This window comes from Erysipelothrix sp. HDW6A, from assembly GCF_011400295.1.
Classification (GTDB): Bacteria; Bacillota_I; Bacilli_A; order Erysipelotrichales; family Erysipelotrichaceae; genus Erysipelothrix.
In genome coordinates this window covers 288,357-1,211,102 of the sequence record NZ_CP049859.1, presented here as the reverse complement: position 1 = coordinate 1,211,102, position 922,746 = coordinate 288,357, and the positions used below count along the sequence as shown (strand labels likewise).

At 35.3% G+C, this 922,746-nt stretch carries 910 protein-coding genes, 20 tRNA genes, 1 other RNA gene, 21 pseudogenes, 3 riboswitches and 4 other annotated features (2 of these 959 running past the window's edge); of the genes and pseudogenes, 187 read left to right on the top strand and 765 right to left on the bottom strand.

Annotated features, from left to right (window positions below; translation table 11 throughout):
* The 6 genes from G7059_RS06205 to G7059_RS06185 form a co-directional block, all read right to left on the bottom strand.
* On the bottom strand, window positions 1-332 hold the beginning of the coding sequence (locus G7059_RS06205; RefSeq protein WP_166081217.1) for a GTPase. It extends 691 nt beyond the left edge of the window; only the first 332 of its 1,023 coding nucleotides appear in the window; the start codon lies at window positions 330-332; its stop codon lies off the left edge, out of view.
* A gap of 97 nt (window positions 333-429) precedes the next feature.
* The gene (locus G7059_RS10530) at window positions 430-651 is read right to left on the bottom strand and encodes a hypothetical protein (RefSeq protein ID WP_240920450.1); all 222 of its coding nucleotides are present in this window, start codon (window positions 649-651) and stop codon (window positions 430-432) included.
* Window positions 645-2,897, bottom strand: coding sequence for a DNA topoisomerase IV subunit A (parC, locus tag G7059_RS06200; protein ID WP_240920449.1), 2,253 nt, complete (start codon window positions 2,895-2,897; stop codon window positions 645-647). The genes G7059_RS10530 and parC overlap by 7 nt, the downstream gene beginning before the upstream one ends.
* Window positions 2,887-4,797, bottom strand: a complete 1,911-nt coding sequence (gene parE, locus G7059_RS06195; RefSeq protein WP_166081216.1) for a DNA topoisomerase IV subunit B — start codon at window positions 4,795-4,797, stop codon at window positions 2,887-2,889. Before parE ends, parC begins: the two co-directional genes overlap by 11 nt.
* Window positions 4,798-4,893: 96 nt before the next feature.
* A complete protein-coding gene (locus G7059_RS06190; protein WP_166081215.1) occupies window positions 4,894-5,592 on the bottom strand; it encodes a hypothetical protein in 699 nt (232 codons plus the stop codon).
* Window positions 5,589-6,407, bottom strand: a complete 819-nt coding sequence (locus G7059_RS06185) for an endonuclease/exonuclease/phosphatase family protein (protein WP_166081214.1) — start codon at window positions 6,405-6,407, stop codon at window positions 5,589-5,591. Before G7059_RS06185 ends, G7059_RS06190 begins: the two co-directional genes overlap by 4 nt.
* Before the next feature lie 129 nt (window positions 6,408-6,536).
* On the opposite strand from G7059_RS06185, the gene plsY reads away from it, so the two are divergent.
* The 4 genes from plsY (at window position 6,537) to G7059_RS06165 (ending at window position 10,495) form a co-directional block, all read left to right on the top strand.
* Entirely contained in the window at window positions 6,537-7,139 is a 603-nt protein-coding gene (gene plsY / locus G7059_RS06180; protein WP_166081213.1) for a glycerol-3-phosphate 1-O-acyltransferase PlsY, read from the top strand.
* Window positions 7,140-7,228: 89 nt separating this feature from the next.
* Window positions 7,229-7,945 carry an ABC transporter ATP-binding protein gene (locus tag G7059_RS06175; protein WP_166081212.1) on the top strand — a complete coding sequence of 239 codons (717 nt, stop codon included), beginning with the start codon at window positions 7,229-7,231 and terminating at the stop codon, window positions 7,943-7,945.
* Complete coding sequence (locus G7059_RS06170) at window positions 7,942-9,618, top strand: hypothetical protein (RefSeq protein ID WP_166081211.1); 1,677 nt, start codon at window positions 7,942-7,944, stop codon at window positions 9,616-9,618. The genes G7059_RS06175 and G7059_RS06170 overlap by 4 nt, the downstream gene beginning before the upstream one ends.
* An 85-nt stretch (window positions 9,619-9,703) precedes the next feature.
* Complete coding sequence (locus G7059_RS06165; RefSeq protein WP_166081210.1) at window positions 9,704-10,495, top strand: HAD-IIB family hydrolase; 792 nt, start codon at window positions 9,704-9,706, stop codon at window positions 10,493-10,495.
* A 29-nt stretch (window positions 10,496-10,524) separates the two neighbouring features.
* On the opposite strand, the gene deoC is transcribed toward G7059_RS06165, so the two are convergent.
* The 13 genes from deoC to G7059_RS06100 form a co-directional block, all read right to left on the bottom strand.
* Window positions 10,525-11,187 carry a deoxyribose-phosphate aldolase gene (gene deoC / locus G7059_RS06160; RefSeq protein WP_166081209.1) on the bottom strand — a complete coding sequence of 221 codons (663 nt, stop codon included), beginning with the start codon at window positions 11,185-11,187 and terminating at the stop codon, window positions 10,525-10,527.
* A gap of 1 nt (window position 11,188) precedes the next feature.
* On the bottom strand, window positions 11,189-12,637 hold the full coding sequence (locus tag G7059_RS06155) for a UDP-N-acetylmuramoyl-L-alanyl-D-glutamate--2,6-diaminopimelate ligase (protein ID WP_166081208.1): 1,449 nt from the start codon (window positions 12,635-12,637) through the stop codon (window positions 11,189-11,191).
* 1 nt (window position 12,638) lies between these two features.
* Window positions 12,639-13,373: a hypothetical protein gene (locus tag G7059_RS06150; protein ID WP_166081206.1), complete on the bottom strand. Its 735-nt coding sequence runs from the start codon at window positions 13,371-13,373 to the stop codon at window positions 12,639-12,641.
* Entirely contained in the window at window positions 13,370-14,071 is a 702-nt protein-coding gene (locus tag G7059_RS06145; protein WP_166081205.1) for a 16S rRNA (uracil(1498)-N(3))-methyltransferase, read from the bottom strand. The genes G7059_RS06150 and G7059_RS06145 overlap by 4 nt, the downstream gene beginning before the upstream one ends.
* Window positions 14,071-14,814: a pseudouridine synthase gene (locus G7059_RS06140; protein ID WP_166081204.1), complete on the bottom strand. Its 744-nt coding sequence runs from the start codon at window positions 14,812-14,814 to the stop codon at window positions 14,071-14,073. The genes G7059_RS06145 and G7059_RS06140 overlap by 1 nt, the downstream gene beginning before the upstream one ends.
* Window positions 14,789-15,334: an SMC-Scp complex subunit ScpB gene (gene scpB / locus G7059_RS06135; protein ID WP_166081203.1), complete on the bottom strand. Its 546-nt coding sequence runs from the start codon at window positions 15,332-15,334 to the stop codon at window positions 14,789-14,791. The genes G7059_RS06140 and scpB overlap by 26 nt, the downstream gene beginning before the upstream one ends.
* Before the next feature lies 1 nt (window position 15,335).
* Window positions 15,336-16,064 (bottom strand): ScpA family protein, encoded by a 729-nt coding sequence (locus G7059_RS06130; protein WP_166081202.1) that lies wholly within the window; start codon window positions 16,062-16,064, stop codon window positions 15,336-15,338.
* 18 nt (window positions 16,065-16,082) lie between these two features.
* Entirely contained in the window at window positions 16,083-17,381 is a 1,299-nt protein-coding gene (locus G7059_RS06125) for a pyrimidine-nucleoside phosphorylase (protein WP_166081201.1), read from the bottom strand.
* A gap of 5 nt (window positions 17,382-17,386) precedes the next feature.
* Window positions 17,387-17,836, bottom strand: a complete 450-nt coding sequence (locus tag G7059_RS06120; RefSeq protein WP_166081200.1) for a dihydrofolate reductase — start codon at window positions 17,834-17,836, stop codon at window positions 17,387-17,389.
* The gene (thyA, locus tag G7059_RS06115; protein ID WP_166081199.1) at window positions 17,836-18,705 is read right to left on the bottom strand and encodes a thymidylate synthase; all 870 of its coding nucleotides are present in this window, start codon (window positions 18,703-18,705) and stop codon (window positions 17,836-17,838) included. The genes G7059_RS06120 and thyA overlap by 1 nt, the downstream gene beginning before the upstream one ends.
* Window positions 18,706-18,763: 58 nt before the next feature.
* The gene (locus G7059_RS06110) at window positions 18,764-19,063 is read right to left on the bottom strand and encodes a single-stranded DNA-binding protein (RefSeq protein ID WP_166081198.1); all 300 of its coding nucleotides are present in this window, start codon (window positions 19,061-19,063) and stop codon (window positions 18,764-18,766) included.
* 66 nt (window positions 19,064-19,129) lie between these two features.
* Entirely contained in the window at window positions 19,130-20,383 is a 1,254-nt protein-coding gene (gene yfmH, locus G7059_RS06105; RefSeq protein ID WP_166081196.1) for an EF-P 5-aminopentanol modification-associated protein YfmH, read from the bottom strand.
* Window positions 20,376-21,596 (bottom strand): pitrilysin family protein, encoded by a 1,221-nt coding sequence (locus G7059_RS06100; protein WP_166081195.1) that lies wholly within the window; start codon window positions 21,594-21,596, stop codon window positions 20,376-20,378. Before G7059_RS06100 ends, yfmH begins: the two co-directional genes overlap by 8 nt.
* A gap of 76 nt (window positions 21,597-21,672) precedes the next feature.
* On the opposite strand from G7059_RS06100, the gene G7059_RS06095 reads away from it, so the two are divergent.
* Window positions 21,673-23,118 carry a nicotinate phosphoribosyltransferase gene (locus tag G7059_RS06095; protein WP_166081194.1) on the top strand — a complete coding sequence of 482 codons (1,446 nt, stop codon included), beginning with the start codon at window positions 21,673-21,675 and terminating at the stop codon, window positions 23,116-23,118.
* Between the two features lie 24 nt (window positions 23,119-23,142).
* Here the strand turns inward: G7059_RS06095 and G7059_RS06090 are convergent, their stop codons facing one another.
* Entirely contained in the window at window positions 23,143-24,045 is a 903-nt protein-coding gene (locus G7059_RS06090) for a LysR family transcriptional regulator (protein ID WP_166081193.1), read from the bottom strand.
* Between the two features lie 103 nt (window positions 24,046-24,148).
* On the opposite strand from G7059_RS06090, the gene G7059_RS06085 reads away from it, so the two are divergent.
* Window positions 24,149-25,177, top strand: a complete 1,029-nt coding sequence (locus G7059_RS06085) for a YeiH family protein (protein WP_240920448.1) — start codon at window positions 24,149-24,151, stop codon at window positions 25,175-25,177.
* Between the two features lie 36 nt (window positions 25,178-25,213).
* Here the strand turns inward: G7059_RS06085 and G7059_RS06080 are convergent, their stop codons facing one another.
* From G7059_RS06080 to radC, 29 genes are all read right to left on the bottom strand, one after another.
* Window positions 25,214-26,173: an ABC transporter permease gene (locus G7059_RS06080; RefSeq protein WP_166081192.1), complete on the bottom strand. Its 960-nt coding sequence runs from the start codon at window positions 26,171-26,173 to the stop codon at window positions 25,214-25,216.
* A gap of 1 nt (window position 26,174) precedes the next feature.
* Window positions 26,175-27,269 carry an ABC transporter permease gene (locus tag G7059_RS06075; RefSeq protein WP_166081191.1) on the bottom strand — a complete coding sequence of 365 codons (1,095 nt, stop codon included), beginning with the start codon at window positions 27,267-27,269 and terminating at the stop codon, window positions 26,175-26,177.
* Window positions 27,259-28,794, bottom strand: coding sequence for an ABC transporter ATP-binding protein (locus tag G7059_RS06070; RefSeq protein WP_166081190.1), 1,536 nt, complete (start codon window positions 28,792-28,794; stop codon window positions 27,259-27,261). The genes G7059_RS06075 and G7059_RS06070 overlap by 11 nt, the downstream gene beginning before the upstream one ends.
* 122 nt (window positions 28,795-28,916) lie before the next feature.
* Window positions 28,917-30,023 (bottom strand): BMP family protein, encoded by a 1,107-nt coding sequence (locus G7059_RS06065; RefSeq protein ID WP_166081189.1) that lies wholly within the window; start codon window positions 30,021-30,023, stop codon window positions 28,917-28,919.
* Between the two features lie 195 nt (window positions 30,024-30,218).
* Window positions 30,219-31,496 carry an adenylosuccinate synthase gene (locus tag G7059_RS06060; RefSeq protein ID WP_166081188.1) on the bottom strand — a complete coding sequence of 426 codons (1,278 nt, stop codon included), beginning with the start codon at window positions 31,494-31,496 and terminating at the stop codon, window positions 30,219-30,221.
* Window positions 31,497-31,507: 11 nt separating this feature from the next.
* Window positions 31,508-32,932, bottom strand: a complete 1,425-nt coding sequence (gene purB, locus G7059_RS06055; protein ID WP_166081186.1) for an adenylosuccinate lyase — start codon at window positions 32,930-32,932, stop codon at window positions 31,508-31,510.
* Between the two features lie 191 nt (window positions 32,933-33,123).
* Entirely contained in the window at window positions 33,124-34,875 is a 1,752-nt protein-coding gene (gene thrS, locus G7059_RS06050; protein WP_166081185.1) for a threonine--tRNA ligase, read from the bottom strand.
* Between the two features lie 277 nt (window positions 34,876-35,152).
* A complete protein-coding gene (locus G7059_RS06045) occupies window positions 35,153-35,638 on the bottom strand; it encodes a GNAT family N-acetyltransferase (RefSeq protein WP_166081184.1) in 486 nt (161 codons plus the stop codon).
* Between the two features lie 20 nt (window positions 35,639-35,658).
* Window positions 35,659-36,459 (bottom strand): MetQ/NlpA family ABC transporter substrate-binding protein, encoded by an 801-nt coding sequence (locus tag G7059_RS06040; RefSeq protein ID WP_166081183.1) that lies wholly within the window; start codon window positions 36,457-36,459, stop codon window positions 35,659-35,661.
* An 11-nt stretch (window positions 36,460-36,470) separates the two neighbouring features.
* The gene (locus G7059_RS06035; RefSeq protein ID WP_166081182.1) at window positions 36,471-37,151 is read right to left on the bottom strand and encodes a methionine ABC transporter permease; all 681 of its coding nucleotides are present in this window, start codon (window positions 37,149-37,151) and stop codon (window positions 36,471-36,473) included.
* Window positions 37,132-38,172 (bottom strand): methionine ABC transporter ATP-binding protein, encoded by a 1,041-nt coding sequence (locus G7059_RS06030; protein WP_166081181.1) that lies wholly within the window; start codon window positions 38,170-38,172, stop codon window positions 37,132-37,134. The genes G7059_RS06035 and G7059_RS06030 overlap by 20 nt, the downstream gene beginning before the upstream one ends.
* Before the next feature lie 21 nt (window positions 38,173-38,193).
* Window positions 38,194-39,375, bottom strand: a complete 1,182-nt coding sequence (locus G7059_RS06025) for a M20 family metallopeptidase (RefSeq protein WP_166081180.1) — start codon at window positions 39,373-39,375, stop codon at window positions 38,194-38,196.
* Window positions 39,376-39,421: 46 nt separating this feature from the next.
* Window positions 39,422-39,660, bottom strand: a binding site (T-box leader).
* A gap of 78 nt (window positions 39,661-39,738) precedes the next feature.
* A complete protein-coding gene (locus tag G7059_RS06020) occupies window positions 39,739-40,284 on the bottom strand; it encodes a DUF1697 domain-containing protein (protein WP_166081179.1) in 546 nt (181 codons plus the stop codon).
* A gap of 19 nt (window positions 40,285-40,303) precedes the next feature.
* Window positions 40,304-40,609, bottom strand: coding sequence for a hypothetical protein (locus G7059_RS06015; RefSeq protein ID WP_166081178.1), 306 nt, complete (start codon window positions 40,607-40,609; stop codon window positions 40,304-40,306).
* A 76-nt stretch (window positions 40,610-40,685) separates the two neighbouring features.
* Window positions 40,686-41,912 (bottom strand): aminopeptidase, encoded by a 1,227-nt coding sequence (locus G7059_RS06010; RefSeq protein WP_166081177.1) that lies wholly within the window; start codon window positions 41,910-41,912, stop codon window positions 40,686-40,688.
* Between the two features lie 42 nt (window positions 41,913-41,954).
* On the bottom strand, window positions 41,955-43,181 hold the full coding sequence (locus G7059_RS06005; RefSeq protein WP_166081176.1) for an aminopeptidase: 1,227 nt from the start codon (window positions 43,179-43,181) through the stop codon (window positions 41,955-41,957).
* Window positions 43,181-44,089, bottom strand: a complete 909-nt coding sequence (locus G7059_RS06000) for an ROK family protein (protein WP_166081175.1) — start codon at window positions 44,087-44,089, stop codon at window positions 43,181-43,183. The genes G7059_RS06005 and G7059_RS06000 overlap by 1 nt, the downstream gene beginning before the upstream one ends.
* Window positions 44,090-44,112: 23 nt before the next feature.
* Window positions 44,113-45,540, bottom strand: a complete 1,428-nt coding sequence (gene pyk, locus G7059_RS05995; protein WP_166081174.1) for a pyruvate kinase — start codon at window positions 45,538-45,540, stop codon at window positions 44,113-44,115.
* A gap of 22 nt (window positions 45,541-45,562) precedes the next feature.
* The gene (gene pfkA, locus G7059_RS05990) at window positions 45,563-46,522 is read right to left on the bottom strand and encodes a 6-phosphofructokinase (RefSeq protein ID WP_166081173.1); all 960 of its coding nucleotides are present in this window, start codon (window positions 46,520-46,522) and stop codon (window positions 45,563-45,565) included.
* A 55-nt stretch (window positions 46,523-46,577) separates the two neighbouring features.
* Window positions 46,578-47,513: an ATP-binding protein gene (locus G7059_RS05985; protein WP_166081172.1), complete on the bottom strand. Its 936-nt coding sequence runs from the start codon at window positions 47,511-47,513 to the stop codon at window positions 46,578-46,580.
* Complete coding sequence (locus tag G7059_RS05980; protein WP_166081171.1) at window positions 47,510-48,697, bottom strand: DnaD domain protein; 1,188 nt, start codon at window positions 48,695-48,697, stop codon at window positions 47,510-47,512. The genes G7059_RS05985 and G7059_RS05980 overlap by 4 nt, the downstream gene beginning before the upstream one ends.
* Window positions 48,694-49,278 carry a dephospho-CoA kinase gene (gene coaE, locus G7059_RS05975; protein WP_166081170.1) on the bottom strand — a complete coding sequence of 195 codons (585 nt, stop codon included), beginning with the start codon at window positions 49,276-49,278 and terminating at the stop codon, window positions 48,694-48,696. The genes G7059_RS05980 and coaE overlap by 4 nt, the downstream gene beginning before the upstream one ends.
* Window positions 49,275-50,096, bottom strand: a complete 822-nt coding sequence (mutM, locus tag G7059_RS05970) for a bifunctional DNA-formamidopyrimidine glycosylase/DNA-(apurinic or apyrimidinic site) lyase (protein WP_166081169.1) — start codon at window positions 50,094-50,096, stop codon at window positions 49,275-49,277. Before mutM ends, coaE begins: the two co-directional genes overlap by 4 nt.
* 2 nt (window positions 50,097-50,098) lie before the next feature.
* Window positions 50,099-52,612 (bottom strand): DNA polymerase I, encoded by a 2,514-nt coding sequence (polA, locus tag G7059_RS05965; RefSeq protein WP_166081168.1) that lies wholly within the window; start codon window positions 52,610-52,612, stop codon window positions 50,099-50,101.
* Between the two features lie 37 nt (window positions 52,613-52,649).
* On the bottom strand, window positions 52,650-53,615 hold the full coding sequence (locus tag G7059_RS05960; protein ID WP_166081167.1) for a metal ABC transporter solute-binding protein, Zn/Mn family: 966 nt from the start codon (window positions 53,613-53,615) through the stop codon (window positions 52,650-52,652).
* A gap of 15 nt (window positions 53,616-53,630) precedes the next feature.
* On the bottom strand, window positions 53,631-54,758 hold the full coding sequence (locus tag G7059_RS05955) for an AI-2E family transporter (protein ID WP_166081166.1): 1,128 nt from the start codon (window positions 54,756-54,758) through the stop codon (window positions 53,631-53,633).
* A gap of 10 nt (window positions 54,759-54,768) precedes the next feature.
* Window positions 54,769-55,299 carry a hypothetical protein gene (locus G7059_RS05950; protein WP_166081165.1) on the bottom strand — a complete coding sequence of 177 codons (531 nt, stop codon included), beginning with the start codon at window positions 55,297-55,299 and terminating at the stop codon, window positions 54,769-54,771.
* Window positions 55,296-56,135: a rod shape-determining protein MreC gene (mreC, locus tag G7059_RS05945; protein WP_166081164.1), complete on the bottom strand. Its 840-nt coding sequence runs from the start codon at window positions 56,133-56,135 to the stop codon at window positions 55,296-55,298. The genes G7059_RS05950 and mreC overlap by 4 nt, the downstream gene beginning before the upstream one ends.
* A 66-nt stretch (window positions 56,136-56,201) precedes the next feature.
* The gene (gene radC / locus G7059_RS05940) at window positions 56,202-56,888 is read right to left on the bottom strand and encodes a DNA repair protein RadC (RefSeq protein ID WP_166081163.1); all 687 of its coding nucleotides are present in this window, start codon (window positions 56,886-56,888) and stop codon (window positions 56,202-56,204) included.
* Between the two features lie 97 nt (window positions 56,889-56,985).
* Here radC and G7059_RS05935 point away from each other — a divergent pair, with 97 nt between their 5' ends.
* Window positions 56,986-58,002, top strand: coding sequence for an NADH:flavin oxidoreductase/NADH oxidase (locus G7059_RS05935; protein WP_166081162.1), 1,017 nt, complete (start codon window positions 56,986-56,988; stop codon window positions 58,000-58,002).
* A gap of 94 nt (window positions 58,003-58,096) precedes the next feature.
* Here G7059_RS05935 and ftsZ read toward each other — a convergent pair whose 3' ends face one another.
* Window positions 58,097-59,146 (bottom strand): cell division protein FtsZ, encoded by a 1,050-nt coding sequence (gene ftsZ / locus G7059_RS05930; RefSeq protein WP_166081161.1) that lies wholly within the window; start codon window positions 59,144-59,146, stop codon window positions 58,097-58,099.
* Window positions 59,147-59,172: 26 nt separating this feature from the next.
* Entirely contained in the window at window positions 59,173-60,408 is a 1,236-nt protein-coding gene (locus tag G7059_RS05925) for a cell division protein FtsA (RefSeq protein ID WP_166081160.1), read from the bottom strand.
* 291 nt (window positions 60,409-60,699) lie between these two features.
* Between G7059_RS05925 and rpmB the strand changes: the two genes are divergently transcribed.
* A complete protein-coding gene (gene rpmB, locus G7059_RS05920; RefSeq protein ID WP_166081159.1) occupies window positions 60,700-60,891 on the top strand; it encodes a 50S ribosomal protein L28 in 192 nt (63 codons plus the stop codon).
* Between the two features lie 31 nt (window positions 60,892-60,922).
* Here the strand turns inward: rpmB and G7059_RS05915 are convergent, their stop codons facing one another.
* From G7059_RS05915 to gmk, 8 genes are read right to left on the bottom strand one after another with little or no spacing between them, the layout of a single operon-like run.
* Window positions 60,923-61,513, bottom strand: coding sequence for a thiamine diphosphokinase (locus tag G7059_RS05915; protein WP_166081158.1), 591 nt, complete (start codon window positions 61,511-61,513; stop codon window positions 60,923-60,925).
* Complete coding sequence (rpe, locus tag G7059_RS05910; protein WP_166081157.1) at window positions 61,510-62,160, bottom strand: ribulose-phosphate 3-epimerase; 651 nt, start codon at window positions 62,158-62,160, stop codon at window positions 61,510-61,512. Before rpe ends, G7059_RS05915 begins: the two co-directional genes overlap by 4 nt.
* The gene (rsgA, locus tag G7059_RS05905; protein WP_166081155.1) at window positions 62,157-63,011 is read right to left on the bottom strand and encodes a ribosome small subunit-dependent GTPase A; all 855 of its coding nucleotides are present in this window, start codon (window positions 63,009-63,011) and stop codon (window positions 62,157-62,159) included. The genes rpe and rsgA overlap by 4 nt, the downstream gene beginning before the upstream one ends.
* On the bottom strand, window positions 63,008-64,804 hold the full coding sequence (gene pknB, locus G7059_RS05900) for a Stk1 family PASTA domain-containing Ser/Thr kinase (protein WP_166081154.1): 1,797 nt from the start codon (window positions 64,802-64,804) through the stop codon (window positions 63,008-63,010). Before pknB ends, rsgA begins: the two co-directional genes overlap by 4 nt.
* Window positions 64,788-65,528 carry a PP2C family serine/threonine-protein phosphatase gene (locus tag G7059_RS05895; RefSeq protein WP_166081153.1) on the bottom strand — a complete coding sequence of 247 codons (741 nt, stop codon included), beginning with the start codon at window positions 65,526-65,528 and terminating at the stop codon, window positions 64,788-64,790. The genes pknB and G7059_RS05895 overlap by 17 nt, the downstream gene beginning before the upstream one ends.
* 28 nt (window positions 65,529-65,556) lie before the next feature.
* On the bottom strand, window positions 65,557-66,768 hold the full coding sequence (locus G7059_RS05890) for a transcription antitermination factor NusB (protein WP_166081152.1): 1,212 nt from the start codon (window positions 66,766-66,768) through the stop codon (window positions 65,557-65,559).
* Window positions 66,765-68,885 (bottom strand): primosomal protein N', encoded by a 2,121-nt coding sequence (gene priA / locus G7059_RS05885; RefSeq protein ID WP_240920446.1) that lies wholly within the window; start codon window positions 68,883-68,885, stop codon window positions 66,765-66,767. The genes G7059_RS05890 and priA overlap by 4 nt, the downstream gene beginning before the upstream one ends.
* 30 nt (window positions 68,886-68,915) lie before the next feature.
* Entirely contained in the window at window positions 68,916-69,488 is a 573-nt protein-coding gene (gene gmk, locus G7059_RS05880; RefSeq protein ID WP_166081151.1) for a guanylate kinase, read from the bottom strand.
* 94 nt (window positions 69,489-69,582) lie between these two features.
* Between gmk and G7059_RS05875 the strand changes: the two genes are divergently transcribed.
* Complete coding sequence (locus G7059_RS05875; RefSeq protein ID WP_240920445.1) at window positions 69,583-71,250, top strand: NFACT family protein; 1,668 nt, start codon at window positions 69,583-69,585, stop codon at window positions 71,248-71,250.
* 4 nt (window positions 71,251-71,254) lie between these two features.
* Here the strand turns inward: G7059_RS05875 and G7059_RS05870 are convergent, their stop codons facing one another.
* Window positions 71,255-71,890, bottom strand: a complete 636-nt coding sequence (locus tag G7059_RS05870) for a M48 family metallopeptidase (protein WP_166081150.1) — start codon at window positions 71,888-71,890, stop codon at window positions 71,255-71,257.
* 42 nt (window positions 71,891-71,932) lie between these two features.
* Between G7059_RS05870 and G7059_RS05865 the strand changes: the two genes are divergently transcribed.
* On the top strand, window positions 71,933-72,718 hold the full coding sequence (locus tag G7059_RS05865; protein ID WP_166081149.1) for an HAD-IIB family hydrolase: 786 nt from the start codon (window positions 71,933-71,935) through the stop codon (window positions 72,716-72,718).
* Complete coding sequence (locus G7059_RS05860; RefSeq protein ID WP_166081148.1) at window positions 72,715-73,263, top strand: hypothetical protein; 549 nt, start codon at window positions 72,715-72,717, stop codon at window positions 73,261-73,263. The genes G7059_RS05865 and G7059_RS05860 overlap by 4 nt, the downstream gene beginning before the upstream one ends.
* A 47-nt stretch (window positions 73,264-73,310) precedes the next feature.
* Here G7059_RS05860 and G7059_RS05855 read toward each other — a convergent pair whose 3' ends face one another.
* From G7059_RS05855 to G7059_RS05800, 12 genes and pseudogenes are all read right to left on the bottom strand, one after another.
* The gene (locus tag G7059_RS05855) at window positions 73,311-74,132 is read right to left on the bottom strand and encodes a PRD domain-containing protein (RefSeq protein ID WP_166081147.1); all 822 of its coding nucleotides are present in this window, start codon (window positions 74,130-74,132) and stop codon (window positions 73,311-73,313) included.
* Window positions 74,133-74,241: 109 nt separating this feature from the next.
* The gene (locus tag G7059_RS05850) at window positions 74,242-76,797 is read right to left on the bottom strand and encodes an ATP-dependent Clp protease ATP-binding subunit (RefSeq protein ID WP_166081146.1); all 2,556 of its coding nucleotides are present in this window, start codon (window positions 76,795-76,797) and stop codon (window positions 74,242-74,244) included.
* Between the two features lie 68 nt (window positions 76,798-76,865).
* A pseudogene (gene dnaJ / locus G7059_RS05845) lies at window positions 76,866-77,965 on the bottom strand (molecular chaperone DnaJ).
* A gap of 27 nt (window positions 77,966-77,992) precedes the next feature.
* On the bottom strand, window positions 77,993-79,795 hold the full coding sequence (gene dnaK, locus G7059_RS05840; RefSeq protein WP_166081145.1) for a molecular chaperone DnaK: 1,803 nt from the start codon (window positions 79,793-79,795) through the stop codon (window positions 77,993-77,995).
* A 15-nt stretch (window positions 79,796-79,810) separates the two neighbouring features.
* Window positions 79,811-80,368 carry a nucleotide exchange factor GrpE gene (gene grpE, locus G7059_RS05835; protein WP_166081144.1) on the bottom strand — a complete coding sequence of 186 codons (558 nt, stop codon included), beginning with the start codon at window positions 80,366-80,368 and terminating at the stop codon, window positions 79,811-79,813.
* Window positions 80,346-81,383: a heat-inducible transcriptional repressor HrcA gene (hrcA, locus tag G7059_RS05830; protein WP_166081143.1), complete on the bottom strand. Its 1,038-nt coding sequence runs from the start codon at window positions 81,381-81,383 to the stop codon at window positions 80,346-80,348. Before hrcA ends, grpE begins: the two co-directional genes overlap by 23 nt.
* A 211-nt stretch (window positions 81,384-81,594) precedes the next feature.
* Entirely contained in the window at window positions 81,595-82,275 is a 681-nt protein-coding gene (locus G7059_RS05825) for a 5'-methylthioadenosine/adenosylhomocysteine nucleosidase (protein WP_166081142.1), read from the bottom strand.
* A gap of 61 nt (window positions 82,276-82,336) precedes the next feature.
* The gene (locus tag G7059_RS05820; protein WP_166081141.1) at window positions 82,337-82,600 is read right to left on the bottom strand and encodes a hypothetical protein; all 264 of its coding nucleotides are present in this window, start codon (window positions 82,598-82,600) and stop codon (window positions 82,337-82,339) included.
* A gap of 69 nt (window positions 82,601-82,669) precedes the next feature.
* Complete coding sequence (locus tag G7059_RS05815; RefSeq protein ID WP_166081139.1) at window positions 82,670-85,003, bottom strand: HAD-IC family P-type ATPase; 2,334 nt, start codon at window positions 85,001-85,003, stop codon at window positions 82,670-82,672.
* Between the two features lie 8 nt (window positions 85,004-85,011).
* Complete coding sequence (locus G7059_RS05810) at window positions 85,012-85,812, bottom strand: phosphorylcholine transferase LicD (protein WP_166081138.1); 801 nt, start codon at window positions 85,810-85,812, stop codon at window positions 85,012-85,014.
* Between the two features lie 99 nt (window positions 85,813-85,911).
* Entirely contained in the window at window positions 85,912-86,451 is a 540-nt protein-coding gene (gene rsmD / locus G7059_RS05805; protein ID WP_166081137.1) for a 16S rRNA (guanine(966)-N(2))-methyltransferase RsmD, read from the bottom strand.
* Window positions 86,448-87,671, bottom strand: coding sequence for an FtsW/RodA/SpoVE family cell cycle protein (locus G7059_RS05800; RefSeq protein WP_166081136.1), 1,224 nt, complete (start codon window positions 87,669-87,671; stop codon window positions 86,448-86,450). The genes rsmD and G7059_RS05800 overlap by 4 nt, the downstream gene beginning before the upstream one ends.
* A gap of 129 nt (window positions 87,672-87,800) precedes the next feature.
* Between G7059_RS05800 and def the strand changes: the two genes are divergently transcribed.
* From def to G7059_RS05780, 4 genes and pseudogenes are all read left to right on the top strand, one after another.
* Entirely contained in the window at window positions 87,801-88,373 is a 573-nt protein-coding gene (gene def / locus G7059_RS05795; protein ID WP_166081135.1) for a peptide deformylase, read from the top strand.
* A 10-nt stretch (window positions 88,374-88,383) separates the two neighbouring features.
* Window positions 88,384-90,110 (top strand): annotated as a pseudogene (gene rnjA / locus G7059_RS05790) (ribonuclease J1).
* On the top strand, window positions 90,097-90,885 hold the full coding sequence (locus G7059_RS05785; protein WP_166081134.1) for a hypothetical protein: 789 nt from the start codon (window positions 90,097-90,099) through the stop codon (window positions 90,883-90,885). Before rnjA ends, G7059_RS05785 begins: the two are co-directional and overlap by 14 nt.
* Before the next feature lie 30 nt (window positions 90,886-90,915).
* Window positions 90,916-91,443, top strand: coding sequence for a class I SAM-dependent methyltransferase (locus G7059_RS05780; protein WP_166081133.1), 528 nt, complete (start codon window positions 90,916-90,918; stop codon window positions 91,441-91,443).
* Here G7059_RS05780 and G7059_RS05775 read toward each other — a convergent pair.
* From G7059_RS05775 to trmB, 9 genes are all read right to left on the bottom strand, one after another.
* Window positions 91,406-91,912 carry an NUDIX hydrolase gene (locus G7059_RS05775; RefSeq protein ID WP_166081132.1) on the bottom strand — a complete coding sequence of 169 codons (507 nt, stop codon included), beginning with the start codon at window positions 91,910-91,912 and terminating at the stop codon, window positions 91,406-91,408. The genes G7059_RS05780 and G7059_RS05775 overlap by 38 nt on opposite strands.
* Window positions 91,913-91,993: 81 nt before the next feature.
* Window positions 91,994-92,989, bottom strand: coding sequence for a LacI family DNA-binding transcriptional regulator (locus G7059_RS05770; RefSeq protein WP_166081131.1), 996 nt, complete (start codon window positions 92,987-92,989; stop codon window positions 91,994-91,996).
* Entirely contained in the window at window positions 92,986-93,783 is a 798-nt protein-coding gene (locus G7059_RS05765; protein WP_166081130.1) for a hypothetical protein, read from the bottom strand. The genes G7059_RS05770 and G7059_RS05765 overlap by 4 nt, the downstream gene beginning before the upstream one ends.
* Window positions 93,776-94,150, bottom strand: a complete 375-nt coding sequence (locus tag G7059_RS05760; protein WP_166081129.1) for a hypothetical protein — start codon at window positions 94,148-94,150, stop codon at window positions 93,776-93,778. The genes G7059_RS05765 and G7059_RS05760 overlap by 8 nt, the downstream gene beginning before the upstream one ends.
* 45 nt (window positions 94,151-94,195) lie before the next feature.
* Window positions 94,196-95,512 (bottom strand): UDP-N-acetylmuramate--L-alanine ligase, encoded by a 1,317-nt coding sequence (gene murC / locus G7059_RS05755; RefSeq protein ID WP_240920444.1) that lies wholly within the window; start codon window positions 95,510-95,512, stop codon window positions 94,196-94,198.
* On the bottom strand, window positions 95,505-96,086 hold the full coding sequence (locus G7059_RS05750; RefSeq protein WP_166081127.1) for a hypothetical protein: 582 nt from the start codon (window positions 96,084-96,086) through the stop codon (window positions 95,505-95,507). The genes murC and G7059_RS05750 overlap by 8 nt, the downstream gene beginning before the upstream one ends.
* Entirely contained in the window at window positions 96,086-96,820 is a 735-nt protein-coding gene (locus G7059_RS05745; protein WP_166081126.1) for a hypothetical protein, read from the bottom strand. The genes G7059_RS05750 and G7059_RS05745 overlap by 1 nt, the downstream gene beginning before the upstream one ends.
* Window positions 96,805-97,881, bottom strand: coding sequence for a M42 family metallopeptidase (locus tag G7059_RS05740; RefSeq protein WP_166081125.1), 1,077 nt, complete (start codon window positions 97,879-97,881; stop codon window positions 96,805-96,807). The genes G7059_RS05745 and G7059_RS05740 overlap by 16 nt, the downstream gene beginning before the upstream one ends.
* The gene (gene trmB / locus G7059_RS05735; RefSeq protein WP_166081124.1) at window positions 97,868-98,512 is read right to left on the bottom strand and encodes a tRNA (guanosine(46)-N7)-methyltransferase TrmB; all 645 of its coding nucleotides are present in this window, start codon (window positions 98,510-98,512) and stop codon (window positions 97,868-97,870) included. The genes G7059_RS05740 and trmB overlap by 14 nt, the downstream gene beginning before the upstream one ends.
* A gap of 96 nt (window positions 98,513-98,608) precedes the next feature.
* Between trmB and G7059_RS05730 the strand changes: the two genes are divergently transcribed.
* Window positions 98,609-99,664: a nucleotidyltransferase family protein gene (locus tag G7059_RS05730; RefSeq protein WP_166081123.1), complete on the top strand. Its 1,056-nt coding sequence runs from the start codon at window positions 98,609-98,611 to the stop codon at window positions 99,662-99,664.
* Here G7059_RS05730 and metK read toward each other — a convergent pair.
* Window positions 99,654-100,751, bottom strand: coding sequence for a methionine adenosyltransferase (metK, locus tag G7059_RS05725; RefSeq protein ID WP_166081122.1), 1,098 nt, complete (start codon window positions 100,749-100,751; stop codon window positions 99,654-99,656). The two genes, G7059_RS05730 and metK, sit on opposite strands and share 11 nt — an antisense overlap.
* 221 nt (window positions 100,752-100,972) lie before the next feature.
* Between metK and G7059_RS05720 the strand changes: the two genes are divergently transcribed.
* A complete protein-coding gene (locus tag G7059_RS05720) occupies window positions 100,973-101,581 on the top strand; it encodes an enhanced serine sensitivity protein SseB C-terminal domain-containing protein (RefSeq protein WP_166081121.1) in 609 nt (202 codons plus the stop codon).
* Between the two features lie 15 nt (window positions 101,582-101,596).
* On the opposite strand, the gene G7059_RS05715 is transcribed toward G7059_RS05720, so the two are convergent.
* The 7 genes from G7059_RS05715 to rdgB are packed head-to-tail and all read right to left on the bottom strand — an operon-like array spanning window position 101,597 to window position 105,374.
* A complete protein-coding gene (locus G7059_RS05715; protein WP_166081120.1) occupies window positions 101,597-102,457 on the bottom strand; it encodes a YitT family protein in 861 nt (286 codons plus the stop codon).
* Window positions 102,458-102,485: 28 nt separating this feature from the next.
* Window positions 102,486-102,920 (bottom strand): Rid family detoxifying hydrolase, encoded by a 435-nt coding sequence (locus tag G7059_RS05710; protein WP_166081119.1) that lies wholly within the window; start codon window positions 102,918-102,920, stop codon window positions 102,486-102,488.
* Between the two features lie 9 nt (window positions 102,921-102,929).
* On the bottom strand, window positions 102,930-103,070 hold the full coding sequence (locus G7059_RS05705) for a hypothetical protein (protein WP_166081118.1): 141 nt from the start codon (window positions 103,068-103,070) through the stop codon (window positions 102,930-102,932).
* 47 nt (window positions 103,071-103,117) lie between these two features.
* Window positions 103,118-103,609, bottom strand: a complete 492-nt coding sequence (locus tag G7059_RS05700) for a hypothetical protein (protein WP_166081117.1) — start codon at window positions 103,607-103,609, stop codon at window positions 103,118-103,120.
* Window positions 103,609-104,118: a tRNA (uridine(34)/cytosine(34)/5-carboxymethylaminomethyluridine(34)-2'-O)-methyltransferase TrmL gene (gene trmL / locus G7059_RS05695; protein ID WP_166081116.1), complete on the bottom strand. Its 510-nt coding sequence runs from the start codon at window positions 104,116-104,118 to the stop codon at window positions 103,609-103,611. Before trmL ends, G7059_RS05700 begins: the two co-directional genes overlap by 1 nt.
* Complete coding sequence (locus G7059_RS05690) at window positions 104,096-104,791, bottom strand: TIGR01906 family membrane protein (protein WP_166081115.1); 696 nt, start codon at window positions 104,789-104,791, stop codon at window positions 104,096-104,098. Before G7059_RS05690 ends, trmL begins: the two co-directional genes overlap by 23 nt.
* Complete coding sequence (gene rdgB / locus G7059_RS05685) at window positions 104,784-105,374, bottom strand: RdgB/HAM1 family non-canonical purine NTP pyrophosphatase (protein ID WP_166081114.1); 591 nt, start codon at window positions 105,372-105,374, stop codon at window positions 104,784-104,786. The genes G7059_RS05690 and rdgB overlap by 8 nt, the downstream gene beginning before the upstream one ends.
* A gap of 52 nt (window positions 105,375-105,426) precedes the next feature.
* On the opposite strand from rdgB, the gene G7059_RS05680 reads away from it, so the two are divergent.
* Window positions 105,427-106,230: a choline/ethanolamine kinase family protein gene (locus G7059_RS05680; protein ID WP_166081113.1), complete on the top strand. Its 804-nt coding sequence runs from the start codon at window positions 105,427-105,429 to the stop codon at window positions 106,228-106,230.
* Between the two features lie 103 nt (window positions 106,231-106,333).
* Here the strand turns inward: G7059_RS05680 and G7059_RS05675 are convergent, their stop codons facing one another.
* The 19 genes from G7059_RS05675 to accB all read right to left on the bottom strand — a co-directional run bounded on the left by G7059_RS05675 (window position 106,334) and on the right by accB (window position 118,722).
* Window positions 106,334-106,774, bottom strand: a complete 441-nt coding sequence (locus G7059_RS05675; RefSeq protein ID WP_166081112.1) for a MarR family winged helix-turn-helix transcriptional regulator — start codon at window positions 106,772-106,774, stop codon at window positions 106,334-106,336.
* 7 nt (window positions 106,775-106,781) lie between these two features.
* Window positions 106,782-107,141, bottom strand: a complete 360-nt coding sequence (gene rplT, locus G7059_RS05670) for a 50S ribosomal protein L20 (RefSeq protein ID WP_166081111.1) — start codon at window positions 107,139-107,141, stop codon at window positions 106,782-106,784.
* Between the two features lie 13 nt (window positions 107,142-107,154).
* Window positions 107,155-107,352 (bottom strand): 50S ribosomal protein L35, encoded by a 198-nt coding sequence (rpmI, locus tag G7059_RS05665; RefSeq protein ID WP_166081109.1) that lies wholly within the window; start codon window positions 107,350-107,352, stop codon window positions 107,155-107,157.
* Window positions 107,353-107,373: 21 nt separating this feature from the next.
* Window positions 107,374-107,904: a translation initiation factor IF-3 gene (gene infC, locus G7059_RS05660; protein ID WP_205700262.1), complete on the bottom strand. Its 531-nt coding sequence runs from the start codon at window positions 107,902-107,904 to the stop codon at window positions 107,374-107,376.
* 32 nt (window positions 107,905-107,936) lie between these two features.
* Window positions 107,937-108,055: a sequence feature (ribosomal protein L20 leader region), on the bottom strand.
* Window positions 108,056-108,222: 167 nt separating this feature from the next.
* Complete coding sequence (locus G7059_RS05655) at window positions 108,223-108,675, bottom strand: 8-oxo-dGTP diphosphatase (protein ID WP_166081106.1); 453 nt, start codon at window positions 108,673-108,675, stop codon at window positions 108,223-108,225.
* A 33-nt stretch (window positions 108,676-108,708) separates the two neighbouring features.
* On the bottom strand, window positions 108,709-109,056 hold the full coding sequence (locus G7059_RS05650) for a hypothetical protein (RefSeq protein ID WP_205700186.1): 348 nt from the start codon (window positions 109,054-109,056) through the stop codon (window positions 108,709-108,711).
* 34 nt (window positions 109,057-109,090) lie between these two features.
* Window positions 109,091-109,615, bottom strand: coding sequence for a hypothetical protein (locus G7059_RS05645; RefSeq protein ID WP_166081104.1), 525 nt, complete (start codon window positions 109,613-109,615; stop codon window positions 109,091-109,093).
* 75 nt (window positions 109,616-109,690) lie between these two features.
* Window positions 109,691-110,368, bottom strand: a complete 678-nt coding sequence (locus tag G7059_RS05640) for a lysophospholipid acyltransferase family protein (protein ID WP_166081103.1) — start codon at window positions 110,366-110,368, stop codon at window positions 109,691-109,693.
* Window positions 110,361-110,714 (bottom strand): holo-ACP synthase, encoded by a 354-nt coding sequence (gene acpS, locus G7059_RS05635; RefSeq protein ID WP_205700185.1) that lies wholly within the window; start codon window positions 110,712-110,714, stop codon window positions 110,361-110,363. The genes G7059_RS05640 and acpS overlap by 8 nt, the downstream gene beginning before the upstream one ends.
* On the bottom strand, window positions 110,683-111,108 hold the full coding sequence (gene fabZ, locus G7059_RS05630; RefSeq protein ID WP_166082077.1) for a 3-hydroxyacyl-ACP dehydratase FabZ: 426 nt from the start codon (window positions 111,106-111,108) through the stop codon (window positions 110,683-110,685). The genes acpS and fabZ overlap by 32 nt, the downstream gene beginning before the upstream one ends.
* 129 nt (window positions 111,109-111,237) lie before the next feature.
* A complete protein-coding gene (fabF, locus tag G7059_RS05625) occupies window positions 111,238-112,341 on the bottom strand; it encodes a beta-ketoacyl-ACP synthase II (RefSeq protein ID WP_370519176.1) in 1,104 nt (367 codons plus the stop codon).
* A gap of 8 nt (window positions 112,342-112,349) precedes the next feature.
* Window positions 112,350-113,075 carry a 3-oxoacyl-[acyl-carrier-protein] reductase gene (gene fabG, locus G7059_RS05620; protein WP_166081102.1) on the bottom strand — a complete coding sequence of 242 codons (726 nt, stop codon included), beginning with the start codon at window positions 113,073-113,075 and terminating at the stop codon, window positions 112,350-112,352.
* Entirely contained in the window at window positions 113,068-113,961 is an 894-nt protein-coding gene (locus G7059_RS05615) for an ACP S-malonyltransferase (RefSeq protein WP_166081101.1), read from the bottom strand. Before G7059_RS05615 ends, fabG begins: the two co-directional genes overlap by 8 nt.
* 3 nt (window positions 113,962-113,964) lie before the next feature.
* Window positions 113,965-114,189, bottom strand: a complete 225-nt coding sequence (locus G7059_RS05610) for an acyl carrier protein (protein WP_166081100.1) — start codon at window positions 114,187-114,189, stop codon at window positions 113,965-113,967.
* Between the two features lie 63 nt (window positions 114,190-114,252).
* The gene (locus G7059_RS05605) at window positions 114,253-115,218 is read right to left on the bottom strand and encodes a beta-ketoacyl-ACP synthase III (protein ID WP_166081099.1); all 966 of its coding nucleotides are present in this window, start codon (window positions 115,216-115,218) and stop codon (window positions 114,253-114,255) included.
* Entirely contained in the window at window positions 115,208-116,110 is a 903-nt protein-coding gene (locus G7059_RS05600; protein WP_166081098.1) for an acetyl-CoA carboxylase carboxyltransferase subunit alpha, read from the bottom strand. The genes G7059_RS05605 and G7059_RS05600 overlap by 11 nt, the downstream gene beginning before the upstream one ends.
* Window positions 116,110-116,961 (bottom strand): acetyl-CoA carboxylase, carboxyltransferase subunit beta, encoded by an 852-nt coding sequence (gene accD / locus G7059_RS05595; RefSeq protein ID WP_166081096.1) that lies wholly within the window; start codon window positions 116,959-116,961, stop codon window positions 116,110-116,112. The genes G7059_RS05600 and accD overlap by 1 nt, the downstream gene beginning before the upstream one ends.
* Window position 116,962: 1 nt before the next feature.
* Window positions 116,963-118,309 carry an acetyl-CoA carboxylase biotin carboxylase subunit gene (accC, locus tag G7059_RS05590; RefSeq protein WP_166082075.1) on the bottom strand — a complete coding sequence of 449 codons (1,347 nt, stop codon included), beginning with the start codon at window positions 118,307-118,309 and terminating at the stop codon, window positions 116,963-116,965.
* Entirely contained in the window at window positions 118,309-118,722 is a 414-nt protein-coding gene (gene accB / locus G7059_RS05585) for an acetyl-CoA carboxylase biotin carboxyl carrier protein (RefSeq protein ID WP_166081095.1), read from the bottom strand. Before accB ends, accC begins: the two co-directional genes overlap by 1 nt.
* A gap of 80 nt (window positions 118,723-118,802) precedes the next feature.
* Here accB and fabV point away from each other — a divergent pair, with 80 nt between their 5' ends.
* Window positions 118,803-119,939, top strand: coding sequence for an enoyl-ACP reductase FabV (fabV, locus tag G7059_RS05580; RefSeq protein ID WP_166081094.1), 1,137 nt, complete (start codon window positions 118,803-118,805; stop codon window positions 119,937-119,939).
* 87 nt (window positions 119,940-120,026) lie between these two features.
* On the opposite strand, the gene aspS is transcribed toward fabV, so the two are convergent.
* The 39 genes from aspS to G7059_RS05390 all read right to left on the bottom strand — a co-directional run bounded on the left by aspS (window position 120,027) and on the right by G7059_RS05390 (window position 163,810).
* Window positions 120,027-121,763 (bottom strand): aspartate--tRNA ligase, encoded by a 1,737-nt coding sequence (gene aspS / locus G7059_RS05575; RefSeq protein WP_166081093.1) that lies wholly within the window; start codon window positions 121,761-121,763, stop codon window positions 120,027-120,029.
* A 2-nt stretch (window positions 121,764-121,765) separates the two neighbouring features.
* Complete coding sequence (gene hisS, locus G7059_RS05570) at window positions 121,766-123,055, bottom strand: histidine--tRNA ligase (protein ID WP_166081092.1); 1,290 nt, start codon at window positions 123,053-123,055, stop codon at window positions 121,766-121,768.
* A gap of 358 nt (window positions 123,056-123,413) precedes the next feature.
* On the bottom strand, window positions 123,414-123,998 hold the full coding sequence (locus G7059_RS05565) for a LemA family protein (RefSeq protein WP_166081091.1): 585 nt from the start codon (window positions 123,996-123,998) through the stop codon (window positions 123,414-123,416).
* Between the two features lie 223 nt (window positions 123,999-124,221).
* Window positions 124,222-125,595 (bottom strand): MATE family efflux transporter, encoded by a 1,374-nt coding sequence (locus G7059_RS05560; protein ID WP_240920443.1) that lies wholly within the window; start codon window positions 125,593-125,595, stop codon window positions 124,222-124,224.
* A gap of 160 nt (window positions 125,596-125,755) precedes the next feature.
* Window positions 125,756-126,379, bottom strand: a complete 624-nt coding sequence (locus G7059_RS05555) for a Type 1 glutamine amidotransferase-like domain-containing protein (RefSeq protein WP_166081090.1) — start codon at window positions 126,377-126,379, stop codon at window positions 125,756-125,758.
* 117 nt (window positions 126,380-126,496) lie between these two features.
* On the bottom strand, window positions 126,497-128,692 hold the full coding sequence (locus tag G7059_RS05550) for a bifunctional (p)ppGpp synthetase/guanosine-3',5'-bis(diphosphate) 3'-pyrophosphohydrolase (protein WP_166081089.1): 2,196 nt from the start codon (window positions 128,690-128,692) through the stop codon (window positions 126,497-126,499).
* A gap of 48 nt (window positions 128,693-128,740) precedes the next feature.
* The gene (locus G7059_RS05545; RefSeq protein ID WP_166081088.1) at window positions 128,741-129,253 is read right to left on the bottom strand and encodes an adenine phosphoribosyltransferase; all 513 of its coding nucleotides are present in this window, start codon (window positions 129,251-129,253) and stop codon (window positions 128,741-128,743) included.
* A gap of 28 nt (window positions 129,254-129,281) precedes the next feature.
* Window positions 129,282-130,877: an Ig-like domain-containing protein gene (locus tag G7059_RS05540; protein WP_166081087.1), complete on the bottom strand. Its 1,596-nt coding sequence runs from the start codon at window positions 130,875-130,877 to the stop codon at window positions 129,282-129,284.
* 14 nt (window positions 130,878-130,891) lie between these two features.
* Window positions 130,892-132,433 (bottom strand): DHH family phosphoesterase, encoded by a 1,542-nt coding sequence (locus G7059_RS05535; RefSeq protein ID WP_240920442.1) that lies wholly within the window; start codon window positions 132,431-132,433, stop codon window positions 130,892-130,894.
* Window positions 132,405-134,120: a hypothetical protein gene (locus G7059_RS05530; protein ID WP_166081086.1), complete on the bottom strand. Its 1,716-nt coding sequence runs from the start codon at window positions 134,118-134,120 to the stop codon at window positions 132,405-132,407. The genes G7059_RS05535 and G7059_RS05530 overlap by 29 nt, the downstream gene beginning before the upstream one ends.
* Window positions 134,120-134,416, bottom strand: a complete 297-nt coding sequence (locus G7059_RS05525) for a post-transcriptional regulator (protein ID WP_240920441.1) — start codon at window positions 134,414-134,416, stop codon at window positions 134,120-134,122. Before G7059_RS05525 ends, G7059_RS05530 begins: the two co-directional genes overlap by 1 nt.
* Window positions 134,417-134,487: 71 nt before the next feature.
* Window positions 134,488-134,769, bottom strand: coding sequence for a hypothetical protein (locus G7059_RS10520; RefSeq protein ID WP_240920440.1), 282 nt, complete (start codon window positions 134,767-134,769; stop codon window positions 134,488-134,490).
* A gap of 32 nt (window positions 134,770-134,801) precedes the next feature.
* Entirely contained in the window at window positions 134,802-135,764 is a 963-nt protein-coding gene (gene murD, locus G7059_RS05520; RefSeq protein ID WP_240920439.1) for a UDP-N-acetylmuramoyl-L-alanine--D-glutamate ligase, read from the bottom strand.
* Window positions 135,761-136,723, bottom strand: coding sequence for a phospho-N-acetylmuramoyl-pentapeptide-transferase (mraY, locus tag G7059_RS05515; RefSeq protein WP_166081085.1), 963 nt, complete (start codon window positions 136,721-136,723; stop codon window positions 135,761-135,763). Before mraY ends, murD begins: the two co-directional genes overlap by 4 nt.
* Window positions 136,724-136,761: 38 nt before the next feature.
* Window positions 136,762-138,930, bottom strand: coding sequence for a penicillin-binding protein (locus tag G7059_RS05510; protein ID WP_166081084.1), 2,169 nt, complete (start codon window positions 138,928-138,930; stop codon window positions 136,762-136,764).
* A 2-nt stretch (window positions 138,931-138,932) separates the two neighbouring features.
* Window positions 138,933-139,232, bottom strand: a complete 300-nt coding sequence (gene ftsL, locus G7059_RS05505) for a cell division protein FtsL (RefSeq protein ID WP_166081083.1) — start codon at window positions 139,230-139,232, stop codon at window positions 138,933-138,935.
* A gap of 4 nt (window positions 139,233-139,236) precedes the next feature.
* Window positions 139,237-140,148, bottom strand: a complete 912-nt coding sequence (gene rsmH, locus G7059_RS05500; protein WP_166081082.1) for a 16S rRNA (cytosine(1402)-N(4))-methyltransferase RsmH — start codon at window positions 140,146-140,148, stop codon at window positions 139,237-139,239.
* Complete coding sequence (gene mraZ / locus G7059_RS05495) at window positions 140,145-140,576, bottom strand: division/cell wall cluster transcriptional repressor MraZ (protein ID WP_166082071.1); 432 nt, start codon at window positions 140,574-140,576, stop codon at window positions 140,145-140,147. Before mraZ ends, rsmH begins: the two co-directional genes overlap by 4 nt.
* A 185-nt stretch (window positions 140,577-140,761) precedes the next feature.
* A complete protein-coding gene (murJ, locus tag G7059_RS05490) occupies window positions 140,762-142,291 on the bottom strand; it encodes a murein biosynthesis integral membrane protein MurJ (protein WP_166081080.1) in 1,530 nt (509 codons plus the stop codon).
* A gap of 8 nt (window positions 142,292-142,299) precedes the next feature.
* A complete protein-coding gene (gene murB / locus G7059_RS05485) occupies window positions 142,300-143,184 on the bottom strand; it encodes a UDP-N-acetylmuramate dehydrogenase (RefSeq protein WP_166081079.1) in 885 nt (294 codons plus the stop codon).
* A gap of 57 nt (window positions 143,185-143,241) precedes the next feature.
* Window positions 143,242-143,949, bottom strand: a complete 708-nt coding sequence (locus G7059_RS05480) for a CBS domain-containing protein (protein ID WP_166081078.1) — start codon at window positions 143,947-143,949, stop codon at window positions 143,242-143,244.
* Window positions 143,942-145,345, bottom strand: coding sequence for an LCP family protein (locus tag G7059_RS05475; protein WP_166081077.1), 1,404 nt, complete (start codon window positions 145,343-145,345; stop codon window positions 143,942-143,944). The genes G7059_RS05480 and G7059_RS05475 overlap by 8 nt, the downstream gene beginning before the upstream one ends.
* 55 nt (window positions 145,346-145,400) lie before the next feature.
* Complete coding sequence (rpmF, locus tag G7059_RS05470; protein ID WP_166081076.1) at window positions 145,401-145,547, bottom strand: 50S ribosomal protein L32; 147 nt, start codon at window positions 145,545-145,547, stop codon at window positions 145,401-145,403.
* A 14-nt stretch (window positions 145,548-145,561) separates the two neighbouring features.
* Window positions 145,562-146,077 (bottom strand): DUF177 domain-containing protein, encoded by a 516-nt coding sequence (locus tag G7059_RS05465; protein WP_166081075.1) that lies wholly within the window; start codon window positions 146,075-146,077, stop codon window positions 145,562-145,564.
* 659 nt (window positions 146,078-146,736) lie between these two features.
* The gene (xerA, locus tag G7059_RS05460; protein WP_240920437.1) at window positions 146,737-147,618 is read right to left on the bottom strand and encodes a site-specific tyrosine recombinase/integron integrase; all 882 of its coding nucleotides are present in this window, start codon (window positions 147,616-147,618) and stop codon (window positions 146,737-146,739) included.
* Window positions 147,602-148,897: a methylenetetrahydrofolate--tRNA-(uracil(54)-C(5))-methyltransferase (FADH(2)-oxidizing) TrmFO gene (gene trmFO / locus G7059_RS05455; RefSeq protein ID WP_370519175.1), complete on the bottom strand. Its 1,296-nt coding sequence runs from the start codon at window positions 148,895-148,897 to the stop codon at window positions 147,602-147,604. The genes xerA and trmFO overlap by 17 nt, the downstream gene beginning before the upstream one ends.
* A complete protein-coding gene (gene topA / locus G7059_RS05450; protein WP_166081072.1) occupies window positions 148,875-150,911 on the bottom strand; it encodes a type I DNA topoisomerase in 2,037 nt (678 codons plus the stop codon). The genes trmFO and topA overlap by 23 nt, the downstream gene beginning before the upstream one ends.
* 17 nt (window positions 150,912-150,928) lie before the next feature.
* Complete coding sequence (gene dprA / locus G7059_RS05445) at window positions 150,929-151,657, bottom strand: DNA-processing protein DprA (RefSeq protein WP_166081071.1); 729 nt, start codon at window positions 151,655-151,657, stop codon at window positions 150,929-150,931.
* 43 nt (window positions 151,658-151,700) lie between these two features.
* Complete coding sequence (locus tag G7059_RS05440) at window positions 151,701-152,315, bottom strand: ribonuclease HII (protein ID WP_166081070.1); 615 nt, start codon at window positions 152,313-152,315, stop codon at window positions 151,701-151,703.
* Complete coding sequence (ylqF, locus tag G7059_RS05435) at window positions 152,300-153,133, bottom strand: ribosome biogenesis GTPase YlqF (protein ID WP_166081069.1); 834 nt, start codon at window positions 153,131-153,133, stop codon at window positions 152,300-152,302. The genes G7059_RS05440 and ylqF overlap by 16 nt, the downstream gene beginning before the upstream one ends.
* Before the next feature lies 1 nt (window position 153,134).
* On the bottom strand, window positions 153,135-153,704 hold the full coding sequence (gene lepB / locus G7059_RS05430; protein ID WP_166081068.1) for a signal peptidase I: 570 nt from the start codon (window positions 153,702-153,704) through the stop codon (window positions 153,135-153,137).
* 53 nt (window positions 153,705-153,757) lie between these two features.
* On the bottom strand, window positions 153,758-154,105 hold the full coding sequence (gene rplS, locus G7059_RS05425) for a 50S ribosomal protein L19 (RefSeq protein ID WP_166081067.1): 348 nt from the start codon (window positions 154,103-154,105) through the stop codon (window positions 153,758-153,760).
* A gap of 148 nt (window positions 154,106-154,253) precedes the next feature.
* Complete coding sequence (locus tag G7059_RS05420) at window positions 154,254-156,422, bottom strand: transglutaminase family protein (protein WP_166081066.1); 2,169 nt, start codon at window positions 156,420-156,422, stop codon at window positions 154,254-154,256.
* Window positions 156,419-157,435: a DUF58 domain-containing protein gene (locus G7059_RS05415; protein WP_166081065.1), complete on the bottom strand. Its 1,017-nt coding sequence runs from the start codon at window positions 157,433-157,435 to the stop codon at window positions 156,419-156,421. Before G7059_RS05415 ends, G7059_RS05420 begins: the two co-directional genes overlap by 4 nt.
* Window position 157,436: 1 nt before the next feature.
* Window positions 157,437-158,363, bottom strand: coding sequence for a MoxR family ATPase (locus tag G7059_RS05410; protein WP_166081064.1), 927 nt, complete (start codon window positions 158,361-158,363; stop codon window positions 157,437-157,439).
* Window positions 158,364-158,450: 87 nt separating this feature from the next.
* Window positions 158,451-159,746, bottom strand: coding sequence for a signal recognition particle protein (gene ffh, locus G7059_RS05405; RefSeq protein ID WP_166081063.1), 1,296 nt, complete (start codon window positions 159,744-159,746; stop codon window positions 158,451-158,453).
* 9 nt (window positions 159,747-159,755) lie between these two features.
* Window positions 159,756-160,955, bottom strand: coding sequence for a tRNA uracil 4-sulfurtransferase ThiI (thiI, locus tag G7059_RS05400; RefSeq protein ID WP_305038670.1), 1,200 nt, complete (start codon window positions 160,953-160,955; stop codon window positions 159,756-159,758).
* A complete protein-coding gene (locus tag G7059_RS05395; protein WP_166081062.1) occupies window positions 160,936-162,090 on the bottom strand; it encodes a cysteine desulfurase family protein in 1,155 nt (384 codons plus the stop codon). The genes thiI and G7059_RS05395 overlap by 20 nt, the downstream gene beginning before the upstream one ends.
* Window positions 162,071-163,810: a septation ring formation regulator EzrA gene (locus G7059_RS05390; protein WP_166081061.1), complete on the bottom strand. Its 1,740-nt coding sequence runs from the start codon at window positions 163,808-163,810 to the stop codon at window positions 162,071-162,073. Before G7059_RS05390 ends, G7059_RS05395 begins: the two co-directional genes overlap by 20 nt.
* Window positions 163,811-164,050: 240 nt before the next feature.
* On the opposite strand from G7059_RS05390, the gene rpsD reads away from it, so the two are divergent.
* Together rpsD and G7059_RS05380 are read left to right on the top strand one after the other, a co-directional pair.
* Entirely contained in the window at window positions 164,051-164,653 is a 603-nt protein-coding gene (gene rpsD, locus G7059_RS05385; RefSeq protein ID WP_166081059.1) for a 30S ribosomal protein S4, read from the top strand.
* A 122-nt stretch (window positions 164,654-164,775) separates the two neighbouring features.
* Window positions 164,776-165,231, top strand: coding sequence for a hypothetical protein (locus G7059_RS05380; RefSeq protein ID WP_166081058.1), 456 nt, complete (start codon window positions 164,776-164,778; stop codon window positions 165,229-165,231).
* 30 nt (window positions 165,232-165,261) lie between these two features.
* On the opposite strand, the gene G7059_RS05375 is transcribed toward G7059_RS05380, so the two are convergent.
* The 10 genes and pseudogenes from G7059_RS05375 to sufC all read right to left on the bottom strand — a co-directional run bounded on the left by G7059_RS05375 (window position 165,262) and on the right by sufC (window position 174,839).
* A complete protein-coding gene (locus G7059_RS05375; RefSeq protein ID WP_166081057.1) occupies window positions 165,262-165,825 on the bottom strand; it encodes a lipoprotein in 564 nt (187 codons plus the stop codon).
* Complete coding sequence (gene tyrS / locus G7059_RS05370; RefSeq protein ID WP_166081056.1) at window positions 165,822-167,078, bottom strand: tyrosine--tRNA ligase; 1,257 nt, start codon at window positions 167,076-167,078, stop codon at window positions 165,822-165,824. The genes G7059_RS05375 and tyrS overlap by 4 nt, the downstream gene beginning before the upstream one ends.
* A gap of 10 nt (window positions 167,079-167,088) precedes the next feature.
* Entirely contained in the window at window positions 167,089-168,336 is a 1,248-nt protein-coding gene (locus G7059_RS05365; protein WP_166081055.1) for a citrate lyase holo-[acyl-carrier protein] synthase, read from the bottom strand.
* Between the two features lie 79 nt (window positions 168,337-168,415).
* The gene (locus G7059_RS05360) at window positions 168,416-169,567 is read right to left on the bottom strand and encodes an MFS transporter (RefSeq protein ID WP_166081054.1); all 1,152 of its coding nucleotides are present in this window, start codon (window positions 169,565-169,567) and stop codon (window positions 168,416-168,418) included.
* Entirely contained in the window at window positions 169,551-170,105 is a 555-nt protein-coding gene (locus tag G7059_RS05355; protein ID WP_166081053.1) for a 5-formyltetrahydrofolate cyclo-ligase, read from the bottom strand. Before G7059_RS05355 ends, G7059_RS05360 begins: the two co-directional genes overlap by 17 nt.
* Before the next feature lie 47 nt (window positions 170,106-170,152).
* Complete coding sequence (gene sufB / locus G7059_RS05350) at window positions 170,153-171,568, bottom strand: Fe-S cluster assembly protein SufB (protein WP_166081052.1); 1,416 nt, start codon at window positions 171,566-171,568, stop codon at window positions 170,153-170,155.
* A pseudogene (gene sufU, locus G7059_RS05345) lies at window positions 171,561-172,000 on the bottom strand (Fe-S cluster assembly sulfur transfer protein SufU). Before sufU ends, sufB begins: the two are co-directional and overlap by 8 nt.
* A 9-nt stretch (window positions 172,001-172,009) precedes the next feature.
* Window positions 172,010-173,218, bottom strand: a complete 1,209-nt coding sequence (locus tag G7059_RS05340; protein ID WP_166081051.1) for an aminotransferase class V-fold PLP-dependent enzyme — start codon at window positions 173,216-173,218, stop codon at window positions 172,010-172,012.
* On the bottom strand, window positions 173,209-174,021 hold the full coding sequence (locus G7059_RS05335; protein WP_166081050.1) for a SufD family Fe-S cluster assembly protein: 813 nt from the start codon (window positions 174,019-174,021) through the stop codon (window positions 173,209-173,211). Before G7059_RS05335 ends, G7059_RS05340 begins: the two co-directional genes overlap by 10 nt.
* Entirely contained in the window at window positions 174,021-174,839 is an 819-nt protein-coding gene (sufC, locus tag G7059_RS05330; protein WP_166081049.1) for a Fe-S cluster assembly ATPase SufC, read from the bottom strand. Before sufC ends, G7059_RS05335 begins: the two co-directional genes overlap by 1 nt.
* Window positions 174,840-175,090: 251 nt before the next feature.
* On the opposite strand from sufC, the gene G7059_RS05325 reads away from it, so the two are divergent.
* From G7059_RS05325 to G7059_RS05305, 5 genes and pseudogenes are all read left to right on the top strand, one after another.
* Window positions 175,091-176,074 carry a peptidylprolyl isomerase gene (locus tag G7059_RS05325; RefSeq protein WP_166081048.1) on the top strand — a complete coding sequence of 328 codons (984 nt, stop codon included), beginning with the start codon at window positions 175,091-175,093 and terminating at the stop codon, window positions 176,072-176,074.
* 2 nt (window positions 176,075-176,076) lie between these two features.
* Window positions 176,077-176,946, top strand: coding sequence for a hypothetical protein (locus tag G7059_RS05320; protein WP_166081047.1), 870 nt, complete (start codon window positions 176,077-176,079; stop codon window positions 176,944-176,946).
* Between the two features lie 52 nt (window positions 176,947-176,998).
* Window positions 176,999-177,085 (top strand): annotated as a pseudogene (locus G7059_RS10675) (HIT family protein); the annotation flags it as partial.
* Window positions 177,086-177,191: 106 nt separating this feature from the next.
* Window positions 177,192-177,476 carry a hypothetical protein gene (locus G7059_RS05310; protein WP_166081045.1) on the top strand — a complete coding sequence of 95 codons (285 nt, stop codon included), beginning with the start codon at window positions 177,192-177,194 and terminating at the stop codon, window positions 177,474-177,476.
* Between the two features lie 87 nt (window positions 177,477-177,563).
* The gene (locus tag G7059_RS05305; protein ID WP_166081044.1) at window positions 177,564-177,959 is read left to right on the top strand and encodes an HIT family protein; all 396 of its coding nucleotides are present in this window, start codon (window positions 177,564-177,566) and stop codon (window positions 177,957-177,959) included.
* 42 nt (window positions 177,960-178,001) lie between these two features.
* On the opposite strand, the gene pnp is transcribed toward G7059_RS05305, so the two are convergent.
* The 4 genes from pnp to G7059_RS05285 all read right to left on the bottom strand — a co-directional run bounded on the left by pnp (window position 178,002) and on the right by G7059_RS05285 (window position 181,504).
* Window positions 178,002-180,161: a polyribonucleotide nucleotidyltransferase gene (pnp, locus tag G7059_RS05300; RefSeq protein WP_166081043.1), complete on the bottom strand. Its 2,160-nt coding sequence runs from the start codon at window positions 180,159-180,161 to the stop codon at window positions 178,002-178,004.
* 180 nt (window positions 180,162-180,341) lie between these two features.
* Complete coding sequence (rpsO, locus tag G7059_RS05295; protein WP_166081042.1) at window positions 180,342-180,608, bottom strand: 30S ribosomal protein S15; 267 nt, start codon at window positions 180,606-180,608, stop codon at window positions 180,342-180,344.
* A gap of 154 nt (window positions 180,609-180,762) precedes the next feature.
* Complete coding sequence (locus tag G7059_RS05290; protein ID WP_166081041.1) at window positions 180,763-181,170, bottom strand: hypothetical protein; 408 nt, start codon at window positions 181,168-181,170, stop codon at window positions 180,763-180,765.
* A 67-nt stretch (window positions 181,171-181,237) separates the two neighbouring features.
* Window positions 181,238-181,504 carry a DUF2007 domain-containing protein gene (locus tag G7059_RS05285; RefSeq protein WP_166081040.1) on the bottom strand — a complete coding sequence of 89 codons (267 nt, stop codon included), beginning with the start codon at window positions 181,502-181,504 and terminating at the stop codon, window positions 181,238-181,240.
* 175 nt (window positions 181,505-181,679) lie between these two features.
* Here G7059_RS05285 and G7059_RS05280 point away from each other — a divergent pair, with 175 nt between their 5' ends.
* Window positions 181,680-182,534, top strand: coding sequence for an NAD(P)-dependent oxidoreductase (locus tag G7059_RS05280; protein WP_166081039.1), 855 nt, complete (start codon window positions 181,680-181,682; stop codon window positions 182,532-182,534).
* A 19-nt stretch (window positions 182,535-182,553) separates the two neighbouring features.
* On the opposite strand, the gene yihA is transcribed toward G7059_RS05280, so the two are convergent.
* The 11 genes from yihA to G7059_RS05225 form a co-directional block, all read right to left on the bottom strand.
* Window positions 182,554-183,132, bottom strand: a complete 579-nt coding sequence (yihA, locus tag G7059_RS05275; protein WP_166081038.1) for a ribosome biogenesis GTP-binding protein YihA/YsxC — start codon at window positions 183,130-183,132, stop codon at window positions 182,554-182,556.
* A complete protein-coding gene (gene lon, locus G7059_RS05270; RefSeq protein WP_166081037.1) occupies window positions 183,129-185,444 on the bottom strand; it encodes an endopeptidase La in 2,316 nt (771 codons plus the stop codon). Before lon ends, yihA begins: the two co-directional genes overlap by 4 nt.
* 47 nt (window positions 185,445-185,491) lie before the next feature.
* Window positions 185,492-186,766: a trigger factor gene (tig, locus tag G7059_RS05265; RefSeq protein WP_166081036.1), complete on the bottom strand. Its 1,275-nt coding sequence runs from the start codon at window positions 186,764-186,766 to the stop codon at window positions 185,492-185,494.
* 60 nt (window positions 186,767-186,826) lie between these two features.
* On the bottom strand, window positions 186,827-187,501 hold the full coding sequence (locus tag G7059_RS05260; protein ID WP_370519174.1) for a DUF3196 family protein: 675 nt from the start codon (window positions 187,499-187,501) through the stop codon (window positions 186,827-186,829).
* A 587-nt stretch (window positions 187,502-188,088) separates the two neighbouring features.
* On the bottom strand, window positions 188,089-188,565 hold the full coding sequence (locus tag G7059_RS05255; RefSeq protein WP_166081035.1) for a hypothetical protein: 477 nt from the start codon (window positions 188,563-188,565) through the stop codon (window positions 188,089-188,091).
* Between the two features lie 167 nt (window positions 188,566-188,732).
* Window positions 188,733-188,808 (bottom strand) — tRNA-Arg (locus tag G7059_RS05250).
* 48 nt (window positions 188,809-188,856) lie between these two features.
* The gene (locus tag G7059_RS05245; protein ID WP_166081034.1) at window positions 188,857-189,321 is read right to left on the bottom strand and encodes a YfcE family phosphodiesterase; all 465 of its coding nucleotides are present in this window, start codon (window positions 189,319-189,321) and stop codon (window positions 188,857-188,859) included.
* The gene (locus G7059_RS05240) at window positions 189,312-190,061 is read right to left on the bottom strand and encodes a glutamate racemase (RefSeq protein ID WP_166081033.1); all 750 of its coding nucleotides are present in this window, start codon (window positions 190,059-190,061) and stop codon (window positions 189,312-189,314) included. Before G7059_RS05240 ends, G7059_RS05245 begins: the two co-directional genes overlap by 10 nt.
* Window positions 190,051-191,820, bottom strand: coding sequence for an excinuclease ABC subunit UvrC (gene uvrC / locus G7059_RS05235; RefSeq protein ID WP_166081032.1), 1,770 nt, complete (start codon window positions 191,818-191,820; stop codon window positions 190,051-190,053). The genes G7059_RS05240 and uvrC overlap by 11 nt, the downstream gene beginning before the upstream one ends.
* A complete protein-coding gene (locus tag G7059_RS05230) occupies window positions 191,821-194,106 on the bottom strand; it encodes an endonuclease MutS2 (RefSeq protein WP_166081031.1) in 2,286 nt (761 codons plus the stop codon).
* Window positions 194,099-194,764, bottom strand: coding sequence for a CvpA family protein (locus G7059_RS05225; protein ID WP_166081030.1), 666 nt, complete (start codon window positions 194,762-194,764; stop codon window positions 194,099-194,101). The genes G7059_RS05230 and G7059_RS05225 overlap by 8 nt, the downstream gene beginning before the upstream one ends.
* A gap of 74 nt (window positions 194,765-194,838) precedes the next feature.
* On the opposite strand from G7059_RS05225, the gene rnhC reads away from it, so the two are divergent.
* Window positions 194,839-195,744: a ribonuclease HIII gene (gene rnhC / locus G7059_RS05220; protein ID WP_166081029.1), complete on the top strand. Its 906-nt coding sequence runs from the start codon at window positions 194,839-194,841 to the stop codon at window positions 195,742-195,744.
* On the opposite strand, the gene G7059_RS05215 is transcribed toward rnhC, so the two are convergent.
* The 5 genes from G7059_RS05215 to G7059_RS05195 form a co-directional block, all read right to left on the bottom strand.
* Complete coding sequence (locus tag G7059_RS05215; protein ID WP_166081028.1) at window positions 195,722-196,201, bottom strand: dCMP deaminase family protein; 480 nt, start codon at window positions 196,199-196,201, stop codon at window positions 195,722-195,724. The genes rnhC and G7059_RS05215 overlap by 23 nt on opposite strands.
* Before the next feature lie 12 nt (window positions 196,202-196,213).
* Window positions 196,214-197,407 carry a rhomboid family intramembrane serine protease gene (locus G7059_RS05210; RefSeq protein WP_166081027.1) on the bottom strand — a complete coding sequence of 398 codons (1,194 nt, stop codon included), beginning with the start codon at window positions 197,405-197,407 and terminating at the stop codon, window positions 196,214-196,216.
* Window positions 197,407-198,315, bottom strand: a complete 909-nt coding sequence (locus G7059_RS05205; protein ID WP_166081026.1) for an RluA family pseudouridine synthase — start codon at window positions 198,313-198,315, stop codon at window positions 197,407-197,409. Before G7059_RS05205 ends, G7059_RS05210 begins: the two co-directional genes overlap by 1 nt.
* On the bottom strand, window positions 198,296-198,769 hold the full coding sequence (gene lspA / locus G7059_RS05200; protein WP_166081025.1) for a signal peptidase II: 474 nt from the start codon (window positions 198,767-198,769) through the stop codon (window positions 198,296-198,298). Before lspA ends, G7059_RS05205 begins: the two co-directional genes overlap by 20 nt.
* A 65-nt stretch (window positions 198,770-198,834) precedes the next feature.
* Window positions 198,835-199,356 (bottom strand): cysteine hydrolase family protein, encoded by a 522-nt coding sequence (locus G7059_RS05195; RefSeq protein WP_166081024.1) that lies wholly within the window; start codon window positions 199,354-199,356, stop codon window positions 198,835-198,837.
* A 199-nt stretch (window positions 199,357-199,555) separates the two neighbouring features.
* Between G7059_RS05195 and G7059_RS05190 the strand changes: the two genes are divergently transcribed.
* A tRNA-OTHER gene (locus tag G7059_RS05190) sits at window positions 199,556-199,639 on the top strand.
* Window positions 199,640-199,764: 125 nt separating this feature from the next.
* A complete protein-coding gene (locus G7059_RS05185; RefSeq protein WP_166081023.1) occupies window positions 199,765-200,151 on the top strand; it encodes a VOC family protein in 387 nt (128 codons plus the stop codon).
* Window positions 200,152-200,158: 7 nt separating this feature from the next.
* Here the strand turns inward: G7059_RS05185 and G7059_RS05180 are convergent, their stop codons facing one another.
* Window positions 200,159-201,064: an AraC family transcriptional regulator gene (locus G7059_RS05180; RefSeq protein ID WP_166081022.1), complete on the bottom strand. Its 906-nt coding sequence runs from the start codon at window positions 201,062-201,064 to the stop codon at window positions 200,159-200,161.
* A 73-nt stretch (window positions 201,065-201,137) separates the two neighbouring features.
* Here G7059_RS05180 and G7059_RS05175 point away from each other — a divergent pair, with 73 nt between their 5' ends.
* The gene (locus G7059_RS05175) at window positions 201,138-201,923 is read left to right on the top strand and encodes an HAD hydrolase-like protein (protein WP_166081021.1); all 786 of its coding nucleotides are present in this window, start codon (window positions 201,138-201,140) and stop codon (window positions 201,921-201,923) included.
* A 68-nt stretch (window positions 201,924-201,991) separates the two neighbouring features.
* Here the strand turns inward: G7059_RS05175 and G7059_RS05170 are convergent, their stop codons facing one another.
* The 17 genes from G7059_RS05170 to G7059_RS05090 all read right to left on the bottom strand — a co-directional run bounded on the left by G7059_RS05170 (window position 201,992) and on the right by G7059_RS05090 (window position 214,068).
* The gene (locus G7059_RS05170) at window positions 201,992-202,171 is read right to left on the bottom strand and encodes a hypothetical protein (RefSeq protein WP_166081020.1); all 180 of its coding nucleotides are present in this window, start codon (window positions 202,169-202,171) and stop codon (window positions 201,992-201,994) included.
* Window positions 202,172-202,651: 480 nt separating this feature from the next.
* The gene (locus G7059_RS05165; protein ID WP_166081018.1) at window positions 202,652-203,257 is read right to left on the bottom strand and encodes a hypothetical protein; all 606 of its coding nucleotides are present in this window, start codon (window positions 203,255-203,257) and stop codon (window positions 202,652-202,654) included.
* Complete coding sequence (locus G7059_RS05160) at window positions 203,226-204,551, bottom strand: McrC family protein (RefSeq protein WP_166081017.1); 1,326 nt, start codon at window positions 204,549-204,551, stop codon at window positions 203,226-203,228. The genes G7059_RS05165 and G7059_RS05160 overlap by 32 nt, the downstream gene beginning before the upstream one ends.
* On the bottom strand, window positions 204,535-206,331 hold the full coding sequence (locus G7059_RS05155; protein WP_166081016.1) for an McrB family protein: 1,797 nt from the start codon (window positions 206,329-206,331) through the stop codon (window positions 204,535-204,537). The genes G7059_RS05160 and G7059_RS05155 overlap by 17 nt, the downstream gene beginning before the upstream one ends.
* A gap of 287 nt (window positions 206,332-206,618) precedes the next feature.
* A tRNA-Arg gene (locus G7059_RS05150) sits at window positions 206,619-206,693 on the bottom strand.
* Window positions 206,694-206,725: 32 nt separating this feature from the next.
* Window positions 206,726-207,220 (bottom strand): pantetheine-phosphate adenylyltransferase, encoded by a 495-nt coding sequence (gene coaD / locus G7059_RS05145; RefSeq protein ID WP_166081015.1) that lies wholly within the window; start codon window positions 207,218-207,220, stop codon window positions 206,726-206,728.
* A 271-nt stretch (window positions 207,221-207,491) separates the two neighbouring features.
* Window positions 207,492-207,911 (bottom strand): flavodoxin domain-containing protein, encoded by a 420-nt coding sequence (locus tag G7059_RS05140; RefSeq protein ID WP_166081014.1) that lies wholly within the window; start codon window positions 207,909-207,911, stop codon window positions 207,492-207,494.
* Between the two features lie 48 nt (window positions 207,912-207,959).
* Window positions 207,960-208,265, bottom strand: coding sequence for a PTS sugar transporter subunit IIB (locus G7059_RS05135; RefSeq protein WP_166081013.1), 306 nt, complete (start codon window positions 208,263-208,265; stop codon window positions 207,960-207,962).
* A 75-nt stretch (window positions 208,266-208,340) separates the two neighbouring features.
* Window positions 208,341-208,802 carry a hypothetical protein gene (locus G7059_RS05130; protein WP_166081012.1) on the bottom strand — a complete coding sequence of 154 codons (462 nt, stop codon included), beginning with the start codon at window positions 208,800-208,802 and terminating at the stop codon, window positions 208,341-208,343.
* Window positions 208,803-208,843: 41 nt separating this feature from the next.
* Entirely contained in the window at window positions 208,844-209,152 is a 309-nt protein-coding gene (locus G7059_RS05125; protein WP_166081011.1) for a PTS lactose/cellobiose transporter subunit IIA, read from the bottom strand.
* A gap of 69 nt (window positions 209,153-209,221) precedes the next feature.
* A complete protein-coding gene (locus G7059_RS05120) occupies window positions 209,222-209,680 on the bottom strand; it encodes an NUDIX domain-containing protein (RefSeq protein ID WP_166081010.1) in 459 nt (152 codons plus the stop codon).
* A gap of 9 nt (window positions 209,681-209,689) precedes the next feature.
* Window positions 209,690-210,856 (bottom strand): MFS transporter, encoded by a 1,167-nt coding sequence (locus tag G7059_RS05115; RefSeq protein WP_166081009.1) that lies wholly within the window; start codon window positions 210,854-210,856, stop codon window positions 209,690-209,692.
* Between the two features lie 17 nt (window positions 210,857-210,873).
* Window positions 210,874-211,068, bottom strand: coding sequence for a helix-turn-helix transcriptional regulator (locus tag G7059_RS05110; protein WP_166081008.1), 195 nt, complete (start codon window positions 211,066-211,068; stop codon window positions 210,874-210,876).
* A 193-nt stretch (window positions 211,069-211,261) separates the two neighbouring features.
* Window positions 211,262-211,337: transfer RNA gene (locus G7059_RS05105), tRNA-Thr, on the bottom strand.
* 60 nt (window positions 211,338-211,397) lie between these two features.
* A complete protein-coding gene (locus tag G7059_RS05100; RefSeq protein ID WP_166081007.1) occupies window positions 211,398-211,799 on the bottom strand; it encodes a PPC domain-containing DNA-binding protein in 402 nt (133 codons plus the stop codon).
* Window positions 211,800-211,807: 8 nt separating this feature from the next.
* On the bottom strand, window positions 211,808-212,281 hold the full coding sequence (locus tag G7059_RS05095; protein WP_166081006.1) for a nucleoside 2-deoxyribosyltransferase: 474 nt from the start codon (window positions 212,279-212,281) through the stop codon (window positions 211,808-211,810).
* Window positions 212,282-212,379: 98 nt separating this feature from the next.
* The gene (locus G7059_RS05090) at window positions 212,380-214,068 is read right to left on the bottom strand and encodes a Na/Pi cotransporter family protein (RefSeq protein ID WP_166081005.1); all 1,689 of its coding nucleotides are present in this window, start codon (window positions 214,066-214,068) and stop codon (window positions 212,380-212,382) included.
* Window positions 214,069-214,376: 308 nt separating this feature from the next.
* On the opposite strand from G7059_RS05090, the gene G7059_RS05085 reads away from it, so the two are divergent.
* Window positions 214,377-215,201: a hypothetical protein gene (locus G7059_RS05085; protein WP_166081004.1), complete on the top strand. Its 825-nt coding sequence runs from the start codon at window positions 214,377-214,379 to the stop codon at window positions 215,199-215,201.
* Window positions 215,202-215,247: 46 nt separating this feature from the next.
* Here the strand turns inward: G7059_RS05085 and G7059_RS05080 are convergent, their stop codons facing one another.
* From G7059_RS05080 to G7059_RS05035, 10 genes are all read right to left on the bottom strand, one after another.
* A complete protein-coding gene (locus tag G7059_RS05080; protein ID WP_166081001.1) occupies window positions 215,248-216,252 on the bottom strand; it encodes a sugar-transfer associated ATP-grasp domain-containing protein in 1,005 nt (334 codons plus the stop codon).
* Between the two features lie 10 nt (window positions 216,253-216,262).
* Window positions 216,263-216,970 (bottom strand): glutamine amidotransferase, encoded by a 708-nt coding sequence (locus tag G7059_RS05075; protein WP_166081000.1) that lies wholly within the window; start codon window positions 216,968-216,970, stop codon window positions 216,263-216,265.
* Window positions 216,970-218,346 carry a MurT ligase domain-containing protein gene (locus tag G7059_RS05070; RefSeq protein WP_166080999.1) on the bottom strand — a complete coding sequence of 459 codons (1,377 nt, stop codon included), beginning with the start codon at window positions 218,344-218,346 and terminating at the stop codon, window positions 216,970-216,972. The genes G7059_RS05075 and G7059_RS05070 overlap by 1 nt, the downstream gene beginning before the upstream one ends.
* A gap of 163 nt (window positions 218,347-218,509) precedes the next feature.
* Window positions 218,510-219,034, bottom strand: coding sequence for a VanZ family protein (locus G7059_RS05065; protein ID WP_166080998.1), 525 nt, complete (start codon window positions 219,032-219,034; stop codon window positions 218,510-218,512).
* Between the two features lie 153 nt (window positions 219,035-219,187).
* Window positions 219,188-220,183: a MerR family transcriptional regulator gene (locus G7059_RS05060; protein WP_166080996.1), complete on the bottom strand. Its 996-nt coding sequence runs from the start codon at window positions 220,181-220,183 to the stop codon at window positions 219,188-219,190.
* A gap of 219 nt (window positions 220,184-220,402) precedes the next feature.
* A complete protein-coding gene (locus G7059_RS05055) occupies window positions 220,403-221,293 on the bottom strand; it encodes an ROK family protein (protein ID WP_166080995.1) in 891 nt (296 codons plus the stop codon).
* Window positions 221,290-222,684: a glycoside hydrolase family 1 protein gene (locus G7059_RS05050; RefSeq protein WP_166080994.1), complete on the bottom strand. Its 1,395-nt coding sequence runs from the start codon at window positions 222,682-222,684 to the stop codon at window positions 221,290-221,292. Before G7059_RS05050 ends, G7059_RS05055 begins: the two co-directional genes overlap by 4 nt.
* Window positions 222,677-223,495 carry an alpha/beta hydrolase gene (locus tag G7059_RS05045; protein ID WP_166080993.1) on the bottom strand — a complete coding sequence of 273 codons (819 nt, stop codon included), beginning with the start codon at window positions 223,493-223,495 and terminating at the stop codon, window positions 222,677-222,679. Before G7059_RS05045 ends, G7059_RS05050 begins: the two co-directional genes overlap by 8 nt.
* A gap of 162 nt (window positions 223,496-223,657) precedes the next feature.
* Window positions 223,658-225,358: a DUF4091 domain-containing protein gene (locus G7059_RS05040; protein ID WP_166080992.1), complete on the bottom strand. Its 1,701-nt coding sequence runs from the start codon at window positions 225,356-225,358 to the stop codon at window positions 223,658-223,660.
* Window positions 225,359-225,366: 8 nt separating this feature from the next.
* Complete coding sequence (locus G7059_RS05035) at window positions 225,367-226,701, bottom strand: PTS sugar transporter subunit IIC (RefSeq protein ID WP_166080991.1); 1,335 nt, start codon at window positions 226,699-226,701, stop codon at window positions 225,367-225,369.
* 128 nt (window positions 226,702-226,829) lie between these two features.
* Between G7059_RS05035 and G7059_RS05030 the strand changes: the two genes are divergently transcribed.
* Entirely contained in the window at window positions 226,830-227,840 is a 1,011-nt protein-coding gene (locus G7059_RS05030) for a hypothetical protein (protein WP_166080990.1), read from the top strand.
* The gene (locus G7059_RS10670) at window positions 227,834-228,019 is read left to right on the top strand and encodes a helix-turn-helix domain-containing protein (protein ID WP_370519186.1); all 186 of its coding nucleotides are present in this window, start codon (window positions 227,834-227,836) and stop codon (window positions 228,017-228,019) included. The genes G7059_RS05030 and G7059_RS10670 overlap by 7 nt, the downstream gene beginning before the upstream one ends.
* 517 nt (window positions 228,020-228,536) lie before the next feature.
* Here the strand turns inward: G7059_RS10670 and G7059_RS05020 are convergent.
* The 19 genes and pseudogenes from G7059_RS05020 to G7059_RS04930 form a co-directional block, all read right to left on the bottom strand.
* A complete protein-coding gene (locus G7059_RS05020; RefSeq protein ID WP_166080989.1) occupies window positions 228,537-228,857 on the bottom strand; it encodes a tRNA-binding protein in 321 nt (106 codons plus the stop codon).
* 15 nt (window positions 228,858-228,872) lie between these two features.
* Entirely contained in the window at window positions 228,873-229,589 is a 717-nt protein-coding gene (locus G7059_RS05015) for a FadR/GntR family transcriptional regulator (RefSeq protein WP_166080988.1), read from the bottom strand.
* A gap of 75 nt (window positions 229,590-229,664) precedes the next feature.
* Window positions 229,665-230,585 (bottom strand): annotated as a pseudogene (locus G7059_RS05010) (proline racemase family protein); the annotation flags it as partial.
* An 85-nt stretch (window positions 230,586-230,670) separates the two neighbouring features.
* Window positions 230,671-231,474, bottom strand: a complete 804-nt coding sequence (proC, locus tag G7059_RS05005) for a pyrroline-5-carboxylate reductase (protein WP_166080987.1) — start codon at window positions 231,472-231,474, stop codon at window positions 230,671-230,673.
* Window positions 231,475-231,484: 10 nt separating this feature from the next.
* On the bottom strand, window positions 231,485-232,384 hold the full coding sequence (locus tag G7059_RS05000) for a sulfite exporter TauE/SafE family protein (protein WP_240920546.1): 900 nt from the start codon (window positions 232,382-232,384) through the stop codon (window positions 231,485-231,487).
* Between the two features lie 306 nt (window positions 232,385-232,690).
* Complete coding sequence (locus G7059_RS04995; protein ID WP_166080986.1) at window positions 232,691-233,005, bottom strand: hypothetical protein; 315 nt, start codon at window positions 233,003-233,005, stop codon at window positions 232,691-232,693.
* 173 nt (window positions 233,006-233,178) lie between these two features.
* A tRNA-Ala gene (locus G7059_RS04990) sits at window positions 233,179-233,254 on the bottom strand.
* Between the two features lie 23 nt (window positions 233,255-233,277).
* Window positions 233,278-233,354, bottom strand: a tRNA-Ile gene (locus G7059_RS04985).
* A 75-nt stretch (window positions 233,355-233,429) separates the two neighbouring features.
* A complete protein-coding gene (locus G7059_RS04980) occupies window positions 233,430-234,050 on the bottom strand; it encodes a V-type ATP synthase subunit D (protein ID WP_166080985.1) in 621 nt (206 codons plus the stop codon).
* A complete protein-coding gene (locus G7059_RS04975) occupies window positions 234,038-235,423 on the bottom strand; it encodes a V-type ATP synthase subunit B (protein WP_166080984.1) in 1,386 nt (461 codons plus the stop codon). Before G7059_RS04975 ends, G7059_RS04980 begins: the two co-directional genes overlap by 13 nt.
* Window positions 235,423-237,186 (bottom strand): V-type ATP synthase subunit A, encoded by a 1,764-nt coding sequence (locus tag G7059_RS04970; protein ID WP_166080983.1) that lies wholly within the window; start codon window positions 237,184-237,186, stop codon window positions 235,423-235,425. Before G7059_RS04970 ends, G7059_RS04975 begins: the two co-directional genes overlap by 1 nt.
* A gap of 10 nt (window positions 237,187-237,196) precedes the next feature.
* A complete protein-coding gene (locus G7059_RS04965) occupies window positions 237,197-237,499 on the bottom strand; it encodes a hypothetical protein (RefSeq protein WP_166080982.1) in 303 nt (100 codons plus the stop codon).
* Complete coding sequence (locus G7059_RS04960; RefSeq protein ID WP_166080981.1) at window positions 237,492-238,121, bottom strand: hypothetical protein; 630 nt, start codon at window positions 238,119-238,121, stop codon at window positions 237,492-237,494. Before G7059_RS04960 ends, G7059_RS04965 begins: the two co-directional genes overlap by 8 nt.
* Window positions 238,118-238,690 carry a hypothetical protein gene (locus G7059_RS04955; protein WP_166080980.1) on the bottom strand — a complete coding sequence of 191 codons (573 nt, stop codon included), beginning with the start codon at window positions 238,688-238,690 and terminating at the stop codon, window positions 238,118-238,120. The genes G7059_RS04960 and G7059_RS04955 overlap by 4 nt, the downstream gene beginning before the upstream one ends.
* Entirely contained in the window at window positions 238,690-239,169 is a 480-nt protein-coding gene (locus G7059_RS04950; RefSeq protein WP_166080979.1) for a V-type ATP synthase subunit K, read from the bottom strand. Before G7059_RS04950 ends, G7059_RS04955 begins: the two co-directional genes overlap by 1 nt.
* A 3-nt stretch (window positions 239,170-239,172) precedes the next feature.
* Window positions 239,173-241,101, bottom strand: coding sequence for a V-type ATP synthase subunit I (locus tag G7059_RS04945; RefSeq protein ID WP_166080978.1), 1,929 nt, complete (start codon window positions 241,099-241,101; stop codon window positions 239,173-239,175).
* Window positions 241,088-241,408 (bottom strand): hypothetical protein, encoded by a 321-nt coding sequence (locus G7059_RS04940; protein WP_166080977.1) that lies wholly within the window; start codon window positions 241,406-241,408, stop codon window positions 241,088-241,090. The genes G7059_RS04945 and G7059_RS04940 overlap by 14 nt, the downstream gene beginning before the upstream one ends.
* A 13-nt stretch (window positions 241,409-241,421) precedes the next feature.
* Window positions 241,422-242,030 (bottom strand): TetR/AcrR family transcriptional regulator, encoded by a 609-nt coding sequence (locus G7059_RS04935; RefSeq protein WP_166080976.1) that lies wholly within the window; start codon window positions 242,028-242,030, stop codon window positions 241,422-241,424.
* 97 nt (window positions 242,031-242,127) lie between these two features.
* Window positions 242,128-243,015 (bottom strand): LysR family transcriptional regulator, encoded by an 888-nt coding sequence (locus G7059_RS04930; RefSeq protein ID WP_166080975.1) that lies wholly within the window; start codon window positions 243,013-243,015, stop codon window positions 242,128-242,130.
* Window positions 243,016-243,098: 83 nt separating this feature from the next.
* Here G7059_RS04930 and G7059_RS04925 point away from each other — a divergent pair, with 83 nt between their 5' ends.
* Both G7059_RS04925 and G7059_RS04920 read left to right on the top strand, forming a co-directional pair.
* Window positions 243,099-243,647, top strand: a complete 549-nt coding sequence (locus G7059_RS04925) for a chromate transporter (RefSeq protein ID WP_166080974.1) — start codon at window positions 243,099-243,101, stop codon at window positions 243,645-243,647.
* Window positions 243,640-244,176, top strand: a complete 537-nt coding sequence (locus G7059_RS04920) for a chromate transporter (protein WP_166080973.1) — start codon at window positions 243,640-243,642, stop codon at window positions 244,174-244,176. The genes G7059_RS04925 and G7059_RS04920 overlap by 8 nt, the downstream gene beginning before the upstream one ends.
* Before the next feature lie 31 nt (window positions 244,177-244,207).
* On the opposite strand, the gene G7059_RS04915 is transcribed toward G7059_RS04920, so the two are convergent.
* From G7059_RS04915 to G7059_RS04870, 10 genes are all read right to left on the bottom strand, one after another.
* Window positions 244,208-245,194 (bottom strand): ornithine cyclodeaminase family protein, encoded by a 987-nt coding sequence (locus G7059_RS04915; RefSeq protein ID WP_240920545.1) that lies wholly within the window; start codon window positions 245,192-245,194, stop codon window positions 244,208-244,210.
* Between the two features lies 1 nt (window position 245,195).
* Window positions 245,196-246,068, bottom strand: coding sequence for a sulfite exporter TauE/SafE family protein (locus tag G7059_RS04910; RefSeq protein WP_166080972.1), 873 nt, complete (start codon window positions 246,066-246,068; stop codon window positions 245,196-245,198).
* A gap of 9 nt (window positions 246,069-246,077) precedes the next feature.
* On the bottom strand, window positions 246,078-246,884 hold the full coding sequence (locus G7059_RS04905) for a TrmB family transcriptional regulator (protein ID WP_166080971.1): 807 nt from the start codon (window positions 246,882-246,884) through the stop codon (window positions 246,078-246,080).
* A gap of 244 nt (window positions 246,885-247,128) precedes the next feature.
* Complete coding sequence (locus G7059_RS04900) at window positions 247,129-247,587, bottom strand: PTS glucose transporter subunit IIA (RefSeq protein ID WP_240920543.1); 459 nt, start codon at window positions 247,585-247,587, stop codon at window positions 247,129-247,131.
* A 2-nt stretch (window positions 247,588-247,589) separates the two neighbouring features.
* Complete coding sequence (locus tag G7059_RS04895) at window positions 247,590-249,227, bottom strand: alpha,alpha-phosphotrehalase (RefSeq protein WP_240920541.1); 1,638 nt, start codon at window positions 249,225-249,227, stop codon at window positions 247,590-247,592.
* The gene (gene treP, locus G7059_RS04890; protein WP_240920539.1) at window positions 249,199-250,572 is read right to left on the bottom strand and encodes a PTS system trehalose-specific EIIBC component; all 1,374 of its coding nucleotides are present in this window, start codon (window positions 250,570-250,572) and stop codon (window positions 249,199-249,201) included. The genes G7059_RS04895 and treP overlap by 29 nt, the downstream gene beginning before the upstream one ends.
* Window positions 250,573-250,778: 206 nt before the next feature.
* Window positions 250,779-251,627, bottom strand: a complete 849-nt coding sequence (locus tag G7059_RS04885; RefSeq protein WP_166080969.1) for a PRD domain-containing protein — start codon at window positions 251,625-251,627, stop codon at window positions 250,779-250,781.
* A 121-nt stretch (window positions 251,628-251,748) separates the two neighbouring features.
* Window positions 251,749-252,420 (bottom strand): hypothetical protein, encoded by a 672-nt coding sequence (locus G7059_RS04880; protein ID WP_166080968.1) that lies wholly within the window; start codon window positions 252,418-252,420, stop codon window positions 251,749-251,751.
* 180 nt (window positions 252,421-252,600) lie between these two features.
* On the bottom strand, window positions 252,601-253,863 hold the full coding sequence (locus tag G7059_RS04875; protein ID WP_166080967.1) for a DUF2812 domain-containing protein: 1,263 nt from the start codon (window positions 253,861-253,863) through the stop codon (window positions 252,601-252,603).
* Window positions 253,856-254,179 (bottom strand): PadR family transcriptional regulator, encoded by a 324-nt coding sequence (locus G7059_RS04870; protein WP_240920537.1) that lies wholly within the window; start codon window positions 254,177-254,179, stop codon window positions 253,856-253,858. The genes G7059_RS04875 and G7059_RS04870 overlap by 8 nt, the downstream gene beginning before the upstream one ends.
* Before the next feature lie 167 nt (window positions 254,180-254,346).
* Between G7059_RS04870 and G7059_RS04865 the strand changes: the two genes are divergently transcribed.
* Together G7059_RS04865 and G7059_RS04860 are read left to right on the top strand one after the other, a co-directional pair.
* Window positions 254,347-256,089 (top strand): thiamine pyrophosphate-binding protein, encoded by a 1,743-nt coding sequence (locus tag G7059_RS04865; RefSeq protein ID WP_166080966.1) that lies wholly within the window; start codon window positions 254,347-254,349, stop codon window positions 256,087-256,089.
* Window positions 256,090-256,110: 21 nt separating this feature from the next.
* Window positions 256,111-257,079: a VOC family protein gene (locus tag G7059_RS04860; protein ID WP_166080965.1), complete on the top strand. Its 969-nt coding sequence runs from the start codon at window positions 256,111-256,113 to the stop codon at window positions 257,077-257,079.
* A 116-nt stretch (window positions 257,080-257,195) separates the two neighbouring features.
* Here G7059_RS04860 and G7059_RS04855 read toward each other — a convergent pair whose 3' ends face one another.
* The 24 genes from G7059_RS04855 to G7059_RS04745 form a co-directional block, all read right to left on the bottom strand.
* Window positions 257,196-258,812: a MucBP domain-containing protein gene (locus G7059_RS04855; protein WP_166080964.1), complete on the bottom strand. Its 1,617-nt coding sequence runs from the start codon at window positions 258,810-258,812 to the stop codon at window positions 257,196-257,198.
* Between the two features lie 799 nt (window positions 258,813-259,611).
* A tRNA-Ala gene (locus tag G7059_RS04850) sits at window positions 259,612-259,687 on the bottom strand.
* 26 nt (window positions 259,688-259,713) lie between these two features.
* Window positions 259,714-259,790 (bottom strand) — tRNA-Ile (locus tag G7059_RS04845).
* Between the two features lie 159 nt (window positions 259,791-259,949).
* A complete protein-coding gene (locus tag G7059_RS04840; RefSeq protein ID WP_166080963.1) occupies window positions 259,950-260,486 on the bottom strand; it encodes a chromate transporter in 537 nt (178 codons plus the stop codon).
* The gene (locus tag G7059_RS04835; protein WP_166080962.1) at window positions 260,483-261,028 is read right to left on the bottom strand and encodes a chromate transporter; all 546 of its coding nucleotides are present in this window, start codon (window positions 261,026-261,028) and stop codon (window positions 260,483-260,485) included. The genes G7059_RS04840 and G7059_RS04835 overlap by 4 nt, the downstream gene beginning before the upstream one ends.
* A gap of 128 nt (window positions 261,029-261,156) precedes the next feature.
* Window positions 261,157-262,311: a helix-turn-helix domain-containing protein gene (locus tag G7059_RS04830; RefSeq protein ID WP_166080961.1), complete on the bottom strand. Its 1,155-nt coding sequence runs from the start codon at window positions 262,309-262,311 to the stop codon at window positions 261,157-261,159.
* Window positions 262,312-262,873: 562 nt separating this feature from the next.
* Window positions 262,874-263,614, bottom strand: a complete 741-nt coding sequence (gene rhuM, locus G7059_RS04825; RefSeq protein ID WP_255489653.1) for a RhuM family protein — start codon at window positions 263,612-263,614, stop codon at window positions 262,874-262,876.
* 33 nt (window positions 263,615-263,647) lie between these two features.
* A complete protein-coding gene (locus G7059_RS10405; protein ID WP_205700242.1) occupies window positions 263,648-263,818 on the bottom strand; it encodes a hypothetical protein in 171 nt (56 codons plus the stop codon).
* Window positions 263,819-263,944: 126 nt separating this feature from the next.
* Complete coding sequence (rpsI, locus tag G7059_RS04820) at window positions 263,945-264,346, bottom strand: 30S ribosomal protein S9 (protein WP_166080960.1); 402 nt, start codon at window positions 264,344-264,346, stop codon at window positions 263,945-263,947.
* Between the two features lie 9 nt (window positions 264,347-264,355).
* Window positions 264,356-264,793 carry a 50S ribosomal protein L13 gene (rplM, locus tag G7059_RS04815; protein WP_166080959.1) on the bottom strand — a complete coding sequence of 146 codons (438 nt, stop codon included), beginning with the start codon at window positions 264,791-264,793 and terminating at the stop codon, window positions 264,356-264,358.
* An 89-nt stretch (window positions 264,794-264,882) separates the two neighbouring features.
* Window positions 264,883-265,620 (bottom strand): tRNA pseudouridine(38-40) synthase TruA, encoded by a 738-nt coding sequence (gene truA, locus G7059_RS04810; protein ID WP_166080958.1) that lies wholly within the window; start codon window positions 265,618-265,620, stop codon window positions 264,883-264,885.
* Complete coding sequence (locus G7059_RS04805; RefSeq protein ID WP_166080956.1) at window positions 265,617-266,417, bottom strand: energy-coupling factor transporter transmembrane protein EcfT; 801 nt, start codon at window positions 266,415-266,417, stop codon at window positions 265,617-265,619. The genes truA and G7059_RS04805 overlap by 4 nt, the downstream gene beginning before the upstream one ends.
* Complete coding sequence (locus G7059_RS04800) at window positions 266,410-267,261, bottom strand: energy-coupling factor transporter ATPase (RefSeq protein WP_166080955.1); 852 nt, start codon at window positions 267,259-267,261, stop codon at window positions 266,410-266,412. Before G7059_RS04800 ends, G7059_RS04805 begins: the two co-directional genes overlap by 8 nt.
* A complete protein-coding gene (locus G7059_RS04795; protein WP_166080954.1) occupies window positions 267,252-268,064 on the bottom strand; it encodes an energy-coupling factor transporter ATPase in 813 nt (270 codons plus the stop codon). The genes G7059_RS04800 and G7059_RS04795 overlap by 10 nt, the downstream gene beginning before the upstream one ends.
* Window positions 268,065-268,069: 5 nt before the next feature.
* Window positions 268,070-269,305 (bottom strand): peptidase T, encoded by a 1,236-nt coding sequence (gene pepT, locus G7059_RS04790; RefSeq protein ID WP_166080953.1) that lies wholly within the window; start codon window positions 269,303-269,305, stop codon window positions 268,070-268,072.
* A 101-nt stretch (window positions 269,306-269,406) separates the two neighbouring features.
* Window positions 269,407-269,598, bottom strand: a complete 192-nt coding sequence (locus G7059_RS04785) for a hypothetical protein (RefSeq protein WP_166080952.1) — start codon at window positions 269,596-269,598, stop codon at window positions 269,407-269,409.
* 63 nt (window positions 269,599-269,661) lie between these two features.
* On the bottom strand, window positions 269,662-270,477 hold the full coding sequence (locus tag G7059_RS04780; protein ID WP_166080951.1) for a Cof-type HAD-IIB family hydrolase: 816 nt from the start codon (window positions 270,475-270,477) through the stop codon (window positions 269,662-269,664).
* 45 nt (window positions 270,478-270,522) lie between these two features.
* Entirely contained in the window at window positions 270,523-271,389 is an 867-nt protein-coding gene (locus tag G7059_RS04775; RefSeq protein WP_166080950.1) for an N-acetylglucosamine kinase, read from the bottom strand.
* Window positions 271,386-272,474 (bottom strand): DUF871 domain-containing protein, encoded by a 1,089-nt coding sequence (locus G7059_RS04770; RefSeq protein WP_166080949.1) that lies wholly within the window; start codon window positions 272,472-272,474, stop codon window positions 271,386-271,388. The genes G7059_RS04775 and G7059_RS04770 overlap by 4 nt, the downstream gene beginning before the upstream one ends.
* A gap of 21 nt (window positions 272,475-272,495) precedes the next feature.
* On the bottom strand, window positions 272,496-272,807 hold the full coding sequence (locus G7059_RS04765; RefSeq protein WP_166080948.1) for a hypothetical protein: 312 nt from the start codon (window positions 272,805-272,807) through the stop codon (window positions 272,496-272,498).
* 72 nt (window positions 272,808-272,879) lie between these two features.
* Entirely contained in the window at window positions 272,880-274,205 is a 1,326-nt protein-coding gene (locus G7059_RS04760) for a PTS sugar transporter subunit IIC (RefSeq protein WP_166080947.1), read from the bottom strand.
* A gap of 177 nt (window positions 274,206-274,382) precedes the next feature.
* A complete protein-coding gene (gene chbG, locus G7059_RS04755) occupies window positions 274,383-275,078 on the bottom strand; it encodes a chitin disaccharide deacetylase (protein ID WP_166080946.1) in 696 nt (231 codons plus the stop codon).
* Window positions 275,079-275,089: 11 nt separating this feature from the next.
* Window positions 275,090-276,403, bottom strand: a complete 1,314-nt coding sequence (locus G7059_RS04750) for a 6-phospho-beta-glucosidase (RefSeq protein ID WP_166080945.1) — start codon at window positions 276,401-276,403, stop codon at window positions 275,090-275,092.
* Between the two features lie 18 nt (window positions 276,404-276,421).
* A complete protein-coding gene (locus G7059_RS04745) occupies window positions 276,422-277,747 on the bottom strand; it encodes a PTS sugar transporter subunit IIC (RefSeq protein ID WP_166080944.1) in 1,326 nt (441 codons plus the stop codon).
* Window positions 277,748-277,881: 134 nt separating this feature from the next.
* On the opposite strand from G7059_RS04745, the gene G7059_RS04740 reads away from it, so the two are divergent.
* Complete coding sequence (locus G7059_RS04740; protein WP_166080943.1) at window positions 277,882-279,243, top strand: PLP-dependent aminotransferase family protein; 1,362 nt, start codon at window positions 277,882-277,884, stop codon at window positions 279,241-279,243.
* A gap of 45 nt (window positions 279,244-279,288) precedes the next feature.
* On the opposite strand, the gene rplQ is transcribed toward G7059_RS04740, so the two are convergent.
* The 39 genes from rplQ to ytvI all read right to left on the bottom strand — a co-directional run bounded on the left by rplQ (window position 279,289) and on the right by ytvI (window position 304,852).
* Complete coding sequence (gene rplQ / locus G7059_RS04735; protein WP_166080942.1) at window positions 279,289-279,651, bottom strand: 50S ribosomal protein L17; 363 nt, start codon at window positions 279,649-279,651, stop codon at window positions 279,289-279,291.
* An 11-nt stretch (window positions 279,652-279,662) separates the two neighbouring features.
* Complete coding sequence (locus tag G7059_RS04730; RefSeq protein ID WP_166080941.1) at window positions 279,663-280,622, bottom strand: DNA-directed RNA polymerase subunit alpha; 960 nt, start codon at window positions 280,620-280,622, stop codon at window positions 279,663-279,665.
* Between the two features lie 36 nt (window positions 280,623-280,658).
* On the bottom strand, window positions 280,659-281,048 hold the full coding sequence (gene rpsK / locus G7059_RS04725; protein WP_166080940.1) for a 30S ribosomal protein S11: 390 nt from the start codon (window positions 281,046-281,048) through the stop codon (window positions 280,659-280,661).
* A gap of 19 nt (window positions 281,049-281,067) precedes the next feature.
* Entirely contained in the window at window positions 281,068-281,433 is a 366-nt protein-coding gene (rpsM, locus tag G7059_RS04720; protein ID WP_166080939.1) for a 30S ribosomal protein S13, read from the bottom strand.
* Between the two features lie 14 nt (window positions 281,434-281,447).
* The gene (gene rpmJ, locus G7059_RS04715; RefSeq protein WP_016357297.1) at window positions 281,448-281,561 is read right to left on the bottom strand and encodes a 50S ribosomal protein L36; all 114 of its coding nucleotides are present in this window, start codon (window positions 281,559-281,561) and stop codon (window positions 281,448-281,450) included.
* Between the two features lie 20 nt (window positions 281,562-281,581).
* Window positions 281,582-281,800, bottom strand: coding sequence for a translation initiation factor IF-1 (gene infA / locus G7059_RS04710; RefSeq protein WP_003775226.1), 219 nt, complete (start codon window positions 281,798-281,800; stop codon window positions 281,582-281,584).
* Complete coding sequence (gene map / locus G7059_RS04705; protein WP_166080938.1) at window positions 281,797-282,567, bottom strand: type I methionyl aminopeptidase; 771 nt, start codon at window positions 282,565-282,567, stop codon at window positions 281,797-281,799. The genes infA and map overlap by 4 nt, the downstream gene beginning before the upstream one ends.
* A complete protein-coding gene (locus tag G7059_RS04700; protein ID WP_166080937.1) occupies window positions 282,564-283,214 on the bottom strand; it encodes an adenylate kinase in 651 nt (216 codons plus the stop codon). Before G7059_RS04700 ends, map begins: the two co-directional genes overlap by 4 nt.
* Before the next feature lie 10 nt (window positions 283,215-283,224).
* Window positions 283,225-284,517 (bottom strand): preprotein translocase subunit SecY, encoded by a 1,293-nt coding sequence (gene secY / locus G7059_RS04695; protein WP_166080936.1) that lies wholly within the window; start codon window positions 284,515-284,517, stop codon window positions 283,225-283,227.
* On the bottom strand, window positions 284,517-284,957 hold the full coding sequence (rplO, locus tag G7059_RS04690; RefSeq protein ID WP_166080935.1) for a 50S ribosomal protein L15: 441 nt from the start codon (window positions 284,955-284,957) through the stop codon (window positions 284,517-284,519). The genes secY and rplO overlap by 1 nt, the downstream gene beginning before the upstream one ends.
* 11 nt (window positions 284,958-284,968) lie before the next feature.
* Window positions 284,969-285,475, bottom strand: a complete 507-nt coding sequence (rpsE, locus tag G7059_RS04685) for a 30S ribosomal protein S5 (protein ID WP_166080934.1) — start codon at window positions 285,473-285,475, stop codon at window positions 284,969-284,971.
* Window positions 285,476-285,490: 15 nt separating this feature from the next.
* Window positions 285,491-285,847, bottom strand: coding sequence for a 50S ribosomal protein L18 (gene rplR / locus G7059_RS04680; RefSeq protein WP_166080933.1), 357 nt, complete (start codon window positions 285,845-285,847; stop codon window positions 285,491-285,493).
* A gap of 21 nt (window positions 285,848-285,868) precedes the next feature.
* A complete protein-coding gene (rplF, locus tag G7059_RS04675; RefSeq protein WP_166080932.1) occupies window positions 285,869-286,414 on the bottom strand; it encodes a 50S ribosomal protein L6 in 546 nt (181 codons plus the stop codon).
* Window positions 286,415-286,430: 16 nt separating this feature from the next.
* Window positions 286,431-286,829: a 30S ribosomal protein S8 gene (gene rpsH, locus G7059_RS04670; RefSeq protein WP_166080931.1), complete on the bottom strand. Its 399-nt coding sequence runs from the start codon at window positions 286,827-286,829 to the stop codon at window positions 286,431-286,433.
* Between the two features lie 19 nt (window positions 286,830-286,848).
* Window positions 286,849-287,118: a 30S ribosomal protein S14 gene (gene rpsN, locus G7059_RS04665; protein ID WP_166080930.1), complete on the bottom strand. Its 270-nt coding sequence runs from the start codon at window positions 287,116-287,118 to the stop codon at window positions 286,849-286,851.
* Window positions 287,118-287,663: a 50S ribosomal protein L5 gene (rplE, locus tag G7059_RS04660; protein WP_166080929.1), complete on the bottom strand. Its 546-nt coding sequence runs from the start codon at window positions 287,661-287,663 to the stop codon at window positions 287,118-287,120. The genes rpsN and rplE overlap by 1 nt, the downstream gene beginning before the upstream one ends.
* A 14-nt stretch (window positions 287,664-287,677) precedes the next feature.
* Window positions 287,678-287,986: a 50S ribosomal protein L24 gene (gene rplX / locus G7059_RS04655; protein ID WP_166080928.1), complete on the bottom strand. Its 309-nt coding sequence runs from the start codon at window positions 287,984-287,986 to the stop codon at window positions 287,678-287,680.
* Between the two features lie 9 nt (window positions 287,987-287,995).
* Entirely contained in the window at window positions 287,996-288,364 is a 369-nt protein-coding gene (gene rplN, locus G7059_RS04650; protein ID WP_166080927.1) for a 50S ribosomal protein L14, read from the bottom strand.
* 12 nt (window positions 288,365-288,376) lie between these two features.
* On the bottom strand, window positions 288,377-288,637 hold the full coding sequence (gene rpsQ / locus G7059_RS04645) for a 30S ribosomal protein S17 (RefSeq protein WP_166080926.1): 261 nt from the start codon (window positions 288,635-288,637) through the stop codon (window positions 288,377-288,379).
* Window positions 288,638-288,651: 14 nt separating this feature from the next.
* Window positions 288,652-288,855: a 50S ribosomal protein L29 gene (gene rpmC / locus G7059_RS04640; protein ID WP_166080925.1), complete on the bottom strand. Its 204-nt coding sequence runs from the start codon at window positions 288,853-288,855 to the stop codon at window positions 288,652-288,654.
* Entirely contained in the window at window positions 288,852-289,274 is a 423-nt protein-coding gene (gene rplP / locus G7059_RS04635) for a 50S ribosomal protein L16 (protein ID WP_166080923.1), read from the bottom strand. Before rplP ends, rpmC begins: the two co-directional genes overlap by 4 nt.
* 2 nt (window positions 289,275-289,276) lie before the next feature.
* Window positions 289,277-290,056, bottom strand: a complete 780-nt coding sequence (gene rpsC / locus G7059_RS04630) for a 30S ribosomal protein S3 (RefSeq protein WP_166080922.1) — start codon at window positions 290,054-290,056, stop codon at window positions 289,277-289,279.
* A gap of 13 nt (window positions 290,057-290,069) precedes the next feature.
* Window positions 290,070-290,405, bottom strand: coding sequence for a 50S ribosomal protein L22 (gene rplV / locus G7059_RS04625; RefSeq protein WP_166080921.1), 336 nt, complete (start codon window positions 290,403-290,405; stop codon window positions 290,070-290,072).
* On the bottom strand, window positions 290,405-290,683 hold the full coding sequence (gene rpsS / locus G7059_RS04620; RefSeq protein ID WP_166080920.1) for a 30S ribosomal protein S19: 279 nt from the start codon (window positions 290,681-290,683) through the stop codon (window positions 290,405-290,407). The genes rplV and rpsS overlap by 1 nt, the downstream gene beginning before the upstream one ends.
* Window positions 290,684-290,703: 20 nt before the next feature.
* Complete coding sequence (rplB, locus tag G7059_RS04615; protein WP_166080919.1) at window positions 290,704-291,540, bottom strand: 50S ribosomal protein L2; 837 nt, start codon at window positions 291,538-291,540, stop codon at window positions 290,704-290,706.
* 65 nt (window positions 291,541-291,605) lie between these two features.
* Window positions 291,606-291,890: a 50S ribosomal protein L23 gene (rplW, locus tag G7059_RS04610; RefSeq protein WP_166080918.1), complete on the bottom strand. Its 285-nt coding sequence runs from the start codon at window positions 291,888-291,890 to the stop codon at window positions 291,606-291,608.
* Window positions 291,890-292,519, bottom strand: a complete 630-nt coding sequence (rplD, locus tag G7059_RS04605; RefSeq protein WP_166080917.1) for a 50S ribosomal protein L4 — start codon at window positions 292,517-292,519, stop codon at window positions 291,890-291,892. Before rplD ends, rplW begins: the two co-directional genes overlap by 1 nt.
* Window positions 292,512-293,198, bottom strand: a complete 687-nt coding sequence (gene rplC, locus G7059_RS04600) for a 50S ribosomal protein L3 (RefSeq protein WP_166080916.1) — start codon at window positions 293,196-293,198, stop codon at window positions 292,512-292,514. Before rplC ends, rplD begins: the two co-directional genes overlap by 8 nt.
* A gap of 15 nt (window positions 293,199-293,213) precedes the next feature.
* The gene (rpsJ, locus tag G7059_RS04595; RefSeq protein WP_166064929.1) at window positions 293,214-293,525 is read right to left on the bottom strand and encodes a 30S ribosomal protein S10; all 312 of its coding nucleotides are present in this window, start codon (window positions 293,523-293,525) and stop codon (window positions 293,214-293,216) included.
* Window positions 293,526-293,808: 283 nt separating this feature from the next.
* Entirely contained in the window at window positions 293,809-294,702 is an 894-nt protein-coding gene (locus tag G7059_RS04590) for a sugar phosphate nucleotidyltransferase (protein ID WP_166080915.1), read from the bottom strand.
* The gene (locus tag G7059_RS04585; RefSeq protein ID WP_166080914.1) at window positions 294,703-296,289 is read right to left on the bottom strand and encodes an ABC transporter permease subunit; all 1,587 of its coding nucleotides are present in this window, start codon (window positions 296,287-296,289) and stop codon (window positions 294,703-294,705) included.
* The gene (locus G7059_RS04580) at window positions 296,282-297,064 is read right to left on the bottom strand and encodes an ABC transporter ATP-binding protein (RefSeq protein ID WP_166080913.1); all 783 of its coding nucleotides are present in this window, start codon (window positions 297,062-297,064) and stop codon (window positions 296,282-296,284) included. The genes G7059_RS04585 and G7059_RS04580 overlap by 8 nt, the downstream gene beginning before the upstream one ends.
* Window positions 297,052-298,032: an extracellular solute-binding protein gene (locus tag G7059_RS04575; protein WP_166080912.1), complete on the bottom strand. Its 981-nt coding sequence runs from the start codon at window positions 298,030-298,032 to the stop codon at window positions 297,052-297,054. Before G7059_RS04575 ends, G7059_RS04580 begins: the two co-directional genes overlap by 13 nt.
* Window positions 298,033-298,054: 22 nt before the next feature.
* Window positions 298,055-299,035: an extracellular solute-binding protein gene (locus G7059_RS04570; RefSeq protein WP_166080911.1), complete on the bottom strand. Its 981-nt coding sequence runs from the start codon at window positions 299,033-299,035 to the stop codon at window positions 298,055-298,057.
* 152 nt (window positions 299,036-299,187) lie between these two features.
* Window positions 299,188-300,372 carry an elongation factor Tu gene (gene tuf / locus G7059_RS04565; protein WP_166080910.1) on the bottom strand — a complete coding sequence of 395 codons (1,185 nt, stop codon included), beginning with the start codon at window positions 300,370-300,372 and terminating at the stop codon, window positions 299,188-299,190.
* A gap of 94 nt (window positions 300,373-300,466) precedes the next feature.
* On the bottom strand, window positions 300,467-302,536 hold the full coding sequence (fusA, locus tag G7059_RS04560; RefSeq protein ID WP_166080909.1) for an elongation factor G: 2,070 nt from the start codon (window positions 302,534-302,536) through the stop codon (window positions 300,467-300,469).
* Window positions 302,537-302,569: 33 nt separating this feature from the next.
* Window positions 302,570-303,040, bottom strand: coding sequence for a 30S ribosomal protein S7 (gene rpsG / locus G7059_RS04555; RefSeq protein ID WP_166080907.1), 471 nt, complete (start codon window positions 303,038-303,040; stop codon window positions 302,570-302,572).
* A gap of 29 nt (window positions 303,041-303,069) precedes the next feature.
* Window positions 303,070-303,486 (bottom strand): 30S ribosomal protein S12, encoded by a 417-nt coding sequence (gene rpsL, locus G7059_RS04550; protein ID WP_166080906.1) that lies wholly within the window; start codon window positions 303,484-303,486, stop codon window positions 303,070-303,072.
* A 265-nt stretch (window positions 303,487-303,751) separates the two neighbouring features.
* On the bottom strand, window positions 303,752-304,852 hold the full coding sequence (gene ytvI, locus G7059_RS04545; RefSeq protein WP_166080905.1) for a sporulation integral membrane protein YtvI: 1,101 nt from the start codon (window positions 304,850-304,852) through the stop codon (window positions 303,752-303,754).
* 273 nt (window positions 304,853-305,125) lie between these two features.
* On the opposite strand from ytvI, the gene G7059_RS04540 reads away from it, so the two are divergent.
* The 3 genes from G7059_RS04540 to G7059_RS04530 all read left to right on the top strand — a co-directional run bounded on the left by G7059_RS04540 (window position 305,126) and on the right by G7059_RS04530 (window position 305,378).
* A tRNA-Ser gene (locus tag G7059_RS04540) sits at window positions 305,126-305,216 on the top strand.
* Between the two features lie 6 nt (window positions 305,217-305,222).
* Window positions 305,223-305,298, top strand: a tRNA-Asp gene (locus G7059_RS04535).
* A gap of 6 nt (window positions 305,299-305,304) precedes the next feature.
* Window positions 305,305-305,378: transfer RNA gene (locus tag G7059_RS04530), tRNA-Gly, on the top strand.
* 40 nt (window positions 305,379-305,418) lie between these two features.
* Here the strand turns inward: G7059_RS04530 and G7059_RS04525 are convergent.
* Window positions 305,419-306,051, bottom strand: coding sequence for an HAD family hydrolase (locus G7059_RS04525; RefSeq protein ID WP_166080904.1), 633 nt, complete (start codon window positions 306,049-306,051; stop codon window positions 305,419-305,421).
* A gap of 495 nt (window positions 306,052-306,546) precedes the next feature.
* A complete protein-coding gene (locus tag G7059_RS04520; RefSeq protein WP_166080903.1) occupies window positions 306,547-307,008 on the bottom strand; it encodes a DUF1307 domain-containing protein in 462 nt (153 codons plus the stop codon).
* Between the two features lie 366 nt (window positions 307,009-307,374).
* Between G7059_RS04520 and G7059_RS04515 the strand changes: the two genes are divergently transcribed.
* The 3 genes from G7059_RS04515 to G7059_RS04505 all read left to right on the top strand — a co-directional run bounded on the left by G7059_RS04515 (window position 307,375) and on the right by G7059_RS04505 (window position 308,287).
* Window positions 307,375-307,450 (top strand) — tRNA-Asp (locus G7059_RS04515).
* A 6-nt stretch (window positions 307,451-307,456) separates the two neighbouring features.
* Window positions 307,457-307,530: transfer RNA gene (locus tag G7059_RS04510), tRNA-Gly, on the top strand.
* A gap of 73 nt (window positions 307,531-307,603) precedes the next feature.
* Window positions 307,604-308,287 carry a hypothetical protein gene (locus tag G7059_RS04505; RefSeq protein ID WP_166080902.1) on the top strand — a complete coding sequence of 228 codons (684 nt, stop codon included), beginning with the start codon at window positions 307,604-307,606 and terminating at the stop codon, window positions 308,285-308,287.
* A 14-nt stretch (window positions 308,288-308,301) separates the two neighbouring features.
* Here G7059_RS04505 and G7059_RS04500 read toward each other — a convergent pair whose 3' ends face one another.
* From G7059_RS04500 to G7059_RS04480, 5 genes are all read right to left on the bottom strand, one after another.
* The gene (locus G7059_RS04500; protein WP_166080901.1) at window positions 308,302-310,275 is read right to left on the bottom strand and encodes an ABC transporter permease; all 1,974 of its coding nucleotides are present in this window, start codon (window positions 310,273-310,275) and stop codon (window positions 308,302-308,304) included.
* Window positions 310,265-311,032: an ABC transporter ATP-binding protein gene (locus G7059_RS04495; RefSeq protein WP_166080899.1), complete on the bottom strand. Its 768-nt coding sequence runs from the start codon at window positions 311,030-311,032 to the stop codon at window positions 310,265-310,267. The genes G7059_RS04500 and G7059_RS04495 overlap by 11 nt, the downstream gene beginning before the upstream one ends.
* Window positions 311,033-311,125: 93 nt before the next feature.
* Window positions 311,126-312,127 (bottom strand): HAMP domain-containing sensor histidine kinase, encoded by a 1,002-nt coding sequence (locus G7059_RS04490; RefSeq protein ID WP_166080898.1) that lies wholly within the window; start codon window positions 312,125-312,127, stop codon window positions 311,126-311,128.
* On the bottom strand, window positions 312,117-312,791 hold the full coding sequence (locus G7059_RS04485) for a response regulator transcription factor (protein WP_166080897.1): 675 nt from the start codon (window positions 312,789-312,791) through the stop codon (window positions 312,117-312,119). Before G7059_RS04485 ends, G7059_RS04490 begins: the two co-directional genes overlap by 11 nt.
* An 11-nt stretch (window positions 312,792-312,802) precedes the next feature.
* The gene (locus G7059_RS04480; protein WP_166080896.1) at window positions 312,803-313,390 is read right to left on the bottom strand and encodes a LexA family transcriptional regulator; all 588 of its coding nucleotides are present in this window, start codon (window positions 313,388-313,390) and stop codon (window positions 312,803-312,805) included.
* A gap of 118 nt (window positions 313,391-313,508) precedes the next feature.
* On the opposite strand from G7059_RS04480, the gene G7059_RS04475 reads away from it, so the two are divergent.
* Window positions 313,509-313,751, top strand: a complete 243-nt coding sequence (locus G7059_RS04475) for a hypothetical protein (RefSeq protein WP_166080895.1) — start codon at window positions 313,509-313,511, stop codon at window positions 313,749-313,751.
* On the opposite strand, the gene G7059_RS04470 is transcribed toward G7059_RS04475, so the two are convergent.
* The 4 genes from G7059_RS04470 to nagA (G7059_RS04455) form a co-directional block, all read right to left on the bottom strand.
* Window positions 313,729-315,069 (bottom strand): sensor histidine kinase, encoded by a 1,341-nt coding sequence (locus G7059_RS04470; protein ID WP_166080894.1) that lies wholly within the window; start codon window positions 315,067-315,069, stop codon window positions 313,729-313,731. The two genes, G7059_RS04475 and G7059_RS04470, sit on opposite strands and share 23 nt — an antisense overlap.
* A complete protein-coding gene (locus G7059_RS04465; RefSeq protein ID WP_166080892.1) occupies window positions 315,038-315,769 on the bottom strand; it encodes a LytTR family DNA-binding domain-containing protein in 732 nt (243 codons plus the stop codon). The genes G7059_RS04470 and G7059_RS04465 overlap by 32 nt, the downstream gene beginning before the upstream one ends.
* Before the next feature lie 109 nt (window positions 315,770-315,878).
* Entirely contained in the window at window positions 315,879-316,916 is a 1,038-nt protein-coding gene (locus G7059_RS04460; protein WP_166080891.1) for an FAD-binding oxidoreductase, read from the bottom strand.
* Between the two features lie 40 nt (window positions 316,917-316,956).
* Entirely contained in the window at window positions 316,957-318,108 is a 1,152-nt protein-coding gene (gene nagA, locus G7059_RS04455; protein WP_166080890.1) for an N-acetylglucosamine-6-phosphate deacetylase, read from the bottom strand.
* A 112-nt stretch (window positions 318,109-318,220) separates the two neighbouring features.
* On the opposite strand from nagA (G7059_RS04455), the gene G7059_RS04450 reads away from it, so the two are divergent.
* On the top strand, window positions 318,221-318,931 hold the full coding sequence (locus G7059_RS04450) for a glucosamine-6-phosphate deaminase (protein WP_166080889.1): 711 nt from the start codon (window positions 318,221-318,223) through the stop codon (window positions 318,929-318,931).
* A 55-nt stretch (window positions 318,932-318,986) separates the two neighbouring features.
* Here the strand turns inward: G7059_RS04450 and G7059_RS04445 are convergent, their stop codons facing one another.
* The gene (locus G7059_RS04445; RefSeq protein ID WP_166080888.1) at window positions 318,987-319,307 is read right to left on the bottom strand and encodes a zinc ribbon domain-containing protein YjdM; all 321 of its coding nucleotides are present in this window, start codon (window positions 319,305-319,307) and stop codon (window positions 318,987-318,989) included.
* Between the two features lie 94 nt (window positions 319,308-319,401).
* Here G7059_RS04445 and G7059_RS04440 point away from each other — a divergent pair, with 94 nt between their 5' ends.
* Entirely contained in the window at window positions 319,402-319,971 is a 570-nt protein-coding gene (locus tag G7059_RS04440) for a TetR/AcrR family transcriptional regulator (RefSeq protein ID WP_166080887.1), read from the top strand.
* A gap of 14 nt (window positions 319,972-319,985) precedes the next feature.
* On the opposite strand, the gene G7059_RS04435 is transcribed toward G7059_RS04440, so the two are convergent.
* The 8 genes and pseudogenes from G7059_RS04435 to G7059_RS04400 form a co-directional block, all read right to left on the bottom strand.
* Entirely contained in the window at window positions 319,986-321,746 is a 1,761-nt protein-coding gene (locus G7059_RS04435) for a DUF885 domain-containing protein (protein WP_166080886.1), read from the bottom strand.
* Window positions 321,743-322,306, bottom strand: coding sequence for a VanZ family protein (locus tag G7059_RS04430; RefSeq protein ID WP_166080885.1), 564 nt, complete (start codon window positions 322,304-322,306; stop codon window positions 321,743-321,745). Before G7059_RS04430 ends, G7059_RS04435 begins: the two co-directional genes overlap by 4 nt.
* Window positions 322,306-323,487: pseudogene (locus G7059_RS04425) on the bottom strand (aminoacetone oxidase family FAD-binding enzyme). The gene G7059_RS04430 and the pseudogene G7059_RS04425 overlap by 1 nt, the downstream one beginning before the upstream one ends.
* 61 nt (window positions 323,488-323,548) lie before the next feature.
* On the bottom strand, window positions 323,549-324,778 hold the full coding sequence (locus G7059_RS04420) for a DUF349 domain-containing protein (protein WP_166080884.1): 1,230 nt from the start codon (window positions 324,776-324,778) through the stop codon (window positions 323,549-323,551).
* A 148-nt stretch (window positions 324,779-324,926) separates the two neighbouring features.
* Entirely contained in the window at window positions 324,927-325,238 is a 312-nt protein-coding gene (trxA, locus tag G7059_RS04415; protein WP_166080883.1) for a thioredoxin, read from the bottom strand.
* A 70-nt stretch (window positions 325,239-325,308) separates the two neighbouring features.
* On the bottom strand, window positions 325,309-327,468 hold the full coding sequence (locus tag G7059_RS04410) for a Tex family protein (RefSeq protein WP_166080882.1): 2,160 nt from the start codon (window positions 327,466-327,468) through the stop codon (window positions 325,309-325,311).
* 79 nt (window positions 327,469-327,547) lie between these two features.
* The gene (locus tag G7059_RS04405; protein WP_166080881.1) at window positions 327,548-329,134 is read right to left on the bottom strand and encodes a formate--tetrahydrofolate ligase; all 1,587 of its coding nucleotides are present in this window, start codon (window positions 329,132-329,134) and stop codon (window positions 327,548-327,550) included.
* Complete coding sequence (locus G7059_RS04400) at window positions 329,131-329,637, bottom strand: folate family ECF transporter S component (protein WP_166080880.1); 507 nt, start codon at window positions 329,635-329,637, stop codon at window positions 329,131-329,133. Before G7059_RS04400 ends, G7059_RS04405 begins: the two co-directional genes overlap by 4 nt.
* 46 nt (window positions 329,638-329,683) lie before the next feature.
* Window positions 329,684-329,774, bottom strand: a riboswitch (THF riboswitch).
* An 80-nt stretch (window positions 329,775-329,854) separates the two neighbouring features.
* Here G7059_RS04400 and ybaK point away from each other — a divergent pair.
* On the top strand, window positions 329,855-330,328 hold the full coding sequence (gene ybaK, locus G7059_RS04395; RefSeq protein ID WP_166080879.1) for a Cys-tRNA(Pro) deacylase: 474 nt from the start codon (window positions 329,855-329,857) through the stop codon (window positions 330,326-330,328).
* Here ybaK and G7059_RS04390 read toward each other — a convergent pair.
* The 5 genes from G7059_RS04390 to G7059_RS04370 form a co-directional block, all read right to left on the bottom strand.
* Window positions 330,325-331,107, bottom strand: a complete 783-nt coding sequence (locus G7059_RS04390; RefSeq protein ID WP_166080878.1) for a YihY/virulence factor BrkB family protein — start codon at window positions 331,105-331,107, stop codon at window positions 330,325-330,327. The two genes, ybaK and G7059_RS04390, sit on opposite strands and share 4 nt — an antisense overlap.
* Before the next feature lie 104 nt (window positions 331,108-331,211).
* Window positions 331,212-331,466, bottom strand: coding sequence for a glutaredoxin (locus G7059_RS04385; protein ID WP_166080877.1), 255 nt, complete (start codon window positions 331,464-331,466; stop codon window positions 331,212-331,214).
* The gene (gene nrdF / locus G7059_RS04380; protein ID WP_166080876.1) at window positions 331,463-332,536 is read right to left on the bottom strand and encodes a class 1b ribonucleoside-diphosphate reductase subunit beta; all 1,074 of its coding nucleotides are present in this window, start codon (window positions 332,534-332,536) and stop codon (window positions 331,463-331,465) included. Before nrdF ends, G7059_RS04385 begins: the two co-directional genes overlap by 4 nt.
* A 12-nt stretch (window positions 332,537-332,548) precedes the next feature.
* On the bottom strand, window positions 332,549-334,657 hold the full coding sequence (gene nrdE / locus G7059_RS04375) for a class 1b ribonucleoside-diphosphate reductase subunit alpha (protein ID WP_166080875.1): 2,109 nt from the start codon (window positions 334,655-334,657) through the stop codon (window positions 332,549-332,551).
* Window positions 334,654-335,019, bottom strand: coding sequence for a class Ib ribonucleoside-diphosphate reductase assembly flavoprotein NrdI (locus G7059_RS04370; protein ID WP_166080874.1), 366 nt, complete (start codon window positions 335,017-335,019; stop codon window positions 334,654-334,656). The genes nrdE and G7059_RS04370 overlap by 4 nt, the downstream gene beginning before the upstream one ends.
* Window positions 335,020-335,264: 245 nt before the next feature.
* Between G7059_RS04370 and G7059_RS04365 the strand changes: the two genes are divergently transcribed.
* Both G7059_RS04365 and G7059_RS04360 read left to right on the top strand, forming a co-directional pair.
* Window positions 335,265-336,233 carry a VOC family protein gene (locus tag G7059_RS04365; protein ID WP_166080873.1) on the top strand — a complete coding sequence of 323 codons (969 nt, stop codon included), beginning with the start codon at window positions 335,265-335,267 and terminating at the stop codon, window positions 336,231-336,233.
* A gap of 55 nt (window positions 336,234-336,288) precedes the next feature.
* Complete coding sequence (locus G7059_RS04360; RefSeq protein ID WP_166080872.1) at window positions 336,289-336,678, top strand: CoA-binding protein; 390 nt, start codon at window positions 336,289-336,291, stop codon at window positions 336,676-336,678.
* 30 nt (window positions 336,679-336,708) lie between these two features.
* On the opposite strand, the pseudogene G7059_RS10510 reads toward G7059_RS04360, so the two are convergent.
* From G7059_RS10510 to G7059_RS04340, 3 genes and pseudogenes are all read right to left on the bottom strand, one after another.
* Window positions 336,709-337,554 (bottom strand): annotated as a pseudogene (locus tag G7059_RS10510) (formylglycine-generating enzyme family protein).
* Window positions 337,555-337,747: 193 nt separating this feature from the next.
* Window positions 337,748-339,547: an oligoendopeptidase F gene (gene pepF / locus G7059_RS04345; protein WP_166080869.1), complete on the bottom strand. Its 1,800-nt coding sequence runs from the start codon at window positions 339,545-339,547 to the stop codon at window positions 337,748-337,750.
* A gap of 202 nt (window positions 339,548-339,749) precedes the next feature.
* Window positions 339,750-339,825, bottom strand: a tRNA-Glu gene (locus G7059_RS04340).
* A gap of 135 nt (window positions 339,826-339,960) precedes the next feature.
* Between G7059_RS04340 and G7059_RS04335 the strand changes: the two genes are divergently transcribed.
* The gene (locus G7059_RS04335; protein ID WP_166080868.1) at window positions 339,961-340,305 is read left to right on the top strand and encodes a DUF6054 family protein; all 345 of its coding nucleotides are present in this window, start codon (window positions 339,961-339,963) and stop codon (window positions 340,303-340,305) included.
* A gap of 84 nt (window positions 340,306-340,389) precedes the next feature.
* Here the strand turns inward: G7059_RS04335 and G7059_RS04330 are convergent.
* From G7059_RS04330 to G7059_RS04310, 5 genes are all read right to left on the bottom strand, one after another.
* A tRNA-Asn gene (locus G7059_RS04330) sits at window positions 340,390-340,465 on the bottom strand.
* A gap of 79 nt (window positions 340,466-340,544) precedes the next feature.
* The gene (locus G7059_RS04325; RefSeq protein ID WP_166080867.1) at window positions 340,545-341,216 is read right to left on the bottom strand and encodes an alpha/beta fold hydrolase; all 672 of its coding nucleotides are present in this window, start codon (window positions 341,214-341,216) and stop codon (window positions 340,545-340,547) included.
* 75 nt (window positions 341,217-341,291) lie between these two features.
* A tRNA-Glu gene (locus G7059_RS04320) sits at window positions 341,292-341,367 on the bottom strand.
* A 7-nt stretch (window positions 341,368-341,374) separates the two neighbouring features.
* Window positions 341,375-341,450, bottom strand: a tRNA-Asn gene (locus tag G7059_RS04315).
* Window positions 341,451-341,604: 154 nt separating this feature from the next.
* Entirely contained in the window at window positions 341,605-342,000 is a 396-nt protein-coding gene (locus G7059_RS04310) for a MerR family transcriptional regulator (protein WP_166080866.1), read from the bottom strand.
* An 89-nt stretch (window positions 342,001-342,089) separates the two neighbouring features.
* On the opposite strand from G7059_RS04310, the gene G7059_RS04305 reads away from it, so the two are divergent.
* Together G7059_RS04305 and G7059_RS04300 are read left to right on the top strand one after the other, a co-directional pair.
* Complete coding sequence (locus G7059_RS04305; RefSeq protein ID WP_166080865.1) at window positions 342,090-342,941, top strand: aldo/keto reductase; 852 nt, start codon at window positions 342,090-342,092, stop codon at window positions 342,939-342,941.
* Window positions 342,942-342,953: 12 nt separating this feature from the next.
* Window positions 342,954-343,532 carry a histidine phosphatase family protein gene (locus G7059_RS04300; protein WP_166080864.1) on the top strand — a complete coding sequence of 193 codons (579 nt, stop codon included), beginning with the start codon at window positions 342,954-342,956 and terminating at the stop codon, window positions 343,530-343,532.
* Between the two features lie 79 nt (window positions 343,533-343,611).
* Here G7059_RS04300 and G7059_RS04295 read toward each other — a convergent pair whose 3' ends face one another.
* Genes G7059_RS04295 through G7059_RS04260 form a run of 8 tightly spaced genes read right to left on the bottom strand, consistent with a single transcriptional unit; the run spans window position 343,612 to window position 353,838 of the window.
* Window positions 343,612-344,778, bottom strand: a complete 1,167-nt coding sequence (locus G7059_RS04295) for an O-antigen ligase (protein WP_166080862.1) — start codon at window positions 344,776-344,778, stop codon at window positions 343,612-343,614.
* 52 nt (window positions 344,779-344,830) lie between these two features.
* Complete coding sequence (locus G7059_RS04290) at window positions 344,831-345,496, bottom strand: hypothetical protein (RefSeq protein ID WP_166080861.1); 666 nt, start codon at window positions 345,494-345,496, stop codon at window positions 344,831-344,833.
* A 40-nt stretch (window positions 345,497-345,536) separates the two neighbouring features.
* Window positions 345,537-346,955, bottom strand: coding sequence for an Asp-tRNA(Asn)/Glu-tRNA(Gln) amidotransferase subunit GatB (gatB, locus tag G7059_RS04285; protein ID WP_166082062.1), 1,419 nt, complete (start codon window positions 346,953-346,955; stop codon window positions 345,537-345,539).
* Complete coding sequence (locus G7059_RS04280; protein ID WP_166080860.1) at window positions 346,955-348,292, bottom strand: amidase family protein; 1,338 nt, start codon at window positions 348,290-348,292, stop codon at window positions 346,955-346,957. The genes gatB and G7059_RS04280 overlap by 1 nt, the downstream gene beginning before the upstream one ends.
* Window positions 348,292-348,588: an Asp-tRNA(Asn)/Glu-tRNA(Gln) amidotransferase subunit GatC gene (gene gatC, locus G7059_RS04275; RefSeq protein WP_166080859.1), complete on the bottom strand. Its 297-nt coding sequence runs from the start codon at window positions 348,586-348,588 to the stop codon at window positions 348,292-348,294. The genes G7059_RS04280 and gatC overlap by 1 nt, the downstream gene beginning before the upstream one ends.
* An 8-nt stretch (window positions 348,589-348,596) precedes the next feature.
* Window positions 348,597-349,724: a CamS family sex pheromone protein gene (locus G7059_RS04270; RefSeq protein ID WP_166080858.1), complete on the bottom strand. Its 1,128-nt coding sequence runs from the start codon at window positions 349,722-349,724 to the stop codon at window positions 348,597-348,599.
* Window positions 349,721-351,703, bottom strand: coding sequence for an NAD-dependent DNA ligase LigA (gene ligA, locus G7059_RS04265; protein ID WP_166080857.1), 1,983 nt, complete (start codon window positions 351,701-351,703; stop codon window positions 349,721-349,723). The genes G7059_RS04270 and ligA overlap by 4 nt, the downstream gene beginning before the upstream one ends.
* Entirely contained in the window at window positions 351,700-353,838 is a 2,139-nt protein-coding gene (locus G7059_RS04260) for an ATP-dependent helicase (RefSeq protein WP_166080856.1), read from the bottom strand. The genes ligA and G7059_RS04260 overlap by 4 nt, the downstream gene beginning before the upstream one ends.
* Window positions 353,839-353,974: 136 nt before the next feature.
* Between G7059_RS04260 and G7059_RS04255 the strand changes: the two genes are divergently transcribed.
* Window positions 353,975-354,835 carry a class I SAM-dependent methyltransferase gene (locus tag G7059_RS04255; RefSeq protein WP_166080855.1) on the top strand — a complete coding sequence of 287 codons (861 nt, stop codon included), beginning with the start codon at window positions 353,975-353,977 and terminating at the stop codon, window positions 354,833-354,835.
* Window positions 354,819-355,475: an RluA family pseudouridine synthase gene (locus G7059_RS04250; protein WP_166080854.1), complete on the top strand. Its 657-nt coding sequence runs from the start codon at window positions 354,819-354,821 to the stop codon at window positions 355,473-355,475. Before G7059_RS04255 ends, G7059_RS04250 begins: the two co-directional genes overlap by 17 nt.
* On the opposite strand, the gene G7059_RS04245 is transcribed toward G7059_RS04250, so the two are convergent.
* The 5 genes from G7059_RS04245 to G7059_RS04225 form a co-directional block, all read right to left on the bottom strand.
* Window positions 355,457-356,317, bottom strand: a complete 861-nt coding sequence (locus tag G7059_RS04245) for a patatin family protein (RefSeq protein WP_166080853.1) — start codon at window positions 356,315-356,317, stop codon at window positions 355,457-355,459. The two genes, G7059_RS04250 and G7059_RS04245, sit on opposite strands and share 19 nt — an antisense overlap.
* A gap of 10 nt (window positions 356,318-356,327) precedes the next feature.
* The gene (gene cls / locus G7059_RS04240; protein WP_166080852.1) at window positions 356,328-357,857 is read right to left on the bottom strand and encodes a cardiolipin synthase; all 1,530 of its coding nucleotides are present in this window, start codon (window positions 357,855-357,857) and stop codon (window positions 356,328-356,330) included.
* Between the two features lie 179 nt (window positions 357,858-358,036).
* Entirely contained in the window at window positions 358,037-358,459 is a 423-nt protein-coding gene (locus G7059_RS04235) for a GNAT family N-acetyltransferase (RefSeq protein WP_166080851.1), read from the bottom strand.
* Window positions 358,456-359,199 (bottom strand): hypothetical protein, encoded by a 744-nt coding sequence (locus tag G7059_RS04230; protein WP_166080850.1) that lies wholly within the window; start codon window positions 359,197-359,199, stop codon window positions 358,456-358,458. Before G7059_RS04230 ends, G7059_RS04235 begins: the two co-directional genes overlap by 4 nt.
* A gap of 96 nt (window positions 359,200-359,295) precedes the next feature.
* Window positions 359,296-359,496: a cold-shock protein gene (locus G7059_RS04225; protein WP_166080849.1), complete on the bottom strand. Its 201-nt coding sequence runs from the start codon at window positions 359,494-359,496 to the stop codon at window positions 359,296-359,298.
* A gap of 268 nt (window positions 359,497-359,764) precedes the next feature.
* On the opposite strand from G7059_RS04225, the gene G7059_RS04220 reads away from it, so the two are divergent.
* Both G7059_RS04220 and G7059_RS04215 read left to right on the top strand, forming a co-directional pair.
* The gene (locus tag G7059_RS04220) at window positions 359,765-360,640 is read left to right on the top strand and encodes an RluA family pseudouridine synthase (protein ID WP_166080848.1); all 876 of its coding nucleotides are present in this window, start codon (window positions 359,765-359,767) and stop codon (window positions 360,638-360,640) included.
* A gap of 11 nt (window positions 360,641-360,651) precedes the next feature.
* A complete protein-coding gene (locus G7059_RS04215) occupies window positions 360,652-361,467 on the top strand; it encodes a purine-nucleoside phosphorylase (protein ID WP_166080847.1) in 816 nt (271 codons plus the stop codon).
* A gap of 46 nt (window positions 361,468-361,513) precedes the next feature.
* On the opposite strand, the gene G7059_RS04210 is transcribed toward G7059_RS04215, so the two are convergent.
* Window positions 361,514-361,951: a Dps family protein gene (locus G7059_RS04210; RefSeq protein WP_166080846.1), complete on the bottom strand. Its 438-nt coding sequence runs from the start codon at window positions 361,949-361,951 to the stop codon at window positions 361,514-361,516.
* A gap of 100 nt (window positions 361,952-362,051) precedes the next feature.
* Between G7059_RS04210 and G7059_RS04205 the strand changes: the two genes are divergently transcribed.
* From G7059_RS04205 to G7059_RS04195, 3 genes are all read left to right on the top strand, one after another.
* Complete coding sequence (locus G7059_RS04205; protein ID WP_166080845.1) at window positions 362,052-362,522, top strand: methylated-DNA--[protein]-cysteine S-methyltransferase; 471 nt, start codon at window positions 362,052-362,054, stop codon at window positions 362,520-362,522.
* A gap of 21 nt (window positions 362,523-362,543) precedes the next feature.
* On the top strand, window positions 362,544-363,566 hold the full coding sequence (locus G7059_RS04200) for a M42 family metallopeptidase (protein ID WP_166080844.1): 1,023 nt from the start codon (window positions 362,544-362,546) through the stop codon (window positions 363,564-363,566).
* Window positions 363,567-363,896: 330 nt separating this feature from the next.
* Window positions 363,897-364,448, top strand: coding sequence for a TetR/AcrR family transcriptional regulator (locus tag G7059_RS04195; protein ID WP_166080843.1), 552 nt, complete (start codon window positions 363,897-363,899; stop codon window positions 364,446-364,448).
* A 4-nt stretch (window positions 364,449-364,452) separates the two neighbouring features.
* Here G7059_RS04195 and G7059_RS04190 read toward each other — a convergent pair whose 3' ends face one another.
* The 9 genes from G7059_RS04190 to G7059_RS04150 form a co-directional block, all read right to left on the bottom strand.
* Window positions 364,453-365,394, bottom strand: coding sequence for a ketopantoate reductase family protein (locus G7059_RS04190; RefSeq protein WP_166080842.1), 942 nt, complete (start codon window positions 365,392-365,394; stop codon window positions 364,453-364,455).
* A 196-nt stretch (window positions 365,395-365,590) separates the two neighbouring features.
* The gene (locus G7059_RS04185) at window positions 365,591-369,976 is read right to left on the bottom strand and encodes a Cna B-type domain-containing protein (RefSeq protein ID WP_166080841.1); all 4,386 of its coding nucleotides are present in this window, start codon (window positions 369,974-369,976) and stop codon (window positions 365,591-365,593) included.
* Between the two features lie 359 nt (window positions 369,977-370,335).
* Window positions 370,336-370,411 (bottom strand) — tRNA-Arg (locus G7059_RS04180).
* 99 nt (window positions 370,412-370,510) lie between these two features.
* A complete protein-coding gene (locus tag G7059_RS04175) occupies window positions 370,511-371,104 on the bottom strand; it encodes an alpha/beta hydrolase (RefSeq protein ID WP_166080840.1) in 594 nt (197 codons plus the stop codon).
* Window positions 371,101-372,207: a VOC family protein gene (locus tag G7059_RS04170; RefSeq protein WP_166080839.1), complete on the bottom strand. Its 1,107-nt coding sequence runs from the start codon at window positions 372,205-372,207 to the stop codon at window positions 371,101-371,103. The genes G7059_RS04175 and G7059_RS04170 overlap by 4 nt, the downstream gene beginning before the upstream one ends.
* Before the next feature lie 61 nt (window positions 372,208-372,268).
* Window positions 372,269-373,651, bottom strand: coding sequence for a cell wall metabolism sensor histidine kinase WalK (locus G7059_RS04165; protein WP_166080838.1), 1,383 nt, complete (start codon window positions 373,649-373,651; stop codon window positions 372,269-372,271).
* Window positions 373,641-374,309, bottom strand: coding sequence for a response regulator transcription factor (locus G7059_RS04160; RefSeq protein WP_166080837.1), 669 nt, complete (start codon window positions 374,307-374,309; stop codon window positions 373,641-373,643). Before G7059_RS04160 ends, G7059_RS04165 begins: the two co-directional genes overlap by 11 nt.
* A gap of 83 nt (window positions 374,310-374,392) precedes the next feature.
* Window positions 374,393-375,244, bottom strand: coding sequence for a DegV family protein (locus tag G7059_RS04155; RefSeq protein WP_166080836.1), 852 nt, complete (start codon window positions 375,242-375,244; stop codon window positions 374,393-374,395).
* Window positions 375,241-375,783, bottom strand: coding sequence for a DUF1836 domain-containing protein (locus G7059_RS04150; RefSeq protein ID WP_166080835.1), 543 nt, complete (start codon window positions 375,781-375,783; stop codon window positions 375,241-375,243). The genes G7059_RS04155 and G7059_RS04150 overlap by 4 nt, the downstream gene beginning before the upstream one ends.
* A 169-nt stretch (window positions 375,784-375,952) precedes the next feature.
* Here G7059_RS04150 and G7059_RS04145 point away from each other — a divergent pair, with 169 nt between their 5' ends.
* The 4 genes from G7059_RS04145 (at window position 375,953) to G7059_RS04130 (ending at window position 379,694) form a co-directional block, all read left to right on the top strand.
* Window positions 375,953-376,498 (top strand): NADPH-dependent FMN reductase, encoded by a 546-nt coding sequence (locus G7059_RS04145; RefSeq protein WP_166080834.1) that lies wholly within the window; start codon window positions 375,953-375,955, stop codon window positions 376,496-376,498.
* A gap of 27 nt (window positions 376,499-376,525) precedes the next feature.
* Window positions 376,526-376,945, top strand: coding sequence for a MarR family winged helix-turn-helix transcriptional regulator (locus tag G7059_RS04140; RefSeq protein WP_166080832.1), 420 nt, complete (start codon window positions 376,526-376,528; stop codon window positions 376,943-376,945).
* A gap of 111 nt (window positions 376,946-377,056) precedes the next feature.
* A complete protein-coding gene (locus G7059_RS04135; RefSeq protein ID WP_166080831.1) occupies window positions 377,057-378,565 on the top strand; it encodes a peptidoglycan DD-metalloendopeptidase family protein in 1,509 nt (502 codons plus the stop codon).
* A 268-nt stretch (window positions 378,566-378,833) separates the two neighbouring features.
* Window positions 378,834-379,694: a DegV family protein gene (locus G7059_RS04130; protein WP_166080830.1), complete on the top strand. Its 861-nt coding sequence runs from the start codon at window positions 378,834-378,836 to the stop codon at window positions 379,692-379,694.
* A gap of 71 nt (window positions 379,695-379,765) precedes the next feature.
* Here G7059_RS04130 and G7059_RS04125 read toward each other — a convergent pair whose 3' ends face one another.
* From G7059_RS04125 to chbG (G7059_RS04110), 4 genes are all read right to left on the bottom strand, one after another.
* A complete protein-coding gene (locus G7059_RS04125) occupies window positions 379,766-382,414 on the bottom strand; it encodes a calcium-translocating P-type ATPase, PMCA-type (protein ID WP_166080829.1) in 2,649 nt (882 codons plus the stop codon).
* Between the two features lie 545 nt (window positions 382,415-382,959).
* Window positions 382,960-383,952, bottom strand: a complete 993-nt coding sequence (locus G7059_RS04120) for a 2-keto-3-deoxygluconate permease (protein ID WP_166080828.1) — start codon at window positions 383,950-383,952, stop codon at window positions 382,960-382,962.
* Window positions 383,942-385,183: a PTS sugar transporter subunit IIC gene (locus G7059_RS04115; protein ID WP_166080827.1), complete on the bottom strand. Its 1,242-nt coding sequence runs from the start codon at window positions 385,181-385,183 to the stop codon at window positions 383,942-383,944. The genes G7059_RS04120 and G7059_RS04115 overlap by 11 nt, the downstream gene beginning before the upstream one ends.
* Window positions 385,184-385,195: 12 nt before the next feature.
* Window positions 385,196-385,969, bottom strand: a complete 774-nt coding sequence (gene chbG / locus G7059_RS04110) for a chitin disaccharide deacetylase (RefSeq protein ID WP_166080825.1) — start codon at window positions 385,967-385,969, stop codon at window positions 385,196-385,198.
* 206 nt (window positions 385,970-386,175) lie between these two features.
* Between chbG (G7059_RS04110) and G7059_RS04105 the strand changes: the two genes are divergently transcribed.
* Both G7059_RS04105 and G7059_RS04100 read left to right on the top strand, forming a co-directional pair.
* Entirely contained in the window at window positions 386,176-386,919 is a 744-nt protein-coding gene (locus tag G7059_RS04105) for a MurR/RpiR family transcriptional regulator (RefSeq protein WP_166080824.1), read from the top strand.
* Window positions 386,920-387,103: 184 nt separating this feature from the next.
* On the top strand, window positions 387,104-388,330 hold the full coding sequence (locus G7059_RS04100) for a hypothetical protein (RefSeq protein WP_166080823.1): 1,227 nt from the start codon (window positions 387,104-387,106) through the stop codon (window positions 388,328-388,330).
* Here the strand turns inward: G7059_RS04100 and G7059_RS04095 are convergent.
* The 10 genes from G7059_RS04095 to G7059_RS04050 form a co-directional block, all read right to left on the bottom strand.
* Window positions 388,306-389,079: an AAA family ATPase gene (locus tag G7059_RS04095; RefSeq protein WP_166080822.1), complete on the bottom strand. Its 774-nt coding sequence runs from the start codon at window positions 389,077-389,079 to the stop codon at window positions 388,306-388,308. The genes G7059_RS04100 and G7059_RS04095 overlap by 25 nt on opposite strands.
* A gap of 98 nt (window positions 389,080-389,177) precedes the next feature.
* Entirely contained in the window at window positions 389,178-390,509 is a 1,332-nt protein-coding gene (gene nox / locus G7059_RS04090) for a H2O-forming NADH oxidase (RefSeq protein WP_166080821.1), read from the bottom strand.
* 160 nt (window positions 390,510-390,669) lie between these two features.
* Window positions 390,670-392,616, bottom strand: coding sequence for a M28 family peptidase (locus G7059_RS04085; RefSeq protein ID WP_166080820.1), 1,947 nt, complete (start codon window positions 392,614-392,616; stop codon window positions 390,670-390,672).
* Window positions 392,609-393,667 carry an ABC transporter substrate-binding protein gene (locus G7059_RS04080; protein ID WP_166080819.1) on the bottom strand — a complete coding sequence of 353 codons (1,059 nt, stop codon included), beginning with the start codon at window positions 393,665-393,667 and terminating at the stop codon, window positions 392,609-392,611. The genes G7059_RS04085 and G7059_RS04080 overlap by 8 nt, the downstream gene beginning before the upstream one ends.
* Window positions 393,668-393,927: 260 nt before the next feature.
* The gene (locus G7059_RS04075; protein ID WP_166080818.1) at window positions 393,928-394,452 is read right to left on the bottom strand and encodes an NADPH-dependent FMN reductase; all 525 of its coding nucleotides are present in this window, start codon (window positions 394,450-394,452) and stop codon (window positions 393,928-393,930) included.
* Between the two features lie 107 nt (window positions 394,453-394,559).
* On the bottom strand, window positions 394,560-395,378 hold the full coding sequence (locus tag G7059_RS04070) for an SIR2 family protein (RefSeq protein ID WP_166080817.1): 819 nt from the start codon (window positions 395,376-395,378) through the stop codon (window positions 394,560-394,562).
* Between the two features lie 147 nt (window positions 395,379-395,525).
* Window positions 395,526-396,689, bottom strand: a complete 1,164-nt coding sequence (gene nagA / locus G7059_RS04065) for an N-acetylglucosamine-6-phosphate deacetylase (protein WP_166080816.1) — start codon at window positions 396,687-396,689, stop codon at window positions 395,526-395,528.
* 83 nt (window positions 396,690-396,772) lie between these two features.
* Entirely contained in the window at window positions 396,773-397,606 is an 834-nt protein-coding gene (locus tag G7059_RS04060; protein WP_166080815.1) for a Cof-type HAD-IIB family hydrolase, read from the bottom strand.
* Window positions 397,607-397,889: 283 nt separating this feature from the next.
* On the bottom strand, window positions 397,890-399,998 hold the full coding sequence (locus G7059_RS04055) for a Cna B-type domain-containing protein (protein ID WP_166080814.1): 2,109 nt from the start codon (window positions 399,996-399,998) through the stop codon (window positions 397,890-397,892).
* A gap of 736 nt (window positions 399,999-400,734) precedes the next feature.
* Window positions 400,735-401,883, bottom strand: a complete 1,149-nt coding sequence (locus G7059_RS04050; protein ID WP_166080813.1) for a hypothetical protein — start codon at window positions 401,881-401,883, stop codon at window positions 400,735-400,737.
* Window positions 401,884-402,096: 213 nt separating this feature from the next.
* Between G7059_RS04050 and G7059_RS04045 the strand changes: the two genes are divergently transcribed.
* From G7059_RS04045 to G7059_RS04035, 3 genes are read left to right on the top strand one after another with little or no spacing between them, the layout of a single operon-like run.
* Window positions 402,097-402,417 carry a PadR family transcriptional regulator gene (locus G7059_RS04045; RefSeq protein ID WP_166080812.1) on the top strand — a complete coding sequence of 107 codons (321 nt, stop codon included), beginning with the start codon at window positions 402,097-402,099 and terminating at the stop codon, window positions 402,415-402,417.
* The gene (locus G7059_RS04040) at window positions 402,414-403,001 is read left to right on the top strand and encodes a DUF1700 domain-containing protein (RefSeq protein WP_166080811.1); all 588 of its coding nucleotides are present in this window, start codon (window positions 402,414-402,416) and stop codon (window positions 402,999-403,001) included. Before G7059_RS04045 ends, G7059_RS04040 begins: the two co-directional genes overlap by 4 nt.
* Window positions 402,998-403,870, top strand: coding sequence for a hypothetical protein (locus tag G7059_RS04035; RefSeq protein ID WP_166080810.1), 873 nt, complete (start codon window positions 402,998-403,000; stop codon window positions 403,868-403,870). The genes G7059_RS04040 and G7059_RS04035 overlap by 4 nt, the downstream gene beginning before the upstream one ends.
* A gap of 742 nt (window positions 403,871-404,612) precedes the next feature.
* Here G7059_RS04035 and G7059_RS04025 read toward each other — a convergent pair.
* The 6 genes from G7059_RS04025 to G7059_RS04000 all read right to left on the bottom strand — a co-directional run bounded on the left by G7059_RS04025 (window position 404,613) and on the right by G7059_RS04000 (window position 411,404).
* Complete coding sequence (locus G7059_RS04025) at window positions 404,613-405,386, bottom strand: ChbG/HpnK family deacetylase (protein ID WP_166080809.1); 774 nt, start codon at window positions 405,384-405,386, stop codon at window positions 404,613-404,615.
* Complete coding sequence (locus tag G7059_RS04020) at window positions 405,370-406,797, bottom strand: phosphoglucomutase/phosphomannomutase family protein (RefSeq protein ID WP_166080808.1); 1,428 nt, start codon at window positions 406,795-406,797, stop codon at window positions 405,370-405,372. The genes G7059_RS04025 and G7059_RS04020 overlap by 17 nt, the downstream gene beginning before the upstream one ends.
* Window positions 406,790-408,157: a 6-phospho-beta-glucosidase gene (locus G7059_RS04015; protein ID WP_166080807.1), complete on the bottom strand. Its 1,368-nt coding sequence runs from the start codon at window positions 408,155-408,157 to the stop codon at window positions 406,790-406,792. The genes G7059_RS04020 and G7059_RS04015 overlap by 8 nt, the downstream gene beginning before the upstream one ends.
* Window positions 408,117-409,013 carry a MurR/RpiR family transcriptional regulator gene (locus G7059_RS04010; protein WP_166080806.1) on the bottom strand — a complete coding sequence of 299 codons (897 nt, stop codon included), beginning with the start codon at window positions 409,011-409,013 and terminating at the stop codon, window positions 408,117-408,119. Before G7059_RS04010 ends, G7059_RS04015 begins: the two co-directional genes overlap by 41 nt.
* Window positions 409,014-409,050: 37 nt before the next feature.
* Complete coding sequence (locus G7059_RS04005) at window positions 409,051-410,361, bottom strand: PTS sugar transporter subunit IIC (RefSeq protein ID WP_166080804.1); 1,311 nt, start codon at window positions 410,359-410,361, stop codon at window positions 409,051-409,053.
* Between the two features lie 359 nt (window positions 410,362-410,720).
* Window positions 410,721-411,404, bottom strand: coding sequence for a pseudouridine synthase (locus G7059_RS04000; protein ID WP_166080803.1), 684 nt, complete (start codon window positions 411,402-411,404; stop codon window positions 410,721-410,723).
* A gap of 199 nt (window positions 411,405-411,603) precedes the next feature.
* On the opposite strand from G7059_RS04000, the gene G7059_RS03995 reads away from it, so the two are divergent.
* Window positions 411,604-412,233 (top strand): NAD(P)-dependent oxidoreductase, encoded by a 630-nt coding sequence (locus G7059_RS03995; protein WP_166080802.1) that lies wholly within the window; start codon window positions 411,604-411,606, stop codon window positions 412,231-412,233.
* A gap of 138 nt (window positions 412,234-412,371) precedes the next feature.
* Here G7059_RS03995 and G7059_RS03990 read toward each other — a convergent pair whose 3' ends face one another.
* From G7059_RS03990 to G7059_RS03960, 7 genes are all read right to left on the bottom strand, one after another.
* Window positions 412,372-415,293, bottom strand: coding sequence for an InlB B-repeat-containing protein (locus G7059_RS03990; RefSeq protein WP_166080801.1), 2,922 nt, complete (start codon window positions 415,291-415,293; stop codon window positions 412,372-412,374).
* An 811-nt stretch (window positions 415,294-416,104) separates the two neighbouring features.
* Window positions 416,105-416,722 carry a hypothetical protein gene (locus G7059_RS03985; protein ID WP_205700239.1) on the bottom strand — a complete coding sequence of 206 codons (618 nt, stop codon included), beginning with the start codon at window positions 416,720-416,722 and terminating at the stop codon, window positions 416,105-416,107.
* 49 nt (window positions 416,723-416,771) lie between these two features.
* A complete protein-coding gene (locus tag G7059_RS03980) occupies window positions 416,772-418,136 on the bottom strand; it encodes a sensor histidine kinase KdpD (protein ID WP_166080799.1) in 1,365 nt (454 codons plus the stop codon).
* Window positions 418,126-418,809: a response regulator transcription factor gene (locus G7059_RS03975; RefSeq protein ID WP_166080798.1), complete on the bottom strand. Its 684-nt coding sequence runs from the start codon at window positions 418,807-418,809 to the stop codon at window positions 418,126-418,128. Before G7059_RS03975 ends, G7059_RS03980 begins: the two co-directional genes overlap by 11 nt.
* A gap of 69 nt (window positions 418,810-418,878) precedes the next feature.
* Window positions 418,879-423,201, bottom strand: coding sequence for an InlB B-repeat-containing protein (locus tag G7059_RS03970; protein WP_166080797.1), 4,323 nt, complete (start codon window positions 423,199-423,201; stop codon window positions 418,879-418,881).
* Between the two features lie 491 nt (window positions 423,202-423,692).
* Window positions 423,693-424,625, bottom strand: coding sequence for a hypothetical protein (locus tag G7059_RS03965; RefSeq protein WP_166080796.1), 933 nt, complete (start codon window positions 424,623-424,625; stop codon window positions 423,693-423,695).
* A gap of 605 nt (window positions 424,626-425,230) precedes the next feature.
* A complete protein-coding gene (locus G7059_RS03960) occupies window positions 425,231-428,272 on the bottom strand; it encodes an InlB B-repeat-containing protein (RefSeq protein WP_166080795.1) in 3,042 nt (1,013 codons plus the stop codon).
* Window positions 428,273-428,817: 545 nt separating this feature from the next.
* Here G7059_RS03960 and G7059_RS03955 point away from each other — a divergent pair.
* Window positions 428,818-430,218: a UPF0236 family transposase-like protein gene (locus G7059_RS03955; RefSeq protein ID WP_166080794.1), complete on the top strand. Its 1,401-nt coding sequence runs from the start codon at window positions 428,818-428,820 to the stop codon at window positions 430,216-430,218.
* A 79-nt stretch (window positions 430,219-430,297) separates the two neighbouring features.
* Here G7059_RS03955 and G7059_RS03950 read toward each other — a convergent pair whose 3' ends face one another.
* From G7059_RS03950 to G7059_RS03940, 3 genes are all read right to left on the bottom strand, one after another.
* Entirely contained in the window at window positions 430,298-431,017 is a 720-nt protein-coding gene (locus tag G7059_RS03950; RefSeq protein ID WP_166080793.1) for an ABC transporter permease, read from the bottom strand.
* On the bottom strand, window positions 431,004-431,858 hold the full coding sequence (locus G7059_RS03945) for an ABC transporter ATP-binding protein (protein ID WP_166080792.1): 855 nt from the start codon (window positions 431,856-431,858) through the stop codon (window positions 431,004-431,006). Before G7059_RS03945 ends, G7059_RS03950 begins: the two co-directional genes overlap by 14 nt.
* 130 nt (window positions 431,859-431,988) lie before the next feature.
* Window positions 431,989-432,909 (bottom strand): LytTR family transcriptional regulator DNA-binding domain-containing protein, encoded by a 921-nt coding sequence (locus tag G7059_RS03940; protein ID WP_166080791.1) that lies wholly within the window; start codon window positions 432,907-432,909, stop codon window positions 431,989-431,991.
* 258 nt (window positions 432,910-433,167) lie between these two features.
* Between G7059_RS03940 and G7059_RS03935 the strand changes: the two genes are divergently transcribed.
* Both G7059_RS03935 and G7059_RS03930 read left to right on the top strand, forming a co-directional pair.
* Window positions 433,168-433,890, top strand: a complete 723-nt coding sequence (locus tag G7059_RS03935) for a helix-turn-helix domain-containing protein (RefSeq protein ID WP_166080790.1) — start codon at window positions 433,168-433,170, stop codon at window positions 433,888-433,890.
* Window positions 433,854-434,852, top strand: coding sequence for an IS3 family transposase (locus G7059_RS03930; RefSeq protein ID WP_166082061.1), 999 nt, complete (start codon window positions 433,854-433,856; stop codon window positions 434,850-434,852). Before G7059_RS03935 ends, G7059_RS03930 begins: the two co-directional genes overlap by 37 nt.
* A gap of 211 nt (window positions 434,853-435,063) precedes the next feature.
* Here G7059_RS03930 and gshAB read toward each other — a convergent pair whose 3' ends face one another.
* The 6 genes from gshAB to G7059_RS03900 all read right to left on the bottom strand — a co-directional run bounded on the left by gshAB (window position 435,064) and on the right by G7059_RS03900 (window position 441,369).
* Window positions 435,064-437,325, bottom strand: a complete 2,262-nt coding sequence (gene gshAB / locus G7059_RS03925; RefSeq protein ID WP_166080789.1) for a bifunctional glutamate--cysteine ligase GshA/glutathione synthetase GshB — start codon at window positions 437,323-437,325, stop codon at window positions 435,064-435,066.
* The gene (locus tag G7059_RS03920; protein ID WP_166080787.1) at window positions 437,318-438,655 is read right to left on the bottom strand and encodes an MATE family efflux transporter; all 1,338 of its coding nucleotides are present in this window, start codon (window positions 438,653-438,655) and stop codon (window positions 437,318-437,320) included. Before G7059_RS03920 ends, gshAB begins: the two co-directional genes overlap by 8 nt.
* Before the next feature lie 23 nt (window positions 438,656-438,678).
* A complete protein-coding gene (locus G7059_RS03915; RefSeq protein WP_166080786.1) occupies window positions 438,679-439,089 on the bottom strand; it encodes an arsenate reductase ArsC in 411 nt (136 codons plus the stop codon).
* Entirely contained in the window at window positions 439,089-440,168 is a 1,080-nt protein-coding gene (gene arsB, locus G7059_RS03910; RefSeq protein ID WP_166080785.1) for an ACR3 family arsenite efflux transporter, read from the bottom strand. Before arsB ends, G7059_RS03915 begins: the two co-directional genes overlap by 1 nt.
* A 28-nt stretch (window positions 440,169-440,196) precedes the next feature.
* Entirely contained in the window at window positions 440,197-440,505 is a 309-nt protein-coding gene (locus tag G7059_RS03905) for a helix-turn-helix transcriptional regulator (RefSeq protein WP_166080784.1), read from the bottom strand.
* 162 nt (window positions 440,506-440,667) lie between these two features.
* The gene (locus G7059_RS03900) at window positions 440,668-441,369 is read right to left on the bottom strand and encodes a transposase (protein ID WP_255489652.1); all 702 of its coding nucleotides are present in this window, start codon (window positions 441,367-441,369) and stop codon (window positions 440,668-440,670) included.
* Between the two features lie 1,354 nt (window positions 441,370-442,723).
* Between G7059_RS03900 and G7059_RS03895 the strand changes: the two are divergent.
* The 9 genes and pseudogenes from G7059_RS03895 (at window position 442,724) to G7059_RS10650 (ending at window position 447,798) form a co-directional block, all read left to right on the top strand.
* Window positions 442,724-443,840: pseudogene (locus G7059_RS03895) on the top strand (IS256 family transposase).
* Window positions 443,841-444,147: 307 nt separating this feature from the next.
* Window positions 444,148-444,390: a hypothetical protein gene (locus G7059_RS03890; protein ID WP_166080782.1), complete on the top strand. Its 243-nt coding sequence runs from the start codon at window positions 444,148-444,150 to the stop codon at window positions 444,388-444,390.
* An 87-nt stretch (window positions 444,391-444,477) separates the two neighbouring features.
* Window positions 444,478-444,762, top strand: coding sequence for a transposase (locus G7059_RS03885; RefSeq protein WP_166080781.1), 285 nt, complete (start codon window positions 444,478-444,480; stop codon window positions 444,760-444,762).
* A 258-nt stretch (window positions 444,763-445,020) separates the two neighbouring features.
* Window positions 445,021-445,380 carry a DDE-type integrase/transposase/recombinase gene (locus G7059_RS03880; RefSeq protein WP_166080780.1) on the top strand — a complete coding sequence of 120 codons (360 nt, stop codon included), beginning with the start codon at window positions 445,021-445,023 and terminating at the stop codon, window positions 445,378-445,380.
* Window positions 445,381-445,623 (top strand): integrase core domain-containing protein, encoded by a 243-nt coding sequence (locus G7059_RS10665; RefSeq protein ID WP_166082060.1) that lies wholly within the window; start codon window positions 445,381-445,383, stop codon window positions 445,621-445,623. It begins immediately after the preceding gene.
* A 29-nt stretch (window positions 445,624-445,652) separates the two neighbouring features.
* Complete coding sequence (locus G7059_RS03870; RefSeq protein WP_166080779.1) at window positions 445,653-446,375, top strand: ISL3 family transposase; 723 nt, start codon at window positions 445,653-445,655, stop codon at window positions 446,373-446,375.
* A 142-nt stretch (window positions 446,376-446,517) separates the two neighbouring features.
* A complete protein-coding gene (locus G7059_RS10660) occupies window positions 446,518-447,315 on the top strand; it encodes a transposase (RefSeq protein ID WP_370519185.1) in 798 nt (265 codons plus the stop codon).
* A 3-nt stretch (window positions 447,316-447,318) separates the two neighbouring features.
* The gene (locus G7059_RS10655) at window positions 447,319-447,546 is read left to right on the top strand and encodes a transposase (protein WP_166080777.1); all 228 of its coding nucleotides are present in this window, start codon (window positions 447,319-447,321) and stop codon (window positions 447,544-447,546) included.
* 3 nt (window positions 447,547-447,549) lie between these two features.
* Window positions 447,550-447,798 carry a transposase gene (locus G7059_RS10650; protein WP_370519184.1) on the top strand — a complete coding sequence of 83 codons (249 nt, stop codon included), beginning with the start codon at window positions 447,550-447,552 and terminating at the stop codon, window positions 447,796-447,798.
* 141 nt (window positions 447,799-447,939) lie between these two features.
* Here the strand turns inward: G7059_RS10650 and G7059_RS03850 are convergent, their stop codons facing one another.
* The gene (locus tag G7059_RS03850; RefSeq protein WP_166080775.1) at window positions 447,940-449,502 is read right to left on the bottom strand and encodes an InlB B-repeat-containing protein; all 1,563 of its coding nucleotides are present in this window, start codon (window positions 449,500-449,502) and stop codon (window positions 447,940-447,942) included.
* Window positions 449,503-449,791: 289 nt separating this feature from the next.
* Here G7059_RS03850 and G7059_RS03845 point away from each other — a divergent pair, with 289 nt between their 5' ends.
* Window positions 449,792-450,943: an IS110 family transposase gene (locus G7059_RS03845; RefSeq protein ID WP_166080774.1), complete on the top strand. Its 1,152-nt coding sequence runs from the start codon at window positions 449,792-449,794 to the stop codon at window positions 450,941-450,943.
* A 599-nt stretch (window positions 450,944-451,542) separates the two neighbouring features.
* On the opposite strand, the gene G7059_RS03840 is transcribed toward G7059_RS03845, so the two are convergent.
* From G7059_RS03840 to G7059_RS03830, 3 genes are all read right to left on the bottom strand, one after another.
* Window positions 451,543-451,905 (bottom strand): type I restriction-modification system subunit M N-terminal domain-containing protein, encoded by a 363-nt coding sequence (locus tag G7059_RS03840; protein WP_166080773.1) that lies wholly within the window; start codon window positions 451,903-451,905, stop codon window positions 451,543-451,545.
* A 520-nt stretch (window positions 451,906-452,425) separates the two neighbouring features.
* Window positions 452,426-455,914, bottom strand: a complete 3,489-nt coding sequence (locus tag G7059_RS03835; RefSeq protein ID WP_166080772.1) for an InlB B-repeat-containing protein — start codon at window positions 455,912-455,914, stop codon at window positions 452,426-452,428.
* 273 nt (window positions 455,915-456,187) lie between these two features.
* Window positions 456,188-456,823 carry a UPF0236 family transposase-like protein gene (locus G7059_RS03830; RefSeq protein ID WP_166080771.1) on the bottom strand — a complete coding sequence of 212 codons (636 nt, stop codon included), beginning with the start codon at window positions 456,821-456,823 and terminating at the stop codon, window positions 456,188-456,190.
* A gap of 345 nt (window positions 456,824-457,168) precedes the next feature.
* On the opposite strand from G7059_RS03830, the gene G7059_RS03825 reads away from it, so the two are divergent.
* Both G7059_RS03825 and G7059_RS03820 read left to right on the top strand, forming a co-directional pair.
* A complete protein-coding gene (locus tag G7059_RS03825) occupies window positions 457,169-457,744 on the top strand; it encodes a hypothetical protein (RefSeq protein WP_166080770.1) in 576 nt (191 codons plus the stop codon).
* Window positions 457,745-458,124: 380 nt separating this feature from the next.
* A pseudogene (locus tag G7059_RS03820) lies at window positions 458,125-459,241 on the top strand (IS3 family transposase).
* 127 nt (window positions 459,242-459,368) lie between these two features.
* Here the strand turns inward: G7059_RS03820 and G7059_RS10500 are convergent.
* The 6 genes from G7059_RS10500 to G7059_RS03790 all read right to left on the bottom strand — a co-directional run bounded on the left by G7059_RS10500 (window position 459,369) and on the right by G7059_RS03790 (window position 466,034).
* Window positions 459,369-460,994, bottom strand: a complete 1,626-nt coding sequence (locus G7059_RS10500) for an InlB B-repeat-containing protein (protein ID WP_166080769.1) — start codon at window positions 460,992-460,994, stop codon at window positions 459,369-459,371.
* Window positions 460,995-461,111: 117 nt separating this feature from the next.
* Entirely contained in the window at window positions 461,112-462,161 is a 1,050-nt protein-coding gene (locus tag G7059_RS03810) for an AbiH family protein (protein WP_166080768.1), read from the bottom strand.
* A gap of 129 nt (window positions 462,162-462,290) precedes the next feature.
* Window positions 462,291-462,869, bottom strand: coding sequence for an IS3 family transposase (locus tag G7059_RS03805; RefSeq protein WP_166082059.1), 579 nt, complete (start codon window positions 462,867-462,869; stop codon window positions 462,291-462,293).
* A gap of 284 nt (window positions 462,870-463,153) precedes the next feature.
* The gene (locus tag G7059_RS03800; protein WP_166080029.1) at window positions 463,154-463,342 is read right to left on the bottom strand and encodes a hypothetical protein; all 189 of its coding nucleotides are present in this window, start codon (window positions 463,340-463,342) and stop codon (window positions 463,154-463,156) included.
* A 67-nt stretch (window positions 463,343-463,409) separates the two neighbouring features.
* Entirely contained in the window at window positions 463,410-463,892 is a 483-nt protein-coding gene (locus tag G7059_RS03795) for a UPF0236 family transposase-like protein (protein WP_166080767.1), read from the bottom strand.
* A gap of 285 nt (window positions 463,893-464,177) precedes the next feature.
* The gene (locus G7059_RS03790; protein WP_166080766.1) at window positions 464,178-466,034 is read right to left on the bottom strand and encodes an InlB B-repeat-containing protein; all 1,857 of its coding nucleotides are present in this window, start codon (window positions 466,032-466,034) and stop codon (window positions 464,178-464,180) included.
* A 187-nt stretch (window positions 466,035-466,221) separates the two neighbouring features.
* On the opposite strand from G7059_RS03790, the gene G7059_RS03785 reads away from it, so the two are divergent.
* Both G7059_RS03785 and G7059_RS03780 read left to right on the top strand, forming a co-directional pair.
* Window positions 466,222-467,481 (top strand): UPF0236 family transposase-like protein, encoded by a 1,260-nt coding sequence (locus tag G7059_RS03785; RefSeq protein WP_166080765.1) that lies wholly within the window; start codon window positions 466,222-466,224, stop codon window positions 467,479-467,481.
* Window positions 467,482-467,661: 180 nt separating this feature from the next.
* A protein-coding gene (locus G7059_RS03780) for an IS3 family transposase (protein ID WP_166080675.1) occupies window positions 467,662-468,815 on the top strand; the annotation gives its coding sequence in 2 pieces (ribosomal slippage) (window positions 467,662-467,935 and window positions 467,935-468,815; 1,155 coding nt in all).
* Window positions 468,816-468,905: 90 nt separating this feature from the next.
* Here the strand turns inward: G7059_RS03780 and G7059_RS03775 are convergent.
* The 41 genes and pseudogenes from G7059_RS03775 to G7059_RS03575 all read right to left on the bottom strand — a co-directional run bounded on the left by G7059_RS03775 (window position 468,906) and on the right by G7059_RS03575 (window position 508,947).
* Window positions 468,906-469,343 carry a hypothetical protein gene (locus tag G7059_RS03775; protein WP_166080764.1) on the bottom strand — a complete coding sequence of 146 codons (438 nt, stop codon included), beginning with the start codon at window positions 469,341-469,343 and terminating at the stop codon, window positions 468,906-468,908.
* The gene (locus G7059_RS03770) at window positions 469,340-469,555 is read right to left on the bottom strand and encodes a helix-turn-helix transcriptional regulator (RefSeq protein ID WP_370519183.1); all 216 of its coding nucleotides are present in this window, start codon (window positions 469,553-469,555) and stop codon (window positions 469,340-469,342) included. The genes G7059_RS03775 and G7059_RS03770 overlap by 4 nt, the downstream gene beginning before the upstream one ends.
* A 239-nt stretch (window positions 469,556-469,794) precedes the next feature.
* Window positions 469,795-471,153, bottom strand: coding sequence for a recombinase family protein (locus G7059_RS03765; protein WP_166080763.1), 1,359 nt, complete (start codon window positions 471,151-471,153; stop codon window positions 469,795-469,797).
* A gap of 70 nt (window positions 471,154-471,223) precedes the next feature.
* Window positions 471,224-472,558 carry a DNA polymerase IV gene (locus tag G7059_RS03760; RefSeq protein ID WP_240920535.1) on the bottom strand — a complete coding sequence of 445 codons (1,335 nt, stop codon included), beginning with the start codon at window positions 472,556-472,558 and terminating at the stop codon, window positions 471,224-471,226.
* Between the two features lie 226 nt (window positions 472,559-472,784).
* Complete coding sequence (locus G7059_RS03755) at window positions 472,785-473,276, bottom strand: hypothetical protein (RefSeq protein ID WP_166080762.1); 492 nt, start codon at window positions 473,274-473,276, stop codon at window positions 472,785-472,787.
* Between the two features lie 61 nt (window positions 473,277-473,337).
* A complete protein-coding gene (locus G7059_RS03750) occupies window positions 473,338-473,751 on the bottom strand; it encodes a hypothetical protein (RefSeq protein ID WP_166080761.1) in 414 nt (137 codons plus the stop codon).
* Window position 473,752: 1 nt separating this feature from the next.
* Entirely contained in the window at window positions 473,753-473,908 is a 156-nt protein-coding gene (locus G7059_RS03745; RefSeq protein WP_166080760.1) for a hypothetical protein, read from the bottom strand.
* A 353-nt stretch (window positions 473,909-474,261) separates the two neighbouring features.
* Window positions 474,262-474,849: a helix-turn-helix transcriptional regulator gene (locus G7059_RS03740; RefSeq protein WP_166080759.1), complete on the bottom strand. Its 588-nt coding sequence runs from the start codon at window positions 474,847-474,849 to the stop codon at window positions 474,262-474,264.
* A gap of 364 nt (window positions 474,850-475,213) precedes the next feature.
* Complete coding sequence (locus tag G7059_RS03735) at window positions 475,214-475,903, bottom strand: type III toxin-antitoxin system ToxN/AbiQ family toxin (protein WP_166080758.1); 690 nt, start codon at window positions 475,901-475,903, stop codon at window positions 475,214-475,216.
* A 185-nt stretch (window positions 475,904-476,088) separates the two neighbouring features.
* Entirely contained in the window at window positions 476,089-476,208 is a 120-nt protein-coding gene (locus G7059_RS03730; RefSeq protein ID WP_166080756.1) for a M23 family metallopeptidase, read from the bottom strand.
* Window positions 476,205-476,975, bottom strand: coding sequence for a M23 family metallopeptidase (locus G7059_RS03725; protein WP_166080755.1), 771 nt, complete (start codon window positions 476,973-476,975; stop codon window positions 476,205-476,207). Before G7059_RS03725 ends, G7059_RS03730 begins: the two co-directional genes overlap by 4 nt.
* Entirely contained in the window at window positions 476,972-477,436 is a 465-nt protein-coding gene (locus G7059_RS03720) for a hypothetical protein (protein ID WP_166080754.1), read from the bottom strand. Before G7059_RS03720 ends, G7059_RS03725 begins: the two co-directional genes overlap by 4 nt.
* 17 nt (window positions 477,437-477,453) lie before the next feature.
* Entirely contained in the window at window positions 477,454-479,088 is a 1,635-nt protein-coding gene (locus G7059_RS03715) for a type IV secretory system conjugative DNA transfer family protein (protein ID WP_166080753.1), read from the bottom strand.
* Entirely contained in the window at window positions 479,088-479,426 is a 339-nt protein-coding gene (locus G7059_RS03710) for a hypothetical protein (protein WP_166080752.1), read from the bottom strand. The genes G7059_RS03715 and G7059_RS03710 overlap by 1 nt, the downstream gene beginning before the upstream one ends.
* Entirely contained in the window at window positions 479,407-480,573 is a 1,167-nt protein-coding gene (gene mobL, locus G7059_RS03705; protein ID WP_166080751.1) for a relaxase MobL, read from the bottom strand. Before mobL ends, G7059_RS03710 begins: the two co-directional genes overlap by 20 nt.
* 56 nt (window positions 480,574-480,629) lie before the next feature.
* A complete protein-coding gene (locus tag G7059_RS03700) occupies window positions 480,630-483,053 on the bottom strand; it encodes a VirB4 family type IV secretion system protein (RefSeq protein ID WP_166080750.1) in 2,424 nt (807 codons plus the stop codon).
* Between the two features lie 3 nt (window positions 483,054-483,056).
* Window positions 483,057-484,865 (bottom strand): hypothetical protein, encoded by a 1,809-nt coding sequence (locus G7059_RS03695; RefSeq protein WP_166080749.1) that lies wholly within the window; start codon window positions 484,863-484,865, stop codon window positions 483,057-483,059.
* 31 nt (window positions 484,866-484,896) lie between these two features.
* The gene (locus tag G7059_RS03690) at window positions 484,897-485,133 is read right to left on the bottom strand and encodes a hypothetical protein (RefSeq protein ID WP_166080748.1); all 237 of its coding nucleotides are present in this window, start codon (window positions 485,131-485,133) and stop codon (window positions 484,897-484,899) included.
* Window positions 485,133-485,423: a hypothetical protein gene (locus tag G7059_RS03685; RefSeq protein ID WP_166080747.1), complete on the bottom strand. Its 291-nt coding sequence runs from the start codon at window positions 485,421-485,423 to the stop codon at window positions 485,133-485,135. The genes G7059_RS03690 and G7059_RS03685 overlap by 1 nt, the downstream gene beginning before the upstream one ends.
* A 43-nt stretch (window positions 485,424-485,466) precedes the next feature.
* The gene (locus G7059_RS03680; RefSeq protein WP_166080746.1) at window positions 485,467-485,748 is read right to left on the bottom strand and encodes a hypothetical protein; all 282 of its coding nucleotides are present in this window, start codon (window positions 485,746-485,748) and stop codon (window positions 485,467-485,469) included.
* A gap of 38 nt (window positions 485,749-485,786) precedes the next feature.
* Window positions 485,787-486,092, bottom strand: a complete 306-nt coding sequence (locus G7059_RS03675) for a hypothetical protein (RefSeq protein WP_166080745.1) — start codon at window positions 486,090-486,092, stop codon at window positions 485,787-485,789.
* A gap of 52 nt (window positions 486,093-486,144) precedes the next feature.
* Window positions 486,145-489,420, bottom strand: coding sequence for a zincin-like metallopeptidase domain-containing protein (locus G7059_RS03670; protein ID WP_166080744.1), 3,276 nt, complete (start codon window positions 489,418-489,420; stop codon window positions 486,145-486,147).
* A gap of 185 nt (window positions 489,421-489,605) precedes the next feature.
* Complete coding sequence (locus tag G7059_RS03665) at window positions 489,606-490,109, bottom strand: hypothetical protein (RefSeq protein ID WP_166080743.1); 504 nt, start codon at window positions 490,107-490,109, stop codon at window positions 489,606-489,608.
* A gap of 44 nt (window positions 490,110-490,153) precedes the next feature.
* Window positions 490,154-490,945, bottom strand: coding sequence for a hypothetical protein (locus G7059_RS03660; RefSeq protein WP_166080742.1), 792 nt, complete (start codon window positions 490,943-490,945; stop codon window positions 490,154-490,156).
* A gap of 49 nt (window positions 490,946-490,994) precedes the next feature.
* A complete protein-coding gene (locus tag G7059_RS03655) occupies window positions 490,995-491,891 on the bottom strand; it encodes a hypothetical protein (RefSeq protein ID WP_166080740.1) in 897 nt (298 codons plus the stop codon).
* Between the two features lie 86 nt (window positions 491,892-491,977).
* The gene (locus G7059_RS03650; protein ID WP_166080739.1) at window positions 491,978-497,440 is read right to left on the bottom strand and encodes a SpaA isopeptide-forming pilin-related protein; all 5,463 of its coding nucleotides are present in this window, start codon (window positions 497,438-497,440) and stop codon (window positions 491,978-491,980) included.
* Between the two features lie 140 nt (window positions 497,441-497,580).
* Window positions 497,581-498,678, bottom strand: coding sequence for a DUF5011 domain-containing protein (locus G7059_RS03645; RefSeq protein ID WP_166080738.1), 1,098 nt, complete (start codon window positions 498,676-498,678; stop codon window positions 497,581-497,583).
* A gap of 71 nt (window positions 498,679-498,749) precedes the next feature.
* Window positions 498,750-499,103, bottom strand: a complete 354-nt coding sequence (locus G7059_RS03640) for a hypothetical protein (RefSeq protein ID WP_166080737.1) — start codon at window positions 499,101-499,103, stop codon at window positions 498,750-498,752.
* 156 nt (window positions 499,104-499,259) lie between these two features.
* Entirely contained in the window at window positions 499,260-499,820 is a 561-nt protein-coding gene (locus G7059_RS03635) for a hypothetical protein (RefSeq protein WP_166080736.1), read from the bottom strand.
* Between the two features lie 12 nt (window positions 499,821-499,832).
* On the bottom strand, window positions 499,833-500,108 hold the full coding sequence (locus G7059_RS03630; protein WP_166080735.1) for a hypothetical protein: 276 nt from the start codon (window positions 500,106-500,108) through the stop codon (window positions 499,833-499,835).
* A complete protein-coding gene (locus tag G7059_RS03625) occupies window positions 500,109-500,369 on the bottom strand; it encodes a hypothetical protein (protein ID WP_166080734.1) in 261 nt (86 codons plus the stop codon).
* Between the two features lie 47 nt (window positions 500,370-500,416).
* Window positions 500,417-501,187 (bottom strand): ParB N-terminal domain-containing protein, encoded by a 771-nt coding sequence (locus tag G7059_RS03620; protein WP_166080733.1) that lies wholly within the window; start codon window positions 501,185-501,187, stop codon window positions 500,417-500,419.
* Complete coding sequence (locus tag G7059_RS03615; RefSeq protein ID WP_166080732.1) at window positions 501,174-502,040, bottom strand: ParA family protein; 867 nt, start codon at window positions 502,038-502,040, stop codon at window positions 501,174-501,176. Before G7059_RS03615 ends, G7059_RS03620 begins: the two co-directional genes overlap by 14 nt.
* A complete protein-coding gene (locus G7059_RS03610; RefSeq protein ID WP_166080731.1) occupies window positions 502,037-502,192 on the bottom strand; it encodes a hypothetical protein in 156 nt (51 codons plus the stop codon). The genes G7059_RS03615 and G7059_RS03610 overlap by 4 nt, the downstream gene beginning before the upstream one ends.
* A gap of 2 nt (window positions 502,193-502,194) precedes the next feature.
* On the bottom strand, window positions 502,195-502,557 hold the full coding sequence (locus G7059_RS03605) for a hypothetical protein (protein WP_166080730.1): 363 nt from the start codon (window positions 502,555-502,557) through the stop codon (window positions 502,195-502,197).
* A gap of 50 nt (window positions 502,558-502,607) precedes the next feature.
* Window positions 502,608-503,810 (bottom strand): hypothetical protein, encoded by a 1,203-nt coding sequence (locus G7059_RS03600; RefSeq protein WP_166080729.1) that lies wholly within the window; start codon window positions 503,808-503,810, stop codon window positions 502,608-502,610.
* Between the two features lie 492 nt (window positions 503,811-504,302).
* A complete protein-coding gene (locus G7059_RS03595; RefSeq protein ID WP_166080728.1) occupies window positions 504,303-504,608 on the bottom strand; it encodes a helix-turn-helix domain-containing protein in 306 nt (101 codons plus the stop codon).
* A gap of 133 nt (window positions 504,609-504,741) precedes the next feature.
* Window positions 504,742-504,817: transfer RNA gene (locus tag G7059_RS03590), tRNA-Val, on the bottom strand.
* A 103-nt stretch (window positions 504,818-504,920) separates the two neighbouring features.
* Window positions 504,921-505,397: a GNAT family N-acetyltransferase gene (locus tag G7059_RS03585; protein ID WP_166080727.1), complete on the bottom strand. Its 477-nt coding sequence runs from the start codon at window positions 505,395-505,397 to the stop codon at window positions 504,921-504,923.
* 65 nt (window positions 505,398-505,462) lie between these two features.
* The gene (locus G7059_RS03580) at window positions 505,463-507,217 is read right to left on the bottom strand and encodes an ABC transporter ATP-binding protein (RefSeq protein ID WP_166080726.1); all 1,755 of its coding nucleotides are present in this window, start codon (window positions 507,215-507,217) and stop codon (window positions 505,463-505,465) included.
* Window positions 507,210-508,947: pseudogene (locus tag G7059_RS03575) on the bottom strand (ABC transporter ATP-binding protein). Before G7059_RS03575 ends, G7059_RS03580 begins: the two are co-directional and overlap by 8 nt.
* A gap of 95 nt (window positions 508,948-509,042) precedes the next feature.
* Here G7059_RS03575 and G7059_RS03570 point away from each other — a divergent pair.
* From G7059_RS03570 to G7059_RS03560, 3 genes are read left to right on the top strand one after another with little or no spacing between them, the layout of a single operon-like run.
* Window positions 509,043-509,837, top strand: coding sequence for a MerR family transcriptional regulator (locus tag G7059_RS03570; protein ID WP_166080725.1), 795 nt, complete (start codon window positions 509,043-509,045; stop codon window positions 509,835-509,837).
* A 25-nt stretch (window positions 509,838-509,862) separates the two neighbouring features.
* A complete protein-coding gene (locus G7059_RS03565) occupies window positions 509,863-510,270 on the top strand; it encodes a hypothetical protein (protein ID WP_166080724.1) in 408 nt (135 codons plus the stop codon).
* 15 nt (window positions 510,271-510,285) lie between these two features.
* A complete protein-coding gene (locus tag G7059_RS03560; RefSeq protein WP_166080723.1) occupies window positions 510,286-510,756 on the top strand; it encodes a DnaJ domain-containing protein in 471 nt (156 codons plus the stop codon).
* A gap of 147 nt (window positions 510,757-510,903) precedes the next feature.
* On the opposite strand, the gene G7059_RS03555 is transcribed toward G7059_RS03560, so the two are convergent.
* Together G7059_RS03555 and G7059_RS03550 are read right to left on the bottom strand one after the other, a co-directional pair.
* Window positions 510,904-511,863 carry an ornithine cyclodeaminase family protein gene (locus tag G7059_RS03555; RefSeq protein WP_166080722.1) on the bottom strand — a complete coding sequence of 320 codons (960 nt, stop codon included), beginning with the start codon at window positions 511,861-511,863 and terminating at the stop codon, window positions 510,904-510,906.
* Window positions 511,863-513,437 (bottom strand): BCCT family transporter, encoded by a 1,575-nt coding sequence (locus G7059_RS03550; RefSeq protein ID WP_166080721.1) that lies wholly within the window; start codon window positions 513,435-513,437, stop codon window positions 511,863-511,865. The genes G7059_RS03555 and G7059_RS03550 overlap by 1 nt, the downstream gene beginning before the upstream one ends.
* Window positions 513,438-513,661: 224 nt before the next feature.
* On the opposite strand from G7059_RS03550, the gene G7059_RS03545 reads away from it, so the two are divergent.
* The gene (locus G7059_RS03545; protein WP_166080720.1) at window positions 513,662-514,366 is read left to right on the top strand and encodes a TetR/AcrR family transcriptional regulator; all 705 of its coding nucleotides are present in this window, start codon (window positions 513,662-513,664) and stop codon (window positions 514,364-514,366) included.
* A gap of 154 nt (window positions 514,367-514,520) precedes the next feature.
* Window positions 514,521-514,922, top strand: coding sequence for a TM2 domain-containing protein (locus G7059_RS03540; RefSeq protein WP_166080719.1), 402 nt, complete (start codon window positions 514,521-514,523; stop codon window positions 514,920-514,922).
* Window positions 514,923-514,974: 52 nt separating this feature from the next.
* Here the strand turns inward: G7059_RS03540 and G7059_RS03535 are convergent, their stop codons facing one another.
* The 3 genes from G7059_RS03535 to G7059_RS03525 all read right to left on the bottom strand — a co-directional run bounded on the left by G7059_RS03535 (window position 514,975) and on the right by G7059_RS03525 (window position 517,616).
* The gene (locus G7059_RS03535; RefSeq protein ID WP_166080718.1) at window positions 514,975-515,484 is read right to left on the bottom strand and encodes a GNAT family N-acetyltransferase; all 510 of its coding nucleotides are present in this window, start codon (window positions 515,482-515,484) and stop codon (window positions 514,975-514,977) included.
* Between the two features lie 5 nt (window positions 515,485-515,489).
* Entirely contained in the window at window positions 515,490-516,071 is a 582-nt protein-coding gene (locus tag G7059_RS03530; RefSeq protein WP_166080717.1) for a DNA-3-methyladenine glycosylase I, read from the bottom strand.
* A gap of 147 nt (window positions 516,072-516,218) precedes the next feature.
* Complete coding sequence (locus G7059_RS03525; RefSeq protein ID WP_240920533.1) at window positions 516,219-517,616, bottom strand: ATP-binding cassette domain-containing protein; 1,398 nt, start codon at window positions 517,614-517,616, stop codon at window positions 516,219-516,221.
* A gap of 372 nt (window positions 517,617-517,988) precedes the next feature.
* Here G7059_RS03525 and G7059_RS03520 point away from each other — a divergent pair, with 372 nt between their 5' ends.
* Window positions 517,989-519,986, top strand: a complete 1,998-nt coding sequence (locus tag G7059_RS03520; RefSeq protein WP_166080715.1) for an InlB B-repeat-containing protein — start codon at window positions 517,989-517,991, stop codon at window positions 519,984-519,986.
* 90 nt (window positions 519,987-520,076) lie between these two features.
* On the opposite strand, the gene G7059_RS03515 is transcribed toward G7059_RS03520, so the two are convergent.
* From G7059_RS03515 to G7059_RS03465, 11 genes and pseudogenes are all read right to left on the bottom strand, one after another.
* A complete protein-coding gene (locus G7059_RS03515; RefSeq protein WP_166080714.1) occupies window positions 520,077-521,288 on the bottom strand; it encodes a M15 family metallopeptidase in 1,212 nt (403 codons plus the stop codon).
* A 21-nt stretch (window positions 521,289-521,309) separates the two neighbouring features.
* Complete coding sequence (locus G7059_RS03510) at window positions 521,310-522,629, bottom strand: GHKL domain-containing protein (protein WP_166080713.1); 1,320 nt, start codon at window positions 522,627-522,629, stop codon at window positions 521,310-521,312.
* Between the two features lie 72 nt (window positions 522,630-522,701).
* Window positions 522,702-524,045, bottom strand: a complete 1,344-nt coding sequence (locus tag G7059_RS03505; protein WP_166080712.1) for a sugar transferase — start codon at window positions 524,043-524,045, stop codon at window positions 522,702-522,704.
* A 191-nt stretch (window positions 524,046-524,236) separates the two neighbouring features.
* Complete coding sequence (locus G7059_RS03500; RefSeq protein ID WP_205700238.1) at window positions 524,237-524,971, bottom strand: WecB/TagA/CpsF family glycosyltransferase; 735 nt, start codon at window positions 524,969-524,971, stop codon at window positions 524,237-524,239.
* Window positions 524,952-526,070, bottom strand: coding sequence for a hypothetical protein (locus G7059_RS03495; protein ID WP_166080711.1), 1,119 nt, complete (start codon window positions 526,068-526,070; stop codon window positions 524,952-524,954). The genes G7059_RS03500 and G7059_RS03495 overlap by 20 nt, the downstream gene beginning before the upstream one ends.
* Before the next feature lie 2 nt (window positions 526,071-526,072).
* Window positions 526,073-527,167, bottom strand: coding sequence for a glycosyltransferase family 4 protein (locus G7059_RS03490; RefSeq protein ID WP_166080710.1), 1,095 nt, complete (start codon window positions 527,165-527,167; stop codon window positions 526,073-526,075).
* Between the two features lies 1 nt (window position 527,168).
* Window positions 527,169-528,368 (bottom strand): nucleotide sugar dehydrogenase, encoded by a 1,200-nt coding sequence (locus tag G7059_RS03485; protein ID WP_166080709.1) that lies wholly within the window; start codon window positions 528,366-528,368, stop codon window positions 527,169-527,171.
* Window positions 528,358-529,473 carry a non-hydrolyzing UDP-N-acetylglucosamine 2-epimerase gene (wecB, locus tag G7059_RS03480; protein WP_166080708.1) on the bottom strand — a complete coding sequence of 372 codons (1,116 nt, stop codon included), beginning with the start codon at window positions 529,471-529,473 and terminating at the stop codon, window positions 528,358-528,360. Before wecB ends, G7059_RS03485 begins: the two co-directional genes overlap by 11 nt.
* A gap of 12 nt (window positions 529,474-529,485) precedes the next feature.
* A complete protein-coding gene (locus tag G7059_RS03475; RefSeq protein ID WP_166080707.1) occupies window positions 529,486-530,898 on the bottom strand; it encodes a sugar transferase in 1,413 nt (470 codons plus the stop codon).
* A 244-nt stretch (window positions 530,899-531,142) separates the two neighbouring features.
* Window positions 531,143-532,331 (bottom strand): annotated as a pseudogene (locus G7059_RS03470) (IS256 family transposase).
* Between the two features lie 186 nt (window positions 532,332-532,517).
* Window positions 532,518-533,090: pseudogene (locus G7059_RS03465) on the bottom strand (heparin lyase I family protein); the annotation flags it as partial.
* A 717-nt stretch (window positions 533,091-533,807) separates the two neighbouring features.
* Between G7059_RS03465 and G7059_RS03460 the strand changes: the two are divergent.
* Together G7059_RS03460 and G7059_RS10645 are read left to right on the top strand one after the other, a co-directional pair.
* Window positions 533,808-534,038 (top strand): hypothetical protein, encoded by a 231-nt coding sequence (locus G7059_RS03460; protein ID WP_166080706.1) that lies wholly within the window; start codon window positions 533,808-533,810, stop codon window positions 534,036-534,038.
* Entirely contained in the window at window positions 534,023-534,322 is a 300-nt protein-coding gene (locus G7059_RS10645) for an IS3 family transposase (protein WP_166080705.1), read from the top strand. Before G7059_RS03460 ends, G7059_RS10645 begins: the two co-directional genes overlap by 16 nt.
* A 739-nt stretch (window positions 534,323-535,061) precedes the next feature.
* Here G7059_RS10645 and G7059_RS03450 read toward each other — a convergent pair.
* The 14 genes from G7059_RS03450 to G7059_RS10495 form a co-directional block, all read right to left on the bottom strand.
* Window positions 535,062-536,525, bottom strand: coding sequence for an LCP family protein (locus G7059_RS03450; RefSeq protein WP_166080704.1), 1,464 nt, complete (start codon window positions 536,523-536,525; stop codon window positions 535,062-535,064).
* Between the two features lie 69 nt (window positions 536,526-536,594).
* Window positions 536,595-537,791 (bottom strand): VanZ family protein, encoded by a 1,197-nt coding sequence (locus G7059_RS03445; protein ID WP_166080703.1) that lies wholly within the window; start codon window positions 537,789-537,791, stop codon window positions 536,595-536,597.
* A gap of 123 nt (window positions 537,792-537,914) precedes the next feature.
* Window positions 537,915-538,676, bottom strand: coding sequence for an ABC transporter permease (locus G7059_RS03440; protein ID WP_166080702.1), 762 nt, complete (start codon window positions 538,674-538,676; stop codon window positions 537,915-537,917).
* 1 nt (window position 538,677) lies between these two features.
* A complete protein-coding gene (locus tag G7059_RS03435) occupies window positions 538,678-539,457 on the bottom strand; it encodes an ABC-2 family transporter protein (RefSeq protein WP_166080701.1) in 780 nt (259 codons plus the stop codon).
* Complete coding sequence (locus G7059_RS03430; protein ID WP_166080700.1) at window positions 539,454-540,416, bottom strand: ATP-binding cassette domain-containing protein; 963 nt, start codon at window positions 540,414-540,416, stop codon at window positions 539,454-539,456. Before G7059_RS03430 ends, G7059_RS03435 begins: the two co-directional genes overlap by 4 nt.
* A gap of 108 nt (window positions 540,417-540,524) precedes the next feature.
* Window positions 540,525-541,643 (bottom strand): VanZ family protein, encoded by a 1,119-nt coding sequence (locus tag G7059_RS03425; RefSeq protein WP_166080699.1) that lies wholly within the window; start codon window positions 541,641-541,643, stop codon window positions 540,525-540,527.
* Window positions 541,644-541,740: 97 nt separating this feature from the next.
* Window positions 541,741-542,070: a hypothetical protein gene (locus tag G7059_RS03420; RefSeq protein ID WP_166080698.1), complete on the bottom strand. Its 330-nt coding sequence runs from the start codon at window positions 542,068-542,070 to the stop codon at window positions 541,741-541,743.
* A gap of 13 nt (window positions 542,071-542,083) precedes the next feature.
* Window positions 542,084-542,401 carry a hypothetical protein gene (locus G7059_RS03415; RefSeq protein ID WP_166080697.1) on the bottom strand — a complete coding sequence of 106 codons (318 nt, stop codon included), beginning with the start codon at window positions 542,399-542,401 and terminating at the stop codon, window positions 542,084-542,086.
* Between the two features lies 1 nt (window position 542,402).
* Window positions 542,403-542,726 carry a PadR family transcriptional regulator gene (locus G7059_RS03410; protein WP_166080696.1) on the bottom strand — a complete coding sequence of 108 codons (324 nt, stop codon included), beginning with the start codon at window positions 542,724-542,726 and terminating at the stop codon, window positions 542,403-542,405.
* 93 nt (window positions 542,727-542,819) lie between these two features.
* A complete protein-coding gene (glpK, locus tag G7059_RS03405) occupies window positions 542,820-544,307 on the bottom strand; it encodes a glycerol kinase GlpK (RefSeq protein ID WP_166080695.1) in 1,488 nt (495 codons plus the stop codon).
* A 51-nt stretch (window positions 544,308-544,358) separates the two neighbouring features.
* Window positions 544,359-545,522, bottom strand: a complete 1,164-nt coding sequence (locus G7059_RS03400; RefSeq protein WP_166080694.1) for a PTS transporter subunit EIIC — start codon at window positions 545,520-545,522, stop codon at window positions 544,359-544,361.
* A 46-nt stretch (window positions 545,523-545,568) separates the two neighbouring features.
* On the bottom strand, window positions 545,569-546,606 hold the full coding sequence (locus tag G7059_RS03395; protein WP_166080693.1) for a MupG family TIM beta-alpha barrel fold protein: 1,038 nt from the start codon (window positions 546,604-546,606) through the stop codon (window positions 545,569-545,571).
* An 11-nt stretch (window positions 546,607-546,617) separates the two neighbouring features.
* Window positions 546,618-547,694, bottom strand: a complete 1,077-nt coding sequence (locus G7059_RS03390) for a PTS sugar transporter subunit IIC (protein WP_240920561.1) — start codon at window positions 547,692-547,694, stop codon at window positions 546,618-546,620.
* Window positions 547,655-547,924: a hypothetical protein gene (locus G7059_RS10495; protein WP_240920532.1), complete on the bottom strand. Its 270-nt coding sequence runs from the start codon at window positions 547,922-547,924 to the stop codon at window positions 547,655-547,657. Before G7059_RS10495 ends, G7059_RS03390 begins: the two co-directional genes overlap by 40 nt.
* Window positions 547,925-548,086: 162 nt before the next feature.
* Between G7059_RS10495 and G7059_RS03385 the strand changes: the two genes are divergently transcribed.
* Complete coding sequence (locus G7059_RS03385; RefSeq protein WP_240920531.1) at window positions 548,087-548,311, top strand: hypothetical protein; 225 nt, start codon at window positions 548,087-548,089, stop codon at window positions 548,309-548,311.
* A 61-nt stretch (window positions 548,312-548,372) separates the two neighbouring features.
* On the opposite strand, the gene G7059_RS03380 is transcribed toward G7059_RS03385, so the two are convergent.
* The 6 genes from G7059_RS03380 to G7059_RS03355 form a co-directional block, all read right to left on the bottom strand.
* Window positions 548,373-549,713, bottom strand: coding sequence for a uracil-xanthine permease family protein (locus tag G7059_RS03380; protein ID WP_166080692.1), 1,341 nt, complete (start codon window positions 549,711-549,713; stop codon window positions 548,373-548,375).
* 172 nt (window positions 549,714-549,885) lie between these two features.
* Window positions 549,886-550,224 (bottom strand): hypothetical protein, encoded by a 339-nt coding sequence (locus G7059_RS03375; RefSeq protein WP_166080691.1) that lies wholly within the window; start codon window positions 550,222-550,224, stop codon window positions 549,886-549,888.
* 179 nt (window positions 550,225-550,403) lie between these two features.
* The gene (locus G7059_RS03370) at window positions 550,404-551,063 is read right to left on the bottom strand and encodes a DNA alkylation repair protein (RefSeq protein ID WP_166080690.1); all 660 of its coding nucleotides are present in this window, start codon (window positions 551,061-551,063) and stop codon (window positions 550,404-550,406) included.
* Between the two features lie 57 nt (window positions 551,064-551,120).
* Window positions 551,121-552,914 carry a carbohydrate-binding domain-containing protein gene (locus G7059_RS03365; RefSeq protein WP_166080689.1) on the bottom strand — a complete coding sequence of 598 codons (1,794 nt, stop codon included), beginning with the start codon at window positions 552,912-552,914 and terminating at the stop codon, window positions 551,121-551,123.
* Between the two features lie 10 nt (window positions 552,915-552,924).
* Window positions 552,925-553,593: a DUF4956 domain-containing protein gene (locus tag G7059_RS03360; RefSeq protein WP_166080688.1), complete on the bottom strand. Its 669-nt coding sequence runs from the start codon at window positions 553,591-553,593 to the stop codon at window positions 552,925-552,927.
* Window positions 553,590-554,288 carry a polyphosphate polymerase domain-containing protein gene (locus G7059_RS03355; protein ID WP_166080687.1) on the bottom strand — a complete coding sequence of 233 codons (699 nt, stop codon included), beginning with the start codon at window positions 554,286-554,288 and terminating at the stop codon, window positions 553,590-553,592. Before G7059_RS03355 ends, G7059_RS03360 begins: the two co-directional genes overlap by 4 nt.
* Window positions 554,289-554,478: 190 nt before the next feature.
* On the opposite strand from G7059_RS03355, the gene G7059_RS03350 reads away from it, so the two are divergent.
* The 3 genes from G7059_RS03350 to G7059_RS03340 all read left to right on the top strand — a co-directional run bounded on the left by G7059_RS03350 (window position 554,479) and on the right by G7059_RS03340 (window position 557,436).
* Window positions 554,479-555,153, top strand: coding sequence for a response regulator transcription factor (locus G7059_RS03350; RefSeq protein ID WP_166080686.1), 675 nt, complete (start codon window positions 554,479-554,481; stop codon window positions 555,151-555,153).
* Window positions 555,150-556,469 carry a HAMP domain-containing sensor histidine kinase gene (locus tag G7059_RS03345; protein ID WP_166080685.1) on the top strand — a complete coding sequence of 440 codons (1,320 nt, stop codon included), beginning with the start codon at window positions 555,150-555,152 and terminating at the stop codon, window positions 556,467-556,469. Before G7059_RS03350 ends, G7059_RS03345 begins: the two co-directional genes overlap by 4 nt.
* A 70-nt stretch (window positions 556,470-556,539) precedes the next feature.
* A complete protein-coding gene (locus G7059_RS03340) occupies window positions 556,540-557,436 on the top strand; it encodes a PepSY domain-containing protein (protein WP_166080684.1) in 897 nt (298 codons plus the stop codon).
* 227 nt (window positions 557,437-557,663) lie between these two features.
* Here G7059_RS03340 and G7059_RS03335 read toward each other — a convergent pair whose 3' ends face one another.
* Window positions 557,664-558,383: an epoxyqueuosine reductase QueH gene (locus tag G7059_RS03335; protein ID WP_166080683.1), complete on the bottom strand. Its 720-nt coding sequence runs from the start codon at window positions 558,381-558,383 to the stop codon at window positions 557,664-557,666.
* A 198-nt stretch (window positions 558,384-558,581) separates the two neighbouring features.
* On the opposite strand from G7059_RS03335, the gene G7059_RS03330 reads away from it, so the two are divergent.
* Both G7059_RS03330 and G7059_RS03325 read left to right on the top strand, forming a co-directional pair.
* Window positions 558,582-559,223, top strand: coding sequence for a YitT family protein (locus G7059_RS03330; protein WP_166080682.1), 642 nt, complete (start codon window positions 558,582-558,584; stop codon window positions 559,221-559,223).
* An 87-nt stretch (window positions 559,224-559,310) separates the two neighbouring features.
* Complete coding sequence (locus tag G7059_RS03325) at window positions 559,311-559,856, top strand: NADPH-dependent FMN reductase (RefSeq protein WP_166080681.1); 546 nt, start codon at window positions 559,311-559,313, stop codon at window positions 559,854-559,856.
* A gap of 95 nt (window positions 559,857-559,951) precedes the next feature.
* Here G7059_RS03325 and pyrE read toward each other — a convergent pair whose 3' ends face one another.
* The 6 genes from pyrE to G7059_RS10400 form a co-directional block, all read right to left on the bottom strand.
* On the bottom strand, window positions 559,952-560,572 hold the full coding sequence (pyrE, locus tag G7059_RS03320) for an orotate phosphoribosyltransferase (protein WP_166080680.1): 621 nt from the start codon (window positions 560,570-560,572) through the stop codon (window positions 559,952-559,954).
* Window positions 560,565-561,254 carry an orotidine-5'-phosphate decarboxylase gene (pyrF, locus tag G7059_RS03315; RefSeq protein WP_166080679.1) on the bottom strand — a complete coding sequence of 230 codons (690 nt, stop codon included), beginning with the start codon at window positions 561,252-561,254 and terminating at the stop codon, window positions 560,565-560,567. Before pyrF ends, pyrE begins: the two co-directional genes overlap by 8 nt.
* A gap of 240 nt (window positions 561,255-561,494) precedes the next feature.
* The gene (locus G7059_RS03310) at window positions 561,495-562,469 is read right to left on the bottom strand and encodes a DUF3137 domain-containing protein (RefSeq protein ID WP_166080678.1); all 975 of its coding nucleotides are present in this window, start codon (window positions 562,467-562,469) and stop codon (window positions 561,495-561,497) included.
* 90 nt (window positions 562,470-562,559) lie between these two features.
* A complete protein-coding gene (locus G7059_RS03305; RefSeq protein ID WP_166080677.1) occupies window positions 562,560-563,918 on the bottom strand; it encodes a PFL family protein in 1,359 nt (452 codons plus the stop codon).
* A gap of 9 nt (window positions 563,919-563,927) precedes the next feature.
* Window positions 563,928-564,197, bottom strand: coding sequence for an ACT domain-containing protein (locus G7059_RS03300; RefSeq protein ID WP_166080676.1), 270 nt, complete (start codon window positions 564,195-564,197; stop codon window positions 563,928-563,930).
* Between the two features lie 122 nt (window positions 564,198-564,319).
* Window positions 564,320-565,957 (bottom strand): InlB B-repeat-containing protein, encoded by a 1,638-nt coding sequence (locus G7059_RS10400; protein WP_205700237.1) that lies wholly within the window; start codon window positions 565,955-565,957, stop codon window positions 564,320-564,322.
* Between the two features lie 284 nt (window positions 565,958-566,241).
* Between G7059_RS10400 and G7059_RS03290 the strand changes: the two genes are divergently transcribed.
* A protein-coding gene (locus tag G7059_RS03290; RefSeq protein WP_166080675.1) for an IS3 family transposase occupies window positions 566,242-567,395 on the top strand; the annotation gives its coding sequence in 2 pieces (ribosomal slippage) (window positions 566,242-566,515 and window positions 566,515-567,395; 1,155 coding nt in all).
* Window positions 567,396-567,446: 51 nt separating this feature from the next.
* On the opposite strand, the gene G7059_RS10395 is transcribed toward G7059_RS03290, so the two are convergent.
* From G7059_RS10395 to G7059_RS03235, 11 genes are all read right to left on the bottom strand, one after another.
* Window positions 567,447-571,010: a hypothetical protein gene (locus G7059_RS10395; RefSeq protein WP_205700236.1), complete on the bottom strand. Its 3,564-nt coding sequence runs from the start codon at window positions 571,008-571,010 to the stop codon at window positions 567,447-567,449.
* Window positions 571,011-571,495: 485 nt separating this feature from the next.
* Window positions 571,496-572,884 carry an oxaloacetate decarboxylase subunit alpha gene (locus tag G7059_RS03280; RefSeq protein WP_166080674.1) on the bottom strand — a complete coding sequence of 463 codons (1,389 nt, stop codon included), beginning with the start codon at window positions 572,882-572,884 and terminating at the stop codon, window positions 571,496-571,498.
* The gene (gene citX / locus G7059_RS03275; RefSeq protein ID WP_166080673.1) at window positions 572,884-573,453 is read right to left on the bottom strand and encodes a citrate lyase holo-[acyl-carrier protein] synthase; all 570 of its coding nucleotides are present in this window, start codon (window positions 573,451-573,453) and stop codon (window positions 572,884-572,886) included. Before citX ends, G7059_RS03280 begins: the two co-directional genes overlap by 1 nt.
* Window positions 573,443-574,990, bottom strand: coding sequence for a citrate lyase subunit alpha (gene citF, locus G7059_RS03270; protein ID WP_166080672.1), 1,548 nt, complete (start codon window positions 574,988-574,990; stop codon window positions 573,443-573,445). Before citF ends, citX begins: the two co-directional genes overlap by 11 nt.
* A 1-nt stretch (window position 574,991) precedes the next feature.
* Window positions 574,992-575,888 (bottom strand): citrate (pro-3S)-lyase subunit beta, encoded by an 897-nt coding sequence (citE, locus tag G7059_RS03265; protein WP_166080671.1) that lies wholly within the window; start codon window positions 575,886-575,888, stop codon window positions 574,992-574,994.
* On the bottom strand, window positions 575,876-576,196 hold the full coding sequence (citD, locus tag G7059_RS03260; protein WP_166080670.1) for a citrate lyase acyl carrier protein: 321 nt from the start codon (window positions 576,194-576,196) through the stop codon (window positions 575,876-575,878). Before citD ends, citE begins: the two co-directional genes overlap by 13 nt.
* A 1-nt stretch (window position 576,197) precedes the next feature.
* Window positions 576,198-577,226 (bottom strand): [citrate (pro-3S)-lyase] ligase, encoded by a 1,029-nt coding sequence (citC, locus tag G7059_RS03255; RefSeq protein WP_166080669.1) that lies wholly within the window; start codon window positions 577,224-577,226, stop codon window positions 576,198-576,200.
* Window positions 577,227-577,232: 6 nt separating this feature from the next.
* The gene (locus G7059_RS03250; RefSeq protein ID WP_205700235.1) at window positions 577,233-577,373 is read right to left on the bottom strand and encodes an OadG-related small transporter subunit; all 141 of its coding nucleotides are present in this window, start codon (window positions 577,371-577,373) and stop codon (window positions 577,233-577,235) included.
* Between the two features lie 7 nt (window positions 577,374-577,380).
* The gene (locus tag G7059_RS03245) at window positions 577,381-578,493 is read right to left on the bottom strand and encodes a sodium ion-translocating decarboxylase subunit beta (RefSeq protein ID WP_166080667.1); all 1,113 of its coding nucleotides are present in this window, start codon (window positions 578,491-578,493) and stop codon (window positions 577,381-577,383) included.
* A 15-nt stretch (window positions 578,494-578,508) separates the two neighbouring features.
* Entirely contained in the window at window positions 578,509-578,904 is a 396-nt protein-coding gene (locus G7059_RS03240; protein ID WP_166080666.1) for a biotin/lipoyl-containing protein, read from the bottom strand.
* Between the two features lie 4 nt (window positions 578,905-578,908).
* Window positions 578,909-579,214, bottom strand: a complete 306-nt coding sequence (locus tag G7059_RS03235) for a hypothetical protein (protein ID WP_166080665.1) — start codon at window positions 579,212-579,214, stop codon at window positions 578,909-578,911.
* Between the two features lie 158 nt (window positions 579,215-579,372).
* Here G7059_RS03235 and G7059_RS03230 point away from each other — a divergent pair, with 158 nt between their 5' ends.
* Both G7059_RS03230 and G7059_RS03225 read left to right on the top strand, forming a co-directional pair.
* On the top strand, window positions 579,373-580,338 hold the full coding sequence (locus G7059_RS03230) for a biotin--[acetyl-CoA-carboxylase] ligase (protein WP_166080664.1): 966 nt from the start codon (window positions 579,373-579,375) through the stop codon (window positions 580,336-580,338).
* 2 nt (window positions 580,339-580,340) lie between these two features.
* Window positions 580,341-580,871 carry a biotin transporter BioY gene (locus tag G7059_RS03225; protein ID WP_166080663.1) on the top strand — a complete coding sequence of 177 codons (531 nt, stop codon included), beginning with the start codon at window positions 580,341-580,343 and terminating at the stop codon, window positions 580,869-580,871.
* 45 nt (window positions 580,872-580,916) lie between these two features.
* On the opposite strand, the gene G7059_RS03220 is transcribed toward G7059_RS03225, so the two are convergent.
* Together G7059_RS03220 and G7059_RS03215 are read right to left on the bottom strand one after the other, a co-directional pair.
* Complete coding sequence (locus G7059_RS03220; protein WP_166080662.1) at window positions 580,917-582,308, bottom strand: CitMHS family transporter; 1,392 nt, start codon at window positions 582,306-582,308, stop codon at window positions 580,917-580,919.
* Window positions 582,309-582,690: 382 nt separating this feature from the next.
* Window positions 582,691-584,226 carry a phosphoenolpyruvate carboxykinase (ATP) gene (locus G7059_RS03215; RefSeq protein WP_166080661.1) on the bottom strand — a complete coding sequence of 512 codons (1,536 nt, stop codon included), beginning with the start codon at window positions 584,224-584,226 and terminating at the stop codon, window positions 582,691-582,693.
* A gap of 146 nt (window positions 584,227-584,372) precedes the next feature.
* Here G7059_RS03215 and G7059_RS03210 point away from each other — a divergent pair, with 146 nt between their 5' ends.
* The 3 genes from G7059_RS03210 to citG all read left to right on the top strand — a co-directional run bounded on the left by G7059_RS03210 (window position 584,373) and on the right by citG (window position 586,720).
* Window positions 584,373-585,077: a hypothetical protein gene (locus tag G7059_RS03210; protein WP_166080660.1), complete on the top strand. Its 705-nt coding sequence runs from the start codon at window positions 584,373-584,375 to the stop codon at window positions 585,075-585,077.
* Window positions 585,078-585,228: 151 nt separating this feature from the next.
* Window positions 585,229-585,930, top strand: coding sequence for a GntR family transcriptional regulator (locus tag G7059_RS03205; RefSeq protein WP_166080659.1), 702 nt, complete (start codon window positions 585,229-585,231; stop codon window positions 585,928-585,930).
* Window positions 585,911-586,720 (top strand): triphosphoribosyl-dephospho-CoA synthase CitG, encoded by an 810-nt coding sequence (gene citG / locus G7059_RS03200; RefSeq protein WP_166080658.1) that lies wholly within the window; start codon window positions 585,911-585,913, stop codon window positions 586,718-586,720. The genes G7059_RS03205 and citG overlap by 20 nt, the downstream gene beginning before the upstream one ends.
* 73 nt (window positions 586,721-586,793) lie before the next feature.
* On the opposite strand, the gene G7059_RS03195 is transcribed toward citG, so the two are convergent.
* The 12 genes from G7059_RS03195 to G7059_RS03140 all read right to left on the bottom strand — a co-directional run bounded on the left by G7059_RS03195 (window position 586,794) and on the right by G7059_RS03140 (window position 598,174).
* A complete protein-coding gene (locus tag G7059_RS03195) occupies window positions 586,794-587,576 on the bottom strand; it encodes a response regulator (protein WP_205700234.1) in 783 nt (260 codons plus the stop codon).
* Window positions 587,569-589,230, bottom strand: a complete 1,662-nt coding sequence (locus G7059_RS03190) for a sensor histidine kinase (protein ID WP_166080656.1) — start codon at window positions 589,228-589,230, stop codon at window positions 587,569-587,571. Before G7059_RS03190 ends, G7059_RS03195 begins: the two co-directional genes overlap by 8 nt.
* Window positions 589,231-589,290: 60 nt before the next feature.
* On the bottom strand, window positions 589,291-590,949 hold the full coding sequence (locus tag G7059_RS03185) for an iron ABC transporter permease (protein ID WP_240920530.1): 1,659 nt from the start codon (window positions 590,947-590,949) through the stop codon (window positions 589,291-589,293).
* Entirely contained in the window at window positions 590,933-592,048 is a 1,116-nt protein-coding gene (locus G7059_RS03180) for an ABC transporter ATP-binding protein (RefSeq protein ID WP_166080655.1), read from the bottom strand. Before G7059_RS03180 ends, G7059_RS03185 begins: the two co-directional genes overlap by 17 nt.
* A 33-nt stretch (window positions 592,049-592,081) precedes the next feature.
* Window positions 592,082-593,098 carry an ABC transporter substrate-binding protein gene (locus G7059_RS03175; RefSeq protein WP_166080654.1) on the bottom strand — a complete coding sequence of 339 codons (1,017 nt, stop codon included), beginning with the start codon at window positions 593,096-593,098 and terminating at the stop codon, window positions 592,082-592,084.
* A gap of 308 nt (window positions 593,099-593,406) precedes the next feature.
* On the bottom strand, window positions 593,407-593,643 hold the full coding sequence (locus G7059_RS03170) for a hypothetical protein (RefSeq protein ID WP_166080653.1): 237 nt from the start codon (window positions 593,641-593,643) through the stop codon (window positions 593,407-593,409).
* Window positions 593,604-594,752: a PTS galactitol transporter subunit IIC gene (locus tag G7059_RS03165; protein ID WP_166080652.1), complete on the bottom strand. Its 1,149-nt coding sequence runs from the start codon at window positions 594,750-594,752 to the stop codon at window positions 593,604-593,606. Before G7059_RS03165 ends, G7059_RS03170 begins: the two co-directional genes overlap by 40 nt.
* Window position 594,753: 1 nt before the next feature.
* Window positions 594,754-595,047 (bottom strand): PTS sugar transporter subunit IIB, encoded by a 294-nt coding sequence (locus tag G7059_RS03160; protein WP_166080651.1) that lies wholly within the window; start codon window positions 595,045-595,047, stop codon window positions 594,754-594,756.
* A 2-nt stretch (window positions 595,048-595,049) separates the two neighbouring features.
* Window positions 595,050-596,108, bottom strand: coding sequence for an alcohol dehydrogenase catalytic domain-containing protein (locus G7059_RS03155; RefSeq protein ID WP_166080650.1), 1,059 nt, complete (start codon window positions 596,106-596,108; stop codon window positions 595,050-595,052).
* Window positions 596,105-596,749 (bottom strand): bifunctional 4-hydroxy-2-oxoglutarate aldolase/2-dehydro-3-deoxy-phosphogluconate aldolase, encoded by a 645-nt coding sequence (locus tag G7059_RS03150; protein WP_166080649.1) that lies wholly within the window; start codon window positions 596,747-596,749, stop codon window positions 596,105-596,107. Before G7059_RS03150 ends, G7059_RS03155 begins: the two co-directional genes overlap by 4 nt.
* An 11-nt stretch (window positions 596,750-596,760) precedes the next feature.
* Window positions 596,761-597,705: a phosphoglycerate dehydrogenase gene (locus tag G7059_RS03145; RefSeq protein ID WP_166080648.1), complete on the bottom strand. Its 945-nt coding sequence runs from the start codon at window positions 597,703-597,705 to the stop codon at window positions 596,761-596,763.
* Window positions 597,698-598,174, bottom strand: coding sequence for a PTS sugar transporter subunit IIA (locus G7059_RS03140; RefSeq protein ID WP_166080647.1), 477 nt, complete (start codon window positions 598,172-598,174; stop codon window positions 597,698-597,700). The genes G7059_RS03145 and G7059_RS03140 overlap by 8 nt, the downstream gene beginning before the upstream one ends.
* A 156-nt stretch (window positions 598,175-598,330) precedes the next feature.
* Here G7059_RS03140 and G7059_RS03135 point away from each other — a divergent pair, with 156 nt between their 5' ends.
* Window positions 598,331-600,415 (top strand): BglG family transcription antiterminator, encoded by a 2,085-nt coding sequence (locus G7059_RS03135; RefSeq protein WP_166080646.1) that lies wholly within the window; start codon window positions 598,331-598,333, stop codon window positions 600,413-600,415.
* 52 nt (window positions 600,416-600,467) lie between these two features.
* On the opposite strand, the gene G7059_RS03130 is transcribed toward G7059_RS03135, so the two are convergent.
* From G7059_RS03130 to G7059_RS03115, 4 genes are all read right to left on the bottom strand, one after another.
* Window positions 600,468-601,706: an ABC transporter permease gene (locus tag G7059_RS03130; protein WP_166080645.1), complete on the bottom strand. Its 1,239-nt coding sequence runs from the start codon at window positions 601,704-601,706 to the stop codon at window positions 600,468-600,470.
* Window positions 601,703-602,608 (bottom strand): ABC transporter ATP-binding protein, encoded by a 906-nt coding sequence (locus G7059_RS03125; protein ID WP_166080644.1) that lies wholly within the window; start codon window positions 602,606-602,608, stop codon window positions 601,703-601,705. Before G7059_RS03125 ends, G7059_RS03130 begins: the two co-directional genes overlap by 4 nt.
* Before the next feature lie 285 nt (window positions 602,609-602,893).
* On the bottom strand, window positions 602,894-603,355 hold the full coding sequence (locus G7059_RS03120; RefSeq protein ID WP_166080643.1) for a GAF domain-containing protein: 462 nt from the start codon (window positions 603,353-603,355) through the stop codon (window positions 602,894-602,896).
* Between the two features lie 167 nt (window positions 603,356-603,522).
* Window positions 603,523-604,533 carry a pirin family protein gene (locus G7059_RS03115; RefSeq protein ID WP_166080642.1) on the bottom strand — a complete coding sequence of 337 codons (1,011 nt, stop codon included), beginning with the start codon at window positions 604,531-604,533 and terminating at the stop codon, window positions 603,523-603,525.
* A 197-nt stretch (window positions 604,534-604,730) separates the two neighbouring features.
* On the opposite strand from G7059_RS03115, the gene G7059_RS03110 reads away from it, so the two are divergent.
* Complete coding sequence (locus tag G7059_RS03110) at window positions 604,731-605,354, top strand: GyrI-like domain-containing protein (RefSeq protein ID WP_166080641.1); 624 nt, start codon at window positions 604,731-604,733, stop codon at window positions 605,352-605,354.
* A gap of 77 nt (window positions 605,355-605,431) precedes the next feature.
* On the opposite strand, the gene G7059_RS03105 is transcribed toward G7059_RS03110, so the two are convergent.
* The 11 genes and pseudogenes from G7059_RS03105 to G7059_RS10390 form a co-directional block, all read right to left on the bottom strand.
* Window positions 605,432-605,983 (bottom strand): hypothetical protein, encoded by a 552-nt coding sequence (locus G7059_RS03105; protein WP_166080640.1) that lies wholly within the window; start codon window positions 605,981-605,983, stop codon window positions 605,432-605,434.
* Window positions 605,984-606,160: 177 nt separating this feature from the next.
* Complete coding sequence (locus tag G7059_RS03100; RefSeq protein WP_166080639.1) at window positions 606,161-606,859, bottom strand: winged helix-turn-helix domain-containing protein; 699 nt, start codon at window positions 606,857-606,859, stop codon at window positions 606,161-606,163.
* Window positions 606,844-608,640 (bottom strand): Cna B-type domain-containing protein, encoded by a 1,797-nt coding sequence (locus G7059_RS03095; protein ID WP_370519188.1) that lies wholly within the window; start codon window positions 608,638-608,640, stop codon window positions 606,844-606,846. Before G7059_RS03095 ends, G7059_RS03100 begins: the two co-directional genes overlap by 16 nt.
* Window positions 608,641-609,285: 645 nt before the next feature.
* Window positions 609,286-609,345 (bottom strand): annotated as a pseudogene (locus G7059_RS10640) (hypothetical protein); the annotation flags it as partial.
* 38 nt (window positions 609,346-609,383) lie between these two features.
* Window positions 609,384-609,617, bottom strand: coding sequence for a hypothetical protein (locus G7059_RS03090; protein WP_166080637.1), 234 nt, complete (start codon window positions 609,615-609,617; stop codon window positions 609,384-609,386).
* A gap of 11 nt (window positions 609,618-609,628) precedes the next feature.
* Window positions 609,629-610,237: a signal peptidase I gene (locus G7059_RS03085; protein WP_166080636.1), complete on the bottom strand. Its 609-nt coding sequence runs from the start codon at window positions 610,235-610,237 to the stop codon at window positions 609,629-609,631.
* A 32-nt stretch (window positions 610,238-610,269) separates the two neighbouring features.
* Window positions 610,270-612,381, bottom strand: a complete 2,112-nt coding sequence (locus tag G7059_RS03080; RefSeq protein ID WP_166080635.1) for a hypothetical protein — start codon at window positions 612,379-612,381, stop codon at window positions 610,270-610,272.
* A 38-nt stretch (window positions 612,382-612,419) separates the two neighbouring features.
* Window positions 612,420-613,673, bottom strand: a complete 1,254-nt coding sequence (locus G7059_RS03075) for a hypothetical protein (RefSeq protein WP_166080634.1) — start codon at window positions 613,671-613,673, stop codon at window positions 612,420-612,422.
* A gap of 291 nt (window positions 613,674-613,964) precedes the next feature.
* Window positions 613,965-614,591, bottom strand: coding sequence for a hypothetical protein (locus G7059_RS03070; protein WP_166080633.1), 627 nt, complete (start codon window positions 614,589-614,591; stop codon window positions 613,965-613,967).
* 193 nt (window positions 614,592-614,784) lie between these two features.
* A complete protein-coding gene (locus tag G7059_RS03065) occupies window positions 614,785-614,964 on the bottom strand; it encodes a hypothetical protein (protein WP_166080632.1) in 180 nt (59 codons plus the stop codon).
* 98 nt (window positions 614,965-615,062) lie between these two features.
* The gene (locus G7059_RS10390) at window positions 615,063-615,299 is read right to left on the bottom strand and encodes a hypothetical protein (RefSeq protein ID WP_205700233.1); all 237 of its coding nucleotides are present in this window, start codon (window positions 615,297-615,299) and stop codon (window positions 615,063-615,065) included.
* A gap of 490 nt (window positions 615,300-615,789) precedes the next feature.
* Between G7059_RS10390 and G7059_RS03060 the strand changes: the two genes are divergently transcribed.
* Together G7059_RS03060 and G7059_RS03055 are read left to right on the top strand one after the other, a co-directional pair.
* A complete protein-coding gene (locus G7059_RS03060; RefSeq protein ID WP_166080631.1) occupies window positions 615,790-616,725 on the top strand; it encodes an NAD(P)/FAD-dependent oxidoreductase in 936 nt (311 codons plus the stop codon).
* 21 nt (window positions 616,726-616,746) lie between these two features.
* Complete coding sequence (locus tag G7059_RS03055) at window positions 616,747-617,703, top strand: TDT family transporter (RefSeq protein WP_166080630.1); 957 nt, start codon at window positions 616,747-616,749, stop codon at window positions 617,701-617,703.
* A gap of 213 nt (window positions 617,704-617,916) precedes the next feature.
* Here G7059_RS03055 and G7059_RS03050 read toward each other — a convergent pair whose 3' ends face one another.
* From G7059_RS03050 to G7059_RS03005, 10 genes and pseudogenes are all read right to left on the bottom strand, one after another.
* Window positions 617,917-619,671, bottom strand: a complete 1,755-nt coding sequence (locus G7059_RS03050) for a MucBP domain-containing protein (RefSeq protein WP_166080628.1) — start codon at window positions 619,669-619,671, stop codon at window positions 617,917-617,919.
* A 340-nt stretch (window positions 619,672-620,011) separates the two neighbouring features.
* Window positions 620,012-622,462: a Cna B-type domain-containing protein gene (locus G7059_RS03045; RefSeq protein WP_166080627.1), complete on the bottom strand. Its 2,451-nt coding sequence runs from the start codon at window positions 622,460-622,462 to the stop codon at window positions 620,012-620,014.
* 251 nt (window positions 622,463-622,713) lie between these two features.
* Window positions 622,714-624,225: a PRD domain-containing protein gene (locus G7059_RS03040; RefSeq protein WP_166080626.1), complete on the bottom strand. Its 1,512-nt coding sequence runs from the start codon at window positions 624,223-624,225 to the stop codon at window positions 622,714-622,716.
* A gap of 14 nt (window positions 624,226-624,239) precedes the next feature.
* The gene (locus tag G7059_RS03035) at window positions 624,240-625,274 is read right to left on the bottom strand and encodes a transaldolase family protein (protein WP_166080624.1); all 1,035 of its coding nucleotides are present in this window, start codon (window positions 625,272-625,274) and stop codon (window positions 624,240-624,242) included.
* On the bottom strand, window positions 625,267-625,929 hold the full coding sequence (locus G7059_RS03030) for an Asp/Glu/hydantoin racemase (RefSeq protein WP_166080623.1): 663 nt from the start codon (window positions 625,927-625,929) through the stop codon (window positions 625,267-625,269). Before G7059_RS03030 ends, G7059_RS03035 begins: the two co-directional genes overlap by 8 nt.
* A gap of 13 nt (window positions 625,930-625,942) precedes the next feature.
* A pseudogene (locus tag G7059_RS03025) lies at window positions 625,943-626,793 on the bottom strand (ketose-bisphosphate aldolase).
* Window positions 626,794-626,823: 30 nt separating this feature from the next.
* Window positions 626,824-627,915 carry a PTS fructose transporter subunit IIC gene (locus G7059_RS03020; RefSeq protein ID WP_166080622.1) on the bottom strand — a complete coding sequence of 364 codons (1,092 nt, stop codon included), beginning with the start codon at window positions 627,913-627,915 and terminating at the stop codon, window positions 626,824-626,826.
* Window positions 627,915-628,166, bottom strand: a complete 252-nt coding sequence (locus tag G7059_RS03015; RefSeq protein ID WP_255489642.1) for a PTS fructose transporter subunit IIB — start codon at window positions 628,164-628,166, stop codon at window positions 627,915-627,917. The genes G7059_RS03020 and G7059_RS03015 overlap by 1 nt, the downstream gene beginning before the upstream one ends.
* Window positions 628,167-628,239: 73 nt before the next feature.
* Window positions 628,240-628,707 carry a PTS sugar transporter subunit IIA gene (locus tag G7059_RS03010; RefSeq protein WP_166080621.1) on the bottom strand — a complete coding sequence of 156 codons (468 nt, stop codon included), beginning with the start codon at window positions 628,705-628,707 and terminating at the stop codon, window positions 628,240-628,242.
* 106 nt (window positions 628,708-628,813) lie between these two features.
* Entirely contained in the window at window positions 628,814-629,575 is a 762-nt protein-coding gene (locus tag G7059_RS03005; RefSeq protein WP_205700232.1) for a GNAT family N-acetyltransferase, read from the bottom strand.
* Window positions 629,576-629,985: 410 nt separating this feature from the next.
* Between G7059_RS03005 and G7059_RS03000 the strand changes: the two genes are divergently transcribed.
* A complete protein-coding gene (locus G7059_RS03000; RefSeq protein WP_166080619.1) occupies window positions 629,986-630,372 on the top strand; it encodes a MerR family transcriptional regulator in 387 nt (128 codons plus the stop codon).
* 52 nt (window positions 630,373-630,424) lie between these two features.
* Here the strand turns inward: G7059_RS03000 and G7059_RS02995 are convergent, their stop codons facing one another.
* The 6 genes from G7059_RS02995 to G7059_RS02970 all read right to left on the bottom strand — a co-directional run bounded on the left by G7059_RS02995 (window position 630,425) and on the right by G7059_RS02970 (window position 635,508).
* Window positions 630,425-632,347 (bottom strand): ABC transporter substrate-binding protein, encoded by a 1,923-nt coding sequence (locus tag G7059_RS02995; protein ID WP_166080618.1) that lies wholly within the window; start codon window positions 632,345-632,347, stop codon window positions 630,425-630,427.
* 284 nt (window positions 632,348-632,631) lie between these two features.
* Entirely contained in the window at window positions 632,632-633,492 is an 861-nt protein-coding gene (locus G7059_RS02990) for a GyrI-like domain-containing protein (RefSeq protein ID WP_166080617.1), read from the bottom strand.
* 86 nt (window positions 633,493-633,578) lie between these two features.
* Window positions 633,579-633,950, bottom strand: coding sequence for an MmcQ/YjbR family DNA-binding protein (locus G7059_RS02985; protein ID WP_166080616.1), 372 nt, complete (start codon window positions 633,948-633,950; stop codon window positions 633,579-633,581).
* Window positions 633,951-634,058: 108 nt separating this feature from the next.
* The gene (locus G7059_RS02980) at window positions 634,059-634,469 is read right to left on the bottom strand and encodes a DUF1801 domain-containing protein (RefSeq protein WP_166080615.1); all 411 of its coding nucleotides are present in this window, start codon (window positions 634,467-634,469) and stop codon (window positions 634,059-634,061) included.
* Window positions 634,466-635,158 (bottom strand): DNA alkylation repair protein, encoded by a 693-nt coding sequence (locus G7059_RS02975; RefSeq protein WP_166080614.1) that lies wholly within the window; start codon window positions 635,156-635,158, stop codon window positions 634,466-634,468. The genes G7059_RS02980 and G7059_RS02975 overlap by 4 nt, the downstream gene beginning before the upstream one ends.
* On the bottom strand, window positions 635,155-635,508 hold the full coding sequence (locus tag G7059_RS02970; RefSeq protein WP_166080613.1) for an iron chaperone: 354 nt from the start codon (window positions 635,506-635,508) through the stop codon (window positions 635,155-635,157). The genes G7059_RS02975 and G7059_RS02970 overlap by 4 nt, the downstream gene beginning before the upstream one ends.
* A gap of 162 nt (window positions 635,509-635,670) precedes the next feature.
* On the opposite strand from G7059_RS02970, the gene G7059_RS02965 reads away from it, so the two are divergent.
* From G7059_RS02965 to G7059_RS02955, 3 genes are all read left to right on the top strand, one after another.
* Window positions 635,671-636,219, top strand: coding sequence for a helix-turn-helix transcriptional regulator (locus G7059_RS02965; protein ID WP_166080612.1), 549 nt, complete (start codon window positions 635,671-635,673; stop codon window positions 636,217-636,219).
* Between the two features lie 143 nt (window positions 636,220-636,362).
* Window positions 636,363-637,883, top strand: a complete 1,521-nt coding sequence (locus G7059_RS02960) for a peptidoglycan DD-metalloendopeptidase family protein (protein WP_166080611.1) — start codon at window positions 636,363-636,365, stop codon at window positions 637,881-637,883.
* Between the two features lie 174 nt (window positions 637,884-638,057).
* Complete coding sequence (locus tag G7059_RS02955; RefSeq protein ID WP_166080610.1) at window positions 638,058-639,827, top strand: glycoside hydrolase family 2 protein; 1,770 nt, start codon at window positions 638,058-638,060, stop codon at window positions 639,825-639,827.
* Between the two features lie 60 nt (window positions 639,828-639,887).
* Here G7059_RS02955 and G7059_RS02950 read toward each other — a convergent pair whose 3' ends face one another.
* The gene (locus tag G7059_RS02950) at window positions 639,888-642,407 is read right to left on the bottom strand and encodes an InlB B-repeat-containing protein (RefSeq protein ID WP_166080609.1); all 2,520 of its coding nucleotides are present in this window, start codon (window positions 642,405-642,407) and stop codon (window positions 639,888-639,890) included.
* Entirely contained in the window at window positions 642,404-643,645 is a 1,242-nt protein-coding gene (locus G7059_RS02945) for a hypothetical protein (protein WP_166080607.1), read from the bottom strand. Before G7059_RS02945 ends, G7059_RS02950 begins: the two co-directional genes overlap by 4 nt.
* Before the next feature lie 648 nt (window positions 643,646-644,293).
* On the opposite strand from G7059_RS02945, the gene G7059_RS02940 reads away from it, so the two are divergent.
* The 4 genes from G7059_RS02940 (at window position 644,294) to G7059_RS02925 (ending at window position 648,832) form a co-directional block, all read left to right on the top strand.
* Entirely contained in the window at window positions 644,294-645,580 is a 1,287-nt protein-coding gene (locus G7059_RS02940) for an amidoligase family protein (protein ID WP_166080606.1), read from the top strand.
* A gap of 271 nt (window positions 645,581-645,851) precedes the next feature.
* Complete coding sequence (locus G7059_RS02935) at window positions 645,852-646,895, top strand: AEC family transporter (protein ID WP_166080605.1); 1,044 nt, start codon at window positions 645,852-645,854, stop codon at window positions 646,893-646,895.
* A gap of 16 nt (window positions 646,896-646,911) precedes the next feature.
* The gene (locus G7059_RS02930; RefSeq protein ID WP_166080604.1) at window positions 646,912-647,904 is read left to right on the top strand and encodes a 2-hydroxyacid dehydrogenase; all 993 of its coding nucleotides are present in this window, start codon (window positions 646,912-646,914) and stop codon (window positions 647,902-647,904) included.
* A 94-nt stretch (window positions 647,905-647,998) separates the two neighbouring features.
* A complete protein-coding gene (locus tag G7059_RS02925) occupies window positions 647,999-648,832 on the top strand; it encodes a glycosyltransferase family 8 protein (RefSeq protein ID WP_166080603.1) in 834 nt (277 codons plus the stop codon).
* 24 nt (window positions 648,833-648,856) lie between these two features.
* On the opposite strand, the gene G7059_RS02920 is transcribed toward G7059_RS02925, so the two are convergent.
* Window positions 648,857-649,654, bottom strand: a complete 798-nt coding sequence (locus G7059_RS02920; protein WP_166080602.1) for an alpha/beta fold hydrolase — start codon at window positions 649,652-649,654, stop codon at window positions 648,857-648,859.
* On the bottom strand, window positions 649,644-650,477 hold the full coding sequence (locus tag G7059_RS02915; RefSeq protein ID WP_166080601.1) for an ATP-binding protein: 834 nt from the start codon (window positions 650,475-650,477) through the stop codon (window positions 649,644-649,646). Before G7059_RS02915 ends, G7059_RS02920 begins: the two co-directional genes overlap by 11 nt.
* A 149-nt stretch (window positions 650,478-650,626) precedes the next feature.
* Between G7059_RS02915 and G7059_RS02910 the strand changes: the two genes are divergently transcribed.
* The 3 genes from G7059_RS02910 to G7059_RS02900 all read left to right on the top strand — a co-directional run bounded on the left by G7059_RS02910 (window position 650,627) and on the right by G7059_RS02900 (window position 652,369).
* Window positions 650,627-650,974, top strand: a complete 348-nt coding sequence (locus G7059_RS02910; protein ID WP_166080599.1) for a CidA/LrgA family protein — start codon at window positions 650,627-650,629, stop codon at window positions 650,972-650,974.
* Entirely contained in the window at window positions 650,974-651,675 is a 702-nt protein-coding gene (locus G7059_RS02905; RefSeq protein ID WP_166080598.1) for an LrgB family protein, read from the top strand. Before G7059_RS02910 ends, G7059_RS02905 begins: the two co-directional genes overlap by 1 nt.
* A 106-nt stretch (window positions 651,676-651,781) precedes the next feature.
* Window positions 651,782-652,369, top strand: a complete 588-nt coding sequence (locus G7059_RS02900) for a histidine phosphatase family protein (protein ID WP_166080597.1) — start codon at window positions 651,782-651,784, stop codon at window positions 652,367-652,369.
* A 55-nt stretch (window positions 652,370-652,424) separates the two neighbouring features.
* On the opposite strand, the gene G7059_RS02895 is transcribed toward G7059_RS02900, so the two are convergent.
* Together G7059_RS02895 and G7059_RS02890 are read right to left on the bottom strand one after the other, a co-directional pair.
* Complete coding sequence (locus tag G7059_RS02895; RefSeq protein WP_166080596.1) at window positions 652,425-654,671, bottom strand: 5'-nucleotidase C-terminal domain-containing protein; 2,247 nt, start codon at window positions 654,669-654,671, stop codon at window positions 652,425-652,427.
* A gap of 422 nt (window positions 654,672-655,093) precedes the next feature.
* The gene (locus tag G7059_RS02890) at window positions 655,094-655,657 is read right to left on the bottom strand and encodes an SGNH/GDSL hydrolase family protein (RefSeq protein WP_166080594.1); all 564 of its coding nucleotides are present in this window, start codon (window positions 655,655-655,657) and stop codon (window positions 655,094-655,096) included.
* An 84-nt stretch (window positions 655,658-655,741) separates the two neighbouring features.
* On the opposite strand from G7059_RS02890, the gene G7059_RS02885 reads away from it, so the two are divergent.
* Complete coding sequence (locus G7059_RS02885) at window positions 655,742-655,894, top strand: hypothetical protein (RefSeq protein WP_166080593.1); 153 nt, start codon at window positions 655,742-655,744, stop codon at window positions 655,892-655,894.
* A 213-nt stretch (window positions 655,895-656,107) separates the two neighbouring features.
* Here the strand turns inward: G7059_RS02885 and G7059_RS02880 are convergent, their stop codons facing one another.
* Genes G7059_RS02880 through G7059_RS02870 form a run of 3 tightly spaced genes read right to left on the bottom strand, consistent with a single transcriptional unit; the run spans window position 656,108 to window position 658,223 of the window.
* Window positions 656,108-656,893: a metallophosphoesterase gene (locus G7059_RS02880; RefSeq protein ID WP_166080592.1), complete on the bottom strand. Its 786-nt coding sequence runs from the start codon at window positions 656,891-656,893 to the stop codon at window positions 656,108-656,110.
* Window positions 656,890-657,483, bottom strand: a complete 594-nt coding sequence (locus G7059_RS02875) for an ECF transporter S component (protein ID WP_166080591.1) — start codon at window positions 657,481-657,483, stop codon at window positions 656,890-656,892. The genes G7059_RS02880 and G7059_RS02875 overlap by 4 nt, the downstream gene beginning before the upstream one ends.
* Window positions 657,480-658,223 (bottom strand): type III pantothenate kinase, encoded by a 744-nt coding sequence (locus G7059_RS02870; protein WP_166080590.1) that lies wholly within the window; start codon window positions 658,221-658,223, stop codon window positions 657,480-657,482. Before G7059_RS02870 ends, G7059_RS02875 begins: the two co-directional genes overlap by 4 nt.
* 284 nt (window positions 658,224-658,507) lie before the next feature.
* On the opposite strand from G7059_RS02870, the gene G7059_RS02865 reads away from it, so the two are divergent.
* Window positions 658,508-659,626 (top strand): FAD:protein FMN transferase, encoded by a 1,119-nt coding sequence (locus G7059_RS02865; RefSeq protein ID WP_166080589.1) that lies wholly within the window; start codon window positions 658,508-658,510, stop codon window positions 659,624-659,626.
* A 21-nt stretch (window positions 659,627-659,647) separates the two neighbouring features.
* Here G7059_RS02865 and G7059_RS02860 read toward each other — a convergent pair whose 3' ends face one another.
* The 8 genes from G7059_RS02860 to G7059_RS02825 form a co-directional block, all read right to left on the bottom strand.
* A complete protein-coding gene (locus tag G7059_RS02860) occupies window positions 659,648-661,030 on the bottom strand; it encodes an aldehyde dehydrogenase (RefSeq protein WP_166080588.1) in 1,383 nt (460 codons plus the stop codon).
* An 81-nt stretch (window positions 661,031-661,111) separates the two neighbouring features.
* Complete coding sequence (locus G7059_RS02855) at window positions 661,112-662,008, bottom strand: UbiA family prenyltransferase (RefSeq protein WP_166080587.1); 897 nt, start codon at window positions 662,006-662,008, stop codon at window positions 661,112-661,114.
* 12 nt (window positions 662,009-662,020) lie between these two features.
* Window positions 662,021-662,956 (bottom strand): polyprenyl synthetase family protein, encoded by a 936-nt coding sequence (locus tag G7059_RS02850; RefSeq protein WP_166080586.1) that lies wholly within the window; start codon window positions 662,954-662,956, stop codon window positions 662,021-662,023.
* A gap of 9 nt (window positions 662,957-662,965) precedes the next feature.
* A complete protein-coding gene (locus G7059_RS02845; protein WP_166080585.1) occupies window positions 662,966-664,936 on the bottom strand; it encodes an NAD(P)/FAD-dependent oxidoreductase in 1,971 nt (656 codons plus the stop codon).
* A 163-nt stretch (window positions 664,937-665,099) separates the two neighbouring features.
* Window positions 665,100-667,502 carry a leucine--tRNA ligase gene (gene leuS, locus G7059_RS02840; RefSeq protein ID WP_166080584.1) on the bottom strand — a complete coding sequence of 801 codons (2,403 nt, stop codon included), beginning with the start codon at window positions 667,500-667,502 and terminating at the stop codon, window positions 665,100-665,102.
* A 36-nt stretch (window positions 667,503-667,538) separates the two neighbouring features.
* Window positions 667,539-667,745 (bottom strand) — a binding site (T-box leader).
* 56 nt (window positions 667,746-667,801) lie between these two features.
* A complete protein-coding gene (locus tag G7059_RS02835; RefSeq protein WP_166080583.1) occupies window positions 667,802-668,593 on the bottom strand; it encodes a putative RNA methyltransferase in 792 nt (263 codons plus the stop codon).
* A gap of 39 nt (window positions 668,594-668,632) precedes the next feature.
* A complete protein-coding gene (locus G7059_RS02830; RefSeq protein WP_166080582.1) occupies window positions 668,633-669,040 on the bottom strand; it encodes a GNAT family N-acetyltransferase in 408 nt (135 codons plus the stop codon).
* Between the two features lie 118 nt (window positions 669,041-669,158).
* A complete protein-coding gene (locus G7059_RS02825; protein ID WP_166080581.1) occupies window positions 669,159-669,812 on the bottom strand; it encodes an HAD family phosphatase in 654 nt (217 codons plus the stop codon).
* A gap of 285 nt (window positions 669,813-670,097) precedes the next feature.
* On the opposite strand from G7059_RS02825, the gene G7059_RS02820 reads away from it, so the two are divergent.
* The gene (locus tag G7059_RS02820) at window positions 670,098-670,769 is read left to right on the top strand and encodes a MerR family transcriptional regulator (protein WP_166080579.1); all 672 of its coding nucleotides are present in this window, start codon (window positions 670,098-670,100) and stop codon (window positions 670,767-670,769) included.
* A gap of 91 nt (window positions 670,770-670,860) precedes the next feature.
* On the opposite strand, the pseudogene G7059_RS10635 reads toward G7059_RS02820, so the two are convergent.
* The 5 genes and pseudogenes from G7059_RS10635 to G7059_RS02795 all read right to left on the bottom strand — a co-directional run.
* Window positions 670,861-671,106, bottom strand: a pseudogene (locus G7059_RS10635) (type II toxin-antitoxin system RelE/ParE family toxin); the annotation flags it as partial.
* Between the two features lie 17 nt (window positions 671,107-671,123).
* Entirely contained in the window at window positions 671,124-671,306 is a 183-nt protein-coding gene (relB, locus tag G7059_RS02810; RefSeq protein ID WP_166080578.1) for a type II toxin-antitoxin system RelB family antitoxin, read from the bottom strand.
* 120 nt (window positions 671,307-671,426) lie between these two features.
* Window positions 671,427-671,762, bottom strand: coding sequence for a type II toxin-antitoxin system PemK/MazF family toxin (locus G7059_RS02805; protein ID WP_166080577.1), 336 nt, complete (start codon window positions 671,760-671,762; stop codon window positions 671,427-671,429).
* Window positions 671,753-671,998, bottom strand: coding sequence for an AbrB/MazE/SpoVT family DNA-binding domain-containing protein (locus tag G7059_RS02800; RefSeq protein ID WP_166080576.1), 246 nt, complete (start codon window positions 671,996-671,998; stop codon window positions 671,753-671,755). The genes G7059_RS02805 and G7059_RS02800 overlap by 10 nt, the downstream gene beginning before the upstream one ends.
* A 205-nt stretch (window positions 671,999-672,203) precedes the next feature.
* Complete coding sequence (locus tag G7059_RS02795; protein ID WP_166080575.1) at window positions 672,204-672,803, bottom strand: LytTR family DNA-binding domain-containing protein; 600 nt, start codon at window positions 672,801-672,803, stop codon at window positions 672,204-672,206.
* A gap of 195 nt (window positions 672,804-672,998) precedes the next feature.
* Between G7059_RS02795 and G7059_RS02790 the strand changes: the two genes are divergently transcribed.
* Together G7059_RS02790 and G7059_RS02785 are read left to right on the top strand one after the other, a co-directional pair.
* Window positions 672,999-673,454, top strand: coding sequence for a CopY/TcrY family copper transport repressor (locus G7059_RS02790; RefSeq protein WP_166080574.1), 456 nt, complete (start codon window positions 672,999-673,001; stop codon window positions 673,452-673,454).
* Entirely contained in the window at window positions 673,442-674,326 is an 885-nt protein-coding gene (locus G7059_RS02785; RefSeq protein WP_166080573.1) for an RluA family pseudouridine synthase, read from the top strand. Before G7059_RS02790 ends, G7059_RS02785 begins: the two co-directional genes overlap by 13 nt.
* Here the strand turns inward: G7059_RS02785 and G7059_RS02780 are convergent.
* Both G7059_RS02780 and G7059_RS02775 read right to left on the bottom strand, forming a co-directional pair.
* On the bottom strand, window positions 674,312-675,166 hold the full coding sequence (locus G7059_RS02780; protein ID WP_166080572.1) for a Cof-type HAD-IIB family hydrolase: 855 nt from the start codon (window positions 675,164-675,166) through the stop codon (window positions 674,312-674,314). The genes G7059_RS02785 and G7059_RS02780 overlap by 15 nt on opposite strands.
* Window positions 675,167-675,184: 18 nt before the next feature.
* Window positions 675,185-675,565, bottom strand: a complete 381-nt coding sequence (locus tag G7059_RS02775) for an HAD family hydrolase (protein WP_166080571.1) — start codon at window positions 675,563-675,565, stop codon at window positions 675,185-675,187.
* Window positions 675,566-675,787: 222 nt separating this feature from the next.
* Between G7059_RS02775 and G7059_RS02770 the strand changes: the two genes are divergently transcribed.
* Window positions 675,788-677,722, top strand: a complete 1,935-nt coding sequence (locus tag G7059_RS02770; RefSeq protein ID WP_166080570.1) for a heavy metal translocating P-type ATPase — start codon at window positions 675,788-675,790, stop codon at window positions 677,720-677,722.
* Window positions 677,723-677,824: 102 nt separating this feature from the next.
* A complete protein-coding gene (locus G7059_RS02765) occupies window positions 677,825-678,640 on the top strand; it encodes an HAD family hydrolase (protein WP_166080569.1) in 816 nt (271 codons plus the stop codon).
* A 36-nt stretch (window positions 678,641-678,676) separates the two neighbouring features.
* On the opposite strand, the gene G7059_RS02760 is transcribed toward G7059_RS02765, so the two are convergent.
* The 6 genes from G7059_RS02760 to G7059_RS02735 form a co-directional block, all read right to left on the bottom strand.
* Window positions 678,677-680,083, bottom strand: a complete 1,407-nt coding sequence (locus G7059_RS02760; RefSeq protein ID WP_166080568.1) for a DEAD/DEAH box helicase — start codon at window positions 680,081-680,083, stop codon at window positions 678,677-678,679.
* A 134-nt stretch (window positions 680,084-680,217) separates the two neighbouring features.
* Window positions 680,218-680,607, bottom strand: a complete 390-nt coding sequence (locus tag G7059_RS02755) for an OsmC family protein (protein ID WP_205700231.1) — start codon at window positions 680,605-680,607, stop codon at window positions 680,218-680,220.
* A gap of 97 nt (window positions 680,608-680,704) precedes the next feature.
* Window positions 680,705-681,802: a metal ABC transporter permease gene (locus G7059_RS02750; RefSeq protein ID WP_166080567.1), complete on the bottom strand. Its 1,098-nt coding sequence runs from the start codon at window positions 681,800-681,802 to the stop codon at window positions 680,705-680,707.
* Window positions 681,799-682,932 carry a metal ABC transporter permease gene (locus G7059_RS02745; RefSeq protein ID WP_166080566.1) on the bottom strand — a complete coding sequence of 378 codons (1,134 nt, stop codon included), beginning with the start codon at window positions 682,930-682,932 and terminating at the stop codon, window positions 681,799-681,801. Before G7059_RS02745 ends, G7059_RS02750 begins: the two co-directional genes overlap by 4 nt.
* A 2-nt stretch (window positions 682,933-682,934) precedes the next feature.
* A complete protein-coding gene (locus G7059_RS02740; RefSeq protein WP_166080565.1) occupies window positions 682,935-683,651 on the bottom strand; it encodes a metal ABC transporter ATP-binding protein in 717 nt (238 codons plus the stop codon).
* Window positions 683,652-683,659: 8 nt separating this feature from the next.
* The gene (locus G7059_RS02735) at window positions 683,660-684,304 is read right to left on the bottom strand and encodes a metal-dependent transcriptional regulator (RefSeq protein WP_166080564.1); all 645 of its coding nucleotides are present in this window, start codon (window positions 684,302-684,304) and stop codon (window positions 683,660-683,662) included.
* A gap of 141 nt (window positions 684,305-684,445) precedes the next feature.
* Here G7059_RS02735 and G7059_RS02730 point away from each other — a divergent pair, with 141 nt between their 5' ends.
* On the top strand, window positions 684,446-685,330 hold the full coding sequence (locus tag G7059_RS02730) for a metal ABC transporter solute-binding protein, Zn/Mn family (protein WP_166080563.1): 885 nt from the start codon (window positions 684,446-684,448) through the stop codon (window positions 685,328-685,330).
* Window positions 685,331-685,430: 100 nt separating this feature from the next.
* Here the strand turns inward: G7059_RS02730 and G7059_RS02725 are convergent, their stop codons facing one another.
* From G7059_RS02725 to G7059_RS02665, 13 genes are all read right to left on the bottom strand, one after another.
* Entirely contained in the window at window positions 685,431-686,534 is a 1,104-nt protein-coding gene (locus G7059_RS02725; RefSeq protein ID WP_166080561.1) for an ABC transporter ATP-binding protein, read from the bottom strand.
* Window position 686,535: 1 nt separating this feature from the next.
* On the bottom strand, window positions 686,536-687,984 hold the full coding sequence (gene malQ / locus G7059_RS02720; protein WP_166080560.1) for a 4-alpha-glucanotransferase: 1,449 nt from the start codon (window positions 687,982-687,984) through the stop codon (window positions 686,536-686,538).
* A 3-nt stretch (window positions 687,985-687,987) separates the two neighbouring features.
* Window positions 687,988-690,228, bottom strand: a complete 2,241-nt coding sequence (gene glgP, locus G7059_RS02715) for a glycogen/starch/alpha-glucan phosphorylase (protein WP_166080558.1) — start codon at window positions 690,226-690,228, stop codon at window positions 687,988-687,990.
* 28 nt (window positions 690,229-690,256) lie between these two features.
* Window positions 690,257-691,252: a LacI family DNA-binding transcriptional regulator gene (locus G7059_RS02710; RefSeq protein ID WP_166080557.1), complete on the bottom strand. Its 996-nt coding sequence runs from the start codon at window positions 691,250-691,252 to the stop codon at window positions 690,257-690,259.
* 14 nt (window positions 691,253-691,266) lie between these two features.
* The gene (locus G7059_RS02705) at window positions 691,267-692,745 is read right to left on the bottom strand and encodes an alpha-amylase family glycosyl hydrolase (RefSeq protein WP_166080556.1); all 1,479 of its coding nucleotides are present in this window, start codon (window positions 692,743-692,745) and stop codon (window positions 691,267-691,269) included.
* Window positions 692,742-693,584: a sugar ABC transporter permease gene (locus tag G7059_RS02700; RefSeq protein ID WP_166080555.1), complete on the bottom strand. Its 843-nt coding sequence runs from the start codon at window positions 693,582-693,584 to the stop codon at window positions 692,742-692,744. The genes G7059_RS02705 and G7059_RS02700 overlap by 4 nt, the downstream gene beginning before the upstream one ends.
* A 1-nt stretch (window position 693,585) precedes the next feature.
* Entirely contained in the window at window positions 693,586-694,947 is a 1,362-nt protein-coding gene (locus G7059_RS02695; RefSeq protein WP_166080554.1) for a carbohydrate ABC transporter permease, read from the bottom strand.
* A 52-nt stretch (window positions 694,948-694,999) separates the two neighbouring features.
* Window positions 695,000-696,196 carry an extracellular solute-binding protein gene (locus G7059_RS02690; protein WP_166080553.1) on the bottom strand — a complete coding sequence of 399 codons (1,197 nt, stop codon included), beginning with the start codon at window positions 696,194-696,196 and terminating at the stop codon, window positions 695,000-695,002.
* 198 nt (window positions 696,197-696,394) lie between these two features.
* Window positions 696,395-698,161 (bottom strand): hypothetical protein, encoded by a 1,767-nt coding sequence (locus G7059_RS02685; protein WP_166080552.1) that lies wholly within the window; start codon window positions 698,159-698,161, stop codon window positions 696,395-696,397.
* The gene (locus tag G7059_RS02680) at window positions 698,142-699,554 is read right to left on the bottom strand and encodes an alpha-amylase (RefSeq protein ID WP_166080551.1); all 1,413 of its coding nucleotides are present in this window, start codon (window positions 699,552-699,554) and stop codon (window positions 698,142-698,144) included. The genes G7059_RS02685 and G7059_RS02680 overlap by 20 nt, the downstream gene beginning before the upstream one ends.
* Window positions 699,555-699,640: 86 nt before the next feature.
* Window positions 699,641-699,829 carry a hypothetical protein gene (locus tag G7059_RS02675; protein WP_166080550.1) on the bottom strand — a complete coding sequence of 63 codons (189 nt, stop codon included), beginning with the start codon at window positions 699,827-699,829 and terminating at the stop codon, window positions 699,641-699,643.
* A gap of 67 nt (window positions 699,830-699,896) precedes the next feature.
* Window positions 699,897-700,973 (bottom strand): S66 peptidase family protein, encoded by a 1,077-nt coding sequence (locus G7059_RS02670; protein ID WP_166080549.1) that lies wholly within the window; start codon window positions 700,971-700,973, stop codon window positions 699,897-699,899.
* A gap of 116 nt (window positions 700,974-701,089) precedes the next feature.
* The gene (locus tag G7059_RS02665) at window positions 701,090-702,061 is read right to left on the bottom strand and encodes a tRNA-dihydrouridine synthase (protein ID WP_166080548.1); all 972 of its coding nucleotides are present in this window, start codon (window positions 702,059-702,061) and stop codon (window positions 701,090-701,092) included.
* A 234-nt stretch (window positions 702,062-702,295) separates the two neighbouring features.
* Here G7059_RS02665 and G7059_RS02660 point away from each other — a divergent pair, with 234 nt between their 5' ends.
* Window positions 702,296-702,817 (top strand): HdeD family acid-resistance protein, encoded by a 522-nt coding sequence (locus tag G7059_RS02660; RefSeq protein ID WP_166080547.1) that lies wholly within the window; start codon window positions 702,296-702,298, stop codon window positions 702,815-702,817.
* Between the two features lie 65 nt (window positions 702,818-702,882).
* Here G7059_RS02660 and G7059_RS02655 read toward each other — a convergent pair whose 3' ends face one another.
* The 17 genes and pseudogenes from G7059_RS02655 to G7059_RS02585 all read right to left on the bottom strand — a co-directional run bounded on the left by G7059_RS02655 (window position 702,883) and on the right by G7059_RS02585 (window position 721,954).
* Window positions 702,883-703,995, bottom strand: coding sequence for a hypothetical protein (locus tag G7059_RS02655; RefSeq protein WP_166080028.1), 1,113 nt, complete (start codon window positions 703,993-703,995; stop codon window positions 702,883-702,885).
* Window positions 703,996-704,692: 697 nt separating this feature from the next.
* Complete coding sequence (locus G7059_RS02650; protein ID WP_166080546.1) at window positions 704,693-705,613, bottom strand: carbohydrate kinase; 921 nt, start codon at window positions 705,611-705,613, stop codon at window positions 704,693-704,695.
* 11 nt (window positions 705,614-705,624) lie between these two features.
* Window positions 705,625-706,461, bottom strand: coding sequence for a hypothetical protein (locus tag G7059_RS02645; protein WP_166080545.1), 837 nt, complete (start codon window positions 706,459-706,461; stop codon window positions 705,625-705,627).
* Between the two features lie 66 nt (window positions 706,462-706,527).
* On the bottom strand, window positions 706,528-707,139 hold the full coding sequence (locus G7059_RS02640) for a hypothetical protein (protein ID WP_166080544.1): 612 nt from the start codon (window positions 707,137-707,139) through the stop codon (window positions 706,528-706,530).
* A gap of 201 nt (window positions 707,140-707,340) precedes the next feature.
* Window positions 707,341-707,964, bottom strand: coding sequence for a hypothetical protein (locus G7059_RS02635; RefSeq protein WP_166080543.1), 624 nt, complete (start codon window positions 707,962-707,964; stop codon window positions 707,341-707,343).
* Between the two features lie 123 nt (window positions 707,965-708,087).
* A complete protein-coding gene (locus tag G7059_RS02630; protein ID WP_166080542.1) occupies window positions 708,088-708,285 on the bottom strand; it encodes a YwbE family protein in 198 nt (65 codons plus the stop codon).
* Window positions 708,263-708,916, bottom strand: coding sequence for a C-terminal helicase domain-containing protein (locus tag G7059_RS10490; protein ID WP_240920559.1), 654 nt, complete (start codon window positions 708,914-708,916; stop codon window positions 708,263-708,265). Before G7059_RS10490 ends, G7059_RS02630 begins: the two co-directional genes overlap by 23 nt.
* A 192-nt stretch (window positions 708,917-709,108) precedes the next feature.
* A pseudogene (locus tag G7059_RS10485) lies at window positions 709,109-709,635 on the bottom strand (DEAD/DEAH box helicase); the annotation flags it as partial.
* Between the two features lie 345 nt (window positions 709,636-709,980).
* Window positions 709,981-712,398 carry an AAA family ATPase gene (locus G7059_RS02620; RefSeq protein ID WP_166080541.1) on the bottom strand — a complete coding sequence of 806 codons (2,418 nt, stop codon included), beginning with the start codon at window positions 712,396-712,398 and terminating at the stop codon, window positions 709,981-709,983.
* Window positions 712,399-712,793: 395 nt separating this feature from the next.
* Window positions 712,794-715,312: pseudogene (locus G7059_RS10630) on the bottom strand (type I restriction endonuclease subunit R).
* Entirely contained in the window at window positions 715,288-716,031 is a 744-nt protein-coding gene (locus tag G7059_RS10380) for a type I restriction endonuclease (RefSeq protein ID WP_205700228.1), read from the bottom strand. The pseudogene G7059_RS10630 and the gene G7059_RS10380 overlap by 25 nt, the downstream one beginning before the upstream one ends.
* 332 nt (window positions 716,032-716,363) lie before the next feature.
* Entirely contained in the window at window positions 716,364-717,443 is a 1,080-nt protein-coding gene (locus tag G7059_RS02605; protein WP_255489648.1) for a restriction endonuclease subunit S, read from the bottom strand.
* Entirely contained in the window at window positions 717,440-717,643 is a 204-nt protein-coding gene (locus G7059_RS10375; RefSeq protein ID WP_205700226.1) for a hypothetical protein, read from the bottom strand. Before G7059_RS10375 ends, G7059_RS02605 begins: the two co-directional genes overlap by 4 nt.
* Complete coding sequence (locus G7059_RS02600) at window positions 717,633-719,156, bottom strand: class I SAM-dependent DNA methyltransferase (RefSeq protein WP_166080539.1); 1,524 nt, start codon at window positions 719,154-719,156, stop codon at window positions 717,633-717,635. The genes G7059_RS10375 and G7059_RS02600 overlap by 11 nt, the downstream gene beginning before the upstream one ends.
* 18 nt (window positions 719,157-719,174) lie before the next feature.
* Window positions 719,175-719,768: a helix-turn-helix domain-containing protein gene (locus G7059_RS02595; protein ID WP_166080537.1), complete on the bottom strand. Its 594-nt coding sequence runs from the start codon at window positions 719,766-719,768 to the stop codon at window positions 719,175-719,177.
* Window positions 719,769-720,068: 300 nt separating this feature from the next.
* A complete protein-coding gene (gene rlmD, locus G7059_RS02590; protein WP_166080536.1) occupies window positions 720,069-721,439 on the bottom strand; it encodes a 23S rRNA (uracil(1939)-C(5))-methyltransferase RlmD in 1,371 nt (456 codons plus the stop codon).
* Window positions 721,436-721,954 carry an HNH endonuclease gene (locus G7059_RS02585; protein ID WP_166080535.1) on the bottom strand — a complete coding sequence of 173 codons (519 nt, stop codon included), beginning with the start codon at window positions 721,952-721,954 and terminating at the stop codon, window positions 721,436-721,438. Before G7059_RS02585 ends, rlmD begins: the two co-directional genes overlap by 4 nt.
* A 97-nt stretch (window positions 721,955-722,051) precedes the next feature.
* Here G7059_RS02585 and tpx point away from each other — a divergent pair, with 97 nt between their 5' ends.
* A complete protein-coding gene (gene tpx, locus G7059_RS02580; RefSeq protein WP_166080534.1) occupies window positions 722,052-722,534 on the top strand; it encodes a thiol peroxidase in 483 nt (160 codons plus the stop codon).
* Window positions 722,535-722,594: 60 nt separating this feature from the next.
* On the opposite strand, the gene G7059_RS02575 is transcribed toward tpx, so the two are convergent.
* From G7059_RS02575 to G7059_RS02555, 5 genes are all read right to left on the bottom strand, one after another.
* Complete coding sequence (locus G7059_RS02575) at window positions 722,595-725,528, bottom strand: InlB B-repeat-containing protein (RefSeq protein ID WP_166080533.1); 2,934 nt, start codon at window positions 725,526-725,528, stop codon at window positions 722,595-722,597.
* Window positions 725,529-725,685: 157 nt separating this feature from the next.
* Window positions 725,686-726,786, bottom strand: coding sequence for a S1C family serine protease (locus G7059_RS02570; RefSeq protein ID WP_166080532.1), 1,101 nt, complete (start codon window positions 726,784-726,786; stop codon window positions 725,686-725,688).
* 97 nt (window positions 726,787-726,883) lie between these two features.
* The gene (locus G7059_RS02565; RefSeq protein WP_166080531.1) at window positions 726,884-728,506 is read right to left on the bottom strand and encodes a hypothetical protein; all 1,623 of its coding nucleotides are present in this window, start codon (window positions 728,504-728,506) and stop codon (window positions 726,884-726,886) included.
* Between the two features lie 52 nt (window positions 728,507-728,558).
* Window positions 728,559-729,458, bottom strand: coding sequence for an NAD(P)-dependent oxidoreductase (locus G7059_RS02560; protein ID WP_166080530.1), 900 nt, complete (start codon window positions 729,456-729,458; stop codon window positions 728,559-728,561).
* Window positions 729,459-729,535: 77 nt separating this feature from the next.
* Window positions 729,536-730,216: a DsbA family oxidoreductase gene (locus G7059_RS02555; protein ID WP_166080529.1), complete on the bottom strand. Its 681-nt coding sequence runs from the start codon at window positions 730,214-730,216 to the stop codon at window positions 729,536-729,538.
* A gap of 111 nt (window positions 730,217-730,327) precedes the next feature.
* Between G7059_RS02555 and G7059_RS02550 the strand changes: the two genes are divergently transcribed.
* Window positions 730,328-730,615 carry a hypothetical protein gene (locus G7059_RS02550; RefSeq protein WP_166080528.1) on the top strand — a complete coding sequence of 96 codons (288 nt, stop codon included), beginning with the start codon at window positions 730,328-730,330 and terminating at the stop codon, window positions 730,613-730,615.
* Window positions 730,616-730,625: 10 nt separating this feature from the next.
* Here G7059_RS02550 and G7059_RS02545 read toward each other — a convergent pair whose 3' ends face one another.
* The 12 genes and pseudogenes from G7059_RS02545 to G7059_RS02490 form a co-directional block, all read right to left on the bottom strand.
* Window positions 730,626-731,441: an alpha/beta hydrolase gene (locus G7059_RS02545; RefSeq protein WP_166080527.1), complete on the bottom strand. Its 816-nt coding sequence runs from the start codon at window positions 731,439-731,441 to the stop codon at window positions 730,626-730,628.
* Between the two features lie 14 nt (window positions 731,442-731,455).
* Window positions 731,456-732,211 carry an inositol monophosphatase family protein gene (locus tag G7059_RS02540; protein ID WP_166080526.1) on the bottom strand — a complete coding sequence of 252 codons (756 nt, stop codon included), beginning with the start codon at window positions 732,209-732,211 and terminating at the stop codon, window positions 731,456-731,458.
* A 115-nt stretch (window positions 732,212-732,326) separates the two neighbouring features.
* Window positions 732,327-736,106, bottom strand: coding sequence for a DNA-directed RNA polymerase subunit beta' (rpoC, locus tag G7059_RS02535; RefSeq protein WP_205700225.1), 3,780 nt, complete (start codon window positions 736,104-736,106; stop codon window positions 732,327-732,329).
* Between the two features lie 15 nt (window positions 736,107-736,121).
* Window positions 736,122-740,200: pseudogene (locus G7059_RS02530) on the bottom strand (DNA-directed RNA polymerase subunit beta).
* A gap of 97 nt (window positions 740,201-740,297) precedes the next feature.
* Window positions 740,298-740,801 carry a class I SAM-dependent methyltransferase gene (locus tag G7059_RS02525; protein ID WP_240920529.1) on the bottom strand — a complete coding sequence of 168 codons (504 nt, stop codon included), beginning with the start codon at window positions 740,799-740,801 and terminating at the stop codon, window positions 740,298-740,300.
* A 107-nt stretch (window positions 740,802-740,908) separates the two neighbouring features.
* A complete protein-coding gene (gene rplL, locus G7059_RS02520) occupies window positions 740,909-741,280 on the bottom strand; it encodes a 50S ribosomal protein L7/L12 (protein ID WP_166080524.1) in 372 nt (123 codons plus the stop codon).
* A gap of 20 nt (window positions 741,281-741,300) precedes the next feature.
* A complete protein-coding gene (gene rplJ / locus G7059_RS02515) occupies window positions 741,301-741,915 on the bottom strand; it encodes a 50S ribosomal protein L10 (protein WP_166080523.1) in 615 nt (204 codons plus the stop codon).
* A gap of 40 nt (window positions 741,916-741,955) precedes the next feature.
* Window positions 741,956-742,070 (bottom strand) — a sequence feature (ribosomal protein L10 leader region).
* Window positions 742,071-742,152: 82 nt separating this feature from the next.
* Complete coding sequence (locus G7059_RS02510; RefSeq protein WP_166080522.1) at window positions 742,153-742,614, bottom strand: GNAT family N-acetyltransferase; 462 nt, start codon at window positions 742,612-742,614, stop codon at window positions 742,153-742,155.
* Between the two features lie 193 nt (window positions 742,615-742,807).
* Complete coding sequence (locus G7059_RS02505; protein ID WP_166080521.1) at window positions 742,808-743,035, bottom strand: hypothetical protein; 228 nt, start codon at window positions 743,033-743,035, stop codon at window positions 742,808-742,810.
* A 71-nt stretch (window positions 743,036-743,106) separates the two neighbouring features.
* Window positions 743,107-744,534, bottom strand: a complete 1,428-nt coding sequence (locus G7059_RS02500; protein WP_166080520.1) for a PTS sugar transporter subunit IIC — start codon at window positions 744,532-744,534, stop codon at window positions 743,107-743,109.
* 247 nt (window positions 744,535-744,781) lie between these two features.
* Window positions 744,782-744,958 (bottom strand): hypothetical protein, encoded by a 177-nt coding sequence (locus G7059_RS02495; protein ID WP_166080519.1) that lies wholly within the window; start codon window positions 744,956-744,958, stop codon window positions 744,782-744,784.
* A gap of 13 nt (window positions 744,959-744,971) precedes the next feature.
* Entirely contained in the window at window positions 744,972-745,631 is a 660-nt protein-coding gene (locus G7059_RS02490; protein ID WP_166080518.1) for a GntR family transcriptional regulator, read from the bottom strand.
* A gap of 179 nt (window positions 745,632-745,810) precedes the next feature.
* On the opposite strand from G7059_RS02490, the gene G7059_RS02485 reads away from it, so the two are divergent.
* Complete coding sequence (locus tag G7059_RS02485) at window positions 745,811-746,956, top strand: TraB/GumN family protein (protein ID WP_166080517.1); 1,146 nt, start codon at window positions 745,811-745,813, stop codon at window positions 746,954-746,956.
* A gap of 58 nt (window positions 746,957-747,014) precedes the next feature.
* Window positions 747,015-747,860, top strand: coding sequence for an aldo/keto reductase (locus tag G7059_RS02480; protein WP_166080516.1), 846 nt, complete (start codon window positions 747,015-747,017; stop codon window positions 747,858-747,860).
* A gap of 34 nt (window positions 747,861-747,894) precedes the next feature.
* On the opposite strand, the gene G7059_RS02475 is transcribed toward G7059_RS02480, so the two are convergent.
* Entirely contained in the window at window positions 747,895-748,794 is a 900-nt protein-coding gene (locus G7059_RS02475) for a sugar phosphate nucleotidyltransferase (RefSeq protein WP_166080515.1), read from the bottom strand.
* Window positions 748,795-748,949: 155 nt separating this feature from the next.
* Between G7059_RS02475 and G7059_RS02470 the strand changes: the two genes are divergently transcribed.
* The 9 genes from G7059_RS02470 to G7059_RS02430 all read left to right on the top strand — a co-directional run bounded on the left by G7059_RS02470 (window position 748,950) and on the right by G7059_RS02430 (window position 755,606).
* Window positions 748,950-749,363: a LytTR family DNA-binding domain-containing protein gene (locus G7059_RS02470; protein ID WP_166080513.1), complete on the top strand. Its 414-nt coding sequence runs from the start codon at window positions 748,950-748,952 to the stop codon at window positions 749,361-749,363.
* A 9-nt stretch (window positions 749,364-749,372) separates the two neighbouring features.
* Complete coding sequence (locus G7059_RS02465; protein WP_166080512.1) at window positions 749,373-750,152, top strand: hypothetical protein; 780 nt, start codon at window positions 749,373-749,375, stop codon at window positions 750,150-750,152.
* Window positions 750,152-750,625 carry a hypothetical protein gene (locus tag G7059_RS02460; protein WP_166080511.1) on the top strand — a complete coding sequence of 158 codons (474 nt, stop codon included), beginning with the start codon at window positions 750,152-750,154 and terminating at the stop codon, window positions 750,623-750,625. Before G7059_RS02465 ends, G7059_RS02460 begins: the two co-directional genes overlap by 1 nt.
* A gap of 91 nt (window positions 750,626-750,716) precedes the next feature.
* Window positions 750,717-750,790 (top strand) — tRNA-Thr (locus tag G7059_RS02455).
* 295 nt (window positions 750,791-751,085) lie between these two features.
* Entirely contained in the window at window positions 751,086-751,313 is a 228-nt protein-coding gene (gene relB, locus G7059_RS02450; RefSeq protein ID WP_166080510.1) for a type II toxin-antitoxin system RelB family antitoxin, read from the top strand.
* Entirely contained in the window at window positions 751,306-751,581 is a 276-nt protein-coding gene (locus G7059_RS02445) for a type II toxin-antitoxin system RelE/ParE family toxin (protein ID WP_205700224.1), read from the top strand. The genes relB (G7059_RS02450) and G7059_RS02445 overlap by 8 nt, the downstream gene beginning before the upstream one ends.
* Window positions 751,582-751,910: 329 nt before the next feature.
* Entirely contained in the window at window positions 751,911-753,272 is a 1,362-nt protein-coding gene (locus G7059_RS02440) for a bifunctional UDP-sugar hydrolase/5'-nucleotidase (RefSeq protein ID WP_166080509.1), read from the top strand.
* Between the two features lie 236 nt (window positions 753,273-753,508).
* Entirely contained in the window at window positions 753,509-754,813 is a 1,305-nt protein-coding gene (locus tag G7059_RS02435; protein ID WP_166080508.1) for a PTS sugar transporter subunit IIC, read from the top strand.
* Window positions 754,814-754,826: 13 nt separating this feature from the next.
* Window positions 754,827-755,606 carry a MurR/RpiR family transcriptional regulator gene (locus G7059_RS02430; RefSeq protein WP_166080507.1) on the top strand — a complete coding sequence of 260 codons (780 nt, stop codon included), beginning with the start codon at window positions 754,827-754,829 and terminating at the stop codon, window positions 755,604-755,606.
* Between the two features lie 57 nt (window positions 755,607-755,663).
* On the opposite strand, the gene G7059_RS10470 is transcribed toward G7059_RS02430, so the two are convergent.
* The 6 genes from G7059_RS10470 to G7059_RS02405 form a co-directional block, all read right to left on the bottom strand.
* Window positions 755,664-755,837, bottom strand: coding sequence for a hypothetical protein (locus G7059_RS10470; RefSeq protein ID WP_240920528.1), 174 nt, complete (start codon window positions 755,835-755,837; stop codon window positions 755,664-755,666).
* Entirely contained in the window at window positions 755,798-756,367 is a 570-nt protein-coding gene (locus G7059_RS02425; protein ID WP_240920527.1) for a sugar isomerase domain-containing protein, read from the bottom strand. Before G7059_RS02425 ends, G7059_RS10470 begins: the two co-directional genes overlap by 40 nt.
* Window positions 756,368-756,506: 139 nt before the next feature.
* Window positions 756,507-756,734: a hypothetical protein gene (locus tag G7059_RS02420; RefSeq protein WP_166080506.1), complete on the bottom strand. Its 228-nt coding sequence runs from the start codon at window positions 756,732-756,734 to the stop codon at window positions 756,507-756,509.
* Between the two features lie 58 nt (window positions 756,735-756,792).
* The gene (locus tag G7059_RS02415; protein WP_166080505.1) at window positions 756,793-757,371 is read right to left on the bottom strand and encodes a histidine phosphatase family protein; all 579 of its coding nucleotides are present in this window, start codon (window positions 757,369-757,371) and stop codon (window positions 756,793-756,795) included.
* 135 nt (window positions 757,372-757,506) lie between these two features.
* Window positions 757,507-758,889, bottom strand: coding sequence for a 6-phospho-beta-glucosidase (locus tag G7059_RS02410; protein WP_166080504.1), 1,383 nt, complete (start codon window positions 758,887-758,889; stop codon window positions 757,507-757,509).
* Between the two features lie 133 nt (window positions 758,890-759,022).
* Window positions 759,023-759,619: a histidine phosphatase family protein gene (locus G7059_RS02405; RefSeq protein WP_166080503.1), complete on the bottom strand. Its 597-nt coding sequence runs from the start codon at window positions 759,617-759,619 to the stop codon at window positions 759,023-759,025.
* Window positions 759,620-759,776: 157 nt separating this feature from the next.
* On the opposite strand from G7059_RS02405, the gene G7059_RS02400 reads away from it, so the two are divergent.
* From G7059_RS02400 to G7059_RS02390, 3 genes are all read left to right on the top strand, one after another.
* Window positions 759,777-760,634 (top strand): MurR/RpiR family transcriptional regulator, encoded by an 858-nt coding sequence (locus G7059_RS02400; RefSeq protein ID WP_166080502.1) that lies wholly within the window; start codon window positions 759,777-759,779, stop codon window positions 760,632-760,634.
* Between the two features lie 159 nt (window positions 760,635-760,793).
* The gene (locus tag G7059_RS02395; RefSeq protein WP_166080501.1) at window positions 760,794-762,125 is read left to right on the top strand and encodes a Sapep family Mn(2+)-dependent dipeptidase; all 1,332 of its coding nucleotides are present in this window, start codon (window positions 760,794-760,796) and stop codon (window positions 762,123-762,125) included.
* A gap of 22 nt (window positions 762,126-762,147) precedes the next feature.
* Window positions 762,148-763,686 (top strand): YfcC family protein, encoded by a 1,539-nt coding sequence (locus G7059_RS02390; protein ID WP_166080500.1) that lies wholly within the window; start codon window positions 762,148-762,150, stop codon window positions 763,684-763,686.
* A gap of 45 nt (window positions 763,687-763,731) precedes the next feature.
* On the opposite strand, the gene G7059_RS02385 is transcribed toward G7059_RS02390, so the two are convergent.
* On the bottom strand, window positions 763,732-764,184 hold the full coding sequence (locus G7059_RS02385) for a hypothetical protein (protein WP_166080498.1): 453 nt from the start codon (window positions 764,182-764,184) through the stop codon (window positions 763,732-763,734).
* A 122-nt stretch (window positions 764,185-764,306) separates the two neighbouring features.
* Here G7059_RS02385 and G7059_RS02380 point away from each other — a divergent pair, with 122 nt between their 5' ends.
* The 4 genes from G7059_RS02380 (at window position 764,307) to G7059_RS02365 (ending at window position 767,603) form a co-directional block, all read left to right on the top strand.
* Window positions 764,307-764,657, top strand: coding sequence for a MazG nucleotide pyrophosphohydrolase domain-containing protein (locus tag G7059_RS02380; protein ID WP_166080497.1), 351 nt, complete (start codon window positions 764,307-764,309; stop codon window positions 764,655-764,657).
* Window positions 764,658-764,706: 49 nt separating this feature from the next.
* Window positions 764,707-764,913, top strand: a complete 207-nt coding sequence (locus tag G7059_RS02375) for a PspC domain-containing protein (RefSeq protein WP_166080496.1) — start codon at window positions 764,707-764,709, stop codon at window positions 764,911-764,913.
* Window positions 764,914-765,038: 125 nt separating this feature from the next.
* Complete coding sequence (locus G7059_RS02370; protein WP_166080495.1) at window positions 765,039-766,418, top strand: flotillin family protein; 1,380 nt, start codon at window positions 765,039-765,041, stop codon at window positions 766,416-766,418.
* 123 nt (window positions 766,419-766,541) lie between these two features.
* Complete coding sequence (locus G7059_RS02365; protein WP_166080494.1) at window positions 766,542-767,603, top strand: DUF6709 family protein; 1,062 nt, start codon at window positions 766,542-766,544, stop codon at window positions 767,601-767,603.
* Window positions 767,604-767,637: 34 nt separating this feature from the next.
* Here the strand turns inward: G7059_RS02365 and G7059_RS02360 are convergent, their stop codons facing one another.
* From G7059_RS02360 to G7059_RS02285, 17 genes and pseudogenes are all read right to left on the bottom strand, one after another.
* Window positions 767,638-768,198: a nucleoside triphosphate pyrophosphatase gene (locus G7059_RS02360; protein WP_166080493.1), complete on the bottom strand. Its 561-nt coding sequence runs from the start codon at window positions 768,196-768,198 to the stop codon at window positions 767,638-767,640.
* Window positions 768,199-768,235: 37 nt separating this feature from the next.
* Complete coding sequence (locus G7059_RS02355) at window positions 768,236-768,964, bottom strand: NYN domain-containing protein (RefSeq protein WP_166080492.1); 729 nt, start codon at window positions 768,962-768,964, stop codon at window positions 768,236-768,238.
* Window positions 768,945-770,288 carry a cell wall metabolism sensor histidine kinase WalK gene (locus G7059_RS02350; RefSeq protein ID WP_240920525.1) on the bottom strand — a complete coding sequence of 448 codons (1,344 nt, stop codon included), beginning with the start codon at window positions 770,286-770,288 and terminating at the stop codon, window positions 768,945-768,947. The genes G7059_RS02355 and G7059_RS02350 overlap by 20 nt, the downstream gene beginning before the upstream one ends.
* Window positions 770,288-770,944 carry a response regulator transcription factor gene (locus G7059_RS02345; protein ID WP_166080491.1) on the bottom strand — a complete coding sequence of 219 codons (657 nt, stop codon included), beginning with the start codon at window positions 770,942-770,944 and terminating at the stop codon, window positions 770,288-770,290. The genes G7059_RS02350 and G7059_RS02345 overlap by 1 nt, the downstream gene beginning before the upstream one ends.
* 12 nt (window positions 770,945-770,956) lie before the next feature.
* Window positions 770,957-772,276 carry a phosphoglucosamine mutase gene (gene glmM / locus G7059_RS02340; protein ID WP_166080490.1) on the bottom strand — a complete coding sequence of 440 codons (1,320 nt, stop codon included), beginning with the start codon at window positions 772,274-772,276 and terminating at the stop codon, window positions 770,957-770,959.
* An 11-nt stretch (window positions 772,277-772,287) separates the two neighbouring features.
* The gene (locus G7059_RS02335; RefSeq protein ID WP_166080489.1) at window positions 772,288-773,685 is read right to left on the bottom strand and encodes a YbbR-like domain-containing protein; all 1,398 of its coding nucleotides are present in this window, start codon (window positions 773,683-773,685) and stop codon (window positions 772,288-772,290) included.
* Window positions 773,666-774,994, bottom strand: a complete 1,329-nt coding sequence (cdaA, locus tag G7059_RS02330; RefSeq protein ID WP_166080488.1) for a diadenylate cyclase CdaA — start codon at window positions 774,992-774,994, stop codon at window positions 773,666-773,668. Before cdaA ends, G7059_RS02335 begins: the two co-directional genes overlap by 20 nt.
* 108 nt (window positions 774,995-775,102) lie before the next feature.
* Window positions 775,103-775,849: an ABC transporter ATP-binding protein gene (locus G7059_RS10465; RefSeq protein WP_240920554.1), complete on the bottom strand. Its 747-nt coding sequence runs from the start codon at window positions 775,847-775,849 to the stop codon at window positions 775,103-775,105.
* 156 nt (window positions 775,850-776,005) lie between these two features.
* A pseudogene (locus G7059_RS10460) lies at window positions 776,006-776,787 on the bottom strand (ABC transporter ATP-binding protein); the annotation flags it as partial.
* The gene (locus tag G7059_RS02320; protein ID WP_166080487.1) at window positions 776,777-778,471 is read right to left on the bottom strand and encodes an ABC transporter ATP-binding protein; all 1,695 of its coding nucleotides are present in this window, start codon (window positions 778,469-778,471) and stop codon (window positions 776,777-776,779) included. The pseudogene G7059_RS10460 and the gene G7059_RS02320, both read right to left, overlap by 11 nt.
* An 89-nt stretch (window positions 778,472-778,560) precedes the next feature.
* Window positions 778,561-780,447, bottom strand: coding sequence for a DUF2207 domain-containing protein (locus G7059_RS02315; protein ID WP_166080486.1), 1,887 nt, complete (start codon window positions 780,445-780,447; stop codon window positions 778,561-778,563).
* Window positions 780,448-780,493: 46 nt separating this feature from the next.
* A complete protein-coding gene (locus G7059_RS02310) occupies window positions 780,494-781,048 on the bottom strand; it encodes a LemA family protein (RefSeq protein ID WP_166080485.1) in 555 nt (184 codons plus the stop codon).
* A gap of 239 nt (window positions 781,049-781,287) precedes the next feature.
* On the bottom strand, window positions 781,288-785,478 hold the full coding sequence (locus tag G7059_RS02305; RefSeq protein ID WP_166080484.1) for an Ig-like domain-containing protein: 4,191 nt from the start codon (window positions 785,476-785,478) through the stop codon (window positions 781,288-781,290).
* 290 nt (window positions 785,479-785,768) lie between these two features.
* Complete coding sequence (gene smpB / locus G7059_RS02300; protein ID WP_166080483.1) at window positions 785,769-786,215, bottom strand: SsrA-binding protein SmpB; 447 nt, start codon at window positions 786,213-786,215, stop codon at window positions 785,769-785,771.
* Entirely contained in the window at window positions 786,190-788,289 is a 2,100-nt protein-coding gene (gene rnr / locus G7059_RS02295; protein ID WP_166080482.1) for a ribonuclease R, read from the bottom strand. Before rnr ends, smpB begins: the two co-directional genes overlap by 26 nt.
* A gap of 44 nt (window positions 788,290-788,333) precedes the next feature.
* Window positions 788,334-788,558 (bottom strand): preprotein translocase subunit SecG, encoded by a 225-nt coding sequence (gene secG / locus G7059_RS02290; protein WP_166080481.1) that lies wholly within the window; start codon window positions 788,556-788,558, stop codon window positions 788,334-788,336.
* A 146-nt stretch (window positions 788,559-788,704) separates the two neighbouring features.
* A complete protein-coding gene (locus G7059_RS02285) occupies window positions 788,705-789,460 on the bottom strand; it encodes a DUF1266 domain-containing protein (protein ID WP_166080480.1) in 756 nt (251 codons plus the stop codon).
* Between the two features lie 502 nt (window positions 789,461-789,962).
* On the opposite strand from G7059_RS02285, the gene G7059_RS02280 reads away from it, so the two are divergent.
* Window positions 789,963-791,117: a MalY/PatB family protein gene (locus tag G7059_RS02280; RefSeq protein WP_166080479.1), complete on the top strand. Its 1,155-nt coding sequence runs from the start codon at window positions 789,963-789,965 to the stop codon at window positions 791,115-791,117.
* On the opposite strand, the gene G7059_RS02275 is transcribed toward G7059_RS02280, so the two are convergent.
* On the bottom strand, window positions 791,094-791,300 hold the full coding sequence (locus G7059_RS02275; protein ID WP_205700223.1) for a helix-turn-helix transcriptional regulator: 207 nt from the start codon (window positions 791,298-791,300) through the stop codon (window positions 791,094-791,096). The two genes, G7059_RS02280 and G7059_RS02275, sit on opposite strands and share 24 nt — an antisense overlap.
* Before the next feature lie 171 nt (window positions 791,301-791,471).
* On the opposite strand from G7059_RS02275, the gene G7059_RS02270 reads away from it, so the two are divergent.
* The 4 genes from G7059_RS02270 to msrA all read left to right on the top strand — a co-directional run bounded on the left by G7059_RS02270 (window position 791,472) and on the right by msrA (window position 794,971).
* A complete protein-coding gene (locus G7059_RS02270) occupies window positions 791,472-793,802 on the top strand; it encodes an anaerobic ribonucleoside triphosphate reductase (RefSeq protein WP_166080478.1) in 2,331 nt (776 codons plus the stop codon).
* 76 nt (window positions 793,803-793,878) lie between these two features.
* Window positions 793,879-794,343, top strand: a complete 465-nt coding sequence (locus G7059_RS02265; protein ID WP_240920524.1) for a 4Fe-4S single cluster domain-containing protein — start codon at window positions 793,879-793,881, stop codon at window positions 794,341-794,343.
* Between the two features lie 11 nt (window positions 794,344-794,354).
* Window positions 794,355-794,501, top strand: coding sequence for a hypothetical protein (locus G7059_RS02260; protein ID WP_166080477.1), 147 nt, complete (start codon window positions 794,355-794,357; stop codon window positions 794,499-794,501).
* Window positions 794,502-794,527: 26 nt separating this feature from the next.
* Window positions 794,528-794,971 carry a peptide-methionine (S)-S-oxide reductase MsrA gene (gene msrA, locus G7059_RS02255; protein ID WP_240920553.1) on the top strand — a complete coding sequence of 148 codons (444 nt, stop codon included), beginning with the start codon at window positions 794,528-794,530 and terminating at the stop codon, window positions 794,969-794,971.
* A gap of 365 nt (window positions 794,972-795,336) precedes the next feature.
* On the opposite strand, the gene G7059_RS02250 is transcribed toward msrA, so the two are convergent.
* Complete coding sequence (locus G7059_RS02250) at window positions 795,337-796,608, bottom strand: glucose-6-phosphate isomerase (RefSeq protein ID WP_240920552.1); 1,272 nt, start codon at window positions 796,606-796,608, stop codon at window positions 795,337-795,339.
* A gap of 144 nt (window positions 796,609-796,752) precedes the next feature.
* A pseudogene (locus G7059_RS10455) lies at window positions 796,753-796,971 on the bottom strand (S1 RNA-binding domain-containing protein); the annotation flags it as partial.
* Window positions 796,972-797,041: 70 nt separating this feature from the next.
* Between G7059_RS10455 and G7059_RS02245 the strand changes: the two are divergent.
* A complete protein-coding gene (locus G7059_RS02245; RefSeq protein ID WP_166080475.1) occupies window positions 797,042-797,503 on the top strand; it encodes a divergent PAP2 family protein in 462 nt (153 codons plus the stop codon).
* A 4-nt stretch (window positions 797,504-797,507) separates the two neighbouring features.
* Window positions 797,508-797,747, top strand: a complete 240-nt coding sequence (locus G7059_RS02240; RefSeq protein WP_166080474.1) for a NifU family protein — start codon at window positions 797,508-797,510, stop codon at window positions 797,745-797,747.
* Window positions 797,748-797,781: 34 nt separating this feature from the next.
* Here G7059_RS02240 and G7059_RS02235 read toward each other — a convergent pair whose 3' ends face one another.
* From G7059_RS02235 to G7059_RS02175, 13 genes are all read right to left on the bottom strand, one after another.
* On the bottom strand, window positions 797,782-799,434 hold the full coding sequence (locus tag G7059_RS02235) for a hypothetical protein (RefSeq protein ID WP_166080473.1): 1,653 nt from the start codon (window positions 799,432-799,434) through the stop codon (window positions 797,782-797,784).
* A gap of 7 nt (window positions 799,435-799,441) precedes the next feature.
* Window positions 799,442-800,128, bottom strand: coding sequence for a YjjG family noncanonical pyrimidine nucleotidase (locus G7059_RS02230; RefSeq protein WP_166080472.1), 687 nt, complete (start codon window positions 800,126-800,128; stop codon window positions 799,442-799,444).
* A gap of 92 nt (window positions 800,129-800,220) precedes the next feature.
* The gene (locus G7059_RS02225) at window positions 800,221-802,032 is read right to left on the bottom strand and encodes an ABC transporter ATP-binding protein (RefSeq protein WP_166080471.1); all 1,812 of its coding nucleotides are present in this window, start codon (window positions 802,030-802,032) and stop codon (window positions 800,221-800,223) included.
* Window positions 802,022-804,181 carry an ABC transporter ATP-binding protein gene (locus G7059_RS02220; protein WP_166080470.1) on the bottom strand — a complete coding sequence of 720 codons (2,160 nt, stop codon included), beginning with the start codon at window positions 804,179-804,181 and terminating at the stop codon, window positions 802,022-802,024. The genes G7059_RS02225 and G7059_RS02220 overlap by 11 nt, the downstream gene beginning before the upstream one ends.
* 165 nt (window positions 804,182-804,346) lie before the next feature.
* A complete protein-coding gene (gene nadE, locus G7059_RS02215; RefSeq protein ID WP_166080469.1) occupies window positions 804,347-806,086 on the bottom strand; it encodes an NAD(+) synthase in 1,740 nt (579 codons plus the stop codon).
* A 1-nt stretch (window position 806,087) separates the two neighbouring features.
* A complete protein-coding gene (locus G7059_RS02210) occupies window positions 806,088-806,798 on the bottom strand; it encodes an RNA methyltransferase (RefSeq protein ID WP_166080468.1) in 711 nt (236 codons plus the stop codon).
* Window positions 806,795-807,397: a hypothetical protein gene (locus G7059_RS02205; RefSeq protein ID WP_166080467.1), complete on the bottom strand. Its 603-nt coding sequence runs from the start codon at window positions 807,395-807,397 to the stop codon at window positions 806,795-806,797. The genes G7059_RS02210 and G7059_RS02205 overlap by 4 nt, the downstream gene beginning before the upstream one ends.
* Before the next feature lie 56 nt (window positions 807,398-807,453).
* The gene (locus G7059_RS02200; protein WP_166080466.1) at window positions 807,454-807,792 is read right to left on the bottom strand and encodes a hypothetical protein; all 339 of its coding nucleotides are present in this window, start codon (window positions 807,790-807,792) and stop codon (window positions 807,454-807,456) included.
* Entirely contained in the window at window positions 807,789-808,292 is a 504-nt protein-coding gene (locus tag G7059_RS02195; protein WP_166080465.1) for a hypothetical protein, read from the bottom strand. The genes G7059_RS02200 and G7059_RS02195 overlap by 4 nt, the downstream gene beginning before the upstream one ends.
* Window positions 808,289-809,323, bottom strand: a complete 1,035-nt coding sequence (gene queA, locus G7059_RS02190; protein WP_166080464.1) for a tRNA preQ1(34) S-adenosylmethionine ribosyltransferase-isomerase QueA — start codon at window positions 809,321-809,323, stop codon at window positions 808,289-808,291. Before queA ends, G7059_RS02195 begins: the two co-directional genes overlap by 4 nt.
* A gap of 83 nt (window positions 809,324-809,406) precedes the next feature.
* Entirely contained in the window at window positions 809,407-809,676 is a 270-nt protein-coding gene (locus G7059_RS02185) for a hypothetical protein (protein WP_166080463.1), read from the bottom strand.
* Complete coding sequence (locus tag G7059_RS02180) at window positions 809,628-809,846, bottom strand: hypothetical protein (RefSeq protein WP_166080461.1); 219 nt, start codon at window positions 809,844-809,846, stop codon at window positions 809,628-809,630. The genes G7059_RS02185 and G7059_RS02180 overlap by 49 nt, the downstream gene beginning before the upstream one ends.
* A 62-nt stretch (window positions 809,847-809,908) precedes the next feature.
* Window positions 809,909-810,589, bottom strand: a complete 681-nt coding sequence (locus G7059_RS02175) for a YitT family protein (protein ID WP_240920523.1) — start codon at window positions 810,587-810,589, stop codon at window positions 809,909-809,911.
* 72 nt (window positions 810,590-810,661) lie between these two features.
* Between G7059_RS02175 and G7059_RS02170 the strand changes: the two genes are divergently transcribed.
* A complete protein-coding gene (locus tag G7059_RS02170) occupies window positions 810,662-811,462 on the top strand; it encodes a MerR family transcriptional regulator (RefSeq protein ID WP_166080459.1) in 801 nt (266 codons plus the stop codon).
* Between the two features lie 23 nt (window positions 811,463-811,485).
* Here the strand turns inward: G7059_RS02170 and G7059_RS02165 are convergent, their stop codons facing one another.
* The 5 genes from G7059_RS02165 to G7059_RS02145 all read right to left on the bottom strand — a co-directional run bounded on the left by G7059_RS02165 (window position 811,486) and on the right by G7059_RS02145 (window position 817,698).
* Window positions 811,486-812,601: a Sapep family Mn(2+)-dependent dipeptidase gene (locus G7059_RS02165; RefSeq protein WP_166080458.1), complete on the bottom strand. Its 1,116-nt coding sequence runs from the start codon at window positions 812,599-812,601 to the stop codon at window positions 811,486-811,488.
* Window positions 812,601-813,557 (bottom strand): N(4)-(beta-N-acetylglucosaminyl)-L-asparaginase, encoded by a 957-nt coding sequence (locus tag G7059_RS02160; RefSeq protein ID WP_166080457.1) that lies wholly within the window; start codon window positions 813,555-813,557, stop codon window positions 812,601-812,603. The genes G7059_RS02165 and G7059_RS02160 overlap by 1 nt, the downstream gene beginning before the upstream one ends.
* A gap of 105 nt (window positions 813,558-813,662) precedes the next feature.
* The gene (gene tgt / locus G7059_RS02155; protein ID WP_166080456.1) at window positions 813,663-814,811 is read right to left on the bottom strand and encodes a tRNA guanosine(34) transglycosylase Tgt; all 1,149 of its coding nucleotides are present in this window, start codon (window positions 814,809-814,811) and stop codon (window positions 813,663-813,665) included.
* Between the two features lie 11 nt (window positions 814,812-814,822).
* Window positions 814,823-816,637 (bottom strand): translational GTPase TypA, encoded by a 1,815-nt coding sequence (gene typA, locus G7059_RS02150; RefSeq protein WP_166080455.1) that lies wholly within the window; start codon window positions 816,635-816,637, stop codon window positions 814,823-814,825.
* Between the two features lie 119 nt (window positions 816,638-816,756).
* Entirely contained in the window at window positions 816,757-817,698 is a 942-nt protein-coding gene (locus G7059_RS02145) for an L-lactate dehydrogenase (RefSeq protein WP_166080454.1), read from the bottom strand.
* A gap of 107 nt (window positions 817,699-817,805) precedes the next feature.
* Here G7059_RS02145 and G7059_RS02140 point away from each other — a divergent pair, with 107 nt between their 5' ends.
* Window positions 817,806-819,038: a hydroxymethylglutaryl-CoA reductase, degradative gene (locus G7059_RS02140; RefSeq protein WP_166080453.1), complete on the top strand. Its 1,233-nt coding sequence runs from the start codon at window positions 817,806-817,808 to the stop codon at window positions 819,036-819,038.
* 30 nt (window positions 819,039-819,068) lie between these two features.
* On the opposite strand, the gene G7059_RS02135 is transcribed toward G7059_RS02140, so the two are convergent.
* From G7059_RS02135 to G7059_RS02115, 5 genes are all read right to left on the bottom strand, one after another.
* Window positions 819,069-819,623: a hypothetical protein gene (locus G7059_RS02135; protein WP_166080451.1), complete on the bottom strand. Its 555-nt coding sequence runs from the start codon at window positions 819,621-819,623 to the stop codon at window positions 819,069-819,071.
* A gap of 1 nt (window position 819,624) precedes the next feature.
* Window positions 819,625-819,990 (bottom strand): hypothetical protein, encoded by a 366-nt coding sequence (locus tag G7059_RS02130; protein WP_166080450.1) that lies wholly within the window; start codon window positions 819,988-819,990, stop codon window positions 819,625-819,627.
* Window positions 819,983-821,113: an SPFH domain-containing protein gene (locus G7059_RS02125; protein ID WP_166080449.1), complete on the bottom strand. Its 1,131-nt coding sequence runs from the start codon at window positions 821,111-821,113 to the stop codon at window positions 819,983-819,985. The genes G7059_RS02130 and G7059_RS02125 overlap by 8 nt, the downstream gene beginning before the upstream one ends.
* 11 nt (window positions 821,114-821,124) lie before the next feature.
* The gene (locus G7059_RS02120) at window positions 821,125-822,387 is read right to left on the bottom strand and encodes a hypothetical protein (RefSeq protein WP_166080448.1); all 1,263 of its coding nucleotides are present in this window, start codon (window positions 822,385-822,387) and stop codon (window positions 821,125-821,127) included.
* Window positions 822,388-822,539: 152 nt separating this feature from the next.
* Window positions 822,540-823,796: a hypothetical protein gene (locus G7059_RS02115; RefSeq protein ID WP_166080447.1), complete on the bottom strand. Its 1,257-nt coding sequence runs from the start codon at window positions 823,794-823,796 to the stop codon at window positions 822,540-822,542.
* Between the two features lie 350 nt (window positions 823,797-824,146).
* Between G7059_RS02115 and mutY the strand changes: the two genes are divergently transcribed.
* On the top strand, window positions 824,147-825,133 hold the full coding sequence (mutY, locus tag G7059_RS02110; RefSeq protein WP_166080446.1) for an A/G-specific adenine glycosylase: 987 nt from the start codon (window positions 824,147-824,149) through the stop codon (window positions 825,131-825,133).
* 19 nt (window positions 825,134-825,152) lie between these two features.
* On the opposite strand, the gene G7059_RS02105 is transcribed toward mutY, so the two are convergent.
* From G7059_RS02105 to G7059_RS02040, 14 genes are all read right to left on the bottom strand, one after another.
* Window positions 825,153-826,109, bottom strand: a complete 957-nt coding sequence (locus tag G7059_RS02105; protein ID WP_166080445.1) for an aldose epimerase — start codon at window positions 826,107-826,109, stop codon at window positions 825,153-825,155.
* The gene (locus tag G7059_RS02100) at window positions 826,093-827,262 is read right to left on the bottom strand and encodes a galactokinase (RefSeq protein ID WP_166080444.1); all 1,170 of its coding nucleotides are present in this window, start codon (window positions 827,260-827,262) and stop codon (window positions 826,093-826,095) included. The genes G7059_RS02105 and G7059_RS02100 overlap by 17 nt, the downstream gene beginning before the upstream one ends.
* A 2-nt stretch (window positions 827,263-827,264) precedes the next feature.
* Window positions 827,265-828,272 carry a beta-methylgalactoside transporter gene (locus G7059_RS02095; protein ID WP_166080443.1) on the bottom strand — a complete coding sequence of 336 codons (1,008 nt, stop codon included), beginning with the start codon at window positions 828,270-828,272 and terminating at the stop codon, window positions 827,265-827,267.
* Window positions 828,269-829,783, bottom strand: a complete 1,515-nt coding sequence (locus G7059_RS02090; protein WP_166080442.1) for a sugar ABC transporter ATP-binding protein — start codon at window positions 829,781-829,783, stop codon at window positions 828,269-828,271. The genes G7059_RS02095 and G7059_RS02090 overlap by 4 nt, the downstream gene beginning before the upstream one ends.
* A 66-nt stretch (window positions 829,784-829,849) precedes the next feature.
* Complete coding sequence (locus tag G7059_RS02085) at window positions 829,850-830,926, bottom strand: galactose ABC transporter substrate-binding protein (protein WP_166080441.1); 1,077 nt, start codon at window positions 830,924-830,926, stop codon at window positions 829,850-829,852.
* Window positions 830,927-831,003: 77 nt separating this feature from the next.
* The gene (locus tag G7059_RS02080) at window positions 831,004-832,002 is read right to left on the bottom strand and encodes a LacI family DNA-binding transcriptional regulator (RefSeq protein WP_166080440.1); all 999 of its coding nucleotides are present in this window, start codon (window positions 832,000-832,002) and stop codon (window positions 831,004-831,006) included.
* Window positions 832,003-832,056: 54 nt separating this feature from the next.
* Window positions 832,057-832,563: a hypothetical protein gene (locus G7059_RS02075; RefSeq protein WP_166080439.1), complete on the bottom strand. Its 507-nt coding sequence runs from the start codon at window positions 832,561-832,563 to the stop codon at window positions 832,057-832,059.
* Between the two features lie 82 nt (window positions 832,564-832,645).
* On the bottom strand, window positions 832,646-833,629 hold the full coding sequence (locus G7059_RS02070) for a sugar kinase (RefSeq protein ID WP_166080438.1): 984 nt from the start codon (window positions 833,627-833,629) through the stop codon (window positions 832,646-832,648).
* A 2-nt stretch (window positions 833,630-833,631) separates the two neighbouring features.
* Entirely contained in the window at window positions 833,632-834,372 is a 741-nt protein-coding gene (locus G7059_RS02065; RefSeq protein ID WP_166080437.1) for a KDGP aldolase family protein, read from the bottom strand.
* 1 nt (window position 834,373) lies between these two features.
* Window positions 834,374-835,471 carry a DgaE family pyridoxal phosphate-dependent ammonia lyase gene (locus G7059_RS02060; protein ID WP_166080436.1) on the bottom strand — a complete coding sequence of 366 codons (1,098 nt, stop codon included), beginning with the start codon at window positions 835,469-835,471 and terminating at the stop codon, window positions 834,374-834,376.
* 2 nt (window positions 835,472-835,473) lie between these two features.
* The gene (locus G7059_RS02055; protein WP_166080435.1) at window positions 835,474-836,586 is read right to left on the bottom strand and encodes an amidohydrolase/deacetylase family metallohydrolase; all 1,113 of its coding nucleotides are present in this window, start codon (window positions 836,584-836,586) and stop codon (window positions 835,474-835,476) included.
* Window positions 836,583-837,698 (bottom strand): DUF871 domain-containing protein, encoded by a 1,116-nt coding sequence (locus tag G7059_RS02050; RefSeq protein ID WP_240920522.1) that lies wholly within the window; start codon window positions 837,696-837,698, stop codon window positions 836,583-836,585. Before G7059_RS02050 ends, G7059_RS02055 begins: the two co-directional genes overlap by 4 nt.
* Window positions 837,699-837,730: 32 nt before the next feature.
* Window positions 837,731-838,426 (bottom strand): GntR family transcriptional regulator, encoded by a 696-nt coding sequence (locus G7059_RS02045; protein WP_166080433.1) that lies wholly within the window; start codon window positions 838,424-838,426, stop codon window positions 837,731-837,733.
* A gap of 96 nt (window positions 838,427-838,522) precedes the next feature.
* Window positions 838,523-839,884: an NCS2 family permease gene (locus G7059_RS02040; RefSeq protein WP_166080432.1), complete on the bottom strand. Its 1,362-nt coding sequence runs from the start codon at window positions 839,882-839,884 to the stop codon at window positions 838,523-838,525.
* Between the two features lie 58 nt (window positions 839,885-839,942).
* A riboswitch (purine riboswitch) is annotated at window positions 839,943-840,044 on the bottom strand.
* Between the two features lie 202 nt (window positions 840,045-840,246).
* On the opposite strand from G7059_RS02040, the gene pduL reads away from it, so the two are divergent.
* Both pduL and G7059_RS02030 read left to right on the top strand, forming a co-directional pair.
* Window positions 840,247-840,870, top strand: coding sequence for a phosphate propanoyltransferase (gene pduL, locus G7059_RS02035; protein WP_166080431.1), 624 nt, complete (start codon window positions 840,247-840,249; stop codon window positions 840,868-840,870).
* Window positions 840,854-841,228, top strand: coding sequence for a hypothetical protein (locus G7059_RS02030; protein ID WP_166080429.1), 375 nt, complete (start codon window positions 840,854-840,856; stop codon window positions 841,226-841,228). Before pduL ends, G7059_RS02030 begins: the two co-directional genes overlap by 17 nt.
* A 101-nt stretch (window positions 841,229-841,329) precedes the next feature.
* On the opposite strand, the gene G7059_RS02025 is transcribed toward G7059_RS02030, so the two are convergent.
* Window positions 841,330-843,174: a heavy metal translocating P-type ATPase gene (locus G7059_RS02025; protein ID WP_166080428.1), complete on the bottom strand. Its 1,845-nt coding sequence runs from the start codon at window positions 843,172-843,174 to the stop codon at window positions 841,330-841,332.
* Between the two features lie 201 nt (window positions 843,175-843,375).
* Between G7059_RS02025 and G7059_RS02020 the strand changes: the two genes are divergently transcribed.
* Genes G7059_RS02020 through G7059_RS02010 form a run of 3 tightly spaced genes read left to right on the top strand, consistent with a single transcriptional unit; the run spans window position 843,376 to window position 845,275 of the window.
* Window positions 843,376-843,954: a hypothetical protein gene (locus G7059_RS02020; RefSeq protein ID WP_166080427.1), complete on the top strand. Its 579-nt coding sequence runs from the start codon at window positions 843,376-843,378 to the stop codon at window positions 843,952-843,954.
* Window positions 843,954-844,751 carry a hypothetical protein gene (locus G7059_RS02015; RefSeq protein WP_166080426.1) on the top strand — a complete coding sequence of 266 codons (798 nt, stop codon included), beginning with the start codon at window positions 843,954-843,956 and terminating at the stop codon, window positions 844,749-844,751. Before G7059_RS02020 ends, G7059_RS02015 begins: the two co-directional genes overlap by 1 nt.
* Window positions 844,748-845,275: a signal peptidase I gene (locus tag G7059_RS02010; RefSeq protein ID WP_166080424.1), complete on the top strand. Its 528-nt coding sequence runs from the start codon at window positions 844,748-844,750 to the stop codon at window positions 845,273-845,275. The genes G7059_RS02015 and G7059_RS02010 overlap by 4 nt, the downstream gene beginning before the upstream one ends.
* 38 nt (window positions 845,276-845,313) lie before the next feature.
* Here the strand turns inward: G7059_RS02010 and G7059_RS02005 are convergent, their stop codons facing one another.
* Window positions 845,314-846,207: a patatin-like phospholipase family protein gene (locus G7059_RS02005; protein WP_166080423.1), complete on the bottom strand. Its 894-nt coding sequence runs from the start codon at window positions 846,205-846,207 to the stop codon at window positions 845,314-845,316.
* A gap of 35 nt (window positions 846,208-846,242) precedes the next feature.
* Between G7059_RS02005 and G7059_RS02000 the strand changes: the two genes are divergently transcribed.
* Complete coding sequence (locus G7059_RS02000; RefSeq protein ID WP_240920521.1) at window positions 846,243-847,475, top strand: DNA recombination protein RmuC; 1,233 nt, start codon at window positions 846,243-846,245, stop codon at window positions 847,473-847,475.
* A gap of 18 nt (window positions 847,476-847,493) precedes the next feature.
* Here G7059_RS02000 and alr read toward each other — a convergent pair whose 3' ends face one another.
* Both alr and G7059_RS01990 read right to left on the bottom strand, forming a co-directional pair.
* A complete protein-coding gene (gene alr / locus G7059_RS01995; protein ID WP_240920520.1) occupies window positions 847,494-848,525 on the bottom strand; it encodes an alanine racemase in 1,032 nt (343 codons plus the stop codon).
* Window positions 848,525-848,932: a hypothetical protein gene (locus G7059_RS01990; protein ID WP_166080422.1), complete on the bottom strand. Its 408-nt coding sequence runs from the start codon at window positions 848,930-848,932 to the stop codon at window positions 848,525-848,527. Before G7059_RS01990 ends, alr begins: the two co-directional genes overlap by 1 nt.
* Window positions 848,933-849,142: 210 nt before the next feature.
* On the opposite strand from G7059_RS01990, the gene G7059_RS01985 reads away from it, so the two are divergent.
* The 3 genes from G7059_RS01985 (at window position 849,143) to G7059_RS01975 (ending at window position 851,099) form a co-directional block, all read left to right on the top strand.
* Window positions 849,143-849,997, top strand: a complete 855-nt coding sequence (locus G7059_RS01985) for a YitT family protein (RefSeq protein ID WP_166080421.1) — start codon at window positions 849,143-849,145, stop codon at window positions 849,995-849,997.
* 69 nt (window positions 849,998-850,066) lie between these two features.
* On the top strand, window positions 850,067-850,351 hold the full coding sequence (locus tag G7059_RS01980; protein WP_166080420.1) for a HesB/YadR/YfhF family protein: 285 nt from the start codon (window positions 850,067-850,069) through the stop codon (window positions 850,349-850,351).
* A 61-nt stretch (window positions 850,352-850,412) separates the two neighbouring features.
* Complete coding sequence (locus tag G7059_RS01975; RefSeq protein ID WP_166080419.1) at window positions 850,413-851,099, top strand: GTP pyrophosphokinase family protein; 687 nt, start codon at window positions 850,413-850,415, stop codon at window positions 851,097-851,099.
* Between the two features lie 23 nt (window positions 851,100-851,122).
* On the opposite strand, the gene G7059_RS01970 is transcribed toward G7059_RS01975, so the two are convergent.
* From G7059_RS01970 to G7059_RS01915, 12 genes and pseudogenes are all read right to left on the bottom strand, one after another.
* Complete coding sequence (locus G7059_RS01970; RefSeq protein WP_166080418.1) at window positions 851,123-852,883, bottom strand: glycerophosphoryl diester phosphodiesterase membrane domain-containing protein; 1,761 nt, start codon at window positions 852,881-852,883, stop codon at window positions 851,123-851,125.
* Window positions 852,884-852,922: 39 nt separating this feature from the next.
* Complete coding sequence (locus G7059_RS01965) at window positions 852,923-854,134, bottom strand: sodium:proton antiporter (RefSeq protein ID WP_166080417.1); 1,212 nt, start codon at window positions 854,132-854,134, stop codon at window positions 852,923-852,925.
* A 44-nt stretch (window positions 854,135-854,178) separates the two neighbouring features.
* Window positions 854,179-854,260, bottom strand: a riboswitch (Fluoride riboswitch).
* Window positions 854,261-854,289: 29 nt separating this feature from the next.
* The gene (locus G7059_RS01960; RefSeq protein ID WP_166080416.1) at window positions 854,290-854,847 is read right to left on the bottom strand and encodes a sugar O-acetyltransferase; all 558 of its coding nucleotides are present in this window, start codon (window positions 854,845-854,847) and stop codon (window positions 854,290-854,292) included.
* 63 nt (window positions 854,848-854,910) lie between these two features.
* A complete protein-coding gene (locus G7059_RS01955; protein WP_166080415.1) occupies window positions 854,911-855,285 on the bottom strand; it encodes a DUF2513 domain-containing protein in 375 nt (124 codons plus the stop codon).
* A gap of 72 nt (window positions 855,286-855,357) precedes the next feature.
* Window positions 855,358-856,292: pseudogene (locus tag G7059_RS01950) on the bottom strand (dihydroorotate dehydrogenase).
* Window positions 856,289-857,041: a dihydroorotate dehydrogenase electron transfer subunit gene (locus G7059_RS01945; RefSeq protein ID WP_166080414.1), complete on the bottom strand. Its 753-nt coding sequence runs from the start codon at window positions 857,039-857,041 to the stop codon at window positions 856,289-856,291. The pseudogene G7059_RS01950 and the gene G7059_RS01945 overlap by 4 nt, the downstream one beginning before the upstream one ends.
* Window positions 857,029-860,127 (bottom strand): carbamoyl-phosphate synthase large subunit, encoded by a 3,099-nt coding sequence (carB, locus tag G7059_RS01940; protein WP_166080413.1) that lies wholly within the window; start codon window positions 860,125-860,127, stop codon window positions 857,029-857,031. The genes G7059_RS01945 and carB overlap by 13 nt, the downstream gene beginning before the upstream one ends.
* On the bottom strand, window positions 860,124-860,519 hold the full coding sequence (locus G7059_RS01935; protein ID WP_166080412.1) for a carbamoyl-phosphate synthase domain-containing protein: 396 nt from the start codon (window positions 860,517-860,519) through the stop codon (window positions 860,124-860,126). The genes carB and G7059_RS01935 overlap by 4 nt, the downstream gene beginning before the upstream one ends.
* Window positions 860,504-861,763: a dihydroorotase gene (locus G7059_RS01930; RefSeq protein ID WP_166080411.1), complete on the bottom strand. Its 1,260-nt coding sequence runs from the start codon at window positions 861,761-861,763 to the stop codon at window positions 860,504-860,506. The genes G7059_RS01935 and G7059_RS01930 overlap by 16 nt, the downstream gene beginning before the upstream one ends.
* 1 nt (window position 861,764) lies before the next feature.
* Window positions 861,765-862,640, bottom strand: a complete 876-nt coding sequence (locus tag G7059_RS01925; RefSeq protein WP_166080410.1) for an aspartate carbamoyltransferase catalytic subunit — start codon at window positions 862,638-862,640, stop codon at window positions 861,765-861,767.
* Window positions 862,641-862,863: 223 nt separating this feature from the next.
* The gene (locus tag G7059_RS01920; protein ID WP_166080409.1) at window positions 862,864-863,844 is read right to left on the bottom strand and encodes a Gfo/Idh/MocA family protein; all 981 of its coding nucleotides are present in this window, start codon (window positions 863,842-863,844) and stop codon (window positions 862,864-862,866) included.
* A complete protein-coding gene (locus G7059_RS01915; protein WP_166080408.1) occupies window positions 863,844-864,866 on the bottom strand; it encodes a zinc-binding alcohol dehydrogenase in 1,023 nt (340 codons plus the stop codon). The genes G7059_RS01920 and G7059_RS01915 overlap by 1 nt, the downstream gene beginning before the upstream one ends.
* 470 nt (window positions 864,867-865,336) lie before the next feature.
* Here G7059_RS01915 and G7059_RS01910 point away from each other — a divergent pair, with 470 nt between their 5' ends.
* Together G7059_RS01910 and G7059_RS01905 are read left to right on the top strand one after the other, a co-directional pair.
* A complete protein-coding gene (locus G7059_RS01910; RefSeq protein ID WP_166080407.1) occupies window positions 865,337-866,479 on the top strand; it encodes a hypothetical protein in 1,143 nt (380 codons plus the stop codon).
* A gap of 195 nt (window positions 866,480-866,674) precedes the next feature.
* On the top strand, window positions 866,675-867,121 hold the full coding sequence (locus tag G7059_RS01905) for a hypothetical protein (RefSeq protein WP_166080406.1): 447 nt from the start codon (window positions 866,675-866,677) through the stop codon (window positions 867,119-867,121).
* A 262-nt stretch (window positions 867,122-867,383) separates the two neighbouring features.
* Here G7059_RS01905 and G7059_RS01900 read toward each other — a convergent pair whose 3' ends face one another.
* From G7059_RS01900 to G7059_RS01890, 3 genes are all read right to left on the bottom strand, one after another.
* The gene (locus G7059_RS01900; protein WP_255489647.1) at window positions 867,384-868,508 is read right to left on the bottom strand and encodes a CynX/NimT family MFS transporter; all 1,125 of its coding nucleotides are present in this window, start codon (window positions 868,506-868,508) and stop codon (window positions 867,384-867,386) included.
* A gap of 80 nt (window positions 868,509-868,588) precedes the next feature.
* Window positions 868,589-868,867 carry a hypothetical protein gene (locus tag G7059_RS01895; protein ID WP_166080404.1) on the bottom strand — a complete coding sequence of 93 codons (279 nt, stop codon included), beginning with the start codon at window positions 868,865-868,867 and terminating at the stop codon, window positions 868,589-868,591.
* Window position 868,868: 1 nt separating this feature from the next.
* Complete coding sequence (locus tag G7059_RS01890) at window positions 868,869-869,807, bottom strand: nitrilase-related carbon-nitrogen hydrolase (RefSeq protein ID WP_166080403.1); 939 nt, start codon at window positions 869,805-869,807, stop codon at window positions 868,869-868,871.
* A 101-nt stretch (window positions 869,808-869,908) separates the two neighbouring features.
* Between G7059_RS01890 and G7059_RS01885 the strand changes: the two genes are divergently transcribed.
* From G7059_RS01885 to G7059_RS01870, 4 genes are all read left to right on the top strand, one after another.
* Window positions 869,909-870,643 (top strand): MerR family transcriptional regulator, encoded by a 735-nt coding sequence (locus tag G7059_RS01885; protein WP_166080402.1) that lies wholly within the window; start codon window positions 869,909-869,911, stop codon window positions 870,641-870,643.
* A gap of 710 nt (window positions 870,644-871,353) precedes the next feature.
* Window positions 871,354-872,070: a hypothetical protein gene (locus G7059_RS01880; protein WP_166080401.1), complete on the top strand. Its 717-nt coding sequence runs from the start codon at window positions 871,354-871,356 to the stop codon at window positions 872,068-872,070.
* 37 nt (window positions 872,071-872,107) lie between these two features.
* Window positions 872,108-872,773, top strand: a complete 666-nt coding sequence (locus G7059_RS01875; RefSeq protein WP_166080400.1) for a hypothetical protein — start codon at window positions 872,108-872,110, stop codon at window positions 872,771-872,773.
* Window positions 872,774-873,640: 867 nt separating this feature from the next.
* Window positions 873,641-873,844, top strand: coding sequence for a cold-shock protein (locus G7059_RS01870; protein WP_166080399.1), 204 nt, complete (start codon window positions 873,641-873,643; stop codon window positions 873,842-873,844).
* Between the two features lie 632 nt (window positions 873,845-874,476).
* On the opposite strand, the gene G7059_RS01865 is transcribed toward G7059_RS01870, so the two are convergent.
* The 22 genes from G7059_RS01865 to G7059_RS01760 form a co-directional block, all read right to left on the bottom strand.
* A complete protein-coding gene (locus G7059_RS01865) occupies window positions 874,477-875,259 on the bottom strand; it encodes a DUF3825 domain-containing protein (protein ID WP_166080397.1) in 783 nt (260 codons plus the stop codon).
* Window positions 875,260-875,405: 146 nt separating this feature from the next.
* Window positions 875,406-875,657, bottom strand: a complete 252-nt coding sequence (locus tag G7059_RS01860) for a hypothetical protein (RefSeq protein WP_166080396.1) — start codon at window positions 875,655-875,657, stop codon at window positions 875,406-875,408.
* Between the two features lie 3 nt (window positions 875,658-875,660).
* Window positions 875,661-876,608 (bottom strand): peptidoglycan DD-metalloendopeptidase family protein, encoded by a 948-nt coding sequence (locus tag G7059_RS01855; protein WP_166080395.1) that lies wholly within the window; start codon window positions 876,606-876,608, stop codon window positions 875,661-875,663.
* On the bottom strand, window positions 876,609-876,881 hold the full coding sequence (locus G7059_RS01850) for a phage holin family protein (protein ID WP_166080394.1): 273 nt from the start codon (window positions 876,879-876,881) through the stop codon (window positions 876,609-876,611).
* 13 nt (window positions 876,882-876,894) lie between these two features.
* Window positions 876,895-877,332, bottom strand: a complete 438-nt coding sequence (locus G7059_RS01845; RefSeq protein ID WP_166080393.1) for a hypothetical protein — start codon at window positions 877,330-877,332, stop codon at window positions 876,895-876,897.
* Window positions 877,325-880,084 (bottom strand): tail fiber domain-containing protein, encoded by a 2,760-nt coding sequence (locus G7059_RS01840; RefSeq protein WP_166080392.1) that lies wholly within the window; start codon window positions 880,082-880,084, stop codon window positions 877,325-877,327. Before G7059_RS01840 ends, G7059_RS01845 begins: the two co-directional genes overlap by 8 nt.
* Before the next feature lies 1 nt (window position 880,085).
* A complete protein-coding gene (locus G7059_RS01835; protein ID WP_166080391.1) occupies window positions 880,086-880,463 on the bottom strand; it encodes a hypothetical protein in 378 nt (125 codons plus the stop codon).
* Window positions 880,453-882,411 (bottom strand): hypothetical protein, encoded by a 1,959-nt coding sequence (locus G7059_RS01830; RefSeq protein WP_166080390.1) that lies wholly within the window; start codon window positions 882,409-882,411, stop codon window positions 880,453-880,455. The genes G7059_RS01835 and G7059_RS01830 overlap by 11 nt, the downstream gene beginning before the upstream one ends.
* Complete coding sequence (locus tag G7059_RS01825) at window positions 882,404-882,952, bottom strand: Gp15 family bacteriophage protein (protein ID WP_166080389.1); 549 nt, start codon at window positions 882,950-882,952, stop codon at window positions 882,404-882,406. The genes G7059_RS01830 and G7059_RS01825 overlap by 8 nt, the downstream gene beginning before the upstream one ends.
* Window positions 882,952-883,371, bottom strand: a complete 420-nt coding sequence (locus tag G7059_RS01820) for a hypothetical protein (protein WP_166080388.1) — start codon at window positions 883,369-883,371, stop codon at window positions 882,952-882,954. Before G7059_RS01820 ends, G7059_RS01825 begins: the two co-directional genes overlap by 1 nt.
* 33 nt (window positions 883,372-883,404) lie before the next feature.
* Window positions 883,405-883,920 carry a phage tail tube protein gene (locus G7059_RS01815; protein ID WP_166080387.1) on the bottom strand — a complete coding sequence of 172 codons (516 nt, stop codon included), beginning with the start codon at window positions 883,918-883,920 and terminating at the stop codon, window positions 883,405-883,407.
* A 1-nt stretch (window position 883,921) separates the two neighbouring features.
* Complete coding sequence (locus G7059_RS01810) at window positions 883,922-884,356, bottom strand: hypothetical protein (protein WP_166080386.1); 435 nt, start codon at window positions 884,354-884,356, stop codon at window positions 883,922-883,924.
* Window positions 884,356-884,664: a minor capsid protein gene (locus G7059_RS01805; protein WP_205700222.1), complete on the bottom strand. Its 309-nt coding sequence runs from the start codon at window positions 884,662-884,664 to the stop codon at window positions 884,356-884,358. The genes G7059_RS01810 and G7059_RS01805 overlap by 1 nt, the downstream gene beginning before the upstream one ends.
* A gap of 79 nt (window positions 884,665-884,743) precedes the next feature.
* Window positions 884,744-885,136 carry a DUF6751 family protein gene (locus G7059_RS01800; RefSeq protein ID WP_166080384.1) on the bottom strand — a complete coding sequence of 131 codons (393 nt, stop codon included), beginning with the start codon at window positions 885,134-885,136 and terminating at the stop codon, window positions 884,744-884,746.
* Entirely contained in the window at window positions 885,133-885,534 is a 402-nt protein-coding gene (locus tag G7059_RS01795; RefSeq protein ID WP_166080383.1) for a hypothetical protein, read from the bottom strand. The genes G7059_RS01800 and G7059_RS01795 overlap by 4 nt, the downstream gene beginning before the upstream one ends.
* Window position 885,535: 1 nt before the next feature.
* On the bottom strand, window positions 885,536-885,637 hold the full coding sequence (locus G7059_RS10625) for a Rho termination factor N-terminal domain-containing protein (protein WP_166080382.1): 102 nt from the start codon (window positions 885,635-885,637) through the stop codon (window positions 885,536-885,538).
* 41 nt (window positions 885,638-885,678) lie between these two features.
* The gene (locus G7059_RS01785; protein ID WP_166080381.1) at window positions 885,679-886,578 is read right to left on the bottom strand and encodes a hypothetical protein; all 900 of its coding nucleotides are present in this window, start codon (window positions 886,576-886,578) and stop codon (window positions 885,679-885,681) included.
* A gap of 3 nt (window positions 886,579-886,581) precedes the next feature.
* Window positions 886,582-887,166 (bottom strand): phage scaffolding protein, encoded by a 585-nt coding sequence (locus tag G7059_RS01780; protein WP_166080380.1) that lies wholly within the window; start codon window positions 887,164-887,166, stop codon window positions 886,582-886,584.
* A 127-nt stretch (window positions 887,167-887,293) separates the two neighbouring features.
* Window positions 887,294-888,406, bottom strand: a complete 1,113-nt coding sequence (locus G7059_RS01775) for a phage minor capsid protein (RefSeq protein ID WP_166080379.1) — start codon at window positions 888,404-888,406, stop codon at window positions 887,294-887,296.
* 150 nt (window positions 888,407-888,556) lie between these two features.
* Entirely contained in the window at window positions 888,557-889,918 is a 1,362-nt protein-coding gene (locus tag G7059_RS01770) for a hypothetical protein (protein ID WP_166080378.1), read from the bottom strand.
* A gap of 3 nt (window positions 889,919-889,921) precedes the next feature.
* The gene (locus G7059_RS01765) at window positions 889,922-891,199 is read right to left on the bottom strand and encodes a PBSX family phage terminase large subunit (protein WP_166080376.1); all 1,278 of its coding nucleotides are present in this window, start codon (window positions 891,197-891,199) and stop codon (window positions 889,922-889,924) included.
* Entirely contained in the window at window positions 891,183-891,704 is a 522-nt protein-coding gene (locus G7059_RS01760; protein ID WP_255489646.1) for a terminase small subunit, read from the bottom strand. The genes G7059_RS01765 and G7059_RS01760 overlap by 17 nt, the downstream gene beginning before the upstream one ends.
* Window positions 891,705-891,790: 86 nt before the next feature.
* On the opposite strand from G7059_RS01760, the gene G7059_RS01755 reads away from it, so the two are divergent.
* Window positions 891,791-891,955 (top strand): hypothetical protein, encoded by a 165-nt coding sequence (locus G7059_RS01755; RefSeq protein WP_166080375.1) that lies wholly within the window; start codon window positions 891,791-891,793, stop codon window positions 891,953-891,955.
* A gap of 18 nt (window positions 891,956-891,973) precedes the next feature.
* Here G7059_RS01755 and G7059_RS01750 read toward each other — a convergent pair whose 3' ends face one another.
* The 27 genes from G7059_RS01750 to G7059_RS01620 form a co-directional block, all read right to left on the bottom strand.
* Window positions 891,974-892,198, bottom strand: a complete 225-nt coding sequence (locus tag G7059_RS01750; protein ID WP_166080374.1) for a hypothetical protein — start codon at window positions 892,196-892,198, stop codon at window positions 891,974-891,976.
* A gap of 191 nt (window positions 892,199-892,389) precedes the next feature.
* On the bottom strand, window positions 892,390-892,572 hold the full coding sequence (locus tag G7059_RS01745) for a hypothetical protein (RefSeq protein WP_166080373.1): 183 nt from the start codon (window positions 892,570-892,572) through the stop codon (window positions 892,390-892,392).
* Complete coding sequence (locus G7059_RS01740) at window positions 892,536-893,693, bottom strand: hypothetical protein (RefSeq protein ID WP_166080372.1); 1,158 nt, start codon at window positions 893,691-893,693, stop codon at window positions 892,536-892,538. Before G7059_RS01740 ends, G7059_RS01745 begins: the two co-directional genes overlap by 37 nt.
* A gap of 224 nt (window positions 893,694-893,917) precedes the next feature.
* Window positions 893,918-894,100, bottom strand: a complete 183-nt coding sequence (locus G7059_RS01735) for a hypothetical protein (RefSeq protein WP_166080371.1) — start codon at window positions 894,098-894,100, stop codon at window positions 893,918-893,920.
* Window positions 894,101-894,177: 77 nt separating this feature from the next.
* A complete protein-coding gene (locus tag G7059_RS01730) occupies window positions 894,178-894,408 on the bottom strand; it encodes a hypothetical protein (RefSeq protein WP_166080370.1) in 231 nt (76 codons plus the stop codon).
* Window positions 894,401-894,811 (bottom strand): hypothetical protein, encoded by a 411-nt coding sequence (locus G7059_RS01725; RefSeq protein ID WP_166080369.1) that lies wholly within the window; start codon window positions 894,809-894,811, stop codon window positions 894,401-894,403. Before G7059_RS01725 ends, G7059_RS01730 begins: the two co-directional genes overlap by 8 nt.
* 159 nt (window positions 894,812-894,970) lie before the next feature.
* On the bottom strand, window positions 894,971-895,408 hold the full coding sequence (gene ssb, locus G7059_RS01720) for a single-stranded DNA-binding protein (RefSeq protein ID WP_166080368.1): 438 nt from the start codon (window positions 895,406-895,408) through the stop codon (window positions 894,971-894,973).
* Window positions 895,401-895,925, bottom strand: a complete 525-nt coding sequence (locus G7059_RS01715; protein ID WP_166080367.1) for a hypothetical protein — start codon at window positions 895,923-895,925, stop codon at window positions 895,401-895,403. The genes ssb and G7059_RS01715 overlap by 8 nt, the downstream gene beginning before the upstream one ends.
* Window positions 895,918-896,277, bottom strand: a complete 360-nt coding sequence (locus tag G7059_RS01710; protein ID WP_166080366.1) for a hypothetical protein — start codon at window positions 896,275-896,277, stop codon at window positions 895,918-895,920. The genes G7059_RS01715 and G7059_RS01710 overlap by 8 nt, the downstream gene beginning before the upstream one ends.
* 1 nt (window position 896,278) lies before the next feature.
* A complete protein-coding gene (locus G7059_RS01705; protein ID WP_166080365.1) occupies window positions 896,279-896,689 on the bottom strand; it encodes a hypothetical protein in 411 nt (136 codons plus the stop codon).
* Between the two features lie 193 nt (window positions 896,690-896,882).
* Window positions 896,883-897,155 carry a hypothetical protein gene (locus G7059_RS01700; protein ID WP_205700221.1) on the bottom strand — a complete coding sequence of 91 codons (273 nt, stop codon included), beginning with the start codon at window positions 897,153-897,155 and terminating at the stop codon, window positions 896,883-896,885.
* On the bottom strand, window positions 897,152-898,033 hold the full coding sequence (locus G7059_RS01695) for a hypothetical protein (RefSeq protein WP_166080363.1): 882 nt from the start codon (window positions 898,031-898,033) through the stop codon (window positions 897,152-897,154). Before G7059_RS01695 ends, G7059_RS01700 begins: the two co-directional genes overlap by 4 nt.
* An 8-nt stretch (window positions 898,034-898,041) precedes the next feature.
* Window positions 898,042-898,227 carry a hypothetical protein gene (locus tag G7059_RS01690; RefSeq protein ID WP_166080362.1) on the bottom strand — a complete coding sequence of 62 codons (186 nt, stop codon included), beginning with the start codon at window positions 898,225-898,227 and terminating at the stop codon, window positions 898,042-898,044.
* Between the two features lie 2 nt (window positions 898,228-898,229).
* Complete coding sequence (locus G7059_RS01685) at window positions 898,230-899,039, bottom strand: hypothetical protein (protein WP_166080361.1); 810 nt, start codon at window positions 899,037-899,039, stop codon at window positions 898,230-898,232.
* 2 nt (window positions 899,040-899,041) lie between these two features.
* Window positions 899,042-899,578 (bottom strand): hypothetical protein, encoded by a 537-nt coding sequence (locus G7059_RS01680; RefSeq protein WP_166080360.1) that lies wholly within the window; start codon window positions 899,576-899,578, stop codon window positions 899,042-899,044.
* Window positions 899,579-899,773, bottom strand: a complete 195-nt coding sequence (locus G7059_RS01675; RefSeq protein WP_166080359.1) for a hypothetical protein — start codon at window positions 899,771-899,773, stop codon at window positions 899,579-899,581.
* 119 nt (window positions 899,774-899,892) lie between these two features.
* Window positions 899,893-900,654 carry a site-specific DNA-methyltransferase gene (locus tag G7059_RS01670; protein WP_205700220.1) on the bottom strand — a complete coding sequence of 254 codons (762 nt, stop codon included), beginning with the start codon at window positions 900,652-900,654 and terminating at the stop codon, window positions 899,893-899,895.
* Complete coding sequence (locus G7059_RS01665; protein ID WP_166080358.1) at window positions 900,644-900,997, bottom strand: RusA family crossover junction endodeoxyribonuclease; 354 nt, start codon at window positions 900,995-900,997, stop codon at window positions 900,644-900,646. Before G7059_RS01665 ends, G7059_RS01670 begins: the two co-directional genes overlap by 11 nt.
* Window positions 900,990-901,634 carry an MBL fold metallo-hydrolase gene (locus G7059_RS01660; RefSeq protein WP_166080357.1) on the bottom strand — a complete coding sequence of 215 codons (645 nt, stop codon included), beginning with the start codon at window positions 901,632-901,634 and terminating at the stop codon, window positions 900,990-900,992. The genes G7059_RS01665 and G7059_RS01660 overlap by 8 nt, the downstream gene beginning before the upstream one ends.
* Window positions 901,631-902,296, bottom strand: a complete 666-nt coding sequence (locus G7059_RS01655; protein ID WP_166080356.1) for an ERF family protein — start codon at window positions 902,294-902,296, stop codon at window positions 901,631-901,633. Before G7059_RS01655 ends, G7059_RS01660 begins: the two co-directional genes overlap by 4 nt.
* A 2-nt stretch (window positions 902,297-902,298) precedes the next feature.
* Entirely contained in the window at window positions 902,299-902,727 is a 429-nt protein-coding gene (locus tag G7059_RS01650; protein ID WP_166080355.1) for a hypothetical protein, read from the bottom strand.
* Window positions 902,728-902,785: 58 nt separating this feature from the next.
* Window positions 902,786-903,517 carry a DUF1351 domain-containing protein gene (locus tag G7059_RS01645; protein WP_166080354.1) on the bottom strand — a complete coding sequence of 244 codons (732 nt, stop codon included), beginning with the start codon at window positions 903,515-903,517 and terminating at the stop codon, window positions 902,786-902,788.
* The gene (locus G7059_RS01640) at window positions 903,507-903,659 is read right to left on the bottom strand and encodes a hypothetical protein (protein WP_166080353.1); all 153 of its coding nucleotides are present in this window, start codon (window positions 903,657-903,659) and stop codon (window positions 903,507-903,509) included. The genes G7059_RS01645 and G7059_RS01640 overlap by 11 nt, the downstream gene beginning before the upstream one ends.
* A gap of 182 nt (window positions 903,660-903,841) precedes the next feature.
* On the bottom strand, window positions 903,842-904,435 hold the full coding sequence (locus G7059_RS01635; RefSeq protein ID WP_166080352.1) for a DUF1642 domain-containing protein: 594 nt from the start codon (window positions 904,433-904,435) through the stop codon (window positions 903,842-903,844).
* A gap of 171 nt (window positions 904,436-904,606) precedes the next feature.
* Entirely contained in the window at window positions 904,607-904,930 is a 324-nt protein-coding gene (locus G7059_RS01630) for a dockerin type I repeat-containing protein (protein ID WP_166080351.1), read from the bottom strand.
* Window positions 904,908-905,060, bottom strand: a complete 153-nt coding sequence (locus G7059_RS10450; protein ID WP_240920517.1) for a hypothetical protein — start codon at window positions 905,058-905,060, stop codon at window positions 904,908-904,910. The genes G7059_RS01630 and G7059_RS10450 overlap by 23 nt, the downstream gene beginning before the upstream one ends.
* 171 nt (window positions 905,061-905,231) lie before the next feature.
* A complete protein-coding gene (locus G7059_RS01620) occupies window positions 905,232-905,456 on the bottom strand; it encodes a hypothetical protein (protein ID WP_166080350.1) in 225 nt (74 codons plus the stop codon).
* 391 nt (window positions 905,457-905,847) lie between these two features.
* On the opposite strand from G7059_RS01620, the gene G7059_RS01615 reads away from it, so the two are divergent.
* Window positions 905,848-906,168, top strand: a complete 321-nt coding sequence (locus G7059_RS01615; RefSeq protein WP_166080349.1) for a hypothetical protein — start codon at window positions 905,848-905,850, stop codon at window positions 906,166-906,168.
* On the opposite strand, the gene G7059_RS01610 is transcribed toward G7059_RS01615, so the two are convergent.
* The 4 genes from G7059_RS01610 to G7059_RS01595 are packed head-to-tail and all read right to left on the bottom strand — an operon-like array spanning window position 906,127 to window position 907,212.
* Window positions 906,127-906,543 (bottom strand): hypothetical protein, encoded by a 417-nt coding sequence (locus G7059_RS01610; RefSeq protein ID WP_166080348.1) that lies wholly within the window; start codon window positions 906,541-906,543, stop codon window positions 906,127-906,129. The genes G7059_RS01615 and G7059_RS01610 overlap by 42 nt on opposite strands.
* Window positions 906,540-906,692 (bottom strand): hypothetical protein, encoded by a 153-nt coding sequence (locus tag G7059_RS01605; RefSeq protein ID WP_166080347.1) that lies wholly within the window; start codon window positions 906,690-906,692, stop codon window positions 906,540-906,542. Before G7059_RS01605 ends, G7059_RS01610 begins: the two co-directional genes overlap by 4 nt.
* Complete coding sequence (locus tag G7059_RS01600; RefSeq protein ID WP_166080346.1) at window positions 906,689-906,970, bottom strand: hypothetical protein; 282 nt, start codon at window positions 906,968-906,970, stop codon at window positions 906,689-906,691. Before G7059_RS01600 ends, G7059_RS01605 begins: the two co-directional genes overlap by 4 nt.
* Before the next feature lie 47 nt (window positions 906,971-907,017).
* A complete protein-coding gene (locus tag G7059_RS01595) occupies window positions 907,018-907,212 on the bottom strand; it encodes a helix-turn-helix transcriptional regulator (RefSeq protein WP_166080345.1) in 195 nt (64 codons plus the stop codon).
* 148 nt (window positions 907,213-907,360) lie between these two features.
* Between G7059_RS01595 and G7059_RS01590 the strand changes: the two genes are divergently transcribed.
* The 3 genes from G7059_RS01590 (at window position 907,361) to G7059_RS01580 (ending at window position 909,678) form a co-directional block, all read left to right on the top strand.
* Window positions 907,361-907,597: a helix-turn-helix domain-containing protein gene (locus G7059_RS01590; protein ID WP_166080344.1), complete on the top strand. Its 237-nt coding sequence runs from the start codon at window positions 907,361-907,363 to the stop codon at window positions 907,595-907,597.
* 71 nt (window positions 907,598-907,668) lie between these two features.
* Window positions 907,669-908,322, top strand: coding sequence for a glycerol-3-phosphate acyltransferase (locus G7059_RS01585; RefSeq protein ID WP_166080343.1), 654 nt, complete (start codon window positions 907,669-907,671; stop codon window positions 908,320-908,322).
* Window positions 908,323-908,511: 189 nt separating this feature from the next.
* The gene (locus tag G7059_RS01580; RefSeq protein ID WP_166080341.1) at window positions 908,512-909,678 is read left to right on the top strand and encodes a site-specific integrase; all 1,167 of its coding nucleotides are present in this window, start codon (window positions 908,512-908,514) and stop codon (window positions 909,676-909,678) included.
* Window positions 909,679-909,716: 38 nt separating this feature from the next.
* Here G7059_RS01580 and ssrA read toward each other — a convergent pair.
* Window positions 909,717-910,072, bottom strand: a transfer-messenger RNA (tmRNA) gene (ssrA, locus tag G7059_RS01575).
* A 215-nt stretch (window positions 910,073-910,287) separates the two neighbouring features.
* Here ssrA and G7059_RS01570 point away from each other — a divergent pair.
* Window positions 910,288-911,244, top strand: coding sequence for a serine hydrolase (locus G7059_RS01570; protein ID WP_166080340.1), 957 nt, complete (start codon window positions 910,288-910,290; stop codon window positions 911,242-911,244).
* Window positions 911,245-911,256: 12 nt separating this feature from the next.
* Here G7059_RS01570 and G7059_RS01565 read toward each other — a convergent pair whose 3' ends face one another.
* On the bottom strand, window positions 911,257-911,781 hold the full coding sequence (locus G7059_RS01565) for a phosphatase PAP2 family protein (protein ID WP_166080338.1): 525 nt from the start codon (window positions 911,779-911,781) through the stop codon (window positions 911,257-911,259).
* A 92-nt stretch (window positions 911,782-911,873) separates the two neighbouring features.
* On the opposite strand from G7059_RS01565, the gene G7059_RS01560 reads away from it, so the two are divergent.
* Complete coding sequence (locus G7059_RS01560) at window positions 911,874-912,533, top strand: metal-dependent hydrolase (protein WP_166080337.1); 660 nt, start codon at window positions 911,874-911,876, stop codon at window positions 912,531-912,533.
* Window positions 912,523-912,987: a hypothetical protein gene (locus G7059_RS01555; RefSeq protein ID WP_166080336.1), complete on the top strand. Its 465-nt coding sequence runs from the start codon at window positions 912,523-912,525 to the stop codon at window positions 912,985-912,987. Before G7059_RS01560 ends, G7059_RS01555 begins: the two co-directional genes overlap by 11 nt.
* Here G7059_RS01555 and G7059_RS01550 read toward each other — a convergent pair.
* The 7 genes from G7059_RS01550 to G7059_RS01520 all read right to left on the bottom strand — a co-directional run bounded on the left by G7059_RS01550 (window position 912,968) and on the right by G7059_RS01520 (window position 917,774).
* Window positions 912,968-913,513 carry a hypothetical protein gene (locus tag G7059_RS01550; RefSeq protein ID WP_166080335.1) on the bottom strand — a complete coding sequence of 182 codons (546 nt, stop codon included), beginning with the start codon at window positions 913,511-913,513 and terminating at the stop codon, window positions 912,968-912,970. The two genes, G7059_RS01555 and G7059_RS01550, sit on opposite strands and share 20 nt — an antisense overlap.
* 9 nt (window positions 913,514-913,522) lie before the next feature.
* The gene (locus G7059_RS01545) at window positions 913,523-913,864 is read right to left on the bottom strand and encodes a hypothetical protein (RefSeq protein ID WP_166080334.1); all 342 of its coding nucleotides are present in this window, start codon (window positions 913,862-913,864) and stop codon (window positions 913,523-913,525) included.
* A gap of 214 nt (window positions 913,865-914,078) precedes the next feature.
* Window positions 914,079-915,188, bottom strand: coding sequence for a cation diffusion facilitator family transporter (locus G7059_RS01540; protein ID WP_166080333.1), 1,110 nt, complete (start codon window positions 915,186-915,188; stop codon window positions 914,079-914,081).
* A 133-nt stretch (window positions 915,189-915,321) separates the two neighbouring features.
* Window positions 915,322-915,741: a M4 family metallopeptidase gene (locus G7059_RS01535; RefSeq protein WP_305038673.1), complete on the bottom strand. Its 420-nt coding sequence runs from the start codon at window positions 915,739-915,741 to the stop codon at window positions 915,322-915,324.
* Window positions 915,742-915,814: 73 nt separating this feature from the next.
* Window positions 915,815-916,642: a VOC family protein gene (locus G7059_RS01530; RefSeq protein WP_166080331.1), complete on the bottom strand. Its 828-nt coding sequence runs from the start codon at window positions 916,640-916,642 to the stop codon at window positions 915,815-915,817.
* Window positions 916,643-916,713: 71 nt separating this feature from the next.
* Window positions 916,714-917,157 carry a Fur family transcriptional regulator gene (locus G7059_RS01525; protein ID WP_166080330.1) on the bottom strand — a complete coding sequence of 148 codons (444 nt, stop codon included), beginning with the start codon at window positions 917,155-917,157 and terminating at the stop codon, window positions 916,714-916,716.
* A 2-nt stretch (window positions 917,158-917,159) separates the two neighbouring features.
* Entirely contained in the window at window positions 917,160-917,774 is a 615-nt protein-coding gene (locus tag G7059_RS01520; protein ID WP_166080329.1) for a YigZ family protein, read from the bottom strand.
* 119 nt (window positions 917,775-917,893) lie between these two features.
* On the opposite strand from G7059_RS01520, the gene G7059_RS01515 reads away from it, so the two are divergent.
* Together G7059_RS01515 and G7059_RS01510 are read left to right on the top strand one after the other, a co-directional pair.
* Window positions 917,894-918,748: a DegV family protein gene (locus tag G7059_RS01515; protein ID WP_166080328.1), complete on the top strand. Its 855-nt coding sequence runs from the start codon at window positions 917,894-917,896 to the stop codon at window positions 918,746-918,748.
* 48 nt (window positions 918,749-918,796) lie between these two features.
* Entirely contained in the window at window positions 918,797-919,654 is an 858-nt protein-coding gene (locus G7059_RS01510) for a DegV family protein (protein WP_166080327.1), read from the top strand.
* A gap of 21 nt (window positions 919,655-919,675) precedes the next feature.
* On the opposite strand, the gene miaA is transcribed toward G7059_RS01510, so the two are convergent.
* The 3 genes in view from miaA to mutS are tightly spaced (each overlapping or abutting the next) and all read right to left on the bottom strand, a layout consistent with a single transcriptional unit that may run on beyond the window.
* Entirely contained in the window at window positions 919,676-920,542 is an 867-nt protein-coding gene (gene miaA, locus G7059_RS01505) for a tRNA (adenosine(37)-N6)-dimethylallyltransferase MiaA (RefSeq protein WP_166080326.1), read from the bottom strand.
* Window positions 920,539-922,374 (bottom strand): DNA mismatch repair endonuclease MutL, encoded by a 1,836-nt coding sequence (mutL, locus tag G7059_RS01500; RefSeq protein WP_166080324.1) that lies wholly within the window; start codon window positions 922,372-922,374, stop codon window positions 920,539-920,541. The genes miaA and mutL overlap by 4 nt, the downstream gene beginning before the upstream one ends.
* Window positions 922,367-922,746 carry the end of a DNA mismatch repair protein MutS gene (gene mutS, locus G7059_RS01495; protein ID WP_166080323.1) on the bottom strand. Its footprint extends 2,131 nt past the window's final position, so 380 of the gene's 2,511 nt are visible here — the last part of the coding sequence; its start codon lies beyond the right edge, outside the window; its stop codon occupies window positions 922,367-922,369. Before mutS ends, mutL begins: the two co-directional genes overlap by 8 nt.

Below are 922,746 nucleotides of genomic sequence, written 5' to 3'. Positions count from 1 at the left end.
TTGTTATCAGATACAGACTGAGGTAACAAGTCTCGTTTATTTACTAATAAAACAACACGTTTGTTTCGTAACGATCGCAGTAATCCTGGGTGTAAACTTTGGTTCAAATGCATGATATCCAAAACCCAGAAAATTGTGCCATTAAATGCTTCAATAAATTCTAATGTTGATCCATCATCAACACGTGCTTTAACACGCTTAAAATCTCGATAATGTTTCAATCTAAAGCAAGACTGACAGTAATCATTATCCATTGATTTAGCATATCCTCTTGCCTCTGGATCTGTAGTTTGGAGTGGACTTCCACATCCTAAACATTGTTTAATACTCATATATTATCCTCTTCATCTCTTTCAAATTAAAAGTTTGGTGATAACCACCAAACTTTTTGGTATTTGATAGTGAACATCACGTATCAATTATACATTTTTATATATCAAACTTCAAAGGTTCATCACTATGAATTTGAGGTTCTTGTGTACTTTCTACATATGGAACAACACGTGCTTTATGAATAATGTCAAAATCAGCATCATTTATTACATTTGAGAATGTTGCATCTGCAGCCATTAGAGGTATGTTTTTTACCATCACAATTGCAAGTGTATCATGATATATGTAGATATCATCTTGAAGATTGGCAATTACCATATCTTGTATTGTATGGGATTGCTCTTAACAGTCTTCGCTATTGACAATCCTTGGGTTGCTCGATTATTCATCGGAACATCTTCCTGCTTAAATCGCTTGAAGTGTCCTCTATTGGATACAAAGACTATTTCCGACTCATCATGTACAGGCGCACTTGCCACTACTCGGTCATCGTTCTTAGTTTTCATACCAATGATACCTTTACCTTTAACCCCTATTGGATTAACTTCACTTAAATCTAATCGTATAGCATAGCCATTCAAGGTTACCATGATTAGATCATCTGTGTCGTAGGCAATGTGAGTTCCAATTAGTGTATCTCCCTTACCAAGTTTCATAATATCGTAAAGTCTATTCGTTCGTTTCACCTCTAAATCAGAGAAGACTGTTTTCTTAATCATACCTTTAGAAGTTGTGGTTACGATATTAATACTCGAAGTGAAATCAGGAGCAGTAAATGCACTTATGATTCGTTCATCTGGATCCATCTTCATATATTGATTTAAGTGGGAACCAACATCACGCCAACGTGCTTCTTCAATATCATACACTCGAATAATTCCATATCGACCTTTTGAAGTCGTAAAGATTAAGTTTTCAACTGTATTTACTTCCGATACAAATACAGGCTTATCATCATCTATTGAAGCAATCACTTCTTTCTGACTCGAGCCATATGAACGAAGTGAAACACGTTTTAAATACCCTTTCTTAGTTACGGTAACCATAACTTGTTCATTAGGTATTAAGCTTAACTCATCTACTTCTAAATCAGATATTTCAGCTTCAATAACGGAACGTCTTGGAGTCTGCATTTCATCTTTCAATGCTTTGAATTCTTGAATCACTAGATTGTTGAGCATATCAATATTATTGATAACAGCTTCTAAGTAATCCATTTCATTAGCTAACTTCGCGAATTCATCTCTTAAGGCAACAATATCAGTTGAAGATAATCGATAGAGTTGTAAATCAACGATTGCGCTAGCTTGTTCATGCGTAAAACCAAAAGCTTCCATGATATTATCGCGTGATGAAGCACGGTTTGATGAACCACGGATAACTTCAATAATTTCATCTAAAATTGAAGTAGCACGCATTAATCCTTCAAGAATATGAATGCGTTTTTCTTTTTGCGCGAAACGGTGTTTACTTCGATTTAAAACAACTTCTTGCCTGAATTCTAGATATGCATCAAGTATTTCTAAGACACCGCAAACCTTTGGTCTTTGATTTACAATCGCTACCATATTGGCATTGTAGTAAACTTGGAGTTCTGTTTGCTTATAAAGTAGATTTAAGATACTTTGTGCATCTGCATCACGTTTACAATCAATAACAATACGTAATCCATTACGGTCAGATTCATCACGGACGTCCATAACATCCCCAAAGCCTTCGCCAGCTTTCGTAAATCTTAATTCATCTATTTTACGTACTAAGTTTGTTTTTATGACTTCGTATGGTAATTCAGTTACAACAATTTGCTTCATTGTTTTAGATTCAACAATTTCAGCCTTTGCTTTGACAACTACACGACCTCGTCCTTTAGTCAGAATGTCTTTAATTCCATCCTTACCTTGAACGATTGCTCCTGTTGGGAAATCAGGACCTTGAATATAAGTCATGATATCTTCAACATCACTTGTAGGATTAATAAGGCGATAGATTGCTGCATCCATTACCTCTGTGAGGTTAAATGGTGGAATATTTGTAGCATATCCTGCTGCAATCCCTGTAGCCCCATTAATCAGCAAGTTAGGATAACGTGCTGGAAGCACCGATGGTTCATACTCAGTATCATCAAAGTTTAATACAAATGGAACCACATCTTCATCGATATTCTCGAGTAGCGAATGAGAAATCTTAGCAAGTCGAGCTTCAGTATAACGCATTGCTGCAGCTGGGTCATCATCAATACTACCGTTGTTTCCTTGCATATCAATGAGCGGAACATTGTATTTCCATGGCTGTGACATACGTACCATGGCATCATACACTGACGAGTCACCATGAGGGTGATAGTTACCAATAACTAAACCAACAGTCTTCGCAGACTTACGGTATGCCTTGTCATAATAGTTTTTATCATGATGCATGGCATAAAGAATACGACGTTGTACAGGTTTTAATCCATCTCGTACATCAGGCAATGCTCTTTCTTGAATAATATATTTCGAATAACGTCCAAAACGTTCCCCTACAATATCCTCGAGGGGAATTTGGATTATTTCATCATGAGACATGGTCTTCCTCCTCTAAGGTAAAGGCAACGTTGGTTTCAATCCATTCTCGACGCGGATCTACTTTGTCCCCCATCAACACGGAGACACGTTTATCAGCAGCAAGATAATCATCAATACGTACTTGGATAAGCGAACGTGAGCTTGGATCCATTGTGGTTTCCCAAAGTTGATCAGCATTCATTTCCCCTAATCCTTTGTATCGTTGTATTTCAACTTTTCCATACTTTTGACGATACTCATCGAGCTCTTCATCGCTATAACAATAATGTTGGTTCTTTCCAGACTTCACGAGATAAAGTGGTGGTTGTGCAATGTAAACATATCCTGCTTCAATTAACGGACGCATATGTCTAAAGAAGAATGTGAGTAATAGCACCTGAATATGAGCACCATCAGTATCAGCATCGGTCATGATTATTACTTTTTTATAATTACTATCTTCAATATTAAAATCTTTTCCAACACCTGCTCCAACACAGTGAATAATTGTATTGAGCTCTTCATTCTTAATAATGTCTTCAAACTTTGTTTTCTGAGTGTTTAGAACCTTACCACGTAATGGTAGAATCGCTTGGAATTTACTATCTCTTCCTTGTTTAGCACTACCTCCAGCAGAATCACCCTCAACTAAGAACAATTCGTTTTTATTCTTATTACGAGTTTGAGCATTCGCGAGTTTACCTGATAAGAGACGTTCAATTTTAGTTTTCTTACCATTTCTAGCTTGATCCCGTGCTTTACGAGCCGCTTGACGAACACTTGCAGCTTTTTGGATCTTCATAATAATTTCTTGTGCTTCTTCGTGATGAGAGTCTAAATAATATGGTAATTGTTCTACAATTACAGTTTCAACAACACTTCGTGCTTGAGGAGTTCCAAGTTTACCTTTAGTTTGTCCTTCAAATTGTAAGAGATTTTCAGGAATATTCACAGAAATAATTACGGATAATCCTTCTCTGATATCTGCACCTTCAAAATTCTTATCTTTTTCTTTTAATATATTATGTTTTCTTGCATACTCGTTAATTACTTTCGTGAAACCACTTCTAAATCCTACAACGTGAGTTCCACCATCATGAGTACGTACTAAGTTTACGTATGAATATGTATCTTCGTTATAGCCTTCGTTATATTGTAGAGCGATGTTTACTTCAATATCATCTTCTTTTCCTTCAAGAAGAATGACTTTACTTAATACTTGAGTATCTTCATGAATATAGTTCATAAAGGCATTAAGACCTTCTTCATAAACAAACTCACGTGTTACATCTATACGTGCATCGGTAATGATAAATTTAATACCTTGAAGTAAGAATGCACTTTCTTGTGCACGTTCACTGATTGTATCAAAATTAAACTTACTGTTTTTAAAGATTGTTTGATCTGCTTTAAAACGAACAAAACTACCTGTTGTTCCTTTTTCATTAATTGTATTAAGTGGACTGATTTGTGACCCACCATTTGAAAAATGCATGTGGTAGGTCTGGTTTTTTTGATATACTTTAACATCAACAAACTCACTCAGTGCATTAACGACAGATGCCCCAACACCATGAAGCCCTCCACTTGTCTTATATCCACCTTCAGCTGAGAACTTTCCTCCAGCATGAAGCACAGTAAAAATGACCTGGAGCGCACTTACACCACTTTCGTGCATTGCAGTAGGCATTCCACGTCCTTCATCGCGAACGGATAATGTTAAATCATCTTCAATTACAACGTGTATGGTATTACCATAACCATTCAACGCTTCATCAATCGCATTGTCCATAATTTCCCAGACTAAATGATGAAGACCACGTTGATCCGTAGAACCTATATACATACCTGGACGCTTACGGACAGCCTCCAAGCCCTCTAAAATCTGAATACTTGATGCAGAATACTCTTTCTTACTCAAGGGTTTCAACTCCTTTTCATGCGTTATTATAGCATTTTTTTGCTACTAAGTCGAAATAATCAATGATTCCTAAATGCACTCATCCTGTACCTTTGATTATTTACTCTTACTTAATTCTTTACTCTTTTGTAAAGCAGTATTTACTGTGCTAGATAAATTTATCATAAATCCTATGAAAATGCCAAACAATAATGTTAAACGTTTTAAAAGTCTTGGTATTGAAGAAGACATAAAATCATTTTTAAAGAAAATACCAGTACTTAGATCGATAAAACGTAAAGAATCAAAGATCATAATTCCTATTAATAGTATCGAAATAATATAGCTCAATTTTATGATGAATTGCTTTTTTGAATGCTCCTTTGAATTCAATAGTCTCAAACCATCAATCATATTTTTTGTAAATAACAAAAACAAGACAAAATATAAAAACAACACTTGGATCACTTGCAAGATACCGAAACGACTATATGTATCGAATACACCTCGAAGGCTTGGTTCCAAGGTAACATATCGGATGATTAGTACTGATACAATGCAATTGAAAGCCCAAAGTATCACTAAATAATTACTTTTCATGAAGACTCTCCAAAGAGAGTTGTTATACTTAATTTTTGTTTTAAAAGTGAACACTATAGAGATAATCAAACTTTGTAAATAAAGAAATATCATTAGGAAATCACTCAAACGAACTACTGGCTGTCGAGTAAGTGCAATAACCAATGCAAATCCTTGTACAGCAAGTAAAGATAGAATTACTCTGTATTTTTTAAGTAAGTTTAAAAAGGTCATCATTCACTCGCCTCCTTTAGAGACACTATTCCCCAAAGCATGTGATGATCAGAGAATGATGTTTTTTGCACTTCAATATGTTCGGTAGATAGGTTGCTTGATACATAGACATTGTCATTAAACATTGATGTTCTAAAGGTAGAGTATTGTACTTCCGTATTATTCCAAGAGTACATACCTTTAATACCGAAAAGATCATTAATACTAAAATTATTCATATCACCCATCAATATTGTGTTCTTTGAATTATTAAGGTGCTCTTGAATAAATTTAGTTTGTTGCTCTCTTACATCACGATTTAAGTATGACATATGTGTATTATATATTTGAAAGTCTTGTTCATTTATTTCTACTGTTGCTTTTGACAAAACCCTTGGCTCAGCAAAAACTGTATTTGGTAGCTCAAGAGACTCAATTTCTTTAATTGGATACTTACTAAGTATCCCAAGACCGTATGAACCCTCTCCTAACCACATGCTTTCATAGAATTGAAAATATGGAAAATTTGCGGACTCAGCCATATTCTTCAACATTTCCATTTTTTGTGATCTACCTGATTCCTGATCTACTTCTTGTACTGCGAGAATATCTAAATTAAGATGTTTTACATCTTCTACAAAAGCATCAAGGGATTTTCCAAAATTTAGTGTCTTCACATTATAACTTCCAATTCTTAATTGATCAGTATTAGCTAGTTTTTCATTAATATCGAAAGTTCTTATATAATCAAACCCTCTGAATCTCCATAACGAAAAACCAAAAAATATAGTTAGTGATAGAAGTATATAGATAATAATGAATTTTCGATTTGTTTTCATAATAGCCTCACATATACTATTCTATTACAATTCTTCATCCATTAATATAATAAAGTAGTCACTCAGACTTATTTCTTTTGCAGTAAACCTTACGCTATTGTATAATATTCATGAATTGAGGAGAAAATTATGAATATATTTATCGCAAGTGTATTGGGTTATTTATTCGGTTCAATACCTTCAGCATTAATTATCGGAAAAGTATTTTACAAAGTTGATATTCGCGAGCATGGCTCAGGTAACTTAGGTGGAACAAACGCAGGTCGTACTCTAGGTTCTAAAGCAGGTGTTATTGTTATTGCAATGGATGCTCTTAAAGGTACCATAGCAATGTTAATTGCAAGCTTATTTGATCCAAGTACAGTCATCTATGCCGGTTTCTTTGCGACAATTGGTCACTGTTTTCCAATCTTCGCGAAATTTAAAGGTGGAAAGGCAGTTGCAACTGCAGTAGGTTATCTTTTAGGAACATCACTGCTTGTTACCAAACAACCGTTGCTACACCTAGTCTTACCCGTTGCAATCTTTCTAGTGTTACTTTATTTTACAAAGATGGTATCATTAGCTTCCATCATTGCAATACCTTCTGCAGCTGTAATCATGTTGTTTACACAGTCAGATATGAAAGTTACAATAGCAACAGCAATCATCGCAGCAATCGTTGTCGTAAGACACAGAAAGAATATCGAGAGAATTCTTAATAAAACAGAAAGAAAAATTACCTGGATGTAAAAAATAGCTCATGTCTTAGACATGAGCTTTGTATTGTATGAGTAATACAACAATGCTATAATAATGACATATTAATTAAGGAGAGGATTATGATTACAATTGATAAGGTTTCTAAAATTTATAACGGCACTTTTAAAGCAGTTGACGATTTAAGCATTGAAATTGGTTCTGGGGAAATTGTTGGATTTATAGGTCCTAACGGAGCTGGTAAAACAACAACCATTAAAATGCTCACAGGAATTCTTGCACCAACAGAAGGAACAGTCGAATTAAATGGATTTAATATCCAAACGGACGCTCTTGAAGCAAAGAGACAATTTGGCTATGTTTCTGATGACCCAAATGCTTTCTTAAAGCTCAAAGGAATTGAATATTTGAACTTTGTAGCAGATATCTACGGAATAGATACACAAACACGACAAGCACGTATCCGTGATTTGTCAGAGCTTCTAAAAATGGATACAGCATTAAATGATAAAATTAATTCTTATTCACATGGTATGCGACAAAAAATAATGGTTATGGGAGTTCTCATCCACGACCCTTATCTTTTAATCCTAGATGAACCTTTAACAGGTCTTGACCCACAATCTGCATTTATCCTCAAAAAACTAATGAGAGAACGTGCTGATGCTGGTAAGAGTGTTTTCTTTTCTACTCACGTCCTTGAAGTCGCTGAGAAGTTATGTGATCGAATCATCATTATTAATCATGGAAAATCAATTTATGAAGGTACGCTTGATAATCTGAAGAGTCAGTACAATGAGTTATCACTAGAAGAAATTTTCTTGGAGATAACACAATGAAACGAATTATTAGTTTAACTAAAGTTATGATGAAATCATCAGTAGATGAACTCATCAATGTTAACGTAAAGAAAGGAAAGAAAAAGACTGGTTACTATGTGCTCTTTGGCTTTCTATTCTTATACCTAGCAGCAATCGTTGGTTTCTTCTCATACTTTTTGATTGATCTATTATATCAATTCGGACAAGAAGGCTTTGCCTTACAAATTTTATTCTCAGGTTTGTCATTATATATAGTTTTTACCACCATTTTTGTAACACCAACAGTATTTTACTTTGCAAAAGATATCGAACATTACCTTGTAATGCCTATAAAGCCATCTGAAATACTTATAGCTAAGATACTTACTAGCCTTGTATCGGTGTATGCAGCTGTACTGATGATTACAATACCATTTGGAGTTTGTTATTTCATCATTACGAATGCATCTGTTCTATTCATTCTATACTACATTCTTGCGAATATCTTTTTACCTTTATTCCCTGCTGTGTTTGCGATGTTATTGATTATTGTTATTTTTACGTTTATTCCCTTTTTCAGAAACAAAGATCTCTTCACATACATATCCATGTTCTTTGCCATTGCATTTGGACTTTCAATAGGTATCCTCTCAAGCTCATTTGAGTCAGTGGATACATCAAATGTGTTAGATTTCTTAAAAAATTTACAAAATGGAAATAACAGTATTATTAGCACAGTAAACCTTGTCTTCCCTACTGGAAACTTATTAGCACGTGGAATCGTTAATTATGATTTTGTAAGCTTAACACTTGGAGCAGCACTATCCATTGCTTCAGTTGCATTTACAGTATTTATTACACAGTTTATATATTTTAAAGGCGTTATTGGTATTGGAGAGACTGGTGCTTCTAAACGTAAGATGTCACATTCAGAGACTTACAGCCGAAGCACAAAGAAATCCCAACTATCGGCTCTAATAGAATATGACTTGCGAAATATCCTTAGAACCCCATTATTTATGATGAATTACTTCTTCTCTGCTCTAATATTACCAGTATTCTTTATTGCACCAATGTTCTTCACAGGAGGATTTAGCTCCTTATCTCTCATCATACCTGAGGTAAAAGAATTACTCGGCTATTTTACAACCAAAGAGATGCTTGTCGGCTCCGCTTCGATCGGATTCTTTATTGGTATTGGATTTGCAACATTGAGCACTGTAACTTCCACTGCAATATCTCGTGAAGGACGTACGATGCTAAGTTATAAGACAATGCCATTTGAGATGAAGACATTAATTCAAGCAAAAATAGCTTTAGCAACGATTGTACTCGCGACAATTCCTACAATCATTATTGCAGTACTAGGAATTACACTACGATTCAATATTCTATATATTCTCATAGCAATACTATTCATCTGGATTGCTACATTAGCAGAATCATCAATGTCTATAGTAAGTGATGTATTTGCTCCGAAACTTGACTGGGTTAGCGAACAGCAAGCGGTTAAGAATAACTTTATGTCTGTCGTACCAATGTTTGTTATGTTTGCAATTATTGGTATTTCAGTAGCTCTTGTAATGAGACTAGGATTAATGATTGCAGCTCCACTATTAATGATTGTAATTATTGCACTAGGTATCGGCTCATATTTAGTAGCAATTCGATTATCAAAAGATCATCTATCTCATAAAATTGAAGCAATTTAAAACTACATTTCAAATGTAGTTTTTTTTTCACTTCTTTAATATATGTTTGGAAGTGGTATAATACCTTTATCACTGAGGGGGCATTATGAGACAAAAGATTGCTTTTTTTGATATAGATGGAACACTAATTGATGTAAAAAATGGACTTTTGGAACCAACAAAAGAGACTGTCGAAGCGCTTCATGACTTCCAAAACAAAGGAAATTATATCGTTGCTGCAAGTGCTCGTGGCACATTACCAGACAGCTTAAATCAAATCAATTTCGATGGATTGATATTATCTGATGGTCATTATATCGAGTTTAACAATGAACCAATAATAGATAATGTATTCTCTCTTGATGAACTAACTTTCTTAGAACATACTATACAAAAGTATACTGATAGTTATATTTTTGGTGGATTTCATGGTACTTGGTTCAGCACACATGATTCTGATTTAATTTACAAGCAAGAGCTTGAATATGGTGATGTCTCTACAATTAGTCAGAAACCCCTAGCTCAAAATATTACACGTATTAGAGCCAACAGTATGACTCCATTATTTCAGTCTCTTGAGCTCTTGAATGCGTGTTATAAGGAACTGCCTGATATGTGGTCTATAAATAAATATGATACTGGATTATTGCGAATGGACATCCATCGTCAAGGCTATGAAAAAGGAACTGCTTGCCAATACCTTGCTGAACTTCTGAATATTCATGAGGAAGACCGCTACGCAATGGGAGATGGTTATAATGACATTGAAATGTTATCACTTATCCAAAATAGTGTAGCTATGGGAAATGCCGTAGATGAATCTAAATCCATTGCTAAACACACTACACTATCAGTACTTGAAAACGGTGTAGCCATCTTTCTTAAATCAATAAAATAGCGACTCCATAGAGTCGCTTTATTTGTGAACTAATATCCACCTTCTGATTTTTCACCTTGCATTAATTTAACACCTGCAGATGTACCAATACGTGTTGCTCCTGCAGCAATCATTTCTTTAAGGTCATCTGTATTACGAACACCACCAGCAGCTTTAACTTGAGCTTTATCTCCAACTGTTTGTTTCATTAAAGCAACATGTTCAACTGTAGCACCAGCTGTACTAAATCCAGTAGATGTTTTTACGAAATCTGCTCCAGCATTTACCACTAACTGTGAAGCGATAACAATTTCATCCTTTGTTAATAGCGCTGTTTCAATAATAACCTTAAGAATCTTGTCTCCAACAGCTTCTTTGATTGCACGAATTTCGTCTTCAACAAATTGAGTACGTCCTTCTTTTAATGCACCAATGTTAATGACCATATCAACTTCACTTGCACCTAAACGTAATGCCTCTTGAGCTTCAAATACTTTCACGGAAGTTAATGTAGCACCGAGTGGGAATCCAACTACTGTACACACTACAACATCTGATCCTTCAAGTAATTTCTTACATAATTCAATCTGTGATGGATTAACGCATACACTCATGAAATCATATTCTCTTGCTTCATTACATAATACTTCTATTTGAGCCTGTGTCGCTTCTGGCTTTAATAAAGTATGATCAATATATTTATTGTATAACATCTTATTTCCCTCCATAATGTTTTTCCAATATTTCTCTAGCAGCTACTTCATCACCCATCCAGACTTCTTTTCCATAATCTCGATAGATAAATTTCTCTTCACCTTTACCAATGAGCACGACTGAATCTCCAGCTTGAGCCATCATCAGAGCCTTTTCAATAGCTTCATAACGTATCGGCACAAACTCATAATTATTGTTAGGCATGCCCTCAATAATATCTTTGGTAATATCAACAACATTTTCATTGCGATTATCATGTTCCGTTAGGATGACATGATCGGCCATTGTTGAACTCACATAACCCATCTTTGGGCGTTTGAGATGATCACGTGCTCCAGCTGCACCAAACACAGTAATAATCTTATTTCCAACAGGAGTTACTTCCCGCACAAATTCATAAACATTCTTCATACTATCAGGAGCATGTCCAAAGTCTACAAACACTTTAAATGGCTGTCCAATGTCAACGATTGTTTGGCGACCATCTACGTGTTCAATGTCTTTCAGTTCTGGAATAATTCGTTCCAGTTCATAACCTCTTTTATGAAGAATAGCAATAACACCTAACATATTGTAGACGTTAAATACAGCTACAAAGCTTGTAACAACATGGTATTCTTTACCCTTATGCACAAGTGTAAAGGTCGTACTATTTTCGTGGAGCTGAATATCTTTGGCCATGTAGTCCGCTTCTTTTTGAATACCATAAGTTACCGATTGTTGGGAGTATCCTTCAGAAATTAACCTTTGACTGTATTCGTCATCTGCATTGAACACCATAAACCCTTCTGGTTTCAAACGATCAAAAAGTATTTTCTTTGCTTCAAAATAGTTTTCCATTGTCTTGTGGTAATCAAGATGGTCATGGGTAAGGTTTGTGAAACTAGCATTATCAAAGTCTATAGAATCAACACGATGAAGCGCTAATCCTTGACTCGATACTTCTAAACACACTTCCTCAATTCCTTCGTCAACCATGTCTTTTAGGTATCCTTGAAGTTCTACGATATCAGGAGTTGTAAGACTTGGTGCGAAGACGTGATCATTATATTCTACTGAGATAGTACCAATATATCCTGCTTTAACACCAAAGCGTAATAAAATATTTCTTACTGTTTTCATGGTTGTGCTTTTACCATTAGTTCCTGTTATCCCATAGACATAGAGTTTTTGAGATGGGTAATCAAAGAATTTAGAAGTAATATCATGAAGAGCATCCATGACGTTTTCTACACGTATATAAGCTACACCTTCAAGCTTTACTAGTTCTTTGCTATGTACAATTGCTACACAACCATTATCGATTGCTTGATCCACGAAACCATGACCATCGACAGTTAACCCTTCCAAACAAAAGAATAAGCCATCTTTAGTTTTATCTCGTGAATCAAGGATTAAAGCACTGATATCGCGATCATCATTTATTGATGTTAGTTGCGAAAGTTTCATGCTATTCAAGCCCCTTTCCTTTTTCACGAAGTTTATTTATTTTTTTAACACATTTTGGATTCAACATTTCATATTCAATAAGTGAATCAATGAATTGATCATCACTTATTAGTAAACTCTTGCTACACTTTAATAATGTCTCTGCAGAATAGTCTTTTGACTCTAGAATTGGATATCGTGTGCATTCTTTGAGATTCATCTTATAGAAACAAGAAATTTCTTCATCATATAAGACCAAATACTCTTCATTATGAACAATACACTTTGCACGACTCATATTTGCAATATAGGGTTTTAAACCATAAGAATCGATTGAAATAATCTTATCCTTAAAATCTTTATACAGTTTAAAGAATTGCGGTAATTCTAGAATTGCTGTTTCATCATCATAAAGTTTATTTAACAGTTTGTCGAAGAAAGGTATATAGATATTTTCACCATCATTCTTAAAATGTTTTTGTTTAATTTTTAGTGAAGCAATATCGCACTTTATGATGAAGTTGCGTTCATTAAACGATATGATATCCCACATGTCAATGTTTTGATTACGAATTTCTTCAAACTTATTTTCGAAGAATTTTTTATTTAACAAGGCTGTTTCAAATACAGAGAGCTTAAGTGCGTCTAAAGTGTTCTTCGATTTAAGTTTCAAACCGTATTCATCTGACATTTCTTGATAGTGTTTTAGCACTTTACGGTCAATATTTTGTTTATGATACTTATGCAATATTTTCATCGAATCACCTCACACACAGAAACCATATTACACAGATAAATAGAAGCTGTTTCTGCACGTAATACGTTATTACCCAAACTCACTTCAATAAATCCCATATCAAAGAGTTGTTGTCGTTCTGAAGTAGAAATTCCACCCTCAGGACCTACAAATGCAGTAATCGTTGTTGTATCTTCATTTACACACTCAACAAAGTGTGGAGCTTCACCAATATCAGCAAAGACGTTCAAGTCAGACATATATGACTTTATTTCATTAAGTTCTATCGGTTTAATTACTGGGACTTGAATATTTCGATACGACTGTTCACACGCCTCTTTAGCAATTAAATTTAAGCGTTCAAGCTTACGATCTTCACGAGATCCAAAGTCACGAACTACTCCATGTTGGGCACTGTATAAAACTATTTCATCAACACCACATTCACATGCTTTTTGAATCATCCATTCAAGGCGCTCATTTCGAATCATTGAAGCAATAATTCTAAGTTTACGTTTCTTATCAGGCCATGTAATTGGTTCAACAATCTCCATGGTCTCTAAATCGTCTTGAGTAAACTCTGCAATGACACCATTTCCTTTTGAATCTACAAGTCGCACTCTGTCTCCTTTACGCATTCTTAAGACTTTGAGACATTGTTGTCGCTGTTTCTTATCAAGCCAAGGAGCTTTTAGTTCCTCAACAAAGAATTGTTGCATTACTTATCACCCTTTGCTTCTTGTTTTAATGTTTTAATCTCAAATGGTTTTAATTCTCGATAATAACCGATTCTCATGTCATCAATTTCTAAGGTTCCGATTGCAAATCGGTGCAGTTTTAGAACTGGTAGTCCAAAATGTGAGAACATTTTACGAATTTGACGGTTCTTACCTTCATGGAGTGTTACTGAAAATTGAGTGCGATTCTTTTTACTATCGTATGTTACGTTCTCAAACTCAATTCCTTGATAATCGACCCCTTCAATCACAACACCTTTTTCAAGTTGAGTCGATATTTTATACGTTAACTTACCTGAAACACTAACACGGTATTTCTTTGTAAGATCATATTTTGGATGTGTCAACATGTAAGCAAAATCACCATCATTAGTCAGGATTAATGCCCCTGTTGTTTCACGGTCAAGTCGCCCTACTGGAAACACACGAAAATCTGATGGTACATAGTTTGTAACGACATCACGATCTTTATCATCACTTGAGCTTGATACAACTCCCTTTGGTTTATTCAAAAGATAGTAAACTAATGGCTGTTCTGTTGATATCAATTGTCCATTAACAACGACTTCATCCCCAGGATTAACCATAAATCCCATTTCTTTTACTTGTTTACCATTAACTTTTACTTGCCCTTTTGCGATTAATTCTTCTGCCTTACGACGTGAAGCAATTCCAGCTTGAGCGATATATTTTTGCAATCTAATTGCTTGATTTAAAGAGTTCATTTGTATCATCCAACGTTTCTAATTTTATTTCAGGTAATTCTTTAAGAGATGTAAGTTTAAATACATCCATAAATGATTCAGTAATTTCATACAGTATTGGTCGTCCAGGTGTTTCTGCACGTCCTGATTCTTTCACGAGATCGAGAGCTTCCAAACGGCGCATCATCATATCAGAATTGACACCACGAATCTCTTCGATTTCTACACGTGTTATGGGTTGTTTATAAGCAACAATCGCAAGCGTTTCAAGTGCTGCTTGGGATAGTTGACGTGTTTTATTAAATTCAAGCATTAAAGCAATCGTATCGTGTAGTTCTGGTTTCGTTACTAGTTTATAGGACTCACCAAAACGCACAAGCTCCAGTCCACGTTCATCATGTGCTAGTAATTGTTTATACTCTTCTAAAATTGCGTCTATTTCTTCATTTGGTTTATTAAAGGCAATTTGAAGTTGTTCATGATCAACACCTTCATCACCAAATGCAAATAGAATTCCTTCTAACAATGCTAATTCATTCATTTTACAAGAAAGCCCCTTTCAAATATACTGCTTCGCCTTGATAATTAACTTTTAATTCACCCATTCTGAGCATATCAAGGACAGCAAGAAATGACATCAAAAGGTGTTGTAAGCTTGGTGATTGTTCTAACACAAACTCAAGACTTAAGACTTCGTCACCGACAAATATTTTACGTATGTCGTCTATAACGTCGTCAATCGACAACTCTACACGTTCAATCGAAACATCCATAGGATTTGCAATTCGGAAGCGATCCATAACTTTTTGCATCGCATTCATTAAATCATAAGGTGTTTGATCATATGTAATCGACTCACTGAGTTCTTTCTTAATTTGTTTAAAAAGTCCTGTTGAGAGTGGTTTGTCATGTTGTCTTGATCTTTCTTCAAAACGCTGTGCAAGTTCTATACTTACCTCTTTATAACGTTGATATTCAATCAGACGACGTACAAGGTTTTGTTCTTCATCCTCAACGTCACTAGCATCAAGCTCACTTTTATCTCTTGGTAAAAGACGTTTACTTTTATATTCAATAAGACCTGCTAACTCACTTAAGTACTCACTCGCAATTTCTAATTTTTGTTCGCGGATACCGTCTAGAAAGGCTATATACTGATCTGCAAGATCCACAATATTTAAGTCAAAAAGATCAAGTTTTTTATCCTTGATCAAATAAAGCATTAAATCTAGTGGTCCACTAAATTGCTCAAGTGTTACTTCAAAGTTCATTAAGATCACCTTGGTAAATTATAACACATCTGCAATAAGTTTTGGTTTATCAATTGGACTTGATTCAATCACAAAACAATCATGAGTATCTTGATCGTATTCTTTTGCGATTGGATTGCTACTATATAGAGTTGCTAAGACATCGCCAACTTCAATTTTATCGCCAACTTCTTTGTTTAATATGATTCCTGCCTTCATATCAATGCTATCTTCTGCAGTCTTACGGCCTGCTCCCAAGTGCATAGATACGATACCTAATTCTAGCGCATGGAGATCATGTAGATATCCTGATACTTGTGATTTAACTTCGTGTGCATAGTCAGCATGTGTAAAGCTTTCTAGGTCATCAAATACAGAGATATCGCCACCCTGTGCTTGAATCCATTCCAAGAATTTTTCGTAAGCCTTACCGCTTCTAAGTGTTTCTAAGGCTAATTCATACCCAGCTTCCACACTTTCTGCAAGCTCACCATGATAAAGCATATAAGCTGAAGCAATTAAGCAAAGTTCCTCTAAGTCTTTAGGACCTTTATTTTGTAATGTTAAGATAGCTTCATTAACCTCTAAAGCATTACCAATTGCATGACCTAAAGGTTGGTTCATATTTGTAATCATCGCATTAACACGGCGTCCTAAGGACTCACCAATATGAATCATAGTTTTCGCAAGTTCTGATGCGTCCTCTACAGTTTTCATGAAGGCACCTTCACCATACTTAACATCTAAAAGAACACAATCTGCTCCACCAGCTAATTTCTTTGACATGACCGACGCAGCAATAAGTGGCTTCGAGTCAACTGTTGCAGTAACGTCACGAAGTCCATAAATAACTTTATCAGCATAAACAAGGTTTCCTGTTTGCCCTACAACCGCAATATTAATGTCATTGACTTGATCAATGAATTCTTGGGATGTAAGTTCAATATTATAACCAGGAATTGATTCTAGTTTGTCTAAAGTACCGCCTGTGTGACCAAGACCACGTCCGCTCATTTTCGCAACTTTTCCTCCAGCTGCAGCAACAATAGGACTTAGTATAATTGTGGTTTTGTCTCCTACTCCACCTGTTGAGTGCTTATCAACTTTCTTACCTTCAATTGCTGATAAATCAATTTGATCACCACTGTATAAATAGTTTTCAGTTAAATATGTCGTTTCCTCAAATGACATATCTTTAAAAACAATTGCCATCAACAATGCAGTTGTTTGATAATCAGGAATTGATTTATTCTTTAATCCATCAATCCAAAATGTAATTTCTTCCTTACTTAATTCTTTACCATCGCGTTTCTTCGCAATAATATCTACCATTCTCATATGTGTTACATCCTCTCATAAGTATTTAATCTAAATGTGTCAAAAATATCTGTAGAAACTAATTTAAATTTGCTCTCATCTATTTCTGGAAAAAAAGTGTCCCCTAAAGTGTCATCATCAATGATTGACAACAAAATTTTATCAGCATATTTCATGCTTTCACGATAGATTTCTCCACCTCCTGCAACATAAATGCTGTCGCTAGCATCAACATTCTCAAGGTATTCTTGAAGGTTATGAATCGTATTTGGTAAGTCTAGATTTCGACTTACTACATAAATGTCACGTTTATCAAGTTTCTTTGGCAAGCCTTCATAGGTTTTTCTTCCCATAATAAGCTTGTTGTTTAATGTTGTTTTACGAAAATGCTTTAAGTCTTCCGGATTATGCCAAGGCATTGATCCATCAAGTCCTATCGTACGTTTATTATTCATTGCCGCAATCAAGATAATCATTATACAGACACCTTTGCCTTTAACAATGGATACGGATCATAATCTATAATTTCAAAATCTTCATACTTGAAATCTTCTATAGTTTTTTGATCTCCATGAATAACTAGTTTCGGTAATGCACGTGGCTCACGCTCTAATTGTGTTTCAACAACCTCAAAATGGTCGATATAAATATGAGCATCACCGAGTGTATGAACAAACTCGCCGACTTCTAAGTCACAAACTTTCGCAATCATGTGAACCATTAACGCATACGATGCTATATTAAACGGTACACCCAAGAATATATCTGCACTTCTTTGGTACAGTTGTAACGAAAGCTTACCATCATTAGAAACATAGAATTGCAAGAACGCATGACATGGTGGAAGTGCCATATCATCTACTTCTGCTGGATTCCATGCAGTCATAATAATACGTCGTGATGTAGGATTGGTTTTAATTGTGTCAATGACCTTCATTAGTTGGTCTACTCCGTTAAAATCACGCCACTGTTTACCATAAACTGGACCCAAGTCACCATGTGCTTTTGCGAAATCTTCATCATTAGCAATTTTCTCGACAAATTCCTTTAAAGTCTCACCTTGATATGCTTCTGATTTTACATAATCTGCATATGGCCATTCGTTCCATATTCTAACTTTATTATCCACTAACCATTTAATGTTTGTATCACCACTGATAAACCAAAGTAATTCTTTTGCTACTGAAGCAAAATGAACTTTCTTGGTTGTAAGGAGCGGAAAGCCTTCACTAAGGTCAAAACGCATCTGATATCCAAATACACCTTTAGTGCCAGTTCCTGTACGATCTTCTCTAAGCTCACCATTTTCATAGACATGGCGCATTAAATCTAAATAAGTTTTCATAGTCTCTCCTCTAAACCCCCATATCATCACCTCATTACATTATACAAAAAAAAACGCCTTAAGGGTACTCCCTAAAGCGTAATCGTTCAAATTGTTCAGCAATAACCAACATTCCTAATTCATCAAAATCCAAACGACCCTTGATAGCGATAGTATCGTTTATTTTTACATTATGAATAATAGAGCTGTGAGCACCATGCCATATCCTTACTGGTAGAATTACTTTAGCATAACTCCCATCAGCCTGGCGAAAGTTTGAACATACTTCAATATTGAATCGAGCGAATTTTTCTGCCGATCCATTTGTTTCTCTGACAGGGATTTCAAGAATATATCCAACGATTTGTACAAAGTTCATATGTACCTCCTAAGGTTAAAATAACCATAGAAACGTTTATCCCACTCGAATGTCAACGCAATAATATCATGATAGTTTTTGCATTACAATATAACTTTGATAATTTAAGTCAATTTTATTAAATAAGTTTTGAAGTTCTTCAAACTGTATGTTTTTTACCATCTCTAAGTAGTCAAAATAGTTCATACCATCAAAGTAAGAACGCATCATTGTGACCGCTAAATCTTCTGGTCGTTCTAAAGAACTTATCATTTGACCATAGTAACGTTTTGTAAGTTGATCAAAGCTTTCGCGATCAAGCTTTACATTATCCAATTGATCATTAATTAGATTCTTAAAGGCATCTTGTTTTTCACCTTCATTGATGAAACTAAGCATGATGAAGTCATCGCGAACATCAATACCATAACTAAATGAATTACTTAAAATCTCTTCATCAATCCATAATTGATAATCATCATTTAATTCAGAAAACACCATATCCATGATAATCGATAAGATGAATTCATCTTTTTGTTTTTCATGTGATTGGTAAGGAATCTTATAGCTTAAACTCATTTTGGGAGTTTCAACAGCATCAAAAAGTTCTACATAACTTTCCTTTACATCAACAGGTTCATCAGGGAAAACATCTTCAACGACTACCCCACTATTTTTATGTGATTGAGTACAACTCTCAATAAATTCTTGAAGTGTTTCAGGGTCTTCTGGACTCACTACAACAAGTCTCATTCGTGTATCATCGTAATTTGCATTATACGCAAGGTAGAGATCGTCTTTTGTTGTTGCATTGACACTCTCTTCTGTACCAGCAATATCATAGATAAATGGATAGTTATGGAAAATAGCTTTATAGGTTTCATTAATTAAGCGGAAGTAAGGCTTCTGAGCATACATATTAATCTCTTCTACAATAATTCCTTTTTCTTTATCCACACTAGCCTCTGAGACGCTAAGTGAGCTCACAAAGTCTAATAAAAGCTTTAGTGGTTCTTTAACATCACCATTACGTGTGAAGTAATACATTGTTTGGTCATAGGATGTAAATGCATTACCATTAGCCCCCATTTCTGAGAACTGTGATAACACATCCTGTTTATCATCTTCAAAGAGTTTATGTTCAAGAAAATGTGCAACACCAGACTTATGATTTACTGTTTTCCCATCAACTATCTGAGTAAGATTTAAAGCCCCAAAAGGAGTTGCATAAACTGCTACTGATTGTTTAAATCCAGGACGGTGCAGTAAGGTCACTCTTAAGCCGCTTTCAGTCGTAAACTCAAAGACATCTTGATTAAAATTATTCTTAACTCTATTCATGTTTATCACCTCGGTATGCAAAGATAAATGGTTCACTGATATGATTCAGGACTTCTTTTACTTGATCTACCGTAACCTTTTGAATTTTTTCAATAACACCTTCGATTGTGGTAGTGTCTTGAAGCACCTCATTACGGTAGCAGAAATCACCAATACTCTTTAGATTTTCTGATGTGCTTTGTAGATTGGATGATAGAAATTCAATTGCTCCAAGTATTTCAATGTCTTCATTCGCAATTTTGTCGAATTGTTCTTTAATTAATGTCTGTGTGAGTTCAAGATTTTTATCGCTTATACTTGTGCCAATATACATTACTCCATCAAATACTTGTCGTGATGCAAAAATACGATATGCTAAAGACTGTTCTTCACGAATGTAACGGAATAAATATGACGAAGGTAATTGACCAAGTATAGCTACAAAGACAAGAAATGCTTCATACAACTCATGATGGGGATCAATATCAGTACTGTATACCTGAATAAGTTCTGTTTGATTTCCTGCATGTGTCTGTTCCATATATCCTGGATTTACTACTGTCTCATTTAATGATTTACTTAATAAATCGCCATGTCCTTTAGAAAACATCGAGAAATCATCCAAACTCTTTTGATGTCCGACAATATAAATATCTTTCGCAAAGCTATTCACAATAAGTTGATGGAAGTCTTTAAGTTCTTCGAGACTTACTTTTAATACATCCTCTGCTTCACCAATTGAGTTTATTTCAAAGATTTGTCCTTTAGCTGCGTGTTTAAAAGCTTGAATTTGAGCATAGCTTGCAGTGTTTTCTTTTATTCGTGAATGATACATTAATAAATCACGTTTCGCTTCATTCAGTAAACTCTCATTGAACAAAGGATTATATAAAAATTCTGCTAACAATTCACATTGTAGCTCAAGCAAGTCTTCTTTAACAAACTCACTATTAATCGCCTTTACTGACATATCAATAATTTGATTCTCGCCTAGTGCATAAGAATTAATTCGAACGGATGCGCCATACATCGTATCCAATCTTTCTTGCATAAGTTTCTTCGTTGGATAAGTTGCAGTACGATCTCCCAACATACGAATTAAGAGTTGTGTCATCGTGTTTTGATACGGTTTTAAAGGAAAACTAATCTTTAAATTAACTAATACTTCATTGAATTTTGATTCATAAATTTGATGAATCCGAATACCATTGTGTAAATTCATAGTTTCTGTCATGTCATTACCTCCAATTAGTGATACAATAATGGTAATATTGTACATCAGATACAATGAAATAGAAAGCGGTGACTTTATGATCCAAGCAAAAGATTCAGTATTCCTAACCGACCTGTATGAGTTCTCAATGGCTTATACTTATTTTAAAGAAAACAGACACGAAGAGATTGTATACTTCGATATGTTTACTCGTAAAATTCCTAACAGCGGAGGTTATTTAATCTTCAATGGTTTATCTCGTCTTATTGAATCAATTAACAATTTTAAATTTGAAGAAGAACATATCGAATACCTTAGAACCCAAGGGTTTGATGATGATGATTTCCTTAACTATCTATTAAACATGGATTTAAATCTCGATGTATGGGCTGTAGAAGATGGGACGGTCGTATTTAAAAACGAGCCACTCGTAACTGTTCGTGGAACAGTTATAGCAGCTCAATTAATTGAAACGATATTACTCTTATCAATTAACTACTCAACACTTGTAACAACAAAAGCGAGTCGTATTGTAAACGCAGCTCGTGGGCGCGCAGTCCTAGAATTTGGAGCGCGTCGTGCTCATGGCTTTGATGCTTCCCTTGAAGGTGCACGTGGCGCTGTGATTGCTGGTTGTGTTGGAACATCCCATACCTTAGCAGGTCATAAGTATAATGCCTTTGTATCAGGTACAATGGCTCACTCATTTATTCAATTACATGACAATGAACTTGAAGCATTTATGACATATGCACGTGTGAACCCAGATAACACAATATTATTAGTAGATACATTTGACACTTTAAAATCAGGTGTTCCTAACGCAATTAAAGTAGCTAAAGAATACCTCATACCAAAGGGTTATCGATTAAAAGCAATCCGTCTTGACTCTGGTGACTTAGCATATCTTTCTAAAGAAGCACGAAGAATGCTTGATGAAGCTGGTTTACACGATTGTAAGATTATGGCTTCAAACTCACTTGATGAATATATTATTGATGACCTAATCTATCAAGGAGCACAAATTGACCAGTTCGGAGTTGGCGAGAACCTCGTTACTTCCAAATCAGAACCAGTACTTGGTGGTGTCTACAAACTAGTAGCACAAGAACAAGAAGGAAAGATTATTCCTAAGATTAAGGTTAGTGAGAATATTGAAAAGATCACAAACCCAGGATATAAACGCTTATACCGATTCTATGATAATGTAACAAATAAAGCTCTAGCAGATTATATTGCATTAGCAGATGAAGTTATTCCAACAGATGAAATTACCATCTTTGATCCTATTGCACCTTGGAAACGTAAGACACTCACAAACTACTCAATCAGAGAGTTACAAGTTCCTATTTTTGTAAAAGGAAAATGTGTCTACGAAGAACCTAGCGTCGAGGATATCACAACCTATTCCGCAAAAGAAATGGAAACAATTTGGGATGAAGTGAAACGTCTTCACTACCCTCACCAATACTATGTTGACTTATCACAAGAACTGTATGATATGAAACTTCAATTATTACATGATGTAGGAACAGACGAATAAAACTAAAAAGAAGCAGCGAAGAGTTTACACAATTTGCTGCTTTTTATATGTTTCAATCAGTAAATCAAAGAATTTAGAATAACTCTCAAGGTAATAGGTATTCTTAAGGCAAACAAAGTTTATATCATGTGAATGCGTGTAATCTTTGATATTAATTTTTTTTAATATTCCCTGTTCAAACTCACGTTTTACAACTGCTTCATAAACAAAACTTATTCCCACATCACGTCTTACCAATTCTTTAATTGTTTTAAAATTCCCCATCTCTATTATTTTAGAGAAACTATTGAATGAATAGTTGTTTTCATTCAAAATTCTTTCAAGGATTTCACGTGTCCCTGATCCATCCTCTCTTAAAATTAGCGTACTTGCACTTAAGTCTGACCAGTCAAAGTCACCACTGGCAAACCTAGAATTACTTGAACAAACTCCGATATAGTTTTCGTTACTAAATTTACGATGTGAAAAATCATCTTTCACAAAATAACCTTCTACCAAGATAAAGTCTAATAACCCCTCTTTCAATTTTGTGAAAAGATCTGAGGTATTGCTTACAATCATACTAATTTTATACATCGGATAATTTTGTATGATGTCAGAAATTGTCTTAGGTAAAAGATAATCACCAACAGATAAGGTTGTTCCAAAAGAAATTTCTATTCTTTGGTCTTCTTCTTGCTTCATATACTTTTGTAAGTTCATACTATCAGCTTGAAGCGTAATTAAGAAGTCACGCAACAGTTCACCTTCACGTGTAATTGAAAGTTGTTTACTTGAGTACTCAATTAATTTACAGTCATATTCAATTTCTAAATACTTTACATGTTGACTTACCGCAGGTTGAGTTATGTGCAAAGCTTTGGCGGTTTCTGTATAACTTTTTAACTCACACAGTGCTAGAAAAGTCTGGTGACGCGGATCTATCATAAAAGCCCTCCATAAGCAGTATTTATAATGAAATAAATATCTATAATTATACTTTATCAATTAGCCATGATAAAATCAATCATAGAGTGAAGGAGGACTTCATGTGAGTACAAAGAAGACGATATACTACGGAGTTGGATTAAGTTTCTTCGTAGCTGCAACATCTTATTTATTTAATCAACTCATACCAAACGATGTACTGGGATTATCTTTAACTTCTCTAATTATTGGGATGTTACTGAATCCGTTTGTAGAAAAGAGAACTCTATTTGAATCTGGTATTAATTGGACTTCAAAAAGAATTTTAAAACTCGGAATTATCTTATCAGGGATTACCTTAAGTTTTTCTCAAATTATTGAAACAGGACAACATGCACTTATCTTAATGGTCTTTACCCTTTCCACTGCCTTTGGAGTTGGGATTCTTTGTCGAAAGTTCTTTAAGATTAATTGGAAACTATCGAGCTTGCTTTCTGTCAGTACCGCAATTTGTGGGGGAACCGCTGTTGCAACTCTAGGTCCTACAATCAAAGCAAAAGATAGCGACATCGCGTATGCTATATCTGCTACCTTCGTATTTGATTTGATTACTGTACTACTATTCCCTTGGATTGGTCATTTACTTGGCCTTACAGACACGGGGTATGGACTTTGGATTGGTACTGCGGTAAACGATACAAGCTCTGTAGTGGCTGCAGGATACGCCTTCTCAGACGTAGCAGGTTCATTAGCAACTATCGTAAAACTTACTCGGACATTATTTATCATTCCTATTGTGATTATCTTTTCATTCATCTACGCAAAACGTGAAGCAAGCGAAGTATCTGAAGGACAAAGTATAGATAGACCAAAAATAAACTTCTTCAAAATATTCCCATGGTTTATTCTTGGCTTTGTAGCCGTCGTAGGAATACGAAGCACAGGACTCATACCTCTAGAAGCAGTTTCTTCAATTTCTTTCGTCTCTAAATTCTGTTTAGCAATGGCTCTTGCATCCATAGGAATGAAAACAAGCCTTAAAGAAGTTAAGAACATGGGTTATAAACCAATGCTCGCAGGTGTGATAATAGATACCTCTGTAGTGATTGTTTCATTAATCGCTCAGTACTATATTGTTAGTCTACTCGTATAGTAAAAAACAAGTCTCAATGTGAGACTTGTTTTCATTTTATCGTTTACCTTTATCGAACGGTTCACCTAAAGCCTTAGGTCCTTCCGATTTCTTCGAAGTAAATACCAATGCAAGCATTGTAGCAAGATATGGGACTACTTGATAAACAATTTGTGGAATATTTAAATTATATAGGAATGGAATACCTGTGTAAGCTGCTGAGACTGTCTTGAGTAAACCAAAGAATAATGCAGCAAAGAAAATATTACGAGGACGCCATTGACCAAATATAAGAACTGCAATTGCCAAGAATCCGTATCCAGCTACATCCCCATTAAAGTTAACTGTAATTGGTAAGATGTAGATTAGACCTCCAAGTCCTGCTAAAGCTCCAGAAATTAGAACGCCTGAATAACGAATCTTTTGAACACTAATACCTGCAGCATCCGTTGCTTGAGGGTTTTCACCAGCAGAACGGAGTCTTAAACCAAATCGAGTTTTAAATAGTACGAAACTTGAGACTAATAGGATTAAGAAACCAAGGTATGTCGTTAAGTAAGCTTTTTGGAAGAATAACTCACCAATAACTGGAATATCACCCAACAATGGAATTTTTTCAATTCTAAATGGGTAACTAAAGTTAATTTGTTGAATACCAATAATTGAACGAGCTGTAAACACTGCGAATGCAGGTGCAAATAGATTCAATGCTGTACCAGAAATTGTTTGATCCGCCGACATATTGATTGATGCATAAGCATGGAATAGTGAGAAGATCATACCTGATATAGCAGCAATTAGCAATGCAATGATTAGCATTGGATAACCTAATAGAGCTTCACTTTTTTGCATAAAGTGAATAAATAAAGTACCAGTAAATGCACCAATAATCATAATACCTTCTAAGGCAATATTCACAACACCACTACGTTCAGAGAACATACCTGCAAGTGCAACGACAAGCAAAGGAATTGCAAATAACATTGTTTGTTGGACTAAGAATGCTACTACTTCCATATTATTCTTCCTCCTGTGCTATTTGTGGTTTCTTTTTCTTACGATACTTATTCAATAAGATTGCAAATAAACTAGATAGTGCTGATATGTATAAGATAACAGCAATCATCATGTCGATAATCTCAGGAACATAGCCAATTGTTTGCATTGACTGACCACCTAAGGACATGTAAGAAATAAAGAATGATGAAAAAATTACACCAATAGGATTATTAGCAGCGAGTAAGGCTACAGCAATTCCGCTATATCCTTCCGGTGCAAGCACTTGAACAAGCTTGATACTTTTACCTGTCTTCGCAAGATAAGCTACACCACCTGCTAAACCTGCAAGAGCCCCAGCAATAACCATCGAAAGAATGATATTTCTCTTTTGATTAATTCCTGCATACTCTGATGCATCTTTATTTAATCCTACTGCTTTTAATTCAAACCCGAATGTTGTTTTCTCTAAGATAAAGTAGATTAATATTGCCCCAGCGATACCAATAAGAATACCAACATCAGCAAACGATCCTTTAAAAATAATATCTAAACCTGCTTTAGGTAAATTAGTTTTAACAGGCATTGTTTCGTTTTTAAGACTGTTATAGATGCCCATAGCTTTAATCAGAAACAGTACAACATACATACCGATATAGTTCATCATTATTGAGGTAATAACCTCATTAACATTACGCCATGCTTTAAGGATACCGACTACAGAAGCCCATAGAGCTCCAGCGAGTGCTGCTCCGATTAAAGATACTATCCACAATACACTTGGCGGAATGAAGGTCCATTTAACAGCAATATAGATAGCTGTAAATGATCCAACCATAAATTGACCAGATGCTCCAATATTGAATAGACCAGTCTTAAACGCAAAAGCAACAGAAAGTCCTGTAAGGAGTATTGGTGTTGCAAAGTACAACATATTCCCTAAACCACGTTGTAAACCAAAGTTGAACGGACCTTTCAACATTCTAACCAATCCATCAAGAGCATTATTTGGATTGGTAAACAATAAGATGATGACAGCGATAACCATTCCAATAGCAATAGAAATAAGTGATGGAAGTGCTGGTTTAATTAAGGTTATAAATTTATTATTTTTCATAGCTTACTTCCTCACGTTTCGCACCTGCCATATATAATCCAAACTCTTGTTCAGTTACAGTTTTTGGATCTAACTCAGCAACAATTTCACCTTTATACATAACTAATATACGATCAGACAGACCAAGAACCTCACTAAGCTCTAAGGAAACCATAAGAACAGCTTTTCCTTCACTTCGCTCTTTAAGGATTTGCTTATGAATGTATTCAATAGCACCAACATCAAGTCCTCGAGTTGGCTGAACTGCAACTAATACATTATGATCACGATTCATTTCACGAGCAACAATAGCTTTTTGTTGGTTACCACCTGACATGCTTCGCACACGTGTTTTTACACCTTCTCCACTACGAATATCGAAGCGTTCTATTAGCGAATCAGCATAAACTTTACGTTTAGAAAAATTAATAAGACCATTCTTCTGTAAACTCTTGTCTAAGTATTCTTTTAGAGCTAAATTTTCTTCTAATGAATAATCAAGAATGAGTCCGTGTTTTTGACGGTCTTCAGGAATATGAGAAATGCCGGAAGTGTTTCTAACTCTAACATTAGAATTAGAGATATCTTTATTATTAAGTACGATAGAACCGGTATATCCTGGTAATAAACCAGTTAGTGCATAGACTAACTCTGTCTGTCCATTACCTTCAATACCTGCAATACCTAATATTTCACCTTCACGTAAATCAAAACTTACATTATGGAGTGATTTAGAAGAATGAGTCGGAGGATTATAATTCAAATCACGTACTTTTAATACAGTATTACCAATAGTTGGTTCAGGAATATCAAATGTTAAATTGACTTTACGCCCAACCATCAGCTCTGACATTTCCTCTACTGAAGTAGTCTTTACATCTACAGTTCCTACGCTCTTCCCCTTGCGAAGAACTGTAACTCTATCCGCTACTCGTTTAATCTCTACAAGTTTATGAGTAATGAAAATAATGGATTTTCCTTCTTTAATAAGACTATCCATAATGTCCATTAATTCATCAATTTCTTGTGGAGTTAAAACAGCAGTAGGCTCATCAAAAATTAATATATCATTATTACGATATAACATTTTGATAATTTCAACACGTTGTTGCATCCCTACAGAAATATCTTCTATTTTCGCATCAGGATCAATATTAAAACTATATTGTTCTGATAATTCAACGACACGTTTACGTGCTTCCTTTAGTGAGAGAACACCTTTTGAAGTAGGTTCTATTCCCAACACAATATTTTCTAAAACAGTAAAATTTTGGACCAATTTAAAATGCTGGTGAACCATCCCAATGCCGTAACGTGTAGCATCGTTTGGATTGGAGATATTTACTTTTTCTCCGTTCACAAAGATTTCTCCATTTTCTGGCTCATACAAACCAAAAAGAACGGACATTAGTGTAGACTTACCAGCTCCATTTTCACCAAGTAAAGCGAGAATTTCTCCTTTACGAAGTTCTAAAGAAACATCATCGTTGGCCACAATACCGGGAAAAACTTTTGTAATGTTTTTCATTTCTATAACAGTATTCATGATGAACTCCTTTTACTAACCACATTATATTATACAACAATTCATTATGTAATATTAATTATTCATTGAAATAAAAAAGCTCTCATAGGTTTTTTATATGAGAGCTTCGTTTAATTCAGATTTTAGCGTAATTCTACTGTTGTGTTTGAGAATTCTAAATCTGTAATTTTTTCTGCTGATTCAACGCCAGGAATATTTTTCTTGACTCCATCAACGTCATCTTTTAACTTTTTAACAATTGCATCATAGTCAGCTTTTGTAAAGTTTTTGAAACGTGAGAGGTCATCAGAGATTTGAACCATGTCTTGGTCAATTGATAGACGTGTTGTTTTACCACCAACAAATTTACCTTCTCCAACTGATTTAACTGCTTCATATACAGAACCTTTTAAGTTCTTCATTGAAGATGTTAATACTTTTTCAGATTCTGCTTTTTGATCAACGTCAACTCCGATAACCCATTTGTTGTCTGCTTTTGCTGCAGAAGCCATTACTGAGTTACCTGCTCCACCTGCTGCTGAGAAAATTACTTCGATACCATCAACGTACCAAGCACTAGCTTGTGCTTCCCATTGTGGATCTGGGTTGAATGAGTTTAAGTATGTATAACGAACAGAGATTTGCTTGTCCATTTCTTTAGCTGCATAGTTTGCTCCATCAACGTAACCGTATCCGAAACGAACAACTGCAGGAACAGCATATCCACCCATGTAACCTAATTTAGTAAATCCTTCTTTAACTGCTGCATAACCAGCTAAGAAACCAGCTTGTTCTTCTTGGTAAAGAATTCCCACTGTATTTTCTTGATACTCAGCTTCTGCATCTTGGTTAGCACGTGGCTCACCATCAACTAAGATGAATTTTACTTCTGGATAAAGTGTTTGTGCTTCATGAACAGCTTTTTCAAACATAAATCCAGGTGTTACCACAACTTTAGCACCTGCTTCAACAGCTGTTGAGATTTGTGCTAAGTATTCTTGGTCTGATTCTTCTTTTGGTTGAAGATAAACTGGTTTAACACCAATTTCGTCAGCATATTGTTTTAAACCTTCCCATGACCCTTGGTTAAATGAACGGTCATCGATGGTTCCAACGTCAGTGATTAAGTATAAACTGTTTTCACCGAGTTTGTCGTTTGCTGGCTTATCTGTTCCTTTGTCCCCACTAGAACATGCAACCAAAGTTAATACTAATAAAGCTAATATAGTACTTTTGAAGAGTTTTTTCATAGTATCCTCCCTATTCTCTTACGATTAAAGTTTACCTTATAAGCAACATTAAATCAATCATATGAACTCTTCTTTCACATGAAATCGTGTGAAAGTGCTGTCATGACAGATGTTTTCATGCGAAACAAAGTAAACGCTTACAATGTTTATGATGGAAACAGAGCATTCCAATACATATGAAGTGCTCTGAATATATTATTTTTTAATTATATCTTCTCGTGCTGGTCCATTAGATATCAATGTAATAGGCACTCCAATTTGTTTTTCAGCAAATTCAATATATTTTTTTGCATTGTCAGGAAGTTTACTATAATCAGTAATTCCACGAATATCCTCTTTCCAACCTGGTAATATTTCAAAGATTGGTTTACAATGTTTTAATTTAGATGTTGCAGGGAATGAATCGATACGAACTCCATCGAGTTCATAGGCAACACAGACTGGTATTTCATCAAGATAACTTAAGGCATCAAGCACGGTAAAGGCAATCGATGTTGCTCCTTGAAGACGACAGCCATAGCGTGAAGCAACAATATCGAGCCACCCCATTCTTCGTGGGCGTCCTGTAGTTGCACCGTACTCACCACCATCTCCACCATTTTTACGTAGTAAATCAGCTTCTTCTCCGAAAATCTCACTGATAAACTCTCCAGCTCCAACAGCACTAGAATAAGCCTTCACAACAGTTATTACTTCAGTAATTTCATAGGGTGCAATACCTGCGCCAATTGTACCAAAACCAGCTAAAGTAGATGATGATGTAACCATAGGATAAATTCCGTGATCCGTATCTTTTAATGATCCCAATTGACCTTCAAGAAGAATACTTTTGTTTTGTTGAATCGCTTCATAAAGGAGTTCAAATGTATCAGCTACATAGGGAGTCAATTGTTCTTTATATGTCATTAACACTTCAAATACCTCTTCAGCAATCAAAGGTTTTTGATTGTATAAAGAAGTAAACATCGTATTTTTAACTTCCAATACGTGATGTATTTTTTTCATTAGCGAATCTTTGTCATCGAATAATTCACTGACTTGAAAACCTAACTTCGCATACTTATCAGAATAAAATGGTGCAATTCCAGACTTTGTTGATCCAAAAGCACGATCTGATAATCGCTCTTCTTCTAATCTATCTAAGTCTTTGTGATATGGCATAACAATTTGGCAACGATCAGAAACAACGATCTTAGGCATTGGAACTCCTCGACTCACGATTTCTTCAATTTCACTTACCAAGTTTTCGACACTTAATGCAACTCCATTACCAATAACGTTAATAATATTCTCATGGAAAACTCCTGAAGGAAGTTGATGTAAGGCGAATTTTCCATACTTATTTATTATTGTATGACCTGCATTTGCCCCTCCTTGAAATCTCACGACAATATCTGATGTATCGGCAAGCATATCTGTAATCTTACCCTTACCTTCATCGCCCCAACAGGCACCTACTATTGCTTTTACCATATGTTTTCCCCCTATATTATGATGTCTTCTTGTTTGTTTTTTAGTGTCGATATTCTTGGAAAAACTTCTCTTTCCAAGAAATCACGAGTTTGTTGTGGAGCACAGCCCACAAAGTTTTCTGGTTTCATTATTTCTTCTAATTCTTCTTCATTGATTTCGAAAATAGGATCATTAAGAATTCTTGATAATAGGTCGTTCTTCAATCCCTCTTGTTTAACCAATCGCCCTGCTTCCATTGAGTGAACACGGATTCTTTCATGTAGTTCTTGACGATCTCCACCTTTCTTTACAGCATCCATAATAATATTCTCGGTTGCCATAAAAGGTAACTCGTTTTCTAAATTCTTTTGAATTACTTTTGGGTAAACTACTAATCCACTGGCAACATTTGCATACAATCGTAAAATACCATCAACTGCTAAAAATGCTTCAGGTATACTAATACGCTTGTTTGCTGAATCATCTAAAGTTCTTTCAAACCATTGTGTTGCTGCTGTAATAGAAGGATTAAGACTATCTGCTATTACATAACGAGCTAAGCCAGCAATTCGTTCACTTCGCATTGGGTTGCGCTTGTATGCCATTGCAGAAGAGCCAATTTGATTTTTCTCAAAAGGTTCTTCGATTTCTTTCAAATGTTGTAGGAGTCTAATATCATTAGAGAATTTTGCAGCACTCTGCGCAATACCACTCAAGACATTTAAGACCTGACTGTCTATTTTTCGAGTATACGTCTGCCCTGATACGGAAATTACATTGTCATATCCCATCTTCTTAGCAATGAGAACATCACACTCTTTTACTTTTTCATAATCACCTTCAAATAACTCCATAAAACTAGCTTGGGTTCCGGTTGTTCCTTTTGAACCTAATAGTTTTGTTTTTGAAAGTTGATATTCTACATCATCTAAGTCAAAAAGCAAATCCTGTATCCATAGTGTTGCTCTTTTTCCTACCGTCGTTGGTTGAGCCGCTTGGAAGTGCGTAAATCCAAGACAAGGTAGCTCTGAATATTTTTCTGCAAATATAGCAAGTTCCTGAATTGTCGCTAGAATTCCTTCCTTTACTAAGACTAATGCTTCATGCATTAATATGAGATCAGTATTATCCCCTACATAACAAGATGTAGCACCCAAATGAATGATAGGAGCCGCTTTAGGACACTGTACACCATAAGCATAAACATGACTCATTACATCGTGTCTTACCTCACGCTCACGAGCTTCAGCTACCTCATAGTTAATGTCGTCTTGATACGCTTTGAGTTCATCAATTTGTTCTTGCGTAATAGGCAAACCTAATGATTTCTCAGCTTCTGCTAATGCTATCCACAAACGACGCCATGTCTTAAACTTTTTATCTTCCGAGAAGATATACTTCATTTCGCTACCTGCATACCGTTTTGACAACGGTGAATCGTATATATTTCGTGACATCAATTCCTCCTTAAGAATAGAAAAAGGGGTAAACATGTTACCCCTTTGCTTAAAACCTGAATGGTTTCTTCAGCTTTTCAACCAGAAAAAGCACTTTATTATTTTATTTTATCTGCTTTTTCATGTCAATATTTTTTTAATAAAATTATCGAGTTCACAAACTCTTCATAAAAAAAGACTCCAAGTGGAGTCTATTCTTTAATTTCATGAATTTCTTTGTTTTCAATTTCTTTTGCTAATAGTTCAAGATATGCATCTAAAGCAAATGGATTTTGTGCACGCTCGCCATAACGACGTAAGTTAATGCCACGACTTTCGATTTCCTTATCACCGATAATGATTTGGTGAGGAATCTTATTTGTCTGTGCTTCTCTTAAACGATATCCAAGTTTTTCATTACGAGCATCAACGTGAGCTCTAACGCCCATATCTTTTAAGAGTCCTTCAACTTCGTATGCATAATCTAAATGGAACTCTGTATTAACTGGAATAATCTCAACTTGTTGTGGTGCCATCCATACTGGGAAGCCCCCTGCAAAGTGTTCAATAAGAATACCAATAAAACGTTCAATCGAACCAAAGATTGCACGGTGTAACATAATTGGACGTTGTTTTTGACCTTGCGCATCAACATATGAGATGTCGAAACGTTCTGGTAAGTTCATATCTAATTGTACAGTTCCACATTGCCATACACGGTTTAATGAGTCACGAACTTTAAAGTCAAGTTTTGGTCCATAGAATGCACCATCTCCCTCATTAATCTTGTAATCACGACCAGCTGCTTTCATTGCATTTTCAAGTGCAAGTTCTGAACGATCCCACACTTCAATTTCTCCAATGTATTTATCTTCAGGACGTGTTGATAATTCGATTGTGTAACTTAATCCAAATACTGAATAAATTTCATCAATGAAATCAAGGATTTCAATAATTTCGCTTTGCAATTGATCTTCTGTTAAGAAAATATGAGCATCATCTTGTGTAAACGCACGAACTCTAAAGAGTCCATTTAATGCTCCACTTGCTTCGTGACGGTGAACATGTCCCATCTCTGCTAATCGAATTGGTAGATCACGGTATGAGTGTAAACCGTTCTTATACGCTAAGATTCCACCAGGACAGTTCATTGGTTTAATTGCAAAGTCACGATCATCAATGATTGAAGTATACATGTTGTCATTGTAATTACCCCAGTGTCCAGAAATTTCCCACAACTCTTTATTCAACATAATTGGTGTTTGTAGGAAATCATAGCCACGACGAATGTGGACTTCATGATACCATGATTCAAGTGCTTGTCTTAACTTCATTCCATTAGGTAACCAGAATGGGAAACCAGGACCGTACTCACTCATCATGAATAGTCCCATTTCTCGACCAATCTTTTTATGATCTCTAAGTTTAGCTGCTTCTAGCCATTCTAAATATTGATCCAACTCTTCTTTTGTTTCAAAAGTAATACCATAAACACGTTGAAGCATTTTGTTCTTAGCATCGCCTTTCCAGTAAGCACCAGAAACTTTGAGCAATTTAAAATGTTTCATTTTCTTTGTGGACTCAACGTGAGGACCACGACATAAGTCTACAAATTCTGCTTGTTGGTATGCTGAAATTACATCTTCTTCAGGAAGATTGTTGATGATGTCGAGCTTGTATTCATCATCTTTGAACATATCAAGTGCTTCAGCTTTTGAAAGTTCAATTCTTGAAATTCGTTTATCTTCCTTAGAGATCTTACGCATCATTGATTCAATTTTTGGTAAGTCTTCTTCTGTAAGTTTTACATCCCCTAAATCCATATCATAATAGAACCCATCTTCAATTACAGGACCTACCCAGAATTTTGCTTGAGGGTAAAGACGTTTAACTGCTTGAGCTAATAAGTGAGCTGAAGAGTGATTCAATACATTTAATTGTGGGTCTTCTTTAATATTAATCATGTCAATCCTTCTTTCTAATATAAAAATACCGCAAAAGCTAATCCAAAGGACGAGCTATCGCGGTACCACCTTTATTCACATAAGTGCACTTCATTTCTGTTAACGCCAGCTACGGAATTTTTTCGAAAATTCAACTCCAAGGTGGTAAGCATTAATTCCTACGAGAAGCTTTCACCAAGCGCTTCACTCTCTAGTTCGGATATCTAATACTCATGTCCTTATCAATGTTTATGATACTATTATATCTTTTTATGCTAAATAATCAAGCAATTTAATTCTACCTTAAAATTTCCATACGAACATAATTCTGTGAATCTAAGCTTCTGATTTTATTTTTATACTCAAACCCTAGTTTGAGATAAAACTTTTCTGCATAGAGTGACGAAGGAACTTCAATACGTCGTGCTCTTAGATAATATGAATCATTTTTTATCGCATTAAACAACAACCTACCAATACCTTTTCGATGGTATCTCACATCCACAAAGAATGATAAGAGAATCGATTCTGTCTTTGATTCGAAGAATGGTGCAATTGTTACGCAAGCAATGACTTCATTCGTATCATCATCAACACCCACATACATATTACCTAGCAAAGATTGCCTTAGTATTTTCTGTGGTGTGAAGCTTACGGCAAGCTCGTTCATGCTTTCAATACCATAATCATGTTGATTGATCTGTGTTAGGTTTTCTCTAATAACCTGAACAAGTGTTTCTTCATCTCCCTGACTGAATCTTCTAACTGAGAACTGATTTTCCAAGTAAAACTTGATATTGCTTATTACCAGACCGGTAAATAAGCACCTTTACTATCTTCAATAACCAATTCTTTTACTTTGTCAGTATGGAAGATTTCTAAAATCTTCTTAATTGCTGGATCATTTTTGTAATCATTATGTACAGCTATTAAGTTTACGTATGGGTTATCTGCTGAAACATCTACTTGCTCAATTGCGATAGCATCTGAAGATGGGTTTAATCCTGAATCTACTGCAATACCTGAGTTAATTGCAGCAACAGCTACATCTGGAAGAGCCCCTGGAATGATTGCTGCAGCTAATTCAATGATTTCAAATTTACGAGGATTCTCAACAATATCATTTAATGTAGGGAATTTCGCATCATTTAATTTAATAAGTCCGTTTGCTTGTAATAATTGTAGTGCACGACCACCATTGGTAACATCGTTAGGAATCGCAATTTTGTCACCATCGTTAAGGTCTTTTAAACTTGTAAGTTTCTTTGAATAGATTCCTAAAGGAGCAATATAAGTTTTTCCAATTTCTGAAATATTGTATCCAAAACTTTCAATTTCATTCTCTAAATACACTTGGTGTTGGAAAGCATTTAATTGTAATTCTTTTGAGTGTAGTGCAGCATTTGGCATTTTATAGTCACTAAATGCAACAACTTCAACTGTGATACCTTCTTTTGCAGCTTCTTCTTTAACGTAATTCCATACAACTGAATCAGTACCTACAATACCTACTTTAACAGTCGTTAATTCTTTTTCAGTACTTGATTTACTTGAACAACCTACTAAAACTAATAGACTTAATGCAACTAATAATATTTTTTTCATGTTCTTTCTCCTTAATGTTGAACTTTCTTAATAACTAAATTTCCAATTCCTTGAATAAGCGTTACTATTACTAAAATTGTAATAACAGATACATAAATGATGTCGTTAAAGTTTCGAGCATGTCCTACGTTTACCGCAAAGTCACCCAATCCTCCGCCTCCAACTGTTCCTGCCATCGCTGTAAGTCCTAATAGACTTACCAGTGTAATCGTTACTGAACGTACAAGCGCTGGAATACTTTCTTTAATATAAACGCGTGTAATAATTTTGAACGGAGACAATCCCATTGATTCTGCCGCTTCGATAAGACCAGGATCAATATCTGATAATGCCATATCTACCTGTCTCATGAAGAATGGCACGCAACCTAGAGTCAATGGGAAGATTGTTGCTTTTGCACCAATTCCGACTCCTATTAAGATTCGAGTTAATGGTAGAATACCTGTAATTAAGATAATAAATGGTACTGATCTGAACACATTACTTATCTTATCAAGTGAGTGATAGATATACTTATTTTCTAAGATTCCACCTTCACGTGTAACAACCAATACAACTCCTAGAACTAAGCCAATTGATAATGAGAAAATGCTACTATAAAGCATCATATAAGCTGTCTGCTGAATTGCTTTAAAATACATGTCTTGCATCTTAATGACATTTGGCAAATATTTAGTTAATAGATCTGACATTTTCAATCACCTCAACATTCGTTCCTTGTGCTTCTAAGTATTGTATCGCTTCTACTTTTCTATCTCCTGTAAGAATAACTACTAATGTTCCAATAATTTCATCTTGTATTATTTCAACGTTTGCGAAGATTATACTTGCACTAACATCAAACTTGGAACTAATTTCAGATATTTGCGCTTCTTTGGTATTACTGCCATGGAAGCTAAGTTTAATTAATTGCTGATCCTCTTGAATCTGTAATATTTCTGGTTTCTTTTCTACAATTTCATTTAATGATTCTAAATTCGTTGTGTTATTAACGAAATCTTTAGTGATAGAAGCCTCTGGATTCGAGAAAATATTAACGACTGTATTTAACTCTTTAACATAACCATCTTCCATAACCGCGACACGGTCACAAATTTCTTTAATTACTGCCATTTCATGGGTAATGATTACGATTGTAACTCCTAAGCGTACATTAACTTCTTTTAAAAGCTTTAGGATTGTTTTGGTAGTTTGCGGATCAAGTGCCGATGTTGCTTCGTCACATAGTAGAATATCAGGATCATTTGCTAAAGCCCTTGCGATTGCTACACGCTGTTTTTGACCACCTGATAACTGTGATGGATAGGCATCTGCTTTATCACTGATACCAACGAGTTCCAGCAACCCTCCTACTTTTTCCTTCAATTTATTCTTCGGTAATTTCTCATCTTTTAAAGGAAATGCAACATTATCAAATATTGTACGTGATTCAAGAAGATTAAATCCTTGGAAAATCATTCCTATCTTTTTGCGTTGATTTCGAAGTTCTTTTGGACTTAATTCATTAATGACGACATCTTTAATGAGTACATCACCACTTGTTGGACGTTCTAACATATTGATGCAACGTACAAGTGTACTTTTTCCTGCTCCACTAAATCCAATGACTCCAAATATTTCTTTATCTTGAATTGTAAATGAAACATCACGGACTGCATGCACAGTATTTGACTCTGTCACGAATGTTTTCGAAACATTTCTAAACTCAATCATACTTCTACCTCTCTCATTTCTTTATGCTTGTTTTTCTAAGTTAAGTTTGTGTTCTTGTTTAATTCTTTCCAGTAATTCTGAATTCTGGATCAGTTCTAAGGCTGTATTAGCTAAGACTTTAGCTCCAAGTGATATAGAATCTAAACCTAATTCACTCTTTGCTGCTTCTCTAAATTCAACTGTATGAACTGAAGTTGGCTCGTTAATAATATTGATATGAGGCTGAATAGTTGGTACTACTTGACTAATATTTCCAACATCAGTCGATCCTCCACCTCTAACATCTCGGTTACCTATGACTTCACCATATTGATTGAGTACCTTTTCGTATACTTCATCAAACAATGGGGTTAATACTGTATTATCTACTGAGTTCTGGAATAAACCAAATTTATAAGTACAACCTGTTGCAAGTGCTGCTGCTTTAACAATGTTTTCAAATTTAGCGTACACATCGTTAAGTGTTGGTCTAGCCTCTGCTCGTAAGTAGAATCTTGCTGATGCATATTCTGGAACTACATTGGGAGCATCCCCACCATGAGTAATGATTCCATGAATTCTTACATCACTTGATAGATGTTCTCGTAAGGCATTAATTGAGTTAAATACCTGAATTACTGCATCTAGTGCATTGATTCCTTTTTCTGGTGATGCAGCTGCATGACTTGGTTTTCCAAAGAACTCGACATCCACTGGATCATTTGCTAATGATGTGGTTGTTAAACCATGGAGATGACCGGGATGAACGCATAATGCAAAGTCAACATCATCGAGAAATCCTTCTCGAACAAAGCTTCCTTTTGCAGAGCCGTTTTCTCCACCTTCTTCTCCTGGTGTTCCATATACTCTAATTTCACCACCAACTTCATCAATTACTTGTTTTAATGCTGCTCCAGCAAGCGATGAGGTTGCTCCGAATAGATTATGACCACAAGCATGGCCAATACCAACAAGCGCATCATATTCAGCAAGAAACGCAACAACAGGACCTGGTTTTTGTGACTTGTATCGAGCATCAAAGCCTGTTCTATGACCTGCAACATCAAGCATGACTTCGAATCCCTCGTTTCGTAACTGTTCTGACAACGTCTCACTAGCGAAAAACTCATAATTACTTACTTCCGGTTTTTCATGAATCTTTAAAGCTATATCTTTATATGTCTCATGTTGTGTATCGACATATTCATCAATTCTATGTGCCATAATCTATCCTCCTTTATCTATTTTATGACATTAAAAAGCGCCCATCCCCAAGGATGAGCGCTGCCCATGTTACCACCTTAATTTATCTGTATCTCACGATTACAGACCTCTTCGAGAACAATCATTCTCTATTGCTATAACGGGCAAACCCGAATTAACCTAAACTACTGTCTCAGCTAATTTGCTCCAAGGCCATTTTTCACTAATCTTCCGTTTATCTACTCCCACCAACGTAGACTCTCTTGTAAACTTTCAAAAAGTTACTTTCCTTTTCATCGCTTTTACATATTATGATTGAATAATTATCATTTGTCAACACCAACATTAAAATAGACACAGTTTTATTCTAACTTTTCAATATTTCTATAGTTCATTCGCAAGTAATACTAATTTATTTACAGTGTTTGAATTCCTAATTGTTACACCACTATTAACCGATGAACTAGATATCTTATACCACTTTGTCTTTGCATAGTTATTCCTGCCTGCTGTCCAATAGATTACTCTTTCATGATTAGCTACAAGTTCATATTCGACATTGGGTGCACCTATGGCTTCAAATACATCAGAAACAGTAAGTTTAGGAAGTACAAAGATTGCATAATTCAAAGTGTTATTCTCTTGATTCCACCAGCTTGGAGCATGGGAAGTTACTGCCTCCAATTGACCTTTAGAATAGACTACTATCGGTATATTTAAGCCAAATAATTCAATGATCATAGTTTCTATATCACGTTGAATATCATCAATACTTCTGATTGACGACTTAAATAGTACATTACCACTATTAATATATGTTTTCACACTATCGAAACCTCGATCCTCAAAACCTACTTTTAGTTCAGCCATTTTGATTAAGTTTTTACCACCTACATTAATCCCTCTAAGTAAAGCAATATATGTTTCCATGAGCTAAGCCACCCTTTAATTAGTCAAATCTATAATATTGTGTTTTAGGTTTAATTACTACACCATTAACAGCATTGTCTCTGTAAGTAACATACGATTTATAATTGACAATAGAAACTAAATACACACAATATATAATAAGAGGAATTGAAAGGAATAACATTCCAACCCTATTAGAAATAAAAACAAGCAGGATACTAATGAGTCCAAATACAATTCCTAGTATTGTTCTAATTATTCCAATTACTATATATTTCTTTCTTGAACCATACTCAGTTATGTCTGTTACTAGTGGTAAAGATAACTCTGCAATCAACTCTAACATAACTAGTCACTCCTCTTACTCATCATTAATTTTACTAAAAAAATAGGACACTTTGTATAAGTGTCCCTATAATTTATCAAAGAATAATATTTCCATCGCGAATTATCGCAACATTTTTACCATCTTTAGTAATGCCATCTGCATGCATATCACTGCTACCAAACATAAAGTCAACATGAATTAGTGACTGGTTTACATTACGTTCTAGTAGTTCTTCTTTTGTCATCTTACCACCATTTGGAATTAATGGATAGCCACGTCCAAGTGCCATATGGCATGAAGCATTCTCATCAAATAAAGTATTGTAGAAGAGTGTATTTAAGTTTGAAATTGGAGAATCATCAGAGATAAGAGCAATTTCTCCAATTCTCTTACTGTTTTCATCGGTATTTAGCAGTTCACTTAATGCTTCTTTACCTACTTCAGCATCAAATTCAACGACTTCACCATCTTTAAACTTCAACCAGAATTTATCAATTAAACGTCCATTATTATTTAATGGTAAAGTATTGTATACAATTCCATTTACATTCATTCGATCAGGTGTTGTGAATGTTTCTTCTGTTGGAATATTCGCGTTGAATTTAACACCGTTTTCTCCAGGTTCATTTCCACCAGACCAAATGTGTCCTTCTACAAGTCCAACAGTAATATCAGTCCCTTTAGAGTTTTTGAAATGAACTGCTTTGAAGTCATAGTCATTCAGAGCTTTATTTTGTTTTGCTAATTGAATGTTATGAGCTTCCCAAAGTGCTTCTGGATCATTGTCTTCACTTACACGACAAGCATAAAGAATGTATTCATATAATTTATCATATGCTTCTTGTTCACCGAGTTCAGGAAAGACTTTCTTTGCCCATGCGATTGTTGGATAAGCAGCAACTAGCCATTGACCAAGACTGTTCATTGAGTATTGTGAATAACGTTCCAATGCTTTTCCTCTTGCTTGAGTTGCAGCTGTGATTTTTTTAGAGTCAACATCATCCATGACACCTGGATTAGGACTTCTTAGAGCTAGTTTACAGAGATCTTTTGTAAGATAATCATCATACTTATCAATTGTCCATTGAGGGACGTTTGTAAGGTCTTCAATGTCTTTGTAGAGATAATGGAGTCTTGCAAGTGACTCACTAGCATATTCTACGATAACTTCTTTTGCACCTGTCTTGTAAGCTTCTTCTACTAAGATATTTACAAACTCATGGTGGATTGGATCCGCATTAATAACTAAAGTTTGTCCTTTTTGAACATTAACTCCTGTTGTAATTAAGAGTTTTGCATATTTATTGTCTATTTGTTTCATAGTTCCTCCCTTTTATTTATAGAAAAGCGTGGATATCCACGCTTAGATTACAAAGTTTCCTTTATCGAAGACAACAACTTCTTTGTCATCTTGAGTTAAACCGATAATTGACATATCTTCACTACCAAACATAAAGTCTTCATGATTTAATGAATCATTTGAGTTGTGAGCTAATAACTCTTCTTGAGTCATTTCTAGTCCACCTTTAATGTTCATAGGATACGCACGTCCTAAAGCCATATGGCATGAAGCATTTTCATCAAATAGTGTATTTAAGAATAAGATATTCAAATCAGAGATTGGTGATTTATGAGAAATTAGTGCGATTTCACCAATTCTACGGCTTCCTTCATCTGTATCAAGAAGTGCTTGAAGTGTTTCTTTTTCTTTCTTTGCATCAAAGTCGATTACAACACCATCTTTAAATTCTAACCAGAATTCATCGATAAGTTTACCTTGATAGTTTAATGGTTTTGTACTATAAACACGTCCGTTTACGTTTGTACGATCTGGCATTGTAAAGGATTCTTCAGTTGGCATATTTGGGTTGAATACAACACCATTTTCTGCAACTTCAGCTCCACCCGACCAAATATGATCATTAACGAGACCAACAACAATATCAGTACCTAAAGAGTTCTTAAAGTGTAATGATTTAAAGTTATAGTCATTTAATACCTTGTTTTGGTGGTGTAATGTAGCATTGTGTTCTTTCCATGCTTCAACAGGATCTTTTTCTTCTGTTACGCGAGTTGCATAGAGAATTGCATCAAATAGTTTCTCATAAGCTTCATCTTCTGGAAGTTCTGGGAATACTGTTTTTGCCCATGCTTTAGTTGGTAAAGATACTAAGCTCCATTGTCCTCTATTAGCCATCATATAATCTGAGTAAGCTTTTAAAGCCTCAGATTGGTTTTTAGATGCTGTAGCAAGTTTCTCACCATCAACATCAGCAAACAAGCCTGGTGAAGGTGCATATACGCTTAAATTACATAAATCTTCTTCAAGTAATGAATTGATTTTGACTTTAAGCCACTCCGGAACTTCTACATATGTATCGAAATCTTGATGTACAGCATGTTCTTTTCCGATAATGTCATCATTGAATTCAACGATAACTTTCTTTGCACCACATGCATATGCTTCTTTTACAAGAAGACGTGCAAATTCATAATGTTCTGCTTTAACATTAATTCTTAATGTTTGACCAGCTTGTACGTTAACACCTGTACGTATTGCTAATTCTGCATATTTTTCTAAAAGATTCATTATACCTCCTGTGAGTAACATAGCATTGCTGCTCCAATTACTCCTGGTTCGTCTAACTGTGCTTCAACAAACTTTGTATCACGCATTTGTGGGTGAACTAAAGATTGGTAAGCTTCGATCATCTTGTCCCAATATAAATTCTTGGAACTTGTAACTCCCCCACCGATTACAAAAACATGTGGGTCAACTACGTGTGCAATTGTTGCCATTGCCATTCCGAAGTCATAACTCATTTCATCAATAATTTTAATTGCACGAGGATCATTTTGCTCATACCTCTTAAAGATTTCGTATGCTGAAGTAATATCAGGACTAATAGTTGCTTGAGCTTTACGAACCATTGCTGATCCACTTGCTTCATTCTCAACAGCACCTGCATTGAGTGTGTTGATATCACTATAACGTGGACGGTTTCTATCGATAACGATATTTCCAATCTCACCTGCATATCCCTTATTACCTGATACGACACGACCATTAACAATCATTGCCCCACCAATACCGGTAGAATGAGTGACATAGTAAACGATACGATTTCCTCTTCCTGCACCTACAAGAGCTTCTGCAAGTCCAGCAACGTTTGCATCATTATCCATATAAATTGGTAAATCAATATATTTTTTCAAATAGTCAATAACTGGGAAACCAGTAAAGCCTTTAATGTTTGTTGATAAAGAAACACAACCTTTTTCTGTATCAACAGGTCCTGGAATTCCAATTCCAATTCCTGAACATTCGGAAAACAATTCAAGAGACTTAATCATCTCAATCATGTTATTAAGAACAACCTCAGGTCCACTTTGGGCCTGAGATGGTTTCTTAATTTCTTCTAAAAGTTCTCCTAATTCTGTAACTACTGCTACGCGGATATTAGTTCCACCTAAATCCACACCAATATACTTTTTCATAGGGGCTCCTTTAATGTTAAAAATTATTTAACTTCAATGATTTTCATTAAGTTAGTGTTACCTGTACCTGTTGGGTAACCAGCAGCAATAATAACTTTTTCGCCTTCTTTAATACCGTATGATTTTGCGAATGCTGATGCAATTTCATCGTCATTTGTCATATCGTTACGGATATCTGAAACAACAGGAATTACTCCCCATGTTGCTTGAAGACTTAATTGAACTTCTCTACTAAATGTAACAGCAATTACTGGAACATTTGGACGGTATTTTGAAATACGACGAGCTGTTGATCCTGATGATGTAAAGGCAACGATTGCTGCAACGTCATCAAGGTTTAGAGCTGTTTCAGCTACTGACATACCTACGGAGTCTTGAATTGTACGTTTTGATGTACGGATAGCACGTTCAAGATTTTCACGGTATGGTAAGATTTCTTCCATTGCTAATGAAATTTCATGCATTACACGAACAGCTTCGATTGGATATGCTCCAACTGCTGATTCACCTGAAAGCATGATTGCATCAGTTCCATCTAATACAGCGTTAGCAACATCACTTGCTTCAGCACGTGTAGGACGTGGATTTTGTTGCATTGATTCAAGCATATGTGTAGCTGTAACAACTGCTTTACCCATACGGTTAGCAACTTTGATAATACGTTTTTGGTAGATTGGAACTAAGTGTGTACTTACTTCAACACCTAAGTCACCACGAGCAACCATAACTCCGTCAGCGATTTCTAAAATGCTTTCGATGTTATCGAAACCTTCTTGGTTTTCAATTTTAACGATGATTTGTGTTTGTGGACGTCCAGCTTCATTTAGTACTTCACGGATTTCTAAAACGTCTTGTGCACGACGAACAAATGATGCAGCAATAAAGTCTACATTGTTTTTTGCGCCAAATGTAATATCGCTACGGTCTTTTTCTGACATAAATGGCATACTTAGAACAACGTTAGGAATATTAACACCTTTACGTGTTTTGATTAATCCTGGGTTTTCGATACGGCAGATTAAGTCTTTTTCATCTTTATCTACAACAGTAAGTTTCATCTTACCGTCATCAATTAATAAGTAGTTACCAATTTGAACATCTTCGTGTACTTCAGGAACTAATAATGTGAAACGTTCTTTGTTTCCGATATAATCTTCATCAAATCCAACACGAACGATATCGCCTTCTTTAAATTCGATAGCGCCATTTTCCATGTCGCCACAACGAATTTCAGGTCCTTTTGTATCTAAAAGAATTGCAAGTGGAATTCCAATACGATCGCTAACTTCACGTACTGTAGTCATACGACGTAAGTGGTTTTCTTGAACGTCATGTGAGAAATTAAAACGCACAATGTTCATTCCTTGTTTTGCTAATGCCTCAATCATTTCTGGGGACTCAGATGCTGGTCCGATTGTACAAATAATTTTTGTTTTCTTTAGTTGTTTCATGAATATATATATTTCCTCTCTCTTAAACTAAACGATCATGTAATTCAAATAATGGTTTTCTTGATTTCTTCGTTAACTGTAATGCTTCGGTAATATCGATTGTAATAATTTCCTCATTAACAATACCGACACAACGCCCACCTTCTCCATTTAGTAAGGCTCTTACAGCTTTATCTCCGAATTGTGTTGCAAGAATTCGATCTCTTGCAGTAGGAGAACCACCACGTTGAATATGACCTAATATTGTTGCTCTACCAGAAAATCCAGTATGCAACGAAATCTTACGTGCTAATAAGTGTACGTCTGTAATTTTTTCACTGACTAATACAATAGAATGACGTTTTTGTTTCTTTTCCTCAAAGTAACGTAAACGGTCTAGCACTTCTTCTTCATCATAACCAGTTTCTTTGGTAATGATTATTTCAGCACCGGTTGTAATTCCCGCATAGATTGCTAAATCACCACAACGGTTACCCATTACTTCAATTACAGAACAACGATGATGTGAACTAGAGGTATCACGCAATTTGTCAACGTTTTCGATAATTGTATTTAATGCGGTATCAAATCCAATAGTGTAATCTGTTGAATCGATATCGTTATCAATAGTGCCAGGAATACCAATACAGTTGATTCCCATTTCTGTTAATGCCAATGCACCACGATATGATCCATCACCACCGATTACTACTAATCCTTCAATGCCATGACGAGCCAAGTTTTCGACAGCTTTTTCTCTAACTTCTACTAGCTTAAATTCTTCAAGACGAGCACTGCCTAAAATCGTTCCTCCCTTGATGATGATATCACTAACATCACCTTTATTAAGAAGTCGGATTTTATCATTGACGAGACCTTCGTAGCCATCAAATATGCCAAAAACTTCGAGGCCTGCACTAATACCGGACCGCACAACTGCACGGATTACGGCATTCATGCCTGGTGCGTCACCACCAGATGTCAAAACACCAATTTTCTTCATAATCCACCTCTTGTACTATCATAACATTTTTTACATCGATATGCGCGTATATTATCTACCTTTTTTGCTGGATTCTGCGATTCTTGCCTGAAATTTCACAAGGTAGAGTCAATGCTGTAATTCTATCTACTAAACGACGTGCTCTAATAGTATCAGAGACTCCACGTGAATCTACTTTATAGAGGTCTACAAGTAGCTCTGGGGGGTAATTACTTGTGATAATCGTCTTACGTTTATTCTCAAGTCTATCGTTTAATATTGTAAGTAATATCTCATCTCTACTCCATGGAGTAATCGGTTCTGCACCTAAATCATCGAGGACTAAAACTTCGGTATATCGGACTGTTCTAAGAATTGATTCTACGGATCCGTTGTTGAATTGGTCCTTCAATAAATTAATAAATGAAGGTACGTGAAGCAAGGCGACAGACTTCCCTTTCTTGGCAAATTCATTGGTTACACACGCTCCTAAAAACGTTTTCCCTACGCCGATATCACCAAATAAATAGTACCCAAGAACATCATTTTCCCGACTAAATGCAAACAGTTTCTTTACAAGCTCTTGATATTTTTTTGACTCTTTATCGAGATTTACTTGTAAGTTTTCAAATGTTGCTTGCTCAAGATTTTCTGAAATAGGTACAATTCGATATTGGTTTAGATATTGTTTTCTTCTTTGGATTTCATCAAACAATGGTAATCTCTTAACAACTTCCGACAAAATATTTGAATCGCTGTCATATACTAAATCAATATATTGACCTAACATTTCATCTTTTTCAATATCTTGTTCACTAATCTTTTTAATTTTCTCAAGTTCTTGAACCCATCGTTTAAAGCGAGACGCATTTTCTACAATAACTTCATCGGGACAGGAATATGTCTTTTGAAACTTCCGAATAACCTCCATCTCTAAAAGTTTCTTTCCCAATTCATTTCTTGCACTGAGTTGCTCTTCATTGAGTTCAAAAACTAGTTTCCTAAAGCTCATGATGGGTCCTCCCTATTTTGTGCTTCATACCACTTCTCTAAATCAAATGGTTCTTCTGAAGAAAGTTTCGCTCCACTTTCATTTGAATCATCTTCGTTATTGTAACTCGGTTGAATTGCTTCAGCTTTCGGACGATTTGATTTCTGATATGTTGGTTTAGTTGTCTTTTCTTTAAATTGAGTCATTGCTTTTGCTTTTTCTACAGTATCTACACCAGAACGTTGCCACGTAGCTGCAATCGCCTCAACATAATTTCGAGTTAGATTTTGATTGTTTGTATTGAGTACATATTCAATAAGTACGTTAATGATTTGACCGCTGAAGTTAAAGTTTTGTTGGAGTGAACGAATCAGCTTCTTATTAGCGTCAACAATATAGTCATTAGATTGCTTGTATGCTAAGAAACTGAGAGGATCAAGTTCGTATGGATTGTTTACTGATTCAATCGACTGACGTCCTAGTTCACGTTCTATGAGTGTAATAAACTTTGTTCTATTAAATGTTCTTGTAGAGATATTACTTGCTTCTAGAATCTTCGCCTTCATTTCTGGATACGATAGGTTATAGATTGTACCTACTTCAGAAATAATCTGTTTCACTTCGTTGGTCCTCATATCACTTGGGAACATTGCATTACTCCATGAGTTAAAGAATTGTTCTGCATCAAATGCATTCTTTGTTTCACTGGGTTTATAGTTACTATAGATTTCTTCGTGTTCTTCTGACCACATTTCAAGACGTGATAAATCAAATGATTTACTAATCTCATTGGATCTATCTATATTCATCTGGGCATTGTAATAACGGTTTGATGCATTTACAAAAGCATCATTGCCATGAACAATTGCATATAGCCTTCCAAAAGTTACATGTTCTAAAAACTTAGCTGGACTTAAGGGTTCAAGAAGTTCGCAACATAAGTTCTGTCCGTTCTCAAATGTTCTCAATAAGGAAAAGCGTTCGAGTTCCTCACGGTATAAGCTTAATTCGTCGATGTGAACATGCAGCTTATGAATCAACTCTCTTGAGCTAATTGAAGGTTCATATTTTGCCTGTGTATAAAGAGTCAAATAAAGACTAGCCGCTGGGTGATTAAACAAAGGTTGATACAATTGCATCAATGAATCAATTTTATCGTCAGATAAAGTAAAATCTAAAGATAAATAAATTAGTTTTGAACTCATAGCGCCTCTCTTTCTAACTTCTCTAATACAGCGTCAATATTTTGATATAAATCTTCTAATGAACCATTATTATAGATTATGTAGTCTGACTTCTCAAGTTTACGCTTTTCGTCCAAATGACGTTTCGAACGTTTTTGTACTTCTTCTTCACTCATGCCACGTTTTTCTAATCGTTTTAAACGGATAATTTCATCTGCAGTTACCATAATAACTGCATCAAATGACGTTTCCAGTCCTGATTCAAAGAGTAATGGCACCTCAAAAAAGACGATTCCTTGTTTATCATTATAAAGCTCTTCCATATGATTCTTTACAACTGGAAATACCATCTGTTCCAAATCAGTCAGAGCTTGTTCATTATTAAAGACAATCTCTGCAAGTTTCTTCCGATCAATACTATTCTCATCGTTAAATACTTGATTACCGAAGTGTCTACGAACAGCGTCTTCTAAACGCCCACCCTGTTCATAATAAGTATGCACAAGTTTATCGCTATCAAAAACCGGATAGCCTTTCTCTAATAAGTATTTACTTGCTTGAGATTTTCCTCCACCTATTGTTCCTGTAATTGCAACTTTCATATTTTCACCTTCTGACATTTTGGACAAAAGACACTTGTCCTTCCTGAGACTTTCACATGTTGTAAAGTTGAACCACAACGGTAACATGGTTTACCACTTCTACCATATGCATTCAGATTGATTTGAAATAGACCTGTAACATTTAACTGCGATGTATAGGAACGGATAGTTGTTCCTCCTGCCTTAATAGCATTCTCAAGGATGTGTCTGATAATTGGGATAATTTTTTGACACTGATATTTACTCAGGTTCTTAGCTGGTGTTAAGGGATGCACTTTCATTTCATACAAAATCTCATCTGCATAGATGTTACCAATACCAGCAACAATACTTTGATCTAATAACACCGATTTAATTGGTCGCGTAGTTTTTGAGTAAGCATTGTATAAATAAGATGATGTAAGTTTCGGATCCCATGGTTCTAAACCAAGTTTCTTCGTTAGAAGATACGCTTCCGGATCTTTTACAATCGCAAAGCGTGAGAACTTACGAGTATCAAGATAATGAATCTCATGATTCATTGTTCTTATTAGCATGTGCGTATGTTTACTTGGTAGCATCGGTTCGGAATAAAGATGAAACTTCCCTTCCATTCTGAGATGAATAAATAAATGAAGATCATTGCTAAATCCAAACCACAAGTACTTCCCTCTTCGTTGAAATGAGACGAATCGAGCTCCAATTAAATCATTTAATGTATATTCAGATTGTGTTTCTAGTAGGCTCTCATAATATAATTCTGCTCCAACTATAGTTTCTCCTAATAGAGATTTCTCTAAAGTGCGAACAATTGTCTCAACCTCTGGTAATTCTGGCATCTCTATTCCATCCAGTTATCGCCAATTGAGGTCGATACATCAAGTGGTACTGGCCAATCAACAATGTTCTTCATAATGTCTTCCACAAGTTTAACAAGATTTTCGAGTTCATCTTCATATACATCAAATACGAGCTCATCATGAACTTGTAGTATCATCGATGATTTAAAATTATTTTCAGTTAATGCTTTATCAACTGCTATCATGGCAAGTTTAATAATATCAGCTGCCGTCCCTTGAATTGGCGCATTCATCGCTGCACGCTTCCCAAACTCTTTAACAGCACGGTTTTTATCATTCAGTTCAGGTATGTAACGTCTTCTTCCAAAATAGGTTGTCACATAGCCATTCTCAAGTGCATCATCCACAATATGTTTCATATATTTTAAGATATTAGGATAGACATCATTGTAACGATCAATAAAGTGAGAAGCTTCATCAATTCCTACATCAATTTGATTGGCTAAGCCAAAAGCAGATATTCCATAGACAATACCAAAGTTTACAGATTTAGCTTGTCGTCTCATATTACTGTTAATGGCATCAACACCAAAAATCTGTTTTGCGGTTGATGTATGGATATCTTCATTATGTTTGAATGCATCAATCATCTTTTCTTCGTTTGCAAGGAACGATAGGACTCTAAGTTCAATTTGAGAGTAATCAATACTTACAAGTTTACGTCCAGCACTTGCAACAAATGCTGCTCTTACTTCTCGAGTTTCCTCATCTCTTACAGAGATATTTTGCATATTTGGATCACTTGATGATAAACGCCCAGTTTGTGTTGCGTGTTGATTGAAGTTGGTATGTATTTTCCCGTCTTCTTTAATATGCTTTGTAAGTCCTACTGCATAGGTACTGTATAATTTTTGATATTTTCTATATGACAAAATCGGTTCAATAATTGGATGTTTATCGATTAAACCTTCCAACACAGATACAGCTGTGGAACGTTTTTTTCCAGTTTTCAGTCCTAAATCATCAAACAACACTTCTGACAATTGCTTCGGAGAATTGATATTAAATTCCTTATTAGCAAATCCATAAATTTGATTACTTAATGCTTCAAGCTTCTTATGAGTTTTTTCAGCAATAGTATCAAGAACACTTCTATCTACTGTAACCCCAAGATATTCACATTTCGCTAACACTGGTACTAATGGTTTCTCAATCGTTTCATAAACAGAGTATACATTATCTTTCTCTGCTTGTTTGATAAGATTTGGATACAACTTACCAAGACCTTTTAGAACTGCACAACCGTTTTCTAGTCCTTCATACTCTGGATACCACAATTGGTAAGTATCACGCAATATATCACTTGTATTGATTGATGGATCAACGATAAAAGCCAATAGTAAAATATCATCGATTGTATGTTTAATATTAATATTGTTTTCTAATGCAAAACGGTATATTCCCTTTGAAGATAAGAACACATGGGGTTTATCACGTTCTAAACAAAGCTTAAACAATGGATTCAGGGTCATTTCAGGATAGGTAAGGTAAGCATACGCTTCTGAGTCTGTTAAGTACACACCCTGAATATTACCTTTCTTATCATAGTCTAGCATCATCATCGTAGTTTTATGAACCCATGATGAACCAAACTCCTCAAGTTCAAAAGTATGTTTCTTTTCTACTACCTCATTATCTTCAATACCTACATTAACAATCAATGAATTCATATCATACTTACGGTAAAACGCATTTAACGTAAGTGTTGGATCTTGGTAAACAATATCAGATAAATCAATATTATTAGGAACTTCTCGATGGATTAAGGCAAGGTCGTAAGACATTTTTGCTTGATCCTCGAAATTTCTTAAGTTCTCACCCATCTTACCTTTAATATCTTCTTTATGTTCATAAAGATTTTCAAATGTTCCGTACTCTTTAATAAGCTTAATCGCTGTTTTTTCACCGATTGAAGGAACTCCTGGTATGTTGTCACTTGTATCACCTTGTAATGCTTTAACATCCACTATTTGTGAAGGAGTAAGTCCAGTATCTTCTTGTAGTGCTGCCACATCCATATGCTTAATGTCTGTTAGACCCTTACGCATAAGTAAAACATCCACATTCTTATCAATTAACTGCAGCATATCACGGTCACTTGTTAGTATGTATGTCTTTGTATCTTCAAATTTATGAGCGATTGTTCCGATAATATCATCTGCTTCAAAACCATCAATCTCATAACGTTTAATTGGATAAGAATCTAGAAATTCTCGAACTAGAGCAAATTGAGAAACCAATTCTGGATCTACTTCTTTACGAGTCCCTTTATAATTATCAAACATGTCATGTCTAAATGTTTTTACACCTGTATCAAATGCTACAAGAATATGGTCAGGTTTGTATTTTTCAATAGCTTTAGTAAGCATTGTTGAAAAGCCATAAACAGCGTTTGTAACAACACCTTCTGACGATTTCATTGTACCTCGCGATAAGGTTCCATAATACGCTCGAAATAACATCGAGTTTCCATCTATTAGTAATAAGTCTTTCATATTTTTCCGTCCCTTCTAACTCAAGAAAAACCCTTGTTTATCGATTCATCGATTCAAGGGCTTCAAGGTTATTGTACATTTCAGTAATATAATCCATATTTTTTGAAATATCCTCACTTGTTAAATCAAATAAACTATTAAGATTAATTTCTGTTAGTTGTAATTCTGTTTTTATTTGATTAAAAATAATCAGTTCTTCTTCAGTTAATCCTTTTTCCATTGCGATATATCTAACGTCGTCAGCTTGAATTCGCTCACGTATTGCTTCAAATTGCTTATCAGTAGGTAGTGAACCATACTTCGAAAGGATGAGTGGATACACCGACACACCAAAACTACGTTGCCAGTTTCCAAAGCTAGGATGTACTGTCACAACTTTGTAAGAACCTTGATTTGTTCTTAGTTTTTGATAATCAGCTTGAAGATTTATTAATTGAACTTCTAATTCATTAAAACGTTCTTCAAACAAATTGCTTTCATCAGGATAATTACTGGTTAACCAATCTTTTATTGTACGTGCCATTGAAGTCATTGCAAGAGGATCCATCCATAAAAATGGATCTTTATCATATGTATCAATGGGTTCAAATACTGAAGATTCATAATACTCTGAATCTACAATGTGTTGCTTACCGTCTACATTGATGGTAGAGAAACGTTTGAAGTTGTAAAGTGTAGATCTATCCGCTAAGTTTATTTTCTCAATCTTTGTATTTTGTGCTAATACATCTGTATAGATTTCCCAATAAGGTTGAAGTTCATCAATATAGAAGACTGTGTCAGCTTTCTTAATTAATTCTTCATAGTCTGAACGAATCACAGCTGTTTGCGCAGTTGAACCTGAATAAAGTCTTTCTACATTAACGCGATTACCACCCAATACCTTAAAGAGATATTCCATTGGATAACTTGTAACTAAGACAGTTTTATCTTTTGGAACACATCCTGCAAGAGTAAAAAGACTTAATACTATAATTAATAATTTCGTAATTTTCCGTTTCATAAGTACCTCTTTCAATTATTCTTTTGATTCAATGACTTCAGTTTTATCATCATCTAAACCTTCAAGTTCCCAATCATTTTCATATAATTTAAATAAAGCACGAATTGAGAAGTAAATTGGCATTGACAGCAAGATTCCTAAGAAACCAAAGATTGTACTTGCCGTAAAAAATACGAAGAGTGATGATACTGGATCAATTTTATCACGTTTTGAATAGACTAAAGGAGTAATTAGGTAATTATCTACATTTGATAAAACAACAAGACCGATTGCTAAAATAATTGGTCTTGGGAACGGTAGTGTGAGTCCTGTTAAGAAAGCTAAGACTTGAACCGATACGGCTCCAATATAAGGTATTAGTATACCAAAAGCAGCCATTACTCCAAGAATTAATGCATAATCATGACCAATCAAAGAATAGAATAATGCATACTCAATCATTGAAACTGTCATTAATACAACTAAACTTTTCAAATAACTAACAACCGCACGGTTAACAACAATCAGAGAATTGCTAAGTTTTGGTGAAACACGATTCGCAACCTTTAATACCTGTGATGTTACATTTTCATAATCAAAGATTAAGTATAAACTGATAACTAATGAAAAGATTCCTGTTGTTAAAAACGAGATGAAGCTAGAAATGAATTGAGAAGCAAGAACCGGAATGTTCGACAATTGATTAACTAGTGATTTAAGTACTCCGGTAAGCTCCGCTACCATATCATTAACCCAAGGACTAGGTACCGAGTCACTTACTTCAGTATAATAAGATACAAGTTTTTGTATTCCTTCAGCCCCTGACCCAATAAAAGTTACTAAATCTGAGATGAGATTTGGAATAATTGAAGAGAATAAGAAAATCATTACAAATACAAATAACAACATCGTAATAGGTACAGATATTTGTCGTTTGATGTTGAACCTTTCAAAAAATATTGTGATTGGGCGTAAGACAAAAGCAATCGCAAATCCAATAATAAAAGGCATAAGTATTGCTCGACCTTTGGCATAAACACTAAGCCATACATTGTCCGTTAACATAATTAGATAAACAATGCCTAAAGTCATTAAAACCATCACCAGTCGTTTAATACTGATGTAACGGTTTAGGTATTCACTAATTCTTGATTTGATTCCCATACTCTGCCTCCTAGCGGATATACATATTTTTTGCGCGCTTAACGATTTGCATGTGAGCAATATCGTATGTTTTTCTTACAATTGGAATAAACACGAGATTTCCTAACACTACCCAAAACATTCTATTTGATACATAGTTTTCAAATCTAATTGAATATCCTTGAGTAAACACGAGTCCAATATACAGTAATATTTCTTTGAAAAATAAAGAAATAATAATCATCACGATGAACTCACCTAAATTATACCCTAAATAGCTACTCCAAGTCCTTACAAACAATACAGTTAAGACATAGACTGTAATGTACATTGGAAATGAATTAATATGGTTCATATCCATCCAAAGCCCCAAACCAGCAGCTCTTAGCACTGAATCTTCAATGTTATCATTTCGAGTTAGAAGGATTAAACCCATAAAAGCTAAATTACTAATAAATATTGAGTTAGCTATAGGAACCTGTTTAAAAAGTGCAGTTAGTACTAAATCTAAGACTGCTAGTGAAATAATATAGAGTGTTTGAATTATTCGGATCGTTCTCATGGTAATTTCACCACAGACACATAACGAATATCAGAATAATTCACATAGCTTTTTACATAAACTACCATTCCCATCCCATCAGCAATATTCTCAACTCGATCTACAAATCCAACTGGCAAACCAGCAGAATAAACTCCACCGATTCCAGATGTAGTTACTGGAACTTCTGAGACAATTTGTGATGATTGTTCTAATAGATTAACAGTAAATACATTTGTATTGGAGTCGTAATGGTCTAATATACCTTGAACGAAGTTTCCCGAAGAAATTTCCATACGTACTGCAACCTTTGAATTATCATTATTAGCAGAAATTAAATTAACAGAAGAAGTATTATCTGTCACTTCAATTACCCTACCTACAATGCCATACTCTGAAATAACACCATCACCTACATTTACACCATCATTACTACCGATATTTAATGTTACAGCATTATCCCATTGTTCAATTGAACGCGTCACAACACTACCATTTATTAAGCTGTGTTCAGTAAAAGATTTATTCAGATCTAAAAGCGCTTTAAGCCGATCAATTTCTTCTTTTTGAGCATTTGAGATACCTTCTAAACGGTATAAATCCCCTAGTTTTTCTCTTAAAGAATCGTTTTCATAACGCACATCCCACATCGTTGCAATATCATTGGCTACATTCCCTACTGTTTGAATAGGATATTCAATTAATCCATAGCGAAGCATTGAGAAAAAACCAAAGAAGTTACGATCTAAGGTTTCATAGAAAGCTGTATGTTTAATAAAATTCATGCTCATTAGTAAGACAATAAGCGTGATAAATGTATTACGAATTGTTTGTCTAAATTTTGATTTTGGTTTCATTTTATCACCTATTTTATTATACTTAAGAACGCATCATAATACAAATAAAAGCGATGGTTTCATCGCTTATTCACTAAACAAATATGAATGGTGAACTTTCAGTGAATAATATCGACTGTTCGCAATAATTAAATGATCACAGACCTCAATACCCATCATTTTCGCAGCTTCAACGATCTTTTCCGTAACATAAATATCTGCTTCACTCGCCCTTAATGAACCTCCAGGATGATTGTGTACTAATATCATCCTACAAGCATGTTTAAATAATGCTTCTCTTATGATATCACGGGGATGAACAACACTTCTGTCAATAGTCCCTTTAAATAGTACCTTGTATCCAAGAATTACATTTTGATTGCTTAGAAACACTACTAGAAAGTGCTCTTGCATTTCATATCCAATCTCAAATGTTAGCCATTCAATTAGTTCATCATTTGAACTTACTCTACTTTCAACATCATAGTGAGGTCTTAATATTCTTCTTGCAACCTCGCAAATTGCTGTTAGCTCGATTGCCTTTGCATCACCGATTCCTTTAATACTTCTAAAGTCATGATAAGTAAGTGAAGCAAATTTTTGAAAGGTAGTACAACTATTTAGGATGTTTTCCGCAATCTCCAGTGCAGATACTCCGCTTACTCCTGTCCTAATAAACAAAGCAAGTAGTTCTTCATCACTTAAACTCTCAATTCCACGTGCTTGCGCCTTCTCGCGTGGTCGTAGCGATTTAGCCATTTCTTGTATTTTCATAGTCATCCCTCACTACTAATAAGTTAAAACCAATCAACACAAATCCTAAGGCTTTGTTTTCAAATAAACATGATATAATGTTTTTAGGTGATAGAAAATGAAATTATTAGAAAAGTTTAGCATTAAAGATATGACTCTTAAGAATAGAGTTGTAATGGAGCCAATGTGTATGTACTCTGCTACTAAACATGATGGCATCGCAACACATTTTCACTTTGCTCATTATGTAGCACGTGCAATTGGTCAAGTTGGTCTTATTATTATTGAAGCTACCGGAGTGGTTCCTGAAGGACGAATTACAGATGATTGCTTGGGACTATATGATGATAGCCAAATTGAGCCACTGAAGAAAATTGTTGAAGCAGTACATCTTGAAGGCAGTAAAATTGCTATTCAACTTAATCATGCCGGAAGAAAATGTAAAGCAGTAGATGGTGTCGATACGATATATGGTCCAAGTGCCATTGCTTACTCTGATACGTATCGCACTCCAAAAGAAATGACTCAGGAAGATATCCAATCAGTAATTAAGGCATTCCAAGATGCTGCTATCCGTGCAAAACAAATTGGTTTTGATGCAATTGAAATTCATGGTGCACATGGATACTTAATCTCTGAGTTTATGAGCCCAATTACAAATAAACGAAGCGATAAATATAAAGATGGTGCTGTGTTCATTCGTGAAGTTGCAGAAGCAATTCGAGATGTATGGCCTATGGAGAAACCTTTACTTATTCGAGTTAGTGCTACTGACTATGAAGATGGCGGACAAAGTGTCGATGATGCAATTAGAATGCTTGAACCAAGTCTTGATCTCATTGATATTGTTAATGTATCCTCGGGTGGAATTACAATAAACCCTCCACAATCAATTTACCCTGGATATCAAGTGGATTTTGCTACACGTATTAGAGAGAAACTTGATGTACCAGTCATAGCTTGCGGTCTATTGGGCAGTTTAGATTTAGTTTCATTTATCCTGGAATCAGGTAAAGCTGATTTAATTGGTTTAGCACGACCATTGTTAAGCAATCCAAACTGGTTATTACAAAGTGCTCAATCACGCCGTAAGATGGATGTCATACCATATCAGTACGAACGTGGATTTAAATAAAAAAATAGTAATAGATATATTAACAAAGCTTGCTAATTCGGCAAGTTTTGTGTATGAAAAAGCACATCTTTCGATGTGCTTGTTTTATTATTAATTAACGAGTTTTAAAGAATGTTGGAATATCGTTATTATCATCGTTTGATTCTGTTTTACGAGGAGCCTCTTGTTGACGTTCATATGCTGCAGTTGGTTGTTCAATTTGACGTTCATCAAATCCTGTAGCAATAACAGTAACTATAATTGCATCTCCGATATTTTCATTGATTGCAACTCCGAAGATAATATCAATATCACTTCCAGCTGCTTCACGAATGTATTCTACAGCCTCACTTGCATCATGAATAGAAATTGAATCTCCACCAGTAACGTTAACAATCGCATTACGTGCACCAGCAATTTGTGCTTCTAATAATGGTGATGTAATTGCTTTTTGAGCAGCTTCTATTGATTTGTTCTCACCTTGTGACATACCAATACCAATTAACGCACTACCTTGTCCTTGCATAACTGAACGAACATCAGCAAAGTCCAAGTTAATCATTGCAGGTACTGCAATAAGATCAGTGATTGTTTGAACACCTTGACGTAATACGTTATCAGCTTCTTTAAATGCCTCTTGGAATGGTATTCTACCAATTACTTCAAGCAATTGATTATTACTTACAATGATTAATGAATCAACATAAGCTTTTAATTCCTCTAGACCTTCACTAGCTTGTCTTCCACGACGTGGACCTTCAAATGTAAATGGTTTTGTAACAATACCAACAACAAGTGCGCCTTCTTCTTGAGCAATTTTAGCTACAAGAGGTGATGCTCCTGTACCAGTACCGCCTCCAAGACCTGCTGTAACGAATACCATGTCAGCACCTTTAACAGCTTCACGAATCTCTGATTCGCTTTCTACGGCTGCTTTACGGCCCACTTCAGGATTAGCTCCAGCTCCTAAGCCTTTTGTAATCTCTTTTCCTAGTTCAATTCTGTTAACAACTGGAGAAGTTTTTAAGACTTGTAAGTCTGTGTTGGCAACATAAAACTCAACACCCTTCATCCCTTCATCAACCATGCGGTTAACAGCATTATTACCTGCTCCACCCACACCTATTACTTTAATTTTAGCAACTGAATTTTGTATAGTACTCATACTAACCCTCCACTTTTTTATTTAGTTTATCGTTCAAAAAACATGTTTTTGAGTTTTTGTGTAATTGAATCATCTTTATTATGTTCTTGTTTAGATTGTAACACAACCGATTCAAATTCCGAAAGATTCACACTTGAATAAGTTTGCTCACGATAGATTTCTTGATCTTTGTAATAATAGAACGAACCTACAATAGATGTTAGGCTTGGATCTTTTACCCCAAAGGTAGTCGAGCGATAACGTGTTACATCAACATTAAATTTGTCAACTAGCCATGAATCGAGACCTTCCATGACACTTGCTTCTCCAGTAAGGATAAAACGTGGTGTTCCGAGTTGGAAGATTGGTTCACTACTTTCAATAAGTCCACTCATGAATTCTTTTAATTCACCTTCAACTACTTCAAACAATTCATGTTGAGTCATTGTATGTGTTTGTGACTTCGTTGACCACATAAAGATTGGGTCATTATGAGCTTCTTTATTTAAATCGATATTATTATACAACAAGCGTTTCACAACATCCTGTGGTACATTAAATGTTTCTTTTATTACTTCGTGTATTTCTTCAAATCCTCTATCTAAATAATCGTTTGACAACATCGTTCCATGATGGAATAATGCAAGACGCGTCATGTCATTATTTAAAGTTATAGCAACAATTGGTTTATCAATGGAAGCCTCAAATAAAGACGCCTCTTTTGCATAACCAATATCATCAACTACTAGATCAATGATTCTTAATCCTGACTTCTCAACTAAACCAACGTAAGGATAAACTATTGATTCCTTTCCATAATAGCATTCTGCTTCAATGGTTAAGGAGTCACACTTTTCGTTCATTGGTACTTTACGTGTTGAACTTCCATTTATAAAAAACTTTGTAACTAGAGTGTTAACTAATACAAATCCCTCAGGACTTGGTGCTGCGTTTATATCATTGTAAATACGTCGAATATCAATTGACGATACACGACCTGTTATTGGTATCCTTCTTTGTCGTTGAATGCGTTTTAAATGAACACCCGGCAAAATAAATAAAACGCTTTCGATTAGAACCCCAAGGTTTCGAGAAGCATTTTCTACAGCTTTTTTAATTGCGTCAACAACGTGAGTTTCACTTGCTATAGTGTACCCAACAACTCCTTGATGAGCGACACGTTCTACTTTCAGTATATTTAAACGTCCATTAAAAAATTGTCCAATAAGTAAACGCACTTCATGATCCGCGATTTCCAATGCAGCAATGATTTGTTTGTCCATTGGCGAACCTCCTTGTGCTATTAACATAATACCACATGCAAACTGATTATTAAAGCATAAGTGAGCCCCAATAGCAATAAAATAAGACGATTTTCACTTACTTTCAAAAAAAATATATTGATTCCACAATTCTAAATTATTTTTGTTTAATTTATTAATAATATGAGTTATAGTAATAAAAATGAATTTGAAATTACCGTGTAATTTTTTCATTAAAAGTATTGATAAATCAGAAATGCTATGGTATAGTATCTAAGCGTTGAATCTTTACAAAAGAAAGGGGGTTACGGTATGCCTAGAGTATGTTCAGTAACTGGAAAGAAAACCATGTCTGGAAACAAACGCTCACATTCACTTCGTGCAACACGTCGTAAATGGAATGTTAACCTGCAAAAAGCGACAATTATGGTGGATGGAAAGCCAACTAAGGTCCGTATTTCCGCCCGTGCATTAAAAACATTGAAAGCTCAACAAGCTCGATAAGAAAAAACAACGGTGAAATTCACCGTTTTTTTTATGGATTCGTTTGTAACAACAACACCTTTCCAGAGTGAATAGTAAGTGTTGCCTCTTCTTCAAGTATCTCATTTGAAGTAAGGTAGGTATCCCCTACTTTAACTTCCTGATTGTTTAATGGATACTTCACTCCTTCAAAACTTAGATTACCTTTTTCAAGAATATGCATAGATACGTATTGGTACGTATCTTTTTTAATTACATGCTTACCGACTCCAAGCGAGTAGATTTTATTTTGCTTATCATAGAGATAGAGCCTTGGATCACTACATGCCGTTAACACATGCATGTATTCATGGTCACGACGACCACCCAATCCGCCAAAAACATTAATTCTGTCATAATCAACACATAAGGAATATGCATAAGTAAAATCCGTTTCATCCTTTTCAGGTTTCAAACGGATTATTTTCTCTGCATGTTTTTCGATACACTTGAATTCATCTCTAGTAACACTGTCGAAATCTCCACAGGCAATCATCATTGGTATTCCTCTACTGGCACAAACATATGCACCGTAGTCAACACCAATAACATCACCCTCTAGTGATTCATCGAATTCATGGAGTACTAAACTAACAGTTTTCATAGAAGAGATTGGACTGCTTTTTCAATTTCATCACCAAACACATAACTACCGGCAACAAGTATATCTGCACCAGCTTGTCGTGCTTTGGGTCCAGTCTCACCATTGATTCCCCCATCAACTGAGATAAGGTAATGATATCCATTACTTTGTCGTATTGAATTAATTTCTTTAATACGCTCAAGCATTTCAGGAATAAATGATTGTCCTCCAAATCCAGGTTCTACACTCATCACTAATACAATATCTACATGTTTAAGATACGGAATAATTTGAGATAACTCTGTTCCAGGTTTTAAAGTAATTCCTGCTTTGACTCCAAGTTTTTTTAATTCTTTAACTGCAGCAAGCCCTTCTGTCGCATCTTTAAAACATTCGACATGGAATGTAATTGCCTCAGCACCATTCTTTACAAACACATCAAAATACTTCTCAGGGCGTTCAATCATTAAATGAACGTCCATAAACAAGTCAGAAACACGTTTTACTTGATTCATTATTGAAGGTCCAAAGCTAATGTTTGGGACAAAAACTCCATCCATAACATCATAATGAAGCCATGTAGCCCCTGCTACTTCAACCTTCTTCAATTCTTTCTTCATATCTGTAAAATCTAGTGACAGAACTGAAGGTGCAACTATTTTAGTCATCGCGATCCCTCCCTAATTAAAGATACACAATCAACATAGTGCTGATAGCGTTTCAATGATATCGCTTTCTCTTCAACTTTCTGTTTAATTGTACAACCTGGTTCATGAATATGCAAGCAATCACGATACTTACATTGTCCTTCATAAGGAACAAAATCAGGAATTCGTTGAGAAAAATCAATGAGATCTAAATTAGCAAAACTTAATGAAGAGAACCCTGGTGTATCAGCAATCCAGCCATCAGCGATGCGATATAGTTGGTTATGTCTTGTAGTATGTTTACCTCTACCTAGCGCCTTAGATATCTCTTGTGTGTTAAGTTCTAAGTTAGCATCAATACGGTTGAGTAAACTCGACTTACCTACACCACTCTGCCCTGATAGAACAGATACTTTATCCTTCAGAATTGATTCTAATCCTGAAGTTGGAAGAGTTATGCCGGTCTTAACTACTCGATAACCTGACTTCTCATACTCATCAACAATTTCTTGCAACGCCTCATCACTGACTAAGTCTGCTTTTGATATGACAATAACCGGTTCAATACTTTCATAAGAAATGAGGAATATTAAGCGATCAACTAGAGTATAGGAAAACTCTGGTTCCATTGCTGACATTACAATTAAAGCCTGATCGATATTTGCGATTAAAGGTCTGATCAATTGATTTTTTCTCTCAAGTACTTCCTGAATTACCAATCTATTTTCTAAAGTTTCTACCATTACATAATCGCCAACAATAGGTTTTTGACCAAGTCTTAATTTACCCATGGCGGTAGCAACTTCAAACTCTCCTTCAATAAACACAGTATATCGATTGGATACAACTCTTGTAATTAAAGCTTTTTTCATAAATTATCTCTAGTTTCTCTGTTAGATGTTTCCCCAGTTTGAGGTTTAACGCTTGTATTTACATTGTCCTGCGGCTTTTCATCTGGTTTTTGGCCATTATTCTCATCTGGTTTCGTTGGTTTTTCTTCCTCGACTACCGGAATCTTTTTATAGTAATAAAGTGTAATGTAATTGGAGTTCTCTTGTATATAGTAACTACCAACTGATGGACTAACTCTATCAACTACATCATACTTTAATGCTGCAATTTGACTATCAGACATACCAATTTGACTTAGTTCTTCAGTACGAACTTGCATGCCCATATCAATGAATTTTTGTTGTGCTTCAGCAACACTCATATTAATCACATTTGGAATAACTCCACTAATTTCCATTGGAGCACTCACAGTTAGAGTCAGTGTATCTTTTGACTCAGGTGTTACTTTATCACCTTTATTGAGCCCTTCTTGTTTCAAGATGATACCTGGCGCTTTATCTGCTGTTTGTTCGTTTACAACTTTAATATCAAGTTTTAATCCTTTGAGAGACTCGCGAACATCTTCAATCTTCTTACCTACGTAATCTTGAATTTCGAAAGTCTTCCCTTGTGAGACAACTAGTTTAATTTTATCACCTTTATGAAGGATCGCTCCTTCAGCTGGTACCGTTACAATCACAAGATCTTCTTCATAATCATCTGAATATTCATAATTTACTGTAGGGTCTACATTTAAACCTAATTCCGTTAACTCAGTTCTTGCTACTTCAACTTTCTTTTCAACCATGCTTGGAACAATAATTTGCTTATTTTCTGGTTTAAAAACAAACATCATGACAATAGCAACAGCAATCACAAGAACCACACTAGCAATAGCAATTATCTTTTTCTTATTGTCTTTTTTCTTAACAGGTTCATCTTCACGTACACGATCCATAACAATTGTGAGATCTTGACTTTGATTGACTGCTGGTTTCCATAGAGGTTCGTTGATGATATCTTCATCAAAACAATGATTTAAATCTTCCATTAGCTCATCAATAGTTTGATAACGATAGTCTAAGTTCTTTTCTGTAGATTTAGAAATTATATTAGCAATCGAGTTTGGTATGGAACCATTAAACTTTTGAATACGTGGAAATGGATCACGTAAGTGTTTCATGGCAACTTCAACCGGAGAATCTCCTTTATAAGGAACTGTACCCGATAGTAGTTCGTAGAACACCACACCAAGCGCATAAATGTCCGATTGATAACTTGCGCCTTCACCACGTGATAATTCAGGTGCCATGTAGTGAACAGAACCTAGGACAGAATCATGCTTCGTTAGTTGAATAGCATCCCCTGCAAGAGCGATACCAAAGTCTGTAATCTTTGCAGTTCCATCATCTTTCATTAGAATGTTCTGAGGCTTAATATCACGGTGAATCACATGTTCATGATGTGCTAATTCCATAGCAGATGTAAGCTGCTTCATAATCGATACTGCTTCAACTGGATCTACTGCTTCACGTCGATAGATCAATTCTTTAAGTGTTGTTCCTCTTACCATTTCCATGACAATATAATGAACACCATCATCTTCTCCAACATCGTATACTTCAACAATATTTGGATGACTTAATCCACTTACTGCACTGGCTTCACGCTGAAAACGCAATAAGGCTACAGGATCATGAGATAAATCTCCTCGTAGTAGTTTTATTGCTACTTCTCTATTTAATACTGTATCCATTGCTAGGTAGACATCTGACATCCCGCCGCTGCCTATCTTTTTTACCAATAAGTATCGGTTACTAATTGTTTTTGTCATAATCATCACCCTCAATCAAAATTACTGATACATTATCATAACCACCAGCTTTATAAGCCAATGATATTAATGCTTTTCTTTTGTTTAATATATCTTCAATCTCTAATGCTTTTAATATGAGTTCATCACTTACATATCCATGAAGTCCATCTGAAGACATTAATATATAGTCCCATTTTTCGGGAATATGTATAGTATCGTAGGATATATGTTCATCAATTCCTACTGCGTTCATTAGTACATGACGTTTTGGATGTGTTTGAATTTCCTCAAGTTCGATCTCATTTCTTAAATACATTTCATAAGCGTATGTTTGATCTTCTGTTAATAGATTCAGTTTGCTGTCAGTATAGGTGTAAAGTCTACTATCTCCTATATTAAATGCAATTGCATCATCTGCAAGAATGACACAAGCAACTAAAGTAGTTCCCATACCACGATACTCTGGAACTACTAAGGATTCGTGATATAGGGTTCGATTGATTTCTGCGATTGTACCAGAAAACCAAGCAATAGCAGATTCTTTATCACTGATGCTTGATACTTGTATAAATGATTCTTTTAAAAGTGTTACAACCATCTTACTAGCAATAGAACCAGCATTGCCGCCACCTATTCCATCACAGAGTATGGCAAGAAGTGCTGTTTCAGTTTCTACAACACTGATGCTATCTTGGTTTTCATCCCTATATAAGCCTATTTCACTAATTCCAGTATATTTCACAAGACACCTCATCTTTTCCAATCATATTTTAGCATGTTCGTCGACATTGTGCGATATAGAAACCATCACCTAAGGTTTCCATCGGGTTGCACAATTCAGACTCGAGCAGCTCGTAGTTTGAATTGCGAGCTAAAAACGCTTCGACTTGTTTTTCATTTTCTTTACGATTTAATGTACAGGTCGCATAAACGAGAATTCCATCCACCTCAAGCAATGTCGCAACATGATCAAGCATATCTGCTTGAAGCAGTACTAAAGCATCAAGATCTTCAGGTTTAATATGATAACGTAAATCATGTTTATGAGATAACACACCCAAACCAGAACATGGTGCATCAAGAAGAATACGATCATATTTCTTATCAGTTTGATATTCAAGGACATCCGATGTAATGATTGTAGCATTTGTAGCTCCAACTCGTTCCATTAGCTCACTTGTTTTATCTGCACGAGATTGATGGAGTTCAACTCCATCAATCTGACCTGTATTATTCATTAGGGCGGCAATGTGGCTTGTTTTTGTACCAGGACCACAACAACAATCTAACACTTCTAAATTATCTTCTAAGTTCATAAAAGGAACAACTTTTTGAGAATTAATGTCTTGAATTAATACCACACCATTTTCTAGGTAATCACTTCTAAATAACTCTGATTTCGCAATGAGAGCATTATTGTATTCGTCAAAATATGACATATCTAATGGATAATCTTTTAAAGTATTAATTCTTACATAACTCGGTTTAATTTCTTGGCAGTAAATCGCATAGTCAATTGCGAACTTCTCATCATATTGTTTACTTAGTAAGTTAAGTATCCAAAGGGGCATACTATACTCAATCGATGCTCGTTTTAATCCTGTTTCTTCAATTGGTCGTAGACCTCGCTTAATAACCTTTTTTAGAACTGCATTCACAACTCCAGAGTAACGTTTCTTTCCAATTGTTTTAGTTAACTCAACATATTCGTTTACAAGCGCATAGTCTGGTACATCGTCCATTTTAAAGTATTGAGCACACGCCATTTTAATAACAAGTGCTACCTCTTTAGGCAATTTTGCATCTACTAAATCTTGAAATTGGTAATCCAAAAATAAACTATGTTGTAATACTGTATACACTAAGGCACTTACAAATGCTTGTGACTTAGGATCCATTTCTTTTTCTTTGAGTACTAAATGGGCATGTCGGTCGCGAAACTCAACATCACTAAGTACATTATAGGCTTCTAATCGTCTCATGATTCTAATGTTAGTGGATTGACATCCACATTGACTCCTGTTCTATTTGTTTTCTTAAAAAGATCAATGGCTTGATGACACAACTGAATCATACCATCAAGATCTTTACCTTTTATAATAATTCTACTTCGATATTTTCTTACAAGTTTTCTTAACATAACGGGTCCTATCAATTGATAGCTTGCTCCATTAAGTATTTTCATAAACTCTAATGACGCCGCAAATGTTTCTTCCTCAGTATCACCATTAAATACGATACTAATAAGATAACTATACGGTGGATACTCGGCTATCTTACGATACTGCATTTCATAACTTACGAACTTCTTATACTGTTGATGAAGTGCACATTGAATAGCATAATGGTCTGGATTCGCTGTTTGAAGCATAACTTCACCCGTTAATCCACCTCTACCTGATCGTCCTGCTGCTTGAAGTAACATCGCAAAGGTAGTCTCTACCGCACGATAATCACTATGAGCTAATGCAGTATCGGCATTAATAATCCCAACTAAGGTAACATTGGGTATATCAAGACCCTTGGCAATCATTTGTGTCCCTATTAATATATCACATTCGTGGTCGATAAAGCTCTTAAGGATACGTTGATGGGCGTTCTTTTTCGAGGTAGTGTCTGCATCCATTCTCGCAATCCGAGCATTTGGAAAAAGTGCTTGGACATTTTCTTCCAAGCGTTGTGTCCCTACACCACTTCCAACTAATTTCATATTATTCTTTAGCCCTGTTTGATATCCACAAACATGACATCTTAAACTTCGATCAGTCTTATGGTAGCTTAAGGATAAATCACAGTTTGGACATTGTAGAACTTCATCCTCAGAGTTCTTAATAAGAGTCATATAACCACGTCTGTTTAGGAGCAACACAATCTGTTCTTTACGCTCAAGTCGAGCGTGTATTGCCTCTAACAGTTCATCCGTTAGGTATGCCGACTGACGACTCAATAATGCTTTGCGTGTATCGATAATGCTTACTTTAGGAAATTGATGATTAATACGCTCATTTAACTCAAGTAATGTATAGACTCCCTTTAAACTTCGTGCATATGTTTCTAGTGAAGGTGATGCACTTCCTAAGAGAAGTGGACAGTTATGGTATTCAGAACGCCATATAGCAACATCACGAGTATGATAGTAAGGAGTATTTTCTTGCTTGTAACTTGTGTCATGTTCTTCATCCATAACAATTAAACCAAGCTCCTTAAACGGCATAAAAACAGCAGATCGTGTACCTACTAAGATGTTGACTTCGTGATTACGAACGCGTTGATACTGTTCGTACTTTTCTTGATCATTGAGTCCACTGTGATAAATTGCGACATCTTGACCAAAACGAGTAGAAACCCGTTCTATCATTTGAGGTGTCAGTGATATTTCAGGAACTAAAATTAACACCTGCTTATTTTCTTTAATAACAGATTCTGCTAGCTGTAAATAAACTTCTGTTTTACCACTCCCTGTTACTCCATGAAGTAAGTATGTATGCGCATGCGTCATACTAACTTTTTTAATTACTTCAGCTTGCTTATCTGTTAATTGATAACTTGCTTTAACACTTTCAATCATTTGCTCACTATAAACAACTTCACGATCTTCCAAATCGAAAAGTCCTTTATCAATCAGTGTTCTAAACCCACTATACAACTTCACAGCTTCTTTTACTGTCATACTATCACCTTGTTTAAAGTGATCTAAGAAACGTTCTTGATGAGCAGTAGGATGGTGAAGGGTTAAATCAGTTCTCACAATGATACGTTCTTTTTTAGCTTTCTTACTTGAAGTTTGAGGCTTAAGTTTATTAGGTAATATTGTTTGTAGGCATCGTATTATTGGAGATACTGTTCGATATGCTAGCCAATCAGCACACAACCATAATTCCTCATTTAAGATAGGTGTATCATCAAGAACTGAAAGAATTGGCATAGCTTCGAAGTCTTCTGGTTTATTATTATGAACACTCGCTACAAACCCAATGATTTCTCTATTCCGCAAAGAAACACTTACACGCATGCCCCGAGCTACAGAAAAACCACCAACGTCATAAGTTAGTGTCTTATTCCCTAGAAAACTATTCTCTATATATACTTCACAATACACTGAGGATCCCTTCCAATCTTAAAACAACTCCTAGAGAGTTGTTTCAATATTACGTTTTATAATTAAGGCACAGGTATCTGCTGCTAACTGAGGATTTTCATTACAAATTACATAACGGTAATGATTCATCAGTTCCATTTCTTTTGCAGCTTTATCCAATCGCTCTTGGATAATTTCCTGTGATTCAGTTTGACGTCCTTCTATTCGTCTTCTAAGTTCTTCCATACTTGGTGGAACTAAGAATATACTGAGTGAATCGGGAACACGTTCAATAACTTGAAGCGCTCCTTGTACTTCAATTTCAAGTAAAACGTTCTTTCCTTCATCACGTAAACGTTCAACTTCAGCCATTGGTGTTCCATAGTAATTTCCTACAAATTCTGCATATTCTAACATCTCATCGTTATCAATAGCATCAAGGAATCGTTCTTTACTTACAAACTTATAATCAACACCATCTACTTCACCATTTCTTGGTCCACGTGTTGTCATAGAAATTGAAAATGCTAAGTTTAGTTCTTCACGATCAAAAAACAAACGACGCACTGTTCCTTTACCTACACCACTAGGTCCAGAAAATATGATTAATAATCCTCTTTTCATTCGCTCCCACCTCTAATAATTTTTATAATTATACCATAGGAAAGAAATTAATGCTTGTATACTATAATATTTCTTGAAATTTAGTATAATAGTTATGTTTGTGAAAGGATTTGGTACTATGGCAATCGATGGCGTATTTATGCACCGTCTTGTAAATATCTTACAAGAATCAACACCACTTAAAATAAATAGGATAACTCAACCTTCAAATCATGAGTTTATTTTCCAATGTTTTGCAGGAAAGAAAATGAATCTGTACATATCTACTCACCCTGTATTTAGTAGAATACAATGGACTCACAGTAAACCATCCAGCAATTTGGATCAAACTCACTTATTAACGTTGATGAGAAAACACCTTGAAGGTGGTATCATTACTCAAATTACACAGTATGGTTTTGACAGGGTTGTTGAAATACATATTGAACACCGTGACGAAATGGGAGTTATTAGGCCCTATCGTTGTATCGTTGAGTTGTTAGGTAAGTATGCTAACGTTATTATCGTTAATGAAGATAATACCATTGTAGATGCCTTAAAAAGAATCTCACCTTTCGAGAATACAGAACGAGCAATTGTTGCAGGGAGTAATTATGACTACCCACCACAATTTGATAAACGCTCATTCTTTGAACTTGCATCATTCAATCCTGCTGAATCCTTAAGAAGTCAATTTAATGGGATATCTCCCCTTCTTGAAAAAGAAATTTTATTCCGTTTGAAAACTCAAGATGCTCAATCTATTATTGATGAATTGCTTGATTCAAACTCAATTTACATTTATGAAACGGATTACCACATCATTCCTTTAACACATCTAAATAAAGAGCCAAAAGTTTACCCAATAATGGAAGGCTTAGATCATTTCTTTCACGATATTCAAGAACAAGACCGCATTAAGTCACATACTGGTGATCTCTTAAAACTAATTCGTCGTGAACTTAAGCGACTTAATCAAAAATTACCGAAACTCTATAATGATTTAGAAAAAGCTCAAGATAGTGAAGAGCTTCGCAATTACGGTGACCTACTCTTTGCATTTGCTCATGATTTATCCAATGGTCACAAAGAAATAACAGTGACTGATTTTGAAGGCAATGAAGTAAGCATTCCTCTTGATGAACGATTCAATGGGAAAGACAATGCCCGACGTTATTTCAAACGTTATCAAAAAGCAAAGACTTCGCTGTCTTATTTAGAAGAACAAATTACTAAAACTGAAGAACGGATTCAATATTTTTCTTCTCTACAAACTCAAACAGAGCAAGCAAATGTTGATGATGCTCAGGAAATCTACGAAGAGTTGATTTCTCAAAACATCATTCATCCGAACCGTCTTAAGAAAGCAAAAACAAACAAGAAGAAAAAACTTCCAAATATCTTAAAATTAAACTATGATGAGGAAACCACCATTTTTGTAGGTAAAAACAACTTGCAGAATGACCGAATTACATTCAAAATCGCGCGCAAACATGATACATGGTTCCATGTTGCTCATGACTTTGGGTCGCATGTCTTAATTCAGACTCCGAGTTTGGATGAGGCTAAAATTCGATTGTGTGCTAATCTTGCAGCGTATTTCTCAAAAAGTCGTTATGGAAGTTCTGTAGAAGTCCATTATACAGAGGCACGAAACATAAAGAAAATTCCTGGAGGTCATTTAGGCTTGGTAAGTGTCGCAACTCACAAAAGCATTTATATTGATCCCGATGAAAATCAAATTCTTGATTTCATTCAAGAACACACAAGTAAAAACCAGTAGACACTTATCTACTGGTTTTCTGCATTTTAATACGTTGTTTGTAATCAGGCATAATCTTCTCGATATGTGCATAGAACTTTTTACTGTGATTAAATTCTAGTAAGTGAGCACATTCATGAAGAATGACATAATCAATAAAGCGCTTATCTTCATGATACAAGTACAAATTAAATGCCAATTCTCCTTTAGAACTGCATCGACCATGAATTCTTTTATACCGTCTTACTTTAAACTTCGGAACTGGAATATTGAGAAGCTCACAGTAATATGGTAATCGATCTTCAATGTAGCGACTTAATGAATCTTTAAACGAATCATCAACCTTTTGTTCTATCCAAGCTACTTCTTTGTTTTTTGGAACCGTGATTCTAAGCAATCCATTATGCAGATTCTTTTTGAACGAAGAACCTTCGATTAGTTCCGTATCGAAACGCTCGCCATAAATTAGTATCGCTTGCTCAAGTCGATACCCCATTGGTGTATACCCTTCTAGTCTTTTTTGTATCCAAGCTTCATTTTTCTTAATAAATGCTTCAACCACACTATCATGAACTTGATATGGTACTTTTACTACTATTTCTCCACCAAGAATTTGAATGGAAAGTGTTTTTCTATTTGAACGAATAATTTTTGACTTCATGGTGTTATCATACCACACTCATGATATAATGTTGCTGGTGATATGATGAAAAACTCAGATATATTCTATTTTGATGTTGATGGTACTTTGTTGGATACAAAAAGTCATACCTTTTTAGATTCAACAATATATTCATTAAAAAAGTTAAAAGAAAAAGGATATCGTGTTGCATTATGTACAGGTCGTACACTTGATGCTATACAATCAATAGGCATTCCTGACTTTATTGAGTGGGATGGTTTTGTGCTTGCCAATGGGGCATTAGTTCTTGATCGAAATCTTGACGTCATCTTTAGAAAAGCTCTAAGTCCCGAATGGGTAAGTAAACTCATCAGTTTGCATAAAGGAACATTATTATTAGAGGGCGATGAGATTATGATGGTTAACAAACCTAATGAGACATTCCTTCTTTCAATGAAACATTTCAATATCGACCCAAACTTTCCTGAGACAAATTATACCAATCAAGTCGTCTATAAAGTATTGTCCTACGGATTCAATGATCTAAGGCAAGAGGATGTAGATTGGATACTAGAAGATGCAGATTTTGTTTATGACATTATTAAGAATAGAGAAATCTCTCCTAAAAACATCAATAAATTTTTAGGGGTACAAGCATTAAACAATCATCTAAACACAAATATTTCAACTGGTTTTGGAGATGGTGATAATGATGTTGAATTCTTAGAAGGCGTGACTTTTGGAGTTGCTATGGGTAATGGCACTGAAGGTGTTAAGAAAGTTAGTGATTATGAGACAGATCCATCATGGGATGATGGAATCTATAAAGCTTTAGTTAAATTTGGAGTCATTGAGGAGGAACTATGAAATATACTGAAGAACAATTATTAGGCTATGGAGTTATTAAGGATCGTCGTAGACGTTACTTACTTGTAATTCCGGGAACTAATGAAGGATATAATATACAAGAACGCAATATGAAATATGTGGCTATTGAAAGCACAAAGATAATTTGGATTACCTTGTCATTTGTTGTTGGATTAGGTATCTTTAAACTACCAATTTGGTTATGTAGCATATTAACTGCCCTGACTTTTGTAGGATTCATTATATTCAAGAAGTATTTTATGTTACGTGATGTTAAAAAGATTAAAGTTATCGATGAAGACCTTGCGAAATTTAGTAGTGTAGAAGGACTTAAAATCAAGCGTTCCGATGAGTTTATGAATACTTTATTCCCTTTACTTGTTATGAGTATGCTTGTTGCTCGATCATCTGATATTGGAGGCTATACAGGCATTGATATTCAACTCTACTACTTCTATCTAGCAGTAGCTGCTGTTGCAGTAATCTACTTTGCTTACCGTTCAATAAAAATTACAATGAAGATTCGTAAACTTCAAGGAAAATAAAAACAAACTTCTTAAAAGTTTGTTTTTTTAATTCTATAATTGTTATTCTATAATTTATCTTCCGATAATAAATATGTCAGCATTGCCACATCTTTTTTATCAAGCTTAATATCATATAATCCTTCAAGAATACTTCTAATCTTTAACACTGCTTCCTCAGATCGATAATCCATTCTAAGCATGTTGACATAGAAGTCTTCCAATTTGTTACCTTGAAATAATCTTAATATTAATACATCCAAATGACTAATAAATCTTTTGTTCTTATCAATACTTAGCGATATCCCTGAATCTTCTAATATCTTATGAATGACATGTCTGTCAGTATGTGTAAGATATTCGGGAAGCATCCTACGAACAGATAACAGCGTTTCAAATTCTTCTTTTATATTTACCAGTAAGTTTCTCTTATCATATTCTGATCCATCGATAATTACTGCATCATCGTTGAATTCTAGTTTTAGTTCACAATCTTCAAGGTATTTTCTTGCATGGGATAAATCTTCTACTAATTCAGCAATAGTAGTTCCAATAATGTCTGAAAACACATCTAAAGGTATAGCAACCGCAATTTCATTTAAAAGAATTATTATTTCGAAAAGCACACGACTCTGTTGCGTTAGTACAAATGAACTAAATTCTGTTGTGATAATAAAGTTTGAATATTGATCAAAGTCGGTAACAATCAGAGTATACCCGCGATTCTTAACGACATCAATTCTGAATCCATGTCCCTTACCTACTTCATTCAAACGTTGCATTACACTTTGTGTGCGTCGTTTAGAGAGGTTAATCTCGCTCATTATTTTTGTTAATGAAATGATTTCATTTTTCAAAAACAACTGTAATAGTTTTGCAAGTGTTGTCATGTAGATCCATCCTCTCGCTACTTCAACAAAATGCCTACCAATTCACAATGCTATTGCACTGTCAATATACCTCTTATTCTAACAAAAAAAGAACACCTTTCAAAGTGTTCTAATTCATCTTCTCAACAGCATCTATTATTTCTAAAGTAAATTGTCCATTTATGGCATCAACGTGAATGATAGCATTTTCATGTACATCTTGTTCAATGAGAAGATAAGCAATACGTGTTTCGAGTTCTTTTTGAATATAACGTTTCATAGGACGTGCACCATAGGTTACATCACTACCTTGAGCAACAATCAATTGTAATGCAGCATCGGTTACTTCTAGTTTTAATTGACGTTTTGCAACTCTTATAGCTAACTCATCAACAAACTTACGAGCAATGTCAATTAACACACTATCACTTAATGCATTAAAGACAACAATCTCATCAATACGGTTAATAAACTCTGGTTTAAAGTGAGCTTGAACCGCTTGAAGATAACGATCATTTCGAATTGATTGATCTCTTTCAAAGGCAAATTGACTACCTAAGTTTGAGGTCATGATAATAATTGTATTCTTGAAGTCAACAGTTACTCCTTTACTATCAGTGATACGACCATCATCTAATATTTGTAGTAAAACATTGAAGACATCTGGATGGGCTTTTTCAATTTCATCTAGTAACACAATTGAGTATGGGTGTCGTCTTACTTGTTCTGTAAGTTGACCTCCTTGTTCATAACCAACATATCCTGGAGGCGCTCCTATTAATCTCGATACAGAGTGTTTCTCCATGTACTCACTCATATCAATTCGAACGATTTGATTTCTATCATCGAATAGTTGTTCTGCAAGGACACGTGCTACCTCTGTCTTACCTACCCCAGTTGGACCTAGGAACATAAAGGAACCAAGAGGTCGATTCTCATCTTGAATTTGTGCTTTCGAACGTAGAATAGCGTCTGTAACGACTTGTAATGCCTCATCTTGGCCTTTTACTGAACGTTGTAGTTCTGCTTTGAGTGAAAGGAGTTTTTCTCTCTCAGATTCTACTAATTTAGTAATTTTAATTCCAGTCCACTTCGATATAATCTCAGCAACTAAATCTTCGGTTACAACTTCTTGAATCATACCACCTTGTTTTTCCATATCATTAGCTTCTTTAATTCTCGCTTCCAAGGATGGAATTGTTTCATATTGTAATCTTGCAGCTTCTTCATATCGAGCTTCATTTTGAGCACGTTCAAATGCAAGTCTTGCTTTTTCTAACTCTTCTTTAGCATCTTTTACACCATCAAGCGCTTCTTTTTCATGTTGCCAACGTGCATACATTGTGTCATAACGTTCTTTCAAATTAGAAAGTTCTTCTAAGATTTCGTCAAGTCGTTCAAGTGTACGTTCATCAGTTTCTTTCTTCAATGCAGTCTCTTCGATTTCAAGTTGACGGATACGACGATTCAGTTCGTCAAGTTCAGCTGGCATTGATTCCATTTCTACACGAATAGAAGCACAAGACTCATCAATTAAGTCAATAGCTTTATCCGGCAAGAATCTGTCCGTGATATAACGATTGGATAACTTCGCTGCCGCTACAATAGCTTCATCAAGGATCTTAACACCATGATGGGATTCAAAACGATCTTTCAAACCTCTTAAAATAGAAATTGTATCATCTACAGTTGGTTCGCTTACCGTTACTCTTTGGAAACGTCTCTCTAATGCAGCGTCTTTTTCAATATATTGTCGGTATTCATTGTATGTCGTTGCACCGATTAAGTGAAGTTCACCACGTGCTAACATTGGTTTTAACAGGTTAGCAGCATCCATGGATCCTTCAGTTTTCCCTGCACCTACTAGGTTGTGAAGCTCGTCAATAAAGAGAATTATATTTCCTTCAGATTGTTCTACTTCTTCAAGTACTGCTTTTAAACGTTCTTCGAACTCACCTCTATATTTGGCACCTGCAATTAAAGAGCCCATATCAAGTTCAATAAGTTGCTTATTCTTTAAGCTAAAAGGAACATCACCGCGCATAATACGCCATGCTAATCCTTCAGCAATCGCAGTTTTACCAACACCAGGTTCACCGATGAGAACAGGATTATTTTTTGTTTTACGGCTTAGTATTTGGATGACACGACGGATTTCATCATCACGTCCTATAATAGGATCAATTTTCCCATCACGTACATCTTTTACTAAATCACGACCATATTTTAATAGGGCATCAATATTATTCTCAGCAGTTGGAGAGTCCATAACTCGTCCATTTCGATGGTTTAAAATACTTTTTTCTGTATCTTTGTAGTTAATAAGTGTTTCTAAACTTTTTGTTGTTTTAATTGCTGAAAGGAACAATGCATAAACAGATACATAGGTATCTCCGTTTTTTTCAGACCATTGGTTTGCTTCATTCATCATTTGCCCAAATTCATTTGAAGCACCAAGTTGTGCTCCTTGTACCTTAGGCAGACGATTTAATTCACCATCCACTAAGTTATTGATAACTTGTTTGGAAACAGAAACATCGCTTAAAACTATGTCTAGGTCAGTAGTTGCCATCAGCGCTTTCAAAACGTGATATGGTGTCACTTGACTATGAGACATTGCTGTCGCATAGTTTACAGCTTCCATAATAATATTTTGAGCTTTTTCTGTCATTCTCTCGTTATTCATTCTATCACCTCCGTTAGCAGTTAATGAACAAGAGTGCTAATTGATTTTGGAAAGAAAAGTGACTCTCATCACTTAAACGCATTTTTAAAACGTTCAAAGACTCCTTCACCTTTCTTATCGCGTAATTTTTCAAATAATTCACGTTCTTCACGCGATATTTTCTTAGGTACTTCAAGTTTAATCTCGACATATTGGTCACCCATTCGTCCCGTTCTTAAATCTTTAACACCTTTTTCACGCATTCTAAATTTTGTATTCGGTTGTGTTCCAGATGGAATGTTCAGAAGAACATCTCCATGAACCGTTGGAACTTCTATATCCGCTCCAAGTGTAGCATCAACAATCGACAATGGTACTTGTATATGAATGTTGTTGCCATCACGTGTAAAGTATTTATGAGGTGTCACGTTTATCTCAACATAGAGATCTCCGTTTGAACCACCATTACTTCCACGTTCTCCTTTACCACTTACACGTAGTTGTTGTCCTGATGAAATACCAGCAGGTATTTTCAAGTCAACATTTACACGTTTTGTAGTATATCCTTTACCATGACATTCTTCACAGTGACGACTAATTGTCTTACCTGTACCTTTACAATCTGGACATGTAGTTGCAGATTGGAAAGTACCAAATGGAGTGCGTTGTTCAGTAACAGTTTGACCTGTACCATTACAACGTGAACATGTATGAATATCACTGGAGCTATAAGCACCTGTTCCATGACACACATGACATACTTCATCGACATTTAAAGTAACTGTTTTCTCAGCACCAAAGACAGCTTCCATGAAATCAATCTTCATGGACATAAAACGATCTTGTCCTTGACGTGGAGCGTTAGGATTTGCTCTACGGGTTTGTCCCCAAAGCCACCACCAAAGAAAGAACTAAAGATATCTCCAAAATCATCAAATCCACCAGCACCGCCAAATCCTGCATTTTGATCAAAGGCAGCATGACCATATTGGTCATAATTTGAACGTTTCTGTTTGTCAGATAAGATATCGTAAGCTTCTTGTACTTCCTTAAACTTCGCATCAGAACCCGGATCTTTATTAACATCCGGGTGATATTTCTTTGCGAGTTGGCGATATGCTTTTTTTATTTCTTGGTCAGTTGCGTTTTTGCTAACTCCAAGAACTTCATAAAAATCTTTTTTTGCCATATCTACCTCCACACTGATGAACTAAAATTATTCTTTTTCTTCAAATTCTGCGTCAACCACTGTATCATCATCTGACATAGGTTCAGGGTTCACACCACCATCAGCGCCTTGGTACATGGATTGTGACATTGCTTGAGCAGCTTGTTCGAGTGCATCAAGTTTTTCACGAAGTGAGTCCATGTCACCACTATCTAATGCAGCTTGTAACTCATCACGAAGTTTCTTAACTTCTTCTTTTTGAGCTTCTTCAATATTTGCATCTTGATTGTTTAATGTTTCATCAATTTGATTAATGAATTGTTCTGCTCTGTTCTTAAGTTCTGCTTCTTCACGTAATTTTGAATCGGCTTCAGCATTTTCTTCAGCTTCACGAACCATACGATCGATTTCTTCATCACTTAATCCTGAGCTATTTGTAATTGTAATTGATTGTTTTTTATTTGTTCCTTTGTCGAGTGCTGATACGTTTACAATACCGTTAACGTCAATATCGAATGTAACTTCGATTTGAGGAACACCACGACGTGCTGGTGCAATACCGTCTAATTTGAAGATACCAAGTGACTTGTTATCGTTTGCCATTGGACGTTCACCTTGTAACACATTAATGTCAACTGCAGGTTGGTTATCTGCGTATGTTGAGAACACTTGTGATTTCGATGTAGGGATTGTTGTGTTACGTTCAATCATAACTGTCATAACACCACCAGCTGTTTCAATACCTAGTGACAATGGAGTAACGTCTAAGAGTAATACGTCTTTAACATCTCCTGAAATAACACCACCTTGAATTGCAGCTCCCATTGCGACAACTTCATCAGGGTTAACTGATTTGTTAGGTTCTTTACCTAATTCTTTTTTAACTGCATCAACAACTGCAGGAATACGTGTTGATCCACCAACTAATAATACTTGGTGAATATCATTACGAGTTAATCCAGCATCTTTTAATGCTTGACGAACTGGAATCATTGTACGTTCAACAAGTTGTTTTGTCATTTCATCAAACTTAGCACGTGATAGTGTTGTTTCTAAGTGTAATGGACCAGCTTCTCCAGCTGAAATAAATGGCAATGAAATTTGAGCATTAACTGTTGCTGATAAGTCTTTCTTAGCTTTTTCTGCAGCTTCTTTTAAACGTTGCATTGCCATCTTATCTTTTGTTAAGTCAACACCATTTTCTTTTTTAAACATGTCTACTAAGTAGTCAACAACAATGTGGTCAAAGTCATCTCCACCTAATTTGTTATCACCTGCTGTTGATAATACTTCGAATGTACCATCTGCTAATTCAAGAATGGAAACATCAAATGTACCACCACCAAGGTCAAACACAAGAACTTTTTGTTCAATATCTGTTTTATCAATACCGAATGCTAATGCAGCTGCAGTAGGTTCGTTAATAATACGTTCAACTTCTAAACCTGCAATACGTCCTGCGTCTTTTGTTGCTTGACGTTGTGCATCATTAAAGTATGCTGGAACAGTAATAACTGCTTTTGTAACTTTTTCACCTAAGTATTCTTCTGCATATGATTTGATATATGAAAGAATCATTGCTGATACTTCTTCAGGTGTGTAATCTTTACCTTCTAAATGTACTTTTTCGCTAGTACCAATTAAACGTTTTACTGATGTAGCTGTATTTGGGTTTGTAACTACTTGACGCTTAGCAGCATCCCCAACAATACGCTCTCCGTTTTTAAAACTTACAACTGATGGTGTTGTACGATTGCCTTCAGGGTTAGTAATAACCTTTGCTTCGCCACCATCCATAACAGCAACTGCTGAGTTTGTTGTACCTAAGTCAATACCTATAACTTTACTCATAATCTATCTCTCCTTTTATTCACTTACTTTTACTAAGCTTGCTCGTAATATACGATCTTTTAACATATAACCTTTTTGATACTCTTCGATTACTGTATTGGGTTCAACACCTTCTACAGATTCCATCATCATCGCTTGATGGATATTTGGATCAAAAGGTTTATTTAATGCTTCAATTGCTTCAACACCTTCTGCTTTTAGCGAGGCCATCAATTGATCATAAATCATTACAACACCTTCACGATATGCTTCATCATCTGTTTTTTGTTGAAGTGCTCGCTCTAAGTTGTCGATTGTTGGCAAAATATTTAACGCAAAACTTTGAATGCGATATTTTGTACTTTGCTCATGTTCACGTTGCAGACGTTTCTTTAAATTTTCGGTGTCTGCGAACACCTTAATGTATTCGTTTTTTAATTTTTCTACTTCTGCTTTTAATGCAGTAACTTCATCTTCTTGAGTTGGTTCTACCACTTTTTCAGATGATTCTTGATCACTTGAGACATTTTCAGTATCTTCTACTACTTCTTCAAGGATCTCTTCAACATTTTCATTCTTCTTCGTTTCGCTCATCCTGACCACCTTTCCCATACACTTTTTCAACCATCGTAGCAACGTAGTTGATAAGGGATACAACACGACCGTATTCCATACGATTCGGACCTACAACCATAAGTTGATGTTCTGAATCATCTTCTAGACGTAATGTACTAGAAACTACTGCCATATCGTCAATCCACATTAATTCACTATTTGCTGATTTTTGTAGGCGTAAGTTATCATGACGTTTCGATAACTCTTGCCACATTTGACTATCTTCAAGCATCTCTGTTAGTTGTCGAAGTTTGTCGATGTTTGCAAACTCTGGTTGGTAGAGCATATTACGTTCACCACTTAAGTAAACTTCACTTTGGGCAAATCTAATAAATGCACCTACAAAAGCTTCAAACAACACTTCATATTGATGGAGTTTAACAGACAAGATTGGTCTTAAGCTTTCCATTTTTTCTACAATGTCTTTTAACTGCGTTCCTTTTAATCTTTCGTTTAGGATTGTAGTACATTGCTCGATATCTTCTACTGAAATTTTCTCTTCAAAATTAAAGATTCTATTCTCAGCATGTCCACCTTCAGTAACGAAGACAGCCATAGCAGATAACTCATTTAATGGAATAAGCTGGACACTCCGTAACACTTGATCACCTGCACTAGGTCCAAGTACTACTGTCGTTAAATTCGTCATGTGAGAAATAATATCACTACTTTGACGAATTGCTTCATCAATATCCAGTCGACGATCAGAGAACACTTGTGTAATTGCATTTTCAACAGCACGGTTATCTTCTGTTTCCATGAGATGTTCCACATAGAAGTGATACCCTTTGGTAGAAGGAACACGTCCTGAAGATGTATGTGTCTTCTCAATCAGTCCAAGTTTTTCTAAATCTGACATTTCATTTCGGATTGTTGCTGAAGAGTATGGCAAATTGAATTTTTCAATCAGAGTGTTAGAACCAACAGGTTCCGCTGATTCAATAAATTCAGTGACAATTGCTTTAAATATTTCAATTTTACGCGGTGTCAACATAAGCTTTTCCTCCCAACAAATAGACCCTCTTTAATGTCCTGAGTATATTATAAAACAACCTTTTAGCACTGTCAAGGTCAAAGTGCTAAAAGGTTGTCATTTAGTTGTTAATCTATAGATATTTCATTCCAACTTAATCATTATATCATATTCTAAGCACTTATTCCGCTAGTTTTCGACTATTGTTGAAACGAACTAACAAAACTACGGATTATTTTTGTGCTAAGGATTTTATGTAATTAAGTAAGACAGCAACAGCTCTTTCTGAAGCAGTGATTAAGTTATCGTTAAACACCCTATTCCCACTCTTAAATGGAGTATCACTTATTGTACGAATTGCTGCAAAAGGAACATCATTTACATAACATACATGAGCAACTGCGGCAGTTTCCATATCAACTGCTAAAGGATGATATGTTGCTACGATTTGATCTCTACCTTCATGATCAATAAACTGCTCACCTGTTACTATTAATCCTTTATAAAGAGGATATTTGCTCTCACTCGCTTCATAAATTTCTTGGCTTAGTTCTTCATTTACATTAAAAAAATGAGTTTCCATCCACGGATGATATTCAGTAAGTATTGTTTTATCGACATCATGGTATGATAATTGGCTCGCTAATACTGTATCGAGTATATCTAATGATTCTGAGATAGCCCCTGCAACGCCTACAACAATGACTGACGTTGGTTTAAACTCGTCGAGCATCAATTGACACGCAAGAGCTGCATTCACCTTACACACGCCGCTAAACACACAAACAAGCTCACTATCGTTCACTTCCCCTCGATAAAACGTCAGCATTGATTTATTTCTTGTTTCTTGCACTTCCATTACATCAAGTAATGGCTGTAGTTCTTTCTCACTTGCAGCTAATATTCCTAACATTGTTCCCCTACTTTCTTATTAAATAGAACAATAGGCTAATCCTCTCGAATTAGCCTATCACTTATTGCATTTCATACTTTACGATATCTTTAGCAATATCTGTTTTAGTGATTGTGTCATTTTCATCTACTAAGACAATACGTTTTCCGACTAAAACATCATCTCCATATTTTTCGCGTAAAAATGCTTCCGCTTCACGCTCACGACGTCGATTCGTAATTGCTTCAGAATTCATTATTTTCTTAACTACAACTACAGTAGCTATTGCAGCTCCGACGCCAATTAATGTAGTAATACCTAAAGAAATCTTTTTATTATTTGTCATTATGGCACCTACTTTCTAAAACCATAATACCATAGCTCAACTTATTTTAACAAAACATAAACATCAATTTCATTGTTTTTTCTTTTTTCTTCTCATTCTTCTGTTAAAGAACACTGTAACTGCATAAGCATAGAACTTCTTAAGCAAGAGAAGAACTCCTGTACTAATTACAATTAATACAACCGTGATCTGAATCTCACGTGGATTTAACAAGACCAAATATAGTTGCTCATAGAAGATAAAACACACAGTCACAAAACTACTTGCAGCTGCAAGAAGTACGCCAATACGTTTCCAATTCATGGGTTTAAATGCAAAGTAAACAAGTGCAAATGATAGATAGGTCGTTACAAAGTACATCATGGTGTAACTTGTTTTTAAATCCATTTTTAAACTCAATATCCCAACAAACATAATTGCCATTGCTGTAGCATTTGGAAGAATATTGCGAAGTATATTCGGCAATACATCATCCTTAGGTTTTGAATAATCGTTTTCAAAAGTTACAAATGATGAAGGCATACCTTCGGCAAACATACTCATCACGGATACTTGTAACGGTGCAAAGGGATACGGTGTATTTAAGATTATAGAAACGATCGATAACATAAAGGTTAATAATGTTCCTAGATAGTACATCGATGCTGATCGTGAAATGTTGTTGGTAACTAAGCGACCTTCCATAACAACATCAACCATTGTTTTAAACTCATTATCCAATAAAATAATCTGTGCTGCCTGGCGTGCTGCTCCTGAACCTGCTCCCATAGCAATCGAGCAATCAGCAGAACGTAAGGCTAAAACATCATTAACCCCATCTCCAACCATGGCAACTCTTTCTCCATTTTTCTGAAGTAGTTTTACCATACGTTGTTTTTGATGTGGTGATGCTCGACCAATAACATTGTAGTTTAACACTGCGTACTCAAGATCTTCATCACTTGTCATTTCACTAATATCAATTGCTTTATCACCATTAACAACTCCAGTTTGACTGGCAACAGCTCTTAAAGTATTAATATTATCTCCTGAAATAACTTTGACATTAACTTCGTTATTTTTAAAGAAATTTAAAGTTGGAATAACATCCAGACGTATCGTATCTGAAATCACAATAATCGCTAATGCACGAATTGTATTGGGTACAATCGGTTCAAATACCGCATCATCAGTTTTCGCAACCAAGAGTAAACGTGCACCTTCATCTTGGTAGTGACGAGCTTGTCTTGGCAACTCATAGCCTTGAATTAAGAACTCAGGAGCACCAATATAAATGGTTCCTAAACCTTCAAAACTCATTGATCCCCATTTTCTTACAGATGAGAATGGCACAATGTTCTGAGGTGTTTTAATCGTATCAATATCAAAATAAGCTTTCATCGCAAGGGATGTAGAATCTACATCTTTAGAATTACCTAAATAAGCTGCAATATCTTTTTTTGCATTTTTCTCTTCATCAAGATAGATAACATCTTTAACTTTCATCTCACCTTGGGTTAAAGTGCCGGTCTTATCAATACACATGACATCAACTTTCGAAAGCACTTCGATACTATATATTTCTTGAACCAATGTACGTTTCTTAGCTAAACGATATACCGAAACTCCAAATGATAAACTCGTGAGTAATACAAGTCCTTTTGGAAGTAACGATAAAAGAACTGTTGATGTTTTTAAGACAGTTTCATGGAATGTATTTCCTCTAAGTCCCATGGATTGATAGACAAGAATAATTCCAATAGGTAAAACAACAGTGGTACATATTCTCGTTATTTTTAAGAAGATATTCATGAGTTCTGATTCTACAGGTTCGTAGTTACGTGCCTCATCAGTTATTTTTTGAGCAAAACTTTGTGTTCCTACTCTTTCTGTTCGAGCGAGACAAGAACCACTTGTTACAAAACTTCCTGATAATAAAGAATCTCCTGGATATTTGATCACAGGTTCTGACTCTCCGGTTAAGTTTGATTCATTGACTTCAATAACATCTGTCAATACAAGTGAATCGGCTGAAATCTGATCGCCAGTTTGATATAAAACAACATCACCCAGAACAATATCTTCACTTGCGATAGTTGTGAACTCACCATTTCTTAATACCTTTGTATCCTGAGATATTAATATCGTTAGATTCTCAACAGTCTTCTTAGCTCTAATTTCTTGGAAAGATCGGATACCAATATTCATCACAATGACGTTTAGGAAGAAGATACTAAGATATTCTTTTACGTATATTAAAAAGAATGCAATGATGACATTGTATAAGTTAAATAAATTAAATGTATGTCCTAGTATAATTTGAAGACTACTCTTACTCTTTGGTTTAGGAACATAGTTCGTATTACCAATCTGAACTTGTTCTTGAACTTGAGCTGTTGTTAGTCCTTTAACATCAGTTTTCATAGCCTCTCCTAAATTTCTATATCTTTAATATGCTTTGGTTCCCTCTTATGCTCAGGCGGTGCTTGCATGTAGCTTGGACCATAAATAGAAATTAAATAATCTTTATAATTTGCTGGAATAGGTAATTGATGACCTTCGAAATCCATCAATACAGTAGGAAATAATACTTCATTTGGTACTCTACTATCTTTTAATGGCTCAAATACCCATGTCATATTCACTGCACTGTATTTTGAATTTTTATGTTTACGTGCATAACGACGTGCAAAGTTAGAAAAAGCTTTCTTTAAACCAAACGCAGTAAAACCTAAGTTATCAATGATTACTAAGAATGGCATCATCGAAAGTGTAAAAATTCGCGTTGAAAAATAGTTGAATTTACTTTCCGATACTCTGTCAAAGACAAATACGTCAATAAAAAGACCATTCCCCTCACATTTATTACGAAGGAGGTAATTTTGTTCCTCAACAAAAGTATTTTTCATTCTGAACTTCATGTTTGGAATCAATATATTATATTTTTTACAATTTTCTATACAATGATAATAATAGTCTTCTGACATTTCTTGATCTAGAATTGATAGTAACTTATCATAATTATCGTAATCCATCATGACATCAACATCATCATCCCATGGAATAAAACCACTATGACGAACTGCTCCTAAAGCTGTTCCATATGATAAAGCATACTCAATGTCATGTTTTTTACAAATACGGTCAAACTCTAATAATATCTCTAATGTTTTTAGTTGAACATCGCGAAGTGTGATTTCACTTCCGTCGTCCCTTGTTTTTAACACTGTCATTTTACACCTCTGTAAACAATTTACTTAATTACAACAATTCAATTCTATCATAAAGCACAGGGTAAATTAAAGGGTTGTATTAGATAAATAGTACAACCCCTACATTTTAAAATAATATACACACGTTGTTTTGTAATCTTTCACATCATAGCAAGACCATTCACATATTGTGTCAGGTATTTCTTGTTTCCCATCAGTCTCAATGATTATGATACCATCGTCTTTAACTGATTTTGTTACGACAATCTTTTCTACAACGTCTATTAGTTTTTCATAACCATATGGTGGATCTAAAAATACAATATCAAATGATCCGCTAAGTCTATCAATCAGTTGAAATGCATCACCTCTTAAGAGTGTTACATTTTCTTCTTCTTTTAGCTGTTGAATGTTTTCTCGGATAACTTGAAAGGCTTTTGGATTTTTCTCAAATACTGTAACTGATTTTGCGCCACGACTTAAAGCTTCCAAAGCCATTGCTCCACTTCCACCAAATACATCGAGAAAAGTCTCATCTTCGAAATACGGTCCTATTTTACTAAAAATACCACCTCGTATTTTATCTGACGTAGGTCTAGTAATTGTACCGCTTAAAGTTTTTAAGGAACGAGATCCGTGTTTTCCCGCTACAATCCTCATGTGGATTGTACCGCCTTTTGACGCTGACTACTGTTTGTCCTACTAATAATATTCTGTGCAAGTCCAATCATAATCATCGCAGCCATTCTACTAGATCCCCCTGCTGAAACTAAAATCAGAGGAACCCCAGTCAGTGGAATTAAACCTGTAGCACCACCAATGTTTAAGATAAAGTGAATTGCAAAATATGAAGCAGCACCAATTAGCACTATTTTCTCAGCTTCAAATCGAGCTAGAATTGCATATTTATAGAGATTGAAAAGAATCACGCCATAACTTATTACAACAATTAATATTCCTAAGATACCCAGTTCTTCGACAATGATTGCAATGATAAAGTCAGTTTGAGCTTCTGGTAAGTAACCAAATTTATTATCACTATTTGTAAAGCCTTTACCAAATGGACCAGCTTGTAAGCCCTGTACCATTGCAGCAAGACCCATGAACAGTTGATACCCTTCGTTATAACGATCAAGGAAAGGATTCGCTGCTGATTCAAATCGTTTAAACATATACTCAGGAATTCCTAACTTGGAAAAAATTGTTTCTGCAATTTTAAGCCCAGTTGGTGTATCTAAGAATATTAATGTAAATACCCCTACCACCAATAGTATTAAGACCCACTTTTGCAACTTACTTAGTTTCCGTTGTGATGGAATTAAAAAGCAAAGTAAAGAAATCGCAAGGATTACTGCAGCAGAACCAAGGTCACGCTGTAAAACCGTAACAATTAAAATTATTGTTAACAAGACTAGTACAGGACGCTTCACTAAATCTATACCACTGGCAACACGAACTTTGTGTTTGTCTCCTAAAGATACGGCTATTAATAAGACCATGTACACTTTCGCAAACTCTGAAGGTTGAATCGTCACTTGACCAAAACGAATCCAGGCTGATGCCCCACCAGCGCTACTAAAAAACATTGTCAATAACAATGAGCCAATAACAGCAAGTGTGATAACTACTAAATATTTTTTAAAATAATTAAATGAAAACCTACGCGCAAAGAAAACCATCATGAAGTATCCAACACATACAAAAAACAATTCTTTCCCACCTGCGAACAGTGTTTTTCCTACTGAAACCTTACCCATTGTTGCAGATGTAACCATGAGTACACCAAAAAGACTCAAGACAATTACGGTACCATGAATGAGTTTACTATAGCCTGCAGGCATTCTTAACGATATTATATTCTTTAATTTATTCTTTTTCATGTAGTTATAATATCATAAATATAGTGCAAAGACTTTCAAAAACACAATAAATATTGTAATATGTATCTAAAGAGTTTTCTATCAAATGAAAAGATTACATTTTTAATATTAATTAGAAGAGGTTTAACTATGGTTAAAATTAATATGGATACGATCATTCTTGATCCAAATCCTGTTTTACGTGCGCAGTGCGAAAGTGTCAAATTACCCTTAAGTGATGAGGACAAAAGCACTCTTTTAGATATGTTGCAATATGTGCGAGATTCTCGTGATGAGGAACTAGCAGAGAAATATAATTTACAACCCGCAAATGGTATTGCTGCTCCACAAATTGGTGTTGCAAAGCAAATGACAGCAATCGTTGTTGATTTAGTAAATAAAGATGGACAAGATATTACCGTTGAGTTTGCACTTGTTAATCCAAAAATAGTATCTCATACAGTTAAGCAAGCAGCTTTAGGCTATGGTGAAGGCTGTTTATCTGTACGTGAAGTACATGAAGGTCTTGTACCAAGAGCTCAACGTATCAAAGTACAAGCTTACGATTTAATTCAAGATAAAGAAGTTACAATTATTGCTAAAGACTTACTAGCAATTGTTTTACAGCATGAGATTGATCATTTACATGGCATCCTTTTCTACGATCATATTAATAAAGTAGATCCTTGGGGACATGATAACTCACTAAAAATAATAGAATAGGAGTCATAGTATGACAGCTAAAAATAAGAAATTAAAAAATACTGATACACTCATCTATGCATTAGGCGGACTGGGTGAAGTCGGTAAAAACATGTATGTCGTCGAACATGAAGACGAAATAATCATTATCGATGCAGGGGTTCTTTTCCCTGAAGAAGATTTATTAGGAGTCGATTACGTTATTCCTGATTTTACACATCTCATAAAAAATCAAAAGAAAATTAAAGCACTTGTAATTACCCATGGTCATGAAGACCATATTGGTGGTATTCCATTCTTACTACAACGTGTTAATATTCCAATGATTTATGCTCCTCGCTTTGCGAAGGCACAAATTGAACGAAAATTAGAAGAACGAAAAATTCGTACAAAACATCCGATTGTTGAGATAAATTCTCAATCAACAGTAAAAACAAAACACTTTGTAATTGGATTCTTTAATGTTGTTCACTCAATTCCAGACGCAATGGGAGTTCTAATCAATACACCAAACGGTCGTGTTGTTACAACAGGTGACTTTAAGTTTGACTTAACTCCTGTAGGAACCAATCCTGATTACCAAATCATGGCTTATATGGGACAAATTGGAGTTGACTTACTTTTAAGTGATTCAACCAATGCCCAAGTTAGTGGATTCTCAATAAGTGAGAGAGACGTTGCTAAAGAAATCGGTAGAATCTTTAAGAAAGCAGATGGGCGTATTATTATCGCTACCTTTGCTTCAAACGTCTACCGTGTCCAACAAATTATAGAAGCTGCAATTTCACAAGGTAGAAAAATTGCTGTCTTTGGTCGTTCAATGGAAAATGTCATTACCATTGCACGTAAATTAGGACATATTAAAGCAGCAGACAAACATTTCGTTAATGCAAATCAATTAAATAAGCTCCCAGCAAATAAAGCTCTTATCTTATGTACTGGGTCTCAAGGTGAACCCCTTGCAGCTTTAAGCCGTATCGCCAACGGAACTCACCGTCAAATTAGTATTATTCCTGGTGACACTGTTGTCTTCTCCTCCAGCCCAATTCCTGGAAACGCCCAAGTGTTTCACATGTAGTGAATCAATTGACACGTTCTGGAGCTACAGTGCTTACAAACTCACCATTAAACTCACTTCATACTACAGGACATGCTTCTAAAGAAGAACAAACACTGATGTTACAGTTATTACGTCCTAAGTACTTTATGCCAGTTCACGGTGAATATAAGATGCTTAAAACCCATAAAGATACTGCTATCCAAACTGGGATTCCTGCAGAAAACGTCTTTATATGTTCCAATGGAGATGTAGTTGGACTTCGTGACGGGGTAGCATTTGCTTCAAATGTTCGTTTCCAAGCTGATGATATTTATGTTGATGGAAATGATTCCAGTGGATTATCCACTGCAGTTATTAAAGACCGTAAGATTCTTTCTGATAGTGGTCTTGTAAGTGTCGTTGTTACAATCGATTCAAGAAACAATAAAATCTTAACAAAACCAAGTATTGTTAGTCGTGGATTTGTCCTTATTAAAGAGAATCAATCCCTGCTAAAAGAAGCTGAACAAGTAGTTTATGAAGCATTAAAGAAACGTATGAAATCTAAAGTAACATTTGGAGAGATTAAGAACACAATCCGTGGCTCTTTAGAACCTTTCCTTTACAAACATACCCAACGAAACCCGCTGGTTATTCCAGTAATCTTAAATTTACGAAATACACAACAACAGCAAGCAAAGAGCAATGAGAAAGTATAAACGTAGAATACTAAGCCTTGTTGTTGTCTTAGCACTTGTTGGGTATATCTATTTTGAAATGACACAACTTGCGACAAAGCGTCTTAAACTACACTTTGAAACAGTAATATCTGAAAAGATTCCAAACTCCTTCAACAATCAAACTATGGCTTTCATGTCAGATGTTGATGGTGATGTTAATAATCTAAGAAAAGCGGTAAAAGAAATCAAAACATTTAATCCCGATACAGTAGTGTTTCTGGGCTCACTTCTAAAAGTAGATGAGTTCAGCGAAGATACTAATAACTTAATGATTGAGCTCTTATCAGACATTAAAACAAACAGTGGTAAGATTGCCGTCTTAAGTGAGAAGGATAACGAAACTTCTAGACAAATACTTGAAGCTTCTGGATTTCTAATTCTAGAAAACCAAGACTTACTCTTCTATAATCCAGAACATGAAGCTATCAAGATTATTGGTTTAGGTGCTGCAAGTGGCGAAGTAATTGTTGAAGACAATAATTACTTTACACTGGCATTAAGTTACAATCCTGATCAAATAGATGCAAATACTGACAAGAATTTTGATCTCATGGTTGCTGGTAAGTCTATGTTAGGAAAGATCCGTCTCCCCTTCATTGGACCACTTGCAAAAGAGACAAAATATGCAGAACGACGTCAAACTGTGAGTAATACTGAATTAATCTTAACATCGGGTGTTTCAACTACAGATCCTGATATTCGCTTATTCACAAATCCTGATGTCTTAATACTTACATTAAAGAATGCACAGTAGCATTCTTTCTTTTATAAATGGAGGTTAACAATGAATCATAAAGAACTTGCACATCAATTTATGAAGCAATACTTAGATAAGAATCGTTCCATTGTTCTTGATATGACATGCGGAAATGGATACGACACATACTTTCTTGCCGAACACACAAAGCACGTATATGCCATAGACATTCAAAAACAAGCAATCCTTAGCACTTATGACAAAACTTCAATGTATTCAAATATCACCTACTATCTTAGTGATCATAGTCTTCTAGATTATAAAAAAATTGCTCCTTTTACTGGAGCAATCTATAATTTAGGTTACTTACCTCGTAGTGATAAGCACGTCATCACTGAAGTATCATCGACCATACAGTCTTTAGACGCCATTTGGGAGCATTTAAGCGACTTTGTAGTCATTGCATGTTATCTTAAACATGATGGCGGGTACGAGGAGTATGAGGCTGTCAAAGCCTATCTTGAATCTAAAGACGTAAAGTATCAGACTTTGAAGTATGAAACAGAGCTAAGTCCTGTTACTTTCCTTGTTGATCTAAGTAATACTGAATCATAAATAGCTCACGCTCGTGAACAAGTTTATTAACTTTCGTAACTTCTTCAGTAAATACATCAATCCATTCTTCAGGAGTTTTCCAAACAACTCCTTCAAAGAAGAATTTCTCTTCATCAGTCCAATTGGCTGATTTTTTTTTATCGAGATGACAAACAAAGAAATGATGAGCTGTAATAACACCAATGAGATTATAACGATTAATAACTAAACCAAGATACTCATCGATAATACAGGTATACCCCAATTCTTCTTCTATTTCACGATGTAGTGCAAGCATACGATCTTCATGATGTTCAATACCACCGCCAGGAGTTTCAAAGTGATCACGTTCACCAAAGATATCAGTGGCCTTTACATGCATCATTCCGAGCTCACCTTTATCATTAAACACTAAAGCTCTAACTGTTTTTCTTGATTTATAAAATCCAGTGTTAGGATATAAATCATCATAAAATTCATGTAGTAACATAGTTTACCTCAATTCTTACTGGTATTATTTTATATCAATCTAAAAAAAACTTCAAAGTTTCCTTCGAAGTTTATAAGAAATTTAGTTACGAGTTGATTGACGTGGAGTATAAAGATAACTTAATTCAATTTCTTTATCATCTACTTCATCTTCATTCAACATCTTTGTAAGAACACGCATCGATACAGCTCCTAAGTCATAAGCTGGAATTGCAAAGCTTGAAAGACGTGGTCGAACCATTGAGTTGTATTTAGAATCAATTAAGCATACCAATTCTAAGTCCTTAGGAATTTCCAAGCCTACTTCATGAGCAGCATTCATAGCGGAAATTGCTTGTGAATCACGGTTAGCAATCATGAAATCGTATGGAATCTCTTTAATATGATCTAAGAAATAATCATAAGAACGACGATATTCAGAAGGAATTTCGATATAACCATCTTTATCAATTCCCATTTCCTCATAAGCACGACGTACACCATTAATCATTTGTTTTGTAGTGAAGTCGTTCTTACGGTCTTGAATTACACCAATACTACGAGTTTTATCTTCATGGAGTTTTGAAAGTGTTAATTCATAAACTGCTTTTTCAATATCAACATACACAGATGAAATTTGTGTATCTGACATTTTATTTCCTATAATGACGATTGGGAAATGATACTTGCTTAACTCTGCTAGTTCATCTTCCATAAGTTTATCGTTATAAATAATGACACCATCAACGCGAGACTTAATAACGTCATCGATAACGTCTTTAATATCTACAATACCTTCTGTCATAGTATGAAGCATAATGTTATATTTATAAATTTTCGCAACATCAATAAGTCCGTTAATAATTTGGCCAGTATAAGCAAAACTTGCTTCTGGTACTAGTAACGCAATAGTCGTTGTCTTTTGTAGTGCCAATCCTTGTGCAATAGCGTTTGGTTTGTACCCTAGTTTATCAATAGCTGTTTCAACTTTAACACGTGTTTCTTCACGTACAATTTCAAGCCCATTAATAACACGGGAAACTGTTGCTAAGGATACGCCTGCCTCTTTGGCAACATCATATATTGTTACTCGTTTCATATTTCTGTTTCACTCTTCTCTTCCTGTACAAAATCATCAACTATTTCATTAGTTTCTTCAACAGCTTCTTCTACTGAGTCTTTAACAGCCTCGTAGCTATCACCCACTGTTTCTTTAACATCTTTAGTGGTATTTTCAGCAACATCTTTTACATCAGATGCAGCTTCTTTAACGTCTTCATAAATATCAATGATTTCACTATCTTCATTTTTGGGTGATTTCTTTTCGATATAGTCAGCAACTTTCTTTGTGCCTTCTTTTACGATTTTATTACCATAATCAAACACTTCTTTTGATTTTTCTTTAACAATCTCTGTTCCACGAATAAAACGAGGATCTTTACTTATTTCCTCAAGACCTTCTTTTGCTTTATCAATACCAACATTTGCTTTTTCAATAGCTTTGTCGATAACTCCCGACTCGTCAATTTTACGTTTTACATCTTTAGCAGATGCATAAACACCGCTTGCGATTGTTTGAATATCTTCAAGAATTTCACTTTTATCTGCTGAGGAATTGATTACTTCAAGAGCAGATTGAATTAATTCTTCATTTTTTGTAATTAAATGTTCTGCACGTTCACGAATTAATGTGTCGGAACGAAACTCGGAGATTTTCTCTAGTGAGCGAACATTCATCTCATTGATTGTATTTAAAGTCTTATCACGAAATGTTAAGAGTCTTTCTTGATCTTTTTTATTTGCAATCAATTCATTACTCTTACTGTAAAAGTCATAAACCAAATCATCAATTTGGTACACTAACTCATTAAGAATTTCATCATATTTACTCATAAACACCAAAATCCTCCTCATCTGTTTCGTAAATTTCTTCTTTATTCGCTTTCTTTTCTGCATAGTTTTTAAACATATCAACTGCAAAATTCATTGATTTGTTTACTGCAGACACAGCTGAATCATTCACTTTATCTACTGTTTTTGACACATTGCCAAGGGTGTTGAGCGGTGCATCAAGTAGATCTACGGATTTCTTTGTTGAATCAATGACATCATCAACCTTGTGTATTGTTGCTGGTAAATCTTTCACTACCTTATAGACTCTATACAGAATCATGATTAATAACACTAAACATATTGCTCCTAATGTAGGAATTAACATTAACGCAACATCATGTAAGCTTACTAAAACTGCATCCACCATAAAATCACCTCTTTATTGTCATTATACTCTTAATTGAAAATGTTTTCAATCATTGTAACGCGTTTTCAATGCGTCTTTTAAATCATAAATATCTTTACTACTCATAAACACAAATACTGCAGGACCTTCTTGTTCTAGCTTATCAATATCACTATCCATATTATCGATAATATCGCTGTTAGGAATTCGATCTTGAAGATAAGTGATATCAATATCTATACCCTCTTCTTGATCATCGATACTTGTAAATGGACACAAGAACACTTTGTCAGCAATGGATAAAGCACTTGCAAATTCATCAACAAAATAATAAACTCTACCAACACGATGTGGTTTAAAAATCGCAACAATCTTCTTGTCGGGATAACGTACACGTGTTGCTTCTAACGTTACTTTAATTTCTGTTGGATGGTGAGCGTAGTCATCAATATAAACATTTTCTTGTCCTTCTTCGATGACATAACGACGTTTCGCACCTTTAAAGTTTTGTAGACCACTTTCAATTGAATCCAAAGCGATTCCCTCGTAGATACCTACAGCAATGACCGCAAGTGCATCTAGAATCATGTGATCACCAACTAAAGGTAAATTAAATCTCTTGATAAACTTACCATCAACATTCACATCAAAAATACTGTGAGTTTTGGTGCGTTCAATGTTCATAGCTTGAACTTTGTTACGATCACTTAATCCATAAGTCCAAACTGGTTTGGTAAACTTAAGATCACCATAGTGAGGATCATCTCCCCAAACAATAAGTAGCTCTTCAACATTATTCGCAAATTCTTCATATGCTGATAAATAATCTTCAACGGACTTGAAATAATCGACGTGATCAATTTCAAAGTTTGTCATGATTGCTACTTTAGGATAATATGCTAAAAAGTGACGACGGAATTCACAGGCTTCAACTGCAAAATATGAGTCATTTGTATGAAGCTCTCCACGACCATCACCAATGAGATAACCTGTATTATGACTTGCTTCTAGCATATCGCGTAGAAGTGTTGTTGTTGTTGTTTTACCATGAGAACCACTAACACTTATAGAACGATAATCTTTCATAATATGTCCTAAAAACTCATGATATCGATAAACTTTAACACTAGGATTTTGACGTGCTGCAACGACTTCTTCATGATCGTCACCAAAAGCATTACCAACAATCACAGTCATATTATCTTTTATGTTATGAGCATCGAATGGTAATATAGGCACTTGTAATTCTCTCAATGAGTCTTCTGTAAAGAAATGACGAGGAATATCCGATCCTTGAACGCTATAGCCAAGATTCAACATTATCTTAGCTAGTGAAGCCATTCCAGTTCCTTTAATCCCAATAAAATGTAGGGATTTACTCATCTTTAAAGTCCTCCAAAAAGTCATAAAGTGAAACTTGTACATCTTCTTCAACTCGATCTGGACTTAACATATCAGTAATGTCTAAATCCATATCCACGATTGCTTCTTCTTTAGGTTCATCATACGCAGAGATAGCACCAAACATTGGACTAATAACCGTAGTTTTAGCTGTTCGTTTCTTAGCATCACTTGCTTGTTTAACTTCTGTTCGTGCAGCAGTCGCTTTATTTGAACCACCAAACATCGGGCTAATGATTTCCTTTGGTTGATACTGAGCAGCCTGCACTCGTGCAGTCACTTCTTTCTTCAACTTGATTTCTTTCACTTCTTCTAAAGGAGCATCCGCGTCAATACGTACTGTTTTGCGACGTGTTTCTTCAACGACTACTTCTTGATTTCGAGGTGTTTCAACCACTGGCTCTTCAATTATCTCTTCTCTAATAACTGTTCTCTTAGGAGCAGTCATTGGTTTTAATTCTGGGATATCAAGGTCATCATGTTCTTGACTTCCTAAATCTTGTTCAAAAACAACTTCCTCTTCTTTAAATAATAGTGACGTAAGTTTTCTAAACATTATTCCACTCCTTCTTCCGACTCCATCGGTTGTTCTTCTGTTTCATTTAAGTCTTCATATGGCTGTTCGCCTGTTTCCTCTTTTTTCTCATTAGGATGCATTTGGTAATACAAATCTTCTAATGATCCAGATTCTGGGTTATTAGGTCTGAAGAACTCCTCTGTGATTGCTTGTGTATCAATTTCTTCTTTGTTTGAATAGCTTGCAACAACAAGTTTCTCATCTACATCAACACTTCTCATAGTAACCATCATTGCATCAAAAACATATTCAAGTGAAGCAGGTCGCGCAACTCCTATTAGAGTTACCAATCCATTTTCAATCATAATTGCTTTCTTATCACCAATTGTTTTAATTGATACTACATAGGTTCGTTTAACATCACTTGCATCAACGTAAATTCCTTTTTCTTGGAAATCAACATTAGCTTCAGCAATTTGTGTGCGAACTTCTTTTTGATCGTAGTATTCTTTTGAAATGATATCTGATACGTTCAGAGTTAATAGAACTTTACTTGAACCAATTTCTAGCAATGTAGAAAGCTCTGTTGTTTCTTTTACTCCAACATCAGGTAACACATAGTATTTAAATAATTTCTTGTTTCTGTTTGTTGAACTTACTAAGGGTCTTGTTAATGATTTTGAGACCATTTGTTTATAATCAGTGTTTTTCGCACCACATCCGGTTAAAATCAGCAATGCAAGTATCAGACTAAGTACTAGTCGTTTACGCACAAGACATCACCCCAAGTTTTTATATCAATAAAGTGGATTAGCGCTTCTTTAGCTGCTAAATAGTCTTCAATATCGAGAATACTACTTGCTGTATGAATGTTACGAGCACATAAGCAACATGTTAAGGTTTTTATCCCTTCATTGGATTTATGAACAACACCTGCATCTGTTCCTCCTGGTGAGAAATAGAATTGATGTTTGATATCATTCTCTTCGCAAAGATCAACAAACTTATAGATTAAATCTTTAGTAGCAATCATATTTCCGTCCATCATACGAACGAGAACTCCACCACCAAGCTGTCCTATTGCTTTAGGATCAAGTGCATCATTTGCTGGTGAACAGTCAAGGACTACTGCTAAATCAGGTTTAATGAGCTGTGTGATTGTCTGAGCGCCACGTAAACCTACTTCTTCTTGTACTGAGGCACCTACGTATAAGTCAAAATCAAGTTTCTCATCTTTTAAGGCATCAAGAATATCTAAGCCCATGACACATCCATAACGGTTATCAAAAGCTTTCGCCAAAAGACGCTTGCCATTGTTAAGAGTTTCAAATGGACCATCAACCACAATCATGTCACCTGCTTGAATTCCCATTGCTTCTACTTCTTCTTTATTTCGAGCACCAACATCGACCAACATATTTGGAATATCGATTGGTTTCATACGATCTTCTGCAGAAAGCATATGTGGTGGGATACTTCCAATAGTACCGTTATAGACATCACCCTTACGAGTCGTTACACGAACACGTTGAGAGAGTAAGTTTTGATTAAACCAACCACCGACTGGATGCATTTTCAAGACACCTGTTTCAGTAACTTGTTTTACAAGGAATCCAATTTCATCCATGTGTGCTAATAACATTACTTTCTTAGCATCTTTTTTTCCACTATAGCGAACTGCCATAATGCTACCAAGATTGTCACGAACAATATCATCAACACCAAGCTTTTTGTACTCTTTTTCTAAGTATGATGCTACCGCGAATTCATGACCACTAACGCCATCAATTTGTGTTAAGTCTTTAAACCATGTTAATTGTTTATTTGATATCATGTTTTTTCCTCCAAATTGCTCTAAATATCGGTTGTCCTTTTTCATGAAACTTGCGCTCATATTCAGTAAATGGATCTTCATGTTCATGTGATCTGAAATCCACATCCACTTCTACAAGTTCAAATTTATGATTGCTAACACTTACTAAGGAGTAGTTAAAGAGTCCAACATTATCTGTCTTCATCCAAATCTCACCTTGATCGCTTAATACTTTATAATAATCATCCAATTTTGTTTTATAAGTTAATCGTCGTTTTTCATGACGGTTTTTCTTCCATGGATCACTAAAGTTTAAATGAATCACATCTACTTCTCCATCCGCAAACATTTCTTGTAATGCCTCTGCATCACCATAAATCATTCGTTTACGAGAACCAGGTTGTTCATCAAGTTTTTTTAATGCAATAGATGTAGCTGTGAAGTCACGTTCCATTGCCACTATTCCACGTTCTGGATAGAGTTCAGCAAGCTGATGCCAATAGTCACCCTTACCTGCTCCAATTTCAACGTGAAGCAATTCCGTATCTAATTCCTGTTTCCAAGAACCCTTAATTTTTTCAAAATCATTAACTAAACTATCAGCATGTTGTTCAAATATATCTGAACTCCATGTTTTTTTTCTTAATCGCATATTTTTACCTCATATTCATAGTCTATTGTACCACGGTTACAGTCTATATAGGCTTTTTTTTACATTATTTTCATAATAATGTGATAAACTATATTCATGAAAAATAAACTTATCGCTAGCGGCATCGTTGTCGAATATAATCCGTTTCATAACGGTCATCACTATCACATTCAAAAAGCTCGTGAATTTAGCCAATGTGATGTTTTAATTGCAGTCATGTCACCTCATTTTGTACAACGTGGCGAACCTGCATTTGTAAACAAATGGGAACGTACTGAAGCTGCTCTCAATCATGGAGTAGATTTGGTAGTAGAACTTCCTACATGTTTTGCATTACAAAGTGCAGACTACTTCGCAAAAGCGGCAATAGAAATATTAGCGCTCTTAGATGTCGATACTGTGGTATTCGGTTCAGAAACTAATGACCTTGATGTAATTATGAATCAGTTTAATTTCGAAGCCGACAATACGAAGAGTTATGCCAAACAAATGGGTAATTCTAAAAATGCCAACGATATCTTAGCATATCACTATATATTAAATGCAAAGCGTTTCAATATAAAACCAATTAGTATTCAACGAACTAATAACTATCACAGCAGTGATTTAGAAACCATTTCAAGTGCAAGTTCAATACGAATACATTTTGGCTCTAAAGATGTTTCTCTTAGTACTCCCATGGATTTAGAGAAACAAGTAACCCATAGATTATCGGAATATGAAGAGCTCATCCGCCTTACACTCATCAATCCTTCGACCAATTGGGAATCAATTCTTCTTGTAAACGAAGGTATTGAGAATTTGCTTATCAAGAACCGTCGCTTACCACTGAAGAGTCTAATTAGCGAAAGCACATCTTCGCGATACACAAGCAGTCGTATCCAACGAACTCTAATGACAATGCTACTAAACATTAAGAAAGATGATGTTATACAGCCAACACAAGTCCGTGTTCTGGGAATGAATGCAAAGGGACAACAATATCTAAAACAAATAAAAAACAGTGCTACATACCCTGTAACACCGTTTAAGAACTATATGTATAAAGATTTAGAAATAAGAGCTACTGAAATTTATGCTCTCGTAAAAGATCAGTCATACCAAGATATGCTCAATCAGAAAGAAATCCAAGAACTCATTATTAAAAAGTGAGTTCTTTTACTTTTTCCCAAGAGAATCCGTCACGACCAAAATGTCCGAAGTTTGCTGTATTACGGTAAATTGGTTGTAATAAATCTAATTCTTGAATAATGCTTCCTACACGGAAATCAAAGTTATTCTTAATAATTTCTAAGATTTCACTTTCTGGACGTTTATTCGTTCCAAATGTATCAATATGAATTGATAATGGATCTGTTAATCCAATAGCATAGCTTAATTGAATTTCTACACGATCTGCTAAGTCAGCTGCAACAACTGCTTTCGCAACATAACGGCAGAAATAAGCTGCAGAACGGTCAACTTTTGAAGGGTCTTTAGAACTAAAGCAACCTCCACCAATACGACCTACTCCTCCGTATGTATCAACAACGATTTTACGTCCTGTTGTGCCTGAGTCACTGAATGATCCAGCAATACTGAACTCACCACTTGGATTGATAATAATACGTGTATCTTCACGCATCCATTTTTCATCAATCACTGGTTTAATGACATTGTTCATTACTACTTTTTCAATTTCTTCATGTGTGATTCCTGCAAGATGAGATGCACTTACTAAAATAGTATGAACATAAACAGGTTGGTGATTTTCATCATATGCTACTGTTACTTGAGTTTTACCATCAGGTAATAGCCATGTAATATCTTTCTTAATATCGCTTAATTGTTTTGCAAGTTTGTGTGCTAAATCAATGGAAAGTGGCATGTAGTTTTCAGTTTCATTGGTTGCATAACCAAACATAATTCCTTGGTCTCCTGCTCCCATATTTTCTGTATCAACAACAGCCTTATTGATTTGTGATGATTGCTTATTAACACGAACAAGCACTTCATAATCTTCAGTGTAACCAATGTCTTTTAAAACACCTTTAGCTACAGCCGCATAATCTATTACTGCCTTTGTATTTGCTTCACCATAAACTAAGATAAAATCATCTTTAATGGTAGCTTCTACTGCCATTTTTGATTGTTTATCAACACGCATCGCTTCATCTAAAATTGCATCAGCAATTTGGTCACAAATTTTATCTGGGTGTCCGTCTGTTACACTCTCAGATGTAAATAATATATAAGTCATATTTTCCTCTTTCTACTCCATCTCACAAAAAAAGTCTTTGCACAAACAACGGCTAAGACTTATCAATTTATATTATTGAGCTTATCGTTGTTAGCTGAACCACCTTTCACTGTAGGTTGGCGTGAGGTCTACGAGCTAACTCTCTACCTCAACTCTTGATAATGTGGATATATCATAAAACAAATGATAACGAAATGCAAGATTCATGATACAATTAATTTATGAAAAATATATTAGAGCTAATTACTGACTTAAATGCACAGTATACACAAGAAAATGAAGCACAGTTTGAACAAGCTGCTTTGAATTATGAGTTTTTTTATTTAAACTCTATTGTTTATGATGTTGAAGATACATCTTTTATTCCTGTCTTTTTAGACGAAATAGATGCTAAGAAATATGAAACTTCTAAGAACAAAATTTATGCAAAGAAACTGGAAGATATTCCCAATCCTAAGCATTTAGACTTTATACTTAATCCAGAAAGTTTAGACTTTGTGATTAACTATGATTTGCTTGATGATGGTAGTTTTGAGATTGTAGGTGCTGACACTAGGTCTCTTGGAACGATGATGAAGCTTAGAGACTACTTTGAAACAAATCCAGTTGATAAAGCATATCTAGCAATTATTAAGACTAAAACATCTGAAAAGACTGTTCTAGTTATTGAAGGACTTGGAAAAGATAGTAGTGAGATAGAAGAATGGATCCATCAATTACTCGGTACAAATCCTGATCTAGATCTTTACGATATCTTTACTAATAACGAAAAATTCGGTAAACAGATTATTCAAAGTGTTGCTCCATTTTACAGTAAAAAATCACGCTAATAACGTGATTTTCTTTTACTCTAGTGGTTTTTGGCGATAGTTACCTTCAATTCTTTCAACTGAGGATATCTCAATAAATGCTTTCGGATCTGCTTCTTTGATTGCCCCAATAATTTGACCGACTTCAAATTCATTAACAACCATATAAAGAAACGCTTTATATTTATTTTTAAAGACTCCAATACCATCAAGTTTGGTAATTCCATGACGCGTTATTTGAAGCACTTTTTCTGTTACCGCATCTGGATGTGATGTAATAATACTTAAGCTTGAGAGCTTATATCTATTATGGTATGTTTCAATGATCTTTGTTGAAGCCATTTGGTACATAATTGAATAGAGTGCTAGACTCCAATCATATCGCCATCCAGAGTACATTAGAACGGCAATATTAAACATCATGATTTTATCCCACATTGGCTTGTTTTTAACCATTGAATAGTAAATTGCAATAAAGTCAGTACCACCTGCCGAACCATTCATTCTTAGTGCAAGGGATGATCCAATACCGTTCACAACACCACCAAAAATTGCTAGTAGAATTTTATCGTTTGTCATTTGAAAACCAGGAAGAATTTCTACTAATAAACTGGTTAATGCAACATGTAAAAAAGACAAGGTAATAAACTTCTTGCCTAATTTTTTATATACGAGCAGTAAAATTGCAGCATTAATTAATAGATAGACAACCCCATAACTCAGGGTTAAATTAAAGATTCTTGCCGATTCTTTAATAAGGAGTATCGATACCCCTCCTGCTCCCGCAGGCACTAAATCAGCAGGCCTTACAAAGAATCGTATCGCCATCGCTGAAAATAAAGCACCTAAGCTTACGCCTAGGATTTGCTTAATTGTAATCTCTCTAAGAACTTTCATAGTATCTGTATTTCCTTCTTAAAATACTTTATTCATCGCACCCTGATCCACCACAGTCATCGTGTTCTTCACGGTCATCACTATCATATTCCATAGCAATGGCTTCAATTTCTACACGACTTCCCTTAGGTAGCTTACTTACCTCAACACAAACACGTGCTGGATATGGATGCATAAAATACAATGCATACATTTGATTCATTTTATCAAAATCATTAAAATCGGATAAAAAGACTGTCGTTTTAACGACATTTTCTAAACCTAATCCCGCTGCTTCTAATGTTAATTCAAGATTTTCAATAACTTGACGCGTTTGGATACCAATTTCATCATTTACAAGGCTTCCGTCTTGTTTAACAGGTAATTGACCTGAAACAAACACCATCGACCCTACTTTTACAGCACTAGAATATGGACCAATTGCTTTAGGACCATTCTCAACGATAATTTGCTCTCTTTTCATATTTTCCTCCTATAGTAAATCTCTATAGTATTCGTCCATTTCTTCACGTCTACGTGTGCGAGAATTGAATCGAATAAAACCAATTGAAGAACTAAGAATAATAAGTATTAGTACACCAATACTCACAAGGTCGTTGTAACTTTCTATCATAACATCACCTCTTTAACTATTATAAAGAATAAAAAACAGAGTTTCAATCACTTAGCCACTTCACTCAGCAAGTAATAAACACCAAGGATGGAAGCAATTCCATCGATAATAAGACAGATCCAACTTATTCCATGAACGATTCCAAATCCTGTATCAACCATTTGCATTTGGAAAACATAAGCCGTTCCTACTAGAAGTAAGAGATTAACTACAATCCAGAATAAGAGAAATAACCATATTTTTTTGAAGTATTCTGATTTATAGGTGGCAATATTGATGACTATCACTAGAAATATTGACGATACGGAGACCGTTGATAGTAGTCCAAGGAATATTGTTTTAAAGCTGAATGTACTTCCCATAAACAATCTAAACACATGAACAATCCACACATCTTGGTCGTGAAGAATATTTATCGCACTACTAATGTCATGAGTATTCACTAGTACAAGATGAAACTGAAAGAGTTCAATAAAACTGAACACCATGAAAACTACAAAAGTGGCAAAGATAAGTTTTCTTATACGGTTCTCGTTCATTATAAGTCCTTTAAGTAATGTTTTCCTTTTTGTACTTCATACCGTGATAAGCCTTCGTAGTTTTTCTGTCTTAAGACTTCAAAGACAACAATCGCTACAGTATTGGCTAAATTCATGCTTCGTGCATTTTCAGACATTGGGATTCGGAAAGCATGGTCAAAGTGTTCTTTTAATATTTCTTTTGGTATACCGGTGCTTTCTTTACCAAATACTAGATAGATATCTTCATCAATACTTTGGTAATCAAAATCAGAATGTACCGACTCTCCATAACGAGTTAAAAAGAACATAGGACCTTTCACAGTCTTAAGGAAGCTTTCCCAGTCGATATGACGCTCTAAAGTCATATATTGGTCATAATCCATGACACTACGCTTAACCCGCTTATCGTCCCAGATAAACCCTAGTGGCTCAATTAAATGTAATGTTGCTCCACTAGCAGCACATGTTCTCATAATATTTCCTGTATTTTCAGGAATTTCTGGTTCATACAGTACGATGTGAATCATAACGTTTAACTCTCCGATCTAACCAATAATAAATAGAAATACAAACAGTAAGAATACCACCAAGTGATAATATAATACGATGGACCAATCCCTTAAAGAATGGCTCTGGTACCATCATGATTAATCGGTCACGACTTGGATCTAATAACCATAAGTCATTGGTGAAAACAAGCTCATGAAATTGAATCCAAAATCCATTGAAATCAATTAAAGCATAGAAACCAAGCACCACAACTAATACAGCTATCATTGATAGTGCATTTTTAAGACATTCTCGATTAAGCTTAAGATTTAGATAATCCCCTACACCTAAACTTACCAAGAGCATCGTACTAATAAGTATCAGACATACTCGTTGAAACACTAACACATTTTGATATAAGTTTTTCACATCAACCATGTGGTCTTTTTCTCTTTGATTAAACATCTCAACAGTTCTTCCGTTAACCACAACAGTCATATCGAGAGTATCTCTTTCACCCTTAATATAATCCAAAAGAACATCTGTCGCTTGATGTAACTCATCTGATGTTATTCCTATAGTTTGTGCAGTATCAAGACGATGATACATATGTGCATAGTATGGTCGTCTAAATGATAACCCTAGTATGGATGAAATCATCAAATTGACAATGAAAAGCATAACGCTAATAGAATATAAGAATTTACGCATTAGCTACCTCTCTAAGATAATGAATGAGTTTTTCTAAAGCTCTAAATCTGTGTGATATGGTGTTTTTAATTTCTGGTCCAAGTTCACCAAACGTTTCTTCATACCCATCAGGTAAGAAGATCGGATCGTATCCAAATCCACCAACTCCACGAATCTCATCAGTAATCGTACCATCAATACGTCCCACAAACGTTTTTTCTTCCGTTGGACCTACTAGGGCTATCGCACTTGTAAAGTATGCACTTCTATCTTCTTTGTCTTTCAGTAAATCAATGACTGCATGATTCTTAACTGTATAATCAGTGTCAGATCCCATAAAACGAGCTGAGTACACTCCCAAGATATCAGGAAGTGCAGGAATCGTAAGACCGGAATCATCTGAGATACTCGCTAAACCTGTCTTTTCAAAAAGATACCGTGCTTTTAAGAGCGCATTTCCTTCAAATGTAGACTCAGTTTCTTCAACATCATCAATATTAATATCAAAGTCGCCCGCACTTAAAACAGTGTAGCCAAGTGGTTCTAATATTTCTTTAAATTCTTTAATTTTATTTTTATTATGACTCGCGATAAGTAATTTCATAAAATTCACTCCTAATCATTAGAAATTATATCACTTATGGTATAATTTCACTATGAAAAGAAAAGAAAGACTCCAACAAATTTTAAATAAAGAGATAATTTGCTATCGAAAAATAGAAACTGGTCTCACGAATGATAACTATTACGTAGAAACTGCAGATGGTGAATGCGTAGTTCGTTGTCCTAAACCTGAAAACCAGGTCTTTTTCGACTACAAGCACGAGGCTAAAGTTATTCAACTACTAGAACCCTACAAACTTGACGTTCCTGTTTATTTCTATAATGAAAATACGGGACTTAAAGTAACACAGTACATTCATGATGTTCATACATTTGAACTGCCTTATATTGAAGATGCTGCAGATCTCATCAAACGATTACATCACGCTACTATTCAATCTGGGAAGCGTTATAATATCAAAGAACAATACGAACAGTATCATGAACATATCACTAAGTTCATCCATGACCTATCACCTTATGAACACTATATCGATGATGTAGTATCTGTAAGTAGCAATTGGTGTTTATGTCACAACGATTTAGTGGAAGGTAATTTCCTCTTCGGTAGTGAAGGCAACTATCTCATTGATTATGAATATGCATGCGATAACGACCCTTGCTTTGACGTTATGTCGTTTTTAACAGAAAACAACATCATGGATACCCCTAATCGAAATCGCTTCTATAAGAGTTATTACGGCTTTATACCAGAAGGTAAGCTTCTAAAGAAACTCGATATCTTTGAAAATGGTCTTAATGTGCTATGGTGTGCCTGGGCACAAATGATGTATAGTAAGTACGAAGAGAGCATCTACAAAGAAATAGCTGACATCAAATATTCATATCTGAAATAGCACAAAACCATCTACGGATGGTTTTCTTTTACGTATGTTGCACACAATAATAATCTTCTCAATATACAATAAAACCCACTATAGAGTGGGTTTTAGAATTATTTTATATATCATACAAATCTTTAAAGAATGTATTGATTTGACTTACAGCTTGTAACAAATCACTACTATCATCGATATGTAATAACAATCGATCAACCATTTCTTCATGAAATTGGTTGTGAATAGTCATGACTGCTTCTCCTTTTTCCGTGAGCCCCAGTCTAAAGATACGACGATCTATTAGATCTTTTTCACGAAAAACATACCCCTTGTGTGTCAATCTATTAATGGTTGTTGTAAGCGTACCTTGCGTAATACTTAATCGAGCCGCAACATCACTCATCATCTTAGATTCACTCTTTTGAATGGCTTCAAGTGTGTGAACTTCGGTCATTGAAAGTTTAATTCCATGAACTCGATGGTAGCGTTCTTCGATAATCAAAATACGATTAAAAATATCCACTAACAGTTCATTTAAAACTTGACGCGCATCCACTGTCATAAGCTAATTACTTTTCTAAAGCTTTTTGTGCTTTTGTGACTAATGTTGCGAATCCTTTTGGATCATGAATTGCAATTTCTGATAACATCTTACGGTTGATTTCAATGTTTGCAAGACGTAATCCGTACATTAATTGGCTGTAGCTAATGTCATTAAGACGTGCTGCAGCATTAATACGTGTAATCCATAATTTACGCATTTCACGTTTAAGTTGTTTACGGTCACGGTATGCATAACGTTGTGAACGCATAACTTGTTCGTTAGCTGTACGGTATAGTGTATGTTTTGAGCCATAATAGCCCTTTGCGAGTTTTAATACTCGTTTGCGACGTGCACGTGACGCCACTGCTGTTGTTGATCTTGGCATAGTTTACTCCTCCTTAGAAACCTTGTAACAAGTGTTTTACGCGTTTGTAATCACTCTTCGAAACAAGAACCGCTTTACGTAATTGACGGTTTTGTTTTGTAGTCTTACGACGTTTCATGTGAGATACGTATGCTTGTTGTCTTTTTAAATTTCCTGTGCCGGTACGTTTAACGCGTTTTGCGAACGTACGTTTTGTTTTCATTTTAGGCATGATGCGCCCTCCTTCAATTAACTAATTTTTGTTTGGTGAAATAACAACGGACATTGTGTTACCCTCAAGTTTCGGTGCTTTTTCTACCGAACCGAGATCGCTACATTCTTCAATAAAACGATTCATTGTTTTACGACCAACATCAATACGAGTCATCATTCGACCGCGGAAGCGCATATCGACTTTAACTTTTGTACCTTCTTCAAGCCACTTACGTGCATGACGAAGTTTAGTTTCAAAATCGTGTTGATCAATAACTGGAGATAAACGCAATGGTTTAACTTGAGTTACATGTTGGTTACGTTTTGCTTCTTTGGCTTTCTTTTGTTGCTCATAACGATAACGTCCATAATCTAGGATTTTTGCAACTGGTGGATTCCCCTTCGCAGCAACGACTACTAAGTCTAAATTTGCTTGACTTGCTTTTTCTAAAGCATCTCTACGTGTAAGGATTCCAAGTTGTTCTCCTTCAGGACCGATAACAAGTAATTCTTTAAATCGAATTGCCTCGTTTACCAAATCCTCGTTTTGTTTTCGATTATCTGGACCCATTCTTCGACTAATATTCTTCACCTCCCATGTGAATTACAATAAAAAAGTGTGTACAATTACGTTGAACACACTCAAAGGCTTAATAAAGTTATCTAAGCGTTTACCTATAATCATTAATTATCAGGTGAGAAGAGTGCTTCTACTTTCTTATTGCTTGGTTATTATAGCATAGCAAGTCTCCCTATGTCAAAGGTTAGAACTACTATTTATTAATAATTACCGCTTCTAGATTATATCATAATTTTCAAGACGATTCTAATCACTAAATTCGATAATTATTAATATCATTTCGAAGTATTGCTCGCTACATATGAATCGTTACTTAATCTTATATTTCCACTCTTGATCTTCTAAATAGTAATAGAACTCTGATTTTTCCCCTAGGAATATACTAACCATTTCTTCAAAATCAACAGATAATTTATAATTAGTAAGCTCATCTTTATTGATCCAAAAGACTTCGCCTTCTCTAGAAGATTTGAGGGTTCCTGAGAACGTACTTGTCTTAAAAAAGAACACAATATAGCGACCTTCCTCTGTGGGAAAATGCTTAACACCACACAAAACAACATCATCAATATCTAAACCAGTTTCTTCTTTAACTTCTCTAATGGCTGAATCAATCAATGATTCTTCTCTTTCAATATGACCGCCAGGAAACGTGAGTCCAACATACTCAGGATTGTTTTCGCTTGTTTTATTTAGCACGAGCATTTTATCACCATCTTCTACCATGCACATGTTAGTAAGTGTCACAACTTCAGTTCTCATAGATAAACTCTCCTCGTTTCTATATATTAGATATTACCTGTTCTCACCTAAATAGTCTTGCAATGCTTGTTTTGAGGCTGATATCGCCATAATCATTGGTATTAATCGCTTATACGTTCTACTACCCTCTTCATGCTTCTCAATAGCTTTAGTAGTCTTGTGAAGAATAGAATCCAGTGGAACAAGAGCAGATTGGATGTCTTGAGTAGTGTAGTCAGAAATTAATGAATCTTTTGTGACTACATACTTTGATATCAATAGTGCTTTAATACGATTTTTTAATAACGAGTGCTGTGATGTGCCACTATCAAATTTCACAATCATCTTCTCGCAATTATTTATTGTTGATTCTAAAATAATAATAGTTTCTGTATCTGACATATGCCTCATAATTTTATCCATTTCTTTCCGTATATTAACTTGGCCTTACAGCAATAACGACGTATTCAACGTCAATATCTACTTCATAACTTGGCGTTATCATTGTAATAATCCCCTTTTTTGGAATTATTGGAGCAACATTTTTATCAGCGTTACCATGTATTAGTTCCTGGAAGTTTTCTCCTGTGGTTGCAGTGTAGTAAAACGAAGGAATTGCATCAAATTTTTCTTCCCAACCCAAGTCTTTTGCACGCCCATGATATTGAAAAGAAAAATCATTTGTATCTAAACTTTTGAATCTAAATACTGCCGTGCTAGGGATTGACGACTTTTCTTCATCGACCACTCTCTGCAAGACACTTCTCGTTTCATTTTCACCACTGTAATCTACTTTGTGTTCAAAATATATGCTGTCACTTAATACGATATTATGTGTTTGCTTTTTTGCTACTGGTTCGTCATGAAATGTTGGTTCAAGACTATTCAGACTGTATACGATAAGTCCGATAACCCCAACTACACAAAGAGCTACAAGCATTGTTATTGATTTTTTCATCATACACGCACCTCAAATTTCTAAATCAATTGTAACAAATCTCACTCCAATAAAAAAGAACTCAAGATTTATGAGTTCTTAGTTAGAATAAGCTTGTAGCTTTAGTGCTTCCATTTTATCACGCACAAATGCACTTAACTCTGTACCTTTCATTGATTTATAAATCGATTGAGGTATGGGTTCACCAAAATATACTTCATAGCACATTTGTTTTGAATCATAGCTATCTTTAATATACATTGGCACCAAGGGTACATTTGCTTTTCTTAGGATTGAAAACATTCCATCTTTAAAATCAAGCATATCCTTTTGATGTGACCGTGTTCCTTCAGGAAATGCGAGGAGTGAATGTCCATTCTCTGTATCTTTAATCGCTTCTTTAAAAAGCAACAATGATTGTCTAGGATCATCTCTATCTAAAGGATAAGACTTTGACATCTTCATAAAGGCACCAGTAATTGGATTCGTGAAGAGTTCTTTCTTCGCAATGAATCTAAAGGGTTTAGAAATAGCATCAATCACAATAAAGATATCATTCATTGATTGATGATTGGATAAATAGATACATGTATCTAGTGTCTGACTAGTATCTCCGATTCCTTTTACTTTTTTACCACGGATTCCAAAGAAGTGACGCGGATACATTTTCAATTCATTGTAAATTCTTGAATCACGATGAAAGATTCTGATTAATTGCGCACGAATCCAATAATACGGTAATACCATATAGGTTATCGCCATCATTAACCTATTCATACACAAGCACCATTGCAATCGCATAATCACCATCATGGCTGATTGATACCTCAGCCTTATCACATGTAGGAGCACCTAAGCTGTTTCTTAATATCTCTACGTCATGAAATGTGATTTCACCGATTCCTGTTCCACGTGCTTTAGAATATGCCTCTTTCGCTGCATAGCGACCACAGACAAATTCCAAACGTTTTTGAGGATGAGTAATATTTGATAGAATTTCCATTTCATTTGACGTGAGAATTTTCTCGATAAACGTATCGTTATTCACTAACTCCACATAGCGTTTCATAAAAACAATATCAGTTCCTATTTTAATCGCCAATTGCGAATTTAATCGTCCCAAGGGCACATACCTCCCCATTTACACTGGCTTTAGCTTCTGCTATACCCATAAACCCTTTAAACTTTACAAGCTCCACTTCAAGAATGATTTGATCTCCTGGAATTACTTGACGTTTAAATTTAAAATTATCGATACCTACAAAATAAACCAACTTACCTTTAAAGGCTTCTTTAGAAAGAAGTACAATAGCACCAGCTTGTGCTAAGGCTTCCGTTATCAATACCCCTGGCATCACATGTTTTTGCGGGAAATGACCTTGAAACTGTGCTTCATTCGCTGATACATTTTTAACTGCTTGAATGTATGTATCATTCATCTCTAGAACTGCATCAACCAATAGAAACGGATAACGGTGAGGTATTATCTCTTGAATTTGATTCGAGTTTAATAACATCTTATTCACCATACTTTCTAAAAATAATAACTGCATTATGTCCACCAAAACCTAATGAGTTTGACATAACGATATCAACGTCTCGTTTCTTAGCAACATTGGGTGTGTAATCGAGGTCACATTCTTCATCTACAGTTTCATAATTAATCGTTGGCGGGATTGTATTGGTTTCAATTGCTTTAATAGAAAGTACTGCTTCAATACCACCTGTCCCCCAAGAGCATGACCGTGCATTGATTTTGTGGATGAGATGGATACATCTTTTGCGTACTCTTTAAATACTTCTTTAATTGCTTGTGTTTCAAATTTATCATTCAGAGGAGTACTGGTTCCATGAGCATTAATATACGAAACCTGACTTGCTTCAATTTGGGCATCTTCTAGGGCATTGTTCATGGCATCCACAGCACCATCTCCACTAGGAGCAGTGATATGGTACGCATCACATGTTGAACCATAGCCAATTATTTCCGCATGAATACGAGCACCACGAGCTAAAGCGTGATCTAAGTCTTCCAACACAAGAGAGCCTGAACCTTCACCAAGCACAAAGCCATCACGATTTTTATCAAAGGGACGAGATGCACTTTTCGGATCATTACTTGTACTTAAAGCTGTCAGTGCGTTGAAACCCGCTAAGGTGTATTCTGATACACCCGCTTCTGTACCACCGGCAATCATAATGTCAGCATATCCATCACGAATCATACGGAACGCATCACCTATTGCATGTGTTGCGGCAGCACACGCTGTGGTAACACACGACACATGAGCTTTTGCTTGCAGTGCGATTGCGACATTTCCAGCTGCCATATTTGGAATAATCATTGGAATAAACATGGGTGGAATTTTTCCATACCCACCTACAAAGGCCTTATTCAAGTCTTGCGCAAAGGTTTGCATACCACCCATTCCTGTACCCATTAGTACACCAAATCGCTTAGCGTCATGATTATCTTCTGTAAGTCCTGCATCATGGTATGCTTCACTTGCAGAATAGACTGCGTACTGACTGAATAAATCTTGTCGTCTTGCATCTCTTTTCGATAGATATTTTAGTGAATCGAAGTCTTTGACTTGAGCAGCAACTTTGACTTTTAAATCACTCGTATCAAAACTTGTGATGGTATCAATGCCACTAACTCCATTAATTGCATTTGTAAATGCAGTATCTACATCATTTCCTAAAGGACTGACAATCCCCATTCCAGTAATAACTACTCTTTTTTTCATAAGTCCTCCTAAATTACCAGGCCACCACAAACATTCAAAGTCTGACCAGTAATATATTTCGCTTTATCACTTACCAAAAAACTTACGGCATTAGCAACATCTTGAGCTTCACCAAACGTTTGTAAAGCGACATTTTTAAGAATTTCTTTTTGCAGTGACTCTTCAAGATTTGCTGTCATATCTGTCGCAATAAATCCAGGAGCAACACAATTCACTCTGATATTACGAGAAGCAAATTCCTTAGCAATACTCTTAGAAAATCCAATGAGTCCTGCTTTAGACGCTGCATAATTAGCTTGACCCACGTTTCCTATTTCTCCAATCACTGAAGTTATGTTCACTATTGATCCTGCCTTCTTACGTAGCATCGCTTTTGCGAATACTTTCGTCATATTAAAGACACCCGTTAAGTTCACATCGATGACCTGTTTAAAATCATCATGAGACATTCTTAACATGAGATTATCCCTTACTACTCCAGCGTTGTTTACAAGCACTTGCAGTGCTCCGTAGTCTTCATTTACTTTCTTTGCGAAAGCTTCACAAGCTTCAAAGTCGCTTGCATCAACTCGAAAGAGTTTCATTGAATCTGTTTCTAATTCTTTAATATGTTCATTTGAATACTCACGTACATACGTACCAATCACAAAATATCCATCCGCTTCCAATTGCTTCGCAATTCGATATCCAAGTCCTTTTGTAGCTCCTGTTACGAGTGCTAAATTCTTACTCATACAAATCTCCTAACGATACTGCATCATAGATATTCAATGTTGCCGTATCTTTTCCACATATTTCTTTAACGAACTTACTCAATTGTCCTTTAGGTCCAATTTCAATAAATAGTTCAACACCGTCTTCGTTCATTCGTTTAATCGTATCTGCCATTCTTGTGGGATTGGATATATGTTGACTTAAGGTATCGACAAATCCATCCTTTTGATAGCTTGCTTGGATATTGTTGATAAAAGGAACTTCAGGAGCCTTGAAGTTTACACCCTTTAGTTCTTGTCTTAGAAGTTCACTAGCAGGCTCTAAAAGACTCATATGTGATACGGTTGACATTTTTAATGGTATTACCATTTTCACTCCACCTTCTTTTAAGAGAGGAATAGCTTTATCTAAGTTCGCTTTACTTCCTCCAATCACAATTTGTGAGGGAGTATTGATGTTGCATACTTCAACACCCGTGTCTTTTAGAAGATTGCTTACAGTATGAACATCAGTCTTTAAACATGCTGCCATACCACTTGTATAAGGTTCTAAGGCATTATTCATAATATGTGCCCTCTTGTTTATTAGCGCTAAGCCATCTTCGAAACTTAATGAAGAAGCACTTGTAAGAGCATTGTATTCACCCAGTGATAATCCAGCTACGATACTTGGCTTATACCCTTGTTTCTTTAAGAGTGTATCAATCACATGTCCCAATACATAGAGTGCTGGTTGCGTATAGGAAGTCATGGACAATTCTTCTTCAGTCAAATTTAAAATATTGTAACCTAATATTTTCTCTGCAGTCTGATATATCTTCTTCGCATCATCATGTTCCGCAAGATCATGTCCCATACGGACAAATTGCTGGCCTTGGCCAGCAAATAAGTATCCTATTTTCTTCATAACTTAATTCTTTGACTCAATGTAGGCAACAATGTCATTCACTGTCTTAAGGCTTACAATGTCTTCAGTAGGAACTTCAAAGTCATACTCTCCTTCAAGCTCCATGACGATTTCCATAACTGCAATTGAATCAGCGCCTAAATCATCTAAGATTAATGCATCTTCCTTAATATCTGCTGCTTCAATATCTAAAATTTCTGCTACTATTTCTTTAATTTTTTCGTTCATATTTTTATCCTCCAAATTACTTTGATATTCAAACTATATATATTTCTATTTCTAATGTCAAGTTTAAATCCATTCTAATAACACAGCACCGTAGGTTAAACCTCCACCAAAAGCAACAAGAATTACTTTCATTCCTGATTGTAATAATCCTTTTTTATTGGCTTCGTCCAGTAAAATTGGAACACTTGCTGACGATGTATTTCCATACTTACTGACATTTGATAACATCCTTTTAGTATCTATTTTCAAAGATCGTGCTCCACTATCAAGGATTCTCTGATTCGCTTGATGTGATATTACATAATCTATATCATTGGTTTCTAAATTATTCTTCACTAACAAATCTTTTATTGTTTTATCCATGATTCGAACAGCATATTTGAAGACATCCGAGCCTTTCATTTCAAAGTAAGACTCTTTCTTTGTATCTCGTTCTACAAATGGATTGGAATAGTCGGTGCTATTTTTCATTGTAATGGATTCATTGATATCATCTTCACCACCAATAATGGTATCTATGGTTCCTTTATCTGAGGTTTCTAAGACAAGTGCTCCAGCACCATCTCCAAAGAGTATGGAAGTGGATCGGTCTTCAAAATTCATATAACGTGAATTAAAATCAACTCCGATGACTAATACTTTTTTATAGATGCCAGAGACAATATAGGCATGTGCGACTTGATATGCATAAATAAACCCTGAACATGCAGCATTAAGGTCAAAGGATGGGATAGGTCGTGTAATACCTAGATTAGCTTTTACTTGATTAGCAACCGTAGGAATAAAACTATCAGGTGTATACGTCGCTACTACGATACAATCAAGTGTTTCGACATCAACTGTACTACAGGCATCTTTGGCTGCTTCTGTAGCCATTCTAGCTGTTGAGATATCTTCATAACGACGACTCTCAATACCTGTTCGCTTGCGTATCCATTCGTCATTTGTATCCATAATTGATTCTAAATCAGCATTACTAACTTTCACCTCAGGGATATAACTTCCCGTGCTTACGATTCTAGTGCTCATGAATAACATCACCCATTTCTCGAAACTTCATGTATCGTTGTTTTAAGTACTGCTTCGTTTTCATTTTCTTAAAAATTTGAATCTCGCGGACAAGTCTTTCTTTCAAGTAGAATGCAATTTCTTGTCCATCCTCTTTTTCCTGAATCACTTCATCGATGACTCCAAGCGCATAGAGTTGATCACTTGTGATTTTCATACTGTCTACGATTTCCGATGCTTTTGAAGCATCCTTATAGAGAATTGATGCAAAGCCCTCAGGAGATAAAATACTGTAGATAGAATGTTCTAACATCCACACACGATCGGCAACAGCAAGAGCAAGAGCTCCCCCACTTCCCGCTTCTCCTAAAATAATCGCGAATGTAGGAACCTTTAGTTCCATCATCGCTAGTATATTCTGAGCTATCGCTTCACCTTGTCCCCGTTCTTCGGCACCGATTCCAGGATAAGCACCCGGAGTATCAATCAATGTAATGACAGGTCGATTGAACTTCTCTGCTTGTTTCATAAGTCGTAAAGCCTTACGGTAACCTTCAGGATGAACCATACCAAAATTCGTCTTAATACTATCTTCCGTATTCTGACCTTTAATAACTCCAATGACAGTTACAGGGATACCTCCAAGCATTCCAATTCCACCCATGATGGCTCCATCATCACCATAATAACGATCACCATGAAACTCAATAAAATCATCAACCATTTCTTGAATATAGAACTTGGCACCCAATCTGTTCTTATCACGAGCTACCTGAACTTTATCCCAAGCTGTTAACTTACTTTGATATTCATCTTTCAACATTTTCAATGATAATTCTAAATGTTCTGTATTAAAATCCTGTTTCTTGAGTTCTAAAATCTCATGTTCTAATCTTTTTATTCTTTCATTCATTACTTCACCTCGTGAATCCTGAGTATTTGCGATAGTGTGTTCTTTAAATTCTTACGTTCTACTATCGCATCCACAAATCCTTTTTCAAGAAGAAACTCTGCTCTTTGGAATCCTTCAGGTAATGCTTTCTTCATTGTTTGTTCTATCACTCGCGGGCCTGCAAAACCAATTAAAGCACCTGGTTCCGCTAAGATAATGTCTCCTAGCATGGCAAAGCTTGCAGTGACACCTCCTGTAGTAGGATCAGTTAAGACATTGATAAATAAACCACCATGTTCATGAAACTTACCAACAGCACCACTTGTTTTCGCCATCTGCATAAGACTAACAAGCCCTTCTTGCATACGAGCTCCACCAGAAGCACTAAAAATAATCAAAGGTTTCTTTTGTTTCATCGCTCTCTCGAAGGATCGTGTTACTTTTTCTCCGACCACACTTCCCATTGATCCCATCATAAAGTTTGGATCCATAACAACGGCAATAATTGAGTGTTCTCCTATTTTTGCTTCACCACAAACAACAGCATCATAAACTCCTAAGGACTCACTTAAGCTGTCTAATTTTTCTTGGTATCCTGGAAAAGCTAGTGGGTCTTTTGACTTAACAATATGGTTAAAAACCTTAAACTCATCAAAAGTGGCAATGATTCGTTCTACTACATGCATACGGTAATGATAACCACAGGCATCACATACCCATAGATTTTTCGCTAAGTCGATGCGGTCATGAATCTTATCACAATTTAAACATTTACTATAAGCACCTTCAGCAATCTCTGGTTTGGATAAAACAGAGTCGATGCCTTTAATCTGATTTACTTTTTTCTTTTTTGATTCTAGTTTTCTAAACATACTAACCTACTTTCAAAATCTTCGAAACTAAGGATGTATCGTATTTATTATCCTGAAATGATTCATTCAAGAGAATATCCAGTTGGAACTCTACATTGGTAGTAATTCCATCCACATCAATTTCTTCAAGACAGCGAATCGCTTTTTCCATCGCTTCATCACGGTTTCGTGCATGAACAATAACTTTAGCGATCATTGAGTCATAGTAAGGTTGAATTTGATAACCCTGATAGAGAAATGAATCAATACGTACACCATTGCCACCAGGAAAATGAAGACTGTTAACTTTTCCAACCATTGGCTTGAAGTTATCATACGGATCTTCTGCATTGATTCTAATTTCAATTGCGTGTCCATTGCTTTCTAAGTCCTTGGAATTAAACGAAAGCTTTTTACCTTCCGCAATACGAATCTGTTCTTTCACAATATCAATACCTGTAATCATTTCAGATATTGGATGTTCCACTTGAACTCGGGTATTCATTTCAATAAAATAAAAGTTTTCTTTATTGTCCATGATGAACTCTAGAGTTCCTGCCGATACATAGCTAACTTTTTTTGCTGCTTGTAAGGCAACCTTGTATAATCTTTCTTTAGTTTTCTTACTTAAGTTTTGTACCGGTGCTTCTTCAATCATTTTTTGGTTATTTCTCTGTACCGAACACTCTCTTTCGAATAAATGAGCAACATTTCCAAAAGTGTCTCCTAAAATTTGAACTTCGATGTGGCGCGGATTCTCTACAAATTTTTCCATGTAGACATCCCCATTATCAAAGGCATTTTTAGCTTCTTGTTGGGCTTGATTCAAGGCGTCTGCAAGATTATCCTCGTGATAACATACTCGCATTCCTTTACCTCCGCCACCGGCAGTAGCTTTAATCAACACAGGATATGTAATTTCTTGTGCTATTTTTTTTGCTTCTTCTAACGATGAGATTAAGCCTTTAGAGCCAGGGACAACAGGAACCCCTGCTGCTTGCATAGTTTCTCTAGCACTCTGCTTATCTCCCATCATCTGCATTGTTTCAGCTTTAGGACCAATGAAAACAATCCCAGAGCGTTCACACGCAAGTGCGAACTGTACATTCTCACTTAGAAATCCATATCCAGGATGAATAGCTTGAGCCTGTGTATTAATAGCTGCTTGTAAGATTGCTTGTTGGTTCAAATACGAGTTCTCGAGTTGATGATTCCCAATACAAACTGCCTCATCAGCAAGTGCAACATGCAATGAATCCTTATCTACAGTTGCATACACTGCAACCGTTTGAATGTTGAGCTCACGACATGCCCGTATAATTCGTACTGCAATCTCACCACGATTAGCGATAAGAATTTTCTGAATCATCATGATGCAATCACAAATAACTGTTGATCAAAATCAACAATATCTCCATCTTGTAATAGTACTTCTTGAATCACACCTGATTGATTTGCTTTAATTTCATTCATAACTTTCATTGCTTCAATAACACAAAGTACATCACCTTTCTCAACACGTTTCCCTACTTCCACATATGGGTCAGCGCTTGGATCTGGCTTAGAGTAGAACACCCCAACTAATGGCGACTTAATACTGTTACCCTTTGATTCTGTTGGTACTGCTGCTTGTATTTCCGCTGGTGTACTTAGTAATTCAACAGCTCTATTAGCACTCGCTTTCTTGAGGTGAATCTCAAAATCTTTTGTTTTATAACCCAGTTCTTCTAAATTTGATGTTTCTAATATCGTAATTAATTGCTTAATATCTTTCGTATTCATGACTACCTCCTAAAAATAGTTTGATATTCAAACTAAATAATAATATAATGAATTTGGTAAGTCAACTAGGAGGAACACAGATGACAATTAAACCGTTAATACGAAACAATATTGCTCTTAATGCAAATCCAGAAGGATGCCGTCAAAACATACTTAATCAAATTGAAGAGTTAAAAGACCTTGAACTAATTACTGAAACACCACTAACAGTACTTATTATTGGAGGTAGTTCAGGCTATGGGTTAGCTTCTAGAATTGCTCTAACTACAAAGGCCAATGCATTTACTTATAACGTAAGCTATGAGCGTGAACCTAAGGGAAAGAGCAGTGGTAGTGCTGGTTACTACAACAATCTTTATTTTCAAGAGATTGCGAAATCTATGGGTAACGAAGCAATCGATTTAAATGCCGATGCTTTTTCTCACGAAACAAAAGACAAGGTGATTAATGATTTTAAAACACACAACAAAAAAATAGACCTTGTAGTTTATTCAGTAGCTAGTGGAATTCGAATTGATCCCGATACACAAGAAAAATACCAATCAGCACTTAAGCCAATTGGTAACGAATTTAGTGGTTATCTTGTAGATATCGCAAAAGAGAAACTTGAATTATCGACACTAGAACCTGCAACAGATGAAGAAATCGCAAATACTGTTAAGGTTATGGGTGGCGAAGATTATTTACTCTGGGCAAAAGCTCTGCAAGAGGCTGATGTTCTTAATCAAGACTGTAAATTTGTAACTTACACATATATTGGATCAGAGCTGACGTATCCGATTTATAAAGATGGAACAATTGGCCACGCAAAGCGAGATTTGGAAAAAACAAATAAAGAAATAAATAAAATTCTGAGCCCCCTTAATGGAACTGCTATTATCAGTGCCTCAAAAGCAGTCGTTACAAAAGCTTCTGTTTTTATTCCAACAATGGGATTGTATGCAAGTGCTCTTTTCAAAGTTATGAAGGAAAAAGGAACTCATGAAAGCATTGTACAGCATAAGTACCGCTTGTTTAAAGACATGATCTATGGAAATAAAGCAATCATTGACGAGGATGGAATCTATCGTTTGGATCATTTAGAAATGGATTGCGATACGCAAGAGAAGACGAAAGAGCTACTTGCTCATCTCGACGTCGAGAACTTTCAAGATAGCGTTGATTTCGACACATTTAAGATCGACTTTCTTACATTAAATGGATTTATCGATAACTAAAGTAATGTATCTCATTGCTTAAAAAATACATTATTCTAGTATGCAAAAAAAAGCTATAACGACGGTACTGTCATTATAGCTTTTACTTTATTCTTTAACTATTTTTAAGTGCAGTTCATCCAATTGTTTTTCAACAGCAGGACTTGGTGCATTTGTAAGTGGGCATCGTGCGGATGCAATCTTAGGAAAGGCAATAACATCACGGATTGTTCCTGAGTGTGTCAGTGCCATTGCATAGCGATCAAGACCAAATGCAATTCCACCATGTGGAGGTGTACCATATTTAAAGGCATCCACAAAGAATCCAAAACGTTTTTCAATTTCTGCTGGAGTAAATCCAATCATTTCAAAGAGTTTTTGTTGGAGTTCTTGTTTATAGATACGCATGGAACCACCAGCTACTTCAAATCCATTAAGTACTAAGTCATATGCTTGTGCAATGACACTTAGTGGATCAGTATCAAGTAATGGGATATCTAACTCTTTAGGAGCTGTAAATGGGTGGTGACGAGCTACTAGTACTCCCTCTTCCATTGCAAACATTGGGAAATCAACAACCCAGCAGTATGCAAATTGTGTTTCATCAATCAATTCATAGTCTTTACCAAGTGCTGAACGTAGTGCACCGATTGCAGTACAACATGTTTCCCATTCACCACTACCGATGAATACGACATCACCAACAGTTAAGTTAAACTTAGCTTTCATAGCAGCAAATTCTTCTTCACTGATAAATTTAGCAGCAGAACCACTTAGTCCTTCTTCTTCAACTTTTAAGACAACTAAGCCTTTAAGTCCGTATTTTTTTACTAGATCTGTGTATTTGTCAGTAACTTTACGAGTAACTGTTCCAGCCTGCCCTTTTAAGATTAAACCTTTTAAAGAATCTCCTTGTGCTAAACTATCACTAAAGACTTTAAATTCAGACTTCGCAAAAATATCTTCAAATGATTCTAAGAATAATTCAAAACGTAAATCTGGTTTATCACTACCATACTTATTCATAGCATCCATAAACTTAATTTTTGGAATTGCTGGTTTCTCATGACCCAATACATTTACCATAACATTGTTTACAACACCTTCGATAATGTCTTGGAACTCTTCTTCACTTAAGAATGATGCCTCAATATCAACTTGTGTAAAGTCTAATTGACGGTCTGCACGAAGGTCTTCGTCTCTAAAGCAACGTGCTACTTGGTAATAACGCTCCATACCAGCAATCATTAATAATTGTTTAAAAATTTGTGGTGATTGTGCAAGTGCATAGAATTCACCAACGTGGACACGTGAAGGCACAAGATACTCACGAGCTCCTTCTGGTGTGGACTTTGTAAGCATTGGTGTTTCAACATCAATAAAGCCTTGTTCTTCTAAAGTATGACGCATTTCTTTAACGATTTGCGCACGAGTAATAAGACGGTTTTGCATTACTGGACGACGTAAGTCCAAATAGCGATACTTTAAGCGTGTTTCTTCTAGAGCATCTGTTTCATCTGCAATAATAAGTGGAGTTTGAGCTGCTTCGTTGATGATTGTTACTTCATGTAAATCAATCTCAATATCACCTGTTGCTAGTTTAGGGTTCTTGTCTTGGCGTTCTCTTACAAGTCCCTTAACTGAAATTACATATTCACTTTTTAAACTTTCAACGATTGGATATTCATCGTGATTGACTACGAGTTGTACAATACCACTACGGTCACGAAGATCAATAAAGTTAATCGATCCAAAGTTACGACGTTTCGCAACCCACCCTACTAACTCAACTGTTTGTCCTACATGTTCAATTCTTAATTCTCCATTATGATGACTTCTCTTCATATTTATTCTCCTATCCATTTCTGTATCAATGCTTTCGCTTCATTTACTGCCACTTTTTCTTGTTCTTGAGTTGCTATGTTTTTAACTGTGATTAATCCTGCTTCACGTTCATCATCACCACAAATCAGTGCTATTTTTGCATGGTAACGATCAACCATCTTAAACTGAGCTTTCATCGACTTGTTTTCAATATCCATATCGCAAACAATTCCTGCATCACGCAATTCTTGAATCAATTTAAAGACGTAATTATTACATTCGCGATTCATTGGCATTCCAAATACATCAATTCTATCTTCTACATCAAATTGCACATTAGAAGCCTCAGCTAATATTAGAAGTCTCTCAACTCCCATACCAAATCCAACAGCTCCTGTTTCAGGACCTCCGAAATAATCAATCAAGTGATTGTATCGTCCACCTGCAAAGATTGTCGATTGAGCTCCTGCACCTTTGTCAGTTGAAACTACTTCAAAGACTGTGTGGTGATAGTAATCCAAACCACGAACTAAACGATCATCAAGTTCATATTCAATACCTTGAGTATCTAATATCGATAATAGATCGCTAAAGTATTCTTTTGAAGCTTCATTTAAGTAATCTTTGTTTGATGGTGCTGATTTCATTGCTTCATGATTATGATCCACTTTACAATCCAAGATACGTAAAGGGTTTTGTTCATATCGACGGTTACAATCACCACACATCGTTGGTAAATAAGGTTTAAAGTGGTTCTTTAAAGCAAGTTTATAAGCTTGTTGGCTTTCTTCATCACCTAAAGTATTAATGAGTACTTTGTATTTAGTAATGTTTAACTCTTTTAGGATTGTAAGTCCTACTAAAAGTGATTCAACATCAGCATATGGATTTGATGGTCCAATAAATTCTGTTGCAATCTGAGTATGGATACGCATACGACCTTTTTGTGGACGTTCATATCTAAAGTTAGGTGCAATATAGAAGTATTTTTGGTAACTTCCACCTGTTGCATATAATTTGTTTTGAACAAAGGCACGAGCCACACCAGCTGTACCTTCTGGACGTAGTGTTAATGAAGGACTTTCACCATCACGATTTTTAATGACAAATGTATACATTTCTTTATTAACAACATCACTTGCATCATTTTTTCTACTAAACACTTCTGTATGTTCATACATTGGTGTTCTTATTTCTTGTGCGTGGAAACGATGACAAACTTCTCTCGCTAGTTTTTCAATGTATTGCCATTTCTTTACTTCTTCACCAAAGATGTCTTGTGTACCTCGAGGTGCAATGTATTTTTCGCTCATAGGGCTCTCTCCTTCTCTTAAAATATATAAAAAGGCGCTACCAAGGACGCATTAGCGTGGTACCACCTTTGTTTTTCACTTAAATCTTTAACGCAGATATACGATAAACCTTTTCAGTTTATTTCTCACATGTGTCCCATTAATTCAATAGTAACACTTTTCACCAACCAGTGCTTCTCTAAACTATCTCTTTAACTTATTCATGATCAACGAATATAGTCGAATTCTATCATACTTTGGACCACTTATCAACTTATATTAGAAATACGATTGTCCCAAATAAGCGCTAATACTCAATTTTTATGAATTAAGCACACTTACTAAATTAGCAATGACTAGCATGTTTTAGTAAATAGCATTAAATATATTCTTTCTCTTGTATTTTTTTTAGAAACATTGAATTAGGAAACTTACGAATTAATACATTAAATTCCTTGATGTTACTATTGATGAATGTCTTTTGATCTCTCAAATCAGCAATTCTCTGCGTTATCTCTTCACTTGCTTTAACTATCGACTTATCCGACTTAAGCTCAGGAAAATTTGAAAGAGCATGACTAACATATACTAAATTATCAGTTGGATAATTCATTTTACTACTGAACGATAGATTTTCCTGTTTAATTAGGGAATCAATCTTTTCATTTATAGTTAGTATCATTTCAGCATTTGTCTCTTCGAAAATCGTATAATTACTGATAGATTCATTAATCGAGTTATCTAAGACAACAACTCCGTTTTTAACTTTGATAATATACTTCGAAATATTATAGATAGCTAAAACAATTACAGGTATCAAAATAATTAACGAAGTTACTAAATCAGATGTTTCATCATCAGGTATGAACTCAGTACCAAACAACCCATCTATCATTGTGAATACAAAAATCATAATAAATACCATTGCAAGGTAAATTATTATATTCTGAATCAATTTTTTCACTAGGTCCCCAACTTTCTCACCCAAATGCATTTACATTTGAGTCTTCAAACATTTAAGTTTAATCAACTACAATTTAATCACGGAACAATTTAATAATCAAGTGATTTTGATTCTCTAGTCTAGTATACCTTTACAATCTAGGAAACCAAAGTGTAGTTAGGAACTTGATAATCAGTCCAAAGCTTCTACACAACATAGTTCAAAACTCTATAATGTAATAATCCTATTCTGCACTTAGTTTTAAACTCACTTCTTGCTTTTTATTCTTAGAAACAATCCAGAAATAACAAAGACCATGGACTGATGCTGTTAATAACCAAGATATTGGATAAGAAATATATAATGACTCAAGAGTTCCTTGGGCTTTGAATACCGTAAGAATCCAAATGATTCTAAATGCACAGGCTCCTGTTAATGAAACAATCATAGGTGTGATTGAATAACCCAGTCCACGAATACTTCCTACTAGAACATCCATGATGCCACAGAGGAAATAATAGAAGCATACAATACCTAAACGAATCATCCCATAAGAAATAACTTCTTGATTCGAGGAATAGATCCCTAATAAGGATTCACCGAAAGCATAGGCACTCATTCCCATGACACATCCAACTATAACGACACAACTTAGTGATATGCGAAGTATTTTACCCACTCGATCATATCTTTTGGCTCCAACATTCTGACTTGTGAAGCTGAGTGACGTGTGGTAGAAAGCAATCATTCCGTTGTAAACAAAACTCTCGATGTTATTGGCAGTAGTGTTACCAGCTACTACGGTAGAACCAAAGCTATTGACTGAGGATTGAATTAAAACGTTAGAAATATTAAATACAGAGCTTTGAATACCTGCAGGTAATCCATAACGCAACATTTCATAGAATTTATCCTTATAGAATTTCATATTTCTAACATCACAATGAAGTATTGAATCTGTTTTCTTCATACTTAGAAGAATAAAAGTAGCCGCTACATACTGAGATATCGCAGTAGCTAGACCTACTCCTAAAACATCTAAGTGAAATACTGTAACGAAAATAACGTTCAGTGTCGCATTAACTACACCAGAAACAGTTAAAAAATATAATGGTCGCTTCGTATCTCCTGTTGCTCTAAATAAAGCAGCACCATAGTTATAGATCATTAAGCCTGGCACTCCTAAGAAGTACGCTCTCATATATTGTGTTGCAAGACCAATTACATCAGCAGGTACTCCTGTTAACAGTAAAAGAGGTTCGGCAAAAAGAAGTCCGAACACAACGATAATAATTCCTCCAAAACAAGAAACAAACATTGCTGAATTCACTGTTTCTGAAGCACTTTTCTTATCATTAGCCCCCAAGTAGCGACCAAAGACAACACTGGTTCCTACCGAGATACCAATAAATAGATTGACAATAAGATTAATCAAGGAGTTTGTGGATCCAACAGCCGCAAGTGCCTGCTCACCACTAAACTGACCAACAACTATAATATTCACAGTACTAAACATCAACTGCAACATTCCAGATAACATGATCGGAATGGAAAAACGAATGATACCCGACAGTAACGGACCATTAACCATGTCCACTTTCGTTCTATTCTTAAACATTAAGCTACCTTTTCTCTCTCTTATAACTTACTTTTATTTTAGCATTGATTTGTAAGTATCGATGAAGAGAGTTTGAATATTTGGTATGTAATTATGACATTAATGAGTAATAACTATGACTTTGTGAAATATTTCAAGATACGCACAAATTGTATATACATCATTGAGTGTTCTTAAACAGATGTATTACTCCTTCTTCATCAACGAGAAGTGCTTCGCCATCTTTTAAAGGAATAATTTCGGAATTGGTTTTACGACTGTACTCAGAACTTAGGTCATCAACATTAGGAAACCTATCATGGAGCTTATTAAAGTGAGGAAGTATTTCTACATCAGTAAGATCCATTGCACTTAAATCTTTTAGACCAACTGTATTTATATTCGAAGAGAACATATTAACCAAATTAATCGATTTTTGCATAACAAAACTTCCTGCACTCGTCCCTATGATAATATTGTTCTTTGAGAAATCTTGCAGAAACTCTTTAACTCCAGCCTTATTTAGACGGTCCAATAAATAAAATGGATTTCCTCCATTAAATTCAATGACATCCACCGTTTCAAGCATATCAATTGAATCAGTATCAAAATCAAATAAGACAACCTCTAGCCCTAAACTCTCAAGTTCACTTTTTAGTTTAGGAACATTCCAGTTATTTTCTTTATAGACGTCATCTGCAGTCACTACAAGTGCAGCTTTTTTGAATCCTTGTTTCTTAATATATTGATGAATTGTATAATGCAAATCATTATTTGATATCCCATTCGATGTAAGTACTAACATGATTTCACCTCTTTAGACTATGATAACCCAACTGTAGATCAATAATAACAAAACAAGTGAAAAAAGCACTCTTATACGACATTGGTATTCAAGAGTGCTTTCTAATCAAATAGTAACTTATAGAATAATACGGTCTACACGAATAACAGAATCAACTTTTCTTAAGTTCGCAATTAAGTTTCGTAAATGATCTGCATCCTTTACAATAACTCTCATTGTAGTTGTTACATGAATCTTATCGTCATTCACTGCTGAGTTAACTGCATTAAGCGTTACTTTGTGCTGCGAAACGATAGTGACAATGTCAGTAAGCAAGAAGCTACGATCTGTTGATAGGAGCGATAGAACAGCTTCATAGGTCCCTCCATCTGATTGCTCATCCCATTCAACATCTATAAGACGTGAAGTTTCTTTAGCAATATTGGGACAATCCTTACGGTGAACTTTGACTCCACTACCTTTTGTAACATAGCCAACAATTTCATCCCCATAAACAGGGTTACAACACTGACTAAGATGAATCATCATTGAGTCAATACCTGGAACTCGAACACCTGTACTGGAAGTAGTACGAGTTTGGGATTGAAGTGGATTCCTTGATACAACACGATCTAATTTCGTATTCTCCGACTGTCCCTTTATATCAAGCTTTTCAAACAAGGCAGCCATTGATAGTGATTTCGATGCAATCGCAAAGAATAAGTCATCCAGTGAGTTAACAGATAGTTCTTTATATGCAGCTTCAAGCTTCTTAGAGTTTCGAATTTCTTTATCATCAACACCACGACGACGACATTCATCTCTAAATAAAGTCTCACCTTTAGAGATTGATTCTTCTCTGTTTTCACTTTCTTTCTTCAATAAGAAGTTTCTAATTTTATTACGTGCATGTGTTGTTTTAACAACCTTCAACCAGTCTTCACTAGGTGTAGATTGCTTATTAGTACGTACTTGAACGACATCCCCTGTTTTTAAAGGAGTGTTAAGTGGCACAAGTGTACCATTCACAATAGCTCCAACAGTTTGGTGTCCAACCTCTGTATGAATACGGTAAGCAAAGTCTATCGGAGTAGCTCCGTTAGGCAAATCAATAACTCTTCCCTTAGGTGTCATAACGTAAACGTTCGCTTCAAAGATATCTTTTTGTAGAAGATTCATATAATCTTCAGCGTTTTGGTCAACACCTTCGGTAATCATATTGAAATCACGGAACCAGGATAAACGGTCCTCAATCTCTTTTTGATTAGCCGCTGCATCTGTACGTCCTTCTTTATACTTCCAGTGAGCAGCAACCCCTCGTTCAGCAACTTCATCCATTCGCTTCGTACGGATTTGCACTTCAAATATGTTTCCTTCCTCACCGACGATGGTCGTATGTAAAGACTGATACATGTTCATTTTTGGCATTGCAATATAATCTTTCAATCTTCCTGGGATTGGACGATAATTCGCATGGATATGTCCTAGTATTTCATAACAGTTTAACTCTGTTTCTGTAATAATACGAATCGCAAGAAGGTCAAGTATTTCATCAAAGCGTTTATGCTTTGTAGTCATTTTTTTGTAGATACTATAAAGGTGCTTAGAGCGACCAAATATATTGAATTGAATATTGTTTTCTAATAAGAGATTTGCGATATCTGTAATCATACGTGTCACAGAAGCATCACGCTCTGCTTTACGTGAATCAACAAGACGTGCAATCTCATAGTATTTATCTCGATGGAGGTAACTAAAACTTAAATCTTCAAGTTCATTCTTAATTTCTCCAAGCCCGAGTCTGTGAGCAATCGGTGCATAAACATCTAATGTTTCAGCAGCAATTTTTTGTTGTTTCTCAGGACTTTGGTATTGAAGCGTTCTCATGTTATGAAGACGGTCAACCAATTTAATAAAAATTACACGAACATCTTTCGCCATCGCAATAAAAATCTTACGGTGGTTTGCAGCTAAATATTCTTTTTCATCTTTAAATTCAATGTTACCAATCTTAGTAACACTTTCAACTAAGGTAGCAATTTCCTCAGTAAATTCTTCCGCTAACTCTTCTTTGGATACTCCTGTATCTTCAATCGTATCATGAAGGATACCAGCAGCAATTGTCGTTGGAGACATTCCTAAATCAGCAAGTATGTATCCAACATGTAAAAGATGTATTAGATATGGCTCACCACTTTTTCTATATTGTCCCTCATGATGTTCTTTCGCATAGGAATAAGCATGTTCAATTAACGCAACGTTTTCTTCTTGCGTTATGTATTTCTTTACTTCTTCCATTAGCTTATCATAGCTAATATCACGAAATTGTGCCATATAAATCACCCCTTTTATTTGTTAAAAAACGAAGTCTAAACTTCGTTATTAATACTTCATCAATGCTAAGATTTCAATGTCCTTAAGTTTGTCTCGACCGTTTAGGTCTTCAAGTTCAATTAAGAAACCACAACCAGCTACGACGCCTCCGAGTTCTCTTACTAATGAGACAGTCGCTTCAATTGTACCACCTGTTGCGAGCAAGTCATCGATAATAAGAACACGTTGTCCTTCTTTAATGCCATCTTTATGAATATGTAATTCATTTGATCCATACTCTAAGTCATATGCATAACTTACAGTTTCTCTTGGCAGCTTCCCTGGCTTACGAACAGGTACAAAACCAATTTCTAAAGCATAGGATACAGGACACCCGAAGATAAATCCTCTTGATTCTGGCCCGACAATAACGTCAGCATTAACTTGTTTAGCAAACTCTACAAATCGGTCAGTTGCCTCTTTGTATGCAGCTCCATCAGCCATCAATGGTGTAATATCACGAAAGAGTATTCCTTCTTTTGGAAAGTCTTTAATTGTTGCAATGTAATCTTTTAAATTCATAATTCCCTCCGAGTACCTTCCCATTATATCACACTTGTTTTATTTTCATACGTTTAATATAAACAACTCCTGCTCCCAGAAGAACAACTCCCAACACACCCGCTAAAACTATGATTGCAGTATTGTCATTTGAGTTTGATAACGCCTTAGAAGCAATAAGATATTGATTACCTGTTACATCAAATTCTAAGTGATCATTTACAACTGTAACTGATTGCGGATTTGCATCAACCACGTTGTTATTAATTGAATAAATAAATTGAATCTGTGTATTCTGCATATCCAATTCTTTGGTTGGTATGGATACCTTTGTATTCTCTGGCATACTATCAGCATTAAGAACCAACTCATATGTTAATCCATCTACTTGATTATAGAACTTTGACTTGCTATTTGCTTTATTCATTGTCAAAGCAATGTCGATGTTCTTATCAAGGCTCTCTGAGAACACATAGGTGTAGGACATATTTATATTATCACTCATTACCTTAATAGTTTTAAATTGAACAGATTCTTGACCTAATTCTTCAATAGGTACAATAATTTCTTGAATTCTTCTCATATCTGACGATAGGTTCGGAATTTTTATAACTATATCTAGGTTTTCAGAAATCGCCTTTTTTAAGTCATCAACCGATAACTCAACAGCATACTTTGAAGCACTACCTGAAAGTAGGTTCTTCAATGAGAAAACCATTGAATTGTTGTCTTTAACTCCATTAACACTTGCAATCTGAGCACCATTTGCATCCGTATGCGCTTCGACATTTACTTTTAAAGTCGTTGTGATTTTATCTATTGTTGCTGTGACAGTCGCAACCCCTGTTTTCAATCCGACAACTTTATTGCCTTCTATCTTAATAATATCTGTGTTCTCTGTCGTATAGACCGGTTCTTCAATACCAGTACTATCAAAAGGTACATAGATTAAACTTGGAATTTCCACTGATGAATCAACCGTTACAGAGACTTCGATGGGATTAAATTTAATCTCAACAAGAGGAGCAATAACATTCACCTCTATTGATGATGTATTCTTTCCAACAGTTGCATTAATAATTGTCTTACCTAATGTTAATCCTTTGACAACACCATTCTCAACTGTTGCTACTTTTGGATTCGAAGACGCCCAAATAATATCACTATTTGAAATCTTATCATTAGTGAGTGTGTATTCCAATTTGTATGAAGAATCACGATTTAAACGTATCGCATTGAATTGAAACTCAACTTTTCCTTCATACGTAAAAACACGAACATTTAAGTTCTTTTGATGAGTAACACCATCGATTTCAATTGAAACTGTGATAACTGTATTCCCTGTAGATAGAGTATTTACATAACCCTTAGCAGTTACAGTTGCAACACTTGGATCACTTGAAGTAAATGTCACAGCTGCTTCTGTTTCAACATTCAACGAATAGTTAATCTGTAATGACTCACTTAAAAGTATCTCATAATTAGTTTGACTAATAACTATAGGATTTTCTATCTTCTCTCCAGTAACTACATCTGTAGGTGTGTTTGCTACTAATCCATCGTCGGGATTTTCTTTTGTTTCCTCTGCATAAATTGGGTTAGCTGTTAAAATAACAAGTAATAAAACAAGTAATATTTTTTTCATAGTTACCTCCTGATTTATTGCATTGATTCGATGTTAAATGAAATTTTTGAAGTATTAGAAATATCAAATCTTCCAATCATTTTCGTGAAATTTCGATAATCATTACGACTATACACTGTATTAAAGAATACAGCTTCATCGATCGGAAAATCTTGGAAAACCAATTTATAACCATAACCTCTTAAATCAACCATATTATAACCTTGAGGAAGCAATACTTCAACAAGCGGCAATGTAAATCCTTCACCATATGGCTCAAATGAGGCTAACTCTTGAAGTGCGTTTTTGGTAATTAAGTCAGAAGGAACTTTTAAGACATTATCTGTTTTTGAAACATGATCTAATGCATCAACTACCTTATTTATATCCGAAATAAAATCTTGATAGTATTCTTTTTTTATGGTCATACCAAAAGCAAAGTCATGTCCTCCCATTGCCTCAAAATACTTTCTATCAACTTGTGAGAAAATATTTTGTAGCGAATGCGTATTACTTCGTGCGCTTCCTTTATAAGTATTTTCATATTCTCTTAGAATAATTGTAGGTTTCTGAGTAGTATCGGATATCTTATTAGCTACAATACCTACAAGTCCTTCATGAAAATCTGTATCAGTAATTATTTGAATCGAATCGTCTGTTATTTTCTTCTCAGCAATGACTTGCATTTCTTTTCCTTTATCTTTGCGGAAACTGTTGAGTTTCTCAACCTGGGATGCATACGAACGAATAGCTTTCGTATCTTGGGTTGTAAAGTAGCTAACTGCTGTATTTACATTCACAACATCAGCCATTCTACCAATACTATTAATTTTAGGAATCATTTTGAAAGCAAGTGTTTTTGCAGAGTAACTTGTATACTTATTAGGTTTCACTATCACGTCAAATTGAAGGAATGAATTGCGTTTGATTGCTTCAATTCCCTCCCTAACAATCTCGCGATTCTTGCCCCACAGTGGCATGACATCCGCAATGGTACCTAAACAAGCTAAAGCTAGAAGATAGTCATCATGAAGCCCCATCGTCTCAGCTACACAGTAAATTAGTCCACTAGCACACATTGAATCAGCATATTCATCACAAACATCAGGATGTAAAAAGGAATCTACTTCTATTGGTGCTTCTATAATATGGTGATCCACAATAGCAACACGCATTCCTAGGTTCTTTGCATGCTCAACAACGTCATGAGACTTTACTCCGTTATCAATAATTAAAACGTCAGTATACCCTTTACTATGAGCTCTATCGATTGTAGGTATCGACACACCATATCCTTCTGTAAATCGATTAGGGATGTAGTAGCCTACCTCTATTCCACACTTTTTCGCAAGCATTACCGCGATACTTGTCGAAGCTATACCGTCACAGTCATAATCACCGCAAATAATTAATCGTTCTGCTCGTTGATAGAAATCAATAATCGAATCGACTGCATCATTTTCAACTCTCTGATGTGGTGGGTTAATAAGTTCATAAGCATGCTCATCACTTAAGTGGATAGCCTCAAAGAGCAGTTGTACTAGTGGCTCAAATGTTTTCAGATATGTCATCATCATAATCTTCAATACCCCTTCTTCTACTTACCCTACTACATACATATGTAAAGAGTACAAAACCAAGTCCAATCGCTACAAAGTAGTAGAAAGTGATTTTGGACAGTGTAATACCCATATTAATCGGAACAATAATAAGTATAACAGCTAAGAACGCTCCTACAATTACAAAATTCGTAATAAACTCATCAATGAAATCAGCATAAAACACTTTTGGATTTTTTAAATACGCTTTGGAGTTTTCTTCTGCCAACAAATGATACAACACGGTCGGCACCATAATTATCAGTAAGATCATCTCTTCAGTAAATTTTAAATCATAAATTATTGATAATAGAGTAAATATTACTGGTATTAGTATCGATAGTGTAATAAAAGAACCAATGCTTCGCTTGCTGTACGTTATTTTTAGAAGTATCGCCGCAATTACTGTAAGTCCTATATATCTAAAGTAGAAATCAAACGATTGAAGCGGAAAGTCCTTAGCTTTTGATATATAGTAAGAACTCGTAAGATTCATCTTCGATTGAATAACATTCTTAGAAAGCATTAAATCGTTTTGCGTCACATTGTTATCAAAGTATATCCATAAATACGCTTGATCACTAACTGAATAACTCGTTTGATTCTCATAAAGTCCCAAGGAATTTAGAATTGCTTGAATTTCAAGATATGCATCCGACTCTCTACCTGGAATTAATAAAACAGATTCTTTTGTATAACTTTGACCTAAAGGTAATTCATAGGAAGTTTTAGGAACAAACACTCCTAACACGATTAATAAACTAACACCTATAAGCACAAGGTTTCCAAGAGCTCGCTTTGGATTAGCAAAACGTCCAATAGGATTAGATGTTTCGATTCTAAACCAATGATGACGATCTTCATGAATAAAAGCTTTAATTTGGTTTAATACAACCATAAAAACAGCATTAAAAATTAATATAAAACTCGAGAAGACAATAATTAGTAAACCTTCAGCTGGACTACTAAACATATCACTAAAAACAATAAAAAAAGCAATCAATGTATGTAAGACTAATAGAGAAGCACTCTTACTTAAGTACTCTTTTGAGTCAAATGCATCAAATACCAAGTGCCCTAGTTTACTGTTTAAACCTCGATGGACATTAACACATGAAATAATTAATAGCAGATTTAGAATATACCACATTGATTCTGAAAATGGATAACCAAAAACATTCATCATGAACAAACTAAAAACAAAACTAATGGATATCTTATAGGCTGGAATAATTCCAACAAGTTTAAAACGCATAATAAAATAAATAAAAATAACTGCAACTATACCAAGTACATATAGAGAAATAAAACTTTGGTTATTTGCTAGTTTGGTTGCAGATCCAAAAGTACCAATATGATCAATTGTAAGATCATCAATGGTACTCTTCATGGTTTTATCAATAACTTCAACTGTATCTGCTGAAGATATCGTAATAACATGTTTATTATCATTAACTGAGCGAATTTTTGTCTCAAAATGCTTTGTATTAATTTCATCTAAAAAAGAAACAAGTTGTTCCTTATTTTCCGTAGTAACAACAAGTTTCAAGTCTCGTCCAAATCCTATCCCCGTTTTGATAGAATTCGATACATTCAGTGTAAAAAGAACTCCAATAATCAAAGCTATGAAACTAATGATTAACAGTTGTAGTTCCTTACGTCTCATTATAATTCCTCTTTTTCAATCAAATGTCTATAATCGTCTAGAGAACTTGAATAACCCTTCACTCTAGAATCTACGGCTAACCATCTTACAATCTCATCTTCATTTAAATGCAGAATGTCATCCGCAATCTCGCTAAGACGTGTTGGTTGTCGTCTTTTCCATTTATGATTTATTAATATATGATGTAAATCATCATACGATATACCGGTAAACCCATTACTATGGAGTTGACGCACTTTTAAAGTAAGCAATAATTGATATTGTTGATCATTTCCAATGTTATACACAACGTTCACTCCATTCACATGTAATATAATACACTAAAACTGACAAAGAAAAAACTCTATTTAGAGTTTTAACATAAGATTTATAAATTCATGACTGCTTGTTTGAACAGCTCGCCACGTTCTTCAAAATTATTAAATTGATCATAACTGGCACAGGCTGGTGATAGAAGTATGACTTCGCCTGCTTGTGCGATACGATGAGCATCATTTAAAGCTTCAAACATTGTTTCTACGACAATTGCTTGAGGAAATGATTCTTTAAGTTGCTCTGCGCTATCCCCATAGACATACAATCGTTCAACACGGTCCATATAAGGTTTGAGTATATCAAATGATATATGTTTATCATAACCTCCAAGCATCAGGTATACACCTTTCTCAAATGATTTGAGTGCTACCTCCGTTGATTCAGGATTGGTTGCTTTCGAGTCGTTGTAATAACGTACCCTTGAATCTCGCGTACAAACTCGATACGATGTTCAACACCTTTAAAGTTATGGATTGTTGTCTGAATGTCTTCTAGCTCAACACCAGCAAGGAATGCCATTACTGCAGCAATACTTGCATTTAATATATTATGTTCCCCAACAAGCTTAAATTCAGCAAGTGAGAACAATTTCACTATATTAAAATACACTGCTTCATCTTTAATAAAAACATCTTTTGATACATCATGAAGTGATACATCAATGACTTTTCCTGTATAGTTCTGAGTCAATGCATGAATGTTTTTATCTTCAATATTTCTTACAAATATTTTTACACGATTTAATATTTCTAATTTTGCTGCATAGTAATCTTGCTCAGAATCATAACGATCCAAGTGATCCGGACTTAAATTTATCAAACCATAGACATCTGGCGAAAATGTAGGAGACCCTTCCATTTGGAACGCCGATATTTCTAAAGAAACATCACGTGCAATATTACCATCTTTATATACTGCTTCACTTAATGCATAACCAACATTTCCTGCTAATAACGCATTCTCATTTTTCTTTTGTAACATCTCCCACAAAAGTGTTGCGGTTGTGGTTTTTCCATTAGTTCCTGATATTGCATAATAGTTGTAGTTGCTTGAGAATAAAGAAGCTACTTCAATTTCATTAACCACGTTGTTAAATTGAGAAACTAGCGGATGGTCGTTAGGAATTCCAGGATTCTTAACCACAAAGTCATAAGTATCTACAAGTCCCATATCTTTATCATTTAACGAAACTTTAACACCAAGATTCTCAAGTTCATGACGCTCTATAAAGTCTTGATTCGTAGTAAGAGTTACTTGATATCCTTTTGAGTTCAAGAGTCGTGCTACGCCTATTCCAGAACGCGCACCACCGATTACTAGAGCCTTCATGATAAAGCAATCAAGACAAAGCCTAACACCATACAAATAAGTCCGATTGCATAAAAGAGGTTTACTACATCAGCTTCTTTCCAACCACTTAAAGTAAAACTATAGTGAATTGGAGTATATTTAAATACACGTTTATGTCGTGTTTTCCACGATATTTTTTGAATAATAACACACAGTGTTTCAAATACAAAAACACCACCAATAACTACAAGCAACATTTCTGCATCAAGTAAAACGGATATTCCTGCTAATGCAGCTCCTAAAGCTAAGGACCCTACATCACCCATAAAGATTTGTGCAGGTTTCTTGTTGAACATTAAGAATGCAAGAAGTCCACCAATGAGTGCAAGAATAAAAAGTAAGACGCCTGACTCATTTTGATCATAAGCTAAGTAAGCAAATGGAATTAAGGCAATCACCATTGTTCCACCTGCTAAGCCATCCATACCATCTGTTAAGTTTACCGCATTGGATGCTCCTGAAAATAGGAACATAATAAATGGAATGTAAAGGTATCCTAAATCGATTGCTTGAGTAATAAATGGGATTTTAAGCGTGTTTGTTCCACCTGTTGAAATATAGATTCCATAGAATACTAATGAAAAAAGTAATTGGAACCCCATTTTTGTTTTAGGTGTTAATCCATCATTCTTACCTTCAGTAACAATTTTATAATCATCAATAAAACCAATGAGTGCATAAATACAAAATACAAACACAAGTAAAAAGAGAGAACGATCTATTTTAAATCCATTTAAAAGAATCATTACAAGTGAAGGAACTACTACAAACAATAAACCACCAAATGTAGGAGTCTTCTTCTTATTTTTAAATGCCTCCAAAGCATACTCACTTACTTGTTGTTGTGTATCACGTGACTCCAAGTATCTAATAAACTTTGGATAAGTTATAAATGTAAGTGTAAAAGCACCTACTAGACCCAGTATTTCTATTACCATAATATTCTCTCCTCAATTCGAAAAACATTATATCAAATCTATTCTAAAGTTACACTTATTTCTGTATCTTTATTAATTGCAGTTCCTGCTTCAATAGATTGTGATACAACATAACCACTACCATTCAGTGCAATACTAATACCACTTTGATTCCAATAGGTAACCACTTCTTTTTGTGACCACCCTTTCATATTAGGCATCGTGATATTTGGTCCATTTGTAGTAATATAGACCCGTTCATGACTAATTATTTTACTATCTGCTTGTGGATACTGATTTACTACAATATCTCCATCTCCAATAATAATTGGATCATATCCTTTACTTAGGATATCTTGTTTTGCTTTTTCAACATTCATATTTTTGTAATCTTTTAATGTATCAGCTTTAATCTCAGTAACCACTTCTCCTGTGAATTTACTGATGTTCATTACAGATACAGTTGTTCTTACAACATCATTTACATGAGCTGCTGATGCATTAAGATTGTGTCCGTAATTAGCTTGATACGCTGTATAAACAATAATCTCAGGATCATCGTAAGGGAAACCAAGAGCACTCGAGAAGATGTATTTAGTAGGACTATACCCACCACCTTCAATCGCTAACTGAGCCGTACCTGTTTTACCAATGACTTCAACCTCATCAATATTAAATCGACGTCCACTACCTACTCTACCAGCTACAACATCACGCATTAAATCACGTGCATGAGCAGCAGTAGATGGAGAAAAAACTTGATGTACTACTGTAGTCTTCCCTTGATACGTTACTTCACCTGTATCAGGATCACTAATTGAATCTACAATATAAGGCTTAATAAGGTTACCATCTGTCATAATTGCAGTATACGCTTGAGCCATCTCAAGTACAGAAACAGTAGCACCTTGCCCAAATCCAGGGTTTAGGTATCGTAACGCTGAGGTATCGTAAGTTGTTGAAGGGTAACCAGCGATTGATTTTATACCTTCATCCACTTCTACACCCGCATAAAACCCGAGTTTCTGCATATACTTATCAAATGTTTCATACGTCATATACTTTGTTAATAACTCAGAAATCATAACGTTAGATGATACTGCATAACCATCTCTGAAATTTTGAATACCATAATCAATATTATTAGCGTTCGTAATTGTATGGATTGAACCTGAAGGCGATGAAAGTCTCACTGGTATTCCATTTTTATTTCCTACATAGAATTCTCCAGAATCATAGGTTGCATTATCGTCCCAGACTCCCTCTTCTATTGCAGCAGCAACTGTAAAGGTCTTCATTGTCGATCCTGGTTCATAACTATAATTCAATGTTTTACTTACATAATCAACATCTTCACTATTAGGATCAAAGCCTGGATATTCTCCCAATCCTAAAATCCTTCCAGTTTTAGCTTCCATTACAATTCCCCATGCTGAATCAGCATTAACCCCTGGATCCTTTGTAATACCCTCTAGTGATAGTTCCAGTTGATTTTGAATTGTAGAATCTAATGTTAGTTTAATGTTTTTTCCGTTCACTGCTGGCTCTTCATAAAGTTCAGCATGTTGGAGTTTATTACCAGCTTTATCTTCTTGATACTTCTCTACACCATTAACACCTAAGAGTAAATCATTATACGATTTCTCAATACCCATTGATCCTTGCAGCACTTGATTCTCATCAAGACGTGCAAAGCCAATTACATGAGAGTATTGCCCATCATGTCTTGGTGAAATACGATTACGCACCTGAATAAAGCCAAGTCCTTTAATATCACTTGCCTCAAGTTCAGCTTTTTGATTTGCCGTAAGATATTTTCCTTCATATCCAAATTCGACTTGTTTAGCACTCGAATTCAGGATACTTAGTACTGAATCATAGTCTTTACCAATAACTCTTGAAATCGTAAGAGCTGCGTCTTCTTTATCCACAACGTGTGCTGGTTCTTTCTTCGCTGTATAACGTTCTGGGTCAATGTTTGCAGTAAGCGTATACGCGATAACGTCCTCTGCTAATACATTTCCACCTCGATCAAGAATCGACCCTCTTTTCGCTTGGATCACGCGATTCACTTGTTGAATACCATCAACCTGCTTAACGATGTCTGTTCCTGAGTTTAAATGCAGACCAAATACTGACACAATAAAAATATTGGCACTCACTATCAATAGAATGAGTGCCATTGTGCCAGACATAATCAACACTTTAATGTTCGTTTTTAACTTCAAAATTATTCACCCTTAATAACTACAGTATTGTTACGACTTTCTAATCCAGCTTGTTCAGCTATAGTCACAATACGATTACGATTACGAAGTTCATTCACATCTGATTTTAACACATCATTCTGGGATTTCAAAGTTGCAGTCTCACGTTTAACTTTTTCAATCTCATTCGCAATACTTTGGTTTGTAGTTTTGAAAGTAATTTGTGACACAAATGCAAACACAACTGCTAGGGTAAATAACGTACCTAGTGCTCCTGACCAACGAATTTTTCTTCTTCTTTTAACAATTACATGCTTTGCCATTCTTCTACCCTATCCTTTCAATTCCTCTTAGTATTGCACTATGAGCTCTATTATTATCTTCTAGTTCTTTTTTAGAAGGCTTCATTCCTTTATTTAATAACTTGTAATTCAATGTTTCTTCAATAACTACTGGAATTCTTGGATTAACCTTTGCAGGTTTGCCGTATTTATTGAATATCTCTTTTACATAACGATCTTCTAATGAGTGAAATGTAATGACTACAACTCTTCCACCAACATGTATTGAATCAATAGCTTGTTCAATTGCTTCTCGAGCTTCTTTGAATTCATCATTTACTTCGATTCTAAGAGCTTGAAATGTTTTCTTAGCTGGATGACCCTTTTTAAGTTCTTGTGCTGGATACGCGCTTCGTATACACTCAACAAGTTCAAATGTTGTAGTTACTGGACGATTAGCAATGATCTTTTTAACAATCCCTTTCGCATATCGTTCTTCACCATGTTCTTTAAGAATTCTAATTAAATCTTCTTCACTGTATTCGTTAACAACTTCATATGCACTCAATGCTTGGCTTTGATCCATTCTCATATCTAAGCGAGCATCGAAGCGATAACTGAATCCTCTTGTTGGATCATCAAACTGTGGAGATGATACTCCTAAGTCGAAGAGTACGCCATCAACTGAATCAATGTTTAATGCTTGAAGTGTTTCTGCTATCTGTGTGTAGCTTCCATGAACCAAGGTTATTTTATCTTGGTATGCTTCAAGTCTTTTACTTGTTCTCTCAATTGCATCTGCATCTTTATCAAATCCAATGAGTCGACCTGTTTTTAATTTTTTTAGTATTTCGAGACTATGTCCACCTGCTCCTAAAGTTGCATCAACGTAAATGCCATCAGGCTTTACATTTAGAAGTTCAATGGTTTCGTCTAACATGACTGATATATGTTTCATTCAAAGAACTCCGTTAATGTTTCTGCAATCTCTTCAAAGTTTTCACTTGCAAGAGCATAGTATTCTTCCCAACGATCTCGATCCCAAATCTCAACATGATCGCTAACTCCGACAAGCACACAATGCTTTTCAAGTTTTGCAGCCTTTGTAAGATGTTGAGGTATACGAATACGTCCCTGTGCATCAGTTTCACATTCTGCAGCTTTCGACATAATCATGTGTGTATACATACGAGCTTCTCTTTTAGTGGAAGGTAGTTTCTTAAGGTTTTCATATACCTTTTGCCATTGGTCAAGTGTGTATATTGCCAAACATCCATCTAACCATCGAGTTACAATCATTTTTTCGCCTAATTCATCACGAAATTGTGCAGGAACTACTACACGTCCTTTTGTATCGATAGTATGTTGATGTTCACCGATAAACACTAACTTCACCCACTTTCTACCACTTTGTTCCACTTTCTACCACTATCTTACCATAATCATATTGATATTGGTACTCATTTTATGCTTTTCTAAGCATTTATTTGCATATTTTTGAGAACACAAAAAAAAGAGCAGATTTATATCAAATCCGCTCTATATATTCTTAATTTATGACTTATTTATTCTTATTTTTTAAAGATTATTGGGTATATTAATTGCAAGACAAAGTTTGTTTTCAAACCAATAATGGCAACAAGGTAAACTAAGCCTCCAATAACGATTGAAACAATGGTTCCTAATGTCCCACCTACAAGTCCTACTAGTGGAGTTTTAACGAGTAAGAGAACAACACCCATTGCAGCTGCAGAGATAATAATCTTAGATAGGTCTTTTACGACAGGTCTTAGATTTAATTTCCCTACTAATCGTTTAACACTTAGGTAGTTAGGGTAACAACCAATAATTGCAGCTATAGAGTATGCAAAGGCAATTCCTGCTAGTGGATGTCCAAATCTTCCAAAGAGTGCTGGGAAGATCAGTAAACCAATAATAAAGAGCCCAGTAACCAATACAGAGATCTTTACAGGCGATTTCATATCATGGTAAGCATAATGGATTCTAAAGAATAATTCCCTTACAGATAAAGCAATGAGCACTAAAGCATCAAAGATAAAGATTGGTACAATGACATCAATATCCGCAGGAGTCACAAGACCTCTTAGATATACAATTTCTACAATCCCACGAGCCAAGGCAATAAAGCCTACTAGTGCAGGAACTACAAACACCGAAATCATTAAGATTGATTCGTTAATTGATTTATTGATTTTCTTGATATTTCCTTCAACTACATTTTCAGCAATTGTTGGATAGGTAACATTAAGTATGGCAGTGATAAAGATTCCTGATACAAACGAAGTAAGTCGTGTTGCAAGGTTCATATAAGTAAATGCACCATCACCATCATAAATTACAGTTGCGACATTCTTCATGATAATATCGTTTGCTTGCCCAAGAACCGCTGAAATTAACAGTGGCAATGCTAGGCGAATCATGACTCTTAAGTCTTTGTCATTGAAGTCTATAACTGCTTTGTACTTAAAGCCAGCACGATACATAAAGACGATAACGACAACGGTCTGGATAACCATTGCTAAGAGCTGACCATATGCTAAAAGCATTGGTTGATTAATCGACGAAGCAAAAATAATTGTGATAATAATTGTCAGGTTTGAAACAATAGTAATGGAAGCAGGAACAATAAAACTACGTTTAACGTTTAAATATCCTGAACCTAATTGTACAAACGCAACTGAGAAGATACCAAACGAGATAACTCTCAAAAACGATACAGCATATACTAATGCTTCTTGATTCAGATTCGCTGCAAAGACTGAAATAACAAGTTCTGGTATTGCAAGGATCACAAGCATTAAGGCTGCGCAAAATAGTAAGAAAATATTTAATACATTACTTGTAAAATAATTAACCCGATCTTCCCCATCAGAACTGATGCGAGTAATCATCGGAATAATACCCGTTACAAGCGCTGCCGCTACAATTGATAAGACACTACTTGGAATAGTACTTGCAACGTTAAAGGCATCGGTAATTGCACCCACACCAAAAAACGATGCTAAGATTGTCTCACGTAAAAAACCAAAGACCTTTGCAATGACAGTAATAAATATTACAACAATGGTCATCTTTTTCATAGATTCACCTACTTAATAACACGCCATTCTAATTCTAAATCCACATCATACTCATTCTTAACGCGAGAAATACACTCTTGAATGATTTCAATCATATCTTTAACAGTCGCATTCCCTGTATTAACAATAAAGCCAGGATGCTTCTCTGATACCATCGCACCACCATGACGGTAACCTCGAAGGTTTACTCCATCAAAGAGTTTCCAAACAAATAATGAGTTACCCTCTTTATCTTTTGGACGTTTAAAGACACTTCCAGCATTCGCATAATTACGTGGTTGTTTTACATAACGTTCATGACGATAGTAAAGCATTTTTTCAAGTGCATCATTATAGTTTCCAGGTTCTGCTTTTAATCCTGCTCTTAAGATGAACACAGGCATTTCATTAATTCGTGAATAACGATAGGCAAAGAAATCTTCATCAGGAACAATTCTATCAATTGTATCTGTCTCATAGTTATAAACTTCAATCCAGTTTACATACTGGCTGATTGAATATTGCCATTGTCCAGCATTCATAATCAAAGCACCACCAATAGTTCCAGGAATATCTTCACAGAACTCATAGCCGCCAATTGATTGTTCACAACTAAACCATGCAAGACGATTTAATCGCGCTCCTGCTTCAGCTACGATTTCACCATCAATAACTTCCATATCACCAATCAATGAAGTTACAATGAAAACAGTATCTGAACCATAATGTTCTTTTGTAAATAACATGTTTGAACCATTACCAATCACTACAATTTTACGATCAGCATAGTTGCGTAGTGCTTCAACCATACCCTTAATTGAATAAGCAATCACGATGTCTTCAGCTGTAACGTCAAGACGAAGTGTGTTATAGCGTTTTAAAGACGCGTTTTTCATAACAAAATAGTTAGTCATAAGAACTCCTTTATAAATTAATAATTAACCACTGTAAGTTTACACTTTTACAGTCTATTATTCAAGCTCACGAATAATACGTGGTAAGTCAGCCATCGTAATGATTCCAACAGGCACATCATTTAAATGACCACTGCGTGAAACAACAATAGCAATGACTGTTCGCCCTTTTTCGCTCAATTGCATGATGCGATCAACAATAATATCAAGCTCAGTGTTTTCAGAAAAGAACATGACTCGGTCATCTTTTTCATAAAACTCTAACACATCCTCCACTAACATTTCATCAAGTTTAAGATTTTTATAAGCATAACGTTCCAACAACCGTTGATATAAACGATAGTGCAACATTCCTACATACTGTTGACCATCATAAATAGGAACAACGGAGTAGTTGTGTTTTTGTTGGTGTAATAGAACTGTCGCTAAATTGTCATGAGGCGCTGCATAGTATACTGGTTTGTCTTTGCAAAAATGTCGCACTCTTTTAGGCTCGGTAACTTGGTCCACAATACGATCCATTAATTCAACAACACGATCATGCGGCTCTGCAATTGCTTCATCTTCACCAATACGATTATGCACAATTGCATTACGCAGTTGTGCAAATTCAATCAAATCATTTGAATGGCGCTTAATTGTTGCCTGTGTCTTTGCTGCCATATGAACCATTTGTACAAATCCAACCTTAGGATTATTTAAATACTTTTTTAAATACATTTCTAGTTTAACAAAATCATCCAAAAACCGTTTTGAATTACTCATCGCTAACCTCTTCTTGCATAACGGCATTAATGCTATCTTTTATAGTATTAATACTATCATTATTTGCGATATAAACATAGTATTTATACTTATCTGAGAGGCTATGAACAACTTTCATATCACCAGATCCATCGAGGTTTAACTCTTCAAATTTCCATGAACTTGCATTAGAAATTTCTGTTGAAATATAGCTCATAATGTCATCACTAGGAATATTGGTATCTACTGCATTTTGAAGGTATGTTGATATCTGAGGTAAACGATTCATATTCTCGGAAGTAAATAATTCAGTCATTATTGCTTTTACAAGTTCTTGATGATGCCTTCCTCGAGAGACATCCCCATAATCGATATTAACACGCTCACGAGCAAAAGCTAATGCAGCAGCACCATCAACATGATTAATTCCTTTTACAAAGGAGTGGTTGGTCTCTGTCTTAAATTCGTACAGTGAGTTTACATCAACGCCACCTAACTCATCAACAATATCGACAAATCCGGTAAAATTTAATCGGATATAGTAATTTATATCAATATTAAAAAAGTTCTCTAGTGTCTTTACTGAACACTCAACACCATATATTCCTGTATGAGTTAATTTATCATACGCATCCCCTTCACAGGCTAGCGGAACATAGGTGTCTCTTGGAATGGACACAAGTAATATCTTTTCAGTTTTAGGATTCACAACAGCTAATACGTTCATATCTGAACGAGAACGCATAACATCATCGCCATACGCATCCATACCACTCAAGTAAACAATAAACGAATCTTTTGATACATCAACTGGTTTCGTAATTACTTGACGTGGTTCTTTCATTGTAAAGGTATTAATTGTTTTTGTTTTCATTGAGAAATTATCATCGAAAAACTCAACATCAGATAAGACACTTGATTGAACAAGAATAGCATCTAAACTTTGGTCATATAAAGAGTTTAGTATTTGTTCAGGATCATCAATGTGTTCTATGTTTTTCTCTGATAATTCTGGGTAATAAAGGGATAGTGCTTTTTTAGTATCATTAAACTTTACTCCGTAAAATCCAACATCCTTAATAAGATTGTTTTCTGAATTGGAGTTTGTAATTAAAACATATTCAACGATTTCATAGTCTTTAGTCTCTACTACACGGTTAATCATCTTCTGTGACATCACTAGCCCTGCTGATATAATAAAGATTGAAGCAGCTAACGTTGCTCGCCATAAAGCTTTTTGTGTTAATAACATCACGAGCATCGTAACTGATACTGCAATCAAAAATAGTATCAAACGAAACTTCAAAGGAATAAAGGTCAGAACAAAAAGAGCATAACATAACACTAAGAACGATATTATGAGTGATGCTGAACTGATATAGTAATTTTTACTAAGTTTCTTATTCGTTATTTTCACAATTTACTCCCACAAAATTCACATAAAAAAATCTTGGATATCCAAGACATTTTTATTATTTAGCTTCTGATCGGTCAACACGATGTGGAACTTTCCACTCACCTGTTTCTTTGTCTTTAACTATAGTTACACGTGGTAATTTATAGTGTGTACGACGGCTATTTTTACGTGCTTTCGATGTTCGTCTCTTTGGTACTGCCATGCTTTCACCTCCGTTTATTCAAATTTGAAATCTTTCAATTTAGCAAGCCTTGGATCAATTTCTTGACTCTTTTCCTTGATATAGTCTTCTTCAGTTAAAACTTCCCAACCTTCTCCTTTAGGATAGCTTGTGAGTTCTGGATCAATTGCTTTTAAGGGAACCGCTGCATTAACAACCTCTTCAAGATAAGGTGTTAAATCAAGTGTTTCACCATCAATAAGTTCAACTGTATCCGCTAGTTCATCTTCAACTTCATCAAAACTAAACATTTCTCCAAGTTTAGCACTGAATTCAATATCAAAAGGATTCAATGTAATCGCACAAGGCACTGTCATTATTCCTTCAATTCTCAAATCAGTAATAAGATGAGATGTATACTTGTCATAGTAAATATGACCAACAACGAAGACATCACGCAAAGCAATGAGTCGATTGCGATTTACTAATTTTGTAACTTCGATATCAATTGGCTCATCTATATCAATGCGGGATGAAGTCAATTTATCCAAATCATTTCTTAGAAATTGCATTCTTTTCACCTACTTTTTAACGCTACTTAATTATAGAGAAATCTAACTCTATTGTCAATCATTAAGGCTATTATTCGCAAACTGATTTATTAGAATGAAAACAAAATAAAAACCGCATGATGCGGTTTCTATTTTTTACTAATAGGGGAAAGAATTTGCATAATAATTTTTAAGAGTTCTTAACGAACTTAGGAGAAGATATGTTTATTATGCTGTAAGTTCAACTTACATACTTAGTATAATCATTCAATATGTTCATAATTTAATAATCAAATGGGATTTTGTGTGATGTGCAATTAAGACAAAAAAGAAGTGCAGGATATTATAAGCACTTCTTTTTCTATTCGGGGAAAGAATATGGATTTGATAATTGAAAAATTCATTTGGGGATTATGAATAGGAGAAGCAATTATCAAGCGTAAGACTTATTTATCTTACACTGCTATTCTAACCTTTAGTTATCGTAGAATTACGCACTAAGAATGTTAGATTGTGTGATTCCACTTTTTCCAATAAAAAACCATCGAATGATGGCTTTTTACAATAGGGAAAATAATGAAGAAGATCGTTAAAATATAACGACTTGTAAGATGTATTATTTATCTTACATTGTTATTCTATACTTTTAATGTGACAAGAATATGACCGATTCTTGAACTCTATGTGAGTGGTATCTTTTCAATGGCATAATCATACGATTCTTTCAAACGTTGCAGCGAAACATGTGTATATACCTGAGTAGTACTTAGCGACTCATGCCCCAAGAGCATCTGAACAACACGCAAACTGGCACCGTTATCAAGCAAGTGGGTAGCAAAGCTATGACGCAGCATGTGAGGATGGAGTTTCATTCTAAGTTCTGCTTTTTTACCTATCTTCTCGAAAATGAATTGTACACCACGAGGCGTTAAAGCCTTACCCCTACTATTTAAGAAAACAATATCTGTTTCTTCTTTAATAAAGTTGGGACGAGTATCTTTTAGGTATCGCTCAAATTTTGGAAGCAAGCTTTCATAGAAGAAAAGATACCGTTGCTTATTCCCTTTCCCAATGATTGTAAGGGAGCGTTCTTCAAAATTGATATCTGACAATCGCAATGCAACTAATTCACTAACACGTAGACCACAGGCATACATCAGTTCAATCATTAATGCATCTCTGATACCTAGGTCATCTGTATCGCAACTTAGTATTATTTTTTCAATTTCTTCGTACATTAAAAATTTTGGAAGTTTTCTTGACTGACGTTTTATTTTAATACTTACAAATGGATTAGTAGCCGCCCCATAATTCATCTGCATGAACTTCATAAAAGATCTTAGTGAGGATATCTTTCGAGCTACTGATGCCCCACTGAGTCCATTCTCATATAAAACATTCAAATAATTATAAGCGTCCTCTTGTTTCAGTGACAAGATGTTCTGTGAACCGATGGTATCTAAAAATTGAGACACATCACGACGGTAAGCATCTTCAGTATGTTCTGAAGCTGTACTTGTAGTCGCAATATGTCTCAAAAATTCATCAAGATATTGATTCAAGAAGATTTTTAATGTGTTCCAAACTGCGATTTGCCATTAATTCACGATCTTTGTCTCGGTTCATAACTAGACCAAAATTAGCGTTCATCGGTTGGAAGTGTGCAGGATTAGCTGTAGCAATGTAATTTGCCATAGATCCCATTACTGTTTCTGCTGATAAATCAAGCAATGGTTTATTCTCAAGATATTGAATCATATTCAATGCTGCATATAATCCACTTGCAGCAGACTCAACATACCCTTCGACACCACTTATCTGTCCAGCAAAAAATAATGATGGACGTTGTTTGCTTTGGAAATGTTTGTTTATTACTAAAGGTGACTTCAAAAATGTATTTCGGTGCATGACACCATAACGAACAATTTCAACATTCTCTAAACCAGGAATCATTTGAATAATTCGTTTTTGGTCACCCCATTTAAGGCGCGTTTGAAAACCTACAAGATTATACAGTGAACCTGCAGCATTATCTTGGCGTAATTGAACTACTGCATAAGGACGACTGCCATCAGGTTTCTCTAAACCTACTGGCTTTAATGGTCCAAATAACATGGTTTTTACACCACGACGTGCCATTTCTTCAACAGGCATACAGCCTTCAAAAACTTTAACATCTTCGAATTCTCGCATTGGTGCTTCTTCCGCAGCAACAATTGCTTGATAAAAGGCAGTAAACTCATCCTTGGTCATTGGACAGTTAATATAGTCTTGCCCATCACCTTTGTCGTAGCGTGACTTACGATACGCAATATCAAAGTTAATTCCTTCTACAGATACAATAGGTGCAATCGCATCATAGAAATACAACTCAGATTGACCTAAGAACTCACCAAGATACGATGAAAACGCATCTGAAGTTAGAGGACCTGTAGCTATAATTGTAGGTAAATCATCTTCTAATGTTTCAATTTCTTTATTTATAATAGTAATAGAATCCATGCTTTGAAGTTTAGCAGTGACTGCTTGGCTAAATGCCACGCGATCTACTGCTAGTGCACTTCCTGCTGGTAATCGATTTAAGTCACCTTCTTGTAGTATTAAACTATCAAGAAGACGCATTTCTTCTTTTAATAGACCGACGGCATTGGTAATGGCATCGGATCGAAAAGAGTTAGAACAAACAAGCTCTGCAAAATTCTCACTGACATGTGCAGGAGTCATTTTTACAGGGCGCATTTCCACTAATTCTACTTGGTAACCACGTTTTGCCAGTTGGTAAGCAGCCTCACTACCAGCTAAACCAGCACCTATTACTCTAACTTGCGCTTGTTTCTTCACTTTCTTCTTCCTTCGTTTCTTTCTTTTTCTTCTTTGAATTTTCATTAGGTTGAATGTAACGGCATTTAGGGAATGCTGAGCATCCTACAAACCATGTTCCATAACGACTCTTACGTTTCACTAAGTCGTTACCACATTCTGGACATTTTTCACCTGTCTTCTCAGGTTCTGGACGTTTCTCTGTATCTAATGCGCGATTATATCGGCATTCTGGGAAGTTAGAACAGGCAATAAATTTACCAAAGCGACCGTAACGATACACAAGTTCGCCACCATCTTCTGGACAAATCTCTCCTACTTTCTCAACTTCAACAACTTCCATCTTTTCATTTGCTTCTTCTAATAATGGATAGAACTTATCAACGAAGCGTTGTAATGCTTCCACATTATTTTCGTCTCCAGAAGCAATTCTATCAAGTTCATCTTCCATATTAGCAGTATAGTTAACGTTAATGATGCTTGAGAAATGATCTTGTAAACGATCGTTGGTAAGAATTCCTTGATCTGTTGGTTTGAATACTTTGGTACGGGATGTTTCCGATACCGCTCCAAATGTTGCATAAGCACGATACACAATTGTATCAAGAATCATTGAGTATGTACTTGGACGACCAATACCTAATTCTTCTAAGTCTTTAATTAAACGTGCTTCTGTATAGCGTGCTGGTGGTTGTGTAAAGTGTTGGTTCTTTTCAACATTAACAGCTTTATACGCTTTATTAAGTTCAAGTTCTCCAAGAATCTTATCAGCATTCTTTTCATAATCATAAACTTTTAAGTAACCATCAAAGATAAGTGTTGAACCACTACCATTGAAGTCATAATCATTTTGAGTAAAGCTAACACTTACTGCATCATACTTAGCAGCACTCATTAGTGAAGCAAGGGCTCTAAAGTAAATGAATCGATACAGTTTATATTCATCAGGTGTTAAGTATTTCTTAATTGAATCTGGAGTTCTCTCAATACTTGTTGGACGAATAGCCTCGTGAGCATCTTGAGTATTATCAGTAACTTTACCTGGACGATACTTACCTAGGTATTCTTTACCATAAGTATCTGTAATGTATTTCTTAGTATCAGCAACAAAGACATCACTTAAACGTGTCGAGTCGGTACGCATATAAGTAATAAGACCTTCCGCCTCTTTACCCATTTCAATACCTTCATAAAGTTTTTGCGCTACTCGCATTGTTTTCTTAGCTGCGAATCCTAAACGTGTTGACGCTTCTTGTTGTAGCGTCGATGTAATGAAAGGTAGTTTTGAATCTTTCTTACGAGCTTTTTTATCAAGCTTTGTGATAATGAAGTCGCCTTGTACAGCATCATATACTGTTTGAGCTTCTTCTTCATTCTTCATTTCTAGCTTTTTACCTTTAAACTTTTCTGCTTGAGTTTCAATAACATTACCATCGTTATAGAAATTCGCTTTAACACTCCAGTATTCTTCTGGAATAAACGCATCAATTTCTCGTTCACGATCTACAATTAATTTTAAAGCAACAGATTGAACACGACCTGCACTTTTACTCTTAATCTTCGATTGAAGAAGCTTGGATAGTTTAAATCCAATAATTCTATCTAAGATACGACGTGTTTCTTGTGACTTTACCAAGTCCATATCAATTTTACGTGGACTGTTGAATGCATTTAAAACAGCATCTTTTGTGATTTCGTTGAAAACAACTCGGTTATCCTTATCAATATCGAGATCCAATTCATCAGCAAGATGCCATGAAATTGCTTCCCCTTCACGGTCAGGGTCAGTTGCAAGATAAACTTCATCTGCTTTTTTAGCTTTTTGTTTTAATTCTTTAACAACATCTTTTTTATCTTTACTAATTTTATAGGTAGGTGCAAACTCGTTTTCAAAATCTACCCCTAAACCATCCTTACCACGAGTAGCAAGGTCTCGTATATGTCCTTTCGAGGAGACTACTTCAAAATCTTCACCAAGATATTTCTCAATTGTTTTTGATTTTGAAGGAGACTCAACAATGACTAATTTTTTCATGTGTTTCACTCCTTAATTTATATATTGTCTAAATCTTGTAAATTTGTCAACAACGACGCGCCTTGTTCAATTAACAAATTGCATCCATACCCAGTTATATCATTAATTGGGTGTGGAAGACAAATAACTTCGCGATTTAATCGTAACGCTTCATTCACAGTACACATTGTACCACTGCGTTCTGTAGCACTCATAACATACACCTTCTCCCCCAAACAAGCAATCAAGCGATTCCGAAATGGAAAGTGGTGACGTTGTGGTTTAACGCCAAAAGGATACTCACTTATTACTAAATGATGTTTCATAAGATACTTCTGAATGTTTTCATGTTCTTTTGGATAATAACAATCTAAGCCACAAGCAATAACTGCAATTGTAGCAGAATTAATAGCCTCTAGATGGGCACAAACATCAATACCATAAGCAAGTCCTGAAATAATACTATAACGTGCTTTAATTATTTCTACAAGTTTTTGCGTTATTTCTAGACTGTATGAACTTGGTTTACGATTCCCCACAACAGCTATCACAGGACCAGCTAGTAGTTCAATCTTGCCTTCGTAAAATATCACATAAGGAGGTTCTTCCAATTGATAGAACACGTGTGGGTATTGCTTATCTCCATATGAAATGTATTTACCACTGTAAGCATAATCGGCGACATCTGCCTTCTTATTTATATGCTCACGCATTTTAGCATAATCCCCTGCGTAATGAATTGCAACATTTTTGTAATAAGTTCTCATACTATCACCACCATTATTAAATCAGCGAAAAAAAAGATAAGCCCTAAATATCCAATGATATTTGTTCCTCATCTTTAAATTTAAATGATTTACGGTGAGCTTTAGTTCTACCATATTTAAGTATGGCTTCCTTATGTGCTTTCGTTCCATATCCTTTATGCTTTGCGAATCCATATTCTGGATACACTGCGTCAAGCTCTATCATCAATTCATCACGCAGAGTCTTGGCTAGAATACTAGCAGCCGCGATGGATTGTGATCGAGCATCTCCTTTTACTATTGATTCGTACTCAATCAATGAAGAAGGTAAAGGCATCGCATCGGTAAGTGCAACATCTGCAGGAGCACTATTCACAATATCTTGCATAGCATCCTGAGTTGCTTTGTAGATATTATCGCGATCAATGGTCTCAACATCAACAATCTTATAACTGTACCAAACAGCAACTTCCTCAATAAGATGTCTTAACTCGTTACGTTTCTTTAGACTAAGCGCTTTGGAATCGTTGATGTCATCATTAACGTAATACTTTGGTAAAATGACTCCGCATACTACACACGGTCCTGCCATTGGACCACGTCCGGCTTCATCAACTCCAACAACCACTTTATCTAATGACCAATATTTTTCTTCAAACTCTTTTACAAGTGATCCCATGTAATCCGTCCTAAACGACCATTTTGAATATCTTTTAAGAAAGTTTGACGCACTTTCTCAACATCAACATGACCACCTTCGAGTAATATTCCACGTTGTAGGCCAATTGCTTCATAAAGATTATCACAGGTTTGAATCGCATAAAAATCTTTGAGTGTTTCTGGTCGTTCACCAACTAAAAGGTCCCGAGCATAATCTGTAACGTATTCTAAAGAATATCCGGTTTCTTTAACAGAACCAATAAGAGCACAATGTAGTCCCATTTCTTCAGTCTCAAACTTTGGCCAAAGAACTCCTGGTGTATCTACAAGTTCTAATTCATCAGTTACTTTAATTAATTTCAAGGCTTGCGTGACACCCGGTCTATTTTCTACACCAGCTGCTTTACGCGAAGCAATTTTATTAATAATACTTGATTTACCTACGTTTGGTACTCCAACAATCAGTGCTCGTGCTGGACGCGGACGAATACCACGACGCTTGTCACGTTCACGTTTGTCTTTTAATACAATATCTGTTTTTTCAATCATTAACTTCTTAATCGCATCATGAATAACATCAACCACTAATACAACATGGCCTTCAGACTCTAACTCGCTTACCCATTTTTCTGTTTCTTTTGGATCAGCTAAGTCTTTTTTAGTCAGTACAATCAAACGACGTTTTTCTCCAATGTAATAGGATAAAGCAGGATTACGTGTTGAAAAAGGTGCACGGGCATCGCGACACTCAATAACAAAATCAACAATCTTTATTTGTTCCTCAATCAGTCTTAAGGCTTTCGCCATATGTCCTGGGAACCAATGCACTTGTGCCATACTAATTCGACACCCTTCTAATCACATTAAATGGATATAATACGTAAACATCCATACTTTTTATATTTTTACCGTTCATTGAACCATGACGTCTTGAATCGGTAGAGTTTTGGCGATTATCTCCCACTACAAAGTATTCACCCTCTGGTACAGTCGTTGGACCATAATCTGAGGTGAAATGACGTCCGTTGTTTTCACTCTTCCATTGCTTAACGTAGTCATTATCTAAATAAGGTTCATCAACTGCTTCACCATTAATATATAGAATATCATCACGGAAAAGCACTGTATCTCCTGGCATTCCAATAACACGTTTTACAATGTTCTTATCGAGCCCTTCCATATATACAACTACAATATCAAAACGCTCTACTTTCGCAGTACGAGCTTTAAAGATATTAGAAAAACCAATCTCTTGATTGTTGAGTGTTGGATACATGGATAAGCCATCAACTCGTACAGGACGTACAAAGAATTGGGTAATTACAATAACCACCACGAGACTTATCGCTAAGCTCTTTATGAAATCTTTTAAAACTATTAAAAACTTGTCGTCTTTTTTATTGTACATCTCATACACCTCGATTTCACGATAAGAAAAAAGCCGTATTTATACGGCTCAAATTAACGAATTTCTTTAATACGTGCTGATTTACCTGAGCGATCACGTAGGTAGTAGAGTTTGCTACGACGTACTTTACCGCGACGTAATACTGTAACACTTTCAATGATTGGTGAGTGTACAGGGAATGTACGTTCAACACCAACACCTGAAGAAATTTTACGAACCGTAAACATTTCAGCAATGCCACTTCCTGTACGTTTGATTACAACGCCTTCGAAAGCTTGGATACGTGTTTTTCCACCTTCTTGGATACGCACATTAACGCGAACTGTTGTTCCTGAACGGAATGCAGGAATATCATCACGCATTTGAGATTTTGTAATTTCATTTACTAAATTTAATCCCATATCGATTCTCCTTATCTATATTAAATTGGTTCATGATCTCCTTACCAGCGGAACCAAAGTGCCATAAGCTTTAATATTTTAACATATTCACACTAAAAAGCAAGCAATTTAGTAAAGAACACTTAATAATTCTTAAAGCTTCGCATATCTATTCTACCACAGACATTTCATTACTTAAAGACTTATTACGCCATGGTATTGTCGATAGTACTTTAAGCATGTTTTCTTTATCTATTTGTTCCATTGTAAGACCCTCATCCTCACCGTATATTACCCTTTGATACTTATCGACAAGGTGTTTCATTTCATCGCTTCTCAGTAAGTAGTGAGAGTTGATATACTCAGATAATGTTTCACTCTTTTCCTTTGGAATAATTGAAGTAAGAATACGCATCATTAAATTGAAGTTCTTCATATAAGAGTCTCCAAGTAAGCCTGTCTTTATCACAAATGTGAGGATATAGCGGTATAGTGTGTTTCTCAATATCGCAAGTACTAACACAAGCAAAACCCCAAAGTATACAAACCAGTTCATACGACGACTTGCTTCCTCTTCTTCTTTCTGAAGTTGTGGAATTGTTGGTTTTGGTAGTTCGTTTTGAGCATCACTTTCATTCGGAGTTGTTTGTGGCGTCTCTTGATTAGGAGTCTCTGTATTTGATGTTTGATGTGTTTCAGATTGTATTTCAGCAATTGAGAATGATGGTGTTGGTTCAAAAGGAACCCAACCATAGCCTTCAAAATATACCTCAGGCCATGTATGTGCATCAGCATTGGTGATTTCTTGAACATTTGCACTCAGTCTCGAACCACTCGAATACCCTTTCGCCCAACGTGATGGGATTTCTAGGGATCGTAACATAAGAACCATAGCACTCGAAAATTGTTCACAGTAGCCTAGTTTTGATTCAAATAAGAAGTGTTCAACATAATCTTGATTATCTGGAGTATACGGAACATTCATAAGCTCATAACTTAATCCCGCTTCTTCTTTAAGATACTTCTCTATACGTTTAACTTTATCATACATGTTAGTTTCATCACGTGTTAATTCATCTGCCAAGATACGGAGTTTTCCACTTATTTTCGTAGTGTCAAAAACTCGGTTATCACGAAATATGGTATTCTTATTGGTAACCTTACGAAGTTCCTCTGCATCCGTGATCGTTGGATACGTCTGATACTCAACTCCTTTTAAGAGATCCTCTTCTCTATCATAAAATACAATTGTTTCAATACCATCTCTACCCATAGAAATTAATCGCGATGAATTTACATCTACTGGGTAAGAAATTCCTGACACTGATGAGGAACCAAATGGAATTGGTAAGTAATTTATACTCTCAGAAGAACTAAGAATCGTATAGTTTGTCTTGTTTGGACTGTATTTGGCATTGTGGTCTTTGATGTCCGGAACAGAACTAAGAAGTTCTGTCATCCCAGGTAAAGAGTTTGTCCACCCTTTTCCATTGTATGTATAACGGTTATCAAGTCTCCAATATGTAGGAACAGTTTGTTCAACAGTGAATACCTGGTCATAGTTAAGGTATAAAGGTCCTCCTAGTGTAGAATCGTCGGTACTAAAACCCGAACGACCAGCGATACCAAATGCTTTTCTAGGATTGAATGTTTCATAGAAACCTTTAGAACTTAAATTACTACGTAAGCCATAGGTCGATGTAACAAGTTTTAAGTAAATAGGTTGGTAGAAACTACGATAATTCAAGGTGCTCACAGAAATTAAGAGCAGGCATAAAACACCAACACTAACGGTCTTCCAGTAGATTTGAATTGTATCCTCATAAGTATTCCATAAGCCTATAAGGAGTGCTCCTAAGAGTAATTGAACCATCGGTTGGAGAATCATATCTTTATTAAACGTTGCGAGTAAAATAAAGAAACTAAAAATAGCGAATGCCGACAACTTCCAGCCATTTTTCTTACGTACGGTAATATTCACAAACGGTATAACCACAAAACCAAGAAGGGTAAATCCAAGATCTTGATGAATATAACTTGTACTGTTTGAGAAGATTGCTTGAACAGTGGTGATAAGAAATTCTTTATAACTTTCAAACCAAAGTTGAAGCGATAATTGGTCTGGATTTGAGTATGTTTGAATTAGATAGAGGTAAATAAAGATTTGCACAACAACACTTAGAATAAGATTATCGATAAAACTTGCAATCGCTACAATAAGCACTATCGCAAAAACAAAATTTGTTGAAGAAGGATAGGTTGTTGAGTGAATAAATGGGTTTGTAACACTCAAAAACATGAGACTAATGATTAAGAATTTTATAAATCTTTTAATCATTGTACCACCTCATCTTCCCAATTATGCAAGACATCGACACGATCTTTATGTTTGATTACTAAGTGATTATCAATAGTTGAGACAGTGCTATTCTTTGTCTCACCACGTACGTCAGAAATCGGACTCATGATCACATCACTCTCCTCAAAATCATAGTGAAGTGATGCCACAGACTTAAGTTTCGCCATTGTACGTGCTGAAGGCAATTCATAGATGTCAGAGGCTACTATCTTTGTATCAAATGCATTGTTCTGATTAAATTCAGTTTCAAAAGTATAAAAGACCGAAAGTAAATATTCAAAAGTTTCATGTTCTTGCGCCAATAATACCAATCGAGGTGGAAATGGCATTTCTAAATCATAGACACGATATTGTAAGTTCTGTTTCTTTGAAGATAATTTCCAATCAATACGATTTGGTAAATCACCAGGAACATAATCACGAATATGGTTTAAATTAAAGGTCTCGTTGGGTGCAAACTGATGATCTCCTAAGAAATAATACATAAGGTTTTGGTGAAGTGATTCGGCTTCAAACATCCTTTTTTCTGGATAAATTACAAGTTCAATATCAACAGGATAGCTCATTTCGCGACTCAATATACTAAATGGATCACTCAAGATCACCTGTATCTCAGTGATCGCATAAACACCTCTTGTCATGTTTTGTGTATCGTACTCAAAATCTGATTGTTCACTGAAAAAGATACTTGTTGGTTTCGATCGTAGTTGGATATCTTTTCCAACTAATTTTGTAGTTATAAACGGATACCATCGCCATTTAGATTTTGTATTAAATGTAAGAGAAAACGCTTCGCCTTGATTAATATTTATATCTTTTGCTTGGAGGGTGAAAATATAAGGAACACTAACCATAAAGAAGCATACAATGCTCAAAGGAACAACAAAAAAGAATGCTGTCCACCCAACAACATTATTAAAAACTAGTGCATATACAGCGATAAACACTACAAATAAAAGTGCTAAACTATTGGATACATAACGCTTAATCATCTCATTCTACAGGTACAGACACTGTATCTAAGATATCTTGTAGTGCTGTACTCGCTTGATATTGAGAAGATTTCATACGAACACGATGTGAAAAGACAGGAATCATGAGTTTCTTAAAGTCATCCGGCAAGCAATAATTTCGATTTTCTGTCACCGCATATGCCTTGGCTGCTTTAATAAAGTTAATGGATCCTCGTGGACTTATCCCCAATTGAATGGATGGATGATTTCGAGTTGCACTAACAAGTTCTAATGCATAATTATATAAAGAATCAGAAATATGAACGTGTTGAATTTTAGTTCGTAATTCACTGATAACTTCAGGGGTCATAATTGGACGAATGTCTTTCAATTTATTATGAGGTTCAATACCACTGATCAACTGAAGCTCTTCTTCAAAACTCGGATATCCCATTGAAAGACGCAGTAAAAAACGGTCTAATTGTGCTTCTGGCAGCGTGTAAGTCCCTTCAAACTGTAAGGGGTTTTGAGTAGCCAAAACGAAGAAGTTTTCTCCGAGCGGCATTGTTTGACCATCCACTGTAACTTGTCTCTCTGACATCGCTTCAAGTAGCGCTGCTTGTGTACGTGGAGTAGTACGATTGATTTCATCCGCTAAAAGTAAATCAGTGAAAATCGGTCCTTTTTTGAAGATAAAATCATGATCTTTTTGACTGTAAATAGATATCCCAATAACGTCACTTGGAAGTAAATCTGGAGTAAACTGAACACGTCGAAACTCTTGGTTCAATACTCGTGAAAATGACCTAACTAACATTGTCTTACCAATACCTGGAACATCCTCAAATAAAACATGTCCTTGTGCTAAGAAAGCTGCAATTGTTAATTGAATTTGATCCTGTTTACCGACGATAACTTTACCTATTTCATTGATTATTTCTTGGACTACATTGTGATCCGTCATCATAACTCATCCTCTCATTATTGTTTATTAAATACATTATCAAGCCTTACACAATAAAATGCAACCTAAAAAAAGAACTCCGAAGAGTTCTTAACGTCCTAACATGCGAGTAAACATACGCATTTGTTTTTTCATTTTTTCATATTGATTTAAGAGACGGTTTACTTCAGTTGTTGAAACACCAGCTCCTTTAGCAATACGGTTTTTTCGGGAAGCTCGGATAATGTTTGGATTATCACGTTCTTCTTTGGTCATACTTTGTATAATTGCTTCTGTTTTACTCATTCCTGTTTTAGCATCGGCATCATCAATTTGCCCTGCTAATTGGTTAGCACCAGGCATCATCTTTAATAACCCTGAAATAGGACCCATCTTAGAAACCTGTTGAAGCTGCACTAACATGTCATCAAGTGTAAATTCTCCACGCATCATACGTTCAGCAGCTTTTTCACTTGCTTCAATATCCATCTTCTCTTGTGCTTTTTCAACAAGTGAGACGATATCTCCCATTCCTAAAATACGGGAAGCAGTACGGTCTGGATAGAAACGTTCAATTTCTTCAATACCTTCACCAACCCCAACATATTTCACAGGAACTTGAGTCATGTAACGAACTGATAAGATAGCCCCACCACGTGAATCACCATCAAACTTAGTTGCTACAAGACCAGTAAGCGGCAAGAGCTCTTTAAAGCCACGTGCAACATGAATTACATCTTGCCCCGACATCGCATCAACACTAAGTAAAATCTCTTCTGCGTGAGCTATATTGTTGATTTCCACGAGTTCTTGCATTAATGCTTCATCAATTTGTAAACGACCAGCAGTATCGATTAAGATAACATCGAAATCTTTACCATAATCTAAAGCATGACGTACTACATCGGTAGGTTTTGTATTGAGTTCAGCAAACACTTCAACATCAATACGATCCCCTAGAATTTTTAATTGTTCTACAGCAGCGGGACGTGCAAGGTCTGCTGCAACAAGTAATACTTTTTTATCTTCTTTTACTTTAAGTTCACGAGCAATTTTAGCGATCGTTGTTGTCTTACCAGAACCTTGAAGACCAACCATCATTAATACACCAGGTTTCTTCGAGAATTCTAAACTCGATTCCTCACCTAATATCTCAATTAACTTGTCATTAACAACTTTAACAAACATCTGGGAAGGGTCGATTTCACGTACAACTTTCATTCCCATTGCTTCTTTACGGATATGATCCAGTAAATCATTTATAACTTCTAAACTAACATCCGCTTCCAGTAAAGCAACACGAATTTCTGCAAGAGCATCACTGATGTTCTTTTCGCTTAACTTCCCTTTTCCTGTCATATTGCGGAATGTATCTTGTAGTCGATTGGTTAAATTATCAAATGCCATATGGTCCTCCTATAAGAATGATAGATCTTCTTTTACTTCTTCAGCACGAATCTCAAATGTTTCAATATTTTCGATTGCTTTAGCAACTAAATCGTCAATATCCAGTTTATCTTCATAGAATGCGATTTTCTTTGGATTTGGTTTTGTAGTTGGTTTTGTAGGTGTAAAGATTGTACAACAATCTTCAAAAGGTAAAATTGAAATATCATATGTATCAATTTTTCGAGCTAGGTCGATTATCTCGATTTTATCATAGGTTAATAAAGGTCTCAAGATTGGCATCGTTGAGATTGTTGTAATTTCTTTCATACTATGAAGTGTTTGTGATGCTACTTGACCCAAACTTTCACCGTTAGCAATAGCTAAACAGTGACGTTGTTCAGCAAACTCTTGACCAATACGAAGCATAAAACGACGCATTAATGTAATTGCATAGCTTTCTGATGCTTTCTTATAAATTTCTAATTGAATATCTGTAAATGGCACAACATGAACACGAATCGTAGCTTGGAATGGCGTTAACTTACGTGCTAAATCCATAACTTTCTTCTGAGCTTGATCGGATGTATAAGGTGGTGATGCGAAGTGAATTGCTTCTAATGTAACACCACGTTTCATCATTAAGTATCCAGCTACTGGTGAATCAATTCCACCAGATAACATAAGCATGACACGTCCTTGAATCCCAACAGGGTAGCCTCCTGCTCCAGGAATCTTTTTCATCATGATGTAAGCAGCATCGCTACGTATTTCAACGATAATTCCTAAGTCAGGTTGTTTTACATTAACTTTCCAATCTGTCTCTTGAAGAATCTTAGTCGCTACGTGACGGTTAATCACATCTGAGATGTGCTCAAAGGTCTTGTCATGACGACGTGCTAGGACTTTAAATGTTTCCCCTTCTTCATCTTGAATCAACTCATAAACAGTATTTGCAATAACATCCAAATCTCTTTCAACTTTTACTGCAAGAGAAAAGGAACTTAAACCAAAGACGTTTTTAAGTTTATCACTAATAGCTTCTGGATCTTCACCATTCAATGTAATGTAAAGACGATCATAAGTCGCTTGGTATGTAAGTTCTGGGTAAGGTTTTAACTGTTCTTTTATATTTCTAATTAATTGTGCTGTAAAGTTACGACGGTTTTTCCCTTTAGTGGACAACTCACCGTATCGACACACAATGTACTCATAGTGCATGATTGACATATTCTTTTATCTCCATTATTTCCTGTATCGCTTGATCGATATCGTGTTCTTCTGTTTCGTAAGACATACTAATGCGAATTGTACTTAAACTTTCAGCATCACTGCGTCCCATTGCCTTTAATACATGAGAAGGCTCAAGGGAATTAGAATTACAAGTGCTTTGCGCGCTTACTGAGATTCCTTTTCGATTGAGTCCATTCATCATAATTTCTGACCCCACACTTGGAATTGATATGTTGAAGATGTAAGGTGATCCTTCACGGGAAGAGTTCACTAGTACACCATCCATTGTCTCAAATGTTGTGTAAAGTTTATAAGATAATTTTTTTATTTTGCTTTCATTAGCTTTGTATTTCTCTCTTGCAAGTCTTAAGGTCTTTGCCCAAAGAATTGCACTGACGTTATCAATTGTTCCACCACGAAGTCCAAATTGTTGTTGTCCACCATTTATTAGTGAATCACATTCAAGATGAGCTTTCTTAATCCATAAGCCACTCCCTTTGAGTCCGTGAATCTTATGAGCAGAGAACGATACCGAATCGATCTGTTGCAAAGAGAACTCATGGTGTGCTAAAGCTTGAACTCCATCAATATGGATTGATGCCGTAGAATTCTTTTTAACAATCTTGGAAATCTCACTGACATTGTTTATTGCTCCAACTTCATTGTTAATAGCAATTAAAGCAACAAGGATTGTGTCTTTTCTCAAGAGTTCTTTAAGTGACTCAAGATTGATTGTACCGTCAGAATTGATTTTTACATAGTCTATTTTAAAGCCAAAACGGTCTCTTAACCATTCTAATGCTCCATTGACAGAGCTGTGTTCTATTGGACTGCTGATAATATGTTTTCCCTTTGACATATTCGCAATCGCAATCCCTTTAATGGCAGCACTGTTTGATTCACTCGCACCTGATGTAAAGATTACCTCTTGAGGAAGTACTCCCAACATCTTTGCAAGGGCATTTCGCGACTGAGTCACAAGCTCAGAAACACGCTGACCCCCAGAATGTAATGAGTCAGCGTTTTGATAATATTCATTCATAATACGATTTGCATCACTTAGAATTTCTGAATCAGTTGGTGTTGTACTTGCGTAATCGAGGTAGATTGACTTATCGTGCACTTTTGGCATTATTACGAATCATCTCCTCGTAGGAACTATCGGGACGATAGCGATCTACTGCATTAATTACGGTTGCTAGTGCTTGTGTATACTCACCACTTTGGAAAGCTAGTTCAGCACGTGTTAGTTCAGTATCAATATCAGGTACAAAAGCTCTAAATTTATTTGCGTAGACGATTGCATTTTCACACATATCAACAGCACCAACAAGGTTGTTGACATTGTTATGAAGTTTGTAAGTGAAGTCAATGGCTTCATCAACAGTCGCATTAAGAATTGCGACATCAACTGCATCATCTTCAAGCATTGTCGCGATACGATGAGTATATTCTACTGCTGTAAGTACATCATCGTGATATTTCTCAGAAATAATTGGTAAGAAACGACGATGAATACGAACTTGAACATCATTGATAATTAAGTAGAGCTTCATCAATTGATTGTTTGCACGAATCTCATCGGCATTCGCCTGGTCCATTTTTTCAACAAATTCTGTGAATTCTTGTTTTAGAATTTGAACATCTTGTCCTAATTCTTGAAGCGATAAGATTACAGTTGATGCCGGAATCTTTTCTTCATGAATCATACGAGATATTTTTTGAGCTACTTCATCAAAATCAGCAATTGATGTTTCAAATGACTGAGCTTGATCCACAAAACCTTCAAAACCATAACGACGCTCAACACGTGGTGCTTGCTCCACTACTTTGACACAAGCTTCTTTCAACTCACTAATTGATGCAAAGACAGTTTCTGAAAGACTCGTAACTTCACGATGTGAAGCATTTTCTTTTTGAATTTGTGTTGCGATTGTTTCTAAGCGTTTATGAATTTCTAGTAAACTACTTTTAGCTTTCTCGACATCACCTTGTGCCAAGACAATTAAATCATCACGAAGAACATCAGACAATACACCAATATTCTTAGGAACTTCAAGATGTTCTACATAGACTCCATCTTGAATAACTCCTTGATATAAACGTGATACTTCATCTAGTAAAGAAGGAATGTGACCTTTTGCAATTTCATAAAGTTTAGGAATTTCATCAAGTCTTAATTTAAGAAGACTGAGTTCACCCTTCACTTCTTCAGTAACCTCACGAGCTTTCATGAAGTCAGAAGCATACATCCATTCTTCAAAAACTGAGAAGAGATGTTCAACACTATGAATTTGTTCATCCAAGGCATCGTATGCATCACGAAGTAAAGAAGCCTTACTATTGGTTTCTTGTTTTAACTCTCTAAATGTTTCTTTAAGTTCTGTGATTTCTAGACGTTGATTTGTTTCTTGTTCTAGAAGAACCTCAAGACGCTTATTTAATGTATGAGTATTTGATAAAGACTTATTTACAAGCTCATCCAACTCCACTAAATATCCACGTGAGTCTTTTACTTTGTTATAAGCTATCGCATCTTCAAGATCAGCCATTACTTGCGTAATCGTTTCTTGATTCTTATTAATCTCATCAAAAAGAGCCTTGCATTCCATGACTTCAGTTTCTTCATCAGGATTAATCTTTGCTAGACTTGTCGCTTTATTAATCTTGAATAGAATTGGAATACTGACAAGCTCATTATATTTCACTTCTAAAGCATCAAATTGATTTCTTAATCGGCGTTTTTGAGCCGAGCGAATATATAAAAATATTAGTACAATTAAGACTATAGCTACTCCCGCAACTATATAGATATTTTCTTTTAAAATGTTAAGGATAGATTCAAATGTCATAAAGTCACCTCATTGCATTCATTGTAACATAAATAGGATAATGTTTGGTATGTCTTTCATTGACTTTTCATGCTTAATTAGGTATATTAAATAAGTCATTAAACTCAGCACACAAAGTTAAGGGATTTGCGTTCATCCCGCGGCAGGAGCTAAAGTACCAAAGCTGAAAATGGGAAACGGCTATAGATGAACACAGCTTTTGATAATTTGTGGTTGACTCGACATATAGGAGGTCAGCAAATGGCAACAGTAAATGGTCCAGTATGGAAAAAAGCTCGTCGTTTAAGTTTCTCAATCCTTGAAACAGGTAAAGAGTTACAACGTCGTGATTATGCACCAGGACAACACGGAAAAGCACGTCGTGCTAAATTATCAAACTACGGTTTACAACAACGTGAGAAACAACGTATTCGTTTCACATACGGTGTAACAGAGAAGCAATTCTTCAACACATTCCAAAAAGCTGTTAAGCAAGAAGGTGTTGCAGGTCATAACTTCTTATTCATGTTAGAATCACGTTTAGATAACGTTGTATACCGCATGAATCTTGCACGTACACGTCGTGGCGCACGTCAACTCGTTAACCACGGTCATATCCTTGTTGATGGAAAGAAAATTGATATTCCTTCATTCCAAGTTAAACCAGGACAAACAATTGAAGTTAAAGAATCATCACGCTCAATGGAATCAATTAAAGATGCTATGGGAGCATCAGTAGGAACAGTAGCATACGTTACTTTCGATGCTGACAAGATGAAAGGTGAATATGTTCGTTTACCAGAACGTAGCGAATTAAACCAAGAAATCAACGAAGCATTAGTTGTTGAGTTCTACAACCGTTAATCTTCATTAAAGAAAATTGCTCAATTACTGGGCAATTTTTTTATTCCCCTTAAATACCCCCACGGGTATATTCCTTGAGTTTGGTGTAAAGTATTGATATATTTTTACCATGAGGTGAATTTATGATTCAAACATACATAACTAACAATAAGAAAAAAGCTGTATTATATTTTATGATGTTTTTAGCTTTAAACATTATTGTCGATAACTTAAACATTACATACTCTATGCTTGCTGATCGTTATTATATATTGATACCTGTGGCTAGTATCACGATGAGTGTTATTATGGCTACCCTATCCGCTTATTTAATTATGGTTAGCAGCATGCAATACGATTTAATCGGTAAAGAAACTAAAGGTGGAAACTTAAGCTTTATTTCAATAGTCTTTGGAATCCTTACTTATGGTTGTACCCCTTGTGTAATCTCGTTTTTCGCAGCGATTGGAGTCTCTTTCTCAGTCTATGCTTTACCATTTGATGGTCTACCTTATAAATTCTTATCCATTGCACTCTTATTACTAGGTATATGGTTTACCCATCGAGAAATTAATAAAACATGTGCCATAAAAGCATAAAACCAGATTCTTGCGAGTCTGGTTCTTTTTTTATTCCGTAGCTTCTTCTGTTGGTGTTTCTTCAACATTTTCACTGTTTTCTGATTCTTCAACAACAGGTTCTGTATATTCTAAATTGTATTCAAAGAATTCTTTATGTTCCTTCGATGCATTATCACTTTTCCAAGAAACAACAAGTTTTAGGTTAATCGTAGGTTCTAAAGAATCCCCTGCAACACTAACACCTTTCACAAATCCTTGGCTCGGACGCTCTTGATTTGGTATTAATGTAAATGGGCCATCGAACACACCGATAGCAGGCATAATCTTTTCAGAATTCGCAGCACTATTATTCTCTACGGCGATTACTTCTAAGTTATACAAAGCATAGTTAGGCTTATCGATATTTACTGTATATTTATAAGCTTCATCTTTTTTCTCAATTGTTGCTTCAATATTGAATGAATTTGATTTCGTCTCAAATTTATCATTATCAAGCGTTGTTTGAATTAACGAAGTATAACGTTTCATATTGTCATCTTTGGTCTTGCGATTATCAAATGAACAAGCAGTTAATAATACTAGCATAACCAATACTACTAAGATACGTTTCATAATTTACTCCCGTGATTGATTAGATGATAATGTTTCTTACCTCTACGAATCACTGTTAGTTCTTGATCGAGTGCATCTTTTTTAGCAACTACAAACTCAAGATCTTTAACAACTTCTCCATTGACACGAATTGCGCCGTCTTGAATCATTTGGCGTGCTTCACGTTTACTTGGAAGTATTTTAGTATCGACTAAGAGGTCTACAAGTGTTTTATCTTCATTAACATCATGAGTAAATGAGTTTGCAAAGACGCTTCTAATTTCGGATACGCTTAACGCTTGAATATCACCTGAGAACAATGCATCAGTCATGCGTTGTGCTGCTTCAAGTCCTTCTTTACCATGAACAAGTTCTGTTAACTCAGCAGCTAGTGCTTTTTGAGCTAAACGTTCATGAGGTCTTTCAACAAATGCTTTTTCAAGTTCTTTAATTTCTTCAACTGGTTTCATCGAGAGTCGTTTTAAGAAATCAACGATATCTTCATCACTCGTATTAATCCAGAATTGGTAGAATGTATAAGCATCTGTCATTTCAGGATCTAACCAAATATTAGCTCCTTCACTCTTACCAAACTTAGTGCCATCGGATTTCATAATTAAGTGTGATGTAACGCCGTATACTTCAACTTCATGACCTAGTGTTTTACGGATTAACTCAGTACCACTGACTAAATTACCCCACTGATCAGATCCACCAATTTGGAGTTGAACATTTTCATTTTTATGAAGTGTTAAAAAGTCAATTGCTTGAAGAATTGTATATGAGAATTCTGTATATGAAATCCCTGTTTGTAATCTACTTGCAATAGTATCTTTAGCAATCATATTTGCAACACTAAAGTGTTTTCCATAATCACGTAAGAAATCAAACACTGATAAACCTTGTAGCCAATCAGCGTTATTAACAAGTTTGACAGGATTATTGTCTGCAAAAAGAATACGTTTAATTTGTGCACTAATACCGTCAATGTTTTTTTGTAAATCTTCATCTGTAAGTAATGAACGTTCTGTAGTAGGACGAGGATCCCCTATCATCCCTGTAGCACCTCCAATAAGCGCTAAAGGATGGTGACCTTGACCTTGGTAACGTTTAAGTAAAATTAATTGTTGTAGATGTCCTACATGAAGAGATGTAGCAGTTGGATCAAATCCACAGTAAAGAACAATTGGTTCCTCCAAACGTTTTGTTAAACCCTCACGATTGGTAACGTCCTTTACTAATCCACGCCAATCTAACTCATCTAAGAAATTCATAAAAGCCTCCCTATTTATCCTGTGTATCAAATAACATTTTTATCTTTAAATAATAACGTTGCATAATATCCAACATACATGTCACAACCAAGAGTGTTGTATCATCATGTGGGTAGATGTAGCCTGAACTACAGAAACGATCCAATTCTATCCATTTATCTGGTTTATGAATAAGATTCTTCGATAAGAATTGTACTTTCTGTAAGGCTTGCTCACCATTATGAACAAGAATTGCATTGTCATCATAACGACTCATGATGTATAACAAGGTCGAAATAACTGATTTGTTTTTTTGTAAGAATGGCACGAAATGCGTAAAGACTTCACGCATACCATTATCAAGAATTGCATAACGAGCTTTCTCATCATCAAAGTAATTATTGTTGTTAAGAAGTTCACTCAACGCTTTTACTTGTTTGGTTATATCGGCATAACCTCTCGAATTAATAAACGAGAATAATACAATACTTGTCATCGATACTGTATATCGATATGACTGTTGGTTAAGAACAGAACGACGGATTTTTGCCTCAACATCATTTTGATACTTAATAATGTCATGAGCACTTCTGCTGTTTACAGAGAAAACACGTCCAACTTCTGATTTGTAGGCACGTACAAGGTGAATAAACTTCTCAAAGTTCATTTGCTCATTGCTTCCCTTATAGTTAGGACCATACATACCAAAACCTAATTCTTTAGTAAATCCACTTACATATCCATATACTAAGATATTTGATAGTATTGTTTGTTTTGAACCTTTGACAATGTACCCTTCTACACGCTTTACGTAGTTATCAAGATACTTAGGATCCTCAACAATATCATTCATTAATTCCGAAAGTGATGTTTTGTAATACGAATCAAGACGAATCGGCATACCTAAAGATTCTCGAGTCCATTTTTGTTTGGCATCAAATACATCGCATTCAATCGCAAACCCTAAAGGATGATTATCTTCATAATGTGTAATAATATCTTTTACAGACTTCGCATCGTCTTCCAAGCGAATGTAAAAGATGAGTCCTTCTTGATCAAAAGTATATGACCATGAACTCATATTAAAACGTTCCCAAAGCTCAAAGAAAATTGTAAAAACAGCATAAGAAACGATATTTCTTTGGCGGTCTTCGCCTGCATACGAACCACCTAATACTAAGAGTGAACCTGATTGACCATCAATCATGTTTTTAACGATACTCTTTCGTTTAGCACGCAGCTCTTGGATCGATTCGGATGACAATTGTACAATATTCATACCAATACCTCTTTCAACATTCATATTCTAACATATTTAAGCTCAATCTAGTTAAATATGCGTAAAAAACCTAAGAAAATCACAAAGTTTTGCTTGGTTTATACGTTAGCATCAGTGCTACAGGGATCAACATCGTTAGTCCTAATACAATTAATGTTGTATTAATTGATGTCCATTCTACCAAATATGCTGCCACAGTTGGTGTAATGATTGCACTTAATCCTGATGTTAAGGAAACACTTAACAGTTGCCCACTGGAACGTAAATGCGTTGGAACTTCACGATTCACCAAATCTTTCTGCGACATTAAAATAAATGGGAAAGATAACATTTGAATCGTTGAAATAAAATAGATTGCAGTTACATTTGGTGCAAATGCAAACAATATAAATTTAACCCCAATCATAAGTGAGCCTATAATCATTAATTTCTTAGAACCATAACGAATTACCAAAGTAGTTACAATAAACAACATTGGCATTTCAGACAAGGCATGGATAAAGCCTCTGTTCCCTACTGATTGGGCATTCCCTCCCAAAGTATAAATTAAATCAACAATAGTAATACTCTCTGCACTATAGACAAAGTACGCAATCGCATATATCACAATGAGCAAAACATAATTTTTATTTTTAAATAAAGTACCCATTTCACGAATAGAAATGTTTGTTTCAGTTTGTTTGTTGGCATCTTCTAAGACAAAGGTAAGAAATATCGTTACCAAACATAAGATTGCGTTCACATAACCCAGTGACTTAAAACCAAATTGTGTTACTAAGATTCCACTTAGTAGCGAAGCAACTGCCCATCCTAAAGAGCCAAATGTACGGATATTACCAAATTTACTAAAGAGTCCATCTACCTCTAAGACCCATGTTTCAAATAGATTATTAATAACTCGAGTTAATCCACCCACAAAACCAATAAGTGTTAAGTGAAACACAAAGTTCTTTGAATCAAGACTAAATGCAAATATCCCTGAAATACCATATACGATCACAACATAGATAAAGAATCTCTTGATTGTACCAGCTTTATCGCTAAAGTATCCTGCTGCAATCTGCCCTACTATCGAAATCAAAGCAAGTAACGACATAATATATCCACGTTCGGTAACACTGTATCCTATTTCCGTTAGATACGGAATAAACTGATTAAATAAAAGTGAAGCTGCCGCAAAGCTTGTAAAGATTGCTACTGAAAAATAAATTACTTTATTTCGTATTGTCATAAATAACCTCTTTATCTGTTATGACGACATCAACGGGAATGTCATGACTCTCCTGAAACTGTTCCTCAGTTTCCTGAAATGCATACGCAACACCAATCTTTAAAAACTCAGTATCTTTCGTATATCGGTCGTAATAACCACCACCATAACCGACACGATAACACTGACGATTGAACGCTACCATAGGCACTATCATGACATCAATTGTTTTAGGGTCAATAACAGATGTCCCTCTAGGTTCTAATATACCATAAGAACTCTTCTTTAAATCATTAAAACTTTTGATTTCATAAAAATTCATTGTCTTATTTTCAATTCTCGGGAGAACAATGCGATGACCCTTGGACCAAAACAGTGTTTCCATAATTCCATAGGTGTCAACTTCATGATTAAAAGCAGCATAAAGTGCAATTATTTTCTGAGAATCAACACGATCTATTACTGCATCATGGATAGCTTTATCCCATGAAGCTCTTTGAATCACCGAATAGTCTAATCTTTTAGTTATCATTTCATTTTTGATATCTGTTTTCTTCATCCATTTCTCCTATAAAAAACCTTGGTGTTTGGCACCAAGGTAACATTTTATCCTACTGAACCTTCCATCTCCATTTTCATGAGTTGGTTAAGTTCTACCGCATATTCCATAGGTAGTTCTCGAGTAAAGGGTTCTAAGAATCCTAAGATAATAGTTTCTGATGCTTGTTCTTCTGATAAACCACGACTCATTAAGTAGAAGAGTTCATCTTCTGATATTTTCGAAACACGTGCTTCGTGTTCAATGATTGATGCATTGGTTTCAACAACGTTTACTGGCATTGTATCACTCATTGAAAATTCATCCAATATTAAAGTATCACATTCAATCTTAGTCTTCGCATTGATTGAGTTTTTATCATGATGGACAATTCCTCGATAGTTTACGGTACCTCCATTACGAGATACTGACTTCGAGATAATCGTACTTTGTGTTTGTGGTGCTTTATGTATCATCTTAGCTCCAGCGTCCTGCCATTGTCCTTTACCAGCTACAGCAATTGATATGGTCATACCTTTTGCAGCTGTTCCGTTTAATATACAGGTTGGATACTTCATTGTCTTATAAGCACCAATGTTTCCATCAATCCATTCCATCATACCATGGGCGTCAACTGTCGCACGTTTAGTGACTAGGTTATAGACGTTATTGGACCAGTTTTGAATGGTTGTATAACGACATTTCGCATTCTCATGGATGAATATTTCTACAACAGCAGCATGCATTGAATCTTGCATATAAATTGGAGCCGTACATCCTTCAACATAATGAACATCAGCACCCTCATCAACAATAATTAAAGTTCTCTCAAATTGTCCCATAGATTCTGCATTGATTCTAAAGTAGGACTGAAGTGGCTTATCCAGTTTGACACCCTTTGGTACGTAGATAAACGAGCCACCCGACCACACTGCCGTATTTAGAGCAGCAAACTTATTGTCATTGTAAGGAACTAAAGTATTAAAGTACTTCTTAACGATTTCTGGATAGTCTCTAAGACCTGTATCCATATCAAAGAAGAGTACACCCTTCTCCTCAACTTCTTGAAGCATGGATGCGTATACTACTTCTGAGTCATATTGAGTAGCAACTCCTGATAAAAACTTAGCTTCTGCTTCTGGGATTCCTAATCGGTCAAATGTGTTACGGATTGCTTCAGGTACATCGTCCCATGATTGTTCTACACGATCGCTTGCACGTAAATAGTAGATATACTCATCAAAGTTAACTTCTGATAAGTCAGCACCCCATGTAGGCATGGGAGCATTCACAAAATGATTGTATGCTTTCAATCGTAAATCAAGCATCCACTCAGGTTCATTCTTAATTCGAGAGATTTCACGAACCTTAGCTTCGCTTAGTCCTTTGTCAAATTGAACGACTGAAGTAACCTCATCATGAAAACCATATTGATACTCTTCGCTAGGTAATCGCTCGCGATCGCTAATTTTTTCTTCACTCATTCATCTCACCACTTTCTTCAATTAAAACTTCGATTCCACGCCATCCTAAGGTGGCACAATGAACTCGATTAGCTTGTCTTCCAACATTTTTAAAGGCAACTGCCCCTCTAGAAGGCTTTCATCATAGTCCTTTAAATGAATCATTTTATTGTATTCTGTAATAATTGCTTGTGCTTCAGTCACTGTCTTGCCGATTAGTAAATCAGTCATCATTGATGTGGAAGCAGTCGCAATTGTACATGCTGTTCCTATAAAAGCAACATCCTCAACAACACCATCTTTAATGCGTGCCTGAATTGTGAGGTCATCAATACAAGAATCTGTGCTTACCTGTTTGTGGGGATAGTCAGGTTCTTCTCTTTTGTTATGGGGATGTTCGTAATGATCCATGATTAATTGTCTTAAAAAGAGTGGATCGTCGAAATAATTCATAATGACCTCCTAAATGTATAAATCAATTGTTTTTTCTAAACTGATATCGGACATTACATTTAAGAAATGTTCGACTTCTTCCATCGTATTATAGATATAGAGTGATAAACGCACACTCTTTTCTGCATGCAAGACACCATTAAGCATCTTGGCACAGTGTTCACCAGAACGTACAGCAATGTTATGACGATCAAGGTAAGCAGCGACATCTTGCGCAAAAATACCTTCTACTGAAAAAGCAATAATCGCATTATCAGCTTCTGGATTGTATACAGTAACATGGCTCATTGCCATTAACCCTTCAACTGCTCGTTTATGAAGAGGTTGAAGATAGGTATGAATGTTTTCCATGCCATAATCATTTAAGTAATCAATTGCTGCACCAAAGCCTATAACCCCTTCAATATTAGGAGTTCCTGACTCAAATTTCGCAGGTGCTTTCTTTAAGGTAACACTACCACATGCGTTGTAACGAACATTGTTACCACCACCTGTGTTTAGAGGTTTCATCATTTCTAAAATTTCTTCTTTTGCAAATAAAACTCCAACACCACTTGGTCCTAGCATTTTATGAGCAGAAAAGGCATAGAAATCAACATCACTTTCCACAACATTCACAGGAATATGTCCGATAGCTTGAGCACCATCAACACAGAACAAAGCATCATTAGCATGAACAAGTTTCGCCATTTCCTGAATGTCATTAACATAAGCTAAGATATTCGAGATATGTGCAAGAGATACTAGTTTAACATGTTCATGGAGTGATTCTTTAAGTGCTTCCATGGTGATATGACCTGTTGCGTCTAAAGGTATAAATTCAACCTTGATTCCTAGTTCTTCCACTAAGTTAAACCATGGCAAAGTATTGGATGCATGTTCAGCAGCACTTAAGAGTACCACATCATCTTTTTTAAGAAAGTGACGACCATAACCATGAGCTACTAAATTCAAACTCTCACTAGCACCCGAAGTAAAGACAATATTCTTAGCTTCAGTACCAATAAACTTCGCAATCTTATCACGAGTTGCATCGTATTTCATTTCTGTTTCTCGTGATGTTTCGTAATCACCACGATGAATATTAGAACTTAATCTTTCGTAGTAATCGGTAACTGCATCAATAACTGGTTGTGGTTTTAGAGTTGTCGCTGCATTATCAAAATATGCTAAATCCGGATGATGTTTGAAAAACGGAAAATCATCTCTTAGTCCCATTGTTGGTTCACCTTCTCCATAATTTCTTGTCGTAATTGTTCTTTAATAGTTTCATCATCAATACCTTCGACAATTGGCATGAGATATCCAGTAATAATCAATTTTAAGCTCTCTAGACGTGTTAATCCACGTGATTGCAGATAGAATATATGTTCTTCATTAGGTTGCCCTACAGAAGCTGCATGAGACGCTGCAACATCATTCTCATCAATTAATAACATAGGATAAACAACACCATGAACATTCTCACCAAGATTTAAGATACGACTCATTTGATGGGTCTCTGATCCACCAAAACCTTTATCAATCTTACCAATAACTTCTAAATGTAATCGAGCATTATCCAAGACTATCGCATTACATGTAACCATGGCATACGTTTTCTTTGCAAGATGGTGTGCTTTGATCGTCCACTTAAGATTGTTGAAGCTTATGATAGCACCTCTAAAATCTACACGACTTCCTTCACCAACATATTTTACAACAGTATTCTTAACATGGTGACCTTGAGTCATTTCTCCATAGTTTGCGATTAACTCTGCATTCTTTTCAAGAACTAAGGTTTCTTCTACATGGAGTTTATCATTGCTTTGATTAATCCATAAGTATTTGTAATGGGAGTTCTCATTTGTTTGAACAGTAAGGTTTAAGTCACCAGTTCCTTCAACAGTAACATAGAGACTTCCTGTAACATTACTTTTTAGTTCAAGTGTTACTTCTAAGGATTCAACAACCTCAATATGAACATGACTAAATCCTTCAGGAATAGCGATCACTCCATCAGTTTTAACATGAACAGTCATTACTTTTTACCGCCTAATTCTTTAATAACACAACTTTCAAGAACAATACGTTTACGGTGTTCATCTTGAGTTTCTCTAGGTTTAATATCCAACCAGTCATAACCCTCACGGTCAATCTTCGTAACAAGTGTTTCATCTGATGTAAGAACAATCTGTCCATCAATCATTATATGTGTATGTGTTGGTTTAATCAGTTCAAAGAAGCGTTCATAGTGACTGACAATAATAAGTCCCATTTGACGTTTTTCTTGTTCTTCCTTTAATACTTCAGCAACTAAGCCTAAAGCATCAATATCAAGCCCAGAATCAATTTCATCTAACATTGTAAAGGTAGGTTTCAACATCATCATTTGAAGTATCTCATTACGTTTCTTTTCACCACCAGAAAAACCTTCGTTTAAGAAGCGATGCGCTAAATCTTCCTTCATACGAAGTTTTTCAATATTGGATTCCATTGACTTAACAAACTCAAACAATCCAATAGGTGTCTCACGGCGAGCATTGATTGCTGACTTTAAGAAATCTGAGTTAGTAACTCCAGGAACTTCTTGAGGATATTGCATCCCTAAGAAAAGACCTAGTTTACTTCTCTCATCTACTTCAAGTTCCAAAACATCTTTACCATCAAATGTTATGGATCCTTTAGTTACTTCATAACGAGGATGACCCATAATCGCAGATAATAATGTTGATTTCCCATTACCGTTAGGACCCATAATTGCATGGATTTCTCCCTCATTTACGGTTAGGCTAACACCTTTTAATATTTCTTTATCGTCTATTGATACATGTAAGTTATCGATTACTAATTGTGACATACAGTTCTCCTCTTTCTAAATCTTAGATTATTATAACATAGCTTTCTTCTTTAATACGGTTAAACTGCATTTCATTAGTGAAAGATTAACTATTGAATCACATTTGAATTACTAGAATTAATACATTATTACTTTTGTATTATTTTGTCACATACTTGTCACTTTTATATGGGATACTGTTCAAGCTTTGTAAATATTGCATTGAGTAATCAAATAACCTATAATTGGTAGGTAAATGAAGGAGGAATATAATGATTGACAATTTAAAAAAATATTGGTTTGTCGTCGTTATCTGTTTAATATTTGTCGTCTTCATCGGTGTCTTTGCGAAAAAAGAGATGGATTCTGTATTACGTGGGAAAACTGCTGATGGCCAAGATGTCGTTTCACAAATTAATGATACGAACTATTTAGTTAATGATTATTATGAAGATTTGAAAGAAACATATGGTAAGGTTGACCTTTACACACTATTCGAACGCAGTGTTCTATCTGCAATTGAAACAAGTGAGGAAATAGCTACACAAGCTAAAAAGGATGCAGAAACGTTTAAACAAAACGTTGCAGCTCAAGAAGGTCAAAGTGGTTTGGATAAATATGACAAAGCTCTTGTAGGATTAGGATATAAAGGTATCGATGAGTTAAACGTCCTCTATGAGGATTCTGCAAAACGCGATATTATTATTCGCGACTACGCAAATGATAACAAAGAAAAATATGTTGATACATACTTTGCAGATGCAAAACCTCGAATCGTTAGTCACATCTTAGTAAAAATGGATGATCCAGAAAATCCAACAGCAACACAACAAGAAAAAATTGATGAAATCAATAAACGTCTAGCAGATGGTGTTTCATTCACTGATGTAGCAAAAGCATTATCAGATGATACAGCTTCAGCAAAACAAGACGGTCTTGTAGGTTTCATGGACAAGAACGCACAAATGTACGCACAATTTGTGGAAGCAGCATTAAAATTAGAACAAGGTGAAGTATCCGAATGGATTAACACTAAAGAAGCAGGTCGTCACTTAATTAAAGTTGATAGCATTGACCTAGAAACATTCACAAGTGATCAATACCTTGCAAACTATATTGCTGGAATTACTGCTCATCATAAAGATTTAGCATCCCATGCAATTTGGAATAAAGCTAAAGATTTGAAGATTGAATTCAAAGATGATGATGTTAAGAATCAAATTCTTGAAGTTATGAACATTAAGGAGGGTGAATAATTATGAAGAAACTATTTACTACTCTTCTTGTAGCACTAGTACTTGTAGGATGTACAAATGCAACAGCAGCACCTAAAGAGAACTCAGTACTCTTTACAGTTAATGGTGTTTCTGTTGATGAAAGACAACACTACGAGATGATGAAACAACGCGATGCAGGTAAACTTACTATTATCGAAGCACAGCGTGTACTTACAAGCGCAGTTGAAAACGAAGAAGTTGACAACGAAGCTAAAGAACAATTGGAAAAAGCTAAAGAATACCTTACAGAAATGGGTCAAGACTTTGGTGAGTATTTAAAATCAATTGGTTTTGATTCAGAAGAAGATTACTTGAACGAAATTATTTATCCAGAATATCGCATGACTTATCTTATTAAAGAAGAAATTACAAAAGACTTCGATAAGCTTGCAACAACTTATGCACCAAAACAAATGAGAATCTTACAATTTGATACAGCAGACAATGCAACAGCAGGTCTTGAACGTATTAAAAACGGTGAATCATTCGCTGATGTTGCAAAAGATTTGAAAGCTAAAGATACAACTTATGTTGGTGACTTAAAGATTTACAATGTTAAAGATACTGAGTTCCCAACAGAAATCTCAGGCTTCATTACTAACCAAGCTGGTCCTGGATTAAGTGAAGTATTAAAGAATGAATCAACAGGTGTTGCTTATGTAATCGAAATGGTTGAAACACAAGCTGATCGCCTTAAAGATGAAATCTTAGAATTATGGAGTTCAGATCAAGCACTTACAAAACAATATCGAGCAAACCTTTATAAGAATGCTGGATTTAAAGTTTATGATATTGATATCCTAAACAACCTAAAAGCAGATACAACAACTGCTGAATACATATCACAATAAACACTCTTTGGAGTGTTTTTATTATGGTATACTATTTTATATTAAGGAGGACATTATGACCCTATTTCAAAAAATAATCGACCGAGAAATTCCTGCTAGGATCGTCTATGAAGATGATGATGTGCTAGCTTTCTGTGATACAATGAAAAAAACAGAGTAGGTAAAAAAATGAAAAAAAAATATATATAAATTTATTCCTTAGATTATTATTTATGTTTTTACTTGTATATTCATATACAATGATTATGAACTCTACTAGTGATTTAGCAATTATTTTAATGCTATGTTTGCCATATGGGGTTCTTCTTGTATTTGTAGGGTTCTATATTATAGATTATTTTTCACTTAAAAAAATAGATGCTTCGCTTCGTTTTGCATTGCTAACATCATTTGTTAGTTCATTAGTTTGTTTCTTTATGATTTTTAGCGATTCATCAGATTTATTAGGAAGATTTTTAGTTGCGATTGGATATACTTTTTTACCATCTCTTTTTTCTTATTTTCTTCAACGTTTGGTTTCAACCTTATAATAGTTTTATTTATAACTGCTTTGAATTAAGAAACACTCTTCGGAGTGTTTTTATTATGGTATACTATTTTATATTAAGGAGGACATTATGACCCTATTTCAAAAAATAATCGACCGAGAAATCCCTGCTAAGATCGTCTATGAAGATGATGATGTGCTAGCTTTCTTAGATATCTCTCAACAAACACCTGGACATACTTTGGTTATTCCAAAGAAAGCTACAGCATCTGTTTTAACAGCCCCTGAAGAGACAATTGCAGTTGTAAACATACAAGCAGCAAAAATCGCTAAAAGTTTAATAGACGCGCTAGGAGCAAGTGGTGCCAACCTGTTGTCCAATGCTGGTGAAGTAGCTGGACAAACAGTCTTTCACTACCACGTTCATATTATCCCTCGATACGAAGAAGATGAACTAAAACTTGATATCAAAGAACACTCAAGTACAATAGATGAAGTCTACGAAACAATCAAAGAAGTATTCTAAACCAAAGAAAAAGACCTCGTAAATTTAATTACGAGGTCTTTCTTATGCTTCTTTTGATGCTTCTTTTACTTCTTCTTTCACTTCTTCTTTTTTAGCTTCTGGTTTTGGTAATAAAGCTTTGCGTGAAACATTCACACGTCCTTTATCATCAACTTCAGTAACCTTAACTTTAACGATATCGCCAAGTTTTAAGACGTCTGATACGTTTTCTACACGTTCATGAGCAATCTTTGAAACATGAAGGAGTCCGTCTGTACCTTCGAATAAATTAACGAATGCACCAAACTTCTCAATACGAACAACTTTAGCGTCGTAGATTTCGCCTACTTTAGCTTCTTTAACAATATTTTCAATGATTTGTTTTGCTTTGTTGATTGCTGCTAAATCATTGTGATAGATAACGACACGACCATCATCTTCAATGTCAATCTTAACATTGTCAGCATCTTCGATGATTTGGTTAATAATTTTTCCACCAGCACCGATAACTGCACGAATCTTATCTGGATCGATTTGCATTTTAGCAATCTTAGGAGCATATGTTCCTACTGTTGGACGTGGTTCTGAGATTACAGCATCCATAGCTGTCATCATTTCTTCACGACCTTTTTTAGCTTGTTCTAAAGCTTCTTTAAGGATTTCACGGCTTAGACCTTTAACTTTGATATCCATTTGTAAAGCTGTGATTCCTTTCTTAGTACCAGCAACCTTAAAGTCCATATCTCCAAAGTGGTCTTCCATACCTTGAATATCTGTAAGGATTGTATAGTTGTCATCTAATTGAACAAGACCCATTGCGATACCACTAACTGCAGCCTTGATTGGAACACCAGCAGCCATTAATGCAACTGACCCTGCACAAATACTTGCTTGTGATGATGAACCGTTTGATTCAAGAACCTCAGCAACTAAACGAATTGCATATGGGAATTCTTCTTCTGAAGGAATTACATAAGACAATGCACGTTCACCTAAAGCACCGTGACCAATTTCACGACGTCCAGGAGCACCCATTCTTCCTGTTTCCCCTACTGAGTAAGGTGGGAAGTTATAGTGATGCATGAAGCGTTTTGTTTCAACATCGGATAAGTCATCAATAATTTGGGTATCACCCATTGCACCTAAAGTACATACTGATAATACTTGAGTTTCACCACGTGTAAATAAACCACTTCCGTGTACACGAGGTAAGATATCCATTTGTACGTCTAAAGGACGAACTTCATCAATAGCACGACCATCAGGACGGATTTTTTCAACTGAGATTAAACGACGAACTTCTCCCGCTACAATACTGTGAGTATACTCTTTAACGTATTTAACGATTTTATTCTTTGTTTTTTCATCTTCATATTCTTTGTTTTCAAAATGTTCAGCAGCTTTATCTTCTTGCTCATCAATTGCGTTGTAACGTTCTAGTTTACCCTCAATTGATACTGCTTTACGTAATGGTTCTCCAACAAGTGCTTCCACTTCATCAATGATTTCTTGTGGAATTTCATAGAGATCAATTTCCATTTTATCTTTGCCAACTTCTTTAGCAATTTCAATTTGGAAATCACAAAGTTTCTTAATCCACTCATGACCAAACATCATAGCTTCTAAGAACTCTTCTTCACTAACTTCTTCTGCACCAGCTTCAACCATGTTGATAGCATCTTTAGTACCAGCAACAGCTAAATGCATGCGTGATTTTTCTTGTTGTTCAATTGTAGGGTTAACTATAAATTCTCCATCAACAAGTCCCACAATAACACCAGCAATTGGTCCTTCAAAAGGAATATCTGATACACATAATGATAATGAAGCACCAAACATTGCTGCAACATCTGGAGCAAAATCTTGCTCTACAGATAACACTGTATTAACGACTTGAACTTCGTTTCTAAAACCTTCAGCAAATAAAGGACGAATTGTTCTATCAATTAAACGTGATGTAAGTGTAGCATGTTCACTTGGTCTTCCTTCACGACGTAAGAATCCTCCAGGTATTTTACCCACGGAGTATAATTTTTCTTCAAATGTAACTGTAAGTGGAAAGAAATCAATATCTTTCGCTTTCTTACTTGCGGTAGCTGCAGATAAAACTACAGTATCACCATAACGTACAAGCACGGACCCTCCGGCTTGTTTAGCTAGTTCTCCTGTCTCAACAATAAGACTTTTTCCATCAAAATCTAGCTCAAACACTCTCTTATTCATATGTTCACCTCATATAGTCTGTTACAATTTTAACACATTTCAATATATTTTCATATCATTAATAAGCAGTATTGACAGTAGATGTTACCAATAGTTGGTATTATCTTTCAAAAAGCCATCAATATAGCATCAAACATAAGAAAAACCAGACAATGTCTGGTTTCTGATACTCTTATAAAATTATTTACGTAGTCCTAGACGTGTAATTAATTCACGGTAACGGTTGATGTCTTCGTTACGTAAGTATGTTAATAAGTTACGACGACGCCCAACTTTTTTAAGAAGTCCACGGTTTGAGTGGAAATCTTTCTTATGTGTTTTCATATGGTCTGTTAACACATTAATTTCTTCTGTTAATACAGCAACTTGTACTTCTACTGATCCTGTATCTTTTTCATCACGAGCAAATGCTTTGATGATTTCTTGTTTCTTGTCTTTTGATAACATGTCTTTTCCTCCTTGTATCAAAGTCCCTTATAACCGAGATTATCGTCGAGGAAGACGCATATCCCAGTAATAAAGCTTATATATAATACCATAGCCATTAACGATATACAATACTTTACCCCTGTATATTACTCACTATTTATGATAGATAGACTTAATTTGAATATTCCGGCTTATAGCTGTTTTCGTAGATATCAAGGAAGCTTCCGATATAGTATGCATCTTCACAGTAGTCACCTGATATACAGGTGTTGCTATACGATGAATACAGTAAATAAGGCTCATAGTGCTTCTCTGAAATTTCCATCAAGTCAAACTCATATTTCATATGTTCCAGTTCATCACTATAGAACTCTTTAAACGTTGTAAATGCCTTCTCAGGATCCTTGAAAACTGCCCAACCGTCTTTTGTTGCTCCTATATCAAAGTATTCGCTTCTATGAAGATGGCGTTCTACATTAACTTGCCTTTTAATGTTTCTCTGACCCGCAATATACTCCTGAGTATAAGGATTCAGTATTTCTGGCTTCTTTGAACAAGAAACCAGCACAAATAAACACATCGTTGTAAAAACAAGAAGTCTTAATCGTTTTATATAAACTCCTACTTTCGTATTGTATTATCGAAAATCATCTCTGAAATCTATGAACAATTTCTAATGCACGTTCATAATCTTTCTTCTTTACATAGATATAGTAGAATTTTTGGTAGTTCTTATTTTCGAAGGCTAGACCTCTTGAAGAGCGTCTACTTGCTCCAAGAATGCTCCAAAAACCAGAATTAGGATTTGATGAATCTGTAATTTTGCTTGTTGTTTCGATTCCGTTTGCAACGAGTAAATTCTTTAATCGCTGATATGCTTGCATATCTTGAGTAAGGTAGATTTCCTTTCTCATAGTAGCTTCCCCACTTTCATAGTTACACGGTATTATTTGAGACATACATAGACTATTACACATTACCTTTACACTAATAAAATATCATAAATCTGTCTTAAAAGGCAAAGTTTCTTGGTATATCACTGTAATCAGATATTTACTCATGTATAATAAAAGAAATGGAGGGTAACAAATGAAAAAAATTGCGTGGATTGGAACAGGTGTTATGGGTTCACCAATGGCAACTCACTTAGCAGATGCAGGATATGATGTATCAGCATACAATCGTACTCATGCTAAAGCGAAAGCACTTGAGCCAAAAGTTAAAGCATATGAAACAATTCGAGAAGTTGTTGAAGGAGCCGATATTATCTTCACCATCGTCGGATATCCTAAAGATGTTGAAGAAGTAAGCTTGGAAATCATGGAACATGCTAAGAAGGGTGCAATAATTGTTGATATGACAACGTCATCACCTTCTCTAGCAGCAAAACTATATACTATTGGTTCTGATAAAGGGTATCGAGTCATGGATGCTCCTGTTACTGGTGGAGACCTTGGAGCAATTAATGCAACATTATCAATTATGGTTGGTGGTGACAAAGAAGTCTACGAAGAAGTCTTACCACTTTTTGAGAAAATGGGTAAAACCATTAATTACATGGGTAAAGCAGGTAATGGTCAACATGCAAAGCTTGCTAACCAAACTGCAATCGCAGGTGCTATTGCAGGTGCAGCTGAAAGCTTAGCGTATGCTGATAAGCATGGGCTTGATTTAGAAACTATGTTAGCAGTAATTTCTGGAGGCTCAGCTTCATCATGGCAAGCAGTCAATAATGGACCGAAAATGATCAATAAAGACTATGCACCAGGATTCTTTATCAAACACTTCTTAAAAGATTTAAACTTAGTGATTGAAGAGAAACACGAACTCTATCTACCAATCGTTGAAAAAGTCGCTTCTATCTACGATATTCTTGTGAAGAACGGCTATGAAGATTATGGTACTCAAGCAGTCATTGACTACTATACAAAGAAATTAGACTAAAAAAATAAGACAATCTGCACTAGATTGTCTTTTGTATATATTCAATAATCGGTTCACGAGTATCGTGATTGAGACTTGAGAATTGAAGAATATCTATTGTTGGATATTCTTTTTTTAGTTTCATCTTTTCATTGGATACTTTGTTCTTTGATAATTTATCTGTTTTCGTTAAGACGACAGCGTATTGAATACCATAATGGAGTGCAAACTCAATCATAATTAAATCATCTTTACTAATTCCACGTCTAACATCAATCAAAATAAGCATTAAATCAGGATGTCTAAACTTAAAGTAATCATCCATTAGTTTCCCATATTGAATTTGCTCCTGTTTAGAACGGTTTGCAAATCCATAACCAGGTACGTCGGTTAATATTACTTCATCATTAATATGGAAGTAATTAATCAGACGTGTCTTACCAGGTCTTTGACCTACATAAGCAAGTTTTTTACGATTGGTAATTGCATTGATAAGCGATGACTTACCTACGTTTGATTTACCTACCATAACAATTTCTTTTTGTCCTGGTGTTTCTGGGAATTGTTTTGCAGATGCACACGAAATAATTAGGTGTGCATCTTGTGTTATCCAATTCATTGTACTAATGCTTCTTTCAATACTTGATCGATTGTCTCAACCGGAATAAAGTTTACGCTCTCACGAACTACTTCTGGTACATCAACCAAGTCTTTTTCATTCATCTTAGGAATAACGATACGTTTAATACCTACTCGGTGAGCAGCAAGAGATTTCTCTTTCAATCCACCAATTGGTAATACATTACCACGAAGTGTGATTTCACCAGTCATCGCAATATCAGCTGCAACCTTACGGTTTGTAAGTGCTGAAATTAGAGCTGTAGTGAACGTAACCCCTGCTGAAGGTCCATCTTTAGGAACTGCTCCTTCAGGAACGTGAACTTGAACATCATGTTTTTCAAAGAAATCAGGAGTAATCTTGAATTCTTTTGCATGACTCTTCACATAACCAAATGCAATCTCTGCCGATTCCTTCATTACATCACCAAGTTGTCCAGTAACGATTAAACGTCCTTTACCTTCAAAAGTTGTAACTTCGATAGGGAGAACATCGCCACCAAATTGTGTAAAGGCTAGACCTGTTACAACACCAACTTGATCACGTTTTTCTTTTTGACCATATTCAAAGATAACTTGTCCTAACCATTCAGTAATAATTTCTTTATTAATTGTGACAGATTCTTTACCATCTTTAAGAACAGCAAGAACTGTTTTACGTGCTAATGAAGAGATTGTACGTTCTAATTGACGAACTCCTGCTTCACGAGTATAGTGACGGATTAAGTATCTTAAATTTGCATCACTAATCTTAAACTGACTCTTCTTAAGACCATTAGCTTTAATTTGCTTTGGAATTAAGTGACGTTTTGCGATGTTTAGCTTTTCTTCTTCAGTATATGAACTCAAGTTAATAATTTCTAAACGGTCACGTAAAGCTTCTGGGATATCACCTAGATAGTTACCAGTCGCCACAAACATTACTTGTGATAAATCATAAGGTTCTTCGAGATAGTTATCTGAGAAGAGTTTGTTTTGTTCTGGATCCAGTACTTCTAACATTGCACTGGTTGGATCTCCTTTGTAATCGGATGCCATTTTATCAATTTCATCAAGTAAGAACACTGGGTTAACAACACCAGCTTTCTTCATGCCTTGGATGATACGACCTGGCATAGATCCTAAGTATGTACGACGGTGACCACGGATTTCCGCTTCATCACGTACACCACCCAAAGAAGCCTTCACAAATTTACGATTAAGTGCACTAGCAATAGAAGTAGCTAAAGAAGTCTTACCAACTCCTGGAGGACCTACAAGAGCCAAGATAGGCGCATCTAAGTTTCCAGTCATTTGTTTAACTGCTAAGTACTCCATAATACGGTCTTTAACTTTATCAAGTCCAAAGTGATCTTCATCAAGTTTTTGACGAACAGCATTGAGATCTTCGATATCTTCTGTTTGTTGGTACCAAGGAGTTTTTAATAACCAATCAAGATAGGTACGAACAACTCCAGATTCTCCTGATGCTTGAGGAAGCATTTCATAACGACGAAGTTCTTCTTCTGCTTTCTCACGTACATGATCAGGATAAGGGTTTTCACTTAAGAGTTTTCTAAACTCATCAGTATCTTCACCGATGTCTTGTACATCACCAAGTTCTTCACGAATTGCACGCATCTTTTCACGTAAGTAATACTCACGTTGGTTTTCTTCAACACGGTCTTTAACTTTTTCATTGATTGTATTTTCAATCATTGCAAGAGTTTGTTCACGTTGAATCTCTTCGATAATCATTAGAAGACGTTCATTAACATTTAACTCTTCTAAGAGTGATTGTTTTCGTTCTAATTGAAGTGGGAAGTACTGAGCAAATTGATCACTCAATTGTGGCGCAGAAATACCTTGTGTCAGTTGATTAATGATTTCTTGAGGAATTGCGATATTCGTTGACGCAATCTTTTCAAATTCTGAAGAAATACGACGAATTAGTGCAAGTTCTTCATCTTCTGTACCAATTACATCTTCAAGAAGTGTAATAGTACCAAAGAGCATTTTTCCATCATCAACAAGTTGTTCAATACGCACACGTTGTAAACCTGAGAATGTAACGCGTAAGAAACCTTGTTTACGTTTCACAGATTTAATGTGAACAAGTGTACCAACAGTGTAGAGTTCATCCTTGTGTGGATCATCGATTAAGATGTCTTTTTGGCTTACCAAAACTACATGTCCATTGAAGTATTGTTCTGCTTCATCAATAGCATGGATACTTTTTCCACGACCTACTTCGATCATGATTTCTTGTTCGGGGAATACAATAACTCCTCGAGTTGCCACTACTGGCACATTCATATTTAAATTTTCGCTCATTACGGGTCCCTCCTTCTAGGATAAAAAAGACGCGCAGCGTCTTTTATCTAAGCACGAGTATTTTGTACTAACTCGATAGCTTTGCGAAGTAATACATCATAGCCTACAGCATCGATGGATACAAGTTGTTTAACTTGGTCTAATTCAATACCGTAAATTTCTGAGATATTTGCAAATTCTTTTTCAATTTCTTCTTCTTCGACTTTTAAGCCTTCAACTTCTGCAATTTTTTCTAATGTTAGGCGTGTACGAACACGTTTAACAGCGTCTTCTTGCATTTGTTCTTTAACATTTTCTTCTGTTTGACCTAAAATTTGTGAGTACATTTCAAAGTTCATACCTTGTTGTGCTAAACGTTGTGTGAATTCATTGAACATTTGGTTTAGCTCTTCTTGGATCATAACTTCTGGTACATCAATTTTAGCATTGTCAGAAACTGTTGTGATCAAGATATCTGTTACACGATCTTCTTCTTGGTGTTCGCGTTTGTGCTCTAAATTGTGTTTGATTGAATCTTTCAATTCATCAAGTGTTGTGATTTTTTCGTCATCTAATAGTTCAACAAAGTCATCATTTAATTCAGGTAATACACGTTCTTTAACTTCGTGTAATTTAACTTTAAATACAACTGGTTGACCTTTTAATTCTTCAACATGGTAGTTTTCTGGGAATGTGATGTCTAAGTCTTTTTCTTCTCCAGATTTCATACCAACTACTGCTTCTTCAAATCCTGGGATGAATGAGTTTGAACCAAGTTCTAATGTATAGTTCTCACCTTTTCCACCTTCGAATGCAACATCATCTTTAAAGCCTTCAAAGTCGATAACTACTGTATCGCCATTAACTGCTTCGCCTTCTTCTTTAACAACAAGCTCTGCTTGTTCTTCTTGAAGTTTAGCAAGTTCTTCGTTGATGTCATCATCTGTAACAGTGATGTCTTCAGGTTCTACTGTAAGACCTTTGTATTCGCCTAATTCAACTTCTGGTTTGATTGTTACATTAAATAGTAATGTAAGTGCATCTGTTGTCATTTCTTTAATATCTAATTCTGGTGTTGCAACTGGTTCAATTTTTGTTTCAACAATACCTGCTGCAAATGCTTCGTTAGCAATAGCATTCATTGCTTCCATGAGAATTTTGCTATCGCCTAATTGTTTACGAGCTAATTCTTTAGGAGCTTGTCCCTTACGGAACCCTTGGATTTCCACGTCAGCAACTAATTTGTCAACTGCTTTATCTTGTGCTTTTTTCCAAGCTTTTTCATCAACTTCTACGGTTAATACACCTGTTGATTTTTCATTTAATACCCATGTAGATTTCATTTTGTCCTCCTAGTATGAATCTATTATAACATAAGATTTAGCACTGTCAATATATGAGTGCTAAATTGTGTTTAGATACCCATTAACGGTATCAATGATGTCTTGAGCATCGAGAGTCGTAAGACTTAATGGAAATGAATCCATAACTCTTTGATCCAGTTCAGCCACACACAGAATAAGCAAACTTGGATTCCAAGACTCAAGAGCATCTCTTAATTCTAGAATACATTTTTGATATGCTTGGCTTTCGATAGGATTTTCTAATGTAGCTATATTAATAGTATGCTTTGATCCATTGACATAGACCTCAACCGATTGATTAATATTCTGTCCCATTAGAAAGAATAAGATTTGTTTCTTTATCCAATCAGGTAATTTTTCATCCAATAGTATTTCTTTTAAATCATCAAGTTCAGCTCGTAAATTCATACGCTCTAATGACATTAATGATTTTTGTTGGAGTAAATCATTACCACGCAATCCCTCAACAATTTCATCCATTGATTCAAAGTACTTTTGATGTGGTTTCTTATCAATCCTTAATGAATCTCGCAACGACTCAAATTGGTTCAAGTAGTCTTGAGGAACATACGGCATTGATAATTCTTCATCGATCATTTGTAGTGCTTCACTACGATTTCCATCGCTAATCAACGACTGAATTGTCTTCAGACATGTTTCATAATAATTATTCATACGTATCCTTTCATACCGTAATATTTTAACATATTTCATCTTGAATTAAAGCTTTATCACCCATAAAGTGGCAATCCTGCAAAAATACTCATAATAAATTCATAGAAACACAATCTAAGTGTGTACTTAGGGGCTTGAATCCCTCCATAGACGCCATGATTTCAATATAGTTACTCTATTACTAGTAATCAACACCGTAATAACTAACCAGCGCAAATAAAAAATCAGCTCTTAACTGATTCTCGTTAATTATTAATGAATAACATTGATAGTCTGTTTAATAAAATAACCAAGGTCTCCTACACACAGGTATCTACATAATATGAGAGTATCATGAATCTGTATGCAGGACTTGGTATCATAAAAAGGAGAAACCACTAACGTTTTGAGGGTATAGTTAGTGGTTCATTTTTAAAGTGATACTTAACCATTAATATTCATACTAATAGAGCGACAATTGTACCACCGGGCTTATTGTACTATAACAACAGTACAACAATCAACACCTTTCCATTATTTGGTAATTTTTTCATCGCATTGTTTATTCCGGAAATATTCCATATTATTTTCAGTGATTTTAATATGTTGAATTTCTAGTTAAATCAGACATATGTTTATCTCTAAAATTAAGCTAAATCAAAGTCTCTCCATCTCATAATAATTAATAGCAATAGACCAAATGGGAAAATAAATGGAGATATCGCCCATAACAATAGAGTATAAAATATCCAATAAAGAATTTTTATTATTAACAAGAAAATCGAAACCATGATAAATGTATCACCATATCCAGATACAGAAATACCTGCTGGTATTATTCTTCCAATTGTTTGTCTCCATACTAGTGCGGCAAAGGGATAGCAAAATGTCATTATGTAAGGCATCACCTTATATAATTCTCCTTGACCAATAGCTTCTGCGAACTTTTGGTTACTTTCGCCCCTACCACCATAATTCAATAAGTAGTTTGCTACAAACATAATTCCAATTCCTAACAAGAAATGAATTACAAAGTGAACTCCTATATCTCCTGAAAAAACAAAAGAAAATATCTTCTTAATAGCCTCATAAATTTTTATAGAAATATCTTTAACAATTTCCACAGTAATAGCTCCACTAATTAAACAGTATGTTTATTATACAGTAATCACACAAAAATTACACATAGAGATTTGCTTATTAGTCGATTTGCTTTGTATCACTTAGTTTATCTTCTAGATTTATTTCAGTGCAAAAGAAAACCCACTCGAGAGTGGGTTAATATTTATCATGGCGTCCACGGAGGGATTCGAACCCCCGACCACACGCTTAGAAGGCGCGTGCTCTATCCCCTGAGCTACGTAGACGTGACGACTATTATATTAACAAATAGCCGGTTCAAATACAATCGTTTTCTACAAATCTTCTGCAAATTTACGTTTTACTGTAATAATTCCATCAACTTCACGTAAGATTGCATAACTTGGTTTACTTCCATCACGGTTATAGAATAGCGATCCTGGATTAACTACCTGGATTCCTTCATAGATTTGGTCATCATAACGATGCGTATGTCCATAACAGGCAATGTCACAGGATTCCTTTTTCGCAAGTTTCACGAGATTCTTTACAGTATTGCCATATGGCAATGTATGACTGTGGATAACAAGAACTCTTTTATCCCCAACTCCCACAACACGATATTCTGGGAAGTAGTTCCAATCGTTATTTCCCATGACACTTAAGTATGGTTTTAAATCATACTCATCCATTTCACTATCACCACAGTGTACATAAGCATCTGCATTGGAATAAGCATGCCGTATTTTCTCAAGAATTTCTTTACGTCCGTGGTTATCACTAACAATTACTATTTCCATTGTGCTTTCCCCACTTTCACATCGTCTCCTACAAGACTCTTAATCTGTATCTCCATTAATTCAGGATCTCCTGTTGTATAAACTTCAGATTCACCTGTACACTCAAGATGATTATGACTTGCGACATAGTCTCTAATAGGCTTACGAGAATCAAGTATTTGATGATCATAATTCTTTTTAAAGTCATCATAAACCAATGGGAAGTGAGTACATCCGAGAATTAAGTAATCCGCAAACTTCACTTCTTCCAGTTCATCGTGAAGATATTCATCGTAAGGTTCAAGATTCTCAATGTAGTCTACGAGTTTCTTTAATGGTTTTGCGGTATAACGGAAACCATAACGGTCCATTGAGTCATGGTAAGCATGTGATAAATAGGTAGCCATTGTTGATACTACAGCAATTTCTCCCTTAGGATACTCTTTCAACTGGTCAACAGTCATATCAATGATACCTACGATATTCATGTGAGGGAATGCCTCACGGCAAGCCTCTAGAGCAATCGCAGTTGCTGTATTACAAGCAATGATTACTGTGTCGATATCACGACTCTCAAACCATTTAAAAGCGCTAAGACTTGTGTCAATAATTTCTTGGTTCGTTTTATTTCCGTATGGCGCATTCTTTTGATCTGCTAATAATACAAAACCTGTTTCAGGAAAGTTTTGTCTTAAATCTCTATAGATACTATAGCCTCCTAGACCTGAATCAAAGAGACCTATTTGTTTTTTATTTTTCATCGTCTTCATTCCAATCTATGTGTATTATATCATAGAGTTCTTGCGCTACGTCTTCAGGAAGCATCGATTTTAATGATTCCAAACTAGCACCACGTATCCCTCTTAATGATCCATATTCTTTATATAATAATTTCTGACGTTTTGGCCCTAAACCACTAACTTCATCAAGAATAGATTTTGTCATTGCTTTTTTGCGTAATAACTTATGATAGGTGATGACATAGCGGTGAACTTCATCTTGCATATGAGTAATAAATGCAAACAAAGGTGAACGAACATCAATTTGTGCTTCTTCACCATTACTTAATAACAGTGCATGGGTTCGATGTCGATCATCTTTCACCATACCCCCTACCGCAATCTTTAAATCTAAAGATTCAAGGATTTCTATCGCTGCATTTAATTGCCCTTTACCACCATCAACTAAGATTAAGTCTGGGAAAATACCTTCTTCTTTTAATATTCTAAAGTAACGACGATAAAGTACTTCCTTCATTGATGCAACATCATCATTACCTTGATGGAGTCGGTATCGACGATACTGAGACTTATTAGGTTCCCCATCATCAAAGACAACACAGGCTGATACTGCATAGTCTCCTGATATATGAGAGTTATCAAAGACTTCAATACGATGTAAAGGTGTTTTAAGATTAAAGAGTGTTTCAAGTTCACTTAAAGCATCATCTTTGAATGTCTGACGTTTTCTCAGCAACTGGAACTGATCATCCAGTTGTTGCTGAGCATTCTTTTGGGCAATCTCAAGTAAAGCACGTTTCTTACCTCTTAATGCATGATTAACAGGAGCATTGATAACTTCTGATACTGCATCTTTATCAATATTATCAGGAACATAAATATGCTTAGGTTTGGGTTGGTTTTGGTAATACTGAGCTATAAAGGATACTAGAGCATCATGTGGTTCTTCAAGGCTTGCTTCGACTGCCATGCTACGCTCTAATAAACGACCGCTTCTTACAAATAAACCGACAATCGCAATATAACCTTGGTAGTGAGCATAGTGAAACATGTCAAATTGTTCACTTCGATTGAACTGAACTTGTTGACGGTCACTAATGTATTCAATACCATCAAGTTTTTCTTTATATAACTGAGCTAACTCAAAGTTCAAGGCTGAACTTGCCTCAATCATTTTTGATTCCAGTGCTGCATAAAAATCACCAGATTGGCCATTTAATATCGATACTACCTGAGTTCGCCACTGGGAATACTCTTCCTCGGAATAACGCTTTGCGGTGCGATTAAAGGCACCGTAAATGGCTTGTGTGTTAGGTAAGAGCACTCCTTCATCATTTGGAACAGAATCGTTCAAAACACTCGCTACCGACCTAGCAGCAGTTGCATCAGGATACGGGCCGAAATAACTATAGTTAGGATTCGGTTTACGGTCACGGGATACAATTACTTCTGGTTTCCCCTTTTTAGCCACTTTCAAATATGGATACGACTTGTCATCCATAAATAAAATATTAAATCGAGGTCGATGTTCTTTTATTAAGTTGATTTCTAGGATTAAGGATTCCTTTTCTGTTGAAGTAATAATTGTATCAAAATCATCAATATGACTAATCATTTTAGTCGTCTTATAGTCATGGGCACCATGAAAATAAGAACTAACTCTGTTCTTCAACTTCTTTGCCTTACCAACATAAATGATGGTACCGTTCTTGTCTTTCATCAAATAACAACCCGGTTCCGCTGGTAAGAGCTCTAGTTTTTCCTCAATCGTCTTTTTCATTTATTGTTTGAGTTTAACGATGGTTACACCCATTCCACCTTCACCCATGCCTCCAAGTTCAAAGCTTGCTACATTCTTGTTTTTACGTAAGCGATCGTGAACAGCGTTGCGTAATTGACCGGTTCCATGTCCATGTACCACTCTAAACTGATACACCTTATTGATGATTGCATCATCAACAAACTTATCAAGTAGCGGCATCGCTTCAGCAACACGTTTACCAATAAGGTTAAGTTCTGTACTAAAAGTAGAACGAGATGCTACAGAGTGCGTTCTTATCACTCGTTTCTTTTGTTTAGGTGCTTTCCCTGCAACCTTAGTTAGTTTGTTCAGTGGAACACTCATACTTAATGTACCAATACTTACATAAGCATTTTGCTTTTCAATACTCTCAACGACACCCACTTGATTGGTTGATTTAAGTTGTACTCTGTCCCCTACTTCAATGACTTCAATAGGTTCTTTTTTCTTCAGTTTTTCAATATTTTTTACTGCTTGCTTACGGAAATCAGGACGACTTTCAGTATTAATTCGTTCTAATTCTTCTTGAGCAAGTTCAAGCATTTCTTCAAGTTTTTGTTCATTTTCTTCATGAAGTTTGATACGTTCTTTTTCAAAGTCTGCTTGTCGCCTTTGTTCTTCATCTTCAATGCTTTGTTTTAACGCTTCTAAATTATCGTGTTCTTTTTTCAATTCTTTTTGAAGTTCTTCTTGTTCAACAATTTTCGCTTCCAGAATTTCTAAAAGATGGTCTGTCTCATATTGACTCTCTTCCTTATAAGATTGGGCACGATCAATGATATCCGTATCTAACCCTAAACGTTTCGCAATCGCAAAGGCATTCGACTCTCCCATGATGTTTTCACGATAATGGTAAGTTGGCTTAAGCTCTTGCAGATCAAACTCAACACTAGCAATAAGTATATCATCATGTTGGGTTCCGTATTGTTTTAAGCGTGAGAAGTGAGTTGTTGCGATAACCCAGCACCCAACTTCTCTAAAATGGTCAAGAATTGCCATCGAGAGACTTTCACCTTCAAGAGGATCTGTTTGCGATCCCAACTCATCCAGTAAAACGATTGATTTCGAAGTAGCCTCACGACTTACTGTCGTCATCGTTTCCATATGTGCTGAGAATGATGACAGTGATTTCTCAATGGATTGTTGGTCTCCAATATCTACGAAGATCTTATCGACAAGCATAACTTCTGCCGCTTCTGCAAGGACAGGACAGCCTGATAGAGTTAGCATAATTGCTAGTCCCATTGTTTTAAGAGATACGGATTTACCACCGGTATTAGGACCACTAATAAGAATTGTCTTGTAAGGTGGTAATAATTGATAGGTATTAGCGACAACAGATTTCTTATCGATGAGTGGATGTCTTGCTTGAACTAAACGAAGTCTATCTTCTGTCAAGCTAGCAACGACACCATCGTTTTTGGCACCCCATGTTGCTCTTGCGAAGATTGCATCTAAATCAGCAACAGTATCCAAATCAGCACGTATTTGTGAGCTTTCAGACCCTATTAATTGCGAGGTCTCACGGCAGATACGTTCAATTTCATCAGCTTCTTGACTCTTTAAGCCTTGAAGTTCGTTTTGCATTCTCGTTAAAAATTCAGGTTCAAAATAAACTGATTGACCTGAAGCAGATTCTCCATAGATTGTTCCTGGAAGCTTATTTTTGTCTCCAGGTTTAATTAGAAATGTTTTACGGCCATGTTGTAAAGAAACAACCGCTTCACTCAACATCGCACGATTCTTATTCATAAAGCTTTGAATTTGTTTATCAATTCCAGATTCTATGGAATTAATTGATTGTCTCAGTGCTGCAAGATGAGTACTTGCACGGTCAAGAACTTCTCCTTGTTCGCTAAAGGCATGATCAATATGTCGAATTAATGCTTCATTAACGACCAAGCTTTCAAACAAGTCTTCCAAAGCAGGATAGGATCCTTCTAGCTTTTGAAATTCGAGTTGAAGTCTTTGAGTACCGTGTAAGAAACGCCCAATATCAACGATATCATCAATATGAAGCACTCCACCTTTACCTGCAAACTCTACTGCTTTCTCAACATCCACAATACCACCAAATGATAAACCACCATGGCTTACCACCAGTCGTAAGGCATCACTCGCACGTGCTAAATCACGTCTCACGATTAAAGCAGAAAAAGAAGGTTCTGTTTCTAGTACCCTCTTCTTACCTAATGAAAAAGCTGCATAAAATGCAATGTTAGAAAGAACCTTATCAAATTCAAGACGTGTTCCTACATTATTCATAATTCTTTAAAAACTCCCTAATTTCACCTTCAGTAAAACCATTCTCTTTAAACCAGTCTGTCATGGCTTTAATTTGGTCTTCTGGTAGGCGTTGTTTATTAATAATGGATTGAATTCCACTGTTGCGATCTACTAGCTCATCAGCAAACTTCATAACTGGTTCGCTCGCCTTCGCTACATATTTAAACCATGTATTTTCAATAACTTCATTACCATTTGTAACAAATGGAGTTGTTAAGAGGAATAACACAATAATTAACTTAACACCAAAGAATACAATTGAAAATACTCCTCCAACAGCAGAGTTTACTTGCTTAATTAAAGGCATTTTGGAAATAAATGATGCTAGTGGTGTTACAACTAATAATAAGATACGAATTACCACAAATAAGATTACAAACCAGATTAACTGATTGATTTGTTTTGACATAAATTGATTGATTAATAAGACTCCGTTACCGCTTGTTTTAAAGAATGTAAACAAGTTCATAAATACCGGCGCAAGGAGCCAAGCAGTTAGTAACGATACAAAGGTACCTACTAAATCGACTACTTGAAGAATCAATCCTCTTTTATAACCACGGTATAAATCAAAGAGAATCCAAATGATTAATAAACCGTTAATATATACCATCCAATCAACAGGGATTGAAAACATAATAACCACTCCTTTTTCAATATCATAATGCAAAAAGCATTGTTATTCAATAATAAATAGCTTATCATAAGGCTATGAAAACACTATCCATTAAACTCACAAAAAGTGAGATGCAAACACTTAAACAAAAGTATTCACACTTTCCCATTCGTTATGATATTCAATATACTGAATTTCAAATTAAAGGGACTGATGTAACGATTACAGCTTATACCAGTGGTAAAGTTGTTTTTCAAGGCGAAGGTGCTGAATTCCATGCGAAACCTTATCTTAATGATACAGCAACAGTTGCAACACATCGAGATAAACCTTCTACCTCTAAGCCACAACAAGTATTTCCAATGGCTGGGTCGGATGAAGTAGGCACAGGTGACTACTTTGGACCTGTTGTTGTTTGTGCAACGATTGTAAGTGAGGAAGATCTTAAGAATATTCCCGTTGAGCGCATTGTCGACTCCAAACAACTTCAAGATGATGTCGTCCGAGAACTTGCTCCTATTTTAAGAAATACGCTTAAATATAGCCTACTAATCTTGGATAATCCAAAATACAATCGCGTTCATCGCCAAAAGAATATGAATGAAATTAAAGCAATGTTACACAATCAAGCATATGTTAACTTGAAGAAACAAGGTGAATTACCAAAGACAATCATCATTGACCAATTTGTTAGTGAGAAACGCTACTATCAAATTCTAAAGGATGAACCTCAAGTAATCCAAAACATACACTTTGAGACAAAAGCAGAGAACAAATTTCTTGCAGTTGCATGTGGTGCAATCATTGCACGTGATGCTTTCCTCGACTACTTTGATAAGCTATCAGCCAAATATGAAATGGTATTTCCAAAAGGTGCTGGAACTCATGTCGATATTTTTGGTGCAGAATTTGTTCAAAGATTTGGTGAAGAGGAACTTTACAAAGTAGCTAAAGTTCACTTTGCGAATACTACTAAGATTACTGGCCGTGAGTTAGAGTAATCTTAACAGGTTGTTCAAGACAGCGTAATGTAACACCTGCTTCTCTTAACATACGTTTCGATGCTATGACAGATTCACTGTCAGCATATTTATCACTTTCATAAACAATCTCACGAATACCACTTTGAATGATTGCTTTCGCACATTCATTACAAGGAAATAACGATACATAAATGATGCAATTATCCAAACGGGTAGTTGCATTTAGTATTGCATTGAGTTCTGCATGGACAACATATGGGTACTTAGTTTCAAGAAACTCCCCTTCACGATCCCATGAGAAATCATCATCACTAACCCCTATTGGAAATCCGTTATAACCGATTCCTACGATTTTATGATTTCTGTCAATAATTGCTGCCCCTACTTGTGTTGATGGATCTTTTGATCTCATTGCTGACAAGTGAGCTAATCCCATAAAATAGTCATCCCAAGAAATTGCATCCAAACGTTTCATCTTACGTTCCTCCTAGTTTAAAATATTTTTTAAATGTTCAAGATATGGAATAAATCCAATCTCTTCCCATGAAGATATAAGTGCTTCATTAACTATTGGTGTTTCTATAGGTTCACGTTTCATAAGGCCAATACCTATCAACCCAACACTAAATATAATTGCCAATACTTGTGCACCTTTTCTTAGTTCTACCCAATCACGACGATGGGAGAAGATAAACCCAAATAAGATTCCTAACATAAAGGATGCGACAACAGCCATAAAACTAACATTCGGTAAGAACATTAGAAGTACACAACTTAATGTTAATGAGAAGGTTTGACTCATCATTCGTGAGTTCTTGTAGAGCTTAGTCTCAGCCATATTCACGACGAGGTAACCTAAGAATACAGATAGTGCTGGAGCTACTCCAATAGATACAGTAACATCTTCCGCAATAAATGCTCCAAGGTTTCCCATTAATAAGCCACTTACAAACATTAATAGATAACGTTTGCTTCCTAAGTATCGTTCAAAGAATTGTCCAAATTGGTTTAAGACCATAATACTTAACATCAACTGGAATATATTCAAGTTCACAAAAGCAGATGTAATGAATCTAAAGAACTCAAAACCATGAGTTATCAACGGTTTATACATACCACCCATGATAATTGCCATTGCATCAAAACTGGTTAGATTAACTAAAACAAACATTGAGATGAAATATACCATAATAGAAATCATGACTAATGCCGTTGTGACACGTACTGCTTTAGGTCGAATCCCTTGATTAGACTTCACTAATGTTTTACGTAAATCTCCAACAGCCTTCGTAAACGAATATTCTGCATTATTTGATTCACTTAACACTTTTTCTATATCAGTAAATTGACTCATATAAAATGATTCTGTCATTTTTTGTGGTGTCATAATGATGGTATTATCATCATGCTTAAGACTATTTGGATTAACGGATATACTAATTCCTTTTGCTTGAATATTAAATGCAAGAGAAATCATTTCTCGATGTTGTCCAATAGCTTCTTCCTTAAAATCTTGAGAAGGCTCTATAGATACCATAATGATTGGTGTCTCCTTGTTCTTAGGATTCACCAACCATGTTTCAGTATTCGATTTAGTCATGGATACGATTTGATACTTATATTGTTTAATAAAGTAATTTGATAATTGCAGCATCCATGCACTCATCATTTTCAAATCCATTAAATCATCCCCCTCACTTCTTCTATCGCATCAAGCATTACTTGCGGCATGTCACAATGGAATTCCATTGCTTCATGAGTAATAGGATGGATGAGTTTCAATTTAAAGGCATGTAAACATTGTCCTTGAGTACTCAAGGTGTTTTTATAACTGTAAGTTTGATCACCAACAATTGGATGATCTATATAACTACAATGAACACGAATTTGGTGTGTTCTACCTGTTTCTAATTCACATCGTAACAAGCTATGATCTTTGAAGTTCTCAATTAGATAGAGATGTGTACGAGCTTCTTTACTGTTTTGATCGGTAACAGTCATACGTTGACGATTACGTGGATCGCGTCCAATAGGTGCATCAACCAATGCACTTTGGTGTTTAAATTGGTGATGTACTAATGCATAGTACTCACGTGATATCTTACGCTCTTTTAAGTCTTGAACTAAGATCTCATGAGCCTCGTTTGTTTTCGCAACAACAAGAAGTCCTGATGTATCTTTATCAATACGGTGAACAATACCTGGACGTAGGTCACCATTACAATCACTCAAGTTAGTAGTATGAGCTAATAAACCATGAACAAGTGTGGGTTGATTCAATGTTGAAGGTGATGGGTGAACAATCAAGCCTTTAGGTTTGTTGACAACCAAAATCGCATCATCTTCATAGACGATATCTAAATCCATCGGAATCGGTGTTAAGTGAATATCTGCTTCAGTTATTGAATACTCAACAAGATCCTCTTCTTTTAATCGGTAATTCTGTTTTACTTTTTTACCATTCACCAAAATCTTCTCATCAGCAATCCATCCTTGAATGACACTGCGAGAATACTCTGGAAGTAACGAAGCCATGTATTGGTCAATACGTGTTCCGCCATCATTTTCATCAATTATTTGTCTGTTCATGATACAACCCCATTTCTTCTAAAATAACTAATACAATTAAAATACCTACACCAATACTTACAGCACTATCCGCAATATTGAATACTGGGAAATTGTAGCCAAAGATATTAAATGCAAACATATCTCTTACATAACCAAATACTACGCGATCATAATAATTACCTAATGCCCCTGCTAATATCAATGATATTGCGGTCAATTGGTAAACATCTTGTTTTTTAATAAAGTAATAAATTAAACCAGCACATACAATCGGTGTAAGGACTAAAAACAAGACACGAGCTCCTGATAGCATACTCCAGGCTGCTCCTGTATTTCTAACATTCATTAAATCAAAAAAATCTGGAATCATCGTTATTGATTTCCCAAGTGGTATCATGTTTTCAATGAATGATTTAAACCATAAATCCAGCGCTACAACGAGTGCTGTAATAAGCAATAATATTTTCTTCATAAAAATCCTCACTCTGATTATTATAACATGCTCAAAGCCTATTTGTCTTGAGGGCTAAAGGGCTTTTAAATAATTTCTATTTGGAAGCCTGCCATAACATCCATTGATTTTGCATCAAGCGTTTCATCAAATGAGGATGTGAGTGCGCGACGCACTTCAATACGCGCCTCAGGTAAAGCCGACTTCGCAATTACTGCATTAGAAATGACACAAATATTCGAAACAAGTCCCATTATCTCTATCGTATCAAAGTCCTTATCTTGAAGATAAACACCAAGTTCTAAAGAACCAAACGTTGGTTTATCAAAAATAGGAGTATCTTCTTGAATAAACTCTTGAAGTTTAGGCACGATTTGCCATCCTTCTGTGTCCTTTACACAATGGATGATTGGTAATTTTTTACCCTCTTGGGTATCAAGGTAATTACTAAAGTGAGTATCTCTTGTGAATATAATAGAATCTTGTTCTTTTAGATTCTCTCTTAAGTACGTATGTATGTTATCAACAACTGTTGACGCTTTATCAAAACCTAAAGCACCATCAACAAAATCATTTTGCATATCAACTACTAAATATAATGTTTTCATAATCCACCTCTTGCAATAAGTTTAACATAGCTAGCACTAAAACTATATATTTTACGCATTCTTTATCACGTTTTCGACAAGAACACATATTATTATTTATTGAACTTAATACCTAAATTGAGTGTTTTGTATTTAGGATTAAAAATATCATTTCGATATTGTCATTAATACATGACAATGTTATAATACTAAGGCAGTCGCACCAGTGGCGGAATCGGTAGACGCGCACGCTTGAGGGCGTGTGTCGCAAGACGTGTAAGTTCAAATCTTATCTGGTGCACCATATTGCTTTAATCCTGTAACGTAGCTTACAGGTTTTTTATTGCTTTCTTAACAAATTAACTTGCATATTTCTTGTGTGTTTTCTCGAGATATACTATAAAGGTATTACATAAGGGAGGACTTACGATGCTAACAAAACAAACCAGTATTATGATTTACGTGGATGAACCAAGAACGGTTGCTGATTTTTGGATTAAACATTTTGGAATGACTGAAGTTAAAGAAGACTTCAACGAAGAACGCAGCCTCTCTGTCGAACTTTCTGTTACAGTTGATGCAACAACCCATCTTGTGCTTTTTGATAAGAAGGTCGTCTCTGAAATGTCTCCTGAGCTTAATTTAGGAACACCATCGATATTATTCTCAAGTCATAACCTTATACGATTGAGAGACCGGCTTATGAAAGAAGGTATTGTCGTTGGTGATTTATTAGAAACTGATGATATAAAAACATTCAATTTCAGCGATCCTGAAGGCAACTACTTTGCTGTTCAGGAGATTGAAGAATATTAAAGGCTTGTTATCCAAGCCTTTTTTCATGAAATTGTTGACGATACATTTTAGGTGTTTCTCCGATTATTTCTTTAAACCTCTTAGTAAAATAACTTGAGGATTCAAAGCCACAAGTAATACATATTTCACTAATTGTATTATCTGTGTTCTCTAGTAGATAAACTGCCGCTGAGATTCGACGACGCGTAATGTATTGAATTGGCGTAAGATGAACTAAGTTTGAGAATATCTTTTGACTTTCTCTAACACTAATCCCTGCACTATCTGCCACATCTTGAATAGTAACAGGATGTGGATAATTCTCATCAATCCAAGACAACATAGTTTTCATACGTTGTTGCTGTATGGTTGACACATTTGAAATCTCTTCATGACTATGAACATTTAACGTAAGTATCATTTGTGTAAGTGCCTCTCTCATTACGAACTCATAGTTTAGAATCTTATTTCGATCTGCTTCGAAAAATGTTGTGAATTGTTTAAATACGAGATCACGAAGCGGATCACCGAGATTGAAAATGTAGTATGGAAGTCCCCTCTTCATAAACGGCTTAATATACATTACATCATAGACACTTCCAGGTGCACCTGATACCACATTAGAATTAAAAACTGTTGATTGATATAAGCACCCTTGAACATCAGGACTTGTTATCGCATGCATAACATCAGCATTCACAAAATAACCTTCACCCTCTTTGAGTTCAAAGGTCTTATCAATAATTGAAACTATAGCAGTTCCTTCCACTACAAAGAAAAACTCCAATTCATGATGCCAATGAGCTGGAATGATGCCAGCTATAAAGTCATTCGTATTCCTTTGGTAAACCGCACAGGGAAAAATCGGTGTCCCTCTTTCCATTAACTCTTCGCGATTTTTACCAAGTGGTGTTACTATTAAGTTCTTGTGCATATTCCCTCCGCTCAATCATTTATTCGCATTTATTATAGTATTATGCGTTATAGTAACAGTTTATCACAAAAATGTGCGTTATAATTATATTGTAGATGGAATTCACTTGAAAGTCGTTTTAGAAAGGGTGAGTGACTTGGAAGCTATACTAATTCAAAATCTATTAAATCAGATTAGTAATCTTCTTTTACTGGCCCAAGAGTCAAATATTCCATCTGACCGTAAACAATATATACAAATTGCGCAATCTTTTTATCAAGAGAGACTGAAGCAGAGTTGTAAAGATATTCATACATTTATTTTTGATATTGATGCATTATTTATGAACATTGATGAAATTGTAATTGAGACATGGAGAATATATTTGACTCAGTTGGGAATTACACCTAGTTATTCAGAATTAAAATATATTTCTAGTTTAAACTTTGATGAGATTGGTACTCTATATGAGTTCAACATAACTTCACAAATGCGTTCTGAGTGGTCTCTTATATTCTTATCCTTTACTAATCAACTCGAGATTGTTCCAGGAATAACTAAGGTAATAAGAACACTCAGTGATTCTGCTTACCAAGTGTATTATTCCAGCAAATCTATCGAGTATAGTAACGATCAGAAATTAAGCAACTTTGTTACATCATGTTTTGAAAGTATAATTCTTCCAGTATATCACTTACCGAAGGATAGAATTTCTAAAGGAAGCATGTATATTACAAGTACAATAAACAATTCGATAAACCGTATAGTAGATGCAGAGCAAATCGCTTTAGCTCTGTGGACTCAATTCAAAAGTAACTTGTTAGATGTAAATATTGCCTTTTACGAACCATTAGAATTGATACAAACATATTGCAACTAATCACAAACATTCCTAAAGCCGAGCATTTTCTCCTAAGATACGCTCGGCTTCGTTGTGTTTATGTTTTTTTATTTTTTGCTAAATGGTAAGCCAGCAAAAGTAAAAACGAAAGAAATTACACCTAAGATGGGAATACCGGTAACGATTCCAACAACAGCACCTACTGCAACTCCTTTGAAATAGATAGCAATATCATCTTCTAGAGAAGTAAAAATACGTCTTTCTTTTTTCTTCTTATCATCATTCATATCAACGACCATCTTATAAATATAATATCAAATAAACATATGCAGCCATAGTGGAAACTTGTACTTGCAGTGTTTATTTCATTTCAATTTTCAACATTTATTTGAAAAAAACAGGAAACTTAGTGACGATTAAATATCGCCAAAAATCCCTATTTTTTTCAAACCACCTTAGTTATTACTATTCACTAAATGAGAATTCGATATCTAAATCTGTAATTTCTTCAATAATTTCCTTATCTACTGGTTCTTTTGGTTTAAGTACAGAAAAACTACCGCAGTAAAAAACGCACCAATAAATAGATCAGCCACAAATAGCAACTGTTTATTTACCAATGGTATTGAGAAAATACCACCGTGTAGGACAGGAACCTTTACAAAGCAGTTTACTATTAATCTATACAATTACATTGATAAATAATTCATCGAGCTATCGCTTTGTTGCTTTAGTATTTTTTTCAAATTGTGTAAGAAGTTAACCAATCACGTTTGAAACAGAATAGTTAAAGACTCATAAATTATAGGTACAAGCCTTTGCTTGAAAGAATTATCTATCTCGCTATTTTCTAAGAATACTCCTGCATAAAACGGCTTGTCACTTTCTCTCCCTTTGGGAATCCTTTTTATCTCGAAGTGTTTCATCAATTGTACTGAAACACTCTTTATTATACTTCTATAAGATTTTGGTTTATACTCCGAGTAACTAGTTTTACTTCTCTCAACTATTTCCTCATCGGTAACAAACTCTGGATATATCTCCATCATTCTTTTTAAAAGTGTTATCTGTTTCTCGTTAAAATCTATTTTTCTCAAGCCCTCAACTATCTTCTCACGAGATAATCCAGCTGCGCCATAATCGATAGAATGAATTTGACCATATTCTTCATCTTCGTATTCATATACAGGTAATGAAAAATAATCTAAATAACGATTCTCTAACATTAAAACATCATCAACGTTTTTATTTAGAACTCTAAAATGAGTGGTTAAATCAAGGTACTCAATTTCTTTTTCAATAATCCAATTAAACGCATCAATTTCGTCCATATTTAGTTTATCAGCCAACTGTTCTATCGTAAGATAACTCATTATTCATTCTCCTCTCAATATATTTGTATAGGTTTGTAATACTATCCACAATTTCTGAAACATCAACAAAATAGATATGAACAGAAATTACCTTTTTATCAACCGTCGTTTCATATTGTATTGATTCCTTATTAATTTCTTTAGTCTTGGGATACAAAAGGAAAACATCTGACGAGTTAAATATATTTGCATATGCAAACATTTGATACATATCTGCCTGAGATACTCCAAAATTTGAACTAGAAACGTTATTAAGTGCTTTCCATTTTGTATCCATAATAATTATACGATTATTTTTTTGAATGAGTATGTCAGGCCTCAGCTGAAATCTTCTTGGAAACTCAAATAGAAAATTCCCTCTCACTTGTTGTTTTACTAAATAACCTTTTGGAGAAAAAATATGTTTTACTTGTTTTGCAACATAAGACTCAAACAGCATCTCCATCGGGAACATCATCGCTCTTGTTGATACTTCTCCACTAAAACTTGAAAAACTTTTGTTTTTTAAAATTATTACTGACCATTCCAAAACAGATCTATAGTGTTCAATGTTTCGATCCAACGAAATTTTCTTCAAATCATTATCAACATTTACAGAAATATTCACTTCATCAAAATGTATCAGTAATTGTTTTATTTTCTTCTGGTTTTCATTGTTTTTTGATATTCTTGAAAGCTTTATTAAAGCTGTTTTTATTATCTTATTTTCAGCTCTATCTATATTAAACTCACTATAGTGAACATAAAACTGGTTCTTTCTAAATTGATTCACTTTTATGTTCCTAGCTAAGTCAAGTTTTCCTTTCAAGTACATTAAGTTTCCTTCTTCTTTAATATAGGAAGACCTTAGTCCTCTTCTTACTAATTCAGAAAGTTCTTCCAGATAATAAAAAATGTATATTTCATAGATATTCATTCTATGCGATTGAAGGTTTGTTATATTGGAAACTCTTCCAGTATTTGACATTAGACTTCTTATCATTTTCATAAAAATCTGTTTCGTTAGTTTATTTGATTCTTCTTCGAAATCAAGAGGTAGCTTAGGAAGAATCTGAAGCTTTAAACCGTTTGATAATTCAATCATACCTACATAGTTCTTTGCCTGAATAACTTTACCAACGTACCTTTTTGAGACTAATTGAAAGAATAATGAAAAGTCACTCTCTTCCGCCGAAATTAGTAATTCTTCCAATTGTTTAAAAGAAGACGAATCAACAACATAGTAACCTGGCTCATTGCATAAATCATTATCCGTTAAATATTCATATTCGAGAAGCTCAATAGTTTTGTTCATAATTACCTTTCGAAATTTTTATATAGGAGTCAATATTACCAAAAGCTTGATCATTGATTAAATAGCGAATATTCGGTATATCTAAATCTATATATTGATTAAATACTCTTGAAACATCAACCACATCTTCGACAATAAACTGTAAATTCTTATCGTTCACACTATGATCTCCTAATATATACCTTATTTTACTGTAATCGTCATAAAAATACTCTTGAAGAAGTGGAATAATTGACTGTTTAAATATGTTACTCAAATCATCAATTGCATGTTGTTGCCTTACTTTAGTAAAAAACGAATGACCAATTGTATGCTCCCGATCAAATAGCAATTCTATTCTTTGATTTATTGATTTTAACATCTCATCAAGCTTCAGAATTTTCTCGTCAACCTCAATAATATTAATCCCCAATTCAGCAAATATTTTTTCATCAGGTAGCATTTCAATAAAGTCAAACCTCCTACGGAGAGCGGTATCGAGTAAAGCAATAGATCTATCTGCAGTATTCATGGTCCCTATTATGTAAACATTTGATGGTACACCAAAACTCTCTTTTGTGTATGGTAGAATAACTTCCATTTCTTCTTTTTGCCCAAGTCGTTTGGTAGACTCTACAAGAGTAATCAACTCACCAAATATCTTTGAAATATTACCACGGTTAATTTCATCAATGATAAACACAAATGGTTTATCACTTTCTTTTGCCTTATTACAGAAGGATTTGAATATTCCATCTTCATATATGTAAGAAATATTATTTCCAGTTTCATCTACTACAGCTCTAATACCTTCAATAAACTCTTCATAGCCATATGACTGATGAAAAGTAATAAATTGTATTTGCTCACTAATCTTATATTGTTCATACCTGAATTTAACTTCAGCATAAGGTTCCAATTTAAGCTTCGATATTTCCACATTTTCGATAACTGATACAGCATATAGAATTGAGCTATATGTTTTTCCAGTTCCTGGAGGCCCATATAAAATGGTACTATTGTTTAACATTTTTTCTCCTTTGATGAGTTCCCCTTCATCTTCTTTAGACCTCATAATAAAATCTTCATATTCATTATCAACAAATTCAATCAATTCTTTAACAAGGAAAAACTCACGATTGTAAGAAACTATCTTGTATAGATCTAATCCATAAGGTTTCGTTTTATCTACGAATTCACCAACACTCGAAAGTCGATAAGTTACTTTAGTTCCACTGCGTCTTGCACGCAATATATTATGATTGGATTTAGAATGATCACCATTGAGCCATTGTCCAATCCTTGGTGGATGAACTTCGTTTTCAGTATATTCTTGTGAAAGATTTATTATCTCTGAACTATTTAGGAAAAAGTCATTATATATGGGGTTTATCTTGGAATAGAAAATATTGTACGCATGTAATGCGCCAGCAATCCACACTGCTTGAACTACACTAAACGACTTATTTGCTTGAAAAGACTTCCTTCTAATGATTTGGCATTGAACAGGATTCAGTTTAGTATACTGAGTTTCGCCTTTTATTCCTAGTAAATCATTAATGTTTTCACTTAATTCAACCGTTTCAAGCAGACGATAAATAGCTTTATTGTCTTCTAAAGATTCCACAACAAATCGACCTATTTCTTGATTGACTGACGGCACTAGCGAGTACACAATGTCCCCAATTTTTGATCCAGGTATTATCTTTCCAAAAATTGTCGAAGTATTTACATCATAATCTTTATTATTATCAATAACATTTAAATCAAGTAAACTATCCTTGCTTATCCACTCTATCATTTTATCAGCTCCTGTTTCTATTATATCAACTTAGAAAGACATTGCTATACCAGATATTTTAGTTTAATAAAAGACATTGATAGAATATCTTAGTTTAACTGGTAACAAACTTCTATGAAAACAAATAACTTAACCAAGGAATGTGAATAGTACTTTTTTACTATTTGGTATATAGGCTTTTAAATTCATTAGTAAAGGATGTTATTAGATATTATTTAACTTTTTTACAAAATAAATGTTGGAGGACAAAAGAAAAACCCACACAAAAGGTGGGCAATATTATGCTCTGGCGTCCCCTACAGGGATCGAACCTGTGACTAAACCTTAGGAGGGTCTTGTAATATCCACTTTACTAAGGGGACAAAGTAAAGAGTATGAAAATCATACTCTCATATTATACACTTTTTTCTTTGTCTTTTTGATAGTATTTATAAAGTTTTTCTGCAACAAAGCTAGGTACAAAACCTTCTAAGCTACCACCATACTTCGCAATCTCACGTGCTACGGATGACGATACATGAGAATACTTAGGATCTGCTACAAGGAACAATGTTTCTAAGTCAGTGTTTAAGATTCGATTAGCTGTTGCTTGTTGGAGTTCGTATTCATAGTCCATGACAGCACGGATACCACGCACTAACACATTACTATCAATCTCTTTAGCATACATCGCTGTTAGACCTGAACCAATATTTACACTTACATTTGGTAGATGCTTGATTGATTCTTCAATCATTACTTTTCGTTCTTCTTTTGTAAATGTTCCACTTTTACTTTCATTAACCATGATTGCTACCACAACTTCATCAAAAGTTGAGGAGCAACGTTCGATAAGATCTATATGTCCGTTAGTTATTGGATCAAAGGACCCAGGATACATTACTTTCATTGTTTTCCCTCACTTACATTCAATTAACATATCTATTATACGTTAGAAAAAGAAAAAACACACGAGGAAGTGTGTTTTTAAGGAGAATGAATTTGTAACTCTGGAGGAAATATATATTAGTAAGGAGTGAGTTACAAATCATAATGAGGACAAGTATTATATATAGATGTTCGATCTATACTTATATTATACGCAGCAAAAGAAACAAGTCAATACTTTTTCAGAAATTCTGCAATTATTTTCATAAATTAATATATTTTCTGAAAACTTTTCATGAAAGTTGTTTTAATACTTCTGATTTCACTGTTTCTAGTTGTTCGTCACTAGGTTCCCATTGGATTTGAAACTTCCCTACTACATTCGCTCCAGCTTCAGTCATTTCCTTTGTCCAGTTATCCATCCATTCTCCATCTCCCCAGTCATACGACCCAAAGAGCACTACTTTTTTATCTACAAGTGATGGTTTTAGATCATCTAAAAATGGTCTGAATTCATATTCTTCGACATCTTCACCTGACATTGCAGGGCAACCTAAATAGAAAAAGTCAGCATCCTTTACATCATCGGCTGTAATATCACTTACATAGTGATTTTCAGCTTGATATCCAAGAGATTCTACTGCCTCTAAGATTGCATCTGCTATCATTTGAGTATTTCCTGATCCTGTCCAATATACGATTGTTGGTTTCATAATGTTCTCCTTTGAAATAAAAAATGTTAGTTTCCTAACATTTGTTTATTATTCGTCACCTAATACTTTTTTAACTTCAGCAATAACTGCTTCACCATTCATTGTACCGTATGCACGCATATCGATAACTTCGATTGGTTTGTTAGGAAGTTGTTTTTGTACAGTTCCTAAGTTAAAACGAACTTGTGGTCCTAATAATACGATGTCAGCATCTGCTGCCACACGTGAAGCTTCACTTACTGAGTGAGCTGAAATTTCTACTTCGTAGTTTTGAGCAGCAGCTGCATCTTTCATCTTGTTAACAAGAATACTTGTTGACATACCTGCTGAACATAATAAAATAATTTTTCTCATAATACCCTCCTAGATACATGAATATTATAACACAAAAGATTTCAGTGTCTAGAAGAAAGCGTTAACATTTAGACACTAATTCTTGATTTTGCGTTTACCTGAAACACGTTCTTCAAGATAGTCCATATCTATTAGTGGAAAACGCAGGTGAAATGGTACATTCTTGATAAGAAATGTCATTTTACCTTTTTCATATTTGACTCTACTTATATCACGAATATGAAATGAAGCTTCCATAATAAAGATAACTTTCTTCCCAATAGCGATGTAGCGACGTGTATGCATATAAGTCAAAGTTAATCCAACTATACCAGCAATCAATAAGATTGGTTCTGACGATGCAGTGACTGGATATGCAATGAAGAATAAGTCCAAGCCGACTACGATTATGATTTCTACCCATGAACGTAGGTTAAAATGAAACTTAATCGTATTATCTAACTTCTTAGCACGATTATATTTCAATCCCATGAACATAAACAAAGCGATGATTGCAAAACGTGCTATCCAAATTATTGCAGCATTAAAACTTTGCATAAACATTTATCCTTTCTATGATAAAAAAAGAGCTGTAGCTCTTATTGAATTCGTTTGTGAATATCAATAAGCTCTGCAGCAATGATTTTTAAGACTTCAGCACTCATCATTTGGTCTTCAGCATGAATTAACAATAAGTTAACAGCTGTACCGCCTGTTTGAGCTTCTTCTTGGATCAATTGAGCATGAACTTTATGTCCCTCTACAAATTGTTCCTCTCCCTCTTTCATCAATTCTTCTGCGCGTTCGAAGTCTCCTTCTTTAGCAGCAGTAATTGCTTCTACGAAGCATGAACGTGCTGATCCGTTAAACGAAATCATTTGAAAACTTAATAGTTCTAGACCTTCCATGTTAATCTCCTTTTAATTTCTAGTATATTATATCAAAGAAAATTGTATAATCAAAGCTAAAAACCAATTTCACTTAAATCCGTCTTCACTATAATACGATTTATTTAGAACTTGTTCTAAGACACGCCTTCTACTTGGAATCATTGTATCCGGTAGTGAGTCAAGATTGAACCACTCTAAATCACTACATTTATGTGGTTCCATAATTTGTGGCACTCCTTGATATTCATTAACAATGAAATAACAATTTATATAATTTATATCTATTTCTGTTTCTGTAAGATGGGTTAGATGACAAAACCCAAGCTTATCTTCTTTAACACCAATACCAATCTCTTCCTTTATTTCTCGTGTCATCGCTTGTGTTAAGGACTCACCTTCTTCAAGATGACCTGATGATGCAAAATCCCAGTACCCATCCCTAAATCCTGTGTTCTGTCTTTTTTGTAAAAGAATCTCTTTACTATCTAATTCTTCTCTAAATACCATAGCCATTACAGCTGCTTTTAGTTTAAAATGTTCTGACATCACTTACTCCTAATCTAATTGCTTATCATTCATCGTTAACTTCATAACATACGTCATAACAATCGTAAAGATTGCAAGAACTACTGCCAGATAGAGCGGTGCATCATAACTAAACTGCGTTACTAAGCCACCTACAATCAATGGCGTTAACGTACCCGATACTCCTGTAAAGATTGCTGTCATAAACAATTGTCCAGATGCCTTTAAGTTATCCGGAGAAATCTCAAACATTAGGTTTCTCATGGATACGATATAAAACGGCACACTTGCTATTTGAAGCGAAGCAAAGATTATCATCTGTGTTGGCGTCTTGGCAATGATAAACAATACATACATACTTATGTATCCTATTGATGCGATTGTAAGCATTTTAAAGGGACCTAAGCGACTATACAACTTATTACAGATTACATATCCAAACCCTTCCAATCCAACGGCAATAATAACTCTATAAGCAATATGACGCTCATTACCGCCAAGAAACAGAATCTTCTCAGCTATTGATATTGCATGTATCTGAGTAATTGTATAATACGAAATAAACAACACGATTGCGATGAGATATTGTTTCGACTTTAGTAGTTGCGTGATATCTCTAACAGTTAAAGTAGTGGTACTTGTAGATTGTACTTTATCTGGAATCCGCGATGCTAAATAGAATATCACAATACCAAGTACTAAAATAACACTCGCAAAGGATCGATAACCAAAGGAACTAATTATCGCAGAACCAACAAGAGCACCAAAAGCATAACCAAAGGATTGAAAGCCTTTAATAAAACTAAAGTTCTCTTTAACAACATCCTCGCTTTGCATCGCCCAACTATCATTCAAATCACTAATCACCGTCTGCATTGACCCAGAAAGCACTACAAAGATAAAATGATATATAAATATCTTGTCATCAACGCTAAACACAAAAAATGATAAGACTGCAAAACTAGTAAGTGCAAATAAGATGTATCGTTTTATCTTACGATGTTTATCACTAATATATCCAAAAGTTATTTGCCCAACAATGCTAAGTAAAGCAAGTGATGACAACATAATTGCCCGCTCATTAGGATCATAACCAAGACTGCTTAGATATGGTATACGCTGTACCAACGCAATCGCAAACATAAACTGACTCAAAAAATAATACAAAGTAAATTTCTTAACCGCTCTATCCCTCATATGACGTCTCCTAAAATTTAATCTTCGAATTCAAACACTGTTTCGATACAAACTCCCAAAGCTCTTGAAATGTTATGTGCTAAGCGTAAGGATGGATTGTACTTACCTGCTTCTAATTTACAGATTGTTTCTCTACACACACCCACTGTGTCAGCTAATGTTTTTTGGCTCAGGTTCAACTCCTCTCTTAACTTTTTAATATTATTATTCATAAACACACCTCTCACATGTGATAAATATGTCACATCACAAATATTACCATATGTATATACAATAGTAAAGAAAACATTCACAAAGTCTTACTGCTATTTTAGTTGTCTAAGCAAATTAATCTTCAAGGTTCTAATTATTACACTCCATTACATAATAAAAAACCTCACACATGGTGAGGTCTGATTTTACATATGGTGCCGGTTATAGGAGTCGAACCTACGGCTTACTCATTACGAATGAGTTACTCTACCAACTGAGTTAAACCGGCAAGACACAGGTATATTGTATTATACCTGTACTTTGGAATCAAGATAATTTTGACAGCTTTTTAGTTGCCGATTTCTGAAATAATAAGTTCCTTAAAATCAGTAAATTCTCCTTTAGTACGAGACAGCTGATGATTCTCTAATTCAATGATTACGACTTCTAATGTCGATTGAACAGTACATCCTTTTAAGACATGACCACCGTGGACTTTAAACTCATTATCACTCACTGAAAGATGAATATGCATTCCATTTCGAGAAAGCGTTCCAACACATGATACTACTTCAAAAGGCCCATCCATAACAGAGAGAACTTGATTGTATCCTTTTCTAAAACTTACTTTCTGCAAACTACCAACAACAGTGCCGATATAAGCAGCTTCAATTTCATACTTTTTACAGTAATGATCAAGTTGAAGAATGAAATCATCTCCAGGCATTAACTTAAGAACATGTTCTTTCATAGTACACCCTATTTATAATCAACAATGCGATTAATCAAGTCTTCTTCAGAATTCGTGAGGTAACCATTTAGTTTAATCAACCCAACAGTATAAAGGTTCACATATGAAAATTGAGACTCAGCTAATTCACTTAGTGCTTCAATTTTCTCTTTATTATCATAACCTTCTTGACGTGAGTCAGTATATAAACCTAGCACAGGAATACCTGCTTGATAAGCGACTCCAATCTCAGAAGCTACACCAGCATCAACAGTAATACCATCAAGTACTGCAATCAGTAAGTCTGAAGATAATAATTCCTGCGTATCAAGCTTTGCAATCATTACTGAATCTGCATAAGATGATTTGTCATTAATATCTCCCTGTTCCTGAGGTAAGTACACCTCGATATCTGGGTATTGATTACGAATGCGTGATACGACATCAGCATTATAAATTCGTTCCATATTTGAGAAAAGCGGACTTGCAAAATATATTTTCATAATAAACCTCCTAGTATCTATATTAGCTAATTTACGGTAAAAAGTCACGAATAAAAAAGAGTCACTCCTTCTTTATCAGAAGCGAGAGACTCGATGTTTTAACTTTCTTTTACTTGGGTACCAACGCGTAGCAAACCCCCGTGTGCATAATCAGCGATGTTTGCAGCATGATCTCCTATACGTTCTAAAATACTTAATAAGTCAACATAGAGTGAACTTGCATACTTAGTATCACAGATACCGTCTGCCATTCTACGGAAGTGTTTCTCACGGTATTTATGATCAATTAGATCTAGATATTCTTCGTCTTGAGCTAATTTCTCATATCCTGATACATCTTCTTTAACAAACATATAAATTGAACGTTCTAACATATCAATAACAAGTGCATACATTGTATCCAAATCATCAAGAGCTTCTTGAGAGAATGATTCTCTATTATCGAAGATAGTTTGGAAGTACTCAGCTGTATTTGTAGTAAGGTCAGCAATACGTTCCAAGTTCTTTACTGTTTCAAGTCCAATTGAGAAATCTTCTGCAAGACTCATGGAATTGTTGTTGGAATTAGCAATCGCAAGTAAATACTTAGTAGTTTGGAAATCAATGTCATTTATCATTTCTTCCAATTGCATTATCACATCATAATCTTCTTCATCACGTGATTGCAGGTAGTTTCTTGAGGTTTGTAATGATTCAAGAACTAAGTCTGACATATTGTCGATTGCACGTTTAGCAAGCGCCAATGCCCCTTCTGGATAGCTTTCAATAAGATTGTAATCAAGAGGTTCAATTTTCTCACGCTCTTTAATACGATCTTCACCAGGAATGATAATTTTAAGAATACGAATACATAATGGAATGAATGGAATAATTCCTACAACCCATACAAAGTTAAATACAAAGTGGTTAATACCAACTGCCATCTCTGGCGTTCCTTGGAATATATCATTCAACCAAATAATAAAGTTTGAGTATTGAGTTATGAATGGCATCATAACTACAGCACCTAAGACGTTATATAAAGCATGGAACCAACCAGCACGACGTGTTGATACAGATCCACCCACAGAAGCAAGAACCGCTGTAAGTGTTGTACCTACGTTTGATCCAAAGACGAATGCAGAAGCAGCAATCATTGACATACCACCTGCACCATAAATCGTTTGTACCAGAACAATAACGGCCATTGACGAGTTGATGACTGCCGTGGCAAGTGTACCAGCCAAGAGTGCTAACCAAGGGTTTTGTGACATATACACCATGAATTGTTCAAATTCAGGTAAATCAGATAAGAGAATTAATTGATCACTCATGAGCTGTAGACCCACAAAGACAATACCAAAACCAAAGACTATCTTACCAATATCTTGCCAGATACTTCGTTTTGCGAACATGAGCAACATTGCTCCAGCGAAAGCAAAATAGAAACCTAGCTCTTCAATATCAAGTCCTGTCATTAAAGCAGTAACTGTAGTACCTAAGTTAGCACCTACAGAAATACCAATAGCTTGTTCAAGCTTCATAAGACCAGCACGAACTAAACTAATAGAAATAACAGTAGCTGCAGTACTAGATTGCATTAACGCAGTGATAATTGTCCCCACAATAATAGCTGAGAAGATGTTTCCAGTATATTTTTCGATATAATCCCTAATTTTCGGACCAGCTGCATCCTTGAATCCGTCACCCAAGAACTTAATACCTAATAAGAACATACCGAATCCACCGAGAATAACATTGAATCGGATATCTCCTAAGGTTACTTGAGCCGTAGCAATATTCACCATATTTTTCCTCCATTACAGTAAAATACTAGTTACATTCTAACACTAAATATTATTAGTAATGTGAAATAAAATTAACACAGAAATTACACAATTGAAACAATGTGAAATATTCGCTTTCTTGATTTAAATCCTACTATCTTTACCAAATTAATCGTCACCTTTTCCACATTTGTTAAGAATCTTCTTTTTTTAATAATATTCTAACCGTTTAGATTATATAAATTGAATATTGTCTTTAATATCGATACAATAACCTTACTTATAATATGAAGTAAGTTAGGGATGGCTTACTTCATCAGGGGGGCCATATGAAGAAGTTAATTGTGCTAATCATCGCATTTAGCGCAATGATTGGTTTTGATGTACGCAATTTCATTAATTCGAATGAAATCTCTCAAGATTTCACTCACACAACTGAGTATAAAAACACTGTTAATCACTTTTTTGAAGATGATCGTATCGCTATAGAACAGGATCGAATCGAGGAGGACAAAGCCGTTAAAGAAAATCAATTAAACGACTCTACAACTGAAAAGAATGCTCCTAGCGAAGAGAAGCCAAAAGAAGTGATAAAACCTGTTCAAGAAGAGAAACCAGTACAAGAAGAAGCTCCAAAAGAGTTTGTGAAGCAAGAGCCAAGTGTTAAACCAAAACCACAAACTGCTCCTGAACAAAAACCTGTTGTAAATAACGAACCGGTAGAAACACCAAAAGCTGAAGTTCCAAAACCACAACAAGCATTAATTCTCCACGGAAGAGAATATCACTTCAAGCAGTTAGAGTTAAAAACACAGCTTGCCCAGTCATATATTGACCATAATCCAAACTCTCTTGGATTATGGAGAAATGTTGTTTATGCAGGACATCGAATGGATATTTACTTTGGTCATGATTATGGTGCTGGTAAAATAGTATACGATGCTCAGGTCGGTGATATTATTACGTACCAATTAGCAGATGGAAGCACGAAGAAGTATCTTGTAAAATCAAAAACAATAGCAAGTGTTAATGATTATTATACAACGAACACACCGTTATGGAATGCCGTTGGAGATGACTTTGATACAATGATCAAAACCTGTTACAAAAGAGATGTTACAGATCTAATCCTCGCTTTGAAGACAATTGAATGAACTAAAGTTAAAGCCTAAGTTTCAATTATGAACTTAGGCTTCTTTTTTAGAATTTAATATATTTTTTGTACTTTGGAAGTAATCCTTCTTGATTTTCAGTCATACTTGGTGGAGCTTGGAATACCCCTGTATGAGGATTTGCTTCAATAATAGCTGGTCCATTTTGACCAATCGCCACATCCCATCCAATGTATCGCACTTCAGGAACAACATGAGCCGCTTTACGAAGCATCTCTTTAACTTCTTCAAATAATGGTATCTTGAAGCCAATGAGTTCTTGTTTTGTGAGTGGATGAACTGTAAATCGGTTACGGAACTTATCCATGAACGGATACAAGACCACTCCATCATCAGATAACACACTATACATACCGCCTTGATCAAAGTTATCCATGGTACCACCATTACCGAGCTTTAAGACAAATGCTAAGAAATGAACATCACCATCATCACCAAGGAAGGTAATCACTCGCATAGTATTAACAGAAGTTGGTGATAAAGCTGATAAATCTTCATGTTGAATAAAATAGGACTCAACAAGGCTTTGATTCTTATCTTTACAAGCTTGATAGATTTCTGATAGAGAACGTGTTTCTTGATCCATGTCGATCATTTCTACACCTCTACCCGCTTCTGAGTTCACAACTTTCGCCATAACCTTGCGATGTTTATTCATAAACGCTTCGAAATCCTCAAAACTTGAAGCATCCAAATAGAGGACATCACGACCTATGAAATCTTTGAAATTCTTTGTAAACTCACCTTTATCTTCAACTTTATAAAGTAAGTCTTGATCATTGTAAGTTTTTGATATCAAGATAGAGTTGGAAATATTAAGAAATGTTTGACGCTTCTCTTTACCAATAGAATAGAATTCAAATTCATTATATTCTGTATATCCAATAGAATATTGAAAAGAACACATCATCATATCAATCATCAATAGGATTGTGTTTTTTCCACTGGCACGATGAGCTTCTTGTGCTGCACTGTAATATTTCTTAAACTTCATTCGCTTAAGTCGTTGTACATAATATTGAAATTTAGTCATTTGTCCACCTCTAATAAATTGCTGTTTTCATTTGTAACATGTCTACTACCCTTTTATCTTGTGCATGCTTCATGACATCAAAATAAGGAACTGTTACATTTTCATCAATTTCTTTAAAATAATTCAATGTGAAATCCGGATTCAAGACTAATAATGGTCCTGTAATATTTGTCGCAATCAAATTATTCTTCTTAAAACCTTCAAGATTTGATTCTCTATTTAATCCAATTCCTTTTTCTACTTTCATAAAGTAGTTATTACTATTATCACCATATGACATAGTGAACTGTGTCTTAAATCCTGTAATTCTGGCACCTTCATACTCTCCAAGCATGAGGCAATTAAATCTCGTTTTCTTATTAATAATGGTTGTAAAATCAAAGATACCAAAGGCATCAAAGACCTGACCATGTTCATCAGTAATGGTCTTACCTAAAACATCCATTGCATTTCCAGTAAAGATAATATGAGTTCCAGCTTCAATAAGTTCAATAAATCGTTCTTTATGACTTAATAGAATCTTGATAACATCTAATTGTATTTTTTCAGACATTGCACCCATGTAGATATAATCTACATTTTCACTAACCCAACGAGGAGTATCGATTATTTTAGTTTCATAGATTGTTGCTTCTTTAAACATTTGTTTAACTAGAGTGATATTGCCGTAATCTCCATATAAAGCACATACCTCAGGAAACATGAATTCTATTTTCATTAGACACTCTCCTCCATCAATTTACTTGCCAGCTCGTTGCTTATCTTAGCAGTTGAATCAATATTCTTTGTACCATGGAGTAAGACATACGTTTCAGAATCATAATTCACATGTGATAATAGATCATCTACTTTTGTAAGACATACAATCTTATCATCAGGGAAGCCCGCGAGAAGCAGTCTTGCTCTAAAGTCCTCATTTCGATAACCTACAATGATTATTTGGTTAATAAAGTCCTGATTTAAATATTCAAAGTTCGCATCATACAACCATGCAACATTTTCAACGACATCTGGCATCCCCGAATAATCAGATACTTCAGTCATCATAACTACAGAAACTGAATTCCATGACTTTTGTTTTCTAATAAAATCAAAGACTCGTGAGTTAGCTACTGGGTTTTGGTCCTTGGATAGAATTGTAAGCAGGCGATGATTGCCAACCATTCTCTCATGGAAACGCGAACCTACAATATGCATTTCATTAAATCCTGAACGAATTGTATCTTGTGAATAGCCCATTTCACGCAATGCAGTAATCGCTGCAACCATGTTGTAGGTATCGGTAATATTGGCACCCACAGCACTATAATCATAGGATTCACCGTTTTCTTCAATTCTAACGATATCTCCCGTAGAAGTAACAACACAATCAGCCTCTGCATTCTTATATCCACAATTCTCACAATGGGCAAAACCAATGTGATGGTAGCGTTTAAAATCAAAGGTTAATTCATGATTACATCGTGGACAATACACAACATCTTGAATAATACTATCGAGAACTTGTTCTTCCCCTTCTTGTGGAGCTACTGAGAACAGTTTTCGATTGTTTTCTGTACGAAGGTTTTGAACTAGCAAGTCGTCTGCATTAAGAATTAATGTAGACTCTTTTGGAATACTTGTTTCAAGAATATCTACAATAAACCCAACATGAGCATTTCGACGGTATGAATCACGGAATAAATTAGTAACAACAACAATATCTGGTTTAAGGTAAGGCAAGATTAAATTAGACGCTCTCTCATCAACCTCAAACACACCTAAATCTTTTCTATTTTTTCCAAAGAAAGAAGTTGATGTTAGTAGTGAACTAATAATCCCACCAAGAATATTACTACCTAATTGATTGGTAACTACTTCTTGGTTTTGTTCTTTCAAGAAAGAAAGGATCATGTTTACAGTTGTTGTTTTACCATTTGTACCTGTAACAACAACAACACGATTTGGCATCTCTAAATAAGATAAGTAATTTGGTAATATACGAACTGCTAAAACACCTGGTAGATGAGAAGCATTTCGCCCTAAAGTTCTGAGTGCAATACGTGATAATCGAGCGACACACGTTGCGATATAAAACTTAATTGGTTTTTTCATATAAAGCCTTCTTTTCTAATAATTTGATTACGCATTTTCTTTAATAATAGTACCATAATACCGTAGAGTTTTCTATTGTGTGTCACTATTTTGAAGTCTAATAATTCTTAAGTAGTAGTATGTACTAGATTTTCTAACACAGGCAAAGCTATAAAAATAGAACTCATGATTTAATGTCATAAATTGATTTACCTTTAAAGATAAATCTAAATCCTTTTACAACAAGGATTCTAAAGATCAATATTCCAACAAGCCCTCCAAGTGTGTTCATAATCAAATCATAAATATCAAAAGTTCTTACACTGAAGTTTAAGAACATTGCTAAGGAAAGCTGAACAGTCTCTATAAGTAGTGATATGTAAAACACCTTAAGCAAGACTTGCTTTAGATTCAGTTTGTTGTTATAAAAACCAGCAATCATTCCCATAGGTACAAACAATAAAATATTTAGGAAGTGCAAACGAAAAATTGAACTCGCAAAAGGGTCGCCAATCTCCAAAATAAAAGGGATTAGATTGATGTTCGTACTCAAATCAAACGAAAATATTCTTTGATACTCATGAAGCGACTGTGAGTTTAGCGGTAATGGAAGAATAGTATAATCAATTACTTTAGCTATATATATATATATTGTTATGAGTGTTAGCAGTAATTTGTATAGAATCTCTTGCTTCCTGTTTTTCACCATCAGATACAACCACAATAAAAAACGCAAACGGAAGTACAGATATCAAGTCTAATCCGTATTCGTTAGTATACAAAGAACTAACTATTTCTATGATATCTTCCATATTATCCCACACACTTTCTCTTAATTACTATTATAGTTCATAACATTTATTTAATTCTTGCCCTTCTCTATAAAATCATCTAGATTCACAAGGTTCTCAACTTTTTCTTTTAGTAAAGCAACTAGCCACTCCAAATCATTATTTAGGATCATCGGAGCATAAAGGTAAAAACTCGTTCCATCTTTAAACGTAAACAAAAAATCAGGAACTTTAACTTGCATTGCAGGGATATACGAACGATATGCGTAAGGGCGATAATAACGAGTGACTGTATTTATCTTAACTGATTGTATATCGCTGAACTGTTTACTAGTAACTTTATCCATTCCCCTTATTACAGAGATGATGTACTCTAAATTACTTTTAAACCCTTTCCCTTGATAGTAGTTAACTCCTGTTTCAGTAAACTCAACAAACCTTAGACGATACGAACCAACAGGTGTTCCTAGTGGTATGACATCCATAATTAAAGCTATGTATAAACAGACAATAACCGTTATTGTGATTAATACAAATTGAGTTCCGGTTAAGCTGTAATTCGCTACCCTTGCTAAGCCTATTGAGGCTGACACTGTAAGTGTAATAGAAATGAAAAAGAAGCTAATCATCCATCTAAAAATGATTCCTCGTGTTACTCTTCGTCCAATAGTCGCAGTATCTGTTGTTTTCCAATAACTAAATGGATAGCGTTTGGTGTCTGATTCTAAGTTTTGAATGTTTGTGAGATAAGGAGACTGCTTTTCTCGTAATGTTTCAACATCACTTAAAAGACTTTTACTTTTTTCAATATTATCTTCAATTTCATCTGTCTTTATGCTTAAGATATCTTGAAATGATATATCTCCATTAAGAATGAGTCCTACGTCATCGATTGCAATATCAAGGTTTCTTAGATACTTAATGCTTTGGAGTACAGATATATTTGTGTCTGAATAGTTGCGGTATCCATTTACATCTCTTGGCACTTCAAGTAAACCTTCTTTTTCATAGTAAAATAATGTTTGTTTTGAAATACCCAATAATTTTTCTACTTCATTTGTCTTCATAATTTCACCACCTAAACCCATTCAACACTATATAGTGACTATAAGGTCAAGCTTTATTCAATATTATTATACTACATTTCAAAAAAAGCTTTGCAATGAGATGAACACTTAGGCATAACACTTAAAATGAAGAAGACTCCTTAAAGTCAATCATGTGAGATAAAAAAACTCACTGCGATCAGACATTAAAGAGTCAATCATTATATATACAACAAAGGTTTATTCTTTACTTTGTCTTATCTCGTAGTTGTAGTATGCCCCCCATAAATTTGAGTCATTATGAAATTTACATGATTTCATGTCTACTCGAATCATATCTACAGGTAAGTTATCATAAAAAGATGTGAGTGCATTACTAATCCCATTCATGAATACAGGATTTTCGCTAACTCCACCACCAATACACACTCTTTGTGGATCTAACATAATTTGCATATTAAATATTTGTTCAGCAAATACTTTGCAATAGTCAGAAAATAATTGATTCGCAATTATATCACCTTCTTGAATCCATTCAAAAACTTTGCGTCCTTCTGCAATCTCAACTCCTTTAGATTTACAAATTGAATTGATTAGATGCCCAATACCTAGCTTGTTACCTAAAAAAGCTTCTCGCCCCTTTTCTTCTAAACTATCACAGATTAGGACAGATACCTCACCTGAAAATAGATGGGACCCTCTATATATTTCTTTGTTAATAATAAAGCAACCACCAACACCCGTACCAAACGTTAACACAATTCCATTTTCGATATCTCTCATATTTCCAGCTGTCATTTCAGCCAACGCAGCACACCGTGCATCATTTTCCACAAAAATTGGTGTGTTAAACCTTGATTCATACCACGCTCTCATTTCAAAATTATTATGATATTGCAATGATCCTCCCTGAACTACATAACCAGTTACTGGATTTATTGTTCCAGGTAAAGAAATACTAATCCCTTCTTTTGGACCTACTTCAGCATCCCAAATTTGTCGTATACACTCATAGAAAGCTTCTTTAGATTTGTAGGGTGTTTCAATTTTATTTTGGTCTACTATTATTTTATTCTCGAACCAAGCATATTTGATAAAGGTACCTCCAGCATCGATACATAAACGTTTCATAAACATTCACCATTGCTTGCAATTACCTCTTTGTACCATTGAAATGACTTTTTGCGAATCCTTTTTAATGTCCCTTTACCTTCATTATTCAAATCTACATAAATGAATCCATAACGTTTATCCATCTCGCCTGTTCCCGCTGAAACGATATCTATAGGTCCCCAAGCTGTATAACCAATTACTTCTATGTTCTCCGTGTTCATTACACTTAGCATAGCTTTAATATGCTTCGACAAATAATCAATTCTATAATCATCTACTATACTGCCATCTTTTTCAACGACATCGTTATGACCAAATCCGTTTTCTACAATAAAAAGCGGTTTGTTATATCTTTCGTATAGTTCTCTCATTAAGTAGATAAGACCATCCGGATCAATTTGCCAACCCCAAGGACTTGCATCTAAATATGGATTTTTCAGACCTGTGGTCATATTCCCTTGTATTTGATCACCTTCTCCATTGTATGATACAACTTGTGAAGCATAATATGAAAATCCCACATAGTCTGTGACTCCTCTTTTTAGCAGTTCAAGGTCACCTTCTAGTACTTCTAAATCTACACCGTATGATTTAAAGTAATTTGGATATTCACCTCTCATTTGAACATCGCAGTAAAATAATGTACCATCTCTTAAATATTCTTGACTTGCTAAAACATCAAGAGGGTGACTCGTTTTAGGGTAACCAACCGTCGTCATAACCATACAACCTATTTTGTTCTCTGGATCTATATCGTGTCCTATAATTACTGCCTTAGCACTCGCTACAAATTGGTGATGTAGTGCCTGATATGATATTTTTTTTACATCATCATCATTTCCTACTATAATACCAGCTATTGCAGGAACCATGATTGTGCTATTTATTTCATTAAATGTCATCCAATACTTTACTATTCCTTTATATCTTCTAAATACCACTTCAGCAAACCTTGCATATAAATCAATTAATTTTCGATTTCTCCAACCACCATACTTCTTTACAAGTGCTAAAGGCATTTCAAAATGAGATATTGTAACAATAGGTTCCATACCTTTTTCTTTTAATGTTTTAAACAAATTATCGTAGTATACAAGTCCTTGTTCATTTGGTTCTTCATCATCTCCATTCGGGAAAATTCGACTCCATGCTATTGATGTTCTAAAACATTGAAAACCCATTTCCCTAAACAAATCAGTATCAGTTTCATAATTATTGTAAAAATCTATACCTAAATGATTTGGATAGTAACTATTTTTTTCAAATTCTAAGGTAAACCTACGTGGTGTATCTTTATTCCCACTTGTTACTGTATCCATTATTGAGAGACCTTTTCCGTCAACATTGTAAGCACCTTCTGCTTGATTTGCTGCTATAGCTCCCCCCCACAAAAATTTATCATTAATCATCTTTATTACCTCCTAAAAATGTTACTACGTCATTAAAAACTTGAATTGCTTCTTCCGGATATTTCTCGTAATCAAATTGAAATTCATGAGGTAAATACTCATAAAACCTCCCTTGAACTTCAATACCCTTTTTTTCTAATACCTCTACTAGTCGTTTTCCTTGCCAAAGAAATGAAGCAATTTTACCATCACACACGTAAGTCTTGGGAAATCTATCATTAATATTGATAAGTGGCGAAGCATCACGATGCTTGTCATACTTTTTCCACTTTCTTTTTCCAAAATATGACCATCCTATATATTTCATAAAGGTATTATATTTCTTAAAATCGTCTTTTTTTATATTTTCGGTAAAATCAAAAGGACCACAAAATAATAGACATGCCTCTATCTGTTGGTTATCGTTACTAAAAAGATTGTACTTTTTTGATAGTTTTTCGTTGCTTGTGATAGTAATATAATTTGCTGCAATATTAGCACCTGCAGAATCACCACCCAGTATTATTGGTTTATTATTAAATCTATTATCATTCGATATATAGTTCAACATTTCTCCCACTTGATGAAGTTGAGTAGGAAAACTATATTCAGGTGAGTATGCATAATTCATAGCCAGAAAGATGTAGCCTTGACTTGCAATCATTGGTCCAAAGTTTCTTGTTCCCTCACTACTTCCCCCTATAAAAGATCCACCATGAATCCATAAGATTACTCCTTTAATTTCACCATTTAAAGGAGTTGCAATGTCGTAGTTATTATTGTTATACTTCGATGGAAATTCAACTGCATACTCTCTTGAAACTTTTTCCAAATATTCTGATATGTTGTTAGGCGATTTAGACCTACCACTTCCGATCTGTCGTCTCAAAAAGCAAACAAACGGATATGGTGTCATAAAAATTAGATATATACATAAAGCTAAGATTGATAAAATTATTATCACCGAAAGTCTCCTTTCTTTAAAAAGACAGTGTTAAACTGTCTTAAGAAGTTCATTTAATAGATATGTTCTCATCGACTCGTAATCTGCAATATCTTTACTAAATAGATTGTCATGTGTAATTTTTTTCTTATTCATAAATTCTTTAGGATTTGTGTTTAGCTTAATAATTTGATTAGCTTTTCTAATTACATCAAGCTTCCCTTTTTGTTTAAGTACATTCATTATCTCAAAATCTTCAATCCCGCGCTGTAAAGCTTTGTATCGCAACGATAGAGCAATTTCCCCGTTTTTTTCAGGATATACTAAACAAATATCACCTACTGGAAGACCTTGAGTTGCATAACGTATATCTTCTCTCGGGTTTTTCGTCCAGCATGTATATGCCCATCTTAAAAAACCGTCATATCCAAATACTGAGTTTAGAATTCCAATCACACGTGATTCGAAAAGAGGAGACTTTAAGAACGTATTAGGTTTGTCTGGAATATTACAGACATACCATAACCTATGTTTACTTGAATCTAATTTATCATAATATCGAGTAGTACAGGGAAAGGAAGTTGAAATGTCACTTATTATGTCTTCATATTTATCTATCACAGAATCCTTATCAACAGCCAATTTAAATTGAATCTCACTATCAATCTCGCGTAATATTGTTATTGTAGAATCATAATTTTTTATTGATTTTTCATCGTTTTTTGGTTCATCTGCCGCAATTCTAACACGACTAAACTGTCCAGTTTTTTTAAAATAATCTATTATCAATCTTAGATACTCTTTTATTTCCTCACTTTGATTAAGATATTTATATGAACCATCTCTTTCATCATAATAGCGAACCATAATAGTCTCTGGGTAGTTTTCAGTAGTTCTTGAAGGAAATAATGGTAGATTCCAAACACCTAGGAGTCCATAGACAGAAATATCTCCATTAATACCATACCTATTACACAAGTCAATATAACGTTGCATGTAAGAAAAATCAGCGTAAAGCTTGCCATCCTTTGATTTTTTTAACGAGATAATAGAGTGCTCATATAATACACTTCCATCTTTAGAAAAGATATGAGTCCCCCACCCATTCCAAGGGCACTCACTTGCAATAATCATTACAGATTTCTGTCCAATATCTGATAATGTTTGAACAACTTTTTCAAGGATTTCAAAATGACTGTCACCCCACAAAGGTACTTCGTAGTAGCGAGCTATATTAGAATTATGTTGCCATAAATCAACATAGATTGAATAATCTTTCGGACATGGAATTTCAACATTCAAAACTTCAACGTTGATAGTATCTGAATAAACTAGATTTTCATCATTTGTTGAAACTGTATGATATACATTTACAACAACATCGGAACTTTCTTTTTTATTTATTTTGAGATCAACCCAAACGGAGCATGGCATGTTTCCTTTATGTTCCACAAAAGGTTGATGTGTGAGAATATCGCAATATTCAATACCATTTTCATCTTCTAGAGTTAAGACATTATATAAGTCAGCATCATATTCAGAGATAACTTCAATACGATAACGTGATGCACCAATTTTATCTGTTAGTGCAGGATTATCCGATACATTAACGATACTGAATGTTTTGGGTTCAAGTACTATTTGAAATGAAGCAATTTGATTCTTAGATACTGTCATTTTATTTAATGATGAAATTGAATCTAATCGGGTAAAACTATCTATTTTTACTAATTCATTACATATTTTTATCATAATGGCTCCTATATATTAAGTTCTTCTTCAAATGCTTTCTTATCAGCTACTTTAACAAACGGATACCAAATTACTGCAGTTATTGCAGTAACTATTATCCACATTATTAACCCCTTTAATCCGGCGGATAAAAATCCCGAAATTGGTTTAGGAATTACAAACGGCAATAATGACATTGCAGGATTGAATGTATACTGACCAAGGAAAGTAGCCCAAGAAACCCACGCTACAATACCCGCAAAGAGTGGAGCAAATACTTGTGGAAAGAAAAAGATTGGATTCATTACTATAGGTAGTCCAAACATTAAAGGTTCTGTAATATTAAACACAGCAGGAACTATTGATAGTCTAGTAATCGACTTATACCTTTGCGATTTAGCAAAGAGTAATATAAGAATTAATCCTGTTTGAGCACCAGAATTTAATACAGCTCCTGATACAATAGCAGTTGCTACATATGGCATCGGTTGCCCTTGCATGGCAGCTTGAATATTTGATAAAACAAGTGTTATAGATAGAATTGAAAGTGGTCCTTGTAATACTGCATTGTGAATTCCAAAGAACCATAAGAAGTTAATTAAGGTTAATACAACAATCATAGCTATCGGACTTCCAATCATTCCTGTAACCGGCTTGCTTAATACCTTGTCAACAAAATCAAATACATTACCGAATGCTGAAGAAGCAAAACCAATTCTGATTAATAAGACAATAATAAATATAATTCCAGTTGTAATCATTGGTTCTAAAGATTCCTGAATCATAGTAGGAACACTGTCTGGCAATTTAATTTGCAACTTCGAATTAGAAAAAAGCTTAACTAGTTGAGGAATGAATAACGCTACAAGAATCGCTACTAACATCCCTTTAGCTCCCAAGTAATTTAGGTTAATTGAGTAAGAAGTTTCAGGCATTCCGGTAATAGCGCTAACACTATCATGCGCATCAAAAGGAATTAATATAAAGAATGAAGCAACTGAAACCAGTGCGGCATTCATCTGAAGAGTATTAATTCTTTTAGCGTAAGCTGTAGCAATACTATAGACTGCATATATTGCGAGCATTGCAGAGGCAGCATTACCAAGTGCAGTAAAATGAGGTTCAAGACCAAAACGTTGAGTAATTGAAATTTTTGAAGCTAGATCGCTTCCTTCTATGAATAAAGGATTTGCAATCTCAATCATCCCCATAAAAGAAGTTATTATTGACAATAAAGCATAGCCTAAAGTTACAGGTGAAGTTCTAATGAACCCTTCCATAAGAGCTCCTAGAACATTTATTTCTTGTAATTTTGACGCTAGCGGTTCAACTCGATCACTTAAAAACCGCTCTAAGTTTTTCATATTAGTATATTTTCTCCTTTTTATTAGAAAATTAAGCGCTTTCTTTTTCTATGAATACATTGTATAGTATGATTAATTATAGTTTTATAATAAAATACAGAATTATATAAGAATATAAAGGTGGACTTATGAAATTAAGCACGTTAGAAGAATTTTCTGATCAGTTTTATGCATATACACACATTCCGATATTGGTAGCCTCAGGCACAACTTTGATTTTTCCAAAATTGGATTTTAGTCCTGATAAAGTTAATGAACTAATCAATCAGTTTCCAATAATAGAACATGTAATAAATTCCACAGAATCATTTTGTTCACTATCCGATGGATATTTTATGTTTGCACAGTTTAGATGTAAACTTGAAAACAAAGACTATAAGATAATAATCGGGCCAACAGTTATAAGTGGTACAACCTCGCCTTTTATAGCTAATCATCCTTTTAGTAATTTTAGTTTCGAACTTCAAAAAGAGTCAGAAACAGGTTTTTTAAATCATGTCAAATTTATTTATTTCGCATTAAAACACGAAACGATTGAGAATAAAAAACTAAAAATATCATATATTGATGTACAAGACAATCGAATATCTACAAAGAAGCGGTTTACAAATATTCTAGATAACAGAAGATCTGAAGGATTCACTAAGGATTCATATCAAATGGAGTTGCGATTAATTCACTATATTAGAACACAAAAAATAGACAAAATTGAGTGGATAATACGATCATTATCTTCTCATTCGAGCAATCTATTATCATCAGATGCATTACAAAGTATACGTTTAAAATTTGTAGGGTTTGTTACAATAATAACTCGAACAGCAATTCAAGATGGAATTCCCTTAGAAACTGCATTTAGCCTTTCAGATAGTCTCATAGAAGCAATGGATTCTATGACAACAACTCGCCAGATAATTGAATATTTTTCATATACATCGATTCAGTTCATGAATCTTTACAGCAACCATCGTTTCAAAAATGTTTCATCAGATACTAAAAAAGTATACAACTATATAGATATGCATCTAACAGAAAAAATATCTCTAGATGAAATTGGTAAATTTATAGGAAAGTCACAACTTATATATCGAACAAATTTAAAATTGAAGTTGGAGAGACAATATCTGATTATTTGTTAACAAGAAGAATTGATGAAGCAAAAGAGATGCTACTATTTACCAATTTTTCATCTCAAGAGATTGCAGAACGTCTAAATTTTATTAGTCAAAGCTATTTTATAAAATGCTTTAGAAAAATTGTAGGGAAAACGCCTAAACATTATCGCGAAACCAATTGGTTTTACAATATTTGGGATTAACAAATAATTTAAAAATATTCCAACATAATAACAATACTTATATATTATCACTATAATTGATTTGTCATTTTTGGTTAGAAAGTCAATTTCATTGACACTATGGAATCAAGGACTTAACTCTAAAAAAGTTACATATAACAAATCACGTAGCATTGCTAATTTAAATTTTAGAAATAGTAATGTCAGAATTTTTTCTTCTCCTACAATAACTTTTTATTAAAAAAATACGTTTCTTTTACTTATATTTTTTTAAAAAAGGCTATATAAAGTTCTAATAGATCAAATCTTGTAATAGAAGAGGTACCTATCCAAAGTTTTTCAGACATAATTTTAAGAAATTTATCTATTCATTATGAAAAAGCAGACTAGCATTGAAGTAAACTCATAATTTGGCATTGCAAATATATGGAAATATACTTCTAACAACATTGTCTGCTTTTCTTTAATTTTAAATAATTCCAAAAGATATTACTAAATTCATAAATTTATATTTAGTTATAACAGTTTTACACTATATCTAATATATACGACTTCCGTTTACTACGGATTCATGTGGAGTAATAAGAACTGCTCCTGTCTCAGTCTCAACACCCAAGAGTTTAACTTCACTCTTTACATCACCAATATACATAACACCTACATTCATCACAGCGATTACCTGCATTCCTATAATAGATTCAGGTGTGTAAGTATCAACGATAGGAGAAGATGTCATTTTTATTCCTATATCATCTCCGAAATCAATACTTATACCGTATGATGGTTTACGAGCTCGTTTATTGATGCTTACTTCCACTACTGTTCCAACACGTAAATCATAATTTTCAAAACCTTGCATTCTTACCTCTTATCTCTATGAACTAAAACGAACATCTGCACGCAGGTGAAGTTCAGATATTTCTTGTGCACGTGAGGCATCCTTCTCTAAAATGGCATCAAATAATTCTTGATGTTCTACGATACATTGATTAAGGAAATCAATAGATTCCTTATCTTCCTTGTATACAGGTTTCACAATAAACTCTTCAAAGGCGCCGAAACTAGCTGCAATAGCACTTACTAATACTTTGTTGTGTGATGCATGACGAATCTTTTCATGAAATAATCGATTAGCCTTCTCTAAGACTTTGATATCTCCATTATAATTCGCACATTCATCCAAGTATTTTTTAATTTCTACAAGTTCTTCATCGGTAGCTCTTAAGGCAGCATAGTAAGCTGCTTTAGGTTCTAATAGAAGAATGAACTCAACTAACTCTTCCAGATCAGTAAGCTTTAAAGACGTTTGAAATGACCCCTTGATTGCCAATGAGTGTACATCATTAATATTGGTACCTGTTTTAGTTCTAGTGATATATCCCATCGTATCAAGAACCTTATAAGCTTCACGTATTGTACTTCTACCCACAGATAGTAATTTACACATTTCATTTTCATTAGGAAGCATTGAATTAGCTTCTAGCTTTCCTTCTAATATTAATTTTGCTAATTTATCAGCAAGCATATTTGCATAGCCAATCGAAGATGCACTCGCAATTTCTGCAATATAATCCAATTGATTTTTTGTCATGATACCATTCCTTTCAAAGGATAGTTACTGTAATAATAATATCACTGACATGAAATACAATCAATCACAGTTAAACTAAAGAATAAAACCATGCTTTAACTCATCATCTTGTGTTGCTATTAAATGGTTAAAACCTGTAATATTCGCATGTCCAGTAATTTCTGGAATTATTCCAGTAAACTCACCGATTTGAACATTTCTTACAGCCTTGGCTTTAAACTGAGTCTTCAATATACTTTCGTATACAAACGTTTCACCCAAAGATAATTCTCCACGAGCGACCAAGCTCGCTACTTTAGCACAGGTTCCTGTACCACATGGGGATCGATCTACCTCACCATGACCAAGAATTACTACATTCTGTGCATCTACCCCTACTGTTTGAGAGGGTCCGTAAATTTCAATTAGTTCAACTTTATTAATATTCAGTGTAGGATGTTGAATCGGAATTTGCTCGTTGATAGCTTTCATAAGCAACAAGGCTTTACTTATAATTGATGAAATATTCTTTGGGTTAATTTCATCAATATCCAGTTGATCCTTATGCACAATACCAAAGAAGCTACCTCCAAAAGCAATATCTAAGACTATCTCATCGAATCCATCGACACTAACTTTCACATCTTTCTTATAGAGAAAAGAAGGAACATTTTGGAAGGAAACTTCGAGTGCCCTACCTGATTCTACTTTTACATTAACTTCTATTAGTCCTGCAGGCATTTCTAGCACAAGATGGGTATAAGGTTCTTTTACCTCTACCATTCCTTGCTCCACTAGAACAGTCGCAACACCAATTGTTCCATGACCACACATATTTAATGATCCCTGACCATCTAAAAATAATACGCCATAATCCGCTGTTGGTAATGTTGGCTCCGTTAAAATTGCACCAAACATATCTGCGTGACCACGTGGTTCATGCATTAAGAACCTACGAATATTATCATAATGCCTCATGAAATATTCTTTCTTCTCCATCATGGTATCGCCACGTAGTAAAGGTAACCCCCGATTACAATCCTTGTGTTCTGACCTACTGTATGTGTATCTATTACGTGAATAGAATGCTCATAAGTCATATTTAAAAACTCTTAGCTTTCTTCACAGCTGTTTCCACACAACGCATAACACTACCTGTAAACCCATCTTCATTTAAAGACTTCAAGCCTTCAATTGTTACTCCTGCAGGAGAGGTCATCGTATCTACTATTTGATATGGATGAGAACCAGTAATACTTAGCATTTGTGATGTTCCAAGCAAGTTTGCGAGTACTATACTTCTTGAATCTTCGCGCGAAAATCCTGATTGAACTCCAGCGTCGATAAGTGCGTTTGCGAAATAGAGAACATACGCAGGACCAGCACAACTAAATGCAGTAAATTCATCAAAGAGTGTTTCGGGGATAAACATCGTTTGACCTAAAGCTTTGAGAATGTACTCGATAACTTTTTTATCTTCCTTCGTAACATTCGCATTTACACAAACACCACTGTAGCCGTTTTGAGCTTCAATGAGAACATTTGGCATAATTCGTGCAATACGATAATCATCAGATAGATGAGTATTCATTGTATCCAATGTAATACCAGCACAGATTGATAAGATAAGTGCTTGCTTGTTGTTTGCTTTAGAGATTTCATCAAGAACACCAATAGCGTCTTGTGGACGTACTGCAATAAACACGATATCTGCATTCTTAACCCCTTCAGAAATAGTGCCAACACTAGATACACCATAAGTATCGACCATATATTTTGCACGAGACTCCAGTATTTCATAAATAGAAATATGAGATGATTCGAAAGCACCAGTATTTAATTGACCTCTAATGATACCTTCGGCCATATTACCAGCACCGATAAAAACTATTTTGTTATTTTTCATAATTTACTCCTTAAATTGATACTTTTTCACTTTTTAATGATTTAATCTCATTTGATATTAGACTGTATGACGCAAAGAGTATAACTCCTAGAACAATCCATTTTAAGATATAAACATCTAAGTCCTTAATTAGATATGCAGCACAGAACACTCCTAGTGAACCAAAGATAGCAAACCAGAATGTAGGTTTTCTTGCATAATTTTTTAAACGTACAAATTCAGCGGATCCAAGTGCAATTGAGAATGTACATGCACCCATCATAATTGGAAATGCTACAAGTGGACTCATTCCAAGTGCATAAATTGTAGCCATTGTTGGAGCATAGGATCCAATACCAATATTGTTGATTGCCCCAAACACAAACATAGCAACAGCAGCAATAACAAGTTTCATACCTGTAAGTCCGGTAAGTGTACCGTCTGTTGAGATAAAATTAATTTGGCCTAAAAAAACAAGGATGCCTGCAATAAGTAAACCAATACCCATTGACCAACGAATTGTCTTAGCTGGTAATTTAGCTACAATTCTTGGACTTAATATTGATCCAATAGTTTGAGCTACAATTAGTACCAAGAGCGTTGTAATATCGCATTCAATGGAATTTATGTAAATCAGTGCCATAAACATTAATGGAATGGTACATTCCGTATTTAATGTTGGTGGTATTAAGCGATCCTCAACATATTTAGTCTTCGTGTAAACTACTGTATTAATTGCATAATCGGATACACCAAAGGTTGCACATATCATGGTTAAAAAACCTAATACACTATAAAATACATTACTTCCCTTCTCCTGGAAAGTTTCTTCACGATGTTGCCAAAAGTCTAAAGCAAACCTTACAATAAACACCATGTTCACTAAAACAATTGCAACTAACATCATCAATAAAATCGTACTGTCATTCATATTCTTTCCTCCTTGTCTGACAACATACATCATAATTAAATGCTATACCTGTCGCAAAAGTATGTCAATGAATTCACAGATTAATATATTTATATGTTATTGTTTTAACGAGGGATTCAATAATTATCAACTTTGCTTGTGAACATATTGATAAAATGTACAGATTTTACAGAAAAAGATACATATAAATAGAAAAAACGCATCTCATTAGAAATGCGTTTGCAGATAAAATATTTTTCAATTCATAACTACTCATAATATACTATAGTGTTCCTAAGATAAATAAAACTAAAAGTTCTATCTAAGTTAAGTTAGGTTACCTAGAGTAATCACTTTCAATCTATTTACATAAGGATTTCCGAGCTCCACATCTTTCTCATCTGCCCACATAAACGTTACTCCATAATAGCTACTCTTTTGGTAGTATACTCTATATCCAAAACCTATGTATTCCTTAACTCCACCTTTTTCTGAGACGAGGAATGCGAATTTAGGAGCCTTATCATTTTTCAAACTATTAGCATCGCTAATTACAGTGAACAAAAAAGTAGACAACAACAATACCACTACGGTTAAGATTGTCTTACCAATATTTTTCTTGCGTTTAATTTTTTTCTCCATCTCGATCACCTCTCTATATATGAAGAATCTTTGTTTTTGAATACAGTGTATGTATTCATTTTCATAATATCATTCCACCTATATATTGCAAGCGTTTTCAATCGTGTTCTTTAATATGTATCAATGATAAAAGAAAAACGCATCTCACTAAGAAATACGTTTGAATTTAAATTTGGTGGAGCTTATCGGGATCGAACCGATGACCTCCTGCGTGCAAGGCAGGCGCTCTCCCAGCTGAGCTAAAACCCCAAATTTTGTGCAGACTGATAAAATGGTGGGCCTGAATGGATTCGAACCAGCGACCTCACCCTTATCAGGGGTGCGCTCTAACCAACTGAGCTACAGGCCCGTCTCTCGACTGCTTTAATAATATACCATTTACTTATTACTGTGTCAACGCAAAAAACAAAAAAGAAGTGATTTTTTACTCACTTCTTTCAGTTACCTTCATAACACGTGCTTGTTGGCTACGAACTTGGTCATCAATTCGTAATTTTATGTATGTAATGGTCTCTTCTAACTGTGGAATTGTCTTATACTCTAAGGCATTTACGCGCCTACGTGTTGATTTAATTTCCTTAGCCAATATAAAACATGTTTTCTCAAGTTGAGCAAGCTCAATCAAGTGTTGTTTCATCTCAGGATGTGTCTTCTTAATATCATCAATTCGATAATGTGACCAGTACAAAGATTCGCTAGACTCTTCAATTTGTTCTTCTCGAATCGTATAGTGAGGTACACTCATACCGAAGACATTCTCTTGTTTACGTTCAACATGCATCTTAGTTTGTGTCTGTTGAAGACTTTCATCAAGAATACTTTCATCCATCTCTAAACTTGCGTATTGATAGTTTCGATTCATCAGTGCAAAATCAGTATCAATTTGTTTTCTTAATACTTGTGCTTGTTCAAAGTACACCATGAACTGACGAATTAAAGAATCTTGCTTTTCTTTCAAAAGCTTATGACCTTGAGAAGCAATACCCAATCGTTTCTGTAAATCATTTAACACCATACGCGTTGGATTTACATTTAAGCGTGCCATGATGGATCCTCTTGATAATATTTATCAATATAAACATCGCGAACACGTTTTAGTTCAGTCTTAGGTAACATTGATAATAATTTCCACCCTAAATCTAAAGATGTTTCAATATCACGATTAGTATAGAATCCTTGACGTATAAACTCTTGTTCAAATGCTTCTGAAAACTTAACGTACTGACGATCAAGCTTTGATAAAGAACTCTCTCCTAAGATACTTGCCATTTCTGTCGTTTTCTTTCCATGTGCATACGATGCAAACAATTGGTTCATTAAGTCTGCATGATCTTCTCGTGTTTTTCCTTCACCAATCCCTTTGTCTTTCAATCGACTTAAACTTGGTAATACATCGACAGGTGGTACTATTTCCGAACGGTTTAAATCTCTATCTAAGATAATTTGTCCTTCCGTAATATATCCTGTTAAATCAGGGATAGGATGCGTTTTATCATCCTCTGGCATCGATAAGATAGGAAGCATGGTAAGTGAACCTGGTTTCCCTTTTAATCGTCCAGCGCGCTCATAAAGCGTTGCGAGGTCAGTATACATATATCCAGGATATCCACGACGTCCTGGGATTTCTTTACGTGATGCTGAGATTTCTCGTAAGGATTCTGCATAGTAGCTCATATCACTCATAATCAAGATAACATGCATGTCTTTCTCAAACGCAAGATACTCGGCGGCTGTAATTGCCATTCGTGGTGCAATAATACGTTCTATAGCTGGGTCATTCGCTAAGTTCATAAACATTACAGTACGATCAATTGCTCCTGTTCGATTAAACTCATCTTCAAAGAATCGTGCTTCCTCAAAAGATATACCCATTGCACAGAATACTACCGCAAACTCAATATCATCATTTAGAACTTTTGCTTGTCGGGCAATCTGAGCAGCTAGCTCATTATGAGGTAATCCTGAACCTGAGAAGATCGGTAACTTTTGACCTACTACAAGTGTATTTAATACATCAATTGAAGAGATACCTGTTTGTATAAACTGATCAGGGTAATTTCTCAGCATTGGGTTCATAACAGCTCCGTTAATATCTCTTTCTTCAAAAGATATGAGTGTGGAACCACCATCAATAAGCTGTCCCTTACCATCAAATACTCTACCAATCATTCCTTCAGAAACTTGCAAGCTCATCGGTTTACCCATAAAACGTACACGAGTTTCATCCGGTCTAATTCCCATACTTGATTCAAACAGTTGGATAATAGCAGATGTTCCATCAACTTCTAAGACACGACCAATGCGACGGTCATCATTCTCAATATATATTTCCACGAGCTCATCAAAAGCAACGTTTTCAACATTCTCAACTACTAAGAGTGGACCAACTACTTCTTTGATACTTTTATAACTACGCATTAGTCTTCACCACCTTCTACTAGCGATTCAAATTCTTCTTTAAATTGAGGAATCATTCCTTCTAATTCTTCTATTTTATCATCCGCTACATATTTCATTCTCGAGATAAGGTATACAGATTTCATATTCATAATGTCTGCAATATAGATATGATCATGGGTTAAGTAACGCTTCGCATCACTATAAAACTCCATAATATTGTTTAACATTACTGATTGTTTCTTATAAGAAGTATAAGTGTCTTCATCTTGGAAAGCATTTTGCTGTAAGAAATCTTCACGAATCATACGTGCAATCTCTAACTTCAAGATATCGTGATCCGATAAGGTATCCTTACCTACAAGTTGCACAATCTCTTCCAAACGACTTTCTTCTTTTAAGACAAGCATTGCTTGTTGACGGTTTCTAGAGAGGTTTCGTCCCCCTTGCTTCTTGGTATAACGTTCAAGTGAGTTTTGGTATAGAGAGTAACTTTCTAACCAGTGAATTGCTGGGAAATGTCGTGCATACGCTAATTGCGCATCCAGTGCCCAGAATACTTTAACAATTCTTAAAGTAGCTTGGGTAACAGGTTCTGATAAATCCCCACCTGCTGGTGATACAGCACCAATCATGGTTACTGAACCACGAGGACGCTCTTCCCCTAATGGTGTCACAACACCTGCACGTTCATACACTTCAGCAAGTCTTGAACTAAGGTATGCAGGATAACCCTCATCTCCAGGCATCTCTTGTAAACGACCACTCATCTCACGTAACGCTTCGGCCCAGCGTGACGTAGAATCAGCCATCATTGCACTCTGATAGCCCATATCTCTAAAATACTCAGCAATTGTAATTCCTGTGTAGATTGATGCTTCACGTGCAGCTACAGGCATGTTTGATGTATTCGCAATTAATACTGTTTTATTCATAAGTGGCGCATTGTTACGGGGATCATGAATTTCTGGGAACTCATTCAACACATCCGTTATCTCGTTACCCCGTTCTCCACAACCTACATAAATCACAATATCAGCATCTGACCATTTCGCAATCTGATGTTGAACTACAGTCTTACCCGATCCAAATGGGCCCGGTACACAGGCTGTACCACCTTTGGCGACAGGGAAAAAGGTATCAATAACACGTTGTCCTGTAATTAATGGTTCATCAGGTAGATGTTTCTTTAAGTATGGACGTGACTTACGAATTGGCCAGCGTGTCATCATACTTACTTCATGAGTACCATCTTTTGTTTGGATACTTGCTACTGTATCAAGAACGGTATGCTCCCCACTCACAATACTCTCTACAACACCTTCAATTCCATTCGGAACCATGATGTAGTGTTTTAAGTGGTGTTCATTTACATAACCTAAAAAGTCACCAGGGCTGACGCTATCCCCTGTCTTTTTAAGTGGGAAAAACTCCCAGAGTACTTCTGTATCCAGTGATTCAAAATGGAAACCATGGTGTAAGTAATCACCAGAAGCTTCTGCATATTGACTTAAATCACGACCAACACCATCAATAATTTTCGACAGAATTCCAGGTCCTAACATGATACTAAGTGGACGATATAAGGATTCTACTTGTTCTCCAACTTTGATACCAGATGTTTCTTCATACACCTGAATTGATGATTTATTACCACGTATTTCAATGATTTCTCCCAGTAGTTTCTTATCAGAGACATACACAGTGTCATACAATCTCGCAGAAGGGATATTCTCTGCAACTACTAAGGGTCCAGATATTTTTGTAATTATTCCTTGATTCATAACATTCCTCCTAACGTGATTGAATTCCAATTGATGAAGCCAATAGGTCCTTCATCCTTTTTTTAGCTGTATTATTTGTACTTTCTTTTCCATCAAATAAAATAAATGCAATATTTCCCGAGTAAGTATCAAGATAATCTGAGTGTTTACGATAAACTTCATAACTCAAATAAGCAATCTCAACATGTCTTTCTTCCAATGATTTAATGTATGATTCAAAGTTTTTCTTCTTATCAATCGTTTCAACTGTCATACCAAAACTTGCCATCATTGGATGACGTGTTTCATAGGTAATAAAAATCACATTAGACATGGAAATTCCTCACAATCTCTGGGGACTGAATCCCAAACTTCTTCGACTTAACGTCAACCCTTGTACTATCTAGTAGTAAGTTATAGAGAATAACTTTTGAAACAACTCCATCAACACCAATCCCTTGATACGCTCGTGGTTTAAACGTACGATACATTATCTCATCCATTTTCTTACGATAATTTTTATGTTGAATCGGACTGAGTTCACGAAAATAGTTTGACTTATAGATAAGATTCTCTAGATCCTTTGCACTATCAATATCTTTTTTTTGTATCGTTCCATAGTTTACTAAATGTGGTTTTTCGTGACGGCGAAGCATGTATTCTATACAATAAAAATCAATATTCATTGCATTATAGATATGCATTGCTTCAATATCTTGGTCACTTGAAAAGAGTGCTAAGATGTCCTCATCTTGATACCCTTTTTCTATCATACTTTCTTGATGAAATAAACTCTCCAAGATATCTGTAGATATGCCTTCAGAGCTCAGTGTAGCACGCAGTTCTTGACGTTTCGTTCGTACCCAGGCATCAATACCTTTCTCAGGTACATCGTCAGCTAAACGATCGATTTGCTTCATTAAACGAACATTGAGATCAAGATAGTCTTGTGTCATAATGATTCCTCAAATAAATGAAGTAAAGCAAGCTTTGTAAAGGATTCTTTATTATATTGAAATAGGTGCGAAAACTCATAATCTATATCATAATCTTTAAAGTTTAGAATAAACCCTGATGACATTTCTTCATCTTGAATGACTTGATATTCTGTTCCTAGTGCAGCCAAAGCAGCTTCATAACGCGATTTATCCACAATAATTCGTGGTTTCTGTGATCCATTTTCTCGTTTCAAAACATTCTTCAAAAGCTCCACAAACATTGCATCATCCATTGTTTGAAGATTATTTAAAGCTTCACTTAAGACTTCACTCACAAAGCTATGTTTCAAATCATCAATACTTTTCTGTGCTTCGTTTTGGTATCGTTTCACATTTCGTTGATACACATGTCGGCATTCTTCTTTTTGATTCTTCTCAATATTCTTAATTCTATTTTGTGTTTCTGCAATCATTTCATGATAACGCTCTTCACCTTTTTGGTGTGCAGTTTCAATTTGAGCATTAAATTCGGTTTGAGCATCATGTTGAAGTGATGAAATGATTGACTCAATACCTTTTGGGGTCATTAGAAGCTCACCGTACTTAGTAAGATAATTGACGATACAAAGGCAAGTAAGGCATAGGTTTCAACCATAACTGCATAAATTATATTCTTCGTCATTTCATTTTCATTGCGGGCTAAGAGTTGCACACCACTTACCGCAACACGAGCTTGAGCTAAAGCAGTAGGTCCACCAACAATTGCCATTGGCAAACATGATACAAAGATATATAAACCTTCTTGTAAAGGCATGTTTGGTGTTAAACGGCTTAATGTCATAATCGCAATAACGAAACCATATAAACCTTGGGAAGCAGGCATCATCTGTAGAAGTAAACTCTTACCAAATTTCTCAGGTTCATCCATCATCAATCCTGTAGTTGCTTCACCAACCATCCCAACACCTTTACCACTACTCATACCAGGAATAATAACCACCAGTGCCATTCCGAACACAGCCATTACTAATCCACCATTTTGATATATAAATTCAAAAAATCCCATGTCTTATTCCTCCTCCAATTCAATATATGTTGGTTGTTCTATAAATTCTTTAAAAGCTTTTCCTCCACCAATGAAGAATTTTCCAAAGAATTCAACATAGGTTAGACGTGCGGAGTGAACATAGGAGCTCAATCCACTAATCAATAAGTTAAAGGTATGTCCAAATATGAAGATACCTGCACCAAAGATAACACCAAGGATACCTGCACCAGAGACCATTTCTACCATCATGTTGAATGCAACACCGATGGACGCTCCCGCAAGCCCTAGAGCCATTAAACGAGAGTAGGAAACAACATCTCCAATATAGTTAGTAATTCCATATAGACTGTATAGACCCGATGCAAGCTTTCCAAAGGGAGTCTTTGCATCACGACCATTGGTCAGAACAATTCCAACCATTCCCAGTACCATTACAATCGTTGCAACTTGACTGTAAGGTGCAAGGAAATCTGTAAACATCATGCTCACAAGGACAATTAAGCCAATTAAGGTCATATACCAAAAGACTACATCGTATAAAATATATCGTTTCTTATAGTCACGATAATAAATATATCCTTTTACTCCAATACCCATAAAAAGATGAATAATACCAAAACTAAGAGCCATCACTAAGACCATATTAAATTGACTGTTGATATCGATGATGGCAGGTATAGGTATCATCCCTCCAAAGAAAGATCCGTAGATAATACCCCAGAACATTGTTGGGACACTTACATACATAAGTAAACGAATCATATCTTTTGTGCCTTGCTTTAAATTCAAGAGTTTTAATGCTAGGAACATAACAGTTCCCATTACAAGCCCATAACCCACATCAGCAAGCATCATTCCAAAGAAGAATGCATAGAACGGCGCAAAGATTGGGGTTGGATCGATCTCATCATAACGCGGTTGAGAATACATATTTGTAATCGGTTCAAATGCTTTCGCAAACTTATTATTTTTTAGTTTGATAGGTACATCTGGTGAATGAAGTGGTGCTGCTTTAATTTCCAAGTCATATACCTCTGAAGTGGCCATCGCGACACACTTTTCAAATGCCTCTTCTTCACCTGTATAAATCCATCCTTTGATTAAAGTTACATGGTTAGATGCAATGAAGTTTAAAGCCATCTTCTCACGTAAAGCTTCATTTCGTAAGGCTTCATAATGAGCTTGTAGGATTTCTTGATACAAACCAATTCGAGAAAGACGGTCATCAATATTTAATCGTTTATCAATCATCTGACTCACAAAGAACTTCATCGTATTAACTTGTTCTTCGATATGTAAAGATACAGCGGAACGAGCCTGCATTTCATATTTCTCCGCAAGGACTTTGACTTTATCGCGATAAAGTGGTTCTGGCATAATCACTATGACTGAATCATGAAGCTCATTCTTCGCTTGATACATGTAGTAGATGTCCTCAACAAGTGCGAGTTCACTACAGAAACCATCAATATTATCTTCGCTTACGGTTCCAATAATAGGTTTCACATTCTCAAGTTTCATAAGTTTCTCACTAGAATAATTCTTGTCATCCCAAGGAGTGTGAATAGTATAGGACTCAATGGAGTGACTTGCACTTTCATAGTACTCAGCATACATATCAAGAATACTATCAAGATCTGTATCTGTTACAATCTGTTGAAGGGCATCAAAACTCATGGTTTTCAAGTTAAGACTGTCAAAGACTTGTCCCTTCTTTTTACTTTCTTTTTTCTTAATCAAAGCCAGTTTCTTTAGTATTGATTGAATGTGATCTTGCTTCTCCTGATTATCTTTAAAATTAAAATTACGATTTAAGGGATTAAAACCATCAACCTGTTCAAGTTTATCCGCAAACATCACATTTTTATAGCGTTGAAGACCAAAAAGAAGTGATTCCACATGATCGTTACGCACAAGTAAATCAAACTCACTCATTTTAACGATTGCCATGTTTCATCACCTCTTCCATTATTATGTCTATTGCACTAGTTTTATTGTTCGTGTAGTCTTTTTTTACGCTTTCTAAAGTCTTATCTCGACTCTTATATATTTCATTGCCTTTTTCTTCTGCACGGTGTCGTGCTTGTTTCAAATTCTCTTCATGTTGCTCTTCATTCTCCCGCATCATTTTAGCGATACGATGATGAGCTTTTGTCCGATAATCTCCTACTACAGACTCAAGAGTAGCAGGCATTGATTCTTCTTCTTGCCGTAGTTCTTGTTCGAACTCTACAATTCTTAATAACTTGTCGCTCAAATACTTCCCCTCCTTAATCTTTAAAATGCTGTAACAATATCGTTCCTTTTTCCTTAAGTGATTGCTCTGGTAAGTTTAGAGATTGCTCAATCATTTCAACTACTGCTGTTCGACTTACATCACCATAGCGTGTTAATCCGAATATTCCTTCAAGTGTCATAATGATCATGCCTTTAGGGTGTTTCAATTCAAAGTACCCTTGTGCTTGACCTTCTGCTACAATTTCTTCCAAAATACCATCAATTCTTTTTAAATAGATATTGTGGAATAGTTCAGCAAATACAGAATTATGACTCCATGATAAGGTTGCTGGTGATTCAGTATAGGGATGGATTTCATAATATGCATCCATAAATAGCAGCATTCTATCTAAAAAATCGTAATCAGCCGTGTCCATTTTTATTTCCAATCGTTCAACATGTCGATCACATAAGTACTCAACAACATGTTCTAAAATTTCATCTTTCGATTCGAAATAATAATAGACAAGACCTTTGGCAACACCTATCTTTTTAGCAATCTGAGATACCGATGTTTGTTCATACCCCTGATCTACAAATAGACGTAAAGCGCCATCTACGATTTCTTGTTTTCTTAATGCAGAATCTTTGTGTTTTACCATAATCATCTCCTAATACTTTGTCAGTATATCGCAAAACTGACCAGCAGTCAATATATTTTTGACCGATAGTCAGTTTTATTGTATGCAAAATAAAAGCCTACTCATTGAGTAAGCTATGGCTACTGTTTAGTGAATTAAAATACTTTTGACCGTAAGCGACAAAGTCTTTGATATCAGGATTATCTGCCTTAGCACGTTTGAGTAAAAGCCCATACGGTTCACTCAAGGTTTGATTGTATATATTTAAGACTACGAGCTCACCACTTTCGATTTCCTCATCGACTGCTTCTCGTGATAATAATGCTATTCCTTGATTATTCATTACCGCCTGTTTAATAACTCCATTACTCGTACTTTCCCACTTAACATTGGGAACCATGTTCAGTTCATCACAAACCGTTTCAAACATTGTTCGGTACGTACTTCCTGTTTCACGAATAATAAAATCATCAACAAAGCCTTCTTTGCTTCTACGTTCTGTGTACTCAGGACTTGCAACAAAGAGTAACTGGAACTCTCCTAAAGGATAGTATGCATATTCTTGGGTATTGATAACTCCTTGAATAAAGGCAATATCTATTTCATTACTATCAATCATCTCTTTGATAGCTTGCATATTACAACAAGAAACGTTTAGATAACTGCCTGTATTTTCTTCGTAAGACTGTACAAATTCCGACAACAAGTACGATGCAATGGTGAGAGAACTTCCTATTTTTAAATGCGCCTGTTTTTCTGTAAAGTCACGGAATGCTCCGTCGTACGCTTTAACAATTTGTCGTGCATGAATTAGAAACTTATGACCATCAGCCGTAAGTTCGAGTTTTCGTCCTTCGCGATTAAACAGTTTGCAATTCAGACATTCCTCAAGTGCTTGTATCCCTTGAGAAATGGCAGGTTGGGTAACATGTAAAAACTTGGCGGCATTGGATACAGATCCTTCTGTATAGACCGCTAGAAACATTTTAATTTTCTCTATTGTCATATAAGTACCTCTTATCAACATTATAACATTTTATAATTTTTAATTAAATGATATTTTGCTTATAATAACAGCGGAGGAATACTATGAATCGAAACAATCAATTATTTAAAACTTTTGCGTTAACGAGTACTGTAACGTTCTCAGGTGGTCTTGCTTCTGTACCCATGCTTCACGAAACATTTGTAATAAAACATCAGTATCTATCAACAGAAGACTTCTATCATTATGTAAGTCTTGGACAATCTATTCCAGGAGTTACTGCTGTCACCACGGCAAGCTTACTTGGCTATAAAATCAACAACAGGAAAGGTCAATTTTTCGCATGTTTTGGTGCCATATTGCCAGTACTAGTTATTATGAGTCTTCTTACCATGCTGTACACACTTATCCCACAAACCGGTGTAATCTCTTATATCATGGCAGCAGTACGCGCAACAGCAGGAGTGTTTATCTTTGAAGCAGTATTGGATATGGCTCCTGTAATTATAAGGAACGACCATATTAAACTGCTCATTACAGTAGTACTTACACTCTTTTTATATTTACTACCTGGATCAACTGTTTACGTTATCATGCTGTGTCTTGTTTATTCAGTCTATGGATTTCTAGCACATGGAGGTCACCATGATTAATCTTATTACTACATTTCTAAAAATAAGTTTCTTAGGTTTTGGTGGAGGCTATGCAATGCTTTCCTTAATTTTCGAGGAATCTGCTAAGTTAGGGATCACTTCCCAACAGTTCTACGACCTTAATGCCCTTGATTTACTGGCACCAGGACCCATTGCAGTTAATTCAGCTACTTATGTTGGATACATTACTTTTGGACTAATGGGAGCTATTCTAGCAACCATAGCTGTATGTTCTTCTTCCCTTGTCTTCTCAAGTCTCTTACTTAAATTTGAAAAGACATTTCAAGAAAACAAAATCATTTCAAAATTTCTCTCTTATATTAAAGTAGCTGCCATCGCAATGATATCTGCAGTTGCACTGAGTTTAGTGGTAAATACTCTTAAGGACGACACTTCCTTACTAACATCTATCCTAGCGATTTTAGTAACCGTACTCTTACGTTTTAAATATAAAACTAATACTGTTCTTGTGCTTCTCATCGTCGCTTCTTTAGGATCTGGAGTCTATTTCTTAGAATTGTTGCAATAAAAAAGTGTGACTTAACATCACACTTCATTACTTATAAGGAAATTTCTGGACCTTCGCCTAAAGACACTGCTTTATCATAAATTCTACGAGCGTTCACAACATCTAACACAGCAGATCCTGTTGATTTAAAGACGGTAATTTGATCGTCACTAAATCTTCCTGGAGCTGTTTTATTTATGACTTCTCCAAGTTCTCCGGTAATGATATTTTCATCAAAAATACCCTTTTCAATTGGAATAATAAAGTCTCCAGCTTCATTAAGAACACCATCACGTGTATCTACATAGACACCATCAGCATTCTTAATGGTTTCAGAATTAATCTCTTGCATCTCAGGAGTGTACGAACCAATACCGTTGATATGGGTTCCTGCTTTTACATCTTCTGGATTAAAGAGTGGTCGGCGTGTCGTTGTAACACAGGTAATGATATCGGACTCTCTAACAGCCTTAGCACTGTCTTCTGCAACGATAAATGGTATACCGTGTTTCTTACTCATACTGTCTGCAAACTCTTGTGATCTTACTTTATCTAGGTCACAAACATACACTTTCTCAATATCTCTTACATCCAATACTGCAGCAACTTGACCTTCTGCTTGACCACCAGCACCAAAGATTGTAAATACTTTGGAATCTTTACGAGCTAGTACATCAGTAGCAGCCCCTGCAACTGCACCAGTACGTACTTGTGTTAAGTATGTACCATCAAGTAGTGCAATAACTTGACCTGTCTCATCATCAATAAGAACCATTGTTGACGGAACACTTGGGATTCCTTTATTAATGTTATCTGGATAAACAGAAACAATCTTTACACCTAATGCATGAGCATCTTTTGCGTAACCTGGCATGTACAAGCTTTGACCATTGTATTCTTTTACATCAATGTTGGTACGTAATGGGATATCTGAAGCTCCCTTTGAATAAATTGCGAATGCATCCTTATTTGCTTGGATTGCGTCAGAAATTGTGTAAACTTTATCAATACTTTCTTTATCTAATACTTTAATTTTCATATTATGCCTCTTTCTTTGATGATGAAGCAATCATTTGAGCTGCACTAAACAATACAACAGCAACAACAACCCATTGTAATAATGCTACATCAAGACTCTTAACTACAAAGACAGCAACAAGAACACCTAATGAACCAAAAATAGCTGCAAAGAGTGTAATCTTGCGTGAATAACTGTCTAATTTAATAAATTGCATTGAACCTACTGGAACTGAGAATGTACATGCACCCATCATAATAGGGAATGCTACTAAAGGACTAAGACCTAAAGCATAAACAGTTGCAGAGGTTAAGGCATATGAGCCAATACCAATGTTATTAACAGCACCATATACAAATGATAAGACACCAAGTAAGACAAGTTTAAATCCTGTTAAACCTGTTGCAGTACCACCTGTTGGATAAATTCCAACTTTACCAGCAACAATTAATCCAGCAGCAATTATAAGACCTGTTGCTACAAAACGTTTAATAATTCGTACAGGTAGTTTTACAACATAACGTGGTGAAATATATGCACCAACAACTTGAGCAATAATAGCCACTAATAATGTTGTGAGGTCTACATCAATGGAAGAAATATAGGATAAAGCCATTACCGCTACCGGAATAACACATTGCGTGTTAAGTGTCCCCGGTAATTTTTCATCAGTAGTCCATTTTAACTTTGGATAAACTGCTGCCCCAATAGCAAAATCCGAAATTCCAAATGTTGATAAAAGAAAGATAAAGAACTCCACAAAAGCCATCATAATTGGATTTCCAGGTTCTTTCATTACCTCCCCTTTGTTTTTCAGTAAATCTTTAACAAATCTAATTGCAAAGACACCATTCACTAATACGATTAACACTAAAATTATCGTTAAGATATTCATCTTACCCTCCTATTGAAGTGTGAAAATATCTCTAAGACTACGCATATCGTCCCCGTATTGTTGTCGTGTTTCTTCTGGGAAATCTCTTAACATTTTTAAACAGAATGCATCATGTCTGACGTATTCTTGAGAGAACCAAACCATGCTTTTATTCTTTGTATGAATTGCGCTTGTCTGTTGAGTATTAGGAATCGTTGCATATATTACTTCTTTTGAATCTATCACAACGGTCAACCAACGTGCTTCATTTTCTTCAAGTAAGCGTTTCTCAAATCCATGAGTAAACACATTTTGTAGAGAATGTTCGTAATGTTGAGATTCATCATAAAGAATTACTGCTACTTTTGCAGTCGTTTCTTTATCACGGATTCGTGACTCTATTGCTTTAATTAATTCAGGTTTCCATATTTGAATAAGTATTTCTTCTTGTGCTTCTTCGATCATTTCTGCAACTCGTAGAAGCACCTTGTCATAACCTGATAAATGCCAAATCTGATCGTCGTCCCCGATTTCATTTATTTTGCTTGACTCACTTCGTAACACATCCAGAGATTTTTGCAGTTCAAAAACAGCCATTTTTTCAATCCTTGAAACTGGTTCTGCTTTATAAATTACGTTTCTTCCGTTGTGTGAATTTGAAAGTACACCCTTATTTACAAGTCGTTCTAAAAGCACATACACCTTACTACGTGGTACACCACTTGACTTACTTACTTCATAGCCATTCTGTGGACCAGTTTGTAGTAAAGCAATATAGACTTTAGCTTCGTTTTCTGTGAAACCAAGGGAATTCAAGACTGTAATCAGATTCTCCATGCAAAACTCCTTTCAGTAACAAATGATATTCGTCACCTTCTGTAACTACTATATACAATTTGAATCAAATGTTTCTAGCACGATTCGTTAAAAGTTTGAGATATTATTAACAAATCAATTCATTTAGTTACTATGAGTGACTACATTGTAAATATATGAGTATAGTTTCACAAAGTATGTGAGATAGGATACTTTTTCAACAAAAAAAAAGATTACCAACTTCTGGCAATCCCTTCTCAATATTTTATTTATTAACCTCAAATAAGATATCACTATCATCCTTTATAACAATACTTTCACCGGAAGTCACAATACTCATACTTACTGTTTCTCTCTCTTTTGAAGCAATGAGATCCCAATCTGCAGTACCTAGTAGATCGCCACGCTTCACAGTATCTCCTTGAGAAACTTTTGTTTCAAATCCTTCTCCATTTAACTCTACTGTATTAATCCCTAAATGAATAAGAATTTCTACTCCATCATCGCGTGTTATTCCATAAGCATGTCCTGTAGGAAACACAACACTGACAGTTCCAGAACATGGTGCATAGATATTTGCATCTTCTGGTTGAATAGCAATGCCATCCCCCATCGTCTTTTGAGCAAACACTTGATCACTCACTGATTCTAAAGGAACACGTTCGCCTTTTACAAAACGGTAAATATTATTATCAACACTCTTTGACTTCTTCTTAAAAAACATTGTTATACCCTCCTCAAACATAGTATTTCAAATGGACTTAATGAATCCTTTTCATCTATATATTTTACGTCATAATTACTTAAAATAACAGATGCTTCTTTGAATTCTTTTAAATCTAGTGATACTTCTCTCCCGTAAAAATTACAGAATACACTAATCTGTTCACCATTGTATTCACGATGGTAAGCAATAATTTCAGGGTGTTCATGAAGAATAAATTCAACAGAACCCTTATCAATTGTTTCGCTTTCTTTACGAAGTTTAATGAGTGCTTTATAGAACTTAAGCACAGTTTTCTCATTGTTAAGATTATCCTCAACAGTTTGTAAGTTTGGATATTTTGAGAATCCAATCCAAGGAGTTCCTTCAGTAAATCCATAATTCACGTCATGATTCCAAGGTATTGGTGTTCGTGAGTTATCACGTGAGCGATCCATAACGATTTCTATCGCTTCTTCATGACTCTTTGTTTCTCTTAAAATATCATAGTAATTCAACGATTCAACATCACGATAATCTTTCATATCATTGAAATAGGCATTAGGTAAGCCAATTTCTTCACCTTGATATATATAAGGCATTCCACGCATCAGTTGCATCATTCCCGCTAACATTGTTGCGGATTCATAAGGATAATTTTTATCATCTGCAAATCGTGATACAGCGCGTGGTTGATCGTGATTGTTTAAGAATAGTGACATATGTGCATCATGCTCTTGCATTGAGTCTTGCCACTCTTTCATGAGATCTTTAAACATTTGGAAATCAACATCTTGTACTTCCCATTTCTTATTGTTTTTGTAATCTACTTTAAGATGGTGGAAGTTAAAAATAGTCGATAATTCTTCTGAAGATTTCATGGCATAACGAACACCTTGCTCGACACTGGTCGATGACATCTCACCTACAGTAACAATACCTTCACGACGACCATAGGTAGCTCTATTGAGCTTTCTTAAGTATTCATGAACACGAGGACCATCCGTATAAAAACGACGTCCATCACCTTCATAATCATCTTCATAGACATCCGGTTTCGAGATTAAGTTAATGACATCGAAACGTAAACCAGTAATCCCTTTATCAAGCCAGAAGTTAACGATACCTGCTATTTCTTCAAAAACTTCTTCGTTTTCCCAATTAAGATCAGCCTGTGTCTTATCAAAAAGGTGTAAGTAGTATGCATCCAAGTCTTCTACATACTCCCATGCATTCCCACCAAATTTAGAAACCCAGTTTGTTGGTTTATCTTTAAAGATATAGTAATCACGATACTTTTGATCAGTTAGAGCTTTCTTAAACCATTCATGTTCCGTAGAACTGTGATTTAATACCATATCAAACATAATACCAATACCACGTTCTTTGGCTTCTTGAATTAAACTCTCAACATCTTCCATCGTTCCAAAGAGTGGATCGATGTTACGGTAATCCGCAACATCGTATCCATTATCTTTTTGTGGTGAGATAAAGATTGGTGTTAACCAAATCATATCAATTCCTAAATCTTTTAAGTAATCAAGTTTACTACGAATTCCATTAACATCACCGATACCGTCACCATTTGAATCCATGAATGAACGTGGATAGATTTGATATACGATTGGTAATCTATTCATTCCCTTCAACTCGTTTTCCATACATATATGTTAGTGTTGCAGGAACTACCATTGCAATTAATGCTATCAATCCAAAGAGTAGCCAACGATCTGCATTGAATGATAAGAATCCTGGTAATCCACCAACACCAATTGAGTTAGCCATGAGTCCTAATCCAACAGATACAACTGCAGCAATGGATGAACCAATCATAGCAGCAATAAATGGGTAACGATACTTCATGTTAATACCAAACATTGCAGGTTCTGTAACACCTAAGTATGCTGAGATGATAGCAGGAATGGATACTTGTTCTTCTTTCTTATCGCCTCTATGTAAGAGATAGATACCAAGTACTGCACTACCTTGAGCAATATTACTAAATGCAATCATTGGCCAGAGTAATGTTCCGCCAAAGTCTGCTGTAAGTTGTAAATCAATTGCATTGGTCATGTGGTGTAAACCTGTAATAACAAGTGGTGAGTAGAAGAATCCAAAGATAGCTGCAAAGAGAACTCTTAATTGAGATGTAAGTCCTGCATAGACAACATCCGAGATCCATGCACCAATTGTCCAACCAATAGGTCCTAAGATTACATGAGCTACAAGAACTGCAGGAATAATTGATAGAAGTGGTACAAAGACCATTGATACGGCATTTGGAATAACCTTCTTAAAGAATCGCTCTAAATATACAAGAACAAACCCAGCCATCATTGCAGGAAGGACTTGAGCTTGATATCCAATCATTTGTACTTCAGCAAAGCCAAAGTTCCAAGTATTAATGGATTCAGCACCAGCTACTCCATAAGCATTCATAAGTTGTGGTGATACTAAGGTAATCCCTAAGACAATACCAAGAATTTGGGTTGTACCCATTTTACGAGTAATTGACCATGTAATACCAACTGGTAAGAAGTGGAAAATAGCTTCACCAATGAGCCATAAGAAATGGTTAACACCACTCCAGAATTGACTAACATCAACAATCGTATTGTAGATAGGAGCACCGTTTTGTGTAAATGCAAGTGCACCGTCAACTATCTTTTGTCCTAACATTTGGATTTGAACACCTTCTAAGATGTTTCTAAATCCTAGGATAAGTCCTCCGGTAATAAGCGCAGGAATAAGTGGTGAGAATATTTCTGCTAAATTACTCATAAGTCGTTGTAAAGCATTTTGATTCGATTTAGCGAGATCTTTTACAGTCTCTTTACTTGTGCCTTCTATCCCCGACACATCCGCAAAATCATTGTAAAACAAGTCAACGTCGTTACCAATAATCACTTGGAACTGTCCTGCTTGTGTAAATGTCCCCTTAACACTATCCAGTGATTCAATCTTTTCAACATCTGCTTGCTCTGGATGTTTCAATACAAAACGCATACGGGTAACGCAGTGTGTAACACCACCAACGTTATCTTTACCCCAAGATGCTCTAACAGTTGTTTCGCATCGTTAGTATATTTTCCCATGATTTACCTCCTCTTTTTTGTAATCTGGGAATCGAAGAATACCAATAAAAAAGACCTCCCAAGCGTCATTTAAAATGACTGCTCGAGAGGTCCTTGCCCAATTCAGGTTACAAAGCCTCACTTGTCCAGGTATAACATCTCTAATCGATTCAAGTGAATCGTTAGGTAGACAAGCTCTTGCGGATTAATATTTGTATTCATTCGATATTCAATGTATTCTCGAATTTTCAAGGCACAATTGTATGCACTTTCAAATTCTTCAATTACATTATAGAGCACCTTTTCTTTAAAGTCAATTTGTTTATCAATCATAATTCGTTGAACAAGCATCTTGATATGCACCATGATACGCTGTGTTGCAGGATCATCAAGCTTCAAAGAAATTAAATAATTATCACGAATAATGTTTAAACAACTTAATACTATATCGGTTAAAACTGATGACTGATTGTTGATATCTGAGTTCATTCCATTTACGATATGCATGGTGAGAAAGCCTGCTTCATCGATTGGCATTTTAAGATTATAGAATTCATTAACTTCATTCAGTAGCGATTCAGAAATCCTAAACTCCTGATCATACATAATCCTTAAATCAAAAACCATGAAGTTATTGATATCTTGTCCAGATAAATAACGTTCAATTGCAAAATGAACGTGATCGATAATAGTTACATACGAATGTGCATCTAGATTTACATTGTATAGCTGCGTTACTTTTTCAATCATTCGATAGACTTCAAAGAACATATGTTCAGGAATTTCTTGGACAAGTTGCGATGTTTTATAAAAGTCCTCACGCTTCAATTCAAAAACTTTTTCTATCTTACGGTTATCCACTTTATCGTTGACACGCACATTGAATCCAATACCCATCCCCACGATAATCACTTCTTGGAAACCATAAACTGCCCCAACGACGTTATTATTTAAGATTTTTTTAATGCGATACGTTTTATTTTCCATAATAACCTCCTTGGCAGTACCATTGTATGGTTCAAAGATAATGATGTCAAGATATTAACAAGTTTAACAATAAAAAGAATACAGAATCAATGCCTGTTCTGTATTCTAGTATTTTCCGGTTTTATTGTCCTTCCATTATAATATTTAGTTCACTATCACCAGGAACAATCATCATAAGGGAATCAATCAAATCAAGGATTCTTCCTGGATTGGTGCAGGAATTTTTAATCGATTGCGCCCCCAAAGTCTTCTCAATCTCTAATGATGAACAATTCTTTTTCTGAATACTATTAATCTTCGATGCTTTCTTTATTATTTCGTCGTTGGTATCGTTATTTGAATATATCCCAAAAAATTTCCAAAAGTCATCTAAAAACTTATCAACGCGTTCACCATTTAATTTCAGATTAAGATACCCTTCATCTTCTGGAATCGTTTGACTAAAAACCCCGCCATACCAGTCGCTCATAAAAGAAATCATAGCATAGTTGTACTCTTTATGATTTGAAGGATTCAAGGCATTCTTACTATATTGTTTCTCTATAAAATCAAAAAAATCAGGATACTCTTGATATATCTTATCAAGCTCTTTATCAGGATCTTTAAACGTCTTTCGAAGCTTTGCTTCAAGTCCTACCACTTCTACATAACTATACTCTTCACCCTGATCGTCTGTGCCGTATTTTACTGTATTTCTCTGTTCTTCACTAATTTCATTTGCATTGACGATTTGATCTTGATACACCCATATTAAACTACCTATTATTAGTATCGCAACTAAAAATCTTTTCATATGTCGCTCCTTTATTATGTAAGAGAAAAAGATAGTCAGACTAGATCAGCAAAGTAATAGAACGATTCAATTCTTCTAATCTCAATATATCATAGATATGATTGAAAATACTGTTCAAATTGACGATTTCACCAAAAGTTTAAGTATATAGAAAAAGCCACATCGAGTGGCTCTTCGGTTCTAATCTTCTAAGCTTGTTAGATAAGAAACTAAGGATTCAGATATTTCATTATCACTGTCGGTTTCAATAATGTATTCCCTTGTGATAAGTACCCTATAATTGCTTGTATAACCATAATTTTCCCTATCATATGTAAATACTTTATTATACTCAAAAGTATTAATTCCTAAATCATTGATTAATCGTTCCCTTAATGCATCCTTAGCGATCGGAGACTTAATCTGATAGATAGTATAATTCCTAGAATCTTCCGTACTTCTGCAATATATATCAGTTTCTTGAAGGAAAAACGAATGAAATGAATGTCTCCCTGAAACATTTTCACAGAGTAAGCTTTCAACTTTAGTGGTTGATGGTATTGTATTATCATTTAAAGTAGAAAATCCACTTGTTAGTGACAACAATATGTTAATCATAAAAAACCAAAACAAAATTATTACTGTCACACTCTTTAGAACAAGTCTAATATTTCTACCCATTTTTCTCCTGTCGATCAATCGCCAAATGACGACAACTACGGCAATTAACATGATATAAGGCACTATTATCTTAAATACTAAATTGTTCGAAAACATCAATTGCATCATAGAATTTAATAATACAATAATAAATAGAAAAACAGCAATATATCCTAGTGAAGTCAGATTTATGTTACTTAAACCATCCCATTTTGTTTTTTTCTTGGGATTCTCACCCTTAATGAACTTCTGACTTCGAATAACCAACCTTATTGTAGCAACTACATACACCAATGTATTAAGTGAGATAAATAGATTAATAGTTCTTAGATAATTCACGATAGGAACTACGTTAGAGTTAATGTTAATAACAGAGATCACTAATAATGATAGGCAAATCAATACATACTGTTTCATCTGTTTGTTTGTAACGCGTATTTTAATATCTACACCTTGTTCCACTTCATTAAAAACAGATATATTATTTTCACTGTATAAGATATCAAACAAACCATAGGTCATAACTGTTTCTACATCAAAATCAGATAACATATCTTTGAATTCCTGATCACTCTGTAGATTTGATAAGGTATCTCGTCGTGAATATTGAACTTGGGTTTGGTATTGATTGTAGACAACTGAATACTCTCCTTTTAACTCAGGTTTATATTCAAATTTTAATATGCGTATATAGCGAGTGAAACTTTTTACGGGATGCCATCCTTCAGCAGCCATTTTATTAAGAAACTCTTCAAAATAATCTATTTCCGTGTGTTCTACTGACAATATCTTGTATCTATTCATCTTTGGTTCCTCCAATGATTGATTCCGCTTCTCTTACCATTGACTTCAGTCTTTCAAGTTCTGATTCGAAAAGCAATCTTCCTTTATTTGTAATTGAATACGTTCGTTTTCGTCCTTCAACAGATATTTCTACTATTAACTCTTCATTTACAAATTTAGAAATAATTGTATAGAGTGTCCCTGGCCCGAGTTGTATCCTTCCCCCAGTTATATTCAGTGCAAACTCAGCGATTTCGGTGCCAAAAGTATCATGATTATAAAGTGCCATCAATGTATAAAACATTGATTCCGTAAGTGGTTGTAGAGTTGATATCAAGCAGCACACCTCCTCATTATCGCCTAGCGATATCGTATATCAATATTGTGACGCGATAATAGAATATTGTCAATAATATATATAATTTATTAATAAACTTTTTATAGTATAAATTTAACATGTTTAATATGATATAGTTAAATTATGAAAGAGAGGTTTATAGATTTATGAAAATGACTGCTGGAAATGCACTGGTTGAAGTTTTGAAATCATGGGATGTAAAACATATTTATGGCATTGTCGGAAGTTCTGTAAATGGATTAATGGCTGCTCTATATCAAGAAAAAGATAGCATTAGCTATATCCAAGTTAGACATGAATCTGCTGGAGCTATGGCTGCTTCTGGACATGCAAAAACCACTGGACAAATTGGAGTTTGTTTTGGATCAGCGGCACCGGGCGGAACCAACCTCTTTAATGGTTTATACGATGCAAAGATGGATCGTGTACCTATGTTGGCACTTATTGGTCAATCTGCTACTGAAAATCTCAATACTAATTACTTCCAAGAGATGGATGAAATTCCAATCTATACGGATGTAAGTGTCTTTAATAAGATGGTCACTACACCAGACCAAATACCTCATGTTGTTGATGAGGCAATTCGAACTGCTTATGCTCGAAGTGGCGTCGCGGTTGTTATATTACCGAATAACCTAGTTGAAAAAACAATAGACTTCGTGATCGGTAAAGAGGTCAAAACTCCACCTGCAAAACCTCAATTTGATATAAATATCGATGAGGTTGATGCTGTTCTCGATTTAATTAAGCAAGCTAAGAAACCCGTTTTCTACGGTGGTCTTGGACTAAAAGGCGCTCGTGATGTTGTTGAAGCATTTGCAACACAATTCTCTATGCCTATAGTAAGTAGTGCCATTTCAATAGGAGTTGCTGCTTCACGTGACCATCCTAATTATATGGGTCCATTTGGACGTTTAGGTACAAAACCAGCATATGATGTCTTGCAAGATGCAGACTTAGTACTATTTGTTGGAAGTAACCACCCATTTGTAAGAGTTTGGCCAACAGATGCCAAGATAATTCAAATTAATAATAGAATTGAAGATATCGCAAAACAAGCTCCTGTTGAAATGGGAATTCTAGCCGATGGTGAAACATTCTTGCGAGCTCTTATGGAAAAAATAAACCCTCAAGAAGAAACAGATTTCCTAAAAGCTGCGAGAATATCAAAAGCCAATTGGAAACGATATTTAGAAGAAGTTGCTGAAGACGAATCTCATGGTCTTTCAGCAGAAGCAGTAATTAAGGCTGTTGGAAAGTATTCAACACCTGATGCTTATTATGGTTTAGATGTAGGAAATAACACAATGTATTCAGTTCGTATGTTACCACTAAATCAAGGTAGACAATATTCAGTTAGTGGAATCTTCGCTACTCTTGGAGTTGCTTTACCATACAGTATTGCCGCTCAACTGACACAACCTGAACGTCAAGTTTGGAGCATCTCTGGAGATGGTGGTGTTGCAATGAATATCCAAGAAATAATTACACAAGTTCGTTATCAATTACCAATTATTAATATTATCTTAAGTAATCAATCGTATGGCTTTATTCAACATGCACAAATTAATAGTGAGTTCTTATATGGTGTTGATATTACCGATGTGGACTGGGCAATGACCACACGGGGTATGGGAGCAATTTCTTATACAATTAGAACTCTTAAGGAACTCGAGGATTGTATGGAAGAAATTATGGCATTACAAAAAGAAGGTAATAAAAAACCTATTGTTATTGATGCTCGTACCTATTATTCCGATCCACTCGACACAAGTATCGTTGCTCTTGATCCAAATCACTTTACACAAGAAGACATTGAAGCATATCAAAAACGATATAATTTCTACAATCAACCTTCATTATCAGAAATTCTTGATTCACTAAACTAAACGAAAAGGAGCTTTACCCATATGAAAAAAATCACAGGTTGGCATCACATTACTTCAATCGCAAGTGATGCGCAAAAGAATTACGAATTTATGACTCAAGTTTTAGGTCTTCGCCTCTTAAAGAAGACAGTGAATCAAGATGATGTTACTGCATATCATACGTTTTTCGGAGATGAGAACGCATCAGCTGGTAACGACCTAACATACTTCGATTTCCCAGGTATTCCTAAAGCAGTTCGTGGTACAAACGCTATTACTTCAATTGGACTTCGTGTTCCAAGTGATGCAGCGTTAGATTACTGGTTCAAACGTTTGGAAGAATTCAAAGTCAAACATCATGGCATTGATGAACTCTTTGGTGTTAAAGGCTTACGTTTTGAAGACCACGATGGTTTACGTTATCGTTTAGTATCTGATGAAAACGGTGCTGGTGGTACAGCTCCTGGAACTCCTAACCAGTGGAGTGATGTTCCTGATGAGTTTGCGATTATTGGTATCGGTACCATTGAAATCACTGTCCGCCATTTAGAAGGTCAAGAATCATGGTTAATTGATACATTAGGCTTTAGACGTATTGGTGAAGAAGAAGGTGCTATTCGCTACGAAACAGGCGATGGTGGAAACAGCTCAAGTATTCATGTACGCGTTGATCAAAAATCACAAAATGAATACCAAGGTTATGGTTCAGTTCACCATATTGCTCTAAGAATTCCAGATCATGCAGAACTTATGAAACGTATTGAACATGTGAACAGTCTATACTATCCTAACTCAGGATTTGTAACACGATTCTATTTTGAATCACTCTATACACGTGTTGATAGCATTCTTTATGAATTTGCAACTGATGTACCAGGATTTACTGTTGATGAGCCTCTAGCAACACTTGGTGAAAGCTTAAGTTTACCACCATTCTTAGAAGGCAATCGTGAAGAAATTGAAAGAACAATCCGTCCTTTCGATACAACACGTATTAACTACAGAAAATAAAGTAAAAAAAGAATACACTAAAAGGTGCCGCTGAGACTAGTTCTCAACAGCACCTTTTTGCATTAATCATAAAATGAAAATTGACACATTAATTCATACTACTTAAAGCACTTATCTTATAATCGTTTCTTATTATTCATTAGTCGCACTACCATACCTGATATAATCAAGGCAGCCGCATATATAATTAGATTGTCTGTAAGCCCTGTGTTAGGTAGAGTATTTGCACCGGTATTTGGTAAGGTATTTGAATTGCTCCCTAAATCAGAATTTGGTTTATTCTCTGGTTCAGGATTCGGCTTACTCTCAGGTTCAAGATTCGGCTTATCCTCTGGTTCAGGGTTTGGCTTATTCTCTGGTTCAGTGGACTCTTCTGACCCTGCAACAATCACTGTATCATTCGTTGATTTCGTCGAATTAGTTCCAAATTTCGGATCAACAGTTACAGCCGTTACAATGTCTTCTCTGTTAATAATTATATATTCAGGAACATCTACTTCCCATTTCCCTTGTTCATCAATATCAGCTACAATAATCTCACCATTAGGTAATGTCACTTCTACTTGCATACCAGGAGTTCCAGAACCAGTAATGACTTTATCCTTTTCAATAACGTTATCAATAATTGGTGGTATCAAGCTGTAGACATACACTACTTCTGCAGGCTCCTCACTGTGTACTCCATTATTATTTACAGGAATTGTTTTAATTTCATATCCTGGAATTTGCTGCGGATTCGTTGTATAAGGATCTCCCTCATACCCTTCTAACACTTCTTTAGTTGATAGGATATTACCATTATCATCTACATGATGAACCGTTATAGTTGTACTGCTTTTAGGAATTTCATTCTTAATATAATAATATACTACATCTGTTTGTCCCTCAGTGTAAACACCAGATGTATTTCCTGAATCTTTGACAAGAGTATAGCCTGGAATATCTTTTGGAACTGTTACATATTCCTTCCCTGTTCTCTCTGTTAAAAGTGGGTCTATAATACTTAAACCATCCTCTACAATATTATCTTCCGTATCAATTTCAATGTACGAAACAGATAATGAACCTTCAATAATACTAAATTCAGCCTCTACCGTGTTGAAAACTGTACCATCACCGTATTCTGCAATTACATTTTCATGGATAGTATTACTGATTGTATAGTTACCAGCTGGTAAAGAATCTATTTGATCTTGAGTAGGTGGAACATTATATTGACCACTTAACAATACATTATTATTGTCGTCTCTTATCTCCCATTTACTCAGTTCGATATTCACTTCTCCGAACGTATCATTGATGTCTCTTCCCACTAAGAAATCAGATGAACCAGGATTAACCGGTTTATTGACTGAAACAACTGGATTTGACCTAATTGTTAATGTGTAAAAAAAACCATTATCCCATGCTGGAAATTTATGATGTTGAGCTTCAATAAATTGAACATACTCTCCTTCAGGAAGATCTCGCAAATCCATAATAGTTGAGTATTCAACTTCCCCTGTTATCGGATGTGTCCATCTGTGATTTCTTCCGTAATCACTACCTGAATACTCAAATTCAAAATAGTCTGCTACATAATAATCCCTACCAATTTCACCATTGATAATAAACTTTGTTAATTCACGTGTACGCGCGCTTACTGAATCGATATTACCAATAAACGGTGAGATTGCTATCAACCCAACTATCATTATTCTCATAATTCTCGATAAGATTTTACTTTTTTTCATAATTATCCCTCCACAATATTTTTAACTATATGAAATGAAAAGGTATCTACTCATTGAAAATGTCTTAACATCCCAATATATTATGGAAATTGCAACAATATTAACATTACTCAAATTTATTAATATACCAAACAATACACATTTATATAATATAGCTTTAGAATAATAACATAAGCTTAATAATTTGTAAAGTGGAATTTAGCCTGCAGCGACTAATCATATCCTCTCACTTATTAAATAAATTTTGACTCCTCACCATATCTTTATTCAAAAACAAAAAATTATATAAATAGGTTAGAGAAAGTTGGGAATTCCCAATATCTTTATCAAATTTAGAACACTAATTCTTTAATTTACGTCCATATTATTTATGATCTGAATATATTATCTTCAATTTATAGTTTATCTTATTATTTCTTGTGCATACTTTTTCTTCTTTTTATCACTACATCTTTAAAATCATTTCAAATTTTAAGATACTTTATCAATCAAAAGTGACAAAGTATTACTTTGTTGATTGAGTGGATAAAAACTAATTAACATACATTAAAAAGATCCGCAGACTTATCACATATTACATAACATATATGAAACACTACTAACAGACCCAATCCACAAAGTACTAAGTAAATTACTGTCTTGTTTTATGATTGTTTCATTAATTTATGATTTAAGTCATTTATCTTTCAATAAAAGAATTTTTCATACTAATCTTTAAAAAGTTACTTAAACATAACTTGTTTAAGTAACCACAAACAGAAATAAAAAAAGCCACCGAAGTGACTTATTAATTAAAATTTGGTGGAGCTTATCGGGATCGAACCGATGACCTCCTGCGTGCAAGGCAGGCGCTCTCCCAGCTGAGCTAAAACCCCAAATTGTAAATGCAGAATAATACTAATGGTGGGCCTGAATGGATTCGAACCAGCGACCTCACCCTTATCAGGGGTGCGCTCTAACCAACTGAGCTACAGGCCCATCTTAACTGCCTTAATAATATAACATTTGCAGTACTAACTGTCAATGATATTTCACCTTTTTAAGCTAAAAAACTTACTATTTTTTTTACTGCAATTTTTAGACAATAGAAAAGTTGAACACAGATCAAATATATCCATATTCAACTTCAATATATTATTAAATCATTATCGAAACAACACCAATGCATCCAGTAATAATCATCACAACAATTGGATCAATCTTCGTTCGATTAAGAACAATTAGAGCTCCAAAGAATAGGACAATGTTAAAGATATTAGTATCTGGAGTAAAGAAAGCATTTGACACAAGGGATACCCCTGCAATAAGGATTAATGATACTACAGCAGGTCTCAGACTGTTTAGTACGTTTTGAATCATCTTTAGACTGCTGAATTTAAAGTAAACATACGCTAAAGTACCAACGATAATCATTGATGGTAGAATATTACCAATCGTTGCAACAATCGCTCCTGGTAACCCCGCAATCTGTAATCCTACGAATGTTGCTGAGTTAAGTGCAATAGGTCCTGGAGTCATCTGTGAGATTGTAATTAGGTCAGCAAACTGTTCCGGTGTAATCCAGGAATTTTGTGTAACGACCTGATTGAATATAGGAGTCATTGATGCATAACCACCACCAAAGCTCACTAAACCCACTTGAAAGAAAGCCCATAGTAATTGTAAATAAATCATTTCCTTCTCTCCTTCAGCGTTATAAAGACCCCATACGCAATAACTGTAAGGATAATAAGAATAATATTAATATTCAAGAAATAGCCTGCGATAAATACAAGAACCATAATAATCAATGAATCATTTCTTTTATCTTGCATGACATTTTTATACATTTTTATTACGACATCAATAACAACAGCCGCTACACCTGCAGCCATAGCACCTAAGGCAGCATTAATATAAATATTTTGTTTGAAAGCAACATAAAAATACGAAATAATAGACAATAAAATAAGAGGTGGAAGCACAGTACCTAATGTGGTAATTAAAGCGCCTCTAACTCCATCAATTTTGTATCCTATTAGAATTGTTGCATTAACCGCTAAAGATCCTGGTGATGACTGTGCAATCGCCACCAAATCCATCATCTCGTTTTCCTCAATCCAATTCAAATCTTCTACGAATTTCTTACGTAGTAATGGAACAATGACATATCCCCCACCGAATGTAAAAGTACTCAAATAGAACGAAGAAGAAAATAAAGTCCATAATTTCTTCATAATACACTCCTATCTCTCACTACATTATACGCCACATCCTAGGATTTATCACATTAGAATTGTTTATACTATCTATAAGCAATAATTAAGAGAACACCATTTATCAATAGCATTCTCTTATCTAACTCTTAATTATCTATGTGAATAGGTTTTGAATCAGCATGTCGGTAATCAATATACCAGTGATCAGCATATTCAGCAACATACTTAAACTCACCTTCAATATAGGAGTATTTCCTACCCAAGCTATCCTCAATTCTCACTTTAACTTTAAAGTATGCATTCTTTTTCATTAAGCTTCTAACATCATCAATAACTAGTTGCTTATTATAGAAAGAAATATGACCGTTGTTTTCGGATAAGAAATCAATGCTAGTCAAGATATTATCATCCTCATCAATGATTTGAACAAATATTTTATTAATTTGATACTCGTCATCAATATTTATTGTTTTTGTAATATTATCCGAACCGACTGATCTAGCTTCTCCTTTAAAATTTATCGGAGGATTAATATCTACTCTTAGGATAAGAGAATCTTTTGGCATTTCGACATAGTTTACATTTACACTAAAGAGTCGGTTATAAATAACATTATCCTCAGTGAACATCGGAATAGTCTCAATAGTTTCGTTACCCTTTATTATGATCCCCGCATTAACTTTATCGACAATTGGGATAACTTGACGCAGTTCATAGACTTGCTCAGAATTCTTTTCAACATCAAAAGTGCTATCGTTAACATAAAACACTATTTTCGAGTCTTTCGTTTCAATTTTTGGTGCGACTCTAAGTAACATTGTCATTTCTTTCTTTAATAAATCTATATCTTCTATTGTCAATGAACTTTCATTGAATTTAGACTCATCAAATTGTGGTTGTTTCTGATACCCTTGAATACTATCAATTCTTCTGCTCAAATTGGCAATCTCGAAGTTAAGATTACTAATATTATTCTTCATATCATTCAGCGACCAAACAAGACCAACTATTACTAAACATAAAACAAGAATCAATGCTCGATTTGGCTTTGCTTGTTTGCCTTTCTGTTGATCGTGGTTATCATGAGAAGAAGTTATTGTGACATCTTCATTTCCAATCAATTCATTAATGCTTACAGAAAATATCTTACTAAGCTCAATAAGATTATTAGTATCTGGAAGGCTAATATCTGATTCCCATTTATATACTGCTTGTCTAGAAACATTTAGTTTTTCTCCCAATGCTTCCTGTGATAAACCTAATTTCTTTCGATTCTGCGATATTCTTTGTCCTAATGTCATAATTGGTTCACCTCTATATTAAACTTACCCAAGTTTATCAATTTTAACAACAATCTTTGGCTATCTTTCTGTAAACTTTGAGTTTACACTACAATTATATGCTACTTTTTATAACTTTTCATAACTTTTTTGAAATCACTATGGCTTGGCTCTCCTTAACGTAAAATTATTATGTAATGTGGTAAATATCATTAACTGCTTGAATGAAATAGGACAATAAATATTCCTCAAATATGGAAACACTCGAACTGTCTTAATTCAGACGAAACAAAAACCAATCAAAAGTGAAGTGAATATATATGTAAAATGACAATCACATTGATTAGAGTGTTAAATGCTTTCAAGTATTCAACAAATCACTTTATTGAATTTTCATCCATAGTTATAGTCATCTCTAAAAAAGAGCACTCAGATATTCTCTGAGAGCCCATTGAAAAAAGAAAATCTTGATACTAACATTTCGTTAATACCTAAGTATGATAAACAGAGACTTTTAAGAAAGGTTTGCTACTTTGTATTACCTTATAGAGTATAAGTTTATTACTACTTAATTGTAAGTTAGCTACGCATTTAATAAATTCATAATAAGGTTTATGAGCAATTCTTTTTCGTTTGGATTGGATTCTGCAAGCATAATCGTTAATGCAACAAGTGTTTTATTATTTATCACTTGCACTCCATCTGCAATTAGCGAATCATTTCTATCTAAGAAGTATACAAATAATGCTGCCGCAATTCGCTTATTGCCATCAATAAACCCATGGTTCTTTACAAGAAAATATAGAAGGTGTGCTGCTTTTTCTTCTAAAGTCGTATACACTTCATTACCAGCAAACGTTTGATAGATTGCGCCAATGCTTGATTTAAATGCTCCTTCTCGTTCAATTCCAAAAACATCGGAATCGTGACCTCTTCTCATTTCATCAATAAGTATCATACATTCATCATAAGTTAAACGATACGTTGACTCGCTCCCTTTAGGCTTATTTATTCTCTGATGATCGTAGTCATCAAGAAGTTGAAGGGCTAGGGTATAGTTTTCTAACACAGCCAAAATCTCTGACGATTCTAATTGATTTGTTGTTCTTTCGAGTAGTTTAATCAATTTCAGTTGTGTATTATAGTCAATCTTATTTTTATTAATCGCGTATCCTTTGATCGCATAATCTTTTAAGACAGATGTTGCCCACTTTCTAAATTGGATTCCACGTTTTGATTTAACACGATAACCAACTGATATTATTACATCAAGGTTATAATACATTGGTGGTCGTGATGCTTTTCTTTTACTTCTGTCGAAAATTTCGACAGAAGTATCTTTATTTAATTCTCCTTCTTAAAAAATATTTGATATATGATAAGAAACAGAGGATCTCGCAGTTTCAAAAAGATCAGAAATTTGATCCTGTGTTAGCCATACAGTATCAGAATCAGGTGTTATATTAACTTCTAAAGATAGATTATCATCATTAAAAATAACCACTTCGCTTGTAAAATTTTGTTCCATAGCTTATCTCCTATTTCCAATTTTAGTTAGTATATCATAAAATTCGTATATTTCTATTGAATTCGTCTTAAGAACAAAAAAACTCCCACAAAAGTGAGAGTTTCCAAATATGATAACCAAATTTGATTAACGTTTTGAGAATTGTGGTGCACGACGTGCAGCTTTCAATCCTGGTTTCTTACGTTCTTTAGCACGTGAGTCACGTGTTAAGAATCCTGCAGCTTTAAGTGATGCACGGTAGTCTACTGATGCTTCTAATAAAGCACGTGAGATTCCATGACGAATCGCTCCAGCTTGTCCTGTTAATCCACCACCATTAACGTTTACATTAACGTCGAATTGATCAACTGTTCCTGTAATTTCAAATGGTGAACGAACTGTCATTTGTAATAATTCTGAAGGCAAGTGCACTTCAATTGGTTTGTGGTTAATTGTAATAACACCTGTTCCTGGAGTCAAATAGACACGAGCAACGGATGTCTTACGACGACCTGTACCTAAGTAAGTTACTTTATTTTTTGTTGTCATACTCTTCTCCTATCCCTTTATTACCATTTCCACTGGTTTTTGTGCAGCATGTGGATGATTCTCACCTTTGTATACAAACAAGTGTGTACGTTGTTTGTCACCAAGTTTTGTGTGAGGTAGCATACCATGAATTGCACGTTCTACCCATTCCACTGTGAAAGATTCGCGCATTGTACGTGTTGAACGTTTACGCATTCCACCTGGATGGTTTGAGTGATTGTAATAGAATTTCTTGAATTCTTGATCACCTGTTACTTCAATCTTATCAGCATTAATAACGATTACAAAATCGCCACCATCTACGTTAGGTGTGTATGTAGGTTTGTGTTTCCCACGTAATACTGTTGCAACTTCGCTAGCAAGACGACCTAATGTCATCCCAGCTCCATCAACAACATACCATTGACGTACAACGTCTGCTGGTTTCGTCATAGTTGTTTGACGCATAAAAATTTCCTCCTAGACCAATAGTAGTTTCCGGGGCTACAATTGGCATAAAGTGCCGATATAAATTATATGATACCTTGTCCATTAAGTCAAGAATTATAGCTCACATTTATGAGATATAATCCACAAGGATCAGCATTATATTTTGAGATTGTTTTACTTTTGGCTTCAAGATGGCTTTTAACCTGTTCTGGAGTCAGTTTTCCTTCTCCGACAGCGATTAAACTTCCAACCATCATTCGTACCATATAGCGTAAAAATCCACTACCATTCACAATAAATTGATACTCTGAACCTGTATCAATGAGTTCAAAACGATGTATTGTTCGAACTTGATCAACAATTTCATCATTGGCTCTACTGTTGTATGTCGTAAAGTCATGTGTTCCAATAAATACTTCAAGTGTTTTACGAATTTGTTCCACATCCAGTGGCTTACAATACTGCAACACTTGATTTCTCATAAACGGATCATACTCTTTGTAATTAATCCGATAAAGATACGTTTTACTCGTTGCACTAAATCTCGAGTGAAAACTATCATCAACAATCTCAACAGATAGAATACGGACTGCTTTATCACATTGATTGTTGAGGGCATGCATCCAGTCTTCAGGTAATATCTTTAATTCAGAATCAAAATGAAACACTTGAGCGAGTGCATGCACACCAGCATCGGTTCTACCTGATCCATAAATTGTGATTTTCCTTTTATGCATCCGACTTAATATTGCTTCAATATCTTCTTGGACGGTTTTATGTTTTGGCTGTATTTGCCAACCATGAAACGCTGATCCATCATACATTAAAGTTACTTTGTATCTCATAAGACTCTTCCGATTATAATGACTCCCACTAATACTGCACATGATAATCCAAACAAGAACCAGTCACTAAAACGAATAACAAGTTGTTTGTATCGTGTCCGTGTCTTCCCTGGAAAGTAACCACGAGCTTCCATTGCATACGCTAAATCTTCAGCACGGTGGTAACTTGAAACAAAGAGAGGAACAATCATTGATACAACACCACTAATTTTTTCTTTTAATGACCCTTCTTCTAAATCAACACCACGACTTGCTTGGGCATTCATAATACGTTGTGTATCTTCAATTAAAGTCGGAATAAAACGTAAGGCGATTGAAATCATCATTGCAATCTCATGAGCTGGAACTCCAATCTTTCGAAAGGGACTGAGTAAATCTTCAATTCCTAAGGTTAAATCTAAAGGAGCTGTTGTTGCTGTAAGTAATGTCGTTACCATAATCATCAGAACTAAACGACTTACAATGAATAGTGTTTGTGTTAAGGCACCGCTATAGATTTTAAATCCAAAGACATTCAGTACTACATACCCTTCACGAATCGCAAAGAGGTTTAAGATAAATAAGAAAATTAACATAAACATCATTGGCTTCATGGATTTTAGAATAAATTTAAAGGTTAGTTTTGCAGCTAATATCGAAATAATTAATACCGCAAACATAAATAGATTGCCATACAACCCTTTAATCATAAAGACACTGACCATTAAGAATATCGTAGCCATAATCTTCATACGAGGATCCATCTTATGAATCGGTGAGTTAAGTGGGATATAACGTCCTAATGCTATATTATTCATGACGTCCCTCCTTTATAACCGATGCAATGGCATCAAGGTCATATAAGGAATCTGTTTCAATCCCTTTAGCTTTCAACATATCTTTTAATAGAATAATCTTTGGTGCTACAAATCCAAGTTCTTTAAGAAGCTCAGAGTGATTAAAGAAGTCTTCGGATGTACCATCATATTTCACATTACCTTGTTCTAACACAAGAACATTCTCAGCATAATGAAGCACATGATCCATATCATGAGTAACCATGATAATTGTTTTTCCGTGTTCTTTATTAAGTTTCACAAAGAGTTCCATCATATCTTTACTACCTTGAGGGTCTAAACCTGCAGTAGGCTCATCTAAGACCAATACATCAGGATTGGTTGCTAGAACACCTGCTATCGCAACACGGCGTTTTTGACCGCCAGATAAGTTTAATGGAGAACGTTCCCAAATAGATTCATCAATACCTACTAATCGTAAGGATTGTTCTACATTGGATTTAACCTCTTCTTCACTAAAGCCAAAGTTCTTAGGTCCAAAGCTTACATCTTTATAAATAGTCTCTTCAAACAACTGCATTTCAGGAAACTGGAATACAAGCCCTACACGAGCTCTAAGTTGTTTTAGGTGTTTACTCTTCTTATTAGGTTCAATGACCGTATCTAGGACCAGTACACGCCCTTCTGTAGGTTGTAAGAGCCCATTCAGGTGTTGTACTAAAGTAGATTTACCACTTCCTGTTGCACCGATAATTGCAGTCATAGAATTCGGTTCAATAGCTGCAGTGATTGATTTTAATGCATGATGAGCAAAAGGTGAATTGGGTGCATACTCATAGGCAACATTTTCAAATTTTATTGACACAATTCATCAACCATCCTTTCAAGTTCAAACTTCGAACTAACATGGATTCCTTGTTTTCTTAAAGCTTCATAGAATTTTACAGAGAAAGGAATATCCAGTTGTAAATCAACAAGGATGTCTGATTTCTCAAGTACTTCTTGAGGCGTTCCTTCCATTACAACTTTTCCATCGCTCATTACAAAAACATAATCACTCATTGTTACTTCTTCAATATCATGGGTAATTGAGATAATTGTCATATCATTTTTATGATGAAGTTCATGTACTAAGTTATTAACCTCATCACGACCTTTAGGGTCAAGCATACTTGTAGCCTCATCAAGCACTAGTATTTCTGGATGAAGTGCTAATGCTCCCGCAATCGCTACACGTTGTTTTTGACCACCAGAAAGCTTTGTAGGCTCATGTTCGAGATAATCAAGCATTCCTACACGTCCTGCATATTTTTCAATAATTGCATTCATATCTTCAGGATTAACCATCGCATTTTCAAGACCAAAAGCGATATCATCCCTTACTGTTGAACCAATAAATTGGTTATCAGGATTTTGGAATACAATCGCAATTTTTTCTCTTATTTCATAAACGTTTTCTGGTGTTAATCGTTCACCATCAACGATTATCTCTCCTTGTTGAGCTTCCATTAGACCGATAATCAATTTCGCAACAGTAGATTTACCACTTCCGTTGTGACCAATTATCGTAACGTATTTACCACGCTTCACTTCAATATTAACGTCTTCGACAGCAAATACTTTATTGTCATAGGAAAAGCTTAAGTTTTTTATACTCAGTTGATTCAATGTCATCACCTCGTTGTGTTCTTTGTATTTAATTCTGCAATTGCGACAATGACTTCGACTGATTTTTCCATTGTCTCAACAACCGCAAACTCATGTTTACCATGGAAGTTCTCTCCCCCTGTAAACAAGTTGGGTGTTGGTAATCCCATATACGATAATCGTGATCCATCAGTACCACCACGTACTGGTGAAATATGAGCTTCAACATTCACAGATTTCATAGCATCTTCTGCAAGAGTTACAATACTCATATCTTTCTCGATCACTGAACGCATATTATAATATGTATCGTCTGTTTTTACACTCACAACGCCTTGTCCGTATTTTTCGTTAAGGTAGTTTCCAATTGAGGAAACCAGCTCTTTACGAGATTCGAATTTTTCTTTACTGTGATCGCGAATAATCATTGTGAAGGATGCATCTTCAATGTTTCCATGGAAGTCATCTACCATAAAGAAACCTTCATAGCCACTTGTATGTTCAGGACGTTCTGCTTGTGGAAGCATTTGAACAAACTCACTAGCAACAGTCACAGCATTAATCATAGTATCCTTAGCACTTCCTGGGTGAACACTAACTCCTTTAACAGTGACAAGGGATTCTGCTGCATTAAAGGTCTCATATTCCATTTCTCCAAGAGCTCCACCATCAATCGTGTAAGCAAAGTCAGCACCAAATCCTTCAACATCAAAGGATCCTGCACCTGTCCCTATTTCTTCATCAATAGTGAAAGCAATACGCACTTTCCCATGTTCGATTTCTGGATGATTCAATAAGTACTCCATTGCTGTCATAATCTCTGCAATACCAGCTTTATTGTCAGCTCCTAATAAAGTAGTGCCATCAGTAACGATTAGAGTCTGTCCTTGATACTTTTCAAGATTTGGGAACATCTCTACAGTCGATAAAATATTCAATGTTTCATTAAGAACAATGTCTTTACCATCATAGTTCTCAATAATACGAGGATTTACATTTTCTGAATTAAAATCAGCTGTATCCATATGAGCAATAAATCCAATAGTACGACAGTCTTTATCTGTGTTACTTGGAAGTGTTGCAGTTACGATCCCATAAGAATCCATGGAGACATCACTTAATCCAATTTCTTTACATTCTTCTACAAGAATGTTCGCTAAATCGAATTGGATTTGTGTCGATGGGATTGTTGTTGAGGAAGCATCCGATCGCGTATTAATCTTTGTATAACGTACTAAACGTTCAATAAGTTTTTGTTTCATAATTATCCTTCTTTTATCTGTAATCATTCTACCATATTTATGATTGAAAAAGAAAACACATCGTGTTAAAGACACAAAAAGAAAACTTGCTTTTCAGCAAGTTATGATTCGTGGTGATCACTATCTTCTGCTACTTCGCTTGCGAATTCAGCAACAGTTTCTTCAGCAGTACGACTAATTTCATCAAGAGCATCGATAGTCTTTGCGATATGCTTCTTATTATTAGCATTGAAGTAATAGCTTGCTGCTCCAATAGCGGCACCAATAATTGCAACAGGTATCAATTTTTTCATACGTTCACCATCCTTATTTCCATTTTATCATAAATTAAGTGAAAACAGTGAAAAATCTACGTCTTATTTAGTATTTTGGAGCAGGAGTTTGCTTAATATTTTCGCAAAACCATTCTGTGAGTTTTTTGGAGCAATATAATTTGCATGTTTCTTAACATCATACTGAGCATTGCCCATCGCTATGGATGTCCCACTGACCTTTAGCATTGACACATCATTCATGTCATCACCGATTGTGATCGTATTCTCAACATCAATCTCAAGGCGATCAAGAAGCCACTTCAAAGCCGTACCTTTATCAGCATTAGCAGCAGTGATTTCATAGTAGTTTTTTGAAGACATTGGGATATTGATACAATCAATCTTCGAGAGTGACTGGGTCATACGATTCAGTTTTCCTTGTGAGAAGGAAAAAATTTGAATCTTCTCTACATCGAAATGTTCTTCTTCAATAAACTTGTAGAGGTCTCGTACAACAGGATTTCTCTTAAAGTCGTCGAGAAATAGAATTCTTCGAGCTAAGTATTGCGTCCAATGGTTGTCATAACTAGTTCTATTAACATGAAGTGATACAAAGGTTTTAAAATGTTTCTCAAGATTTAAGACTTCAATTGCTTTATCATCTGGAATTAATTCTGTATAGATATCCTCGTTTGTCTTCAGATTGGTGATACGCGAACCATTCGATGTAATAGCATACTCACAAACACCAAGATCTAAAATACGACGGGGAATCCCATCAAGACATCGTCCGGTGGTAGGCACTAAGATGTATCCTTCTTCATGAAGTTTAAGAAGTGTTTCTTGAGTTTTTTTTGTGACATAACGAAAAGGATTAATACTTGTTCCATCAATATCAAATGCTAACAGCTTCTTCATCAAATCACCCCCACGATGATAGAGAAATAACTTGTCTAGGACAAGTTATTCAAAGGTAACAACAGCTGCATACTCTGCAGGTTTGTTGTTATTAACAATATTATAATGTTTATTTAAATTTTGTACAAGTGTGTTTCGAACAAGTTCATTCTTCAATAACACACTACCGCCAAAGGCGATATTTGTCGCTCCATTAAGTTCAAAACTATTTGCAAGTTCAGCAAGTTCAAGACCTGCTTCACGGTAGACATTTTGGACATGTTCTGCATCACATTGTGCACAAAGTCCACTTAACTCTGCTACCCAGTTACGGTAGCGACTATTATTTTCATTAACAACTGCAATAATATCATAGGCCGTCTTTAGATTAAAACGTTCCATTATCGTTGTATATAACGATGTTTTAGGAAGACGTCCATCTGCTTCTTTAGTAAATAAAGCTAGAAGTTTGCGTCCTATCCAGAATGCACTTCCCTCATCACCAACAAGGTAGCCAAAGCCACCACGTCGATCTTCAGCACATCCTAAACGACGAAACGCTATTGAACCTGTTCCTGCAATCACAAAGACGCCATCTTCTTTTCCAAGAGCAGCAGTCATTGCGAGCATGGCATCATTCATAAGTATTGCGTGTGGAAATACAGCATAGATTTGATTTTCAATGTTCTTACGAACTTCAGCATTTGCGCCATAGCCTGCAAGACCAAAAACAACCCCCATATCATCAATACTGTAATCCCGAGTTTCAAGAACATCCCTTACTTCTTGAAGCTCAAGTAACATCTTTTCATAACTAACATTCATAAAGTGAATGCTTTGTCTTTCTAAACTCTCAATTTGGTTTCCTTCAGTATCAAAAATAGTATAACGAGTGTGCGTCCCTCCCGCATCAACTCCTAAATAATATTTCATAAAGTAAACTCAAACTTTTGCCATGGCTTGATGTGGTCTAACAAGAAGACTTCTTGTTCTACGACACGACCCACAACATTTGATTTTCCTGTGTTTTTCATATCTTTCTTAGCGATGTTTAATTCGCCTGCATAATGACCAAACTGATCACTTTCAATAACGATATCACCACGACGAATCATTTCTGGTGCATTGATAACTGGGAATGCTTCCCCTTTATATTTCACACGTGACATTGTCGAACGTAGTAAGTAGTCATTAATATCACCACGGTTAAAGTGTGGTTCTTCTAAAACAATTTTCTTAAAGAGCTCTGGTAATCCTTCAACAAGTTCAACTTCTAAGTTTACTTTAGTTAGATTAATTTTCTTAACTTCAGCAAGTTCTTCATCGCTTGGTACAAAGTTTGAAATAATAATATCATCAATAACATTACGAGCTACATAATCTTTAATTTGTACATGAAGTGGTAAATCACGGTGTGATTCTAAAGTTACCAATCCATAATCAACTGGCCATGGTCCATATGCTTCTGGGTTCTTACTTGCCACAAATGCAGCTGAGCGTAATCCATACTTTGTAAAACGACGTGTACAGTTTAGGAAATGCTCTTCATTAAGTCCAGAATATGGATGTGGATAGAAGTTATGACATGCAATAAGATTGTATTGATTTGGTTGGAAATCCATAATCGTATCAATATAATTTGTATCGTTACTCATATTGATTTCTATCTTTAAATCATACTCATTGAATGTGAGCATTGCTTCTGTTTGTCCACCAAAACCTGCATCAAGACGAATTCCATCAGCACCAATTTCATGGAAAAACGATAAGTCGTCGTATCCAATCTCTAATTCACCAAACACCTTAGGACTTACGTCAACAATGATTTCAAATCCATGTTCATGTGCAAAGGTATTAATTTCTGTGAATTCTTGTTTAATAATTTCTTTTGGCTTATCAACAGACAATAAGCAAGAAAAGATCCTTGAGAATCCTGCATCATGTGCTTTCACAATATATGCTTTCATTTCTTCAACTGATGATTTGTCTGGATAAATTGATATACCTAATTTTCTCATACGATCTCCTTTTTAATGTTATTAAATAAATAAACTTTGATAAATCCAAAAATAAGCGATGATTCCCGCTAAGATTGAAATAAATCCTGCAGTAATCCAAAACTTGCGTGTTGCTCCTCGTTTGGAATCAATGAAGAACAAAGTAAAGGCAGTAGCTAATCCACTCGTTAACGCAATTACAACAACTCTCAGAGTGTACAACTTCAATCCTAAAGAATCTAAAATTACTGGGAACACTAAAGTGGCAAGTAACATTGCAGTCAACAAGAATAAAGAGCCCTTGAACGTAAAGCGTGGAAGACCACTTCGTTTTTCTGCTTGCATTTTCATCATAATAAGTTTCCTTTCCCTTATAAAACAAAATGAAGGTCTTGTCTATGACAAGACCTTACTTTAATAATAAGCTTAATTTTCTTGTTCTTCAATATATAACTTATTGTCATAGATTTTGAAGAATGGGAAGTAGATTAAGAATGAAACAATAATCAATACAATGTTTAAGATTACTGCTCCAATGTCTCCACCTGTTGCGATATATGCACCAATTGGTCCAGGAAGTGTCCAAGGAGCAACGGTATACACGCGAGCAACGAATCCTAAGCTAGTTGCAAACCATGCAATGATTGCAAGTACAACTGGTGTAAGGATAAATGGAATCATAAGAATTGGGTTTAACACGATTGGAGCACCAAAGATAACTGGCTCGTTAATGTTAAATACTGCAGGTACGAATGCTGTTTTACCTAGTGATTTTGCATATGCTGATTTAGCAAAGAATGCCATAGCGATTGCAAGACCGATTGTAGCACCTGAACCACCGATCCAAATAAACCATTGGAAGAAAGGTTCTGGTGAGATGTGTGGTAATGCTTTACCTGCATCTAATGCTGCTTGGTTAGCGTCTAGTAATTGTAACCAGATTGGACGAGCAACACTACCTACAATTGAAACACCATGGATACCAAATGACCAGAATACAGTAACAAGTAATACTTGGATAATTACTGATGGTAATGAGTCTGTTGCACTTAGTAATGGTTTTACAAGAGTAGCGATGAAGCCGTGCCAGTCAAATCCTAACCAGTATGTGATTCCACCGATTAAAGTAACAACGATAGCTGTTGGTACTAATACTTCAAATGAACGTGATACTGATGCAGGAACTTGTGGTGGCATTGAAATCTTGAAACCTGAACGGTCTGTAAAACGGAAGATTTCAATTGCGATAATTGCTGTAACGATACCAACAAACATTCCCCCACCACCAAGGTTAGCAATTGGCAATACAAAGCCTGCTACCGGTAATGTTAAGTTTGCTGCTGCTTCAGCTGTTAATACACCATCTTTAACTAATGCTGCAACTGCTGGAACGTTCACAGGTGTGAATGTTAATAAGAAGGCTGCTGTTGCTAAGATCCCACCTGATAATCCATCAAGGTCATAAGATTCAGCTAAGCTATAACCAATACCGAATGTAGCATATAATGTCATAATTGCCATTGTCATACGGAATGGTAATACAATCTTAGGTGCGTTTTCTACTAAGAATTTGTATACGCCCCAATCTTTTGGTAATGGTGGGTTACCTAAGATTAAGAAGAATGAGCCGACAATGATAAGTGGTAATGTTGCAACAATACCATCACGAACTGCACGTAAGTGACGTTGGTTCGCTAGCTTATTCATTGGACCAGCTAATTTTTCGTCCATAATTCGAACTAATGTGTCCATAAATAAATTTCCCCTCCTAGACGAAAGTCGTCTGTATATATAATGTAAGCTATTTCACATCCATTGTCAATTTAATTTCACATTTTATAACATATTGTTGAAATATTATTTCTCTAAGTTCGTTACGCAATTCACAATGAAATAAAAGAGAAAAGAACTCCGTTGGAGTTCTCAGCATTATTCTTCAAATGTAACCAGCTTATGCCCAAGTTTTTCTAAGTGACGTTTAAGTTTATTACTTTTTAATACTTCTGTCTCACGAATTCTTGGCATACTATAACTGCTGGTTTGAAAGAGTGTGTTATCCACATATGCAGGATGCGTCATGATTTCTACTATATCGTCAAATTTATTTAAGGATTCAATAAAGTATGACTCTGTAACCTTATCATCATAGAAATCGAGTTCTACTGGTACATCCACACCCCTTACAGATACGCCAATACTTTCAGCAATCTTCGTTACAACTTCCTTTACGACTGGAAACATATGTACGTGATGATGTGAGTCAATATGATCTGGAAAGAAACCAAAGAGTTCTACAAATTTCTCCAGTTGACATTGAAACTCTTCATAGATGATTGAAGCATCAAGTGTAGAGTTTATAGCATCCAGTTCCTGATACTTTAAGAAGTTTCCTTCTTTATCAACATAAGGAAAATTTCTTGATACAGGTTTTCTGAATGTTAGTGTGAAGTGAATCCCAATACCTAATCCTGTGTTCTCGTGTGCTAACTTTACTGCATGACCTATTGCATAACCATTCACTAGAGCAGTGGTTGACGTTAAGATACCGTACTTATATGTGTCGATAATGCCATAATTGACACCTTCGCTTAAACCGAAATCATCGGCGTTCACTATAATTTTCATACGTTCTCCTACTAATTAAACTGTGGAAGGTATTCTTTATGTGCTTCCAACATTTCATCAACTACTAATTCTGCTACTCGTGCACTTGAACATAGTGGATTAATGCTTAATGCATAAATTGCAAGTTCACGATTACCTGTCATTGCAGCTTCACACACCATTTGTTCAAATGACTTAATAGTTTGAATTGTTCCATTAATACGTGGGTCAAGTTCACCAACAGTAATTGGTTTTGGACCATCATTGGTAATAACACAAGCAATTTCAACAGCACTGTTATCTGAGATATTACGGATTGCTCCATTATTTCTTACATTAACGTATTGAATGTCTTGTTTATTATTGTGGATTGAATCGATAAGATCACACGCAGCATCTGAATAATAAGCACCACCACGTTTTTCTAATTGTTTAGGTTTAACTTTCAACTCCACATCTTTATAGAGTTCAAAGAGTTCATCTTCTAACTTTTTAACTACCTCACCACGAACACGTCCTTCTTTGTACTCTTCGAGTTCAGAATCAAGTTGTTCTTGAGTGAAGTAATAATAGTTATGGTATGGACATGGTAGATATCCTAAACCTTTGATAAAGTGTGGAGAATATGTTTCAGCACTAAAGTTATTCATTTGAAGAGCTTCTTCACTTTTTTCCATCTGATGTTCAATCACTCGTTCAAGGACTGATTCACCTTTTACAAAAGCGTCAGTTACGAAGATATGGTGGTTAACACCACTAATCTCTAAACTTACATCATTGATTGGAACGTCTAATGCATGGGCAATACTGTTCTTTAACCCATAAGGGACATTACATAAGCCAATAACACGTTTAAAGTCTGTATAACGTAAGACAGCCTCTGTAACCATTCCTGCTGGGTTGGTAAAGTTAATCAACCATGCTTTAGGACAAAGCTCTTGAATATCTTTAACGATATCAAGGATAACTGGAATTGTACGAAATGCTTTAAACATTCCTCCAGCTCCATTTGTCTCTTGACCAATGATTCCATGTTTAATTGGAATACGTTCGTCTTTAATACGAGCATCCAATTGACCTACTCGCATTTGAGTTGTAACGTAGTCAGCATCTACTAAAGCTTCACGACGATCGGTAGTTAGTACTACTTTAATTGGTAGTTTAGCTTCTTCAACCATACGCTTGGCAAGAGCACCTACTATTTCTAACTTCTCGCGTCCTTCTTCAATATCAACTAACCATAATTCAGATAGGGGGAAGGATTCATAACGCTTAATGAATCCTTCAACTAATTCAGGTGTATAACTACTTCCCCCACCAATTGTAACTACTTTAATACTTTTCATACTATCCCTCACTAATATCTATTCGAATGCTTCTGGTGCCTTATTCGCTAAGATTACAAATGGTATGTAAAGAAGCACCGATAAGAGTAATGTAACGATTGATAAGATTGTTGCTGGTATGTTTCCACCTGTTGCTAAGAATGCGTTAATAACTGGTGGCATTACCCATGGAGGACCTAAATAGATACGACCTGCAAATGGAATAATTTCTGTAAAGAACCATGCAAAGGTAATCATCAATGGTGGAATTAAGATAAATGGAATTGCCATGATTGGATTTAATACAATTGGTAATCCATAAATAATTGGTTCATTGATTTGGAACACTCCTGGAGCTAGTGCCATCTTCGCAAGACTTCTGTGTTGAACAAGTTTCGATACAAGAAGTATTGCAATGATCAGTGCCAGTGTTGACCCTGAACCACCATGCATTCCATACATATCTGCAAAGTTACGTGTAATTGAGTTTGGTGCTTGTAATCCATGAACTAAGATAGCTTCTGAGTTTTGTGATGTTGCTGAAGCATACATAGTATCAAGCACAGGACCAATAATTAAGCTACCGTGTAATCCAAAGAACCAAAGAATTTGTGCAAAGAAAATCAAGAAGATATAGGTAAATGGTGATTGACCTAAGTTTGATAGTGGTTCTTGCAACATAATGTTAATCCAGTCTTTGAATGGCATACCGATAACATTCAAGAAGAAAACGGATGTGATTCCCATAAGAATCATGACAACACCTGATGGAATAATTGCACTAAATGCTCGTGATACAGCACTTGGTACTTGTTCAGGCATTTTAATTACCCAACCTTTACGTGTAATAAACATAAAGAGTTCAGTTGATACCATCGCAATGATTAATCCAGCGAAGATTGCTGTTGAGTTAAATGATGTCCATGATACCATTCCCCACATATCGTTTGCTGACTGTGGTAAGAAGATAAAGTATGATACAACTGCTAAGATACCAGCTGCAAGTGCATCGCCTTCATATTGCTCTGCAAGCTTGTAAGCTACTGATAAAACAGTAAAGATAATACCTAAAGCTAAAGTTCCCCACCAGATTTGGTTTGAGACAGGGAGAACCATATCTGTAAAGAATGGTTGAATTGTGTTTTGGTAGAAACCAAATTTATTCATCGCTTCCCCAACAATGGATGTTTCTACTAATACTACTTCCTTGATCATGACGTTGATTGCACCAAACATACTGATTGGCATAGTTGCAATAAAACCATCACGTAATGCTAAGAGATGTCTTTGGTTACTCAGTTTTGATGCAAATGGTAACATATGCTTCTCGAGTGCGCCAGTGACTTTACTCATTAAATTGCCCATTAAAACTCCTCCTATATAGGGGTGGTACCCCTTACACATCCATAATAACAAACATCTTTTAAAGCACAATAAAAGCAAGTCGCAACTGTACTAATACAGTTTATCTGTGCTATACTATCCTAGCGAGGTAAAACATGGTTAAATATCTTAAAATATCCAACTTTATCCAAAAGAAAATCTACCAACACCACTATCCTGCTGGTAGTAAACTTCCATCAATTGCAAGTCTTTCCAAGCAGTTTAACTGTAGTAAAGGAACAATCATTAAAGCTTATGATGTCTTAGTATCTAAGCATATTATCTACTCTAAACCCCAAAGTGGTTACTATGTCGGAGATGACTTTTTGCGGCATGAAATTACCACACGAACCTATGATTTAAGTACCGGTAACTTACAAGTTGATGCCTTCCCAATCATTGATATTAAGCATTCAATGAACATTGCAATTGAGATGTATGGTCAGTATTCACTCAGTCTTGAATTAAGAGGAACCCCTACTTTATCTCTTGAACTTATCAAATATTTAGAGACACAAGGACTCTATACACGACGAAAAAATGTCTTCCTGTCCCAAGGTGTAACACAAGTATTATCAATTTTACTCAGCATTCCTTTTCCCAACGACAAGTCTATTGTACTTATTGAGGAACCCAGTTTTAGTTTTACTGTGGATCAACTGAAAGCTTTTCATACTCCAGTAATGACAATAAAACGTGATAAAGATGGTATCGATATGGATGAATTAGAACATATTTTCAAAACATATCCCATTAAGTTCTTCTATACTATTCCACGAAATCATAATCCTTTAGGAACCTATTTAAGTCATGAACAACGGAAAAGAATTGTTGAATTAGCTCATAAGTATGATGTCTATATTGTTGAAAACGACTATTTAAGTGAATCTTTCGTTATACCTAAATATACCACTCTCTATTATCTTTCTGAGTTTAAAAACTGTATCTATTTAAAAAGCTATACAAAGCTCTTCCCTTATATTCGTATAGGATTCGCATTAATACCCGATGAGCTCACAGAGGCCTATTACAAGGGCATGGAGAGTGCCTACTACACTTCATACTATATGCCTGATCTCGTCTCACAGGCGACCTTAGAATCGTCTTTACGGACAAATATCATCTCCAGCATTGCCGACAGCTTTGGAGAAGACTTAAAGCAGAAAGCTTCCGTCTATCATCGTGTTACATCCCATTGGAATCGCGAGCTCGTCGATGCCCAAGAGATTCAATCCGGAATTTATGGAACAATAATTCTGAATAAAAGTATAGACATGAGTCAGTATATAAAGAAACTCAATGATAATGGCGTCTACGTGAAGTCTAATGAGTCAAGTTACTACAACACGGATAACTATAATAATTCTTTTAGAATCAGCTTATCACGTGTAACACCCAATGAACTTAAGCTCGCTTTGGAGATTATCAATCGCGTTGCACGAGAGTTCCTAAACACAGTAAAGCCATCACAAACGTGATGGCTTCTTTATAAAAAAAGTGACCGAAGTCACTTAGATTAATGATTAAACAAATTCAATGATTGCCATTGGAGCTGCATCTCCACGACGCATTTCAGTTTTGATAACACGTGTGTAACCACCATTGCGGTCTGCATATTTTGGTCCAATTTCGTCAAATAATTTTTGTAAAGCTGTTTGTCCTGTTTTCTCATCAGCAACAACATTGAAGACAATACGTGCTGCTTGACGACGTGCGTGTAAATCACCACGTTTTGCAAGTGTAACGAGTTTATCTGCAACAGAACGTAATTCTTTAGCTTTCATTTCTGTAGTTTCGATTTGTCCGTGAACAATCAAGCTTGTTGAAAGGTTACGTAGTAACGCTTTACGGTGAGCTGCATCACGACCTAATTTACGGTTTCTCATGGTTTATCCTCCTATTCAAATGACTTGAAGCCTAATCCAAGATCAAAGAGCTTGTCTTTAACTTCTTTAAGTGATTTCTTACCTAAATTACGAATACGCATCATTTCATCTTCTGATTTTAAGGTTAGTTCTTCAACTGTTTGAATGCCTGCGCGTTTCAAGCAGTTATATGAACGTACTGAAAGATCTAAGTCTTCAATCATCATTGTCGACATTGGATTTTCAACACCTGATACATCAGGACGAATTACTGATTCGCTTTCGTATACTGAGTCTTTAATTGCTACAATTTGCTCTAAATGATCCATTAAGATTTTTGATCCTAATGATAGAGAAACTTGAGGTTGGATTGCTCCATTTGTCCAAATTTCCATAATTAAGCGATCATATTTTGAGTCTTGACCAACACGAGTTGGCTCAACGAGGTATTTCACTCGTTCAATTGGAGTATAAATAGAGTCTGTAAAAATCGTGCCAATACCTTGTGATGCATTTTGATAGATCAGTTTATTTTCATCTGAACTAACATATCCACGACCATTACGAGCTTTAAGTTCCATTTCTAAAACAGCACCCTCTGCAAGTGTAGCTATAATGTGATCTTTGTTTAAAATTTCAACATTAGCTGGACACTCAATATCTGCAGCAGTTACTACTTTAGGACCTTTTTGTAAGATTCGTAAGGTGTAGATTTCATCATCAGCAATATTGATAACAAGATCTTTAACATTTAGGACGATACCAGTTACATCTTCACCAACTCCAGCGATTGATGTAAACTCGTGGTAAACACCTTCGATTTTAATGGAGTATACTGCCGCACCTGGTAGTGATGACAGTAATACTCGTCTTAAGGCATTACCAATAGTATTCCCAAATCCTCTTTCAAGGGGTTCAATTACAAACTTTCCGTAATTTGCTGTTTCATCAAACTCTTTAACTTCAAATTTAGCACGTTCAAACTTGTTCATCTATGAATACCTCCTGGTTTGTTTAGATTTAAGATATTATCCACGTGGACGTTTTGGTGGACGGCATCCATTATGAGGAACTGGAGTTACGTCGTTAATTACGCTAATATCTAGTCCTGCAACTTGTAATGCACGCACTGCTGATTCTCGTCCAGGACCAGGTCCTTTTACGCTTACTTCTACTGATTTCATTCCGTGATCAACAGCTGCTTTAGCTGCTGCTTCAGAAGCCATTTGAGCTGCATAAGGTGTTGACTTACGTGAACCCTTAAAGCCTAATGCTCCAGCACTTGACCAAGCGAGAACGTTTCCTTGCTCGTCTGAGATTGTCACAATCGTATTATTGAATGTTGAGTGAATGTGCGCAATTCCACGAGCTATATTTTTCTTAACACGACGTTTACGTGCTACTTTTTGCTTTGCCATTACGTTTTCCTCCTACTTACTATTTCTTCTTGTTCGCAACTGTACGACGTGGTCCTTTACGTGTACGTGCGTTAGTCTTTGTACGTTGACCACGAACAGGTAAGCCACGGCGGTGACGAATACCTCGGTAGCTACCGATTTCCATTAAACGTTTAATGTTTAAGTTCACTTCACGACGAAGATCCCCTTCAACTTTAACTTTTTCGATTTCTCGACGAATTGCGTTAACTTGATCTTCAGTAAGATCTTTAACACGAATGTTTTCATCGATACCTGTTGTTGCCAATACTTGTTGTGATGTTGGCAATCCGATACCGTAAATATATGTTAATGAAATAACTACACGTTTGTTACGTGGAATGTCAATTCCTGCTATACGAGCCATAAAATGACGTCCTCCTATCCTTGTCTTTGTTTGTGTTTTGGATTTTCACAAATAATCATTACTCTACCATTGCGTCGAATAACTCTACATTTTTCACACATTGGTTTTACAGATGGTCTAACTTTCATAGTATTTCCTCCTAAACCTTCTATTTATGTCTAAATGTAATGCGCCCACGTGATAAATCATAAGGTGAGATTTCTACAGTCACGCGGTCTCCCGGTAAAATGCGAATGTAATGCATACGGATTTTACCAGATACGTGAGCTAATATTTCGTGACCATTACTTAGTTCTACCTTAAACATTGCACCAGGCAATGTATCAAGCACTACGCCATCAACTTCGATAACATTTTCTTTACTCATGAGTGTCTAATTGCCTCCTTACTTCGAGTTAATATTTCATATCCGTTTTCGTTAACAACAACTGTATGTTCGAAATGAGCTGTCAGTGATCCATCTTTTGATGTAACACTCCAATCATCATCAAGAACTTTAGTTTTGTTTGTACCAATTTGAACCATTGGTTCAATTGCAATAACCATGTTTTTTCTTAATAAAACACCTTTACCTGGTACTCCAACATTAGGAACATAGGGTGCTTCATGCATTGATGTACCCAAACCATGTCCTGTATATTCTACAGGTAAACCATAGCCATGTGGTAATACCACTTGCATAATAGCATGACCAATATCGCCAACGCGATTACCAGCAACAGCTGCTTCAATTCCAGCAAAGAGTGATTCTTCTGAAACTTCTAAGAGTTTCTTAGCTTCATCACTTATTTCTCCAACTGGATAAGTCCATGCATGGTCACTGTAGTAGCCTTTATAAATTGCTCCTACGTCGATTGTGATAATATCACCCGATTTCAGGATTTCATCAGAACTTGGAATCCCATGGACTAATACTTCGTTAACCGAAGCACATATGGAACCGCTAAAATCATTATAACCAAGAAACGCTGGTGTTGCACCTTGACTTAGAATATAACGGTGAGCCAAGTCGTCGAGGTGTTTTGTAGAGACACCTGGCTTGATTGCTTCTTTCACTACTTCTTGAGCTTCAAAAGCAATACGACCTGCTTCACGCATTAAATCTAATTCTCGTTCAGACTTGGTTGAAATCATTTAACCGCCTCCAAAATTTTTCGAATCTGCTCCATAACTTCTTCTGCAGGTCTGTCTGCATTGACGTTATGTACTAAGCCTTTTTCATTGAAATATTCAATTGAAGCTTGTGTTTGTTCGATGTATTCGTTGTAACGTACTGCGAGTTTCTCTTCAGTGTCATCACTACGTTGGTACAATTCTCCACCATCTAAATCACAGACACCTTCTGTTTTTGAAGGGTTTGAATAAATGTTATAGATTGCACCGCATGTTTTACAGAGACGACGTCCTGTAATACGTTTTACCAATGCTTCATATGGAATCTCTAAGTTAATAACAACTTCAACAGGTTTCCCTATTTCTTTTGCCATACTTTCAATTGCATGAGCTTGGCTTAAATTTCTTGGATAACCATCTAGTAGATAGCCATCTTTTGTATCATCTTGCGAGATACGCTCTTTGACCATTCGGTCTGTAACTTCATCAGGTACAAGTTTACCAGCATCCATGTATGATTTTGCTTCTAAGCCAACAGGTGTTCCGTTTGAAATAGCTGCACGGAACATATCTCCTGTTGAAATATGAGCAACACCAAACTCTTTAACGATCTGTGTCGACATTGTGCCTTTTCCGCTACCTGCAGGTCCCATAATTAATATATTCATATGATACCTCCTAGCGATTAAAGAGTCCCTTGTAGGAACGTTGAGCTAAACGTCCTTCAAGTTCTTTCACAGTTTCTAAAGCAACCCCAACAACGATGATAATACCTGTCCCACCAAGTGCTGTGGATGATGGAATCAATCCGTTAGTAACAAGTGGTAAGATGTGTGGTATTACAGCGATAAATGTTAAGAACGCTGCACCAAGAACTGTGATTCTGTTCAGAATTGTACTAATGTACTTTTGAGTATCCTTACCAGGACGAACACCTGGAATATAGGAATTGTTTTTACTAAAGTCTTCAGCAATCTTCTCTGGATCAACTTGTAAGTTGGTATAGAAGAAAGTAAAGAGAATTACGAGTACTGCATAGATTAATAATCCAACAGGATGACTGGTTACAAAATATGTACTTAAGAATTTGTAAACAGTACCTTGGTTTAACCAGCTTAAGACGATGATTGGTGCTTGCATAATTGCTCCAGCAAAAATAACTGGGACAACTGATGCTGAGTTAATCATCAATGGTAAGTGGTTCATTCCCTTACCACGCATTGATCCACCTGTACTTGATGTATATTGGATTGAGATCTTACGAACAGCTTTGCTCATAAATACGACAAGGATAATGATTGCAAAGTATGCAACAACATATAATCCAAACCATAACCAACCTAATGTACTTTCTGGTGTAACAATACTGTTAAATGCGCTTGTAAATGTACGAGGCATTTGGGACACAATTCCGGAGAAAATAAGTAATGAAATACCATTTCCAACACCTTTAGCAGTGATTTGATCACCTAACCAAAGACAGAACATTGTACCTGCTGTAATTACTGTACCCATGAATAGATAATCCGTAGGTGCTGTTCCTAGCAATATACCGTACTGTGTGTTAAACACAGCAATAATAACAATAGATTGTACATAACCAAGAACAACTGCAAGATAACGTGTAATACGATCTATTTGTTGTTTACCTTTTTGGCCTGACTTTGTTAGTTCCGTTAAATATGGAATAACATCCATTGATAATAATTGAATAATAATGGAAGCGGTGATATATGGACCTACGCCTAATGAGAATACAGATAGCGATTGTAAGAAACCACCACCAAGAATATTCATCATTCCGACTAGTGAGTCGGACTCAAGTGAAGTCATCATCGCAGATAACTTCGTGCTATCCACGTTAGGAACAGGTACAACTGTTCCTAAGCGATATAACAATAGCATAGCGAGTGTAAAAATGATTCTTATTCTGATTTCCTTATTTTTAAATAAATCAGTAAATAGTTTCATTAGATAACCTCAGCTTTTCCACCTAATTTTTCAATACTTTCAATTGCTGATTTAGAGAATGCGTTAGCTTTAACAGTTAATTTTTTCTCTAATTCACCTTGACCTAAGATTTTAACTCCGTCAAGTGTTTTATTAATGATGCGTTTTTCAAGTAACATTTCGATTGTTACTTCTGCACCATCTTCAAATGCATTTAATGAAGATAGGTTTACAACTGCGTATTCTACACGGTTAACATTTTGGAAACCACGTTTTGGAATACGTTTGTAAAGAGGTGTTTGTCCCCCTTCAAATCCTAGTGCAACTCCACCGCCACTACGAGCATTTTGCCCTTTGTGACCTTTACCTGAAGTTTTACCAGTACCTGATCCTTGACCACGTCCGATACGTTTACGATCTTGGCGTGCACCTTCATTATATTTTAGTTCATGTAATTTCATAAAGGTTCCTCCTATCGAACTTGTTCAACTTTAATTTCACGTAAAGCTGCTACTTCATTAACTGTATTCATTGATTGTAATGCATCAAATGTTGCACGTACCATATTAATTGGTGTGCGTGATCCGATACATTTTGTTAATACGTCTGTAACACCAGCTAATTCCATAACGTCACGGATAGCTCCACCAGCGATAACTCCTGTACCTTCGATTGCTGGACGTACGAATACTTCTCCTGCACCAAATGTACCTGTTGCTGTATGTGGTAAACTACCATTTACTAATTTAACGTTAATAAGATTTTTCTTAGCTGCTTCTACACCTTTGCGAATTGCATCTGGAACTTCGTTTGCTTTACCTGTTCCAAATCCAACACGACCTTTTTTGTCACCTACGACTACGAGAGCTGCAAAGCGGAAACGACGACCACCTTTAACAACCTTTGTAACACGATTGATGACAACAACACGTTCTTCGAATTCTTGTTCGCGTGCTTCTCTTCTAGGTTTACGATTCATCATGCGCCTCCTTTATTAGAACTCGAGCCCAGCTTCACGAGCTGCCTCAGCGAGTGCTTTTACACGGCCATGGTAGATGTATCCACCACGGTCAAATACAACAGTATCAATACCTTTATCTTTTGCAAGTTTTGCGATTTCAGCACCAACTTTAGTTGCTGCCTCCACGTTCCCACCGTTTTCCAGTTTTAACGCTACTGAGCCAGTTGCAACAAGTGTAACTTGTGCTACATCGTCAATAATTTGTGCTGCAATGTTTCCATTGGAGCGATATACGCTAAGACGTGGGCGTTCTTGCGTTCCACTGACTTTACGACGAACGCGAGCGTGTCTACGCATACGTTCTTGATTTCTAGATAGTTTTTTTGCCATAATTCAATTTCTCCTTTCCCACTATTTCTTAGCTGCGGTTTTTCCTTCTTTACGACGGATAACTTCATTTTTGTATTTAATACCTTTACCAAGGTATGGTTCTGGTTTACGAGTTGCACGCACGTTTGCTGCAAATTCTCCAACCATTTGTTTGTCGATACCTGTAACTACGATTGATGTAGCTGATGGTACTTCGACTTCAAGACCTTCATTAATTTCGAATTCGATTGGATGTGAGTATCCAACATTCAAGACCAATGTGTTACCTGACTTAGATGCACGATACCCGATCCCAACTAGGTCTAGTTCTTTCTTGAATCCTTCATTAACACCTTCAATCATGTTATTGATTAATGAACGTGTTGTTCCATGAATTTGTTTTACTAATTTTGTATCATTAGGGCGTGTAACTGTAATAATGCCCTCATTGATATCGATTGTATATAGACTATTGAACTGACGTGTTAATGTTCCCTTAGGACCTTTAACTGTCACCTCATTACCAGCCTTTACATCGACTTCAACGCCTGCCGGAATGGTAATCGTTTTATTTCCGATACGTGACATAGTGTCTCTCCTTCTCTTACCAAACGTAAGCTAAGACTTCACCGCCGACATGTTTTTGTCGAGCTTGTTTGTCTGTTAGCAAACCTTCGGATGTTGTCATGATGGCAATACCAAGTCCGTTAAGAACGCGTGGTACTTCATCAACTTTTGCATAAACACGTTTTCCTGGTTTTGAGATACGTTTTAGACCGCTGATTACTCGTTCGCCGTTTGGACCGTATTTAAGAACAACAGTAATGCTCTTCTTATAGCCTTCACCGCTAACCATGTAGTCACGGATGAAACCTTCTTCTTTCAAGATTCGTGTAATTTCGATTTTTTCTTTACTTGCAGGAACCTCAACAACATCGTGTTTTGCTTGAATAGCATTACGAACGCGTGTTAATAAATCTGCAATTGGATCTGTTACATACATATTGAAATGTTCCTCCTAACTACCAGCTTGCCTTACGTACGCCTGGAATTTGCCCTTTATGAGCTAATTCACGGAAGCGAATACGTGACATACCATATTTACGTAAATAACCACGAGGACGACCATCAACTTTATCACGGTTGTGTAAACGTACAGGGGATGCATCGCGTGGTAATTTTTGTAACCCGATGTAATCACCTTCAGCTTTTAACTTCGCACGTTTTTCAGCGTAACGTTCAACTACTGCTTGACGTTGTAATTCACGAGCAATTTTTGATTTCTTAGCCATTAGTTACCCTCCTTTTTGAAAGGCATGCCTAATTCTTGTAATAAAGCATATCCTTCTTCATCAGTTTGCGCTGTAGTAACAATTGTAATGTCCATACCGCGAACTTTATTGATTTTATCATAATCGATTTCTGGGAAGATTAATTGTTCTTTAACTCCCATTGTGAAGTTTCCACGACCATCGAATGATCCACCGTTAATACCACGGAAGTCACGTACACGTGGAAGTGCAACTTTAATTAACTTTTCGAGGAAGTCATACATTTTTTCGCCACGAAGAGTTACCTTTGTACCGATTGGCATGCCATCACGAAGTTTGAAGTTAGCGATTGATTTCTTAGCTTTTGTAATTACTGGTTTTTGACCTGTAATGATTGTTAAGTCTTCAACTGCATCTTCTAAGATTTTTGTATTGTTGATTGCTTCCCCAACACCCATGTTAACTACAATTTTTTCAAGTCTTGGAGCTTGCATTACTGAAGTATAGTTAAATTTCTTTACTAAACTTTCAACAACTTCTGTTTTATATTGTTCTTTAAGGTTCATTTAGCTATACCTCCTTATTTAACGACGTTTCCGGATTTTTTATAGAAACGTACTTTTTGACCTTTTTCTTCTTTGAATCCTACACGACTTGGAGCTTTTGCTTTTGAATCGTATAGCATTACGTTTGAAACATGAATCCATGCTTCTTGTTCAAAGATTCCACCATCTGGGTTGATTTGTGAAGGTTTCATGTGTTTCTTAACTAAGTTAACACCTTCAACCTTTACTTTATCTTCTTTAGGATTGACTTCGATGACTTCACCAATTGTGCCTTTATATGACCCAGTGATTACTTGAACTTTATCGTTACGTTTGATTTTCATAAAAGCCTCCTATAACACTTCTGGAGCTAATGAGACGATCTTCATGAAGTTTTTCTCACGAAGCTCACGAGCTACTGGTCCAAAGATACGTGTTCCACGTGGTGTCATATCATCTTTTAGGATAACAACTGCGTTGTCATCGAATTTAATGTATGAACCATTTCCACGACGTACACCGTATTTTGAGCGGACAACTACCGCTTTAACAACATCACCTTTTTTAACTGTTCCACCAGGAATAGCAACTTTAACTGTTCCAACAACGATATCACCGATGTTAGATGTTTTACGTACGCTACCGCCTAATGAACGGATAACTAAGATTTCTTTTGCGCCTGTGTTGTCGGCGACTTTACATCTCGATTCGTTTTGTATCATCTCGACAACCTCCTACAATACAACAGCTTTTTCGATTAAACGAATTACACGGAAGTGTTTTGTAGCTGATAATGGACGTGTTTCCATAATTTCTACTAAATCACCTGTGCTGAATTCATTGTTTTCGTCATGAGCTTTAAATTTCTTTGAATAGTTTACACGTTTTCCATAGAGTGGATGACGTTTTGATGTTTTTACTTCAACTACCACTGTTTTATCCATTGCATCTGACACAACAGTACCACGGTAGACTTTGCGTTTATTTCTTTCCATCGCCTAATGACCTCCTACTTCTCGTCACTAAGCTCACGCTCAGTGATAACTGTTTTGATGCGAGCAATCGTTTTACGGATTTCTCTTAGACGAGCAGGATTTTCAAGTTGACCTATTGCTTGTTGGAAACGAAGATCAAAGAGTTCTTCTTTTAATGTGTCAATTTCAACAAGTAAATCTGCATTGCTTATTTCACGAATTTCTTTGATTGTTGTCATACTTGTTCCTCCTCTCCTTTACGAACAAATCGGGTTTTAACTGCAAGTTTGTGTGATGCAAGACGGAATGCTTCACGAGCTACATCTTCAGGAACACCTGCAATTTCAAACATAACACGTCCTGGTTTTACAACTGCTACCCAACCTTCAGGTGCACCTTTACCAGATCCCATACGAACTTCAAGAGGTTTTCTTGTAATTGCTAAGTGTGGGAAGATTTTGATCCAAACTTTACCACCACGTTTCATATAACGAGTCATAGCGATACGTGCTGCTTCAATTTGGCGGTTACTTACGTAGTTACCTGATTCAGCAACTAAACCATATTCACCAAATGCAACTGTACGACCAGCTTTGGAACGACCTTCGTATGAAAGACGATGTGGTTTTCTATATTTTGTACGTTTTGGCATTAACATAATTAGTTACCTCCTTGCTCATCCTGTGCAGCAGCAACTGGTTTAGCATTTTGTTGTGGACGGTTACCTTGTCCTTGACGACGGTCATTACGACGACGACGTGGACGATCGAACTTGCCACCTTTAGGAGCTTCTGGTTCTTGAACTAATTGTCCTGGTAATACTTCTCCACGACAGATCCAAACTTTAACACCTAAGATACCAAACTGTGTATTTGCTTCATAGTGAGCATAATCAATATCTGAACGAAGTGTATGGAGAGGAACAACTCCTTCTGCATAACCTTCTGTACGAGCCATATCAGCACCGCCTAAACGACCTGAAACAGCTGTTTTAATTCCTTTAGCACCTGAACGCATAGTTCTTTGAATTGTACGTTTTTGAGCTGTACGGAATGATGCACGTTGTTCTAATTGCTCAGCAATGTTACGTGCTACTAGATGTGCATCCAAATCTGGGTTTGCAACTTCTAATACTTTAATGTTTACAGTTTTGCCATCAGCAATTTTTGCGATAGCTGCTTTTGTTTTTTCAATGTTTGCTCCGTTAACTCCAATTACAACACCTGGGCGAGCTGTACGGATAATAACGTCAACACGATTTTTTGATCGTTCAATTTCTACGCGTGAAACGTATGCATCTTTCAAGTTTTTGAAGATGTAATCACGGATTAATGCGTCTTCGTGAAGAAGGTCAGCAAAGTCATTCTCTGCATACCAACGTGATTCCCAATCACGAATAACACCAACGCGCATACCGATCGGATTTACTTTTTGTCCCATTGTTTTTCCTCCCTTACACGCGTTCCGAAACCACAACAGTGATGTGGCTTGTACGCTTCATGATAGGCGCTGCAGAACCTTTAGCACGAGGTCTGAAACGCTTCATTGTGATACTTTCATCAGCATAGCATGCTGAGATGAATAATTTTTCTTCTTCTAATTGATGATTGTTTGTTGCGTTAGCTACTGCTGACTTCAACACTTTTTCAATAATCTTAGAAGCATTGTTAGGTGAATATTTAAGAATTGCTGCTGCGTGATCTACATCAAGACCACGGATTTCATCAAGAACAAGTCTTGCTTTACGTGATGTTACACGTACTGTTTTAGCTACTGCTCTAACTTCCATTACTTACGTCCTGCCTTCTTATCAGCTGCATGTCCTGAATATTTACGTGTAGGAACAAATTCACCTAATTTGTGTCCAACCATATCTTCAGTAACAAATACTGGAACGTGTTCTTTACCATTGTGCACCGCAAACGTATGTTCTACGAATTGAGGGAAAATAGTTGAACGACGTGACCAAGTTTTGATAACTTCTTTTTTGCCTGATTCATTAAGTTTGTCAACTTTATTCATCAAGTGCAAGTCACAAAATGGACCCTTTTTTAAACTACGACTCATGTTGTTTTCCTTCCTTTCGCTTATTTCTCGTTACGACGGCGAACAATTAATTTAGCCGAAGATTTCTTAGTACGACGAGTTTTAACACCCATAGCTTTTTTGCCCCATGGAGTCATTGGTGATTTACGTCCAATAGGTGTACGTCCTTCACCACCACCGTGAGGGTGATCAACTGGGTTCATTACAGAACCACGAACTGTTGGACGGATACCCATGTTACGGCTACGTCCAGCTTTACCAATATTTACAAGTGAGTGTTCTGAGTTTCCAACTTCTCCGATTGTTGCACGGCATGTTGCTAGAATCTTACGAACTTCACCTGATGCTAATTGCACTGTTACATATTTTTCTTCAATACCAAGAACTTGTGCTGATGTACCTGCTGAACGCACTAATTGTGCACCACGGCCTGGTTTCAACTCAATGTTATGGACGATTGTACCTTCTGGCATAAGTCCAAGTTCTTTAGCATTTCCAACTTTAATATCTGCTTCTTTACCACTAACAACTGTATCTCCAACTACTAAACCTTTAGGAGCTAAGATATAACGTTTTTCACCATCAACATAATTTAATAAAGCAATGTTTGCTGAACGGTTTGGATCGTATTCAATTGTTGCAACTTTTGCAGGAATATCATCTTTATTTCGTTTGAAGTCAATAATACGATATTGACGTTTGTGCCCACCACCAATGTGACGTGTTGTAATGCGACCGTTATTGTTACGACCACCTGTCTTATTGAGTGGAGCTACTAATGAACGTTCTGGTTTTGCGCCTTTAGTTAATGTTTCATTAGCTAAAGTTGTCATCCCGCGACGTCCAGGAGTAGTTGGCTTATACTTTTTAATTGCCATTACTTAATTTTCCTCCTACGCGAATTATCCGGAAATAGCGTACTTCTTCCGATAGATGTTATTGACTAGATAATGTCAATGTTTGAACCTTCAGCAAGTTTCACAATAGCTTTGCGAACTGACTTTGTGGTTCCTTCGTATTTACCAACGCGTTTCTTGCGTGGTTTTACGTTAACCATGTTAACACTTACTACTTTTACATTGAAGATTTCTTCAATTGCTTGACGAACTTCAATTTTATTAGCACCTTTAGCAACTTCAAATGTAACTCGGTTATCATTTTGTTGCATCATTACTGTTTTTTCAGTAATGATTGGGCGACCGATAATGTCTCTAGGGTTACGTTTCATTATGCGAACACCTCCCCAGCTTCAACAGCTGCTTTTTCTGTAAATACAAGAACATCAGCATTTACAATGTCGTATGTATTTAAGTCTTGAACTGTAAATAACATTGTATTGTTTAAGTTTCTCATTGATAAGTAAGCATTGTTTACTTCATCTTCATTTGAAACTACAAATAATGTTTTACGTTCTAAACCTAATGCATTCATAACGTTTGCAAATTCTTTAGTTTTTACGTTTGCCATCTCAAGGTTTTGAACAACTTTTAATGTTGAATCAAGAACGTGTTGTGATAATGCTGAACGTAAAGCTAAACGACGAACCTTACGGTTTAATTTGTATTTGTAATCACGTGGTTTAGGTCCGAATACAATTCCACCACCACGCCATTGTGGTGAACGGATTGATCCTGTACGTGCACGACCTGTACCTTTTTGACGCCATGGTTTTTTACCACCACCGCGAACTTCAGTACGAGTTTTTGTTGAATGTGTTCCTTGACGTAATGATGCACGTTGCATAATTACTGCTTCGAACACAGTTTGTGTATTTGGCTCAATACCAAACACTGCCTCGTTAAGGTCAAGTGAACCAACACTTTTTCCTTCTAAGTTAAGAACATCTAGCTTAGGCATTGTTTGATTCCTCCTTAGCGTAGTCTACTAATTCAACTGGATCTTTTGATTTAACACGTTTAACTGTTGATTTGATTGTTACAAATCCACGACGTGGTCCAGGAATATTACCTTTAATTAATAAATAGTTGTTTTCTTCGTCAACTTTAACAATTTCAAGATTTTGATTTGTTGTAGTGAATCCACCATGTTGACCTGGCATGACGCCACCTTTTTTGATTGTTGGAATAATACCAGCTGAAGCTAATGATCCAATACCACGGTGGTATCCTGAACCGTGAGCTTTAGGTCCTAGTTTTTGGTTACCACGTACGATTGCACCTTGGTATCCTTTACCACGTGATGTACCTGATACATCAACAAATTCACCAGCTGCGAATAAACCAGCTTTAATTTCATCACCAATTTCGTAACTTAACATTTCTGAACCAGCAATTTCACGAACAAATTTCTTTGCCGCAGAATTTGCTTTAGCAGCGTGAGCAATCTCAGATTTGTTTGCACGTTGTGCTTTAACATCGACAACACCTAATTGAACTGCTTCGTAGTTATCTGATTCCATTGTTTTCTTTTGTAAGACAACGTTTGGTAATACTTCAACTACTGATACAGGAATTAAAGTTCCGTCAGCTGTAAAGACTTGAGTCATTCCTAATTTACGTCCTAATAATCCTTTCATGATTTCTCCCTTCTACTAAAGTTTGATCTCGATATCGACACCACTTGGTAGATCTAATCGGCTTAATGCATCGATTGTCTCCGCTGTAGGTCCTACAATTTCAATCAAACGTTTGTGTGTTCTTGATTCAAATTGTTCACGAGAATCCTTATTAACGTGTACCGATCGTAATACTGTTACGATTTGTTTTTCAGTTGGCAATGGTACTGGGCCAACAACTTTCTTAGCTCCGTGATCGTTAGCTGCTTGAACAATCTTTTGAGCTGCACTGTCAATTGTGCGGTGTTCATATGCTTTTAAACGAATACGAATAAAATTCTTTGCCATGGAAATCCTCCTTCTTCCGCCCATTTATGGGCCTGCTCTGTGCAAATTCCCCGACTTCTCACCGACCATGACAACGCTCTTCGGTGTGCCGGCAACCTCGCACTTCTACGCAGTTGCTTGATTATTATACACTAAATAGTATTGATTTCAAGGGTTTTTGCTCAGTTTTTTTCATTTTATCCAAAAAAGCTTATTTCGCACTTAATACAAGGCTTTTTGAATGTTTTTAGGTTGTTTTTATCCTCTATTATTCTAAAAACATGAAAAACTGCCCTTAGGCAGTTTACACATTATATGTTTCATCTATTTGTTTTAATTCATTGAAAGTATCAATCTCTATAATATCGCCCTCTTGGCATGGTCGGATTGCTATTTTATAGTCTTTCTTAAAGTTTGTAAGTGCAACTTCATCCCAGAACTTTTCTTTCCCTCCTGGGCTTTCAAAGACTTCTAATGAATGCTTCTCAAATTTATCAGCATCTTCTTTCGACCAATATGAGATTCCATACATTTGATGTACATCACGTCCGCCAATAAGAACTTCAGTAATATAACCACTCTTCGTTTTGAAGCACCAGTCATCTGTAACGTCAACTTTCTTCGATAGATAGTTTGTTTCGTATTCATACTTACGGATAATCTTTGGATTGTAAACTAATAAATCAGACTCCGCTACATATGCATTCGCAATCTTATCACGTACAAGAACTGCAGAAGAGATATTGTTTGCTTCATTATAGATATCATTATCAATGAACTTAATCATTGGATATTTATTAAGTAGAACATCAAACTCTTCTTTTAGATAACCACGTACTAATGTAATGTCATCGATACCAACTGCAAGCAATGCATCGAGAAGTCCATCTATAATACGTTTACCTTTTACGCGTACTAAAGGTTTTGGTGTATTAAGTGTAACTGGAACTAATCGCGATCCAAATCCAGCTGCAAGAATAACTGCTTTCTTAACACGGTATGGTTCAAGTGCTGCATAGCCTTCTTCACTAACAACATACTTATTATCAATAAGTCCAAGTTCTTCCAATTCCGCTAATGTTTTATTAACTGTACCTACGGACAACTCTAAGAGTTCTCCCAGGCGACGTTGTGTAACTGGAGAATCTTTCTCTTGATCAAGTGTTACTAATACTTCAAATTGATTTTTTGTAATCATCTAAGCTACCTCTCTTTTCACAAAATATCGTTTTGTTAAATAAACAAGTCCTTTTACTACAATATTACTTACTAATATTAATACCGAAATAAAGGCTGTTGCTTCAATCAATGATTGAGAATCAAACTGAGGTATTAATAAAGATATTGGCATGTTTCGTAAGTTAGCGAGGAAGGATACAGCGGAAATTGTAACCATCGCATTAACAAACATATACGAGAACATCTCAATAATAGTATCTTGTGTACATGGAATGTAGACATCCTTTAACATATGCCATCCACTAATTCCAAGTGTCATCGATACATCTTCTAATGATTCATTGAATTGTGTCAATGAGTTATAAGCTAGGAGATATGGTGATGCAAAGAAGTGAACAATGTTTACAAGTACCAAGATTGTGATTGTACCGTAGATCGCTGTACCGTTGAAGAATAGTACATAACCAAGACCAAGTACGATACCTGGGATTGCTAGTGATAGCATTGCGATTAAGTGCAGTGCTAAGTTTGAGAATGTCTTTTTACTTCTAGCTGTAAGGAAGGCTGTAAAGAAACTAACTGCTATTCCTACAAGAGCTGTTAGTAAGGCTATTGTGATTGAGTTAAGTAAATATGAACCAACACCTAAGCCAAATGCATTTTGAACATTCACCAATGAGAATGACATATCAATTGGATACTTCTTCACAAAGGATAAGATAATAAATGCAATGAGTGGTAAGATAGTCAGCACTAATGTAACAATACAGAATACATAAGCGATGATATCTCGTTTTTTATTTACTTTGATATCGAATGGCTTGGCAACTGTTGACTCACTATGCTCGCCTTCATTCTTTAAATCTATAATAAATGCAATAACTGCTGGGATTAAAAGAATAGCCCCTATAATTGCTCCTTTAGAAAAGTTAAGTAAACCAATAACTTCACGGTACATGTATACCGATAGAGTCATTGTTTTCCCACCTACACTAAGAGGAACCCCGTAGTCTGTGAAGATCATGGTAAATACTGCAAAGAGTGAAGAGATTAATGGCATCTTCATGTTAGGTAGTGTGATAACCCAAAATTGCTTTAATTTTGAAACACCTAATACCTCTGCCGATTCATAAGTTGTGTAATCTTCATAACGGAAGATATCTGTAAGCATTAGGAATGCAACTGGGAAAGAGTATAATATGGATCCAATGATGATACCTGTTGGTCCATAGAGTCCAATATTGATTCCCAACATATTTGTAATCAGTCCATTATCACCAAATAATAATACAAGTCCCATCCCGTGTGAGATAGAAGGTATTAACATTGGTAATGTAAATAAAACTGAGAATAATGATTTATAACGAATTTTTGTACGATTTATTAGCCATGCTAAGGTGAACGCCAACCCAACCGATAGTAGTGTTGCTGCTATTGTAGTTGTAAGTGAGTTCCATAAATATGTTCTAAATTGATCGGTTCTAAATATTTCAGCGATATCTGCACCGTTGATATTTAAGAAAACAGTAATCAACGGAAAGATTACAGAAACTAAGAGGAATACCCCAACAAGAACCTTAGCGGCTTTTATTGAGCGATTATTCATGGTTTCTACCTGTACTCTTTACTAATGACTCATATTTTTGATCTAGATGGTCAATAACGAATTCTTTAATATAATCACTTGCTGGGTTTTGATAAATATTTTGTGGTGTATCAAGTTGTTCGATTTTACCATTACTCATAACCATAATACGATCTGATAGATAGAACGCTTCTTCTTGTTCGTGAGTAATGAATATCATCGTAGCATTAAATTTCTTTTGAATAGACTTCAACTCACGCTTCATAATTTCACGGTTTGTAACATCAAGTGCAGAAATAGGCTCATCCAAGAGAATCACGTTAGGATTGAGCGCAAGTGTACGAGCAATCGCAACACGTTGTTGTTGTCCACCTGATAGCTGACTTGGTTTCTTATTGAGTTGATCAGTCATACCAATGAGATCTAATGTTCTACGTGCAATCTCATCTGCTTGACCCTTCATATCTGGACGAATCTTTAAAGCATAGGTAACGTTCTCCAATACCGTCATATTAGGGAACAATGCATAGTTTTGAAATACAATACCCATCCCACGATCATGAGGCGCTAGATTACTAATATCTTTGTCTTCCATCACAATTGTTCCAGAGTTTTGGCTTTCAAGGCCAATTAAGATTCTCAGTAAGGTTGTTTTACCACAACCTGATGGTCCTAGGACACTAAGGAATTCTCCCTCTTTTACGTCAAAAGAAATATGATCCAAGACTGTCTTTCCGTCATACTCTTTAAATAATCCATCTACAATTAATTTTGATTTTTGATTTAGAACTTCCATAAACTTAGCAACCTCTCTTTTTCTGCCATGTCTTCGATACCCGTCATATCCGCGTATTCAACATCAGTTGGATAATTATCCATTGTTATTATTTGGTTTTTCATTATCATTTCTGGTGAGAAATGTTCTTTGTCATAATTAATAAAATCATTCACTAAGAAGTCAAATACACGTCTTACATCTTTTTTGTGTTCAGATTTCTTAACAATCCCTGTACCTGACATCGAGTAAGGTGACCCTTCTTGAGGAAAGTATATCTCTAAAGGCATTCCTTTATTGATTTCCCCAACCGACTGAAATGTCATCGCCAGTCCAACTGCAACTTCACCCTGGTTCAGTAGTTTAACCGGACCCGAACCTGACTCTGTAAACTGTTTGATATTTACAGACAGTTTATCGAAGTATTCTAGGGCTGCCTGTTCTCCCATAACGTTTACTAGGTTCTTATAATAGAAGAAGCCGGTACCACTAGATTTAGGATCAGGCATTGCAATTAAGTTCTTATACATAGGATCAAGTAAATCTTCATAAGAAGTAGGAACAGGAAGATTGTGTTTATCCAAAATATCGCGGTTCACTGTAAACGAACCCGCATAACGTTCCCAAATTACAAAATTGTTGTCAAAGTTTTTTGGATTAAACTCTTTTAAGTAATCGATTCTTGTAAGCTCGGAAACATCACCTAATAAATGTTTTAGGTTATTGATATACCCAATTTCTAGTGCATGAATGATATCAGCATCAGTATTCTCGCCCTCTATCATTACTTTAGCAGCAGCTTTAGCAGTCGGCGTATACATGACTCTCACTTTTAAATCTGGAAATTTCTTGTTGACTTGCAATTGGAGTTCATCATTTCTAAACTGTTCAGCACTAGAATATATAATAATAGTATCACTCTCTTGTTTATTAACTACAAATAACAAAAGAATCGCAATTGCGGTTAATGCTATATATAATTTTTTCATAATACCCTCAATAATACTTAGATTAGAACTTCCACATACTTAGTAGTCGTTCCTTTTCTTGAATGCTATCAATACCTGTCATATCAGCATAATCAAAATCAGTAGGATAATTATCAATAAGATTCTTCTGATTTTTCATAATTCTTTCTGGAGAAAAATTTTCTTTATCGTAATAAATAAAATCATTCACTAAGAAATCGTAGACACGGATAACATCTGGGTTAGACTCATGGCCACTCACAATACCTGTACCTGTTAATGAGTAAGGTGAGCCCCACTCTGAGAATATAACTTCAAGATGCATTCCTTTATTAATTTCTTTAACTGTTTGAAATGTTAAAGCAATCCCTACTGCTACTTCACCTTGGTTAAGAAGCTTCACTGGACCTGATCCAGATTCTGTAAATTGTTTAACGTTCTTCGCTAGTTTATCAAAATATTCTAAAGCTGCTTCATCACCGAGCATATTTACTACATTCTTATAGAACATATATCCTGTACCACTAGATTTAGGATCAGGCATTGCTACCAAGTTTTTATACATTGGATCAAGTAAATCCTCATAACTAGTTGGAGCGGGTAAATTATACTTAGCTAGCACATCAGGATTAATTGCAATCGATGCTGCTTGACGTTCCCATGTAACAAATTTATTGTTATGTGTTTCTGGTCCGAAACCAGGGAGATAATCAGCTTTACTATATCCTTCAATATCTGCAAGTGAATCTATAATTTTGTTCATATAACTTGTCTCTAATGCTAATACGATATCAGCATCAGAATCTTTCCCTTCAACATAGAGCTTTGCAGCTGCTTTAGCTGTAGGTGTATACATTACACGAACATTTAACTCTGGGAATTTTTTATTTAATTGACTTTGTAACTCATCGTTACGAAACTGCTCCGCACTTGAGTATATAATAATTGTGTCACTTTCTTGTTGTCTAAGCACAAAGACTAGCGCTATAGCTATAACAACTAAAACCATATACAATTTTTTCATAAGCGCCTCCACTCAGTGAAGTATATCATATATATGTGCAATTGTATCTATTTTTTGTTCACTTAGAAGTCATAAAAATCAAAATTGAACGAAATTATAAAAAAAGAAGAAACATTGAGTTTCTTCTTTAATTTTATCTAGTTTAACAAAAATTATTTAATAATTTCTGTAACGTTTCCAGCACCAACTGTACGGCCACCCTCACGGATTGAGAATGTTGTACCTTGTTCAACAGCGATTGGAGCGATTAATTCAACTTCCATTTCGATGTTGTCACCAGGCATAACCATATCTGTACCTTCTGGTAATAAGATTGTACCTGTTACGTCTGTTGTACGGAAATAGAATTGTGGACGGTATTTGTTAACGAATGGTGTATGACGTCCACCTTCTTCTTTACTCAAGATATATACTTGAGCTTTAAATTTCATGTGTGGGTGTACTGTTCCTGGTTTTGCAAGAACTTGTCCACGTTCGATTTCTTCACGGTTAACACCACGTAGAAGTGCTCCAACGTTATCACCAGCCATAGCTGAGTCTAACATTTTGTGGAACATTTCGATACCTGTAACAACAGTTTTTGATGTAGGGCGGATACCAACGATTTCAACTTCTTCGTTTAATTTGATAACTCCACGTTCTACACGTCCTGTAGCAACTGTACCACGACCTGAGATTGTGAATACGTCTTCTACTGACATTAAGAATGGTTTGTCTGTATCACGAACTGGTTCTGGAACGAATTCGTCAACAGCATTCATTAATTCAACAATTTTTTCTTCCCATTCTGGTTGTCCTTCAAGAGCTTTAAGAGCGGAACCACGGATAACTGGTGCGTTATCTCCATCGTAACCTTGCTCTGATAATGCTTCACGAACTTCCATTTCAACTAAGTCGATTAACTCTTCGTCATCAACCATGTCGCATTTGTTTAAGAATACTACGAAGTAAGGAACACCTAATTGTTTAGCTAAAAGGATGTGCTCACGTGTTTGTGGCATTGGTCCGTCTGTTGCTGAAACAACTAAGATAGCACCGTCCATTTGTGCAGCACCTGTGATCATGTTTTTAACATAGTCAGCATGGCCTGGGCAGTCAACGTGTGCGTAGTGACGTGCTTCTGTTTCGTACTCAACGTGTGATGTTGAGATTGTAATTCCACGTTCTTTTTCTTCTGGTGCTTTATCGATTTGGTCGTAAGCAAATGCTTCACTACCATTCTTCTTAGCTAATACTGTAGTAATAGCAGCAGTAAGTGTTGTTTTACCGTGGTCAACGTGTCCTAATGTACCAACGTTTACGTGTGGTTTAGAACGATCAAATTTTTGTTTTGACATTGCAATTTCCTCCTATATTTTAAATTCATTGCCTATCAACTATATATTAAGATAAACGACTGATAAAATCAATACGTATTAAGAATATATATAACTAGTTATTTTTCTTCTTTGCAACTGTTTCAGCAATGCTCTTAGGTACTTGATCATAGTGATCAAATTGCATTGATGAACTACCACGTCCTTGTGTAAAGGAACGAAGGTCAGTTGTATAACCTGTCATTTCTGACAATGGGATGAACGCTTTAACAGTAACTGCATTGTTACGTTCTTCTTGGTCACGGATTTGTCCACGACGTGAAGAGATATCACCCATTACTGCACCTAAGTATTCTGCAGGAGCTGTAATTTCTACATCCATGATTGGTTCTAGAAGTACAGGATCACATTTCTTAGCAGCTTCACGAAGTGCTAAACTTGCAGCAATCTTATATGCCATTTCTGAGGAGTCAACATCGTGACTTGATCCATCAAATAATGTAGCTTTAATATCAATTGCAGGATATCCAGCGATTAAACCACCTTCAAGTGCTGATACTAAACCTTCTTGTGCTGGTTTGATATATTCACGAGGAACTGTACCACCAACAACTGCATCAACCCATTCGAAACCTTTTCCTGGGTTTGGTTCGAACTTAATCCATACGTGACCGTATTGTCCACGACCACCAGATTGACGTACGAATTTACCTTCACACTCTGCTGCTTTACGGATTGTTTCACGATAAGCAACTTGTGGAGCACCAACATTAGCTTCAACTTTGAATTCACGTTTCATACGGTCAACGATGATGTCAAGGTGAAGCTCACCCATACCAGCGATGATTGTTTGTCCTGTTTCTTCATCAGTATATGTTTTAAATGTTGGATCTTCTTCAGCAAGTTTTGCAAGAGCTAGACCCATCTTATCTTGGTCAGCTTTTGTTTTTGGTTCAACAGCGACGTTGATAACTGGTTCTGGGAAGATCATTGATTCAAGGATAATTTCGTGTTTTTCATCACAAAGTGTATCCCCTGTACCTGTAACTTTTAAACCGATTGCAGCTGCAATTTCACCAGCGTAAACATTTTGAATTTCTTCACGGTGGTTAGCATGCATTTGCATAATACGGCCGAAACGTTCTCTTTTTTGTTTTGATGAGTTGTAAACTGCTGAACCTGATTCTGCAACTCCTGAGTAAGCACGGAAGTATGTCAATCGACCTACGAATGGGTCAGTTGCAACTTTAAATGCTAAAGCTGAGAATGGTGCATCATCACTTGATTCACGAACTGCTTCTTCACCGTTTGGTAATGTACCTTTAACTGGTGGAATATCAATTGGTGAAGGTAAGTAATCGATAACTGCATCAAGCATTGCGATAACACCTTTATTCTTATAAGCAGCACCACAAAGTACTGGGAAGAATTCACCACTGATAACAGCTTTACGAATTGCTTCCTTGATTTGAGGAACTGTTGGTTCTTCACCTTCAAGGATCATCATCATAAACTCTTCATCAAAATCTGAAATTTGTTCGAATAATGCTTCACGAGCTTCAGCGACTTGTGCTTTGAATTCCTCAGGAATCTCAACAATGTCATCTTCTTTTTGTGAAACATCAGCAAACATATGTGCTTCTTGTTGAACAATATCAATTAATCCAACAAAGTTGTCTTCAACTCCGATTGGTAGTTGAATTGGTGCTGATTTAGCACCTAATCGATTAACGATTGTACCAGCAGCCATGTAGAAATCGGCTCCAGTAGCATCCATCTTATTAACAAACACGATACGTGGAACGTTGTATTTTGTAGCTTGGCGCCAAACTGTTTCAGTTTGTGGCTCAACTCCTGATTTAGCATCAAGAACTGTTACTGCTCCGTCAAGTACTCGTAATGAACGTTCTACCTCAACTGTAAAGTCAACGTGACCTGGAGTATCGATGATGTTAATACGATGACCTTTCCATGCAGCTGTTGTAGCCGCGGAAGTAATGGTAATACCACGTTCTTGTTCTTGTGCCATCCAGTCCATTGTAGCAGCACCGTCATGAGTTTCCCCAATCTTGTGTGTACGGCCTGTATAGTAAAGGATACGTTCTGTGGTTGTTGTTTTACCAGCGTCAATATGGGCCATAATCCCGATATTACGCATATTGTCTAATGTAAACTCACGTGCCATAAGGCTATTAATTCTCCTTTCCCGTTAACTAAATTAAAAACGATAATGTGCAAATGCTCGGTTAGCTTCTGCCATTTTGTGAATGTCATCACGTTTCTTAACTGAAGCACCTGTGCCGTTTGAAGCATCAATGATTTCAGCTGCTAAGCGTTGTTCCATTGTCTTCTCGCCACGTGTGCGTGAATATTGAACGATCCAACGTAGTCCAAGTGTTAATCGACGTTCTTGAGTAACTTCGATTGGAACTTGAATATTTGAACCCCCAACACGACGAGCTTTCAGTTCAAGAACTGGTAACACGTTGTCTAGAGCTTGTTCAAAGACTTCCATTGGTTGGCGTCCTGTTTTTTCTTCGATAATTGCAAATGCATTGTACAGAATTGATTGTGCTAAACCTTTTTTACCATCAACCATGATTCTGTTAATTAAACGCGTTACTAATTTTGAATTGTATATTGGGTCAGCAACGACGTCTCGTTTTGGGACTTGTCCTTTTCTAGGCATTTAATTCACTCCTCTCACTATTGATGTAATTATTCTGCTTTAGGTTTTTTTGTACCGTATAATGAACGGCCTTGGCGACGGTCATTAACTCCAGCGCAGTCCAGTGTACCACGAACGATGTGATAACGAACCCCTGGTAAGTCTTTAACACGACCACCACGAATTAACACGACACTGTGTTCCTGTAGGTTATGTCCAATTCCAGGAATGTAAGCCGTAACTTCCATACCATTACTCAAACGAACACGCGCATATTTACGTAAAGCTGAGTTAGGTTTCTTAGGTGTCATTGTACCAACACGTGTACATACTCCACGTTTTTGTGGGCTATTAACTTGAGTTGTTTGACGTTTAATCGTATTCAAACTACGACCTAGTGCCGGTGATTTTGATTTATAAACACGACGGGTACGACCATGTGTAATCAATTGATTAATTGTAGGCATTAATTGTCTCCTTCCTTCTATATGCACACAGTTCCAAGTGTGCCGAGCTCTTTACATTATTGAGGTCTCCACACAGGAAACCCAGTATTAATGTATAAGCTTAACCATCTTATCATACTAAGACTAAATGTCAACATTTTTTCACTCAGAAATGATAAAAAAAGCATGTAAATTTAAATAGTGCACACGCACTTGCTTTACAAGGACTATTTTAGCATACTGCTCTATAGATAAATAGCTAAACGATAAAAAAAGAATCAGTGTCTTATGACATTGATTCTTCTTCTGCTTTTAATCGTTTAAAGAATAAGATTTTTCCTTGATCATGAAGCGACTTAATAATTGTCACTGCAATTGGTAAGCCAAACATCCCTGCAAATCCAGCTAGTCTTAATCCTACAAAGATACAAACTAGTGTAACTAAAGGATGAAGTCCAATTTGATCACCCACTAGTTTAGGTTCAAGAATATTACGAATGACTGTAATTATTATATAGATTACAAAGAGTGCGATACCTAAACTAATATTACCCCTGATAAACTCGATAATAAACCAAGGTATCATAACTGTACCCGTTCCAAGAACAGGTAGTATATCTATTACCGCAATCATTGCCGCTAAGGGAATAGCATTGTCGATACCTACTATAAGGAAGCCGATTGATAATTCGATAAATGTTAGCGTAATTAGTTTTCCATAAGCAATAAGATATTTTCCAATTGTGTTTTTAAAACTAGATTTCACATCAAACACGAGTTCTGCCCAATGTTTTGGTAACATGGATAAGACTTTATTTACGATTGGTTGATAATCTAAAGTAAAGAAGAATGATGAGATGATTGAAATTAAGATACTAATTAACATACTTGGAACTGATCCAACAAATCCAGTTAACCAATCAAGGCCAGTTTTAGAGAAATTACCAATCCAACCCTTGAGACTTGCGATAATTGAATCGAATACAGATTCCAATTCAACAAGCATTTCTGGGCTTAGAGAATTCAAGAGATCTTCAGTATAATCAATAAGGTTATTAAGTAGAGGCATAACGGATTCGTTAAATACTCTTGGTAATGTGCTTGATACTCTTTCAACAACAGTAACAACACCAAAGAATATTCCGAAAATTGCTAGTCCTACTATTATATAGAAAATCAATATGACTGCAATGCGAACAAAACTATTCTCGCCAAACATTTTAATTAAACGATTAACGATTGGTTTCAATGCAAAAGCAATGAAAAATCCGAAAATAAATGGCATTAGATACTTCACAGAGAATCTAAAGACAAAAAACGCTAACCCAAACGTTATGGCGTAATATACAAAATTAATTATAAACTCTCTTTTTTTCTCTATTGGCATTAGATTCCTCCATAAATAGTTATTTCTTAAATTATACATGACAAGCTCTTTAATAAAAAGGGAAATAGTAGAAAGTTTTCTTTTCCTTTAATATATTCATTCGCTTAAGGCTAAGCTACCATAAATATTACTAAATATTATCTATATATTAATCAGATATCACTCTTAGATAAAATAGATATGAAAATTATAGTTTTTTAATAGATTAGTATTGCCATGAACTTTTTCTTATGATAGTATGTATAAGCATTCAGCAAAGAATTAAGCACATGTGGAGATGTACTCAAGAGGCTGAAGAGGTGCCCCTGCTAAGGGTATAGGTCGGGTAACCGGCGCGAGAGTTCAAATCTCTCCATCTCCGCCATTCAATGGTCCAGTGGTGTAGTGGTTAACATGCCTGCCTGTCACGCAGGAGATCGCGGGTTCGAGTCCCGTCTGGACCGCCATTCTTTGCAGGTGTAGTTCAATGGTAGAACACGACCTTGCCAAGGTTGAGGCGGGGGTTCAATTCCCCTCACCTGCTCCAAAGACGAAATTACAACTAACAACTCCTATGAGTTGTTTTTTTATGCTTCAGTAAGCAATTTCAAGATATCAATAGGTTTTTCAAATACATAATCAGGATTTACAATTCCTTCTGAAGAAGTACTACCCCATCGAGCATATCCAAAATCAATACCTGCACTACTTGCAGCTTCATAATCACTCACAGCATCACCAATATAGATAACCTCATGAGCTTGCATATCTAACAGTTCCAGACATCTATATAATGATTCTGGGCTTGGTTTAGCTTGATTAATATCATCCGCAAGTACTTCTACCTTCATATATCGATTGTATCCTTTTGATTCCATATCAATAGCATATTGAGTTCTTGTCTTTGCCGATACTACCGCTTGGGTGATGCCACGCTTCTCGAAGGCATCAAATACTTCTAGAAACCCACCATAAAGACTCGCTCCACCTTCAAACTCATTGACGTATTGTACCCATCGTTGATAGGTAAGCTCTGGATTTTCCACACCCAATTCTTCAATTACTTTAAGGCCAGGATAACTAGCATACTTTAACACACGTTCAAAAGACCACTCTTCCCCAGTTTCTTCTTTTATTATTTGTATTAAGGGAATCATATTCATATTTAAAGTGTTGAGAATTGTTCCGTCGATATCATAGATTACCGCTTTGTATTTCATATTGAATCCTCACTTTATACTATATAGTAATATTGTAACACAGCTTAACTATTTGATAGTTTCCCAAAGAACTTAATGTATGCTTTATTAGTGATTGATACCAAAATACTTCAGTTCATCATTTATTAAAACCTTAGTTTCAATGGATATTCGCGGTATTCTATCAAAAGGAATCTATATTTGAAATTTATCGTAACTAATTAGCATAAAGATTATATTCTATCTTATTTATCACCACTAAAAAAGATAAATGCACATTCTAAATAAACAATCGATGCCTTTTTCCAAACCTGACTGAATGAAATCATAGTTCGTAATTAACCAATCTGCCACGTATCCTAAAAAAACTTAGCCCAATCATAGTTAAACTCCAAAATAGTTCTTTGTTAAATAAGTCTCAATATAATTAATTTGTAGAGTATAGAGTTTCTATTATTCGTATATGCATTAAAAAAGACGCTTTGTGCGTCCAAATATAATCAAGCTAATAAAAGTCTATTCAGCTTTACAAGTAAACCCATTAGATGTAAGAAGGTTGGTTGTTTGTTCTACAGAAATTACTTTAACTTTAGAATCTGTTGTTGTTTGCATTAAACCAATTTGACTCAATGTGTCAATGCTTGTTTTTTCTAAATCATATTCTGCAATATCTTTAATAGTCACTTCATCTATACGTTCATATTTTGCTGTAACTCCGTCCAAAGAATTAATGGATTTAAGTCCTGCATCAAATAACGGGATTGCTTCATCTAATTCTTCTTTGCTGGGAGCAACGATAATGCCTTCAAAGCTAACTTTTTTTGCAATATCTCCCTCAGAAATGATTGTTTGTTTAGCAGATGTATATGCTATGTATGGTTTATCAATTGTACATACAGTTGTTGTAGTCTTCTGCTTATCGGATCCACAGCCCACTAAAAGCAACGCTGCAAATACTAAAAGTAATAGTTTCTTCATATTTTTCCTCCATAAACTATGTTAATAGTATACATTATCATTTTGCTTTAGTCTTCCCTTTTGTGAATTTTATATGAAAAGGTTCGATTCAAACTACAAAATATATGCGAAACGCAAAATAATATAGGCTGTGTTTTCTAACAATAGAACTAATGCATTCTAAAAATCCTGTTAATTGCCTTATGATAGGAAAATTCATTACTCAATCTAGTTTGATGCAAAAGAATATTGTAATTTATGAAATATCCTTTGTATTCTATCAAAAGGAATTTTTATTTGAAATTTATCGTCACTTTTTGCTGTTTTGGTATTGCACTATCTTAAGTCGTATGGTATTCTTAATAGGCGTTGGAAAATGCATGAAATGGTCCAGTGGTGTAGTGGTTAACATGCCTGCCTGTCACGCAGGAGATCGCGGGTTCGAGTCCCGTCTGGACCGCCATTTTATGCAGGTGTAGTTCAATGGTAGAACACGACCTTGCCAAGGTTGAGGCGGGGGTTCAATTCCCCTCACCTGCTCCAATATTAAATAAGCTCACGAAAGTGAGTTTTTTATTTCTTTCAATGATGTATACTAGATAAGAGAGGTGACATTATGTCAATATGGGAAGAACTTAAAAATCAACCAGCAGTAGTTGCTGCAATTATCAGTTTATTCGGTGTATTAATGAGTTCACTTTTCGGATACATTAGTTCATATATAGGAAACCAACAATCACAGAAAAACGAACTCCGTAAGATACGAGAAAATCAGAAGAAACAAATAGAACAGCAAAATAAACTTGAAAAGGATAAAGCTCTAAGAGCAGTATTGCAAAAGTTAACCTATGCATTCTATAATCTTGATTACGATGAACAACAATATTCGACCTATTTTAATACACCTGACGGTCATGAAATTTTTAACGATGTTATGTCTTTCGTAACAGCTTATGGACACGAGTCATCGGTACAATGTGTAATCTATCTACAAAAAGCAATTTTTGAGAGCAACTTATTAAAAGAACATCATTCATCACTACAAGGATCAATCGACCTTGATGTTGATTGGCTAAAATACGAAGTGAATGCACTCGCGGCATTATTAATCGCTCAATTACGCTATGATATCAGTAAGGAAATTATCAATCCTAAAGAATTACTGTCCGTAAAATACAATAACAACATCAAAGAACTCAACGAATTCTTTGGTAAGGGAGTCGATATTTTTATCGATATCTTACACCTAGAACACTTTAATCAATTTAAAGAAATCAATACAGAGAAAGAGCTGAATTAAATTTCAGCTCTTTTTTAGTCTTCTAGAATAATTGCTAGGCTCCCTTTGTAAGTAATCCAAAAATAGACCATGTATATTCCTAATACAAACACTAAGATTGTAACAGTAGGAGCAAACGAGATGATTGATTCCTTATATGCTGCAGTAAAGCTTCCTGCAACTGCCTTAACTCCGACGTAAGAATGAAGGAGCCCAATACTTAGCGGAATTAAGAAATACACGCTAATTTGTTTTAATACCGATGACTTGATAAGTTTTGAGTCAACTCCAAGGTCCGATAATACTTTGTATCGTTTCTTATTGTCAGTAGCCTCTGAGAGTTGTTGTAAGGCAAGAATGACAGCACAGGTTATTAGAAATACAGGACCTAAGTAAATCGAAATATAAGCAAGTGTTAATTCAACACCAGACATTTGATCCAACATTTCCTGTGCAGAAAGTACTAAGTCTGAGTTCTCATCCAAATTGTTATCATGTACCAACTTATCTTTGAATGCATAAGAATCTACATCTTTATTTAGTTCAAAACTATGACGTGTCATAACGGAACTTACTTGAATACTTTGGTTATTTAGAAGAGTCTTTAACTCTGAATCGTTCACAATCAAATATACATTTCTTAAATCATTGTTGATGGTAATTAAACTGCTTACTTCACCAATTTTTTTATATTTAAGCTTTGCATTTGATACCTTTAATTCACTACCATCCGAAATCATTTCAGGTAAGAATTTTGTAGTGCGATTCATATTGTATGGAATTGTGGAAAGTGAGAATTCACCTTCTTTTAAGTCTATCCCTTTCTCTCCATGTTCCTTTAAGTGTTTATTAAAATCACTCACACTCATATATTGTAGAGTTGCGACTTTCACAACCTCAGAGCCTCCTGACAGCGTTTCTAATTGTGATACAATTTCAGGATTTGATTCAATATATGTAGTTGTAATAATCTCTTCTTTCACACTGGATGGGTCATACTTAAATTTTCTAGAATCATCCTTTAATACTACATTGAGGTCAGAAGCAATACTTTGATTAATTTGTGAAGCTAATACATTATTAATATTAAATCCTGTTACCAACGTACCCACTCCAAACAGTATAAGAATGCTTATTGTGGCCATCGTTTTATAGGTAACGTTGATTTTTGAACTTAGTTGTCTGAAAACGAATGTATTAAGACCATGATAGTAAACACTCTTGTTACTTTGAATAAACTTCAACATGAAGCCAGCCAGCCCTTTGAAAACAAGAACTGTACCGATGATGCCTAATGCAATAATCGGAAAGAGTGAAAAGACTATTTCTCCAGGAATAAGAACCCATTTATATGCAATTCCTAAGAGCACTGCTCCTAATATAAAGACAAAGACAGAGAGTTTCGTTTGCTTAACAACAGTTTCATCATTCTTACGATCTGCTTGAAGTAAGTCAATAAGCTTATATTTATTAAGGACACGACTGTTAAAGATCATAACTACACCAAATAATAGTGCGAAGATACCTACTGTCTTAATGAGTGCAGTGATCGAAAAGATAAATCCATAATTAACAGTGACACTTAATATTTTGGCCGTTAATAGCACAAATATATGGGATAAGCCTGTACCTAAGGCAACACCAACAATCAAGGATACAAAAGCAATGACCGATGACTCGTATATCAATATTTTTGAAATTGTTGATTTCTTCATACCAAGTAGAGTATAAGTCGCTAGTTCTTTCTTACGACGTCTAATCAAGAAGTTATTTGCATAAATAATTAAATATGCAAAGACAAGCGCAACGATTACAGAGATGACATCCATAATGATAGACAGCGATTCAAACATAAATCCTTGAACTTCATTTAATTGTAAAATAACTCGTTGTTGTTCGAACGAATTAAACACATAGAAGAAAGCAACCGCAAAGGTTAAGGTAATAAAGTATACAGAAAAGTCTCGATAACTTTTCTTTACGTTCTTTAATGCAAGTTTAAAGTACATTAGAAACGTCACCTCCAAGAAGTGTTACTACATCGATAATCTCATCGAAGAACTCCTTACGTGACTTATTACCACGAACCAATTCATTAAACACTTTACCATCTTTAATAAACAGAATTCTTTTCGCATAACTTGCACTGAATGCATCGTGCGTTACCATCATAATAGTAGCATTTGTATCTGTATTTAAATCTTGCAGCTTTTCTAGAAGCATACGGCTCGATTTTGAATCTAAAGCTCCAGTAGGCTCATCAGCCAGAATTAGACTTGGATTCGTGATTATTGCTCGAGCACTCGCAACACGTTGTTGTTGCCCACCAGAAAGCTGATAAGGAAACTTTTGAAGATGTTCTTCAATATCCAATAGCTTTGCAACTTCTTTAATCCTTTTATCAATATCTGCGTGACGACTTCCTTGAATGGATAAAGCTAAGGAAATGTTTTCGTAGGCAGTCAGTGTATCTAGAAGATTAAAGTCTTGGAATATAAATCCTAGTTCATCCCTTCTAAATTCTTGCAGTTGGTCACTCTTTAATTTTGTAGTATCCTTACCATCTACAAAAATACTACCACTTGTTACTGTATCGATTGTCGCAATACAGTTTAACAATGTCGTCTTACCAGAACCACTCGGTCCCATAACCCCCACAAACTCACCTTCATCAATTCTGAACGAGACTCCGTTAAGAGCGTGCGTTACGTTACCGCGTTTCCCATAAATTTTCTCAATGTTTCTTACATCTAAAATTGTTTTCATGTGATACCCTCCAATACCGTAAGTATAATAATTCACAACTATACCTACCATCGAATTTAATGCCATTTAACTTACATTATTGTAATATCAGATTCACCTGAAATTCATATCTGATTTAGGAAACACAAGACTTACAGTCGTACCTTTATCAGAAACAATTGATAGTCCGATACCAAGACGCTCACTAAGGGTCTTAACCAAGTATAGACCAAATCCTGTTGCCTGGCGTGAGTTACGTCCAATCTGACCCGTGAATCCACGATCAAAGACACGTTTAATATCAGACTCAGAAATCCCAATTCCCTCATCTATAATATCAACCTGTACACTTTGATTATGAATTGCTGAACGAATTATAATGGTCTTTCCATCATCGCTATATTTTAGAGCGTTTTCAAGAATCTGTTTAAAGATATACTCTAACCACTTTGGATCCGAGTAGACGATGGTATTTTCAAGATCTAAATTCAAGATAATATTCTTACTAATAAATTGTGTCGATAGATCTTTAACACTGGTTCTGACGACTTTTTCTAGGTCAATACTTTGTATAATATAATCCTTTTCAAGAGAAGACGAACGAGCATGAAAGAGAATCTGTTCTAATTGCTTTTCAACCTTTTTTACCTCTTCTTTAACTCGGACCATCTCAACACTTTTATTATTTGAAGTAATTAATGAAATTGCTGCCAAAGGCGTCTTAACTTCATGGATCCACATTTCCACAAAGTCTAAGTATTCTTTGTGTGCGTTATTGATATTGGATACTTCATTAGCAATCGATTTCGAGAGTTCATTCATTATTTCTAGAAGAATATCACCATCTAGAAAACCACTCTTCGGTAACATCTCATGAATGAAATACTTCTTTTCTAGATTATCAAGCGCTAAGTCTATTTCTTTATAAAATAAGTAGCGACGTTTCCACTCAACAATTAATACGGAGCCTGCTACTACAAGAACGCATAAAATAGTTGTAACACTTACCGCAAGTGTGGTATCTGTCACTCCAAATAAAAGCATTAAGAAAACAATCACTAATCCAGTAATTGAAATAAAATATAACTTATCTTTTAAATACTTTTTAATTGTCATTGATACTGTACCCAATCCCACGTTTTGTTTCGATAAAATCAACGACTCCGATTTCTTCCAGTTTTTTTCTTAATCTATTAATATTAACAGTTAAAGTATTATCATCAACATACCAATCAGTATTCCAAAGATATTCCATCAAATCAGAACGAGATACAATTGAATTCTTATTCTGAATTAGATACGAAATTATTCCCATCTCATTTTTAGTAAGTTCTTGAGTCTCTCCTTCAAACTTAACGATACCCCTTGGTAAATCAACGGAAACCCCTCGAACCGTTATTTCTTTAGTGTCATTCTTTTCATAGGTTCTTCGTAATATTGATTGAAGTCGAGCAAGTAGGACATGAAGGTTATATGGTTTTGTTACAAAGTCATCTGCTCCATAGTTCATTGACATCAACTCATCGAGAGTATTATCACGGCTTGTAACTACAATAATAGGCACATCACTTATCTTGCGTATCTCTTTCGCAATGAAATAGCCATCAATATTTGGTAAACTCAAATCTAGGAAAACACAATGAACCGTTGATTTCTCCAGTTCACCAACAACATTTTGAAAGTCAGTTAAAGCAATAACGCCATACCCATTATTTTCTAAGAAGAGAGTAAGCTCTTCACGAATCGTTGTGTCATCTTCTACAATCATTATTGTGTACATACTCTATCCTCCTAAAAATCTACTTTTACTTTGAGTACTTTACCAAGAATTTGGATTTTATGGTTTAATACATCTTCTTCATTATAGTAACGTGTCTCATATTCTGGATTACTTGCTTCTAAAATCATTAACTTATCTTTATAGATAACACGTTTAATGGTTACTTCGTCCTCTTCAATAAGAATCACGGCAATACTACCACTATCTACAGCACTAACTTTTTGAATATAGACAATGTCGCCATCATAAATACGGGATCCTGTCATGGAATCACCTACAACTTTTAGGAAATAATCACCACGATCATAATCAGACTTACTGACTTCTTCATAGCCAATGACATGTTCATCGGCTAACAAATTGTACCCAGCTCTAACGGTTCCTAAAACAGGCTTAAAAAAGCGATGTTGTAGATAATCATCAATATCGATATTAAAAAGCTTGGATAGTTTGAGCTTGTTGTCTTCAGATATCTTCTTAATGATTCCATTTTCCCAACGTGAAACTGTCGATTTACTAACAGCAACAGCATCACTGATATCTTCTAGCGACAAACCCAATCGTTCCCTATAAATTGTAATTATTTCTTGTAATGTCATAGAGCACCTCTCTTTAATATTACAGAATACGTAACACAAGTGCAACTTTCTATTATTAGTTGCGTAAATATATTGATTTACGCAACTTATTTGATATAATTTACTCGAAGGTGATCCTATGCAGAAATATTATAAGAAATATATAGATGTGGTTGTCCATGTCAATCAATTTGGAGATATGATGCCACTATTTATCGTATTTGATAATGTAAAGTATCCAATCGACAAAGTATTACAAATAAGAAACGCCGCTTCTCAAGTAGGCGGCGCTGGTATCTTATATGAATGTCGAATTCAAAATCAGGTTAGAAAGTTATTCTTTGAAAGAACACGGTGGTTTATTGAAAGTTATCATCCATAGAATCTATTTTAGGGAAATGTAAGGCAATGACAGAATGACGTTGGTGAATACGATAGTCCATTAATCCTCCGAAGCTTTCCATCATGTTCATAAGTACATCCAGTGTTTCTTCTTCCTCTAGATCAATAATAGGAAATTTAATAATTACCTCAAGCCAATGCTTATGAGGATTCGAGCGCATAAATATGAGGCGCTTTTCTTTTGCTTGACTTTCAACTTTATCAATAACCATGTCAAAGATATCGGTAAACACACGAACTATCTTTAAATCATCAATATAAATACCTTTTTCCCAATAGACTAAAACATCAAAGTCTATGTCTTTTTCATGACATATATTCGAGAACGATAAAAGTACAGCATCTAAGAAAGGAAAGTTTGTGTAGTTACGTTTAACAACACTGTTATCTCCCATTTGAACTGCAATATCATCTAATAAACGAATAGCTTGTTCACCTTCCTGGCGACGTATCATACCAATTATCGCAGGAAAATTTGTGTTCAATTCTTTTCTAAATGTTTGAAACTGCTGAGTAAATAATTCATAAGACTTATAATTTGATACTTGGGTTTCATATAATTTTTGTAAGATGAGATTTTCTTGTTCATGTTGAAGAAGGGTAACGAAACGTATTCCATTTGATACAACGACAACATCAAACACAACTACCATCAACACCCCTACAATATTGATTAGAGCTGCGACAACCAAATTATCAATTCTTATACTCATTTGAAATGCAAAGAGAATAAAGGCACTAAGAAGAAACTTTATCCCCGTTACAAACCAAAGTTGACTTGGATGACTTACAAGCCTTACAAAGCCTCTATTTTTTACTACGGTCATATATAAGAGTTGAATGCAAATGGCTGCAACCAATATTGATACTACTAAAATCCAACGTGAATAACCGAGTTCATACAGTTCTAAGATTGAATACCCACTTACAAGGGATATCAAAGACTGCGTAAGAACTTTACTCGTAAATAAGTACAACACGTATCGTGAAGCACCAAACACCGCTAAAAGTGACTGTGATCGATAATATAAGCGATAAAAGATGTACATAATCACAAAAACAATAAATTCATAGAAAATGGTTCCTGCCATAACGCGTTGCTCATTAACTACAAAAATAAATGTTAATATACAAATTCCCACAACAAAAGTGACATTTTTATTCTTGCGGTATTTAGCTAAATCACGCAAAGAATATAATGACACAAAGGTATATAAAGATAAAACACTAATAACTGAAACGAGATACCCCAATAGCTCAACACTCCTATTCGCTCCAGTCGTTTGAAACAAATTCATTAAAGCTCTCTTTAACTTGTACCTGATATGCTTTTCCTAATGGCAGTTCTACACCACTACTCAAACGTATCAACTGGTTCTTAAAAAGAACGATGTGACGCAAATTTACTAAGAAAGAACGGTGTACACGTACAAACGCTTTTTCTTCTAATTGTTCAGCTAAATTATCCATTGTTTCGTAAAAATCAAAATACTCGTCATTATTATAATGTACGCGCATAACTCTTCGATAAATTTCAAAGTGTGTAATATTCTTAAAGGGTATCCTTCGGGATTCTGATCCGAATGAGCAATCAAAAAAATCTGGTGCATGTTTCTCAACTTGGTTGATAACATTGCCTAAAACTTCTCTAAAACGGGCTTCATCTGTATCTTGTTTAACAAGATAGTTAAAAGAACGAACATCAAACGCCTCAAAAACGAAATCAGAAGTAGTCGTTAGAAAAATAATAAAAGCATTAATTCCTAACTCACGAATTCGTTTTGATGTTTCGATTCCATTTAATTCGTCCATAAAAATATCCATAAAGATTATATCAGGTGTACTGACATGATCTTCAAGATGAAACAACAATTCCTCCCCCCGCTCAAAGGTCTCAATATTTATATCAAGAGAACGCGATAGTGCATATCTCTTAATCAAATATTTGTACTTTGAAACAACCTGAGGTTCATCATCGCAAAGATAAATATTTATCATGGATTTTCTCCTATCTAAATAAATTATACACTAATAATATATGAATACAAAGAAAACAATCTAGACAAAGTTTATATTTCGTTAATATTAACAATTGAATCACAGCTTACTATTCGCCTTTGTACAAATGTGGACTATATTGTGAAAAATCAATATCTTTGCCATTAATGCTTTGCGCTATTAAATAAGCAATATAAGGACCCACAGTCAATCCCGAAGAACCAAGACCACTTACTACATATTGCGTCATATTATGATCTGTTGGTCCAAAGAATGCTTGATGGTTCCTACTTACCGAACGAAAGCCTACTCTGTAATCTATTTCTTTCATATCATAGATATTTGGAATAATAGCTTCGACATTGTGTTTCAAGTACATAGCTTCTTCAGATCGATACGCTTTTTCCGTATCCAAATCAATATGAGTAGCACCTATAATGATTCGATTCTCTTGAAACAATATATCAGCTTCTCCTTGAGGCATAATTACTGGATATGAATCAATCACCTCAGGTGCTTCCAAAGCAATCAACTGTCCTCTTTGTATCTTAATGTCATATTCATTTGACTGTGCCTCATTAAGCCACGGACCCGCAGCAACAATAACAGTATCAAACATCTCACCATCTATCGTCATATCCTCTAAGTAAACTCTTTTTGGAATTACTTTTATTTGTGAATCCTTCAAAAGAATATCAATTAGCAATGCTCCATCTACTTGAGCTCCACCAGCAACGAAAATTGCTTCATCAAGCTCGAACCCTTCAGGAATTTTTTCTTGTACTTCTTCCTTTGTAAGTAAATAAACCTCACCCATCATTGGGGCATTTTCTTTATTTTTAAGGGCAATATTATACTGTTTATCTAATTTCGTATCATGGGTAATTAAGGTCCCGTTTTGTTTAAAGAAGCGGTCATCGCTTACGTCCTTAATAAGAGACAAATAATGATGTGCTCCTCGATTCGCTAAATCATACCAAGACTTATTACGTCTTTGGCTAACCCATGGACAAATAATCCCAACAGCCGCTCTTGTCCCTTGAGCATAACCAGCGTCATAAATCTTTACCTCATACCCCATTCTAGTAAGATAAAATGCTGCACTAGCCCCTACGATTCCTGCTCCAATAATTCCAACTTTTTTCATAGTATCTCCTCATAAAAAAAGCACCCGAAGGTGCTTAAATCTAAATTTGGTAAGCTACAACTCCACGACAGATTGTGGTTTGTACATCAATATTATCTGTAACAATAACGATATCAGCATCTTTACCTACAGCAATACTTCCTTTTCTACCGAATACGTTAAGATGTTTTGCAACGTTTTCTGATGATACTTTAACAAGATCTTCCATTGGTGCTCCTGTGAAATCTTTGAAGTTTCTAACAACAAAGTCCATTTCAGCAACTGATCCAGCTAATGCACCATTAGAGATACGGCATTCTTTACCAATTTTTTCTACTTCTTGACCACCTAAGTCATATTTTCCATCAGGTAATCCTTTAGCACGCATAGCATCTGTAATCACAATAACATTATCAACACCTTTAATTTGATATGTTGCTTTGACTACTGCTGGGTGTAGATGGATACCATCAACAATTAATTCAGCTTTAAGTTGTGGATATAAGAAACCTGCAGTTACTGCACCTGGTTCACGGTGATGGTGAGGTTTCATAGCATTATGGAAGTGAGTTAAGTTACTCAATCCATGAGCGATTTCATCAACAATTTGTTGGTAACCTGCATCCGTATGACCAGCTGAAGGAATAACACCTTTTGTTCTTAAATAATCTGTAAAGCCTTCTTCTGCTTCTTCAGGAGCATAAGTGATTAACTTAATTGTATGTTTTGATTTTTCCCAGAAAATATCAAAATCATGTTTTGTAGGTTTCAATACAAATTCTGGGTTTTGTGCTCCTACGTGTTTTGCGGAAATAAATGGTCCTTCTAAGTGAACACCTAACATTTCAGCTTGTCCAGGTCCATTGGATGTTTCTTTATATTTTACGATTTCTTCCAAAGCTTCGCTAACTGCTGGAATTGATTGTGTCATTGTAGTTGGTAAGTATGAAGTAGTACCTTCTTTAGGAATGAATGTTGCGATGTCTCGAAGAGCTTCTTGAGTAGCATCCATATGGTCAGCACCATTAGCTCCATGAATATGTTGGTCAATAAAACCAGGTAATACGTTCTGTCCTTTAGCATCAATGATTTCACTATCTTCAGGTGCATTTTCCATCATTCCTACACCTTCAATAATTCCATCTTTCAAAGATACGAAACCATTTTCAATAATTCTGTCTTCTAAATATATTCGACCATTTATAATTAACATTATATTTCCTCCTTAATAATGTATATACATTGTATCACTAATTAAATGAACATTCCATTGATTTTACCTAAGAATTGACTATAATAGTAAGAGAAGGAAGATGAGGGATAGTATGAAAATACATATAGTAAAAGATAATATTGAAGGAGCAGAATTAGGCTATTCAATTATTAAAGAAGCTTTAGAAAATAAATCATTGAATGTTTTTGGTCTAGCAACTGGTAGTACACCAATTTCATTTTATGACCGTTTAACAGCAAGTGACTTAGATTTCACTGATGTAGTATCTGTTAACCTTGATGAATATATTGGTATTGGTGCCGATCATGATCAAAGTTACCATTATTTTATGAACGAACATCTCTTTGCAAAGAAACCATTTAAAGTAAACCACTTACCAAATGGTTTAGAAACAGATGCACAAAAAGAATGCGATCGTTACGATGCAATTATCGCTTCAAATCCTATTGATATTCAAATCTTAGGAATTGGAGAAAATGGACATATCGGTTTTAACGAACCTGGTGCAAGCTTTGATTCAACAACTGAGAAAGTATCATTAACTGAAAGCACAATCCAAGCAAACTCACGTAATTTCGATTCAATCGATGACGTACCTCGTTTCGCTTACTCAATGGGTATTAAATCCATTATGTCAGCTAAGAAAATTATTCTTTTTGCATACGGCGAAAAGAAAGCCGATGCAATTAAAGGCATGATTGAAGATACACCTACAACTGACTTACCTGCAAGTGCTCTTCAAAATCATCAAGACGTTATCGTAATCGTAGACGAAGCCGCTGCTTCAAAACTTACAAAATAAAAACTGGGAAATGAAGTGAACCCAATAATTGGTTTCACTTCAAAACCCAGTTTTTTTATGCTTTCTTAACAAATTCAGATTTCAGACTCATAGCACCAAAGCCATCGATCTTACAATCAATATTATGATCGCCTTCTACCAAACGAATATTCTTTACTTTGGTACCTTGTTTTAATGCTTGTGATGCACCTTTTACTTTTAAATCTTTAATTACGATAATGTCATCACCATCTTGTAAAACGACACCATTCGCATCACGAACTTGTTCGTTTTCTATTGTTGTTTCATTCCACTCATAGTTACACATTGGGCAAACATACATTGCTCCATCTTCATATGTGTACTCTGAATTACATTGTGGACATGCTGGAAGCATACTATCACCTCTTTCTTATTAAGTATACCCTATGTAAACTATTTGACAAGGGGAGAAAGCTTGACTATAATGAACGGTGTTCAGAGGTGATACTATGAAGAAGCAAGCTATAAGCAAAGATTACCTAATTACCATCATCCAACAAATTGTTATGAAAGATGGTTTGGATGCGATAAGTATCCGAAGACTTGCAGAAGAAGCTAATGTTTCGGTGGGATCTGTATACAATTATTTTGAATCAAAAGAAGCAATGATTATGGCTTTTGTACATTTCACGTGGTTAGAGTACTTTCAGAAACCTCTTCTTGAATATAAAGATTCTGACAACTATACACAATTGATTCATGATGTCTTTGAGTTAGTCAAAACAAACGCTAATGAATATCATGCAATCTTTGCGAGCTACTATCGATCTTTCACACCGCAAGTGAAAGAACAAGCACGTGCTCATAAACGACGCGACTTTAAAGTTCTTTCAGAAATTTTCTTAGATGCTCTTAAGCATGATCCCCATGTTGATAACTCAATATGGACTGAGAAACTTACACCAGAAGCGTTCAACCAGTTTGTAATTCATTCACTCCTTGATTCAATTCGATTCGAGAACCAGAATGTAGAAACACTGATTGAATTAGTAAATATCACATTATATCCAAAAAAATGACACTCGTAAGAATGTCATTTTTTACTGTTAATATATTTTTCAATTTCTTTCTCAATCACATTGAATGAAGCGGAACCCGACGATAAGAATGCTTCATGGAATTCCACATCAGAATACTTCTCATCAAGTTCTTTTTGAGCTTTTTCTTTTAAGTTTTTGATATAAATAGTGCTGAGATAATATGTAGGATAAGTAGCTGGATTATGGACAATCATTGTATAAATACTTTGTGCTGTCTCTTCATCAATACCAACAAAATAAGTATCAAGAAGCTCTCTAAACTCCGTTAGATTCCATCCATAGTAGTGAATCCCAATATCTGCTTTGATATGGAACAACTCTGTGAACGTCTCCATCATGTCATAGAAATCAGCATACGCTTGATCTGACACATATTTTACCGCTAGTCTTTCGGTATAGTTTGCCCAGCCTTCAGCATTGCTTGTATGTGAGACAAGGGATCGGATTGGGTGCATGTCTTTCAGTGTCATAAAGTAGCTAAACTGGTACATATGTCCTGGCAATCCTTCGTGAGCATATGTGGTATACAATGAATTATCAAAGTCACCATTAATATAGATAATTTGTGGTTCAGAACCATTATAGTCTATCGCAGGTGTGTAATAGAATGCAGGACTTGAGGCTGCCGCTATTGATTCATCAACTTTGCGAAGTTCATAATATGGTTCATCAATCTTTGGAAACTCTTCAGTATAGGAATTTTGAATTGCACTTAGAAGTTCCTTTCCTGATGTAAAGTTTCCAAAACTACGCTCTTGGTAACGTGAGTACATGTTCTCATAATCTTTTTCTGATAAGAACATCATATATTTTCTAACTTTTGCTTCTTCTTCGTTTAATACTTTTTCTATATCTTTAATGGAAGCTTTTAGACCTGTTTCTTGTTGTAAGAGCAGTTCATAGTATTTCTTACCATCAGGTTTATTAGCAAGACCTGTACTAGTAGAAGCATCGACTTGAGATAGTGTGTCTACAACATTTTGATAAGCACCTGCAAGATTTTCTGAGATTAAAGTTTTATGCTTAGCGATTGCAGCATTCTTTTCTTCACTTGTTAGAAAATCGAGTTTCGATATAGCATCATTGAAGTGCGCTATTAAGAAGTAATCACTGTTCTTCGCTTGTTGCGCTGTGTCAGTATTTACTTTTATAATTTCAACAATCTCTTCTTTTCCAAAGCCTGTTCCATTCTTCTGACGGACTAACTCTAAATCAAGATATTTTTGTACTGCATCAGGGAATGTTTCTAATAAATTCAGATAGGCATCAACGTCAAATTTCGTTCTAAATTGATACGACTCCAAGGTAGACGTAAAGTTAGACATTGTATTTCTCTGGTATCCTATCATTGATGATCCGTATTCATAATCGTAGTACGGTTCCATTTCAATTAAATCTTCCAGATATTCTATGACGACATCACGATCCAGAAGTTGTTGGTTTGATAATGATGATTCACTGAATTTCTTTAATTCTTTTATCATTTCCTTGGCTTCACTAACAGACTCCTTGAGATCTTCTTCTGTTGTAAAACCTATTTCGTAAAGCTCCGGTTCAAATTTGTAGTCTTCTGGTTTATTAAGAATAAAGTTTATCCCAAAATCAGTAGGACTTACAAAGTCAACCAACAAAGTGTCAAGATATTCTGAAAACTCAGAACTAACTTCAACATCTTCTCTTGGTACCTCTTGCTTGGTTGAACAAGCAGTAAGGAGTAAAAGTGTCACTAAAAGGACACTCAAAATTTTCTTCATCGATTAAATTCCTTTCTCACCCTCAATATTAGTTTCACTACTATGTACCCTAATACACCTCCTAAGGTGTTAAGAAAAATATCGTTGATATCAAATATTCTTACATTAAGAGAATAGTAAAGTGTTACTAATTGGATTAATTCGACACAGACACTCAATAACAATGAATAAGAAAAAACTTTTAGAAACGCATACTTACCTTTATAACTTAAGAGTGTAACACTTATTCCAAATGGAATAAACATCAAAACATTTACAAGTATCTCCGCAATACTTAAGCGATAGCCACCTTTAAATGCAATGATTATTGCATCAAATGCTTCAAGATTATACTTGAAATTATGAGCGGTACGTATGTGTTCCCAAGCAGTATTATTAATCGCCATTGGAAACTGTGTTATTTCTATTATACACCATATACTGAGTAAAAGACCCGTCTTCAGCATTCTTTGCTTTCTACTCATGTTTTTAAGATAGAGAAAGTATGCAACAAGGAAAATTATTATTAATAATGGAATCCCTGTTTGAAGCCATCCAATTCCTCGATGTCTTGCAAACATTAATCAACATTTCCTTCAAAGCAGTATTTTCCTGCAGTATAACCTGTAGAAAATGCAGAGGTAATATTAAATCCACCTGTAAATGCATTGGTATCCAAAAGTTCTCCACAGAATGATATCGATGGTTCTATCTTTGACTTCATAGTTTTGGGATCAATTTCTTTGAGACTAACGCCACCATTGGTAACAAATGCATGACTAAATCCTCGTGTCTCATACACAGTCATTTTAAAGTTCTTTACATGTTCAATTACTTCTTGTTTATTCTTACTTATGGAATCTAAGTAGTTAATCAATCGCTTTGGAAGTCCTAAATTCTGTAGTGTTTCATGGATATCCTCTGACTTCTGTAAGACTTCATATGAATGTGCTGGTAAGAAATCTATTGATAAATTTACTGGTCTTTCTTTTTCAAATACCTGTTGAACGTAGAAACTTGCTCTTAATGCACTCGGTCCCGATATACCAAAATGAGCAAACAGTAAATCGTGAGTAATTGTTTGTTTTTTCTTACCCTTTTGGTAGACTGTTACACTAACATCTTGAAAAGATAATCCTTGCAAGACTTTCTCTTGGATAAAAGCATCATTACTTACGAGTGGCACTTCAGCAGGAAGTAAATTCGTAATAGAATGTCCTCCCGATTTCGCTAATTCATATCCATTTCCATCCGAGCCACTCCCAGGAAGAGTTCTACTACCTGTGGCTAGGATAAGATGATCATAGGAATACACTTTACCATTAATACGTATCATTTTATCTTGAGCATCCAAACCTTCAACATAGGACTCATACATAATTTGCACACCACTATTTTTAAGTTCTTGATGAAGCGCATCGATGATTGATTGTGATTTATTACTAGCTGGAAACATACGTCCATGATCTTCTTCTTTTAATGGACAGTTTGCATCATGAAAAAAACTTTGTATTTCTTGAGGTCCAAAGCTGCTTAAACTACTATATAAAAACTTCCCATTTTTAGGGATACTTCTTACGACGGTATCAATATCAACATTAGCAGTTACATTACAACGTCCACCACCTGTTAAACGTAATTTAGTCCCTAAACGTTTATTTCTTTAAACTAAGATTACGGCATCATTGGGATAATGTCTTTTAGCTGATATTGCTGCCATCATTCCTGAAGGTCCTGCACCTACTACGATTATTTTTCTCATGAATTCACTCTCCGATTCTGCATCATTATAACAAAAAAAGTACCCTTTCGGGTACCTTTAATTATTTATATCGATCAGCTTGTGAAGACAATTTATTATAGGTTTCATTGTATTCATCAATTTTTTTACGATTATCATCTAAAGTAACTTTAAGAGATTCATACTCTTCTTGGAGTTCTTCAGATTCATTTGTTTGGAGTTGTCCTTCTAAACTTGAAAGTTTAGCTTCAATTTTATCATTCAAACCTTCTAATGTATCGATACGAACTTCAAGTGTTTCAAGTTCACTTTCAATATCAACGATTTGGTCTTCACGAATTGATGCATCACGTGTTTTTAATGCCGAATAGAAGTCATCTTGAATTGCACGGAATTCATTCCATAGTTTTTCTTCAAAATCACGTCCACTATGTCCTAATTGTTTCCATGTTTCAAAGAGTGTTTCCATCTCTTCACGTTTAGTTTCAAGATTAAATCCTTTGACAACTTCTTCTGCTTTAACAATAATTTCTTCTTTACCGATACGTGCTTTATTTTGTTCTTCACGCATTGCATCAAAGAACTCACGTTGTTTTTGATAGAAGTATTGACGTGCAGCATTGAATTTTTCCCAAAGGTCATCTTCAAACTCACGACCAGCAAAACCAGCTTGTTTCCACTCAGTCATGAGATCACGCATTGCTACAGAAGTTTTTTTCCATTCTTCTGATTCTTTAATTGCATTGGCACGTTCAATGAGTTCTTCTTTCACTTTACGTGTGTCTTCACGTTCATCAGCTAAATTAGCATAATGTTCGCTACGACGATCAAAGAATACATCATTAACAGCACGGAATTTTTCCCACAAGTCTTGATCAATATCTTGACCTGCAAATCCTGCTTCTTTCCAATCTTGTTGTAGTTTCTGTAAGTAAGTAGCAGTCTTATTCCAATCTGTAGATTGTTTTACTGCTTCTGCTTCTTGGATCAAACGCTTTTTCGTTGTTTGAGCTTCAGTTAAACGTTCTTGACGTGTTTCGTAACGATGCACTGCTTGATTAAATCGTTCTTCCAACGCTTCGTCAATTCCTTCTTCTGATAAAGATTGCCACTCTTTCTTGATAAACTCAAGTTTATCGTCATCCCCAGTATTCATAATGCTGTAGATTTCAGAAATAAGTTGATTCTGTCTTGACTCTTCAACAGAAGCAAAACTTTCCCAACCAAAATCGTGTCGTGAGTATTCTTGACGTGATGATTTCTCATCGTTTTCTTCTTGAATAATATCTTCTTTTAACTCTTCATTCATCATAAGCACCTCTTTCTCACCATTCCATTATATTCTAGCACAATTAAACTATTAAATGAAAACTTATTGTAATGAACGTCAAATTCATGTTATGAACGCATAAAAAAAAGTAACCACTTAGAACATTATCTGGGTTACTCTCTTTTATTATTTAAATTTTGCTACTTAAATATTCGTGTAGCGCTTGTTTAGGATGGAATCCTTGTACTTTTTCTACAGGTTTTCCATTTTCAAATAAGATCATTGTTGGAATAGACATAATGCCATATTTTTGTGCTGTGATTTGATTTTCATCAACATTCAATTTAGCAATTTTTATCTTACCTTCAAATTCTGTTGATAACTCGTCAATAACAGGTCCTAACATTTTACATGGACCGCACCATGGTGCCCAAAAATCAACAAATGTAAGTCCTTCAGCAATTTGTGTATCAAAATCTGTATCTGTTATATGTTTTACCATTTTATGCTACCTCCTCTTACACTGTTATTATATCTACTTCCACCACTTGAGCAATGAATATGCCCAAACGCTAGTTCATAGGAATCATTGATAGTTGAATTCTTTCCTTTTGAACATCAACATCAACAACCCATACTTTAACAATATCTCCTACCGACACTACATCTGTTGGATGCTTTACGAAGTTTTTACTTAGTTTTGAAATGTGTACAAGCCCATCTTGCTTAACTCCAATATCTACAAAGGCACCGAAATCAACAACGTTACGAACTGTACCTTGAAGTTCTAAACCAACTTTAAGATCTTCTAGACTTAATACATCTTGACGTAATAAAGGTCCCGACATACTGTCACGCATATCTCGTCCTGGTTGTTTTAGTGCGCTTACGATATCGTAAAATGTTTCTTTACCGACTCCATATTCATCACTGTACAGATTTCCAGCATTTAAAGCTTCAATAGCTTTTTCGCTGCCTAAATCCGTTTCTTTAAGTCCTAGATTTTTTAGTAATTGGCGTACCACAGCATAACTTTCTGGGTGAATACCCGTGTTATCAAGAATATTTTTACCTTGAGGAATTCTTAAGAAACCAATAGCTTGTTCATAGGATTTAGGTCCTAGGCGTGGCACAGATTTGATTTCTGTACGGCTTGAATAAGCTCCGTTTTCAATTCGATAATTCACCAGGTTTTGAGCTGTTGTTTTGGTTAGCCCTGAGATATGAACTAAGAGTTCAGGCGATGCTGTATTAACATCAACTCCAACTCTGTTAACCGTTGTCTCAACAACGAAATCCAAAGCAGAAGTTAATTCTTTTTGTGATACATCATGTTGATATTGTCCAACCCCAACAGACTTCGGATCAATCTTGACAAGTTCAGCAAGTGGATCTTGTATACGACGAGCAATACTAATAGCTGAACGTTCTTCTACTTGTAAATCAGGAAATTCTTTACGAGCTCCTTCAGATGCGGAGTAGACTGAAGCTCCTGCTTCATTTACAATAACATAACTTACTTTATCTTCTTGATTCTTCAATTGTGTTGATACAAATTGTTCCGATTCACGACTTGCAGTACCATTACCAATCGCAACAGTATCAACGTTATATTTCTTAACAAGTTCTAAGAATCGTGGTCCTGCTTGGCGTTGTTTAGCTTCAGGTGCTGGTTTGTGTGGATAGATTACATCTACAGCTAATACTTTCCCTGTCTCATCAACTATTCCTAGTTTACATCCTGTACGGTATGCTGGGTCAAATCCCATGACAATATGTCCTTTAAGTGGCGCTTGCATTAAGAGATTTCGTAAGTTCTCACCAAAGATATGGATTGCTTGAGCATCTGCCATTTCTGTAAGTTGGTTACGGATTTCTCTTTCAATTGCTGGTGCAATAAAACGTTTATAACTGTCAACAATTGCTGCATCAACATAGTCATGAGCTGTCGAACTTTGTTTATTACCGATTTGAAAACGGCGCATATAGTTTAACGCTGTTTCTTCTTCAACATTCAAGCTAACTTTGAGCACATCTTCTTTCTCTGCACGATTAATCGCAAGAACACGATGAGATGCAATCTTAGAGATAGCTTGGCTAAACTCATAATACATTTCGTAAACTTTACGCTCATCATTATCAGCATTTTTCAGACTGGTCGCAACAATTCCAGTATTAAAGGTCATATCACGGATCCAAGCGCGATAACGTGCTTCATCCCCAATGCTCTCTGCAAGAATCTCATGGACCCCTGCAATAACGTCTTCTACAGTTAAGAGTTCATTCTCTTCACTAATATATGCTTCAAATTCTTTAACATTAAAATCCATTGGTAACGATAGAACACGCAATGCAATCGGTTCGAGTCCTCGTTCTTTAGCGATGGTTGCCTTCGTTCTACGTTTTTGTTTGTATGGTCGATAGATATCTTCCAATTGTTGAAGCTTATCAGCCTTCTCAATTGCAACAGTTAGTTCATCTGTAAGTTTCCCTTGTTCATCAATTAAGCGTAGTACTTCTTCTTTACGCTTCTCTAAGTTACTTAAGTATTCGAAACGATCAATTATTTCTCGAATTTGAACTTCATCGAGACTTCCTGTCATTTCCTTACGATAACGAGCAATAAAAGGTACCGTATTCCCATCTTCAACAAGTTTTAATACTGCATCGATTTGCTGTCCTTTATAAGCTGTTAGCGATTGTTTTAATAAATCGTGTACATTTCTTTCCATAGTGTCACTCCTTGCCCAATCATTTTAACACAGTTCAACTTATTAAAGTGTATAAAAAAAGAACATCGAAGTGATGTTCTTACATTCCTATAACTTGACCGTCATAATCCAAATGGTTTGCGTTAGGAACTTTTGGTAATCCCGGCATTCTCATAACATTTCCTAGTAATGCTACTACAAATCCAGCACCAGCAGCTAATTTTAGTTGACGAACTGTTACTTCAAAGTCACGAGGTGCATTGAGTTTCTTAGCATCATCACTAAATGAGTATTGTGTTTTCGCAATACATACTGGAAGACCTTCAGGGAAACGAGCTTCAAGCTCTTTTAATTGTTCTTTTGCTTCATCTGAGTAAACTACATTGTCTGCTCGATAAATTTCTGTAGCAACAGTTTTAATTGCTGCTTCAATTGTTGTATCTTGATATAAGTATTCAAGTTTGCTTGGTGTATTACAGATTTCAACAACCTTGTGTGCAAGTTCAATGGCACCTTGACCACCCTTAGCAAATACCTCACAAGGAATAACATCAACTCCAAGTATTTCACTAAGACTTTCTAAGTATGCAATTTCAGCATCAGTATCTGTATCAAAGCGATTAATCGCCACTACTACAGGAACCTTGAATTTCTTCATGTTTTCCACGTGTTGCACAAGGTTTTGTGAACCAAGTTTTAATGCTTCTAAGTTTTCATTAGCAATCTCTTTAACACCAACACCACCGTTATATTTTAACGCACGAACTGTCGCTACAATAACTGTAGCTGATGGATTAATTTCTCCAAGACGACACTTGATATCAAAGAATTTTTCTGCACCTAAATCAGCACCGAATCCAGCTTCAGTTACGACATAGTCACTTAACTTAGCTGCCATTTTAGTTGCGATAATAGAATTACAACCATGTGCAATATTCGCAAATGGACCACCATGTAAGATAGCTGGTGTTGCTTCTAAAGTTGATACAAGATTTGGTTTGATGGCATCTTTAAGCACCAACATCATTGAACCTACTGCATTTAAATCTTTCGCACTTACTTCTTTACCATCTACGGTATATGCTACTAAGATATTACTGAGTCGATTTCTTAAATCTTCCAAATCATTGGCAAGACATAGAATCGCCATAATTTCAGATGCAGCTGTAATATCAAATGATGATTTATGACCCGCTACTTCAATACGACGTAGGGAGCGATCATTAACATCAAGTACACGATTCCATAGAATACGATCTGGATCAATACCAAGTTCGTTTCCATGATAGATATGATTTTCTAATAATGCAGTTAATAAGTTATGACATGCTGTAATTGCATGCATATCTCCTGTAAAGTGTAAATCAATGTCAGCTTTAGGAATAACTTGCGCTTTCCCTCCACCTGTTGCTCCACCTTTCATACCAAATACAGGACCCATTGAAGGTTCACGTAAGGCACTAATTGCAGAGTATTCTAGAGCGTTTAAAGCCATCGACAAACCAATGTTCATCGTTGTTTTTCCTTCACCAAAAGGTGTTGGATTGATTGCTGTCATAAGAATAACTTTTCCTTTATCCTCACGGTTAAGGACTTCTAAGCTAATCTTTGCTTTGTCATGACCATACATCATGACCTCTGTATCTTCTAAGTTTAATGCATCTAATAAGTGTTTTAATGAGTTCATACTAGGAGCCTTTCTTCTTTAATACGATTGTATAACGGAATAACAACAGATCGAATCACAGTGAAACGGATAACTATTAATACAGCTTCTTTGACAATACGTGGACCAATAAACAGTATCCATGCTTTATCATACATAATATGAAGCCAATATGTATTAAGTATTAAGCTAACACCAATTGTTTCAAACAATAGTATTGCTATTAAACGTTTATCTATAGAACCATCACTCTTCAAGAATCCAAAACTAGCACCTTGTAGAAATGCAGAAATTGTAAATCCCACAAAGTAAACGCCACCTTTTGGCCAAAGAACGATACCAATAATATCAGCTGCAGCAGCCATTAGACCACCGCGTAATGGACCATAGAACAGTCCTGCAAGCGCATATGCAATGAAAGTAAATCCGATTCTAAGCGTTGCAAATTCAAGGCTTAGAAAACGAGTACTAATAACTTCCAATACAATAAATAGTGCCATAAACACCAAATCTTTTGTTCTCATATATAGAACCCTCTTTTCCTTATCAAGCATCATAAAGAAGAGGTTTTGCAACCGAAGGCAATAACACACTGCACTTTCGTTTCGTCTAGTAGCACCTTCGCGTCCACTAGCACTTAACACATGTTATTTACTTTGCTTGACAGAATAAGGATAACAATCTGGTCTTAACAATGCAAGCTAAAAGGACAAATGTGGTAAACTAATATTGGTGATAAAAATGAAATTTAAAAAAACTAACGCAATGCGAAAATTAGAACAGCTTAAAATCGATTATGAATCCATAAATTATGACCCTGAGGAGGAATTTGATGCAAACAAGGCATACCAATACCTCGACGATAAAACCATTCCAATCTTTAAGACTATCGTTCTTGAACAAGGGACTGATCATTTTGTGGTTGTCATTCCATTAGATGCTCACATTTCGATGAAGAAAGCAGCACAAGCCTTTGGTGTGAAAAAAGTTGCCCTGCTTCATTTAAAAGAACTTTTAAACTTAACTGGATATGTACGAGGTGGATGTTCTCCAATCGGAATGAAGAAACTATTCCCTACCATCCTCGATACGTCAGCTTTAAATTATGAAAAAATCCTCGTGTCTGGTGGACGTCGAGGATGTCATATTATCGTTAATCCACAAGATTTAGCAAACAGTGTTAATGCGTCATTCCATGATGTATTAGAAGTTTAGTCTTTTTTTGGTGCACGGAAACGTATCCCATACATTGTTGCTTCACTCTCAGTAGGATACAATACAAAATTAACGGTGTATCCAAGGAATACAATCCAGGAAATAATCCAACATGAAATCATAAGAATCATAACCGATGCTAAAGGTCCATAAATATTTTGGTAATTACTAAATTGATTTACATAATTAAAGAAAACCATACCAAGGACATTAAGTAATCCACTTGCAATGACAGCTCCAGGAAGAACCCTTAAAAAAGAGCGAACTCGCAAGGATGTCATCAAATAGAAAATGCAAAAGAATACAATCATTGTTGGTAAGATCCATAATCGTAGCGCAATGCCCGATAAGGTAGCAATAAAACCTACACCCATGATTGTGATAATAAGCAGAATAAAGTAGAACAAGGATAAAATTCTAAGAATAATATGACTAACTTTTACATCATCATATTCACTACTTAGAAGAATAAACGAGTAAATTGACTTAGAACCTACCCACAAACTCACAGATAAAATTGATATGAATAAGTACAGTTGTCCTTCGATATCAAAATTACTAATATAACCAATAAAAGGGTTGATTAAATCAGCAGGTACATAACGAGATAAGAAGTCTATCAACACGTCAACATTGGTGAAACGACTTCCTAAGAATACTACCGCAATAATTAAGAATGGTGCGATCCCAACAATTAAAGAATATGCAAAGGCATAGATGAATAGCGTAGCATCCCCTGCTGTCATCATTTTGTAAATCTGTATTAGTTTTTCTTTCAAAGTCATCACGCCCATTCAATATGTATTCCTATCATACCATATTCTTGTTTCACACCGATATTTTTCCCACCAAAAAAGACATCACTCTTGTGATGTCTTTGCTTTTAGATGTGTTCTTTTAAGAACTCAGCAACTTTAGATGGACTTGTATCAGCTAATACTGCATCTCCAGCAATTAGTACTGGTGTTGCCATAATCTTGTGTTTTTGAACTAAATCCATGAATGCATCTGCTTGTTCTTCTCGTTTTACAACTTCAATATCATCTTGATATTTATTACGTAATCCAAGTTCTAAGAAACTTTTTAATGCAATACATTTTGGACAGTTATCTTGTGTCAACATTTTAATTTTTGTCATCGTGTAATCTTTGGTGCATCAAATATGAAGTCATCATCTGACAATGATTCAGATTTCATCTTTTGATACCCATTTCCTTTCATTGAGAAGTTATCCATTGTTTTTGTCTCAGTGTTTAATCCATTTAATACAACAGGGTTTACTTCCTCATATTCATAGTAAGCTTCAAATCCTAAGTTCATCATTGCTTTGTTAGCATTATAACGTACAAATATCTTAACGTCATGGGATAAATCTACAGGATCGTAAATTGATTCAATGAGTTCTACTTCTTCTTGATAGATTTCATCAAGATATGTTACCAACCAATTGTATAACTCTTCTTGAAGGTCTTTACTGAATGATTGGTAGATTTCCATTGCTAAGTTTCCTACATACAATCCGTGAATACTTTCATCACGAAGAATCAAGTTAATGATTTCCCCTGCTTGCATGAGTTTTCCTTGTCCATAGAAATATAATGGGTAGTAGAAACCACTGTAGAATAAACAGGATTCTAAGAAGACTGAAGCAACCATTGCTTTCCATTGAGCTACTTTAAACTCTAACTCATCAACAGGTTCTCCTAGACCATCATAACGTTTACGGTATGTCATACGGTCTAAGTCTTCGTAATAGCCCACAATGAGCGCAAGGATACGTTGCATGTTCTTATTTGTTTCAGTCCAAGCAAACATCTCATCAATCTCATCATTTTGAAGATAAGTCATAAAGATATTTGAATAAGACTTCGCATGAACAGCATTCTCCATAGCAGCCATAAAGTTTAATACCGCTTTACGTTGGTGGAAGCCATCATCTAGTGATCGTGATACAACAGGCATTCCGATATCCCCTTGATACGTATCAAGGAAAGTAAGTACGGCTAAGTTTTGCGAATAAGCTGTACGAATCTCTGGTGAAAGTGTTGCCCATAAATTCAAGTCTGGTTGCAAACTAATATCTTCTGGACGCCAGAATTGACTTAAGTTTTGTTCATAAAAAGTTTGTGTAAAGTTATCTTCATGTTCATTCCAGTTAGCACCATCATAAGCACGAGTTGCACTTTTGTTCATTATTTCTTTTAACATGCTAGCCTCCTCTTAAACTGCACAGCTAACGCATTCATCAATACGCAGCTTTTGTGTACGAGTATAGTACAGTGTTTTAATTCCTTGGTAATGAGCATAGAGATAATATTTTTGTAGACTTCGTGTTGTTTCATCTGACGTTATACAGAGTTCAAATGAAATCCCTTGGTCAACGTGTTTCTGTGCTGTCGCAATGACGTCAATAACACGGTATTTATCCATGGAATAGGCTGACTCATACATAAATCCAGCAACGTCTGCAGCAGGCATAGGGAAGTATGTTTTTGAGTTACCATAAGTACGTTCTTCAACAAGTTGTTTGATTGGTGTTAGGGATGGTGTTGCACTCATGACATAAGCAATTGAACCGTTAGGTGCAACAGCTAATCTATTGGAGTTGTATAAACCAAAGGTCATAACATCATCTTTTAACTGTGTCCATTCTTCTTCTGTAGGAATCACGACATCTTTAAGAATATCTTTAACGACATCATATTTTGGATGAACAGGTCCGCGATCATTAAAGTATGATCCATCAGCATAATCTGAACGCTCAAAGCCATAGAAACGTAATCCTGTATCGCGAGCTTTTTGCATGGAGAATTTTAGACTATAGAAGTTAATTAAACTAAAGAATACATCAATTAAATCAATATCTTCTGGACTTCCATAAGCAATATAGTTCTCTGCGATAAAACCATGGTGACCCATAATTCCAAATCCAACGGAACGCATGAGATTATTAGCACGTGCAACTGCCGGAACATGAGCAATGTTTGTTTTTTCTGATACAGAGTTCATGATTTCCATCGCTGCAATAACAGTTTCTTCAATTGTATTATTTTTAATCATATTACCCATGTGACCACTTGCAAGGTTACATGAGATATCAAGACCAATCTTGTCATCCTCTCTATTTTGATAGTCTGCATAGGATGATACTACAGAAGGTTGTAGGATCTCTGTACAGAGGTTAGAGAATTTAATTGGATCTGCGAGTGGGTTCTCTTTATTAACATTATCGGCATACATGATGTAAGGATACCCTGACTCACCTTGTAATTGCGCAATCATATCAAAGAGTTTACGTGGATTAATTTTACGTTTACGAACATTTGGGTTTTCTACTAACGCGTCATACCATTTCTCCATATCAATTGCGATATCTGAGAATGGGATACCATATTCTTTAAATACTGTATGAGGATAGAAGACATACATATCTTTATCTTCACGTGCAAGTTCAATCATCTTATCTGGCATTACTACACCCATTGATAAAGTTTTTACACGGACATCATCATCAGCGTTTAATTTCTTAGTTGATAGAAAATCTTCGATGTCACTGTGGAATACGTTGAGGTAAACCGCTCCAGCACCTTGACGTTGACCCATTTGGTCCGCATAACGGAAGGCATTATCAAGAAGCTTAGCAACCCCTACAACCCCTTTAGCAACCCCAGGAATGTCTTTAATCGACTCTCCTTTAGCACGTAAGTTTGTTAGGTTGATGGATACACCACCACCTAGTTTTGAAAGTTGCATTGCGAACTCTTGAACACGAGCAATATCATTTAGTGAGTCATCTACTTCAAGTAAGAAACAAGATACGAATTCTCCACGTTTTTTCTTACCAGTATTAAGTAAGGTCGGTGTAGCTGGTGTAAAATCTTGTGCAATTAATGACTTAATTAAACGTTTCGCTAATTCAAAATCACCATCAGCATGATATAAAGCAATCACTGATAAACGATCTTCATATCGTTCTAAGAATACACGACGTTCATCATTTGACTTCATTGCATAATCATTGTAGAACTTGAAAGCACCCATGTATGTTGGGAATCTAAATTTCGCATCATAAGCAATATCATAAATTGCTTGAATTTGTTCAAATGAATACTTATCTAAGAATTCTTTCTCATAGTATTCATTCTCTACCATATAATCTAATTTTTCTTTTAATGAATGAAAAAACTGCGTATGTTTATTTACATAGTTTAGGAAATAAGAACGTACCGCTTCTTTATCTTTATTTAAATCTTTAACATTACCATCAGCATCTAAGATCTGATTGTTTAATATGACCCACTCAGGGATTTGATTTACTTTAACACTCATGCTGCATCCTCCTTATATGATTCAATCCATTCTTTAACAATAGTGACATCATTGGAAAATCCTGAACCTTCAAACTTTAATACCAATTCAATTCCAAATTGAGCATTAATCTTATCACCTGCTGCACCGAAATTAGTTCCCCAGTTTCGATTGCCACCTACTGCTAAACCTACGACTTTTGGGGCATAGGTATCTAAAAATTCAAATGTTTCATCTGTAACTTTACCAAAATCCCATGATCGAGTAATTAAAAAGAGTTCTGAATCATCGCCATCATAATCTAGAATACTCTCTGCGTCTTCGGACACTTTAAGAGCAAATCTCTCACACTGTCCTGTTAAACTGTCATATACGATTTTCATTTTTACTACCTCCCCTTAAAGCTAAATATATTAAAGCATAGACATGTGTTCAATGTTGAAGAAAAGCACCGGAAAACACTGAAATTCAAAAATGTAAATCTGAAACATTAACTTTTTATCGTTTATCGTTATGGTAAAGGTCGTGAAGAGAATAACAGGCTTGTGAATAACAGTCCATTAGTCAACAATCTTGCAGTAGAGAATAAAATCAAATAGGATAGAAGTAGAAAAGGAGTATTACCCATATGAAAAAAATTACAGGTTGGCATCACATTACTTCAATCGCAAGTGATGCACAAAAGAATTATGAATTTATGACTCAAGTTTTAGGTCTTCGTCTCTTAAAGAAGACAGTTAATCAAGATGACGTTACTGCCTATCATACGTTCTTCGGAGATGAGAATGCATCAGCAGGTAACGACTTAACATACTTCGACTTCCCGGGTATTCCTAAAGCGGTTCGTGGTACAAACGCTATCACTTCAATTGGACTTCGTGTTCCAAGTGATGCAGCGTTAGATTACTGGTTCAAACGTTTGGAAGAATTCAAAGTCAAACATCATGACATTGATGAACTTTTCGGGGTTAAAGGTTTACGTTTCGAAGACCATGATGGTCTACGTTATCGTTTAGTATCTGATGAAAACGGTGCTGGGGGTACAGCTCCAGGAACTCCAAACCAGTGGAGTGATGTTCCTGATGAGTTCGCGATTATTGGTATCGGTACCATTGAAATCACTGTACGTCATTTAGAAGGCCAAGAATCATGGTTAATTGATACATTAGGCTTTAGACGTATTGGTGAAGAAGAAGGTGCTATCCGCTACGAAACAGGTGATGGCGGAAACAGCTCAAGTATTCATGTACGCGTTGATCAAAAATCACAAAACGAATACCAAGGGTATGGTTCAGTTCACCATATTGCTTTACGAATTCCAGACCATGCAGAACTTATGAAACGTATTGAACATGTGAACAGTCTATACTATCCTAACTCAGGATTTGTAACACGATTCTATTTTGAATCACTCTATACACGTGTTGATAGCATTCTTTATGAATTTGCGACTGATGTACCAGGATTTACAGTTGATGAGCCTCTCGCAACACTTGGTGAAAGCTTAAGCTTACCACCATTCTTAGAAGGCAATCGTGAAGAAATTGAAAGAACAATCCGTCCTTTCGATACAACACGAATTAACTACAGAAAATAATCATCAAATCAACACAATTATATGATAAAGTATCCTTACGAAAGGAGATTCTCCTATGAATCCTTATGAAGTACTTTTAAGTAACAAAGCCTTTGCGATTATTGGTGCCAGTAATGACGAGACACGTATGTCGAATTATGCCTACAAACTCTTAAAATCAAAAGGTAAACATGTATATCCAGTTCATCCAACACTTGAAACATTGGACAATGACCCTGTTTATAAAAAGGTTAGCGACATTCCACAAAATGTTGATGTAGCTGTGTTCTTTGTGAATGCATCTATTGGAATTAATGCATTGGATGATGTTGTTGAAAAAGGAATACAAACGATTTGGTTACAGCCAGGAACTCTTAGCGAAGAACTTGTTAAGAAAGCTGAGTCACTCAATCTAAATATTATTAAAGATTGTGTCATCGCAACCTACAATCGAAACGAAAACTAAAAAAGTTTGGCCAATTGCCAAACTTTTCTTTTACTCTTGTACACAACGGAAACCGATATTACTTGCAGAAGTAAGACGGTCTACCCCGTTTCTGGCTTTTAATCGGTATCGATTACAATACGATTCATGGCAAAGAAATGATCCACCCTTAGCCGCGTAGTAATCAATAGACCCTTGTTGATAAATTTCAATCTGCTCATCAATCGATTCTACTTGTATCTCTTCTCTATCAATTCGGGCTTTATTGGAACATAATTCCCATACATTCCCAATCATCTTTTGAATCCCGTAATCATTGGTATAAAAAGCATCGACAGGAGCAGTTTCATGGTATCCATCTTCCAGTGTATTCTCACTTGGAAAGTCCCCATGCAAGACATTGCATCGATGAATACCATCAAGCTCAAGCTCATTACCCCATGGATACAATGAACCAGACTTCCCGCCTCTTGCCGCAGCTTCTCATTCGATTTCATGAGGCAGCCGTTTTCCTGCCCATTTACAGCAGGAAAGAGCATCACGAGCACTTACATGAACCACTGGATGATTAAGAAGTTGCTCATATGAGCGTTTATCTCCAAAAGGATATTTCCAGTTAGCTCCTTCAACATCTTTCCACCAGTCTAAACCTGGGACGTCTCGATACTTTTCATTTTCCAATAATGACTTAAAGACAAACGATGAACCAACAAGCTCAGCATCTGTAATGTATCCAGTCTCTTCTACAAATTTTCTAAATTGTAAATTTGTAACACTTGTAATATCAATCTTGAATGAATCGAGATGGACGTCTTGTTGAAGAAACTCATGGTCCGTATCAAAACCGATATCAGAGTTGTCACCAATACTGTAGCTTCCTTGCGGAATCTGAACCATTAATACATCAGTTTTTGAAAATTCTCTCAATATGTTCGCAACATTTTCATTAGAATTCATTACATTATCTCTGTTAATTGAACAACACTTCATACCTACACCCTCTTTTTCTTATTGTACAATCAAAGAGTATTCAATGCATGGTATGTAATAAAAAAAACTCAGGAAGCTTTGTACTTCCTGAGTCATTTAACTATTTAACAATTAATGTACGTAATTCTTTTAGGCATTCATCAAACTTATTCAATGTAGTATCAATTGCGAGGGTATCATGCATATCTACACCTGCTTTTTTCAAGACATTAATTGGGTAATCTTTACTTCCTGATTTCAAGAATTCAAGATAAGGAGTTGCATCTCCACCGTTATAGATTGTCTCCGAGAAGAGTGTTGCTGCACTGAATCCAGTTGCATATTGGTAAACATAATAGTTGTAGTAGAAGTGTGGAATACGTGCCCATTCGTATCCTATTTCTTTTGTTGATACTTTCTCGCCATAGTAGTATTGATTTAGAGCATAGTATGAATCAATGAGGTAGTCTGCAGTTAATGCTGTACCTTCTTGATCAGCAACATGGATATTATGTTCAAACTCTGCAAATTGAGTTTGACGGAATACAGTTCCTTTAACTGTATCAAGATAATGGTTAAGTAAGTATGCACGAATTTTTGGATCTTCATACTGATCTAACAAGTAGTTAAGTAATAGGTTCTCGTTTGTAGTTGAAGCAACTTCTGCTACAAAGATTGAATAATCTCCATAAATATAAGGTTGATACTTACGAGTAAAGTATGAGTGAACAGAGTGTCCTAACTCATGAGCTAAGGTGAACATGTTATCAATTGTATCACGCCAGTTCATAAGGATGTATGGAGCTGTACCATAAACACCTGAGGAATAAGCACCTGAACGTTTACCTTTATTCTCTTTAACGTCAATCCAACGTTCGTTAAACGCACGTTTTAGGACTGCTGAGTATTCTTCACCCATAACGCTTAATGCTTCGAGAATGATTGCTTTTGCTTCTTCATAAGTAAAGCTTAAGTCTACATCATCAACCATTGGAGTATACAGGTCATACATTTGAATGTCTTCTAAACCAAGTGCATCTTGACGTAATGCTACATAATCATGAAGTAAATGAATATTCTTGTGAATTCCATCGATTAAGTTTTGGTGAACGGCTTCATCAATATCATTTCCAAATAAAGCTTGATGACGTGCCGACTCATAGTGACGGATTCTAGCACTGTAGTTATGAATCTTCACATTTCCGGACAATGTACTTGCTAAGGTGTTTTTTAGGTCACCATAAGTGTTTTGCATTGCTTTAAATGCGCGTTCACGTAAATCACGATTAGGATTTTCCATCATTAATGAATAAATACCATGCGATAACTGAACATCAACGCCATTTTCATCTTTGATTGTTGGGAACTTAATATCGGCATTGTTGATCATACCGAAAGTTGTTGAAGGAATGCTAAAGATTTCTCCTGCTGATGCTAAGAGTTTTTCTTCTTTATCACTTAAAATGTGAGCACGTGATTTAAAGAGTCGATCAAATTCATGAGTATATAATCCTAATGCTTCATTTGACTCAAGAAATCCTCGAATTTGTTTCTCATCGCCTGCTAATAATTCAGTGCTATAAAATGCAAAACTTGCACCAAAATCAGCAACAAGTGACTGAATCTTTGCATTCATTGCTTGATACTTACTGTCAGTTGTATCGACATCAAACATTAGATGTGCATAAACATATAGCATTTCAAGGCGATAGCTCATATCATCACGATATTTTAAACCTGATAGTAATGCATCTGCAGAATCTGTAAGTTTTCCGATAAACCCACTTACATCACCAAGATCTTTACTAAGTTTTTCAAACTCTTGATACCAAGCTTCATCACTTGCGAAGATTGGTGTCAAATCCCAAGTATCTTGTATTGCTACTTCTGAACGTTGTGGTAATTCATATTTATTTGACATTGCATATCCTCTTACTTTCATTAGGGTAAAACCCATTTAAACTATTCTATCATATTCACTCAATAATTTTTGAAAAGTTTTATGAAGTTATCATGACAGCTCGCTAAAAATATCCAATTATGTATTATCGGTTATATGATACTAAGTAAAATAATTTGATATAAAAAAACTCTTACTAAATGTAAGAGTTTTGATTTCGATATGGTGACCCGTACGGGATTCGAACCCGTGAATGCATGCGTGAAAGGCATGTGAGTTAACCGTTTCTCCAACGGGCCATTTATTAATGCCTTTGTATTATAGCAATATATATTCATCGTGTAAAGAGAAAATACATATAAATTAACTTTTTTAAGAAAAGTTTGTTTAAAACACTCTATAATGGGTATAATGTACTTATAAGGAGGACAATCATGGCAAAATATATATACAAAACTACAGGTGATTATCAATCATTCCTCAATGTTTTAGATAATAGCATTCGTTCAATGAGTATTTCAATGAGTTTTGAAGATAGCTATAATTATCATGATGGTACAGTCAATGTGTCTACACGTGTTTATGAACGTTATAGTTATTTTGGAAAGAACCGATTATCCTTAACTGTCACAATCGTTGGAAACGGTGAAGACATAGAAGTTGCAGCAATTACTGCTGGTGGTAGTGAGGCAGTATTCTTCAAGATAAATACTGTCGGAGAAAACAATCTTCTCTATAAATTTAAATCTACTCTAGAAAGTCTTACAAAGACTTGGTAATAATAAGCATCTAAGTAAATTTAGATGCTTTTTTCTTGGCGTAAATAAAAACTCTTACTGGATAGTAAGAGTTAAATATCTTTATGGCGCTTGTTGTAGGACTCGAACCTACGACCCACTGGTTAACAGCCAGTTGCTCTACCTACTGAGCTAAACAAGCATTTTGAACGCCTATAAAATATATCATATAACCAAAGTATTGGCAATATGAAAAGCGCATTTTCCATAAATTATTGTGCTTATTCTCTAGTATCTTCAGTCATATATTTTTTTATGATTGTTGATAGCATTAAAGAATCCGATACGTACGATCCATGATCCTGATTTTCTACTTCTATGTATTCTGAATTAGGGATGGATTGAGCAATCCACTGTGTATGGTCTCTCGTAATGACATCATGTTCTCCTCGAACAACATAGACTTTATTATTAATTCTAGATAAATCATCAGAGCTCAAATTAGGCTCGTCTAGCATCATCTTAAGATATTTATTAGGTTTGTACTTATATTCTTCTTTCATAGCTCTCAAAGCTGTTCCTAGGCCTTCTGGTGTAGCATTAGCTCCCGCAATCATTATGTCAGCTAAAAGATCAGTTTGAGCAATCGCTGCAATCAAAGCTACATTACCTCCATCTGAATAACCAAAGACATGTGGTTTCTTGAGATTTAAAGACTTAATAAAGGATATTAGATCCTCAGCAATATCACCATAGGTAATCTTTTCAAGATTGCTACTTTGACCATGACCACGGCTATCAACTAAATAAAGCGTATAGCTATCACCTAAATACTTTTCAATACCTGTAAATGTGTTATGGTCTTCGCCATTTCCGTGAAGAAAAATAAATGGTTTCGGTCCATTACCTAGAACTTCATAATAGAGTGTTACGCCATTAACTTGTATTTCCATTGAAATCACCTCTAGATTTATCCTAACACAAAACAATAAAAAACTCTTACATAAAGTAAGAGTTGATTTACACATTGGTGACCCGTACGGGATTCGAACCCGTGAATGCATGCGTGAAAGGCATGTGAGTTAACCGTTTCTCCAACGGGCCAAATTAATGGCGCTTGTTGTAGGACTCGAACCTACGACCCACTGGTTAACAGCCAGTTGCTCTACCTACTGAGCTAAACAAGCATGGCCAAGTGCTTATAAAATATACCATACAACAAACGCTTAAGCAAGTACTTTTTAACATTTATTGTAGGGTATTAATTGAAACAGTAACTTCCACTTCTAATATCAAAGCAGAAGTTACCTCAAGACCTTACTTTCAGTGGGTTTTTTAGTATTAATCAAGGTTACTCGAATATTCTATTTCTCCATCTACAATAGATTGATAGTACGAAAATTTGTTTTCAATATATTTTTTGGCTTCTATTATTCTTTGTAATTCTTTATTCAGTTGAGTTTCAGTTTCTTCTAACATTTTCTTCCGATTGTCTATTGTTTCAATTCCACCCATACATAAATTCATATAGTCTTTCATTGACTTTATACTCATCCCACAATTCCTTAAACAAATCAAACCTTTTATCCAGTTTACATCTTTGTCATCAAACACTCGATGATTACTTTGATTTCTTTTATGATTTGGAACCAGTCCTTCAATACAATAATATTTCAAAGTATCATAAGTTAGTCCAGTAATTCCACAAACTTGTTTCATTGTATATATCTCACTCATTATTTACCTGCTTTCTCTTGACCGATAGTAACTCCCGTACTGTATAGTTGTATTATAGATGCTTAGTAACTAATCATCAAGGAGGAAGAATGAAAAATATTGTGTTAAATAACGGTATAGAAATGCCTTCAGTTGGATTTGGTGTATTTCAGATTACTGACTATGACCAATGTGTAAATGCTGTGATCGATGCACTAGGCGTTGGGTATCGACTCATTGATACTGCACAATCCTATGGAAACGAAAAAGCAGTAGGTGACGCAATTGCTAAATCAGGGATACCAAGAGAAGACCTTTTTATTACAACAAAAGTGTGGATTAGTAATTCAGGGTATGAAAAAGCTAAAGAATCAATCCTAAAATCTTTAGAACTAATGAGTTTAGATTATCTTGATCTTGTATTAATTCATCAGCCTATTGGTGACTACTACGGAACTTATAGAGCCATGTCAGATTGTCAAAAAGAAGGATTAATCAAAGCAATTGGCGTTAGCAACTTTTATCCTGATAGACTCGTAGATTTGAGTTTAAACCAAGAAATTATTCCCTCAGTGAATCAAATTGAAGTAAATCCATTTCATCAACAGATAGCAGCAGTTCCTTTTAACAATAAGTATAACGTACAAGTTCAAGCATGGGCCCCTTTTGCAGAAGGACAACATGATATATTCAATAACCAAGTATTGAAAAAGATCGGCAGCAAATATGATAAGACTGTTGCACAAGTAATACTAAGATGGTTACACCAAAGAAACATTGTGCCATTATCAAAAACAATTAACAAAGAAAGAATGAAAGAAAACATTAATATCTTTGACTTTGAACTTTCTGACAGCGACATGGAACTGATTCAATCTCTAGATACAGAGACAAGTTCATTTTTCAATCATCAGACACCGGAAGCAGTTGAACGCCTAGTTTCACTCGTTAGAAATGTGTAAGGGAAATAATTAATGAAAACACTATACTTAATTAGACATGGACAAACATTATTTAATCAACAGAAAAAGATTCAGGGTTTTTGTGACTCCCCTCTTACAGAACTTGGGAAAAAACAAGCACTAATAGCTAAAGATAATATTTCAAGTCTGAACATCACATTTAATGAAGCATATTGTTCAACTTCTGAACGAGCAGTAGACACTTTAGAATTGATAACTGATATTCCATATACGAGAGAAAAAAATCTAAGAGAGTGGAATTTTGGGAGTTTAGAAGCGGAAGGCGAACATTTAAACCCTCCATTACCCTATCGTGATTTTTTTGTTCAATTTGGGGGAGAAGATGAATTTGATTTTCGCACGAGAATTAGCGAAGCAATACTTAAGATAATGAACACCTCAAAAGGCGACAATATATTGATAGTTTCTCATGGTGCTGCAATTGCACAATTCTATAGAGTTTGGGAAAACAACAGCGAAGTAAAAAGAAACGGTCGAATACAAAATTGTTCAATTTTGAAATATTCATTTTCTAACAATAACTTTGTACTCCAAGAAATAATTAACCATGATTTCAGTACTATTGAATAATATATAAAAAGGTAGAATGTTGATATTCTACCTTTTTATATATTTTATATTACTTGATATTTTAGCGAGATAGATACCACTAATCTCGCTTTGGCAAACAGAATATCGCACTAAACAATAAAATAGTTTGTGGATAATAGAGTGGAAAATCAAAAATTCCATAAATCAAAAAAGCTACAAGAAGTGATAAGGCTAAAGGATAATCAAGATAGTGAGCGTGTTTATAAATAGTCCATAATAATTGACTCATGAATCCTACAATAATCAGAGCCCCTACGATTCCCAAACTTAATAAGATTTCAATATAAAGGTTATGCGCATGAGTGTTATCAAATAAGAAAGCATACGTCATGAGACCTTTACCAAACCAAGGTTCTAGTTTTACAGCTTGTAAGGCAATATCCCACATACTTGTACGAATTGATGTATGGTCTGCAATCTGCATAAAGCGCGGGAATAAGGCTGGATGATTTAAAACAAAAATACCAGCAATGGCCCCAAGGAAAATTGATAATTTCAACTGGGTCCACTTTCTTTGAACAAAAAGAATGAGGAACAATCCAATTACTACCCCTGCCCAAATAGAACGTGTCCCTGTTAAGAATAGCGCATAGCCATTAATAACAAACGCACCTAGGTAAAAGGAGAGTAGGCGATAATTCTTAAATGTTAGTTGAAATTGAATTTGGTTAAAACAGACTAGGATAACGATCATTAAGATAAAAGCATAAAAGTTAGGGTTGTCAAAAGTAGAGTAAGCCCTAAAGTAACCTACACCATATTCTGGTAGTTTCCATGCTGGTAAATGTGAGACATTAAATAAAGCCATTACTTGATTCATTACCTGACTAAACCACTTAGGTTCATAGTGAATAAAGTTAAATAAGAAATTAAGTAATGATGACCACACGATATAATATTGCATCTTCATATAATTACGAGGCGATGTACGGCGTTTTATAGCCGCTACATAAGCAATTACATAGATAATGGCTAAAGATACCCCTAATCCCAACCAGTTCTTTACACTCGCCGCAACTAGGCTTGTATAGAGAATAAATACAGAAATAGTTATGACATTGATGTCGCGATATCGGATTAACTCATAGAGTATGAAGACCCCCATCACAATCATCATGGGATACATTAAGTAATTAGGCAAAAACAGCATCAAAATCAAGAGAAACAATACATTCTCTTGAAAATTATATTTTATGCGTCCTAAAATTGTTAAAGTATCGTTCATAGTCTTTTCCTAGTTAAAAGTGGCAACCATAAGCTGCCACTCGGATTAACGGCTAAGCATCGGTTGATTCTTTTTCTTTTTCAGATTCCGATGGTGCTGTTTGTTTCTCAACCAATTCTTGGATAAATTCTGGTGATTTAGTATCCGATAAGAATGAAGAGAAGGTTTCTTCTGAAGATGAAGTTTTTGATTTCATATAGTATTCAAAAGATTCCTTTTGTTCTTCAGTAGGTTTTAAATAGTTATATACCCCTACTTCTAAATCATACATTTTATGTAAATCATTTGAAGTAAAGTAAGTATCAATAGGTGTAACTTCAGTGACACGTTCATATGCAGAATCTGCAAGTGTTGGATAGCTATCTTTCGCAAACGATTCAGAAACTTTAATATTAACTCGCAGTGTTGCAGTCTCAAGGTTAATAGAAACAGATTCAACACCTTCTATCCCTTGGATACTGGACTTCATGGTCTCAATATTTTCTTTGGTAATCGCTGGGTCTAAATCGCCCTCAAAGCGACTTCCAGTTAGTACTGAACCCGTAGCTAATTTAGCACTGATAATATGATACCCAATATAGGTAGTTGGAATAGCAAGAATAATTAACGAAATGATGATGGCATAGAATGACCAATCTTTCGTTCTGTTAATAGATTTCTTCTTTTTCTTAACTTTTTGATTTACTGTTTTTTGGTTTGGATCTTGTTTTAATGACATTGGAGATCCTCCTTTATGATTCTACTAAATTGTAATGTATTTATTTTCTGTTATCAAGCTCACGAATCACAAATTCATTTGTAAGACGTGGATTAGCTTGTCCTTTTGATAGTTTCATAACTTGACCAACAACGAATTTAATCGACTTATCAAGCCCGTTACGATAGTCATCAATGATTTGTGGATTAGCATCTAAGACACCATTAATCCATGCCATAAGAGTTGCTTCATCGCTGATTTGAACCATTCCTGAGTCTTTAATTACTTTTTTAGGAGACTCACCTTCAATTAACTTCGCAAACACCTGTTTAGCTTGTTTCGAAGAAATTGTATTGGATTCAATAGCATCGATAAAATCAATAAAGAATTCAGGTTTAATCCATTCTTCCATTGATTTATCTTCTTTTTTATCAAGTACTGCCATAATATCTTGAGTTAACCAGTTTACAATTAATTTGTAATGTTTTGAAGAAGCAACTAGCTTCTCGAAATATTCAGATAGCTCAATGTTCTTAACTAAGACATTTGCATCATAATAACTCAAATCATATTCTTCATGATATCGTTGTACTTTTGCGACAGGTAGTTCTTGCGTAAGTGGTTGAAGTAAACTTTCTGGAATACGGATTGGTGGAATGTTTGGTTCCACAAAATATCGATAGTCCACAGCTGATTCTTTGGTACGCATTGATACTGTTTCTTGTGTTTTCTCATCGAAACGGCGTGTTTCAGTAACGATTGCTCCACCTGAAGTTACGACTTCGATATGACGTTCTTTCTCAAACTCAATTGCTTTTTGAATATTACTGATTGAGTTTAAGTTCTTAACTTCTACTTTTGTACCGAATGCTTCTTGTCCTTCTGGACGTATTGAGATGTTTACATCACAACGTAGTGACCCTTCATCCATTCGACCATCAGAAATACCTAAGTAAATTACAAGTAGACGTAGTGCATCTACATAAGCAGCTGCTTCTTCACCGGTTCTGAAATCTGCTTCTGTAACAATTTCCAAAAGTGGTGTACCTGCACGGTTAAAGTCGATACGAGTAATATCACCTTCGTGGAATTGTTTTGCGGTATCTTCTTCCATATGAAGACGGTTAATACGAACACTCTTTAGTTCTTCACCTACGAAGAATTCAAAAGAACCATGGGATCCTAAAGGATAGAATTGTTGAGTTATTTGGTAACCTTTGGGTAAATCAGAATAGAAATAGTTCTTACGATCAAAGCGCATTAATGTATCGATGTCGCATCCTAGAGCTTGTGACAATTTAACACCGTACTCAACTGCAGTCTTGTTAACTTGTGGTAGAGTTCCTGGCATACTAATATCAATTTCATTAATTGCAGTGTTTGCAGGTTGACCGTATCCTAAAGGAGCTCCTGAAAACATTTTTGTTTCTGTTTTAAGTTCACAGTGGATTTCAATCCCAATAACTGCTTCGTAGTTTATCATAAGTTAATTCCTTTCCAGCCAATTAATGCTTCACACTCATTTGCGAATGCAAGAAGTGCTGCTTCTTCAAATGCAGGAGCACTAATGTTTATTCCAATTGGCATTTCATCAATTGTTGTGAGAGGAATTGTAATACTTGGGAATCCCGAGAAGTTATTAATTACCATGTGATTTTCAACAATTGCATATTTTTTGGATGTTTGATCCATAAATGGTCCTTCAATTTTTGGTGCAATTTGTGATGTTGCTAAAGACATCACAACATCTACATCATCAAAGAATTTCTTGTATGTATCAACAATCAAACGACGAACACGTTTTGCTTGATTAAAGATGAGTTCTTGGTTTTCATCATCTAATGCAAATGCACCATAAATAAAGCGTTTCTTCACTTGGGAGTTAAATCCTTCTGTACGAGTTTGGGTCATGATTGATTCTAATGAATCACCGTCATGAGATACACCATAACGAACACCATCAAGGTTTGCATGATTTGCGACTGCTTCAGAATTTGAAATAATATTGTAGATTGGAAGAAGTGCGTTTAGTAACTTCTCATCCATTTCCAAGAGTACTACTTCAGCACCTTTGTCTTCGAGTTGTTTTGTGAATCCATTGAATGCATCAGTAAAACGTGAATCATCAATATAATCATGGATTGATTTAAAGACCCCAACTTTTTTTCCATTTAAATCTGTTGTTAAGAGTTTTGAATACTCAGGAACATCTTTAAATGAACTTGTCATATCAAGATCATCTCGACCTGCCATAACTTCCAATAAGACAGCAGCATCTTCTACATTACGAGTAAACATTCCAACATGGTCTAATGATGATGCATAAGGAATGACCCCGTATCTTGATATACGACCGTATGTTGGTTTTAAACCAACCACACCACAGTATGAAGCAGGTTTACGGATACTATCGCCTGTGTCAGTCCCTGTAGCAGCACGTACTGCGCCACTTGCAACAAGTGCAGCACTACCTCCTGAAGAACCTCCAGAAACGCAACTTAGATCATAAGGATTTGAAACTGGACCTGTTGCAGCACTAAGATTTGTACCACCCATTCCAAGCTCATCCATAGATGCTTTCGCAACAATATGAGCACCAGCATCTAAAAGTTTTTGTGCAGCTGTTGCAGTATAGATTGATTGGTGATTTTCTAAAATCTTTGAACTGGCTGTAGTTAGTGTCCCTACAAGATTGAAGTTATCTTTTAATGCGATATCCCAACCATCAAGAATTCCTTCTGAAGTTGTTTTTAAATCTACAAACGATACAACAGCATTCAAAGACTCGTTAATTTCTTTTAATTTAGACGAACTCATTATTTTTGTACCACCTTTACAATTTCAAAATACTCATCATCGTGACGCGGTGCATTAATAAATGCTTGTTCACGATCAATACGATGATTTTCTACATCATCACGAAGCCATTGAGTCTCTTCCTCAAACGGATAGGACATTGGTTCAATTCCTTGACAATCAATCGCCTGTAATTCTGCAACACTTTTCATTAGTAAATGTCCTTCTTCAATAACTTCTCGGACTTCTTGATCATTCAGTTCGAGCATCAGATCTTTTGATAGTTTTTTTACGAGTTCAATTTCAATTTTTTCCATTTTGCCTCCTAGTAAGAATATGTTACAGATACATCACCATTGTTATTTACGCTAATCATCGCTTTAGTATCTTCGTATACTTTGATATCTACAACGATTGGAACACGATTGTTATCAAGTGTTTGTATCTGAGACATAATATACTGTGTAATCCCGTATAATTCAAGCTCTGTTTTTGAAGCTGTCGTTACTTGGATCTTGTAATTTTGTACTTCTTTGTTGATTGTAAATGCTGTTCCGATAACTCCGACGGTCTCATCTTCAATAAAATCCATGATTTTTCGATTAAATACTGAGAAGTTTCCGTGAGCTTGTGGGATATCTTTTGAAGCAAGTGTTGTGTTTAAAAGATAGTGTCTTTCGGTATCTCGAACAAGGCTTGATGTTTCACGACCCGATTCATAATAACCATGTCCAATATAATATCCTGGTAAGTAGTTTCCAGCAATATTATCATCTACACTGTCTGTTACATAGAATGCAATCATAACAGGTATGTTCTTCACTTCTTCAATACTTCTTAAATACGCATTAAGTTGTACTGATATCATATCGTTCGCAATTTTAAAGAGTGATTCATCACTTACTGAAATAATCTCATCATTAACATCACGATCCACAAATTGCTTTCTATCTAATACGACAGTAACACTCATTCCATCGATTTTTTCACGATTCTTATCTTTATAGAAATTTACTTCATAGAGAGAATGAACAAATCTCGGGTTCTTAATAGTAACTGTTTTCGTGGTGTTACCAGATTTTACTGTTTCATTAAATTCTGTGCCACGTTCCGCATTCAGACCATATTTATAGTTCTCACTCTTAGCATTTACAAGTTGCTTGTAATGGTCTTCATTAATAATTGATCCTTCACTAATAAAGTATGAACTTGGTGAGAAATATTCTTTTGATTTTTCTTGCAGTCTTTTACCAATTTCTAAAGTATCTATCTCACGGTAACCGTGAACATATGTTTGACGAATTGCAGAGGTAGTGAATGGGGTAATGATTGAGTAATCCCCTTTCTTACCACCCACCACTTTATTTATTTCTTCTTCATCATTATTTTCGGTGCTTTTGAAACACCCTGTTAAGCTAAGTGCCACTACTAATAAGATTAAGAATTTTTTCATTGGTCACCTACCTCCTTCAAGAATTCTTCTTCAGTCCATGTTTTAATATTTAATTCTTGTGCTTTTGTAAGTTTAGATCCAGCACTCTCGCCATAAACAACAACATCTGTCTTGGAACTAACACTTCCGATAACACTTCCACCCAGTGACTCAATGAGCTTTTTCGCATCACTTCGCCCCATTGTCTGAAGTGTCCCAGTTAATACAAACTTCATGTCCGCAAACTTACTTGATACCGATATATTCTTATAGTTTGGGTTGAGCCCAAGTTCTACTAATCGATTTACAAGTTGACGGTTCTCTTCAATACTAAAGAAGTTCACAACTGACTTCGCAATCACAGATCCAATTTCTGGAATTTGAGTTAAGACGTCTTCATTAGTATCCATGAGTTCTTGAACATTACCAAAGTAAGAGGCTAGAACTGTTGAGGTCTTGGATCCAACATGACGAATACCTAAGCCAAACAACCATTTTTCAAGAGAGTTCTCTTTACTATCTTCAATTGCTTTTAATAGTTTTGTAACACTTTTCTCTCCCATTTTTTCAAGAGTTTCTAGTACATCAACATGTTCATGTAAAGTATAAATATCCGTAATTGTCGTTAATAATTTCGCATCGTGTAATTGATAGACACGTCTTTCTCCAAGTGTATCAATATTCATTGCTTCTCGAGAAGCAAAGTGTACTAAAGCTTCTGCTACCTTTGCAGGGCAATCAGCATTAATACAGTAAGTATCTGCTTCATCATCTACACGTTCCAGTGTCTCATGACACACTGGACACTGAGTTGGGAATTCGTAAACGGTTTGACTTCCATCTCTTTTTTCAAGATTAACACGAACAATCTCAGGAATAATTTCTCCTGCTTTTCTAACGGAAACACTATCGCCAACACGAATGTCTTTCATTTCAATATAGTCACGGTTGTGCAGTGTCGCATAACTTACTGTACTTCCTGATATTAAGACTGGTGTAAGTTTAGCGTTGGGAGTGATCTTCCCTGTACGACCTACCGTTACAAAGATATCTTCAACGACACTCTCAACTTCTTCCGCTTTAAATTTATAAGCAATCGCAAATCGTGGCGTTCTTACTGTAAATCCTAATGCATCTTGCACATCAAATTCATCAACCTTAATAACAACTCCATCAATATCATAAGGAAGTAACTCACGCATTGCTTCAATTTCTTCAATTCGCTGAATAACTTCTGCCATCGTTGTAACAGTACGGAATTCAGGGTTTGTTTTTAATCCTATTTTCTTTAAGTAAGCGAGTGCTTCTGATTGTTTTCTTAGACCAAGTTCACGAGCATTCACAACGGTATACCAGAAGCCATCCAATCCACGTGTGCGGACTACTTTAGAATCTAACTGTCTCATTGTTCCTGCTGCAGCATTACGGCAGTTCGCAAAGAGTGCTTCACCGTTTTCTTGTCGACGAGCATTCACTTTAAGTAAGGATGCTTGTGGCATAAACACTTCACCACGAACAACGACACTGTCTTCTTGATTAAGACGAAGTGGAATTGAATCAATGACTTTAAGATTCTCACTCACATCTTCTCCAACGGTACCATCACCTCGAGTAACACCAACGGCAAAACGTCCCGCTTCATAATCCATGGACATTGCTAAACCATCAATTTTCAATTCAACAGTATAGTGAATATCTGGATAGGAAGATCGGATTCTCTTATCAAAATCATAGAGATCTTCCTCTGAGAAGGCATTACCAAGTGAATACATTGGATAACGGTGGGTAATCTTTTGGAATCCATCTGCTAATTTACCACCAACTTTTTGTGTTGGTGAGTTTGCATCAGCATACTCCGGATTCTCATGTTCTAATTGGACGAGCTCATTAAAAATAGCGTCGTATTCTATATCTGAAATCACAGGAGCATCAAGAACATGATAAGCATAGTTATGTTTTTCTATTTCTTTTCGTAATGCTTCAATTTTTTCTTTAATCATGACATGCTCTCTTTCTTTCGTAGTCCTGTAAATTTTCGGGAAATTGTTTTTGTACCATGTGGGAAGTTGAACGCAATTCTCATTGTGTCAGCATCCTCATCGACACTAATCACAATGCCTTCCCCAAAATCATCATGGATTACAAGGTCTGCTTTCTTTAGTTTCTTAGCCTTAACACCAACACCATGGCTTGTCTCAAATTGTGAGAAGGTTTCTTTGGCAAGACTGGATAAGTTAAGCCCTTGATTTTCTTTAACTTCATTTACGCCCATCTCTTGTATAAATCGTGATGGCTTACTATACATACCGGATACAAAGCTAAAGCCAGTATTGTTGGTTACATACAATCTGTTCTTAGCACGAGTAATCGCTACATACATTAAGCGACGTTCTTCCTGAATTCCACCAATTCCATCAATGACAGCATTCTTATTAGGGAAAACATTGTCACTCACTCCCATGATAATTACATTTTCAAATTCCAATCCTTTAGCAGCATGAACTGTCATTAAGCGAACATAGTCCCCTTCAACCACTTCATTTTTATCGCCATAAAGGCTTACCATTTGAATGTACGATTCAAGATCTGGTTCATCGTAATTTTGTTCAAAGTGATGCGCATCACTTACTAATTCTTTTAGGTTTTCAATACGTTCAAATTCTTCTTGTTTTTCAAAATGTTGTACCAAACTACTATGCTTCAAGACATCATTCATGATCTCTTCAAGGGTACTTGTAGAAGCAACACTACGGAAACGATGAATTAAATTAACATAGGCTTTTACCTTAGGACTTGCTGTTCCAAGAGCAACATCATCTTCCATTATTTCAAAAATGCTTGCTCCCTTAAGGGCAGCGCGGTCCGCAAAGTTATCTAATGTCTTTTCACCAATACCACGACGTGGCGAAGCAACACTTCGACGAAGTGCTAAATCATCACCATGCGTAATCATTCGCAAATAACTCATCATATCTTTAACTTCAGCATGATCGTAGAAACGTAAGCCACCATAAATCACATATGGAATATGACGTGCCATTAACACTTTTTCAATTGAACGGGATAAGTAATTGGAACGGTACAGTACCGCTGTATTTAAATACGATCCTGTTTCTTCTTTAAGTTCTTCAATCTTACGTACAATCCAATACGACTCCGCTTCAACATCATCAAAGCTTTCATAGACAACATCAAAATCACTTTGCTTATTGGCATGAAGGTCTTTATGGGGTCTGTTTTGATTGCATGAGATTAAGCGGTTAGCACGATCGAGGATATGTTGTGTTGAACGATAGTTTTGATTTAAGACGATTGTTTCACTTTCTGGAAACTTCTTCTCGAAATCTACAATAAAATCAACATTCGCACCACGCCATGTATAGATTGTTTGGTCAGGGTCTCCAACGACATACAACTCATTATCTTCCCCTACCAAGGATGTCACGATGCCATATTGAATGTGGTCAACGTCTTGGAACTCATCAACCAAGACAACACGAAAACGTCGTTGCCATTTTTGACGGACGACTTCATGAGTTCTTAGTAAATCATTAACTTTAATTAATAAATCATCAAAGTCGAGAGCGTACAAGTCACGCAAACGATCCACATAGAATTTATAAACGGATGCTTTCTGTTGTTCATAGTAGTTTGAACCTGCAAGCTTACGAGCTTGTTCAACACTTACACTCGCAATTTTATTATTTGATATGTAATTTAATACTTCACGATACGGCAAGGATTTGCGATCATACTCTAAAGTACGATACGCCTCTCTTAAAACAGATTGTTGATCTGCAGTATCAATAATCGTAAAGTTTCTTATTAATCCAACTGCCTCATATTCTTCTCGAATAATACGAACACATAAAGCATGGATTGTTGAAGTATGAACACGAATTGCCTCTGGCAACATTCGCTCCATACGTTCCTTCATTTCATTTGCTGCTTTATTCGTAAAAGTAATCGCGCAGATAGACGAAGGATAATAACCAAGGTCTTTAATTAAGTGAATAATTCGTGTTGTTAAAACACGAGTCTTTCCACTACCTGCCCCAGCAATGACTCGCACATATTGTTTATCCGTAAGCACTGCTGCTTTCTGTTCTTTATTTAAACCTTGCATAAAATCCATAATATCACCTAAATTATTATACCATAGACAAGCCACTCTAATATGTGAGAATTAAGATAAAATTGCGCAGTTCTTACGCATTCGTTATAATAGAGTCGCAAAGAGTTCAAAGCATTGAATAGAACCGGGGTAAAACATGAGAATCACAAATGATTGGAAAGATTTTGAAGTCCTTGATGCAGGGAATGAGATGAAGGTTGAGCGTTATGCTTCAACCATTGTTAAACGTCCAGAACCTACAGCAACATGGAACTTAAGTACAAAGCATATCGACATTGATGCTAGCTTTGATAAAGCGTGGAACATCCATACCAAAGACTTAAATACGCAGATAGCTTACAAGGATTTAAAGTTCTTGATTCGAGGTACTGCTTTTAAACATACTGGTCTATTCCCAGAACAAGCTGTAAACTGGGATTGGATGCGTTCTGTTATTCAAAAGAGTCCCCATGACAATTTACGAATTCTTAATTTGTTTGGTTATACTGGTGGTGCAACTATTGCTTGTGCTAAAGAGAAAAAAGTAGCAGAAGTCGTTCATATTGATGCTTTGAAATCTCTTAATGAGTGGACTCAAGAGAATGTAGGTTTAAATCAACTTAAGGACAAAACAATACGTACGATTACAGAAGATGTCATGAAGTTTTTAGCACGAGAGAAAAGACGTGGACGAACGTACCATGGAATCATAATGGATCCGCCAAGCTTTGGTAGAGGTCCTAAAGGTCAACGTTGGGATATTGTTAAGCAACTGGAACCTCTTTTAAGACTTGCTTTAGAGATTCTTGATAAGGATGCAATCTTTTTAGTACTTAACACTTACTCTACCAATCTAAGTGCACAAAGTGTTAACACAACTTTTAGTAAAGTACTTAAGGAGTTTAACTTCCCACGAAATATTGATACCCAAGCTATTGGACTTCCAATAACTTACCAAGATAAAATCTTACGATGCGGTCAAACTACAAGGTGGTCATTTGATGAAAATTTATTATGAAGATAATCATATTATTGTGGTTGAGAAACCAGTGAATGTTCCAACTCAAGAAGATTCAAGTGGTGACCTAGATCTTCTCACAATGATTAAGGATTACATTAAAGAAGAATATAAAAAGCCGGGTAATGTCTTTCTAGGACTTGTACATCGTTTAGATCGTCCTGTAGGTGGTGTTATGGTCTTTGCGAAAACTTCGAAAGCAGCAAGCAGATTAAGTGACCAAGTCCGTACTCGTAAACTCGATAAAATCTATACTGCTGTCGTTGAAGGGCAAGTAGAAACAGGAACTTACATTGATACTCTTAAAAAGAACAAGAAAACAAACACAAGTTATGTAACAGGGAAAAATGATCCTGAAGGAAAACATGCAGAACTTAGCGTATTAAGCTCCCAGTATTTCCCAAAGAAAGATCTCTCTAAAGTAACAATTTCTTTGAAGACTGGACGTTCCCACCAAATTCGTGTGCAGTTTGCTTCCCGCAAGCACGCCTTATGGGGTGATGCTCGTTACAATAAGAACTCGCAAAGTGGTCAACAAATTGCTTTATGGGCAACAGAACTTAGCTTTTATCACCCTACTACAAAAGAAAAGATGACCTTTACAAGTCATCTACCATCTTCTTATCCTTTTACACTGTGATAGAGCTTTTCAATCTCATCACGACGTGCTTCACAATCTGCTTGGGCAATTTCAAATAACTCAGTGAACTGTTCTTTAGTACCACTGTAACGACTTACTCCAAGTTCTTTAGATGGGTACATATAAACTGCATCACCTGCAGCAACAAGTTCATCAATTTGTTTTCGCTCATCATAATAAACATTAACTCGATTTTCAAAGTCTTGAATCAACTTTGGATACTTACGATATACTGTATTTAACAATAACCGCATGAAGAACCCTTGCGGTTTTCTTACGTAATCTTTTGATTTAGTTGTAATAATCATATGTTTTGTACAACCATACTCAATACTTCTACTTACAGGAATCATGGTTGTAATACCACCATCCATATAATCTTTACCTTCTAAGTGAACACGACGACCAGCAACTGGAAGCGTACAAGCAGCTTGAATGTATTTAGGACAACGAGCAATATCATGCTTGTTTTTCCAAACAGTTTCTTCACCTTCAATATCGTAAACACCGATTTCAATCTCACCAGGAATTTGATCAATTAATTCTAGTGGATAGTCAAGATTCTCGGTAACTTCTTTATATAAGAATTCATAACCTACAACAGTACGCTCATGCAGGATAGGTTTAAGACCAACATTACGACTATCTGCTGCAACATCAATTGCCGCACCTTTTAACGCATCTTTTTTGTCAAGAACATACATCCCGGCATAAAGTGCACCAGATGAAATCCCCACAACATAATCAAAGTACATTTCATTTTCTAAAAGCCAGTAGAGTACTCCAGCAGAGTATGCACCACGCATTCCTCCACCCTCTAATACTAAACCTATTTTTTCCATAACAATCTCCTTACATCAGCCCACTAAATACACGAGCAATCGACCTAAATACTTGAATTACAAAAGGAACAGCACGTGCATCCTCTAAAGTAATTTCAATACTCTTGTTCTCAATTGTTTCAATTGAGTCTTTATAACATGCTTCAATCACAGACTCTTGGAAGAACAGAAGACTACACTCATAGTGTAAGAAGTAACTTCTAAAGTCCATATTGGTTGTTCCTACCATTGCGATTTCATCATCAACAATCACAGTCTTTGAATGAACAAATCCTGGTTCATATTCAAAGATGCGCACTCCATTTTCTAAGAGCTCAAGATAATTTGATTTGGTAACTTGATTTACTATTTTCTTATCGGGTACATGTGGGACGATGATACGCACATCAACACCCGAACGTGCAGCCATCTTAAGAGCTCCAATTAATTCATCACCAATAATTAAATACGGTGTCTGAATGTAAATATAACGTCGAGCATTGGTAATCAAATACATATGAACATCCAAACCTAAATCAAAAGAATCAGTTGGTGCATCTGAGAACGGTAAGACATATCCGCTATATTGGTGCGGTTCAAAATCAAAATGATATTTATAATCCGAAGGATCTTCAATGCGATCAGTATAGTATCGCCAGAACTGCATAAACATTAAGGTTAATGAGTGCACAGCTTCCCCTTCAATCATGACGGCAGTATCTTTCCAGTGACCAAATTTACTATTGATATTCGCATACTCATCAGCTAGATTCATACCACCTACAAAACCATAACGGCCATCAACAACACAAATTTTACGGTGATTACGGTTGTTCATTTGAACTGCTAAACGAGCTATCATTGGATTAAATGCTATTGCTTGTATTCCTATAGCATCACACTCATCTTGAAGCTCTCTAAATAGGGCACAACCCCAATCATCATAAAGAAGTCGAACATCCACACCTTCCTTAACTTTTTGAGCTAAGATATCGCGAATCTCTGTCCAAATCTTACCTTCTTTGATAATAAAATATTCTAGGAAAATAAAAGATTTTGCTTCTCTTAGAGCTTCTTTCATTAACTCGAATTTTTCTTCACCTGAAGGAATATAGACGGAACGTGTATTCTCATAGATTGGAAAATGCGATGCATCAATAACGTATTTTACAAGACGTGTCCATTGCGGCTTCGTTTCGTCAATCGTTTGAATAATATGTTCTGAATCTGTTGGTACAAAAGCATCGTTGGCATACGCATCGGTAATTCGTTCGCGTAGTTTCTTAGGTACCTTTTTTCCACCAAAAAGCAAATAAATAATCGCTCCTATTGGTGGAACTGCTAGAATCACAATTGTCCACGCTAAGCGATATACTGAATTATCGTTACGATTTAAGACATAAATTACGACTAAAATAGATATGACAGTAAAGAATGCATAGATAAATTGATAGTTTAAACTTAAGTTCCATAGTACAGTTACCATGAAAATAAGTTGTAATAACACAATAATACCGACTACCACTATTTTATTCGTTAAAACTCGAAGTAGTGTTTTCATGTAACTCACCATCCCTTTGAAAAATTATACTTGATATGACGACATCTTTGCAAGCACTCCAATATTATAATACTTTACCAAGAGTTAATCTAAAAGATGGATTCAAAGCCACAGACATTTACATCAATTGAGATTTAATGTCTTATTACCAAAAAATAAAGCACCAACTTGGTGCTCTATCATGAATTACTGCTTAAATTTAATCGGTAAACCTCTTTATAAGGCTCTCCCTGTTTGTATATCTCATGATCCTTATCAACAGCAACTGTCTTCTCATAAACAGCCCCAAGACGTTGAATTGTCTTTTGAGAAGGGATATTGTCAGGGTTACAAGTAATTAAGACTTCATGTACATAAGGACGCTTCTCAGCAATCTTCTTAAAGATTTCAAGACAAGCATAGTAAGCGAATGAGTGTCCACGATACGGTGGATAAATGACGTATCCGATGTTGCCATAGAAAAGTAGGTCTCTTCCCGACTCATCACGAAATTCAACACGCCCAACAAAACGGTTCAAACTTGGTGCAAAGATATCATATAATAGTGTATCAATACCTTCGTGATCGTACTGATTCGTGATATCAACAAGTTCTACAATCATGCTTTGAGCTCAAGATTAACTTTATAGAGATAATAAAGTGATGCTGCAGCTACTGCAAATTGAGATAGCATTAATACAATACTTGATGGCATTGCGATTAATAATAAGTTTGGAATGACAAACAATGCAAGAACAGAAACAAATGCAACTAATACATCTTTAATTGGACGTTTTCCGTATACATATAATGTAATCATGCTTAATGCAAATGAGTAAACTAAATATACAAAGATTGCACTTAATCCTACACTTAAGAAATAAGCAGGACCGTTAGTTGATAGTGCTTCTGTCCATGATTCAATAACTTTTACATCAAGAGTTTGAAGCATTTCACTACCTGGACCTTCATTTAATGCGAATGAGAACATAAAGAGGTTTGCGAGAACTAAGATGTTAGTAATCACTGTTAATAACACAAAACCATAACCCATATGTTGTCCTAAATAGCTTGAATATTCGACTTTTTTAGAGATTGCTGGAAGAATTAATAATGATGCTGCTGTTAACGCAGTAGCCATAAAAATACCACCAGTTATACCATTCTTTTGAATCCCAAGATTTGGGAAAACTGCTTCAGATATTGTTAATAAAAGATTTGTCGCCATAAAAAGTAAAAATCCAAATAAAATTCCTTTTAATAATGCTTTATCTTTGCGATAACGAATGACGTAAGCAAATAAAAATATCACAAGTAATGCGATTGCTCCTGCAATCGTAACTTGTTTCATTGTTGATACCATAATACCCTCCTAAAGATTACCTAGATATAGTACCACATAACCATCCATAAGTGCATAAAAAAACAGTGATAAACACTGTTTTGTTGTTAACTAAACTTAGATTGCTCTAACGTTAGCTGCTTGTTCGCCGCGTGGACCCTCAACAACTTCAAAGCTAACTTCTTGACCTTCTTCAAGTGTCTTGTAGCCATCAGCTTGGATTGCTGAGAAATGAACAAAGATGTCTTGTCCACCTTCAACGGTGATGAATCCGTAACCCTTTTCAGCGTTAAAGAATTTCACTTTACCTGTACTCATGTATGTACCTCCTACCAGGAATAAGATGTACCCAAACGTTAACGCAATTCGTACTCTCCAACAAAATCGTACTTCATTACCATTACCTTGAGTAACTACGATTATACCCTATTACAATCATAAACATTCTTATTACAATACGATATTACCACCTAAAAACAGGAGTGTCAAACCTTTTTAGCCCAAAATATTAAGCGTTTACATTATATCGTAAGACTATCATTAAGCCTTATTTTATGCAATAATATGAACGAAAGCGAGAAATACTATGAAACACACATTAATTGTACAGAGTCATGACACCTTATTAAACTATTTATTAAGCCAAGATTTACCATTCAGTAGATCAAAAATCAAATCACTTTTAGCGCACGAATGTATCTCTATTGATAACGAGGTTACAACACAATTTGACGACCCTATTAAACCAGGGCAAGTCATTACAATCGTGAAACACAACCAACAAAGAGATACCCCACTAACAATCATTTATGAAGATAAAGATATCTTAGTTATCGATAAGCCTTACAAACTACTTACAGTTGCAAACCGTAAGGAACAAGAAATGACAGCTTACCGTTTAGCAAGTGATTATGTTAAGAAACAAGATTCAAAGAACCGTATTTTTGTAGTTCACCGTCTGGACCAAGATACATCGGGAGTCTTGATGTTTGCGAAAAGCGAAGCTGTTCAAAAGCTATACCAAGATAATTGGAATGAAACAGTACTTGATAGAACCTATGTCGCAATCGTTGAAGGCGTCGTTGAGAAAGACAAAGATACCATTCATTCTTTCCTTCGTGAAAATAAAACAACACATATGTACTCAACGACTACAGGTCTTGAAGCAATCACACATTATGAAGTGATTCGTCGCGCCAAGGAATTTTCAGTACTCAAGATAAACTTAGACACAGGACGTAAGAATCAGATTCGTGTTCACATGCATGATATTAAGCACCCTATTATAGGTGATCGTAAATATAATGCTACATCCAGTCCAATTAAACGCTTGGGTCTTCATGCTTATCGAATCCAATTAAGAAATCCAAAGACTAAGAAAGTTCAAACATTTATTGCACCGATTCCACCTAAATTTGTTCGTCTTACAAAAATCACAGACCAACAAATTAAATCAATTTAAGGAGAATTCTTATGTTATTAGATAAACTTACAGAATCAAAACAATATATTGAATCCATTATTGATACGAAACCAACAATAGGAATTATTCTTGGTAGCGGCTTAGGTAGCCTTGTTGATCGTGTTACCATCCAGCATACTATTTCATATAACGATATCCCTCACTTCCCTAAATCCTCTTTAGAGGGTCATGCAGGAAACTTGGTATTCGGAACGATTGGCAATCAAAATCTCATGATTATGCAAGGTCGTTTCCATTACTATGAAGGATTCCATATGAAAGAAGTAACATATCCTGTATATCTCATGAAACAACTTGGTGTTGAATCAATGATCGTAACTAACGCATGTGGTGGTATTAACCCTGAGTTTAAACCTGGTGATTTAATGATTATTGAAGACTTTATCAATAGCGTTTCGAATAATCCCTTAATCGGAGCTAACGATGACCGTCTCGGTCCACGTTTCCCTGATATGTCAGATCCTTTCAATACCAAATTACGTAATAAAGCTAAAGACATTGCACATTCACTGAAGATTGATTATAAAGAAGGCGTGTACACATTCTTCCAAGGTCCTTACTATGAAACCCGTGCTGAAATACGCATGTATGGGAAAATGGGAAGTGACGCAATTGGAATGTCGACAGTTCCAGAAACCATTGTTGCGAATTACCTCGGTATGAAAGTACTTGGTATCTCATGCATTACCAATATGGCAACCGGTTTACGAGACGGAAAGCATTCTCATGCTGAAGTTGTGGAAATCGCAAACCAAGCAAGTGTAAAGCTTTGTGATTGGGTTGAAGAATTATTAATTAAATGGTAAAAGAAAACACCATGTTCCAACGAACATGGTGTTTTTAGACATCAATTTAATGAATATATGCTTTTAATGTCCAAATTGTCTTCTCAATGTCTCTTAGCATTGAAGTAAACAAATCAGCTGTTCCATAATCACTTTCTTCTTCAGCAAGTTTAATGGTATAACGAGCTTGATTTGCGAGAATATCAAAATCAACAAGAAGATGTTCCATTCCTGCTTTAGCTGTCTTGTACTCATCATCAAGTTCCTTAATTGATGAAACTTCTAACATTTCAGCAAGGTTACCGATTGGTTTAGCACCAATCATTAAGAGACGTTCTGCAACTTCATCGATACGTTCTTGTGCATCATCATAAAAGTCATCCATAAGTCCATGCATTGGGAAGAAACCTTCTCCTACCATAAACCAGTGAACATTATGAATTTTCATTGCTGCCACCGTTTGATCTGCTAAGAACTGATTAATTGCTTCATATAGATTGTTCATAAAATATCCTCCTTATACTTATACTATACGCTTTTTCATAAGTGACTTCAAAGCTAATGAACTCTAATATTATGATATAATTTTCAAAAGGAGAAAATCAATGATATACAAAACCACTCTAGAAAAGGATGGCGTTACCTACACGCTTATTTTTGATGATAAAAGCCTACTTGCTTTAGATAATATTACAGATCGAGTACTTGAAAGATATCCTAACGCTATTGAAAACAACGAGAAAGGAATACTCTATACAACACAAGTTCTAGAGTATCTTGATGGAAAGAGAGAAATCTTCAATCTTCCAATTAATCCTCTAGGGACCGAATTTCAAATATCAGTTTGGAAAGCACTTCTTTCCATCCCTTTTGGCACTACTGTATCATATAGTTACGTTGCTGAACTCGTTGGGGATGTGAAGAAAGTACGTGCTGTTGCCAATGCCATTGGAAAGAATCCAATCATGATTGTAGTCCCCTGTCACCGTGTTATCGGCAAAGATGGAAAAATGCATGGATTTGGTGGAGGAATTCCTTTAAAAAGATACCTCCTAAATCTAGAAAACGCGTTATAATAAGATATGGAGGTTTTTTAAATGGAACATATAATTAATGATTTAGTGACACTGCTTCAAACCAAAAGCCCAACAGGCCATACGGAAGAAGCGATTACTTTAGTAGAAAAACGATTCAACGATCTGGGACTCCTCAGTTATCGAACAAATAAGGGTGCATTAATCGCAACTCTTGAGGGTCAGGACTCAAGTCAAGCTATTACGCTTTCTGCTCACGTAGACACATTAGGAGCTGTTGTAAAGGAAATTACTGGTGATGGTTATCTTAAATTATCACAAATCGGTGGATATGCTTGGACAACTATTGAAGGAGAACACGTTTCAATCGAAACAATCAATGGTACTTACTATACTGGAACAGTACTTACAAATGTAGCTTCATCCCATGTACATGGTGCTAAGACAAATGCTACGGAACGAAACGAACATACACTTCAAGTTAGAATTGACGAGAAAGTATTTACAAAGGATGATGTCCTTAAACTTGGTATTCAAGTCGGTGACTTTGTACACTTAGACCCTCGTACAACAGTTACAGACACTGGCTTTATTAAATCACGACACCTCGATGATAAAGCATGTGTTGCTGCTTTATACGCAGTTGCCGAACATTTTGTGAACACTAAGACTAAACCACGTTATACAACTCACTTCTTTATTTCAAATTATGAAGAAGTAGGCCATGGTGCAGCATCATCAATTCCAAGTGATACGGTAGAAATGATCGCATTAGATATGGCAGCACCTGGAACTGGTCAAACTAGTGATGAATACTCTGTTACAATTTGTACAAAGGATAGTTCTGGTCCATATGACTATGGAATGAAGAAACGACTCATCGAACTAGCAGAAGCAAACAAGATTAACTACAAGCTAGATATCTATCCATATTATGGATCTGATGGATCGGCGGCACTTAGAGCAGGACACGATGTCAGAGTTGCTTTAATTGGACCAGGAGTTGATTCATCTCATAGTTATGAACGAACACATAAGGAAGCAATCTTTAATACAATTAACTTAACAATTGCTTATCTTCAATAAACCAAAGAAGAGCTACCAAAATTGGTAGCTCTTCTTACGTAAAATATAAAAAAAGAAGCATGACGTTTTGCCATGCTCAGGGATGTACTTCATACTGAAGTGTATCAAACAATTTAGGGGGGTTGTTTGATGAATGAATTATATCGCAAAAACATTCAATAATCGGCTTGATGTCATTAAACGCCAAGTTAATGTAATCAAAGTTAATATTTTGTTTTACTGAACAAAATTTTACTAATATTCATGAGGATGTCATGACACTTCTTCTTTTTGGGTATATTTCTTCCATATTTATTTCAGATTGGTAGAATATTACTAAGAGGTGACTGTATGGTACGAAACTTAAAAGAAGAAATTATTCATGAAGCAACACAACTTTTTATGGAACAAGGTTATTATGCGACATCAACACATCAGATAGCCAAGAAACTTTCTATAACACAACCTGCGCTTTACCACTACTTTCCAAACAAAGAGACATTATATATTCATGTATTTCGAATGATATCTGAATCTAATCGAGATGGACTTATTGATATACTGAATAATAATCTTGATTCGTTTGACTTACTCGTAACAATGAGCGAATACTTAGAAGAAACACATCATATCAACCTTGTCCTATTTCGAAATGACTTAAAGCACCATTTACCAGAAGATGCCTATCAGACACTTGACGATATTTATTGTGATTGTTATGTTCATCCATTTAAGGAAGCATTATCCCCTCTGTATGACAAAATTGATAACAGCTTAAATATTAAAGATATCACCCATCATTACTTACTTACTTTATCTGCCTATATTTCAAGTAGCCATTCTGAAAAACTACGGATTCCAAACTTTGTTTCAATCTTTTTTAATGGTATATTAAAACGCTGATCTCTCAGCGTTTTTTACTTCCTTCATTCAATTGTTCTTTTAATTTGATTTGATGTCTTATTATGGAATTGATAGGCGTTAATACATCATACTTCAACCCTAATTGAACTATATATCCATTAAGATAGTCTATTTCAGTATTTCTCTTGGTCATTAAATCTTGATGCATTGATGGATAATGACGTCCAGCAACAGTATCAGGAAAAAGGCTTGATATTTTATCCAATATATCCTCAATATTTAAAACAACATTTTCATGTTTCGCTACTTCAACTATTTCATCCAAAATAAGACGACTTATCTCAACATTACCTTTGTATGCACCAAACTGAGCTATCGTGCAATCCAATATTGCGCACATCGGATTAATTACAGAGCTTACAGCAAGTTCTTTCCAAATATCTAAAAAGACATCATGACTTAATTTCGCTCTAAATCCTGCAGAATTTAATACATCTATTACTTGCTCATCATATTGTGATGAGTCATTTTTATATATTTGAAGTTTTATGGTACCTTCACCTACAGCATCAACAACCCCTGGTCCCCCAAGTCCAGCAGTCCAGTAGTTTGATGCAACATATAATCGATCCATTGTTACATACTCAAGAATTTGCTCAGCATTACCTAAACCACTTACTAAGTTTATGACTAGTGTATTATCTGAAAATACATGCTTAATATCTTGAAGCATACTTTCTAATTGCATTGCCTTAGTTAACAAAATAATTAGGTCAAACTCCCCGTGTACTTCGTTAGGAAGAAATGCAGGAAGACGGTATGTTCCCATGTTATAACCATCAATTAACACTTTGAGTCCTTTATTATTTATGACATCAATGTGCTGTTTCCAACTATCCGTTATTACAACATCATTTCCGGACTTCACCAACATATATGCAAACCTAGAGCCCATTGCTCCTGCACCAGCTACTAGTATTTTCATTGCAATTCTCCTTAGACTCTCGTCTTATGAATTATTATTGTTTACTCATTTGTATTGCGTTTCCTGCCATATTAATATCGCACCCTCCTTTCATTAACCTATTTTGGTAGTGAATCAACATCTTCAATTTCATTATACACCAACTCTTTAGGTTGAATAAAAACCACACCTCAAATTTGAGTATGTGGTTTTAGTATTATCTATTTTTTCTTCTTTTTCTCGCAAGAATCAATACAGCACCTAAAGCAGAAAGAATCGCTGAGGTGTACGCTATCTGATTGCTTACACCTGTTTCTGGTAAGGATGGAATAGGTGGTGCAATAGGTTTTTCTGGTACTATTGGCTTCTCAGGATCTGTTGGATCTGTTGGTTCCGTTGGATCTACTGGATCGGTTGGATCAACAGGTTTAGAATATACATTTCTTATTACAAATCCATTTACTTCCTTGGTGTAATTCTCTGGTACTTGAACTTCATCAACAGTATAAACATATGCTTTACCACTCACATCAGTTTCATCAAGTCCAGTCCAAGTATAACTCGTTATTCCGTTTTCTAAGGCAACAGCTGTTCCAAAAACTTCACCATCACGATAGAGTTGAACTTCAATTGTAGGTCTTGGACTTGGTCCACCAACCCATTCTTTCGTTACACTAATATCAATCAATGGACTAACATAGGTATTCGTGATTACAAATCCATTTACTTCCTTGGTGTAATTCTCTGGTACTTGAACTTCATCAACAGTATACACATATGCTTTACCACTCACATCAGTTTCATCAAGTCCAGTCCAAGTATAACTCGTTATTCCGTTTTCTAAGGCAACAGCTGTTCCAAAAACTTCACCATCACGATAGAGTTGAACTTCAATTGTAGGTCTTGGACTTGGTCCACCAACCCATTCTTTCGTTACACTAATATCAATCAATGGACTAACATAGGTATTCGTGATTACGAATCCATTTACTTCCTTTGTGTAATTCTTTGGTACTTGAACTTCATCAACAGTATAAACGTATGCCTTGCCACTCGCATCAGTTTCATGAAGTCCAGTCCAAGTATAACTCGTTGTTCCGTTTTCTAAGGCAACAGCTGCTCCGAATGCTTCACCATCACGATAGAGTTGAACTTCAATTGTAGGTCTTGGACTTGGTCCACCAACCCATTCTTTCGTTACACTAACATCAATTAATTTCCTTTCCGTATTAATAAATGTTAGTTCAGTGTTTAGTTGATCAAGTTCACCTTCAAGCTTACCCAACTGAGGAGTTACATAGTAATTTGAATTTTCCTCTTCCTCAACACTATAAATTGAATGAATATCCAACGATTCAATTATTATTGACTCTCCACCCTTTAACACGAATGCTCCATTAGCGACATTGATAATAACACCATCAATTTTTGCTTTTCCATTATACATTTCATTGTTTACTTTAAAAATGAAATTAAATTTTGTGTCATCCGTCTTAATATTTCCAGACGAATCTTTCAATATTTTCTCTATCTTCAGACTAACTTGTTGGGGTATGTATCCAGCATTTATTCTTTGACTAGTTTTTTCATAATCCAAGGTAAATGTATCTGAGTACCCGTTTGTTACATCAACAATACCCGACCCTAATTCATTCGAAGTTGGCTCGATAAGCTGATATTCATCTGGCGCGAGAATTTGAACCTTATAGTTACCGTGTCGGTATACTTCAAAACGGTAATATCCCAGACTATCTGTGGTAGTACTATAGTCATTCCCTTCTAGATCTTTGACTGTATTACCCTCTTCGTCTACCAATTTGACAATGTGTTGTTCAAATATTTCATCAACATTTTCATCAAACAAACCATTTCTATTTACATCATCAAATACATTTCCTTCAACGTAATATTTAATTAGATCTAGAGTCGATAGGTTTGATTCAGTAAACTGATAGCCATTGAGTAGTGTTGAAAATCCAAATGAGTTAACTGCTCTATCTAACTCATGGAGCGATGACTCTTTTGGAATATCAAACTCCATGTAAAACGAAACACTCTCATTTGATTTTAGTTCGTAACCATCAAGTAAAACTATTTTAATTGCGGTAGCTAAAGAATAGTCATCAAGAGTATTTTCCCAGTTTGCATTAGCCATAAAATCAGGAATATCTTCACCAATAGTATCTTTCGTGTACTGCACTTGATATCCTTCTGGTGCTTCTACTTCCTTGGCCAAGGACACTCTAAATGTAGTTCCTCTATTCACTCTTTGAAGTACTTCATTTTCGACAACAAAGCTCGCTGTTTTATCACCAATAGACGGTAGTAAATCAATGATTTTTAATGTCTTTTGGGAAGCATCTAAGTAGTTTGAAATAGTTAGCTTATATCGAACATTCGTTCCTATCTCTGAAAGCCCATTTCCAGGAGCCATTATGTAACCATTATCCAGATTACCCATTACTTCTTTCTTGCCATACAGTTCTTTCGTTGGCAAGTACTGGATGGTCTTGTTCGAAGTAAGAACAAAGTCTTCTGTACTACCGTTTTCATTAAGATCATAGATATCCTCAGTTGCATTTTTCTCACTTATTGGTCCAATTAAATCTATGTTTTTCCAGGATAAATAAGCTGTATTAATGTTACTGCCTGGGGTCATTGACTTTGTAATACGGGTTTTGTATCTTAAAGTGTAAATATTAACGATTGCAGGAATTTGATAAACACTTGTGTTCTTAATAGAATCAATATTCCACTTTAATGCAGTTTGTCCTGTGTTTTTATAGTTATGTATGATCTCTGGGTCTTCTAGGTGACTAATAACACCGTCATATCTATCATAAGTACTACCTTGGACATATTCCATTCCTATAGGGAGAATATCCAGGATAGTATTTGTTTCAATTATTTCACCTTTGAGCATCTCTGTAACAAACAAGTCTATTTTATATTCAATGATACTATCAGCAAAAAAATGAGTTTCAGGTGTGTTTTTATCTTTCATTATACTAATTTTAGGATTATATGCATAGAACTCTAAGTATGCAGTTACACTTTTGCTAAACTGTGGTGAGCCAGTATAATTAACAAAATATTCCGTAGTATTACTTAATTTACTTGAGGTATTCGAAGCCTCAACTACATTAATATTGGGATTTCTTAATTTCGTACCAATAAATACGTCAAATATCTTTTCATGGATCAAGTAGCTTCCTTCAGTAAACTTAATTTCTATAGCGACCACATTTTCTTTGTCTTCTAATTCAAATGTCTTAACTTCTGACATGTTTTGATTTTCAGCTACCAATATTTCGCGTCCATCATTATATCTCGCAAGAATATCAACCGCACCCACAAAAGAAGTGCTTGGAATTCTTGGCAAGGTAACACTATCATATTGAAGTAGCGGATCCAAATCCTTATCAACAAAAACAGCGTTTTCAAGTCTAGCATCTGGAAATTCACTAATTTTCGCAACATTTTTTAGCGTTAATTTCCATGATAAAATTTGATCGCGTTCTGATTGAACGTCTACATTTGTGTATTTAGTCGAAGTTTTCTTAAAATCTACCTCTCCTGGATATGCATTATCAGAAACCACGCCCAAAGTTATCTCCAAATCATCTGTCAAGATAACATCTTGCTCTCCATTAGATTGATTCCATTGGGTTGCAATAATCTTAGAACTATTATTGGGTCTTGCTGCAACACTTGCACCTGGGTATTTTAGTTTCAAACGGATTCTATTTTCTAATGACTTATTATTCAATTGTATTGGCTTACCAAATATATATTCAAATCTAGCACTATGTGTTGGTTCATCATAAATCCAGCCTGGGTTATCCTCTTGAATAAACACAGCTTCAGGTGGCAATGTGTCATCAATGATTATTTTTTCATAATATCGTTCACCTTCTTTTTTTGATGAACCGTTTACAAATTCATAGAATTGGAAAGAATATTCAACTGATTTTAAATCATCTATGTTTTTCGAAAAATAACCCGGATTTTGTTTATCCTCTAGTCCAGCATCTATTTTAGCAAGGTTAGTTGACCAATAGTTGCCTGAAGTGGATTCTTTATATACCGACTTATAAAAATAGTCTTTTAGATGAGTAAACTTTATTTCTTTAGAAGTACTTCCTGTGAGTGAAGGATCATTGGCATCTTTAATTGTCGCACTAATTGTTTTTAAGAAATCTTTGGGAGTATAGCCATTTTGAGAATTAAACACAACAGCAACATCAATTGCCGCACCACCTTGTAGAGTTTCCAGATGGTATTGAATAACTATATCAGTATCAGTTTCAAATATTTTCTTTGTTTTCTGATGTTCGATATCTCCTGATTCAACACCATTTATTTCTATATATTCTTTTGGAATCATGATCTCTAGAACAGGTGTAATTGGTCTGTCTATGGCTTGCGAGATTGAAAACCCGGTGTATAACGTAACTTTCGCTCCACTAAGATACGTATAGTTTGATTCGGAATTATTATCATAGATTTCAAACCTCGAAAGAAATCCTTCGTTTGCAAAGATTGGTATTGTTGTCAGAAATACCCCAAATATAATTACTAATAATCGGATTCTTTTCTTCATATTATTTTTCTCCCTTTTCCTTATTGGTATTATGTAGAAATTTATCATGCAATTATTACTTCATTACTTAAAGTATATTTTCAATCTCTTACCGTTAGGTCAAAATGTTATGAATGCACTCAAATATGTAACGACTTAACAATTATTTGCTTTTTGAATATTATTGCGTTTTATTCATATTGTTTACTTGGTTTTATTATAAATTCATTGTAATAATAGTCGTTCAATTAATATGCATAAAAAGTGAATATCGCTATGGATTCAAATTTTTGTAAAGATGTGAATCATTTTGATCTGTTAAATTTATCACTTACTATTTACTAACAAGAAAAAAACTACCCATAGGTAGTTAATTGTCATGGTACACCCGACAGGAATCGAACCTGCAACCTTTTGAACCGGAATCAAATGCGCTATCCGTTGCGCCACGGGTGCTTGTGTAAGACCTATAATATCATAAACTATTACATTTTGATACGTATTTTCATTCTGTTCGACCCTTCATTTACAAGAGAAAAGCACCCGAAGGTGCTCTTATAATGTACTATAAAATTTTACTGCTGCCGCAAGTTCATCTTGCGTTAATTGATGTCCGAACTTATGTTCATAACTCTCTGTTGCAGTAACTGCTTTTTCAAACGAAACTTTTAAATCATCATAAGCTTCTTTTGTGACAAATGGATCATTGTCACCATAACTCATAAATACTTTCATATCTTGTTCAAGTACTGGTACTTCTGGTCGAACTGCTGATGGATGAAGTGCAATAATAGCTTTGAACCCTGTATTGTACTCTTTAAAAATATTGATTCCGATATTTGCTCCATTAGAGAATCCGATTACTACTATTTCAAAGTTTTCCATTCCATTTCCTCGAATAAGAGAAGTCATTGTATCATAGAGATTTGCGGTTTCTTTCATAAGGCTACGTGTATTAAATGTACCATCGCGATAGCGTTCAAAATAACGCAACATTCCTTGTTCTTCAACATTTCCACGAATTCCCAAGTAACTTGCTTCAGGGTCAAGATGATTCGCAATTGGAATTAAATCTCGCTCATTACCACCTGTACCATGTAACATTACGATAAGTCGATTGTTTGTTCCTTTATGTAAAATATGTATCATTGGAGATGCTCCTTTGCTTTAATAAACTCACGTCTTAAGTTTTGTAGTTTATTTTCTTCTTCTTGTGTTAAGTTTTCTTTTGCTTTCAACTCATTGATTTCAGCAAGAATTTCTTGTCTTTTTTGAATGACTTCAAACTCTTTTCGATTACGATAACTGTATGATTCTAAATGATCCACAGGTCTTACAAATACAGGCATCATACGATCTTCAATAATATCTTTATGCTCTTCGTAATGTTTTGGTATGAGTAACTCACTTCCAAGTGCATCAACATCTTCATCAACCGTCATACCTGGTTTCAGTGTCGATAGTTCAAAAAGAATGCCACCTCTATCTCTGAAATAAATTGCTTTAAAGTATTTTCTATCTTTAATTTCTGTTGGGTTGTAACCTGCATCTGTAATTTTTTGATGCCATAGTTCAACATCTTCATCATTAATCTTTAGCGCAATATGATGAACCGTTCCGTAACCTCTTGTACCTATTTGGCCAAATTTCTTACGGACCTCTAGAAGACCACCCATTTCATCATTTATCTTGAACTGAGCGAACTCATCTTCATCGTGTAATAATTCATAACCTAAGATTTCTGTTAATAATTGTGAGGTTGATTCAACATCACTGGAGTATAATTGAGCGCTTTGAATTCCTTGAATTGCTACATCTTTTGTTACTCCGTTGAATTCCCATGTGTTTTCAATTGTTGCTTCACCTTCTACAAGTTCATAGTCTAAACCATTACGATCTTGGAACGCTAAGCGTTTTTCATTAAATCTTGTTACATAATAGTGAGGAAGATTAAAAGCTTTTAAACGTTCTTCCCAAAACGCTAATGAATTTGGTTTAACCAAATAGGAGACGAATCCAACTTGTCCCATACCTATTTTACCTTCATCTGAATCGACGATAGGAAATAAAGTGATGAGGTTGTTACTTGCATTTTGATTTCCATAATAGAAATGGAATGTTTGCTCGTCGTCATAATTTAATGTGTTTTTAACAAGTCTTAAACCTAAGAACCCTGTATAGAAATCCATTGTTTCTTGAGGGTGATGTGATACGGATGAAACGTGATGTATACCTTTTACTTTTATTGTCATAATATTTCCCCTTCCACACTTGATTATAAGTGCACTTTGTTTATTTTTCAACTAAATTACTCTATTTGCTTTTTGGGTTTACACAATTGATATCAAACCAGAATTCAAGGCCTTGAGATTCTCTGTTCTTAACTCCAAAATCTATCGAATTATTTTCAAAAATATTCTTAACAATAGATAATCCAATACCTGTTCCATGAACCATACGCTTATGATCATTATCACTTCGGTAATAACGTGTCCATATTTTAGAGAGTTCTTCTTCAGCTAAACCTTGACCCTTGTCCCATACAGATATCCTTGCATTATTTGTCCTAATATCTATTGAAATTCCTACCTTATCTTCTGAATAGTTTAGTGCATTATTTAATAAATTATAGAGAACTTGATTAATTTGTGATTTATCTTCCTTAATTAATAGAGATTTTGGACCATGATATTCAATTTCTCGATCAGGGTAAAGATTCTCTAATCTATTAATAAGCAGATCAACTTCTTCAACTAGGTCAAACTCTTCTTTTACTAGTTGCTGTGATTTACTTTGGAGTTTGGATAAATCTAGTAATTCTTGTACTAAGTTATTGAGATATTTCGCTTCATTTAAAATTACATCTAAGTTTTCTTCACTAATTTCTTCTGGAATATCTTTCATTAGTTCAGCATATCCCGTTATCATCGTTAATGGAGTTCTTAAGTCATGACTAACATTAGCGATTAGCTCATTACGCATGGTTTCAACCTTTGCCAGTTCATGACGTGTTGCATTGAGGGTATTAGCTAGCTCTTCAATTTCTTTGTAACCTTGGCCCTTAAAAGGCTCGTTATAGTTACCAGTAGCTAATATTTTAGCACTCTCATTTATTTCTATCATCGGTTCAGATATTCGTTTATACATTATTCGAGCAAGAATACTTGCGATTGCAATTAGCATTAAGGACACAATCATTAATTGAACTTGAATTGTTCGTACTGTTGCACTAACAGGCACAATTTGAGCTTGAATCACAACCATTGCAGAATCATCCATGCGATAAGCATAGGTTAAGGTACTAATTGATAAACCTTCTTTAGGGATACCAAAGTCATCCATATTAATGATTAAACCCGACTTATTGGAAACACTATTAAATATTGCGCGATAAACTGGAGAACTTATCTCCTGAGTTGGCGAATAGAATGGACGCTCTGGACGGGCTATAATACTGCCTTGTGAGTTAATAATATAGGCATACATTTCAGCATCAACAGTTATATTATTTAGTGAGCCTCTCTCATATTCACGTTGAATAGACGCTGCAAAAGACTTTACTTCACGAGTTTTAATTTCTCGATAGAAATCATCAAGAAAGACAACTTGAAACACCCATAGAATAACTAAAGTACTGATAATAAATAGTATGAGATAATTTTGAATTTTCCAACGAATACTTGTTTTATTTTTCATCAAATCGGTATCCTATTCCTCTTAATGTAACAATGTGTCCTTGATAGTCTCCAAGTTTTCTTCGAAGTCTTTTGATATGAGTATCAAGAGTACGGTCATCACCTTCAAAATCATAACCCCATACTTTTGAAATAATTTGGTCACGTTCAAGTGCTAAACCTTTGTTTTTAATCAGATATACAAGCAATTCGTATTCCTTTGGTGAGACATCAATACGCTCATTACCAATACGTACGCTTCTTCCTGCAAAGTTCACAACAAGATCATCCAATGTATAACTATCATTTTGAATGCTACTATTTGTACGCTTTAGAATCGCTTCAACGCGATACATTAACTCACGTGGAGAAAACGGTTTGACTACATAGTCATCAATCCCGAGTTCAAACCCTTGGTACTTATCAAACTCTCCATCTCGAGCAGTAAGCATAATAATTGGAGCCTTTGTTTCCTCACGTATCTGTTTACATGCATCAAAACCATTCATTTCAGGCATCATAAGATCTAATATTATGATCTCAAAATCATTCTCTAAGACAGCTTCTATAGCTTCAATACCATTACTTGCTTCCACTACTGTGAAATTATCGCGACTTGCATATTTCTTAATTAGTTGGCGAATTGAAGCTTCATCATCAACTACTAACATTTTCTTCATGTATCTCACCTACATTCTTTAGTTAATTACATCATACCAGTGTGACAAGCTTGTGACAAAAGAAAAACTGCAAGATATGCAGTTTAATAACGATAGATAGCAATACCAAGTGCTTCAGGTCCTGTATGAATACCTAATGCTGGAGAAATGGGTTGAATCTCAATACTTGTAGCATTGGGTAATACTGAATGAGCATACTCTTTAATTGCATTTAAGTCTTCTTTAGTATCAGCGTTCATAATAACAACACGGTATGAATCACTTGTTTTCGCAAACTCAGCTGCTGTATCAATCATGCGATGAATAGCTCGGCCGTATCCACGAATCTTGGTAACAGTGTAGTATATGCCTTCTTCGTTGCATGAGATGACTGGCTTAATATTGAGCACATTAGCAACTGTTCCAGCAACAAGACCAATACGTCCACCTTTTTGAAGGTACTCTAATGAACCAACTGTAAAGAATACGGTAGAATTTAAGCGATTTGCTTCAACTTTACGTACCACTTCATCAAAGCTTAAACCCTCTTTAATCCATTTACCAGCTTCTAGAGCTAAAAGTCCTGCTCCTAAACTAATGTTAAGCGTATCAACTACATGAACTGTAAGACCTTCAATTTGTTCACTTAATGTACGAATTACATTGTTGGTTCCACTTAATCCTGATGAAATCGTAATGGCGACAATGTGAGTTGTACCACTTGCTTTAAGTTTCTCAAACTCACCAATAATATCTTCACCACTAGGAAGTGATGACATAACCTTTGATGTGTCAAGTGCAGCAAATACCTCTTTAGAAGTAATATCAACTCGGTCGATATAGCTTTTATTATCAATTGTGATACGTAGTGGAAGACTTACAATGTCAAGATCTCCAATTAGTTCAGGAGTAATATCTGTTCCTGAATCTACTACTATAGTAATTTTTTCTTTCATATTTTTCCTTCTTCTTCATTATTTAAGATATCTATTAGTGATTTTTCAGCCACTAACTTGGCAGCAAAAGCCATACTTGAAGCTTTCATAGGTATAAGTGTACTTACAATCGGCTTATTATCAATTGGAACAAAATTAATCTCATGAGTTTGGGCAATTACATTGTTGACACCCTCTTCTATGAAATCAATAAAGACATCGTATGCTTTCTCTTTTCCGAACTCTTCACGAACAAGTCGAATTCCTTCAACAATACTTGGAATACTTACAACTTGTTTAAGAATTGTAATTGTGATCACAAAGGCTACATGATCATTGGAATAACGTTTCTTAACTGGAGGAGGCATCATTTTCTGTTTTACGTAATTATTGATCATAGATGCTGTCAATGGTTTTTGACCAGCACCGAAAAGTGGAGATAGTGCATCGTTCACAAAATCTACAACCTGATCTGAATAATATTGTATACGTGGTAAATCGTGATACCTTGGAAGTTTCATTGTTTGTACAGCTGAAATCCAATCATTAAATTGCGTCATGCTCTCACCTAGTTTCTAATACTAGATTAACAGATTATCAAAAACTAATCAAGAAGCAAAAAATAAATTTTCAGTTTTATGAGCATATTCGTTGAATGTTCAACAATGTAATAATAAAATACAATCATAGTTCATATTTAAATGACACAAATTTTAGGAGGATGTAACTATGAAAATTGGAATTATTATCGGAAGTATCCGTGCAGGACGTAATGGTGAAGCAGTAGGAAAATGGGTTCACGATTATGCATTAAATAGAAAAGACGAAGGTATTGAATACGAATTAGTAGACTTGAAAGACTATGACTTACCCCTTTTAGGCAATGAACCAAGCGAAATTCAAGGAAAAACTATCAAATTATGGTCTGAAAAGATGGAATCTTTCGACGGATATGTTATGATAACTCCAGAGTATAATAGAGGTGTACCAGGAGCATTCAAAAATGCACTAGACTACTTACAACCAGAAGTTCATAACAAAGCTGTTGGATACGTAGCATATGGAGGGCTAGGCGGATTATCAGCTATTCAAAATCTACGTTTGATTAACGCTGAACAAGAACTTGCAAGTGTTCGTACAATGGTCACATTCTCAATTATGACTGACTTCGAGAATATGTCTGTATTCAAACCAGCTGACTATCACTTAGCTAATGCAAACCAAATGTTTGAACAACTTATCTCTTGGTCAAAAGCATTGAAAACCGTTCGTTAGAAAAAATATCAATTAGGGGGATATAAAATGACAACAGAACAATTAGATTTAATCTACACAAAATTATTGCAAATTCATCAATTGATGAATACGAACTTGGCAGAACAAGCACGTTCGTTTGGCCATTCTACATCAGAGTATGTAATTCTTCTTGATGTGATGACACATCCTAACTCAGATCTGAATGCATTGTGCGATCGTTTAGGGATGAAACGTAGTGCTGCATCTAAGACTGTCCAAAAACTCGTTGAAAAGGATATTATTATCCGTACAGCTGACGGGATTGACCGCCGCAAGATTAACTTAAACATTAATCCAAGTTATGAACCAGACTTCTGTCAAAACGTAGCATTAAATCAAACATTTAATGGTTCTGATCAAGTCGAATACGATTTTGATGAAATTATATCTTCATTAAACATAGTAACTTGTATGCTATCCGAATAGGATAGCATTTTTTTATTCAAACCAGAATTGATTAAGAATGCTTCTAATTATGTAAACTAAATTGAATATACCTCAGAAAAAAGGTATATTAATATATAGGTGATACATTAAATGAAACAAAATAAAACTCTATTAGTAATCGGATCAATTCTAGGCATGCTTGTTTTAAGTGTCGTACTCGCTTATGCTAGCTACGATTCAAATGTAGAACTCCAGATTATGGACTCATTAAGCGAAAATCCTATACTTGAACAAAAATCTACAACGAAACTTGAAGAACCTGTCAAGGTTTTAAAAATGTATCATAAAGATAAACTTGTCGGTATCGTTAGTTCTCAATCTCATATTATGAATGTCATTGATGGTATCTATGAACGTGATTATAAAGAAGAGTTTCCAGATGCGAAGCTCGATATTTCTCAAGACATCTATTATACAGAAGCATTAAGTTATAACCTTTATGAAAATATTGATGATCAAATTCTTGCTTACATGGAAGAAAATCAATTATATGCAGTACAGGTAGATAAAGTTACATTCTCCAATAACGCGGTGATTTACGTTAAGAACCGTTCTGATTTTGAAAAAGCTCGTAAAGCCTTTCTATTAAACTTTGTGGATGAAGCTTCCTACAACGTTATAACAGATCCTGATAAGAAAGTCGCAAGTCTTCAGTCATATGGAGAGCAAATTGTCGATTTAAATGTTAAAGAAACCATTACCTTTGAGAAAGGTACGACATCTATCGATAACATCATGCTTACTGAAGATAAGATTTCTCAATTCCTGAGTTATGGATACGAACCAGAAATCAACACTTATACAACAGTAGAATTTGACTCTGTTGATTCTGTCGCCATGTTCAACAACATGACACCAAGACAGTTAGTCATTATCAACCCTGGTAAGTTAAAAGATGAAACACAAATTCTTGTACCAGGAACAGAACTTAATATTTCTACATTCAACTCACCATTTACAGTTTCAGTTGAGAAAGAACGTCTGACTAAAGAAGTTATTGCTCCACCTGAACCAAAAATTATCAAGGATGACAGCCTACCTGAAGGTAGAACTGTTGTAGAAGTCGTTGAACAAGATGGATATCGTGATAGCACGTATCTTGATACTTACGTTAACGGTACTCCTACAGACTCAGTCCTACAATCAACTAAAGTCATTGAAGAACCTGTACAATCCGTTAAACGTGTCGGAACATACGTAGAACCTAGTGTAGGTAGTGGTCGCTTTGGATGGCCAATGTCTAATGCTAAGATTATTTGTCGTTATGGTTGTTATCGTGGTCACCAAGGTGTTGACTTTGCTTCACGTAGTAATGGTGGTTATGGACCAATCGGTGCTGTTGACCGTGGTGTTGTTGTTAAGAATGCTTATAACCATGGTGGTTGGGGTTATTACATTGTTATTGATCATGGTAATGGTTACCGTTCACTCTATGCACACATGGCTAGCCCTGGTTATTACAGTGTTGGATCAACTGTTTCCCGTGGTGCAAATATCGGTCAAGTCGGTATGACAGGTCGAACTACTGCCCCACACGTTCACTTGGAAATTTATGAAAACGGTAGGAAAATCGACGCTTGTCGAGTCATTGGTTGTTAGAAATACTATTTTGCATTATCGCAAAGGACGATTGAGCTTATGACTCACCGTCCTTTTTTTCATCAGAAAATAACTATTTGTCCATTTCGTATAAATTAACTAGCTTTATAATAGAAAATGGTATAATCTATATCATGTAAATATTAAGATAACGTTTACAAGCAATAAAGCATGCTATAATTGATTTGTAATGAGGCTGTATATATATTATAATGCAATAGCATTCTACGATATTTTGATAAGTCACTTAGTGACAAGAGGGAGCACTATGCAAAACATAGCTATTATCTGCGATTCCTCAGTTTCTTTCACACCTGAACAGGTTAAAGAATTTGATGTCTACATCGCACCACTAACAATCACTCATAATAATGTTGCTTATATCGACCAAGTAACAATCACTCAAAGTGAAGTGAACGAACTTTTACGCAATAAGCAAATCGTCACTACGTCTCAACCAAACTTAGGAACAATGATTGATATCCTAACTGAAGTAAAAGAAAAAAATTATGATCATACATTTATTCTATCAATCGGTACAGCATTATCTGGTTCTTATGCCGCTTTCTTACACGCTGTCAATGATGTCGGAATTGATAACATAACTGTCATAAATACTTACTCTATCACGGGTCCTGTACAACAAGGAGTACGTGCAATTCGAGATATGAATCAAAAAGGTAAATCAATTAAAGAGATTGAAGAGTACCTTGACTATCTCTTCAGTAATCAAGTTAACTACGTCTATCCTCATACTCTAGATCAAGTTGTAATGAGTGGTAGAATGTCTCGTAGTGCACAAAAAGTAGCTTCTTTACTACGTGTCAAACCAATTCTTGTATTAGAGAATAAAGGTGAGTCTATTGAAAAACTAGGACTTGGACGAACTGACAAGAAAATATTCCAATTACTCGTTGATGACTTTAACAAATATAACGTCAAGCCTTCAACTCATGACCTTTACCTCTTAGAGAGTGAAGGAATGGAAACCCTTATAGCATTTAGAGATTTCCTATTCGAAAAACTTGGAGAGTTCCATTACTATGTCATCAATTTACCAGCTGCTGTAGCAACACATGCAGGTCTTGGTACAATTGCTGTTCAATGGTGTCCAAAATTACTAGACTAAAAGTTCGCTAACTGCGAACTTTTTTTACACTCTAGAAAAAAGAGCATCCAAGTTAATGGATGCTCTTTACATTATTTAGCAAATCGTTTTGCGAATTCTCCACCAATTAATGGAATAATTGCGAATACAACAGCTACTGCTAACTCATCAAATTGAAGAGTTGTAGTGCTAAAGATTGGTTGCATAAATGGGATAAATACTGCAGCAAACACAAAGATTACTGACACTAATACCGATTTATTTAAGTAACTATTTTCAAAGATATTCATCTTGAAGATTGAAACATGTTCTGAACGAGCAGAGTATGCACGTAGAAGTTCTCCTAATACGATTGTAAGGAAAGCAGATGTTTGTGCTACTTCAATACTATCGTGAACATAGAGACCATATAGGAATGATGTAAGTGTTCCTAATGCTAGGAAGATACTTTGAACGATTACTGAATTACGCATTACAGGGTCAACAATGGATTCATTAGGATCACGTGGTTGTTGATCCATAACCCCTTCTTCAGCTTTTTCCATTCCAAGTGCAAACGCTGGGAATGCATCGGTAATTAAGTTAATGGCTAAGAGTTGAATAGGTACAAGCGGTGCTGGTAATCCAAAGATCATAGCAAGGAAGATAACTAAGATTTCCCCAATGTTACATGATAATAGGAATCCAACAACTTTACGAATATTACTATAGATTGTACGTCCTTCAGATACTGCATTAACGATACTTGCAAAGTTGTCATCTGTAAGAATCATATCTGCTGCTTCTTTAGAAACATCAGTACCTGTGATTCCCATCGCAACTCCAATATCAGCATGTTTTAAGGAAGGAGCATCGTTAACACCATCTCCTGTCATCGCAACAATGTTTCCATTATCACGAACAGCATCAACTAAACGAACTTTGTGTTCTGGAGAAACACGAGCGAAAACGTTAACTGTTTTAACTACTTCACGTAATTGTGCATCATCCATTTCATCAATTTCACGACCTTCAACAGCAACTGCATTATCACCAACAATACCGAGTTGACGTCCAATAGCTGTAGCAGTGATTTTGTGGTCTCCTGTAATCATCTTAACTTGGATACCAGCATGTTTACATACATCAATAGCATCTTTTGCTTCTTCACGTGGTGGGTCAATCATTCCTACTAAACCAGTGAATACTAAGTGTTTCTCATCATCAAAGGATACATGAATATCATCAACTTCACGGTATGCAGCTCCAATAACACGGAGTGCATTTTCAGCAAATTGTTGGTTAACACTTAAGATTTCTTCACGTTTTTCATCGCTTAATTCAATAACTTCACCACTGATTTCTACAAAGTCACAACGTCGTAGTAATTCATCAGGTGCACCTTTTGTATACATTAAGGTTTTTCCATCGACATCATGAACAGTAGACATTAATTTACGAGTTGAATCGAATGGAATTTCTTGTACACGTGGGTACTTAGCATCAATAGCATCTTTATCAATTCCAGCTTTAAATGCCGCAACAACCATTGCTCCTTCAGTTGGATCCCCAATGATTGACTCTTCACTTGAATTGAACTTAGCATCATTACATAGAACTATAATATCTAAAGTACGTGCTACATCTTCATTTCTAATAGTACCTTCTTCATCGACGATATTACCTTCTGGGCTATATCCAGTACCTGTAACATCAAAGATTTCACTACCATTGTACATTTTTTGAATGGTCATCTTATTTTGTGTAAGAGTACCAGTTTTGTCTGAACAGATTACTGTTGTACTACCTAAAGTCTCAACAGCACTTAAACGCTTGATAATAGCATTTACTTTAACCATCTTTTGCATACCCATTGCAAGAACAACAGTAACAACAACTGTAAGTCCTTCAGGAATAGCAGCAACAGCTAATGCAACAGCATTCATGAATGAATCAAACATGTTGTCGCCACGCATCCAACCAATACCAAAGATGATAATACAGATTGCAATACAGATAATTCCTAATGTTTTACCTAAGGAGTCAAGTTTACGTTGTAATGGAGTCGCTTCATCAGTACTTGTGTTTAACATGTTTGCGATGTTACCCATTTGTGTTTCCATACCAATATTAGTGATTAATCCACGACCACGACCGTAAGTAATAACTGTTCCCATGTATGCAGAGTTAATACGATCACCAAGACTTGCTTCATCATCTAAAATAACACTTGAATCTTTTTCAACTGGAACAGATTCACCAGTTAATGCAGCTTCATCTATTTTTAAGTTTACAGACTCAATAAGACGTAAGTCAGCTGGAATATAATCTCCTGCATCAAGAATTACCACATCACCAGGAACAACATCCTTAGATGCAATTTCTTCGATTTTTCCATTACGAAGTACTTTTGCATGAGGACTTGCCATTTCTTTCAGTGCCTTCAATGCATTACTTGCTTTATTTTCTTGATACACTCCAAGAATTGTATTCAAGACAACAATCGCTAGAATAACAACCCCTTCAAGAGCCTCACCTAATGCAATTGAAACAACAGCAGCAACAACTAAGATAATAACGAGAAAATCTTTAAGTTGTTCCAATGCCATTTCAAGCATACTTTTTTCTTTTCCACCCTGTAAAGCATTCTCACCGAATTTCGCTTTACGAGCCTCAACGTCCTTAGTGGATAGACCTTGAGTAATGTTTACATCTAAATCTTGAGTGCTTTCCTCAACACTCTTATTAAAATATTGTTTCATCAATATATAACCTTCCTTTATATTAGTTTTGAAATTAATACCAATAAAATCAGATTTTTACTGCTGCAGTCACCTCTTCTCACGCATCGTTTGTGTGCTAGATAAACAAAAACTTTATCCAAACACGGATAAAGTCTCGAATCAAACACGTTCCGGATCTTTAGAGATCGTAATGACGAAAACGTGAGCTGGGTTGAATCAGCATTCTACTCCCTTTATGTATATAAGTTTAACAAAGTACATCACGATAGTCAAAGTTATTTATCACGGTTTTTAGTTCATTTTTGTATAAGTTTTCACGTTATTTCACTAATAACGACACAGTCACAAACCATTCAAACAATAACCGTTCATCATTACTGTGTTATTTTATTGTTATGACACAAATCAGACGTTGCTCTTATATACTACGCAACCATTTAATCTCAATGAATTTGAGATTTTTCAAAGTCGCATAAAATCAATGTATGGTATTATTACTCATCAATTAGAAAATGAAATTTCTAACTTAATTGTTCTACTTAATTAATAATATAATGGAGTTACTATATATTCGTAATTCGCTTTTTTCTATTTAGATTCGAATATATTAGTGGAATAACACTTATTGTCACTAGAGATGCAGTCATACACTGTGCCGAGACTGTCGAAACTTGACTGGAGTAAGATGTATCAACAGATGCAATTAATCCTGGAGTTAATGTTGAATTAGCTGCACTAATACCAACAGCAAGTCCCATTCTTGTTCTCCTTCTTGTAAATATTGTATATACATAGTTAATGCAAACGCCTACAACAATGCCTAATATACCCAATAGTATTCCTGAAAAACCTGATTGAATAACAGTATATAAGTTCGAACTACATCCAGTAGAGAACATCATCAGAAAAATCACAAAATCTTGGGCATCAGCACACTTCTGTCTAACTGCTTTTGATAGATTTCCTACTAGCAAACCAATCAGTAAAGGTATTAACACACCCATTATCATACTCATCGATATACTCAATTTACCAGACACTCCCATTACTAGCATAGTACCTACAGGTCCGTTTTTTAGAGAAAGAATAGAAACTGCTCCTATATCAGATTCGTCACCATAAAAAGAACTAAGAGAAACGTATGCCGAATTGTTATTACTTGGTATTGAGCAATAAATTGAAAAAGGTGTGATTCCCCAAATTCCAGCTACTCCGAATAACATAAAAACTGATTCAGCACAGATATATGCAAAACCCAATTTCAAAAACAGTAATACTAAACCATTGTAAATTGATGTAAACAGTTTTCTAATATCGATTTGCGCTCCGCAAATAATAAGAAACATACCCATAAGAACACCACTTCCAGAATTAAATAATGCGGAGGTGGGGCCTCCAATTGATAAAACACTAGGAAAAAAGGTATTAATTATCAAGCCTAAACTCAAAGGAACTAACGTTACTAGACCTGGATTTTTTATTTTCTCCTTTGACTGATCCTTTGTTCTTTTAAAAAAAGGGGTTAATGAACCCCTTTTTAATAAATCATTCAACACGTTGATTTATTTCTGCCTTTCTCTCTTTTTCAGCTATGCGTAAAAACGGATAATAAATCGCTGCTGATAAAGCAATTATTGCCACAGACCAGACTGCCGCAAGGACATCACCACCGGTCATTAAGTAAGCTGCAATTGGAGCTGGCATAATCCACGGAACATCGATTATAGGTCTACCAATAATATTAAAATACATCATACCATACGATAATATAGTATTAACAGTTATAGTTAATATAAATGGAATCATCATCGTCGGGTTCATTACTATTGGGAAACCGAAAATAATAGGCTCGTTAATATTAAATATTCCAGCTGGAAGTGATAATTTTGCAAGTTGTCTAAAGCCCTCATCTTTAGATCGAAGCATTACAAGAATTAACCCCAAGGTTGCTCCGGCTCCACCAATACTAATAAACATTTGTGTAAAGCCTTGTGCTGTAATATATGGGATAGAGTTTCCTGCTAGAGCTGCTTCCGTATTTGCTGCCAGATATGAGAGGAAAATAGGTCTACCAACTGTATTCATTATTGAAGCACCATGAATCCCTGCTGACCATAGTAGATGTATCATCAATTGGAAAATCAGTATTCCAGGAAGTGTATTCAAAGCAAATACAAGTGGAGAAAACATAGTGATAATAATTTCTTGGATATCAATTTTCAACAATACACTGATTGTAAACATTACAAATGCGACAAACATTGCAGGATAAAGTGAAGCAAATGCTTTTGACACTGCATCTGGAACTCCGGGAGGAAATTTAATAATTAATCCATGCTTTTCGAATACTAAAACTGTCTTCGCAACGAAAATCGAAACAACTAACGCAGGGAAAATCCCTTTAGACCCAAAGTATGCACTTGACATAGTAAAATCCGTTCGATCAATCTGTAGAATCATAAACGCCATCAGTGATAATAAACCAATTGAAAGTGGCTCTAAATCAAGTGACTTCCCTAGATTATAACCAACTCCAAAAACAACGTATAGGGCTATAATACCAATTGTCATCATATTTGGTACATTAAACATTGATGCATATGGAGCCATAAATTCTGTCCAAGCTTTTACTGGAAATTGTTGGATAATAATAAATATACTACCAATAATTGTAAATGGAGAAGTTGCTATCATACCGTTCTTTACACCATTTACATATGGATTTGAACCTAGTTTTGCAAAAATCGGCGCAAAATGAGTTTCAATATAGTTTGAAAGTTTCTGCATATTTTATCTCCTCTATTTTAATGTTTCAAATGAAGTAAGTTCGATATTTCTCTTTTTTAGTATTTCTTTTATTGCATCTGAAGTCAATAAATTATATTCCTCGAGACGCTCGTAAATGTACACCGATGAATTCATTAATACATTATCGATAAACGCAGGATGACAATTCACTTCAAAAGTTTCTGAATCAGAGTGTTTTATCTCATCAGCTAATTCTTCAAAGTGTTTTATTGTAACCAGATCACCATAGAAAGTTGAAATTATTCTATCGGTAGTTTTTACATCACCGTAATTTTTTAGCATTGGAATTCGCTCTTCATATCGAGCACAGTTCCTTAGTGGAAGACCAAAATGTTTTGCTATTTTAACTGCTATTTTTAACAGTTCTTCATTTTTACAGTGAACACCATGGTGAGAATCAATATGTGTGGGAACCATACCTGAGCAATAAAATCTATTCACCTGTTCGAACCATTCATCCTCAACCTCTTTAAGATCTACTTTATCTTCAAATTCTCTTTGATTCCAAAATGTCCCATCACTATTTGTTAAGCTTGGAACTCTATCCCCTAATAATGGACGTCCCCCATTAAGAGTAAGAGTTAAATGTACCCCTATTTTTAATGTAGGAAAATAACGTGCTAACTTCATCGCTTGCTCAAAGTATTCAGATACTGTTAATGCAGTCGTTGAAGTTACAACACCATTTAGATGTGCAGATAGAATACCATGTGTGACGCCTGGCGTATAACCGTAATCATCCGCATTAATAATTAATTTTTTCATTGAGTAAACCCTTATATCAATAGAAATTGATTATTAGCTAGCATGAATTCAATTTATTGATATGTCCTTTCTTGACTTTACAATTAGATTGTACAACATTATAATGTTAATATGTTTGCTAGAATGTAAACGGTAACATTGTAACATAATGGTAACTTGTTTTATTTTTGTTCCTTTGTTTTGAAGATATCTGTAGGAGGATGAAAATGTTATTCTTAGATTATGTCCCAGATTTAACTGATATTGAAATTGAAATATATAAGTTTATTGAATCTAACATTAATAAAATTGAAGATTTATCAATTCGTGAATTAGCTGCACTGACTCATGTTAGTACAACCACTATATTGAGGTTCTGTGCCAAATTCGAAACCAGCGGGTATAGTGATTTTAAGTCTCGTTTGAAATACCATTCAAAGAATAAAAATCAAGAGTTATTACCACATAGCATCGACGAAAGTTCATTAGTAAATTTCATTCTAAAATCAAGCAGTTCAAGTTTCGAGAAAAAACTTGATGAGGTAGCAGAGTTGCTGATTAACAAAGACTCCATCTATTTTGTAGGGTACGGAACCTCTAACGTCGTTGCTAGTTATGGAGCAATTTATTTTTCCAAGCTTTATAGTTTTGCAATTAACTTGGATTTTTTAATTGAGCATCCGGTTCATAAGATAAGCAAAGAATCTGCAGAAAAGATGTGTGTAATTGCATTATCGGTATCTGGAGAGAGTAATCGAGTTCTTGGTACAATTAGTCATTTTGTAAAAAACGGTGTTGATGTGGTATCTATTACGAATAGTAGCAAATGTCGATTAGCTAATATATCTACGATTAATGTACCTTATTATATTAAAGATGAGAAAATTAAAACTTCCGATATTACCTCGCAAGTTCCGGCTATTTTTTTAATTGAGAAATTAGCAAAAAAAGTAGCAAATTATAAAAAATAGAATTACATATTTAATATATATTCCAAGACAAATCCACACGATTAATTTCATAATTATGTAGTTTGTCTTTTTTTGAATCATAGAAAATTTGTTATGCTTGTTTAAATCATAAAGATACAAAACAAGAATAAATATAGTGTTATTTATACCTCATCATCTTCAATTACTGTGTTATTATATTGTTATGACACAAATCGATCGTACCTTTTACAAACTCTACAACCATTTTGGTCCACAGAACTGGTGGCCTGCGCAAAGTGATATAGAAATGATGCTAGGAGCTATATTGGTTCAGAACACCTCGTGGAAAAATGTAGAAAATGTTTTGTCTCAGTTTGAACACTTTGATGGGCAAACTCTTTGTGAGATGCCCTTTGATACTCTTGCAAAGCTTATTCAAGCAAGTGGTTCCTATAAACGAAAAACCCAATCTATATTGGAACTCATGAATTGGTATCAAGAGTATGACTTTAATCCTGATAATCTTTCAAACATCGATACTCTCACTCTTAGAAAAAGCTTGCTAAATATTCATGGTATTGGAGAAGAAACTTGTGATTGCATTCTACTCTACGCGTTTAATCGTCCTGTATTTGTAGTTGATGTGTACCTAAGAAGACTCTTAGATAAGCTGTCATATCCTAAACTAAAATCTTATTCATCTATTCAAAAATTGATGATGGATACACTTCCACACGATGTTCCCTTATTTCAGGAATATCACGCCCTAATTGTAGAGTATGGAAAGAAATACTTGCCTAAATCTCCAGTACACTATGAGGACGACCCCTTAAACACTTTCGAAGATAATGTAGAGTACACTTTAAAAGACTTGGCTGCAATTCCTAATCAAGAAACAATACGATTCTGGATTGCGAATTATGGTTTTGTGGAAAGAGCCAGTTATCCCGATCCTTTTTGGGGATCAGTACATACAATAATAGGACAACTCATTAGTGCCGCTGCAGCACGAACAATCTACAAAAGATTTCAAGAAACTTTTCCAAGCCTTGAATCAGTACAAAATTCAACCGCTGATGACATTAAGAAAGTAGGTTTACCTCGTACTAAATCACAATATATCTTTGATTTAGCTCAATCTATCAAGAATCAGTTCATTGACTTTCAGCAAATCTATGACATGAACGATGACGAAGCTATCCACACCCTTACACAGATAAAAGGGTTTGGAGTATGGAGTGCTAAGATACTCTTGATCCATAGTTTTAATCGACTAGATATTAGTTCTTATGAAGATATTGGACTACGAAACGGATTAAAAAAACACCTCTCAATTCCTGAAATTGATAAAGAGATGTTTGATTCTTATTTAGAAACGTTTGTGCCTTATAAAACTATCGCGAGTATCTATTTATGGAAAATAAATCATTCCTCATCAGATAAGAGATAATGGTAATAGCGTTCAGGGTTCTCAAGAAATCTTTTATAATCATGGACTAATGGATGGTCCTTATACTGTATTTCTTGGATACCTTCATCAAAATGTATTATTTTTGCACCTGGATACGATAATAAAATTGGGGAGTGAGTACAGATAATAAACTGACTTCCTTTTTTAACGGTTTCATCAATTAGTTTAATGAGTGTTAGTTGATTTTGAAATGAGAGAGGCGTTTCTGGTTCATCCAGAAGATAAAGTGTTGCTTCCCTCAATTTAGACTGGAAGAAGCGAATGTATCCTTCTCCATGAGATGCATAGAGATATTCTTGTACAATCCCATCCATTGCTTCTGTATTGCCTCGATGCATTCCAGTTTCTAAGTAATATCCTAATGATCGTCGATCTCCGTAACGTTCTTCAGCTTCCTTCAACATCGCTTTATTATCTTCTCTCTCTTTAAAAGAATCCTTTAGATACAAGTAGAAATCTTCACTTTGAAAGTAGTACCCTTTTCTCAATACCCGCGACCAAGCAAGCGAGAAGCTGTCACTTGAAAACTCATACATCATAGAATCTAGTGATTTACCCAGATCGATACTTCCCGATAAGTCTGCTAGTACTTTTAAGAGTGTTGATTTTCCTGATCCGTTTTCACCAGTAAAGAAGATGACAGGAGAATCTAAATCCAGCATGTCGAAATCAAGCACTTTATCAGGATAATCGAAATCATTAGTATTTTTCTTAATGTGTTTTAACATAATAACCTCGTCGCATTCTTCTGTTTCTATTATATCTTATTTCGACGTGGATAAAAAAAGAGATATAACCCTACGATTATATCTCTCAATTCCATAACTTACTCTGTTGCTGATAATGCAGCCATTGTGATGTAGTTATAAGGTTGATTGAAGTGTGGTAAGAAGAAGATATCCAAGAGTTGAATTTCTTCTAAGGTTACATCCTTCATGATTGCTAGGGAGAACATGTGAATTCCCATTGATATGTCTGTATATGATGCAATCTGTGCACCGACAACTCTACGTGATTCTTTTTCATAGATGATTCTAATCTTAACATTATTATTTTCATCCATAAATCCTGGTTTTTGTAGATCTTCAAATTCTGTATAAGCGACATCTAGACCAGCTTTCTCAGCTGCTGCTAAGTTAAGTCCGGTAGAGACCATGTTGTATCCATAAATGGAAATACCATTTGAACCCTGAACACCTAATGACTTGATAGGTGTTCCACCAATATTATGTCCCGCTACAATCCCTGAGCGTACAGCATTGGTTGCTAATGCAATATATGTTGTTTGGTGGAGTGCATTGGAGTAAATCGTTGCACAGTCTCCCACAGCATAGACACTATCATCACTTGTTTTTTGATGTAGATCAACAAGATATGCACCATTATCAAATAGTGTTAAATGGTCTTTACCTAAGTCATTGTTTGGTTTAAATCCAATTGCTAGAATAACTAACTCAGCATCATAAGTTCCTTTATTAGTTACAACTTGGGAAACTGTACCATCACCTTCAAGGGACGTAACCATTTCACCATAGTTTAATTCAATTCCTTGATCACTCATAACTTTGTCCATATCATGAGAGAACCAAGGGTCATAATAACCACTTAAGCATGTATCTGCTGCTTCAACAATACGTACGTTTTTTCCGCGACGACGTGCTGCTTCAGCCATTTCAACACCAATGTATCCTGCTCCAACAACTACGACATTTTTTACATGTTCTTGTGCCAATAGAGCATCTACTTTTTGTGAATCTTGGAATAGTTTCACAAAGTGTACTCCTTCCAAATCCATGCCTGGTAAACGAGGCGCAATCGGTGTAGAACCCGTTGCAAGAATAAGTTTGTCATAGCTTGTTTCTTTTGCTACGCCATCTTCCTCATAGAATACAGTCTTGCTTTCATAATCTATTCTTGTAACGTTAGTTTGCATATGAATGTCTGCGCCCTTCGCTACAAAGTCTTCTTTATTCGTATAGAATAACTGGTCTGAAGAATCAATTTGGTGACCGACCCATAATGCAGTTCCACATCCCAAGTAACTAAGATTGGTATTTCGATCCAAGATCATCAATTCGTTATCAGGATAGTGATCCAGAATTGTGTTTGCTGCTGCAATACCTGCATGGTTTGCTCCTACTAATACTACTTTACTCATATATTGCCTCCTCTTTTCTATTCTATTTTTATCATAACGCACTCAAAACTATAAGTATTTGGAAATATTATACTTTTCATGTATTACTCACAGAGAAAACTGGAAAGAACATAGAAAAATGGAGTAATAGTGATTATCACTCCATTATTCACGAGTATTGTTACTGCGAATTAATTTCTAATAAAAGATTATTTATTGCTCGTAAAGTTTTTAATAAACTGACGAGTTCCTTTTCGTAATGACAGTATTCTTTGATTAGTGCTTTATTTAAAGTAAGCTCAGAACGCTCATCTATATAGCTCAACAGGCTACAGTGAGAACGGATTCGCCCTTCTCCCCAACGACGGTTAATTTCTTGTCCCATGACATCATTCGTATGAAAGTTAAAGGTATCTTTACTCCAGTGAAGAGCTATATGATTGTTGTCAATTCTTGATATTAGTTTAGAGTTATCCGCTAAGGGATTCTGTAGCATTTCTTTAAGTGCTCTAATGTTATTCTGGTTTCCTTCAAACGGGAAAAGAATCTCATCATCCCACGATAAGGATATTAATGTATCTACCATGAGTTTAAAGAGTTTCTTTTGTAGTGTGACAAACTCATTGCTTGCTTCATTGATTTGATAGCTTAACATCTTATCCCAATAAACCTTAGAATTCTCTTGTATGTTATCAATCAAACAATCATAACGCTTCATATCAATGAAGTTACCTGCAAGATTTCTATCAAGTTTTCTATCCATCTCGCAAATTCTCTCAGAATAGTCGTAGGCTTGTATCGATAATGCATCATATCCAAGCATAAGGAGTCCGTAAAGTACATGATGAAAGTGGAATGCACCTTCATGGTATGTACTGATATCATCGAGTTGAGAATGATAGTGGGACTTGGAAAATTCAGGTTTAAGTGCAGAAACAACTGATGGTATTCCAGCTATCTCAAAGGCAAAGTCATCAGACCATGTTTCGATTGGGGTCAATACTTTAATTCCTTCTGGATAAACTTTCCTATCATTAGGCACACATTGGACGAAGTCTTCTAAGAACTTTTTAAGTTCATAAGAAGAACGAATCCAATCACATCCATCTTCCAACATTGCTGGAAGTTCAAAGTTAATATTCGCAAAGACTGTATCTTTCCATTCAGGCGTAAGTTCACTCATTTGAGTGTGTGATCCTACTAGCCAATCATAGCGACTGTCTGTCTTTGCCCATTCTTCAGCACTTAAGGCACCAAACTTGAGTGTTCTCTTGGGAGTAATTCCAAGCTTTTTTATTGCTTTTGCAATACCCATCATAAGCCCAACTGCAACACTGTTATCTTGGAAACCTTCAAAGTATGCATCATAATGAGCCGTCATTAGTATTACTTCATCACTCTCACCAATTATAGAGCCAAATAAATTACGTGCATACGATGCTTCGAAAAGAGAGCATACATCGAGTTCCACCTTTAATTCACTTGATGACTTTTCACGCATCATTGAGCGAATTAACTGAGCATCTTTTCTTGAAATTGATAAAGCAACAGCACCATCTGGTATTGAGGTGTTTTGAACATTTAATGCCTCATCACTGATTCCAGCATAGCCTCCATCTTGAACCAACAGTATCCCCTTAGCACCTCTAAAATAGGCTTCCGTTGCTGGGAAGTTTATCCACCAATCATCTCTTTGGTTAACATCCAACAGTATCCATTTTCCAGTAATATCATTATTGAGAAATGCTTGTTTATCACTTTTTCCAAGATCAATTAGAACAGCAGGTTCGTATCCTTCAGAATCGTAGTGACATGGATAAGCACTTAACTCAATATGAGATTCTAAACCTGAAACTCTCATTTTCGCATGTTTAAAGGTCCATGAAGGAATAGGATAATCATACGTTTCAATATTCTCTAATCCTAAACTCTTCATTTCATTTTCTAAATAGTCACAGGTATCATGTTCCGCATCTGAACCCACTGTTCGAAATCCAAGGACTTCATTACTTCGAAATTTTGTAAGCTCAACTGCAAGATTGTAAGCATACGATACATCAATGTTATTAACATACGTTCTAATTAACTCATCTGAAAGAATTGATTTGAATGTAAAATCCTTAATCATGATTCTTTGCACGTTGCCATAAGTCGGCTAATATAACACGTGTTTTTTCATCAAAGCGATAGTTCTCATCTTTTTCATAATTTGTACGAGTTGAATAGGATTCAATCCCTTCAAACTTACCACCAACTGCAGTCACTTCATCAATAACATCTTGACGTGAACTTGTGTAACCAATTTCTTCTGTGATTCGTTTTTGATTATCTTTATCTAGAACAAAGTTAATCCATTCATGAGCAAGATCGATGTTTTTAGCACCTTTAGGAATAACCATTGCATCCATCCATTGATTGGTACCTTCTTTAGGAAGATAGAATGCTAGATTAGGATTTTCTGCTAATACATACGTAGCATCTCCTGAATACATTGTTGCGAGTGGTTTTACTCCAGCAACCATGTTATCAATAATTTCATCACGGTTATAGATTGGGTGGGTTATTTTATCCATATCAACCAACCATTCATAAGCCTCTTTAAGTTCAGCTTCATTTGTTGTATTCATTGAATAACCAAGTGATTTAGTTGCAACCATAAATGCATCACGTTCTGAATCCAAGAAGAAAATTTGATGTGCATATTTTGGATTCTTGAATATTAACCACCCTTGGCTCTCTAGTTCTTCTAATGTGACCTTTGTTTTATCGTATACAATACCGACACTTCCCCAGAAATATGGAGCAGTATACTCTTCATTAGGATCCATTGCACGTCCCTTAACAGTATCTAGTGTCTCTTTGTAATTAGGTATTTTAGAATAATCGAGTTTTTCAAGTTTATCTTCAAGACGAAGACGTTCAATCATATAATCAGTTGGAAAGAGTACATCGTATGTAGGGTCACTTTCTACTTTAATATACATAGACTCGTTTGAGTCAAACATTTCATAAACTACTTTAGCATTGAATTTATCTTCAAATTCTTTAACTAAAGAAGGTTCAATATATGATCCCCAGTTAAACACTTTAAGTGTCTTTTGTAATCCATCAGTATTATTAGCAGAACTACATCCTACCAACACTAGTAGAGTCATAATAACAGCTACAATTTTTTTCATAAACATGTCTCCTTACATTTATATTGTTTAGTATTACTAAACTTAAAGATTAGCATTGCTTAATCCCACTTTATTATACATTTACTCATTGGAAAATCAAGATATTTTTATTAAGTTTATAAACTTTTATAATGAAAATGACCCGATGGTATCAGGTCATTATCTCTTGTTAAATAAAATGGTCTTTATCCCATCTTCACGAAGGAACATTCCACATAGAATAAACTCATTCATTCTATAAAAATAGCATTTCAACGTTACTAAGCATCAACAAATTTTAATAATGCCTCTACAAATCCACCTAAGTAACGATTAAGCTTTTCTTCATTCTCTAGTAAGGCCTTTACTTCTGAAAAATACATCTCAGGTTGTAGTAATGTTGGCATATTTAGAAACGATAGTGATTGTCTTAAATGGTGATTTGCTCCAAATGCTCCTAATCTACCTGGTGAACAGGAAATTATCCCACAAGGAATGTTATCCCATGCGTTTTCCACTTTCGGACGTGAGGCAATATCTAAAGCATTCTTCAATGCTGCTGGAACGGAACGATTATATTCTGGTGTCACAAACACTACTGCATCTAAACTTCTAATTTTGTTTCTAAATTCTGTATAAACATCCAATCCCTCATCATCAAGATCTTGGTTATAGAGAGGAAGTTGAGATATTTCAACAATCTCAAAATTTGCTTTGTCTCCAAACTCAGCTACTAGATGTTGAGCGACTTGTCTGTTAAAGGATGCTTTTCTTAAGCTCCCAATAATTACTCCGATATTTTTCATAGTTTGTACGTGTATATTACTATACGTCCCCTTTCACCTTTAATTCTAAAGGGTTATTATCAAAAGTAAATAGTGTATTTTTCTGTTAATTATCATTATAATACACGTTAATCTCCATATAAGTGATTATATGTTTCAAATCTTACCATCTCTATTCCTACATGTTTTAAGAAAAACTCAAGACGTTTTTCTTCAGCACTTGCGGATTCATTGACCATTAAGTATTTCCCTTGTAATTTAAGATTTTTACTTCTAGCCCATGCGTTCCTTCTTATAAGAATATGACGAATAAATATCTCAGCTTCTGATAACGATAATCCCATTATGATTAGGTCTTTTTCGAATATCTCATTTATCCATGTCTCATCTATTCTGTAACGACTGTTTCTTTCTTGTGGGTCGAATTTCCTAAAGTAGTTTAAGTTTCCTGCATAGTCCATGACCGATAGTTTAACGGAGTTCTTATACCTCATATCTCCATTGACATGCCATAGCCTCATTCCCGATTCATGCTCATAAAAACGTTGCCACGGATAATAATTTGTAAAACCTTTCGATAGATCTCGTGTCTGGCCTGTTTTAAAGAGCCCTGTACTCTGAAATGCATGATCAAAGTTAGTAGTCATGAGAACTGTTCCCGCTTCAACACATGCTTCTATTATATCCTTATGGGCATTATTGTAACTAAGCCCCTTAATACTCTCTATGAAATTATCCTTGAGCTCACTTGCGGTCTTATTATTATTTTTTAGAAGCTCAAAGTATTCTGTTAGTGGATAACCTTTGGGTATAATATCTTCTTTATTAATCGATTGTAGAATATCATACCAACTAACTTTAGACGTGTTTACTTCTCGTAAATTCACGCCATTCCCTACTAGCAACACTGAGTTCTCATTCAAGTAATCCTTATAACCATTTGCCATAGGCATCACCTCATATAATCATCTTATCATTGTTTCCCCTAAAATCATTCACTATCAGAGTAATATTTATCAATACATAAAACACACCATTATTTTGACGTATCAACAAATAAGGTGCAATCAATTTTTTATATATCTTGTAGAGTATTATTTTAGCTTTTCAAAGTTCGGATTAAAATAATCCTTACCTTCTTTTGAGTCGTAGACCTTTTGTCCTTTAACGTAAGTCGCAATCAAGTTAAAGTCATCATCAATTACAATAAAGTCGGCATCTTTACCAGTCGCAAGAACTCCTTTGCGATCATCAATACCATATACCTTTGCAGGATTACTCGACGCCATTTGACTGATAATTTCTAAAGGAATCCCTAACTCATTATGTAGAACTTTCATACCATAAAGAACAGGTTGTGTGCTTCCCATCAGTCTTCCAGTTTCTGTTTTCGCAAAACCATTATCATCAACAAGAACGATATGTTTACCGAAACGATAACGGCCTTTAGGAGCACCTGATGTAGATGTAGTATCAGAGACAAGAATCCATCGATCATAAGGTTTAACTTTGAACATAAGTTCCATCATTTCTGTACTAACATGAAGTCCATCTGGAATAAGTTCACATTCAACTCCAGGATGAAGCAAACAAGCTCCCAGTCCTCCCATCTCGCGATGGTGAATTCCTGACATAACATTGGCTGTATGAGTAGCAACTGTTACTCCATGATTAAAAGCATGATAGGCTTCTTTATAGTTCATATCACTGTGGGCGTAGGCAACTCGTATGCCATTCTTAACCAATAAATCGATTGCCTCTTGAGCATTTGGAAGTTCAGGAGCAATTGCAACCAATTTTAATAAGCCTTGTCCATCATCAATCATTTTTTGAATGACTTTAGTATCAACAACTTCAGGCTCTTCAGCCACCCCATTTTCTCCAACCCTACTAAGGTAAGGACCTTCTGAATGAATACCGACTATGTCTGCTCCATCATGTTTTTCGGTTGATATTTTTACAATATCCTCAAAATAATCAAGACTTGGAGTCGGAAACACAGACGTCACTCCTTGAGCTGCAACTCCATTAAGAAACCCTAAAATTTCGTCACGTTTATTATCACACTTTTCAACAAGCGTATATCCCATAGCACCATGATTATGAGTGTCTATGATTCCAGGAAGGATAATGTAATCTTGATAATCTTCCCCTTCTTCACTTTCATTTACAATATTATGTATTACCCCTTCAGAAATAATTAAACTTCCATTTTTTATGCCTTTTTCTGTATAGATTCTATTGCTCCGTATTTTCATAATCGTCCCTCTCTTTAGCTTATCGCTCTCGACTAAGTATCGGTTACACATATTAAGAAATCTTTTATTCAGCAAATAATCTTTTATAAATGGATAATTTCTTCAAGCACAGTGGCAACCCCATCTTCATCATTAGATGCAGTATGGTGTGTTGCTATTTTTTTGATTTCTTCATGACTGTTTGCCATTGCAAAACTATAGTCAGATTCTTCAAACAAAGTAACATCATTCAAACTATCACCTATCGCAATGCGGGTTACATTTTCTAAATTATAGATTGATTCTAACAAGCCAAAAACTTCGCCTTTAGATACATTTTCGGGTACTATCTCAATATTTACTGCAGATGATTCAGTAACAGAAACGCCTTCAACTTCATTCAAGAGTTCAACAAGATTTGCTTTTATTTCTGCATTGGGAATAAACACAAAGAATTTATAGACTTTTAGTCCTATATTTATTAGTTCATCAATGTTTTTAAATGAAATTGAATTAATTGTTTTTTCGTAATTTAGTTCATAGTTTAACTCTTCAACTCCATATTCACTACCTACCTCATCAAAGAGATCAATCAAGTGTTGATAATAACCATCCGTTTCGTAACTTTCTTTATCAGTGTACACTTTTATTGGCATACCAGATAACACTTTAGCTACAGATACAACAGTCTCATTATCGAAGAAGAAATCGAACAATTTTCTTTTACCATCATAGCCCAAGGCACCATTCAATCCAATCGATGGAATCTTTAATTTATACTCTGACAAAATATTCATAATATCAGTAGTCTCACGGCCAGAGCAAATAAAGACCATGGAGTCCTCTGGAACCTTCTTTAACGCTTCCACATTATTTCTACTAATTTCTTGATTTGAATTCAGCAATGTCCCATCTAAATCTATTCCAATTAGTTTCATGATCACCACTATCCCTCTCATATAATTATTATACATATGATAATCGTATATACATAATATTCTATCAAAAAACTATCTACGAAATCAAAGTGTTCTTAAATGAAAGAAAGTTTGGGAACAAACTCACACCAATTAATGATCCCTAACAAAAAAAAGCATCATCATTTGTACATATATCTGTCTATCAACAATCGTACAAATATGAGATGCTTTTCTTTCGTTTGCTAGAGTCCCGGTATATGGTTACTCCTAAATGATAACTACCACACCTCCGTTACTTCTATTATTTTCTATCTTTATTTCGATTTCTTCGTTGATACAGCAATACACCGATACCACCTACGATTAAAACAATCACAAGTGTTGCGACACTATCATCATCAATTCCTGTAGATGGTAAAGGAATTACCTCCACATCTTTGACTGGTTCATGGAACGTATTGGTGATTGTTAAACCGTCCTCACTTATTGATTTAGTATAGTTAGCAGGGATCGTTGGTTCATCAATTGTATATGTATATGGATTACCCATTCTATCTGTTTGTTCAACATTGAACCATGTGTGGCTTAAATCACCATTCAATAGATAAATTTCATCACCGTATTGATCCCCATCTTGATAGAGTTGCAACTCAATCATTGGTTTATCTTTCGGTCCATTTATCCATACTTTTGTTCCTGTAATTGAAATTAAAGGAATAACATAGGTATTGGTGACGGTTAGTCTATCTTCACTTAATGATTTCTCATAGTTCATTGGTACATTAACCTCATCAACTGTATAAACATATGGATTTCCGTATATATCCGTACCATCTAAGCTATACCATGTAAAGTCGTTAGTACCACTTTCTAATTTTACCGGTGTCAGGTATGTTTTTCCGTTACGGAATAATTGCAGCTCAACAGTAGGTTTTTCAACGGGTCCATCAATCCATTCCTTATATCCAGTAACATCCTTCACTGGAATCACGTAAGTATTTGTAACGGTAAGTCCATCTTCACTTAACGATTTTTCATAGTTCATCGGTACATCCACTTCATCAACCGTATAAACATATGGATTACCATCGATATCTGTTGCTTCCAAGTCATACCAAGTATATTCTGAGATACCATTTTCTAAGCTTACAGGTTCAAGGTACGCCACGCCATTACGATACAATTGAAGCTGAACTATCGGTCTTTCTAATGGACCATCAACCCAATCCTTCGATACCGTTACATCATTAAGAGGAATAACGTAAGTATTTGTTACCTCAAGACCTCCACTACCACTTGAGATATAGTTAGGTAAAGCATTCACTTCCACAACATAATAGTTGTAGGCGATACCATCAATTGTTTTATGTGGTAAAGACGACCAGGTGTAAACCCAAGGAGATGTTTCTCTAGCCTGGCTATTGATTTCGTCTACTTCTCCATCAAGCATTACAGTATCTAAAAGTTCAGCGTTCATGCCATCGGTACTGCGGTAAAATTCGAAGTATACAGCAGTTCTTACCGATCCACCTACCCAAGTTTTTTTAGCACTCACATCACCAAGTGGTTGTGTGTAGGTGTTAGTAAGTGAGAAGTAGTAAGTTAGCGTGTGTTCATCATAACTACTTGTAGTATTTAGCGTATACCCTGAACCTGGATTTGTTTCTTTGACGTTATAGTCATAAATTTGACCAATCGTATTCGTATAAGGAAGTTCATCCCATACAAAGCTTGCTTCACCACTTTCATGAGGTGTCAGAGTAATTGGATTATTGATGACTTTGTTTGGTAATCCGGTCGCAAGTTCGTATTCACTTCCTAAAACACGACGTTGTAATGTCAGTTCTATTTCTGGCATTGGACCATTAATCCAAGTTTTCTCTATCATTGCTTTCACTGGTGGAATAATAACTTGATAATCCTCCTCAACATCATGTCCATTACCAATCCCCTCAATAAAGAAATGATAGGTACCATTTGTAGAAATAATACTCTTTGGAAATGAGAAGATCGTCCAGTGTGCATCTTTTAGATCTCCTGATAAATCGTTAGCAGGGTTTAGATTCGCTTTGTCATCGACTGTGATTTTCTCTAGATCCGCATGGACCTTCATATCAATGTTATGAATTGTACTTGTACCAATTACATCCATGCTCTTTAAATCATGAGTCGATCGTACCGCAATGAGTACAAGGTCATTTTGTACCCAAAGCATGAAAGGATGCGTATGAGAGTTTGTGGACTCCCCAACTAAGGTTAACGACGTAGAATTCTCATCCGATTCGTAGATAGTTCCTGCTGGTATTCCTTCAAGTGCGGAAATAGAACTTTTTTGATCCAAGTTTACGTTTACTAGTAATAAAAGCATAACTAAAAATACACGACCCAGTCGTATAAAATGTTTGTTCATAATTTACTCTTCCTAAATTGAAATTATTAAGTATGTTCATTTACGAAGAGTGTTTCTCTTACTATCGTAAATGAGCCTGAGAATTAATTTGTGGATTATTATTCAGTAAGTAATGAGTATGATTCCTAATCACTGGAATCACTTTTACAAGTCAGTCACGATATTAGACAATACATATCATTCGAATTCACCTCCATACCGGTATTATCTTCGTTCTAACCCCATAATACGTTAACTTAAACTTTAGAGTCAATTTAAGTGAACTGCTTTCCAGTGAAATACCGAACATTTTTGTTAACTAAGTTTTTGATACAATTTAATCACTTAATATTACTAATAACACCGTACTTACTAATTAGAATTTAGTATCCCACTACTTTTTCAAAACCTACTGCTTAGTTGCGTTTATTACTATTGTAATGCTATGTGTTATGCTTGTTACTGCATCTACTTTTGATATGTCGAGAATATGCATGTTAGAAAAATGCCATAGTTTCAAATATTAAGTTGCAACAAAAAAGAACAATTCCTAGGAAATGTTCTGTACATTACATAAATAGGGTGACAAGACGAATCTACAATTACACAAAGGTTTCTCAGGCTCATTTACGAATAGTAAAAATCTTGTCACCTTAATATTATTATACTCAAACCACTAATGAATACAACGCTTCTTCAACCATTCCATTGACAAGTGCGCAATAGTGTTTATTCGGTTTAATGAACGGTATGTTTATTACTTAACAGTAAAGCTTTCGATACCTGTAACAGGTGGCAATGGGTTTCCTTCCATACCATAGACAAGCACGAGTTTATGAGGAATATGTAAATCATCCTGTCTTCCCGTAACATCCATATTAATTTCATCGAATCTTTCAGTATTAATTTTTTCTGAAAAATCAGGATCAGCTAATGAAGCAACTCCTAATGCAAGTACGTCACCATAGTTCAAGGCATCAAGTGCAATCTCAGGAGTGTTAATAGACCCTACAACAATGTGTGGGCATCTTCCAGCAATCTTTTTATGAATTAAGGCATTCATAGCTTCTGTTTGATTTCCTTTGCTTGCGACAAGTTTATAGCTCTCTGGTCCAAATAAGGATACATGTAGATAATCAACACCTGCATCGACGACTTTATCAATTAACTCTAAGGCATCGTCAATTGTGTATCCAACTGTATCACCATGAACTTCTTCAGGTGAAATACGATAACCAACAATAAAGGATTCATTGGCCAATTCACTAGCTACTCGTTTTACTTCTTTAACTACTTCCAACGCAAAGTTCATGCGTTTCTCAAAACTTCCACCCCAATAGTCTTCTCTTACATTTGAATATGCAGAAAAGAATTGTTGGATCAGATAATGGTTAGCACCATGAATCTCTACACCATCATAACCAGCTTCAACAGCTCTACGTGTTGCCTCACCATATTCTTTAACTACATCCCATACTTCCTCTTCACTTAGCTCAGTAATAGGATAGTTTAAGAATGGGAAGTCAATAGCACTTGGACCATATACCTTACCAAATAGTTGGTATGAATATGTTGACTCTCTACCAGGGTGATGAAGTTGAGCAATAGCCTTATGACCCTTCTTCTTCATAGCACTTGCATATCTTTTTAATCCCTCAATTTGATTATCGTCAAAGATACCAATCTGACCATTACCTGCTAAGCCATGAACAGAAATTGCATGAGCTCCTGCAATTAAAAGGTCACCTACGTTATTTCTTCGCTCAATATAAGCTACACCTTCATCTGTCACGTTCGCCTTCTCATCAGCATCAAAAGCTAGCATAGGAGCTAAAGCAAATCGATTCTTTAACTCAACACCATTTCTTAATGTAACGGATTCAAATAAAACATCATACTTACTCATAAACACCCTCCTTTTGTATTATCTTATCACTCTTTGATTTATTTGTGATAGTTTTCACTTAATCTAACACAGTTCTTCATCATTCTACTTTATTCACAACAAAGATATCTCACTTAAAAAATATTATGTCGATAAACACTTCCTTTTCTAAAATTTTTATCACTACCTTGTAATACAAAGTACCTTGTGTTAATATCTAGTAGAGGTGAACCGATGAACACACAATTTAAAAAAGGTGTTCTCGAACTTTGTGTACTAGCATTATTATCACGTAGAGAGCGTTATGGGTATGAAATTGTAAGTTTGATTTCAGAGACAATTCAAATCTCTGAAGGTACAATGTACCCACTACTCAAACGACTTAAGGATGAAGGTTTGGTTTCTACTCGACTTGTAGAATCAACACAAGGTCCTTCGCGTAAATATTATGCTTTAACAGATCTTGGTCGAGAATATACATCTGATAAAATCGAAGAATGGTTTGATTTTACTCAACACGTTAACGAATTACTACAGGGAGACAGTGAATTATGACACGAAACGAATATCTATTTATACTAAGAAAACATTTACAAGGATTAAATCCTGATGAAGTTGATGACATTATTATTGATGTAGCAAGTCACTTTGACTTCGGTACTGAAGAAGGAAAAACCGAGGATGAAATTTGCATTGAACTTGGTGATCCAGTTGATATGGCACATCAATTTACCAATCGTTCTGAGCAGCAGAATAGTAACAAAGCCCAAACAAGACACAATCAATCAAGTGATACACTCTTAAAAATTGTGAGAATCATTGGATATTTATTCGCAGCAATGTTTGTAGTGCCACTCGTTTTCTCTGCATATATCGTCTTATTTGCCTTTATCTTTACAGGCGTGGTTTTCTGTTTATCGTCCGTACTTGTGATCATTTCTCCGGCTCTTAGCGTCATGCTTCCTGCTGGTATTATCTCTACAGTAGGAATCTTAGAAACAGTGTTATTGACACTTGGTCTCCTATCATTAGGGCTTGGTACAGCATGGTTATCGATACTTGGACTGAAAGTATTAAATCGTTTCGTTAAGAATACGATGAATGCCCTAAGCCGCTCTTTAAATGGAGCAAGTCTATGAGAAGATTCCTAGATAAAGTCTGGATTCCTATTGTACTTATTATAGTTGGCATTGTTTTATGCTCACTCGCACTTGTAAGACCACTACAAAACTTAAGAACGAATACTCTTGATACCGTTACAGTATCCAGCTCCTTTGAACAAAGAGAAGAGCTGTTTAATAATTCGATTGAAACATTAGTTGTGAATGCGTCTTTATTCGAATCACTAAACATCTATTTTACACAGGATGATCAAGTAAAGGTTGAGTCTTTTGGAGATCATCAAGACTACTCAACATCCATGATCAATAATAAACTTGTAATTAATGGAGCTACAGATTTCTGTGCTCAGTCGCTTACAATTGGCATCTGTGTGACACCAAAATTTAAAAATGTTGATATATACTTGCCAGAATCTTTCTCTGGAAGTATTGAAATAAATGGTTTGGTTCATAATCTTAATATGGATTCAGAAGTGTCTCGAAACTTAGAATATTTTGAGATAAACTCATTAAATACATCGATGTTTATTCGTAATATCGATTCATTATTTGATATTAAGGCAATGATTGTTGAAATGAAGACTGACAATATTTCCGGGGTAATTTCTTCAAATACATTTTCTAGTGAAATAGAACTTGAAAACATAAATCTTGGACTTAAACTTAAGTTGGAGGGCTTTTCAAATAAACTTACAATCCATGAAGGTGACAATTCTTTTGCACATCACTTTAAACTAAGTGGCTTCTCAAACTCACTCAATAATAGAAAGTCAGGATACTCCGAATCTCAAATAGGTAACATTAACCATGCTTCATCAAACTCACAACTTCCTTCACTGATTATTGATGCAGATGGCTTCTCCAATGACATAATAATTGCACAATAAAAGCGACCACTGGTCGCCTTTTTTTTAACATTCAATTAAAACAAAGCTATTTCTTCCTGCGTGAGCATTCTATACTCTCCAAGATCTAAACTCTCATTGAGTTTAAGTTCTCCTATACTTGTCCTCTTAAGATAGGTAACCTCATTATTACAGTAATGCATCAATCGTTAGTACTGCCTTATTAAACTTTACTATTTGTCTATAATAATCATACGGTGCTCTTTCCAAGTACCATATTATGCATATTTTATGACATAGTGATGGGGTATATTAATGCCTTATGATCTTTCTTCTCCATTACACTTGAATATCGTTTTCTATACTCGCAATTTTTCCAGCGAAGATACCAGTCTTTCCAATATAGAAAAAAGTCATGGACTTTAGTCACATGAGTAAAGGCAATTTTAAGGTCATCTCCATTATTTCTTATTTCGAAAATTTCTACATCTTCATTAGCTACATTTGTCTTCTAAGCATCTTCAAAGACAAGCATAAGAGCTATTGCAATTTTTTTAACCCAATACCATTTCGTAATGCAACTGGAAATAATCAAAACAATATTTATTCGTAAGCACACAAATTTAAGTTATCATATCATTTATACGAGTGTTTGAGATATTCTCCACTCAATCTATCGCTGTTCTATATCTATCTAATTAATTCAAAAATATATTTTGCATCATAAATAATAATCGCCATCATATATTGATGGCGATATTATAACCTTTTTTAACAGTGATTATCATTTCACAGATGAAAAGTTAACCAGCTCTATGTTATGTCTTTTTACATATTCTAATACTTCGTGACTTGTTAGTGTATTCAGCTCTATTTCTCTTAAAGTAGTAAAGCTTGATATTTCACGTAAATTTTGATCAACAATTCCAGGGTGACACATTACTTCTACAATCTCATCGGTATTAATATACTTTTCAAGTATTCCTAAGAAATGTGATATTGTAGATTTCTTTTCATTTTTGCCTCCACCAAAATTTAAATCAAGTTTATCTGTTAGACGAATATTGTATCGTTTAGTAATTTCTATCATATCTGAAAGTGGTCTTCTAACTGGGACATTTTCCTCACTAGCAATTTTCATAACCACTTCAAATACTTCTGGACCTAACAGAGTATGTATATGATGATGTGAGTCAATATGAGTCAACTTTTTACCAGACTCTTTAAATCTCTTAAGTTGTGCTCGAAACTCCCTCTCGACTTCACCAACACTAAATTCCTTCGGAATTTTCTCCGGACTTCTATAAAAGTATCCTTCTTTGTCCGTTATGCTCGGAACTTCTTCGTGCCCAAGTATTGATTTCCCATAGGTTAATGTTAGATGCAAGCCCAAATCATTTAATCCAATTTCATTTGCTTTAGATACCGCATAATCAAAATGCACTGAGTTTGCAAGAAATGACGTATCGCGTACTACCCCTTCTGTTATTGCTTTCGCAATTCCATCAGTTACTCCAGGTGTAGAGCCCCAATCATCTGCTTTAACTATTAATTTCATTACCTTCTCCTTCTCTTAAATCTAATTGATCAAGAAGTACTATTAACTTCTCATCTATGTCGCCTTTTTCAGGTATCTCTGCAACAATGCGCAAAAGAGGCTCTGTCCCTGATAAACGAACTAGTATCCAATTATTTTTATCAATTAATTTAATACCGTCATGTAGGATTATAGTCTCAAACCCTTGTAAGCTAATCATATTTTGCTTTGTTTTTTCTAAAAAAAGTCTTTTTTGTTCGAAGCTAAATCTATACTCTTTTTCAATTATTTTTGTGCTTCCATAACGATCCACCACTTCCCTATAAAGCGTGGAAATAGATTTACCAGTGACCGCAATCATTTCAACAAGTACCATAGCTGCATAGATTCCATCTTTACCATTAATATGTCCTCTAATTGTTAGTCCTCCACTGGACTCTCCGCCTATCAGTGCATCGACTTCAACCATTTTTTGCGATATATTTTTAAATCCAACTGGAACCTCATAAACTTCTTGTTCAAAATCATGAGCAATTTTGTCTAATATATGAGTTGTTGATATATTTCTTACAATTGGGCCAGTCTCTTTTCTGTATTCGAGTAAGTAATAGTATATTAACATTAGTATTTCGTTAGGATGGAGCATGTTTCCTTTATCATCAATAACACCAATACGATCAGCATCACCATCCGTTGCAATTCCAATATCAAGACTATTTTTACAGACAAATTCTTTTAATTGCTCTAAGTTTGCAAGTGTAGGCGTTGGAATTTTTCCTCCGAACAAAGTATCATGAATTTCATTAATAACTAGTACTTCACAACTTGCCATCTTAAAGAGCTTTCTTAACGACTTCTCTGATACTCCATAGATAGGATCAAGACCAACTCTTATATTAGAATTTGCAATTTGGTTAGTTTGGATTTGTGAAGCAATCGCATCAACATAATCATCTGAGATGTCGTAATACTTGAAATATTCACTTGAAACAATACTGTGAAAATCATCTGCATCAAACTTAGTTTCTATTGCTTTATTTGCTAACTTTTCAACACGATCTGTGAATTTAACATCTGCATCTACTCCACCGGTCTTGAAAAGTTTAATACCATTATATAGTGCTGGATTATGACTCGCTGTAATGGCTACTCCTAAGTCTATATTTTCAGTAGCTACACCATACATAATCATAGGTGTTGGTGTTGATTTATTAATAAATTTTACTTTTATCTTAGCATCTGTCAAGACTTTAGACACCCATAATGCTGCTTCTTTCGAGAGAAATCGACGATCATACCCTATTATTACATCTTTCTTAAGATCATCTTCTTGTATTATTTTAACAAGTCCATTGGCAATTTTAGTAATATTATTTTTAGTAAATTCATCACCAATAATAGCTCGAAATCCACCAGTTCCAAACTTAATCATATAATCCAGATTCAACTTTATTAATTTCTTGCTTAAAGTTTGGAAGGTCATCTTTATTCGCAACAAGCATTTCATTCAACATTGCTTTACACTTGTTTCCACTAACAATTAGAGGATTAATTGTAAACGCTTGAAGTGCAAGTGAGTAGTCACCTTTAATTGCAGCTTCAATCACTGTTTCTTCCATTGATTTCATCAGCTGTAACTGGCCTCTAATAGTCGAAGGGAATGATCCCCATGTTATCGGCTCTGGACCTTCTGAAGTAATGACAGAACTAACTTCTACCACACTATTGTATGGTAGGTCCGAAATCGACCCTTTATTAGCGGTGCTTACAACCATTATTTCTTTAGAATTATTTACAATAGAAGCAACAAGTTCACATGCTGAGTCTGAATAATAACTTCCACCACGCTTAGTGAGTTGCTCTGGCTTATAGTCCAATTCTGGGTCTTTATACAACTCAAATAATTCCGCTTCTGTTTTCTTAACTACCTCTGCTCGTGTCTCATTCTTCTCGAATTCAACTAATGAGTTACCTAGCATTTCATCAGACATATAGTAATATCTGTGGTATCCACATGGTAGCATATTAAGACTCTTGATTTGCTCATAAATAAATGGAATTTTTTTAATGTTTTTCAATTCGTTCTCTGCTGTTTTAGATAATGCATTGGGATTATGCATCCTCTCAATAAGTATATCTGTTATTTCGTTTCCTTCTTTATCCCATACTCGATGCCAATGGAAGTGATTTAAGCCAGCAAACTTCATAAATAGTTCATTATCATCTTCTTTATATCCCATTGCTTCATGATTTTTCTTAAATGAACCAACTGGAACGTTACAAAGACCAACTGTACGTTTCCATCCACCAACATTTATTGCTGCTTCGGTAACCATACCTGCAGGGTTCGTAAAATTTACTAGCCAAGCATTGGGACATAACTCTTTCATGTCACTAATAATATCAAGAATTACAGGGATAGTTCTAAATGCCTTAAAAATTCCACCAGCACCGTTTGTTTCTTGACCAAGCATTCCATATTTCGCAGGAATTCTTTCATCTTTTATCCTTGCATCCAGTCGACCTACTCTAAATTGAGTAGTTACAAAATCTGCATTTTCAAGTGCTTCAACTCTATCAAGTGTCAATTTAACATCCCAGTCAAGTCCTGCAGCCTGAATCATACGTTTTGCCATCGCGCCGACAATTTCCAATTTTTCTCGACCAGATTCAATATCTACCAACCATATTTCACCAATATTTAGACGATCTCTTCTCTTAATAAATCCTTCTATCAATTCTGGTGTGTAACTACTCCCTCCGCCAATCGTAACTATCTTGATCTTTTTCATACTGCTTTCTAATCTCTCTTTCATTATCTCTCTGTTTCTGAATTTTATCTAATACTTCATAATTTTGTATCAATGTCATAACAACCAAAATTTCTAAAATATATCCTGATGATAACGAAAACACCAAGTCAGACAGTTCTAATGATTTTTGTGTAATCATAACTTCTAGTCTTTTTGATGATAAACGTGAAAGTGCGTTGTTGCCCATTCTTGTAACAAGCACATACTTCATATCTAATGTATTTAATCTATTTACAATATTTACCATATTTACATTATCACCATGATGTGAAACAACTATGGAAAATACTCTTTGACCCATTTCCAAACGGAATCTTACCTGTTGTCCATGAAATGAATTGTATGCTACTGCATTTCCGCCTAAAGAGTTCATTCTATGTGCTGCAGATTTTGCTATGTGGTAATTTATTCCATCACCATATAGAATGACGATATCACTTTTCTTAATTTCATTCACACACCACTCTACCATTGAGTAATTAAGATATGTTTGAGTATCTTCCACGGTTTTGTAATAGATCAAAGGAACGGTGTTCATCACATCTTTTAATGTTGAATTTTGATTGAAAGGTAAATCATTTAATTTGTTTCTAACCTTCATATATTCTTTGTATTCCAGGCTGTATTGTGTTTTAAATTCACGATACCCTTTGAATCCAATTTTTTGACAAAATCTTATAATAGTTGAAACACTCACATAACTCGCATCAGCAAGTTCATAGGTGGAAAGATTTAAAATGCTTTCTGGATTACTTTCAATATATTTAGCAATTTCACTTTCCTGCGGGCTTAAAATATTATCTTTTTCTAACCGTTTAATTTTATGAGTGATCATTATTATCTCCTTAAGTAATACTTTCTATTTTCTCTTATTATAACATTTCTTGATTGTTATTTTGCTTGTTAGAGATTAATACAAAAGGAGTATAAATTACTGTACATAATAATATAGACATTGCTTCTGTAATCACTGTTCCGATATGACCACCTGTGGCAATAAATGACCTTAATAGTGGTGGAGTTGTCCAAGGAACTGTAATGTACATTGGATATGCAAATCCAACTTTTGTCATATAGTAAGCAAATATTGCGGAGGCAACAGGCGCTAAGATAAATGGAATCATATAAATTGGGTTTAACACAATTGGCATTCCAAAGATCACAGGCTCATTAATATTGAATAATGCAGGCGCAACGGATAAACCTGCAATCTTTCGCTCATCTTTTCTCTTAGAAAATATAAATACTGCTATTAATAATGCACCGGTGACACCTGCTCCTGTAACTGCTATGAAAGTTCCATTAAATGCATGGTTAATAATGTTTTTAGGAACTTCTCCTGCTAAAACAGCCGCCTCATTTTCAGCTAAAGCAGTCATAAATGGTGCTGCAGTTATAGGCTTCATGACATTTCCTCCATGAATCCCAAAACTCCATAGTAATTGGGTGAAAATTACGGTTACTAAATATCCTGGTAATCCAGTCATTATACCTTTTAGTGGTGTTTGAATTAGCAAATCTATAGCTTGATAGATTGGAATATTAAATATCATTTCAAATACCATACCAAATGCTGATATTGTTAAGATAGTAATAACTGATGGAACTAATACTGAAAATGCTTTAGCAACGTTTGAAGGAACAGTGTCAGGCATTTTTATTTCAAACTTCTTGTACTTAACTATTTTTATATATATCTCGCTGGAAACAATAGATGCTATCATTCCTAAGAACAATCCTTGAGCATTGGTGAAAATACTAGGTAAAACATTTTTAAGAACATGTTGTGTTCCATCAACGTCGATCACACCAATTGTTTTAGTCAATGTTATATAACTTGCTAAAGCCACTACTGGAAGAATAAACTCATCGTGCCCATAACTTTTACCAAGTTCAAGTGCAATCAGTACAATAATTCCAATTGTCATAAAATTCATTGTTGCGTAGTTAGCCGCTTCAAACATCGGTGAAAAGTTAGCAAGCCAACCAAAACCATCTACTTTTGCAAGACTCATACCACTTGTAGTTGTCGATAGAACAACATTTAACAATAATGTTGAAAATGCACCCGTAATAAAGAGCGGTAACATCAAACTAAATGCATTCCGAATTGCCGACATATGTCTCTGTGCTTGAATCTTTGAAGCAATTTTTAACAAACCATTCATTACTATTTCTTTCATAATACTTCTCCTTTTCAGGTTAATTATGCCATTAATTTTTTGGTAGTCCAGTGCTTTCTACTGTTTTGGAGCATTGCTCCAGAAAACGTTGTTAGCGCTATCATAGTTTGTGTTCGATGAACCAGAACAATACATTTTTTATTAGTATATTTCGATTAAATCTATAAATTGATATGTTATTTTCCACATTCACTTAACAACAGAAAGTCAGGATACTCCGAATCTCAAATTGGTAACATCAACCACAATTCATCAAACTCTCTACTTCCATCACTGATTATTGATGCAGATGGTTTCACCAATGACATAGTAATTTCACAATAAAAGCGACCACTGGTCGCCTTTTTTATAGCATTCAATTAAAACAAAGCTATTTCTTCGTGTGTCAACATTCTATACTCTCCAAGATTTAAACTCTCATCGAGCTTAAGATTTCCAATACTTATCCTCTTAAGATAGGTAACCTCATTATTACAGTAATGCATCATCCTTTTCACTTGATGATACTTCCCTTCTCCAATGGATAATAATATTACTTTATCCTCAACAATCTCTACTTTTGCAGGTTTTAATAGTTCACCATCTAGAGGAATGCCTTGTTGCAATTCCGAGATGAAAGTCTTATCAAATGTATCTTTAAGACCTACATAATATGTTTTATAGATATCCTTATTTCCATGAGCAATCCTATGAGAAAATTGACCATCATTTGTAATCAATAATAATCCTTCGGTATCTACATCCAAACGTCCCACAAAGAATAGGTCTTTATGGTTCGTAGGTAAGAGTTCCAGAACTGAAGGATACTTATCTTCAATATGTGTACATTCATAATTCTGTGGTTTATTCATCATATAATAGACGTTTTCAACGTAGTTGATCGTTAATCCATCTACGGATATTTCATCTTCATTTATATTCAAAATTTCGCCCGCATTCGTTACTACTTCCCCATTAACTATTACTCTTTTTTCTTTAATTATCGAACGAACTTCTTTTCGAGTACCGTAGTTATTATGTGCAAGGTATTTATCAAGTCTCATAGTATCTCCTTAAGTGAATAATCAATTATCTTTTATTTGGTATTTGTCTTGTATATTATACCAAGAATTTAACTCAGATGTTTTATTGAGCTTATATTTGTATTCAAACCTATTTTTATCAAGAAATTAGTTTCTAAGCAAATTGTTTAGTGTTCTCGATAATCTGTGTTATTATTTTTATGAAATGGAGGAAATATATATGAAAATAGCAATTATTGGTGCAAATGGAAAAGTTGGATCATTAGTCGTTGAACAATCAGTCGCAAAAGGATATGACACTACAGCAATAATGAGAAGCTCAAAAGAAACACCAGCTCAACACACACTTATTAAAGATGTATTTGAACTTACACGTGAAGATTTAAGTTCATTTGACATTGTAGTTAGTGCATTAGCTTTCTGGCAAGCAGATACATTAATTCATCATAAAACAGCTTTAGAACATTTATCAGCAGTACTTAAGAATTCAGCAACACACTTAGTGGTAGTCGGTGGTGCAGGAAGCATGTACATTAATGAAACACGTTCATTGCAATTAAAAGATACTGAATCTTTCCCACCAGAATTTAAACCATTGGCATCTGCAATGTCAGAAGGTTTAGATGCATTACGTAAAACAAGCAATGTAAACTGGGTATATGTTAGCCCAGCAATAGATTTCGATGTTGACGTACCCACATCAAATGAAGTTCTTATCGGTGGAGAAGTCCTCATGGATGTAAACCCTAATCAAATTAGCTATAAAGATTATGCTGTGGCCCTAGTAAGTCTTTTTGAATCAATCAAGAAATACAATCAACAACGCATCAGCCTTGTTGGTAAACAATAATTTATACAGAATCTCGAATATCATTTGAGATTCTTTTTTTTCATTATACGCCATTAGGTGATAACTAAAAAGCCCTGTTACATTTAGTAACAGGGCTTTATTAATGCGATCACTATGAACTATTTACATATTCGTTTATTAATTAGTGTGTTTCTTTTTTCTATCTCTTATTACCAAACCTGTCATTCCAATCATCATTAGTGATAATGCGATTATTAGGTTGTTATTACTAATACCCGTTGATGGTAAGGTTGGTCCAGGAGATGGTGTCACTTCCACTACAGCTGACCATTTCGCATATAATGTGATATTGCTTGTAACTGTGTCTGTAACAAAGTTCCATGCTGTTGTGAATGCTGCATCTGTATACCAACCTGCGAATGTGTACCCACCTTTACTTGGATTTGCAGGACTTGCGATAGTACTTCCTTTAGTTACATCTGTAATTGGAAGTACAGCAGTTCCTCCATTACTCACAAAGCTTACTGTGTAGGTTTCTACAGGAATAGTTACTTCATTCCATTTTGCATATAATGTGATATTGCTTGTAACTGTATCTGTATCAAAGTTCCATGCTGTTGTGAGTGCAACATCTGTATACCAGCCTGCAAATGTATATCCCACTTTACTTGGATTTGTTGGACTTGTAATGGTACTGTCTTTAGTTATATCTGTAATTGGTTGAACAGTACTTCCGCCATTACTTTCAAAGCTTACTGTATAGAGTACTTCATTCCATTTTGCATACAATGTGATATTACTTGTAACTGTGTCCGTACCAAAGTTCCATACTGTTGTGAGCGCTATATCTGTATACCAGCCTGCGAATGTATACCCAGCTTTTTTTGGATCCGTTGGACTTGTAATGGTACTGTCTTTAGTTATATCTGTAATTGGTTGAACAGTACTTCCACCATTACTTTCAAAGCTTACTGTATAGAGTACTTCATTCCATTTCGCATATAATGTGATATTACTTGTAACTGTGTCCGTACCAAAGTTCCATGCTGTTGTGAGTGCAACATCCGTATACCAACCTGCGAATGTATACCCAGCTTTACTTGGATCCGTTGGACTTGTAATGGTACTGTCTTTAGTTATATCTGTAATTGGTTGAACAGTACTTCCTCCATTACTTTCAAAGCTTACTGTATAAGTTTCTTCTCCCCAAACAGCATATAGAACTTGATCCTCTTGACTCATCTGAATTGAACTACCTACAGAAAGACCTGCATCTGGTTCTGTTGCTGTTGAGCTACTTGACCACCCTAAGAATACTTGCCCAGGATTAGTTGCTTTTAATACAGTCGTTCCATTAACAACAGCTTCATTTTTTTCAATATATCCAACTTGATAGTATTCTGTTGGACTAGAGCCTACATAGTATTCTGAACCTAAATATTCTCCTAAAGGACCTAAGTCAAAGCTTCCGCCATTAGCGTTGTATATTATTTTCGAAATTTCAACAGCCCCTACATCATTTCCTCGAGGTAAGCCACGTTGGTCTAATGTAAGTATAGTTGAACCTTCTCCGTCTGGATTTACAATATTAGTTTCGTTTTGTCCAACATTAGGAACAATCATAAGTGTTGGAACAACAACAGCATCAGCAGTTCTACCTGCTTTTACAGTACTTCCGTTATGAGAAAGGACTGGAGTGTTAACACCAAATGCATCAATATTAGATGAATAGACAATATCTAGACCTTTATCCAGCCCAATATTTCCACCTTTATCAATTCCCATATTTAAGTTTTTAGCTTTGGAACTTACATCTTCAATTCCAGGACTTGAGAACACATGGTTGCTTACGAAAAGATTATTTGTCAGCTCAGCAGCACGTCCACCAAATCGTCCACTAGCAGCTACAGCTCCACCCACTTGATCTTGATTGGCTGTATTAGCAAATGCTGTATTCTCTACAAATGTATTTGAATCTAGAACTGTCTTCATCCCTGAGTTAGCATACAATTGAATCGCACCACCACTAAGTCCTGCATCATTACCTTTTCCATGAGCACTATTTTTAAAGAAAGTAGAATTTTTAACTGTAAAAACAGCGTTTGCTCCTTTACCTTGGAATAAGATTGCTCCTCCATCATCCCCGGATTGATTCTCTTCAAAAGTTGAATTTTCTATTGTGTATGTAGCATTCATTGCCATGTCAACTACTGCAATTGCGCCACCATCAGATATAGGCAACGAAATATTTGTGCTTGCTTGATTGCCATAAAAAAATGAATCTTTAATTATTGTATGACCAGATGGATAAATCGCAGCAATTGCGCCACCACGACCTCCAGCAACTGAACCTGCTCCAGTAGCGATGTTATTAATAAATTTTGAGTTATATACCTCTAATTTTCCACTATGTGATTTTGAAGAAATTGCCCCTCCATCATAACCACCATATGTATTCTCATTATTTTCAAATGTCGAGTTCTTCACAATAATATTTGATGCTCCGTAAATCTCAATTCCTCCACCAAAGCTTGCGTTATTATTATGGAAGTAGGATTCTTCTACAGTGAGAGTCCCAGTTCCATTTACAGCAATTGGTGTAGTTTTCGACTCCCTGAATTCGGAATTTCTAATAACGACATCATTAAATGTATTCTTGATACTAATCTTCAGATTTTTTGACTTTAAGCTTCCATCCAAGATGAAATTCTCAAATGTTAGTGTACCACCTGCATTCCCAGAAATTGTAATAACACTATCTTTTACACTAGTGTACACTTTATTATTCCCGTCAACTGTAACATTGAATGTATTTGTTTTATTAATGTCGATTCCTCCAAGACTCGTCACATCAAACAAATCATCCAAAATGATTGTTGTATCTTCAGTTGCATTTTCAATTGCAGCCTTAAGCTGATTGCCATTCAAGATAGCACTTCTAGTACCAACTGGTACAGTCCCAATAGTATTTGTAGTCTCTACGACCGTTTCTTCCTGATCTGACTCTTCTAATCCAAACACATTTGCATTAGGAAGGATGCTTGTTGCTAGAACAGCAATCAGAAATATCGCAGATAATAAACGATAAAACTTTTTCAATTATATACCCCCTCAGTAAATCCTTACTTTCTATGTCCCTTTACATTATATTGTTATTTGTGTAAATAAAGTAAAATGTAACCAAATGTTAATTTTTTGTTACCAACGTTTGTTATTTTAATTGAATTATTGTTTTAACGGCAAGTTGTAACAAGCTACAGTTGGCTTTGAGGAGTACTTAGATTATCAGTATATTTTTATTTGCATATTATTTGTCCTTGTTTCATTTTGTTCAAACAGTGTACTTGAAAGAAAACTGAAGATTGATTCAGTAGAATAATCTTCGAACTATTCACCTCAATATCTCTTACATTGTCAAATATTAGTTCAAAACCTTAATGTTGATAGATTCATATAGATCCTCTGTGGCTTTACTCCTACTCATTTACCTCTCAACCTTCATTATTATTTAGAGGACGAACCGAAGTTTAGCCGACTATTCTTAATAACTATCAAAGCTCTATATTACCACTATGAGTCTAGTGTCCTACCGATATAAATTTCTAGAAAAATATAGATATTTCTTTTCTCTATATTTAGCTAATCACTCTCTATTTTTATTCGCACTCGCACAACTAAACTTAGTGTAAACATCTTGAATTATCAAAATTACAAAAGTATACGAATACAAAAAATGGAATTAATGCTCCTGTACAATTACGAGAGACATGAATCCCAACTTTTTTCTATTAATTAACACTGTGGCGTAGTTAAATTAACACTTAAACTATTTCTCATAGTTTTGGATAATATCTAAATTAGATTCTATGTTTTTGCTCTCCAGCACTATCCGCTAAAGCAATCATTGTATTCATTTATTTTCTTGATCAGAACTATAGTAGATGTATTCATACGTTTCATTTATCTTCGTATCGATTTGCTTAACCAGATAGAACCCAATGGATATTGGCGCTAGTGCCGCTACCAATATAATAAGTGAAATAACTTTAGTGTTTAATTCATATCGTTCCTCAATTTTATACTGAGCCCGATTATATGGTAGCAATTCATCTTGAAACTCGATAGCATTTACAGTTGTTGAGGTACCCTTTTCAGTTGAAAAAGTTATTTTGAAGATATGATTCTCTTTTTTTTCCACTACAAAATTCGTAATAGGAACCTTTTCTCCCGTTAATATATTCCATGCTTTTGCCTTGGACTTCTTTATCAACTCATCTAAAGGCATTGCTTCTACTGTATTAATTGTTGATTTAAAGTCACTAGCATCAATAGCTTCGTTAGTTTCTTGATTTTGAACGGTATTTGGAAACACTACTGTTACTCTAATAACTTTACTTATTTCATTCCCATTTGGGTCAACATCACTTAAGTATACTGGATATGTTCCCGCCTGCATTGATTCATCTTCTATCAATCTAATCTCTTCATCAGCAAAGGATACACTTAAAAAGACATATGCTAATAACATACACAACATTACTATTCTGCTTACAAAAGTATATGTTCTTGACATCATCTTACTCCTTAGGAATTGAAATGATTACCTTTACTATAGAATCTGATTGGATAAGACTATACTCTCCACCAAGGATATGTGTAAGATCTTTAATTAAGAAAAGTCCATTTCCTCCACTAAATTGGTTATCATTTGATGGTATCGAATTGAATATACTCTCACTCATTTTCATTCTTTTAATGTTTTCTTCACTGCTATCATTTTTAAATGATATTTCTATTGACTCACTCGTCTCGAATACAGTTATCGATGCTTCACTATTTTCCTTAGAATATTGGATCATATTTGAAATCAAATTATGTAGAAGCAAACGGATTGTGGTCTTATTAGAATAGACATGGACATCATTATCAAACTCTAAATTAATAGATAATTTCTTGTTCTTAATATGTGTATTAAACATTTTAATGACTTCATACATCAATACTTCTAAATCAATAGTTTCTTTGTCCTTCAACTCTTGATATACATCGTTTTTCATTATTAGTAATACTTCGTTTATATTTTTTATCAGTTTTTCGATGACTGAGTTATTGATAGCTGTCAACTCTATCAACTCTTCACTCTGGTAAGGCAAGTTCGCGAGATAAAAATCATTTTCTAAAATAACTTGATGTAAAGGTGTTTTTAAATCATGAATAAAAGACCTTGAGACAACAAGAGTATTCTTTAAATGCTCTTTATTGATTTGCAACTGTTTTTCTAGTTCCGTGTACTGACGGCTTACAAGTCCTAATTTATTTTCTAACTTTCCAGTAAATTGATAGAATTCCGTATTCACAGCATCTGTATCTGGCGTTATTGTTTCAAAATTAAAATTCGAGGCTTGTTCTATCGACTCTCTAATTTTAATCATTGGTTTGATTACATAAAAACCTAAATATGCAATTGCACCAGAAAGTACGACAAATGCTATAACCATTAATATTGCTTGGTTTGCAAAGTAACTACCGAAAACCTCAGTATCCGACAGTGTGTACATTAGATACCATACATTTCTTACTCCATAAGGAGTTTCTAAAGATGTCTGGGACTCCGCCAGGACTGCATTTTTATTAACAGTGTCAAAATGATTCATCCCAACTTTATGAGGCACTGTGCTATAGATGACTTTTTCTCCATCATCTACTGCGATTTCCAGAGAGTGTTCATCTGTAAGCTTACTTAGTTGAGATTTAATATCATCATAATTATCTTGAATTAAAGCCTCTTTTATTGAAGATTCCATTTTATAGACAAAGTTATATTCTGCAGTTATTTGCTTATCATCGAACCGAAGCATATTTACAACAAAAACTACAATTATTAATAAATAAACTGTAGCTGTAATTATACTTAGTGTTTTTAATTTTGTTTTAACGTTCATTCCACTTATAACCAAATCCACGTATTGATGCAATTGAGTATACTTGTAGTTTATCTCTTAAATTCTTGACATGAACATCAATAACTCTAGAGACAATATTATCGCCACCCCAAATTTGATCAACGATATAACTTCTATCTAGCCTTACATTTTTATTTTCTAGAAACAATTGCAGCAACTCAAATTCTTTAGGAGTTAAGTCTATTTCCTTATTATCCTTGAAAACTTCGTGAGTCTTGATATTCATAACTATATTTTCTGAGTGAGACTCAAGTAATACTTGCCTGTCATCCAATGATGCAGTAGATAACAAGTTCTCAATATACTTCAATATTAACGGCAAATTCTTTTCTTTTGATAAATACAAATCGATTTCGTTTTCGACTGCTCTCATTTCTGTAGCTTCTTGAGGATTACCAGTCAAAATTAAAGTTTTCATACCCGGATTAATATTCTTAGCTGTTGTCGCTAATTTAATGCCATCAATTGAATCCAAATACAAATCAGAAATCAGTAAGTGATACTTTTTTTGTGCAAGAAGTTCTAAACCCTTTAGACTTGTAGCAACAAGGTCAGCTTCATAGCCTTCTTTTGCGAGTATTTTTGTCATTAATTCTCTATAATCATCATTATCTTCGACAACTAAAATCTGCTTTTTATCAGTTACTTTCATCCTTTTCTCCTTCATTATATTTAATAGTGAAAGACACCTTGAAGCATACGCTTCAAGGCATCCTATCCATTATTTTTTCTGTCTTCTTTCGTTTATTGAAACGATTAGAAGACCAAGAACTAAGAACGCCCAAGCAAAGTATGTTTGATTGCTATTCATTCCAGTTGCTGGTAATTTTGGTTCATTCAATACTACTGTATCATCTATTACAGTTAATACAATCTCTTTTCCGAAAATTGTTTGTGTTGTATTCATTCCGCCAACTTGACGTATGCGTAGCGCATCATTATGTGCTAAGGTATTAACACTTAACTCAAACTCTAAATTAATTGGGTAGATTCCCTCACCCTTTATCCCAACTAAGTCTAGAACATTAATAACTATCCCTTTACTATCGTACTCAACACCACTTACAGGATTAATAACCTTTGGATTTGATGCTTGTAATAAGAACTCAATCAGTTCTTCTTCTGTTAGATCCTTAATTTCTGACCAATTTACAGTAACATCATCTGCTTCAATAATTAAATCACCTTCATCATATACAATTACAGTAATTTCTTTTGATGAGTTCAATGATTCTAATTTGAATTTGTAAGTACCAATTGTAATTGGCATATCTCCAATAAGTGTTACTTCATGAGTAATTTCATTAAGAACATCACCATCAGAGTTTAAGTCTTGTTCAAGTCCTATTGCATTTGAAAGTTTAAGGATATCGGCATCAAGTAAATCATGAATACTAATATAGATATCTTCAGCTTCAATGAAGAAAATAGTTTCTACGACAACATCATTATCCACTGTTACAGCAACAGTTATTATTTCTCCAGATGCTGATTTAATTTGAATCTCATGAACACCCGAATCCTTATCAGGCATATTTAACACTTCAAACTCTAAATCTTCAGTAGGATTAAGTGGATCTTCCACATTCCATGAATTTGGTTTAGCTAACTCTAATATTTTCTCTTTCGTTAACTCACTTAGTTTGATTGTGAACTCAGAGTTTTCAACTGAAATCTTTGGTTTTACTTCAAGTGTGAATTCTTGAATGAACTCAACTTCATCAAAGACAAAGCTAATTGTTACAACTCTTTCACCAAGAGTATCGGTTGATATATCTCCTGTAATAATATAATCTACTTTGGATAGATTCGTACTTGGAACAACATTCTCTATTAACCAATCATTTGTTAATGTAATTCCTTCTTTGCTAGTAATATGAGTGTTTTCAATTTCAAATGTAACATTCATTTCCCAGACAGCATACAGACTTACTAATTCAGCATATGGTTTATTATCAAACATCGCTTTATCTTCAAACTCAACAGATCCTGTTGATGTAGTTGACCATCCTAGGAATTGATAGCCTTCTCTTACAAATGTATTACCACTCAATTCTTGAGGATTATCAAAGACAAATTGTTGTTTTACACTTACTGAAGAGCCATCATTCGCATTGAATTCTACTTCATATTCTTTTGCTTCCCATACTGCATATAGATCGATTGTTTCAGTATATGGTTTGTGGTTAAATGACGCTATGTCTGAATACTCTACCGTTCCATCTGCAGTTGTAGACCAACCCATGAAAGTATAGCCATCATATGCAAATGTATTAGAATCTAAGTTTTCTGCTGTATCAAAGACAAATGTTTGTGATAGTGCATCTGTTGATCCATTATTTGCATGGAATACTACTGCATACTCTTTTGCTTCCCATACTGCATACAGGTTAATTGTAGCTGAATATGGTTTATGATTGAAGCTGTTTTCATCTTGATAAACGATATCACTGTCAACTGAAGTAGCCCATCCCTTAAAGGTATAGCCATCATAAGTGAATGTATTAATATCTAACTTTTCTGCTGTATCAAATACAAATGTTTGTGATAGTGTATCTGTTGTTTCATTATTGGCATGGAACACTACTTTGTATTCTTTAGCCTCCCACACTGCGTATAAATGTACTGATGAAGCAAATGGATTTTGACTAAAATCAGCTTCATCCGCAAATTCTACCACTCCGTCTGCAGTTGTAGACCAGCCTTTGAAACTATATCCATCATACTTAAATGAATTAAGATTTAGTTTTGAAGTAGTATCAAAGACAAATCCTTGTGTTGTTACATCTTCAGTTCCATTATTTGCATGGAAAGTTACTGTATAATCTTTTGCTTCCCATACAGCATAGAGTGTAATATTCCCTTGATCAATGAGGTTTAAGATAGGCTTATCTTGGAAGTAATCTACTGATCCATTAGCGGATAATGACCACCCTTTAAAGGTGTAGCCATCTCTATAGAAGTTGTTTTTTGGTAATGTCCCATACTTATCATAAGTGTAGGTTACATCATCAATCACACCACTACCACCATTAGCATCAAAGATAACCTCGTATGTGTTTGCTTCCCATACTGCATACATTGTTACTTCTGCAGCATTGCTTGATGCAAGATTAATAACTGCATCCTTATCGTTATAGATAACTTCTCCAGTTGGACTTGTTGACCAACCTAAGAATGTATATCCCTTACGTGTTAATGTATTCTCATTTAAGTTTTGTTCAATGTCATAGGTAAATGCTTGGTTTGACATTGTACCTGTACCACCATTTGAATTGTAAACAACACTATACTCATTAGCTTTCCAGATTGCATCAAATACAAATAAAGTATAATCCGAAACATTCTTATCGAAATCAATTACTTGATCTCCTGTATAATTTGTACCTGTTTTCGCATCAAGCCATGATTGGAATGTATACCCTTCTAATAGAGGAATTGTATTCGATACAGTGATGCTTCCCTTTTTATCATCGTCAAGTACAACTGACTGTACATCTGGATCAGGCATTGAAGATACTGTGCCATTTGTGACAGGTTTATTTTCTTTATATGTAATTTGACCAATTTCAGTACTAAATGTAACTTCAAGACTCGACATGTTTAACTCAGTATTTGTCTTATCTTCTATTGCAGAGAATATAAAACTATTCTTCGCTACTTGCCCATCAGTATTTGGTATTAAGAAGTTCAATACGGTATCAATTGAAGCCCCAGGTTGAATTAAAGTGCTTCCAAAGTCAATATAAATTGCTGTTACTGTTGATAAATCCGCTGGAGCAGTCTTAGTAAAGCCATAACTTGTTAAAGTACTTGCTGTCCAAGTTTGTAACTTAGCAGCATCACTACCGTATGCCGGTAACTCATTAACAGGTTTTGTCGTATAATAAACAGTACTTCCCGTTGAATCGACCCCCGTAAATTGAACATTACCAGTAGAACCCCTACCGTCATCATTAGATGGTAAAATATCATATAATCTTACCTTCTTAAACACTGAGTTACCTAGGTTACTGATAACAGCATTCATTTGAGGTCTAGTATTCTTTTCAACACCATAGTAACTGACACTTGACCATTCATCACTTGAAGATGGACGTGCTTGCGTCATCGAATCTATTTTAGTTAGTGAAACTACAGTTGTGCTTGTGTTTCTAGAAGGCGAAACTGAATATTTGTCAGCTAAATTACTAAAACCATAAAGTGATGGGTCAGCAAGTGTATTCATCGCAACAGAAGTTTGCAAGAAATTATCACCACTTACCAGTGTTGAATCAATCTTATATTCACCCACTTTAGTTCCATTCGCTACTTTTACTTGGAATGGAATTTTAAATGAAACAAGTGTATTATTCTTAATTGCATCATGAGCTGCAGTAAATCGGTAATAGTTAAAATTTGCGTCTTGACCAGTTAAGGTAACATCAACTTTCTTAGAATGTAATACTCCTTTTGAATCGATTACATCTTTCTTAGAAAAAGCGTTAACAAGTTCTAATTCCTTCGGAAGTTTAACCACAACCACAGGATTTATCCATGCATCGGCAAAGGACAATGTTTTATTATATCCTTGAATCTCGTAATTGACGACATCCCCTGGTTTAGTATCCTTTGAATCACCACTAACTACAAATGCTTCCGCATCTACAGCTGTCTCCGGAGCATAATAAACAACTTTCTCTTTCATCGTTTCCGTTTTCTTAACAGGATTTGAACTATCACTCTCATCCAAGTACTCAAGTGTTCCCGACAACGGAACTGAATGAACTTCATCAAATGTAATAGGTTCTTCATTTGGCCAGATACCATTACTCCAGTTTGCTGCTGACCATTGAATTGAGACACTTGTCAATGGAATTAATTCACCTGGCTTCAGTCCGTCTTCACCCATAGGAATAACTTTGAAAGTTCTAATATACTCATGCTCATTGAGAACAGGTAATTCAGTAATATGTGTTTTCTTTGAAAGAATTTCAGATTCGACAACTCTTGTTTGACCTGAAATAATGTTTTCAATTTCTACTTCATATTTATAATGCTGCAATGGCACCTGATCAGACTCTGTTCGGAAAATAATATTTATGTAACTAAAGCTAATTTTCTTATAGTTCTGAGAAACCTGCTCTAGAGTTAGCGAAAAATCTTTAATGTTAGATGCACCAATATTTTTTATTGATTGTGCATTATTATAGTCTTCTAGGCCAAGGTAAACTGGTTTATTTCCTTTAGATAAAGGATCACCTGAGTTTACTGTATGTGCAGTCCCAGCATAAGAATTATGAAAGTCTGAAAGATTGATTTTAAAATCATCTGCTTTAGTTTTGGTATAAGTTAATGTATGAGTATTCTCATTTACTGGTCCATTAATTTTCTTGTAAATTTGACCAACTACAATATCTACAGTTTCTCCTATATTTAATAAATCAAACCCTGATAATGTAATAGGAGTTGAATTATAGTTAGAGTTTGGATTTCCACCATAATTCCAAAAGTTGTAGTACTCTTTAGCGTCCTTAAATTTAGCTTGATAACGAATTACATCCCCAAGTCAATAGTTTCATAGTTATTGAATGCTCCACCTGGTGTCAATTCAACTTCAAGAATCTTTGGAATATCGAAGTACATAATATTGTTTTCATAAGTTTCATCTAAAATAGAGGCTGCGTTGTAATTATTTCGGTGAACAGCATTAAAAGTAGCTATATCGGTCGAAACAAAAGGAGTAGACGGTGAACGCAAGCTTGCGTCTACTGCCATTCCATCTCTAGCCTCTGATGTTACGTTGTATTTTTCTGTCTGATATACAACTTCATCACTTTCTGACTTGATCGTTGCTTGGATGTCTTTCCAGATAATTTGATTCGGCGCTAATTTAGAATAGTAGTTTTGATTAAACATAAATGTTAAGTTAATTGTTTCAACAGTTTGTGTTGTCTCTTTTAACTTAATTTTTATTAATTTATTAACTACATCATCCTCAATAGATTCTACAATAGAGTTACCTTCAGGTGTACCAGTATTAACAAACTGAAAAATATCTTCATCCATAATGAAATTCTCAAAAACCTCATCATTTAATGAAGGCATGTATCCACTATATGGGATTTCCAAGTATAATCCTGTCATCCCAGCTTTATCAACTGATAGAGCAAGAGGAAGGTTCATTTTATCTGGTCCTAATCCTGTGACAGGATCAATATACGTTTGAAACTTTAGGTTACTTGAATTTGGAATTGTTACTGTTATTCCTGATATGGAATCAACTTTAACTTTTTTTGAATCTTCTTCTTTCGGTACTAGGTCTTCTCCGTTTTCAGGATTAATACTATCTAGTTCCTGTAAAGATACTTGTTCTGTTTCTTCAAGTCCTCCTTCATCCGCAAATAAATCAGCATTGTAATTAAACGAGCTGATAATTAATAACAATGCCAAAAACAGCATCGCAATTTTCTCTCTAATTTTTTTCATATATCCTCCTCTGAAATTGCACAATTTATTAACATTTAGCACAATATTCATATATATGAATGATAGCATGACCCTAAAATCTCGTCGTCTTGATGTCATGAAACAGCCTTAAAATGTCATAAGCATTTTTTTTTAAAAAAACTGTGTTTTTTTACAGTTAGAACTATGAATTAATATTAAGTTTCTTGTTTTTCTTTACAAATCTTTTTCTAGTAAATCAAAGCGTGTTTTCCATTTTAGTTATTAGAATGTCTTTACTTTTATATTATAATTTAGCTTTTATCCTGATATACAAAAAAAATCACCGAAGTGACTTAAAAATTAATGGTGGCACTCGGCTGTACGTAGTCGAACTTTGTGTTTGAATCGTGGCGTTGCCTAGCGCATATCTTAGGATATGCCTTCGCGTTTATTATCCTAGTACTATAATACCATATTGGCACTTGGAAAGCCAAATTATTTTAAATTTTTTAGTGAGTGTCAATTACAAAAGTAACGTCCAGTTCTGACATATAAATTGGATGTTAGTTATTCACTAGTGTCCAGTTGTGTTTTCATAAGAAAAGTGAGCCGTTTTTGAAATGACTCACTTTCAGTTTGATTGATTATTTGTACAGTTTCTTCTTTTTGTCAACAATAAGTCTTAAGCCAACTAATAAACTTCCAAGTAAGCTGATTAACAATCCTATGTGGTTATTTGATACTCCAGTTGGAGGAAGTGCTGGTTCCACTGGCTTGACAGGATTTGTAGGATCAACAGGTTTGATTGGCTCTTCAATTTCTTTCCATTGTGCTACATACGTGACATTTTGTGTTACAGTAGTTGTAACTTCTGGAGACCAGCCTTCAAACGTATAACCTTCACGTGTTGGGATTCCATTGAATGCTGGTGTTACGTCACCTTCTTTGATGACAGATACTTGATCTTTAAATAATGATTCATTCTCTGTTCCATCTGTGTACGTGACCATATATTCTTTAACAGGTTCAACGATTTTTTCCCATTGAGCAGTATACGTTATATTGTCTGTTACTACTCCAACGTATTCTGGACTCCATCCTTTAAAGATATAACCTTCTCTTGTAGGTTCATTTCCTTCAAATTGTGGTGATGGGTCATTACGATAAACATTTGTCACTTGGTCTTTGAAGATTTCTTCACCATCTACACCATCTGTATAGGTTACTGTGAAGATATCGATTGCTTTCCATTGTGCTACATAGGTTACATCTTCTGTAACGGTAGCCGCAACTTCTGGAGACCAACCTTCAAAGATATAGCCATATCTCAATATTTCTTTACTATAAGCAGGAGTAGCTTCGCCTTCTTTGGCTACTATGCTTTCATCTGCAAAGACTGTACCATTAACACCATCTGTATAGGTTATTGTAAATTCTTTGACTGGGATGACTTCTTCTTCCCATTTCGCATACAGTGTAATATCCTTGCTAGCTGGTGTGGAGAAGTCATATGCTTGTGTTAGTGCTTCATCACTATACCACCCTTTAAAGATATTACCATCTTTTACTGGATTTGTTGGTTGCGTAAAGACTTTATTATAGTTCACAGTTTCAGGTTGAACTGGTGTTCCTCCATTCGATTCATACGTTACTGTGTATTTATTGATTTCCCACTCTGCTGTATACACCGCATCACGTGTTACTGTTGGTTCAAGAGCAGGGTTCCAACCTTTAAAGGTATAGCCTTCTCTATCAGTAGACCCCATAAACTCAGGAGTAACAGTGTTTCTAGGGATATCTGAATTTGTTTGATCGGCAAATATTGTTCCATTAAGGCCGTCTTTATAAGTTACTGAGAATTCGGTTTGAACTTTTTCCCAAACGGCATACAACACTTTATTCTCTCCAGTATGAGTATACTCATTACCTGGACCAAACTTAGAATCTGGGGTTATGGCATTTCTATCTTCTGACCAACCGGTGAAAATGTATCCTTCTCTCGTTATATTTAAAGAAACGCCTGACTCAATTGTATCATTTCTCCCAACATAACCTAAGTTGAAATAATTATCAATTAATCCTTCTTCATCATTTTCATAATATATTCCACCACTATAAGATGTTTGTGGAGGTAAATTAAATTTGCCTTCGTTCGAATCATATTTGATCCATGTTGTCTCAATTGCTCCAAAATCCTTATAGCGAATTAATCCACGTTGATCTTGACCATCTATTTTAGAAATCGTTTTATTTTCCGCTAATCCGTCAGGTTTTAACGGGATTGTAGGAACAACAAGTTTATCAACTCCTGCAACAATTCCTGAAAAATTTGTTGAAAGTCCAGCATTATTCTTTCCTATTACGTCGTTTTTATTTGCTTGAGGAGATAATCCCTTATCAATATTAATTAAATTAGAGCTGATTAGTGAAGAAGAGTAAGAGACGTCTTTATAATTGCTTGCTTCATTAACTTCTCCATCGCTTCCATACACAGTGTTTCCAATGAATAGTGAGTTAGAAAGGTCAACACTAACCATCAATGCTCCCCAACCAGATCCACTGGTTGATACTGCTCCACCCTTTTGATTGACAGTGCTCTTATCGTTTCCTGCTTGGTTTTCAACAAAAGTAGAATTTATAATAACATTCTCCATATCTGTACTTCCACCATCTTGGAAAAATTGTATAGCACCACCTGTTACATCTGCACCATCTAGTCCATAAGCTTTATTCCCATAGAATGTACTATTACGAATTGTGGTAGTAATTCCAGGGGTTTCATTTCCTTGAATCATGATCGCTCCACCATCGTCATATGCTATATTACCATCGAACGTTGAATTGTTTATATCTACGGTTGACCCACCTGATCCATAGAGAATATAAATTGCTCCACCATCATACGTTTTCGCTACTGTGCCATCTGCTCCATTTGTACTGTTCTCTTTAAAATAGGATTCATTGATTTTCAATGTGCCATAGAATCGATTCATAAAGATCGCTCCACCACCACCACCAATTACTCCAGTAAATGCACCTTTATTAACATTTTTACTTAATACTGTATTAGTAATCTCAAGTTTTCCAGCATAATTTTTTGATGCAATCGCTCCACCCTCATATCCTCCTGCGGTTCCTACGTTATTATCAATCGTTGAGTAATTTATTAGAAGATTTGTATTTGAGCCTAAAAACACAGCGGGACCTGCACCAGCTGTATTATTAAAGATTTTTACTCTCAAAATAGTGGTTTGTACACCTGCTGGTGAATTTAAGTCAAGAGCTCCACCCGAAGCATTATAGAATTCCATATCTTCCAGATTTAGAGTTCCTTCTGTTAACGAAGACTTAAGAAGCCTTCCAGAAATATTCGTTCCATCAACCTTAATATTTTTTATTGTTAATCTACCATTTCCATTGATTGAAATATTTCCTGTATCCCAAACAACATCACTTCCGTCGATTGTAATTTCTTTATTTTGGGTATTTATTATGACTGGCCCTGACACAAAAGAAGAACTTAATTTAATCGTATCTCCATTTGATGAATTTACAATAGCTTCTTGAAGTTCTTGAACTGTATTAACATTCTCAATTGTAGCACTAGTAATATCAGTTGCGCTAATTGGGCTATAGCTAACTAACAATCCAACCATTATAAATAATGACAGAATTTTTTTCTTCATATTATCTCCTCTACTTTATTTTCTTTCTAATTTTAATTATATACCAATTAAATAAAATACACAATTTATCAAACAATTTAAATGTAAAATGCTTCTTATTGAGGATAATTTTTTAAAAAGAATTTTAATTTAGGCAATTAATTTCCCAATTACTGTCCAGTTTGTTGGTACTATACTGTAAATATGGACAGTACTTAGGAAAATAGTATAAATTAACCAGCAAATCTCATAATAAACATTTGTATTTATATCTTAATGTGTTATAATAAACATAAGAAAAAGCCACTATATAGTGGCTTTTAGAGCTTTTCAATAATGGTGGACTACCCGTTCTCGTGTCCGAACTTTTGTCACAAGGTCTGACGGAGTCACATACTAAACATATTATTCTCCTAAGGGGGGAACTACTTCTACATATAATATAACAGATGTCGCAAAAGAAAACAATACTTGACGTTACTTTGATTGTGTAAAATAAGTGTGGAATCCAAAACTGATATGATTTAGTTGCAATCTTCATCAAATTATCAAGAAAGGAAAACCACATGTCTATTTTAACACAAAACAAAATGTCTGAGTTATTCAATTTAATTATTGCTAAGGTATCCAATAATCTTAGTGAGCTTACATATCCGCAGGGTTCTGTTAATGGTGTATTTGATTATGTAAATGTGATTGAAAACATTAGTGAAGTAACTTACGAAGCAGCTCGGGTCCTTCTGGAGTCGACCATCGAAGAAATGGATTACAAGTTCAGATACAGTCAGCATCGTGTTAATCAATTCTATGTTAAGTGCAAGCGCACAAGAACACTAATAACACCCTTCGGAAAAGTGAATATCAATAGAACTATATACCTTGATCGAATAACCGGTAAGACCTACTGCTATGTTGACAAAAAATTGGGTCTTCCAAAGTACGATCGATACGACCCCTGTATCAAGTCCATGCTTCTTTCACTTTACGCAGATCACAACTCAATGTTAAAGGTTGGTAGAATCGTTGGAGAGAAGATTGGCAACGCCTATTCGTTAAGCAATAATGATTCATTCACGATTTCTAGGCAAACTGTTTTCAACTCCATTCGTAATGCTAAAATGTTTGATGTGTCGAGTCCCAAACAGAAAACTCCTACAACTCTGTACATTATGGCGGATGAAAAGTATGTTCACTTAAATACTAGAAAGAATAAGATGGTCAAGTCTGCTGTTGTTTTCGAAGGTATAGAAGGGTCTAAACGCCGTGTAGTCACGAATAAGTACCACGTAATGGGCATGCGTGAAATGTTTTGGGAAACAGTTGCAGATGTCCTTCATGAGCGCTATGATGCACAGAAAATCAAGCAAATCTATTTCATCGGTGATGGAGCGCCCTGGATTAAAGAATCAACGAAGTTCGTATCTTTAGAAAGTGTGAAAAGTAAATTCTTACTTGATAAATTTCACTTTAAACAAGCCTTGAATCGGATTACAAAAGACAAGGATATTCAAGCAATACTACAGGAAAATATTTTAGAATGCCAAGATGAATCCTTTGATAAACTTATCGGCATCATACGAAGTAATAACCTCGAGAGACTTGATTCAATTAACCAACAGGTTAAGTATCTCAAAAACCAACAACGAAGCATAAGACAAGCGTATAAGCACAATATAAGTTGTAGTATGGAGTCATCAATATCACACACTCTTGCATCGAACTTCACCCGTAATCTCAAAGCATATGCTCAAGATAATCTGGAGATTTATGTTAATCATAGAATGAACCATTTGAATGGTTACAATCTAAAATTATTGTATCTGCAAGGACTTTCGGTCAATGATTATAATGGCATAAAATCACTCAAGTCTTCTGATGTTGATTGGTCAATTTTCGAAAAGAAAAAGCACCAAACTAAGTTTGATGCAAAATTATATATTCAAGCTTTAATCAAAATGTACGACTAATTTACTAATTAGATAATGTATTCTTCTTTACAAAAAATCCTAACTAATCGACTTTAACCCAAAATAACGAGTACATTAGTTAATTATCTATACTATTCTTCTTATAAAAATAGGTAAATGCTGATAACGAAATAAGAATCCATAGAATCATTGAACTATATCCTAGTAATGAAGGATAATTATCCATTAGACCTGCTTTAGCATTCAACATGAATAGAGCTGGACCGGTTGGGAAAAACTTTGAAACTATTAGTAATACTTCATTTAGACCCATTAAGGCAAACATTGGAATGCCTAAAGCGAACATAATTGGCGCTGACAAAACACTAGATGCTTGTTGGGTCGGCGAGAGAATTCCTACTATCGAACTAATAAGTAACAAAGAAATCGTGCTAAGTACAATTATTAATAAATATTCTAGCATGTACGATCGTGGCGCCCCGACAATTAAATAGCATATACTCATCATAAGTGTGAATAGTATCAAAATAATAACCATTTTGCTTAAAATAAATTCAATTGCTGAAACATCTGATAGTAACAAAGAGCGTAGTGTTTTTTTCTCTTTTTCCTCAGAAATCGCCATAGCCATAACTGAACTACCAATTACCATCAAGCCAAGACCAGTAATCAACGATAGTAAGACATAAATACTCTCATCTTCTACCATATGAGTAAAGAGATTTGAATATACTAATGCAAATATTGGCGGTAATAATAATAGTAGTATTATATTCTTGTTCTTAAATACCAATTTAGTATCTTTAATTAGCAACGCTTTCCATTTACGCAATTTCATAATTATCTCTCCCTGTAACTGTTAAGAATATCATTTCAAGACTTGGTTCATTAGAATGAATTCTCATTACTTTTTTCTGAATTGATTTATTGGCAATTAGTAGAAGTCCCTGATGATCCTTACTAAAGGACTCTCTGCTATAATCTTCGAACTGCACTACAATCTCATCATGAGCATACTTTAACTTCAAACTTTCTTGTGAACCCATTTCAACAATTGACCCTTGATCTAAAAAAGCTATTCGACCACACAACTTTTCTGCCTCTTCCATCGAGTGAGTTGTTAAGAAAATAGTCGTACCACTTTTGTTAAGAGACATAAACAATTCGTGTATATCTGCGGTAGTTTTCGGATCCAATGCGGCAGTAGGTTCGTCTAGAAACAGAAGTTTTGGTTGGTGAATAATTGCGGTAGCAAGTATTAGTCGTTGACGCATACCTCTCGATAGATTCTTCGCAATTTTTTTTCGATCTCTAAAGAGGTTTACTTTTTCAAGTAATGGATTTACTAGGCACTCATCAATGCCCTTAATCTCCGCAAAAAATTTAAGATTATCATACACACTCAAATTTTCATAAATATCATTTGAATCTGACATAATACCTAGTTTGTCATAAACTGAGTCCTTATATTCGTTTAGTGATTTTCCAAATAATTCGATAGTTCCTGAATTAGTCTTCAACTGTTTAGTTAGAGCTTTAATCGTAGTGGTTTTACCTGCACCACTAGGTCCTAAAAAACCAAATATTTCTCCCTCTTTTACATCAAAGGAAATGTTATTTAATGCAGGTACATCTTTATACATTACACTTACGTCTTTAAGTTTTAAACAAGATTTCATTAGTTTCCTCCTGGCTTTTGTTGCCGTAATACTAACTATAGAGGAATTAAGATCAAAGTCGATAGATTTTACCTGAGTGAATTAATATTATCCCCCAACAGAACACATTTATTACCCAGTGGAGTAATATTTATGCTGAATGGAGCTGGTCTTTAAAGTCTTTATATCGACGTTTACTGAGAGGGATTTCAATATTTTCATTTTCGACTCCATTTAATGTGAGTACATAACTATTACGAGTCCACTGTTGAATTTCACTCACACGTGCGATATTAACGAGATAAGAACGATGTGATCTAAAGAAATTATATTCTCGAAGTTTATCTTCTAATTCCTCTAATGTGAAATTAGTCGGAACATAAGAGTTTTTAATATAAACATGACAAACTGATTCAATACTTTCAGCAAAAACAATATCTTCAATTGAAACCAAAAGCATTTTCCCCTCTGCTTTAATTTCAATAATTGGATGTAGTTCATCTGAAGCGTATTCATTACTAAAAGTTTTAAAGTCGATTGATTCGAAAATCGGAATCAATGAACTGTCATGAATGTGATATGAATTTCCAGGTAGTAAAGATACTGTGCGAAAGGAATTAGAGGTTGATAATACGAAAGTACCTTGTACACTAATGTGCTCAAGCGCGCTTACGATAATTTTCGCACTCTCACGATCCACATTTAAAAGTGGCTCCTCAATAATAATCAGTTTGGCTTTGACGATAAGAGCTCGTGCGATTAAAACACGTTTTTTTAGTGACGGTGTAAGTTTTGAAATTTTCACTTGTAAAAACCGCTCTATTTTTACAACTTCAGCAACATCGAATAAATCAATATTTGTTCCTTTCAAATTGGAAAAGAACTCGAGATATTCCTTTACACTCATAAAACCATACAATTCATCGTCTTTCGATAGAATGACCGAATTGTCAATATCAAGAATCGGAATGAATGACTTTATTAGTCTATCATGGTCATCAGGTGAGCATTCAAGATTAACTATATGTTGTCCTTTTCTAAAAATATTAATAATCTCGTCTAAATATGTCATGATTCAACCCTCATCTTCTTCTATTTAAATTAGTATAACAAAACTAAACTTTTTTAACATTAGGATGTAGATTATTTTTGTATAAGATTGATGAGAAATTAGTAAAACTTGTCTGTTAAAATCTTGCCCACCAACTTGAAGTTGTCAGATAACAGAGGTTTGCAACTAAAAAGAAAAGGACATCACCGGTTGATATGATCCCATTCAGTAGACACCCCAAATAAATAATTTGGAGTCTATTGAATGGAGGATCTTTTTTTGACAATAAGTGGTAGAAAAAGAAAATATAATGTAGAGAAAATAGTAGAGATAGTTCAGAAAGTCACAGATGGTCAAATGTCAGTAGCAGAATGTTCAAAATGCTATCATGTAGAAAATAGTACAATTAGAGGCTGGATGAGAGAATACGAGATGTATGGAGCGTCTGCTTTTCGGAAAAGAACAAGAAACAATTCTTATTCAAAAGAATTTAAAGAAGTAGCGATTCAAGAAGTTTTACGTGGCGAAGGATCAATGCGATCGATTGCATTAAAATATGGAATACGATCGATTGGAACGTTAAGGAACTGGGTAGTAAAATATGATAGACTTGAAGTAATCGATGATTACGATCCTAAAGGAGAAGTCTACATGTCAAAACCTAGAAAAACTTTATTAGAAGAGCGTCTAGAAATCGTTAGATACTGTCTTGAAAATAACCGAGATTATAAAGGAGCAGCATCTAAGTATGGTGTATCTTACGCGCAAGTTTATAACTGGGTTAAGAAATATAATCTTTCTGGAGAACTTGGTCTTGGCGATGGACGAGGTCGAAGAAAACAAGAATCTGAACTCACAGAACTTGAGAAACTTCAAAGAGAGAATGAAGTGTTGAAGAGGAAACTTCAAGAAAAGGAAATGGAAGCAACACTTTTAAAAAAGTTGAAAGAAATCGAAAGGAGAGGATACTCTCGAGGTTCAAGCAAGAAACAAAATACCTAGCAGTTTTTGAATGTCATGAGGAATTCGGTTGGAGTATTAGTCAAATGTGTTTACTCTTAGGTATTGCACGCAGTAGCTACTACAAGTGGATGAAACATGAGGAAAGTGAGCATGAACTTGAGAACAAAGACCTAATCGAACTCATTGAAAAGTATCACTTAAAATATAAGGGAATACTTGGTTATCGAAGAATGACAATGTGGATTAACACCTATGATGATTATCACGTAAACCCAAAACTAATCAAGCGCCTGATGAATGTGATGGGTTTAAAAGCAGTTATTCGTTCAAAACGATCTACATATCGATATTCAACTCCAGAAGTACTATCAAAAAATAAATTGAGTCGAAACTTTAATGCAGACAAACCAAATCAAAAATGGGTTACAGATGTCACGGAATTTAAAATCAAGAGTTCAACACAAAAATTATATTTAAGTGCAATCGTTGATCTTTATGACTTAAGTGTCGTATCTTATCAAATAAGCACTAAGAACGACAATATACTTGTCTTAGATACATTTAAAGCAGCATTTAATAAATACCCTGGAGTATCACCGTTAGTCCACAGTGATAGAGGCTTTCAATATACAAGTCATATTTTTAAAAAGCTACTAGTGTATCAAGGATGTACGCAAAGTATGTCAAGAGTTGGGTGTTGCATTGATAACGGACCCATCGAGAACTTTTGGGGACAAATTAAAACCGAAGAATACTATTTAAACGACTACAGAACTGAAGATGAGCTGATTCAAGGAATAAATAAGTATATTACGTTCTACAATAACGAACTACTTCAAAAACGATTTAACAATCAAGCACCTTCTCAGGTACGTAAAAAGGGTTTAGATAATAAATCACCGCAACGATATCCAGTTCCGATTAATCGATCAATTGAAAAATACTGGGAATCAATCAAATCGAAACAGCATAATAAAAGTGAACTCACCAATTATATATAAACTGAAAAGTTCACTACACATTTTATTTATTTAATCTGTCTACTTGACGGGGTCCACATCAGGTCTGATGTTCTTTTCTTTTTACGTAGTAATTGATTCCACACTTACTTGACACTAACCGTTACTTTTCTAATTGACCATCTATTTATCAGTAATTCCATTAGAAAAGAGACTTCTTATTATCTGAAGTCTCGCTTATTTCACTATATTTTCATCCGAAAATTGCATCTAATACAGTATCCCCTATTTTTCGCTGCGTTCCTTTGTATGGGAAGCAATGTATATGAATTGCGGGATTAAAATTCATCTCAATAATCGCGTAATTGCACATATTAGCAGTTTGAGCATAATCAAATATAATCATATCTACTCCTGTAATGCTCACATTCATTGCTCTTGCTGCTTTTTCAGCAACTTCAATGTATGATGGATGAATCAGTTCTGTCACATCAATACTATCTCCTCCTGTACTTATATTAGAGTTCTTTCTGAGGTAAACTCGTTGGTCCTTATCAGGTATACTAGATGGCATCAATTCTGATTCAGACAAATAGCTAACAACAGTGTTGTCAATTTTAATTTGTTCTAAAGGTTTCGTGTATCCATGCCCACGTAATGGATTTTGATTCTTAATTTCTACCAGTTTACTAATTGTGTTTATTCCATCCCCCAATACACTTGCTGCTCTTCTGAACAAAATTCCCTGCACGATTCCATCAATAATTAAGAATCGGTATTCTTTTCCTGGAATGAATTCTTCCAAAAGGACCGTCTCATCTTCTTTGAGTGCTAATTCAATTGCTTTGATAAGATCTTCTCTTGTATACATATTTTCAAAGATTGTTATTCCAATTCCGAAATTCGTATTATTAGGCTTAATTACAATTCTCTCAGGTAACTTCCCACTATCTAATAGATCAACTGCATGTCCGATATTGGAAACTGAATATCCTTGAGGTGTCTTAATGGCGTTCTCATCCAAGACCATTTTAGTAACCTTTTTGTTCTCCATCATAAGCACACTACTGTAATTATCCAAACTCGTTTTAGTAGCTTCCTTAATGTATTCAGTTTTATTTGTTTTGATATCTCTTATTCTCAGAAAATTCTCAGCTCTATCAATAACTTCAAATTCCAAACCTCTCTTGATTGCGGATTGAATCAAAATTGTCGTTGATAGTTCCATTCCTTCGAGCCCTTTCATATGAGTTGGGTTAGCAAACACTTTGTCTTTCAAAATTTTGGCGATATTCATATGGTAGTCAATATAGTTGGTACTAGAAATAGCATCTTTAATAATTGTCGAATATGATTTACTTTGGTCAACTAAACGCATTTTTGCTTCTTCAATAATCACTTTGTGATCATACTCACTGGAAATCTTATTGTTGAAATAGATTTGCATATCATTCAGCAGTTTCTCACCCTCTTCAATGAACTCAATTGGTTCTTTATTTGAACCGACTATTTTGTCAGTATCAAAAATTCTACTAATACTGTCTTGATTGATTGAAGCAATTGTTTGAAGATCTGATGTAAAATCAAAATCTTTCATGCTTGCGAAATATACCATAAATAGATGTAGTAACTTTAAATCATTAATGCTCACACCATTCGCATAGAGAGGGTTTATATCAATAAAACGCAACTCTAAATACTCGTAATCTCCTGATGAATCTTTTCTTACACGAACTGCAGAGTAAAGCTCTGATTCCGTAGAGATTTCCTTGTTGACAATCAGATCCATTACACTTTGTTCATACAAATCCTTTGTACTAAAATCTAGAGTAAAGTGTTCTTCATTTCTATACCCACATACACTGTTCCGAAGTGTTCGTAAACCTGAATAAGAACAGTCACCATCCTCAGTTCTTTCGCTAATATCAACGCACTGTTTTATGTAACTGCTATGAAAGACTGGACCTGCTGCCAGGAGATAGATCATCAGCCAACGGTTAAAAAGAAAATGTTTTGCGATTTTCAAGTACAGTGCATTTTTGAAAACGTTATATTCAATTTTAGTGTTAGTCTCTCGATATAGTTTTTCAATGTATTCTTCATCGAATGACATATTTAAGTGAATACCTGAAATAACTGATCGCTTACTTCCATACTTCTTATTTAAATAGGATCGATACTCTTTCTTATTCTCATCATCATAATCAGCAATACTTATCATTTCATCGTCAGGAAGGATTGGTGGATTGCTCTGTGGCCACAGATATTCATCTGTGAGTGTTTGCTCCACTACACTTTGTATATTTGTAAGAAAATCGTATGCTTCCTCAATTGAATCACATGGAGGCGTGACCATCTCAATTTGTGACTCTGAAAAATCTCGAGTAATGTAAATATTTGATTCACCGAACTCACTTGGGTGTTTCGTCCCAGAGAGACGACCATTTGAATCGACGCGCAAATTCTCTTTCTCAAGTCCAAATTTCCCTTTAAGCATTAAATCTCTATTATTCATTTTGCAGTTTCTCCTTACGCATCGTCATCTTAAACCAAATATACAATCCAATACCTTTTAACATGCTAGAAATACTGATACTCCACCATACCCCACTGAGCCCTAAATATTCTGATAGCAATAATGCAAGTGGAATTCTGCCAAGTGTGAATATAATCGAAATAATTGGTGGTGCGTAAGTTTTGCCTATTCCGTTAAATGCCCCAACAGTCAACAACTCAATACACATAAATAGTTGAGAATATCCAATCACCCGCATATATTCGACACCACTATTTATCACGTTTGGTTCAGATATAAAAATACCGAATATTTGTTTTGGAAAAACTATAAATACAGAAGAGATGAGAATTCCAAAGAAAAACACTAATCTCAAAGAGATGCCATATCCTTTATCAATTCTATCAATATTCTTCGCACCATAATTTTGCCCAACAAATGCAGCGACCGCACCTTGCAATCCACCGACAGTAACATAACTAATCGATTCAATTTGCACACCGATTTTCTGTACTGCAATAGCTTCAGAACCAAATCTAACGATAATACGTGTCATAATCATAGAAATAAATATAAACAATATCCGCTGGGCTGTGACGGGAAAACTGAGTTTGAATATTCTCAATACTTTATCAATTTTCATCCGTTCCCTGAAGCTACTCTTAATCTCTGAGTTAGAATTCAGAACAAGCAGAACTAAAGTGATAATACGCGCTATATTATTTGTCCACGCTGCCCCACTTACCCCTAAAGCCGGAAATATGGAGAAGCCAAATATGAAAATTGGATCAAGAACAAGATTTATAACCAAGCCAATTGAATTTGCTCTGAAAGTTTCCTTAGTATTACCATAACTTGTGAAAACTGATGTATATGTTGAAACCAAGAACAGAAATGGTACTCCAATCAATGAGACTTGCAAATAATCGTTAGCCTTCCTAAGAATGATGAACTCTTTAATTCCAAAGAAAGATAGCAACTGCTTAGAATTCATTGATACAACTACGCTAAACAGCACTGAGATCAACACTGATAGGAATAGTGCGTTTTTGGTTATTAGCCTTGCTTCCTTCTTATCTTCTGAACCAAGAGCTTGGGCAACAAGAACTGCAGCACCAACTGTAATAATAGTTGATACTGCTGTTGCTAGATTCACATAGAAACTGGCTGTTCCAATTGCACTTACTGCATTACTGCCAAGTCTTCCGACCCAAATCATATCAAACATTCCTAAAGCGGTCTGAATCAAATTTGTCAAAATAATAGGTAAAGATATTTTTATCAGAGTTATCTTAATATCTCCGTTTAACATGTCAATTTGTTTAGTCATAGTAATAATACTCCTTAAGTTTTCTAAAGAGCGATTACACCAGACTTAATTCGCTCAGCTAAGTCATATACCTTCTCTTCAATTAAGTTCATTGTTTTAATAAATTCTTCTTCAGGGCTACCTAATGGATCATCAAGCCCCCAGTCTTCACGATGTTTATTTGGTAAATATGGACACTCAACATTGCATCCCATAGTTACCACAATCTCAACTTGTGGTATATCCTCCAATAGTTTTGATCGTTGTGTTTTGTTCATATCAACGTTATACTGTTCTTCAATAATTTTCACCGCTGTTTGATTGATTTCAGGTTTTGTTTCTGTTCCAGCAGAATACGATTCAAAGACATCAGAAGCAACAACTTTAGCAATTGCTTCAGCCATTTGACTTCGACAGGAATTATGCACACAAACAAATGCTACCTTTGGTTTCATTATGATTTCCCCTTTGTCATTGATATAGGCTTAATTTTCTTATCAGAATTATACCAGCCCTTAGTTTTATTTATAAAGGACACTAACATAAGCATAACTGGGACTTCAGTCAGAACACCTACAGTAGTAACCAGAACAACTGGCGACTGAGCTCCAAAAAGCGCAATTGCAACTGCAACAGACAATTCAAAGAAGTCTGAAGCACCTATCAGTGCAGCAGGCGCCGCTACATTATGAGGTTGTTTAGCAACTTTACATGCAAAATATGCAAAGTTAGCAGTAATAACATTTTGAAGAATCAATGGAACCGCAATAAGTAGAACATGAAACGGATTGTCTAAGATAATATTCCCTTGATATGTGAATATAATGACCAAAGTAAGTAGAAGACCAATGGTCGTAATTCCATCAAATTTACTTACAAATTCATTATCAAAAAAATCTTGTCCCTTATTTTTTATTACATACTTTCGTGTAGCAGTACCTGCTATTAGTGGAACAACCACAAACAACCCGATAGAAACTATGAGTGTTTCCCATGGTACAAAGATATTTGTTGCCCCTAATAGGAATGACACAATTGGTACAAATAATAATATAATAAAAATGTCATTTAGTGATACTTGCATCAAGGTCTGCGCAGGATCTCCGTCTGTTAGGTTGCTCCATACAAATACCATAGCAGTGCATGGTGCGGCACCCAGCAATACTGCTCCTGCAATGTACTGTTGTGCTAATTCTACTGGTATAAATTGCTTAAATATAACTACGAAGAAGAAATAGGCTAATCCATACATTAAAAATGGTTTAATTGCCCAGCTTGTTAAACTCGATATCAGGATTCCAGTTGGTTTCTTTCCAACCCTTCTAATTGCTTTTAGATCAACTTTCATCATCATTGGAAAAATCATTACCCAAGTCAATACCGCAATTGGAATTGATGTATTAAGATACTCTAAACTTCTAACAAAGTTTGAGAAGTCGGGTGCGAATCTGCTCAACGATATCCCTATTACCATGCAGATTATAACCCAAACAGTTAAATACTTTTCAAAAAAACTAATCTTGTTCTCATTCATTTTGTAGTTATCCTCTTATAAAAATTCGTTAGCATCCAGCTATTTCTCTTGATATACTCTCATTCGAGTTTTCAATCTCTTTGAAAAAATCATTCATTTTTTCTATGACATCTTTATTTAGTTGATATCTGGTCCAATTCCCATCTTTATCACCTTTTACAAGCCCACTATCTACAAGAATTTTCATGTGATATGAAAGTGTTGGCTGAGTAATAGAGAATTCATCAAGAATATGACATGCGCATAGATTCTCATTCTTAAGCATCAAGACAATCTTTAGTCTTGTTTCATCTGAAAGAGCTTTAAAAAAAATTGCTAAGTCTTCATTTGAATACATAACATCCTCCTATATAGATAATTATCAATGTCATTATATCTGCGACATAGATAAATGTCAATATAGATAACCGTCTATATTGATAATATTTATAATTTGTATTGATATTATTGATTAAAGTGATATAATGAAAACATAGAAAAAGCCACTATATAGTGGCTTTCAAAGAGTTGACAAACTTAAGGTTTGTTGGCTCTCTTTTTTAATACTTCTCTCAAAAAAGAAAAAAATTGGCATAAATACCAATTTTATCCTGTTAAATGCATTGTTTATCGGTCTCTTTCCAATTCTTGATAAGTAGTTAACCATTTTTTTTATGTTCATTGCAGCATAAAGTAAGTACACATCATCTCGTACTTTATTTTTACCTTTATATCGAGTGAATCCCATACCGTGTTTTGCTTTTCCATCCGCAAAACATCGTTCTATGGTTTCTTTTCTTAATGGATATATTTCTTTCCATTTATCTGTGAGTCGAATATGATCAAGCGCTTCTTCTTTAGTGTATTTATTCTTATTAGCATTAGCTTTGATATGGGTTCCGTCGATAAAAAGTGATTCCATGTCGATGAGTTCATGGTCGTACAGTTGTGTAAGAACTCCCATAAATATTTTCTCAGCGATATTATTATCACGATATTTTCTTCTATAGTTTTGAGAATAGGTTGAATGATTCGGTATTGTGTCTTCAAAACCCAACCCTAAAAACCAACGATATGCCACGTTGACTTGGATTTCATCACAAGTCTTACGCATAGAATTTATGCCGAAAAGTTTATTAATAAAGATCATCTTAAACAGTATAACAGGATCGACACAGGAGCGACCTTGATTGGAGTATAATGAATCCGTTAAATCATTAATAAAAGACTAGTCAATGTACGCTTCTAGTTTACGTACCAAGTGGTCTTGGGGTACAAGATTATCTAATGAATCTATTACAAATACTTCGTTTTTATTGATATACTTTTTAGCCATAATTATCACCTATATCTATTATACTACTCTTAATTATTACGGTGTTCTAATGAGGGTAGAATATGAAATTAAGTATGATAAGAACTTAAACAGATTAACTTTATGTTTGCACTCCGTAAAAAAAAGACTGTCGACATTTGTCAACAGTCTGAAAGCCACTATATAGTGGCTTTCAGAACTATTAATGGTGCCATTGACATATCCTGGGCGAACACCCCTTAGGTTGCTAATAGCCATGATGGCTTACTACTGACTTTCTTTAAAAATACCATTAATGTAGATTATTGGCTACCCAACAACCAAAATCACATAATCTACTTAATAAGTATAATATAATATTATTTAATTGTGAAAAAATTTTCACAATTAATTTTTCGCATTCTAAGCATTTTACAAACTTATATTTCATACTTTTATTTGTATTGGTATGACCCCAAATAATTTGGTTCTCCTTTTAATTGAATTCTATCATATTCTCATAAGAAGTGGACAAGCAAATTGGGGAGAGACCAAAAACTTCACAACTTGATTCTAAAGGCTTAATCTGAGCATATTAACGCAGACTTCCTGATCTACTTAAGAACACTGTCAAGAGTAAAATTGGTGAATCAAGCCAAGTTATTGATATGGATGTTCAAATGCTTATTGAATCAATTGAAATGAAATTTAAACAGATTTAAATTCTTACTCCAAAAATCGAATTTCTTTCAAAAGAATTAAACTCACCAATTTTTAAGATACCAGCTATAGATATCGACACAGACCTTGCGATTCTTGAGAATTTAGATATTTCACTTTTAGATTCCTCTGCAAACTAGTAGCATATGCAGGGTGCAAGCCAACTGTTTACCAGTCCAAAAACTATACAACTGCATTTCTAAACAAGGAGTAGGTATCTCAGAATTGCTTTATTCAACTCATTTTAACAAGCAGCTATATTCAACCTGGCATTCCGTGATTAATACCGAACGAAACGTTCTCAATGAAAACAACATTGCTATGCTCAAAAACATTTTGTCCGAAAACTGCATCGAGTTATTTTCAAACTTCTTTCAGATAATATCTATTACAATCCAGCACTATATAATTAAACTAATCTACAACTTTTAAAATCAAATCTATATTACTCGATACTTTCATATTACTCATTTTGATAAAGTCCATATAATTGTGTAAAAGTAAAAAAAGCCATAGAGGCTCTGTTATTATGTTAGTACCAATCAAACATAAGGAGTTCTCTATGACACAAATCAATTTTACTTTAGATTCAGACCAGATTCAAGATATCATTTCAAACAGTGGTGCAAATGACCTCGCAAAACAAATGTTGACAACAATATTCAATCAGTTGATGGAACGCGAACGCGATGCGTATATCAATGTCGACAACTATTTACGTGATGAGCAACGCGTTTCATATCGCAATGGCTACTATGACCGCAGTTATACTACTCGCATTGGTACACTTGACTTAATAGTCCCACGTACACGAGATGGAAAGTTCTCACCATCAGTATTTGAACGTTATCAAAGAAATGAAAAAGCTCTGCTATCAACGATGCTAGAAATGTATGTTCAAGGTGTTTCAATGCGTAAAGTAACCAAAGTTATTGAAGAACTTTGCGGAGTGAATGTTTCCAAATCATTTGTGAGCTCATTGACGGTTGAACTTGATGCAGTATCTTAATAGAGCCATCATTCAAAAATATCCGTTCATTTTAAGCGATGTATTGCATATCAAGGTCCGCGAGGATAATTGCGTTGTATCAAAGGCATTTCACATTATACTCGGTATTAATGAGTTTGGTGAACGTGAACTTATGGATTTCTCAATATCAGATAGTGAATCATATACCACATGGCAGTCGCTCTATACACGTCTTTTAGAACGTGGATTATCGGAAGTGAAACTTGTCATCTCTGATTCACATAAAAGCGAAGTAGCAGCGATAAGAGACGTCTTTGGAGGTGTAGCATGACAACGATGTCAAGTTCACTTCATGCGAAATGTATTTGATAAGTTACCTCGTAAGAAAACAGAGACGATTCGAGATGAATTAAAGATACTTTTCAAAACGAATAATATCGATATCGCACGAAATATGAAGAATGATATTATCCGACGTTACAGAGAGAAATATCAGAAGATGACGGATTGTCTTGATGAAGGGTTTGAAGATGCTTTTCAATATTGCAACATTAAAGAAACTAACTACTCCAGACTTAAAAGCACGAATATGCTTGAACGACTCAATTCTGAAATTAGAAGAAGAGAGAAAGTCATCCGCATCTTTCCAAACGAGCAATCAGCATTACGACTCATAGGTTCAGCCCTCATTGATATCCATGAGGATTAGAATACGAGTTCAAGGCAGTATATTAAATTTAATGATGAAACTAAAAAGTGGATTGATTAGATCCACTTACTGACATAAAAACTTTTACACAAGATTTAGGACTTGACTCTCATTTTCATTTTTTAATAATAATTCTGAATTCTATCTTTTAGCCTTGACAACTATATAGTTACTTCTTTAACTTCATTATTATCTAACATTAACTGTAACGCTACAACTATCACCTAACTTTCTTGTACTTAATATCACAACAAATATTTACTATGATATAATCTGTATACCAAATATTTGTAATTAAGGAGGCATCATGAGACTTTATAACTATTATTATGTTGTTAAAAGTGTTAAGGAAATGTACTATGAACTTGTCAACTATGATATAGAAGAGATTAAGGAACACTTCGCTATGTTATCACTCCTAATTGAAAGCAATGATGTTGATTTCCTGGTCGCCTTGAGAATTTTGTGCGATGATTTTATTAACTGCAAGTTATTAAATGATGGGACGAAACCATTACGCGACTATAACTACTTGGCATCTAAAATTTGATTTGACACTTCGTGGTACTATACTATAAATATGGACAGTCAATAGGAAAAATCTTAACTTATAAGAAAATGAAAGGAAAACCTATTTATGTCAAACAAAAGAACCCGATATTCTGAAGATTTTAAGAAACCAATTGTTGCTCTCTATTATGATGGTCAAACTCAACTTCGTCTCTCTGAAGATTACGGTGTTGCTCCCTCCACAATTCATAAATGGATTAAACTCTATTCAGAAGTCGAAACAGATAATGGAGAGATTCTTACCGATAAACAAGTTAGCGAACTCCAGAAACAAGTTGCCTTATTCAAAGAAGAGAACCTCATATTAAAAAAAGCAATTGCCATATTCACACCCTATTCAAACAACGACTAAAAGCAATCGAGCTCCTTAAATCACAACACAAAAATTAACGGCTTTGTAAAGCTCTTAATGTTAACCGTTCTACTTACTACAACTCTTTAAATCATAAACCTTCAAAACGTGATATTGAGAATCAGAAAATAAGGTCTCATCTTGTGAGCTTTATATAAAATATAAGTAGCGTTTGGGTGCAATAAAGCTCAATCGTCGTCTTTTTTTGAATATAGCATATCCATTAGTCTTGGACGAGTTTACAGACTCTTAAAATCTATGCCTTTAGCTCGCATGTCAACTGTTAAACCATTGTTCAAAGCTTCTAAACACAATAATGATAAAGAATGTATTAATGTTCTTAATCAAGAATTTAGTCCTTCAGAACCTAATAAAGTATGGGTTAGCGATTTTAGATATATTAAAACATCTAAAGGATTTCGTTATCTTTGCGTGATTATGGTTTTATTTTCTCGTAAAATCAGTACATGGAAGCTTTCTAATCGAATGAATTCGACCTTAATACTTGATGTTTTCTATGATGCATTTAATGTAAGAAAACCTCAAGGAAATTTACTATTCCATTCGGATCGCGGTTCACAGTATCGCTCCTTTAGAGTAAGAAAAGTAATGGGATGAATATACCGTTGTACAATTCTTTTCAAAAAATCATATCCTTGGGATAACGCAGCTATTGAATCATTTTTCAAATATTTAAAACATGAAGAAACAAATCGACGTTCATTTTTAGAAACCGAAGACTGTCAGAAATGTCTGTTCTCTTATATTAATGGTTTCTATAACCCATTCAGACCTCATTCCTACAACGATTGGCTGTCCCCTAACGAAAAAGGACTTGAATTTAATCAATTAGTTTCCTAATTACTGTCCAGTTTGTTGACATCGGTCCAATGGATAGTTCTAATGGAACAGTTTTAGATATCTTAACCCACCGGCATACTGGATTCTTAAAATCTTACTTCTTCCGCTATCCTCTTAAGGTAAGGAAAAAAGTAGAAACAGTTTGTATCGATATGTTTAAGGGATATATTGATGTCATCCGAGTTTGTTTTCCTAACGCTGTCATCATCACTGACCGTTTTCATGTAGCACAGCTCCTTAACCGCTCTTTAAACTCTGTACGAGTCCAAACAATGAACCAGAATAAAGGACACTATAAGAAGCTTAAACGCTACTGGAAACTCCTCTTAAAGAGCCATGAAGACTTAGACTTAACGAACCATAAGAAGTCTACAGGTTTCTATCATTTAATGACGGAGCAACAAGTTGTCGATGAACTCCTGAGACAGTTCCCGATTTTAGAGGAATCTTATTGGCTTGTTCAGAATCTTAGATCATGTATCAAGTACCGAAACATACAGCGATTCAAAACACTTATTGAAAAGGAAACGAGACACTTACCCAAAACAATACAAATATCGATGGAAACATTACGTTATCATTCCAATTCAATAATCAATGCACTTACTTATTCAAATTCAAATGGAAAACTAGAAGGAACCAACAATCTGATTAAGGTTATAAAGCGAATCACTTTCGGATATCGTTTATTCAGTAATTTCAGAGCTCGAATTTTACTTATTTGCAATACCATGTTACCCTTACAAATATAAAAACTGGTTCTACAATTTCTGGTGTTGGTGAGATTTATTCTCACTAACACCTTTTTGTATCAAATTGAAGAAATATATAAAAAGACATAGTGATTTCCGATATACTTGAGTTACGACACACAAGGAAGAAAGGAAAATTACTATGTCCATGTCTCATTCTATACGATTACTGTTAAATATTAAAGATAAGAGAGTAAAATTCTCAAAAAATTATTTATTTAAGAAAACTATTATAGGAACTCAATGTCTTATATTTAGAGGTACACTATCACCTAAGACTCCTGATTTATGTTCTAAGTGTGGATGCATTAATCACCAATTCGACATCATCAAGCATGGTTTTAAATTGATTCGAATTAAGCTGCCACGTGTATCCAATCAACGAACTTTTCTAGAATTGAAGAAGCAACGCTATCTATGCAAACACTGTGATCATACTTTTACTATTTCCACAAGTATCGTTAACGATAATCATTCCATTTCAAACAACACATTCCACTCATGTATTCTTTCCTGTAAAGATAAAATATCAATTAAAGATATTGCGAAGAATCATGATATCTCTCATGATCGTTTGAATACATGGATCGGAAGCTTATCTTCTCAATTCATTGTAAATAGAAAAACATTACCCAAACATCTCTGTTTTGACGAGTTTAAATCGGTCAAATCTGTTAATGCTTCAATGTCATTTATCTTCATGGATGCTCATACGCATAAAGTCATTGATATCCTTCAAGATAGACGTCTAAGCTACTTAAAAAGCTACTTTTGGACCTATCCTGATGAAGTAAGAGCCAATGTAGAGACAATATGTATTGATATGTACGTTCCCTATATCGAGTGTATACAGGCCTGCTTTCCCAATGCAAAGATTATCACAGATAGATTCCATGTTATTCAACATTTATCACGAGCATTATCCGGAACACGGATTTAAACTATGAAGAAGTATCCTAAACATTACCGTAAGCTTAAACGATACTGGAAGCTATTACTCATGAACGAAAGAAAGCTAGATTTTAAGAATCACAAACACTACACATGCTTTCCCTATCTCATGACACAAAGCCAAGTTGTTGATGAATTATTGAGAATAGATTCAGAATTAGAAACGAGCTATCATATTTATCAATCATTGATAAATGCTTATAATGATGGTCGAGCTTAAGATATGTTTAACCTCGTACACTCCAATCCCAAAGGGCTGTCACTTCAAATGAAAAAGGCACTAGATACTCTCACTAAACATGAAACATCGATTAGAAACTCGATGAGGTACCAAACAACGAATGGTCCACTTGAAGGGACCAATAACTTAATCAAAGTAATAAAACGAGTCGCTTTTGGCTATCGAGATTTCAATAATTTTAGAAGTAGAATCTTACTAACCACGAATACTATGGTAAGATTAGTACAATAAAAAAAACCACACATTTTTCAATGTGTGGCATGGTTCAATAACTTAAGATATTGGATCACCAACACCAGAAATTAAAGAGCCAAAAACGCAACCACATTCCTGATTGCGTTCATTGTTTGATTGTAAGATTAAATATTTTAATTATTTATTATTGAATCTATTTGCTGATTTTCGTTTGTATAACGTTAATAATGTACCTACTGTTATTAAGGGACTACTTAAAAATAAGTTGTTACCTAATCCAGTTTGAGGTAATTTTGAAGTATTATTATCAGTTTCAGAACCTGGTTCGGCTGGTTTTCCTGGATCAACTGGTTTTCCTGGATCAACTGGTTTACCTGGTTCAACTGGTTTTTCTGGGTCAATTGGTTTACCTGGTTCAACTGGTTTTTCTGGATCAACTGGTTTTCCTGGATCAACTGGTTTTTCTGGATCAACTGGTTTTCCTGGATCAACTGGTTTTTCTGGATCTTCAATTTCCCAAACTGCCCATAGAGTAATATTGTGACTTGGCATTACATCCTTATCGAAATCCCATAAATCTGGTTCATCATTTTCTCCAAACCCTTGAGCCCAACCAACAAATACAAATCCTTCTCTCTCAGGTAAAACTGGCACTGAGTGAATAAAATCACCTTCAACTACTTGAATAGTTGTAAAATCATTATTTTCATCATTAAATTGGAAGTTTACTGTATATGAATTTTTATATACTGCCCATAGAGTAATATTGTGACTTGGCATTACATCCTTATCGAAATCCCATAAATCTGGTTCATCATTTTCTCCAAACCCTTGAGCCCAACCAACAAATACAAATCCTTCTCTCTCAGGTAAAACTGGTACTGAGTGAATTAAATCACCTTCACCTACTTGAATAGTTGTAAAATCATTATTTTCATCATTAAATTGGAAGTTTACTGTATATGAATTTTTATATACTGCCCATAGAGTAATATTGTGACTTGGCATTACATCCTTATCGAAATCCCATAAATCCGGTTCATCATTTTCTCCAAACCCTTGAGCCCAACCAACAAATACAAATCCTTCTCTCTCAGGTAAAACTGGTACTGAGTGAATTAAATCACCTTCACCTACTTGAATAGTTGTAAAATCATTATTTTCATCATTAAATTGGAAGTTTACTGTATATGAATTTTTATATACTGCCCATAGAGTAATATTGTGACTTGGCATTACATCCTTATCGAAATCCCATAAATCCGGTTCATCATTTTCTCCAAACCCTTGAGCCCAACCAACAAATACAAATCCTTCTCTCTCAGGTAAAACTGGTACTGAGTGAATTAAATCACCTTCACCTACTTGAATAGTTGTAAAATCATTATTTTCATCATTAAATTGGAAGTTTACTGTATATGAATTTTTATATACTGCCCATAGAGTAATATTGTGACTTGGCATTACATCCTTACCGAAATCCCATAAATCCGGTTCATCATTTTCTCCAAATGCTTGAGCCCAACCAACAAATACAAATCCTTCTCTCTCAGGTAAAACTGGTACTGAGTGAATTAATTCACCTTCACCTACTTGAATAGTTGTAGAAGCATTATTTTCATCATTAAATTGGAAGTTTACTGTAAATCCTGTTTCTTCTGCAGCACTAATTTGACTCGAAACTCCCCCTCCAAACATTATTAATGATAAAGCTAAAAATAGAATAATTCTTTTTTTCATCTTTATTCTCCTAGTATATTGTAATTGACTTATCTAATTGTCATTTCAATATACGTTTCCTTTCTATTTTATTTATTTCTAATACGATTGAATTGTGAATGTGTACTCTGATTGCTCCCTGTAGCTTGACTACCTTAGAAAGGGTATTGCCACTTCTATGAACCGTAATTGCGATAAGTTAGATAAGTCTTTGAACTTGTATGTCGAACTAGGATCTTTGGTACTTAGATTGTGGAACACCACATCACCATTTATGAAAGGATGATATTTATGTATTACATTGGTATCGATGTTGAGAAAACATAAGCATGTTGTCGCAATTGTCAATCAACACGGTGAAGTTCATTTGAAGCCTACTCAATTCGAAAATTCAAAGTTTAAGTTCAATAGACTTTATGAGCTTATTAAACCGTTCATCTTGGATAGACACCACGTTGGACTTGAAGCAACTGGTCACTATGGAGATAACCTTATTCGTTTTTTACTCGATAAGCATTGTGATGTAAGAGTGATGAATCCACTAACCACAGATGCATTTCGTAAACAGCGGATTCGTAAGACTAAGACAGACTCCATTGATTGTTTTATCATTTGTGACGTTCTTCAGTCAGGTCATACAACTAAGATGACAAAGAAGAAATTCGTTACTCGTGAAGGAAAACAAATCACTCGTTTCAGACAAGAGCTAATGGATTCGCTTACGATGGTCAAGAACCAACTTCAAGCATGTCTTGACCTTGTGTTCCCAGAATACAACACGGTATTCAAAACAAAGTACTCTAAAGCCTATATTGCTGTATTGAAGGAATTTCCTTCAGCACAAGCTATCGCACCTGTCCATCTTACAAAGCTACGTGATCTGATACTGAAGGTATCATCAAAACGAATAAATCCTGAACTTCCAAATCATTTAAAAGAAATTGCCAAGAACTCTATTGGAGAACCTAATCAAGTTATAGAACTGAAGATTCAAATGTTTATTGAGTCCATTGAGATGAAGATGAAGCAAATTGAGAAACTTAATCATAAGATTGAGACTTTATCAAAAGAATTAAATTCCCCAATTTTTACTATTCCTGGCATTGGCTTCGTTACTGGATTTACCATACTCTGTGAGATTCAGGATATTTCACTCTTTGATGCTCCTGCGAAGCTCATAGCTTATGCAGGATGTGATCCCGCTGTATACCAATCCGGAGATTACAACGCTCCTACAACCGCTATATCTAAGCGAGGAAGTAGATATCTTAGACTTGCTTTATATCAAGCAGCATTACCAGCTGCTACTTATAATGAGACCTTTGGCGACTACTATCGAATGAAACGTTCTCAAGGAAAGAAGCATCACTGCTCTCAAGGTCATTTAGTCCGAAAGCTCCTACGAGTTATTTTCAAACTCCTGAAAAATAACACCGAATTTAATCCAACACTCTGTATATAGTTTCACCAAAATATCCCTGTTAAATTTAGTCGATAATTTTCGATGTTTTTAGTGCACACAAATTCACTTTTCAAAAATCATTTAAAAACCTAACTTTTGTCCTTGACAACTATATAGTTAGCATTTTATTATATATCATTTTTTAATATATTGTCAATAATCAAGCCCTGAATGATTGCGTAAAATAAGTGTGGAATCCCAATTTGATATGAATTAGTTAAATCTTCTGTTCATCTACATTGTTTATGAAAATTCTACTCTACTGTAGCAACATAGTTTAACTAGAACTAGAATAAAACTGATAATTGTTTATGTCATCTTTTTCTGGAAAAGTTTAATTGTTTCTAGTATTCTCAATTGCACAATTAAAACTATTTATTGTCAAATTACGCACACCAGTTAAACAATCAACACTTAACAATGAATAAAGTTCTTCACTAAAAACTTAAGCATTAGAATTGCAAAGAGAACCTCTATTACCAATTGTTGTAGAACCACATCTTTTATTAATAGCATTAGCCATGTTTGATGACTCACAAGAATTTAATAAACAAAATTGTAGCTCACCATTAGATTCTGAATAAATATCTTCCAAATCATCACCGTTGAGTTGAACATCTGAAAAAAAAGAGAAATACCATTCCGTCCAGAATGACCACTGTAGTGAATAAGCTTAGGGATGGTACTATACTGTATCCTATTACAGATTCTAATACATCAATTAAATAGTCCTTAACGGAATCATCCTCTAAGAGCTCCCGATAAAAAGAAACTTGCTTTGTTTGAGTAGTATAATTCTCTAAAGAAACCCCGTTTAACTCAATAACATTTAATAAGAGTCTATCCGAAAGATATTTATAAAATATTAAACCTAGTAAGTAATTTTTGTATTCTGAAGCATCCATTTTCCTACGCAAACTGTCTGCGGCACTAAAAAGTTTTGAATTTAATGATTGTGTCATGTAGCCTCCTCAAACTATATTTTCAGTTTCATCATACCATAATTATGAGGTTGTTCTTAAGGAAAAACAAGAAATGATTGTAATTATTCGTGAACTGTATTGATTAGTATAATGAGGCGAAAATATAACCTGATTCGATATTTTTATATATTGCATTTATTTGCGATAATGTTATAATTAAGTCATAAAAAAAACCACATAAAAGTGGTTTTTTGACATTATAAAATGGTGGACTACCCCTTCTCGTGTCCGAACTTTCGGAACAGGCTCTGACGGGGTCACATACTAAATCTATTATCCTCCTAAAAGAGAATAACTACATACATAATATAACAGATGTCGCAAAAGAAAACAATACCTTTTAACATTATGATTGTGTAAAATAATGTTGACAATTGCAAAAGTAACGTTCAGTTATCATATCTTTTGTGGACGTAAGTTATTCACTAACATCCAGTTGTGTTAATTAAGGAAAAAAGGAAAAGTGAGTCATTATAAAACGACTCACTTTCTATTTCTACTATTTAGATAGTTTTCTCTTTTTATCTACAATTAGTCTTAATCCAATAATCAGACTTCCTAATAATGTAGTCAACAATCCTAACTGATTATTTGATACGCCAGTTTCTGGAAGTGTTGGTTTTTCTGGTTCAACTGGTTTACTAGGGTCTGTAGGTTCGATAGGTTTAATTGACTCTTCAATTTTCTTCCATTGTGCTACATAGGTTGCATCACCTGTGACAGTAGCCGCTACTTCTGGTAACCATCCTTCAAAGGTGTATCCTTCGCGTGTTGGATTTCCTTGGAATGTAGGAGTTGAACTATTTTCTGCTAGATTTGAATAAACTTGATTAGCAAACACTTCCTCACCTTCAACCCCGTCTGTATACGTTACAGTATATTCTTTAATTGGATCTTCAATTTTCTTCCATTGTGCTACATAAGTTGCATCACCTGTGACAGTAGCCGCTACTTCTGGTAACCATCCTTCAAAGGTGTATCCTTCGCGTGTTGGATTTCCTTGGAATGTAGGAGTTGAACTGTTTTCTGCTAGATTTGAATAAACTTGATTAGCAAACACTTCCTCATCTTCAACCCCGTCTGTATACGTTACAGTATATTCTTTAATTGGATCTTCAATTTTCTTCCATTGTGCTACATAGGTTGCATCACCTGTGACAGTAGCCGCTACTTCTGGTAACCATCCTTCAAAGGTGTATCCTTCGCGTGTTGGATTTCCTTGGAATGTAGGAGTTGAACTGTTTTCTGCTAGATTTGAATAAACTTGATCTTCAAACGCTTCTTGGTATTCAACACCATCAGTATACGTTACTGCATAAGCTTTTACCCATTTGGCATAAACAGTAATATTTTCAGTAGCTAAAGTTTCAAAATTATATAAGCTCTCTAGTGAACTATCAATATACCAACCTTTAAAGACAAAACCTTCATAGGTTGGGACAATTGGTTCAGTGAATTTTGAGTTATAAATAACTGTTTCTGAATTTACTGGTGATCCACCATTACTTTCATATTGAATTGTCACATCTTCAACTATAGTATCGCTAATAAAGTTAATATCATAGTTATTATAAGCCGAATTATTACTTAGATTAAAAGGACTAGATAAACTTTGAATATCGACTAAGTTTGTTTTCGCTAGTGCTGATAATTTCGGATACAGATTTTCATTTAGAATATATCCACCATTATCAGCGGTATTGTTTATGAATGAGACCTTATTTAATTTGGTTAATTTGAAGTATAGCTCGTAATCTTCGTCTGAAGTGTTGGCATTAATATCGTAATTTAAAGATACATTAATACCACCTCCATTGTTGCCTGCATGATTTGATTGTATTACTGAGTCGTTGATCACTAACTCATTTTTTTGTGTAGGAGTGCTTACAAAATATATACCTCCACCATTAATTGTTGTGGCATTATTATTAATTTGTGACCTTATTGCAGAGAAGGATGAAAAACTATCTAAGAATATTCCCCCTCCATTACTTTCTGATTTATTTGAGTCTATTACTGACTTTTGCATATCAACTTTAATTTCTGGGGTGTCTCCACTATAATTTGCATTCTCATTTACTGATGTAGAGATAGCTCCACCTTGGTAGGCCGTGTTTTCAGATAATTTCACATTTAATAAATCTAAATTGCTTGTTGCTGCTAATGCATTAGTTTGTGGCAATAACCACATATAGATAGCTCCTCCAAAAACTGCTTTGTTAGATTCAAAATTAGTATTACTAATTGATGTATTATATGAATAATTATTTTGAATTCCAATTGCTCCACCATACGATTTCTTGGCTTCATTTAATTTAAAGTTACTGTTTTCAATAGTTAAACTAGGATCCTTTACATCATAACTTTGGAAAACGTGAATCGCTCCACCAGAAGTCGCTATGTTTGATTCAAATAGTGAATCGTTAAAGGTAGCTTTTATTTTACCATTTATCGCAACAGCTCCCCCTTGTGCTTTTTCGGACTTGTTATTTAAAAATTTCGAGTTTTCTATATCAAATGCATAATAATCTTCAGGAGAAGAACCAGCCGTTACATCAATTGCTCCACCTTCTTGATTTGAGGAATTCATTTTATATTCAGCATTTTGAATTTTAGTGTCGACAGAACCTATAATTAAGAGAGCACCACCTACTGAGGAGTCATTTGTGGTTCTGTTTCCATTAAAGATGTTATGTGCACCATTCACAACAAAATTAGTCTTGATTTTGTCGCTTAAACTAGTTATTACCACTGCTCCACCCTGTGTGTAACTATTATTGTTATTGAATACAACATCCGAAAAAATAACATTAGTTAGTCTTTCGGCATAAAGTGCACCGCCCATTGATTTTTCAGAAATATTTCCTTCAAACTTAGATTGAGTAATGTTTAGATTAATAATTCCTTCCGCACGAGAATCATTAACAATACTTACTGCGCCACCTTGACCATTAGATTCAGTTGTATTATTGGATGTAAATGTACTGTTTGTTATGTTTATATCACCATCAACACCACGATATCTTAGTGTTATTGCACCACCACTCTCTTTTGAACCAAAATTATTAAATGAAGAGCTTGCAATATTTAGTTTCATTTTATGATTCGACCCAGTTGTGGTGTAATTTAATTTGTGAGCAAGTGCAGCACCACCTATCCCATTATTGTTAAATTTACTATTTTCAATTTTTATTTCTGAATTAACGCCTATTTCGATAGCAGGGTAACTTCCTGTTGGTGAGATCACATTTTCAAAAGCAGATGACAATATCTCTATTTTCAGCAAATCATCAACATTTTCTTTGGATGTATAAAACCTCATTACAGAACCTTGAGAGTTATTGAAGTTTTTGAAAACCATATTTTCAAAAACAAAAATTCCCGTTGTTGATTTAAAATATAACGCTTTTGATTGACCTGATGATGTACCATCAACAATTAAATTCTGTAGCTTAAAATTAGTTACTGTTGCACTTACATCAAACATCTGAGAAGTGAGTGCTGGTCCTGTAATTTTTACTCCATTATTCCCTTTGATGTTTACATTTGAATTAATAGTAATGGAACTTGTCATAACGATATCATCTGTAATTAAAATGTTTTCACTTTTATTCCGAAGCGCAGATTGTAATTCATTGAAATTAGTAACTTCAACAACTGTTTCGTCTGCATATAAACCTAATTCATCATTAGAAATCTTTAAAGGGTCGGAAGATATTTTTTTTGATTCTTTTACATCAGGTATATCTTCATAGGAATCTTCCTCTAACAAGTGTTTATCTTCGCCATCCCCTGATTTTTCTATTACTTCTCCTTTCTCAAGTACTTCATTTTTTCCTTCTTCAGTTTCCTTCAGATTATTAATTGATTCATTAATAACTTCTACTTTAGATGAGGGTTCATCAGTTTTTGCAGAAACATTCTGAATAGTCCCTAATGACAGTATCATTAAACTTACTAGAATTGTAATGAGTGCTTTTTTCTTCATAAGGTCTCCTTTTCTTACCTATATTTTATAAGTTAATTATACCGTATTTTCTTATTTTTATAAATGTATTTTTATTATTGGATTGCTTGACATTACGATGTCAATGAGCTTATTAAACGTGTCAACTTGGTTCTTTAGTATTGATTCTTCCAAAGTAGCTTGCATATCTTTATCCTTGGTAATACGATTAAGGCCTTGTTTGAAGTGAAATTTATCAAGTAAAAATTCATTTGTCGCATTATCTCGGTTAATATACTTGGTAGATTCCTTAATCTAACTGGCACCATCACCTATGAAGAAGAGCCGTTTGATTTTATCAATATCATACCTTTCGTGTAGTGCATCTGCGACACTCTCCCAAAACAACTCTCTCATCCCCTTTACATGATGTTTATTGATAAGCGTTTTGCGTTTAGCACCTTGTATACCTTCAAAAATAACTGCTGGTTTCACCATCTTATTTTTGCCTGTATTGAGATGTACATATTTCTCATCAGCCATGATGTATAAAGTATTAGGAGTATGTTTGGCACTAATAGAAACAGCAAACATCTTAGCACTTCGTATTGAGTTATAGACAGTTTGCCTTGATATCGTAAATGATTCATTTTCATTTAATGAATAAGCGTTTCCAATTCGTTTACCGATTATCTTACCCACTTTGATCATCAAATTGTGATCTGCAAACAGAGCCACTAACATTGATTTAATACATGGATAATATCTGTCATATTTAGGAAGACCTAGCTTAGAATCGACATGACAGTAGGTCTTTCCAGTCAATCTATCGAGATAAATCGTACGTTTGATATTAACCCTTCCAAATGGAGTAATAAGTGTTCTTGAACGCTTACACTTCACATAAAATTGATGAACTCGATGTTGGCTGTATCGAAATTGTTTATCCATTTCTTCAACAGTTTCTTAAAAGAGTATACGTGCAGTTTCGAAGGCCAATTCACTGATATTTTCGACTAGTTGAACATAATCAAAGACATTACTATATTAAGATTGAGGGTTAGTGATGTTTTTCAAAGAATCTGAAGTTTTCTCAATGATAGAATTCATAAACAAGAATAGATTATTTTGTGTTAGAATAGACATGTGGAGTTTCCTTTCTTGATAATATGATGAAGTTTACCAAATCATATCAAATTGGGATTCCACACTGATTTTACACAATCAATTAATTTAGAGAAGTTTTGTTTTGATTAGTATTGATGATAAAATTGAGAGTAGTTGGAGGATACTATTATGAAAAAAAATGGTTTTTTATTAGTAATATGTTTGCTTTTTTTGGTAGGATGTTCGAACAGTCCTAAAGAAGAAGAGAATGATTTGGTGATGCCTTTGGAGATTACTTACAATAATGAAGTACTTCGTTTCGGAAGTGGTGTTGGTATTGATGATTTTAAATCGTACCCAGTTCTTGAGATTACGCCGCCGATGGTAGCAAAAAAAGATGCAGATACTATAACGTTTGTGTATACATTCGACATCAATGGTGAACCATTGATGTCAGGATTAAATACAAAATATTTGGGAGGACGCGACATTTCCGCAGAATCCAAGAATGTTTCAAAAGATGGAGTCTTCCATTACTATTCATTCGATATCGAAGATTTGGAGCCGGGCATGTTGATGTATAATGGTGTTGATATGATGTACATAAATACTGATATCATAACAGAGTGGTCAGGAAAAGAAACAGTCATCAATGGCAAGGATGCTTGGTTCACCTTCACTTTTAAAGATGGGGCTATTCGATTTATGGTTGATAAAGATTCTAATGAGATTTCAGGGTTTTTGTTTAGAACACCAAGTGAGTAGTTTTTGATAGAGATTAGTGTGGTAAGTTGTTGGTGGGATATTTTCCCGCCAACAACTTTTTTAATGTTTATGATTGATTTAGTTAATGCACATTGGTACTATACTGTAAATATGGACAGTAAATAGGATAAATCATAAACTATAAGAAATGAAAGGAAAATCTATTTATGTCAAACCAAAGAATGCGTTATAACGAAGATTTTAAAAAAAATCTATTTTCGCTCTCTATCATGATGGTCAAATTCAACTTCGTCTCTCTGAAGATTACGGTGTTGCTCTCTCCACAATTCATAAATGGATTAAACTCTATTCTGGATGGGTTACACTTTAGTGGACACAAAAGATAAGTAGTTCGTGGTAAACTAAAGAAAAGTGAGGTCATCCAAATGACGCGAAGAAAACGTAGAGAATATACACAAGATTTTAAAAGACAAATGGTAATGCTTTATAAAAATGGAAAACCTACATCCGAGATTATTCTTGAATATGATTTAACGGCTTCGGCATTTCATAAATGGGTTAAACAAGATACCAACTCAAGATCTTTCAAAGAGCATGATAATCTGACAGAAGATCAGAAGGAAATAATTGAACTTAAGAAAAGACTTAAATATGCAGAGATGGAAAATGATATTTTAAAGCAAGCGGCGCTAATTATGGGACGAAAGTAACTGTAATTAGAGCCAATGCATACAAATATCCTGTAAAGTCGATGTGCAAAATTTCGAAAATAAGTACTTCTGGTTATTATATACACAAAGATAAAACACAGTGTGTTGATTCAGAAATAGATCGTGTTGTACGAATATTCAACGATAACCAAAAAACGTATGGAACACGCCGTATTCAAAGGGAGTGCAACGTGAAGGTGTTGTCTTATCAAAACGAGGAATCGGCCGAATTATGCGATTAGAAGGATTAGTATCAGTCTACACACTTGCACAGTATAAAGTCCATAAATCACCGGTTAATGACGCCGACATTTTGAATATTGTAAATCGGCAATTTAATAATCGCAAACGCTATGAAGTTATTGTCAGTGATCTAACTTATGTTAGAGTAGCAGGTAAATGGAATTACATTTGCACAATATTAGATCTTCATAACAGAGAAATAATAGGTTACAGTTGTGGCGCACACAAGACTGCACCATTAGTACAAAAGGCATTTTCAAAAATTGAAACTAAATTATCAAACCTCCGTTACTTCCATACAGAAAGAGAAAACGAGTTCAAAAACAGATTAATTGATGAAATCCTTGATGTATTTCAAATAAAACGATCATTGAGCGAAAAAGGGACACCGTATGATAATGCTGTAGCTGAAGCAACCTTAAAATAGATTAAGACAGAATTCGTATATCCAAATACATTTGAGTCACTGAGTCAGTTGGAAATAAGGTTGTCAGCATATGTTTGGTGATTCAACAATAAACGGTTACATTCTACCCTCGGTTATGTTCCACCGAAAGAGTATTTATTGAACCACTTCTTATAAATAATGTCCACTAAAGTGTTGACAGTCCAAATCATTCATTTAAACAGCTCCATATCCTTTATAATAAAAAAACGCAACCACATTCCTGATTGCGTTCATTGTTTGATTGTAAGATTAAATATTTTAATTATTTATTATTGAATCTATTTGCTGATTTTCGTTTGTATAACGTTAATAATGTACCTACTGTTATTAAGGGACTACTTAAAAATAAGTTGTTACCCAATCCAGTTTGAGGTAATTTTGAAGTATTATTATCAGTTTCAGAACCTGGTTCGGCTGGTTTTCCTGGATCAACTGGTTTTCCTGGATCAACTGGTTTTCCTGGATCAACTGGTTTTTCTGGATCAACTGGTTTTTCTGGATCAATTGGTTTACCTGGTTCAACTGGTTTTTCTGGATCAACTGGTTTTCCTGGATCAACTGGTTTTCCTGGATCAACTGGTTTTTCTGGATCTTCAATTTCCCAAACTGCCCATAGAGTAATATTGTGACTTGGCATTACATCCTTATCGAAATCCCATAAATCTGGTTCATCATTTTCTCCAAACCCTTGAGCCCAACCAACAAATACAAATCCTTCTCTCTCAGGTAAAACTGGTACTGAGTGAATTAAATCACCTTCACCTACTTGAATAGTTGTAAAATCATTATTTTCATCATTAAATTGGAAGTTTACTGTATATGAATTTTTATATACTGCCCATAGAGTAATATTGTGACTTGGCATTACATCCTTATTGAAATCCCAATATAATGGATTGTCATTCTCATCAAATGCATAGGCCCAGCCTTTAAACACATAGCCTTCCTTACTTCCATCTTTTGCAGTATTTGGAATCCGGGCTCCCGCTTCTACTTCCATAGTTTCCCATGTACTATATGGTTCTCCATTATCTGGATCATAGACCACCTTGTAAGTTTTTGAGTATACAGCACTAACTGTTATATTATGCATAGGCATGGTCATTTTAGTGAAATCCCAATATAATGGATTGTCATTCTCATCAAATGCATAGGCCCAGCCTTTAAACACATAGCCTTCCTTACTTCCATCTTTTGCAGTATTTGGAATTCGTGCTCCCGCTTCTACTTCCATAGTTTCCCACGTACTAAATGGTTCTCCATTATCTGGATCATAGACCACCTTGTAAGTTTTTGAGTATACAGCACTAAGTGTCATATCATGCATAGGCATGGTCATTTTAGTGAAATCCCAATATAATGGATTGTCATTCTCATCAAATGCATAGGCCCAGCCTTTAAACACATAACCTTCCTTACTTCCATCTTTTGCTGTATTTGGAATTCGTGCTCCCGCTTCTACTTCCATAGTTTCCCACGTACTAAATGGTTCTCCATTATCTGGATCATAGACCACCTTGTAAGTTTTTGAGTATACAGCACTAAGTGTCATATCATGCATAGGCATGGTCATTTTATTGAAATCCCAATATAATGGATTGTCATTCTCATCAAATGCATAGGCCCAGCCTTTAAACACATAGCCTTCCTTACTTCCATCTTTTGCAGTATTTGGAATCCGGGCTCCCGCTTCTACTTCCATAGTTTCCCACGTACTATATGGTTCTCCATTATCTGGATCATAGACCACTTTATATAAAATATCGCTTTGATTCTCAATATCAGATTTTGAAATATTTTCATTATTGGCATTAACCGTTATAAAATTAAGCAACAACATTACAACTAATGCAAAGATCGAGTTCGTTTTTTTTATTTTCGCTTTCATATACTCACCTTAAGTATCGTTTATGTTTAAACGATATTATCCTTTCTAAGTCAAATCGATATGTAATCAAATCTACTTTGTTACGTAAACCTTTATATCTAAATTAAAGATATTAGTTTAATTTAGAATCGTATCATAATGCAAAAATCTAATTTGTCCATTTTCAACGTACTCTTGAGCAAAGTCTTTTCCAATCATCTCAAAAAGGTTACTAATTAAATCCAATTTTGAATCATAGTTATGATAAAAAATAAATATCTCAATTTCTGAACTATCAACATAAGATTCATCTAATAAATAGGTAATTTTCTTTAATGTATACCAGTCGGTCTCTCCTAGAGAATGTCCCACTAAAGCGATTACAAGTTTTGCTTGATCGCTAACAATTTCACCATTGTTACATTGCTTTTTTGTGACTATATTATTCCATTGAGAATGATTAACTATTAAATTCTTTGAAATAACTTGAATTTCTTTAGAAATTTTCTTAAAGAAACCATCGGCTTTATCATGGGGAATTCCCAAAACAATTGAGCTCCCCACTTTCCCATGAGGATGAATTACTATCCTTTCATTCTTTTTTCTAACACCATAAAACCGCTCGGCTACACTCGTATAATTATAATTAACGATATAAGATACACAGCTTAGAAACATCTCTAATTTTGGGTAAGAATTATACTTTTCCTCTCTCTCAATTTTGCTCAGATACATTGATAATTCATTAACTAACATATCAAAATCACTCATTATTTCTTTCTCGAAATCGGAAAGATTATTACTAGTTAATCCTAAACATTTAAATACGTCAACACCTGTATTAAGAAAAAGTGAATTAATAAACTCATTGATCTCAAAACCATAAATTTTTTTGAAATAATTATTAACAGAGTCTGAATTAATTTCGAAATTAAATCCTCCAAACTCAGTAGGGATCAAGCACTTTACCAAAAAAATCCTAACTTCCAGATGTAGAAACTCAATTTGCTTTTCAACATCTATACAATCTAGATCACTTCTTATTGACTTGAAAAATTTGAAATGATGGCTCTTCCCAGCATATCCGTCAATAAAGTTAACATAACTAGTAGGAATTTTATGCATGACATCAAATCCATTTCCGACCGCTAAGACATTAGGTTGGTTTATTAATGAAGAAGTAGACATAATCTTTAACTAATCCTTTCTTTATATATTATATTATACACTTTTTCTAAAAATTTGTTTTTTTTCATTAAGTTAATTGTGGTACTATACTGTTAGTGTCAAATGAATTGTTCTAGTCAAGCAAAATTGCTACAGTAAGGTAGAGTTTGCATTGACCTGATAAGGTGGTTTCCCATTGTTAAATGTATGCGGACGTTTGGAATTGTACCAATTTTCTTCAAAATCAAAAATAGTCGAATCCATCCTTTCTTTTGTTGTAAATGAATAATGGTTGGTACATTCATGTTTCAGTGTATTAAAATATCGTTCCATAACCGCATTATCATAAGGACACCCTGCACGACTCATACTTTGTTGTATGTGTCTTTTTTTACAGAATTCCGTAAATGTGTTGGTAGTAAACTGACTTCCTTGGTCACTGTGAAGTATCAGTCCTGCCTCTGGATAATATCTATGTATCGCTTCTTGTAGTGTGGTAATCAGTAAGTGAGTATTAATGTGATTACCATTCCTAGAAGAAACAATTCTACGATCGTATCCATCCAGTATCGTGCAGTTGTATCGTGGTGTCCCATTTGCTAAATATAAATAGAGGAAGTCAACACACCACACTTGATTCGGTTTTGAAGCAATGAAATGCTGTTGAATGAGATTAGGAAACACGAGATGCTGCTTCTTGCTTTTATAAGTCTGTTTTCTACGACGAATACTTGAAGCCTAATTCATTTCTCTCATATACTTTCGAACTGTTGAAAGTGAATATGGATATCCGTGATTGGCACAATAGTTACTCATCATTTTGGTTCCCATTGTACCTTTTGATTGATGAAAAGAGATGCTGATGAAACGTTGTACTTCTGCTTTCTTTTCGTAATAAGCTGCTTTGCGTTGTTTAAGATAATTATATTATGCGTTTATACTCATTTGAAATTTACGACGAAGCCATCGCATTCCAAACTCTTCTCCATGATTCTGGATAAATTGATATTCGCTTATTCGATTTCCTTTGCAAAGAATGCCGCTGCTTTTTTTAAGAATTCATTTTCCTTCTTGAGTTCGCGATTTTCTAAGATTAGTTTTTTAGACTCTTCAAAATACATTGCTGCTGCTTCAATATATGGATTGTTTTGGCATTCATTGCGGAGTTCTTTAAGCCAGTATTGTAGGGTTCCACTACCCAAGTGATAATCCTTAGAAAGACTTTTAATGATTCTTCCTTATTTTAAGTGGAGTTGTATAATTTCATTTTTAAGTTCTTTGGCATATTTCTTCATGATGTTTTCCTTGATTTGATTTTATCATTTCTCTACCAAGGTGTATCAACTTTAGTCTACTAGAACAAGGGTCATATGTATCCCATCTTGGGAGTCCTAATTTACGGTCAAGATAGGTGAAACACTTACCATCAATTTTATTCTGATAAAGTGTTCGTTTGAACGTGATGACTTCATAAGGAGTAACTAAAGTCCGTTCACGAAAGTCTTTAACATAGTAATCACGTTTACGTATTTCTGATTGTTTGAACTTTTGGTCAATCTCCTGAAAAATATTGACGAGAGTCTGCCTACAAAACTCTTGAAATAAATCTCCAAGTGATTCGATGAGAGAAGCATAGTTGTGGATGGTGAACGAATAATTCTGTGGTTCAGAAATAATCTTCATTCTTTTCAAGAACTCTGACTCTAGATGTTTAGTATATGCGTTAGAAAATAATTGTGTTAAGAGAGTCATGCGATATGTCCCCTTAGTATCTTTGGTCAGAACTATTATAACGGATATATCGCTTTTATTATTCCCACGTTCATTTTACACGATCTTAAGTAATTTCTTTATACATGCCTGCTCCTCTATGCTAAATATGTATATAGTTCATAGTATATCCTCCAAGTTGTATCCGCAGATACATCTTACCACGAGAATTCTTTGAGCCTTTTTTTATTAGTGTTGCACTTAAAAACATTAATTTATCTATACAAAAAAGTGAGTCGTTTTGAAACACTCACTTTTAATCTTTTACTATTTAGATAGTTTTTTCGTTTTATTTAAAGTAAGTCTTAATCCAACAAGTAGATTTCCTAATAATGTAGTCAGCAACCCAAAGTGGTTATTTGATACACCAGTTTCTGGAAGTGTTGGTTTTTCTGGTGCAACAGGTTTAGTAGGATCTGTAGGTTTGATTGGTTCTTCAATCTTTTTCCACTGTGCTACATAGGTTACATCTTTTGTAACAGTTTCTTCCACTTTTGGTGACCAGCCTTCAAAGGTATAACCTTCTTGTTTTGGGTTACCAGCAAAGATTGGTGTGATTGAGCCTTCTTTTACACTTTTTACTTGATTTTTAAAGATGGATTCATTAACCGTTCCATCTGTATAAGTAATAGTAAATTCTTTAACGGGTTCTTCAATCTTTTTCCACTGTGCTACATAGGTTACATCTTTTGTAACAGTTTCTTCCACTTTTGGTGACCAGCCTTCAAAGGTATAACCTTCTTGTTTTGGGTTACCAGCAAAGATTGGTGTGATTGAGCCTTCTTTTACACTTTTTACTTGATTTTTAAAGATGGATTCATTATCCGTTCCATCTGTATAAGTAATAGTAAATTTTTTAACGGGTTCTTCAATCTTTTTCCACTGTGCTACATAGACTGCATCTCCTGTTACAGTTGGTGACACTTCTGGTGACCATCCTTCAAAGGTATATCCATATCTTGTAATCTCTTTACTATAAGCAGGTGTTGCTTCACCTTCTTTAGCTTTAAAAGTCTCATCTGTAAAGACTGTACCATTAACACCATCTATGTAGGTGACTGTGTACTCTTTTACCGGTATAATTTCTTCTTCCCACTTAGCGTAGAGAGTAATATCTTTTGTTATTAAATTTGAAAAATTCCATTCTGTATCATATGTTGTATCTTCATACCAACCTTGAAAATTAAAACCCTCTTTGGTTGGTGATGTGGGGCGTTCCACTACTTCATTCTCAAATACAGTCTTAACTTCTGGCAATGTGCCATTCATTTTATCAAATGTAACGTTATATTTATTTTGCTCAAATCGGATGTTTAATGTAATATTTAAAAAAGCAGTATGTCCGTCAGTAAAATATCCAGAAATTGAAGGTGTGCTTGGATATATATCATCAGGATTAATATTTATTTCTATTCCTTCCCAACTAGAGAAACTTGCATATTGTTCTCTATTGAACGTAATATATTCACCATCGAAATCCCCACGATAGGAAATTGCATCGCTTGAATCAGGTGTTGCAATATAAAAATAATATGGAGTATTCTCAGGTATTACATTGCCTTTTAGAAAGGAGAAAAATTCGTATGGATTAATCTTAAAAGAATCAAAATTTGAAGGGGTTAGTATTAGTGTTTTGTTGAATGGATATACATTATGAGGGTCAAAATTAATAGAATCAAATTCATTATAATTTCTGAAATCAATTACATCACCAAATACTTTATTTAAATTACCACTAATGTATATCACCGTCTTACTTGCATATGGTTCGAGTTTTTTTAAGCTAGATTCAAATAACTCGGATTCATTAATACCCGACTGATATCCATCTGAATATAGATAGACACCTCTAAAAAGTTCCATTCCTGTTGTCTCATTTGTATTAATCCAGTTTTGATCTGTAGTATTAATACTTATATAACCATTTAGTAGCAAGTCTTTTGTTATATCTGAAACATTGTTCAGTCCAAATTTTTCGACAATCAAATTTTGGAGATTTTGATCTGGCATCCATTCATCTAGCTCTTCAGAATTTGCAAAAACATTTAAGGGTATGAGTAGCATTGCAATTATCGACAATATAACTATTCCTTTATATTTATTAGTTATTTTTCTGTAAATCATTTCGATTTACCCTCCTTTATTAAATATTTTAAAACTTAGATTACTTTATACTTCAATCAAATTATATATACCTTCTCTGTTAATTATTCAACTTTTTTCACAATCAAGATCGTGTACACTAAGAGTGGAATCCCAATTTGATATGATTTGGTAAACTTCATCATATTATCAAGAAAGGAAACTCCACATGTCTATTCTAACACAAAATAATCTATTCTTGTTTATGAATTCTATCATAGAAAAAGCTTCTGATTCTTTGGTAAGTGTCACTAACCTTCAATCTGAATATAAAGGTATCTTTGATTATGTTCAACTTATTCAAGATATCAGTGAACTAACCTTTGAAACTGCACGTACCCTCTGCGAAGAAACTGTCGAAGAAATGGATATGCAATTTCGATACAGCCAATATCGAGTACATCAATTCTATGTGAAGTGTAGACGTTCTAGAACACTTATTACTCCATTTGGAAGGGTTAATATCAATCGTACGATTTACCTTGATAGATTAACTGGTAAGGCGTACTGTTATGTTGATTCTAAGCTTGGAATTCCTAAATATGACAGATATGATCCATGTATCAAATCAATGCTTGTAGCTTTATATGCAGACCACAACTCAATGATTAAAGTTGGTAAAATTATTGGTGAACGTATTGGAAATGCTTATTCAATAAATGACAATGAAGCATTTACGATATCAAGACAAACAGTTTATAACTCAATACGAAATGCCAATATGTTTGATGTAGCAGTTAGCACTAAAGATACTCCTGATACCTTATACATCATGGCTGATGAGAAGTATGTACATCTTAATACAGGCAAGAATAAGATGGTTAAATCTGCTGTACTCTTTGAAGGCATTGAAGGAACTAAACGTAAAATACTTATCAATAAATATCATGTAATGGGTATGAGAGAGTTGTTTTGGGAGAGTGTAGCTGATGTGCTACATGAAAGGTATGATATTGATAAAATCAAGCGACTTTTCTTTATTGGTGATGGTGCACGTTGGATTAAGGAATCTACAAAATACATTGACTTAGATAACGCTACAAACAAGCTCTTACTTGATAAATTTCACTTTAAGCAGGCGCTTAATCGTATTACCAAGGATAAAGAGTTGCAATCTACATTGGAAGAATCAATACTGAAGAACCACGATGATACATTTAATAAGCTCATTGAAATCATCATATCAAATAGCCCTGAAAGAGTTGATTCTATTACCCAACAAGCAAAGTACATCTTAAATCACAAATCTAGTATTAAACAATCCTTTAGGTTCAATATTAGCTGTAGTATGGAGTCTTCCATATCTCATACTCTTGCTTCAAACTTCACTCGTAATCCTAATGCATATTCACAGGACAATTTAGAAATCTATGTTAATCATCGAATGAATCATCTGAATGGTTATAATTTAAAAAAGTTGTATCTTTAAGGACTTAGTGTTGATGAAGATAACGGTATTAAATCACTAAAAACCTCAAATGTTGATTGGGCTATCTTTGAAAAGAAAAAACATCAAACTAAGTTTGGAACTGACCTAGTTCCGTGGGACTAAAGAAAAACCTCTTGTATGAGAATTATTGTAAAATAGTTCAATATAGGAGGTTTTCTTATGGGAACACGAATTATGCATAGTTATGAAACAAAGATGAAAGTTATAGAAATGAAATTATCAGGATACTCAAACAGGTTTATTCAAACTGAACTTGGAATAAAAAATATAACTCAAGTCAAAACATGGTGGAGATGGTATCGAAATGGTGAACACTATCGATTTTCTCAACCCGTAGGCAAGCAATATACTTTTGGAAAAGGTCCAGAAAGAGATACGGTCGAAGAAACACAAAGACTTAGGATTAAATCTTTGGAGCAACAAATTGAATTATTAAAAAAGTATTTGGAAAGAGAAAGGATGTGGTACCCGAAATAATCATTAAGCTAGTTGATGAATATCGCGACACTGTATCTATTAAAGATATCTTGAATCTTTTTGGGATACCTAAGTCAACGTATTACCGTTGGACTAAAAAAGAGCAGGTAGAGTTTAATAATTATTCTGTCAATGAAGCGTTAGTAATTGAACTTTGTAAAGAAAACAAATTCCGCTACGGATATCGAAAAATAACTGCACTAATTCGAAAAGAAAGAATTATCAATAAGAACACTGTTCAAAAGATAATGCAGAAACACCAATGCCAATGCCGTGTTAAGGTCAAAAGGTATAGAAAAAACAAAACTCTGCCAATCATTATGCCTAATATCATTAATCGTGACTTTAAATCAGTACGTCCTCTAGAGAAATTAGTGACAGATATCACTTACATCCCTTATGGCAATAAGATGCTCTATTTATCTACGATCATGGATTTATACAATGGCGAGATTATTGCGTCTACATTGAGTGACAGACAAAACCTAGAATGCGTCATTGATACATTAAATCAACTTCCAGATATCCTTCAGCCATGTATTCTTCATTCTGACCAAGGTAGTGTCTACACATCAAAAGATTATCAACGTAGAGTAAAAAACAAAAGCATTACCATGAGTATGTCCCGTAAGGGCACACCCGCTGATAATGCTCCTATCGAATCATTTCATGCCTCTCTAAAGTGTGAAACATTCGAATTAAATCCAGAACTAAAGAGTTCTACTGAAATTGTATCACAAACTGTGATACACTATTTAAAATATTACAATGAAAATCGAATACAAGAAAAGCTAGGATATCAATCTCCCGTTAATTACCGGTTGGCTTCATCCTAACTTGGTTTTTTCTTTAGTCCCACGGAACTAGGTCAGTTCCCTTGATGTTAAACACTATTTGGATGCTTTGATTGTAAGATACCAATAGTATCAATAATCTGCTTTGCTTGTTGCTTTAATTTCTGAATACTTTTTCCATAAGATAATAGAGTACACAGTAGTAACTGTTGATTGAATAAACAAGTTGAATGAAATACTAATACAAGGTAAAGAGTTTATTGATGAGCCATTCATAAATTCAAGAATAGTAATAGCAATAAAGAGCAAGCTTAATATAGGAAATATAAATCTAGTTTGCAATATTACTTGTTCAGAAATTCCATCATTAATTAACATATATATTGACACTACAAACATACTTACAAAAATAATTGCGAAATCAGTCCTTGTCACAGACTCAATTTGAATATTAAACAAACCTGTTGCAACATTCTTTAAAAAAATCAAAGAACAAATAGCTAAAAAACCGTGCAATAACCCTCTTCCTCTAATCATCAACATTCTTTCATCCATTTTTTCTGTAATCATATACTCTCTCCTTCATCGTTCCAAAATAAATCATTTAAGGTGACATTTAATTCTTTGCAAATTTTAATACATAATTCCAAAGTTGGGTTATAGTCACCGTTTTCAACACTAATTATCGTTTGTCGTGAAACTCCAACTTTCTTTGATAAAGACAATTGTGATAAATTTAACTGTTCCCTAAGCTTTTTCATCTTTATATTTTTAATATTCACCACTCCTTTGTGTCAAATATATTTTACACAAAGCAGACATATGTGTCAAGTTTATTTGACACATATGTCTGAACTAAAAAAGATTATCCGAATTTCCACACTTACTTGACACTAACTTCATTAAATAATTCACTCTCTATTTCTTTTACTTCTTTAGTATTCATCCTTACTAACCAATACATACTTGATTAAATCTTTATAGATAAATTAAGAGCTGGGTATAAACCCAGCTCTTAAGATTACTTAGGAAGTATTCTAACCACTTCTTTTGTTCTCATATTCACATATATTTTCTTTATATGCCTTTGTGCTTCTCTTTGTTTCTGTTTAATGCTTAGTGAAAACCAATAGTAATCAGTCGTAGTTCTTTCCCATAGTTTTTTTAGATAATCTTTTTTTTCTCTTCGAATTCGCATTCTTTCATTGTGATAATGTCTTTTTATTATATCTCCTCCCATATACAAAGAATAAGCGGACTTTAATTGTGATGCATATTTCTTTAATTGTCTTTTCATTTTCTCATGTTCTTCACGATTTTTCTCTGAAACTACTTTATCAATTAGAAATTCTGATACTTCTTCTTCTAATTGTACTTCACTATAGCGTGATTTACATTTTTTGCATTGATAATATCGATATTTCCTGTTCTTTACAGTATCATTTGTACAAAGAGCATTGCAGTTAATACACACCACTTGCATATAAAATATATGCTTATTATCGTTCCTGTGACTTCTGGATCGGCGTTGTAGTAACTCAAGAACCTTTTTCTTAGTTTCAATACTAATAATAACCGGAGCTATACCTATTCCCGCAAAGGTTCTACCTAGATCTTCTCTGACAATAATGTCGCAATATACAGTATTCCTTAATATTTTTCGAACTATATCATCATTCCAAACTCTTCCTTCATCAATTTTGTTAATTCTCAAGTAAGATGCAACTTGTTCTACATTGTAACTATCTTTTAGGTACAATTTATGGATTAGTTTAACAACATCTGCTTGCTTTGTGTCTATATATATTTTGAATCCTTTCTTGTTTTTGTTTTTAACTTTTCTATATCCGTATGGACATCTTGGATTTGCATAGTTTCCATTCTCAAAAGATTTTATTATACCTGCAACTGCTCTTTGTCTTGTTGAGTTCAATTCTCTCCAACCGATAAGTGAATCAAGTCCATATTGAAACCCACCTTCTAATGTATATATATCTAAAGACGGATTGTTTATAAATAGCATTTCGGAGTTGCATTTTATTATGAATTTACGAAATTCCATATTATCAATTACGTCTCGACCTACCCTATCGGTAACAGTCACAATAACTAAATTTACAATACCAGATTCAATATCTTTTTTCATTTGTTGCAGGTCATTTCTTTTAGTATCTGAACCTGACTTAGCACCATCCGAATATATCACTATTTCGGACACAGGATTAATTCCATACCATTCAAGTGACTGTTTACTACGGTCAATTTGACTTTGAAGGCTAAAACCTGCATTAAGCTGCTTCTGCGTTGAAACTCGAGCATATATACAAGGTTTTATTCCAGGGTGATCTTGTAACCGTTCAATTAGTGTCTTATAGTTCATTATTAAATCTCCTTTTTTCAATGGAGAGCGCTCTTTTTTGCATGCTATCTTATAATATCTTAAAATTTTATTAAAACAATAACTTTACAAAGAAAAATGTCTTATTATTCAACAAACACATTAATTTATTATTTCTGGAGTTTGGCAAGACTGACTTTGATGCATTAGGGTTAAAGTTCTCAGTTTGTTCGTTGAGTAAAGCATTAGCTCGTTTAATGACTTTAAAACCGAATCGTTTTCGTAAGTCTTCAATGGTTTTATCAATCTGAGCTTCTCGATGTGCTGCTTTGACCTCCTCTGCATCATAAATTGTAATCTGGTCAATCACAGCATCTTTGTTTTTTAGCCCACTCAATCCTACTATAACCCTTCTAAGTGGAATCTTAAAATCATGATTTAGCTCAAGTAGCTCAACAGCTATTTTTAATATGTCTGTTGACACATCAATATAATTATCGATGCGACGTTGTCTAACAGTGGATTTTAATTCTGTATCTCTAAAATTAATTGATACAACACACCCTCTTAGTTCCTCGTTGCGTGTACGAAGTGCTACTGACTCACACAGGCGTGTCATGATGACTTTTGCCTCTTCAAGTGTGTTGATATCATCAGGAGGTGTTGTACCGTTACTTATGCTCTTAGGCTTCTCAGAGTAGCCTACTGTCGAGACATCTGACTCATCAAGACCATTAGCGTAATACCATATCATGGTTCCTTGCTTTCCAAGATAACTCTTAGCTTTATCAAGGGGCATTCGTGCAAGATCTCCAATTGTTACAACACCAATATTATTGAGTGTTTTTTTGGTTGCCTCGCCTACCATCAAAAGGTCTTCTACAGGTAAAGGAAAGACTACAGACTCATAGTTCCCCTCAGAAATCATCACAAGTCCACTTGGCTTGATTAAATCGCTGCCTAGTTTCGCGTAGATTTTGTTCCAAAAAACTCCAATCGATACAGTCAAGCCTATTTCATTGAATACACGGTCTTGTATTATTTTTGGTAGGTCAAGAGGTTTATCTACAAATAACTTCCACGAATCACTGATATCAATCCATGCTTCATCAAGTCCAAACGAATCAACTCGATCACTATACTCTCTATAGATATCTTTTACTTTTTCTGTATAGAAGTGATAATCATCATACGATGGCGACACAACTTTAATCCCAGGACATTTCCGTTTCGCTTCTCTAAGTGTCTCTGCTGTTTTTACTCCGTATTCTTTAGCTTTTAAGTTTCGAGCAACCACAATACCATGTCGTCCTTTTTCACTGCCTCCAACACACATCGGAACATCTTTGAGTGATGGATTTTTCATTTCTTCAATTTGTGCAAACCAATGATTAATATCACTGTGTATGATAATACGTTTCAAATCAATCACTCCATTCTTATTCACAATTATAGCACCCTGGTAATTTTTTGTATGTAAGAACTGAAGCAAATAATAAGCGAGCGTCTAGTTTTAGTAATAGCAATCCGCGCTATGCGATTGATAGTGAGACGTGGACTAGTCCCGTCGAAAGCGAAGCGATCTGCCATGAGTATAGCTGCGAATAGATTGTTATTACTGAAACTTGGTGCGAGCCGCGCGCAAATATGGCTAGGGAATACCCTAGCCACGCTTATATGCTAAATTTCCAAGTTTCCCAAGTCCCAAATCCTCCTTGCGACTCATATTCGCCAGTTTTCTCATTATAGTTTTCATAATAAGGTGTTTCTTCATCAACTTCTACTACACCATTTCTTATTAAATAATGTTCTTGAAAACACATCCCCGGTTCTTCACTATATACTTCAATATCAACATTATACGTCTGACTTATTTCCACAAGTGTCGTTCCTTTGAAATTTTCAAAAGTCTTTAGTTGATTATAGTAAGTGTAAGGACCTTCCATCATACATGAGTAAACGCTCCAAGCACAATGTCCACTCACTTCTAAGTTTTCATCAAAACTACTTTCAATATCCCAAGTTCTGAAGATATGTTTTTCGGCACTACAAGAAATAAGTTTATTATTCTCATAGTTATAGTCTGCATTAAGAATTTCGTTAACGGTTTTTAAGTCTTTGGGTTTTCCTTTAACTTGCATATTGAAGAAGCATAAATTCGGCATAATACCCTCCTTAAACTAGATAATGATTGAGAGTGATTAAACACTCTCAATCAAACAATTATTATTCAAACGGCAAATCATCTTCTGTTTCAGTATAGATAGAACCTTGACCCTTGTACTCATTTAATAGTTCAAGCATTTCAGGGTCTTTACCTGCATATTTTTCAAGTTGCTCAAGCATTTTAATTTCACTGATTTTGGACTGCATTTTCTCAAGCATGACTTTGTTATCAATTTCTTTAAGACGCTTAGCGTTCCATTCCTTGATGTTCACAATATCAATAATTTCTTCTCGTTCATATTTCGATGTGTGAGCTTGATATTTTCCGACAATCTTTGTAACAAAAGCTGTTACTGGTAAATCTTGAAAGTTCGGTATAACTACCACATCATCGACTTTGATTTTCTCGTTTCCTTTATATTCAAATAAGTGTTCATAATCATTTTCAATTTCCTTTACATAAAAATATTGCATATTAATTCACCTTTTCCTTTTCTAAATATTCTCCTAAAGAGATAGACTTCATTTCAACTTGTACTTCACCAGTCAATAACGCAATGAACAATGACATGGGTATTTCGATGGTCGGCTCATCAAGTTCATGTCTTTGTTGTTCTTTGTCTTTATTCATACATGACACTCCTTTCTCAACAAGGTTTAGTATTTCCCTTGGTGACCACATGACGCCACTATCGGAAGTAGAATCAAAACAATCGAGCGGAAAAGGAAGAATTATTTTCGTAGACCGGAAGTCGGACGAGTCCGGGTGGAGGACGAACGCAGTGAGTGAATCGTAGAAAAAAATTATGACGAGCGAAGATTGCCCGGAGGGTGAATAAATTTTTAGTGCCTTTCTAAAAAATTATGAATTTTGAATCTACTGGAGATTGTGGCAGAATACGGGAACCAAGGGACCACATAATTTAAAAAGAAATTTTGCATAAAAAAAAGATGGCCACACTATTTCTAGTGTGACCTTAAATTTTATACTTTAGTGCGTTTGTATCTTCGAGCATCTGTTCTTTTGAAACTCTGCTCTTTTAGAAGTTTGAATTGTTCTCTGAGTTCTGGATTACTGTGGTCTTTCCATCCTTGTTGAATAACTAATTCTTCAACATACTCTAAAAGATTCTCGATGTTATTAATCGTCTTATCTTGTTGTTTAATAAATGGAATGAATACTTTAGTCATAACATTACGAACTGCCTTTTCAGTAAGATTAATATGGTCACTAAACGACTTCCATAGATAATCATTCTCTACAGTATTTTCAATCGTCAAGCGAACCATGTCCAGGATACTTACTCCTTGTTCTTCAGCAAACCGATTTAAGTAATCATAATGTTCCTTCGGTATTCGAAGTTGGCCAATGTTTATAGTATCTTCCACTTTCCGATAACTCCCTGAGAACTCAAGAAATTTTTCAAGCTTTTCAATCGTTCCTTTCCCTACTCTATTCTTTTCAAAAAAGGAATATAAAGTCGTCCTAGACAACCCTGTTATATTACTTAGTTCTACTATAGTTAAGTTCTCTTTATCCATTCTTTTCTTTACATCATCATGTATTGACATAAATACCTCCTTTACAGTTTTACATAAATAATTGCTGCATTTTGTTAAAATGCAGCCTAAATTAAACACTATGAACATTCTTACATTCTCTAAATACAAAAATTGTTCACAATGTACACAGAGTTACATAAAATGTTCACCAAAATCGCCACTGGCGATTTGTTATAAGTAACTTTTGGGACACCAAAAGTTACGACCCTTATCCTGCTTTCATAAATTGGGACAATTTTGAAATGTTGCGGCAAAGCCGCAACCGACTAAAAACTTGCTTTCACTGACTATAGTCGAGAGTCGCCTATCAATCGAAAAAGCTAAAGCCAGAGGCGGTGGCAAGCCACCGCTTTCCGACAAAAATATCATGATGTCACTCCATTTCAAACTCATTATCTATCATTAAGTCATTCATCATCTGTTCTGCAAATCGATTAAGATAACCAACTTGACTGTAGGTTAAATTAAACTGCTCTTCTTCAATTTTAACTTTAAATCCACGTCTTGAAGCTCTAACGCTAATATCATCTCGCTCTAGTATTTCGCTTAGTTCATACTCAATCCCTCTTGCTTCAAGTTGTTTAAAATCAAGAGATCGACTGCTTAACCTGGGATCGTTTCTTGTGTATTTATTCGTGTATACTTCGATAGCGTTTTTCTTAATGGGAGACACATTATTAATGATATCTTCATACAGATTTAACCGGTTCTCGTAGTAAGTAAAATCATAGCCTTCCTTAAATGCTACACGTTCTTCAATCATTTTCATATCGTATTCTATGATGTATTTATCAAGAACTGGAAACATCATATTCAAGTTTACAACTCCTGACAGTTCATTTCTGTCATCATATATTTTATAGAAATCTATGTTTGGTTTAATCGACTCATGTCTTTTTTGAGGATGACTAACTTGAGAAACATAGGTGATATCTGTTCCCTTTAGTTTAAATAATTTGAAAAAAGGTTTGAATCGATGCTTACCATAATCTTGATTTGGTACACGTGCATCTTCATTATTCTTTAGATATTTAAGATACTCTTCATCAATTTGTATCCACATTTTGACTCCTTCTTTTATACATAGCAAACTTGCTATGTAGCTAACTGCACAAAAAAAGCACCCATTTCTGGATGCTTAATCAATTTAATTTAATAAGGGTTTGAACCCATCTACAAAGTCAGTCTTTGGAACTTCCCCTAGGTCACTGATAACCTAGTAATAGTATATCATATTTACGACGAATATCAATCAAAACTAAACACCAGCTCTGGATTAAATCGTTCATTGTTTTCCATGAATTCAATATGTACGTGCGGTCCTGTACTTCTTCCTGTATGGCCAAGGTATCCAACTTTCTGTTTCATTTTAACTTCATCCCCAACACCAGGTCACTAGCTCGTTGCATGTGTGCGTAGCGAAACTTAAACTCAGAATGCTTGCTGCTTTGAATGATGATGTAATAACCATAATCATTGGAATATCCTTTACCACTTACAACTCCATCAATCATACTGTAAAGTTCATGTCCTTCTTGACGATCATATGGTGCTAAGTCAACTGCTCGATGCATTTCCCATTCATTCTTATTGAATGGATCATACAAGCCAAATCGTTCCGATACATAGAACACTTCTGGATGCAGCGGTAACGCCATTTCAAGACCCTTATAATCACTAAGTTTTGTAGGCAATTCACCGTAATAGACAACATCCGAATCTAAGAAGAGTTCGATGTTCTTTTTGATTGTTGCTTTATCGACATCTTGTCGATGAAGGATTGGCCTAATGTTATCAATATACGTATCCAGTTCGACAAGCTTACACCCTTCATCGCAAGTATAAGCCTTTTCAATAAGTGTTTCGATTTTATCTTCAGTTATATTGTCTGGATCATTGAACCACATTGCCCCATAAAGCCATGCAAAAGGCACCAGGACATCCTTCTCTTTTTGTAAAGAGAAGATTGGCCCTTTGTAGTACACTTCGAAGAGTGATTGTGCTTTGCCATCTTCCCCTGTATAGATGCCTGAAGTTGTTTGTGACAAGGAAGATGATACCAACATAATGAATACTAGAGGCACGATAATCCAAGCCATCGCACCTCCAAGCACGCCTCCTAATGCCTTTTTCAAAAGAAATCATCCCTTCGTTTACCAAGCTTGTTTTTAAGATAGCCCTTAAACTTGTTTTTAGACGTTTTAGGAGCGATATAACGTTTCTTAATAAACACTTCATCTAACTGTTTCTTTTGCCGTCTTCGCTTTACTAAGCGCCATTTTGGAATGATTTCAAGTTCAATGAGTTCGAACTCTTCGTAATTGTTGTTGAAGACTTGAACTCCTAACTTTTGAAGTTCTGTAGCTAAGAGTAAATGGTCTTCAGGGAAGTCAATGAGAACTCCCTGTAGTGACTCAGGCTTCAGTGTTCTAAGAAGCCGTACATAATAATAGGTGTGTTTATCACTATCAGTTGCTTCGTTGTCAAGAATCATCCCATTCACAAAATCAGGACTTAATATTACTTCAGATATATCTTCAGCAATAAGACCATAATTATATAGTTCTGCATCACTGAGTAAACTTACTGTTTGCATATTTTTCACTCCCTTCTCTAACTGTCATAATCCGGATATTCTACATTCGCTGGATCATACTCGTAGCTTTCATCAAGAAACGATACTGAGTCTGCCAATTCTTTATCTTCGCCACTTTGTGTTTGATTGACTTCTTGACTCTCACCCATGTCTTGAGATCCTGCACCACTTTCTTCTAATGCTTCTTCTACAGGTAAAAGTTTCCAGTACTCTAGTGTTTCATCATCCTTGCGTTCAATTTCATCTTCATAACTAATAGGCTTAATAAATTCTGCATAATTACATTCCATCCAAAAAGGAAGCTTCGTTTTGAATGCAAACATCCCTGTCTTCTTAACTACAGCGTCCTGTTCATAACCAACTCCACCCATTAGTGTTAAAAACTCTGTCGATATGAGTTGTTTCTTTTTGGATGATAAACTCAAACTATCTTTACTAATACTCAAGTCAAAAAGGCCGCGTTCTCGTTTATTTTTATTGGTGCCTATTACGGACTCTTGACCTACAGCTTCTTGTATGAATTTACGGTCTTCAGTATCTGGTGCAGTAAGCCACACTTTAACGGATGTATTCTTTCGAATAACATCAGCATCATCTTTTCCATAGGTTGAATCCAGCATTTTATCAGCTTGTACTCCTAAGTGATAAATGATGTTACGACCTCGTGAAACAGTAAGTCTTTTTGAGAAGTCTTTCAGCTTACCCATGTTCGTAAACTCATCCAGATAAAAATGCCAACGTCGTGGTAACTTTGAACCAGGCATCTTGTTGGACTCTTCTGTGAGCTTACGATACATTGCCTCAATAAAGGTTGTAGATAATCGTTCTAAAGTTTCTTTTTCATCCGGGTTCACCACAAAGATGGCAACTGGTTTTGAGTCTTTTTGTGCATAATCACGAATGTTAAAATCACTCATCGATGTTTGCTTGGTAATTTTCTTGTAGGTGAATTCACGGATTGAGGAGGTTGCTAAACTGTTAAAAGACATTCGAACCTTTGAACTCGACATTCCATAGTTACCATAAGCAACGGTTTCAATGTATGATCGTTCTCCACTTTTGAAATATTCATCAATCGGTGTTGTTTTTCCAGTTTGGCGGCCAAGCTTCATGATGTTATAAAATACGTTACTAATGTTCTTAGCGCTCTGTGGAATATCTTCACTAACTGCAAGTCCTAAGATTGTTGCTTCAATGGCACTTCTTGCACCATCCGTCCACATGGGTTCTCCCGTTTTAGGACGTGGTAGCAATGTGGCCACTAAGTCAGCAGATTCCATTTGCGCTTCATCATCTTTTCCGGCTTTCACATTGTGAATGACATCATCCATAAAGTTATAACGTTGTCCAAACTCCGGAAAACGATAATCAATCAAGAGTACATCATACCCTTTTTCTTCAAGCAGTGTCTTAAGTGTGTAATACAGTTCTTTTTTAGTATCATTGGCAATAAAACTATCACCATAAGAAATTGCCGTTAGTATTGAAGGAATGAATACACGCTTGGTTTTCCCAGAACCTGTAACACCAGTAATAAGGCTGTGCTTCGTATCGCTCTCAAAATAATAGATTTTCTTCTTCGAGTCATACCCTACTACAATCCCACCGCGTTCTTCAGGTTTCCAAATTTCTTTCTTTTTAAATAGTCCCATCACTTCTTAACCTCCTTCAACTTCTTGTATGGATCAAACTTCGTAAAGTTACCAGAAATCTCTTCCTCTGTCGCAAGCCTACTTTGGTCCTCATGTTCTAAGACAAGTTCATTACTTGCTTCATAAGACACAACCATGAAAAGTGCGATTAAGCCAAGGATAGCAGCAGAGAAAAGCGGCATTCTCACATAAAACTCCAGGTAGTATAAAGGATTCAAATAGTTAAGTATTGAAGCAGGTGTTTTCGTTAGCGTGTTATAAAGGTAAGGAACTAATAGATGTAATAACACGAGCAATAGTAGCGGTGCTAACAATTTGTCACGTGAGTTCTTCATCATACTCATCCTCCCTTTCTTTGTCTTTATCTTTACGTAAAGCTCCTGGAACTCGCATTTGATGAATTGCTGAAGCCATTTGGTTGAAGCAGAAATTCTGAAGATTCCAAAGTGATGTCAAAACGGGTTCGCTTGGCATCGTGAAATCAAAATCAGGATGTGTTAAGCTCTCTCGATGCTCGCTCACAAACTTGATGATGGCATTATTGATTGGTGTATGAAGACGTTTCATTTGATTGTCTTCATAGTTCTTTGCTTTTGACTCACTTCCATATAAAGTTTCGAAGTTTTGTGTCATCTCCTCGATGTGAGCTTTGTATTCTTCATAGAATGGTGTTCCAGCTAGTAACTGTTCCCGTACACTCTCAAGCATTTTAAATGCTTCAGGATAATACTTCTCCAAAGTAGCGCTTTGTTTACGGCCTGTGTGTGGTATTTCTTGCGCTAGGCTACGAAGGTCCTTTAAGAGTGATTTGTCTTCAACACTTAGTTTCTTAAGCCCATGTCCTAAGACCATGCGTGAAGAAATGAGCTTGTCAAAATTCTTCTGATGTAAGGTCATCTTCATATCATTCAAGATGTTCTTACGAAGCTCATCTTTCATTTTGTAATTATCAACCTGGTTCATAATACGATTCCCTAGTTTTGAACGCACTTCATTGAGTTGTTTCCTGGTAAGAAGTGGTTGTTCTATTCGGTTTTTATCAAAGAAATAAATATGACAATGTGGATTTTCAGTGTTGCTGTGCATAAAGCCTGTCCATACAAGATTTTCTTGTCGGATGTTTAAGACTTTTGCAGCTTCCATTACATAGCTCGAACAAAGAAGTGAGAAGTCTTTCTTGTTTGTAATGTTGAGACGGTCTGCGTCTTCAGGTCGAAATGAGATTACGGTTTGATAGACTTGTGATGGTTGATACAGGTCCAGTTCCTTTTTTGCCTGCATCGTTGTTTTATCACCATTGAAGTCAAAACCTGTAGTCATTTCTTCAGCATCAAATCGACCATAATATGCAAGCATATCTTCAACGTTTTCAGGTTCCAGGGCTTCTGAGTTGACCGCTTCATCCCTGGAGTAATAATCAATCATATCCTTGAGATTGGTTGTGTTTAAATCAACGCGTCTCAAGTTCATAAATAATACGGCCATAGCGCCTCCTTTCTGGATACAAAAACAACATAGCAAATCTGCTATGTTGTTTTAGCTTAATTTACTTGAAGTGATTTATAGTAATCTTCAAGATAGCCTACATCAATTCGTATCCGCATTTTTGAATGGCCATACTTCAGTAATGCTTCCCCTCGTTTTGCTTTGAGTTCTAAGAAATCAAGGTCTTCTTTATCATAAGCTTTTTGTGCTTCTAAAGTGTTTCGTGTATCGTTATCTGCCATTAAGAAGATTTGATACGTTGAGTTTGATAAAATCGATTTTCCTTGTTTTGAAGAATCACCTTCTAATGCGTCTGCTAGTTCTTGAGTAGCACACGATAAACCACATAAGAATTTACGATTCTCTTTACTAATTTTACGCATCCACTTCGACAAATCTGGTAAATCAGGATCCAACATCGAGTGGACCTCATCAGCATAAATTCGTTTGAATGCTACTCTTTTGTGGGTGGTTACATAACCCCATACAAAGGAAATAATATTGTAGTATTGTGCAGCTAAGACTCCGTCATCGCGTCCTTGAAGTTTTGAGATATCAAAATTAAAGGTATCTGCTGCATCAAGATCTACATTAGTATGACCATTGAAAATTGTACTGTCCGCACCTACAGCTAAACCTTTTATGAATACAATCAGACTTTCAAGACGTTCTTTAGGAACACGCCCATAATCACCTTTACCACTTTGTTCATACCGTTTGATGACGTACTTATAGAAATCTTCGAATACGGGATAATCAGTATTTTCAAGTTTGAGTAATTCACTGGCTGGAGTCTCCAGGTTAATATTCCACTCACCATAGAAATCAGTGAGTAAGTCATCGATGTATCGAACAATGATGTCTTTGTCCTGGATATCTCCGACGTGAAGTTTCATGAAGGCCCTTAAGAAGAATAAATGTAATGCCAGCGGATAAATCTTTTCATATTCAATGTTACTTGTATCCTCATCTTCAGCTGTACTCTCTTCAATATCAAGTCTTACTTGTAAAGGATTAATCATTGAGTTTTGGTTCGAAGAACTATCAACAACGATACCATTTAAGTCATTCGTTAATTTGACCAGTTCTTTACCAACGACATCTATGATAAACTGCTTCTCGCCACGATTGTAGCGACTGTTGATTAAATGCATGAGTAAGAAAGTTTTACCAGCACCCGTTACCCCTGTTATGAATTCATTGGAGTTCGGTCTGTCATCATTCCATGTGGTTGTATCAAGAAGTACGATTCCATTACTGAAGGTTTTTCCAAGACGTATTGGCATATTTGGATCGACTAGCGACTCATGAATAAATGGATAGCCCCAACCTATCGTATCAGCCGTTACATACTTACAATACTGTGTATCTTTGAATAGGAAATTCCCTACAGGTGCTGTTGCTTCAAAGAGTGCATTTTGCTCACCAAAGCCTTGTCGTAATAGATAACCTTTTGGTCCAGCAATCTCTTTGATCTTTTCTTCCTTCCAACGCAAGTCTTCTAAAGTGTAGGCTTTTATTCGCATACTCATAAAGACTTCATACACTTTCATACCTGCTGCAATTTTATTTTGTTGCGCATCGATGGCAGAATATTTCCGTTGGAGAATCTTTAAGTCACTCGATTTCAAATGTTGACTCTCAGAATCCATCCGTAAGGCTGTTTTTGATTTATCATAAGCTTTGGTGATATCACCGATATTGGTATTACTAATATGAATGCTGTAGTCCAGTTCATCAATTCCTGAAAACGATGCAAGCCAACCAGCTGCTGGTTCTTCAGGAAGCCCTTGAATATAAAGCATTTTATGATAAACACCATCCGACACAATATAATCATCGAGTAGTTGATTGCTTGCAAGCGAATAGGAATCCATATTCACGATGTTTTTCATACTTAAGTCACTGCCAAAACTAAATTTCGGAAGTGCTGAATATTGAGATCGAATTGGATTCAAATATTTATAAAGAATCATTAAGATTTCAAAGCGACCTAAGGATTGATATTCAAAGCCTTCTTCTTCTAAAATTCGGGTCATAACAGCTTCAGAGTCTAAGGAACTTGAGATGTCTTTTTCTGTATAGATGATGTAAAAGTATTTATCGATGATGTCTCTTCGAAGAATACTTTGTTGGAGTTCTAGTTTTTCTTCACTCAATTGATTGATCTTACGACGGTCTTCTGGATTATTAATATCAAAGGACTCAATCATCATATCGAATTGAACCATAAATGAATCAAGATCTGCGCCTTCATCAGTTTTAAAGATTTGAATTTCTTTGAGTGGTAGTCTTTGGATAAGACTTGAGAAACTATCAATTTCTCGTAATTGATCACTATCCCTAAAATTATCAAAGTTTTTAGGAAAGACACGTATCGCGTTAACGATACGTTTTTTTGAATTGTATAAAGTGAAGTCATCGTCAATACGATATTTCATCACTTCATCTGTTGGTTTAAACTTATTAAAGAGTTTCATAAGCTATCCTTTCTTTTCCGTATTGTTAGCACGATACTTGGTTTTAAATCGACTTGAATTGCTGACACGGTTTGTTGATTTCAATTGTGTCTGTTTTGTGCTTCCTTTTGTTACTGAAGGCCCTTGTCCACTGCCTTGGTTTCGTTTATTAAGCGTGTTTACATCCACGCTTGGTTTAGTACTTCGTGTTTCTTGAGTCTTTTGAGAGCTTCCAAGTTTTGTTTGTTGTGATGTTTGGTTTGAAGCTAGAGATTCTCCTTTAAGAACTCCTGAAGAACTTTCACTACCTCGCGCATAACTTGAAGTCTCCAATTCCTGAGATGAACTCGAACTTGATTCATGTTCCTTCAAACTGTTTCCATCCATGACTGAAGAACTACCAGTGCCTTGAGACACGTTTTGAGCGCTACTTGCTGTTGTACTTGGACCACTCTCATTACTTGTTGGTGGAACGTGACTTGATGTATCACGATCTCTTAAATCACTACCATCGAATGTTGAAGAACCTTCGTTACCAGGGTTTACTGATGACACATGAGGTTCTGGGTTGATACTTTGATTACCAGGGCTTACAGGTCCTCTTCGAAGTGCTTGGTTCATCGCACGTTTTGCTACATTTTCTGGTTGATTACGTCGTGCATCAACTCCACTACGAATGTTCGCTCCTCTTTGATTAGCTTTACTTCCTTCCCTACCAAAGATTGTTTTACCATCACCTCGAATTGCTCCTGAAGCAAAGCGAAGTGGCGCACTTGCTGCTCCACCTACAAGACCTCCAAGTCCCTTTCCTTGTCCTGTTCCAAATCCTTTAAGCATGTTTCCAAATCCCATGGCTGTACTTGCAACAGACCCAATCGCACCTGCTGTTAACGCTCTTGCTGCATTGGCTCCCATCAGGGCGCCTTGTGCTGCTTGTAAGATACTTTGTTGGGTTCCACCTACAATTCCATTAATCATGTTTGGAATCATGAGAACCGCAAGAAGTCCTACAATCAAAATAAGGATTTTAAGAAATGCATTACTTGTTTGTTGTGAATTAATGAATTCTAAAGCAAAGACTAAGGACCATAACTGACATGCATTGAGCATGAGACTACTGGTTAATTGACTCCGTGCAAATCGCCATCCTGATGAATCTTGTGTTACGAGCGTTAAGGATGAGAACGGCGTCATCACAAACATAAAGGCAAGGTTGAAACTTCGAAAGAGCATCTGAATGGCTATGTAGGTCAATAGAAACAACATAATGATTCCAAAGACCATCGTAGGAAATATATTCAGTGTGTATTTAAAGTCTCCTGATTCATCAACATCGTTATAATCAAACGATGGTAATTGATAATCTGCTACAAACGATTTAACCTTATCTTCGCTCATATCTGTATTGGCCGCTTTCAAAAATGACACGGTAATCGAGTCATCCAAACTGGTATAACCGTTTTCCCCAACGAGCGCTGTAGATATCTCTGTTGCACTATCAGATAACCATAGAACTATAGGGCGTGTCCCAACGATAATGAGAAGACTTAATATACAGCCAATCATAATCTTCTTGAGTCGCTCTGTGAGTTCACCTGCAAATACAGCACTAATGATTGCAAACATTGTAAACGGCACTAATAATAGTGCCGCTGCTTTACTAAATTCGCTAATGACATTTGCAATGTACGGTGACTTGACGAAGGTCATCTTAGAAATAGGAACGATGATTTCATTGACAAATCCATTAACAGTGTCAAGGATCCAACTCATCATCCCCCAGGACATGGAACGCCACATTTTTTCAAGACTCTCTCCTACCCAATCAAACATTGTTCATCACCTCTTTTCTGTTTGATTTTGCTTAGGAAAAGTATGTATAGAACCAAGGAATGACATAGACTACAGCCGCAAATATTACAGTTGCAATAACAGTTACAATAAGTCCAATTTTATATTTTCCTTTGTTTTGATCACTTGAAATCGCAAACATGACTGTGAAGAATAATGCTGCAACCACAATCACTGGTATCCCTAGACTTTGTAACCATCCTTTTGATTGGTCAACAAGTTTTACTAATTTATTAATAAATGTTTCCATTATAAAATCTCCTTCTTTTCTAGTTGTTTATACGTGTTTTTAAAATCATAAAATACCTCTGTTGCAAGGTCTTTGTTTTTGCTTGCATACAAAGTGAATAGTGACGACGCCACAATATACAAAGTGACATCATCCTCTTGAAGACAAATGAGTTCAAGATAAAAAGCATCATTACCGTGAGATATGTATTGTTCGGCGAGAAGTGTTTTGCGGAATGAATCAAACGATCCAAATGCATCCCGAAACCCAACTGACCAAGACCAATAGCATGCCTCTAAAATATTACTCATACAAGCTCCTTTCTCAATTTATTTAAGTTTAAACTGTTGTTAGTTAATCATGATACAACCGCAACTTCTTGTTGATATGTTCGCTAAGATTTGTTAAGTTATTCCATTCATTCTGTTCGTCTTCAGTATTCTTTCGAAGCTCCCCATCAATCCATGTAGCTTCCCACAAAACTTCAATGCGATCAAAAATCATGATTCGTATTTTGTGTAATTGTAAAATATCAAAATTATCAAGTGAAGCAACCTTTGAAAAATCAAAAGGTGCGAAACATTGCATAGTTTCTTCACGTGTCATTGCTTTTCGTATTTCATAATCACTGTACATCGCTGTGTCTCCTTTGCAACCTAGTAAGTTTGCTAGGTTCATCGTTCCTTATGAATAAAGTGTTTATGTTGAAAGATATGATACTTTACAATTTTCTTAAGGATACCCCAAATTGATTCTCCATAGTCTGGATGAACATGGAGTAACATCATCATGAATACAAACACTACAAGCGAATACTTGGCTATATTGAGAGTATCACTGACAAACAGTTTGAAAATATAAAAAGATATTATCGTCAACCCTACAATACGAATCCAGTCATACGGTGAATAGCCCAAGAACAGGTTGAGTTTCTGTTTCTTGATGGGTGGTATCACATGTTGTCCTTCATTTACTAACATACATTGGCTCCTTTCTGCAAAAAGAAAACAACCTAGCAAATCTGCTATGTTGCTACATTCCCATTTCCATCTCATCTTCCATATCAAGTTCAAGTTCAGGTGACGTTTCCTTTGACATGGAATCATCAATACTTAATAAAGGCTCTTCTTTCTGATTGCCTTTTGATTTTGCTTGACGGTCATTCAGTTCTTTTTGAACTTCATCAATCATCATTTTGACACCTTCATGATTTTCCCTAGCGACTTCATTCTGTAACTTCATCATCTTGTTACGTTCCACCATGATCCAATCACGATCTTGCACTGTAGCATCCACACGCTCTAATAACATACCATCTTCAAAAGGCTTGTCCTTTTGAAGCATACTCTTGAATTCATTAATATGGTTTTGTGTGAGACGTACAAATTTACGACTTTCTGGTTCATATTCTAATTCGCGATAAGCACTAATCAGTTCATGAGCGCTTAAGGTTTGTTCATCACTAGGTACAAACTTACCACTTTCAAACTTCCCTTTGGTAACCTTGAATTGGTAGTCTTCACGAAGAGATAAAGACATGGTTTCACCATCAAATCCATGTGCTACAAAAAATGATGCAGGAATTACATAGGTATACCCTGCATACTTACTTCCTTTTGGAAAGGTCATGACATTGTAAGCACGATTCTTTTCGATATTTTTGAATGTCTTTTTCAAATAGCGTTCACTGATATGAACTGTTAAATATTCCCGTGTTTGGCGTTTGTGTTCTAAATCTTCCTGAATCTGTGATTGTACAGTGCGTTCATAATGAGGTGCGCTTTGTTCCAGAACGATTTCTGTTTGAATTTCTTGTTGACCATATTCTGGATGCAATTCATTTTGACGCTGATAAATCGTATCAAAATACGATGATTCTACGAGCATTTTGAAATCTTGTCTTAGGATAGATTTTGAAGTTTCAAGATCCTGATGCTTTCCCAAGTTATCAATCAAGTATTTATTAAAGACAACACTTGCTTCATCAAGTGAAATCTTTTTTGTATTGTCTTCTTGATAATCCGCAATGTTATTGATCCAAAAACTTTTGGCACGTTCTGCAACACCTTCTGGGACAAAACGATCATAAGCTGAGAGTCTCTCGTTCTCTGTTTGGACAAAACCAATGCCTTCCTGGTATACACGGTCTGCTCGTTCAATCTTTGCTTTATTAAACTGAATGAGATACTGAAGTTCATCAAACGACAATTCATCGAGTTCTTCAGCTAACTTGTTCCCACGTGAGTCAAGAGTTGAGTTTTGAAGTCTTACTGCACTGTCATACTCTGATTCTAAAGCTTCTAAGTCATCAAGACTCGCTCGCTCCACGATGAATTCTTCAGTAAGTCTCATAAAGTCTGTATCACTACTTTCTTGTGACTTTTTTTCTTCAACACCTGCTGCTTCTTGAGAAACTTGTGGTTTTTCATTTTGAGTATCCAGTTCGTCTATCACTTCATTTTCTTGAGTTTGACTGTTTACGAGATCCTGATTGAAATCTTTCTCAATCGGCTCAAGAATTTCTACATCATAGGAAGGATAACGTTCTTGAATATATGCACTGAGTAACTCACGCGCTTCGATACCCGCTTCATCATTATCATAAGCAATGATGATTGTCTTAATAGCATTGGCACGTTCTTTATTTTCTAAGAACTGATTAAAGCACGATAAACTATTTGAAACACCACCAATGGATAAGTAGTTATAATCATCCCTTCCATCCAGCATTTCCATTAAACTCATGGCATCGATAATACCTTCAGTAAGGATGAGCGTTTCAGCGGCGTTCCAGACCATAAATCCAATGTTTTTCTGTGAACCTTTGACGTCCCCCTTAAAATCAGATATCGTGCCTCTACGCATGCCATAACGCGGTATAGGACCATCATATCCAACAAAGACTGCATTGTTTCTTAAGTCTTGATAGAGATACCCTTTTTGTATGAATTCTTTGACCAGTTCTTCACTTAGTCCACGCTCTTGTGTGAGATACTCAATCACTTTATCGTTATTAGCAGCTTGTGGTGGTAATTCAAGAACTTTCGGTGCAGCACTCACAGCACTTCTTGAAGCACCTTCTTTTAACTCCGGCTTGAAGTCATTGTAATAGGCTTCAGCTCGTTTGTAACTTTCCTTAAAATCGACTTCTTCAAAGTGCATAATGAAATCGAAGATGTCTCCGCCCACTTGTTGTGAGAAGCGATGAAAACTGTTATCCGGATAGATCTTACAGGATGGATGTTCTGTGAGTTGATAAAGTCCACCTGATGTTGCTTCGACTCCAAATCCTAATACAGTCTCTGCATAGTCTTGAATGAGTACGGATGCTCTTAAAGTATCACGATTCACTTCAAGTACTTTTTTAGGCATCGCTAATTCAATCTCGCCTTTTTCATGCATGTATGTTCTCGCACGATATGCTTCATTGAGCGCATCATAAAGACCTTCTGGATTGTCCTTTAGTGATGCATACCACGACTGACAATAAGCCTTGTGGTTTTCGACATCAATTTCATCATTGATGAGTCCCAGGTCAATTCCTAGAAGCATGGCATTGAATTCAGCAACTAGCTCTTCTTTTCCATAACCTGGTGTTCCAAAGGTACTGTTAAGGTCTCGGTTTAAGCGACTTGCATGGCCTGTAGCATGCGTCAATTCATGGAATGATGTTGCAAAGTAGTCTTGACTTGATTTAAACGAATCAAGTGGTGGTATTGTTACAAGGTCTTCTGTTGGAGAATAACTAGCACTCGTTCCTTGTCTCATGTCCACATTCATATTTTGAAGTAGTGTATCAAGAACTCTTTGTGACTCCGTCTCATCATATTCAAACCGTATTGTGTCATTTTTGGAAAGCTTAGGGATCCCAATGATTTGAGATGCATTAAAGACATTGTAGGTTCGTGTATGCTTTTTAAGTTTTGGCATCAGTTCTTTTATTTCTGCTTCACTTAATTTTTCAATGTCGCGAAGATCTACAATCTGTCCTGTTTCTTTATTGATAATATTAGTTTTGAATATCGTGGATGCTTTAGAACCTTTTTTGATACGCCAGTTTTTCGAGTTGGCCTGTTTGATCGTACACCAACGCGGGTCGGTATATCCTTTAGCATTAGCTTGTATCATCAGATTAAAAAGATTGGCTTTTGCATAAGGTTTTCCAGTCACAGCATTCACGGGTAAAAACATGGAATCATCCCAAGGACGCTTCCAGGGAATTCGTTCTTCTTCAAGAGACTGAAGAACCGCTTCAAGTAATTCTTTTTGGATTTTATCTCTTGGATTGTATGGTTTCTTAACTGTCATTGAAGTCTTCCTCTTCACTGTAACATTCGCATTCATAGACATCTAAAAATTCTAATAGTTCCTTCATGTCGAAAGCTCCTTTCTGTCATAAAAAATCACATAGCAGATTTGCTAGGTGATTATTGTTTTTCTTAATATTTTGCTACATAGCAGATTTGCTATGTTGCTATTTTCTTTGTTTGACCTTAGATATTAGAAGACAGTTTGTTTTCTACAAATTCTTCAAGACAAGATAAGGTCCTTTTTTCATCATGTGTTCCTACATTTCTTGTAGTCTTGGTCATTATTATTCGCGTGTTATTAACTCTTGAGTACTTCAACATCACGATCAAATCTAGCATGACTCCTAACTCATAAAAATCGTCAATACTATCAATTAGAATATTCAGCCTTCTTTCTGAGTACTGATTAAGTTCCATAATGACATTCAAAAATTTCATTACAGTTCTATCAAACTCATTTGGATTAAGTACCATACTATGAAAACGTGATTGCCTCATAAATTTTTTAGCAACAATGTAAGCATATTGACTCTGAAAATCCAAAAATACAACTGCTTCATCAGTTTGTTCCATCACTTCTTTAATCCATGCTTTCATTTGTTCTGATTTTCCACTCTCAACATCACCACTTAGGAGAATATTACCATTGTGTTCATTTTTCAAATCACTCAACAAAACTTTTTTCATACTTTCACCTTCTCTTTCTCTTACATAGCAGATTTGCTAGGTAATTATTCAATGACTGCAAGTTGTCCTTTAACTTGTCGTCCTTCATATATTGGCCTACATGCACGCGCATTATTTGGAAACTTACTGATATATACTGCACAAGCATTCGTTACATCTTTACCACCTGCTGTTGGATCATTCACATATCCCTGTGACAGTAGAAACTCTTTGGTATGAGGGTCTGCTTTGTTTGAAGGTTGTGAAGGTGCTGGTTTCGGTTTTTCTGTAGGTGTTTGATTTGTTGATGGGGGTGCCTGTGTTTGTGGTTTCTCTTGACTGCTTGGCGTATCAGGAACTTCTGGTTTCAGATTCTCTTCGATTGCTGCTACTTCGTCTTTTCCTTTAACTACAAGATTGAATGTTACGGAATTTTGATTTCCGTTCTTATCTTCAGCAATCACAGTGTATAGAGTCATTCCTAATTTCTCAGTATCCAGGTCCTCCTTAATTGACACATCAACTTCACCATCAATAGGATCACTTGCTTTGAAATAATATGAAGGTTCAAAGGCATCGCCTTCTACAATGAGAATTTCTTCTGCTTTAGTACTGAAGGATGGTGATTTCGAATCCACAACATTAAGAATTAACGCGACTTCGAGTGTCTCTCCGTTACGGATTGCTGAAAAAGTAATCTCTTGCTTTCCAACAGTAAATGGATCAAACTCACTAATAAAAATGTCATCTACAGAAGATGACTCAATGTATGATTTCAAATCAAGCTTTTCGCCATATTCGACTGTGTCTTCTTTGGTGGTAAGTGAGAGCTTTGGACGTTTGGATAAAAAGTCCATACTGCATCCTGCCAATAGCACCAACAAAACAACTAATATACTAATCCTTTTAATGCTCTTCACCACCTCTCAATGGCACTCCCATTTGTACTGTGTGACCTGATTGTTCAAACAGTGTAATCCGTGTTTGCCTACTAAGAGTTAAAAATGAAAATAGAAAAATAATTTCAAACAACACAAAGGTGAGTATCTTTAACCCAACTGCAACAGGAATGAGTTCTCTAATAATTGAATACTCTTCAGTACCTCCTAGAAGAACTAAGAAAGTTGCACCAACAACAAGTACCATCGATTTGAAACTCAGTGACTCAATCACTTTATTTTTCCTATCCAGAAAATCTGTTTGCATGGACTCTTTTAACAAGACAAACAGCAAATAGAGTACCATCCCAACAACATATAAAGCAGGTTTCTTTAATACTTCAATAACCGAAGCTGATTTGAATATATCTTGTAATGAGTTGTTAAACAGTAGATAACCTGAATAAAACAGCATCCAGCCAATCACACACATACTTATTCGAAAGATTGGTTGCAAAATGGTTTGAGCCTTATAATAAATTTTTCCTTCATCATCAACACTAATAAATTTTCCTCCAACGGGGATTTCTTTGATAGGTTTTGTTGAGAGATAAACAACTTGACGATCATTAAACTCAATATTTCTAATACTATTCCAGGATTCTATTTCTTCTAATGTTCTTGTATCTTCAGGTAAAGGAATGTATTTTTCTGCTTTCTCTCTTTGTCCTTGAATATCATAATAGGAGTCATCGTATTTAAAAACAGCATGAGTCATATTTTGTGTTAGGTAAATGTCTCCTTCTGGAAAGTGACGTTTTAAATATTTCGCAAATTGATAACAACCTCCACGCAACAAGACTACCTGGATGTTTCCATCAAGTTCACGTATATCTTGTATAGTTTGTAAGATTTTTTCTTGCATTGTTTTCTCCATTTCTATAGTAAAAAGCAACATGGCAGATTTGCTATGTTGCTCTATGTTGTGCGCAAGAAGCATATCTTGCAGTGTTATTCGTTTTGTTTTTCATCCGGTTCAACATAAAGTGTTGACTCTAAATCAGTAATATCTTCTTTGTTTGTTTTGTGGCCACTTCCGATAACGCCACTAACAAATTCATGTTCCTGGGATGCATCTTCCTTCACAATTTCGCTATAGAAAGGTTCATCAACAAAGAGTACTTGTGTGATGACATCTTCTTTTGCGAAACGTTTACGTAGAATTGCAGCTAAGAGTAGGATGAGACCTAGTAGACTTACAAACATTCCAAGATGAAGATTTGTATTACTGTATCCTGCTCCTGGTAATTCCACAATTGGAAGTAGATCATTATAGTACTCAATTTCAAAGAGTGTACCGTCTTCATGAATTGTGGTATCCATTGTGACGATTTCATCACTAAGAACATACCCCACAGGTGCATCTGTCTCCTTGGCTGTATTAATTTCTCCATAGAAGAGTTTGAATTCTACAACACCGTTTTCATCCGTTTTCTTAACTTCGAGGATATTTCCATCTTGGTCCCAACGTGTGAATTCTGCTTCATCAAGAACGATTTTAGAAATGGCATCTTTCTTAAGAATGCGATAAGTAATAACATCGATTGTTTGATCTATGTCGTTAATATCGGCATGGACTGCAATGAGACGTTCACCTTCACGAACTTCTTCGAACGCTACTACTTTGTTTGTCAAGAGTTTGTTTTGATCAAAGACAAAATCAACGTGAACTGTTCCTGCTGTTTCAGTAGGGATGAATGTTGTAGAACCTGTTACTTCCTGTCCATCAATTAAAATTGCTTCCCCAATATGGCCATCCATGAGCTTACCATTCACTGTGTACTCTTTACCAACGACTAGTCCACTGTAGCGAACTTCATCAGTTAAAGTAACAATGTTTGGTTCATTCTTATCTCGTTCTGAGAATGACAAGGTTGTTCCAACTTCAGGAAGCTCTACCGTTTGTTTAACATCATTGATGTCTGTATGAAGGGCAATGAGTCGGTCTTCTTCAGTAGTACGTTCAAAGAATACAACTCGATTTGTTTCAAGTTTACTTGCATCAAATGTTACAGTGACATCAACGATTCCTGATGTTTCTGTTGGAGTGAATGTTGTAGATCCTGTAATTTCTTTTCCATCAATAAGGGTTGGAAGTCCAGTGTTAGGATCCATAAGTATTGCGGTTGTGACATATTCTTTTCCAACCACAAATCCTGAATAAGAAACAGTATCAGTGAGTGTCACAATGTTAGCATCTTTCTCATCACGTTCTGTAAAGGATGCTTCAGTTTCAATTTCTGGAATCTCAACTGTTTGATGAATATCCTTTAAGTCGTGATGGAATGCCATTGGTGTTCCTTCTTCAAGTAAATCTTCAAAGACTACCACTTTACGTGTTTCAAGTTTACTTGCATCAAAGGTAAAGATGACATCTACGATACCATCATGCTTATCAGCAATGAATGTTGTAGATCCTGTAACTTCATCTCCATTAATAAGAATTGGTAAGCCTGTTTCTGGATTCATTAAGATTCCTTCGACTGTATACTCTTTACCAAGCACAAGATTTTCATAATGTACGTGGTCAACTAAAGTCACAATGTTTGGATCTTCTTTATCTCGTTCCACAAAAGCAGCTTCTGTTTGAATTTCAGGCACTCGCATTTCTTCAACTATGAGTGTTTGTAAAATGATTGCTGTATGTTCATCAGCATACTCAAAATCTACATAATACTTCGTATCATCAATACGATAACCATCTACGGTTGCGATTTCTTGTACATAGTATTTTCCAAGACGGAAACCTTCAAATATAAATTTACCGTTTTCGTCTGTAAACGTTGATTGTTCGAGTTCCTCTTCTAAAGTATAAAGTCCATATTCTGCTCCTTGTACTCCAGTGTTGTCCTTGTAATCAAGTTTAAGACCTTCAAGTTTTCCTTTAGGTTGTACGTTTTCAAAGATAACTGTGTATGTCTTTTCGTGTTCTTCTACAAAGATCCGTTCACGTTTTTGTGATGGGTTGAGTAAGTACTCGCCATCGACTTTGATTTCTTCAATGTCATACAATCCATATTTCAAGTTAGGAATTGTTACGAAACCATCTGAGTCTGTTTCATAGTATCCGAGAAGATTGTTGTCAATGTCATAAAGGTTAAATCCAAAGTTTGGTAAGTAAATGTCCAATTCAGGATCATATTTACCAATTTGGATGTCGCCACGATTCCAGTAGTTGACGATTTCTCCCGCGTCCAGTGATAGACCAATAAGACTACCTAAATCGATGTATGTTTGATTTTCATCAACGGTAAAGCGTTTCGGTGCGATTGGTTGATACCCTTCAAGTGGCGCAACTTCAACGAGTTCGTATTCTCCTGCAGTGAGCATTCCTCGAGTAAAGATTTCACCGTTCTCATCAGTATACCAAACGCTCTCTTCAACGATATGTTTACCATCTGCATAACGAAGTGTTACAAACTCATTGGTTTCAACACTTCGAATACCAAATCCGACACCACAAAGTGGTAAGAATTCTTCATTGATTTTATTCCATTCAACGTGTACTTCAATAAGGTTGTTTGGTGCAATAAGATAGACCATTTCACCTTGTGTACTGATATCGAAATAAATTGGTTCTTCGTTAATCCAATATCCCCAAGGACTCTTAATTTCCTTGAAACTGTAGGCATTACCTGTTGAATGACGGAGACCGTTGACTACGATACGTCCATCTTTGTCTGAAGTATAAGTTCCTAAGAGTTTATCATGATAATAAAGTTCAAAGACACCACCTTCAAGACGTTCGGTAGCCGTACCATTTGCTTTTACAAGTTCAACGCCACCATAGATTGGTGTATTGGTAAGTGTCTTACCAACTTGAACTACAGATACTGTTGCATCACTTCCAGTGTACTCAACATCCATATCCCAGTATCCATCATGAAGTTGATAGCCTTCGACTGTTGCAAGCTCTTCGATACGGTATTTACCTGCAGGTAATTCTTTAAAGAACACTTTACCTTCTGCATTGGTGAGGGCTTCACCGACTAAGTCGCCTGCTTTGTAGATGAGACTTGACCCTTCGTAGATGGCTTCACGTGCTTTATAAGCAAGTTTAACACCTTCGATTGTTTGTCCATGAAGTTCAGGGTTAAACACATCTGAGTCATCTTCTAATTTAAGAAGTGTGATATCAAAATCGCGATAGAAGTTTGTAACAGTTTTGGATACAAGCACTACTGAAGTGTGTTGATCCTTATAGGTTCCTGTTAGTTTAATTGGAGTTTTATCAAGTACAACTCCTGCAGGTGCATATTTCTCAACAAGTGTAACACTGCCTAGAGGAAGCTTACCTGATAAAAAATCTCCATTCGTATCGGTTGAGAGTGTTCCAGTGTGGACTCCCTTGTCATCGTAGACATCAAAAGTAACAGCAATCCCTTTTCCATGCTCATCTTGTTTGTGGAGTGAGAATTGCCATGTAGCAATCTCATTGACCGCAGTATAGCTTGCCGTTTCATTGTTTTTGAGAGTAACTGCTTTCCATTCTGTATCTACGATTAGTGGTTTCGTAACATTCACTTCTCGAACATAGATTGTCCCAGCATTTAAGTTTTCAATCGGAGCAGTTTTTCCGTTTGCACCTGTCTTGATATTGCCTAGGATATTTACTTTGTCATACGAATATTCAAAATCAATATTTGCATACCATGTGCCTTCTGTATCTTGTTTACCAAGAATTAGTGACGGTTTAATATCATTGACTGCAGTATACGTTGTGGTTTCTCCTGCTGTGATTGTTAATGGAACCCACTCTGTATTGATAACTAAGTTAATTGGTACTTTCTTTTCTCGTACAAAATAGTTTCCTTCATCAAGTCCTTCTACTAAAACTCGTCCATTCGCCTTGGTAGTGAGTGTTTGAAGAATGCTTGATTTATCTTTAGAGAGTTCGAACTCAACACCTGCATAGATGACGTTATTTGTATCACGTTTTCCTAGGTCAAGATTACCTGCTTTAAAGTTTAGTGATACCCAACTTTCAAGGGGATCATACTTGTCACGTCCTGCAGTAAATACTTTTTGAGCATCACCATATCCCCATGCAGTTGTAGTCGTTGCACTAGGCTGATATTTTTTAGAAAATGTAATGTCTTGACCGTTTGCATCTTTTGAAGTGATACGAACTTGAAATGTATTGCCACTCTTACTAATGAGTTCTACGCCACTTGGTACAGTGACATCAAAGCGTTCAAGAACATTGTTCGTATCAGTGAGTGTTAGTGTATCACCAATTTTTACATCGTAACTGACATTGTGGAACGAAGGTCTAGTATAGTAAGTGGACATCAATGATTGTATTTCAGTTTTATATTGGTTAATAAGCGCTAAATCTTCTCCTTGACTGCCCGTCCACGAGATTTGGAACTTCTCATTTCCACCATAACCTCGTACTTGTTCAATGGTCATTTCTTCCCAAGTAAGTTCCTGTTGAGCAAAGAACCGATGTGGATTGGTATCTCCTTCAAACCCTATACCAAAGTAATTGATTAACCATATCCTATCTTGTTGCGCATCAGGTAAGCTATCAAAGAATCCTTCGCTTAGATAGTTGTTACCATGACCCGCTTCACGTGTTGGATCCAAACAGACTGCATAATCACCATCTATGTAAGCAACTCCCCATGTATACTTAGTTCCTTGCCATCCACCACTGTACGAGTCAATGCGATACTGTGCTTGAAATTTGTTTGGAACGGTAAGAATTCCACTTGCACGTGCTTGAGCATTGAAGGTTTCAATTTCTTCATCAGAATAATAAGTTACTTCTCCTGTACGCATATTCATCCAAGGTAATTTGGTTTCTTCTGAATCTGCGTTTGGTTCATCTTCAACAACTTCTTCAGATGCTTCAGTTTCTGTTTCTACAGGAAGAGTCGCGTCTTGCTTTTCTTCTTCAGGAGTTTCAGTCTCAACCTCTGCCACTTCTTGAGTCGCTTCTTGTTCTAAGAATTCACTTGATGACTCGATATCTTCTTTAGGAGCTTCGAGCATCTGTTCTTGATAGGTATCATACTTAAGTTCAAAATCGACGGAAATCGATTTTTGAAGGGCATCAAAAGAGTACTTTACTTCAATTTTGAAATTTCCATTTTTTCCAACTGCAAATTGAACGTTGTAGGAACCTTGTTCGTTTTTAACTGCTTTTTCAGTGATACGTGTTCCATTATCACTGACGAGTGTTATTTCTTGTATTTCTACTTCTTCACTACTTACTTCTGCACTAAGTTTTAGATTATTAACTTCATCACGATTGATTTCTAAAGCAAAGTGAGGATTTGAGTATACTTCTCGCTCATCTGCTTTGACAGTAAATGAAGGTAATAACGCTAGGAGACTTAATGTAATTAAGGCAAACATTCTTAACCCTTTAACTACAGGCTTAAGTTTTCGTTTCGTTTTTCTGTTCATAATTTTCCTCCTTGTTGTGTTCTGAACATTTTAAAAGACAGCTTTCGCTGTCTCTATTATTATGGTGGTATAAACCCCATACGGTCACCTCTCTTCTCTATATTAAAAAGAAGCAGGGTCTCTGCTTCTTCATTTATAATTTATTGCACCCATTTTTTATTGGGATTCAAATACCACTGGCCCGTATCTCCATTATGTATTAAACGTAATGCATAGAAACTTCCCTTGCTAGTATCATTCAATCCAACTTCTGTACAGGAATATCTTACAACATCTTTGCCATCAATATTTTCCTTCTTAAGTGAATCATATACCTTTTTTCCATCAGTTTTACATAAATCCATGTTTGAATAAGTCTTGTATGTAAGATAACCATTAACTGGGTCAACATATGCATCACAAGGTTTATTCTTGTCTTTTCCATTAGGACATAGGTATGAAGGTTCAGCAGGTTTACTTGGTTCTTCAGGTTTTGATGGTTCTATAGGTTTAGGATTTTCGCTTGGTTTAGTACTTGAACCCCCTCCATTTGTGGAGGGCTTATTAGTGCTTGATGTCCCACCACCCGTGTTACTTGGTGTTTCAGGTGTAGGAGTTGTTGGTTCTTCAACTTCTTTTTCTTCTTCAAGTACTGTAACCACAAACACTTTTTCTGTTTTATTACCATTGTTATCAGTAGCAACTGCTTTCATTTCATACTGACCTGCTTTTGATGTGTCGAGTTCACCCTCAACAACTAACTTTGTTTTGCCATCAACTGGATCAGTACCTGTTATAAACTCTTCAAATTTTAATTCAGAACCAAAAGGTGTCTCAATATCTTCAGCACCTTCTATTACAGGCGATTGAGTATCCTTTACGTCATAAGCAAATTCAAACTCTTTCTCAGTCCCATCTTTATCAGCCTTGATTGGTGTTTTGTGTTTGTCTGATAAATCCTCGCTACCGTGATCATCAAGTTTTATCGTTACATTTGCAGTATCAAGATTGATGATACCGGAAATCTTAGTGTAATCAGATTTTTCTGTATCAATGATTGTTTCGATGATTTGTTCTTGGTCTAGATTCTCACCGTATTCGAAAACGATGTTTTCTTTGAATACAATAACTGGTTCAATAGGTTTAGTTTGTTCAAGACTCCATATTCCAAATCCTCCTGCTGCTATAACCGCAACAGTAACAAACCCTGCTATTACTTTATTCTTTGTCGGCTCAAGCCACTTTTTAAATTTTTCCATTTTTACTATCTCCTTGCTTTCTCAATTCTAGTGTAGCATAATTCATTTGATTTTCTTACCTAGCAAATTTGCTATGTAAAATATTTGTTGTTTGATTGGATCCATATTTTTACTTTTATAATCGAAGAAATTGCTAAAATTAGCAATACTCCTACCACAAAGACTACAAGAATCATCATAAGAATAATGAGAGATTCATAAGATCGTGTTATCTGTGAAATTGGTAAATACATTACCACCACGAATATAAATCCAATCACTTCAAGCATTGATAATGAAACGGGTGAATACTGAAGCTCTGTTTTTGAATTCTGTATTCGTTTCATATCTTCAACTCTTTTGTACTGAAGAATTCCTACAACTATTAATGATGCGATTGTAAGAATCCCTCCAAAACTTAAAGCAATTACTTCTTCAATTGTCATAATTTTCTCCAAAAAGAAAAGCATATCTTGAGGTGGATATGCTTCAAATTACTCTCTATTTGAGATGACACTAACTTGTGTCGCTCTCTATAGATATATTATAGCATATCGTATAGTGTTCCATTCCTAAAAAACGGAGTATGTAAGCGATTACTTTTAGGAAAGATTATGTGATTTTGCTTTTTCGATGATATTTTGACGATATTCTCGGTTTATGTGACCATTACCATGATCCAACATCCAACCGTATGTCATAACTGATTTTAATTGAGCATCAATGTTATAGTATTTTACTTTATATAAATCTAACTCATTCGAAATCACTTTCCAGTTTTTAACTTCTACATATCTTTTCCAGAAAAAGTCTCGATGCATTTTACCAATAAGATAGTAATTGATTTGTTCGATCAACCATTGGATTGCTTCATTGTCTTTTTCAATCAAGTCTTCCACAATACTTGCTTCTGTAATTGAAGCGACTTGGACATTCTCTGTAGGCATTGAAATATACCAGTTACCTTGTTTGCTGGAGTACTTCGCTACATCCTTATCATGGATAAAGCGAAAGTACCCTTCTGCATCTTGAAACATGCTTCCCCTAAACTTAGCATCCTGAAGATAACCAATGAATGTTTCAAAAGCTTCTTCTTTTGATATCTGTTCAAAAAAGGATGCATCCATTGTTTCCGCAAGAAGTTTCTTTGACAACATTTCCATTACCTGGTCCTCCTAATATTTCTGTTCTAATATCTCTAGTATTTTCTTAAACTCTGTATCCGTGAACTCTAGTTCATCAATCTTACTTTGACACACGACAATAGGTATTCTTAATCCAGCAGCAATATCAATAATGTTTTTCTTGAAGAGCTTGATGACTGTCGGTTCAATCCATGTTTTTGATACCTGGTCGTAGTTTTCAAAATCTTGATACAATCTATGATTTTCAAAACTTGCATAACTTTTAGCAATAATCTTTCTAAGACGTTTATATATAGATTGTTTCATTTACTCACCATCTCTTCCCTGTAGTTTAATGACAAGAAACAACAATCCAAAGAAGAGTGCAACGACACCTCCAATACACAATAGTACAAACCATACTCCCGCAGAACTTAATAGTATCGTGAAGAATGATATAACAATGTCAGTTAACCATGCGAATCCTAGGAAATTTGTTTTATAGAGAATACTTAAGAGTAATACTAAAGGTATTGAAGCTATGGCATATACTAGGATACTTAGTAGTGATTTTTTTATCGTTTTCATGTTGTTCCTCCACAACATAGCAAGTTTGCTATGTAATATTCTTGTCTTTAATCGTTTTCTGGTTCCAGTGATTTTTGTGCTTTACTGATATGTGATCCATTCATGGATAAATAGAGATACATTTGCTGGCACTCCCATTCGAATTGATTGATATCTTTTTCATTAAACTCAAAGTCGAATATGTCAGTTTCTTCAAGCTTCTCACGTAGTTTCTTAAGTTGCTTTGAGTACTTACTTAGTTTCTCTGCTTTAGGTTCACGCTCATCATCTGCTTCATCGTCTTCATTCTGTGCAGTCTCACTATACTTACCTGTTAAGTATTCTTGTACAGTTCGTGGTGATATGAGACCATGAAGTCGCGTCGATATCCAATCAACCTTCAACATTCCCTTAGTCATAAGCCCTTCTTTTTTGAGTTCATCGTAAGCTGTAGCTAAAGTTTCAACACGGACCTTGGTCCATTCTTTTGTTTGTGGTCTTCCTGCATTGTAGCGATCAATAAGTTCGAGTTCTTCACCAACTGTTTCAGGTTTAGGAATAATGTTTGCGCGAATTGTTTCATGGCCCAGTTTCTTACAAGCAGTGAAACGACGTTCTCCTGATATAAGTTTGTATCGATGGTTAGATACTTTATAAACAGTAATCGCTTCAGCAACTTCATTGCCATTATTTCGAATATCTTCCATGAGTTCATCAATGCCTTCGATGGGCGCATGATTCAGTTCATTTCGTTCGATCTCATCAAGATCTAGTATCATCATTTTCTCTGCTCGCATCCCTTTGGATTCTTCATTGAGCATTCCATCAAATATTGACATGTTTCCACTCCTCCACTAAGTATTCAATTACTTTATTGTAGTCATCACCAACATTAGCTTTTGCATTATCAATCACGTACTTGTTATCGTATGATGCATCGGAAATTGGTTTCGCTTGATAACGAATGTTTTGTGTTATGGGTTTAATATAGTCTGTTTCAATCTCTGAAATAATCTTGACTCGTTCTTTATCATTGTTTGTACGATTAATCATGGTGAAGATTGGTCGTATCACAATTTCTGAGTTATAGTCTTCCATAAGGTCTAAAAGTTCAGTAATGGTGACAAGATAACCTTTCTCTGCTCCAGTATCTGGTTTAATCGGTAGAATAATTTCATCACATGCATAGATAATATTGGCGGTTAAGGTGTTGATGATTGGCGCACAATCGACAATGATAAAATCATAATTATCTTCGATTCTACTGATGACTTTACGAAGGCGATTTTCTTGACGTTTATGGTCCATGAGTATTGCACGTTCTGTAGATGCAAGACTCAAGCTTGATGGAATGATGTGTAAGTTTTCTACTTCTGTAGGATATGTTGTAGTGAGTTCGACATCAAGAAGCATTTGGTCAATGTAGCGATAGTTCTCATTTTCTGTGTATTCATTCATCAGTTTTCGAAGACTCTTTGAGTCACGCTTTGCGATTGCTGCAATGACACGGTCATCAATGAATGCTTCGCTCAGTTTGATGTTTAGAAGTGATTGTGATGAGTTGCCTTGTGGATCCATATCAATAAGTAATGTTTTGTGTCCTGCATATGCAAGACCTGCTGCAAGGTTTATTGCGGTAGTTGTTTTACCAACACCACCTTTTTGATTCGCTACTGCTATTGTTTGTGTCATGATTGTTTTTTCCCTTCTTCAATTTCACTTCCTAGTTGTGAGACAGATGTTGCAATTAGTACTGATAGTAAAAATATCTGTAAGTTACTATCTTTGAGTAAGTAAGCAATAAAACATAAAACGATAAGTATTGTTAGGATTATGCGATTCATATTTAATCCTCTTCTTTTCCGTTTCGAATTATCATTTCAATAGAATCAATATTTTCTCGAATGTTTGCTAAGTGTTTTTCAATATTAGACCATCCAAAATTGAAAGTATCTCCACTAAAACATACTGCATCATTATAAAGTGAATTGATTTGCTCATGGATATTTTCCATTGCTCTCAATATTTCTGGTGTTAGAATCTGTCTTCGGTCAAAGCATACACTGCATAAATTCTCTTCAACCCAGTGACACCCTTCAATGCATCCTTGTGCTTCAGTACATCCACACACTTCACAGACCCAGGAACCTTGTTCTTGCCATTTCTTTATGAGTTTTTCGTCAATTTCAAGTTTTTTCATTGGTTTCATCTTCCCTTCTTTTTAACATAGCAGATTTGCTATGTATTATTTTAGTTCAGTTAATAAGCCAGTTCTGGCCTATAGATTGTTAATAATTTATTGACTTGACTCTTAAAGCGTTCACGTAAATCTTTTAAGTTTATGAGTGTTTCTGCTGGTTCATCGAACATGATTTTACGTGTCACTCCTTTATCATCGATAAACTCCCATGTGTTAAAAATATGGTTGAAGTTTTTGAAGAGATCTCGAAGCGCTTTACCATACGCTGTAGGTGGGTTCTCATAATCAATGTATCGAAGCCCATTCCATGCATCTGGTTCATACGTCCTCCAGTTATCAATATCATCACTAATAAGTTCATGAATAACGTATTTTATGAAGTATTGCAGTGAAGCAATTTCACGATACTTAATATTCTTCCAATCTGGTCCATCTCGATTAACTCTGACGTACTCTCGATCTGGCCGTGAAGCAATTAGTTTGTTGAGTTCCTCTATATCATTTTTAAGTAACTCATAGTCTGCATCATAGGCAAATTTCTTTAATTTAAACTTAAGACCTGGTTCATTCTGACGCAATATACAGTAGAATGCAGCTACAAAAGCATCTCTCCATCGACGTGATGATGTTTTAAGACTTTCTGCAAAAATTCGTGTCTTGTTTTGTCTCCATCCATTCATCATCTTAGGCTTGCCATCTTTGTCATATTGAATATCACCTTCTTTATGAAGAAGAACTCCTCCTGGTGTATTCGCAGTACATCTTTTACCATCCTTTTGCCAGTAATCGTTTGCATAAACACGTGGTTCATTTTTCACAAATTCACGATCACAAATCCATAAATGAATATATATAGAATCCTTGTTTTTAGAACTCACTGCAAAGTACGGCAAATTCTCTTCACCATAGCAAACTTGCTTGATAAATTCATTGAGTATTTTAACCTGGAAACTCATACTATAGTTTTTACCGATATGTATTAAGAAATAGGCACCAAAACGCTTTTGATGTTTCTTGTTTGTTTTATTTTTCTTATATTTTTTACAGTTTTTGTTAGAAACTTCAGCTGTAGATAAATAGGCATCAACAAGTTCATCAATCACCATGCCATCATTTTTGCTTTTTGATAAGAAACGTTTGTTTGATGCATGCATTTTAGAGATTTCTTGTTTGAGATCGCGAACATTTTGAAAAGAATACCACACATCAAAACCAAAATGATACCAATCGTTTGATTCGAATTTCTTATTTGAATACGTCATGCAAAACCCTCCAATAAAATAATAGAAATGAATAAATACCTAACAAAAAGACTTGACATCCTTTTGTCTGGTCACACAATATGCGTTAGCATATTCAATAAATAAAAATGTTTGAACTCCTTAGAATCTTTTAAGAATAAGAACCTTCTTTAATCTTTTAATATTAATTCCTTGAATACCTTAGAGTCTTTAAAAAATAAGAACATTATTTAGTATTTCTTGACATTGAATTAGTTGGGACAATAATATATCCACAAGTAAGTAACCTAACTTGTTTTTTTTGTTTGTTTGATTTGATTTTCATTGGCCAATGTCGTATACTTATAGCGAAAGCAGTCGTGCTTAAAAAGCGCGTGCTTAAAACCATGATTTGGTGGTGATTTCAAAATTTACCTCCTCATTGTGGAAGACTTCCTTACCTGGTATTGGTCGTACCGGCTAGGATTGTAAAATCGAACTGTCGAAGTTCTGGAGCCGTGAGGCTCTTTTCTTTTACGCTTTTTCATCTTCACCATCGTGATGTTTATAATTGATAATCATATCGTTGAAGTCTCTCTCTTGACTGTAGTCAAGTATATCCAGGACATCATACTTAAGTAAATCTGCTAAATTGGTTAAATCATTAAGAAGGATTGTTCTTTTCTTTTTTTGAATGTACAAAGAAATTTGTTTTCTTATAACATCATCTCCTCGCGCAAGCGCTCTATACGAAATTTTGTGATATTCGCACAAATCATTCAAAAAATGTGCGATGTTCTCAACATAGATCTCATATTGATCTGTTCTGTATTCTCTCATGCGCCCTCCTTTCTATCTATTCTCGATTGTATGGTCGAACTTTGGTGCATGGTTCGACTAAACCTCCAAGAAAGTACAAAAAACGCCTGTATAAGTGGATAATTCACCTACAGGCGTTACTTCTAAGATACATTGGTGGACCATAACGGACTCGAACCGCTGACTTCATCCACGTCAAGGATGCGCTCTCCCAACTGAGCTAATGGTCCCTTTGCCTAACTATAATACCATAGTGATTCCTTAAACTCAATATAATAAAGCTTGATTCATTAAATGAAACCATTAAAAAAGGCATATATCTCAATATGCCTTTCAATTACAAACTTTCTTCATGATAATACGCTTTATAGGATACTCAAATAAGGTGTCGGGACGGTATTCCACAATCTCAAATCCTTGACTCAAATAAAACTCTTCACCTTTGACATTACCATTTTCAATATCTAATGTAATCAATTTTCCATGGTCCTTAGCTTCTGTTTCTACAAAGTCTAGAAGTTTTTTTCCATAGCCTTGATTCTGCATATGTGGAAGCACATAAATTACATCGATATGAGTATGATCTTGTTTATGCTCATACATTGCAAACCCTACAACCATCTCGCCTTCTGTAGCAAGCATAATCGTTCTATTTTTGATTTGCTCAAGCATTCTCTCTGTGGTAATGCTTTCTGTTATTGCATCATTCAGTACATCTTCAGGTATTATACCTTCATACGCTTGTTGCGTCGATAATATTCCTATAAGTTTAACGGCTTCTACATCGTTTTCTGTTGCTTTACGGATCATAAGCCCTCCCCTAATTTTACATTCTAAAAGTTTATCATATTCTTAAAACTTCCACAAGTTCGCTATTACTCTTCCTCTTCGTCAAACTGACTGTTATAAAGATCAGCATAGAAGCCATTTTGAACCATGAGTTCATCATGATTTCCTGTTTCAATAATATTACCATCACGCATCACAAGAATCTTATCTGCGTTACGGATTGTTGAAAGACGGTGAGCAATCACAAAACTTGTTCTTCCCTTCATCAAGGTCTTTAATGCTTCTTGAATCAGAGCATCCAGTCGTGTATCCACAGAGCTTGTAGCTTCATCTAATATTAGTATCTTAGGATCACTTAGTAATGCTCGGGCAATTGTAATTAACTGCTTTTCACCATTAGAAATGTTGGATGATTCTTCATTTAAAATCATATCATAGCCATTTGGTAGAGTCGTGATAAAGTGATGAACGTTTGCTTGTTTAGCTGCTTCGATTACTTCTTCATCACTAGCTCCTGGTTTTCCATAACGAATGTTGTCTTTAATTTTTCCACTAAAGAGCCATGTGTCTTGGAGCACCATTCCAAACAGTGAACGCAAATCATCACGTTTCATATCACGAATATCAATACCATCAATTCGGATAACTCCCGAATCAACATCATAGAATCTCATAAGTAAGTTAATGATTGTTGTTTTACCTGCTCCTGTAGGACCTACAATAGCCACAAGCTCACCTGGCTTAATATCAACACTTACATCTTTGATAATTGGATTTTCATCATAACCAAAGTGAATATGATCAAAGCTTACTGAACCTTCATAGTTCTCTAAAGTAATCGGATTGCTTACATCAACAACATCATCGGGTTCATCAAGATATTCCGTGATACGGTTTAATGACGCCATTGCTGATTGAATTGTTGGTGCAAGTTGAGTTACTTGTGATAAAGGCTGGTTTACTTGCCAGATATAACGTACAAACGCTTGTAAGGCACCGACAACTAGAACTCCTTCAGTAACTTTAATAACCCCCATGAACACACAGATAGCCATAATCACATAGGTCATTAATAAGACAATTGGAGTCATAAGACCTGAAATAAAGTTTGCCTTGAAGCCATTCTCACAAAGGGAATCATTAGCTTCTTTGAAATCTTCAATCGCATTCTCTTGGTAATTGTATAATTTAATAATGTTAAATCCTGTAAACTTCTCTTGGACGACTGAGTTCAAAGCCCCTAGAGAAGCTTGTTGAATTGCAAAGAGTCGTTGTGACTTCATTACGATAATTCGTGCAACCACAACACTAATAGGAATAATAAGTATTGCGACTAAAGCCATTTGCCAGTTAATTCTGAACATAAAGAATACGGCAAAGCTAAGGTTTAAGACTGCCATAATAATCTGTGTAAAAGACTGTTGCAGCGCTCCTGATAGAGTTTCCATATCTGTTGTCATACGGCTCATTAAATCACCAGCAGCATGACTATCAAAATAACGAATTGGTAAACGCGTCATCTTTTCTTTAATCTGTAATCTTAGGTCAAACATTGCTGACTGAATACCTGTAGTCATAAATCGTTGCATACCAAGTCTTGAACTAAAGTTTACAATTTGTAACACAAGAATTGTGAAGACTATGTTCCAGATAACATCATATTGAATATGTGCTCCTGCTACACCTTCACGAATATCATTAACATCACTTGCAAGTTGTGTTGTTACCATTCCTTCTAATGTAGGAGAAATAGCTGTGAGTACTGCTGCTGTAAAGATACATGCAACAGCTGCAAATAGACGTTTACGATATGGTTTTAATACACGCCATAATTTATTCATATTTTGCCATTTCCTCCTCGCTAAATTGAGATCTCGCAATCTCTACATAAATAGGACACGATACCATCAATTCTTGATGAGTACCCTTACCTACAATTTCACCTTCATTTAATACAATAATTTGATCGGCATCCACAATCGAGCTTACACGTTGGGCAACAATAAGTGTGATTGCATCATGTGTTTGATTCTTAAGGTTTGCACGAATCGTTGCATCCGTTTTATAATCAAGCGCTGAGAAACTATCATCAAAGATATAGATATCCGGTTTACGAACTAATGCTCTCGCAATACTTAGACGTTGACGTTGACCACCTGATACGTTGGTACCACCTTCACTGAGTGTCTCATCGTATTGATGAGGTTTCTGTTGGATAAAGTCTTTAGCTGCCGCAAGTTCTGCACTTTCTTCAAGTTCAAATTCATTAGCATCTTGTTTACCATAACGAATGTTGTCAGCAATACTTCCACTGAATAAGAGTGCCTTTTGAGGAATAAAACCAACATGGTCACGAAGTGCATAGAGATCATAATCTCTGACATCCACACCATTCACCAATACGTTCCCCTTCGTTACATCATAGAAACGAACAATCAGGTTGATAAGTGTCGACTTACCACTTCCTGTTGATCCAATAAAGGCAACAGTCTCCCTTGTTTGGCAGTAAAGTTAATATTATGTAATACTTCCGCTTCACCATCGGATAAGCAAAACTTACATTATCAAAGACTATTTCTGTTGTTTCTGTAGTTCCTTCACTTACTCCATTTTCTGGGTTAGTAATGTTTGGTTCCATATGTAATACTTCTGAGATACGGCGAGCACTTACTGCTGCACGAGGATACATAACAAATACAATTGAGAATAAGAGTAATGAGAATAAGACATGGAATAGGTATTCAAAGAATGCGATTAAGACCCCGACTTCAAGTTGTCCTAAGTCAACCATTTGAGCTCCTACTACCATAACCACAAGTACTGTCATATTAAGGATAAAGAAGAACACAGGTTCTACCCCTGCCATTAATAAGAACAGTTTCTTTGATGTACGAGTATATTCTGTATTCACTTCATTAAAACGTTTCGTCTCATGATCATCTTTTCTAAAAGCACGGATAACACGAACACCTGTGATGTTCTCACGAGTAATACGGTTTAAAGTATCGACAAGTTTTTGTTGTTTACGACTTAATGGATTTGAAAGAAATCCTACAGTAATTACTACAATAAGAATTAATGGAACAGCAATGGCTACTTTTAGAGCCAAGTTCACGTTCGTATTATAGATCATTACAGCAGATGCAAGAATCATTACAGGACTATTTAATCCCATACGCAATAACATTTGTACAAAAAGTTGTAGTTGATAGACGTCACTTGATACGCGTGTAATTAAGGAAGACACACCCAATTCATTGTATTCTGAGTGAGAGAGTTCCTGTGATTTGTTGAACATATCAACACGGATATCACGAGTAATTCGTGTTGCGATGCGTGTTGATGTATAGTTCAGTAAGATATTACCCATTCCACCAACAAAGGCTACACCAAGAAGGACAGTTCCATATTGTTTAATGAGAGCAATATCTTTACTAGCCACCCCTTCATCAATCATTTTTGCCATTATTGTTGGTATACCTAAGTCAGTTAAAGCCAATGCTAAAATCGCAAAAACGTTAAGAAGAAATAAGATTTTATGTTGCTTAAGATATTTTATTATTAGTTTCATAGCTACCCCTTGATAAAATTTCAATAACTGAACTATAATAAGGTATAAGGTTACCTTATAGTCAAGCATTATTACACGCATTGGAGGACTTTTTTATGGATTCAACCTATCTCACTACGGGACAGTTTTCAAAACTTACCAATATACCAAAACACGTACTGTTTTATTATGATGAAATTGGCTTATTTAAGCCTGAAATAGTCATGCCCAATGGTTATCGATACTATGCCCATTATCAATACTATGCCTTCACTGTCATAAGTTTTCTTAAGAATACAGGAATGCCACTGAAAGATATTAAACAGTATCTGGATGAACGTTCCCCAGAAAAACTTAAATTAGTCTTTGATGAGCAAGTTAAAAAGATTGATGAAGAAATCCATCGCCTCAATGTAAGTAAACATTTCATTATGCAAACTCAGTATAACATTGATGAAGCAGCAAAGAACACTGCCAACACCTGTATGATTAAACATTTTGATGAAACCTATCTTATTGTTAGTGAGAAAGCTCAAAGCCCAAAAGGTGGCCAGTACTTTAAGGACTATATGAATTTTGTAAACGACAATAACCTACGCTTCGCAAATTACATTGGTACAATGATTGATAAGAATGATATTATCAATCATCATTACGATCGTTATTCCTATTTCTTCACTCAGAAACTCAATCCAGGAAAGGGTCAATTGCGTGAAAAAGGCGATTATTTAACATATTATCATCATGGGAATTTCAACTCTTTAAAGGACGCTTATGATAAAATGGTAGCATACGCTTATGAAAATAATTTAACGCTTGGTGATTATTTCTATGAAAACCTGTTAGTAAATGATATTACAACACAATTTGTAGATGAGTTTGTTATTGAAATTTCTATAAAAGTGTTATAATACTCTCTGTTAGGAGCAATGATGCATGAACAAATTGAAGTATAAATTAGAACAATTTATGAGAGGACGATATGGTGTAGATATCCTTGGAAGAGACATGCTCTTCTTATCAATGATTCTACTTATCATCTCATTCTTCTTTAGAACCCAAGCAGTCTTAAGATTCTTGCCTTTTATTCTGATAATTCTTATGTATTTTAGAATGTTCTCAAAGAATTTTAGTAAACGTTATAATGAAAATAGAGTTTATACAAACTTTAGAGGAAAACTTACGGATCCATTTAAAAAAGGATGGAAACGAATCAAAGACTTCCCTAAATATAAATATCTTAAATGTCCAGAGTGTAAACAACAACTCCGAGTCCCTCGTGGAAAGAAGAGTATTGTAGTAACTTGTCCAAAATGTCGTACAAAATTTGATGCAAAAAGTTAAATTAGGGGGAATTTGATGTCACAAAGAAAAAATTACTATTCGATATTAAACGTTCCTCAGGATGCGTCACAAGATGATATTAAGCGTTCTTATCGTAAGATGGCACAGAAGTATCATCCTGATGTCAATAAAGAACCAGGCGCTGAAGAGAAGATGAAAGCAATCAATGAAGCTTATGATGTTCTGGGTGATCCAGACAAACGTGCTTACTTTGATCGTTTTGGTAGTGCTCAACAACCTCAAGGTAATCCTTACCAAGGTCAAGGACAATACGGTGGTCAAACCTTCTATGGGTTTAATGACATCTTTGCAGAAATGATGCGTCAACAGCAACAAGCACAACAACAATACCGTCAGCAACAAGGACAAGGAAATCGTCAACAATATCAACGACCTGTAAATCCTTTTGCGGCTTTCTATCGTTTCATCTTTATGATGTTAATCTTTAAATTTGTAATGAGTTTCTTCTTTAGCCTATTTGCATAAATGTATTTATATATTTTAAAACTCTTAACTCCGTTTTTACAAAGACGGAGTTTTTTATATAAATGATTATAATCCGCAATACAAAAAAAGAGTTGATCAAATTTCTTCAACCAACTCTTATCTCTTAAGATTAATTAAGTATTTGAACTACTTATTCAATTCTTCAAATGTCGCAATCGCAATCGCCACATCAAGTACACATGATCCAACACTTTCATAAAGTGTAATTTCTTCATCATTATGGCGAGCTTTAACTGTACCTGCTAAAACATCCCCAACGGATCCCACTACTTTATCTTTAGTGATTAAGCCTTTTTCTAAAGGTATGATAATATCACCTGCTGCAGCCCATAAGCCGTCAACATGTTCAGTAATAATTCTACTTGATTTCACAACTAACTCATCTTCTATTTCTTGCATATAAGGAGTAAAAGATCCAATTGCGTTTACATGAGTTCCTGCCTTAACTGCAGATGCGCTAAATACAGGCTTATGTGAGGTTGTACATGTACAGATAATATCTGATGATGACACACATTCATCTGCTGATTTGGCAGCAATAATTTTATAGGGTCTATTTTGAACCTTCTTAATTCTCTCAATGAAACCATCTACAAATTCTGGTTTAATATCATATACATATAACTCTTCTAAATCTCTAACTTCTTGAATCGCTAGCACTTGTGTAAAAGCTTGTAATCCTGATCCGATAATACCGAGTTTATTTGCATCTTTACGAGCCATAATATCTGTCGCTACACCAGCACTACCACCCGTTTTAATTGCTGTCAGATAGTTTGCTTCAAGTAACGCTTCCAATTCCCCTGTTTTATTTGAGTATAGACTAATTGTCGAAATTACACTTGGTAAGCCAATCTCAAGATTGCTGGGAAAAACAGAAGAGAATTTTGATCCAAAGTATGGTTTGCTTTCTGAAATAGCTGTAAGCCATTGACCACTGTTTTCCACATCTATTATTGGCATAACAATACGATCACCAGTATATATTAATCCCTTAACATTATCCAAATATGCTTGGCGGAATACATCCAATGCCATTTGCATATTTACAACTTCTTTTACCTGATCTTCTGTTATATAAATCATTATTCTTTCTCAACTTTCATTTTGTTTTCTAAATCTAACTTTTCATTACGCTCCATGTATTCATCCCATTTTTTTCCATCATATTTGAAGAATGCAATGAAAATAATTATGATAATAATCATTGTGAGAATACCTGTTGAAAGACTAATCGTTTGAATTGGTCCAAGGCCACCAATGAAGATTAACACTAAGCCAAGTCCACCTAAGGCAATAGCCCAAAAGATACGGTTTGCGCGACCTGGTTCTTCATCTGCAGAAAGATCATTAGTTGAAACTATTGCTAGTGTATAGGCTGCACTGTTAATAACAGTTACAGTAGATACAGCCATAACTGCTAGCATAACTACCAATACAACTGTAGCGAATGGCATTGTTTTTATGATTGCAATAATTGCATCAGTGATACCTTGGTTTTGGAATATTTCAATCACATTAACTACGCCTGTTTCATACGCATTCATTCCGTAGTATCCAAGAATAATGAAGTGTAACCAACAGCCAACACATGAAGCACCCGTTGCTCCTAATACTAGTTGTTTAATTGTTCTACCTCTAGAAATACGAGCTAAGAAGATCCCTGTGTTTAAAGCATACGCTGACCACCATGCAAAGAAGAATACTGTCCATGCTTGAGGGAAAGTTCCAGATGAGTGTGGTTCCGTAGTCATCATCATTCGGAAGTAATCTGAAACAAAAGTTCCCATACTATCTGTAAAGTTATTTAACATGTATGATTTTGGTCCGATTAAGAATACAAATGCTAACAGTCCGATAACCATAGCAAGTTTAGCATTACTAATAAATTTCATGGATTTTTGAAGTCCCCCATAGACTCCAAAGACAAAGAAGATTGTAAAGAACACTAATATACCTGCATCAATCCATAAAGAGTACTCAATATTAAATAAATCCATAATAATTGCACTAATTAATGGAGTAGAAAGTCCAATAGCAGCAGAAACCGCACCAATGATTCCCATCATATAAACAATATCTATTATTTTCCCTAATAATCCCTTCGCATTTTTTTCACCAATTACAGATGCACATGCAGTACTTGGACGGTTAGTATTTTCTCTTTTTACAAAAAAGAAAAATCCAAATACTACAGCTACAGTTGCATACAGACCATATGCTGATGGTCCCCAATGAAAGAAACTGTAAGTTGAAGCATAATTCATTGCCTCACGAGAAAGTGGTTCTAAATCAAACGGTGGTGCAATTGCATATTGGAACCACTCGCTAAATCCCCAATAAATCGCTACGCCTGAAGTTCCAGCTGCAAATAACATACCTAGCCATACAGGTGTACTAAATTCAGGTTTTTCGTTTCCTAATTTTTTGTTTCCATAGCTACTGAACGCTAAATACACCATAATAAAGGTATTTGCTAAAAAGAACCATTGTAAAGCCCAGCCAAAATTTCCAGTAATTATACCAAACACAGTATTAAACGCAGCTGATGATTGATCTGGAAATACAGCAACTAATGCACAAAACACAATAACAATTGATAATGGAATAAAAAATAGACCTTTATCAATACTTGCCTTTTTCTTGGATTGTGTATCCATATTTTTCCTCCTTGTTAGTTATTTATCAAACTAATCACATGATTATTATACAATCAATCGATTATTTTTAAGCTGTTTCTTTAAGAATTCTTAATCTTTTTGTTTGAATATATTGAAATATCATAGATTTTTTCTCTCGCTTGTTTAATTTGATTGTTTTTTCACAGTATTTTTGGTTTAATGCAAGAGCAACTGATATAATATATCTGAGAAAGGGAGATATTATGAACCCCACATTAAAAGTAAACCTACAAAAACAACGAACTATGCGTTATTTTATTGACGCAGCAAAACAAATTGCGGAAAAAGAAGGTATTGAAAAGCTGTCTATTCGTAAAATAGCTGATTTAGCTGGATACAATAGTGCTACCATTTATAATTACTTTGAAAACATTGATAGCTTGGTTGCTTTTGCAATGATTGACAGTGTAACAGATTATCTTAATGGATTTGATTATATATTAAGTAAGAATTTAGATCCCATCACTACATTATTACTCTCTTGGAGACTCTATGCTGAGTGTTCTTTTCCGAATCCTGGAGCCTATCAATATGTATTCTCTTCAGAAAACTCAAATTTTGCACTATCAAAATTGAAGTCCTATTACGAAATTTTTCCTATCAACAATCAGAACGTTAATAATATTGTTACTAACCAAGACATGGTTACACGAAACAGACTCTTATATGCTCCTTGCTTTGAACACGGTTACTTCGATAAGTCAAAAGAAGATTACATTATTGATTTTTGTTATATTGTGCATGGTGGTTTTTCAAGTCGAATCATCACAAGAGGACTAAATTCTGAAGAAGCAGTACCTTTATTTTTAGATTACTTAACTGAATTTCTACAACACCACATTCTTAAAGATTCAAAAAAAATACCAAGCACTAAAGACATTCTAAAAATTGATTATCACAAGCTATAGTTTTCTTTAAAAGTTAACTTAAAAATACCTCCTTACATTCCGTGTAGGGAGGTGTTTTCATCAGTCATCCTTAATTATTAACCGTTCGCCAATGATACCCTTGAATGTATATCCTTGATTTGTATAATTAGCCCAGTATACAAAGGAGAGCATTATGCCAAAAATTATTAAAGTTGATTCAGGAGTTGTAACAATCGCAATGAATAATGGAGACATTATTACTGTTCGAGATTATTCATTATCATTTAAGCCAGAGATAAATGATGTCGTTGAGGTCTATGAGAATGGTGAGGAATACATTGTTAATAAGTCCCAAACCAATTACAATACAACGAATATCTATACAGGAAAGAAACCTGTGAATAAGATTGCCTATGGGTTACTTGGAATCTTACTGGGTTGTATCGGAGCTCATAAATTCTATGCAGGAAAGATTGGTGTTGGTATTGTTTTTCTACTTTTCTCTTGGACAGCAATACCAGCAATTATTGGACTTATTGAAGGTATTATTGCCTTTACTAAACCAGAAGTTGAACCAGGTATCATATTAATCTAGTAACAACGGTTTCATAAAAACAGGCTGAGTGGATATCCATTCAGCCTTTTTACTATTTCTTTGCTTCTAACCATTCATCGCGCATAAGTCCATAACATTCTAAATTATGATACTTCCCATCACGATAGAGCATATTACGCATGGATCCTTCGTGTTGGAATCCCATCTTCTTATAGAGACCTATTGCACGTTCATTGAATCCAAACACATGAAGATACAGACGGTTTAAGTTAAGTCCCTCAAATCCCCATTCTAATAGTTGCGTCATGATTTGAGTTCCATAACCTTTACTCCATGAGTTCTTATCACCAATCACAATCGCTAACTCAGCATGACGGTTACGATTATCCAAATGCATAAATGCACAAGTTCCGATTGGTTTCTCATCATCATAAACAACGAAAGTCAAACCATCAACCATTATTTGACTCCAGTCCTTAACTTCTTCAAAAGCCATAGGACGAAGGAATACTGACTGATCAAACTTCGCTACCTCTGGATCATTTCTCCACTCATAATATGTTGGAATGTGCTCTTCTGTAAATTTTTTATACGTTAACATACGATCTACCCTCTTTTCACAGTAACATTTTTATCCAATTCTTTTTTAAAGCAATCTGAGTCATGGTCATTAACCATTCCTACAGCTTGCATAAATGCATAGATAATTGTAGGACCCACAAATTTGAATCCTCGTTTCTTTAAATCTTTACTAATTTCTTGCGATAACTGAGTTTGTGCTGGTACTTGAGAGTAATCATCATAGTGATTTACAATCGCTTGATAGTCTACTTTCGACCACAGATAATCACTCAGTGACCCTGTTTCTTCAATAAGTTTTAAGTACGCTTTCGCATTTGAAATAACTGCTTCTACTTTTAGCTTATGACGAATAATCCCAGGATCTTCTAATAGCCGATCTACATCATCACTTTTAAATGAAGATAGCTTCACAGGATCAAACTCTGCATATGCACGTTTCATGGATTCTCGACGTTTTAATATCGTAATCCAGCTTAAGCCTGCTTGTTGTCCTTCAAGACACAACATCATAAACAAATAACGGTCATCTGTATTTGGTGTTCCCCATTCTTCATCATGATACTTAATATCTTCCTCATGATGCATTGCCCATGCACAACGTTTCATAATTATCACCTGGTTTTATTCTATCATATTTCTTGTTTACTTAAAGCTAAGACTTAATAATTCATTACTAGTCAAGCTCTACGAAGCCTTCTTTCGTGAATTCATAGACACTATCAAATACCTCTTCAATAAGTGCACGGTCATGAGTTACACAGACAATTGCCCTCGATAGCTCTTAAGCATTGTATGGATAACATCTTGAGACAGTGGGCTAAGATTTCGTGTAGGTTCATCTAAGATAATGTACGGTGGATTCTTTAATACCAACTTAAGTAATGATACCTTAGCCTTCTGTCCACCTGATAAATCTCTCATGGGTGTATTCATTTCAGTCTCTGTGAATTTAAGACTTCCTAAGTGATTGATGACTTGTGTTCGTTCATCACGACTCCCCTGGTCAATACAGTTATCTATTGGACTCTTATTATAATCGAGATTCAATCGATAATCCTGGTGCATAAAGAACTCATCATCAAAGACCTGCTTCAACAAAGTACTCTTCCCACAGCCATTAGGACCTAGAATCGCAATCTTATCATGAGAATAGATATCTAGGTAGTAATCATGCCCAAGTGTCCTACCCGCAATCTTTAGTTCCTTAACATCAATTTCTAATAACTTCTTATGATGTAGCACTTCCATCTCATTGAATCTTAAGGAGATTGCTTCTTCTTGATCAATCTTATCTGCAATCTTCTCTCGATCAAATCGTTTCTCCATTGATTTTACGACTGCCATCTTTTTCTTCAACAGTCTCCCCTTTGAGGGAGCTTGACGTGATATTGTCCCTAACTTATGGTCTACCTGTTGATACAGTCGTCGCCACCTATCCATCTGCTTGGCTTTAAGAGCACGTTGATTCTCAACATTCTTATTATGAGTTGTAATGTGTTGGTATCGTTCCGCCACGTAAGAATCATAGCTCCCTTCGAATACTGTGATCTTTGAACGTGTCTTACGATGTGTTTGCTCAAAGTGAACAATCCGATTCGCTGTGTGCTGTAGAAGTCGTGTATCGTGTGAGATGAATACGACTGGTTTACTTTGAGCCTGTATCCAATCTTCTAACCACAATATCGTATTCAAGTCGATGTCGTTCGTAGGCTCATCCAGTAAGAAACAATCAGCATCCTGAAGTAACATACGAATGATTTGAATCTTAACCCTTTCTCCACCAGAAAAACTCGACATCGATCGATCGAGGTCAGCATCATTAAAATGAGATAAATGTTGGTGCAGATAAACATCAAGTTTTTGGTATCGATACCACTCTTCTCCAATGAGATACTCTCGAGCACTCATTGAAAGAATCTCTGTACTGAGATCTTGTGCAAGATATCCAAAGACTGTTTTAGTATGACTTAAAGAACGTTCCACATAGAGCTCTGGATCCGCTATATTTAAGATTGATTTTAAGTATAAACTTTTACCGTTTCCTTCTTCACCAATAATCGCAATCTTATCACCGTGATTGATTGACAAAGTAAAAGGCGCGACAAGTTCGCGCCCCAATGGTGTCTTAACACCGATATGTATTGTAAGCATGGCAAAACTCCTCCTATTAATTATTCAGTTTTAATTAATTGAAGAACTGTTCATTGCCACACCTCCTGACTAATTTAATAGTACCGAGTATTTATATTTAAGTCAATACATTCTCATTGTTAGTAAATGTTTTCGACTCAAAGATAACTATTATTTCATTGTTTCAAGATAAAAAATGTTTATTCATTACAATTTTTACTAGCGTTCATAACATCTTTATATTTTTTTTATTATATTGTGATATTTTCTTTTTACATGGATGTTAACTAAATTTCATATGTTTAGGGATGCTTTATATTGTTGCGTTCGTTAATGAACCACAAGTTATTTTGTCAATAATAATATAATTTAGTGATTCCAGAGGGGGAACTCATGAAAAGAATTAAATATGCGATTTTAGCATTATTTTCAGTCTGCCTAATGTTACCGCAGATTATGAATATTAATGCAGAAACAGTCACAAAGGAGATTAGTGCAACACTTACAAGTGAAGAGTTAAATGACACACGAACTGTCTCACTTAATTATGATGAAACCACGAATCTTCTTATTGATAAACAAGGCAACTCATTGGAAACTGTAGAATCAGGATCAAAACACTTTGCACTTGAATCTGTAGACATTACTAGATACCGACAAAAAGTTGAGATTGAATACTATCTTGGTGATTATAACAACTCAACCTTACTAGGTATTGATAGTGGCTATGCTGACTATGATGATATTGTTTCAGAATATTATCTATCAATTAACAGCATCAACGAAAAGTTTAACGCCAGTGTCCCTAGCACCTATAAACTTGTACCATTAAATTCACCAGCTTATCTCGTGCCTACAATCACAAATCCAGAGGAACCTATTGTCGTAAAGATTTTGGTTGCTGAAGTTCTGAAGTTTTCATTATCAGCAGCTAAATATATGAACCGACAAGATATGCTGAATCCATTACCAGCTGGAAAAACGCAAACAGAAATAGATAGTGCAACTGAATTTTGGAAGGTATATAGCCTAGGAACTTCTTTCTCAGGAATTCGAGGGCAAGTAATCAACCTTAAAAATGCTGGACAGTATTCAGATACGTACAAAGCAGGTTCACGTGATACGGGTACATTACAAGAATTCGGCTACTTTGATAACAATGGAGTATATCAAGAATCAACTACGATAACAATCAGCGATGATTTACCATCTCGTGTTATTGGTGCAGGATTCTATCATGTCGATGACTTCGGTGCTCCTGTTGTAAAACCAGGTATTTCTAGTGGAATGACTTCGGGTGGAAATATTGGTATTATTGGTAAAAGCAGTGATTGGAAAAGCGCATCTGTCTCAGAAAATTACCCTATTGCAACACAAAGTGATATCCTCAATGCTTATCCATTTCATATTGCAGGCGATCCTTTTACAAATCCTGAACACGATTTATACTACCCAGCTGAAAACTGGATGGTTAACCACCCATTATCTATTAATTATAACTATACTCGAACAATTCAATATTATGATGTAAACTTTGAATCCAATGGTGGAACAGCTATTACTCCATTAACTGGAATTGAAGAAGGTAGTCTCATCACTAAGCCTGCAAACCCTACTAAAGAAGGATTTGAATTTGCTGGTTGGTATTCAGATATCGACCTTACATCAGCTTGGAACTTCGATACAGACACATTGAATGCAAACACTACATTATATGCAAAATGGAATCCTATCGCTCCTGTGATCAACTATTATGATGTAACCTTTGAATCAAACGGTGGAACAGCTATTACTCCATTAACTGGCATTGAAGAAGGTAGTCTCATCGCTAAACCCGCAAACCCTACTAAAGAAGGATTCGAATTTGCTGGTTGGTATTCAAATATCGACCTTACATCAGCTTGGAACTTCGATACAGACACATTGAATGCAAACACTACATTATATGCAAAATGGAATCCAATTGCTCCTGTAATAAACTATTACGATGTTACCTTTGAATCCAATGGTGGAACACCTGTTACTCCATTGACTGGTATTAAAGAAGGCAGTTTTATTACTAAACCTACAAACCCTACTAAAGAAGGATTCGAATTTGCTGGTTGGTATTCAGATGTTACTCTCACAAAAGCTTGGAACTTTGATACAGATACATTACAAGGAAGTACAATACTATTTGCTAAGTGGAACCTGAAAGAAACTGTCATTGAAACTCCGGAAGAACCTAAACTTCCAGAAGTTACGGAAACTCCAAAGGAAGATCAAGATACTGTTAAACTACCAAGTACAGGTATTGCACAATCATATTCAAGTATATTTACTATTGCAGTTGGGATGTTATTAATTACTTTTTCAACTACAAATAGAAAAGCAAAGATGAAGAACAACTAATTTCTTCAATCTTATACCATTATAAAAGAAAGGCTTGTTCTGATTATTATTCAGAATAAGCCTTATTTATTGATATATATTATTTAATGATTACTCATCCATATTTATATTTACAAAGTTATCACGATACCATTCGTCATATGTTAATCCAGAATTGTAAACCTTCTTTGCAATATCTTCACCAACATAACGTAGATGCCATGCTTCAGGCATATACCCTGTAATATCTTCTTTACCTTCTGGATAGCGAACAATGAATCCAAAACGGTGAGCATTCTTATTAACCCACTCTGATTGTTTCGTTTCTTTAAACTTCATCATTTCCCCACCAGGAGTAACAACATCAATCACAAGCCCTGTTTGATGTTCTGAGGTGCCTGGACGTGCTGAAAGTCTATCAGCAGCTTCTTGTCCATACTGAGCAATATAACCCGTGTAAAGGCGTTCTTGGAGCTCATAGTTGCAATACGATGATGTCACAAACATCCAAAGTCCTGTTTCTTCATACATTGCATCAATTAGATACGTTGTCGCATTACTTACAGTAGGTGTTGCTCGATATCCATCACTCACTGAATATTTAGCAGGAATGAACGATAACTCTGGAACATAGTCTTTTGGTAATGCACGTTTACGTGTTACTAAAGCACTCTCCAGATGAGGATACTTCAGTTCCATTATACCGTCTTTATTCATGCCTACGTTCTCTGTATTCTCTTTAACACTTACATGTACTGTAAAGTTAGTGTCATTTACTCCATCACTAACATGCCAGGATATCTTTTGATCACCAAGTTGTGAAGTATCTACCTTATCAACAAGCTTAACCGTTTCTAACTTTTGCGTTACGTCATTTTTCTTTTCAGTAGCACTAACTTCGAATCGTTCATCGATTAGCTCATACTGGTAAACTTCAATCTTGGAATCATTATCTATTTCCTGACCTTCATACTTTACACTAATCTCAGCAGGATAGGAGTCTTTAGCTATTACAGGTACACGATACTCCTCACCGTTTGTAGTAAGAATCACTTCTAATGAATCGATAATCTGTAGATGATACTGTGGTGCCCTGCTAAGATATGAGTATTCTTTTAAAGAGTAAACAGTGTTTTCTAAAGAAATAGTAATGGTACCACCATCTACTCCAGCTGCTTTGTTGAGCTCATCAAAAGGTATGATGTCATAACGTTCACAATGTATTGTCTCTATCTTATGTTGTGCTTTATTTATGATAAGTGAAAGTATCGCTCCTATCGCTACAACAAGAAATGTCAATAGTACTAAGTGATAACGTTTCATACAAAATAACCTCCTGTAATACTAATTTAATGGAATGGATATCTTAACGGTAAATACATCATGTGTTTCATTATCACTATAGGTAATAACTCCGTTTAGTTTTTCTACAATATCACTCATGATATAAATCCCATGTCCATGATCGTGTGCATCTTTTTTACGGGTAATGATTGCACCTTTGTTTTTCTTAATTAATCCATCAAATGAATTTGATATTGAGAGATGGAACCAGTGATTGGTTTCTTTACCTAGAATCTTAATCCATCCATCTTCTACATTTAATGTATGGTTTAATGAGTTCTCAACAGCATTACCAAAAAGTCTTACAATATCTAAGTCAGATATCTCAAATCCTTCTGGGAAAAATACTTGAGCTTCAAATCGTATATTATTCTTTTCTGCTCTATTTGATATATCCTGAAGCATAGCATCCAGTAAAAAGTTATTACTATACTGCATCCCTGCATCAATTGGGACATCCACCACTTCTAAGGTGTCACGAATAAATTGCGCCATACCTTCGTTGTCTTCATTCTCTGAATAGTACTTAAGTGTATGAAGAACCTTACGATAATCGTGTCTAAACCGACGAATCGACATCAGTTGATCTTCAAGACGTTTGTAGAGTTCTAACTTCGATTCAAGACTCTCTATAATTCGTCGTTCAATCATTTCCTTTTCTGAATAAACTGTAATCTTATTCAAGTAGTAATAGAAATAAACAAGTGATAAGGCAATAAGACTCGCAGTCGTAAAATACGTTAATGAATACCAAGTTGCTTCAAGATCACGATAACGACCCGTATTTATAACCATCATAAGTATCCACGATACAAAGAGCCATCCTAGGTATGTACGAAGTTGGAATGGATGAGAGATAAACAATCTAAAATCATCATCTTTAACCAAATGTTTGCGTAATAATAGGAGTGTCGCTGTAGTAATGACTAAAGCTAAACATTGAACAATATAGTAACTATCCTTATGAACCATAACTGCAACAAGTGGTTGCGATGATGCGAGAGCAATAAGTGGGAAGATAATCCCCCTCACTGAATAAGTACTAACAATGTAGACCATGGATATTGTGAGGGCAGTCAATGAGCTCATCTTATAACGCGCAATGACATTGATAAAGAGTAAAATAATGAGGAGTACAGAGCGGATAAAAGAACTGACTCCCCAAAAGATAAAGGTCACTGATATTGCATTAACTGTAAGTGAGAGAATATCAAAAATTACTCGCTCATAACGTCTTTCAAAAAAATTATGAAACGAGTAGTTCATGATTTCAATAAAGGCTATCATAAATAGCACATATACATAGAAAAAAACAGACATTACTATCCCCTCTTGTTTCTAGCTCAATTATACTAAATTGGGAATAAAAATAACACTACAATTATTGCAGTGTTATTTTTGAGGCTTGTCAAATCCCTCGGTACTATCGGATTTAAAGATTACGGTAACAGTACGAAGTATTAATTTAATATCTGACCAGATGCTGTAGTTCTCAATATAGAGTAAATCCATCAGCAGTTTATCGTAAGGGCTTGTGTTATATTTCCCTTCGATTTGAGCAATACCTGTTAATCCAGCCTTTACACGCAAGCGGTAGCGGAATTCAGGAAGTTCCTGTTCGTATAGCTCTACGTTGCTTAACATCTCAGGACGAGGCCCTACAAGGCTCATATCGCCTTTTAAGATGTTGAGAAGTTGAGGAAGTTCATCCATACGAATCTTACGAAGAACTTTACCTACTTTAGTGATGCGATCATCATCTTCAGTTGAGGAATAGTTCTCAACGTTTTCTTTCATTGTTCTAAATTTATAAACTTTAAAAATTTTACCATTGATTGTATATCGATCTTGAGTAAAGAGAATGGATCCACCATCACCGAGTTTAATTGCGATTGCCGATACAATCCAGATTGGTGACGATAAGATAACTCCTACGATTGCTCCAAGTAAATCAATAGCACGTTTAACAACACGTTGTTCAAGGGATAAACCTTTTGCATCAATGCTTATCATTGGCTTGTCATCAAATGTGACATGCTCACCACTAAGCTCAAGTACATCTGAGATTGAAGGTGAATAGGAGAAGCTGATACTACGCTTGTAGCACTCATCAACCCACTGTTTTCTCTCTGCTGAACGAACATTAACAAATACAACGTATTCAATTGCATCTAAGCATTTTGGATCAAGAATCTTATCTTGGTGAACCTTGCCAACAACATTGTACTGTAACTTAAATCTATCAATGAATCTTTCGATTACTCCAGCATCATGATCATCAGGATCACTACATACCAAGAGTGTCTTCATTGGTTTATTCATATTGAAGTAAATTCTATTTCCGATTGACGTTGTGATGTAGATAATTAAGATTTGAACAACAATCACAATTAATAATGTATCAAGTTGTTCTAACTTAAAAACTGGATTATTAAATGGATTCGTATTCATGATCATTAACTGCAGATAAGTAAGTAGATCTGTCAGAATGATTCCAACTGCCATAGAATAAATAATTGGTTTGGTTTTCTTCTTACCAATTTCAAAGTTTCCGTAAACAAACATCATTAGTATTCCAACAGTAACAAAAGTCATTGAGGTAATTACGAGTGTTCTTGATAAATTTACTAAAGCAATATTTTCTCTTTTGAAGCACAAGAAAAATACTAGGTAAAGTGCAACATAAACTATGGTCTTATATAAAACGATAAATAAGTCTCTAGAATTTTTTCTCATAGTATTCCTTTCAAAACAAAAAGCTAGTTGAATTATAACATATGTACATACTCTTGAAAATTAAAAACACATCATTCCAAGTAGCTTTACCAATTATATCACATTAGAAGAAAAGCACACTATGCATATCGGCATAATGTGCTTCATGTGAAAAGAAACATAATTATAAGTCCTTAATTACATGTTCACTACTATTTTCTTTTAAACTTATATTGATATGTAAGGAGAACAAACTTTAAGTTACCGATAATATATCTATTAAACAATCTTCCTGGTTCTTGAATAAATCTATAGAACCATTCAAGACCGGACTTTTGCATCCACTCAGGTGCTCTTTTTGTTACTCCTGCAACAACATCGAAACTTCCACCAACTCCCATACAAAATGGAATATCCATTTCCTGAAGGTACTTATTTACCCAAAATTCTTTCTTAGGTGAAGAGAAAGCTACAAATAGCATATCTGCCTTACTTTCCTTAATCATATCTACAATTTCTTGTTCTTTTGACTGATCAAAATATCCATTTTTTATTCCTGCAATGACAACATTAGGATATTTTTCTTCAATGATTTGTTTAACTTTTTCAACAACTTCTTGCTTTGCACCAAAAAGAAATATTCTGTATTTTTTTACATTTGACAGCTTTAACAGCTCTTCAAATAAATCGATTCCTGTGACCCTTTCTTTTAAACTAACTCCAAGTTTTTTTGCTGCCCATAGAATTGAAGCTCCATCTGCATTAATAATAGGACAACTGTTGATGATATTCGTAAGTTCCTCGTCTTTATTCATTAAATTAATTTTCGATGCGTTAATTACAACATGTTGGGTTGGAACCCTCCTTTGAATAATCTCATCTACTTCTCTCACAGTTTCATCCATAGTTAGATCACTAACATATGTATTAAATATTCTTTCTTTCATTGTATATCCTCTCGAACTCTACCCCTATTAACAACAAGGAGAAATTATAGATTGCTGAGAAAAAATAACTTTCAGCAAAATAGTATATCCCAAATATCAGGATAAAGTATAGTAACTTCCTATTTTTCGTAAATGCAACCACATAACTTACTATAGACATCATAATACCAAAAACAACATATCCATACGAAACTAAGGTAAGAACAAAACTATTATCTACAGTAACAATATATCCTTGTTGACTTCTTAACCCATCAATATTCGTTCCGAATGCAGTTAATTTTGTTAAATTTATACCATCGGCACTATATCGAATTCTATCCGATAACGCTCTGTTTAATTTACTTAATATTGTAATATCAATTCTCATATATAACATCGGAAGTAAAAAAGAAAATATAACAACCGTAAAAAAAGAAAACTTCATTATACTCGACGAATACTTCTTATCTACAAAGAAATATGCAAAATGAGAAAATAAATAACAAATTAATCCAGTTCTGGAGAAAGTAATAAAAAACAGTACTAAAAAAAGAAAGACAAATATGAAATGAACATATCTTTTTATTATTCCAAAGTTTAGATACAAATAGGATGCAAAAGGTATGAATGAATTAAGAAACAATTTATTTGCATGATTGTATCCTAGGGACTCTTTAAGAACCGATATTTCTCTACCAAATATAGTTCTATTTTCATAATTTTCAAAACTAACTCCATTAAATGAAGTGTAATTCGTAACAGTAATAAGGATTGAAAACAAACTAGTATACATGACGATCTTGATGGTAGTGTCAATATTGTCTTTTTCTATCACCATCATTAACAGAAAGGTAACTAGGATAAACTGTCTTCCACTGTATATAACACTTGTAAGAAACAATACTAATAGGATTGATTTGATAATTCTAGTCTTATTAGTGTCTTCTAATACGAGTTTGTGAATAAACAGAACTAGAAGTATTGCGACCCCAAAATAGCCACATATTTTTTGAATCTTTACAAACCACGGAATGGAGACAAATTGATTTATCGACAATAAGAAAACCGAAACCGATAGTAAATTATCATTTATTTCTTCATTAATAATTTTTCTCATACTCACCTCTTTATTATATCAACTAATACTTTTTCAACATTGATATCTAAATACTTTTCTGCTGTTTCAATTGCTAAAGTACACATGTTATCATATTCTTCATCTGTAATTTCAGCTGATATAACTATTGACTTAGCAAGATCGCTTGCATTCCCAGAAGCAAATCCGATGCCATTCACTTCATTGACAAAATATGAAGAAATCCCTGCAACTCCACTAGTAATTAAGGGTGTTCCACATGCCATGCTTTCTAGGCCTACTAACCCTAAACTTTCTTGCAATTCTGAAGGAAAGATTACAAACTTTGAATTTTTCATTTCTTTTGCAAGATCTTTTTGTGGTAGGGAGTTAATCCATTCGACTTCATCTGTCAGACCGTTTTCATTAAGCAAATCATTTAAACTATTAGACTTTGATCCACTTCCAATTATCTTGAAATGAAGGGCTTGAAAAATGTTAGGGAAATCTGTTTTTAATATTGAAATAGCACGAATATATGTATCCCAACCTTTTCCTTCATCTACTCTTGAAATATATGAATAAGTGTTTTTTGTTATTGAGGATGAATGTTTAATGAACTCATTTTTACTTAGGTTTTTATGATTAAAAATCAATGAGTTCACTCCTCCTGAAGGATAACAATATATATTGGACGATGAGAGGCCTTTATAATTAGTCAATAGGTAATTTTTAAAATACGAAGAAGGAACAACAATTTTAATAGAGTTTTGTAATAATTGTTCGGTGTGCTTCCTCATCTTATACTCAATTCCCTGTTTTGCCACAACATCGGATCCATGAACATTTGTAATAATTTTTCTTTTTCTAATTAGTGATAACTTGTTAATTAGAAACGCTACATGTGATGGGTAATGAATATATATCAAACTTGAGTTATCAAACAGATAAAAAAATATTATTCTAATGTAAAAGACTAGATATTCTAGCCCTTTTCCTAATTTTGACACCTTTTTATTCATTACTATTTTTGATATTTTACTATATTTTTCAATTGACTCTGTTGTGCTCCTAACAAAGACTCCATATGTAGGAAACTCTTTATTAGGGTACATGTTCGAAATAACTAATGTTTTCATATTACAACTTGTATGTATTAGGTAAAGTTATTGAGTTTTTTGTATCAAAAACAACTTTCCCTTCTAACGACTGATTTTTTAGTTGATCATGATTAACCATAATAACAACTAACTCAACAGATTTAATGAAATTAGAAAAATCCAATTCTTGATTTGCTATTTTCTTCTCTATAATTAATGGATCATATATAATAAATTCTTTTGATTGTGGTATATTTTCTAAGAGTTGTAGTGTTGGACTTTCTCGCATATCGTCAACATTTTCTTTATATGTGAGACCATATATACCTACTTTACTAAACTCAGTTATATTATTTTCTTTCATTATTTCAACAATTCTATCGAACACATAGTTTGGCATACTATCATTAGTGCGTCGCGCTTGATGAATTAGTTTAGTACTTTCTGGATAATCTCCCACTAAAAACCATGGATCTACTGATATACAGTGCCCACCTACGCCCGGTCCAGGTTGAAGAATATTAACCCTTGGGTGTTTATTGGCAATTCTTATCACTTCATATACATCAAGGCCAGCTTCTCTACAAACTTGAGCTAACTCATTTGCAAAAGCGATATTAATGTCTCGGTATGTATTTTCAACTACCTTACTCATTTCGGCAGTTCTTATATCTGTTAATACAATTTCTCCTTTACAGAATGTTTCGTATACTCTTTTAACTTTTTCGGCAACTTCTTGACTGTCTGCACCTATGGTTCTAGAATTGTTGATTAATTCACTAATCATCGCACCAGGAAGAATGCGTTCAGGAGCATGTACAAGTTCAGGAGATTTATTGCTTTCTAATACTATCGGTCTAATGTACTTATCTATTGTTCCTGGAGATACTGTTGATTCAATTACCAGTATTGCTCCTGCGTTCATTACTTCTAAAACTTGTCTGACTGCTGATTGTACATATTTTGGATCTATTAGTTTACTCTCTTTCATATATGGAGTAGGCACCGTAATAATATACATATCCGCCTTCACCGGATGTGTTTCTGCAGTAAAACCAGATTTGGAAGCTTCTAAGAAGAGATCACCCAGTCCTCCTTCTTCAAAAGTAACAATATTATTATTTAACTTATTTACTATTTCTTGATTTGTATCCGTGCCTACTACAGTATTACCATTCGCCGCTAATATCAAACTTGTTGGTAAACCAATATATCCTAAGCCTATAACATTAATTTTCATAGTTTTTTTCTCCTTCAAAATAATCTAATATTGCATTTACTATTTGTTTACTTGCAGTACCATCACCATATGGATTAGCCGTGCTACTCATCCTATTATACTCTATCTTATCAGTTAGTAATTGTTTAAAAGAATTGTATATATTCTCAAATTCTGTTCCAACTAATTTTAATGTTCCTGCTTGCACACCTTCAGGGCGTTCAGTAGTGTCTCTCATAACAAGTACAGGCTTACCAAGACTAGGTGCCTCTTCTTGTATTCCTCCACTATCTGTTAATATAATGTATGATTTATTTAATAAGTTATGAAAATCAGAAACATCTAAAGGTTCTATTATTCTTACGTTTGGATTATCTCCTAATATTCTTTTTGCAATATCTCGTACCTTGGGATTCATATGTATAGGGTATACTACTTTAACATCTAAAAATTCCTCAGTTATTGACTTTATTGCCTTAAACATGTTTTCCATTGGTGTACCAATGTTTTCTCTTCTATGAGCGGTTAGAACAATTAATTTTGAGTCTTGTACCCACTCAGTAATATCACTTGAATAATCTGAATCAACAGTATATTTAAGTGCGTCAATCGAGGTATTCCCTGTTACATAGATGTTTTTTCTGCCTTCTTTTAATAGTTGGCTCTTTGCTACTTCGGTAGGAGCAAAATTTAAAGTGGATATTAGAGTAATCGCTTGTCTATTAAACTCTTCAGGATACGGAGAATATATATCATACGTTCTTAAACCAGCTTCAACGTGAGCAACAGGAATTCTCTCATAGAAGCAAGATAATGCTGTTACAAACGCAGTGGAAGTATCACCGTGAACTAATACTAAGTCAGGTTTTTCTTTTATTAGTACTTGTTTAATCTTATCAAGAATTGATATTGTTACATCAAACAATGTTTGGTTTTCTTTCATAATTGATAAATCGTAGTCTGGTTTCACCCCAAAAATATTTAAAACAGAATCTAACATTTCTCTATGTTGTCCAGTAACACAAACAACAGATTTAATTTTCTCTTCTTTTTCTAATTCTTTTACCAAAGGGCACATTTTTATTGCTTCAGGCCTTGTTCCAAAAACACTTAGCACTTTAATCATTCATATTCTCCTCTATTTCGAACCTATTTTTGCAAAAACGACTACAAAGGTTTTCGCTAAAATCTTAAAATCTAATAACAGTGTATAGTTATCTATATAATCTGCATCAAGTCGGACTACTTCTTCAAAGTCAGTAATATTGCTTCGTCCACTTACCTGCCACATACCAGTGATTCCTGGTTTCATGCTTAATCTCTTTTTATGATGTGATTTGTATTCTCTAAATTCATCAATCGTTGGTGGTCTTGTACCAACTAAACTCATATCCCCTTTTAACACATTAAAGAATTGTGGTAACTCATCAATACTCGTTGCTCTAATGAATTTCCCAACCTTTGTAACCCTTGGGTCATTTGTCATTTTAAACATATGACCATCAACTTCGTTTTGGTTCATAAGATCTTTTTTGCGTGCTTCTGCATCTACACCCATAGATCTAAATTTGTAAATTTCAAAAAACCTTCCATTTTTACCAACACGTTTTTGTTTAAACAAAATTGGTCCAGGAGATTCCATTTTTATTATTGGACCAAGGATAATTGCAACAAGAATTGTTATTACAGACCCTACGATCCCTCCAACAACGTCAATGATTCTTTTTATTATCATTGACTCTTCAGAGTGAAAAACTTCAGCATGAGTCATTACAGGATAATCACCAATATAATTCAAGCTGCTTCTTGAATTGTTAAACTGTGATATTGTGTCTAACCCTAAGTGGATGAGAATACCCATACTTTCTAAGTCCAGCAACATCTCTTCCATAGGTTTTAACTGTCCATAACTTAAAATCACTAGTACACCATCAACTGCCTGATAGCGAACATAATCGGGTAATGTTTCAAGATTAGCGACTACTGAGATCTCTCCTATTTCAGACCCAATTAAATTTGCATCAATAATTGCATATCCAACTATGTCAACTACTGATCCAGATTGTATTCTCTCAATTTCCGCACCTCGTTTTGCTTGTTCTTGTGTTGTAATAACTAATACTTTAGTCTTAGCATCATTTTTCTTCGTTCTATATAAGTGAATCAATATTTTTCTTAGAAGGACACCGAAAATCAAGTATAGCGCTAGTGAAAGAAAATATACTCCTCGTGATACATATATTGATTTTCCTAAAATAAAGGTCATCCCTGCCATCGCAATAGCGAATAGCACCACATTTTTTGTTACATTGAAAAACTCCTCTGTTTTTGTTCTTGATAAAAACAATTTGTTTTTACTTAATGTAAAGAACTCTGTGATAACAAACGAAATCAAATAAATACTAAATGATGAATAAAATGTTAATTCAAAAAAAAGATTATCATTTTTGAATAACACCAAATAAGTATAAGACGCTAACAAATAACTTATTAATAATGCAACTAAGTCTGCTAAAAAAACAGAAAGCTCCATTGTTTTGATTCTGTTCATCTTTTTTCCTCCATATTCCATAAAAGTATATCATATTTGTTAAGTACATAAGATACAATATAATAATAAAAACCGTTATTATCTTTTTTGTACTTAAAATATCTAAACTCTCACAATAAATTATATAGTTAAACTCTATTTTCACATATATTTGTTGCGCTTTTTAATATTTTTCCATTTGATAATAAGGTTGTCAAGTCAAGTCCTAAATCTTGTGTAAAAGTTATTATGTCAGTAAGTGGATCTAACCAATCCACTTTTTAGTTTCATCATTAAATTTAATATACTGCCTTGAACTCGTATTCCAATCCTCATGAATATCAATGAGGACTGAACCTATAAGTCGTAATGATGATTGCTCGTTTGGAAAGATGCAGATGACTTTCTCTCTTCTTCTAATTTCAGAATTGAGTCGTTCAAGCATATTCGTGCTTTTAAGTCTGGAGTAGTTAGTTTCTTGAATGTTGCAATATTGAAAAGCATCTTCAAACCCTTCATCAAGACAATCCGTCATCTTCTGATATTTCTCACTGTAACGTCTGACAATATCATTTTTCATATTTCGTGCGATATCGATATTATTCGTTTTGAAGAGTATCTTTAATTCATCTGCGAATCATTTCGGTATTCTTTCGTGGCAACTTGTCAAATACATTGCGCATGAAGTGAACTTGGCATCGTTGCCATGCTACAACTCCAAAAACGTCTCGAATCGCCGCCACTTCGCCTTTGTGTGCATCTGAGATGACGAGTTTCAATCCTGACAATCCTCGTTCTAAAAGACGTGTATAGAGCTATTGCCATGTGCTAAATGACTCGCTATCGGATATAGAGAAATCTAAGAGTTCTCGTTCTCCTTGAGCATTGATACCTAATATAATATGAAATGCTTTTGAGACAGCACGATGTTCTTCTCGAACCTTAATATGTAATACATCACTCAAAATAAAGGGATATTTTTTAACGATGGATCTATTCAGAAACCTCTCAACAAGTGCATCCAGTTCAACTGCTAACGAGCTTACAAATGACTTAGAAACACTGACACCGCAAAGTTCTTCTATAACCTTCGTTACTTTACGTGTAGAAACACCTTGAACATACATCTCTAGCATCGTAGATAGCAGTGCTTTCTCACTCCTTTGGTAGCGTTCAAATACAGAGGGAGAGAATTTCCCATCACGTGTACGAGGTACAATTAAATCAAGTGTACCAATGCGTGTTGTGTAATTGCGATCATAGTGACCGTTTCGATGGGAAATACGTCCCTCATCACGAGAATAGGTATCGACATTAATATACTCATCACGTTTACGTTCCATCAACTGGTTAAATATCGTAGTCAACATTTGTTTTGTGAGATCATTTGCACCCCTCTTTGAAATGATGTCTTGAATCTGTTCTGAATCTAAAGTAAAATTGATTTGTGTCATAGAGAACTCCTTATGTTTGTGTCGTTACTAACATAATAGCAGAGCCTCTATGGCTTTTTTTACTTTTACACAATTATATGGACTTTATCGGTTGTTAAACTTTCAAATATTATAAAAGTCCATAATAGGCGCCTCATTTACATAAAAGAACAAGCAAAATTCTTAACAAACATTCATGCGAATTTGTTAGTTCTCAACCTTATAAATTTCAAAATTATCATAATAAATTACGCCATTTTCTTCAATGCTTCTATCCCTATATAGCCCTATTTTTACATAATTTACAGAGTCATTATAAATTGTTTGATAATGTTTTTTCCCTGTTGTGATTGATTCACCATCAAGGTAAACTTCAACAAAACCTTCAAAATCATATAAGACATTTACAGTCAAAGTATACCATCTGTCTTTATCAATTTTTATTGGTTTTATTTCATCCACAGAACTGGAAGGAAATCTTATTTCCAAATTGTTATCGACATAATCAATCATAAATGGTGGTGCTTTTGGATTTTCTGAATATTTTTCCCATGTCTCACCATTTGTGAAGTCAGGTTTATCATGGAGTTGAAAAATAGACTGCCATTTTTTTGAATCCTTATATTGTTTATCAATCATAAAATCAATCTTATAGACCATTTCATCGCCGACTTTCTCATTAACTTCTTTCTTAAATTCAGCACGATGTCCATTGTTTACAAAATCACCTTTATGAAGAGTTACCTTCAACATTGTATTGTCTTTGTCCTTAAAGTCTTTTAATAATGTGAAAGAGTGATTTGTAGCAGCTTATAAATTTATGTTTTTGAGTGTGTTGTTTTCAAAGTTTTCTTCAAACACTTTAAATTTTTTATGTGTTATCCTATCATAATTTTCAGCACTACTGCCACTGCTACAACTTGATAAAGATAAACAAATAATTATCATAATGAATATTTTCATATTACAACCTTCTTTCTTCAAAAAGACAGTATACCATAAATAACACTAACAAATTTCTCTATATTGTCAACTATATTTAAAATAGATTATTATTCAGGTTTTTTAGCTCTTCATATTACCAATTTATTGTACTATTCACATGTTTGATATGCTTTTTTTAGTTATAATTGGCAATAAGAAGTTGATTGTAGCCATAATATTGATTAAAGGGCTAAATACTTAAATTATATGATATTGCTACTTATCAAGCTATCAGTTCCATGTAATTATTTCCGACAATTTCTGTTTAAATTAATACCAAAAGAGCACAAATATCCAGACTTGAAATATGTCATCACAACATAAAAAAGAATATCAGTTTTTAATCATATGAACTGACCTAGTTCATCGGTACCAAATTAAAAAAATACTTCTATCGATTCATTGTAAAATGAAAAGATTGAGGTATTTTTATATGAAGAAAATATTTCTACAAAAGACGTTAAACTTAAAGCGATTGAAACGAAGCTTGCAGGAGTTTCAGTTAAAAAAATTATGAAAGAATTAGATATCAAAAGTGAATCTCAAGTCTATGCTTGGTATTACTGGCATCGAGACGGAGAGTTCTATCGGTTTGATCAACCTATAGGGAGAAAGTATACATATGGTCATGGTCCTTATGAAGTCCAAAGTACAAGTGATAAAGATAGGATAAAACAATTGGAGATGCAAAATGAAATCTTAAAAAAGTATCGAGAGTTGGAAAGGAAGTGGTTCCGGAAGTAGTTATCCAATTAATTAATTTCGATAAAGGGAAGTTAACTCAAAAGAAAGTGTTAGAGGTCCTTAACATATCCAAAACTACGTACAATAGATGGGTTAAAAAAATACCCAGAGACAAAGAGGACTCCGAACTCGTTAAGCTCGTTAAAAGCCTTTGTAAGAAAAATAAGTTTAGGTACGGTTATCAAGAAATTACATATCTTATAAATAAGGAAATAAGTGTAAATAAAAACACAGTCCAAAGAATCATGCAAAAACATAACTTGAATTGTAAAAGTTCGACCTAAACGAAGAAAATCAACGGGACAACCCTTTAGAACTGTAGAGAACATCAATAATGTAGATTTCAATGCGACTCGTCCATTAGAGAAATTATCAACTGCATAACCAATTTGCCTTTTGGAAAGTCAATGCTTTATCTGTTTAGTATTATGGATATATATATTCGAGAGATTATTGCGTATACAATTAGTGATAAACAAGATTTAGAATGCGTATTAGACACATTAAATAAACTTCCGAATATCAGTGAGAGTTGTATCCTTCACAGAGATTGAATAAGAAGTCAATAAGGGAGAAAGATCATTTTATTTAAGCAATTTGTGCACACCAAAATATTGAATAAGTACTAAATTTACTTTTGTGGTAAAATTACCTTATACAAATAATTCCTCTTTAGAACATACGGCAAATATGATTCTTGTGAGTTTTGTACAACCAGCGATGATTGCAGCCTTTGAAGCAAGACCATCGCTTTTATTTGGTACCAAAACTATAGGTCAGTACCATGAAAATTCTTTTTTCTATTATTAAGAAATTATAAATTTTTAATTTCACTTATCTAACATAAGCACACAAAAAACTCTACCATCATGTAGTTTGATGATAGAGTTTTGAGACTCATATTATGTGTTGGACTTTACCAATATTAAATTTTCAAGAGTGCTAAATAATAAGTTACGTTTAAACTGACATATCGTTTCCATGACTATAAAACGAAAAATTAATTACTATATATAGGTGACATTAATCCAATGTAATTGATTTTCCACTTTCCATAACGTTAATGAGTCTGGATCCTTTATCTACACTCTCTTTGTTTGGATTCATTACATAAACATTGTGTCCTGGCATTGAGTAAGTAGATCCACTACTTGCTCCAGTACCGTAGACTTGATATTGAAGTATTTCCCATGAATCATTTGAATCTAATTGATTACGAATTAACTTAGTAAAATCTTCTTGCGGGATACTCATTTGCATACTATTTCCAACTGATTTCAGAATTGACGAATAATTTGTTAATATTGCAGGAGACATTGCTTTATTCAATATTCCTTTTATTAATTCTTGTTGGTTTGTAACACGATCATTGTCCCCTCCAGGGAGGCTATATCTTTCTCTTACAAAACCAAGCGCTTGAGATCCATTTATATGGTTCATACCTTTGGTAAAGTTATAATTACCGTGTAAAGATGTAAATGTATATTTAGAATATACATCTACCCCGCCCAAGGCGTTCACAATATCTTGAACTGATGTAAAGTTAACTTTAAGGTAGTAATCAATATTGATTCCAAATAAGTTTTCTAGTGTCTTCACAGACTCTCCAACACCATAAATACCTGCATGTGTGAGCTTATCCATTGCACCTTTGGTTCCTAGCTTCACGTGATAGTCACGTGGAATACTTGTCAGTAAAATCTGGTGCGTCTTTGGGTTAACAGTCATAATCATATTCACATCTGAGCGTGATACTGTAGAAACTGGACCATATGTATCAATTCCTGTGATGAAAACGGAAAATGTATCTTCTAATACGTTTACTTCAGGTTTGTCAATCGCAACTTCTTCATCATATGAAACATAATCAATAACTTTTGTTTGTTCATCAAATCCTGGATTAAATTCATTCATTAATCCACGATGCGCTTCACTTAGTAGGATTACCTCAATTTTTCCTTCTAATAAATCTGTTCCAAGGGTTCCATAGCTAGAATAATCAACAACCGTAGGGGTAGCATTTTTCTTTTCTTGGATTAATTCTTTAGCACTAGTTATTCCTTCTGAGTCCATAGTTGTATTAGCCCCAAAGCTTAAATCCTTAATATCATTAAACTTCTCATAGGGACTATCTGCTTTTACGACCATCGAAATAACGTGAGTATCTTTATTCGCACCAGTAAGCTTACTTAAAAGATCGCCACCTTGCATAACGTATCGTGTTGTAAATAGAAGAGCAAGAGACACTAAGAGCGATACCACTTTTGATGCTCCTCTAACTTTTCCTTTTGTTTTAAATAGTAATACTGCAAATATTCCTAGGACTACAGCTAGCCCTATTACAACTATCATCAAATACTTCGATGGTAGTAAATTTAAACTATTAATAAAGTATAACGGTACTATTACTGCTACTACTAATATTCCAAATATGAATTTGGAAGAGAATAAGAAATTCTCTTTTATATTTTTGTTTTTATTTTTCATAATACACCTCATTGACTATCTTACATCAATCACAAAGCAATTAAAAGAATTACTATAAATTCACGCAATTTATTCATCACTTTCCCACATATCACCTGCGAGTTCATCAGCAATGTTTATAATTCCACTTATTCTTTCATAAACAAAAGGTGTTTTAGTGACCTTTGAAACTACAATATCAAAGAAGGTATAAGCACCTAGTAACAGTACAATAAAGATAGCTGCGAATTGTCCATCCAATGAATTATTGAGAATTAGTGGTTTATTCACCACTAAGTATGCTGATAAGTAAAGTGCCGAAAGGACGAATCCAATGTAACCATACCTAAGAAGAAGCTTCCAAAAGCTGACACGCGATCCATCCTCTTCCACCAAACGGATACCAACGAGTTTCTTTCCAAGTGTATAGCCGTTTAAGATTGTTGGGACAAAGATTAATATAATGCTTCCGATACCTATCATAATGAGAATTAATAATGGCTTATCTAACAATATATGTGCTAGTTTTCTAGGTGACATCAAAGTCTTGAGTATATTTGCTTTGGGGAATAAATTTATAACTACAAGCAAACTAATTCCTGTAATCGAAATCAAATCAACAAGAAAGGCTGTCCCTCTTCGAACCATTCCAATTTCTCGAGAATGGCGGTAGGAATCTTCATCCATACTATCTCTACTTGGAAACATGAACACAACTGCCGGTGTCAAGACATATCCGGCGATTCCTCCAAGAGTATTCAAGAATAGGTCATCTACATCGAAAATTCTATAAGGACGCGGATAGAGCCCGTAAAGGGCTGATAATTGAGTCAGTTCAAAAAAGAGTGATATGCAAAATGAGAGAATGATTGTGCTAAACCATCCCTTCTTAAAGTAATACCTTAAATAAACACCAAAAGGAACGGTTAATAGGATATTAAAGAACACTTGGTGAAATGCTTTAGTCGAAAAGAAGTGAAGCCATGCATCGAGTCCTCCAACCTTAAGACCTTGGTTTAAGAATATTTTATAGAAGTCTCCAAAGTTTAAATCAATATATGGTGACGTCATCGTCGCTACGATGCTTCGTTTCGGTAAAGGTAAAATAACCAAGAAATATGCAGCAAGCATATAAAATACAAAGGAGTAGATTGTCACAAATCTCCACCAGTGAGATGCTCCATATTTTTGGTATTGGTACACCAAAAAAGGAATCGCAAAAACTAATGCAATAATTGGGAAAATTAGAATTGCTATTTTGATAGAGTACGAAAAATCCCACAACATAAATGTCACCTCACTAGATTTTTCAAATTATACACTATTGACACTTCTCTCACAAGCAACAGCATATTAAAAGCTACACTGAAGTGTAGCTAAAATTACATTTTTCACTTCAATAGATGATTACTAAGAACCAGTTGATCGATAGTGTTTAATCCCTACTTTCCATATGCCATAACTCGGTAGAATAAACACCAATGCAAACATTGGATAATAGGCATAAATACTTGATCCTTCTTTACCTAGTAGCACCAACATTGGATAGTATTGAAAACATGCTAAGGGAACCACATAGGTTAAGAAGTTAAGAATTCTCTTGCCATAGAATGAGAACGGTACTTTTCCAAACTCACGTGCTCCGTCTGTAAGGATGTTCATGAACTCAAGTGACTCAGTTGTAAAGAAACACAAGGCACCATAAATTATGAATAAGCAGACAAAAACAATCATACCAGATACTATCATTGAGATTAGTAGCCAATAACTACTGATTTCGACTTGTTGTAGGGAAGTAAATAGAACTATTAGAGCTACAAGGACTCTACCAAGACGTGTAAAGTCCATGGTGCTTGTAAAGATTTGATAAATGATATTCTGTGGTCGCAGCATAAATCTATCAAACTGACCATTACTTAGTAGTACGGGAAAAGTATCAAAGCCTCTTCCAAAACATTCCGCTAGTGAAAACGAAACCATCACTACTGCTGCTCCGACTAATACTTCATGTCGATTAAATCCCATCACAACTTGTTGTGGGTCCATAATTACTAGCACCACAAACACACCAGTAAATGCCATTAAGGCTTGACCTATTGTCATGATGATAAAAGACTTTCGATTTTGAAGTTGAACTTTAATATGCATTGCTAAAAATTTTAGATACAACATACTAACCTCCAAACACTTCAATACGTTGAAGTGCTTTTGACATCAAGAACTTACCAAGCAACACAAACAGAATGAGCCATACTACTTGAATCGCAATCGCACTTATAGGTTGAATCAATCCCATATAAATAAAGAATGGCGTTGTCTGTAGCCCATAAAAGAAAGTGAATTTAAAGAACTCTTGAACAGGTTTAGGAAAGAATGGATACGGTATATTGCTACCATCTAGTAAGTCAAATAATGAAATTGTTAAGATACGTATTCCTAGAGAACTTTTCATATACATCGTACCAATATAGAGAAACATATTAATGGATATTTCCAACAATAAGGTTATACCTAAAGACACGATAAATAAGGTAAAAGTTGTCAGTGTTTGGGGTAGTGACATCCTGAATGGTTCTGGAAGGAAAAGTGCCACGAACACGATAGGTCCTGCCCTCAGTACAAAACGCGCGCAACGGAAAGCAACATTACGTACAAACCATAAAGTGTAGAGATCAGTAGGGCGCGCGCATTCATAGGCTACATCACCGCTTTCGATGACTTGAAAAAGAGAAGTATCCATCATCCATATTGCAGTTAAAGCGATTGTAGACTGACGCAACCAGAAGAATGTTGAAAGATTCTCTGGAGACATCTCTGTAGTATTAAAGGCTGTAAACAAGAGAATCGAAAGAAATCCCCATGCGAATTGGGTTACAACTCCTGCGAGAGCAGCTCCTCGATACTGAAGTCCTGCGTTAAATCTTACTTTAAATAATGCAAAATACTGTCTCATAATGACATCTCTTGATAGACGTGAATCAACATATCATCGATACTTTCTTCGATGATCTTCACATCTTGAATACTAATGTGTTGTGATAGTTCTAAAATAACCTGCGATAAAGGATTATTGAGTTCCATGGTAAAACGATCACTGCTTTTTGATATCAATGAATAGCCTAGATTTGACGGAAGTTCACCTTCATAGATGACCTCAAGATATCGTTTCATTGTAAAGCGTTCTTTAAACTCAAGCATCGTCCCATCAAATACAATACGTCCATCACCAATGAGAATAATACGACTTGCTAAGGATTCAATGTCTTGCATATCATGAGTCGTCAGTACTACTGTTGTCTGATATTTTTGATTAATATCTTTAATTATTTTTCGTACCGCAAGTTTCGATACAGCGTCCAAGCCAATCGTAGGTTCATCAAGAAATAGTACTTTAGGATTATGTAACAGTGATGCACAGATTTCACAACGCATCTTCTGCCCTAAACTAAGTTGTCGAGTCGGCATCCTAACAATATCTTTGATATCAAGAAGACTCACAAGTTCCTCAAGTCTTTCCGAGTACTCTTCTTCTGAAATACGATACATATCTTTAAGAAGCTCAAACGAATCGATAACGGGTATATCCCACCATAATTGAGAACGCTGCCCAAAAACTACGCCTATGTTCTCAGCATGACGTTTACGATCCGTAAAAGGATTAAGTCCGTCGACTGTACAGACCCCGCTATCTGGTCGTAAGATTCCGGACATAATTTTTATCGTACTACTTTTCCCAGCTCCGTTAGGTCCTATATACCCAACAATCTCTCCTTTTCTAATTGAGAAATCAATACTCTTTAGTGCTTCAATCGTTTTATATTCGCGATGAAAAAACGATTTGACAGCAGAAAAAATACCGGCGTTTCGGACCGGTATCTTAAATGATTTAGAAATAGCTCTTACTTCTATCATAGGTCCTCCTTAATTTTCATTAAGGGTCAATACAGAGTGTAGCGGACCCATTTAATTGTGAAATAATTATATCATAGAACTGTTTTAGTTTTCTACAAAAATTTTTGATTATTCTATCGTACTTACTGTACTTGTTTTAGATATTGTTTCGTAGAATAATTTATGTGAGTGTCGAGCGGTATAGATTAAGTGAATTGCAATAAAGGCATACCACAATACTTGAACACCCAATATGAACAATACACCAAGGGTGTAGAATGCAGTATTACTATTGTTGATAATATCCCATAGCAAGTTAATAAACTTTGCTCCGTAATCAAAGAACACTAGTACAAAAGCAGCACGTATTAGAAGAGCTTTCAACGTTTGATTGGTATCACTCACTACTTCTATCTTCACAAGACGTTGTCCTAGAGTTGGCGCATCAAAGGCAACAGGGAAGACTGCGAAATAGACCATAAATAGGATTGGGTAAACTATCGGAGAAACCATCGATAATCCAACTGCCCTGACACCATAATTTAGTATATTCGATAGGAATCCAAGAAGAACTAAGTCCACACTATACGCAATGAAACGGCGAATGTAGCTTACGGTATGGCCACGTTCGTAGCTTAGACGGTCTAATTCTCTTCGACTTGGGAAGAACACATTAATCAGTGGACTTATTAAATAACCAATCATCCCACCAGAGGTATTGAGAAATAAATCATCAATATCAAACAAACGATACGGACCTGGATAGATACCATATAAGCCACTGAGTTGTGATAACTCAAAGAATAGTGATAGTAAGAAACTCGCAATAAGTGTTTCTTTCCATGTACGATCGAAATAATATCTTAGGAACATTCCAAAAGGAATTGTTAGAAAGACATTAAATACTGGTTGTGTTACAACACCTTGAAGTAGAGCAGGTAAGTATGTTGATGGACTTCCTAGTCTTAAGCTTGTGTGCGTAAAGAAATCACGTACAAACGCAAAAGGTACTAGTTGCATCATATCTCGGTAAGAATTGGTAACACTTTCCTTTGCAGGTAGTGGCAAGATTACTAAGAAATAAGCTGCAATCATGTAAAACAAGAAACCATACAAAATGATTGATCGACCTGTTGAAACTGAGCCATACTTTCGGTATTGAAAGATCATCGTAGGTATCATTAATAATGCGAAAGCAATAAGGAATATTAATCCCGCTTGCTTAATTGGATATAAATAAACTGACATAAACATCTCTCCCCATAGCTTTTTTCATTATACCAAACTATACAAGCAAGGGACATGTTATTTGAACATTTCTTAAATTCCATTCATATTAGGATTATTATTTTATTACTTTTCGTAATAAACGTCCTACACCCAGTCCAATAAAGTCAATCACAATATAGAAGTAAAGATAGTCTAAAGCAGAATTGTTAAAGACTACATAGACGGATACTACATATAATACTGCCATCATAATCGTATGAATGAAATCAATACCATAGCGATAGGACATCACAATACTTACCAAAAATACGGCTGAACTATTCGCAATAATTAAACTTGAAATCACAACACCAAAACCATCGTTGGTTAATTTCATGATTACAAATGCTACGAGAAAAAATACCAAACTGTAAACGCCTAATGCAAACGAGTATTTTTTTATCATGAGAGTCTCCTTCTTAAAATCCCCCAAATGCCCAAATCAACAGAATATGTAACAGTACGAATACAGAAATGACAAAGATAGCAAGGATCAGAATTTCTTTCTTTCCTATCTTACGGATATGCGCATTTCTTAATTCTTCTTTCGTTAAAGGCTCATAACCAAAGTCTTCGATAACTTGTGCAATTGCTTTCTTTGAATCATGATGGTATGCCATCTCTTCATCATACGCATCCATCAATGCTGCATAGACTTCTTTTTCTGCACTTCTTCGTTCAAGGATATCGTCGATTTCACTGACTGCTTGTCGTGCAAATACTTTAAGTTCTTTCATGCTACACCTCCAAAATGCGATGCATTGCTTCTTCTAGAAGGTCCCACTGTCCTGTTAGTTCCGTGAGTGTTTTCTTACCCTTATCTGTGATGGAGTAATATTTACGCTTTCTCCCCTTATCACTTTCTAACCAATAACTCTTAATGTCTTTCTGTGCTTCAAAGGTGTGGAGAATGGGATAAAGGGTACCTTCTTTGATATCTATAATACCATTGCTCAAGTTCTTTAATTCTTTGATTAAGTCATATCCATAGGTATCATCCAAACTAATGATCTTCAAGACTAGTATCTTCATAATTCCCTTGAGTAATTCTTTATCTATCATATACATCTCCTTCCTATATACATCGTAATACAATGTATATATTTAGTCAATCTATTTTCATGAAAAAAAGACAAACACAGTGTTTGTCTTCCCTTACTCTTCTATCCACTCAAAAGAGCGACTTACAGCGCGATGCCAGCCTTTTAAGTACTCTTCACGTTTCTCTTCGCTTAAATGCGTTTGCCACTCTGTAGCCTTTGTTTGTGCTTTCTTAAGTGCTTCTTTATTCTCAAAGAAACCTGTCGCAAGACCTGCTAAGTAGGCAGCTCCTAGCGCAGTCGTTTCCGTAGTATCAGGTCTTCTTACTGGAATACCTAATATATCTGCTTGAAACTGCATTAAGAAGTTATTTCTTGATGCGCCTCCATCTACTTGAAGTAGCGTTAATTCATGACCACTATCGGATTCCATTGCCTTAAGTACATCATACGTTTGGTAAGCAACGCCTTCTAGTGATGCACGTATTAAGTGATAACGATTGGATCCTCGAGTGAGTCCTGATACACTACCACGAGCATACATATCCCAATATGGAGCTCCTAGACCTGTAAAGGCAGGTACGACATAGACACCACCATTATCCTCTACTTTTTGAGCGAGAACTTCAGATTCTGCAGCGTTACGAATCAGTCCCATTTCATCACGAAGCCATTGTACTACAGCCCCTCCTACGAAGATTGAACCTTCTAGAGCGTATTCAATTTTATTATCAATACCGATTGCAATGGTAGTGAGAAGACCGTTTTTACTCTTAACACGCTTCTCTCCAGTATTCATCAAGACGAAACATCCTGTTCCATAGGTGTTCTTAGCTTCACCAGGATTAAAAGCAGTCTGACCAAACAATGCTGCTTGTTGATCCCCAGCAATACCTGCAATTGGAATCATAACTCCTTGAATGGATGCATAACCAAAGATTTCCGAACTGTTCTTCACTTCTGGTAGTATTGCTTGAGGAATGTCTAAAAGACTACATAGTTCATCATCCCATTTACAGTCATTAATATTGAAAAGCATGGTACGAGCTGCATTGGTAACATCTGTTGCATGGACATGACGGTTCGTAAGATTGTATACAAGCCACGTATCAACGGTTCCAAACATTAACTCTCCACGTCTAGCACGATCATACGCACCTTCTACATGGTCTAAAATCCATTTAATTTTCGTTGCTGAGAAATACGCATCAATGATAAGTCCTGTCTTATCTTGGATTAATTCTGCATAACCTTGTTCTCGTAGTGAATCAGCTAGATCTGCAGTTCTTCGACATTGCCATACAATCGCGTTATGGATTGGTTTCCCGGTTTTCTTATCCCAAATAATGGTAGTTTCACGTTGGTTAGTAATCCCAATGGAATCAATCTCTGCTGCATCAATCCCAGCTTGAGCGATAACTTGGTTCAATACTCCTGATTGAGTTGCCCAAATTTCCATCGGATCATGTTCTACCCACCCTGCTTGGGGATAGATTTGTGTTAACTCTGTTTGAGCTATGGACACAATCTCTTGGTCTTTATTAAATAAGATTGCTCGAGAACTTGTAGTTCCCTGATCTAAAGCAAGAATATATTTTTTCATGAAGCCTTGCCTCCTATAAATAAGGTATCACAAAATGTGATACCTTGGTACTTATGATCGACTTTTTTCGATTAAACTTTGTTCGTATTTCATTAAGAATGGATAGTAACATGCAAATGAAATTGCGATTAATATTGCTGATAGAATGAGCGATCTAAAATCAAACAGTGTAGCAAAGAAGATTCCAATTGGTACCGGTAAGACCCATGGCATTACAAGTGATGGTGTTGTGACATAGCCTTGCGAGAAGGCAAAGAACGCAACAAGAGCACATAATAATGGTGCTAAGAAGAATGGAATCTTAAATGCAGGATTATCAACAACAGGGACTCCAAAGAGTGTGTTCTCATTAATATTAAAGATATTAGACTTCATGGAGTCAGTACCTAATGTCTTGAGTTCATTGGTCTTCGCAAAGTATGCAAGTCCAATGGATAATCCTAATGTACATCCAGAACCACCAAGCCATACAGCCCATTGGTAGAAGGATTCACTAGCAATGTATGTAGCATTATTACCAAGCGCAATATCCATCGCATTCACAAGCATCATATAGAACCAGAATGGGCGTAGTAAAGAACCCATTACCGCAACACCATGTACTCCTAGAATCCAGAAGCCGCCTATCGAAGCAATCGTGAGTGCAAGGCCAAAATAGGTATCAAGAAATCCTGTGAACCATAGGAATGGTTTTAGTAAGAGATTAATAAATTCAATGCCGTATGACCCTAAGCCAAAGACAGCTATGAGAACAATAAGAATCGGAATAAGACGGTTTAAGTAATCTGCTACTGAAGGTGGAAATGCTTGAAACTTAAATTTCAAACGTGATAAGATCGGCATTAATACTCCAAATATACATCCAATAGCTAAGGCGATAATTGGAAGTAAGGTGCTTTTCGTATCGAGATAGTTTAATGAAATCAGTCCCATAACAAACACAGGAACATAAACATCAATCCCTTTTTCTTCTTCCACTAGATCCTTCATGATTAAGTACACAAAAATAAGACTCATCATCACCATGTACATCGTAATCATGAAGGGTACCTTAAGTTTCATCGATAATGACACAAAGCCTAATCGATCCCCTACAGAATACGCGAGTAAGCCAAAGGCTACACCGATGTTTAAATAAGCAATCTTAATAATTGCGAACTTTGTAGCATTGAGGTAGCGATTGGTTTGAATCGCTGTAACAAATTTTTCCACCATATTTCTCTCTCCTAAATATCTTGTAAAAAAGAAGGATGGCTCCTTCTTAATTAATTTTTACAAATTGAATCTTAGTATCACGATCAATTGCATCGACTAAATCAACATAGTCTGGATGAATAAAACCAATTACGTTAGTTCTTGCATCCATTGGCATTGCTTTTTTAGTAATTTGAATTTCTCCACTGTAGCGACCTGATAATTGGTTTTCGATAGTAATAGCTCCACGGTTACGGTAGTTATTATCACGAATTTCAATACCTGGTACACGATCTGCAGTAATACGAATGACGTTTTCTGATAGATCACGACGTACAGTATGAAGTTTATCAAACATGTGGTGGTAGCCTTCAGTGAAGACTACAGGAATGTGCATAATACGCTCACTCATATATTTTTCCATATAGAGTAAAGTATTAAGGTGAGCTTTACTATCACCAATCAACACATCCGTAATACCACAGTCATGAATTAATTCAACTGCTGCAACATAAGGGTTTTCTTGACGATGTTTTTCTACAGTAGGTAGCCCTTCATAAAGTGGGAAACGTTTGAGAAGATCTCCTGGAACAAAAGCCATTGTACGAATACCATGACGTACAAATGCTTCGTTCATCTTCTTAAAGTATTCAAGGGATAAACCTGTTTCTGTTTTTGGATAGAAGTTATGAAGCATTGAGATGCGTGAGAAATCTACACCTGCTGCCTTAGCATCAAGTATGTATTGTTCGTTCACAACACTAGCATTTAACATTAAGTCAAAGTTCTCAAGTAATTCTTTGATAACGTTGAAGTCATCAAATCCATAATCTAAGCGAAGTACCTTGAATCCCATCTTCTTCAAAGCAACGTAGTCGTTAGCTTCTACTCCAAGTTTTTCGAATGTAACAGGAGAAATATCTGGAACAATGTCCAAATTAAACTCTTTACACTTTTCTAAAAAAGTAGGTAGTATCTCAGGAAGCTTTGATAAGTCTTCTTCTGGGATATGAAGGGATGTAAACAGATATTTAGCACCAAGCTTTGATGCTCTTTCCAAATAGTCATAGTCTAAATCTTTAAAATATGAAGATATACCTAACATCGTCTGTACCTCTATTCTTGTGTTTGTTCTTCAGCAGCTGCGATTTCTTTCAAATCGTTTTTCTCAATTGATTTAACGAATGGGTAGAAGATAATAAACATTGCAACCCAAGCGACTAATACGTAAGCTAATGCAGCTATGTTACCATTTGTAGCTAAGTATGTTTTGATTGGTGCTGGAGTGATCCAGGAAATCATTAATACTGGAATTGGTAAGAAGCCTGTATACGTTAATATTATAGCAACAATTGCGAGCACTACATAGCTTAAGATGAATGGAATCATCATTAGTGGGTTCAACATAATTGGAAGACCAAAGATTAATGGTTCACCAATGTTGAAGAATGCTGCGGCGATTGATAATTTACCAAGTGCTTTAAGACGTGGTGATTTTGAAGTAATAAGTGATATTGCAAGTGGGAATAAACCAATCCAAATGTAGTTGTCAATCCATACTGATGTATATGTATGTGGTAGACCTACAAGTGTGTTGTTTAGATTAAAGTATTCTAAGTTTGCTGTTCCCATGTTTGACCAGAATGTTCCCATAACTGATCCAACGATGTTTGAACCATGGATACCAACTGACCATAATACACGGTTTAAGAATGTTGTAAGAACAACTGTGAATGGTGTATCACTTGCTGACATTAATGGTGTAAAGATTCCTGATACTAATTCTGGAATGTTTAATTTTAGAACGTGTCCAAAGAACCACCAGAATAAGATTACAAAGAAGCTTGGGATAAGTGCTGCAAATGATTGTGATACCATTGGTGGAACACCTTCTGGCATTTTAATAACTAATTTGCGGTTCACTACAAAGCGATAAATTTCAACAGTAACAATACCAACTAAGATTGCTGAGAAGACACCAACTGCTCCTAAATAAGCTGTAGGTACTCCTGAGAAGCTTCCTGGATTTGTAGCTCCTTCAACCATTGTTTTAACAGTTTGAGCTGGGTTTAATAATAGGAATGAAGCCAATGCTAAGATCATAGGTTGTACAATATCGTGTGATTCTCCACGTTGTTTATTGTAGAACTCTACTAATCCGTATGATGTAGTAACAACAGAATATAATGCAATAAATCCTGTACCAACACCAGATGCTGCGGCGATAGTCCAACGGAAATCCCTAAAAAGTCAGTCCATGCTTTAATTGGGAATGAAGCTACTAATAAGAATACTGATCCAATGACAAGTAAACTCATGACTCCTAACCCTGTACGTTGCATAACTTGAACGTATTTTAATTGAGAGAATTTAATGAGCGGTGGCGCAATTTTCTCTTCGATAAAACGTGTAATTCCTTCCATTTCTTTCCTCCTGCACTTTGGTAGTGCTTTCACATTAAAAGAATACCATGATAAAATAATATTTCAAGTATTTTATGTTAATTTGAAATATTATTTTAATTTGTTGCGGTTTCTTTAAAATATTGGTAAACTTTATAAGTAATAGTTAAGGAGGGTATAATTATGATTATAGTAAACAGTCCTATCATGCAAGATAAAGTTAAAGGTATCGTTGAAGCTATTGAAACTCCAAAATTCACATTCGTGAAAAAAGAAGGTATCAAGCTTTATTTTGAAGTTGATTCAGAAGACAAAGATGCAGCATGCGCTATCGCTAAAGCTGCAATCAAGAAAGATCCAATTGGTGGAACAATCATGTTCAGTGTTAAACCTGGAGAATACATCTAGTCTACCAAACAGTAAAAGGGTATGAGATCATTAACGATCCCATACCCTTTTCTTTATGTCTTTATTTAGTTTTCTTAATGTTCAACATGATGTTGAAGAAGATCCCTAGAATTGAAGCTGTTGCGATTGCTGGTAGTTGCATTGTGCCAACTGGAATCATACCACCTGGGAAGGCAAAGTTTCCACCAAGACCTACAACTAAGATAATAGCAATGATAGCTAAGTTCTTAGCATCAAAGAGGTCAACTTCTTTATTGATTAAGATTGCGATACCTTGAGCACCAATAACACCGAATAAGTAAACTCCAGCACCGTTGATAACTGCACTTGGTACGGATGTAACTAAAGCTGCAAGTGGGCTAATGAATGAAATAATCATGGTAAGAACTGCTGCTGCACCTAGTACATATACTGAGAAGTTATTAGTGATTGCCATTGTTGAAATGTTTTCACCATAGTTTGTTCCTGCAGGTCCACCAAACATCGAACTTACAATATCACCAACACCGTCTCCAATTAAGTTTGAGCCAAGCTTATCAGCGATATCATATTTCTTAGTAACACCTTTTTCTTTTGCAAGGTTGTTTACATAAATATCAAGTTGGAATAAGTGAGCTGTTGATTCTGGAATTGTTGCGATAGCAATTGGCATGATTGCCCATACTGCTTCTAAGTTAGGTTTTGGTAACGTAAAGTGCGGTGTAGCGATTACGCCATTTGCCATTACTTGACTAAAATCAACCATATTTAGTGCAAGACTTAATGCATAACCTACTCCGATACCCATTAAGATAGGTAATTGTCCAAGAACACCTTTCTTAACATATACAGAGAATAGAACTGTTGCTGTTAAGGTTACAAACGCTACGATTAATGAATTGGTATCCATTGTGTTTGTAGCTGCATCATATCCGATTGCACCTGTCATTGCACTACCTGCTAAGGATAGACCGATAATTATTGCGATACTTCCTGTTACAGTTGCAGGTAAGAATTTTTCAATTTTTTCTTGACCGAATTTATTTACGACAAGTCCTGCAGCGATTGAAACAAAACCTGAAGCAATAATACCAAACTGCGCTTGTGAGATTAAAGCATCTGGAGCTGTTGCCCCTGCTGATATAGCACCTGCAGCACCGCCTGTAATCCCCACGATTGCGGTAATGTAAGAGAAGCTTGATCCATAATACAATGGAATCTTACCTTTAGTTATAAATAAGAAACAAAGTGTCGCAAATCCACTTGCGAAGATTGTAGTTGAAACGTGGAACCCTGTTAGTAAAGCAACCATAACTGTTGCTGGGAACATTACTAAGATTTGTTGAATTGCAAAGAGAATCATCTTCCCTAAAGTTGGTTTCTCATCTGGGAGATAACCCATTACTGTATTTTTCTTTTCCATTTCTTCCTCCTATAAGGGTCCTGATTTGCACAAAAAAAGGGCTAAAGTTAGCCCTTGTGTTATTAAAGTTAATAACGCCTTGTTGACCTCTCTGGATCAATTTAAAGGACCTCTTTGTCCTATTATAATCAAATATTATTCAAGATGCAATCCTTTTATTCAAATAGCATCTTTAAGCGTCTTTTGTGCTGTCACTTTGCACAGTTTCTTCTCTATTTGAATCATTTTTCTGTTCTTTTTTCGCTTTGATATAGTGGTATGGTGCCTCATAAGGTTCTTCCTTATCCTTTCTAAGCATTTCATCGAGGAAGCCTTGTTTAGAACCAATAGCTATAGCAAGTACAAATAACAATATCCCTACTGTCCCAATAGTAAATCTATAAGTGAAGTATTCACTTCCTCCACCACCATCTAAGATGAATTCATAGAAAAGCTCTATGGCTACTTCAGACAGGAACAAAAGACCAACAACTAAACTAATCCAAAACAATACTTTCCAAACTCGTTTCATACACATGACCACCTTACTAGAATCATTATAACTCAGTGAGTACCTCGACATTAAATCAGTTTTTCATAATATTTCCAGTATTTAGTATTTCTTTTTCAATTTCGGAAATGATGTTATTGAACTTATCTTCGCTCATTAGATCAAAACCAAAAAAAGAAAAGACAAGCTTACTTGTCTCTTCAAATATACTTACTTGCTTCACGAATACTCAAAGGACTCATGGATTCATGATGCCTTCGAATGAAGTCTTTTACCCACTCTGGATTTACTTTAGAGTACTCACGAAGACTCCATCCGATTGCCTTATTGATAAAGAACTCGGTGCTTCCTAGATTATTAAGGATTATTGCTTCTAACACATCTGTATTGGTTTGGTCCTTATATGCAAGTTGGAAGTCAATTGCAAGGCGTCTAAACCACATATCATCATCTTGCGACCACTGTATCATCAGATCACAGACTCTTTCATCTACAAGACCAATTCCTCCGATTACCGCGTCTAAAGCATCGATGGTATCCCACCATTGTTGATTCTTAATGAAAGGTAATATCTTATCGATATCTTCATATGTCAGATGCTTACGCATTGCTATTAGGATGTCGATAGCTATATAGTGACATTCTCGTTCGTCTTCTTCATAGCACTGATAAAGAAAATCCCAATCAATGACTTTGCTTTGTTTCTCTTCTTTAATGAAGTCCTTCGTGATTTTCTTGCGGTCTGGAGAAGGTAACCCATAAAACTTAAAATTACCCTTCATGTATGCAGCCATCTTCTCGGCACGTTCTTCATCTCGATGGTTATCGAGCAGCTCTCTTAATCTTTCTATTTTTGTCATACAAGTCCCCCATTTATCTTTGAGACAAGTATATCATTCTTACGGTTTCTTACGATACTACATTCGTGGTTTTTGTTCCCCTGGTCGCTGACCTCCTTGATTTCTGTCTCCTTGTGGGCCTTGATTCATCGGTACATTTTGACCGTTTTGTGAGACATTTGTCATTACTGAGTTCAGTGTGATTGACGATACCTCACTACCATTAACGCTAACATGAACTGTATCTCCAACATTGAGATTTGAACCACTGTAGATAAAGGCATTGAAGTCTTTCATGACTTCTTTACTAAAGAGGAGGTTACCATTGTCATCTTTGATTTCAAGAAGGGATTGAGCACTGTATCTTTGATCAAGGACGAGTGCGAATGACGCTTGACTTGAATCTTCTGACATTCCTTGCATCATATCTGATGTTCCAGAAGCAAACAGCGTTCCTGAAGTAATGCTTGCTACACCATCGTAATCTAAGTACCCATTCCCGCCTTGTGTAGGACCAAAGACTGTGATATCACCACCGTTGATTTCAAGATTCCCATTTGCATCAATCCCATCACCATTAGCATTTACAGTAATCGTTCCGCCATTAATTTGAATTGGATAGTCACCTCGAGAAGCAAAGTGATCCATACGGCGTCCTTGTTCTTCTTGAACATCATTTCCGCCTGCAGAGTTAATACCATCATCTTGCGCTACTATGGATATGATTCCATCATTAATGGTTACCTGAGCACCTTCTAAGCCTTCATAGCTGGACTGAACGTGGATTGTTCCACCATTGATTACTAAAGCATTATCAGCATGCATTCCATCATCTTCTGTATTTATTAAATAAGTACCATTGTTTATGGTAACATTACCGTTACTGTGGATTGAATCATCTACTGTTGTAAGTTCAAAGTATCCACCATTAACTGTAAGAGAAGCAGAAGCTTTCAGTCCTTTATTACTTGAATCAGTCGTGTTTTCAAGAGTCACAATTTTATAATTTCCTGCATCAATTTGTAAGTGAGTTTCGGCTTGCAGGCCATCACCCAAGGCATTGATATCTACGGTAGCATCTTTAATGTAGAGCCAACCCTTACTTGTATCTGTAGCATTGCTTGCTTGAATACCATCACCATCAGCAGTTATCATGAATGACCCCTGTTTGATTGCGACACTATCTTTACCTTTGATACCATCGTTCTTTGCATGTATCTGATATTTCCCATCCATAATAACGAGATCATCATCTGTCTGAATACCATTCTTAAAGTTCCCTTTAAGTACCAACTCTCCACTACCATTAAAGATTAAATCATCATTGGAGAAGATTGTTGCACTGGGTTCTTCTTTTTCATTCATGCCTGTGTAGGTATCCCCATCACTCAATGTGTTTGTCGTATTCTTCGCTAGTGTTATTACTGTATTGTCAGCATTTTCACTGTAAACAATTGCTGAACTTGCGTGTGTCATCGTCACACCATTGAGGATAATTCGTACTGTTTCTGTATCTTGGACATTCACATGAATCTGTAAATTAGTTGAAGTTCCAGTAAATACATAGTCACCAGCCTTTTGAATACGAAGTGTATTGCCCACTTGGCTTATTCCTTGGCCCTCAATGCTTGTTGAATTACCATTAAGCGTAATGTGTTTTGCAGTACTGTCATCCCAGGTTTCATCTTCATACTTTGTATCAAACTCATAGTTGATGTTAGATGAACTCACTTCATTCGGTTTCTCTTCAGTTTGAGCAATCTCATCTAAAGGTTCACTACTTTCATTCTTCGTAACACTCATCCATATAGTGATTGCTGCAAGAAGCACCAATACTGTTACAGACATGATTCCTACATTCTTTTTTCTCATAATTAATCACCTACAAACTTCCAACTTCTGTTGAAGGCAAGCTGCACACAATCGCAAGGTTACCATTTCGCACCCGCAAATCATCAATGAATTGTTTTACCTCTTGCGTGTCTTTTAAACGAATTCGATATTGCAGTTCAAAGAGACTTCCCATGTTGGTTGTCTTGATTTTGGTGAGTATAATCTCGTCTGTGTATTTCATAAAGACATCATCAAATACCCCTTCATAGTTTAAAGATTCCGGAATAGTGATTTTTAGATCTCTTTGGTGACTGTGTTGTTCACCAAATGATGAGCTATTCAGTGCCAACATCATGATACAAATAAGTATCGTAATGAAAACAGCGAAAGTTAAATACCCTATTCCTGTTGCCAATCCAATAACCATTGCGAAGAAGATGCTTCCAATATCTTTAGCAGTTCCCGCAACTGATCGAAAACGGATTAAACTAAAGGTTCCTAAAACCGCAACACTTGTTCCTAGATTGCCATTTACCATCATAATGACCACGTGAATCATCACAGGTAAAAGTGCTAGTGTCACTACGAAATTCTTAGTATAGGTATTCTTATACATGTATGTCCATGCGATCGCAATCCCAAGGATTAGCGAGACTATTGAACTAATCATAATCGTTTCGAGTGTCATTGTAGTGTTTGTAATACTTTCAAATATCATTGCTTGATTCCCTCAATTCTTTCTTGATAACATCGCCCATACTTTGAACATGACGATGTGTAAATCTGTAACTCACTTAAGCCTTCCGCTAACCAGTTTGGAATGCTTGTACTTGTCTTAATTTCCATAATGATCTCATCTGGATTTAGAACATTTCCATAATCTCCGTGTTCCATTTTCAGATCCGTATCACGCCAACGAACATTCTTATCTAAAGTTACCCGAAGTCCATCAGGATATTCGTCAGTATAGGCAATGCGATCATAGGCAATATACATTGCTGGTTGTAGATTCTGATTGGTACATACATAATCAATTTCCTGAAATGTTTGCGATGAATCCCTTGGAAGTTTATTCGCAAACGCGTAGTCATTAGCTTCCTTAAGTTCAATCTCAAGACGTCTCTTATAGACAACGCCACAGAACTTCTTCTTTACTTCCAAATATACTTTTGAGTATTCATTGGGTACGTTGTAGCTACGGAGTCTTACCTTCTCTTTATAAAGTGGTTTCTCTTGTGACTGGATTATTGATTCATCGTATTCATTATCAAAATACACATTACAGATGGTATGTTCGCCATACTGATCACTAACTAAATAGCGATTTAGTAATTGTTCCAGTTTTTGTCGCTTTGAACTGTCAAAGACAAACTTAATCTCATTTCTTGAGAATGTCGCTGTATATTTACTCATGTCTACCCTCCTCACAGTCAAATACTAAGTTTGATGTGTGACGGTTGAATGAACGATTAGGTACCTTAATGTGACGAACCTTCTTTAATGCCGTGTATAAATAGTATGCATAGTTTAATGTTTATTCTTAATAAAATTGACATTTCACCAAGGCAGTTTACAATAGAACTGTACACAGAGGGGTGGACATATGAGACTATTAGTTGTGGAAGATCATCAAAGTTTAAACGATACAATTACACAAGTATTAAAAGTTGGAGGCTATCAGGTAGACTCCGTTTTCAATGGTCAAGATGCTATTGATTATATTGCTGCTATTGATTATGACTGTGTCGTACTCGATATTATGATGCCACTTGTAGATGGCTTTACTGTTGTGGAAACAGTACGAAAGAATGGCTTTACAAAGCCTGTGCTATTTCTATCTGCAAAGCAACATGTAGATGACAGGATAAAGGCACTTGATCTCGGCGGGGATGATTATCTCGTTAAACCTTTTTCCATGGAAGAACTACTAGCACGAATTCGAGTGCTCTTACGCCGTTACGATAATAAAGGCACCGACATCTACACCCTTGGAACTCTAGAAATTAATAACTCGACACGTTCTGTACGTCGAGAAAATCAAGAAATTGATCTCTCATCCAAAGAATACGCAATTCTTTTATATTTGGTGCGACATAAAAACACTGTCGTAACGCGAGAACAACTCCTCGAACATGCCTGGGACCTTGACTATGAAGGAGCATCCAATATCGTGGATGTCTATATTAATTACCTACGTAAGAAGATTGATGATGGCTTTGAACCGAAACTGATTCAGACAGTACGTGGTGCCGGATACATCATAAGGAGTACTGAATGAAACGATTCCCTTACAAATTACGAATAAGCCTTTGGTATACTGCATTCATGGTCGTTATCTTAGCGAGTACCTTGTCCATTATTTATGCGATGAGTTCATCCAGTCTCTTAAATAAGACAGAAGAATCAGTAACAAATGCCATCGCAAAAGCTCATGATTATATTAAGTATGAAAACGGTGTGCTTAAGTATAATGATCGAATTCAATCGATTGATGATACAGTCACGATTGTGATTTATGATAAGTATGGAAATACATTATACGGTGTCACGCCACGTCAGTTTCCTGTAGATGCTAACTTCAGTAATACCTTTCAATCCATTCAACTCCCGAATCAAAATCGCTTTGTCTACAAAGACTTAGATGTAGCAGTCAAAGGAGCACCACAGAATCTCATCATTCGTGGTATTGCTTCCTATACAAACGCAAACACAACACTGCAATCGTTTCTATTTGCGTCGCTTATTATTGGTCCAATTGTGATTCTACTTGCTGCATATGGTGGATGGCGACTCATGAAACGTATCTTTAAACCAATTGAAGCGGTGAGAACGACTGCTCAAGAAATTAGTGACGGTAATGACTTAAAACTAAGAATTGAGGCACCCAGTAATAATGATGAGTTAGGAAAGCTTGTGCATACTCTTAATCATATGTTGCAGAGACTTGATGATGCCTTTGACCGCGAACGTCAGTTTACTGATGATATTTCGCACGAACTAAGAACACCACTTACTGGTATGCTCTTGGATGTGGAACTGATGAAACTCCGTTCTGATAAAGAAGATTTAGAAACACAAACATTAATTCAAAGGCTCTATGAACAAACTCAATGGATGGTGACCTTAGTGGAATCCATGACTCAGATATCCCACAGCATACATATACAAAGTATTGAAACAGTCTTCTTAAAAGAAACAATTGAAGCGATGCCAACGCTTGACCTTCAAAAGATTACCTTAGATATTCCTGACACCCAGATAATCCAAACAGATACAGCTCTATTCGGAAGGATTCTCACAAATCTTGTGAATAATTCATTTCAATATGGAGCAGACCGTGTAGATATTAGTACCCAACGAGTACGCGGAACACTTCATATTAAGATCAAAGATAATGGTGATGGCATGAGTGAAGAAACACTTTCTCAAATATGGAATCGTTTCTATCAAGGTGATAAAGCACGACATGATTCAAAATCTTCAGGACTGGGATTATCCTTTGTGAAGATGGCAGTTGATGCTTTAGGATGGGAGATTCAAGTTGCAAGTGAACTTGGTACTTCGACAACATTTACATTAATTATTAAAGATTAAGTTTCTTTAATCTAATTTTAATCTTCGCATGACACAATAGAGTCACAAGGAAAGAAAAGAGGAACTTATTATGAAGAAGACCTTACTAACATTATTACTTGCTATGCTTGTATTAACAGGCTGTACAGCTACAAATCCAAATGGAAGTGGTTCAGGTACAATACCTACCCAAACAGGGGATCAAAATGTAACTTTAGAAGAAGCAAAAGAAATTGCTTTAACCCACGCTTCATTATCTAAAGACAGCACACAGTTTGTGGTTGAGAAACTGATTGATGCGAAACCAACGTATTATCTCATTATTATGAAGAATGATAATCGTACCTATGTTTATAAGATTGAAACAAGTAGTGGGAAAATTCTTGTCTCAAGCATGCAAAACAGTAACGATGATGACGACATTCAAGAACTTATCGATAATGCATTAAACAACGTACAAATCAATGATAATAGCGATGACAATCCTACAGTTGTGATTCCTGATGTAAAACCAGGTGTTGATACTCCAGCAACTGATCAAAAACCTTCTACAGGTGAAATCACTGCTGATCAAGCATATGCGATTGCATTAAAAGATGCAGGTGTTGATCGTGCAAGTGTTACACATAAAGAAATCGAACGTGATAAAGAAAATAATATCTTGATCTATGAAATTGAATTCAAAGTTGGTAACAATGAATATGATTATGACATTGCGATTGCTGATGGACGTATCATTAAAAAATCTATAGATATCAAAAACAAACCATCGGGTGGATCACCAGTTTCTTTATCAAAGGCAAAAGAGATTGCATTGGCTAAAGTACCAGGTGCTAAAGACAATCACATTATTATCGAAGAAGATTATAACAATGGCCGTATTGAATATGAAGGAACCATCATTTATGATGGCTTCGAATATGAGTTTGAAATCGATGGTAATACCGGAACAATCCTCGAATGGGAAGTTGAATCACTTTACGATTAATCTACTTAAGACTTTAGTCACACACTAAAGTCTTTTTTTATTCCTCTATTTCTGTTATATTATAGCTAGCGAAATAACATAAGGAGACAAAATGAGAGGGAAAATAGTTCCGAGTAGAACTCGAGTCCTCCATGGTATAGTGTTATCTTTCTTTATCATGGCACTTTGGTACTTACTCGCGTAAAAGTATTATCTCATTGGAAGTACTTAATTAGAAAAGAAGAGGCTTAATTGTCCTCTTCTTTTTCGTGTTTATGGTCTTCGCGATAACGTTCCACGAAACTCTTTGCTTCTTGTTTTACAGATTTCAAATCAACACCCCATTGATTCGCAGAGAAAACACAGCCGCAATAACATTGCCTATAAATATCATAGTCGTTACACATTTCAATAGAACGATGATATCCTCCACGTTTCTTAAAATCGCTTGGTAGGTAACTTACGTTATATAAAACTTGTACATCCATTCCTATTTCATTAATGAGTTTGGAATTCTTGTGGGGTGATAATGTTAAAGCACTCCCAAAGTATTCAAAGCCTAGTTCTTGTGCCTTCTCAGCCACCCGATCAAGTCTCATTTCAAAACAAAAGGCACAACGTTTACCGCCTTCCGGTTCTTCCTTTAACTCGCGCTCATGTACGGCTTTAAGAAAAGTATCCGGACGATAATCATCTTCAATAAACTGTACATTAGAACCCGTCTTCTCATTGAAGTCTTCGATGAACTGCTTTTGAACGATTGCCCTTCGGGTATACTCCTCACGGGGATAAATATTTGAGTTTGAATAAAAGATAGTAACATCGGCATGGTTTACCATTTCTTCAAGTACATAGGTACTACATGGAGCACAGCATGAATGCATCAAGACTTTTGGACGATCCTCTTGCGTTTGCCACTGCTTCACTACATCCTGGTATACCACATCGTAGTTTACCTTTTGATTCATATTATATTTATTGATTATTTTTTGAATATCTACAAACAAAGAACTCACCTCAAAAGTATAATATCACAAATAGTCCAATAAGGTTATCGAATCTTTTTTATCGAGATATTTATACGAATGCAAACGTTTACAGTGTTATTGGGAAACGTTTATGCTACAATTAAATGTCGCAGTATTTGTACTGTAAGTGAGGATATTATGAAGTTTAAACGTGTTTTATTATGTCTTGTCTCAATTTTTTTATTTTCATTCGGAGTTTCCTTTACATTAAAAGCAGCAATTGGCGTTGGCTCATGGGATGCGATAACACAAACTGTGAGTGACATTTCTAGATACCAAATTGGAACTGTTGGTATTGCGCTTAATGCAATCTGTATCTTAATTCAATTTGTACTGCTTGGTAAAGATTTCAAATTTAAACATGCAATGCAAGTAGTCTTAATTGTGAGCTTAGGTTATGCTATTAACTTTGTATATTATGATTTACTCCCTGACTTCACAATCACTAGTTATCCAGCTAAGCTCTTCTTCTTAATTCTAGGAACTGCAATTAATGCTTTGGCAGTATCGATTGTGATGCTAGTTGATGTTGTTACTTTTGCCCTTGAAGGTGCAAGTCTTGCGATAGCTAAAAGCTTAAAGATGGACTTTCCACTAACCCGTCAGATTATCGATGCTGTGATTATTGTGATTACGGTTATTTTATCCCTACTCTTCTCTACTCCATTAACGGTCCGTGAAGGTACTGTAATCGGAATGTTGATTTTTAGTCCACTTATGGGATTTTTCATGAAGATATTGAAACCAATATTTAGAAAACACGATCTTACAGATCAATAGTGTCACCAATTTTTCATCAGCACTTAATCAAAGCACTACTCATTCAAGCTAAGTGATGTTAGTATTAATGTACGAGGAGGATATACTATGAAAAAAGTTGGAATTATTGTAGGAAGCCTTAGAAAAGATGCTTTCTCAAAGCAAGTTGCTGATATCGTCGCTAAGAAACTCAATGAATATTTTGAAACAGAGTTCATTGAAATTGGAAATCTACCTTATTATAATCAAGATTTAGAAGTTGAAGGTGGCACACCTGAAGCTTGGACAGCATTCAGAAACACAATGAACCACGTTGATGCAGTGTTATTTGTTACTCCAGAATATAACCGCTCAGTACCTGCAGTACTAAAGAATGCTCTTGATGTTGGATCACGTCCAATGAAAGACAGTGTTTGGAACAAGAAACCTGCTGCAATCATTAGTAATTCCCCAGGAAATATCGGTGGATTTGGAGCCAACCATCACCTACGTCAAACACTAGCATTCCTTAATATGCCAGTACTTGGTCAACCTGAAGTTTACCTATCTCAAATTCATACATTACTAAATGAAGATGGCACAATGGTTGAAGGAACTTCAAAATTTTTAGATCTTGTCGTTACTGAATTTAAGAACTTAATTGATTTATATTAATTTATCATTACAAAAAATGATCTACCCCATATGAGGTAGATCATTTTTATTATACGCATAAGACAACTAAAGTGTTCTTTATTTATCTGAATTTATTATTTGCCCCAGATTGAATTATCAAATGGGTCTTTACGCCATGAACTCAAGAAGTCTTGTTGCTTCTCGTTAAGTTTTAAGTATTCTGATAAATCACTGAATGTAAGAATACTGTGATTTTCAATACCTTCTGCAGCGAAATTAGTCATTGCTGATTCCAACTCATAGTTGAAGATGGATACAACTGCTAAGACTTCCATACCTGCATCACGTGCTGTTTGAACGCTTTGGATAACACTTCCACCTGTTGATACTAAGTCTTCAATAATCACAACTTTTTGTCCTTTAGTGAAGTCACCTTCAATTTGACCTTTAGTTCCGTGATCTTTTGCTTTACTTCTAAAGTATACAAGAGGTAGTTTCATTTTATCAGCAACTGATGTTGCATGAGGAATTCCTGCTGTAGCTGTTCCACCGATAACTTCAACTTCTGGATATGTTGCTGAAATGTATGCATAAAGTTGTGCAGCAATTTCGCTACGAATTTCGTAATGCCCTAATGTTTTACGGTTATCACAATATATAGGTGAGTTAATACCTGATGCCCAGATAAATGGTTTTTCTAAGTTTAATGATACTGCTCCAATTTTTACTAATCCTTCTACTATTATGTTACTCATTGATACTCTCCTTTATTGACATGTATGTTTCATAAGGCGTTTCACTCTTTGTAATTGCACGTCCTACGACGATTCCATCAGCACCATTAGCTACTGCTTGTGTTGGTGTCATGATTCGTTTTTGATCATCAACTGATCCATCAGCTAAACGAATTCCCGGTGTAATACACAAGAAGTCTTCGCCAACATGATTCTTAATGTCTTGTGCTTCGAATGCTGAGCAAATGCAACCTGCAACACCTGCACGTTTTGCACTTGCTGCTAAACCTAAAGCAACTTCTTTTAATGGACTTGGATTCATAAGTTCATTACTTAGAATCTCTTGATCAATACTTGTAAGAACAGTAACTGCGAGTAATTTTGTTTTTGTACCTTCAATTGCTAGTTGAGCTTGACTCATCATTTCATATCCACCAGATGCATGAATTGTAATGTAGTCTACATTAAGGTCCTTAAGATTCTTTAATGCACTTCCTACTGTATTTGGAATATCATGAAGTTTTAAGTCTAAGAAAATCTTGTGCCCCATACTTTGGCACGCTTCCACAAACTCTCTTCCTTCTCTATAAAACAGTTCCATTCCTATTTTCAGGTACAATGATTCCCCTGCAAATGGTTGTAGAAATTCAATACACTCTTCTCTCGATTTAAAATCGCAAGCAATAAACGTTGGTTTTGTCATACTTCCTCCTATAAAAAGAGCACCGTAAAGGTGCGTCTAAGTTTCTAGGATTCGCACCTTGTTTGTCTCTCTGTACAAACTTAAAGGTCTCTTCGATTATAATAACACAATATTTTAATGTTTTATACTTTGTTTCTATTTTTTTAGTATTACTTATGAAAATGTTTGCGTGATCGCTATTTTTATTGTGTTTTTGTATAAAACTTTTAAAGTTCTCACAAATACAGGCAAATGTTACATCTATTCATTATCAACGTAAATATCTGAATCAAGGTTCAATTCATCCACAACATACTTAATTATCGATGTTTCAGCAATACATTTCTCAATGTATTCACTACTGATTTCTCTTGAAGAAGATATTTCGTAAGAGTCTGTGTCCGTATATACTGCAAGGTATAAGACACTATCACGAACCACTAAACTAATATCATCACCCAACATTCTTCTTAGGTTTTTGACACGGTTCATAAAGTGTGGTGTGAAAATATAGAATGCCTCATGAGGATCATTGGATACAGTGTAAAACATCTCGTTAAATTCCTGGTCTTCAAATTTCATAGGCTTCGAAGAGTCAATTTTTCTACCTTTTGAAAACTTTCCTGATAAGAAATAACTTCTATCACGGATTCTCACATAGCTTTGAGTGTTTTTATTGAACTTAAATTGATATGTTTGACCTTTGAATAGAGTGGTAGTATGACTATGACCATCTGAGTCTGTTGTTTCACTCTCGGTAAGAACATCAGCTCTTGAAAAATTCACACTCTTATAACTTCCCTGTAAGAAGTCATTACTATAGTAACGATTGCCTAAGTCCACAAGGCCTGTCTCACGAATAAGGGATTCGTCATACCCATATTCGCTTGAGAAACTTACATCATCAAACATTGATGTAAAGATCGTGTCGTTGATATAATCTTTTACTTTACTCTTATACTCTTTTTGCTTTGGACTGATATACAAGAATTGAATAAGTCCATAAGCAATAATAATAATTACTGGATACAGGAAAAAACTTGTGATATTAGGCCCCTGCCTCATTGATAGAAAACTAGAGTTCATTGTATTGGTAACTCCCAAAAAGGTAAAAATCAATACCATAATTAAGCTTCCAAATAATATATAACCAATTCTAGTTGCTCGTCTTGATTTCTCAAACTCTGGTCTTAATTTATCTTTAATTGCTTGGATTTCTTCGTAACTTACTTTCATCGCATTTACCTCAACGTTCCCAATTTACTTTATTATAGCAAATATCCACTTACAAAATAAAACTCTTAAGAATCTTAAGAGTTTTGAGTATTAATTCTTAAAACTATGAACAGGTGCTGGAACACGTCCACCACGATCCATAAACGTTTCACTGCTGAATGGATTGACGGGCATAATTGGTGCATATCCTAAGAGTCCACCAAATTCCACAACCTCACCGACTTCTTTTCCTATTACAGGAATAATACGTACAGCTGTGGTCTTATTATTAATCATTCCTATAGCTGCTTCATCTGCAATAATACCTGCAAGCTTTGAAGCTGGTGTATCTCCTGGCACTGCTACCATATCAATACCTACAGAACAAACAGAAGTCATTGACTCTAGTTTATCCAGTGTTAAGCTTCCTGCTTCAACTGCTTTAATCATCGCATGGTCTTCACTAACAGGGATAAAAGCACCTGATAATCCACCAACATGGGATGAAGCCATGATACCACCTTTTTTAACATTATCGTTTAATAGAGCAAGTGCTAGTGTTGTACCATGAGCACCAGGATGTTCTAATCCCATAACCTGGAATATTTCTCCGATACTATCACCAATCTCTGGAGTCGGAGCTAACGAAAGGTCAATTGTACCAAATGGCACGCCTAAGCGCTTTGAAGCTTCCTGAGCCATTAATTGGCCCACTCGGGTAATCTTAAACGATGTTTTCTTAATTGCCTCGCACATGGACTCAAAATCGCTAATAGCCTCAGCTTCCAGTGCCTCTTTGACGACACCTGGTCCACTGACACCAACATTAATTACAACATCCCCTTCAGACAAGCCATGGTAAGCACCAGCCATGAATGGGTTGTCACCTACTGAGTTACAGAAGACAACAAGTTTTGCACATCCTATACTCTCACGGTCTTTTGTTAGCTCTGCGGTATCCAGTAATGTTTGTCCTAACATTTTTACAGCGTCCATGTTTAATCCATAACGTGTAGAACCAACGTTAATGCTTGAACATACACGATCTGTACCTGCAAGTGCTTCAGGAATTGAATCGATGAGTTTTTGATCTGAAGGAGTTAACCCTTTCTCTACAAGAGCTGAGAAGCCCCCAATAAAGTCAACACCACATTCTTTCGCTGCTCTATCGAGAGTTTCAGCAACGGAAACATATGAATCTGTCTTACATCCTGCTGCAGCGATCGCAATCGGTGTAATAGAGATTCTTTTATTAACAACAGGAATACCGTATTCCTGGGCAATTTCATCACAAGTTCTTACTAAATCCTTAGCATAATGGGTAATCTTTTTATAGATGTTTTCATTAAACACCTCAATATCTTCATGAGCACAATCCAACAAACTAATTCCCATTGTGATTGTTCTTACATCAAGGTTTTCTTTGAGGATCATATCCTGGGTTTCAAATATTTCATGTTTTGTAATCATAGTAACCTCCTATAAACGATGCATTGCTGAGAATATCTCTTCTCTTTGAATTGTTGCATTCACACCAATCGTTTCGACGCATTGTTCTAGCTCTTTAGCAAGTTCAGCAAAACTGACATTCATTGAAGAAATCTCTACAATCATAAGCATTGTAAAATAAGATTCATTAATCGTCTGACTTATATCTAGAATATTCACATTACGTGATGCAAGAATATTACATACATGTGCAGTAATACCTACTTTATCTTTACCTAAAACTGAAATAATCGCTTTCATAATCCACCTCTTCTTAACCTAGTGTAGCATAGTTGAAATCAAGCATTCAATGTTAATTTCTTCGTAAATACAGAAAAACGACTTCAAGAGCTCTGAACTCAAATGAAGTCGTTAAATTTAGATTATTGGTGTTCTTTTCTTCGTTTATTCACATAATTAATTCTAATTAATACAGCTCCAAGTGCAACAATATAATATGCAACATTATAATCACTCATACCCGTACTTGGTAATTGTTGGGATGGTTCTTCAGGTTTCACTGTTGGTGCTTCTGGTTCCGGTTGAGGTTCGCTTGGAACTGATGGTTCTGTTGGTTCCGCTGGCTCTGTTGGCTCTGTTGGCTCTGTAGGCTCCGTTGGCTCTGTTGGTTCTGTTGGCTCCGTTGGCTCTGTTGGTTCCGTTGGTTCCGTTGGTTCCGTTGGTTCCGTTGGCTCTGTTGGTTCTGTTGGCTCTTCAACTTCTACCCAACGTGCGTAGAGTATCGTGTCTTTTTCTACAGTGTTAATATCAAAATCCCATGCACTTGTTAGTGCTTCATCAAGATACCATCCACCAAATGTGAATCCTTCTTTGATAGGACTTATCGGCGCAACGATTTTGTCACCAACAATTGCTTTAGGGTATGCTTCAACCGCACTCCCTCCATTAGACTCAAAGCTTACAGATGCGTACTTGTGGTCAGTCTTAAATTCAAATTGATAGATACTTCCCCTAAGTTCACCTACCATCCCTGAGAATATCAAAATATAATCTCCAACTTCACTAAGTTCATCTCCATGAATTAGTATTTTACTATCCGCTGTAAGCTCATAGCTTGTTAGAGGAACAGTTTCATCACTCGGAGTAATTAATTGCATTTTTAACGTTTGACCACTTGTATGGAGAACATCAAGTATTTGATATAGTTCAATTAATAAATCTTCATTTACAGTAAATGTTCCTATTGATTTTGTATACGATTGATTTCTGATATCTTTCATCATGAGTCCGTTAATAAAGGTCATGACTTCTTCAGTTACATTAATTAAACTATTTTGATCAAATGTAAAACTAATTAGCTTTGTTAGGCCGGTCATTGAATTTGGTAAAGTTTCAATACCATTTCTTTGAGCATCAAAAATCTGAAGATTTACAAGATTTCCAATACTACCAGGAATTTCTTTTAACTTATTGTCATTAATCGTAAATGTACGTAGCGCAGTTAAGGTTGTAATAACTTCAGGGAATACTTCAAACCTATTCACAGCTAAAGCAAGTGTATCTAAATTTTGCAAATTTCCAAAGCTTGCTGGAAGTTCAGTAAGTCCATTTTCTTTAGCATAAAGTGATTCTAGCCTTGTCATATTTCCAATTGATTCCGGAAGACTTCCTATTGGATTATGACTAATATCTAAAGAAAGAGCATTTGATAGATTACCTAGGTTCGCAGGTAAGGAAGTGATGCTATTTTCACTCAAATTAAAGGTATCAACCATTGTAAAATATTCAATACCGTCTGCTGATCCGCTTATTCCTTTTGCCCTCACTCTAAGTGAACCGCTAGCATCTCCTATCCAATTATTTGCTTCTTGAATAGAAATATAAAGATCACCATCTGTGTCGATTTCTGGATACTCCATGAGAATTGCATCATGAAGACTTCGTGATGCTTCAGTAAACGCCCAATCAACGGGTTCTTGTCCCTCAACACCAAAAATAGGCGTATAACTTTGAACAAATAGTACACATGTAGCTAAAATTATTGTCAGCTTTTTTTTCATATTTTCTCCTTTTATGTGTGGAAATCGTATCACAATTCTTTGTGATAATACTTACAATGTAATGAAAGCCCTTTGAGATGGAATGAAAATACAAACATGTTTTGTTTCCTCATTTAACAGAGGCACTTTTCAATATAATAGCGGTAAATTCAAACCTCTTCAATATAAAAAAGACCCATATCTCTAGAGGTATGAGTCAAGGAACTGACCTAGTTCCGTGGGACTAAAGAAAAACCTCTTGTATGAGAATTATTGTAAAATAGTTCAATATAGGAGGTTTTCTTATGGGAACACGAATTATGCATAGTTATGAAACAAAGATGAAAGTTATAGAAATGAAATTATCAGGATACTCAAACAGGTTTATTCAAACTGAACTTGGAATAAAAAATATAACTCAAGTCAAAACATGGTGGAGATGGTATCGAAATGGTGAACACTATCGATTTTCTCAACCCGTAGGCAAGCAATATACTTTTGGAAAAGGTCCAGAAAGAGATACGGTCGAAGAAACACAAAGACTTAGGATTAAATCTTTGGAGCAACAAATTGAATTATTAAAAAAGTATTTGGAAAGAGAAAGGATGTGGTACCCGAAATAATCATTAAGCTAGTTGATGAATATCGCGACACTGTATCTATTAAAGATATCTTGAATCTTTTTGGGATACCTAAGTCAACGTATTACCGTTGGACTAAAAAAGAGCAGGTAGAGTTTAATAATTATTCTGTCAATGAAGCGTTAGTAATTGAACTTTGTAAAGAAAACAAATTCCGCTACGGATATCGAAAAATAACTGCACTAATTCGAAAAGAAAGAATTATCAATAAGAACACTGTTCAAAAGATAATGCAGAAACACCAATGCCAATGCCGTGTTAAGGTCAAAAGGTATAGAAAAAACAAAACTCTGCCAATCATTATGCCTAATATCATTAATCGTGACTTTAAATCAGTACGTCCTCTAGAGAAATTAGTGACAGATATCACTTACATCCCTTATGGCAATAAGATGCTCTATTTATCTACGATCATGGATTTATACAATGGCGAGATTATTGCGTCTACATTGAGTGACAGACAAAACCTAGAATGCGTCATTGATACATTAAATCAACTTCCAGATATCCTTCAGCCATGTATTCTTCATTCTGACCAAGGTAGTGTCTACACATCAAAAGATTATCAACGTAGAGTAAAAAACAAAAGCATTACCATGAGTATGTCCCGTAAGGGCACACCCGCTGATAATGCTCCTATCGAATCATTTCATGCCTCTCTAAAGTGTGAAACATTCGAATTAAATCCAGAACTAAAGAGTTCTACTGAAATTGTATCACAAACTGTGATACACTATTTAAAATATTACAATGAAAATCGAATACAAGAAAAGCTAGGATATCAATCTCCCGTTAATTACCGGTTGGCTTCATCCTAACTTGGTTTTTTCTTTAGTCCCACGGAACTAGGTCAGTTCCCAATTATATAATTAGTTTTCTTTTCTACGTTTGTTCACAGAATTTAAAATGATTAATACAGATCCAAGTGCAACAATAAAGTACGCAGCATTATGATCACTCATACCTGTACTTGGTAATTGAGGTGATGGTTCTACTGGTTTCACTGTTGGCGCTTCAGGCTCTGGTTGAGGTTCGCTAGGAATCGTAGGTTCTGTCGGCTCTACTGGTTCTGTCGGCTCAACTGGTTCTGTCGGTTCAACTGGTTCTGTCGGTTCTTCAGTATCATCAACAATAATTAAGTTTGAAGTTGTTTCAACTGAAGTTGTTGCTCTTAAGAGTGTATTATACACAAAGTTTAATGTATAAGTTCCTTCAGCAAATTGTACTGGTTTATCCACAATTGTCATTGTCACAAGTGGGTCAACTACAAGTTCGCCATCTTTAGTAACAGCAACTCCTGCTTGTTCTTGTACAAAGCTTTCGAATGTACCTTCTGCGATGAGACGGTTAACATCTGATAACTTCATTTCAACGTCTTTAGCTGTAATGTGATATTCTGGATAGACTTCATAAATCATATTTAATGATTGTGTTTCTAATACAGAAGCATCGTTAACTCCAACTGCATAACTAATGTAACTAATACGATCAGCAATTGCTTCACGTCCTGTCATTGTATGATCTGCTAATTCTAAGTTTAATTCAAATTCAAAGCTTGAATCTGTAATTGCTTTTACATTAGGTTTCATCACAACCTTATATGAACGAATTGTTGAGAAGTCACTGATTTGATCTGCAGTTAGCCATTCTGCATCATCCACAAGTGTTGGAGGTGTCATTTGGCTTAAGTTAGCATTACTATTTACATCAAGGACACCTGAAACTAATGGTTCTTTAGATGTGCTGTAATAGACATCAAAGAGTGTTTCATAGCCTTGTGGTAAGGTAATTGGCCCTACAAGGTTCATTCCAAACATTGAGCCTGTATTTGTATCATTTAATACAAATGTTGAATCTGTATCTGGAAGTACTCCCATTAATACTAATGTAGAAATTGGGTTACCTAATGTATTGTTGATTTGTAATTTGATATTCGCTTGTTCACCATCGTGAATGCTCATAACATTTGAGTAATCAACACCATTTGTAGTTCCATTAATCAATCCATAATATTCATATGCATCGATATAAGTATACTTGTTACGTGTTACATATAATTCTTCTTCAATACCACTTCCATTGAAGTCATGTGTATCCATTTCTTTAACTGTGAATGTACCGTTTGTATTGGATACATCGGATACTTCGAAGTCTTCACTTAAGTAACCAAACATTTCGACTTCTGCGTTGTAAGGCACTTTATCGGTAATGGTTACAGGAATAATGAATGAAGCTTTTGAAGAAAGTGAAATAGTTTCAACATCAAAGACTACTTTTAATAGTGTCTTACCTGTATTTTTATAGTTTTCTGTAATGATTGTTACGTTTTCATTTGTGCTTTCTGCAAGCTCTGGAAATTCAATTCCTTCAGGAACTAATACATAGGTTTCAAAAGGTCCTGTAAGCTGACGTAATGATGCACTGTCATTAATAATTTCTAAACGTAAATTATTATCACCAGTTTGTAGTAAGTTGTTTACTGTGTTTGTAAAGTATGCGTTACTCTTCACGTATCGTGAGATACCTGTTGGAGGCGCTACAACACTTGCTGTTTTTGGCAATAATCTTGATTCATACATTTCATCAATGAGACTGAAACTTCTATCATTAAGTTCTTCTGGAACATATTGTGAAGAACGGTCGACACGATAACCATCATATGTCCAACCCGAGTAAGAAATAGCACTCTTTGATTCAATTGGTCCTACATAGCCTTCATCGACAGTAGTCCAAATTCTCATAGAAGTAGTTGTCATACCTATTGGAAGCGTGAATATTGTATTTTCTGTAGAATTTCCAAATCCAACGTTGTCCGCAAATATTGATTGTTCATTGTCATGGAAGTGGAACCATATTGTTTTAATAGTTTTTGATGTATCGATCCCTAATTCTTCAGCAGTGTAATATGTGCTAGGAACTAAATCAGGTTTTCCACGATGCCATTCTTCACTGTCCGTGTATTTAATGCTTATTGAGTAATACACATCGTCTTCCATTGGTTGTAAGCCAACGCTTGCATATGCAGAGGATGGACGGAAATAGAAATCACCACTATACATATTTCTAAAGTTTAGATTCTCATCTGGATGGAAGAATACGTTATAGGTATTGTTTTTATACTGTGCCGTAGTAGCTTCGAGTGGTGTTAGATAGAAGTTCCACCCTAGGATTGCTCCATCAGTTACACTAATATCGTCGTTGTTTATCCAACCAACATTACCTCTGTCATCACTTGGTCCGCTAAATACTGATGAATATGGGAACCCAACTAATTGATCAGGTAAAACATAATCAAAGTTTGGAGACACTACAACTGTGGCGTCTGCTTTAAATGTTTTTTCTATACCATCTACATAAGTAAATGTATATGATGCACTGTTTTTTACTTTCGAGTAGAGTGTTAAGTCTCCTTCGATTTTCGTTATGATATTAAAGTTTTGTACAAAATAGTAATCATCGTCTTCATATAATGAAGCATCAAATTCCCATGTATAGGTATTTCCTACTACAGTAGGTGTTACACCTGAAGTATCACTGATATAAGCAATACCATCAGCAAGTGTATAAGAAATCACTACTTTACTACCTTCTTGTAATTGAAGTGAACCGGAAACATATTTATTTACGGATGCTCCAACAGCGAAGACTGTCTCATCAAGGTATTTAATACTGAGTCGGTCAACGATTTCCCCATCAACAAGAATCCCTTTAATCTTGTTAGAAACAGATGCGTTCATATTTGCTACTAATGTAGTACTTGCTTCAGCATTGGAAGCAGTCATTTCATCAGCTGTAAGTGAAGCATTAATTGTTAATGCACTACCATTTACTGGTGAGCCATTAACTGTGTTCAATTTTAATAAGATTGAAGTTTCGAACCCACCAGCCAATTTTGAAAAATTATATACTAAGATATTCTCATCTTGATTATATGTTGGTGCTATCCCTTTAATCTTTAGTTCATCTAGATTCTGACTAAAATCAACATAATTACTTTTTACCATCCCTGGCAATGCAACTTTCACTTGTACGTTTGTGTATTCCTTAATTGAACCATCAAGAGTAATATATATTTGATATTGTGCGATTCGTCCAACCTCGATTGTTTCCGAACTTGGGACAATTTGAATCTTACCACTAGCAATTGGTTGATTCTCTTGTTCTACAATAGTTTCTTCGGTTACATCAGTGGTTGCCTCTACTTCGACTACTTCTGGAGTAACTTCAATTTTTGACTCAACACTTTCTTCTTCATTATCTTTTTTAGATTCTTCTTCAACACTATCATTCGACAGTTTCTCATCTTCGGTAACAATTGTTTCATTCTGTGTTTCTTTGTTTTCTTTAGTAGACTCTAGTGCCAATGTTGGCACACTTATCAAACTAAGTGCAAGAACACAAACTAAAAACAAATTAATAATTCTCTTTTTCAATTTTATGCCTCCCTAAACTGTTACGCTTTTATTTGCCTGCTAATGATACTCTTTTTTCATTAACATTTACGCCGAATGTAATGAATTAGTAAATATTTGTAACAAACATCACAATTTATACACATTTTTGACATACTATTTAAAAAATAAACAATTTCTTTTTGACTTACCACTTGACAAATGAATGTTTTCCTTTTATATTCACGCTTAATATATTTCAGTTCCTGATTTTCCTTATTGAATTTTCGTAAGAATAAGACAGGTTTTTTTACTAAACTAAAAATATATTATTATCTCAATCTCAACTTTTTTATTGGGCTTAGAATAAGTATTTATATCATTTATTATGTATCAATTTTCTTATAGAACACTTATCTAAACTCTACGTTTACATTGCATTATTTCAATTGTTTATCATATTGATTTTCAAATTAAAAAAAGACCCTATCATTATCTAATAGGGTCGCTAAGTTTATTCTTATATTCTAAAAAATTATCGTTACATGTTGTTCTGGAATATCATAGAATGGATCATGTTTCTTCTTAAGGAAAGGTAGTGCAACTTGTGGGAAGAGGATATAAGATAGTAAATCTTCATCTGTTTCCGCAATCTCACCCAATTCCTCTCGAGCTTCATTTATATCATATCTGATTAAATTAGCAGGACGTTCTGTAATTACAGATTCAGGATTAATGTTTAAGTAATCAAAGATTACTGGGTCAATTGGAGCTGGTGATTTACCATAATAACCTTCCACATATTCACGAATCTCATTTGGTACGAGTTTATAACGTTCACCGCTCAGGACGTTCATAACGGCCTGTGTTCCAACCATTTGAGATAAAGGTGTTACGAGTGGTGGATAACCTAATTCAGCCCTCACACGCGGTACTTCGCGTAATACTTCGGAGAATTTATCAAGTTGCTTAGCATCTTTAAGTTGTGCTAGTAAGTTTGATATCATTCCACCAGGAACTTGATAGATTAACGTATTAGGATCTGTTTCTAAAACCTTAGGATTAAAGATTCCTTCTTCAACAAAGTGTTCTCTAACAACTTTAAAGTGCTCTGCAACTTTTTGACATGCATCAAGGTCAACAGAGATTGGGTATCCCAACTCTTTAAGAGCAAGAACCATTGATTCTGTCGAAGGTTGACTTGTACCACCTGAGAATGAAGAGTTCGCAGTATCAATACTATCTGCTCCTGCTTCAAGTGATTTTAAGTAGGTCATCTCAGATACACCACTTGTTGCGTGAGTATGAATGTGTAGAGGTAATTCAGTAATTGCTTTAATAGCTTTTACTAAGTTATACGCACGCATTGGTGTAAGAATACCCGCCATATCTTTAAGACAGATTGAATCTGCTCCCATAGCTTCCATTTCTTTAACAAGCTCACAGTAATAATCATCAGTATGAACATCACTAATGGTATAACAAATTGTCATTTGTGCATGTCCACCATACTTCTTGATTGCTTTTACTGAAGCTTCTAAGTTTCTAACATCATTCAAAGCATCAAAACAACGAATGATATCAATACCATTTTCAATTGATTTTTGAATGAATAATTCGACAACACTATCATCATAGTGCTTATATCCAAGAAGGTTTTGACCACGTAATAACATTTGTAGTTTGGTGTTTTTAACATGTTTACGGATTGTACGTAGACGCTCCCATGGATCTTCATTCAAATAACGAAGACACGAATCAAACGTAGCCCCTCCCCAAACTTCTAGACTGTTAAATCCTGCATTATCTAATGTTTCAAGGATTGGTAACATTTGTTCGGTTGTCATCCGTGTAGCAATTTGACTTTGGTGAGCATCACGTAATATTGTGTCCGTAATTTTTATTCTTTTTGTCATTATTGTCTCCCTTCTTTACTTACTATTTCATACATGGCATCCAACAATTCCTCAACAGTATGAGTTCGTTGTCTACCACATTCTTTGGCATCTTTATCACAGATATAACATTTTCTTGCAGGATAGTTTAAGCTTTGGCGACTAATTGTTTCATCATTAATATAAACATCAAAATCAAAGAGACGACCAATATCAGAACTATCTTCAATCGCAGCAGTTAAACGTTTGACAGCATAAGCGTCATCCGTGTTCACGACTACGAATACATTCTGTGATGCGAGTGTTTTTACTTCTTTAATAACCATTATATTTAGACCTTGGGCTTCGATAGAATCAAGAAGGAGCGTCTTTCCAATAAGGAGAAGGTGGCTCACAAACGCATTGCTTTTCACAGGGCCTGGCATATTGACCTTGAGAACAATTAACGTTTGGTTAGAATACTGAGCACGAAGTTGTGTCTGGTAGGTAACGCGCCCTTCTCGATCTAACAAGACTTGTTCCAGTGTAGGTTGTTCACCTTCACTTAACATGTGACGATCTAACGGATAGTTTGGGTTCTTATTTTTCATTGCGCTTTACTTGGTGTACTACGTCGATTAAACTACCGTCGCGGTACTCAATTAAAGCTACAACTTTATCAGTATATTGGATCGGTTCAGGTTCACCAACAATACTGTATGCTTTTTCTTTCAATTCTTCGATTGTGAATTGAGGAATGTCTACGTTTTTGAATACTTCTACTAAGTCTTCACGTAGTGGATTAATTGCAATACCGATTTCAGTAACAACAACATCAATCGTTTGACCTGGTGTAATAATCGTATTGACATTATCTACGATTGTTGGGATACGACCACGTACTAGCGGTGTTAAGATAACACTGAGTTTTGATCCAGCTGCAGTATCAGAGTGTCCACCTGATGCTCCACGGATTAATCCATCGGATCCAGTCATAACGTTTACGTTAAAATCTGTATCGACTTCTAATGCTGACAATACAACTACATCAAGATTATTTACTGCTGCCCCTTTATTTCCTGGATTAGCGTAGAATGATGCGCTGATTTCATAGTGATTTTCATTGTTTTTAATGGATTCAATTGCGCCACGGTCAAAGGATTGAGTATCGATAATCTTTTCGATTAAGCCTTCTTCTAACATGTCGCATAAGTGAGCTGTAAGTCCACCTAAAGCAAATCCAGCTTTAACGTCTTTAGCAATCATTGTATCTTTAAGGTAACGAGCAACAGCTAGTGCTGATCCACCAGAACCTGCTTGGAATGAGAATCCATTCTTGAAGTATGGTGAGTATTCAATAACTTTACTTGCATACTCAGCAATAAGAAGTTCTTTAGGGTTTGTAGTATAACGTGTAGCCCCTTTAGCAATACCATTAGGATCCCCAACGCTATCAACAACGACAACATAGTCTACGTGATTTTGAGGAATACTAATTGGTGTGTTTGGGTAAGGTACAAGGTTATCTGTAACAATAACTACTTTGTTTGCGAATTCTGCATCAACACGTGCATATCCAATGGAACCACATGCTGCTGGTCCATGTGAACCGTTAGCATTTCCGTAAGCATCAGCGCTTGAAGCACCTAAGAAGGCAACATCAATAACAATGTCTCCCATCTCAATAGCACGAGCACGTCCACCGTGGGAACGGATAACTACTGGGTTTTCCATAATCCCTTGTGAGATAGCAGCTCCAACTTTATCACGAAGACCACTTGATGTAATGTTTGTGATAACACCATTCTTAATATGTTCAATAAGTGGTTCGTGTACGTTAGCAATTGAACTTGAAGCTAAAGTTAACCCTTTAATTCCAAGAGCAGCAATTTCGTCAAGAACTGTATTAAGTAGAAGATCCCCTTCACGGAAGTGGTGGTGGAATGAAATCGTCATACCATCTTTTAAGCCACTTTCAATAATAACATCTTTAATTGAATCTCTAAGTTTTGATTCACCTGGTAATACTGCAGTTACATTTGCAGCATGACGGTTATAAGTAGGCTTACGGTCAAATTTATCTACAAAGAGTCCGCATTTATCAGCATATTCTTGAGGTATGTTACGTCCGACTTTATTTTTTGGCATCTTATTGTTCCCCCAAATCTACATGAATACCTGCTGCTTTAGCAAGCATAATTACACGTTCTGCACGTTCTACGATTGGTTTATCAATCATCTTACCATTCAAGGCAATAACACCTGATCCACGAGCTTCAGCTTCGTTAATCGCTGCAATAACGTTACGTGCATTATCAATTTCTTTATCTGTTGGACGGTATACTTTATTAACCACAGGTATTTGACGTGGGTTAATTACAGATTTACCATCGAATCCTAATTGACGAATAAGTTCTGTTTCTTTTTCGAGAGTTTCTAAATCATTAACATCTGAGAATACAGTATCAACTGCAGCAACACCTGCAGCACGAGCTGCATGAACAATCATGGAACGTGCAAAGAAAATCTCTTCACTGTTACGTTCTGCATAACGACGTGTCTTCATTGCTGTAACATAGTCTTCTGCTCCAAGAGCAATCCCAACAATACGATCACTTGAAGTAGCAATCTTGTAAGCATTTAATACTCCAAGAGGTCCTTCAATCGCTGTAAAGATTTTTGTGGATCCAATTTCACGACCACATTGTTTCTCAGCTTCTAAGATAATTGCTTCAACAGCATGTACATCTTCTGGTTTTTCTGTTTTAGGTAAACGAATAACATCGATACCTGCGCGAACCATAGCATGGATATCATCCACACCACCTTGTTCTAAATCATTAATACGAACTACTGTTTCTGTATCTCCAAAATCAAATGTTTTGATTGCTTGGTAGATTAAGAAACGGGATGAATCTTTTTCTTTAAGTGAGATTGAATCCTCAAGGTCAAACATAATGGAGTCTGCCCCATAAAGATTAGCATCACGAATCATTCCTGGGTTACTTGCAGGAATAAACATCATTGTTCTTCTTAGACGTTCCATGCTTCTAAGCCCTCCCAATCGATTGATTGTACCGTATCGGATGCACGGTGTACTACTGCGATTGTACGCGCTTTAATTGTACAATCTAAAGCACCTTTATCTACTACGGAAACCTTTGCATCTTTGATTCCAAGATGATCTAAAGTTTCTAAGATAACTTTACGAATTTGATCTCCATATTGGAATTCAACACTACTTTGTAAATCAAGCTCAATTCCTTTGCCATCATTTTTATCAATCATGATTTGCATATCGGATGATTCAAGTGTTCCAGCAACTGCTTGATTCTTAATAACAAATTGACTCATGTCATTTCCTCCTTGTCTTCATTGATTCTATTACTTTGTGTCCTTCATCTGATCGTAAGAAGTCAAATGTTGTGGAAGGAACAAGATCCTTCACTGCTTCTATATTTCCTTCTGTAAGTAAACGTCGTACACGACTTGCACTAATGACTTCTTGTGCATGTTCCTTACGGGGAATAATAACGACTTTAATGTCTGGTTCAAGTGTACTCTTTAGTGATTCGTTATAGATTTCGGTAGCTACTGACAAGGGTTCTTCACCAAGGAAACGGTGATTAATACCCAAGACAGGAGCAATACGTTCTTTAAATACTGAAGCATCTAGGCTTGCTTGAACACGGGTTACATCTTCTGATTCTTTAATAAAGTATGAGGGGAAGGTTTGTGATGAAACCATATAGTTTCCTGTCGAGAGCACTTCAACATTGGGAAAGTCTCTACACCCTTCTTCGACTAAGCGACGTCGAACATTTTCAGGAAAGTCGGAAACATCTTCCGCTACCACAAATACATATAAATTATCAGCCATTTTGGATGCAGTCTCGACTAAATACTGATGACCTTTTGTAAAAGGATTCGCATTCATGACGATAGCTGCATTAACGTCACCTGTTTTCTTATGTTTCTTTAACTCTTCTAGATAAGTATCAAATCCTGATACCGCTCTTTCTAGAAACACTAAGACATTGTCAACATGACCAATTACTTGAAATCCTAAATATTTGAAAGACTGAGAATATTCAGGTTTGGTATAAACATAGAATTGCGGATAACCACGATCTGCAATTTCTTCCATGAGGTGGGAAATTAATTGATTGAAGTAATTTCCACCTTGGTAATCATCGTGAATTGCTACACACTTAATAATATTTTTATACAGTGAACCTGTTGCAAGGAGAACATCACCCTCATAGATGCCACATGTATAATCAACATTTCCTTCAGGACGAATATTGGCAGCATGTAGAAACGCTTCCCATTCTTTATATGCATCCGGTCTTTGTTTAATGTAGATTCGACGAATTGATTCCATAATTTTCTACTCTTTTCCTTCTGGGAAAACCTTTAATAGTAAAACACTTGCAAGATAGATGATTGAAAGTACCGCGAAGATACCTCCCATACCTACTACCATTATTTGTAATGCTTCCATAATTAAATCCATATTTAAGTTCATCATAACCCTCCTATGCAAAGTACATCAAGATCATTCCACCTGCAATAACAGATGCGATTTGACCAGAGACGTTTGCTCCTATTGAATAGTTCAGCACAAAGTTTTGTGGGTCTTGTTCAGTTGCAAGTTTTTGGACAACACGTGCAGACATTGGGAATGCTGAGATACCAGCAGCACCAATCATTGGGTTGATCTTTTCTTTACGGAAAATATTAACGAATTTCGCAAAGAGTACACCACCAATGGTATCCATAATAAATGCCACTAAACCAAATAAGATAATTAGAAGTGTTTGAACTTTTAAGAACTCATCAGCTGTCATTTTTAATGAAATGGTGAATCCTAATAAGATTGAAACAATATTAACAAGTTCATTTTGTGCAGTTAAACTTAGACGTTCAAGAACACCACACTCACGAAGTAAGTTACCAAACATTAGGAATCCTACAAGTGGTAAGGATACTGGTGAGATGAAACCTGCTACTACAGAAATAATAATTGGGAATAAAATCTTTGTACGTTTTGATACACCTGACGCTTTGTAATCCATTTTAATACCACGTTCTTTTTTAGTTGTTACGAGTTTAATTGCAAGTGGTTGAATGATTGGAACAAGTGCCATGTATGAGTATGCAGCAACTGTGATAGGACCTAAGAGTTGTGGTGCTAGTTTATTAGCAACGAAAATTGATGTAGGACCATCAGCCGCTCCGATAATACCAATTGTTGCAGATTCAGGTAATGAGAATCCTGCAATAACTGCGACTACGATTGTAAAGAAGATACCAAATTGAGCAGCTGCTCCATAAAGTAACATACTTGGGTTCTGAAGTAATGGTCCAAAATCGATCATCGCTCCTATACCAATAAAAATTAATAACGGGAATAACTCCGTTTCAATACCAGCAGCAAAGAGTACGTTTAAGACTCCTACTGGCCCATCAGGTTGTGTAATTAAACCTGAGTGTGGGAAGTTAACCAAGATAGCTCCAAGACCCATTGGTACAAGAAGTGTTGGTTCATATTCCTTAACAATACCTAAATAAATTAATACCGAACCAATAACCATCATGATTAGTTGCTGGTACGTTACATCCACAAAACCCTGAATTAAAAAATCCACAAATATTTCCTCCTACTATTTAATAACAACCATTACGGTTCCAACGTCAATGTTTTCACCTTTTGTAACATTAACTGCGACTACTGTTCCTGCAATTGGAGCAACAATATTGTTTTCCATTTTCATTGCTTCTAGAACGAGTAAGTTTTGGTTTACCGCAACAGTATCCCCGACTTTAACAACAACATCTAAGATGTTTCCTGGCATTGGTGCACTAACTTCTGTACCACCTGTAACATCCATGTTTGTTTGTGGTGCAGCTTGTGGTGCTGGTGCAGGCGCTTCTTGTACAGGCGCTGGTGCAGCTTGCTGAATAGGTGCAGCTTGTGGTGCAACTTGCGGTGCTCCAATTTCCTCCATCTCAACAACGTATTCCTTATCGTTTAACTTAATTCGAAATTTTCTTAACATATTTCTAACTCCTCTCCTCGATACTGATTAATCTAAATGTTGACTCTGGTGAGTCATTTGCCATAACAGCAGCAGCGATTACCGCAGCAGCTTCTTTATCGACATCAACGCGACGTACCGATTTAACGCGAACGGTTGCATCACTCAAATCACTGGACACAATGGCTGAAGCAATGATTGAAACGATATCTCGTTCCTCTTCATCTTCAACAGCTAACGTGAAGTCGATAGCTTTGGGCAAGTCTTCCACAACGTCTTGTTGAACTTGTGGTATGACTTCGTCTTGTTTTTTCTTTTTACGCCAAAACATCAATATCCCTTCTCTTTCTATACATTTATTATAAGCTCTGTGCTCGCAAACTTGTGTTTTTGCAGTGTTCTTTAACTGTATAAACATTGGAAAAACACTTGATTGTAAACTTTTGTATATGTTATAGTTTACAATAAATTTATCACTTGGAGGTCCATATGAATAACACAGTGCTTGATATATTAGAATCCTCATTTCAGTCATACATTAGTGGTCAAGAAATAGCTGATACCCTAAACATGACGCGTGCCAATGTTTGGAAAGAAATCCAAAAGCTTAAAGACTTAGGATATGAGATTGACTCTATCCGTAATCGAGGCTATGCCCTATTAAGTCTTAATGGACGTCTATCTTCAAATAAAATGGCGTCTCATTTTAAGAAATATACACCCGTTTCTCTACAAGTCTATGATGAAGTAAGTTCAACGAACACTTTAGCTAAAGAATATGCAGATGCAAATCCATTAAATCCTAATGCTTTAATTGTTGCGGATACCCAATCACAAGGTCGCGGTCGACGTGGTCGAAGTTTCTACTCACCATCTCAATCTGGAATCTACATGAGTATTCTCTTTACACCCGAACTTTCACTTCTTGACTCGCAACTCATTACGATTGGGGCAGCAGTAGCAGTTCGTCGTGTTCTAGAATCAACGCTTAAAGTAGAATCTCAAATCAAATGGCTCAATGACCTCTATATTGGGAATCGTAAAATTTGTGGTATTTTAACTGAAGGTGACATTATTCTTGAATCTAATACTTATAAATATTTAATTGTTGGTATTGGTTTGAACCTCTTTGAAGCACAATCAGTTCCTAAAGAACTTACTTCAATCTATGGTTCGGTTACTGATACTCAAGATTATGATCGTAATGATATTGTGACTCGTATCTACGAAAGCTTTATGCAGATATTAGAAACACTACCATCATCACGACTTGATCTCATTGACGAATATAAATCGTACAGTAATGTACTGGGTAAGAAAGTGCTCATCGTTGGATCAGAAGATGAAATCTATGATGCCATTGATATTGATGAACATGGATACCTTGTAGTTCAGGATAATCACGGAAATCAGAAACATCTTCACTCTGGTGAGATATCCATTAAGGAGCTCTAGTCATGAAAACTAAAGACCTTGCGATTTCTGCACTCTTTGTAGCTTTTATAGCTGTCTGTGCTCAGATTAGTATTCCTACACCACTTGTACCCTTTACCCTACAGATATTTGCAGTGACTGTTGTTGCTTTAACTTTAAGTTTTAAGCAAGTATTCTATGTCATCATGACTTATATCATCATGGGCTTACTTGGCTTCCCTATCTTTGCGGGAGCTCGTGGTGGGATTCAAATGCTTCTTTCACCAACCCTAGGGTTTATTCTTGGATTCATGCCTTATGCACTTATCCTCAATACCCTGAGTCAAAAGATGAAGAATCGACTTCTTCCCTTTTCAATCTTACCTGGATATCTTGTGTTCTATACACTAGCCCTAACCGTTTTAACACTTAATTTCTATTACATTACGCAAATAGATATAACTCTTTCAAAACTATTAACATCCTATTGGCTCATGTTTATTCCTACTGATTTACTTTCAATTGCTATTGCATGTATCTTAAGCAATCAGCTTCATAAACATTTCAATTTCTAAAAAAGAAGAGCGGAAACTATCAAAGTTTTCCGCTCACTGTTTAGACTATTTAAATAATGGAACAGCACCTGTAATAGCAGCGACACCAACGAAGATTACGAAGATACCAATTGCCCATTTTCCAGATTCTTTTTGCCATTCTTTCATATCTAATTCTGTCATTTGTAGCAATAAGTAAATAAACGCTACAAGTGGACTTAGTAAGTGGAATGCTTGTCCTAATAAGGAAGCAACACCAAGTTCCATTTGTGTCCAACCGTATACCGCTCCTGCGTCTGCCAATACTGGAAGAACACCGTAGTAGAATGCGTCGTTGGATAAGAAGAATGTACCTGGAGCTGATAATACAGCAACAACAAGTCCCCAGAATTGTCCAAAGCTTTCAGGAATAATCTTTGTTAAGCTAACTGCTAACGCATCAGACATACCTGTACTTGTAAATAGACCTGTAAATACTCCAGCACCTAATACTAAGATAACAACAGCAACTGCATCACCTGAGTTAGCGTGTAGACGAGCTTTTTGATCTTTAAGTTTTGGATAGTTCATCATTAATGCAATAACTGTTCCCAGTAAGAATAAGAATACTGATGGGAATGTGTTTTCAATCATTAATAATGCAACAACTGTAATAGTTAGAATTAAGTTAGGAATGAAGAGGTGTGGACGTTTGATAGCCATTTCTTCTTCATTAGCTGGTGCTAATAGTGCTTCAAGTTCTTCATCTGAAATAACTTTAACACCAAGACGTTTACGTTCTTTAAGACCTAAGTAAACAGAAACACCTAACATATAGATAACTGCAACGATCATACCTGGAGCAAGTTTGTTTAGGATTTGTGAATCCATACCTGTTAGTTCAGGAAGCACTGAGATAACACGTGCTGTAGGACCACCCCATGGTAGTAAGTTCATAATTGTATTCATCAAGATAACTACAACACCAAGATTTAACATCTTCATATTCAGTTTCTTATACAGTGGAATAAAGGCAGTACATGTGATTAATGTTGTTGTAGTACCATCACCGTTTAAGGAAACAGCAGCTGCAACAATTGCGGAAGCAACAACTACTTTAAGTGGATCGCCACCTGCGATTTTAATCATGAATCGTGTGATTGGATCAAACATACCTGCATCAAGCATCAATGCAAAGAAGAAGATTGCAAAGAGAAGCATGATACCAGTTGTTGAAGTTTTCTTAATACCTGCTAAAACGAATTCCCCAAGTACCCAGAACTGATCCCATGCTGTTACGAGCGATGGATCTGCTAATTTCTTAATTTGAACGATTTGATCTGTGTAGAGTCCCATTACTGATCCTACAAGAGCAAATACTAGAGGCACGATAATTAACGCTGTAAATGGTGATAGTTTTTTCCACATAACTAACGCCAAGAACACGATAATCATTGCCCATGACAAGAATGTCAACATATTTCTTTCCTCCTACTCTTTTGAGTGAATGTACCTCTATATTAAGTGCAGTAAACGGTTACAACAATACCAATAGGCTATTTAGAACACTCTCAAAACACTAGGAACACTTGAAAAACACTTTGAAAACCTAAGTAAAAATTAAGCTTTCATCCAGTAAGAAGTGCTTAATTTTTGTGAAACGGTGTGATAGAAACACATAATCTCTTGAGAATCACTTGTTAATAAAAAAACTTTATTTCACAACTTTTGATAATTATTTGTATTCAAGAAAATATTTTCTCAACATCACTTTAATTGTCATTCTGTTCATATATCAATAAAAAGAGATAGACTTTTATACAATCTATCTCCTTATTAGTCCACCAAAGTGGACATAGTATCATCTAAAATTTATCGCAAAAGATTCTCTTACCTCATCTGGTAAGGCATTATCTTCAGGAAGTGTTGCAACATAATCAACACGCTTAGCAAAAGACTTCTCAATTGCTTCAAGATAATGTTCATCCTCTAAATTCGGTTCATAGCCATCAACTACAGCATATTCTAAACATACATCCGTGGATAGACTCTTAAATTCTAGTGTATTATTCGCAATTCCTTCTAAAAGTGAAAGGCTAACTTGTGGTGTCACCTTCTTACCATCAAAGTAACCAGTATTCACAATGTAACACGCAGTTTCTCCAGTATCAAAAAGAGCTTTGAACTTTTCATAGTCTTCACAAAGCGGGTAGATTCTAAATGGATTTGCATAAGGCTCAATGACAACTTGACCTTCATCACTTGCATTCTCAGCATTACTACGAGTAGTCATCAGTGTAGCTCCCATGGATGAAGCAAGTGTCGCACTATTAACCTTAACAAGTGGTGGCAAGCTTGCATCTTTCATAATCCACAAGAGTGCATCCAAAGGTTGATCCACATGATTTACACGATTCGGTGTTGCGAAATAGGACTTAATACAACGACCATTCTTATTTCGACGGTCTTCTGTAACAAGGATTCTCTTACCATTAGCATCAAGTGTTACACCATTATTTTGGACTGTCGTGAGATATTTAATAGCATCCGATCCCTCTTTCATATCAGATGTCTTATCAAAATATGAAGGTTCTAATGCAATCGCACGATTAAAATCACTGGATATCACAAACGCATCATCATGAAGCACAGCTACAGTATCTTCATCCTTATGGTCATGGAGTGTTAATGTTGATTTTCCCGAACCAGATAGACCAAATGCCGCAATTGCAGTCCCATTAAGAACTTTTAGGCCACCATGACATGAGATATAACCACGACGGTGAGCAATGTTCCAAGCTAAAGAAAGAATTCCTTTCTTTATTTCCCCAAAGTATTTGAGTCCCAAGACAATTCCAGTATGGGAAATAGGATCTAGGACAACTAAACCATCAGGATACTTCTCTGAAGACCAGTCTGGATCTACATAAAGAAAGAGTTCCTCTAATGGATTTGTAACTCTAACTGGATTAAAGTTCAACAAGAAATTATAAGCATTATTGACGTATTTCTTTGGAATCATAAGTGAAGCATTCATAGTAAATGACTCATGAAGACCAACACTTGCATTTGCTCTTACAAAATCACAAAAACTATTCTTAGCAATAACATCTTGAATAAGTTCAATTATTCCTTCATCGCTTGCATCCCCTAATATTTGACGAGCTCGGGCAGTTCGACCCACAATCGAACCATGATTATTCACTAATACCTTTGCACCTTGAGGTAATCCTAAAGTCTCAGCCTGATATACATCCAAATCTGTAACAATGGTATCCTCTGCATGAAGGGCCATTGTGTAAGCATCAGAAATTGACGCTAAAGTTTCTACATTATTTTGGTAAAATGCAGACTCAATCGTAAGTCTCATTGCATCATTGATTGGTTTTGTTTCCATAAGAACCTCCTTACCTAAACTGTACACTATCTTGGACCATTATTGGTGTTTTATTAGAGTTTTTTCATTAATATTTTGAAATGCACCAAAAGTACACTTATAAAACATTGGTTGTGATACTCTATGAATATAAGGATGGAACTATTATGTACAAATTCATCAATCAACTCAGCTCATTTGAAGACATTAATTCGCTTCTACAAGAAAAATACCAAGAAGGTTACGAACTAACGCAAGTAAACTATCAATTTCTTAAGTTTGATAAAGTTGCAAGTCCAAAGAATCACTATTTTAACCTTAGTTATTCCCCTTCTAAGACACCAGTTTTAGATGCGAAAAGCTATGCTCATGCTTATGCATATTATTCAGGAAAGAAAGATGCTTTTGATCTTAAAGCTCTTAAAGAATATTATGACGCATTAAACATTAGCTACAAAAGAACGACTTTGTATTGTCTCATTGCTTTATTGATTTTTACTGTATTAACTGGCTTTGTACCGATTCTCCCACCTGCAATTGGTGGATGGGTGATTGGAATCCTAATGGTTATAACTGTTATCCGTTCTGTGAATCAACGCCGTTTCACACGTAAACTCTATGTTCCATTTTTACGCAATAACGGATTCTCAAATAAAGAATTACAAAATCGATTCATCTTAAAGTCACACCACACTTTAAATGAATCACAAATGAATCGTTTTAAGAAACACGGTGAACTCAGCTATTTGAAGGAAATTGAAGGGTATCACTTCTATCAACTTATTTCATTTGAACAACGAAATGACATAATAAACATTCTCGTTGACGATGAAGCAAACACGATTGAAGTTTTATCAACAGTTAAAGAATAAGCAAGTTTTCAACTTACACAATCACCTTGTCATCTGGCAAGGTGTTTTTACCCCTTTCCAATTCACACGGTTCTTATATCTCAATGACAATTAGTTTGGTATAATACAAGAAAGCGACACAACTATGGCATAAAAATAAAAGGAGAAGAATATGGCAGTAAATATGGACGAGCTCGTTCGGATTGTAGACTTATCACAGAGTCTACCGTTAAACCAGATTATTTATGAGGGATTGCGTACAGCAATAATAACTGGTGTGATACCAATGGGCGAAAGAATAAATGAGAAACAGTATGCTGAATACCTTAATGTCAGTCGTACACCAGTTCGTGAGGCATTACGAAGAATCCAAGATGAAGGAATCGTTGAATACATTCCAAACTTTGGCATTGTAGTCACAACCTTTAGTGAGGAAGATGTCTTAGAAATCTATCAAATACGCACCGTACTTGATATTCTTGCTGCTACGAACTCAATGAAACTAATGACACCAGACGACTTTAAAGAAATGGAAGACCTACTTGACAGAACTGACGAAGCTCAGGCAAAAGGTAATGTCCGTCAAGTTATTGAGATGTCAAAGGAATTCAACACCATGGTCTATCAATTTGCGCGTATGCCACGTTTAGAGACCATTCAAAATCGTTTACGTGACTACCTCATACGATTCCGTGATATATCACTAACCGCAGACGATCGCCGTGCACGCGCTCTCCAGGAACACCGCATGATATATCGTTGTTTATGTAATGGCGAAGTAGAACAAATGGAAATGATTATTCGCGAGCATCTTGGCTTATCCCGTGATTTCATTCTTTTAGAAATGAGAAACGATGCAAAAAAGAATCGTTGATCTCGCAATCCAAGCACTTCTTGATGAAGCAAGTCTTGAACCAAAGCCAGGTTTAGTTGATCCCCTTGATGCAGGATCTCATACTGACATGAACTACGATGATTTTGTAGCAAGTGCTTACGCTTTAAAGCAAAGCTTTGAGAATTACTTACTTCAAGGCTTATCCTTTAATGGAAATCAAAAAGAACTCTTTAACTCGATACGATCTATTGGTATGGATGCTGAACACGATATGTATCAAGTAACGAATAATGTGAATACACACAAAGGTGCAAACTTCTTATTTGGTATCATCCTATCAGCCATTGGATATGGAAATTATCCGAAACTTGATACTCTAATTACAATAATACAAGAAATGACAGAGGGCTTAGTTTACGAAGAACTCGAGAAAAACGAAAAACCTAAGACTTACGGAGAAATCCTTTATCATGAACATGGTATTAAAGGTATTCGTGGTGAGGTTGAAGAAGGACTTCCAACAGTAATGAATCACTCATTACCAATTATGATGCAAGATAAACCTACTGACTTAAAAGTCAAAGAAGCACTCCTTAAACTCATCGAACAAAATGTTGATACGAACATGTTGAAGCGTGGAGGTATTGAGGGCTTAGAGCTCGGTCAAGAACTCGCTTCTTCTAAATATTTGGATATCAATGACCATTTGTCCAAAATGAATCGAGTGTTTAAGAAACATAACCTGAGTCCAGGAGGAAGTGCGGACTTACTTGCAGTCACAATCTTCCTATACAACTATGATCGGATGATCAGTACTGACAAAGCCTAATAATCAAAATAAAGAACAGCTTTAGAAATGAATGAAAAATTCAAATCTAGCTGTTCTTTTTAATTAATAATCGTTATTCAGACTCAGCGTTCACACGTGCAAAATATGTTAACACTATTTTGGGCGATGTTCCAATAATTTTCTGAAATACTTGATTGAAATACTTATAGTCATTAAAGCCTATATCTTCTGCAATTTCATACAAGTGTAGGTTTCCCTCTTGCATGAGTTCAATTGCTTTTTGGATACGGAAACGGGTTAAATAATCGTTAAATGTCATTCCCAAAAACTTTTGGAAACGGTTGTTGATGAGTGTAACACTACGCCCTGTATGCTGTCTTAAATCATCTAAAGTAATCTTTTCATTATAGTTATCTTGGATATATTTTAAAGCCATTTGAAGTGTTGTAGATTCAATATCATTATGTGGTTTCAGTGCTTGATATACTATTTCTGCTTCATCACTTTTCACTTCATAGGAGCGTCTCATCTCTATATCTTGAATTGCACGATGGAGGCTTTGCACCAACTCATCATGATCCAGTGGCTTTAAAAGATACTCACTGACGCCATATTCGATAGCTTTCTTTGCATAGCTAAACTCAGAATGACCACTGATAATAATAACAGCATAGGTATGACGTGGAAGCTTTTCTAGCAATTGAATGCCATCCATTATGGGCATATTTATGTCAAGAATAATAATGTCAGGTTTCTCTCTTTCAATAAGCTTGTAACCTTCTAAGCCATTAGCAGCATCACCTACTACCTTACTATTAAAATTTTCCCAATCTATAGACCGAATCAAACCTTTACGGATAATCTCTTCATCTTCTACAATACAGACTCTATACAATTTCAAGACCTCCTTCCGGGATGCAGATAATGATATGAGTACCACTGCTATTACTATCTACATAAACACTTCCTTTAGTTCCATAAAGCAAATGGATTCTTTGGATAACACTCATAACACCAAAGCGTGCTTTATTATAGATTGTATCCATATCAATGTCATTAAAGCTCTTGACAAGTTCTGGTGTCATACCATCGCCATCATCAATCACATGAATGTAGATATAGCCATCTTTCATATACCCTACTATCCCGACATTGAGGGTATCTTTACTCTTATAACCATGCTTTAAGCAGTTCTCAATAAGGGGTTGTAAGATAAGTTTGGGTAAGTTCATATCCAATACTTCTTCTTCTATCTCTATAGTGTAGTTAAAACGCTCACCTAGACGAAGTTTATTAATATGCAGGAAGAGTTCAATGTACTCCATATCCTCGCTAAAAGGCACTTCTTTCTCGCTAGCAGCGATACTATATCGTAAGAGTTTGGAAGTGTTAAGAATCAGTAACTCAGCAGTTTTCGGATCATCCTCAATGAGATAGCGAACTGTCTCAAGTGAGTTGTATAAGAAATGAGGATTGAATTGAGCTTCAAGCTGTTTGATTTCAGCATTCTTGCGAAGTTCTATAAGTCTTTCATTGGATGACATAAGCAGTTGAAGTTGGTCACTCATCGTATTGAAAGCATTCGCAAGTGATTCAAATTCATCGTGAGTATCAATTTCTACATGGGTATCTAAGTTACCTTCTTCTAGACGCTTTACACCTTCCATAAGAATCGAAACTGAACCACTAACTTCTCGTCCTGCTTTTTGTGCTGATAAGCGATTAATACGTTGCATAAAGAATAATGCCAGTCCTGCTACTCCACTAATGAATATCGCAAGAACATACAGCTCCTGATTCTGAACTAGAACACTAACCTTTAATTGACTGTCCATAATACTTTTACTGTATACCGTATATTTAGTATGATCGAGGTCAATTGTTTTTTTGTGATCAGGATTAAACTTTGAAACAGAAGTCACAAAGTCTTTTGAAGTTGTTGCGATTACATTATCAAAACCGTCAGCTATCACTGCATGATTAGGACGTTGTTGTTCTAAAACTTCTTTAAAGTAATCAACACTGATATAGAAGACAATACTAATATTTTCACTTAACTTCTTACCTATCGCTAAAGAGGACATTTGCTGGTCATTAATTTCTGCAAACTGGGTAATATAAAGCGAGTCTTCATTTAATTGATCACGTATATAGCTGTTAATCAGTCGATTGTAGTCACTTCCTAATAAAGAAGGTTGACTGATAAAGAGTGCATGATTATCTTCAAAGACAATAAACTGAGCCTTACTATCGAGCTTACCATTCAAGCGATAATAATACTGATAGAGTGTCTGGAAATAGGTATTAGGGTCTTCGATTAGTTCATTATAGTCAATATTCTCTTCAATTGTATCTATCGTATCATTGATTGCATCGATAACCAATTGACTGGAACTCTCCACACTACTCTGAGTTTGTTTTACTTGAAAAATATTAGTATAAGCATAGAAACTCACAATAATAAGTAATGTCATAGCAAGGATGATAATGAAAGGAACACGTCCATAACGGATAAACGTGTTTTTAATGCGTTCTTCAAATGTTGTCATCGAATTATTCATAGTTCAATTATAACGATATTCTCAAAAAAGGAAAGGTTGCCCTTTCCTTTACATTTGAATATCTTTTCCTTTCGAAAGTTTCATAAATACAAGTAAGGAGATAACGGTCACAAATGTCAGGATTGCAGATAATGCAGCTGCGATACCATAGTTACCACGTAATACTTGCGTGTAAATAGAAACTGTCATTGTTTGTGTTCGTGATGTATACAAGATAATCGATGTTGATAGTTCTGAAATCATCGTAATCCAGCTTAATATTGCCCCGGAAATAACTCCTGCAGACATCATAGGAACTGTAATCTTGAAGAATGTTTTAGCATTACTTGCACCAAGAGAGATTGCTGCTTCTTCAACACTGATAGAGATTTGTTGAAGAATTGCGACGGATGATCGTATTGTGTACGGTAAGCGTCGAATTACAAGCGCAATAATCATAATGGCATAAGTCCCTGTTAACATGAATGGTTTTTTAGAAAGAGTTGTTAAGAGAGCGATACCCATTACAGTTCCTGGAATAATATACGGAATCATTGAAATTGTATCAACTGTTGCAGTGAGTGCATTTCTACGTCTTACTGCAATGTAAGCAATAATCACAGCGATAATTAAGATAATGACGAGCGAGATACCTGGGATTAAGAATGTATTTTGAATACTGCTTCCTAATCTTGAGAAGGCTTGTCGATAACTATCAAGTGAGTAACCATCGAGGAAAAGTAGGCCTGATGTCTTCTGGAAGGAGGTATAGAAGACATAGATTTGAGGCATGAATGCGAGTGCGACAATGCCATACGCAAAGCTATGCACAAAGATTGAAAGGCCTTTTTTCATCTTCTTAGGTTCTACTGAGTGAAGGGCACTCATGGAGAACTGTTTACGATTGGATAAATAACGTTGGGTTAAGAAGAATGCGGTTGTTAAGGCAATTGCGATAACAGATATTGCAGCGGCAAATCCTGTATCACCACCAACTTCCGATACAAACTCATCAAAGATAAGTCGTGGGAAAGTACGGTAACCTTCACCAATAAGCATTGGTGTACCAAAGTCAGCGAAGGCACGCATGAATACTAACAATGCACTCGCATAGATAGTAGGCATGATTAGTGGAAGTACTACTTTAAAGAAACGTTTAAAGCCTGTAATTCCCATGCTTTCTGCTGCTTCAAATAATGTGTTATCAACACTGTTTAACGCCCCTTGAATATACATGTAAACCAGTGGGAAGAGTTGTAGTGTTAATACAAGTAAGATCCCATTAAATCCATAAATGTCAGGCATGTTGATACCTAAAGTATTACTAAAGAACTTTGTGATGAGACCACTACGTCCTAATAATAAGATCCAGGAGTAAGCGCCAATAAATGGTGCTGACATTGATGATAGAATAATTACAATATTTAGGAATTTCTTACCACGTACTTTATATACTGTTAAGAAATACGCTAAAGGAACACCAATCAGCAAGGTTAGCATCGTAGCTAAGATCGTTACTTTGAAACTGTTTATAATCGTTTGTAAGTAATAGCCTTGACCGAAAAACTTAGCGAAGTTCGCAAGTGTAAATCCTGTTTCCTTAGTATAGACAGATTGTCCCAATAGATTAATAATAGGCCAGACAAAGAAGACACCATATAAAACAATGATGATAAATGTAGAAGATTTCCAAAAATCTGGCTTCCTCATCTTATTGAATATTGTCATTCACAACACCTTTTACATAGTTTTGTGAACCGTCATGTGAGAACACATTGATCTTGTCAGTCTTAACGCCAACTTGAACACGTTCTCCTTCTTGATAAATATGATTAATTGCGGATTCTTCTACAATATCCACTGATGAACCATCATCAAGAACAACGGTATAGTGTGTATTTAATCCTAAGAATACAGTTGTTTTAACTGTAGCAGAGAATATTGAAGTAGCTTCATTATTCTTAAGAATCATAAATTCTTCAGGTCGAATCGATACTTTCACATCACCACCCTCAACATCTCCTTCAAAGCGATTGCCTTCGTAAGGAAGTGTTGCCATGTCACCAAATTTAAGTAGACTGTTTTCTTTATCATAGGTTGCATCAAGTATATTTGAGCGTCCAATAAAGGTTGCGACAAAGATATTTGCTGGTCTTTGATAAATATTTTGTGGTGTACCAATTTGTTGAATGTTACCTAGGTTCATAACAGCAATACGGTCAGATACTGACATTGCTTCTTCTTGGTCGTGAGTTACATAAACTGTTGTGATGTTTACTGTTTGTTGAATTTCTTTAATTGCTGTACGCATGTCGATACGTAGTTTAGCATCTAAGTTACTTAGAGGCTCATCCATGAGAAGTACATCAGGTTCAATAACAACAGCTCTTGCTAATGCAACACGTTGTTGTTGTCCACCTGAGAGTCTCTCAGGCATACGATCTGAGTATTCAGTAATTTGCATGGTATCAAGCATATCTTTGACACGACGATCCATTTCACTTTTATCGATTTTACGATTCTTAAGCCCAAAAGCCACGTTATCATAAACTGTTAAATGTGGAAAAATTGCATAGTTCTGGAAAACCATCCCAATATTACGTTTTGAAGGTTCCATATCATTAATACGTGTATTGTTGAAATAGAAGTCCCCACCTTCAATTGAATTAAATCCTGCAATCATTCGTAATAAGGTTGTCTTTCCACATCCAGATGGACCAAGAAGGGTGAAAAACTCACCCTCCTTGATATCTAGAGAAAGGTCCGGAATGATTGTGTTAGATCCATATCTTTTAATTGCATTTTTGATTGAAATATTAACACTCATATTCTTACTCCATTTCCTAACTTAATTTGTTTTTTATTGTAATCCTGCGAAGAGCTGTGTATAACGCTCAACGATTTGTGTTTTATTCTTGTATACATATTCCATATCTTCAAAGATTAATGGTAATGTATCGTATTTCTGCATGTGGTCACCAGTTTGTGCACCAATACGTACTGGACGGTTTGTTAACTGTGTACCAAAGATGTTTTGCACTTCTTCTGATAATAAGAAATCCACAAATAACTTAGCGTTATCAACGTTCTTAGCACCTTTAATGATTCCTGTTCCAGCTGGTAAGAAGACACTTCCTTCTTTTGGATAAACAATTTCAATGTTCTTAGCACCATCTTTAACAAGTTTTGCTACTGGATCTTCGTATGTTAATCCAACCCACATTTCGCCATCAACAACGGATTTATAAACTGCTGATGAACCTGATTGAATCTTACCATCCCATTGTTTAATGAGATTCTCTACATATGTCCAAGCTTCATCATTCATGTAGTCTTTATCTGGACTCATTGCTAAGAGAATGTTTGTAAGTTGAGCAAATGCACTGGATGAGTTAGCTGGGTCAGCTGTTGCGATTTTACCTTTTAGTTCAGGTTTTAGTAAATCAGCATAGCTATTAATTTCGATACCATCTGTTAACTCTTTATTAACAATAAGCATACTTCCATCAAGTACTGTATATGTAACTTTTCCGTTAGTATTACGGTACTCTTCAACAACATTGTCATTTTCTTTAGATACATATTCTTGGAATAAATCTAAATTTGACATGTATTGTGTATATGTTCCACCAAAGAGAACGTCACCATAAGGATTATCTTTTTCAGCTTGGATACGTTTTACTAATTCCCCTGTACCTGCTGAGATAGGTTCTACTTTGATTTTGTATTTTTCTTCAAATAGCGGAATAACTGCATTCATAATTCCCTCACTATTTGGAGAATATACTACCAATTTCTTGTTTTCTTCACCTTTTGATGAACAACCAACAAGGACGAGAGCAGCCATTAAGACTACTATAAATTTCTTGAACTTCATTTTTCCCTCCTGTATTCCTTGAATACTTATGCTTCTATTATAGAATCGTAGTAAACGCTTTCACATACTAGAATATCGTGAAAAAGGGGAAAATATAACAAATCCTACATAAACCCCACTATTCTTGATGTTCTTACTATTACTTATTTTATAATATGACTCACAATAAAAAACTGGGATTGTGTTATCAAAAAATCTGTTTATTGAAAAAAGAACTCTATCACCAAGTTTTGATGACGGAGTTCTTTGGTATATGTTACGAGTTGGTCTTCATCAACACCCGAAACTTAACAGAATATTTTAGGTCCTTAAACTACTTCGTTATCTATAGGTTTACTATAGTATTTCTTTAATACATAGAAGCTTATTCCCATAAGAACCACCAGCACAATTACAAGGATATAGTTTTTATTAAACATCTCAAATATTGACCAAATAATTGGTGATGTTTTAAGCCATGTAATTTCTGTTGCTCCTTCTGGAATTGCAAAACCAACATTCATTGCTAAAGATGTAAAGGAACTTGCGATTGAACTAGCCCCCATAAACATCCCATTAGAATAGGAATACTTACGATCATCGTCTTAAGCACATTTCCACCCAATAATACTGCGGGCGCAACAAGAAGCGATGCAAAGTTAGCAATGTCACCAAACGGTAGTGTTTTATTTCCAGGTAATATCATAGAAAGAATAACTAGTACTGGTACTAAAGCAACTGATGATGTAATGACTGCAGGATTCCCTGAGAGAACTGGCCAGTCTAGACCAATATAGAACTCTCTGTCTGGAAATTTTTTCTTCATATATGTTGAAGCCGCTTCAGAAATTGGCATTAGAGCCTCAGAGAATATCGATGCAATTCTCGGAATTACAAGAGTTACAGTCGCAACCACAATACCAAGTTTGAGTGTTGCCGCAACATCATAGCCTGCAATAGCACCAATTAGAATCCCCATTATCGTTCCTAAAAGAACTGGATCACTCAGGAAGCCCATTTTCTTTTGTACAGTTTTACTATCTAAATCGAATTTATTTAAAAATGGAATTCTATCAACAAATGCTAGAAATGGCATCACAAGAAGTACTAGCATTGTACTAAAATGTGGAACCGTTATATCAGGAATCCCTGACACTTGCTGTGCACGTGGAGCAATATAATCACCTAGTTTTAGCTCAACAATCACTACCACAATTGCAATTCCAAAAGATAATAGAATATTATCAGTAAAGTGATAGATTACTGCGGCAGTGAATATTTTATACCATACATTCCATAAATCTACGTTTAATGTCTTTGTTAATCCAAAATATAAGAGAACCAAGTTGACCAATATTTGGATTGGGAACATCGCAGCAGCATAAGGCCAGGCCCAACTAATCATTGATGCAGCAGTCCAACCAACATCTAGTGCAGTTAATTGAAGACCAGCATTTTCAATCATTTGATTAGCTGCTGGAGCAATTTGACCAACAAGCAATTGACTAATAAATAAGTTTATTGCAGTAAACGCAATTCCTAGAGTAATTCCTGAACGCAATGATTTACTAAACTTCAAACCGAAAACCAGTCCAAGACAAGTCATAATAATTGGCAAGAATACTGTCGCCCCTAAACCAATAATCCAGTTTACTGAATCTAACAAGATTTGCATACTAATTTTCCTCGCTTAAATAATTATAGATCTGCTCTAATGTATGAGTTTCATTAATTCCTGTTAAGAGATTGATACCAGGAACAACTGGAATGTCTCCTACATTTTGAACACTTCCATTAACAGGAACAATTACATCTACATCTCCCTTTAGTCCATCCAACTCACCAAATGAAATAGTTTGAACATCGACATTAATGTTTCGTTCCTCACAATAATTTCTAATTTTATTTGCACAAATTACAGAAGTCGCAACTCCTGAGCCACATATTGTCAACACTCTTTTCTTTCTCATTACTAATCCTCCCTATTTCCTATATCTAATACGACCTTTAATGCTTCTCCAGATGTCATCAAATCAAATCCTTCGTTAATTTTCTCTAAAGGAAGATGATGAGTTATTAAATTAGTAGCATCGATTTTCCCTTGGAATAACAGTTGTGCTGCTTTTTGATACTGTGAAGGAGTTGACCCATATGCTCCCATTACATTAATTTGTCTATAATGAATTAAGTTTCCGTCTAACCCTAAATTAGGATTGGCTTTTGGAAAACCTGCAAATAGCATCACTCTACCAAATTTAGCAGCGACTTTGACTGCCTGTTGTGCTGATATTGGTGAAGTATTAGCAACCACAACCACAGAAGCTCCCTTTCCTTTGGTAATTTCCATAATCTCTTCAATTAACTTTTCTTCGCTCTCAATATACACATATTCATCTGCAACCCCACGCTTAGCTACGAGTTTGAGTTTTTCTTGAGAAATATCTGCTAGAACCACTCTATTTGCTCCACGATTTCTAGCAAGCATACAATGGAACATTCCTATTGGGCCAGCACCCAACACTACAACATCATCGCCCACCGTCGTTTCAAGAAGTTCGTGTGCATTAAGAACCGCAACAAATGGCTCACTTAATGTTGCAACTGCAGGATCTACATCATCTGGGACTTTGATAATTGTTCCGCGCTCAATCACCTCTATAGGAACATTTACATACTCAGCAAAAGCGCCCGGCATGGCAATCCCTAACACTCTACGATTTTCACACATATTGTGGTCACCCTCAGAGCAGTATTCACACTTACCACATGATATTGCAGGATGAATTGTAACAACGTCTCCGACTTTAAATGTATTTGTTTTGTCCTTGATTGAGTCAATAACACCTACATACTCGTGACCAATTATATATGGCAAGGTCACTTTTGGATGACCATGATGATAGGTACGAAGGTCAGAACCACAAAGTGAAGCACTTAGTACTTTAATTCTAATTTGATCTTCCCTAATTTCCGGTCTATCAACTTCTTGAATTTCAAATTTACTTTTACCAACTAAAACGGCTGCTTTCATTTTATTGCTCCTCTCGCTGCTTCAACAAATGCCTTCGCTCTGTTTTTAATTTCTTCGAAATTACCTTGACTTACTAACTCGGCATTAACAAGGTCTCCACCGATTCCAACACTTGAAGCACCTTTATTTAAAAACTCATTGATATTACTAGTGTTTACGCCTCCAACTGCCATCATATCAATTTGATTTAAAGGACCTTTTAATTGCTTAATATAGTCAGCTCCAAGAACACCTGCCGGGAACACTTTTACAACATGAGCTCCATTTTCCCATGCATGCATTGCTTCAGTAGGAGTAGCTACCCCAGGAACTGCCAAAACGTTATATCGTTTGCACATCTTAATAACCTCGACATTTAAGTTTGGTGAAAGAACAAATTTAGCTCCTGACAAAATCGCAATTCTAGCAGTTTCTTCATCAAGAACTGTTCCTGCACCAACGATGAAATCATCAGGATAAAACTCGCAAAGAGTTTCAATCATTTCTGAAGCACCTTCAGTATTGAATGTCACTTCAATCACCTTAATTCCGCCCTCAATCAATGCTTCTGCAAGAGGCTTTATCTCTGTTTTGGGAACTCCCCTAACTATCGCACAAACTTTATGCTCATTTATTTGATGTAATACTTCGTAGTCTTTCATTTTTTCTCCTTTTAAATGCACCTATATGGTATTTTTTCTTCATTAATATATGCTTTGATGTTATTAGCAACAGTCATTCCCATTCTCAAATTCGCCTCATAGGTTGCTCCACCTATATGAGGAGTTGAAATTATTTGGTTTTTTTGAAATGATAAATCAAATTCAGGTGGTTCGACTGGATATACATCACGAGCATATCCGCCAATTTTTCCAGTATTTAATGCTTCAATGACACTTTGTTCATCAACAAGTTGAGCACGTGCTGTATTGACTAACAATGCGCTATCTTTCATCATTTCTACTTCTTCACTACCAATAATTGGTTTGGTCCCTTTTACATACGGGACATGTAGTGAGATGACATCTGACTCTGAAATTAACTTGTTAAGATCTACAAAATTCACATTCTCAATTTGAGAAGGATACAAGTCATAGGCAATTACTTTCATGTTTAATCCGAGTGCCATACTGGCAAGTGCCTTGCCGATACTTCCCATTCCTACAATACCGATTGTTTTCTCATTTATACTAGTACCCATACTTTTTTTCCATGTTTGATGCTTCATGTTATTAATATCTAGATATAAGTTTCGATACATTGTAACTATGTATCCAATAACCAATTCTGCAACTTCCAAATGGTTAGTGAACGGTGCGTTAGTAACGATAACATTATTTTCCTCAGCTGCTTTGAGATCAATCTTATCCAAACCAATACCGTGCATACATATCATTTTTAGACTTTTGTTTGACTCAATAACTTTCTTTGTAATATAGTCATTTCCAACAATAAGTACATCAACACCATTAGATACTTCTATCAATTCCTCTTCAGTATAAGGACGGCCTTTAGAGTTTAATGTAACATCGCAGCCAAGTTCTTCAAGAACACGAATGGGTTCTTGCGTATATTTTCCAAATGTTACGGTCGTTGAAAGAATTTTTAGACTATTCATTGTTATCACCTCTTATCGAATTCATAAACATAAGTAATTCTTCTTCATCTTTTGCGTTGATGAGATTCCCAACAAAATTTTCCTTCATACAAGCTTTTACTAACATTTGTAATAGTTCAATTTGTGATTCATCATGTTTTTGAAATCCTAAAACAAAGATTATTTGAACTGGAAGAACATTTGATTCTGTCGCCATCTCCCGGAATTCAATTGGTTTTAATAACCTTACTACCGAAATAAAGGACTGCTTTATGTGCTTTGAATCACAATGAGGAATCGCTACATTCCCTCCAACCGCAGGAAGACCAGTTGGGAAAATTTTCTCCCGTTCAACAATTGCATGATAAAATGAATCTTCAACATGTCCTAGTCGTAACATTTCTTCCGTAATCCATTTAAAGAACTCTTCTTGAACCTCAAATGTTTTATCCAAGAATATATGTTCTATTTTAAAATTAATATTTTCCATTGATTCACCTCTTTACAACACAATTATATCGGCAATAGTTATCGTAAAATTATGGTTGAACACAATAAATTGGACAACCCGCAAACAACACAAAAAAAAGTATTCTAATCTACTTTAAAAAATCAATGTTATAATACAATGAATGAGGGGCTGTTCATGGATAACTTAGAAACAAAAATACTACAAACTATCTTGAATGAAAATAATGTTGATACTGACACTATATTGAGTGTTTTTGACATCAGCAAGCGACAGTTAAACTATCGTCTAAATAATATTAACACTTATTTAAAGAATCAAAATATGCCTGGAATTGTTCGCAATAAGAGAGGTTTTTTTGAAATTCATCCGGAATTACACATAAATATTTCCAAGAGACACGCCCCATTAGCCACTATTCAAATGGCTCTTAGTGATGAAGAACAAAGGTTGTATCGTTTATTCCTTCATATCGTATGCAATTTCGATTATTTATCCGCAGACGACCTCGCTTTTCATCTAAATATAAGTAAAAATTCTGTATTATTAGATATTAAACAACTTCGATTAATCCTTGAGAACAAAGATTTAAGTCTAGAATATAATAGAAAGTCTGGATACGTAATCAATGGAAGTGAATTCATAATTAGAGAAGAAATTTTTAATGTTATTGATTCTAATATTCATTCTGAAAGTAAGTACTCTGAGATATGCGCTATTACAAGGACTAGTGAAGCTGAAACATTCCGCGCTTTCTCCTTACTTACTAATGTCGAAAAAACTTGTGGTTACCGTTTCGCTGACGAAAAACTAAAACTATTAAGCCTATTTATTCCAATAATGTTAAATAGAATTGATAATAGTTTCACACTAAATTCTCTACCCTATAATTATGAATACATTAGTAATACTATTGAATATGATTCTCTTATCGATGAGTTCAATTTGTCATCATATACTAATGAAGATATAGAATATATTGTTTCTAAAATTCTAATATCAAATAAAATAATGTATGATACATCAATAAAAGACATTCGAAAAGAAACCATGAGAAACGATATCCTAGAAGTAATTTATAACTTTCAACATGTATTAGCTATTGTAGTTAGTGATGATTCTTTAGAAGAGTTTATTGAATCCATTTATCTTCATTGGATTCCTGCCATGAATCGAATAAATTTAGGAACTCACGTTAAGAATGTACTTCATGATTCTGTAATTGAAAATTATCGCTATATCTATGCAAATACCCGAAGCATTATTCAACCCTTCGTTAAATATTTAAACAATCCGATTCCTGATGAAGAAATCTCTTTATTTACTATAATATTTGGAGGTTGGTTAAAGCGTTTTTCAAACTCTACCGCGACCAAAAAACCTCGTGCATTTGTTGTATGTCAAAGCGGATTGTCAATTTCATACCTTGTCTATAATCATTTAGTGAAGCTATTTCCTGAGTTTGAGTTTATTGATCATGTCTCTCTTAGGGAGTTTCAAAACACGAAAATCATGTATGACATTGTTTTCGCAACAACCGAAGTTAGTTCTGATGCACATGTCTACTATATATCGTCAATATTTAGCGAACAGTATCAAATAAATTTACGAAGAATTGTTATGTGGGATTTTTTCAAAATTGAAGAACACTCTGTGAAAGTAAATCAAGTTATCGATGTCATAGAAATATATGTCTCAAAGAACGATATCGCCATAATAGAACGTGAACTTACGGAATTATTCTATCCGAATGTTACTATCCGCGAAAATGCCAAGCTGAAAAATAAGAATATCTATGACTTTATGCACGCTCATCACATTCGAGTAATGAATGAAAATACAGAAAAAGACTGGAAAAAAATTATTCACATTGCGTCTGAACAGTTGCTTGTTGATGAAGTAATCGACACCAACTACATTCATAAAATGATTCAAATTATCGACCAAAGGCAACCATTTATTCAGATAGCAAAAGACACCATTATAGCGCATGCTTCAATTCATGATGGTGTCTATAATGTTGGCTTTTCAATTCTAGTACTTCCTGAAGAAATTACCTTTGCTAACTATGTTAATGCTCGTATCATAATTGTACTAGCTTCACCTAACCGCGATGACCATCTAGTAGCACTTAATCAGCTTTATAAATATATAATTTCAGACAACAACCGTGAATGGTTATTACAAGAACCAGCGCCAGTCATGATTTATCAAGACATAAAAAATAAAACTGATAAGAAAGAAGTAAGAATTACTATATAATGACATAAGAAAAAACCGGTGTTTCGTTGTGATACGAAATACCGGTTCTTTCTTATTTACTATTCTTTTTCTCTGCAATTAAATTCTTAACAACATCACGTAACTTCATACGGTTACCATAGTTCAAGGAACCATTTCTATAGATATAGATTGATAACGCTGCAATCACTACAGTAACACCTACCATCAATGCAATTGAAACAATAATCTCAAATGCAGGTACTGATGTCATCATATAACGAATAGGAGTTGTAAAGAGTGATACAAATGGAATGTATGAACTTACTTTCATGATTGTAGAATCTGGCATGTTCATACCAAATGATGCTATAAAGTAAGCAATCATAAAGATCCATGTAATAGGAGTAATAGCAGATGATACATCTTCTACTTTGGATACAAGTGACCCTAAAGCTGCAAACACAAAGAGATATAAGATATATCCTAGGATTGAGAAGATCGCATACATTACGAGTACATCCCAAGTAGTAGTTCCTTGAATCATTACAAGAACAAACTCTGGGAACGTCCCTTTATTAATAACGAATCCAAGTACGACACCTAAGATAATTGTCAAGATTTGACCAATACCCATAAGTCCTACCGCAAATACTTTACCTAAGATTAATACTTTTGGTTTTGTACTTGTGATGAGAAGTTCCATGGTACGACTATCTTTCTCACGTGCAACAGATGTTGCTACTGATTGTCCATAGAGTAAGATCAACATGTACATAACAAATAACATTGCAAAGCCAATAAACATTCCTTGACTTGCATCTTTACCAATTTTCTCCATCGTAGCATTCAGTTTGAAGTCTTCTGATTCAAAGACTTGCATTGGATCAATTCCTTTATCAGCTAGATTTTTAGCTTTAATTGCTTGACCCATAATTGCTTCATAGACTGCTTGGTCCGTATTAAACATTGAACCTCCACTTGTTACTACAGTGTAGTCTAAGAGTGATTTAACGATAAATCCTGATTCAATGTCATCATTCTCAACTGCTTTACGAACTGCATCAGCAGAATCAACAATCACAACACCTTCTACATTTGAGAACACACTAGCAATAAACTCTTTATCTGCTTCATTCTCAATATAGATTTGTGAAGAGTAGAATGATTGTTCTGGTTCGTACGCTTCACTATCTTCTCCACCACCAATAAAACGTGGTACAAAAGTAATTCCAAATGCAATTAACGCAATCACAAGAGTACTTATAATAATTGTTTTTTTCTTTAATAGTTCTGTAAATTCAAACTTAAAGACTGTCATTAGATTTTTCATTCTTGTTCACCTACAGTTTCTATAAAGATATCGTGAAGACTTGGTTCATAACTTGATAATAAACCAATCACAACACCTTCACCCATTAGAACTTTTAAGAGTTCTGTTTGAGTCATAGTTTCAGGCAAGCTAAGAATTAGTGATTTCTTATCTCTCTCTACTACGATTTCTTTTGATTCAAGAAGTACTTGAAGTGCTTCATTTGAAAGATTGTCGCTCTTTAGACGAATTTTATTACCACCTTTTTCACGCTTAATCTCTTCTAAAGAACCAGAAAGTACAATCTCCCCCTTCTTGATAATCGCAATATCATCACAGAATGCTTCTACATAGGTCATTTGGTGACTTGAGAAGATGATAATCTTACTATCCGAGATGTATTCTGATAATGCATCTTGGAAGATTTGTGAGTTAACAGGGTCAAGTCCACTGAATGGCTCATCAAGAATTAAGATATCAGGTTCATTTAAGAATGCTTGTGTAATTTGAACTTTTTGTTGATTCCCTTTTGATAAGGTTTCAAGCTTACGATCCAAATACTCTGAGATTTGGAAACGCTCTGCCCAGTTTTCAACTGATTCTATCGCTTCTTTACGTGTAGCTCCTCTTAGCATTGCGAAGTACACTAATTGATCACGAATCAATGTCTTTGAATACATACCACGCTCTTCTGGTAGATATCCAATCTTATAATCTTCAACGTTAAATGGTTTTCCATCAACGGTTATTTGGCCTGAATTTGCTTCAAATACATCCATTAATATTCTTAATGATGTTGTTTTACCAGCACCATTACCCCCAAGGTATCCGAATATTTGACCACTTTTCACTTCGAAACTTACATCTTTTAGAACATGAAAATCATCGAAGTACTTATTTATTGCTTCAAATTTAATATTCATATACTTTCCCTTTCATAAAACTTAGATATATTATATCTGTTTTGAGATGAAATTATATGAAACTGCGTACCAAACGCAAATTAAACGAAACAAATGATGTCTTACACCAGTAATACAACGCTTAGTTTGTGAAAAATATGTGATTTATTACATAGTTTTATATATTTCTGTATTTCAATCGTTCGATGTAATAAGTAAAATACGTTTCTTATCGTAATTTCTTACTAGCAAAAAAAACACCTAGAAGTTATCAATTAGTTCTAGGTGCACTTCTTTATTTCTGCATTACCGTCCGATGGTCTTTACCTTCTGTAAGTAACTCAGTAAATCAACAATCACTTTCTCTAAGACTTCAGCTTCTTCTTGACTGAACCTTGCAAGACTAGGTGAGTCGATATCAAGAACTCCAAAAGGTTCATCATTCACGTACATAGGTATAACTAATTCACTACGTGATGCGCTGTCACAGGCAACATGACCTGGAAACTCATGGACATCATCCACAATCGTTGTTTTCTTTGATTCTAGAGCATGAGAACATACTCCTTTTCCAGGATAAAGATGGATGCATGCTGTTTTACCTTGGAATGGCCCTAAGACAAGATGATCATCTTTATAAAGATAGAAACCTACCCAATTAATGTCATCCATTGTTTCATTAATAAGCGCTGATAAATTTGATAGTATTGCGATTAAATCTGTCTCGCCATCCATTAATGAATAGGCTTGTTGTTGTAAATATTTCATATGAATACCCCTGTTGGTAATAACCTTACATGTTTATGGATCAGCAATATATCTTGTATATATTAATTCTCTAGATTATAGAGCATATCCATCATTATTATATTACATTTTCAGCAATTTATGACTCGTTAAATTTCAGATAACATTTCCAGGTAAAATACAATCCATTACTTAGGTGGCAATTCTTCTTTTGTACCATTATCGTATCGGGAGAATCTACCTCGTAATCTATCAATAGTTGGCGCATTATCATCCCATGGCCAGCCTCCAAATTGAGTGATTCTAAAATCTCGATACGCTTGCGAAATCTCTTCTTGTGTATTCATAACAAATGGACCATAAGCAACAACCGGCTCTCCAATTTCTCGTCCAACAAAAACCATAAACGTGCTATCAAGAGTAGCTTCAATAGTAGTATCACTATCTGAAGTATAGATCAGCAGTTGTTGTTCACCAATCTTATTACCTTCTGCCAAAATTTCTCCCTTCATTACATAAAGCTGAGTTTTTATATTATCTGGGAAATATGGCATTGTAAATTTCTTACCTTTTTCTATATTAACTTCCCAAATATTAACGTAATTATTAGGGTCAATTGCCCATGAATTATTATTGATCGGATGGGCTTCGGCTTGTTGATATTTCCCCATAATTACCTTAACAGTATTTTTTTGTGAGTTCTCATCTAAAGAGATTATAGGAATTGATTCTTTCCATATCATCTTATATATAGGCTCTACCATTTTATACTTTGCAGGGAGGTTTAGCCAAATTTGCACTATTTCGAAGGGATTGTCGTTTTTCATATCTAATAGTGGAAACATTTCAGCATGTTGCATTCCCCTACCTGAAGTCATCCACTGTACATCACCGTCACCATATCGACCAAAGTTTCCTAGCGAATCAAAATGGTCAATAAATCCAGTTCTAGCGTAAGTAATCGTTTCAAAACCACGATGAGGATGAGAAGGAAACCCAGGTAAATGACTTCCATGATACATGTTATAGCCTCTACCAGAGTCAAAATCTTGCCCTACTATCCAATTAGTAGGTGTTTCCGATGGACTCATATCCTCCTTGCCTTTAGGATAGTTGTCTTTATGATGACCAACAATAATAAACGGATCTACAACAGGTACACGCATCTTTGCAGGATACACTTTTCCAATAATTGCCATTCAAACGTCCTCTTTTCTTTTATACTATAAATATTAGCATAGATTAAAAAACACTGATATTGTTGTGACCACCAGGGTCTGTGGCCGTATAAAATATTACTTAGATTTGCAATGGAACTCATTCCACCACAAAAATATAGATTATTCGAAATACTCAATGATATAATTATCCTAGAAGCATTTCAGGAGGGGTCCCTATGAAACATGAATGGCGTAAGCACGAGAAATTAATCTATATACCAAAAGTAACAGCTGATGTTATTGAAATTTCAAAGATGAAATATATTACAATATCTGGAGTTGGTAATCCGAATCAGGAAGATTTTAAAGAACGAATCAAAACTTTATATACCTTAAGTTATGCAATCAGAATGATGCCAAAGAAGGGATTTACACCAGAAGGCTACTTTGAATATACTGTGTATCCACTTGAGGGTGATTGGTCTTCCAAACAAGATATTAACGACATTAATTCAGAAGGTTTAAATAAAGAAAAATTAATATACACTATTATGATTCGTCAACCTGATTTTGTAACTCAAGAATTGTTTAATAAGGCATGGGATATGTCTAGAGCAAAGATTAAACCAGATCATGCTGTATCTGTCAAATTTGTAGAAAAGGAAGCACATAGAGCTGTTCAATTACTTCACCGTGGAAGTTATGATTCTGAGCCAGAAAGTTTCTTAAAACTGAATGAATTCATAGAGAATAATGAACTAGAAAGAATGGATGCGGCTTGGCATCGTGAAATCTATTTACGAATGGATGAGAACGACCCTTCCAAGAACCAAACTACACTACGATACTCTATTAAGTAAAATATCAATATTCACATAAACAAAGCTCCCATTTTCAATAAATGAGAGCTTTTGCTATGTATAAACTGAAGATGAAATTATCCTAAAGGAATAACTTTCTTAATTTGTACAATTACAGATGTATCTTTATTCTTTTCTTTAATTTTTTCTTTTGCAATTAAATCATTAATTACTTTATCATGATCTTCTGCGTATTCAACGATAATTCTCATACCAACATAGCGTTCTGCTTTATTTTCAGCTGTAGGATCCGCTTTGAATACTGTGATTACTCCAATTTTTCTTTCAATTAAGTTCTGTTTTGTAGAACCATTTGTTCCAAATGATAAGAGTACGAATTTATTTTCGACATCAACCATACTTGGAATAATAACACCTACGTTTGGACTACCATCAGCATTAGTTGTTGAAACTGTTACTGCACCGAAAGCTGCAGGATTCTTCATGATTTCTAAAAACTCTTCAGAGTCTTCCTTAATGCTACTATCTTCATAGTAATAGGATGTAGATGCGCTTGATACACTATCCACACTTGCAGTCTTTGCAGGTTCTTCTTTTGGTTTTGATGAACATGCTGTTACTGATAATACAACGATAAGTAATGCTAAAATCTTGAATGTTTTCTTCATTTTTTGCCCCTCCATATTTTTTATCGCCATTTTATTATAGAGTAAGCACTTTCATGAGTCAATAGTTTGTGATATAACTAACGAATAATAATTTATAAGAATGTATTTTCTCATCGGTAAAAAATACACATAAATAATAATTATGGCAATTTCTGTTCTTGTTTGAAATTATTACTCTTATATATTATCTACATTCAAGTAATACCCTTCATTTCTAACTGTACGTATCACATCATATCCTAATCGATATCTTAGATTTCTTACATGAACGTCTATGACTCGAGCCTTACCAACTGGATAATGTTTGTTGTCCAATTTCTTAAGTGTTTCATACAGATCTTCACGCGAAACAATTTGACCCTCTGCTTCATAGAGTGCTTTCACAATGGTGTTCTCATTAGGTGTCAACAAGATTTCTTGATCGTTGTAGAAGCAACGATGGGTATGAAAGTTTACGTGGATAGAATCATTGATAGGCACGAATCCTTGATCTTTAAATTGAGCACTTTGTTTCTTACTACTATTCATTAGTGAGAATACCACAATCTCTTCACCTAATTGGATACTACTTTCTTCATGAATCCAATAGTCTATTCCCTCTTTAATCAAACGTATTAACTCTTCTTCATCCTTGTACACTCCAATAATTCTAGAGTGAGGACTTATAACTCGTATGATATCAATAAGCTCTACTTGTTGATCTATTCCATTACAGTTACCAAGAATACATAAAGCACAGTCATAATTTCTCAAGTTAGAAATAAAGTCTACTAACTTATAGGTTTCCTGTATTATTACATTTTCAAATCTATTACTATCTGTCAACGCATCTTGCAGCTTTCCTATGCAATTAGATACGATTATTGTTTTTGACATGTTCTATACACTCGCTTTCTTCTTTGTTTTTTAGATACTTCTAGTAATGCAACACCACTAATTATTGATATTTCACTATACAGAATTGTGAATGATCTAGCTATACCTGACTGAGGAAGATTATCTTTTCCTTTTTCCTTCTCTACAGTATCTGGCAATGTCGGTTTATCAACAATATCAGGTTTACTTGGATTATCTGGTTCCTTAGGTTCAACCGGTTCTATTGGATCTTCTGGCTTGTTAGGAATTTCTGGATTATCTGGTTCATCTGGTATAACTGGAACTTCTGGTTTAGGAATTTCTTCGACATCTGGCTCTGTATAAATATACTCATTAACAAACAATGCCTCTACATCATTATCTTCATAACCTTTTTTACTATAGGTGATGTTCTCAATCACAAACTCATTACCAACTCTACCTACCACTATTTTTAAGTACACATCTATCGTGTCGAAGGTGTAATCTTTAGAATCTCGATAAATGATTTCGTGAATTCTGTAAGTATACTCCCCTTCTTGCTCAAACATTAATTCCTTGAACGTTGTAATTCCTTCACCAACTATCGTTGTCCGATCCTGTACAAGACTTGTAATCTTGTTCGTTCCTGTCAAGACAAATTCAAAGATGTTTGGATTCACAACATGCTGACCATTTGTAATATCTTTTCTAACGTGTGGAGCGTATACAACTGGTTTAAGGTAAGTATTCTTTATGTTGGTTCCTTCATAACTCACTTCAAAATGTCTAATTTCTTTTTCATTAATCGAATATTTATATGGTTCTCCCATTAAGTTAAACTTAGGAACAGTAAATGAATACAGCCATTTCCCCTCACCGTCTTTGCTTACTTCTATCGTATCAACTACGATGTCGTCATCTCTTATCAATGATACTTCTATCGACTCAGGAATTAGGTCTAATGCTTCTTCAATTACGTCCCAAGTCTTCTCTCCTTCGATATCAATACGAACAAGGTTAGGATGAAAGATATTCTTTACATAGATATCTATTTCCTCTTCTAGATCTACAACATTTTGATTCGTTGTCATAAGAGTCTCATAACCATCTTTCGTGTAGTCTTTCTCTATGAGGTAATAGAGGCTACCACGTTCTACATCTATGGACCAAGACTCTCCATTCTTTAATGAGAACTCATGTACATCCCCATCAATAATCATGTAGAAATCAAAGGACTTATCTGTTTCAATTCTTTCAACTTCTTTATAAACCGTGATCGTTGCATCCTTTGGCTTAAGCAGGTTGTGATTCATAAATTCTAACTCTGTATTTTCTGATGCTATGTTTCCTTGAACCATAATGAGTTCAGATTCATAATTATCAAGTTCCAACTCTCTTACGAGATACTCTGTTCCATAAGGAATATTTTTAAATATAATTTCTTGATTTGCTAGCAGTTCAATGAATTCACCCTCGTTATATTCAAGAATGTCTCCACCATCAATTTGATACTTCAAAGGTTCTAGTGTTGAGAATAGGATTTCAAAAGAAAATGGGATTCTCTCATCTTCGCCTCTTAGTAACTTTCTTATAATTAGATTTCCGTTTCCGTCACTCACAGGGTCATAAATGTTCCTAACACTATGCTCTATCAAGCTACTATTAACAACAATCTTCCCTGTTATGACACTTTTATCAGAGTAGTAAAACTCATCACTGTAGTCTTTCTCTTTCAGTGAATAAACAAACCCCTTTGGAAGACCACTGATAAGTATTGTTTCTAAATGTTTTAGAAGAAACGTATCGCCTGAGTGTATCATAAACGGTTCTTCTTCACCTATTTGAGCAAGATAAGCTTCGCTACTATTAAACTCTAGTGTAAACTCAAAGTTCTTTTGCGTTTGATCTGGTCTAAGTTCTGTCTTATCTTCATTCTCAACTGTTTTAGTAAACTTCAAACTACTCTCAATTGGTATCTTTGTTTTGTTTTTATACTCAACATTACGTGTCGCTAGGAGTATTCCTCTTGAGTGAATTGATTCAATATTGTAACTAAACGAATTGATTTCTCTAACTGCATACCTAGTTGCATATTCTAATTCTTTAAATACAGCTTGTTGTCCTGACTTTAGAAGAATAACACCACCATTATGTATTGTTCGTACTGGACCTTTATCAATCTGGTAGGTATACACTTGATCATCGATATAATTAGGGTTATCAATTCTATCATCAAAGCACACTTCAAATGAAAAGAGTTCATCAACTTGTGTATCACTCAAAGCCGTGCCATCTCTATTTTCAACTGTCTTTGAAATCTTTAACTGTGCTTCAATAAGTATATTATCTACTTCCACATGTATGGGTACTTCTCGACTACTTTCCCGAGTAACTTCAAATGGGTAGACTGTGATATCTTGTTTATCCTCATCGATATCATATGTGAATCGAAAAGGTGGAATGACTTCTTTAAAGTAATACGAACCTATTCCAAGATTCGTAACCCAAATCTCACCTTTCATATTTGTTTTATACTGACGTGTATCATATCGTCTATCTGTATCTACTTCATATAGTTCAAAGACTCCCCTGGAAGAAACCCCTCAATCCGTGTTCCGTCTTCTTTCTTCCCTCTAAGAGTCAGTACAACATCACGATCTTCAGCATAACTTTTTAATCGATCAGTCTTATGTTGAAAAGAATCGTACCACGATGATATTGTGGTCAAAGCAATCACAGCAAAAAAACATACCAATACTGCATAAATATTTGCATTAAGGTATGTTTTCTTTTGCATAACAATTACTCCTACTCTTTCTTCTCTTCTTTCGTTTGTTTAAAATATTGCATTGCTAAGCGAATAAACAGTAAGATCAATACTCCAAGTATCACAACGGTCACGGCCCGTTCTTTGATATAAGTTAAATACACTCCTAGGCCTGGAATAATGAAGATTACCTTACCAATAACATTATTAGCACTGACTTTTTCTTTATCAGGTGCAGGGTTATCAACACCTTTGGTTTTGAATGATCGCTCACGCGTACTCACTTGCGTATCGATTTCAATAATTCTATGGGTGATGATTCTCCCTGCTGTAAGCTGCGAATCAGTTATTGGTTCAAAGAACGTAATATCATCCCCAATAACTAATTCATTCTTATCAATTTCTTTAACAATAATCAATGAACCACGAGGCATCACAGAATCCATGCTTCGAGTCTCTACATAGAACGTTGAATATCCAAGCAGAGATGCATAACGGTTACCACTCTGAACAGAGAACGCCACTACAACGATGAATAGTAAACCAAAGGTGTAATAGAATAGGTTGTACATCAGTGATAGTGCCTTATACGTTCTAGGTTTGGGTGTGGTATTTTGTTTATTTTTAGGATTTAAGGCATTAATAGTCATTATGTTCACCGTAATCTAGAAGGGAAGAAGACTTATTCACTGACGTTTATCCACATGCAAGGAATGATTGGATAGTATGTTGCACTTATAGATTGTTCGAGAATAATGTTTTTTTGAAACTTTAGCGTATCCTTATTAAAATAACTATAAATACCCAATCTTGTATTTGCTTGTATTCCCGGACTTCTGAGGCTAAAGCAAAAATTAAATGTTGGATATATGTATAACTTTCCAAATGAATCTCTATTCAACATTATCTTGTAATAGTTTATGTCTGAAATAGATAACGAGAATGAGGTTTTCATTCCTTCTCCTTCATTAATACTTGTTGGTTTATCTTTTCTATTAGTACTATCTTCTAAAGTATCCAATCTCTCTTCTTGTTCAATTTTCACTGGCAATACCGCTAAGTTATCAACATTATCACTAATGTATTGATTATAGAACCCTTCATCTATCGCTTTAAGTTTTGAATTTAAGTATCCTCCCGGAAAATAACTTTGAGAAGAACTGTGGAATTTATTTGCACTTATTTCGTTGTGAACTGCATCACTAGATAAACCCATACTAATTATTTCAGTATCAGTTAATTGCCTATCCAGAGCTATCAATGCATGTCCTTGCCCATCTTCATGTAAAACAACCCAATCTTGACCCGCAAAGTTTCTAATCTTTCCATCCGGATCGATTGACGGTCCATTTTTCGCAAGTTTTAATCCATAGAATGAAATATTAAGTGCTTTAGTTGCTTCTTTAACACTGTTCTCACTTGACTCTTGATTTTCAATTATCGGAATGGAGTTACTATATACTACATCATATTTTTGTTTAGTATCTGTAAGTATAACAGAGAAGTCTTTAACCTCTATTGCTGAAAATAGATTTGTTTTACATTTCTCAAAATAAGCTTGCTCATTACTTATGTATTGATCGTATTCTCTTTGTAATTTATCCCTTACTACTAACAGCTGAGACTCTGTAGAGTCACGATGACTTACAATTTCTAGTGCATCCTCATAAATAGGAATTAAGTCATAATACGCTTGATAATTATCTATCTCAATGTCATCAAGCATTACCTGTATTTCATCTCTTAATAAATCAAGACTTGCGTTGTTCCTCGTTCCAAGTGCCGCAAATATTTCTTCAGGTGCATCTTCCCACAGGTACATCTGATCAAATGATACTGCGTCCATGTGAATGTGATTATAGTACTCTGCTTGTCCTTCGAGAAGTTTGGTTAACTCAACTGATTCTAATAAAGGAGCCGTCATTGATTCAACACTGATTCGGTTATTGTGGACTAATTTTTCTCCCCAATAAGCCCATCCTTCTTCACTATTCGTGTCTAGAATCCATTTTTGTACTGCCTCTGCACCTGATGCAATCCATTCATCATAGCTTATTACATCTTCTCCCAAATGGAGACGTATGTACTGAGGTATTGGATTACTTAAATCAGCATAGGAGAAGTACTCCTTGTCACTCCATGTATGAACCGTATACAAGTCCTCATTATTACTGATATCATGATGTCTTTCTTTGGCATCAAGCGATTGATTTTCTTGATTAATTACTACAGATACGCCGGGGTCAGTAAGTCTGTCCATAATTAAAAACTTACCGTACTCTCCATTGGCATCTAAGTATTGGGTGGAAATATAGAAGTAAGGAATATCATCATAATACCCTTGTAGTTCGATGATTCGTGCATCTTGAGGAACATTGTTTTCTTGCATCCACGATGTTAAAGAATCATACGTATCGTATTTAATGAAATTACCTTGTGTATCAACCATCAGACGTACATCACTATATACATACTCGTAATTTACAAACTCTAAGTATTCTTTTATCTGTAATCGAACATAGGCATCCTCATAAATGTATCGGTCTTTATCGTCTTCATCTTGACCATTTCGTACAAATACATAGTTATCAATAACTTCATTTAACTTCCAATGTTTTGCATTCATTGGATTGAAGTCATCAATTAACACAACATTATCTCTAGAGAACGTCGTCTGTATTCGATTTGTTTTATGTTGTGCCATATCTCTAACTGCAAATGTAGCGGTGACTAAAAGAGACATACACACAAGAATAAGTGCATACCCTGTTTTCTTTTTACTATCTTTAAACATTCGAGTTCTCCTTTCTATTCAGTTGGTAAATCATAGGTCTAAGGTTGTGGTTCAGCCTCAGGTAAGAGAACTAAGTTTATGATTGCTGAATTAAGATTGGAGTAAGCAAGCTCGAACTCTAACTGTGTAGCTTCTGCATTTTCTAGTAGTTCTTTAGATCCATTTAAGATACTTGTTAGGTGATCCACTGATTCAGTAGTATAACCTGTTAAGTCTTTTTGCTCTGTCTTTGTAACTAAGTCTCGAAGACGTGGCTTCCAATCCTTAAGTGCTGAAATAATTTCTACTGGAGCATCTGTCCACAAACCAATGTCTTGTACTCCAACAGCATCAAGGTTTGCATGAATAAAGTAGTCTGCAATACCGTCAGGTTGTTTTAAGAGTGTAATAGATTTAAAGAAGCTTGTAGTTACCGAGTCAATATCAGTAACGGTGTTGTTATGAACAAGACGCTCTCCCCAATAAACCCAACCTTCTTCACTACTTGTATCTAAGATCCATTTCTTAGTTGCTTCTGCACCAGATTGAATCCAGCTTTCTAAAGTAATAATGTCATCACCAAGATTCCATTTAATGTATTCAGAGAATGGACTGTTTTCATCTGCGTGTGCAAGTTGGAAATTTGTCTCACTCCATTTATGAACAAAGTACTCATCTTCTTTGTTTGTTTCTGCATGATGGTTGGTCTCTGCATCTGCACTTTGATTTGATTGTCCTGGAACTAATGAGACACTTTCTGTAGTTTCTACATCAACTACCAAGAATTTTCCGTATTCCCCATTGACATCACCATATTTTGTAGCGATATAGTAATACTCAACATCATCATAGAAACCTTTGACTAGCTCTACTCGTGTATCATCATCAATACCGTTAGCAGACATCCAATCTGTAACTGCTTCTTGTGTTAATTCTTTAATGAAGTTTCCATCAAGATCAACCATGTAACGCTTGTCACTATAAATATAATTTATCTTGTTTATCGCAAAGTATTCTTTTAACTGAATTCGGATGTATGCATCTTCAAATGCATAGGTTGCTCTGTCGTCGCCATCCTGACCATTACGAACACTTAGTTTCTTTTCAATTGATTCATCTTTAAACCAGTGTTTCGCTTCATTTGGATTAAACTCTTCGACAAGTACTACGTTGTAACGCACATCAGTAGTATTAAATCGATTCGTTTTGTGTTGGGAAATATCGTTCCATGTGAATGTTGCAGTAATTATTAACGCACACACTAAAACAACCATCCCAAAGCCTATCTGCTTTCTGTGATTCTCTCCACCCATTTTTCTTCTTCCTTTCCTAAAAATTAATGGAATAATCACCCCTGTCTCTTTAAAGTAGACTAAAGGGGGATTTCACCACAGATTCTATAAGACCCTTACTTTATGTTTGGTATCATAATGAGTCAACGGCATTCCTTCAGACTTTTTGTAATACATAAATGCCCAAAAGGTAATATAAAAGAAGAAGAGTGTTAATCTTCTTCTTACTTAGTTCTCATTCTTTATTTTTCAAGATTAAGAGTTCAATTAAACTGGCTGTGTTACATCTGCAATATCTTACGATTACTCATTTTATGCATCCATTTTTTTAGTTCTCAATATTCCAAGCATTTTTAACTCTTCCGCGTCTTGACGTTCCATTATTTCGAGTTTTACATTTGCGTAATCTGCATCCCGTAATTTCCTGTAGTAGTCGTTTCTCTTCGAATCTCTAATAAGGAATTGAAATAGTTCGGGTTCTAAGAAATCATCTTCGAAGCTAAGATACTCTTCGGGTTGAAGCACGTCTTTTTCTTCAAACATTTCTACATCTTCATCAAGGCTCTCAAAATACAACCTTAGATGATGCATTCTTCGACGTCTTGCTTCTGCAGTATCTCCTGATTTTATCTCCTTATTGTTTTCATCTATCTTTTCTTCTTTTGTTTCATTTGCGGCATAAAATTTTCTTCTGCACTCAGCATAATACTGCTCTGATTCTGAAACATCATATTCATTTCCATCCTCATCATATGAAACACCATCAAAAACTCGTAAGGTAGTTGGATCAACGTCTCCGTACCACTCATTATCATCATTGAATACTGAAATCGATTTGTTTACTTCGGCTTCTTCTTTTTTACTTTCTGAGAATACTTTTTTTAATAAAGATTTTAATCCTTTTAACATTTCTTTATCCACTACGCTAATGTCATTCATTAGCCCTTTCTTTGTGTTTTTTCCATTACTTTCTTCGTATCTTTTCAATATACGATACGTTTTAGATTTAATAAATCTATCAAGTGATTGAATACAAGGAGTTTAGTCACTTGTGAACAAACTTTCTTCATTTCATTTCCATTCTTTGACACACATTTCTTCATATATTCTTTCCTATTGATCACTTCTCTTTCTAACGCTCAATTTCTATCATCCAAGAGAGTTTATTAAGAAGTTTAGGAGGTTCCTCAATGGAACTTCTTGGATGATTAGAAATGATTCTAGAGAGTAAAAATTCATTTTTGTTATACTCTCTTATTAATAAATAAGCGACAATAATCAATAGTCCTAAGAATTTACTAAATTTTTTCATTTTTGCTATTTTCGTTGTTAATATCACTCTTTTCTATTTTCTTTTACTTATTACGTCTCATAACCTTGATAATGCTTTCCTATCAATCACTTCTCTTTCTAACGGTCAATTTCTATCATCCAAGAGAGTTTATTAAGAAGTTTAGGAGGTTCCTCAATGGAACTTCTTGGATGATTAGAAATGATTCTAGAGAGTAAAAATTCATTTTTGTTATACTCTCTTATTAATAAATAAGCGACAAAATTAAATAGTCCTAAGAATTTTCTTAAAATAATTAACTTTTTTCTCTGATTTATTTTTTCGGTACTGATATCGCACTTCTCCTCTCTATTCACTTCTGTGCGTAAATTTCTTTCATATCAAGACCTGTTTTGATGAATGTCGATTATTTAGACTGCACCCATCATAAATAAAGTAGTTAGGAATTATCTCTTTTCCTAAGCTCACAGTGAATATAATTGATTTATTTTTAATTCTGATGATTTTAGGGCGTAAAAACAAGAAAAACCAAGCTAAAGTTTGCTTGGTTGTGAAAAAATAATAATAATGTACAAAGTTTGAGCATTAAGCTTGTTGAAGAGATGTCTGTGTGGTAGTATTCAACTAGATGGTTGAACAAAGGTGTTCTTCCATGATTCTTGATTCGGTAAAGAGACATTAAGTTAATTCTAAGAACGTATGATACATATCTCAATCCTGTGTAGATAACATATCTCCCGTTGTGAACCTTGCGTGAGGCAAACTAAACGTTCCTTAAAATTCTCCTAAAACATACTTGATGTCTCCCCTATCGAACGAGAATATTTTAATGTAAGAGGTGCTATTATGACAAAAAATTATGACGTAATTATTATTGGTGGAGGTCCAGCTGGACTTTCAGCAGCAATCTATGCAGGTCGTGCTGGATTAAACACAATGGTCCTTGAATACCAAGCTCCAGGTGGAAAAATGGTTAAGACCGATGAAATCGCAAACTATCCTGGTATTAACGAAATAAACGGTGTTGATCTTTCTATGAAGATGTTTGAACATGCGACAGAATCAGGTGTTGAATATCAATACGGAGAAGTATCATCCATTAAGGATGAAGGTGAATACAAACGTGTTATTACTGCTGGGGAAGAATACTTAAGTAAAGTAGTAATCGTTGCATCAGGTACAAACGAAAAAACATTAGGTTTCAAAGAAGATGATGAGCTTCTAGGAAAGGGAATCTCATACTGTGCAGTATGTGATGGTTCTTTCTACCGAAATAAAGACGTTGTAGTTATTGGTGGTGGAAACTCTGCATTAGAAGAAGCTGTCTACCTAACTCAATTTGTAAATAAAGTTGATCTTGTTATTCGTCGTGATGTCTTTAGAGGAGATGTTATTGCACAAAAACAAGTATTAAGTAATCCAAAAATAAATATCATTCGCGAACATACACCAAGTTCATACATTATTAATGACGATGGAAGCTTTGGTGGTGTTAAGTTCCAACATTCACCGACAGGAGAGGATCTTGAAGTGAACTCTGATGGTCTCTTCCCATACATTGGTGCTATTCCTGCAACTGGCTTTTTAAAGGACCTAGATGGTGTCTTAGATGATGAAGGATATATCATTGTTGATGAAGACTTAGAGACTGCTATACCGGGTATCTTTGGCGCTGGTGATGTCATTCAGAAGAAACTAAGACAAGTTGTTACTGCTACAAATGATGGTGCTATTACTGCTCAAAATGCTTTTCAATATATTCAAGAACAAGCATTTAAATAAGATGATTTAAGGGAGAATACTATGAACACAATAAAAAATATCGCAAAGAAAACACCACTCGCTTTATCGGGATTACTTCTTGGAGTTAGCTCCATTGGTAATTTTATCCCAGAGGCAAGACCTTTCTTTGCACTCATTGCATCAATCATTATCGTATTGTTGATAAACAAGTTACTTTTTGACTCTAACAGCGTTATTTCTGACATTATGAATCCAGCTTTGACTGGTATTGCTGCAACCTTTCCAATGGCCCTATCAATCTTATCGATCTATATTCTCCCTTATAACGCTAACCTAGCGAAAGTGTTGTGGTTTAGTGGAATTGCATTAAGCTTAGTACTAATTGTGATTCACTTAAACATCCTTCGTAAGAAGCCAACACTCAAGCTAATCTTTCCAAGTACATTTATTGTGTATGTAGGAATTAGTGTTAATGCTTTCTTTGCAGGAATATACAATCAGGTAATTTTAGGTAAGGTACTCTTCTGGTTTGGCTTTATAGCTTTCTTGGTTATATTACCATTAGTGTTAATACGAATATATCGTGTACAGGGATTACCAGAACCTATGGTACCAACACTTGCTATTCTAGCTTCACCAGCAAGTGTGTTACTTAACGCATATCTTGCATTATACAAAGCTAATGCACAGGTAGGCATTGTATGGATACTCTTTGGATTTGCATTTGCTTTGTGGGCTTACGTAGTCTTTAAAATACCAGCACTGTTAAGAGTAAGCTTCAACCCAAGCTATGCTTCACTAACATTCCCTATGGTCGTAAGTGGAGTAGCTACAAAATCATTACAAAATTACTTATTAGCTCAAGGAACTACATTTGTATTCATTAAGTTCCTTGCATTGATTACATATAGCTTTGCATTATTCTTTGTATTATTTGTACTCGGTCTCTTTATACAACACTTTGTATTTAAGCCTTTGAATATCTGTGCTCGTAAAGAAGCAAGTGATAGCCTATAAAAAAACAACTGAAATAAGCAATGGTAACTTTATGTTACTAAACTTGTTTCAGTTTTTTTCTGGAGAAAAATAGCTAGATACTACAAAACTAAGATAACTAAAGTTTAGTGTCATTTCATACATAAAAGCAACTGCACCTATCGAGGCACAGTTGCTTTATTATTTTTACGGATATCAGAATATTCTAGCAGTTTAAGAAAGAAGACTTCTCAACTATTCTTCTTTTTTATGATTTCTAGATGTGTTCTTTTTCCTGAAACTATTAATACCCATTAATAAACCCCCAAGAGCTACAATCGTTAATCCTCTTTGATTATCGGATACTCCTGTTGTTGGAAGTTTAGGTGTTTCAGGTTCAGTTGGTACTGTAGGTTCTGTAGGTTGTTCTACAACTTCTATTTTTTTCCATTGGGCAACATAAGTAGCATCACCTGTGACAGTTTCTGCTACATTTGGCAACCAACCTTCAAAGGTATATCCCGATCGTGTTGGTGTTCCTTGGAATGATGGAGTTTGACTGTTTTCAACGATGTTTGAGTAAACTTGATCTTCAAAGATTACTTCGTTGTCAACACCATCAGTGTAGCGTACCGTGTATTTATTTACTACTGGAGTATTCTTAGTATATACGTATGACACTGTTTTTATGGTGTCTTCAAAAATACCTGTTGGTTCTCCAATGATTTCTTTTAAAGTATAACCTTCAATTTCTATTTTTTCTGTAATATACGAATCACCAATCGTTCCATCAAGTTCAATAGAATCAACGAGCTTATTACCCTCTTCATCAACATAATGAACATTGACACTTGATTGTGATGACTTCCAAATGATAGGTTGTTCAATTGTTCCATAATAGGCAACATTTACACCATTTACATTAAAGTATGAACGTGCAACATAACTTATTGAATCTGTGGAACTTGGATCAAGAATGTACTTTTTAGATGCACCAATTACATCTCCATCTATCATATTCGTAGAGTTTTCAACAATTGGAGAAAGATCACCATCTACATAGATAGCTGATGATTCTACAGTGACTTCTCCAGTCTCAAGATTCCCAATTACTGGTGTGGTAAGTTTGACTCTTTGACCACCATTCCAGTACGTACCTTCTTCTGGAAAGTATCCTGATGTATGGTCACTAAATCCAGCCGCATTGATCCAACTGCCCTTAAAACTATTAAGTGGCGAAAGATCGAGAATGTTATTATTATGAAGTATTAACTCACCATCTATGCTACCTTCAAATCCTTCAAGTCCACTCAGGTCAGAAATCAAGTTGTTTTGAAGTGAGATGTAGTAAAACTCATTCATTTCAGATATTGGTTCAATATTTTTAATTTTATTGAAATCAAGTCTAACAATATTTGCATCACGATAAACTCTCAAAGGTTCGATATTCGTAATCTCATTACCTTGCAAGTCAATGAATAATTTAGGAATTCTATCTTCTTGTGGTAATGTTGCGAGTACTTCATCAGTTATCTTAGTATTTACTAAATGAATCCCTTTAGTAAGTTTAGGGAAACGTGTACCACTTAACATTGATAAGTCAGTAACAACATTTGTTCCTTCATAGCTATATGTTGGAATATAGTTTGACAACATAAGTTGATCTAATTCAGGATAAGATTCTGCTTTCCTAAGAGGTTCAAGAGAACTGATGTCGTTGAACTGCAAATCAATGAATTTTAGATTTGTCATATGTTCAATACCAGTAATATCTTTAATTCTTTCGTTGTTTACAGGATAGTATCGAATTGACGTTACTTTCTCTTCTAAATCTTTTGCAGTGAAATCTGGACTCAAATTTGATCTATCCATAATATATTTATAGAAAACAGGATCAGGAATTAACTGTCGTCCTGTTTTTTCTTGGTTTTCAGCATTTATTGATAACGGGCTTACAAGGACAAATAGAGTAATCAGAATAGAAACAATCATTTTATAGAATTTTTTCATTTTATATTCCCTCCTTATAAATGCATATCATAACACCTTATTCACATCATAGACCGAAATCAATTATGTTAAATTCACATATTATGGTAATCGTGTATAGTTTGTCATAAATTATTTTAGTGTTTAAAGATATCAATCTTTATGTTCCTAACCATTACATTGAATTAACTTTGTGGACCAAGAAAATACTTAGAAAACATAAACTGAAGATGAGTTTCACTAAAAAACAAAAAGGACCGATTTCTGTATAATACAGAAATCAATCCTTCATATTTTTTCGGATATTATTTAGTCAAAATAGTTAACTTGCTACAGCGATAATATCCATAATTATTATTAACTATTTCATCACTCTTCTTTTATCTGTACTTATTAGCAGAATCAAACCTGATAGCATTGATATCATTGCGATAACTAGCACTATATTGGAGGTACCGGTATTTGGTAATTGAGGACTTTCTGGTTCGGAAGGATTACCAGGTTCAATTGGTTCTACAGGTATTACAGGAACTTCGGGATCTGTAGGAACCACTGGATCTTTTGGATCAGTTGGTTCAACTGGAACCTCAGGGTCTGTAGGTGCTTTTGGTGTATATGTATTCGTAATATCATAACCTTGGTAACTCGTTACATACTTAGCCACTGCCTCTTCGCTCACACTATAAACAATGTCCTGTCCATTCTCTTGTTTTGGTAAACCTGTAAAGGAATACTTCCAACCATTGTCCGCTTTTACTTCTACAGAATCAATCTTGGTTCCATTCTTTAGTAAGTTGACGGTGATCGATGTTGGACGTAATCCTGCTGCATCATTGTCATCAACCCATGTCTTAGTACCGGTGATATCCACTGTAGGAACTACTGGTGGTGTATATGTATTCGTAATATCATAACCTTGATAACTCACATTATATTCTGGTACTAGCTCTTCACTAACCGAATAAACTATATCCTGTCCATTCTCTTGTTTTGGTAAACCTGTAAAGGAATACTTCCAACCATTGTCTGCGTTCACTTCTACAGAATCAATCTTGGTTCCATTCTTTAGTAAGCTGACAGTGACCGATGTAGGGCGTAAGCCTGCTGCATCATTGTCATCAACCCATGTTTTTGTACCGTTAATATCAACTTTAGGAACTACTGGTGGAGTATATGTATTCGTAATATCATAACCTTGATAACTCACATTATATTCTGGTACTAGCTCTTCACTAACCGAATAAACTATATCCTGTCCATTCTCTTGTTTTGGTAAACCTGTAAAGGAATACTTCCAACCATTGTCTGCTTTTACTTCTACAGAATCAATTTTGGTTCCATTCTTTAGTAAGTTGACGGTGATTGATGTTGGACGTAAGCCTGCTGCATCATTGTCATCAACCCATGTCTTAGCACCGGTGATATCGACTGTAGGAACTACTGGTGGTGTATATGTATTCGTAATTGTGTAGGTATCTTCGGAGTATTCAACTAAGTAGTCATCTAAAACGTCTAATTCTCTGACTATATATACGTTTTCAAAAAACTCTCCGAACATTTCAGTGTACTTATCCAAATTAGACCAAGTAGCAGTAGTTTGGCCGTTATTCAGAACTACTGGATCGCCTATTGGAATTTCTCGCTCTACCTCTGCACCCAGTTCGAAATCATATTCGTATTCTACTATATGTAACTGAAGTGTGACATCTGGTTTTACTGTTGGTGCATTAACCCATACTTTTGTAGCAGTTATATCCACAACATACTGGTTAACTACTCTAATATATAAATATCTTTTATTATTGAATGCACTTGTATCATCAGAGTTCACTTTTACTACTGAATGGAATCCTTGTATGTGGTCTTCAATAACTTCATACTGAATCTCTTTTCCTGAGCTATCTATATTTGGTAAGTCATTAAAACTTGCTTCCCAATTATTTGCGTCATTCAAAACAACCGGACTTCCCACTATATCACTGCCATCACGCTTTACGTGTATTGTCACAGACTCAGGACGTTGAGGAATCACCCCTTGCTTTGGACTATTCATCGATCTTCTTCGGGTATCAATATCACTTCCAAAGCGTTTATTTATAGTGATATCTACAGTATCAGCAATATTCACTTCCTCAATAGTAACATCCATGTTATTGGTCCAAATATTAAAATCTAACGTTTTATCAGTGTTTTTATAGTATGGCATTTCCTGAGTTTCAAGCCGATACTCATACTTTTTACCTTCACTATTAAAGCGAGGATATTCATCCTCTATCTCTCTAGATTCATATAGGTAATCTTCTGATACATCTGTAATATCTAGAATTTCCGTATGAAACAATGTTTCCACTCCTGTAGAAGGATCTCTACGATAAATAGAAAATGTGTATGTATCTGGACGTTGACCTTTTATATTCTTATTATCTAGAATTGATATTCCTAATTTAATCGTTGTAAAAATGTTGGCTTCATAGTAAAGAAAAGCGTGTTGCTCTTGCTCTTCAAAGAAACCTTCTAGTTGTGCGTGACCTCCATCAGGTGGAGCAATTTCGGTGAATGTGTATCCTTCAAAATCAAGGATGTTGATACTATAGGCAGTTCCAACTTCTCCAGTAAGTTCAATTTCCTTTAACTGCTTAATTGGTGATTTTGCCTCATAGACAACTGTAACCTTTCCTATTTTGGGTTCTTCTCCTACCTTATTATTTGCGCCCTGGGTGGTTTCATTCGCAAAAGTATTAATTGGTGCAATCGTCAAAATCATAAGTAATACTAATGTTGCAATTCCAAACAATCGTTTTAAACCTTTCAATGTTTTTCCCTCCTAATACATCTCAAAGCTCATACATTCGCTTTTTATGTTGCAAAACAAATAGTTAACTTTGTTAACTATATAAATATTATCACGATATTGTTTGCATTGCGAACTGTCTATTTATTATATAATTCACTTATTGATATCAATTAAAAAAAAAGATCATCCTAATTATCCTCAATATGTAATTCACTATTGTAGGATTTTGAATGATCTAAATTGACATAATATTATTACTATTTCTATAACTAAAGTAATCTTATCTGTTCATTAATTGAGTCAACGTCCATCTGACTAACTAAAACAGAAATCAGTATTATTGGTACCTCTATTGATTTTTTATCAATATTCACAGTTGAAATTATAAAGTCAATTTTTTTTGATGATATATAATCATTGTTGAGGTATGATGCAGCAATATGATCTACTATTTCCAAATTATCTAATTTTCCCTTGAGCCTTGATACTACCATTTGTGAAGTTCCCACCCCACTACTACAAACTACTAGAACACGATATTTTTTTGACTTATCTTTTTCTATTTGTGATTGAAAGTATAGAGCAATATAGCAACATTCGTCGTCAGATAAGGTGAATTCAGGGTAATATTTTTCCATTGATTTCGCAGATGCAACTTTTACTGCATTAAAGACATTGTTATACTCTTCGAAAATAACTTTTCTAAGCGGACAACGAATCTTGATACCATACTTCATTCTGTTCACTACTGCATGCAAATGAACAAGCAGAAATCCTCGAAGTTGCTCATCTTTACTTGGAAAAATTGATAATTCACGATATGTTTCCGTAATCAATGAATCACAGAAGTTCACCAAATAATCTGAAACCCGAGATTCATACTTCTTAAACTGTTCGTTTCGATCATGAGTACTTATGTTTCCACCTATTGAGTCTATATGCTGATATATGTATAGTGTTTCTTCTTCTGGGATAGAAATCTCAAAATATTCAGATAATTGGTCAGTTATTCGAGTAGCCGCTGTTAAGTAATGTGCTCGAATATCGGTGGTATTTAAGCTAACATTATAAACAACATTCCCAGTTCTTAATCGTTGTACCAAAATCAATATATGAGTAATTAGGTTAATATAATATGGATCAACAATTTCGAACCCTAAAGATTCTTCTAAATTCCCTACTAATAGTTCTACATAATCTACATTATCATATCCAAATTCCTTGGAGAGAATATTTAAGGTAGAATCCTCTATTCTACTTTCTGAAGGTGATAAGATATAAGTGAAATCGTGAGTCAGTGGCATTAGTGCGGAATTATAAGCATTTCTAATATCCTTCTCACTTCCAACAATAGAAGTTCCGTCATAGTCACTTTCTAGTGAAATATTGAAACTTTTTAACCAACCCTTTATATATTTCAAATCATTTAATATTGAGGTTTGCGAAACATAATATTCTTCTGATAGTTTTTGTACTGACGTTCTTTCATCGGATTGTTTTAAGAGTTTGATAATGATTTCTTTTCTGCGTTGTGAATTTGATTCACCTATCTCAACACTCTTTTCATAGTTCTCTAGAAACGCTCCGTCAAGTAGATTGATTTTTACTCCGGTACCTCTTTTTATCTCGATATCAATACCATCTATTGATTTAACGAGCTCTAAATCACGATACACTGTTTTTGTAGAAACGTTCAAAAATAACGCAATAGTTTTTACAGGCACATAGTCATCCTGATTTATAAGATATCTTAATAATGTATCTACTCTCCTATTGGTCATAATATCCCCTTCAACTATATATTACTAATGTAATCTCGTGCTTTTTCCCAAGCCGTTACAAAGCTATTTCTAAACAATACTACCGGACCAAAATGATGATACTCTTCTGGAGTAATCTCATTAATATAATATGCTTTTTTGAAGTCTAAAATTTTATCTGTCAGCTCGTCAATTACAATTTGTGGTACAGGTGAATTAAATCTTTGTACTACAACAGGATTCTCTTCTAAGAGTTTATCTGCTGTTCCTTTCCAGTTGATTGTAATACATGCATCAGCACCAACCATTTCTGTAAAGTGATGGAGTCCTCGTGCCCCTCCACCAATAAATCCCACTTCATTATTTATTTCATTACATATTTCATATGTTTTCTTTGCTGCAGCGATTCCTGCTTGCCATAAATAGTCAGGTGAAATATCCACGTTGTTATCTTTTACATAATTCGCTAAGTATTCATCGAGAATTCCAGATATATGTGAATAGTAAATTGGTGCCTTTTTTTGCATACCAATTATAGCACGGTTGTATGCATGGCAAACATCAACCCCTTGTCGTACCGACATTATTTCTGTTGCATTAATAGGTTTGCCAATTCTTGCTAGATCTTCTATCGCTCTAATACCATCAGGAATAGCTGGTATTTTTATCATAAGATTTGGAAACTTTTCTGTATTTAGCATCCCTTCTCTCATAATTTCTTCGTATGTTTCATTTGTAGGATCTGACTGAATGCTAACATATCCATATCTACCTTTAGACTCTTCGTACATTGGCAAAAATATTTCTGCAATTTCTTCAACTAAGATTTTTTGGAGTTGAATTAGTACTTCATTTGAGTCATCATACTGTTCCTTTAGCTCCTTAATAATCTCGTTAACTTTACCATTTTCATTTGGATTCTCTATCATCTTCCATACATACGATGGATTTTGAGTACACCCTGTTGCTCCGTTTTGAATCGCTAAATGTGCTTCTTCTTTTGTAACATTATTGATCCAAAACTGTGTTTGTGTTTGATCTATTACTCTTTTAAAATACTTATTATTCATGTAAATCTCCTAACATTTCAGAAAGTCTTTCAATTGCAAGTCGTGGACTAACGAGAACTGGTTTTTTAAACTGATTCAATTGCTCATGTAGAACATACATCGATCCTTGAGCCAATACTACAACATCATTAGTTTTTTGTGCTTTTTCAATTGTGCGAAGTACTAATTCATTGTGCTTTTCAACATCTTTCTCTTTCATAAGTATGTCTAAAGCTCCGTCAATGTAGAATTCTTCTACTTCAATTTCTTTGCCCATTTCTTTAGCTGTAGTTTTAATTAAGTTAGCACTTGGATACATCGTTGAACTTACTGTTGCAATAACAGCAATTTTCGACCCTAAGTTTACTGCTTTTTCAGCCATCGGTTTATCCACCTTTAAAGTCTTAACATCAACGTTTTTTATTGCAATATCAAACGCTTCCCCTACTGATGAACATTGATTAAAAACAATATCGGCCCCATTTTCGACAGCAATTTTTACATAAGATGTCATTCTGTTAATAATTGCCTCAGTGATACCGTTATTCTCTTTTACTTCTTTTAGTAAACTATCATCGATGATGTTTGTAATTTCAACACCGGGGATAATTTCATTACACAAGTTCATTAGATCATTTACAGATACTTGACTTGTGTGAATCATTGTTACCTTCATACATGCCTCCTCATTAGTAATACAGATGTGATTTATTATCGGATCCGAATACCTTCATTTTGTGTCTAACTACTTCTTTACCTGCTAGTATAGCTTTTGGCAATGTTCTTGAAAACTTAAAATCTTGTTCTTCATTAATAATTCGAGCAAGTTCGAACGAAATTGCTGCTTTGTATTCACTAGCAACATTTATTTTTTGAATGCCTAATTTCGAAGCTTCTCTAATCTGATTATCATCTTGCCCTGATCCTCCGTGGAGGACCAGGGCAAGTCAACTTTTTCAACAATTTTTGCTAATAAATCTAATTGAAGTTCAGGTTTGAACCCCTCAGGATATAGTCCATGAGATGTTCCAATAGCAATTGCTAAGGTATCTACACCAGTTCGGTCGATAAATTCTTTTGCTTCAGCTGGTTGTGTAAATATTATTTTTTCTGCCCCACCTTCGTCACTATTGCCTAAGTCTCCAATTGTTCCTAACTCTCCCTCTACTGAAACATTGAGTAAGTGCGCTATGTCTACAACTTGCTTAGTAATTGCAATATTTTCTTCAAATGGTAGATGTGAACCATCAATCATTACAGATGTAAATCCTGATTGTATTGCTCGGAGACATGACTTCATTGAATCACCATGATCGAGATGTAGACAATACGGTACACGACTGTTCATTAACTTTTCTCTAATATAGCTATAATATTCTTTTTCGCAAAAATCCAACTCATTAACTGCTACCGCGATAATCGTAGGTGATTGTAGCTCTTCTGCTACTTCAAATACGCAGTTGAAATTTGAAACCTCCGTCACATTAAATGCTCCTATTGTGAAGTGATTTTCTTTTGCAACTTTTAATAAATCTCTCATATTTAATAACATTCTTAGTCCCTAATCTTTCTAGAATTCAATGCTAAACTCTGTATCAAATGAGCTATCTTCTTCTGTACTAAAACCAATACTTGCTTGGTCTTCAGTAAGTCGTTTCTTTGTTACGAATAACACAACACCCATAATAATACTTCCGATAATTAACGCGATTACAAATTTTTCTGGATGTGTAAAAGTCGGAATGACAAACCAACCACCGTGTGCGACTGGCGATTGTACTCCCCACATCATTACAAGTCCACCAGCTACTGATCCACCTGCAACTGACGATAAAACAATTCTCCATAAGTCATTCATCGCAAGAGGAATAACACATTCAGTAATCATACATACACCCATTGGGAAACATGCTTTAAGGTTTTCTTTCTCTGCATTTGTCCAAATTCTTTTTTTAAATAGTGCAGATAATCCCCAAGCAACTAATACACCCATTGGTGGAATCATACATGCAACCATATGAACTGCCTTTGGCTCTAGTATTCCATCAGCTAACATTCCAGTAGTATATAGTGATACAGTTTTGTTAATAGGACCACCAAAGTCAAATGCACTACCTGCTGCCATAACAAATCCATAAATAAATTTCGATCCTGATGATAGACTAGTTAAGAATCCTGTAAATGCATCCATAATGTAAGCAATAGGAATCCCAAGAACCGTAAACATCATGATCCCACTAATTAGTGATGCAAAGAATGGAATAATTAAAATTGGCATGAGCCCTTGCATTGTTTGAGGAAGTTTAATGTGTTTCTTCATCATATTTACTAACCATCCAACAAATAAAGCACCTACGATACCGCCTAAGAACCCAGCTTTAACTTCAGAACTAACTAAACCAACTACAAGTCCTGGAGCAATACCAGGTCTATCTGCGATTGAATAAGCAATTGCAGCTGCAATAACTGGAATAATCATCGTACCCATGGCTAGGTTTCCTGTCTTGTAAATCATATATGGAATACTGCCAACATTTTTCGCAACATCAGGTCCGCCAATGATAAAACCAAGTGCTTGACATAATCCTGCACCAACTACCACAGGCACCATATAGGAGATACCTGTCATTACATGCTTTTTCAGATCTTTCAAATTAAACATTATTTTGCTTTCTCCTTTAATTTTTTCTCTATGGATTCTAACAACCCTTTAGGATTTTTTAATGCTTCAGTTGTTCGAACTCTAACAACCGGCTTCCCTCTAAATCTTTCTTCTCCGGAAATCTTTACATCAACAGCTAGAATAACAACATCACAGGTTTCGATATCCTCTTTCAGAAGTTGATTTTCTACTCCGATTGTTCCTTGCGTTTCTATCGTACATTCATGTCCTAGTTCTTTTGCTGCTTCCAATATTTTTTTCTAGTAATATATGTGTGAGCAATTCCTGTAGGACATGCTGTAATTCCAACAATTTTCATACTATTTATTCCTCTCCATTTTCAAAAGTTTCAATTATTTCTCTCTCTGTCTTTGCATTAATCAGTTTCTCAATTACATCACTTTCGCATAATGACGAAGCAACTTTTGAAAGTAACTTAATATGAGCAGTTTTATCATAAGCTTTTATTGCAAGCATGATTACTATTCTAACTGGTTTTGCATCAATTGAATCCCAGTCAATATCGTGCTTGCTTATACCTATTGCAAGTGAAGTTTTCAACACTGCATCTGACTTACCATGAGGTATTGCAATACCATCTCCTATTCCTGTCATCCCCTCCTCTTCTCTTGTTAAGACATCTTGTTTAAATATGTCTTTATCGCTAATCGACTCAGCATTATATAGGAGTTCAATCAATTCATCAATAACCTCTATTTTTGATTGACCCTTCAAATCTAACTCTATAAGTCTCTCAGTCAGTACTGAACTAAAGCTAATTGTTTTTTCCATATTTACCTCACCTATGATTACGCTTACATATTAAAACAGATACTTCTTCTCGTGAATAACAAAAGGTGTCCACATTATTATGGACACCCGTATTTCATACTAATATTTAGTTTTTATCATTATCAATTACTTCATAGAACGTTGATTCTAATGTATATCCCTGTTTCTCATACATAACCTTTGGAGTATCGTCATCATCAGCTGCTAGAATGACATCTTTACCATCAGCATGCTTCATGATATACGTCTGGAGAGTTGAAGCAACTCTAATATTTCTATATTCTGGATTTGCATAGAGTTCATCGATTTCAAAGTGTGTTCCACAGTCATTCATTATACAATATCCTGCGATATCGCCATTCAGTGTTCCTTTAAGAAGCGTTGATTCTGGTAAAGTAATTATCTTTTTATAGAATTCCCGTTTCTGAATACGATAATCCTCACCAAATAAACGCGCTAATTCATCATCACAGGCAAAATCATTGAATGCTTCAACATCATCTTCTGTAACTTCTTCAATTTTTAGATTTGTATTAATAAGTTCGAGATAGTCTTTGGAATTTATTTTCATGACGAGGTTTTTCGATATCGTGAAGTCTCGTGACATAAACCATTCTCGAAGGTCTGGTGTCATTGCCTTGTCTTGAACTAAGTAGGCTTCAAAAGGAACATCATGGCGATGTTGTTGTCCTAAGTAGAGTAAACGTGCATGTTGAAATACTTCTTGAGAAATTGGTTCTTTTACTAATATATAATTACTGTAATAACGAAGTGTCATAACATCATCATTGTAAATTATATACTCTTTACCTTCTTCTAATATATCACTATAACTTTTTAGATCATTTACAGTATACATACTATCCATCACCTTTTCCTATCCTATCCATTATAACAAAATACCCTCTATCTTAGTTAGAGAGTATTTCGCTCGGGTATATTGCTATCCCTATGTATGGAGTAGATCCCAAATTGACATAGTAGTTATCACCGAGAAATATCACGTCGTGGTTTACGCTTAAATCGTAGGATTCTCACTAGCTTGACCCCTCAAGTTTTCAGTTCCACTAAGCTATATTCCTCTAATTCAAAGGTTCTATGTCTTGTTTTCTTGTACCATAACGATGTAACTTTCGTTACAGATATACTATCTCACATAATTGCTCTTAGGTGTTAGTATTATTATGTCCAAATATATGGAAATTAGTTCCAACTTTCTTGATTTTGAACATTATGACATATCTTTAAGGTATGATAGGTGTAGAAATGAGGGGTTTGATGAAAATATCCGAGATTAGTAAGAAGACTCACATGACTGCTGATACTTTACGTTACTATGAGAAAGAGGGTCTCATAGGTCCTGTTCGTAGAGTTGATGGCATTCGAAATTATTCAGATTACGATCTTGAACGAATAATATTTATACAGCATATGAGACGTGCTGGAATGAAACTTGCAACACTCAAAGAATACTTAAATATGGTTGATAATGGTGATAGTACAATGCAAGATCGCCAACAAATACTTATTGATCATAAAGCGACAATTGATGAAGAAATCCAAACTTTACAAGAAATCAGTGATCTCGTAGCGGGTAAAATTGAGAGCTACGGTCAGAGAATGTGTGCAGCTGAAGAGAAACTTCGTGCACTCAAGAAATCATAATATAGTATAAAAAGCGTGCTAGGTCATTGAGGGTTGACCTAGCACACTTTTTTTATCCTTTTAAATATTCGTCGTAAGCTTTATTGAATTGTTCTTGGGATACGATTGTATCTTGTATTTTCATAAATTTGAATCGTGAACTACCAAGACCTGTATAGCTTGATGGTTTAGTGAATGGTACAATGTTTGACACTGATGGCATTCCTCCACCTGCTTTTAGTGGAATTTGAATAACATTGTCAAATAACCATGCTTCTGCATCTGCATACGCTTCATTACGTGCGTCGAGATCATCAATAATACTATCAGCTTTTTCTAATAGTTTTGAATATTCATAGAAGCCTACAGTTTTAAGAGCTTCTTTGTTTGATTCTTTACTTCCTGGTTCTGTACTTACACCATCTAAACCTAAGTAGTTTAAGTTTGAACCGTTGTTAACATTGTAGATATCTAAGTAACCTGATGGGTCTACAAAGTCTGCACTCCAACCTGAAGCACTTGACATATCATAGTCTGCGCCCGATCCTGATTCAATAAAGAATGAAGATTGTTGGTATTCTGTTTTACCTAATAAAACAATATTGATTTGGATGTTTTCTGAACCAATTGAATCTTCAATTGAAGCTTTGATTGATTTAGCTTGGTTTAATAAAACATCACTTTCTGATACTGCTGGGAAATCAAGTTGAATTGGTAACGTTACATCACCAAGTTCTTTAACTGCTTTCTCAAAGACTTTTTTAGCTTTTTCTGGGTTATATACGCCTTCTACACCATCATTTACATTAACATCTGAGTATAGTTCAGGATTCATTGCTACAAGTTTAGCTTGAACTACTTCACCGTATGTTTTGCCATTAATATGTACAAACTCTGATGGTGTTAGCATATTACGTAATGATTTTTCTTTCATATCATTACCAGCGTTTTGAGCATTGGATGCTCCCTTATCAATACCAAACATAATTGCTTGTCTAAAGCTCTTATTTAATAGTGCTTTATGTGCATCTGCTTTACTCTTGTCAGTGTGATGTGTATGTTTGTATGATTCACGATTTAAGTTAAATGTAATATTAAATGTTGAACCTGTAGGTAATGATGCATTGATGCTACCTTCATATTTCTTTGAAACTTCAGGATAGCTTGCTGAGTTAGGGAATACACGTGCTGCTGTATACATTCCTTGTTCATAACCACGTACTAATGAATCAACATCTTTTTGATCGAAGTAATCATAGCTTACCTTTTTAATAAATACATTTTCTTTATCCCAGTAATATGGATTTTGAATGTACTCAATTTTTGATTTTTCTGTATTATTACTTAAGATAAATGGTCCGTTATATAGGATACTATCTGGTTTTGGAGTTCCAAATTCATCACCTTTTGATTCAAGGAATGAAGCGTTGATTGGGAACATTACACCGTATGTTGTTTTTGTATTAAAGAATGGTTCTGGACGAAGCAGTTTATATGTAAGTGTCATGGCTTCATCGTCTGCTACCATACCTACTGTATCAAACCCTAAAGAAGGATTCTTAATATATTCTGCAAGACCTTGGATACTATCTGCAACAAGATAAAGAGCATTTGATTTTTGTTCTACTGCATGTTTCATACCTGTAATATAATCTGAAGGTTTAAGTTCATCGTATACTTGTTGATCTGAAGTAATCCATTGAACTCCTTTTCGAATCTTATATGTAATTTCGAGTCCATCATCACTTACTGATGGTGCTTCTAATGAAGTAGCAGGAACAAAGTTTCCTTTACTATCATTTTCTGACAAACCATCAATAAAGTTTGCGAAGTGATCACTATCTGTATCTCGTGTTGAAATTGTATAATCTAATGTATTGATATCTGTTGAGAATACGCCACGATAAATATCTGTAGCGATACCGGATGTTTTACTTGAACATCCTGCAAGTGTCAATAATCCAACAGCAATTAATATTGCAAGTTTCTTTTTCATTTATAATTTCCTCCAATACCAAAGCCTGAGAATGCCAAACATTTTAGTTGTAAATTGTTTAAGGTAAATCGTTTTCTCAAAAACTTTCTTGTGTCATTGTATACCATAGACAACTACTAATGCAAGCGATAACCATAAGAGATTCAGTTTCTAATTATAATGTCTTTGTCTCATACTCAAATGCATATTTTCATGCGTTTTTTGTTCATGCAGCATAGACAAGTGTCCAAATTTGATTATTTTTTCAAAAAAAAGAAATGTCTTTCCAGACATTTCTTGATCTATTATTTGTGTTTTACAGGAATCCATATTTCACAGTAAGCTTCTTTTCCATCCTCTTTCATTTTAGTAAACGAAAAGTTTGGATATGGTAAAATATCATACTCTGAACTTGCTAACCATTGACTGTATATGTTGGCACTTGTTTCTTGCATGACTTCAGGAAATTTCCCTTCATTTGGGAATACTGCCCACAGACATTCTTCAACAGGACATATTGAAAGTATTGGTTTAGTGTCTTCCATCGTACTCATAACACCAATCATATGACTTAAGTATCCTTTTTCTTCTTTGAATTCATAGTCTGCTTCGTATGAGATATTAAGGATCTCTTTCAACTCCATATTTCTTACACGATGCAATTCTTGTCCTTGCTCTTGAGTAATACTTTGAGCTAATTCCACAATCGCAGTGTTTACACCCTCAAACTGCATCGGTACACGTGCGCTTACACCTACAAAGTTAAACTTCGGTAAAGCAACAATTTTATAGTCCATTTTCTGTCCTCCTTTGACTTCGATATTGAACTGAAAAGGAGGCACTACCAAGGTTTTATTGAGTGTATGAACTACAGAAGGTAAATAGGCGTATTCACTCTTGAAAGCTCTTGTAAAGCCGTCTAGAGATTGATATTGGAAAGCATACGCAACTTCTGTAACAGATGCACCATTCTGTAAAGCATGATGAGCATGATAGAGACGACGCTTACGAATGTATTCATTCAAACTTAAACCGGTTAAATGAAAGAATACGATTCTAAAATTATAAGCATCAACTTTATTACTCTCAAACCACTCATCCAGATTGATGACTTCTCTTACATTATCCTCGATGAGCTGAACTACTTGGTTGAGTTCTCTTAACATATATACCACCCCTTTCATTCGTAATCTTATCAAGTATCTGGTGTACTTACTCGACACAAAAAAGAAACTTAAGTCGGATTCACTAACTAATCTCTTAGCGGCATCTCATCTATAATTTCTTTATCTTTTTTAGGTAACTTATCATAGACTAACTCATAAGAAATACGAATCATTTCTTTTATTTCATCCATACTTAGTTGTTCAGTATCTGCTTTAATTGAATTCCAGTGTTGCTTATTCATATGATATCCTGCAACTACATCAGTATGTGCCTCCCTGAGCTTAATATTATCTTGTGGAAGTCCTTTTAATGTAATTATATCAGGCGTAAGTAGTCCAAAATTCTTCCCTAACAGTGAGAAGTAGAAACACTCCCAACTCTCGCGGTAGTAAACTTCTGCACCACGTTGCTTCTCAGCGAATGCAATGTATTCTTGAACAATGTCGTCAATGTTCATAATGATCTCCTTTCACAAAGTGATATGTCTAATTACATTATAGTATAACTATATTAACTTATACTACGCATTGGATAGAAAAAGAGTCAGTTCATGACAAACCGACTCCTATGCTTCATTGTCTGTAATAAAATCGTAATTCTCTGTTTCCTTTAGACCTTTGAGTATGACTGTTTCTAATACCTCAAGATTCACATCATCAAGTTTCTTAATGTATAAGCATGACTTACCAATCTTATATTTCCCAAGATCTTTTAACTCTTCAATTGCTTCGAGATCATACGAAACATATAAAGTTAGTGCTTGTTTGCGATTCGCAAATCCAAATTCTGGCATATCTCCTTGATGTCCTGTCTTATAGACATAGTGAAGACTACCAAAACCAACAATACTGCCCCACATTTTCGGTTTCTTACCCGTTAACTTCTCACCGATTTCGAGAAGTTTTTTGATATCTTCGATACGATTGGGTTCAACTGTTTCAAGAAAGTCTTGTACAGAAGTATCCGTTACATTCATGAGATGCTCCTTTTCTTAGGTGGTGTACGTTTGATAACTGCACCAATCCATTCTGGAGCGTAAGCAGAGGTACAACCTGGTGATACAACCATCTCTTTATAGACACCTAAATCCTCACCAATCTGTAAACAAACATCGGTATAGTCTTCATATCTAAAACCAATCTCACAGAGTGCTCGATTAATCATCCATTTAATTGCTTCAGGACTCTTCTTTAGATCACGTTTTACGTCTGAGAGAATTGAGTCTATGTATTCTTTCATTAATTCTTTACTGTGAGCAATCTTATCCACTTCGATAGCCCAGTATGCTCTCTGAAGGAGTTCGTCGTCTTGTTTCTTCAAGTATTCTTTAATATCTTCTAAATCCTTAAGCTTCACAACAAACTTAAAAACGAGTTCATCAATAAGTTGTTCAAAGTCTGCAGTTTCAAGTAGATGGATTGCTACTTTCTTATCACTTGTCTTTGCATCAAAAAGTAATACCGCAAGGAGTCTTGCATCAGGTATTTCACTTGCCCAGAGTTCTAATGCCAATTCTTGATCAAGTTTAATTTCTTTAGAGAGTTTACGGATCACACCCATCGGAACTCCTAAGGAAGTTTCTGGTGCTCCAGCTTTAATGAATGATTTTCGACGTGATTCGTTTGCGTTTGTTTGTAGTGTTTCGAGAACATTTTGTACTGTCATAGTGTCTCCTTATTAAGTAGTTCGATATTATAGTCGATCATCGCATCAATTAGTTGATACGGTATGTCTTGGTTATAGGGAATTTGAATTGCTCCTTTTGATGTTTTGTATGACTTTAGTTCTTTTTCAAAGAATTCTATCGCTTGTGGTCCAGGATAGATTCCAAAGTGGTGTTTCATTGCCGCAAAGTGGATAATATTTTTCTTAAGGGCAAAGGTTGGCATCCCATAAGATAGTTTTCTTTGTAGCTGTGGATACGTATTAGAAATATACTTATCTACAGCTCTTAAGAGACTTTGTGTCTCTTCATCATAGCCGTTGAAATAGGAATCAAAGATTGATGTTTCCATAAGTGTTTCTCCTTTAAGCAAAGTATAATCTATTTCTTAATAAACGCCAATTTATATACACTAAATGTGTAAATGTAAACTTAAGTTGCGAATGTTCCAACTGAAATTGTTTGTCTATTTACCGTCCCATACTATAATAAAGGTAAGAGGCGAGGTGGCATTATGAAAATTCAGGATAAGTTAATTGCTTTACGCAAATCTAAGGGATATTCCCAAGAGAATCTTGCAGAAATAATCGGAGTTAGTCGTCAGTCAATATCAAAATGGGAACTAGGAGAAGCCTTACCCGATGCTACAAACTTAAAAGCACTCAGTTCAATTTATCATATTAGTATTGATGATTTACTCGATGATGATAAATCCTTTGAATCGTCACATTCTTTTGAGAAGGATAGTATTAGAGATACCCATAAAGAACCAGATACTTTTGATAAAGTGGGTAAACTTGCAAAGAGACACTGGGCAAAGATCGGCTACTATCTACTCTATGCGAATATTCCAGCTTTTGTAGTTATCACAGTTATGAAAACTATGTCTAGTAGAATGGTTTTACCTGTTGATGACATGTTCAATGATGGTTTTGGTGCTGCGTTTAGTTCACAGGTAGGTTCTTTCACTGTTCTTCTTAGCATTGCACAAGTATTAACTTTTGCATTCATACTTCTTGGACTTGTGCTTATCTTTATTGATTATCAAAAAGGTAAACAATAATTCACATTTTTTCTTCACTTAATATTCAAAAGCTTAGGTTATCCTTATTCATGTGGAAATCTAAGCTTTTTTATTATCCACTAAAACTATGTAATATTGAATTACTAAGAATGAATCGGTATATTATTATCTAGGAGTACACTATGATAAAAAGAATTAAATCTAAAAACCTATTAATTTTTGCCGGGGCACTTCTATTGAGTGTTCTTTTAACGTATGTGACTGTTGCCAACAACAATGACATTCAAGCAGTTGAATCACTTCAATTATTAAATGAAGCCCCACTCTTAACGCAAAATGTGAAATCAACTTTAAATGAACCTGTAAAAGTTTCAAAGCTTTATCATAAAGATAAATTTATTGGTGTTGTGAGTTCTTCACAAGCAATTAAGAATCATATTGATGCTGTATACAAAGAGGATTATGAAAATGACTTTCCTGATACAAAACTAAACTTATCCGATGACGTCTATTTCAGTGATGCTCTCAGCTACAATGTTTTTGAAGATATTGATAAAGACATTATCGATTATCTTGATACCAATAAGCTTTATGCTGTCCAAGTGCACAAATACACATTTAGTAATAATGCCGTAATTTATGTCAAGAACATTCAAGATTTTGAAAAAGCAGAGAAGGCATTCTTACTTAACTTCGTTAATGAAGATACCTATACATTGTTGAAGGAAGAGAAACCAATTCCTCCACTTACAAGTTATGGTGAACAAGTGACTCATATTAGTGTAGCAGAGACGATTACTACAGAACCTGGCACAACGGATATTGAAAATATCTACTTAGATGAAGCATCTATTTCTACTTTCCTAAGTTATGGTTATGACCCAGAAATTGAAACCTACGTCACACAAGAATTCGATACGGTTGAAGGGATTGCTTCCTTGAATGGGATGACTCCTCAACAGCTTGTAACGATTAACCAAGGTACACTTAAGAGTACTGATCAGATTCTTGTTCCTGGTATGGAATTAAAGATTTCAACCTTTAACTCTCCATTTACCGTTACCGTTAAGAAAGATCGTCTAACCCAAGAAACAATATCTGCACCCGAACCTAAGTATGTTGAAGACGATACAATTCGTGAAGGGCTTCAGGTTGTGGATGTTGTTGAAGAAGATGGTTACCAAGATAGTTATTACATCGATACTTACATTAACGGAACCTCTCAAAACTCTGAATTACAAAAGAGCACTGTCATTAAAGAACCCGTTCAAAGTGTCATTCGAGTTGGTACGTACGTTGAACCTAAAGTTGGTAGTGGTAACTTTAGTTGGCCACTTGCAAACTCCTATGTCCTTTGTCGACATGGTTGTTATCCAGGTCACCAAGGAACCGATATTTCAACTTATGGTTCTGGTTATGGTCCTATTCTTGCAGTTGACCGTGGTGTAGTTGTCGCTAACTCTTTCCAAGGTGGTAAAGGTTGGGGTTGGGGATTCTACATTAAAATAGACCACGGTAATGGTTACCAATCACTCTATGCACATATGCAAGGTCCTGGATATCTTCCTGTGGGATCTACTGTTTCTAAAGGACAAAACATTGGTTATGTTGGGATGACAGGTGCTACCACTTATCCCCATGTTCACTTAGAAATCTATCGCAATGGTGCGAAAATTAATGCCTGTTCCGTATTAGGCTGCTAAGACACATAAACAAGACCAATACTCTTCTGTTAACGCTTAAGGGTATTGGTTTTTTTGTTCTTGGATTGTTTTACATTGTTTAGATTGAGTGTTTATTCACATGATGTTAAAGATATATGGTCTTTTAAGAGTGTTCTAGCTATAATATGGTTAAGACAAGGAGGATACCCTTCAATGTATGTAACACCTTGGTTTGATTCCATTAATAATAAACCTTTACAAGAATACCCAAGACCTCAGTTAGTTAGAAACAGTTATATATCTTTAAATGGCTATTGGGACTTTGAAGTCAATAAACTTCCACTAACGAGCACTTACTCAAAATCAATCCTTGTACCCTTTTCTCCCGAGACCGTAGCATCAGGCTTAGCAATGACCATTAACCCTGATGATTTTATGCATTATCGCCGATTCTTTACGTTATCCGATGACTTTATGCTTGATCGTGTGCTTCTGAATTTTGAGGCTGTTGATCAGGAATGCTACGTGTACGTAAATACTATGAAAGTCGGAACTCATATTGGCGGTTACGATTCTTTTAGTATTGATATCACCGACTTTATTAGACCTGGAAACAATGAACTTGTCGTTAGAGTGGTTGATCAAACAGAGAAAAGTGGTTATGTTCGTGGTAAACAAAAACTTAACAACAAAGGAAAAATGAGTTCGATATTCTATACTCCAAATAGTGGAATATGGCAAAGTGTTTGGTTAGAGAGTGTTCCCAACAACTACGTAAAGCATGTGGATATTGCCCCTAATTTTGATGATGCTTCGTTCGATATTACGATTCATTCGTTAATGGATGATTACGCAGATGTCCATGTTTTTGATAAGTTTGGTGATGTACGAACTCAAACATTACTAACGAACCAAAAGCATACACTTGAACTCTTAAATTTTACGTCTTGGTGTCCGGATAATCCCCACCTCTATGATGTAACGATTACGCTAGAGGATGATGTAGTGAATACCTACTTTGGTATGCGTAAGTTCTCCAAAACAATTGATTCACATGGTGTTTCACGCTTCACATTGAATAATAAGCCCTTTTTCTTCCTAGGCATCCTTGATCAAGGATACTGGCCTGAAAGTCTTCTTACGGCTCCAAGTGACGAAGCACTTATTTTTGATATAGAAACTATGAAGGACCTTGGATTTAATACCTTAAGGAAACATGTGAAGGTAGAATCATCACGTTTTTATTACCACTGTGACCGTATCGGCATGGTTGTTTGGCAAGATATGCCAAATGGTGGTGGAGTTGATAACCCATGGTTTGCAACCTATCTTCCTAATGTATCGACGTATGCTGCACGTAACGTAAAAGACAATCATCATTGGCTATTCAAACGTAAAGACCGTAAAGCAAAAGAGTTTTTCTATATGGAACTTGATGCAATGATACAACAGTTGAAGCATTTCCCTTCAATTGCTGTATGGGTTCCTTTTAATGAAGGTTGGGGTCAATTTGATGCTCCTGTAGCCACAAAACGTATTCTTGATAACGATCCATCAAGACTTATCAATGAAGCATGTGGATGGTATGACCAAGGCGGTGGTGATGTATTTAGTATTCATAATTATCTAAGGCGATTGCACGTTAAACCTCAAGGAGAACGAGTAGTTAGTTTAACTGAATATGGAGGCTATGCATTCCCTATTAAAGATCATGTCATGTATGAAGAATCCTTCGGATATAAATACTACAAGACTTTAGATGAATATGAATACGCAATCCAAGATTTAGTCTACTCGCAAATTATTCCAAACATAAAGAGCGGACTCAGTACAACGATATATACTCAACTAAGTGATGTTGAGAAAGAAATAAACGGTCTTGTAACCTATGATCGAAGAGTCATTAAGACTAATAAAGAACTCATTCGAAAACTTAACCAAGATGTCATAAACGTATTCAACGAAATTCAGAATATTTTCTAAAAGAAAACCTCTACCTATGTCGGTTATTATCCCGAATCATAAGTGGAGGTTTTTTATAATCTATTTCTTCTTCTTATTTCTTTTTACTATTTGATTTCCAATCAGTGTAGCAATCCCCAGTAAAGCAATTACAATCCAGATAGTGTTCTGAGATACACCTGTAGTAGGTAATCTTGGGCTATTTGGCTCACCTGGTTGATTGTCTGTAGGATTACTTGGTTTTGATGGATCTGTTGGATCCGTTGGATCTGTTGGATCTGTTGGGTCTGTCGGATCTGTTGGATCCGTTGGATCTGTCGAACTATCGTCAAGCTCCCACACTGCATAGAACGTAGTAGCCGTTTCAATAGTAACTTCATCCCCAGCCTTGTAAATAGTTGATTCCTCTTCATTGGATAATGACCAACCCAAGAACTTATAACCGACTCTCACAAGACCTGCAGATTCTTTAATCACTACCTTTTCTCCAGCAATGTATTCAAAACTATCAATTGGAAGTTCTCCAGTTCCACCATTTGCATGGTAGCCGACAGTTAGCGTAGGTGCCCAAGTTTCATAAAGGCTCATATTCTTTTCAAGAACAACTGTTTGGTCTTTTTCGTAAGTTTCTCCAAGGCCATCTGAGTCCGTATTCCAACCAATGAATCGATACCCTAATCTACTTTCAGCGAATGAACCTTTAATTACAACTTCTTCATTAGGATTGTATTCTATTGACAGTACATGTTCCTCACCATCTTCATCAAAGTAATGATATTTTAGAAGTACATATTCTTGCCACATTGCATATAATGTTGTGTTTTCACTAATATTGAATTCAGAGCCTACTGCATAGTTAGTTCCCGTTCCATCAGCCTTTGTATTCCAACCGATAAACTTGTGATTGTCTTTTTCAAGTGTAAACTGATCAAGAACCATTACCGTAGCATCTGCAAAGTACTCTTCTGTATCCGTTGGAGCATCACCAGATGTGAAGCCATTTCCATCATATTCTACTGTGAAGTACTCTTGCCACATTGCATATAATGTTGTGTTTTTGCCGATCTTGAATTCTGAACCGACTGCATAGTCTGTACCTGTTCCGTCAGCTTGAGTATTCCAACCGATAAACTTATGATTGTCTTTTTCAAGTGTAAACTGATCAAGAACTTTTGCCGTAGCATCTGCAAAGTATTCTTCTGTATCCGTTGGAGCATCACCAGATGTGAAACCATTACCATCATATTCCACTCTGAAACACTCCTGCCACATTGCATATAATGTTGTGTTTTCACTAATCCTTAATTCAGAACCTACTGTATAGTCTGTACCTGTTCCATCGTCCTTTGTATTCCAACCTATAAACTTGTGATTGTCTTTTACTAGTGTATTTTGACCAAGTACGGTTATGACATCATCTGGGTAATATCCTTTTGTATCAGTTGGTACAGTACCAGAGGCTGAACCATTCCCATCGTAAGTTACTTTTTTGCTTGTAGCCCACACTGCATACAGGGTAGTCCTAGACTGATGGCTAGGCCTGAAAACATTACCAAATGCATATTCTTCATCAGGACCCTCAGCCATAGAATTAACAGACCATCCGATAAATTTGTGATTGTCTCTTGTAGGCTTCATATATTCATCTGATCTTACAATTACATCAGCTTCTTCAATATTTAGTTCATAATATAAGTTTTTGGTTGAGTTAAGATATCGCTTCCCAACAAACTCCCCAAAACCCTCTAGGCCGAACACTCCACCATTAGCATCATACTCTACGGGGTAATTCTGAACTGCTCCATAAGCAGTATATCGTTTTAAGCCTCGTTGATCGAACTCAGGTCTATCAACTTTACTACTATGAGTACTTTCTGCCGCTACCCCCCCTACATATTGCACTGAAGGAATGCTTATACGATCAACCCCGGCAGTATTAATATTGTATATTGAGTTATAGTAAATAGTTTCTAGTCCAAGAATATCCTGAATTTCATAGGCAGGATCCGCCCCTTTTTGAACATTAATGATGTTAGCTGTCCCTCCACCATTTTGAGTAGTTGTGTTATTTGATATATCTTTATAATTACTTGCTTCATTTACTAGTCCATCTTCCTTGTATACTTTATTCTCTAAGAATAGAGAATAATTTCTCGTCACAGCAGCCGTCGCGAATATTCCAGCTCCACTTAAACCAATAGCTCCGCCACGTTGCGCAATGGCAGACTGCGGTCCTCCAGCTTGATTCCCTACAAAAGTTGATGATTTTATTTCATTTGTCATCTTTGCTGATCCACCATTCTTAAAGAACTGAATAGCCCCTCCAGCATAGTCGGTATCCCCATACCCATATGCAATATTTTTATAGAAAGTACTGTTTTCTATATTAGTAATTAGTCCTGGGTTACCTGTTCCCTGAATGTACAAGGCACCGCCATCATCATAAGCAACATTCGATTCAAATGTTGAACCTGCAACTGTAACTGTAGCATTTGCTCTTCCATCGAATACGTAAATAGCACCTCCATCGTAGGTGTTCTTTACATTTCCTTCTTCTCCATTAGTTTTGTTTCCAACAAAATAGGAATCATTAATATTCAAATGACCATAGAAGTAGTGAAGCGATATTGCTCCTCCCCTCCACCGATTGTCCCGCTGTTGATAATCTTATTTGAGTTTGATTTGAAAAAGCTATTGGATATATTGATTTCACCCTTATTATTTTTTGAGTAAATTACACCAGAACCTTCCACAACACCCATTCCTTCATTGCTTTCAAATGTTGAGTCATTAATATCAATGCTCGATCCTTCATGCAGATATATTGGTGAAAGTTGATTAGTTTTGATATTAGAAAGTCTTGAATTATTTAATGTTACTTTTATTCCATCTTTAGTATTTGAATTGATAGCTCCTTTACTTGCACCACCATCAATCACAAGAGAGTTAAATACAACAAGTTCAGGAAGATTATCTTCCTTAGTTACATTTTCTTCACTTTCTGGTCTTCCTTCATCCGACACAGATATCAATGCCTTGCTTTTGCTACCTCTACTACCGGTGTCATTATTCAACATTTTTAAGTTGTCAATTTTTAAAACACTACTGCCATCTTGCCACACAATATCAATCACACCATTATTCCAATTGATCCCTTTTGCATTAATTGTTGTAGGAACTTTAGGAATGACTAATACTGCATCACCTGACACAAAATCCTCACTTAGAGTAAGGGTTGTTTCTGCAGTGATTTCTGTTAAAACTTGTACTAATTCATCCACATTTTTAATTGAATTATAATCGATTGCGTTTTGCTCAGGAGTGACTGGTTCCTCTTCTGAGAGTATTGTAATCCCAGAATCTACCACTTGGTCTTCTGGGTCTTCTTGTAAAGCAATCTCATCTGTTGTTTGGGAAACACTTGAGTCTACTTCTGTTTTTGCTTCATTGTCTTCAACTTTTACTTTATCATTTACTTCTTTTTCTACGACATCAATGACTTCAACCTTTTTATCATCTCCCGCTTTAGTTGGAATCTCGACTTGTATGTCATCTTCCTCAATAAGATTCGTGATGTTTTCGCTTTCTGCTGAATCGTCTAAAATATCAGCATCTGAGTCTTTTTCTTCGACTTCAACTTGCTGATTAGTTTTCTCTTCGCTAATGTCATCTTTTTTATCTTCAGTCTTTGTATTAGTATCGACCGACGTAAGAGGAACCTGAATGACTTCCTCTTTACTATCAGTAGTTTCTTCCGCTTTCATTGTTAAGATTGTATTTGTTAACATCAACGCAAATACGGTCGCGAATACTACAAATTTGTTTACCTTCTTTAACATAGTAATTCCCCCATTTCTTAAATTATGTTAGTCACTAGAAGTGTGTTTCCCTTGTTAAAATATTCTCATACCTAACAATTACAACTTCACATTAACATACTTATCTTTTGTATATATAAAATATTTAATTAAACACCCCGTTAATGTTATTAATATATCTAAAACCGGTTTACAGATTCTAATAGTCACTATCATTTCAATATTTCGTATTTTTTATGATTTTCTTAAACTGTAAATATTTTTGTCTTTTTATTCGTGATATTGGTCGAAGCTCGATATGGATTTTTTCCTTTTCACTTGTTCAAAATTTTGCAGCTAATTTGTTCTATACACATTCTCGAATCTCAAGTACGTACTGCGTATAACTTGAGACGGTTAAATGTTAATGAAATATTATCGGTAAACCTAGATGGTTTCTAGCTAATAATCCCAATAAATTTTATGCAAACATAATTTACAGAACATATTGCTTTTAGAATTAATAATCGCATATTTATTTCTATCATTTTGAAACAATAAATTCAGAAATTTCTCACATCAAACACATTGAAATCGCACAGATGAGCCTTATAATATAGGTGAGAGAGATGTATAAAAACAATAACAATGCTGCTTAATTTCTGTATTATTAATTAAGGGGGTTTTTTAATGAACAAAATTTTTCACCCTATCAACGGTGATCTTGTTGATGTAACTGATTTAACAGAGAATGAACTCTTAATACCTAACCACTTACATAAGCCTTCAATCTGGATCCCATTCTATGACGAGGGAGAAGATACGACTACAACAAGACTTTATGGTATGGAGTTTGAGCTTAATCTTGTTGACGAAAACAACAATCCGAAAATCTATGATGTTTGTAGAGAAATATTGAAAATCACAAACTCAGAGGGTCGACATGCACACATCATGGTTGATAACTCAGTAAGAAATGGTATTGAGCTTGTATTTGCACCCATGAGTTTTGCCTATATGTTTGCCCATATAGATTTTGTGGGACTTTTTGATTTGTTCCAAAATAGAGGTGTTACAGCTTCACATGATACTGGCTTCCATATCCATGTTGGGATTCAACATACACTTCGCGAACGAAATCTCATCCTTAAACTGTTCGCTATTTCCTATCCAATGTGGCTTGAAATTTCTCGACGTAAAATTATTCGCTTACAAGATCGCTACGTATCAACTGCTTACTTTATGATGAATGACAGAACTCGTGAGCGTCACCAACACAACTTACGCTCGCTTAACGATAAAGGTAGCTCTCGAGTAGACTTTAAATCACTTTACTTTGATAGCTACGATATTCGTAACCGATACACAGCAGTAAACTTTGCGAATCGCAATACTGTTGAGTTTCGTATTTTTAGTGGTGCTCCTACTTATGAGACATTCTTCGACTGTATTGATTTTACTGATCGATTTATTTGTCTTGTAGACGAGATCAGTGTCACTCGTGAAGACAATGTTCCTAACTTAGATGCATTCGTATTAAGAACAGGGACACAGGACTATTTAGATCGAACTGTACGGACAATTCGTAAAGGTCGCTTACTCCAGGGTACTCGTCTTTACTACAATCATGCCTACCTTGTAAATACATACTGGTACCAAAGCTCACCAGCACATGCGGATTTGGGTGATTACATTATGCAGAAAGTACATTATGAAACTTATCTATCATATATAGAAGAAATTCATGCTTTCGATATTAATGTTGACTATTTTGATATTCAAGAGACTCGTGAAAAGATCAATGACTTTTTGGTTGGTGTTCTTAAAGAGATTGTGGTTGTGGAGGATAGCTTTATTGGAGCAATCCCTATCTTGTATAACACTCGCTATCAAAAGATAAGTCGTCATGAACTAAAAAATGACTATGTCATCCTAAAAGCAATCAACTCAGATTTGTTGATAACGGAAACTAAGTAATAGCCACTACATAGTGGCTATTTTAACGTTTTGTTTCTAATATAAACATTGCATTTCTGACATTAAATATCAAACATTCCACAAATAAACTGATTCATTTTTGCATAAATTGTTTCGTTTTTCACAAGCAAGCGTTTTCTTAGTATTCTTAACGCTTGTTTTTCAGTCAAAAGGGTAGAAACCTGCTTTTTTTTCCTTTTTATCTGCACTCTCTCGGTTTATCATGATAGAGCGAGTTTTTACATTAAACTCATAGGAGGAAAGAAATAATATGGAGATTATTCTAAAAGTATTATCGGATACAGCATTTCTAGGTGCTATATTCTCAACAATTTCTATAATTTTATTAGGCTACTACTTAAGGAAATCAAATAAAGTTACAGAACATGCACCAAAATCATTAACTGCAGTACTACTAAACGTAGCGTTACCTGCATTAGCATTCCAAGCATTTATGACAGATATTAAAGATGAAACATTTACTGTTGGTCTTAACTCATTTATCTTTGGATTTGTTGCTTACATTATACTTATTCTTATTTCATATGCTTATGCAGTGAAATATAAGGGTGCTAAACTTGATGCAATGCGTGGACTTACAATTTTTGGTTCCACAACATTCTTTGGTATTCCTATCATTACAGCATTCTTCCCACAAGATGGGGCATTATATGCAAACTTATTTAATATTGCTTACCGAGTATTCTTATACTCATTTGGATTTATCTTATTCTCAGGATTAAAATTCGATAAAAAGAATCTTAAACAAATCTTACTCAACCCAATTATCATTGCTACATTCATTGGTTTCTTAATCTGGATGTTCCAAGCAAGCCTACCACAAGTTACAATCGGTGCAGGCGACAAAGCATGGACTGGTGCATTCTTACGTCTTGATAAAACTGCTCCATGGTTCATGAAAGCTGTAAGCTATCTTGCATCATTATCATCACCTCTAGCATGGTTAGCTATTGGGATGACTCTTGCTCAAATCTCATTAAAAGATGCTGTTAAAGATGCTTCTGTTTGGGTTTACTCAGCTGTTAAATTATTGATTATGCCAGCTATCATGTTATTAGTAATGATCCTCTTTAAAAACATCGGATTCTTACCACTTAACTATGTTGCTGCAACAGGTGTTGTCATTATGATGGCTACTCCTCCTGCAACTGTTGCTGTAAGTTATGCAATTAACTTTGATAAAGAAGCTCTCTTCTCATCAAATGCATCACTTGTTGCTACTGTATTGGCTATTGTTGCAATTATCTTCTGGATTATTGTAATGTCTGCTCTAAATAGTGTTGGAATTTTCTAGACACAAGGAGATTGTTATGAAATTATTATGTTATGGTGTACGTCCTGTTGAAAAACCATTCTTTGAAGAACTCAATAAGGATTTTGGATTTGACTTAGTATTAACAGAAAAAATGTTAGATGATGAAACAGTACATATGGCAGAAGGCTGTGAAGCTGTAATGCTACGTGGTAACTGTCCAGGAAATCGTCAAAACTTAGAAATCTACAAGAACTATGGTGTTAAATATGTCCTTACACGTACTGTAGGATACAACCACGTAGACTTAGAAGCAGCTAAGGACTTCGGTCTTAAAGTAGCTTACGTTCCTTTCTACTCACCAAATGCAATCGCTGAACTTGCTTTAGCACTTGCAATGGGATTAGCTCGTCATACTCAATACATGGGAGACAAAGGACACAATGGAGACTTCAAAATTGATAACTTTATGTTCAGTAAAGAAATCCGTAAATCAACAGTTGGTATTATTGGACTTGGTAAAATCGGATTTACTGCAGCACAAATCTTTAACGGTGTTGGAGCACGCGTAATTGGTTATGATATCGTTGAAAAAGATTACTTAGGAGATACATGTGAACAAGTTGATCTTGATACACTTCTTGCAGAATCTGATATTATCTCAATGCACATGCCTTACTTCAAAGGTTCAAACGACGAATTCATCAATGCTGAAAAGATTGCAAAGATGAAAGATGGCGTAATTGTAGTGAATACATCACGTGGTGAATTACAAAACGTTAATGATATTCTTGATGCAGTTGAATCAGGAAAAATCCAAGGTTTTGGTACAGATGTTCTTGCAAACGAAACTAAGTATTTCAACAAGGTTACAGATGTTCAAGACTTCGATGAATTACTAACACGCGTTAATGCATTATACCCACGCGTTATTGTTACTCCACACATTGGTTCATACACTGATGAAGCAGTAAGTAACATGGTTGAGTACTCCTATGAAAACCTTAGAGATTTCATTGAAACAGGTACTTCAAAAAACGAATTAGCTTAATATTCTCAATACCGCTTCGGCGGTATTTTTCTTTATCCATGTTATTCCTTGTTTGTTTGATATAATAGATAGTGTACAGATCAAGGAGGCATGTATGGAACCCATTCAACTACTGGTAGCTTTAGATGAGGCTTATTTACCACAGCTTAAGGTTTTGCTTTGCTCGATAAAAATCAACAATCCCAAGGAGATTGTTAATGTTCACTTAATTCACAGTAGTATTCGTGAGGAATCTATAGATAATCTAGATAGCTACTGTACTAATTTAAGTTACACATTAAATGCCATCACAATTGATGATGACTTATTAAAGGACGCTCCGACTTCAAGTCGATATCCCAAAGAAATGTACTATCGCTTACTTGCAGCGTTTGTACTTCCGCAAGACATGAAACGTATCTTGTACCTAGACCCTGATATCTTAGTTATCAATGCTTTAAGACCACTATGGGAGCTAGACCTTGAAGGTAATTTATTTGCAGCTGCAGCTCACACAGGGCTCACTGAACTTGCCAATACAGTCAATCGGGTACGATTAGGAACTGATCATGATTACTATAATTCTGGTGTACTCCTAATTAACCTTGACTTAGCTCGAGAAGCTATTAACCGAGATCACCTCTTTGAATATGTTAATGAGCACCGATTTGAACTCTTACTTCCTGATCAAGATGTCTTAAATGGGCTTTATGGTTCTAAGACTTTAGATATCAAGGATGAGCTATGGAATTATGATGCTCGTAAATATAATAGTTATCTTGTAAGGAGTCTTGGCGAATTTGATGAACAGTGGATTATTAAGAATACTGTCATTCTACATTTCTGTGGTAGTGCTAAGCCATGGAAACCAAACTATTCCTACAGATTTGGAATACTCTATCTTCATTACATGAAGTTAGCAGAGCAATTTGAGCAAAAGAAAGCCTAGTTCAAAAACCGAACTAGGTATTTTTTATACTCTCTCATCCATCCATTCAACAATATGCTCGATAATCTTCGGAGCATCCGTAACCCTTAATAAGTCATGTTCTTGATGAGGAACAAACTCTAATGTTTTATCACTACTTGCAATTTCATCGTAGAATACTTGACTACTCTTTGGTTTAACTATTGGGTCATGTTGTCCGTGCATAATTAAGACAGGTAACGTGTACATAGATGCATGTTCATGGATAAATTCTTGTGCATGACAGAGTGCTTCAACTAAGAACTGCTTGCTTGCGGTTTTCAACACATAAGGTGAGTCCATTGCAATTAATTGCTTAATCCCTGCATCCCCTTCAGTTCCTAGGAACTCTAAGAATTGATGAATCGTAATCGATTGTGAGTGCATGCCTTCAAATTGTTTATGAACTTCAAGACCGGCACCAATTAATACTTGAGCTACTGAACTAAATGGATACAGAATTCCATATAGTGCTGTGATCATGCCTCCGAGACTGAACCCCATGGTAATAATAGGAAGTGTCGAGTCGTATTGTTGGACCCATTCAACACATCGGTTTAAATCATCCGCAAAGTCTTCATATGCCTTCAAGTCTCCTAATGGGGCTGTAGTCCTTCCGTGTCCACGAACATCATAGCGAAGGCAATGATAGCCTAAACTCGCTAAACGGTTCGCAAAGGAACTGTAATGGGCTCCATACTCTACAAATCCATGGCTGAACACAACGACACCTTTGGCATCTTTTGCTTCATCAAACTGACAGTATAATTCATAATTATCATATGTTTCTATTTTAAAATTCATCATTACCTCCAACACTAAATCTATCTAAGAATTCAACATTTTTATCATCATCATAGTACGACATAATTTTATTTAAGTTGACATTCTCTACACTTCTAAATATATTTGCTTCTAAGAAAGGATTATCTTTCGCTAAGCATTCAATCAGTTTCTTAATTTCTTGTCGCTTACTTTTCGTCGCCAATTCGTCATCATTGACTCCCTCGGTAAGTGGACATGCACATTTTAAGAACGTTAGGTTAATATGATTTACCCAACGAATGATATCACGCTCACGAACTAGCGTTAATGGGCGTATTAGTTCCATATCTGGGTTACTTGTTGATTGCAAACGAGGAAGCATGGTTCCCATCTGCCCACCATAGAACATGTTAATAACAATCGTTTCAATCACATCATCGTAATGATGACCTAAAGCAATCTTATTACATCCAAGCTCTTTCGCAAATTGGTACAAATGACCACGACGCATACGTGCACAGCGATAACAAGGACTCTTCTCTTCATCATTTATTGCTGAGAAGATAGAGGAGTCAAAAATCGTAATATCAATATCAAGATCTTTAGCATTATCGATAATCTTTTGTCTGTTTACTTCGTTGTATCCAGGATCCATAACTAAGTACTTTACATTGAACTCAATCTTGGAAAATGTTTGTAAGACTTTGAAGCAAAGTGCTAGAAGCATACTATCCTTTCCACCTGATATACAGACAGCAATCGTATCACCTTTTTGAATGAGGTCATAATCCGTAATGCCCCTCATAAACTTACTCCAAATTTCTTTTCTATAGGTTTTTAATAAGGTATTTTGATAATTCATGTTTTTTCTCCAATAGGCTTATTATATCACTTTCGACCTCTTTTTTTGAGTAAGAAGACTTTAAGACAATGCTTTTTCAAGGTTTTTTCTATTTACGTCATATCATGTGTAAGTTTATGATAAAATATACCAAGAGTAGGAAGTGAATTATGAAATTACTTAAACAAATCTTAATTCTATTTGGTCTTTCATTCCTTGGGGATAGTCTCGCGAATGCACTAAGTCTACCGATACCTGGTAGTATTATCGGCCTTGTAGTCTTATTTACCTTATTATATACAAAAACACTTAAAGTCGAAGAAGTTGAAGATGTCGGAGTCTGGTTAAAGAACAACATGGCGTTCTTCTTTGTCCCAGCTACTGTTGGAATTATGACCTATCTTGATATCCTTAAAACTACGTGGGTAGAAGTTCTTATTATTGTGATCATCTCAACTCTGGTAACCTATCTTGTGACTGCCTTTGCAGCACTTAAAACAGAAGGAGATGAACACTAATGGAATTCTTTATTACCAATCCAATGTTTGGGATTTGTTTATCCTTAGCTATCTATCTTGCGGCAGTCAAATTCCAAAAGACTCTTAAGTCAGATTTATTAAACCCATTACTGGTTGCGAGTATCGTGATTATTCTAATACTAATGTTAAGTGATATATCCTATGATAATTTCTTTATTGGTGGACGTTTCATCAGTATGTTAATAGGACCCGCAACAGTAGCACTAGCGATTCCACTATACCAAAACTTAGAACTTCTTAAGAAACATGCAAAAACAATTCTTATTAGTATATCATCTGGAGTCATTGCTCATGCTTTATGCATCGGACTCTTTGCAGTATTCTTTAAACTTAATCCTGAAATGATTGCTACTTATATTCCTAAGTCTGTTACAACTGCAATTGCTGCAGATGTATCGTCTAATTTAGGCGGGATTCGTACCCTTACGATTTGTATTGTGATTGTTACGGGAATCTTTGGAGCTGCAATAGCACCACTTATCAACAAGCTCTTTAAGATTCATAATCCCATGGCGCAAGGACTTGCTCTTGGAGTATCTGCCCATGCTGTAGGAACTTCTAAAGCAATTGAGTTGGGACCATTACAAGGAACGATGTCAGCCTTAGCACTTATCGTTACAGGACTGATTACAGTTATCTTGTCTCCGATTACCTTTTCAATCATCACATCTATCTTATAGAATTAATGATAAAGATTTTTCATCAGAAAGATCTTTTCTTTTACCCTTGACCTAGAGTTACTCCAGGATGCTATAGTCTAATCAGAAACACAATGGAGGTCATAATATGAGAGTATTTTACTTAATGAGACATGGACAGACACTCTTCAACTTAAGAAGAAAGATTCAAGGAGTAAGTGATTCACCACTTACAGAACTCGGAATTAAACAAGCAGAAGCAGCTCGCGAGTATTTTGATGATATAGAATTTGATTATTTATATGCATCAACATCAGAGCGTGCATCGGATACTTTAGAGATTGCAACTCGTAATCGAATGCCTTACACGCGACTTAAATCCATAAAAGAAATGAATTTTGGTATCTACGAGGGTGAGAGTGAAGATCTTAATCCTAAGTGGACAGATGGTTATGATATGGTGTTCCCTCGAGTTGGGGGAGAATCTCGAGAAGATGTTAAGAATCGTATGAGGGAGGCTTGCATCGGTATTATGGAGCAAGATAATCATAATACAGTCTTGGCAGTATCACATGCTGGTGCATGTTTACACTTCTTACGTAACTGGGCTGACCAAGAAACAATTGATCATATCTTTGCAACCGGTGGGTTTGCGAACTGTACAATTCTTAAGTTTGCATACGATGATATGAAGTTTGAATTTCTAGAGATTATCCGACCACAGGTACAAGTATAGGAAAAACGAGTCTAACGTATAATGTTAGACTCGTTTTCTGTAGGTTTAGTTAATACTATTTATCGTTCTTTTTCTTACGAGATGCGATAACAACTACACCTCCAGCTGCTACGAGAGCAAGAGGAATTAAGATACCATTGCTTGGATTCATACCTGTTGCAGGTAATGAGTCTTTATCAACGGGTTTCTTTTCTTCTGCTTTTACAAGAGCAGCAATTGCATTAAGTATATTTTGACCTGCTTCATCAATTACTAATTGATCAACACTTGCATCACCATCAGCAAAACGTTTTAGGATTGCTTCTGCCTCTGCTAATGTTTTTTGGTAAACAGTGAAGCTTGCTTCTGTATAAGCGTCTTTAGAATACTTACTTGCTTCAGCAATTAATGCTTCTAATGATTTTGTATTAATCACAGGTTTTGGAGCCACTTTTTCAAGTGCATCCATCGCTGTTTGTAGTTTAGTTGTAGCTGCATCAACGATCTCTTGAGTAATTAAGATACGTGTGTTTGCTTCAACTTTATTTAGAAGTGCTTGCGCTTCATCGAATGCTTCTTTAAAAACAGTGTAACTTGCTTCTGTGTAGTCTTCTTTAGCAATGAATTCTGCTTTCGCTAAGAGAGCTTTCAAAGCATCAACTTTAACGCCTTCTTCAACGACATCTTTCATGATTACACGTGTTTGTACTGTATCATCAGCATATTTGGATAGGTTACTCTTATTTGCTTCTAAGTAGTTTGCAAAGACTGTATCCAAGGACGGACCTTCTGTACGTGCACCACCAAGCATTGTATAGCCATCTCCTCCGACAGCTAAGAAATCATTGGTTGCAAGTTTATAATGGGCACTCTTATCTACTGGTTTATTATCGATAAGAAGTTCTGTAATACGTGATCCTGCTGGTTTCAATGGATCAAAGGTTAGTTTAACACCTTCAGAAACATGAAGGAATCCACCATTAGCACCTAATTGCATCTTACCATTACTATCGAGTTTGTAACTTCCATCATCATTTGTTTGTACATCAGTACGTAATGAATGTTCAAACATGTCATAAATGTTTTGTCCTGTAACATCGATTAATGAATAGATGTTTCCAAATGGCAATACTGAGATGACATCTCCTAAGGTAACATCTCCTGCTTTAAGATTGGAACGAATTCCACCACCATTAACAACCGCCAGGTCTGCTTTATTCTTTGCAGATACTGAGTAATCAATCAGTGAGTCAGCAATTAAATTACCAAGGTTTGTTTCGCGTGTACGAACAAAGTCACGGACACCGTTGAACTCAACAGTGTTATCTTTAACGAGTACTTTTGATCCATAAGCTTTGAAGTTATCGTTAGCTTGTCCTAGTAATTCAAGTACTTTTGCGTCTGGTTCATGATTCTTAACTAAATCATCAAACTTGATAAGTTTACCTTCAGTCTTTGTCCAATCTGAAAGATTAACTGTTACAACACCAACATTATTGAGGTGTTCCCCTGTTTGAACAAGTAAGACATTACCGTGTTTCTCATTTTCCTCTGAATGAGAGTGACCGTCAACAATAACAATCTTCATATCTTTAGTTGATTCTTGTGTTGATAGTTTTTGTGCAAGGTAATCAGAACGCCATGCTTCTGGTGTTTCTTTATCTGTACCTAAGTGTGTTACTACAACATAGAAATCAGGATTCTTATCTTTATACTTTAGAAGTTCACGAGTGACACTTTCTAATGGATTTTCCCAATATAGTCCTTCAATATTGTTTGGGTGAGTTTTGGTGATTGTTTCAGGAGTTGTAGCTCCTACAATAGGAATCACTAAACCGTCTCGTTCAACAATATGAGATTGAGCTGTCTTTTCATCTCCAAATAAAATCGATTCTTTAAAAATCGCATGATTGGTATCTTTCTTTCGTGTGTTGGATGACAAGAGTGGGAAGTTTAACACCTTACCAAAGCCTTCTTCCTCTCCGACTGCTACTGCTTGGCCGAAATCAAATTCATGGTTCCCTACTGCCATTGCATCATAGCCAATTTCATTCATTACTTTAGCCATGTCAGCACCTTTAGAAAAGTTGCTAACAGGTAGACCTTGCATAGCATCTCCACCATCTAACATTAAGAGTGGCTTAGTTACGTCTTTAAAGGTCTTAAGACGTGCTAGTTTATCCGAATCCATACGTCCGTGCATGTCGTTAGTATGAATAATTGAATACTCTGTTTGTTTCTCAGCATGGATTGCTGTTGGTGTAACTAAAACAAACATTAAAGCTACTACTAAAACTGAAGTAAACTTTCTTAGTCGATTCATCTAATCGTCCTCCTTGATTTTAGTTTACATTTATTAGTTTCCTTAAGCAAATATGTGTATTAAATCACATTTTTTATAAACAATGTATCTGTATTTAAAAAAGACTTCCTAAGCTTTATCTTGGAAGTCAGATTATCTAAAGTGACATGGGTTTTTTGCACCTATCCTAAATTAATTGGCGTTACGCCCGCTTAAGTAAATGAATCGCTCCAAGCAGTTTCAGGGTTTTCTACTCAACAGAGCATTGACATCAATAATCTGTTCCTAATCAACTGGTAAAACCAATTGAACTGGTTTATAATTTAACTGCAATTTATTACTTGTCATAATTAAATTATAACAAATGCCGAGACTCTCTTCTGAGAAATCTCGGCATTTTGTTTTGTTTTGTGAGACTGTTTATTCGTTACAGCCCCTTATTTTTATGAGCGAACCATGGTGGCAACAATGGACTGAGCCAATAAGGTATACCCTTCTTTTGAAGGATGTAAACCATCTTCTTGAACATAGACATTAGGGTCTTTGGCTTGCATTTCAATATCATAAATATTAACGAACTCAATCCCATTATTGCGGCAAATGTCTTCAAGATGCTGACTATAAGCTTGAATTATATCCTGTTGCGCTTGCGTCTTAATTGAATCATCCACATAACTTGGACCAACAACGATAACCTTATGCTGTGGAAATTGCATCATCATTGTTTCTAAATTTTGCCCATAAGTGTCCATGTTATCACGAATATTAATGGCATCATTGATCCCCACATTCAAGACAATAACATCAGCTTCTTCTGCAACAGCTTCTTGAATACGCTCTAATGCCGTTGTCGTAGAATCACCAGGTTTACCTAGGTTCACAATTCTAAAATCAAAGAGATTGACAGCACTTAACGCTTTAAGAATAGCTTGATCGAGGATATCACTCACTTCCCCATGCCAACTACCAGCGATAACACTGTCTCCAAATAAGACAATTTTTTTCATTATCATAAACCTCCTTTATTAATTGTATCACGGCAATTATGACGATGAAGTGAACGTTTTAATTCACATATTAAGCAGTTACCCTTGTTTGAACGACGTCCCTTACCTCAATACCATCTCATTGATGAAGTATATGCCTTTCGAGGTCATACCAGTGATTTCGCGTGTGACCTTGTCGATGCGCTCACGATGGCGGTGGTAGATTTCTTACCATCACGACACCTTCAAGACTTATAACGATTCTTCAATCAAATCCACTGGAAGAACGACAACGTGTTAAAGCAATGAATGCGATTGAACCCCCAGAATCATAGAAAAAGAGTAACGATGTAACCTATCGTATTAATCAAATTGACATACCTAAAAAAGAGGATCACATAGCGTGATCCTCTAAACTTCAGTGGGGAGGTTAATACCCCATGTAATTTTTGTTTCAATACTTTGACAACCCTATGTTATTTTGGACTGACGGAAGTCAATAACTTGTATTGAAGGTCGTGCGAAGAATCGGATTGGTAAACCAAAGACACTGCCTCCGAGCCCTGAAGAAACATAAACTTTGCCTCCAGGCGTGGTCGCAAACCCACCAGTATACTTTTGACCGTATTCAGAGCTTGTAATAGGGGAATAAATACCAAATAATGTAATCATACCGCCATGGGTGTGTCCTGATAATATCATATCAAACGAATCATTTAAGGTCTCACAATAGTCAGGATTGTGACTTAACAGTAGTGTATAGGTATTCCTTTGATAATCTGGCATTTGCGGATGTCCTTTACGGTAGTCATCCACCGCAACAATCTGCATTCCATGAAAATCTATTGTTTCATTCACTAATAAGTGACTGATTTCGTTTAAGCCTTGTTTAACATTCTCGAGATCTTTATAATCATGATTACCAAGTGTTGAGATTATCGGAGTTTTGAGTTGTTTGAGATAGTGAAAGACTTTATCTGTTTTACGATGTATTGTATCGCCACCAATAATAATAAGGTCTGGCTCAAGCTCATTCACTGTGTCCATAATACTTTGAGCGAACCTCGACATAAAAGGACGAGCTCTTGAATCCCACTGCAAATCTGAGATATAAACAATGCGTTTCCCTAATACCGATTCCGGTATATCGTGAACTTGTGTAAAGTCATCAGGTTTAAGTGTGTCGATCCTTACATTCTTATATTCATACAAGGAATATAGAAGTAAGACGACACTTATTACTAAAAAGATAATCATCGATTACTTTGAGCATGTTGAATGGCTAAAGAAACAGGTACGCCAATCAGTACCGCTATACCCACTTCAAGTGCTGTATTTAAACTTGCAATACTTCCTAAGAATATCCACACATTGGATGGCATTGCTTCAAGAATTGCTGCATCGGTTGAAGACATAGCTACAAAGTATAGAATCGACAGTACAAAGACTGCATGGAGTAAGGTCGAAACTACTGCTGTAATACTTGAACTTACGACATTATTACGCGTTATACGTTTGAGTCCATCAGATAATAGACCCACGGATAGACCAAATAAAGCTCTTGGCAATACTGCTACTATTGGGTTTACAAAGAGAACATCAAGTAATCCTACTGGACGTGTTGCAGCAATATACATTGAAGCAAGACCAAAGAAAATACCGTTAATGAGGCCACCTTTCCAACCCAATACAATCCCTGCAACTATTACAGGTATATGCATTGTGGTAATAGAAAGTACCCCAATACTAATCATTCCTAAAAATGGCACCAATGATAATACAATGGTAATTGCCATAAACATGGCATTGAGTGTTAGTTCGCTAACACCGAATCGTTTGTTTTTCATACAATCATTCCTCTTTTATATATTTCATTCAAACCGTCATTCAATAAATCAGGTTCGTAGATAAATCCTTCTGTGTGTTCATGGATTAATGATGCATAGCCTCCTGTAAGGAGTTTAACACATTCTTGTCCTATTTCTTGTTCCATCTTGCGGGCTAGACCCTCAATCTGTGCAATAATCCCATACATAATTCCTGATTGAATCGCATCAATGGTTCCAGTCCCAATAACTTTACTTGGAATTTCTAAAGGAACTTGTGGTAAATGGGGTATATAACTATACATCGCCTCTACTGAGGTACCAATACCCGGGATAATAATCCCTCCACAAAATGCTCCTTCATTGTTTACATATGTAAGCTTTGTTGCACTTCCAATGTCTGCAATAATAATTGGACAATCATATTTACCCATAGCACCCATTGCAGTCGCAATAAAATCAGCACCAATATCCATTGGATTATCCAAACGGATATCAAAGTCTTTCACAGTTGTACTATTGATAAAAAGTGCTTCCAGTCCACATACATCAAAGATTGCACGTCGCACATCTTCTTGAATACGTGGAACAACACAAGAAACAATGACTGCCTCAGGTTTAATATTTAGATCTTTTAAGATTAATTTATAGTACTCATACGCAAGCTCCTTGCCCGTCACAACACGTTCATTAATATTCTTATGACCATTGTAACTTACAAAGACAGTGTTGGAATTTCCTATATCGATTGTTAGTATCATCGTATCACCTCAATCATGTATAGGATACATGAAAACCATTGATTTTTCCACTAATATAAACGTAAATGCACCCACTTAGACTCTTTATTTTATTAGAGACCTAAGAAGAAATTGACTAATTTCATGTTTGATTTCTTCAGAAAAAACAACTAACGCAACAAAAATTATACAGTAAGCAATCTCTCTTTTCTTCATGATTCATCCTCCAGTATATAAATAGCTAAGATAGTCGCAATTATCCTATATCTATCGTGAACAATGCTTACATGTGGTATAATTACTTCATGAAAAAAATACTGATTATCTGCTTAACGCTTGTTCTATTAACGGGATGTACAACGGGCGCTAAAGATACCTATACAAAATATGAATCCCGATCCTCAGAAGTAGGCTTTGATACCCTTGTAACCTTCTTGGCTTATACAAAAACAGAAAAAGAGTTTGATGCTTACTTCGAAACAGTAAAACAAGAGTTTATTCACTATAACTCACTCTTCGATCGTTATAACGATTATGAAGGCATCAACAATATCAAGACAATCAATGATCAAGCTGGTATTGCACCCGTCAAGGTTGATCCAGAAATTATTGAGATGATTGAAATTGCGAAAGAGTATAGTGAATTATCCAATGGATACTTCGATATTACCTTAGGTGCTGTGCTCGATATTTGGCATGAATACCGTGAAGAAGGTATTGTCTTAAACTCTGAAGATGAATACGGGAAAGTTCCTACAATGGATATGCTAAAAGAAGCTGAACAATATACTGGATGGCAATTCGTAGAAATCGATAAAGAGGCAAGCACTGTCTATCTTAATCATACACGTGCAAAACTTGATGTGGGAGCAATCGCAAAAGGCTACGCTACCGAGAAAGTCGCTTTACGTTTAGAGAAAGATGGAATCGAGTATGCAGTCGTAAGTGGTGGTGGTAATGTTCGCACCATTAATACTAAGGCTGATGGAACTCCTTGGGCAATTGGTGTTGAGAAACCCTCATTGATTGTTAAAGGTGAAAGCTTGGATATCTTTAGTATTCCTACATCGACTTCAATTGTAACTTCAGGTGATTATCAACGTTATTATATCGGACCTGATGATGTTCGCTATTCACATCTTATTGATCCTCATACCTTAATGCCTGCTACAAACTTTCAGTCAGTCACCATCATTACACCTGATTCGGGAGCAGCTGATGCGTTGTCTACTGCAGTCTATATGATGAGCTATGATGAAGCACAAGAGTTTATCAAGAAGTTTAACGATGCACATCCTGATCAAAAGATTGATGCAGTTTGGGTACTTGAAGGTGATGAGCCTAAAGATTGGCAACATGTTGATGGATTCTCCCTCACCATGACGGAAACTTTAAAACAATATTCTAAATTAAACAAACAATGAGTACTTTCGTACTCATTGTTTTTATTTCATTATTTTTTTAATTAAACTTAGTTTCTTCATACTATACGGTGGAGTAATAAATGGAACATCAAAGCGTGTTGTCTTTAGAACTGCTCGTTTGTGTGAGAAGGTTTCAAAACTGTACTTGCCATGATAGTGTCCTATTCCTGAATCTCCAACACCACCAAATGGTAATTTATCGGATACTAAATGGAAGATAGTATTGTTGATAGTCACGCCTCCAGAGGATGTTCGATTAATAATAGAGTCTTGAATCTTCTTATCTTTGGAGAAGACATATAATGCCAGTGGTTTAGGTCGTTTATTAATTTCATTGATACTTTCCTCCAATGATTGATAGGAAAGTATTGGAAGAAGCGGACCAAAGATTTCATCTTGCATTAAAGGTGAATCCCAGGAAGAAGCAAATAAACTAGGCTCGATAAAGCGGCTGGTTGGATTGGTATGTCCACCACTAAGTAATTCTGTCCTTGAAGCTTCAATGAGCTCTGTGAGTCTGTTAAAGTGTCTCTCATTCACGATTCTTGAGAAACTATCACTGCGCTCACAATCTGTACCATAGAAGTCAAAGAGCACTTGCTTACACTCATTAACAAATGTTTCTTTAATCGTTTCATCAACCAATACATAATCAGGAGCAACACAGGTTTGACCTGCATTTAAAGTCTTACCGTAGATGATTCTACGTGCTGCTCGTTTGATATCAGCATCCTTAGTAACGATTGCAGGACTCTTTCCTCCCAGTTCTAAGGTAACAGGTGTTAAGTGTTCTGCTGCTTTCTTCATCACAATCTTACCTACTTGGGTGCTACCCGTGAAGAAGATAGTGTCAAACTTACATTCGAGTAGTGCCGTGTTTGTCTCGATATCACCTTCTACACTTGAGATATACTGAGATTCAAACGTATCTTCAATCATCTCAGTAATAACTCGAGAGAAGTTAGGAACCATTTCCGAAGGTTTAAGGACTGCACAGTTTCCTGCTGCAATTGCACCAATAAGCGGTTCAATCAGTAGTTGGAAAGGATAGTTAAATGGACCCATGATTAGTGCCGTTCCGTAAGGCTCATAGATTGAATAGGACTTGGAGGGTAGTAAAACAAGTGGAGTTCGTACATGTTCTTTCTTCATATACTTAGGAAGCTTTTTCTCCATGGAACGAATGTTGGAAAGACAGAAACCTATTTCTGTTGAATATGTTTCTTGTGGATGTCTTCCTAAATCAATTCGTAGTGCCTCAATTATGTCATCTTCATATTTTAGAATTCCTTGACGTAACTGATTTAATTGGAGTAAGCGAAATTCTAAGGAACGTGTTTTCTGAGATTGAAAATAATCTTGATGTCTTGCTACTAGATTTGAGTAATTAATGTGCTCTTGCATAACGTACCTCCTGTCATCTAGTGATATTGTATCACTTCTCTTAAGTTTTCCATAAAAAAAGAATGACGTATCATTCTTCTCTTATAGGAAACTTCCTATTAATACTGATATCCCAAAGGTAAGCATAATAATAATAAATGCATCAATAATATACTTAAAGGATATATGTTTCTTTAATTCTTTAGTAAATTCATTAACGTCCTTAATAACACGAGGAATCGTTACAAAGGTAAGTAGTGATAAGCATGGTAAGACTCCTAGTAGTACCGCAACTAAGATACTGCTGTAGACACTCACGTAGAGGAGTTTGAGAAGACGGATTGCGTTCTTCTGACCAATATAGAACGGTAAGGTAAAACGATTAACCTTTACATCTGCCTCAACATCACAGGTATTATTAGCAAGCATGATACTTGCTGTTAGAACTGTTGGTGTCATAAAGATAATCACAAAATAAATGAGTGCTACAATTTCAAATCCTAGGGTTAAGGTTCCATTATAGTATGCGAAACTGACCAGATATCCAGGAGCATTCGCATGAATCATAATAAATGGAATGAAGTATCCGTACATTACCCCGGAAATAATTTCTCCGTAAGGTTGACGTGAAATTGGAATTGGTCCCCATGTATAGAGAATTCCTACTCCAAAGCACAACATTCCCACAAGTAGGATTAGTAAGTCACTTAGGATTACTAAATAGATTCCCAATCCAATAGAAACTGCCAGCATCCCAAAGATAATTGCTTTACCCTGTGTTCGTGAATAACCGATATCTTGTCCGTTTGTTTTTGAATCGATGTAATTATTTATTGCGGTGGTTGTAAGATCAAAGAGGAACATTCCTGCAAAGAACACTCCTGTTACCAACCAATTAATAGGTAAACGATTAAAACGAAGAACTCCCAGTGTAAGAATAAATGTTAGTACACTGGTGATCTTCGTTTGAATTTCGGTATAGTTTAAAAATGTTTTCAAAGTAAACCTCTCTTAGCGACGCATTGCTTTATTGAGAATTTCCATCAATAATTGACGTTTCTCTTCTCGTACTTGTAAAGATTGAATCGCTTCTACTGCTTGTGCATAATACTTCTCTGCTACTTCATAAGTAGCTTCGACACCTTTTGCTTTGGTAACTGCTTCTTGCAGTTCTTTACGGCTTAAGGTTTCTGTCTCTGCACGTTTTTGGAGTTCAGGATTTTCTTCAAAGGCATGAATCAGTGGTAAAGTAATCACCCCTTGTTCATAATCCGATTGAACTGGTTTTTTGGCTTTTTCCTGTGTATCTTCAAAATCAGACACATCATCTAAGAGCTGGAAGATCATCCCAATATGGTGACCTGCAAGCTTATAAGCTTCAATATCTTCTTCGTTTGAAGTAACAGCTCCGGCATAGAGTGAGGCTTCAAACAATTTCGCAGTCTTACCTTCGATAATTTCAAGGTAATCCTTCATTTTAAGTTTTACATTACCATTGTTGATGTGTTGTTTTAACTCACCTAAGGCAATTGCCTCCATATAGTCAGGCATATTGTAATCAAGATATTTTTCTTTATCTTCAATGCTGTTGGCCATTGACATTGCAATTGCTAAGAGGTAATCACCACAAATAATTGCAGTCTTACGTCCATAAAGTTTATGAAGTGTTACATTACCTCGACGCATATCAGCGTCGTCCATAACGTCATCATGGACTAAACTTGCAAGGTGCAAAATCTCAATTGCTGCCGCAAATTTTACGGCATCATAATCAATACTCATATCATCTCGTAAAGCTGATACAAGAACTGCATAGGCACGAAGATATTTTCCTTCTGTCTTAAGCAGATGTTGTGTATATTTTCGAATGATTAAAGGAGAGGTTGATAGCACTTTATCAACCTCGTTTTTAACATAATGTAAATTGTCTGTTACAACCTTCATCATTACAACCTATTAATCGTGATACAGATACCACTTTTTAATAAACGGTATTCGTTTCCATAGTGATTTGAGTTTTGGACTTACCCAGTAATCAAGACCTAGTGTATTACCTGCAAAGAGCACAGCAATACCAGCGACAAACATCCAGAAATTACTTAAATATAATCCTGTAGTCATTAAGAACATAACTTGTAAGATTACTGACATACCTGCAGCAATTGTTGTGAATAAACCAGCAATTAATGCAAGACCAATTAAGATTTCCATAACAACAACCATAGCTTGCATGAAGAATTGCATACCATCACTTGAAAGAATAACGTTATCTACAAACCAGTTCATTAAGCTAAAATCTAGTTTGATTGCTAAGTTTTCAAGTTTTGCATCTGCAAGAGCAGTACCAGAAACAAACATTGGTTGGATAAAGTTGAAGAAGTTTAAGTGTAAGAGAATTTCTCCTGCACTAGCAGCTGCTTCACCTGTTGCACCAGCAACAGCATCTCCAGTTGCGCCAGCATTTGCATCAGCGATACCTAAGATACCGTTGAACCATGATGTTGCTCCACCAAAGAATCCAGCTAATTTAGGACCAGTTTCAAAATCTAACCAGCCTTCTGTAACTTTCTTAACCCCTTCAAACAACCAGACCATACCTAACCAAACACGGATTGGCATGAGTAGGAAGCTTGGTGTACGGTTTGAGAAGTGTCCACCAACAAAGCTACGTTTGTTGCGAATTGTAAAGATTTCATGTTTTAGGTAACTAAATACTTTATTCCATCCCAATACTTGCATGAAGTAAACACAGTTCATAAAGTGTTTTGCAAACATTGCGAAGAATGAAGGCATGTTGAATTGTACTTTACCGAATTTAGCAGTAGCAGTACCCCAACGACCACCAATACATACCATTGTTCCATGGAATGCTGGTTTGTAAGGTGTTAATTTCTTGCTTCCACGAATTGAAGCTGTAATATTTTGAGCAATTAACTTACCACTTTGTTCAGCATTTTCAACCATTTGTGGTAATGCTGTTGTTTGTCCTTCAAGAACATAGTAAGCATTGTCACCAGCAACGAAGACATCTTCGCTACCTTTAGCACGTAAGTACATATCTGTTTCAATACGTCCACCACGTTGTAATGCTTCAAGTTTATCACCTGAATCTGCAGTTAAGTCAGCTGATTGGATACCTGCTGTCCATATAACTGTATGAACAGGGTTTTCTTCAATTGTTCCATTTGTATCAAGAGTAATGGATGAATCTGTAACCTTGATAACTTTAGTATTGAATTTAAGAGTTACGCCTAATTTACGTAAACGTTTTTCAATTTTCTTGCGTGGTTTTTCTGGAAGTGTTGTAACTGCACCTGGTAAAGCATCAACTTCAACAAGTGTTACATCCTTCATTGTTAAACCAAATTTATCGCATAAGATAGGTGCATATTCTGCAAGTTCACCCATCATTTCAACACCTGTTAACCCTGCACCTACAACGTAGAATGTTAAGAGTTGACGACGTTTGTTTAGATCTGGTTCTTGTGAAGCACGTACGAATACGTCATGAATACGATCACGTAGTTTCACTGCATCATCGTATGACCATAGTGTATATGTATTTTCTTGTGCCCCTTCAATTCCAAAGTATGTAGGTTTTGAACCAGCAGCAATCACAACATAATCATATTCGTATGATTCATGTGAACCGACAACTACTTTATTTTCAAAATCTACGCGTTCAATATTGTCCAGTTTAACATCAACTTTTCTTCCAGCGAAGATACGTTTTAAATCCATACGAATTGAAGCTTCGTCAACACGACAAGCAGCAACTTCATGTAGTTCAGTAAGCATTGTACTGAATGGATTACGATCTACAATTGTGATCGAAACGTTCTTATCTTTTTTAAAATTCTTTGCAAGTTTCTTGGCTGCTAGGATTCCTGAATATCCAGCACCAACGATAACAACTTTCTTTCCCATTTTCATTTCTCCTTTTAGACTTATACATTATACCTTAGGTACATAATTCAGACAATTATTTGTATTTAATAATCGCGCCATAATTTCTCACAAAAGTAAACAAGTGTGCATTCTTTTACGAATTCACACTTGTTTGTGATGTTTATATCATTTCTCACAAATCCTATGAAGGCTTAACAACGATATTAACAATCTTATTTTTAATTACGATTTCTTTTACTACTGTCATACCTTCAAGATATTTTTGTACCTGCGCTTGATCGTATGCATTTGCTTTTAATGTTGCTTCATCGCTACCTGTAGGAGCCATGAATTTAGCACGGATTTTACCGTTAATTTGAACAACAATTTCTGTTTCTTCTTTTACAAGTTTTGCCTCATCAAATGTTGGCCATGCAACATAACTAATACCTTGTTCACCTGTTACTTTTTCATACAATTCTTCCCCAACATGAGGAGCAAAGACTGCAAGCATCTTAATAAATCCAAGTGCATGTTCTCTATAAATTGTTTCGCTCTTATATGCTTCATTAACGAATGTCATCATTTGCGCAATCGCAGTATTCATACCAAAATTATCGATGTCATAAGTAACTTTTTGAACGGTTTGGTTATAGATGAAGTCTAATGTTCCATCATTAGTGTCAGAAATCTTATCGCTTTCTACAAGCAATCTCCACACTCTATCTAACCATTTACGAATCCCATCTAAACCACGTGTACTCCATGCAATAGCACCATCCAATGGCCCCATAAACATTTCATAAACACGTAAAGCATCAGCTCCATGGCTTTCAACAATATCATCTGGATTCACAACGTTTCCACGTGACTTACTCATCTTCTCGTTATTTGCTCCAAGAATCATTCCTTGATGGTATAACTTCTTGAAGGGCTCTTTGTCTTTCACAACACCTAAGTCATACAACACTTTATGCCAGAAACGCGCGTACAATAAGTGAAGTACAGCATGTTCTGCTCCACCCATATACAAGTCAACATTCATCCAGTGTTCTAATAGTTCTGGATCACCAATTGCTTCTGTGTTATGTGGGTCGATAAAGCGTAAGTAGTACCAGCATGATCCTGCCCATTGTGGCATAGTATTGGTTTCACGTTTACCATGTGATCCATCTGCAAATTCCACATCCAACCATTCTTTCGCGTTCGCAAGTGGTGATTGTCCATCTGGCGCAGGACGGTAGTTTTCCATCTCTGGTAATTCTAATGGTAAGTCTTCAATATCAACAGTACGCATTGTACCATCATCCATATGAATAATAGGAATTGGTTCTCCCCAGTAACGTTGACGTGAGAATAACCAGTCACGAAGTTTATATGTTGTCTTCGCTTCACCATAACCATTTTCAACTAACCATGCATTCATTGTATTGATTGCATCTTCTTTGTTCATTCCATCTAAGAAATCTGAATTAATGTGAACACCATCTTCTGTGAATGCTTCCACTTCAATGTTTCCACCTTCAAGTACAGGAATAATGTCTAAGTTATATTTCTTTGCGAATTCATAGTCGCGTTCATCATGTGCTGGAACAGCCATAATTGCACCTGTTCCATAAGCTGCAAGTACGTAGTCGGCAATATAGATTGGCACACGTTTACCATTTGCAGGGTTAATAGCATAAGCACCTGTAAATACACCTGTTTTATCTTTATTTAGGTCTGTACGTTCGAGGTCTGTTTTATGCATTACCATGTCTACGTATGCATCAATTTCAGCACGATGTTCGTCAGTTGTGATTTGCGCAACGAATGGATGTTCAGGTGCTAACACACAGTATGTACTTCCAAATAAAGTATCAGCACGTGTGGTAAAGACAGTGAATTCTAAGTCATGTTCATCTACTTTGAACACTACATTGGATCCTACTGATTTTCCAATCCAGTTAATTTGCATCTCTTTAGTTGATGCAGGCCAGTCTACAAGTTCTAAGTCTTCTAATAAACGTTCTGCATATTCTGTAATCTTCAAGACCCATTGGCGCATTGGAACACGAATTACATCGAATCCACCTACTTCTGATTTTCCATTGATAACTTCCTCGTTTGCTAAGACAGTTCCAAGCTCTGGACAGAAGTTAACTGGTTTTTCATCAACATAAGCAAGACCCATGTCATAGAGTTTTGTGAAGATCCATTGTGTCCACTTGTAGTAATCAGGATCCGTTGTGGAAATTTCACGTGACCAATCATAAGATAATCCAAGTGAATTAATTTGTTTCTTAAACACTTCAATGTTTGCTTCTGTGAAGCCATTTGGATGTTTTCCTGATTTCAATGCATACTGCTCAGCAGGCAATCCAAAGGCATCCCATCCCATTGGGTGAAGCACGTTAAAACCTTTCATACGTTTGTAACGAGCAATTACGTCTGTAGCTGTGTAGCCACGCGGATGCCCTACATGAAGTCCATTCCCCGATGGGTATGGGAACATGTCTAATACATAATATTTAGGTTTATCGAAGTCATGGATATCTGTCTTGAAACTTTCGTTATCACTCCAGAATTGTTGCCATTTTTTCTCAATTTTTAAATGATTATACATTCTAACCTCTCCTTTTATCCAATAAAAAAAGTACCTACAAAGGACGAATCTATCGCGGTACCACCTTTATTCCTATCAGTTTGATAAGCTCTCAATCTCGTAACGTGAGAAACGAAATTCACTACTCTAATTTTCATGAATTTGGCTCAAGGATGAGTTCATCATTTCACTTAACTAATTTCCACCAACCATTAGCTCTCTATATAAGTAACCACGACTACTATTTCCTATCATTGCTTTCCTTAAGAATACTTTAAATAGAGCGTCTTGTCAATGTAGACCCTCTTGTGTAAACTTCGTTATTTCTTTCTAAATATCGCAAATCCAAAACCAATATCAGTATTCATTTCCACAAATACAGCAAGTCTTTTCTTATTGCTTTCCGGAGTACGGTGATAGTAAGGCGTCATCATAAAGAGATTATGAATATCTTCAGATGTTTCTATCTTTATCGCATCACTTACCTTTTTTACCTCAAGCAACTCAAAACCTTCATATTCTGTTGTGTATTCTGGATTTAAATATGGCTTATCGTAAAGAATATGTTTTAAATCGTAGAGATGTTTTGGTAGTGGAAATACTTCGATAAAAATACCTCCTTCTCTTAATACACGATGTACTTCTTCGATTTTAAATGGCGCAAAAATTGAATAGGCCAAATCAATTGAATCCGACACTATTGGTAAAGCATAGGAACTTGCAACCGCAAATTGATACTGTGGTAAACGTCTAGTTGCTAGTTTAATCGCTTCTTTAGAAATATCAATTCCATACAAATTAGGTACTGAAAGATTCTCAGCATACCAGCCTTCACCACATCCTATATCAAGTACAGAAGTAGGTACATACTGTGAACTGATTGATTCTAAAGTATCACGAAACACTGTGTAATAACCCTTCTCTAAGAAGTTAGAGCGAGCAAGTACCATTTCTTTACTATCTCCGTGTTGCTTATCTTTCGATATTTGTGACATAAGTAGATTAATATAATTTTGTTTAGCAATATCAAATTGGTGATTGTTTTTACATACAAATTGTTTTTCTTTTTGTTCTAAGTTTTCCTTACATATTGGACATTCCCAAAGACTCATACAATAGCCCTCCTATTAAAAAGAACATAAACTATGTTCTTATCGTTCCAGAATCTTCACAAACATCAACTCAAGATTTTCTCCAGGTAAGATAAAATTACCTGAATCATAGTAATCAAATTTACGGAAGAAGTGTTGTGTAGGATTATCAAATGCTGTCGCACTCATTACCATTAAGTTACCACGGGCCATCATTTCCATTTCAAAGTAAGTAAGAAGCATCAGTCCATAACCTTGAAGACGGTGATTTTTTGTTACATACAGATAGTTAATAAATGGAATTTGATCCCAGAACATACTATAGCGTAACCAGCCAACAATCTCTCCTTCTTGTTCTAAGACAAGGACGCGTTCTAGTTCAAGTTTGTGTTTAAGTTCGTCTTTATCAATGTGGGAATCAAGACTTAATAGTTTCTCCACATCTTTTAATTCTGCGTAGCGTATCATGATAAACCTCCAACTAACATCAATATTTTATCATAATAGAAAAAACATAGATATCCTAGCTCATTAAAAAAGCACAATTTCCTCACTATTTAATAACGGAGGCTTTGTGCTTGTGAATCTATTCTTTAGAAAATAGATCTTGATAGGAATAGTCTTCCATTGAATGTACAAGATCAAGATAAGTCTCAGGGAAATCAATATGTTTTGTAACCATGTTCGCAACAATCACAACATCAATTCCAGCACGGTTTCCTGCAATCAGTCCATTTAAGGAATCTTCAAAGATTACGATATCTTCTTTTGGAAGCCCAATAAGTTCTGCTGCTTTATTATAGATATCTGGATTTGGTTTGATGTTCTCGACAATATCGGATGTAACATAGTGATCAAAATATTGACGAATATTTAAGCGATCAAGGTGTCTTTCAATGTGTTCTCTATTGGAACTTGTACCTATTACACAGACGATATCATTTGCCTTTGCATATTCTAGTAGATCATAGATACCAGCCATTAACGGTAAGTTCTCACTGCGATCTTTTGCGGCAGCGTTTACGGTTCTTAAAAGTTCTTCTTTACCATCACCTAAGTTAATATCTTCATTAAGACGTTGCATGAAGTGATCATTGGTTGAACCAATACAGGTTAAGAAATCTTCCATCTTCATATCATATTGGAAGTTCTCTTTGAGATGTGTTTCAAATGCATAATGCCATGCAGACTCTGTATCGATAATTAATCCATCAAAATCAAATATTATTGCTTTTTTCATCTTACGTTCCCTCATTCTCTCTAACTTCCTTATCATAGCATGGAAAATAAGCTTAATCTATATATAGCGATCGATGATGCCTCAGGAGAACTTTTTCTATTGTGATAAACCAACAACTTATTACTCTGAGGTTTTCAATAAGCATGCAATCAAATATTTCAAGTTCAAAATCCAATAGAGAAAAGAATCCAATTAATGTAAAATGAAAATATATAGTAAAAATATAAAGATATGCTTGACTCTCCCCTTTGGGGAGGGTGGATAATAGCGTTGAAAGGAGGAACAATGAACTCACGTTATACGGTAAGTCAGGTTGCACAGGAAACAGGTGTAACAGTTAAGACACTTCATTACTATCAAAAAATACAATTATTATTACCTTCAAAAATTGGTGAGAACGGATATCGTTACTATTCAGAAAGTGATATTAAATTTCTCCAGGAAATACTATTATATAGAACGATGGGGTTTTCTTTAAAGGAAATCAAAGCATTACTTTCTACTAATGAATACACTACCCGAATCCAAAGATTAGAACACCAACTAACTATCCTTAACGATTCAATTGAAGAAACAAAGATAATGATTAACACCATTAATAAATCACTCGCTGCAGAAAGGGAGGAATTACATTTGAAGCATAAAGAAATGTTTGAAGGAGTCGACAAACAAGACGACTCAATTTACAGAACAATGCAAAACATGACGATAATTTTTAGCAAACTTTTTAATCTCGTTTTTTTCGTTTTTGGAATTGCACTGGTTATTGCATATTCTAAAGCTCTCATGCTATCTGAACCAATATTTGGCACAGAAACCTTAGGAAATATCATAAGTATTGTATTTTTAATTATTGGAGTATTATGTATCTTAATTTCAGCATACAATCTATTCTTTGTAAGAACAAAAGATATGCTAGATGTAGTAAACAGGAAATACACCAAGCTAAAGCGATAAGTGAAGATAATGATAAGCAGTATACTCAATATACTGCTCACGCTGTTACAAATGTCTACAGTCGTAAAGGTTTGAGTTTACTCAAACCTTTCTATTTATATACTTCTCTTCGATGACCTATTTTCACAACTACGATAGTTAGTGTTTTATCTTCAATTTTTGCTATTATTCGGTATTGACCCACTCTATATCTCCAGTAATCGCTTAAGTTTGCCTTTAACTGTTTACAATAAAGTCTTGGGTTTCCGCTTTCGTTAAGATGGGTATCAATCCATTTAACTAGTAGAGCTTGTTGGTGTTTATCTGACTTACCTAAAGCTTTTTTAGCATTATCATCATATACTAACTTTTATATCATTTAAGGCCTAACTCCTCCAATACTTCATCATAAGTATAAGTCTTGTTGTTGTCTTGTCGTACTGAATTTTCATATTCTTCTACTGCCTGCATATCTAACATATCTTCAACTTTTTCGATTGCTGATGTCTTAAGAAAACCACTAAGAGTCATACCGAAAAACTCTGCATATGCCTTCATTATTTTTTCTCTTCCTCTGTAGTTCTTACACTAATTACACTCATAATGTCACTTTCTTTCATCAATATCGCATTACATTTATATGACTAACACAATACCTATATGAACCAATCTGATGTGTTATTCTATGTTTTCATCAAATAATAGTTTTGAATAATGCAATACTTCTCGAAGAAAGTTATCATTAACTCTTTCTATTACTTTAGCCTCTCTTGCATTCGGGTCAATTGTTCCAATTTGATCTAAAAGTATCTTACCAGTTGTTTGAGTGTCCTGTAAAGGAATATAGAAAGGATACTGACGTTCCGTATTGCTGATAGGAGCTACAATAATAATATTTCCATAGTTATAGACCATTTCATTACTTAAGCAAATACAGGGTCTATATCCTTGTTGCTCATGTTCTTTTTTTGAGTTAAGATTAACCTTTATTATGTCGCCCTGTTTTATTTCCATTCTTCGTTACCCACTGGATCTCCAAAATCAATAAGTTCTGTTTTATGCGGAACTTTATCATAGCTTTGAAACAAGTCGTATATTGAAATTGGCATTGTTTTTACCTTTCTAATAATTATCGTATTATCTTGGTATTCGATTGTTACTTCTTCCTCGATGTCAAAGCCTGATTTCTCAAGTTTTGATTTTTCAAGACGCACACCTTGACTGTTACCCCATTTTGTAATTTGTGGCATGATATCACCTCTTGGCTCTATTATAATAGATATGTATATACTTTCTCTCCCCATCGTATTCACACGTACATATGTCTTATTGTTCTATTAGAAACTCTTTTAGCGATTAAATAGTTGAAAGCAGTATACTTAACTCTGATTTTTCTTACATTTATTGTCTTACATTACTGAATAGTCTTAAAAAAGAAGTAAGGACTCTTACTTCTTAGCGTACATGATTTCTAAAGCGATCGGTCACACTCTTAAGCTTTCGTCGCGAGATATCGCGTCTTCCACCGTCTTTAAGCGTAATCACATCTCTTCGAATTCTAATAATATGGTAGAGATTTACTAGGACACCGCGATGCACTTCAATGAAAGGCCACTCAGCGAGTAAATCTTGATAGTCACGTATCGGCATGTATGAATCGTATTCACCATTCTTAGTACAGACGACAATTTTGCGTCCTCGTGTTTCAATCACACTTATTTCCGATACTTTAACGCGACTTGGGTTTCTATTTCCAACAATTATTTCATGAGGCATATGAATCTTCGAGATATGCAACTGTCTTAATATTCGCTCAAATTCCTCGCTACAGTATGGTATCTGAATACTCATAAAGTTAGGAACGATTAAACCCACAAGAACTGTATTGTATGTTTTATATTCTCGCGAAAGAATATCTGACACAATAATATGACAGTCCTTATGTGAATCTACACGTTCATATGCAGTTTCTGTAGCCATCGAGAAATTATGAATGGTATCAAGCAGGTCATTTTCCATTTTCTTACATCCCACGTTAATAAAATACTTAATCATTGCTTCACCCTTTTCTCTACGTGTATCATTGCATAGTTTGATGTCTATTCGTTAAACTGAGGGGCACTAGGTGTTAAATCTTGTCTAAATGATACTTCCATTTTTCGCCTTTTGTCCTTTCGACAGTCTCCCTAAGGATGTTTCCTTCTTGACATTGGACTCATAACCTTTTTTAATAGGTGTAGGAGTGATTGTATGAGTATAAGGGAAACTGCATCCAATGCAGAATGGGAAGTCATGAAAGTTGTCTGGAGTTTGGATCACGCTACCAGTAAAGATGTGTCAGACATCCTTAAAGAGAGTCAAGGTTGGGAAAACGCAACAACCAAGACATTATTAAGTAGACTGGTTAAAAAAGGATTCCTCACAACAAAAAAAGATGGGAAACGTTTCATCTATAAAGCGACTGTATCTGAAAAAGAATCAGTCAACCAAAAAGTGGAAGATGTCTTTGCATCAATCTGTGCTACTGCTGTAGGTAGTGCCATTGCGAGTGCGATTCGTGATCACGATCTAACGCAAGAAGATAAAGATGCAATCTTAGCAGTGCTTCAAGACAAACAAGTTGTAGAAACTATTCAGTGCTCATGTGCAAGCAATCATCATGCAAGCTGTAACTGCCCTGATGGTAAGTGCACATGTCACAAATAATAAGAATACAAGAAAACGATCAAGGGCAACGCATTGATCGTTTTCTTGCGCAATCCATTCAAAAATCTCGAAGTAAGATTGCGGAAATGATTCAAGACGGATCCATTCTCTGTAACAATGCACCCACAAAAGCAAACTATAAACTTAAACTCAACGACACAGTCACAGTGGGCGAATACATTATTAAGGCACTACAGCTTTATCCCCATGAAATGCCACTCGATATTATTTATGAAGATGAATGGATTCTCGTCCTTAATAAAGCTCGAGGTTTAGTAGTACATCCTGGAAAAGGTGTTCACGAACCTACATTACTTCATGGATTAGTCCATTACTTCAAAGATGCTCCTACGATTATTAAGCCAGGTCTTGTTCATCGTATTGATAAGATGACTTCCGGTTTACTGGTCATCGCCAAGACAGAAGATGCTCATGCAATCCTTGCGAATCAACTACTTGATAAAACGATGACACGTCATTATCAAGCTCTATGTGAAGGAAGTATTGAAGATATGGTAATTGATTCACCGATTGGAGAAGATCCCTTAAACACAAAAAAAATGGCTGTCAGCACCCTAAAAGGTCGACACGCCATCACTCATATTTCAGTATTAAAATCATATTCTAAACATACACTTGTTCATTGTGAACTTAAGACTGGTAGGACCCACCAAATACGGGTTCATCTAAGTTCTGTAGGACACCCTATTGTGGGTGATCCTCTTTACAACACCATCAACCCAAGTCAGGAAGGACAATATCTTTGTGCTTATCATTTGGAATTTATCCATCCAATCCTTAATAAACCAATGATGTTTGAAGTCCCTTTACCGGATTACTTCCAAAGAAAAGTAGACTTACTCTTGGTTTAAGATATGCTTTTCAATGTATTCAGCAACACCATTTTCACTATTCGTTGATGTGATATCATCTGCAATGATCTTTAAAGATTCGCGAGCATTTGCCATAGCAACACCTGTGCCTGCTTTCTTAATCATTGTAAGGTCATTATCACTATCACCAAAGGCAATAATTTCATCAGCTTGAATACCTCTTGAAGCAGCGTATTGTAGTAATGCTGCACCTTTGTTGACGTGACGAGGCATAATTTCTGCCCAACCAACACCAACAAGCATTAATGTAAACTCTTTACCGAATTCACGAGCAATTCGGTTTTTTACTAGCTCCGTATAGTCTCCATTTTGGACATAAATCATCTTAAGAATTTCACTACCATGTTCGAAACGATGCTTGATATCTTCTAAACCATTAATTCTTTGGCTGCGAAGTGAGTCATCAAAGAGTACCATTCTTTCTTTAGGAACTCCCAGGCGATAATCTTCAAACGAGACATCATCCATGTGATAGTAAATAACATCTTCAAAGGCATACATAACACCCATGAAGTATTTCTTACCAATCTCTTCCATCTTTTTACATGCTTCATAAGACATTGATTCGGCACGCACTGAGTAGCCCGCATTAGGAAACTCAACACGTAAACCATTCAAGCTAATAATAGCCATTTCTTCAGGGTCTATTCCACATTGTTTTGCGATCTCAGAAGCACTTTCATAATTACGTCCTGTGGCAATCACGAACTCAATACCCTGTGCTCGTGCTTTCTGAATAATTTCTTTTGTATAAGGCGTTACTTGGTGTTCATCATTAATTAACGTTCCATCAATATCACTTGCTATTAGTTTAATCATGACTGTCTCCTTTAGCTCTTACTTCATTTCTTCAATTGCTTGTTCTAATTTTGGATGCGGATCTTCCCAACCTTCTGGCTTAATTGTTTTTCCATCACCATTATAGTGTGGTAAACCATCATCCCAAAGTTTTGACATATTTGCATGTTGTACAATATCAAACAACACATCAGGCTTAATACCCATTTCTACTAAAGTACCTAAAGCAAAATAAATTGTATCAATCATAGCATCTGCTTGTTCGACAATATCGTCTGCTTCAATAAATTCATTAATTTCTTCTAACATCCATTTGTAGCGTTTTTCTGCACGCTCTTTCTGCATCATCACAGGCTTATCTGCAACTGGATGATCAAACTTTTCATGGAAAAGTTTAACTGCTTCCCATTCACGATTCATGTAACCACTACCTCCATATAGGAAATATTATACCATAGGTGAGTTCGTATTATTGTTAAGACCATGATTTACTTGAAATGAGTTCGTTATCTTAAAAACAAACGAGTTATGAAGATAACAGAAATTGTCAGAGTTTTCACAGAGTATTGCTTGATTTCTTATGCCAATCTGTTATAATGAACGTATGAACAGACATTCATACGTTAAAGGGGGTAACTAACGATGACACAACATAAACATCAACACGAAACATGCAATCATAATCATGATCACAATCACGACCATGGAAGCTGCGGACATAATCATTCAAAAAATGCAGTTTGGATTTTCTTAGCAGGTGTCCTTGCTTTTGCGATTGCATTATTTGCACCACAGAAGCTAATCGCAAACGGACTTTTCTTAGCATCTATCATTCTAAGTGGTGAACACGTTATTACCGAAGGATTCTTGGATACAATCAATTCAACAAAAAAGAATCGTAAGTTTACACCAAACATCCACTTGCTTATGACACTAGCCGCTTTAGGAGCTATCATCATTGGTGACTTCCAAGAAGCTGCCCTACTCATCTTAATCTTTGCGGGTGCACACTTCCTTGAAGATTACGTAGAAGGTAAAAGTAAACGTGATATTACCAACTTGCTTAATCTTAACCCTACACAAGCACGTCGTATTAATGAAGATGGAACTGTAGAAGTTATTGATGCTTCACTGATTAAAGTTGGAGACTTACTTCAAGTTCTTAACGGAGATCAAGTTCCTACTGATGGCGTTATTATCAGTGGTTACAGCTCAATAAACGAAGCTTCCATTACAGGAGAAAGTATTCCATCAGAGAAATCTAAAGGCGACTCCGTCTTTGGCAGTACTTTGAATGGTGATGGTACTTTCACAATGAAAGTTACTAAAGATAGTTCTGAAACTGTCTATGCGAAGATTGTGCAATTAGTAAACGCATCGCAAGACAATTTAACTCCTGCCGCTTCCAAAATAAAAAAACTAGAACCTAGCTATGTAAGCTTAGTCCTTATATTAGTCCCAATATTTATAATTCTTGGACCAACAATTTTCTCATGGACATGGTCAGAAAGCTTCTACCGTGGCATGGTCTTCTTAACGGTTGCATCACCATGTGCTCTCGCTGCAAGTGCAGTTCCTGCTACTTTAGCTGCAATTTCCAATTTAGCTCGCCAAGGTGTTCTCTTTAAAGGCGGTACATACTTATCAATGCTTAATGATATTAAAGTTATTGCCTTTGATAAGACCGGTACCCTAACAGCTGGTAAACCCGTTGTAACTGATGCATACTTTATCAACGAAGACAAACGTCAAGAATTCTTAGACATTATAGTAGCAATGGAAAAAGCTACCAACCACCCACTCGCAAACGCTATTATCACTCACTTCAATGTTTCCACTGTCATGGATATTGATGTGAATACGGTTGTAGGTCATGGCCTTAATGCTGATTACGAAGGTCATCATTACCAAATTGGTAAACCTGACATGTTTGAATCAGTTGATGAATCCATACAAGAAAGCAAAGAAAAACTAGCGCATGATGGTAAAACCATTGTTTACTTTGCAGAAGATGGAGTGGTTCAAGGATACATTGCATTACTAGATGTTCCTAATGCTGCTTCAAAAGATGTGGTCGATGCCTTGAAGAAACTGGGCATTCATACGGTAATGATTACAGGTGATTCCAAGCAAACAGGTGAAGCTATTGGTCGTCTTGTAGGAGTTGATGAAGTTCGTGGTAATGTTCTTCCCGAACAAAAAGCCGAGCTTGTAGAATCGCTACGTCGTGAACACGGACCAATCGTCATGATTGGTGATGGTATCAACGATGCACCTGCACTAGTTAAAGCGGATGTCGGTATTGCGATGGGACAAGGAACTGATATTGCGATTGATGTTGCTGATGCCGTATTGATGCGTAACGACTTAAACAACCTTGTAAAAGCAATCAAACAATCAAAACGATTGGATCGTATTGTTTGGGAAAATATCTTCTTCTCCATGTTTGTAGTAGTAGTTCTCGTAATTATGAATATTATGGGAACTATGGACCTACCACTCGGTGTTGTAATGCATGAAGGCAGTACAATCGTTGTTCTATTAAACGGTTTAAGACTTCTTAAATCACCTAAATAATTAAATATCGAAGCTGATTCAAAAAAACTGAATCAGCTTTTGTTATGCACACTTGCTAAAACTTGCTATAATAAGTGTATTCGTTATGAGGGAGCGAAAAACATGAAACCATATATTATTTTTTCCGATTTAGACGGAACACTCACTAATACAAGCGGTGATATTAGTGAACAAACAAAAAGCACGATTAAAAGTGTGCTTGATCAAGGTCATACTTTCTACATTTGTACTGGACGTATGATTCAATCTGCATTAGAAGTTGCTCAATCAATTGATAGTCGTATTGGAGTTATTGGTTCTAACGGTGGAGTTATCAAACAAGATAATAACTTAGTGATGAACGAAATGACTGAAGATACTATTTATCCACTAATTGATATGTCATTTAAATACAATGTACCACTTTTATTATTTGGACTTGATACAATTATTTATACATTGAATCCACCGAAGTTCTTTACTGATGATGCTGCAAAGCGAACATCTTCAAGCAATCGATCCCATGTCTTAGAATTATCCAGTGTTAACTATCCTGAAATATTGGATAAAACACGTATTGCGAACGCTATCTTTATCACTGAAGATTTAGACTTACAAGCAATCATTCGTGAAACACTCATTAAGACAGATCATTATCAAATTAGTAGTTCAAACTTTAATAACATTGAAGTCACTCCTAAAGAAACTTCTAAAGGTCTTGCAATCAAGAAGGTTGTGAAGTTGTTAGACTTCGATATGTCACGTACTGTTGCTTTTGGTGATGGTAACAATGATATTGAAATGTTGAAGGTAGCTCACCATGGAGTTGCTATGGGAAATGCTACAGAAGAACTTAAGAGTGTTGCAGGATATTTTGCTGATCACACTGATAACCAAGGATTCTCTACATATCTTACAAAGTTTTTGAATAGTAAATAATAAACAGCCCAGGACTTAATTGTCTTGGGCTTTAGTCTATTCGTACGCTTTTTCTACGCGTCGTATTTTACCTTTGATTGGACGACGTTCTAATGATTTCATTACATAACGTCCTTTGTCATTAAGTATCTCTACATAAGATGACTCATCCAATACTTGGATAACACCAATGTCACTGGCATCAACTTTAGAAATACCTGTAATAGCACCTACAATATCACCGGGACGTATTTTCTGTTTGCGTCCACCTTTGATATGTAACTTCATGATGTCTTGATGTGATACATCTTGTTTAATGTCGTCGCGTTTTTTCTTTTGAAGCGCCATGAATGCAGGGTTTTCTTCAAAAATGATTCCCTCGAGTGAGTTTGCGAAAGGATATGTTGTATAGAAATGTTTCTCTTGATATGGGAAGAGTAGTGTTAGTGCTTTTCCTGTTTCATCTTTTCTTGCCGTTCTCCCTGTACGGTGAACATAGGTTTCCTCATGTTCAGGTAAATCATAGTTTACAATCAACGGAACTTTATCGATATCTAGACCTCGTGCAGCAACATCAGTTGCGACAACGTAACGGATCTTTCCTTGTTTAAAATCTTTTAATGTTTGAGTACGATCTTTTTGATCACGATCTCCATGAAGGCGATCAACGTTTAAACCTTTATTCTTTAAGAAATTGTAAACGTCGTTAACAGTTACTTTCATATTACAGAATATAATTGCACTCTCTATCATCTCAGATTCAAGATAGTTAAGTAATAATTCATTTTTATTATCATTATAAGCAATCATGCCGTAGTGATTAATACGTTCTTCTACTGGATTATCGGAAGCTACTTCCAATAAAGTATTATGAGGTACGATGGTGTTGATAAGATGTTGGACATCATCATTCATGGTTGCCGAGAGTAGGATTGTTTGATGCTTGGTAAGTTGACCAACAATGTCTGTAACTTGGTCTCTAAAGCCCATGCGTAAGAGTTCATCCGCTTCATCGATTACAAGTGTACGGCACATTTCTAAATCCAAATTGCCACGTTCGATATGATCAAAAATACGACCCGGAGTACCGACTACAATATGACAACGTTGCTTCAATTCTTGTGCTTGACGTGACATAGAATCTTTACCAATTAAGCATGCAACACTGAGACGTTTATAACGAGCGATGTTGAAGATTTCTTCTTTGATTTGCATTGCCAGTTCACGTGTAGGAGCAATAACCATTGCTTGTGGAGTACGAATCTCCCATTCTGTAGCATCAACTAAAGGAATACCAAAAGCAGCAGTCTTACCACTCCCTGTCTCTGATAAAACTACAAAGTCATTTCCTTCTTTCATTCTTGGAATTAATATTTCTTGTACTTCTGTTGCTTCTGAATATCCTAAGACATTTAGAGCTTCAAGTATTGGTTCTGATAAACCAAACTGTTTAAATTCTGCCATAGTGAGTCACCTTTTTCTGTTCGTATCATATCACGTTTTCGCATAATACGATAGAATTATTATTTTACATATAAACCTCTATTTAAGCTTAGACAAAACAAAGACCCATGTTATTGGGTCAGATGTTTATCTAATTATTTTTCTAAGAAATTTACTTCTTTGATGATTCCAATATTTGGATTCAAGCTTTGAATTACTGGACAGTACTCATTGACCAAACGTAATGAACGCTCAACTTGAGCTTTCTTATCTTCTGGTACCCAGATATTAAAGGTAATCGCTACTTCTGTTAGTGGCTTAGCTTTATCATCTTCATCTACTTTATATGAAATGTCTACTGTATCTAAACGATGTTCAATGTTAGACTTCGTCAGTATACTTTCATAGACATAGGCTCCACAAGCACCAATTGATGTCACTAGTAATTGCACAGGAGAATAGCCGATATTACGTTTTAATACCCAGTTACCTTCTTTATGGAATAACTCTAAACCTTGTTCACCTTGTAGTAATTCTATTTGCATAATAACACCTCTCTTTACAATAATTCTAAGGTATCATTCATGAAAAAACAAGAAATCTAACCCGTTGATTGTTAAGACTGTGAAGTTCTTACAGTGATTATCTATCAAATATCAATGCTTCTTGACTTGTTATTCTCGAATCACCTTTGTCAGTTACTGAAATATGATTATCAGAAATCACTATTTCATTAGCACTACTCAAGTGATCCAAAATTCCTTGAATCTTATGGTTATCCCAGTTAATTGCTTCAAATAATTCTTCCTTCTTCAAAGAATCATGATCCTTTAAATAAAATAAGATTACAAGCTCGGAGAAACTATGACGTTGTTTGCGAATACGAAGTCGTGTCGAAATGTAGCCATTTTCTCGATTTAGCATCATTACCACAATAAAGGTTAAGCCTGTGACGAGTGCCATACTACCTGCAATCGAAACATCAAAGAACATAGCAACACCATATCCTAAAACAACATTAAAGATTGCAAAGAGTACACTTAGTGCAATCATTTTCTTTAAGTCATGTGTTAAGAGATAGGCAGTGATTGGAGGACCAATCATAAATGCAATCACAAGTACGGATCCGACTGCATTAAAGGCACCAACTGCTGTAATTGATACAAGTGTCATTAACAAGTAATTTAAGAAGATTGGAGAAAATCCAAGAGTCGCTGCAAGAAGTGCATCAAAGCTTGATAGTTGTAGCTCTTTGAAGAAGAGTTTGATGACAAAGATATCAATTAATAAAATTAAACCTGTATTAATATATGCAATTGGGAAACTTAGTCCAAAAAGAGTCATACGGTCTAAGGGAATAAAAGCCAACTCACCTAATAAAACAGCATCGGTATCTAAGTGAACATTTCCTGCATAGCGGCTAATGAGTACAATTGCGATACTAAAGATAAATGGGAAGACAACACCAATCGAGGCTTCTTCCGATAGTAAACGCGTTCTCTGCAATGTCTCGACAAGATATACAGTAATGATACCCATGATTAAGGCACCCACCATGAGTAAGGGTGATGATAGATCATGAGTGATAAAGAACCCTAATACAATACCTAATAGAACAGTATGGGTAATCGCATCACTCATCATAGCCATCTTACGAAGTACTAAGAATACCCCTACTAATGCACACGATACCGCAACAATTGAAGCTACGATAATAATTTCATATTGACCGAGTGTCATAGCGTTTCCCCCTTTCCATTAAGATATAGATTCTCATACGCAGAATCAGTGAGTGAATAAAGACTGTCGGATGTAAGTTCCAAGAAACTACGATTCATCAAACTATGAATCCAAGCATCAACAGACTTCGAACCCATTTTATGATCATCAGTCTTCACAATATCTACCAAAACATCTTTACTATACGATTCATCTTTTACTAGCTTGTTGTTTTCAATAAGATGAAGTAAAAGAATATCATCATAGTGTGATTTACGTACATTGCTTTGTGTTATTTTTCTTGCGAGAATACCTCGTTGAGGTGCAAACAAGAGACTTAGTATTACGATTACACTAGCAACTAAAACGATTCCAGGACCTGTAGGGAACTGAGATACTGTAGAGCTAATGATTGTACCTGATAGTCCACTAATTCCACCTAGTAGCGACGAAAGAAGTGTCATACCTAATAATGAATGTGTCCATTGTCGTGCTGCTACAGCTGGAGCAATAAGTAAAGCACTCATCAATACAACCCCAACCATTTGGATTCCCATAACAACACTTACAACAACAAATGCAGATAAAAGTGTATTTAGTATTTTTGAATTGAAACCTTGAATTTGAGCACTAATGGGATCAAAGGTAAAGAATTTCAATTCTTTCCAGAATAGTGCAGTAGCAAGAGCCACAACTGCAGTAATAATTAAGATTAAACTTACATCACGTTCTAGTATTGTGGCTGCTTGACCAAATAAGAAACGGTTCAATCCAGCTTGATTCGAGTTTGGTGTCTTTTGAATCTCTGTAAGTAACATTAAACCTAAACCGAAGAAGGATGCCATAACAAGAGCCATAGAACTTTCAAAGTTTACTCTTGAGTTCTTAGCGATAAACGACGTAATATATGTTGAGATTAAACCAATAATAAGTGCTCCAAGCAGGAGGACTTCTGTGTTCTTTGTTTGGGTAAGCATGAATGCAATTGCGATACCTGCTAAGGAAGAGTGAGCGATACTATCACCAATAAGACTTTGTTTTCTTAAGACCGCAAAGGTTCCTGTTAATCCACTCAATACTCCTAAAGAGACACTTCCTATGGCTACAACTTGAAAGGTATAGTCACTAAATAATCGAAGGATTTGGTCCATAATTATACCCTCCTTTTACCATCATAGGTTTTCTTTATATTCTCATCTGTAAAGATTTCTTCAACGCTTCCCGAAGCAACGATACGAACGTTCACAAAAACAACGTCGTCAAAGTATTCAGGAACACTGTTTAAGTCGTGGTGAACTGCAATAACAGTTCCACCATCATTAACAATCTCTCTTAATAGTTCCATAAGAACCTTCTCAGTACGAATATCGACACCTTTTAAAGGTTCATCAAGAATGTATATTTCTGCCTCTTGCGCTAAAGCACGGGCTAGGAAAACACGTTGTTGTTGTCCTCCAGATAATTGTTGGATTTGACGGTGTTTAAAGTCTGATAAGCCAACCTTGTCAATCATTTGTGATGCAATCTCTTTGTCTTTTTTACTTGGTCGTTTAAACCAACCTAACTTGCCATATCTTCCCATCAATACAATATCACTTACAGTTGCTGGGAAATCCCAGTCAACACTACCGCTTTGTGGAACATAGGCAATACGGCTTAAATCATTATTATCAAGTACTTGTACTTCCCCTGAAATCGGTTCGATTAATCCCATCACTGTTTTGACTAAGGTTGACTTACCTGCACCATTAGGACCAACAATTGCGGTTAATCTTCCCTTATTGAAATCTACGTGCGCATTCCAAACAACTGGTTTTGTATCGTACGCTACGGTTATATCTTTTACGCTAATAGCACTGTTTTCTTTCATATTAATTCCTACATCTTTCTAATGAATATTTCCTCAGCAGCTTGATTACTGATTTCTACAAGTCGATCGTCAACTTTTAAAGTACGTGTTGCATCATAATTACTAATTGCCACTAAGGTAACAACATCGCCTACTGAAATATTCTTATGACTTAGATACTCCAAGAAAACTCGATCATCAACAACTTCTGCGATTACGACGCTTTCATGTAGATTAATTTCCGACAGTTTAAAGATTATTTCTTTTGTTTCTTCAGTGTTACCAAAAATAATACTTCCATGTGGACAATACTCTGGGTACTGTAGAAACTCATTGAGACGTTCTGATAAATAATCTGAAGTAGCATGTTCAAGAACTTCTGCATCTGCATGAACATCTTCCCAATCATATCCAAGATAATTTACTAAGAACACTTCCCACAAACGGTGCTTACGAATTAACGTTTGGGCAATTCGTGTTCCCTCTTTAGTTAAAGTGTATCCTAAAGCACTATCTTTAATAATTTGATCCGATTCAACAAGTTTATTGAGCATTTCTGTAACAGAAGGTGGTGAAATTTTTAGTTCTTCAGCTATTTTTTTATTAGTAACTTTTATCTTTTTTTGATTTTGTCCGTATATGAACTTGATGTAATCTTCTCTACTCGGTGTCATAAATTCCTCCTTAGGCATGCCTAACTATTGATATTATAGACCTAAATAACTATAAAATCAACTTATATATTGCATATTAGGTCTAGTTGATGTAAGATTTATACATAAATTAGGTTTACCTAAGTAATAAAGGAGTTATGTATGAAAAAATTAGTTATTGGACTACTTTCGTTATTATTACTATTAACAGGGTGTCAAAAAAATAATCAAGAAGATGGAAAACTCAATATTGTCGTTACAACGACAATGATTACAGATTTAGTAGAAACAATTGGCGGTGATCATGTTAATGTTAAAGGTTTGATGACCACAGGAGTTGATCCACACCTTTATCAAGCAAAAGCAAGTGATGCAACAACATTAATAGCAGCAGATCTTGTAATCTATAACGGTGTTCATCTTGAAGCTAAGCTTACAGATGTCCTCGCTAAATTAGAAAACGCTATAAGCTTAGAAAGTGGATTGGACGAGGGAGATATTCTAGCTGATGATGAGGGTGGTATTGATCCTCATATATGGTTTAGTGTTCCACTTTGGAAAAAAGCAGCAATACGTGTGTCAAAAGGATTATCTGAACTCGATCCAACTAACGCTAAGGACTATGATGCAAATCTTCAAAAGTATCTCGTTGAACTTGATGATTTACAATCATACATTACAAATAAATTAAGTGTTATTGAAGGTGATAAACGAGTCTTAGTAACAGCTCACGATGCTTTTAACTATTTTGCACACTCTAATAATTTCGAAGTTCGTTCGATTCAAGGTATCAGTACTGAGTCAGAAGCATCAACATCGACGATTAGCGAACTTGCTGACTTTATTACTAAACATCAAATTAAATCAGTATTTACCGAGTCATCGATATCTCCAAAGACTATTGAATCTCTTCAGAAAGCAGTTGAGTCGCGTGGCTTTAAGGTTACAATTGGTGAAGAACTTTATTCCGACTCACTCAAAGATAACGCAAGCTATATTGAAACATTTAAACTTAACGTTGATGCGATAGTAAGAGCATTAGCATAAATTCATCTTTAGAACACAAAGAAAAGAGGTCCTATATAGACCTCTTTCTTTTTCGGTTTCATAGAACCAATTTTATATCGAGCGACAACGGTATAGTCTTTTAGACAATTACTTCTTCGTTTTCTGGATCAAAGAAGTGAGCTTTATTAACATTAAAGCTGATTTCAACATCTTCTCCAATGTTGAATTGTTGTTGTGGACTTACTTTAGCAATGAAATCTGTTCCACCTGCATTAAGGTGAAGCATAATTTCAGAACCTAATAGTTCACTTACAACAACTTTAGCTTTAACAATTGATTCTGGATTTGCATCAAGAACTAATTGTTCGTTGTTAATTGATTCTGGACGGATACCAAACCAAACACGTTTGTTTTCATACCCTCTATCTTTAAGGAGTTTTACTTTTCCTTCTGGGATAGCCAATTCAAAGCCATCTTCACCAATTAATTTACCATCTTTGAATTCTACATCAAAGAAGTTCATTGCCGGTGACCCAATGAACCCTGCTACAAACTTATTCGCTGGACGGTTATAAACTTCAGTAGGTGTTCCTACTTGTTGAATAAATCCAGCTTTCATAATTACAATGCGGTCAGCCATTGTCATCGCTTCCGTTTGGTCGTGAGTGACATAGACTGTCGTTGTACCAAGTCGTGCATGGAGTTTTGAGATCTCTGCACGCATTGTAACACGAAGTTTTGCGTCTAAGTTTGATAGAGGTTCATCCATTAAGAATACTTGTGCATTACGAACGATTGATCGTCCCAATGCAACACGTTGACGTTCACCACCAGATAATGCTGCTGGTTTCTTGTCTAGATAGTGTGTAATACCTAAAGTTTCTGCTGCTTCACGTACAAGTTTGTCAATTTCTTCTTTAGGATATTTACGTAGTTTTAATCCAAATGCCATATTGTCAAAAATAGTCATATGTGGATACAATGCATAGTTTTGGAAAACCATTGCAATGTCTCGGTCTCGTGGAGATACATCATTAACCAAACGGTCACCAATGTAGAGTTCTCCTTCTGTAATATCTTCCAATCCAGCAATCATTCGAAGGGTTGTAGATTTACCACATCCTGAAGGACCTACAAATACTACAAACTCCTGATCTTGAATTTCAAGATTGAAATCACTAACTGAATAGCGATCATTACCATCGTATTTTTTATAGACTTGTTTTAATGTGATACTTGCCATCTCATTGTCCCCCTTTGTGGTCATCACGTCGGCAACGGCGTGTTTCGTGAACCCATTTTGTTAAGCGTTTGAGTCCATCTGTGTAATCTTGTGAGTATGTATCTAATTTCCATTCCCAGTTAGGACTTCCTACTGTTCCTGGACTATTAATGCGTGTTGAACCTGATAATCGCATAATGTCTTGAATTGGTAAGATTGCCCAATCTGCTTTTAAGCGAAGTGTATAGTGGCAGATTTGATCAATGATATGATCATCATCTACTCCACGTATTGCAAGTTCTTTAGCTACGCGTACTTGTTCTTTTAATGGCATGTTTTCTTTCCAGCCACCAAGTGTCTCATTATCATGAGTTCCTGTATACACAAGCATGTTAGTTTTCATTGTTTCGTCTCGTTCAATTTCTTTAGTCTTAAGAGCGAACTGGATAATTTGCATACCCATCAACTCATAATCATCACGAAGTTGGAGAACTTCAGGTCTTAAGTCACCTAAGTCTTCTACAACTAAATCTAAATTTTCAATCTGACGATACATTGCATCAAAGAAATCATGTGCCGGACCAAGACGCCATTCGCCATCTATAGCGGATGTAGCTTCTCCGTCAACTACCCAATATGTATCGAATGCTCTAAAGTGATCCAAACGAATTACATCAAACATTGTTTGATTCCATTTGAGTCGATCCACCCAGAATTTGTAATCGGTCTTTGCGATAGCGTCCCAATTGTATATTGGATTACCCCAAAGTTGGCCTTCTTCACTAAAGTAATCGGGTGGAACACCTGCTACAAGAGTTGGACGACCATCTTTTCCTAGGAAGAAAAGATCACGATTGAAATAAACTTCTGCTGAATCATGTCCAAGATAAATTGGGAGATCCCCAACAATCTTGATGTTTAATTCTTCTGCATATGTCTTTAATTTTTTCCATTGTTCAAAGAATACAAATTGTAAGAATTTATGATAGTTTGCTTCTTTTGGGTCTGGGATTAATTCAGTCCACTCGACCCAGGAAGTATTACCATTTTGAGTTCTTAATGCCATGAAGTCTGCATACTCATCAAGCCAATGTGCTTTGATGATGAATTCTTCATAGTTTTTATCTTCTTTAAAGTGTTTGTAAGCTTCTTTTAAATAGTGTGTTTTTGTCTTACGAACCTCATCGTAGTCTACAGAATCATCTTCAATGGTTTCCCATTCGATTTCAAGATTCATGGATTCGTAAAGATCCTCAAGACAAATATAGATTTCATCTCCTGCAAATGACGAGTAAGTTTGGTATGGTGAGTTACCATAGCCTACTGGGTTTAAAGGAAGTACTTGCCATAAGCTTGATCCAGTTTTACTTAGATCATGAAGCCATGTATAAGCATCTTTTCCTAAATCTCCAATTCCCATCGTTCCAGGAAGACTTGATAAGGGCATCAATACCCCTGCAACGCGTGCCATCGATTAGACCTTCCAGATATCGCGGTTGTAGTCTGCAATAGTTCTGTCTGAGCTAAAGAAGCCAGCATTCGCAATATTAACAATCATTTTCTTAGCCCATGTTGCACGATCTTCGTAATCGTTGAAGCATGTATCTTTAACTGTTACATAATCTTCAAAGTCGATAAGTGTCATGAACCAATCTTTTGTAATGAATTCGTGGTGTAAACGAGCTAAGTTATCTTTGTTACCAGCTGCTAACATTTCATCACTAATTAAGAAATCAACTGCTGCCTTAATACGTGGGTCGTTATCATAGTATTCACGTGATACGTAGTCTGCTTTTTCATAGTGTTCAATGATTTCATCACTGTGTTTACCAAAGATGTAGATGTTATCTTCACCAACATGATCTTTAATTTCAACGTTCGCACCATCTAATGTACCAAGTGTTAGAGCACCATTTAACATAAGTTTCATGTTACCTGTTCCACTTGCTTCTTTACTTGCAAGTGAGATTTGTTCTGAAACATCACATGCTGGAATTAAGTATTCTGCTTCAGTAACGTTGTAGTTCTCAACAAATACAATTTGCATGTATTGGCTAAGTTCTTTATCGTTAGCAATAATTTCACTTAATGTTAAGAGTGAGTGAATGATGTCTTTAGCAATAATATAAGCAGGAGCTGCTTTTGAACCAAAGAAGAATGTTACATGACGACTTGGTTTGTAACCATCACGGATACGTAACATTAAGTCAATAATGTATAACATGTTTAATTGTTGACGTTTGTATTCGTGAAGACGTTTGATTTGGATGTCAAAGATCGAGTTTGTATTGATTGTGATATTTTTTGTAGCAGCTAAATGTTTAGCAAGACGTTCTTTTTGGGATGTCTTAATTGCTAAGATTGAATCTTGAACTTCTTTATCATCTTTGAATGCTTCGAAAGCTTTAAGTGCTGTTGCTTCGTCTTTGAATTCATCGCCAATACGTGATTCTAAGAAGCTTGTAAGCTCACGGTTACTGAATTGTAACCAACGTCTGAATGTAATTCCGTTTGTTTTATTGTTGAAACGTGTTGGGTATAAGTCTGCAAATTCTTTTAATTCTGATTTTACTAGAATTTCTGTATGAAGTGCAGCAACACCGTTTGTACTAAAGCTAAAGTGAATTGCTAATGAAGCCATGTGTACTTTATTGTTTTCATCAATTAATTGTACTTTTGGATCTGTTGAACGTGTTGCAACAATATCTTGAAGTTTGTGTAGAATTGGTACTAAGTCAGCATCTACTGCTTCAAAGTAATTAATTGGCCATGTTTCCAATGCTTCCGCAAGGATTGTATGGTTTGTATAAGCACATGTGTTACTTACGATTTCCACTGCATCTTCGAAGCTAACGCCACGTTCTTGTAATGCTTGAATTAATAGAACAACAACCATTGAAGGGTGAGTATCGTTAATTTGGATAACTACATGTTTATGAAGTTCTGTTAGGACATCTTTATGGCTTTCTAAGATGTATGAAAGACCACTCTTGACCATAAAATATTGTTGTGCAAAACGTAAACGTAGTCCTGTTTCTGTTGAATCATCTGGATACAAGAATAATGTTAAGTTTTTGTCGATTGCTTCTTGGTCAAAACGGATTCCTTCACCAACAAGTGTTTCATCAATACTCTCTAAATCGAAAAGACGTAATGTAGTTTTCTTACCACGGTATCCTAATACATCAATTTCATACATACGTGATTTTAAGGAAACATCACCGATTTGTACTGGGTAAACTACATCAGTTTTACGTAACCACGATGGAATGTCTAACCAAACATCTTTTGTTTCTGTTTGTAAATGATTTCGGAATACTTGTTTGAATAATCCAAAGTGATAGTTTAATCCTAAACCTTCACCGTTAATTCCAAGTGTTGCAATTGAGTCTAAGAAACATGCTGCAAGACGGCCTAATCCACCGTTACCTAATGATGGTTCTGGATCAAATCCTTCGATATCACTGATATCATGACCATTTTCTTTAAGTACAGCACCAATTTCGTCGTAGATGCCTAAGTTCATCATGTTATTTGTAAGTAATTTACCAATAAGGAACTCAGCTGACATGTAGTAAACCTTACGGTCACCTTTGACATGTTCTACTTCTTTAATACGGTTTTGAACAACTTCAAGAACTACTTCGTAAACTTCTGCAGTACTCATTGATTTCAGATCTTTGTCTGATACCGATAAAATTTCATTGCGAATCATAAATATATATCTCCCTTCGTCACTATGCTTACATAATGACGTCTTCATAATTAATTGTTGTGATTGTATAATCTAGAATTATCGCTTGACCTTTTTCGTCAGCAATTAATCGTTTTGCTTCATCAATTGCATTTCGTGCAACATTATAGAAGTCTTGTTGTACTGTTAACATTGGATAATCAATGTACCCCAGTAACTTGATACCGTCATAACCACATACGGGTCTAAAGATATCCATTTCTTTTAAAGCATTGACTGCCCCAATTGCCATCAAGTCAGAAGCACAAACGATGACATCTGCTTCGTTACCATATTGCTTAACTAAATCAATAGCTTTTAACTCGCTAAAGTCTGAATACTGAGCGTTAAGATTCACGCCAAGTTTATCACAGGCATCAACAACACCTTGAAGTCGTAAGTCAGTTACGAATCCATCACGACGTCCTGCGAGGTAAAGAACATTTCTAATTGTTCCTTCACTTTTTTGGATGATTTGAGTTGCAATGTCATATTGTGCTTTTTGATGGTCAACCATGACATAGGATGTTCTATCATTTAGAATCGGTCCATCAACTACGACCGTTCTGAAATGTTCTTCTTGAATAATTTCATTGAAGAATATTTCTTCTTTATGGAGTCCATAAACTACTACAGCTTCAATACTTAATGACTTAAGATAATGAATAATTTCTACTTTACTCATGTTTTCAAAGACACCGGAGAAGACTGTTGTTACATCAAGTTTATGAATGTTAGCTTGGAAAAATGAACCAAAGAGGTATTGCATATTAATTTCGTCAATCGCTTGACGTTTGTTATTAATAAACACCACTACCGCTATCCTTCTTCCCTTCTTTGAAGAGAGTGCGGAAGCTGCCGCATTTGGAACATAGTTCAATTCAGTTACAGCTTGCATGACTTTATCACGTGTCGCCTGACTAATGTTATCGTAATTATTAAGTACTTTCGAGACGGTTGAAACACCCACCCCAGCTCTTTTTGCCACATCGCCAATATTCGCCATACAAACCCCTCCATTTATTTTTCGATTATGATGGTTGTGTAAGCAGATAACTCTAGTGTGTTACCTACTTTCTTTACTTTACCATTGACTGAGTTAATCTTATCATAATCTTGTGTTATCGTATTCATTTCTTCTGATAAATTATGTACTAAGATAACATTATCGTATTCCAAAGCATAGATCGCAGGGTTTCCCATATCAATTACATTGAATTTGCCACGGGCAAGATCCTTTGAATACGTATTTCTAATATTAATTACCTTTTGATAGTGATACCAAAGGGAATCTTTATCTTTCTTTGCTTCTTCATAAGTTAGTGGCTGTGATGCTGTATAATCTGCAGCACTTGGGCCATTGGTTACATCTTTCGGATTTTTTGACCATGGCATTGGTAAACGTTTGTTTTCATCAATACCACTTCCCTTCATACCCAGTTCTTCACCATAATAGATAAATACATTTCCTGGCATCAGCAAATATAATGATGCTGCCATTTTTTGTTTTTCTAATGTAGTGAGGTATCCAGCACTTCGGTTGTTGTCGTGATTTGATAAGAACACTGCGTCAATTGCTTGACCGTTTTGATTGCTAATTTCTTGATTGTAATCATAGACTTGCTTGGCAAGTCGTGCTCCATCAGATTTATTAATAGCAGTTACGATTTTTCCACTATTCTGACTTAGCCCAAAGTTGAAGAAACTATCAAGTTGACTTGCATACATTTCTTGAATGGTTGAATCAACTGTCCATGCTTCTCCGACAAGATACGCATCTGATTTCTTCGATTTAACCAGGGTTTGTAACCAGTCTAGAAACTCGACATTAAGACTTAAGTTTTCACCATAAAAGTGGGTTGTAGCGTCTAACCTAAATCCTTTTACACCTTTATCAAGCCAGAAACTGACAATATCATCAATTTCATGTCGTAAACTTTCATTATCAAGATTCAAATCAGGCATTTCTTCCCAGAATACTGACTCATAATACGTTGAGTCGTTAAGCTTGGTATATCCTGATTCATACGAATCGCTGAAATTATAGTAACCACATTCGGCGATTTCATCACATGTATTGTTTGTAACTCCTGATACCGCCTTTAGAAACCATGGATGTTTTGAAGAAGAGTGATTAAGAACAAGGTCAATAATTAGATCCATGTCTCTACTTTTCATTTCTTTGACCAGATTGTCAAAGTCTTCCATTGTTCCATAAGCCTTATCAATTGCTTTATAGTCTGTTACATCATATTTATGATAGGTAGGTGATGGGCTAATTGGCATGAGCCAAATCCCTGTCACCCCTAGCTCTTGTAATGTATCCAGAGATTCGGTAACTCCTTGTAAGTCTCCCATTCCATCACCGTCAGAGTCTTTATAGGATCCAACGAAGATTTCATAGTATACCGAGTTAACCTCAGGCTTAACGGAGACATGCTCAGCTTGACAGCCTGTTAAGATCACTAAAGTTAGAATAACTCCAAAGAGCTTTCTCATCCTTTAACAGATCCTCCTGTAACACCTGTTACGTAGTATTTTTGCATCTTAATAAATAAGAGTGTGATAGGAACCGCAATTAATACTGCTCCCGCACAGAAGCGAGTGAAGTACATTGCGATATTTTCACGTGTTAACATTTGATATAAACCAAGTGCTACCGTGTAGTTCTGATAGCTATCACGCATGATTACGGATACGAAGATGAAGTCGACCCATGGAGCGATGAAACTTGTTAGAACTGTATAGATAATAATTGGTTTTGACATTGGAAGGGTAATCTTCCAGAAGATATCATTCTTTGTAGCACCATCGATCATTGCTGATTCATCAACAGCATATGGAATGGTATCGAAGAATCCTTTAGAAATGTAATAACCCATGGCAGCACCACCAGAATAGACAAGAATTAATGCCCATAGTGATTGTGTTAAGTTCATTGCTTTTAAGATATGGTAAACAGCTGTCATTGACATAAATCCAGGGAACATTCCAAGGATTAGGATAATGTTCATCATTTTCTTACGGAATCTAAAACGTAGGCGGCTGAAAGCATAACTTGTAAGTAAAACGATAATTGTTGAAATAATACAACTTACTACCGCTACAAACAATGTATTCATGAACCAACGTGGGAAGTTAAATAAACTTGTTTCTGTAAAGAGTTTGATGTAGTTATCGAATGTCCATACTTTTGGAATAATGTAGTTTGTTGTTGCTCCACCTTCACCACGTAAGGACTGCATGATTAACCATGCAACAGGAAGTAACCAAAGTACTGACAGTACAGATAAGAATGTGTGTCCTATTGTACTGGATATAAATCGTTTGCGTTTCATACTAGTTAAACTCTCCTTCCTGACCTTGTTGTGTTGTCCTCTTGAAGACAATGAGTGATAAGGTTGCACTAATAACGAAAATAATAATTCCTAATGTTGAAGCAAGCGCATAGTCTTTTTGTTCAACAGTAAGTTTATAGAGCCATGTAACGAGTAAGTCTGTCTTACCTGCTTGATGGTATTCAAGTGATAATGGACCACCACCTGTTAAGAGGAAGATAACGTTAAAGTTATTTAAGTTTCCTACAAACTGAGTGATAAGGTATGGTGTTGTAACGTGAAGCATATATGGTAGGGTAATTTTTCTAAATTTAACCCATGGACCAGCTCCATCAATTTCAGCACTTTCATATAAGTCAGCAGGTATATTCATTAAGATACCTGAAGTAATTAACATAGTATATGGAATACCCACCCAACAGTTAATTACGATAACAGTGATTTTAGCTAGATTTCCATCTGTTAGGAATTTAATTGACGAATCAACAAGACCCCAGTTTTTGAGTAAGACGTTTAAGCTTCCGTTATCCGCTAATAATTGTGACATCAGAAGTAAACTGACAAATTGAGGTACTGCGATTGTGATTACAAAGACTGTTCTCCAGAATTTTTTGATTTTTATTCCTTTTGAGTTAATAAGCATTGCAAGTAACATACCGAGGATGTAGTTAAGGAATGTTGCAAAGAATGCCCAGATAAATGTCCACTTTAAGAGCGCGAAAAATGTTCCAGAAATAATCGAGTTATTGTAGAACATATCTTTGAAGTTCTTAAGACCTACCCAGGTAAATAAGTTTCCTGGAGGTTGGTGGGTTTTATCAAAGTTAGTAAAAGCAATAAGAATCATAAATACCAATGGTAATAATGTAAATATAAACGTCAGAATTGTAGGAATTGTAAGAACTGTTATGTGGAATTTCTCATCAAGTAAAGTTTGAATATCTTCTTTAAATGTAGGAAGTTCACGTCCGCTATCAACAATTTTTTGATTCTCTACGGCATTAACGATGTTAAGTGCATAAACTCCGATAGTTCCAACAATCGCAAAGATTGCAAGAACACCAAAGAGTAAGAATAACATTGAGTTATCACCTTGACTGTAAATATATATACCAAGTGCTTCATCAAAGGTTTTCCCTTGTGAAACTGTTCCAAGATTTGCTAATCCCGCTATTCTCGAAAAACCGCTCATTATTAGATATGCAAATGAGACAATTTGAATTCCAAGAAGGGTAAATCCACGTACGTATTGTTTACGCATAAAGGATCCCGCGCCCATTACGAGATATGACAATTTGGTTATACTATCTCCCTCTTTAAATCCTGAGATAAAATAAGAGATTGCGTTTTTAATTTTTTTCATGAATAACCCCTTAAAATAATGAAGGGGGACTCAAAGTCCCCAACTAAACTAATTATTGTTCAATTTGTTTGACCAAGGTGTCAAGTAGTTCTTGCATTGGCTTGTCTGATTTATTTTCTAGATCTGTACCAAATGCTTCTGCAGGTCCCCAGTATTCTCCAACAACATCTTTTTGGCTGTGTGCAAACTTACCTTGTTGTGCTAATGCGCTTAAGGCAACGTCTTTCTTAACTGCTTCACTTTCTGCTGCTTTTAAGTTTGAAGGTCCTAATTTACGTGCTTCGAAGCGTTGTACTTGGCTTTCTTCGTTACTTAAGAATTCTGCAAGTTCCATTGCTGCGATTGGTGCTTTTGTATGTGAGTTAACTCCGTATACTTTGTATCCAGCAAAACTTGCCATTTGTACGCCTTTTCCATCAATTGTGATTTCTGGAAGTTTTGTAGCTGCATAACCGTCGCCGTATGCTGTAGCAAATTGATCTGCTGTCCATGTTCCTGAAACTGCTGCAACGATTGATCCATCAGCTGCTCCAGCGTTCATTACGTTGTCATCACCTGTCATAAATGCTGGTGAAGCTGCGAATTTACGTAAGTATTCTCCAACTTTAACACCTGTTTCATTATTCCAGTCGATTACTTGTTTACCATTTGATCCTAGCTCAAGTTTTCCACCTGCTCCTAAGAAAAATGATGAGATATACCATCCATTTGAAAGGTCAAAGAATACTTTCTTACCTTCTGCTTCAGCTTTAGCTAACATTTTGTCTAATGACAATACATCATCTGCTGAGAAGAATCCTGAATTGTAGTACATGAAGTAGCCGTTGTCAGCTGTGAATGGGTAACCGTACATTTTACCGTCTAAAGTAACTGCATCGATGGATCCTTCCATGTTTTCTTTAACGATTTGATCTTTGTTCTTTGTGATTTCGTATAATGCTCCAGCACCTACTAAGTCACGAAGTTGATCGTTTGCGAATGCGAATACGTCTGCTGATGCTTCTAAATCTTCTGTGATTTTTGTTTTTGCATCTGCTTCACTAACAACACCTAATGTAATGTTGTATGTGTTATCTTTGTTTGCTGCTTTGAAGTCCTCAACACGTTTTTGTAAGAACGCTTGGTCTTCTTGTGAACCCCATAATTTTAAATCAAAGGTTTCACCTTTCTTACTTCCACCTGAGCTACATGCTACTAATGAAAGAGCTAGTAATGATACTGTCATTACTTTTAACATTTTCTTAAACATATATTTTCCTCCTCATATATTAAAGAAATCGTTTTCACAAACCTATTATAACACAGAGTTTTTGTTTGTAAACCCTTTTGTATGCGATTACAGAAAATGTTTTCCTTAAAGCCCTTTATTACTGGATATTTTGCGTTTTCTATTCACGAAAATAATTTCTCATTAAAAAAAGACAAGATTTTCTCTTGTCTTTCTCACTTATTTAATTTCAATATTTCCATAATGATAACAAACACCATACGATTGATCAACGTCACGACGCCAATGAATCCATTTACTTAAGTCATCATTCATATCTTTATAAGCATCTAACATACTCCAGTTAATACGGTTAACCTCATCACTGGATTGATAGGAGTTTCCATCACCCTTTTTATTTCTAAAGAAGGTTTGACCTATTTGAATAAATGGAATTCCTTTTGATGCAATAACAACACGTGTTATACGTTGAGCATCATGAGGCGATAATCGATGCATGGCAATTCTGTCTGCCAATGTATAGTTATCATGACACTCTACATAGTTAATGGATTGTTCTGGTGGAACAGGGAAATTATGATTTCCATTCATTAATGAACAGATTGATCCATCTTGATCATGCAACATTAAGATTGAGCTCGTTTCACCATTAACACGACCACCAATAGAATCACGGTAGGTATCATTGAAGAAACCAATTGTTTTCATCTTATGAGCATTATCAATGGTTGCACACTCTGATGGTTTATGAACGGTAGGCATTCTCCAACCTTCACCATAGATCATTGTATTAGGATTAAGTTCTCTAACTGCTGCTGATAATTCATTCATCGTTTCAATATCAAGAAGACCCATTAAGTCAAAACGATAGCCATCAACTGCAAACCAATCAACAAAGTGAACACAAGCATCAATAATATGCTTACGGGCCATTGGCATTTCAGATGCTACTTCATTACCACAGAATGAACCATTGCTTAAATAGTAATCACGTGTATAACGGAAATAGTAGTATGGAGCTAATATGTGGAATGGATGATTCTCAACTTCATAAACATGATTAAATACAACATCAACGTTTACTCCGATGTTTTTACCATGGTATGCATTCACAACTTGCACTAAATCATTAATACCTTGTAATGGATTGTGGACGTTTGAACTGTATGAACCTTCTAACGCCAAGTATTGCATTGGGTCATATCCCCAGTTATACGATTCTGTAGGATTGAGTTCATTTACTGTAGCAAAATCATTAATAGGCATAAGCTGTACATGAGTTACACCTAAATCTAAGATGTGTGCAAAACCATAATTGCCATGGCTTTCAAGCATCCCTAAAAATTTACCACGTTGACTAAATGGTACTTCTGGGTCCATTGAGAAATCTCGAACTGACATTTCCGCAATAATGGGATTTTTGTGTTCAACAAAATCACGCTTCGCTTTCACAATTTGTGATTCATCAACCACAACGCTTGCTTCACGATTAGCCACACTTGCTTTTGCATAGGGATCTGTAGTGAGCTTTACCTTATTATATCTTACGACTTCATAGAGATAGGCTTGTCCATGGAAGTTACCTTCTAGTTCAAGATGGTGAACTCCAGTGGCATCACGAAACATCAAATATCTCTGTTCATTCATTAAAACAGATACCTTTGATGTTGTTGGTGCATAAACTGCAAAATGTGTTGTGTTGTTTTCTACCCAGTTTCCAAGTCTCCCATCATAACGATAAGTTTCTTTAAACCAAGTCTTTTTTACAATTCCTCTCATTTCCACAAAAACGGAGGTTCCATTGACACTTAATGTGTATTCTTCATGAGGCTTAAATGTAGGAGAAATATATACATTAATAATGCGACCATCTCTCTCATACGTCTCAACATTTACCAATTCATTTTTTTTATAAAAACATGTATTAATCTGTACGTCACTTTCAATTGTAATTCGACGAACATCATCATAGAACGCTAAAATCATAGTGTACCCTTTCTTGAATATACACTTTGACCTCTTTTGATTTAACAGGGACGTTTAAGTATCCATTTTCATCAACGATAATTCGGTCATTTGTATCTTCCAAGGAAAAGTATACAGTTCCAGAGCAATTTTGTCCAATATATAAACTTTCAATATTATCACCATTTATTGACATACTTACAATATAGCCATTTTCATCCGTATATCCAAAGGTACGTGTGTGTTTTTTATCATGAATATCCACAAAGTTTGATCCTTCATATTGACTTCGTACAGCAATCATTTTTTGAATAAACTGATTATCCATATCTGTATAGAATAAACATGGGTATGCATTCTCATGAAGCAGAATAAATGCATTAGCATGGTTTCTAAACCATGGTTCTACCCAGGATTCTAGGGATTGTCCAATTTGAGTATCGTGATTATCTACAAAGGTAACTGAATACTCAGGGTATCGTTCAGTAAACGTCCCATGATACAGTGTGCTTAAATCATCACTCGTTCCAGTGGAAATGTCATGGAATTTATGGTGTAAGGGCACATCAAATAGTGCCATAGTTCCTTCTGTAAGTTCATGATAATGAATTAACTCTTCAATATCTCCACTCCAATACTCACCTACAGCTTTAATGTGGGTACGGTCTCTAAGAGATTCAAGAATTTCCTTCGTTGCGAGGGCATCAATGTGTTTGATTGCATCCAAACGTACCCCATCAAATTGAATCGTATCATAATACCAATGCAACCAATGTTTAAGTTCGTCCATTACAACAGGGTTTAAGACGTAAACATCAGCACCTAATAAGTAATCATAGTTACCATACTCATGAGAGACATGTTCATCCCAAACTCTGTCTTTAAAGAGATAGATTCCATTCTGATGTTCATTATCATCAAAATCAATTGCTTTAAAGTAAGACTTATCCCATTTGAATGTTGAGTATTTATTGTTGCGATTCGGATATGTGAACTTCGTCCATGCTTTAATCTCTTTGTTTGCATTTATGATTTCGTTTCTGTTATCACGATTCACTTCATCTACTAATACCGTTTCAAGCTCATCAGCACCAATGCGGTGGTTTAATACGACATCGACATAGATTGCGATGTTATGGTCTTTAAGAGCTTGGATTGCCTCAAGATATTCTTGTCGGCTTCCATACTTTGTTTCGACACTACCTTTTTGATCAAACTCACCTAAATCATAAAGGTCATAAACGCCATATCCCGAGTCATAACATCCACGATGACCTTTGTATGCTGGTGGTAACCAGATACTTGTAATTCCCATTGATTCGTATTTTTTAGCGTTATTTTTAATTTTAATCCATAATTTATCTTCTGGGGCTAAATACCATTCAAAGCCCTGTAACATTGTTTTATGTTTCATATTCACCTCAAGGAAAACGATTTCCTTAGATACCATTATACCTACTTTATTAACTTTGTAAAGTTTTTCGAAAAAAAGAACTCACTTTACATGAGTTCCTGTTTAGTAACTATTATACGTTTCTTTGAGATTTCTTGAGCTCTTTTGTCATAGCAGTCAATAGCTTTATCTAGGATTGTTAGTCGGATTTTATCTGTGACCCCAAAAACCTTCAACACTCCATACGTTGTTAATGCTCCTGCTGCAACTGCAGTCACAATTCCTAATTTCTTCATAACAATACCTCCTATGTCTTGAGTATACGTGAGTTCTTTGTCATCAAGATAAAATACTTGTGTTAATTTATGTGAGCTTTGATTCAAAGAGTGGTTCTTCAATTGTTAAAGTTTTGGTATCAAAATCAATCTTTGCTTTAAGACCATAAGGAATCACAGTTCTTGGGTATGCATGACCAAAGTTAATATTAAAGAGTATCGGTGTATCCGTACTTTCAAGATATGCTTCTTTGATTTCTTCATAATGAATTTCATTTTGAGGTTTCCCTACAAGAATTGCGGATACTGCATCCAGTATTCCCTCTTCTTTAAGAACTTTGAGATACTTCAACATTTGTTCTTTGTCAGGACATTCTTCACTTGTTTCTAAGAATAGGATTTTTCCTATCCATTCTTTTAATGTTGGAAAGAGATCGTATTTCTTAACGACATCTTTCTGATCTAGGAAGCGATCACCAGTAATCATATCAAAGATACTTTCGATACAACCACCTAAGAGTCGACCTTCTACAACACCGGAACCTTGGAGCACTTCATAGCCTCGCGTCTCTTCATGACTGATACGAGGAACGCCTATAGAGTTACTACTAAAGTCTGTACGTTCTTCATACCAAATTGGACTTGATTCAATCGTAATCGTTTCTGGATTGTCAAAGTAGTACTGAATCGTTTGCCGTGTGTATGGAATCATCTCTGTATCTAACTCAGCAATGTCATTTAATATATTAGGACCGTAGTAACTAACCATTCCTAGTTTATAAAATAGGAAGTGATTGTTTGTGGTATCGGAGAACCCTGTAAATAATTTTGGTTTCCTTAGGACATTCTCTAAAAACTCAGCATCTTCTAAAAGATAAGGTGATAAACGATAGGTATCAATACCACCGATTGCACAGAAAATACCTTTAATAGAATCATCAGCAAATGCATCCTTCAGATCTTGTGCTCGAGCTTGTGGATTTTCTTCCAATACTTTTAAACCTTTTAATGCATTTGGCATAAATACCGGAACCAGTCCGAGCATTTCCAAGCGTTTCTTTGCGAGTTCAACTTGATGCTTTGCGAATGGTTCTCCCAAAACACCAGAAGATAAACTGACAATTGCTACTTTATCACCTCTACGTAAGGCTGATGGTTTTCTCATGATATGACCCCCTAGGTTAAAATGACTATCTTTTTTGATAAATTACAAGTCATTTCTATACTTATATCATATCACGCCTTTATCCTTGTTCAAAAGAAAAGAGTTCCAAAGGAACTCTATTGAATATCATTTTCAGCTTCAAAATCACTTAACATTTTACGAACTTCATCAGTCGTGGAAGTTTCCATGAGACGTACTCGTAAATCACTCGCACCTGAGAACTCTCTTACGTAGATTTTAAAGAATCTTCGTAATGGTTTAAAGACACGAGGTTCTACTTTTGAATACTTATCAAACATATCTAAATGATAGCGTAGTAGATCAAGCAATTCTTTTGAGCTATGTTTCTTAGCATCTTTCTCAAACGCAAAGGGATTGTGGAAAACACCTCGACCAATCATAACGCCATCGATACCGTATTTTTCAGCCAGCATCATCCCGGTTTCATAATCAGGAATGTCACCATTAATGGTAATAAGGGTATTAGGGGCAATTTCATCACGGAGTTTCTTAATCTCAGGAATCAATTCCCAGTGAGCATCAACTTGACTCATTTCAACTTTAGTTCGTAGATGAATGGATAAGTTTGCGATGTCTTGTTTAAGGACATGTGTTAACCAATCTTTCCACTCATCGACTTTTGAATGTCCAAGTCGAGTTTTTACACTGACTGGTAAACCACCAGCCTTGGCTGCTTGAATGATTTCTGCCGCGACCTCAGGTCTTAGTATAAGCCCTGATCCACGACCGTGTCGAAATACGTTTTGAGCAGGACATCCCATATTGATATCAACGCCCTTAAAACCCATTTCAGCCATACCAATACTCATCTCTTTAAAGAACTCAGGTTTATCACCCCAGATATGCGCTACTATCGGTTGTTCATCTTCAGTAAAGGTTAGACGACCCTTCACACTTTCTTTTCCTTCAGCATGACAATAACTTTCACTGTTCGTAAACTCCGTAAAGAAAACATCAGGCTTTCCCGCTTTCGCTATTACATGACGAAAAACAACGTCTGTTACATCCTCCATAGGAGCTAAGATAAAAAAAGGCTTCGGTAAATCTTGCCAAAAGTTATGTGTCATTTCAATTCCTCTACTTCTTATTAATTAATTCTATCGCTTGTAATTATCCCATTATTAGACATTATTCACAAGTAATTAAACCAGAAGTTCATAATGTTTTCGATTATTATTGATGATATTTCTGTGATAACAGATGAAACCTATATTAACTGTTGTGAAACTATCAAGAAAGCCATTCACATTCTTTGTAAGTATATTCACAAAGTGGTACATTAGGATAAAGGAGGTGTTACAATGAGTGAAAGAAGAGAGTTTGGATGGATTGATTTAATTATTGGTGTCTTATTCATCTTCTTAGGCTTCACCATGTTTTCAAATCCTGGTAGTACACTGAGAAGTTTGGTTGTACTATTTGGTGTCATTGCTCTTACTAAAGGAATCTTTGGTTTCTTTAAGTTTTATTTCTTTAAGAAAATTACAAGCTTCTGGATTTGGTTCATCTTCCTCATGAGCGCAATAGATTTTCTTTTTGGAATACTTTTAGTAAGCAATATTTCACTTGGTGTCATTGGGATTGATATTCTAATTCCAACATGGTTACTTGCATCATCCATCACAGGTATTATTGATCTCTGGTATATCAAGAAATATACAGGAGTATCACAAGGTCTTGGATTGGTACTTCTAGTTATAAGTATTTTAACTTCTATTCTTATGATTCTAAACCCAGGAACTGCATCACTAACATTAGCTTATATGTTAGGACTATCTGCAATTTCTTTTGGTTTCTCCTTGGTTATTCAAGCGTTTCAATAGAAAAATTAATCACAATTTATTATAGATAAAGAGCGCATTATTTGCGCTCTTTGTGTATTTATATACTAGTTTGATTTAGGACTAGTTTTCTTTTTCTTATTATAATACAGTCCTGCACCGATAGAACCACCACCAATTAATGTAAGACCACCTAACAACACATTTGAGCTACTTGCCTCTTTCGATTGAATTGGTAAGGAATATTTATTATTCATGACATCAAATACTAACTCATGAGTATAATCTTTACCAGATACTTCGACAAGCTTCACGTCTTTACCATATGCAAAGTGAGTGTCTCCAATAAATATTTCACCTTTGTTAAGCTTGCTTAGCTCCTCAGGTTTCACTTTGAAATACTTATCGTTCAATTTATAATCTTTATTATCTATTTTTAAGATAACATTTTGTGATTTAAGTTCATCGTTTGTTCCTAAGATAAATACTGGCAAATCAACAGTTTGTGTTTGTTCTTTGCTTTCTGATGTTAATTCAATCTTAAGATTGTTTTTTTCAAATGGTTTAAGATCAGAACCTGGTACTATCTTATATTCTGCTTTCTCATTTTCGAGATTAACCTTTATATCAGACACTGAATTGATAAAGTATGTTTCTTTATCTTTGATTTGCATTGCTTTTGATCCAATACTTATCGATTGAATTGCAGTATTGTTTAAAGCCTTTGTTTCAAGTTCTAAAGCTTCAGTGTCTATTTCATCCAACTCAACAACCTCTTCAACCACTTTATCAACTGAAGGTGTTTGCACTGGTGTTTCTGTTTTAGGAGTTGTTGCTTTTGGCGTTTCTTTAGGTGCGCTTGGCTTTGTCTCTTGTTTCACTTCAGCTGCCTTTGCCTCAGGCGCTTTCGCTTCTGGTGCTTTCGCTTCTGGTGCCTTTGTCTCCGGTGCTTTTGTTTCCGGTTTCTTTGCAGGAGCTTCGCTAGCCGCACAAGGATTTGCATATCCTAAGCTTTCACCTGAAGGATACCATCCTGATTTCCCTTTATTTTCCGCAACATGCCAATGTCCATCCCCATGATTTCCATATGACTTTCCATTACAAGTAATGATGCTATCTCCTTTTAATCGACCTGATGTAGCACTAATACTTGTGAGTGTTGTAAAGCTAAAAACTAAAGCTATCAATAAGATGCTTGAGACCTTCTTCATTCGTTTCATTTTCCCTCCATGAGAATAAATAAACAGAACTCCCCTACAGATCTATTTTCGCTATTCTCCTTGAGTCTCTCACATTTTTTAATGAATATCAATATCTAATCGTTCATATCGCTTAACAGAAATAAGCAAAGCTGGTTTTCACCAGCTTATGTCTTATTCCTTATTTCGATTATCTATCCAAGATAATACCTTTTCTAAGATGAAAGTTAATGCAAACATTATCCCAAACCAAATAAAATCATTACTGAAAAAACGGGCAACCACAAAGTAATACAGCAGAAACGTTATGATGAACACAATCACATACATCATAAAACGAACTTCCTGTTTGGTAAGAATGGAATGTACAGCGAAGCTACAAACAAATCAGCTTTTACTAGGGACTGTAGTTTCGCCCCAATCATACTAAACATAAATCCGCTTATGGCACGATACACCGTCCCATTACCTGCAAAATATTTAGCTGCTACGTAGGTAGCAATTGCCGAACATGATGCACCAATAAATGCCTTTTGAAATCCTGGTGATAACCACAAACTAACGGTTCCACCGCCACTTATTGTACATAAGACTTCATCTGGAATTTCAAAACAATTACACGATATGATGATATCTCTGACCTCCTTGACTAAACCTAGTCATTAATAAAGTAAGAGGTTCTTTTTAATATTCCTAGAGGAATAATATATTTCAAGTATTAATTACTTTGTAATTCTTTCTCTGTGGGTAAAGAGTTAATAGCACCTACATGAGTAGCCGTGATTGCCCCTGCACGATTAGCATACCGAACTGCAATTTCTAAATCGGTTTCACCTTTAGCTAACTGAGAAATTAGTGCCCCAATAAAGGCATCACCTGCTCCCGTTGCATCGACTTGCGTAATCTCAATAGAAGGGACTATTTTGCTTATTTCCTCGGAAATAACATAACATCCTTTTGAACCAAGTGTTACAAATAATACAGCACTTTTCTTCATGATATGGGATACTTTGTTTATTGCTGCTTCGATGTCCTTCTCTTCACTGATGAGTTCTAATTCCTCAAGGCTTAGCTTTACGTAGTCGGATACCTCGATATAGTTTATTGTTTTATTACGATAGGACTCTACATCATTGACTAATAGCTCACGATAGTTTGGATCAAATACAACAGTCCCTTGTACCTCAATTGTTTTATCTTTTAATGTATCGTAACTTTTTTCTAATTCATCTCCTAGTAGCGCTGTTGCACTGCCAAAATGAACAATTGTATTCTCATCAATGATATCCAGTGCCGATTTTTTGATTTCATACTTTCCATCGCTTCCTCGAAGGAATTCAAAACTTCTTTCGCCATCGTCGTCCAAACCAACCCAGGCAATTGTTGTATTACCAATATGGTCTACGAAGTCGACATTGACCTTATTATCCTCTAGGACATTTCTTAGTCGCTTTCCAAAGCTATCATTCCCTAAAGCTCCAAGATAGTAAGTTTCTGTTGAAAGTCGAGCACAGGCAATGGCAACATTAGCTGAAGCACCTCCTGGGTTTAACTCAAAGTTCTGAGCAAGAAGTAATCCTTTATGATCGACATCCACCATGTCAATGAGCATTTCACCAATGCAAACTACTTTTTTCATAGCTTATCTCCTTAAATTATTTTAAATAGACATTTATATTCACCAAAAATAGTGAAACCGTGTCGTGTTAAACTCGATATATAGGCATCATCAACAAAGAAAACTAAAAATTCTTTCTGCTTGTTAATTCCTGAATTAATGTGCGACTTTAATAACTCCTCAAACTCATACATCGAATCATTTTTTAATGTGATATCAAATCCAAATATTTCAATCATATTCTTAGTAGAAATAGAATACATCGCAGTTTCATTATATGTCGAAATAAACCAGCGCGATATATTTTCAAGTATTTTATTGCTATTCCAATACATATTACCCGACACCTTGTCATGAATATTTTTGAATATAGAATAGTTTTGATGCGTAATTTCATTGATATTCGAATCTATTAAGTATGTATGAGACTTCGTTAAATTCAGTATCCCGTGATAACAAGAGTCAACAATGACAAAGCCATTGCCACTCAAAGTATCTACTGCTTCTGTGTTTAAAGAGGAGAAACCAAAGTAACAATGATAGCCTGGATGTATATCCTTTAAGTAGTCAAGGAATTCCTGTGTGCATTCACCTATATTTGATTGTCCTTGAAGAGATAATAAACCGCAGTACTTCGAATCTTCCTCAAGCATGAAATGAATCCAACAACAATCTTTTCCATTCTTTTCGTAAACTAATACAAACTCATTTTCTCTATCAAAGCTTCTTAGTAGTGATTGTTCAAAATCCTCATATGTCTTGGTTCCATCTGCATAACTTGGATATGAAGACATCGATAGATTCAATGCCGATTGGTACATAATGTCTAAGGATCTCACGCATTCATCGTATGTCATCATCCTAATCATATGAGAGCCTCCTTTTTCAATATTGTACCACGTACAAAGTAACAACAATAAAAAAAGTAGCAATCGCTACTTTAAATCTAAGACCATATTTTCTTCACTATGATTTGCTGCATATTTACTGAATTTCTTTTGAGCAACATACAGATTTATTAGAATTGATATCTCAATTATTAGAACTGCAAAAGCTAGTATGTAGACAATATTTTGGTATCCATCATAGTTCCCTAAGAGTTGAACAGCAAACGATAAGACTACTGTCCATAAAAACTTACTAAACATTTTTTGTCCTTTGACATCAACAGTTGTGACAATTTCTATATCCATTATTCCCAAATAAAGTAGACATTCGAAAGGTATAATCATTATTGATGAAGCAAGAAGAATTGATTGAATTGGTAGTGCTTCATTACGTATAAGTATTTGCGCAACAAACGCAATGCACGAATAAAGAATCACACCAATAACTATTTTCTCTAATATATCAAACTTTCTACTGTATTCCTTTAATTCTTTTAAACCTAGCATGATTAAGAACCATCCAATTAACACCGTGGATAATTGCAGGGAATGTGTTGCTGATACGCTTAAGAATTTTGTATTGCTTTCGAAAACTGTCTCACTTATCATCATATTTATATTTAATAATAGAAGTAACTTTCCTATAAAAACTTTTTTCATAGTTAGCTCCTTTCGTGCTTTACATTTTTCAGTATAACACTCCTAGAATATTTTCTATATGAGATAATAGCAAATATACGCAATTCGGTTATTGTCTTGTTTTTAGGAAAATTTTTCATTACATGAAAACAGGTTTTGTGAGTTAATTTTTTAATTAGAACAAAAAAGAATCATGATAAATCATGATTCTTACGTTGATTATTACATATCAATTTCTACAATTACATCATCTTTTGTCCAGAGATACTCTGTAAAAGTTTTTTGAGCATTATAAAGATCAATTAAGATTAGTATTTCGTTTACCAAAGTTACTACAACAACAGCAGCTGCATAAACAAACACAAGTAGTGGACTAATGAATACAAGTATAGGGGATATTATTGTTGAGATTGCTATTGCAAGGGAAATCTTGAACTTCATCATCAATCGATCGCCTCTTAAATACAGTCCTGTTTTCGATTCTGTATCAATAATACCTTTGTATAATAAGTAGTCGGAATATACTATCACAAATGTTGCGATAAATGATAGGGATTTTAGTAATTGACCTTCACTATTAATAATCATATTTAATATGAAAACAATCAATGAATAAACGACAAGACCTGACACAAATTTCTTAAGTGATACAAAACGATCACTGTATGAAAGCATTTCATTGACACCTTGAAGTATTATCATCCACCCTATAAAAGCTGGAAGTATCTGGATTGTGTGCGAAGATACAACTGTCTGTTGTCCAAACATATCATATGAGAATGATTTACTATATGTGAATGAAAAGACAAATATTAATGCAATTTTTCCCCAGAATATTTTTTTCATAACGAATACCGTCCTTATGCTTCTAGTATAGCATTAGTTTATTTTGGAAAACAGATGCTTTCTATCCAAAATATGGAACGTTTTTCATAAATTGACGGAGACGATAAGAATAGACCTCATCTCTTATTCTGAAGGAATCAAACTTACCCTTCCAACAATACCACTTTCTAAACGGACCTTTATGCCGTGTGGGTGATATGAAGATTTGGTAAGGATAGAAGCAACAACGCCTTCTGTTTCTTTACCAGTACGTTGGTCTTGTTTCTGAACGACGAAGACTCTTAATCCAGTATGTATATTATTTCTTTGTTTTGGATCCATGACGTTTACGATTCCTTCCGTTTGTATTCCTTTGTGTCTTTGAAAATGATCTTTCGCCACGTTTACTTGATTCTTCTTTACCGGGTCTACTTCTCTTATCACTGCTTCTCTTTGCTTTATTTGGTCGAGACCCTTTTGCTTTACTTACTTCTTGAGATTTACTTGGTTTTGAATCATTACGTTTACGAACCTGTTTCTTTTTCTTCTCTGTTTTATCTTCGAGAGGATATCGTTCATTTTCAACAACTGTAAGCTTCATTTTGATTAGCTTTTCAATGTCTTTGAGCAAATGTATTTCTTGGTAATTCACATAGGAAATAGCACGACCAGTATTCCCTGCTCGACCCGTTCTTCCAATACGGTGAACATAGGTTTCGGGTACTTCTGGCATATCAAAGTTAATGACATATGGGAGTTCACTAATATCGATACCTCTTGAAGCTATATCTGTAGCGACAAGAATTTGTGTACGATACTCTTTGAAGTTTTCCAATGCTTTTTGACGTGCCATCTGTGACTTATCACCATGAATTGCGACAGCATCAATCTTGCGCTTCTTCAACTCTCTAACAACACGATCAGCACCACGCTTAGTTCTCGTGAATACCAAGACAGGTTCACCATTCGTCATTTCAATGAAATCAGCGAATAGGTTTACTTTATTAACTTGGTCAACGTATTGTACAAACTGTTCAACTGTATCCACAGTTGATGAAACTGGAGCTACTGATACTTGAACTGGATTAACTAATAGTTCATCAACAATCTCTTCAATTTCTTTAGGCATCGTAGCTGAGAATAGCAAGGTTTGTTTCTTCTTAGGTAAATACTTTACGATACGTTTAATATCGTGGATGAACCCCATATCCAACATTCTATCTGCTTCATCAAGGATAAATATTTCAACATCGGATAACTTTACATGACCTTGGTTCATTAGATCAATTAAACGACCTGGTGTTGCAACTAAAACATCAATACCGCTTCTCAGTGCATTGACTTGTTTTCCTTGGCTTGTTCCCCAAAAATTACTGTTGATCGTAATGGGAGGTAATGACCATAATTCTCAAAGCTCTCATAAACTTGAGTTCCAAGTTCTCTTGTTGGGGTTAATACTAAAGCACGAATCTTGCGATTACGTCCATTTTGAATATTCTTTGCAAGTGTTTGAAGTGTAGGCACAGCAAAAGCTGCAGTCTTTCCTGTACCAGTCTGTGCTAGTCCAAGAACGTCTCTACCCTCTAAGGAAACAGGAATTGTCTGTTCTTGAATGGGAGTCGGACTCTCATAACCTTCATCTTCTAGAGCTCTTAAAATTGGCTCAATTATTTCTAAATCTGTAAATTTCATAGTTTTCTACCGTTTCTAATTGTGATACTTTCTTATTTTAAACAAAAGAAAAGAGTGCATCACACTCTTTTTCATAAATTTCAAATGAAATAGAACAATGTCTCAATACAGTAATAATACGTGTTTTAGCTTTAAATGTCACGTGATATAGTCATCAAACTCTAGATTTTGAAAGTATTATGTACAGTGAGAATATGAAATCTTATCGTTACTTGGATTGGCAAAGTCGCACAACACTCTCTACATTGGGTGATTTGATAAAACTGTTATTCCACCTTCAGACTCATTCCTTTTCGATGAATCGATATTTTACATCAAGGAATAATATGAAGGTTCATATCTAGTCTATTTGGACTTGATTTCTCTACACCATTGTTCAATCTTTTCAATTGCCTTTTGGTTGTCCTTAAAATGATACTTTATGTGTGTTTGATTTAAAACAAACATTAAACATAAAACATCTCTCGCTGTACGCTGCTTTTCTTCCAAACTAATAGTCGTGTAAAAATCAATTTTAGCAGTATCTTTTACACGGTCCTTTAGATGACTTTCTCCATTTAAAACCAAACGATACATTAGGTTTTCAAAATAATCTGCATATTCTTCGTCCATTAAATATAAGATTTTTCTATCTGTGGATATCTCATTGATCCCCATTCTGTATTCAAAAGTGGAAAATGCTTCCAGAACTCTTCTCATGGTATTTCCTATTACTAAGTCATCATTAGGAATAATTAAAGACCCTAAACTATCTTTCTCATTATAAACCGCATAATCAAATATATTAACAAGTAATCTATTATAATCATTTGTTGTATTACCAATATTAGCTACTGTAAATTTCTCAATCTTTTTATGACTGATGTGATATTTAATTTTGTTATTAGTTAGTTCAAATTGGGTTTTCACAACATTTTTTTCCACTTCTTCCATAATTTTTTTTATATTATCTATTGTCATTAAATCATGAGAAAAAATTGCGATTTTACTATTGATATTTCCACTGACTACCTTCAATATCTGTGATTTTAGATACGAGAGAATCCCTACTTGATTTTCAAGATCAAAACTAGATACGGGATCATCAATAATTAGAAGTGATTCATTTTTGTATACATCTACTTCATTTTTATTATTCAGCATTAATGTGAAAAAGTAACATAAACCTAACGCGTTTCGTTCTCCACAAGAAATATTAATAGGTTGAACAGATTTTCCATTAGAATAGAGTAAATATTTATTTTCTTTAGGGTGAATGTGCAATCTTTCTTTAGAAAAGAATATGTATTTTAGCCCTTTATTAATAAAATCTACCGCAATATGGGTATTACTCTGTCTTTGTAACAATTGATTTACTTCTTTAGCTAATTCAATTCCTTCTTTTTTCAACAATGATAATTTGTTGAACTCCTTTTGCTTTAAATCTTTTTGAGTCAAGTACAAATTGTATGTATCAATAATCATGTAGTATGCTAACTCTTTATTGATTATGTGTAATTCATCTTTTGTTTTGTTAATTGAAGCAAATTTGTTGTTGTACTTAACTCTATCTATTTCTAAGTTTTCAAGATTTGAGGAGAAATCCTTTACTAGTAGTGCAATATCAACTTTTGTATCAATTGGTTGGTAAACATTGCTTGATTTTTGGTCGATATACTGAACATATTGATTCAAAACTTCATTCAAATCATCAACATTATTTTTAACTTTTAAAACTAGTGTTTGATCTAACTCTTTGTATAAATCAAAAGGGAAATCTATATTACTAATCTTTATATCAGAAAGTTTCGAAATGTGTTCCTCAACATCTTTATTTAATACTGCTTCAATATTTTTTATTAATGAAGCTTTGTAGTCTTTCGATGTTTCCTGTAAGCAATATGGACATTGATCGGTCTTATCATCTTCAAAGTACTCTTTTACACCCAAAAAATAATCTATTCCATTCACGTTAAGATTTCCATGCTGAATCAAATGAAGAATTTGCTTTTCTCTACTTGATAAAACAGGTTCTTCAATTTTTTCCTTAAGCAGGGCATCAACTTCTTCTTTATTAAATTTATATTCAAATTCAAGTATTATAGGCCTTTCTATCTTTGCACCAGAGTCGGAAAAATGTTTTAGTTCTTCCATCTTGACTCTGAAATCATTTTTTAACTCATCTTCGCTTTTCTCAGGTTTTGTTTTGACAATCATTTCAACAGTTTGATCCGTTACGGATGAATTATTTCTATTCCCCTTTATTTGCTTGTCAATAGATGACCACTTACCTTCACCAGATAACAGTGATTTAGTTTTGTTCCAATGAAAACTAGGAGAGTTAATATTCTTTGCATCTTCATAGATACGACAATTATCTTGTTTTTTTGAATATTCTTCTCTTTTTTTAGTTAGAAGGGCACTTTTCGTATTTATTAGTTCTTCTAATTCAACCTGTTCCCCAAACATTACAATTGAGTTTAGCCCATCAGAATCAATTTTAATATTTTTCTCAATAAATCCTTCATCAAAAACAAAAACATTATCCTTGATTTCATCAGAACTAGATATATGTGAGTCATTAGTTTCATATAATTCAGCACTTGTCAAAGTTGGTATATCATCACCTTTAATTTTCTTGAATCCCTTTGCAACTGTACTTTTTCCTGACCCATTTCGACCATAAATTACGCTTAGCTTGGAATTTGAATCAAATATGTCAAACTTAGTCTTACCCTCTAACATCTCTCCTTCGAGAGAAATTCCTTTTAATTTTTCAAACATACATTGTCCTCCTCAAGTAGATCTGGAACTAATAAAAATAATCTTTCAGTTTCAGTTGCATAATACCCAAATAATTCCACTAGATATTTTTTCATTGTACATAACATTCTATATACATTGTCAAACATCGGTCAACTCAAAATACATTTAAATAATAATACACCTACAAAGAAACTTGAAATAAAGATCTTTTACTTATCTCCCCGTTGCAGATACACCACATTTTCTATATGTGTGGATACTAGTATGTGAACACAATTTAATATCATCGTCACTTGCTTGCGGACACAAATCGGCATCCATTGTAACAATGTCATTTACCTTCTCCGCATTCTTCCGTTTTAGTTTAAGCTTACATTCATCTAAAATCAATCCTTTCATCAATCAATTGTAAATTACCGAGGTTCTTCTGCAACTCTATCTGACCAAATAACTTCTTCATATATATTTCCGGCCATTTTCTCCGCTTGTCGCATAACAATGTTCATAGCCTTTAGAGCTTGATCTGGTGGATAATCATACTTACTTAGAAGCCTTTTAATCACACGTCTCATGCTGGCTCTTGCACTTTTACGAACACTCCAATCGATAGTGATGTTATTTCTTATTGCTAGAGTTAATTCACGAGCGATTTTCTTAAGCGTTTCATCTTCCATGAGTTCTTTTACGATATCATCTGCGGTTAGTGCATCATAAAAAGCGATTTCATCGTCACTAAGACCCAGTTCTGCCTCTTCCTCACGCATTTTTTTAATGTCATGTGCCATTCTTACAAGCTCTTCAATGACTTCAGCATTTGTAAGTGCTTGATTTCGATACTTGTTTAGAGCCTTCGTCAGCCTTTCAGAGAATTTTTCCGATTTTACAAGGTTTCGTTTTTCCATGGTTTTGATGTTGCCTTCTAATAATTTTTTAAGCATCTCCACCGCCAAGTTCTTCTGCTTCATTTCCTGAACTTCTTTTAAGAACTCCTCGGAAAGGATTGAGATCTCCGGCCTTTTGATTCCCATTACATCAAATACATCAATCACATCTTCTGAGATGATGGAGCGTTCCAACATTTGATGAAGTCTTGCTTCAATTTCTCTTTTTGATAACGGTGTTTTGTCTTTTTCTTTCAGTTTAACAAGGCTGGCTTTCACTGCTTTAAAATAGCTAACTTCAAGAGCCTTTTCTTTCCCCTTATCCGTTGCAGCACATAGAGCATGGGCCTTACCTAGTTCCAGAGCTGTCTTTTTAAATTCCTTTTGGTCCTCTTCTTTCTTCCCAAGAATAAAGTCCATACCGCCTACAATTGTACGCATTCTTTCCACTTGAGAATTCCCCATGTACTTCGAGTAATCGTACCCGTGCATCATGTCTCTTAAGATTTCCAGTTTTTCAAGCATAACAGCAATTGCAACATCCGTATCAATACCGGTATTTTGACGATCCGTATTGGTGTATTGTTTTAGTGCGCTCTTTAAGCTTTCTAAAATCCCGATATAGTCAACCACTACACCGCCAGATTTTTCTTTAAAGACGCGATTAACTCTTGCAATGGCTTGCATCAGGTTATGACCTTTCATCGGTTTGTCAATATACATGGTATGCATGGATGGCACATCAAATCCAGTAAGCCACATATCTCTCACAATTACTATTTTAAGTTCGTCACTATTATCCTTCATGCGTTTTGCAAGCAGTTCTCTACGTTGTTTACCACCTAAATGCTTCTGAAGCTTTTCATTATCTGCAGCACTACCAGTCATAACAACTTTTATTTTCCCTTTATCAATATCATCATGATGCCAATCAGGTCTCAGTGCTGTTATCGCCTCATAAAGATCAACACAGATTCTGCGACTCATGCAGACAACCATAGCCTTGCCATCGATACTCTTCGCTTTTTCTTCGTAGTGATTGACGATATCTTCGGCAAGCTTTTTGACTCTGTTGGGAGAACCTACAATGGCCTCCATCCTGGACCATTTGGCTCTATTTTTATCCTTCTCGAAATCTTCCTGACCTTCTGTGATTTCTTCAAATTCATCATCAATTTTTGTCAGCTCTTCTTCATCTGTTTCCAGTTTAATGATGCGGTTTTCATAATAAATCCGTACCGTCGCTTCATCTTCTACCGCCTGGGTCATGTCATAGGTATCGATCGTATGACCAAATATAGCGACCGTTGATCGATCTTCTAGATCAATTGGTGTCCCTGTAAAACCAATAAAGGAGGCGTTAGGTAGTGCGTCTCTTAGGTATTTCGCATAGCCATAGTTCACTTCACCCGTTTTAGCATCCACTTTGGCCTCTAATCCATATTGGCTTCTGTGGGCTTCATCGGCAATGATGATGACATTCTTACGATCTGTGAGTACTGGCATCTCGCCATCTTCTGGTTTGAATTTTTGAATGGTCGTAAAGATAATTCCACCGGACTCTCGATCATTCAAAAGATCATACAGTCCATTTACATCAGTGCTATTTCCGTTAGCATAATTCGTTCTCTGGCTATCTGAAAGTTTTCGTACTGTTGCCTGTTTAGGTATCTGACGCAAAATATCTTTTGATTTGGTGAAGGTTGTAAAGAGCTGATCATCCAGGTCATTTCTATCAGTTATGACCACGATGGTTGGATTGTTCAGTTCCCGCACAAGGCCCCCGTATAGAACACCATAGAAAAGCTCTTTCCCGAACCTTGGGTATGCCAAACAACACCGATCTTACGATCGCCGTCTTCCTTTGTTGCTTCTTTTGTTTTTTCAATCGCTTTCTTAACAGCAAAGTACTGATGATAGGCTGCCAAGATTTTTATGATGGATTTTTTATCTCCTATTTTCTTGCCTTCAAAATCCTTCTCTGCTTCTCTCGACTCCTGGAAAAGAATGAAGTTTTGAATAATATCTAATAATCTTTCCTTTTGAAACATACCCCTAGCAGCACTTCATACTGAGGCTCAGATAAAGGTGCAATATTCTCGCCATCAACGGTTCTCCAGTTCATAAACCACTCTTCATTGGAGGTAATGGTGCCAGCTTTGGCATTGATCCCATCTGAAATAACACAAAAGGCATTATAATTGAATAGAGATGGAATATCTCTCTTGTAAGTCTGAATCTGATTATAGGCACCCTCAATCCCTACATTTTCATCACTCGCAGACTTTAACTCAATGACCACAAGTGGCAGTCCATTCACAAAGACGATAAGGTCGGGTCTTCTTTCTTCATTTTCTATAATAGTAAATTGATTGACAACCACAAATTCATTATTACTTATATTTTCAAAGTCTATAATATAGGCTCTTTTGGTACGGATATTGCCACCTTCCTGAAAGGATACTTCTATCCCTTCAGTCATTAACTGATGAAAATAGCGATTGTTTTCTTCCAGCATTGGACTGTTAAATGTAATCAGCTGACGATAGGCTTCCTCTAGCGCTTCACTTGGCAGATCTCGATTGATCTTAAAGAGTGCGTCTTTCACTCTATGTGAAAGGATCACCTCACGATAATCTTTTCTTTCTTCATAATCTCCACCTAAAGAGATGTCCGGACCAAAGGCATAATCGTAGCCCAGGTTTTCTAAAATTTCAATCGCTGCTTCTTCAAGCATCGCTTCTGTAAAAATGCCATTTACACTACTCATCACTACCACCTCCCAGACAATCTTTCATTTCGATTTGCATTCCCAAAGCAGTTACTTGATTTAATTCTATTGTTTTATTAATCACCCCGCACCTCCACTTCTCCATTCACCGAATAGACCTTGAATGAGTAATTATTTAAACAGCTTTTTTAGTGTCTAGAATATATCAAAGGATGTCCGATTGTATACTTTGTTGTAAATTGCTTTCTTGGGATTTTTAAGAAAGCCATATCCCCGTGGCATCTTTATCCCTGCACAGTGCACCACCTGTCTTTTGATACTGGTTCTTGCAGAGATTCTTCTTTTTAGGCTTGGTTTTCTTATGCCAAATTTCATGATGCATCACTTTCTGACTCTAGAGGCACTCTGATTTCTCCTGATATAAGTTTTGGGAGGAGAGTGTCTCTTAATTGTGATAAAGTCATATTTTCTCTTAAATTTTGTATCATTTTTTCAAAATTTTGTTGTGTTTTATTATTCATCTTATTAATCATCTCTTTAGGTGGTAATACGATTTTTATACTCTCGATTTGCGAAGGACTTATATTTGGCTGAGCACTTCCATCTCCCCTAGAAACAATTTCATCATATATTGTTTTTTGACTAATTAAACAGAATAAAAATGATATCTTTTTAATTGGTAGATTACCTAAAAAAAACTTACCTACTCGCTGATTGACTAAAATTTTATGAGGATATTTAGGTACAAGTCCTATTTTGCCTATCGTAGCACCTGTCATTGCTATAAGAAGGTCACCCCCATTTACTATAAATTCTCTGGCTTTATCAACCTTATCCTTATCAACATAACCTACATCACTAAAATTGATAGTTCCATTTTGCAAACTTTTTATTTTAACAACAGGAACACCCTTCTCAGTCCACCACGCACTTTTAAATGCAAATCCGGACTTAACTTTTACATAATCACCAATACAACCAACTTCCCACCCCTTAGGTATCAACCCAAGTTCGCTTTCAATCATTTCACCACCACTGGACTTATATGGTTCTCCATCTTCATTGGGAAATTCGAAATCCACGAACCATTGCTTAAAAATTGCTTGCGCCATATTTTCAAGGGTTTTGTTGATCTGGTTGTTGACTTCTATTTTATCGTCTAGGGTTGAGAGAATGTGGGCAATGGCTTTTTGTTCATCTAGCGGGGGAAGCATTATTTTAGTATTCTCGATTACATCAGTTTGTGCTCTTTGCCTACCAGAAGTACCTGTCATAGATTTTATTGCAGTATCTCGAACATATTGTGATAGTGCTAAATAAAAAATATAATTATTATCTGTAATACCTATCTTATGTCTCAACACAATATACTCTGTAGATCCAAAGGCTACTTCATCATCATCTAAAATCGTTACTTGAGCTGTTTTTCCGTTCTCTAAACAAGGAGTTATTCTCGCAAGAAGAGTATCTCCATTTCTAAACTTTGATCCCCTTTAAACGCCTCTAATTCAAATCCATCAATTTTTCTTTGAAACGGTGCCAATTTATCCATTCCAATTTTTTTAGTTATTGTCCCTTTTTTTATTGATTCTTTAGGATTAAACTCAATAACATCCTTTAATGCTACTTCTCTCCACTCACTAAAACTCATACCCAATCCCTCCTAGATTCTTTCTGATCTCATCTTCTAGCTTTCGGGATTTAGCAAAGAGTTCAGCCAACTCTGAAGTCATATTTTCCATTTTTTCATCGAATGGGATACCATCATCTTCCACATCTTCTATACCTACATATCTTCCAGGTGTTAGAACATATTCATGTTCTCTGATGTCTTCAATCTTAGCTGACTTGCAGAAACCTTTGATGTCTTCATATTCCCCATCGATATTTCGCCATTCATGATAGGTTTCAGTGATCTTTCTGACATCTTCTTCCGTTAGCTCTCTATGTCTTCTATCAATCATTTCTCCTAGCTGTCGTGCATCAATAAAAAGGACTTCATGTTCTCTTGATCTAAACTTCGGATTATCCTTTTTGTTTCTGTTAAGGATCCATAGTGATACAGGAATACCTGTAGAATAGAACAATTTATCAGGAAGTGCTACTATAGCATCGACCAGATCTCCTTCTAATAAATTCTTTCTTATTTCACCTTCATTTGAAGTGTTTGTACTTAGTGAGCCATTCGCAAGAACGATCCCCGCACTACCATTAGGTGCTAGATGATAAACCATATGCTGAAGCCATGCGTAGTTGGCATTTCCTTGGGGTGGAATACCAAACTTCCATCTCACATCATCCGTCAATTGATTGCCGCCCCAATCACTAATGTTAAAAGGTGGATTGGCAAGGATATAGTCTGCCTTTAATGTCTTATGAAGATCATGATGGAAAGTGTCATCATGGTGTGGTCCTAAATTGGCATCCAGCCCTCTGATCGCCAAGTTCATTTTACAAAGTTTCCAGGTTGTTGAGTTCATTTCCTGACCATAGATGGAGAGATTTTCAACTTTCCCTTGATGATCCTCCACAAACTTTTCACTCTGTACAAACATACCTCCGGATCCACAACAAGGGTCATAAACTCTGCCTTGGTAGGGTTCAATCATGTCAACTAAGGTCTTAACAACGCTAGTAGGCGTATAGAATTCTCCACCGCCTTTTCCTTCAACGCTGGCAAACTGTCCAAGGAAGTATTCATACACTCTTCCTAGTAAGTCCTTTTCTCCATTTTGATGAAGCTTTATCGTTGAAATTAAGTCAATCAGTTCTCCAAGTCTTCTCTTATCAATTTCGGGTCTTGCATAACGCTTATCCAGTACACCCTTTAAAGATGTATTCTCTTTTTCAATAAGGATCATGGCATCATCAATAAACTGACCGATTTTGGGATCCTTTGCATTGTCTTTAATGAAGCCCCACCTAGCCTCTTTTGGAACCCAGAAGATGTTCTCTGCTTCGTATTCATCTCGGTCTTCTTCAAAGCCTGCACCTTCTTCAATAAGTGCGTCAAATTTTGTTTCGAATTTATCGGATATGTACTTCAGGAAAATGAGTCCCAGTACCACGTGTTTATATTCACTGGCATCCATGCTGCCTCTTAATTTATCGGCCGCTTTCCAAAGTGTCTCTTCAAATCCAATATTTCCTGTTTTCTCAGTCATATTTTTCCCTCCAAATGTTTAATAGTTATGATCATCAAAGACTTCGAATATTTCACCTTCAAAGCCTTCTTGTTCCGGTTCGCTGTTTACCCAATCAGGCAAGACTTCATAATAATGAGCTAGCGCTTCAATCGTTTTGTGTAGAACGGATTCATGCTGTACTTTTTCAAGCAGTTCTACGATGAGCTTGTAGGTCTCTAAATATGGATTATTATCTACTATATCCATTGCGGCCTTAAATCTTGATACCAATTTCGCTTTCTCAATATCTCGTTCTATGGCATTCATTTCTTCTTTGTCGTAGATGGGAACTTCAACAAGATCATTAATCTCACCCAAAGAAAACTGCTGTTCATGCTTCTTGATTACAGGCTTAAGCTCTCTTTTCAGCTTTTCCTTCTGGATCTCTAACTGATCAATTTCTGTAAGCTCACGTCCAAAATAGGACTGATCGATACCAAAGAGTTCTTCTAAAACTGGTAGATATTTCTTTGGAATGTTCTGCCGCCCTTTCACCCACATGTTTATATTTTGTTTTCTAATGCCAAGTTTTTCTGCAAGTTCTATATGCTGAAGATTAAAGAGGTTTAAAATGTACTCTAGTCCAATCAAGTTCTCACCTCCTGGTGCAGGGCAATGTTCCAATCTAATATTTATTATAATTCATTTTATTGACTGGGTCAATAACTAATGTAAATGTTTTCTATTCTTTTGACACTAATTCTATCCACTCACTACATTTTTGACAGCTATTTTGTCAACTCACAAGCCCTAAAGTAAATCTAACCAATCAACCCTACACTTTGCTAGTTTTAGATAAGTTCCCACATAATAAAAAACCGTGATTCTCCTCCAGCTTAAAGCCAGATCTCAAACCACGGAAAGCCTTTATTTACTTATCTTATTATACTCTTACTTATCAACCCTTGACATCAATACTACCGTCTCCACATGTGTCGTCTGTGGAAACATATCTACTGGTTGAACTAATTCAACCGTATACCCACACTCTTGATAAATCTTTAAATCTCGTGCAAGTGTTGCTGGATTACAGCTTACATATACAATTCGTTTTGGACTTGTTTTAAGTGATGCTTCAATAAACTTAGGATCGAGTCCTTTGCGAGGTGGATCAACTACAATCACATCAATCTCAATTCCATCACTTACCCAGCTTGCCATCACATCTTCTGCTTTACCAGCAACGAAGTCTACGTTACTAATGTTATTGATGTTTGCATTATCTTTCGCCATGTCGATAGCTTGAGGGACTACTTCTACTGCATAAACATGCTTTGCTTTATCTGCGAGATTTAGCGAGATAGTTCCTATACCACAGTAAGCATCAATCACATTATCATCTCCTGTAATATCCGCAAATTCTAAAGCCTTTTGATATAGTACTTCTGTTTGAAGGGCATTCACTTGATAGAACGATTGTGAAGAAATCTTATAACGTTTACCAAGTAACTCATCCTCATACCAATCATTACCATAGAGAACATTCACAGTTCGTCCCATGATGACATTAGTTCTTTCTGTATTAATGTTTTGAACAACACTTACAATCTCAGGGTACTGTGATACTAAGGCTTCCACGATACTTTCAGAGTGTTTTAAATTCTCAGTACGTGTTACAAGAATTACCATAATCTCGTCAGTATAGTGTCCTCGTCTTACAATAATATGACGTATATCGCCTTTGTGTTTATCTTCATCATAAGCTTTGATTTTGTACTTCCTTAGGATATCCCTTACTGCTAGAATTACTTCATCAATGATTGGATCTTGAATGTGGTAATTTTCTATAGGGACTAAATCATGAGTTCCACGTTTAAAGAATCCTGTTTCGAGTTGATCATGGATCTCTCTCACAGGAATTTGTGCTTTATTACGATATGACCAAGGGTTTTCTGCACCTAGTGTTGGCAATACCTCAATATCGATCATGTCGATTTCTCGAGCTAAAGTATCTCTTACTATTTTTTGTTTGTATTTAAGTTGTGCTTCGTATTTTATGTGTTGCAGGGGCATGGTGCCGACACGTGTTCCCAAGGTATCAGTAACCTCTACACGGTCTTCTGATGTCTCTATCCACTTCATAATGCGTCCATAGGCAAATCTCTTAAGTACCTTTGTAATTCTTAGAACTACTTTCTCTCCCGGTATCGCATTCTCAATAAAGATGGGAAAGGAATCTTCCTTCGCTACACCAAAACCCTCGTGGGTAATATCTAGGATTTCTGTTTCAAATTCATCATTCTTTTTAATTGTTATACTCATAGCGTATTTCCTTTCATACGATCCAATGTCATTTTTATTGCTCCTGCAATAGTAGCACGATTATGACGCGGTTGACCAAAGTGATGCCCTACCTCTGACAGCGTTACTTCAAATTCTTGATCAAACATGTCTCGTTCAATACCTAGCTTTGTTAAGGATACTTCTAAAGACTCTCCATAGACATACTGGTACTCTCTTAAACCTTGAACATACCAAAGGGATTCATTCTCACTGAGTTTGTAAGCGCGTAGCCAATCCCAAACTATTTCTACATTATCTAAATTGGGATTATCTATATGGCAATGTTTGCACAACAACACAAAGTTCTCAGGTGAATCCAAACCGTTTTTAGAAGCTGGTATGATATGAGCTCTATCTAAACGTTTCTTAACACCACAACGCCAACAGTGACTTGTAGCATGCTTGAAAGACACACTGGTTTCATGATTATCAATGCGCTCTTTCCAATATTCTGCGATTTCTTTCTTTGTTGTTTTGATACGTTTTTGTGTCATAAAGCCTACTTTCTATGGGTATTATACCATGTTTAATGCAGTTACTTTGAAGTATTCCTTTGCATTTACTATAATTAAACCAAGGAGATGTGATACCATGAAAGTTACATTTAAAGGAGATCCAAGAGAGTTAGAAGGAGTTCAACCACAAGTTGGTGAGAAACTTCCACATTTTGAGTTGAAGAATCTCGACAACGTCGTTATCAACAATGATACTCTTAAAGGATCCAAAGCAATTATTTCAATATTCCCAGACATTAATACACGCGTGTGTGATTTACAAACACGTCATTTCTTCCAAGTAGCAGGACAAATTCCTGATGTGAAGATACTAAACGTTTCAAATAACACGCAAGACCAACTACGTGATTGGTGTGCAACAGCAGGTGTTGATGCAGAGATGTTAAGTGATACTGGATTATCATTTGCGAAAGCATTTGGATTATATATTCCAGAAATGAATATTCTAGCGCGTTCTATCTTTGTAGTTGATGAAGAAGGAACAATTATTCACTCAGAAATAGTTCCTGAAATTGCTCAAGAACCAGATTATGAAAAAGCATTATCTGTTGCAAAGTAATTTAATGTCCACAATTGCAAAAGAATAGGGAATTGCATGTATTATGCAATTCCCTTTTTTCTATTTACTTATAATTTTTCTTCTGCTTATTCCAACACTTAAAAGTAATACTCCTACGACTAAAATCTGGATTCCTAGATAGTTATTAGAAATACCAGTTGAAGGAAGAACCGGTACCTCTTCAACTTCAATTGCTTGCCACTGAGCAATATATACAATATTTTCGGTAACTGCTTCTATATATTCAGGACTCCAACCCATAAACACATATCCCTCACGAATAGGTGTTCCATTAAATCTAGGCGAAACTTCATTAAAATATACAGTAGTAATTTGATCTTGGAAGGCTTCACCATTCACACCATCTGTATAAGTTACTGTAAATTTATCCAATTCTTTCCACTGCGCAACATATGTCACATCTTCAGTAACAGTAGATGACAATGCTGGAGACCAACCTTCAAATGTATATCCGTATCTCTCAAGAGCACTTGTATATTGAGGTGTAGCTTCTCCCTCAGCAATTTCAAATTGCATATCCGCAAACACTAATTCTTTACCAGTTCCATCTGTATAGATGACTGTGAATGTATTTTGTTCCCATTGTGCAGTATATATAATGTTTTCTTTTACAGTTTCAACATACTCAGGACTCCAACCTTTGAAAGTATAGCCTGTACGTGTTGGCTCTTCACCATCATATACTGGAGATTTCTCATTAATATAGACTGTTGCGACTTGATCTTTAAAAACTTCACCATTCGCTCCGTCTGTATAAGTTACTGTAAATTTATCCAATTCTTTCCATTGGGCAACATATGTTACATTCTCAGTAACTGTAGAAGACAATGTTGGAGACCAGCCTTCAAATGTATAGCCATATCTCTCAATTACATCTGTATATAGAGGTGTAGCTTCTCCATCAACTACTTCAATTTGCTTATCTGCAAATACTAGTTCTTCACCAGTTCCATCTGTATAGGTAACTGTGTAGATTTCCGGTAGTTTCTCCCATTTCGCACTGAGATAATTATGAACAACTGTTTGGCTCATAGTATCAAAATCCCATTTTTCTCCATTCACATCATACCAGCCTAAGAATGTATATCCCGTAGCTGTAGGCTCAATTGGTTCGACGACCTTTGAATTAAGAATAGAAAAGTAGTAATTATTCATTTCAGCATAGTTATCAACTACTAAATCAGCAATTTCATCTTCATTTAAATATAAATATGTAATAGCGCTATAAGTAATGTACACATCATCACCATTATACGCGTTATTATACTTCTCAATATAATCTTGAACAGGAGTAGTGAATTCTGTTGTATTAGTCACATTCTTTAAATATGTAGGATTTGGGTATGTAGTATCACTCTCCGAGTAGTTCCACAGTACTGGGTACTTCGACTTATTGTTTCCAAATTTAACTGAATCAAGGGCAAGAACTTGCGGATTATCAGCTAGATAGATTCCTCCACCTTGTCCGCCTTCATTATACCCTGGACCTGGATCATTACCTGTTACTGTATTATTGATTATTTCTGTATTCTTAAATGTGTAAACAGATTCAGGCAAGCTGCTACCAGTTGATAGATAAATTGCTCCTGAAGTGTAATCAGAAGTATTTCCATCAAAAATAGTATTATCTACTAGAACCGTAACAAATCCCGGAGATCCATTCGCAATATTTAGAGCGCCTGCTGTTGACGCTTCATTTCCGATGAATTTTGAATTCTTAATTGTCATTGTAGATTTGTTGGTTCTTTGGGTTACACTAAGTGCACCTCCCGAACTAGGAAGTCCTGTTTGTTCGCCGGTTTCAGGATTATACTTAATACGTGAAGCAGAATTCCCTGTGAAATTTACTGTATCAAGTGTAAATGATCCTGAATTCTCAAGAACTGCTTCAAGTGCCCCACCGCCACGGTCTCCATAGTTATTAATAAATTCAACATTATAGAAGTCTGCATTTGATGCGGCTTTAAGTGTTAACAGAAATGCTCCTGCTGTTCCAGAAGTGTTCACATTATTCGAGAAGTGACTATTTTTGACATTGAGGCTTGAGTTCATATATCCAATATATTTCACACCAGCACTGTTACTCTTTGCGGTACCATTTACTATTTTTAAATCGGATATTGTAGCAATACCGTTATCATTGTAGATTCCCAATGCTGAACCATTTTGATTTTGGGTTTTATTGCCATCAAAATTAACTTTATCAATGATAATATCCGAGTTCTTACTATCAATCAATAAAATAGAAGAACTAGCAGTTGACCAATTATTAATTTCATTATTAATAAAAGAAAGATTTGATAGTTCTATGCTTCCGTTTGTCCCTTTATATTTAATGACTCCTTCATCCCATCCACCATCCGCAATATTATCGCGAACAATTAAACCATTAATTCTATTTCCTTTTTCATTATTTAGTATCTGAATACCACCTTTGGTATAGCCGGCAGTAAGATTTCCGCTTAACACGATATTACTAAAGTCTAAGTTTATTGCATTCGTCCCAAGTATTTCAATGTGACGTTTACCATTAGCATTTACAATAATTACTTCTTCATTGTTGCTTGACACAAATTTTAGGTTTCCTTGGCTTGCTGACTGAATTGTTAATGCTTTTGTCAATTCAATCTTTGTACCACCTTCAATTGTGATGGTATCACCAGAAGTTGCTGATGCAATAGCAGCAATTAGTTCCGCTTCATTCGTAATAGCTACAGCATACGTTTCAGACTTCTTGTCGCTTGAGTCAACCGTTTCTGCTAAATCAGTTAAGTTTTCATCCATCTCTTCAATCTCATTGAAGTCCTCTGTAGCTGGATTACTAATTACTTCACTTTCTGGTACATCTTGTTTTTCTGTGATTGCACCTTCATCAGCTTTTTCGGTAATAGTACCTGAATTTGCTGAGATTGGCGCAAACATTCCAACACATAACAGAACGCTTAACACAATCAATCTTAATTTCTTATTCATATTCAAAACATTCTCCTTTTTCTACATTAACTATAACATACAATTAACATTATTAACACTTTACCATGGTGATTATTCACTTGTTAATAATCTTGTTTTTGTCACAATTAAACGAAAAAAAAACACGTTATTTCCATCTAACGTGTTTCTTTGAAAATTATTTTAAAGTTACGTCTACTTCTAGCACTTCTCCACTACGATTAATTGTTAGTTTAACCGTGTCACCAATGCTATGGCTGTAGAGTTGACGTCTAAAGTCTCTAAAGGTTGATAGCTCTGCATCACCAAATTTCGTGATAACATCACCTGCTTTAATTCCTGCTTTACTTGCTGGACCTTCTGCAGTTACTTCGGATACAAGGACACCTTGAGTTACTTCTTTATCAATATTATAAACTCTTAAGTAATATGGATTCACATCACTCAATGCTACAGCTGATATTCCTATTACTGGATATTCAACTTTTCCATACTCTTCTAATTGATTTACAATAGGAACAACTTCGCTAATAGGAATCGCAAAACCCATTCCTTCAACATCACTGTTACTTAGTTTCATGGAGTTAATACCAATGAGTTCACCTGCCATATTTACAAGTGCACCACCACTGTTACCAGGGCTGATTGCTGCATCTGTTTGAAGTACAACCATATCCCAATCATAAGTACCATTACCATCTAAATCAACTGGAACTGTACGATCCTTACCGGAAACGATACCAAAGGTTACAGAGTTGGCGAATTCAATGCCCATTGGACTACCGACAGCAATCACAAATTCTCCTACTTTAGCTAGTGATGAATCTCCAAGATCAAATGGATCTACTTCTAATTCTGCATCAATTTCAATAAGTGCTAAGTCTGAGAATTGATCAGAACCCAGTACTTTTCCATCGACTTCTTCTCCGCTTGCAAAGCGAATTTTAATAGATTGAGCACCATCAACAACGTGATGATTAGAAATAATTAGAATCTTACCATCTTTCTTCTTATAAACGACCCCTGAGCCACTGCTAGTGCTTGAATTTGAACGATGATTAATAACACTGACTACTTTATCCCTAACTTTTTCCGCCACTTGAGTGACGTCTGTGTCCATCTCAGACACAACCTTGTTTACTGTGACATCATTATTGCTTCCACTTACTGGTTGAACTCTACTGTTGTTTAATTCATATACTTGCCATGTGAGTACTCCACTCCAAACAAGCAAGGCGACGAGAATAACAATAATGACACTACGAGATTGCTTTTTCATACATACCTCCCATTACCTTCTATACTTATATTATACGTATTTATTTGACACAAAGATGTCTAAGCTGTGAACATTGTGTGAACAAAAGACTGATAGATTAACTATCAGCCGCTTTATTCACTCCAATGGAGATTATTTTACTTACTTTATTAGCTGCCGCTTCAAATTCTATGACACTACCTTCTTTAATGAAAGCAAGGCGCTCATCAAGTACTAAGCTTGCATTGTAGATGACATCACCATGGTCAAGGACAAAGAGATAGCTTGTATTGCCATCCATCATTACTTGACGAATATCAGTAATGGTTCCTTTCACAGTTTCTACATCATCCGGAACAAGTGTTGATTGTGAACCCATCACATTTAAGTATGCTTTCTCTGCGAGAGTTTGATTATCTCCAACTGCAGATTTTGTGTAGTCTTGATAGTTTACATATCCGAGACCTCGGACAACACCAGAGTTGTCTTTTAGAGACATCACATATGTAGGATAGCCACCGATATTTTGAAGTGATGGCGTAGTAGGTGTATAGGATTTTTCTTGAATAGTACCTACGACGGTATTTTGAGCTGTCGTTAAGGATACCCCTGCAAGATTAAGCTCCATTGCTTCACCAGTTCGCTTATTCATAAAGAGTAAACCAGTGGTGGACGTTGAATCTAACTTGATTGGACGAATCCCTGTGAAGACGTAGATTTCATCATCAATGGATACGTAGTTATAATCCCCTTCACTACTATCAACAGACATGACTCCTTTTTGTTGGAATACTGAGTTCCAGTAACCACCTTTTAATGAGTAATAATCACTAGCTTGACGTAATAACATATCTGTGGGATATACAGAGTCTACCCATTCAGGAATTTCTTCAAGTGGGTAACGTTCAGTTTCACCAGTTACAGCATCAACGACGATTAAGCCACTCATATCTTTAGCACCCCAGATACCTACACGTTTCGTGATAGCTTGAACAATCCAGTATGGATGTCCTTGATCATCGATTTCAAAGTACCAGTCGTCAAGGTATGAGAACTTATGTTTCATAGCAACATGACGGTGCAAATCGAAAAGAAGTGGTGCATCAGGATAATATTTCATCGGCTCATCTAAGGTAATAATCTCTGCTTTCGCGTTAAGATTACCTTCACCTGTTTGAACAATTGTATAGTATGGAACACCATCACCAAAGTTTAAATACTTCTTAATAGTATCTGTATATTGGAATGGCGCAACACGAACCATTTTTCCTTGATAGTTAATTTGTGAGAACTCCGCAACATCAAGTTCAAAGCGTGCCGACAACTCATCAAGCTCACCGATTTTTTTCTCAGCAGCAAGAATTGCGGATTCTTTGTCAACATACGACATTTCCACAAGATGATCACTGCTGTACAAATCAGAAAACTCAATCTGTTTAACATCACCAATAACACTTGCATAAGATTTTGCGTTAATGATACGTGATGACATCACACCACCCACAACGAAAATCACAAGTAAAGTAGTAGCAGTAATCCCAAAAATACCAAAGAAGGTCTTATAATTATTTTTATCCAAAAACAAAATCCCTGCAATCACTAATACATAGACTGCAAGATAAAGCATTGAACCAAAGTTCATAAAGTGATATGTATTACCCATCACAATATCAAAAATTAAAAATATAATAACTACCAATGTAATTAAAGATATCTTCATTTTATTTGCGGTTAATTTCATTTTATCATCTCCCTAATGATAGTATTGTACCACATTTGTAATACATGAGAAATTATATTTTATTAACTGGTTCTTCACCTTTTTCGATATGTTTAAGATTTCTTAAAACTAAATTTTGTTGATTTGATTTCAAATGATCTGAGTAGTATGAGTTGTGTGGTGTAACGATTGCCTTGGTATGGAACCAAATTGGATGGTCTTCTGGAAGTGGTTCTTCCTCGAACACATCAAAAATTACCTGACTTAAATGCGTATCAAGATTTTTTAAGACAGCATCCATATCAACACAAGCACCACGGCCCACATTCATGAGAATGGCATCTTTTTTCATTAACTGTATTTCTTTATCGCTGATCGTATGATACGTTGCCTCATTTTGTGGAAGCGCCATAATCACGATGTCTGCTTCTTTCAATATTTCATGACGATTGGATAAGGAGTAACATTTCTTAAATCCTTCAATATCACGACCGTTAGAATTAATACCGTATAATGTGCAATTAAATGGTTCAAGGACCCTAACAATATGTTCAGAAATATTTCCTGTTCCCATTATCACAATTGTTTTACCTACTAATGACTTAAGTGACGTAGAACGATCCCAAAGTCCTTTTTCTTGATTCTTAGCAAATTGTGGGAAACCTCGATAGACCATTAGAATTGCCCCTAAACAATACTCAGAGATGGCCTGACTTGTGAGACCACTACCATTAGAAATAACAATCCCTTTTTCTTTCATTCCCTTAGCATCGATATGTTCAAATCCTGCGGAGAGAAGTTGTAGAAATTCTAGGTTCTTTGGCAGCTCTTTCGGTGGATTTCCAATCCATACTGATACATCTTCAATTGTATTCGTTGTTTCTTTATCATATTCAACAAACTCAAATTCTGAAAAACCCTTGAGCATTTCTTCTGTTAATTCCAGTGATTTAGGAATTGCGATTTTCTTCATTTGTATACCCCCTGTGTTCTAGTTTTAATATACATCAAAATACTGTGAAATACAAAAAAGGACTTCCTAAGAAGTCCTTAAATATCACATGATCCGTCTTCACAGACAGGTCCATCAAAGCTTGGTGCTGCTTGCATTTCTTGTGCATAGTTTAGTGCTTGTTTCATTACTTCAACAGGTTGTGCTCCGCTTAATGATAATTTACCATCAATTAAGAAGAACGGTACCCCCTTTACACCAACCATTTGTGCAAGTTGTTGTTCTTGACGAACATACATTGCAACTTCATCTGCTTCAAGCGCATGAGTAACATCTTCTTTGCTTAATCCTACAGATTTGCCTAAAGCGATCAATGTTTCAGCATCGTTAATATTTTTTCCATGTTCTAAGTGAGCAGACATAACTGCTTTCCCAAACTCATTACCTAAACCTTTTTGTTTTGCAATGTGTAAGACACGATGTGCATTGAATGAGTTAACATCAATAAGATTATCAAAGTCATAATGTAAATCTGTATCTTTTGCCATTCTCACTACTGAATCCATGCGATCACGTGCTTCTTGAATACTGATACCATATTTTTGTGCCAAACCTTCAATCGCTCCAACATCACTTGTTTGTGGCATATCACGATCAAGTTCATAACTCATAAATTCTAGTTCAGCATCAATGTTTAATTCTTTTAAGGCTCTGTCTAGATGTGTTTTACCAATATAGCAAAATGGACATCTAAAATCTGACCATACTTGTATTTTCATTTTTATCACCCACATTAATCTTAACCTACTTTACTCTTTCTTCCAATCTATGTGCTTCAATGCATGAGTATGGTATAATTTACTTACACATAAATGAGAGAAGGCGTTCCAATGACATTTGATATTCAAACCTATATAGTACCAATCTTAGCAATCTGTGCACTTATTGGAGTGCAAATCTATTTCTCTCTGAATTCCAACAAAAAACTAGGCTATGTTCTACCTAGTATCTTGTTTGTATTTACTACCCTTTGGTTAGTATTATTTCTGATTGTTGGATTTACATCCATGGAAGAATATGTCAAACTGACAGAAGTCTTATTGGTATACTTAGTCGTAAACACACCAACACTACTCTTCCTACTTATCGACTTTATTATCAAACGTGTCAAACGCTAGACACGTTTTTTTATGCTCTCGCATCCAACCATTCTACAATATCTTTGAGAATGGTATCTTTCATTGGTTCATTGAGTATCTCATGATAAAGATCATCATACTTAATTATTGTCTTATCTTCTGAACCAATTGCTTCATAGAATCCTCGTGTCACTTCTGGTGGCACAATTGTATCCTTGGTTCCATATAATAAAAGACATGGATAATCGTAGGCTTGAACGTTTGATTGCACATATTGTGGTGCTTTAATTAAGAATTGTTCTAAGAACTTAACAGATGCTTTATGCAAAACAAGTGGATCGTTCTTATAGTCTTCTACAACCTGTGGATCTGAGCAAATTGCATCTTCCACGGGGTTGTTGATCATAAAATCAGGTTTAATTTTACTAAGTGATTTCAAGGCAGTTCGATTCAGTGCATTTGCTTGTGGCAAGGTATTAACTGCAGGTCCTGAGAACACTTGTCCTTGTAATACATGTGGATAAGCAATCCCATACATTGCAGTAATAAGACCACCCATACTATGACCTAACATAAACACTGGTAAGTCTGGATGTTGTTCCTTGGCAAGTTCGACCATGGTTTCACAGTCTTTAATCCACATTACATAATCCGTAACATGTCCAAGTTTATTTAATGTTTGTCCATGTCCACGAGTGTCGTAACGATAGACGGTATACCCTGCTTTACACAATACCTCTGCTACGTATTCATAACGTCCTAAATGCTCAGCAAAACCATGGTTAATAACAATCGTTGCTTTCGCTATAGGATTGGTATCAACAACATAACGTAACTGTACTCCATCAAATGATTTAACAAACATAAAATATCCCCCTTCTAGCGATATGCTAATAGTGATTCTTTAATAATTTGGTTACCACAACCGATAAAATAACCTTGTTTATCTTCGGTATAAATTTCATCTTCTAAGTCTCCGTAGAGCCATGTCCCACCAACCTCTTGTAAGATGATAACCCCAGCAGCAATATCCCAAGGATTCAATCTACGACTGATATAGGCATTGGAACGATTTGCTGCAACTGCACATATTTCAATAGCTGCAGAACCAACATAACGCTGTGACATAATTTTTTCAATTGGGTTCACTTTAAACGATAAGAATGTCTTGGTATCAGCATTGATAATTGCTTCTGATAACTGTGTTGTAGGATCAAGAGGTTTTAATGCTTTCTCATTGAGATAAGCACCTTGTCCATGAATCCCGACAAACATCTCATCAGCAACCACATCATAGACAATCCCAAATACCGGTTTCTTATCTTCATAATATGCTAATGAAATCGCGAAGTCTTTCTTAAGATAGATAAAGTTCATTGTTCCATCAATTGGATCAATAATCCATGTATCTTTTAACCCTTTTGTTTCTATCATTTTTTCTTCTGTTACAAAGTCTTGATCCTTATACGTTGCATTAATCTTATTGATTAAATAGGATTCAGCTCCCTTATCCACGTTTGTGACAAAGTCATGATCGTTTTTCTTAGTATCGATATCAAGACCTTCTTTCATTTTCTCACGAATGAAATCAGCAGTCTCATAGACTAGTTCTTTTGCAAAGCTTAATTTTTCCATACACTTACCCCTTAACTATCTTTCATTATATCAAATTGTATGCCTTCCGTTAAGCAAGGTATAAAAAAATGCTACCACCTATGGTAAACCATAAGCAGTAGCGTGTAATTGTGTCTTATCCTTGGAGAATTTCGGAGATAATTGAGTTCTCTTCTTCAACTATATTACGTTCTTCACGTTCAAGTTTAAGTTCTTTCGCAAGTTCGATAACACGATCCGTTGATTCACGGTGTAGTTTTGAACCTGTTCCAGCAGGAATCTTATTACCAACGATAACGTTCTCTTTAAGTCCCATGAGTGGGTCAATTTTGGATTTGATAGCAGCATCAGTAAGAACTTTTGTAGTTTCTTGGAAGGATGCAGCAGATAGGAAGCTTTCTGTTTCAACAGATGCTTTCGAAATACCCAGTAAGATTGGGCGGTAACGAGCAGGGTTTTTACCTTCCATTAACGCATTTGTATTGATTTCTTGCATTGTTTCAATGTTCATTTGAACACCAGGTGAAATACCTGTTTCTTGTCCATCGATAACAACAACCTTACGCATCATTTGGTTAACCATAACCTCGATATGCTTATCGGAGATTTCAATACCACCACTTTGGTAAACTTTTTTAACTTCTTTAAGGATGTATTGTTGAACTGCAAGACGTCCTGCATATTCCATTAATTTCTTAGGATCAACGGAACCTTCAGTTAATTTGTCCCCAGCTTCAACTTCTGATCCCACTTTCAACCATGAACGAGCAGGTTGATGTGGTAATGTTTGATGATCAACTGTACGTGAATCATTTGCAACTGAGATAATATATCCCATTCCGTCATCAGCTGGACGGATATCTGTGATATGTCCACTGATTTCTGAAATAACAGCTGCAAGTTTTGGATTACGTGCTTCGAATAGTTCTTCAACACGAGGAAGACCTTGAGTGATATCCTCTCCACCAGCAACCGCAACCCCTCCGGTATGGAAAGTACGCATGGTTAACTGTGTACCTGGTTCACCAATTGATTGCGCCGCAACGATACCAATTGCTTCTCCAGCTTCAACGTTTTCACCAGTAGCCATATTACGTCCATAACATTTCACACATGTACCGTGTTTTGATTCACAGGTAAATACGGAACGAATACGAACTTGAGTAATACCAGCATTGACAATACGTTTAGCAATGATTTCATCAATGAATTCATCTTCTTCGATAATAACTTCTTTAGTTTGTGGATCAACGATTGTTTCTTTAATGTAACGTCCAACAAGACGGTCATGTAATGACTCAACCACTGAGTTTGCTTTACGGTCAATGATTTCTTCTACAATATAACCATTGTCTGTATAGCAATCTTCTTCAACGATTGTAACATCTTGAGCAACGTCAACAAGACGACGTGTTAAGTATCCAGATTCAGCTGTTTTAAGAGCCGTATCGGTTAGACCTTTACGCACACCGTGAGTCGAAACGAAGAACTCACTCACGTTCAATCCTTCACGGAAGGATGAATAGATAGGAACCTCAATAATCGATGATTGATATCCAGCTTTAGATTTAGATTGAGTAGGTTTACCCATAAGTCCACGCATACCAGCAAGTTGAGTAAAGTTAGATACGTTACCACGAGCTCCTGATGTAGCCATCATATTGATAGGGTTTTGACGTGGAAGGTATTCCATAAGCTCGTTACCAATCTTATTCTTGATACCATCCCAAAGTGTCATCAGTTTACCTTCCCATTCCTGAGCAGTTAAACGACCACGTTTGTAGAGAATCATAAGTTTAGCAGCTTGTTCTTTACCTTCTTCAACATAACGTTCCTTATTAGGAGCAACGTTAATGTCGCTTAGTGATACAGTAACACCAGCAACTGTTGAGTATTTGAATCCTAAGTCCTTAATCTTATCAAGAATTTCAGATGTCTTATCTAAACTGTAACGATCAAAGATTTCTTTGATGATTTTTTCTAAGTCTTTTTTCTTAAAGTCATTGTTTAATGGCATAGCTTCAACAATTGCGCGTCCATCTTCACCTGGATTGATAAAGAATTTATCTGGAGTTGCTTTGAAGTTGTCTGCTGAAACTTCATTGAGGTATGGGAAGTCACTTGGGAACATCTCGTTAAAGATTAATTTACCCAATGTAGTAACTAAATACATCTCATTTTGTTTTGCAGTGAATGTTTTCTTCGATAGTGATGAAGCACGAACTAAGATACGTGTATGTAAGTGGATAACTCCATTTTCATATGCAAGTGTAGCTTCAGCGCTGTTACGGAATGCCTTACCTTGGTTTTCACCAAAGCGACGCCATTTCTCTGCTTCAAATTCATCGCCGTTATCTTCGAAACGTTGTGCTTTTTCATTAAACTCTTCTGGTGATTCTTCCATGTTTAAGTAGAAGTTACCCAGAACCATATCTTGTGATGGTGTAACGATAGGTTTACCATCTTTTGGTCCCAAGATATTTCGTGAACCAAGCATTAGAAGTTCTGCTTCTGCTTGAGCCATTTCTGATAATGGAACGTGAACCGCCATTTGGTCACCATCAAAGTCCGCGTTAAACGCAGGAGTTACAAGAGGGTGAAGACGGATTGCACGACCTTCAATCATCTTAGGTTTAAATGCTTGAATACCAAGACGGTGAAGTGTAGGTGCACGGTTAAGGAGCACTGGGTGATGTTGAATAACTTCTTCAACAATATCCCATACACGTGGATCTTGACGTTCAATTAATTTTTCAGCAGCTTTAGCATTATTACTAATACCACGTACTTTCATTTCATTAACAACAAATGGTTTGAAGAGTGTGATTGCCATTTCTTTTGGAATACCACATTCATACATCTTCAAGTCTGGTCCAACAGCGATAACTGAACGACCTGAGAAGTCAACACGCTTACCAAGTAAGTTAGCACGGAAACGTCCTTGCTTACCTTTTAAACTGTGTGATAGTGATTTTAGAGGACGTCCCCCAGCACCTGTAACAGGTTTTGTACGACGACCGTTGTCAATTAAAGCATCAACTGCTTCTTGAAGCATACGTTTTTCGTTTTGAACGATAACTTGTGGAGTTCCCATTTCAAGTAGACGTTTTAAACGGTTGTTACGAGTAATAACACGACGGTATAAATCGTTTGAATCTGATGCAGCAAAACGACCACCATCAAGTTGTAACATTGGACGTAAATCGGGTGGAATTACTGGTAATTGAGTCAGTACCATCCACTCCGGTTTGTTTGTGGAGTTTACGAATGCCTCCACTGTTTCGAGACGACGGATAAGACGTTTACGTTTATCCCCTTTAGCAGTTTCTAATTGTTCTAAGATATCTGCTTGCTCTTTTGCAAGGTCCACTTCTTCAAGAAGTGTTTTAATTGCTTCCGCACCACCTTGAGCAATGAATCCGTTATATCCAAATTCTGCCATATAATCGCGGTATTCGCGGTCATCGAGAATTTGTTTGTATTGAAGTGTTGAATCTTTAGGATCTGTAACAACCCATTTAACGAAATATACAACTTCTTCAAGGACTTTAGGAGTGATATTTAGAAGAAGGCTCATACGTGATGGAATACCACGAAGATACCAAATATGTGCAACAGGTGCTGCTAAAGTAATGTGACCCATACGTTCACGACGTACTTCAGATTTTGTTACTTCAACGCCACATCGGTCACAGATAACACCACGATAACGAACTTTTTTATATTTTCCACAATAACATTCCCAGTCTTTTGTAGGACCGAAAATACGTTCGCAGAATAATCCGTCTCGTTCAGGTTTTTGTGAACGATAGTTAATTGTTTCAGGTTTCTTAACTTCACCGTGAGACCATTCAAGAATACGTTCAGGTGATGCTAATCCCAATTGGATTGAGGCAAATTCTTTCATTTTATTCATCAAATATCAGCCTCCTTAAGCTTCATCTATTACTACTGTTTCAAGTTCAGTTACATCATTGCCGTAGTGAGTTGCAGGTTGATTTTCATCCTGCTCCTCAGTTACGACTTGACTAATTTCTTCATTGTTTTCATCTAAGAATTTAACATCGAGTGCTAATGCTTGTAATTCATGTTTCAAGACTCGGAAGGACTCTGGCATACCAGGTTCTGGGATATCTTGACCATTTTGAATTGCTGCATAAGTACGAGTACGACCGTTAACGTCATCAGACTTAATAGTCATAATCTCTTGAAGTGTATGTGCTGCTCCATAAGCATAGAGAGCCCAAACTTCCATCTCACCAAATCTTTGTCCACCATTTTGTGCTTTACCACCAAGTGGTTGTTGTGTAACAAGTGAGTAAGGTCCAGTTGCACGAGCGTGAAGTTTATCATCAATCATGTGTGATAGTTTCAGCATGTACATAACACCTACAGAAATACGTTCATCATAACGCTCTCCTGTACGTCCATCATAAAGTACCATCTTACCATCTTGTGAAACATTTCCTTCTTCCATAATCTTGAAGAGCTCATCTGTTTCAATACCATCAAAGACACTTGTTGCAAACTTAACATTTAAGTTTTTAGCAGCAATACCTAAGTGGATTTCTAAGATTTGTCCAATGTTCATACGGCTAGGAACCCCTAATGGGTTAAGCATAATGTCTACTGGTGTACCATCTTCCATATATGGCATATCTTCTACTGGAAGGATACGTGAGATAACCCCTTTGTTACCGTGACGTCCAGCCATCTTATCACCTTCGTGAATTTTACGTTTTTGGACGATATAAACTTTAACAGTTTCGCTAACTCCTGGAGGTAAATCATGTCCATCTTCACGACGGAAAATACGAATATCTTGAACAATACCAGAACCACCATGTGGAACTTTCAATGAGTTGTCACGTACTTCACGTGATTTCTCACCAAAGATTGCTAAGAGTAATTTTTCTTCAGGTGAAATTTCACTTTGACCTTTAGGAGTAACTTTACCAACTAAGATATCGCCTTCTTTAACTTCAGCACCAATCATAACAATACCACGTGCATCAAGATGACGGCTTGCTACTTCACTGACGTTAGGAATATCACGAGTAATCTCTTCAGGTCCTAGTTTTGTTTCACGAACTTCTAATGTGTATTCTTCAATATGAATTGATGTATAAACATCTTCTTTTACAAGGCGCTCACTCATGATGATTGCATCCTCGTAGTTATAACCGTTCCATGTCATGAAGGCAACAGTAACGTTTTGACCTAAAGCAAGTTCTCCATTTTGCATGGAAGGACCATCAGCCAATACATCACCTTTATATACATGTTCTCCTAAATTAACGATAGGACGTTGGTTAATACACATACCTTGGTTTGAACGACGGAATTTTTGCATTGAGTATGTACGTGTGTTGCCATCAACGTTATTAACAATAACTTTATTAGCATCAACGTAGGAAACAATACCTTCGTCCTTACTGATAACAGCAGAACCTGAGTCAGTTGCGACACGGTGCTCAATACCAGTACCAACATATGGTGAATTAGGAATTAAGAGTGGAACAGCTTGACGTTGCATGTTGGCACCCATGAGGGCACGGGAAGCATCGTCGTTTTCTAAGAATGGAATTGCTGCAGTAGCAACAGAAACAATTTGTTTTGGTGAAACGTCAACAAGTTCGACAGTATCACGTTTTGCAAGAATGTTTTCTCCTTGGTAACGAACAACAACTTCTTCGTTAGCAAGAACTCCATCAACAATTTCGTTAGCTTGAGCAATAACGTATTCGATTTCATCATCAGCTGAAAGATATACGATTTCTTCAGTAACGATACCACCTTTTTTAACGATACGGTATGGTGTTTGGATGAATCCATAAGGATCTAAACGACCATATGATGTAAGGTTTGAGATAAGACCGATGTTTGGTCCTTCAGGTGTTTCGATAGGACAGATACGACCGTAGTGAGATGAGTGAACGTCACGTACTTCAAATCCAGCACGATCACGTGTTAATCCACCAGGTCCTAGAGCTGAAATACGACGTTTGTTTGTAAGCTCAGCAAGCGGGTTTAATTGGTCCATGAATTGTGACAATTGGGATGAAGAGAAGAACTCTTTAACCATTGCAGTTAATGGACGAACGTTTGTAAGATTTTTTGGTGTTAAGTTTGCAACGTCTGAAGAAATCGACATACGTTCACGAACAACACGTTCCATACGGCTTAAACCGATACGGAATTGATTTTGAATAAGTTCCCCTACTGTACGAATACGACGGTTACCTAATTGGTCAATGTCATCTTCGTTACCAACACCATCAATAAAGTTCAAGAAGTATGAATACATTCCGTATACATCACTTGCAACAATCGTTATGCGGTTAAGTAGTGGATCAATACCTACAATCTTAACAGGTGAGTCGAGTTCTTCTGTTGTTGAAACAAAGATTTCTTGAACAGCAGCTCCTACTAACCATAATGTTAAGTCTTGGTCTAATGAATCAATAATAATTTTTTCATTAGCTTTTGTAAGTTTTGGTGCTTGTGTATTTGGTGTATATGCTTCAAAAATACGGCTATCACCATTCATGATGTCTTCACCTTGAGCATTTTGTAAACGACCAAATGTATAGAGACGTGAACCATAGTTTAATACTGGGAAGATATTATCTTTTGTAAGTTTTACAGCTTTAGCCATAATACCTGTATAAACTGTGATTTCATGTCCTGCTAATGTTTTCACATCAGACTCTGTAAGAACGGTTCCGCGACTGTATTCGAAAGCATCGCTATCGATTGATTTCGCAAGAATACGTCCTACAAGCGCAACATTTCCATCAACAAGAACTTTTTCTTGATCAGGTGCTGCAAAAATATTACGGATTGGGAATACATTCATGTATCCACCTTGGCGTAATACATCACGAACTTTGTAAACATCATCACGGCGTGTTACATGGAATCCTTTTTCAAAGATAACATTGCCATTAATATCTACTAAGTCTTCTAATAAGTATGTATCTTTAATACGATTGAAAATTTCTAATTTTTTATGGAGTTTATAGCGGCCAGCCTTGTTCAAATCGTAGCGACGAGGATCAAGGAATTTCGCATTCATTAAGCTAATTGCACCATCGGTTGTAGGAATTTCATCCGCACGTTGGTTTTCATACATTGCTCTTAATGAATCTTCAAAAGTTACAGTTTTATCTAAAGCAAGAGTATCCACGATTTCTGGATAGTTACCAAATAATGCTGTATACAATAATGCATAAATTGTTAGGAATTCACGGCGTTCACTTTCAAGTTCTTCCCATTCTTCATGAACCGGTAAGTTCAATGCTCGTAAGAATGTTTTAAATGGACCTACTTCGAAAGCATCTTCACCATCTAATAAATCAAGACTTAAACCGAATGCTTTAAATAAGATTGTTGAAACGATTGTACGTTTACGGTCAACCTTCATGTTCAATACTCGGCCGTTGGCAGCTTTACGATCATCACTCATGAATTCTAACCATGTACCACGGCTTGGAATTAATTCTGATGTGTAAGTATCGCGACCAGTCTTATCGTCTGTTTCAGACTTAAAATACGCTCCTGGAGAACGTACAATTTGCGAAACAATTACACGTTCCGCACCATTAATAATGAATGTACCATTATCAGTCATAAGTGGTAAGTCACCTAGGAAAACTTCTTCCTCTTTTTCGATAACTTCACCGGTTTGTTTGTTGACTACTTCAAGTCGCATCTTTGCACGAAGCGGCGCTGCATAGTTTGCTTCACGTGAACGACTTTCTTCAACATCATATTTTGGCTCTCCAAAGGAATAAGATAAAAACTTAACTTTAATGTTTTCATTATAACTCTGGATAGGATAGATTTCATTGAAGACCTCATCTAGACCTTCTTTTTGAACCATTCATACGCTTCCGTTTGAATTTCAACCAAATTCGGTAATTCGAGTTGACTACTTACTTGTGAATAGTCACGTCGAGTCGCTTTATTACCAAATTTTTTCACTTCATAAACTTGGTTTTTTCCCATTTATGCCATCCTTTCCTGTACTTCTTTTACAACTAAAAAAGCGCGCATAAACCCACTATTATGCAATTTAATATGTTATCATCATTTCGTCAATTTGTCAATGTTTGAAAACTACGTAAATATAGAACCCTTTGTCCTTTTTTAAGAGTTTACAGTTGCCAAAAGACTCAATGCATTTTGCTTCTGCACTTTTTGCACCATGAGATTTTCTCATTACAAAATAGAAGCGTCCCCCTATTTCTAATGCCTCATAGATTTGATCAAAAAGTTCATAGACTTTTTCTTTACCAACACGGATGGGCGGATTAGTAACGATAGTATCAAACTTCATATCTTTCGTTAGTCCATCTTGTAGATAAAGATCACCTTTAACATTATTGCGTTTATAATTAATCTTCGCGAGTTCAAGTGCTCTTGGGTTAACATCGATACCAGCAAAGCTGCTTTCAAAGTATTGTGATAGGATAACCCCAATCACTCCAATACCACAACCAACATCACAAATATTAGTACCCAGTTCTTCGCTAACAAGAACTTTCAATAATGCTTCTGTCCCACGATCGAGACCTTCTTTTGAAAAGACACCATCATCAGATGTCATAACATATTCATAGCCTAAAAACCGGAAAGGAATTTCTTTCCGGTTTGTCTTTAGGTTTGAATTGTCTGTAAAGTAATGACTCACAGCTCTTCCAATCAATTGTTAAATTATTTAACTTCAACAACTGCGCCAGCTTCGATAAGCTTAGCTTTGATTTCTTCAGCTTCTGCAGGTTTGATGTTTTCTTTGATTGCTGTTGGTGCACCGTCAACAAGTGCTTTAGCTTCCATCATTCCTAAGCCAGTGATATCACGTAATGCTTTGATAACTCCAACTTTTGAACCGCTGATTTCTTTCAAGATTACTGAAACTTCGCTTGGTCCTTCTGCTTCTTCTGTGTCTGCTGCTGCTGCAACTGCAACTGGTGCTGCTGCGCTAACGCCGAACTCTTCTTCGATTGCTTTTACTAATTCATTTAATTCAAGAATTGTCATTTCCTTTAGGGAAGCGATTAATTCTTCTGATGTTAATTTAGCCATTGTAAATTTCCTCCTAATTATTAAGCTTCTGTTGTTTCTTCTGTTGCTTCTGCAACTTCTTCTGCTGGTGCTTCTTCTACTGTTTCAGCTTCAGCTGGTGCTGCTTCTTCTGCAGCTGCTGCTACTTCTTCTACCACTTCACCATTAGCTGCTCTTTGTTCTGCAACTTGTGACACTGCATATGCAAAGCTTCTAATTGGTGATTGGAACATTCCAAGTAACATAGCAATCATGCCATCGTGGTTTGGTAATGAAGATAGTTCTTTAATCTCGTCAGCATTGACAAGTTTACCATCAACAATCCCTGCCTTAAGGATGAGCTTTTTGTTCTTTTTCGCAAATTGTGCAAGTACACGACTTGGTGCAACAGCGTCAGAACCAAATGCTACAGCATTAGGACCCACTAATTCAGATTTTAGATCTTCAAATTCTGTACCTTCAACAGCACGTTGGAACATTTTGTTCTTGTAAACTTTGAACTCAATGCCTTCTTTACGAAGTTCACGACGTAATGTTGTGATTTGTCCAACATTTAATCCGTGATATTCAACTACAACTGTTGATGCTGAATTTTTAACCTTATCTTGAATCTCTGCAACAACTGCTTTCTTATTTTCTAAGACTTCGTTACGCAAATGATTCACCTCCATTCGAATCGCTTGGCATCAGTATACCTTAAACGTACAAAAACCCACATCAAAGACACGGGTTTAAAAGTTTTATACTTTTACCTCGGCAACATGATTAAGCTAAACGCCGTTGCTGTCTTTGGTATATTGATAACATGAATATTTTACCAGTTATTATAGTAATGTCAAGCATTTTTCGCTTAATTCTATACGATACTCAAGTCATCTATTTATTAATCAATATTATCGTATTTTTAGCATCATAACAACTTCGCCGTGTTCATTGATTTTCGTCTCTTTGAAGCCATAGGATTCATAGAGGTATTTAGCTTGCTCATTGCCCGGTATATAGTCAATACTCAAGTATTCAAGGTTTGTATGATTTATTGCCCACTGGTGAAGCAAGTGTAATGCTTGTCGTCCATATCCTTTGTTTTGGTGTTGCTCGCCAATCATTATGCGCCATATCTGAACATCACCATCTTCATCATCTACATCTAATAACGCAAATCCAACAACATCCTTCCCTAATACAAGCGCAAACGGGAACACGTCTCCATTGTTACGGTATATGTAGCATTCTGCTAGGCTCTTAACGTTTGATGACACGTATTGCTTTTGAGAGTTCGCAACCTCTAGATTAATGACGGCTTTGAAGTTCTCTTCGTTGATTTCTTGCAAAGTAATGGTATGTTGACGACTCATTTTGTTGCCTCCGAAAGCTTATTTATTTCAATGTAATTATATTGATATTTCTGATTTAAGTAAATGATATTTGAATTCTTACTATCTCTATTCAGAGCTGCCAAAATATTATGTCAGTGTTTATCCTTATATATATGCATTAAGAAAACTAATCCGAACATAAAAAAAAGCAAGCCCTAATCTTGCTTTAAAATTATTTTGTCTTGTCTACGTTAAAGAATAAAGCTTTTCCGAGTTCTGATGCTTTAATGCGATCTTTAACAAGTCTAACCCCACGGTCAATACGTTCTTCATCATTAATTGAGAAGTACATTTTTATCCCTTCAGTTTTCTCATGTTTAAATTCTATTCCCTCTTCACTATATCCATCGATTAGTTCAACTATATAGTCTTTCTTGAGTGGGCACGATACAACTATCATTTCTACTACCTCCTTAAAAATACAGGTAAGGTCAAGTATCTGACCTTACCTATTTACTACTTGAATACTAATTAAGCAATTTCATCCGTTGCATTTGCGCGGTTAGCAACAAATACGAATGGTAAGTAAATTACAAAGGCAATACCTAAGTTTAGAAGTGCAATTAAACCTGAACCGAGGCTGAAGTTTGTAGCTAATAATGCGTTCAACACTGGAGGTGTTGTCCAAGGCACTGAGTTAACAATTGGTCCAGCAATTCCTAATCTTGTTGCATAGTAAGCAATCATAGCAAGAATTGGTTGGTTTAATACAAATGGAATAATGTAGATTGGGTTCAATACGATTGGAACACCAAATAGAATTGGTTCGTTAATCATAAAGATACCTGGAGCTAAACTCAAGCGTGCAACTTCGCGTTGATCACGAACTTTTGAGAATAACAGAATTGCTGCGATTAATGATAATGTAGCACCTGATCCACCGTGGAATACATATGCATCCCATGATCCACTTACCCAGTAAGCTAATGTATTTGAGTCAAGTGGTGTAGCACTTGCTTCTGTAACACCGTTTTTGAATAAGTCTAAGTTGTGGTTACCAAGTTGTCCGTAGATTGGACTCATAACTGCTGCAAGCATGTTAGCACCGTGTAATCCGAAGAACCATAGTAATGGAATTAATGTTGAAATAATAACAATTAATAGTGGTCCTTGTGAGAAGTTCAAGAATGGAGCTGAAATGTATGCTTCAAAGATCATGAAGATAGATACATTACCGATTGCTTCTTCCCCAAACATTCCGATAAATGCTGCCCCTGGATTGACAATGATTTCTCTCATTGCGTAAGCTACAACGAACTTAACGAATGCAAAGAAGAATAGTGTAATCATACCTGGGATGATACCTGTAAATCCACGTGCAACTGCTGTTGGAACTGTATCTGGCATTTTAATAGTCCAGTCTTTATTAACAATAGCGAAATATATAGCAGGAGCAATCAATCCAACAAGAAGTGCTACGAACACACCTTGTGATCCAATGTAATTCCCTACCCATCCAGCAACTGTTAAGTTAGCACGTGATAGAGCCCCCAAAATAATAAATGAACCTGTTGAAATTAGACCAGTAATTAATGCATCTTGGTTTTCTGCGATTCCGCGTAGGTAAGCAATTGTAAATGCTAAACCTAAACCAACAATTGACAGAGTACCTGCATCCATAGCACCTAAGATTGGTGAGATGTATGTACTTGTGAACTTGAAGAATCCAGAACCTGAAATCGCTGCAAGTTCGCTACCAGTAATACGAGCAATCATATCTGCTAGCAAGCTTCCTGAGCTAAACACAACGTTATTTAGTAATAACGCAATCGCTCCAGCCATAACAAGCGGCATTAATGCTGCAAACGCATCACGGATTGCTACTAAGTGGCGTTGATTACCAATTTTAGCTGCAATAGGGACAAGTTTGTCCTCGAAGAATTGAATTAACCCTTCCATATTTTCCTCCTCTTGGTCTTAGACCCGATATACCCTGTATAAAGTAGGTATATACCATACTTGTATTATACGTAAGCATTCACATAATGTAAAGGCTTTCTTTTTATTTTCTTTAGACCACACTTCTATCGACATCAATAATACGCACTCTTTACGCTATATATGGACTATACCACTCATTCATAAAAATGTGAATTTCACATAATTGGAGCAAGAAAAAACCACGGTTTTCCGTGGTTTCTGTATCTTATTTCTTTGATTTTTGCTTTTTATTCTCTTCTCTTACTTCTCTAAAGAATCGATATCCTGCAAATCCCGCAATAAATAATCCAATAATCATTAAGTTTCTACCATCTTCAAGATTATTTGAAACAAGTATGAGTAAGCAACCGATACTAATAAAGCTTAAATTCCATTTTGACATAATACCCTCCCTATTATGATGTGATTTCTATAACCCGATTCTCAGGGTTGTTGTAAGTTCTTAAATACGCCAAGGGTCTTCCTTGAATCGTATTAATCAAACATTCCGTTACTATGATTGGTGTACCGATTCTTAACGCTAGTAAACTTGCATACTTCGCAGGAACGAGTTCAGGAGTAAATGTATAGTGAGAAGTTCCTGTCCCAAGAAGATCCATTACTTTCTTAGTTTTAGAGACATTCGCAAAATCAGCATCCGATAGTTCACTACGCTTAATGTAGATTTCCTCAACACCGATTGGAAGTTCATCTTCTTTTATTGTTCTAAACAAATGGATAACCGCTTCATCAGCACGAGCATTTAATTTCTTTCGCATTGGGTTTTCTGTGTTAATCTTAACATCAAAGTATAATGTCTTATATGAATATGTATCACTATTTACTAGTGTATTACGTTTAAGTAAACTCTGATCAGATACAAATGTCCCTTTGTTTGCATCACGATAAAGATAACCTTCATCAACAAGTTCATTAATCGCACGACGTACTGTCATTCGACTTGCTCTGAATTCCATTGCTAGGTTTCTTTCACTTTGCACAGGAGTGTTCGCTGCTTGATCTTGTATGATTTCGATTAACTGTTCTTTTATATATTGATATAATGGAACACTCATTTTCATCACCTTGTCTATATAATACTCTAAAATAACATTCATAACATACCACATCTTCAACTTTTTGCAAAGAAATCAAAATATCATTTCATTAAAATCATTTCAAATTTGTCCGATATTTTCTCAAGTGATACTTTTAAGCATTGATTTTTGGTATGATAGTCACGAGGTAAATTACTATGAAAACACTTAATTACAACAATAAAACACTTCATTTTATCTCAACTGCACACGTATCTAAGCAGTCGATTGATGAAGTGAAATCTGTCATTGAGGAAGTACATCCAGATGCAGTATGTATTGAGCTTGATGACAATCGTGCCTACGCACTTCAAAACCGTGATAAACAAGAAGATGTAGATATAAAAGCAATAATTAAAAGTAAAAAAGTTGGCTCGTTTGTAGCCAATCTTATCTTAAGTTCTTATCAGAAAAGAATCGCTAGTGAACTCGATACCAATCCAGGGGACGAAATGTTGCAAGCAATTGAAAGTGCTAAAGACGTTGGTGCATCCGTTTACTATATTGATCGCGATATCCAAGTTACCTTTCAAAGAATATGGCGAAACCTTTCATTTTGGAAGAAGATTAATCTAGCTGCAACACTTCTTGCAGGCTTATTCACTAAAGAAGAAGTCGACGGTGAAGAGATTGAGAACCTGAAAAACAGCGACCTTCTCTATGAAGCAATTAAAGAGATGGATGAATCACTACCCGATGTTTCTTTACGTCTTCTTCATGAACGAAACTATTATATGTCAGAAAAAATCAAGAATACTCCTGGAGATACGATAGTGATTGTAATTGGAGCAGCTCATACCGATGGAATAATTGAAGCACTTGATGAGTCTTACTCTCTTTATGAACTTCAAACTGTTCCAGAGAAAAAGAAGTTCACCATAGGTGGTTGGATTATTCCAGGAACAATTATCGCTTTACTAATTGCGCTTAGCCTAAAGAACCCCAATGTTGGACTTCAACAGTTTCTAGTGTGGATGGGGCTTAGTTCATCATTATCAGCTTTTGGTGCACTCTTGATTGGCGCTCATCCATTTACGATTCTCGCAACATTCTTAAGCGCTCCTATTGGCGTTCTTAGCCCTTTCCTAGCAGTTGGATTCTTTGCGGGATTGATGGAAGCATATCAACGACCACCCTCATATAAAGACTTTGATACTTTGGCACACGATGCAACGTCACCAAAGATGTGGTTTAAGAATAAAGTGTTGCGCATTGTCCTAGTTCTTTTAGTAACAAATCTCTTAAGTTCACTTGGAACATTTATTGCAGGTGGTTCAATCATCAAGAATTTCTTTAGGTTTTAATCGTTGTAATCGTTATCATTGCCTAAATTTGATACAATGAGACTAAGGGAGGTTTCTTATGAAAAACGAAACATACACTTTAAATAATGGACTAGAGATTCCTGTTGTAGGATTTGGAACATGGCAATCACCAAGTGGAGACATTGCAAAAAGCGCAGTTCTTGATGCATTGAAAGCAGGATATCGTCATATTGACACTGCTGCAGTATACAAGAATGAAGAGAGTGTCGGTGAGGCAATAAAAGAAAGTGGTATTCCACGTGAAGAAATCTTTGTAACAACTAAACTTTGGAATACCGAGCATACTTATGAAAAAGCTAAAGTTGCTCTAGATGTTTCTCTAGAAAAACTCGGCCTCGATTATGTCGATCTTTACCTTATTCACTGGCCAAATCCAATTGATTATCGTGATAATTGGGCTCATGCCAATGCAGAAACTTGGCGAGCAATGGAAGAAGCATACGAACAAGGAAAAGTTAAGAGTATTGGTGTATCTAACTTCTTACCACACCATCTGGATGAACTCTTCAAGACAGCAAAGATTAAACCAATGGTTAATCAAATTTATCTAAATCCTAGTGATATGCAAAAAGATGTTGTCGAATACAATAACAAACATGATATCTTAACAGAAGCATACAGTCCTTTAGGAACAGGTAAGATATTTGAGATAGAGAGTCTCAAAGAAATCGCGAGTGTCTATAATAAATCAGTGGCACAAGTTGTGTTAAGATGGTCACTTCACCATGGTTTCTTGCCATTACCTAAATCAGTAACCACACATCGTATTCAAGAGAACTTTGATATCTTCGACTTTGATTTAACATCAAGTGATATTGAACGCATCGATGCTTTACATGGTCAATCAGGTGAAGCTCCAGATCCAGACACAAAACAATTTTAAGCAAAAAGAAATACGGGATGCGCTCCCGTATTTTTTATTTCCAAAGTTTTTCTGGATATGTTCCGTCTGATTGGAATGTTTCAAATTGTTTAAGTACTTGAGGTTTATCTTCTTGATAAGTAACTCCAAACCAACGATCAGGTGTACTTAATACTTGAACCTTAATTTTACCATCATGAATTAAAGATCCTACATCATTTGGTAAAAGTGCTTCTGATTTCATTGGGTTTGCTGCTACATCTTCTTTTAAGAAACGTTCGAATTTTTCTTGCATTAAATCAAAGATCGCTGGAGTGAATCCCCAGAAGTTCATTGATACTTGAGTTCCATCAGGAATTAATGCACCTTCTGGTCCACCAACAACACCTGCTTCAGTACGCTTAATACCATCCATTTCCACGATATCAACAAGATATCCAGCTTCTGTTTGGCAAACACCACGTGTAACAGTTCCGTTGTCTGTGATTGTATTATCAACAATATAACCCATCATTGAATTTTCTGTGTCGCTAACATCTTCTTGTAAGAATCGTGCCATCTCTACAAATGACTCTTTTCCGTAGTAATCATCAGCATTAATGATTACAAAAGGTCCATCAACATGTTTACGTGCTGAAAGTAAAGCATGAGTTGTTCCCCATGGTTTTTCTCTTCCTTCAACGCCTGCAAACCATTCAGGTACATCATCAATGCTTTGGAAAGCATACTCCACCTCAATGTATGGACGAATTTTTGCTACGAGAGCTTCTTCAAATATTTCTTCATGTTCTTTTCTAATAATTAATACTAATTTCTTAAATCCTGCTTGGATTGCATCATAGATTGAGAAATCAATGATTGCTTCTCCGTTTTTACCAAATTTATCTATTTGTTTTAATCCACCATAACGGCTTCCCATTCCGGCAGCTAATATTACAAGTGTTAAGTCTTTCATAGTATCCTCCTAGAATCAATAGTATTGTACCATAATCAAAGACTAATCTCATTATTGTTATGAGAAATAGTGCAACATAAGTACTGTTCCATGTAAGATGGCTACTTTTACGTACTTTCTGTTAAAATTGACTTATAGTGTAAGTGAGGTGCCTTATGAAGATACAAGTAGCGAGTAATCTGAATAAAGAAAAAATAGCTTCTGAAATTAAAAATGCGGTGATTGTGGATACAGGCGACTACATTTTATATGAAAACAATTCACGCATCCGTGTTAGTGATGGGTACAATCTGCAATATTTACCCTTAGCTAGTGTGTATGTCGTTGAAACAATTAACGGTGTAAATACAGTATTTACTGAGAACTCAAGCTATACAAGCTCACAGAACCTCCAGTCTATGGAGACCTTACCACTGATTCGTATCAACAAATCTACCTTAATAAACATTGAGCACATTCAAGATATTAAAGTTCGATTGAATATGAAGTATTCCTTACACATTCATAATCGTTGGCTTGATGTAAATCGAACGTACTACTACCAGTTTAAAGAAGCAATTGGCTTATAAGGAGAGTGTATGAAACTTACATTTACAATTACATTAATAGGCTTAATTGCCTTGTTTATCATCTTTGCATACATCTACTACCTTTATAGGAAAGACCTCGCAAAACAAGCTTTAACAGCTTTAAAAGGAGGTAAGCAAAGAAAGACCCTAAGTGTTGCTAGTTTCTTTATTATTTCAAGCATCATATTCGTAAGTAGTACTGTTATGCTTGTTTATTTCGATTATTCCTACAGTGCATTTGCTTATACCAATTACTGCGCTGCTGACCTTAACGATACTGATAACACCTGTATTAATCCCTTCGGTAATGTGATCTATAAAGATATTCAAAAAGCATTAGAATCTATAAACCCGGATTTAGGTGAATCACATAGTATTCAAGCTTTATTTGCATATCCATGGTTAATTGACACAGGGAACGAGGATATAAAAACCTTCGAAAACAACTATTATTTCCACAATAATATTGTCTTGACTAAAGATAGGACTTTTGTGATTGATGACACTTTACTTTTAACTATCAATAGACCACCATCAATAACTTCTAATATTAATGTAACGGTAACAAACCTTAGCAAAAAGAATCAAGCAATTACCCCTTTTAAACCATTGAGTATTTTTCTTGGCGAGCAGTTGCTACTACCTACGAACTATAGTGAGCTATATATTACGCTTGAACCAAACGACACTCAAACTCTCGATTACATCATTCCAAGTGATGAAACAAGTCTTGGGAGAGTATTACGCATTCAAACTTCGAGTTTAACTTATGAGAGGAGTGCTAATTAATGAAAAAAATCAAGTCACTAATACTACCTATTCTACTTTTTTCAATTTTCCCTATTTGGTATTTCATATCATGGGATATTGGATTTGATGCAGCTGATGGTTCTTGGAAATATAGCATGTATCACTTTCTTGATTACAAAAGACAGTTACTGTTTGCAATGTTAGTTTTAGTCGTAGTAGTTTTACTTTTCTTAAAGCATGAATTTTACAGTGGTAAGAAGCGGAAATATCTAATGCTTAGCTTTATATCGCTTCTTTTATTTCTAATATGTCATCTAGCTTTCTTATTCTTTAGTTTACATTCTCTAGCAAATGGTGGTATTTTTAATGCGAACACTCCTGCTTACAATCCAATATTAATGGATTTAACACTATACCTTCAATTCCCTTCTTATGTGGTATGCATAGTTAGTTATTTATATGCAGTCACGTATCTTGATATAAGCAAAAGCAAAGCAGAAACCAGTAATTAACACTGGCATTAGAGCTATTCAAATAAATTAAGCAACTCATTCCTTTGAATAGTTGCTTTTTTCATCGTAATTAAGTATTATAGTCATGCATGCCGCCATAGTTCAATGGCAAAATAGAGCAATGGTAATGCTCAGTTCCGAGTTCGATTCTCGGTGGCGGCACCATATGTAGACATTCAAAGCACCTGTGAGTGAATTTCGCACTTAACGGGTGCTTTTTTGTATAATATCGCAATGTTAATTGGAATATCCTTAATACTTGATCCTATGATAATGAACTCAAAAAATAATTTTATGAACAAAAAGTCTCTTCTTTATCTTATCAATCTAGCTAAGAATACAAAGGAATACATTGATAACTCTTCATATATCTAAAGGTATTTCAAATATTGATAAATCATTAGATATGCACTTGATGATGTAACACAAACGTGTTACAATGATTTCAAGAGGTGATACCATGAGTACAATAACTATCCGAACTACGGAAAAAGAAAAAAAACTGATACAAGAGTACGCAAAGTTTAATGGTATGACAATTAGCGATTTTATTAAGAAATCGATGATTGAGAAAATCGAAGACGAATATGACTATCAAGTTGGAGAGAGAGCCTATAAGGAATATCTTACAAGCGGTGAAAAACCTATGCCAATAGCAGACTTACTAGAAAAAATTGAAAATGAGTAGTATGTATCGTGTTGTTTTTTCAAAAGGATTCGAAAAATCAATAAATAAAATTGACAAGAAACAGCAAGTTATATTGTTAAATAAACTGATGCTAGACTTGGATAGTTCAGTGAACCCACGACAATTTGGGAAAGCTTTGGTTGGTAACCTGAAAGGCTTGTGGCGCTATCGATATGGAGATTATCGTATTATTGTCCATATCCAAGATAATGAGTTGATTATCCTTGCTTTAGAAGTAGGGCATCGTAAAGATAAATACAAAAAATAACATATCAGCGACGTGGACCTTGTCAATTGGACAGATTAAATAAATAGAATGTGAAGTGAACTTATCGGTATATATATTGCTAAGTTCACTTTTGTTATGTTGTTAGGTCTGATTGTTTCATAGTATTACTCAATTGATTGACTAATTGAGGTTAGATATCTTCAATTCGGCAGTTGAAAGACAATGTGACATCCGAAATCGAAACATTTCTATTTGTAGAAGCATTATCTCTAACATCATTTCTGCATTCGTTTTGTACGCTCTTGATCAAATCTTATCCATATTTTCATACTTTTGTGATACTGTTGTTCTATATTAAGGAGCACAACATGAATATTACTATTTACCACACTAATGATATCCACAGTAATTTCGTGAATATGAAACACATTCATGGGTATATTAAACAGAATAAGACACCTAATGATTTCTACTTTGATAGTGGTGATTTTACTGATTTATCGAGTGCAGTAGTCCAAGCAGATGGTGGTATTTCAGCTATGAAAATATTTGAAGATTGCCAACTTGACGCTATGAGTCTTGGTAACAATGAGATAGATTTAGGATTGGAAAGACTGCAAACTCTTAGCTTATCACCTATCCCACTATTGTCTTCAAACATTACTACAAACGATAATGAGAAAATATCAGGCATTTTTCCATCAGTAATTTTGGAAAAAGCTTGTAAAAGATTCTTAATTATCGGCGCTTCACCCTATTACTCTGAAACATTAAAGCACGATGCATACAATCTGTTCTTTAATATGGGGAACATCAAATCACACGACCCTATTCCCTATCTCAAGCAAGAAATTGAAGCGAATAAAGGAAACTATGATTTTTGCATATTCTTATCTCACAGTGGCATTAATATCGATAAAGAATTACTCAAAAATATTCCTGAAATCGATCTTTGTTTAGGCGGACATTCGCACAGTGTAGAATCTAAAGGTAAGTACTCTCAATCAGGAAGAGGAGAGAAGATTGGTAAAATTGTTCTCGACGTTAACGATGACCGTATCTCAATTATTGAGAATGTTCAAATTGATTTAACTTACCAAGAAAATAAGGAGTTTGATATTCTTTTCGATAAGATTACTGTGCATACTGATCGCATTCTATCACTGCCCTTACCTGCGATAAGAGAGTTAAGCTTTGCCCCTTATACCGAAAGCGAGTTTATAAACTTTATTTGTGATGCACTTTTACATGAATACCCTTGTGATTTCGCTATAATGCACGCAGGAATTGCTAGTAGTAACTTAGAATTACCTGTATCAAAGAAATCATTACTTCAAACTTTGCCATCAAAACTAAACCCTACCTTATATGAAATATCCGGACAAGCAATTCGAGAAGCAATACATCAGTCATTTGATGAGAAGCATATACACCAAGATGGAAAAGGTGCCGGATTCAGAGGAACAACTCTCGGTGTTCTCGGTTTCAGCCATAACTTTAGTATTGATATCACAAATCAGTTAATACTAATAAACGGAATCGAGCTTGTCGATACAGAAACTTACACAATAATCACAGATGATTACCTACAAAGAGGAAGTGGTTACCCTAGTATGAAAGTTAGCGAAGAAGAAGCGACATTCTACTCACCTTTTATCCGCGATATTGTGGAAAAACACCTATTGAATCATAATATTTATAAATCATGCACGATAAATAGAATTATTTAAAACTGAAAATGTCTTTCAAAAACATCTCAAGCTTAAGAGATGTTTTTTCTTAAACAAAGACGTTATGTCCTCTTGTAAAGCATGATTTTGCGAAAATATAGTGTTGCAATTTAGTTTTCTTTTGAAACTTTATTTCAATATTTTATAATATTTATGAAATAAAGTATTGAAAATTAAGATTGTTCTTGTTAGAATCGTTGTGGAAGGGTTTTCACAATCTCTTCAGGAGGAAAGAAATGGATAAAGTATTAGAAATAATAGAACGCAAGCTTTTGCCACCACTTACAAAACTTGCTGAATTACGCCACTTACAAGCTGTGCGTGATGGTATCATCTCTACAATGCCAATGATTATGATTGGTAGTTTCTTTGTATTATTGGTACAATTCCCTATTCCAGCATGGAAATCATTAATTGCACCGATATCTACAGAGCTTATGTTCCCATATCGAATAACTGTCGGTATGATGGCAATATACGCTTCATATGGAATGGGTAGTATATTAGCTAAGTCTTATGGTCTTGACCGTACTTCGGGTGGAGTTATCTCTCTTGGAGCATTCTTAATGACTGTGTTGCCTCAAATCGCAACAAGTGAAGCAACAGGATCATCTTTAGGTTTTGTTATTCCTATGACTTACCTAGGTGGTTCTGGGATGTTTACAGCGATACTCTGTATGATATTTTCTGTAGAAGTATTACGTTTCTGTAAAACTCACAACATAACAATTCGTATGCCTGAACAAGTTCCACCAGCAGTATCTCGTTCATTCGAAGCCATTATTCCAGGTATGATTGTAATTACTGTCGTTTGGTTTGTTTCAGCAATTCTAAAAATTAACGTAAACGAAGTCTTAATGGGATTATTCTCTCCACTAGTAGCCATCGCCGGTAACACGTATCTTGGAGTAATTATTCCTGTATTACTTATTACTATTCTATGGTCTGCCGGTATTCACGGTGTTTCTGTTATTGGATCAGTCATTCGACCAATTTGGTTAGTATTACTCGAACAAAACATCACCGCTGTCGCAAACGGACAAGTTGCGCCAAACATTGGAACCGAAGGATTCTTTGATTTATTTGTATGGATTGGTGGATCAGGTGGGACACTCGCTCTATGTATCCTATTCCTATTCGCTAAATCAAGTTACTTAAAAGAAATTGGAAAACTATCAATTGTTCCTGGTATTTTCAATATTAACGAACCGATTATCTTTGGAGCACCTATTGTAGTCAACCCACTCTTGGCAATTCCTTTCATTTTAGGACCAGCTATTACCACTACAATTACTTATATCGCAATGAAATTTGAATTGGTTGCTAAAGTTAGTGTTGTTGCTCCTTTCGCAATCCCTGCACCTATCAAAGCATTTATCTCAACAGGTGGGGATTGGCGTGGAATTGTCCTTGTACTCATCAACTTTGCAATATCACTTCTTATTTACTGGCCATTCGTAAAAGCTTATGATAAAAAAATGCTTGCAGAAGAACAGCTGACAAATAGCGAAACTTTTGATATTGTTAATGGTATAGAATAAGACAGGAGACATCATGCTAAATAAATTCGGTGTAATAGAGCAGCTTCGTAATCCATCAATCGATTATACAAAGAACGAAAAGATGATTGCACACTATATATTAGAAAATATAGAATTAGTAACGAACATGAGCATTCACGAACTTGCTGAGAATGTTAATGTTAGCCCTACTGCTATTTCTCGTTTTTGTAAGCGTATTGGGGTTCCTGACTATAAAACATTTAAACTTAGTCTATCTACAGATTATCACCGAATCTTACATAAGCAAACAGAACAAGAAAAGTCGACTAGCTCTGAAAAATCATACTTAGATGAGATTATTTCCAATCTTAAAGTCACTTACAATCAGGATCAAACTAAAGTTTTAAGAGAAGTAGCACAAAGAATCAATCGAGCTACGATTGTCTATGTCTTTGGAATTGGCTTCTCGAAAATGGCAGTAGAAAGTATTGCACTGCGTTGGACATATATAGGTAGACCTATCGTTGTAATTAATGAACGCGACACTGGTTTAGAAATGGTGTCAAACGCCCCTAAAACAGCGCTGTTCATCGGCATCTCAAACTCAGGTAATTCGCAGGATGTACACCGAGTTATGCTTGCTGCAAAAGATAGAGGGATTACAACAGTATCAATTACTAAATATGAGAGAAGTATTATTTCAGAACTTTCTGACTTATCAATATTTACTTCCAACATGCATGTTAACGATGACTTGAGATCATATAATCTCTATTCTCAACTATTAATGATTGACTTACTCTACTCAGAATACTTGAAAATTAGTAAGTAAGCAGAACACCCCACGTATCAATTTGATACGTGGGGTGTTTTACTATTATATAAATTATTACATTCTTGATAAGCGATCGTCATACTTCGCTTCAAGTGCTTCATTATATTCTCTACCACCATCTTCGTTTTGTGAACGATAGATTTCTGGTTCAATTCCTTGTTCTACTAGAAGTCTTGCAGCTTCATAAGTTACTGCCTGAAGTAGAATTGACGTCGTAATCGTCGACATACCACAAACTTTATACTCATACCCTCAACTTCAATGGAAGCATCTCCTGATACGACTTTATTATCTAATACATAATCAGCGACTTCAAACAATCTTTTGCCACTACTATGTTTGGAACTAACCTCCTTCGACATTTCCAAGGATGTCACTGCCACTATCTTAGCACCCTTATTTTTAGCTTCTAGTGCTATATCTATCCCTAAAGGATTTCTACCTGAATTGGAAATAATAAATAATATGTCATTTTCTCTGATATCGCATCGTTTAGCGAATACTGTTCCTGGACCTTCTACAGATTCGTACATCCCTGCTGAGGGTTCTTTTAGATTTCTAGAAGGGATAAATCCACCTGCTCTATGTGTTAGTTCGAGTGCTCCAGCTACTGAATGACCTGCGCCATAAGCAAGTAATATACCATTATTTTTAAAACTATCTACAACTGCTTTAGCAATTTCATTTATAGCATCTGTTTGCGTAGATTCAAGATCAATAAGTAATTCTTTAACATATGGAAAGACTTTGTTTGTCATTATACTTCCTCCTTATTTCTAGTATATCATGGTTTGATTTAAGTAAATTTAGACTTACTTATACAAACATAAGATATATTTATGTATATACAAAAAGAGCAAGACTTGTAATCTTGCTCTCGAGCACTAGGCATGGCGCTTAATACTCACCTTTGGCACGTAACCAAAAATCAACATCTCCCGATGCACTATTTCTGGAAAAGGAATCTAAGTTAAAAGACACCTTGCTTTTCCTTCTCTTGTATTCTTGTTCGAACTTAAGGAGTTCATTAAAGTTCCTAAAGACTAATCCATATTTATAAATATGCTTTTTACCATTATCATCTACTTTTACTCTTGCATTGTATCTATTATGAATATATTCCATCTCTATCACCCATCTGAATGATAACAAGAGTAATGGACACTTTATGGCTTCTATTTTATTATTCTATATCTTCAAGGTTAATGAGTTCTTTAAAAGTGAATTCTCTATCTTTATATTCAAGCTTAAGAATTGCACAGTTTCCAATTTTTCCACCTTCAGTTACATCTTGTGTGCCTTCAAGTTGAATGAGGAAGTTCATTATTGCGCCTCCATGGGATACTACCAAAACGGTATTTGAACTCTCTTCCATTATATCTGTTAATGTCTTCATCATACGTTCTCTAACCATTGCTGATGACTCACCACCATATGGTAAATAGAAAGTTTCATATCCTTCACGTGTTCGGGGATTTAGATCTTCACTTTCTCCCTCAAAGGTTCCATGGTCAAATTCTTTGATACCTTTCAAACGCTTATACTCCATAGCATTACGTGTCACCAGTTCCAAAGTATCGGAAGCACGTTCAGATGTTGATGAGTACGCTTTATCAATCGTTATAGTATCAAAGAATCGTGCTGCATGTTGCGCTTGTTGTATTCCAAGTTCTGTTAAAGGTGAATCGCAGGCACCCTGTATTTTTCCTCGAGCATTAAATAGTGTTTGTCCATGTCGCATTAAATATAATATTTTCGTCATAATATACCTTCCCTCATTATCAGCTAGATACATAATATCGCATCTACAGTTGTTTTCAAGTAGCTACTTTATAGAGTAAAACAGCCCTCCTATAATTTCTATAAGAGGACTGTAGTTATTTGTGTATCTTTTATCTTACCAATCTTTTTGGAAAGTAACGCCTGCTTTTTCAAGCTCAGCAATCTTATCTTTAAATTGTGGTAAGTAATCTTTGTTTGCTACAAGCATAACATTAAGCATTTCTTTAGCTGTGTCACCACTTGTAATTAATGGATTAATTGTGAAGGCATGAAGTGCTGCGTCATAGTTACCTGTAACTGCTGCTTCAATAACTGTTTCTTCCATACCCTTCATAAGTTGCAACATACCACGTGCTGCTGGTTTGAAACTACCCCAGTTATGTGGTTCTGGACCGTGTCCTGTAATTACACTTGTTACCTCAATGATTGAATCATAAGGTAAGTCTGAAATTGCACCATTATTTTGTGTTGATACAACCATTTCTGTACGTTTATCATTATGGATTGATGCAATTAATTCACATGCTGCATCAGAGTAGTGTGTACCACCACGTTTTGTAAGTTGCTCTGGTTTGTAATCAAGAGCTGGGTCTTTATACAATTCAAAGAGTTCTGCTTCTGTACGTTTTACAGTTTCTGCACGTGTTTCATGTTTCTTATAGGCTTCTAATTGTTCGTTAAGCATTTGCTCTGTAATGTAGTAATAACGGTGGTAGCCACATGGCAACATTCCTAAGTGTCGAACTTGTTCGTATTGGAATGGTGATTGGTGAATATTCTTCATATCACTTATATCTTTATCCAATTGGCGTTCTGGGTTATAGATACGCTCGATAAGTTCTGCTGTAACTTCTTTACCATTTGGTTCCCAAACTCTATGCCAGTGGAAGTGGTTTAAACCAGCATATTTGTGGAATAGTTTTGTACTATCTTCTTCATATCCCATTGCAATGTGGTTTGACTTAAATGAACCAATTGGAACGTTACATAGTCCAACAGTCTTAGCCCATCCACCAACTTTAATAGCTGCTTCTGTTACCATACCTGCTGGGTTTGTAAAGTTTACCAACCATGCATCTGGACATAATTCTTTCATATCTTCGATGATTCCTAAAATTACAGGAATTGTACGGAATGCCTTAAAGATACCACCAGCACCGTTTGTTTCTTGACCTGTCATACCATAGCTTAATGGAATACGTTCGTCACGAATACGTGCATCAAGTAATCCAACACGGAATTGTGTTGTAACGTAGTCTGCATCTTTAAGTGCTTCACGTCGATCAAGAGTTAAATGGATATCCCAGTCAAGACCAGCTGCCTTAACCATACGTTTTGCCATTTCTCCAACGATTTCTAGTTTTTCTTTTCCATCCTCAATATCAACTAACCATAATTCACGAATATCTAATTCATGTTGTCGCTTAATAAATCCCTCAATCAGTTCTGGTGTATAACTACTACCTCCACCAATTGTTACTATTTTAATTGAACTCATTTTATATACTCCCTTTCTACCTCTAATCTTATATCTTTTAATAATGCCTCACAATAATTTGGGTGAAACAAAAAACATGTTTCCGTTATCTTTATTTATAACAGAAAATTACGGAAATGATTTCCAACACTCGTTAAATTCCAGTGAAATCTGGTTTTATTATTGTTTCAAAATCGAAACTGTTTTCACTGCTGTCAAACTTCAATTTAACAATACTGCAGTTATCAAAACTATTGGTTTTACGCAGTTCACTTACTGCCTCTATTCCAATAACTTCACGTAAGAAACATGATATAGCTCCAGCATGAGATACAATCAGAACCTTGTCGTGTTCTTTCTGCATCATGATCTCTTTACATTTAGCCATGACTCTGGCACTCACATCTAAAGATGACTCTCCTCCAAAGAGAGGATAGATATCATCTAATCCGTTCTCCCACTGAGGATGAAGCTTTTCACTTTCACCTTCAAAGATAGCGAAATTTCTTTCCTTCAATTCCTTATGTCTTTCATAAGGCATTTTATTTCTGGTAACAATCTCGAGTGTATCGGAAGCCCTCTCCGCTGTAGAACAATACGCAAACTTGATATCGAGAGTATCAATGATATCAGCTGCTCTTTCTGCTTGTTTAATTCCTCGATCCGTTAGTGGTGAATCACAAGCACCTTGGATTAATTCTTTCTGGTTAAACAGTGTTTGACCATGTCTCATCAAATATAATGTTTTCATAATCCCTCCTTTTTTTATTGTAGCAATTCCCAATGTTTTTTACCCTTATATCCTTTAGTTTGAAAATGAGTTCCGTTATTTCAAAATATACGTTATTATTTGTGAATTTAGTTCCATCTTAAACATGTGCCTATGATATAATTAATGAGGTGATACTATGCTTCTATTTAATAAGCTTCGAACAATCGACAGTCTTTCCGATTCAGAAAAAATGATTGCTCAGTTTGTCCTTGATCGACCACGTGAAGTGATTGATATGAATATCGATGAGTTCGCAAACTTAAACTATGTTTCAAACTCATCAATTGTTCGTTTCTGTCAGAAACTTGACTTCAAAGGATTCTCTGATTTTAAAATACGTCTTGCTTCAGAAATTAACACTTTTTTGGTAAGCGATAAACGGGTTGAAGTAGATATGCCTATTGGCCCCAATACACCACCAAAAGAGATATCAACTACCTTCTTAAATTTATACCTACAGACTCTAACAGACGCTCATACAGTTCTTGATATTGACTCTTTAGAAGAAGTTGCGAAAGTTTTAGAAGATGCTGATGTCATTACAATTCTTGCTACTGGGCCCTCAATGGTTGTGGCTTTAGATTTCTATTATCGAATCAAGAGATTAGGTTATGTGGTTATCATTGAACCGATAACTGGATACCACTCGTTACCACAAGTTAAACGTTCTGATAAAGAAGTAGCCCTCATCATTACAAGTTTTGGTAATAGTCATTATGTAAAAAACTGGGTAGAGACAGAGAAGCGTTTGAATACTCCGACAGTTATGATCTGCTTAAACCCGTTATCTCCATATCTAAATCAAGTAGATTATCAAATTGTACTTGATACTGGAGAACAAAGAGTTCATAAACTCGGACATTTTGCTTCTCGAACGGCAATGAATTATATCTTAGATTGTCTCTATGCTACGATGTTTAGTCTTAACTATGAAAAGAATGAAGCAATCCTTTATTCAGAACGAGACGATGCAGAGAAAAATAATATTCAATAATTAAATCAGACTAAGTACCTTTCTAACAAGCAATTGTTAAGAGTACTTAGTTTTTGTTAACTTATACACAAAAATATCAATCGCTTAAGTGTATTAGTAGCTTAATATTTGGTAAAATAGAACATATACTTAGCCTAACTAAGTGAGGAGGTAATTATTATGGATTTAAAGCAATCTGTTGATACGATTTTTCCTCAATATCAACAGGCTCTGAAACGCTTGGTTGAAATTCCAAGTGTTCTTGATGAAAATGGTGTAAAGCCTTTTGGAAAAAATATTCAAAAGGCACTCGAAGAAGTAATCGCTATTTCTGAAGAGCTTGGATTTAGAACATTCACAGATCCAGAAGGATATTATGGATATGCTGAAATTGGAGATGGAGAAGAAATGTTTGGGGTTCTTGGTCACATGGACGTTGTTCCTCAAGGTGATTTAAGTGCTTGGAACTCTAATCCTTTTGAATTAACTGAACGTGACGGCTTCCTAATTGGACGTGGTACATCCGATGACAAGGGACCAACGTTGGCAGCGATGTTTGCCTTAAAGTTGTTGCTTGATGAAGGGTACGAACTAAACCAACGTGTTCGTTTCATCTTTGGTACTGACGAAGAGTCATTATGGCGTTGTATGAAAGCTTACGTTGCTAAAGAAGAGATTCCGTCAAAAGGATTTACTCCTGATTCCAGTTTCCCATTAATTTATGCAGAAAAAGGACTCATTGAGTTTACACTAACTTCGCATCAAGTTTCAGATGTCGACTTAGTCTGTGATGGCGCTCTTAATGCCGTTCCTTCGACAGCATCTACTAGCTATGATGAAGCAGTTATTGAAGCCCTACAATCACTTGATTATCCTTATCACATTGAAGGAGATCGAATAATATCTGAAGGCGTAGCAATTCATGCTAAAGATGCCGACAAAGGTCAAAATGCTTTAGTTCACCTTGCGGAAGCACTTCATAAAGCTGGAAAAACAAACGACCTTATTAAATTTATCGTCGAGAAATTATCCAATCCAAATGGAACACTCATTTATGGTGACGTTGAAGATGAGGTTTCTGGAAAATTAATGCTCAATGTTGGTACAGCTAACTTTAAAGAAAACATTCAAACAGTAGGGATTGATATTCGATTCCCTGTTACATATCCTGTTGAAACAGTTAAAGAAAAACTAAATAAAGCAGCACATCAATATGAAATTGTTGTCGAACTCTTCGACTACTTAAAATCAATTTATATCGACAAAGATTCTGACTTTATTCAATCGCTCATGGGCGCTTATCAAGATATTACCCATGATACAGTATCAGAACCAATCACTAGCGGTGGAGCTACCTATGCTCGTGCTATGGATAACGTCGTTGCCTTTGGTGCATTACTTCCTACTGGTGTAAAAACAGAACACCAAGCTAACGAACGTATATCAATCGCTGATATGAAAGTTGCTATGGAAGTTTATGCCCAAGCATTTAGGAATATCGTAATTAAATAACATACACGGACAGGGGAAAAATATGAAAAAGAAATTTAAAATGCCGAGCTCATATACGATCGTATTTATCGCTTTAATCATTACTGCTTCTTTAAGCTATTTTGTTCCACAATCAGTTTTTGATAAATCATCTGGTGAAATTGTATTCAATGCTATTTATAATGCAGATGGAGTTCTTGTACAAGGTGCGGGACTTCAACCTTACGGACTATGGGATCTTATCCTTGCTCCAATTAAAGGCTTCCAATCTGCAAGTGATGTTGCAATTGGGATTCTCTGTGCAGGTGGCTTCTTAGCCGTCCTTAACAAAGTAGGTGCTCTTGAAGCAGCTATCGGTAGTCTTTTAAAGAAATTTACTGGTAATGTCCTTATTGCAGTTATGACATTTGTCTTTGCAATTCTTGGTACATCCTTTGGTTTCTGGGAAGAAATTACAGCTTTCGCAGTTGTAATCATTCCGATGTTTGTCATGGCTGGTTATGATGTCATGACTGGTATTGGGGTGTTATTTGTTGGTGCTACTATTGGTAACATGGCAAGTATTGTTAACCCATTCTCAACCGGAGCAGCCGTTGCAGCTATCGGTAATCCAGAATTATCAATTGGTTCAGGAATTATCTTACGACTTGTAATATTTGTTGTACTTTATCTCATCGGAACAGCAATGTTAATTCAATACGCTCAATCTGTTAAGAAGAATCCTAAGAAGAGTATCATTGCCGATCTTGAAGATATTCATACATTAACAGATGCAAACGAAAGCTTACCAGAATTCACTACTCGTAGAAAATGGTCAGCATTCGTACTTGTACTCGTAATTCTCTTAATGATTATTGGGTACATTCCATGGGCAGATTTACTAGGAGAAAATGTTGCGAATGCTGTTAACTCACCATTCACATTCCTAGCATCCATTCCTGTTCTCGGAAACCTTATAGGTGCCTCACATATCACTCCGTTTGGAGATTGGGGATTTAATGAGTTTGCTTTCCTATTCTTCATGGGCTCATTCTTATTAAAATTCATCAACGGACTCAAAGAAATGGAATTCATCAATACCTTCATTGATGGTATGAAAGATCTCTTTGGAGTTATTGTGGTTCTTGCTATTGCTCGTGGTATCGCTATTATCATGGGTAGTTCAACTAAAGGTATGTCGATTACATTCATCTATTGGATCTCGAATGCTTTAGCTAATGTACCTCTTTGGGTCTTTGGTGTCTTTGCAATTGGTGCCTATGTCCTGATTGGTATTTTCTTACAATCAACAAGTGGTGTTGCAGGCATCTCAATGCCAATCTTAGGAGCTGTTGCTGCCGCACTCTTCGTGAACAACGCAGTAGGTTCATCTGGCGGACAAATTATCTTAATCTCAGCATTTACTGTAGGGGTTAACTTCATGTCAGGTATCTATCCTGGAGCGACCACCATGGGTACTCTCGAACTCGTTAACGTTCCTTATGATCGTTACCTTAAGTTCATGTTGAAAATAGTATTGGTACTTCTCTTTGTATCTGCAATTATTATATCTATTGCACCTTACATCGGTATAGTACGTTAAAAATATTAAAAGTAGTTGCTACCTTATTTGGTAACAACTACTTTTTTAACGTTTACATGCAAAATCAAGTGTTTCTAGCTCAGTGATGAAACTATCTAGATTCACTTCATCCACTTTTTCAAATGGTAAGTTTTGTTCCATCGCTAACTTCTTAATACTTTCCATATCTAATTTATCATAGTCAACACTTAGTTTAACGAGAACCTCTGTTGAGGACTCACGACTAGCTGTTGCTGAGATTCCTTTGAACTCGTTGACACCACCAAACACCATTTTTAAGAAGATAAAACTTGCATCTATTTCTTCTTGTGACCCAAGGACTGTTGCGGTACCGTCGATTTTCTTTATTATGTTGTTATCTGATGAGATAACGAGCTCTGTGGCAACTTCCGCATCAACACCACCGAGAGTACAAATAGTTTGATCGTACTTAGTAGTTTCTGGCTTAGAACAAGCAACCAAGCTAAGTAAAACAATTGTGATAATTAATTTTTTCATATGTACACCTTCCGATGTAATCATAACAATGTTGATGATACTTTTCAATGAAAATTTAGAGACCAGCAACACCACAAGCAATTATTTTGATATACTTTAATAAACAAATAGGAGAAGTAATTATGAACGATCTTAAAATCTCAGAAATCATGAAAATGCAGGAAGACCTTTTTGAACTAAATAAAAAGAATTGGAACCCATTAGAATCTGAATACGGGAAGGACTCTTTCTTGTGGATGATTGAAGAAATTGGTGAATGCATCGCAATTATCAAGAAAAAGGGACATGATGAAATTGTTAACAATCTTGATGTTAGAAATCACTTTGTTGAAGAAATGGCAGATGTATTAATGTACTACAGTCAAATTCTTTTGCGATTCGGAATTAGTGCTGAAGAGCTCGCTGAAACTACATTCGCTAAGCATCAAAAGAATATCAATCGAAATTACCAAAAAGAGTATATGAATAAGTAATGCAACAGTAATGACTTTCATGTTAAAATTAAACAAAGGAGAGATAATTATGGCATATCACAGTGAAAAGAAATTATATCGCGATACTGATTCTGGTATGATTGGCGGAGTTTGTGCTGGTCTATCTGAATACCTCCGATTTGATGTAACATTATTACGTATTATCTTCGCAGTCTTATCGTTAGGTTGGGGATCTGGAGTCATTCTTTACATTATTTTGTGGATTATTCTACCAGAAAAGAATACATTTCAATAATCTCGGGATACCTCGAGATTTTTTGTTGCAATTGACACTGTATCTTTTCACTTCTTTTCCATAATTTTCTTGTAATTGTATGCTATTTATAATACAGTTAAGATATAAATCAAGGAGGAATTACTATGGAATTTTTACCTTATGTTGGTATTGCATTAATTATTATTTTTGTACTAACTTTGATATTTACAGGATATGTTAAAGCTTCGCCTGATGTTGCTTTCATAATCACTGGTATCAGACGTAATGTACGTTATATCATTGGACGATCGGCTGTTATGATTCCGTTCCTTGAAAAGAAAGATACATTAATCCTCAAACTTGTACAAGTTGATATCCGAACAGAATCAGCTGTACCTACGCAAGAATTCATTAACGTTAGAGTTGATGGTGTTGCGAACGTTAAAATAGATAAAGAGCTACAACTCATTGAACGTGCTGCAGAAAACTTCTTGAATAAAGATGAAGTCTATATTGCTCGTATTGCTCAACAAGTTCTTGAAGGTAACATGCGCGAGATTATTGGACAAATGAAGTTAACTGAGCTTGTTCATAACCGTGATGTGTTTGCTCAAAAAGTTCAAGAATCAACTGAAGATGAATTAGGTCGTATGGGTCTTGTGGTTGTTAACTTAACGATTCAAAATTTTATTGATGATAACCATGTTATTGAAAACCTTGGTATTGACAATATTGCACGTATTCAAAAGACAGCTGCTATTGCCAAAGCTGAAAGTACTCGTGATATAGCAATTGCTCAATCTGAAACAGATAAACAAGCTAACGATGCTCGTATTCTTGCTGAGACAGAGATTCAACAAAAGAACAACGAACTTGAAGTTAAGAAATCACAACTTAAAGAAGTCGCTGAAAGAGAACGTGCTAAAGCAGATATTGCTTACCAAATTGCGCAAGAGCAATCACGTAAAGCATTAGAAATTGAACGTGAAAATGCTGAAATTGCTAAAGTTGAAAAACAAGCAGAGCGTTTAGATAAAGAAATCCAAGTTCAAGAACGTAAATTACGTGCTGACGTTGAAAAAGTAGCGGAAGCTGAAAAATATAAAGAACAACAAATTGCAGATGCTAAAGCTTATGCTATTGAAAAAGAAGCTGAAGCTATGAGTAAGAAAGCTCAAGCTGTTACCGAACTAGGTCTTGCTGAAGCCCGTGTTATGCGTGAAAAAGCTGAGGCGCAAAACATCTTGAATCAACAAGCATTGGCTACTCGCTTAATTGACTTACTACCTGAAATGATTGGAAGTCTATCTGAGCCACTACGAAATGTTGACACAATCACAATGTATGGTGAAGGCAATGTCAGCCAATTCATGGGTGATCAAGTCAAATCAATGGAGTCAGTATTCAGTGGCATTCGTCAAGCAACTGGTCTTGATATCGCTGAGATTATCCAAGGTCGTGTTGTCGGTGAAGCACAAGGTGAAGGCTTCTCAAAGGCACTTCAAAAAGAAGATGTCACGATTCAAGACAACCAAACAAAATGAACGTATTAGACTGTTTAGCTCACTAAACAGTCTTTTCTTTCCATTAATCCACCCTTTCATGACATCTGTATGATTTTTTTGTGAAATTATGATAGAGTTATACTACTTTTTGAGGGAGATAATATGAAAGACTTAATTAAATATAGAAAAAGAAGTGCTTGGAGAGTTTTTGCGATATTTTTAGTAATGGGTATCAGTGGATTCTTCGCACTTGGGGAAGTTGATAATACTATTGATAGTATTCTAGGAATCACTGCTAAAAAAATTACTACAGTTGAAGACTTTGACAAAGCAATGAACAATAAAGACCGTGTAAAGATTGACGTTGATTTTTTGGGGACAACCGGATTTTATTACGGTAGTACAAATGACATAAAATATACGATATCTTATACGCAATTCGACAATAAGTTATTGTTAGTTAGACAATACGATGATTTTGACTACAACAAAGAAATCGAAGGAGTTATCGAAAGTATCACTATTAAGAATACTGGGAAACTTGCAAACTCCACTGTTAAGCGCAACATCATTCAAGACTATGCTGATAGCTTTGGAATCACTTATGAAGAAGCTGAAGCAGATTTCTATCCATACATTGTGGATTTAGCTGAGTTTAACAGTAAAACAATCTATAACATCATTATTCCTGGAGGCATACTACTTGTTGGTTTAGCTATATTCCTAATTTTAGGCCACAAGGCAGTTAATGATATTGACAAATATATTGGACCTGAAGATCTTCAAAAAATCGATGAAGAATCAGAAAATCCAATTATGACAGCAAAACAATTTATCTTAACCCCTTCGTTCTTCATTAGAAAACGTGGGATTAATATTAAGAAACAAATTATTAAGACTGAAGATATTGCCTATGTCTATCGTAAAGTAACAACACATAGAACGTATGGTATTAAAACTGGAGAGTCACAGCAAATTATTATCTATGCAAATAACTTAAAGAGGCCAGTTGAGATTGGTACTACAGAACGAGATTTTGATGACTTTGTCGATAACTTATATTCTCTAAAACTTAACATTGTATTTGGTTATAACGCAAACTACTTAAGTGCTTGGAAAATGTCAAAGAATAAATCAGGTTTCTTAACAATATTGAAAAACGATTATAATGTGAGTTTTGAAGATGAAAACTCAGAAGATGAGCCAGAAACAGATTTAGAATAACGTAAAAGAAAGGATTGTCTTAACGACAATCCTTTTAAAATCCACCTTTTTTAAGTTCTTGATATAATGCTGATACAGGTAATCCCATAACTGTATAGAAGTCACCTTCAATGCCTGAGACAAAACGTGACGCATAGCCTTGAATGCTATAGCTTCCTGCTTTATCCATCGGTTCTTTTGAGTATACATAGTTTTTAATTTCTTCTTCTGTAAGTTCAAAGAAATGTACCTTAGCTACTGTTGAGAACACTACTTCTTTCAGTGATGAAACAATCGCTACACCTGTGATAACTTCGTGGCTACGACCCGATAGTTTTTGAAGCATACTAACTGCTTCTTCTTCACTATGTGGTTTACCTAGGATTTCTCCATCAATCGTTACAATTGTGTCTGCACCAATGATTATACTTTCTTCATTTGAATCTATAACTGATTTAGCTTTATCATACGCAATCGCTTCGATTTGCTCTCTTAACGTTTTACTGGAGTCATAAACTTCAGTACTCGTAGGAGATACCACTCCAAAAGGCACTTCTAGATATTGCATTAATTCTCTCCTACGTGGAGATTGACTTGCTAATAATAATTTTTTCATTTCTGTAATTCGCCTCTATTCCTTAAATTATTGTACACTATTTATTTCTAATGTACACGTGTTTGATATTAGAATTTGGAATTGGACGTTCTTCTATATCAAATGCTCCCAATGCTTTTATTAAAGGTGTAAGCTGGTGAAAACCATACGTACGAGGGTCAAAGTCAGGATGTTTTTTCATGATTAAGTTACCCAAGTCACCCATAAATACATAGTCATTATCATCTGCTAGATCAAAGATAGACTGTGATATTAGACTTTGTAATTCATGCCGAGATTCTTTACCAAGTTTTGATTTGGACTCATTTACTTTACCCATTACAGCTTGTTCAATATTCTCTAAATATATAAATTTATCACACCCTGCAATGAATGCGCTAGGTGTTTTCTTTTCACCCATACCGATAACCTGTTTACCAGATTCTCTTAGACGCATTGCAAGACGGGTAAAATCAGAATCACTTGAAACGATACAGAAACTTTCAATGTTACCTCCGTATAGAATATCCATAGCGTCGATAATCATTGCTGAATCAGATGAGTTCTTTCCTGTTGTATAGGAATACTGTTGGATTGGTGTAATCGCATGTTCTAATAAGTGACTTTTCCATCCTGAAGAAGTCTGGCGTGTCCAGTCTCCATAAATTCTTTTTATAGTTGGTGTTCCATATCGTGCTATTTCTCTAAGAATTCCTCCAATATTACTGTAAGGAACATTTTCTGCATCAATAAGAACGGCAATTCGTTCATCGTTTTTTACGGTCATTTTTATTTCTCCTTATCTCAAATATTACTCCTTCATTTTCGTTGCGTGCATTAATATTGTAGCCAAATTCAGTCAGTGCTTTGTTTACAATTGAAAGACCGAGACCAAATTGACCACCATCACCCTTTTCATAAGCTCTAAAGAGTTGTTCAACACGGTTAGTATCAATACTGCTACCATCATTGTATACCGAGACATGGTGATCCTCTACCTTGATAACAATCTCTGTCTTAGCATAACGAAGTGCATTGTCTACAAGGTTCTCAATAACGATACGCCAAGGCTCTTCCATTCCATAGACTAAACTATTATCACCTTCAAGGCGAATATCAACACCTTTACCAATTTGCATTGACGATACGATAACTTGTTCGATAATATCTCGCAATTCAAACTCGTGATATTGTACTTTTCCTTCTGATGCAAGGTAATCGAGTCTATTCAAAGTCATGAGACTAAACACTTTCTTCTCAAGGCGATCAGCATGTTCTAAGATTACGTCGACTGATTTCTCTAATGTTTCGTATGGATAAACTCCATCTTTAATAGCCTCACTATATGACTTAATCGTTGCGATAGGAGTTTTAAGATCGTGGGAAATGTTTTGAATCATTTCTTCTTTAACTTTTTCTTGGTGACGAATTTCTTCGTTCATTTCCACAATAACAGATGCTAGTTGTCCTATTTCATCTTCACGATTAATAATGAGTGTAGCTTTCTCACCTTTTCGTATTTTAGTAATATAGTTCTTAATAACATTCAATGGATGAATGATTGAAGAAACCCAAATTAGTAAAATAGTAAAGATTACCGCTAATATCATCGCCATGATATTAACGATATTATTGAGTAAAACTCGTTTATAACTTTGATTGTAATCTTGCGAAATAATCGTTGCGATCGTTGCGTTCTTTTCAGGAATATTTCGTATGGTATACAATCTTGAATCTAAGAACCGATATTGAATGGGTTCATCCAGATCATCACCATCCAATTGAATCTTTATCTGTGCTAGTAGTGCTGGTTCAATTTGACTTATGTCATTAGAAACATATTCACCTTCACGTGTATTAATGATATGAATAATCTTATCATCAGGATAACCAAATAAGACTTCCTCAGGTACGCCACTAATATAATTGAAGATAACATCATTTTGTTTATGTTGAATCAGGTCATAAATCTGCATATCAACAACGGCATTAATGTTTGAAGTTACGGTTCCAAACAAGAAGAATAAAAAAGAAGACAGAGTTAACACAACAATCAGTAGTAATTGTTGTGTTAACGACAGGCTTCTTAGTTTAAGTCTAAAATTTTTCATTATCCGAGTCGGTATCCGAATCCATAAATTGTCTGGATATTTAGATCTGGCATTTTCTTACGAAGTCTTCGTAGCGTATCGTCAACAACACGGTCTGATCCAAAGTAATTGGTTTCCCATACATGAACGAGGATTTGTTCACGTGTGAAGGCTACTCCGCGGTTCTTTACAAACAGCATGAGTAAATCAAACTCTTTTGTCGTAAGTTCTAATTCCATGTCATCTTTACTTGCCTTACGTTGTTTCTCGTCAATGATATACCCATCTACTTCTGTATGCATATCTTGATTATAAACACGTTTAATAATGTTATTAACTCGTAGAACAAGTTCTTTTGGAGAGAAAGGTTTTGTAATGTAATCATCGCTACCTTTTTCAAGTCCGATGATACGGTCAAATTCCTTATCTCTTGCTGACATAAATATTACAGGTGTTAAAGGATCATGTGCTTTAATGATTTCAATGAGGTCATACCCACTTTTATCATCTAGCATAATATCCAAAATCCATAGATGAACATCGTCATCGTTTGCATGCATATGTGCTTCTTCATATGTAAAATAAGAACGAGCTTCGTAACCAGCATTCTCTAAATAGCTCTTTACAAGCTCATTTAGATCCTTTTCATCTTCTACGACATTGATTACATATTTCATACTTTCACCTCACTATATTGTTTGGATAGTTTGAATCATAGCATTTACGTAGTGTTCGCAAATTTCTTGTGTTCTTGCTTCTACCATTACTCGAATGAGTGGTTCTGTTCCTGAAGGTCTTACAAGAATACGTCCTTCAGTTCCAAGTTCTTCTTCAATTTGTTTAATGTGTTCTAATACTTTTGGATGGTGGAGAATAACGTTCTTATCTTCAACTCTTAAGTTAGTTAGGAGTTGTGGGAAACGTTCAAACCCTGCTGAGAGCTCTTTTAAGGACTGTTGCCACTTCTTAGCTACTTCTGCTAATACTAGTGCTGTCAGCACACCATCGCCTGTTGTAGCGTAATCTCTTAAGATGATATGGCCTGACTGCTCACCACCAAGTTTGTAGTCATTATCGACCATTTCACTGAATACATATTTATCACCAACTGAAGTTGTAACATAGTTTAGGTTTAGAGCATCACATGCCTTTAAGAAACCTAAGTTAGCCATAACTGTTGTAACGATTGTATCATCTTTTAACATGTCTTTACTGTGAAGGTATTTTCCTAAGATATAGAGAATTGCATCTCCATCGACGAGTTCGCCGTTTTCATCAATAGCCAAGCAACGGTCAGCATCACCATCAAATGTAAATCCCATGTGTGCTTTTTGCTTAATAACTTCTTCCATTGCTTTTTCTGGGTGTGTTGAACCACAGTTTGTATTGATGTTTAATCCATCAGGATTGGAGTTCATAACAATGACTTCCGCTCCAAGATTTTCAAATACTTCTTGTGCTGATGAGATTGCTGAACCATTTGCAAGATCAAGAACAATTTTCATGTCATCAAATCTTACATCAATGAGGCTTTCAATGCGGTCGATATATTTTTGTAAACCGTGGTGGTATTCAACGACAATACCGATATCTGATGCTGTTGCCAGTTCTAAACTGATTACACCATCGATATACTTTTCGATTTCATCTTGAACTTCATCGGATAATTTCATGCCGTTTCCAGCAAATACTTTTAATCCGTTGTCATGATATGGGTTATGACTTGCAGAAATCATTACTCCTCCTGCAAAGCCATCATTAGTAATTGTGTAAGCAAGTGCTGGTGTTGCACAAACACCTAACATGTATACATCAGCTCCCATAGCTGTTGCACCTGCTGCAATAGCACTTGCAAACATTGTTGAGGAAAGACGAGTGTCTTGTCCCACAATGATTTTTTTCCCTTTATGTAACGCTCCTAAGTACTCCCCAACTTTTAATGCTATATCTACGGTTAGTGAATCATTAGCTTCTCCACGAATACCATCAGTTCCAAAATATTTACCCATTACTAAATCCTCTATCTCTCTATTACATCCATTACAATATGTTCTTTGGCAACCTTAATCTTGAAGTATGGTGCATTTGTATCATCATTATACATTGCGAATACTTCAAACTCTTGATCGTTACCTGCTTTAGCATCTCTTAAATCAATATAGAGATCGACATTGTTGATGTCAAAACCTTTTGTATCAAAAGACTCTGCTGCACCAGTAACTGTGATTGTTATCTTAGTTTCATCTGCAGATTTTGGTGAGATGTCTAAGTTGTTTGGTTTACTACGGTAACTAATAACCATGTCTTCAAAGTCTTTCGTTACTGCTTCGCCCATCTTAATCTCAATATTTACCTTACTTACACTACCATAACGAACGTTCGCAGGTAATGACACTGTTTGTTGTAAAGTAACGGTATCTTTATCTAACTGTGCTGCTTGAATTGGAACACGCACAGAAGTAATGTTTTCAAGTGTTTCTTGAGGTCCATAAATTGTGATTGTATCGTTATCTAATTTGTAATCACTAATATGTTTTCCTTCTGGGAAGTTTCCTTCAAAGACAGGAATAATCTTAACGGACTTACCGTTTTGATCAAGACTTACTTTAGCTTTTACTGTCTTAGGAATAATATCTACTTGATCTAACTTAGCACCTGTTTGGTCATAAGCAACAATCTTCGCATCATCTTCAAAGCTGGCAGTACGTCCACCAACATCAATTAACGCTTTAACAAACGCTACTTTATCGAGTGTGTCTTGTGACGCTTTAATCGATACTTCATGAAGTTCTAATTCTACATCACCGATGTTGTTACGAGGGTCAAGTTTATCACGGTTGATAAAGTCATAACCAAGTTCAACTTTCTTAGCATTCTTAATCTTAATAGTTACAGTAACAGACTCTGGAGTTACATTGGTTCGAACTCGAGTGGAAACACCTTCAATAGCATATTTAACTTGATGTGTTCCTTCTGTATATCCTGTTAAATCTAAAGTAGCTTTAATATTACTACTGTCTGTATTAATCATCGATATATCACTTTGACTACCACTTGCAAGTACGCTAACTGTTTTAGGAATTTCTGTGATTTCATACATTTCAGAGTTGTAAGTCACATTGACAGGAGCATCAAATGGAAGTGATGTTAAGAGTGGTGTTGTCACTGAATTTGAGTTAAACGCGATGTAAACAATAAACGCAACGACAAAAGCAACAAGCTTACCATGACGCGGATTAAAGAGTACACGGTCAAATCCATTACTTAACCAACGAATAATTCGTTGTGCACCATTAGTTAGTGATTCTGTTTGTTTTGAAATCTTTTGTGATTTATCTGCAATAAACTGAGCCAGTTCTGTTTTCTCTTGTTGTGTATCTTGCTCTTTTTTTGGATCATTATTTGGTTTCTGAGTCATGCTCGGCACCCCCTACTTCTTTTGAGGCTTCTACAACATCTTCTTTTGCCTCTTCAGTAGGCACTTCTTCTACCTCTGTTTGCTTTTCATTATTAGAGTTGTCGTTCTCTTTAGTATTTTCTTCTAATGATTCGACTTCTTCTTTAACTTCTTGACTTGTTTCTTTTGACTTTTCTTTATTTGCACTGTCAAAGTCAATTTCATGACCTTGAACATCTTCGTCTACTTTTTTCTTTTTAAAGATTCGTTTTATCGTTTCTTCTGAAGTCTTTGTAGCTTTACTATCTGATTTTGATTCTTCTTTGTCTTCTTTATCTGAATCTTTGGATTTTTCACTTGATTCAACATCTTCAGAAGCTTTAGGTTTCACACCAAATATCTTCATAAACTTAGATTGCTTACTTGGATCTTTACTTCCTTTAATAACAACATCATCGCTATCAACTTTTTCTATCTTAATAGGGTCGATGTTTAATCTTGAGAAATCAAGTTTACGAGCACGTTTTGTAGCAACAGCTTGACTTACCTCTTTCTCAACGTTTTGAATAATTGAGTTTAAGTACTCACGAAGACTTGTAGCATCCATTTCTTTAAGTTTTCCGTTTTCAGCAACAGAAATTGTTCCTGTCTCTTCGGATACGACAATAGTGATTGAATCAGTAACTTCAGAAATACCAATTGCTGCACGGTGACGAGCACCATAGCGTGTAGGTAAGTCCTGACTTGTTGGTGGGAAATATGCTGACGCAGCAGCAATACGATCCCCTTGAATAATGACTGCACCATCATGAAGTGGTGTTGATGTCACAAATATAGAAGTAAGAAGCTCACTTGTTACTAGAGAGTTTAAAGCCTTTCCAGTCTTAACATAGTCATTTAATGAATGACCTTGTTCAAGTGTAATTAATGCACCTGTCTTACTTTGAGAAAGTGAACGTGTTGCACTAACTAGCTCATCAATAAGCTTCTCTTTTTGATTTCCTGAAAGTGTATTAATTGCTGAGAAGACAGATGTTTTTCCAAGACGCTCTAACATTGAACGAATCTCAGGTTGGAATATAATAACAAACACTAAAATACCATTGATTAGAATGAAGTCTAAAATGGTTGCAGTTGTTGTTAGATTCATCTGTGTAACAATAAATCTCATTACGATTACGAGAATAACACCTTTGAAAATTTGAACTGTACGTGAGTTGTTTCGCACAATACGTAGTATGTAATAAACTAAAATCCATATGATCCCAAAGTCCACAATGACCTTTAAGGTTTGCAATATAGATTGAAATGCTGAAATTGTATTTTGCATAGGAACCTCCTTAGCCCCTTTATTATACCATGTTTAATAAAAGACAATATCCGATTAATAGAATACCATATTTTCCCATCAAATATGTGATATTTCATCACATTCTCATTAAAATTGACTCATATATAGTTCATGATAAAAGCCTTTTTTCTTCATGAGTTCTTCATGGTTTCCTTGTTCAACTAATCGTCCTTCTCTCATTACAAGAATAATGTCTGAATCTACCACGGTACTTAAACGGTGGGCAATAAAGAAACTGGTACGATTCTTCATAATTTCTGTGAATACATTTTGAATAGTTTGCTCTGTGATAATATCCAAACTACTTGTTGCTTCATCTAAAATTATCATTGGTGCATTTACAAGTAGAGCACGAGCAATTGTGATCATCTGACGTTGACCAATTGATAAATTATTGGAATCAAGCTCAACTATTGTATCATATCCTTTATCTAGAGATATGATTGTTTCATGACATCCTGCTTGTTTGGCTGCATGCATAATTTCTTCCAAACTTGCATCTGCCTTTCCATAAGCAATGTTGTCGCGTATCGTTCCTTCAAATAGCCAAGGATCCTGGAGTACAATTCCCATAACTGAACGAGCCGATTGACGGCTCATATGAGAGACATCATGACCATCAATTTCAATTAATCCCTGATTAGTATCATAAAATCTCATTAAGAGGTTAATCATGGTTGATTTCCCTGCACCTGTAGGTCCAACAATCGCAACCTTGGATAAGGGTTCAATATTAAGGTTTAAGTCTTGAATAATAGGTACTTTAGGATTGTATCCGAAATTTACATGTTCAAAGGATATTGACTGACCCTGTAATTCAACTTCCAGATCCATATCATTTTCTAAAGGCTCCTCAAGCACATTCATAATTCTTTGATGACTCGCTTTTGCAGCTACCATTTGCGATACAACACCACTTAACTCATTGAACGGTTTTGAGAACATCATTGAGTAACTAATAAAGCTTGTAAGTAAACCAATACTCATTCCCCATTCTCTAATAACTAGAGCTCCACTTAATCCGATAAGAAGGTAGCTTAAGTTATTAACAACGCGTGTTGTAGGATTGGTAATTGCAGAAATAAATTGAGCTTTAGCTCCTACTTCATTCATAGCATTGTTAATATCTGTAAAGATACTAATTCCTTTATCTCGATAGTTTTCTGTATTTACAAGACTGATATTCGAAATCATTTCAGCAGTTTTTCCACTAAGCTGTCCTGCATAGTCTTGTTGTTGTCTAAACAGTGCCAATGACTTTTTAGCAATGAAGCGTGATGTTAAAAATACAACCGGAACCATTGCCACTACAATAAGTGTCATTGGTATATTGATATAAAGCATAAATCCTAACGAAATTATAATCACGAAGATTCCATTTAAGAGTTGCGTTAAGCCTTGATAGATACCATCTAATAACTGTTCTCCATCCATTGCAAGAAGTGAGCTTAGATTACCGTGGGGTGTGTATCTAGGTACGACAGCGGAAGTTTCTCAACGTGGTTTTTTAATCGTTCACGCAATACTTCGACATAATTAACTGCTACATAGTTAGCTAATAAACTTACGATCCAGGTTGTAATAAAGTGCACACTATAACATGCTGCTACAATCCCAAGATAGTAAACAACGACAGGCATATCAACATTCCCAATGCCAATCATTACATCAATGGCTTCTCCTAAATAGAACGGAGAAAGTACAAGTGTTACGGATGATATTAGTGATAGGATGAGACATAAAATAATGGTTTTACGATACTTACGCCACATATGCATCACCACTTTCTGTTTGAATCATATGAATCTTACGATATGTTTCATTTAATTCTAGGAGTTCTGCATGAGTTCCTGATGCCTCGATTTTACCATTGTTCAATACAATTATTTGGTCAGCATCCATTACTGTTGATGTTCTCTGACTTACGATAATCTGAGCAACATCACTGTAGTTTTCTTTGATAGATTGTCTTACATTTTTATCCGTTAGATAATCAAGTGCTGAGAAGGTATCATCAAACACCAAGAGTGATGGGTTCTTTGCAAGAGCACGCGCAATACTTACTCTTTGTCGCTGCCCTCCAGAGAGGTTCTTTCCACCTTCTTCAATGTTACTGTCCAGTCCTTTATTTAATATATCGGAACCTTGCGCATTGATTAATGCTTCCTTGGCATCACCTTGTCGATTCATCAGTACATTATCTTCCAGTGTTCCACGAAGAAATGCTGCTTGTTGTGGTGCATATCCTATTTGACTTCTTAACGATTGAATATCATAAGTTGTGACATCTTTTGAGTTATACAAGATAGTTCCTTCACTGGTATCCATTAATCGAAGAAGGAGCTTAACTAGCGTTGATTTACCACTCCCAGTTAGACCAATAATTCCTAAGACTTCACCTTGCTTTAGTTTAAGAGATACATCATTTACTACATAACGGCCCTCACCAGGATATTGATACGAAACATGATTCAGTTCAATATCGTGAATTGGATCTAAAATGAAACTTCCTTCATCTTTGACACTTACATCCACATTTAACACTTCTTGTATACGGGTGTATGAAGTAGCACCACGGGAAATTGTCATCACTAGGTTCATAGCTACGATCAATGTCATTACAAGTTGTGTACAGTAGTTAATAACCGCAACTGTTTGCCCCTGTGTCATACCTCCAACATTTATCTCTAAAGCCCCTAGATACACCAGTAATAAGAGTACTAGGTTCATAATAAATGAGGTAAGTGGGCTCGATAAGGTAGTTATATAACCAACACGTGTTTGTTGTTTTGCTAACTTCTCATTTTGATTCGAGAATTTCTCAATATCTTCTTCTTGTTTTGAGAAAGCTCGTATAATTCGTGTTCCACTTAAGGACTCACGGAATCGATTCACAAGATTATCTAAATTTTTAGCTGCCTTCTTATGACCTTTCATTGATAACCACATAAACGCAATCACAACAACTACAAAGAGTGGAAAAGTATAAAGAAGTGTTATTGATAGTTTTGGACTAATTGATGCCAAAGCAAAAAGACTACCAACCATAAGTATTGGAGCCCTAACTCCTAAACGGATCACAATCGCGATCATATGTTGGACTAGATTTACATCAGTGGTAATTCTATTTGTGAGTACTGCACTCGAATACTTATTTGTCTCTGCTTCTGAGAACGTTGTAACCTTAGAAAACAGAGCATGTCTCATTCTTCCACCTACTTTTTGTGAAATATAAGACGCTAAATATTGACATGTAATGGATGATAGGTATCCTAATATCGTTAATACAAACATCCAAATAACCATACTAAATACTGTATTCATATCATTTTCTCGAATTCCTACATCAATAAGTTGTGCCATTAATAACGGCATAATCAACTCAAAAATGGCTTCCACTAGTTTTGCGGTAACTGCAAGAAATGACTGAAATTTATATCCTTTTAAAAATGACATAGTTCACCTTTTTTCTACAAATATTATACACGATTCTAGGTAATTAAAAAACTGTGAGTTATGAACTCACAGTTGTGTATTTTATTGAACTACCAGGTGCCACCGCCACCGCCGCCAAAGCCGCCGCCACCATAGCCACCACCGCCACCAAAACCACCACCGAAGCTTCCGCCTCCTGATGAGCCTTTTGATGCAGGTACACTGGTCATTGCATGATTAAGTGTTGATAATGAGCGATTAATATTATTCCAAATATACATATCTCTAAGGACTGTTCCTGTTCCATAAGTTTGATACCAATCTGGATTATCAATTGCTATGTGTTCAAAGCGTTTAATCCATGTGTTAGTTATTCCTAAAACATAGGCATAAGGAAGAATGTTGTAGAATAATTCAGGTGTTTCCTCTGCTAGAGCACGAATACGATCTTCTTCAGCAACTTCGATAAAGCGTTTAAGCCCTAGAATTTGTCCATAATAACGTGAACCAACTTTTGTACGTCTACCCATGTTTGCAGTCGCAATAAGTGCTAGAATGAAGATTACAAATATTACTGTAAAATATATAATCGACATTGTGGACATCTCAGTGTATGAAACCACTGTAATATATACTATCGCTAAAACAGGTATGTTTATCATCCATGTTAAACGATTATTGGAAACTGCATTAATACCATCTCGTACAAAAGTGATGACACCAATAACTGTTGAGATTAAGAATGCTATTCCACCTACTGCTAAACCAATTAAGAAATCACCGCTATATCCGGATGTTTCAATACTTGCAGTTGCTGTAAATAAGCCCATGCTAAGTGGCAATACTATTGCTGATAATACTTTAAAGAAACTTGCCTTTGTATCAAAAATTTTCATCGACTTATCGCGTTTAAATCTGTTCATTAATGACATTGATGCTGACTGAACATGTTTTCCAAACGTTTCGTTTAGCTTATCTGTTGTGACTTCATCTCTATTTCTAAATAGAGCATTAAAGACTTTACGCTCAGCGTCATTTTCAGTTTCAAGGTCTTTCACTTTTAAAAGTCTTAAGTTTGACCCGTTTTCATCCAATTCTTCAATCATCAAGAAGCCTTTTGATGCCCAGTAGACTATCAACGAGACAATATCATTAGTTTTTACATGACCTCGATAAATATAACCTACCTCTGCACTTGAAATTCCCTCTGGAGCCTCAAACTCTACTGACTCAACGACATCTAAATCTCTACCGAATAGGAAGTACAACAGTATGACACCAACTAAAACAGCTGATACAGCAATCCCTACTGGTAATGTGTAATTGAATGTAGGAAAGTCAAAATATCCATTCGGAAGCTGTAAATCTACAGTCAGTCCTTGGTGAAATAGTTCTTTTGAATAACTACCAGTTATTGTATTTCCATTCACTTCAAAATCAACTGGCAAGTTATCTCGTGTTGCATGTACCTTTAGATATTCCGTATTAAAATTTTTCGGCAGATTGATTGTGAAATTCACCGATTCAAAAGGAAAATCAAACGTATCTCCTATAACATTATAGTAGAACCACTGTCCATACGGAGCTTTCATATCTCTCATATGAACTTCATAGGAATACTCATATGTCTTTTCACCAGTAATATATTTTCCTTGTTCACCAAAACGATATACTTTACCATTTCTAGAATCATCAGTCTGAACTACAGAGTCATTACTGATAACTTTGAAGTTTTCTACTGGCCAGAAATGGGTTTTAGTTTCACCATCAAATGTCATGCGATATTCTTGTGGTATATCACGATAAAACCCTTGTCTTGGTAAAAAATAATCTAATGTAAGACGTTCTCTAACTTCTACTACCCCTTGTTCGTTAACATTGATCGTTACATCAATGTTCTTAGCAACCGCTCCACTAGCGTTGTAGTCAGCGCTCACCGGAACGAGTGTGATAACGAAAAGAAGTATGCTAATAAATAGGAACTTAATTTTTCTCATGTTCTACTCCTTTATGTTTAAAAAAAGAGGGAAGATCCCTCTTAAATTAGAATTGAACTTTAACGTTTTCACGCTCAGCTTCGTTAGCTACCTCAAAGAGTGGTTTCTTCGTAAAGTTGAACATTCCTGCAATAATATTTGAAGGGAATACTTCACACTTTGTATTGTATTGACGAACTGTTCCATTGTAGTACTTACGTGATTGAGCAATCTCTGTTTCAATTGACTTCAATTGATTTTGGAGATCCATAAAGTTAACATTTGCTTTAAGATCTGGATAGCTTTCAGTTAGGGCAAACAAGCGAGTTAATACTCCACTTACTTCTCCTTCTGCTCTTAAACGATCTTCAGGTGTTGCAGCATTTGCCGTTTGGTTACGTGCTGCCATAATACCTTCTAATGCTTCACGTTCGTGTGATGCATAACCTTTTACAGTTTCAACAACATTTGGAATTAAATCATAACGTTTCTTAAGATATACATCCATTGTTGAGAATGCTTCTTCAACAATATTTTTCATTCTTACAAATCCATTGTATTGTGAGATAAAGAAAATAACTATTAATACTAATACAACTCCAAACCCGATTAGAAATTGCATAATAAATACCTCCTGTATTACTTTTATAGTACATCGAAATATGACGATTGTCAATTAAGACAATTTGAAACTTTCTTAACAATTAACGTGTAACGAGTGCACGAAACCTGTGTTAACCTTTCAGTATGTTGCATTTACAACTACATACTATCCTTTTACAATCGGATTTCGTTCGCTAGGCGTTATAAATGCATAGTAAGAACCGACACTACTGTGTATTGCCGGTTCAAATACTATTACTAGTCTTCTAATTGAATTCTATATGATTCAATTTTTTTATACATAAGAATTAATAGACCGAGCAAGCATAATAGCCATCCTAAATAATTATTTCCAATACCAGTTGAAGGTAATCTTGGAGAATCTTCTTCAGGAGTAATCTCTTCAGGCTCGTTTGGCACTGTTGTATCTGTAACGATTACTTCTGTTGGGTCTGATGCATTGCCTGATTTGTCTGTTTGAATCACAGTAATCACATCACCATCTTTTAGTGCTGGTGTGTCTACTGTCCATTGTCCGTTTTCATCTACTGTAGTAGTTACTTCTGTACCATCAGGTAGCGTTACGGTAATATCAGCTCCAGGTTCGCCACTGCCACTTACACTGGTATCTCCAGCTTCCACATGATCGACTAGTGGTGCTGCTGGTGCAGTTGTGTCAGTTACGATTACTTCTGTTGGGTCTGATGCATTGCCTGATTTGTCTGTTTGAATCACAGTAATCACATCACCATCTTCGAGTGCTGGTGTGTCTACTGTCCATTGTCCGTTTTCATCTACTGTAGTAGTTACTTCTGTACCATCAGGTAGCGTTACGGTAATATCAGCTCCAGGTTCGCCACTGCCACTTACACTGGTATCTCCAGCTTCCACATGATCGACAAGTGGTGCTGCTGGTGCAGTTGTGTCAGTTACGATTACTTCTGTTGGGTCTGATGCATTGCCTGATTTGTCTGTTTGAATCACAGTAATCACATCACCATCTTCGAGTGCTGGTGTGTCTACTGTCCATTGTCCGTTTTCATCTACTGTAGTAGTTACTTCTGTACCATCAGGTAGCGTTACGGTAATATCAGCTCCAGGTTCGCCACTGCCACTTACACTGGTATCTCCAGCTTCCACATGATCGACAAGTGGTGCTGCTGGTGGTACATCGTCATAAACTTCGATTGTTATTTTCGCTTTTGTTGTTGGTTCACTTTGAATTGAAAAAATCATTTCATAAGTTCCAACTTCAGCAGTAAAGTCTGTTGAATCAATCTCAATAGTTCCAGTTAATGCTTCTAAAGTTGATTTGACAACATTAGTAATTTTTTCAGTAATATTAGCACTTGATAAAGTGATAAACTCATTCACATCTAGAATATTTACAGCTTCTGTATATGGGATTCTGACATTATTTGCAGCAAGAATATATTTATCTCCTGCAGAAACAACATCTTCCCCTTTAACTATAATATTTATTGTAACAACATTATTTCTTTCGTCATTAACAGCGAATGTTGCAGTATAGTTTCCTACTTCGCTTTTATAATCCGATTCTAACAATACTGCTAATGTTTCTTTTGAGTAATGATCAATTTGCCAAGCTCTCACTTTACCGAGTTCAAGTAGATCATTAATTGTTATATTTTTAGCGTCAAGAGCTGATAGATAAATATTGTTACCACCGACTACATAATTGTTGTTGATATAGTCTATTTTACCAATGTTATCTTTATCATGAACTGTTGCTACTATCATACTGATTGGTAATTCGCCATTTTCTACAATTCCAATTTCAGCTCCATAGCTTCCAACATCTACACCAGCTCGATATTCACTGTTTGTGATTGCTATTGTTGCAGGTGCATCGACATCCGTACGGTGCCATGCATAAATATCTCCATAATCTGCATTGAAGAAATCTTCCTCACCTTGTACTTTAGATTTATGAATGTAGAAATCATTCGCATTGATCATATAGTTGTCATCCATTATTGTTGTTGATGAATAAACTGACGCAACTATTTTTTTGCTAGCTTCAGCAATTTCTGCAGTAGTAAATTCAATTACATACCCTCCAACTTTCGAAGAATAAGATGAGTCATTTTTAATAACTGGATATAATGGTTTACCATCAGAAATTCTAAATGAGAACACCCCTGTCTTATCTCTTAGTTGTGCATCTTTCACTTCAACATCTACATCATCTGAATGAATCTTAAAGTGATTTGCTGAGATGATATAATCGTTTTCATAATCAATTACTGTATTTGCATCTTTTACAATTACTTTTGTAGTTGCTTTAACAATTTGGCTTGGATCAGCTGAATCTTGCATTGTATACTCTGTTGAATATACTCCAACACTACTTGTATCTACATTAGTAACATGTTGAATATCAAAGGCTCCCGTTCCTAACGAAACAGAATTCCCTTTACTATCAAATCCTTCAACGTTTGCAGTTACGTCGTAGACTCCATTTACTTCTATTTCAATAAACTCTGGAGCATTAATTATTGCTTTCTTAACGACTTCAATTGAACTTGCTGGTTCAAATGTAGCTTGATGAAGTTGTGTTTGAATATCAGGGTTTATATTTCCTGCTGCATCTTGTAAATAAACTCTTACAATGTCACCATTTACTAAATCTACGCTTGATGTATCTAATGTAAATTTACCTTCTGCATCTACAGTTGCTGAAACATTTTGTTTTACTCCATTAACTGTAATACTTACTGTTGAGCCAATCTCACCAGTACCAGAAATTGTTGTAGTTCCCTCTAATATTTTAGCAGGGACTACTGCCGGAGTAGGTGGAGTAACATCTTTTACAATTGTCTTAGCTGTGTCTAAGGTAGTCCAGTAAGGGATACCACGATATCCTGTAGCTGTAAACTCTGTTCCTGCCTTGAAGAAGTCATCAGTTGTAAATGTATATTTACCATCTGCTCCGTTTGGACCCTCAGTTTTGTAATCACCGTTTTGTGCTGTTATTTGAACTTGATTTGCCCAAGATGATTTTCCTAATACACTTGCATTTACACTAAATGTTTTATGAGCATCTGTAATTTCATCAAATGTCAATTCTGGATGTGCATTAAGACCAGTAATTCTTGCATAATTATTTGTATCCCAGCCTGCTAGTAATTCAGGTGTAGTTCCTTCTATCGCTTTAGTTCCAAGAGTCAATAAGGTAGCCAAAAAGTTACTATTATCGGGGTTCTTATCTAATTCTAAATTTCCTGCATTCCATGTTTCAATATCAGAATTAAGAATTTCGAATCTGAAATCATTTCTAACATTAAATGCCTTATATCTTGAATTATCATTTCTAATGTCGTAGCGAAGAGGGCTATTCAATACGAGAGAGCTATCAACGCTATAAGCAGAATCCGCTCTAACCATTGTGTTAAGATTTGATACGGACTTACCAATTAAGTAAAATTCTGAACCTGGTGCTGAGTATACGTCAGCAGGTGTGTTCCACTCCATTATAGGTTGAGATTGTCTACTACTTAAAGCAATCGAAGCATCTTCAAAAACATATAGGAATTTTCTATTTACACCTGATGTTCTATCGAATCGCACAGCATTACCTTCTGCTTCAGCAATATATGATGCACCTTTATGAATGTATATCCCTGTGTAGTGTTGATATATTGCAGGAAATGCTATTCCACCTAGTGTCTTTAATTTTACGCTTGCATTGGGTCCAATATTTACGTCACCCTGTGCTCCAGCATTATTGAACCACCATGTTGAAAAATTATAGAAGTTTGCTTCTCCATATATTTCCGCATTTTCTTCGACTGTAATTTGTCCAATGTAAAAGTTTTCTGCATTTGATACCATAGTGACTTTTCCACGTAAAAAAACGTGAGCAAGTCCACCAACAATAACTCGCTGCACTTGGTTACCTGTTTCTGTTGGACCAAAATCAGCATTTTCCAAGATAATTTGCCAGTTTTTTCCTGCGTCAGTTAAGTTATAGTTGTCAATAAAGTTTCTTCCTCTTAACTTTAAATCGATATTTAAAAAATGAACAGTTAATGGTTCCGTTGTTCTATTTAGCTTGAACCCTGATAAGTCATTTTGAGCAACTGAGTTTTCAAGAGACATCGCGAATCCATTACCATCAACTTGCAAGGATCGAGATAGATATAATCCTTGTAATGTATTCTCTTCTGTTCTAGAAAAAACAATATCGTTGCTAAAAACAATTCTTGAAATTAGATTGTTTTTAAAAGCCTCAATAAATTCTGCTGCTGTGCTAACGATTACTGTGCTTTCCTCAGTATACACAACTTCGTTTGCAACAGGCATTGCTGGTGCTGTTGGATATGTGTTTGCTGAAATATCAAACAATCCAACATTTTGTACTATCATAGTCGTTAGTAAAAACAAACAAACTAAAATACTACTTAGTTTCTTGGTAGTCTTCCTCATAATGTCCCCCTAAAAGTTTTCCAAAAAAAAAGAGTGTTTCTCTTTAAATTAATACCGGACACTAATATATAATATTTATATTAAAATTTATGTAGAATGTCATGAGTTGTTAAGTTTTTGTAATGAAAGTCAAGAATATTTTCATTTTTCGATAATTATACCGTGAATATAAGTTGACACATTTTCACGAGTGGTCTATAAGATATATTCAAATGATTAAAAATGATTGATTTTAAGCAAAAATAAAACAAGATACACCTTAAGGTGCACCTTGTTTATCTAATTATTTACTAATACTGTCCTTTGAGACTCTTTTGTATTTCTCGTTTTATTGATCGTTCTTTTTCTACTTGACGCTTGTCATAAAGATGTTTACCTTTAGCAAGTGCAATCTTCAGTTTAGCGCGTCCTCGATATAAATGTACATCTAGAGGAACGATTGTATATCCCTTTAATGTTTGAGCTTTATTAAGCTTCTCAATTTCATGGCGATTTAGAAGAAGTTTTCTTTCTCGAGTTTCATCGTGGTTAAAACGATTGCCTTGATCATAATGACCAATATGCATTCCCTTTATCCATGTTTCTCCATTAACAATAGAAATAAAAGCATCTTTTAACTGCACGTGACCTTGACGGATAGACTTTATTTCAGTTCCTACAAGCACAAGCCCTGCTTCAAACTCTTCTTCAATAAAATAATCATGATATGCTTTACGATTTTTTGCGACGACGCTCATAAATTGGTTTACGCCCCTTTCGTCTAGATTTTCTAGGTACGATTAATTCAAAATGAATGACCCATTCTGCCATATCAATCTCAACACATTTAACTTTTACTTTCTGACCTATGCTGTATGTAGTCTTTGTACGCTCTCCAACCATCTTTTGAGCGGTTGCATTATACTCATAGTAATCATCTTTCAATGTGCGAACATGGACAAGTCCTTCAACTGTATTCGGAAGCTCAACAAAAATCCCAAAGTTGGTGACTCCGCTTATATATCCTACAAAAGTTTCGCCTACTTTATCAAGCATAAATTGAGCTTTTTTCAACTTTTCAACTTGACGTTCTGCATCAAGAATTGAACGTTCTTTTTGTGATGCATATTTTCCAGCTTCAACTACAAATTTTTCATCTTTTTCTAAATCTTTACGATTTTGATGTATGGCATATTTTTTAAGTTGTTGGTGTAACAGTAAATCAGGGTATCTACGGATTGGGGATGTAAAGTGTGTGTAATCATCCAAAGCAAGTCCAAAGTGACCTGTAGGTTCTTCTCCATACTTAGCTTTACTCATTGAGCGCAGCATTAATTTTGATACTACTGGTAGTTCTGGTTTGTCCTTGAAGAACTCCAATGCTCGTTGTAATTCTTTAGGATGGATATCTTCAAGGTTACCCTTCATTCTATATCCTAAAACACGTAAAGTATGCGATAAATCTTGCATCTTTTCTTTACTTGGCTTATCGTGCACACGATAAAGTACAGGTATGTACTGATAACGTGCCATCTGTGCCACTACCTCATTAGCAATAACCATAAACATTTCAATCATTTCTTCCGCTTCGCCTGTTTCACGACGGTAGATATCTAATACTTTTCCATTATTATCAATGACGAAATTACTTTCATCACTATCAAAACCTATTGATCCCGCTTGTTCTCTCTTATACTTCAGACGCGAAGCACAATCTAACATCATATGAACCATGGTTGAGACTTCTTCTAAATCTTCAGAGGTATTTACTTCGTTATAGCTCATACGACGTTTCGATTGAATCACTGATTCATATAAGTGGTAATCAATAACTTCACCGTTAAAGTTAATATCAATCTGAACAGTCATTGCAAGACGATCGACATGAGGGTGTAGCGAACAGATACCATTTGATAATTCCTTGGGTAACATAGGTACAACTCTATCAACCATATATACCGAGGAGCTTCTCTCATAAGCGCTTTGACCTATTGCACTCTTAGCATTTACATAATGAGCAACATCCGCAATGTGCACATATAAACGGTAACCATTAGCTAATGATTCCATATATATTGCATCATCAAGGTCTTTTGCATCCTCACCATCAATAGTAATGACATATTGATCACGGTGATCAATACGGCCTTTTGTGTCTTCTTGATTTATTTCCTTGGGAATACTTGGAATTTCTTTCTTCACATCATCATTGAAATCAACATCAATCCCATATACAAAAAGAACAGACTGAACATCCATACCTGGTGCATCAGCTTGCCCAAGAACGGAAGTTACTTCCACATATATTTTGTCGTCAATTGACTGAATGTGACCAATGACTCGATCATTTTCTTTTACTTCAAGTTTTGTAGTGTATTCAATGTCTTTATGAATTCTTGTATCATATGATTCAAAAATCAGTTTCTTCTTTTTAACTTTCAAGGTTCCTAATAGAACTTCACGATTGTGTTTTACTACATGAAGAATCTTGCCAAATTCTTTCTCAGCACTAATAATTTCTACGAGTACTGTGTCTAAATCAATAGCATTACCAAAATCTTTAGAACCTACATATATAGAAACTGCTTCGTTTTCCACAAAACCAAATGAATCACGAACAGCTCTAAAAGTACCAACTGCATAACGTTTGTTGTCAATTGGATACACTGTATCATTAGCGAGTACGATTTCAGACTCATGAACCATCTCATCAATAGCTTGGTTAATTTCTGTTATACTTGCTTCTTCTTTTAATTGTTGATGCCAATTTTCTAATGACATCACAACCTTATTACCTAATATTACACTTCGAATATTTTCGAACTTTGACATAATTGTTGCCTCCTAATAAATAAAAACCGCTATCAAGCGGTTTTCTATTGACTAAGTAGAGTAATAACAACAAAAGCAATATAAAGAATTCCCGTTACAAGCGTTGCGTTTGAAAGTGTTTTTTCAAAGCCACGTTCTTTTGTATTTGAGAATAAATCTAAACCTTTGCTTCCAGAGAATGCTCCAGAGAACCCTTCTGTCTTACCACTTTGTAGAAGTGATAGAATAATCAATACCGCTGATACGATAAGTAATAATACTTTACTCATAATACTCACACCTTTTCTTTTTTTAATTTTATAAGTACGTAATTTACTACATTAGTGTATCAAATTACGGTAGCTTTTACAATCAAAATATATTCTATAAGACCTGTACATTCGTTTTGGTTCTAAGATTGATTTGTTTTCTTAAATTAGTATTCCATATTAAATGGATGTTTTTTATACAAACTTCCTGATTTTGACATTAAGTTTTGCATGGTTTCGATATCATACGAATCAATTTCATCAGATTGACTCCAAATAACTCTACCCATAACTGTTGCTGCTAAATAGAATTCCCAATCACTATATTCTTCTGCACCAAGTTGCGCAGCTCTATAAATATAGTTCCAAGCTTCTTTTCTTGATATATATGCCGATGCATTACACCAACGAGCAACAGTTACAAGACGATCAAAGTCCCAAGCTGAAACTGTCTTTATTGAATTCAGTTGGCTTTCCGAGAAATAGAAATCTTTTTTAAGAATTTCTTCAAGTTTCTCTAAGGTAGTAAATTCTGTCGCATAGTTTTGCTTGATACTATTTATTTCTTCTTGACTAAGAGTGGAGATTCCTCGATATACTTGGAAAACATCATTAAATCCATAATTCTGTCCTGTTGTTCTATGTCCCTCATTGACCAACCATTCTAAAGTGCTTTTTGCAGATGCTTCATCTGTTACACCCCAGTAATCAGCAAGAACATCACGATGTCTTTGTTCCTTACCATAGAGCTCAATCGTGTCAAATGGCATATCATTTTTTGATGATAAGAACGCTCCGAAGACTAGTGCTCTTGCTTCCTCTTGTGTTAATGCGATACCTGTTTTAAAACTAGGCTGGGCATTGGTAAACATCAATCTACCCATATCAATAAGTGATTCTTTAAATTTTTTCTTCCTACTCAAAATATAAACCCCTCTTCTTTATATATATGGTAATGATATCATGTTTGTTTTAATATTCAAATTTACATGAAATCCATTGTTTCTTAAGGGGATTTATCTACATATTTTTATGTACGTACTGAATATTTACATGAGGAAGAGCCACAAGAAAAAGAATTCTCTTTTGTCAATCTTACAAAAAACACACATAGTACAGAATCCTTTCTCTATCTTGGCTACTTCAAAGACTTAGTACATTGTTTATGACCAAGTTCACTCCTCTTTCAAAGAGTCTTTTATCCTTATAAACTATAATAGTATTATATCATGGTACTTTTCATGTACGATGATTTCATTGAGAGTGTAAGTTTGGAATATTTTTCTTGGAAACAAGAACCACCCTAAACTTTTTAGTTTTCCATATGAGTCTAGATTGGTTATAATAGTTTCATACGTACTCGATCTATTAGCAATATTTCTATGATTTATCTAAATACCGCAAATATAAGGGAGGAAGATTATTATGTCGTATAGTTATGATCATAAAGCTATTAAACGTTTTGGAAGAAGTTTCAAATGGGATGCTATGTTGGATGTTGATTCCAATATTGCAGAAGAAGATATTGTACCTTTTACTGTTGCAGAAATGGAATGGCAAACAGCTCCTCAGATTACAAAGCAACTCCAAGATTATCTAGAAAATGGAATTCTTGGATATACAGGACCTTCTAAAGAATATTATGAGCTCGTGGTAGATTGGATTCAAAATCGTTACCACTTCAACATTACTAAAGAAGATATTGTGATTGTTCCTGGAGTAATTACGGCGATTAAGTCACTGCTTGAAGTTATGACACAAGAAAAAGATGGCGTCATATTATTAACACCATCTTATCAGACATTCTATCGTGCACTAGAACAAACTCATAGAGAGTGTGTTCCTGTATCACTAATCAATAACGAAGGATACTATACCATTGACTTCGATGCATTAGAACAAGCTTTCGCAAGGGATACCACAAAAATGATGATATTATGCCATCCTCATAACCCTATTGGTCGTATTTGGACTCAAGAAGAACTGCAAAAGATTTATGAGCTGAGTAAAAAATATGATAAACCTGTTGTCAGTGATGAAATTCACGCTGATTTAATCATGCCAGGATTTGATTTTGTGAGTTATGGTGCAATCGACCCAAAGGCTTCTATCTGTACTTCAATTAGTAAAACATTTAACCTAGCAGGTATGAAGTTGTCTAATATTATCATTCGAGATGAAGCTTGCCGCAATCGATTTATCGAACATAGTGAGCGTTACAATAATATAGGAGCGAATGCATTAGCACTCCAAGCATTAGAATATGCATACCGTGATAGTGTGGATTGGCTCAATGAAACAATCTTAGAAATTGAGAAGAATGCGAATACAATAATCTCCCGATTAAAAGATACTAAGGTAGTAATTAGCCCACTCGAGGCAACCTATTTACTATGGCTAGATTTTAGAGCATACCCAGAGATTCTCAAGTGTATTAAAGAAGATGGTCATATCTGTGGTAATAATGGTTCTATCTTTGGCGACAATGGCGAAGGATTCTTACGACTAAACATCGCTGTTCCTCATTTCTATGTTGAGAAACTTTGCGACAAAATATTAAATATCATAAACGAATTCTAAAATATCTCGAGGTTGACATTTGAGTTCTGTACAAATTGCATTCAAGGTTGAAAAGCGTATTGCTTTCACCCTTGAATTTTTTAATTTTGATAAGTTTACTTCAGAAATACTTGTTCTTTCCGATAATTCTCTTAGTGTCATTTTTCGATCCGCCATTACGCGATCAAGTCTTACTATAATCATGGTAATTTGTCTCCTTTTATTCAGTATATCACAAATCAACAACGATAAACGTTAAATAGTTAATGTTTTAACTTGTGAAGTGATGTACAAATACATTTCACACATGAATTAGAAGATTTTTTTATAATAAGCAGTTATGATAGAGATACGAACAAAAATGGAGGAAGATTTATGGAAAATATTACGATTTTAAAACGAGATAATCAAAAAGCTAAATTCAACGGTGAGAAGATTGCTGTTGCGATTAAAAAAGGTTTTGATTCATTAGAAACTGAAAAATATAATGCAGATGATGTGAATCATGTTTATAATGCTGTCCTTGGACAGATTGAAGAAATCGCAAAAAACGAAAAATTTATTTCAATTGAATACATTCAAGACCTAATTGAAAGAGAGTTATTGCGTCAAAACTTTACAGATGTATATGAAGCATTTTCTTCATACCGTAACCGTCGCAATGAATCACGTAAGATTTTTATTTCTAAGCAACATAAATTCCTTAAAGCGATTGAAAAATTGAATCATAAAGAATCAATCGAAAACGATGAGAAGCGTGAGAATGCAAACGTTGATGGTAACAGTCCAATGGGAATGATGCTCCAATTCGGTTCAACAATCTCTAAAGAGTTTGCGAAAGCATACCAAATGGATCAAGACTTCTATGAAGCACATGATTCAGGACAAATTCATATTCATGATATGGATTTCCTACCAATGGGCACAACTACATGTAACCAAATTAACTTAGAACAATTATTCTCCCATGGATTCTCAACAGGTCATGGTCACTTAAGACCTCCTAAAGATATTATGTCATATACTGCGCTTGCAGCTATCGCTATTCAATCCAACCAAAATGATCAACATGGTGGACAAAGTATTCCTGCATTTGACTATTATATGGCTCCTGGAGTTCTCTATACATTTAAGAAACAATTAAAACAAAGAGTTTACGACTTTTTAGAAATATCCGACATGCTTGATGATGTTGATATGAAAGGCATTCTAAAACATATCGATGGTCTTACTTCAATCACAATTGACGTTAATGACTTTGGAAAATTCACTAAAGATTGCGATATGGCTTTAAGCATTATTAACAAAGCTTATGATAAAGCAGTCCGTGTTACAGATAGAATTACATTCCAAGCAATGGAAGCATTCATCCACAACTTAAATACTATGCACTCACGTGCAGGTGCTCAAGTTCCATTTAGTTCCATTAACTTTGGTACTGATGTATCTCCTGAAGGCCGTATGGTAATTGAGAACTACCTTAAAGCTCTAGATAAAGGTCTTGGTAAGGGAGAAACTCCAATTTTCCCTATCTCAATCTTTAAAGTTAAAGAAGGAGTTAACTACTTCCCTGAAGACATTAACTACGACTTATTCAAACTTTCAATTAAAGTATCTGCTAAACGTCTCTTCCCTAACTTCTCATTCATCGATTCTGACTTCAATAAGCAATACTATAAAGAAGGTCGTTATGAGACTGAAGTTGCCTATATGGGATGTCGTACACGTGTAATGAGTGATATTAACGATCCTGATGATGAAGTTGTAGTTGGTCGTGGTAACTTAAGCTTTACATCCATCAACTTAGTACGTTTAGGTATCAAACACGGAATCTTAAACAATGAGAAACCTGACATGGAAGGTTTCTATCATGAACTTGATCATCTACTGGCACTTACAAAGACACAGCTTTTAGAACGTTATCGTATTCAATGTAATATGAGTGTTTCAAACTTTAAATTCTTACTTGGACAAGGTGTTTGGAAAAACTCTAAGTCACTTCGTCCAAAAGACAACTTACACAAAGTACTAAAACATGGTACTTTAGCATTTGGTTTCATTGGTCTTGCAGAATGCCTTAAAGCATTAACAGGTAAGCACCACGGAGAAAGTGAAGCGTCTCAAGAACTTGGCTTAGAAATCGTTAAGCATATGCGTGAGAAAGCAGATTCTTATGCGCAAGAAACAAGTCTAAACTTCTCCTTAATCGCTACTCCTGCTGAAGGTTTATCTGGACGTTTCGTAGCAATTGACCGCTCAATATTTGGAAACATTGAAGGAATTACTGACCGTGATTACTATACCAACTCATTCCACGTTCCTGTTTACTTTGATATTTCAATTAAAGACAAACTTGCATTAGAAGCGCCTTATCACGCACTCACAAACGGTGGACATATCACATATGTAGAACTTGATGGTGATACAACTCAAAACCTAGAAGCCTTTGAAGAAGTTGTACGTATGATGCATGACTATCAAATTGGTTATGGGGCCGTTAACCACCCTGTAGACCGTGATCCAGTCTGCGGATATACAGGAATCATCAATGACGAGTGTCCAAGTTGTGGACGTCATGAAACTGAAGGCGACTTTGGTTTTGAGAGAATCCGTCGTATTACAGGTTACCTTGTAGGAACACTCGATCGTTTCAACAATGCAAAACGTGCTGAAGAACACGATCGTGTAAAACATGATCTCTTATGAAAGTAAATTTAAGCTCATTTATCTCTGATTCAATCGTTGATGGTGAAGGTATTCGGACTGTAATCTTTACACAAGGATGCCCCACAACTGTCCCGGTTGCCACAATCAAAAATCAATACCGTTTGAAGGTGGAACTGAGATTGAAGTTTCTGAAGTTATCGATAAAGTATTGGATGCTGGATTAAAGAAAGTTACCTTTTCCGGTGGTGAACCTTTTGTCCAAGCAGAAGCTCTCTATCATATTGCGAAAGCACTAAAGGAAGAAGGCTACAACCTTTGGTCCTATACTGGATTTAAATATGAAGCCTTGCAACGACATCATGATCCGTATGTCATGAAGTTTCTAAGCTTACTAGATATCGTAATTGATGGACGCTTTATGATTCGTAAGAAAAGTATGTCCGCCTTATTTAGAGGATCAACTAATCAACGAATTATTGATGTTCCGAAATCATTGGAAGCAGGAAAACCTGTAGAATCAACAGTGTATGTTGATCCTCCTGAAGATGATAAGGACAGAGATGACGATATATTCGTATAATAATTAACCTCTTGAGTTTTAGATTCAAGAGGTTTTTCTTTGCATATGTTGAGGAGTTCATACCAAGATATGATATTATGAAAACAAACGGAGGGATGTTTATGTTAACTCGAGATATTAAAGTGATTACAGTTGCTGGGGATGCTTCTGGGGTGTAGAGGAATATTTTAATCGACTTAAAGGGATTGTAAATACGTCTGTTGGTTATGCCAACGGAAATAGTGAAGAAGTTACCTATGAGGAAGTATGCACAGGTAAAACAGGGCATGTTGAAGCTGTAATGCTCTTCTACAATCACGCTATTATTTCATTAGAAGATATCGTTAATCATTTATTTAGAATCATTGATCCAACTCTTTTAAATCAACAAGGAAACGATATTGGAACACAGTATCGAACTGGAATCTATACTCAAGATGAAGAAGAACTAGAGCGCATCAAGAAAGTAGTAGACTCCTATCAAAATAAATTCGACAAGAACTTAGTTGTAGAAGTCTTACCACTAGAAAATTTTGTAAAGGCTGAAGACTATCATCAGAACTATTTAATCAATAATCCGGGTGGATACTGCCATGTTGATTTCTCAGTAATTAAACAAGAAGAGTTGAAAGATGAGCGAAAAGGGTAAATTTTCGCTCTTTTTTTCACAAAGTCGGTCAATAGCTTCGTTATTATATAAATTTGCAATAAAACTTTATCACTTAGTCGCATATTGTTAGTAATTCTATCATCATCTGTGTATAATGTATCCATAAGCGCAATGAATGACATTGTTTGGTAGGCTCTGTCAGTCATGGAAGTGATATCAAATCTTAGCAAGTGCCATTGCTAAAATTCATGAAATCAATCTCCAAACCTCATACTTCCGGCGCTCTAACCTATCTTCTATGTACGAGATAGTTTGGGTAGGTTAATAATAAAATCAAAAGAGCTTAGGCTCTTTTATTTTTTTGCAAAAAAAGACTCTAGATTTAGTTTTCTAGAGTCTTATTTTTATTTTTTACCTAAAAGTCTAAACATGTTCTTCTTGTAAACTTCAACACCTGGTTGGTCAAATGGGTTAACATCTAACATATACACAGACATTGCTAATGCTTTAAAGAAGAAGTATACAAGATAACCGAAGTTATATGCATCTGTTTTCTCAATTGTAATAAGCACGTTTGGAACATTACCTGTAACTTCGTGAGCTTCAAGTGTTCCTTCGAATGCTTTTTCATTAATCCAATTTAAGCTCTTACCTGCTAAGTAGTTTAATTGATCAATATCCCCTTCTTCTGAAGGAACGATACCATCTTCAATTGGTTCGTCTACACGGATAACTGTTTCAAATAGAACTTTAGTTCCATCTTGAACAAATTGCCCCATTGAGTGTAAGTCTGTTGAGAAGTTTACGCTTGCTGGTAATAAACCTTTGCCTTCTTTACCTTCTGACTCACCGAATAATTGTTTCCACCACTCTGCTAAGAATACAAGGTGCGATTCGTAGCTTACAAACATCTCTACTGATTTACCCTGTTTTTCTAACATACGACGAACTACTGCATAAACATATGCTGAGTTTTCTTCTAAGTTTGGATTGTTTAATTCGAATGTAGCATCTTTAACACCTTGCATTAATGCGTCAATGTCGATACCTGCTGCAGCAATTGGTAATAATCCTACAGGAGTAATAACTGAGAATCGTCCTCCGATATCATCAGGAATTACAAATGTTTCATAACCTTTTTGATCTGCTAGTGGTTTTAATAATCCACGTTCTTTATCAGTTGTAGCATAGATTCTTTCTGATGCTTGTTCGCCATATTTTTCTTCCATGAAGTGACGAATTAAGCGGAATGCTAATGCTGTTTCTGTTGTAGTACCTGATTTTGAAATAACGTTTACTGCTACTTCTTTATCTTTGATGTATTCTAATACACGAGTAATTGCTGTTGATGAGAATGTATTCCCAACATAGATTACTTCAAGATTGTTTTTCGCAAAAGGACCTTGAATCATCTCGATAGCAGCACGTGCTCCTAGATATGAACCACCAATACCACATACTAATAAAACATCTGCTTGTTTTTGAATACGTTTAGCTGCTTGTTTTACACGTTCAAATTCATCTTTATCATAGTTTTCTGTCCAGTCTAACCAACCAAGATAATCATTACCTTTACCTGATTTTTGATGGATCATTTCATGAATACGATTAACTTCTTCTTGATAATCAAGAACATTACCTTCTAATAATGCATGACTTAAGTCTACTTTAACCATTTCCTTTTCCTCCTCTTTCAACCATTGAGGCATAATTTCTGCAAGTGTAGTGAATCCAAGATCAGAACTTGGTAAATTCGCTCGACGATAGCCCTTATCTTCACGATTACGACGTGACGAGTAATTCAAAGCTTTGAGTGATAATCTAAGCTGCTGTGAACCATCACTTGAATCAATAACCTTCGCTATTACGCGTTCCCCCTGGGTTACGAAGTAATTAATATCACGTACAAACTCATCGGATATTTCAGAGATATGAATCAGACCTGTCGTATTCTCATCTATAGAAACAAATGCACCATACGGCTGAATACCAGTAATTACACCTTCTACTATTTGACCATTTCGATACTTACGTTTCATTTTTTTACCTCAACAACATTCTCATTATATCATATTGTTAATGTATGGTATAATGATTTCGAGGTGAATTATGAGCGCAACGTATTATCCAATTATTGCTGCAATTACAGCAAATTTATTAGCACAAGTATTAAAACCACTATTCTACTATCTAAGAACAGAAGAACGTAATCTTGGATTGGTATTTGATAGCGGTGGATTCCCTAGTTCTCATACTGCGCTTGTTATTGGCTTGTGTATGTCCTACGGATATTTATCAAACTTTAAGTCAGAGTTTTTCTTTATTTCATTAGTATTCTCACTAACTGTAATCTATGATGCAGCAAACGTACGATACTATGCTGGACAAAACATTAAAATGACAAAGCAATTGATTCAAGATATAGAAATATTAACATCAACTACACTTGATAATCCTGTGTACCGCGAGAAAGTAAAAGAAGTACTTGGTCATAAATGGGTTGAAGTATTTGGTGGTCTATTATTAGGCTTTATTACTTCATCAGTTCTATTCTTCTTTGTTAAGGGGTGATTCGATGACACTTGAAGAACGTATTATAAAATCATTAGATAAAATTAGACCCTATATCCAACGTGATGGTGGAGATATGGAGTTTGTAAGTGTCGATGAAAACGGAATCGTTACTGTAAGACTTCTTGGAGCATGTATTGGTTGTGGGCTTATCGACTATACTCTACGTGGTGGTGTTGAAGCACTACTAATGGACGAAATTCCTGAAGTAACAGGTGTTATCGCCGAAGATTACGATTTATAGCATTGAAAAACACAAGCTGAGCTTGTGTTTTCTTTTACAGTTTTTTCCATTTTCTATTTTCTTTAAATTCTTGTGCCAACTCATTAGCAAGATCAATCAGTTCTTTATCATAACCAATGATTTCTAATAACTTAATAGCATTACGAGTATTTGATGGACCTTCTTTGATGATGTAATCAAAGGATATTTCATGATCCGTAATTGTTTCTCGGAAATGAGAGTTTGTGTAGTAATCAGAAAGCATCTCAGTAAGTTCAATATCGTGTGTAGCAGCAAGGACACAACACGCTTCTTTTGATAATGCATTCAATACCGATGCAGAAGCAGATATTCTCTCAATTGTATTCGTACCCTTTAGGATTTCATCAATAACAACCAAAGAATAATCTTGAATACTTACATTTTCTAAAATTCTCTTAATTGATTTAGTCTCACTTACAAAGTAACTATCCCCAGACTCTACATCGTCACGTATTGCCATTGAGGTAATAATGAAGCTTGGTCGCATAGCAAAGGACTCAGCAGTACAGGTGTTAATTCTTTGGCCTAGTAAGGCATTAATGGTGACTGCTCTAACAAATGTAGACTTACCTGAAGCGTTAGACCCAGTAATGATATTGTACTGTGGTAACCTTATTGTGTTTCCTACAGCAACATCTTCAATCAGTGGATGCTTCACATTCACAACATCTGGTGCTTTTAATGATTCATCAAATTCTATATGACAATAATGAGTTAAACTCTTACGATAGGAAGCAATCGCGATACTCATGTCGAGATAACCGATGAAGTCGTAAATCACTAATAGATCATCAACATTTTCATCAATTAAGCTACTTACCTTACGGAAAGCTAATGGTGTAATTAAGAAAAATACATTGACGAGATCATTAAACAATCCTTCCATTGTCCCACCAATGGACGATTTTGGAAGCGCAAAAGAATATATAGCATTAAGATGTCCGAACTTTTTAAGTGACTTCTTGAAAGCATCGCTATCTACAAACGATACGAGCTCGTCTGTATTGTTGAATTTCTTAGCTGCACGAATCATTGACATAATATGAGATAAAGATTCAATACGATACGATACAAGTTTGGTGAACTTCTCATTGAGTAAGTAATTACTAATATACGTTAATACTATTAGCGGAAGACCAATCTCAACTCGTACAAACAACAGTACAATTCCCAATATCATTGCTATTCTCATAATAGAATAAGAACCATAGGGAACGTTAAATGCTTTATGATTGATTGTTAAGGATGTAAGAACTTCAGCATTATCATTCTTATCAACTATATTCAAATTCTTTTGAATATCATAACGTTTTTCGGGATTTTCAGTAAAGTACTTAACAGCACTTTCTAGTTTGTCACGATTAAACTCGCCTTGATTTCTAAGGTGTGAGTACAAGACGGTCTCTCCCATTGTTGATTGCGTATTATTAATGGATAAGTATATAGCATCCATATCTAAATCATTCCAAGTTGTATCATCAATGATTGATTCACTAGGAAACACACGGTGGTACTCTTCAACTGATTTCATTTGACGACGTTCATCAAACTCAGGTTTCATACCAAAATTATTCTTTATTGCATTTAATGCATCTTGATTTTGTAGATAAACATAGATCATAACTCCAATTGGAATTCCTAATACTATGAGTACAATAAGTATCATATCCATATTATCTTACAATTTCTAGAAATTCTAATAAGTCATGAATTTCATAAGTGGGTTTGAAGTCTGTATCATTTTCTACACGATACGGATTATACCAGCATGTTGCGATGTTAGCGTTTAGTCCACCTTGGATATCTGCATATAAGGAGTCTCCAAGGATAATAGTCTTAGAAATATCAATTGAATCAAAACCTTTAAATACTGCCTCAAAAAATGGCAAGTGTGGTTTAGCGACACCCACTTCTGAACTTACAGCAATTACTTCAAACATATCTTTAATTCCTGCATATTCAAGTCGTTTGTATTGAGATGAAGCTACACCGTTTGTAACAATTCCTAGTTTGTAACCATTTTTTGATACTTCTTCAAGCATCTCTAATGCATTTGGCATGAGGACATTATTTTCTTCAATATGATGACGGTACATTTGATCAAGCTCTATACCGGTATAAGGGAGTTTATATTCCTCTAATGAACGCGCAAATCGTTGTTCACTAATCACATTACTCTCTATGACACCATTCTCGTAATCGATCCATAATTTCTTATTGATCTTATGGTAATGTTTCTTAAGCTCCTCAGAATATGGAATCTTTAATTCATGAAGTAACTCTCTGAATGCTATTTCTTCTGCTGCTTTAAAATTTAATATCGTATTATCAATATCGATTAATAATGTTTCGTAGGTCATAAGAACTCCTTTAACTATAATGTTCATATTATAACCCAAATGAAACTATTCTTAAAGAAAACCCTGTACGAATTTGTACAAGGTTTGATTGATTATTCTTCCTCTTCCGAGAATTGACTATTGTAAAGCACTGCATAGAATCCATCTTGAGCTAGAAGTTCTTCATGACTTCCGACTTCAACGATATCTCCCTTATCCATAACAATGATAATATCAGCATTACGGATTGTTGAAAGACGGTGAGCAATAATAAAGCTTGTACGTCCTTTCATCAAGGTATCGAGAGCTTGTTGAATCAAGATTTCTGTACGTGTATCAACAGAACTTGTAGCTTCATCAAGAATTAGAATCTTAGGATCAGCAAGAATAGCGCGAGCTATTGTGAGAAGTTGCTTTTGTCCTTGAGATACATTTGATGAATCTTCATCCAAGACTGTTTGATATCCATGACTTAATGTTCTTACGAAGTGATCTACTTGAGCTTCCGTAGCTGCTTCAATAACTTGATCATCGCTAGCTTCAAGGTTACCATAACGGATATTTTCCATAATAGTATCACTGTAGAGCCATGTGTCCTGTAGTACCATTCCAATTAAGTTTCTTAAGTCGCTACGTTTGAGATGACGAATATCGATACCATCAACCATAATAGCACCTGAAGTTACATCATAGAATCTCATTAAGAGTTTTACAATGGTTGTCTTACCAGCACCTGTAGGTCCTACAATCGCAACCTTTTGTCCTGGTTTTACATAGATACTAAAGTTGTTAATGATGGTCTTATCTTCAACGTAACCAAAGTTAACGTTCTCAAATGCAACAGATCCTTCAATCGCATCAACATCATATTCTACTGGCGAATCTTTTACTTCTTCTTTTTCTTCTAAGTAATCGAAGACTCTTTCAGCTGCAGCTGTGAGTTGTTGGAACTGTGATGATATTTGACCTAATTGAGCGATTGGATTTAAGAAGTTACGTAAATATTGAATAAAGGATTGGATATCCCCTACACTAATAAGTCCTTGGCTTGCATACCATCCACCCATAATACTAATCAGAACATAACCTGAGTTCCCGATAAAGTTCATCATTGGGTTAGCAATCCCTGAGAAGAAATTACTCTTCCATGCTGATTGGTAAAGTCGGTCGTTAATTTCACCAAACTTCTCTTTCGATTGTTCTTCCCCGTTATAGGCTTTAATTACAACGTGTGCAGAATACATTTCTTCGATGTGACTGTTAATCTCACCTAAAGTGTTTTGTTGCGCTGTAAAGAACTTTTGTGAACGGGAGAAGATAAACATCATAATCCCAATTGATACAGGTAGAATTACCATTGCTGCTAAAGTCATTTGCCAATTTATGGTAATCATCATATAGAGAACACCAAATATTGTTGTGATTGAAGTTAGTAATTGTGTAATACTACTTGTTAAGTTGATATCGATAACGTCAATATCATTGGTTACGATTGAGAGCACATCACCAACAGTGTGTGTATCAAAGTAACTTAGTGGTAGAGTATCTACCTTAGCTTGAACATCCGAACGTAATTGATAGGTTACGTTTCGTGATACACGAGCCATTACAAAACTTTGGATAGCGTTAAAGCCAAAGCTTGCTACATAGATTCCTGTAAGAATTGTTAGAATACGCGATATTTCACTAAAGTCTACTGTTCCCGTACCTTGTACACGAGCAAGTAGTCCTTCAAATAGAACAGTTGTTGCTTCCCCCATAATCTTTGGTCCAATAATGGATAATACGGTTGAAGCTAATGCCATAACAATTACAAAAATAATTCTAGCCATATAAGGCTTCAATAATTTACCAAGTTTAACTAAAGCTTGCTTTGGATTGTTAGCTTTTTGAGTGACGTTTCCACCTCTGCCTCTAGGCCCCATATGCTAATTCCTCCTCTGACAATTGTGATGCTGCTATCTCATAATATGTAGGACATGATTTGAGTAGCTCATTGTGAGTACCAATTCCTACCATTTTCCCTTGATCTAGAACCACAATTTGGTCAGCTTCTAATATTGTATTGACACGTTGCGCAACAATGAGAAGCGTTGTGTCTGCGTAGTTTTCTTTCAATGATTTTCTTAATAGTTGATCTGTTTTATAGTCAAGTGCTGAGAAACTGTCGTCGAAAATTAAGATTGATGCATTCTTTACAAGAGCACGTGCAATACTTAATCGTTGACGTTGACCACCTGATACGTTAGTACCACCTTGAGCGATAGCATAATCAAGTCCTTTGTCTTTCTCAAGAATAAAGTTACCTTGAGCAACATCAAGAGCGTGAAGAACTTCTTCGTCGCTAGCTTCTGGACGGCCGTATTTCAAGTTCTCATCAACTGTTCCTGATAAAAGAACGCCTTTTTGAGGAACATATCCGATATCTTCACGTAAGTCGTGTTGATTAGCATCTTTGACATCAACTCCGTTGACCATGACACTTCCCTCAGTAGCATCATAGAATCGTGGTACAAGGTTAATCAAAGTAGACTTACCAGAACCCGTCGATCCAATGAATGCTGTTGTTTGACCTGGTTTTGCTGTAAAGTTAATATCCTTTAAGACGTACTCATCGGCATCACCATATTTAAAGCCAACGTTGTTGAATTCAACCCAACCACGTTTATCTTCGATAAAGTCTTGAGTAACTTCTTTATCCACGATTGTATTTTCAGTATCTAAGACTTCGTTAATACGATATAGAGATACAAGTGCACGTGGAATAAAAATAAACATCATAGCTATCATTAAGAATGACATAATGATTTGCATTGCGTATTGGATGAATGCCATGAGGTCACCGATTTGGATTAAACCTTCAGAAACTTTATTAGCACCAAACCAAAGAACCATTATTACTGTAAGGTTCATAATTAACATCATTATTGGCATCATGAGAGACATTACACGGTTTACAAATAATGTAAGGTTTGCAACATCACTGTTTGCTTTCTTAAAGCGATCTTTTTCAAACTCTTTATTTCCGAAAGCACGGATTACCATAACACCACTTAAATTTTCTTTAAATACTAAGTTTAGACGGTCAACAAGTTTTTGACGAATCTTAAACTTAGGCATTGCAATGAGTGATACAAATACAAGTACGACAAGAAGTGCCGCACATGCAACAGCAATAATCCAAGATAATGAGGTTGCTTTATTTTGAATCATAATCATTCCACCAACAGCCATAATTGGTGCATAGAAGAAGATCCGAATCGACATCATAATCATCATTTGAACTTGTGCAACGTCATTAACTGTACGTACAACAAGCGATGATTGTGAGAATTTTTGGAACTGTTCGCTTGAGAAACTTTCAATCTTATCGAAAACTTCTTTACGCAAGTTTCGTGAGATTCCTGAACCTGTACGTGTCGCCATCAAGTTTACAAGAATCGCTGCGCCTACTGCAAGAAGGGTTACACCCATCATCTGTAGACCAATCATAAAGATATAGTCACGTTGAAGTGTTGCTACATCTATACCAGCATCAGCATACAAGAGTTTCGCAAATACGACTCCTGTTTGTGATATTAAGGATGGCTCCATAGATGATGCAGTCTCGAATGCTTTTTGCTTGCTGGTGTTATCCAACATTTGCAGCATAGGAATTGCCTTATACATTTCTTTAATATCAAAGTCAGCTCCGATATTATCAATAGATGCCCCTTGGCCCCCTCCTGGCATTTCAAAGCTCATTAAAGTCCACACTGTTTTACCAATAAGAATATCTAAATCTTCACGATTGACATCACTCTTAATAATGACGCGATCACCATCAATTGTATAAGCATCATTAATTTCTTGAGCTTCATTTTCAGGCAATATTGCTTTAATGAGGTTATATCCGTCAACTGTCATTTCTGTAGGACTCGCATGTTCGATACCTGATTGCTGAATACCAACGTTAACAATGTCAGACATATAATTTGGTAATCGTAAGTCTGCCCACGCTTGTACAAACAGCATCAAAATCGCACCCGCTACAAGAAATGCAAACGGCTTAATGTTTTTTAATATACGTTTCATTTATTCCCTCAACTTCCTAAATACTTTGCTCAATATCCTAAAAAACAAACGATACTGAACAATGTTCATTGTTTATTATAGTCTATATTATTTTAATTGACAAACATTTCGCAACACTTTCACAAATAGTTTAAAAACCGACTGTAGATTCAGTCGGTTTGGAGCTTAGTTGTTTTCAATGTCTGCCATTAGATTCTCATTTTCTTCATTAATGTAAGAAGGCAATTGGCTTTCACGTAGCCCTGTTCCGTATGCATCTTCAGATACTGTCAGAATTGGTGGCATTTGGATTCTTTTATACGTTGCAGTATTGATGGTACGGAGAACCCATCGTAAATCTTTGATAAAAGCCTCACCCTTATCAAGACCGTATGTCTTCAACATAGAACCTAGTTCATGATTGTAGATGTCTCCACTTCGATACATTTCCAATAGTTCTGATAATGGATTGTGGTTGAGATAGTCTACTAGAGTATCATGGTAACCCCACTTCATTGGGTCAAACTGATCTTGTGCAAGTTCGGCACTTGGTGCAAAGCCCCATGCTACTTCATGATCTAGAACCTTTGGAATTAGATTGCTTGGTACAATCTCATCATCTTTGTTTAGACACTCTGCGATCATTCCGACTTCCATTTTAGAAAGATCCCCAAGAATACCAAGTGCTCCTATCGCATCACCGTATAACGTTGCATAACCAAAGGCTACTTCAATTTTATTTCCGTTGTTCGAGACAACCCCATTTTCTAAAGATGCCACACTCATTAAGGTATGACCCCTTAAACGGGCTTGAATATTTTCATAGCTTAATCCTTCAACCTTGTCATAAGGAAGGCCAGCAACACTTGCATCAACCATATCTCCAATAGGAATTTCTTTAAAGTCGATACCTAGTTTTTCTTTAAGATGATAGGCATTGGTCTTCGTGATATCGCGGGTGAAACGGCTTGGCATAGTAACACCTAGAACACGTTCTTTTCCTAGAGCTTTGGTTAGGAGTGCGACTGTAACACTACTATCTAACCCACCGGATACCCCTACAATCCATTTTGGTTTATAAGGAAGAGACTCTTCATCAAAGTATTCGATACCTTTTAATATTGCCTGGTACAATTTGTTTTCTACTTTTGAATCGTGGTTTTGGAATGAATCCAAATCTACAAGTTCAACAGTGCTTTCGAAGTTGTTTGGTAACTTATAGATTGTATCTTCTTTTACTACAAGCGATCCACCATCAAAGACCATGACATTCTTACCATTGTTTTGCATACCTGTTGCGTTAACATATACAAAAGGTATATCGAATTCATGACGCTTGATAGCTTCAAGGCGTGCATTGTCTTTCGTCTTTGTCCATGGTGATGTAGATATATTAATCATCACATCTGGTTGATACTTAAGCATCTCTTTTGTAGGTGATACATCGTAGCCTTCATCCCACAAATCTTCACACACTTGAATACTAATCTTCTTATTATTGAAGATGAACGGCTCAAAATTTCCATTTCCTACTTCAAAGTATCGAGCATCATCAAAGACACTATAGGTAGGTAATAAGTGTTTCGTATAAAGCCCATCATCTTTTCCTGATTCACGCTTTGCCCATGCACCATCAATCGCGAAATAAGCAGCGTTATAAAGCTTTGATTCATTTTTATGAATACTTCCCCAAATAACTGCAGTTCCTTGACTGAGTTCACGGATAGCTTCGTTAAGCTCTAGCAACTCTTTTTCAAGGTCTTTGTTGGTGTAGCGATCACCAATGAAGTAACCCGATACAGCCATTTCAGGAAATACGATAAGATCTGCTTTATCTTTCCACGTTTCAATTGTTTGTTTGATATTCTCAAAATTCTTCTTTATGTTTCCGGAATATATTCGTTGTTGAACTATTGCTACTTTCATACTAATTCCCTCCACCTCTAAATCGTTCGTATGCAAAGACACTTGCTGCACCTACTGTGCTTAGTGATACACGAGCATCGTAATCAATACGAACATGGTCATCACTTTGTTCAAGAACAGATGCTGATAAGCCTCGCATTGCGCCTCCAAGACAGATACATACTTTTTCTGGCATTGAATACTCTTGAAGTGATGTACTTTCATCTCCACGGTATGCCGCAACAATACGAACTCCACTATTTTTTAGTGTTTGTAAAGCTTCATCCAGATTGTCACTTTGATGCCACCATAACGATTCGCTGGCACCAGCACTTGCGCGAATTAACTTCGATTCATTATCGTAGAAACGATAACTTGGAGTGATAAGCCCATCAAATCCAAGTGATTTTACAGTGCGAGCAATTTCACCTAGATTAAAAGGATCACTCACTCCCTCTAAACACATAAATGATAATCGTTTACCACTTGGTAATGATTCAAATTTATCACTTAATCGCTCTCCACACTCGACAAGATATCCACCATGACTTGTATTCCCCGCAAGTTCATCAAGTTCCTCACGAGTCAATTTCTTCACTGGGACATTACCTGCAATTCGTTCAATGTACTGTCCATCTTTATCGCGACGACGATCTAATAAATATATTGCCTTTATTTCTCTCTTTTTATTTTGTAAGATTGCTTTTACACTAATTTTTCCTGATACTATCATGAGATTCCCCATCTTTCCAAATGACTCTTTATTGTTTCGTAGATTAGTTTATGTCCACGTTTTGTAGGCAAGACACCATTGTTCTTTACAAATCTACGATAATGATTTAACTGTGCTTCGTTCATAATGCCATCCAAAGCAATCATTGATATTCTATATTCTTGTGCTAAGCTTCGTGTTAGATAAACACGGTCTTGATGAGCAAATCTCACAACATCATGAACACTTCGATTTACAGTATAAAACGGTTCCACTAAAGTAATATAGCGAGTAAATGAATCAAAGATACTTAGAACTAATTCTTGATAATTGGTATGATAACGTATCATTTTATCAGTAGTTGATAAAGTATGATGTCGTGTCTTAATTAAATCCAGACTACTAAACATCACAAAAACACAGTCAAAATTTTCTTTAAATATTTTTAAATCAAAATGTTGGTTTAATGTTTCCATGGAAGCACCAGGCACTGCCTTAATAATATAATTATAGTGTGGCATCTGTTTTTTTAAACGATCGATAAAACCGTCTGACTTCATACCTTCTAAGACAATATCATCACCGATAAATAGAATTTTCAGTTCCTTTTTAAAAGCCATACCAACACCTCATCTCTATTCTATATTATACATTAAAAAAAGAGTCTTTTGACTCTTTATACTTGAAAAAACGCCCATCCACAATAGATTAGGAGAATATCTAAGAAAACTCCATTTAAACCTACAAGATACAGTACTTCACGGAATTCATTAGCTGCCAAAACCTCTAATTGAATACCGAAAATTAATACAATAATAATTGATAAAATAACTTTCCCCAACCAACGGTTGTTTTTCTTACTGGATGGCGATAGGAAGTATCCAATACCAAGCATGAGACTTAAGCGAATAAAGGTTACTAACCAGCCTAAGTTACCTGGTACAAACTGTCGAGTTAATTTAAAGAGAATTGCACTCACTAATATTGCAAGGAGTGCTGTCCAGTATCGTTTCATTTAAAATCTATCCCTTCCTGACGCATTCTTAAGGATAATCCAAACACTATTCCTATTCCAGGAATAAACGCTGAGACAACCCACATTAATGACCACCAACTACGTGTTAGTCCGTCCAACATTACGTTTCCGAATATTGGGTTTAAGACATTATAAAAAATCCATAGAGAAGAATTATTTGTAAAGTAAGTTACTGCGTAAATGATGATAAACGCACTTAATAGAATAAGCATTAACAGAAGCACTGCTTTATCAATGCTTGCTACTAAAGATTCTTTATTAGGAGTTGAGACACCTAACAAGTATCCAGCAAGGCTATAAACAATCAGAACGATGATGCTTGTAAGCAAAACTTGAAGTGCTAAAGGCAAGCTTATAATAAAACCGAACATTGGAATTCCACTACCATAAATTAATAGCATAATAAAACTAATAATGACGTGAACACCAAGAACGACTAGCGTGATTTGTAGTTGTTGTGGATTCTTTTCTTTTGTCATAAGATCTCCTTTTTTGATTTCAAAAACATACTGTCTCCAAATGAGAAGAAACGGTATTTATTCTGAATTGCGTGTTGGTACGCGTGCATGATTTCCTCAGAACCTGCAAAAGCACTAACTAACATGACAAGAGTCGATTTAGGAAGATGGAAGTTGGTTATGATTGCATCAACTGCCAAGAATTTATAACCTGGGTAAATAAAGATTTTACTGTCACTTTCTGTTTCACAAAAACTACCATGTTCTTGCATAATTGTTTCGAGCGTTCGAACAGACGTTGTTCCTACAGCTATGATTCTTCTACCTTCTGCTTTTGCTTGATTTAAAATAGTTGCGGTTTTCTCACTCATCATATAGTGTTCAGAATGCATAATATGATCATTAATATCATCGACTTTTACAGGTCTAAATGTTCCTAATCCTACATGTAGTGTTACAGGAACTATTGTAACACCTTTATTACGTAGTGTCTCTAGTATTTCTTGTGTGAAATGTAAGCCAGCTGTTGGAGCTGCTGCACTTCCTGATATTTTTGAGTACACTGTTTGATAGCGTTCCTTATCTTCGAGACGTTCGTGAATATATGGTGGAAGTGGCATTTGTCCTAACTCATCAAGAACCTCTAAGAAAATTCCATCGTAGAATAAGTCAAAGAAGCGAATTCCTTCTTCACCAATCTCAGTACAAACAGCTTTTAATTGTCCATCACCAAAAATAAGTTCTGTTCCTAGTTTAACTACACGAGCATTCCCTACAAGACATTCTGCATGCTTGTCTTGGAACTTAAGTACAAGAAGTTCCACATGTGCCCCTGTTTCAGGTTTCACTCCAAAAAGACGAGCTGAAATAACACGTGTATCATTAACTACAAGGACATCTCCTTCATGAAGATACTCAACAATATCATAAAAATGACGGTCAGTACATTCCATACCGTCAACTACCAGAAGACGCGATTCACTGCGGTTATCTACAGGTGTTTGCGCAATTAATGACTCTGGCAAGTCAAAATCAAAATCATTTACTTTCATACGATTACCTCTAAATGCTACATTATTTTATCACAAGTACCGTCTTTTTTCTATGATATGAAAAAAACTCGGTCTATACCGAGTTAATAGATATCACCATGTAATGCTAAATAATTCATAAATTGGACTTTAACACCATCAACATAAGCAGCAACGATGTCTTTTGTTTGTTGGGTTGTTGCGATTGGAAGTGATTCTGCATCAAACATATCAAATGTCTTTTGAGTGAAGTAATCTTCAGTATAGTAGATTGTATTTAACTCAAAATGATTATTTGTATACCCTGAATCTGCGCCAAGAAGCGTTAAGGTTCCAATATCAATGTTCCACTTATCTTCCATTGTTTTACGCAACGAATTCTCAAGTGTTGTTTTAGGTAGAAGTTCTGTAGAAGGTAAGCAATATGCCCTTCTTCATTCTTCACAAGCAAAACTTCACCGTCATGATTCATAATAATAAGATGTGCTTTCGATACCAAGGTATCATAATTAAATTGTTTGATTAATGATTTACTTGTATTCATGGAAAACCTCCACACTCACATTGTGCATGATTAACGTGATGATTTCAAGAAATCACACTCTTTTACACATTTTTTTGTCTACTGTGAGTTAATGTTTGTTGCGACACTTCGTTTGATTTTACCATTTTTTCAAATAAAGTCATAGGGTGTAGTGTCTCAACTGAGGTAACTATATCAATCAATATTGACGAGATTGTGACGGTAATAAGTGAATATGCGATATTTACTACGGGTATGTAGGATAGTGATAGTATTAGAACACTTAAATCTGTAATTAGGTATGACTTAGAGAGCTTCCATCCTGTCTTCTTAGATATAATCAGCGCTAAGGCATCATCACCACCGGATGATCCGCCAGCACGCACAACGAGTCCTACTCCAACACCCACACAAAGTCCACCAAGAATTGCTGCAACCATAGTATTAGGTACAAGATCGCTAATTAATGGTGGAAACATCTCTTGTAGTCTCAAAAACGATGCAACAAGTACCGTTGATATTAATGATTTCTTAATGAACTTTATTCCCAAGTATTTAAAAGCAAATACATAACACATTACATCTAGAGCTATTGCTAAATAAGACGCATTAATACCCGACCAAAAGTTTATAAGAAGAATACCACCAAGTACTCCTCCTTCAGTGATACTAAATGGTTGGTGTATGTTATAAAGTCCAAAAGAAAGAATCATTGCACCTAGAATCATTTGAATTAGTTGATTTTTATTTAATTCTAGTTTCATGTTCATCCCCCATTTCTTCGAACATGTCTTACTTTAAACTATGGTATAATACTAGAGTCAAGGAGTATTTCTATGAAAAAGACATTTACTATCCAAGAGATTGCTAATTTATATAATATTGGGATTGATTCCATTCGCTATTACGAAAAAAAGGGACTTATTTCCCCTGAACGTGGTGAGAACGGATACCGATATTATTCTTTAGACGACATATCGAGATTAAATATAATACGAGATCTTTTAAGTCTTTCTTTTAGTACCGACCAAATTAAGGACTACCTCAGTGATTTTCGTCTTGATCATACCATCGAAATAATGGACCATGAAATAAGTCATATTGAGAAGGAACTTCTTAATCTAAAGAACAAAAAAGTATCACTAGTAAACCGTATTAAACATATCAACACGTATCGCAACGTGGAAACTGACACGATTAAACACATTCAAATGCCTCGAAGACAGTGTAAAGAGATAGAAACACGAATCAATAATGATGCAGAAACTGATTTGGTTGTTAAACTACTTCATCGCGACAACATTAAAAATGTCGTATCAATCGGTGATCTTGATACAGGCGCAATCCCTGTTCTTGAGCACCACAAAGTTGTAGCCAATGCATTTCAATCGGTGTTTTTAATCGATAATTCTGATGACAAGTATGACTTTATACTGGAAGAAGGTGATTACCTCTCTATATTTTACAGAGGTTCTTACTCCCAATCTAAGTCCTATTTCACGTTTATTAGGGATTACGCCCTAGCCAATAACTACACTTTCTCAAATCCTCCTTTTGAACTCTACCACATTGATAATCGATACACCGATGTGGAAGATGAGTATATTACGGAAGTACAACTTCATGTCATAAAATAAAAGAGCTTTCGCTCTTTTGTTTTTTAGAGAATATCACGCAAATGATAGAGTGCTGTTGCATAGATTTTAGTACTGTTTAGGAGATCATCAAGATCTAACCATTCATCTGGCAAATGCGCAATTCCATTTTGCCCAGGGAAACTGGGTCCATATGCAATAATATTAGGAATTATTTTTGCATAGGTTCCTCCAGTAGTCGTGACTGGTTCTAAACGTGATCCCATTATTTCTTCATAACTTTGTGTTAAGGGTTCGATATACTTCGAATCCTTATTGTTTATTACTGGATTCCAGTTATGCACTAGCTTGTACTCTAGACCACTTGGCAAGTGACATTCTATTATATCTCCAAGTTCTTTAATGGTCTTAGCTCCAGGATAGCTTAATGACATTTGAAAATAATCACGGCCATCTTCATCTACACCAAGTTTGTATCCACGCATAATCATTTCACCAAAGTCTTCATCACGGACATTGATACCTAGCTTAACTCCGTTACTTGGACTCGATAGAATGTAATCATTAATAAAATTATAGAATACTTCTTTATTTGTGTGGTTCACAATCCTTATCAGACCACGACCACGTTCTCCATAAACAACAGGCCACTTACAGTCTGGAGTCCATCCAAACACAGGTGGTTTTTCTTGTGTCAAATAGTGTTGGACACACTTAAACCCTGTTTCTTCATTGGTACCGAATACTATTCGAATGGGCATAGGGAATCTTATCCCTAGTTCTTTTAAAGCATACAATGCATAGAGATTCGCAAGAATCGGTCCTTTATTGTCTAAAACACCACGACCATATATTCTATTATTGGCAATCTCTCCACCAAGTGGATCATAAGTCCAACCTTCACCAAGAGGCACTACATCAACATGACCAAAAATACCTAAATAGTCTTCGTTTCCCTCACCATATTGAGCATAGCCAATTTTATTATCAATGTTTACAGTTTTAAAGCCTAGCTTAGACGCTATATCTAAAGCTTTGTCTAAAGCCTCTATAGGTCCTTCCCCATAAGGGGCATTATCTGTCGCTTCACCTTCAACAGAGTAAATTGAAACTAAATCTTGAATAGACTTAAGAAGCTCGGGCATCAACACTTCAACTTTCTCATGAATTTGCGATATCATTATTTCTCCTCCAATGGCTTCATTCTCTCAGTGAGATAATCTTCAAGCCATTCTTGAGACGCTTCTTCATGAACCATTTTATTACCTACTCGTTTCGTAGTGTATACTGTATTCTTTTGTGTCGCTGTTGCTACTGAGAAAGAAAAAGTATCAATATTTGCAGCCGCTCCCCAATCACCATCTGTATTGATAGCAACGATTGAAATATCTCCAGCTTGACCGCGTCTCTCAATTAATTTTTTATCCAAGTCAAATGTAACTTTCTCACATGCTTCCTGTGGGCTCATACCAGTTCCCATTAAACGAACAACTTCGTAGGAGACAACACCTTTCATTAGATCTTCTCCAAGTCCTGTTGCACTTGCAGCACCAATTGAGCTGTCTGCGTATAAGCCTGAACCAATTATAGGAGAATCTCCCACTCGACCTGACTTTTTCATGAACAAACCACTTGTCGATGTACCAGCTACAAGATGACCAGAACTATCAACACTGACCATCCCTACAGTATCATGACCCGAGTATGGTGATATATCCATTTCTTGTCTTTCTTTAACTCGGTTTCGATAATGGATTTTCGCACGGTCTGTTAACATGTTTTTTCGTTCAAAGCCTTGTTTGTGAGCGTATTTCTCTGCACCTGATCCTACTAGCATATTATTTACCGTATATTTTGATAGAGAACGAGCAATGGAAATAGGATTCGCAAAGTCTTTTATAGCCGCTACAGCACCAATATTTAATGATGTGCCATCCATAAAAGCAGCATCAAGTTCAACTTCCATCTCTTCATTAGGCAGTCCACCATATCCAACAGACTTATAAAACGGAAAGTCTTCTACATACTTTATGGCTTCTTCTACAGCATCGGCAGCCGTTCCACCTTTTTCTAAGATAGGTACCGACTTATCGATTCCCTCTTTTGCCATACGCCATGTTGCAATTATACCCCACATATACATACCTCTTATTCTAATGATACCTATATCTTATCAAATCATCTCTCACTTTTTAAATTTTATATATAAAAACTGAACCCTTATCCGAGTTCAGCTTATAATTTAAAATCCTGATGTATTAGAACCATCACTGATTCCATATGCTTCATATACTTCGTCTCTTAGTTCCAACAAACGGTCTTCTTTAATTGCTTCACGAATGTCTTCCATAAGTTTTAATAAATAACGTAGATTATGTATTGATAACAATCTCATACCTAAACCTTCATTCGTACGTATTAGGTGACGAAGATAAGCTCTTGTATAGTTTGTACATGCTTCACAATCACAGTTTTCATCAAGTGGGGTAAAGTCTTTTGCATAACGTTGATTTTTCATATTGAGGCGTCCTGCGCTTGTCATAGCAGCACCATGTCGTGCAATACGAGTAGGCAGTACACAGTCAAACATATCAACACCACGGATAACTCCTTCAAAGAGTCCATCCACACTACCAACACCCATTAAGTAACGAGGTTTATCTTCTGGCAGATACTTGATTGAATCCTCAATCATTTTATACATAACATCTTTAGGTTCACCAACACTGGTTCCCCCAATTGAATAACCTGGGAAATCAAGGTCCACAAGTTGTTCTGCATGCCATTTTCTAAGATCTTCAAACTCTCCACCTTGGCAAATACCAAAGAGCGCTTGATCTTCCGGACGAGCATGAGCATCTTTTCCGCGTTTAGCCCAACGAACAGTACGTTCAATACTATCTTTCATATATTCGTAAGTTGCTGGGTATGGAGGACACTCATCAAAACTCATGATAATATCTGCACCCAGATCATTTTGAATCTGAATTGATTTCTCAGGTGTTAAGAAAAGAGCTTCTCCACTTAGGTGGTTTTTAAAGTGAACGCCTTCCTCTACAATCTTACGTATTTTTCCGAGTGAGAATACTTGGAATCCACCACTATCGGTGAGGATTGGACCGTCATAGTTCATAAACTTATGAAGACCACCTGCCTCTTTAACAACATCTTCTCCTGGACGAAGCCATAAATGATACGTGTTGCTTAAGATTACTTGTGAGTTGATACGGTATAGGTCTTCTGGTGATAAAAACTTTACAGTCGCAAGTGTTCCAACAGGCATAAACATGGGTGTTTCAACTGTTCCATGCGGTGTTGTGATTGTCGCTAAACGAGCACCAGTTTCTTTATCAGTTTTAATCAAATTATATGTAAGTGGCTTATTTGCCATGACTATCCCTCCTAGTCTTCGCTATTGTTACGGAGCGCTTGTTTACGTTCGTGTGGTTTTAAGAAACGTTTACGTAAACGAATGAAGTTAGGTGTAACCTCTACTAATTCATCGTCACGAATAAACTCAATTGCATATTCTAGAGTAAGTTGAATTGGAGGTACCAGTTTCATTGCTTCATCACGTCCTGTACTACGGATTGCTGTTTGTTTTTTATTCTTTGTAGGGTTGATATCCATATCTGTATCACGAGCTGCAATACCGACGATCATTCCCTCATAGACATCAGTTTGTACACCGATAAAGAATTGTCCACGTTCTTGTAAGTTAAAGATTGAATACGCCATTGAAACGCCTTGTTCTGTTGAAACCATTGAACCGTTTTGACGTTGTTGGATGGCACCTTTATATGGTTCATAACCAAAGTATTGGCGTACCATTGTACCTTCACCATGAGTTGAGTTGATGAAATCACTTCTAAATCCGATTAATCCACGAGTTGGAACTTTCCAAACTTGTTTAATCATTCCACGATCTTCACCCATATCAATCATCTCACCTTGTCTTAGACTTAATTGGCTAATAATTGTTCCTGAGTATGCTTCTGGAATTTCTACTACGACTTCTTCAAGAGGTTCATGTTTACGACCATCAATCATCTTAGTGATAACTTGTGGTTTTGAGATTGCAAGTTCATAACCTTCACGACGCATGTTTTCGATAAGAATTGTTAAGTGAAGTTCTCCACGTCCAGAAACTTTAAATGAATCTGGTGAATCTGTTTCTTCTACTTTAAGTCCAACGTTAACTTCGAGTTCTTTTTCTAGACGTTCTTTAATATTACGTGAAGTAACATATTTTCCATCACGACCTGCGAAAGGAGACTTGTTAACCATAAAGTTCATAGATAAAGTAGGTTCTTCAATTACAATTGGAGGTAGTGGATCAATATGATCAACATTATTTAATGTATTTCCAATAGAAATATTATCAATACCAGATACCATAACAATATCGCCAGCAAATGCTTGTTCTGTTTCAACACGGTTTAAGCCTTCATAGACAAAGACCTTATTAACTGATTGTTTACGAACAGAACCATCGTTATCAACGATAGCAACTTGTTGTCCTTTTTTAATATTTCCTTTTGTAATACGACCAATTCCTAAACGTCCAATATAATCATCGTATGCTAATGATGAAATTTGGAATTGGAGTGGATCATAGTCATAATCTGGATAGAGTGGAGTATGCTCTACAATAGTATCAAAGAGTGGTTTTATATTAACCCCTTCTTCTTCCATTGTTTTTTGAACAATGTATTTTTTAGCAATACCATATAATATAGGGAATTCTAATTGTTCATCTGTTGCATCAAGTTCCATGAAGAGTTCGTATACTTCTTCAATAACCTCTTCTACACGTCGGTCTTGTTTATCAATTTTGTTGATAAGTAAAATTGGCTTTAAGCCATTTTCTAAAGATTTCTTTAATACAAAACGAGTTTGGGGCATTGGACCTTCTGCACTATCAACGAGCAGAATTACAGTATCTACTGTTTTAATAATACGTTCTACTTCACTAGAAAAGTCGGCGTGGCCTGGGGTATCAACTATGTTAATTTTGATATCTCCGTAAGTCACACTACAGTTTTTTGAATAGATAGTAATACCACGTTCTCTTTCAATATCATCACTGTCCATGACTTGATCTGCGACAACTTGGTGATCACCAAAGACACCTGCTGATTTAAGCATTGCGTCAACCAATGTACTCTTGCCCGCATCAACGTGGGCAATAACTGCTATATTAATAATTTTTTTCATAAAATACCGGTCCTTTGCATAACTGGATTATTATACACGAAATGAAGGCATAGTACAAAAAAAAGACTATTAAATAGCCTTTTTTCACATTTTTTAACAAATTATCAACTAAATAGCTCTTATAAGTCTGATTGAGCAATAATATCTTTCAACATATCTGCTGATTCTTTAAGTGCATCAACTTCTTGAGAGCTGTATGGTACTTCAACAGTATGAATAACTCCACGACGTCCAACAATCGTTGGAACTGAGATATAAACATCTTCTAAACCATAGTCTCCAGTTTGGTAAGTTGATACTGTTAGGATTGATTTTTCATCACGTAAAATTGATTCTACGATACGAGTAATTGCAAGTGCAACTGCGTAGTTGGTATAGCCTTTACGATTAATAATTTCATAAGCAGCTGTTTTTACGCTATGAGTAATTTCTTTACGAGTTTCTTCATTAAACTCAATTTCCATGTTACGGCAATATTGTTCAATTGTAAGTCCAGCAATTGTTGCTAGTGACCATGTTGCGATTTCGCTATCACCATGTTCTCCAATAATATTTGCGTGAACATTACGTGCATCAACTTTAAACTTATCAGATAACATAGCTTGGAAACGTGCTGTATCAAGTACTGTTCCTGATCCAATAACACGTTCTTGAGGGAATCCAGATAATTTATAAGTAATGTGTGCCAAGATATCTACTGGGTTTGATACTACAAGTAGAATTGCATCTGGATTGTACTTCACAATATTTGGAACTAATTCTTTATATATTGCGATATTTCTATTTACTAAGTCGATTCGTGTTTCTCCTGGTTTTTGAGCAAGACCAGCGGTAATAATAACAATATCTGAATCTTTAGTATCTGGGTAATCACCTGCAATAATCTTTACTGGTGAAACAAATACTTGACCTTGTCCAAGGTCCATTGCTTCTCCTACTGCTTTATCGTGATTGATATCAACGATTACTATTTCAGAAGCAATATTACTATTCATTAGAGCAAAAGCGGTGGTAGAGCCGACAAATCCTGCACCAACGATCGAAATCTTATTTGTTTTCATGATAAACCTCCTGTATGAAATTATTGTATCATATCCATCAATTTTTAATGTCTCTAATGATGTATAATATGTGTAAATACACGTGTATTTGTGAAAGGATTTTCATCATGTATAAAAAATTCTATAAACTTAGTTCTCAAGAACGTCGTACTATACTTCAAGATAATGGTCGTTATGACTTTGACCTAGATGTCCCTCTGCCAGAAAGCACCTCAGAAAATATGATAGAAAACAACATTACCCTTTATGAATTACCAATGGGCGTTGTTACTGGTTTTCTAATGAATGATAAAGAGTATGTCATACCTATGGTTACAGAAGAACCCTCAGTTATTGCTGCAGCAAATAATGCCGCTCGAATATTCGCAAGTAATGGAGGTTTGAAAGCAAAAGTGATATCACGTTTAATGCGTGGAGAAATTGCATTTTCAAGTCCTCTATATGACTATGGAGAGTATATTGACAACCACTATGATGAGTTGATTGATTTATGTAATCGTAGTTATCCTTCAATTGTAAATCGTGGTGGTGGTGTTCAGTCTATTAAACATCGATTAATCCACAATGAAAATAAGCCCTCATTCTTTATTATAGATGTCACAATCGACACTCAGGAAGCAATGGGTGCAAATATGATTAATACAATATTAGAGGCCTTACAAGCTCACCTCCAGGAAATATATAACCACGAACCCTTAATGGCAATTCTTAGCAACCTAGCTGATGAGTGCTTAGTGGAAGCTACAATTGAAATTAACCCTGAAACCTTACGGTTCCCTGAAAGCATCGCTCAACGTTTAGAAGAAGCTTATCAACTTGCTTCTGTCGATCCATATCGAGCTGCAACTCATAATAAAGGAATCATGAACGGAATTGATGCTGTTGTGATAGCTAGTGGAAATGATTGGCGTGCAGTAGAAGCAGGCGCTCATGCTTATGCTAGTCGTAGTGGTAGCTATCAACCCTTAACAACATGGAGTATTGCTGATAACGGCAATATTCTAGGTTCAATTACAATTCCTATGGCCATTGGAACTGTTGGGGGAACTGTAAAGCTTCATCCTAAAGCAGCACTTGCGAAGAAAATCATGGACTATAGTGATGCCAAAGAGCTTATGTCTCTTATTGCAGGTATCGGACTTGCACAAAACTTTGCAGCTCTATATGCACTAACTACGGATGGTATTCAAAAAGGACACATGCGAATGCATGCGAGATCACTTGCTATGAACGCCGGTGCAAATGAGAATGAAATTCAAGAAGTAGTAAGAAGACTTATCAAAGATAAGCCTATGACACTTCAAAAAGCTGAATTAATACTAAAAGAAATAAGGCGATAAACTCCACCTTATTTCTTTTTTATTATTTATCTATTTTTCGTAGACTAGTTTTCGTCCACAGTAATCACATTCACGAGTTTCATTTTCAACAACTTCATTTCGTGCACCACAACCACTGCATCGGATAACTTTTCTTAGTATTTGTTCCCTAACTGAAGTAACAAAGGCTCCCTCAATTGTCTTATCTGCTAAATTAATGTGGATGTTCTTTAGAAATCCATCACTAATCAACATGTTGATTTCTTTAATAACTTGTTTTTCTTTCTCATTTGTCGCTTTACATAGTTCTTCTAGCGTAAACATTTCGTTTTGGTAAATCCAATAGTAGTACTTATTATATAAATCTACCTGAATATTAAAGCGTGTTGATCGATAGACCATCGCTAAACCAATCACTATGAGTACTCCACCGAAATAGTATCCGACTGCGAAATAACTATAATCATCGCCGAACGCCTGATTGTACCAGGAGAACATTCCTAAAAGATAGACAGCGATTCCTAAATTTCGTAATGTTTTCTTTTTAAGAGCCTTACCCGATTCACTGCGTCTCAGTTCTTTCTTTCGATCTATTAATTTTGCCATACTAATATTTACTAATATCTTTCTTACCGAAAGTAGTACTCATTATTAAGTATGCAATTGCTGTAATCGCAAGAAATATAACTTGTCCTATATGCAGAGTTTTCTCACTGTTACCAGAGATAAACAATAGTATGAGTGAGTAAAGAATTGCTCCACTTGCATAGATTAGAAGTAAAGGTAATACAGAATACTTCATTCCTGTGTTTGTTCTTAATGACAGTGCTGATAATACTGTTGTAATAAGTTCAGCAGCAAGTATCCAATAAACATGACTTGTTGTCAGTGAATTTGTAAGATAAGCAATAAATACAGTTACAGCAATAACAATGATTCCTGAGATAATGAGAGTGTTAGATTTTTTAGTCATTGTTTTCTACTCCCTTTCCACATTCTTGGCAAAACTTAGCACCTTGACTTAGTGGTGCTTGGCAATGCTTGCATTCATTCAACAAGCTCTTACCACATTCATGACAGAATTTTTGACCTTCTTTAACTTCTGAACCACAAGTGCATTTTAGGTTTGAATCATTTAACATCTGAGAACAATTTCCACAGAACTTATCATTTTTCCCTACCACTTGATTACAGTTACTACATGTTCTTATGTCTTTATTGAGTACTTTATCAGTTGCTTGATTGAGTGCTGAACCTAAGGTTTCACCAATGCTTCCACCCATTCCCAATCCAACTCCAGCGCCCATCATACCACCAAGTGAACCTTCATTCTCAGCAGCTCCTACAAGTGCATCAAATGTTCTTTCCTCTGTGTACTCATACCCAATAATATCCATCTCTGCACGTTTAGACAATGCTTTCTTAAGTCTGATAACTCCTTCATCATCCTCAGGAGCACTGATATCCTCTACATAGAAGTTTAATAACTCAATACCATACATATCAAACTCATTTTTCATCTGTTGCTTCATAAAGTCTGATAACTCTGTTAGATATGCCCCAAGGTCAAGAGCCGTAATTTTTTTCTCTATTAGATATGTGGAAATTTCATCCTTTACATGTGTTGTATACATTCCACGGAAATATTTCGTAATATGTTCACGACCGAAGTTTGGTACGGTTCCAACCATTTTCTTTAAGAATGTTTTTGGATCGTTAATTGTCATTCCAAACTGACCGTATGCACTGATTGGAATATAGATACCATATTTTGGATCTTGAATACTTACAGGAGTTTGTGTTCCCCATTTGATATCCAATGTATGGACCATGTTTACATACCAGATTTCTGCTTTAAATGGTGTCTCTCCACCAAATGGTAAATTCACAATCTTATTCAATAATGGAATATTCGCAGTATCTAAAGTGTGACGACCCGCTTCAAATACGTCGTATGCTTTACCTCCACGGAATAAAACTGCCACTTGTGACTCATTTACGATTAATTGTGACTTAGTTGACAACTCATCGTTTGGAAACTTCCAAGCAAATACATTACTTTCACCTTCATACTTTACAATATTAATTAGTGCCATGTGTTTTCTCCTTATTGTTCCAACTTGAATTCACTTTCAAGCAGAACCTCTTTACTTTCATTTGATAAAACAAATCGATAAACTTCACCTAACTTTAGCTGGCCACTCTGAGCATCACGCGCTTGGTAATCAAAGATTAGATCTACGGATTCACCAGGATCTACTGTACTTCCTCTGTTTATGAGGTATCCACTAGCCAAATAACTATTTGACTTGAGGTCTAGTGATGCTTTTAATTGACTTGTATTCATTGAAGACGTTCCGGTATTTGTAAGAGTTATTTTTAGTGCTCTATAATAATGTTTTCCTTCATATGAAGAACGATAGCGGCTTCTTGCAATATACTCCGGACGGTATTCAAAGTATCCTGATTCAACACGGTCAAGTGTTACTGAAATTGTCTCTTTAGCATTTACTAGACTTACATTAGGTTCAACCTTATTTGTCACTTTCGTGAAACCATTTGATCTTCCTAATGTCGATGTAGGTAAGTTATTAACTGTTTCAATATGTCTTTCGATGAGCGAGTCAATCACTGGGAATTCAATACCCTCTCTCATTGTAAACAAGCTCCGTGAATCAACTTTATTTTTATTGATTATTTCAGGCATATCGACTACTACGCCACCATCGAAGTACAATTGACGAAACGATGTAGGATTGAAAGGATATACAATCTGTCCCTCATAACTTGAATGAGGATTTACGGTCAGCTTCTCATCATATCTGATGTTACCAAGGTTATTTGGTAGCTCAATATCCGAGTCTCGAAGAGATCGTGTCCCACTATAATCACTTCCAGTCGCATAGCCAAATTCACTAACTTCGATTGGACCATCTTTACTATTAATAATTTCAATTTCAGCTACTAGGAAATGTTTTGCACTTGAGATTCGATAATTAGATTTTAAACTGACATCCTTCTCTGTCTCAAAGAGCTCATATCCCTTAACGCACAATGCAACATCGTTCATTTCATAGCAATAATCGTTCTCTAATTTGAAATGTACATCTTTAACAGTTGCATTTTTTTCTTTATTTAAGATTTCATAGAAATCTTTGAAGTCATAACTTCCTTTCACTTCACTATAATTTGTAGTGTTAGTAAAATTAGGTGTCCTCATTGAATTTGGACGATTCTCCCACATTGTGAACCCTACAATCACTAGAGCCATACACAAAAGAACATTGAAGAACTTATAATTTACCAACCATTTCTTAAAAGCCTCTAAACTAAACTCAAGCTTTATTTTTGGTTTTAATTTCTTTTTCACTTTTTCACCTCAACGTGCCCTAAATTTTACCAAAATTTCATTAAAAATAGAGTAATGTTGTAAGAAAAGGTTAATTTATGTATTGAACAGTTATATTTATACATCTTTTATTAACTATATTGTCATGATTGAACAAACAAAAAAAAACACATCTAGCTTGATGTGTTTAATGCGTCTGAACTGTATATTTCTTTACCAATCACAATTGATCCGGGTTTATTGAGCTGCGAGTCCAGGTATTCATAGTAAGCCCCTGGTGTTGCTACCCCACTCATTTGGAATAATTTCATCCCAGTAGATTTAACAATCTGATCAGCAACAATAACGCAATTGGTAGTTAAGACATTGTATGTTTTAAACTTTCCTCGGAAGAATTTATAGAAATCAACGTGAAGATTCGCTTGTCGTAAGCGTGTTAGATAGTTCTCGCCTTCTGGATCATTCTGATAAGGATAATTATAATAGTAAGCATCATTTAGGATTTCATTAATTCGATTCTCGATATTGTCCGCTTGTGTGCTAGTAAGTTTAACAATGAATCTAAATACCGTAGTGCCTGTATCGACCGCATAATTCACGAAGTCAATTTCACTTCCTACAATAAGAACACCATCCCCATAGGCCATTGTCTTAGCACGATTATAGTTATCGTGTGCACCATAGGAATAGATAATACCATTGTATCCAATATCTAAATGACCAATACGGCTAGGACCGTCGTCTTTTGCATATAAATATACAGACAACATATTAGGTTTTGTAGGCGTAACAACATCATTAAATTGTTCTGGGTTGTCGATTTTAATCTTTGATATTTTCTTTAATAGAAAGTCCGGAATGAGTGCCGCAATAAATACTGGTGGAGAAAAACTAACGCGAATCTTATCAAGAAATAAGACGCGTATTGCTGACATACATTGTACAAGACCCAGTAGAATGATATAGATACCTATTTGCAAGTTCATAATAAAGGAAGACTCTGATCTAAATATGAAGAGAATACCACCCATAATAATATAAGCTAGCATTGCGAGTAAGTTGAAGGTTTTCCCTCTTTCCTTATCCTTAATTTGGACAAAGAGCTTCAAGCCATAGGTAAATGCATTAAACAGTGCCCATAGTCCAAATAATAATGCAGTGACGGAGATATGTAAGTGATTGTAGGTCGTCATTAATACGAGTAGAATAATAACTCCTAGTGTTACGAGTAAATCTGTGAACTTCCTACTCTTTACTGTTTGGTAGGCTTGCATTAATACCTGAAACGCTAGTAAACCTACGATTGACCAAAACAAAATTTCCCAAACTAGGTTTTCTCTAAAAATAACCAGAGTTCCGGAAATTACTATTGATACCCCAATAATAAACTGGAGTCCAAGTTCAATTTTGTTTCGTGTCGTTAGTTTCATTCAATCACATTCCTTACGTTCTTATTATACATGATTCTATTAATTTTCGTGGTATCAAACACATTTCATCGTTCATTATCAATATATAACCTTTATTATTTTGTGCACAAACTATCACATACATTAATTGCATATTTTGCTTGCTTTTTCAAAATGTAAGCAGTATCATATAGGTAACAACTTAATAATAATTTCAAGTTGTTACCGCAAAGATTGTTATCCTTGAGTCACTTTATAATTTCCTTCTTAACCACTTATAATGTGATACTGTGGATAATACGCACTATCTCTCTTAAAAAAGAAAAAGACTTTCGCTAAGGTCTTTTTCTTTTTTATGCTATACTGGTCCTATGACATTTACAGATAGATTATTAAACTGGTATCACGACAATAAACGTGACTTACCTTTCAGAGAAAACCGTGACCCATATCGTATTTGGGTAAGTGAAATCATGGCGCAACAAACACAAATCGCAACAATGATTCCTTATTTTAACCGCTGGATAGAACGCTACCCGACAGTCCAAGATCTTGCCGATGCATCGATTGATGATATCCTAAAATTATGGGAAGGCCTTGGTTATTATCGAAGAGCAAGGAATCTTCATCTAGGAGCTCAATTTGTAGTTGAGCATTTTAATGGTGTACTTCCTGATACTAAAGAAGAACTTATGATGATACCTGGTATTGGTGATTACACTTCCAGTGCAATAGCGTCCATCGCCTTTAGTAAGCCTGAGATTGTTATTGATGGAAACGTTAAGAGAGTTATGGCTCGTTACTTAAATTACACTGAGAATGTGAATGCGCGAAAAGCCCATAAAGTATTTGAAGAGTTCCTCAAAAAGGAATTGTTATCAAGTGGAGCTGATCCGAATGAGTTTAATCAAGCAATGATGGAACTGGGGGCACTGGTCTGTACTCCAAGTAATGTTCGCTGTGAAGGTTGCCCTTTCGAAGAGATGTGTGCATGCTGGCGTGGGGAAGTAAGTACTGATGTACCTTACACACCAAAAGCTAAGAAAGTTCCTTCTTATGATAAGAGTGTATTAATACTAACAGTCGATGATAAAATCCTTATTTCAAAGGATCATAGTGATGGATTAATGGAAGGACTCTTTAGACTTCCTCAAGTTGATGGACACCCTCAGGATAAAGAAGTCGTTGCAAGTCTTGTTCATAAGTTCTCTCATCTTCACTGGAACATCAAAGCATATTATGTTGACACTGTTGATGCAAATGACAACTGGTTCTTTGTACCAATTCAAGAGCTTAAAGACTCAATTGCAATGATTACGGCACACCGTAAAATACTAAAAGAACTTAATATATTATAAAAAATAACAGAGCAATCTGTTATTTTTGTTTTAATTTGTACGCTGTACGACTTCTAAATGTTCTTCCCTCATTAAATAGATACTCTTTGGAGTTGGTAATGTTGTATCCATTTGCAAGATATTGTGGTTCAAATGCTACGGCAGATTGATTCTTTGCCTTTTCACCATGCTCATTAACGAACGATTCATCAAACCAATTCGACGTATAAACACGCATATATGGCATATCTGTTTCAATCTCTAGGATATACTCAGAAGATTCTAGAGCTACATTCCCATTGAGTCTAAAGTCATGATCAAGATAACGCGTAATCTCAAACTGTGGATGTTTATCATTTGGACTTAGTTCTTTAATATTATTAAAGTCAAAAACAGTATTTTTAACATTCAAGAATTCTCCAGTATTTGCATTACTATCATCACAAAACGCTACTTTATCTGCTTCAATTCTGAGCTTCTGATTTGATAACGAATTTGAACCTTCAAGATTAAAATAAGTATGATTGGTAATGTTTAATGGAAGTAACGATGAACTTTTCGCCTGTACTTCCAGTACTAATTCATCATCAACTACCTCATACTTTATCCTATAAGTAACCGTTCCTGGATAACCATCTTTTTGATGACTTATTTCATCTTCGAAGATTACTTGCGAATCACTTTGATAGCTTATATTAAATACATGAGTTGATATTCCGTGATAACCACCATGAAGGTGATTGTTGTTATCGTTTTTCGACAAGTGTGTGGTTTTACCATCTATCGTAAATTGTGCATCTTTGGTTCTTCCTGCTATAGGTCCAACCATTGTTCCAAGATATACACCATTGTATTGATAATCATTTAGGTCTTGATATCTTACGACTACGTTGGGGCTATTGTTGTACTTCATAGAAATAAGGGATGCCCCTAGTGGTAGTATCTCCACCACTAAGTTCTCTCCCTTAAGACTAACTGTATTATGAGATAATTTCATGTGCTCCATCTCCAACATGAGCTTGATAGAAGGAAGCGTCATAGCCAATTATTTCCTTATATTCAAGACCAACACTTTCAATAAATGCATCTAAACCTTTATCCTCAACTATAGCGATAGCACAACCCCCAAAGCCTGCTCCCGTTACTCGAGCACCTAAGCAATATTCACTCTTCTTAGCTGCATCCACAAGTGTATCAAGTTCTACTCCGGTAACTTCATAGTCTGTTTTTAAACTTTCATGAGACAGATACATTAAGTCACCGAAAGCCTTAATATCGCCTGCTTCGAGGACTTTTACTGCTTGTTTCACTCGTTCATTTTCCGTAATTGCATGGAATGCACGATTGTATGCAATCTGATCTTCTAAGAATGCCTCACGTTTAACTTCAAGTTGCCCTTGATTCAATTCACATAGGTCTTGAATATCATAGAATTCTTGTAGTATTTTTAATGCTCTTTGGCACTCTTCAAGTCTTTGATTGTACTTAGAATCTGTTAACCCGCGGACTTTGTTTGTGTTCATTATCACAATGGACATATCTTTTAACTTGATTGGAACAAGACGATGTTCTGCCTTTTGTGTGTCAAGTAACAATGCTGAATCTTTTCTTCCAAAAGTTATAGCATATTGATCCATAATTCCTGTATTAACGCCCATAAATTCATTTTCAACACGACGTGTATTGTGCACAATATCAATCTGTGGAATATCAAGACTGAACATATTATTGACCATTACTGTTGTCACAACGTCGATGGATGCACTACTTGATAGCCCTGCACCATTTGGGATATTTCCAAAATATAGAACATCAAATCCATGATCAAGAGTGTAATCTTCTTGGACATACTTTAATACACCTTTTGGATAGTTAGCCCAATCATCTTCAGTTAGGTATTCAATGTTATCAAGATTTGATTCAATAATTCCTAGTTCTTCAAAGTTCATTGAGTAGAAATTGACGTTTCTATCAGTACGTTTTGAAACAAGGGCATAGGTGCCTTGGCTAATTGCACAAGGGAATACAAGACCACCGTTATAGTCAATATGTTCACCAATTAGGTTAATTCGTCCTGGTGCAAAAAATGTTCTCTCTGCACTTTTGCCATAAACTTTATTAAATGTTTCATAGAGATTTTTAGGTGTCATAATTATTTTTTCCTCATCGATTTACGAATATCTAGCGCAACTGCAACAACAATAACAATACCTTGAATAACGTTTGTCATATCTGGAGAAACTCTAAGATATGCAAGACAGACTTTTAAGAGTTCAAATACGAATACCCCTAATAGAATTCCAGGTACAGTTCCTTGGCCACCAGCTGTGGAAACACCACCGATTGTAGCCGATGCAATCGCTTCAAGTTCGTAGCTTGTTCCTGAAGAAGGACCAACTGAACCAGTTTTAGCGGATAATAAGAATCCTGCTAATCCGTAAAGCATCCCTGCTAAAACGAAAATCTTAATTTTTGATCGTGCAACGTTAACTCCTGATACTTCAGCAGCTTGTTCGTTGCCACCAATAGCATACATATATTTACCGTATCGAGTTTTTGAATAGAGAATCCACATCCCAATTCCAACGATTGCTGAAATAATAACGAGGTATGGTATGAATCCAAAGAGTTTTCCTTGACCAATATTAATATATGAATCTTTAAACGTACCAATTGGATTGTTCCCACTATAGAGCATGTTTACACCATAAATCATAATTTGTGTTCCTAAGGTTGCTAAGAATGGTGGGACATGAAGTTTAGCGACAATCAATCCGTTAATAAGACCGAAGAAGCCACAAACTATGATTACAATAATTAAAGGTACAAACAGTGGCAAATCTGGTAGGTTTGGATAAACACGATTAATAAAGTCAGGTTTTTGTACCAATGTTCCTGCAAGAATCGCGGATAAACCTACAATACGACCTGCTGATAGGTCAGTTCCTCGAATAATCAGAGTACCCGAAACCCCTAAAGCAATAATGAATCGTACAGATGTATTCGATAATATATTTGACATATTACCAAGTGTGAAGAAGTTTTGTTGCGTAAATCCTGTAAACAGAATCATAACAAGTACTACGAAGTACATTGAGTAATCTGTCAATAATCTCTTTATATCGTATTTTTTTTCCTTCTTAAATAGTTTTGTTGTCATTTTTTATCTCCTTGCATAAACTTTGTAGCTAGCGTCATAACGCTTTCTTGCGTTGCTTCTTCTCGTGTTAAGAAACCAGAAACACGTCCTTCACACATAACCATAATACGGTCTGATATACCCAATAATTCTGACATTTCAGAAGTTACCACAATAACGCTCTTGCCAGAAGCAGCGAGATCATTAATGATTTGATAGATTTCGTATTTTGCTCCAACATCAATTCCTCGTGTTGGTTCATCAAGTATAAGAATGTCAGGATTATTTGCTAGCCAGCGTGCAAGAATTACCTTTTGCTGGTTACCACCTGAGAGACTTTCAATTTTTGTGTTCTTACTTGGAGTCTTAATTTGTAACAAGTCGATGCTTTCATCAACTACATGATTAATCTTACTTTGATTTAAAAGACCTCTATTTACATAGTCGTTGATTGATGAAATTGTCACATTATCACTGATGGATAATACACCGAAGATACCATTACCACGACGGTCTTCAGTTACAAGAGCAATACCGTTCTTAATCGCATCTTGAGGTCGATTAATGACTATTTGCTCACCTAAATGATAAACTAAGCCTTGCGAAACGGAACGCATACCATAGATTGCTTCCATTAACTCAGTACGCTGAGCCCCAACTAATCCACCAACACCTAATATTTCACCACGTTTCAGTTCAAAATAGCATTCTTTGAATGATAGCGAATTAGGAGATGTTAGGTTTTCAACTCGTAGAACTACTTCATCGTGAACAACATTTGTTTTTGGAGGGAAAAGACTTTTTAATTCTCGTCCAACCATATATTTAATAATTGAATTAGTTGTCATTTCTGACGCTGGCCATGTACCAACGTATTCGCCATCTCGCATAATTGATATCTCATCAGATATCCTTAGTATTTCATCCATCTTATGAGATATGTAGACTACAGCAATTCCTTTGTCTGTTAATTTATTTATAATATCAAAGAGAATTTCTACTTCCGTTGTTGTGAGTGATGATGTCGGCTCATCCATAATTACAACTCGTGCATTCTGAGAGATTGCTTTAGCAATTTCTATAGATTGCATTTGAGAAACTGTTAGATCACCTAGTTCGGTTTTGGGATCAAGGTTTAGCCCTACTTCTTTTAAAAGTCTTGAAGTTTCTTCGTACATCTTCTTATGATCAACGAGACGATTAGATTTTAGAGGATATCTTCCTAAGAAAATATTTTCTCCAATAGTCATCTTCATAATTGGTTGTAATTCTTGGTGAATCATTGATATTCCTGCATCCATTGCTTCTTTCGATGATTGAAAATCTACAGATTTACCTTCGAAAATTATCTCACCTTCATCACGGTGATAAATCCCAAAGAGACATTTCATTAATGTGGACTTTCCAGCACCATTTTCACCCATAAGGGCATGTACTGTTCCTGGTCTAAGTTTAAGTCCTACATTATCAAGTGCCTTAACCCCCGGAAACTCTTTTGATATTGATTTCATTTCTAATATATAGTCACTCATATCGTTCCACCTATCTCATAAAACATCAAGTGTGCCCGGAAGCACACTTGATTGAATACTATCTAATTAGTTAGCGTTACGTGCTTCGTAGCGTACTTTAATCTCTTCTACTGTTTCTGTTCTTGCTTCTGCTCGTTTGAGTTCTGCTTCTTCAGGTTTTGTAACACCAACATAATCATGCCAGTAATATGCTTTTACATCTTCGCCGTTGAGTAACTTAATAGCTACGTCAGCTGCTGTATGTGATTGGTTAAAGTGGTCATTCAATACTGTACCTGTCAATTTACCATCTTTTAAGAGTTCAATAGCATCAGGAATAGCATCAACACCAACAATAAAGATATCTTCATTTATCTTACGGCCCGCTGCATTGATAGCTGTAACAGCACCAACTGCCATACCGTCATTATTTGCGAAAATTACTTCTAATTCAGCACCGAATTGTTCAAGTGCACTTGCTGTGAACTCTTGTCCTTTAGCTGAATCCCAGTTTGCTTGGTAAGGTTTAGCAAGTTGTTTTACTTTACCACCCTTAGCTTCATAACCAGTAATTGAATATTCTGTACGTTGTTGAGCATCAACGTTTGCTGGGTCACCCATTAATGTAATGTAAGACACAACACCATCACCGTTAACATCGCCTTTATTTGCTAATGCAGCAATCATTTCACCTTGAATAGTTCCTGATTGTGTAGCATCTGCTCCAACGTATGTAGTTTTACCTGGCCAAACTTCTAATTCGTTTGGTTCTGGTTCACGGTTAATTAAGACTACAGGGATCTCTTTTGCTTTAGCACTGTTAATAATATTTCCAGCAGCTGTTGGATCCACTAAGTTAGCAATAATTAAATCTTTACCTTGAGCAATGAAATTATTGATTTGCTCTGTTTGGTTTGCTTGGTCTTGCTTACCATCTTGAATATCAAGTTTGTAAGTATTACCGTCTTTTTGACCTACCTCACCAAAGTATTTTTCTAACTCTTGGCGATATAATGTCATAAAGTTATCGTCAAAACGATAAATTGCAACTCCAATTTCATAGGTCTTTCCTTTAGCTCCGCCCTCTTCTTTTTTATCAGAGCTACATGCAACTAAAGAAAGCGCCAACAATAACACCATAAATAGTTTGCTTAGTTTCTTCATTTTACTTCCTCCTCTGTGGTAAAACTTTTACTAATGCAATTCCATAATATGTTATGTAAGCGCTTTTGTCAACGATTTTAGTAAACTTTAATTTTGTGAACTGACTCTCTAATGATTAAATTGGTTGCAATATGGGTTAAGGTAGTGCGTGTATTGTTGGTTTCCATATTGAGATTAAGTATTGATGAAGCTAGTGTTCCCATGTAACGTGTATCAAGCTCGACCGTAGTTAAAGGCGGGTTTAAATACATCGATGCTGCTATATTATTGAAGCCTACAAGAGAAACTTTATCGAGCATCTTCGCTTCCCCAAGAGCCCTAAGAACTCCCATAGCAATTGTATCGGATGCACAGAAGAATGCAGTAGGCAAATCATCATACTGAAGTGCTTCTTTCATCTTCTGATACCCAGTCTCTGCAGTAAAGTTCCCTAGCAATACAAATCGTTCATCAAACTTTGTAAACGGAGATTCTTTCATGAATCTTAGATAGGTTCGTTCTCGCTTATCGATGTAAACCTCATTTGCTTCCCCCATGTACTCTCGACCACCAATATATCCTATCTTACTATGTCCCATAGCCACTAGATGCTCTAATAAAGCCATTGAACCAGCTTTAATATCGTGTACAACAGAACTGTATTTACTTGGGTTTGGATTAGAGTCAACGAAGATAATATGTTGGCAATGCTTCTGTAATCGTTCTGCCTGTTGGATTGCAAACTTACCAACACAGACAATGCCATCGATCTTTTCATCGAATACAGCTGTCATATTATCTTTATAGAAGCGCTTTATATTCACATTCTTATTAATCCAGAAACTTTCAACACTGCGTCTCAATTCAAAATAGTAAGGGTCGTGTTCTTCTTCATCACTCGCAATCCATTGAATAATCGCAATAGTTTTTACATCACTAACTTTTCTTTTTATCTTGTAATCTAATTCAGTAGCTACATCCCACACAAGTTGTCGTGTCTCTTCACGGACACTTAATGTCGGATCTTCGTTAAGGATACGAGAAACTGTTGCTAAACTCACTTTAGCTTTACTCGCAATATCTTTTAGAGTTGCCATAATTCGCCTTCTTTCTCTCTTTATACATATTTTACTAAAATTTTACTTAATAATCTAGTCTTTTCCGTACTTTAGGTTAAAATCTTTGTACCTTTTCTGCAGCATTATAGAATATACTCCAAGTAAAACCCCAGGAATTAAGACTAACAAGTAAACAATTTCTCTATTTTTAAAGAATAGATAGGTAAATAATGCGAGTAGACCAGCTACAACAACAAAGGTAAACCTACTTAATCTATTTTGTAGAAGTTGGATTGCTTGAATTCGTTCTTCATAATCACGATATTTATCCGCATTACTTTTATCTCTCACAAGATAGTGATAGTATCCACCTCTACTCCCTACATAAGTAAACAAGTATCGGTAACCATACTCTTTGAAGTCATCTTTCTCTAGTTCATTAATCGTAAAGTGGATCGCATACTCAAAATCTCCACTCTGTTCAATAAAAGAGTACTCATCACCGTTATAGCTTTCTAATAAGTAGCTAACTTTTGAATCTAAATATGCACATTCTTTTTCTACTTCATCAATTGAAAAGTTTCTTTTTTCTTTTAGCATTTTTATAACACCTCTACTTTTATTACCATTTTGCTTTGTTTCCAAAGAAAAAGCAAACAGTAATTGTTTGCTTCTACATGTATTAACGTATCACGTCTGGTTTTTCACGACGATATTTTTCAATAAACGCTTCATCTAGCACTGGAGTATCTCCTGCTGTAGTGAATGCTAAATGAGCAGCACAAGTTGCATATTCAATGCTTTCACTGTCTTCTATAGAACGTAAGTATTTACTGAGATACGCAGATACAAACGCATCTCCAGTTCCAATACGGTCAAACACTCTAATTGGATATCTTTCGCTCATTGTAAGTTTATTGTCTGCATAGACATACCCCTGCATCCATTTTTCTTGATCGTTTTCTGATTTAATCGTGCCTATGAACTTCTTAATTTCAAACATATTTGTAAAAGTATCTAGCGCTTCTTTTAAGTCTGCTTCCGCTGTGAAACGATTTACATCTCGCAAGGAACCCACAACTATAGTGGACTTCTCCAATACTTTTTTATAAGAGTTTAGAAGTTCTTGTTCATCCATGTCTTGGTTTAGTGATGGTCGATAATTAAAATCAAAGCAAATTGGGATATCTTTCTGTGTAGCATATTCTACAAGCCTTAAGACATTATCAAGAGACGTTTTGGATGTCGATAAAGCAATACCACACAAGTGTAATAAGCAGGCGTCATTTAATGCTTCAGCAATTTCTTCTTCACTCAGTATCGTTGTATTGAACGCACTCTGTGAACGGTTTAAATATGTCACTTCCGATGGACGGTATTCATAACCAAGTTCAATAAGATAGATACCAATATGGTTACCATTTAGTTTAATGGAAGTGTCTTGAATATTATGATGACGAATGCTCGCCTTCGCAACTTCACCAACACGATTATTTGGCAGTATACTTAATAGCTTCGTGCTATAGTTATGTCTCGCTAACCCTGCAAGCACATTAAGCCCAGTTCCTGTGAAACTCATTTCTAAGTTCGAAGTTTGATCTAGACGTTTATACTCATTCGGATTCAAACGCATCATTATTTCGCCGTAAGCTACGATTTGTTTCATACTTAAATCACGACTCTCTTGATTATTTCAAATAATGTTCGGACATCTTCAGGATTAGTATTTCCTGTTTCTTTATCAATAATCGAGGAATATACATGAGGAATAATTGTTTGAACTCCTGCATCAAGGGCAATTTGAAGAATTTCTTCAAAGTTATCTAAATCAATACCTCCGGTTGGTTCTAAAGCAAAGTTATGGTCTGCACAAGCTTTAGCGACAGCAATATACTCATCACGGTGTGCTAAACCTTTCATAGGGAAATACTTTACTGATGTTCCTCCCATGTCTTTTAACATAGCTATCGCTTGTTCGATTGTTACCTCAACAGCTTCACCTTGGGATGATAGAGGACCTGTTGCAATGTTAACGATTCCTACTTTACCCGTAGGTGATATTAGTCCATTAATCACAGTTTCACCCTGTGCTAACGCCCCTCTACTTGCACCGACACCTGTGAACACTTGGTTAACATGTTGCGGTTGTAACACTCTTGAGAGTCGCGTAACCATATAACTTTGATTCGGGTCTCCTGCTCCTAAACCAATTGATAAAGCATTTTCTGTAGCTTCTTGATATTTTTTCATATCTTGAATGGCTGCTTCATCTGTCTCATAACTCTTACTCAATACACCAAGAACAACATACCCATCACTTGCTTCATAACAATCTTTCGCATTGTCTACAGAACCGGCAAGTACATTTAAACACACTCTATTTTTATACATTTTCGGACTTAATTTCATCTTATCCTCCTAAAACATTTTTCAGTTTATCTACTATGACAGACATTTCATCTTCATTTACACTACGAATATCAAATTCAATAATTCCATTGTTTGCTTGATATTCTCTGGTATACACTGCTGTGTTTCCATCTTTTAATCTATCGATTAACTCATGAGCATTCATAAGCTTCGAATCTACTTTTACAGATGCACGATAAATTTCTCGTCCTGCTCCATCTTGAACACACTGGGCCTTAATTCCAGGGATAAGGTTTAACGCATCGATGAATGGATTTAGACGAGCTAACATAGATTCTTTGCTTTCTGATCCTGAATCTAAATATTGATCTACAGCCTCAACAAATCCTAAGATGTTTTCTTTACCGATTTTCATCGATCGCCCTAAGCCAGAGGACTGCATACGCACCCAGGACACCAGTTCTTCTTTTCCTAGAACAAGACCTGAACTAGGACCCTCAATCGCCTTAGCTCCACTGTAGATGACAAGGTCACAGCCTAATTCATAGTATTTTGTTAAATCTTCCTCTGCAGCTACATCAATTATTAATGGCACAGAGTGCTCTTTAGCAACCATCACAGCTTCTTCTACTGTTAACATACTTTTTTGTACAGTGTGATGACTCTTAACATAAAAAATCGCTGCAGTGTTTTCGGTAATATTCATGGCAATATGTTCTGGCGTACATTCATTTGCATATCCCGCTTCAACAACCTTACCACCACCCTGTTGAATCATAAGTTCTACAGATGTTCCGTAGTTTACATTATGACCTTTAGGAATAATAATCTCTTTACATTGGTAACGTGAATCATAAGGATGCATTAAGTGATACGCATCTCCTTTGCCAATAACAGCCGCAACAGATTGAGCAATACCAGCACTTGCCGATGATACAATAACAGCATCCTCAGCACCTAATCGGTGCGCTAGATAAGCTCCCGTTTCTTTCAGCAAATCTTTCATCACAAAGAAGTTTTGTCCACCTGTTTTCTGAGCCTCAGAAACCTTATCAGATACTTTTGAAACACCTAATATCGTCATCTTTCCACTAGCATTTATAACTCTTTGAAGCTTGTATTTTTCATACACATCCATACTTACACCACCTTCCAAGGTTTACCACCAACTACCGCCATTACAGGAACAATCGTCTGGTTGATTTCCGATTCGTTTCCATTTGAATCTTTCAATGTTTTCTTAGCTTCAATAATCTTGAATAGACTAAGATCTGCATCTTTTCCAGGTAGTAATTCACCTTTATTTTCGAGGTGATACATTCTAGCTGGATGAACCGTGACCATTTCAATAACCTGTTCTAAGCTCAGACCCATTTCTAGTCCTTTTTCCATTGTGGTCGCAAGATCGTACACTGGACCATTAATACGATTTCGATAGTATATATCTGAACTAATTGTATTACATAAGACACCTTCATCAAACGCTTGATGTGCTACTTTAAAGTTAAAACTATCAGTTCCATGACCTATATCAAATAATAATCCTTTATGATATGCATCCCAGACAAAAGATTTTATCTTGCCTTCTGGAGATACAATACCATTCTCTTTTCCATTATAGCAGTGAGTAATGATATCACCCGCTTCGCAAATCTCGAAGATGTCTTCAAGGCTTGGTGGGCGTGATCCAATATGAACCATCAGTGGCAAATCTTCAAAGCGATGTTGAAGCTCTTTGGCCATTTTCAGAGGGATTGTATCATTGTCTCCTACAACAGTTTTACTCATTCTTGCCTTAATCCCAACAATAAAATCTTCTAACTCACGAATTCTTAACTCGTTTATGTCGTTATTAATATTTCGTAAATCTGCTAACTCATCTTGAGTTACAATCCCATTCTTAGAAATATTCATCAAGGCATATACGTTTGTCTTAGCTTTTCGTGTTCGTTCATAGAAGTCTTTAATATTTGCTTCGCCACTACTTCCTGCATCCACAACCGTTGTGACACCAGCAAGAACTCCAATTTCATCAGGGAAATCATAGTATAAGTTCATCGCTTCATAACAGTGAACATGTGAATCTATCCAACCAGCACTGATATATGTGTTTTCTTCGAGGCTAATGACTTCTTTTGCTTCGACATCTAATTTTGGACCAATTTGCGTAATAATTCCGTTGGTAATCGCTACTTCAAGTGAATTACCATTGATATCGATGCCACCTTGTATGACTAAATCAACCGCATTCATGATCTTACCTTTAGTTTGAATTTACTCCAAGGTAAAACATAATCAAGAAGCATTACTTCTTCCGGAGCAATGTGACCTACAATATTCTTACGATTATCACTATGATCTTCTAATGCAATTTGAAGTTCGTTCTTATATTTACCAAAATCATCATTACCTAAAAGAACATCTCCTCGTTTAAAGTCATGACCAGGGATTACAGGGTTTGCTTCTTTGCCATACTTAACTCGAACCCATGTTGAACGAATCATTTGTTTGGTAATATCCCCACGACGTACATGTTGATTATCTTCAATAATTGTTCTTTCAAGGTCACTAATCTCACGATCAACAACAACATCAAACTCAAGTTGGTAACGATTTACAGCTGCCATTGCCTCCAGTTCTTCGTCACTTGCATAAGCATTTCCAATAATAACGTCATCAATTAAACCTGTCGCAAACAAGTGTTTAGTTTGTGTTGCTAGAGGAAGATTACGATGCATTTCTAGCGTAGGTAGTCCGTCGTTTACATTCCATGGTCCGTAAGTGCCAACTTGTGAACTTACAAACGCAGCTGTACGAATACCTTCTTTCTTGAAGCGTTTTGAGCACGATTCAAAGAAGTCTAACGGAAGCGCAGAGCCATCTTGTGGATAGAAGTTATGACAACCATATAGGAACGGACGGTTTGCTTGATACGATAAGATGCTATCCAAATACGCAACATCGTTACTCATATTCAGTTCAATTATTAGTCCATATTCATTATATGAAAGCATTGCTTCCTTACTTCCATTGAAGCTTTCATCTAAGCGAATGCCATCTGCTCCAATTTCAGCAAAAAAGCTTAGATCATCATAAGAGATACCTAAGTCATCAAAAATTGATGGAGCAATGTCTAATATAGTCTCATAGCCCATGTTTTTTGCTTCTTTAATAATCTTACCAAACTTCTCAGCAACAACATCTTTGCCTTCAGTAACTTCAAGCATACTCATAAAGATTCGACTAAACCCTAAATCAGCAGCTTTCTTTAAATAAGCGATATCCTTTTCATAATCACTATGATCTGGATAAATTGATACACCAAGTCTTCTTTTCATTGTAGATTCCTCTTTTCTTACTAACATTATAACATTATAATGTTTGAAGTGGAATTATATTATACTTGATATTGTACTTCGTAGGGATGAATTTCTGTATTATAATATGATATTGCAAACTCAACGCAGTTTCCTTGATGATCAAATGAAGAACGTGTACGCATTAATAATGACTCTTTATCCATTAACAATACTTCTTTAATATCACTAGGAACCTCTGATATTGCGAAAGCGTCATTAATACGATCAATTTCTACCCCATTCTGGTACATCCATGCATATAAGGAAACATCTTGTTTCTCTAAAATTTTATAATCGCCTTCAACAGCTACATAATGAATAAAATAAATATATGGTTTTCCTTCAAATTCATAAACCCGTTCATATTTTACAATCGAAGGCAATCCTTTGAGTGTAACAGTATCAGGAACTTCTTCTTGTTTAATTAATTTAACAGAGCGAACCTTTTTTACGATATCATGACCAGATTCCTCTAAAATTGAAGAGTAAGAGCTCGCCTTTGACAGCTTATTGAAAGTACGGTTGCTTAAAACAGTGGTACCTTTTCCACTTTTTTTCTCAAGATATCCGTCTTGCGTTAGAATTTCTATAGCCCTTCTTATCGTGACTTTACTTACATCATACATCACTTCTAATTCATTCTCTGTAGGTATGTATGAACCCACTGGGTAAATACCTTTCAGTATTTTCTCTTTCATATCACGTGCTACATCTTCATATAAAATACGTCTCATTGGCATTCTCCCCATTTCTAAATCTATTATAACAAGTCTTTGTGAACATGCAATCAGGTAAAATAAAACCCTTACCGAAGTAAGGGTTACATATTATTAGTTAAGTGCTTCTAAAACAAAGTTGATTACAAACAGCGCTGTTGAGATATACACAATTGGGTGTACGTCTTTAAACTTACCTGTTGCTAATTTAACAAGACAGAACGCAATAAATCCAAACGCAAGCCCTGTTGAGATACTATAAGCAAGCACTGTCATTAATACTGTAAAGAAAGCTGGTACCGCAATTTCAAACTCTGACCACTCAATATCAGCAAATGCTGAACTCATAAGAATACCTACAACAATTAATGCTGGAGCTGTAGCTGCACTTGGTATTAACGAAACAATTGGTGCAATAAAGATACTTAATGCAAAACAAATTGCTGTAACTACTGATGTTAAACCAGTACGTCCACCTGCTTCAATACCTGCTGAACTCTCAACAAATGTTGTTGTATTGGATGTCCCAAAGATAGCTCCTACTGATGTTGCAATGGAATCAGCAAACATTGCTTTATCCATTTTTGATGAGAAGCCTTTTCCTTCTTCTAAAGCTAACTCATCTTCTTTTGTAAAGATACCTGTACGGCGACCAGTACCGATAAATGTACCGATTGTGTCAAATGTATCTGTTAAACTGAATGCAAAAATGATTGGGAAAATTGTCATCGCATCATGATTCGTAAAGAGGCTAATTAAACCGTCTTTTCCAATTGCTGTACCAAAGATTGAACTAAATTCGCTAAATACTTGGCCATATGATGGTGTTGATGCTGCTGCACTAATGTCTACAACTCCCATTGGAATACCAATTAAAGTAGTTAGAACAATACCAATTAAGATTGCTCCTTTTACTCTACGTAACATTAACACTAGAATTAAGACTAATCCAATAAGTGCTAATAATACTGATGGATCATTGAACTTAACAAGAGATGGCACACCTGCTGAGAAATCAATCATCTTAATATTTAAGATACCAATATAAGCAATGAATAAACCAATACCTGCTCCAATTGCTTGTTGCAATGTTTCAGGAATTGCTTTAATAATGTGTTTACGAACACGTGTTACTGTAATAAATATATTAAAGATACCACAGATAAAGACTAATGCTAAAGCCTCCGTCGGTGTGAAACCATACTTCATAACTACTGTGTATGTAAAGAACGCATTAAGACCCATTCCTGGCGCTAATGCATATGGCACGTTAGCAAATAACCCCATAACTAAAGTACCGACTACAGCAGCGAGTATCGTTGCGATATACACTCCATTAAATGGTAATCCAGCTTGTGATAAGATATCTGGATTAACAAACAAAATATAAGCCATTGTAAAGAAAGTTGTAATACCTGCAAGCACCTCTGTTGATACTTTCGTATTATTTTCTTTAAGCTTAAAGAATTTTTCCATTAAATTCTATCTCCCTTTCTTGATTACAAGACCAAATAAAAAAGATCGAGAGAAAACGATCTAGTGTTTTCAGCACGATTGTCAATGCATTTAAGGTGCATTGGTAGAAACTACTCAACCATATTATGAGTATTAAATTTGGCTTTATAATACCTTCTTATTATATGGGAGCTACGGACAGTAGTCAAGGAAATTACAGACACTATGTGAATAAGCTTAGAAAATTGACATTCACTAATTAAATCCACTCATAAAGTGTTATTATACATAATAAAGTTTTCACAAATTGAAACACTTCGCCATACTAAAACACCATCGAAATATGCATCCGTGATATACTTTATATAGAAAGGATGACAGAAATGGAAAGCATAAAACATCATAAAATTAATGTTGAGGTTTCTGCTCGTCATGTACATTTGACACAAGAGACCGTGTCTTTGCTTTTTGGAGAAGGATTCGAACTTAGTGTTAAAAAGAACCTATCTTTAGAAGGTGAATTTCTAAGCAATCAGAAAGTATCAATCCGGGGTCCGAAAGCAACGATTCATAATGTAAGTGTACTAGGCCCGTGTCGAGAACAAAACCAAATTGAAGTCTCATTAACTGATGCGAGAACACTAGGAATTGATGTTCCAATTCGATTGTCAGGCGATCTTGATGATTCCGCTCCAGTTGATTTGGAAACTTCCAGTAATAGCGTGTCACTTGATAAAGGATTGATTGTTGCTAAACGACATTTACATACCGATCCCGACACTGCCGAGCTTTATGGTATAAATCATGGTGATTCAATTTCCGTTAAATTGCTTGAGGATTCTAGAAACCTAGTATTTGACGATGTCATTGTCAGAATAGGTAAACGAAGCATTCCTGTGATTCATCTTGATACTGACGAAGGTAACTCAGCAAATATTAAAGAAAGTGCTGTTGGCTATTTAGTAATTGATAGAAAAGAGGACATTTCGTATGAAAGCACTCTATAAAAAACGTATCTTAGTTTTACTTGCAGCGACTCCATACCTAATTTGGTTTGTTTTCGGGATAGTAATTGATGGTTTTTCATATATCGATTTGAACCAAATAGTCGCTTTGATTACAGCAAACATCGTTATGATAGCATTGGTCATTTCCACGATTGATTCTAAGTCATCCTCAAAACTTGTTGCGGCAATTATGATAGCACTTGTTGTTGGATATCTTATCTTTGAATCGAATCAACAACACCCACTATTATCAAAAGAGATATACTATATATTGATTGGGATATTCTGCACCTATTACGTCGCATTAAACATCTTATCTCTTACTATGTTTCGCAATACAAATAAATCTGTAGAATAGAAAAGGACTGACTTCTGCATAGCACAGAAATCAATCCTATGTTTCATTAATATTTTACTATAAGATTTATTGGGTTCGCTTTTATTGAGTGAATCCTTTTTTTAGTCTTCATGTCCCTTCAGTCTCAACATTCTTAGACTGTTAATGATAACTAATATTGTACTTCCTTCGTGTCCAACTACTCCGATTGGTAATGTCATATAACCAAAGAGGTTTGATACAACGAGTAGAAGAATAACGGCAACAGAGAAGATAACATTCTGAATAATAATCTTTCTTAGTTTTTGTGATAATTCATAGATATAACGAATACTAGAAACTCTATTGTTAACTAAAATCATGTCTGCTGTTTCAATAGCAACATCTGTTCCTGAACCTAGGGCAATACCAATCGTTGCATTCGCAAGTGCAGGAGCATCATTAATACCATCTCCAACCATTACAATGTTTGGATATGTTTCACGTAACTTTTGTATTTTCTCAGCTTTTTCTTGTGGTAATGTTTCTGCAATAATTTGTTTGATACCTAACGACTCACCTATTTTTTCTGCCGTAAAACGTGTGTCTCCAGTTATCATAATTGTTTCAATATTATGATTGTTTAACCAGGAGATGAGTGCTTTGGAGTCTTCTCGAACTTCGTCTACTAACCCCAGAACCGCTACTGTTTTTCCATCACGTTCGACATAAACAATACTCATTCCTTCTTTTGCCCATGATTCTCCAAGTGCAACTGTTCTCTCGTCTACTTGAGTCATCATGTCTTTTTTACCGACTTTATAGAAACTTGAATTATACTTACCTTGAATACCGTGCCCAGCGATTTCTTCTAGTTCTTCTGCCTTCAAGACTTCTTCGCCTACATCTTTTTGTAAGGATGCGATGATAGCATTTGCTAGTGGATGACTTGAATATGTCTCCAGTGCGATAATTGCTTTTTTAGTTTCTAAATCATCACCACTAATGTAGTAGCTTTCTTTTAGTGTAGGAATACCATTTGTAAGTGTTCCTGTTTTATCAAATACTACTGCTTCTGTATCCATCATATTTTCAAAGTGAATACCACCTTTTACAAGAACACCATGACGTGCTCCGTTTGAGATAGCAGCTAGTGTTGCAGGTGTAACTGAAGCAATAAGAGCACATGGTGATGCTACAACAAGTAAAATCATTCCACGATAGAACGCTTCTTCAAATGTTTGCCCAAAAGCAATCATTCCCGCAATTATGACAAGCGCAACAACAATCAACACAACACGAGCATAGATGTCTTCAAGCTTATCGATGAATCGTGCAGTTTTTGAAGGGAATTTTTGTGCCTCTTCAACCATTCGCACAATCTTTTGAATAACTGTATCCCCAAGCTCATGTGTAACTGTTAATGTAACTGGATGTGAGACGTTCAATGTTCCCCCAAAAACCACATCATCAACGGTCTTTTGAACTGGTAATGACTCCCCTGTAATTGCTGCTTCTTCAATGGAACTAGTACCTTCTTTAATTGTCGCATCAATTGGAATTGTTTCCCCAACTGCAACTACAATTAAATCACCAATCACTAAATCACTAACATCAACTTTTTCTGTTTGTCCATTCGCTAATAAACGTGATGCGTTGGTAGGTTGCAACGTCATTAGTGAACGAATCTGTTTCTTACTTTGATCTGTAGTCATTGTTTCTAACATCTTCGAAAGCGAGAAGATAAAAATTAATATAGCTCCTTCCGAATAATATCCAATTAAACATGACCCTACAGCAGACAGTATCATTAACAGTTCTACGTTAAGATGTCTGTTTTCTATAGTATCTAAAATACCTTCTTTAGTTTGCGAGTATCCTCCGAAGACGATGGACGCAATAAAAATCCATGGATTATTTGTAATTAACCCAGCAATCATCAGTAAACCACTACCGATTGTCTCGATGTATGGTGCAATCTTTTTCATGAAATCTCCCCTTATAAATAATGATAATGATTATCACTATATGAATGATACCATATTCTTTCATGTAATTGTAGATAAATGAATTTTAATTTGTCTAATTTAATATATTGTAAAGCGTATGTTAAAAAAGATAATATTCATTGCAAGTATTTTGCAGTTTTAGTATACTTTGTCAGTACGAATTTAAGGGGATGTACAGATATGAAACAAACAAGAAAAGTTAGTATTAGTGTGCTTGTATTACTTGCACTTCTGCTTACAGGTTTTACTTGGTCTTATTGGAATGTTGGAGCAATCCAAGGCACTCAAAACGATGGTTCATTAGGGGGAACTATTCAACTTGGTAGTGCAAACAATAAGGAAGTTAAAACCGAGCTACGTGAAGTAAAGTTGAACGCTAACAGCAGCCAAGTTCTAGTGCCTGTCACTCGTGCAGCAACTAGCGGTGCTAACGCAGTAGAATCCATTCGGCAATCATTCAAAGCGCAATGGGTTGAGAGTGGCACAAACTATACATCAGGTCATACTGGAGTATTAACAGCAACAATTTCAAATATCCGCTTCCAAGATGAATTAGCGGACGCTACATATAAAGCAAAAGATTACATCGTAGTCGATACTACAAGCAAAACAGCTACCATTACATTAAATGGTGATGCTGTGAATACACCTGATTTCGTCTTTACACTCATTGAGCCAAGCACAAAAGCAGCTTATGATGCGATTAACGGAAAAACAGTTGTATATGATGTAGTCCTTACAGTCACACCTACAAATTAATGAAACGGAAGTCTGTTGTACTGGTAATCTTATTACTACTTGCAACACTTACCACAAGCATTACCTACAGTTATTGGGGACAAAACTCGGTTCTAAAACCCCAATTACAAAACAACAATGGATCACTAACCATTGGTTCATTTCCATATAAGAACAATGAAACTGTAATCGACTTTGATATAAATAAGAAATACGAAGCCGGAACAATTGTTAGATACAACAATCTATATTATATTGTGACCGAAGCAGTTGTTGGGAAATTACCAATTCCTAATGATAACGCGCTTACTCCATTTCAACCATTATATGATGACCTCGGTATGAACTTCAGTAGAACAAACGCAAACGGTTATCATTTCATGAATGGAATCTTGTATAGGTATAAGAAACAAGCAAATGGTCAAGTAAGTATTCAACAAGAAGACTTACGTTTCTTTAGCTTTAAGAGAAATTATAAGTATTATAAGAATGTCGATGAAGGAAGCCTCAATATTAGTTCTGCAAGTGATTATATTGTGTACTATAATGGAGCTCTCTATATTACTAATTCGATGTATGATAATCGAATTAGACCTATACCAGGTTTAGAACCTGGGTGGACAATTCTCAATAGCCCATTCTTTGATAGCTATTCATTGTATAGAATTAATGAAACAAATCCATATGTCAGTGTACTAATTAAAAATACATCAGGTAATTATGAGATGTATCGCTTAGTTTCCAGTTCTAATTTACTCAACGGAAGTTTGGTTAAGCCAGGTACTAACGACAAGGTTTGGAAACAGATAACACCATGACATTAAATCGGAAACGTGTCAAAATCATCTATCATTACCTCTTTGGCATACTTGCGATTATTATTGGTCTTATTATTGGAGCTAAAATGTTCTTTCCAAGTATTGGAAATGAAATTATTAAGTATCAACATTTTGTAGTTGTAAGTAATAGTATGGAACCAAAAATAAATGTTAATGATGGCATCATCGTGAAACCTACTCCCTCAATGGATTTACAAGTAGGTGATATTATAACTTTCAAAGTAGATATCAATAAAGACGGTCACGATGAATATGTAACTCACTATATTGCACAAATAGATAAAAAAGAAATTCGTACAAAACCAAACATAAGCGATAAGTGGGATACCTGGGTATTACATGAAAACCAAATAGTAGGAAAAGTGATAAAAGTTCTCCCAAAAGTAGGAGTCGTACTTATTCCATTATATAATCATGCAGTACCGATTTTACTCATTGCCTTGTGCCTTGTTTTGTACACGTTATATCGTGTTGTCAGAAGCAAAGAACACTTGGATCATTAGAAATTAAAACAGGCTACACATATGTGTAGCCTTTAATATTATCCCCAGAGTTTTTCCCACCAGGATTTTTCTTTACTTAAGTTTTTTAGATCTTGAACATAGCCTTGGACCTCTTTAGCTCCTAAGTCTATTGTTTCCTGTCCTTTTCCTATCTCAAATGTCCATACTTTATCTAAAGGAATATTGATATGAACATCTGCTTTAGATCCGTTTTCTCGATCAAACTCACGTTGCATTATATCAAGTACACGTGACGCCACTCCAAGTAAGGATCCTGTATCTTTAAATTCATCGGTACCAAACATTGTGACTGCAATTGTTTTATCGACTTCATAGCCCTTCAATGCACTGAGAGGTAAGTTTTGCGTTACTCCCCCATCCACAAGAAGCATATCTTGGTATTCCATTGCCGCAATCACGAATGGGAAAGAACATGATGCTCTGACTGCTTTCGCAAGTTCAATATCTGAGATTACAATCTCATCTTCATTCTGTTTTGAATAGAGTTCTGGATGAGATACGAAGAGTATTGTTTTACCTGTTATTAAGTCTACAGATGGAATGACCAAAGGTATTGTGACATCAGATAGCATATGAACACCAATCTTTTCCAATTGACGTTGTAAAGCATCTTCTAAATCCTTGCCATCTACAAATCCCGCTACTAGTTTTTCTTTAGAAAACGGAAGAAGTTTCGAAGAAGGTCTCATTAATATCTTCTTATCGTTTATTTCCTTTTCCAGCTCCATCGAAATTCTAATGACATCATCAGCTGGAATTCCTGTTGCAAATAAAGCCCCTATGACAGAACCCATTGATGTCCCTGCAATTGCTGATAAGTTAATGTTTTCATTTGCTAGGGTAGCGAGAATTGGTAGTTGAGAAAAAGACTTAATGCCGCCTCCTGATAATGCAATTCCTATTTTTGCCATACTATCACCTCTGTCATTATTATACACGAGTTTTTATGTTACAATATGAAAAAGGACGTGAAATTATGTCAGATATCTACTTATCTCTATTACTCATTACCATTGTAATTCTCTTACTCATTATCATTTTTCGCTTGTTTTCATCGAGTAAAGATGACTTGCGAATGCATCAATTCGATACAGCCAACAGAGAGTTTATGAATCGATCATTCAATGATCTTACTGATAGGATTGATAGTCGGATTAAAGAACTGAATGACCGTAATACTAGCTTTGAACGGGCTACAGCGCACAGTTTAATTGAATTTCAAAGCACGATGAACACTTCAATCACTACCCAGTTTAAAGCTTTACAAGATACTGTTGAGAAGCGACTCGGAGATGTTGATAAACGCGTTAGCGATAACTTGACTGAAGGATTTAAGAAAACTAATGAGACCTTTACTAATATAGTTTCAAGACTTAGTAAGATAGACGAAGCTCAGAAGAAGATTGACTCCTTATCTAGCGATATAGTTTCCCTACAAAATGTGCTTACTGACAAGAAAACTCGTGGAACGTTTGGAGAAGTTCAACTCTCTCAAATTCTTTCATCAATCTTTGGTGATCGTAATGATAAAATCTACCAACTTCAATATTCATTTAATACAGGAAGTAGAGTTGATGCCGTACTCTTTGCTCCGGAACCTCTTGGAACACTAGCCATTGATTCGAAGTTTCCGCTAGAAAACTATCGTAAAATGACAGATACAGACTTAAGTGATATCGAAAGACTCAATGCTACAAAATCCTTTGTGACAGACTGTAAGAAGCATATTGATGATATCGCAAACAAGTATATCATTCCAGGTGTCACATCCGACCAAGCCATCATGTTTGTACCTGCTGAAGCAATTTTCGCGACTATAAGTGCTTACCATCAAGATATTCTCGACTACTCACAAAAACGACGCGTATGGATTGCCAGCCCCACAACTCTAATGAGTACCTTGACAACGATTCAAACCATTCTTATGAATCTTGAACGTGAGAAGTATGCGACAGTTATTCATGAACAATTAAAATTACTTTCAACTGAGTTTGATCGTTATCGTGATCGTTGGCAACGTTTATCCAATCGCATGGACGGTTTAAGCAATGATTTCAAAAACATTAATATTACAACAGAGAAAATTACCAAACGCTTTGAAGAAATATCCAACGTTGAGTTATCACAACCAGAGATAGACGACGATATCTTAATAGAAAATGAAACAGCAGACTCTTAATTGAATCTGCTGTGTTTTTTATTGATGGTAAACTCTACGAATTCGATGACTTAATGTGGATAACTGAACATAAGGAATTATTCCTGTATGTTCTTCAATATATGCACAGGTGCGATGCTTCCCAATAAGTTCAATTTCATCGTAAAACAAACACTGTGTATCGACTTTTATCATTGTTTGATCCATACATATCTTGCCAATGATCGGATAGAACTGATTGCGAATCCAAACTGGCGCTTGAGATTGACGACGATCAAAGCCATCTGCATATCCTATTGGCATCGTCGCAAAGTGTATCGCTTCTTTGACTTCATAACTGTAATCATATCCAACAGTTTCGCCGACTTGCGCAGTATCTAAATGAGTAATCTTTGATGTCAATTCGAGAACTGGTTCGAGTCCTACTGTATTTGAACGGTAACCGTACATTCCCAAGCCTACACGCATTCCGTTAATCCAGTTCTCATCTTTTACTAGATCAAACGGCGAATTTCCAACATGAACCCATTTTAGTTCTCCTTGATATGCTTCATAGACTTTCTTAAAAACTTGCAGTTGTTCTTTATTGGTATCATCAGTCACTGGACTCTGGAAATGTGTGTATATTCCTTCAACACTGTGGTTTTTCGCCATATCAGCTAATTCAGAGTAGTTTTTAATTCCGTATCGATTCATACCTGTATTAATCTCAACGTGGAGTCTTAACTTAGTTTCGATACCTTTGATGCTCTCATACCAATCAAGTGATGGCACTGTATAGATATAGTTTTCATGATGATATTTCTTAATATCTTCTGGATTAACATAACTAAAGATTAAGATATCAGAGTTAATCCCGTGTTCTGACAAAGATAGAGCCTCATCAAGTGATGAAACACAAAGAACAGAACACCCTATCTCTAGTAGTTTTTTTGATATCTCATACTCCCCATGACCGTAAGCATTCGCTTTTACAACACCAAAAATCTCCTTACCACTTTGTTGCGTAAGGAGTTTGTAGTTGTTTTCTAATCTATCTAAATATATGTCTGCCCAGGTTTCTCTTGGCATTATATAATCCTCGAATAGACGTAACTTACATAAATAGCTAGCACACGATATGCAAGCCAAATTACCGAGTTGATATCTTCGTAAATTGCGAATTTGAAGATTAAGAAATATGAATCAATATCAAAGAGACCTATTGCCCCATATTGAGCAATAACATCTGACAGTACTATTGCGATAACTGTATACAGAACAGCAATTAATGAAAAACGTTGCTGAACTGAGTTACCTATTTTTTGAATTGTGAACGCAATTAATATTGCCACTAATACTAATATAACCGCATGATTTATAAATCTATATCGGAACAATCCCGAGAGAATCCCTAGAATAAGACTAAGAAAAAAACCAACGATAAGTGCGATATTAAATCGTTTTGTAATACCTAAGCTATGTATTTTTTCAAACATCGAACTTCCTTCTTTCTTAAATAACGATTGATATGTGTGATTTCTTCTTATCTATTCTACCACACATCACTTGTTGATAACTAGTATCCTAAGTTTGAACGTACAGTTCTAATTTACTTATATATTATATACTATTTTCTACTAGCCTACTTAGCCTATATTTGAAATTTCTTTGTATCCCTTATTCATGCTTGATGATATAATAGGACCATGAAAATGACACGTCGAGTTTTGCTTACTATTGTAGGCTCTATCTTGTTTGCTGTTTCTGTCAACACATTACTCATTCCTGCGGCGATTTATAACGGAGGGTTAACCGGGATTGCTCAATTGTTGAGAGATGCAGTATTCGCACTATTTAAACTCAATTTATCAATTGATCCAACTGGTACGATATATTTCGCTTTAAATATTCCAATATTTATCTTTGCTTGGAATAAATTATCACAAAACTTTGTAAAACTTAGCCTTATTAGTATTTTCTTCCAATCTGTATCCTTAACATTTATTCCTGTTCCTTCACAGCCTATTGTAGGTGATGTATTTATTGCAATTGCTTTAGCTGGTGTTCTTGGTGCATATGGATGTTCACTAACGTATCGTGCAAAGGGTTCTGCTGGTGGATTGGATGTAATTGGATTCTACTTTTCACAGAAAAACAAAGGTAGTCTTGGTAAACTTTACCTCACTATTAACTGTATTATTTACGCAATTTGTTTTATTATCTATGATGCTCAAATCGCATTATATTCATTGGTTTATTCATTCGTATTCTCATATTGCTTAGATAAATTCCACGAACACAATCTTGAAGCAAGCGTTATGGTCTTTACTAAGAACCCTGAGGTTAAACATGAAATAATGAATAACCTAAGGCGTGGAGTGACACATTGGCCTGGATTTGGTGCTTACACTGGATCAGAAGTAGATGTATTTGTGACAATCGTGGCTCAGTCAGAAATAGAAGATATTAAGAAAATGATTAAGAAACATGACCCTAAAGCGTTTATTATTATTACAAAGAATCTTAAAGTCGATGGTGGCTTTGAGAAACGATTAATTTAACTCGTTTAATTAGGCATTAAGCCAAAATATTATGAGTAACTGTGATACCATAGACATAGAGGTGATTTTATGAAATTAACAGTATCAAAAGAAGCTGCACAATGGTATATTAAAGAACTTGACTTAGTTCCTGGAGACAGCATAAAATTCTTTGGAAAAGTTTACGGCCCTCACGGAGGATTCTCTTTTGCAATCCATAAACAAGACCCTACCGATCCACTAACTCTTGTAACCGTTGAAGGTATTAACTTCTATGTAGAACGATTCGATGAATGGTTCTTCTCAGACAAGGACTTAGATATCACAATGCGTGAAGATGGTTACGAACCACATTACGATGTTATTATGAAATAAGAGCTGAGGCTCTTTTTCTTATCCCAAAATTTGATACAATAAGGAATGAAGGAGTGATTCTATGTCACAAAAACATGAAGTAACCATTAACAGAGATCAGGTGTTTAAGATCCCTGCACTCTTTATCCAACAAGCTGTTAAGTTTCGTCATATGATGTTACGTTATGAATGTGCTGTTGAGGAAATAACAACTAAACTAAATATTTTAGATCGTGAAATGGGTGTATTCAACCCACGTAACCCGATAGCCGTTATTAAATCCCGTGTAAAGAAACCTCAAAGTATTGTTGATAAACTTATTCGCTATAATTTCCCAGTATCTGTAGAGTCAGTCGAAGAAAATCTTGACGATGTTGCTGGAGTTCGTGTCATTTGTTCATATATTGATGATATTTATACTTTAGCTAAAATGATTGCACAACAAGACGATATTAATGTTCTAGAAACAAAAGACTACATTAGTAATCCTAAGCCTAATGGCTACCGGAGCTTACACATGATTGTAGCGATCCCTGTTTTCTTATCAGAAGGCAAAGTGATGTGTAAGGTCGAAATTCAAATTCGCACTATCGCAATGGACTTTTGGGCAAGCTTAGAACATGAGATTCGTTATAAGAAAGATTTAGGCAATATTGAAGAAGTTTCAAATGACTTAAAAGAATGCGCAGAAACAATTGCGGAAACAGATAAAAAAATGCTAGCGATTCGCCAGCAAATAGATATTGAAACCAATAAATCACAAAAGTAAGGCTCGATTCGTCGAGCCTTTTATTATCTCATTATTTCGTACACAAGAATCTCAAACGATGAGATCTCTTGTACACTTTTTTTAACTTCTTGAGCAATTTCTACATCATCGGTTATGACACCAGAAAGATATGACATGAAGTAGTGACGGAGTCTTAAGTCATCATTGATTGTCCACACTAGAAGTCCTTTATCGTTAGAAATAATGCTTTGAACCACATCATCTGTAATCGAAGAATCTTCCAGAGAATAAAAATCAACATTGAGTATTTCAAGTTCACCAAAGTTGATACCAAGAATAAATCCAGTTTCTGCGTTGGGATATTTGGCTTCATATTCAGTAATCGTCTTTTTGTCGAGTGATTGGAATGTACTCATTTTAAACATATCGTGACGATTTAGAATATCTGTAACTTTTTCTGTTAATAAGGGATTATTGAAAGTCTCTGCTTTAAATTCTATCAACAGACTTTGATTTAATTCTTTTGCTTTGATTACAAACTCTTCAAATGTAGGGATTTTTGACTTTATACCATCTTTGCTTAACTCAATACTCTGTAGTTCTTCTAGAGTTGATTGAGCTATTTTAACGTTTTTCGATCCTAATCTTTTGGTGTTAAAATCATGATATACAACGATTTCATCATCTTTAGTAATCTGTACATCAATTTCTACATAATCAGGTTTAAACTCATTCACCTTAGTTAATGCTTCGATTGTATTTTCAATCGTTCCAGGTGATTCGGCACGGTGAGAAATAATTAATGTTTCTGATTTTTCATCCATTCTCCCCATATCAAAGTAGATATATACGAAAGACAAGATATAAAACCCAGTGATTCCTGTTAGCACGAGTATTTTTGCAAGCCCACTGCGTTTATAACTTTTTCTATGATATTCAGAACTTTCCGTAATTTCATAATAACGAACTACAATCATCTGTATTGAGAGAATCATCCACATAGATATCGCTATGATTAAGAGTACGATGGCACTAGTGTCAATTGCGATTAAGATTACGCGAGGAATTGATGGAAATTGCATTGCAAGAATAGCAGAAATCGCAGGAATTCCATAGAGAATTGCAACAGAAAATATCATAGTAATCAACCAGCCAATGAAAATTAGTAAACCTAGCTTTATGAATGATTTTCTTGTAATCTTCCAACTTTCTTTTATAGCGTCAATGAAACGCTTTTCTGGGTTCATAACATAGATAATTGGGGTAAAGACCAATCGAATGTTTAGGTAGAGAAATATTGCATTACCAGCAAGATACACAAGCGTGAGAGCAAAATTTTGAAAGATACTTGAAACAATGAACTCTGGCAAGTGAAATTGTGATACATATGTAATTGACATCGCAAAGTTCATATTTGGTATCACAAGAAAGACGTATGGAATAATCAATAAAATATCTACGCTTACAAGTCTTTTTATGAATCGCGGAATCTCTTTAAAGTTGAACTTCTGTTCATGAAATGAATCACCAACAATTCTGATTAATATTGCGAATTGAATTATTACAAACAAGACAGTTACACATAGCACAGCAAACAGGGTGAGGATTACAATCGGTTGCTTAAGAACCTGTAGATAATTATCACTTGTTATGGATACGAGGTGTCCTTTATTCAGTCCGTAACGAAGTAGTATACGGACGATACGTTTCATAAATACCACAAGAACTTCCACAAGAGCGATGACAAACAGATATCTGAAAAAATTGTCTTTAATTGCTCTAAAGCTCTTGTTAAGTGTTGATTTTACTGAGTATTTCGTCATTAAATCACCTCTTTGATTTTAGTTTAACATAAACTTTATTTATTTGACTGTTTCAATTTCTATCATAGTTATATTTGCACTATCATTACTTAGTAATACTGGATGAAGTCTATCAATTAGAAAAGCTCCTAAAGGCGCTGTAAACATAATTGCAATTGTAGCAATTGACAGTATTAAGGAGCCATTAGCAAAGCCCATTGCCAATGGAATACCTCCTATCGCAGCCTGTACAGTTGCCTTGGGGATTCCCGTAATCATGCAAAAAAGTTTCTCCCGAATATTTAAGTCACTTCCTAGTAAACATAAGTAAATCCCAATTGCTCTTATTATTAATACAAGCACTATCATAAGAAGTGCTGACACCCCTGCAATATGTACAGTCTTAATTTCTACTAATGCACCAACCAATGCAAATAAAACGATTTGAGCACCACTCCACATTGTATTAAGTTGTGATTCTACACGTTGAGCCGTCTCTTTCTTCTGAGCGTTAATCATGAAGGCAGTTGACATTGTGCAGATAAGTCCTGAGAAAGGGAAAATATCTTGCACACTATCCTCTATGCCTAATAGCATAAACCCTATTGCTAATAATAGAAGTGTGATGTTTGTTACACTAATGCGATCAATAACAAAAGAGAATATGTAGCCAATGAGTAAGCCGATACTTATCCCAAGAAGTATTGATATCGGTATTTGTAGAATCTGAGTAAGCGATATATTTACACCATTTCCTAAACCTAAGAAAGAGCTAAACACAACAATATTAAACACATCATCTATTGAATCACTGGTTAGAATAAGTTGAGGGATCGCTTTATTAGTTCCATAACCATCTTTCATAAGCTTTAACATTCGTGGAACAATAACTGCCGGTGAAGCAGAAGCTAGTATTGCGGCTGTCATTGCTGCATCTTGTACTGAGAATCCAAAAAAGTACTGTGATAACACAAAACTAGCACTCATCTCAAAAATTGCTGGTACAAACGACATGAATAGTGCACTCATTCCCATTTTTTTGAAATCACAAAGATTCAAGGATAAACCAGCTCGTATAAGAATTATTAATAATGCAAGTTCGCGAAGCTCCGAAGATATATTTAACAGCTTCTCATCCAGTATATTTAGTACGGATGGACCTAGAAGTATACCCGCTAGTAACATACCAATTAAACCTGGTACTCCAATACTTTCAAATACCCTACTTAAAAGATATCCTACGATAATAATCAATGCAAAACTAACTAACATATATGTCTCCTATCTGCGAGGTCAAATAAAAATGACCTCTGCTAAAAAAAGCAGAAGTCATCAGCAATTTCTCAATTGCGGTTTTATTGATCATCAATATGGGAGAACTTCATTCCCAGTAGGATAATATCATAAGTATCCTCTTATCGCAATTTTTATTTCTGTTTCTTTATGACTCTACACGGATTGCCTGCCGCGATAACATTATCTGGTATATCTTTATTTACAACACTTCCTGCTCCGATTACTACATTATTACCAACAGTTACTCCTGGTAATATTTGCACTCCTGCTCCAATCCAAACGTCATTGCCTACCGTTATTGGATAAGCATACTCTAATCCTTGTGCGCGTTTTTCAGCATCTATTGGATGTCCTGCGGTATAAAAACCACAGTTTGGTGCAATAAAGACATTATCTCCAAACTGAACTTTTGCGCCGTCTAAAATAATTGTATTGTGATTCGCAAAGAAATTCTTTCCTACATGAATGTTCTTACCGTAATCACACCAAAAAGGAGCAACAATTACCGAAGTCTCGTCGATTGTTCCAAATATTTTTTCTTGTAAAGCTCTTTGTGATTGACTATCTGAAGGATAGAGACCGTTATACTCATGACATAAATCTTTACAACGTCTTCTCTCATTTATCAACTCCACATCATTATTTGCATCGTATAATTCACCACGCATCATTTTCTGTCTTTCAGTCATTGTTTTCTCCCTTATTACTTTCTTACTATTATACTAAAAAAGACCCTAATTTAAAGAGTCTCTTTACATTCCATATCGTGTAGATAAGAATGAATGATAGGCATAAATGAAAATTTCAAGATTATAACTTGGATACTTAGAGTCGATAATCTCTTTAAACTCTACAAATGTATTTTCATCTTGCATTGCTGCAAGGAGGTCTTCTCCATATCGCGTTAAATCATGGATAAATGTCTCCTCAGGGTTATAGGTAAGAGATTCTGAGAATTTCATACTTGCACAGTTTGATAAGTCCATCTGTTTAAGATGAAACGTTATCTCATGATCAGTATAGGCATCAAGATGTAAATCTCTTTGTGATATTACTTCTTTTTGTGTTTGATTTAATGCATCATATGATAGTAATATGTCACGGATGCAATCAATATTTAGATTCATACAGCATCCTCCTCTAATTTGATTATAACAGATTAAATCTCTCATTCGTTCAAATATTAGAAATTTGTGTAATTAATCACGTGCTTTTAGATTGCGTTCTTCACGAACTTCTTGTATCAATGTTTCGATTGATTCAACTCCTAATTCATCCATTCTTGCAGGTAATCCTTCAATTAACTCTGGACAAATCATAGGATTAATAAGGTTAGCTGTCCCAACTGCTACTGCACTTGCACCCGCAAGAATCATTTCAATAACATCGTCGACTGTTTCTACGCCTCCCATACCAATAATAGGAATATTAACTGCTTGGCTTACCTGATAGATCATACGGATTGCTACAGGCTTGATAGCAGCTCCTGATAGCCCCCAGTAACATTAGCAAGCAATGGTTTTCGAGTTTTAACATCAATTCTCATCGCTGTCAAAGTATTAATCATAGTGATGCCATCAGCTCCAGCTTCTTCGACTGCTTTCGCTATTTCAACAATATCAGTAACATTAGGAGATAACTTAACATAAATAGGCACTGAAGATACTGCTTTTACTTTACGTGTGAGACGTGCTGCAACTTCTGGGTCAGTTCCAAAAGCAACGCCACCCTCTTTAACGTTTGGACAAGAGATATTGAGCTCGATAGCTTTAACGTTCGGTGCTTTCGATACAATCTCGCATACTTTTACATATTCGTTTTCTGTTGATCCTGCAACGTTTGCGATTAATGGTAAGTCAAATTGTTCTAGGAAAGGAAATTTTTCTTCCATCACAATTTTTAAACCAGGGTTCTTAAGACCAATTGCATTCATCATGCCACTCGCTGTTTCACATACTCGTGGTAAATCATTACCCACTCTTTCTTCATAGGTAGCAGCTTTCGTCATGATTGAGCCTAAGATACTTAGATCATAATACTCAGCAAAGTCTTCACCAAAGCCAAAGCACCCACTAGCAGGCATAATTGGATTCTTAAGTTTTAATCCAGGAAGATTAACTTCTAATCGATTCATAACTGTACCTCTTTCGCATTAAAGACAGGACCTTCTTTACATACACGATGTTTTTTATCTTTGGTTTCACAACCATAACACGCACCAATTCCACATGCCATTCGTTCTTCTAGAGAAATATACACATGAGGATGATTTTCAAACTTACTCTGAACTGCTTTATTCAAAGCTGCAGGTCCACATGCGTAGATAGCATCATATTCTAATGCATCATCAAAGTCTGTAAATACATGACCTTTGATTCCCATACTTCCATCATCTGTAGAAACTGAAACTTGTGCAAGTTTTTCAAACTTCTCTAGATAATATACATCCTTGTCATTAGCATAACCAAGACGACAGTCTATCTTTGCATTCTTCCAAGCTGCTTCTTTTGTAAGTTGATAAAGCGGTGCAATACCAATTCCACCACCTACAACAAGTACACGACTTCCTGCTTTTAAGATTGATGTATCGAATCCATGACCTAGAGGCCCTAAGACATCGACCTTATCACCTTTTTCGTAATGAGACATTTCAAGAGTACCTTGACCAACAACACGGTACACGATTGTGCATGTGTTGTTTTCACGGTCCACTGAAGCCACACTAATTGGTCTTCTTAAAGGAGTACTTTGATTCTTTAAACGGATATGCAGAAATTGTCCCGCTTGAATTGTTGTGACATTCTCACAGCTTAATACCATTTCATAGATTTGGTGAGCAATTTTCTTTTGTGATAGTATGGTCATCATATTTAATTTTGCCATCTTCTGTCCTCCAATTCCCAAGGCGTTGTGATTTTTGAACCAATTACATGGAACATTGCTTTTGATGTTTCCAATGATGTAAAGAGTGGAATGCTATGTTCTGCTGCAACTCTTCGGATGAGGAATCCATCTGTAATTGTTTGTGAATCACCACTGACTGTGTTCACTACATAACTGATTTTTTTATGTCTTAACATATCTAAGATATCGTATTCTGAATCATCTGAAACTTTTGAAATTTCTTTAACTTTGATACCATGTGAGCTAAAATATTTCGCTGTGTTTTGAGTAGCAATAATACTGAATCCTCGTTGATAGAGATATTTTGCTTGGCTTAATGCTTCTTCTTTATCATCATCAGCAACCGTAAAGAGAACTTTACCACTGTACTCAATATTCAACCCACTCGCTACAAACGCTTTATATAGAGCTTGATTGAGGTCAAAATCTGATCCTAAAACTTCTCCAGTAGATTTCATTTCTGGGCTTAGTGTTGTATCAACACTTCTAAGTTTCGCGAACGAAAACACAGGCGCTTTAACGTGAACTCCATTAACTTCTTTTTGATAACCGAATGGTCCCTCTAGTTTTTCTCCTAGCATTGCCCACGTCGCTACTTTTGTCATTGGGATTCCAGTAACTTTACTAATGAGAGGTACTGTTCGGGACGCTCTTGGGTTTGCTTCGATAACATACACTGTATCTTTGTCTACAATAAATTGAATGTTAATTAAACCAACAATTCCAAGACCAAGCGAAAGCTTTTCGGTAATATTAATGATTTCATCTTTAATTTCTTGACTCAAATTTTGTGGTGGGTATACTGCCATTGAATCTCCTGAGTGAACTCCTGATTTTTCAATGTGTTCCATCATTCCTGGTACAATAACATGTTCACCATCGCATACTGCATCCACTTCAACTTCTGTACCGTAGATATATCTGTCGATAAGTATGGGTGTGTCAAATGAGATTGTATCAAGGTGCTCAATTAATCCTTCTTCTGAGTGTATAACGCGCATTGCTTGGCCACCTAGAACAAAACTTGGACGAATGAGTACTGGATAACCTATTTCCCGGGCAATATCAATGAGTTTATCTTTATCTATTGCGCTGGATCCTTTTGGTTGCTTGATATCAAGACTTTCTAGTATCTCTTCAAATTCTTTACGATTCTCTGCTTGATACATAGATTTTACAGAAGTACCAATGATTTTAACTCCTGCTTGATCAAGTTTTTCTGCCAAGTTAACTGCTGTTTGTCCACCAAATTGAACGATAACACCTTCTGGTTTTTCATGATTTATGACATTCATAACATCTTCAAATGTTAGTGGTTCAAAATATAAACGGTCTGCAATTTCAAAATCAGTAGATACTGTTTCGGGATTATTATTGATTACGATTGCTTCATAACCTTTTTCTTGTACCGCTTTAATACAATGTACTGTTGCATAATCAAACTCTACACCTTGACCAATACGAATTGGACCGGAACCTAAGACAAGAATCGAAGGCTTATCGCTTACAATGCTTTCGTTATCTTTATCATATGTGCTGTAGAAATAAGGTGCACTGTATGGTCGTAATCCGCCACTTGCATCAACTGCTTTGTAGACTGGTTTGATGTTGTGAGCTTTATTTATTTCCACATCACTAAATCCAAATCGTTTTTGTTCGTAAATATCTTCGCTCTTCTCAAGCTCGACAATGTGTAAGATTTTATCTAAGAAGAATATATCGATTTTTGTTAAGTCATGGATTTCTGAAATCTCGACTCCTTGACGAATTAATTCAGTGACATAGAATATTCTCTCATCAGTTTGTGCAAGTAGTCCTTCGAACAGTTGTTCTTTAGACATTGATTCTAAATGACGAAGACGTAGATGGTGTGTTCCCATTTCTAATGAGCGAATTGCTTTTAGAAGTGAGCTTTCAAGGTTACGTCCTAAGGCCATAACTTCACCTGTTGCCTTCATTTGTGTACCGAGCTTACGGTTACCCTTTTCAAACTTGTCGAATGGCCAACGTGGTACTTTGGTAACAACATAATCAACGACTGGTTCTAAGAATGCATGATGATCCTTAATGATTGGATGTTCAATTTCTGTAAGCTTCTTACCTACAGCAATTTCAGCTGTTATCTTAGCAATTGGATAACCAGTTGCTTTAGATGCTAGTGCTGATGATCGCGATACACGTGGGTTTACTTCGATTACATAGTATTGTTTAGAATGAGTGTCAAGAGCGAATTGGACATTACAGCCCCCTTCAATTTTAAGAGCTTGGATGATTGAAAATGCGCTTTTTCTTAACATGTCGAGTTCATCTTGAACCAGTGTTTGAGCAGGTGCGAACACAATAGAATCCCCAGTATGAATTCCTACTGGGTCCAAGTTTTCCATTGTACAGACAACCATACAGTTGCTGTCGTGGTCTCTTAACACTTCATATTCAATTTCTTTAAATCCTGAGATATCTTGTTCGATAAGACATTGACTTACAGGTGATAGCATTAATCCTTGAGCAACGATATCAAGTAGTTCTTCATCGTTTGCACAATGTCCTCCACCACTTCCTCCGAGAGTAAATGCCGGTCTAACGATTACTGGATAGCCAATTTCATGCGCCGCTACTAATGCCTCATCTTCTGTATGAACAATTGAACTATGAGGTACAGGTTCACCTAATGTATCCATTAAAGTTCTAAATTGCTCACGGTCTTCAGCTTGTTCGATTGCTTCAACTGCAGTTCCTAATAATTCAATATTGTACTTTTTGAGAATCCCTTTTTTATGAAGCTCAATAGCAAGGTTAAGTCCTGTTTGACCTCCAAGGTTTGGTAAGATTGCATCGATGTTTTCATGTTCTAATATACGTGATACAAATTCGACTGTAAGTGGTTCGATAAAAATACGATCCGCTACATCGGTATCTGTCATAATTGTTGCGGGATTTGAGTTTACTAAGACGACATAATATCCTAATTTTTTGAGTGCTAAACAGGCTTGTGTTCCTGCATAATCAAACTCTGCTGCTTGTCCAATAACAATTGGACCTGAACCAATAACTAATACTTTTTTCATGCGAGCTCCTTTGTTGTAATGCGAATAGATTGAATATTGTTTGCTTGAATATAGCGAACGAGCTCTCGTGTATCGATACCTTTAACGCCGATAATTCCTGTTTCATGACAATAATTCTCTAATGTATTCTGTGATTCAAAATGTGATGGACATTCACTTAATTCACTAACAATCATCGCTTTCAATGTTGTCTGTTCATTACACTCTTTTCCAGATATCCCTACTGAACCAATTTCAGGATAGGTGTGAATTGCAATTCCTTCTTTATTAAAGTTTGAGAGGTACGAACTCACGTTTGTATCTATAAAAATTGATCCTTCCGTATTGGCTTCACTACCAAATGATTCTCCTACAAATACTTTTTCTTCATTTACTATTATAAGACGTTCCATACTGCTTCTCCTTCGACTAGTGTTAAGACACACATTCCCATGACTGTTTTATTGAGAAATGGCGTATTGAGTGATTTAGATTTAAACTCTTTCTCTTCTAATACTACTGGTGTTTCTAAGTCAAATACTGATATATCTGCCTTACTACCAACTTCAAGCGTTCCGTTTCCTAAGTTAAACACCATGTTTGGTACGATACTCATCCAGTTTTGGAGATTTTCTAATGTAACTTCATTCTTAATTACAAGTTCTGTATAGAGAAGTGGAAATGCTATCTCGCTACCAATGATTCCAAATGGTGATGTTTCGAATCCTCCACTCTTGTCCTCATGAGTATGGGGAGCATGATCTGTCGCAATCATATCGATGGTTCCATCTTTTAAAGCTCTAAGTAATTCTTCTTGGTCTTCTTTAGCACGAAGTGGTGGGTTCATTTTATAGTTTGAATCGTTTCCTGGGATATCCATTTCATTTAAGAGAAGATGATGTGGTGATACTTCTGAAGTCACATGAGCTCCTATTGTCTTACCAAATCGTATCGCTGCAACACTATCAGCATCGGAGACATGACAGATATGATAATGAACACCTGTTTCTTTAGCAAGCAGAACATCTCGGGCAATTTGAGTTGATTCCGTAAGTCCAAGCATTCCTTTTAATCCCAACTCTTTATTTCTAATACCTTCATGCATAACGCCACCGTAGAGAAGGCTTTCGTCTTCAGTATGAGCAACGATTGGTTTACCGATTTTCTTTGCTTCTAGCATCGCTTCGTACATTACATCAGCTGTTTGAACACCAACACCGTCATTAGTATAAGCAAACGCATCAATATTCTTCATATCAACGAGTTGATTACTTCTTAAGTTCTCTGTAATTGGTGCATATTGATACACATTTACTAATGCATCTCTTTTAATGATTTCATTAATCTGATCCATTACTTCTTTTGTATCTGGAACTGGATTTGTATTCGGCATTGCACAAATAGTTGTATATCCACCACGTGCAGCTGCCATGCTTCCAGTTTTGATTGTTTCTTTATCTGTGAATCCTGGTTCTCTTAAGTGAACGTGAACATCAACAAGTCCAGGCATTACACATTTACCTTGAAGATCCTCGATTACATCACCGTCTAAGTTTTTTTCTATTGCGACGATAAGACCGTCTTCAATTGCGATATCTCTTATGATTCCTTCATTTCCTTTTTTTATTATAAAAGCATTCTTAAGTATTTGTCTCATCTTATTCTCCCATCACTGATTCTAATATTGCCATACGCATGTAAACTCCATTTTCCATTTGTTTTACGATGCGTGATTGGGGGCATTCTACATAATCATCAGCAATTTCAACATTTCTGTTAACTGGAGCAGGATGCATGATAATTGCGTTTTTCTTAAGCAATGGGTAATTGTCTTTATTTAATCCGTAGAGTTGGTGGTATTCTTCTTGTGAGAGGCTTTCTTCTGCTGTATGGCGTTCTAATTGAACTCTTAATAACATCATGACATCGGCGTGGTTTAGAGCTTCTTCCATGCTTACATAGCGTCCCCATTTTTCAAGTGATTTTTCATGGTAGCATTCAGGGCCAACGAAGAGAACTTCTGCACCCATTCTGTAAAGTAACTTAGCATTCGACATTGCAACGCGGGAATGACTCAAATCTCCGGCAATCGCAACTGTAAGACCATTGATTTGTCCAAACTCTTCATAGATTGTCATCATGTCGAGTAGTGATTGGGAAGGATGTTCACCGACACCAGAACCAGCATTAATGATCTTAATTCCAACATCCATTAAAGGTTTATAGTAATCAGAATCACTATGACGAATTACTGCTGCGTTAACACCTAAGGCTTTCATTGTTAGGAGTGAGTCGTAAAGTGTCTCACCTTTCTTAACCGAGCTGTGATCTGCATCAAAGTTAATCACATGCATTCCTAAGTGGTACTCTGCCATTTCAAAACTCGTCTTAGTGCGAGTACTGTTTTCAAAAAACATATTTACAACATGTCCTTTGATGGTGTTTGTTAGTCCTTGTTTATAATCAATTGCTCTGTTGATTAGATTCATTACATCGTTATATCCTAATTGCTCAATACTTACAAAATGCTCCATGTTTCCACCTCTCATAAAAAAGAGTCTCTTTCGCGCAAGGAAAGAGACTCATCGTTTATATACATAAAGATGGTATCGTTTTGTCTTTCCTTGCATGCCTCTCTGGACATTACTTAAAGGATCTTTTTATTTCATATACATCGTAATGTTATAGGGATGAAAAGTCAACCTTTTAACAAAATTGTTCATGAAATTATTTTCACTATATTAGTTCAAAAATATTTTACTTATCCATTGGGAAAACTATACCACTTTGTTTTCGTGCTTCTGTAAGAACATCATGGATATCTTGACTCATGGAATGAGGAATCTTCTCAGATTCAATTTTACCTTTTTTCACGTTTTCGATCATCTCTTCTATTTCATATTTAAAGTTATCAATTACTTCAACAGTTAAGTTTTTACGTTCATTATTCTTATAATCTACAAAGATTAGTTTCCTTGGATTACTTGGCTGATCAATAATTAGAGTTCCCTTTTCTCCACAGATTTCGCAATAGTTATCTGTAGTACTTGCTTTGGAATAACTTAGGTTTGCAATGAAACCATCGTATTCAAAAATACTTGATCCAGCGACATCAGCACCTGTATCGAGTAAAGTTGCGGCACTTAGTATTCTATTCGGCTTACCAAAGAGTCCAATGCAGAAACCAAAGATGTAGACGCCTAGGTCCATCATTGAACCATTTGCTAGTTCACTTCTAAATGTTGTAGGGTTTTCGCCGTTTAAATATGCATCATATCTTGAAGAGTATTTTGAGAAGTTTAGGTTAACCTGACGAATTGGTCCAACTAAATCTAATGACTCTTTAAGAATAAGATAGTTTGGATTATAAAGTGGTATTAGCCCTTCTTGTAGGTACGTATTGTGTTTTCTTGAAGCTTCAATCATTGAGAAGACTTCATCACGATTGGAAGCCATTGGTTTTTCGCAAAATACTGGAATGTGTTTTTCTAAGAAATATTCTGTCATATCTTTATGCATTGCATTCGGAGTAGCGACATATACTGCTTCAATGATTCCTGCTTCATACATGTCCTCATACGACTTGAAGGAATTAGGAATATTATATTTCTCAGCGAATTTTATTGCGTTACCATAACGTCCACTACATACTGCTACTACTTCACACTCTTCAACAAATTTAGACCCTTCCATAAAAAAGTCTGACACAAAGTTAGTTCCTATGATTCCAAATTTCATTATTTTTTCCTCCAATCAATAATGACACCTGTATAATTATTCTTATCATTCATTAATCCATCATATGCTTTAAACAGTTCTTCAGCATCCGCATTAACTCTATGACTGATAAAATCGTCTGAATTAATAACTCCTTCATTAAGAAGTCTTTCAAGATATTTCATTGATCGTTTTATTGATAGCTTTGAACCCACTGATTCTTCGTATGGGTAACGGCGATTCATTGCACCAATAATATGGAGCATCTTCGTATGAATAGCATTAAACATTGGCGTTACATCAAGCTCATACGCTGTTCTTGGTGATCCTAGCAGCAAGATTGTTCCTAGGTATGAAGTTGCCTCAATACATGTTTCAATGCCTGAGGAGTATCCTGACGCTTCTACCGCAATGTTTACACCCTCGTAATCTGTTGCTTCCATTATGCGCCTTGAAAACGTATCAATCGATCCAAATAGAACTGTATCTGCACCAAACTTTTTAGCTAGAAGAGCACGATGTTCTTCAGGGTCACAGGCAATAACCTGAACACCCATTTGCTTATACAAGATTACAAGAATGAGTCCTAGAGTCCCTAAACCATTAATAAGGACAGTATCCTGGCTCTTTACATCAACAGGTAAGATACCATTCATCGCTATCCATGACATCATCAATAAGGCACCATTTTCTGCTTTTGTTTCTGGTTCTAAACGATATAGTATTCCACCATCACTCTTGTTCTTATCGTAATACTGAATATTACTATGAGGTCCGCTAAATAGGACACGATCACCACTAGTAATTCCATCAATATTATCGCCGACCTCTAGAACTTGACCCACCGAACAATAACCCGGATACACAGGATATGTTGCACCTTGTTTTAGACCAAAAACTCTAGACAACTCTGTTCCTGGACTTATTAAGGAAACCTCAGTTTCAATAAGACATTCATCAACACCAATATTTCTTCTTTCGAATTCTTGAGATTCAATACCAACATCTTTAACACCACGTATTATGACCGATTTTTGGTTCATTATATCTCCCTTCTTGGTATATTAACTTGATTTCAATATATCGTTTTGGTGCAGTATTGTCAATTTGAAGCAAGAAGGCATTTAATGTTTTATTTTACTATTTTTCATTCTTTCCTAGCCCTGTTGAAACCAAGCTTCGATTTAATCTTACTAATTGTGTTAGTTCATTTCATAATCGATAATAATTTGCTTTATATATGAAATTCATAAACAAAGTATAATTACATCAAACGTCTTCCTTATTACATTCTTTACAATTTTGTTTAATGTTACTTACAAATTATTTCAAGTAAATACGTAACTTATCGATATTTATATTCCTGATCACAGATATAGTTTATTATAACAAGGCAATTTTTGTCGCTTTATTCTGGAAATTATTGAATTTTCGTTACATTTATTTTACCTTTAGTAACATTTAACAAATAGTTGACTGGATTTCCGTTATTCTTAACCTCGGAGGATTTTTTATGAAGAAATTATTACTTGCGCTAGCTTTAATGTTAGTACTCGTTGGATGTGGCGATAAGAAGGATTCATCAGCAGAGAATCAAACAACATCAAATCAAGTTAGTGACAAAAATTCATCAGGATATAAAGACATTACAGTTCAGGTGGAAGACAGCGAATTCACATTACCTATTAGAATTTCAGACTTTAAGAATTTAGGATGGGAGATGAAAGAAGTCAACCATAAGTACAAATCAAAAAATGTTAGTATTGCCAACGCAATAAAAAACGGAAAAGAAATAGAATTACAGATCTATAGTTTTGCACCTAATGAGATATCATACGATGATGCATATATCGTAGGAGTAACCGTAGACTTTAATAAGGTAGACACAGATGCAACATTTATGGGTACGCTTAAGAAAGATTCTAGTCTTACTGATGTTGAAAGTGTATTTGGGAAGCTAGAATCCTATTCAAATAGTAATGGTAAAGCCGTAAATATTGCGCCAGGACCTAAACAGAATGGAACTATTGAGTTTAACAGTGATGGAAAAGCTACAAAAATTGCTCTTCGTTCACGCGTTCTTAGCACTTCTCAGATTGAAAGATTAGCTAGTGAACATTCACAAATCATCATTGAAGGTAAAAATTCAAAACCGACTTCTCTAGGCAGCATTGAGGAAGGACAACGAATGACACTTGAAGGTACAATCTTTACAGTTCCTATGAGCATGAAAGAGCTTCTCAATGACGGGTGGAAGTCAGATAGATATAAAGAATCTGATCTAGTCGCTGGAAACACCAGTCTCATTGAACTAAAAAAGAATGATGCAACAATTAATGTTTTTGCATCGGATAAAGGAAATGAGAATGTAAAGCTTAAAGATTTAGTAATTTATCAAGTAATCATCGAAGCTAAAGATAATGCAAAGGTTGAACTTTTAGGAAACATTACTTTTGAAAGTTCAATCGATGATATTAGAAATATCTTTGGCAACAAGGAAGAAACAAAAGGTTTTAATGGAGTACGCCTTCTCGAATACGCAGAGGGAAATCTTAGTGGTTTTGAAGTTAATGGATATGTTTTCGTTTTATCTGATGACGATAAGATTTCTGAAATTAGACTTTATGGTGATGCAGCATTCTACTTTGAACATTAGTCCCTTATAGGGATGACTTGCTACTAAATACACCTCTCAGTTTTCTATTCAAGCTATTCTTTACTTACAAAGAAACTGATAAATAATTTTAGTACAAAAACTGATTAGTTTTATTTCAATGAAATTCTTTATGATTTTCAGATTACCAATTAGATTTGACCATCAATTTACGACAAAAATAAACGGAGACAATTTATGAATAAAGATGTATTAGATTTTGGAAATGCCAGAAAAGAAAAAGTAGTATACTTAGGCTTAACGTTGATTACACTAATGTTACCGATCTATAAAGTTAGTTTCTTTACCATTTCAGAAAGTATAAGTGGTTTTAGTATCTTATTTACTGGTTTCAACTTTATTTTCCTAATTATTATCATTTTTGGTTTACTAACTGAAATTTTACCAACCTTACGAGATCACGAACTTGTTGTGAAGAATCGTAAACTGCTAGATATCGCATTACCCGCTATATTTACATTAATGATTGTAATGATGATATTACAATCCAGAAATGCAGGAATGGGAATTGGAAAGACTACACTTATGGCTTATATTTTAGTCATTGCACATGTTGCTTATCTACTTTATGATTTGGGTATTCTTGACAAAGTGATAAATAAAATTAAGATGCAAGTGAAGTAATTATTACAATAAATAGTTACAAATGAAACAGAAGAGAACTAAACTCTCTTCTGTTTTTGTTTTATTTTCTGTTCTTTGTCTTGAAGTTTACTCACTCAGAGTAATACTATACTTATTGCTTACAGGCGATTATTTTAACATCAGTACAAAGAAGCATCCTATACAATACCATTAGCTAAATAATACTGAATTCTATTACTCATAAAAGAGAGAAAGCCTGCTATATCCTTTTACATTGTTTAGTTTATTTATAGTACCAATATTAATTTACTTTCTCTATGTTTATTGATAGATTCTTTATTAACAGTAGACCTATAATCACGAAAATTACTATTGCAATACCCACTGCAAAATAACCGAATGATTCTAACAAATATCCAGCTAAGGGTGTAGCAATAAGAATGCCTGAGTTTAAACCGATATTCAAGACCCCCACTGATAGACTTATTTCATTTGAATTACTTGCTGACATCGGTGCAATATCCCACAATATTGTAGCGTTACTTGCATCAAAAACCATGAATATGCATAGAATTAAAATGACATATCGTGTATCAATGATAAAGCTTAACAATCCAATTATTCCCAAACACAAAAAAGTAACTATCATCAATTTTCTTTTGTCTTTTATTTTCCCAATTAGTAAACCATATGACGAAGAATAAAATATTTCCGTAAAATATAGCACCGCAACTAATAAAGAAGCCTTTCCTAGACTAAAATTGAGATTCTGTTGGAGTAATGGCGATACACTTACATTAAATGTGAATGAGATACATGCAAACATAAATGCAATGAGTCCAATCCTCCATATCGTTTTGTTTTTGAGTAAACTATTGATTGTATCGCCACTTTGAATTTGTTGAATTGGGGCGTAATTTTCTTCATCATCAGGTGTTGTTACAAACGCAATAAATAATATTACTGCAATACTACAACTTGCGATTCCTAGATACCACATACCTTGCCATCCAAATTTATTTGTTAATGGTTCACTCAATAATAAACAAATGGTTTGAGAAAATGTCATCCATGTTGTCCAAATTCCAATTGGTAAACTTCGTTTATCTTCGGGAAACCACATTGATATCAGACTCGGTGTCAGTACAGCGATGACACTTACCCCAACCCCTTCGATAACTCTACTTATTAATAGCACAATAATATTATCTGCAAATAAACCCAAGACAGATCCACCAATTGAGATTATCAATGTAGCAATACCTACTTTTTTAGGCCCTACTTTGTTCACAATAAATGCTGCTGGTAAAGCACTAATGATTCCTACTACCACGAACACCGAACTCAATAATCCAGCAGTTTTTAGTGATATTCCCAAATCATTTGCGATAAGTAATAATATCGGGGTGACTTTATTTTGAACAATAGCTAGCGAAATTCCCCAAAAAGACCACTAAGCATTACTTTCCACCCTCTACTTAGTTTCATAATCCTCCGCCTCAATTTCTACTTGCCGAACTGTTGTTTTTTCATTTCTAAAAATTCTTCTCTATTCTCTAGATAAAGCACTGAGTTATATGCCGTGAAAAAAGCACTACCACTTTCATAATATTCAGGCTCAAATTTCTCAATTATTGAATCTAAAGTAATGTAATTATTATTTTCAACTGGAACTTTAATATTCATTGATTTTTCCAATGCATTCACTTTGGTTGTTGGAAATACAATTTTTGCTTCATCAAGAGCCTTGATAAATAGGTGCATTGACCAAAGTTCATTATACATACTACTTTACCCCCTTAACTTTATTATCGCTTTTTAAGAATGAATACATATCTTTATTCCATCCGATTCCCTTACCATCAGGAGATGCTGCAGCACGATGATTACTTTGCCAGTTTAAATCCCCCATTAATGATTGTTTTTGTACAGCGTCGCAAATACCTGGATATAGATCTACTTTCATTAAGTATGGTATTCCTAAAGGTGCTTGAGCAATAATGTCGCCATCAAAATTGACAGCCATACTCTTACCAAACCAACAATATCCATCATCTATTCCACATTCATTTGCTGATACCACATAACAATGATTAAAGAAGGCTCCTGCTCTGTTAGTAATTTCATATGCATTTTCATATGGAGTCATGTAAGCAGATATTCTAATTATTATGTTTGCTCCCTTATATGCTGCCTCTCTCCAAGGTTCAGTGTAGTCTCCATCTGAACAAATGATTGTAGCGATTCGCGACCCTTTGGGACCATTAAAAACTTGAATTTCATGTCCAGGCGAGACTGGTTCCATTGGAATCCATGGATTAGTTTTATAATATACATTTACAATCTCACCTTGATCATTGATTGTAATCGCAGCATTTTTTACATACTCATCATCATTCACCATTACATAAGCACCAACCACTAACCAAAGTTTCAATCCTTTACACACTTCTTTTAGTCTATTTATTTCGTTTCCATCAAGTGTGATTGCAGCTTTCCACGTATTAAAGGCAGAACCTTGTAACGAAGTTTCTGGTGTGATTACTAAATCCATGCCTGGCATTGCCACAGTGAGCCTATTTAACCACTCTATAATGGAATCAATATTCTTGTTTACATCATCAAGATTCTCCGCAATTACTTCTGCTCCTTTTTGAAATATCGCAACGCTTAATGTCTCTGTTTCAATTTTACCAATTAGAGGTAAACAACTACCTATATTCATAAAATACTCTCCTTCTCTTTATACTCTTTTAGCTTACACCTTAAAGTCGGTTTAAGGTCAAGGTGTGTTGTGATACACTTAAGTTGAAAGGGAGATAATATATGGGTAAAAAAATAGGTAATCTTGCAAAAGCATTGGGAATTAACCCTTCTAAAATACGGTATTGGGATAAACGTGGCCTCATTCGTTTCGATAGAACTGAATCTAATTATCGATCTTTTAACTTCCAAACTGCCTTAGATACGTGTGATGTTATGTTTTATCGTGATCTATCGATACCTATTAGCACCATACAATCTCTCGAAACGAACACCAATCAAGAGATAGCAGAAATCTTAAAGAATCGAAAGATGGAATTGTATAAAGAAATTGAATTCATAGAAAGAACTGTTAATAAAATTGATAATCGTTTGATTGCCTTATCGACTTTTGATCACTTGAAAAACAAAGGGTTATCTGAAGTAAGCTGGAAGGTTCCTTCGTTTACATCTATAGATTTTAATGATTCTGATTTAATACAAAGGTATATTGACGACCCAAATCAATCCTTAATAATTCGTTACTCTAAAGACTACACCACAATACATCATGGTCTTATTACTAATGCATACGAGGTTGATCAGACAGATACATTTGATGAATCAATGTACATTCAAGGATTATACTGGGAGGATACAGAGAACGGTCAATCCAATTTTGATGAGTTTATTGAATATTGTGAAAATAGAGGTCTTGTAACTGGTGACTTTGTTGCACAATATCTTACGACATCAGGAAAGCCACAAAAAATTGATTATTATATTGGGAGGTTAAAGGTACTTCGTAGTGAAACCTAAATATTAGATGATCACACATCTGATTTTTTGGAAATTGCATAGAAAAAAACCACCTTTCAGTGGTTACTAATTCTTTTTCTATGGTGCCATCGGCATGTCCTGGGCGAACACCATCTAGGTTGCCAATAGCCATAACGGCTTACTAATAACTTGTTTCTATAATACCATTTCTTTCAAGTATTGGCTACCCAATACTTGAAATCACATAATTGTTTTAACTAGTTAAAATTTTATACAATCAATTGTGAAATTTTTTCACTTTAATTTTTTCGGTAAAAATTACAACTTATGTCAGTAATTTTGAAGGTTCATATAACGCTCTGCCAAATTTTCATAGAATCTCAAACCTACTTTACATTAACATTTTTATAGCGAACCTGACCGTCAAAACTAATTATTTGTAATCGAAACAAATATATTGACAAAAAGATTAGAGATGCTATATTAAAAGTAACAATACCTCTGGGTAAACTATTTTTCAAGTACTACAATGTTTAAAAAACAATTAAATGATTTTCACAATTTTTAATACAATTTTAGATAACGATGTAACCAGTTTTAAATTCATTATTACAACGTTTTTTATTGTGTTATTAAAGTGTCTCGACTTAATAAAGAAAGATGGTGATAAGCATTTTTTTAATGAGAGATTACTGATAACTACATTGGGTATTTCTAAATAATATTGAGTTTTCATCAAGGAGGAAACAATGGTATTAGAAAATGCTACCAAACAAAAAATTGATTCTGTTTTCGAAGATCAACAATACATATCATTTTATTTTGAAAAGATAGAAGTACAATCCAGTGACAAAATTCTAGACAATGATAGTATTGAAACAACGAAGCCTGTAATAATTGCTGTACATTACCAAAAACCAGAAGCTCTAATTAATGGTGACTTGCAAATTACTAATTCAAGCTATTCAACTAGAATTTATGAATATTATAAATGGTCAAATGGATACTACAAAATGGGAAGTAAAAGCGGAATATTTGATTCAATTGCTAACACTTTACTCACTTATTCTCCTATTAGAAGTAAAACGGTTTCATTAATTTTAGGCGAAGCAATCTCTGGATTTCTAAGCATCGTTGATAAAGCAATGCCAGTAACAGCTGAAACATATAACAAATACTATTATAAAAATAGAGTTGGGCAGGTACAAAGCAATAATATTTGGATGTCAACCGCTTATGTAGGAAGTAGGAGGACTTTCCTTAAAGTATGGACAACATATTATGATTCATATGGACAACCTCTATCTAAGAATTATGAGAACGATGGGAAACCATCCGCCAACCCTACTAACTACAATGACATTGAAAAGAAATCATATTATGATAATGACTCATGGATTAAAAATCGTGCGATCCAAGCATTAAGTTCTGGTTCTGGAATCTATATGGATGTTTATGCAAACTAAGACGAGACATAGTAAAGTATATTTTCTTATCGTCTTTTTGATTCTACTGGTTGGGTGTTATACTGAGAAAGTTCAAAACGATTTTTCTTTACTAACTCCACAAACGAAAGATATACCTAACTCATTAAAAATTTATTATAATAAACACACTGATAAGGAGTTCATAGGTTCGAATTTTAACGTAAAATTAGAAGAACCTCTACTTATTAAACCCATAAATTCAGATGTATATTATGTTAGGTATCATATATATGTTGCCCCTAAAACCACCAAAGAATTAATTGTGCACTCAATAAAAATTATTCCAAACAACAGTCTAAATTCCTACTTAAATAGGCAAATTCCGCCGTATAATGGCATGAGGAATGAAGGTGATATATTTAAGTCACCTACCACAGATATCCTTTTATCTAAGGGTACCGGTTATCAAGCACTAGAATACATAACATTTATCGATAATAATGGAACTGAAAATATGATTGACGAAGGTATTTCAATTAATAATTTTTTAATTGAAATGGGCAGTATACAAGTTGAAATTAAGTATTCTGAATCAACAGTTGTAAAAAATGAATTAATCTCGATTGATATAGCTAAGGGTATTTCAAATATGAATATAGATTTTGTCAATGATTACCCAATCGATGTCATAAGAGCATATCAAAACAACGAAGTTTTGAAAACATATGGTGTTCTTAATTAATAATTAGTGTCTTTTGACTTTTAAGATGAATATTATTGATTGTTTTGAAAAATAGATATACTTTGTGGGAAACTTGATTTATTATTTAAATGATCTGGTACTTGCGCCATTGTTGATATCTGCAGTTTCTCATATGAATTACTAAAGGGATGTAACGATACAGACAGTTAATTAATTACCTATTTCGCTACAGCCCTTTTAACTGTCGATTTGCCTCAGGCACCATAATATTCAAGGTAAAAGTATAAGGTTTCTTTGTATATTCTTCATTTAGTTTGTAGTAACATTTCCTGCTAACCTTCACTGTTCTAGTAGACTAAAGTTGCTACACCTTGGTGAAAACAAACAAATTAAATCTCAACTACTTCTACTGAAATTCTACCCTTGTAATTCTTCTGAATTTGGATATTTAACTAACAAAAAAACGTTCATCTTTTGAACGTTTACATTTGTAATCAATGGTGGAGCTGGCGAGAAACGTTTTTCAATATAATTGTCTATTATCAATATATACCAAACCCTTATTTGAGTTGATTTTCTCTAATTTCATATTATGTCAATTTTAGATAATTCTTCTCAAAATCTTCTCACTAATATTCCCCTTTAGACTTCAACCAAGCATCCTTATCTACTACACTACTCGATTGTTTCTTATCGATGTTTCTTTCATACTCTAGGAGTTCGTTAAACGTTATAATGACACTAGAACAGTTATCGCATAAGCAATAAGCCTAACAACGTCACCAATCTATTTCCTTGCTTTAATCTCAAAAGGTGTTATGCTTAATAAGCAATAAGATTAAAACTCAACCAATAATGCCTTTTGTTATTATTTGTGTACTTATTCTAGACAGGAGGTATTTATACATGGAATCAGGAAAAGTAAAATTCTTTAATGCAGACAAAGGCTTCGGCTTTATTACTGTAGATGGTACAAACGAAGAAATCTTCGTTCACTTCTCAGGAATTGCATCCGACGGATATAGATCACTTAATGAGGGTCAAGCAGTATCTTTTGATATTGTTGAAGGACAACGCGGTAAACAAGCCGACAATGTTCGCGGACTTTAATTTAAACTAGAGCCAATTGGCTCTTTTTTTATGCTTACACAAAAAAACTCGGAGTGAATGGGTAAATAACTCCGAGTCGGGATGTGTGACACAATTTTATACACTTAGGGGTGCCACAGTTATATTATACATATAAAAAAGCCCCAGTCCACCAACTGAGGCTCGATATATTATTCATAATCAGTAGATAAAGTAGGTAACAGCCGTAACCAAAAGGAGTGCTGATTATTTTCAAATATATCTTCTTAATGATATCATATAATTTGTGATTTTCTAACAATATTCGGTTTACTTTGTCGATTTAGACTAAATCTATTGCGTTAGATATATTAACTGGATTAATGTTGATTAAAGCATATTCTGCAATGATTATAATTGCACCATCTATGTTGAATGTAGCTAAATCCTTTTAATAACCTCAGTGATAAGCATGCTTGGCAAGGAGAGTTAACAAAATTAGTATCTTATTTTAAAATTAACTACGTTTTTTAAAAAATAAACAAAAAAAGTTGATTTTCTATACTCAAATGTTATAATTGCATTGTAAGAGAAATCTAACACATTTAGATAATTCTCTTCAAACACAATATTTAAATAAAAAGATTGCCACACAGAGGCAATCTTTTTACGTACTATAGCGATTGAGGAGTCAACCAGTCACTTTCTGGTTTCATAACTAATCTCGCTTGCATATAAGCCATCTCAAGAGTAAGAATTGTATTCGCACGATACTGATTATTGATTTTTTCAACTGCTAATGCAAATTTTTCACCAAATAAATCAATGGGCAATAAGTAAGTGATGTTTCCATAGTATAGTTGCGGAACTACCATTCGATTATTGCGCTTTATTTTCTTTAGCGACACATCAATTGCTCCATTTACAATTAGCCTTAATGTGTTTTCATCCAAGGATTTTAATTTGTCCGGTAATCGTTCATAGTTATCATCAATAATATGATCCAGCTCTTTTCTCAGTTCCAAGTCGCAATCATAATACGCATCTGAAGGCTCAGCAAACATTGTGATAAACATCGGAAGCTTAGAAAAATAGTTCATTAAGAATCTATCTGAATCTTTGTAGAAACCATTAAAATACCAGTGTTGTTCTGTACTTCTATCGCCGTTAACTAAAAACATTCCGTATATATCTTGGCCATTCAAGGTCATCAGACCTGTATTAAATACCGCCGCATCTTTTTTTTCATTCTCAAAAACCAGATTTTGACTCATTGCTAGGTCAAACACAGAAAAAATGTAATTATAAATTAAATCATTCGTCTTTAGTATAGACCATTTCTCCGGTTCTGCTAATGCTATTAAATCGCGTAACTTCGCATTGAAGCTATTTCCGAGATTCGCAAATCTCCTTAATTTTGGTTGTTTATCGTCATAACCAACAAGATACTTATCCAAATCATTTCCTCCTTTATCTCTACTATATAAGTCTAATTCTATACTACTAACATTAAAATTGCCACTATCAATTATGATGTGCGCCCCTTTTGTTGGACAAAAACAACAAGAAAAAAGCCACCCTCAATCAAGAGAGTGGCAATTCTTTAATATCTATCTTTAATATAGTTTGTACTTTCAATTACGGTCAATCGTTTCTCATGATCATCTAAAGCATCTGAGTGCTTATCCAATCTTTTATTTTGATTGATATCACTTCTATTAAGGTGTTCAAGATTTCCATTCAACTTCACTATTTCAATTTTAAGCTCGTTAGTGGGTTTATAAAACATTGTGTACATTGTTCCCACAAAACCTAACATTGCGGTAACCACAAGAAATACACTCCATTCTGTCATATACTACCCCACTCTACCATCAGACTTGTTTACCCACACTTTATTCTGTGGTGCATTAAATAATTTGTGTTGAATTTGAACTCGTCCATTTGCTTCGTCTAAAATCTTGTATGTACGTTCAGTCTTACTTGGTCCATAGTTAGTACCACCAGTTGATTGTGGATATAACTTTAACGGTACATTCTTAGGTGTCCATGATTTACCAATATCACTTACAGGCTTTTCTTGTTCTTGATTAAGAAACTCTGCAATACCATAGATTTCTTTATTATCTAATGTACGTCTTGCGCCATATACTCGAGAACCGTTATGTAGCCACGATACCCAACGATAACCTTCTGAATCGATATAATTATCATAGATAACAGATTGACCATTAGACAAGCCTGAAACACGCTCTGAATTGATACTAGGTTCTTTACGAACGTTTAAACCTTCTTCTACAGTAACTGTAAACTTGCCATCTTGTCTTACAAGACTTTCTTGTCCGATAGGTGCATACACATAAGTTTCAAAGTTTATCCAAGGATTCCCTTCTGAACCTTTATTTGTGTTTGTTACTTTACCATTAGCAAAGCCAAAGTGTAAGTGAGGACCACTAGACTTACCTGTATTTCCTGATGTACCAATAACATCTCTAGCATTGCCTTTTTGACCTTTAGATACTGAAATAGTGTCCATGTGTGCATAATGTCCAGTTTTATCAATCTTAGGAAAGTATAAATATACGTGTTGTCCATAATCTGAATTTCCTGTATTTATACCAATAACTTCGTAGTCATCATAAGCGATCAATTCTTCTCCAATGTTTGCACCATAATCTACACCAATATGTGGTTTATATGGATAGCTTGCATCTGTATTCCAAAAGCCACCTGTAATACGTCTTTTGAAATTATCTGCAATATCTTCTTTGAATAAATGTTTTGCTACTTCACTTCTTAATGTCATCTACTCAACTTCTTTCTTATCGTTAAAATATTGTTTGAATACTTGATGTAATCCAGTACTTGCAAGTCCACTTACTGCACCTGCAATAATTGTTTCTGCTACACCAATATAACCATTTATTGCGATATTAAATACAATACCTAATACTGCCATAATAAGTGGAATGTGTTTACTATCTAAAGGAATATACTCCTTTAAGATATAACCTACTACTCCACAACCTAATACGATAATAGGCAATGTATTGCTTTGTAATAATTCTAAAATTTCCATGTTTTTCTCTCCTTTATACTGTATATGTAAAATTCAAATGATAGACTTTTCCTGCTTCTGTTGCTGAAAAATAGACAGCAATCGTTCCATCTGCTCCAATAGTTGCAGACCTTGAAATAAACGAACTTCCATCAGTTGTGTAGACTTGCACTACCAATGATGTATTAGGTCTATATCCTTCTGGTATATATCCTATGTTTTTTGTCCCAGCTCCAGTAGATGATACACCAAATATTGAAACAACCCTCAATCTTCCTAAAGCCACAACTGAACGTGTGTAATATGTTGTTGTTCCCCCTCCTCCTAAGATGTCCGAAGTTCGGAAATTTAGAAGTGAAGATTCAACTGCGATTGGATCAATAGCATCTGCAATTCTTCTTTCTAAATCATTTGCATAATTGTGGTCGGCTGGTGAATCTTTAGTATGTGTTTTTTTAATAAATTTAGGCATTATTTTCCCCCATTCCTATAAATTGTTTAATTGCTTGTAATTCACTTTGTAATGCTAAATTTTGTAATTTTAATCTTTCAACTTCTCTATGATAGTAAGCATCTTTAATTACTGTTAATTCGCCATACAATAACGATAGATACGATTCACTTTTAGATAAAACCGCAAATTGTTTAACTTTTTCATTTGCAAATTCATAACCGTATTTCTTTAAGCAGTATTTATACAATGCACGTTCGACATCTTGTGCAATGTAACCAAAGTGTATATTGTTATCAAATTCAGTATTGAATAATTTAGGCATTACTTCTTCAAATGTGTCTAGTAAATCGTTATCTATATCTTGAATGTTAGATTTGTAACGTTCATCTGATGATACGTTAGGTTGATTTTGAAGGTAAATAGTTCCGTATCTTTGTGTTAAATCTCCAATATTATAACCGGAAGTTTTTGGTGAAATTCTATCAAATAAACCGATTATAGTGCTTCCGGAGTGAGTGACTACCCTATCATCATTTAAGTAAAGCCACATTGAACCACCTGTTGTTGGATTTGAAATTTTAAATCTAGAAATTTCCATTAAAAGAGATGGTGTTGATTCAATGTACCCACCCTTTAGTGCTGCGCTCCCTATTTTTAGTTCTTTAGGCTTAAGGGAAACTTCTTCTCCGATTAAGTCGTTTCCATTAATATCAAACCCAGCAATTTTTCCACTCGTAGCAGTTATTTTCCCTGTTAGATTAACGTTGTTTCCAGTAGCATTGTTAAAGTCTAAATTCTTACTGTCTATTTTTACTGTTTCTGGACTTAAATTGATGGCACTTTTCACTCCGTCCTTTTCTACTTTAAGATTGATATTATCTGCATTCTGTGTAATTGCAGATTGTGCATTTCCTACATCTGTAACTAACGATTGAATTTGGCTCGCTTGTTGAGTAATGCTTGAAGTGTTATTTGCTACCTTACCGTTTACTATTTGAATATCTGATACCATAGACTTAATTTGATTGTCTGTAATAACAAATTGTGATTGTGCCCATATCTTTACTGATTCTGCACTTTCTTGGAAATTTGCAGGCTTACCACGAACGAACATTTGCTCGCTTAGTGTTAATACTGTTGAATCATAAACATCAAACTGTAACGCAATATACATCGTATTTTGTGCAGGTTGTATCGTAAATTCTTCATACTGTTTTGACACTAAGTTGAATGGTGTTCTTTTAATTTCTGTGTTGCTTGAATTGTATTCAATTACAGTAACTGTATAGCGTTGTAAGTTGTCCATTCTTCGTGCTTTGTATGAATAAACTGAATTAGGTACAACATAACCTTTAGGACTTATTGCAGTACCTGTTCTAAGAAATCTAATTGAAGATTTAGATAACGAATGAGTTGTAATTGGAATAGCATTAGAGTTAAATAATGCTCCTGAATAAAATCTTGCCTTTTCGCCAAATGTTAAGTAACCGTCATTCAAAAATCGCCAACCACTCATATCATCTTCAAAGTTCAAGTTATAAATAATATTTGAACCTACTGCTATATTACTTACTTGTGCTTGTATCTCTTCTGCTGTAAGTTCAAGTTCTGAAATTTTCTCCGATGCCTCTGTTTGTTTTTCAACCAAGCCTTTAATAATTCCGTTTTGCTGATCAACTAAAAAATACACACGCATGAACTGTCTTTTGTTGTCTGTAACCAACGCATATTGTTCTTTGGTTTTACCCGGGATAGCCGATTTTAATTCTTCGATATTTCCGACGGTTGGAACCATTCTCCCTGACGTAATAACGCTTGTGTGTTCTGCGCCATTCATATCAATCACAGTAACAACATCTAATGGTTCTAAATGAAACAATCCATACCCACTTGTTTCAAATGGATAGTATGACAATCCTTGAATTGAACCAAGTAAATCAGGTGCATACAATTCTCTATCCTTGTCCATAATTTGGTTGTCTGCGATAACGATTTCACTTCTATCGTTTACTGGTATATCTTCCCATTCAACAGGCAATACATAGTTGTCATGCGCTTGTTCTCTTGTGAGATTAAGCATGTTTATTTGTTTTAATACATCGCCTATACTAATTGTTTTTACGTTATTCTCGTCGATTGTATCTAGTGGCGCTTCTAAATCAACATATTTACATAACAACTTGCCACCATGAATCATAATCGAACTGCCACTTACCGCACTAATTTCATCAAGAATATTACGATAAGTTACATCTTCGATGTTTGTCCATTTATCTTCGGTTATCATCTTTTCGCCATTGACAATTGATGTTTCGCTAATTTCTAATCCTAAGTAGTTTGCGATTGCTTCGTATAGGTTAAATACGCTTATAGGAAACGTGATTCCAAGTTCATTGACGTCATATAAGGTATGAGAAAGAAGTAGTTTGTCATAGGCTTTAAACGTCGTCCTGTCAAACTCTGGACTTGAACCAACGACACGCTCATGTTCTTTAACAAGAAATTCGCCCCAATCAACATATTCAAAAGGCGAACCATCATAAGAGATACCGACCTGAATATTAATTATTTGTCCTGTTAAGTCGTACCTTCCGACAATTTCGCCTTCGATTTGTTGCATGATTGTTCGATAGAAATCACCGTCGAATGTTTTATCAATTTTTAATACATCATCACCACTAGGGACGTTGCCATTCCAAGATAAAAGGACATCAATTTGACGTCCTTGTTTTCTTGAATTGTCTATGAATGTTTGACTTACATCATACATGTTATCGCTCCCTTTCTGTGGATATAAACGAGACCTTTACAGGCTCAATTTCGTAACCCAATGTAGTTAACAATGTTACTTTGTAATCGCTCGTGTAGGTTCCCAAATTGACCATAGAGCGTGTTTTTGGGTTGTAGTATCGAACGGTTAAACTTGGCTTATCTAGTTCAACCATTAAACTCGACAATTCGATTTCATCTTTTGGGTAAAAACTAGCGACGATTTTAGGGAAGATACCGATTAAAGTGCCTACCCATTTACCGTTGATTAAACGACCGGAATTTGAATCCCATAGCTTATTGCGTTCTATGTCTACACCACTCAGGGTTGAAGCTGTAAAGTTTTTACCATTTAATTGTAGCAGTACATCAATAGCCATAACTTAACCCTCCGTTCGTTGCGAAATTATCGTTTTTGTTTGAATCGTTGACAACCTGCGCCAAGACTTTTCTATCAACTACTAATTGAATCACTTGCGGTTGATTTGAGTTTCCGCCAAAACCGCCATATTGACTCAAAACATCTAAGAAATCTTTAGCCCATCCGGTATTGTTCTGTAGCGGAACTACTGCTTCACGTCCTGCTTCACCAATGATCGCTGTTGTGGCACCTGTTGTTATACCACCTTTAGCTAGTCTTGGGATTTGTGGGATATTGAAACCACGACCACCACCAAGCCAACTCGGAACCCAATCAGGAACCTTTATTTTATTGACTGCTCTAATAAATCCGTTAATACCACTGATGATTATATTGAACGGCGCTTTAAACACGTTCGCTATACCGCCTATGACGTTTTCGAACACTTTAACAATTCCTTGCCACGCTTTTTTCCAATCTCCAGAAAAAACACCACTAAGAAAAGTGATTAATCCAGAGAATATGCCTTTTATATTTTTTATGACATTAGATGCTTCTTCAAAAATTCCTGAAAAGAATCCTTTCCAATAACTAGCGATTAAATTTATAGCCGTTCTGAAAAAAGAAATTATATTTCCAACGACCCTGTCAAACCAAAAATCGGACTCAAGCAATTTTTTAATAAGGTTGTCGAAAAACGAAGAAACTGTGCTTCCTAGGTTTTGGAACCAATCTATCACTTTTCCGATTGTGTTATTAAATACATCAACAACACTTTCCCAATTTTCGGATAGCCATCCGATAGCCGTGATAATTGCAACGATTGCAATAACAACCCAAGCAAATGGAGAAGCGGCAGAAAGAACTTTGAACAATTGGAAGGCGATCAACAATCCACCTAACGTTATAACTAAGTCCTTTACTGATATATCGCTTTTTCCAAGCCATTCCGCAACCACCATCAAACCTTTTACAAAATGTTCTCCAATCCATAAGGTAACGCTGACAACGGAATCAAATAAAATCTTAAAAGCGTCTATTAGGGCATCTACCAACGGTTTATATTTTTGTAGCCATTCTAAATCAGGTGCTTCAATGTCTAAACCAGAAACGGAAGCGCCAGAACCTCCCGATAAATTTTGTTGACCGTTATCACCTAATACATTCGCTTCGTCGAATCCTGCGAGTTGCTTTCGTAGCTCTTTAGCTTGCTTAACTGCGCCACTTAGATTTTTGGCTGTTCCTCTCGAAAATAATTCAAAACCGAATAAGCCTTTTGTGATGGCGTTTACGTACCCAAGAATTGTTTTTAATCCATTAATAAGCCATTGAATAACTGGTGCCAAAGTGTTTCCTAAAGAAGCCCATATACCAGCTAAGTCAGCTTGAGCTTGTGCGCCTTCTTGCGTTGATGACATCCAAGCGCTCACCGCTTTTTGAATACCACCATAAATCGCTCTAACGCCAAGTAACATTCCTGCGTACCGAGCCAATGTTCTTGTGCCTCTTTTAACGCCGTCAGACATTCCTTCGGTGTTGGTTTTTGCGGTTTTTGTATTTACTTCTACTTGTTTAGTTGATTGTGATAGTTTTTGAGCATCTAAACCGACCTTAGACATTGACGCTTCCAAACCTTGTGCATTTGCTTCTGCTTCTTTTAATTTCTGAGCTAGCTCTTCATACGCTTTCAGTTGTCCGATTTCCACAGGTTTTCCGGCACTAGTATCTAAATTCATATATCGTTGTAAATCGGCCATTTCAGCTTTATATTCGCTAATTTTTGAGTTATTACGTGATTGTTGAGCTTCCAACTTCGCCCAAGCAGCATTTAACTTTTCTACCTTTTGAGCGAATTCTTCGGTAGCCTCTTCCGCTCCGTTTTCAACCATGTTTTTAAGTTCGTTCAAATCATTTTTGATTTTAGAATTATCAAGTCTGGTATCAATCTTAATATGTCCATCAGCCATCGATTACACCTCCCTTCACTTCCGGTGCCAATGCGTTTAAAAAAGCACTGTTTTTAGGTGCTTGTTTCTTTTCTTTTATTTTTAACTTGTTTTGTGCTTCGATAAGCGCTTTCCTAGACTTGTAGTCTTTTTCTTCTGCTGGGTTTCTTGATAAAATATCAATAACATCACTTAAAGCAGTGTTTTTAACGCCTTTGAGAAGCATTATGAACTCTTGGTAATGCATATCTTCTTTATGTAAATCTATGCCGTATTGACCCTTAAAAGTGCTGTATATCAAATCCCAATGTTGATTGAAGTCAATCAATCTTTTTTGGTTATTTTCTTCTTGTTCGCCACCACTTAGGAATATACTTGATTTTTTTAATGCTTCTTCACAATAAGGGGCATCACCGAATAGTAAAGTGACCACCGCTATACCACGCTCAAAGTCATCAACATCCGGATCGTTGATGACCCTGTCGCACTCGATAGCAACTTTAAAATCTGTGTTTATGGGATACTTTTCCCCTTGGATTGTTGCATATCGAATTAGATTCATTAGATAGTGTCCTTCGATTTGTGGTCTTTCACTAGATACTTCTTTTTGATTTCTTTAATTTTTGACTCAACTTTGATTCCGGCTTTTTCGAACTCTTTTTCTAGTTTTTCGAAGAAATCATTGTATAGAAACATTGAATTAGAGTTTAAGAACGCTTTTTCTCTTAATTCTGCACCAAACGCTTCATCTAAAAGTTCGTTGACTTCATTCATTTTTGCTTTGATCGCTTTAATTGCCGATAGCGTTTCTTTTAGTCCATCTTCTGGAATGTCAATCGCCATCATTTCGTTGTAAACGCCAAAAATCTCGGTAATTGTTCCGACTTGAATCATGTCTGAAATATCAATATCAAACGTCACTTTATCGCCATGCTCATTTTCTACTGTTACTGAATGCTTTACATCGTTTGTTAATTTCATATGGTCTCCTTTTTTAAAAATAAAAGAGGGAGACTATCCCTCTTGTCCTTCTGGTGTGAACGTTGGTACACCATCAACTAGACTTACAGTACCCTTTACAGGATCTCCGTTAAATAATACGTTGTAACCAATTTGTAATTGGTCGCCTCCATCTCCGCCATGTGAATCAATTTGAATAATAACTGGTTGTAAATGTGCAGGAATACCTGTGGTTGCACCTTCTGTTGTTGCTCGGTAATTAAATACTCGTAGCATTTCGGTTTCCGCATCAGATCCTTTTGCATCGTTGTAAATTAAATCGTCAATATATTCGAAACATGCATCGCCTTTGTAAGCGAATTGAGTTACGTCTAATTGCTTGGCGAAGCCTGTGACTCCCTGTGTAGCGTTTTTATCTGCGACATAGTGTCTTGTGTTAACTGTTGCATTATAAGCAACAGCTGAACTTTCAATACCCTTATTCATCAACGCATATGTAGGAGTTGTCCCTGTGGGCTTTGTGTTCAAAAAGTTTGTCGACTGCTCACGCATAATTGCTTTAATACTCATTTTAAAACTTCCTTTCTTGGTAATATACCAATCTTGCAGTCATTCGATAGACTGCATTCATTGAGTCTGTGTCTACATTGAATAAAAACCCACTTTGTAATATTTCTATGCGTTGTGGGTTCTCTATCTCTGGTAGAACATTAATTCTGTTATTGTTTTCAATCCAATCTTGAAGTTCAATCAAGAATTGAATGTTTTTATCATTTCTTACTGTGTTTGCTGTTGAATAAGGTGTGATAATATCGAAAGCGAAAGCGAATTGTTTTAGTTTATCTCCGCCCGTGTATGAGCGTAAAATATCGCCTTCTTGCATAGGCAACTTATGGATGGCATAATTCACTGACTCGTTAGGTAGATAATCTGAATAGATAATTCCGTTTTGGTCTAGTTTTTCGTACTCGTAAAAGTACTCTTTGATTTTAGTTAGAATATCCATTATTTGTTCCTCATGTAACTTTCTACTGCTTTGATAATTGCATCTTTATTGTCGGCATACGCTCTCTCAACCCATCTATGGCCACGAATAGGCGCCCCTTGATAATTCATATCCTTCTCGGTCGGTTGTTTAGGTAACGACCCAGCCATAATTTTTCCGTACCAATGAACTCGTGCATAGGGAACATTGTAATTAATCGCTGTTCCATCAGTTTCAATGGTTGCACTATTTTTCAATGCACCTTGCCTAAATGGCACATAACCATCTGCTATTCGCATTAATTCATTTGAAAAGAATTTTTGAGTCATTCCGTTAGGGCCTAATCCGAATCTGTCTACGATTTCATATGTTCCTGGTAAATCAATGGTTATATTGTGTTTTCTCATACTATTTACCGTTTGCAGTGTAGTTGTTGAGATAACTCATTAACGCTTGATCATTGACTTCATAGCTTGCAATCGTCATTTTTTGGTCTACATCATTCAAATCACTTAAATCAGTAATCTCTTGGTGTTCTCCTTTGACAATTACATCTCCGGGTCTTAATGTCCATTTACCGGTTTTATCACTCAACCTTTGAAAATTGCTAGGTAGTTCAAACCCTTCAATTGACATAGGAATCACAACAGATATTGAGTTTTCACTTTTTACAACTGTATCGCCTAATCGAATACCTTTTTCATCTTCCCAATGAACACCTTCAATAATCGTATGTTGATATGTGTCGCCTGTACGAGCCTTTACAAGGTTGTAAATGGTTATGGTGGTATTGAGCATCATAACCCCCTGTAAAGCAGTCCAGTAGGCATTAAAATCGTTCTCAGGGTTGAATAGATAATATCTTCCGTTCCTTTTAACAGTTCGCCTTGGCTGTCGCCTTTAACATCTCTAAAACTCACTGAATGAGATTTGATTGTTTCAGACTTCAATCCGCTTTCTAATATCTTTTTATCGCTTTCTTTCAATAGTTTTAATTCAGTGTCGTAATTAAATAGCAAATCAATTACTGTACACATTGCATATTTAACTTTTTTCTCTACCCAATCTTCCGCATGGTTAAGATCTTTATTGAATGTAATGTATTCAAGATAATAACTTGCTTGTGTTTTATATTTAGGGAATTCCGCTTCGCTTACAGAATTAAAACCTAAGTCCGTATATTCTTGATATGTAAGCATTTTAAACCCCCTTTATCATGTCAATGATTTCTTGTTTGGTTGCCTTACTTGGCACTTGAATACCCAAAGACGAAGCCATTTCGAGTAGCTCCGCCTTTGTCATATCCATGTTTGGTAAAAGTGTTCTGCTACCCTGTAAGGCTGTTATTCCCCCGAGGCATCACCTTTTAAAGCCACATAAATCGCAGGAACTTTGTTATCTTCCACTAATGCAGTGTGGTATAAACGATAGTCCATAGCCCATGCGTTTTTGTCTTGATATTGTTCTGGTGTAAATGTACGAATTGATTCGTGTTTAGCGATACCAATAGGAACATCCACTCCGGCAATTAAGAATTCGACCGCTTCGGCATCGGCAGCTGGTGCGATTGCGCCAGTTGTTTCATTTTTTGCAACCTTGTTATACATACGACTTGATACAGTAGGAATCAGGGCAACTCCATCAATAGATGGGAATGTAGTATCAATTACACCTACCTTGAATGTTACGCTTGATAATTGACTTGCAAAACGTAGTTCAAGTAAGTTCAAGAAGTCATAACGAATGTGAGCGACTAATTGACCTTCATATCCTGCGTCACGAACTGCAACGATACCCGCCTTAAACTCTTCCAATGCGTTGTCTTTAGTTGCGACGATTTCTTTTGTGTTTGCGACAGAAGCCTTAGAAGCTACTTTAGCGATACGAACTAAGTCAACTTCTGGGATAACTTTAGTACGAACGAATTCGCCCATGATATTTGTTGCAGTAGGTAAGAAGTTTGCTTCATCTACGTCCATAGGGTCAATGGTAAATTTACGACCACGATCATAGTCGAATTGGTGTGTTTGCCATGTTAAATTAACGTCACCTTCTTCAAATCCGTTCGCACGAGAATAATCAGCTAAGCCATCTAATGCTAATTTTCCGATTTTGATTTCATTACCACCGTTATATTTAACTCTTGATGCGTTTGGCACCATCCAATTTGTTTTTGCTTGTTGTTCAATTACTTTGTCTAATGCATCTTGAAATAGTGATGCATATGCGATGCTATTTGCCATATTTTATTCGTCTCCTTTTTTGATTCCAAGTGATTCATACACTTGTTCTTTTTCAGTTTTGGTTGTTTGTGCGCCTTTATTGATTTCTTGACCTAGCGCCTTTTGTTCTTTAGGAACTAAGTAGCTTAAATCATTTGTAATGCGGTCTTTGATATATTCATCTAAACCAATGATTGAACCATCTTTGAACTCTAGTTCTTTGGCTTTTTCTGCAATATGTGCTTTTAATGCCACCGGATCAATTACTCCCGATTTAGCAACCGATATTTCAAGTGCTGCATTACGAGCGTTTTCTGCTAACTTTGTTTCCCATTCTTGCTTTTCAGATTCATACTTGCTTTGAAGAGTTTCTAATTCTTTCTTCTGTTCATCGCTTAGTGTTGCGGTTTTCTTCAAATTTTCTAAATCTGAATCGCGTTGCGCTAACTGTTCCTTAAATGAATCAACATCTTTCAGTGCAGTATCATATTTAGCTTTTGCTACATATTCTCCTTTAGATAAATCAGCTAATTTAACTTCTTTGTCCTTGAGTTCTTCCGTTAATTTGTTGTATGTTTCTTCACTTAATAATTCTTTTAGAAAATCCATGTTTATCTCCTGTGTTTTTTAAGTGTGGTTCACTCCACTAGGGCTTCTTATTTAAACGTCGCAAGCTACGACCGTTCGATTATCTTTAAACGCCTACATCGAGAAAAGGCATAATAAAAGACCGCATTTAATCGGTCTGTATTTTCTCTCTGCTGTAGTCACGCCTTAGTTCTTCATGACTATCAACATATTTCTTGAGTTTCGATTGCCTGTTTCTTAGTTTCTTTCTCACCGCCTTTATGTAATCTTCATTTTCGGTTACTTTTGCCATTTCCAGCTCTTTTTTAGCGTTTCTAACATTACGTTCCATGATCCGTTGTTTCTGTTCGAGTTCATAAATTCGATTGTTTTCTTCGCTATCTAACTTTTCGATTGGCAACGATATTCCAGGAAAGTAAGCGAAATGTGTGTGCCTACAATTCACACCACCCAATCCATCAACTAAGCCATAACCTGTAACGTCGTTAAATATATCTTTATGAAAGTATTCCCCTTGCCACGATTCGTGATTCTTATGACCTTCTCCTTTATCTCTTGCGCCTAAATGTTGAGATGTCGCAAAGTATTCCGCTTCTAAATCATCAGCAACTTTAGCGTTATGAGTATTGCTACTTCTTGAGATCGCGCTTACAATCGTTCTTCTTGCTACCGCTTCAATTGAGTACTCAACCGGTATTTTTATACCTTCTTTATTTGTTCGGTAATAAGTCTGTGCGGTTATGCCTTTATCTGCTAGTTTAGTCAATGCTCGACTTAACGAAGTGTTGTAATCGTATATACCTGTTGTTGTTTCTAAATTGATTTGGTCTAAGACTTGCATATAAATCCTAGGGACGGCATTTGATATCTCTTGATGTATTAACCTTAACTCGCCCGCAACTTCGCCATAAACGCTTTGAATGACGTCATTAAATGCTATATTGTCTACGCTTACAGGAGTTGCGCCTAATTCATAAGCCTTTCGATATGTTTTGAAGTCTATTGATTGAATACCTGCATCTGTTATCGCCTTTTTAACTTGCTCAAAGGGTAATTCATTGAGTTGTGCAATGATTTTAATTGCTTTTTCATCAAGTCCGCCAATTTTAGCTAATTGACTAAGTTTCCACTCTAAATCGCCGCCAACATAGGAATAGGCACTAAATCGCTCAGCGATCCATAACAACAACTCCAGTTCAACTTTTGAATAGGTATCAATTAAGGGTTGAGCAAGCAAGGATATTTGCTTATCGGTTAGCATTTAAGCACCTTTTGCATTTATTGTGCTTTAAACTATATCTTTCAATTCCTACTCCCGTGTAATAGTTATCATAAAATTCTAACCAGAACAAAGTATTACATTTATGGCAACGTTTAGGAACAAAGGAAAATTTGTCTTTGTTTGTTATTTTCATTCTTCCATTCCTTCTTCCTCTGCATCTTCGCCTAACGTTGATTCTTTAATCTGTTTATCGTTGAATTTAACAGCTTCTTTATGTGTCATTCCGTAGGCTTGTTCGTAGAATTCTATACGACTAATTAAACCTAAGTTGAATTGTTGAATTAACCTTGCATACTCCGCATCTTTATCATGGATAATTGAATCGTCAAACTCTACATGTATTCCGCTTTCTAATAGATTTCCAGTATCTAAGTAGTAAAGAGCTTTAAGCATATCAACTAGAGGTTTCTCAATCCTTGTTGCATGCTTTTTGCGTGTTTTATAGAATTTACTATTAGTTGACACAACTTGCGTAGTGTTAGTGTAAATCGTTCCGTCTTTCGAATAGAATGCGCTGTCGCCTAGACCACATTTTGAGCCCAACATATTCAACTGTTTTTCTAAGTTGTTGATATATTGGTCAACTCTTAATGTAGGTGCTTGAACGTTGATTAAAGTTCCGTCTGGATTCTTTGCATCTTCTGGCAGTAAGTAGAATTCGTCTTGATCCTTGTTGAATATCGGCATTTTAGACCCTTTATGAACTTGAAGCGCTTCCCCTTGCACATATACCCTCATTCGACCGTTACGTGCCTCTTTATCAAGCGCATCGTATGCAATATCAACCGACTTTAATTCATCAACAGCGTTTGCGTATATGCTTATTCCTAATGGATTGCCTATATTAATGTTATTGACAATAGCTGGTGAATATAGCTGAAATAATTTAACATCACTTCGGAATTCCGATTCTATATCTTCGTTGATATACTCGGTGCCATCTTTATCGAAGAATTTATTGTAAATGATATATGTTCCATCTTCTTGCTGTTCATGTATTTGAGCGTAGCAAGATTCGTCTACTTCTTGATTTATAAATGCGCAATCTACAATCTCTCCCAATACTGATTTTAAAGGCCATATAGCGTACATCGGAATATATTGGTTGAACACGTTGCCTTTTTTGTCTTTCGATTGAATTGTTGCCCCTGTACCTAATGCGAACGATAATTCCATTAAGTCGTTAAGTTTAAACTTTACTCCGTTGTTATCGACGTAATTATCAATCCACGTTTGAATTGACTTATCATCTGCTACGAATTCAGTTTCGGGATTGATAAGGTTGTCGGCCCATAACTCGCTGATTGACTTCGCCATTTTGAGTGATTTGCGCTTTCTTGTAACATGACCTAATACTATACCTTGATATTCGGTATACTCGTGAAAGTTATCAACATGTCCTTTGAAAAACTGTTCCCATACACTTAAATCATTTTCTTGTCTGTCTATCGGAGTAAATCCGATTTTATTTAATATGTCTTTAATTTCCATAATCTACTCCTTTATCAGTTTGTGATGTATTTCTTCGGTTGAATATTCTTGGGCATCTAGGTTATCAATGTTAGTTGTTCCGTCATCTAGTCGGACATCTTTGTTTTCTTTATCTGTTTTATCACTCCATACAGCGTTTTCTAGCGCTTCTATGGTGTCTTTGCAGTCATCAAGTATTAAGTATCTGTCTATGTTTATCAACCGTTGATAAGTCCTTATACGCTTATTAACTTCTGTTTTTAATGCCCCTTTAACACTCCAATAAATTTCGGCTTTGTCTAACGCTTGCTGTAACCCTCTTATTAAGACAGGCTCTGCATTATCAGCTCTTATTGCGTTGAGTTCATAACCCGCATCTAATAATTGGGTAATAAAAAAGACGAATGCGTCGTCTAATTGTTTTGGCGTTAATTCTTTTTTAATCTTTTGATCTTTGATTGTTACTATATGCGAATAATCATAAGTGATAAACGTTGCATTAAAGGCATGTGCCGATTGATTACCACCAAAGTCAACACCGACATTGACATAACCACCCTTTGCTCTTATTGGGTGTGTATATCGCTCTTTTTCGTCTTTGTTATTCCATTCCTCTATTGAAATGATATGCCTTTTAGCGAACATTGAGTATATAGCACCTTCCGCTAAAGCCCACATGCCAAGTATGTAACGCTTGTAGTAGACTGTTCCGTGATACTCTTGCTTAAGTCTTTCTACAAACGACTTGTCTAGCATTGTGTTATCATCGATCGTATAGTGTTGGTAATACAAGTTGCCTAATGGTAGTTGTTCATCAATGAATTTCTTAATGAAGTGTGTTGGTTGTTCAGGGTTACCTGTGGCATCACAACATGAATAAGGTTTATCAAGACGAGACTTCAACATTTCAAATGTCGGTTCACTCATTCTTACGATTTCATCAATATAACAATACTTGATAGATGAACCTTGTATTCGATTAATTGCATTTGCTTTCTCATGGCCTACTACGTGGTAAGTTTCTCCAAACAGTTTAACGATTGAACGTCCTGTTTGAATGAACCCAACAAGAGAATCACCAAACAACCTACGCATAGGTTCGAGTATGTTACGCTCTATCGTTGATTGACTAACACCCATGATAACGAAGATCCCATCTTCATCTTTAAGTTCACGAGTTTTGAAAGGTATTCTAAATAGAAAATCTAGGTGTGTCTTTCCTGAACGTGTAGCACCTATCTTGAAGTTCCATGTCAGATGAGCGTTGTTAATAAACTCTTTTTGCTTAGCTGTTAGGATCATCAGCTGCACCTTGCATGATTTCGTTTAACAATTTATCAACTGCGCTTAATTCATCATCTTGAACATCTTTAGAAGCCAATACTCCATAGTGTTTAGCTAACGCCTCTGCACCTTTGAATGCATCTGTATTGCGTGTGTTTATCTCAACGATTACAGGTTCTTTAGTTGATACTTCCTGTCTATCGCCTTTTTCGTCAACCCATACCCGCTTGTCAGAACGGCTTGTTACAACCATTTCTTTTTCTTCTCTACGCATTAACCTCGTCATGAATTCTAACACTTCTTGCTTGCTAGCAATGGTGTCTGCTTTAATAGCTTCATTAACTTCTTTTGATAGTTCATTGTACCTTGTGGATACCTTAGGAACTTTTAGTAGTTTAGAAGCTTCTGCATCTACACTTTCTGGCTTCCATTTTTTACTGTTTGGATAAGCCTTAATGTAAGCTTGCCGTTGTGTCATTCCTTCAACTAAGTAATTGATGTATCTCTCTTGTTGTTTGGTCAGTCTATCGGTAGTAGACTCTTTCTTTTTGGTAGCAATAGCCTACCACCTCACTTTCTTGTATAATATTCTTATTAGGAGGGCTCCATATGGCTGGTAAACAAAAATTTTGTGAGTGCGAATCGCCATCGTCCGTTTATACTGAGGTGGTTGCGAACGACACAGCACATGTAGATTATTGTAGTGATTGTAATTTACCTATCGAAGATACATTTGAGTATTTCCAATACGGTAGCGAAGATTACTACGGATAGACACTTCGGTGTCTTTTTTTATTGTTTAATATAGCCTTTAACTATTCCAATTGGTTTTCCTGTGTTTAGTGCAACCATTATCTCGTCATCGTTATTAATGTCTTTATATAACGGAACAACTATTGCTTGACGGTTTGTTTTGTTATTTATTACTCCACCAGGTTTTTTTCTTGTTCTAGAGTGAGAAAGTAAATTGATAAACTCTGCACACTTCTTCATTCTTACTTTTATTGATTTAACCATGATCTTTCTCCGCCTTTTCCTTAATGCATCTTTTACACTTCTTTTGTGATTTCAGTATTTCTTCATGAGTTATGTCGTGTCCAATTTTATAAGAGGCACAAGTGTGCAACATTGCTGTTGATTTCAATTCAGGAGCTTTCGAAAACTTTAATATAAGCCTTATTGTCTTCTTTGCTAATCCGCGCAATGCTTCAATCATTACTTCTAATTCCTTGTAGGCTTTCTATCTTAGATAGCTTATACTCTGCTTGTTTTCGCAATGTTCTCTCTTGGCACAGTTGAGTGTTCAGTTTAATAATCTGTTCACTTTGCATTGAGATAATGCTCTTCTTGTTTTCTAATTCTCTTTCGAGTTCTTTTCGTTTTCTAAACATGTTCCCTCCTGGTCAAATATAATTTCAAAGGTTATTTTGTTGTTACCATCGTAGATCCTAAATGATTGTGCTGCATTGCCGAACAACCTCTTATCCTTTGCGTATTCGTCCGTGCCTTTCATGCTAGGCACTTGATATACGTTTTCTTTTATTAGAGTTGAGTGTCTATGAGCGATAATCACATCATCAATCTTAAATGGTAGCCCACTCTGTAACTTCGATAACACCGTGTTTGGATTATCTAAATGACCATGAACCCACACGATGTTTTTACCGTTTAAGTTATAGTGTCCTATATTATTATCAATATAGTTACCTACAAACTCGATGTCAGTTTTCTCTAGCCTTAGCTTAGTAAATTCCATAACTATTCTTTGTAGACTTTCTGACTCAATGTGTTCTTTCTTGTTTGGATGAATTCTAGAGTGATTGTCTAATACCCAACCGACCTTAACAGGCACTCTAAGAGTGTTACGTATTTTCATAATAAATTGACTGAATAATTCACCTGCAAGTATTGATTGATCTATTGCATCAAGTTCTGATTGGATCCTCGTGCTTACATGAATAAAACCTTCAATCATGTCTCCTAGATTTAATATCAAAATTTCGCTTACATTGTAGTTTTTCGCATATCTTATAATTTCATGTGCATAGTAAGCGATTCTTTCTTTTGCTATGTCTACACTATATCTACTCCAGTAATTCTCATGCTTAGCTCCTAAATGCCAGTCACTAGCATTTACTAAAGCAGTTGTGTCGCTCTGTACGATTTTAAATGGCTTTAGAAATATCTTAGGTAGTGTGTTTATAGCGTGTACACTTCTGTCTGTAAGGACCTCTATACGCGCTTGATTTCTTATATCATTTCTATACTCACGAGCTATGTCACTTAGTTTATATTTTTCTTTTTGTATATCTCGTTTAATTTCATGACCTTCTACAATAATCAGATGATCATTCCATACATTTCGATAGGTCTTGCTATCTTTGTAATTTCTTTGAAGGAGCATATTTAGGTAGTCCGTTACTGACTGCCATGTTTTAAGATGTTCTTCTGTTCCTTTTTCAGAACACGTCTTTATTATTAGCTCTCGTTCAGATTGATTAAATACCGACATACGTCTCCTTTCAAAATAAAAACACGATTTCTCGTGTGTTGTTTAATATCGAATAGCTAGTCATGGAAGGAGGTAATCATATTGGCACAAATGAGTTATGACTAGCTATGTAAGAAATATTTAGTTAAGTGCAACATTAAGGGTCTGAGCCTTGATAGTCCTTGTAATTTAATCTGACTCTCCATCAGATATAAACTCGTTCACATGTTGCGTGTAGCCAATAATTAAATTGGCTTAAAGTATTCATCGAACTCCTTACAACTTAACTGTGTCGGAATTCCTTTGTAATCAAAATTAACGAAAGAACGTGTGCGACGACGTACTTTTACATCTTCACCACCTTGTATCTGGAAACTGTGTCCAGTATTGAAGTTCTTGCAACTTTTAGCTTTAATGCAACGGTACATCGTGCACCTCCTTTCTTCATTGCTCTTTGAACAAACTTCTATATTACTATTTTATCGTATTGACAGTGTAGAAAAGTCTACACTTTTTCTAGCTGTTCAGAATATTTTTCTAGAGCTTCCATAGCTTCATGTATTGTGCTATGGATACTAAGCGTCTCATCACTCCACGTTCCCGAATACTCTATTCGCGGATTTTTAACCGACGCCATTACTTTAGCTTTGCTTAACAATGTTGGTTCTTCCACATATAAATTATTGATGTTCTCTATTAGAATAACCGCCATTGGTGTTTTAAGGTATTTACTCATTCGCTATCCTCTCTGTTTCCCTGTCTATGATTTGATATATTGTTTTCTTCTCGTATCCGAATTTATAAGCTATCCAAGATATCGTCGAATAGGTTGTGTATCGATACCTAAATATATCTTGGTAGTGTGGTTGAATCTTTTCAATGATCATTTCGCAAAAACTTATAACAGACTCACAGTGTTGTTTTTCTTTCTTTAATTTATTAATCTCGTCATTTATTTCTGATCGCCTTAATGATTCATCAATACCATGTCCGCCTTGTTTTTCTTCATAGCTTATCCCTTTTAAGTTTTTTAAATTGTGTTCCAGTTCGAATAACTTTTCAGGATATTTTTCGGCTATCCAATTAATGCATGCTCGCCATGATTGAAGTTGCCCTTTAATGTAGTTGACGTCATTCATTCATTACCTCGCTTATTATCATATTCTTCTTGTGTATAAATCTTATCGCTTGATGCATTCATTAATGCAGCTAATGTATAACCTAATGCTACTCCTATAAGTAATATCCACATATCATTCTCCTTTTGTCGATTTCCATTCTTCCATTGTTTCCTCCTTCTAGAAAGGTAAATCTGTTTCGTCAATCAATAACACTGGCTCGTCTTCAACATAGTTTGATTCTGTATCTTGTTTGTAACCACTCGACTGATAAGATTGTGTTTGTTGTTCACGCTCTTGGCGTTGTGTGAGCGATTCTAAGGCATTTACAGACTCTGAAACTACTTCTTGAACATAAACACGTTTACCAGTGTTATCGTCGTATGTGCGCGATTGTATTGAGCCTTCAACGCTTATTAGCGCTCCTTTTGTAAGATAGTTTGCTATAAAATCTGCCGTTTGATTCCAGGCTACGCAGTTAATGAAATCTGCTTGTTCTTCTTTTGAAAATTTTCTATTTACTGCAAGTGTAAAACTTACTACTGATTTTCCGGTTTGTGTTTTTCTTAGCTCTGGGTCACGTGTTAAGCGACCAACTAATACTGATCTATTAATCATTCTCTTTCTCCCATTTCAAAGTTCTTCTGTTTTTTGCATTCTCGACCATTTCAATTGCTTTAGCTTTGCTTAATGCACCTTTGTGTAAATGAATATTTGAAATAATTAAATCACAACAATCTTCTACCAATTCTTTCTGAATATTATCTCTAATCTGTTCTTCTGTCATTTCTAATCGACTATATTGAATTTTTAAATCATTTACATTATCTTTTTCGTTTCTTAGTTTTTCTTGCAAGTTGGCTATTTTACCATGAGCATCAGATAATCGCTCCTCATAGTTTTCTAACCTTTTTGAATATTCATCAGTTAAGATTAATGTAGCTTTATATTTTTCTTCTTCAATTTCCAATCGTTCAATTTCACGTTCTTTAGAGTCAAGAACTCTTTGCATTGTGTTTGTACGTTCCATTTCTTCAACAAGATATTCTTTTAAGTCTCTCACTTCAATTCTACGAATATCAGGAGTTTTTATGGTCACTACTTCATTTCCCTTTTTCTTGAATATCTCAAACATTCTCTTTCTCCTTTGCTTGTAGGTATCTAATTGTTAGATTTATCGCTTGATGATAATCGATGCTAGTATTGCCTTGTTCGATATAGTCTGAACGCAAATCTACTACTGCCAATCTTTTGGTCATTCTGTATGTAGGAGATAAACGATAATGAACTTCTAATCTTAATGGCTGTTCTGTATTAAACTCTAATCCTGATTGATTTTCGTAAGCCATTTCCCAAGCCTTTACAACCTCATCAAATGTAGGTGGTCTGTATTGTTCGACTATTTCTCGCAATATTTCAATTTCATTTCCTTTTTGAAAATTTTCTTCCCATTGCAATCTGTCTAACGCTTCCTGGTATTTATTCATATTATAAGTTCTCCTTTGGACTGAAACACGCTAGGAATTGTTCGGTTGGCATTACACAACTTGTTTTAACTTCATCAAATTTAAAAATATTTGTATTTTTCAAATACGATACATCTAACACATCGTCATAAAAGTCAAAATATACGTTGTATTTATCTTCCTCAAAGAATGTGATTGCTAATACTTTGTTTTTCCCAATCCTATAAGTTTTAATTCCATTTGTGGCATAACACTCAACATCACACACCCATTCACTACCTGCAACAAGTTTATCTTTGCGATTAATGTAGTTTTCAACATCTGATAACATCACTATATGAGCGTCCCTGTCAATTGGTTCAAATATTTCACCATTCACAATATGATTAAGTATTTCACTCATATTTTTTAAACATTCATCTGCTTTACTCATTCTTCATCACTCCTTTTTAAATGTTTAGGGTCATAATTATGACCTTGAAACAATTCATCATTTATTTTTTTGTAACATCTACTGCAGACACTCATACTTTGTGTTTCAAAACTCCCTTGAAGTATCAAAGAATATCCAAAGGCATTTATTTGAGTACACAAATGACATTTGTGATTTACGAATTTTTCATCGTTCATTTTTCGTCACTCCAATCTACAACTTGACCACACTCTTTATCATTGCATCTTTCATGCCTATCTGGTGTAAAATTTTCCCACACCAAGTTGTTACATTTTCCACATAGGTAATCACCATAAGAGTTCTTTACCGGTTTCATAGGTGTTTCCTTATCAATCAATCCCTGCAACACATCACGTTTCTCATTTGTTAAATCATCATCCAATGTTACATTTCTATAAACACTTTCAAAATCGTCTAACGCTTCTTGATATTTGTTTTTCATCATAGCTCTATACCTGTAATTTCATAGAATATATTTTTATCGAAATTTGGCATTTCTTGAATGATTTCTTTGTTTTCCTCTGTTAGTTTGTTCCACCATTTCGCACAAGCTTCCTTGTATGAATACTCAATAAGTTTTCCACCTATTAGTTGTCTGATTATACTTTCTTCTTTTTCTTCCTCGGTAAACTCGTGCCATTCAGTTAGTATAAACGGCGCACTGTTCAAAGCTCTATAATATTTAGAACCTAAAAAATCACTAAATGATAAATCTGTATCTATATTGAATAGTCTGATTGTTGGTTCAGTTGTGTTAAAAAACCCACTATTAAAGTCTCCACTGTTATGGTATCCACTGTTACGGTCTCCACTGTTAAAGTATCCACTGTTACGGTTTCCACTGTTATAGTCTCCACTGTTATGGTATCCACTGTTATAGTCTCCACTGTTATGGTATCCACTGTTATAGTCTCCACTGTTATAGTATCCACTGTTACGGTCTCCACTGTTAAAGTATCCACTGTTATAGTCTCCACTGTTACGGTTTCCACTGTTAAATAAACCAGAGTTTTCTGCTCCACTATTCTTTAAGCTATCAAGCTCATAGCCTTTTATTTCTCTGACTATTTTAATATGATTGCTTATACACTTAGTGCCATCATTGACAATGTCTCCAAGCACTTCAATCTCGCAAAATCTATTGTTCGCATTACAACTATAAAACTCATGAACATTTTGGAGGCTATCGCAGAAATGAAACCCTGTATTTGTGCATAACTCTAATTCTCTACCGTTTAAGTCAATTTTATATTCTTTACCTACTTCAAATTGGAAACCTCTGCATTGTAAATTCTCATCAAAGCCCTTTATATATTTTTTCATATTTTCTCCTAATCTAATTTAACTGTTATGCAACCTTTGCCATTCCTACGTTTAATATTTGCAAGAGATGATAACCATTTAACAATTTCTGTTTTAATTCCTAATCTTGTAGCACAGTTTGATAATGAATCTATGAATTGAAACTCATCGCCGTTATAGACTGCATATTCTTTTTCGTTTCCTCGCTTAGTCATTGTTACTGTTGACCTTTTTCGTTCTCGTACCATTCTTCTAGGTTTAATGGTTTAGTAACTTCTGTGTCAGTAACCTCTTCAACGGAGGAATATTCAGGTTGAATTGATTCTTTAGAGTGTGTTTTAGTAGATCTGTTTACGACGTCACTATTCACTTTATCTGACTCCCTATTTAACCAAGCGTTCATAAATCTTTTCATACCACTTTTCTTTTTTCTTCTAGAAGGATTACTTTCCAACCAAAGTGATGCTTTCTTTAATTCAACTTCAACATTTACATTTGGGAATGTATCTTGTGCTTTAAGAATGTAGTCAGAATCGAATGAATATATACTGCCGTCGGCTAGTGGCATTTCAATGCCAACTAACGTATTATTCTTTACATTATTATCATTCTTATAATTCTTTACATTCTTAGTTGTTGTTAGTTGTTTGTTAGTTGATTGTTGCTCGTTTGTTGATTGATTGTTATCTTGTTTGTTAGTGTCGTCATAATAACCTTGATAAATGTCGTAATTAGTCACTATTATTAAGGTGTTTTTGTTTGTTGATTTGATTGTTATCTCCCCTGTTTTTTTAAGCTTATTTATTGAGGTGCGAACAGACTGTAATGACAACCCTGTTTGAACAGATAACGACCCTAAACTTGTAACAAAACTACCTCTTTCTATTTCTTGGCCACGCCATTGTTTTCCGCTGTGATTTGCAAGAAGTAACATATGAATGAATAACGATTTAACATTAATATCTGTGTACCATTCCCAATCAATTATTTTTCTTTCGAGCTTAATAAACCCGATTTTTTCTGCCATTATTACCTCCTTAAATCTTCTTCATATACCAATAAATCAATACCGTGTTCTCTACCACGATCTAATGTGATATCGATTAAATCATTCATTTCTTTTTTGTTAAATCTGCTTGTTCCTTTATAACAGGCTAAGAGTACTGTATCTACTCCTTTAGCAGATTTTCGACGTTCAACTACTTTTACTACCCTGTAAGGTTTTTTATTATCATCGCCTTGAAGTACATCTATCATCTCTTCAAGACCTTCCCAATATTCAACGCTTATATTCGCTTCCTCTATTAGTTGAATGTAGGTATCGTTTACGTACTCTCTAGGCTTAAGACCTCCATTCTCTGCTGCTGTAATTTTGCTTATTAAAGCCCATAAAGCTCTGTTTTGGCGCAATGTCCTTTGACCTTCCCTAACACCTATGTCTATATCTAACAGCTTGTCTTGGGGTATCTTTTGAGCTTGTAGGTAGAATTTTTTAGGAAGTATGATTGATAAGACGATATCTGTGTCGGTATATAAATATTCTTTAAGTTTCCCGATTAATTTCATTTAATCTCTTCCTTTCTTATAAGTTACTAAATCTTTGTTCCAATAAGGATAGTGACTTAGTAAATGTTGATAGAACGTTTCTAACATTTGCTTTCTTTGCGGTGTATGGTCTAGATTAAAGTGACACATTCTACATCCTAGAGCTAAGTTTTCTTTAATTCCTAATCCTGAATTACCTTTAGAGACGTAGTGCATCAAATCACTTCCATATCCACCACAGAATATACAATATTTATCACGTTCAATTACTATTTTTCTTGTATTAGCGTTTGGCTTTAATGCTTTAGCTCTTTTAGATGTGATAATATCACCTCTTATATGCCTAAAGTTATTGGTAAATCGAAAGTAAGCATTTCTTCATTCGCTTTCTTATAAAAATCTTTCTTTATTTCAAAGCCATAACTGTTTCGGTTCAATTCTGCAGCAGCCCTTAAAGTAGAACCACTACCAGCGCACGGATCAATTACAACGTCTCCAACATCAGTAAATATGTTAATCAATCGTTTAAGCACTGGAATAGGTTTTTGAGTTGGGTGCACTTTTGGGTATGAGCCATCAACTTCCCACTCAAACCAGTTTTTAATCATCATTCCGTCATTGTTAAACTTAGGAAGCTTATCTCTGTACAAGACCACCGCATATTCCATCGCTCCAACAATTCTCATGTTTGCTTTTAATACTTGCGAACTTGATTTCTTAATAAAGAAAATTGGGTAACTATTTTTGAAGCCATATTTCTTCCCTTGTTCCATTACCATTTGCATTTGTTGAAAAGCACAGAACACAATCATCGCCGGAGCTTTGCCAGTTTCTTTAGGTTCTTTAATCAGCATTTTTGAGCAAAAGTGCATAAACTCCGAAATTCTAAAATCATTATCGGTATCAAAGAACATGCTATTTGCTTTCTTTGACTCTCCGTTTTCTATTTTTCCATCTACATACCACTCATTACTAGATGCATATGCGTTATTACCTAAGTTATAAGGTATATCGGCGATAACAAGTTGTGCTTTTGGTATGCCGTATCGTTTGTAGTTTTGGAAGTGATCATTGTATAATTCGTATTTAATCTTCATAATCAACCTCAATTTCAATACTGTTGTTTTTGTGTCCGAAAGTTTTGATAGAATGCTTATTCACAATCTGTCTATCATCAGGAATCTTCTTACATATTTGAAGAATGTCTAATATCGGCTTCTCAATGTTATCTAGGTCGCCTACGGTCTTGTTTACACATTTGAAGTGTAGTTTTACCTTTAACGGTTTTAGTCGCTCTACTGCTCTTAAATTGCCTAATTGCAAAGATATTACGCGGATGTATTCCTTGTATTCCTTTGTCCTAAAAGACCTATTGCCATTCTTATAAGTTAATGTTTGGTATGAACGAATCTTATCTACTTGCACTTCCACTTTATTCATTAACACCTCCGTATGTAGAGCTTGGATGAAGTAGTAATTCTTCATACTTTCCTCTAGCATTTTCTTTAATAAACCGTTCCCTCTGTTGAATTGATAAATGAGTTAGTTTAGATCTATGACCATGTTCATATTCTGTAGAATGTTCTAAAATGAAATCAAGCAAAACTTCATCGTAATTACCTTCAATAGCGTAAATGTCATAACCTATCGCTGTAATGCCTTCAAGATGTTCTGTGTCTGTAGCATGGAATATCTTTTTATCTGCAAAGATACGCCAACCACAGTTATCACAGATGCTCATATCACTATTTAAGTGATACAGTTTGAACGGACTGACCTTGACAAAGCCAAAGTCATACAGTTTATTTAGTTCTAAGCAATCGATATTTCTAACTCCTAAATCAAGTAATGGATCAACTAACCATTCGCAACACACAAATCTAATTAAAGGTTTCTGTTCAGCAACCTTAGCGATTGTTGATTTATTGAAATGGTCTCCATGAATATGAGTAAGCAGAATTATCTTTATCTCGTTTAGATATGGAGCAAGCTTTTTATAACTCACTCCTATATCAACTAATACATCTTTGTAGAGAATTGCATTTCCTTTGCTGTCTGATTGAATGACTGTTATCATAAATCACTTATTGATTGTTGTTTAGGTTCAGATGACGATTGCCCTTTTTTGTTCCGTGTAGCAAGTTCTTTATCGATTAATTGTTGAGCCACTGCATTTGTTAAATCTTGCAACTTTTCAACTTTACAGAAATCAAGTAAACCCTCAACCCTTTCGCCAAATAGTTCTAATATTTGTGTAGTCTGATCTTTAGTAATCATTTCTTTGCTCGGATGTTTCTTTGTCTGCTCTTTTGGTTGATGTTCTGGGTTTTTTGTTTGAATTTCAAGACCATCATTTTCTGCTACATCCATCAAGTGCATATATAGATATCGTTTTAAGTAAGTGTGTTGAGAACCTAGTGTTTGAATCTCAAGATTTGATGGTTTTCCATCTCTATTAAAGGTTGTTGCATCTGCTCCGTTTGTTTTGAACTCTATTGTGCTTTCACTGTCCCAATCATGAAGTACCAATGTTGCTAAATTATCAACAAAGTTGAACACTGGAGTAAGTCTGTTTTGAAGTAATAATTCATCACTTTTTGGCATGAAGTCCGACAGTTCGAAATATTCATAACCAGCAAACTTGTTTTTCCCGCTTTTCTTAAGTTTTTCTTTGTTAAGTTGAACTCTGGCATTCTGCAGCTTTTCGTAAATGCTTACTATTTGTTTGTTATCTGTCATCTTTAACTATTCTCCTTATGATTTCTAACATATTCCATTTTTAAATCGTTAACTCTTTTATCGTAGTAGCTCCTGTAATGTGGTTTAATGAAATCTAATGCCGTTTGATATGCTATATGAAGGTACATTTTATTTTCTACATACCACTTATCAAATTGATACTCGTACACTTGATCTAAAGTCTTTGATACTCCTTCTTCGCCGTACTCAACATCAAAATTGTATGACATGTAAATGTCATCAACTTTTTTAGCTAACAACCTCCCAACGTAATCGATCAATGGAGAATATTCTCTTCCTGTTTCGGTATCAACGTTTATAACCGCTGCATTCTGGTAAGTCAGTAACTTTAAGTTTAGTTCTTCATTTTCTTCTAATACTTTTCCTACAATGTTATTAATTTGATTTAATACCTTATATTTGCTACTCATAATATTTAATCCCTTCATTTTCTAGAAAGTTTTTTACAGATTTAAGTTGAGTAATTGTTCACTCAACATAAAACTTCATAACCATAACTTCTTCAACGACTTTAGGAGCTTGAACAACTTCTTTCACAGTTTCAATACGCTCTTCTTGTTGTTGTTTTAACTCTTCTTGTCGAGCCTTTAACTGCTCTTCTCGTACAATTTCGTTATTAACAATCGTGATTGCTTGTGTTGCATCTAGAGATTGATAGTATTTAACAAGAATCCGTTCTTTATTTTGTTGTGTTTCAATTAGTGCTAAATCTGCTGTAACCTTATCTATGAACTCGATAACTAACTTTTCGAGTGATGTGACTGTATTACTTAAACCAATTTTTAATCCAACTTGTTCAAAGTTTATAAAGTCATAACCATTAGCTAATTTGTGTTCTTCGAAGAATTGCTTAACCTTGTTGGTTTTATCTTCAATAACTTTTCCTTCAAATATCTTTACTTGGATGCTAATACTTCCTGACGCTTCTTTAATAAGTGACGACATTTCTTTAGCTTGTAACTCAAAATCTTCAAAAGGTTTCATAAACTCTTTTTTGTTTCTAATGCGCGTATCATTTATCTCTTTATCGAGTTTATTAAGATTAGAAATTATCTTCTTTGCATCCTTAGTCGTATCTTCGGTAACTACCAAATTACGATAGTGATTTAAGTTTTCGTTTAATTCGCTAGTTAATGCATCCAGGTTAGATACAATTGACCCTTGTTTCTGTTCTACTACTAATTCAAAATTATCTTTCATGCCATTCTCCTTTATACTCATAGTATTCTTCATACTTAATCTCTTTTTTCGCTTGTGACTCTAGCCATTTGCATTCTTCGCAGTTTTCAACATCCCACTGACCAAACTCTTTGCCACAAGTCTTGCATGTGTATTCGTCCATACTATCTTTTAATGTGTTTACCTTTACACTTAGGACATCTTGCTCTTTTATCTGTATAGTTATATGACCAACCTTCTTCTTTTAATCTTTTAATTAAGTCTGTTCTTACTTCACATGACTCTGTTTGAAATGTTCTTTTACAATCTACCGAGTCACATTTTAATCCTTGAAAATATGCCATACTAATTACCTTTAATTTCTTTCTTCACTAACGATTTTATTAATTCTTGATTAGGGAGATTGTCGATTTCTTCTTGGGTAAACATACATTTAACACTTGCGTCGTTGATAAGCCCCTTATTGAAATTGTAGTTTCCGTTAAAATGGTGTCTGTAATACTTGTGCTTATGATTGTTGTTTGGAAGTTCCAAAGTATATAGCTTTTCTTTTTCACGTTCCCAAACTAATACCCATTCCATAGGCTTAACTCCGTTGTGTTTAGGTTTGTAGATAGCTGTGATTTTATCTCCTAATTTGTTATTGTTTAAGTAGCAATCAAAACCTCTCTTTAACGCATATAGCATTGAATCGTTAACGTCATATCCTTTCGCTATTAGTCCATTGTCATATTTTAAATCAACCTTATATCCAACCTGCAACAAATCTCTTAAGTCTGGATTGATTAGTTCTAATTCATTTTCTTTTAACCACAAGCACATTCCATTTTCAGACACAACTAGATACGGAAAAAAGGAATTGTCAACTATGCGAATTGCCCCTTGTCCAACCAAACCTCCATAAGTGAATTTCACTTTATCTCCAACTTTAAATTTCATTAATTTTTCTCCTTTTTCTTAACGATATATTTATCGTTCATAATTTTTACTTGTTCAGTGTATGACCACATTAATCTAGTTCTTGCAATTCCGGATTTCTTTTCAATTTGAATAATGTTGCCTGTAAATAAAACTTCATTTGTATGTGTATCTATAAGTTCCTAAATCATATTAATTATTAAACTCGTATTTGTAACCGTTAGACGATAGAATAACTGCTCTGATAATTTCAAAGTCAACTTCATTTATTTCACCATCACGATTTACGTCTGCTATACGTTGCTGCTTCTTTGTCATTTTTCTGTTTCCTAGTTGATGTGCTCTCATTAGTGCCATATCGCTAATACTAATAACTCCATCTTGATTAACATCTGCAAATAAGGGTTCTTCTCTGAGAACACTAACAAATGAAATAGCAATTAGACCAAGCAAAACCATTACTACAACCAAGTAAAAACGTTTGTAAGGCTTGTTAGTATCTTTCACGTAATGCATGAGTTTCACGCTCCATTTCTTCGTTATATATTTCAATAAATGTATTCAAATCTTGTTCACCGCAATGCAAACCACAGTATTCTTCTCGCCATGATTTGAAATCAATTCCATATTTTAGGTAATACCTCATTACAAGCATTTCTAGCTCTGTGTAGCCTTGTTCCTTAGTGGGATAGACACAATATTCAGTGCCGCACTTTATGCCACCAGCGTTGTTGTAATCAAGCCACAGAGTATGAGTACCGTTGCCCGTCTCTATTCTCCACGTCGCTTTAGCGAGGGCTTGAAACTCTTTAGCTGTTCATGGATTGCTGTGTGCTGGTAAGACGAAAGTGTGATTTTGAATTTCTTCTACTCTTTCTTTTACCTCGGTATTTTCTTGTCTTTGCTCTGCTCTAAACTCAATGATTGAATTTAGGATAGATTGTTGGTAAAATATACCTGTAATATTTATTACTAGCGCAATTGTCGCGAGTATCGTACCGACTCCAATCGAGATACTCAATGCGCTTTTTTTATGCTTCATTGTCGAATATCCTTTCTAACTGTTCAAATAAACTTGCAACGTGCATATCTTCTAGTTCTTCGCGTTTTAACTCATTCTTGATTGGTAACAATGTATCGAAATAATGCGACTTCCATTTAGCTTGTTCTCGTTTGAAATAGCCTGCTCTTTCTTGTGGAGTACAAAGTTCTATTCGAGTATATGTATGTCTGCCGTTTTGAATATAGATTGGAAGATTGGTTGATCTGTTCTTCCTGATAAATGCATAGACTCTTCTTGCGGTTCTAGCTTCGTCTGAACTTGCGAATGTATATGAGTCCTTTTCTGTGTATTTTTCTAATAATTCTTGATTGATAAAATCACTTCCTTTCGTGTTATGATTTCCTTATCTGAATAGATAGGAGGTATTAATATGTCAATTGAACTAACTAAAGACCAATCAACCTACTTAGTGGCTGTCTACAAAATGTATCTCGATAAAATCAAAGATGGTCAATCTAAATCACAAGCAAGCAACTTTGAATCTGGTTTTTGGAAAAATTCTAAATATCTTATGACCTGGCATCCTGATGATATTTCGCAAGTTCATATGCAATTATCTAAAATTGGGTTGTTTAAGACTTGGATTATGGGTGATTTCGTTTTACAACCAGATGCGATATTCATCATGGAAAATCGGTTCAAAAACGGTCTAAAAGAAGTTGTTGAATTTCTGACTAAATTTATTCCCTAACATATCTTCAAATATGATTTCAATTGAGTGTTCAATTCCACAAATCTCGTATTTTACATGAGATACTCTCATATTGGATAAGTTGATCCCGTTTATTTCATAGGCCTTATTTTCGAGGTCTATTTTTAGTGTTTCAAGTTTTTGTTTAGGCAATATAAACGAGTTATCACTGTTCTCTACATTTTCCTTATGCAGGATATCTAAAAAACCTTTTACCCAAACAATGTTGTCTTTAAGAGGAATTACCATTTCTGTACTTTCTTCACTTACACCGTTGTTTTCTTTTATATCAACGACTATCTTTGCATCACTATTTTCAAAAGCTTGAATAATCTCTATTGCTTGTTCTGTGCTATTTGCTATTACTTTTATCATTGAGCTTCCTCTCTTTCTAACCCAATGCCGTTTACACTGACTTTGAATCCATTTTCAACTATTGCTTGAACCTCACCATTCTCAATAAAAACATGGGCTATTACTTCGTCGTTTTCACGAGTTACAGTTATTTCTTCTAATTCATTCATTTAGTTTCCTCTCTTTCTTTTCTATACTTAGCAATCTTTGCTTCTTGTTTCATTTTAGTTTCGAAATAATTCATGTCCTTGCCAATATGTTCAAGGAATAACTCTGTAGGAATTAGCATAGGGTTAGCCAGCTTTATTCCTTTTTGCTCTAATTCAGCAACTAGATCTATTCTGTATTGTCTTGCTACTCTGTGAACTTTGCCAACAAACAGTTTTAAATGCTCTGTATTTAACTCTTCGTTATTAACTAAAACTTCGTACTTTTCTAACCATTTCATATTTTCTCCTTTTTGTGTATTTAATATACACATTCGATTTAAAAAAATTAAGATAAGTCAAATTTTTTCGGTTCAATATCTAGCCAATCACAATACTTAAGAAATTTTATAGCTGGAATTCTAGTTTTATTATTTTCATAGTTACGCCATGTTGTTACTGTTATTTCCAAATATTTAGCCACTTCTTCAATTGTTAAATCTTTCATTTTTCTGGCAGAACGCAATGTCACCCTATCGCTCACACATCCACCCCCTTTCTTGTGTAAATTGATTACACTAACAATCTATCACTCTGTGTATGTTATGTCAACATAATTTATCAGAAAGTGTTAAATTCATTGCTAAAATGTGTAAAAGTGTGTATTATTTTAGTAAAGAGAGGTATAGATTATGAGTGAATTAAATAAACAGATAGGTCAAAAACTTCAAGAAGCACGTGAGAAAGCAGGATATTCACTTAGAGATGTTGCCAATATTGTAGGGAAAAACTATTCCACTATCCATTCTTACGAAACCGGAAGAAACGCTATCAACGTTGACGTAATGGATCAAATCTGCAATGTTTATGGTGTAAACTATCTAGACATTCTCACTGAAATACATTACATGAACAAATTAAATAAATAACTTTGTTTTTTATTTTATACTATCATCAATACACGACAAAATTAGTCACAGACAATAAATAGGAGAAAATCATGAAAAAATATGGATTCACAATTGTGTTTGTTATCGTTGCTTTGATTAATCTAGGTGTAGCAGTCTATCAATTCACCCATAATGATATAACTTTGGGTGCAGTAAACACTGCAACTGTTGCTTTAGCTTCTTACTTAGCTTATATAACACTACCTGAAAAAGAAACGATATATGTTAAAGAAAGCAATAGACCAATTATTGAAACACAAGATAATCAAAATAATATAGTTACCGAACTTCCACTAAAGACAGAAATCAGAAGTAAGAATGCTAATAAAGTAAAAACAAGAAATAGCAGAGTGACATCCTTACTTGTATCTAGTATTATGACAGTAATCTACATCGGTATTTTGATTTATATTGTTTATGATGTTACAAACATTAAATCGACAGGCGATAGCGCTTATGACTTAGGAACAGCAATTGGAGCTTCTTTAGGTGTGATGTTGTTATATCCACATATGGCATTTGTTTTTATATCATTTATCTTCAATGTTGTTGCTTATGTTTGGAATCTATCATGGTCTGCGTTAGTTGCTGCGATATTGTATATAGTCGCTATGGTATTAATGCCTACATACTTCTTTGGTATATTAGTTCAAATGATATTATGTTTTATAGGGTATTCAAAACTTAAGAAAACTAATATATAGTAGTGATTTATGAACGAAAGCAAATTAGCAATTCAATTAGTTAAAGACATTTAAATAAAATGGGATATGGTTATCAATCTAAAAATAACTAAAAAAACACCGACGGCAATCGGTGTAAGTGCAACATATAGACCTACTAGACTAGCTTTTGTTGTACTCCTTTTATAACAAAAATATGAGGTGATTTAAATGACAAAACGCAAAATTAAGACTCCGGGTGTTTATTTGGATAACAATGGAACTTATTATCTAAAATATAAAAACAAGACATACAGAGGCTTTTCAAGCGTTGAAGAGGCAGAGATAAAAAAGGCATCACTTCGTTTGGCAGATGATACAGTTAACTCTATTTTGTTCTATGATCTAATTACTGATTTCTTAGAATACCAATATCAACTTTACGAATCACAGTCGATTACTTTTGGTACATATGACAAGAAAAAGTCTGCGGTTGACAATTATATAAAAGATAATTTTTCAAATGTACGACTTAACAAATTGAGACCTATAATGTTTAGAAACTTTAGGTCCGACATAAATTCATTCTCAATTTCTTCGTCTCATAAAAACTATATCTTACAAACTATGAAACAAATCATAATACACGCCATGAAATATCACGGATTGAAAGAAGATTTTTCATTGTTTCTAGATAGATTCCCTATAACCAAAAGCGAGCGAAAAAAAGCAAAAAGCAGACTATCTTATATCTGGAACAACGATGATTTCGAACGGTTTTTGAATAACGTTAGTGCTTTTAGAAACGATGAGTATTCTTATGAGTCAATGTGCTTAAAAATATCATTTTATCTCTTTTTCTATCACGGTCTAAGAATTGGAGAAGTGTTAGCATTACAGTGGAAAAAGATTGACTGCGAAAATAAAACACTTGCTATATCAAACTCATTAACTAAAAAGACAGAAGAAAAAGGATACGAAATCAAAGAACCTAAAACAGATGATAGTGATCGTGTAATAGCGATTGGAGACGATACTGTTAATATATTGATTAATCATAAAAACGCAGCTAAAGAATTCTATGGTTTTAACGATGATTGGTTTGTTGTAGGAGATAATTCGCCTAACTCTGCTCGAAAAATAGATAGAGCAAGAGAAACTGCGTGTAGAAAAGCAGAACTTGATATTATAACAAATCACGATATGAGACATATGTTTGTTACTAACTCATGGGGAAAAGTTCCGACAACTGCACTCAGTCAATATATAGGTCATAAAAATGTATATGTAACTTTAACTAGATATGCACATTTAGCACAAGAAGACAGTGATAAAATGACTGAATTCATCAACAATTCAGAAAAAATCTTCTCAAAATCTTCTCGAAATGAAATTTAGCATAAGAAAACCCACTATATAGTGGGTTATTTGCTATTTGGTGGAGCTGGCGAGAGTCGAACTCGCGTCCAGATAGTGTTCCACATTTGAACGTCTACAGTTTAGTCTATTGTGTTACATCAAGGTCAGAACAACAGACCAATCAAAACCTTGAGTTGCCCGATGATTTTCGTGTGATGCACTGAGCGATACATCACCTTATCCTTTGTTGGTTAGTTGGTATCTATTGCCCAAAGGCTAAAACGTTAAATACCAGGCTGCAAAGCTAGAAAGCTAAATTAAGCAGCGAATTGTAAACTGTTATTGTTTCCAGTTAAATTTTGTTTGACCTTTAAGGTAGTCACACCACTGCAGTCCAAATCAAACGAAAACCTGTCGAAACCATGACAGCCCCGTAATTGAATTATATCATGAATTATACTTTATTTGTTCCAAAATGCAAGTGTTATTTCTTCGCTAAAACTACTTTTTTATAAAACTATGAATTCACTTAATATTGTAAATTGAAAACTCCAAAAAAGCGGTATATATTTTTTGAAGTGTTTTAAGTACAAGTAATTCTCTCTTTGTTTTGATACAATATATCTATATCGTAATTAGGAGGGAATTATGAGTGAACTAATCAATAAAATACATACCTTAGTAGACGAAGGAAAACTTCAAGGTATGACAACATGTACAATTGATAATCGTAATATCAAAATTGATATTTACGGAAATGCGATACCAGGAGAACCACTTACTAGAGAATCAATTTACGACATTGCATCAATGTCGAAGCTTTTTGTAGCGACTCGTGTGTTGCAAATGATAGAAGACGAGGTATTTGAGCTATCAACCCCCGTGGTTGAACTACTACCTGATTTTAAGAACAAAGAAATAACTATTGAACATCTTCTTTTACATCGAAGTGGATTTGATCCAAGTCTTGGAGGACGCTATACGATGTCTAAAGATGAAATGATTCAGTCTGTATTGAATTGTGATGATTTAACAGCCCCAGTAGATTCAAGAATGTTATACTCTTGTATTAACTTTATCCTACTCGGTCTTGTGATTGAGTCTTTCGATGGTAGTTTAGATTCGTCAATTTACAATCACATTACAAGTCCTCTAAATATGGATTCAACACGCTATCTTCCAACAAACAAAGAACTGTGTGTTCCAAGTGGAATTGATGATGAGGGAAATATTATTCGCGGAGTCGTGAACGATACAACTGCAAGAAGATTAGGTGGCATCGCGGGTAATGCTGGAATTTTCTCTACAGTCGATGACCTCATTAAGTTTGCTGAAGGATATTTTCAACGAACAATCTTAACTCCGGAAACTATTCAAATTCTAATAAGCACGAATGTCGATAACCGCTCTTTAGGTTGGAATATCTTTCAATACAAGGAAAAAGATTATCTTTATCATACCGGTTATACTGGACCGTCTATTCTATTGGATATTGAGAACATGCATGGTTTAATCTTACTCACAAACCGAAACTATCCTAAGTTAAACCCTGACTATGTTGATATTCGTCTTGATTTATTCAGAACATTTATTGATAACAAGTAAAAGAGGATTCTACTAAAATCCTCTTTTTTCTACGTTATGATATTTGTTTCGATAGACTACAGTTACTCCATAAGCAACGATTAGACCCCATATACATCCAACAAGGACATCTGTTGGGTAGTGGACAAATAGATACATCCTTGAAAGTCCCATGATCGCTGCTAGAGTGATTGCAATCCATTTCCCTTTAATCTTATTAAAAAGCAATACACCTGCAACTGCAAATGAACTAGCTGTATGACCTGAAGGGAACGAAGATCCCCTAGGTATTTCGATAAGTATATCAAGTGGATGTGTTATGAAAGGACGATCTCTCATGACTAATGGTTTTAACATAAAGTCTACAGTAACAAACTCTATTACAAGAGCGAGCAGTGCAAGAACTCCTATTGTTCGTGTTTTCTTGTTAATGAGAAAGAGAGCGCTGATTAATATCCACAACTCTCCATGGTCACCCAATCGTGTGTAAAAAGTAAAAAATGCATCTAGTAGTGGCGTGCGCAAAGATTGTAACCATAATAAAATATCAAGTTCCATAATACACCTCTCTTAGAACATTATATGTAGAATTGTTATAAAACTCAACTTCCTTTACTTATGATATACTAGATTTATTAGGAGGTATTTGTATGGAACTTAGCTATCACGGACACTCTTGTGTCAGCCTTACTACAATTAATGACACACGAATCCTTATTGACCCTTTTATTACCGATAATCCACTAACTGATTTAGATGCGAATACAGTAGAGTGTGATTATATTCTATTAACACATGCACATAATGATCATTTCGGCGATACATTAGCAATTGCCCATCGTTGTAATGCGACGGTTATTGCAGTCGTTGAGCTAGCTGATTATGTTGCTCACTTTGGTATTGAGACACATGGTATGAACCTTGGAGGTAAGTACCAGTTCCCATTTGGAAGCGTTAAGTGCGTTCCTGCTCTTCATACATCAAGCTACAATGATCGTTATATGGGAGAACCCTGCGGCTTTGTCATCAATGACTCAAGCTCTTCAGTATATCATGCTGGAGATACAGCTCTATTCTCTGACATGAGCTTAGTTGGACCTGTTACATGTGCCCTTCTTCCAATTGGAGATAACTTTACAATGGGTATCGAGGATGCTGTAAAAGCTAGTCGTATTATTACTGCTGAAATTGTTGTACCTATTCATTACAACACCTTCCCTTTAATTGAAGTGAATCCTTATCAATTTACAAACCAAGTTGATAATGCGACAGGTATTGTAATGGAAGTAGGTGATTCCATTGAGTTATAACTTCGAAGAACGTATTAATCGCGTGATTAATAATCATCAATTTACATGTCAACACTTAAGCCACTATTTATTTGTTCTAAAGGGCTTTGATGCATTTATTGATAAGATAAGTATTAATGTTAAAAAGTTTGATAGTAGAGATTTAGGTTCGAGGAAGAATTATTACCTTACTTACTCAGATGCTTTACTTCTTGATGATGAAACTGTTCAAGAATTAAAAGATAATAATTACGATGTTTGGATTGTAGATTTTAACCTCATTCCAAATACTTGGATTGTTAAAGAGAACGATGAACTTAAGTTTATTGATTCTTTTGATCCCCTAGACTTTGCGGAAGAAAGAAAAACACTCAGCATTTTTAACACCACCAACTCCCTTACTGGGATTGTGGATGATCCAAACACTGAGCGTACTATTGAAGACTATCTTCAAATTATGAAAGAGTTGCTTTAAGTTTTTTATTGTAGAGTTTCATTTGTCCCTCTACAAATTCTAAGACTTCAGGGTTGCGATCAACCTTGAAGTTTTTATTTTGTCCATTTTTATATTCTATCTTTAATGTTCTAAAACTTTTGGTAAATTGTTTCTTAACACTAACTGTTACTATGTCCATTAATGATATTGATTCTCCAGTACTTGTTGAAATCACTTCTGGACCATTAAATATTAATGAAAAGGATCCGACACTACGCTTTTTATAAAGCTCGAACGTTTGCTTAACTGACGCTTCGGATATGGTATTTAGAATTTGCTCATTATTCTTTTGCATCTTTGCAAATTTTCTAAGTGAGTACACTCCATAGGTAATCATCGTTAGTAAGGATAAAAGAATACTTACAAGTGGAGATAATGAAAAGACATTCTGTAATGCAAAAAACAACACGAGCGTTCCAACTGCTCCTACTAATAGGATTGCAACTCCCTTAGCCTGACTTGTTTCTCTATTCAATGCAATTAAGTGTTGACGTTCTCTAGTCATTCAATCATCCTATTCTTTATTCTCGATACTAGTATTCTTGTTTTTATCAGTCTTTTTATCTTTAGATACTCTTCCAGCAATAAGAGCCATTGCGTAAATTACAATCACTCCTATTAGAGTTAAAGATACCCAGGTAAACAATGGTGTTGTGTTATAAACCACCAAGAGTAAACCCACTAAAACTAAGAAGTTTGAGAACATCAAGAATCTTGTTCTAATATCACTTCGAATAAGTGGAATTCTAATTGTTTTGGGAACTTCATCATTAACAGTGATACTATACGTAATTAAAGCAAATAATAGTACTATTACGATAAGTAATGCAAAATTCATCATCTCTAAATATTTCATAGTAGTCTCCTTGATTAATTCCATTATACTTAATAATTTGAAATACCGCACTAACAGTTCTCATTTTTTTGTTTTCAAGCTTAATAATTACTACATTTTTTTACTCTTTATTCAATTGTATATATTTCCCGGGTAATAACCTAACTTTTTTAGTATCTAGATACTATTCTATTTCGGTTCCTATAGTCTTTGTTCATAGTAAGAATAATTATTGTTAGATTAGTTGCTGGTTATCTTTTGTAATCTCTAGAGTTAATTGTATATTATTACTTACTAGGTATTCATTTATATATGCTTCAATCTTATCATAGTCTTTTGATCCATTCAGTACGAGGTCAAAGCATAAACGATTATCAATAACTCTTAGATCATGAAAACTTGTTTCTGGATAATTGATTTTGAGAAATTTTTTAATGAAGTGGTATATTTCTTTCAATTCTTTACCATCAATATCTAATGGGTCAAGGTGTGCCACCATCTCAATTGATGTCATCTCATAGAGCTTTCTTTCGATATTATCAATAATTGTATGAGCTTCTACTAGTGACATTTTTTGGTTTAACTCAATGTGTACTGTTCCAAATGCGTATTCTTTTCCATAGAAATGAACCATACAATCATGATAACCAATAATTTCTGGTTCTTCATCAAGAATTTCCTGAATTTTCTCAAGTAATTCTTCTTTTGGGCGTGTCCCCATTAACTCATCAATAAAGTCACGAATCATCTGTGCTGAAGAGTAAATAATATAGATACCAATAAACACACCAATATAACCATCAATGTTTAGATTAGTTGCAAACTGAATGATAATTGCTAAAAGAAGAGCACTTGTCATGTAGACATCATTTTTACTATCTTGTGATGCAGCGATTAATACCTCTGATTCAATTTCATTGCCCTTCTTACGATAATAGATGACCATTATCACTTTAATAATAATTGAAACAATCATCACAAGTATCGTGAGTATAGAAATTGATAGACTAATTGGAGACACTATACGATTAAATGATGATCGAACTATTTCTATTCCTAAGTATGCCATAATTAATGTCATAACAAATCCTGCTATATATTCAGATCGTTGATGACCGTATGGATGTTCTTTATCAGCAGGTTTAGATGACATATAGAATCCTAAAACAGTTATAAATGAGGAAAGTGCATCCGATAAGCTATTTATCCCATCCCCAATGAGTGCTTGAGAATGAGACAGATATCCTGCCCCTATTTTTCCAGCCGAAAGAAGCAGATTCGTAATAATACCCATTGCACCTGCTTTATATCCCACTTTGTATCTTGTTGAAGTATTTTTTTTCATTCTCATATTATATCACGTTCCCATGAACTGTAAATGTTTCTGATTAACATAATTCACCCTATAAAAAAACTACCGATTAATTTGAATTAACCGGTAGTCATCTGCATATCTCTCTTAGAAAACAGTACTCAATTTAGTTGTAAATTGATCCGTTCTCATATGTTGGAATTTCTCTAAATCCTACGTAATCGTAGAAATCTAATTCTCTCACTTGTGAGTCTGGAACAAGATAGTAATTTGAATTTACTCGTGTATTATCTTGTGAAGCTGATGGGATCATTTCTCCAATTCCTACAGCTGCATAAGCATTGTTTACAGCAATTAGTGTATTCTTCTCATTAGGATAAAGTGAACTAGTTGCTTGTACCATTGCATCTCTCATATCAGAGAATTGTGAGTTGTTGTTTAAATAATAACGCATTACTTGGAAGAAGATTTGTTCTGCTTTTTCTTTTCCAATTGCAGAAATTACATTATATGCTGCTTTATTCATAATTCCTGAGTTAGTATGAACTCCACCATGATCATTTGATGCTGGTAAGTTAACAAAGATTTCGTTTTATATAGCGGTTCTCGATAAAAAAAGCAGCATATTTTATTCAAAACAAGCTACTCTCTTTTAATTTTTATTTAACTATGAATTCTAAAACGATAGATGATGGATCAGTAATTTGATAAGTGTTATCATTAACTTTTTTCATCATTGATTCTATTTCATTTGAGAACCTTAATACATCTGCACTTCCTACTGTAAAGCTTACCTTATCTAATCCTGTTCGATTTTTTGGTAAGACCGGCATAATTCCTAGCCACTGATTTATTCCTAAATCATGGTGATATCCTCTTTTAGAAATAAAGATTGCATGACCCATATCTGTTTTCAAGTCAAAACCTAAGCCATCTAAGTAGAACTTACGAGCAGCTGTAATATCACTAATTTGTAAATGAACATGTCCTAAGTCTGTTTCACTAGGAAGACCATTCCAATCATTAGGATTTATCCCTTGAATTAGGTTCTCAATATTTACTGGATCAGTATAAGCATCAATTGTACCGTCTTCATGAATTGTCCAATCTGAAATAGGACGATCATTATATATTTCAATGCCATTTCCCTCGGGATCATGCATATATAGAGCCTGACTGTAGCCATGATCACCTGCACCATCAATAGAATAATTCACATCTCTGAAATGGAATAGTAACTGACCGAGATCTCGTTCTTTAGGCACTCTAATTGCAAGATGGTAAAGTCCTTGGAAGTCTCTTTCAGCAAGTATGAACTCGTCATCTGTAATGAGTTCTACGATATCCATATTAGTTCCTAGCATAACACGTTTTTCTTCTTGTTCTCTGATTGTTAAACCTATTGTTTCTGTATAAAATTTTGTCATCATTTCTAAGTTTTTAACTCTTAAAGTAACATGATGTAATTTAGTTGAATTTTCAAGCATATTTTCACCTCGTTGTTTATACTACATTATGTTTATTAATTTACCTACTAATATGCTCAAAAAAACATACTCTAGACGTGAGTATGTTTCTCTTTCTTCGTAACATTTAATTGTTTCTGACATGATGCACAAAGACCATATAATTCTAATTGATGTCGGTCAATAATGAATCCTGTGCTACTCTCAACTTCATCCTCATACTCATGAAGCGGACATCCTTGAATCACAAGTATCTTTCCACAGTTTGTACAAATGAGATGGTGCTTATGCACAAGGTGATTAAACTCATAAACTGTTTGCGATGGTTCTAATGGCACGGTCTTTAAGATTAGTGACTTCTCATAAAAGGTATCAAGTGTTCGGTACAGCGTTGAAAGGTCCATTGGCAAATCCACAAGATCTTGAATCTGGTTAATTGTCAAAGGCACAGTTGATTCTAAGAGCACCTTCAAAATAGCTACCCTTTGTTTGGTAACCTTTATTCCTTTTTTTTCTAATTCATATCTTACTTCCATATTTATCCTCTAAAGAATTCTATTGTTTCTTCTAACAACTCATAAGTACCCTGTCCTCTTGAAACATCCTGAATGGGATCAAGTTTTGTGGGGTCATTCACCAATACATCATAGTGTACTAGGTCATCGTAGTTCCTATCAACAATCTCCGCTTGTCCAGTTAGGACCGTTTCAATTTCATTAATTGTATCATAAGGAAACGTAATACGGTATTTATAGACTCTTTGAGGCGATAGACATACCGCATCATGGATCGCTAAAGTGACACTTGATCCATAAGCACGTATGAGCCCACCAACACCTAGCTCTATGCCTCCAAAGTATCGCACAACCACTGCAATGACATTTTGTAATTTGTTGCCTCTTAAAACTTGCAACATCGGTAATCCTGCACTAGACGCAGGTTCTCCATCGTCATTAGATCTTTCAATTTCACCTACACGCAAGGCACTACAATGGTGGGTGGCCTTCGAATGTTCTTTCTTTATTGCTCTAAGAACTTCTTTTCCTTCTTCTTCGCTTTGAATAGGAACTAAGTATGAGATGAATTTGGACTTATTTATTATTTGCTCAGCGATTACTCTGTCTTCTATTATTTTATAATCTAGATTTTTCATATCACTATTATATGCTAAATCTTCACTTCTTTAAAGTATGGCAACTTACTCACTAAATCCAATAATAGTTTGACAATCAAAGTATTATTATCTATAATGCTAGTTATGGAGGATTTACCATGAGAAAAATTAAAATATTCTGTGATTCATCAGTAGCATTAACACAAGAAGAAGCAGATCTAATTAATGTAACAATTTTACCTTTAACATTAATACACAACAATAAAGAATATGCAGATCAATTTGAGATGACAGTAGATGATGTTAACCAACTACTTGCAAAGAAAGAAATCATCAAGACATCGCAACCTAACCTTGGACTCATTATTTCTGAGTTTGAAAAAGCGAAGGAAGAACACTATGACCATATCTTTGGGATTACGATAGCGGAAACTCTATCTGGTACCCATTCAGCATTTAATCAAGCAGCTGTTGAAGTTGGATTGGATAACTTCACACTCATTAACTCAGGATCTATTTCTGGAATTGTCCATGAAATGATTCGACTCATTAATTCAATGAATGAAGAAGGTATGGCGTATGACCTAATTCGCGAAAACCTTAATCCTTTACTCGATAATAGTGAGATATTTGTCTATCCACAAACACTTGATCAATTAAAAGTTAGTGGAAGAATTTCTAAGAGTGCTGGAACTTTAGCCTCTCTTCTTAAGATTAAGCCACTACTACACTTTGCGAACATGGGACAAACAATTGATAAGTTTGGAACAGCTCGTACTGAGGTTAAAATTTTCGATATGATTGTTAAGAACCTTATTGAAAACAATGTTCACCCTGATACTCATATTATTTACTATCTAGAAAGCAGTGCTTTGGAAATTATTGAACGTTTTGACCTTTATTTAAAAGAAAATCTTGGTACGTTTGAAACTAAGACACTACAACTGCCTGCTGTCATTGCAACTCATGCTGGTCTAGGTACCATGGTAGTGCAATGGATGCTTAAAATCTAGAGAAACATTATTATTTGGTATATAATAAATTCATGAGAGGTGCATAGTATGAAAACTGCAGTAGTAATTGATAGTGGTAGTAATTATTATAATGAATCTGTAAATATGGATGGATTGTTTGCGATTCCATTACAAATTATTCATGGAGATGAGTCTTTTCTTGAGACTGTAACAATTTCTATCGATGAAGTAAATGATTTACTTTCTAAGAATGAAATGTTGCAAACATCGCTTCCTGTGCTTGGTCAAATCGAAGAATTATTCCAAGATATTAAGAAGCAAGGATACGATAAGATACTTGCTATTCCTATTACTGCAGGTATATCTGGTACGATTGATGCCTTTTATGCTGCTGCTAAATTTGTAGGAATTGATATAGAGGTCATTGATTGCTATACCACCGCTTGGATAGAATTGGAACTAGGAATCGCTGCACGTACCCTCTTGGATGCAGGACATTCCATTGAGACTATCAAAGAACGCTTCCAAGAATCAATTCATCATAGTGACACTTTTATTATTCCAGATAACCTTGATCACCTAGCAAGAGGTGGCCGTTTATCGCCCCTAGCGGCAAAATTAGGTGGATTCCTTAAAATCAAACCAATACTTCATCTGAATGAATCTACAAAAGGTGTCATTGATCCTTTTGAGAAAGTACGAACAATGTCTAAAGCAATTGATACTGTCATTGAAACGATGAAGAATGAAGGTGTTGGTCAAGGATATCTAATTGTAATTGCGAATGTCGTTGCTCCTGAACTTGCTGAATCAACCTTACTTAAGATGAAAGAAGCCTTTCCTGATGCTGTATTTGTCAATGAAAAGCTTGTACCGACAGTTAGTGTTCACGTTGGCGTTGGTTCTATTGCTATGCAGTATATGAAATTACCAAATTTAACATAGAAAAAAAGGTCGAAAGACCTTTTATTTTGTGTTTATCCATGAATCGATGATGTCGTAAACCGTATCTAGATGTTCAATATCTATCCAGTGACTCTTTGTCTTATGTCGAAACCATGTCATTTGACGTTTCGCAAATCTACGAGTATTTCTTTGAATCTCTGAAATTAACTCATCTTGTGTCTTCTCATTTTCAAAGAAACCAGTGAACTCTCGATATCCAATAGACTGCATTGCTTGAAGCTTTAGAACATCAGGATTTTTTTCGATTAGCTTAGCTACTTCTTCGATCAATCCGTTTTCAATCATTACTTCTACACGTTTATTAATTCGATCGTACAACGTCTCGCGATCTCCTTGAAGAAACAAGACGCAAGCATCATAGACTGGTGTTTCCCCTTCATTGGACTCTACAGTTCGTTGAAGACTTCGTATGATGCGCTTACGGTTTGAAGGATGAACCTTCTCTTTGAGTTCTGGCTTTTCTTCCATTAAACGATGATAAAGGATTTCTGTAGATTCATTTAAGTCATCATGTTCTTCTTCCTCTTCGAAGCGATAATCATTAATTAGTGCATTAATATAGAGCCCTGTTCCACCAACTACTATCGGAATCTTACCCTTCGCTGTAATCTCATCAATTGCTTTTCTTGCATCTTTTTGAAATTGTGCGACATTATAACCTTCTTCGATTGAAACTTGATTAATTAAGTGATGAGTTACTTCATTTTGCTCTTCTTGATTCGGTTTGGCTGATCCAATATTTAGCTCTTTATAAACTGCTACGGAGTCTGCACTAATAATTTCTCCGTTATATTTTTTAGCGAGTTCAATCGCTAATTTTGTTTTTCCTGAAGCTGTTACCCCTGCAACAACGATTGTTTTTTTCATCGATTAAACTCTCTTATTAACTGTGAATGTTCCACAACAATTAATGTTGGTCGCCCATGAGGACAGTGTAGCGGTTGACGGCATGCACGTAATGATGCAACTAGTGCCTCCATTTCACTCATTGATAAGTATTCATTGAATCGTACTGAAGAGTGACAAGCAAGCGTAGCTATAGCACGACGACGTAAATCTTCTTCGCGAACAGTGCGTTCATCTTGAATCATATCGAGTATGGACTCAATAAACCCTTTTACTTCATTGTCTTTTATCCATGTAGGAATACTTCTCAAGACCATTGTATCTTCACCAAATGGCTCCAAATTCATTTGGAAGGCTGATAGAATGTGATTAATCTCTTCAATTCTATTAATTAGTGAAGAGTAACCTTCGATTAATAGAGGAATTAGAAGATCTTGCTGATTGTAAGTTTTATTTAATAATTGGTCTTGGTAATACTCATAACGAATTCTTTCCATTGCTGCGTGTTGATCAACAATGTATAATCCAGAATCTCCTTGTGCCAAGATATATTTTCCACTCATTTGTGCTAAAACAGTTAGTGGCTCTATGCTTTCAGTCTTTTCATCAATGCTAATATCTTCTGATTTTATCTCTTCTTCGTTACTGAAATTGATGTCTTCTGAAACTGATTGTTCAATTATCTCTGGTTCAATCTCAATTGTTTCATAAGGCCGAGACTCTTCATGAACAATAATTGGTTCAACATCTCCTGAAGGAAATGTCTTCGCAATGGGTTTCTGAGCTTCTTGTTCCTGGATAATATCAAAGGATTCAAGGAAGTCCTGTTGAACTGCACTTTCTTTTGGCTTAAAGTTAATTTTCTGAGCATGAACTCCTTCAGTTAATTTCTCCTCTAAATGGGATTGGATTAATTCAAGAAGTTGTTGTTCTTTTGATAATCGTATTTCCCATTTACTAGGATGAACGTTCACATCAACCAAATGTGGATCAACCGTTATTTTCATAACTACGATTGGATAACGATCAGTTGGCATATGTCTTCTAAAGCTATCAGCAATTGCCTTTTGAGCCTTTGGATAACGAATCATTCGATCATTGATATACAACCAAATTGAATATCGATTAGAACGGTTATGCTGTGGTTTAGCCATGATTCCTTCTATCTTAAAATCATAGTTTTCCGCTTCATACTGAATCGTATCCTGCGAAATACTTCCATAAATTCTATGGAATACATCAGCTATATCATTTCTACCATAACTTCTAAAAGTTAACTTCTCATCACTATATAATGAAAAAGCAATGTCTGGATGACCCATTGCGAATTTCTGAATTGTATCTTGAATAATACTATTTTCATAACTTACATTCTTTATATGTTTTAAACGAGCTGGCGTTTTCAAGAATAAGTTATGAACACGTATTGTTGTTCCTCGGTTTCTTGCAGCTTTTTCAAGTGCATGTTTTTTCCCGTTATCAATGAGTAAACGATGACCATTTGTATCATCATTGGTTATTGCTTCAACAATGCTTACTGAAGCAATTGAAGGTAATGCCTCGCCACGAAAACCAAAACTTAAGATAGCATTCAAGTCTTGTGTTGTTCGAATTTTACTTGTAGAGTGACGTTCAAAAGCTTGAAACAGATCTTCTCCGCTCATGCCTTCTCCGTTATCACTTACTTCAATGGACTCCATGCCACCTTCTTTTACTCTAATTTCAATATGAGTAGACGAAGCATCGATGGCATTCTCAACAAGTTCTTTAACGATTCCTGCTGGACGTTCAACAACTTCTCCGGCAGCAATCATATTGGTTAAATGTGTATCGAGTTGTCGAATTTTATTCATTTTCTTCACCTTTTAATATTGCTTGAAGCTCAGATACTAGACTCAAGGACTCAATTGGTGTCAGATTATTCACATCATGTTTTAAGAGGCGTTCACGGATTTCTGAATATGCTCTTGGTTCTACTTCCACATGAATTATTTTTGAATCGAGTTGTATATTTTCTTTTGAAAGTTCCAATAATTTAAGATTATCTTTTGCTCTATCGATGATTGTTTTAGGAAGGTGTGCTAGGCGGGCAACGTTAATACCATAAGAACGGTCAGCTCCTCCATCAATAACACGATATAAGAATGTTACATGATCATTTTCTTCATGAACTTCTACTGAGATGTTATGAACACCTTCGAGCATCGTTTCTAAAGCAACAAGCT

Bases quoted from the DNA above. Each gene is read 5' to 3' on its own strand.
- G7059_RS03415 (WP_166080697.1), bottom strand. From the start codon at position 542,401: ATGAAAGAACTTAAAGTATTTGCACGACAAGCAGTCAGTGAAATCGAC.
- G7059_RS03370 (WP_166080690.1), bottom strand. From the start codon at position 551,063: ATGACAAAAATAGAAAGATTAAGAGAGCTGCTCGATAACCATCGAGAT.
- G7059_RS05440 (WP_166081070.1), bottom strand. From the start codon at position 152,315: ATGGGATCACTTGTAAAAGAGTTTGAAGAAAAATATTGGTCATTAGAT.
- G7059_RS03250 (WP_205700235.1), bottom strand. From the start codon at position 577,373: ATGATGAACTTAAATATGGATTTAATTATGGAAGCATTACAAATAATG.
- rplX (WP_166080928.1), bottom strand. From the start codon at position 287,986: ATGAAAATCAAACGTAACGATAAAGTTCAAGTAATCACTGGGTCATAT.
- G7059_RS03135 (WP_166080646.1), top strand. From the start codon at position 598,331: ATGGATAACTTAGAAACAAAAATACTACAAACTATCTTGAATGAAAAT.
- G7059_RS03100 (WP_166080639.1), bottom strand. From the start codon at position 606,859: ATGTCAAAAACAATAATCGTATCTAATTGCATAGGAAAGCTGCAAGAT.
- rsmH (WP_166081082.1), bottom strand. From the start codon at position 140,148: ATGAAACATATATCAGTCATGTTAGACGAAACCATTGAACTTCTAAAT.
- G7059_RS02310 (WP_166080485.1), bottom strand. From the start codon at position 781,048: ATGCAATTTCTAATCGGGTTTGGAGTTGTATTAGTATTAATAGTTATT.
- G7059_RS01695 (WP_166080363.1), bottom strand. From the start codon at position 898,033: ATGAAAAAATATATAAAGGGCTTTGATGAGAATTTACAATGCAGAGGT.
- G7059_RS03585 (WP_166080727.1), bottom strand. From the start codon at position 505,397: ATGATCCGTAAAGCAACAGAAAACGATGTAGAAGCCGTTAAACTTATA.
- murB (WP_166081079.1), bottom strand. From the start codon at position 143,184: ATGACTAACTATTTTGTTATGAAAAACGCGTCTTTAAAACGCTATAAC.
- G7059_RS01925 (WP_166080410.1), bottom strand. From the start codon at position 862,640: ATGGAGCATTTTGTAAGTATTGAGCAATTAGGATATAACGATGTAATG.
- G7059_RS01775 (WP_166080379.1), bottom strand. From the start codon at position 888,406: ATGCTAACCGATAAGCAAATATCCTTGCTTGCTCAACCCTTAATTGAT.
- G7059_RS05780 (WP_166081133.1), top strand. From the start codon at position 90,916: ATGAATCATAAAGAACTTGCACATCAATTTATGAAGCAATACTTAGAT.
- G7059_RS03430 (WP_166080700.1), bottom strand. From the start codon at position 540,416: ATGATAGAAGTAAGAGCTATTTCTAAATCATTTAAGATACCGGTCCGA.
- G7059_RS01540 (WP_166080333.1), bottom strand. From the start codon at position 915,188: ATGAAAAAAAATACTTCAACAAGATACAAAGTGGGATATAAAGCAGGT.
- G7059_RS03440 (WP_166080702.1), bottom strand. From the start codon at position 538,676: ATGTTGTATCTAAAATTTTTAGCAATGCATATTAAAGTTCAACTTCAA.
- lon (WP_166081037.1), bottom strand. From the start codon at position 185,444: ATGAGCGAAAATTTAAATATGAATGTGCCAGTAGTGGCAACTCGAGGA.
- rplB (WP_166080919.1), bottom strand. From the start codon at position 291,540: ATGGCAATTAAAAAGTATAAGCCAACTACTCCTGGACGTCGCGGGATG.
- ytvI (WP_166080905.1), bottom strand. From the start codon at position 304,852: ATGCCAATAGAGAAAAAAAGAGAGTTTATAATTAATTTTGTATATTAC.
- G7059_RS03435 (WP_166080701.1), bottom strand. From the start codon at position 539,457: ATGAGACAGTATTTTGCATTATTTAAAGTAAGATTTAACGCAGGACTT.
- G7059_RS04505 (WP_166080902.1), top strand. From the start codon at position 307,604: ATGTCAATATGGGAAGAACTTAAAAATCAACCAGCAGTAGTTGCTGCA.
- G7059_RS02370 (WP_166080495.1), top strand. From the start codon at position 765,039: ATGGAATTTTTACCTTATGTTGGTATTGCATTAATTATTATTTTTGTA.
- G7059_RS02865 (WP_166080589.1), top strand. From the start codon at position 658,508: ATGAAAAAAATACTGATTATCTGCTTAACGCTTGTTCTATTAACGGGA.
- G7059_RS03310 (WP_166080678.1), bottom strand. From the start codon at position 562,469: ATGAAAGTAAGTTACGAAGAAATCCAAGCAATTAAAGATAAATTAAGA.
- G7059_RS02800 (WP_166080576.1), bottom strand. From the start codon at position 671,998: ATGCCACAAATTACAAAATGGGGTAACAGTCAAGGTGTGCGTCTTGAA.
- G7059_RS02485 (WP_166080517.1), top strand. From the start codon at position 745,811: ATGAAAACACTTAATTACAACAATAAAACACTTCATTTTATCTCAACT.
- G7059_RS02785 (WP_166080573.1), top strand. From the start codon at position 673,442: ATGTCACAAATAATAAGAATACAAGAAAACGATCAAGGGCAACGCATT.
- rplP (WP_166080923.1), bottom strand. From the start codon at position 289,274: ATGTTAATGCCAAAACGTACAAAATATAGAAAACCACATCGTCTTTCA.
- rlmD (WP_166080536.1), bottom strand. From the start codon at position 721,439: ATGAGTATAACAATTAAAAAGAATGATGAATTTGAAACAGAAATCCTA.
- G7059_RS03005 (WP_205700232.1), bottom strand. From the start codon at position 629,575: ATGGATAGTATGTATACTGTAAATGATCTAAAAAGTTATAGTGATATA.
- G7059_RS03915 (WP_166080786.1), bottom strand. From the start codon at position 439,089: ATGAAACCAAAGGTAGCATTTGTTTGTGTGCATAATTCCTGTCGAAGT.
- G7059_RS05560 (WP_240920443.1), bottom strand. From the start codon at position 125,595: ATGTTTAAGAATAGAACGAAAGTGGACATGGTTAATGGTCCGTTACTG.
- G7059_RS05205 (WP_166081026.1), bottom strand. From the start codon at position 198,315: ATGAACAGACAAATAATTGATGAAAATGATGGCGGAACACGTATTGAC.
- rpmF (WP_166081076.1), bottom strand. From the start codon at position 145,547: ATGGCAGTACCAAAGAGACGAACATCGAAAGCACGTAAAAATAGCCGT.
- ylqF (WP_166081069.1), bottom strand. From the start codon at position 153,133: ATGGCACAAGTGCATTGGTTCCCAGGACATATGGCGAAAGCCTTAAGA.
- G7059_RS02575 (WP_166080533.1), bottom strand. From the start codon at position 725,528: ATGAATAAGAAATTAAGATTGATTGTGTTAAGCGTTCTGTTATGTGTT.
- G7059_RS10655 (WP_166080777.1), top strand. From the start codon at position 447,319: ATGAAGAAGTATCCTAAACATTACCGTAAGCTTAAACGATACTGGAAG.
- G7059_RS02235 (WP_166080473.1), bottom strand. From the start codon at position 799,434: ATGATACTTATTGTACTCATAGTATTAGGAATTCCAATTGGAGTTATG.
- G7059_RS01510 (WP_166080327.1), top strand. From the start codon at position 918,797: ATGAAAACTGCAGTAGTAATTGATAGTGGTAGTAATTATTATAATGAA.
- G7059_RS03085 (WP_166080636.1), bottom strand. From the start codon at position 610,237: ATGACTATTAATGCCTTAAATCCTAAAAATAAACAAAATACCACACCC.
- G7059_RS02660 (WP_166080547.1), top strand. From the start codon at position 702,296: ATGAGTGAAAGAAGAGAGTTTGGATGGATTGATTTAATTATTGGTGTC.
- G7059_RS03550 (WP_166080721.1), bottom strand. From the start codon at position 513,437: ATGGATACACAATCCAAGAAAAAGGCAAGTATTGATAAAGGTCTATTT.
- G7059_RS10450 (WP_240920517.1), bottom strand. From the start codon at position 905,060: ATGAGGTATTACCTAAAATATGGAATTGATTTCAAATCATGGCGAGAA.
- G7059_RS03110 (WP_166080641.1), top strand. From the start codon at position 604,731: ATGAAACATGAATGGCGTAAGCACGAGAAATTAATCTATATACCAAAA.
- G7059_RS02315 (WP_166080486.1), bottom strand. From the start codon at position 780,447: ATGAGAAAAATTAAGTTCCTATTTATTAGCATACTTCTTTTCGTTATC.
- G7059_RS02995 (WP_166080618.1), bottom strand. From the start codon at position 632,347: ATGAAAAAGAAACTTGCAATATTAATTGCTGTTGGATTATTGACACTT.
- G7059_RS02765 (WP_166080569.1), top strand. From the start codon at position 677,825: ATGAAACCATATATTATTTTTTCCGATTTAGACGGAACACTCACTAAT.
- G7059_RS02680 (WP_166080551.1), bottom strand. From the start codon at position 699,554: ATGAAACATAAAACAATGTTACAGGGCTTTGAATGGTATTTAGCCCCA.
- G7059_RS03420 (WP_166080698.1), bottom strand. From the start codon at position 542,070: ATGATAAAAAAATACTCGTTTGCATTAGGCGTTTACAGTTTGGTATTT.
- thyA (WP_166081199.1), bottom strand. From the start codon at position 18,705: ATGAAAACTTATTTAGATTTAATGCGCCATGTCTATGAAAATGGTGAG.
- ffh (WP_166081063.1), bottom strand. From the start codon at position 159,746: ATGGCATTTGATAATTTAACCAATCGACTACAAGATACATTCCGCAAT.
- G7059_RS04965 (WP_166080982.1), bottom strand. From the start codon at position 237,499: ATGTCTAATGTGATTTTTATTACCTATGAAACACGTCATCCAATGATG.
- G7059_RS03880 (WP_166080780.1), top strand. From the start codon at position 445,021: ATGCCTTTAGCTCGCATGTCAACTGTTAAACCATTGTTCAAAGCTTCT.
- G7059_RS02465 (WP_166080512.1), top strand. From the start codon at position 749,373: ATGAAACTTACATTTACAATTACATTAATAGGCTTAATTGCCTTGTTT.
- G7059_RS05290 (WP_166081041.1), bottom strand. From the start codon at position 181,170: ATGTGTTTATTTGTGCTGGTTTCTTGTTCAAAGAAGCCAGAAATACTG.
- aspS (WP_166081093.1), bottom strand. From the start codon at position 121,763: ATGAAGAGAAGTCATCATAATGGAGAATTAAGAATTGAACATGTAGGA.
- G7059_RS05850 (WP_166081146.1), bottom strand. From the start codon at position 76,797: ATGAATAACGAGAGAATGACAGAAAAAGCTCAAAATATTATTATGGAA.
- G7059_RS05185 (WP_166081023.1), top strand. From the start codon at position 199,765: ATGCTAACAAAACAAACCAGTATTATGATTTACGTGGATGAACCAAGA.
- G7059_RS04895 (WP_240920541.1), bottom strand. From the start codon at position 249,227: ATGGAAAACGAGTTGAAGGGAATGAATAGATTACCAATCGTATATCAA.
- nox (WP_166080821.1), bottom strand. From the start codon at position 390,509: ATGAGTAAAGTAGTATTAGTAGGAGCAAACCATGCAGGTATTGCAGCA.
- G7059_RS01870 (WP_166080399.1), top strand. From the start codon at position 873,641: ATGGAATCAGGAAAAGTAAAATTCTTTAATGCAGACAAAGGCTTCGGC.
- G7059_RS03060 (WP_166080631.1), top strand. From the start codon at position 615,790: ATGACAAAAAATTATGACGTAATTATTATTGGTGGAGGTCCAGCTGGA.
- G7059_RS03560 (WP_166080723.1), top strand. From the start codon at position 510,286: ATGTCACAAAGAAAAAATTACTATTCGATATTAAACGTTCCTCAGGAT.
- G7059_RS02635 (WP_166080543.1), bottom strand. From the start codon at position 707,964: ATGAAAAAAATATTCTGGGGAAAAATTGCATTAATATTTGTCTTTTCA.
- G7059_RS01780 (WP_166080380.1), bottom strand. From the start codon at position 887,166: ATGGATTTTCTAAAAGAATTATTAAGTGAAGAAACATACAACAAATTA.
- G7059_RS05750 (WP_166081127.1), bottom strand. From the start codon at position 96,086: ATGTTTAGAAAACTTACGTCACTATTATTTAAAGAAGAGGAAGTTGTT.
- G7059_RS06030 (WP_166081181.1), bottom strand. From the start codon at position 38,172: ATGATTGAGTTTAGAAATGTTTCGAAAACATTCGTGACAGAGTCAAAT.
- G7059_RS06185 (WP_166081214.1), bottom strand. From the start codon at position 6,407: ATGAAAACAAATCGAAAATTCATTATTATCTATATACTTCTATCACTA.
- G7059_RS02555 (WP_166080529.1), bottom strand. From the start codon at position 730,216: ATGAAAATACAAGTATGGTCAGATTTTAGATGTCCATTTTGCTATATT.
- G7059_RS02745 (WP_166080566.1), bottom strand. From the start codon at position 682,932: ATGGACCAAATCCTTCGATTATTTAGTGACTATACCTTTCAAGTTGTA.
- G7059_RS02915 (WP_166080601.1), bottom strand. From the start codon at position 650,477: ATGAATTATCAAAATACCTTATTAAAAACCTATAGAAAAGAAATTTGG.
- G7059_RS10380 (WP_205700228.1), bottom strand. From the start codon at position 716,031: ATGAGTAGTGTAAATGGCATTTTTACAGAAGCGATGCTTGAAGAAGCA.
- G7059_RS04420 (WP_166080884.1), bottom strand. From the start codon at position 324,778: ATGATGAATGAAGAGTTAAAAGAAGATATTATTCAAGAAGAAAACGAT.
- G7059_RS04230 (WP_166080850.1), bottom strand. From the start codon at position 359,199: ATGGTATCAACAATGAAACAAGTTACGATTGCAGGAGCAATCGCATTA.
- G7059_RS03745 (WP_166080760.1), bottom strand. From the start codon at position 473,908: ATGAATAAAGACAAAGAACAACAAAGACATGAACTTGATGAGCCGACC.
- rpsH (WP_166080931.1), bottom strand. From the start codon at position 286,829: ATGTATGTAACAGATCCAATTGCAGATTTATTAACACGCGTTCGTAAT.
- G7059_RS02820 (WP_166080579.1), top strand. From the start codon at position 670,098: ATGAACTCACGTTATACGGTAAGTCAGGTTGCACAGGAAACAGGTGTA.
- G7059_RS06095 (WP_166081194.1), top strand. From the start codon at position 21,673: ATGATCCAAGCAAAAGATTCAGTATTCCTAACCGACCTGTATGAGTTC.
- G7059_RS03150 (WP_166080649.1), bottom strand. From the start codon at position 596,749: ATGAAAGACTACGAAGTATTACATCAAATAAATGAGCATAAAGTTTGT.
- G7059_RS04360 (WP_166080872.1), top strand. From the start codon at position 336,289: ATGAATCCTTATGAAGTACTTTTAAGTAACAAAGCCTTTGCGATTATT.
- G7059_RS04445 (WP_166080888.1), bottom strand. From the start codon at position 319,307: ATGCTTCCAGCATGTCCACAATGTAATTCAGAGTACACATATGAAGAT.
- G7059_RS02790 (WP_166080574.1), top strand. From the start codon at position 672,999: ATGAGTATAAGGGAAACTGCATCCAATGCAGAATGGGAAGTCATGAAA.
- G7059_RS01610 (WP_166080348.1), bottom strand. From the start codon at position 906,543: ATGATAAAAGTAATAGCAAATAGCACAGAACAAGCAATAGAGATTATT.
- G7059_RS03955 (WP_166080794.1), top strand. From the start codon at position 428,818: ATGTCTATTTTAACACAAAACAAAATGTCTGAGTTATTCAATTTAATT.
- G7059_RS05775 (WP_166081132.1), bottom strand. From the start codon at position 91,912: ATGTTACTACATGAATTTTATGATGATTTATATCCTAACACTGGATTT.
- G7059_RS05020 (WP_166080989.1), bottom strand. From the start codon at position 228,857: ATGCAAGGTTTTGAAAATTATGATTTACGTGTTGGAACAGTAGTGGAA.
- G7059_RS04225 (WP_166080849.1), bottom strand. From the start codon at position 359,496: ATGAGTACAGGTAAAGTGAAATTCTTTAACGCTGAAAAGGGTTACGGA.
- G7059_RS04980 (WP_166080985.1), bottom strand. From the start codon at position 234,050: ATGGCACGCTTAAATGTAAATCCAACGCGTATGGTGTTAAATGATTTA.
- G7059_RS02505 (WP_166080521.1), bottom strand. From the start codon at position 743,035: ATGATAGTTGTATCGTGCCCACTCAAGAAAGACTATATAGTTGAACTA.
- G7059_RS02890 (WP_166080594.1), bottom strand. From the start codon at position 655,657: ATGAAAAAAATTGTCTTATTTGGAGACAGTGTTATCGCTGGTAGTTGG.
- G7059_RS02540 (WP_166080526.1), bottom strand. From the start codon at position 732,211: ATGGAAAAATTAAGCTTTGCAAAAGAACTAGTCTATGAGACTGCTGAT.
- G7059_RS05050 (WP_166080994.1), bottom strand. From the start codon at position 222,684: ATGATTAATGATAAATTTTTGTGGGGGGGAGCTATAGCAGCAAATCAA.
- wecB (WP_166080708.1), bottom strand. From the start codon at position 529,473: ATGATTAAAGTGCTAAGTGTTTTTGGAACAAGGCCTGAAGCAATAAAA.
- G7059_RS04155 (WP_166080836.1), bottom strand. From the start codon at position 375,244: ATGAAAGAAAAAATTACTATAGTAGTAGATTCAGGAACAGATATTACT.
- rpsD (WP_166081059.1), top strand. From the start codon at position 164,051: ATGGCAACAGTAAATGGTCCAGTATGGAAAAAAGCTCGTCGTTTAAGT.
- G7059_RS03710 (WP_166080752.1), bottom strand. From the start codon at position 479,426: ATGATGAAGAACTCACGTGACAAATTGTTAGCACCGCTACTATTGCTC.
- G7059_RS06035 (WP_166081182.1), bottom strand. From the start codon at position 37,151: ATGTCAGATCTATTAACTAAATATTTGCCAAATGTCATTAAGATGCAA.
- G7059_RS04015 (WP_166080807.1), bottom strand. From the start codon at position 408,157: ATGAAAAAGATCAAGATAGTTACGATTGGCGGAGGGAGTAGTTACACA.
- G7059_RS03715 (WP_166080753.1), bottom strand. From the start codon at position 479,088: ATGGGACTATTTAAAAAGAAAGAAATTTGGAAACCTGAAGAACGCGGT.
- hisS (WP_166081092.1), bottom strand. From the start codon at position 123,055: ATGAGCGAAAAATACATTGCACCTCGAGGTACACAAGACATCTTTGGT.
- G7059_RS04260 (WP_166080856.1), bottom strand. From the start codon at position 353,838: ATGGATTTTATGCAAGGTTTAAATAAAGAACAGAAAGCAGCAGTGCTT.
- G7059_RS04270 (WP_166080858.1), bottom strand. From the start codon at position 349,724: ATGAAAAAATTCTTAATCTTATTAGTAGTGGCACTTAGCTTAACAGGG.
- G7059_RS02985 (WP_166080616.1), bottom strand. From the start codon at position 633,950: ATGAACATTGACGACATTGTTCAAGAATACATTGCATTCGCTGAGAAG.
- G7059_RS05080 (WP_166081001.1), bottom strand. From the start codon at position 216,252: ATGACTAAATTTCAATATTATGTACAACGACTTAAGCGAATGAAGTTT.
- G7059_RS02320 (WP_166080487.1), bottom strand. From the start codon at position 778,471: ATGTCATTTTTAAAAGGATATAAATTTCAGTCATTTCTTGCAGTTACC.
- G7059_RS02040 (WP_166080432.1), bottom strand. From the start codon at position 839,884: ATGGAAAAATTCTTTAAGCTTAAAGAAAATAATACGAAAGTATCAACA.
- G7059_RS01690 (WP_166080362.1), bottom strand. From the start codon at position 898,227: ATGACTAAGCGAGGAAACGAAAAAGAATATGCAGTCTATAACGGCGAT.
- nadE (WP_166080469.1), bottom strand. From the start codon at position 806,086: ATGAAAGTAGCAATAGTTCAACAACGAATATATTCCGGAAACATAAAG.
- G7059_RS02695 (WP_166080554.1), bottom strand. From the start codon at position 694,947: ATGAAAAAAATTAAAAACGCAATCTCTTATTTTATCTCAGGATTTAAA.
- cdaA (WP_166080488.1), bottom strand. From the start codon at position 774,994: ATGCAAAATACAATTTCAGCATTTCAATCTATATTGCAAACCTTAAAG.
- G7059_RS02750 (WP_166080567.1), bottom strand. From the start codon at position 681,802: ATGACACTCGGTCAATATGAAATTATTATCGTAGCTTCAATTGTTGCG.
- G7059_RS05215 (WP_166081028.1), bottom strand. From the start codon at position 196,201: ATGAAACGTTTGGATGCAATTTCTTGGGATGACTATTTTATGGGATTA.
- miaA (WP_166080326.1), bottom strand. From the start codon at position 920,542: ATGAAAAAAACAATCGTTGTTGCAGGGGTAACAGCTTCAGGAAAAACA.
- G7059_RS03170 (WP_166080653.1), bottom strand. From the start codon at position 593,643: ATGGGGGCTAGTTCAATCGCAAGTTCCTTTACATCTTTAGCAATGAAT.
- secG (WP_166080481.1), bottom strand. From the start codon at position 788,558: ATGAGTAAAGTATTATTACTTATCGTATCAGCGGTATTGATTATTCTA.
- G7059_RS02980 (WP_166080615.1), bottom strand. From the start codon at position 634,469: ATGAATGTAACGGATACTTCTGTACAAGACTTTCTTGAAACAGTTGAA.
- G7059_RS05170 (WP_166081020.1), bottom strand. From the start codon at position 202,171: ATGAATGATGATAAGAAGAAAAAAGAAAGACGTATTTTTACTTCTCTA.
- G7059_RS03890 (WP_166080782.1), top strand. From the start codon at position 444,148: ATGAGACTTTATAACTATTATTATGTTGTTAAAAGTGTTAAGGAAATG.
- G7059_RS04385 (WP_166080877.1), bottom strand. From the start codon at position 331,466: ATGACAAAAATTAAAATGTTGACACAAGATAACTGTCCAAAATGTATT.
- G7059_RS05305 (WP_166081044.1), top strand. From the start codon at position 177,564: ATGACCCTATTTCAAAAAATAATCGACCGAGAAATCCCTGCTAAGATC.
- pfkA (WP_166081173.1), bottom strand. From the start codon at position 46,522: ATGAAGAAAATTGGTGTTTTGACATCTGGTGGTGACGCACCAGGCATG.
- G7059_RS02010 (WP_166080424.1), top strand. From the start codon at position 844,748: ATGACATTAAATCGGAAACGTGTCAAAATCATCTATCATTACCTCTTT.
- mutL (WP_166080324.1), bottom strand. From the start codon at position 922,374: ATGAATAAAATTCGACAACTCGATACACATTTAACCAATATGATTGCT.
- rpsI (WP_166080960.1), bottom strand. From the start codon at position 264,346: ATGACAACAAAAAATAAAGTAACTTACTTAGGTACAGGTCGTCGTAAG.
- G7059_RS04085 (WP_166080820.1), bottom strand. From the start codon at position 392,616: ATGATTAAGGATTTTACATTCAAATCAATTCTTTCAGATGAGTTAATT.
- G7059_RS06100 (WP_166081195.1), bottom strand. From the start codon at position 21,596: ATGACAGAAACTATGAATTTACACAATGGTATTCGGATTCATCAAATT.
- thrS (WP_166081185.1), bottom strand. From the start codon at position 34,875: ATGATTAATATTAAAGAAGACCCACAATTAAATGTATTGAATCACTCT.
- G7059_RS05955 (WP_166081166.1), bottom strand. From the start codon at position 54,758: ATGGGAATCAAATCAAGAATTAGTGAATACCTAAACCGTTACATCAGT.
- G7059_RS05980 (WP_166081171.1), bottom strand. From the start codon at position 48,697: ATGAGTTCAAAACTAATTTATTTATCTTTAGATTTTACTTTATCTGAC.
- G7059_RS01880 (WP_166080401.1), top strand. From the start codon at position 871,354: ATGGTATTAGAAAATGCTACCAAACAAAAAATTGATTCTGTTTTCGAA.
- G7059_RS03965 (WP_166080796.1), bottom strand. From the start codon at position 424,625: ATGAAAAAAATTAGAGAGAAAATTGCGATGCTGTTTTTGGCATTGTTA.
- G7059_RS02875 (WP_166080591.1), bottom strand. From the start codon at position 657,483: ATGAAAAACAAACGATTCGGTGTTAGCGAACTAACACTCAATGCCATG.
- G7059_RS05815 (WP_166081139.1), bottom strand. From the start codon at position 85,003: ATGAAAACTGATGTTAAAGGACTAACAACAGCTCAAGTTCAAGAACAA.
- G7059_RS04215 (WP_166080847.1), top strand. From the start codon at position 360,652: ATGTTATTAGATAAACTTACAGAATCAAAACAATATATTGAATCCATT.
- G7059_RS03840 (WP_166080773.1), bottom strand. From the start codon at position 451,905: ATGACACAATCATTAAATTCAAAACTTTTTAGTGCCGCAGACAGTTTG.
- G7059_RS02395 (WP_166080501.1), top strand. From the start codon at position 760,794: ATGGATTTAAAGCAATCTGTTGATACGATTTTTCCTCAATATCAACAG.
- rpsC (WP_166080922.1), bottom strand. From the start codon at position 290,056: ATGGGACAAAAAGTAAATCCGATCGGTATGCGCGTTGGTGTTATTCGT.
- G7059_RS04835 (WP_166080962.1), bottom strand. From the start codon at position 261,028: ATGAAGAAATTATGGACTTTATTTTCTTCTTCGTTCTATTTGAGTACT.
- G7059_RS04460 (WP_166080891.1), bottom strand. From the start codon at position 316,916: ATGAAAAAAGTTGGAATTATTGGAGCAGGAATCGTAGGGGCTAGTGCA.
- G7059_RS04925 (WP_166080974.1), top strand. From the start codon at position 243,099: ATGAATCGAAACAATCAATTATTTAAAACTTTTGCGTTAACGAGTACT.
- G7059_RS05555 (WP_166081090.1), bottom strand. From the start codon at position 126,379: ATGTTAGTACTTACATCGAATGGGATATCAAATAATGATTTGCATTAT.
- G7059_RS04775 (WP_166080950.1), bottom strand. From the start codon at position 271,389: ATGAAATATTATTTAGGAGTTGATGCGGGAGGGACGCACACTCGTTAT.
- G7059_RS03510 (WP_166080713.1), bottom strand. From the start codon at position 522,629: ATGTCTGTTTTTTTCTATGTATATGTGCTATTTATGATAGCCTTTATT.
- G7059_RS10375 (WP_205700226.1), bottom strand. From the start codon at position 717,643: ATGAGTTTTAGTGAGTGGAGAGAAGTAGCATTAAAGGATGTTATTGAG.
- G7059_RS03040 (WP_166080626.1), bottom strand. From the start codon at position 624,225: ATGACCAATAGGAGAGTAGATACATTATTAAGATATCTTATAAATCAG.
- G7059_RS03055 (WP_166080630.1), top strand. From the start codon at position 616,747: ATGAACACAATAAAAAATATCGCAAAGAAAACACCACTCGCTTTATCG.
- G7059_RS04585 (WP_166080914.1), bottom strand. From the start codon at position 296,289: ATGAATAATCGCTCAATAAAAGCCGCTAAGGTTCTTGTTGGGGTATTC.
- G7059_RS06145 (WP_166081205.1), bottom strand. From the start codon at position 14,071: ATGCAACAATTCTTTGTTGAGGAACTAAAAGCTCCTTGGCTTGATAAG.
- G7059_RS04135 (WP_166080831.1), top strand. From the start codon at position 377,057: ATGAAACAAAATAAAACTCTATTAGTAATCGGATCAATTCTAGGCATG.
- G7059_RS05650 (WP_205700186.1), bottom strand. From the start codon at position 109,056: ATGTCAGATACAGAAACTATTATTATTTTAGAATCAACAATAAATAAT.
- G7059_RS04190 (WP_166080842.1), bottom strand. From the start codon at position 365,394: ATGAAAATACTAGTAGCTGGTGCAGGAGCAATGGGCTCTAGGTTTGCA.
- G7059_RS01545 (WP_166080334.1), bottom strand. From the start codon at position 913,864: ATGAAATATTTAGAGATGATGAATTTTGCATTACTTATCGTAATAGTA.
- G7059_RS05285 (WP_166081040.1), bottom strand. From the start codon at position 181,504: ATGAGAAAGGAAATCTACCTTACTCAAGATATGCAAGCATATCAGCGA.
- mobL (WP_166080751.1), bottom strand. From the start codon at position 480,573: ATGGCCGTATTATTTATGAACTTGAGACGCGTTGATTTAAACACAACC.
- G7059_RS01980 (WP_166080420.1), top strand. From the start codon at position 850,067: ATGAAATTAACAGTATCAAAAGAAGCTGCACAATGGTATATTAAAGAA.
- G7059_RS01990 (WP_166080422.1), bottom strand. From the start codon at position 848,932: ATGTTTGAAAAAATACATAGCTTAGGTATTACAAAACGATTTAATATC.
- G7059_RS06070 (WP_166081190.1), bottom strand. From the start codon at position 28,794: ATGAATACTGTTATAGAAATGAAAAACATTACAAAAGTTTTTCCCGGT.
- G7059_RS04300 (WP_166080864.1), top strand. From the start codon at position 342,954: ATGAAAACACTATACTTAATTAGACATGGACAAACATTATTTAATCAA.
- G7059_RS04805 (WP_166080956.1), bottom strand. From the start codon at position 266,417: ATGAATAATATAGCATTAGGACGTTATATCCCACTTAACTCACCGATT.
- G7059_RS03555 (WP_166080722.1), bottom strand. From the start codon at position 511,863: ATGATTTATATAACAGAAGATCAGGTAAAAGAAGTTGTAAATATGCAA.
- G7059_RS05675 (WP_166081112.1), bottom strand. From the start codon at position 106,774: ATGACAGTGGATGCGCGTCAAGTTTTAAATGAACTGTTAGTGGATATT.
- tgt (WP_166080456.1), bottom strand. From the start codon at position 814,811: ATGGCAAATAAGCCACTTACATATAATTTGATTAAAACTGATAAAGAA.
- G7059_RS01570 (WP_166080340.1), top strand. From the start codon at position 910,288: ATGAGTGAACTAATCAATAAAATACATACCTTAGTAGACGAAGGAAAA.
- G7059_RS02835 (WP_166080583.1), bottom strand. From the start codon at position 668,593: ATGAGTCTTTGGGAATGTCCAATATGTAAGGAAAACTTAGAACAAAAA.
- ftsL (WP_166081083.1), bottom strand. From the start codon at position 139,232: ATGGCAAAGCATGTAATTGTTAAAAGAAGAAGAAAAATTCGTTGGTCA.
- cls (WP_166080852.1), bottom strand. From the start codon at position 357,857: ATGAAAACACTACTTCGAGTTTTAACGAATAAAATAGTGGTAGTCGGT.
- typA (WP_166080455.1), bottom strand. From the start codon at position 816,637: ATGAAAAAAATTATTAATATAGCAGTTATTGCCCACGTTGATGCGGGC.
- G7059_RS01725 (WP_166080369.1), bottom strand. From the start codon at position 894,811: ATGAATGACGTCAACTACATTAAAGGGCAACTTCAATCATGGCGAGCA.
- G7059_RS02730 (WP_166080563.1), top strand. From the start codon at position 684,446: ATGAAAAAATTAGTTATTGGACTACTTTCGTTATTATTACTATTAACA.
- G7059_RS01810 (WP_166080386.1), bottom strand. From the start codon at position 884,356: ATGGATATTCTAACTAAAATCAAAGAGTACTTTTACGAGTACGAAAAA.
- G7059_RS03030 (WP_166080623.1), bottom strand. From the start codon at position 625,929: ATGAAGGTAACAATGATTCACACAAGTCAAGTATCTGTAAATGATCTA.
- G7059_RS02065 (WP_166080437.1), bottom strand. From the start codon at position 834,372: ATGAAATTAAGTCCGAAAATGTATAAAAATAGAGTGTGTTTAAATGTA.
- G7059_RS02165 (WP_166080458.1), bottom strand. From the start codon at position 812,601: ATGATATCGCAAATTCATGAGAAAGTTGAAGTGTTGATGCCCGAGCTT.
- G7059_RS01820 (WP_166080388.1), bottom strand. From the start codon at position 883,371: ATGAAATTAACAAACGATGTAAAGCATTCAGTAACAGTAGAAAATGAG.
- G7059_RS03220 (WP_166080662.1), bottom strand. From the start codon at position 582,308: ATGTTGACATTCTTGTCATGGGCAATGATTATCGTGTTCTTGGCGTTA.
- G7059_RS04325 (WP_166080867.1), bottom strand. From the start codon at position 341,216: ATGGAAATACAAGTTAATGGCGTAACACTCTATTATGAAGTTCTAGGT.
- G7059_RS01920 (WP_166080409.1), bottom strand. From the start codon at position 863,844: ATGAAATTTGGAATCATAGGAACTAACTTTGTGTCAGACTTTTTTATG.
- G7059_RS03660 (WP_166080742.1), bottom strand. From the start codon at position 490,945: ATGGACTTTTTATCCAAACGTCCAAAGCTCTCACTTACCACCAAAGAA.
- radC (WP_166081163.1), bottom strand. From the start codon at position 56,888: ATGAAAATACAAGAAATGGCTAAATCGCTACGACCACGCGAGAAGGCG.
- G7059_RS06150 (WP_166081206.1), bottom strand. From the start codon at position 13,373: ATGAAAATATTGCATAAGTATCATAAACAAAATATTGACCGTAAAGTG.
- G7059_RS04060 (WP_166080815.1), bottom strand. From the start codon at position 397,606: ATGAAACTAATTGGAATAGATTTAGATGGGACATTGCTGAATTCAAAT.
- truA (WP_166080958.1), bottom strand. From the start codon at position 265,620: ATGAGATACAAAGTAACTTTAATGTATGATGGATCAGCGTTTCATGGT.
- G7059_RS05690 (WP_166081115.1), bottom strand. From the start codon at position 104,791: ATGCGTAAATTCTTATATTCTATTAGCGTTATGCTTTTCATTGTCAAT.
- G7059_RS01615 (WP_166080349.1), top strand. From the start codon at position 905,848: ATGTCAATTGAACTAACTAAAGACCAATCAACCTACTTAGTGGCTGTC.
- G7059_RS05800 (WP_166081136.1), bottom strand. From the start codon at position 87,671: ATGAAAAAGAATAAATTAAAGAATATAATATCGTTAAGAATGCCTGCA.
- G7059_RS02920 (WP_166080602.1), bottom strand. From the start codon at position 649,654: ATGAATTTTAAAATAGAAACATATGATAATTATGAATTATACTGTCAG.
- G7059_RS03180 (WP_166080655.1), bottom strand. From the start codon at position 592,048: ATGAGTGTTAATATTTCAATCAAAAATGCAATTAAAAGATATGGATCT.
- G7059_RS02180 (WP_166080461.1), bottom strand. From the start codon at position 809,846: ATGAATACAAGTAAATCATTAATCAAACAATTTAATTATGATACCTTG.
- G7059_RS03530 (WP_166080717.1), bottom strand. From the start codon at position 516,071: ATGAAACGTTGTGCATGGGCAATGCATCATGAGGAAGATATTAAGTAT.
- G7059_RS05110 (WP_166081008.1), bottom strand. From the start codon at position 211,068: ATGAATAATAATATTAAAAAGTTAAGAGAGGAGTTGAACCTGAGCCAA.
- rpsO (WP_166081042.1), bottom strand. From the start codon at position 180,608: ATGTTATCAAAAGACAAGAAACAAGAAATCATCAAAGCATTTGCTCGT.
- G7059_RS04075 (WP_166080818.1), bottom strand. From the start codon at position 394,452: ATGAAAAATATCGGAGTAATTATTGGGAGCTTAAGAAAAGCATCCTTT.
- G7059_RS05710 (WP_166081119.1), bottom strand. From the start codon at position 102,920: ATGAAAAGAGAGCAAATTATCGTTGAGAATGGTCCTAAAGCAATTGGT.
- rnr (WP_166080482.1), bottom strand. From the start codon at position 788,289: ATGTCAAAGTTCGAAAATATTCGAAGTGTAATATTAGGTAATAAGGTT.
- G7059_RS05360 (WP_166081054.1), bottom strand. From the start codon at position 169,567: ATGACAATACGAAATAAAGTAATTTATTTTTCAGTAGCAATCTTTACA.
- G7059_RS04830 (WP_166080961.1), bottom strand. From the start codon at position 262,311: ATGACATTAGGACAAAGAATATCGCAGAATCGAAAGAAATTAGGTTTA.
- G7059_RS05095 (WP_166081006.1), bottom strand. From the start codon at position 212,281: ATGAAAATATATTTTGCAAGTCCGCTTTTCTCAAATATGGAACGAATT.
- G7059_RS05715 (WP_166081120.1), bottom strand. From the start codon at position 102,457: ATGAAAGTTCTTAGAGAGATTACAATTAAGCAAATCCTAGGCGTAAGC.
- rplC (WP_166080916.1), bottom strand. From the start codon at position 293,198: ATGAAAGGATTATTAGGACGTAAATTAGGAATGACTCAAGTCTTTACA.
- G7059_RS03690 (WP_166080748.1), bottom strand. From the start codon at position 485,133: ATGGAAACATTTATTAATAAATTAGTAAAACTTGTTGACCAATCAAAA.
- topA (WP_166081072.1), bottom strand. From the start codon at position 150,911: ATGAAAAAATTAGTCATTGTTGAGTCTCCTTCAAAATCAAAAACAATT.
- G7059_RS04150 (WP_166080835.1), bottom strand. From the start codon at position 375,783: ATGACGCAATTTAATGATTGGATTTCAGCTGTACAAACAATGAAACTT.
- G7059_RS01580 (WP_166080341.1), top strand. From the start codon at position 908,512: ATGACAAAACGCAAAATTAAGACTCCGGGTGTTTATTTGGATAACAAT.
- G7059_RS03755 (WP_166080762.1), bottom strand. From the start codon at position 473,276: ATGCCGAATTTATGCTTCTTCAATATGCAAGTTAAAGGAAAACCCAAA.
- G7059_RS03445 (WP_166080703.1), bottom strand. From the start codon at position 537,791: ATGTTGTGGGATTTTTCGTACTCTATCAAAATAGCAATTCTAATTTTC.
- G7059_RS06140 (WP_166081204.1), bottom strand. From the start codon at position 14,814: ATGAACTCTTTAAATCAAGCAATTAGATTGCAAAAATATATCGCTCAA.
- G7059_RS03730 (WP_166080756.1), bottom strand. From the start codon at position 476,208: ATGAAACAGAAAGTTGGATACCTTGGCCATACAGGAAGAAGTACAGGA.
- G7059_RS05925 (WP_166081160.1), bottom strand. From the start codon at position 60,408: ATGGACAAACAAATCATTGCTGCATTGGAAATCGCGGATCATGAAGTG.
- rsmD (WP_166081137.1), bottom strand. From the start codon at position 86,451: ATGAGGATTGTAGCGGGAAAACACGGATCTCGTTCCTTAAAAACTTTA.
- G7059_RS01665 (WP_166080358.1), bottom strand. From the start codon at position 900,997: ATGAATAAAGTGGAAGTGCAAGTAGATAAGATTCGTTCATACCAAACA.
- G7059_RS02900 (WP_166080597.1), top strand. From the start codon at position 651,782: ATGAGAGTATTTTACTTAATGAGACATGGACAGACACTCTTCAACTTA.
- G7059_RS03380 (WP_166080692.1), bottom strand. From the start codon at position 549,713: ATGGAAAAGAAAAATACAGTAATGGGTTATCTCCCAGATGAGAAACCA.
- pepF (WP_166080869.1), bottom strand. From the start codon at position 339,547: ATGTCAAATAAATATGAATTACCACAACGTTCAGAAGTAGCAATACAA.
- G7059_RS03410 (WP_166080696.1), bottom strand. From the start codon at position 542,726: ATGATAGATAAAGAATTACTCAAGGGAATTATGAAGATACTAGTCTTG.
- G7059_RS03340 (WP_166080684.1), top strand. From the start codon at position 556,540: ATGAAGAAGACCTTACTAACATTATTACTTGCTATGCTTGTATTAACA.
- G7059_RS02050 (WP_240920522.1), bottom strand. From the start codon at position 837,698: ATGTTAGTAAGAAAAGAGGAATCTACAATGAAAAGAAGACTTGGTGTA.
- G7059_RS04100 (WP_166080823.1), top strand. From the start codon at position 387,104: ATGACACAAATCGATCGTACCTTTTACAAACTCTACAACCATTTTGGT.
- G7059_RS03885 (WP_166080781.1), top strand. From the start codon at position 444,478: ATGTCAAACAAAAGAACCCGATATTCTGAAGATTTTAAGAAACCAATT.
- G7059_RS03145 (WP_166080648.1), bottom strand. From the start codon at position 597,705: ATGAATAGTCTAAAAATTCTTTCAACGACCGTAACATTTGGAAAATAT.
- G7059_RS05375 (WP_166081057.1), bottom strand. From the start codon at position 165,825: ATGAAACGTATCTTAGTAGTATTGGTTATGCTAGTATTATTAACTGCT.
- G7059_RS03580 (WP_166080726.1), bottom strand. From the start codon at position 507,217: ATGAATAAATTATGGCGTGTATTAAAACCATATCGTAAACGTCTATTT.
- G7059_RS02230 (WP_166080472.1), bottom strand. From the start codon at position 800,128: ATGACCTACGAAACATTATTAATCGATATTGATAATACGATATTAAAT.
- G7059_RS04700 (WP_166080937.1), bottom strand. From the start codon at position 283,214: ATGAATATATTAATTATGGGACCTGCAGGTAGCGGAAAAGGCACAATG.
- G7059_RS03835 (WP_166080772.1), bottom strand. From the start codon at position 455,914: ATGAAGAAAAAAGCACTCATTACAATTCTAGTAAGTTTAATGATACTG.
- G7059_RS05720 (WP_166081121.1), top strand. From the start codon at position 100,973: ATGAAAAATATATTAGAGCTAATTACTGACTTAAATGCACAGTATACA.
- G7059_RS01515 (WP_166080328.1), top strand. From the start codon at position 917,894: ATGAGAAAAATTAAAATATTCTGTGATTCATCAGTAGCATTAACACAA.
- G7059_RS03360 (WP_166080688.1), bottom strand. From the start codon at position 553,593: ATGATATTTGAAAGTATTACAAACACTACAATGACACTCGAAACGATT.
- G7059_RS04035 (WP_166080810.1), top strand. From the start codon at position 402,998: ATGAGAAGATTCCTAGATAAAGTCTGGATTCCTATTGTACTTATTATA.
- G7059_RS01755 (WP_166080375.1), top strand. From the start codon at position 891,791: ATGGCTGGTAAACAAAAATTTTGTGAGTGCGAATCGCCATCGTCCGTT.
- G7059_RS04145 (WP_166080834.1), top strand. From the start codon at position 375,953: ATGAAAATTGGAATTATTATCGGAAGTATCCGTGCAGGACGTAATGGT.
- G7059_RS03210 (WP_166080660.1), top strand. From the start codon at position 584,373: ATGTACAAATTCATCAATCAACTCAGCTCATTTGAAGACATTAATTCG.
- sufC (WP_166081049.1), bottom strand. From the start codon at position 174,839: ATGTCACAATTAGTAATCGATAACTTACATGTATCAATAGACGATAAA.
- G7059_RS02170 (WP_166080459.1), top strand. From the start codon at position 810,662: ATGAAAAAGACATTTACTATCCAAGAGATTGCTAATTTATATAATATT.
- tuf (WP_166080910.1), bottom strand. From the start codon at position 300,372: ATGTCAAAACAAAAATTTGATCGTTCTAAACCACACGTAAACGTTGGT.
- G7059_RS02990 (WP_166080617.1), bottom strand. From the start codon at position 633,492: ATGTTAAGAGAACTCAACCAAGTAGTTCAGCTCATCGAGGATAATGTA.
- G7059_RS05165 (WP_166081018.1), bottom strand. From the start codon at position 203,257: ATGAGTTATCTTACGATAGAACAGTTGGCTGATAAACTAAATATGGAC.
- G7059_RS02400 (WP_166080502.1), top strand. From the start codon at position 759,777: ATGCTTCTATTTAATAAGCTTCGAACAATCGACAGTCTTTCCGATTCA.
- G7059_RS05130 (WP_166081012.1), bottom strand. From the start codon at position 208,802: ATGCAAAGTTTTAATGCTGCAATAATTTGGATAGCACGTTTTGCAATC.
- G7059_RS05890 (WP_166081152.1), bottom strand. From the start codon at position 66,768: ATGAGACGATTAGAAGCCTATAATGTACTTAGTGATGTTGAGTTTCGC.
- G7059_RS05855 (WP_166081147.1), bottom strand. From the start codon at position 74,132: ATGACAACACTTGCAAAACTATTACAGTTGTTTTTGAAAAATGAAATC.
- G7059_RS03375 (WP_166080691.1), bottom strand. From the start codon at position 550,224: ATGAAACGAGTTTGGAAAGTATTGTTTTGGATTAGTTTAGTTGTTGGT.
- G7059_RS01805 (WP_205700222.1), bottom strand. From the start codon at position 884,664: ATGACTCAAAAATTCTTTTCAAATGAATTAATGCGAATAGCAGATGGT.
- G7059_RS05325 (WP_166081048.1), top strand. From the start codon at position 175,091: ATGATTGACAATTTAAAAAAATATTGGTTTGTCGTCGTTATCTGTTTA.
- rplS (WP_166081067.1), bottom strand. From the start codon at position 154,105: ATGGGATTAAATTTAGTAAATGAAATTACAAAATCTCAAATGCGTGAT.
- G7059_RS02845 (WP_166080585.1), bottom strand. From the start codon at position 664,936: ATGGGAAAGAAAGTTGTTATCGTTGGTGCTGGATATTCAGGAATCCTA.
- G7059_RS02490 (WP_166080518.1), bottom strand. From the start codon at position 745,631: ATGAGTGTTCCATTATATCAATATATAAAAGAACAGTTAATCGAAATC.
- G7059_RS04865 (WP_166080966.1), top strand. From the start codon at position 254,347: ATGAAAATGACTGCTGGAAATGCACTGGTTGAAGTTTTGAAATCATGG.
- G7059_RS02085 (WP_166080441.1), bottom strand. From the start codon at position 830,926: ATGAAGAAACTAAGCAAACTATTTATGGTGTTATTGTTGGCGCTTTCT.
- G7059_RS01640 (WP_166080353.1), bottom strand. From the start codon at position 903,659: ATGGACGAATACACATGCAAGACTTGTGGCAAAGAGTTTGGTCAGTGG.
- G7059_RS04920 (WP_166080973.1), top strand. From the start codon at position 243,640: ATGATTAATCTTATTACTACATTTCTAAAAATAAGTTTCTTAGGTTTT.
- G7059_RS03870 (WP_166080779.1), top strand. From the start codon at position 445,653: ATGGATAGTTCTAATGGAACAGTTTTAGATATCTTAACCCACCGGCAT.
- G7059_RS02200 (WP_166080466.1), bottom strand. From the start codon at position 807,792: ATGAAACGATACTGGACAGCACTCCTTGCAATATTAGTGAGTGCAATT.
- G7059_RS02940 (WP_166080606.1), top strand. From the start codon at position 644,294: ATGAACAAAATTTTTCACCCTATCAACGGTGATCTTGTTGATGTAACT.
- G7059_RS04495 (WP_166080899.1), bottom strand. From the start codon at position 311,032: ATGAAAACAATTTTAGATGTAAGAAACATTGAGAAAATTTATGGGAAA.
- G7059_RS04365 (WP_166080873.1), top strand. From the start codon at position 335,265: ATGAAAAAAATTACAGGTTGGCATCACATTACTTCAATCGCAAGTGAT.
- G7059_RS02850 (WP_166080586.1), bottom strand. From the start codon at position 662,956: ATGATGAAGGTTGTAACAGACAATTTACATTATGTTAAAAACGAGGTT.
- G7059_RS05180 (WP_166081022.1), bottom strand. From the start codon at position 201,064: ATGCACAAGAACTTAATAGTAACACCACTTGGTAAAAATCGCGAAGAG.
- G7059_RS05140 (WP_166081014.1), bottom strand. From the start codon at position 207,911: ATGAAACCAACAATCGTATATTGGACAGGATCAGGAAATACTCAAATG.
- G7059_RS05810 (WP_166081138.1), bottom strand. From the start codon at position 85,812: ATGACAGTGTTAAAAACAAGGGACGACGGAAGTGAAATCACACTTCGC.
- G7059_RS03565 (WP_166080724.1), top strand. From the start codon at position 509,863: ATGAACAAATTGAAGTATAAATTAGAACAATTTATGAGAGGACGATAT.
- G7059_RS05355 (WP_166081053.1), bottom strand. From the start codon at position 170,105: ATGAAGAAAACAGATATCAAAAATGAAATGATAACTAAAAGATTAGAC.
- G7059_RS04955 (WP_166080980.1), bottom strand. From the start codon at position 238,690: ATGACCCCAAAAGGTATTGAGTCAATCATTTCATCACTTCAACATGAT.
- G7059_RS05365 (WP_166081055.1), bottom strand. From the start codon at position 168,336: ATGAATATTGTACAATTGTCATCCGAATCGATCCAAGAGCTGCGTGCT.
- G7059_RS05465 (WP_166081075.1), bottom strand. From the start codon at position 146,077: ATGCAATTTCTAAGAAATGATTTGGATAAATTGACTTCATCCCGCATT.
- G7059_RS05770 (WP_166081131.1), bottom strand. From the start codon at position 92,989: ATGAAACGAGTAACAATATATGATGTTGCCAAAGAGGCAGGCGTATCC.
- G7059_RS02655 (WP_166080028.1), bottom strand. From the start codon at position 703,995: ATGAAACGAATGAAGAAGGTCTCAAGCATCTTATTGATAGCTTTAGTT.
- G7059_RS01620 (WP_166080350.1), bottom strand. From the start codon at position 905,456: ATGAAGCATAAAAAAAGCGCATTGAGTATCTCGATTGGAGTCGGTACG.
- G7059_RS01850 (WP_166080394.1), bottom strand. From the start codon at position 876,881: ATGGAAATTTTAGAATTATTACAAAGCAATACATTGCCTATTATCGTA.
- G7059_RS01565 (WP_166080338.1), bottom strand. From the start codon at position 911,781: ATGGAACTTGATATTTTATTATGGTTACAATCTTTGCGCACGCCACTA.
- G7059_RS02145 (WP_166080454.1), bottom strand. From the start codon at position 817,698: ATGAAAACAAATAAGATTTCGATCGTTGGTGCAGGATTTGTCGGCTCT.
- G7059_RS04295 (WP_166080862.1), bottom strand. From the start codon at position 344,778: ATGAACGATACTTTAACAATTTTAGGACGCATAAAATATAATTTTCAA.
- G7059_RS04785 (WP_166080952.1), bottom strand. From the start codon at position 269,598: ATGAAAAAATTGATACCTGTTGCAATTATTGGTGCCGCTATTGGAGCA.
- G7059_RS05015 (WP_166080988.1), bottom strand. From the start codon at position 229,589: ATGACAAAAAATCAATTGGATTATATTGCAGAAATTGCGAGTGCATCT.
- gmk (WP_166081151.1), bottom strand. From the start codon at position 69,488: ATGAAAAGAGGATTATTAATCATATTTTCTGGACCTAGTGGTGTAGGT.
- G7059_RS05530 (WP_166081086.1), bottom strand. From the start codon at position 134,120: ATGAGACGTAAGGAACTACAACTGTTAATCATTAGTTTCATAGCTTTG.
- G7059_RS05065 (WP_166080998.1), bottom strand. From the start codon at position 219,034: ATGGTGAAAAACAGGAAGCAAGAGATTCTATACAAATTACTGCTAACA.
- citG (WP_166080658.1), top strand. From the start codon at position 585,911: ATGCAAAAAAGAATCGTTGATCTCGCAATCCAAGCACTTCTTGATGAA.
- G7059_RS03475 (WP_166080707.1), bottom strand. From the start codon at position 530,898: ATGAACAGAATCAAAACAATGGAGCTTTCTGTTTTTTTAGCAGACTTA.
- G7059_RS02135 (WP_166080451.1), bottom strand. From the start codon at position 819,623: ATGGCAAAATTAATAGATCGAAAGAAAGAACTGAGACGCAGTGAATCG.
- rpmJ (WP_016357297.1), bottom strand. From the start codon at position 281,561: ATGAAAGTTAGACCATCTGTAAAACCAATGTGTGAAAAATGTAGAGTT.
- chbG (WP_166080946.1), bottom strand. From the start codon at position 275,078: ATGAAAATTATAGTGAACGCCGATGATTTCGGTTTAAGCGAAGGTGTC.
- G7059_RS04470 (WP_166080894.1), bottom strand. From the start codon at position 315,069: ATGAATTTGTTTCAAACGACTGGAGCGAATAGGAGTGTTGAGCTATTG.
- G7059_RS04070 (WP_166080817.1), bottom strand. From the start codon at position 395,378: ATGGCAAATGGTTATAAGGATTACTTGAATGAGAACTCAGTGTTGCTA.
- G7059_RS03105 (WP_166080640.1), bottom strand. From the start codon at position 605,983: ATGAAGAAAACATTCAAGATTTTAGCATTACTTATCGTTGTATTATCA.
- G7059_RS03120 (WP_166080643.1), bottom strand. From the start codon at position 603,355: ATGAAATATTTACAACAACAAGCCTATTCATTAATGGATGGCGAGACA.
- G7059_RS01840 (WP_166080392.1), bottom strand. From the start codon at position 880,084: ATGTATGATGTAAGTCAAACATTCATAGACAATTCAAGAAAACAAGGA.
- G7059_RS04170 (WP_166080839.1), bottom strand. From the start codon at position 372,207: ATGACAATAAAAGTAAAAGGTATACATCACGTTTCATCCGTATCACAT.
- rplM (WP_166080959.1), bottom strand. From the start codon at position 264,793: ATGCGTCAAACAACTATGACGAAACCAGCAGACGTTGTACGTCAATGG.
- G7059_RS01550 (WP_166080335.1), bottom strand. From the start codon at position 913,513: ATGACTAGAGAACGTCAACACTTAATTGCATTGAATAGAGAAACAAGT.
- G7059_RS02445 (WP_205700224.1), top strand. From the start codon at position 751,306: ATGAGTAGTATGTATCGTGTTGTTTTTTCAAAAGGATTCGAAAAATCA.
- G7059_RS04970 (WP_166080983.1), bottom strand. From the start codon at position 237,186: ATGAATCAAGGAATAATTACAAAAATATCTGGACCCTTAGTAGTTGCA.
- murC (WP_240920444.1), bottom strand. From the start codon at position 95,512: ATGAGTAAATCCCTACATTTTATTGGGATTAAAGGAACTGGAATGGCT.
- G7059_RS05605 (WP_166081099.1), bottom strand. From the start codon at position 115,218: ATGAGCACTAGAATCGTAAGCACGGGAAGTTATATCCCTGAGGTGAAA.
- G7059_RS05865 (WP_166081149.1), top strand. From the start codon at position 71,933: ATGATGAAAAACTCAGATATATTCTATTTTGATGTTGATGGTACTTTG.
- metK (WP_166081122.1), bottom strand. From the start codon at position 100,751: ATGACTTATATATTATTTACATCTGAGAGTGTAACAGACGGACACCCA.
- rplN (WP_166080927.1), bottom strand. From the start codon at position 288,364: ATGATACAAAACGAATCGAGATGTAAAGTCGCCGACAACACAGGCGCA.
- smpB (WP_166080483.1), bottom strand. From the start codon at position 786,215: ATGAGCGTCGTCGCAAAAAATCGTAAAGCATATCATGATTATTTTATT.
- G7059_RS05210 (WP_166081027.1), bottom strand. From the start codon at position 197,407: ATGGATTTGAAAATGATGAGTGCATGGATGCTGCAATTATCAAATTAC.
- G7059_RS02385 (WP_166080498.1), bottom strand. From the start codon at position 764,184: ATGAAAAAATTAATTATCACAATTGTTTTACTTAGCTTGGTTGCTTGT.
- glpK (WP_166080695.1), bottom strand. From the start codon at position 544,307: ATGAAAAAATATATTCTTGCTTTAGATCAGGGAACTACAAGTTCTCGA.
- G7059_RS06015 (WP_166081178.1), bottom strand. From the start codon at position 40,609: ATGTTAGAGTTGATTGCAGAGTTATCTTTACCACTAGTAACAGACATA.
- G7059_RS06175 (WP_166081212.1), top strand. From the start codon at position 7,229: ATGATTACAATTGATAAGGTTTCTAAAATTTATAACGGCACTTTTAAA.
- G7059_RS10490 (WP_240920559.1), bottom strand. From the start codon at position 708,916: ATGACGAATGGTGAACCTGTCTTGGTATTCACGAGAACTAAGCGTGGT.
- G7059_RS03140 (WP_166080647.1), bottom strand. From the start codon at position 598,174: ATGGAAAATATTAATTTTAAAATAGAACATATATTCTTGGATAAAACA.
- G7059_RS05000 (WP_240920546.1), bottom strand. From the start codon at position 232,384: ATGAATGACAGTACGATTTTATTGATGATGTTAGTTGCAATTGTTTTA.
- G7059_RS01740 (WP_166080372.1), bottom strand. From the start codon at position 893,693: ATGTCGGTATTTAATCAATCTGAACGAGAGCTAATAATAAAGACGTGT.
- G7059_RS03325 (WP_166080681.1), top strand. From the start codon at position 559,311: ATGAAAAAAGTTGGAATTATTGTAGGAAGCCTTAGAAAAGATGCTTTC.
- relB (WP_166080578.1), bottom strand. From the start codon at position 671,306: ATGAAGGCATATGCAGAGTTTTTCGGTATGACTCTTAGTGGTTTTCTT.
- G7059_RS02270 (WP_166080478.1), top strand. From the start codon at position 791,472: ATGGAAAATATTACGATTTTAAAACGAGATAATCAAAAAGCTAAATTC.
- G7059_RS05335 (WP_166081050.1), bottom strand. From the start codon at position 174,021: ATGACTGTTCATGTTAAAACTGATGGAGTGATCGCTATTCCTGAAGGA.
- G7059_RS05935 (WP_166081162.1), top strand. From the start codon at position 56,986: ATGAAATTATTAGAAAAGTTTAGCATTAAAGATATGACTCTTAAGAAT.
- G7059_RS04750 (WP_166080945.1), bottom strand. From the start codon at position 276,403: ATGAAAAGTATTAAAGTAGTTACAATTGGTGGGGGAAGTAGTTATACA.
- secY (WP_166080936.1), bottom strand. From the start codon at position 284,517: ATGAAACTATTTACTGATTTATTTAAAAATAAGGAAATCAGAATAAGA.
- chbG (WP_166080825.1), bottom strand. From the start codon at position 385,969: ATGAAAAAATTAATTATTAATGCGGATGATTACGGTTATACGCCAGGC.
- G7059_RS05705 (WP_166081118.1), bottom strand. From the start codon at position 103,070: ATGATAGAAAGTTACAACGACCTTGTGAGTATTGGTGTACTAATACTT.
- G7059_RS04580 (WP_166080913.1), bottom strand. From the start codon at position 297,064: ATGGAAGTTCTAAATCAAAAATCAAAATTAATTGTAGATGGATTATTT.
- G7059_RS05040 (WP_166080992.1), bottom strand. From the start codon at position 225,358: ATGATAAAAATATGTAATGAATTAGTAAAAATAGATAGTTTTACCCGA.
- G7059_RS02910 (WP_166080599.1), top strand. From the start codon at position 650,627: ATGAAATTACTTAAACAAATCTTAATTCTATTTGGTCTTTCATTCCTT.
- G7059_RS03490 (WP_166080710.1), bottom strand. From the start codon at position 527,167: ATGAAAACATTAGTTATTTCGAACATGTACCCTAATAAAGAGTTTCCT.
- G7059_RS04480 (WP_166080896.1), bottom strand. From the start codon at position 313,390: ATGACATTACAAGAAATAATTACAATTTATAGGGAACGATTGGGTTTG.
- G7059_RS05730 (WP_166081123.1), top strand. From the start codon at position 98,609: ATGAAAAATAAACTTATCGCTAGCGGCATCGTTGTCGAATATAATCCG.
- G7059_RS03070 (WP_166080633.1), bottom strand. From the start codon at position 614,591: ATGAATGACATTAGCGTAGTGGATAAAGAAATGTTAAAAGGATTAAAA.
- G7059_RS03635 (WP_166080736.1), bottom strand. From the start codon at position 499,820: ATGGAAATGTTGTCAAAGAAACTTCTTGCGGAAACAATGGATGCATCC.
- G7059_RS03500 (WP_205700238.1), bottom strand. From the start codon at position 524,971: ATGAAAGAAAGAATATTTAATACATATGTTAGTGATCTAACTATGGAT.
- G7059_RS05340 (WP_166081051.1), bottom strand. From the start codon at position 173,218: ATGGGACTAAGAGATGATTTTCCGTTTTTCAAACATCATCCGGATTTA.
- pnp (WP_166081043.1), bottom strand. From the start codon at position 180,161: ATGAATAAGAGAGTGTTTGAGCTAGATTTTGATGGAAAAAGTCTTATT.
- G7059_RS04485 (WP_166080897.1), bottom strand. From the start codon at position 312,791: ATGTACACAATAATGATTGTAGAAGATGACACAACGATTCGTGAAGAG.
- G7059_RS04160 (WP_166080837.1), bottom strand. From the start codon at position 374,309: ATGAAGAAAATGTTAGTAGTTGATGATGAAGCTTCAATTCGCCAACTA.
- G7059_RS06110 (WP_166081198.1), bottom strand. From the start codon at position 19,063: ATGAACTTTGTACAAATCGTTGGATATATTCTTGAAATCCCTGTCAGA.
- pknB (WP_166081154.1), bottom strand. From the start codon at position 64,804: ATGACAAAAACAATTAGTAACCGATACTTATTGGTAAAAAAGATAGGC.
- G7059_RS01965 (WP_166080417.1), bottom strand. From the start codon at position 854,134: ATGTTAGTTAGTTTTGCATTGATTATTATCGTAGGATATCTTTTAAGT.
- pyrE (WP_166080680.1), bottom strand. From the start codon at position 560,572: ATGAGTAACATAATAGTAGAAGGATTAGTAAAAATTGGAGCAGTATCA.
- G7059_RS04590 (WP_166080915.1), bottom strand. From the start codon at position 294,702: ATGATTACAAAAAATCAATTTGAAGTATTAGTAACACTTGATCAAGAG.
- G7059_RS02055 (WP_166080435.1), bottom strand. From the start codon at position 836,586: ATGAATGCGGTTGATTTAGTCATACAAGGTGGCATCGATATCAATGGT.
- G7059_RS03205 (WP_166080659.1), top strand. From the start codon at position 585,229: ATGGCAGTAAATATGGACGAGCTCGTTCGGATTGTAGACTTATCACAG.
- G7059_RS04960 (WP_166080981.1), bottom strand. From the start codon at position 238,121: ATGACACAAGACTATCTTGATCTCAATGTTCGTTTAATGAAGCAAATC.
- uvrC (WP_166081032.1), bottom strand. From the start codon at position 191,820: ATGAAAAAGACGATTGAGGAAAAACTAGAGCTCTTACCAGCGGAACCG.
- G7059_RS01745 (WP_166080373.1), bottom strand. From the start codon at position 892,572: ATGTTTAGAAAACGAAAAGAACTCGAAAGAGAATTAGAAAACAAGAAG.
- tyrS (WP_166081056.1), bottom strand. From the start codon at position 167,078: ATGAATTTCTTAGATGAGTTAGATTGGCGTGGATTAGTAAAGGACGTT.
- G7059_RS03740 (WP_166080759.1), bottom strand. From the start codon at position 474,849: ATGTCAATACATGATGATGTAAAGAAAAGAATGGATAAAGAGAACTTA.
- G7059_RS02220 (WP_166080470.1), bottom strand. From the start codon at position 804,181: ATGAAACGTATATTAAAAAACATTAAGCCGTTTGCATTTCTTGTAGCG.
- coaD (WP_166081015.1), bottom strand. From the start codon at position 207,220: ATGAAAGTAATGTATCCTGGGTCCTTTGATCCAATAACTAACGGACAT.
- G7059_RS05700 (WP_166081117.1), bottom strand. From the start codon at position 103,609: ATGAACGAGAACCGTATAAGAAAACTTATCTTTGCCACTTTTGTAGTT.
- G7059_RS05950 (WP_166081165.1), bottom strand. From the start codon at position 55,299: ATGAGAACGATCCGAATAATTCAAACACTCTATATTATTTCACTAGCA.
- G7059_RS04880 (WP_166080968.1), bottom strand. From the start codon at position 252,420: ATGAAAAGATTTTTAGTTGCGATACTAATAATAGGTAGTTTAATATGG.
- G7059_RS01795 (WP_166080383.1), bottom strand. From the start codon at position 885,534: ATGCTTACATATCAAGAATATACGGACTTAGGTTTTAATTCTGTAAGC.
- G7059_RS02775 (WP_166080571.1), bottom strand. From the start codon at position 675,565: ATGAATCGTGAATGGGAAGCAGTTAAACTTTTCCATGAAAAGTTTGAT.
- G7059_RS02585 (WP_166080535.1), bottom strand. From the start codon at position 721,954: ATGACACAAAAACGTATCAAAACAACAAAGAAAGAAATCGCAGAATAT.
- malQ (WP_166080560.1), bottom strand. From the start codon at position 687,984: ATGGCACGCGTTGCAGGGGTATTGATGCCCTTATCAAGTCTTCCTGGA.
- G7059_RS02740 (WP_166080565.1), bottom strand. From the start codon at position 683,651: ATGAAAGAAAACAGTGCTATTAGCGTAAAAGATATAACCGTAGCGTAC.
- G7059_RS05740 (WP_166081125.1), bottom strand. From the start codon at position 97,881: ATGATATCAAATAAACAATTAACATGGTTTAAAGACTTAACACAAATT.
- rplW (WP_166080918.1), bottom strand. From the start codon at position 291,890: ATGAAACGTAACCCTAGAGACATTATCGGTCGCCCAATCATTACTGAA.
- G7059_RS02480 (WP_166080516.1), top strand. From the start codon at position 747,015: ATGAAAAACGAAACATACACTTTAAATAATGGACTAGAGATTCCTGTT.
- G7059_RS04250 (WP_166080854.1), top strand. From the start codon at position 354,819: ATGAAAATTTATTATGAAGATAATCATATTATTGTGGTTGAGAAACCA.
- G7059_RS03630 (WP_166080735.1), bottom strand. From the start codon at position 500,108: ATGAAACAATCTATATATAAACGTCTTAGAAAGATTATTGCTAAAAGT.
- G7059_RS01660 (WP_166080357.1), bottom strand. From the start codon at position 901,634: ATGATAACAGTCATTCAATCAGACAGCAAAGGAAATGCAATTCTCTAC.
- G7059_RS05535 (WP_240920442.1), bottom strand. From the start codon at position 132,433: ATGATGATGACATATCTGAAAACATTTGAGCCACTAGTACAACTGCTC.
- G7059_RS04165 (WP_166080838.1), bottom strand. From the start codon at position 373,651: ATGAAAAATAAAACAAGTATTCGTTGGAAAATTCAAAATTATCTCATA.
- G7059_RS04220 (WP_166080848.1), top strand. From the start codon at position 359,765: ATGAAACACACATTAATTGTACAGAGTCATGACACCTTATTAAACTAT.
- G7059_RS06130 (WP_166081202.1), bottom strand. From the start codon at position 16,064: ATGAACTTTGAAGTAACACTTGAGCAATTTAGTGGACCACTAGATTTA.
- G7059_RS02640 (WP_166080544.1), bottom strand. From the start codon at position 707,139: ATGAAAAAAGTTTTTATAGGAAAGTTACTTCTATTATTAAATATAAAT.
- G7059_RS04430 (WP_166080885.1), bottom strand. From the start codon at position 322,306: ATGTTTGCAAGACATCGAGGAATTGGATGGCTTCAAACAGGGATTCCA.
- scpB (WP_166081203.1), bottom strand. From the start codon at position 15,334: ATGAATGAATTAGCATTGTTAGAAGGAATTCTATTTGCATTTGGTGAT.
- G7059_RS02475 (WP_166080515.1), bottom strand. From the start codon at position 748,794: ATGAAAGACTTAACACTTGTAATATTAGCTGCCGGAATGGGAAGCCGT.
- G7059_RS04400 (WP_166080880.1), bottom strand. From the start codon at position 329,637: ATGAGAACAAAAGATTTGGTGTTTATGGCACTATTTATTGTATTGGAA.
- G7059_RS05085 (WP_166081004.1), top strand. From the start codon at position 214,377: ATGAAGAAGTTAATTGTGCTAATCATCGCATTTAGCGCAATGATTGGT.
- rpsL (WP_166080906.1), bottom strand. From the start codon at position 303,486: ATGCCTACAATTAATCAATTGATTACACATGGTCGTACCCGTCGTGTT.
- G7059_RS02960 (WP_166080611.1), top strand. From the start codon at position 636,363: ATGATAAAAAGAATTAAATCTAAAAACCTATTAATTTTTGCCGGGGCA.
- fabF (WP_370519176.1), bottom strand. From the start codon at position 112,341: ATGAAAAAAAGAGTAGTTATTACTGGAATGGGGATTGTCAGTCCTTTA.
- accD (WP_166081096.1), bottom strand. From the start codon at position 116,961: ATGTTTAGAAAACTAGAATCAAAAAAGAAAAAAGTAAATCAGATTAAA.
- G7059_RS06000 (WP_166081175.1), bottom strand. From the start codon at position 44,089: ATGAAAAAGTATATTGGTGTGGATTTAGGTGGAACTAATATCCGCGTA.
- citE (WP_166080671.1), bottom strand. From the start codon at position 575,888: ATGGAACGTCTAAGAAGAACAATGATGTTTATTCCTGCAAGTAACCCA.
- G7059_RS03600 (WP_166080729.1), bottom strand. From the start codon at position 503,810: ATGACGTATTCAAATAAGAAATTCGAATCAAACGATTGGTATCATTTT.
- rplO (WP_166080935.1), bottom strand. From the start codon at position 284,957: ATGAAATTACATGAACTAAAATATAATGAAGGTGCACGCCAAGATCGT.
- G7059_RS05380 (WP_166081058.1), top strand. From the start codon at position 164,776: ATGATTCAAACATACATAACTAACAATAAGAAAAAAGCTGTATTATAT.
- G7059_RS03460 (WP_166080706.1), top strand. From the start codon at position 533,808: ATGAAAGAATTAGATATCAAAAGTGAATCTCAAGTCTATGCTTGGTAT.
- G7059_RS05245 (WP_166081034.1), bottom strand. From the start codon at position 189,321: ATGGAAATAGTAATTGTTAGTGATAACCACGGACGTAAAGAAATTCTT.
- G7059_RS01985 (WP_166080421.1), top strand. From the start codon at position 849,143: ATGAAAATGACACGTCGAGTTTTGCTTACTATTGTAGGCTCTATCTTG.
- G7059_RS02705 (WP_166080556.1), bottom strand. From the start codon at position 692,745: ATGAGAAAGCTCTTTGGAGTTATTCTAACTTTAGTGATCTTAACAGGC.
- G7059_RS02105 (WP_166080445.1), bottom strand. From the start codon at position 826,109: ATGAAATTATCTCATAATACAGTTAGTCTTAAGGGAGAGAACTTAGTG.
- parC (WP_240920449.1), bottom strand. From the start codon at position 2,897: ATGTCTCATGATGAAATAATCCAAATTCCCCTCGAGGATATTGTAGGG.
- G7059_RS04020 (WP_166080808.1), bottom strand. From the start codon at position 406,797: ATGATTAAGTTTGGAACTGGTGGATTTCGAGCTATTATTGGTGATGAA.
- proC (WP_166080987.1), bottom strand. From the start codon at position 231,474: ATGAAAAATAACAAAATAGTTTTTATCGGTGCTGGTAATATGGCCGAA.
- G7059_RS04005 (WP_166080804.1), bottom strand. From the start codon at position 410,361: ATGAAAGAAATAGTAATGAATGGTTTGTTAAAAATTGCTTCAAAGATT.
- murD (WP_240920439.1), bottom strand. From the start codon at position 135,764: ATGAAGGCTCTAGTAATCGGTGGTGCGCGTTCTGGAATAGGCGTAGCA.
- G7059_RS03520 (WP_166080715.1), top strand. From the start codon at position 517,989: ATGAAAAGAATTAAATATGCGATTTTAGCATTATTTTCAGTCTGCCTA.
- rplV (WP_166080921.1), bottom strand. From the start codon at position 290,405: ATGGAAGTTAGAGCAGTAGCTAAAACAGTACGTGTAACATCACGTAAA.
- mutY (WP_166080446.1), top strand. From the start codon at position 824,147: ATGACATTTACAGATAGATTATTAAACTGGTATCACGACAATAAACGT.
- G7059_RS02650 (WP_166080546.1), bottom strand. From the start codon at position 705,613: ATGAAAAAAGTAGTTTGCATTGGTGAAATGCTCATTGACATGGTGGAT.
- G7059_RS02045 (WP_166080433.1), bottom strand. From the start codon at position 838,426: ATGAGACGTATTTTATATGAAGATGTAGCACGTGATATGAAAGAGAAA.
- G7059_RS04210 (WP_166080846.1), bottom strand. From the start codon at position 361,951: ATGAACAATCTATATGAAGCAATTAATCAGTTCTTAGCAGATCAAACG.
- G7059_RS03535 (WP_166080718.1), bottom strand. From the start codon at position 515,484: ATGTTAACGTATAAAAAATTTACAGAAGAGCACATTCCAACATATTAT.
- G7059_RS03940 (WP_166080791.1), bottom strand. From the start codon at position 432,909: ATGACATATTTAGACGAGATTATTAATATTTTTAGAAAAGGACAACAT.
- G7059_RS06125 (WP_166081201.1), bottom strand. From the start codon at position 17,381: ATGAGAATGGTAGATATTATTGCGAAGAAACGCGATGGTAAAGAATTA.
- G7059_RS01670 (WP_205700220.1), bottom strand. From the start codon at position 900,654: ATGAAGATTAAATACGAATTATACAATGATCACTTCCAAAACTACAAA.
- G7059_RS06155 (WP_166081208.1), bottom strand. From the start codon at position 12,637: ATGAAACTTTCGCAACTAACATCAATAAATGATGATCGCGATATCAGT.
- G7059_RS01825 (WP_166080389.1), bottom strand. From the start codon at position 882,952: ATGAATCTAATTCGATATGCAACAATCCAAGGGGAAAAGTATCCCATA.
- G7059_RS01905 (WP_166080406.1), top strand. From the start codon at position 866,675: ATGAATAAAGATGTATTAGATTTTGGAAATGCCAGAAAAGAAAAAGTA.
- G7059_RS06020 (WP_166081179.1), bottom strand. From the start codon at position 40,284: ATGGAAACATATATTGCTTTACTTAGAGGGATTAATGTAGGTGGTAAA.
- G7059_RS01830 (WP_166080390.1), bottom strand. From the start codon at position 882,411: ATGGCTGATGGACATATTAAGATTGATACCAGACTTGATAATTCTAAA.
- G7059_RS03920 (WP_166080787.1), bottom strand. From the start codon at position 438,655: ATGACTAAACAAATTGACATGTTAAACGGAGATATTAAGATAACTCTG.
- rplL (WP_166080524.1), bottom strand. From the start codon at position 741,280: ATGGCTAAATTAACATCAGAAGAATTAATCGCTTCCCTAAAGGAAATG.
- G7059_RS01855 (WP_166080395.1), bottom strand. From the start codon at position 876,608: ATGACATTAAGAAGTGAAGTAGCAAAACATTTATTCAAAGAAGATATT.
- G7059_RS10660 (WP_370519185.1), top strand. From the start codon at position 446,518: ATGTCCATGTCTCATTCTATACGATTACTGTTAAATATTAAAGATAAG.
- G7059_RS04040 (WP_166080811.1), top strand. From the start codon at position 402,414: ATGACACGAAACGAATATCTATTTATACTAAGAAAACATTTACAAGGA.
- G7059_RS03625 (WP_166080734.1), bottom strand. From the start codon at position 500,369: ATGAAAACGATAAAAAAATCACTACTAAGTATCCTAGTATATGCCATA.
- G7059_RS05680 (WP_166081113.1), top strand. From the start codon at position 105,427: ATGAAAAGAAAAGAAAGACTCCAACAAATTTTAAATAAAGAGATAATT.
- G7059_RS03655 (WP_166080740.1), bottom strand. From the start codon at position 491,891: ATGCAAGAAAAAATCTTACAAACTATACAAGATATACGTGAACTTGAT.
- G7059_RS03645 (WP_166080738.1), bottom strand. From the start codon at position 498,678: ATGGAAAAATTTAAAAAGTGGCTTGAGCCGACAAAGAATAAAGTAATA.
- G7059_RS03595 (WP_166080728.1), bottom strand. From the start codon at position 504,608: ATGAGAGAATACAGAACAGATCAATATGAGATCTATGTTGAGAACATC.
- rplE (WP_166080929.1), bottom strand. From the start codon at position 287,663: ATGAACCTTAAAGAACAATATAAAACAGAAGTTGTTGAAAGTTTAGTA.
- G7059_RS05480 (WP_166081078.1), bottom strand. From the start codon at position 143,949: ATGAGTAATTCAAAACGGTTTTTGGATGATTTTGTTAAACTAGAAATG.
- treP (WP_240920539.1), bottom strand. From the start codon at position 250,572: ATGCGTTTTGTATTGAAACATCCAGAGCAAGCAGATGTTGAAAAGATT.
- infC (WP_205700262.1), bottom strand. From the start codon at position 107,904: ATGGGTCCAGATAATCGAAAACAAAACGAGGATTTGGTAAACGAGGCA.
- G7059_RS01910 (WP_166080407.1), top strand. From the start codon at position 865,337: ATGAAGAAATTATTACTTGCGCTAGCTTTAATGTTAGTACTCGTTGGA.
- G7059_RS04045 (WP_166080812.1), top strand. From the start codon at position 402,097: ATGAACACACAATTTAAAAAAGGTGTTCTCGAACTTTGTGTACTAGCA.
- grpE (WP_166081144.1), bottom strand. From the start codon at position 80,368: ATGAGCGAAACGAAGAAGAATGAAAATGTTGAAGAGATCCTTGAAGAA.
- G7059_RS03075 (WP_166080634.1), bottom strand. From the start codon at position 613,673: ATGGGTGGAGAGAATCACAGAAAGCAGATAGGCTTTGGGATGGTTGTT.
- G7059_RS03830 (WP_166080771.1), bottom strand. From the start codon at position 456,823: ATGGATAAACAATTTCGATACAGCCAACATCGAGTTCATCAATTTTAT.
- G7059_RS02420 (WP_166080506.1), bottom strand. From the start codon at position 756,734: ATGGAATATATTCATAATAGATACAATGCAAGAGTAAAAGTAGATGAT.
- purB (WP_166081186.1), bottom strand. From the start codon at position 32,932: ATGTCACGAAATATATACGATTCACCGTTGTCAAAACGGTATGCAGGT.
- G7059_RS03300 (WP_166080676.1), bottom strand. From the start codon at position 564,197: ATGAAAGCGATTATTTCAGTTTTAGGTAAAGATAAAGTAGGTATTACT.
- G7059_RS05125 (WP_166081011.1), bottom strand. From the start codon at position 209,152: ATGGAAGGTCTAGAACTATTAAGTTTTCAAATGATTTCGTTTAACGGA.
- G7059_RS04305 (WP_166080865.1), top strand. From the start codon at position 342,090: ATGAAAAATATTGTGTTAAATAACGGTATAGAAATGCCTTCAGTTGGA.
- G7059_RS01560 (WP_166080337.1), top strand. From the start codon at position 911,874: ATGGAACTTAGCTATCACGGACACTCTTGTGTCAGCCTTACTACAATT.
- G7059_RS03670 (WP_166080744.1), bottom strand. From the start codon at position 489,420: ATGACAGTTAAGAAACCATACAATCCAAGAGATAAAATCCAAAAAGAA.
- arsB (WP_166080785.1), bottom strand. From the start codon at position 440,168: ATGAATGAGAACAAGATTAGTTTTTTTGAAAAGTATTTAACTGTTTGG.
- G7059_RS01890 (WP_166080403.1), bottom strand. From the start codon at position 869,807: ATGAATATAGGTAGTTGTTTACCTCTAATTGGTAAAATTGAAACAGAG.
- G7059_RS05550 (WP_166081089.1), bottom strand. From the start codon at position 128,692: ATGGCACAATTTCGTGATATTAGCTATGATAAGCTAATGGAAGAAGTA.
- G7059_RS03425 (WP_166080699.1), bottom strand. From the start codon at position 541,643: ATGTCAGTTTATTTATATCCAATTAAGCAAGCGGGATTAATATTCCTT.
- rpoC (WP_205700225.1), bottom strand. From the start codon at position 736,106: ATGAATAAAATGAAAGAATTTGCCTCAATCCAATTGGGATTAGCATCA.
- G7059_RS03400 (WP_166080694.1), bottom strand. From the start codon at position 545,522: ATGGTGGAAAAATTTGTTACAGCGATTCAAACCAATCGCTACCTCAAT.
- G7059_RS02245 (WP_166080475.1), top strand. From the start codon at position 797,042: ATGAGCGCAACGTATTATCCAATTATTGCTGCAATTACAGCAAATTTA.
- G7059_RS03980 (WP_166080799.1), bottom strand. From the start codon at position 418,136: ATGAACGTTAAAACAAAATTAAAAACACTAAGTATAATTACAGCTACA.
- G7059_RS03365 (WP_166080689.1), bottom strand. From the start codon at position 552,914: ATGAGAAAAAAGAATGTAGGAATCATGTCTGTAACAGTATTGGTGCTT.
- alr (WP_240920520.1), bottom strand. From the start codon at position 848,525: ATGCCAAGAGAAACCTGGGCAGACATATATTTAGATAGATTAGAAAAC.
- G7059_RS02965 (WP_166080612.1), top strand. From the start codon at position 635,671: ATGAAAATTCAGGATAAGTTAATTGCTTTACGCAAATCTAAGGGATAT.
- G7059_RS03000 (WP_166080619.1), top strand. From the start codon at position 629,986: ATGAAAATATCCGAGATTAGTAAGAAGACTCACATGACTGCTGATACT.
- G7059_RS01860 (WP_166080396.1), bottom strand. From the start codon at position 875,657: ATGACAGAATGGAGTGTATTTCTTGTGGTTACCGCAATGTTAGGTTTT.
- mutM (WP_166081169.1), bottom strand. From the start codon at position 50,096: ATGCCAGAATTACCAGAGGTTGAGACAATTGTTCGCACTTTAGAGAAA.
- G7059_RS02470 (WP_166080513.1), top strand. From the start codon at position 748,950: ATGAAGATACAAGTAGCGAGTAATCTGAATAAAGAAAAAATAGCTTCT.
- G7059_RS03795 (WP_166080767.1), bottom strand. From the start codon at position 463,892: ATGACTCTCTTAACACAATTATTTTCTAACGCATATACTAAACATCTA.
- G7059_RS03020 (WP_166080622.1), bottom strand. From the start codon at position 627,915: ATGTTTAATTTGAAAGATCTGAAAAAGCATGTAATGACAGGTATCTCC.
- G7059_RS03090 (WP_166080637.1), bottom strand. From the start codon at position 609,617: ATGCAAAAGAAAACATACCTTAATGCAAATATTTATGCAGTATTGGTA.
- G7059_RS04130 (WP_166080830.1), top strand. From the start codon at position 378,834: ATGCAAAACATAGCTATTATCTGCGATTCCTCAGTTTCTTTCACACCT.
- G7059_RS04905 (WP_166080971.1), bottom strand. From the start codon at position 246,884: ATGGAGAATCTGATTACAGTCTTGAATTCCCTTGGTTTCACAGAAAAC.
- G7059_RS02440 (WP_166080509.1), top strand. From the start codon at position 751,911: ATGAATATTACTATTTACCACACTAATGATATCCACAGTAATTTCGTG.
- G7059_RS02825 (WP_166080581.1), bottom strand. From the start codon at position 669,812: ATGAAAAAAGCAATAATATTTGATTTTGATGGATTAATTATCGATACA.
- G7059_RS06005 (WP_166081176.1), bottom strand. From the start codon at position 43,181: ATGAATCTTTTAGAAAAATATGCAGAATTAGCAATACGTACAGGTGTT.
- G7059_RS03305 (WP_166080677.1), bottom strand. From the start codon at position 563,918: ATGATTACAAAACATGAAATATTTGAAACCCAGGATATGATCCTCAAA.
- G7059_RS06025 (WP_166081180.1), bottom strand. From the start codon at position 39,375: ATGGCACATAGAATTGATGAATATGTCGATACACAACATGAGACATAT.
- G7059_RS03680 (WP_166080746.1), bottom strand. From the start codon at position 485,748: ATGTACAGTGATTATGAAATACGAAAAGCAATGACACGTGAAGAAACT.
- G7059_RS05540 (WP_166081087.1), bottom strand. From the start codon at position 130,877: ATGAAAAAAATATTACTTGTTTTATTACTTGTTATTTTAACAGCTAAC.
- G7059_RS03335 (WP_166080683.1), bottom strand. From the start codon at position 558,383: ATGAATCAAAAGGTAAACTACGATGTGGTATACCAGGATGTAGTGAAG.
- G7059_RS04465 (WP_166080892.1), bottom strand. From the start codon at position 315,769: ATGATAAATATTTATCTTTGCGATGATGAACCTCAGGTTGTTTCAAAG.
- G7059_RS05135 (WP_166081013.1), bottom strand. From the start codon at position 208,265: ATGAGAAAAATTATTTTATTATGTTCAGCAGGTATGTCAACAAGTATT.
- G7059_RS06165 (WP_166081210.1), top strand. From the start codon at position 9,704: ATGAGACAAAAGATTGCTTTTTTTGATATAGATGGAACACTAATTGAT.
- G7059_RS02795 (WP_166080575.1), bottom strand. From the start codon at position 672,803: ATGATTAAGTATTTTATTAACGTGGGATGTAAGAAAATGGAAAATGAC.
- polA (WP_166081168.1), bottom strand. From the start codon at position 52,612: ATGAAAGACTTATTACTAATAGATGGAAACTCGATGTTATTTCGAGCG.
- G7059_RS02935 (WP_166080605.1), top strand. From the start codon at position 645,852: ATGGAGATTATTCTAAAAGTATTATCGGATACAGCATTTCTAGGTGCT.
- G7059_RS04525 (WP_166080904.1), bottom strand. From the start codon at position 306,051: ATGAAATACAAAGCGGTAATCTATGATATCGACGGAACAATTCTCAAC.
- G7059_RS04000 (WP_166080803.1), bottom strand. From the start codon at position 411,404: ATGAGACTTGATAAATACCTTGCACATAATAACTACGGTACTCGAAAA.
- G7059_RS02770 (WP_166080570.1), top strand. From the start codon at position 675,788: ATGACACAACATAAACATCAACACGAAACATGCAATCATAATCATGAT.
- lspA (WP_166081025.1), bottom strand. From the start codon at position 198,769: ATGAAGAAAATATTATTGCTTATTACAGCACTCGTTGTAGCGCTGGAT.
- G7059_RS05545 (WP_166081088.1), bottom strand. From the start codon at position 129,253: ATGAATTTAAAAGATTACATTGCAACAATTAAAGACTTTCCAAAAGAA.
- G7059_RS01730 (WP_166080370.1), bottom strand. From the start codon at position 894,408: ATGAGTAAATACCTTAAAACACCAATGGCGGTTATTCTAATAGAGAAC.
- G7059_RS01585 (WP_166080343.1), top strand. From the start codon at position 907,669: ATGAAAAAATATGGATTCACAATTGTGTTTGTTATCGTTGCTTTGATT.
- G7059_RS04935 (WP_166080976.1), bottom strand. From the start codon at position 242,030: ATGGTAAAACACAAAGATTCTGCATTAAGAAAACAAGAAATCGTAGAT.
- G7059_RS04335 (WP_166080868.1), top strand. From the start codon at position 339,961: ATGGCAAAATATATATACAAAACTACAGGTGATTATCAATCATTCCTC.
- murJ (WP_166081080.1), bottom strand. From the start codon at position 142,291: ATGAAAAAGATGACCATTGTTGTAATATTTATTACTGTCATTGCAAAG.
- G7059_RS04080 (WP_166080819.1), bottom strand. From the start codon at position 393,667: ATGAAAAAAATTGTAGCTGTTATTATGACTCTACTAGTGTTGGTAGGA.
- G7059_RS02070 (WP_166080438.1), bottom strand. From the start codon at position 833,629: ATGAAACAAATCGTAGCTTACGGCGAAATAATGATGCGTTTGAATCCG.
- G7059_RS02280 (WP_166080479.1), top strand. From the start codon at position 789,963: ATGTCGTATAGTTATGATCATAAAGCTATTAAACGTTTTGGAAGAAGT.
- G7059_RS03385 (WP_240920531.1), top strand. From the start codon at position 548,087: ATGATTATAGTAAACAGTCCTATCATGCAAGATAAAGTTAAAGGTATC.
- G7059_RS05115 (WP_166081009.1), bottom strand. From the start codon at position 210,856: ATGAGGGATAGAGCGGTTAAGAAATTTACTTTGTATTATTTTTTGAGT.
- G7059_RS01935 (WP_166080412.1), bottom strand. From the start codon at position 860,519: ATGGAACGTCTTATAATAGTAAATGAAGAAAAAGTATTTGTAGGAGAA.
- G7059_RS03165 (WP_166080652.1), bottom strand. From the start codon at position 594,752: ATGCAAATCTTGTTAGATTCAGTAAACTGGATTATTGGTTTAGGGGCG.
- dnaK (WP_166081145.1), bottom strand. From the start codon at position 79,795: ATGAGTAAAGTTATAGGTATTGACTTAGGTACAACAAACTCAGCAGTT.
- G7059_RS03050 (WP_166080628.1), bottom strand. From the start codon at position 619,671: ATGAAAAAATTCTATAAAATGATTGTTTCTATTCTGATTACTCTATTT.
- citD (WP_166080670.1), bottom strand. From the start codon at position 576,196: ATGAGTCAATTTGTTATTAAGAATCAAGCAGTTGCTGGAACACTTGAA.
- G7059_RS03115 (WP_166080642.1), bottom strand. From the start codon at position 604,533: ATGGCAATTATTGGAAAAGTGTATCCTGCAAAGATGCGTGTACCTGTT.
- G7059_RS04840 (WP_166080963.1), bottom strand. From the start codon at position 260,486: ATGATTTATTTACAATTACTATGGGCTTTCTTTCAAGTGGGTTTAGTG.
- G7059_RS03395 (WP_166080693.1), bottom strand. From the start codon at position 546,606: ATGTTAGGTATATCTTCATATTTTAAAGATTTAGACTATGACTATTTG.
- G7059_RS01930 (WP_166080411.1), bottom strand. From the start codon at position 861,763: ATGAGACAAATACTTAAGAATGCTTTTATAATAAAAAAAGGAAATGAA.
- G7059_RS02240 (WP_166080474.1), top strand. From the start codon at position 797,508: ATGACACTTGAAGAACGTATTATAAAATCATTAGATAAAATTAGACCC.
- G7059_RS01600 (WP_166080346.1), bottom strand. From the start codon at position 906,970: ATGAAATGGTTAGAAAAGTACGAAGTTTTAGTTAATAACGAAGAGTTA.
- rplT (WP_166081111.1), bottom strand. From the start codon at position 107,141: ATGCCAAGATCAACAACAGCAGTGGCGTCACGTGCACGTCGCAAACGA.
- relB (WP_166080510.1), top strand. From the start codon at position 751,086: ATGAGTACAATAACTATCCGAACTACGGAAAAAGAAAAAAAACTGATA.
- G7059_RS04280 (WP_166080860.1), bottom strand. From the start codon at position 348,292: ATGAGTTCGTCTAAATTAAAAGAAATTAACGAGTCTTTGAATGCTGTT.
- fabG (WP_166081102.1), bottom strand. From the start codon at position 113,075: ATGAGTAAGAATTTAGCACTCGTAACAGGAGCTACAAAAGGACTTGGA.
- G7059_RS04310 (WP_166080866.1), bottom strand. From the start codon at position 342,000: ATGAGTGAGATATATACAATGAAACAAGTTTGTGGAATTACTGGACTA.
- G7059_RS03750 (WP_166080761.1), bottom strand. From the start codon at position 473,751: ATGCAATATTTTTATGTAAAGGAAATTGAAAATGATTATGAACACTTA.
- G7059_RS01530 (WP_166080331.1), bottom strand. From the start codon at position 916,642: ATGCTTGAAAATTCAACTAAATTACATCATGTTACTTTAAGAGTTAAA.
- carB (WP_166080413.1), bottom strand. From the start codon at position 860,127: ATGAAAAAAGTATTAGTTATTGGTTCAGGTCCAATTGTTATTGGACAA.
- G7059_RS05090 (WP_166081005.1), bottom strand. From the start codon at position 214,068: ATGGTGAATATTGCTACGGCTCAAGTAACCTTAGGAGATATCCGATTC.
- G7059_RS02755 (WP_205700231.1), bottom strand. From the start codon at position 680,607: ATGCAAATAGAATTACTACAAGGTGAACAAGGTTTAGAGTTATTCCAT.
- ftsZ (WP_166081161.1), bottom strand. From the start codon at position 59,146: ATGAGTACTATACAAAATTCAGTTGCTAAAATTAAAGTAATAGGTGTG.
- rpsG (WP_166080907.1), bottom strand. From the start codon at position 303,040: ATGCCTAGAAAAGGACAAGTCCCAAAACGAGACGTCGTTGCTGACCCA.
- G7059_RS01960 (WP_166080416.1), bottom strand. From the start codon at position 854,847: ATGACTGAAAGACAGAAAATGATGCGTGGTGAATTATACGATGCAAAT.
- G7059_RS04995 (WP_166080986.1), bottom strand. From the start codon at position 233,005: ATGGAGAAAAAAATTAAACGCAAGAAAAATATTGGTAAGACAATCTTA.
- G7059_RS01945 (WP_166080414.1), bottom strand. From the start codon at position 857,041: ATGGCAAAATTAAATATGATGACCATACTATCACAAAAGAAAATTGCT.
- G7059_RS02670 (WP_166080549.1), bottom strand. From the start codon at position 700,973: ATGAGAAAACCATCAGCCTTACGTAGAGGTGATAAAGTAGCAATTGTC.
- G7059_RS05280 (WP_166081039.1), top strand. From the start codon at position 181,680: ATGAAAAAAATTGCGTGGATTGGAACAGGTGTTATGGGTTCACCAATG.
- G7059_RS02975 (WP_166080614.1), bottom strand. From the start codon at position 635,158: ATGACAGTACAAAATGTTCTCGAAACACTACAAACAAACGCAAACGAA.
- G7059_RS03650 (WP_166080739.1), bottom strand. From the start codon at position 497,440: ATGAACAGAAAAACGAAACGAAAACTTAAGCCTGTAGTTAAAGGGTTA.
- map (WP_166080938.1), bottom strand. From the start codon at position 282,567: ATGATTTCAACCAAGTCTGAACGAGAATTAGATTTAATGCGTGAAGCA.
- tig (WP_166081036.1), bottom strand. From the start codon at position 186,766: ATGAAATCTACATGGGTATTAAATGAAAAATCAACAGGTGTATTAACC.
- G7059_RS05060 (WP_166080996.1), bottom strand. From the start codon at position 220,183: ATGAAGACAAATGAAGTAGAAAAATTATTGGGTATTTCAAAACAAACA.
- G7059_RS04945 (WP_166080978.1), bottom strand. From the start codon at position 241,101: ATGGCAATCGTTAAAATGAGTGAGTTTGATTTACTTGTGCGTAACGAT.
- queA (WP_166080464.1), bottom strand. From the start codon at position 809,323: ATGAAAGTAAATGATTTTGATTTTGACTTGCCAGAGTCATTAATTGCG.
- nrdE (WP_166080875.1), bottom strand. From the start codon at position 334,657: ATGAGTGTTAAAGTAAATCAAATCCCTGAGTGGGTCATATTAAACAAT.
- G7059_RS02665 (WP_166080548.1), bottom strand. From the start codon at position 702,061: ATGACACATAACTTTTGGCAAGATTTACCGAAGCCTTTTTTTATCTTA.
- G7059_RS03610 (WP_166080731.1), bottom strand. From the start codon at position 502,192: ATGAATCGCATAATCCTAACAATACTTATCGTTTTATGTTTTATTGCT.
- G7059_RS02560 (WP_166080530.1), bottom strand. From the start codon at position 729,458: ATGAAGAAAATCGCAATTCCTAAATCACTGGAATTAACAGAAGAAATG.
- nagA (WP_166080890.1), bottom strand. From the start codon at position 318,108: ATGTTAATTATAAATGGTCGAATATATTTAGAAGACAGAATTATTGAA.
- yihA (WP_166081038.1), bottom strand. From the start codon at position 183,132: ATGAATTGGATAACACAAGATGCACACCTAATTATTTCGTGTGCATCT.
- G7059_RS03160 (WP_166080651.1), bottom strand. From the start codon at position 595,047: ATGAGAAAGAAAAGAGTGTTGACAATATGTGGCTCAGGAGTTGCGACT.
- G7059_RS03330 (WP_166080682.1), top strand. From the start codon at position 558,582: ATGAAGTTTAAACGTGTTTTATTATGTCTTGTCTCAATTTTTTTATTT.
- rpsK (WP_166080940.1), bottom strand. From the start codon at position 281,048: ATGGCAAAGCAAAAAGTAGCACGTAAACGTCGTGTTAAGAAAAATATA.
- G7059_RS06120 (WP_166081200.1), bottom strand. From the start codon at position 17,836: ATGATTATCTTGATTGCGGCAATGAATAATAAACGTACGATAGGACTT.
- G7059_RS03215 (WP_166080661.1), bottom strand. From the start codon at position 584,226: ATGGAAACAAAACCAATCAATGATGCAATGAGACTTACGATTGAGTCT.
- G7059_RS04490 (WP_166080898.1), bottom strand. From the start codon at position 312,127: ATGACAATTAAAAAGTATTTAAAAGATAAGTTATATTTTATTTCAATT.
- G7059_RS03230 (WP_166080664.1), top strand. From the start codon at position 579,373: ATGAATAACACAGTGCTTGATATATTAGAATCCTCATTTCAGTCATAC.
- G7059_RS02945 (WP_166080607.1), bottom strand. From the start codon at position 643,645: ATGTTAAAGAAGGTAAACAAATTTGTAGTATTCGCGACCGTATTTGCG.
- G7059_RS02195 (WP_166080465.1), bottom strand. From the start codon at position 808,292: ATGACAAAAGAAAAGAATCCACAACAACTACAAATCACGCTAGTCGTT.
- G7059_RS01735 (WP_166080371.1), bottom strand. From the start codon at position 894,100: ATGTACCGTTGCATTAAAGCTAAAAGTTGCAAGAACTTCAATACTGGA.
- G7059_RS03240 (WP_166080666.1), bottom strand. From the start codon at position 578,904: ATGTTAAGAAAATTTCGAATTAAGTTAAACGATAAGGAATACGTTGTT.
- G7059_RS01650 (WP_166080355.1), bottom strand. From the start codon at position 902,727: ATGAGTAGCAAATATAAGGTATTAAATCAAATTAATAACATTGTAGGA.
- G7059_RS02565 (WP_166080531.1), bottom strand. From the start codon at position 728,506: ATGAAATTAACCGCAAATAAAATGAAGATATCTTTAATTACATTGGTA.
- G7059_RS01520 (WP_166080329.1), bottom strand. From the start codon at position 917,774: ATGAAAAATCTAGATTATAAAATAATAGAAGACAGAGTAATCGCTGAG.
- G7059_RS02100 (WP_166080444.1), bottom strand. From the start codon at position 827,262: ATGACACCTAAAAATCTCTATGAAACATTTAATAAAGTTTATGGCAAA.
- G7059_RS05600 (WP_166081098.1), bottom strand. From the start codon at position 116,110: ATGAATGAAAGAATAAAAAGATTAGAACATGAGATTTTAGAACTCAAG.
- G7059_RS02425 (WP_240920527.1), bottom strand. From the start codon at position 756,367: ATGACAAACAAAGTCTTTCCATATGTTAAAGAATTACTTATTGATCTT.
- G7059_RS03825 (WP_166080770.1), top strand. From the start codon at position 457,169: ATGAAAAAAAATGGTTTTTTATTAGTAATATGTTTGCTTTTTTTGGTA.
- G7059_RS06190 (WP_166081215.1), bottom strand. From the start codon at position 5,592: ATGATGACCTTTTTAAACTTACTTAAAAAATACAGAGTAATTCTATCT.
- G7059_RS02880 (WP_166080592.1), bottom strand. From the start codon at position 656,893: ATGATTATCTTTTTAGTAATAAGTGTCGTCTTACTTCTATATTCCTTG.
- rpsS (WP_166080920.1), bottom strand. From the start codon at position 290,683: ATGAGTCGTAGTTTAAAAAAGGGTCCATTTTGTGACTTGCACTTGATG.
- G7059_RS02685 (WP_166080552.1), bottom strand. From the start codon at position 698,161: ATGATTTTAGCGTTCTATGATGATGTTCGTCGAATTACAATTGAAAGT.
- G7059_RS02495 (WP_166080519.1), bottom strand. From the start codon at position 744,958: ATGTCAAAATGGAATTTAAGCTTTATTAGTATCGGTTGCTTACTCATA.
- G7059_RS02930 (WP_166080604.1), top strand. From the start codon at position 646,912: ATGAAATTATTATGTTATGGTGTACGTCCTGTTGAAAAACCATTCTTT.
- G7059_RS03615 (WP_166080732.1), bottom strand. From the start codon at position 502,040: ATGACACAAACAATAGCAGTAGCGAATCAAAAAGGTGGTGTTGGTAAA.
- G7059_RS03975 (WP_166080798.1), bottom strand. From the start codon at position 418,809: ATGAAAGTAACTGATAAAAAGCAGATTTTAGTTGTCGAAGATAATGAT.
- G7059_RS01645 (WP_166080354.1), bottom strand. From the start codon at position 903,517: ATGAAAGATAATTTTGAATTAGTAGTAGAACAGAAACAAGGGTCAATT.
- G7059_RS04050 (WP_166080813.1), bottom strand. From the start codon at position 401,883: ATGAGTAAGTATGATGTTTTATTTGAATCCGTTACATTAAGAAATGGT.
- G7059_RS02015 (WP_166080426.1), top strand. From the start codon at position 843,954: ATGAAACGGAAGTCTGTTGTACTGGTAATCTTATTACTACTTGCAACA.
- G7059_RS05765 (WP_166081130.1), bottom strand. From the start codon at position 93,783: ATGAGTAAATATGATGAAATTCTTAATGAGTTAGTGTACCAAATTGAT.
- G7059_RS05260 (WP_370519174.1), bottom strand. From the start codon at position 187,501: ATGAAATATGTTAAAATATTACGGTATGAAAGGATACGTATGAATAAT.
- G7059_RS05610 (WP_166081100.1), bottom strand. From the start codon at position 114,189: ATGAACGAAAAAATTAAAGAAATAGTAGCAGAAATTTTAGATATTGAA.
- G7059_RS01895 (WP_166080404.1), bottom strand. From the start codon at position 868,867: ATGTATAATGAACTTTGGTCAATGCACCTATTTATCAAGGCTCTTGAT.
- G7059_RS02830 (WP_166080582.1), bottom strand. From the start codon at position 669,040: ATGATACGCTACGCAGAATTAAAAGATGTGGAGAAACTATTAAGTCTT.
- trmB (WP_166081124.1), bottom strand. From the start codon at position 98,512: ATGCGATTAAGAAAAAAAACATGGAGTTCAGATATATTTGAACAACAT.
- G7059_RS02570 (WP_166080532.1), bottom strand. From the start codon at position 726,786: ATGAAAAAGCAATCTCGTAGTGTCATTATTGTTATTCTCGTCGCCTTG.
- gatC (WP_166080859.1), bottom strand. From the start codon at position 348,588: ATGGAAAAAATTGAAATTGAACTCGTAAAAAAACTATCAAAAGATCTG.
- G7059_RS05230 (WP_166081031.1), bottom strand. From the start codon at position 194,106: ATGAATAATGTAGGAACACGTCTTGAATTTGATAAGGTTCTTTCTAAC.
- G7059_RS01800 (WP_166080384.1), bottom strand. From the start codon at position 885,136: ATGATGCTCAATACCACCATAACCATTTACAACCTTGTAAAGGCTCGT.
- G7059_RS03665 (WP_166080743.1), bottom strand. From the start codon at position 490,109: ATGAAAAAAGTTTTGTTGAGTGATTTGAAAAATGAACACAATGGTAAT.
- sufB (WP_166081052.1), bottom strand. From the start codon at position 171,568: ATGAGTGAAGAAAAAATTAGCGATCGCGAGCGATTACCTAGCGAAGAG.
- G7059_RS04290 (WP_166080861.1), bottom strand. From the start codon at position 345,496: ATGTCATTAAAACAAGATCCAAACCAAAAAACAGTAAATCAAAAAGTT.
- G7059_RS04410 (WP_166080882.1), bottom strand. From the start codon at position 327,468: ATGGAAAGAAATGTACACGATTTATTAAAACAATCGCTAACAGCTTAT.
- G7059_RS03545 (WP_166080720.1), top strand. From the start codon at position 513,662: ATGAACCCCACATTAAAAGTAAACCTACAAAAACAACGAACTATGCGT.
- glmM (WP_166080490.1), bottom strand. From the start codon at position 772,276: ATGGGTAAATATTTTGGAACTGATGGTATTCGTGGAGAAGCTAATGAT.
- G7059_RS03485 (WP_166080709.1), bottom strand. From the start codon at position 528,368: ATGAAAATTAATGTTATAGGCTTAGGATATATTGGTTTACCAACAAGT.
- G7059_RS04200 (WP_166080844.1), top strand. From the start codon at position 362,544: ATGGAACATATAATTAATGATTTAGTGACACTGCTTCAAACCAAAAGC.
- plsY (WP_166081213.1), top strand. From the start codon at position 6,537: ATGAATATATTTATCGCAAGTGTATTGGGTTATTTATTCGGTTCAATA.
- G7059_RS03720 (WP_166080754.1), bottom strand. From the start codon at position 477,436: ATGCAAACAGTAAGTTTACTCAGTGATGCAGAACTATATAATTATGGT.
- G7059_RS05155 (WP_166081016.1), bottom strand. From the start codon at position 206,331: ATGATAGAGTGGATAAGCAAGGATAGTTTACTTGATTTAAATGTTATT.
- G7059_RS03640 (WP_166080737.1), bottom strand. From the start codon at position 499,103: ATGACAATTGAAGAAGTAATTGCTTTAAGTTTTGGAGGGATTCTTACA.
- G7059_RS02895 (WP_166080596.1), bottom strand. From the start codon at position 654,671: ATGAATCGACTAAGAAAGTTTACTTCAGTTTTAGTAGTAGCTTTAATG.
- G7059_RS03700 (WP_166080750.1), bottom strand. From the start codon at position 483,053: ATGAAACTCTTTAATAAGTTTAAACCAACAGATGAAGTGATGAAATAT.
- G7059_RS03620 (WP_166080733.1), bottom strand. From the start codon at position 501,187: ATGTCAATATTTGATGGAATGCTCAATGAAGAATCCAAAGGGATGCGA.
- G7059_RS01975 (WP_166080419.1), top strand. From the start codon at position 850,413: ATGTCACAAAAACATGAAGTAACCATTAACAGAGATCAGGTGTTTAAG.
- G7059_RS02265 (WP_240920524.1), top strand. From the start codon at position 793,879: ATGCCCCACAACTGTCCCGGTTGCCACAATCAAAAATCAATACCGTTT.
- G7059_RS01705 (WP_166080365.1), bottom strand. From the start codon at position 896,689: ATGAGTAAAGCAGATGAATGTTTAAAAAATATGAGTGAAATACTTAAT.
- G7059_RS02115 (WP_166080447.1), bottom strand. From the start codon at position 823,796: ATGAAACTAACGACACGAAACAAAATTGAACTTGGACTCCAGTTTATT.
- G7059_RS01715 (WP_166080367.1), bottom strand. From the start codon at position 895,925: ATGTTTGAGATATTCAAGAAAAAGGGAAATGAAGTAGTGACCATAAAA.
- G7059_RS02700 (WP_166080555.1), bottom strand. From the start codon at position 693,584: ATGAAACGCAAACGATTTATATCCAGTACAATAGGACACACATTCTTA.
- G7059_RS03945 (WP_166080792.1), bottom strand. From the start codon at position 431,858: ATGAAATCTTGTTTAAAACTTAAAGACGTAAGTGTAATGTATAAAGAT.
- G7059_RS06075 (WP_166081191.1), bottom strand. From the start codon at position 27,269: ATGAAAAATAATAAATTTATAACCTTAATTAAACCAGCACTTCCATCA.
- G7059_RS05395 (WP_166081062.1), bottom strand. From the start codon at position 162,090: ATGCCAAAAGTGCACGATAAGTCAATCTACCTCGATTACGCAAGTACA.
- G7059_RS03350 (WP_166080686.1), top strand. From the start codon at position 554,479: ATGAGACTATTAGTTGTGGAAGATCATCAAAGTTTAAACGATACAATT.
- G7059_RS03130 (WP_166080645.1), bottom strand. From the start codon at position 601,706: ATGAAAAATCTAATGACAGTCTTTAAGTTTGAATTTACAGAACTATTA.
- G7059_RS06090 (WP_166081193.1), bottom strand. From the start codon at position 24,045: ATGATAGATCCGCGTCACCAGACTTTTCTAGCACTGTGTGAGTTAAAA.
- G7059_RS01525 (WP_166080330.1), bottom strand. From the start codon at position 917,157: ATGGAAGTAAGATATGAATTAGAAAAAAAAGGAATAAAGGTTACCAAA.
- G7059_RS02415 (WP_166080505.1), bottom strand. From the start codon at position 757,371: ATGACGAAAATATTATATTTAATGCGACATGGACAAACACTATTTAAT.
- G7059_RS01630 (WP_166080351.1), bottom strand. From the start codon at position 904,930: ATGCATTACGTGAAAGATACTAACAAGCCTTACAAACGTTTTTACTTG.
- G7059_RS05615 (WP_166081101.1), bottom strand. From the start codon at position 113,961: ATGAAGAAAATAGGATACTTATTTGCTGGCCAAGGCCAGCAATTTGTC.
- G7059_RS03065 (WP_166080632.1), bottom strand. From the start codon at position 614,964: ATGAAAAAATTTAGTAAATTCTTAGGACTATTGATTATTGTCGCTTAT.
- G7059_RS01700 (WP_205700221.1), bottom strand. From the start codon at position 897,155: ATGATGAAAAACAAATATCAAGAAGCGTTAGACGATTTTGAAAGTGTT.
- G7059_RS01770 (WP_166080378.1), bottom strand. From the start codon at position 889,918: ATGGAAATTAAAGACATATTAAATAAAATCGGATTTACTCCGATAGAC.
- glgP (WP_166080558.1), bottom strand. From the start codon at position 690,228: ATGATTCGCAATGAAATTTTATCGGTATCAGACAAAGATCTGAAATCA.
- G7059_RS01845 (WP_166080393.1), bottom strand. From the start codon at position 877,332: ATGCCTAAATTTATTAAAAAAACACATACTAAAGATTCACCAGCCGAC.
- G7059_RS02870 (WP_166080590.1), bottom strand. From the start codon at position 658,223: ATGATACTAACAATCGATATAGGAAATTCCAACACTGTCTTTGTAAGT.
- G7059_RS01710 (WP_166080366.1), bottom strand. From the start codon at position 896,277: ATGAATAAATACCAGGAAGCGTTAGACAGATTGCAATGGGAAGAAAAT.
- G7059_RS03605 (WP_166080730.1), bottom strand. From the start codon at position 502,557: ATGAAACCAATGAAAAAACTTGAAATTGACGAAAAACTCATAAAGAAA.
- thiI (WP_305038670.1), bottom strand. From the start codon at position 160,955: ATGTCAATCATGCACTATGAGTACATTGTGTGTCGATACGGTGAGTTG.
- G7059_RS02955 (WP_166080610.1), top strand. From the start codon at position 638,058: ATGTATGTAACACCTTGGTTTGATTCCATTAATAATAAACCTTTACAA.
- fabV (WP_166081094.1), top strand. From the start codon at position 118,803: ATGACAATTAAACCGTTAATACGAAACAATATTGCTCTTAATGCAAAT.
- G7059_RS02275 (WP_205700223.1), bottom strand. From the start codon at position 791,300: ATGATTATAGTAAGACTTGATCGCGTAATGGCGGATCGAAAAATGACA.
- G7059_RS03570 (WP_166080725.1), top strand. From the start codon at position 509,043: ATGGATTCAACCTATCTCACTACGGGACAGTTTTCAAAACTTACCAAT.
- G7059_RS03850 (WP_166080775.1), bottom strand. From the start codon at position 449,502: ATGAAAAAAAGAATTATTCTATTTTTAGCTTTATCATTAATAATGTTT.
- fusA (WP_166080909.1), bottom strand. From the start codon at position 302,536: ATGGCACGTGAGTTTACATTAGACAATATGCGTAATATCGGGATTATG.
- G7059_RS04055 (WP_166080814.1), bottom strand. From the start codon at position 399,998: ATGAACAAACATTTTATACGACTGGGTCGTGTATTTTTAGTTATGCTT.
- G7059_RS03985 (WP_205700239.1), bottom strand. From the start codon at position 416,722: ATGTTATTAGCATATGTCTTTTTAAGTGTATCCTTTGCTGATGAAGAG.
- G7059_RS02000 (WP_240920521.1), top strand. From the start codon at position 846,243: ATGTTACAATATGAAAAAGGACGTGAAATTATGTCAGATATCTACTTA.
- G7059_RS04195 (WP_166080843.1), top strand. From the start codon at position 363,897: ATGGTACGAAACTTAAAAGAAGAAATTATTCATGAAGCAACACAACTT.
- G7059_RS05655 (WP_166081106.1), bottom strand. From the start codon at position 108,675: ATGAGAACTGAAGTTGTGACACTTACTAACATGTGCATGGTAGAAGAT.
- G7059_RS10625 (WP_166080382.1), bottom strand. From the start codon at position 885,637: ATGACAAAGGCGGAGCTACTCGAAATGGCTTCGTCTTTGGGTATTCAA.
- G7059_RS02090 (WP_166080442.1), bottom strand. From the start codon at position 829,783: ATGAGTGACTATATATTAGAAATGAAATCAATATCAAAAGAGTTTCCG.
- G7059_RS05875 (WP_240920445.1), top strand. From the start codon at position 69,583: ATGTTTGTGAAAGGATTTGGTACTATGGCAATCGATGGCGTATTTATG.
- G7059_RS10650 (WP_370519184.1), top strand. From the start codon at position 447,550: ATGTTTAACCTCGTACACTCCAATCCCAAAGGGCTGTCACTTCAAATG.
- G7059_RS04025 (WP_166080809.1), bottom strand. From the start codon at position 405,386: ATGAAATTAATAGTTAAAGCAGATGATTGGGGCTCTACACCTGGAGTA.
- G7059_RS02690 (WP_166080553.1), bottom strand. From the start codon at position 696,196: ATGTTTAAGAAAATGTTAAAAGTAATGACAGTATCATTACTAGCTCTT.
- rpmI (WP_166081109.1), bottom strand. From the start codon at position 107,352: ATGCCTAAAATGAAAACAAAACGTACGTTCGCAAAACGCGTTAAACGT.
- G7059_RS02365 (WP_166080494.1), top strand. From the start codon at position 766,542: ATGAAAGACTTAATTAAATATAGAAAAAGAAGTGCTTGGAGAGTTTTT.
- G7059_RS04370 (WP_166080874.1), bottom strand. From the start codon at position 335,019: ATGAAAATCGTATATGACAGTTTAACAGGACAGTGTGAGAGATTTGCT.
- G7059_RS02905 (WP_166080598.1), top strand. From the start codon at position 650,974: ATGGAATTCTTTATTACCAATCCAATGTTTGGGATTTGTTTATCCTTA.
- G7059_RS04435 (WP_166080886.1), bottom strand. From the start codon at position 321,746: ATGAAGAAAATTTTGAGTGTCCTTTTAGTGACACTTTTACTCCTTACT.
- G7059_RS05225 (WP_166081030.1), bottom strand. From the start codon at position 194,764: ATGTTTTCAATCCCTGTTGATTGGATGGTATATATTAACGGTTTATTA.
- rplQ (WP_166080942.1), bottom strand. From the start codon at position 279,651: ATGAGAAACCGTAAATTAGGTCGTGATGCAGCTCACCGTAAAGCGTTA.
- G7059_RS05960 (WP_166081167.1), bottom strand. From the start codon at position 53,615: ATGAAACGGAAAATTACGAAATTATTAATTATAGTATTAAGTCTTTTT.
- G7059_RS03810 (WP_166080768.1), bottom strand. From the start codon at position 462,161: ATGTCTACTTCTTCATTAATAAACCAACCTAATGTCTTAGCGGTCGGA.
- G7059_RS05055 (WP_166080995.1), bottom strand. From the start codon at position 221,293: ATGAAACGTTTATGTATCGATGCTGGAGGTACCTTTATCAAATATGCT.
- G7059_RS04745 (WP_166080944.1), bottom strand. From the start codon at position 277,747: ATGGGCAATTTAATGAGTAAAGTCACTGGCGCACTCGAGAAGCATATG.
- G7059_RS03995 (WP_166080802.1), top strand. From the start codon at position 411,604: ATGAAAATAGCAATTATTGGTGCAAATGGAAAAGTTGGATCATTAGTC.
- G7059_RS01635 (WP_166080352.1), bottom strand. From the start codon at position 904,435: ATGAAATTTAAAGTTGGAGATAAAGTGAAATTCACTTATGGAGGTTTG.
- G7059_RS05645 (WP_166081104.1), bottom strand. From the start codon at position 109,615: ATGATGAAAAAATCAATAACAATGCTTGTAGCTCTTTGTGTAGTTGGG.
- deoC (WP_166081209.1), bottom strand. From the start codon at position 11,187: ATGTTATACAATAAATATATTGATCATACTTTATTAAAGCCAGAAGCG.
- G7059_RS05785 (WP_166081134.1), top strand. From the start codon at position 90,097: ATGAGAAAGTATAAACGTAGAATACTAAGCCTTGTTGTTGTCTTAGCA.
- rpsN (WP_166080930.1), bottom strand. From the start codon at position 287,118: ATGGCTAAGAAATCAAAAATTGCTCGTGAATTACAACGTCAAGCAGTA.
- G7059_RS02160 (WP_166080457.1), bottom strand. From the start codon at position 813,557: ATGTGGGGTATAATTGCAACATGGCGTATGGCAAAAGAGGGAATCGAT.
- tpx (WP_166080534.1), top strand. From the start codon at position 722,052: ATGAAAGTTACATTTAAAGGAGATCCAAGAGAGTTAGAAGGAGTTCAA.
- G7059_RS03540 (WP_166080719.1), top strand. From the start codon at position 514,521: ATGCCAAAAATTATTAAAGTTGATTCAGGAGTTGTAACAATCGCAATG.
- G7059_RS04440 (WP_166080887.1), top strand. From the start codon at position 319,402: ATGAAGAAGCAAGCTATAAGCAAAGATTACCTAATTACCATCATCCAA.
- G7059_RS02005 (WP_166080423.1), bottom strand. From the start codon at position 846,207: ATGGCAAAAATAGGAATTGCATTATCAGGAGGCGGCATTAAGTCTTTT.
- G7059_RS04450 (WP_166080889.1), top strand. From the start codon at position 318,221: ATGAAAATACATATAGTAAAAGATAATATTGAAGGAGCAGAATTAGGC.
- rpe (WP_166081157.1), bottom strand. From the start codon at position 62,160: ATGACTAAAATAGTTGCACCTTCAGTTCTGTCACTAGATTTTACAGAT.
- lepB (WP_166081068.1), bottom strand. From the start codon at position 153,704: ATGTACAATAAAAAAGACGACAAGTTTTTAATAGTTTTAAAAGATTTC.
- G7059_RS05075 (WP_166081000.1), bottom strand. From the start codon at position 216,970: ATGAAAATAGAATTCATGTTTCCTGAGGTATGTGCTTTATATGGAGAT.
- G7059_RS04780 (WP_166080951.1), bottom strand. From the start codon at position 270,477: ATGAAGAAGCTGTTAGCATTTGATATTGATGGAACAAGTATTAATCCT.
- G7059_RS03845 (WP_166080774.1), top strand. From the start codon at position 449,792: ATGTTGAGAAAACATAAGCATGTTGTCGCAATTGTCAATCAACACGGT.
- G7059_RS10520 (WP_240920440.1), bottom strand. From the start codon at position 134,769: ATGCTTGGAGGTTATGATAAACATATATCATTTGATATACTCAAACCT.
- G7059_RS02060 (WP_166080436.1), bottom strand. From the start codon at position 835,471: ATGGATGTGTATGAAAAATACAAGCTTCAAAGAGTTATAAATGCTAGT.
- G7059_RS01835 (WP_166080391.1), bottom strand. From the start codon at position 880,463: ATGGCTATTGATGTACTGCTACAATTAAATGGTAAAAACTTTACAGCT.
- pduL (WP_166080431.1), top strand. From the start codon at position 840,247: ATGGAAAGCATAAAACATCATAAAATTAATGTTGAGGTTTCTGCTCGT.
- G7059_RS04885 (WP_166080969.1), bottom strand. From the start codon at position 251,627: ATGGAAAATAAAACGTATCGCATTAAAAAAATCTTAAATAATAACGTC.
- G7059_RS04860 (WP_166080965.1), top strand. From the start codon at position 256,111: ATGAAAAAAATCACAGGTTGGCATCACATTACTTCAATCGCAAGTGAT.
- rdgB (WP_166081114.1), bottom strand. From the start codon at position 105,374: ATGAAATTACTTATCGCGAGTCATAATAAAAATAAAATTAAAGAATTT.
- G7059_RS03355 (WP_166080687.1), bottom strand. From the start codon at position 554,288: ATGAGTAAATATACAGCGACATTCTCAAGAAATGAGATTAAGTTTGTC.
- G7059_RS05100 (WP_166081007.1), bottom strand. From the start codon at position 211,799: ATGAAAGAACATGTTCTTAAGTTAATGCCTGGAGATGATTTCATTCTT.
- G7059_RS02130 (WP_166080450.1), bottom strand. From the start codon at position 819,990: ATGACTAAAAAATCTAACACTCTCATTATCTCAGGAATCATTGTTATT.
- mreC (WP_166081164.1), bottom strand. From the start codon at position 56,135: ATGAAACCAAAATCAAAATTTAGACAAACAATTCGTAATACATTTATC.
- trxA (WP_166080883.1), bottom strand. From the start codon at position 325,238: ATGGTAAAACATATAACAGATACAGATTTTGATACACAAATTGCTGAA.
- hrcA (WP_166081143.1), bottom strand. From the start codon at position 81,383: ATGTTGACACCGCGTAAAATTGAAATATTTAAAGCAATTGTCACTGAA.
- G7059_RS03175 (WP_166080654.1), bottom strand. From the start codon at position 593,098: ATGAAGTTCAAGAAATTTATAGTAGTCTTAATGGCTGCTCTCGTCCTT.
- pepT (WP_166080953.1), bottom strand. From the start codon at position 269,305: ATGAAACAAAAACTTATTGAACGTTTAGTACGTTATACAAAGATTAAT.
- G7059_RS02645 (WP_166080545.1), bottom strand. From the start codon at position 706,461: ATGATTAGGATGATGACATACGATGAATGCGTGAGATCCTTAGACATT.
- G7059_RS03155 (WP_166080650.1), bottom strand. From the start codon at position 596,108: ATGAAAGCAGCCGTTTTAGTTGGTAAAAGTAAATTTGAAATTCAAGAA.
- G7059_RS02075 (WP_166080439.1), bottom strand. From the start codon at position 832,563: ATGCTAAAAGAAAAAAGAAACTTTTCAATTGATGAAGTAGAAAAAGAA.
- G7059_RS01815 (WP_166080387.1), bottom strand. From the start codon at position 883,920: ATGAGTATTAAAGCAATTATGCGTGAGCAGTCGACAAACTTTTTGAAC.
- citX (WP_166080673.1), bottom strand. From the start codon at position 573,453: ATGAAAAATAAGAACCCAAACTATCCGTTAGATCGTCACATGTTAAGT.
- G7059_RS04730 (WP_166080941.1), bottom strand. From the start codon at position 280,622: ATGAACAAGTTTGAACGTGCTAAATTTGAAGTTAAAGAGTTTGATGAA.
- G7059_RS01915 (WP_166080408.1), bottom strand. From the start codon at position 864,866: ATGAACCAAAAATCGGTCATAATACGTGGTGTTAAAGATGTTGGTATT.
- G7059_RS05120 (WP_166081010.1), bottom strand. From the start codon at position 209,680: ATGTCAGAACATTTTAAACTAAAAGCAGCTGTAATGGCTATGGTATTT.
- G7059_RS02140 (WP_166080453.1), top strand. From the start codon at position 817,806: ATGTATAAAAAATTCTATAAACTTAGTTCTCAAGAACGTCGTACTATA.
- G7059_RS10465 (WP_240920554.1), bottom strand. From the start codon at position 775,849: ATGGATCTGGAAGTTGAATTACAGGGTCAGTCAATATCCTTTGAACAT.
- G7059_RS02205 (WP_166080467.1), bottom strand. From the start codon at position 807,397: ATGGCTTTTAAAAAGGAACTGAAAATTCTATTTATCGGTGATGATATT.
- G7059_RS03790 (WP_166080766.1), bottom strand. From the start codon at position 466,034: ATGATTTACAGAAAAATAACTAATAAATATAAAGGAATAGTTATATTG.
- def (WP_166081135.1), top strand. From the start codon at position 87,801: ATGGTTAAAATTAATATGGATACGATCATTCTTGATCCAAATCCTGTT.
- G7059_RS03785 (WP_166080765.1), top strand. From the start codon at position 466,222: ATGTCTATTCTAACACAAAATAATCTATTCTTGTTTATGAATTCTATC.
- gshAB (WP_166080789.1), bottom strand. From the start codon at position 437,325: ATGAATAATAGAGATTTAATGCTTAAAGGGAAATTTGGACTTGAGAAA.
- G7059_RS02510 (WP_166080522.1), bottom strand. From the start codon at position 742,614: ATGAGTCGTCAACATACCATTACTTTGCAAGAAATCAACGAAGAGAAC.
- G7059_RS04475 (WP_166080895.1), top strand. From the start codon at position 313,509: ATGCAGAAATATTATAAGAAATATATAGATGTGGTTGTCCATGTCAAT.
- G7059_RS04855 (WP_166080964.1), bottom strand. From the start codon at position 258,812: ATGAAAAAAAGTAAAATCTTATCGAGAATTATGAGAATAATGATAGTT.
- leuS (WP_166080584.1), bottom strand. From the start codon at position 667,502: ATGTATAATCATTTAAAAATTGAGAAAAAATGGCAACAATTCTGGAGT.
- G7059_RS04095 (WP_166080822.1), bottom strand. From the start codon at position 389,079: ATGTTAAAACACATTAAGAAAAATACTAATGATTTCGATTATCCTGAT.
- G7059_RS01750 (WP_166080374.1), bottom strand. From the start codon at position 892,198: ATGGTTAAATCAATAAAAGTAAGAATGAAGAAGTGTGCAGAGTTTATC.
- G7059_RS05320 (WP_166081047.1), top strand. From the start codon at position 176,077: ATGAAGAAACTATTTACTACTCTTCTTGTAGCACTAGTACTTGTAGGA.
- G7059_RS02350 (WP_240920525.1), bottom strand. From the start codon at position 770,288: ATGAAAAATTTTAGACTTAAACTAAGAAGCCTGTCGTTAACACAACAA.
- G7059_RS05415 (WP_166081065.1), bottom strand. From the start codon at position 157,435: ATGATTAAGCGTTATGTATCCAATAGTTTAGCACTTTTATTTGTAGTG.
- G7059_RS02335 (WP_166080489.1), bottom strand. From the start codon at position 773,685: ATGACTCAGAAACCAAATAATGATCCAAAAAAAGAGCAAGATACACAA.
- G7059_RS06065 (WP_166081189.1), bottom strand. From the start codon at position 30,023: ATGAAAAAACTCTTCAAAAGTACTATATTAGCTTTATTAGTATTAACT.
- trmL (WP_166081116.1), bottom strand. From the start codon at position 104,118: ATGATTCACATCGTACTGTATGAACCAGAAATTCCTGAAAATACAGGA.
- G7059_RS10405 (WP_205700242.1), bottom strand. From the start codon at position 263,818: ATGGAACAAAATTTTACAAGCGAAGTGGTTATTTTTAATGATGATAAT.
- G7059_RS02355 (WP_166080492.1), bottom strand. From the start codon at position 768,964: ATGACCGTAAAAAACGATGAACGAATTGCCGTTCTTATTGATGCAGAA.
- G7059_RS01655 (WP_166080356.1), bottom strand. From the start codon at position 902,296: ATGACAGATAACAAACAAATAGTAAGCATTTACGAAAAGCTGCAGAAT.
- infA (WP_003775226.1), bottom strand. From the start codon at position 281,800: ATGAGTAAAGAAAATGTTATCGAAGTTGATGGCGTAGTGCTTGATACA.
- G7059_RS05860 (WP_166081148.1), top strand. From the start codon at position 72,715: ATGAAATATACTGAAGAACAATTATTAGGCTATGGAGTTATTAAGGAT.
- rpsQ (WP_166080926.1), bottom strand. From the start codon at position 288,637: ATGGAAAGAAATAAACGCAAAGTCTACCGTGGTACTGTTGTGTCAGAT.
- G7059_RS06060 (WP_166081188.1), bottom strand. From the start codon at position 31,496: ATGGTAAAAGCAATAGTAGGTGCCTGTTGGGGCGATGAAGGTAAGGGT.
- G7059_RS02305 (WP_166080484.1), bottom strand. From the start codon at position 785,478: ATGAGGAAGACTACCAAGAAACTAAGTAGTATTTTAGTTTGTTTGTTT.
- G7059_RS03235 (WP_166080665.1), bottom strand. From the start codon at position 579,214: ATGTTTTGGCGTAAAAAGAAAAAACAAGACGAAGTCATACCACAAGTT.
- mraY (WP_166081085.1), bottom strand. From the start codon at position 136,723: ATGGTAATAGAAATACTGGGTCTAGTAGGTGCTTTTACACTTACATTT.
- G7059_RS02860 (WP_166080588.1), bottom strand. From the start codon at position 661,030: ATGCAAGAGCACATTAATTACTCAAATCTAGTAGCAAGACATCAAGAT.
- G7059_RS01590 (WP_166080344.1), top strand. From the start codon at position 907,361: ATGAGTGAATTAAATAAACAGATAGGTCAAAAACTTCAAGAAGCACGT.
- G7059_RS01955 (WP_166080415.1), bottom strand. From the start codon at position 855,285: ATGAATCTAAATATTGATTGCATCCGTGACATATTACTATCATATGAT.
- G7059_RS02760 (WP_166080568.1), bottom strand. From the start codon at position 680,083: ATGGCAGAATTTAAACAGTTTGGTTTATCAGAACCAATACTTGAAGCT.
- G7059_RS03685 (WP_166080747.1), bottom strand. From the start codon at position 485,423: ATGAGTAATATTTTAGAGGCATGCTATTGGTCTTGGTCAGTTGGGTTT.
- G7059_RS03905 (WP_166080784.1), bottom strand. From the start codon at position 440,505: ATGTATTCAAATGAAGACTTAGCAATTTTTTTTAAAGCTCTTTCAGAT.
- G7059_RS03345 (WP_166080685.1), top strand. From the start codon at position 555,150: ATGAAACGATTCCCTTACAAATTACGAATAAGCCTTTGGTATACTGCA.
- G7059_RS04105 (WP_166080824.1), top strand. From the start codon at position 386,176: ATGTTATTCTTAGATTATGTCCCAGATTTAACTGATATTGAAATTGAA.
- G7059_RS02410 (WP_166080504.1), bottom strand. From the start codon at position 758,889: ATGAGTTCAATTAAAATAGTAACAATTGGTGGAGGTAGTAGTTATACA.
- G7059_RS01680 (WP_166080360.1), bottom strand. From the start codon at position 899,578: ATGAAATTAATCGGGAAACTTAAAGAATATTTATATACCGACACAGAT.
- G7059_RS04875 (WP_166080967.1), bottom strand. From the start codon at position 253,863: ATGAATAGATACAAGATATTGTCAGTAGAACACACGGAAATAGATTAT.
- G7059_RS02805 (WP_166080577.1), bottom strand. From the start codon at position 671,762: ATGGAAATAAAACAGGGCGACATAATAAAGGTTAATCTTAACTCAAAA.
- G7059_RS04570 (WP_166080911.1), bottom strand. From the start codon at position 299,035: ATGAAAAAATTGTATATGGTTTTAGTTGTTATAGCTATAGCGCTAGTC.
- yfmH (WP_166081196.1), bottom strand. From the start codon at position 20,383: ATGAATAGAGTTAAGAATAATTTTAATCAAGATGTCTTTGAGTTTACG.
- G7059_RS02500 (WP_166080520.1), bottom strand. From the start codon at position 744,534: ATGGAAGGGTTAATTCAATTCTTCGAGGACAAACTTGTCCCTATTGCA.
- G7059_RS04185 (WP_166080841.1), bottom strand. From the start codon at position 369,976: ATGAAGAAAAGAATCCGATTATTAGTAATTATATTTGGGGTATTTCTG.
- G7059_RS04500 (WP_166080901.1), bottom strand. From the start codon at position 310,275: ATGTACTTTAAACTTGCATTAAAGAACGTAAAGAAAAGTTATCGAGAC.
- G7059_RS02780 (WP_166080572.1), bottom strand. From the start codon at position 675,166: ATGATTAAACTAATAGCAAGTGATATTGATGGAACGTTAATTAATGAT.
- G7059_RS04915 (WP_240920545.1), bottom strand. From the start codon at position 245,194: ATGAAAATTAAAGTATTAGATAAAGAAAGTATTGATAAAGTTTACACA.
- G7059_RS04950 (WP_166080979.1), bottom strand. From the start codon at position 239,169: ATGGGATTTTTTGAATTTATATATCAAAATGGTGGATTAGTAATGGCT.
- G7059_RS04575 (WP_166080912.1), bottom strand. From the start codon at position 298,032: ATGAAAAAATTATATATAGCATTAACCGCAATTGCGATTCTTTTGTTA.
- G7059_RS02630 (WP_166080542.1), bottom strand. From the start codon at position 708,285: ATGGATCCAAAACAAAGAAATAATATACATACTGGATTAAGAGTCTTC.
- nagA (WP_166080816.1), bottom strand. From the start codon at position 396,689: ATGAAAATACGGAGCAATAGAATCTATACAGAAAAAGGCATAAAAAAT.
- G7059_RS04140 (WP_166080832.1), top strand. From the start codon at position 376,526: ATGACAACAGAACAATTAGATTTAATCTACACAAAATTATTGCAAATT.
- G7059_RS10400 (WP_205700237.1), bottom strand. From the start codon at position 565,957: ATGAAAAAAAAGCTGACAATAATTTTAGCTACATGTGTACTATTTGTT.
- G7059_RS03450 (WP_166080704.1), bottom strand. From the start codon at position 536,525: ATGAAAAATAAAAACAAAAATATAAAAGAGAATTTCTTATTCTCTTCC.
- G7059_RS02250 (WP_240920552.1), bottom strand. From the start codon at position 796,608: ATGGTTAAAGTAGACTTAAGTCATGCATTATTAGAAGGTAATGTTCTT.
- G7059_RS01605 (WP_166080347.1), bottom strand. From the start codon at position 906,692: ATGAATGAATTAGAAGAAATAACTGTAACTCGTGAAAACGACGAAGTA.
- G7059_RS02710 (WP_166080557.1), bottom strand. From the start codon at position 691,252: ATGGCGAATATTGGCGATGTGGCAAAAAGAGCTGGGGTGGGTGTTTCA.
- G7059_RS05030 (WP_166080990.1), top strand. From the start codon at position 226,830: ATGAAATTAAGCACGTTAGAAGAATTTTCTGATCAGTTTTATGCATAT.
- G7059_RS01970 (WP_166080418.1), bottom strand. From the start codon at position 852,883: ATGACGAAATACTCAGTAAAATCAACACTTAACAAGAGCTTTAGAGCA.
- G7059_RS03010 (WP_166080621.1), bottom strand. From the start codon at position 628,707: ATGGAAAAAACAATTAGCTTTAGTTCAGTACTGACTGAGAGACTTATA.
- G7059_RS02435 (WP_166080508.1), top strand. From the start codon at position 753,509: ATGGATAAAGTATTAGAAATAATAGAACGCAAGCTTTTGCCACCACTT.
- G7059_RS03695 (WP_166080749.1), bottom strand. From the start codon at position 484,865: ATGTTTGATTGGGTAGGAGAGAGTCTTGAAAAAATGTGGCGTTCCATG.
- G7059_RS02970 (WP_166080613.1), bottom strand. From the start codon at position 635,508: ATGGAAACATCAATCTTTGATTCCTATTTCAACGGCTATGATGAAGAG.
- G7059_RS04740 (WP_166080943.1), top strand. From the start codon at position 277,882: ATGGTTAAATATCTTAAAATATCCAACTTTATCCAAAAGAAAATCTAC.
- rpsJ (WP_166064929.1), bottom strand. From the start codon at position 293,525: ATGGCAAAGAATTTTATTCGTATTCGTTTAAAAGCATATGAACACCGC.
- G7059_RS02550 (WP_166080528.1), top strand. From the start codon at position 730,328: ATGACATTTGATATTCAAACCTATATAGTACCAATCTTAGCAATCTGT.
- G7059_RS05410 (WP_166081064.1), bottom strand. From the start codon at position 158,363: ATGATGACGGATCACAATGTAGTCCAAGAAATAATCAATGAAATAGGT.
- G7059_RS02460 (WP_166080511.1), top strand. From the start codon at position 750,152: ATGAAAAAAATCAAGTCACTAATACTACCTATTCTACTTTTTTCAATT.
- G7059_RS03125 (WP_166080644.1), bottom strand. From the start codon at position 602,608: ATGAATATTAAATTTGAAGCAATAAATAAGTACTTCGATGATTTTCAT.
- dprA (WP_166081071.1), bottom strand. From the start codon at position 151,657: ATGAGAACTTATTACAAAAATGTTGCAATTCATTACGCAGGGGATTAT.
- G7059_RS04175 (WP_166080840.1), bottom strand. From the start codon at position 371,104: ATGATACATATTTTACATAAAGGAACAAACAATCGACTTATCGTAATG.
- G7059_RS04930 (WP_166080975.1), bottom strand. From the start codon at position 243,015: ATGACAATAGAGAAAATTAAAATGTTTCTAGCGGTCTATACAGAAGGA.
- G7059_RS04235 (WP_166080851.1), bottom strand. From the start codon at position 358,459: ATGATTGTAGAACTTGTTGATATCACGAATCAGTACGATCACGAAGGT.
- G7059_RS05195 (WP_166081024.1), bottom strand. From the start codon at position 199,356: ATGAAAACATTATATTTAGTAGTTGATATGCAAAATGATTTTGTTGAT.
- G7059_RS02020 (WP_166080427.1), top strand. From the start codon at position 843,376: ATGAAACAAACAAGAAAAGTTAGTATTAGTGTGCTTGTATTACTTGCA.
- G7059_RS02925 (WP_166080603.1), top strand. From the start codon at position 647,999: ATGGAACCCATTCAACTACTGGTAGCTTTAGATGAGGCTTATTTACCA.
- G7059_RS03080 (WP_166080635.1), bottom strand. From the start codon at position 612,381: ATGTTTAAAGATAGTAAAAAGAAAACAGGGTATGCACTTATTCTTGTG.
- G7059_RS03190 (WP_166080656.1), bottom strand. From the start codon at position 589,230: ATGACAACATTTGAAGAACGCATTAAAAACACGTTTATCCGTTATGGA.
- G7059_RS02525 (WP_240920529.1), bottom strand. From the start codon at position 740,801: ATGACATCTGATGATGGTGTCTTTTCAAAAGAAGGTCTCGATCGTGGG.
- G7059_RS03675 (WP_166080745.1), bottom strand. From the start codon at position 486,092: ATGTTAGTAAATGAAGGACAACATGTGATACCACCCATCAAGAAACAG.
- G7059_RS01885 (WP_166080402.1), top strand. From the start codon at position 869,909: ATGGGTAAAAAAATAGGTAATCTTGCAAAAGCATTGGGAATTAACCCT.
- accC (WP_166082075.1), bottom strand. From the start codon at position 118,309: ATGATTCAGAAAATTCTTATCGCTAATCGTGGTGAGATTGCAGTACGA.
- G7059_RS10500 (WP_166080769.1), bottom strand. From the start codon at position 460,994: ATGAAAGCGAAAATAAAAAAAACGAACTCGATCTTTGCATTAGTTGTA.
- G7059_RS06170 (WP_166081211.1), top strand. From the start codon at position 7,942: ATGAAACGAATTATTAGTTTAACTAAAGTTATGATGAAATCATCAGTA.
- G7059_RS04910 (WP_166080972.1), bottom strand. From the start codon at position 246,068: ATGAATATCTTAACGATAATTTTAGTGTTAATCGTATTAGTGAATGGT.
- G7059_RS02405 (WP_166080503.1), bottom strand. From the start codon at position 759,619: ATGAAAACATTATATTTGATGAGACATGGTCAAACACTGTTTAACCAG.
- G7059_RS03765 (WP_166080763.1), bottom strand. From the start codon at position 471,153: ATGAACTATAAGACACTAATTGAACGGTTACAAGATCACCCTGGAATA.
- accB (WP_166081095.1), bottom strand. From the start codon at position 118,722: ATGAATACGAAAGATATTAAGCAATTAATTACGATATTAGAAACATCA.
- G7059_RS05160 (WP_166081017.1), bottom strand. From the start codon at position 204,551: ATGAACAAAACTATTGAGCTTCTCGAATATGAATATTTAACGGATAAT.
- ybaK (WP_166080879.1), top strand. From the start codon at position 329,855: ATGAAATTTAAAAAAACTAACGCAATGCGAAAATTAGAACAGCTTAAA.
- G7059_RS05820 (WP_166081141.1), bottom strand. From the start codon at position 82,600: ATGACAAATAATAAAAAGATTTCTTTAGGTATTACTACATTAATTGGC.
- G7059_RS01685 (WP_166080361.1), bottom strand. From the start codon at position 899,039: ATGGCAGAAAAAATCGGGTTTATTAAGCTCGAAAGAAAAATAATTGAT.
- rplF (WP_166080932.1), bottom strand. From the start codon at position 286,414: ATGTCACGTATCGGAAATAAAACGATTACCATTCCGGCAGGCGTTGAA.
- G7059_RS03495 (WP_166080711.1), bottom strand. From the start codon at position 526,070: ATGAGAAAAATTATTAATGAAGAAATAAATGATAATTTACTATCGGTT.
- G7059_RS03525 (WP_240920533.1), bottom strand. From the start codon at position 517,616: ATGCTTACAATACATATCGGTGTTAAGACACCATTGGGGCGCGAACTT.
- G7059_RS03505 (WP_166080712.1), bottom strand. From the start codon at position 524,045: ATGAGAAAAAATTCTAGAGACTTATTTATCGTTTTATATAAGACCATA.
- G7059_RS02430 (WP_166080507.1), top strand. From the start codon at position 754,827: ATGCTAAATAAATTCGGTGTAATAGAGCAGCTTCGTAATCCATCAATC.
- rpmB (WP_166081159.1), top strand. From the start codon at position 60,700: ATGCCTAGAGTATGTTCAGTAACTGGAAAGAAAACCATGTCTGGAAAC.
- citC (WP_166080669.1), bottom strand. From the start codon at position 577,226: ATGGAATCAATTCGTCGAATCTACATTAAACAAAGACCGGATGCATAT.
- citF (WP_166080672.1), bottom strand. From the start codon at position 574,990: ATGCCAAAAAATAAAGTCGGACGTAACATACCTCAAGAATATGCTGAT.
- G7059_RS02390 (WP_166080500.1), top strand. From the start codon at position 762,148: ATGAAAAAGAAATTTAAAATGCCGAGCTCATATACGATCGTATTTATC.
- nrdF (WP_166080876.1), bottom strand. From the start codon at position 332,536: ATGTTAAAAGAAATAATGAACAAAAGTGCAACTCGTGCTTATGATGGT.
- G7059_RS02025 (WP_166080428.1), bottom strand. From the start codon at position 843,174: ATGAAAAAGATTGCACCATACATCGAGACAATCGGTAGTGGTTTACTG.
- G7059_RS04900 (WP_240920543.1), bottom strand. From the start codon at position 247,587: ATGTTTTTTAAGAAGAAGTCAAAGAGTGTTGATAATAATATTTACCGT.
- G7059_RS02225 (WP_166080471.1), bottom strand. From the start codon at position 802,032: ATGGGGCCTAGAGGCAGAGGTGGAAACGTCACTCAAAAAGCTAACAAT.
- G7059_RS02725 (WP_166080561.1), bottom strand. From the start codon at position 686,534: ATGGCAAGTATCACATTAAAACAAGTCTATAAAAAATACGATGGTAAT.
- rplD (WP_166080917.1), bottom strand. From the start codon at position 292,519: ATGCCTAAGCTAGATGTTCTTAACTTAGAAGGAAAAAGTGTTGGTTCA.
- G7059_RS01675 (WP_166080359.1), bottom strand. From the start codon at position 899,773: ATGCACTACGTCTCTAAAGGTAATTCAGGATTAGGAATTAAAGAAAAC.
- G7059_RS03515 (WP_166080714.1), bottom strand. From the start codon at position 521,288: ATGAAACGTTATCACTTAGTACTATTGACATTTCTTGTTGTAGCGATA.
- rnhC (WP_166081029.1), top strand. From the start codon at position 194,839: ATGAAAACACTATCCATTAAACTCACAAAAAGTGAGATGCAAACACTT.
- G7059_RS02735 (WP_166080564.1), bottom strand. From the start codon at position 684,304: ATGACACCGAGTAGAGAAGATTACATCAAGTTCATATACGGACAAAAT.
- G7059_RS02375 (WP_166080496.1), top strand. From the start codon at position 764,707: ATGGCATATCACAGTGAAAAGAAATTATATCGCGATACTGATTCTGGT.
- G7059_RS02175 (WP_240920523.1), bottom strand. From the start codon at position 810,589: ATGAAACTAGAATTAAATAAAAATCAACTAATTCAAATGATTCTAGGT.
- G7059_RS03735 (WP_166080758.1), bottom strand. From the start codon at position 475,903: ATGTGGATACAAATTGATGAAGAGTATCTTAAATATCTAAAGAATAAT.
- G7059_RS05390 (WP_166081061.1), bottom strand. From the start codon at position 163,810: ATGACATTTGAATCTATCCTTAACATTTTAAAAGAAAATATCTATATA.
- G7059_RS05035 (WP_166080991.1), bottom strand. From the start codon at position 226,701: ATGAAAAACTTAGAGCGGTTTTTAAGTGATCGAGTTGAACCGCTAGCG.
- rplR (WP_166080933.1), bottom strand. From the start codon at position 285,847: ATGGCAAAAAAACTATCTAGAAATCAAGAACGTATGCGTAGACACGCT.
- G7059_RS04115 (WP_166080827.1), bottom strand. From the start codon at position 385,183: ATGCAGAAACTTTCAAACTATATTGAAACTCATTTTGCGCCGATTTTT.
- G7059_RS04770 (WP_166080949.1), bottom strand. From the start codon at position 272,474: ATGAGAAAATTAGGTATATCAATTTATCCAGACAAATCATCAGTTGAA.
- G7059_RS10530 (WP_240920450.1), bottom strand. From the start codon at position 651: ATGGTAATTGCCAATCTTCAAGATGATATCTACATATATCATGATACA.
- G7059_RS05985 (WP_166081172.1), bottom strand. From the start codon at position 47,513: ATGAGCTTTAGGAAACTAGTTTTTGAACTCAATGAAGAGCAACTCAGT.
- pyrF (WP_166080679.1), bottom strand. From the start codon at position 561,254: ATGACAAAACCAACGTTTATTGCTTGCGATTTTAAATCGAGAGAAGAG.
- G7059_RS06080 (WP_166081192.1), bottom strand. From the start codon at position 26,173: ATGGAAGTAGTAGCATTCTTAGTCCAACAAACAATGTTATTTGCAATT.
- G7059_RS05825 (WP_166081142.1), bottom strand. From the start codon at position 82,275: ATGTTAGGAATATTAGCTGCAAGTGAGAAAGAACTACAGCCATTACTT.
- G7059_RS02210 (WP_166080468.1), bottom strand. From the start codon at position 806,798: ATGATAGTATCAGGAAAAATTAGTGTAAAAGCAATCTTACAAAATAAA.
- G7059_RS10470 (WP_240920528.1), bottom strand. From the start codon at position 755,837: ATGTCGACGATTACGACGTCAATTCTACTTCAGGCAGTAACTTATGAA.
- G7059_RS02095 (WP_166080443.1), bottom strand. From the start codon at position 828,272: ATGACAACAAAACTATTTAAGAAGGAAAAAAAATACGATATAAAGAGA.
- G7059_RS02345 (WP_166080491.1), bottom strand. From the start codon at position 770,944: ATGAAATATGTAATCAATGTCGTAGAAGATGAAAAGGATCTAAATGAG.
- G7059_RS06040 (WP_166081183.1), bottom strand. From the start codon at position 36,459: ATGAAAAAAATATTATTAGTTGCATTAAGTCTATTAGTTTTAGTAGGT.
- G7059_RS02675 (WP_166080550.1), bottom strand. From the start codon at position 699,829: ATGAAGAAATTAGGAATTGTGACTGCAGTTGCAGCAGGAGCATTAACA.
- G7059_RS02545 (WP_166080527.1), bottom strand. From the start codon at position 731,441: ATGTTTGTTAAATCATTTGATGGAGTACAGTTACGTTATGTTGTTGAT.
- G7059_RS02380 (WP_166080497.1), top strand. From the start codon at position 764,307: ATGAACGATCTTAAAATCTCAGAAATCATGAAAATGCAGGAAGACCTT.
- G7059_RS03095 (WP_370519188.1), bottom strand. From the start codon at position 608,640: ATGATACACTCAGGCGATACGTTTCTTCTAAAACATTTAGAAACAATA.
- G7059_RS05310 (WP_166081045.1), top strand. From the start codon at position 177,192: ATGAACTCTACTAGTGATTTAGCAATTATTTTAATGCTATGTTTGCCA.
- G7059_RS01785 (WP_166080381.1), bottom strand. From the start codon at position 886,578: ATGGCAAATAGCATCGCATATGCATCACTATTTCAAGATGCATTAGAC.
- G7059_RS04010 (WP_166080806.1), bottom strand. From the start codon at position 409,013: ATGATCACTCATAAAATTAAACGGTTAGAAAAAGATAATATTTTAAGC.
- G7059_RS10495 (WP_240920532.1), bottom strand. From the start codon at position 547,924: ATGGAAGGAATTACACGTTTTATCGAAGAGAAAATTGCGCCACCGCTC.
- G7059_RS03185 (WP_240920530.1), bottom strand. From the start codon at position 590,949: ATGACAATATTCAATAAGATGAGGAAGCCAGATTTTTGGAAATCTTCT.
- G7059_RS03280 (WP_166080674.1), bottom strand. From the start codon at position 572,884: ATGACAAAAAGAATAAAAATTACGGACACAATATTACGTGATGCTCAC.
- G7059_RS02030 (WP_166080429.1), top strand. From the start codon at position 840,854: ATGAAAGCACTCTATAAAAAACGTATCTTAGTTTTACTTGCAGCGACT.
- G7059_RS04245 (WP_166080853.1), bottom strand. From the start codon at position 356,317: ATGGAAAAAATAGGTTTAGTATTAGAGGGTGGAGGAATGCGTGGTGCA.
- G7059_RS03775 (WP_166080764.1), bottom strand. From the start codon at position 469,343: ATGATTACAGAAAAAATGGATGAAAGAATGTTGATGATTAGAGGAAGA.
- G7059_RS04760 (WP_166080947.1), bottom strand. From the start codon at position 274,205: ATGGACACATTAGTTCGAATTATGGACGAAAAATTAGCTGGTCCAATG.
- fabZ (WP_166082077.1), bottom strand. From the start codon at position 111,108: ATGTTATTAAACTCGAATCAAATTCAAGAGATAATACCTCACCGTTAT.
- G7059_RS05640 (WP_166081103.1), bottom strand. From the start codon at position 110,368: ATGAATAGGTTAATGATGGCGATAACCTATATGGTATTACCGTATTAT.
- G7059_RS03035 (WP_166080624.1), bottom strand. From the start codon at position 625,274: ATGAATAATAAGTATTTTAAAAGAGTAATAGATCAAACACAAACACAG.
- pyk (WP_166081174.1), bottom strand. From the start codon at position 45,540: ATGAAACAACTAAAGAAAACAAAAATTATTTGTACAATCGGACCAGCA.
- G7059_RS01765 (WP_166080376.1), bottom strand. From the start codon at position 891,199: ATGATCCTAACAGCTAAGCAAAAAGAGTTTATTAACAACGCTCATCTG.
- G7059_RS02125 (WP_166080449.1), bottom strand. From the start codon at position 821,113: ATGGCACTAATTAATATTGTAAAGTATGAAGGTGAAAGTAATGTATTT.
- rpsM (WP_166080939.1), bottom strand. From the start codon at position 281,433: ATGGCTCGTATAGCAGGAATTGACATTCCACGTAACAAACGTGTAGTT.
- rpsE (WP_166080934.1), bottom strand. From the start codon at position 285,475: ATGAATCGTAAACCTAGAAGAGAAGCACGCGAACAAGAATTCGAAGAA.
- G7059_RS06010 (WP_166081177.1), bottom strand. From the start codon at position 41,912: ATGAAACAAATAGACAATAAATATGCAAAACTCTTAATTACAACAGGA.
- G7059_RS04405 (WP_166080881.1), bottom strand. From the start codon at position 329,134: ATGAACTCATTAAAACACTTATTAGATGCATTAAACTTAGAAGATACA.
- rpmC (WP_166080925.1), bottom strand. From the start codon at position 288,855: ATGACAACAATCAAAGAAATTCGTGAAATAAGCAATGCAGATTTACTT.
- G7059_RS04765 (WP_166080948.1), bottom strand. From the start codon at position 272,807: ATGATGAAAATGCAAGCAGAAAAACGAAGTGGTCTTCCACGCTTTACG.
- G7059_RS03960 (WP_166080795.1), bottom strand. From the start codon at position 428,272: ATGAAGAAAAAAATTCTGTCATTATTTATAATGGTTGGATTGTTAGTT.
- rsgA (WP_166081155.1), bottom strand. From the start codon at position 63,011: ATGAAAAAAGCTTTAATTACAAGAGTTGTATCCAATCGATATACTGTG.
- G7059_RS05870 (WP_166081150.1), bottom strand. From the start codon at position 71,890: ATGAAGTCAAAAATTATTCGTTCAAATAGAAAAACACTTTCCATTCAA.
- G7059_RS05240 (WP_166081033.1), bottom strand. From the start codon at position 190,061: ATGAAAAATAAAAAACAAATAGGTCTCTTTGATTCAGGTCTAGGAGGC.
- G7059_RS02360 (WP_166080493.1), bottom strand. From the start codon at position 768,198: ATGAAAAAATTATTATTAGCAAGTCAATCTCCACGTAGGAGAGAATTA.
- coaE (WP_166081170.1), bottom strand. From the start codon at position 49,278: ATGAAAGTTGCAATTACAGGAACAATAGGTGGAGGAAAATCTCAAGCA.
- G7059_RS02620 (WP_166080541.1), bottom strand. From the start codon at position 712,398: ATGTTTGAAAAATTAAAAGGAATTTCTCTCGAAGGAGAGATGTTAGAG.
- ligA (WP_166080857.1), bottom strand. From the start codon at position 351,703: ATGATTAAAGAAAAAATTGAAGCATTACGAAAAGAAATAGAAAAACAT.
- G7059_RS05420 (WP_166081066.1), bottom strand. From the start codon at position 156,422: ATGATTAAAAGATTTATAAAATTCTTAATCATTAGTCTCATGTTTTTG.
- G7059_RS03225 (WP_166080663.1), top strand. From the start codon at position 580,341: ATGAAAACTAAAGACCTTGCGATTTCTGCACTCTTTGTAGCTTTTATA.
- G7059_RS03950 (WP_166080793.1), bottom strand. From the start codon at position 431,017: ATGAAATTGCGTAAATGGAAAGCGTTGCTAATTAAAGATACTAAATTG.
- G7059_RS05760 (WP_166081129.1), bottom strand. From the start codon at position 94,150: ATGGTGGATGCAGTTTTAGTAAGCTTACATGATGTTGCGTTAATGTTA.
- G7059_RS04520 (WP_166080903.1), bottom strand. From the start codon at position 307,008: ATGAAGAAACTATTACTTTTAGTATTTGCAGCGTTGCTTTTAGTGGGC.
- G7059_RS05070 (WP_166080999.1), bottom strand. From the start codon at position 218,346: ATGAAAAAACCAATTAAGTTTTATATCGCAACGTGTGTCGCTCGATTA.
- ssb (WP_166080368.1), bottom strand. From the start codon at position 895,408: ATGATTAATAGATCAGTATTAGTTGGTCGCTTAACACGTGACCCAGAG.
- G7059_RS02080 (WP_166080440.1), bottom strand. From the start codon at position 832,002: ATGGCAACTCTAAAAGATATTGCGAGTAAAGCTAAAGTGAGTTTAGCA.
- G7059_RS04975 (WP_166080984.1), bottom strand. From the start codon at position 235,423: ATGCGTAGTTATAAAAGTATCAAAGAAGTAGTTGGTCCACTCTTAGTA.
- G7059_RS04255 (WP_166080855.1), top strand. From the start codon at position 353,975: ATGAGAATCACAAATGATTGGAAAGATTTTGAAGTCCTTGATGCAGGG.
- G7059_RS05915 (WP_166081158.1), bottom strand. From the start codon at position 61,513: ATGAAAACTGTTAGTTTAGTACTCCATGAATTCGATGAATCACTAGAG.
- G7059_RS04125 (WP_166080829.1), bottom strand. From the start codon at position 382,414: ATGAAACAATATTTTAATAAGAGTGTTGAGGAAAGCACTCAAGATTTA.
- G7059_RS02600 (WP_166080539.1), bottom strand. From the start codon at position 719,156: ATGACTGAGAAAACAGGAAATATTGGATTTGAAGAGACACTTTGGAAA.
- G7059_RS04205 (WP_166080845.1), top strand. From the start codon at position 362,052: ATGATATACAAAACCACTCTAGAAAAGGATGGCGTTACCTACACGCTT.